Raw genomic sequence first — 893,479 nt, forward strand, 5'->3', positions numbered from 1 at the left:
CACCAGCTTGTCCGACAGGTTCCACGACGAGAGGCCGCGGATGTTGCCGGTGTTCGAGGGGTTGATGTTCAGCCCGTAGAAGTTGGTCGGGCAGGTCTTGTCATCCTGAGCGCCGGGACCGGGAGCGGGGCGCACGCAGGTCTCCGAGTAGGACGGCGAGACGTGCTGATTGAAGTTCGCCAGCGAGATCCGGTTGATGAAGTTGTTGCGGTTCTCGTTGTAGTTCGCGATCAGGCTGGCCTGGCCAAAATCACCGAATTCCTGGTCGATCCGGGCGTTGATCTGCCATTTTTCGATCTCGCCCTTCGGCTGCTTCGCAGCGTCGTGCGGCTTGAAGAGATCGTTCGAGGTGTAGAGGCCGGAGATCCACGCCTTGGTGCCGAACGGGCCGACGCGGCCGGTTTCGAGCGTGCCGTAGTAGCGCTGGAAGTTGTTGCTGCCGAAAGCCACTTCGCCGCGCACGCCGAACTCGTCGGCGGCCTTGCGGGTGACGTAGTTGATGGTGCCGCCGGCGGCCGCGGCGGTCGGGCTGTCGACGTCGGTGGTGCCGAGGTTGACGGTCGCCTTCTCGATCAGGTCGGGATCGAGCTGCTGGTTCGGATAGATGGCGTAGTTGCCGCTGTCGTTCAGCGGAACGCCGTCCCACAGCAGGGCGATACGCTGCGCGTCGAAGCCGCGGATCGTGATGTCGCCGCCGGCCGAGCCGTAGGCGTCGTTGTTGGTGAAGTTCACGCCCGGCATGAGGTTCAGGGACGAAAGGATCGTCTGACCAGGCGCCTGGGTCGAAATGAACGCGGAATCGATGGAAGCGCGGGACTTCGGCTCGACTTCCGCGACGATCACGCCGCCGATGTCAGCCGGACCGCGCGAGCCCGTAACGACCAGTTCTTCGACAGCGGCCGTACCGCTGGACTGCGCCATGGCGACGCTGCTGACCAGCATGCCGCCAGCCAGCGCGGTCGACGCCCAGAGGGCGCGACGAAGCATCTTATTCATGAATATCCCCTGACTTTTTACGACTGGTGGATGAGCCCCTGGCTCACCCTCCAGTTGGTTCGGGGCCTATAGCGTGGAAAATTCGTCGTTGGGTGACGGATTCGTGACGTGTGACGCAACACAGGGGACAACCAGCTAATATACCGACGCCTGTCACTTTCCGGACACGCCCTCGCCCCTTTCCTTTCCACCCGCTGCGACCAGAGACGCTCTTGATTTCGAGACAAACGTCCGCACACGGCCATGCCCAGTACTGGCGCGCCACGCTCCTGATCACCGCCGCGCTGACGGCGGTGCGTCTGGTGGCGCTGTTCGCCACGCGGCTCGAGCTGCATCCTGACGAGGCGCAATACTGGCTTTGGTCGCGGACGCTCGACTTCGGCTACTATTCCAAGCCGCCGGTGGTCGCGTGGCTCATCTGGGCGACCACCGCGATCGGCGGGAACGCCGAGCCCTGGGTACGCCTGTCGTCGCCCTTGCTCCATGGCCTGACGACACTGTGCGTCTACGGAATCGGGCGCAGGCTCTATGCGCCGTCCACCGGATTCACCGCAGCGGCGCTCTACTTGCTGATGCCGGCGGTGCAGGTCTCGTCGCTGGTGGTCGCCACCGACGCGGCGATGCTGCTGTTCCTGGCGCTGGCGCTGCTGGCCTATGTGGAGACGCCGCAGGCCGGTGGCCGAAGGCAGGACCTGCTGGCCCTGGGCCTGGGCGCCTCGCTTGGCCTGGCCTTCCTTTCGAAGTACGCCGCCGTCTACGGCCTGATCGGGATCGCCCTGCATCTGGCCTTCTCGCGTCAGGCGCGGAGCGGCTGGACCTGGCGGGCGGCGGCGCTGGCGCTGGCCGCCGGCCTGGCGGTCGTCGCGCCGAACCTGATCTGGAACGCCCGCCACGGCTTCGCCACGGTCCAGCACACGGCGGCCAACGCCAACTGGAACGCCCGGTCGCTGTTCAACTTCGGAGAGCTTGGCGAGTTCGTCCTCTCGCAGTTCGGCGTCTTCGGCCCGATCCCCTTCGCGGTGCTGATCGGCGGCGGCGTCCTGCTGGCGGTCCGCAAGCGCCTGCAGCCGGCGGACCTGATGCTGCTGTGCTTCGCCGTCCCGGCCCTGCTGATCGTCACCATCCAGGCCTTCGTCAGCCGGGCCAACGCCAACTGGGCGGCGGCGGGCTATGTGGCCGCGGTGGTGCTGGCCGCCGCCTGGCTGATCCGCTGGCGCGCCAAGTGGTGGCTGGTCGCCGCCCTCGCCCTGCAGGGCGCGGTGGCCGCGGTGTTCCTCGCCTGCGTGCTGAACCAGGGAATCGCCGAGAAGCTGAACCTGACCAACGCCTTCAAGCGCGCCAAGGGCTGGGAGCAGATGACCGAAGAGATCGCCGACCGGGCGATGCGCGAACCCAAGGGCGCCCTGAGCTCGATCGCGGTCAACGACCGCTTCCTGTTCAACGCCGCCGCCTATTACGGACGCGACTATTTTGGAAAGAACGGCGAGCCGCCGCTGGTCATGTGGGTGCGCGAGGCCCATCCGCAGAACCAGGCCGAGAGCACCAACCCGCTCACGAGCGCGAACGGCGAAAGGGTCCTCGCGGTCGCGTTGGACGAGATCTATCTGGACGAGATGAAGGGCGACTTCCGAGCTGTCGGCGGCGCCGAGATCATCGGGGCGCGGCTGGACAGCAAGCGCACGCGCAAGGCGGCCCTGTTCATCGGGGAGGGCTTTTCGCCGGCCCCGCGCGATCCGGTCACCGGGCTGCCGGTCCCCATACGGCCTTGAGCGCCCGGTCGCGCCCGCAGCCGATGCGGTAGGCGTTGTAGCTGGCCGGGTGTTTCTTGGCGTAGTCCTGATGATAGGCCTCGGCCGGCCAGAACCGGCCGCCGGTCAGGATGCGGGTCGCCACCTGCTGGTCCATGGCTTCCCCGATGCGGGTCTTCGCCGCCTGGGCGACCTTCGTCTCCTCGGGACCGGCGACGAAGACGGCGGTCGTATAGGACGGGCCGCGGTCACAGATCTGGCCGCCGGCGTCGGTCGGGTCGATGCTGTGGAAGAAGGCGTCCACCAGGGCCGCGTAGCTGATGCGGGCCGGATCGTAGGTGACCTTCACCGCCTCCAGGTGGCCCCGATGGTTCTGATAGGTGGGGTTGGCCATGGCGCCGCCCGCATAGCCGGACACCGCGGCGGTGACGCCGGGCACGGCCTCCATCGCCTTCTCGGTCGACCAGAAGCAGCCGCCGGCGAAGACCGCCGTCCGGAGCTGCCCCGCCGCCTGGCCGGCGGGGGCCGCAACCAGTGCGAGGAAGGCCGCCGCGGCGGCGAGAGGGAAAGGCTTCATGGCGCATCATCCCGAAACGGCGCGAGGGCCGCACCCGGATGATGCGCGCCGAAAGACGGCGGATGGAAGGCTGTTAGAGGACGGGCTCGAACGGCGCCTCGGTCTTGGCCTTCACCTCGTCGAGGCTGACGCCGGGCGCCAGGGCGGTGAGCCGTAGCGGGCCCTTGCCGCGGTTGACGTCGAAGACGCCCAGGTCGGTGACCACGAGATCCACCACGCCTTGACCGGTGAGCGGCAGGGAGCACGCCTTGACCAGCTTGGGCGCGCCCGATTTCTCGGTGTGCTCCATGACCACGACCACGCGCTTGACGCCGGCGACCAGGTCCATGGCTCCACCCATGCCCTTGACCATCTTGCCGGGGACCATCCAGTTGGCGAGGTCGCCGTTGGCGGCCACCTGCATGGCGCCGAGGATCGACAGGTCGATATGGCCGCCTCGGATCATGGCGAAGCTGTCGGCCGAGCTGAAATAGGACGAGGACGGCAGCTCGGTGATGGTCTGCTTGCCGGCGTTGATCAGGTCGGCGTCCGCTTCGCCCTCATAGGGGAAGGGCCCCATGCCCAGCATGCCGTTCTCCGACTGCAGGGTCACGTGCATCCCCGCGGGGATGTAGTTGGCGACCAGGGTCGGGATGCCGATGCCGAGGTTCACATAGAAGCCGTCGTGCAGCTCTGCCGCGGCCCGGGCGGCCATTTCATCACGGGTCCAGGCCATCTTAAGCGCTCGCCTTCTCTTCGCCCGTTTGCGTTTCTTTCGGACGGGTGGTCACGCGCTCGATGCGCTTCTCGTAGACCGCGCCCTTGACGATCCGGTCGACATAGATGCCCGGGGTGTGGATGTGGTCCTTGTCGATGGAGCCGATCTCGACCAGTTCCTCGACCTCGGCGATCGTGACCTTGCCGGCCGTGGCCATCATCGGATTGAAGTTCCGGGCGGTCTTTCGATAGACGAGGTTGCCCTCGGCGTCGCCGACATGGGCCTTCACGATGGCCAGGTCCGCGGTGAGGCCCCGCTCCATGACATAGAGCTCGCCGTCGAACTCGCGCACTTCCTTGCCCTCGGCGACCAGGGTGCCGACCCCGGTCTTGGTGAAGAAGGCCGGAATGCCCGCCCCGCCAGCGCGGATGCGCTCGGCCAGGGTGCCCTGCGGATTGAATTCCAGCTCCAGCGCGCCGGAGAGGTAAAGCTGCTCGAACAGCTTGTTCTCGCCCACATAGGACGAGATCATCTTCCGGATCTGGCCCGCCTCCAGCAGGAGGCCGAGGCCGAAGCCGTCGACGCCGCAATTGTTCGAGACGACCGTCAGGTTCTTCACCCCGGACTCGCGGATGGCGGCGATCAGGTTTTCGGGAATGCCGCAGAGCCCGAAGCCCCCGGCCATGATGGTCATGCCGTCGAACAGGAGCCCGGCGAGGGCCTCGGCGGCGTCGTTACGCGTCTTTCCAGCCATGTGAGCCCCTTTAAGCTGCTAGCGGCCGCTTGAGAACCGGGTCGGACGAAAAAGTTCATCAACTGATGAAACTCTAATTCACAGGCTCCTTCGGCTCCTCGCCCAAGGCGTCGGCGGCCTCCTCGTTGAGCGCCTGCCCGCCGTGTCGCGGAACTGAGAACGGCTCCGGTGTCGGCGTGGCCATGTTCCCCCGCATCAGCCACCGCCCCTGCTCGATGCCGCCGGCGAGCTGCAGTTCGAACCGCTCGGCGTCGCGGCGGCGGACGTCGCGGACGATGTCGGCGGCCTCGACCTCGTCGACGCCCAGGTCGATGAGGACGTTCTTCCCGAAGGTCAGGGCCGATTCGAAGGTCTCGCGGATCTGATAATCCACCCCGGCCTTCACCAGCCGCAGGCTGTGGCCGCGGTCGAAGGCGCGGGCGAAGATCTTGGCCAGGGGAAACTCGTCCCTGACCATTTCGACGATGCGGTCGGCGACCTCCGGCTTGTCGACACAGACGAGAATGGCTTCGGCGTTGGCCGCGCCGGAGGCCCGCAGCACGTCCAGCCGCGAGCCGTCGCCGTAATAGACCTTGAAGCCGAAGGTCCCGGCGGCGCGGATCATGTCCACGTCGTTCTCGATCAGCGAGACCTCCATGCCGCGAGCCAGCAGCGGTTGGCTGACCACCTGGGCGAAACGGCCGAAGCCGATCATCAGCACCCGGCCCCGCAGATTGGCCGCGACCTCGACGCCGTCCATCGACACCTTCGGCGGCGGCATCAGCCGGTCCAGCAGGATGACCACAAGGGGCGTCAGGGCCATGGACAGGATCACCACGGCGGTGAGCGCGGCGCTGTCGCGGGCGTCCAGCACACCGGCGGCGGCGGCCGCGCCATAGAGCACGAAGGCGAACTCCCCGCCCTGGGCGAAGAGGGCCGCGCGCTGAACGGCCTCGCGACTGCCAGCCCGGAACAGCCGTGCGACAGCATAGATGCCGAGCGCCTTGAGCGTCATGAAGGCCAGTACGCCGGCCAGGACCAGGCGCCATTCGGCCAGGACCACCGAGAGGTCCAGCGACATGCCGACGCTGAGGAAGAAGAGGCCCAGCAGGATGCCGCGGAACGGCTCGATGTCGGCCTCGAGCTGATGGCGGAAGACCGACTCCGACAGCATCACCCCGGCCAGAAAGGCCCCCATGGCCATGGAGAGTCCGCCCCACTGCATGAAGAGCGCCGCGCCCAGGACGACCAGCAGCGCCGCGGCGGTCATGATCTCCCGCGCGCCGGTTCGGGCCAGGATCTGGAAGAAGGGGTTGAGCAGCCAGCGTCCGGCCGCGATCGCCACCCCGATGCAGCCGGCGCCGATGAGCAGGCCAAGCCAGGCCGGGCGGTCGCCCTCGACGGCCGCGCCGCCTAGCGACGCGAGCACGGCGACCAGGGCCAGCAGGGGAACCACCGCGAGGTCTTCCAGCAGCAGGATCGATATCGCCCGCTGACCGGCGTCGGTCGAGGTCTCGCCCCGCTCGTCGAGCATCTGGACGATCACGGCGGTGGAAGAGAGCACGAAACCGCTGGCTCCGATCGCCGCGGCGGCCGGCGCGAGGCCGGCGAGCATGGCGGCTCCGGACAGGAGGGCGGCGCAGACCAGGACCTGGGCCACCCCCAGCCCGAAGATTTCCGTGCGCAGGCTCCAGAGCTTGGCGGGCCGCATCTCGAGCCCGATGACGAAGAGGAAGAGCACCACCCCCAGCTCGGCCACGTGGAGGATCGCCTGGGGATCGGTGAACAGCCGCAGGCCGAAGGGACCGATGACCAGGCCGGCGGCGAGATAGCCCAGCACCGAGCCGAGGCCGAGCTTGCGGAACAGCGGCACGGCGACGACGCCCGCGGCCAGCAGGGCCACGCCGTGCCCAAGGTTCATGCCCACGACCTCGGCCGCCATCGGTGCTCCTGCCTTCGCCCGCCCCGCTCCGGAGGCCGCGTATCAGCTTATTTGCGGGCAAAGACCGGAGCGCGCAACGGGGGGGCGGCGCCCGCGAGAGCGCCGCCGATGGAGAAGCGCTTAGCCGGTATAGGGCCGGACGATGATTTCGACCCGGCGGTTCTTTGCCCGGCCTTCTTCGGTGTCGTTGGAGGCGATGGGCTGGGTCGAGCCGCGGCCGGCCACGTAGAGGCGATCGCGCAGCACGCCGCCGCGGTTGGTGAGATAGTCGGCCACGGCCAGGGCGCGGCGCTCGGAGAGAGCTTGGTTGTAGTCGGCGCGACCGGTGGAATCGGCGTGGCCGATGATGTCGACCAGGGTCTGCGGATAGTTGTTCAGGCTGCGGGCGACGTCGTCGAGCGCGCCGTAGAACTGGGGCTGGATGTCCGAACGGTCGAAGCCGAAGGTCACGTCGCTGGGCATCTGCAGGACGATGTTGTCCCCCTGGCGCTGGACCTCCACGCCGCTGCCGGCCAGTTCGCGGCGAAGCTCGGCCTGCTGGCGGTCCATGTAGTTGCCGACCCCCGCGCCGGCCAGTGCGCCGATCCCCGCCCCGATGAGCGCGTTCTTGCGGCCCTGCTCGCTGCGGTTGGTGTTGGTGAGGTAGCCGAGGGCCGCTCCGCCGAGCGCGCCGGCGATCGCGCCAGTCCCGGTGTTGTTGCGGACGGCCTGTCCGGTGTAGGGGTCCACAGTGGTGCAGGCCGACATGGCGGCCGCTCCCAAAATACATGCCGCAAGGGCGGTCCAGCTACGCATCTACGCTCTCCTGAATGGAACTTCGGTGCGAACGCCCGCCCCACGGTCAAGGTTCCCGGCGACCGCCGGGTGAAGGATCGAATGTGACCACTCCGACGATCAACCCCGTCTCCTTCAAGCGCTTCGAAGGCGATTTCGCAGGGTTCTCCCAGGACCTGGGCGGCTCGTTCGCGCGCTACGGTTTTGCGGTGATCTCCGACCACCCGCTGCCGCAGGCGCGGATCGAGGCGGCGATCGGCGCGGCCAAGGCGTTCTTCGCCCTGCCCGACGAGGTCAAGCGGGCCTATGTGGTCGGGGTCGGCGGCCAGCGCGGCTACACCCCCTTCGGCATCGAGACGGCCAAGGGCGCCGAACACTTCGACCTGAAGGAGTTCTGGCACATGGGCCGGGACCTGCCGGCGGGCCACCCGTTCGCCGCCTACATGCCCAAGAATGTCTGGCCGGCGGAGGTTCCGGCGTTCCACACCGAGATCGCCTGGCTGTTCAACGCGCTGGACGCCATGGGCCGCAAGGTGCTGGAAGCCCTGGCCGCCTATCTGAAGCTCGACCGCCACTTCTTCGATTCGACGGTGGACCAGGGCAACTCGATCCTGCGCCTGCTGCACTATCCGCCGATCCCGGCCGACGGCCCCAACATCCGCGCCGGCGCGCACGAAGACATCAACGTCATCACCCTGCTGCTGGGTGCCGAAGAGGCTGGGCTGGAGGTGCTGGAACGGGACGGCCAGTGGCTGGCCATCAACCCGCCCGCCGGCTCGCTGGTCTGCAATATCGGCGACATGCTGCAGCGACTGACCAACCAGGTGCTGCCCTCGACCACGCACCGGGTGGTGAACCCGGCGCCGGAACGCCGGGGGTTCTCGCGCTATTCGACGCCGTTCTTCCTGCACTTCAACCCGGACTACGAGATCCGCACCCTGCCCGGCTGCGTCACGCCCGAGCATCCCGACCGGGGCCTTGCGCCGATCACGGCCGACGAGTTCCTCAAGGAAAGGCTGCGGGAGATCAGACTGCTCTAGCCATACCGAACAGCGTTTCACGCAAAAGACGGAAATTTAACTCCACGAGCCGATCTTCGCGCAAAACGTCAGGGGGAAGAATATGTCCGCTCCTGGTGAGACATCCCGGGCCGAAGCTGCACGGCTGGCGGCTATCGCCACGCTAGACCTGGACGACCTCAAGCCGACCTTCGAGCGGATCGGCCGGCTGGCGCGCGCCTATTCCCGGCTGGACCTGGGCGACGTGGTCATCGTCGACGCCGAACGCACCTGGCACGCCAGCGTGACGCCCAAGTGGTCCAAGGAGCAGATCTGCGAGGACCAGGCCTTCTCTGAGGTGGCGGTGCGCGATGATGCGCTGCTGTGGGTGCCGAACGCCCTCGAAGACCCTCGCTTCGCCAGGCATCCCTATGTGACCGGTGCCGAGCAGGTCCGGTTCTATGCCGGCGCGCCAATCCGGCTGGCGAGCGGTCAGCCCATCGGCGTGGTCTGCGTGGCCAGCGAGACGCCGCGGACGTTCGATCCCGAACTCGCCGCCTACCTGACCGATCTCGCGGCCATCGCCTCGAACGAGTGCTCGCGCCACCACGCCCAGCGCGACCTGGTGCGCTTCGCCGGCGAGGCGGAGGCGGCCAACAAGGCCAAGAGCGAGTTCCTCGCCAATATGAGCCACGAGATCCGCACGCCGCTGAACGGCGTGATGGGCGTCGCCGGGGCCTTGGCCAGGACCGAGCTTTCGCCGCAGCAGGCCGAGATGGTGGGGCTGATCGAAACCTCGGCCGAGACCCTGGAAGCCTTGCTGAGCGACATCCTGGACCTGGCCCGCATCGAAGCCGGCCGCATGGAGCTTCGCCGCGAGCCGTTCGACATGGCCGCCTCGGTCAAGGCCTGCTCATCCCTGTTCGAGGCCACCGCCCAGGCCAAGGGCCTGCGGCTGAGCGTGGAGATCGAGCCCTATGCGCAGGGCGCGTTCGAGGGCGACGGCGCGCGCATCCGCCAGATCCTGACCAATCTGCTGGGCAACGCCGTGAAGTTCACCACCGAGGGCGAGGTCCGGCTGCAGGTCGCGGCCCAGCGGGACGAAACCACCACCCATCTGACCTTCACCGTGTCCGACACCGGCATCGGCTTCGACGAGACGGCTAGGCAGCGACTGTTCGAACGCTTCGAGCAGGCGGACGGCTCGATCACCCGGCGGTATGGCGGAACGGGCCTTGGGCTCTCGATCTCGCGCTCGCTGGCCGAGGCGATGGGCGGCTCGCTGTCGGCCACCGCCACCCCGGGCGCGGGCGCGACCTTCGTCCTGCAGCTAGAATTGCCGCGGCGCCAGGGTGTCGTGGAGATGTGGGGCGAGCATGAGAACGACGCCGCCGAGGAGGCCGCGCTCGACGCCATGCGGGTGCTGCTGGCCGAGGACCATCCGACCAACCGCCGGGTCGTGGAGCTGATCCTGACCTCCGCGGGCGTCGAGCTGGTGAGCGTGGAGAACGGGGCCGAGGCGGTGGACGAAGCCACCCGCGGCGAGTTCGACCTGATCCTGATGGACATGCAGATGCCGGTGATGGACGGGCTGACCGCCATCTCGGCCATCCGCCGACGTGAGGCGCGGCTTGGCCGCCGCACGCCGATCTACACCCTGACCGCCAACGCCATGCCCGAACATGCGGAGGCGTCCGAGCGCGCCGGGGCGGACGGCCACATCACCAAGCCGATCACCGCCGAGCGGCTGCTGCAGGTGGTCGAACAGGTGTGGAGCGAGAAGGCTCAGGCCGCGGCCCTGGACGACACGGTCGCCCAAAGCGCCTAGGTCGCGCCTTAGCGGGTGAATATCCCCATCAGCAGGGGCCGTGCGAAGACCGAGGGCGCCGCCTTCTGGGTGATGCCGGGCACCCAGAAGCCCAGCTCGGCGCCGGCGTTGAGCGTCGCGTTCAGCATCTGGGCGGCGATGACCGGGTCGATCGGCCGGATCGACCCCTCGGCGATGCCGTCGGAGATCATCGAGGCGAAGCGGTCGGAGACCCGATCGGAATGGGCCACCTGCTCGGTGCGGATCTCGCCGGGCAGGGCCGAAAGGGCCGAGACCCGCAGCAACGGGCCGTACTCGGACAATTGATATTCAGCCAGGGCGGCGGCGGCGCTGGAGATGCGCTGCCATTGGGTTCCGTCCATGGCCATCGCCAGGCGCTGCACCCGGCGCATGACGTCGAAGGTGCGGTCGAAGCAGGCGACCACCAGATCGTCCTTGGCCTCGTTGTGATGGTAGAACGAGCCCTTGGTGACGTTAAGGGCCGCGGAGATCTTGTCCACCGAGGCCCCGCGGTAGCCGCGGCTGTTGATCAGGCGGGTCGCGGCCAGCAGGAAGGTCTCGCGGCTCATGTCGGGCCCTTCGCGGGCGGCGAGTTCGGCCAGCGGCACGGGGATCGGCGCCCAGGTCGCGCCCTCGATGGCGAAGCCGCCGACCAGGATATCGTACATGCGGTCGCGGACCCGGTCGTAGTCCTCGGGGTCGTACTTCGGCAGCCAGGTCGCCGACCAGAAGAGCTGCTCCAGCAGCATGTGGGTGCGGGCGGTGCGCCGGCCGCGGCTGAGCCAGGCCATGTCGGGCGAGTCGAATAGGGTCCGCACACGCCGAAAGAGGCGCATATAGGCTTCGAACACCTCGGCCCGCTGCGCGTCCTTCAGCGCCCGCAGGTCCGAAAGCGTCGGCAAGGGCGGCTCGGCGCCGGTCGCGGCGCGGGCGACGCGTTCGAAATAGAGCTGCAGCAGCCGGGCCAGGCGCTGGGGCGGATTGGGCGCCGCGAGGGCCTCGTCGGTCGTCGCCTGCAGCCAGGCGATGCCGCGCAGCATGCAGCCGGCGGCCAGGTCGTCCTTGCGCTTGAAGTAGTAGGTGACGCTGGTGGTGGAAAGACCGACCGCGGCGGCGGCGTCGGCCAGGGTCAACCCTTTCACGCCGCGCTCGTTCATGATGGCGGTCGAGGCGTCCAGGATCGCGTCGCGCTTTCGGCGGAAGCGATCCGTCGAACGGGCGCTCTTGCGTTCAGCCATCTATGCCCCTGACTCCGTCTGGTAACGGAGGTATCTGCGCCTCCGTCTCGCCCCTCTCTATCGCATGCCCCTTGCGGCGCAAGGCGTCAGCCCGATGCGAACGGATAAGGCGAGATGGACTTGGTGAAGTCGTCAACCATCAGTGTACGGTTGATCGGCTCGGCCGCTCGCTGGGGACAGGCCGGGCGCTCGCAGATCCGGCAGGCGGGGCCGATGGCGGTGGCGACCGGGTCGCGCAGGTCGATGCCGCGGGAATAGACCAGGCGCTCGGCGAACTTCAGTTCGCAGCCCATGCCGACGGCGAGTTCGGAATCCTCTCCATAGGGCGATGCGAAGCGGCTGACCGTGCGCGAGAGGGTGAAGTAGCGCTGGCCGTCCGGGGTCTCGACGATCTGGGTGACGATGCGCCCGGGGGTGCGGAAGCTGGAGTGGATGTTCCAGCGCGGGCAGGTGCCGCCGAAGCGGGAGAAGGGAAAGGTCGCCCCAGCATAGCGCTTGGAGATGTTCCCCGCCGAATCGACCCGCAGCATGAAGAACGGCACCCCGCGCGCGCCCGGCCGCGACAGGGTGGTGAGCCGGTGACAGGCCTGTTCGAACGAGACCCCGAAGCGGGAGCGGACGAGTTCGATGTCATAGGCGGCGCGCTCGGCCGCCTCGTGGAAGGCGGCGTAGGGCATCAGCAGGGCCGCGGCCAGATAATTGGTCAGGGAGACCTTCAACAGGGCGCGGGTCGGCCGGTCCGGCGGCCCGGCGCGCTCGGCCAGGGCGTCGAGCAGAGCGCCGTGTTCCAGGATCGAAAGCTGGTAGGCGAGCGCGAAGGCGCGGCCGGCGGCGGTCAGGACTTCCGACAGGAAGAGCCGCTTGCGGTGATGGTCGTAGCGGCGGACGGATTCCGGCAGCACCTCCAGCGGCACCACCCGGACGCTGATGTTGTGACGCTTGGCCAGCCGCTCCCGCGCGGCGAGGGCGAAGTCCAGCGGCTCATGGCCGAGTTCGGCGACCAGTTCGTCGGCCGCGTCCTCCAGCTCGGCGAAGTAGTTCTTCTGCGACTGGATGAAGTCGCGCACCCAGTCCGACGGCAGGACCGCGGAACCGGCCGAGGCGCCCTCCTCCGGCCGGCTGATGGAGCCGAGGTCGGTCAGGCGCCGCTGGTCGAGATAGGCGCGATAGAGACGGACGATGGCCTCCGACACCGCCGGGGCGCTGTCGGCCACCTCGGCGATCTCGTGCCGGGCGACGCCCAGGTCGCGAAAGAGCTGGTCCGAGAAGATCTCGGCCAGGCCGGTAGCCCCGCTGGATTCCGGATCGGTCGACAGGCTCTTGAGATCTAGGTCGTAGGCTTCGGCCAGGCGCAGCAGCACCTGGGCGGTGACCGGCCGCTGATTGCGCTCCAAGAGGTTCAGATAGCTGGGCGAGACCCCCAGATCCTCGGCCATCCGGGTCTGGGTCAGGCCGAGGTCGCGGCGCAGCCGCTTGAGCCGCGCGCCGAGGAAGAGCTTCCGATCCGTATTGGCTGGGGCCATGGAGTCGGATTGTCACAGATTTACAATTATTACAAGGTCAGCCTGTGACAGACACGCCTTCTTGCACGTCAAAGTCTCTTCCCGATGCCGCCGGCCGGGCGTTACAGCAGACTCGACGCTTGTAAAAAGCTCCGGCTTCGGCCGGCGCGAGAGATCCTGACCAGGCTTGCCTGGGTCAGGGATCCACGAGCCCAGTCGTCTCTCCTCGAGCTCGCCCAGTCCTTGGGCCGGGCGGGCTCGCTTTTTCGCCCTAGGCGGACTGAAAGAGGAGATCGCCCGGAGGAGCCTCACGCTCCGGCCGGCGAACGGAATCCGCGCTCCGACAGGGGACGGATAGGGTGAGGGACGAGGAAGCTAGTATTCGGTCGCTTCCTCGTCCCGATCACCCGACAGGTTCGGGCCATGCCCGATGGATGAGGGGTAGAGACGCCAGGGGCGGGTCGGGGGACTTAGGCCATCTGGCGGCTCCCCCTCATCCACTTTCCTTACTTCTTCACCCAGGCGCCGCCGGCGTTCTGGTAGAAGTCGCCCGGACGCAGGCGGCCCTGAACGACGGTGCGGAAGGCTGAGGCGCCGGCGGCGGCCGGGCTCACCCCGTTCTGGGTCGCGGCCTGGGCGTAGAGCTGGCGCCGGCCGGCGTTGATCTCGGACACGGCGGCGCGGACCTCGGCGCTGGCCGCGCCGGCGTTCACGAAGCCCAGGAAGCCGTCGCTCTGCTCTCCGACGATCCCCTGCGCCTTGGCGGCGTCCACGGCGGCCTTGGCGGCGGCAGGCTCGGCCTGGGCGACGCCGGCGACGGCGAGGCTGGCGACGACCGCGGCCACCGGGGCCATCAGCTTGTTGAAGGTCATGGTCATCCCCTTCTTAGAACAGGTTCGGGTTCTGTTGGATCAAGGCCTTGACGTCGTCGTCGAGGCGCAGGCGGACGTCCGCGTCCAGCTTGGCGTAGATGGAGATCGGCGCCACCTCCACGCGCACCGTCGGCGTACAGGCGCCCAGCATGGCCGCGCCGGCCAGCACGGCGGTTGCGGCGAGGTTTTTCGTCATAGGCTCGTCTCCAGGTCTTAGGTCCAAGGTGGCGCTTTACGGCTGAACGGGGTGTGAACCGCGCAGCGCCTGGAAGTCGGCGAAGTCTTTCAGGATTTGATCGAGGTTGATCGAGGTGTCGAGGGTCAGGTCGACCTTGGTCCCCGACGGCAACGGCAGCGCCTTGTTCATGAAGTCCCGCCGGATGAGCTCCATGAGGGTCAGGCGGATCTCCTGCCGCTGGGGCGGATCATGCCGGCCCTTCAGATGCATCAGCACGCCCAGCCGCCCGTTCTCCTGGCTGTTCACCTGAGCGTCCAGCGTGTCGAAGGCCAGGTCTTCCATGGCCTGGTAGCCGAACTCGCTGAAGGTGTTCACCTGGCCGCCGCCGGACAAGGCGCTCGCCAACGGCACCTGCACGCCGGTGACGGCGCCGCTGACAACGGCCTCTGTCGGCGTCGAGGCGACCGGCGTGAGGGCCTCACGCAGGATCGAGAGCCGACCCGGCGCGACCGCATAAAGGTTTCCGTCGGTGACGCGCACGCCCTCGGGGCTGACGGCGAACGGGACACGGCCCGAGAGTTTCGCCTGCAAGTCCACCCGGTCGCCGAAGGGCGAGGCTTCCACCAGGTCCTTCATCTCGACCACGTTGAAGTTCACCACGCCAGTCCAGGGCTTGGTGGTGTCGAACGGCAGGGTGAAGGGTTCGAAGACCAGGCTCCCGCCCCCGACCGCCAGGCTGGCCCCTTCGACGACGGCCGCTTCCTCGGCGAGGCCGAAGCGGACATCGACATTGGTCAGTGGAACCAGGGTGTTGACCGCCTCGGCGGTCATGACCTGGCCCGGCGCGGCGGCCAGCGGCAAGAGGCTGCTCAGCGCCACGTGTCCTGCGAGGCCGACGACCGGTCCCATGGGGCTGACGAAGTCGAGCCGGTCGACCACGAGATCGCCGTGGCTGGTGAAGGTGTCCGGCGACCAGGCGATCTGGCCGGTCATCCGTCCCGAACCGGTGGCCGGCGAGGCGATCAGCTCGGCCAGCGGCGAGAGCTTGGCCGGCTGCAGGCCATCCGCAGCGAAGGCGAGCTGGCCGGTGTCGAAGTCTGCCGCCCCTCGCCCGTCGGCGCCATGCCTGAAGGTCCCGCTCGCCAGGCGGCGGCGCTCCGGATCGGTTACGTCGAACATCCCGGTCCAGCCGCCGGCCCTGGCGATGGCGCGACCGGCGGCGCGGACCGGGTAGAAGCGCTTCTCGGCGGCGGTGTCCTCGACCCGCACGTCGGCGAGCCCGACCTGCCCGGCCATGCGCCCGCCCGAGCCGGAGAGGTCGACCGTAGCCGATCCTTGCGAGAAGGCGGCCTCGACCGAGGGAATCCGACCAGCCAGCCCCTCGGCCTTGCCCCTAAGCCGCCAGCTCCCATCGGCGAAGCTGACCAGCGGCGCCGAGCCGGGGCAGAGCCGGCCGTCCACCTGTTCCAGGTCGTTCTCGCCGAGCTCCACACGGTCGGCGGCCAGGGAGATGCAGCGGGGGCTGATGAAGGTGATCGCCCCGTCGGCCAGGCGGATATCGCCCTCAGCCTCGATGTCGCCGCCGCTCACCTGCGCGAAGCCGCCCTTGGCCTTCATGGCGGCCTTGGCGACCAGGCCATCCTTGGTCAGCGCATAGCGGCTGACGGCGAGCTCGGCCTCCGGCAAGCCGCCGCCCGAGACCTTTAGGTCGAACGCGCCCTGGTCGTTGGCGAAGATCGGTCCGCCGACCCGATAGAGCGTCACCTCCCCGCCGGTGTCGGTGTGCAGGCGCACCGGAACGCCGAGGCTGATCGAGAGGTCTTCGCGCGAGGCGCTGACCTCCACCGAAGAGGCGGCGAACCGGAAGCCGGCCAGGGCGCGCTTGAGCGCCGCCGTCTCGGGCGGATCGCCCGCCGCGACTGGGCCAAGGCCCGACCAGGCCCCGCGCCCGGCGACCGAGCCCCGCAGCGAGAGATCCACGCGCTTGGGGTCGAAGGCGACCAGCCCGCCGACGTCCGCACGGGTGGCCGCGAGCCGCAGGTCGCCGCTACGGCCCGAGGCGATGGAGGCCCGGGCGCTGGTCTCGGCCGAAACCACGTCGCCGACCGAACGGGTCCAGCGCACATCGCCGAGAGAAACGTCGGAGGCGATCTGCTGCAGCTCGACACCCCGGGCGCGTCCTTCGCGGGCGGTGAGCTTGACGTCTCCGTCGCCGTGCACGACCAGCGTGTCCATCCAGCCGCGTGTCACCCCATCGAAATTGGCGACCAGGCTGGCGCCCTCGACGCGATCCTCGCCCATGGCGAAGGACTGGCCGGCCAGTTCGAGACGGGCCGAAACCCCGCCCTCGTCCTGATGCCGCTTCAGGTCCGGATAGGGGCCCTGGAGGGAAAGCCTGAGCTGGGCGTCGCGAACGCTCGCCCCGCCGCCCCGGAAGTCGGCGACCGGCGCAGTCAGCTGGATATCGGTCCGGTCCCGGGTGGTGGCGAGCCGCAATCGCGCTTCGCCCAGCCCCGCCTCCAGTCCTTTCCCGCGCAGACGCACCGGATCGAGCCGGGCGTCGAGAGCCATGAGCTTGCCGCGCTCCAGCCGGCCGTCGCCGGTGAGTTTCATCGGGCCGTAGTCGGTGGCGAGGTTGAGGACGCCACGGCGGATCTCCACCCGTGGCTGAGGCGCCTGCGGCTGCGGCGGGCGCCTGGCGAACTCCTCGACCAGCGGGTCGAGCCCGCCGAGGCTGAGCTTGCCGTCCCTGAAGGCGGCCTTGAGCACCGGCCGATAAAGACGCACCGAGATCACTCGCACGCCCAGGGGCTCGCCCTGCCAGAAGCCGGTGAGGCCATAGCGGACCTCGACCCGGGAGATCGAGACGTCGGGATCGTTCGGCGCGCCCGCCCGCACTCGTGCGGTGAAGCCGCCGAAGTCGAACTCGCGAAAGTCCACCTCGGCCGGCACGCCCCGCGCCTCCAGCCAGCCGACCAGCACCTCGCGAGCGATCGTCCGCCGCGTCAGGTAGATGGTGGTTCCGGCAGCAAAGCTGACGATCACCAGGGCGGCGACGATCGTTCCGGCCCGCCGCTTGCGACGAGCCGGCCTCGAAGGCGGCTTAGGTTCCGACTCGCTCAAACGCCACGCCCGCTGTTCTCGAGCAGGTCATAACGCAGAATGGGCGAAAGCGTGGCCTTCGCTATAAAGTTTACAGGGCGCCGGTGCTGGCCAAGGCCACGCCGCCGTCCACGGCGATGGTCTCGCCGACCACATAGTCGCCGGCGCGGCTGGCCAGGTAGATCGCCGCGGCCGCCATGTCCTCGTCGCGGCCGATGCGGCGCGAGGGGATGCGCTTGGCCACCTGGTCGCCCTGGTCGCGGGCCACGCGGTTCATCTCCGAGGCGAAGGCGCCTGGCGCAATGCCGGTGACGTTGATCGAGTCCTTGACCAGTTGCGCGGCCATCCGGCGGGTCAGGTAGATCAGCCCGGCCTTGGATGCGTGGTAGGAATAGGTCTCCTGCGGATTGAGCCGGATGCCGTCGATCGAGCAGATGTTGATCACCTTGGCCGGCTGCTCGTGGCTGGCGGCGGCCGTCAGGGCGGCGTGCAGCGCCTGGGTCAGGAAGAAGGGCGACTTCAGGTTCAGGTTCAGCACCTTGTCCCAGCCGCTCTCGGGGAACTCGTCGAAGGGCGCGCCCCAGGCGGCGCCGGCGTTGTTGACCAGGATGTCGAGCTTGGGCTCCTTGGCGGTCAGCCGCTCGGCCAGGGCCTTGCAGCCCTCCACGGTCGAGATGTCCTGCGGCAGCGAGATGCAGCGTTCGCCCAGCTCGGCGGCGGTCTCGTCGCAGGCCGCCGGCTTGCGCGAGGAGATGTAGACCCGCGCCGCGCCGGCCTCGATGAAGCCCTTGGCGATCATCTTGCCGATGCCCCGCGAACCGCCGGTGACGAGCGCCACGCGCCCTTCGAGCGAGAACAGACCCAGCGCCATAACCCTATCCCCTTAAATGAGTTTCCAGGCCTCATAGACCCGGGCTCAAGGCGCGCAAAGCCAACGGATTTTTGACTCGCGCCCGCCCGGCGCCGCCTGTAAACAAGCGTTTGAATCCAGGGCGACCAAGGCACGAGCCGCCCATTTCCATAAAACAAGGGATGCGCTCATATGGCCGAGATCAATTCGGTGACCGACCTGACGCTCGACGGCGACGTCGCGGTGATCACGCTCAACTCCCCGCCCGTGAACGCCCTGTCGGCGCCCGTGCGCGAGGGCCTGTTCGAAGCGTTCAAGGCGGCAAGCGCCAACGACGCAGCCAAGGCCATCGTACTGATCTGCGAAGGCCGCACCTTCATCGCCGGCGCGGACATCACCGAATTCGGCGCCCCCATGGCCCCGCCGGAACTGCCGGACGTGCAGGACCAGATCGAAGGCGCCTCCAAGCCGGTGGTCGCAGCGATCCACGGCACCGCCCTCGGCGGCGGCCTCGAGGTCGCCCTCTGCGCCCACTACCGGGTCGCCGTTCCGTCGGCCAGGCTCGGCCTGCCGGAAGTGGCCCTCGGCCTGCTGCCCGGCGCCGGCGGCACCCAGCGCCTGCCCCGCGTGGTCGGCCCCGAGCGCGCCCTGGAGATGATGACCAGCGGCCGCCACGTTCCCGCAAAGGAAGCCCAGGCCATCGGCCTGGTCGATGAACTGGCCGAGGAAGGCAAGCTGCGCGAAGCCGCCGTCGCCTTCGCCCGCAAGGTCGTCGCCGAAGGCCGCCCGCTGCGCCGGATCCGCGACCAGAACGAGAAGGTCGAGGCCGCCCGCGGCAAGCCCGAGATCTTCGCCGACTTCCGCAAGGCCAACGCCCGCAAGTTCCGCGGCTTCCTGGCCCCGGAATACAACATCCGCTGCATCGAGGCGGCGGTGAACCAGCCGTTCGACGAGGGCATGGCCACCGAGCGCAAGCTGTTCCTGGAGTTGATGAACGGCTCGCAGTCGGCGGCCCAGCGCTATTCGTTCTTCGCCGAGCGCACCGCCCAGAAGGTTCCGGACGTGGCGGACGACACGCCGCTCATCCCGATCAAGAAGGTCGGCGTCATCGGCGCCGGCACCATGGGCGGCGGCATCGCCATGAACTTCGCCAACGCCGGCATCCCGGTGGTGATCGTCGAGGTGAAGCAGGACGCCCTGGACCGGGGCCTGGCCACCATCCGCAAGAACTACGAACGCACCGCCTCGCGCGGCGGCATCACCGCCGAGCAGGTGGAGCAGCGCATGAGCCTGATCTCGGGCTCGCTCTCGATGGAAGACAGCTTCAAGGACGTCGACCTGGTGATCGAGGCCGTCTTCGAGCGGATGGACATCAAGAAGGACATCTTCACCAAGCTCGACGCCATCTGCAAACCCGGCGCGATCCTGGCGACCAACACCTCGGGCCTGGACATCGACGAGATCGCCTCGGTGACCAAGCGTCCCGAGAGCGTCATCGGCCTGCACTTCTTCTCGCCGGCCAACGTGATGAAGCTGCTTGAAATCGTCCGCGCCGATCATACTTCGAAGGAAGTGATCGCCACCTCGATGAAGCTCGCCAAGCAGATCGGCAAGGTCGCCGTGCTGGTCGGCGTCTGCCCGGGCTTCGTCGGCAACCGCATCCTCGGCGCGCGCCAGCGCGAAGCCCAGAAGCTGGTCATGGAAGGCGCCATGCCCTGGGACATCGACCGCGCGCTCTACGACTTCGGCTTCCCCATGGGCCCGTTCGCCATGAGCGACCTGGCCGGCCTGGACATCGGCTGGGTGAAGGAAAGGTCCAAGGGCGAGAGCATCCGCGACGTGCTCTGCGAGGCCGACCGCCGCGGCCAGAAGACCGGCGCCGGTTACTATGACTACGACGAGAACCGCGTCGCGAAGCCGAGCCCCTTCACCGAGAAGGTGATCCACGACTTCATCGTGAAGTCCGGCGCCAACCCGCGGAAGATCGACGACCAGGAAATCCTGGAGCGCTGCATCTATCCGATGATCAACGAGGGCGCGAAGATCCTCGAAGAAGGCAAGGCCATCCGCGCCTCCGACATCGATGTGGTCTGGCAGAACGGTTACGGCTGGCCTGTCTATCGCGGCGGCCCGATGTGGTACGGCGACCAGGTCGGCCCCGAGAAGGTGCTGGCCAAGATGAAGGAATTCCAGGCCAAGATGGGCGACCAGTTCAAGCCCGCCGCGCTGCTGGAAAAACTCGTGGCCGACAACAAGAAGTTCGCCGACCTCTAAGGCGGCAACGGACCGGTCCCGGCGTTCGCGTCGGGGCAGGTCAACCGCTCCTCCCCAACCTAGGACCATTGCAATGCGTGAAGCCGTTATCGTCTCCACAGCCCGCACCCCGATCGGCAAGGCCTATCGCGGCGCCTTCAACAACACCTATGGCGCGACCCTGGCCGGCCACTCGATCGCCGCCGTCGTCGAGCGCGCGGGCATCGACCCGGCCGAGGTGGACGACGTGCTGTTCGGCTGCGCCCTCGAACAAGGCACCACCGGCAACAACATCGCCCGTCAGGCCCTGCTGCGCGCCGGCTTCCCGAACACCGTCTCGGGCATGACCATGGACCGCCAGTGCTCGTCGGGCCTCATGGCCGTGGCCACCGCCGCCAAGTATATCATCAACGACGGCGCCCCGATCGCCATCGGCGGCGGCGTGGAGTCCATCTCGCTTGTCCAGAACGACAAGATGAACCGCTTCATGGCGTCCGATCCCTGGCTGACCAAGAACGTGCCGGAGATCCACACCTCGATGATCGAGACCGCCGAGATCGTCGCCGACCGCTATGGGATCAGCCGCGAGGCCCAGGACGAGTACGCCCTGCAGTCGCAGCAGCGCACCGCCAAGGCCCAGGCCGAAGGCCGCCTGACCGCCGAGATCGCCCCGATCACCACCATCATGAAGGTCGTGGTGAACAAGGAAACCGGCGAAACGGCCGACAAGGAAATCACCGTCAGCATGGACGAAGGCAACCGCCCGCAGACCACGCTGGCCGACCTTCAGAAGCTGAACCCGGTCTTCAAGGGCGGCCGCTACGTTCCGGAAGGCAAGTTCGTCACCGCCGGCAACGCCAGCCAGCTCTCGGACGGCTCGGCCGCCGTGCTGCTGATGGAACGCAAGGAAGCCGAAAAGCGCGGCCTGACCCCGCTGGGCGCCTATCGCGGCATGGCGGTGGCCGGCGTCGGGGCCGAGGAAATGGGCATCGGCCCGGTCTTCGCGATCCCGAAGCTGCTGGAGCGCGCCGGCCTCACCATCGACGACATCGACATGTGGGAGCTGAACGAAGCCTTCGCGAGCCAGGTTCTCTACTGCCGTGACAAGCTGGGCATCGACAACGAGAAGCTCAACGTCTCGGGCGGCGCCATCTCCATCGGCCACCCCTACGGCATGACCGGCGCGCGCTGCGTCGGCCACCTGATGCACGAAGGCAAGCGTCGCGGCGCCAAGTACGGCGTCGTCACCATGTGCGTCGGCGGCGGCATGGGCGCGGCGGGCCTGTTCGAAATCTTCTAAGCGACCGACAAGCCGACCAGGATTGGGCCGTCCTTCGGGGCGGCCCTTTTTCGTTCCGCTCCAGCCGCAAATCACGCCGGCATGGGCGTCGCTTCGAGGCCGCATTGCGGTTAGGGTGCAGCGGGGCCCCAGGAGGGCCTCGCCTGGGTTCAACCTTTAATGATCCTTCTCGCCTCGGCCGTGGTGCTCCTGCTTCTGGTGCTCAACGGCCTGTTCGCCATGTCCGAACTGGCCGTGGTGTCCTCGCGCCGGGCCAAGCTGCAGGCCCGGGCGGAACGCGGCGACAAGGGCGCGGCGGCAGCCCTGCGCCTCTCCGAACATCCGACCCGCTTCCTGGCCGCCGTCCAGGTCGGCATCACCCTGATCGGCATCCTGTCGGGCGCCTATGGTCAGGCCACCATCGCCGGCGAGCTCGACCAAATCCTGGAAAAGATTCCGGCGCTGCACGAGTATTCGGAGCTGATCGCCACCGGCCTGGTCGTCGTGGTCATCACCTACCTGTCGCTGATCGTCGGCGAGCTGGTGCCCAAGCGCTTCGCCATGGCCTTCCCCGAGACGATCGCCGGCCTGGTCGCGCGGCCGCTGTCGCTGATGGCCAAGGCGATGGGCCCGTTCGTGAGCCTGCTGACCGTCTCCACCGTGGCCGTGCTGAGGCTGCTGGGCATTCGCGACGAGAAGGGCGACCGCGTCACCCAGGAGGACGTCGAGACGGTCCTGGCCGAGGGCGCCAACGCCGGCCTGATCGAGCCCGAGGAACAGGCGATGATCGGCGAGGTGCTGCGCCTGGGCGACCGGCAGGTGCGGGTGGCGATGACGCCGCGCCATGACCTCTACTGGATCTCGCTCGCCGACACGCCCGAGCAGCAGATGACCGACATCCGGGCCTGCCCCTACTCGCGGATCGTCGTCACCACCGGCGCGGACGTCGAAGAACCCGTCGGCGTCGTCCACAAGAAGGACGTGCTGGACGCGGTGCTGGACGGCAATGGGGTCGACATCGCCGCCTTGATGGCGACGCCCCTCTACATTGTCGAGAGCACCTCCCTGCTGCGGGCCCTGGAACTGCTCAAGCAGACGCCGCTGCACATGGCCCTGGTGGTGGACGAATTCGGGGCCCTGCAAGGGATTGTGACCCCCACCGACCTGCTTGAGATGATCGCCGGGGACTTCGACGAGGGCTATGAGGGCGAGGGAAGCCAGACCATCGTCGAGCGGGAGGACGGGAGCTTCCTGGTCGATGGGCGGACCGAGGTCGACGAGCTGGCCAAGACGCTGGGCGCCGACTTCGAGGAGACCAGCCATTTCCACACCGCCGCAGGTCTGGTCCTGCACGAAATCGGACGCCTGCCGGCCGAGGGCGACGTCTTCGAGATCGGGGCGTTCCGGGTCGAGGTGATCGACATGGACGACCGCCGGATCGACAAGTTGCTGTTCACCCGGCTCGATAGTCCGGAAGGGCCGAGCCTGGCGGAGATTCTGTCGTCCTAACGGCAGGTTTCCTGCCATTCCGCGCAGGAACCTGCCGCTCTACAGCCAAGCTCGGCAACGCAATTTTCATCATGAATCCGTCAAGTCGCGCGCGGGGGGCCGTGACTTTGGGAGGGGTCCGAATGGACACTGGATTCAAGATCGGCCTGGCCGGCGCCGCGGCGCTCGCCTTGCTGGTGGGCTGCGCAACGACGCCACCTAAGCAGACCGCTTCGTCCGCGGCGCGGGCGAACCCGAAGCTCGAGGCGCAGGCGAGCGCCTTCGAGAGCTTCATGCGCAACGCGCGCAGCATCGACGGCAAGTTCTCCGGCCCGGCCGATGTGGCCGAGGGCCTGCGCGTCGGTTCGGCCTATGAACCCAAGCAGTTCGAAGCCGGTATGATCGCCTATGCGGCCGTCGCAGCCATGCAGGACCCGCGCTTCGTGGCCGGCGTGCGCAAGGCCGCGCAGGACAAGCGCACCGGCAAGGGTCTGGCCGCCCGGATCGCCGCCCGGCCGGAGCTGGCCGCCGCCCTGCCCGGAGCCGACGGCGGCGCGGCGCGGGCCAGCTTCGCCCTCTATCGCCAAGGCGAGGCGCTCACCGCCAGCGCGGCCAGGGTCAAGAAGGCCTCCTACGACACCCAGCGATACGCCTGGGCCAAGACCTTCGTGCCCGAGCCCCGCGCGCGGCTCACCCGCGTGAAGCAGATTTCGAGCGCCGGCTATCGGCCGATGACCGGCGACCAGGCGCGGCTCTATTCGGCGGTCGCCGAGGGCGGACGGCGCAACGGCGCGGCGAGCCCGGTGATCAATCGCGGCCTGGCCGTGGCGGCCCTGAACATCCTTGGCGAGGACGGCCGGGCGCGGAACCTGATGAGCGAGCCGCGCAGCGGGATGTGCGTGCGCGTGGCCAAGCTGAACCTTTATCAGTGCCTGTCCGCCGCCGGCCCCTATTACGAGGACATCTACTGCCTGGCCCAGCACGGCATGGCCGAACCGGCGAGCTGCGCGACCGCTGCGGTGAAGCCGTTGCGGACGGCCCAACGCTAGCGCCTTGGCGCCCAATAACCGTCGAACTCGGCGCTAGGATGCCCCTGCGCCGAGTCGACGGCGCTGGAGTGAGCCATGCCGCCGGCAGACCAGGACGAAAATCCGTTCATCCGTTCGAGCCCGTGGGGACGTGACGCCAAGCGTCCCCCGACCATCACCCTTGCCGGCGCGGCCAAGCCAGCCGCGCCTGCGCCGCAAGCTGCGCCTCAGCCGCCGCAGCCGGCCCCGCGGCCGGTGTTCACGCGCCCGATCGGCGAGGCGCCGGCCGCCGCCGGCCCGCAGGCCGCGACCATCCTGGGACAGCAGGCCCCGACCGCGCCCACCCCGCTGGTGACACGGCCGTTGCCCGGCGCGCCCGGACCAAGCCCGCAGGGATCCAATGTCCTGCCCTTCGGCCAACGTCAGGCGCCGCATGGCGTGCCGCCCCGTCCCGCCGTTCAGGCCCAGCGGCCCGCCGCGCCAGTCGCCGCGCCGATCGAGCGCCCGGCCGCGGCGCCGGTCGCCACGCCGGAGCCCGCGCCAGCGCCAGCATCGATCTCCGCGCCGGTCGAGCCCCTCGCCCTCACCCCGAGGCCGGTCCACAAGGCCAAGCAGACTTCGCGCCTGCCGCTGGTCGCCGGCATCGGCGTCGGCCTTGTCGTGCTGGGCGGCGCGGCCGCATTCATGCTGACGAAACGGGAGGCCCCGGCCCCCGCCGCCCAGACCGCCGCCATGACCGCCGCAGCGACGCCGCCGGCCGCAGCGACGCCGGCTGGCGCCGAAGCGGGCCCCGCGGTCGCCGAAACGCTCCCCGCCCCGGTGGCCGAGGCGCCGCGTCCGACGCTGGCGCCCGCCGCGCCGCGCGCAAAGACCGAGACCCGCGTGGCCGCCATCCAGCCCAAGGCCCTCGCCCCGCGGCCTGCGGCCGAGCCGACCCCCGCCCCGTCGCCCGAGGCGCCCAAGCTGGACGTCCCGGCCGCCGCTCCGCAGCCGGTCGTCGCGCCACCGGTGGTGAGCCCGCCGGTCATCCCGCCGACCCCGGCCACGCCGCCGCCCAGCGATCCGGACGCGCCCTTCGTCCTGCATCGGGAGACGCCGAACCCCTAGGCCCGAAAAATCGGAATCGCCGCCCTTCACACGCGCCGCCCGCTTCTTATATTGCGAATTAATCGCAAATAGGTCGAGAACGATGCAAACGGCGAAGAAGACCCTAAGTTACAGTGTCATGCACCTCACGGTGGCGATCACCGTCGCCTACGCGTTGACCCGGGATTGGCGGGCGGCGCTGGCGATCGGGATGATCGAGCCGATCTTCCAAACCCTGGCCTTCGCCATTCACGAGCGGGTCTGGGCGCGGATCACGGCCCATGGAACTGGCTCGCCCGCCGCGGCGAGCGTCGAAGCTTGAGAAGAGGAATCGATCCAATGCCGAATGCAGGCCCGAGCGCCAAGGACCGCAAGGCGGTCGCCGAGGGACTTTCGAAACTGCTGGCGGACACCTACGCCGTCTACCTGAAGACCCACGGCTATCACTGGAATGTTCGAGGGCCGAACTTCTCGCAGCTCCATTCGCTGTTCATGGCCCAGTACACCGAGATGTGGGCGGCCATCGACGAAGTGGCCGAGCGCATCCGCGCCTTGGGCGAACTGGCGCCGCAGGGCTATGGCGCCTTCGGCAACCTCTCCTCCATCAAGGACGGCGATCCCGCGAAGAACGCCGAAGCGATGATCCAGGATCTGGTGGCCTCGCAGGAGGCCCTGATCGGCACGCTATATTCGATCCTGCCGGCGGCCCAGGAAGCCGGCGACGAAGTGACCGCCAGCCTGATTTCGGACCGCCTCACGGCGCACGAAAAGCACGCCTGGATGCTTCGCTCGTCGCTGTAAGGGAGCTTCTCCCTTCCCAGGAAGGACAGGCCACGGAAGCGGCCGGGGTGGGGCGCGGCTGAAGCTGCAGCCCCCACCCTGGCGGCGGCCCTCTCCGCCTCGCCTTTCGGCGAGCCGCCTCCCGCGATGGGCGAGGATCTTGTTTGGAGCGGGAACGCAATCGGGAGTCCGTGGTTGACCTCGCTCGTCAGGCGAGGAGCGGTGATGGGCGTCAGGGTGTCTGGCTGGAAGCTTGAGCGCGGGCAGCGCGAAGCGTTGCTGCAGCGGTTTCCGGCTGCGTACGAGATCGTCGTCTGCGACCACGTCACTCTGAAGTTCGGCGGGAGGCCGGGATTCGAGCCGGCCGACACCTCGGCGGAGATAATCGGCTTCGCCAATGACCGCAGAGGGGTCCAGGCCGCGATCGTCGAGATCGCCGGGCTCTCGGCGCGGCCAGACGGCGGCGTCTATCACATCACCTGGTCCCTGGCGCCCGGCCGGCGGGCCGTGGAAAGCAACGATGTGATCGCCGAACATGGCTGGGCGCCGCTGCCGATAGGCGTGCCCGTCGAACTGAAGGCGGCGAGCTGGCCGCCGGGCTAGAGGCGCAAGGAAAGGGCGCTGCGAAGCCGCAGCGCCCGATCCGTCTTCGTTCCTCACCGACCTTAGGGCGATTATATACTTTGCAAACCCACGAGAGCGGTGCTATAAGGTTCCTGCAAGAATCAAGCAGATGTCTGTCCTCAGCCGCCCCTACTTCCACAACGAGCAAGCCGCCTTCGACTTCGTTGAGGCGATCATCTGGCCGAAGGGTCCGGTCTGCTCGCACTGCGGCTGCACCGGCCGGATCAGCGCCATCAAGCCGAACCCCGAAAAGCGCGTCCGCTACGGCCTCAAGAAGTGCGGCGACTGCAAAGGGCAGTTCACCGTGCGCATGGGCACGATCTTCGAAGAGTCCAAGCTGCCCATGACGAAGTGGCTGCAAGCCATCTTCCTCATGACCGCGAGCAAGAAGGGCGTGAGCGCCCACCAGCTGCACCGGACCCTGGAAGTGACCTACAAGACCGCCTGGTTCCTCGCGCACCGCATCCGCGAGGCTATGCGCTCTGGCGACCTGGACCCGTTCGGCCGTGGCGGCGCGACCGTCGAAGTGGACGAAACCTTCATCGGCCGCGATCCCGACGCCACGCCCAGCAAGACCGGCAAGGGCTTCCATCACAAGATGAAGGTCGTGAGCCTGATCGAACGCGAGAGCGGCCGGGCGTGGAGTTCGACTTCCGCTACAGCTACCGCGCCGCGCTCGGCGTGGACGACACCACGCGCGCCACCTGCGCGCTGCAAGGCGCCGTTGGGAAGCGGCTGACCTATCGGTTGCCTGACCAGCGGGCCCCGGCATAAGGCGCTAGGCCGCAAACAGCGATATACTATTTGGAACCGCTCAGCCGATAAGCGCGCCGCATTCAGGCGCGAGAGAGCTAAAGCCGCGGGGATTCCACCGTCGAGCTCATCGTGATAAGCTAACAGCACAACGGCGCGGCCGCTTTTGGAAGGCGACCACGCCGTTGCTCTTACCCCTTGTGGAAGGGGCAGGGGTTTTGGGCCGCTTTTCTCAGCGGCCTACCGGCAACAACCGGGCCATGGACCACATGGCGCTCCTCCTTTCTCTCGGGGTTTGGCGGCGCGCGCAGCCTTTGGTCGGGATCGACGCGCGGCGCGGGAAATCATGAGGCGGTCAACCATCACTGGTTGGCCGCCTTGTTCTTCGACTTCCGCGTTAGGTACTGGATGAGCGTCCAGATCGCGGAACGTTCGGCGTCGTCGATGTCATCCTCTTTCATCAGGTCGACGAGCTTATATTCGAGGGCTTTGTCTGACATCGGGTTGGGTGGGGGCGTTCCGCCGCCGACACCGCCGACATCCGTAACTTTCTGAGGTTCCGCAGCCGGTGCTTTGGACCGACGCGGCGCGCCGCCATTGCGAGGACGCGGAAACTTCGCCTTTTCGATGCGCGGGCCAAGCGGGATGCCCACGTCTCGCGCCGCATGCAGAAAGAACGTCCGACACTTTCGCAGGACGTCTTCCTTCGCATCGGTGCCGACTTTGAAGGCATCCGCAAACATCGACGGCGTTGCGGTCAACAGATCCAGCCGAAGGACCGCAGGATAGGTTGCCTCAACAATCGGCCGAAGTTCCGATTTGAACGTCGGCGTATCGTAAGTATCCACCAGCGCCGCCAGCTTAGGCGTCGGCCTCTTCGCATCATCGATCAGGTCTAGGGAGCGCAGGGCGAGTAGGATCTGCCCCTGCAGACCGCCAGCGAACCGGGTCAGTACCGAGCGATCGATTTGCGGCGGCAGTCCGTGAGCCTTCAACTCGCTCAGAAGATTCAGGAACGTCTTGTAGGCAATGTACGGGGGCGTGCGCCCTTTGGGCTTCTGCCCCTCGTCGCCGCCGAGTACGTCGTCGAACTGGTCGGCCATAACCGCCCACTCCCGTTTCCAATGCCAGCAGGTGTAACCCATAACCAAAACGAACGCAAACCGTCCGTCGCGGTTACAGAGCCAGACATAACCAACATAGCGTTTGCGTCCCTCCGAGCGTGGCGACTAGGCTGCCGCCATCCCAGTCGGAGTTCAGAAAATGCGTGTTTTAGCAAGGGCTTACGGGGATCGCCCCCTCGTCCGGGAACTGACCGGAATGAGCGACCGGCTTGCATATGTCTTGAATCCGTCTGCGGTAGATGCCGATGGCATCGTGCCGCTATCCGGCGTCGGATTCCCGCGCGATTCTGTCTTTTCCTACGACGCTTCGCTGGCCGATTCGCTGGAAGGCGCCTGGCGCAACGGGGATCGCGAGCGGCTTGCTGAACTATGGAGTAGCGCAGACGAAATTTGGGAGCGGTCGCAATGAGCGGGAAGCATCGTCACCCCGAAGGGGGAGATCAGCCGCAACTCGACAAATTCAAAGACCTCGCCCGCGAGTTAGAAGCGGACGAGGACGAAGCTCGGTTCGAAGAGGCCGTGCTGAAGATCGCGCTGAAAGCCCCTCCTGAGGACGACGACTAGGGCCAAGCGATAAGGCGCACCACATCCGCGTGCGCTTGCAGGTCATCGTGTAGGCGGAGCGCTGGCTGAGGCAGTTGGATCAGGACGACCTCGATCCCGGCTTTGCGGGCGTGTTTCATCGCAGGGATCATGTCCGTGTCTCCAGACACCAGAACGACACGATCAACCGACCTGCGCTCGCTAAAGGTCGCGATGTCCAGGCCGATCCGCATGTCGACGCCCTTTTGCTCGAAAATGGGTTCGAAATCGGCATCAGTTAGCGGGGCGCCACCTTGGAGCGGCAGGTTCCTTGGCCTCCAGCCACGGAAGCCAAGGGAGCCACGGCGGACAGCGAAACGCTCTAGCTTCGCCAGCTCCTTCAGCCAGTTGTCGCTAGACTGGAAGTTCGTGGGATTTCCCGACACCGGAAGGTTGCGTGTGCCGCGAAACTGCGGCGCATCGTAGTAGAAGACGCGGAAAAGGTACTCGGGCGGAGCGGACACGCACTTCTGCGCGAAAGCCTCGATGAACTGATTGTCATACTGGTGGCCAGCGGCCCTTGCGCAGGCGCGCACGTACCCGCCATCGATCAAGAGCGCCGTCTTCATTCCTTAACCCCGAAACGGAAACACCCGCCAAGCGGTAAAGCTTAGCGGGTGTTCCTAGGATTGTCGCCCCAAGCGAGTGGAGCGTCAGGATTCAATGAGACGCATATATGCCGCGTCTAAGTCAGGGGTCAATACGCGGAACTAGCTAAGGGGTTTTAAACCAACGGGTTTGCAAAGTATATAATCGCTGACCTTAGAAGCGGTACTGGAACTCCACGCCGTAGGTGCGCGGGAAGTTCAGCTTCACCGTCTGGCGGTAGGTCCCAAGGGCCGTCAGGCTGGAGGCGGTGGCGCTCTGATAGGCCACCTCGTCGAAGGCGTTCTTCACGTAGCCGATGATCGTGAAGCGATCCTGGCCGTCCTTCCACAGGGCGCGGAAGTCCACGATCTCGTTGGACGGCGCCGTGTAGTTGTCCTGGCTGAAGATCGTGCTCTGCTGGTCGTCGGTATAGGTGTACGTCCCGCCGACCGTCAGGCTGCCCATGTCGAAGTCCCAGGTGTAGTTGGCCCCGAAGTTGAACTTGTTCTCCGGCGTCATGGGCAGGCGATTGCCCTTCAGGTCCTGGGTCCGGGCCGTGGGCGTGCCGCCGATCGGATTGGCGCCGGCCTTGGAGGCGGTCGGGTCGTTGACGTCGACGAAGCAGCAGCCGTTGGTGACCTCGGCGTTGATATAGGCGTAGCTGCCGAAGATCTGCAGGTTGTCGATCGGCGCCCATTGGGCTTCCAGTTCAACGCCCCAGTTGCGGGCGTCGAGGTTCAGGAACTGGGTGCCGGTCGCGCCCGAGGTCGGATCGATGATCACGCTGAGCGGGGCCTGGAAGCCCTCATAGTCGGCGTAGAAGATCGCCGAGTTCAACTGGAAGCGGCCGCCGAAGGTCTTCTTCAGGCCGATCTCATAGTTGTTGACGTATTCCGGGTCCGCATAGGGGTTGGCGGTCAGGCCGTTGGAGGCCAGCCATCCGCCGGACTTGTAGCCGCGGCTGTAGCGGGCGTAGGCGTTGGTGTCGCCGTCCGGCTGCCACTGGACGCCGAGGGTGCCGGTGAAGGCGTCGTAGTCGGCCTTGAGGTCCCGGGTCAGGCCGCCGGTCGGATTTTCGCGGACATTGGCGTAGGCCGGGATCGCATGACAGGCCGCGATGGTCGCCCCGCCGCAAGCCACGAAGGTGGTGAAGTCCAGGGCGATACCCTGGGCGATCGGGAACGGAACGGCGGCGAACTGGTTCAGCAGGCCAGCCGTGGTCGGGCTACGCGACACGTAGCGGGCGGAGTCGGTCCCGGTCTTTTCGTCCTTGGTCCAGCGCAGGCCGGCGGTGAGCGTCCAGTTCTCCGCGAACTCGTAGTCCACCTGGCCGAAGACCGCGTAGGAGTTCACTTCCAGCGTACCGTTGACCAGGAGGAAGTTGCCGTCCGGGTTCGGCGCGGCGGGACCGCGGGTGGCCAAGCTGAGCGGCGTGAGCATGGCGTCGTCGCCGAGCACGCGCAGGCCCTGAGGCTGCGAATAGTCCTGGTGGTACTGGTAAAGACCGGCGATCCAGTGAAGCGGGCCGTCGTTGTTGGACGAGAGGTTGATCTCGTTCGACCACCACTTCTGCTTCTCCTGATAGAAGAAGCGCTGGTCCGGCGAGACGCCCGCCGCGGTGAAGACGCCCAGCGGCATGTCGAACAGACCCTGCCGCGAGGAGCGGTCTTCGTCGCCGGCGGTGTCGTAGGTGTAGGCCTGGTAGCCGGCCAGATACTTCAGCGTCGCCCCGCCGAGATCCCAGGTCAGGTCGAACTGGAGGCGGTTGTGGTTGCTGAGCTTGCCCTCCATCGTCTGGTTCATGTCGATCTTGAAGGGATCGGAACTGGCGACGTTGGCCCCGGCGAAACCGAAGGTCGGGTTGTAGTAGAGCGCAGCGTTGCCCAGGCCGGTCGGGGACCGCGTGTCGTACGGGCTGATCACCGCCTCGTGGTTGTTGCCGACGCCGTAGCTGTCGTCCCAGTCGAACTTGGTATAGCGCAGGCGGGCGGTGGCGTTGTCGCCGAGGTCGGCCTCGATCTGGGCCTCGACCATGTAGCGCTTCATGGCGCTGGTGTCGCCGCCAGGGCCGATGTTCTCGATGAAGCCCTTGTCGCGGCGCTCCAGCGAGCCGCCGACCAGGAAGCGGAGGTTGTCGGCGATCGGCCCGGTGACCAGGGCGTCGGTGCGCCAGGAGCCGTAGTTCCCGACCATCGCGCGGACTTCGCCCTGGAACTCTTCGCTGGGACGGCGGCCGATGATGTTGAGCGCGCCGCCGACCGAGTTGCGGCCATAGAGGGTGCCCTGCGGGCCGCGCAGGATTTCGGTCCGCTCGATGAACAGCGACGGGGTCGAGGAATCGGCCATCGAGTTCGAGAAGATGCCGTCCGAATAGAGCGCCACGGACGGGTCGGTGCCGATGGCGTTGGTCAGGCGGCCGAAGCCCCGGATCGAGAGGCGGTCGTTGTTGGTGTAGGCCATGCTCGGCGAGACGCGCGCCAGGTCTTCGACCGAGGTCACGCCGAGGATGTCACGCTTTTCGGACGTGTAGGCCGTGACGGCCACCGGTACGTCCTGCAGGCTTTGCTCGCGTTTTTCGGCGGTGACGACGAGCTCTTCGATCGTGAAGCTGTCTTGGGCCGCGGCCTGAGTGGCGGCGGACATGGCCGCGACGGACGCGCCCATGATGAACAGACTGCGCAGGCGCAGTGATTGAACCATGATAAAAACCTCCCAGCCAACGCGGGCGTTATGCCGCCCGTCGTGAGTGCTTGATGGGTCCAGGCTGGATGCCTCGAACGGCGTTCGAATAGGAGAAAAGCGGCGTCGCCGGAACTTTGCGCGGGCCTTGTGGCGCAAGAACCCGGCCTCGGGGCCGGCAGCCAACAGCTAAGCTTCGGAAAAGGCTATCGAAAGGCTCCGGGCGCGTTCCGCAAGAAGCGTATGCCGGTCTTGAGATCAGATCTTTGAAGCCAGAGCACGATTCAACGACCAGACGATTCCGCCCGGTCGCACCGTGCTCTAGCGGCCGAGGATCAGCGCCTCGAGTCCACGCACCCCGGCTTCGAGGGTCTCGCCCTCCGGCCCGTCGCCAGGGCGCGCGCGGGAAAGCGAGACGGCGGCGATTCCGCGCCCCCAGGCCCAGATCGCCTCGGCGATCATCTGGGAAAGCTCGGGCGGATGATGGCCGACGAAATCCTCCATGATCGCCGTGCGCGAGACGGCCATCGCCTCGGCCTCCGCGCCCATGACGTCGTCGCGGCGGGCGCCGTCGCGCGCCTCGAACATCAGCTCGTAGAGTTCGGGCTTCTCGCGCAGGAAGGAGATGTAGGCCAGGCCGGTCGACCTCAGCCCGCTGTCGAGGCCGCGGCGTTCGTAGGCCAGGCGCATGGCGTCCGCGAGCTGGCGAAAGCCGTCGATGGCCAGACCGGCGAGCAGCGCGGCCTTGTCGGCGTAGTGGTAATAGACCGTTCCGGGCGCTACGCCGGCCCGATCGGCGATCGCCCGCAGCGAAAGACCAGCCCGGCCGCTTTCCTGCAGGATGTCGCGGGCCGCAGCCAGAAGTTGCCCCCTGACATTGCCCACGTGGTAAGTGCGCCGACGCTCCAGGCTCACCGCCGCCATGACGCCTCCCCCTTTGCCCGGGCTTGCGCCCGACCCGATCCTTGGCGGTCGCCCGTACGCGCCGCCTAAGGTTATCAGCGCTAAGTTAAGGCCCCTTCCGCTGCGTCGCGCAACGACATTTCAGGTCAGGGACGCCACCTTGGCGGGCAGGGCCGCCACGAGGTCAGCCGGAGACAGCAGCGCCTGCAATCCGCGCTGGCCGCCATTCACGAACACTTTGGCGTGTGCGAGGGCGGCCTGGTCCACGACGGTGGGGACCTGGCGCTTCTGGCCGAACGGACTGACCCCGCCGACCCGATAGCCGGTGATCCGCTCGGCGTCGGCTGGCTTCATCATCTGCGCCGATTTTCCACCGACCGCGGCCGCCAGCTTCTTCATCGCGACCTCCTGGTCGGAGGCGAGCACGGCGCAGACCGGCTTGCCGTCGACCAGGGTCATGAGCGTCTTGAGGACCTGGTCGGGCGCCACGCCCAGGCTCTCGGCGGCCTGCAGGCCCACCCGCGGCGCGTCGGGGTCGTAGTCGTAGGCGTGCAGCTCGTAGGCGACCCCGGCCTTGTCCAGCGCGCGGGTCGCAGGGGTCGCCTTGGCCATCAGTCCTCCTGGTGGCTGACGGAGACGGTCGAGGCCGCGCCCCAGCCCTCCCCGCCCGGCTGCGAGAACCAGAACGGCTTGTGGGCGGGCTTGCCGAGCTCGGTCATGGTCATGGCCTCGAACACCCGGCCGTTGGCGACCGTGTAGTGGATCGAGGCGCTGTTGCGGATGTTCTCCAGAGGGTTGGCGTCGAGCACCAGCAGGTCGGCGAGCTTGCCGGGCTCCAGGGAGCCGATGTCCTTGTCCATGCCCAAGTACTGGGCGCCCGAGAGGGTGCCCGCGCGCAGCGCCTGCATCGGGGTCATGCCGCCCTGCGCGAACATCCAGAGCTCCCAGTGGGCGCCCAGGCCCTCGCGCTGACCGTGGGCCCCGAGCTGCACCGAGACGCCGAGGTCGTTCAGCTCCTTGGCCACCTTGGCGATCTCGACATGGTTGTACTCCTCGTCGGGCATCTTGATCCGGCGGCGGGCGCGGGCGTCGAGGACCCGGCGCGGGACGAAGTTGGAGAGCCGCTCGTCGGCCCAGACGTCGGTGTGCTCGTACCAGTAGTTTTCGCCGAAGGAGCCGCCGTAGGCGACGATCAGGGTCGGGGTGTAGCCGACCTTGGTGGCCGGCCAGAGCTGGCGCACGTCGTCATAGACCTTGGCCACCGGGATGGAGTGCTCGACCCCGGTGTGGCCGTCCACGACCATGGTCATGTTGTGCTCGAACAGCGAGCCGCCCTCCGGCACCACCATGACGCCCAGCTCGCGCGCGGCGGCGAGGATCTGCTGGCGCTCGTCGCGGCGCGGCTGGTTGTAGCTCTTCACGCTGAAGGCCCCGATCGCCTTCATCCGCCGCAGGGTGGAGCGGGCGTCGTCGAGGCTGTCGATCTGGGCGGTGTAGGGCGACTTGGCGCCGTAGAGGATGGTGCCGGTGGAGAAGATCCGCGGGCCGATCACCTCGCCGGCCTTCTGCAGCTCGCTGTGGGCGAAGATCTCGCCGGAGTCGTTGGACGGGTCGTGGATGGTGGTGACCCCGAAGGCCAGGGCCGCATAGTTCACCCAGCTCTGCTGCGGGATGAGCTGCTCAGCGCCCATGGAGCCGTGCCAGTGGACGTCCACCAGGCCGGGGATGATGGTCTTGCCGGCGGCGTCGATGACCTTGGCGCCGGCCGGGACCGCGACCGAAGCGCTGGGACCGACGGCCTCGATCCGGTTGCCGTTGACGACCACCGTGCCGTTCTCGACGACCTCGTCGCCCTTCATGGTGACGATCCGCGCGCCGGTGAAGGCGATGCGGCCCTGCGGGGCGGCGGCGGCCTGGGTGAAGGAGATGTCGATCCCCTGCTCGGCCGGCTTGGGCAGCTCGGCCGGCGCGCCGTCGACGAAGGCGAAGGCCTCCTTCAGATCGCGGGAATAGAGTTCCGGCCCCATCGACCACCAGAGACGCTGGCCATCGCCCGACCAGTGCAGGAACTCCCCGGCGTCGCGGGTCACGCGGCTGACCGGGATCGAGGCGGTCTTGGGCGACAGGTCCACCGTCTGGCCGGTGGCGACAAAGGGCGTGACATAGGCGTTGAACCGCTCGGTCCAGGCCACGAACTTCTCGTCGGGGCTGAGCGCATATTCGGTGGCGAACTCGCTCATCAGGTGGGTGCGTTCGTCCGAGCCGTCGAGCTCGACCGAGCGCAGGGCGCGCTTGTCCTCGGCCTCCAGGGTCATGAAGAAGACCCGGTCGCTGGAGGCGCCGAACTGCGGTTGCACGCCCTTGTCGGAGATGCGTTCGGCCTTGGCCCCGCCCTTGGCCGAGACCGCATAGAGCCCCGGCTCGCGGCCCCACATGGCCGAGGTCAGGAAGCCATCGGACACCGCGCGATAGACCACCTGCGAGCCGTCCGGGCTGAAGACCGGCTCGACATAGTGGCCGGGCTGGCTGGAGATCACCTTGCCCTCGCCGCCGCCGGCGCCGACCACGCGGACGGTCCCGAAGTCCTGGTCGTTCCAGGTGGTGTAGACGATGGAGCGGCCGTCACGGGACCAGGACGGATAGAACTCGAAATGGTCGCTCTGGCGAGTCAGGCGACGCGGGGCCGCACCGCTCTTCAGGTCCTTGATCCAGAGATGGCCGAGCGCCTGGTAGACGACCTTGTCGCCCTGCGGGTTCACCGAGGTCCAGCGCAGCATGCGGACCTTGAAGTCCTTGGGCGCGACCTCGACCGGGAAGCGCACGGCCTCCTGCACGGTTCGCGAGCCCTGGACGTGGAAGGGGATCTCGGCGACGGACTTGGAGGCGACGTCGATCTTCTTGATCTTGCCGCCAGCCCAGACGACGAGAGAGCGGTTGTCCGGCGTCCAGGCCAGGGTCGGATAGACCCCGTGGATGGCCCAGGTCTCCTGCATGTCGCGGTCGAGACCGTCGAACACCGGCGTCTCGCGGCCAGAGGCGATGTCCATCACGTAGAGCACGGTCTTGTAGCGGACGCGCCGGATGAAGGCCAAGGACTTGCCGTCCGGAGACGGCGTCGGGCGGATCGAGCCGCCGGGGCCGGTGACGTAGGGCTCGACCTTGCCATTCTCGCGGTCCAGCCGCTGGATCACGTAGATCTGGCTGTTGACGTCCTTGGAGTACTCGAAGACCCCGCCGGGCGTGGAATCGTCGCTGAAATAGAGATAGCGGCCGTCCGGCGAGAAGGCCGGTTCGCCGGAGTCCTTCTGGTCGGTGCGCTTCTTGGTGAGCTGCAGGCCCTCGCCGCCCGAGCGGTGGTAGAGCCACATCTCGCCGGCCCCCAGGGAGCGGGTCGAGGAGAAGTGCTTGCGGGCGACGATGAACTCGGAGTCCGGGGTCCAGGACGGCTGGCTGAGCAGGCGGAAGGTCTCCTTGGTCACCTGCCGCGGCTGGCCGCCGTTGCGGTCGACGATCCAGATGTTGTCACCGCCGCCGCGGTCGGAGGTGAAGGCGATCCAGCGGCCGTTGGGCGAATAGCGGGGCTGCATGTCCCAGGCCATGCCGCTGGTCAGCGGGCGCGCCTCACCGCCGGAGATCGGCATGGCGTAGAGGTCGCCCAGCAGGTCGAACACGACCTCCTTGCCGTCAGGGCTGACGTCCAGGCTCATCCAAGTGCCGGAGGTGACGTCGATCGGAACCTGACGGGTCGGGCCCGGCGGCGCGTTCACGTCCCACTTGGGAGCGTCCGCCTTGGGCGCATCGGCGAAGGCCGGCGCGGCGAGGACGGCGGCCATCGCCGCTGAAAGCAGAAAACGAGAGATCATGGCGCGGCCCCCACTCCGAAAAAGGCGCGCACCTCATCCGAGCGGCGCGCAAAAGTCGAGTCGGATAGGGCCAAAAATCGCCGAACTGCGCGGCCGCGGCGACTGACGAACGCCGTTCTACTGGCCAAGGCGGGAAAATCGCCCATATGCTGCTGGTGATGGCGCGGAAACCCACCCCAGGCGTTTCGCTGAAAAGGCCCGTTCAGGAGCTCCATTGGATGACCCAAGGCGCAATCCCGTTGCCGCCTCCGGCCAGGTCGGCGCTCGACCTCATCGGTCGGACCCCCATGGTCGAGTTGCTCGGCTTCGACACCGGCCCCTGCCGCTTGTTCGTAAAGCTCGAGAGCGCCAATCCCGGCGGCTCCATCAAGGACCGGATCGCTCGCTCGATGATCGAGGCGGCCGAAGCGGACGGTTCGCTGAAGCCCGGCGGGACCATCGTCGAGGCCACCGCCGGCAACACCGGCCTGGGCCTGGCGCAGGTCGGCGTGCTGAAGGGCTACAAGATCCTGCTGGTGGTCCCCGACAAGATGAGCCGGGAGAAGATCCAGCACCTGCGGGCCATGGGGGTGGACGTGCGCATCACCCGGTCCGACGTGGGCAAGGGCCATCCCGAGTACTACCAGGACATGGCCGAGCGCCTGGCCGCCGGCATACCCGGGGCGATCTTCATCAACCAGTTCGCCAACCCGGCCAATCCGCTGGCGCACGAGACCACCACCGGCCCGGAAATCCTGGAGCAGATGGAGGGCGACATCGACGCCATGGTGGTCGGGGTGGGGTCGGGCGGCACGCTCACCGGCCTCGGCCGCTTCTTCGCCAAGGCCTCGCCCAAGACGAAGATGGTGCTGGCCGATCCCGAAGGCTCGGTCCTCGCGCCGCTGGTCAACACGGGCAAGATGATCGAGCCCGGCTCGTGGGTGGTCGAAGGCATCGGCGAGGACTTCGTGCCGGTCAATTGCGACCTGTCGCTGGTGTCGACCGCCTACACCATTCCCGACACCGAGAGCATCGCCGCGGCCCGCGAGCTGCTCTCTCGCGCCGGGGTGCTGGGCGGCTCGTCGTCCGGCACCCTGCTGGCGGGCGCGCTTCGCTATTGCCGCGAGCAGACCGAGCCCAAGCGGGTGGTGACCCTGGTCTGCGACACCGGCGCCAAGTACCTGTCCAAGGTCTACAACGATAGCTGGCTGGCCGAGCAGGGCCTTACCGACCGGCGCCTGCACGGCGACCTGCGCGACCTGATCGGGCGCTCGGCGGACGAGGGGGCGGCGGTCACGGTGGGGCCGTCGGACAACCTGCTGACCGCCTACAACCGAATGCGCCAGGCCGATGTCAGCCAGCTTCCGGTGCTGGACGGCGGCCGGCTGATCGGCCTGATCGACGAGAGCGACCTGCTTGAGGCCATCGAGGACTCCAAGCCCGACAGGCGCTTCTTGCAGCCGGTCTCGGCGGCGATGACCGCCAAGCTCGACACCCTGCAGGCCAGCGATCCGCTGGACGCCCTGCTGCCGGTCTTCGAACGCGATCAGGTGGCCATCGTGCTGGAAGGCCACGAATTCGTCGGGCTGATCACCCGCATCGACCTCATCAACTATCTACGGCGGGCAGCGTGACGGACGAGGATCAGAACGGCGGCCGCCACGGTCGGAACCGCCTGGAATTTGCGACGCGCGTCATCCATGGCGGCCAGTCGCCGGACCCCACGACCGGGGCGGTCATACCGCCGATCTACGCCACCTCAACCTACGCCCAGCAGAGCCCTGGCGAGCACAAAGGCTTCGAATATTCCCGCAGTCAGAACCCGACCCGCTTCGCCTTCGAGCGGGCCATCGCCGACCTGGAAAGCGGGACGCGGGGCTTCGCCTTCGCCTCGGGGCTGGCGGCGATCTCGACCTTTCTCGAGGTGCTGGACGCCGGCGCCCACGTGATCGCCAGCGAGGACCTGTACGGCGGCTCATTCCGCCTGTTCGACAAGGTCCGCCGCCGCACCGCGGGTCTGGAGTTCAGCTTCGTCGACATGAGCGACCTGGCGGCCGTCGAGGCGGCGATCACGCCGCGGACCCGGCTGATCTGGGTGGAGACGCCCACCAATCCACTGCTGCGGCTGGCCGACCTGGCGGCCATCGCCGACCTCGCCAGGCGGCGCGGAATCCTGGCGGCGGCGGACAACACCTTCGCCAGCCCCTACTGCCAGCGGCCGCTGGAGTTCGGGTTCGACGCGGTGATGCACTCCACCACCAAGTACGTCTCAGGCCATTCCGACATCGTCGGCGGGGCCCTGGTGGTCGGGCAAAACAAGGAGCTGGCCCACCAGTTGGCCTTCCTGCAGAACGCCGTGGGGGCCGTCGCCTCGCCTTTCGACTCGTTCCTGGCCCTGCGCGGGGTGAAGACCCTGGCCCTGCGCATGCAGCGGCATTGCGAGAACGGCATGGCGATCGCCCGCTGGCTGGAAGGCCGAAGCGACGTGGCCAAGGTCATCTATCCGGGCCTCGATAGCCATCCGCAGCACGACCTCGCCAGGCGCCAGATGACCGGCGGCTTCGGCGGCATGATTTCGGCGGTGCTCGACCGCGACCTGGCTGGGACGCGGCGAATGCTGGAGCGGACGCGGCTGTTCACTCTCGCGGAAAGCCTGGGCGGGGTCGAAAGCCTGATCGAGCATCCGGCGATCATGACCCACGCCTCGATCCCGCCCGAGACGCGGGCGCGGATCGGCATAGACGACGGCCTGATCCGCCTGTCGGTCGGGATCGAGGACGCCGGCGACCTGATCGCAGACCTGGAGCAGGCGCTGGCCTAACGCGCTCTAGTGGCCCTTGTGGGCGGCCTTGTAGGCGGTGTCCCAGGCGACGAACTCGGGGCCGTCGATCTGGCCGTCCTTGTTCTTGTCGGCCTTGGCGAACTCGGCCGCAGGCAGCTTGTAGGCGACCCATTCGGTCTGGCTGATCCTGTCGTCCTTGCTGGTGTCGGCCGGATGGATGAAGCGGCCCTGGGCGGCGGCCACGGTTCCCGCACCGGCGAGCACCGCCGCGGCGAGGCAAAGGCTGGTCAGACGCATGCTGAAGACCTCCAAGTTGTGCCGGGAGGCTGGCCACCGCTCATGGCGAAAATGAGCCGCGGCCAGCGCCTGGTCAGTCGACCTTGTAGCCGGCCGGCGGGGTCAGGTCGGTGACCGGCCACTTCACGCCGAGCTGTTCCAGATAGGTCGGGTAGCGGGCCGGGTCGTAGTAGAGCTCCCGCATCTGCGGCCGGTACCTGGCCATCACCTCGCTGTTGATCTCGATGGCCGGCTTGTCGTTCGGGCCGATCATCGGCACGTACTTCTGGGTCTTGGTCTGGACGTTCACGAAGTAGTCCTTGGCGTTCTTGCGCAAGGCGGGCTCGGTCAGCACGTCCACCATGGTCATGGCGATGACCTTCGAGCCGGCGACCACGCCCTTGTGGGCGATCGGCGTGGCCATGGAGATGGCGTTCGCCCAGTGGTGGCCGGGCAGGTCCGGGATGTTCGCCGGATAGACCACGGTGATGGTCGGCAGGGTCCAGGAGATGTCGCCGATGTCGTCGGAGCCGCCGCTGGCGGGCTTTTCGACAGGCGCCTCCAGCTTGTCGAGCTCGGTGGCCAGTCCTTTCTGGGTGGCCGAGCCGAGGTTCTTCTGCACCGCCTTGGCGAAGGCCTGCTCGTCGGCGGTCCACTTGGGCAGGCCGACCTTGTCGATATTGGCCTTGGCCGCCTCGGCCAGCGGACGGTTGAAGTGGCGCGGGGCGGCGGTCCCGAGGATGCGCCAAGAGGCCGTGGTGTCGGTCATCTTGGCGGCGCCCTCGGCCATGGCGTTGCCGATCTCGTAGTTCTTCCTGATGCCGTCGAAGGTCTGTTCGCGGAAGTAATACCAGACGGTCGCCGTGGACGGGACGACGTTGGGCTGGTCGCCGCCGTCGGTGATGACGTAGTGCGAGCGCTGCTCGGGACGCAGATGCTCGCGCCGCATGTTCCAGCCCATGTTCATGAGCTCGACCGCATCCAGGGCGCTGCGGCCGCGCCACGGCGAGCCTGCCGAGTGGGCCGCCGCACCCTTGAAGGTGTATTCGACCGAGACGAGGCCGGTGCCGGAGGTCGCGCCCCAGCCGGTTCCGAGGTTGGAGCCCACATGGGTGAAGAGCGCCACGTCGGCGTTCTTGAACACCCCGTCGCGGACCATGTAGGCCTTGCCGGCCACCAGCTCCTCGGCGACGCCGGGCCACAGGACCAGGGTCCCGGCGATGTCATTCTTCTCCATCAGGTCCTTGACCGCCAGGGCCGCGACCACGTTCACCGCCTGGCCGGAATTATGCCCCTCGCCATGGCCCGGGGCGCCGGCGACCAGCGGGTCGTGCCAGGGCACGCCGGGCTTCTGCGAGGCCTTCGGGATGCCGTCGATGTCGCTGCCCAGCACGATCACCGGCCCGCCCGAGCCGTGGGTCCAGGTCGCCGTCCAGCCGGTGGGCAGCCCGGCCACGCCGCGCTCGACCTTGAAGCCGTTGGCCTCCAGCACGCCGGTCACGTACTTCGAGGTCTCGACCTCCTGGAAGGCGAGTTCGCCGTAGGAGAAGATCTGGTCGTTCATCTGCTGCGCCAGCTTGGCGCGCGACTCAACGCCAGCCTGTGCGCTGGACTTCAGGCTGGCGATCTTCGCCGCCGGATAGGACTGGGCCAGGGCCGCCGGCGCGGCCGAGCACAGCAGGCCTGCCGCCAGGACGGCGGCCGGAAGGTTTTTCATGAAAGCTCCCCTCTAGGATCTGGGGAGAGAGGACCACGCCAAGCTGCGCCTGAAAACCTGTCGTCGCAGAACGGATCAGCGCGGCGCCAGGTTGAGGACGGCGTCCTCGCCTTCGATGTGCACGATCACCACCGCCAGGGCCGGGCCGTCGTCGATCTGCAGCACCATGCTCTGGCCCACATGGTCGGCCAGGCTCTTGCCGCTGAGGGTGCGCGCCTTGGCGATGAAGGAGAGGATGGCGCTCTGGCCGTGCTCGATGGTGGCCTCGAAGGTCACCGGCTCCAGCGGCTGTTCGAGCGTGCCGATGACCCCGGTCCCGCGCTTGGTCGAATAGACCATCTCCATCACCTCATAAGCTTCAGCGAGCCGGTCACGGCGTCGATCCTGGAAATCTCGTCGGGGCCGATGCCCACGCAGGTCGGCGTGCCGGCTTCCACCACCGTCCGCCCGGCGTCGCGGATCAGCATCACCGGCAGGCCGGCCGCCTGCGCCTGCTCGGCCAGGGCGAAGAGCTCGTCCTGCGATCCGCAACGCAGCACCACCTTGGGCATGCCCGCCTGCAGCCAGCCTGCCTGCTTATCCCGCGGCGCGTTGAGCAGTCCCCCGACAGCCGCATGCGCCACCTGGGCGGCCATCTTGCCGGGCGGCAGGCCCAGGGCCTCGTTGACGACGATGACCTGTTTCATGAGGCGCTGATGCACGAGGGGAAGGCGCAAGGCAATGCGATTGAGAGTTCTCTTTTTGTTCTGGACAGATTTGCGCCAATGGCGGAGTTTGTCGCCGCACGTGATATCTCAAGCGGTCGCCGATCTTGGCCTGCCGTTCCTGGAGAGCATGCGCACGCTCCCGGCTCTAAGGGACTTTCTCGCGAAAGACATGGGCGCCGGTCGGTGGGGTGGAAACACCCCGAGCCGCCTGAACCTAGCCGTCGTGTTATGGAGAATGGGCGATCCTGCGGCGGGCGCCGGCATTGCTGGAAGATCCACCCAAGTCCATACGCGAGCCCAGACGTTGGAGATCGCGGCCTTTCGCGAATGGTTGCGAACGAGACCTGCGCCGGCCCCGGACAGCGTCATGGCGAAGAAGGACGCAAACCCCTAGGCTGCCCGCTCAGCAAGGACCCGCTCATGACCGACAATTCCGACACGCCTCCGCCGGAGGAAACGCCAATCCAGCGGGCTCTGCGCCTGAAGAAGGCGGCGATCGATGCACGGCCCAAGCCGCCGCGGGGCGGCCGGTTTCAGCGTGAGCAGGCCGCCGCCGCGCGCTCGTCATCCAAATCCAAGCCTTGGATGACGCGTTAGGGTTCGCGCGCGGCGGGACCGTTACAGCCGGCTGATCTCCACCCGCCGCGCGTCGAGTTCAGGCGCGTTGGTCGAGCCGGTCTCTACCATCGCCGGAGGACGCATCTCGATATTGGCCTCCGACACGCCGGCGGCGATCAGGGCGTCCCGAACCGCAACCGCCCGGTTTCGCGCCAGGGCCTGGTTCTGCGCCAAGTCGCCGGTGCGATCGGTATAGCCGGTTATGGCCAACCTGGCGCCGCCGGCGTTGGCGGCCGAAGCGGCGGCGTTGATCGCGGCCTGGCTGCCGGGCCCGATCGCCGCCGATCCGAGGGCGAAATACACGTTCGCCGGCAGGCCGATCGTCGTCCCCGCGACCGGAGCCGGCGTGGTCGCCACCGGCGGCGCGGCTTCCGCGGGCGCCGGGGCCTGCGCGGTTGCGGCAGGCGCCGTCTCCACGGGAGCGACGGCCGGAGCGGTCGCTACCTCTGCGGGCCGCCGATTGGCCAGCAACACCAACCCGACCAGCAGCGCGGCTAGGGCGGCCGCCAGCAACCACGGCCACCAGGTGATCCCTCGTCTAGCCGGCGCGGCCGCGGCGCCCGCCCTCACGGCGTAGGGCGCGGCCGGCGGCTGCTCCCGTTCGACGCGCCGCTCGATCGGGGTGTCGGCCACCACTGCCGCGGCCGGAGCCGCCGCCGCGGTCGCCGCCATCGCCGCTGCGCCGCCGACACGCCGATCCATGCCGCCGAACACCGACAGCTTCCGGAATTTCTCGGCCAGCAGGTAGTAGGCGGTCACCCGGTTCTTGGTCGGGTCGCCGCCCATGCGCTCGCCCACCTCGGCGATCGCGCTGTCGAGCGCAGCGTCGCTGTCGGTCAGGCCGAGTTTCTTCTTCAGATAGTTCTCGCGCACCCGGTCGGTCTCGGCCTTGTCACTGAATGACACCAGGGACGAATCCCGGTTCTGCAGCGCGATCCCAAGGTATCGCACGATCGCGGCGATCACGCCGGAGTCCGCGTCGGGCGCGTACTTCCTGACATCGATGGACCAGTCTTCAGCCATTGGCGTTCCTCCAGGCACAGCAGTCCACCGGCCTTGATAACGCCGCAGAACCGCACCCGCGCTCAGGCGATCTGCTGAAGCGAGTGGCGGAATCACCTAGGTGCGCGCAATGGGCGCGGCGTCCTTCTGGCGGTCGGCTGGGGAGATCAGCGCTCAGTGCGTGGCGGAGAGGGTGGGATTCGAACCCACGGTACCCGTAAAGGTACGCCGCATTTCGAGTGCGGTGCTTTCGACCACTCAGCCACCTCTCCGGAGACGTCTTTCGGGCCTCCGGCGACGGAGCCCGCTGAGCGCGAGGCGCGGAACCTACTCATCCGGCCACGACAGATCAAGCGGGCGTTTTCGCCTTTCTGTCAGCGCGGGTAGAGGATCATCTGGGTGCAGCGGAAGAGCGCCATGGCCTTGCCGCTCTCGGCGTGTGTCGCGGTGGCGTCCCAGACCTGGGTCATGCGGCCGCCGTGGACGAGGTTGGCCTCGCAGAGCACGGTGTCGCCGATCCTGGCGGTGCCCAGGAAGTTGCTCTTCAGCTCGATGGTGGTGAAGCCGATCGCGTCCTGCGGCAGCGAGGTGCGGCAGCCGTAGCCGGCCGCGGAGTCGAGCAGGGCGATGACGCTGGCGGCGTGCAGGAAGCCGTTGGGCGCCATGTGCTTGTGCTCGACCTTCACCTGGCTGCGCAGGTAGCCGTTGCGGACCTCCAGCACCTCGAGGCCGAGCTCGCCGGGAAGGTAGCCCTGCTGCATGGCGTTGAGGTCGCCGGCGAGATCGTCGCTCTTGGTGGGGAAGACGTCCGCCATGGCTCAGCCCTCGTCGGCGGCCAACACGGCCACGCCGTCCTCGTCAGCATAGAGCATGTCGCCGGGAAGGAAGACGAGACCGCCGAAGGCGACGGGCGTGTCGACCACGCCCTCGCCCCGCTTGACGCTGCGCATGGGGTTGGTCCCCAGCGCCTTGACCCCGATGTCGAGGGTGCTCAGCACGGCGGCGTCGCGGACGGCGCCGTTGACGACGATCCCGGCCCAGCCGTTCTTCACGCCGTCGGCGGCCAGGTTGTCCCCGACCAGCGCCTTGTGCAGCGAGCCTCCGCCGTCGACCACGAGGACGCAGCCCTCGCCCGGCTCGGCCAGGGTGGCCTTCACCGCCGAGTTGTCCTCATGGCAGCGCACGGTGCGGATGGGGCCGGCGAAGGCCGTCCGCCCGCCGAAGTCGCGGAACTGGGTCACGCAGACCTCGATCACCCCTTCATGTTCGTCGCAGAGGTCGGCGACAGAGATCTGGGTCACGCCAGGGCCTTTCCCTTGTAGCCATCACGAAGGTCGCGCTTCAGCACCTTGCCGATGTGGCTGCGCGGCAGGCTGTCCACCAGGATCAGGTCAGCCAGGCGCTGGGTCTTGCCGAGCTTGGCGTTGACCCATTCGCGCAGCTCTTCGGCGCCGACGCTCTTGCCCGGGCGCAGGGCGACGAAGCCAACCGGCGTCTCGCCCCACTTCTCGGATGGCACGCCGACCACGGCGGCTTCCAGAACCGCCTCGTGCTTGACCACCTCGGCCTCGAGGTCGGACGGGTAGATGTTGAAGCCGCCCGAAATGATCATGTCCTTCTTGCGGTCCATGAGCGTCAGGAAGCCATCCTCGTCGAAGCGGCCGACGTCGCCGGTGCGGATGTAGCGAAGCCCTTCGGGCGAGTACCACTCGGCCTCGGAAGTCTTGCCCGGCTGGTTGTGGTAGCCGACCATCATCGCGCCCGAGCGGCCGACCACTTCGCCGATCTCGCCCTGGGGCACTTCCTTGCCGTCCTCGCCGATCAGGCGAATGTCGTGGCCAGGCAGCGGCACGCCGACGGTGTGCAGCTTGTCCGGATGCTCGTGGGCGACGAGGTAGCAGGAGCCGCCGCCCTCGGTCATGCCGTAGTACTCGATCAGCCCGCCGGGCCAGCGCTTCAGCACGTCGGCCTTCACCTCCGGCGAGAAGGGCGCGCTGGTCGAGAACTTCATGCGGAAGGACGACAGGTCATAGCTGTCGAAATCGGCCCGCTCCATGATCCGGCGGTATTGCACCGGCACCAGCATGGCGTGGGTCACCTTGTTCTGCGCCGAGAGCTTCAGGAACTGCTCGGCGTCGAACTTCGGCATCAGCACCGCCGTGCCGCCATTGGAGATGGTCGGCAGGTAGGAGACGAGCGTGGTGTTCGAATAGAGCGGCGTGGAGATCATGGTCACCGCGTCGGCCGGATAGACCCCGCGGCGGATCTGGCCCCAGCGCATGCGGTGCGGCTGGACGATGCCCTTCGGCGCGCCGGTCGTGCCGGACGAGTAGATGATGTTGAAGCCCTGGTCGGGCTCGACCTCGACGGGGGCCGGCTTGGAACCCTTGGGCGCCAGCCATTCCTCGAAGGCGACCCCGGCGGCCGAACCGTCCAGGGCCACCCGCTTGGCGGTGATCTGGCCGGCGACGCCCTCCAGCGCCTTGGCCACGCCGGCGTCCAGGAAGAAGACCTTGGCGCCGGAGTCGCTCAGCATCATCACCAGGCTTTCCGGCGTCGAGGACGGCGCCAGCGGCGCGACGATCGCGCCGGCCCGCAGGATGCCGAAGAAGGTCGCGCCATACTCGACCGAGGTGGTGGCGCAGACCGCGGCGACGTCCGCCTTGCCGACACCGTCGCGCTGCAGGGCGACGGCGATGCGGTCCATCAGCTCGTCGAGCTCGGCGTAGGAAATAGTGCGGTTGGCGTCGACGAGAGCGGGCTTGTCCTTCAGCTCGGCGGCCTGCGCCCTGATCACGTCGGCAAGCGTCCCGAACTCCTGGCTCATCAGCTCTTCGACTGACATCGGCCCCTCTCCCTATTCAAACAAATGTACGACTTCCTAAACCCTGAATCCGGGCCGGCCGCAATCGGCGCTTGCCCTCGACGAGTGCCCTAGAGGAAACTAGCCGTCGCCCGCCCCTCGCGATTTCGGCGGCGCGCTCGCATTCAATCCAGGGGCCATAAGAGCCCGACCCATTTTTAGGGACGAACATGCCTGACGAGATGATCTCGCTCGGCGCCAAGCTCAAGCAGCTCGCCGAACTGAAGCCCGATGCGCCCGCGGTGAGCTGCGGCGATGTGACCCTTACCTACGACCAGTTCCACAAGCTCTCCAACCGCGTCGCCCGCGGCCTTGCCGCCAAGGGCGTGAAATTCGGCGACCTCGTCACGCTCGGCCTTCCCAACTCGACCGATTTCGCCGTCGCCTGCTGGGGCATCTGGAAGCTGGGCGCCACGCCCCAGCCGATCTCCTTCCGCCTGCCCAAGGGCGAGCTGGAGGCGATCATGGAACTGGCCAAGACGCCGGTGGTGATCGCCGAGTTCGAGCACGAGATCGACCGGCCGCTGCTGTCGGTGAAGGACCTGGCGGCCCTGTCGGACGACGAGAGCGACCTGCCCGACCAGACCGCCCCGATCTCCAAGGCCCCGACCAGCGGCGGCTCCACCGGCCGCCCGAAGCTGATCCTGGCCGGCCAGCCGGGCGTCAGCGCCAGGGAAACCCCGGAGGTCGGCGGCTGGCAGATCAAGCGGGACTCGGTGTGCCTGCTGCCGGCGCCGCTCTATCACAACGCCGGCTTCGGCATGATGATGTCGGCCTTCAACATGGGCGCGCACATGGTGCTGATGCCCCGCTTCGACGCCGAGGCGACCCTGGCCAACATCGAGCGGCACAAGGCGACCTGGATCTACCTGGTCCCGACCATGATGAACCGCATCTGGCACCTGCCGGAGGAGGTCCGCACCAAGTACGACCTGTCGTCCCTGCAGACCCTCTGGCACCTGGCCGCGCCCTGCCCGCCCTGGCTGAAGGAAGCCTTCATCCACTGGCTCGGCGGCGAGGTGATCCAGGAGCTCTACGCCGGCACCGAGGCCCAGGCCTCGACGGCGATTTCCGGCACCGAGTGGCTGACCCACCGCGGCTCCGTCGGCAAGGTGCGGATGGGCGAGATGGTCGCCATGGACGATGCCGGCAACCCCCTGCCCCCGCGCGAGGTCGGCGAGATCTACATGCGCCGGCCCGAAGGCGCGGCCCCGTCCTACAAGTACCTGGGCGCGACGGCCAAGACCCTGCCTGGCGGCTGGGAAAGCCTGGGCGACATCGGCTGGTTCGACGAGGAAGGCTATCTCTACCTGGCCGACCGGCGCACCGACATGATCCTGGTGGGCGGCTCCAACGTCTATCCGGCCGAGATCGAAGCGGCGCTGGAGGAGCATGACGACGTCCAGTCCTGCGCGGTGATCGGCATTCCGGACGACGACCTCGGCAACCTCATTCACGCGATCGTGCAGACCAGGGGCGGGCGCGACGAAGCGTCGCTTCGGGCGCATCTGGCCGCCAAGCTGGTCACCTACAAGCAGCCCCGGACCTACGAATTCGTCGACGAACCGCTGCGCGACGACGCCGGGAAGGTGCGCCGCACCGCCCTGCGCGACGCCCGCATCGCGGCGATGAAGGAACAGCAGCCGGCCTAAGGCGGATCAGCCGGCGGCTGCCTGGCGGCCGCCGGACGACCATGAAATCGGAACCTGGGCTGCTCCAGCGCGGCCCAGTTTTGCAGCACGGCGACCGCCGCTTCCGGGCAGACGGTTGCCGTCCATGCTGCGCCGCGATAAGCGAGAGCCATTCTTGAAAGATAATTTCCGGGGAAACGCATGAGCATAAAAGGCAAGGCCTACATTATGGGGGCGTACGAGCATCCGCTCCGCGACGCGCCCGACAAATCCACCCCGCAGCTTCACGCCGAGTGCGCCAAGGGCGCGCTCGAGGACGCCGGCCTGACCAAGGACGACATCGACGGCTATTTCTGCGCCGGCGACGCCCCCGGCTTCGGCGGCATGTCGATGATCGACTACATGGGCCTTCGGAACGTCCGGCACATGGACTCCACCGAGACCGGCGGCTCGTCCTACCTGCTGCACGTGGGCCACGCGGCCCAGGCCATCGCCGAAGGCAAGTGCACGGTCGCCCTGGTGACCCTCGCCGGCCGTCCGCGCCAGAACAAGTTCTTCGGCGGCGGCTCCGGCAAGCCGGGCCAACTGACCGATGGCCCGCCCGAGGCCGGCTATGAGAACATCTACGGCGGCTCGACCCACAACACCTACGCCATGTGCGCCATGCGCCACATGTACGAGTACGGCACCACCTCCGAGCAGCTCGCCTGGATCAAGGTCGCCGCCAGCCACCACGCCCAGTACAACCCGAACGCCTTCCTGAAGGACGTGGTGACGGTGGAGGACGTGGTGAACTCGCGGATGATCTCCGATCCGCTGCACCTGCTCGACTGCTGCGTCGTCACCGACGGCGGCGGCGCGCTGATCGTCACCTCGCCCGAGGTGGCCAAGAGCCTGAAGCGCCCGAAGGTGAAGATCATGGGCGCCGGCGAGTCGCCCAAGGGTCCGCAAGGCGGCCGCGGCCTCGACCTGACGCACTCCGGCGCGGTCTGGTCCGGCCCGATCGCCTTTGGCGAGGCCGGCGTGAAGCCGTCCGACGTCAAGTACGCCTCGATCTACGACAGCTTCACCATCACGGTGCTGATGCAGCTCGAAGACCTGGGCTTCTGCGAGAAGGGCCAGGGCGGCAAGTTCGTCGCCGACGGCAACCTGATCTCGGGCGTCGGCAAGCTGCCGTTCAACACCGACGGCGGCGGCCTCTGCAACAACCATCCGACCAACCGGGGCGGCATCACCAAGGTCATCGAAGCGGTGCGCCAGCTCCGCGGCGAGGCCCACGAGAAGGTGCAGGTCCCCAACTGCGACATCGCCCTGGCCCACGGCACGGGCGGCTCGCTCGGCACGCGCCACGGCGCGGCGACCCTCATCATGGAACGGGAGGCCTAAGAATGACCGACGTCCAAGACCGCCCCGACGTGATGACCCGGGATATCCCGGCGCCCGCCGTCACCATCGAAAGCAAGCCCTTCTGGGACGCCGCCGCCGAAGGCAAGTTCCTGATCAAGCGCTGCAACGACTGCGGCCAGGCCCATTGGTACCCGCGCGCCCTCTGCCCGTTCTGCTTCTCCGAGAAGACGGTGTGGGAAGAGAGCCCCGGCGAAGGCGTGATCTACACCTACAGCGTCATGCGTCGCTCACCTTCGGGCCCGTACGCCATCGGCTACGTGACCCTGAACGAGGGCCCGGCCGTGCTGACCAACTTCCTGGGCGTGGCGCCTGAGGCGCTCTCCATCGGCCAGAAGGTGAAGGTGAAGTTCCAGCCGACGACGAACGGGCCGCCCGTCCCGGTGTTCGTCCCGGTCTAGGTTGTCCAGTACCTCCCCCATTGGGGGAGGTAGATCGATGCGGAGCATCGAGACGGAGGGGGCCGCCGACAGGCGGTCCTCCCCGACTGGGAAACCCCTCAGTCAGCCTTTCGGCTGACTGCTCCCCCTCCGGGGGAGCTTTACGGCTATTTCGCTCCTTCCGCCTGCGACAACTCGGCCAGCACTTCTTCGGTGTGCTCGCCGAGCCTGGGCGGATGACGGCGGATGTTGGCCGGGGTGCCGGTGAACTTCACCGGCGGCTTCATCGCCACATAGGTTCCGGCCTGGGGATGCTCGTACTTCTGGAAGAAGCCGACCGCGGCCAGGTGCGGATCGGTGGGCAGGTCGTCCAGCCGATTGGTCCGGGTCACCGGGATCGACAGCGGCTTCAGGAGCTCGATCCATTCGTCCGTGGTCTTTGTGACCGTAACGGTCTCGACCAGAGCGTAGAGCTCGTGCGTGTGGCGGCCGCGCTCGGCGCCCTGGAAGCGTGGGTCCTTGCCGAAGCTGTCGCCCCAGCCGGCCACGTTGAAGAAGATGTCCCACTGCTTGTCGGTATAGGGCAGCAGGCCGATGTAGCCATCCTTGGTGGGGAACGGCTTGCGGTGCGGGTTGACCACCCGCTGGTAGCCCCACTGGCCGGTGGGCGGGTCGAAGGTGTGGTCGTAGAGGTGCTCGACCAGATTGAAGCTGGTGACACATTCCAGCATCGGCACCTCGATGAACTGGCCGCCGCCGTTGCGCTCGCGGCTCAGGAGGCCCGCAGTGATCGCCTGGCACATGAAGAGGCCCGAGACCTTGTCGGCGATCAGGCTGGGCAGGATGCGCGGGACCGGATTGCCGTCCGTCCGCGGCAGGACGTCGGCCAGGCCCGAGGCCGACTGGATGAGGTCGTCATAGGCCGGCTCCCCGGCATAGGGCCCTTCCGAGCCGTATCCCGCCGCGTGGACATAGACCACGTCCGGCCGCAGCGCCTTCACGTCCTCGTAGGAGAGCTCCAGCCGCTTGAGGCCGTCATAGCGGATGGAGGAGGCGAAGACGTCGCAGCTCCGGATCAGGGCCTCGAGCGCCGGCCGGGACTTCGGGTCCTTCAGATCGATCAGCACCGAGCGCTTGTTGCGGTTGATGGCCAGGAAGATCGGCCCCAGGTCCCGCGGCCAGTCCTGCGGCGTATGGCCGGGCCAGCGCATGATGTCGCCGCCATCGCCGCGGCCCGAGCCGGGGTCCTCGAGCTTGATGACCTCCGCCCCCTGGTCGCCCAGCATCTGGGTCGCATAGGCGCCGAACACCACGCTGGTCAGGTCTAGGACGCGGATTCCCTTCAGGGGGCCCGTGGCTTCACTGGCCAGCTGCTTTACTTCCGCCACGTCAGGCCTCCCCTCTGCAGACCGCATCGTTATGATCCTCAAGGATCGCCCATTGACGCGGGGGAGGGCTAGTGGACTTCGCTCTATCCGACGAACACAGGATGCTGAAGGAGCTGGTGGCCCGGTTCGTCCGCGACGAGCTGATGCCGCTGGAAGCCGGCGTCCTGGCCCGGGAGGCCGACGGCAAGGGCCTGGGCATCGGGGCGGCCGAACACGCCAGGCTCGACGAGGTTTCGAGGTCCCTCGGCCTCTGGGGCTTGGACGCGCCGGAGGACGTGGGCGGCATCGACCTGCCCAACGTCGCCATGGTCGGGGTCAACGAGGAGCTGGGGCGGACCATCACCCCCTACACCCTGCCGCCGGACAGCCCGAACCTGCGCATGCTGGCCGCGACCGTGAACGAGCGGCAGCGGGAGGCCTATCTCGCACCCTACGTCCGAGGCGAGACGATCAGCGCCATCGGCATCTCAGAGCCCGGCGCAGGGGCCGACCCGGCCGGCATGATCACCCGGGCCGAGCGGGACGGCGACGACTGGATCATCAACGGCCGCAAGATCTGGATCACCCGTGCGCAGGAAGCCGACTTCACCATCCTGATGGCGGTGACGGACCGGGAAAAGGGTTCGCGCGGCGGCATCTCCGCCTTCCTGATCGACAAGGGGACGCCCGGCTTCAACGTCCTGCGGCGCATTCCGATGATCGGCGGCCAGGCGACCTACGAGGTGGCGCTGGAGGATTGCCGGGTCGAGGGCTGGAAGCTGCTGGGCCAGGAGGGCAACGGCTTCGGGCCGATGCAGCTTCGGCTGGGAACCCGCCGCATCGAAATGGCGTCCTGGTCGATCGGCATGGCCCAGCGAGCGCTGGACATGATCTGTGAGTATGCGCCCCAGCGGAAGACCTTCGGCCTTCCGCTTTCGGAACGGCAGGCGATCCAATGGTGGGTCGCGGACGCGGCCACCCGCATCCACGCCGCCCGGCTGATGACCTATGACTGCGCCTGGAAGCTGGACGAGGGCCGCGACGTGCGGATCGAGATCTCGATGATCAAGGCCTACGCCACCGAGATGGCCTGGGAGGTCGTCGACCGCGCCATGCAGACCTTCGGCGCCATGGGCATGACCAAGGAACTGCCGCTTCAGCTCATGGCCTCGCGCCTGCGCACCATGCGGATCTATGACGGCCCCACCGAAGTCCACAAGTGGGTGGTGGCCCGTAACCTGATGGGATCGAGACGATGAAGACTGCCTATGGCGACCACCTGACCGTCACCACCGAAGGCCATGTGGCGACGCTGGTCATCGACCGGCCGCCGAACAACCACGTCTCGGTCGAGCTGATGCGCGACCTGGCCGACGCGCTCGAAGCCCTCGACAAGGACAACGACATTCGCGCGGTGGTGCTGGCCTCCAGCGGCAAGGCGTTCTGCGCCGGCGCCGACCTGGTCTCCCCCACCGGCATCGGCGGCACGGGCATGAGCGGGGTCGACAGCCTCTATGAGCAGGCCGTGCGACTGTTCTCCATCGAGACCCCGATGGTCGCGGCGGTGCAGGGCGCGGCGGTGGGGGCGGGCCTTGGCCTGGCGCTCGTCGCCGACTTCCGGGTGGTCGCCCCGGAGGCCCGGTTCTCGGCCAATTTCGTGAAGCTGGGCTTCCATCCGGGCTTTGGTTTGACCCACACCCTGCCCCGCCTGATCGGCGAGCAGCGGGCCAGCCTGATGTTCCTGACCGGCCGCCGCATCAAGGGCGAGGAAGCGCTCGCCTGGGGCCTCGCCGACGAGATGGTCCCGCTGCACGAACTGCTGCCGGCCGCCCAGGCCCTGGCCGCCGAGATCGCCGAGAACGCGCCGCTTGCAGTGATCGCCACCCGCAAGACCCTGCGCGGCGAACTGGCCGCCACCGTCCGCGCCCAGACCAGCCACGAACACGACCAGCAGAGCATCCTGCGCGCCACCGAAGACTTCGCCGAGGGCGTCCGCGCCGTTCAGGAACGCCGGCCTGGAGTGTTCAAGGGGCGATAGCTGTGCCTGGATACTCCGCCAAGCGGGGAGGTGCGAGCGAGGGTGCGTCCAACTAGGCGTGGAGACCCGCCGCCTCCGTGGCCAGCTTGGTGATCCGGGCCCAATCCCCGGCCTTCACGGCATCGCCGGGGGCCACCCAGCTTCCGCCGACGCAGATCACGTTGGAGAGGGCCAGGTAGTCGGGGGCGTTCTTCGCATCGACGCCGCCGGTGGGGCAGAAACTGGCCTGCGGAAAGGGGCTGGCGAACGCCTTCAGGGCGCCGACGCCGCCGACGACGTTGGCTGGGAACAGCTTGAAATGCGAGAAGCCGGCCCGCAGGCCCGACATCAGCTCGGTCGCGGTAGCGATGCCCGGCAGGAGCGGAACCGGTCCTTCCGCGGTCTCACCCTCGATCAGGCCGGGGCTGACGGCGAAGCGCGCGCCCGCCTCGGCGCAGGCCTGGCGCGCCGAGGCCGTGGTGACGGTGCCGGCCCCGACGACCGCACCCTCCACCTCGCCGGCGATCCGGCGGATGCATTCCAGCGCCACCGGCGTGCGCAAGGTGACTTCCAGAGCATAGAGCCCGCCGGCTGTCAGCGCCCTGGCCAGCGGCACGGCCTGCGCCTCATCCTCGATGATCAGCACCGGGACAACGGGCGCGAGCTTCAGGATCTCGGTGAGCGTCATAGGGGGCTTGTCTCCAAATGCTCCAGCAGGCGCGCCGCCCCGACCAGCGCTGCATAGGGATGGACGATCAGATAGGTGGGAATGTCGTGCATGAAGTCCGACAGCCGGCCCTTGTCCTCGAACCGCCGCCGAAAGCCCCCGGAGGCCAGGCGATCGGCCAGGCGCGGCGCGATGCCGCCGGCCACGTAGACCCCGCCCCGCGCCCCGGTGGTCAGCGCGATATCACCCGCCGCCGAGCCGAGGATCTCGCAGAACCGCTCCAGGGTCTCCTCGGCCAGGAGGTCGCCGCCCTGCTGGCCGGCCGCCATGACCTCTTTCTCGTCCTTGAGGTCCGCAGCCACGCCGCGCACCTCCGCGAGGCCCCGATAGAGCGCATAGAGGCCCGGCCCCGACAGCAGCCGCTCGATCGACACCCGGCCATGGGTCTTTCGCAGCCCTTCCCAGATGGCCGCCTCGACCTGGTCGTAGGGGGCGAAGCCGGCATGGCCGCCCTCGCTGGGGATGGCTACGTCTCCGCGATCGGTCCGCGCGAGGATGGCGACGCCGAAGCCGGTCCCGGCCCCCAGCACCAGCATGGGCGCGCTGTCGGCGCCGCGGGAGACGTCGCCGATGGGGCGCAGGTCGTCGGCGTCGAGCACCGGAGCGGCCATCGCCTGGGCCGCGAAGTCGTTGACCAGCCGGACTGCCTGGAACTCGAAGGCCCCGATCAGCTCGGCCTCGGACACCCGCCAGTCCAGGTTGGTGAACTCGATCTCGCCGTCGACCACCGGCCCGGCCACCGCCAGCACGGCGCTATAGAGCCGCTGACGGCCCACCGTGGTCTCCAGATATTCGGCGATCACCTCGGTGAGCGAGCCGTACTCTTCGGCCGGATAGGTCTTGGGATTGCGGATCCTCCCTGCGGAATCCACCACCGCCAGGCGCGCATTGGTGCCCCCGATATCGCCGACGAGGCCGGTATAGACGATCTTCACGCAAGCTCTCCAAAGAGGGCGCCGCCGCCCAACTCGGCGGGCGCCGCCGCCCGGCGCATCCAGCCGAACAGCTCACGCCCATAGCCCACGTTCGAGCCCGAGGTCGACGCCTTCGGTCGCGCGGCGAGCTCGGCCGCATCGACCAGAACCTCCAGCACGCCCGCATGGGCGTCGAGCCGTATCAGGTCTCCGTCGCGCACCTGCGACAGCGGCCCCCCATGTGCGGCCTCCGGACTGACGTGGATCGCGGCCGGCACCTTGCCCGATGCGCCGCTCATCCTCCCATCGGTGACCAGCGCCACCTTGAAGCCCTTGTCTTGCAGGACGCCCAGCACAGGTGTCAGACTGTGCAGCTCGGGCATGCCGTTGGCGGTCGGCCCCTGGAAGCGCACCACGGCGATGAAGTCGCGATTGAGCTCGCCCCGCGCGTGGGCGGCCAGCAGCTCGTCCTGGTCCGAGAAGACGATGGCCGGCGCCTCGATCGCAAGGTTCGCCTCCTTGACCGCAGACGTCTTGATCACCGCCCGCCCCAGGGGGCCAGTGAGCAGCCGGATTCCGCCCTCGGACAGGAAGGGATCACTGACTGGCCGCAGGATGTCGGGATTGAGCGACTCCTCGGCGCCCTCGCGCCAGACGAGCTGGCCATCCTGGAGGAAGGGCTCCTGCTGGTAGGCGCGCAGGTTGCCGCCGGCGACGGTCACCACGTCCTCATGCGCCAGGCCGGCGTCCAGCAACTGACGGACCACGAAGGCCATGCCGCCAGCCGCGTGGAAGGCGTTCACGTCCTCCGAGCCGTTCGGATAGACCCTGGCCAGCAGCGGCGTGACGCGGGAAAGCTCGTCGAAGTCCGACCAGTCGATGACCACCCCGGCCGCACGCGCCATGGCCACCAGGTGCAGGGTATGGTTGGTCGAGCCGCCGGTCGCCAGCAGCCCGGCCATGGCGTTGACGATCGACCTCTCGTCCACCACCACGGCCATGGGCGTATAGGCGTTGCTCCCATGGGCGATCTCCACCGCCCGCCTGGGCGCGGCGGCGACCAGGGCGTCGCGCAACGGGGTGTTGGGGTGCACGAAGGCCGAGCCCGGCAGGTGCAGGCCCATCATCTCCATCATCATCTGGTTGGAGTTGGCCGTGCCGTAGAAGGTGCAGGTCCCGGGCCCGTGATAGGACTTCATCTCGCTTTCGAGCAGCTCGTCGCGGGTGGCCTTGCCCTCGGCGAACAGGCCGCGCACGCGCGCCTTCTCGGCGTTGGAGATCCCCGAGGTCATCGGCCCGCCGGGCACGAAGATCACGGGCAGGTGGCCGAAGGACAGGGCCCCGATCACCAGCCCCGGCACGATCTTGTCGCAGATGCCCAGCATCAGGGCCGCATCGAAGGCGTCGTGGGTCAAGGCGACTGCCGTCGACATGGCGATCACGTCCCGCGAGAACAGCGACAGCTCCATGCCCGGCCGGCCTTGGGTGACCCCGTCGCACATGGCCGGGACGCCGCCGGCGAACTGGGCAGTCGCCCCCACCGCCTCTGCGGCGGCCTTGATGATCGGCGGGAACCGCTCCAGCGGCTGGTGGGCCGAGAGCATGTCGTTATAGGCCGAGACGATGGCGACATTAGGGGACGCCGGATTGCGCATCCGCTGCTTGTCGCCCTCCGGGCTGGCCGCGAAGGCGTGCGCCCAGTTGGCGCAGGAGAGCTTGGCCCTCCCCGGCCCATCGTGCTGGGCCTGTTCGATCCTGCTCAGATAGCCGGCCCTGCTCTCGCGGCTACGTTCGATGATGCGGTTCGTGACCGCGGCGGTGACGGGATGCAAGGCAGCAGCCATGGAACTCGCTCCGACTTTTACGGCGTCCAGAGAATGCGCACAGGCGCTTTAGCCTGTTCCAGCAGCGCATGCACGGGCAGTCCGTTCCCGGCCTCGACGATCCGCCGTTTGGCTTCTCCGGAGATCAGGATGAGGGTCAGCCGCGCCTGGAGAAGGGCAGGCAGGGTCAGGGTGACCCGCGCCACCGGCGGCGAGCCTACGCCCGCCGGCACGCCCAGGCAGTAGCGGTCGCCCGAAGGGTCCATGCCGGCCGCCAGCACCGGGCTGCCTGGGATCAGCGAGGCCACGTGCCCGTCATCGCCCATGCCCAGCAGCATGACGTCGAAGGGCGCGAGCGCCCGCACGCCGGCCTCTACCGCTTCCGCGGCGGCGTCTACGCTGACCGCTTCGACGCTCATCGGTGTGAACTGCGCCACGGCCGCGGCCTCGACCAACAGCCGCTCACGGACCAGCCGCTCGTTGGAATCCGGCGAGGTCGACGGCACGAAGCGATCGTCCGAAAGCGTGACCTTGACCTTGGACCAATCCAGCGCCGACCGGGCCAGCCGATCATAGACCGGCGCCGGCGAACGGCCTCCCGTTCCGACCAGGACGGCCCCGCCCCGCGCGGCGATCGCCGCGGCCAGGGCCTCCACCGCGAGACCGGCGGCATGGTCGGCCAGGCTGTCCGGATCTGCGAAGCTCTCGATCATCACAGGCCCATAACGCGGCCACGCCGTAAACGCGCCAGAGATTCGCCTTTCAGGCGACGAAAACGGCTCAGGCGAATCGGAACCAGAGCCCCTGCTCGGGAACTAAATCACCGGCCCCAGTCGGCGCGCGAGCCAGGCGCCGCGGCGCATCTTCAACCCCCAGAGGAGGCAGCGTTATGCGTATCGCTCAAGTCCCGCCGCTCTACGAAGCCGTGCCGCCGCGGTTTTATGGGGGGACTGAGAGGGTCGTCGCCCATCTGACCGACGCCCTCGTCGAGCTGGGCCATGATGTGACGCTGTTCGCGACCGCCGAGGCGAGGACCGCCGCCACCCTCGTGAAGGTGCGCGATCAAGCGATCAGGCTCGATCCGGCGCCGCTGAAATCGGATTTGGCTGCGCACATGTCCATGCTGTGGGACCTGCGCCGCCGCGCCGACGAGTTCGACGTCATCCACTTCCACACCGACATGATCCACTTCCCGTTTTTTGAGGACATGGCGGACAAGACGATCACCACTCTGCACGGCCGCCTGGACCTGAAGGACCTGCCCGGCGTCTACTGGCGCTGGAAGCAGTATCCCCTCGTCTCGATCTCGGATTCCCAGCGCCTGCCCGTCACCTTCGCCAACTGGGCTGGGACCGTGCACCACGGGGTGAAGGCCGACCTTTACCAACCGAGCTACGAGCCTGGCGGCTACCTCGCCTTTCTCGGCCGCATCTCGCCGGAGAAACGGCCGGACCGCGCGATCGCCCTGGCCAAGCGCACCGGGCGGCCGCTGAAGATCGCGGCCAAGGTGGACGCCGTGGACGCCCGCTACTACGAGGAAAAGATCGCTCCGTTGCTGGCAGGCGAGACCCTGGTCGAGTTCATCGGCGAGATCGGCGATGAGCAGAAGTCCGCCTTCCTGGGCGGCGCCGAGGCCCTGCTGTTCCCCATTGACTGGCCCGAGCCCTTCGGCCTGGTGATGATAGAGGCCATGGCCTGCGGCACGCCGGTGCTCGCCTATGGCTGCGGCTCGGTGCCGGAGGTCGTCGAGTCCGGCCTGACCGGCGCCATCGTCGCCGACGAAGACGAGGCCGTCGCCGCCCTCCCCCGAGTGCTCAGCTTGAACCGGCGCGAGGTAAGGCGCAGATTCAACGAACGATTCTCCGCGGTCGCCATGGCCCGGCGCTATCTTGACCTCTATGCCGGCCTCGGAACGGCCCGTCCGGAACGGGGCGTCGCGCTTGTCGCGAACGCCTGAGGCAGGGACAGATGGACGATATCGCTCCGGCGCCAGACGCGCCGGTCGAGGCTGGTGAAACGGGCGAGCCGAGGGTTCCCTATCGCCTGTTCGCTCTGAAGGACAAGGACACCTTCGTGGTGGCCGACGCCTTCGGCGACATCCTCGGCGCCAGCGACGGTCTCTTCCACAACGATACGCGGATTCTGTCGACCTTCAGGGTGTTCATCGGCAGCCGGCCGCCGTCGCTGCTCTCGGCCGCCATCGCCCAGGACAACGTCTTCTTCACCTCGCATGGCGCGAACCAGGCCTTGCCCTATCCGGGCGGCCCGATGGGCCCGCCCGGCGTCCTGCACGTGGAACGCAAGCGGTTCCTCTGGGAAGAGCGGCTCTACGAGCGGATCTGCTGCGTCAATTACAGCCGCGACGTGGTCCTGATCCCCCTCTCGGTGGAGTTCGGCGCGGACTTCCGCGACATGTTCGAGGTGCGCGGCCTGCACCGGCGCCAACGCGGCTACCTGCATGCGCCGGAGGTCAACGGCCGCAGCGTGCGGTTCTGCTACGAGGGCCTCGACCAGGTGGAGCGCGCGAGCGTCATCTCGTTCTCCGACCCGCCGGGCCGGATCAGCAGCCATCGCGCCGACTACATGTACTCGCTGCAGCCAGAGGGCCGGCTCGAGCTGTATCTAGAGGTCGGCGCGACCAGCGGCGTAACCCCCAGCCGCGAGCGGTTCCGCTACGCCGCCGCCCGCGCCCGCTGGGACATGCGCGCCCGCCGCCGGCATGGCGCGCGGCTGAAGACCTCCGGGCGCCTGTTCAACGAGTGGGTGGAGAAGTCGCGGGCCGACCTGGCCCTTCTGACCACGCGCATGGAGACCGGCCCCTACCCCTACGCGGGCATCCCCTGGTTCTCCACCGCCTTCGGTCGCGACGCCATCATCACCGCCTGGCAGATCCTGTGGTTCGACCCGTCGCTGGCCCGCGGCGTGCTCACCTATCTGGCCGCCCACCAAGCCGAGGAAGTCTCGGCCTTCCGCGACTCGGCCCCCGGCAAGATCATGCACGAGACCCGCAAGGGCGAGATGCCGGCCATGGGGGAGGTGCCCTTCGCACGCTATTACGGCGGGGTCGACACCACGCCCCTCTTCGTAGCCCTGGCCGGCGCCTATGCCGAGCGAACCCGCGACCTCGCCCTGATCGACGACCTGTGGCCGGCCCTGATGGGGGCCATCCACTGGATCGACGCCTATGGGGATTCCGATGGGGACGGCCTGATCGACTACAAGCGCGGCCGTGAGTCCGGCCTCGCCAACCAGGGCTGGAAGGACAGCGAGGACAGCGTCTTCCACGCCGACGGACGGTTTCCGAACGGGCCTATCGCCCTGGTCGAGGTCCAGGGCTACGCCTTCGCCGCCTATCGGGCCATGGCCAAGCTGGCCCACCATCGCGGCGACCAGGACAACGCCGCCCGCTGGGCCGCGCGCGCCGAACAGATCCGTGAGGCTGTCGAGCGGCGGTTCTGGATGGAGGACCTCGGCTATTACGGCATCGCCATCGACGGGGAGGGCGAGCTCTGCCGGGTGCTGGGCAGCAATCCCGGCCACCTGCTGTTCTCCGGCCTGCCAAGCGCGGAGCGGGCCAAAAAAGTGGCCCAGCGACTGCTGTCCTCGTCCTTCGACTCCGGCTGGGGCCTGCGCACCCTGGCCGTGGGCGAGCCGCGCTTCAATCCGATGAGCTATCACAACGGCTCGGTCTGGCCGCACGACACCGCCGTCTGCGCCCTGGGCCTGGCCCGCTATGGGGAGCGCGACGGGGTGCTGAGCCTCACCTCCGGACTCTTCGAGACCGCCAACACCTTCGAGATGCGGCTGCCCGAACTGTTCTGCGGCTTCCCGCGGATGGCCGGCGAGCCGCCCGTAGCCTATCCCGTCGCCTGCCTGCCCCAGGCCTGGGCCGCCGGCTCGGTGTTCATGATGCTTCAGGCCTGCCTGGGCGTGAATGTCGATGGCTGGAACCGGGAGGTGCGGGTTTCCGATCCGCACCTGCCCAACGGCGTCGACTGGCTGACCGTCGACGGTCTGCGCATCGGCGACGAGACCGTCGACCTCGGCTTCGAGCGCGCCGGCCGCAGGGTCGACGTCCAGGGCCGGGGCCGCACAGGCATCCCGGTCAAGGTCGTCTAGCCCCGGCGAGCCTTTCAGGCGGCCTTGGCCAGCACGTGTTCGAGATTGTCGAAGAACCGCGGCCAGCCGGCGCGCGCGCCCCCGAGGAACTGCGGCTGGTCGGGCCGGAAGCCGGCCTGTTCCATGCGCAGGTGCGTTCCAGCGCCGGTGGGCGTCAGCGTCCAGGTGACAACGCTCTTCAGCCCGTTGGCGTCCCAGCTATAGGCGAGCGTCCGGTTCGCCTCGATTTCCAGCACGCGGCATTCGACCGAGCCCCATTCCGCCTGGAAGCTGAAACCGCGGTCCTTCTGCGGCTCGAAATCGGTCTTCATCAGCCACTCCGCCATCAGGTGCGGCTGCGTCAGGGCGCGCCAGATCTTCTCCGCCGGGTGGGCGAGATCGCGTTCGATCACCACGGAAAGGGTTTCGGTTGCGGTGTCAGTCATTGGTCCATCCTCTTGAGCAGATCTTCGAGATCGTCGAACCGATCCTGCCAGAAACCGGTCATCCGGCTCGTCCAGTCGACCAGGGGCGCAAGGGCGCCGAGTTGGGCGCTGTAGTGGGTCTGGCGGCCCTCGTGCCGGTCCCTCACGAGGCCGGCCTGTTTCAGCAGGCCCAGATGCTTTGAAACCGCGGGCTGTGAGACGCCGGCATGGGTCGTCAGCGCGCCGACGGTCTGTTCCCCATCGCGGCAGAGCCGCTCGAAGATCGCCCGCCGGGTCGGATCGGCCAGGGTTCGGAAGAGCAGGTCGTGGGCGTCGGGCATATCCATAGCCAATCAGTTATAGGTCAGATCTATAACCCAATAGTTATGAATTAGTCCAGCCCTCTAATGTTTCGGCGCGTGCGCGATCCGCAGGATGTTCGCAGCTCCCGGCGAGCCCATGGGCAGGCCGGCCAGGATGATCACCCGCTGGTTGGGCCGGGCGAGTTCGGCGCTCACGGCCTGCTCCACCGCGAGGCGAGCGAGGTCTTCGGGGTCGGATATGTCTGGCGTCAGCCGCGTCTCGACACCCCAGACCAGGGCGAGCCTGCGGGCTGTGTGGTGATGCGGCGTCAGCGCCATGATCGGTTGCAGGGGCCGCTCGCGCGCGAGCCGCAGGGCGGTCTGGCCGGTGGTGGTGAAGGCCACGATGCAGGCGGTCGGGGTCGCCTGGGCCGCACGGCTGGCGGCGGCCACCAGGGCGTCGGCGTCCGCATCGTCCACCGGATATTCCGCCCGCATCAGCTCGGGCCAGCGCGGGTCCTGTTCCACGCGGGTCAGGATGCGGTTCATGATCGTGACCGCCTCCACCGGATAGTCGCCGGCCGCCGTCTCCGCCGACAGCATCACCGCGTCCGCCCCCTCGTAGACCGCGCCGGCCACGTCCGAGGCCTCGGCCCGGGTCGGGGTCGGCGCGTGGATCATCGACTCGAGCATCTGGGTGGCGACGATCACCGGGATGCCGCGAGTGCGGGCGGACCGGATCAGCGACTTCTGCACCACCGGCACGTCCTCGGGATTGAGCTCCACGCCCAGGTCTCCACGCGCGACCATGACCCCGTCGCAGAGGTCGAGGATTTCATCGAGAGCGTCGAGGGCGGCCGGCTTCTCGATCTTGGCGAGCACGGCGGCGCGGCCCTGCACGATCTGCCGCAGCTCGGCCATGTCCGAGGCGCGCTGCACGAAGGACAGCGCCACCCAGTCGACATTCTGCTTCAGGGCGAAGGCAAGGTCCTCGCGATCCTTGGCGGTCAGGGCGGGGATGGGGATCGCGTGGCCCGGCAGGTTCAAGCCCTTGTGATCGGAGAGTTGCTCGCCCACCAGCACCTCAGTCTCGGCGAAGCCCGGGCCGTTGCGGCGGACCCGCAGCCGCACCTTGCCGTCGTCGAGCAGGATGTCGGAGCCGGGCCGCAGCACGCTGAACACCTCGGCCAGCGGCACGCCTACCCGCGAGGAGTCGCCCGGCTCCCCCGAGACATCGAGGCGGAAGTCCTGCCCGACCTTCAGCCTGACCGTTCCGTCGGCGAACTCACCCAGCCGAATCTTCGGCCCCTGCAGATCGGCGAGCACCGCCAGGGGGCGGCCGACATGGGCCTCGGCCGCGCGCACATTGGCGATGGTGCGGGCATGGTCGTCGTGCAGGCCGTGGCTGAAGTTGACGCGGAACACGTCGGCTCCGGCGGCGGCGAGCTGGGCGACGCGACCAGCTTCCTGGCTGGCGGGGCCCAGGGTCGCTACGATTCTGGCGCGGCGGGCTCGGATCATCGGCCTCACTTTCGCTCCGGGGCGCAATATCGCCAAATCCTGATCCTAGGCGAATGTTTCCCCTGCGGCCCGATTCGGAAACAACCTTGCCGGGAAGCGCTCATCGCAGAGAACCTGCAAGCTTGTCGGGAATTCCTGCCACATGACCCAGAACCTTGACCTCTTTCCGATCGGCAATTGTGCGGCCAGCGGACTCGTCGATCGGGCGGGCCGTCTCGTATGGGCCTGTGCGCCGCGGGTGGACGGCGACCCGATGTTCGCCACCCTGCTTTCCGACGATCCGACCGAAAATCCCGATACGCACGGGTTCTGGAGCGTCGAGGTCGAGAACCAGGCCAGCGTCCGGCAGAGCTATCTGCGCAACACGCCCATCCTGTCGACCGAGATCACCGACGCCGATGGCGCGGTCGTCCAGGTCCTCGACTTCTGCCCCCGCTATCGGCAGTTCGGCAGAATCTATCGCCCGATGGCGTTCATTCGGATGGTTCGACCGCTGGTCGGCGTGGCCCGGGTCAGGGTTCGCACCCGGCCGATGATAAACTGGGGCGAGCGGCCGGCGGACCGCACCTCCGGCTCCAACCACATCCGCTTCGTGGGCGGGGCCACGACGCTGCGGCTGACCACCGACGCGGCCGTCTCGCACCTGCTGGCCGAGCGCGCCTTCCGCCTGGAGGAGCCGTTCTCGATGTTCCTCGGCCCGGACGAGGGCTTCGACGCGGACCTCGCCGCCACCTGCGAGCGGATGCTGAAGGAGACCACGGCCTATTGGCGCCATTGGGTGCGCACCCTCTCGATCCCGCTGGAATGGCAGGAAGCGGTGATCCGATCGGCCATCACCCTCAAGCTCTGCGCCCACGAGGAGACCGGCGCGATCGTCGCGGCCCTGACCACCTCGATCCCCGAGCACGCCGGCAGCGGCCGCAACTGGGACTACCGCTACTGCTGGCTCCGCGACGCCTACTACGTGGTCCAGGCGCTGAACCGGCTGGGCGCCGCCGATATCCTGGAAAACTACCTGGGCTATCTGCGGAACATCGTGGATTGCGCCGCCGGCGGCCACATCCAGCCGCTCTACGGAGTCGGCATGGAGCCTTCCCTCACCGAACGGTTCGCCGAGCATCTGCCGGGCTATCGCGGCATGGGACCGGTCCGCATCGGCAACCAGGCGCACGAACACCTGCAGCACGACGTCTACGGCCAGATCATCCTTTCCACCGTTCAGGCCTTCTTCGACGAGCGCCTGCTGCGGCCCGCCTCGGTGGCGGATTTCCACCAGCTCGAACCAGTGGGCGAGCGGGCCTTCGAACTGCACGACGAACCCGACGCCAGCCTCTGGGAATTCCGCGGCCGGGAGAACATCCACACCTATTCGGCGGTGATGTGCTGGGCCGCGTGCGACCGGCTGGGCAACGCCGCGGAGCGGCTCGGCCTGCTGGAGCGCGCAGCCCACTGGAACGATCGCGCCGCCAAGGTCCGCGCGGCCATCGAGGACCGCGCCTGGAACGCCAAGCTGGGCCGCTTCGCCGCGACCTTCGGCGGGGACGAGCTCGACGCCAGCCTGCTGCAACTGGTCGACGTCCGGTTCGTGAAGCCCGACGACCCCCGCATGGCCGCCACCATCGCGGCCGTGGAGAAGGGCCTGCGCCGCGGCTCGTACATGCTGCGCTACGCCATCCCCGACGACTTCGGCGAGCCGAAGACCGCCTTCAATATCTGCACCTTCTGGCTCATCGAGGCCATGCACCTCTCCGGCCGCACCGAGGAGGCCAGGCGCCTCTTCAAGGAGATGCTCGAGCGACGCACGGCAGCGGGCCTCCTGTCGGAGGACATCGCCTTCGACGGCGCCGAACTGTGGGGCAACTATCCGCAGACCTATTCGCTGGTCGGGCTGATCAACTGCGCAACCATGCTTTCGAAGCCCTGGACGTCGGTGCGCTGAATCCTTTTGGCGAATCATGGATTCCTGTTGGGCGACGCTGAAAGGGACCGCCCATGTTCCATGCGACTCAAGACGTTCATCGCTTCGAAGCCCGCGCCCTGTCCGGGGCGACCTATGAAGTGCTCGGCGCCAGCTTCGAGGACGCGGCGCTGGAATTCGCCGATCTCGCGCACGAGGGTGAGGTCGAGATCACCGACTGCGAGACCGGCGAACGGCGCTGCTTCCGGCTGGACGTCGGCTAGTCGTACCAGGCCCGGTCGGACCGCTCGATAAGGGCGAAGGCCCCCGCAGGGCCCCAGCTTCCGGCGGCGTAGGGCTTGGGCGTCATGTTCGATTCCCGCCAGGCGTCGGCCACCCCGTCCACCCACTCCCAGGCGCGTTCGACCTCGTCGCGGCGGACGAAGAGCGTGCTGTTGTTCTGGATGACGTCCAGGATCAGCCGCTCATAGGCGATCCGCCGCCGAGCGTTGGGACCGGAATAGGCCTTGGCCAGGGACAGCGAGAGCGGCAGGGACTGCAACCGCATGCCGCGCTCGGCCAGGCCCGGGGCCTTGTTCATCAAGAGCAGTTCGATGTCCTCGTCCGGCTGCAGATCGATGACCAGCCGGTTGGCCGCCAGGTCCTCCCTGGCCGCGTCGTCGAAGATCGAGTGCGGCACCGGCTTGAACTGGATGGCGATCTGGGTCCGGCGCTCGGGCAGGCGTTTTCCGGTCCGCAGGAAGAAAGGCACGCCGGCCCAGCGCCAGTTGTCGATGTCCACCCGCAGGGCGACGAAGGTCTCTGTGTCCGAGTGCTGGCCGCGCTCGGCTTCATAGCCCGTCACGCTCTGGCCGCTGGAGACGCCGGACGTGTACTGGCCACGCACGCTGACGGTCTGGACATCGGATCGGGTGACCGGCCGCAGCGAGCGCAGCACCTTCACCTTCTCGTTGCGGACGCTGTCCGGCTCCATGTCGGCCGGCGGCTCCATGGCCACCAGGCAGAGGAGCTGCAGCATGTGGTTCTGCACCATGTCACGCAGGGCGCCGTATTCGTCGTAATAGGGCCAGCGGTCGCCGACGCCCTCGGTCTCGGCCACCGTGATCTGGACGTGGTCGATGGTCAGATTGTTCCAGAGCGGTTCGAACAGGGTGTTGGCGAAGCGCAGGGCCAGGAGGTTCTGGACGGTCTCCTTGCCGAGGTAGTGGTCGATCCGGAAGATGCTCTCCTCCGGGAAGGCCTCGGCCACCGCCGCATTGGTGACCTTTGAGCTTTCAAGGTCCCGCCCGATCGGCTTTTCCAGGATGATCCGCGTTCCATGCCCGGTCATCCCGGCGGCCGACAGGGCCGCGGCCACCCGGCCATAGATGCTGGGCGAGACGGCGAGATAGTAGATCGGCGTGCGCCCATCGCCGATCGCCGCCTTGAGAGTCGCTGCGCCCTCCGGCTTGGTGGCGTCGGCCACCACATAGCTCAGGCGCTTCTCGAAGCGGCTCCAGGCCTTTTCGTCCAGCCCCTCCGCCCGGGCCGCCACCGCTTCCTTCACCTGCGCGATGAAGGCGTCATGGTCCAGCTCGGTCCGGGCGGTGGCGATGATCGCAAAGCTGTCGGACAGGAAGCCGTCAGCGTCGAGGAAGTAGAGGGACGGAAACAGCATCCTCTGGGCGAGATCGCCCGTACCGCCAAAGAGGACGAGCATGTCGGCGAGCGGTTGATCGGCCATTCGGGGTCACCTTTTCGCGAGATTCCGCGTTCCTGCGCGCATAGCGCGGTTCAAACGTGCAACGTCAAGCCCGCGATGGGGCTTCCCCATCGTGTGCGAATTTTTGAGTGCGCCCCGCGTCCGGATCAAACCACGCTGTCGAACGTTCCCGATCCGCTGCGGGGCTTTAAAGGCGCGCATGGATATCGAAGAACTGAGCATAGGGCTGGAAAAGCCCCCGCACCTGACACTGGAAGGCGCAGCGCTTTTCCTGGATCTGGACGGAACACTGGCGCCGATCGTCGAGCGGCCGCAGGACGTAGGCCCCGACCCGCGGCGCTCAGGGCTGCTCGAACGCCTGGCCGAACGCCTGCACGGAAGGCTGGCCGTGGTCAGCGGCCGGTCCTTGGACGACATCGACCGGATCCTCGAAGGCAAGGTCATGTGCGTCGCCGCCATCCACGGCCTGATCCGCCGCGACGCGCGCGGGGTCGTGGGCGAGGCCCCGCCCCACCCCGGGATCGCCCCGGCCCGCAGCGCATTGAACGATTTCGCCTCCAGCGACCCACGGCTCATCATCGAGGACAAGGCTCTCAGCCTGACCATCCACTACCGGCTGGCGCCCGACCGGGCGCGCGAGGCCATCAGCCTGGCCGAACGCCTGGCGACGGTCACCGGCCTTACCCTGCAGCCGGGCGACATGGTCATGGAGCTGCGCACGCCTGGCGCCAGCAAGGGCGACTCCATCCGCGCCTTCATGACCGAGGCGCCGTTCAAGGGCGCGCGGCCGGTGTTTCTCGGCGACGACCTCACCGATGAGCATGGGTTCTTCGCCGTCCGCCAACTTGGCGGGCACGGCGTACTCGTCGGACCGCAGCGGCGCACGACCGCCATCTATCGCATGGAGAATGTCGAGGCGGCGCTGAGCTGGCTGGAGGCGGCCCGATGAACCGCCTCATCATCGTTTCCAACCGCGTCACGACGCCCTCGGGCAAGGGCGAGGAGACCGTCGGCGGGCTGGCCATGGCCCTGGCCGCAGCGCTGCGGGAATATTCCGGCCTGTGGTTCGGCTGGAGCGGCAAGACCGTGACCGAGTTCAACGGCCACATGAACCTGCAGCGGGTCGAAGGGGTGACCACCGCCACCATCGACCTCGAGGAGGCCGACCTCAGCGAGTACTACAACGGCTATGCCAACAAGACCCTGTGGCCGCTGTTCCATTATCGCCAGGACCTGACCGCCTATGATCGGTCGTTCGACGAGGGCTATCAGCGGGTCAATCGCCGCTTCGCCGAGACCCTGCGGCCGCTGATCGAACCGGACGACCTCGTCTGGATCCACGACTATCACCTGATCCCCCTGGCCTTCGAACTGCGCAAGCTGGGGGTGAAGAACCGGATCGGCTTCTTCCTCCACATCCCCTGGCCGGCCCACCAGTTGATCACCACCCTGCCCCGCCACAAGGAACTGGTCGAGGCCCTGTTCGCCTATGACCTTGTCGGCTTCCAGACCCCCGAGTACCAGCAGGCCTTCGAAGAGTACGTGCTCAACGAGGCCGACGGCGTCATCACCGCCGATGGCCTGCTGCGCGCCTTCGGTCGGCCGCTGCGGACGGGGGCCTTCCCGATCGGCATCGACGCCAAGGAGTTCGCCGAGCTGGCCAGCAGCCCGCGGGCCCAGCGGACCTATGACGTCATGGCCGCCCACACGGCCTTCCGGCAGATGATCGTGGGTGTCGACCGGCTGGACTATTCCAAGGGGATGGAGGAGCGGTTCCTGGGCTTCGAGCGGTTGCTGTCCGATCATCCGGACCTCCGCCGCGAGGTGCTGTTCCTGCAGATCGCGCCGCTGAGCCGCGAGAGCGTCGAGGCCTATCAGGAGATCCGCGCGCGGTTGGATGCGCTTTCAGGCCGGATCAACGGCGAGTACGCCGACATCGACTGGAACCCGGTCCGCTACGTGAACCGCAACTACCGCCGCGACGAGCTGGCGGGGGTTTATCGCGCGGCCAAGGTCGCGCTGGTCACGCCCTCGCGCGACGGGATGAATCTCGTGGCCAAGGAATTCGTGGCGGCGCAGAACCCGAACGATCCGGGCGTGCTGGTGCTGTCGCGGTTCGCCGGCGCCGCGAACCAGCTTCACGAGGCCCTGATCGTCAACCCAAACAGCCCCGAAGAGATCGCCGAGGCCCTCAACCGGGCGCTCTCGATGCCGCTTGCGGAGCGAATCGAGCGTTGGCGCGCTCTTTTCGACAACGTCCAGCGCGAAGACGTCACCGCCTGGCGGGACGCCTTCGTGAACGCGCTCGCCGCAACCCGCAGCGGCGATCACGCGCGCAGCGCCGAGGGACCCTTCTATGGCGAACAAGCTCGCCCGCTACCAGTCGATGCGCGACTTCAGCAAAACGGCGGAGCCGAGCGGCCGGGCCAGGGTGAAGCCGGCCCAACACCTGCGCTACGTGATCCAGAAGCATGCGGCGACGAGGCTGCACTACGACTTCCGCCTGGAGCTGGACGGGGTCTTCAAGTCCTGGGCCGTGACCAAGGGACCATCCCTAGACCCCCACGAGCGTAGGCTGGCCGTCGAGGTCGAGGACCACCCGCTGGACTACGGCGACTTCGAAGGCGTCATTCCCAAGGGCCAGTATGGCGGCGGTTCGGTCATGCTGTGGGATCGGGGCTATTGGGCGCCCGAGCCGGGAACCGACGCCCACGACGGACTCGCCAAGGGCGACCTGAAGATCGTGCTCCAGGGCGAGCGACTGCACGGCGGCTTCGTGCTGGTTCGGATGAAGCGCGACCGGGACGGCGGCGCCCGCAACAACTGGCTGCTCATCAAGCACCGAGACGAGTTCGCTCGTGACGAGGACGACGACGCCCTGTTGAAGGAAAATGCGTCATCCGTCGCGTCCGGCCGCTCGATGGAGGACATCGCCGCCGGCAAGGGCAAGGCGCCCACCCCGTTCATGACCGCCAGCCAGCGCAAGGCCGACAGCGTCTGGCAGTCCCGGCCCCGCGATGCGGCCCCCGCGGGCGTCGCCGCCGCCATGCCCGATTTCATCGAGCCGCAGCTCTGCAAGTCCGTGACGCGTCCGCCACCCGGCGGCGGCTGGGCGCACGAAGTGAAGTTCGACGGCTATCGGCTGCAGATCCGGGTGAAAGACGGCAAGGCCATAATCCGTACGCGGAAGGGCCTCGACTGGACGAAGAAGTTCGCCGCCATCGGTAAGGCGGCGGAGGGGATGCCCGACTGCATCCTCGATGGCGAGGCGGTCGCCCTGGATGCGGACGGACAGCCGAACTTCCCCGCACTCCAAGCCGCGCTGTCGGGCGGACGCAGCGAGGACCTGATCTATTTCGCCTTCGACCTGCTTTTCCTCGATGGACGCGACCTCCGCGGCCTGCCCCTGAAGGAGCGCAAGGCGAAGCTGCAGGCGCTGCTGGGAGCGGACGAACCGCGCCTGCGCTATGTCGAGCATTTCGAAACCTCGGGCGATGCGGTCTGGCAATCGGCCTGCCGGCTGGAGCTGGAAGGCATCGTCTCCAAGAGGCTGGACGCGCCGTATCGCTCCGGCCGGGGCGAGGCCTGGATGAAGGCCAAGTGCCGCGGCGGCCATGAGGTGGTGATCGGCGGCTGGACCGGCGAGAAGGGGCGGATGCGTTCGCTACTGGTCGGCGTCTATCGCGATGAGGGGCTGGTTTATGTCGGCCGCGTCGGCACCGGCTTCGGCAGCGAGGTCGTCCGCAAGCTGCTGCCGAAGCTGGAAGCGGTAAAGGCGACCAAGAACCCGTTCACCGGTCCCAACGCCCCTCGCAAGGTGGGCGACATTACCTGGGCCAAGCCTGAACTCGTGGCCGAGATCGAGTTCGCGGGATTCACCGGCGACGGCAATGTTCGCCAGGCCTCCTTCAAGGGGCTGCGCGAGGACAAGCCGGCCAAGGACGTCGAAGCGGAGGAACCCATGCCCGCGGAAAAGGCCGAACTCACCGAGCCGACGCCCAAGCCGGCCGCGTCCCGGCGCAAGGGACAGGCCGTGGTCATGGGCGTGACCATCTCCAATCCGGACAAGCCGCTCTGGCCCAACTCGGCCGACAGCGACGAGCCGGTCACCAAGCTCGAGCTGGCGCAATACATGGAGGCCGTAGCCGACTGGATGATGCCGCACATCGAGGGCCGGCCTTGCTCCATCGTGCGCACGCCCGACGGGATCGACGGCGAGCGGTTCTTTCAGCGGCACGCCGGCGCCGGAGCCTCCGACCTCATCTCCCAGGTCGAGGTGTTCGGCGACCACAAGCCCTACATCCAGGTCGACCGGCCCGAGGCCCTGGCCGCCTTGGCCCAGAGCGGCGCCAGCGAATACCACCCCTGGAACTGCCGGGCCCACGAACCGGAGACGCCCGGCCGCCTGATCTTCGACCTCGACCCGGCGCCGGACGTCACCTTCGATGACGTGATCGCAGCGGCCCGCGACGTGCGCGACCATCTGGAGGCGGTCGGCCTCATCGCGTTCTGCAAGACCACCGGTGGCAAGGGCCTCCACGTCGTCACCCCGCTCGCCCCGCCGACGGGCGAACTCGACTGGCCGACGGCCAAGGCTTTCGCGAAGACATTGTGCGAGCGCATGGCCAAGGACGAGCCCGAACGCTTCGTCGTCAACATGTCCAAGGCCAAGCGCGGCGGGCGCATTTTCCTGGACTATCTGCGCAACGACCGACTTTCGACGGCGGTGGCGCCGCTCTCGCCCCGCGCCCGGGATGGAGCCACGGTGTCCTTCCCGCTCAACTGGACCCAGGTGCGAGCAGGCCTCGATCCGCGGCGCTACACCATCCGCACGACCCCCGCCCTGCTCACCAAGACCAGCGCGTGGGCCGACTATTTCGAGAGCGAGCGGTCACTGGAGACCGCGATCAAGCGTCTGGGCTGAAACATCGCGCCTTAGCTTCGCCGTGAACATGAACGACAGCCAACCCGAACGGTTCAGCTAGGGCTCAAGCTCACCGGCGTAGGGTCTGGCTGTGTTTGAGTTTTTGAGGACCGACATGAAAAAAATCCTGTCCGCCGCCGTCGCCCTGTCGATTCTGGCGAGCGCCGGCGTCGCTTCCGCCCAGCCCTACCACAACAACGATCGAGCCAAGGCCGAGCGCCAGTACGATCGCCGGGTGGACAAGGCCGAGCGCCAATACAACAAGGACGTCCGCAAGGCCGAGCGCAAGTACCGCGCCGCGGCCTACAAGAAACCGCCGGGCTACCAGTATCGCTACTGGAACCGGGGCGACCGCCTGCCGCCGGCCTATCGCGCCGAGCGCTATCGGATCACCAACTACCGGACCTATCACCTGCCGCCCCCGCCCCGCGGCTACTACTACACCCGTGTCGACAACGACGTGGTGCTGACCGCGGCGGCCACAGGCATCATCACCTCGGTGATCGTGGGCCTGTTCCAGTAACGATCAGGACGCCCGCTTTCGAGCGGGCGTCTTCCGCGCCGCGCTCTTCTTGGCGGGCGCGCGACGTTCTGCGGGGCGGCGCTTGCCCGCCCCGCCGCTCTCGCCCAGGCTGCGGCGCAGGGCTTCCATGAGGTCGATGACCTCCGCTTCCTTTGGCTCGGGGGCGGCCACGGTTCGTCCGTGGTGAGCCTCCTTCTCTGCGATCAGCTTGCGCAGAGCATCCTCGTAGCGGTCGTTGAACTCGCTCGGATCGAACGGGCCTTCGAGCTGCTCGATGATCTTCTCGGCGATGGCGACCATCTTGGGGTCGGCCTTGGTGTCGGGTATCCGGTCGAAGTACTCCGCCGGGTCGCGGACTTCCCTGTTGTTACGCAGGGTGTAGGCGAGGATTCCCATGTCCCGCGGCTCCAGCGCCATCAGCCGTTCGCGCTGGTGCATCACCACCCTGGCCAGGGCCAGCTTCCCAGCTCCCTCCATCGCCTCGCGGATGACGCCGAACGCCTCGGCCGCCAGCTCGCCGTCGGGGGTGAGGAAATAGGGATCGTTCCAATAGAGCCGGTCGATCTCGTCGGCGTCCACAAACCGCTCGATGTCGATGGTGCGCGTGGTTTCCAGGCGGACGTTCCTGATCTCGTCGTCGGTGACGACGACGTACCGCCCCTTCTCGATCTCGTAGCCCTTGACGATGTCGGCGCGATCCACGGGTCCGGTCTCCGGGTCCGTCGGGATCATCCGGATGCGGTTGTGGGTCTGCTTGTGCAGCATGTTGAACGAGACATCGGCGCTACGCGCAGTCGCGGTGTAAAGCGCCACCGGGCAGCTCACCAGCGACAGGCGCAGATAGCCCTGCCATGTGGGACGCGCGGCCATCGGTTCAGACTCCCCTGCAGAGGCCAGAGTCCTCAAACGCCGCCGCGGGCGTTCAGTTCGCGTCCAAGGCAAGGCTTGGCAGGGCGGCGGCCTGCTGGGCGTCGAGCTGCGGCTTGCGGAAATTCGTCCGGACCGCATTCTGCGCGCCGAACTCGGCGAGCTCGTCCTTCGCCGGATCATAGGCGGGCCATGCCGCGTCGCAGGTCGGCGCGCCGGTCTTGGCGAAGGCGACCCAGCACCCGTGCATCAGCCTGGCCATGGCCCGGTCGTCATCTGCGACGGCGCTTTCGGGCGTGCGGCGGCCCCAATATTCGAAGACGTACTGGATCTCCGCAGCATGAGCGGCCGTGGTGATGCCGAATGGCCTAAAGCGCGAGCCTACATAGGAGAAATGATAGAGCCAGGCCGGCGCGCCATCGGCGGCCTGGCCTGCGTACCAGCGAGCCGGAGCGACCATGAAGCGGTCGCCGAAGGCCGCGCGGACGACGGCCTCGTCGCCCTTGGCCGCCTCTGCCTCGTAAGGAGCCCGGTTCGGGGCGAAGTTCGCCACCATGCGGGCCGGGTCGTCGAGCTTGCGGCCGAGCAGCGAGTCCTCGCCCGAATTGGCCCCGATGATCAGCGGCACATCGATCTCATGGCCCGAGGCGAAGGCCTGGGCCGGGGTGCGGGTCATCAGCTTGCCGTCGACGAAAGGGCCATATTCGCCGGTCAAAGTCTCCGCGATCAGCCGATCGGCCGGGACCGCGCGCAGGCCCGCCAGCGTCGGCTGGTCGCCGAGGCCGAGCCTGGTCGCGGCGGCCTGGCCCTCGGCCTCCTTGGCGGCCAGGGTCTTAGGCGGCGACCATCCGCCGCCCGACTGCACCGCCGCCCGTTGGAAGAGGCCTTTGGCCTTGGGCGCGGCAAGGATCGCCAGGGTGCTGGAGCCGCCGGCGCTCTCGCCAAACAGGGTGACGTTCGCAGGATCGCCCCCGAAGGCGGCGATGTTGCGCTGGACCCATTCCAGGGCCGCGATCTGGTCCATCAGGCCATAGTTGCCGACCGGCGCCTTGCCGGCGGCCTTGGTGATGGCGGGATGGGCGAAGTAGCCCAGCGGGCCCAGGCGGTAGTTGATCGCCACTAGGATGACCCCGTCGCGGGCGAAGTTCTGGCCGTCATAGACCCAGCCAGCCCCCGTTCGATGGGAGCCGCCATGGATCCAGACCATGACCGGCGCCTTCTTCGCCCCCTTGGGTGCGAAGACGTTGAGCTGCAGGCAGTCCTCGCTGACCGGACCGTTGGCGCTGCCCTCGTTGGGCGAGCCGTCCTCGTTCATCTTCTGCGGGCAGGAGGGGCCGTTGGTGGTGGCGTCACGCTCGCTGCTCCAGGCCAGCGGCCGCTTGGGCGGCGCCCAGCGCAGGTCGCCCACCGGCGGGGCGGCGTAGGGGACGTTGCGGAAGATGTCCGCCCGCTCGGTCGAGGCGCCGGCCAGCACGCCGCTTTCCACCTTGACCTTGGGCGCCTGCGCATGGGCGGCGCTCGCGATGGCGGCGGCTCCGAAGACGATCGTACCTAGACGCAGCATTGGCCTTCCCCCTTAGCGGCGGGGGAGGATTTAGCGGCCTTGGCCGGCGGTCAAGATATCAGTGGAAATCCCGGCTACGGATCAGGCGGCCGGTCACGCGGTTGCGGATCTGTGGCGCGACGCCATCGGGCTCCTCCTTCATCTCGGCCAGGCGGTGGGAGAGGTCGGTGAAGCGGCGGGCGACCACGTGGACCACATTGCTTTCGCTCTGGATCTGACCGTGGACCACCAGGAAGGACGAGGTCATGACCAGCCGGCGGTTGGCCTCGAAGGCGTCCTTCCAGACCACGATGTTGGCGACGCCGGTCTCGTCCTCCAGGGTGAGGAAGGTCACACCCTTGGCGGTGCCGGGGCGCTGGCGCACCAGCACCAGACCGCCGACCGAGACCAGCTTGCGGTCAGGCAGCTTCGCCAGGTCCCTGGCCTTCACCGCACCCAGGCTGTCCAGGCTTTCGCGGAAGAAGCCACAAGGGTGGGCGCGCAGGGACAGGCTGGTGGTCCGGTAGTCCTCGGTAACCTCCTGGGGCAGGCTCATCAGGGGCAGCTCCACCTGGCGTTCCTTCACCCCCATGGCCGCCAGCAACGGGGCGTTCTTCAGGCTGCCGGCCTCGTCGGCGAGGCCCTTCACCGCCCAGAGGGCCTGGCGCCGGGTGAGCCCCAGCGAGGTGAAGGCGTCGGCCTCGGCCAGCAGCTCCAGAGACCGGCGGGTGAGGCCCGCCTGGACGGCGAAGTCCTCGATCGAGCGGACGCCGGCCTCACGCGCGGCGACCAGCCGCTTGGCCTCCTCCTCGCCGAACCCCTTGATCTGGCGCAGGCCCAGCCGCACCGCCCGCAGATCTCCTGGCTTGGTCGCCGGCTCCAAAGTGCAGTCCCAATCGCTGGCCAGCACGTCCGGCCCGCGCACCTCCACACCATGCTCGCGGGCGTCCCGCACCAGTTGGGCCGGCTGGTAGAAGCCCATGGGCTGACTGTTCAGCAGCGAGGCCAGGAAGGCGTCCGGCCAATGCCGTTTCACCCAGGCAGAGGCGTAGACCAGCAAGGCGAAGCTGATGGCGTGGCTTTCAGGGAAGCCATAGGAGCCGAAGCCCTCGATCTGCTTGAAGCAGCGCTCGGCGAACTCCCGCTCGTAGCCGCGATTGGCCATGCCGTCGATGAACCGCGCCCTGAAGTCACTGACATTGCCGAGGTTCTTGAAAGTCGCCATCGACCGCCGCAGCCGGTTGGCGTCGGCGTCGCTGAAGTCGGCCGCGGTGATCGCCAAGCGCATGGCCTGCTCCTGGAATAGCGGCACGCCGAGGGTCTTCTGGAGGATGTCTCTCAGCTCATTCGGGTCGTGCGGCGGCTTGGGCTTTGGATAGTCGATCCGATCCTTACCTTCCCGTCGGCGCAGATAGGGATGGACCATGTCACCCTGGATCGGGCCTGGCCGCACGATGGCGACCTCGATCACCAGGTCATAGAACTCCCTGGGCTTCAGCCGCGGCAGCATCGACATCTGCGCCCGGCTCTCGACCTGGAACACCCCGATGGAGTCCGCGCGCGAGAGCATCTTGTAGACCTCCGCATCCTCCTGCGGCAGGTCGGCGATATCGATGACCTTCTTCCCGAGAGCGCTCTCCGGGATCATGTCGAAGCTCTTCTTCAGGGCGGTCAGCATGCCGAGCGCCAGGACGTCGACCTTCATCAGACCCAGCGCGTCGATGTCGTCCTTGTCCCATTCGATGAAGGTCCGGTCCTTCATGGCGGCGTTGCCGATAGGTACGGTCTCGTCCAGCCGGCGCTTGGTGAGCACATAGCCGCCCACATGCTGGGAAAGGTGGCGCGGGAACCTCAGGAGCTGGGTCGCCAGGGTGACGGCACGGCGAATCTCGGGATTGGCCGGATCGAGGCCCGCTTGACGGATGTGGTCGTCGGGAACTCCGTCGCCCCAGCTTCCCCAGACGGTGTTGGCCAAGGCCGCGGTGATGTCCTCGGTCAGGCCCAGGGCCTTGCCGACCTGGCGGATCGCCATCCGCGGACGGTAATGGATGACGGTGGCGACGATCGCCGCCCGATGCCGGCCATATCGCCTATAGACGTACTGCATCACCTCCTCTCGGCGGGCGTGCTCGAAGTCGACGTCAATGTCCGGAGGCTCGCCGCGTTCGTCGGAGATGAAGCGCGAGAACAGCAGGTCCTGGCCCTTCTTGGTCGGATCCACCGCAGTGATGTGCAGGCAGAAGCAGACGACGGAATTGGCCGCCGACCCGCGTCCCTGGCAGAGGATGCCTAGCCGCCGCGCTTCGACCACCACATCGTGGACGGTGAGGAAATAGTTTGGATATTTCAGCTTCTTGATGAGCTTCAGCTCCATCCGGAGCAGGTTTTTCACCTTATCCGGCACACCATCGGGATAGCGCTTTTTGGCGCCGTCCCAGGCGAGCTTGCTCAGATGCTGGATCGCCGTCTTGCCGGGGGGCACCGGCTCGTCCGGATACTCGTAGCGAAGCTGGGAGAGGTCGAACTTCACCCGCTCGGCGATCTCGACCGTACGTTCGACGGCGCCGGGAAAGCGGGCGAAAAGGCGCGCCATCTCGGCCGGCGACTTCAGGTGCCGCTCGGCGTTGGCCTCCAGCCGCAGGCCCGCTTCGTGGATGGTGCAGGTCTCGCGGATGCAGGTCATCACGTCCTGCAGGTTCCGTCGTTCCGGGGCGTGATAGAGGACGTCGTTGGTGGCGACCATCCGCGCGCCGGAGCGCTCGGCCAGCGCCGCCAGCCTGGACAGCCGGTGCAGGTCCCGCGGGCCGTAGCCGCGGGCCGCCGCCAGCCAGACGTCGCCGCGCAGCTCGCCGGCGATGCGCATAAGGTCCGCCTCGAAGCGCTCGTCCAGATGGCTCGGCGGAACTACCAGGACGAGCTGCCCCTGGGCGTGGTCCAGGAAATCGGCCCAGCGAAGCTCGCACTCGCCCTTCTCGGCCCGAAGCTGGCCGATGGTCAGCAGCCGGGTCAGGCGGCCATAGGCTTCCCGATCGGAGGGGTAACAGAGCAGCGAGGGTGATCCATCGGCGAAGTCCAGCCGGCAGCCGGTCAGGGCGCGGACCTCCGGCCCGTTGTTCTCCTTGAGGAAATTGACCTGCGACCAGGCCCGCACTACCCCTGCCAGGGAGTTGCGGTCGCAGATGCCGATCGCCTCCATGCCTAGGAGCCCCGCCCCGCTGACCAGTTCGTCGGGATGCGAGGCCCCGCGCAGGAAGGAGAAGTTGGTGGTGGCCTGGAGCTCGGCGTAGCGGGTCATCCGAACACCCCGTGCATCCACCAGCGGGCCGGCGCACCGGCCTCATAGAGCCCCTCGCGATAGACCCAGAAGCGCGCGCCTTCCTGGTCCTCGACCCGGTAATAGTCGCGGACATGGCGGACGTCGGTCTCGTCGATGTCGCCCCGCCACCATTCCTCGCCGATGCGTTCGGGCCCCTCTGCGTGCAGGACGCGGTGGACGCGCTTGCGCCACTGGAACTGCCGGGGCGGATCGTCCGGCGTCAGGGCCATGACGTTCTCCAGCGGCTCGGGCTGGCGGAAGAGACGCATGGGCCGAGGCGCCTCAGGGTTCCAGGCGCGCGGCGGAACCGGGGCCAGGGGCGCGGCGGGGCGGGCCGACAGCTCTGGCACGTGGCTCTGCACCGGCGCGCTCTTCCAGACCCGGCCCTCGCCCAGGCGGTTGCTGAGCCGGTCCACCAGCGGCGCCAGCCCATCCTCCACCGCAGCCTCGGCGCTGGCGTCCAGGCGGACCTGGCGACCGGCGACGGGCTCCACCTCCTCGGCTTCCAGGGTGACCACCTCGATCCCGAAATCCGGGTCGATGGTCTCGAGCTTGGGGCCGAAGAGCTTGGCGATGCGGACCGGGTCGCGCGCCGCCAGGGCCAGCCCCACTTCCAGCGGCAGGGCCTGACCGTCCACCCGATGGAAGGCGATGCGATAGCGACGCGCGCCTTGTCCTTCCCGCTCCAGCCGGGCGCAGAGCTTGGCGGCGACGTCGCGCGTCACCCTCTGCAGGTCTTCCAGGGCGCTGATCGGCTCGAAGAAGGCCAGGCGCGCGAACCAGGGATGCGGCGGCCGCCGATAGGTCAGGGCCTCGCTCGCCCGGCCCATGGCCTGGTCGATCCGCATCAGGGTGTGCTGGCCGAACCGCCGGGCCAGGGGCGCGCGCGGCATGCCGAGGATCTGGAACAGCATCCGCAGGCCCAACCGCTCCATCTGGGCGGCGGCTTCCGGCTCCAGGCGCAGGGCGGCCGGCGGCAGATAGGCCATCAGGTCGGCCTGGCCGCCCGGTGGGACGATGATCTCCGCGCCCTTGCCGAAATGGGCGAAGGCCCAAGCCGCGCCCGGCGTGTCGGCCACTGCACAGCGCATGAAGATCCCGTTGGCCGCCAGTCGCGCCCGATAGTCGGACACCAGTTGCGCCTCGCCACCCCACAGGTGGTCGACTCCGCTGATGTCGAGGAATAGGCCGTCCGACGCATCCTCGGCGACGGCCGGCGAAAACCGCACCGACCAGTCGGCCAGGGCGGTCAGGGCCTCGGCGTCGGCCTCCGGCTCGGCCTCGGCGGTGGCAAGGCCCGGGACCAGCGCCATGGCGTCGGTCACCTTCTGCCCTGCGAACAGGCCCAGCTTCCGCCCCGCCTTGTCCACCGCTGCGAGGCGACGGACGCTCTTGACGGTTTCGATCAGCGCGAAACCAGATGCTCCCCCCCTGGGGGAGCTGTCAGCCGAACGGCTGACGGAGGGGGCCTCCCCGCCAGGGGAGGTTACCGCGATGGGGGTCGTCTGTTTCGCAGCCCCCTCCGTCTCGATGCTTCGTATCGATCCACCTCCCCCAACGGGGGGAGATCGGGGTTCAGCTCGCCAGGCGTTGCGGCGGCGCCAGTTCGCGATCGCCCAGTTCGGCGACCAGGCGCAAAGGATGCGGGCCATTCTTGGCCTCCCAGACATAGGCGGCGCTCGCCTCCATCAGCCAGGCGCCGCTCCGTCCGCCGCGGCAACGCTCCAGCTCCGCGCGCCAGCGCGGGGGGCCAAGGCCAAACTCTCCCGGGCCAGGTTCGCTGGCCGCAGGCGTGATCTTCCATCGCGTGGCGGCGGCCGAGCCCGCCGTCCCCTTCCGGCCCATCCCGCCGAAGGGACGCCGCCGGATGACGAAGCCGGTGGCGCCATGGGCCTCGCAGGCCAGTTGCAGCCGGCGGCCGGCGGTCAAGTCCACCGCCTCGACCTCGGCGAAGACGGCGGCGACGCCCACCGTCGCAAGGGCGTCCTCGGCCACGGCCAGGGCTTCGTCCTCGTCCCGAGCGCAGACCTGGATCAGGCGTTCGACCGGGAACCCCAGCCCCATCAGGCCGGGCGCAAAGAGGTCGTCCCGCCGCAGGATCCAGACCGCCTCACCCCGACGGGCCAGAGGCGCAGCGACCAGGGCGGCAAAGGCCGCCGCAGACGCGCCCGTCTCGGTCTCCATCCCCTCTCCGAAGAACTCGTGCCACTGGCCCAACGGCAAGCCGCCGCCCGACAGGCAGCGGTCCAGGGCGGCCGCCCCGAACGGCAAGGACTCGGATTCCACCCGTCCCCCCGCCTCGATCGCGGAGATCTTCGCCTTGAGAGCCGCCAGGCGGCCATCGCGAAAACCGGACATGCCCTCATTCCTAAGTTCTATTTTTGTTCTAGTTTTAGACTCCCAAGAGTCAAGCACCTCAAGGTGGCGCCTCCTCAGACGGAGGAGTGTTATGCTGGCTGGAAATGGACGTGAGGGAGCGACATGTCCGCCGCAATCCAGCTTCTCGTCGGCACCCGCAAAGGGGCCTGGATCTATCGAAGCGACGAGGCACGACAGGAGTGGTCGGTGCAAGGCCCGATCTTCCTGGGCCATATCGTCAATCACCTGGTCCTCGATCCCAGGGATGGAAAGACCCTGCTGATGGCCGCGTCCACCGGCCACCTCGGCCCCACCATCTTCCGCTCGGTCGACAGCGGCCAGACCTGGACCGAGGCCCAGCAGCCCCCGGCCTTTCCGAGGGCCGCTGGCGACGGGCCGGCGCGGGCGGTGGACCACAGCTTCTGGCTGGAGCCGGGCCATGCCAGCGAGCCCGGAGTCTGGTGGGCCGGCACCTCGCCGCCCGGCCTCTTCCGCAGCGCCGATGGCGGTGTCACCTGGGAGAGCGTCGCAGGGTTCAACGACCATCCGAAATACTGGGACTGGTGTCCCGCCGATGGCGGCACGCCCGACGGCGCCTTGCTCAACCAGATCCAGATCGACCCCCGCGACAAGGCGCACATCTATATCGCCACCTCCACCGCCGGTGTGTTCGAGAGCCTGGATGAAGGCGCGAACTGGCGGCCGCTCAACCAGGGCGTGGAGGCCAATTTCCTTCCCGATCCCTATCCGGAATACGGCCAGGACGCTCACTACATCGCGCTCGCCCCGACCATGCCCGACCGCATCTGGCAGCAGAACCATTGCGGCATATATCGGCTGGACCGGCCCGCCGAGCGCTGGGATCGAATCGGCGCCGCCATGCCGGGCGAGGTCGGCGATATCGGCTTCACCATCGTTCCCCATCCGCGCGACGCCGACACTGCCTGGGTCTTCCCCATGGACGGCACCGAGGTCTGGCCCAGGACCAGTCCTGGCGGCAGGCCCGCCGTCTATCGCACTCGCGACGCCGGCCGCAGTTGGGAGCGTCAGGACAGCGGCTTCCCCGCCGAGCAGGGCTGGTTCACCGTCAAGCGCCAGGCCTTTTGCGCGGACGCAGGCGCTCCAGTCGGGCTCTATCTCGGCGCGACCAATGGCGAGGTCTGGATGAGCGACGACGAGGGCGCGGCCTGGCGTCCGGTCGCCCGGCATCTACCGGAGATCTATTCGGTGGTGGCGGCGCCGCTCTGATGGTGCAGGTCTTCATTCCCTCGCAGCTCACCTCCTACACCGAAGGGGCCAGCCGGCTGGCAGCCGAGGGCGCGAGCATCGCCCAGGTGCTGGACGACCTGGACCGGCGCTTTCCCGGCCTGAAGTTCCGGGTCATCGACGAACAGGACCGCATCCGCCGGCATATGCGCATCTTCCGCAACGGCGACCGCGCCCAGGATATCGGCCTGGCCGTGAACGAGGCCGACGAGGTGCTGATCTTCGGCGCGTTGTCCGGAGGCTAGAAGGGCAGGATCTCGTCCGGTTCGGGCGTCACCGGAAAGCGGACGGCGGCGATCTCGTCCTGGCCGGCGATCAGGGCCTTGGCGAGGCGGTGACCGCCGTCCATCAGCCGGCCTTCGGCGCAAAGGATGACGGGATAGGCCGGATCGGCGTCGAGGATGCGCTTGGCGTGCCCGGCCACCTCGCGAACCGTCGGCCTATGGCGCTCGCCGAACCAGCAGTCGATCTCGAGCTCGGGAATGGCGGCCAGCTTGACGCGCTGCACCGGCAGGTCGGCGGCCAGGGCCCACAGGCGGTCGGTCCACCAGAGGCCGCGGCGGCCATCGGCAAGCGGACGAGTGTATTTGTCCCGGCTCACGGCGCCTCCAGCAATTTGCTGAGCTTCTTGGGCGCGATGGCGACGTAGCTCTGCCACAACCACGCCTTCAGCGTATCGAGCTCGGCGAGGATATCATCCTGCGGACCGAAGTCGGCGATGACCCAGTTGTGCTGCTTGTACCAGCCCTTTGCCTCGCGCACGAAGGGCAGGTCCGCGACCATCTCGGCGGAGATCGGCAGCTTGACGATGATGGTGAGGGCGTCGGCGGGCTGGGCCTTGTCGCCGAAGACGGCGAACCCCTTCTTCTGAACATAGAGGCCGCGTGTGAACCCCCAGCTCGGGCCGGTGTTCGCCTCGGGAAAGGTCAGGCCATAGGCCGTGAGCAGGGCCTCGGCGCGCTGATGGGGCGTCTCGGGCATTGGGGCCTCCTTCGGGAGGAAGCCGAGGGTGCGCGAGACCGCGCCGCCTAGCAAGACGGCGCGGCCCCCGCGGGGGTCAGAACTGCAGGTTACGCGCTTCCTTGACGTGCGGCAGGTCGCGGACCTTTGCGATCAGGTCTTCCGGCGCTTCCTGGTCCACGCCGATCAGGGCGATGGCGTCCTCGCCGGCCGAGACACGGCCGAGGTTGAAAGTCGCGATGTTCACGCCCTTCTCCGCCAGCAGCGCGCCGATGGCGCCGATGAAGCCCGGCTTGTCGAGGTTGTTCACATAGAGCATGGCCGGAGCGAATGGAGCGTCCAGCTCCATGCCCTTCACCTCGATGATCCGCGGCGCGCCGGCCACCACGGTGCCCGCGAAGGAGCGCTTGCCAAGGGCCGTGGTGACGGTGATCCGCACCAGGCTTTCATAGATCGGCGAGTCGTCCTGCTTGCTTTCCGAGACGGTGATGCCGCGATCCTTGGCCACGGCCGGGGCCGAGACCATGTTCACCTCGGCCAGCATTGGGCGCAGGACGCCGGCCAGGGCGGCGGCGGTCAGCGGACGGGTATTGAGGTTGGCGACTTCACCTTCGTAGGCGATGTCGACGGCCTTCACCTCGACGTCGACCATCTGGCCGGCGAAGGCGCCCAGGCGCTCTGCCAGAGCCACGAAGGGCTTCAGCTTCGGCGCTTCGTCGGCAGTGACCGACGGGCTGTTGAGGGCGTTGGAGACCGCGCCGGTGAGCAGGTAGTCGCTCATCTGCTCGGCCACCTGCAGGGCGACGTTCTCCTGGGCTTCAAGGGTCGAGGCGCCCAGGTGCGGGGTGGCGACGAAGTTCTCGGCGCCGAACAGCACGTTCTCCTTGGCCGGTTCCTCGACGAAGACGTCGAAGGCGGCGCCGCCGACGTGACCTTCGTCCAGCAGCTTGCGCAGGGCCGCTTCATCGACCAGGCCGCCACGGGCGCAGTTGATGACCAGCACGCCCTTCTTGGTCTTGGCGAGGTTTTCGGCCGACAGGATGTTGCGGGTCTTGTCGGTCAGCGGGGTGTGCAGGGTGATGACGTCGGCGCGGGCCAGCAGGTCTTCCAGCTCGACCTTCTCCACGCCGATCTCGACGGCGCGTTCCGGCGACAGGAAGGGGTCGTAGGCGATGACCTTCATCTTCAGGCCATTGGCGCGGTCGGCGACGATGCCGCCGATGTTGCCGGCGCCAATCAGGCCCAGGGTCTTGGCGTAGAGCTCCACGCCCATGAAGCGGTTCTTTTCCCACTTGCCGCCCTGAGTCGAGAGGTCGGCGGCCGGCAGTTGGCGGGCCAGGGCGAACATCATGGCGATGGCGTGTTCGGCGGTGGTGATCGAGTTGCCGAACGGGGTGTTCATCACCACGATCCCTTTGGAGGTCGCGGCGGGAATGTCGACATTGTCGACGCCGATGCCGGCGCGGCCGATGACCTTCAGGTTCTTGGCGGCGGCGATGACATCCTTGTCGGCCTTGGTGGCCGAGCGGACGGCCAGGCCGTCGTAGTCGCCGATGATCTTCAGCAGCTCTTCCTTGGAAAGGCCGGTCTTCACGTCGGCGTCGACGCCGCGTTGCTTGAAGATTTCGATGGCGGCGGGGCTCAGTTTGTCGGCGATGAGTACGCGGGGCATGTGCGGTGTCCTTGCGGATTGGGGTGTGCGCCCTCGCCCCGCACCGGAGTCCGGGCGCGGGTCGGCGAGGGCGCTAAGGCTTGATCAGGCGGCTTGGAGCTGTTCGAGCGTGGTCGCGAAGGCCCAGTCGAGCCAGGGCGTCAGGGCTTCGAGGTCGGAGGCCTCGACCGTGGCGCCGCACCAGATGCGCAGGCCGGCCGGGGCGTCCCGGTAACCGCCGATGTCCAGGGCCGCGCCTTCCTTCTCGAGGACGCCGGCCAGCTTCTTGGCGAAGTCGGCCTGGACGTCGGCGGCGAGGCCGGTGACCCGCGGGTCGACCACCTTCAGGCAGACCGAGGTGTTGGACCGGGTGGCCGGATCGACCGCCAGGAAGTCCACCCAGCCGGTCTTGGCGACCCACTCGGCCACCACCGCCAAGTTGGCGTCGGCGCGGCGCTGCATCTCGGCCAGACCGCCGATCTGAGCGCCCCACTTCAGGGCGTCGATGGCGTCTTCCACGCAGAGCATCGAAGGGGTGTTGATGGTCGCGCCTTCGAAGATGTCCTTGGCCAGCTTGCCGGCCTTGGTCATGCGGAACAGCTTCGGCATCGGCCAGGCCGGGACGTAGCTTTCCAGCCGCTCCACCGCGCGGGGCGACAGGATCAGGATGCCGTGGGCCCCTTCGCCACCGAGCGCCTTCTGCCAGGAGAAGGTCACCACATCGAGCTTGGCCCAATCGAGGTCCTGGGCGAAGGCGGCGCTGGTGGCGTCGCAGATGACGATGCCTTCACGGTCGGCGGCGATGAAATCGGCGTTCGGGACACGCACGCCCGAGGTGGTGCCGTTCCAGGTGAAGACCAGGTCGGCGTCCTTGCGCACCTTGGTCAGGTCCGGCAACTCGCCGTAGGGGGCGTCCAGCACCTCGGCGGGAAGCTTCAGTTGCTTGACGACGTCCGTGACCCAGTCCTTGCCGAAGCTCTCGAAGGCCAGCAGTTGGACCGGGCGCGGGCCGAGCATCGACCACAGGGCCATTTCCACGGCGCCGGTGTCCGATCCGGGCACGATGCCAATCAGGAAATCTTCCGGAACCTCCAGCACCTGGCGGGTGCGGTCGATCGCTTCCTGCAGGCGCGCCTTGCCCAGCTTGGAGCGGTGCGAGCGACCGAGGACGGCGTTCTGGAGATTTTCGGGGGTCCAGCCGGGGCGCTTGGCGCACGGGCCGGAAGAAAACTCGGGGCGAGCCGGGCGCATGGCCGGCTTGGCGAGGGTCGTCATAGCGATGTCTCCCATCCTTACAGATGAGCTGCGCCCCGTTGGGGAGGCGTGGCCCGCGGGCGACTAATGACGCTTTCGCTTTCGAAGCAAGCGAAAGTTTTGGCGCCGCACAAAGAAGGTGTGGGCCGATGGGCCGACGGACCTAGTTCTGGCGCGCCTGGGTGGGCGATTTCGCCGCAGGCTTCTGCGCCCGGCTCCGCTGCCACCAGGCCACGCAGGTTCCCACGGCCAGACAGATGCTGATGCCGAGGAAGTTCACGTTGTTGATCTTGATGTGCAGGATGTCGATCGGCCGCGAGGTCACCAGATAGAAGGCGTGCAGGCTGAACTGCGCGGCATAGAGCAGCATGACCCCGCCGAGCCAGAAGCTGGCGTAGCGAACGGCGATGACCAGAAGGCAGAGCGCGGTGAGGCCATCGAGGGTGAGCCGCGCAAGGGACTGGGCCGACTGCGGCAGAACCAGTCCGCCAAGGATCGACAGCAATACGTTCGCGCCGACGACGGCGCCGCCAAGCCTCTCGGCCGGTCCGCCCTTCCAGAGAGCGAGCAGCGAGATCCCCAAGGTGAGGGTGATCAGGCCAAGAACGATCGGTGCTGTCGGCATGATACTACGCCCCTAACTCTCATTAGGAGCGTAGCACCAGTTAAACTATTGCAACCAGTCTCGGGCTCAGCCGACCTGACGCATGGTCGTAGCTTCGACCTTCCGGGCGTTGGCCGGCTTGTCCATGTAGCCAAGCTTGGTGCGGATGCCGAGGCGGAGCTGGGCTTCGGCGAGCTCGTTGTGGGCGCCGACCATGGCGGTCCGGGCTTCGCCCAGCGCCTGAATGGCCTCAACCATCTTCACCTGCACGTCGTCGGCGAAGACCAGCGAGGCGTTCACTTCGCTGCGAGCCTTCAGCAGGTCCGCGAGCAGTTCGGTGGCTTCGACCAGAGCTTGGTCCACCGCCGCTTCAGTCGAAAACAACTTGGTCGCGACGCGCTGCGCGACAAACACCTTTTCCATGGGGGAGCCCCTCCGAAGGATTTAACCCTAACTCAATCAAGGTAAACCAGAGGTTAAATTTCACCTATAGGCTTTACGCTTTGTTAACCACGATTCTGTCGCGCGGGGGTTGAAACTGTGTCATTCCGACAACGCTTCACCCGTCAGGCGAATTTTGTGGAAGCGAACCGTTAGGAGAATTGGCGTAGACCGGTCGGGCGGAAGCGGTTTCGAGCCCGATGACTGAGCAAACGCCCACGGCGGGCTCCAGGCCCCAGATCACGTTCCACGCCAGGGTGGCTGGGGTGGCGCTGATCACGACCATTGTCGTGCTCGTCGCCGCATGCCTGACCTTCATGCTGCAGCAGTGGGCGGTCGCCCGCGAACAAAGCCACCAGGCGCACAGATCGCTCGCCGCCGTCACGGCAGGCGCAGCCTCGGCCGCGGTCATCGATGGTGACCTCGTCCGCGCAAGGACTTCCATCGCCACGTTGGCGGCCGACGCCAGCGTGACGTCCGCAGTGCTGACCGATGCGAACGGCCGGCGCATCGCCGTCTATGAGCGCGGGACCGGGCCTGCGACGGGTGACCTGGAGACCATCAGGACGCCGGCCTTGGTCGATGGGAAGCGGACCGGCGAGCTCGTCATGAGCTTCGAGGCCCCAGCCCTCACGGCGCTGCTTCCGCAGTTCGTCGCCCTGACCGGAGCGCTGTTCTTCGGCGGGGTGGGCCTGGCGCTCTTCCTGGCCCGCGGACTCGCCGCCAAGGTGATCGCCCCGGTGCTTCGGTTGTCGGAAGCCATGCACGAGGTCGCCGCCAGCGGGCGCTTCACTCCCGTCGAGGTTGACGCCGACGACGCGCTGTTCCGCAGCCTCACCGACAGCTTCAACCACTTATTGGCGAAACTGGACGAACGCGAGCAGGCGCTGCAGACCTCGCTGCGCGAACTCGTCGAGGCGCGCGACGCGGCTAACGCCGCCAACGTGCTGAAATCCCAGTTCCTCGCCAACATGAGCCATGAAATCCGAACGCCGCTCAACGGCGTCCTGGCCATGGCCGAGGTCATGTCGATGGGCAAGCTGGACGCCGTCCAGCGCGAACGCCTGGAGGTGATCCGTCAGTCGGGCGGGCTGCTGCTCGCCGTCCTCAACGACGTGCTCGACCTCTCCAAGATCGAAGCCGGCAAGCTAGCCCTGCTGGTGGACGATTTCGACCTCGACGCCGAACTGGCGCCGATAAGAGAGTCGTTCGCGGTCATCGCCGCTGGCAAGGGCCTGGTTTTCCGGGCCGACGTGGCCGAGCCCGCCCGGGGCGCATGGCGCGGCGACGCCGACCGCATCCGCCAGATCGTCGGCAACCTTCTGTCCAACGCCATCAAGTTCACTCTGCAGGGCGAGGTCTCCGCCCTGTTCGACATTGCGCCGGAGACCGGCGCCCTGCGGCTGACCGTGCGCGACACCGGCGTCGGCATCGCGACCGAAAAGCAGTCGGGCCTGTTCGAGAAGTTCACCCAGGCCGACAACTCGGCGACCCGCCGCTTCGGCGGCACGGGCCTCGGCCTGGCGATCTGCCGGGAACTAACCCAGATGATGGGCGGCGTGATCAGCGTCGAGAGCCACGAGGGCGTTGGCTCGGTGTTCATGGTCGAGCTCCCCCTGGCCCGCGGCGAGCTGGTCGATCGCGAGACGGACGAAACCCCCACGCCGAGCCAGGCCGACGAGTCCGCCCTGCGCCTGCTGGCCGCCGAGGACAACCCGACCAATCAGCAGGTGCTGGCCGCGGTCATGGGATCGCTGGGCATCGACATCGACATCGTCGCCAACGGCCGGGCCGCCTTCGAGGCCTGGCGCGACGGCGCCTACGACCTGATCCTCATGGACATCCAGATGCCGGTCATGGACGGCATCGACGCGGCCCGCGCCATCCGCGAGGCGGAGGCCAGAGAGGGCCGCCCCCGCACCCCGATCATCGCCCTGACGGCCAACGCCCTGGCGCACCAGATCGACGAGTATCTCGCCGTCGGCATGGACGGACACGTCGCCAAGCCGATCGAGATCTCGAAACTCTACGAAGCGATCAGCCGCGCCCTGACCGAGGCCGCCACCGGCGTCGGTTCGGCGACCGCGGCCGCCTGAGGCGCCCTAGCCTTCGATGACGAGTTCGGGCCAGCGGCGCTGGGCCGCCTGCGCCGTTCTCAGGAAGCCGCCCGTCGCCCGGATCGGATTGGGCCGCAGCCGCATGGCGAAGAGATCGTCCAGGCCGAAAGGCGCATGAACGGTGAGAGCGCCGTCCGCTTCCAACCGCACCCCGACTGCGAAGACGGTGGAGGTGAAACGCGACAGCGCCTCGGCGCTGGACGACAGAGGCGCGTAGGGCTCGCCGAACTTGCCCTCGAACCACAGATGCACGCGCGCCTGATTGCGCACCTCGACCATCTCGGAAAATGGCTGTGCGAAGGCGGCGGCCACCTGTCGGATCACCACATCCTCGGCTTCGTAGGAGACATCGGCCGCATCGAAATAGCCGAGGTCGTAGTCCTTGATCCCGTAGTCGGGTTCACGGCCGGTCAGGTGGTTCAGCACCGGCTGATAGACCGCGCCCGAGAAGATCAGCCAGTCGGGCAAGGCCAGCTCCCGCGCCGTTTCCAGCACGTGCATCAGGTTGGGCGTGGCGCGGACGATCGCCTCCAGTCGGTTCCGTTGCGCCTGGCTCATGAGGTCTTCCGCAAAGGCCAGCCATGATCGAGCGGGCCGTGGCCGCCGCCGAGGCCCGGCGCCAGGCGCATCGCCTCGTGCACATAGCCCCAGGCCCGCGCAACCGCCTGCTCCAGAGGCATGCCCTGGGCGATCCCCGTCGCGCAAGCCGAGGCCAGGGTGCAGCCCGTGCCGTGGGTGTGACGCGTGTCCAGACGCTCGCCGGAGAAGGTCGTCTCGCCATCCCGCGTCATCAGGACATCGGTGACCGTGTCGCCCGGAACATGACCGCCCTTCATCAGCACCGCCGCGGCGCCGAGTTCTAGCAGGGCCTCGCCCACCCGTCGCTGGCCGTCCAGATCGGCCACCGGCAGGCCCGTCAGCGCCTCGGCCTCCGGGGCGTTCGGCGTCAGCAGGGCCGACTGCGGGATCATCAGGCTACGAACCGCATCGACCGCTTCGGGCGCCAGCAGGTTCGCCCCGCCCTTGGAGATCATCACCGGATCGACCACTGCCGGAATTCCCGCCTGCGCCAAGATCTGCGCCACGGTCTCGACCATGGCGATGTCGCCCAGCATCCCGGTCTTGATCGCATCGGCCCCGATATCGTCGAGCACCGCCCGCGCCTGGGCTTTCACCACCTCGGTCGGGATCGGATGCACGCCGGAAACCCCCAGGGTGTTCTGGATCGTCACCGCGGTGATCGCCGTGGCCGCGTAGCCGCCCAGGATGGTCACGGACTTGATGTCGGCCTGGATCCCCGCCCCGCCTCCGGAGTCGGAGCCGGCGATGATCAGCACCCTGCCTTGCTTCTCGCTCATCCCCCGGACCTAGCGCGGCTATGCGGCGAATGCATGGGGATTTGAGAAACCGTCCACCACTGAGCGCTTCCCGGCGCTCACGGCCCTGCTAGGCTGAACGGCATGACCGAGAAGATCGCGATCGTCACCGGCGCAGGCTCCGGCATCGGCCGGGCCAGCGCCATCGCCCTGCTGGACGCCGGCTGGCGCGTGGTCCTCGCCGGGCGGCGCGAGGCGGAGCTGAAGGTTACGGCGGCCCATGCGCCCGACCGGGCGTTCGTCGTCCCCACCGACGTCACCGACGAGGCCGCGGTCGACGCGCTGTTCGCCGCCGCGACCTCGGCCTATGGCCGCCTGGACCTGCTGTTCAACAATGCCGGCGCCTCGGCCGGCGGGCGGCTGGAGGACCTGTCGCTGGAGGCCTGGACGAGGGTCGTGGACGTCAACCTCACGGGCGCCTTCCTCTGCACGCGGGCGGCCTTCCGGGTGATGAAGAACCAGCAGCCGCGCGGCGGCCGGATCATCAACAACGGCTCGATCTCGGCCCACGCGCCGCGGCCCTATTCGGTGGCCTATACGGCGACCAAGCACGCCATCACCGGCCTGACCAAGTCCGCCTCGCTGGACGGACGGGCCTATGACATCGCCTGCGGCCAGATCGACATTGGCAACGCCGCCACCGAGATGACCGCCGCCATGGCCAAGGGCGTGCCCCAGGCCGACGGCTCCTTCGCCCGGAGCCGATGATGGACGTAAGGGCCGTCGCCGAAGCCGCGGTGATGATGGCCAGCCTGCCGCTCGATGCGAACGTCCAGTCCATGACGATCATGGCGACGAAGATGCCTTTCGTCGGCCGGGGCTAGGGTTTCTCCGAGCGGGCGAGCAGGTCGATCAGGTCCTGCTTCCAGAACCTGGCGGCCGTATGAGTGCCGTGGCCTCGGGTTTCGGAGGTAGCCTTGATCAGCACGAAGCGGCCGTTCTTCAGGCGCTTGGCGGCCGGCTCGGCGATGCCCAGGTTCGGCGGATTGATCAGGTCGTCCGTGGAATTGACCCAGGTCACCGGCATGGTGATCCGCTCCAGCCCCTTGGACGGGTCGTAGTCCCGAGAGGCGTCGAGCTGGTAGATCATGTCATTCGCGTCGCGCCGCGGCAGGTCGGCCTCGAGCCGGGTCTGGTAGTAGGCCTCCGCCGCATCGCGGGTCGGGACCTGCGCCTGCCAGGCCTGGGGCGCGGCGCCCATGAGCAGCAGCAGGTTCACCGCCCCGCGCAGGCCGAGCACCGGCTGGGCCTCATAGTCCCCACCCTTCCAGGCCGGGTCAGCCTTGATGTTCTCGACCGCCGCCTTGCGCCAGAAGCGGTTCATGCCGGCGATCTGCACCGGCAGGCAGGCCAGCGGCATCATCGCCTGCACGAAGTCCGGATGCGTCTCCCCCCAGACGAAGCCGTGCATGCAACCCATGGAGGTCCCCATCAGCAGCCGCAGGTGATCGACCTTCAACCCGTCGACCAGCAGCCGGCGCTGGGCCTCGACCATGTCGCCATAGCCGTAGTGCGGAAACTTCGCCCGCAGGCCGTCGCTGGGCTTGGACGACGCGCCATGGCCGATTCCGTCGGGCAGGATCACGTAGTAGCGCTGGATATCGAGCGGCTGGCCGGGCCCGTACAGTTCGTCAGCGAACTGCGGTGACAGGAACTGCGCGCCCGACCCACCAGTGCCGTGCAGCACCATGACTGCATTGGTCACCTTGCCTTGCGCGTCGCGCACGGGCTTGCCGAGGGTGCGATAATGCAGCTTCAGCGCCGGCAGGCTTTCGCCGGACGCGAACTTGAAGTCCTTGACCACGAAGTCGCCCTCGACGGCCGCGGCCTCATAGGACTGTGCGGCCAGCGCCGCGGCTGGAACAGCCAGGGCCAACGCCCCGAGCGCTGCTGCGATCCACGTCTTCATCATGTCCCCCGACTTTGGTTCGGCCGCAGACTAGCGGGCCTGGGCTATCGCATTCCAGACCTTCACCGCCTGAACCGTTTCAGCCACATCGTGCGCCCGCAGCGCCGCCACGCCAACCGCCGCTCCGGCCAAGCCCGCGGCGAGCGAGCCCGCGAGGCGGCCATCGAGGGCCTCGCCAGCCGGATCGAGCGCCGCGATGAACCGCTTGCGACTGACGCCCAGCAGCACCGGAAAGCCCAGGGCCACGACCCTGTCGAGATGAGCCAGCAGGGCGAGGTTGTGCTTCAGCCGCTTGCCGAAGCCGATGCCGGGGTCGAGCCAGATCTTCTCGCGGGCCACGCCCGCGGCCACCGCCCGGGCCGCCCGGCCCTCGAGAAAGGCGCAGACCTCGGCGACCACGTCATCGTAGTGCGGGTCGGCCTGCATGGTGCGCGGCTCACCCTGCATGTGCATCAGCACCACCTCGCAGCCCAACTCGGCGGCCGTGGCTGCGGCGTCGCCGGCAAAGCCCAGGGCCGTCACGTCGTTCCAGATGTCGGCGCCGGCCGCCACGGCGGCGCGGGCCACCTGCGGCTTCATGGTGTCGATGGAGATCGGGATGTCGCTCTCGGCGCGAATGGCGCGGATCAGCGGCTCGGCGCGGGCGATCTCATCCTCGGCGCTGACGGGGTCGGAGCCCGGCCTCGTCGACTCCGCGCCGATGTCCAGGATGTCCGCACCCTCGGCAATCAGCCGGCGGGCATGTTCCAGCGCCGCTCCAGGTTCGAAATAGCGCCCACCGTCGGAGAAGCTGTCGGGGGTGACATTGACGATCCCCATCACCTTCATGGCCGCGAGCCTCCAGGCAGATAACAAAACGCCCTCCTGGCGGTCGGCCGGGAGGGCGTCAAGCTGTTGGTCCTTTGAGCCGTCAGGCCGCCGGTTCGGGACGGGGCGAGATCGGCACCGCCACAGAGGGGCCGGTCGGCCGGCGCGCGTCGGCGTCGTCGCGGACCGGAGGCACCCCCTTGAGGGCGTTCATGATCTCGTCGCCGGTCAGGGTTTCGTACTCGAGCAGCGACTTGGCCAGGGTATGCAGGTCGTCGAGCTTCTCGGTCAGGATCCGGCGGGCTTCGTCGAAGCCGCCCTGCACCAGACGCTTGACCTCGGCGTCGATCAGCTTGGCCGTCTCTTCCGAGACGCTCTGAGTGCGCGACACCGAGTGGCCGAGGAAGACCTCGTCCTGGTTCTCGCCATAGGAGACCACGCCGAGCTTGTCGGAGAAGCCCCACTTGGTGACCATGGCGCGGGCCAGCTTGGTCGCCTGATCGATGTCGGACGAGGCGCCCGAGGTGATCTTGTCCTTGCCGAAGATGATCTCTTCGGCCATCCGGCCGCCCATCAGGATGGCCAGGCGCGAGGTCATCTGCTCGTAGGACATCGAGAGCTGGTCGCGTTCCGGAAGCTGCATGACCATGCCCAGGGCGCGGCCGCGCGGGATGATCGTCGCCTTGTGGACCGGGTCGGTCGCCGGAACGTTCAGGGCCACCAGGGCGTGGCCGCCCTCGTGATAGGCGGTCAGGCGCTTTTCGTCCTCGGTCATGGCCATGGACTTGCGCTCGGCGCCCATCATGACCTTGTCCTTGGCGTCCTCGAAGTCGCGCTGAGTGACCATGCGGCGGTTCTTGCGCGCGGCCATCAGGGCGGCTTCGTTGACCAGGTTGGCCAGGTCCGCGCCCGAGAAGCCGGGGGTGCCGCGGGCGATGGTCTTCACATCGACGTCGGCCGCGAGCGGCACGTTCTTCATGTGGACCCGCAGGATGCGTTCGCGTCCGGTGATATCCGGGTTCGGCACCACGACCTGACGGTCGAAGCGGCCGGGACGCAGCAGCGCCGGGTCCAGAACGTCCGGACGGTTGGTCGAGGCGATGACGATGATGGCTTCCGACGGGTCGAAGCCGTCCATCTCGACCAGGAGCTGGTTGAGGGTCTGCTCGCGCTCGTCGTTGCCGCCGCCCAGGCCGGCGCCACGATGGCGGCCGACGGCGTCGATCTCGTCGATGAAGATGATGCAGGGGCTGTTCTTCTTGGCCTGCTCGAACATGTCGCGCACGCGGCTGGCGCCGACGCCGACGAACATTTCCACGAAGTCCGAGCCGGAGATGTAGAAGAACGGCACGCCGGCCTCGCCCGCCACGGCCCGGCCGAGCAGGGTCTTACCGGTGCCTGGAGGACCGACCATCAGGGCGCCCTTCGGAATCTTGCCGCCCAGGCGCTGGAACTTCTGCGGGTCCTTCAGGAAGTCGACGATCTCGAACAGCTCTTCCTTGGCCTCGTCGACGCCGGCGACGTCCTCGAAGGTGATGCGGTTCTTGTTCTCGGTCAGCATCTTGGCCTTGGACTTCCCAAAGCCCATGGCGCCTCGGGCCCCGCCCTGCATCTGACGCATGAAGAAGATCCAGACCCCGATCAGCAGCAGGATCGGCAGGCTGTTCAGGAACAGGCCCAGCAGCCCGCCGCCGGCCGACTTCACGTTGATGTCGGCGCCTTGCGACTCCAGCCGCTTGATCAGGTCGTCCTGATTGTTCGGCGTCAGGGCCGTGAATGACTTGCCGGCGCGATCCTTCACCTCGATCGCCGTACCGCGCAGCGTGGCCTCCTTCACCTCGCCCGCATTCACCTTGTTCAGGAGCTGCGAGTAGGAGACCTGACCCGATGCGCCGGCAGCCTGGCTGCCGCCGGTCATCATGCTGTAGAGGCCGATCAGGACGACGACGATGACGCCCCAGATGGCGAGATTACGCAGGTTCATGACGCGCCTTCGTAAAAAGAGTGTCTCAAAACCCACTGTACGTGGGTCTGACCCCCAGAACTAGCAAGGCTCATGCCGCGCGACCGAACATCGCGGTTCGGTGAACGCGCATGCAAAGGGCCGCGCAGTCACCCGCGCGGCCCCCACAATTCGGCGAAAAGCCTTAATTTTTACCGGCCCGCCTTCTTCGGCGCGGCGATCAGGCCTTCGCGTTGAGCGCGCTTGCGAGCCAGCTTGCGGGCGCGACGGACGGCCTCGGCCTTCTGGCGAGCGCGCTTTTCGCTCGGCTTTTCATAGTGGACGTGCCGCTTCATCTCGCGGAACGAGCCCTCGCGCTGCATCTTCTTCTTCAGCGCCTTGAGGGCCTGATCGACGTTGTTGTCGCGGACGAAAATCTGAACCAGAGGTCTCTCTCCTGTCACCGTTCCCGCTCGGCCATCCTGGTAGGGGCGGCGGCGAACGGACGAATACCTTGCACCCGCAGGCCTGGACCTTCGGGTTTGAGCGCGGCGAGATAGCAGAAGCCCGGCGCCATGTCCACGGCGGACAGGCGCAAAAACGCCGGCTAAGATGTCGCCATGGCCAATTCAGACGACTGGACGAGCGCCGCCGAGCGGCAGGTTTTGAGCGCAGCCTTGCAGATTGCGGCCGTTCGCGGCTGGACCTGGCCGACCGTGAAGGCGGCCGGAAAGGCCGCCGGCCTTTCAGAGGCGGACGTGGAGCTGCTGCTGCCGCGCGGCCCGAAGGACCTCGCGGCCTTATTTTCCAGGCGTCACGACGCGATCGCCCTGGCCGCCCTGCCAGATCCGGCGACCCTGAAGATCCGCCAGCGCATCCGCGCCGGGGTCGAGGCCCGGCTGGACGCCGCAGCGGCGGACGAGGGGGCTTTGCGGCGATGGGCAGGTTTCCTCGCCCTGCCGCTCAATCTGCCGCTGGCGCTGCGACTGCTGTGGGAAACCGCCGACGGCCTCTGGCGCTGGGCCGGAGACACGGCCACCGACGAGAACCACTATTCGAAGCGCGCCATCCTCTCGGGCATCCTGGCCTCGGCCATGGCCATCCGGCTGTCGTCGGGACGCGAGGCGGCGATGACCTTCGTCGACAACCGCATCGAGAACGTCATGGCGTTCGAAAAGTGGAAGGCCGGCCACAAGCCCGCCGAGCTGCTGCGCGACGTAGCCGGCGCCCTGGGCAAGATGCGCTACGGCTGAGCCGGCGGGTCGAGTTCGGCCCCGACCAGATCGCAACCTTCGAGCCGGCAGTCCGAAAGCTCGGCCTGCAGGAACCGGGCGCGGGCGGCCTGGGCCCGGCGCAGGTCCGCATGACGCAGATTGGCGCGGGTGAAATCGGTGGCGAGCGCCCGCCCCTGCCCGATCTGCAACGGTCCGAGCAGCGCGCCGTGCAGGTCGGCGCGGGTGAGCTGGGCGTCGACAAGCTTGGCGCCGCGCAGGTCGGCCATCCGCAGGTTGACCCCGCGCAGGTCGCAGCGGGAGAGGTCCGCCCCTTGCAGCTCAACCCCCTCGAGATCCATCTCGAAGAGGATCGAACCGGGAGCGATCAGGCCACTGAGCTTGCGGCGCTTCAGGCTCTCGAGCGGACGAAAGTCGACGGAGGCGAGCTTGGCTGGCAGGCCCGCCCGACCACCGCTCTGGCAGAAGGACTCGTGCGCGGCCAACACCTGGCCCAGCGGCCGGTCGTCGACGAAGACCGCGGACGGAGCGGCCTGCAGCGCATCGGAGAGGTCGGCGCCCTCGACGGTGGCGAAGCTGAAATCCACCCGGATCAGCACCGCGCGGCGCAGAGAGGCTCCAGAGAGGTCGGCGCCGGCCACGTCGGCGTCGGTGAGGTCCGCCCCATCCAGCTTGGCCTTGATCAGACGCGCGCCGCTGAGTTGGGCCCCAGACATGTCGGCGTCGGTGAAGTCGGCCGCCAGGGCCGAGGCGCCGGTCATCTGTGCGCCGGACAGATCGGCGCCCACCAGCAGCGCGAAGCTCAGCTCGCCCGGGCCACCGGCATGATCGAGATAGCGGAACCCGTCGTTGCGGTCCTGCAGGGCGATGCGGCCCTCGCGAAGATCGACCCCGACGAGGCTTGCGCCCGAGAGATTGGCGCCCCGTAGCGAGGCGCCGCGGAGATCCGCGCCCGACAGGTCCGCCCGCCGAATGTCGGAGTCGCGCAGGTCCGCCCCAAACAGCACCGCCCGGGCCAGCTTGACCCCGACCATCGAGGCGCCGGCCATGCGCGCGCCGGTGAGGTCCGCGTCACTGAGGTCGACGCCATCAAGGCGATAGCTCGATAGGTCGGCATAGGACAGCACGGCCCGGCGCCCGCCCGTACGATGGGCGAGGTAGCGGCGATGCGCCTCCAGGGTCTGGCGCAAGGCGTGAGGCTCGAGAGGCCGAAAGAGATTGGCGACTGCCGACATGCGATCCGGGGAAGGCGACGAGAATTTTACAATTCTCCATTCGCGCTTAAGGAACGGTTGCTCGACTGTGTCAAAAATGCGGCCGCCTTGCGGCCAATAGCCAAGCTTTACAGCCAGCCCTTTCGCTTGAACCAGATGAATGGCGCGACGCCGCTGATAACCATAAGCAGTAAAGCCCATGGATAGCCGTAAGCCCAATGAAGCTCGGGAATTATCTTGAAGTTCATCCCATAAATCGAGGCGATCAGCGTAGGGGGAAGGAAGACTACCGCAACAACCGAGAAGAACTTGATGATGCTGTTCTGCTCGATGTTGATTAAGCCTAACGCGGCATCCAGCAGGAACGAAATGTGGCCGGAGGTGAAGCTGGCGTGCTCAGTCAGGGCCTGAACGTCATGTTGGATCGACGTCAGGTGACTACGTCGGGCTTCATCCCTCTGGAACTCCGGGGCCAGGGCGCCGAAGCTCGTCAGGCGGCTCAGCGAGACCAGACTCTTGCGCACCATCGAGGTGATCGACTGGGCGCGGGAAAGATCGGTGAGCAGGGGCCCGAAGGCGGTGCTGGGCGGGCGATTGAAGATCGCGATCGAGGTTTCGTGCGTCAGGCTCGACTGCAGCTCCAGCACTTCTGCCGAGCGCTCGACGATAGCGTCCAGGAGCTCCAGGGCCGCATCCCCGCCGTCGTTGACCGGCACGTGAGCGCAGCGCTGGGCGAAGATCGTAAAGGCCTTCAGCGGCTCGTATCGGATGGTGATCAGGACATTGTCGATCAGGACGAAGGTCACCGGGGTGGCGACGGGATGCGGCTCGTCCACCCGCGCCAGCAGGGTGGCGGTGAGAAAGGTCGCGCCATTCTCCTGATAGAGGCGCGAGGACGGCTCCAGCCGGGCGGTCTCCTCGCGGGTCGGAAGGTCGACGCCATAGGCCGCTTCGACCGCGGCCTCCTCCTCCGGGGTGGGGCTCTGGAGATCGATCCAGACGATGTCGTCGGTGGGCCGCCACTCGCCGCTGACGACATGCGGAACGAAGCCGCGCGTGGCGCGGCGAAGCAAGTTCATCATGAGACTCTCCGCCCAGCGGCAGCGGTCATGTGCCCCCCAGGCGGCGATGGGTCAACGCCGCGGTATCTCCGGTCGGCTTGGGTTTGCTTGAGCCAAGTCCCGAATGCCCCCCGAGGGTGTGCCAACCTGAGACTGGTCGGCGTAGAGCTCGGGCCGGGCAGGAGCGTCGAGACCGCTTCTACGTGACTCTGACGGCAACATGTATGCTCGGCGAGGATCAAGGCTTCCCCCGACATGGGACGACCACCTCGCGCCGATCAACCAGGCTCGCAAGTGGAGAGCGGAGTTGGCTGGGTTTGGAGCAGCCTCTCCATCGACCGGACCGACAACGGCGGCGGCTTGATTTTGCGACGAATGCGGGAAGGGCTTTGCCGCGATGAGCGAGCTGATCATCTGGACTTACGACTGGGTTCCTGAAGGCCCTCGTGGCTTTGTGCGGGATCTGAGGCTGCGATGGGCGTGCGAGGAAGCTGATCTCGCCTATGAGATCCGAATGGTCCCATTCGACGGTCGCCAGACCAATCATCTTGAGCGCCAGCCATTTGGCCAAGTTCCGTTCCTGAACGACGGAGAGCTGGAGATATTCGAAAGCGGCGCAGGACTGCTGCACCTGGCGCGTAAAAGCGACAGGCTGATGCCGCCCGATCCGGTCGGAGAAGCCGAGACGCTGCAGTGGACCATCGCCGCCCTCAACTCGATCGAGATGGTCACCGTGCCGTGGTGGTTCTTGAAGATTTCCGGCGATACAGACAATGGGCTGACCGGATGGCTGGGCCAGCGCCTCGACCATCTAGAAAGGGTGCTGAGCGAGCGGGAATGGCTCGCGGCCGACCGCTTCACCATCGCCGACCTGCTGATGGCCGATGTGCTCCGGGTTCCGGAGGTCCGCGCTTTCGGCGCCAGACCAGCGAGCGAGGCCTATGTAGCCCGCATGACCGATCGACCGGCGTTCAAAAAAGCCCAAGGCGACCAGATCGATTTTTTCGAGGCCGCCGACCTGAAACGACCAGGATAAGCATCCCGGCGCCGGCTCCCGGCGCGGCGGACCTCGGTAAAGAAAAAGCCGCCCCGCGTCGCGGGACGGCTTTCCGAATCGAGGGCCAAGCGGCCCGGAGTGCTCCAGACGGCGCCCTTTAGGCGACTGCCAGGGCGCCACGGCGGCGACGGATGGCCGCGCCGGCCAGGCCGAAGCCGGTGATCATCATCGCCCAGGTGGCCGGTTCCGGCACAGCGCCGCCGGTCACATGGGAGAACGGGATGTCCTGCGAGAACAGGTCGCCGATCTTCTGATCCTGAGTTCCGTTGTTCGTCCACAGGATCTTCAGGTGCGGGCCGCTCTCGGCGAAATTGAAGGTCCCGCTGTTCGCAGTGATGTCGAAGGTCAGATTGCTGACGTTCGCCGCAACGTTCGGCGAGAAGTCGAAACAGACGAAGCCCGCGCCGTTGCCGTTGCATCCGCCCGCCGCGAGGCCGCCGCTGATCGCGTCAACGCCCGCGCCGCCGCCTGCCGGCGTGGCCGTCAGGTCGCTGGCGCCGAGCCCCTTGAACGAGAAGGCGCCGAGGAACTGCGCGCCCGCCCAGTTGCCGCTGAGCGCGTTGGCGCCCGCGATATCGAAGGTGATGTTCGTGTCGCTGTTCTGTGTGACGGTGAAGGTCGCACCCTGGAACGTCGTCTGGTAGACGGTGGCCGCGTTCGCCACCGAGGCCGACAGGAAAAGCGCCGCGGTCGCGCAGGCCGCGCCAATAAGCTTCTTCATAACCCCAACCCTTTTCACGGCCTTGCGGCCACCGAGTGTTATTAAAAGCGGCGCCTTCGCCGCGTTCCACGGTCCCGCAGCAATAGTCGTGCCAAACTATCGGGCGCAATGAGACTCAACCGCACGGGGAACAATCCAGGCTCGCTCGGCTCGTAGGAGTCTTAGGGGTCGGCGCCGCCCGGTCAGGCGCGCGCGTATGTCAACCGGATCACATCCTTGCCGATCCGGTCGTTGGCGACGGGGCGGAGCGGAGGCGGGGAACCGGCGAAGAAGGGTTTGCCGCGGCCAAGGACGATCGGGTGGAGATACAGTCGATACTCGTCGACAAGACCAAGGTCGGTAAGGCTGCCCGCCAGCTCCGGGCCGCCGACTTCGGTCTCTCCGTCGAGCTCAGCCTTCAGTCGGCGCGCCACCGCTTCCAGGTCATCGCCGATCAGCGTGGCGTTTGGACCCACGGCCTTCAACGAGCGCGACGCGACCCACTTGCGCTGGCTGCGCCACGCTGCAGCGAACTCCCGCTCGTCTGGCCCCCACCCGATGTCGTCCTCGTCCCAATACCGCATAACCTCGTACATGCGGCGACCGTAGATGCTGGCCGCCACGCCATGCGTCTGCTCAATGAAATGGCGAAAGAGCTCGGGGTCGGGCGCGAACGCCTCGTGGTCGACATAACCATCCAGGGATTGGTTCAATCCGAAGACAAGCTTGGCCATGCCGCAGATCTCCGATCAGGCTCCCGTGGCGTCCACGACGACGGTCACCGGCTTGCCCCGGGACAACGGCTCCCACCCCGCATCGATCGCCGATGCGATGGCCCTGGCCACCAGCGCCGGAGGAATCTGCGAGGCCTGCAGTTGCGGCGCGCCGTATCTGGGCCGTGGGCCGGGCGGAAACTCCAGGACAGCTTCACGCTGCCCCTCCCTGTGACGCACGGCGATCGCCGGACCACGGCTCTCGGACGGGTCGCTCGACCACTGCGGCCTGCGATGAAGCCGCCAGACATAGAGCTCCCCGCCTAGCTCGATCTCGAGCTCCGGGCTTTGCTTGGTTCGCGCCATGTGAAGAAGTTAGCCCGACAGACGCGCCCAGGCCAGCCGGCCTGGGCCTTGCCAAGCCGGCCCCGCGGGGCCGGCGACCGATCAGTTGGATTCGGCCGGCGGCTGCATCTGGGTCGCAGCCTGGATGAGGGCGGCGATTCGGTCAGTGGAATCCGCGGCCTGGCTGAGCAGCGAGAGCGGACCGGCGCCCGGCCGGACGGCCGAGGCGACCTGGCTGGCCGCGCCCTGGGCCACGGCGATGGCCGCGTTCTGGGCGGTGTTGAGGTGCGAGTTCGCGACCCTCACCGCCTTGGCGTCCTGATAGATGAAACCGTGGGTCGGGTAGACCGACGAGCCGAGGTCGCGCACCGGATCGTACCAGACCTTCACCTGGCTCCAATCGCCGGAGGGCGAGACGTCGATGACCGTCACGTCCTTCTCGATCTGGCCGCGGGTTCCGCCGATGCGGGACCAGTTGGCATGGGTGATCTGGATGACGCGATCGGTGAGCACCTGGCTGACCACGGCGACGTGGCCGAGGCGCATCTTTCCAGTGGGCTTGAAGCAAAGGACCGCGCCCGCCTTCGGGGTCACGCCGGTCTCGTACTTGCCGACGGCCTGGCGCCACCAGGTATAGGCGTCGCCATAGATCTGGACGCCGGAGATCAGGCGCGCGAATGGAACGCACTGCCAGTAGGTGTCGGCGACGGCGCCCGACATCGGCGCCAAGGCCATAACCGCCGCGGCGGCCAGGGAGCCCAGCAGGGCCCTCGGTCGTTTTAGCATGTTACGGGTACTCCCCCACGCGAACTCGGTCGAAGGAGTAACCATGGCCCTAGCGGATGAAAAGAGTCTTTACGCCGCAGGGCTTGAAGCTTGTCCGTTCACAAGCCTCACCGGACGCAGTTGCACGCAAGCTGCACTGGGCAAATGGCGAAGTCTTGGTGAGTCAGAGGTAAATTGATCTTCCTGCGCGATTCCGCCTGATCCTAGCTTTCAGCTCTAAACGGCCGCGCTAAGCTCTAATATTGCACGCTGGGTTGCGCGAATACGATCTGGCTGGACCTTTGAGACCCTGCATGAGCGTCGCCGGGCGCAAGTGATCGCTCGCGACCTTGTTACGAAATGTTTCGGTCGGAAGGCGTGTCTTCAAAGCAACGCCGCAAAGGCCACGCTTCGCCGGTCCGCTCACATTTTCGGCATCAGCCCTCCCCAAAGCCCGCCGCAGGCACGACGTGGCCCTGAAGATTCGCGCGGACTCGCCTCGGCGGGGCGCCCGCGCGCGCCAGGTCGTCGTCCCGAGGGGATGAGGGCCAGGCCGCCGGGGGGTGGAAAAGCTTTGTCGCAGAAGCGCCGCTACCGGGATCGACCGGCCTAGCTAGATTTTTGAACCGAGAGTTTTCGAGAGGACCGAATGGACAGCCTTATGGCTCTGGCGAGCGACCCGACGGCATGGGCCGCGCTAATCACCCTGATCGTCATGGAGGTCGTCCTCGGCATCGACAACCTGGTCTTCATCTCCATTCTCTCGAACAAGCTGCCGCTGGAGCAGCGGACCAAGGCGCGGCGGCTGGGGATCAGCCTGGCCCTGATCATGCGGCTGGCGCTGCTGTCGACCATCGCCTTCATCGTCGGCCTCACGGCGCCGGTGTTCCAATTACCCTGGCACGGCGCGCTGAACGAGCATGGGGAGCCGGCCTGGGAACTGGTCTTCTCCTGGCGCGACATCATCCTGATCGTCGGGGGGCTGTTCCTGATCTGGAAGGCGACGACGGAGATCCACCACAATGTCGACCCGACGCGAGCCGAGGAGGAGGCCGCCATACCCGGCGACGCAGGCCGCGCGGCGGCCCGGAACTTCGGCGCGACCATCGTCCAGATTCTGCTGCTGGACATCGTATTCTCGGTGGACTCGATCCTGACCGCCGTCGGCATGACCGACCACCTGCCGGTGATGGTGATCGCGGTCATCGTCGCGGTGAGCGTGATGATGCTGGCCGCCGACCCGCTGGCCAACTTCATCCACCACAATCCGACCGTGGTCATGCTGGCGCTGGGCTTCCTGCTGATGATCGGTGCGACCCTGATCGCCGAGGGCTTCGGGGTGCATGTGCCCAAGGGCTACATCTATGCGGCCATGGCCTTCTCCGGCGTCGTCGAGGGACTGAACATGGCCAGCCGCAACGCCGCGAAGAAGCGGGCGGAACGCTAGAGGTTGAGACTCTCCCCTGAGGGAGATGGATCGCCGAAGTCGAAACGGAGGGGGCCGCCAAAGGGCGGTCCCACCCATCGGCCGCAGATCTTGCCTGCCGGCGAGGCCCCCAGCGGGGGAGCCTCCATTCAAAGAAAACTGTAGGGGTCGACGTCTATGGCGACGCGAATGGCGCCCGGGGGCCGAACGCGGGCGCGCCAGGTGGCGAGGTAGGCCGAGAGGTCGACGTTGCGGTCGGCTCGGACCAGGAAGCGCTTGCGGCGCCGGCCGCGAACCAGGCTGAGGGGGGCGTCGGCCGGGCCGTAGACCTCAACCCCCTCGGCATTGGGAGCCGCCTTGGCCATCTCCTGGGCGAAGGCTTCGAGGGCCGCGGCGTCGGGGCCGGAGACCACGATCGCGCCCAGCCGACCGAAGGGCGGCAGCTTCATGATCTCGCGCTCGGCCATTTCGGCGGCGACGAAGGCGTCGCGGTCCTGGGCCTTGAGAGCCTGCATCACCGCGTGCTCTGGGGCGTAGGTCTGCAGAAGCGCGCGGCCGGGACGGTCGCGGCGGCCGGCGCGGCCGGTGGCCTGGGCCAGGAGCTGATAGGTCCGCTCGGCCGCCCGCAGGTCGCCGCCCCTCAGGCCGAGGTCGGCGTCGACCACGCCCACCAGGGTCAGGCGCGGGAAGTTGTGGCCCTTGGCCGCGGCCTGGGTGGCCACGAGGATGTCGATCTCTCCTTCGGCCATGGCGTCCACCAGGCGGCGGGCCTCCTTGGCGTCCCAGACGGTGTCGGAAGAGAAAACCGCGACGCGAGCCTTGGGGAAAAGGAACCGCGCCTCTTCCTCCACCCGCTCCACCCCCGGGCCGATAGAGGCCAGGCTGTCCTTGGCGCCGCAATGGGGGCAGCGCTCGGGCTTGGGCATGGAAAAGCCGGTGAGGTGGCAGACCAGGCGTCCGGAATAGCGGTGCTCCACCAACCATGAGTCGGTGTCGGGCGAGGTCATTCGCTCGCCGCAAGCCTTGCAGAGAACCAGCGGCGCATAGCCCCGGCGGTTGAGGAACAGCAGGGTCTGCTCGCCGGCGGCCAGGGTCTCGGCCATCGCCTCGACCAACGGGGGTGAAAGCCAGCGGCCGGCCTCGGGCGGAGTCTCCTTCAGGTCAATCAGGCTGATGTCGGGCAGGCGGGCGGTCCCATGGCGGGCGGCGAGCCGCAGCCAGCGATAGCGGCCGGTCTCGGCGTTGCGCAGGGTCTCCAGCGACGGGGTGGCCGAGGCGAGGATCACCGCGGCGTTCTCGATCTTGCCGCGGACCACCGAGAGGTCGCGGGCCTGGTAGATGAAGCCCTCGTCCTGCTTGTAGGAGCCGTCGTGCTCCTCATCGACCACGATCAGCGAGAGCTTGCGGAACGGCAGGAAGAGCGCCGAGCGGGCGCCGACCACGATGCGCGCCTTGCCGGTGGCGACGGCGTCCCAGACCCGGCGGCGCATGGGCGGGGCGACATCGGAGTGCCATTCGGCAGGTATCACGCCGAAGCGCTCGACGAAGCGGGCGATCACCGCCTGGGTCAGGGCGATCTCCGGCAGCATGACCAGCACCTGGGCATCGGGGTCGCGAGCCAGGGCCGCGGCGACCGCCTCCAGATAGACCTCGGTCTTGCCCGAGCCGGTGACCCCGTCGAGCAGGGCGACGTTGAAAGTCCCCTCCCCCACCATGTCGGAAAGCGCCGCGGCCGCGGCCGCCTGGCTGGCGTTCAGCTCATGGCCGGCGCGGGCGAGGTCGGGGGCGTCGAAGGCGTCCTCGGCTTCGATCATGCGCAGGGCGAGCACGCCCTCGTCCACCAAACCCTTCACGACACCGGCTGAGACTCCGGCGGCGCGGGCGAGGTCGGCGGGCGCCGCGGGGCCGGCCTGGGCGGCTTCGATCACCTTGGCGCGGGCCGGAGTCATGCGGCCGGGCATGGCGCCGGTGGCCTCCAGCACCTTTTCCGGCCTGGCCTTGGGCGCGCGGGCGCCACGGATGGCGATGGCCAGCGGCTGGCCGGGCGCATCGACCGAATAGCGGGCCGCCCACTGCACGAACTCGATGGCGCCCGCGGGCAGGGGCGGGGATTCCAGTTTGCCCTCGATCGGCTTGAGCGGCCGGTTGCCGCCGGCGCCTTCGCGCAAGGCCACGACCACACCGCGCAGCAGGCGCGGACCAAGCGGCGCGGCCACCTGGTCGCCCACCTCAAGGTCCATTCCCTCGGGCTCGGCGTAATCAAACGCCTCCGGAAGAGGCATGGGCAGGAGGACGGACGCGATACGGCTCATGGCCTGGCCCACATAGGCTGGCCCGCCGTCGCCGCAACCGGTAAAGAGCCGTCGCATTCCAGCGTCAGAAGGTCACCCATGCAGCTCTTTCTCGACACCACCGACATCGGCCTGCTCAAGGATCTCACCTCGACCGGCCTTGTGGACGGGGTGACCACCAACCCGTCCCTGATCGCCAAGTCCGGCCGTCCCATGCTGGAGGTCATCGCCGAGATTTGCGACCTCGTCGAGGGTCCGGTGAGCGCCGAAGTCGCCGCCACCGACGTCGAGGGCATGCTGGCCGAAGGCGCCAAGCTGGCCGGCGTGGCCCAGAATGTGGTGGTGAAGGTTCCGCTGACCCGAGCCGGCCTGATCGCGACCGCGGAGTTCGCGGTGCAGGGCATTCAGACCAACGTCACCCTCTGCTTCTCGGCCGCCCAGGCGCTGCTGGCGGCCAAGGCGGGCGCCTCGTACATCTCTCCGTTCATCGGCCGGTTGGACGATGTCGGCGCCGACGGCATGGAACTGATCAGCGAGATCCGCGCCATCTACGACAACTACGGCTTCGACACCGAGATCCTGGCGGCCTCGATCCGCACCACGGCGCACGTGACCGCCGCAGCCCTGGCCGGGGCCGACTGCGCGACCATTCCGCCCAACGTCTTCGCCGACCTCTTCAAGCACCCGTTAACCGAAAAGGGGCTTGAACAGTTCATGAGCGACTGGGCCAAGACGGGACAGTCGATCCTTTAAGCGGGCGATGGGGGCGGAGATGGAAGGCGGGGCAAAAGCCAAGGAACAGGGGCCGGAACCGGCCATCGTCCGGCAGTTCCTGGCCGAGAACCCCGACTTCCTGCAGGGCGATCCGGGCTTGCTGCGCGAGCTCGGCCTGCGCGCCGATTCGGCCAATATCATCGACTTCGGCCCGGCCGCCCTGGCGCGTGTTCACGAGGCGCATCGGCGCGAGAGCAACGCCCGCAAGCGCCTGGAAGCCACCGCCCGCGCCAACTTCAACGCCCAGGCCCAGACCCATGGGGCGGTGGTCGACATGCTGGACGCCCGTAACCACGCCGACCTGGCGCGGCGGGTGGACGAGCTGGCCCAGCTCCGCTTCGGCCTGGCCGCGGGCGTGGTGGCGCTGGAAGGCCCCGACCGCACACCGGCCGGCTGGCGCATGCTGGTGGAAGGCCAGATCGACATGATCATCGGCCACGACCGCGTGGCCCTGATGGGCTTCCAGCCCACGGCTCTGGGACTATTCGGCGAACGAGCGGGCGAGATTCGCTCCATGGCGATGGTCCGCATGGCGATCTGGGAGCCGTCCCGCGAGGGACTGCTGGCCTTCGGTTCGACCGACGCCAAGGGCTTCACCGAGGATATGGGCGTCGAGCTGGTCGCCTTCCTGGCCCGCGTGGTCGAGCGGACCGCGGAGCGATGGCCGGTCCTGTGACCAGCGCGCGCCAGGCGCTGGCCCTCTGGCTGGAGCACCTGGCCAAGGAGCGGCGGGCCTCGCCCCGGACGGTGGAAGCCTACGCCTTCGCCGCCAACCGCTATCTCTTCTTTCTGGAACAGCATCGCGGCGAGAGCCTGAGCGTCGCCGACATGGGTTCGCTGACCGCTGGCGAAATCCGCGCCTGGCTGGCGCACCTGCGACAGGGCGAGCGTCCGCTGTCGGCGCGGTCGCTGTCTCAGGCCCTATCTGCGATCCGCACCTTCCACCGCTTCCTCGACCGGCGGCTGGACACCCCGAACCCGGCGATCGCCCTGGTGCGCGGGCCGCGCGTGGTCCCCTCAGCGCCACGGCCGGTCAGCGAAGACCAGGCCCGCGGCCTGATCGCCGAGCCAGGCCTCGACCCCGACCGCGCGGACTGGGAGGCCAGCCGCGACCAGGCGGTGATGACCCTGCTCTATGGCTGCGGCTTGCGGATCTCCGAGGCGCTGTCGCTGAAGCGGAGCGACGCGCCGCTGCCCGAGAGCCTGCGCATCCTCGGCAAGGGCGGCAAGACCAGGATCGTGCCGGTGTTGCCGGCGGTGCGCGAGGCGGTGGACGCCTATCTCGCCGAAGTTCCGTTCGTCCTGGCGGCGGACGGGGCCCTCTTCCGCGCCAAGCGGGGCGGGCCTTTGAGCGCCCGTCACGTGCAAGCGACGGTGCAGAACCTGCGCGGGCGGCTTGGCCTGCCCGACAGCGCCACGCCTCACGCCCTGCGTCACTCCTTCGCCACGCACCTGCTGGGCGCGGGCGCAGACCTGCGCTCGATCCAGGAACTGCTGGGCCACGCCTCGCTTTCGACAACCCAGCGCTACACCGAGGTGGACGCGGCCTCCCTCCTCAGCGCCTACGCCAAGGCGCACCCGCACGCGTAGTGGAGGTGATCTCAGCTATCCGGCGCTGACGCACCGGCTCAGAACAGCGGCGCCAGCCTTTCGATGGTGCGGGCGAGCGCGGCGGCTTCGTAGGGTTCGGCCGGGCTGTGGCCCCAGACCGGGCCGGGCCAGGCCGGATCGCCCTCGCGGCGGCCGACGATGTGGATGTGGAGCTGGGGCGTGACGTTGCCCAGGGCTCCGACGTTCAGCTTGTCGACGGTCACGCCTGCGGCCCGGACCGCGCGGCCGGCCAGCAGCACTTCGTCCATCAGGATCGAGAGATCGCCCCTGGAAAGGTCCTCCAGTTCGCGGACCGCGGCCACGCGAGGGATCAGCACCAGCCAGGGATAGCGGGCGTCGTCCTGCAGCCGCACATGGCAAAGCGCCAGCTCGGCCAGGGGGTGGGAGGTCGCCAGGAAGGCGGGGTCGATCGCGAACATCGGCGCGCTCCGAAGATGGTCAGGACCAGCGGTGTCCTAGCTAGAGCGCGGGCGGCGCCCTGTCACTTGCCCTTGGGACAATGCGGGTCTAGACCGCCCGCGATTTCGCACCGCAACTACGGGACAGTTCCATGACCACGAAAAAGCCGATCCGCGTCGCTGTCACCGGCGCCGCCGGCAATATCGGTTACGCCCTCCTCTTCCGCATCGCCTCGGGCGAGATGCTGGGCAAGGACCAGCCGGTCATTCTGCAACTGCTCGAAATCCCGACGGAAGGCGCCCAGAAGGCCCTGAAGGGCGTCGCCATGGAGCTGGAAGACTGCGCCTTCCCGCTGCTGCAGGACATGGTGCTGACCGACGACGCCAACGTCGCCTTCAAGGACGCCAACTGGAACCTGCTGGTCGGCTCCAAGCCGCGCGGCCCGGGCATGGAGCGCGCCGACCTGCTGAAGGACAACGGCAAGATCTTCATCGCACAGGGCAAGGCCATCGACGCCGTCGCCGCTGACGACGCCCGCGTCGCCGTGGTCGGCAACCCCTGCAACACCAACGTGATGATCGCCGCCGCCCAGGCCAAGCGCCTGACCGCCGACCGCTTCACCGCCATGGTGCGCCTGGACGAAAACCGCGGCCGCGCTCAACTGGCCAAGAAGGCCGGCGTCTCGATCAACGACGTCAGCGACCTGTTCATCTACGGCAACCACTCGCCGACCATGTTCGCCGACTTCACCCACGCCAAGATCGGCGGCAAGCCGGCGGCCGAGGTCATCGGCGACGAAGCCTGGCTGAAGAACGACTACCTGCCGACCGTCGGCAAGCGCGGCGCGGCCATCATCGACGCCCGCGGCCTGTCATCGGCCGCGTCGGCCGCCAACGCCCTGATCGACCACGTCCGCAGCCTGACCACCGTCGGCGCGATCCACTCGGTCGCCGTCAACAGCGAAGGCCGCTACGGCTTCGCCGAAGGCGTCTGGGCCGGCATGCCGGTGAAGACCACCGCCACCGGCTACGAAGTCATCACCTCCTACGAGATGGACGACTTCGCCAAGTCGAAGATCGCGATCACCAACGACGAACTGGTCGGCGAGCGCGACACCGTGAAGGACCTGCTGGCCTAAATCCGGCAAAGGCCGGACCCGATCACCAGGTCGGGTCCGGACCGTCGGCCATCGCGTTCAAGTCCGCGATGCGCTGATCGTAGAGCGAGGCGAGCGCCTGGGGCGAGCGCTGGGCGGCGTCTTCCCGCATCGCCATGAAGTCCCGTTGCTCGGCCTGGAGCTGGCGCAGGGGAACTCCCGACCTCACCGCGCGATCGAAGGCACGGGCCATGTGCCGGTCGGCCGCGGCGAGCACCGCATCCGTACAGATCAACTCCTCGGCCAGTGATTCCGCACGGCGGCAGTCGAAGCTCGGACGAATGGCCTGGGCCGGTTCACGCGCGACCGGGGGCCTAGGGGCCTGGCGCGCTCGCGGCGGCTCAGGCGGCCAGGGCGGCTCGGCCACCGGCGGCGGCTCGAAGGCGGGCGCGGGCTCAGGCGCGGCCGGCGCAAGCACTTCCGGCGGCCCGATGGGCGCTGTCGGCGCGGCCGCCTGCTGGCCTGCCTCGAGGGTTTCCGGCGACAGGGTTTCCAGCGGCGGACGCTCAGCGAATTTCGGCTCCGGCGGCGGCTCGGCCATCTGCAGCTCGAGCCGCCGCTCGTCGTTCTGGGCGGCGGGGGCCAGCGCCGCGATGGCGCGCGTGAGGATTTGCGGGCGGGCCGCGAGACCAAGGCCGACGCCCAGGACACAGGCCAGCGCCACGCCGCCCGCCAGCGCCTTGCCGTTCATCCGCCGCCTCGGAGGCCGGTGGACCGGCTCGATCCTCAGGGGCGGTTCGTCATCCAAGTTCATGGCGAAGAACTAGGGCCGGCGGGCTGAACGAGGCCTGAACCGCTAGAACCACATGTCGCGGACGCAGCGACCGTCCCGCGGCAAGTCCTTGAAGCTCTCCAAGCCATCGAAATGGTCGATGGGTAGCCTGGCGACCGCCTCGGGATCGGCGAGGCGCACATTAACGGCCATGCGGCGGCGATTGCCCGCGTGCAGCCGCATGCCCCGCCAAGCAAGGACGCAGGCGCAGGTCGGGCAGAAGAGGATCTCCAGCCCGGGGTCCTCCTTGCGCTTGTAGGAGCCGGTCGGGCCTTCGAGCCGGATGCGCTCGTTCTCGTAATCGTAAGCCCAGAGCGTCCCATAGCGACGGCAGAGCGTGCAGTTGCAGGCCGTCACCGGACCAGGATCGCCCTCCATGCTCCAGTGCGCGCCGCCGCAATGGCAAGAGCCGGTCAGCATGGGCGTTCTCCCGTGGTGGCGTTCTCCTATTTTAGGCTGGCGGACTGGCCCGGGAAACCAGGAGCGATCGCCCATGGCGCGTCAGGGGGAGAAGGATCAAACGCCGAGGAGTGAATTCGCACCGTCAGCGGACGAGTCTGACGGTCATTTCCACCTGGATGCGGTCGCCCGCGGTGACATTGGCCTGGCGGCGGACGGCGTCTTTCAGGGGCAGGAAATAGGTGTCGGGCTTGGGGAAGAGGGAAGTGGTGAAGGTGGTCTCGCCGATCCTGGCCGCCACGGGGATCACGCCCCATCCATAAGAGACCGCCTTCGCGACCCGGCGCACTTCCTGCGCGGCGGCCTGGGGCAGCGGGGCGAAGAAGAAGGGCGCAGGGCCGCGCCAGGTGATCACCTCGGCCTCGAAGCTCAGCTCGATCATCGGCTCGCCGGGCATGGCTCACGCTCTTGGCAGGCGTTCGGCCAGCAGCCGGGTGAGCAGCTCGATCTGTTCCTCCTGTTTGGCGACGAGCATTTGCAGTTGCTCGTTCCTCATCTGGTCGAGCTTGTCGTGCAGGGCCATGATCTCGATCTCGCACTTCAGATTGACTTCGTAGTCGTGAGCCGCATCGAGGCGGTCCTTCGCCGCCTGGCGGTTCTGGCTCATCATGATGATCGGAGCCTGGACCGCGGCCAGCATCGACAGCATCAGGTTCAGGAAGATGAAGGGATAGGGGTCGAACGCGGCCCGTCGCAGCAGCAGATTGCCGCCGACCCAGATCGCCAGGGCAAGACCGAAGGCGATGATGAAGGTCCAGGACCCACCAAAGGTCGCCACCTGGTCGGCCAGCCTCTGGCCGAAAGTCAGCCTGTCCTGGAAAGCGTCATTGATGTTCTTGGATATGGGCTTGCGCGTCATGGCGCGGTTCAGCGCCCGCTGTTGGTGCGCGCTCAACTCGCTGATGGGCTTGCCGAACCAGTGATGGGCCGCTTTGCCAATATCGTGGGGCAGGTCGGACATCGGTCGTCTCCTTCTCGCCCGTATCTTGCGAGCGGGCGCGGGCCAAGCCAACGCCGAAAGATGGGACTGCAGACGCATGGCGAGGCCTGGCGTCACCATGCGAAGCGCGCGAAGGTCGGCGCCATGAGTCTTGGCCCGACCCTGGAAACCGCCCGCCTGATCCTGCGCCCGATCGCGCCGGAGGACTTCGAGCCCTGGGCGGCCTTCGCCGCCGACGAGGAAGCCGCGCGCTTCCTGGGCGGCCCGCAACCGCGCGAGGTCGCCTGGCGCTCGATGTCGACCATGGCCGGGTCCTGGGTGATCCGCGGGTTCGGCATGTTCTCGGTGATCGAGAAGGAGAGCGGCCGCTGGGCCGGACGGCTTGGCCCCTGGCGGCCGGAGGGCTGGCCCGGCACCGAGGTCGGCTGGGGCGTCGCGCGCGAGTTCTGGGGCCGCGGCTATGCGCCAGAGGGCGCGGCGGCGGCGATCGACTGGGCCTTCGACCAACTCGGCTGGACCGAAGTGATCCACTGCATCGATCCGGGCAACGTCAATTCGCAGGGCGTCGCGCGCAAGCTCGGCTCGACCATCCTGCGCCATGCGGTCCTGCCGCCGCCCATCAACGACAGCGTCGACATCTGGGGCCAGACGCGGGAACAGTGGCGCACGCGAAGGTAGAATTTTCCTAAGCGCGATCTGCCTTCAGGCAAGCTTTTCGGCCCCTGCGGAGCTCACGCGGGGTCAGGCTTGAAAAGCTTTGCGTTAATTGGCGTAACCTCGATCGCAATACGGGGTTTTATTGGCCCCGTGCGGTTGCCAGGGCCGTCCCTGGCGCCTATAACCCCCGCCGTCCGCCAGGTCCCTGGCGGGCCTTCCCCCTCACGCGTTACGCGGCCTCATGAACATTCACGAGCATCAAGCCAAGTCCGTCCTCTCAGAGTTCGGCGTGGCGGTTCCGCGCGGCTATGCCGCCTTCTCCGTTGACGAAGCGGTCAAGGCCGCCAAGGACCTCGGTGGTCCGGTTTTCGTCGTAAAGTCCCAAATCCACGCTGGCGGACGCGGCAAGGGCCGCTTCGAGGGCCTCGGGCCTGACGCCAAGGGCGGCGTCCGCGTCGTCAAGTCTGTCGATGAGGTCAAGGCCAACGCCGAGGAAATGCTCGGCCGCGTGCTGGTGACCCACCAGACCGGCCCCAAGGGCAAGCAGGTGAACCGCCTCTACATCGAGGAAGGCGCTGCGATCGCCAAGGAATTCTACCTCTCGCTGCTGGTCGACCGTGAGACGAGCCGGGTCTCGGTCGTGGCCTCCACCGAAGGCGGCATGGACATCGAGGAGGTCGCCCACTCGACCCCCGAGAAGATCGCCACCTTCTCCATCGACCCGGCCACCGGCGTCTTCCCGCACCACGGACGGGCCCTGGCCAAGGCGCTCGGCCTGACCGGCGGTCTCGCCAAGGAAGCCGCCACCCTGCTCTCGCAGCTCTACACGGCGTTCCTCGCCAAGGACATGAGCCTGCTGGAGATCAACCCGCTGATCGTCACCGCCGACGACCATCTGCGCGTCCTGGACGCCAAGGTGAGCTTCGACTCCAACGCCCTGTTCCGGCACCCGGACATCCAGGCGCTGCGCGACGAGAGCGAAGAGGACCCGAAGGAAATCGAGGCCTCCAAGTTCGACCTCAGCTACATCGCCCTGGACGGTGAGATCGGCTGCATGGTCAACGGCGCGGGCCTGGCCATGGCGACCATGGACATCATCAAGCTCTACGGCGCCGAGCCGGCGAACTTCCTGGACGTGGGCGGCGGCGCCGACGAGCCCAAGGTGACGGCGGCCTTCAAGATCATCATGGCCGACCCGAACGTGAAGGGCATCCTGGTCAACATCTTCGGCGGCATCGCCCGCTGCGACATCCTCGCCAACGGCGTGGTCAACGCGGTGAAGCAAGTCGGCCTGTCGGTTCCTCTGGTGGTCCGCCTGGAAGGCACCAACGCCGAACTCGGCAAGAAAATCATCAATGAGAGCGGTCTGAACGTGATCGCGGCGAACGACCTTTCGGACGGCGCTGAAAAGATTGTCAAAGCCGTGCGGGAGGCGAACTGATGTCCATCCTCATCGGTAAAGAGACCCGCGTCATCTGCCAGGGCATCACCGGCTCGCAAGGCACCTTCCACTCCGAGCAGGCCATCGCCTACGGCACCAAGATGGTGGGCGGCGTGACCCCCGGCAAAGGCGGCCAGACCCACATTGGCCTGCCGGTGTTCGACACCGTCCAGGAAGCCGTGAAGGAAACCGGCGCCGACGCCAGCGTGATCTATGTCCCGCCGCCCTTCGCGGCCGACTCGATCCTGGAAGCCATCGACGCCGAGATCCCGCTGATCATCTGCATCACCGAGGGCATCCCGGTGGCCGACATGATCAAGGTGAAGCGCTCGCTCTCGGGCTCCAAGTCGCGCCTGATCGGCCCGAACTGCCCGGGCGTCCTGACCCCGGACGCCTGCAAGATCGGCATCATGCCGGGCAACATCTTCAAGAAGGGCTCGGTCGGCGTGGTCTCGCGTTCCGGCACCCTGACCTATGAAGCCGTGTTCCAGACCACCCAGGTCGGCCTCGGCCAGACCACGGCGGTCGGCATTGGCGGCGACCCGGTCAAGGGCACCGAGTTCATCGACGTGCTCGACATGTTCCTCAAGGACCCCGAGACCGAGTCGATCATCATGATCGGCGAAATCGGCGGCTCGGCCGAGGAAGATGCGGCGGAATTCATCAAGAATTCAGCGATCAAGAAGCCTATGGTGGGCTTCATCGCTGGCCGCACGGCGCCTCCGGGCCGCCGCATGGGCCACGCTGGCGCCATCATCTCCGGCGGCAAGGGCGGAGCTGAGGACAAGATCGCCGCGATGGAGGCAGCGGGCATCCGCGTGTCGCCGTCTCCGGCGAAGCTGGGCGAAACCCTTCTGCAGGTGCTGAAAGGCGCCTGACGGCCAACCGGGCGCCTGGACGGCGCCCGGTGACAACCTAAGTAGTATGGGCGGTCCGCGCTCGGCTCCTTCGTTCTGAAGTCCGTGCTACGGGCCCCGGGAACGGACGAAATGGCGGACGACGGCAGTCTGATCAACGAGGTGCTCGCGGAGACCTCATTCCTCTATGGCGGCAACGCCGCCTTCGTGGAGGATCTCTATGCGAAATGGGTGGCGAACCCAGCCTCGGTAGACGCCTCCTGGCAAGCCTTCTTCGGATCGCTGAACGACCGCGCCGACGAAATCAGAGCCGCCGCCGGCACGCGCTCGTGGACGAAGCCGGGCGCCCCGGCGGCCCGCCCCGACTGGCTCTCGGCCATCGACGGGCTCTGGCCCGCGGTCGAAGCCAAAGTCGGCGCCAAGATCGCCGAACGCGCCGCTCCGACGGCCTCGCCGGAATCGGTCCGCGCCGCCACGCTCGACTCCCTGCGTGCGATCATGATGATCCGCGCCTACCGGATGCGCGGCCACCTGCGCGCCAACCTCGACCCGCTGGGCATCACCACGCCTGAGGGCGACGCCTCGGAGCTGGATCCGGCCACCTATGGCTTCACCGAAGCCGACTATGATCGTCCGATCTTCCTCGACTACGTGTTGGGCCTAGAGACCGGCACGATCCGCGAAATCCTCGATATCGTGAAGCGCACCTACTGCGGCGACATCGGCGTCCAGTACATGCACATCTCAGACCCGGCCCAGAAGGCCTGGCTGCAGGAACGTATCGAAGGGCGCGACAAGGAGATCAACTTCACCAAGGAAGGCAAGATCGCCATCCTGAAGAAGCTGATCGAGGCCGAAGGCTTCGAGCGCTTCCTGCACAAGCGCTATCCCGGCACCAAGCGCTTCGGCCTGGACGGCGGCGAGGCGATGGTCCCGGCGCTGGAGCAGATCATCAAGCGCGGCGGCGCCCTGGGCGTGCGCGACATCGTCCTCGGCATGCCGCACCGCGGCCGCCTGAACGTGCTGGCCGCCGTCATGGCCAAGCCCTACCACGTCATCTTCCACGAGTTCCAAGGCGGCTCGTCGGTGCCATCGGACATCGAGGGTTCGGGCGACGTGAAGTACCACATGGGCGCGTCCTCGGACCGCGCCTTCGACGGCAACGCCGTCCACCTGTCGCTGACCGCCAACCCGTCGCACCTGGAAATCGTCAACCCCGTGGTGCTGGGCAAGGCCCGCGCCAAGCAGGCCTTCACCCTGCGCGATGCGCCGGAAAGCGGCCGCAGCCACGTCCTGCCGCTGCTGATGCACGGCGACGCGGCCTTCGCCGGCCAGGGCGTGGTGGCCGAGTGCTTCGCCATTTCGGGCACCAAGGGCTACCGCACCGGCGGGACCATCCACTTCATCGTCAACAATCAGATCGGGTTCACGACGGCGCCGCAGTACAGCCGCTCCTCGCCCTACCCGTCGGATGTGGCGCTGATGGTCGAGGCGCCGATCTTTCACGTGAACGGCGACGATCCGGAAGCCGTGACCTTCGTCGCCAAGGTGGCCACCGAGTTCCGACAGCAGTTCGGCAAGGACGTGGTCATCGACATGTTCTGCTACCGGCGGTTCGGGCACAACGAAGGCGACGACCCGACCATGACGTCGCCCTTGATGTACGCCAAGATCAAGGACCATCCCTCGACCCGCGAGCTCTACAGCCGCCGACTGGTCGCCGAGGGCGTGACCACGGACGCGGAAGTCGCCGGCTGGCTGACCGAGTTCGACGAGTTCCTCGACAAGGAATTCGACGCCGGCAAGACCTACAAGGCCAACAAGGCCGACTGGCTGGACGGCAAGTGGGCGGGACTGGCCCTGCCCGAGGGCGACGAGCGCCGCGGCGACACCAGCGTGCCGCTGCAAAAGCTCACGGACCTGGGCGCCAGAATCACAGCCATCCCCGAGCGCCTTGACGTCCACAAGAACGTCAAGCGGGTGATCGAGAACCGCCGCGCGGCTATCGAGGCCGGTGAGGGCCTCGACTGGGCGACCGGCGAGCACCTCGCCTTCGCCAGCCTGCTCGACGAAGGCTTCCCGGTACGCCTGGCCGGCCAGGACAGCGTGCGCGGGACCTTCACCCAACGGCACTGCGACCTAGTCGACCAGACGACGGAAGAGCACTACACCCCGCTCGCCAACCTGCGCCCCGGCCAGGCCCATTTCGAGGTGATCGACTCGGCCCTATCGGAAGAGGCGGTGCTGGGCTTCGAGTACGGCTTCTCGCTGGCCGACCCGAAGACTCTGACCCTGTGGGAAGGCCAGTTCGGCGACTTCGCCAACGGCGCACAGGTGGTGATCGATCAGTTCATCTCGTCGGGCGAACGCAAGTGGCTGCGGATGAGCGGCCTCGTCATGCTGCTCCCGCACGGCTACGAGGGCCAAGGCCCCGAGCACTCCTCCGCCCGCCTTGAGCGCTTCCTGCAGCTCTGCGCCGAGGACAACATGCAGGTGGTCAACTGCTCGACCCCGGCGAACTACTTCCACGTCCTGCGTCGCCAGATGCGCCGTGAGTTCCGCAAGCCGCTGATCATCATGACGCCGAAGTCGCTGCTGCGGCACAAGAAAGCGACCTCGACCCTGGCTGACATGGCCGAGGGCTCGTCCTTCCACCGCGTGCTGAACGACGACGCCGAGCGCGGCGCCAACACCTCGGTGAAGCTCGTCGCGCCGGAGAAGATCCGCCGCGTCGTGCTCTGCTCGGGCAAGGTCTATTACGACCTGCTGGACGCACGTGAGGAAAAGGGCGTCGACGACGTCTACATCATGCGCCTCGAGCAGTTCTATCCGTGGCCGGTGAAGTCGCTCTCCAGCGAGCTGTCGCGCTTCCCGAACGCGGAACTGGTCTGGTGCCAGGAAGAGCCGAAGAACATGGGCGGCTGGACCTTCGTCGACCCGTGGCTGGAGCTCACCCTCGACCGCCTGAAGATCAAGGCAAAGCGCGCCCGCTATGTCGGCCGCCCGGCCTCGGCTTCCACCGCGGCCGGCCTGATGAGCCGGCATATGAAAGAACTGCAGAACTTCCTCGCGGAAGCCTTCGCCTAAGGCGTCTGCGTTTCAAACATAAGTAACAGAGCGAAAAGAGAGACAGGAACCTTCCAATGGCTGACATTATGACCCCCGCACTGGGAGAGTCCGTCACCGAGGCGACGGTGGCGCGCTGGACGAAAAAAGCCGGCGATGCAGTCCGGAAGGACGAAATCCTGGTCGAGCTCGAAACCGACAAGGTGAGTCTCGAAGTCGCCGCCCCCGCGGACGGCGTGCTCGAGTACATCGCGGCCGAGGAAGGCGCGACCGTCGAGCCGGGCGCGGTGCTTGGCCGCCTGGCCGAAGGCGCCGCCGCCAAGGCCGCTCCGGCCCCTGCCCCGAAGGCGGAAGCTCCGGCGCCTACGCCGGCCGCCGCTCCGGCCCCAGCTCCCGCGCCAGCCGCCGCAGCTCCGGCCGCCGCGCCGCTGGCCCCCTCGGCCCAGCGGATCGTCGCCGAGAACAACCTGAACGCCGGCGCCATCGCAGGCACTGGCAAGGGCGGCCGCGTCACCAAGGGCGACGCGCTGGCGGCCCTGGAAGCCCGCGCCGCCGCTCCGGCCCCCGCGCCGGCGCCGGCCGCGCCGCGCGAGATCCATGAGCGTGAAGAGCGGGTCCGCATGACCCGCCTGCGCCAGACGATCGCCCGCCGACTGAAGGAAGCCCAGAACGCCGCGGCCATGCTCACGACCTTCAACGAGGTCGACATGAGCGCGGTCATGGCGTTGCGCAACCAGTACAAGGACAGCTTCGAGAAGAGCCACGGCGCCCGCCTGGGCTTCATGAGCTTCTTCGTCAAGGCGGTGATCCACGGCCTGAAGCACGTGCCGGACGTCAACGCCGAGATCGACGGCGCGGACATCATCTACAAGAACCACTACGACATCGGCGTCGCCGTTGGCACCGACAAGGGTCTGGTGGTTCCAGTGCTGCGTGACGCCGACGCCCTGTCGCTGGCCGGTATCGAAAAGGGCATCAGCGCCCTCGGCAAGAAGGCCCGCGACGGTCAGCTCGCCCTGGACGACCTGCAGGGCGGCACCTTCACCATCTCGAACGGTGGGGTCTATGGCTCGCTGATGTCGACGCCAATCCTGAACGCCCCGCAGTCCGGAATTCTGGGCATGCACAAGATCCAGGAACGCCCGATGGTCGTGAACGGCCAGATCGTGATCCGCCCGATGATGTACCTGGCGCTCAGCTACGACCACCGCGTCGTGGACGGCCAGGGCGCCGTGACCTTCCTGGTGAAGGTCAAGGAAGCCATCGAAGACCCGCAGCGCCTGCTGCTGGACGTCTAAATTCGGGCCGCTCGTCGGCTATCGCATTTCATGACGGCGGGGCTTCACGCCTCGCCGTTTTGCTAAGGACTGGAAGAGCATGGCTCAATACGACGTGATCATCATCGGCGGCGGCCCAGGCGGGTACAACGCCGGCATCCGCGCCGGACAGCTCGGCCTCAAGGCGGCTGTGGTCGAAAAGCGCGTCACCCTGGGCGGCACCTGCCTCAACGTGGGCTGCATGCCCTCGAAGGCGCTGCTGCACGCCTCGGAACTCTACGAGGCGGCCGGCGGCGAGTTCGCCACGCTGGGCATCGAGGTGAAGCCGAAGCTGAACCTCGTGCAGATGATGAAGCAGAAGGCCGAGTCGGTGACGGCCCTGACCAAGGGCATCGAGTTCCTGTTCAAGAAGAACAAGGTCGACTGGGTGAAGGGCTTCGGCAAGATCACCGGCCCGGGCAAGGTGGAGGTCACCGCCGAGGACGGCGCGGTCACCTCGCTGGAAGCCAAGAACATCGTCATCGCCACCGGTTCGGAACCGACGCCGCTGCCGGGCGTGACCATCGACCAGCAACGAATCGTCGACTCCACCGGCGCCCTGTCGCTGCCCGAGGTCCCCAAGAGCCTGATCGTCATCGGAGCGGGGATCATCGGCCTGGAGTTGGGCTCGGTGTGGCGGCGCCTGGGCGCCAAGGTCACCGTGGTCGAGTTCCTCGATCGCATCACCCCCGGCATGGACAACGAAACCGCCAAGACCTTCCAGCGCTCGCTGACCAAGCAGGGCATGGAGTTCAAGCTGGGCGCCAAGGTCACCGGCGCGAAGGCCGGCAAGTCGAGCGTCTCCCTGACGGTCGAGCCCGTCGCGGGCGGGGCCGCCGAGACCCTGGAAGCCGACTACGTCCTGGTGGCGATCGGCCGGCGTCCGTACACCGAGGGCCTGGGCCTGGAGACCGTGGGCGTCACCCCGGACAAGCGCGGCTTCATCGAAACCGACCACTTCAAGACCTCGGCGCCGGGCGTCTGGGCCATCGGCGACGCCATCCATGGCCCGATGCTGGCCCACAAGGCCGAGGAGGACGCCGTCGCCTGCATCGAGATGATCGCCGGCAAGTACGGCCACGTGGACTACAACCTGGTCCCGAGCGTGGTCTACACCTACCCGGAAGTCGCCTGGGTCGGTAAGACCGAGGAGCAGCTCAAGGAAGCGGGCGTCGCCTACAAGGTCGGCAAGTTCCCGTTCACCGCCAACAGCCGCGCCAAGATCAACCATGAGACCGAAGGCTTCGCCAAGGTCATCGCCGACGCCAAGACCGACGAGATCCTGGGCGTCCACATCATCGGCCCCCAAGCCGGCGAGATGATCGGCGAATACTGCGTGGCCATGGCGTTCAAGGCGGCGAGCGAGGATATCGCCCGCGTCTGCCATCCGCACCCGACCCGCTCCGAGGCCGGCCGCCAGGCCGCCATGGGCGTAGAAGGCTGGACGATGCAGGCCTAAGTGGCGGCGAGTTAGCTTTCGGCGGGAAGCAACCGGGGCTAGAGTCCTCCACTCCAAGGAGGATTGCTATGGTCGGTTCCTTCCTGCTGATCGCGGCGACCATCGCCATGACGCCCGCGCCGCGGGCATGTCCTCCTGAGGCGAGCGTTCAGGCCGCCTTCCCCGCCGCTCCGAACGCCCTCCTGCGACCGCAGGACCGCCGCGGCGACCGAGGCGCCCAGACCCTGGGCAGCATGCCCAAGGCAGATCTGCACCAGACCGTCATCCGTTCGATCGACGGCTGCCCGATCTCCAGCAGAATCCGCGAAAACGTGCAGGGCGACGGCCGCTTCGCCCGCCCCCGCTGACAGGACGGCCATGACCGACATCGATACGGCGAACACGCGCCTGGACGCTCGCCAGCGACGCCATGACCGACTGTCGGCGCGGCTGGCCAGCCTGGGCGACGACGAGCTCACCACGCTGCTTGCCGGCGCGCCGGCCTGGCGCAACCACATCCACGGCAACCAGTCCGGCGTGATCCAGAGCGAGGGAAGGTCTTCGTCAAGAAGATCGCCCTGACGGATGTCGAACAGGCGGCCGGCCCCGGGGCGACGGCGAACCACTTCGGCCTGCCGACCTTCTATCAGTACGGCGTCGGTTCGGCCGGCTTCGGCGCCTGGCGCGAGTTGAGCGCCTATCTGCAGGCCAGCGATTGGGCTCTGTCGGGCGCCTGCCCCTACTTTCCGCTGCTGCACCACTGGCGGGTGGAGTCGAGGGCCAGCCGCCCACCGCTGCGGCCCGAGCAACTCGACTGGCTGGAAAAGGCGCCTGCCTATTGGGACGGCTCGGACGCCGTGCGGGCGCGGCTGGACGCGATCGCGGCGGCGCCGGCCAGCTTGGTGCTCTTTCTCGAACACGTCCCCGAGACGCTGGACGCCTGGATGGCCCGCCGGCTCGAAGCCGGACTGGACCCGGCTCTGGAAGCCAGGGCGCTCAGCCTGCACAACCAGGTTCAGGAGGCGGCCGCCTTCATGAACGCGCAGGGGATGCTGCATTTCGACCTGCACGCCTTCAACGTGCTGACCGACGGCGAGCAGTCCTATGTCGCCGATTTCGGCCTGGCCCTATGCGCGGGCTTCCAGTTGAGCGCGGACGAGCGGGCGTTCTTCGAAACGCACCGTCTCTATGACCGCTGCTTTGCGGCGTGGGACTTCGCCGAGCGGTTGACCGCGAGGACCGCCGCGCCGGCGGCCCTGCCCTCTGAGATGCGCGCGATGGTCGAACGCCACACCGACCTGACCGGCGTCTTCGGGCGCTTCTTCCGTGGCCTGACGGACGGCCGCAAGAGCGGCCCCTATCCGGCCGCCGAGCTTGAGGCCGCCTTCGCCGCCCTGACCTAGTTCCGCGACATCACCACGCCCAGGCGCGCGCCGCCTTCGGTGAGTTCGCCGGTCCACTCGCCATTGCCGAGCGGGGTGAGGGTTAGGGTGACCGCACCGGCGCCCGGCGAGGGATAGAAGCTGGCGGTGAGCTGGGTCCCGATCTTCTGGATCGCGGCGAGGAAGCCGGACGAATCGCGCGACCCCGGCCGGCGTGGGTCGCGCCAGGCGCCCTCCAGGCGGCCGTTGTTCTTGTCCACCAGCAGCAAGGTGTAGACCGCCTGCCCCGCGTCGGAGCGGAGGGTCCAAGCGCCGTCCAGCGGCCCTTGCATCCCCTGGGCGGCGGCGAATGACGAGCGCATCCGGTTCTCATAGCCCTGCTCCGCCGAATTCATCGGCCGGTCGGGCGTCCGGTCGTACTCGTCGACGAAGACTGGCTCTGCGAGGCTTGGCGAGAGGTTCGGCGGGGGCGGAGCGTAGGTGCTCGACGACGGGGCGTAAGGCGCAGCGATTTGCGGGCGCGGACCGTAGGGGTACGGCGCAGCCACCGGCGGCGCAGGGGTCGGGCGCGCGACTGCGGGCGGCGGGGCTCGCGGCGCCGGGACCGGAAGCGGCGGGGTTGGGGTCGCAGGCGCAGGCTGGCCGACCTGGTCGAGGATATTCCCGATGGGATCGGACGCGTCCTGAGCGAAGGCGGTCGCTGGCGCGCCAGCCAAGACCAGCAACAGGATCGAAGCTCTCAGTACCAGGTTCAAAACTCGCCTCACGCGGCGGCGATGGCTTCAGACACGGCGATGACGCGTCGCGCCTCCGCCAAGTGCAGCCGTTCCACCATGCGCCCCTCGACCTTGATCACACCCTTAGCCGCGTTCTCCGGCAAATCGAAGGCGGCGACGATGGCCTGCGACCATGCGATTTCCTCCCCGGTCGGACTGAAAGCGCGATTGGCCGTCTCGATCTGGCGGGGGTGGACGAGGGTCTTGCCGTCGAAGCCGAATTCGACGCCCTGGTCGCACTGGGCGGCGAGCCCTGCATCATCGTCGATGCCGTTGAAAACCCCGTCGAGCACCGAAAGGCCGTAGGCCCGGCCGGCGGCGATGATGAGCGACAGCGGCCCGGCCAGGGCGGTCCGCGCAGGGCTGAGCCGGCAGCGCATCTCCTTGGCCAGATCGTTGGTCCCGACCACCAGGGCCTCCAGCCCTGCGCCCGCGCCGGCGATGTGGTCGAGGGCGAAGAGCGCCGAGCAGGTCTCGATCATCGCCCACAGCGGAATGTGCGCCGCCTGGGCCGCGCCATAGGCGGTCACGTCGTGGGCGGAAGAAACCTTGGGGACCAGGATCGCGTCCGGCCTGGCCTCGATGGAAGCGGCGAGATCCTGCAGCCCCCAGGGCGTTTCGAGGCCATTGATTCGGATCACCACCTCGCGGCGGCCGAACCCGCCGGCGGCGACCGCGGCGGCGGCCTGGTCTCGCGCCTGCTCCTTGGCGTCGGGCGCGACGGCGTCCTCGAGGTCGAGGATGACCACGTCGCAGGGCAGTTCCCGGGCTTTTTCGATCGCGCGTGCGTTGACGGCGGGCATGTAGAGGGCGCTGCGGCGCGGCCGGGCTGAGATCACGGCAGGTGAGCTCCGTCAGGATGGCGAAGAGCCAGTCATAAGGGTTAGGATGGTGTCATGACCACCCGCTATGACGCCGGCGCCAGAAACGTGTTGGGGGGCGAGCTCACGCCCTGCTCGCTGGACCCGGTGACCGGGTTCTTCCGAAACGGCTGCTGCGAAACCGGCCCGCACGACCTGGGTCTGCACACTGTCTGTGCGGTGATGACCGAGGACTTCCTCACCTTCTCGAAGATGATGGGCAACGACCTTTCGACGCCTGTGCCGGAATACGGGTTCGCAGGCCTGAAGCCCGGCGACCGCTGGTGCTTGTGCGCCCCACGCTGGAAGGAGGCCCTGGACGCCGGCGCCGCGCCCCAGGTGGTGCTGGAGGCGACGCACGAGGAGACTCTGGCGATCGTGCCGCTGGGCGTGCTGAAGGACCACGCCGTCCAGGCGTGAGGCCGCAGCCTCGGCTGCTTCAGAATAGCGGATACTCGCGTTCCAGGCGGTACCAGGAGCCCTGGTCGGACTGCCAGCTCGAATAGAGGCCGAAGCTGGTCACGCGGAAGGGCGGCGTGCGCAGGAGGTTGTTGTCCTGGATCCAGCGGGCGACCTCGGCCGGATTCGGCCGCCGCAGATAGGCCAGGGTCACGTGGGGCTTGTAGGCGCGGCTGTCCGGCTTGAGGCCGGCGCGCCGGGCGGCGACCTCACAGGCGCGGGCCAGATGGCGCAGGCCCTCGTTCTCTTCCACCCCGGCCCAGACCGCGTTGATGTCGGCGCCTTCGCCGAACGCTCCGACCCCAGTCAGCGACAGTTCCAGCGGGCCGCCACCGATGGTGGTCAGTTCCGCATCGAAGTCCGAAGCGACGTTCTCAGGCACATCGCCGGCGAAGCGCAAGGTGATGTGAAAGGCCTCCGGCGGGCGCCAGCGCGCGCCGGGAAGATGATCCTGCCTAGGCGTCAACTCGGCGGAGATGTCTTCGGGAATAGCAACTGCGGCGAAGAGTCGGATCATGAAGACTACCTGAGGTGCTGACGTAATCGTAATCGACGCAACCTTGCACGTTTGGCCGCAGATCACGATATTTGGAGGCGCGCCCGCTAGGGGCGCTTCTAAAAGGGCCTTGTCTCTGATGAGCGACTATAACCGCGGCTACGCGCGCACGGTCCCCGCAGATCGCGCCGACATGTCGGTGGACGCGGGTCTGCGCAGCTTCATGCTTGGCGTCTACAACAAGGTGGCGCTGGGCCTCCTCCTTTCCGCCGCCTTGGCGTTCCTGACCGGCAGCTTCCCACCGGTCCGCGACCTGATGTTCTCGGTCGCCGCTAACGGCCGCGTCGGCTATACGCCGCTGGGCATGATCGTGGCGTTCGCGCCGCTGGCCGTCATGCTGTTCGGCGCCTTCGCGCTTCGTAACCCGACGCCCCGTTCGGCTGGCATTCTCTACTGGACCATCGTCAGCCTGATCGGCGCCGGTCTAGGCGTCCTGACCTTCGTTTATACGGGCGCCTCGATCTTCTCGACCTTCCTGATCACGGCAGCGGCGTTCGGCGGCCTCTCGCTGTTCGGCTACACGACCAAGAAGGACCTGACCGGTTTCGGCAGCTTCCTGATCATCGGCCTGTTCGGCCTGATCATCGCCAGCGTCGTGAACATGTTCCTGCACAACGGCGCGATGGGCTTCATCATCAGCGTCCTGGGCGTGTTCATCTTCGCGGGACTGATCGCCTACGACACCCAGCGCCTGAAGATGAGCTACTACGAACTGGGCGGCGACGAGAGCTCGATGGCGGTGGCCACGAACTACGGCGCGCTCAGCCTGTACATCAACTTCATCAACCTCTTCCAATTCCTGCTCAGCATCTTCGGCGACCGCCGCTAAGCCCTGAGACGGAACGAGAGTTTCGGAACCCCGGCGGACCCCCGCCGGGGTTTTTCCTTGGGCGGACGCCCTCTCCTGGCCGGAAGAGAGCCCTAATCCACGACCTTGAAGCGACCCTTGTCGAAGAAGCGGAGCACCTGCTCCAGTTCATGACCGCGGCGCAGGATCATGCCGCCCTGGCCGATCACCGCCCAGGCGCCTTGGCGGCGCGCCAGGGCGGGACGTTTCTCGATGCGATAGAGCGGGGCCTCCGAGGCGCGCCGGAAGACCGAAAAGACACAGGCGTCGCTGAGGGCGCCGATGCCGTAATCGCGCCATTCGCCGGCGGCGACCATCCGCCCATAGAGGGCCAGCAGCCGATTGAGTTCTCGGCGCTCAAAGAAGACCTGAGCGGTCCGGGCAGGCTGCTGTTGTGGTTCAAGCGCCATCGAGGACCAAGCCTGCCTCAAATCCAGGCGCACGACAAACTCTCAGTTCGCCCGGCGTTGCGCAGCCGCCACGCCGATCTCGAATCTAAAGAAACCGTAACCCGGCGCCATGGAATGACCTTATTTCGGTCTCCGACGCGCCTGATCCACTATCCATAGTCTCACTGTCGGTTGGTCGGAACCTGCTGGTCCCGGATCCTGAACAGCCCCCCCAGCCCCCCTGGATCGTGGGCTTCGGCCAACCGGCGCTTAAGCCCCCACTGCGAGCCCGTACGGATCCCCCCTCCCGTGCGGGCTTCGTCGTATTTGGAACCTGCGCCAGAGCCGCCGCCGCGCGAGCCACCACCTTGGCTTGAAGATTGCAGGTCACCGCCCGTAGATGGCGCGGGAGATCCAATGCGACACAACCTTATCTTGCGGCCCCTCACCTGGGCGATTCTGCTCGCGATGGCCGTCGGGAGTCCTGCGGCCGCAGAAGGCCCGGCATCGCGAGACGCCATCGCCCAGGAATTCCGCACCTTTCCGCTCTATCAAACGATCGAGCGGCGCTATCCCGAGACATATGCGGCGATCCTGAATCTGATGGTCGATGGAACGAACAGGGGGCGTCGCCACCGAGATCTCGTCGCGGATGGGCATGCAAGGATCGTCGCTCTCCTCGCCGAACAGGCCCCCAAGGCGAACGTCGAAAACACCCTGCGCATGGCGGAGATCACCCGCGACGAAGCCAGGGCGGTCCTCGCGAAGGACCCGGCCACCTGCCTGGTGTTGCTCGGGCTTCGCCCCCACGACATCGCGATGACCGACGCGCTTCCCGAGGCTCTGTTGAAGAAGGAGCAGGCGATCATGGCCCAGCTCCTGGAACAGACCGCGGTCGCCCCTGAGCAAACACCGGTGAAGGCGCTTGACGACAGCGCGGCCGAGAAGCTTGGCATAAAGGCCTACGACCGGCTGCCGGATGACCAGTTGAGAGCCGCCTTTCTGCGTATAGGCGGCGATCCGAAGAACGCGAACGACCCGGTCAGCCAGACTGCGTTCTGCGAATTCACCATCGCGATGTTCGATATCATACTGGACATGCCGCCGGTCGAAGCGGCCCAGATATATAAGGCCTTCAACGCATTAGGCGCCGAGTCGGCTACTCCTTGACCTTCACCGCCAGGATACGGCCGCCGCCCGCGCCCTGCACCAGGACTACGGTGACAAGGCCGTCCTCCCCGGCCGTCGGCAGGCGGTAGGCGGTAGGCCGTCCGCGCCAGGCGCCGAGGCGCTTGAGCTCACGCACGACATTGCGATGCGCGACCGTCTGGCCGCGGTTGTCGCCCTTCTTGACCACAACGTCGTGTTCGCGCGGGTCGAAGCGCACCAACCAGACCTCCGCCCCGCCGCGCGGGACCCGGCCCGAACCGACATCCACCCGGCGTTCGCCGACGAACGCCATGTCCGGCGGATTGCGCGGCGCCTTCTGGGCCAGGGCGATGAGTTGCTCCACCTTCTCGGTCTGCAGCCCGCCGGCCTGGGCGCGGCCGTCGACCACCACCTGTGGCGTATAGGGCTCGCGCAGATTCAGCCGTTCGACATAGGCCTTCTGACGGGTGGTGAATTCGGGCCGGGCGAAGGTGTCGGGCCAGCCGAGATAGTCCCAGTAGTCGACCGCGAAGGTCAGGGCGAGCAGGTCCTCGCGCTTGGCCAGCTTGTTCAGGTGGGCGTTGGCCTCGCCGCAGGAAGCGCAGCCCTGGGCCGTGAACAGCTCCACCACCACGGGCGGCTTGGCGGCCGCGGCGAGGGGCGCGGCCCACAGGATCAGGCAGAAAAGCGCAGCCTTACGCATCGTGGCGCTATTAAGCGGACTTCCCTGGGGTTTTGATCTCAACAAGGCGTGACCGAGTTCGACAACGAAATAGGGGGCCCGCACGGAGTGCAGGCCCCCTTCAATGCGATGATCTACCCCTCTCCGCGGGAGAGGCAAACCACGTCTTCTTTAGGCGGAGCGGGCCAGGTTGCGCAGCACGTAGTTCAGCACGCCGCCGTTCTTGAAGTATTCAAGCTCGGTCGGGGTGTCGATGCGGCAGCGGACCGGGAAGCGCGCGATGCGGCCGTCCGACGGACGGTACATCTCGATAGTCAGTTGCTTGCGCGGCGCCAGTTCGGTGAGGCCACGGATCGTGACGATCTCCTCGCCGGTCAGGCCCAGCTTCTGCCAGCCGTCCTGGGTGAACTGCAGGGGCAGCACGCCCATGCCGACCAGGTTCGAGCGGTGGATACGCTCGAAGCTCTCGGCGATGACCGCACGAACGCCCAGCAGCTTGGTGCCCTTGGCGGCCCAGTCACGCGACGAACCGGTGCCGTATTCCTTGCCGGCGAAGACGACGGCCGGACGGCCTTCGGACTGGTAGCGCATGGCCGCGTCGTAGATCGACATGACGTCGCCCGACGGGAAGTGCTTGGTCACGCCGCCTTCGATTTCCGGAGTGATCTTGTTGCGGATCCGGATGTTGGCGAAGGTGCCGCGCATCATGATCTCGTGGTTGCCGCGGCGGGCGCCGTAGGAGTTGAACTCCGTGGCGGGCACTTGGCGCTCACGCAGATAGACGCCGGCCGGCGAGGTCGCCTTGATCGAACCGGCCGGGCTGATGTGGTCGGTGGTGATCGAGTCGCCGAAGACGCCGAGGATGCGGGCCTCGACCACGTCGGTGACCGGCGACGGCTCCATCTTCATGTCCTGGAAGTACGGCGGGTTCTGCACGTAGGTCGAACCCATGTCCCAGGCGTAGGTCTGGCCGCCGGACACCTTGATGCCTTGCCAGTTCTTGTCGCCCTTGAAGACGTCGGCGTAGCGGGTCGCGAACATCTTCTGGGTGACGTGCTTGCGCTGCAGGGCGGCGATCTCTTCCGAGGTCGGCCAGATGTCCTTCAGGTACACCGGCTGGCCGTCCTTGCCCTCGCCCAGGGACTCGGTCGCCAGGTCGATGTTCATCGAACCGGCCAGGGCGTAGGCGACCACCAGCGGCGGCGAGGCCAGGTAGTTGGCACGGACGTCCTGGTTCACGCGGCCTTCGAAGTTACGGTTGCCCGAGAGCACCGAGCAGGCGACCAGATCGTTGGCGTTGACCGCCTCGGAGATGGCTTCCGGCAGCGGGCCGGAGTTGCCGATGCAGGTGGTGCAGCCGTAGCCGACCAGGTTGAAGCCCAGGGCGTCGAGCGACTTGGTCAGGCCGGCGGCCTTCAGGTAGTCGGTGACGACCTGCGAGCCGGGAGCCAGGGAGGTCTTCACCCACGGCTTCACCTTCAAGCCCTTTTCGACGGCCTTCTTGGCCACCAGGCCGGCGGCGATCAGGACCGAGGGGTTCGAGGTGTTGGTGCAGGAGGTGATCGCGGCGATCACCACGTCGCCATTGCCGACGTCGAACTTCTCGCCGGCCACCGGCACGCGGGGCTCTTCGCCGGTCTTGCCGAAGTCCTTGGCCAGGGCGGCCTTGAACTCGGAGGCGGCGTCGGACAGCAGGACGCGGTCCTGCGGGCGCTTCGGGCCGGCCAGCGAGGGCAGGACCGCGCCCAGGTCGAGCTCGAGGGTGTCGGTGAACACCGGGTCGGCGTCGCCCGCCTCGACCCACATGCCTTGCGCCTTGGCGTAGGCTTCGACCAGGTCAGCGCGTTGCGGGTCGCGGCCGGTGGCGCGCAGGTAGTCGATGGTCGCCTTGGTGACCGGGAAGAAGCCGCAGGTCGCGCCGTATTCCGGAGCCATGTTGGCGATGGTCGCCTGGTCTTCCAGGGTCAGGCCGGCGAGGCCCGGGCCGAAGAATTCGACGAACTTGCCGACCACGCCCTTCTTGCGGAGCATCTGGGTGACGGTCAGCACGAGATCGGTGGCGGTGGCGCCGTCCGGCAGCGAGCCGGTCAGCTTGAAGCCGATGACCTCGGGGATCAGCATCGGGATCGGCTGGCCCAGCATGGCCGCCTCGGCCTCGATGCCGCCGACGCCCCAGCCCAGGACGGCCAGGCCGTTGATCATGGTGGTGTGGCTGTCGGTGCCGACCACGGTGTCCGGATAGGCGACAGTCTCGCCGCCATCTTCGTTCAGCCACACGGTCTGAGCGAGGTATTCCAGGTTCACCTGGTGGCAGATGCCGGTGCCGGGGGGCACGACGCGGAAGTTATTGAAGGCCGAGGAGCCCCAGCGCAGGAAGCGGTAGCGCTCGATGTTGCGCTCGTATTCGCGCTCGACGTTCTCGCCGAAGGCCTTGGCGGTGCCGAAATGGTCGACCATGACCGAGTGGTCGATGACCAGGTCGACGGGGTTCAGCGGGTTGATCTTCTCAGGATCGGCGCCGAGGGTGGTCATGGCGTCGCGCATGGCGGCCAAGTCCACGACGGCCGGAACGCCCGTGAAGTCCTGCATCAGGACGCGGGCCGGACGGAAGCTGATTTCGTGTTCGACGGAGCCCTTGTTGTCGAGCCAGGCGGCCAGAGCCTTCAGGTCGTCGGGAGCGACGGTGTCGCCGTCTTCGTTGCGGAGGAGGTTCTCCAGCAGGACCTTCATCGAGACCGGCAAACGCGAAACGTTCGAAAGACCGGCTTCCTCTGCGGCGCGAAGGCTGTAGTAGACGTAGGTCTTGTCGCCGACGGCAAGTTCGCGGCGGGTTTTCAGGCTGTCGTTAGACGCCATGTTCAGGGATCCTTCCTCTGTTCTCGGCCGCTCTTGGACCACATCGGGGATCGCGCGCTTTTCGAGGCGGACACACAGCGTACGCCCCTGCGCCGCGTACGCCCCCCAAGGTGGCGACGGCCGCGCGCGTCATAGCCCCTACGAACCGGGCCGTCCATGCGCGCGAGGTTCTTTCTCCGCTAGTTGAGAATCACCCGCAAGGAGCGGGCGTATGATCCAAGCTTTGACCATAGAAAACCTGGCCCTGCGGCGGGGCGGGCGGTTGCTCTTCGCGGGGCTGGAACTGCGCCTGGAACCCGGCGAGGCGGCTGCATTGGTCGGCCGCAACGGCGCGGGCAAGACCAGCCTGCTGCGGGCCATAGCGGGACTCGTGCCCGCCGAGACCGGCCAGATCGGCTTCGGGGGGATGGATCCCGAGGAGGCCCGGGCCAGCCACATCCATTTCGCCGGACACCAGGACGGGCAGAAGCCGGCGCGCACGGCCTGGGAGGAGCTTTCCTTCTGGACCCGCTGGAACGGCGCCTCGTACGAGGCGGCCCGTGAAGCCGCTGCGACCCTTGACCTGACCCGCTTGCTCGATCTCGAGGTTCGCCGCCTGTCGGCAGGCCAGCGGCGGCGGCTTTCGCTGGCCCGCCTGCTGGCTGCGCCGCGCCGTCTGTGGCTGCTGGACGAACCCTTGAGCCCCCTCGACGCCGACTGGCGCGTACGCTTCGGGGAGTTGATGGCCCAGCATCTGGCCCGCGGCGGACTGATCGTCGCAGCAGTCCATGATCCGCTTCCGATCACCGCCCGGTCCGTCGAAATCGCAGCTCCCGTGGAGAGCGCATGAACCGCGTCATCGCCCTGCTCTCGCGGGAGACCGCGCTCGCCTGGGGACGCGGCGGGGGGCCCATGGTCTCGCTCGGCTTCTATGCCGGGGTCGCGACCCTGCTGCCGCTGGCGACGGGCCCCGAGCCCGCGCGGCTGGCGGCCGTGGCGCCCGGCGCAGCCTGGGTCGCCCTGGCCCTCGCCGCCCTCCTCTCCCTCGACCGGCTATTCGAGAGAGACTTCGAGGACGGAGCGCTGGACCTGCTGACCCTCGCCTCCACGCCGCTGGAGATCGCCTGCGCGGTGAAGTGCCTGGGCCAATGGCTGGCGACCGCCGCGCCCCTGGCCCTGGCCGCGCCGGTGGCGGCGATCGCCCTAGGCGCCAAGCCCTCCATGACGCCCTTGATCTTCGCCTGTGCGCTGATGGGTGGCTTGGCCTTCGCCTTCGTGGGAGGAATCGGCGCAGCCCTGAGCCTGGGCGCGCGGCGAGGCGGACTGCTGACCGCCGTCATCGTGCTGCCGCTCTTCGTCCCGCCGGTGATTTTCGGCGGCGGTGCGCTGGACGCTTTCGCCAGCGGCCTGCCGTGGAAGGCCGGCTTCGCCCTGATGGCGGCGTATGCCGCCGGCGCCGTGGCGCTGGGCCCGATCGCCATGGCGGCGGCCTGCCGTAACGCCCTGAGCTGAGGCCCAAAGAGCCAAGCTCCAAAAAATTCAACCGATCCGCGACGGAACCCAAGGTGCGCGCCGTTGAAGCCTGCGAGGGACGGATCAACGGAGCCATTTCCCATGAAACTGAACAAACTCGCGCCCCTGGCCCTTGGCGGCGTTCTCATCGCCGGGACCATGGCCAGCGCCGCCGCGGCCCAGCAGCCGCAAGGGGCCCCGGCCCAGGCCGGCGCGGAAGCCAGGCGCGGCCACGGCGAATGGCGTCGCCCCGATCCTGCCGCCATGGCTGCACGCCGCGCCGACCATCTGCGCGCGGCCCTGCAGCTTCGCCCTGAACAGGAAGCCGCGCTGAAGGCCTATGTGGGCGCCGCTCAGTCCAAGCCGATGATGCCCGCCCCCGGCGCACGCAAGAAGTTCGCCGAGATGACTACGCCCGAGCGGCTGGACGCTCAGCGCGCCATGATGACCAAGCGCCTCGCCGCCTTCGACGAGCGCGTGGCGGCCACCAAGCGCTTCTACGCCCAGCTCAGCCCCACGCAGCAGAAGGCGTTCGATACGCTGCAGCAGCGCGGCGGCAAGCACGGCATGCGCGACGGACACGGCGGACACGGTCCGCGCCGCTAGGCTTCGCGTGCTAAAGGACGGGCATGCTGTTCAAGGCGCCCGTCCTGAAAGCCAAGGCCGGAGGCGAGGTCGATCTCGCCTCCCGTCGCTGGCGCCTCGTTCGTGGCGAAGCTTCGCAGTCACGCCGCTTGCAGGGAGCCGCAGCCGGGGCTAATCCGCGCGCATGATCCAGGCCCTGGCATTTCTGTCGAACCCCGAGCGGTTCATGGCCTTCTCCCGCTGGGCCGCACCTATGTTCGGCGTCATCGCCGTGGTGCTGGCCGTGGCGGGGCTTTGGCTGGGCTTCGCCGCGCCTGAGGACTACCAGCAGGGCGACACCGTCCGCATCATGTTCATCCATGTGCCGGCCGCCTGGCTGAGCATGTTCGTCTATATCTGCCTGGCGGTGGCGAGCTTCCTGGCCCTGGTCTTCCGGCACGCCTTGGCCGACGCCGCCGCGCAGGCCGCGGCGCCGCTGGGCGCGGCCTTCACCTTTATCGCCCTGGTGACGGGCGCGCTCTGGGGCCGACCGATGTGGGGCGCCTGGTGGGTGTGGGACGCGCGCCTCACCTCGGTGTTCGTCCTTTTCCTGGTCTATGTGGCGTACATCGCCCTGCGCGCATCGCTCGACGATGAGACCAAGGCCGCGCGGGCCGGGGCCATCCTTGCCCTGGTCGGGGCGGTGAACCTGCCGGTGGTGAAGTTCTCCGTGGACTGGTGGAACACCCTGCACCAGGGCGCCTCGGTCTTCCGGGCGGAAGGGCCGGCGATGACCAACGACTTCCTCTGGCCGCTGCTGCTGATGGGCCTATCCTTCATGTCGGCGTTCGGATCGCTGTGGCTGGTGGGCATCCGCGCCCAGGTCTGGCGGCGCCGAGCGGAAGCTGCGGCCCTGCGAGCCGCGAGAGGTTAGGATGCTCGATCTCGACGCCGGCAAGTACGCGGCCTTCGTCTGGCCCGCCTACGCGATCACCGCGTTCTGCTTCCTCGCCATGATCGTCTTTACGCTGAACAAGTCGCGCCACTGGCGGAAGCGGGCGGAGAAGATCCGGCCGTGAACCGTCTGCTCGCGTTCCTGCCGCTGGTCGTGCTGCTGGCGCTTGGCCTGCTGTTCGGCCTCTACGCCTTGAAGCGCGACCCGCAGGTGCAGCCCGACGCCCTGGTCGGCAAGCCTCTGCCCGATCTGGTGCTGCCTGCTCTGGACACCGGCAGACCGCAGGCCCTGCGCCAGGTCGCTCAGCCGGCGCCAGTGCTGGTCAACATTTTCGCTTCCTGGTGCGCCCCCTGCGAGATCGAGCACCCAGTGCTGGTCGAGCTCAAGAAACAGGGCGTGCGGGTGGTCGGCGTCGTCTACAAAGATGCGCCAGAGAACACCAAAGCGTTCCTCGGCCGGCTGGGCGATCCCTATGCCGAGCGCCTGGTGGACCGCGACGGTCGGGCGGGCATCGAGCTTGGCGTGACCGGGGTGCCCGAAACCTATCTGGTGGGTGAGGGCGGCCAGATCCTCGCCAAGCACACCGGGCCGCTTACGCTCGAACAGGCCAGGGATCTGCTCGCCAAGGCGCGTTAACCTTTCCTTGAGCGATGCAACGGAGGGTCGCCCAAGGTTCTGTTAACCATAAAGCGCCGCCGTGAGCATCGCCCGCACGCCGATCTTCCCGACCAGCCAACAGGCCGGCCAGGCTCAGCCAAACCGCAATGCGGGAGGCCAGCGCGCCTTCTTCGCGGCGGCGATGGGTGCGCCGGCGGCGACGGCGGACATGCCAGGACCAGCGCCGGCCACGCCGCGCATTCCGGTGGACCTGCCGGCAGAGCCGCCTGCGAAGATCCTGCGGCCGGGCTCACTGCTGGATATCTGGGTCTAGGCGGCTTTCTTCAGCGTCTAGGCGGCTTTCTTCAGCTTTTTCTTCTTCGGCTTGTCGGCCTTGGCCTTCTTGGGCTTCTGAGCCCTTTCGACCTTGGGCGTCTTCTCTACCGGAAGCGAAACCGGCTTGGCGGCGGCCTCGTCGCCAGCGCGGATCAGCTCACGCAGGGCGCCGGTGAGGGCTTCGCGCTTGGACGCCGAAAGCAGGCGCAGCAGCCGGGCGTCGGCGGCGACCATCCTGGGCTTCACCACGGCCAGCGCGTCGCGGCCGGCCAGGGTCAGGGAAACGGCGTTCGCGCGAGCGTCCGAAGCCGAGCGCTGGCGCTCCAGCAGGCCCTTGGCGATCATCCGCGCGGCCATGTCGGCCAGGGTGGAACGGTCGATGCCGGTAATGCGGACCAGGTCCGTCTGGGTCAGGCCCTCATGAGCCTCCACCGCCGCCAGCACCGCGTACTGACGCTGAGTGACGCGGGCGTCTCCCATTTCTTCGGCATAGAGATCGAGAGCTAGCTGAAGAGCGCGGTGCAACAGGTGGCTAGGCGACTTGTCGAGGGCGGGAAGCCCCTTCTTCGACTTCTCCGGAGACTTCGACTTGGCCATCACCCGTCACCCCGCTTGTCGTCGCGGATATTGCTACCGCGGGATGGTGTCGGTTTGAAGACAGATGGTCAGCCTGCGTCGCAAGCCCGGTCGACTACTCCACGTGGGGCGGAGGCGGCTCGTCACTCTTGGCGTACTTCATCATCAGCGGCACCTGGGCGAAGGAGAAGACCACGGTGATGATGAGAAGGCCGGGGAAGCGAAACACCACCCAGACGTCATCGGGTTGGGTCCGCCAAACGAACTCGTTGAGCGCCGCGAGGGCGAGGAAAAAGATCGCGTAGTTGATGGTCAGCTTGCGCCAACCCTCGTCCGGCATGCGGATAGCCTCGCCCATCAGCAGCTTCAGGGGGTTCTTGCGCAGGGCCAATCCGATAAGCAGGCCGAACCCGAAGAAGGCGTTCATGACGGTCGGCTTCATTTTGACGAAGCGGACGTCGTGGAAGATCAGCGTCAGGCCACCGAAGATCAGGGCGGCAAGGCCGGCGATCAGCGGGAACGGCGCGATGCGGCGCTCGAAGACGAAACCGATGACCAGCGCCAGGGCCGAGGCCGGGACCAGCACCCAGGTCGCCTGGATCAGCGCCTGTTGCTGGGCGACGCCCGTCCACTTGAAGAAGAAGAAGGACAGGAAGAAGGCGACCAGGCCGCCGTAGTCGACGATCCCGCGCACCCACTTATGGCCGTTGCCGGAGAGTTTCATGCGTCGTCGAGGCCCACGAGGGAACGGGCGAAGGCGCGGGCCTTGAACGGCTGGAGATCCTCGATCCCCTCGCCCACGCCGATGAGCTTGATGGGCGAGTCGGACGCCTGGGCCACCGGCACCAGGACCCCGCCCCGGGCGGTGCCGTCCAGCTTGGTCATCACGATGCCCGAGACGCCGATCTGGTTGCCGAAGATGTTTTCCTGGGCCAGCGCATTGCGGCCCACCGTGGCGTCCAGCACCAGCAGGGTCTCGTGCGGGGCGTCCGGCTCGACCTTCTTGACCACCCGGATGACCTTCAGGAGCTCGTCCATCAGGCCCTGCTTGTTCTGCAGGCGGCCCGCGGTGTCGATCAGGACCACGTCGTAGCCCTGGGCCTTGGCCCGTTCGACCGCGTCGAAAGCCAAGCCGGCGGCGTCCGAGCCAGTGGGCCGCGACATGAAGTCGGCCCCCGAGCGCTCGGCCCAGACCTTGAGCTGCTCGACGGCGGCGGCGCGGAAGGTGTCGCCTGCCACGACCAGCACCTTGGCCCCGCGGCCGACTAGGTCGGCGGCGATCTTACCGAGTGTCGTCGTCTTGCCCGAGCCGTTGACGCCGATGAACATCACCACATAGGGACGCGGCCCGGAGAGCGGGGCGAAGTCGCCTTCTCGGCTCTCGAGCTCGACGCCGATGGCCTCGGCCAGAGCTTCCTTGATCTCCTGCTCGTCCACGCTCTTGCCGAACTTCTCGGCGGCGAAGCGCTCGGTGATGCGCGCAGCCGAATGCGGGCCGAGATCGGCCTCGATCAGCATCTCTTCCAGCTCGTCGAGCTTGGCCTGGTCCAGCGGCTGCTTGGTGAAGGTGGAGACCACCTGTTCCGTCATCTGCTTGGACGAGCGCGAAAGCCCGTCGGCGAGGCGTTGGAACCAGCCCTTCTTCGGTTGGGTCATGGAGCCAGCTTCTAGCCGGTCCGGTTCTTGCGCGATAGAGGACAAGGATGGACGCCCTCGCCACAGCTTTCGTCTGGCTGGACTACGCCGCCGTGGCCGTCTTTGGCGCGACCGGCGCCCTGGCCGCAGCTCAGCGCAAGCACGACATCGTCACCTTCTGCTTCTTTGCGGCGGTGACCGGAGTCGGCGGCGGCACCATGCGCGACCTCTTCATCGACGCGCCGGTCTTCTGGGTGCAGCGTCCAGACTACATCATCGCCTGCATCATGGCGGCGATCGCGGTGTGGGTGTTCGGCGCCGGCGACGCACGGATGAAGGTTCTGCTCTGGCTCGACGCCCTGGGCATGGCCGCCTACAGCGTGGTGGGCGCGGCCAAGGCCATCTCGTTGGGCGTCATGCCGTTCTCCGCCGTGGTGATGGGCGTGCTGACCGCCTGCTTCGGCGGGATCATCCGCGACGTGCTGGCCGGCGAGCCCTCGATCCTGCTGCGGCGCGAGATCTACGTGACCTGCGCCCTGATCGGCGCTGGCGTCTACGTAGTGCTCTACATGCTGGGCGTGCGCGACATGTGGAGCGGCCTTGGCGGCTTTGCCGCCGCGTTCGTGGTGCGGGCCGGGGCGATCGCCCGCGGCTGGATGCTGCCCGCCTTCCCCGGACGCGGCCGGGGCCGCACCAACTAGGTGTCGTGGTCGGGATGCTGACGGCTGACGACGGCGGCGTAGTAGCCGGTCAGCTTCGCAGCTTCCTCCGCAGGCCGGTGCGGCAGGTCGGCCAAATGGTCGACATAGGGCAGCTTGGCATCCAGACCGATCTGCATGGTCGGCGCGATGTCTTGCGGATGGTCGAAGGCGCCGATGGCGACGTTCGGAGGACTGCCCCCGGCTTCGAACGAAAGCTGCGTGCCGCAGTCGGGGCAGAAGCCGCGACGAGCCTTGTTCGAGCTCTCGAAATACGTCGGCGCGCCGCGTGTCCATTCCAGCTCGAAGGCGTCGACATAGGGGCCGAAGAAGCCGCCGAAAGCCTTCTGGCACATACGGCAATGGCAGATGCTGGCGCGGCCGAGACGTCCGGCGCGGAAACGGACCGCCCCGCACTGGCAACCGCCCGAGAGACTCACTCCGCCGCCTCCAGGGCCGGCAGGCGGGCCAGGACCTTGCCGCCCTCGTGCCCGATCGCCTGCAACGCGACGATGGAGCCGACAGCCGCCTCGCCCTCGAAGGCGATCTCGGTGAAGTCGTCGGCGCGGGCGACGCCGGGACGTTCCACCAGGCCCGAAAGCATGCGGCCGGCCTGGCGTTCCAGGTGGCGGACAAGCGCGGCCTCGCCCGCCGCCCGCAGGAGCGCGGCGCGCTCCTTGACAACGTTGCGAGGAAGCTGCGGCATCCGCGCGGCCGGCGTGCCGGGCCGCGGGCTAAACGGGAAGACGTGCAGGAAGGCGAGCCCCGCCTCTTCGACCAGTGCCAAGGTGTTGGCGAACATTTCCTCGGTCTCGGTCGGGAACCCGGCGATCAGGTCGGCGCCAAAGGCGATGTCGGGGCGCACGGCGCGGACCTCGGCCACCAGCTTCAAGGCGTCGGCCCGAAGGTGGCGACGCTTCATCCGCTTGAGGATCATGTCGTCCCCGGCCTGCAGCGACAGGTGCAGGTAGGGCATCAGCCGCGGTTCCTGCGCCAGGCACCGCATGAGGTCGGGATCGATCTCGGCTGCGTCGATGGACGAAAGCCGCAGGCGCGGCAGTTCGGGAACCAGCTTCAGGATGCGAGCGACGAGCTGGCCCAGCGTCGGCTGACCCGGCAGGTCCGCGCCCCAACTGGTCACATCGACGCCGGTGAGGACGACCTCCTGATAGCCCTGGGCGGCGAGCTTGCGCACCTGTTCGACCACTTCGCCAGCGGGAGCGGAGCGGGAGTTCCCCCGGCCATAGGGGATGATGCAGAAGGTGCAGCGATGGTCGCAGCCGTTCTGCACCTCGACATAGGCCCGAGCGCGGTCCTTGAGGCCGTCGATCAGATGACCGGCGGTTTCGCGCACGCTCATGATGTCGTTGACCCGGACCTTGCCCTCCGGGATCCGGTCGGCGTAGGCCCCGGCCTGGGACTTCTCGGCGTTCCCCAGCACCAGGTCCACCTCGGCCATGGCGGCGAAGGCGGCGGGGTCGATCTGGGCCGCGCAGCCGGTGACGATCAGCTTGGCGTCGGGGTTCTCACGCCGGGCCTTGCGGATCGCCTGGCGAGCCTGACGGACCGCCTCGTTGGTGACGGCGCAGGTGTTGAAGACGATGGCGTTCGACAAGCCGTCCTCCGCCGCGCGAGTGCGGATGACCTCGCTTTCATAGGCGTTCAGCCGGCACCCGAAGGTGACGATGTCGACGTCGGGCTTGGTCACGGCAAGGTTCCCGTGAAGTCCACCTGGGCGGGGCCGGTCATGATCACATGGCCGTCGCTTTCACGCCACTCGATGGTCAGTTCACCGCCATCCAGTTCGAGCCGGGCCTTACGGTCGGTGAGTCCGCGGCGAGCCGACGCCACCAGGGCCGCGCAGGCTCCGGTGCCGCAGGCCCGCGTCAGGCCGGCGCCGCGCTCCCAGACCTTCAGCCGGACGTGATCCCTGGCCTTGATTTGCGCAAAGCCGACGTTCACGCCTTCGGGGAACAGCCGATGGTGCTCGATCATCGGTCCGACTTCGACCACCGGCGCAGTCTCGATGTCGGGGACGAAGAACACCACGTGCGGATTGCCCATGGAGACGCAGCCGGGCGTGTGAAGGATCGGATCGTCGATCGGGCCGACCTGCAACTCTATGCCGCGGGTGTCCATTTCCTCGGCCAGCGGAATCTGGCGCCAATCGAGGCCGGGCTCGCCCATATCGACGCTGACGATTTTGTCGCCGGCGCGGGTGGCGACAAGCAGGCCGCCGCGGGTTTCCATGACCGCCTGGTCGGCGCCGGAGCCCTCCATCAGCAACCAGCCGACGCAGCGGCTGGCGTTGCCACAGGCGCCGACCTCCTCGCCATCGGCGTTCCAGAAACGCACGCGAGCGTCAGCTTTTGCTGACGATTCTATAGAAACCAGCTGATCGCAGCCGATGCCGCCATCGCGGCTGGCGATAGCACGCACCTCCTCCGCGGTCGGGGCGAAGGGGGCGGTGCGGGCCTCGACCACGACGAAGTCGTTTCCGAGCCCGTTCATCTTCAGAAACGGACGGCTCATGACGCCGGCTATATAGGCGAGAATTGGCCTGCGATCACCTTGCGCGATTTGGGCGCGAGACAGGCTCTGCCTGCGCCGCTATTCGTTCGCCCATGAAAATCGCGACGGCGGCGCTTCTGGGCGCCCTTCTCACCGCCCCCGCGGCCCTGGCGCAGACCTCGGCCGCGGCCACCGATCCCTTCATCTGGCTTGAGGACATCGACAGCCCCAGGGCCATGGCCTGGGTCGAGGCGCAGAACGCCAGGACCGCCCAGCGGCTGGAGGGCGACGCCCGCTATGCCCAATTCCTCGCCGAGGGCAGAGCGATCTTCACCGCCACCGACCGGACGCCGCGGCCAGCCTTCCGGGCCGGCGGGATCGACAATTTCTGGCAGGACGCCGAGCACGGCCACGGCCTGTGGCGCCATACGAGCCTTGAGTCCTATCGCAGCCAAGCGCCGGCCTGGGATGTGGTCCTCGACATCGACAACCTGGCCAAGGACGAGGGCCGCAACTGGTTCTACAAGGGCGCGACCTGCCTGAAGCCGGATGAGACCCTGTGCCTGGTCGCCCTCTCCAACGGCGGCGGCGACGCGGTCGAGCTGCGTGAATTCGACACCAAGACCAAGACCTTCGTTCAGGGCGGCTTCCGCTCGTCCGAGGGCAAGCAGGACGCCGACTGGCTGGACCGCGACACCCTGGTCGCCTCGCGCGAATGGACGCCCGGCGAGGTGACCTCCTCCGGCTACGCCTATGTGGTCAAGCTGGTCGGCCGAACGGGCGAGGCCCGCGAGATCTTCCGCGGCGAGACGTCGGACGTGCAGGCGAACGCCAGCGTCCTGCGCGGCGAGGGCGGCAAGGCGGAGGGCGTCCTGATCCGGCGCGGCGTGACCTTCTTCGAGTCCGAGTACAGCCTCTATGCCGACGGCAAGCTGACGGCGATCGCCCTGCCCCGGAAGGCTCAGTACCAGGCCTATGTGGACGGCCGGCTCATCTTCACTCTCCAGGAGGCGTGGAACGGCTTTGCGGCCGGCGCCCTCGTCGCCTACGACCCGCAGAACCTGGCGGCCGGCCCGGCCCTGGTCTTCCAGCCCGGCCCGCGGCAGGCGATCCAGAATGTGGCCGACACCAAAGGCCTGCTGGTGGTCGAACTGCTGGAGGACGTGAAAGGAGCGATCGACGTCCATGACCTGAAGGGCGGCGAGTGGACTTCGCGTCGCTTGGCCCTGCCCAGGAACGAGACCCTGACCATCGTCTCCGCCTCCGCTGACGACGACCGGATCTTCGTGGGCGCGGAAGGCTTCCTGACCCCCTCGACCCTGTGGCTGGCGGACGGCGCCACGGGCAAGGCGCAGAAGCTGAAGGCGCTGCCCGCCCGGTTCGACGCCTCCAGGGACCGCGTCGACCAGTACTGGGCCACGTCGTCCGACGGGACGAAGATTCCCTATTTCGTCGTGCGGCCGAAGGCGGCGAAACTGGACGGCTCGCTACCGACCCTGATGTACGGCTATGGCGGCTTCGAGTTGGCCAAGCCGCCGGTCTACATCCCGGAAATGGGCAAGATCTGGCTGGAGCGGGGCGGCGCCTATGTAATCGCCAACATCCGCGGCGGCGGCGAGTTTGGCCCGGCCTGGCACCAGGCGGTGCTGCGCGAGAAGCGCCAACTGGCCTTCGACGACTTCGCCGCGGTGGCCCGCGACCTGGAGGCGCGCAAGATCACCTCGCCGCGCCGGCTTGGGATCTATGGCCGCTCGAACGGCGGCGTGCTGACCACCGTCTCGCTGACCCAGCATCCGGAGCTGTGGAACGCCGTGGTGGTGGAGAGCCCGCTGGTGGACATGCTGCGCTACCACAAGCTCTCGGCCGGGGCCTCGTGGATCGGCGAGTACGGCGACCCCGACAAGCCGGCGGACCACGCCTTCATCGCCAGGTACGACGGCTATCTGAACCTGAAGCCGGGCCAGGCCTATCCGGAGCCCTACATCACCACCAACACCCGCGACGACCGGGTGCATCCGGGTCATGCGCGCAAGTTCGCGGCCAGGATGGAGGCCTTGGGCTATCCCTACCTCTATTACGAGAACACCTTCGGCGGCCACGCCAACGACGCCGACCCGGAGCTGAACGCCCGCCGGTGGGCCCGTCACTATGTGTACCTAGCCCAGAAGCTGATGGACTGAAGACCGCTATCGCTCTTCCAGGGACGTCCCGGCCATCCACGAGCACCGAGGATAGCCGGGGACCCTGACGCGCATGGATCCCCGGCTGGGCCGGGGATCGGGGCTAGGCGTCAGAACGCGGCGCGGAAGGTGACCTGGTAGAGCACGCCCGAACGTTCGCTTTCGCGTTCGCTGTCATGGACGTTGCGGGCCAGGCGGTTGGCGAGGATCTCGTCGACGGAGTCGCCGTCGAAAGTCCGATAGGTTTCGCGCTTTTCCTTGTCGAGCAGGTTCATCGCCGCCAGACGCACCACGTAGCGGTCGCCGAAGCGCTTTTCGACGAATGCTTCCAGGTCCGGATCGTAGTCCACCGTAACCTCTTCATCGAGGCCGGACTCGTGGCCCATGTCGCGGTCATAGAGGCTGGCGCCGAAGCTGGCGTTCCAGGTCGGGACGGTGTGCACGAAGCCGACGTTGTAGACGTAGCTCGGCTGGTTGGTGAACGGGCGGTCCTGGCCGGTGAAGGGGTCCTTCACTTCGCTTTCGAGCCAGGTGTAGTTGAAGAACACGCCGGTGTTGGGCAGGCCGATCACGTCGAGCGGCGTGGAGAAGTCCACTTCGACGCCGTAGGTCTTGCCCGAGCCGATGTTGCGCGGCTCGTAGACCCGGCCGAGGCCGGAAGACGAGACCTCGTCGGTGGCGATGGTGTCGATCAGGTTCTCGATATCGCGATAGAAGAAGTTGATCCCGATGATGCCGCGGGCGCCGAGCTTACGCTCGTAGCCGACGTCCAGGCCCCAGGCGGTCTCGTTGTCGAGGTTGGGATTGCCGCGCAGATCGTCCTCGTCGGCCGGCTCTTCCTCGGCCACGAAAGGCGCGAGCAGGTCGTAGTTGGGACGGCGCACGGTCCGGGCGATCGAGGCGCGGAACTGGTCCACATCGGTCGGGCGGAAGGTGGCGTGCAGCGAGGGGTTCAGTTCCTCGGCCTCCTTGGAGACCTTGCCCAGGTCGCTTTCGACGTCGCGCTTGGTGGTCTCGTAGCGGAGGCCCGCATCGAAGGTCCACATGGTTGAAGGCTCGAAGGTCAGCCGGACGTAGGGATCGACCCGAGTTTCCTCGATCTTGTAGATCGCGCCCGGTTCGGGATCTGGGTCGCCGACGACGCCGTCATCGACGTCGAACTCCACCTCCGCGCCGTCGCGGGTCTTCTTCAGCAGATCGACGCCGGCCTTGAGTTCCAGGGCGTCCGACTTCCACTTGTAGTACGCGCCTGCGCCCCATTCCTCGTCGTCGATATCCAGCTCGACATACTCATCGAGGCCGAGATCAGAGAGGTTTTCTTCGTCGCCCACGCCCACCGTGGTGTTGGTGCTCTCGTCATAGCGCGACCAGCCCAGATCGAAACCGATCTTGCCGGGGCCGGCATCGAACTCGCCGTCGAAGTCGAGCGCGTAGGTGCGCTGCTTGATGCGCTCGGCCTGGACCTCGACCCCGTCGAAGTCGCCGCGCGGCAGTTCGTTATAGGTCAGGGAGGTCTCGTCCTCGTCGCGGTCGGTGTCGACCACCAAGCCGGAGAAGCGGATCTTGCCGTTCTCGAAACGGTGGGCGAGTTCGCCGTTGGCCGAGATGTCGACGCCGTCGCGGGTGTCGGACTGGTACTCGACATTGTCGAAGTCGCCGAAGTCCTCGTCGTAGCGGTGGCTGACCTTCTTCTTCGGGTTGCGGCGACCCTGGTAGTTGAGGCCGGCCCAGTACGTCGTGTCGCCGCTGGCGGTGGCGCCGGCATAGGCGATCGCCGCCGAGGGGCGCGCCTTGCCGTCCTCGTTGATCAGGGCGCCGAGCTTCACGAAGCCGCCCTCCAGATTGGCGCCTTCCTTCAACACGACATTGAGCGACCCGGCCATGCCGTCGCTGGGCTGGTCGGCGCGCGGGCTGCGAATGATCTCGATGCGCTCGACCAGTTCGGCCGGGATGCGGTCGACGAAGAAACTACGGTCGGCCTCGCCGCCAGGGGCGCGGCGCCCGTTGATCAGCACCTGGGTGTAACCCGGCGGCAGGCCGCGCATGGACACGCCGTCGAACTCCAGCACGTCGGAGGTGAAGGTCACGCCCGGCACGCGCTTGAGCATCTCGCCAACGGAGACCGGTTCGAAACGCTGGAAGTAGTCCAGGTCATAGGCGAGCACCGGGTTCACGTCGTTGGTGCGGTCACGGAAGGCGATGTCGCCGGTCACGATCACTTCGGACACTGGCGTGGCGTCGTCGGCGAAAGCCGGCGCAGCCATCAGCAGCGGCGCGGCGGCCGCGCAGGCGAGCAAGGAAAGTCGTGTCATCTAGTCCCCCGACAAGCGGGACAGTTGACCCGTCCCGCGCAGCATGATTTGCAGCGCAGGGGATATATCTTGCATGCGGAGCGGGGCCAGTGACGGTTTCTAAGAAGATTTTTGTCAGTTTTGTGTCATTCGCAGCAACTTCATTGCTAATGGCATCCTGCGCCGCTGTGGACCCCGAGAGCATCTCGGACTCGGGCGGCATGACAGTCGGAACGGGCTCCCCAGTTGCGGCCGCGGGCGAGACTGCGGCTGTTGGGACCAAGGTGCGGGACGCTGCCGACGACCCGGAGATCTGGGCCGATCCGCGTGATCCCTCGCGAGGCGTGATCCTGGGCACCGACAAGCAGGCCGGGCTCTACGTCTATGACCTGGCCGGCAAGGACCTGCAGTTCCTGCCCGAAGGTCCGCTGAACAATGTCGATCTGCGTGACGGCTTCGAGGTCGGCGGCCGCAAACAGGTCCTCATCGGGGCCAGCGACCGGGGCCGCGGAGCGATCAGCTTCTTCCTGCTCGACCCGGACAACCTGCAGGCCAGACTTTGGGGCCGCACGCCGGTGAAGGTCAGCGAACCCTACGGTTTCTGCATGGGCCGACGCGGCTCCGAGACCATTGCGATCATGGTGGGCAAGGACGGCGACATCCGGCAGTTGAACATCACCGACCAGGGCGGCCAGCCCGCGGCGACCTTGACCCGCAGCTTCGACGTGGGTTCGCAATCGGAAGGCTGCGTGGTCGATGACGAGGCCGGCTATCTCTACATAGCCGAGGAGGCCAAAGGGATCTGGCGCTACAGCCTGGACCCGGCCACCGGCTCGGCCCGGGTCCATATGGCGCCAGCGCCCTCTCCCGAATTGACGCCGGATGTCGAGGGCCTGACCATTCTGCGCGAAATGGGGAAGACCTACCTGATCGCCTCCAGCCAGGGCGACAGCGCCTTCGCCATCTGGCGGGTCGACGGCGAGCCGGCCTATGTCGGCCGCTTCTCGGTCATGCCTGGCGCGGGCGCCGACGCCGTAACCGGCACCGATGGCGTCGCCGCGCTGGGCGGCCGTGTCGGCGCGTTCCCCGAAGGACTGATCGTCGTCCAAGACGATTCCGATACGGACGGTGAAACCACCGAGGGCGCCCGCGCGCGTCAAAACTTCAAGCTGGTGGACTGGCGAGCGGTGAAGGCCGCCCTGGGTATTCAATAAGGGAATCCAGTAAGGCTCAGGCGCCCCGGCGCCAGTCGACGGCCATCTCGGGCTCGCGGAAGGCGAAACGCTTGAGATGGCTGTCGACCACGTGTTCGAGGCGGCTCAGCTTTTCCGTGTCGGGGGCGTCGGCGACCAGCATCAGGGTCTCCGGCGCGGCGCGGAAGGCGGCCTGGCCAATCTCGAAACTGATCTTTCCTTCATGGTCGCTCCACTCGACCGGCACCTTGTGGCCGAAGTGCTTGCAGAGTTGGACCATGTAGCGTTGAGCGTTGGGGGTCACCACGGTGGCGCTCGATCTCATGGGGCTTAACTCCTCTACACGCGCTCGATCTTCGCGGCTGCCTCGTCCAGCGCCGCGGCGATGGCGTCGATCTGGGCTTCGCTCGGACGCTCGCCCTGCAGGCGCAGCTTGAGGGCCAGGGCCAAGTTCTGCATGGCGCGCTCCACACGGGGCGAAGACCTCGGCGAGCTTTCCGCCGCCTCGTCCAGCCGAGCAAAAACCGCCTCGACACCGGCCTTGTTCCGTTCCAGCGCGGCCAGGCCTTCCTGAGTAATCTCAAAGGACTTGCGGCCGCCCTCCGCGGCGATGGCGCGAACAAAGCCCTCGTCTTCCAGCATCGCAAGCGTCGGGTAAATCGCGCCGGCGCTGGGCCGGTAGGCGCCACCGGTGCGCTCCTCGAGGGCGCGGATCAGTTCATAGCCGTGGCTGGACTTGTCCTTGATCAGGGCAAGGATGACGAAGCGCAGGTCGCCATGCTCCAGCAGGCGTCCGAGGCGGCGTCCGCCGCCGCGACCAGCGCCGCGTCCCCAGCGGCCGCCAAAGGATTCGCGGCTGCGATGTTCATGTCGTTTCCAATGATGCCGATACATTTTCGATCCTATTTCGATATGTCTTATTTTTAGATATATCGCAACTAGATCGGATTTCAAGATATATCGTGTTTTAGGCTTAGACCTGGCGGAGGACCTCAGCCAGAAGCTGGCCTTCGGCCGCGCGACTGGAGCCTGCGCGCCACGCGACGACGATCTCGCGCTGGGGATGCTCCGCCTTCAACGGCATGACGGCGACATCGGCGGTTTCGGTCAGGCCTGCTGCGACGGCCATGGCCGGCAGAAAGCTGACGCCCAGCCCGGACCCCACCATCTGCACCAGGGTCGGAAGGGAAGTGGCGGCGAAGCTCTCCTCGTCGCCGACGCCGCGAGGCGGCTTCAGACCACAGGCGGCCAGGGCGTGGTCACGCAGGCAGTGACCGTCTTCCAGCAGGATGAGGTCGTCGCTCTCCAGCGCCGAGGGCGGGGCCTCCCGCTCCTTGGCGAGAGGGTGGCTGCGTGGCAGGGCGGCCATCAGCTCGTCGTCGGAGACATGAGCGTGGTCGAGGCCGGTCATGTCGTAGGGCAAGGCGATCAGGGCGGCGTCGAGCTGGCCGGCCTTGAGCTGGGCGATCAGCCGGTGGGTCAGGTCCTCGCGGAGGAACAGCCGCAGCTTGGGGAAGCGCTCCCGTAGGATCGGCAGCGCCCGGGGCAGGAGGAACGGCGCGACCGTCGGAATGACCCCCAGCCGGAAACGTCCGGTCAGCGGATGGCCGGCGTTGCGGGCCGACTGCACGAGTTCCTCGGCCTCGTTGAGGATACGGGTGGCCTTGCCCAGGGCGACCTCGCCGATCGCAGTGAGGATGACGCCGGAGCGGGCCCGGTCGACCACCGGACCGCCGAGGATCTTCTCCAGTTCCTGCACCCCTGCCGAGAGGGTGGGCTGGGTGACGTGGGCGGCTTCCGCGGCGCGTCCAAAGGAACCATGCTCAGCCAGCAATTTTAGATACTGTAGCTGTCGGAGGGTCGGAAGGCTCATGGGTGTTAAGATAGGAACTATCTATCAAAACTCCAGAAACAATCGATTGGCCCGCGCAATCGCGATCCGGTATCTCGCCGTGCGTGACGGCGTAGGTCCCTCCAGCCCCCAGGGGCGGCCCCATAGCCATCGGGCCGCTCGCCACGTCGTCCTGCCCGGGAGCGCGCGATCTCCCCGCGCCTCCCGGGCCCCCTATCTGGAAAATTGGAGTTGATCATGTCGCTCGACGCCCTGTGCGAGTCCCTGCCCGCCTACGCCAAGGACCTGAGCGCCAATCTCGAGAACTTGGCGTCGGAAACCGTGCTGACCGAGCAGCAGAAGTGGGGCGCGTTCGTTGCGGCGGCCTATGCGGTCGGCACGCCCCAGGTGGTGCGCGCGATCAATGAGGCGGCGCGCCAGGCCGGGCTCTCTCCGGAGGCGACGGCGGCGGCCAGGGCCGCGGCGGCGGTGATGGGCATGAACAACGTCTACTACCGCTCGCTCTACCTGATCTCGAACCCCGAATACCGGACCATGCCGGCCAAGCTGCGGATGAACGTCCTGGCCGACCCCGGCGTGCCGAAGGTGGATTTCGAGCTGTGGTCGGCGGCGGTGTCGGCGGTGAACGGCTGCGGCATGTGCCTGGACGCCCACGAGACCGAGCTGCGGCGCAGCAAGACGCCGAGCCCATCCATCCAGGCGGCCCTGCGGATCGCCGCGGTGGTGAAGGCGGTTTCCGGCGTGATCTCGGCCGAGGCGGCGGCGGTCGCCTAGCTCAGAGCTGGATGCTTCCTCCGGCGGGGGATATCTAGGAGTGTCCCGGGCCCCACGCGGGGGAGGGAGAAGAAGTTCAGGCCCGCTCGAAGCTGAGCGGGCCGCCCCAGAAAGCCTCGACCAGCCGGTGCTGGGCTCCGGGCTTGCCGGTGGTCAGGAAGCGCCGGGAGCCGCCCTCGCCGGCGCGGTATTCCGGATGCTTGGCGAGATAGGCGTCAAGCGCATCGGCGGTGGCGTTCGGCTGATGGATCAGCGGGGTCCCAGGTTTGAGCGCCTGGCGGAAAACGCCGGCCACGATCTCGTAGTGCGTGCAGCCCAGGATCGCGCGATCGGGCGCTCGACCGATTCGCGTGGTCACCTGGGCTACGTGGCGGCCGATGACGGCTGCGAGTTCATCGTCGGGCGCGCCGCTCTCTATAAGCCGCGCGAGGTCGGGGCAGGGCTCGGCGAAGACGGCCACATCCTGGCGGCGCTTGTCGATCTCGATCTCATAAACCCGGGAGGCGGCCGTGCCCGGTGTGCAGAACACCGCCAGGATGTCCAGCTTCTCGACCTTGTCGCCGCGACGCTCGGCTTCGTGCTCCCAGGGCATGCCGGTCGCCGCCTCGATGGTGGGAACGATGATGCCGAGTACGTTCACCGGCCGGCCGAGCTGCTGGCGATAGCCCGGCAACCAGGTCTGCTGCAGCCGACGAAGAGCGATGGCCGAGGCGGTGTTGCAGGCCAGGACAACCAAGTCGCAGCCCTGATCGAACAGGCGCTCGCAGCCGGCGCGGGTGAGATCCACGATCTCCTCCCCCGGCCGCACGCCGTAGGGCGCGTTCGCCTGATCCGCCAGATAGATGAAGTCGGCGGCCGGCAGCCGCTGGACGAGGGCCCGGTGAACCGAAAGTCCCCCGATGCCGGAATCGAAGACGCCTATGGCCATGGTCGGGATTTAGACCTTGGCGCGAGTCGCGTCCATGAAGCCGCCGGTTCGGCGAACCGCGTCATTTCAAATTGACAGCTTTGTCATCCTGACATACTTGTCACTTCAAGCGTTGCTGTGACCAGCCGCTGCGGACCGCCCCCTCGCCGGCCGCCCGACTTGTTTTTGTGTCCCCCGCCAACCCTGGATCCCCCGAACCCGATGCCCCTGCCCGCTGCTCGCGAACCGACCCTCGCCCAAGACGACCCAAATCCGACCTGGAAGGTCGGCGTGGAGGTCGATCTAGCCACCGCCTTGGCCCTGAGCCGCGCCGCCACCCGGGCCCTGCTGGAACTCTCGCCCCTCGCCCATCGGGAAATCACCGCGGCGCTGGAACACGAGATCAAGGTGCTCGAACGCCAGAACGATCCACTGTCGCTGGCGGCGGCCAGCGCGGTGCGCCAGTACCTGCCCGAGGCCGCCTGACCGGTCCGCGCCGCATAAGGGTCAATCTGGAGGCCCGCGCCGCAGCAGCCGAGCAGCGCCGCGCGCAGACGCGCGAGCGCCTGCTTGACGCCGCCGTGGCCGTAATCGCCGAGAAGGGCCCAGACGCCTGCTCGATCGAGGACTTCGTGGCCGCCGCGGGCGTCTCTCGCGGCACGTTCTACAATTACTATCCGACCACCGAGGACCTGCTGCGCGCGGTCCAGATCAAGGTCGGCGGCGAGCTTTCGGCGGTGCTCGACAAGCGCCTGCCCCTGTCCTTGCCCCCATCGAACCGGCTGGCGACGCGGATGCACAGTCACATGCTCTCGGTGACCCGCGACCCGGTCTGGGGCTGGGTGATGATGCGGCTGGACGGCTCGCGTCTGGCGCGCGTACCGGTCATCCAGACCGACCTCGACCGCATCTATCAGGACGGGCTGAGCAAAGGAGAGTTCCGCGAGTTGGACCCGTCGGCCGTTCGCACCCTGGTCTTCGGCGCCAGCCGCATGGTCCAGCGCGACATACTGATGGGCCTGACCGCCCCGGCGCACGCCGAGCAGGTGGTCGCTCTGGTGCTCACGGCCTTGGGCGTCACGTACGAGGAAGCGCTAAAGACCAGCGCGGAGGCCGCCGCCCTGGCGCTGGAAATCCACGACGCGGCCTGACGTCACATTACAACCGCGTCATGTGACGCCGCCGCGGCGTGACCTTAAGGTCGCGCACCTGACCCCGAACCCATCCTGGAGCTCTCATGCAACGGCGCACGTTCCTGGCCGCCTCCGGCGCGCTCGCCGCCGCCTCGTCCCTGCCGGCCGCCGCACTCGCGCAGGCGGCCGGCAACGCCCTCACCGCCACCTGGACCGGTCCCCACGGCGGCGTGCCGGCATTCGACAAGGTGAGGGTGGCCGACTTCATGCCGGCCTTCGACCTTGCCATGAAGACCGAGCGCGCGGAGATCGACGCCATCGCCGGCGCCTCCGCCGCGCCGAACTTCGACAACACCATCGCCGCGCTCGAGCGGTCGGGTTCCATGATCGAGCGGGTGGGAACCTATGCGGGCGTCTGGGGCTCCACCCTCTCGACCCCCGAGTTCCGGACCATCGAGAAGGAGCTGTCACCCAAGCTCTCGGCGCATGACGACGAGACCCTGCAGGACGAGAAGCTCTTCAAGCGCATCGAGGCGGTCTATGAGGGCCGCTCGGTCCTGACGCCCGAGCAGCAGCGCCTGACCTGGCTCTACTGGAACCGGTTCGTGCGCGCCGGCGCCCGACTGACGCCCGAGGCCAAGACGCGGGTGGCCGCGATCAACCAGGAACTGGCCAGCCTGTTCACCAGCTTCAGCCAGAACCTGCTGGCCGACGAGACGGACTATGTCCTCTACCTGCGCACCGAGAGCGAGCTGGCGGGGCTGCCAAACGACGTGCGCGCGGCCGCAGCGACCGCCGCCGAGGAGCGCGGCCACAAGGGCGAATGGGCGGTCCTCAACACCCGCTCGTCGATGGAGCCGTTCCTCACCTATTCCAACCGGCGCGACCTGCGCGAGAAGGTCTGGCGCACCTACTACAACCGCGGCGACAACGGCGACGCCCACGACAACAACGGCATCATCCAGAAGATCCTGAAGCTGCGCTTCGAGCGCGCCGAGCTTCTCGGCTACCCGACCCACGCCCACTGGCGGCTCGCCGACGCCATGGCCAAGACCCCCGACGCGGCCATGGAGTTGATGATGCGGGTCTGGCCGTCGGCCATCGCGCGAGTGAAGGAAGAGGTCGCTGAGATGCAGGCGATCGCCGACAAGGAGCGGGCCGGCATCCGCATTGAGCCCTGGGACTATCGCTATTACGCCGAGAAGGTCCGGGCCGCCCGCTACGACCTCGATATGAACGAGATCAAGCCTTACATGCAGCTAGAGAAGCTGCGCGAGGGCATGTTCTGGGCCGCCGGCCAGGTCTACGGCTTCGAGTTCGTACCGGTCACCGACGTGCCGGTGGCGCATCCGGACATCCGGGTCTGGGAAGTGCGGCGCGGCGGTCAGCACCAGGGCCTCTGGTATTTCGACCCCTATGCCCGTCCCGGCAAACGCTCGGGCGCCTGGATGAACGCCTATCGCCGCCAGCAGAAATTCGACGGACCGGTGACGATCATCGTCTCCAACAACGCCAACTTCGTGAAAGGCGCGCCCGGCGTACCGATCCTGATCTCATGGGACGACGCCGAGACCATGTTCCACGAGTTCGGCCACGCCATCCACGGGCTGAACTCGGCAGTGAACTACCCCTCACTGTCGGGAACCGCCGTGCCGCGCGATTATGTGGAGTTCCCCAGCCAGATCAACGAGCACTGGCTGCCGACCAAGGAGGTGCTGTCGCGGTTCGCCTTGCACCACCAGACCGGCCAAGCCATCCCGCAGGCCCTGGTCGACAAGCTGGAGAACGCCTCGACCTTCCGCCAGGGCTTCGACGTCACCGAGTACCTGTCCTCGGCGCTCATCGACATGAAGCTGCACCTGGCCGGCGGCGCGGACATCGACCCCGACGCCTTCGAACGGGACGAGCTGGCCAAGCTGGACATGCCGAGCGAACTAGTGATGCGCCACCGCACCCCGCAGTTCGGCCACGTCTTCTCCTCGGACGGCTATTCGGCCGGCTATTACAGCTACCTGTGGTCGGAGACCCTGGCCCTGGACGTGGTGGATGCGTTCCAGCGCTCGCCGGGCGGGATGTACGACAAGGACATGGCCAAGCGCCTGCACGATAACGTCATGTCGGTGGGCAACTCGATCGACCCGGCGGTCGGCTATCGCACCCTGATGGGCCGCGACGTCGATGTGCGGGCCTACCTCCGTGACAAGGGCTTCCCGGTGGCCTGAGGCTGCGGCTGGCGAACGCGACTGCTTTCGCCAGCTCCTGGTTCGTCATGCTGGGGACGACGATCTGGAACGGGGTCGATCTCGCTTCGGCGATCCACCTCTCCCAGCGGGAGCGACCTAGAGAGCTAGATACAATTGGTGATCCGCTTTTTCGCGCGCGGCGATGGAACGGGAGCTGCGGCGTAAGCATTGTCCGGCAGAGCTTGTCGAACCCTGCAGGAAACCGATCATGCGCGCTTCTCAATTCACCGCGGCGGTGTTGGCCGCGAGCCTCGCCATTCCGGTGGCGGCGCCGGCCCATGCCCAGACGGGCAACCCTCTTTCGTCGATCTTCGGCTGTTCGGCCGGCGGCAACAAGCAGGCCGGGGGGGCGGTGATCGGTGGCTTGGTCGGCGGCGTTCTGGGCAGCAATGTCGCCAAGAACGAACGCACCCTCGGTACAGTGCTGGGCGCGGCGGCCGGCGCGGCCGCGGGCTCCTATATCGGCTGCCGCATGCAGCGCAGCGACCAGCAGAAGGCGCAGGCCGCCACCCAGTACGCCCTGGACCGCGGCGGCTCGCGGTCCTGGTCGAACCCGGAAACCGGCGCCTCGGGCGACGTCCGGGTGGTCTCGACCTCCACCGGCGGCGGTGGCCAGCCGGTCTCGCTCAGCGGCCTGCGCTTCGCCAGAGGCGTTGAGCCGGCGTCCGGCTTCGAAAGCGCCGGTGGGCGCTTCACCGCACCGGGTACGGTCAACATCAGGGCCACCCCTTCGACCTCCGGCGCCGTCGTTGGACGGCTGAGCGCCGGCCAGAGCTTCGACGCCCTGGCGCGGGTGCGCGGAACCAACTGGCTGCTGGCCGGCCAAAATGGCATGGCGGTCGGCTATGTCTCGGAATCGGTGGTGCGCCCCTCGGGCGGCCAGTCCTATGCGGGCGGCAATTCGGTCTGCCGGACCTTCGACCAGACCATCCGCACTCGCGACGGCTCCCCGCAGACCGAGCGCTACACCGCCTGCAAGGGCGCGGACGGCCAATGGGTGGTGCGGACCTAAACCCCGACTTCCCTTGACCTAATCCATCCACAGGCGCATAAGCGCGCCCTTCCGGCGCAAACTTTTCCAGCGCCCTCCACCGCCACGACCCCGATACTATATCGGACGAGGGCGGCGAGGACCCCCGTCGACGTGATCGTCCACGGGGGCTGGTTGCGTTTGGGCTATAGGAGATCGACTTGTTCGACGCACTGACAGATCGGCTTTCCGGGGTTTTCGACCGCCTTTCCGGGCGGGGCGTGCTCTCGGAAAAGGACATCGACGAAGCCCTGCGCGAGGTGCGGGTCGCCTTGCTCGAGGCCGACGTCGCCCTGCCTGTCGTCCGCGAGTTCATCTCCAAGGCCAAGGAACGGGCCACCGGCGAAGAGGTGATCCGTTCGATCCGTCCGGCCGACCAGGTGGTGAAGATCATCTATGACGGCCTGGTCGAGATGCTGGGCGGCGAAGCGGCCGAAGGCCTCAATCTCGCGCTCAACCCGCCGACCGTGATCCTGATGGCCGGCCTGCAGGGTTCGGGTAAGACCACCACGGCCGGCAAGCTGGCCCTGAAGCTCGCCAAGGACCGCAAGAAGGTCCTGCTGGCCTCCCTCGACACCCGCCGCCCTGCCGCCATGGAACAACTGGCGATGCTGGCCAAGCAGGCCGAGGTCGACAGCCTGCCCATCGTGCCCGGCCAGTCCGCGCCCGACATCGCCCGCCGGGCCATGTCGGCGGCCAAGCTGCAAGGTTTCGACGTCGTCATCCTCGACACCGCCGGCCGCACCACCATCGACGAAGCGATGATGAGCGAGGCGGCCGAGATCGCGAAGATCGCGAGCCCCACCGAGACCCTGCTGGTCGCCGACAGCCTGACCGGCCAGGACGCCGTCCGCACCGCCAAGGCCTTCCACGAGCGCCTGCCGCTGACCGGCCTGGTGCTGACGAGAGCCGACGGCGACGGCCGTGGGGGCGCGGCGCTGTCCATGCGGGCGGTCACCGGCCTGCCGATCAAGTTCCTGGGCGTCTCGGAAAAGATCGACGGCCTGGACGCCTTCGACGCCCGCCGCGTGGCCGGCCGCATCCTGGGCCAGGGGGACGTCGTCGCCCTGGTGGAGAAGGCCGCCCAGGACCTGGACGTTGCTCGCACCGAGGCCATGGCCAAGAAGCTGGCCAAGGGCCAGTTCGACCTGGACATGCTGGCCGAGCAGTTCGGTCAGATGAAGCGGATGGGCGGCATGGAAGGCCTGATGGGCCTGCTGCCTGGCGTCCAGAAGGTCAAGAAGCAGATGGCCGAGGCGAACGTCTCGGACAAGACCATCGACCGCCAGATGGCGATCATCTCCTCGATGACCAAGGCCGAGCGGAAGAAGCCCGACATCCTGCAGGCCTCTCGCAAACGCCGCATCGCGGCCGGCGCCGGAGTCGACGTGGCCGAGGTAAACCGTCTTCTGAAGCAGCATCGCCAGATGGCCGACGCCTTCAAGATGATGAGCCGCGACGGCGGCAAGGGCTTCGCGCGCATGGCCGGCATGCTCGGCGGCGGCGGCATGGACCGGCTGAAGGCGTTGGGCGGCGGCAAGCTGCCCGCGCCCGATCCCAAGCAACTGGAAGAACTCGGCAAGCTGGCGAGCCAGGGGGGCGGTCTGCCCGGCCTGGGCGGCCCCGGCGGCCCGAAGCTTCCCGGCCTCGGCGGCGGACTGCCGCCGGGCTTCAACCCTTTCAAGAAATCTTAAGAGCTCACCAAAGGACCAACCATGCTCAAGATCCGTCTCGCCCGTGGCGGCGCCAAGAAGCGCCCCTACTACTCGATCGTCATCGCCGACTCGCACTCGCCGCGCGACGGCCGCTTCATCGAGAAGGTCGGCGCCTACAACCCGATGCTCAAGAAGGATGACCCGCAGCGCGTCACCCTGAAGGTCGAGCGCATCCAAGAGTGGATCAAGAAGGGCGCCCAGCCGACCGACCGCGTCGCGCGCTTCCTGGCCACCGAAGGCCTGGTGAAGTGGGAAGCCGGCAACAACCCGAAGAAGGCCGAGCCGGGCCAGAAGGCGAAGGAACGTGCTGAAGAGCGCGCCCAGCGCGAAGCCGACCGCGCCGCCGCGGCCGCTGAAGCCGCCGCCGCTCCGGCCGTCGAGGAAGCTCCGGCTGAAGAAGCCCCGGCCGCCGAGGAAGCCACTTCGGAACAAACCGAAGGCTGATCGGTCCGGTGATGGGCGACGAGAACTCCACCCTGATTTTCGTCGCCCAGGTCGGCGCGGCCCATGGCGTTCGCGGCGAGGTGAAGATCACCTCGTTCACCGCCGATCCCATGGCGCTGGTCGACTATCGGAACCTGTTGCGCCAGGACGGCTCTCCCGCCCTGGCGATCGCAGGCGCCCGCCCGACCAAGGGCGGGATCGTCGCCCGCCTGAAGGGCGTGACCGACCGCAACGCCGCCGAGGCGCTACGCGGTCTGAAACTCTATATCCGCAGGGAAGATCTGCCCGAGCCGGAGGAAGACGAGTTCTATCTCGCCGACCTCATCGGCCTGACCGTCGAAACCGCCGAGGGCGAGGTGCTGGGCAAGGTCCGCACCGTACAGGACTTCGGCGCCGGCGACCTGCTCGAAATCCAGCCCAAGGCCGGGACGAGCTGGTGGCTGCCCTTCACTCGCGACGCCGTCCCCGAGGTGCGCATCGCCGAGGGCAAGGTGATCGCGGCCCCGCCCCCCAGCGTCGAAGCCGATCCGCGCGAGACGCGAGACTCCTGAAACGAAAAACGCCGCCGGCGGGACCGGCGGCGCTGAATTCCCTAGGCGTGGCCGACCGGCTCTTCGCCCATGGCCTGCGCCCGCCGCGCGGCGTAGACGCCAGCGAAGTCGATCGGGTCGAGCATGAAGGGCGGATAGCCACCGTCCGAGGTCACCGAGGCGATGATCTGGCGGGCGAACGGGAACATGAAGCGCGGGCACTCGACCAGCAGCACCGGCTCCAGGTCTTCCTGCGGCACGCCGTTGATCTGGAAGACGCCGCCATAGAGCAGCTCGACGTGGAAGACCGGGCCGTCATCGCGCGTGGCGCGGGCCGAGAGCTTCAGGTCCACTTCAAACAGGCCGTCTTCGCGGCCGCGGGCGTTCATCTCGACGCCCATGTCGATCTGCGGCTGGGCGGCGTTCTGGGCGCGCAGGCTCTCCGGAGCGCGCGGATTCTCGAACGACAGGTCGCGGATGAACTGGGCGAGGACACGGATCGCGGGCTCAGCGGCCGCGCCATTGGTCTCGGGGCCGGCGGCGTCGGTATCGGTCATATTCAGGAAAATCCGGTTGTCGGACGCCTATTCACGTCCTGTTGTGGCCTGGGCTGCTAACATGGCCCCCTTGCCGTGGCAACGTCGCCCCTGACGTGGGCGTTTCGCTGTCCTATATTGAAGTTTGAACGTCCCGAAAGCCCGAAGAAGTTGCAAGTCCTAGAACTGATCATTTTCGCCGGTCTGGCCGGCGTCGTGCTCTACCAGCTCTATGCCGTGCTGGGTCGGCGCGTGGGACGGCAGCCGGAAGACAGCCCGACCAAGGAGGCTGCGCCCGCGACCACGCGGCAGGCGCCGAGCCTGGAGGCCCAGGATGACGGGGTCGGCCTGACGGGCCTGCCGGCCATCAAGCATCGGGACCCCTCCTTCGATCTTTCGCGCTTCCTGGCGGGCGCCAAGGGGGCCTACGAGATGGTGGTCCGCGCCTTTGCGGCGGGCGACCGTGAAACCCTGAAGAACCTGCTGGCGCCGAATGTGATGAGCAGCTTCGAGACCGCCATCACCGATCGCGAGACCAACGGCGTCACCGAGACCGTCGAGTTCCTGCATCCGCCGCGCGCGGACCTGGAGCGCGCCGATCTGCGCGACGACATGGCCAGCATCACCGTCCGTTTCCTGGCCGAGTTCCGCAGCCGGACCAAGAGCATCGAGGGCGAGGCCGTGGACGACAAGCGCACCGCCGAACTCTGGACCTTCGAGCGCAGCCTCAAGAGCCGCGATCCCAACTGGACGCTCGTCCACGTGGACGCCGCCGAGGCCTGACCCCGCAAGGGTAAGATTTCTTTAACCCTTCCGCCGTTTTCCCGCCTGCAACGCAAGGCTATGAGAGGACGGCGGCGCGGCGGGCGCCTGTCGGTTCGATGAGGGGCGAATTGGAACTTCGAAGCTTGTCGCGCCTGTTTCCGGCGCTGCTCCTGACCCTGATCTTGGCGGCGTGCGCCACCCCCAAGGCCGTGCCGCCGCCCGCGCCGCCGAGGCCCGGCCCGTCCGCCCCGCCGCCGACCCGACCGGCGCCGCCGCCCGCGCGTCCGGAGAGCTTCAGCCAGCTTCCTGGCTGGGCGCAGGACGACCATGCCGCCGGTTACGAGGCCTTCCGCACGACCTGCGGCGTTTCGCGTGATCCGGCATTGGGCGAAATCTGTCGCCGGGCCCGAGCTATCGGCCCGCTGGACGCCTATCGCGCCAGGGCGTTCTTTGAGGAGAACTTCCAGCCCGAGCTGATCCTGGGCGAGGGAATCCTGACCGCCTACTTCTCACCGGAGTACGAGGCCCGCGAGCGGCCCGATGCAGAATTTTCCGCACCCGTGCGCCCCAAGCCCATCGACCTGGTGGGCAACGGCGTGGGCGGCAAGGCGGCGCTGCGCCGGGGCCCGGATGGCCGAACCGCCCCCTATCCCGACCGGGCGCTGATCGAGACCTCGCCCATCGGCCAACCGCTGGCCTGGATGCGGCCGGAGGACCTGTTCTTCCTACAGATCCAGGGTTCGGGCGTGCTGAGCTTCCCGAGCGGCCGCAGGTCGAAGGCCGTGTTCGCCGCGACCAACGGCAAGACCTTCGTGGGCATCGCCAATCCCATGCGCGACCGCGGCCTGCTGCCGGCCAACAACACCTCCGGCGAGGCGATCCGCGCCTGGTTGGCCGACAACCGCGGACCGCGGGCCGACGAGATCATGCGGCTCAATCCCCGCTATGTGTTCTTCACCCTGAGCCCCGACGACGGCCGGCAGCCAGTCGGAGCGGCAGGCATACCGCTGCCGGCAGGTCGCGCGATCGCGGTCGACACCGGTCGCAACAGCCTGGGCGACATCTACTTCATCGAAGGCGTGGCGCCGACCCTCAACGGCGCGTTCCCAGCTTATCGGCGCACGGTCATGGCGCTGGACGCCGGCGGCGCGATCAAGGGCCAGGTCCGGGCCGACCTCTATCTGGGCCTTGGGGATGCGGCGGGGGCCGAAGCCGGCCGGGTCCGTCACACTCTGCGCATGCACCGCCTCGTCCCGAAGGTCGGCCCCTATAGATGAAACGCCCAATCCGCCCCGATGAGCAGAAGCTCTGGGCGATGGTCGCGGCGACCGTGCGAGCGAAGCCGGGCCGCAAGGCCGAACTGCCGCCGGCTCCGGCCCCAGGCCATAAGAAGCCGACCGGCAAGGTCGTTGATCCCGCCGCACGCCTGCCCCTGCTGGAGGCCAAACCCGCGCCGCCCAAGCCGCCCCGTATGGCCCCCGAGGACATCGAGCCCGGCCGCAGGCACCGCATCGCCCGGGAGCGAGACCCCATCGGCGCGCGGATCGACCTGCACGGCATGGATCAGGATCGGGCGCGAGCCGCGCTCGAGGCCTTTGTGCTGCGCGCATGGGACGACGGCTATCGCGCTGTGCTGGTCATCACCGGCAAGGGGAGCCGCGGCGGCGGCGTGCTGCGCCATCGCGCGCCCGAATGGCTGGGCGGGCCGACTCTGCGCATGGCCGTTGCCGGCATCTCCGAGGCGCACCGCCGCCATGGCGGCGAGGGCGCGCTCTATGTGGCGCTGAAGCGCAAGCCCAGGGCCTGATGGGTCAAATTCGCGTTGGGGCCTGGAAAAGACCCGCGCGATCCCCGACATAACCGCAGACCACACAAGGGAAACGCCGACTTTGACCTCTCGACTGAGCAAGATTTTCGCCGTCACGGGCCTTTCGCTGGCGATGGGCCTGTCCCTCGCTTCCGAGGCGGACGCCCGCCGCGGCGGCAGCTTCGGCAGCCGTGGGGCCCGGACCTACAACGCCGCCCCGGCGACCAAGACCGCGCCCACCCAGGCGGCCCCGGTTCAGCGCTCGATGACCGAGCGTCAGCCCGGCCAGGCTGCCGCCACCAGTCCGGCGCGGCCGCTTGGCGCGAACCCGATGAATCAGCGCCGCCCCGGCCTGTTCAGCAATCCGCTTGTACGCGGCCTGATGCTGGGCGGACTGCTCGGACTGCTGCTGGGCCATGGCTTCGGCGCCGGCATGGCCGGAATGCTGGGCGGCCTCTTGCAGATCGCCCTGATCGCCATCGTCGCCATGCTGGCCTTCCGGTTCTTGGCTTCGCGCCGCCGCCCGGCCGAGGCCGCAGCGCCGAACGCCGGATCGACCAGCTTCCGCTCGCCCTTCGACATCCAGCAGCCCGCGAGCCCGCAGCCAGCCTACGCGCCCGTCGATCTCGGGCAGGACCTGGCCGTGACCGGCGCTGACCGGGAAGCCTTCGAGCGCCTGCTGCGCGAGGTCCAGGAAGCCTTCGGCCGCGAGGACTACGGCGCGATCCGCGAACGCACCACGCCGGAGATCATGAGCTATCTGGCCGAGGAGCTCGGGCAGAACGCCACCCGCGGCGTGCGCAACAAGGTGAGCGACATCCAGATGCTTGAAGGCGACGTGGCCGAGGCCTGGAGCGAGGGCGACCTGGAGTACGCCACCGCCGCCATGCGCTATTCGAGCCGCGACGTGATGGTCGACCGCGAAAGCGGCGCCATCGTCGAGGGCGAGGATCGCCCGACCGAGACCACCGAGCTCTGGACCTTTGTGCGCCGCCGGGGCGAGCCCTGGAAGGTCTCGGCCATCCAGGAAGCGGCCTGATCGTCTTGATGGCGTCCTTATGCGGGGCGCCATCTTCCACATCGCGCCTTGAGGCCCATCGCGGCCAGTCTGTGACGCGCCGGCTTGAGTAAAGACCGGCCGTCCAGACGAGGGATCCATGCGCGATCTTCGGCCGACCGTCGGCCTCTCCCAACTTCTCGATGCGGCCGGTGTCGGCCCTGACAGCGCCATCCGGGTGACCGGGTCGGGCGCGCTTTTCGCGCTGCTTTGGCTGCACCGGCGCGGCTATGCCGACGTCGGCTGCCTGCACGCCGGCCAGAGAGCGCCGGGCGACGAGGCCGACGCCCTGCTGGCGGCGCATACCGCCACTGTGGAGCGGTTGAGCGACCTGCTCCATCGCGGTCCGCAAGTCCGCCAGGGTGGTATCATCATCGTGCAGACCCGTTCCGGCGAGGGCGGGGCGCAAGCGGTCCTGACCTTCCATCGGCACGGCTTCGAACTGGTGCGTCGCCTGCCCGGCTCGCACCGCGACGTGCTGGTCGCCCGCCGCACGCTCGAATTCCGGCAGGCGGCCTAGCCATGGAAGCCTGCTCCTTTGCGTCCCCGACCGCCTTGCCGCCCGACCCCCAACGACGGCTCGTCCTGGGCGCCACGCTTCCGCTCACCCCGTGCAGCCTGCGCCAAAGGCTCAACCCAGCCATGGCCATCGAGGTGTGCGATGGAGAGGACGCGGACCGGCCCGACGCTATCGTCGCGCCTTATGGAGAGCGGCGGCCGGGATGGCGCTCGGCCCCGCTCTGGTCCGAACCGCTAGCGCTTTATGTCCGGCCAGGTCACGCTCCCGAGCCCGCGGACCTCGCCGACATGACGCTGGTGACCTGCGGCGCCTGGACCAGCGCGATGCTGGCGGGCCTCGGGGTCTCTCCAGCCCACATCCACTACGGCCGCGACTGGCGTGACGTCGCAACCCTGGTCGCGGAAGGCTTCGGCATAACGATCGCCGGCATATCCGCAGCCGAGATCTTCGGTCCCGATGTCCGCGCCCTGCCGATCGACGGCTGGCTCACCTATTGCGTCTATTGGCGAGAGGGCGATGACACGCCGGGCCTGGGGCGGCTGCTGGAGCATCCCCATGGGTGAGGACGACCAATCCCGGCGCGTCCACGGCGGCGCACTGGCGACCTGGCTCGGCATCGTCGCCATGGTCATCATCTTCGTCGCCTCGGTCGTCGTCGCGGCCCGGTCCGAAGTCGCCCAACCCGAGGCGAGGAGCGCTATCGCCGCCGGGCCGTTATAGGCGCGGAGGATCGCCCATGCCAAAGCCTGTCGTCGTCACCATTCCGCACCAGCTCGGCCGCGAGGAAGCCCGCCGGCGAATCGACGAGGGCGTCGGGCGACTGACCCATCAATTCGGCGAGGGGGTGAAGCTAGCCAAGGCCTGGAACGGCGACCAGCTCTCGTTCTCGGCCAGGGTCGTGGGTCAGGCCGTGGCCGGGCGGCTGGACGTGCTGGAGGACGCTGTCCGCATGGAGGTCGACCTGCCGCCCTTCTTCGCGATGATGGCCGACAGGATCAAGGGCCGTCTGAAGAAGGAAGGCCAGTTGATGCTGGAGAAGAAATAGCTCCCATCAGCCGGGGCATCTTCCGGGTCTGCTCGACCAGGCAGACCATGTAGAAGGCCAGCAGCACCTCGTTGACCATATCCTCCAGCCCGCCGGCGGCCGGCGGGTCCTCGGGCAGCATCGGAGCTTGCAGGAGGGCGATCATAAGGTTGGTCGCCACATGGGCGCCGATGGCGAATTCCAGTCCGCCCAGCCGCAGCGCCGCCCAGGCGAAGACCGCCCCCGCCAGCGCGCGGGCGACCAGCGCGGCCGGATCGAACTCCAGGTGCGCCAGGGCGAAAACTACGGCGTTCACGCCGATCAGGATCCAGGTGTTGCGGGTGAAGGCCGCGGTCTGCTGCAGCACGTAGCCGCGGAACACCGCCTCCTCGGCGGTGGCGGCCACTAGCAGCCCGATCAGGACCGCCCCGACATAGGCGAACTTCAGGCCCAAGGACGCGGTCGGGTCGAGGATCGGGAACTGGTACTCGGTATTGTGGATGAGCACCGCGTCCAGAGCCATCAGCACCGACAGGCCTACGGCGGTCGCGCCCGCGCCCCAGAACATGAGCGACCAGCGGAAATGCGGCGCGGCGGTCAGCCAGGTGCCGATGGGCCTGGCGAACACGTATCGGGCGACCAGCATCACCGCCAGCGCCATGGCGCCAAGCCCCGCGCCGAGTTGCAGGACGTAATCGGCCGAGCGCTCCAGGGGCGCTCCCTGCACCCCTTCGAAAATGCGGCCGTCGGTCATCGTCCCCAGCACGATGATGAAGGCGACGGTGAGCACCACGACTGCGAGCGGCATTGCGGCCGCCATCGCGATCAGGCGCGGCCAGCGGCGGTCGCGTTCGGTCACCGTCTGCAGGAAAGGGAAGTGCGTGATCACCCGCCGAATATGCGCTCAAGCCTTGCTCAACACCATGGACCCATACGGAGAAAGCTGGATTCGGCGAGGGTGTTTTTACCGCCAGTTCACCCTACGGCTGTTTTTTCAGCCTTGACCGCAGAACGGGGGAGGTTCGTTCTTCGCCAATGCTTAGGCTGGGCAACCTGAACCTGCGGAGCCGGCTCGCGCCGGACGTGCCGACTTGGGTGACCGAGTGGGTGTGCGCCGGCCTTTGCGCTTCCTTCTCCGGCCTTCTGCGCCTGTGCGTCGATCTGCTGGCCCCGGGGACCCCGCCCTACCTTTTCTTCTTCCCGTTCGTGCTGCTCGCCACCCTGCTGGCCGGCTGGCGTTCGGGCGTCATCGCCCTGACGATCATGATGCTGGGCGTCTGGTACATGATCCTGTCGCCTGCCCGCTTCGGGCCGCTGGACTCCGTCGAAGCCACGACACTGATCCTCAACGGCCTGAGCGGCCTTGCCGTCGTCGCGGTCGCCCAGGCGTTCCGCCGCGCCTATGAGCTGGCCCAGAACGAACGCGCCGCCAAGCTCGAGGTCCGGGAGCTCCTGTTGCGGGAGTTGAACCATCGGGTGAAGAACAATTTCCAGATGGTCGAGGCGCTGCTGGATATGCAAAGGCGTCGCGCCAAGGACGACCAGGCCGCCGCCGCGCTCTCCGATGCGCTTCGGCGCGTGCACTCGATGGCCCAGGCCCACGCCTTCCTCTACTCGCCGGAGAACGCTGTCGAGCAGATCGACCTGGGCGACTACCTGCACGAACTCTGCTCCAGCCTGTCCGACAGCCTGCTGCAGAACGGCCTGGTGCGGCTGGATTGCCGGACGGCTTCCTGGTCGGTTTCTCGGGACCGCGCAGTGGCGGTGGGGCTGGTGGTCAACGAGCTGGTCACCAACGCAGCGAAGTACGCGTTTCCGGACGGGCGCTCAGGTCAGATCCTGGTGGCCTTGTCCGGCCGGCCGGAGGGCTGTGAGCTCACCGTGGCCGATGACGGGATCGGCATGCCCGGCGTTCCGCTGATCAAGGCCGAAGGCATGGGGCGCAAGCTGGTCGAGAGCTTCGCCCGGCAATCGGGAGGCGTGCTCACCGAGGGCGCGGGACCGGGCGTGAGTTACGTCCTCATGCTGCCCAACTAGGCCGGGACGGCGTCGAAGGCGACAGTCAGGCGATCCTCGTCGGACACGAACGGGACCGTCCCGTGCCACATGTACGAGGGAAACAGCACCAGCCGACCGACCCGGGGCTGGACGAAATGCTCGGGCGCCAGGGCGGGTGAGGTGCGCAGGGCCGGCTCGCCGAACTTGATCCAGCCCGCGCGCCCATCCGGGTCGCCGACCACCGAAGGTAGCGACACGTAGAAGGCGGACGACAACCAGCCCTGCGGATGCACATGATTGGTGTGATGACCGGAGGAGCCCAGGCGCACGGACCAGGCGCCCGTGATCGAAGCCGTCCCGGTGTTGCGACGCTCGAAGGGCCCTTCGCCGGCGGGTAGCTCCGCCGCACGCCGGTTCACCGCCTCGCGGAGACGCCCCAGCAGGTGCTCGATGGGCGGCTCATGACCGCCGTCGAGCCGCAGGGTCGCCTGCCCCCCTGCGCGGACCGACTGGCCGAACGGATGGGTGGCGAAGCCGTGCAGCCGCATCAGCGACGCGCGCAGGGCCTCAAGGAATTCATGGCCCTCGGAGGTCTCCGGGTCGAACAGATCATAGGCCGCGACCAGCCGGCCATAGTCGTAGGACCGGCGATAGCGGGGATCGCCGGCCAGCCGCCAGGCCGTGGCCTGCAACGCCAGGGTGAACTGGTCGTCCCTGTTGAGGTCCGCGGCGAGCGACGCCGCGCGGACGGCGCCCTCTGCGTCGCCCGCCGCCATCAGGGCCTGGGCGAGGGACGATTGCGCGTTGAAGTCGTCAGGGGAGCTGCCGATCGAGCGGGCCCAGGCGAGGGCGGCGTCAGTGTCGCCGAGTTCGCAGCAGACCTCGACCGCAAAGACCAGCAGGCGCCGGTCACGCGGCGCCAGCGCCAGCCCGGCCTCCAGCACAGCGCGCGCACCGGCCGGATCGCCGGTATATTCCAGGGCCAGAGCCAGAGCGTAGCGGAGGTTCGCCGCTGTGGGCTGGGCCGCTATCGCCGCCTCGAGCCGTGCGGTCGCGGCGCGGGCGTCGCCGGTCCGCATCCAGACGAGCTGGGCCAGGTCGCGATGAGCTTCCTCGTAGTCAGGCCGGTCCGAAACCGCCTCGACGAAGGCGGCCTCGGCCTCCTCCAGGCGAAGCTGGGTCTGCAGGGCGCGCCCAAGAACCAGCCGGGTTTCGGGCGCCTTCACGCCGAGGGAAATGGCGCGGCGGGCCGCGGTCTCCGCCTCCGCCGCGCGGCCGAGATCGCCCAGCGTCGACGCGAGATTGTGCCAGCAGACGCCATTGTCGGCGAAGCGCCTGACCGCGGCCTGGTTCAGGTCCAGCGCCTCCATCGGCCGGCCGGCCGCCTTGAGCACGCTCGCGCGAGCGGCGAAGACGCCAGGCCCTGCGTCGGGTTGCGTCATAAGGTCGGCGGTGAAGGCCAAGGCGCCAGGCAGGTCGCCCTGGGCAAGGAGGTCATAGGCTTTGCGATAGGCGCCGGCGGTGCTCAAGGCTTCGAAAGTCCCCTGCAGGCCAGGACCGATCCCGGCCTAGCCGGCTTATATCGCTCGCCATTTTTCGCGCAACGCCGTTCATTTTTCGGGTCGGCGGCGAACCTTCACCTTGATGCGTCGTTGTAGCGGCCAGTAGGAGGTCGCCAATGACGCTGAAGCGCGCGCTCAATCCCATGCCGGACGCCGTCCTGGAGGCCTTGCTGAAACGGAACCTGCTGGGCGCCTTCGAGGCTCGCCCGTCGTTCCAACGCAACGACTATCTCGGCTGGATCGCCCGTGCGCGGAAAGACGAGACGCGACGCAAGCGCTTGGACCAGATGCTGGACGAGCTGGAGGACGGCGATATCTACATGAAGATGCGCTGGAGCCGGCGGGCCGATCGCTAGGCGACCGCGCCCGACGCGCGCCAGGCCACATACGCCGCCGTCGCCAGCACCATCAGCGCGAAGATGCGTCGGGCGAAGGCGGCATGGCCGGCCAGCCGTGTGGCCAGCGGACCGCCGGCCAACGCACCGACCGCGCCGCCGGCGATCAGGGCCGCGAACACCGGCCAGTCCACGAGGCCGGAAGCCGCGTAGCTGGCGCTGGTCGCGGCCCCGAACAGAACCACCGAGACCAGCGACGAGGCCGCGGCGTTGGCCAAGGTCATTCCAGTGGCAGCCATCAGGCCCGGCACGATCAGGAAGCCGCCGCCGATGCCGAAGAAGCCGGCCACCAGCCCGACCAGAAGGCCAAGCGGCGCCAGCCGACGCGTCAGGTCCGGGTTCAACCGCACGCCGGGGTCACCCTCGCCCGCCTTCGGCAGCAGCATCGAGAGCCCGACCAGGGCCATGGCGCCGGCGAACCAGAGGATGAGCTGGCCGCCGTCGACCATCTTGGCGACCTGCGCGCCGATCAGCGAGCCGACCAGCCCGGCGCCGCCGAAGACCAGGGCGCACGGCCACTTCACGCGCCCCGCACGAGCCTGGGCGCCAAGCCCTGCAGCGGCGTTGACCGCGACGGCGGCGGCCGAGGTGCCGATGGCGACGTGGGGATCGCCCACCCCGACCACATAGAGCAGCAGCGGCGTGGCCAGCACCGACCCGCCGCCGCCGAACAGCGATAGCAGCAGGCCGATGGCCCCGCCGCCCAGCGCCGCAAGCGCCAGGCTGACGAGAGGCAGGTCCATTGTCAGGCCGTCACGCGGTTCCAGGGGGCCAGCGCCAACAGCCGGGCCATGCCGCAGAAGCCGGTGACTCCCGCGAAGGTAAGGCCCGCGCCCACGAAGGCGGCGATTCCGAAGAAGCCCGGATGGACCGCAAGGCCGAGGCCTACCCCGGCCAGCACCAAGCCGCCGGCGGCGATCTGCACTTGGCGCATCAGTTCCAACGGCGCTTTGCGATTCTCGACCACCGGCAGGCCAGCCGCGGCCCAGCCGTCAAGGCCGCCGTCCAGCACGTAGGCTGGGCCGGAGACCACAGCGGCAAGGCGCTCGCAATTGGCGGCCGTTCGCATGCCGGAACGGCAGGTGAAGATCGCCGCCTGGCCTGCCGGGACCTGCAGCGGATCCGCCGCCAGGGTGGCGAGCGGGCGCAGGTGCGCGCCCTTCACATGGCGACGGGCGAACTCGTCCGGATCGCGGATATCGAACAGGACCGCCCGGCCCTGGGCCAGGAGGTCAGCGGCGTCCTTGGGGGTCAGTTGGGGAAGCATCGGCCTTCTTCATGTCTGGAGGACAGAAGATCTCCGCGAGCGTCGCCACCACCTTCATCGCGGCAGGGTCGGCGATCCGGTACCAGATGGTCTGGCCCTCACGGCGGGTGGCCACGACGGCTTCCTCGCGCAGCACCGCCAGATGCTGCGACAGGGCCGACTGCGAGAGACCGACCAGGGGCAGGAGTTCGCCCACCGATCGTTCGCCTTCAGTCAACTGGCACAGGATCATCAACCGCCGCTCGTTGCCCAGAGCGCGCAGAAGCTTGGCGGCTTCTCCGGCGCTGGCCTCGAAACGGGTGATGTCGAAGTTCGCGAGATCGAACATGGCCGAGATATATGAGTTGTTTCTAAATTAGCAAGATCTTATATGATGGCGGACACCGAAGGAGGCTCCGACCATGAACCCACACGTACAGACATTCTTCGACAAGGCCACCTCGACCGCGACTCACCTGGTGATCGATCCGGCGACCCGCACCGCCGCCGTGGTGGACCCGGTGCTCGACTTCGAGCCGAAGGCCGCGCGGCTGTCGGCTGCATCGGCCGACGCCGTCCTGGCAGCGGTGCAGGACCAGGGCCTGACGCTGGTCTATGTGCTGGAGACCCACGCCCACGCCGACCACCTGTCGGCGGCCGACTACATTCGCCGCAAGACCGGCGCGAAGGTGGTCATCGGGGCGGAAATCACCCAGGTGCAAAAGACCTTCATTCCGATCTTCGAGGCGCAGGACGCCGGCGACAAGGGCGAAGTCTTCGACCATCTGATGGCTGAGGGCGACGTCCTGCCGCTGGGTGACCTGACGATCAGCGTGTTGCACACGCCCGGACACACGCCGGCCTGCGTCACCTACCTGATCGGCGACGCGGCCTTCGTCGGCGACACCCTGTTCATGCCCGACTACGGGACCGCCAGGGCCGACTTTCCCGGCGGGGACGCGGCCACCCTCTACCGCTCGATCCGCAAGATCATGGCTCTACCTGAGGCGACCCGCATCTTCGTCGGCCACGACTACCTGCCGGCCGGACGCGAGGACTTCCGCTGGGAGACGACGGTGGCCGATGAGCGCGTCCGCAACGTCCACGTCCACGACGGCGTCGGCGAGGCCGAGTTCGTGGCCATGCGTGAGCGGCGTGACGCCACCCTGGGCGCGCCGACCCTGCTCTTGCCCTCGCTGCAGGTGAATATCCGCGGCGGGGCTCTGCCGCCCGCCAGCCCGGCGGGGAACGTGTTCCTGAAGCTTCCCGTTACGGTTGCCTGATGGCAGGCTTGGCCGTCACGCTGGCGTCACCGGCGCGGTCTTGACTTGTATCAAAGCCACGCCGCGCTGTCGGCTCAAGGCTGGACCGCAATCAGCACCAGGAAAGGACCCGCGATGAAGGGCTTTGTCGACGATATCGAGGAACTGACCGAGACCAACAAGGACTTCCGCCGGGTGCTGTACACCGGCAAGCATCTGCAGCTCGTGCTCATGTCCATCGCGCCCGGCGAGGATATCGGCGAGGAGGTGCACGACACCCACGACCAGTTCTTCCGCATCGAGAAGGGCAAGGGCGAGGTCTGGATCGACGGCGAGAAGACCAAGGTGAAGGCCGACTTCGGCATCATCGTCCCGGCCGGCGCGCGCCACAACGTGGTCAACACCGGTGACAAGCCCCTGCGGCTCTACACCCTGTACGGCCCGCCCGAGCACCGCGACGGGGTGGTCCAGAAGACCAAGGCCGACGTCACCGAAGAGCACTTCGACGGCGTCCCCACCGAGGAAGCCCCCGGGACGAAGATCTAGAGGCCGCGCCTACTGCGAGATGTGCGGCTTGGAAGCGCGCTGCATGGCGTCGAGGTGTTCCTTGTCCTCAGCGCGGCGTGCTTCCCACTCGCCCTTGGTGGCGCAGACTCGCTTGGGCACCCGGCTGCCGGCCAGCGCCTCGGTCTTGCAGACCATCCGGTCCTTGTCGGCGACCTGCGCCACCTGAGCCTTCGGCGGCTCAGGCGAGGCGGCTGGCGTAGCTGGCGCAGCAGATGACGCATGCAGCGCCAGGGCGGCGGTCAGGACGGCGATGAGCACGAAGGTCGCTCCAGAGCAAAGATGAACCTAGCGCCACCTTAAGCCAAACAACGCGCAAGAAAACAACGTTCGCGGGCACAACGCCGGCGACGACCGTTCTGGGTTGGGCGGATTCCTGGTGGAGCCGAGGGGAGTCGAACCCCTGACCTCCTCATTGCGAACGAGGCGCTCTACCAACTGAGCTACGGCCCCAGGAGGCGCGGACTTAGGGGGCGCGGGGTGGTTCTGTCAAGCGGCTGATGCACTCTTCGGCGTCGCGACTTGCAACCAGCCGCCGGCCAGTCGATACAGGACGCCCAATTCCGCACGGATTTTTCGATGGCCCCGCTGATCGGCTTCGTCTTCTTCCTCCTGGACGCCCTGCTCGGGCTGCTGGTTTTCGCCTTGATCGCGAACGCCATCCTGTCCTGGTTGGTGGCCTTCGACGTCATCAACCTGCGCAACCGCTTCGTCTATGGCGTCGCGCGATTCCTGGATGCGGTGACCCGGCCGGTCCTGGCGCCGTTCCAGCGGATCATTCCAAGCCTTGGCGGCGTGGACATCAGCCCGGTGCTGGCGATCCTGGTGATCTCCGGGCTCCAGCGCTACCTGCTGCCGGCGGCGCATGCGGGCCTGCTGAACCTTTTCTACTGACATGCGGCTGGCCGTCCGGGTCACGCCCAAGGGTGGCCGCGACGCGATCGACGGTTGGGCGCTGGATGCGAACGGACGGCCCCACCTGAAGGTGCGCGTCTCGGTCGCGCCTACGGAAGGCGCGGCCAACGCGGCGGTCATCGCCTTTCTCGCCAAGCAGCTAGGCCGCCCGAAGTCGGCCCTGCGGATCGTCTCGGGCGAGACCTCGCGCCTGAAGATGGTGGAGATCGAAGGCCTGGACGAAGCAGAGGCCGAGGCCGTGCTCGGTCCCCGCCCCGCCGGCTGATCAGAACTCGGTCCAGTCCTCTTCGGCGGCGACACGAGTCCCGCCGGCGACCGCGAGGCGCGGTGTCGGGCGCTGTGGCGGAACCGCATCCGACGCCTGCTGGCCGGTCTTGAACTGCCCGATCAGGTCAGCCAGCTCACTCGCCTCTCCCGCCAAGGCGTGGCTGGCGGCCGTGGACTCCTCAACCATGGCGGCGTTCTGCTGGGTCACCTGGTCCATCTGGTTGACCGCGGAGTTGACCTGGTGGAGGCCCACGGCCTGTTCCTGGGCGCTGGCGGCTATCTCGGTGACGATGCCGTTGATCTCGGCCACCTGGCTGACGATGAGCTGAAGGACCCTGCCGGTGTCGGCGACCAGGCTCACCCCCTGCCCCACCTGGGCCGAGGAGGCGTTGATCAGCGCCTTGATCTCCTTGGCGGCCTCGGCCGAGCGCTGGGCCAGGGCCCGCACCTCTGAGGCGACGACCGCAAAGCCCTTGCCCGCCTCGCCGGCGCGAGCCGCCTCGACCCCCGCGTTGAGGGCCAGAAGATTGGTCTGGAAGGCGATCTCGTCGATCACCCCGATGATCTGCCCGATCTGCTTGGACGAGTCCTCGATCTGGCCCATGGCGGCTGTCGCCCGCTGGACGACGTCGGCGCTGTCGGCGGCGTTGGCGCGGGCGGTCTCGACCACCCCTTGCGCGTGACCAGCCCCCTCGGCGGTCTTGCGGACCGTGGCGGTGATCTGGTCGAGAGCTGCGGCCGTCTCTTCCAGGCTGGCCGCCTGCTGCTCGGTCCGGCGCGACAGGTCGTCGGCCGCCTTGCTGATCTCCCCGGCCCCCGAACGCATGCTGGAGGCGACACCGACCACCACGCCCATGGTGTTCTGGAGCTGGCTCATGGCGACGTTGAAGTCGTGCTTCAGGGACTCGTATTCGGGCGCCACCTGGGCCTCGACCCGAGCGGTGAGATCGCCCTGCGCCAGATGCTCCAGGGCGCGCGCCAGGGCGGTGACCACGATGGCCTGCTGCTCGGCGACCGCGGCGCGTTCGGCTTCAGCCCGCTGACGCGCGGCCTCGGCGGCGGCGTTGGCCGCTTCCTGGCCGGCGCGCAGATCACGGTTCTCGGCCAGGCCGTGGCGGAACCCATCGAGGGCGCGGGCGATCTCGCCCACCTCGTCATGCTTGTCGGCGCCGCGCACCGCCTTGTCGTAGCGCCCGGCGGAAAGTTCGCCCACCGCCGCCGTGATACCGGCCAAGGGCTGGCGAACCAGCTTGTCGACCGCAAGGAAAAGAGCGCCGAGCACCAGCGCGAGAATTGCCAGTCCGCCGACCGCAAGCCAGATGGCGAGCTTGCGAGCGGGACCGGTGATGTGGCTGGTCCGCACGTCCATCACCACGGCCCAGGTCGAGTCGAGGCCCGGCAGCGGGGCCGGCGTCACCAGCCGCTCGACCTTGCCGCCCGGCAGGTCCAAGCCGCTCAGCAGGACCGGCTTGCCGCCGCTCATCGCGCCCTTCAACTCGGCAAGGCCGGCATCGGCATACGGCTTCATGCGAAGCTGAGCCTCCGGATGGGAAACCCAGTTGGCTGCGGGTGAGACCAGCATGACCCGGCCATCCCCGAACGGGCGCAACGCGCCGAGTTGGGAGGAGATATCGTCCAGCGCCAGGTCCAGCCCGGCCACGCCGATCAGCTTTCCACCCGACGTCACAGGGAACGTGACCGAAGTCATGGAGATGGTCTTGCCGCCGACCTCATAGGGATAGGGCTCGACGATCGCCGCCTTGCCGCTGCGGAACGTCGTCTGGAAGAAGGGCTGGTCGTAGTCGCTGCCGGTGTCGAGCGGCTCGAGCTCGATCTGGCCGCCGTCATTCACCCAGTAGGGCGTGAATTGGCCGAGCTTGTTGGAGCCGGCCGCCGTGTCGCCAAGATGGGCGGCGTCCTGGCCATCCAGGGCGTTCGGGACCTCCATGAACCACGCACCGAGGATCATCGGCGAGGCGGAGGCCGCCGGCTTGATGATCTCGGCCAGGGCCTTGCGATCATGGATCCCGGCCGCGTGCGCGGCGCCGAGGCTTCCCGCCATGGAGCGGCCGAGCCCCTGGATCTCGCCGATGTCGCTGGCCACCTCGGCGGCGGCCTTGCCGGCCAGCGCCTCGGCGTTGTCGTTGGAAAGGCTACGGACCATGCCGCTCGCGTTCGCCGCCACGAGGGCGGCGGCCAGCAACAGCAGCGCGCCGATAGCGCAGCCCGCCGCGAGCAGGAGTTTTCCTGCGATGGATAGACGGGCCAGCATGAACCCCCCGGTTCCGTTTTTAGCTGTATGAGAGCGGCTGGTGCGCCTAGGCGGCGACCTGGATGTCAGGCGGCAGGATCGCGTCGAGGGCCAGCAGCGAAACGATGCCGGTGTCCGTGGTCATGACGCCTGTAACGTAGGAGGTCGATTCCGGGCTGCCGACTTCCGGCGGCGGCTGGATCAGGCCCTCGGTCACAGTGAGGATGTCGGAGACCGCGTCCACGACAAGGCCCATCTGCGCCTCGCCGATCTGGGCCACCACCACCACCGAGGAGGCGCTGGGGTTGGCCATGCCAAGGCCCAGGCGCGCGCCCAGGTCGATGACCGGCAGGATCGCCCCGCGGAGGTTCATCATGCCGAGCACGTGCGGCGGCGCGTGCGGCAGCGGGGTCGCCGCGGTCCAGCCGCGGATTTCACGCACAGCCATGATGTCGATCGCGTAGGCCTGCTCGCCAATACGGACCGAGATCAGCTCGGCGCCTGGCTTGGGGATACGAGAAGCGGTTTCCATCAGAACTCCTCCCAATTGTCAGCATCGTCGACCGGCTCCAGCCTGCGGGCCGTGGCCGCGCCCGAGACGTAGCTGCGCCGGGCGGGCGAAGCGACGGGGCGATGCGCAGGCGCCGGTCGGCGTGCGACGATCGGGCGGTCGTTGTCCTGGCCGATCACGAACTGGCCGAGGAGGCGAGCGAGATCGTTGGCCTCGTTGGCGAGGGCGTGACTGGCGGCGGTGGACTCTTCGACCATGGCCGCATTCTGCTGCGTGACCTGATCCATTTGATTAACAGCGGTGTTGACCTGGTGGAGGCCGACGGCCTGTTCCTGGGCGCTGGCGGCGATCTCGGTGACGGCGCTGTTGATCTCGGTCACCTGGTCGGCGATCCGTTGCAGAGCCTTGCCGGTTTCGGCGACCAATTCGACGCCCTGGCCGACCTGGGCCGAGGAGGCGTTGATCAGGGTCTTGATCTCCTTGGCCGCTTCGGCCGAACGTTGGGCCAAGGCCCGCACTTCGGAGGCGACGACGGCGAAGCCCTTGCCGGCATCGCCGGCGCGAGCCGCCTCGACCCCGGCGTTCAAGGCGAGCAGGTTGGTCTGGAAGGCGATTTCATCGATCACCCCGATGATCTGCCCGATCTGCTTGGACGAATCCTCGATCTGACCCATGGCCGCGGTGGCGCGGGTGACGACGATAGCGCTGCGCTCGGCGTCGCCGCGCGCGGTTTCGACCACTTGGCGGGCGTGGTTGGCGCCGTCCGCCGTACGGCGGACCGTGGCGGTGATCTCATCGAGGGCTGCGGCCGTCTCTTCCAGGCTGGCGGCCTGCTGCTCGGTCCGGCGCGAAAGGTCGTCGGCTGCGTCGCTGATCTCATCGGCGCCTGAGCGCATGGTGGCGGTGTTGCCGGCGATCACCCGCATGGCTTCCTGCAAGGTGGCCAGGGCGGCGTTGAAGTCGGTCTTCAACTGCTCGGCCTTCGCGTGGAAGGTCGCCGTGATGCGATGGGTCAGGTCCCCTTGGGCCAGTTTGCCCAGAGCCTCGGCGAGAGCGCCGATGGCGATGGCGTCGGCCGCGGCCTCCCGGGCCTTCTCTTCCTCGCGCGCCTGGCGTTCAGCCTCAGCGCCGGCACGTTCGTCGGCCGCTCGAGCTTCAACTCGCAGCTTCTCGATGGCCGCTTCCTTGAAGCTGAGAACCGCCTTGGCCATCTGGCCGATCTCATCCCGGCGACCCAGGGCCGGCACGTCGACCGTATTGTCGCCGCCGGCCAGACGGCCCATGACGTGGGTCATCTGCGCCACCGGAGAGGCTATGGCGCGGGAGAGAGCCCAGGCCATGAACGCCGCCACCAGCATCGCCAGCGCGCTGCCGCCGATAAGCGTGATCTTCGCCTGGCCCATGGCCTGCTGCTGACTGGCCCAACGCTTGGCGACCAGCCCCTGCTGGGCGTCGAGCATTTCGGTATGAATCTCGCGAATCTTGGTCAGTCGCTCGGAGACCAGGGCGGCGCGGGCCTGTTCGGCCGTTTCCGGATTGCGCATCAGCGCGATAGTCTCGTTGGTCTCCGTCCGCCATTCGGCGACCGCCGCCTTCAGGCGGAGGCCGCGCTCGCGTTGCTCCGGCCGGGTCGTGCGGCCGAGGAAGTCCTCCAGGTGCTTGTCCGCCGCTTGGCCGTGGCGTTCATAGTTCTCCAGGAATGTTTCGGCGCCCGTAGCGACGAAACCGCGCTCCGCGTTCTGCTGTTCGACAATGTCGGCGAGGACGCCCTGCACGTCCTCGATATTCCGATAGCTTACATTGTTCGCCTTCGCCGCCTCGAGCGCGGAGCCGAGACTCACGAACACCAGACCGGAAGCCAGCGCGAACACCGCCAGGATCACTGCGAAGGCCGCAGTGAGCTTGGCCGGAATACGCACATTACTGAAACTCATGGAAGACGCCCCAAAACTAGTAAGCCGCTCAACTCTTAAATTGCACCGCTTTCTGCTCTGTTAATCGTGATTAATAAGGCCGGCGCAGATTGTCGCACCCCGCCATCATGCTTGGTATTACTTTGTTTGAACTAAGAACTACTGGATGAGCGAGCCTTCGCCACCACCAGCCATACCGGCTGGCGCCGCCGCGTGCGGCGCGCTACCGATGAAGCGCCGCCAAGGAGGATGCCGATGTCAGACCGCGCCCAACTGGCCAGGGCCATCGAGCAGGCCCGGCGGATCGTGGTGTTTACCGGGGCGGGCATTTCCACCGAGTCGGGCATACCCGACTTCCGCAGCGCCGGCGGCGTCTGGAGTCGAATGAAGCCGATCTACTTCCAGGAATTCGTCGCCGACGAGGATCGGCGGCGGGAGGCCTGGCGACGGATATTCTCAGGCTCGGCGGGCTGGACCGGCGCCGCTCCGAACGACGGCCATACTGCCGTCGCCAAGCTGGTGGCCGACGGTAGGGCCCACGCGGTGATCACCCAGAATGTCGATAACCTGCACCAGGAATCAGGCGTGCCTGGCGACAAGGTCATCGAACTGCATGGCAATGCGCACTACGCCCGTTGCCTGACGTGCGGCCAGCGGCATGAGTTCGCCGAATTTCGCGACGGCTTCCTGGAGCGGGGCGAAATACCGGCCTGCCGCGTCTGCGGCGGGCTGGTGAAATCGGCCACCATCTCCTTCGGCCAATCCATGCCGCAGGCCGAAATGGACCGGGCCGAGGCTGCGACGCTCGACTGCGACCTCTTCCTCGTACTCGGCTCGTCCCTGGTGGTCTATCCGGCCGCGGGGTTTCCCCTGTTGGCCAAGCGCAACGGCGCCATACTGGCCATCGTCAATCGCGAGGCGACTGACCTGGACCCCTATGCCGACATCGTCCTGCACGACGAGATCGGCCCGGTAATGCGCGAGGTCCTGAATCTCTAGGCGTTGGGCCGTTTCACGGGGCGCGCTCGCAGCCGGGCCGGCGGCGGCTCGGCGCGGAAATCGCCGGCGGTCCCGAGCTTGGCGTTGCAGGAGGGACAACGGATGACGGCCTCGTCCCCCAACGCCTCGTCGATGAAAATCCCCGCCCCGCAGGGTTTGCACTTCCAGTCGAACTGCGGCGCAGGCGGGGGCTCGGGCGGCTTCTTCACCACCTCCGGAACCACCACCTTGGGCGGGTTCTTGAGTGAAAGTATCGGGCGGCGTTTCGGCTCGTCGCTCATGATCGGGAGAACTTGAGGCGCTTGTAACGAAGGCGGACTTTAGGCACGCGGCAGCTTTTCCCTTGTCCGGCCAGGAGTTGCAACATCAAAGCGGCCCGTCAGGCCGCGTCATCTCGGCCCTGGTCGCACGCGAGAACCCTCTCGCCGCAGATCGCTGTTCGTGACAGCTTAAGGTGTTTCGAGCTTAAAGGGTTGACTGGCCGTCCAGACCTCAGGCGCACGACGAAGGCGCAGGACATACGGACCGCCGAAAAGGACGCATTCGGGGAGAAACCGATGAGACTGAACTGGACTCGTGGCGCAGCGCTGCTGGCCTGCATCGCCATGAGCGGTTGCGGCATGATCGGCGGGTCGAAGAAGGCCCCCGCAGGACAGGTCGTGGCCACAGTGAACGGTGAGGAAATCACCATCACCGAGCTCAATCGCGAGATGGGGGGCGCCTCACCGGCCGATCCGCAGCAGCGCAAGGCGATGGAACAAGCCGCGCTGCAGAACATCGTCACGCGCAAGCTCCTCGCCCAGACGGCCAAGGAGCAGAAGCTCGACAAGACTCCTGTCTACGCTCAGCAGGAGGCCCAGGCCAAGGAGGGGCTGCTGGTCGGCGCCCTGCAACGCAAGATCGCCTCGACGATCACCAACCCGACCCGGGCCGACGCCGAGAAGTTCGTCTCCGATCACCCCAACATGTTCGCCCAGCGGCGCGTGATGGTGGTCGATCAGGTCATCTTCGGAAAGATCGACCAGAAGCTGATGGAAGAGTTCAAGCCGCTGACCACCCTTGAGCAGATCGAGGCCGTGCTCACCCGCGAGAGCATCGACTTCCAGCGCACGACCACCGTGCTGGATACGCTCAACGCGCCGGAAGGCCTCACCGACACGCTGATGAAGCTGCCAGCCGGCGAGATCTTCATCTTCCCCCGCGGCAACGCGGTGTTCGCCAACCAGATCCGCGAGAACCGGGTCATGCCTTTCGTCGGCGATCGAGCCATCACCTACGCCCAGGCCGGCCTGAAGCAGAAGCGCACACAGGAAGCCCTGGCCAAGCAGATCGAGGCCATCCGCAAGGGCGCCGAGGACAAGGTCACCTACAACGACAAGTACAAGCCCGAGAAGCCCAAGCCCGGCGCCGCGCCCGCGGCCAAGGCGGCGCCGGCGGCTGCGGCTCCATCCGCCCCGGCGGCCTCGGCTCCGCCTGCGCCCAACACCTGAGGCCTGGGTCCATTCCAGTTCGGTTGAAGGCGTGGCGGGCGACCGCCACGCTTTTTTCATGCGCTTGGCGCGCGAGCGGTGCGGCCGAGGGCCGCCGCCATTCAGTTCCGTGATGTCGGAAAGGATGGTGCCGCTTACAGGACTCGAACCTGTGACCCCCTCATTACGAATGAGGTGCTCTACCAGCTGAGCTAAAGCGGCCTGGCATCGCTCTCGCCCGCCTTACGGCGAAGCGAGGGAGCGCCTACTTAGCGACTCTCGGGCCGCTCGCCAAGCGCCGCCTTCCGGAAGCACGACGTTCTCCGCCTCTTGGGGCCGGCGGAGGGGGCAAATCTTCGTCCTCATAGAGCTCGTCGGCGATCTCGTAGGGGACCGCCTCGGCCTCATGCGCTTCGACGAAAGGCGCGGGCTCATAGGACATCGGCAGCTCGGGAAGCGCCCCCAGGGCGCGTTCGCGCCGCTCGTGCCGCGGATGGATCAGTTCGCCGGTCTCGGCGAAACTCACCACCAGCCGCGCCCAGTCGGCGGGCTCGTAGGCGAAGGCTCGCCCCTCGGGGTCCAGATCCGACCAGTCGGGCTCCTGCTCGGCGGCGCCAGCCTGAGCCATCCACATCCGCGCCTCGTCCGGCTGGCCGGCCACGAAGGCCACCCGGGCGAACAACGCTGCGGTCCTGGCGGTGACCGGCTCGGCCTCCAGCGCCTTCACCGCTTGCTGTGCGCCGCTTGAGTCGCCGGCCACGAGAGCCTGTTCGACCATCAGGATGCGGCTCTCTCGCGCGCCGGGATTCAGCGCGGCCAGATGGCGCAACCGATCGGCGCGCTGGCGCGGCGTTTCGGTGGTCTTCAAATCGCGATAGGCCAGCCATAAGGCCGGATGCGGCGCGGCCTTCCAGGCGGTCTCCAGGCCTTGAGCAGCGCGGCCGGCCTTTCCGTCGGCGGCGAGCAGGCGCGCGGCCATCACCACGCCCGGCGCAAAGGTCGGCTGCAACTTGGCGGCCTCCGCCGCAAGGTCCAGCGCCTGCGCGCGCCGTTTCGGATCGGCGTCGCCCTCGAACTGGGCCGCGGAGGCGGCCAGCAAAGCCGCTCGCGCCCGATCGGCGATGATCGGCGAGACGATCTTGCGGTCGAGGGCGCTCTTGGCCAGCTCGCGTGCGCCATCCCAGTCAGCCACATCGAGCCGCGCCTCCAGCAGGGCGAGCCAGGCCCAGCGCCCGGTCCGCGGCAAGGCATAGGCCTGCTCGGCGTGAGAGGCGGCGCCCGCGACATCGCCACGGCTCAGCGCGAGCTGCATCAGCCCCTTGTGGCCGGCCAGCCGCATGTCGGGCAGCGCCAGCATGGCCGTATAGGCCGCCTGGGCTGCGGCGGCGTCACCCGCAGCCTCGGCCGCCTGGGCCGCAAGCACCCGCGCCAGGCCCGGCGCCTCGTCGGCGAGATCGGCCGCTTTCAGAGCCAGGCGTCGCGCCTCCGAACCGTCACCTGCAGCCGCAGCCACGAAGCCGCGGGTCAGCACCTCGTTGGCCTGCCGGCGCTTGGCCTCCGCCCTCGCCCGCTCCGCCCGGCGCGGCGCCTCGGCCGCCCAGAGCAGCAGCCGCCACAGCATCATCGCAGACAGCGCCAGCAGGAGGGTGATCAGCACGAAGGCCGCCGCGGTCATGTCCGCCCGCCAGCCCAACCACTCGACCGTCGCGTGGCCGGGCTCGCCGGTCACCGCCAGGATGGCCGTGGCGAGCGCCGCCACCAGGAAGATGATCAGGGCAGCGCGAATCATCCAGCGCTCCGCGCCAGATCCCCCAGCGCCTGGTCACGCAGGCGGCTGATCTCACGGTCGATCTTCGCGCGCCGTTCAGCCCGATCCCGCCAGGGCGCCAGGGCGTCCTGGGCGCTAGGCGGAAGCGCCTCGAGCGTGGCCAGCGCCGCCACGATGTCTCCGTCTTCCACCTGACGCTCGGCCCGGGCCAGCACGGCGTCGGCGCTCGAACCGGGCACGTCGCCGATCCGTCGCAAGGCCACGACCCGCGAGAGCGCATAGGTGATCCGAGCCATGATCCCGGCCCCTTCTCCAGGCGCCCGCGCGGCCGAAGCCGCCCGCGCCGCATAGTCGGGGAAGCTGGCGGCCAGCGCCCAGCGACTGGGCGCGCCGCGCTCGGCGTCGACGGTCAGGGCGCGCAGGTCCAGCGATGGTGCTACAGCCGCCAGCGCCTTGACCTCCTGGGCGAAGGGCCGCGATCCCTGCGCGGCCTGCATCAGGACGCCGGCAGCCAGGGTCGAGGCGGCGGCGGAGTTCAGTCGCGCGCGGTCGGCTTCGAGCACCTCCAGGCGCTGGGCCATGGCTGCGTCGGGCGCCGGCGGCGCGGCTTCCACGGGCGCCGGTGCGGACGTCGCGGGCGCTTCAGGCAGCGCCGCGGGGGGAGCAAAGGTTTCGACTGACAGAGCTGGCGCCATCCCCGTCCGGGGCTTGGTCGGGTAGAGCTGCGGGCCGAAATTCGCCAGGGCGTATCCGCCAGCCAGGCACGCCAGACCGAACAGCACCACCGCGCCGACCCCGAGGCCTCTCCGGCGACGGCTGTAGGCGCCCGGATCGCGTGGTGCGGATAGCTGGTCGCTCATGGTTGACGGTCTATCAGATTCAGCAGCGCGGCTTCGAGCGGAAAGGGCGATGACAGCCTGGCCGCAGCCGTGGTCCCCAGCAACGGCGCCAGGGCGGCCTGCGACATGGCCAGCAATCTCAGATGAGGTTGCGGCTGAGCCTCGAGCACGGCCGCAAGCGCCTTGCCGCCCTTGGGTGAATGGACCAGGGCGACGTCAACGTCCGAAAGCGCCGCCATCTGTTCGGCGGAAAGCGCGACCGGCACGGTTTCGTAGAGCGCCTGGGCGCGAACTTCGACATCAGCCCGGGCCAGCGCTCCGGCCAGGTCTCCCGCCAGCTCGGCCGCGCCCGGATGCAGGACAAGGCCGCCGATCTCACCGCGTCGGGCGGCGATGCCTTCGGCCAGCGCGGCCACATCACCGTCCGTGGAGAGTATACGCCGGAACCCCGCAACCTTGGCGGCCTGGGCGGTGGCCGCGCCCACGGCGAAGACCTGCAGGTCCCGCACGGCGCTCAGGCCCGCAAAGGCGCGCACGCCGTTGGCGCTGGTGAAGGCCAGCGCCTTTACCCCGGCCAGATCGACCTCGGCGTCTGCGAGCGACCGAACTTCGAGCAGGGGAGCGACGAACGGTTCGTGCCCCCGCTCGCGCACGCGGGCGGCGGTGGCGTCGGCGCCAGGCTGGGCGCGGGTGATCCAGATCTTCTGCGGGCGGGGCATAGGAGAACGATCAAGCGTGACAGTTCATGACCCTGACGATGTACGGGCCTGGAATCAACGCCCCGCCACGGCTATTCCGGCGGGAGGATCAGTTCGCCGCCCTCGGCCTTGACCGCTTCGCCCAGGGAGAAGCCCAGGGCGCGGGCCGCCTCCTGCGGATCGGCCGCGGAGGAGAGCTCGGTCGAACCTTCATGCCTGAATCGGTGCGCGCCGTCGGCCGACAGTGCCTCGACGATCAGATGCAGGGATCCGTTGGCCAAGCGCGCATGGGCCCCGATCGCCGTCTTGCAGGACCCTTCCAGCGCCGTCAGGGCGCCACGCTCGGCGGCGACGGCCACGGCGGTCGGCCTGTGCCGGATAGCCTCCAGCCATGGGGCGCCAATGTCCGAGACCCGGGTCTCGATGGCCAGCGCGCCCTGGCCCGGGGCCGGTGGGCATTCCACGGGGTCCAGCAGGCTCTGGGGCAGTTCGCCCAGGCCCAGGCGCTTGAGGCCCGAGAGCGCCAGCAGAATGCCATCGGCTTCGCCCGCCGCCAGCTTGGCCAGGCGCGTGTCCACGTTCCCCCGCAGCATCTGCACGTCAAGGTCCGGGCGGCGATGCAGAGCCTGGGCCTGGCGCCGCAGCGAGGCGGTGCCGAGGATCGCGCCCTGCGGCAAATCTTCCAGCCGCTCTACCTTGTGGCTGAGGAAGGCGTCCCGCGGGTCCTCCCGCTCGGGGATGGCCGCAATGCAGAGGCCGTCCGGCAGTATGGCCGGCATGTCCTTCATCGAGTGCACCGCACAGTCGATGGCGCCGGAGAGCAGCGCCTCCTCGATCTCCTTGGTAAACAGGCCCTTGCCGCCGATTTCCAGCAGCCGGCGGTCCTGCACCCGGTCGCCGGTCGTGGTGATGACGATCAGTGGCGCGACAGCCTCGACCTCCTTCGGGTCGTTCGGGTCGGCCCCGAGCGCGGCCGCGATGCGGCGCTGGACCATGCCGCTTTGGGCCAGGGAAAGCTTGGAGCCGCGGGCTCCGATCCGGACGGGCGGTTGCGTGGGCACGACGCGCAGTCTACCTCGGCGTTAATGGAGGCTCCGGCCTATAGGACCAGGCAGCAAGCCGCAACTGCGGGAGATCCCTTGGCGAACACACCGCTCACCGTTCTTGGCCTCGAGACGAGCTGCGACGAGACCGCGGCCTCGGTCGTGCGCCTGGACGCGAACGGCCGGGTGGAGGTGCTGTCCTCGGTGATCGGCACCCAGTTCGCCGCCCACGCGCCCTACGGCGGCGTGGTGCCGGAGATCGCCGCCCGCGCCCATGTGGAGATGATCGATTCCGTCACCGCCCAGGCGATGAAGGAGGCGGGCCTCACCTATTCGGACCTTTCGGGCGTAGCGGCTACCGCGGGCCCTGGGCTCGTCGGCGGAGTTATGGTCGGGCTCTCGTTCGGCAAGGCGGTGGCGCTAGCCCGCGGTCTGCCGCTCGTGGCGGTGAACCACTTGGAGGGCCATGCAGTCTCGGCCCGGCTCGCGGCGGACATCCCCTACCCTTTCCTGCTGTTGCTGGTGTCGGGCGGTCATTGCCAGTTGCTGTCGGTCGAGGGCGTCGGCGCGTGCCGCCGCCTCGGCTCCACCATCGATGACGCTGCCGGCGAGGCCTTCGACAAGATCGCCAAGAGCATGGGCCTGCCCTATCCCGGCGGGCCGGCCCTGGAGAAGCTGGCCGAGGGCGGCGATCCCTCGGGCTATGAGCTTCCCCGCGCCCTGTTGGGCCGCAAGGGCTTTGACTTCTCGTTCTCGGGCCTGAAGACCGCCGCCGCCCGCTTTGCCGCGACCGTCGCCACCGAAGAAGAGCGCCGCGACCTGGCCGCCGCCGTCCAGGCCGCCATCGCCCGCCAGCTTTCCGAACGGACCGACAAAGCCATGGCCGCCTACGCCCAGGAGCGCCCGGGCCAGTCGCTGCGCTTCGTGGTCGCCGGCGGCGTGGCCGCCAACAGGGCGGTCCGCTCCAGGCTGCAGGAGGTGGCGGAGCGGCACGGCTTCTCCTTCGACGCCCCGCCCCTGGCCTATTGCACTGACAATGCGGCGATGATCGCCCTGGCCGGCGCTGAGCGGCTGGCGCTCGGCATCTCCGATCCGCTGGACGCCGCGGCCCGGCCGCGCTGGCCGCTGGACCCGGAGGCCGCGGCCGCCAATCCCACCCACGCATTCGGCCGCAAGGGAGCCAAGGCATGAAGACCGCAGGCGTCATCGGAGGCGGGGCCTGGGGCACCGCCCTAGCCCTGGTCTGCGCCCGCGCTGGGCTTGCGACTACGCTCTGGGCGCGCGAGCCCGACGTGGTCACAGCCATCAACGAGACCCGGGAGAACAAGACCTTCCTGCCTGGCGTGGTGTTCGACGCGCCGGTCCGCGCAACCACCGACCTGGCCGATCTCGCCGGCGCAGACTTCGTGCTCAACGTCACGCCCGCCCAGCACCTCCGCGCCAGCCTCGACGCCTTCCGGCCCTACGCCCGCGCCGGCGTGCCCATGGTGCTGTGCTCCAAGGGCGTGGAGCAGGGCTCGCTGAACCTGATGACCGAAGTGCTGGAGCAAGGGCTGCCCCAGGCCTCGCCGGCGGTGCTCTCGGGTCCCAGCTTCGCCATCGACGTCGCCCGTGGCCTGCCGACCGCCGTCACCCTGGCGTGCCCGGACGAGGAGCTCGGCTTCCAGATCGGCACGGCGCTCAGCCTGCCGACCTTCCGGCCCTATCTCGCTACCGACATGATCGGGGCCGAGATCGGCGGCTCGGCGAAGAACGTACTAGCCATCGCCTGCGGCATTTCCGAGGGCAGGGGCCTGGGGCGCAGCGCCCATGCGGCCCTGATCACCCGCGGCTTCGCCGAGATGACCCGAATGGCCATCGCACTGGGCGGCAAGGCCGAGACGGTAGCCGGGCTCTGCGGCCTCGGCGACCTGGTGCTGACCTGCTCGAGCCCGCAGTCGCGGAACATGAGCGTCGGCCTGGCCCTCGGCGGCGGCCAGACCCTGGAACAGGCCCTCGCCGGCAAGGTCTCGGTGGCCGAGGGCGTCGCCTCCGCCCCCGCGGTCGTCGCCCTCGCACGCAAGCTGGGGGTAGAGGCCCCGATCTGCGAGGCGGTCGCCGCGATCCTGGCCGGCCAAGCCCAGGTAGAGGAGGCCATCACCCGTCTCATGTCCCGCCCCATCAAGTCCGAACGCTAAAGCTGGAGCCTGCCTTGCCCCTATTCGTCCTGCACTGTGTCGACAAGCCGAACGCACTGGAACTGCGGATGGCCACCCGGGAGACCCACTTGGCCTATATCGCCGCCGGCAAGGAGAAGCTGAAGCTGGCCGGTCCGATGCTGGACGCCGACGGGAACATGGCCGGCTCGATGCTGATCCTCGACGTGGCCGACCTGGCCGAGGCCGAAGACTTCGCCGCCAACGATCCCTACCGCCGGGCGGGCCTGTTCGAGCGGGTGGACGTACATCCGTTCAAAGCCACCCTGGGCGGACTGGATTGAGCCGAGACGGCCCAGACAATCCGGCGCGGCCGGGGCCGGGCGTTGCGCTCTGCGCCCTGGCCGAGCTGGCCGATCCGGGCTCCAAGGGCTTCCGCTTTCGCGAAGGCGGCAAGATGTTCGCCGGCTTCGTGGTCCAGACCGGAGGCGCGGTGCGCGGCTACGTGGATTCCTGCCCCCACGCCGGCTGGCCGCTAGCCGCCTGGGACGACCGCTACCTGACCCGCGAGGGCGACCTCATCCTCTGTGGAGGCCATGCCGCGCTCTTTCGGCCAGGCGATGGGCTCTGCGTCGCCGGCCCCTGCGCCAACCAGCGCCTGACTCCCTGGCCGGTGGCGGTGATCGACGGCCGGATCGTCACCGCCTGAAACCTCAGCCGCGCGCCGGAAAGACCTCGGCCGAGAAGTCAGTCACGTCGGCCACCAGCCCTTCGACCGCCAGCTTCACCAGCTCGCCGCCCTTTTCCGGGGTCGCCTGAGCCGGGTCCGATCCCATGCGGCCGTCCGTATAGCGGGCGCGGAAATCCAAAGCTTCGCGGATTGGGCCGGTCGGGGCGATCTGCGGCGCATAGTTCGCCGCCTTGACGGCGTCCGGATAGGCCCACTGGGTGACCGCGATCTCGGACGGGGTCGCATGGCTGCCGTGGCCTGTGGGGAATTGGCGGTTGGCCAAGGCGTTCACGCCGCGGAGGTCCCACCAGTTCTTCAGCTTCAGAGCGAAGCCCCGTTCACGCCCGGCGAAGCTCGCCTCGGCATAGAGCTCCGAGAAAGCCGCCTCGATGGTGGCGACGTTCCCGCCGTGGCCGTTGAGGAAATAGATCTTCTCGAACCCGTGGCCCGCCAGCGAGCGGCACCAGTCGCCGATCGCCGCCATGAAGGTCGAGGGCCGCAGCGAGATGGTGCCCGGAAAGCCCAGGTGGTGCTGAGCCATACCGACGTTGAAGGTCGGGGCGACCAGGATGTCGGCGCTCTTCTGGGCCTCGTGAGCGATGATCTCGGGGCACAGCCAGTCGGTGCCCAGCAACCCCGTCGGACCATGCTGTTCGTTGGAGCCGATCGGGACGATCACGGTCTTTGAGCGTTGAAGGAAAGCTTCGACCTCTTGCCAGGTCGACAGATGAAGCAGCATTTCGAAGTCCTACTGGGGGAAGACGGCCACACACTAGTCCGGCTTGCGGCGGCGGGCCTACTCGAAGTCGTCGTCGAGGCCCGCGTCATCAGGCCCCGGCTCGTAGACCAGCAGGTCGCCCGGCTGGCAGTCCAGCTCCCGGCAGAGCGCCGAAAGGGTGGTGAAACGCACCGCCCTGGCCTTGCCGGTCTTGAGGATCGAGAGGTTGGCGATGGTCACGCCCACCCGGTCCGCCAGCTCTGTCAGCGACATCCGCCGTTCGAGCAGCACCCGGTCGAGGTTCACGCGGATCGGCATGGCTAGATCGTCAGCTCCGCTTCACGGCGAAGGCGGGCGCCCTCGCGAAACACCTCGGCCAGGACGAAGACCACCAGCACCGAGAACCAGGCGGTCGGGCTGAACTCAGGCCGGGTGATGTCGGCGCCGGGCAGGGCCCAGATCCCAATGGCGTAGATGACGTAGCGCCCGATCTCGAGACCCGCCAGGACGAGGCCGATGACCCGCAGCCGCCGCACGTTCTCCGGATGGAAGGGATCGCCCGAGGTCAGGGTGCCGAAGATTCGCCGCAACCGCTCGACGATGACCAGGACGCCGGCGAGATAGAGTCCCGCCGCCGCCAACCCGCCCAGCAGGACCGGCCCGCCCGCCTCGATTTCCGTCGCGCCGGTGCGGATGGAGATGTTGTCGATCAGCTCCGGATTGAAGCTGAACAGCACCGCAGCCAGCATCATCAGGGCCACTGCGCCCAGGCCGATCCACAGGGCGAAGAACACCACGTCGAGAATGATCTTCAGGAAGCTCGAAACCGAGCCTGGCCCAAGGGCGCGCATCGCGGCTCTCCGCATCAGTCCAGCTCAGACTACGAGCATATATCGAAAAACGATATTAAACTTTTGAAATGCGCCACAGGGGCTTGGGGGTTAGGTTCCGCGCCCATTCCCGTCCAACCCTTCCAGAGGAACCATGACCCTGAAGCTGGAGCCCGGCGCGAAGCTGGTGGTCGCCACCCACAATCCCGGCAAGGCCCGCGAGATCGCCGCCATTCTCGACAATCGCTTCGAACTGGTCACCGCTGGAGACTTGGGCCTTTCCGAACCAGATGAGACGGAAAGCACCTTCGCCGGCAACGCCATGCTGAAGGCGCGCGCGGCGGCGCAGGCCAGCGGCCTCATTGCGCTCGCCGACGATTCCGGCCTGTCGGTCGCGGCTCTGGATGGCGCGCCGGGCATCTATTCGGCCCGCTGGGGCGGCCCGGAAAAGGACTTCGTGGGCGCGATGACGAAGGTTGAGCAGCGGCTCGAGGAAGTCGGGGCCGAGGATTTTTCGGCCTGGTTCACCTGCGCCCTGGCGGTCGCCTGGCCCAACGGTCCGGCGGTGGTGGTGGAAGGTCGCGTGGATGGAACCCTGGTTTTTCCGGGCCGCGGCGACCGCGGCCACGGTTATGACCCGATCTTCCAGGCGCTCGGTGAGGAAATCTCCTTCGGTGAGATGGACCCGGCCCGCAAGGACGAGATCAGCCACCGTGCCCGCGCCTTCGCCAAGCTCAAGGCCGCCCTGCTGTGACCCAAGCGCTCGGGGTCTACATCCACTGGCCCTACTGCGCGAAGATCTGCCCCTATTGCGATTTCAACGTCTACCGCGCCCGCGGCAAGGCCGAGGAACAGGCGGCCCTCGCCCAGGCGATCGCGGCCGATCTTGAGGCCCAGCGGGCGCTCACCGGCGACCGCGAACTGGTCTCGGTCTTCTTCGGCGGCGGCACGCCCTCGCTGATGGACCCGGCCTGGGCCGCGGAGCTGATCGAGCTGGCCCGCAAGCTCTGGACGCCGGCCGGCCAGATCGAGGTCACCCTCGAAGCCAACCCCACCGACGCCGAGGCCGGCCGGTTCGCGGCCTTCGCCGCCGCCGGCGTCAACCGGCTCTCCCTGGGGCTCCAGGCCCTGGACGACGAGGCCCTGCGCCTGCTCGGCCGCAACCACGACGCAGTCTCCGCAAGGGCCGCCGCCGCCGAAGCAGCCGCCCGTTTTCCGAGGCTCTCCATCGACATGATCTACGCCCGGCCAGGGCAAACCGCAGAGGCCTGGCGCGAGGAGCTCAAGGCCGCCATCGACCTCGGTGCCGAGCACATCTCGCCTTACCAACTCACCATCGAAGAGGGCACCGCCTTCGACCGCGCGGTGCGCCGCGGTCGCATCGTCCCGCCCGGCGATGAAGCCGCCGCCGAACTCTTCGACGCGACCCAGCAGACCCTCGAGGCCGCCGGCTTCGAGGCCTACGAAGTCTCCAATCACGCCAAGGGCCTCGCCGCCCGTTCGCGTCACAACCTCGTCTACTGGAGAGGCGAGGATTATGTGGGCGCAGGCCCGGGCGCCCACGGCCGGCTGACTCTGCAGGGCGCGCGCACAGCCACCCAGGCGGCCGCGAGGCCCGCCGACTACATCGCGCAGGTCCGCGCTGGCGGCCTCGGCTTCGTCGCCGCCGAACCACTGAGCCCCCGGGAAGCGGCCGAGGAGCGGCTGCTGGCGGGCCTGCGGATCACCGAGGGCGTCGCCTATGCGGACGTCGCCCCGCTGGGCCTCGCTCCCGGCCATACCAAGGTTCGTGAGCTGGTCGAGGCGGGGCTGCTGGCCGACGACCGAGGCCGCCTGCGAGCGACCGCAGCGGGCCGACTTCTACTCGACCACGTCACCTCAAGGCTTGCGACCTGAGCGATTAACGGCCAAGCCTTACCCATGTCGTCGCGTCACCCGCCGCCCCCGGCCCTTTCCGACGTCCCGCTCGAACCGGGGCTCTATATCGTCGCCACGCCGATCGGAAACCTGAGGGACATCACGCTGCGCGCCTTGGACGTGCTGGCCGGCGCCGATCTGGTGCTGGCCGAGGACACACGCGTCGCCGCCAAGCTGCTCTCCGCCTATGGCCTTTCCAAGAAGGTCGAGCGGTATGACGAGCACTCCGCCGAACGCAGCGGCCCCAAGGCCCTGGCCCTGCTGGCCGAGGGCGCGCGCATCGCGCTCGTCTCCGACGCCGGAACGCCCCTGGTCTCCGATCCCGGTTTCCGCCTGGTGCGCGAGGCGGTGGCGCAAGGCTCGGCCGTCCATCCCATTCCCGGCGCCTCGGCCCTGCTGGCGAGCCTCTCCGTCGCCGGCCTGCCCACCGACCGTTTCCTCTTCGCCGGCTTTCCGCCGCCCAAAAGCGCCGCCCGCCGTGCCTTCTTCGAGGAGCTGGCCGGAATCCGCGCCACGCTGGTGTTCTTCGAAGGCGGCTCGCGCTTGGCCTCGAGCCTCGCCGACATGGCCGCCGTCTTCGGACCGCGGGAAGCCGCCGTGGCTCGCGAACTGACCAAGCTCTACGAGACCGTCACCCGCGCCACGCTGGACGAACTGGCGGCCGATCCGAAGATGGATTTCCCCAAGGGCGAGCTGGTCGTACTGGTAGGCCCGGGCCGCGAGGAGGCGGCCACGGCGGCGGACGCCGACACCGCGTTGAAGGACGCCCTCACCCGCCTGAAGCCCGCCGACGCCGCCGCGGAGGTCGCCAAGGCCCTGGGCCTCCCCCGCCGCGATCTCTACCGCCGGGCCATGGAGCTCAAGCAGAAGTGAGCGGCCTGCGCCAAGCGCGAGGCGCCGCCGCGCGACGCTCGGGCCGACGCGCCGAAGCCATCGCCGCCGTCTGGCTGATGCTCAAGGGATATCGAATTCTCGGCTTTCGCCTGCGCACCCCGCAAGGCGAGATCGATCTGCTGGCCCAGCGCGGCAAAGTGCTCGCCATCGTCGAGGTCAAGCGCCGCACGACCCTCGAAGCGGCTCTCGAAACCGTGACTCAGATGCAACGGGACCGGCTGCGCCGAGCGGGGCGCGCAATCGCCGCACGTCGGCCGAGCTTGCAAAATCTCTCCGTTCGGCTCGATCTGATCGCACTCGCACCGGGAAAACTGCCGATACACAGCCCTGACGCCTGGCGGGGCGGATAAGCCAAGACCTGATGACCCAAGACGAAGCGGAAAGCCTGTTGCGCGAAGCCGGAAAGGCCGGTGACGACGACTTCCCGTTGCTGGAAGCGGCGATCGCCTGCGCGGTCCACGAGGATCCCGCCCGCAACGCCGAGCACGCTCGCGACCTCGCCAAGATCGGCGTGGAGCGCCTCTCCGAGCGCCTGCGCCGCGAGAGTCCCGAGGAAGCCCTGGCCGAGACCATGGCCGGCGACCTCGGGCTCACCGGCGACCTCTTCACTTACGAGCACCCCGACAACGCTTGCGTGGTCGCCGTGGCCGAACGCCGGCGCGGCCTGCCGGTAGCGCTGGGGATCTACTACCTTCATGTGGCCCGCAGGTGCGGCCTTACGGTCCAGGGCGTCGACTTTCCCGGCCACTTCCTGCTGCGCATCGAAACCCCGGAGGGACCGCTGGCGCTCGATCCCTTCAGCGAAGGCCGGGTTGTCCTGCCGTCTGAACTGACCCGCCGCGCCCTGCACGCCGGCCTGACCCCCAACGTCGCCGACCGCCTCGACCGCCTGATGGCGCCGGCCAGCGACCGGGAGGTGTTGATCCGGCTGCAGAACAACGTCTTCGCCCGCGCCGCCAACGCTCGCGACTATGGGCAGGCCGAGCGCGCCGCCCTGCGCCGGGCCCTGCTCGATCCGCTCGACCATCGCCCGTGGCTGGATGTCGCGGCCGCCCGCGAGGGCCAGGGCGCCCTGGCCGGCGCCCTGCAGGCGTTGGCCACCGCCAGCGCCCTGGACGGCGGCGCGGCGCTCGCCGCCCGCGCCCAGCGCGAACGGGTGCGTCTGCAGCTCAACTGACTGGCGCCGAGCCCCCGCTCGGACTATCTGAGACGCCTTGGCTGTTCAGGAGCGTACGCCGATGTCGTTGAAGGTCGCTGTCCAGATGGACCCCATCGAGGCCATCAAGATCGAAGGCGACACGACCTTCCTGATGATGTTGACCGCCCAGGTCCGCGGCCACTCGCTCTTCGTCTACACCCCCGACCGTCTGCTGCTGGAAGAGGGCAAGGTCTACGCCCGCGGTCGCTCGGTCACTGTCAAGGACGCGAAGGACGACCACGCGTCGTTCGGCGACTGGGAACTGGCCGACCTCTCGACCTTCGACGTCGTCCTGCTGCGCCAGGATCCGCCTTTCGACATGGCCTACATCACCTCCACCCACTTTCTGGACGTGATCCATCCCAAGACCCTGGTCGTGAACAATCCGGCCGAGGTGCGCAACGCGCCCGAGAAGCTGTTCGTCACCAGCTTCCCTGGCGTACAGCCGCCGACCCTGATCACCTCCGACGTCGAGGCCATCTACGACTTCCGCGCCCGGCACGGCGACATCGTGCTCAAGCCGCTCTATGGCGGCGGCGGCTCGGGCGTGGCGCGGCTGCTGGCGGACGATCCCAATCTCGACGCCCTGCTTGACCTGCACCGCATGATCGGGCGCGAGCCGGTCATCGCCCAGAAATTCATTCCCGCCGTCTCCAAGGGCGACAAGCGCGTCCTCCTGGTGGACGGCGAGCCGGTCGGCGCGATCAACCGCGTGCCCAACGCCGGCCAGATCCGCTCGAACCTCGCCGTCGGCGGCCGCGCCGAAGCGGTGGAACTGACCGCCCGCGACCGTGAGCTCTGCGCCATCATCGGCCCGGAGCTGAAGCGGCGGGGCCTGATGTTCGTCGGCATCGACGTGATCGGCGACTACCTGACCGAGATCAACGTCACCTCGCCGACCGGCGCGCGGGCGCTGGAGCGCTTCACCGGAATCAACGCCGCGGAGATTCTCTGGGAGGCAATTGAAAAGCGTCGCTCAACGGTCTAGCTTACTACTCGAAGAGACACGCATAAGTCGCGGATTCGTCTCATTTTCTCATAAAGTTCCATTTTTGTTCTTGATCCGGCCCAACGGTCGTGCTCGGCTTGTGGATAAGTCGAGCCGAATCCGGGGGTTGGAATGGCGTCCCGCGTCGTCACTGTAGCTTTCCAGGGCGTCGAGGCGCGGCGCGTGGACGTCGAGGTCCAGCTCACCACCGGCGAGGTCAAGTTCATGCTGGTCGGCCTTGGCGACAAGGCAGTGGCCGAGAGCCGGGAACGGGTGCGCGCCGCCTTCGCCGGATTGGGCCTGGCCATGCCGAGCCGGCGGATCATCGTCAACTTGGCGCCTGCCGACCTGCCGAAAGAGGGAAGCCACTACGACCTGCCCATCGCCCTGGCGGTCATGGCCTCCATGGGTGTGCTGCCGCCCGACACCCTGGCCGAATGGGCCGCGATGGGCGAGCTCTCGCTGGACGGCCGCATCGTCGGGGTGGCAGGCGCCCTGCCCGCCGCGGTGGCCGCCGGCGGCATGGGCCTTGGGCTGATCTGCCCCGAGGCTTCGGGGGCCGAGGCCGCCTGGGCGGGCGACACCCGCATCCTCGCCGCGCCCTCGCTCATCGCCGTGGTGAATCATTTCCGCGGAACCCAGATCCTCTCGCCGCCGAAGCCGGGCGAGATGTCCGACGGCGACCGGGTTCCCGACCTGCGGGAGGTCAAGGGCCAGGAGAACGCCAAGCGAGCGCTGGAGATCGCCGCCGCCGGCGGCCACAACCTGCTCTTCAGCGGCCCGCCAGGGTCCGGCAAGTCGATGATGGCTGCCCGTCTCCCTGGCCTCCTGCCGCCGCTCTCGCCTGCCGAGCTGCTCGAAACCTCCATGGTCCACTCGGTCGCCGGGCTGATCGCCAAGGGGGAGCTTACGAGGGCCCGGCCGTATCGAGCCCCGCACCACTCGGCCAGTATGGCCGCGCTCACCGGTGGCGGCCTGCGAGTGAAGCCCGGCGAAGTGTCACTGGCCCACAACGGCGTGCTCTTCCTGGACGAACTGCCGGAGTTCTCGGCCATTATGCAGCAAACACACCTAACGCCGGATAAGCCATCTCTCTTCAATCCGGCTTAGGGATCGAGCGGCACGGTCAGGGAATGTCCGACCGTATTGTTCTGTCCAGGCTGACGCGCGAGTACGCAATACTCCGAGGCAAATTCAACGACGCGGAACGAGCCGTTGAGCCGGTCTTTGGATTGCGCGCCATTCGCGAGGCGTGGATCGAAATCGAGTCCACAAAGAAATTGCTCAAGCGCAAGATGGATCAGATTGAGGGGACGATCCTTCAATTCGATCCGAGTTTTGAGAAGGAGAGCGTGAAGCCGCTCCGTCCGCCTGCGCCTACACGGCGCGCGCCGGGCGCGATCACTCGGCCTGCTCTGGTCGCTTTGCGAAAGGCTGGTAGACCGCTGACCTCTCGGGAAATAGCAAAGATCATCGCGCCGACCCTTGGAATTGAAGCGCCAGATAACCGCTCTCTCGGTCGACTTTCGAGCGCCATCAACAACGTCTTCGACAAGTACGTCCTGAGGGGACGGCTTATACTCGTGGCCGAAAATCCAAAACGATGGGCTCTGGCCTCGGCGTCCTCTCGCGGGGCTGCTTCGGCGGACGCTCGCCCCGACGCTGCCAGTAGCCCTTCCAATCCCGCGAGATCGGCTGCCTAGCAGCACCGCCTAGAACCATCATGAATTGCTGACCGTTACTCGTGCGACGGAAGTCTTCCCGCCACGCCACCTCGGCCGCGTAGGCGTGGAGATATTGCGGCGAGATGCGGTGGTGGACGCCACGGTGGTTCCGCCGGAGGCGCGAATTCAGACTCTCCACGATGTTCGTGTGGACGCCATTCCGTTGCGACCACTCCTGACTGTGGTTGACGTGATGCACCTTGTCGAAATGGAGGTGCAGGACGTTCCAGTGCGCGGCCTCGTCCGTGACGACCGTAGCGCTGGAATGGACGTGCTTGAGGATCGCCCCGAGCGCATCCTTTTCATGGCCGACGACGAAGGTGAGGGTACGCCCGCCTTGCCCGCGCTCACGCAGGCTGACGACATTCCGCTCCTTGCCGTTCTTCGGCGTACGAGGGCTTTTCCCCTTGTTCCCGATGTTGCCGAGACGCTTCGATCCGCCGACCACGGCTCCGTCGATCTCGACCACGCCGGTTAGCTGTTCAGCGGTCGCCATGGCGCCGAACACCTCACGCAGTTTGTGGGTCAGCACGAAGGCGGTTCGATAGTTGATGCAGAGTTCGCGGCTCAGCCGCAGCGCGGCAACGCCATTAACGCCGTTCACGAAGAGTGCGATCGCGGTGAGTATGTCAGCGAAGTACAGCTTCCGACTGGCGAAGATCGTTCCCGAGGTGAGAGAGAACTGCTTCTCGCAGGCCTTGCACTTGAAGATCGCGCGGCTCTTGAACTCATAGACGGCGTCGGCGCCGCAATGAGGGCAAAATGGCTCTCCTCCGTTGTCCGCAAAGCGGACCGCCCGGAACGCGGCCTTGGCCTCGGATTCACTCATGCGAGCGACCTCCGTGAGGCTTAGGGATCGCGCCTTGGCGCTGAGGAGAAAGTGTTGCCGCAACCCGCCTTTCCGTGCAAAAGCATCAAATATGATGCGTATGCACGGCTGGCGCGCCCGACGTCAAGTGCAAAAGCATCATATTTGATGCTTTTGCACCGCCGGAGATGCGCCCCTTGGACGAGCTAACAGGTCAGCGTTGGGTCAAGGGCACCATCAAAGGTGAGATGGATAAGCGTGGGCTGACCTACGCAGACCTCGCTCGGCGCCTGAAACTGGTCGGTGTGGACGAAAACGAGCGCAACCTTCGCAACAAGGTCGCAAGGGGTACGTTCAGCGCCGTCTTCTTCATGCAATGCCTACAAGCGATTGGCGTGCGTAGCCTACGGATCGACATCCTAGAATTCTTGGAACAGGCCCGAGACGCAGGGGAGATCAGCCAGGACGAGGCTGATGCGGCGGCTCACGATGCGGTGTTGACTGAGATCAGAAAGATCATGGACGAGCCGGAGAAATAGGGGGCACGAGTATGTGGGCAGACGTTGCGACCGGCTTTGTGGGCGTCCTTGGAGTCGTGCTGGGGGTGGTCGTGAATGAAATGCTTCGTCGTAGAAATAGGATCGAGTCCTACTCCGCGCGCGTCTTTGATAGGCGCCTCGCAATATATGAAGAGCTGTCTGCGAAGATGGTGGCCGCGCGAAGTGTTGCCAACGATGTGATGACCAATCCAATATATAGCGGGGAAGAGAGACACGAAATCATGTCTTGCGTCATATTGGATATGGCGGGATTTGCAGACAAAAACGCGCTTTTCATAGACAGTGATCTTAGCGCTCACTGTGTAGCGGCGTTCATGGGTGCCGAAGACGTGTTCGAAATGCCAATCGGCGCCGAGCGTGAAGAAGCAAAACGTGCCTTCTGGGCTATGGATGCGAACGCTCAGAGAATGATCCGTGAAGATTCTGGCGTTGCAGAAATAAGCAAACTGTTCAAGAAGATAAACAAGCCTACCCTATCAAGTCCAATAATAGACAGAATCCGTGAGCTTAGGTCGGCGTCGTCTAAGCGCGCATAGTGCATAGCTGCCCTATGTGGCGGGGGGACTTCTAGGCGGTAGCTGGACGGGGGCGCCCAAGAAGGTCGCGTCCTCCACCACGACTTTGGCGATCGCGTCGATAAAGGCCTCCATTGCCGCCGCTCTCCGTAGCATGTTGTTGGTCGATTTCTGCCGGTAGCGGGTACGTCAATTCATCTTCTGTATAAATAGACGGACCGGGCTCATCGAAGAACAGGGTCGCATTTATCCTCTTGCCGCGATGCTTCCGAAAGTCCTCATGATCGAGGAGCCCTTCGGTCCACAACATGAGCGCATCCATAAGTTTCGCAGTGTTTTCGGGGCCAGAGACTGCGGGGCGTGATGATGCCGTGTCGCTCGCCGTGTCCGCGTCAGCGGCCATTTCCGCCCTCAACAATTCCCTGCCGCCGCATATGTTCGCCGATTGAGACCCCGCCGATGGTGCAGCGCGCCGCAACACGGTCGTAGGTGCGCCGGCCAGCTACGCAGATGGCTCGCTTGCCCTTGGCGATCCGCTCCAACGCAGCTTTCGCCTGGGTGCCACCTGGCGAGTGGAGTTCGGGAGCGTAGAAGTCGGCTAGTCGCACCTCAACCCAATCGTCGGTCGATGAACCTACCGCCACGCACATACTGTCGCCGTCACCAACGTAGGTAACCGGGCCGCTGAACGTCGCACCGGACGAGAGGTATGTGGGCATCGGACCGCGATCGGGGATGGCCTTGCAGGGATCGGCTAGGACTGGCGAACCGCAGAACAGGACGAGGGCAAGGTTGTCCCCGCCTGTGTCATTTTTCTAAGGGCGACCTGCGTCACGGCTCTTATTGGCGCGTTCTCAGCGTGGACCTTCGTGGCGTCGTTGCCACGCTGGTGAGTTGCTGAACTTCTCGACGACGGCGTAGATGCTCTCGTGATCCTGTCGACGCATCTTCCCCGTATATGGATAGCCCTTCTTTGTCGCCTGCCCCTGGAGAACTTCATAGTGTGCAGGTAGCAGGCGCTCGAAAATCAGCTTGATCTTCGGCAGCCATGTATTGTCCCGGATACTCTCATCGACTTTTCCCGAGAGAATCGCATTGCACATCATGCCAGCATGATGGAAATACAAATCGCCGGCTGACGCCAATTTCATAAAATCATCGAACGATGGATCATCGCTATCAGAATATGTTGATAGCGCTTGCGTATAAGTTTTGTAGGAAGATTCATGAGACTCGATGATTTTCATCGAATTCTCGTAGTTCTTTTGCTCTAAATCTTTCTTGTCCTTTTTACTCAATGTGAAACGACCCAGAAGTCCTATGAGCAAGGCTCCGACCGCAGATAGTATCGTCAACCACAGCGGAACCGTCTGGGTCATTTATCTTTGACTCTTTGTAGCAGCATCTCAATTGTATCCGCCTCCGATGCGTATACATGAGTATTGAATCCAGGAAGGATTTGAGCGGCTGCTCGGCGCCCCGCTTCATCTCGTGCTACGCCAGACCGGATCAGGGTTTCGGTGATCTCAGCCCACTGAGCGCCCTCCTCGGGCGTCGCGCGGCGACTCAAACCGTATTTGATCATTAGTGAATGGCCGATGTCTGCCATACGCATCCCCCTCTAGAGCGATCGTAGATTTCACTCGATTCTGTGAATTTTTACAATGACTGAGCGTGCAGGCGGCGCTCCCACGACCCAGGGTCGCCACCTCAATTGCTCAGAGAGGAGCGCCGCCGGCCTAGCAAACACTATCGGCGGGATGATAATCCCAAGGTGCGTGAGACCCGACACTCCCCCGATGCGCTGTTTATCAACGCTCATGGAGATAGCCATGTCTTACACCATCAAGATCGGACGCGATTCCGAGACCGGTGAGTTTATCACCGTCTCGGAAGCACGCCGCCGCAAGGCGACGGCAGTCGTGGAAACGATCAAGGTGACTAGGCCGAAGCGGAAGCGCTGACGCTTAGACGCAGGTGGCGGTCAGTTACAGGCTGACCGCCACCAACTTGACTCAAGAATTTTGGTCTATTTCTTGTTAAAAGTCAATATTTTATGCTCCGCCGGAGCGAGGTGCTTACTCTAAAACTCCAACTTGTCCGAAATGGTCGCTCCGTGGGCTCGCGCACGCTCGACCACATCGACACCAACCGAGGTGGGGCAGGACACCTCAATAATGCGCGCAGCCAGTTCGTTGCCGTTGGCTCGGCACATTGAGGCGGCGGTCGCAAAGACTGCGTTCCCCTCGTCCGCCGTAATCACACCCTTCAGCGTCAATTCGGCCGCAAGTGCAAAATTCGACATAAGCGCAGCAAGGGATGCCGCCTCTGGGGTGACCATGAGCTTTTCGCCCATCAAACTCTCCATATTTTCGTTGCGCAAAGCGGAGAGCGCTACACTCGCCGGACGACAGTATCGGTCGCCACGATCTTGTAGCGCTGCTCATCGATGTAGTTCACGAACGACGAGCCGTCCGAAAGTTCGAGCCGCTTAAGCCCTGCCACCCATCGGGTCGATCCGCTCACGGGGTTGAATGCTGTGAACTCCTGATAAGCGACGATTGTGTATCGTCGGCCATCCTCGTCCTGACATTCAAAACGCTCCAGTTCTCGCTCCACGAGTTTTCCAATCCTGCTGATCTGGGGGACGCCCGCGCGCGCTCGCGTTGGGCACGTTCGACTTATGTTCCGATTCGGCAGAACGGCGCTATGCGCAGCATTCCCTAGCCCAGGGCCAATCAGGCTGGTTACTGACGTGCCTGACGAAGGTCGCGGCGCAACAACTCCGCCGGCTCCATACCGAGAACTTCAGCCAGCTTGATCAGCGACCCCACGCTCGGGAAACTCTCGCCGCGCTCGATACGTCCTAGCTGGCGCATATCCAGGTCCACCTCTGCGGCGAGCTTTTCTTGGCTCAGCCCCCGCGCCTTTCGGGCACGTCGTAGGTTTTCGCCAATGATTGATTCCCACCGCATCGCCGCGAGTGGGCTAACGAAGTCGCAATGCGTTCTAGGACATCTAATGTCCTATTTTCTGGTTGGACGGGGTTAGCCATGACGAATGATTGGGCAGGAAAGATTCTCGGGTTCTTCGTCGGCATCGGACTGCTGATGATGGGGACGTTCTTCGTACTGGACCGCGCGGCGGCGATCTTGACGCCGAAGCAATACGCCGCCGCCAGGGCCGCCGAAGAGGCCGAGCAAGCAGCCGCTGAGGCACGGCAGGCCGAGGTCCAGCGAGTAGCGGACGCTGAGCAGGCCAAGCGAGATGAGGCCCAGCGCAAGGAAGAGGTCACCTACCTCGCGGCGTCGGAGTCATTCGAGAACTTCAAGATGACACTGCGTGATCCGCAGGCCGCCCGGTTTCGGGATGTTTGGGCGGTACGCGCCAAGGTGCGGGGCTTCGACATTGTCGCGGCTTGCGGGGTCGTCAACGCCCCGAACGCGCTCGGGGCCTATGTCGGCGACACGCCATTCATTGCTGCGGCGAGCTATATCTTCACGCCCGACCACCCGAGCTTTGCTGATCGCTTCCAGTCCATCTGCCTCGATGGCGAGAAGGTGTTGAAGCTGCACTAGGCCCACACAAATACTGACCGATTTTTCCGGAATTGAATTTGCTCCTGGATGTCGGATTTATCCGTCATCGGCGTCTTCTTCCGGGGGCGTTCTCGCTCCCTCGAAGGAGTTCGAATTGGTGAGACGAAGAAGAGAAGGTCCGGACCACGTCGACATTCTGGTCGGGCAACGAATTCGCGCACTCCGCCGCGAACTACGGCTGAGCCTTGAAGGGTTGGCCGCCGGTCTCGGGATAACGCATCAGCAGATGCAGAAGTACGAAACGGGCGGCAATCGGATCACGATCGGGATGCTCTATCAGATCGCAGTAGCGCTGCGCGTACCCGTGGAGAGCCTCTGGGACACCGTCCCGCCTGCGGACGAAATCGCGACGCTTGAGCCGCCCAAACGCTCGAATGTCACGTCCTTTCTCGCCTCGCCTGACGCTGGGAAGATGGCGATCGCCTACGCCAAGCTCCCGACGGCGGTCCAGCGCCGGCTCGCCGACCTCGCCGGCACACTAGCCGATCACGGCGACGGCCTGCCGGAGTAAAGAGAAAGGGCCGCCCAAAGGGGCGGCCCTCCCGCGCAGATCAAGCTATCGCAAGACCGCGCATTGCCAAAGATCGTCGTAACGATCCAGCATTTTGACCGCGCTTGGCAGGTCTTGTGCGGTGACGCAAACCCGGCAATACGGCAAGAAGTCGGTTTCGTCGAAGCGTAGTTCGAAGTAGAACTCTCTCACGGCGGACCTCCTTTCTTTGTTGGCCGAGCGACATTGCTCGACAGTTACGTTGTCTCATACCATGCTAAGCTCGCGCAATATTCACGATCGGTGTCGATCAACTCTCTCATCACGAAGGCCCGGTCCTCCCCGCGAGCAACTACCTGCCCGTCGCAGAGCCCCATGTAGCCCGTGTCATTCGCCCCGGTCGCCGGTGCGATGATGTAGACTCGGCCGCCTCGGGTGAAGCGGAGCGGAGTGCGCCTAGGAGAGTTCATCGCGCAACCTCCCAGCCTTGAAGATTCCCGACCGAAGGGACGTTCCGGACGAGCCCCTTCTTCTTCTGCACCCGCAGGCACGCGCACACGCGCTTGACCATGATCAGGGCCAGTTCCCGATCATCAGGGCTCAGACCGCGCTCGGTCATGAGCCGTATCGCGATGTCGCGAGATGTGACCGGTTCGCGGGCGTCTCGGAGAGTCTGGAAGACGATCCGCGTCACCTCGCCCTTGAAGGCCGCGTGGCGCGGCGGGACCGGCTTCGAGCGGATCGCGCCGATGTCGATCGACGGATTGAAGATGCGGATGGTCGCGTCGATGTGGTCGAGTTCGGCGATCAGGCGCCGAAGTTCGAGTTGATTGTGCTCGATCTGGCCGGCGACCTCAGCCCGCTTTCTGGTGAGGGCGTGCAGGACGTTCGGCTGATCGGCATCGAAGGGGATGATCTCGTTTGCCATGAGAAAAACATAACGAGAACAGCCTCTTAGTCACGGTGGAGCTAGGTGTGTTTGCTGCATAATGGCCGAGTTCTCGGCCCAGGCCCTGGACTCCCTGCGCCAGCCGCTGGAGACCGGCGAGGTGATCGTTGCCCGCGCCAACGCCCACGTCCGCTATCCGGCCCGCTTCCAGCTCATCGCCGCCCAGAACCCCTGCAAGTGCGGCCACGGCGGCATGGGGCGCGGCGCCTGCGGGCGCGCGCCCCGCTGCCAGACCGACTACCAGATGAAGGTGTCAGGTCCCTTCATGGACCGCATCGACCTGGTGGTCGATGTACCGGCCGTCACCGCGGCGGACCTCGCCCTGCCGGCTCCGGCCGAAGGCACGGCTGAGGCGGCCGCCCGAGTAGCCGCGGCCCGCGCCCTGCAGGCCGAGCGCGCAGGGCAAGAGGCCCCCTCGATCAACGCCCGAGCCGAAGGCGACTTCCTGGAGAAGATCGCCGACCTCGAGCCGGCGGCACGGGCGCTGCTGGCCAAGGCGGCCGAGGCGGGCGGCCTGACGGCCCGGGGCTGGAGCCGCGCCCTGCGCCTGGCCCGCACCATCGCCGACCTGGAGGGCTCGGGCCCGGTCCGACGTGTCCATGTCGCTGAGGCGCTTATCTATCGCCGGGCGGGGCAAAGCGCCGACTTCGCGCAAGCCTGACGGCCTTCGTGCTCGCCAGGACAGCCGGACTTGATGCAATCTGGCGCTGTCTGTCGCCCGTCGTCTAGCCAGAGAGGTTTTCGGCATGCCCGGCTTCACGCATATCCTCGTCACCGTCGATATCGAAGACCCGACCAACACCGAGCGTGAACTGAAGCGCGCCCGGGAGATCGCCGAGGCCTCGGGCGCGAGGATCACCCTGGTCAACGTCCGCACCCCGCGCTCGTCGCGCTACAACGCCTACCTGCCAAAGAGCTTCGACGCCGACGAGCAGGCTTTTCATGAAGGCGAACTCGCCAAATGGATCGGCAAGCTCGGGACCACCACCTGGCCGGTGTCCACTAAGGTGCGGGTCGGCGGGGTCGCCGGGGAGATCCTGGCCGAGGCCCGCGAAAGCGAGGCGGACCTGATCATCGTCGGCTCGCACCAGCCCAGCGCCATGTCCCGCCTGCTCGGCTCCAACGCCGAGCGGATCGTCCGCGAGGCCAGGGTCAGCGTGCTGGTCGCCCGTTGAATCGGGATTGCAGGTAGACGCCCACCGCCAGGCTGATCAGCACCAGGTAGCTCCACAGGATAAGGGCCGTGAGATAGGCCCAGGCCCGCACGCCCTTGTCGGCCATGATCGCCATGTGCGTGACCACGGCCAGCAATTGGAACGCGGCGGCCGGCATCACCCAGCCTCTGGTCGTCCGAACCACAAGGCCCAGGAGCAGGATCAGGAAGGCCACATCGACGGCCAGCACGCCCCATTGCGGATGCAGCCAGTCCTGTCGGTTCTGGACGGCGACCGTCAGGACCCAGGCCACGACATTGGCGCCCGCCACCAGCCGCTCGACACGGCCGCCCCGCCAGACGGCGTAGGCCGAGACGACGAACATGGCCACGGCCCAGATCCGCTCTGGAGTCGAGTTCAGCACGAAAAAGGGACCCTCTGATTCCAGAGGGTCCCGATACTGCGACTAATCCCTGCGGATGCAACCGCGCGTCAGCTCGCCAGAGCGCGCAGGGCGCGATTGGCGCTCGCGCTGGTCGGCGGCTTCTCCAGGCCGCCATACATGACGGCGCCCAGACCGATCTGGGTCTTGGCGACATCCAGCTCCTTGTGGGTTTCACAGATCGCCCGCCGCGCCTGGGCGAGCAGAGCGATCGCCTCGCTGGCCCGCTCGACGGCGTCCTGCCCGATCAGGGCCGAGAGACCCGCGTCGGCGCGCAGGCCGGGCATCACACCAGCGAGGCCCGCCGTCTTCGCCAGGGCGGCGTCGATGGCGGCTTCAGCTTCGAACAAACTCGCCGCGACTTGATCGGCGATCATACGACGTTGCTTGAGCATGAGGAGTTCTCCTGGCGCGCGGCCGAGCGCCGGCGCCTTCTAGGTGCGATCGCACCTTGGTGAACAGAGGCCTAAGCCCCCGTATTTATTTAGGATTAAATCAGGCTCTGGAGGGCGTGCAGGCCGGCCAGCAAAGCCCCGAACGCGAGCGCCGAGACGATGGCGATCAGGCCGACCAGCAACAGGCGGCCTAGAGGTCCGAGTCGTCCGGGGGCTGAAAACCCTCGTCCAGCAAGGCCCAGCTCGTGCAGAGGATTTCCCGCAAGACCATTTCCGGCGGCTTGAAGCGGGACATCTTCCTCAAAGCCGAAACCAGTTCGGTCGCCATATTCGCCTTGACCGGGTTGTCGGCCAGGTCCGCGAGCTGGCGTTCCAATTGGCTCCAGGTAAAGCCCGGAAGCATCGCGTCCGGCTGCGGGGGGGCGGGCCACCGGCTCTCGAAGGCCGCCACCTCGTCCCGGACCCGTATCGCCCGGCCGACCGCGACCCTGCTGTCCATCGTTTTCCGGTCGGGATGGAGATCCACCACCGACGCCCTGGCGTCCGCCAGTTCTCTCAACCAGTCGCCCATCAGCGCCTCCTTGCTGAGCTTCATCAGCCCATAGGACGGCGGCGTCGTCTGTCCTGATCGTGTCTTGTCCCGATACGATCGGGACAGGCGTCTCATGATCGGCCAGAGCGCGGGCGGCGGCGTAGCGGTCCGGAACGCCGAGCTTGCGGCGGGCCCGATCACAATAGGTGTCGACCGAGGCCTTCGACATCCCGAGCTCGCGGGCGATCTGCTTGGAACTCAGATGGCGATCGACCAAGCGCAGGCATTCGCGCTCCCGTGGGGTCAGAAGCTCGACCGGGTCCGCGACGCTGTCACTAGATGCGCGCATAGGACGAATACGTTAGCGACTCGCGTTAGCTGGCGTCTACTTGTTATGCTTAGCCAGTCTTCCTTAGTTGAAGAATATCGCAAGCGGATGATGGGGACAAAATGCCTCTAGATGACGCGATCGGGCCGGACCCCATAGACATTGCCATCGGCGCTCGAATGCGCCTGCGCCGGAAATCGCTCGGCATCAGCCAGAGCGTCCTCTCAGAACGAGTCGGCGTCTCCTTCCAGCAGATCCAGAAGTACGAGCGCGGCGCCAACCGCGTTTCCGGGTCGATGCTGGTCGCCATCGCCGCCGCCCTCGACACCTCGGTCGGCTGGCTGGTCGGCGAGGAAGGCGGGCTGGCGGACGCCGCCGACGACATCATCAGCGCCCTGGCGATCTCGGGCGCCACCGCCCTGCTGACCGCCTATGCGGCGATTCCCCACGCCTCTGCGCGCGCTGCGCTGGTGACCTTGGCCGAGGAAATGGCCGGACTCTAAAAGACCGCTCGGAGAACATCGGTCGAGATTTGACCCCCCGTTAAGCCCACCGGGCCTATAGGGCGCGCGATGACCAAGGTTCCGCACCGTCCCGCCACGCGGGTGAGCGCCGAGCAGCTCGCCTGGCTCAGTCATGAATTCCGCACACCGCTGAACGGCGTCCTGGGCATGGCGCGCCTGCTAGAAGGCACCAGTCTGACCCAGGAACAGCGGGCCTACGTCACCGCCCTGCGCGAATCCGGTGAGCATTTGCTGGGTTTGGTCAACGACGTCCTCGACTTCGCACGCCTGGGCGCCGACAAGATCGAACTGCACCCCGCCCCCGTCGAGGTCGAGGCCCTGCTGCGGTCCGTCTGCGAACTGCTGGCGCCCCGGGCCCAGGAAAAGGGGTTGGAGATCGCGTGGGCGGCGCCCGCAGGCATCGGCGTCATCGTCGCCGACGAGGGCCGCCTGCGGCAAATCCTACTGAACTTCGCCGGCAACGCCATCAAGTTCACCACCAAGGGCGGCGTCTTGGTCACGGCCTGCGAAAGCCAGGGACACCTCCGCTTCTGTGTCGAGGACAGTGGCCCCGGGGTCAGCGAGGCGGCCCGCGAGACCATCTTCGAGGCCTTCGGGCAGGCCGATCCGACCCGGGATATTCAACTGGGCGGGGCGGGCCTCGGCCTGGCCATCGCGCGCAAGCTCGCCCTGGCCATGGAGGGGGAGGTCGGGGTTGCGACATCCTCCTTCGGCGGGGCCGCCTTCTGGTTCGAAGCGCCGCTGCCTCACCAGCCGCAAAGACCCGACCGGTCGCTGGCGCGGCGCACCATCGCGGTCGTCTGCGCCAATCCGATCGTCACCGAGGCCGCCCGTCGTCAGGTCGAGGCGGCGGGCGGTCGCGCGGTGATCGCCGACGATCTCGTCGAGGCCCTTGCGGCCACGCGTCCCTCAGACGTGGTGCTGGTCGACCGCGACCTAGCGCCGGCCGCCGCCCCGGCCAAGCGCGCCCTGCTGGTCCTGCTGACTCCCGAAGAACGAGGCGAGATCGAAACCCTGCGGGCCGCCGGCTTCGCCGGCTACCTGATCAAGCCGCTGCGACGCGCGTCCCTGGCCGAACGGGTGCTCGCGGAGCGCACCGCGGCCCTGGCCAAGAACGCCGAGGACGAGCGCATAGCCCCGGCCGCCGCGCCCGGCGCCCGCATTCTCCTGGTCGAGGACAATCCGATCAACGCCCTTCTGGCCCGCACCCTGCTCACACGCGAGGGATGCCGCGTCGATCAGGCCGGCGGGGGCGAAGAGGCGATCGCCGCGCTCACGGTCGGCGAATACGATCTCATCCTGATGGACATGCGCATGCCCGGCATGTCCGGGCTGGAGGCGGCCCAGCGGGTCCGCGCCCTGGGGGTTCGCACCCCCATGGTCGCCCTGACCGCCAACGCCTTCGAGGAGGATCGTCACGCCTGCCTCGCCGCCGGCATGGACGACTTCCTGGTCAAGCCCCTGACCCCCGACGCCCTGCGCGCGGCCCTTGGCCGCTGGACGGCTGGCGGCGGCTGGACGGATGGGACGGAGCGCGCCAAGTTCGCCTGACGCGGGGCGTCCGCTTCGGCGGAACATGCTCAGGGGAACGCCGAACAAATGACGATCGAAAGCCAGGCCGCCAAAAAGCCCGGCACGCTTCAGGCCCTCGCGGTCTATCTGGAACGACGCTCCCTGGTGATGCTTGCGCTGGGCTTCGCCTCGGGCCTGCCCAACCTGCTGATCTTCGACACCCTCTCGGCCTGGCTGCGGGATGCGGGCCTGTCGCTGGAGGTGATCGCCTTCTTCGGCCTGGCCACTCTCGCCTATTCGCTCAAGTTCCTCTGGGCGCCGCTGGTCGACCGCGCGACCGTGCCGCTGGCCACCAAATGGCTCGGCCATCGGCGCTCCTGGATGCTGCTCTGCCAGGGGCTGATCCTAGCGGGTCTCTGGCTGATCGCCGGAACCGATCCGGCCCGCACCCTTGGCCTCATGGCCCTGTTCGCCGTCCTGGTCGGCTTCGTCTCGGCCACCCAGGACATCGTCATCGACGCTTGGCGTATCGAGGCGGCGGTGACCGAGAAGCAAGGCGCCATGGCTGCGGCCTACCAGTGGGGCTACCGCATCGCCATGATCCTGGCCGGAGTCCTGCCCCTCGCCCTTTCGGAGTACACCGGCTGGAACACCGCCTACGGCATCATGGCGATGCTCATGCTGGTCGGCATGCTCGGCGTCCTGGGCGCCCCGCGCGAGGCCAAGCACGAGATCCGCAAGATCGACACCGGTGACATCCCTGCCGCCCCCGGCCGCGACGCCTTCGAGTGGGCGATCCGGCTTATCCTCTTCGTGTTCGGCGCCCTGGTCCTGGGCTCGGGCCTGGCCGGCAACGCCGCCATCCTCTCGGCGGGCCTGGCGAGGCTGGGGCTGCCCGACGCCGCTGGGGCGATTGAAGCGCTCTGGGACGCCAAGCGCTGGGGCGCCTTCGCCCAGCTCGGAGGCGTGGCGATCGGAGCGCTCGTCATCTTCCTCGCCGCCCGCCCCGCCCCGGGCCTCCAAACCCGTCCCGGCCGCTATCTGGGTGTCGCTCTCGGCGCGCCGCTGGCCAACTTCTTCGAGCGGTATGGCCGCGCCGCCGGGCTGATCCTGGCGCTGATCTGCGTCTACCGACTCTCCGACTTCGTGCTCAACATCATGAACCCGTTCTATCTCGACATGGGGTTCACCAAGTTGCAGATCGCCGAGGTCCGGAAGGTGCTGGGCGCCGTGATGTCGGTGCTGGGTGTCGGTCTCGGCGGCTTCTGCATCGCCCGCTTCGGCCTGATCCGCTCGATGGTGGCCGGCGCCTTCGCAGGTCCAGTCTCCAATCTGGTCTTCGCCTGGCTGGCGACGCAGGGCCCGCAAATCTGGGCGCTGAGCGTCGCCATCGGAATCGACAATGTGGCCTCGGGCTTCGCCGGCACCTGCCTGATCGCGTACATGTCGAGCCTGACCGGCCAGGGCTTCACCGCCACTCAGTACGCGCTCTTCTCGTCGCTCTACGCGCTCCTGGGCAAGCTGGTCGCTTCGCAGTCCGGTCGCATCGTCGAGGGAGCCGCAGCCGCGGCCGACGCCGGCGGCTTGTTCTCAGGCCTGAAGACCCTCTTTACCAACCTGCCGCCAGCGACCTTCGCCAGCGCCATGGAGAAGTCGGGAGTAAGCGCCGCGGCCCTGGGCGCAGGCTATGTGACCTTCTTCTTCTACTCGGCCATACTTGGTGTAGTGGGGGTCATCCTGGCCTTCGCCGTCGCCCGTCTCGATCCGCAACCCAAGGACGTTCCCTGACGCCCGAAGGGGGAACCTCCCTCCCACCAAGCGCTTGAATCTCCGGGCCGCATCGGAGCCCTGCAGAGATCGAGACCCATTATGATCCGTCCGGTCGGACTGTGCCTGGCCGGCTTTCTGGCGGCCTGTTCCCCGGAAAACGCCCCGGCCTCCTCAACCCCGCCAGCCGCCGACGACATCATCAGCGCCCCAGCGCTGCCGCCGGCCTCCGAAGCGCCTGTGGCCCAAGCAGTCCAGGCCGCGCGCCTCGACCAGATGGCCCTGGATCCCGAAGCCGCGCGCGGCGTCTTGATCCGCGCCCAGGTGTTGCTTGACCGCGCCCACTTCTCGCCAGGAGTGATCGACGGCGCGCCCAGCGAGGCCATGGGCCTGGCCCTCACCGCCTTCCAGCAGGCCCGCGGCCTGCCCGTGACCAGCGCCCTCGACCCGGCTACCTGGGACGCCCTCACCCGCAACGACGAACAGCCGGTGCTGGCCGACTATGTGATCACCGAGGCGGACGTGCAGGGTCCGTTCGTCAAATCCATTCCCAGGTCTACCGCCCAGATGGCGAAGCTGCGCGCCCTCTCCTATTCCGGCCCGCTGGAGGCCCTGGCCGAGAAGTTCCACATGGACGAGGCCCTGCTGCAGGCGCTTAACCCCGGCGTCGACGTCTCACGCCCGGGCCAGAGCATCGTCGTCGCCCGCGTGACCCAGACCCCACTGCCCGTGGAGGTGACACGCGTCGAGGTCGACAAGAGCCAGGGACAGGTTCGCGCTTTCGACGCCCAGGGCGGGATCGTCGCGGTCTATCCGGCGACCGTCGGCTCGGCCGACAACCCCGCCCCCACCGGCGACTGGGCGGTGCGGGCGGTCGCCGAGAACCCGACCTGGAACTACGACCCCGCACGCCTCAGCTTCGGCGAGGGCGGGACGAAGAAGGTCGTCGCCCCCGGTCCGAACAATCCCGTCGGCGTCGTCTGGATCGCCCTGACCAAGGACACTTACGGCATCCACGGCTCGCCCGAACCCAAGCTCATCGGCAAGACGGCCAGCCACGGCTGCGTGCGGTTGACCAACTGGGACGCCACCCAGCTCGGCCGTGCGGTCAGGGCGGGGACCATCGTCACCTTTGTTGGCGACGAGGCGGCAGGTTGACGCGAAAAGGCCCGCCGCGAAGGCGGGCCTTTTCCAGGACCGGCGATCTTCGCCCCGGCTCCTACCCCCTCAATTTCCGCAGCAGCACGTCCAGATCGCGGGCGATCATCGGATCTTCGCCCTTCAGGGCTTCGATCCGGCGCACCGCATGCAGCACCGTCGTGTGGTCGCGCCCACCGAACCGGCGGCCGATATCGGGCAGGGAACGGGTGGTGATCTGCTTGGCGAGCCACATGGCCACCTGGCGCGGACGCGCCACGACGCGGGCCCGGCGCTCGGAGATCAGGTCCGCCTGCTTGAGCTGGTAGTGTTCGGCCACGGCCTTCTGAATCTGATCGACCGTCACCCGGCGTTCGTTGCAGGCCAGGTTCGGCCGCAGGATGGCCTGCGCCTCGTCCAGGCTCAGGCGGGAAATCTCGCCGCCGACCCGCGCGACCAGCGTGTTCAGCGCCCCTTCCAGTTCACGGACGCTGTCGGTGAAGCGGTCGGCCAGGAACTGCAGCACGTCACTGCGGGCGGACGGCACGAACCTGCCCTGGGCGGCGAGGGTCGCCAGCTTCCGCTCCAGGATACCCAGGCGCAACGTGCGGTCGGCCGGCTCGATGCCGCAGACCAAGCCCGCCTGCAGGTGCGAGCGCAGACGGGGCTCCATCTCGGAAAGCTCCGAGGGCGAGCGGTCCGCCGTCATCACCACGCGGCGACCGTCTTCGACCAGCGCCAGCAGCGTGTGGAACAGCTCTTCCTGGGTCGAGGACTTGCCGGCGACGAACTGCACGTCGTCGATCAGCAACAGGTCGGCGTTGCGCAGCTCTTCCTTGAAGGCCGCGGTCTGGCGATCCTGCACCGCCTTCACGAAGGTCGAGGTGAAGCGCTCGGCGGTAATGTAGACGACCCGTTTGTCCGGAGCCGACTGCATGGCTTCCCAGCCCAGCGCGTTCAGCAGGTGGGTCTTCCCGAAGCCATAGGGGCCATGGAAGATCACCGGGTTGAAATGACCGTCGGACCAAGCCGCCACCCGGCGCGCCACGGCGAAGGCGAACTCGTTGGCCGGGCCCGACACGAAGGTGTCGAAGGAGAAACGGTCCTGCAGGCCCTGCTGGCGGCCCGCGCGCGCCGCCGCCGAAGGCGCGGCGCTGGCGACCGGAACCTCGACCTCGATGACCTCAGGCTTGAGCACCACCGGCGCGGCCGGCGCGGCCGCGGTCAGGGAATCGAACTCCATCCGCGACTTCAGGTCGAGGTTGCGGCCCATGGGGTCGTTCATCGCCCAGAGTTCGCCGATACGGCGCCAGGCATGGCGGCGGATCCAGTCGCGCGCGACCCCGGTCGCCGCGACCAGGCAAAGCTCGTTTCCGCGCTCTCGCAACGCCGCCTGGCCCAGCCAGGAGCCGAAGGTGGCCTCGCCCAGTTCACGCTTCAGCGCAGCGCAGGTCGTCGACCAGATGGCCGCCGCTTGCGTCTCGGAAACAGGACTAGCAATGCCCCCGGCAGCCATCATCACAACCTCTCTTTCGATCATCCGAAGCGCCCCCGCAGCGGATAACTTTGTTCAACAAACACAAAGCCTTATCCGGCGAGCGCACAGCCCCCGCCGCCGCCTTTTATCATCCGAGATCAGATGGAAGGACGTCTTGAGACTTGTCACCCTAGTCAGGGCGGTTAGGGGGTCAACGGTGATTCTTCGCCGTGCCGTTTGATATTTTCGTTGACTCAAACCCAGCCCTCACAGGGCAAGGGAAATTGGCAGATCGACGTTCAGTTAACGGAATACGTACGACGCTTCCGTGCACGGAGTTGGTTGCAAAACGAAACACCCGCGGGTCGTTCAACCCGCGGGTGCGTCAGAATCCGTATTTCGGTTTGGGATTGGCGGCCAAGCTCAGGCTTGGCCCATCAACCTCAGGCCGCGGCCATCTTCTTGAGCTGGGCGGCCAGACGCGAAACCTTGCGCGAACCGGTGTTCTTGTGAACCACGCCCTTGGTCACGGCGCGCATCAGCTCCGATTGGGCTTCCACGAAGGCGGCCTTGGCGACGGTGGCGTCACCCGAAGCGACCGCTTCTTCGAACTTGCGCAGGTAGGTGCGCACGCGCGAACGGCGGGCTTTGTTGACTTCGGTACGACGGGCGATCTTACGGACCGCCTTCTTGGCGCCAGGCGTGTTGGCCATGTGTCAGCTCTCAATACGGATCGCGCCCGGACGATGCCCGGGCGGGCAAATTGGAGGCGCGGATATACGCAAGTCGGCGGGCGGGGTCAATGCGCCTGATGGGTTTAAGTCGAAGAGTCTTCACCAGCCAGCGTGAACGAACGCCAGGCCGGATGGGCGCTCACCAGATCGGCCATCCGCTGATAGCCGCCCGCGCCTGGATGGGCTCCATCCCACGCGATAGCTTCGGCCCGCCACAGGCCATCGGCCATCAACGGCTGGAAGACGTCGATGAAGGGGACCTTCAGGCGGCTGGCCAGCATCTTGAGATTTTCGTTCAGGCCCTCAAGCCGGGCGCTGACCCCGGGGTCGGCCATGGGCGGCGGCCCGACCAGCAGCACCGGGCAAAGCACCGCCGCCGCGCTCAGCATCGCCTGCGCGTTTTTCAGGCTCTCGGCCTGACCGAGCCGCGGCGCGCCGCCCACCGGATGGCAGTCATTGGCCCCGAACGAAAAGACGATGCGCATCGGCTCATCATCGGCCATCCGCGGTAGGGCCTCGGCCCGCCAGCGGGTCGCGATGTCCGCAGAGGTCTCGCGCCGGACACCCATGTTGTAGAGCGTAATCGCACGCCGCCCGGCGACCGCCCGGCCGACCCAGCCCAGATGGTCAGGATCCCCTGCACCGGCGACCAGGGAGTCGCCGAAGGCTATCAGCCGCACCCCTCAGGAGCCCTTGAAGGCCGGCTTGCGCTTCTCGATGAAGGCGGCCATGCCCTCCTTCTGGTCGTCGAAGGCGAACAGCGAGTGGAACATCCGCCGCTCCATGGCCACGCCAGTGGCCAGGGTGGTCTCGTAGGCCGCCTCGACCAGTTCCTTGTTCATCATCACCGCCAGAGGGGACTGGCCGGCGATCTTCGCTGCCGCAGCCATGGCCTCGCCGATGAGCTGGTCGGCCGGAACCACCCGGGAGACGAGGCCCGCGCGCTCGGCCTCGGCCGCATCCATCATCCGCCCGGTAAGGATCATCTCCATCGCCTTGGACTTGCCGACGAAGCGGGTCAGGCGCTGGGTGCCGCCGATGCCCGGGGTCACGCCCAGATTGATCTCCGGCTGGCCGAATTTGGCCGTCTCGGCGGCGATAATGAAGTCACACAGCATGGCCAGCTCGCAGCCGCCCCCCAGGGCGTAACCGGCCACCGCCGCGATGATTGGCTTGCGGAACTGCTCGATTCGCCGGGCGCTGGCGCCGAAGAAGTCCTCGGCGAACATCTGGGCGTAGGTCTTGGTCGACATCTCCTTGATGTCGGCGCCGGCCGCGAAGGCCCGCTCCGACCCGGTGATGACCACACAGCGCACCGCCTCGTCGACCTCGGCCGCGTCCAGCGCGCCGGAGAGCTCGCCGAGGAGCTGGCTGTTCAGTGCGTTGAGAGCCTCGGGCCGATTGAGCCGGATCAGGCTGACACCATCGCGGGTTTCGACGATCAGGGTCTCGTAGCTCATCATGGCGCTCCTGGAGCGCGTTCCGCAAAGCTGGACTCCGGCTTTGCAGCCCGAACGCACTCAAGCTTTTGAATCTAAATTCCGATTCAACGATCGGACGATTCCGCCTGATCGCATCGGGCTCTACTGCATGCGTCTTGGCTTAAGGCCCCTCCACCGAATAGCCAAGGGCGCGAAGTTGGCCCGGCACCCCTTCGCGCCCGATCAGGTGCCCCACCCCGACCACGACCACCGTGCGCCCCGAACCATCCAGCCGCGCCCGCAGCGCCTTGACCCAGGCCGCGTTGCGTTCGGTGACCAGGCGCGCATAGAGCCCCGGCGCGGCCTCACGCAGCGGCTCGAGGGCGTCCTCCTCCAGAGCCCGGGTATCGCCGGCCATCCAGTGCGCCACCAGCTTGTCGTAGGAATTGGGATCGGCCTGCAGCTCGCTCAGGGACTCCTCCAGCGAGGCGACCTGCTCGGCCAGAGGCGCGGCGTCGAAGATGGTGATCTGCTGTTCCGGACTCTCGAAAGCCCGGCGCTTGGCCGAGGCGGGGGCCGAGGCCGAGACCTGCTTTTCCACGCCCGAGCTGGCGTCCGCGCCGGCCTTCAGGAACTGAGCCCCGGCCAGGACGATCTCCGCGAACCACGGTTCGAACCGGTCGATCATCGGCAGCGCGACCCCCAGGTCGGCGCTCACCACCTCAAGCCGCGCCCGGCCCTCCGGCGAGAGCAGGCCCGACAAGGTCTGGCCCTCGGGCAGCATGCCGCGCGTGGCCGCAAGCTCTCCCACCCGCGCCTCGGACGCCGCGTCGATAGGCAGCTCAAACCAGAGGTCGTCAGCCTTGGCGAGGGCGGCGTCCAGTTCGGCCGGCCGCCAGTCCAGGCCTGGTGGCAACACGTGCATCGAGCCGAACAGCACGATTTCGGAATCGGCGTCCCGGACCACCCACATCGGCGGGCGCGCCTGCGCCTCGGTCGCCGCGCAGCCGGCCAGCCACAGCCCCGCCAGGGCGCCGAGCGCTCGCTTGAACATCATGGAACTCACTTCTGGCAGACGGGACAAAAGAAGGTCGAGCGCCCGGCCTGGACCTGTCGTTCGATCACGCCCTCGCAGCCGGGATTGGGGCAGGGCTCGCCTTCGCGGTCATAGACGCGGAAGCTGTGCTGGAAATAGCCGAGCGCGCCGTCGGCCTGCGCATAGTCTTTCAGGCTGGAGCCGCCGGCCTCGATCGCCTCGGCCAGCACCTCGCGCACATTGGTGACCAGTGGCCCCAACTGCGCGGTCTTCAGGCCGCCCGCGGGCTTGAACGGCGAGATCTTCGAGCGGTGCAGCGCCTCGCAGACATAGATGTTGCCGAGCCCGGCCACGACCCGCTGATCCAGCAGCAGCGTCTTGGGCCCCTGCTTGCGTCCGGCGAAGGCTTCGGCCAGCCGCCCAGCGTCGAACGCCTCGGACAGCGGCTCGGGGCCAAGGGCGGCGAACCAGGGATGCCGCGCTAGCGCCGTCGTTTCGATCAGGTCCATGTAGCCGAACCGTCGCGGGTCATAATAGGTCACCCGCCCGCCGGCCTCGGTCTCGAACACCACGTGCGCGTGCTTGGGATCAGGGTCGGGAGCATAATGGAACTCGCCAGGCCGCTCCGCCCCCTCCGGCCGGGCGATCTCGAACCGGCCGCTCATGCCCAGGTGCATGACCAGGGTGTCGCCGCGGTCGAGCTGGGCCATCAGGTATTTGGCCCGCCGCTCCAGCTTCTCGATCCGCGCCCCGGTCAGCCGCTGGACGAAGCCGTCGGGAAAAGGAAAGCGCAGATCGGGTCGCCGCGCCTCGACGCGGGAAAGGCGCGCGCCCTCCAGGACAGGCTGCAGGCCGCGCCGGACCGTTTCGACCTCGGGAAGCTCAGGCATGGGGTTGAAGTGGCATGTCGAGGCCTGATCGGCAACCGGGCCGCTGGCGCGACCGTCCCTTGCGAGCTAAGACCGCACCCCATGACCGGACCTTCCGCCACCTTCGGCTTTCGTGACGTCGACCCTTCCGAAAAGCCCCGCCTCGTGCGCGGCGTCTTCGACCGGGTCGCCAGTCGCTACGACCTGATGAACGACCTGATGAGCGGTGGCGTCCACCGACTCTGGAAGGATGCGGTCGCCGCGCGGCTCAATCCTCAGCCCGGTGAGACCATCATCGACTGCGCCGGCGGCACGGGCGACATGGCCCGCCGCTTCGCCAAGATGGCCCGCCGCGTACAGGAGCGCCGCGGAGGCGAGGACGCCCAGGTCATGATCATCGACTACAACGCCGAAATGATCGCAGCCGGCCGCGCCAAGGGCGGTGAGCCGGAGATCACCTGGAGCGTCGGCGACGCCCAGCGCCTGCCGCTTCCGGACGCCTGCGCCGACGCCTATGTCATCTCCTTCGGCATCCGCAACGTCACCGACATCTCGGCGGCGCTACGCGAGGCCCGCCGCGTACTGAGGCCCGGAGGCCGCTTCCTCTGCCTGGAGTTCTCGCACCCGGCCACCGAGGCGCTGCGCAAGGCCTATGACGCCTATTCCTTCAGGGTCATCCCGCAGATCGGCGAATGGGTCGTGAAGGACCGCGACAGCTACCAGTACCTGGTGGAGAGCATCCGACGCTTCCCCGATCAGCGCACCTTCGTCGACATGATCGTCAAGGCCGGTTTCGGCCGCGCCGGCTACACCAACTTCACCGGCGGCGTCGCGGCCCTGCACCACGGCTGGGCGGTCTGATCGATGAGCAGTCTGGCGGCGTTCGGACGGCTGGCGGCCGCGGCCTGGTCGCTGGCGCGCAACGACGCCCTGCTTCCGCGCGAGCTGGACGACCTCTATCCGCCCAGCGTCAAGGCGCTCTCCCAATCCCTGCGCGCCTTCGCCGGCCCCGAGTCCCGTTCGGGACGCCCGGGCGAGCGCCTAGCGCGCTCCTTTGAGAAACTCGGCCCGGTCGCCATCAAGCTCGGCCAGCTCCTTTCCACCCGCGCCGATATCTTCGGCGCGCCCTTTGCCGAGGACCTCTCGCGGCTGAAGGACAAGCTGCCCCCGTTCCCGACCGAGGAGGCCCGCCGCGAGGTGGAGTTGGCCCTAGGCCGCCCGATCGCGGACGTCTTCTCCAGCTTCGGCGAGCCGGTCGCCGCCGCGTCCCTGGCCCAGGCGCACGAGGCGGTCCTGCTCGACGGGCGCAAGGTGGCGGTGAAGGTTCTACGCCCCGGCGTCGAACACCGGGTCGCCCAGGACGCCGAGGCTCTGACCCTTGCCGCTCGGCTGGTGGAGCGCTGGTCCGTTCCCGCCCGCCGCCTGGAGCCCCGCGCCCTGGCCGCCACCGTCGTCCGCGCCACCGAGCTCGAGCTCGACCTGCGCCTCGAAGCGGCCGGCGGCGACGAGCTCGCCGAGATCATGGCCAAGGATGGCTATATGGCCGCCCCCAAGGTCATCTGGGACGGCGTCGGCAAGAAGGTCCTCACCCAGGAATGGGCCAAGGGCGCGCCGCTTTCCGATCCAGCCACCCTCGACCTGCCGGGCCTCGACCGTAAGGCGCTGGCCGACAAGCTGATCCGCGCATTCCTCGCCCAGGCCCTGGACCACGGCGTCTTCCACGCCGACCTTCACGAGGGCAACCTCTTCGTCGCCGCCCCTGCGGAGATCACCGCCGTCGACTTCGGCATCGTCGGGCGCCTGACCCGCGCCGAGCGCCGCTACCTGGCCGAGATCCTCTGGGGCTTCCTCGAACGCGACTACGAGAAGATCGCCCAGACCCACTTCGAGGCCGGCTATGTCCCGCGCACCCACTCGGTCTCGGCCTTCGCCCAGGCCCTGCGCGCGGTGGGCGAGCCGCTGTTCGGCCGCACCGCCAAGGACGTCTCCATGGGCCGGGTCCTGACCCAGCTCTTCGAGATCACCGCCCTCTTCGACATGCGCCTGCAGCCCCAGCTCGTCCTGCTGCAGAAGACCATGATGACGGTGGAAGGCGTCGCCCGCCGCCTGGATCCCGACCACGACATCTGGAAAGCCGCCGATCCGGTCGTTCGGCGCTGGATGTTGCGCGAGCTCGGCCCCGCCGCCCGCGCCAGGCGCTTCGCCGAAGAGGGCCTGGACGCTCTGCGCGCCATCGCCCGTTTGATCGAGAACCCGCCCCAGCCTACCGCTGTGGCCGTCACGCACGAGCCGGAACCGGCCAGGCTCACTTGGTTCGCCATAGGCGCCGCCGTCGCCGGCGCGGCCTTCTTCCTGGCCGCCTGGCTATTCTGACCCTTGCACCGCTGACGGGCATGCATCTGCACGCCGCAGGCCGTTCATTTGGAGTAAGGCCCCCGGCGCCCTATATTGTCGCTCTTCCTGACAGCGAGTTGCGACCTTGGGCGTCACCCTTGATCTTTCGCGTGGGCCGGCGACCCCGGTCGTGGCGGCCAAACCGAACCTCTCGGGCCTGACCCGCAAGGCCCTGGCCCAGGCCCTGGTCGACGCGGAAGTCGTGCGTCCGGACAAGGCGAAGATGCGCGCCTCCCAGCTCTGGCGCTGGATGCACCATTACGGCGTCACCGACTTCGCCGCCATGACCGACGTGGCCAAGGAAACCCGCGCGGCGCTCGCCGAGGCCTTCACCCTCGCCCGCCCGGAGGTGGTCGAGCGCCAGGTCTCCAAGGACGGCACCCGCAAGTGGCTGATCCGCATGGCGCCGGGCATTGAGGTCGAAACCGTCTACATCCCCGACGTCGGCCGATCGGGCGCGCTCTGCGTCTCCAGCCAGGTCGGCTGCACGCTCAACTGCACCTTCTGCCACACCGGCACCCAGGCCCTGGTCCGCAACCTGAGCGCCGCCGAGATAGTCGCCCAGGTGCAGGTCGCCCGCGACGACTTGGCCGAATGGCCCTCGCCCAAGGAGGATCGCCGGCTCTCCAACATCGTCTTCATGGGTATGGGCGAGCCACTCTACAATCTCGACAACGTCGCCGACGCCATCGACATCATCGCCGACGGCGAGGGCATCGCCATTTCCCGCCGCCGCATCACGGTCTCGACCTCCGGCGTCGTGCCCGAGCTGACGGCCCTGGGAGAGCGCACTCAGGCCATGCTGGCCATCTCCCTGCACGCCACCAACGACGACCTGCGCGACGTTCTGGTGCCGCTGAACAAGAAGTACGACGTAGCCACGCTGATGGAAGGCATCCGGAATTATCCGGGCCTTTCCAACACCCGCCGCGTCACCTTCGAATACGTGATGCTCAAGGACGTCAACGACAGCCCGGCCGAGGCCAAGGCCCTGGTCAAGCTGCTCAAGGGCATCCCGGCCAAGATCAACCTGATCCCGTTCAACCCCTGGCCAGGCACGAACTACGGCTGCTCCGACTGGGCGGCGATCGAGAGCTTCGCGGCCATCCTGAACCGCGCCGGCTACGCCTCGCCGATCCGCACGCCGCGGGGCCGCGATATCCTCGCCGCCTGCGGCCAGCTCAAGTCCGAAAGCGAGAAGCTTCGCGCCAGCGCCCGTCGCAAACTTGCGTCAGATGCGCCGGAGGCCATTGCCTAGGTTTCGCCGGTCCGTGCTAACCATTCGGCCTTAAATCTTACAGTCACGCCGACGGGGTTCCATGCCGCCGCAACTGCAGTCCCCGGAGATCCAGGCCTTCGCCAACGGCTTTCCGATCGCCCTCATGCATATCGGCGTGACGGTGGCGATCCTGTTCCTGGGCGTCTTCATCTACATCCTGCTGACGCCTCACCGCGAGATCACCCTGATCCGAGAGGGCAATTCCGCCGCCGCCTTGTCGCTGGGCGGGGTGATGGTCGGGCTCGCCATCCCGCTCGCCGCCTCTCTCGCCGGATCGACCTCGGCCCTTGAGATCGGCATGTGGGGTGCGGCCTGCGTCGCCCTCCAGCTCCTGGTCTTCCGTCTGATGGACATGCTGCTGCACGGCCTGCCCCAGCGCATCCAGGAGGGCGAGGTCGCGGCTGCGGCCCTGCTGGTCGGCGCCAAGCTCGCCACGGCGCTGATCATCGCCGCAGCCATGGCCGGATGAGGCCATGCACTTTCCAAGGCTTCCTGACTGGCTGGTCTATGCGGCGGTGGTGCTGGCCCTGCTGATCGCCGCCATCGGCCGTCAGGAGCGGGCGGACGCCCCACCGGCGCCCCCGCCTGTGGCCGGCGACGGCCAGCCGCTCGGCCCCGCCTCCCCCTTCGACCCGCAAGTCGTGGTGGATGTGCCGGGCCAGGCCGAGCCCGGCGTCGGCACCGCCTTTTCCATCTCCGAGACTGGCGTCTGGATCACCGCGCGCCACGTGGTGGACGGCTGCACCCAGACCGCCATCCTCGTCGGCGACGGCCGCGGGGTGGAGGCCCATGTGCGGATCGACCCGCGCGGGGAAGCGGCCATTCTCACCACCGAAGGCGGCGCGCCGCCTCTGCCGCTCGGTCTCAACCTGCCCCTGCATCGAGGCGATCGGGCCTTCCATCCGGGCTTTCCCCAGGGCGAACCGGGCGAAGCGACCTCGCGCCTGCTGGGTCGCGAAAATCTTGAGGTGCGCGGGCGCGGCGCCCGCACCGAGCCGGTCCTGGTCTGGGCCGAGACCGGCCGCACCGATGGGCTGGAAGGCACCCTCGCTGGGCTCTCCGGGTCGCCGGTCCTCGACGGCTCCGGTCGGGTGGTTGGCGTGACCGTGGCCGAGTCCCCGCGGCGCGGCCGAATCTACACCACCTCACCCGAGACGGTGGTCGCGGCCCTCACCGCCACCCGCCAACATCCGGACAAGTTCGCCCTCGGCGAGCCGATCACCACCGACAATTACGGCCGGGTCGCCGACACCCTTCGGCGCGACCTGCGCGTCGCCCAGGTCATCTGCCTGCGGACATCCTGACGCCTGGCGTCGCCCAACTCCTACCGCCGCTTCAGCCCGCCCAGGAGGCCGCGCATCAGCTCGCGGGCGATCGTGGTTCCGGCCGTACGCAACAGCGACTTGGTGAAGGCCTCGCCCATGGACTGGCGGTTGGAGGCGCGCGGGCGAGGAGCCGCCGGCGCGCGCCCGCGGGGCTCGGCCTCCACCGGTTCCGGCGCCTTGGCCGCGGCGGCCGCCGCGGTGTCGGCCCGCGCCTTGAGCATCTCGAAGGCGCTGTCGCGGTCCTTCACGGTGTCATACAGCCCCTTCACTGGGCTTTGCGCCATCAGCGCCGCCCGCTCGGCTGGGGTGATCGGCCCGAGACGCGAAACCGGCGGCCGGATCAGGGTCTTCTGCACGACGGTCGGCGCGCCCTTTTCGTCCAGCACGCTGACCAGCGCCTCGCCGACCCCCAGATGCTGGATCGCGTCGGCGGTGTCGAACGCGGGGTTCGTGCGGAAGGAGTTCGAGGCGGCCTTCAGCCCCTTCTGCTCGGTCGGCGTATAGGCCCGCAGGGCGTGCTGAATCCGGTTGCCGAGCTGACCCAGCACTTCCTCGGGGATGTCCGCCGGGTTCTGGGTGACGAAATAGACCCCGACCCCCTTGGAGCGGATCAGCCGCACTACCTGCTCGACCTTTTCCAGCAGCGGCTTGGGCGCGTCGCGGAATAGCAGGTGCGCTTCGTCGAAGAAGAAGGCCAGGCGCGGCTTTTCCGGATCGCCCACCTCCGGCAGCTCCTCGAAGAGCTCGCTCATCAGCCACAGGAGGAAAGTCGCGTAGAGCCGCGGGCTGGCGATCAGCTTGTCGGCGGCCAAAATGTTCACATAGCCGCGCCCCGAGCCGTCGGTGCGCATGAGGTCCGAAAGCTGCAGGGCCGGTTCGCCGAACAGGCCCGCCCCGCCCTGGTCTTCGAGCACCAGCAGCTTGCGCTGGATGGTCGCCACGGTGGAGGCCGAGACGTTGCCGTATTTGGCGCCCAGCTCCTTCGCGTTCTCGGCCGCGAAGCTCAACGCCGCCTGCAGGTCCTTCAGATCCAGCAGCAGCAGGCCCTCGTCGTCGGCGGCGCGGAACACCACTGTCAGCACGCCCTCCTGCACGTCGTTCAATTCGAGCATGCGGGAGATGAGCAGCGGGCCCATCTCCGAGACGGTGGCCCGGATCGGATGGCCCTGCTCTCCGAACAGGTCCCAGAATACGGTCGGCGCCGCCCGTGGATCGAGGGTCAGGTCCATCAGCTTGGCCCGTTCCTCGAACTTGGCGTTCGGGGCTCCAGGGGCGGCGATCCCGCAGAGGTCGCCCTTCACGTCGGCGGCGAACACCGGCACCCCGGCGTCGGACAGGCCCTGGGCCAGCACCTGCAGGGTGACGGTCTTGCCCGTGCCGGTCGCGCCCGCCACCAGGCCGTGCCGATTGGCCCGGTCGAGCCGCAGAAGCTCAAGGTGGTCCGAAAAACCGATCAGCACGCCATCCGACATGGTCCGCTCCGCAAACAGGATCCTGGCGCCGAAGCTAACCGGACGCCGGTCCAGCTTCCACCGATCTTCCTCGGCTGGAAACCTGTTGCCGAATTTTGTTCGGAATAGGTGAGGCTTGGCCGCAGTTACGCGTCTTGACGGCATGGACCCTCCCCATCTTGCGAAAACCAGGGTAGGACGTGTCCAAATTGACGCAGCAGGCCCCGGGACCGACAGTTCTAGGGATCCGCTGCAGCAAAAGAATCCATGCCCGCTCCAAACCTCGAGTCACACACTGTCCGCGTCTCGCTGGTCGCCCTCGCGGTGATCGCGACAGGCGCCGCCCTTTACTGGTTGCGAGGCATTCTGACGCCGCTGGCCCTGGCGGTGTTCCTGGCGGTGATGATCGACGGCTTCGCCCGCGTCCTGAAGGCGAAGCTGCCTTTTCTGGGCCCGAAGACCGCGCTGGCGGCGGCGATCGTGCTGCTCCTGCTGCTATTCGGAATCTCGGTGCTGGTGATCGCCGACAACGCCAGCGCCTTCATCAGCCAGATCAGCGCCTACACTCCCAAGCTCAACAACCTGATCGCCCAGATCGCCGGTTTGCTGGGGGTCGAGGTGCCGCCGACGATCAACGAACTGGTCGCCCAACTGAACCCCAGCGCCTATCTGGCGAGCTTCGCCCGCGGGCTGCAGGGCTTCGCCTCGGACGCGTTCTTCGTCCTAATCTATCTCGGCTTCATCATCGCCTCGCGTCGGGGCTTCCAGCGCAAGGTGGTCGGGCTCTTCCCCCACCACGCCGAACGCAACGAGGCCATGCAGGCCTTCCGCCGAATCCGCGACGGGGTCGAGCGCTATCTGTGGGTTCAGACCGTCACCGGCCTGATGATCGCCATCGGTTCCTGGATCGCGATGTTCGCGGTCGGCCTGGACAACGCGGTCTTCTGGGCCTTCCTGATTTTCATCGCCTCCTACATCCCGGTGATCGGCGGGGCGATCGGCATCCTGGCGCCGCCGGTCTTCGCCCTGATCCAGTTCGAAAGCTTCTGGCCGGCGATCGTCCTGTTGGCGGTGCTGCAGTCGATCCAGTTCGTGGTCGGCAACATCGTCCTGCCGCGCATGCAGGGCGACAGCCTGAACATGGACCCGATCGTCGTCCTCTTGAGCCTGGCCTTGTGGGGACTCATCTGGGGGATGACCGGGATGTTCCTCTCCACGCCCCTCACCGTCATGGCCATGGTCATACTGGCCCAGTTCGACGGCACCCGCTGGCTTGCGGTGCTGCTGTCCTCCGACGGCGAGCCGGACAAGCTGCGCGACCGCGCCGCCGCCGGCGCGCCTCACGAACCCCCGACGCCAGAACGGCGTTCCCGCCCGTCACGCAAGCGTGAAAACAAAAGCTGAAAACCAAGGCCTTCAACTTGTTCGCTTCCTCCCTATCTAAGGACCGTTCGGGTCCCCCCCGAAACATTGGCGGCTCAGGCGTCAGCCCCCGCCGCTGCGAGCCCCAAGCGCTCTGCCTTCCCCCCCAGGGCGGAGCGACGCGCCGCCGGACTCTCTCCTCCGGCGGCGCTCTCGCAGGGGGGGTGTTCCAATGAGCAAGCGACCCAAGCTGACCACGGCCCAGCGCGGCTTGGTCACCGCCTTTATGGCGCTCGCAGGCGAGACGCCCGCGGCCCACGACTTCGTCTCCCAGGCCGCCTGGGACGTAGCTCCCGACGAGCTTCCCGAGATCAGCGCCAAGGCCCTGGCGGCTGTCCTCGCCGACTTCTGGGCCTGGACCGAGACGCGCAAGGGCGCCGAGCCGGTGATCCGCCTCGCGCCGGTCGACGGCGCCGCCAATCTCGAGCGTCTCGAAATCCTGCAGGACGATGCGCCGTTTCTGGTCGACAGCGTGATGGGCGAAATCGCCGAGCAGGGCCTCTCCGTCCGCGCCTTGTTCCACCCGGTCGTCGAGGTGGCCCGGGACGCCAGGGGCGCCCGCCGGGCCGACGGCGACACCCGCCGCGAGTCCATGATCCAGGTGATCCTGGAGCGGGTGGGCTCCGACCGCGAGGACACCCTGATCGCCGGTCTCAAGATCGCCCTCGCCGACGTCCGGGCCGCGGTCGACGACTTCCCCGCCATGCTGGCCCTGATGGCTCGGACCATCGACGAACTCGAATCCGCCCCCGCAACCCCCGGCCGCGAAGAGGAGCTCGAATTCCTCCGCTGGCTGCGCGACGAGCACTTCGTCTATCTTGGCGCCCGGGTCTACGAGTACCCCCGCCTCAAGGACGGCGGCTACGCCAAGGAAGAACCGCTCTACCAGCCGCAGGACGGTCTCGGCGTGCTGCGTGATCCGGCCCGCACCGTGCTGCGCCGTTCCTCCGAGCCGGCCCTGCTGACCGCCCAGGTCGCCGCCAACATAGCCGCCGACCCGGTCACCGTGGCCAAGTCGAACCTGCGCTCGAAGGTCCATCGTCGCGGCTACATGGACTATGTCGGGGTCAAGCGTTACGGCGCCGACGGCAAGCCCTCCGGCGAAGTCCGCTTCGTCGGCCTCTTCACCTCCGAAGCCTATGACGAGCCCGCCCACGGCGTGCCGCTTATCCGCGCCAAGGTCGCCCGGGTCCTCGACCGCGCCGGCAAGGCCCCCAGCGCCCACAACGAAAAGCGCCTGCGCAACATCCTGGAGACCTATCCCCGGGACGAGCTTTTCCAGGCTTCGGAAGACGACCTGCTGGCCGCCTCGCTCGGCATCCTGCACCTCTACGACCGGCCGCGCGTGCGGCTGTTCGAGCGGCGCGACCCCTTCGACCGGTTCGCCTCGGTCCTGCTGTTCGTTCCCCGCGACCGCTACGATTCCGACCTGCGCGTCCGCGCCGGCGAAATGTTGGCCGAAGCCTATGAGGGCCACGTCTCCGCCTACTACCCTGCCTTCCCGGACAGCGCGCTCGCCCGGGTGCACTTCATCATCGGCGTCCAGCCGGGCCACCATGCCGAGCCGAACCTGAAAGAGCTCGAAGCCCGGATCGCCGCAGCCTCCCGCACCTGGGCCGACCGCTTCGCCGCCGCCGTCCGGGCCTCGGGCCGGGCCAGCGCCGAGGTCGCCGACATGGTCGGCCGCTACGGCGAGGCCTTCACCGCCGGCTATCGCGAACGCTACGACGCCGTCGAGGCTCTGGCCGACATCGCCATCATCGAGAGCCTGACCCCTGACGAGCCGGTCCGCATCCGCGCCTTCCGCCGCGCCGCCGACTCCAGGACCCAGCTCCGCTTCAAGCTCTATCGCCCGGGGTCCCCGGCCCCCCTCGCCGACGTGCTGCCGATCCTGGAGAACATGGGCCTCAAGGCCATGGTCGAGAACGGCCATCCGGTCATGCCGGCCGGCGGCCGGCGCGTGTGGGTCCACGAGTTCGAGCTCGACGACCCGAACGGTGAGCATCTCGTCTTCGAGGACGTGAAGACGGCCTTCGAGGACGCCTTCACCGCCGTCTGGGCCGGCGCCACCGAGAACGACGGCTTCAACCGCATGGTGCTGGAGCTCTCGATCTCCTGGCGCGAGGCCGCCCTGATCCGCGCCCTGGCCCGTTACCGCCAGCAGTCGGGGCTCGATCCCAGCCAGCGGGTGCAGGAAACCGCCCTTTCCAACTATCCGGACGTGGCGCGCCTGATCCTCGACCTCTTCCGCGCCAAGTTCGATCCGGCCGCCGGAGGAGACCTCGCCCAGCGCGCCGACAAGGCCGCGGCGCTGATGGACGAAATCATCCAGGCCCTGCAGCATGTGGACAGCCTGGACGACGACCGGGTGCTGCGCCGCCTGGCCCAACTTGTCGGCGCCATCAAGCGCACCAACTACTACCAGCGCGGCGAGGACGGCCGCCCCAAGCCCTATATCAGCTTCAAGGTCGCCTCCGGCGAGCTGGCCGATCTGCCGCTCCCCAAGCCCTATCGCGAGATCTTCGTCTGGGCGACGCACATCGAGGGGATCCACCTGCGCTTCGGCCCTGTCGCCCGCGGCGGCCTGCGCTGGTCCGATCGCCGCGACGACTTCCGCACCGAGGTGCTCGGCCTGGTGAAGGCCCAGCAGACCAAGAATGCGGTTATCGTCCCAGTCGGCTCCAAGGGCGGCTTCTATCCCAAGCAGCTTCCGAAGGGCGCAGCGCCGGACGTCGCCCGCGCCGAGGCGATCCGCGCCTATACGACCTTTCTCCAGGGTTTGCTGGACGTCACCGACAACCTCGACCCCGAAGGCAAGGTCGTCCATCCGCAGGACGTGATCATCCATGACGGCGACGATCCCTATCTGGTCGTCGCGGCCGACAAGGGCACCGCCACCTTCTCCGACATCGCCAACGACGTGGCAGAATCCTACGGCTTCTGGCTGGGCGACGCCTTCGCCTCCGGCGGCTCGGCTGGCTACGACCACAAGGAGATGGGCATCACCGCCCGGGGCGCCTGGGAAGCGGTCAAGCGCCACTTCCGCGAGCTGGGCAAGGACATCCAGTCCGAACCCTTCACCGTGGTCGGCGTGGGCGACATGTCGGGCGACGTCTTCGGCAACGGCATGCTGCTGTCGCAGCAGACCCGCCTGCTGGCCGCCTTCGACCATAGGCACATCTTCCTCGACCCGAACCCCGACGCCGCCCGCGCCTTCGCCGAGCGCCATCGGATGTTCGAACTGCCGCGCTCCTCGTGGGACGACTATGACCGCAAGGCCATCTCCAAGGGCGGCGGCGTCTTCTCCCGCGCCCTGAAGTCGATCCCGCTCAGCCGCGAGGTCAAGGCGATGCTGGGCGTCGAGGCCGACAGCCTCTCCCCGGCCGAGCTGATGACCGCCATCCTCAAGGCGCCGGCCGAGCTGCTCTATCTCGGCGGCATCGGCACCTATGTGAAGGGTCAGCGCGAAAACCATACGGATGTCGGCGACAAGGCCAACGACTCCGTGCGCATCAACGGCGCCGACCTGCGGGTCAAGGTGGTCGGCGAAGGCGCCAATCTCGGCCTTACCCAGGCCGGCCGCATCGAGTTCGCCCTGGCCGGCGGGCGGGTGGAGACGGACGCCATCGACAACTCCGCCGGCGTCGACTCCTCCGACCACGAGGTGAACATCAAGATCCTCACCGGCATGCTGGAACGCACCGGCGTGCTCGATCGGACCAGGCGCGACAAGCTGCTGAAGTCGATGACCGAAGATGTGGCCACCCACGTCCTGGCCCACAACTACGATCAGACCCTGGCCCTCTCGCTGATGGACCTGGATGCGGCCGGCGAGCTTGAGCCGCACGCTCGCTACATGGCTCATCTGGAAAGCCGAGGGCAGCTCGACCGCGCGGTCGAGGGTCTGCCCGACGCCAATGCCCTGGCCGAACGCGGCCAGGCCGGCAAGGGCCTGACCCGTCCGGAAGAGGCTGTGCTCCTGGCCTATGGCAAGCTGGAGCTGAAAGGCGACATGGCCCACAGCCCCGTCGCCGATGACCCTTACTTCGAAGACCTGCTGGAGGGCTACTTCCCCAAGCCCCTGCGCAAGTACGACGAGGCCCTGCGCCGTCACCGCCTGCGGCGCGACATCATCGCCACCGTGGTCGCCAATGACGCCATCAACCGCTGCGGGCCCTCTTTCCCGACCCGGCTGATGGCCGCCGCCTCCTGTGACGTCACCGCCTTCGTCACCGCCTATGAAGCGGCCAAGGCGGTGCTCGGTCTCGTTCCCCTGTGGGATCAGGTCTCGGCGCTGGACGGCAAGGCGCCCGCCGCCGGCCAGATGGCGCTTTATCGGCGCCTAGCCTACACCCTGCGCGGCGAGACCTTCTGGCTCGCCCGCCGGGCGGCGCGTGGCGGCCAGGGCGTCGAGGCGTTGGTCAAGCGTTATGGCCCCGGCGCAGCCACGCTCAAGAAGCTGATCCCGGACATCCTCTCCCCAGTGGAGCGACAGGCCCTGGAAGCCCAGGTCAGCCGCCTGACCACCGCCGGCGCGCCGGAGGCTCTGGCTCGCCAGGTCGCCAACCTGCAGCCGCTGACGGTGGCCGTGGACCTGGTCGATCTGGCGGACGCCTCGGCCTGGCCGCTGGCCGACGCCGCGCGCCTCTACCAGCAGGTCGGCCGGACCTTCGCCTTCGACCGCCTCCGCGCGGCCGCCGGCGGCTTCACCGCCGGAGACTCCTTCGAGCGCACCGCCGTCCGTCGGCTGATCGAGGACCTGCTCGCCGAGCAAGCCTCCGTCACCCGCGGCGTCATGACGCTCGCCGACGGCCGCGAAGCCGGCAAGACCGAGGAAGTCGCCCTGGCCGCCATCGATTCCTGGGCGGCCCGGCGCCGGGACGTCGCCGACGCCGCACGCAAGGCCGTGGAGGAGATCGAAGCGGCTGGCGGCGCCTGGTCCTTCGCCAAGCTCACCATCGCCAACGCCGCCCTGCGCGAACTGGCGAACGTCGAGGCGAAGTAGAACGAAGAAGCCCCGGCGCAGCCGCGCCGGGGCTTCTAGGTCCCAGTGTCATCCCGGTTTCGGCCATTGGCCGAAGACCGGGACCCATACACACCAGATCCCTCAGGACCGACCAGACGGCGCCGTCTTCGTCGCCGCAGCGCATATGGGTCCCGGTCTTGCTTCACAAACCGGGATGACACCCTCTTTCGAGCAGAGCCCTTCCCGTCAGTCCTAGTGCCGGAACACCCGCACGCCGGTGAAGACCATGGCGATGCCGCGCTCGTCGGCTGCCTCGATCACCTTGTCGTCGCCGATCGAGCCGCCAGGCTGGATCACCGCGGTGCAGCCGGCGTCGGCCGCCTGCAGCAGGCCGTCAGGGAACGGGAAGAAGGCTTCGGAGGCGCAGGCCGAACCCTTCAGGTCGAGCCCGAAGTCAGCCGCGCGCAGGGCCGCGATCCGGGCGGAGTCCTTGCGGTTCATCTGGCCGGCGCCGACGCCCAGGGTCTGGCCGCCTCGGGCGTAGACGATCGCGTTCGACTTCACGTGCTTGGCGATGGTGAAGGCGAACAGCATGTCGCGCACTTCCTCGTCGGTCGGCGGCCGCTTGGTCACCACCTTGAGGTCCGCCGGCGTCAGGCGCGCGGTGTCGCGGCTCTGCACCAGGAAACCGCCCGCCACCGAGCGGAAGGTGTCGCCCGGCGCATAAGGATCGGGCAGGCCGCCGGTGGTCAGCAGGCGCACGTTCTTCTTCTTGCGGAACAGGGCCACCGCCTCTTCGTCGGCGTCAGGGGCGATCACCACCTCGGTGAAGATCTCCAGAACCTTGGCCGCGGTGGCCGCGTCCAGCCCGGTGTTCAAGGCGACGATGCCGCCGAAGGCGCTGGTCGGGTCGCAGGCCAGGGCCCGCTCATAGGCCTCCAGCAGCGAGCCGCCGGTCGCCAGGCCGCAGGGGTTGGCGTGCTTGATGATGGCGCAGGCCGGGGCCACGGCCGGGTCGAACTCGGCGATCAGCTCATAGGCCGCGTCGGTGTCGGCGACGTTATTGTAGCTGAGCTCCTTGCCCTGGAGCTGCTTGGCGGTGGCCACGCCAGTCCGCGGGTTGGCGAAACGGTAGAATGAGGCCTTCTGGTGCGGGTTCTCGCCATAGCGCATGGTCTGGACCAACTCGCCGGCGAAGGCGCGGCGGCGCGGCGCCTCCTCGCCCAGTTGGGCCGCAAACCAGGACGAGATGGCCGCGTCATAGGCGGCGGTGCGGGCATAGGCGCGGGCCGCCAGCGTCTTGCGGAGGGCCAGGGTCGTGCCGGCGCCTTCCTTGAGTTGCGCCAGAACCTCTTCCAGGTCGGCCAGCTCGGTGCAGATGGCGACGTAGCCGTGGTTCTTGGCCGCCGAACGCACCATGGCCGGTCCGCCGATGTCGATATTCTCGACGCAGTCCTCGAACGATCCGCCCTTCGCCACAGTCGCCTCGAACGGATAGAGGTTCACATAGACGATATCGATCGCGCCGATGCCGTGGTCGGCCATGGCCTTGGCGTGCTCGGCCGCGTCACGAACACCCAGCAAGCCGCCGTGCACGATCGGGTGTAGGGTCTTCACCCGCCCATCCATCATCTCGGGGAAGCCAGTCAGGTCGGAGACGTCCTTGACGGGCAGGCCGGCGGCCTCGATCGCCGCGCGCGTGCCGCCGGTGGACACCAGCTCGACGCCGGCCTCGGCCAGCGTCTTGGCCGCCTCGATCAGGCCGGTCTTGTCGGACACCGAGATCAGGGCGCGCTTGGGCGCGACGCGATCGGGAGCAGGCGGGAAGTTCGGGGCGGCGGGCACGGCAGTCTCCTTGAGCGTTTCAAAAGGAAATTGCCCAGGCGAGCGGCATGATGAGGCCCCGCGCTCCCCGGTGGTCGCCCACCTTGATTTCGCCAGTCACGCGGAACGGCGCGGACTTAGGCCCGTAACGCCGCGCGGTCAATGCGGCTCAAGTGTCGTCACGGCCGCTATCCCTTCCCCGGCGCGGCGCTGGTCAGCTTCCAACGCACCCTGGCCCCGCTCTCGGCCCTCGCCTGGCCGCGCAGCACCACCTGCTGCGCCCGGCGGGCCTTGCCATCCTGGAAATAGACGCTGGTCTCGATGTCGGCCGATTGGGCGTCGTTGCGCAGCCACCAGCCGTGGTCGTCCTCGGCGGCCCGCAGCAGCACGCTCTTGCCGTCGCGCGCCAGGCTGGCGCTGACGTCCGGGTGCACCTGGAAGCGGATCTTGAAGGGGATAAAGCGCCGCCCCTCCTCGCCCTGGCCTTGGGGATCGACCGGGACGAGGGCGTCCTCGCCGCGCAGTTCGTCGGCGGCGATGTCCAGATAAAGCCGGCGCTCATGCTTCATGCCGAAACGCCTGACCCAGCCGTCGTGAGAAAGTTCCACAAGCAGCGCGCCCTCGGCCTCCTGCCGGCGAACCTCCACGGTCTCATAGGCGCCCACCAGCCGCGGTCCCAGCGTGGCGGCGCGGAAGCCTCGCAGCGGCTCGCCGCAGGCCGCGTCGGCGATGGAGAGCGTCGAGGAGGCGTCCACCAGGCGCAGGGCCTGCGGACCGGCCGCCTCCGGCGACCAGGCGCTGGCCGCGATCAACCGCCGTCCGTCCGCCAGCAGCTCCACGGCCAAAGGCTGGGCGCAGGCATTGATGCTCCAGGCCCCGCTGGCCGGAGGCGCGGCGTCCACGAAGACCTGCAGGCTGCGCCCGTCCAGGCGCTGGTATCCGTTTCGCGAGGCCGGCGGTGGGGATCCGCTCTCGGCGGCCCCCGCGGCGGCGACATAGGCCTTGGTCCCGGCCTCGCCGCCCTGCAGCTCCGGCAGCGCGCCGTCCGCCAGGGTAAAGAATCGCACCGCGCCAGAGAGCCGGTCGATCGCCCGCAACAGGCTCTCGGGCGCACCTTGGCCGCGCTGCACCAGGGCTTCGTCCAGTGCGCGCAGATCGAACAACAGCTCGAGCGCCGAGCGCGGGCAGCGCTTGGCGTGGCCGCCGTCCGGCTGGACCGTCACCGGCAAAGCCTGCTCCAGCTTCGCCAGGCCGAGAGCAAGCAGTTTCTCGCCCGCTTCGCCGCTTAGGGCCGTCCCGGCGAGGGCCGCGACGCAGGCCCGCTCGGCCGCCCGCACCGGCCCGTCGGCGACGCCGACCAGGTGCCGCGCCTGCCGGGCCAGGTCGGAGACGATCACCGAAGCTTCCATGTCGGAGGCCTGGGCGCAGATCGTCTTGGCGCCGCAGGCCAGCTCGAACACCCGCCGCTCCAGCACCGGCGGGCTCCAGGAAAAGGCGTTCCACCGTCCGAACAGCTCACGCCAGCCCAAGGTCAGGCGCAGAGCCTCTGCCGCGCCTTCCTCGCCCAGCACGAGCAGGTCGCGCATCCAGTCGAAGCCGTGCAGGCCGATGGCGAAGCCGTGGCTGGGACTCGGCCGGTCCCAGGGATCGCCGCGGATCCCGGCCTCCATGACCGCGCCCGAGAACAGGAAACGTCCGGCCAGGATCTGCCGCCCCGCCTCGGGGCTGGCCGGCCGGAAGTCCCTGGCCGCGATCGCCAGGCCCTCAGGCGTGGGCCTCGCCAGCAGCCAGCGGTGCAGGGGCGAGCCGGCCCAGTCGCGCCGGACCTGGCCGTACGCACCCTTGAAGAGGGCCAGGCCCCACAGCCCGCCCGGAGAGTTGGAGATCGCCGGTGTGGCGCCGGCCACCCGGTCAGCCGCCCTTCAGGGCGCGGATGTTGTCGGCGTACTTCGAAGGCCCGCCGCGGAACACCGCCGTGCCGGCCACCAGGGCCGTGGCGCCGGCGGCGACGCACAGCGGCGCCGTCTCCGGCGTCACCCCGCCGTCCACTTCCAGCTCGATGTGCTTGCCGCTGGCGTCGATCATCTTGCGCAGCGCCTCGATCTTGCGGAGCTGCGAATGCATGAACTTCTGGCCGCCGAAGCCGGGGTTGATCGACATCACCAGGATCAGGTCGATCTCGTCCATCATCCACTGGATGACGCTCGGATCGGTCGAGGGATTGAAGACCACACCGGCCTTGGCGCCCAGTTCGCGGATACGCTTGAGGCTGCGATTCAGGTGCGGGCCCGCCTCCGGATGCACGCTGATGATGTCGGCGCCCGCCTCGCGGAAGGCTTCGAGATAAGGGTCGGCCGGCGAGATCATCAGGTGCACGTCGAAGGGGATCTTCGCGTGCGGGCGCAGGGCCTTCACGATGTCCGGGCCAAGCGTGATGTTCGGCACGAAATGGCCGTCCATGACGTCCACGTGCACCCAATCGGCGCCGGCCGCCTCGATGGCGGCGACCTCCTCGCCCAGGCGCGCGAAGTCCGACGCCAGGATGGACGGAGCGATGATCGGTGCGGAGGTCATGTGTCTCGACTTAGCCAAGGGTTGAGAAGGGAACAAGAAGGTCGCGGCCTTGTGAAGGCCTAAGCCCGGCGCCTGAGCCGGGCGACATAGAAGCCGTCCTGCCCGCCCGCCAGATGATGCGGCAGCAGGCGCAGGGTCCCGTCCGCCAGCCGGCTGGCCTCCGGCGCGCCAGCCTCTCCGGGCGCGACAGGCGCCAGTTCGAACTCCGGCTGGCGCGCCAGGAAGCCGGCGATCTGGGCCTCGCCCTCCTCCGGCTCCAGCGAGCAGACGCAATAGACCAGGCGCCCGCCAGGCTTCACCCGCCGGGCCGCTGAATCCAGCAGCTTGGCCTGCACCCCGGCCAAGGCGGCCACGTCGCCCGGCCGCGCCGCCCACAGCACGTCGGGGTGCCGGCGATAGGTGCCGGTGGCGCTGCAGGGCGCGTCCAGCAGCACGGCGTCGAAGGTCCGCCCGTCGTCCCACTCGCCTGCGTCAGCGGCCACGATCTCGGCCTTGAGGCCCATGCGCTCCAGGTTCTCCCGCGCCCGGCCCAGCCGCGCGGCCGACCGGTCCACCGCCACGACCTCGGCCCCGGCCGCGGCGAGCTGCAGCGTCTTGCCGCCTGGCGCGGCGCAGAGGTCCAGTGCGCTCTCGCCCGGCCTTACGTCCAGCAGCCGGGCGGGGATCGCCGCGCTGGCGTCTTGCACCCACCAACGGCCCTCGCCATAGGCCGGCCAACCGGTGACCTCGCCCTTGCGCGCCGTGCGCAGGGCGCCGCCAGGAAGGATCTCCGCCTCCAGCGCCTGGGCGAGCTCGGCGGCATCCGCCGCCGACTTCAGCGAAAGGTCGGTGGCCGGCTCCTGCGCGATCAGCGCCGCCATCGCCCGGGCCGCTTCGACGCCATAGGCCGCGGTCCAGCGCGCATAGAGCCAGGGCGGGCACAGCGCCTCCGGGTCGTCCAGCACCGGCGGCTCGCGCAGCAGGCCACGCAGCACCCCGTTCACCAGACCCTTGAAGGCCCGGGTCGAGGAATGGCTCGCCGCCAAGTCGACACTGGTGGTCACCGCCGCGAAGGCCGGCGTGTCCATCAGGAAGGCCTGAGTCACCCCGATCCGCAGGATGTTGCGCACGGCCTCGGGCGGTGGCTTGGCCAGCCGCGAGTCCAGCGCCCGCTCGATCGCACCCAGCCGGCGCAGCGTCGCCATGGCCAGCGCCATCGCAAACCCCCGGTCGCGGAGGGCCAGGTTGCGGAAGGCCGGTCGCGCCAAGGCCTCCTCCAGCCCGGCGCGGCGGGCGAGAGCTGCGGAAAGGATGTCGATGGCGGCCCGGCGCGCGGGCAGGCCGATGTCACGGTCTTCGGTCACAGGCGCGGCGTGCCCTCATCCGGGCCGCAAGGCAAGCGGCGATACGCCCCTGCGGGCTGGCGCCGCGCCCCGCGAGGGCTTAGATGCCAGCCATGAGCCAAGACCTTCCGCCCCACGCCGCTCCCGGCAAGGAGCTCAGCCCCGCCGCTCGCCGCGCCCTGGAAGAGGCCGCCGCCCGCCGCGCCGCGGAAGCTGCGGAAGCCGAGCGCCTGGCCGAACTCGGCGGCCCCAAAGGCCCCGAGCCCACCCGCTTCGGCGACTGGGAACGCAAGGGTATCGCCGTCGATTTCTAGAAGCTCTGATGCTCCCCCGCTGGGGAAGTTGTCGGCGAAGCCGACTGAGGGGGCTCCCCGCCACGGGCGGGATCGCTTCGCGGCCTCCTCCGTCTCGCCTTTGGCGATCCAGCTCCCCAAACGGGAGGATCGACAGTACGAAACCTCGACAAGCGCCCACCTGATCCGCTGAGCGGGCGGCGACCTCGTCACCCCCGCGTCACCGCGCCTGCTTAGCTTCCGCGAACTCATTTTTCGCGGAGATTTCCGATGCTGCGCCTTGCCGATCACCCGCTGGAGCCCGGCGATCGCTATTTCGAGCGCTACTCCGCAACCGCCGCCGGCGAGCGGCTCGATCCGTCCGAGCCCGCGATCAACCCAGAGGCCAGCGTCCACGACTGCGTGCTCGGGCCCTGGACGCGCGTCGGCGCCCGCACCAGCCTGTCCGAAGTGACCATGGGCGCGTTCAGCTACATCGTGAACGACGCCTCGGCGAACTATGCGCAGATTGGCAAGTTCTGCTCCATCGCCCGCGACGCCCGGATCAATCCCGGCAACCACCCGACCTGGAAGGCGGCCCAGCACCACTTCAGCTATCGCGCCGTCTCCTATCGTCTCGCCGAGGCCGACGATCAGGAATTCTTCGAGTGGCGCCGCAGCCATCGGGTGGTGCTCGGGCACGACGTCTGGATCGGCCATGGCGCGACGGTGCTGCCGGGCGTGACCATCGGAACCGGGGCGGTGGTCGGCGCGGGCGCGGTGGTCTCCAAGGACGTACCGCCGTTCACCATCGTCGGCGGCGTGCCGTCCCACCCGATCCGCGAGCGGTTCCCTAAGGCCGTGCAGGACGGCTTGCTGGCCCTGGCCTGGTGGGACTGGCGCCACGAACGCCTGGCGGACGCCCTGGAGGACTTTCGCCGCCTGGACGCCGACGCCTTCGTCGCAAAGTACAGCTAGGCGCGGCTCACGCCGTCGCCATCTCCTGAACCACCCGCAGGGCCGCCTCGCGCGGATCGTTGGCCGCGGTGATCGGGCGGCCGCAGACGATGTGGCTGGCGCCCGCGCGCAATGCGTCGGCCGGGGTTGCGGCGCGGGCCTGGTCGTTCTTGGCCGACCAGTCGGGGCGCACGCCCGGGGTCACCACCAGGAAGCCCTTGCCGCCGATCTGGCGCGCGAGGGCCGCCTCGTGCGGGCTGGCGATCACCCCGTCCGCGCCGGCGGCGATGGCGTGATGGATGCGGCGCTCCACCAGCGAGCGGGCGCTTTCGGAGAAGCCCATCTCCACCAGGTCGGCGTCGTTCAGGCTGGTCAACACCGTGACGCCCAGGACCTTGAGGTCCGAGCGCCCCTTGCCTCGCACTGCGGCCTCCAGAACCTGGGGCTCGGCGTGCACAGTCAGGAAATCGCAGCCGGCGTCCGCCAGCACCGCGGCGGCGCGCTGCACCGTCGTTCCGATGTCGTGCAGCTTCCAGTCCAGGAACACCTGCTTGCCCTGGCCCTTCAGATCCCGCGCCAGGCCCATGCCGCCGCCGGTGGCGAACAGCTCCAGGCCGATCTTGTAGAAGCTCACCGCCTCGCCCAGCGCCTCGGTGACGCGGCGAGCCTCGTCCACGGTCGGCAGGTCCAGGGGGACGATCAGGCGCGGGTCGGCGCGCACGGCGAGGTCAGCAAGGGCCATGGCGGCCTCCTTGTCATGCAGGCGTGCTGCCGCTCCCTTGCGGGATGTCGGCGGACGCGGCGAATTGGGCTAAGACGCTTGCATGAGCCAGTGGGACTTCGCCGTCAACTTTTTCGTCGCCCTGTTCGCGCTGATCGACCCGATCGGCAACGTTCCCCTGTTCGCCGCCGCCACCAGTGGCGTGAAGAGCAGGGATACCCGGCTGATCTCCGTCTATATCTCGCTCTTCGTCCTCGGCTTCCTGACCTTCTTCTATTTCTCGGGCCTGGCGCTTCTCGAGTTCTTCGGGATTTCCCTGGCCGCCTTCCGGATCGCTGGCGGAGTGATCCTCTTCCTGCTGGGCCTGGAGATGGTTCGCGACGACTTCACCGCCACCTTCACAAACGCCGTCGATGAGGGAAGCCCGGCCACCACCGACTCCAACAGCGCCCGCCGCCGGTTCGAACGAATGATCGTCCCGTTCGCCATGCCGTTGCTGATCGGGCCGGGGGCGATCTCGACGGTGGTCATCTACGCCAGCGAGGCCAAGCAGTTCGGCCTAGCCGGCGCGGCGGTGGGGGTGGCGGTGATCGCCGCCCTGGCCCTGGCCGTAATGCTCTGCTTCTGGGCCACACCGCTGATCACCCGCATCCTCGGCCGCATCGGCCTGACCATCGTCGTCCGGGTGCTGGGCCTCATTCTCTGCGCCCTGGCCGTGCAGTTCGTGCTCGCTGGGATCGCCGAATCCACCGCCGGGGTGATCCTGCGCGAGGCCGCAGCGCCCTATTCGAACTAGAGACTTCGTCTCCCATGCGCGACGAGGGCTCAGACCTTCCCGCGAAACCTCGGCCCCTGCGAGGCCATTAGCGCCAGGGCCCACTCGTCGGGCAGCATCTTCGCCGTCGCGGCGATGGCCTTGTTCGGCGCGCCCGGAACGCAGATCGGGCGATTGGCTTCGGCCGCCTCGTAGCCTGCCGCGGCGACCTCGTCGGCGCCCAGCCACATCCAGGGCGGGGCGCTGCGGCTGATCTGCTCGCGTGTGTCGTTGACGTCGTGAAATTCCGAATAGGTGAACCCCGGGCAGAGCGCGCTCACATGCACGCCACTCGCCAGGTTCTCCAGGTGCAGGCTCTGCGAGGCCTTGATCAGATAGCTCTTCACCGCGCCATAGAGCGTGGCTCCCGGCGAGCCGGGGATCAGTCCCGCCAGCGAGGCGACGTTGACGATCCGCCCGAACCGCCGCTCGACCATCCCCGGCAGCACCCGATAGGCCAATTCCGTCGGCGCGGTGAGCATCACCCGCAGGAAGGTCTCGTGGGTCTGCCAGGAGGATTCGAGAAAGCCGCCCGTCACCCCGTAGCCGGCGTTGTTGACCAGCGCGTCGACGCTGCGGCCATGGGCCGTCAGATGCTGCAGCATCTGCTCCGGCGCGCCCGGATCGGCCAGATCCGCGGGAACCACCAGGGTCTCCACCCCGTGCGCCAGCCGGATTTCATCGGCCAGCCGCTCCAGGCGCTCGGCGCGCCGGGCGGTGAGGGCCAGGTCATAGCCGTGACTGGCGTAGATCTTCGCAAACGCCGCGCCGATTCCCGCCGAGGCTCCCGTCACCAGCGCCAGTCTGCGGTCCATTTGGGCCCCTTCTCCCACAAGCATGGCCGAAGGTGGCGAAAGCAGGCTCAAGGTCAAGCGGGCGGCGCGTTTTCGCTTGCCCGCCGCCGGGCGACGGTATCAGGTCGCGATTGTACCCTGGCGAGATTGGGTGTAATCGCGCCGGCTTTGCGGCACTCGGGCCGCGCTTTGAGCCCTTCGGCCCGGAGACCTTGCATGGCTGATTCAGCCGCCGTCGCTCAGGAAGCGGCCGAGGAATCTCAATCGCACAAGCGCGAGAGCTTCGCCGCACTGGCCCTTGGCGCCATCGGCGTCGTGTTCGGCGACATCGGCACCAGCCCCCTCTATGCGATGAAGGAGGCCCTGCACCACTCCCGCGAGGGCGGCGCCAGCGAACTGGCGGTGCTGGGCGTGGTCTCGCTGGTGATCTGGGCCCTCGTCCTCATCGTCACCATCAAGTACGTCGTCTTCCTGATGCGGGCCGACAACAAGGGCGAAGGCGGCACGCTGGCCCTTATGGCCCTGGCCCAGCGCCACCTGCCCAAGCGGTCGACGGCGGTCTTCTTCCTGGGCGTGATCGGCGCGGCGCTGTTCTATGGCGACGGCGTCATCACGCCCGCCATCTCCGTGCTTTCGGCGGTCGAGGGCCTCAAGGAGGCGCCCGGCGTCGGCTTGGGAATCGAGCCCTACCTGGTGCCGATCGCCGCGGGCGTGCTCGTCGCGCTCTTCATGCTCCAGCCCCGCGGCACCCATCGGGTGGCCGCCTTCTTCGGCCCGATCATGGCCGCCTGGTTCCTGGTGCTCGGCGGTCTCGGCCTGTTCCACATCTTCGACGACTGGACGATCGTCCGCGCCTTCCTGCCGCACTACGGGGTGATGTTCCTCTTCACCAACGGCTGGGTCGGCTTCGTCATTCTCGGCAGCGTTTTCCTGGCGGTGACCGGGGCCGAGGCGCTCTACGCCGACATGGGCCACTTCGGCAAAGGCCCGATCCGCGCCGCCTGGCTCAGCTTCGCGCTCCCCTGCCTGGCGTTGAACTATCTGGGCCAGGGCGCCAACGTGCTCGCCGACCACAACGCGCGCTTCAACCCGTTCTGGGAAATGGTGCCCGAGATCGCCTACTGGCCGGTGCTCGTGCTCGCCACCGCCGCCACCGTCATCGCCAGCCAGGCGGTGATCACCGGCGCCTTCTCCATGACCCAGCAGGCCGTGCAACTGGGCCTGCTGCCGCGGATCGACATCCGCCGCACCTCCGAGACCCAGGCCGGCCAGATCTACGTGCCGCAGGTGAACACCTACCTGATGATCGGCGTCCTCATCCTGCTGTTCACCTTCCAGACCTCCTCGTCCCTGGCCGCCGCCTACGGGATCGCGGTCACCGGCGCGATGTTCGTCGATACGCTGCTGTTCTTCGTGATCGTCCGCTACATGTGGAAGCGGCCCGTCTGGCAAGCCGCCCTGGCCGCCGGCGCCTTCGGCGTCATCGACCTGGTCTTCATCAGCTCCAACCTCCTGAAGATTCCCGACGGGGCCTGGCTGCCCCTGGTCATGGGCGCAGTGCTGGTGGTCGTCATGTGGACCTGGACCCGCGGCGCCCAGATCCTCACCGAAAAGACCCGCCGCGACTCCGTCCCGCTGGTCGAGCTGTCCGAGATTCTCAAGGCCCGCGCGCCGCACCGGGCCCCCGGCACGGCCATCTTCCTGACCTCCGACCCGGACATCGCGCCCGTCGCGCTCATGCACAACCTCAAGCACAACAAGGTCCTGCACGAGAAGAACGTGATCCTCACCGTTGTCACCACCGAGACTCCGCGGGTCAGCGAGGCCGACCGCATCCGCATCGAGCCGGTGAACGACGACTTCAAGAAGGTCTTCGTCTCCTACGGCTTCATGGAGAGTCCGAACCTGCCCAAGGCGCTCGGCCTCTGCCGCAAGCTCGGTCTGAAATTCGACATCATGGCCACCAGCTTCTTCCTCGGTCGCCGGTCCGTGGTGGCCTCGGCTCAGTCCGGCATGCCGCTCTGGCAGGACAAGATCTTCATCTTCCTGATGCGGAACGCCGCCAACCCCACGGACTTTTATAAGATCCCCCCCGGCCGCGTGGTGGAGCTGGGCACCCAGGTGAGCGTCTAGATGGATTTCCTGAGTATCGGCGCCGACGCCCTCTGGATCATCGCCCTGTCGATCATGGCGGGCGGGGCGCGGGCGGCCTGGCGCCGGATGGACGCCCAGACGCTGGTGCCGATGCGCGGAAACTGGCGCCTGCCGCGCAATCAGGCCCTCATCCTGCCGGTGCTGCTCGCATTGCTCCTGGGCGTGGCCCTGCTCTGGGCCCATCGCAACGCGGCGGACCTGGCCTACAACGTCATCTTCTTCGGCGCCCGCGCCACATTGGCGGCGATCGTGGCCATGATGCACCTGCAGTGGCTCAAGGGCGCCCTGATCACGCTCGACGCCGAAGGCGGGCTCAAGTCTTAAGGCAGCGGGATTTCGAAGCTGCGCTTGACCGTCTCCATCGGTACGTCGGTCTTCACGCTCTGGACGCTCGGAATCCGCGTCAGGTGATCGGCCTGGAAGCGCCAATAGCTGTTCAGGTCGGCGGTCACGATCCGCAGCAGGGCGTCGCACTCCCCGGTCGTCAGATAGCACTCGACCACTTCGGGAAACCGCCGCACCGCCTCGGCGAACTGCTGGGTCATGGCCGCGTCCTGGGTCTTGAACCAGACCCGGGCGAACACCGTCAGCCCGACCCCGACCTTGGCCCCGTCCACCACCGCCACATAGCGCTGGATGACGCCCGCCTCCTCCAGCAGCCGGACCCGGCGCAGGCAGGGCGATGGCGACAGCCCGACCTCCTTGGCGAGTTCGATATTCTGCATGCGGCCGTCCCGCTGCAGGGCGCGCAGAATACGGCGATCGATGGCGTCGAGCTTGATTGGCGCCATATGCCCCTCGCACAGACAAGTTTGAAATCTGGCGCCAATACCACGCCGATTGTTGGCGCATTTGCAATCCAATTGTTTTGATCCTGGCTTAGGGTGCCGCGCATGAGCACGACCAACCCCCCCATCAAGAAAGTCGTCCTCGCCTATTCCGGCGGGCTCGACACCTCGATCATCCTGAAGTGGCTGCAGACCGAGTATGGGGCGGAGGTCGTCACCTTCACCGCCGACCTCGGCCAGGGCGAAGAAATCGAACCCGCCCGCGCCAAGGCGCTTGCCGCCGGCGTGAAGCCGGAGAACGTCTTCATCGAGGACCTCCGCGAAGAATTCGTCCGCGACTTCGTGTTTCCGATGTTCCGCGCCAACACGGTCTATGAAGGGCAGTACCTGCTCGGCACCTCGATCGCCCGGCCGCTGATCGCCAAGCGCCAGATCGAGATCGCCCGTCAGACCGGCGCCGACGCCGTCAGCCACGGCGCTACCGGCAAGGGCAACGACCAGGTCCGCTTCGAGCTCGGCTACTATGCCCTCGAGCCCGACATCCACGTCATCGCCCCCTGGCGCGAGTGGGACTTCAAGTCCCGCGAGGCCCTGCTGGACTTCGCCGAGAAGCACCAGATCCAGATCACCAAGGACAAGCGCGGCGAGGCGCCCTTCAGCGTCGACGCCAATCTGCTGCACTCCTCCTCCGAAGGTAAGGTGCTGGAAGACCCGGCGATCGAGGCTCCCGAGTTCGTGCACATGCGCACCATCTCGCCCGAGGACGCGCCGGACACCCCGACCATCTTCACCATGGACTTCGAAGGCGGCGACCCGGTCGCCATCGACGGCGAGAAGCTCACCCCCGCCGCCCTGCTGACCAAGCTCAACAAGCTCGGTCACGACAACGGGATCGGCCGCCTCGACCTGGTCGAGAACCGCTTCGTCGGCATGAAGTCGCGCGGCGTCTACGAGACCCCCGGCGGGACCATCCTGCTGGCCGCCCACCGCGGGATCGAGTCCATCACCCTCGACCGCGGATCGATGCACCTGAAGGACGAGCTGATGCCGAAGTACGCATCGCTCATCTACAACGGCTTCTGGTTCAGCCCGGAGCGCGAGATGCTGCAGGCGGCCATCGACTACAGCCAGAAGAAGGTCACCGGCCAGGTTCGCGTGAAGCTCTACAAGGGCAATGTCACCGTCATCGGCCGCACCAGCCCCTACTCGCTGTACGACCAGGACCTGGTCACCTTCGAGGAAGGCAAGGTCGCCTACGACCACCGCGACGCCGCCGGCTTCATCAAGCTCAACGCCCTGCGCCTGCGCGTCGCCGCCAAGCGCGACCGCCGCGGCTGATCAATCGCGCGCAGCGCGACGGAGGGGGCCGCCCGGCAGGGCGGTCTCCGCTCCGTATTGCCTCACCCCCGCACTTTCCTGACCTCTGCGGTTGCGTCCCCCGCGTCACTCCGCATAACTCCCTCCAGAGCTTGTGACAGGGAGTGCGCAGCGTGAGCGACGGCGAAGTCTTTCCGGTTCCGAAGGCCTGGGCGCAGAAGGCCCACATGGACGCCGCCGGCTACGAGGCTGCGGTGGCCGAGGTCGAGACCAATCCCGACGCCTTTTGGACCAAGGTCGCCGGCCGCCTCGACTGGATGACCCCCTTTACCCAGGTCAAGGACGTTTCCTTCGAGAAGGAAGACTTCCACATCCGCTGGTTCGCGGACGGCGTACTGAACGTCTCGGTCAACTGCCTCGATCGCCACATCGCCGAACGCGGCGACCAGCCCGCCATCCTCTGGGAAAGCGACGACGGCCTGATGGCCCGCTTCACCTATCGTGAAGCCCTGGCCGAGGTCTGCCGCATCGCCAACGTGCTGAAGGCCAAGGGCGTCAAGAAGGGCGACCGGGTCACCATCTACCTGCCGATGATCCCGGCGGCCGCCTTCTGTATGCTGGCCTGCGCACGGATCGGCGCCATCCACTCGGTGATCTTCGGCGGTTTCTCGCCCGACTCCATCGCCGGCCGCATCCAGGACTGCGACAGCCGCATCGTCATCACCGCCGACGAGGGCCTGCGCGGCGGCAAGATCGTTCCCCTCAAGCGCAACGTCGACGAGGCCTTGAAGTCCTGCCCGCAAGTCACCGACGTCATCGTGGTGCGCCGCACCAAGGCCGACGTGCCGATGACCGAAGGCCGCGACGCCTTCCTGCCGGACCTGAAGCAGGGCGTCTCCGACGTCTGCGAGCCCGAGCCGATGAACGCGGAGGACCCGCTGTTCATCCTCTACACCTCCGGTTCGACCGGTAAGCCCAAGGGCGTGCTGCACACCACCGGCGGCTATCTGGCCTGGGCCGCCTACACCCACGAGCTGGTCTTCGACTACCGCCCCGGCGAGGTCTTCTGGTGCACGGCCGACGTGGGCTGGGTCACCGGCCACAGCTATGTGGTCTACGGCCCCCTGGCCAACGCCGGCACGTCCCTGATGTTCGAGGGCGTGCCCAACTATCCCGACCACTCCCGCTTCTGGGAGGTCATCGACAAGTACAAGGTGGAGATCTTCTACACCGCCCCGACCGCCATCCGCGCCCTGATGCGCGAGGGCGACGAGCCGGTCCTGAAGACTTCGCGCAAGTCGCTGCGCCTGCTGGGCACGGTGGGCGAGCCAATCAACCCGGAAGCCTGGCTCTGGTACCACCGCGTGGTGGGCGAGGGCCGCTGCCCGATCGTCGACACCTACTGGCAGACCGAGACCGGCGCGTGCCTGGCCTCGCCCCTGCCCGGCGCCCACCCCACCAAACCCGGCTCCTGCGCCAAGCCGATGCCCGGCGTGAAGTTCCAGCTCGTCGAGGCCGATGGCGCGGTCATCACCGGTGCGGCCTCCGGCAACCTCTGCATCACCGATAGCTGGCCCGGCCAGATGCGGACGGTCTATGGCGACGACCAGCGCTTCTTCGACACCTACTTCTCGACCTATCCCGGCAAGTACTTCACCGGGGACGGCTGTCGCCGCGACGAGGACGGCTACTACTGGATCACCGGCCGGGTGGACGACGTCATCAATGTCTCCGGCCACCGCCTGGGCACCGCCGAGATCGAGAGCGCCCTGGTCGGCAACGAGAACGTCGCCGAGGCCGCGGTCGTCGGCTATCCGCACGACATCAAGGGCCAGGGCGTCTACGCTTACGTCACCCTGAAGGCCGACGTCCATCCGACCGACATCCTCGAGGCCGAGCTGAAGGGCTGGGTCCGTCGCGAGATCGGCCCCTTCGCCGCCCCCGACGTCGTCCAGTTCGCCCCCGGCCTGCCCAAGACCCGCTCGGGCAAGATCATGCGCCGCATCCTGCGCAAGATCGCCGAGAACGACCTCGGCAACCTCGGCGACACCACGACCCTCGCCGATCCGGCCGTGGTCGAGGACTTGGTGAAGAACCGACACGGCGCCTGACGCGTTGCGCATGGCGAGGAAAGCTTCGCCATGCGCCCAGCGGTCATCATCGCCTGCATCCTCCTGGCCGCTCCGCCGGCGCAGGCGCGAGATTCGTCCTTGCGGGTCGAGGTGCTGCGTGACCCAGGCGGCGCCTCCGGCCTGATCCGCGGCGTGGTGGAGATCGACGCCCCGCCGGAAGCGGTCTGGAAGGTGCTGCTCGACTGCGACCTCGCTCCGCGCATGGTCCGCAGCCTCCGGAGCTGCCGGGTGCTGGCCAGGGACCCGGCCGGACGCTGGGACGTGCGCGAGCACGTCAGCCGCAACGGCCTCCTGCCCTCGGTTCGCAGCGTCTTCCGCTCCGACTACGACCCGCCCCGCCGCATCCACTTCTACCGCGTCGGCGGCGAGCTGAGGCTGCTCGACGGCCAGTGGCGGCTCGTCCCCCTTGACGACGGTCGCCGCACCCGCGTGCTCTACGAGAACCGCGCCTCTGTCCCCTTCGCCATCCCCGGCCCCATCGCCCGCATGGCCCTGCGCCGCGACGTCCCCGAGGCCCTTCGCGCCCTGCGCCGCGAGGCGGAGGGGGAAGCGAGATAGCGCGAGGCGTCGTCGCTCCATTTCCTCCCCCTCCCCCGCTCCGCAGGGGAGGAAAAGTGGAATAGCCCCCATGGACGAGTTAAAGCCCGCACCCATGTCCTTCGACCTGCCGCCACAGCTCCGCCTCGCCGCCGACCGCCTGCTGGAGGGCGTCTCGCGCAAGGACCTGGCCGGCCGGGCCAGCGCCATCTCCGCCCGCTATCGCGCCGGCGGCGGCTCGGCCGCCGTGGTGGCCTCGCAGGCCGACGCCATGGCCTATGTCCTGACACGCCTCCCGGCCACCTACGCCGCCGACGCCCGAGTCTTCGCCGACATCGCCGAGCGCGTTCGGGATTTCGCCCCCCGAAGCCTGCTGGACGCCGGCGCCGGGCCGGGCGGCGCCGGTTGGGCGGCCCTTGAGACCTGGCCCGGCGTCGCCCGCGCCGTCCTGCTCGACTCCAACCGCGCCTTCCTCGACCTCGCCGAAGCGCTCGCCGCCGAAGCGGCCCCCACCCTCAAGGAAGCCGAGCGCCTGCGCGCCGACCTCGCCGCCGCCGGCGACTGGCCCACGGCCGACCTCGTCATGGCCAGCTACGCCCTGGCCGAGATTGCTCCGTCCGCGCAGGCCGGCGTCGTCGCCCGCCTGTGGGATTCGACGCAGGGCGTGCTTGTCCTCATCGAGCCCGGAACACCCGCCGGCTACCAACGCATCCTCGCGGCTCGCACCCAGCTCATCGAGGCGGGCGCCCAACTCATCGCCCCTTGCCCGCACCACGCGCCCTGCCCGCTGAACGCTCCCGACTGGTGCCATTTCAGCCAACGCCTCGCCCGCTCGCGCGACCACCGCATCGCCAAGGGCGCCGAGACCCCCTTCGAGGACGAGAAGTTCATCTACCTGGCCGCCGCCCGGCCCGGCCTCGCCGTGGAGCCGCCGGCCCCGCGGGTCCTCGCCCCGCCCCGCGCCGGCAAGCCGGGGATCGAACTCAAGCTCTGCACGCCCTCCGGCGCGGCCGAGCAGCGCTTCGTCGCCAAGCGCGACAAGGCCGCCTACGCGGTCGCCCGGCGGCTGGATTGGGGCGACCTCCTCCCAACATCCTGAAACCGCCGGTTTCCAAACGCCGCCGCCCGCGGCACAAGAGAAGCTGGCCCAACGGCATTTCGGGCCACGCAAATTTCAAGAGAGAGCCCAGGGAGGCCATTATGCCCGTCAGCCGTGAGATCCACCTCGTCGCCCGCCCGAACGGAATGCCCAGGCCCGAGGACTTCGCCTTGGTGGAAACCAGCGTCGGCGACGCCGGCGACGGCCAGGTGCTGGTCCAGAACCTCTACATGTCGGTCGATCCGGCCATGCGCCCGCGCCTGACCGCCGGCCAGGACCTCAATGTCCCGATGATGGGCGGGGCGCTGGGCCGCGTCGTCCAATCCAAGAACCCCGACTTCGCCGTCGGCGACATCGTCACCAATCGCTCGGGCTTCCGGGAATATTTCGTCTCCGCCGGCAAGGACCTGAGCAAGCTGGCGGCTGATCCGGACCTTTCGCTCACCACCTACATGCACGCCATGGGCATGACCGGCTTCACCGCTTATGGCGGCCTGCTGCACATCGGCCAGCTCAAGGACGGCGAGCAGGTCTTCGTTTCCACCGCGGCCGGCGCGGTGGGCTCGGTCGCCGCCCAGATCGCCAAGATCAAGGGCTGCTACGTGGTGGGCTCCACTGGTTCGGCCGACAAGGCCGCCTGGCTGAAGGACGAAGTCGGCCTCGACGCGGTGATCAACTACAAGGAAGCCCCGATCCGGCAGGCCCTGCAGGACGCCACGCCCAAGGGGATCGACGTCTATTTCGACAATGTCGGCGGCGATCATCTGGAAGCGGCCCTCCGCCGCATGAACACCCTGGGCCGCATCCCGGTCTGCGGCTTCATCTCCGGCTACAATTCCGGCCACTCGCCGGTCTCGAACCTGTCGAACATCATCTATTCGCGGGTGATGCTGCGCGGCTTCGTGGGCACGGACTTCCCGCACCTGCACGGCCAGTTCCTGAGCGACATGGCCGGCTGGCTGAAGGACGGCAAGGTCAAGTACCAGGAGACCGTCCTCGACGGCATCGCCAACGCCCCCAGCGCCCTGATCGGCCTCATGCAAGGCGCCAACACCGGCAAGATGCTGGTCAAGCTGGCGGCGTAAAACCCGCGCTCTCTTCCTCCCCTGCGAAGCGGGGGAGGGGGACCACCCGAAGAAAAGGCGCAGCCCTGCGGCGGTCTCGCCCGCTTCCCTCCCTCGCCGCCGATGCTAGGGTCGCCGCACGCCAACCGGGAAGTCCGCATGTTCCGCCACGCCGCGCTCGCCTTCGCCCTCTGCCTGGGCCTTGCCCTTCCCGTCTTCGCCGCGGACACGGTCCCGCCCATCGCCTATCGCGAGCGCACCCTGGCCAACGGGCTGCGGGTCTATTCCTCGGTGGACCGCACCACTCCCAACGTCACCGTCCAGATGTGGTACGGCGTCGGCTCGAAGGACGATCCAATCGGCCGCTCGGGCTTCGCGCACCTCTTCGAGCACATGATGTTCAAGGCCACGCGCGACATGCCGTCCGAGACTATCGACCGCATGACCGAGGACGTGGGCGGCATCAACAACGCCTCCACCTACGACGACTTCACCAACTACTACGAGGTCGTCCCGGCCAATCACCTCCAGCGCTTGCTGTGGGTCGAGGCCCAGCGCCTGGGCTCGCTTGTCGTCGACGAGGCGACCTTCAAGTCCGAGCGCGACGTGGTGAAGGAGGAGCTGCGCCAGTCGGTGCTCAGCCAGCCCTATGGCCGCCTCTTCTACCTCTACGTCCCCGAGGCGAGCTATGAGGTCCACCCCTACAAGCGCCCGGGCATCGGCTCGATCGAAGAGCTGGACGCAGCCACCATCGACGACGTCCGCGCCTTCCACGCCGCCTTCTACCGGCCGGACAACACCGCCCTGGTCGTGGTCGGCAATTTCGACGAGGCCCAGCTCGACGCCTGGGTCGACAAGTATTTCGGCCCGCTGACCAACCCCTCGGAACCCATCGCCCGCGTCACCGCGGTCGAGCCGCCGCGCACCGCCCCGGGCGTGTTCAGGGGCTATGGCCCCAATGTCCCGCTGCCCGCGATCCTGATGACCTGGCACGGCCCCGACGCGGCCAGTCCGGACGCCCCGGCCCTGGCCGTGCTCGACGCCATCCTCTCGGGCGGCAAGTCCTCGCGCCTCTATCAGAGCCTGGTCTACGAGCAGCAGATCGCCACCGAGGTCTTCTCCGACGCCACCCTGCCCCAGCAGCCCGGCCTCATCATGCTCGGCGCCATCCTCGCAAGCGGCAAGACCATCGAGGACGGCCAACAGGCCCTGCTCGCCGAGGTCGCCCGCCTGCGCGACGCCCCGCCCACCGCCGAGGAGCTCGCCGAAGCCAGGAATGAGCTCGTCGCCAGCAAGCTGCGCGAACGCGAGACCATCGACGGCCGCGCCTTCGCCCTCGGCTATGCCCTGCGCACCACCGGCGACGCCGCCCAGGCCAACCGCGAGCTCGCCGATCTTCAGGCCGTGACCGCGCAGGACGTCCAGCGCGTGGCCCGCCAGTACCTCACCGACGCCGGCCGCATGACCATCCTCTACCAATCGGAAGCCGCCCGCCCAGCCGGCCAGGCCGACGCCGCGCCCAGGCCGCCGGTCGTCGCCTCGGCCCACTACACCGGGCCGGTGGTCACCCTGGCCCCGGAAGGCCAGCGCCAGGCGCCGCCGCCGGTCGGCGCGCCGGTCGAACCGATCCTGCCCAAGCCGGTGGAGAAGACCCTCGCCAACGGCCTGAAGGTCATCGTCGCCAAGTCCTCCGACCTGCCGCTCGTCACCGCCTCGCTCACCGTGCGCACCGGCGCCTGGGCCGATCCGCAAGGCCTGGCAGGGGCCATGGGCATGACCGCCGGCATGCTGACCGAGGGCACCAGGACCCGCAGCGCCCAGCAGATCGCCAGCCAGACCGAGGCGCTTGGCGCCACGCTCAGCTCCGGCGGCGGCCAGGAAGCCTCGGCTGTCGGCCTCAACGTCATGCCGGGCAATCTTCCCGCCGCGATGGAGATCATGGCCGACGTGGTGAAGAACCCGGCCTTCGCCCAGGAGGAGTTGGAGCGCCAGCGCACCCAGGCCCTCGACGGCCTCTCGGTGGCCTACCAGTCGCCCGGCTCACTGGCGGGCTTCGCCGCCTCGCCGGTGATCTTCTCGGGCACGACCTTCGGCCATGTGCCCTCCGGCACCCCGGCCTCGCTGAAGAAGCTGGCCACCGCCGACCTCGCCCGCCTGCACCAGACCTATTTCCGGCCCGACAACGCCATCCTGGTCCTGACCGGCGACATCACGCCCGAGCAGGGCCTGGCCTTGGCCGAGAAGACCCTCGGCGACTGGAAGGCCCCGGCCGGCGCCGCCCCGCCGCGCGGCGAGGTCGCGCCCGCGGCCCCGCCTCGCACCGTCGCCATCGACCTGCCCGGCACCGGCCAGGCGGCGGTCACCGTCGCCAAGGCCTCCATCTCGCGCAGCGACCCGCAGTACTATCCGGCGATCGTCGCCAACTCGGTGCTGGGCGGCGGCTATTCGGCCCGCCTCAACCAGGAGATCCGCATCAAGCGCGGCCTCTCCTACGGAGCCAATTCCCGCCTCTCGGCCATGCGTACCACCGGCCTCTTCCGCGCCGTGGCCCAGACCAAGAACGAATCCGCCCCGCAGGTCCTCGACCTGATCACCGCCGAGCTGAAGCGCCTGGGCGGAACCACGCCCACCGCCGATGAGCTCAAGGCCCGCAAGTCGGTGCTGATCGGCGGCTTCGGCCGTGAACTAGCCACCACCGACGGCCTCGCCGGCATCCTCGGCAACCTCGCCCTCTACGACCTGCCGCTCTCGGAGGTCGCCGCCTACACTGGCAAGGTCGAGGCGGTCACCGCCGGGCAGGTTCAGGCCTTCGCCGCCAAGAACCTCGCCCCCGACACCGTCAGCGTCATCGTCGCCGGCGACGCCAAGGCGTTCACCGAGGGCCTCAAGCAACGCCGCCCGAACCTGGAGGTCGTTCCCGCGGCCCAGCTCAACCTGGATTCGGTGAGCTTGAAATAGTCGGGGGGAGCATCTGGGAAGCCCTAAACCCCCCGCGCCCACTTCGTCAGGTCGCGCTCGCGGCCCATCAGCGCCAGGCCCGAGGCGATGGATTCCAGCTCCGATCCGCTCTCGATCTTCGACGGCTCGAAACGCCGGTAGAAGATGTCGCGCACCGCCGGAACCAGGGACGAACCGCCGGTCAGGAACACCCGGTCGATCCCTTCCGGCCCCAGCCCCGCCTCCGCCAGGGCCGCGTCGACGGCGGTTTCAATGAGCCGCAGTTCAGGCGAGATCCAGCTCTCGAACTCCGCCCGCTCCACCTCGCGCGCGATGTCGATCGTCCCGGCGTGGAAGCGGAACTGCGCCATGCCTTTCGCAGACAACGCCTCCTTCACGTCCGACACCGACCGATAGAGGCGATAGCCGTAGTTCTCGTCCAGCACTTCGACCAGGCGCTCGATCTTCTCCGGCTCGACAGCCTCTTTCACCAGCTTGCGGATCTCCCGCATGTCGCGGCTGGCGCGCATCAGGGCGAGCTGGTCCCAGCGGGCGAAGGTCGAATAGTAGCGGTTGGGGATCGGCAGCACCTTGCCGAACGAGGTGTAGCTCGAGCCCTTGCCCAGCTCGGGCGAAACCAGGTTGTCGATGATCCGGTAGTCGAAGGCGTCGCCGGCCACGCCGACACCGGCCCGGCCCAGCGGCGTAGAGCGGATCTCCCCGTCCTCACGAGTGAAGCGGATGATCGAGAAGTCGCTGGTGCCGCCGCCGAAGTCGCCCACCAGCACGGTGGCGTCCTCGGTCAGCTCGCGGGCGAAGAAGAAAGCCGCCCCCACCGGCTCGTAGGCGTAGAGGATCTCCTCAAACCCCAGTCGCCGGAACCCGGTCTCATAGCGGGAGAGCGCCAGGTTCTCGTTGGGCGCGGCGCCGGCGAAGGTCACCGGCCGCCCGACGATCGCGCGCACGGGCAGCTCCGCCATGTCCTGCCCGCCATGTTCGCGCAGCTTCAGCAGGAAGGCCGAGAGCAGGTCCTCGAACTGATAGCGGCGGCCGAGAATCTGCGTCTCGGTGAAGCTTTCCGAGGCCGCGAAGCTCTTGAAGGACTGGATGAACCGCGTCTCCAGCGGGTCTTCCACATAGGCCTCGATGGCCCAAGGGCCGGCCTCGACCTCGCGCTCCTTGGGCTGGTCGGGCGGCGCATGGAAGGAGAGCGCCGAGCGGAAGGCGAACACCTCCTTCTCCGGCGCCGGGAATTTAACGAGATGCGCCGGCCCCTCGGGGCCTGCGAGCGCGACGACCGTATTGGTCGTACCAAAGTCGATACCGATGCTGAGACCGGCCATGGTCGCGCTCCTGTCTGGGAGAAGTCTCGTCTTCTCTTTCCTCCCCTGCGTCAGCGGGGGAGGGGCGAGCGGCCGGCTCGGAGCTTGAACGCTCCCCTCCACCGCTTCGCGGCCCCCTCCGCCATCGCGACGGGCGAGGAAAAAGAAAAACGAAGACCTCCGCCTAGTTCTCCGGGGGTCGGACGGACGAGCCGTCCGCGCCCCCGAGGAGCGGACGGCTGTTTAGCTCATGTGCTTGCGCACGAGGCTCATGCCTGCCCCTCGACCAGGTCCTGCTCGTAGGCGGCCAGGGTCGCCATCTGGAGCACGCGGGACACCGAGGCCGAGAGCGGGGCGATCTGCACCGACTTCGACAGGCCCACCAGCACCGGCCCGATGACCGTCGCCCCGCCCAGCGCCTGGACGAGCTGGGTCGAGATCGCCGCCGAATGGATGGCCGGCATGACCAGCACATTGGCCGGGCCGGTCAGGCGCATGAAGGGATAGTTCACGCGCTTGCTGGGATCGAGCGCCAGTCCGGGCGGCATTTCGCCCTCGTACTCGAAGTCAACCTCCATCTCGTCGAGGATGGCGACGGCGTCGCGCACCTTCTCCGAGCGCATGCCCATCGGGTTGCCGAAGGCCGAATAGGACATGAAGGCCACCCGCGGCGTGTAACCGAGGGTCTTCACCGTCCGCGCCGCCTCCATGGCGATCTCGACCAGCTCCTCGGCCTCGGGCATCTCGGTGACGTTGGTGTCGGCGATGAACAGGGTATGGCTCTTGGCCAGCACGACGCTCATGCCCATGACCCGGCCGCCGATCGCCGGGTCGATGACCCGCAGCACCTCTTCCAGCACCTGGTCGTAGGAGCGGGTCACGCCGGTCACCATGCCGTCCGCATAGCCCAGGGCCACCATCGAGGCGGCGAAGGAGTTGCGGTCCTGGTTGATCAGCCGCTGGACGTCGCGCTTCAGGTAGCCCTGGCGCGACAGCCGCTCGTAGAGGAAGTCCACGAACTCGGGGTTATGGCGCGAGACGCGGGCGTTGACGATCTCTAGGCGGCTTTCGGCCGGGTCGAGACCCGCCGCCACCATGTTCTCCTTCACCAGCTCTTCACGGCCGACCAGGATCGCATGGCCAAGGCCCGCGGACTCGAAGGCGTGGGCGGCGCGGATCACCGTCGGCTCCTCGCCCTCGGCGAAGACGATGCGCTTGTTCGGCGCCTTCAGCACCGCGCCCTGCAGCTTCTGGAGGAAGGCCGCCGTCGGGTCGAGGCGCTGGGCCAGCGAGTCCCGATAGGCGTCCATGTCCGCGATCGGCCGGCGGGCGACCCCGGTGTCCATCGCCGCCTGGGCGACGAAGGGCGGGATGTAGGAGATCAGCCGCGGATCGAACGGCGAGGGGATGATGTATTGCGGACCGAACTTGAGCTGGACGCCATGATAGGCGGCGGCCACTTCGTCCGGCACGTCCTCGCGCGCCAGTTGGGCCAGCGCCCGGGCGCAGGCGATCTTCATCTCCATGTTCACGCGCCGCGCGCGCACGTCCATGGCCCCGCGGAAGATGTAGGGGAAGCCGAGGACGTTGTTCACCTGGTTCGGATAGTCCGACCTTCCGGTGGCGACGATGGCGTCCGACCGCGCGGCGTGGACCTCTTCCGGCAGGATCTCCGGGTCCGGGTTGGCCATGGCGAAGATGAGCGGCGTCGGGCCCATCGTCTTCACCATCTCCGGGGTCAGGGCGCCCTTGACCGACAGGCCGATGAACACGTCCGCGCCCTTCACGGCGTCGGCCAGGGTGCGCGCGTCGGTCTCGACCGCATGCGCGCTCTTCCACTGGTTCATGTCATTGGGGCGGCCCTTGTAGATCACGCCCTTGGAGTCGCAGGCGACCACGTTCTCGGGCGACACGCCCATGGCCTTGATCAGGTCCAGGGTGGCGATCCCCGCCGCGCCGGCGCCGTTCAGCACGACCTTGACCTTGGAGAGGTCGCGGCCGGTGATGTGGCAGGCATTGATCAGGCCGGCGGCCGAGATGATGGCCGTGCCGTGCTGGTCGTCATGGAACACCGGGATGTCGAGCAGTTCCTGCAGCTCGGTCTCGATGCGGAAGCACTCGGGGCTCTTGATGTCCTCAAGGTTGATGCCCCCGAAGGTGATACCGATGTTCTTGACCACCGTGATGATCTCGTCCGGATCGGTGGCGCTGACCTCGATGTCGATGGCGTCGACGTCGGCGAAACGCTTGAAGAGGACGCCCTTGCCCTCCATCACCGGCTTGGAGGCCAGGGCCCCCAGATTGCCCAGGCCCAGGATCGCCGTGCCGTTGGACACCACGGCCACCAGATTGCCCTTGGAAGTGTAGTCGTAGACGCTCTCGGGATCCTCGGCGATCTTGAGTACGGGTACGGCCACGCCGGGCGAGTAGGCAAGCGAGAGGTCCCGCTGGGTGGCCATCGGCTTGGTCGGGGCGATGGCGATTTTCCCGGGAACCGGGTGCCTGTGGAAGCTCAGCGCTTCTTCGTCCGTGAAAGTACGTTTTTCGGCGTCGCTCATAGGCGCGGCGTTTCCTCTACCCGCTTTTGAATTTGAAGTGCGCCAACCTATAGGCCCGACCCCGCCGCCACAACAGCCCGCGCCGCCGTTGCGAGAGGTGTTGCTTCCGGACGCGCCGATTAGGGCGCCGCGGGCCCGCAGATGAGCGTCAGGCCGGCCTCGTAGATCGCGCGCAGGGTCGGCTCGTCGGCCCCTGCCCGGGCGCGCACCGCCATGGTGTGGAGCAGGCCGGTGGCGAGCTTGGCCAGGCCCGCGGGATCGGCCCCTGCCGGAAGCTCATCCCTAGCCTTCGCGAAGGCCGCGGCGAAGCAATCGTCCATTTCCTGGAAGGCCGAGGCCAAAACCTGCCGAACCGCGGGGTCCGCGACCGATTCCGTCACCGCCGTGCCGATCAGGAAGCAGCCCCTCTGCCCCTCGTCGCCGGCCCGATAGAGTTCGCTGGCCCTTGAGAAGACGAACAGCAGGCGTTCGCGCAGGCTTCCTGTCGCGGCCAGGCCGTTCGTCAGGCTGACGATCATGTCCTGCCGATTGCGCTGCAGCGCCGCGAGATACAGCGCCCGCTTGTCCCCGAACGCCCCGTAGAGGCTGGGCCGGTTCAGGCCCGTCGCCGCCGACAGGTCGTCCAGCGAGGTCGCCGCATAGCCCTTGCGCCAGAAGGTGTCGCGCGCCTTCAGCAGCGCCGCGTCAGGCTCGAAGCTCCTGGGCCGCCCTCGCCTCACGGGCGCCGTTTCTTTTTGTACCATTTCGCAAGAAATCCTTGACGGCCGATTATTTCGTATCGGACGGTATGAAAATCAACGACGGAGCTTCCCCCATGGACGTTTATTTCTCCCCGCTCGCCTGCTCCCTGGCCACCCGGATCACGGTCTACGAGGCCGGCGCCGAGGACAAGGTCGGCCTGCACCGCGTGGACACCAGGTCCCAGACCACCGAGACCGGCGAAGATTATCGCGCCGTCAATCCCAAGGGCCTCGTCCCGGCCATCCGCACCGACGCAGGCGAAGTGCTGACCGAGAACGCCGCCGTGCTGCAGTACCTGGCCGACGCCTTCCCCAAGGCTGGCCTCGCGCCGGCGGCCGGATCGCTGGAGCGCTACCGCCTTCAGCAGTGGCTGAGCTTCGTCGGAACCGAACTGCACAAGCTGATCTACAATCCACTGCTCTCGTCCGCCGCCAACGACGGCGCCAAGGCCTTCGCCCGCGAGGTCGCGCCGAGCCGGCTGGCCTATCTGAACGAGCACCTGACCGGCCGGGACTACCTGCTGGACCGGTTCAGCGTCGCGGACGCCTATCTGGCCGCCGTCCTCAACTGGAGCCCCTTCGTCGGCCTCGACCTCGACCAATGGCCGGCGCTCGCCGCCTATCGCGACCGGCTCGCCGCTCGCCCCGCGCTCGCCCGCGCAATGAAGGAAGAGTTCGACCTCTATCGCGCGGCGGCTTGACCACGGCTCCGGGGACGCGAGACTAGGCCGCGAGTTTTTTCGCGTCCCCGGAGAGTTTCCCCTGACCGCCCCCATCGATATCGCCGTCGCCGGCGCGCTTGGCCGCATGGGACAGGCCGTCACCAAGGCGGTTTCCGGCCGCCAGGACGTGCGCCTCGCCGCCCGCTTCGACCGTCCGGGCGCCGAGGGCGAAGGACTGGTCTCGCTGGAAGCGGCGCTTGCGGCCGCGCAGGTGGTCATCGACTTCACCACTCCGGCGGCTTCCGTCGCCCTGGCCAAGGCCGCCGCCGCGCGCGGCGGCCCGGCCCTGGTGATCGGCTCCACCGGTCTCTCGGACGAAGACATCGCCGCGATCGGCGAGGCAGCGAAGAAGGTGGCCATCGTCCGCGCCGGCAACTTCTCGCTGGGCGTCAACATGCTGATGGGCCTGGTCGCCCAGGCCGCCCGGGCCCTGCGCCCCGAGGCCTACGACATCGAAGTGTTCGAGGCGCACCATCGCCGCAAGGTCGACGCCCCCTCCGGCACCGCCCTGATGCTCGGCGAGGCCGCCGCCGCCGGCCGGGGCGTCAAGCTCGCCGATGTCGCCCAGCGCGTCCGCGACGGCGTCACCGGCCCGCGTCCGGCCGGCGAGATCGGCTTCTCCGTCCTACGCGGCGGCGACATCATCGGCGAGCACTCGGTGAGCTTCGTGGCCGACGACGAGATCCTGACCCTCAGCCACTCGGCCCGCGACCGCGGTCTCTTTGCCCGCGGCGCGGTGGAGGCCGCCCGCTGGGCCGCCACGCAGCCGCCGGGCGAATACGACATGCAGGACGTGCTGGGGCTGAAATGACCTCCGATCTCCTCGCCCGGGACGCCACCGACCAACTCGCGGCCCTCCGGACGAAGGAGATTTCCGCGGTCGAGCTGCTCAAGCTCGCCCTGGCCCGACACGAACAGACCCACCAGCGGCTGAACATCGTGGTCGCCGCGGATCTCGGCCGGGCGCTGGACGCCGCCAAGGCCGCCGACGACCTGCGGGCCAAGGGCGCGGGCGGGCCGCTCACCGGCCTGCCCATGACCATCAAGGACACGCTCGACGTGGCGGGCATGCCGGCCTCCTCCGGCGTCGAGGCCCTCCGCCGCCGCAAGGCCGAGGACGCCGGCGCCGTCGCCCTGGCGCGTCAGGCCGGCGCGGTGATCTGGGGCAAGACCAACGTTCCGGTCATGGCCGCCGACTGGCAGAGCTTCAACGGGCTCTACGGGACCAGCAACAATCCCTGGGACACCTCGCGCACCCCTGGCGGCTCTTCCGGCGGCGCCGCCGCGGCCCTGGCCGTCGGCGTGACCCCGCTGGAGATCGGTTCCGACATCGGCGGCTCGCTGCGCGCGCCGGCCAGCTTCTGCGGCGTCTTCTCGCACAAGCCGACCTGGGGCCTGGTGCGCCAGGCGGGCCATGTGCCGCCCTCGCCGGGGTCGCACGCCGAGCGCGATCTGAACGTGATCGGGCCGATGGCGCGCTCGGCGCGGGACCTTCGCCTGCTGATGTCGATCCTGACGGAAGGTGTGCCCGCCAAGGCCGAGGTCGCCGATCCGGCCCGGCTGAAGATCGGGCTGTGGCTGGACGGCCCGCCCCTCGACCCCGAGGTCCGCAAGGTGATCGAGAATCTGGGCGAACGCCTCGCCGCAGCGGGCGTGGAGATCCAGCCGATCTCCGCCCCTGTCCCGCTGGACCAGCTCATGGCCGCCTATCAGGTGCTGCTGAGCTCGGTGATCGCCACCGACATGCCCTCCTCGGTCCAGGCCGGAATGCGCCGGATGCGCGGCCCCGCCGGCCTGGCGATGAAGTTCGGCGCGGCCCCCGGATCCTGGGCCCGCACGGTGCGCGCCTATACCGCCAGCCACGCGGAATGGATCGCCGCGGACGAGATCCGCGCCCGCCTCAAGCGCACCATCGAAGGCGCGTTCGGCGCGCTCAACGCCATCATCGCGCCGGCCACCCCCGTTGCAGCCTTCCCGCATGACCACCGGCCGTTCACGGATCGGAAGCTGACCCTCACGACCGGCGCCCAGGTCCGCTACGCCTCCATGCTGGACTGGATCGCCCTGGCGACCGCCTGCCATCTGCCGGTCACCACCATACCTGCGGGCCTGACCGCCTCTGGCCTGCCGGTCGGCGCGCAGATCATCGGCCCGCACGGCGCCGACTCCCGCACCCTGGCCATCGCCCAGGCCATCGACGAGAACGTCGGCGGCTTCGTCGCCCCTCCGTCCTTCGCCGCAGCTTGAGGCGGACGCCGGGCTCTGGCATCTGGCGGTCAGCACCTCCCCGCAGCAAGGACCCGTCATGACCCAGCCCCGCTTGACCGCGCAGTTCAAACGCTGGGAAGGCAATTCCGACCTGCCCCTGCCCGCCTACGCCACCGCAGGCGCCGCCGGCTTCGACTTCCGCGCCGCCGTGCCGGAGGGCGAGACCGTGACCATCGAACCAACGGCCCGCGCCCTGATCCCCACCGGCTTCGCCGTCGCCCTGCCGGCCGGCTACGAAATGCAGATCCGCCCGCGCTCGGGCCTCGCCGCCAAGAACGGCGTCTCCATCGTCAACGCGCCCGGCACCGTCGACTGCGACTATCGCGGCGAGATCCTGGTCTGCCTGATCAACCTGGGCGCGGAGGCCTTCCACGTCCGCCGCGGCGACCGCATCGCCCAGGGGATCATCGCAGCGGCCCCGCAATGGAGCCTGGTGGAGGTGGAAGAGCTGGACGATACCGTCCGCGGCGCCAACGGGCACGGCTCCACCGGAGTCTAGCGGCCGAGGAAAGCGCCTAGGCCAGTTCCTTCAGCATCCGCCGGCGTTCGACCGACGACGGGATGCGCATGGCTTCGCGGTACTTGGCGACGGTGCGCCGGGCGATGTCGATCCCGGTGTCCTTGAGGATCTCGACGATGCGGTCGTCGGAGTGGACCTGGGCCTGGGTCTGCTCGCTGTCGATGAGCTGCTTGATCTTGTGGCGCACGCTCTCTGCGGAATGGGCCTCGCCGCCGGAGGTCGAGGCGATCGACGAGGTGAAGAAGAACTTCAGCTCGAACATCCCGCGCGGCGTGGCGATGTACTTGTTCGAAGTCACTCGGCTGACGGTCGATTCGTGCATGCCGATCGCGTCGGCGACGGTCTTCAGGTTCAGCGGCCGCAAGTGCTCGACCCCATAAGCGAGGAAGCCGTCCTGCTGGCGGACGATCTCGCTGGCGACCTTCAAGATGGTCTTGGCCCGCTGGTCGAGGCTCTTCACCAGCCAGTTGGCGCTGGCCATGCAGTCGGCGACGAAGGTCTTTTCCTGGTCTGTGCGCGCGCCGCCGGACACTCGCGCATGATAGCGCTGGTCCACCAGCAGCCGCGGCAGAGTGTCGGTGTTGAGCTCAACGTGCCAGAGCCCGCCCGCCCCCTCGCGCACGAAGACGTCGGGCGACACCGGCTGGCTCGGCTCGCCGCCGAAGGCCGCGCCCGGCCGCGGTGTCAGGGCGCGAATCTCGGCGATCATGTCACGCAGGTCGTCGTCGTCCACGCCGCAGACGCGCCGCAGGCCGGCCATGTCGCGGCGGGCCAGCAGGTCCAGGTTGTCGAGCATGGCGACCATGGCCGGATCGCAGCGGTCCAGCTCCTTGAGCTGCAGCATCAGGCATTCGCGCACGTCGCGGGCGAAGACGCCGGTGGGCTCGAAGCCCTGCAGCACGTCGAGCACCTCTTCCACGGCGGCAAGTCCGCAGCCCAGCCGATCGGCGGTCTCGGCGAGATCGCAGCGGAGATAGCCGCCATCGTCCACGCCGTCGATCAGCACGGCGGCGATGGCCCCCTTGGCGGCCGGCAGGCTGGCCACGGCGAGCTGGTCGTGCAGGTGTTCGGCCAGTGTCTTTTCGCGGGTCAGCCGACCCTCGAAGTCGTCGGTGTCCTCGAAGCCGCCGCCCTTGCCGGCGCGGGACCAGTCGATCGCCCCTCCGGCGTTGGCCGCCCCTTCCACATCGCCGGTCGCGCGCTCGCCGGGGGAGGCCTGGTCGTGGGAGACGTCCATATCGGCGGCGGCCGCATGGTCGGAGACCTGGTCGGCGGCGTAGGTCTCGGCCTCGTGAATCGGCTCCTCGCGCTCGGGCTCCGAATCACGCTCGTCGCGCTGCAGCAGCGGGTTGCGCTCCAGTTCGCCCTCGACATAGGCCTCGAGCTCAAGGTTCGAGAGCTGCAGCAGCTTGATGGCCTGCTGCAGTTGGGGCGTGATGACCAGCCCCTGACCCTGCCGAATCTCTAGCCGCGCGCCGAGCGCCACACTCGCCTCCTGGCCTGTTTCTTGCTGGCGAGGTTAGCGCGGTCGTCCCAACTGAATCGTTAACCGCACGGCCAAGCTTGGCTCAGGCTGCGACGGCGACGTCCGGAAAGTCGAGCGGCGTCCAGGCGAACTCCGGATAGACCCCCGCCATCATGCGATCCACATAGGCCGTGAGCCTGCCGAAGGTGAGCGCCCTTCGAAGCAGCGCTTCGCAACCCGGCCTCGTCAGCCCCGCCAGCAGTCCGAGCGCGGCCGCATCGACGGCGGTCGGCCGCAGGCCCATCAGGAAGGGCCTGTCTCCCAGCAGCGCCGCGAGGGCCGACAGGGAGCGCACGCCCTGGGCCAGGATCTCGGCTTCCGAACCGCGGCCCGACTGATTTTCGATCATCCGCTCGATGGCCCAGGCCTGGGCGCGCTCGACGGCGCCGAGACCGGAATCGAAGTCGATCCCGTATTTCCTCTCCAGGTGCAGGCGTATGAAATGGCTGCCTGCGACCGAGCGCCCGTCGTCCTCGATCCAGGGAAGCCGCCGGCCGGGCATCGGGACGGAAAGGGCCTTCACATAGGCCAGACCCGCCATCCGAAGCTGCGCCTCGGCCTTGATCACCTGCGGGCATGCCTCCGGAAGCCCGAAGCTCTCGCCGAAACCATAAAGCGTGATCATGGGGGACTCTCCCGGGTTGAAAGAACCCGGTTGGCTTAGATCCCGCCTACTGCCACCATGCTGTCAGCATCGCCGGCCGATGCTGACCCCCATGAAGCGGATCTCCATGCGACGCGCCGACCGCCTGTTCCAGATCATCCAGATCATGCGCCGGGCGCGGGCGCCGGTGACCGCCGACCGGATCGCCGAGGAGCTGGAGACCTCCAAGCGCACGATCTATCGCGACATCGCCACCCTGATCGGTCAGCGCGTGCCGATCCGCGGCGAGGCCGGCATGGGCTACATCCTTGACCAGGGCTTCGACCTTCCGCCGCTGATGCTGACCCCCGACGAGATCGAGGCCGCGGTGCTCGGCGCCCAGTGGGTGATGACCCGCGGCGACCCGTCCCTCTCCCGCGCCGCCCAGGACCTGATCGCCAAGATCGGCGCCTCGGTGCCCGAACGCCTGCGTCCCTTCGTGCTGGAGCCGGCCGGCCGCGCCGTGCCGGCCTGGCGCGCCGCCGAACCCGACGGCCTGGACATGGCGATGGTGCGAACCGCGATCCGCGCCGGCCACAAGATCGCCCTGCGATATCGCGACGAGCAGGACCGCCAGAGCGAACGGGTGATCTGGCCGATCACCGTCGGCTATCACGAGACCGTCCGGCTGCTGGTCGGCTGGTGCGAACTGCGGACCGACTTCCGCAACTTCCGCACCGACCGGGTGATTTCCGCCGAATTCCTCGAGGAGCGCTATCCGGAGCGCCCATCACTGCTCCGCGCACGCTGGCGCGCGGTCGTCGAGGCCGAGCGGCGCCGCCACATGGAGGCTCAGGGCAAAGCCGCCGAGTGAGGCGCTCTAGTCCTGTCCGAAATGCTCGCCCAGATAGACCCGGCGGACGTCGGGATTGTCGACGATCTCGTCCGGCGTGCCTTCGAACAGCACCTCGCCGGCATGGATGATCGAGGCGCGGTCGATGATGTCCAGGGTCTCGCGGACATTGTGGTCGGTGATCAGGATGCCGATGCCCCGGCCCTTCAGATAGGTGATCACCTCGCGGATGTCGGCGATGGCCAGCGGGTCGATGCCGGCGAAGGGCTCGTCCAGCAGCATGAAGGACGGTTCGCTGGCCAGGGCGCGGGCGATTTCCACCCGACGCCGCTCGCCGCCCGACAGCGAGATCGCCGGCGCGGCGCGCAGGTGCTCGATGCGCAGCTCCTGCAGCAGCTCGGTCACCGTGGCCTTGGCGCGCGACTGGCTGCGTTCACGCAGCTCCACCACCGCCATGACGTTCTCTTCCACCGTCATGCCCCGGAAGATCGAGGTTTCCTGCGGCAGGTAGCCGACGCCCATGCGGGCGCGCTGGTACATCGGCTGGCGGGTGATGTTCTCGCCGTCGAGGAAGATCGAGCCGTAGTCCACCGGGATCAGGCCGGTGATCATGTAGAAGCAGGTGGTCTTGCCCGCGCCGTTGGGGCCGAGCAGCCCAGCGACCTCGCCACGCGCCAAGCGCAGCGAGACGCCCTTCACGACCGGGCGCTTGCGGAAGGACTTGCCGATATTGTCGACAATCAGCCCTTCGCCCGCCAGGCCGGGCAACGACTCGTCAGCTTCAACCGTCAAGGGAACCCCTATCTCCGGGCCGAGGGCTGGCCGGATTGCTCCTGCGGATAGATCACGGCGCGCGGACGCGCCTTGCCTGCGCCCTTGGACCCCGCCTCCATCTGGGCGTCGCCCGTGGAGACATTGACCACCAGCCGGCTGCCGCGGATCACGTTCTGGCCCGAGACCGCGACGACGTCGCCGGTGATGACGATGGTTTCGGTGGTGACGTCATAGGTGGCGTGGTCGCCGCGCACCCTCTGCTGGGGCGTCACGTAGAAGACGTTGCCGATCGCTTCCATGCGCTCCAGCGCGCCGCAGGACGAACCCTGCGAGCCGGCCTTGGCCGGGCCGCGCTTGGAGAAGGTCTTCAGGACGTCGGCGCGCAGCCGCGTGCGATCCTGCAGCGCCTCGGCCGATCCGCTCCAGATCGACATGCACTCGTTGTTCACCACCTCGAGGGAATCGGCGGTGATGTCCACGGGCGCGTCCGAGCTCCGGGCGATCTGCGCCGCAGCCGGTCCCGCGCCTATGGCCATCGCCAAGGCCGCCAAGGCCGCCAGCTTCGTCATGTCCAACCCGCTCATTCTCATGAAGCCCATTTGGGACGCCCGGTGCGAAAGGTCGAGTGTAAAGCTCTACTTCGAATCGATGCGTCCACGCACCCCGCCCTTGAATACGAGACGCTCGCCCTTGTCGTACACGCCATAGGACTTCGCGGTGATTTCGCCAAGCTGTGAGGCGCCGGAGATCTGACCCTGGCCCTCCAGTTCGCCGGTCGCCGTATTGAAGATCGAACTGATGGTTTCGAAAGTCACGTCACCGCCGCTCATCTTAACGCCGCCTTCCAGATTCAGCATCCGGCGATCCTCGTTGTAGACGCCCGATTTGGCGGTCACCCGGGTCGGATTGACGCCCTCGGCGTCGAGGATCAGCGCCGGCCGGTCCAGCAGCACGCGCTGGTAGTCGTTCTCGTCGCGCACGGCGGAGGCGGCCGTCAGCACGAAGGCTCGCCCCTTGTCGTCCTTGCCCACGAAGCGCGGATTGACCAGCTCGATCGGGGCGTCCGCCTCCTGCCGGGCGGTGTCCCGGCCCATGAGGGTGGTTTGCAGCACGAAGCCGAGCATGGCGAGCAGGATCAGGCCGATCAGCGCAGGCAGGATCACCCGCAGCCGCCGGACGAGGCGCGAGCGTCTGCGCCAGCGCTGGAAATCGCCGCGGGCGTCTATGCGTGCGGGTGTGACGGCCGCCGTCAAGCCGGCCTCAGGAATGGGCGAAGATGTCGACCTCTTCCCAGCCCCTCACATCCAGGAGGGCGCGGTGGGGAAGGAAGTCGAAACAGGCGCGCGCCAAGCCGTCTCGCCCTTCGCGGACGAGCATCATGTCGAGCTTGTTGCGCAGGGCGTGCAGATGCAGCACGTCGGACGCAGCATAGGCGAGCTGATCCTCGCTGAGCTTCTCGGCCCCCCAGTCGGAGCTCTGCTGCGCTTTGGACATGTCGACCCCGAGCAGCTCGCGGCTGACATCCTTCAGGCCGTGGCGGTCCGTATAGGTCCGCGCCAGCTTCGAGGCGATCTTGGTGCAGTAGACGGGTGCGGTCATCACGCCCAGATGCAACTGGAACATGGCGATATCAAAGCGGCCGAAGTGGAAGATCTTCAGGACCTTCGGATCGGTCAGCACCCGCTTCAGGTTCGGCGCGTCGTAGTCCGGGCGCTTGAGCTGGACGATATGGGCGTCGCCCTTGCCGTCGGAGAGCTGGACCACACAGAGCGGGTCGCGCCCCAGGCCCAGGCCCATGGTCTCGGAATCGACGGCCACCGCCTCGGCGTCGACGAACAGGCCATCAGGAAGATCGCCGATATGCAGAAAGTTGGCCAAGGGCCTCACGCTCCGAACTCAAGATTTGCCCCTCTATAGCTTGAGAAGCCTGAGAGGGCGATGGCGTCAGGAGGGCGCCTGTCCTTTTCGCTGTTCGTGGCGTCGGCCGCCGGCGGAGGAACGGCGGCTAGTACCGTCCCACCGCATTGATGAAGAACCCTTTGTGATCGTAGTCGAAATTGGTCAGGTCGTCGGAGAACTCCGTGAAATTGTAGCCGACGCCGATCCGGACATTGTTGGTGAGGTCGCGGTCCACGCCGACCAGGAAGCCCTGCTTCACCCCGCCATCCTTGACGTCCAGCACGCGATACTCGGCCAGGGCATGCCACTTGGACAGGATGTCGTAACGCACCTGGGCGGCCGCGAAGGTGGTCGCCGAGTCGAACCAATCGCCCGAACCCCGGCCCATCCGCACCTCGCCCTCGCGATGGGCGATCTTGGCGGCCAGTTCCCAGCGCTGGTCGAGGCGGTGCACGCCTTCCAGGGAGAAGATCTGCGACTTCTGATCGTAGTCGGCCCCGCCTTCCTGGCCGATGGTCGCCAGGTCATAGAGGTAAGTATAGCGGCCGAAGAGGCCCCAGCGCGTGTCGTTCCAGGGCCGCCAGGCGAAGCCGAGATTGCCCTCGACGAACTTGGCCCCGGCCAGCGCGTTGATCTCGTCTTCCGTGTCCGAATAGTTGAAGCGCGCGGCGACCCGCCAGCTCTCGTTGATCTTGTGGGTGAGGCGGTTGGTGGTCACCCACTGGACGCGATGTTCGGCGCCGGTGTCGCGCCGCCACTCGAGCTTGCTTTGCCAGTCGGTGCTGGGTGAGATGCGGCCAAGGCTCGCGCTGACCGCATCGCGATCAACCACGCCGCCGAACTCGTTTCTGAGTTCGCCGGTCTGATAGGTAAGGCCCAGGTTCCAACCCAGCGCCGGATAGAAGTCCAGGCCATAGGTATGCGCCATGCCGGACTGGCTCGGCTCCTTCAGATACTCGCTCTCATTGAACAGATTGACCTGGTTCGACAGCCGCCAGCGCTGCCCCAGGGTCCAGCCATTGCGGTGGTTGGGGTTGAGCAGCGTGTCGTATTCCGCCGTGTCGGTGGAATAGGCGTAGGCGCCGTACAGTGTGTGGTCCGGCGCCAGGGCGTATTCGGCGCTCAAGGTCGCAGCGTCCCCACGATCCCCGGTGCTGACCTCGGCCCCGACCGACGACTGGTCGCCGAACAGATAGCGACCGCCCGCCAGCACCATGTCGTTGTCGCGATAGCGGCCATGATCGTCGTCGAGCGTCGCCTGGCCCTGGGCGTAGAGATCGAGCGCCGTGCCGATCCGCCGGGTGTACTTGATCGCGCCGAGCACGCCGGCGCCGTCGGCATAGGCGCTGTCTTCGGCCACGCGGCGGATTTCACCGGCAAGGCTGTTGGCGTCATCGATCCGCCAGTCGAGGCTGCCTTGCGCCTGGATCAGTGAATTGGGTCCGCTTTCGGCCTCGCTGTAGCGCGCATAGACTCCCAGGCTCGGCGTGATCTGGCCCAGCACCTCGCCGCCATATTCCGAAGTCGGCAGGCCGGTGTTGTAGCGGCTGGTCGAATAGCCGGCGCCCGTTTCGCGCCACCAGGCCGCCGCGCTCCAGTCCAGCGAGGTCCAGCCCAGCTCGGTCAGGTTGATCCGGCCCTCGAGGGACTTCGCCTCGCCCTCCTGCGGCCCAACGCCGCCGAGCTGTACGAAGTCGAAGCCGCCGTTGGTGGAGAAGAAGGTCGGCGTGGCGAGGGACTCGGTCCTCGCATATTCCGCCTTCAGATACGTCCCCTTGCCGGCCTGCAGAGTCAGGTCGCCGCCATAGAGGGTGTAGTCCTCGCCGGCCCGGTTCTCGTCCACATAGGTCGCGCCCACGCCGACATGGTCGCCGAACCACTTCTTGCCGCGGAAGCCGGCGGTGACCTCGTCGCTGTCGAAGCCGGAGGGAACCCACTCGTAATCGACGATCAGCCGCTGCTCGAACCCGTCGAGCGGGGCGTCGCGCGTGATCGAGGGGGCGTTCTCGCGGGTGATCTGGGCGAGCGGGCGCGTCAGGATGATGCGGCCCTGCAGATCGTCGAGCTCATAGTCGGCGCCGCGGACGAGTTGCACCCGGTTTTCGGCCCGGCCCGTGGTCCGGTCACGGATCTCCAGGAAGACCACTTCGGACCCCGGCAGCAGATCGGTATGCCGCAGGTAGTAGAGGCTGCCGCCGGTGCCGAGGAACTCGCTGTGTCCAGGCGCGCTTTGCGCCTGCGAACCGAACACCCGAAGCTCGGAGGCGGGATCGCCCCACAGGTTGGAGTCGTTGCTGCGCCAGCTCAGCGCAGCCCCGTACAGCGAGCGGACATATTGTGCGTAGTCCGTGCCGGTGAGGCCGGTCTGGTAGTTGCCCCACAGCGCCTGGTTCTTGTCCCAGTCAACGCGCAGGTAGAACCGTCCCATGGTGTCGACGTCGCGATAGGTCGTCGAGTCGTCGCCATAGATCGGATAGTAGAGGTCCGGATCCAGCCGGCGGAAGACGTCCTGCGGATCGGCCTTTCCGAAGCCCTTGAACAGGTCACGCAGGTCGCGCTCGGTGGTGTCGGCTTGCGCCGTGACCAGATACCGGCCCTTGAGCTTGGACTTGAGATAGAAGGCCAGCCGGCCGTCGGTAAGAATGTCGTCCTCGTAGCGGGAGTCGCCCGCAAAGGGCTCGACCGAACCTGAGATGTCGTTCTGCGCGATGGTGATGTCAGCGATGCCGACGCCGAAGAAGTAGCGTCCGGTGACATCCACATCGAGCCGGTGGTGCTGGAGCGCCTCGCCACCCTCGCCCGTCAGGGCGATGTCGAAGCTGTGTCGGCCGATCGGGCTGAGATACTCGGCGACGAACTTGCGTTCGAGATCGACGGGATAGGACTCGCCGTTGATCGTCAGTTGCTGGTCCGGCGGCAGATTGCGGCCCTGGATGCGGATGCGCGAACCGTGGATGGCGATGTTCTGCTGACGCAGGCCGTTGCCGCTGAACACGTCGTTGAGCAAGTTCTGAGTCCGCGCCTGCTCGGTGGTCAGCGCCGTCCCCATCGTCCGTTCGACATCGTTGCGCAGGAGCTGGTTGCTGCGCGCCACATCCTCCGGCCGCACCAGCTGCAGCGGCTTCGAATAGGTCTCGTCGAAGGCGCCGTTCTCGCCATAGGCGCGCACCACATAGGTGAGCTCGTCGCCAGTGCGGAACCGGTATTTGCTCGAAAGCGCGCCGTCCCAGGTGACCTGCGCGACCGCCGCCACATCGACCGGGATCGTCGCCAGCGGCTCGATCAGGTCGGCGTCGGTGCTGCGATAGACGGTGATTTCGAGCCGGCTGATGAAGCCGGGATAGTTGTTGCGCACGAAGAACTGCACCGGCTCGGTGATCTTCGTCCCGTCGTAGGCGACCATCGACGGCGCTGAGACCGACAGTTCCGGCTGGCCGAGATTGGGGTCTTCGGTCGCCCAGATCACCCCGCCGTTCGGCAGCGAGACCGAGAACTTGCCCAGCGCCGTCGCCTGGCCGGCCTGTTCCGCGGCGATCGTCACCCGCCGATCGGGCGCCAGGGCCTCTGACGATGAGCCCGCGTCGGTTCCGGCGGTCACCTGGCGTGACGAGCTACGCGTGCGCAGCTTGAAGAGGACGCCCTCCGCGTCCGCACACTGGTCCTGCGAGCAGTCGAGCCGCGCAGTTCCGCTCTCCTGGGCAAGCGCCGACACCGAGGTGCTGGCCATCAGGCTGGCGAGGGTGAGCTTCAGTAGTTTCTTTTGCATGGTCCCGCGCCCCCTCACCGACGCTGCTCATTGGCGGGAGGCGTGGGGTCGCTCTCGACGCGGACCCTTGCTCGTATGTTCGGAGGAACTCTGGCGGCGAGGGCGTCATAGACCGCCCGCGCGCGGCGCATGCCGAGAGCGGTGTTGTAGTCGAACGAGGCGCGCACGTCGGTGTGACCGACGATGGTGACGACGCCCCCGTCCTGCTGGACGATCCAGGCCGCGACCTTGTCGAGGACCGGCGCGAACTCCGGCCTGATGTCGGACTTGTCGGTGTCGAAGAGGACTGTGCCGAGCAGGGCGCCGCCCTCGTCCACCCCGACCAGCATCGACGCCGGATCGTCGGCCTTTGCGCGCGCGACGACCGTGAGGTTGCGCGCGGCCTCCGGTTCGACCTTGGCCAGCAGCGCGGTCCTGACGGCGTTCGCCCGGGCCAGCGCCTCCTCGCCATTGGCGTCGATGACGACCTGGCCGCCGCGATGCTGGCGCACCGTCTCCGCCATCTTGTCGATGACCGGCCGGTAGCGGTCGTCCACCTCCGCGCTTCCCGGCGCGAAGATGACCCGGCCGAGATCGAGCTCGACCTCTTCGGCCCGGCCCTCGATCAGCGCGACCGGCAGCTTGACGCCCCAGTCGAAGCGGACCGGCAGGCCAGGCGTCGTACGCCGTAGGAGCGGGTTGTCGGTGGTGAAGACCGCACCGGCCGGCAGGGTGGCCGGGTCGACCTTCAGGATGAAGTTGCGGCCGCGCTGGGCGTCCCCGCCCGGAACGCCTTCCAGGTGATAGCGGCCGAACTGGTCGGTCTCGACGATGAGGCCTTCGACCGAGGCGATCCGCACCCCAGGAATGCCGCGCTCGTCCACGCCCTCGTTCTCGATGACATAGTCGACCACGTAGCCGCCTTCGGCCTGCGCGATCCTGCGCTCGACGCGCGGCTCGGCCTGGTTCAGGCCCTTGGCCGCCTCCCCGCCTTTCTCGATGCGGGTGCGTCCTTCGGCGTCCATGCGGACGGTCACGCCCTGAGCGCTGGTGAGGACGAAGTCGTCGGTGAAGGTCGGGCTGCTGAGCTTCTGGCGGATGACGATCCGGTGGCTTCCAGCGCCGTCGGCCTCGGACTGCCGCGCGCCGAGATCGCCAAGCTTGAGCCCGTTGGGCAGCGAGGCGTTCGGATCGCCGCCCATCCCCTCGCCGCGGTCGATGGCGGTCGATCCCGCGACATAGGCCTCGGGCGCAAAGCCGCCCTGGACCTTCAGGCCCGAGAGTGCGGCGCTGTCCTGCCAGCCATCGCCGTCGCGATCGTCAAAGACCGTACCGAAGATCAGCGTGTCGTCGATCAGCGGATCGCCCACCAGCTCGACCTGGGCGGTCGCGGCGTTGGAAACCGGCCGCTCGTCCACCGAGACCGTCTGAGCCTGGTTGGTATGGACGCCTCCGCGGACGCCGGCGCCGACACGCATCAGGTAGGTGAGCGTCGCGGTCTTGCCGACCTGGACGTCGATCCCCTGGAACCGCACCGGCCGCTGGCCGGAGATCGTCGCGGCATTGTCGCCGTCGACCACCCGCAGCGAGCCCTCGACATAGGTAAAGCCCGCGGGCGGCGTGTCGATGACCCCGCCATCGACCAGGTCTCGCTCACCGACGTTCTCGACCGACAGCGTGTAGCGAACCAGATCGCCAATCTTCACCTGGCGCACCGCCGCGGTCTTCACGAGGCGGATCTGCATCAGGTCGACCGTGAGTTCGACGGCGCAGTCGACGCACTCCGGCGCTGACGCTCCGCCGCCGCCGGTCCCGGTGACGAGGTTGCGGACCGTCTCGCCGGCGTTCTCGTTGATCATCGCGCTGTAGGCGAGGCGATGGACGCCGACCGGCGTGCCGGCAGGCAGGGTGCAGGTCACGGTCGCGCCGCCGGCGACGCAGCCGGCCGGCAGGCTGGTGATGGTCAGCCCCCGATCGGGCGTATCGACCAGCACCAGCGGCTCGGTGGTCGCAGCATCGGTCACGGTCGCGACGAGCGCGTAGTTGATCGTATCGCCGATCCTGACCGTCCCGCCCGGAGCCGGGTCGGAGGTCTTGGAAAGGCGGATCACCGGCGCAGCCACGGTGGTGCTGGTGCCGCAGTTCTCCACGCAGTGGGGGTTGTCGACGCCGGTCCCGACCACGGCGTTGTCCACCGTGCCCGAGGCCTGGCCGTTCACCGTGGCTGTGTAGGTGACGCTGTAGGCGCCAGGCTCGGCGCCCGCCGGCAGGGTGCAGACCAGCGGACTGGCCGCGTTGCAGGTGAAGGCTCCGGCGCTGGTCACCGCCGTGAAGTCGAGGCCCGCGCCCAGGGTGTCGGTGAGCGTCACCACGTCGGTTGTGGCGGCGTCGGAAACCGTCGCCGTCAGCGTATAGGCGATGACCTCGCCCGCCTTCACCGGCCCGGCCGTGCTCGCCGTCTTGGCGTAGACCACGTCCGGCGCAGCAACGATGCTGCTGGTTTCGCAGGCCCCTGCGCAGGTCGGCTTGTCCGGGCCCGAGGCGACCACCGCGTTAAGGACGGTGTCCTTGGCCTGGGCGTTGACCGTGGCGGTGTAGCTGACCGCATAGGTTCCCGGCGCCGCGCCGGCCGGCAGGGTGAAGCGCACCACCGGCGCGCCCGAGGCGTCGACGCCATAGGCGCCGGCGCTGGTCACAGCGGTGAAGTCCAGGCCCACGCCGAGCGTATCGGTCAGCAGGACCGTGTCGCTGGTGGTCTTGGCGTTCGCGACCGTTGTCGTCAGCGTATAGGTGATGACGTCGCCGGGCTTCACCGGCCCAGTCACGTCCGCCTTCTTGCTGTAGGTGACGCTCGGCGCAGCGACGATGTTGCTCGTGTTGCAGCCGCCGTCGCAGGTCGGCTTGTCGATGCCCGTGCCGACCACGGCGTTGGTGACGCTGCCGTTGGCCGACGCATTGACCTTGGCCGTGTACGTCAGGCTGTAGGCGCCCGGCGCCGTGCCGGCCGGCAGGGTGCAGACCAGCGGGCTCGCGCCGTTGCAGGTGAAGGCCCCCGCGCTGGTCACCGCCACGAAGTCGAGGCCCGCGCCCATCGTGTCGGTCAGGGTCACGACGCTCGTGGTCGGCGCATCGGCGACCGTTTCGGTCAGGGTGTAGGTCAGCACGTCCCCGACCTCGACCGAGGCCGGCGCGGAGACCGTCTTCCGGTAGCCGACCACCGGCTCGGCGACCTTCGTCTCGGTGCCGCAGGCCGTGGTGCAGGTTGGCTGATCCGTGCCGGAGCCGACGACGGCGTTGGCCACCGTCTTGCTCGCCTGGTCATTGACCGTGGCCGTGTAGGTCACGGGATAGACGCCCGGCCCCGTTCCGGCCGGCAGAGTGAAGCGCACCACCGGCGCGCCCGAGGCGTCGACCGTATAGGCGCCGGCGCTGGTCACGGCGGTGAAGTCCAGGCCCGCGCCCAGGGTGTCGGTCAGCAAGACGGTGTCGCCGGTGGTCTTGGCGTTCTTGACCGTGGTGGTCAGGGTGTAGGTGATGACGTCGCTGGCCTTCACCGGCCCAGCCGTGCTCGCGGTCTTCGCGAAGACCACGTCCGGAGCGACCAGGATGGTGGTGGTGTTGCAGGTCCCATCGCAGGTCGGCCCGTCGACGCCGGATCCGACCACCGCATTGGTCACGCTGCCGGTGGCCGAGGCGTTGACCGTCGCGGTGTAGCTGATGCTGTAGACGCCCGGCGCCGTACCGGCCGGCAGAGTGCAGGTCAGCGGGCTGGCGCCGTTGCAGGTGAAGGCCCCGGCGCTGGTCACCGCCGTGAAGTCCAGGCCTGCGCCGAGCGTGTCGGTCAGGGCCACGACGTCGGTGGTCGGCGAATTGGCGACTGTCGCAGTCAGGGTGTAGGTCACGACGTCGCCGATCTCGACCGCGGCGGCCGAGACGCTTTTCTTATAGGTGACGCCCGGCCCGACCGGCGTTGTCGTACCGCACGCGTTGGTGCAGGTCGGCTTGTCCGGGCCCGAACCGACCACGGCGTTGCTGACCTCGTTCCCCGCCTGATCGTTGACCGTTGCGGTATAGACGACGGCGTAGGTCCCAGGGCCGGTTCCGGCCGGCAGGGTGAAGCGAACCACCGGCGCAGTCGAAGCATCGACGGTATAGGCGCCGGCGCTGGTCACCGCCGTGAAGTCGAGCCCCGTTCCCAGGGTATCGGTGAGCAGCACCGTGTCGCCGGTGGTCTTGGCGTTCGCGACCGTGGTGGTCAGGGTGTAGGTGATGACGTCGCCCACCCGCACCGGCCCGGCCGTGCTGGCCGTCTTGGCGAAGTGGACGTCCGGCTCGACCACGGTCGTGCTGGTGGAGCAGGTCGTCTCGCAGGTCGGCCCGTCGGTCCCGGTGCCCACCACCGCATTGGTGACAGCGCCTTCGGCCGCCGCATTGACCGTCGCGGTGTAGGTGAGGCTGTAAGTCCCCGGCGCCGTGCCGGCCGGCAGGGTGCAGACCAGCGGGCTGGCCGCGTTGCAGGTGAACGGACCGGCGCTGGTCACCGCCGTGAAGTCCAGGCCGGGACCCAGGGTATCGGTCAGGGTCAGGACCCCCGTGGTCGGGGCCTTGGTGACCGTCGCCGTCAGCGTATAGGTCAGGACGTCCCCAGCCTCGACCTCGGCGCCGGGGGCCGAGACGCTTTTCCCGTAAGTGACGGCCGGACCGTCGACCGGCGTCTCGGTGCCGCAGATCGTGCAAGTCGGCTCATCCGGCCCCGAACCGACCACGGCGTTGGTCACGGAGGTCTTGGCCTGGGCGTTGACCGTCGCGGTGTAGGTGACGGGGTAGGTCCCCGGCCCCGTCCCGGCGGGCAAGGTGAAGCGGACCACCGGCGCGCCCGAAGCATCGACGGTATAGGCGCCGGCGCTGGTCACGGCGGTGAAGTCCAGGCCCGCGCCCAGGGTGTCGGTGAGCAGCACCGTGTCGCCGGTGGTCACCGAGTTCTTGACCGTCGTGGTCACGGTGTAGGTGATGACGTCGCCCGCCTGCACCGGACCGGCGGTGTTCGCCGTCTTGGTGAAGGTGACCGCCGGCTCTGTCACGGTGGTGCTGGTGTTGCAGGTGGCGTCGCAGGTCGGATTGCCCCCGCCCGTCCCGACCACCGCGTTCGTCACCGCGCCGCTGGCCGAGGCGCTGATCGACGCGGTGTAGGTGAGGCTGTAGGTCCCCGGCGCGGTTCCGGCCGGCAGGGTGCAGACCAGCGGACCGCCCCCTTCGCAGGTGAAGGCTCCTTCGCTGGTCACCGCCGTGAAATCGAGCCCGGCGCCCAAGGTGTCGGTGAGGATCAGGTCGTCGGTCAGCGCCGAGCCGGCGACCGTAGCGGTCAGGCTGTAGGTCAGGACGTCGCCCGCCTTGACCTCGGCGGCCGGGGCCGAAACGCTCTTGTGATAGGTGGCCGCGGCACCTTCGAGCGGAGTGCTGGTGGTGCAGCTTGCGCCGCAGGTCGGCTCGTCGGGGCCTGTGCCGATCACCGCATTGGTGACCGCGCCGCTCGCCGAAGCGTTGACCGTCGCGGTGTAGGTGAGGCTGTAGGCGCCGGGCGCTCGGCCCGCCGGCAGGGTGCAGACCAGCGGACTGGCGGCGTTGCAGGTGAAGGCCCCCGCGCTGGTCACCGCCGTGAAGTCGAGCCCGTCCCCGAGCGTATCGGTGAGGGTAAGGGCCCCGGTGCTCGCCGAGTTGATGATCGTGGCGGTGAGCGTATAGGTCAGGACGTCGCCGACCTTCACCGTCGCGGCCGGGGCCGAGACGCTCTTCTGATAGGTGACGCCGGCCTCTGCGACCTTGGTGGTCGTACCGCAGCCGGTGGTGCAGGTGGGCTGGTCGGTTCCCGAGCCGACGACGGCGTTGGCCACCGTCCCGCTCGCCTGGTCATTGACCGTCGCCGTGTAGGTGACGGGGTAGACGCCCGGTCCCGTGCCCGCCGGCAGGGTGAAACGGACGATCGGAGCGCCGGAGTCGTCGACCGTATAGGCGCCGGGGCTCAGGACGGCCGTGAAGTCCAGGCCCGTCCCCAGGGTGTCGGTCAGCAGGACCGTGTCCCCGGTGGTCTTGGCGTTCTTGACCGTCGTCGTCAGGGTGTAGGTGATGACATCGCCCGGCGACACCGGCCCGGCCGTGCTCGCGCTCTTGCTGTAGATGATGTCGGACGCAACGAGGGTGGTGCTGGTGTTGCAGGTCCCCGAGCAGGTCGCGCCTGTGCCGACCACGGCATTGGTCACCGCGCCTGCGGCCGAGGGGTTCACCGTCGCGGCATAGGTCAGGGTATAGAGTCCGGGCGCCGTCCCGACCGGCAAGGTGCAGGTCAGCGGACTCCCCGCGTTGCAGGTGAACGCTCCCGCGCTGGTCACCGCGGTGAAGTCGAGCCCCGCGCCCAGGGTATCGGTGAGCGTGACCACGGCCTGGGTCGCCGAATGCATGACCCGCGCCGACAGGGTGTAGCTGATGACGTCGCCGATCTCGGCGTTCGTCGCATTGGTGCTCTTGCTATAGGTGACCTCCGGCGCGACCGGAGTGGTGACGCATTGCGCCGATGGACAGGTCGGCGTCACGCCGCCGGTGGCCTTCGCGATATTGCGTATCTGTGTCAGCCCCGCCGGCAGCGGGCTTTTCACGGCCACGACGACGTTGAGGTTCAGGGAGCCCCCGGCCGGCACGCCGAGGCCCGACCACGTCACGTTGCTTCCAGCCGACACGCCGTTGACCGTGGCGCTGACGAAGCTGGTGTTCGGATCCAGCGTGTCGGTCACGCCAAAGGCCGTCGCCGCCACCGTGGTGGGGTTGGTCAGCGTGATCCGATAGGTGAGGTTCTCGCCGGGCTCGGCGAAGCCATCGATCGATCCGCTCTCGGAGAGCAACTGCTTGGCGACCGTTACAAACGCATCGGAGTCGGTCGCCGTGTTGTTGGCCATGTTGGAGTCGAGCGCCGTGGCCGGCGGCGTGACGGTCGCCGTATTGGTCAGCACGCCCGTCCGGCCGGCCGGGATCTGCAGCTTCATGGTGAAGGTGACCGTGGCCCCCGCCGGCAGGTTCACCGACCGATTGACGATCGCGCCGCTGCCGCTCGCCGTTCCGCAAACGCCGCCGCCGGTGGCCGCGCCGCAGGTCCAGGTCGCGGCGGTGATTCCGGTGGGCAGCGGATCGTTGACCAGCGCGCCCTGCACGCCGAACGGCCCGTTGTTGCGCACGACGATGCTGTAGGTCGCAGTCGTCCCGGGCAGGTAGAAGGTCTTGTTGTCGGTCTTCGTGATCGACAGGTCGGCCCCGAACTGCAGCGCGGAACTGAAGCACTTGGCGGCGTCGTTGTTGCCGCTGACCGGCGAACCGGAAATCAGCGTGGTGGCGCCGTTTGCTGGATTGATCTGGAAAAAGCCGCCGGTGTTGTTGACCCCGAAGATGCCGTTCGAAGCGCTGACCATCCCGCCGAACGTCTGGGTCGACGGGCCCTTCACCGTCACCTGACCGTTTGACGGATTGATCGTGTAAAGAACGTTGTTGTCGTGCGCGTAGAGCAGCCCGTTGTACCAGGCGAGGTCGGCGGAGGCGCGCCCCTGCGACATGGTGATCGCCGTCGCGACCCTGGTCGCAATATTGACCCGATAGATCACGGGATTGGTGTCGGTGAACTTGAGGTAATAGAAGCCGTCGGCCCCGATCTCGCCGGAGTTGGGCGCGCCCGGGCGCGCGTTGATGTTGCCGCCGGTGATATCGCCCATGACCTGGACGCCGCCGCCCGCGCCGATGCGCAGGAGCTGGATGTTCTCGCCCGGCTGCCTGTTCACGCCGTAGATGAAGTTGTCCGCCGGACGATAGGCGATGGCGTTGTAGGTGACGCCGGAAGCCGGGCCGACAGCCGGATAGGTGAAGGGGTTCGTCGTCGTGCTGACACGGAACAACTGCGTCGGCGAGTTCTGGGCGAGATAGACCTGGGGGCTGCAGTTCGGGAACGGCGTCTGCTGCGCGCGCGCCGCCGGCGCGAAGATCAGGAACTGCAGGACGACGAGGCTCGCGACCAGAAAGGAGGCGAGGCTCGATCTCACTTCTCCGGTGACACGCTCCAGGACCGCAAACGGATCTGTCCCTGCGGCCTTACCGCAAGTTGCGCTTGTCGCGTCCATCGTTCCCTCCCCCAAAGCACGACCGACGAAGGGCCCCGCTCGCCGCTCAGTTGAGTTTGCTAAGAGGTCGGATCCAGCGGCGGTACGTTGCGCCGTAAGGGCCGAGAGCCTTGCCGCGTGGACGGCGGACGCCGCCCAACTCAACTGAAGGCGTTGTTTGGCACGGCTACGCGCAGCGCGCTTGTCCAGGCGTCTCATAAATGACGACGCGCCGTCTCATCGCGTGCTGCGTTACAAAATTATACTTTAACGCGAACTCCAAAATAGCTAAGGCGAAGCTGTGGGGTGGCGTAGGGGTCAGTAGTGCAGGCGGGCTTATTTCTTTCGACGGAGATGGTCGCCGAGGAGCAGCGTTCCGAATTCTGGCGCGAAATAAGTCGGCCGATTTTCGACCTGTTGCCGATCAACGAAGAAAAAGAAGATCTAAAGGGTTGTGTTCACGCATACACCCTTGGCGAACTGATCATCTCTTCAGTACAGTTCAATCAACAGAATTACCTGCGCGACAGGCGGGCCATCGTTCACAGCGGTCTGGACCATTATCTTCTTCAGGTCATGACCGGCGGCTCGCTGGTCGCCGACTGCGACGGCCTATCTGTAGTTGCGCGCCCAGGCGATATCTGGCTGTTCGACCTTGCTAGGCCGTATCGCTGCAATGCCGAGGCCGGATCACGGATCACCCTTGCCGTGCCCCGGGAACCGATCGACCGGGCGAACGGCGGCCGAAGCGCCCACGGCATGGTTCTGCCGGGTGCGGACCCGCTGACCGGCATGCTCCGCAGATACCTTGTGGATCTGCACGAGACGATGGACCGCATCGGGCCGGACGACCTGGCGGCCATGGAGACCGCCACGATCGAGCTGGTGTCCTCCATCACGGGCCGCCGACCATGGAGCGAAGGCCGCCAGTCCTCTTCCGTCGACCGCATCCGCGCTCGGATGTTCGAGTTCATCGACGCCCACATCGGCGATCCGCAGCTCGGCCCGGAGTTGCTGATGCGGCACTTTCAGATGTCGCGGGCCCACCTCTACCGGTTCTTCGCCGAGTTGGGCGGGGTCAACGCGGTCATTCGCAACCGCAGGCTGGACGCCGCCCTCCGGACGCTCAAGCGCCCTTCGCCCAGCCGGCGGACGATCACCGACCTCGCGCTCGAGCTCGGCTTCGCCAACAGCGGCCACTTCACCCGCGCCTTCACCAGGCGCTTTTCGGTCTCGCCCAGCGGCGTGCGTCCAGGCGTCTGGCTCCCCGACGGAGACGGCGGCGCAAGGCGCCTGCAGACCCACCTCGCATCGCAAATTCGGACCTGGAACGATCGCACCGCCCTGCCGACGAACGCCGTCGACGCGGAAGCTCTGATCGATGTTCCCGACCCCGCCGTCATGCAGGCCGAACACATTTGAGAACGAGCTGACCCGTCTCGCCGCCTCGCTCCGATTCACCCACCCCACGAAGGGGACGGAAAAATCGCAAGTGATCAGTGTGTCATCGCGGTTTCGGCCGTAGGCGCCGACCACCGGCTGCCTGCGCTCAAACAGCATCGGGTCAGCCGCGCCAAGAAAAGCACGCTCGCTACTCTATCGATGATCTTGGGATGAAGCACTCGATGGTGCCCAGGAGAGGACTCGAACCTCCACGACCTTTCGGCCACTGGCACCTGAAGCCAGCGCGTCTACCAATTCCGCCACCTGGGCCCGATCCGCTAGGACCGCGCGAGGCGCGTCTTCTAGGGCGCCGCCTTTCCGGGGTCAACGCCCCCTCGCGCATTTTGTGACGAAGATTGCGACGACCGTCGCCATCGTCTATCGGGAGCCACTTCGGACCCACTTTGTTTTCTTATACGCGGACGCAGGACATGCAGGATCTGGTCACAGTCTTCGGCGGATCGGGCTTCATCGGAACCCAGATCGTCAGGGCGCTGGCCCGGCAGGGCCTGCGGATTCGCGTCGCGGTGCGCCAGCCGCACCTGGCCCACACCATGCGGTTGATGGGCGATGTCGGCCAGATCGAGGTCGTCCAGGCCAATGTCCGCAACGAGGCTTCGGTGCGCCGCGCGCTCGACGGGGCCCAGGCCTGCGTCAATGCGGTCGGCATCCTGTTCGAGGCGGGCGCCCAGAAGTTCAAGTCGGTGCAGGTCGAGGGCGCGGCCAACGTCGCCAAGGCCGCCAGGAACCTGGGCGTCGAACGCCTGGTGCACATCTCGGCCATCGGCGCGGACGCCAACTCCTCTTCGGAATACGCCCGCACCAAGGCGCAGGGCGAAGAGGCCATCCGCGCGGCCTACCCCGAGGCGGTCATCATTCGCCCGTCGGTCGTGTTCGGCCAGGGCGACGGCCTGTTCGAGAAGTTCGCGGAGATGGCCGCGGCGAGCCCGGCGTTGCCGCTGATCGGCGCGGCGACCCGCTTCCAGCCGGTCTTCGTCAGCGACGTGGCCCGCGCAGTGGCCGCGGCGGTCCTCGACCCCTCGGCCGCCGGCAAGACCTACGAGCTGGGCGGTCCGGGCGTCTTCACCATGCAGCAGGTGCTGGACCTTGTGCTGGCCGAGACCGAGCGCCGCCGCATCCTGGTCCCCCTGCCGTTCGGGATCGCCAAGCTCATCGGCGCGCTCTGCCAGCCGCTGGCCCTGCTGACCGTCACCCCGCCGATCACCGCCGACCAGGTCGAGCTGCTGAAGCGGGACAATGTCGCCAATCCGGCCATGCCGGGCCTGGCCGAGCTGGGCGTCACCGCCCCGATCACGGTCGAGGCGGTCCTGCCGACCTACCTCTACCGCTTCCGCAAGGGTGGCCAGTTCGCCGATCAGGCGATCACGACCGCCTGATCGCTCGATCAGTAGAAATAGAGGACGCCCAGGCCGATCAGGCCTGCGGCGATCCGCCACCAACCGTAGGGCGCCAGGCCGAAGCGGTTGATGAAGTCGAGCATGGTCTTCACCACGACCAGGCCCGAGACGAAGCTGACCACGAAACCCACCGCGATGATGCCGAGGTTGTCGCTGGTCAGCACGTCCTTGTTCTCCCAGAAGTCCAGGACGAAGGCCCCGACCATGGTCGGGATCGCCATGAAGAACGAGAACTCGGCCGCCGCGCGCCGATCGACCCCGATCAGCACCCCCCCGACGATCGTCGCCCCTGAGCGCGAGACGCCCGGCACCATGGCCAGCACCTGGCAGAAGCCCATGCCCAAAGCTCGCTTCCAGCTCATGTTCATGGCGTCGTCCTCCTTGGGCTGAGGCGCCCAGCGGTCGACGGCCAGCAGGACGAACCCGCCCAGGATCAGCATCACGCAGATCAGGCCGATGCTCTCGAACAGCACGGTCTTGATGAAGTCGTGCGCCACGAAGGCGATCGCCATCGAGGGCAGCACCGACAGGATCACGCTGGCGGCGAACCACCGCGCCTTGGGGTCGCTGGGCAGGCGGACGAACACACCCCACAGCCTTTGAAAATACAGCACCACGACGGCCAGGATCGCGCCGAGCTGGATCATCACCGAGAAGGTGTCCCAGAAGCCGCTGGGCAGGCCGAGCAGCTTCTTGGTCAGCAGCAGGTGCCCCGTGGAAGAGACTGGAATGAACTCCGTCAGGCCTTCGACGAGCCCGAGGATGACGGCGGCGATCCAGTCCGACACTGGCGACTCCATGGTGATGAGGTGGGTTAGCAAGGGCGGGGAACAGGGTAAATTTCCAGTTCATCCCGAAAGTGGACTATTTGAGGGACTAGTCCCTTCAATCGCCGCCAAAATGGCGTGGCTCACGATTCATTTTGTCCATGAATTTTACCATCATATTTCGCGCCCCCTATTAGACGGCTATTGAGCCCCCGCCTGACACATGGGCGTGGAGGTTTTGCGGCATGGCCGAGCGGATGCTGAAATTCACGACGGTCGTGCGCACGACGCCGCAAAAGCGGGCGGCCGACGCCCGCTCGGGCGACTTCCATGAGATCTATGCGGACTTCATCGACGCCAAGGCGGCCGAGCAGGCTTCGCGCTGCTCGCAGTGCGGCGTCCCCTTCTGTCAGACTCACTGCCCGCTTCACAACAACATCCCCGACTGGCTGCGGATGACCGCCGAGGGCCGGGTGCAGGAGGCCTACGCCCTCTCCCAGGCCACCAACTCGATGCCGGAGATTTGCGGCCGGATCTGCCCGCAGGATCGCCTCTGCGAAGGCTCCTGCACCATCGAGCAGTCGGGCCACGGCACCGTCACCATCGGCGCGGTCGAGCGCTACCTGACCGACAAGGCCTGGGAGGAAGGCTGGGTCGAGCCGCTGCGCACCGGTCCCGACCGCGGCCTGTCCGTCGGGATCATCGGCGCCGGGCCGGCCGGTCTCGCCGCCGCCGAACGCCTGCGTGAAGCCGGCTACGCCGTCACCGTCTACGACCGCCACGACCGCGCCGGCGGCCTGCTGATCTACGGCATTCCCAGCTTCAAGCTGGAAAAGGAGGTGGTCGAGCGCCGCACGCGCCGCCTCGCCGAAGGCGGGGTCGAGTTCAGGCTCTCCTTCGAGGTCGGCCGCGACGCCTCCCTGCCGGAGCTGCGCGCCCGCCACGACTCCATCCTGATCGCCACCGGGGTCTATGCCGCCCGCGAGCTGGTCGCTCCCGGCGCCGGCTCGGCCGGGGTGACCGCGGCCCTGGACTATCTGATCGCCTCCAACCGGGTCGGGCTGGGCGACGACGTGCCCGAGTACGCCAGCGGGGAACTGAACGCCGAAGGCCGCGACGTCGTGGTGGTCGGCGGCGGCGACACCGCCATGGACTGCGTGCGCACCGCCGTTCGTCAGGGCGCGAAGTCGGTGACCTGCCTCTATCGCCGCGACCGCGCCAACATGCCCGGCTCGGCCCGCGAGGTCGCACACGCCGAGGAAGAGGGCGTTGTCTTCGAATGGCTGGCCGCGCCTCGCGCCGTCCTCGGAAAGGCCGACCGCGCCGATGGCCTGCGCGCTGTCCGCATGCGCCTGGGCGCGCCCGACGCCAGCGGCCGCCAGGCCCCCGAAGAGGTCGAGGGCGGCGACTTCGACCTGCCCGCCGGCCTGGTCATCAAGGCCCTGGGCTTCAATCCGGAAGACCTGCCGAACCTCTTCGGCGCCCCCGACCTCGGCGTCTCGCGCTGGGGCACGGTCAAGGCGGACTTCAAGACCATGCAGACCAGCCTCGAAGGCGTCTTCGCCGCCGGCGACATCGTCCGCGGGGCGTCGCTGGTCGTCTGGGCCATCCGCGACGGCCGCGACGCCGCCGACGCCATCCACCAATACCTCTCGCAGCGCGCGCTGCTGGCCGCGGAGTAAGACCATGAGCGATCATTTCTCCCCCGCTCGTCGCGGCGCTTCGGCCTCCGCCGCGGTGGGCAGAGACCTCGACCGGTATCTGCAAAACCGCGAGTTGCTCGCCGCCGCCCACGCCTACTCCCCCGCGGACGAGCGCGACGCCTGCGGCGTCGGCCTGGTCTGCGCGGTCGACGGCAAGCCGCGTCGCGAGGTGGTCGAGCTGGCCATCCGCGCGCTGAAGTCGGTCTGGCACCGCGGCGCGGTGGACGCCGACGGCAAGACCGGCGACGGGGCCGGCATCCTGCTCTCCGTGCCGCAGGACTTCTTCTCCGACCAGGTGACGCGCATCGGCCATGTCCTGCGCCCCGGCCCGATCGCCGTCGGCCAGGTCTTCCTGCCGCGCAACGACCTCTCGGCCCAGGAGTCGGCCCGCACCATCGTCGAGGCCGAGGCCCTGCGGTTCGGCTTCTATATCTACGGCTGGCGCCAAGTGCCGGTGAACACCGCCGTCATCGGCGAGAAGGCCAACGCCACCCGCCCCGAGATCGAGCAGATCATGCTCTCGCCGCCCGCCGGCCTCTCGGGCGAGGCGCTGGAGCGCGCCCTCTTCCTCTGCCGCAAGCGGATCGAGAAGCGCATCGCCGCCGCCGGCATCCAGCACTTCTACCTGTGCTCGTTCTCGGCCCGGCAGCTCATCTACAAGGGCATGTTCCTCGCCGAGCACATCGACGCCTTCTATCCCGACCTCTGCGACGAACGCTTCGCCGCGGCCGTGGCCATTTTCCACCAGCGCTATTCGACCAACACCTTCCCCGAATGGCGCCTGGCCCAGCCCTTCCGGATGCTCGCCCACAACGGCGAGATCAACACCAAGAAGGGCAACGTCAACTGGATGAAGTCCCATGAGATCCGGATGGCGGCCGACGCCTTCGGGGAGATGGGCGACGACGTGAAACCGGTCATCCAGGACCCGCACGGCTCGGACTCCATGGCGCTCGACAACACCTTCGAGGTGCTGGTCCGCGCCGGCCGCGACGCGCCGATGGCCAAGGCCCTGCTGATGCCCGAGGCCTGGAACGCCCGCTCCGACGAGCAGATCAAGCCCGCCCACAAGGCGCTCTACGCCTACTGCAACTCGGTGATGGAGCCCTGGGACGGGCCGGCCGCCATCTGCGCCACCGACGGCCGCTGGGTCGTGGCCGGCAAGGACCGCAACGGCCTGCGCCCCCTGCGCGTCGCCTACACCGAGGACGGCCTGCTGATCATGGGCTCCGAGGCCGGCATGTGCCGGGTCGAGGAAACCCGCATCGTCCGCAAGTCCCACATCTCGGCCGGCCGGATGGTCGCCGTCGACCTGGCCGAGGGCCGCCTTTACGGCGAGGACGAGATCGTCGACGAGCTCGCTGTCCGCCACCCCTACGACCAGTGGCTGGGCAACATGGTCGACCTGGAGAAGCAGATCGCCCCCGGGCCCGAGCCCCGCGCCTACAGCCGCGAGGAGCTGGTCCGCCGCCAGGTGGCCGCCGGCCTCAGCCTGGAGGACATCGAGCTGATCCTCGCCCCCATGGTCGAGGAGGGCAAGGAAGCCGTCGGCTCGATGGGCGACGACACGCCGCTGGCCGTGCTCTCCGAGCAGTACCGGCCGCTCTCGCACTTCTTCCGCCAGAACTTCAGCCAGGTGACCAACCCGCCGATCGACTCCCTGCGGGAGACCTCGGTCATGAGCCTGAAGACCCGGTTCAAGAACCTCGGCAACATCCTGGCCCAGGACGAGGCTCAGACCGACGTCTTCGTGCTGGAAAGCCCGGTGCTCACCACCGGCATGTATCAGCGCATCGTCGAGATCATCGGCGAGAAGAGCGTCGCGGTCATCGACTGCACCATGCCGATCCCGGCGGCCGAGAGCCGGCCGGGCGATGCTTTGCGCGCCAACCTCGACCGCATCCGCGCCGAGGCCGAGGACGCCGCCCTGCGCGGCTGCGCCACCATCGTCCTCACCGACGAGGCCAGCGGTCCAGGTCGCCTGGCCCTGCCGATGATCCTCGCTACCGGCGGCGTGCACTCCTCCCTCGTCGCCAAGGGCCTGCGCTCCTACGTCTCGCTGATCGTCCGTTCGGCCGAGTGCCTGGACACCCATTACTTCGCGGTGCTGGTCGGGGTCGGGGCCACGGCGGTGAACGCCTATCTCGCCCAGGAAAGCTTCCAGGACCGCCTCGACCGCGGCCTGGCCGGCGACCTGTCGCTGCGCGACGTCTGCCTCAACTACAAGCACGCCATCGAGGGCGGCCTCCTGAAGATCATCGCCAAGATGGGCATCGCGGTGATCTCCTCCTATCGCGGCGGCTACAACTTCGAGGCCCTCGGCCTCTCCCGCGCCCTGGTGGCCGAGTTCTTCCCCGGCATGCCCTCGCGCATCTCCGGCATCGGTCTCGCCGGCCTCGAGGCCAAGGCGCTGGAGCTGCACCAGAAGGCCTGGGGCGCGGCCGCCATCTCCCTGCCGGTCGGCGGATTCTACAAGTCCCGCCACTCCGGCGAGAGCCACGCCTTCGAGGCGCGGATGATCCACACCCTGCAGCGGGCCTGCGAGACCGGCGACTACGCCGCCTTCAAGGCCTATTCCGCCGGCATGCGGCGGATGCCGATGATCCAGCTCCGCGACCTCCTCGACCTGCGCTCGACCGAACGGCCGCTGAGCACCGACGAGGTCGAGAGCGTCAACGAGATCCGCAAGCGCTTCCTCACCCCCGGCATGAGCATGGGCGCCCTCAGCCCCGAAGCGCACGGCGTGCTCAACATCGCCATGAACCGGATCGGCGCGAAGAGCGTCTCCGGCGAGGGCGGCGAGGACCCGGCCCGCTACATGCCGCTGCCCAACGGCGACAACCCGAACTCGGCGGTCAAGCAGATCGCCTCGGGCCGCTTCGGCGTCACCGCCCAGTATCTCAACGAGTGCCGCGAGATCGAGATCAAGGTCAGCCAGGGCGCAAAGCCCGGCGAGGGCGGCCAGCTACCCGGCTTCAAGGTCACCGAGCTGATCGCCCGCCTGCGCCACTCGACCCCGGGCGTCATGCTGATCAGCCCGCCGCCGCACCACGACATCTATTCGATCGAGGACCTGGCCCAGCTCATCTACGACCTCAAGCAGATCAACCCGGAAGCCCGGGTCTGCGTGAAGCTCGTGGCCATGACCGGCATCGGCGCCATCGCCGCCGGCGTGGCCAAGGCCAAGGCGGACGTCATCCTGATCTCCGGCAATGTCGGAGGCACCGGCGCCTCGCCCCAGACCTCGATCAAGTACGCCGGCGGCCCCTGGGAGATGGGCCTCTCCGAGGCCCATCAGGTCCTGACGCTCAACAACCTGCGCCACTCGGTCCGCCTGAGGGCCGACGGCGGCATGCGCACCGGCCGCGACATCGTCATCGCCGCGATGCTGGGCGCCGAGGAGTTTGGCATCGGCACCGCCAGCTTGATCGCCATGGGCTGCATCATGGTCCGCCAGTGCCATTCCAACACCTGTCCGGTGGGCATCTGCACCCAGGACGAGGACCTGCGGGCCAAGTTCTCGGGCAGCGCCGAGAAGGTCATCAACCTCTTCACGCTCATCGCCGAGGAGGTGCGCGAGATCCTGGCCGGCCTCGGCTTCCGCACCCTGAACGAGATCGTCGGCCGCACCGACCTGCTGCAGCAGGTCTCCCGCGGCGGCGAGCATCTGGACGACCTCGACCTCAACCCGCTGCTGGTCAAGGCCGACCCCGGCCACCACGCTCCCTACTGCACGGTCGAGGGGCGTAACGAGGTGCCCGACACCCTGGACGCCCAGATCGTCCGCGACGCCGCCCCGCTGCTCGAGCGCGGCGAGAAGATGCAGCTCACCTACACGGTGCGGAACACCGCCCGCGCCATCGGCTCACGCACCTCCTCGCACATCGTCCGCCGCTTCGGCATGGACGGCCTGCCGCCGGGCCACCTGACCGTCCAGCTCAAGGGCTCGGCCGGCCAGAGCCTGGGCGCCTTCGCCGTCCAGGGCCTGCGCATCGAGCTGACCGGCGAAGCCAACGACTATGTGGGCAAGGGGCTCTCCGGGGCGACCCTGGTGATCCGTCCCTCGCCCCACCTGGCCGCGCCGCAGGCCAACGCCATCATCGGCAACACCGTCCTCTACGGCGCCACCAGCGGCAAGCTGTTCGCCGCCGGCCGGGCCGGGGAGCGCTTCGGGGTCCGGAACTCGGGCGCCAGCGCCGTCGTCGAGGGCTGCGGGACCAACGGGCTGGAATACATGACCGGCGGCCGGGCCGTGGTGCTGGGGCCGGTGGGCTTCAACTTCGCGGCCGGCATGACCGGCGGCATGGCCTATGTCCTCGATCCCGAAGACCGCCTGCCGACCATGCTCAACCGCGATAGCGTGCTCATCCAGCGGATCGGGACCCTCCACTGGGAGGCCGAGTTGAAGGCCCTGGTCGAGGAGCACGCCCGCGAGACCGGTTCGGTCTTCGCCGCCGACATCCTGCGCGACTGGGACCGCCACCTGCCGAAGTTCTGGCAGATCGTGCCCAAGGAGATGGTCCACCGCCTCGACAAGCCGCTGGCCGAGGAGGAGGCCGTCCACCACCGGGCCTGAGGCCCCCCTCTCCAATCGTCATCCCCGGCCGCGTGAGCGTGCCCGGGACCCGTACGCGCGCCGGCTCGATACTATTCAGGCTCAACCCCGACATAGCGGGCGCGCGGCCGGATCAGCGCGCCGGTCTGCTCCTGCTCGATGGCGTGAGCGATCCAGCCGGCGCAGCGGGCGATGGCGAACAGCGCGAACGGCGCGTCCTCCGGCAGCCGCAGCGCCTTGGTCATGGCCACAAGGGCGAAGTCCACATTGGGCGGCAGGCCGGTGATGTTGGCCACCGCCGCCTGCAGCCGGGCCATCTCCGGCGTCGGCGCGAACCTCGCCAGCAGGGCCTGGGCGCGCGGGTCGCCCTCCGGATAGAGGTTGTGGCCGAACCCGGGGATCGCCCGGTCCTCGGTCAGGCGCGCCGCCACGGCCGCCCTGGGCCCTGCCGGCTGAGCCGCATCCCGCGCCAGGCCCTGCACCGCCGCAGCCGCGCCGCCATGCCGCGGTCCCGACAGCGCCGAAAGCCCAGCCAGCGCGGAGGCCGCCAACGAGGCGCCGGTGGAGGCCGCCACCCTGGCCGCGAAGGTCGAGGCGTTCAGCTCATGATCGGCCAGCAGCACCAGGGCGCGCCGGATCAGGTCCGCGCCCGGGCCGCCCGGACCGAGGCCCCAGGCCAGGGCCAGCCGGTTGGCGATCGCCCCACCGCCCACCTCGCCGGCCACGGCGTCGGTCAGCACGTCCAGCAGGGTCGCAGCCTCCACCGCCAGGGCCAGGGGGTTGCGGCCGCGCGCCGGCGGATCCTTCCCCGCCTGGATGGCCAGGGCCAGGAACGCCCGCGAGCGCATGTCCGGCCCCTCCGGCGGCCGCGGCCGGTCGGTGCGCTTCAGCGCGGCCCCATGCCCGCCCCGCAGCAGCCGGGCCACCGCCTCCAGCGTCTCGGTCTCGGCGAGCTCCACCGCGTCGCGGCCCCGATAGAACAGCCGCCCGCCCGAAATCGTGGTGATGGCCGAGGCGAGCACCGGCTCGCCCCAGGCGATGGCCCCGGCCGCCACGTCCGAGACCTTGCGGCTGCGGCTCTTGCGGGCGGCCAGGGCCGCGATGTCGGCGGTGCGATAGAGGCTGCGACGAGGGTCCGCCGGATCGGCGCGGACCTGCACTCGCCCCCGGCTCACATAGGCGTAGAGGGTCTGCGGCCGCACGCCCAGCCGCGCGCGGGCCTCCTCGGCGGCGATCCATTCCGGCTGTCGGGCTGCGGCTTCGGCGGTCATAGGTTGATTATATTGATCAAGATTGACGCAAACAGCGTGGAGGCAAATATCGCGGCGAGCAACAGGAGATTTAGCCATGTCCGATGGCCTTGAAGACGTCGTCGCCGCCAACACCGTCCTCTCCGAAGTCGATGGTCAGCGCGGCGTGCTGATCATCCGCGGCCACTCCCTGGACGAACTGGCCGGCCGCACCCGTTTCGAGGAGGTCGCGCGTCTGTTGTTCGACGGGTTCTTCGACGACCTGCCGGCGGACCTGGCCCCGGGCCTCGCCGCCGCCCGACGCGAGGTGTTCGCCGAGGTCAGCGCCCTCGACACCGGCCTTCTCGACCGCAACCCGGTGGAGGGGATGCGCGCCCTCACCGCCCGCCTCGCCGACGGCGACGATCTGGCGACCGCCCTGCGCCTGCTGGCCGCGCCGGCGGTCTTCACCGCAGCCGTCGTCCGCGCCCAGGCCGGCCAGGCCCCGGTGGCGCCCGACATCTCCCTCGGCCACGCCGCCGACATCCTGCGGATGCTGAGCGGCAAGGCGCCGAGCGCCCAGGAAGCCGCCGCCCTCGACACCTACCTCGTCACCGTCAGCGACCACGGCCTCAACGCCTCGACCTTCGCCGCCCGGGTCATCGCCTCGACTCGCGCGGGCCTCACCTCGGCGGTGCTTGGCGGGATCAGCGCCCTGAAGGGTCCGCTGCATGGCGGCGCCCCCGGTCCGGTCATCGAGATGCTGGACGAGATCGGAACGCCGGGCCAGGCCCGCGCCTGGATCGAAGCGGCGCTGGCCCGCGGCGACCGGCTCATGGGCTTCGGCCACCGCGTCTACCGCGTCCGCGACCCCCGGGCCGACGCCCTCAAGGCCGCCGTCCGCCGCCTGGACGACGGCGCGGGCGCGCGCCCCGGCCGCATCGCCTTCGCCGAAGCTGTGGAGGCCGCCGCCCTCGCCATCCTCAAGGAGCACAAGCCGAACCGGCCGCTGGACACCAATGTCGAGTTCTACACGGCCCTGCTGCTGGAGGCCCTCGACTTCCCGCCCTCGGCCTTCACCTGCGTCTTCGCCATGGGCCGCGTCGCTGGCTGGATCGCCCACGCCCGTGAACAGGTCGCCGCCGGACGTCTGATCCGCCCGCAATCGGTCTATATCGGCCCGGCCCCACTGGCGGCGTAAGGCAAAGCGCCGACAGATGCTCCTCCGTTGGGGGAGCATCTGTCGGCGCCAAACTACCCGTGGCTCCCACACACCGGGCATTCCGGGTCGGCCCCGATCCGTACCGTCCGGCTCTCCCCGCTGAGCCCGTCATAGATCATCAGCCGCCCAGCCAGCGGATCGCCGGCCCCGGCGATGAGCTTGATCGCCTCCAGCGCCATCATCGACCCGATCACCCCGGCCAGGGCGCCGACCACGCCCACGGCGACGCAGGTTTCGGCCTCCGGGGGAATCTCCGGCACCAGGCAGCGATAGCAGGGCCGGCCGCGGAACACGCCCACCTGCCCGGTCCAGCGCCCGATCGCGCCGGAAACCAGGGTGCGCTCGTGGCGCACGCAGGCCTCGTTGACCGCAAAGCGGGTGGCGAAGTCGTCGGTGCCGTCCAGCACCAGGTCCACCCCGGCCACCAGCGGCCCGACGTTGCACGGCTCCACGTGCACCGGCGCGCAGTCCACGTGCACGTGCGGGTTCAGCGCCCGAAGCTGGTCGGCCGCGGCCTCCACCTTGCGCCGCCCGACGTCGTCGCTGCGGAAGATCACCTGCCGCTGCAGGTTGGAAGTGTCGACCACGTCGGCGTCGGCCAGCACGATCCGCCCGATGCCGGCCGCGGCCAGATAGAGCGAGGCCGGCGCGCCCAGGCCCCCTGCCCCCACGATCAGCGCGCTGGCCGCCTTCAGTCTCTGCTGCCCCTGGCCGCCGACCTCGCGCAGCACCAGGTGGCGGGCGTAGCGTTCGACCTCGTCGTCGGTAAAGCTCATCGACTGTCCGTCCATTCCGGGCGCGTCAGGGGCCTGCCTGGTCGCACCGCGCTTGACCTTGTCCGCCCCCCTGGCCACATCGAGAGCCATGACGACAAGCTCGAACTTTCCAGATTGGCACGGCACCACCATCCTCGCGGTGCGCAAGGGCGGCAAGACCGTGATCGCCGGAGACGGCCAGGTCTCCATGGGCCAGACCGTGGTCAAGGGCAATGCGCGCAAGGTCCGCACCCTGGCCGGCGGCAAGGTGGTGGCGGGCTTCGCCGGCGCGACCGCCGACGCCTTCACCCTGATCGAGCGACTCGAGGCCAAGCTCGAGCAATATCCCGACCAGCTCGCCCGGGCCTGTGTTGACCTCGCCAAGGACTGGCGGACCGACCGCTATCTGCGCCGGCTGGAGGCCATGCTGCTGGTGGCCGACAAGGAGTCGATCTTCACCGTCACCGGCGTCGGCGACGTGCTCGAGCCGGAAACCGGGGTCGCGGCCATCGGTTCGGGCGGCAACTACGCCCTGGCCGCGGCCCTGGCCCTCGCCGACACCGACCTTTCCGCCGAAGACGTGGCCCGCAAGGCCATGGCCATCGCCGCCAAGATCTGCGTCTACACCAACGGAGAACTCACGGTTGAGAGCCTCTAACGCCCTTCTGGCCGCAGCTCTCCTCTTCCCAGCTTCTTCCGCCATGGCTCAGGCCGGACCCCCGGGCGCCCATCCCTCGGCCGTCGTTGCGGCCGAGCGAGCCTTTGCGGCCGATGGCCTGGCGCTGGGGATCAAACGGTCGTTCCTGAAACACGCTGCGCCGGAAGCGATCGTCCTGGCTCCCGATCCGGTGAAGGTGTCGGAGTTCTATGGCGCAAAGCCCGACGAGGCTCACCCGCCGCTGGTCTGGTGGCCCCTGTGGGCGGCGATCGCCCGGTCCGGCGACCTCGGCTTCACCAGCGGTCCGGCCACCTTCGGCGGCAAGCCGAGCGGCTGGTTCTTCACGGTCTGGGCGCGCCAGCCGGACGGCGGCTGGAAGTGGATCTACGACGGCGGCGCGCCCAGCGACCACTCGGCCGCCGCCCCGCAGGGCTCTACGCCTGTCTATCTCGCGCCGGCGACCGGCCCCGCCGTCGACGCCAAGGCCGCGATGGCCGCCGTCCATGACGCCGAGGCCAGCCTCGCCAAAGCCGCAGCCACCGACGCCAAGGCCGCCTATCTCGCCGTCCTCGCGCCCGACGCCCGCCTGACCGGCTCCAGGTCCGCGCCCGCCGCTACGCCGGAAGCGGTGCGGGCCGAGCTCGCCCGACGCGCCCCGGCCATCGGCTTCAAGCCGCTCGGCGGCAGGGCCTCGCAGGGCGGCGATCTCGCCTGGACCTATGGCGAGGCGGCCTGGGACGGAGGCCGCGGCCATTATGTCCGCGCCTGGCGAAGCGGCGCCGAGGGCTGGCGGCTGGTCTACGATCAGATTCTTCCTGTCGCAGAGCCGAGGTCGTGACTATCTAGGCCGCTATGACTGAGTTTTCCCCTCGTGAGATCGTCTCCGAACTCGACCGCTTCATCGTCGGCCATCCGGACGCCAAGAAGGCCGTGGCCGTCGCCCTGCGCAACCGCTGGCGGCGTCGGCGCGTGCCGGCCGACCTGCGCGACGAGGTCACGCCGAAGAACATCCTGATGATCGGCCCGACCGGAGTGGGCAAGACCGAGATCGCGCGGCGCCTGGCGCGGCTCGCCCAGGCCCCCTTCCTGAAGGTCGAGGCCACCAAGTTCACCGAGGTCGGCTATGTCGGCCGCGACGTGGACCAGATCGTCCGCGACCTGGTGGAGAGCGCCATGGCCATGGTCCGCGACCGGCGCCGCGCCGGGGTGCGCGCCCGCGCCGAGGCCGCCGCCGAGGAGCGCCTGCTGGACGCCCTGACCGGCCCCGGCTCCACCGCCGCCCGCGACTCCTTCCGCAAGAAGCTCCGCGCCGGCGAGCTGGACGACAAGGAGGTCGAGCTGACCCTCGCCGACACCGGCGGCGGCATGCCGATGTTCGACATCCCCGGCCAGCCGGGCGCCCAGATGGGCATGCTCAACATCGGCGAGATGATGGGCAAGGCCTTCGGCGGCCGCACCAAGACCCACAAGACCACCGTCTCCGGCGCCTGGGCGCCGCTGATCGCCGAGGAAAGCGACAAGCTGCTCGACCAGGAGGCCCTCACCCAGGAAGCCCTGGAGCTGGCCGAGAACAACGGCATCGTGTTCCTCGATGAGATCGACAAGGTCGCCTCCGCCCGCGAGCGCTCGGGCGCGGACGTCAGCCGCGAGGGCGTGCAGCGCGACCTGCTGCCGCTGATCGAAGGCACGACCGTCTCGACCAAGTATGGGCCGGTGAAGACCGACCACATCCTGTTCATCGCCTCGGGCGCCTTCCACGTGGCCAAGCCCTCGGACCTGCTGCCCGAACTGCAGGGCCGCTTGCCGATCCGGGTGGAGCTGAAGGCCCTGACGCGGGACGACTTCCGCCGCATTCTCACCGAGCCGGAAGCCAACCTGATCCGCCAGCACCAGGCGCTGCTGGCCACCGAGGGCGTCACCCTCACCTTCACCGAGGACGCCATCGACGCTCTTGCCGACGCCGCCGTCACCGTGAACGGCTCGGTGGAGAACATCGGCGCCCGCCGCCTGCAGACCGTGCTGGAAAAGGTGCTGGAGGAGATCAGCTACACCGCCTCGGACCGCGAGGGCGAAACCATCGCCATCGACGCCGCCTACGTGAAGCAGCGCCTGGACGGCCTGGCCCAGAACACCGACCTCAGCCGGTTCATTCTGTAACCTGGATCCTCGCGGCGGAGGGGGCCGCCGCCAGGCGGATCACCCTCTTCGCGCTGCATAGATCGCCCGCTCCAGCGCCCGGGCGAAGTCTGCCCGCTCCACCGGGCTGAGCGCCGCGGCGACGCTGGCGTGGCGGCCGGACATGGCCAGACGCACGCCCCAGACCACCTGGTCCTCGTCCACCTCCAGGGCCACGCGGGTGAAGGCGGTGGGGCTTTCCCAGACCACCTCGCTGGCCTTGGGCGTCTCGCGCACCACCCGCACCTCGCGCGAGGTCACCCGCACCCGCTCGATCCGCTTGGCGGCCGCATAGCTGGCGAGGAAGGCGACGATCACCGCCAGCACGTCCAGGCCGAGGAACAGCGGCACCAGGGTCGCGCCCATGGCCAGGAAGACCGCGGCGGCCGCGCAGTTGAAGAAGGTCACGACGCCGACCAGCATCACGAACCCCCGCTGCGACAGCGAGCGGTTCGGCGTGATCACCGCATCCATGTAGACCAGGCCATCCATGCTGGTCCGCCAGTCTAATCCTGAAATCCGCCGTGCAAAGCCTTGGCGCGCGGCGCGGACCGGGCGATGTTCCCGCCGCCATGGCAAAGTCTGTCCAGAAGAAGCGTCTCAGCCCGGCCGAAAAGGCCCGCATCGCCGAACTCTTCCACCGGTTCGAGAGCCTCAGCGACGACCCGCGCACCGAGCTGGACTATGACAGCCCCTACACCCTGGTGGTGGCTGTCGCGCTGTCGGCCCAGGCCACCGACGTCTCGGTCAACAAGGCCACCGCCAGGCTCTTCAAGGTCGCCGACACCCCGCAGAAGATGCTGGAGCTGGGGGAAGAGGGCCTGATCCCCTACATCGCCTCCATCGGCCTCTACCGGACCAAGGCCAGGAACGTGATCGCGGCGGCCAGGATCATCATGGAGAAGCACCACGGCGAGGTGCCGCTGAACCGCGAGGACCTGATGGCCCTGCCGGGCGTCGGCCGAAAGACCGCCAGCGTGGTGCTCAACGAGCTGCGGGTCGAGCCGGCCATCGCCGTCGACACCCACGTCTTCCGCGTCGCCCACCGGCTGAAGCTGTCGGCCGGCAAGACCCCCGACCAGGTCGAGGCCGACCTGATGGCCATCGTCCCCGAGGCCCAGCTCACCCGCGCGCACCACTGGCTGATCCTGCACGGCCGCTATGTGTGCACGGCCCGGCGGCCGAAGTGCGAGGAGTGCCCGGTGGGCGACCTCTGCCCCTCGCGGCGGCTGTTCCTGGCCCCATGACCACACGGCTGCCGCTCAACGCCCTGCGCGTCTTCGAGGCCTGCGCCCGGCACGGCAGCTTCCTGGCCGCTTCCGAGGAGCTGGCCATCACTCCCGGCGCCGTCTCGCGGCAGATCAAGGCCCTCGAGGCCGAGCTCGAAGTCAGGCTCTTCGACCGGTTCAACCGCGCCGTCCGCCTGACGCAGGCCGGCGAGCAACTGGCGGTGGGCGTGAGCCAGGGGCTCTCCACCCTGCAGGCGGCGGTGGACGCGGTCCGCTCGCGCCGGGACGCGCCGCTGGTGGTCACGGTGCTGCACTCCCTGGCCGCGCGCTGGCTGGTGCCGCGGCTCTACGACTTCCAGGCCCGCTATCCGGACGTCGAGATCCTGGTCTCGGCCTCCGACGCCCCCAAGGACCTGGCCCGCGACAATATCGACGTCGCCATCCGGCTGGGTCGCGGCCCCTATCCCGGCCTGCACGTCACCCACCTGTTCGACACGGTGCTGGTCCCGGTCTGCAGCCCCGGCCTGCTGCGCAAGTACGGGCCCTTCGAGCATCCCAACGACCTGGCCCGCACGGTGCTGCTGCACGACGTCAACATGATCGCCGCCGAGCCGGAGTGGAGCGACTGGCTGGCCGCCGCCGGCGCCGACAAGGTCAATCCGCGGCGCGGCCCACGCTTTTCGAACACCTACCTCTCGATCGAGGCCGCCCTCTCCGACCGCGGCGTGGCCCTGGCCGACGAGGCCATGGTCATCGACGACCTCAGGAGCGGCCGCCTGGTGCAGCCCTTCGCGCTCACCCTGCCGACCACCCTGGCCCAATGGGTGCTTTGCCTGCCGGAAAAGGCCGAGCAGCCGAACATCCGCCGTTTCCGCGCCTGGCTGCTGGAGCAGGCGCAAAAGGACGGCCTGGCGCCTTCGATTGACCAGAAATCAACTGACGAGCCGTAAGCTCGTTTGTCATAAGCTGCCGATTATCGGAATTTACGGGCGTTCACCGATGTAGGAGCCTCCCCGTGACCTGCACCTATGATCAATCGATCGAGCTTCCGCGCGGCGGCGACCTGCTGCGCGACGTGGTTCTCGTCCTTGCGCTTGCGATCATCGCCGCCCCACTGGCGGTCATCGCCCTGGGCGCAGCCTGACGAGCCGGGGCCGGCCCCCGCCGGCCCCGTACTCGCCCTTTGCCCCGTTCGGTCCTCGCCTCAGGTGATCTTCTTGGCGCTCGGCGGGTCGCTGCTCGGGAAGCTCTCTTCCAGGGCCTCGTCCAGCAGCGCTTCCTGACGGTCTTCGGCCTGCTTGGCCTTGCCCGCCAGTTGGTCCGGCTTTTCGTTCTCGCCCAGCGGCTTGGCCGCGCGGGCGTGAGGCGCCTCGGTCCTGTGATCGGCCATGACCGGCTTGCCTTCGACCGCGGCGTCGGCGCCCGCCGCGCCCGAGCCGATGCTGGCGCCGGCCTCGTGCTTGGCCTTGCCGCGTTTAAGGATACCCATTTCGATCCTCCGTATTGCCTAGGATCAACTCACGGGCCGCTCGCCGGTTGCCGCCGGACCCTGCGCTCCGTTGCTCAAGTCCGGCTTTGCCTGTAGGACGCAAGGCCAATTTCCGCGAAGGCCGATCTTCCCGCATGACCGAGCTCTACGACGTCGCCGCCATCGGCAACGCCATCGTCGACGTGATCGCGCCGGCGACTGACGAATTCCTGGTTCAGCAGGGCATGGACAAGGGCGCCATGATGCTGGTCGACGAGGTCCGCAGCGCCGCCATCTACAAGGCCATGGCTCCTGGCATCGAGGCCTCCGGCGGCTCGGCCGCCAACACCGTGGGGGGCCTGGCCTCCTTCGGCGGCCGCGGCGCCTTTCTCGGCAAGGTCGCCGACGACCAGCTCGGCAAGGTCTTCGCCCACGACATGCGCGCCATCGGCGCCCATTTCGACACCCCGCCCCTGCTGAACGGCAAGGCGACCGCGGTCTCGATGATCAACGTCACCCCGGACGGCGAGCGGACCATGTCCACCTTCCTGGGCGCCTCGACCGAGTTCACCTCCGACGATATCGACGCCGCCATCATCGAGGCGGCCAAGATCGTCTATCTGGAAGGCTATCTGTTCGACGCCGAGGCCGCCCGCCGCGCCTTCGCCAAGGCCGCCGGCCTGGCCCACGGCGCCGGGCGGATGATCGCCATCACCCTTTCCGACAGCTTCGTGGTCGACCGTCACCGCGAGGCGCTGCTCGGCTTCATCGAAAACCAGGTCGACCTGGTCTTCGCCAACGCCTCGGAAATCACCTCGCTCTTCCAGACCGACGACTTCGACGCCGCCGTGGACGCCCTGCGCACCAAGGTGAAGATCGCCGCCGTCACCCGCAGTGAAAAGGGCTCGGTCATCGCCGCGGCCGGCCAGACCTTCGAAGTTTCCGCCTTCCCGGTCGATAAAGTCATGGACACGACCGGCGCAGGCGACCAATACGCAGCCGGATTCATGTACGGCCTCGCCACCGGCCGGCCGCTCAATGTCTGCGGCCAGCTCGGCTCGCTGGCGGCGGCCGAAGTGATTTCGCACTATGGCCCGCGCCCCCTGGTCAGCCTGAAAGACCTGGCGGCGTCCAAAGGACTTTAGAGGATGGCCCGCACCGCGGAAGTGGTCCGAAACACCAATGAGACCCAGATCAGCGTCCGCGTCGATCTGGACGGCTCCGGCGTCGCCGACGTCGAGACCGGCATCGGTTTCTTCGACCACATGCTGGACAGCTTCGCCCGCCACGGCGGGATCGACCTTCATGTCCGCACCAAGGGCGACCTGCACATCGACTTCCACCACACGGTGGAGGACACCGGCATCGTCATCGGCCAGGCCATCGCCAAGGCCCTGGACGGGTTCAAGGGCGTGCGCCGCTTCGGCCACGCCTACATCCCGATGGACGAGACCCTGACGCGCTGCGCGGTCGACCTCTCGAACCGGCCCTATCTGGTCTGGAAAGTCGCCTTCAAGACCCCGAAGATCGGTGAGTTCGACACCGAGCTCTTCAAGGAGTTCCACCACGCGTTCGCCATGAACTGCGGCGCCTGCGTGCACCTGGAAACGCTCTACGGCGACAACAGCCACCACATCGCCGAAAGCGGCTTCAAGGCGCTGGCCCGCGCCCTGCGTACGGCGATCGAACTCGACCCCAAGACCCACGGTCACGCCCCCTCGACCAAGGGCGTGCTGTAAAGCGCGCTCAGCAAAAGTGGCCACCGGTTTTGCGTCCGAGCGCGCGACAAGGAAAAGAGACTGATCCATGCAGAGCGTCGCCCTGATCGACTACGGGTCGGGCAACCTTCGCTCGGCCGAAAAGGCCCTCGTCCGCGCCGCGGCGGGAACGAGCCAGGTCATCGTCACCAGCGATCCCGACACCGTGGCCGCGGCTGACCGCGTCGTCCTGCCGGGCGTCGGCGCCTTCGCCGCCTGCATGCAGGCGCTCAGCGAGCGGCCCGGCCTGATCGAAGCCATGACCCAGGCCGTCCAGGAGAAGGGCCGCCCGTTCCTCGGCGTCTGCGTCGGCATGCAGCTCCTCGCCACCCGCGGCCTGGAGTTCGGCGAGACCCGCGGCCTGGACTGGATCGCCGGCGACGTCCGCCGCGTCGAGCCGAAAGATCCGTCGGTGAAGATCCCGCACATGGGCTGGAACACCCTGATCGACCCGCACGGCCCGCCGCCGATCGCCGGGGTCGGCGAGGCGCCCATGTACTTCACCCATTCGTTCGCCTTCTATCCGACCTCGGAAGAAGACGTGGCCGCCTGGGTCGAGCACGGCGAACGTTTCCCCGCCGCCGTCGCGAAGAACAATGTCGCGGGCGTACAGTTTCATCCTGAAAAATCGCAAAGCGCCGGCATCGCCCTGCTGGCGCGTTTCCTGGAGTGGCGTCCGTGATCCTCTATCCGGCCATCGACCTCAAAGACGGCCAATGCGTCCGTGTCCTGCACGGCGACCTGGACACCGCCACGGTGTTCAACAACTCGCCCGCGGCCCAGGCCGCCAGCTTCGTGGAAGCGGGCTTTCACTGGATCCACGTCGTCGATCTGAACGGCGCCGTCCAGGGCAAGGCGATCAACGAGAAGGCCGTCGAGGCGATCCTCGAGGCCGTGTCGATCCCGGTCCAGCTCGGCGGCGGCATCCGTAGCCTGAAGGACATCGAGCGCTGGATCGAGGCCGGCGTCAGCCGTGTCATCCTCGGCACCGTCGCCGTGACCGAGCCCGACATCGTTCACAAGGCCGCCAAGCTGTGGCCCGAACAGATCGCCGTCTCCGTGGACGTCCGCGGCGGCAAGGTCGCGACGCAAGGCTGGACCGAGAGCTCCGACCTCGACGCCGTCACCGTCGCCAAGCGCTTCGAGGACGCCGGGGTCGGCGCCCTGATCATCACCGACATCGACCGCGACGGCACGGTGATGGGCTTCAACGTCGAGGCCTTTGGGGCCATCGCCGACGCCGTGGCCATCCCGGTGATCGCCGCCGGCGGCCTCGCCTCCATCGACGACATCGTCCGGCTGAAAGCGCGCAAGGGCGTGCCGATCGCCGGCGCCGTCCTCGGCCGCGCGCTCTACAACGGCGCGATCTCGCCGGAAGAGGCCCTCAAGGTCGCCGCCTGATGCTGAAGGCCCCTTATGCTGAAAGTTAGGGTCATCCCCTGTCTGGACGTCAAGGACGGCCGCGTGGTGAAGGGCGTGAACTTCGTCGCCCTGCGCGATGCGGGCGATCCGGTCGAACAAGCCACCGCCTATGACGCGGCCGGCGCCGACGAGCTGATGTTCCTCGACATCACCGCCAGCCATGAGCGCCGCGGCGCCATTCTCGACGTGATCGCCCGCACCGCCGACGTCTGCTTCATGCCGCTCAGCGTCGGCGGCGGCATCCGCCAGGTGGAGGACGCCCGCCGCCTGCTGCTGGCCGGCGCCGACAAGATCAGCGTCAACACCGCCGCGGTCGAGAATCCCGACCTGATCAGCGCCTGCGCCGACGCCTTCGGTTCCCAGGCCGTGGTCGTGGCCATCGACGCCAAGCGCACCGCCGACGGCTGGCGGGTCTTCACCTACGGCGGTCGCAACGACACTGGCCTCGACGTGATCGAATACGCCGCGGGCGCGGTGCGCCGCGGGGCTGGCGAGATCCTGCTGACCTCCATGGACCGCGACGGCGCCAAGACCGGCTACGACCTCGACCTGCTCAAGGCCGTGACCAGCGCGGTCAACGTCCCGGTAATCGCCTCGGGCGGCGCGGGGAACGCCCGGCACATGGTGGACGCCGTGACCAAGGGCGGGGCTGACGCCGTGCTGGCCGCCTCCATCTTCCACTTCGGCGAGGTCTCGGTGGGCGAGGTCAAGCAGGCCATGGCCGCCGCCCACATCCCGGTCCGGATCACGGAGGCCGCATGAGCCGCTTCGCCGACATCCTCGAACGCCTCGCCGCGACCATCGAGTCCCGCAAGGGCGCGGACCCTGAAAGCTCCTACACCGCCAAGCTGCTGGCCGGCGGCATCGACCGCCCGGCCAAGAAATTCGGCGAGGAAGCGGTCGAGGCGGTGATCGCCGCCGCCCAGGGCGACCAGGCGGCCCTCGCCTCCGAAAGCGCCGACCTCATCTATCACTGGCTGGTCCTCTTGACCGCCAGCGGCGTCAGCCTCGACGACGTCGCCGCCAAGCTCGAAGCCCGCGAAGGCGTCTCCGGCCTCGCCGAAAAGGCGGCGCGGGGGAAGTAGTCAGCTTCGCTGACAGCTCCCCCAGCGGGGGAGCATCTGTTTCTTCTTAAATCCTCCCCCGCTGGGGGATGTGGATCGGCGAAGCCGAGACGGAGGGGGCCGCGCCGCCGGGCGCGGATCACCCATCCTCAGTGCGCGTCGTCCCAGTTCGTCGCCGCCCGCGCCTCGACCACCAGCGGCACCGACAGCGACACCGCCGGCTCGGCCGCTCGCTCCATGATCTTCTTGACCACCGCGATGGTGGCGTCGGCCTCGGCTTCCGTCGCCTCGAACACCAGTTCGTCGTGCACCTGCAGCAGCATGCGGGTCGAAAGCCCCGCCTCGCGCAGGGCCGCCGGCATCCGGATCATCGCCCGGCGCATGACGTCCGCCGCCGCGCCCTGGATCGGCGCGTTGATCGCCGCCCGGTCGCCGAAGGCCCGCTCGGCCGCCGACTTCGACTTCACCGCCGGGATGTGCACCTTACGCCCGAAGATGGTGGTCACGAAGCCCTGGGTCCGGGCCATCTGCTTGGTACGGTCCATATAGGCCCGGATGCCGGGGAAGCGCTCGAAATAGGTCTTGATGTAGGCGCCGGCCTCGTCCTGCGGGATCGAGAGCTGGTTGGCCAGGCCGAATGCCGAGATCCCGTAGACGATGCCGAAGTTGATCGCCTTGGCCCGGCGGCGGGTTTCGGCCGGCATGCCCTCGATCGGCACGCCGAACATCTCCGAGGCGGTGGCCGCGTGAATGTCGTGGCCCTCGGCGAAGGCGCGCTTGAGCTGCGGGATGTCGCCGACATGGGCCAGGATCCGCAGTTCGATCTGGCTGTAGTCGGCGCTGATCAGCACATGGCCCGGTTCGGCGATGAAGGCCTTGCGAATCCGCCGGCCCTCCTCGGTGCGGATCGGAATGTTCTGGAGGTTGGGGTCGGACGAGGACAGACGCCCGGTCGTCGTCGAGGCCAGCGCATAGGAAGTATGCACCCGGCCGGTCCGGTCGGCGATCGCCTGGACCAGATTGTCCGTATACGTCCCTTTCAACTTCGAAAGCTGCCGCCAATCCAGCAGCACCCGCGGCAGCTCGTGCCCCTGGGCCGCCAGATCCTCCAGCATGGAGGCGTCGGTGGAGGCCGCGCCGGTGGCGGTGATCTTGCCCGAGGCCATGCCCATTTCCTGGAACAGCACCTCGCCGATCTGCTTGGGGCTGCCCAGATTGAACGGCCGGCCAGCCAGGCGATGCGCCTCTATCTCCAACTCGCCCATGCGCACCGAGAAGTCGTTGGAGAGCTTGCGCAGGGTGTCGGTGTCGACCTTGATCCCCTCGTTCTCCATTTGGGCCAGCACCGCCGGCATGCCCCGCTCCAGGGTCTCGTAGACCGTCAGCAGGCCTTCCCTGGCCAGGCGCGGGCGAAGCAGCTCGTAGAGCCGCAGGGTGACGTCGGCGTCCTCGGCCGCATAGCAGGTCGCCGGTTCCAGCGGCACGTGCTTGAAGCTCTTCTGCGACTTGCCGGTCCCGGTCACCGACGAGAACTTGATCGGCTCGTGCTCCAGCCAGCGCTTGGAGAGCTCGTCCATGCCGTGGCTCTTGTGGAGGCCCGCCTCCAGCGCATAGCTGATCAGCATGGTGTCTTCGATCGGCGCCACCGCCACGCCGTGGCGCGACAGCACCGCCATGTCGTACTTGGCGTTCTGGGCGACCTTCAGGACGGTCGGGTCCTCCAGCAGCGGCTTGAGCCGTGCGACGACCTCGTCGACCGTGAGCTGCTCGATTGCCTCCGGCGCCTCGAACTCCAGGCCGCCGTTGCTTTCGTTCTCGTGGCCGACCGGAATATAGCAAGCCTCGCCCGGCGCCACGGCCAGCGAGATCCCGCAGAGCGCGGCGTTGGCCGAGGACAGCGCGTCGGTCTCGGTGTCGAAGGCCACGACGCCCGCGGCCTTGGCTCGCACGATCCAGGCGTCCAGGGTCGGCATGTCGCGCACGCAGACATAGGCGTTGACGTCGATCGCCGCCTGCGGGGGCCTGGCCGGCGCGGCAGCCGGGACCTGCGCGGGGGCGGCTCCGCCGGCGCCGACCCGCCGGGCCAGGCTCTTGAACTCCATCTCCTCGAGGAAGGCCGAAAGCTCCTCGGGGTTGGGATCGTCGACCACCAGGGCGTCCACCGGTTCGGGCAACGGCGTGTCACAGTCCAGCCGGACCAGTTCACGCGAGAGGCGGATCTGGTCGGCGAAGGCGATCAGGGTGTCGCGGCGCTTGGGCTGCTTGATTTCGCCGGCTCGCGCCAGCAGCGTATCGAGGTCGCCGTACTCGTTGATCAGCAGGGCCGCGGTCTTGACCCCGATCCCCGGCGCCCCGGGCACGTTGTCGACGGAGTCGCCGCACAGCGCCTGGACGTCGACCACCTTTTCCGGCGGCACCCCGAACTTCTCGATCACCTGCTCGCGGCCGATCTTCAGGTTCTTCATGGTGTCGAGCATCGAGACCCGGTCGCCGACGAGTTGCATCAGGTCCTTGTCGGACGAGATGATCGTCACCTCGCCGCCGGCGTCGCGGACCTTGCAGGCATAGGCCGCGATCAGGTCGTCGGCCTCGTAGCCCGGCAGCTCCAGGCACGGCACGCCGAAGGCGCGGGTCGCCCGGCGCATCAGCGGGAACTGCGGGATCAGGTCCTCGGGCGGCGGCGGCCGGTGGGCCTTGTACTGCTCGTAGAGCTTGTTGCGGAAGGTCTGTTCCGAGTGGTCGAACACCACCGCCAGGTGGGTCGGCGCCTCGGCCTGGGCCTTCATGTCGACCATCAGCTTCCAGAGCATGTTGCAGAAGCCGCTGATCGCGCCGATCGGCAGTCCGTCCGACTTCCGGGTCAGCGGCGGCAGGGCGTGATAGGCGCGGAAGATGAAGCCCGATCCGTCCACGAGGAACAGCCGGACCGCCGGCCCATCCTGAGTCGGTTCGCGCGGAATGTCGGAGAGCGTGGCGGGGGCGTCGAGAGGCGCGTCGGTCATGGGCGGAAGATAGGGTGTGCGGGGCGCAAGGTCACCCCGCCCCTATCCGCAGGTTTGTGGGCGTATCGGCAGGAAACCTGCCGATCGGCGCCCTATTGGAAGCGTTTATTGAGGTCCTTCAGCCCCTGCCCCAATCCGGCCAGGGCGCTCGCGTCCCCGTCCTGCAGATAACTGCCCATCGCCCGCTCCAGCGCCGCGTAGGCGAGGCGGAACGGCGCCGTGGCCGACGACAGCCGCCGCACGCCCAGGGCCTGCAGCCGCTCGGCGGTCGGGACGCCGGCCCGGCCCATCACATTGAGCGGCAAGGCGATTTCCCTGGCGAGGGTCTCGATCGTCGCCTCGTCCGCCGGTCCCGGCACGAAGATCCCGCTCGCGCCCGCCTCCCGATAGGCTTCGGCGCGCTTGAGGGTTTCGGCCAGCGCTTCGTCCCCCTCGCCGCCCCGGAGATAGACGTCGATCCGCGCATTGATGAACAGGTCCGGCGCCGCCGCTCGCGCCGCGGCGACCTTGCGGGCGTGCAGGTCGGGGCTGCGCGCGCCGTCCTCGAGGTTGACGCCGACAGCCCCTGCCCCGGCTACGGCCTTGATAAGATTGGCAAGTTCAGGGAGGTCGTCGGTATAGCCGCCCTCGATGTCCGCTGTGAGCGGGACCGAGACGACCCGAGCGATCTCGCCGATCGTGGCCAGCAGCGCCGCCCGCGGCAGCACGTCGCCATCGGCATGGCCGTGCGCCCAGGCCACGGCGGCCGAGGAGGTCGCCACCGCCTTGGCGCCGGCGTCGGCCATCAGGGCCGCGCTGGCGGCGTCCCAGGCGTTGGGCAGCACGAGGACCCGCGGTCCCTCATGCAGTTTGCGGAATAGTTCGGCTTGGCTCATCGGCGCCTCCTGTCCTCTTGAGGACGATATAGGCGCCGGCCTTGTGACACGCTGGCGGAATTCGGCCGCGGTCAGTGACCGTGCGGACCTTCGTAGACGCCAGGCGCCAGGCGCTCGTCCTCGGGCCCCTCAGTGCCGTCGGCCAGCACGAAACGGCGATCGCAATAGGGGCATTCGACGAAATCGGCCTCGCCCATCTCCAGCCAGACGCGCGGGTGGCCCAGGGCCCCGCCGACGCCGTCGCAGGCCACACGGCCGGAGCGGACCACAACCACCTCGGACGGCGGCAGATCGGTCGTATTGGCCGACTTGGCCGGCATCGGCTCCAGTTGCGAGGAACGGCCTTGATCGGGGACCGGGGCTTTATTGCTGGCCATGGGTATGCTCTCCGGCGGCGGAAGCTTGGCGGACGCGCCGCACGGGCCTAGGTATGCGACGGGGGCTTAGCCCGTCAATGCACGCGCCGGACACAAAGAGACGCATGACCCTACCTGAGTTCGCGATCGAGGCCGAAGGCGTCGTCAAGATCTACCCGGCGACCAAGACGGCGCCTGAAATGCACGCCCTGCGCGGACTCGACCTGAAGATTCCGCGCGGCTCGATCTTCGGCCTGCTCGGTCCCAACGGCGCGGGCAAGTCGACCTTCATCAACACCCTGGCCGGCCTCACCAAGAAGACCAGCGGCAAGGTCCGCATCTGGGACCGCGACATCGACGAGCGCCCCCGCGACGCCCGCGCCGCGATCGGCGTGGTGCCGCAGGAGATCTCCGCCGACCCGTTCTTCACCCCGCGCGAGTCCCTGGAGGTCCAGGCCGGCATGTACGGCGTGCCGGCCGCCGAGCGGCGGACCATGGAGCTGCTCAACGCCCTGGGCCTCGGCGACAAGGCCGAAGCCTATGTCCGCCAGCTTTCCGGCGGCATGAAGCGGCGGCTGATGGTGGCCAAGGCGATGGTGCACAACCCGCCGGTGCTGATCCTCGACGAACCGACCGCCGGGGTCGACGTCGAGCTACGCCGCCAGCTCTGGTCTTATGTGCTCGAGCTGAACCGCAAGGGCGTCACCATCGTCCTGACCACGCACTATCTCGAGGAAGCCCAGGAGCTCTGCGACCAGATCGCCATCGTCAATCGCGGCGAGGTCGTGGCCTGCGAGCCAACCTCCACCCTGTTGCGCCGCCTCGACACCCGCAACGTCGTGGTGACCCCCGCCGAACCCCTGCTGGTCGCGCCCCAGCTCCCGGGCTTCGAGACCAGGCCCCGCGCCGGCGGCGCATTCCAGGTCACCTACAGGACCGGTGAATCCAGCGTCGAACAGGTGCTGGCGGCGGTTCGCGCCACCGGCCTGCACATCAAGGACATCGCCACCGAGGACCCCGATCTCGAGGACGTCTTCGTCTCATTGACCAGCAACGCCGCCTGACCCTTCCGTTTCGTCTCGGTTTCGGTTAGACAGCGCAACTCTCCAGATGCACCCGTAGCTCAGCTGGATAGAGCGTTGCCCTCCGAAGGCAAAGGTCACACGTTCGAATCGTGTCGGGTGCGCCATTCTCCCTTCAGATCTTGGCCGCTTTGGTCGGCGGCGCCGAAGCCGCTCTCCGACGGCGTTAGCAGCGGGCCGGAGCCGGCGCGGCCGGCGCTCTGATCATGCGCCTGGCCATAGATAGCGCAGAAGCGCGCCGTCCGATGGCTGGGGTTGGAAGCCGGCGGCCTCGAAGATGCGGATGCTGGCGGCGTTCTGCGGCTTGATCTCGGCCTCGACCGCCGTCGCCGGCTGCGCCTGGCCGAACAGTTCGAGGGCGCGTTTCAGGATCGGCACGGCCAGGCCCCGGCCCCGCGCCTCGGGAGCGAGATTGATATTGGCCTCCCATCGCCCGCCATCCTCGTCGAACCGGACCATGCCTAGCTTTTGGCCCTCGGCCTCGGCGATCAGCAGCACCCGCCGCGGATCCTCCGCCGCCCGGACGAACCAGGCCAGGTGAGCGGGCTCCTCGATCATCGAGCCGTCCCGAGACATCGACCGGGTCAGGGGATCATTGCGCCAACGCAGGACGTCGAGGGCGTCCTGCGAGGTCGCGCGGCGGATATGCAAGGGGACATCCTGTCGAGGCCGATGGAAGGAGCAAGCTGCCGCTTCCACCGCTGGCCGGCAAGCAGGCAAAGAAAAAGCCGGCGGGGAAACCCGCCGGCTTTCCAAGTCGATCGCCGTTGGCGCTTAGGCCGCGGCGAAGGCCGTACGGCGACGGCGAAGAGCCGTGCCAGCCAGGCCGAAGCCAGCGATCATCATGGCCCAGGTGGCCGGTTCCGGAACCGCCGAACCGCTGATGTCGTCAATTTCGAAGGAGTTCTGCGACGAGGCGAAGGTCAGACCGGTGATGGATTCGCCGGCGCCCACGGTCGCGAAGAACACGCCGTTGTTCGACGGGTTGCTCTGGTCGCCGCCGCCCGGGTTGCCGATGACGACTTCGTCACCGCCGCTCCAGTGGATGGTCAGCGTGTTGTAGCTGTCGACCGAACCCCAGTTGAAGCTGATGCTGCGCATCAGGCTGTCGAAGGTGATCGTCGCACTGCCGCCCGCCAGCACGTCCAGATAGTTGCCGCCCGGGATCGAGAACGGGTTCTGGGCGCCGTCGCCGTCGGTCGTGCTCTGGATCTTGGTATTCACATAGCCAGGATCCAGAACGCCAAGGTTCCCGTCAGTGAAATCATAGAGCAGGGTATCGGTACCGATCGGCGCGTCTCCGCCCGGGATGAAACCGGTAACGATTGCGGCGTTCGCCGAACCCGCAATCGCAAAACTGGCCACAGCGGCTGCAATCGCCGCCTTCACAAGCTTATTCATAGGGTTAGCCCCTCACCGCGTTTACTGGCGGTCGCCGAGCGCCACCGCCTTCAATATCGCTGATACGCCAACTTCGCCTTTAAGTAAATATCAACCATATCTGGCACGGACAGATTTTCGCCACATCGTCAAGATGACGCCGAGTCACAATCCTCCCCGCCGAACAACCTATGCCGTATAGAGAACGTATTATTCCCCCGAGGCGCGAATAACGCCGATGGAACAAGTAAACCCGCAGATCGAATCTACCGCGAGTGGCGCGGCTCAACCGTGAGCCTGACGATCGTCGCAGGAAAATAAAAGTCTGCAGCGACGCTTGAGGAAGCTGGGGTTCGGGCCAGCTTCGGTCACTTTTTAACCATGTGCCGCCCGCCACAAGGCGAAGCTTCGCTTCAAGTAAAAGTCCAACTTACTGTCCAGCTTGCTAGAAGAGCTCGCGCGGCCCTCCGAAACAGCAGCGCTAGAGGCCCTGCCTATGCAGGAAGGCCTCGACCAGCTCGTCATAGAGCTCCAGCCGCTTGTAGGCGCGGAAGTCCGACGGAGCGGTCCGCCAGGCCCTGGCGAAGGCCGCAAGCCGTTCGGGTTCGCCGATCAGATCATCCAGGGGATGCAGCCAGACCCGGATCGTGAAAAGCGCCCCGCCCGTGCGAGGCAACCGGCGCAGGGTCTGGCGCTCGACCCGAATGAACAGTTCGCGCCCCGCCGCCTCACCGGAGATGGCGACGATCCGGGCCCGCATCGGCGCCGCGTCCGGCATAAAGGGCTCCGCGGAGTTGGCCACACTCCAGTTGCGCCGCTCGAGGACAAGGCCCGGGCGCAGGCCGTCGAAGATCCGCACCACGCGGCTCAGGAACCGCTCGGCGAAACCGTTGACCGGCTGGTGGATCTGGGCGAGCGGCCGGCCGAGCACCTCTGGAACGGAAAAGAAGGTCGGCGCGGAAAGGGAGATCGCCGAGACGGCCCAGCCCTCGTCGCCTCGCTCCATCAGCACTAGGTCGTCGGCCACCCGCCTCGCGGCGGCGTAGAGCGGCGGCAGCTCCGTCTTCGGAGCCGGGCCGCAGACCGCCTCAACGAGTTCCAGCACCTCTTCCTGGCCCGGCCGCGAGCCCGGCGTCTCGCCCCAGACGATGTCGCGGCGCGCAGCGTAGAGCGGGTCCTTCCGCGCCGCTGGATCGGCCTCGCCCCCTTCCAGCCAGGCGGCTTCCGCGATCGGCTTCAGCCCGATGGCGAAGTCCACGGCCTCTGCATAGGGAGCATGGCGGATGGTCATCTCGGCTTGAACCGCCTGGCGATGGCCCAGACTATCACACCGACGCCCACGCCGATCGCATCGGCCAGAGCGTCGCGCCAGTCGCCCTGGCGGCCATAGGGCATCAGGCCCTGGGCGATCTCGATCGCAATCCCAAGGGCCAGCACCGCCGCCGCCACGACCCAGCGCCGGTGCGTCGACATCAAGAGGCCGATCACCACCAGCAGGCCGAAGGCTATCGAATGGGCCGCCTTGTCCCAGAACATCTCCGAACCGGGCACGTCCTGATTGGGCGCCAGGGTCACGTAGAGGATGACCGCCACCGCCGAGAGGAAGACGCCGAGGCGAAGCGGGCGGGGGATGAAGGAGAAGAACGGGCGCATCTCCTTTGCATAGCCGCCGCCCTCGATCACGGCGAGCCTTTCAAAGTCGGCCCGCGGCCATTAGCTTCCGCGAGGTTTTCAAATACGGATTTAGTCATGACGGTCGAAGCGGTGATCTGGGATTTCGGCGGGGTGTTCACCTCCTCGCCCTTCGAGGCGTTCAACCGCTACGAAACCGAAAAAGGGATTCCCCGCGACCTGATCCGCAAGGTCAACGCGACCAACCCGGACAGCAACGCCTGGGCGCTGTTCGAGCGCAACGAGATCGACGCCAAGGGCTTCGACGAGCTGTTCCTGGCGGAATCGACGGCCCTGGGTCACCCGGTTCCCGGCAAGGACATCCTGCCGCTGCTGTCGGGCGTCGTCCGCCCGCGGATGGTGGAAGCCCTGAAGACCTGCAAGCTGCACTTCAAGGTCGGCTGCATCACCAACAACATGGTCAGCCATCACAGCCCGGGCGCGGACAAGCCGCAGCGGGCGGCTGGCGCCATGGGCCAGATCATGCCGCTGTTCGACCACATCATCGAAAGCTCCAAGGCGGGCGTACGCAAGCCCGACCCCAAGATCTACCTGATGATGTGCGAGGCGCTTTCGGTGAAGCCGGACGCCTGCGTCTACCTCGACGACCTGGGCATCAACTGCAAGCCGGCCGCGATGCTGGGCATGCGCGCCATCAAGGTCGTGGACGTCGACCAGACCCTGGCGGAGCTGTCGGCCGCCACCGGCCTCGTCTTCGGCGACGAAGAGGCGGTGGCGTGAGCCGCCCATCGCGGATCGGACCGGACGCCGCCCTCGCCAGGCTGCCGGGCTGGGCGCGCGCCGCCAAGGACGCGCGCGAAGCCATCACCCGCACCTACCGCTTCGCCGACTTCAACACCGCCTTCGGCTTTATGACGCGGGTGGCGATCAAGGCCGAGCAGCTCGACCACCATCCGGAATGGTTCAATGTCTACAACCGTGTCGAGGTGGTGCTGACCACCCACGACGCGGACGGGGTGACGGAGTTGGACGTGGCCCTGGCGAGCTTCATGGATGCGGCGGCCCAGGCGGCCGGCGCGCAGGACTAGACGCCGAGGGAGAAGGGCGATGGCCGGACGGGTCGAGGGCAAGAAGGCGTTCATCACCGGCGGAGCCCAGGGACTCGGCGCGGCCGCGGCCCGCAAGCTGGCCGCCGAGGGCGCCAAGGTCTCGATCGCCGACATCAACCACGAAGGCGCCAAGGCGCTCGCCGCCGAGATCAACGCCGAGCACGGGGAGGGGACGGCCTTCGCCTTTCCCCTCGACGTGACCCGCGAGGACCAGTGGATCTACGCCCTGGAAGAGGCCGACGCGGCCATGGGCGGCATCTCGGTCCTGGTCAACAACGCCGGCATCAGCCGAGGCGGCAATATCGAACAGCTCTCCTTCGAGGACTGGAAGCTGGTCATGGGCGTGAACGTGGACTCCGTGTTCCTCGGAACCAAGCACGCGCTGAAGTACATGCGCCAGAACCAGCCGGGCTCGATCGTCAACATCTCGTCGATCGCCGGACTGATCGCCGCTCACAACTCGCCGGTCTACAACGCCTCCAAGGCCGCGGTCTGGTTGCTGTCCAAGGGCATCGCCCTGCATTGCGCCAAGCAGGGCCTGGATATCCGGTCGAACTCCATCCATCCGACCTTCATCGACACTCCGATCCTCGACCCGCTGCGCCAGCAGTTCGGCAAGGAGGTCGCCGAGAGCAAGCTGGCCCGCCAGATCCCGCTGGGACACATCGGCGAGCCCGACGACATCGCCAACGCCGTGCTCTACCTGGCCTCCGACGAGAGCAAGTTCATGACCGGCGCGGAGCTGAAGCTCGACGGCGGCATTTCGGCCATGTGAGAACCGCGTCGCGGTTCAGTTGATCAGCATCGTGCCGAGGAGGACCTTTGCGCCCTTTTGGCCGAGGATGCGGTCGGTCTCGCGCTGGAGGGCCTGGCTGAGCAGGTCGCCGTTCGGCGGGGCGCCGGGGCTCATGCCGGTGGCGTAGGTCTGCAGCGTCTGGACCATCACCGCGCGCACACGCGGCAGGACGCTCTCGACCTTGGCCCGCAGCCTGGCGTCGGGCACGTCCAGGCCCGCCTGGACCGTCAGCACGCCGCGACGGCCGTTAGTCCGCTGGATGGTCGCGGTCAGGGTGTTCAGCGCAATGTAGGCGCTGGAGCCCGTCGGCTTCTCGTCCTTTTTCCCGGCGCCCAGGAGGCCGGGCGCGGCGAGGACGGCGAAAAGGGCGATGGCGGTGCGGCGGTCCATGAGCCGCACCACGACACATCATGGTTAGAGCTCTCTTTACGAGCTTCACCGAAGACTACGGATGGGCGATTCGCATTCTTCGGGGGGCCGCATCTTGTTGGGCCGGTTCGCAACGACCAATCTCGACCTTGACGGCAAGGTCATCCTCGTCACCGGCGGCACCGGTTCCTTCGGTCGCCGCTTCATCGAGACGGTGCTGGGCCGGTTCCGGCCGCGCAAGCTGATCGTCTACTCGCGCGACGAGCTCAAGCAGCACGAGATGCAGATCGACCTGGCCGAGAAGTTCGACGCCCAGGAGCTTTCCTGCATGCGCTTCTTCCTGGGCGACGTGCGCGACCGCGAGCGTCTGACCCTGGCCATGCGGGGCGTGGACATCGTCATCCACGCCGCAGCGCTGAAGCAGGTGCCGGCCGCCGAGTACAACCCCTCGGAGTGCATCCACACCAACATCATGGGCGCCGAGAACGTCGTCTGGGCCTGCCTGACCAACCGCGTGAAGCAGGTGGTGGCGCTGTCCACCGACAAGGCCTGCAACCCGGTCAACCTCTACGGGGCGACCAAGCTGGCCTCCGACAAGACCTTCGTGGCGGCCAACAACCTCTCCGGCGACATCGGCACCCGCTTCGCCGTCGTCCGCTACGGCAATGTGGTGGGCTCGCGCGGATCGGTGGCGCCGCTGTTCGAGCGGCTAATCGCCCGGGGCGCGGCGGAGCTGCCGATCACCGACACCCGCATGACCCGCTTCTGGATCACCCTGAACCAGGGCGTCGACTTCGTGCTGTCCTCGCTGGAGCTGATGCGCGGCGGCGAGATCTTCGTGCCGAAGATCCCCTCGATGAAGATGACCGAGCTGGCCGCGGCCATGGCGCCGGGCCTGCCTATCAAGATCATCGGCATCCGGCCGGGCGAGAAGCTGCACGAGATGATGATCTCGGCGGACGACGCCCGCACCACCGTCGACCTGGGCGACCGCTACGCCATCGAGCCGGCCTTCGTGGAATACCAGCGCCAGTCCTACGTCGGCGATTACCCGACCGTGGCCGAGAGCTTCTCCTACGCCAGCGACAGCAATGACGAGTGGCTGTCGGGGGAAGGGCTGATGGCCCTGCTGTCCGACGGCGCGCCGGAGCGCCCGCGCCGCCGGGCCACCGACTGAGATGCTCGCCTACGGCCGCCAGACCATCGAGGATGACGATATCGCGGCGGTCACCGAGGCCCTGCGCTCCGACTTCCTGACCACCGGCCCCCGGGTCGAGGCCTTCGAGCAGGCCTTCGCCGAGACGGTCGGGGCGCGCCATGCGGTCGCCTGCGCCAATGGCACGGCGGCGCTGCACCTGGCGATGCTGGCGCTCGAGGTCCAGCGGGGCGAGGCGGTGATCGTCCCTTCCACCACCTTCCTGGCGACGGCCAACTGCGCCCGCTTCGTCGGGGCCGAAGTCGTGTTCGCCGACGTCGATCCCGACACCGGCCTGATGACGCCGGCCACCCTGGCCCAGGCAATGACCCGCCTGGACGGCCGCCGCCTGCGCGCGGTGCTGCCGGTCCACCTGCGAGGCGACGTCGCCGAACTGCCGGCGCTCGAAGCGCTGGCCGCCGAGGCCGGCGCGGTGCTGGTCGAGGACGCTCCTCACGCGCTGGGCTCGACCATGCGGTTCGGGAACCGGGAGGAGCGCGTCGGCGACTGCGCTCACTCGGCCATGGCGACCTTCTCGTTCCATCCGGTGAAGACCATCGCCACGGGGGAAGGCGGCATGGTCACCACGGGCGACGGCCGTCTGGCCGCACGCCTGCGCAACCTTCGCTCCCACGGCATGGTCCGGCCGGAGGGCGCCGATCCGTGGTGGTATGAGATGCCGGAGATCGGCTTCAACTACCGCCTGCCCGACATCCTCTGCGCGCTCGGCCTCTCGCAGCTCGCCAAGCTGCCGCGTTTCGCCGAGCGGCGGCGCGCCCTGGCGGCGCGCTATGAGGAGATGCTGGCGCCGCTCGCGCCTCTGGTCCGGCCGGCGCTCCGGCCGGACTGGAGCGACCCCGTCCTGCACCTGATGACCGTGCTCATCGACTTCCCAGCCATCGGGCGGTCCCGCCGGGAGGTGGTCGAGGCGCTGAAAGCCGAGGGGATCGGGACCCAGGTGCACTACATCCCGGTCCACACCCAGCCCTATTACCGCGGCCGCTATGGCGAGCTGGAGCTTCCCGGCGCCGCCGCCTGGTACGATCGGTGCCTCTCCCTGCCGCTGTTCCCCGGCATGGCGGACGAGGATGTCGAGCGCACGGTCCTGGCCCTCGGGCGCGCCGTCCGCGCCTAAAGTCCAGCCGGGGGACTTGCCCGCGGCGGCGAGCAGCCTAGTTAAGACGCCCCGCGCCTCCTCCCCCTCGCGCTCCTCAGACCCGAAAGACCCGCCTCCGTGGCCAAGGACGATTCCGCCCAAATGAACAGCTCGGCCATCGCCGCCGGGGTCGCCTGCTATGTGATCTGGGGCTTCGTGCCGCTGGTCTTCCAGGCGATCGGCCGACAAGGCGTCAGCGCTTGGGAGATCCTGGCCCACCGGACGATCTGGGCCACGCCCGTCGCGCTGGTCTTCGTGCTGCTGGCCCGTCAGTGGCCGCAAGTCGTCGCGGTGATGCGCGACGTCAAGGTGCTGCGGCTGCTCTGCCTGTCGGCGGCGCTCATCGCCTGCAACTGGTGCGTCTACATCTGGGCGGTGAACAGCGGCCGGCTGCTGGAAACCAGCCTTGGCTACTACATCACCCCGCTGATCAACATGGCGACCGGCGCCCTGTTCTTCCGTGAGCGGATCACCGGCCTCGGGAAGATCGCCGTGGGCCTGGCCACGGTCGGCGTGGTGATCCAGACCGCAGCGCTGGGCCACGTCCCCCTGGTCTCGCTGGTCCTCGGGATCAGCTTCGGCGCCTATGGCCTGGTCCGCAAGCAGGTCGCCGCCGAGGCTCAGACCGGACTCTTCATCGAGTGCCTGATCCTCTCGGTTCCGGGACTTGCCTACATGTTCTGGTTGGAATCCCAGGGGGCGAGCCATCTCACCGCATCGCCCGTCACGGCGACCTGGCTGGTGGCGGCCGGCCCGATCACCGCAGTGCCGCTGTTGCTGTTCGCCTGGGCGGCGCGCCGGATCCCGCTGTCGCTGATGGGCTTCCTGCAGTTCATCGCCCCGACGATCGCTTTCGTCATCGGCCTGAGCCAGGGCGAGGCCTTCACGCCGATGCGGGCGCTGTCCTTCGCCTTCATCTGGGCGGGGGCAGGGGCCTTCGTCTACGGCGCCTGGACCAAGGGCCGCACCCTGCCAAGGCCCGCCTAAAGCGCCGAATAGGCGGCCTCGATCAGCCGCTTGGCGCGGGCGTCGCCGATCAGGTCGGTGGACTGCTTGTTCATCACATAGGCCCCGGCGAGGCCCGTCTCCGGATCGGCGAAGGCGCAGGAGCCGCCCCAGCCGGAATGGCCGAAGGTCGAGAGGCCCTGGCCCCAGACCTTCACCGGCGCATTGCGCATGAAGCCGGCGCCCCAGCTCATCACGAAGGGCAGCACCAGGTCCTGGCCGTGGATGCGCTCGCGCGACGCCTCGGCGATCAGGGCGGGCGAGAGGATGGTCTCGCCGTCGAGCCATCCGTCATTGGCCAATGCGCCCATCAGCCGGGCGAGGGCAGGGGCCGTCGCATGGCCATTGGCCGAGGGGATCTCCGCCCGTCGCCACTCGGCCTGGCCGCGGCCGCCTGGCGAGGACCAAGGCGTCAGGAAGGCGGCCTTGGTCGCCTCGTTGATCTCGCCGAACTGGGGCAGGGCGCTCGGGCGCTGCAGGTCGGCGGCGCGCGAGTGCTCGGCGTCGGGCAGGCCGATCCAGAGATCGAGGTCGAAGGGCCGGGCCAGGTCCTCGCGCAGCGCCGTTCCCATGGTCCGGCCATCGATCCGCCGGAAGATCTCGCCCGCCAGATAGCCGAAGGTGATCGGGTGGTAGCCGCTGGCCGTACCGGGCGGCCAGAGCGGCGCCATGGCCGCCAGCTTGGCGCAGATGGCGTCCCAGTCGAACCAGAGGGACGGCTCCATCGGGTCCGGAAAGCCCGACAGGCCGTCCTGGTGGCTCATCACCTGTTCGACGGTGATCGCCTGCTTGCCGGCCTGGGCGAACTCCGGCCAGACATCGGCGACCGGCTGGGCGTAGTCGAGGCGGCCCTGATCCACGAGCCGGGCGATCAGCAGGGCGGCCACTGCCTTGGTGGTCGAAAAGACCGGGGTCAGGGTCTTCCCGTCGAACGGCCTGGTGCGCTGGCGGTCGGCGAACCCCGCCCAGAGATCGACGACCACCTCGCCGCGCTCGACCAGGGTAAAGCGCGCGCCCAGCTCCTGGCCGGCCTCGAAATTGGCGGCGAAGGCCTCGCGCACGGCGGCGAAACGGGGCGGGGCGAATCCGTTGATCTCGACCATCACGAACCTCCTCCGGCGAGGCGTTCTATACGCACCGATGCTGTCGGACGCACCAGCCGCTCGCCCAGCGCCACCACCGGCAGGTCCGGCGCGTTCCAGGCCCGCGCCGCCTCCAGCGCCTCGGCCACGGCGCGAAGCGCGCGCTCGGCCGCCAACGGCGCCTCCAGGCCTTCGACGAGGCCTGCGCCAAACACGGCGGTCACCAGGTCGCCCGTGCCGTTCGGCGCCTGGTCGAGCCTTGGATGAGAAAGCAGCAGGCTTTCGGTCGGCGTGCAGAGCAGGGCGCCGGCGCGCCCTTCGCCAACCGGCGCCGAGGTGACCAGGGCCGGCTTGCCCAGCGCCTTGACCGCATCCGCCACGTCGGCCGCATCCGCGATCGTGCGGCCGGTCAGGTGGGAGAGTTCGAAGAGGTTGGGGGTGAGCCAATCGGCCAATGGCGTCAGGCGCTCAGTCACCAGCCGGGCGACCTCAGGCTTCACATAGAGGCCCTTGGGATGGTCTCCGAGGATCGGATCGACCAGGACGATCGGTCTGGGATTGAAGGCGCCGGTTCGCGATGCGGCGCGGATCTGGTCGATGGCCTCGCAGGCCAGTTCCACCTGCTCGGGAAGTGAGAAGTGACCGGTAATGACCAGATCGACGAGGCCATGGAGTTCCTGGCCCCGGACCCCTTCGAGCAGCATCTGGAAGAGCTCGACATCGGTCGCCTGGCCCCGCCCGCCCTTGACCGGGCTCGCCCCGAACATCACGGTCGGCACGAGGACGGGATCGATCCCGAACGGCGCCAGCACGTACTGCTGCAGGCTGCCGCCGATGCGGTTGGCGACGACATAGGAAGAGAGGACCAGGGCCAGCGGCATGATCCTCTCCCCTTGGCAGCGCTTAGTAACGATAGTGGTCGGGCTTGAACGGGCCGGCCTGCGGCACGCCGATATAGTCGGCCTGGTCCTTGGAGAGAACGGTGAGCTTGGCGCCCAGCTTCTCCAGGTGCAGGGAGGCGACCTTTTCGTCGAGGTGCTTGGGCAGGGTGTAGACCTTGGTTTCGTACTTGGACTTGTTGGTCCACAGCTCGATCTGGGCCAGGGTCTGGTTGGTGAACGAGGCGCTCATCACGAAGCTGGGATGGCCCGTGGCGTTGCCCAGGTTCACCAGGCGGCCTTCCGACAGCACGATGATCTTCTTGCCGTCCGGGAACTCCACATGGTGGACCTGCGGCTTGATCTCGTCCCACTTGAAGTTGCGCAGGCCGGCGATCTGAATTTCCGAGTCGAAGTGGCCGATGTTGGCGACGATGGCGTTGTTCTTCATCCGCCGCATGTGGTCGACGGTGAGGACGTCCTTGTTGCCGGTGGCGGTGACGAAGATGTCGGCCTTGTCGGCCGCGTCTTCCATGGTCACGACCTCATAGCCTTCCATGGCCGCCTGCAGGGCGCAGATCGGGTCGACTTCGGTGACCATCACCCGCGCGCCGCCGTTGCGGAGCGAGGCGGCCGAACCCTTGCCGACGTCGCCATAGCCGAGGACGACCGCGACCTTGCCCGACAGCATGACGTCGGTGCCGCGGCGGATGGCGTCCACCAGGCTTTCGCGGCAGCCATAGAGGTTGTCGAACTTCGACTTGGTGACGCTGTCGTTGACGTTGATGGCCGGGAAGGGCAGCTCGCCGCGTTCGGCCATCTGATACAGGCGGTGCACGCCCGTGGTGGTCTCTTCCGAGACGCCGCCGATGGCGTTGCGGATGGCGGTGTAGAAGCCGGGCTTTTCCTTCAGGTAGCGCTTCATCACGGCATAGAGCGCTTCCTCTTCCTCGTTGGTCGGCTTGTCGAGGATCGAGGGGTCCTTCTCGGCCTTCGGGCCGAGCACGCAGAGCAGGGTCGCGTCACCGCCGTCGTCAAGGATCAGGTTCGGATAGCCGCCATCGGCCCATTCGAAGATCTTGTGGGCGTATTCCCAGTACTCGACCAGGGTCTCGCCCTTGATCGCGAAGACCGGGGTGCCCGCGGCGGCGATGGCCGCGGCGGCGTGGTCCTGGGTCGAGAAGATGTTGCAGGAGGCCCAGCGGACTTCCGCGCCCAGGGCTTCCAGGGTCTGGATCAGCACCGCGGTCTGGATGGTCATGTGCAGGGAGCCGGCGATGCGGGCGCCCTTCAGCGGCTGGTCCTTGCCGAACTCGGCGCGCACGGCCATCAGGCCCGGCATCTCAGTTTCGGCGATGGCGATTTCCTTGCGGCCGAAATCGGCCAGGGCGATGTCTTTCACGACATAGTCGGTCATCGGGCGGTCCTGTCGGAGGGAATGGTCTGGCCGCTCTATAGCCGCGCCGGCGGCTGCGGGCAACAAACACATAAGGAATTCTTTATATGGCTGCCCAGAAGGGCCGCATCGCCGCCAGCCGATCCATCGCCTTGCCGGCCGCCTTCACCGCCTTGGGCTTGGCGGCCTCGCGCGCCGCAAGCAACTGCCTGGCCGCCGCCAGGCCCGCGCCTTTCAGCCTGAGCCGCTCGATCAGCCCGGCGGCCACCGCGACGTCGTTGGCCGCGCCCAGCTCGTCCTGCAGGAGCTTGATGGCCCCGATGAACGGCTTGGCGTCGGCGTCGAACAGGGACGCAAAGGCCTCGGCCGCATAACGCAGCTTCTTGCCGGCGATGCGCGCGGCGTGCCGGGCGGTGTCGTCGGCGCCCCTGATGTCGGGAGCGCTCTTGAGCAGCGCGCGCAATCGTTTGCCCAGGGCCTTGGCCGCGAACTTCTCGGCCGGCATGTCGCGCCGCTTGGCGCTGGCCTTGCCACCCTGGTGCAGCCAGGCGCCGGTCTCGACCCAGGCGGTCGCGTCCAGCACCAGCTCTCGGAACCGCCCCGACGCCACCGCGGCGCAGGCCTTGGCGTGGGCCCGCGCCCGGGCCGCCTCCACCACCGGGGCCAGCGCCGCCAGGTCGAGACCGTCGGCGTCAAACTTGGCGGCGTCCTCGGCGAAGACGTCGAGGTCGCGGGCCTCGTCGCAGGCGCCGGCGAGCCACTTCAGCTCCATGACGATGTCTTCGGCGGCCTCGTCGTCGACGACGTTCTTGAACGCCGCGACGGCGCTGCGCAGCCGGCGGACCGCGACCCGAAGCTGGTGCAGCGCCTCGACGCTGTCGGCCTCCCGCAGCACCACGCCGTTGGCGGCGATCTGCGACAGCGCGTTGCGCGCAATGGCCTGGAAAGCGCCGGCCGCGGTCAGGCCACGGCTGAGGGGCGCCTTGTCGTGGCGGCGCGCCGCCCGGTCGGTCCCGTCCAGCAGGCCCTGGCCCTGGCTCGCCTTGCCGTCGAACGAAAGGTAGAGCGGCGCGGACTTCGAAAGCCGTCGGGCCAGATCGAACATCGGCCGGCAATCGCCCGCCTTCAGCTCCAGCTCGACCTCGCTGACCCGACGCGTCCGGTCGCCGGCCTGGACCTCGCCCTCGTCCGCCGCCAGCTCGATGGTGGCGCCGCCATGGTCGAAGGTGCGCTGGCGACGGAGCACGGTCACCGTGAAGATCGGCCTCAGCGTCTTGCGCTTGGTCGAGGTCAGGGCCTCCTTCAGGGCCGGCAAGTCGAGATCCAGGCCCGGTCCTTCGACCTTCACCTCGTGCTCCTCGCGCGCGAAGCCGTCGCCGCGCTTGAGGGTCTGGACCCGCTTGCCGCCGCCTTCGCGAATCCGAAGGGAAATCCGTGCGCGCCGCAGGTCGCCCTGCGAAGTGTCGTAATAGGTGGAAACCAGCGTCTTTTCAGAGGTCTCGCCGGGCGGGGCTGCCGCGAGCACCACTGCGAGGTCCGCCGGCTCGCACAGGAACTTCAACTCGATCTCGTCTTCACCTGCGCTCATGCGCTACACGCTCCCCACCAGGCGCGGCTTGCCTGCCCCCGTGGCAGGCGCCAGATCCTGGCGCCATGTCCCGAAGGAGAGGCTTTCGATGAACGCCCCAATCGCTCAAGGTTTCCGCGCTGTCGACCCCGCCGAGCCGCGTCACGACTGGACTCTCGCCGAGGTGGAAGCGCTTTTCGAGCTTCCCTTCACTGAACTGATCTTCCGCGCGGCGCAAACCCATCGCGCCTGGTTCGACCCGACGGAAGTCCAGCTCTCCCAGCTTCTGTCGGTGAAGACCGGCGGCTGCGCCGAGAACTGCGGCTATTGCAGCCAATCCCAGCACTTCGAGACCGGCGTGCCGGCCTCCAAGCTGATGGACGCCACCACCGTCATCGCCGCGGCCATGGACGCCAAGGCCGGCGGGGCGCAGCGCTTCTGCATGGGTGCGGCCTGGCGCGACCTGAAGGATCGCGACGTGCCCAAGGTCGCGGCCATGATCTCCGGCGTGAAGGCTCTGGGCCTGGAGACCTGCGCCACCCTCGGCATGCTGACCCGCGACCAGGCTCAGGCGCTCAAGGACGCCGGCCTCGACTACTACAACCACAACCTCGACACTGGCCCGGACTATTACGATAAGGTCGTCACCACCCGGACCTATCAGGACCGGCTCGACACGCTCGAGGCCGTGCGTTCGGTCGGAATGTCGACCTGCTGCGGCGGGATCGTCGGCATGGGCGAGACGCGCCGCGACCGCGCCGGCCTGCTACACGCTCTGGCCACCCTGCCCGAGCATCCGAACTCGCTGCCGATCAACGACCTGATGCCGATCCCCGGCACGCCGCTGGGCGATTCCGAGGCGGTCGATCCGTTGGAGTTCGTGCGGATGATCGCGGTCGCCCGGATTCTCTGCCCGAAGACCGTCGTGCGCCTGTCGGCCGGGCGCGAGCACATGAGCCGCGAGCTGCAAGCGCTCTGCTTCATGGCCGGCGCGAACTCCATGTTCATCGGCGGCAAGCTGCTCACCACCGCCAACCCGGACAAGGACACCGACGCGGCGCTGATGGCCGATCTCGGCCTCAAGCCGATGACCATGAAGGTCGACGCCTAGCGGTCAAGCACGGGAGCCCCTATCTGGCCCACCACATCTGGCGCCAAGGGGCTCGCGTGCAGCCGATCATTTCCATATCGGGTCTTTCCAAGACCTATGCCGGGGGCTTCCAGGCTCTCAAGTCCGTGGACCTGGACATCCGGCAAGGCGAGATTTTCGCCCTGCTGGGCCCCAACGGGGCCGGCAAGACCACCCTCATCAGCATCATCTGCGGCATCGTGAACGCAAGCACCGGCAAGGTGAGCGCCGATGGGCACGACATCGTCACCGAGTACCGGCCCGCCCGCGCCAAGATCGGCCTCGTGCCGCAGGAGCTGACCACCGATTCCTTCGAGACGGTCTGGGACACGGTGAAGTTCAGCCGCGGCCTGTTCGGCAAGCCGCCGAACCCCGCCTATCTGGAGAAGATCCTTCGCGACCTCTCCCTGTGGGACAAGAAGGACAGCAAGATCATGGCGCTGTCCGGCGGGATGAAGCGCCGGGTCATGATCGCCAAGGCGCTCAGCCACGAGCCGCGCATTCTGTTCCTCGACGAACCGACCGCCGGGGTGGACGTCGAGCTGCGTCGGGACATGTGGGAGATGGTGCGGGCGCTGCGCGAGAGCGGCGTCACCATCATCCTGACCACCCACTACATCGAAGAGGCCGAGGAGATGGCCGACCGCATCGGGGTGATCAGCAAGGGCGAGATCATCCTGGTCGAGGACAAGGACGTCCTCATGCGCAAGCTGGGCAAGAAGCAGCTCAGCCTCCAGCTCCAGGAACCGCTCTCGTCCCTGCCGCAGGGGCTGTCCGGCTACCAGTTCGAACTGGCCGCCGACGGTCATGAGCTGGTCTACACCTTCGACGCCCAGGCCCAGGAGACCGGCATCGCCGGCCTGCTGCGTCAGCTTCATGCGGCAGGCGTCGATTTCAAGGACCTGCAGACCCGCGAAAGCTCGCTGGAAGAGATCTTCGTCAGCCTCGTGAGGGCCCGGTCGTGAACCTCTACGCCATCAAGGCCATCTATATCTTCGAGCTGGCGCGCACCTGGCGCACCCTGATGCAGTCGATCGCCTCGCCGGTGATCTCGACCTCGCTCTATTTCATCGTCTTCGGCTCGGCGATCGGCTCACGCATGGTGGAGATCGACGGCGTCAGCTACGGCGCCTTCATCGTGCCGGGCCTGATCATGTTGTCGATCCTGACCGAGAGCATCATGAACGCCTCGTTCGGCATCTACATGCCGCGCTTCTCCGGGACGATCTACGAGGTGCTCTCGGCGCCGATCTCGGCTTTCGAGATCGTTCTCGGCTATGTCGGGGCCGCCGCGACCAAGTCGGTGATTCTCGGCCTCATCATCCTGGCGACGGCGCGGCTCTTCGTGGACTTCTCGATCATGCACCCGCTCTGGATGGCGGCGTTCCTGATCCTGACCTCCGTCGCCTTCAGCCTGCTGGGCTTCGTCATCGGCGTCTGGGCCGACGGTTGGGAGAAGTTGCAGATCGTGCCGATGATGATCGTCACGCCCCTGACCTTCCTGGGCGGCAGCTTCTACTCGATCAGCATGCTGCCGGAGGTCTGGCAGAAGATCACGCTGTTCAATCCGGTGGTCTATCTGGTCTCGGGCTTCCGCTGGAGCTTCTACGGCGTGTCCGACGTGGACGTGCGCTGGAGTATCCTCGCCACCTTCGCCTTCATCCTGCTGTGCCTCGGCGCCATCTGGGCCATATTCCGCACCGGCTACAAGCTGAAGTCGTAGCAAGCTTGAGTATACGTATTGGAAAATTGCAACTTTTGACTGAAATGATAAAGGACACTGACAGGCCGAGGCCTGCAAACGGCTGAGCCGTGTGCGCCAAGCGCTCTTGAGTCTACTACAGTCCCCAAGGTCAAGCTTACGGTCCAGTTCAGCGCGACGTCGCCCGCGACCCGGCTCCACTCAGGAGATCCGTTGTGAGCAACCTTGTCCAAACAGTACTCGGCGCCGTGGGACCCGAACTGACGGCCAGGCTGGCCAGCCTGTTCGGGGAGTCCACCGGGTCGGTTTCCAAGGGCCTTTCGGCCGCCGCCCCCGCCCTGCTGGCCGGGGCGCTTCAGCAAAGCTCCACCTCCGGCGGCGCCGATCGCGTCCTGGGACTGGTCAGCCAGGCGGTCACCGGCGGCAACCCCCTCGATCGCCTCCCGGCCCTGCTCGGCGACGAAGCTTCACGCACCAGCCTCCTCGGCCAGGGGCGAGGGCTGGCCGACGGGCTCCTGGGAGGAAGCGCCGGCCCGGTCATCGATTCCCTGGCGAATTTCGCTGGCCTGAAAGGCGGAGCCGCGGCGCAGCTCCTGTCGCTCGCCGCGCCGCTGGTGCTGGGCGCGATCGGCAAGGCGCTCGGGCCATCGCCCACCGCCTCTGGGCTGCAGTCGCTACTGGCGGACCAGAGGGCCAGTATCCTGGGCGCGCTGCCGCCGGGCCTCGGCTCGCTATTCGGCCTGGGCGGCGCGACCCAGGCGGCCCGCGGCGCGGCCACGGCGACTGCGGCGGCGGGACAGAGCGGCTTTGCGAAGATCCTGCCCTGGCTGATCGCCGCGGCGATCGTCCTGGCCCTGATCTTCGCCCTGCGTAGCTGCGGCCAGCGCACCGAAGCGCCTGTGACTCCGCCTGCGGAACCTGCAGTCCCGGCGCCGGCGCCGGTCACGCCGCCACCCGCCGCGACCGTGGCCCCGCAGACACTCACCCTGCCGGGCGGCGCGACCATCTCGGTGGCGCCCGGGTCGATCGGCTACGGCGTCGCCACCTTCCTGGCCTCGAACGAGCCCGCGCCCAAAACCTTCGTCTTCGACAACCTCAACTACGACACCGCCTCCAACGCCCTGACGCCGGAAAGCCGTCCGACCGTCGAGACGCTGGCCGCGATCCTGAAGGCCTATCCGAACGTCCAGGCGCGGGTGGTCGGCTATACCGACAACCAGGGCGACCCGGCGGCGAACAAGACCCTGTCCGACGCTCGCGCAGCGACGGTGAAGCGTGAAATGGTCGCCCTCGGCATCGCGGCCGATCGGATCGAAACCGCAGGCATGGGCGAAGCCGACCCGGTCGCCGACAACGCGACAGAGGAAGGCCGCGCCAAGAATCGGCGCACCGAACTGGTGATCGTGAGGAAGTAGCGTGACCTGGATCCCCGGGGCCCGGCCTCGGGGACCATGCCTTACTCGTCTTCGTCGAAACGGGCCTGGACCAGCGCGGCCAGGGCTTCGACCGCCTGCGGCGCCTCATTGCCCTCGGCCTGGATCGCGATGGCGCTGCCCGGACCGGCGGCCAGCATCATCAGGCCCATGATCGAGCGAGCGTCGACGCTCTGTCCGTCCTTGGCGACGGTCACTTCCGCGTCGAAGCTGGCGGCCAGCTTGACGAACTTCGCCGAGGCCCGCGCATGCAGGCCCCGCTTGTTGACGATCTCGACCGTCCTGCCCACGGTCACTTTTCGCCGGCCAACACGTAGGACGCGACCGAGATATACTTGCGTCCGGCCTCCTGGGCGCAGGCGACGCAGTCTTCCAGGCTCTGGCGGGTCCGCACCGAGGCCAGCTTGATCAGCATCGGCAGGTTGAGGCCGGCGATGACCTCGGCCTTGGTCTGCTCCATCACGGAAATAGCCAGGTTGGACGGCGTGCCGCCGAACATGTCGGTGAGCAGGATCACGCCTTCGCCTGAATTCACCGACTCGCACGCCGTCAGGATGTCCTTGCGGCGCTTCTCCATATCGTCATCCGGCCCGATGCAGATGGCCGCGACCGCCGACTGCGGACCAACCACATGCTCCATGGCGAAGATGAATTCTTCGGCCAGACGCCCGTGCGTAACGATCACGAGGCCGATCATGCAAAGTCTCTCAACGGGAATCCCCACCCGGTCGCGGCGCTGCTCCCGCCACGTGGGCGTCTTGATACGCTCCTTCCGTCCAAGCTCCAAGATGTTGCAGCGCGCGAAGCATTTTCGCAGGCGCCGAACACTCTAACGCTGGCAGCGAAAGGGCCGGAATGCTCAACCCGACATAGTTGTTGAAGGCCGGCTCAGGCATCCTTTCATGCTGCGCGCAGCGAACAGCCAGCGCAATGCGGCAAAACGGGAGCGCCGGTTCGCGGCAAATGCCGACGCCTCGCACCTCGATCAGCCCGGCCAGGGCCGTCGGCGCCCGGCCATAGAGCGTCCCGTCGCAAACCCAGAGGTCGACTCGATCGTCGGCCACCAGCCGAAAGCCATGGTCCAGCGCCCGCAGCGCCAGGTCGCTCTTGCCGGAGCCGGAGTCGCCCTCGATCAGGACGCCGAGCCAGCGCCCGCCAAGATGGGCCGCAAGCAGTCCGGCATGGATGTTCATCGCGACGCCTCGGGCAGGGTGACGATGAACCGGGCGCCCTGCACCTCTCCGCGGGCGTCCTTTCGGTTCTCGGCGCGGATGGAGCCGCCCTGGGCGGCGGCGATCTGCCGGGCGATGGAAAGGCCCAGGCCCGAATTGCCGCCGAAAGCCGCGCCCTTGGGCCGCGAGGTGTAAAAGCGCTCGAAGATGGTCTCCAGATTGTCCGGCGGGATGCCGGGGCCGTCGTCGTCCACGGTGACGATCGCCTGGCCGCGCTTGCGTTCCAGCGCCACCCGCACCTGGCCGCCGGACGGACTGAAGGACCGGGCGTTGTCGATGAGGTTGCGCAGCAACTGGCCCAGCGGCCCCTCGCGGCCGGAGACCATGATCGGCTCCAGCGTGTCGGGCTGGGCGAACCGCACCGCCGCCTCTCCGGGCCGTGCGGTGTCGTGGTAGAGTTGGATCACCTCGCCGATCAGCCGGCCCAGGTCGAGGGAGCGCAGGTCCTCTCGCGAGAGCTCGGCGTCCAGGCGCGAGGCGTTGGAGATGTCGGTCACGAGCCGGTCCAGCCGCTGCACGTCGTTCTTGAGGATCTTCAGCAGCCGAGCCTGCGCAGCCGGATCCTTGACCAGGTCGAGGGTCTCGACCGCCGAACGCAGGGAGGTGAGGGGATTCTTGATCTCGTGCGCCACATCTGCGGCGAACCGCTCGATGGCGTCCATCCGGTCCGAGAGCGTGTGGGTCATGTCCTCCAGCGACCGGGTCAGGTCGCCCAGCTCGTCATCGCGCCGGGCCAGTTGCGGCAGGGAGATGGCCCGCGCCCGCGACAGCCGCACCCGGTCGGCTGCGCGGGCCAGCATCCGGACCGGCTGGGCGATCAGGTTGTTCAGCAGGATCGAGGAGACCAGGGTCACGAAGATCGCGATCAGGATGAACGGCGCCATGGCCTGACGTTCGGCGCGGATGATCTCGTCCACGTCGCTGGCCTCGAGGGTCAGCACGCCCAGCACCGCCTGCACGTGCTGGATCGGGATCGAGACCGAGACCACCCGCTCGCCGTCGTCCGTGGTGCGCATCCCGGCCCAGTGGACCCCGCGCAGCGCTTGGCCGACCTCCATCATCAGGGCCTTCTGCGCGGCAGGCGCCGGCGGCGGAGGCGGGCGGCCGATATTGAGGTCGAGGGCCAGGCCCCGCTGGTCGCTGCGCGGCCGCGCCGGCGGCAGCACCTTCCATTCCACCCGGTCGGCCACCCAATAGCTGTCGGCGATCAGGTTGCCCTGGGCGTCGAACAGCCGGGCGCGCTGCGAGCGCGGGTTCGACAGCATCTGCAGGATTTCGCTCGCCGCCTGCGCGTCCAGCTCCGGCGTCGGCTCGCCCACCGTCGCGGCGCGGTTGATGACGTTGACGATCAGCTCGCCCTGGGTGGTCAGGCTGTCGATGCGCGCCCCGACCAGGCCGCGCCGCAGTTCGTTCAGCAGCAGCGAGCCGGCGATGATGATCGCCAGGCCCAGCACGTTGAGCAGGATGATCAGCCGCCCCAGGCGCGAACCTGGCAGCCAACGGAAGAACGAAGGTCCGGAGGGCTTGGCGCGGCGCTTGCCGACGCGGGCCTTGGGATCAGGTTTCGCGGTATCTGTATCCGACGCCATAGAGGGTTTCGATCGCGTCGAATTCAGGGTCGACTTCGCGGAACTTCTTGCGCATCCGCTTGATGTGACTGTCGATGGTGCGGTCGTCGACATAGACCTGATCGTCATACGCCGCATCCATCAGATTGTCCCGGCTCTTCACGAAACCGGGCCGCTGGGCGAGCGACTGCAGCAGCAGGAACTCGGTGACGGTGAGCTTCACCGGCCGGCCGTCCCACAGGCAGTCGTGGCGGGCCGGATCGAGGGTCAGCTTGCCGCGCTTCAGCGCCTGGGATTTGGTCTCGCCGCCCGCCGCCGCCGTGGCCGCCGCGGCGCTGGTATCTTCGCCCTCCACGCCGGCCCGGCGCAGCACCGCCTTCACGCGCTCGATCAGCAGGCGCTGACTGAACGGCTTGTGCATGTAGTCGTCGGCGCCGAGGTTGAAGCCGAGGATCTCATCGATCTCCTCGTCCTTCGAGGTGAGGATGATCACCGGCAGATCCGAGGTTCGGCGCAGGCGGCGCAGCACCTCCATGCCGTCCATCCGCGGCATCTTCACGTCCAGGATCGCCAGGTCCGGAGGATCGTTCTCCAGGGCCGCCAATCCCGAGGCGCCGTCGAAATAGGCCTTCACCTCGTGGCCGTGGCTTTCGAGGGCGAGGCTGACCGACGTGACGATGTTCTCGTCGTCGTCCACCAGGGTGATCTTGGCCATAGGGTCTCGTCGTTCTCTTCAGCGAAGCTTTGCAAGCTAATGACGGGTGAGCATGTCCTCAATGGGGCGAGGGCGCAAAGCGCTGGCAGGTCAACCCAAAGCGGAGCTGTCGGTTCCGCTCGCCGAACATAGGTCGCCGCGCTAAATCGCCATTAAATCTTACCCTGGCACAAGGGCCCTTCCGAGGGGGTTCTTCCGTGCTAGGTCAGCAAGTCCATTATGAGCTGTTCGTCCGGCGAACGCCCGGCGCGCCGTGGACCCTCGACATGGCGACGGAGAACCGTGCAGCGGTCATCGCCGCCGCCGAAGAGGTCATGGCCGAGGGCCGCACGGCCGCCGCGCGCGTGACCAAGGAGACCCTCGACCCCGAGACCCGCGAGTTCAGGTCGGTCACGATCCTGACCCTCGGCTCCAAGGACCCGGTCAAGAAGAAGAAGGACCTCGGCGACCGCGAACCGCTCTGCGTCAGCCCGCAGGACCTCTATACGGTCCACGCCCGCGAACGGATCGGCCGGCTGCTTGAGGGCTGGCTCGAGCGCAATGGGGCGACGCCCTTCGAACTGCTGCACCGCGCCGACCTGGTGGAGGCGCTGGAGGCCTCCGGCACCGACCTGCAGCACGCCATCCAGAAGGTGGCGATCCCCGAGGCCCAGGCCCGCGGCGTTTCGGTCCACGAGCTGATCCGCACCTTCACCAGCCTCGTCGAACGGACCATCAGCCGCCTGCTCAAGGATTGGCGCAAGGGCGGCATGCCCGACCTGGACAAGGAGGGCTTCGCCCGGGCCGCCGAGCGGGTCAGCCACGAGCCGGAGCGCGCCTACCTTCTGGGCGCCGGTGTGGCGGCCTCCATCGCTCCGGCTCGCTCCTGGTCGGAGAAGGTCTCCCGCCTGCTGGACCTGGCCGACTCCGCGCCGGTGACCGGGCCGCCGCGGGGCCTGGCCCTGCAAGTCATCGAGCAACCCCTGGCCGAAATCCTGGGCTCCCGTTCGGGGCTCGACCACATCATCGGCCAGGAGCTCGACCTCGGCGGCCAGCTCGCCGCGATGACCCGGCTCTCGGCTTGCGACACTGTCGATGCCCTCATGCGGATCGAGCCGGCGGTCGCCAAGATCATGCCCCCGCTGCCAGAAGCCGCCACCAGGCTTTCGAAATGGCTGGCCGAGGACTTTCAGAGCGTCCGGGCGGCGATCGCCAAGCGGGTCGTTCGCGAGCTGAGCGGCCAGCGTCGCCTTCGCCCCGGCGACGCCGTGGGCGAGATTGAGATCATTCGCGGCCTGGCCATGTCGCTCACCGCGGCGACCGCCGCAGGCGCCCTGCTCAACGCCGACGATGTCCAGGCGGCGTTCGTCGACCGCTCGCGCATGCTGGTGACCAGCGATTTCGTGGAGGCCTATCTCGGCGGCGGCGAACGCAGCGCCCGCGATGAAGCCGAAGCCCTGGTCTGGCTGGTGGAGAACGTCATCGGCGGCGCCAACAAGCGCCAAGCCGGGCGCTATCTGGCCGCCGGCGTGGCGGCCCTGCGCTTCGAAAAGGAATTCCGCTACGGTCCCGACACCGCCGCGGTGAAGCTGCAGAAGCTGGCGGACCTGCAGCGCGCCGTAGCCCGCGCCGGGCTGGCGCCCGAGGACTACGAACCGATCCAGGCCAAGATCGGTGATGTCGGCGGACTGGTTGAGGCCGACGCCCGTCTGGTGCCGACCCTGGCCCGCAATCCGGCGCCGTCGCCTCAGAAGCTGCTGCTGCTGCTCAGGCTCGCCGCCGGCGAGACGGCGCCCGCGGGCCCCGCCGCCGAACGCGCGCGCCTGGAGGCCATCAAGATGGTCCGCCTGGAGCGCACCCGCATCGAGCTGGCCGACGATCCCCAGCGCATGACCCAGGTCCGCGACCTTATCCAGCAGCTCGGCGTCGCCGCCTGAGCCCCGGGGCGAGCAGCCGGGGAGGGCGGTTCGATCAGGCCTCGGCCTTGCTCTTCAGCAGGCCGCGCTCGTGCAGCAGCTCGGCGATCTGCACGGCGTTGAGCGCCGCGCCCTTGCGCAGGTTGTCGGCCACGACCCAGAGGTTCAGGCCGTTCTCGACGGTCGGGTCCTTGCGGATGCGGGAGACGAAGACCGGGAACTCGCCCTGGGCTTCCTTGGGCGTGATGTAGCCCTTGTCGTTGCGCTGATCGATGACGATCAGGCCCGGGCTTTCGCGCAGCAGGTCGCGCGCCTCGTCCTCGTCCAGGGGATCATGGAACTCGATGTTCACCGCCTCGGAGTGACCGACCATCACCGGCACCCGCACGCAGGTCACGGTCAGGGCGATCGACGGGTCGATCATCTTGTGAGTTTCGTTCCACATCTTGGCTTCTTCGTCGGTGTAGCCGTCGTCACCGAAGGCGCCGATGAATGGAATGACATTGAAGGCGATCTGCTTGGGGAACTTCTTCGGCTCGCTGGCCCCCAGCACGAACACGCTCTTGGTCTGGTCCCAGAGCTCGTCCATGCCTTCCTTGCCGGCGCCGGACACCGACTGGTAGGTCGAGACCACCACGCGCTTGATCCGCGCCCGGTCGTGCAGCGGCTTCAGCGCCACCACCAGTTGGGCCGTGGAGCAGTTCGGGTTGGCGATGATGTTCTTCTTCCCGGCGTAGGCCACGTCGTCCGGGTTCACCTCCGGCACGATCAGCGGGACGTCGGGGTCCATCCGCCAGGCCGAGGAGTTGTCGATCACGATCGGGCCGGCGGCGCCGATCTTCGGCGACCATTCCTTGGAGAACGAACCCGAGACGCTCATCAGCACCACGTCGACCGTGGAGAAGTCGAACTGCTCGATATCCTCGCACTTGAGGATCTGTTCGCCGAACGAGACCTCGACGCCGATCGATTTGCGGCTGGCGATGGCGTGAATCTTGTCCACGGGGAAGTTCACTTCCTCCAGGATATTCAGCATCTCGCGGCCCACATTGCCCGTGGCGCCGACCACGGCCACTCGATAGCCCATGGCGGTCTCCTTCAGATCGATCAGAAGCGGAGCGTCCCCTTACGCCTTCAGGTTCCCCCGCGCAATCGAGGTGGCGCCGGCCTTGCGTTGCTCAGCCTGCAGTCAGTTGGAGGCAAGCATGTCCATCGGGGTCGGTCGATCGTCGGCAGGAGCGCCGCAAGTCCAGGAAGGCGCGCGTCCGCGAAACCCTTCCATGTCGTCCAACCCATTGGACAAGCCCATGTTCCGGGTTGTGGAGACCACCCAGCAGAAGCTTTTGGCCAAGCTCGATCTCAACGGCGGCGGCCGCCTCGACCAGGTGGAACTGAAGCCCCTCAACAGGCCGGACGTCGGCAAGAATGGCCCGGCTGGATTTGCCGCCGCCGACCGCGACGTCGATGGCGCGCCTTCTACCGGGGAGCTGGCGCCGCGCGCCGATATGAACGCCATCTTCGAAATCGCCGACAGTGACGGCGACGGAGTCCTGACCCTGGCCGAGATCGAGGCCCAGATCGTCCAGGAGCCCGACCATTACGACAGCGGCGTGCGCAGGCTGCCCGACGCGCTCCGCCCGCTCGATCCCTCGGCCCCGGATTATCTGGACCGAGTGCGGGACCGGCTGACGGCGGCGGCAAGCTTCGAGCCCGTCGCGCCCGGCCAGGAAGCGCTGCGTCGCCTGCTGCGCGAGAACTTCGCCCGCCTGACCGAGCAGATGGTCGCCCAGATCTCGCCGCCGAGAGCCGCGCTGACCTGAAAGGTCATGGACAAAGTCACATCCGGCACGGTCTTTCGGGCAAAACAAAACAGGAGATCCAGATGGCCAATGACACCGGAATGCCCTTCGCCAATCTCATGGGCGTGGAGATCACGGAACGAAGCAAGGATCGGGTGGTCGGCCGCCTGCTGGTCCGCGAAGACCTCTGCACCGCGGGCGGCATCCTGCACGGCGGCGCGTTCATGGCCTTCGCCGACGCCCTGGGCGCGATCGGCGGGTTCCTCAACCTGCCGCCCGGCGCGCGCACCACGACCCTGGAATCCAAGACCAATTTCCTCGGCTCGGCCAAGGTCGGATCGGTCGTCGAGGGCAGAGCGACGCCCCTGCACATCGGGCGTCGCTCCAGCGTCTGGCAGACCCGCATCACCAGCGCCGAAGGCAAGCTGCTGGCTCTGGTGCTGCAGACCCAGATGACCGTCGAAGCCTGACGGGCGAGCACACTCGCCTTACAGGCGGTCCCCCTTGCCAATGTTCACTTTTTATTCTTCTCTCCCGCTATAGTCTAGGTTGAACCATCGGGGGAACACGTAGGGCGGTTGGGGGCGTGCATCGCCGCCGGCCTATGGCTGGCGCTGGGGACGGCTGCGCATGCGGGCCAGGCAGGCGGGGCGCAAACCTTGCCCGAGGACCCGACGATCCGCCGCGGCGTGCTGGCCAACGGCCTTCGCTATGCGGTCAAGCCCAACCCGACCGCGCAGGGCGGGCTCTCCTTCCGCCTTGCCTTCGATATCGGCAGCCTGGTCGAGGCCGATTCCGAACGGGGTGCGGCTCACTTCGTCGAGCACATGGCCTTCCGCGCCACCCGCAGGTTCCGGGAAGGCGAGCTCGAACCGAGCCTTCGCCCCGATCGGCGTCGGCTTCGGCCGCGATCAGAACGCCTTCACCTCGATCGACTCGACCCTGTACCTGGTCGACCTGCCTCGCGGCGGCGCCAGGGAACGGGGGCTGGCCATTCGTTGGCTTCGTGACGTCGCCGACGGCATCCAGTTCGATCCGACCGTGGTGGATAGAGAGCGCAACGTCGTCCTGGCCGAGCGCAGCGCGCGACGAGACGCCGAGACGCTGGCGGCGGACGCGGTGACGAACTTCCACGCGCCCGAACTGCTCGCCCCCAAGCGCTCGCCGATCGGCGCGTTGGCGACGGTCCAGGCGATCAGCGGCGCCGACCTCGAGGGCTTCTATCGCCGCTGGTACCGGCCCGAGCGCGCCGTGCTGGTGGTGGTCGGCGACGTTCCCGACCTTCCGGGCCTGGAGGCCGAGATCACTCAGGCCTTCGCCGATTGGCGGCCGGCAGCCCCAGCCACGCCGGCGCCGCCGCTCGCCCAGCCGAACCTGCGACGCGGACTGGACGCCCTGGTCCTGGCGCAGCCGGAGATCAGCCCGAGCCTCTCCATATGCCGCGTCGCACCACCGGCGCCAAAGCGCGGACACGACCTCGCCGGACATCGATCGCGCCCAGGCCCTGAAGCTCAACCCGAAGATAGAAGCCGAGGTCGAGGCCGAGGAAGCGGCCTAGCCGACGCCGATGTCCGCGGGCTTGGTCAGGTTCCGCAGAGGCTCTCCGCGGACATAGCGGCCGAGATTGTCGAGGAAGAGCTCATCGCCCCGCGCCGCGGTCAGCTCGCCGCGATTGGAGGCGTGCGGAGTGACCCGCACCTTCGGATGGTCCCAGAACCAGGCGTAGGCCGGCAGCGGCTCGGTCTTGAAGACGTCGAGCACGGCATGGGCCGGCCGGTCGGCGTCGAGGCCGGCGCGCAGGGCGTCCTCGTCCACTAGGCCGCCCCGACCGATATTGACAAGGATCGCACCCGGCTTCATCGCGGAGAAGAAGCGCTGGTCGGCGATATCCCGGGTCTCGTCGTTGAGGGCGCAGGCCAGCACTACGACGTCGGCCTCCGGCAGGCGGCTCGGCAAATCCGCCAAGGTGCTGACGCTGTCGGCCAACCCCTCGGCCGAGGCCGAGCGGCGGACCGCCTCCACATGGGCGCCGAACGCCTTGGCCCGTCTCGCGATCTCCTGGCCGATATGGCCGAAGCCAAGGACCAGCCAGCGTGTCTGGCCGACCTCGCGGAAGCTCACTGGCGTCCATTGCCGCGCGGCCTGATGCGTCGCCTGGGCGGCGATGGGGTGCAGCAGGCTCATGGCGTGGATGGTCACGTATTCGGCGATCGCCGGCGCCTGGGCGCTGGAATTGGTGACCGCCAGCCCCTCGCGCGCCAGCGGCTTGAACATCGGGTTTTCGACGCCGGCGAAGGCGGTCTGCACCCAGCGCGCCTGCGGCGCCTTGGCCAACCGATCAAAATAGCCGGCCCCACGCTTGCCGAACGCATCGACCGTCAGCCACCACACCTCCGCGGCGAGCTGGTCCGGCTCGAAAGTCTGGCCGTCCTTGGTCAGGGAACCGTCGGGCTCGGCGACCACCACCTCCAGATCCGGCGCGGTCGAGGGCAGACGGGCGGCGATCCGCTCGTAGGCGGCGCGGGTGAGCAGGGCTTGCATGGCGCAGGACTGTAAAGGCGCAGTCCGCGCTGGCAATCCTTCGACCGCCGTCGCCCGGCGGCCGGCCCGTACCTATTTGCGGCGCTGCTTACGAGCCGCGTAGCGGGCGTCGCGCGCGGCCTTTTGCTTGGCGCGCAGCTCCAGCTCGGCGGTCTCGGCGTTGAAGGCCTCGATCTCGCGGCGCAGTGCGTCGGCCTCGGCGGCGGCCTTGCGCCTCTCGGCGCGTTCGGCCTCACGCTTGGCGCGGACTTCAGCCAGTTCGGCGGCTTTGATCGAAGCGCGATCGGTCCCGGGCTCGGCCGTGACGGCCGGCTTCGCCTTCATCTTGGCCAGGAGGGCCTTCTTGGCTTCTAGGGAGGCGGACGCGCGGTCTTGGAAACTGTTGTTCTTAAGGTCTCTCATGTGGGCGTCCCCATGTCTCATCCCGCGCGAAAATGCAATCGGCGGATGCTGCGTTTGTTCGCCGCGTCCGCCGCTTACCCCTGCTCACGTGGGCTCAGAGAGCCGCCAGCACCGCCTCGCCCATCTGTTCCGTGGTCAGGGCGCCGCCCAGGTCACGGGTTCGCGCGCCGCCCTCCAGGGCCCGCACCACCGCCGCATAGACCTTGTCGGCGGCCTCGGCGCGATCCAGCGACCAGCGCAGGGCCATCTCCAGCGACAGGATCGCCGCCAGCGGATTGGCCAGGTTCTGGCCGGCGATGTCGGGGGCCGAGCCGTGGATCGGCTCATAAAGGCCCGGCTTTCCCGGTGCGCCCAGGGCCGCCGAAGGCAGCATGCCCAGCGAGCCGGTGAGCTGCGCGGCGGCGTCCGAAAGGATGTCGCCGAACAGGTTGTCGGTGACCATCACGTCGAACTGCTTGGGATTCTTGACGATCTGCATCGCCGCGTTGTCGGCCAGGATGTGCTCCAGCTCGACGTCGGCGTATTCGCGCTTGTGCAGGTCGGTGACCACCTCGCGCCACAGCAGGCCGGAGTCCATCACGTTGGACTTCTCCGCCGAGTGCACCTTGTTGCGCCGCCCGCGGGCCAGTTCGAAGGCCACCCGCGCCACCCGCTCGATCTCGGCGGTCGTATAGACCTGGGTGTCCACGGCGCGCTTGCCGCCCTCCGGCAGCTCCTCGATGAACCGGGGCGAACCGAAATAGATGCCGCCGGTGAGCTCCCGGACGATCATGAAGTCCAGCCCCTGCACCAGCTCGCGCTTCAGGCTGGAGGCGTCGGCCAGGGCTTCGAAGCAGAGGGCCGGACGCAGGTTGGCGAAGACCTCCATCCCGGCCCGCAGGTTCAGCAGCCCCGCCTCGGGGCGCTTGTCGCGGGGCGCGCCAGCCCACTTCTGCCCGCCGACGGCGCCCATCAGCACCGCCTTGGCGGCCTTGGCGGCGGCAAGGGTCTCCTCGGTGAGGGGCAGTCCGTGCTCGTCATAGCTGCAACCGCCGAACAGCCGCTCCTCGATGGCCAGGTCCGGGGCCACGACCTCGGCCACGCGCCGGGCCTGGCGGGTCACTTCGGGGCCGATCCCGTCGCCGGGCAACAGAAGCAGGTCAGTCATGTCGAGGCCCCTTTGAAAGCACGTGCAAAGTCCGGAGGCGATCTCCTATGCGAAGAGAGCCGGCCCGCAAACCCCAAAGCCCGGTTGCATCGACAGCGCCCGGAAACCATTTGGGACCTCCGACTGCTGGGCGGCCCAGGTGCAGCCCGAGCAGAAATCGTTCCGGATCGAGACAAAATCGCGCAGAACGCCCCCGGGAGCACAGCCCCTGGGTGAAACTCTCGACTTTGCCTTGGTTTCGCCGCACCCGGACCTAAGACGGTCCGGTCGTTCCAAAAGCTGATCCAAGACTCGCGTGGCCGCTCCAGCTCCTGAAACAAGCCGATCACTTCATCGCCGCGACGTGATCGCCGCCTTGCCTTTGGCGGCGATCACCGTCGCGAGCGCCGCCCAGGCCGCGCCTGCGCGCAGCTTCAGCGAAGCCCAGGTCCGAAGCATGGCTCGCGACCTGGCGCGGCGACCCTATGTTCCGCAGTCGCGTGAACTGCCCGAGGTGCTGTCGCGCCTGTCGTACGACGAATATCGCGACATCCGCTTCAACCCGGCCCAGGCCTACTGGAAGGCCGAGGGTTTGCCCTTCCAACTGCAGTTCTTCCACCGCGGGCACCTCTTCAAGGAGCGGGTGGACCTGTTCGAGGTGCAGGGCGGGCGCGCGGTTCCGATCGCCTATTCGGCCGACCAGTTCAATTTCAAGAAGGGGGCACCCGCCGGGCTGCCGTCCGACCTCGGCTTCGCCGGCTTCCGCATTCACTCCCAGATCAACACCCCGGAATACTACGACGAGGTCGCGGTGTTCCTCGGCGCCTCCTACTTCCGGGCGGTGGCCAAAGGTATGCTGTACGGCCTCTCGGCCCGGGGCCTGGCCATCGGCGCGGGCGAGAAGGAGGAGTTTCCCTCCTTCAAGACCTTCTGGATCGAGCGGCCGGCGCGCGGCGCCAACAGCCTCGTGATCCACGCGCTGATGGACAGCCCGAGCTGCGCCGGCGCCTATCGCTTCGTCGTCACGCCGGGCGTCACCACCGTCTTCGACGTCCGCTGCCGGATCTTCGCCCGCAAGACGATCGCCAATATCGGCGTGGCGCCGCTGACCAGCATGTTCTTCTTCGCCGGCGACGCCACCCGCCGCTTCGACGATTTCCGGCCGCGGGTGCACGACTCCGACGGGTTGGCGATCGCCAACGGCGCGGGTGAGCGGATCTGGCGCCCGCTGTCCAATCCCGGCTATGTTCAGCTCAGCGACTTCCGCGACAAAGCGCCGCGCGGCTACGGCCTGATCCAGCGCGAGCGACGCTACGATTCCTTCCAGGATCTCGAGGCCCGCTACGAGCGGCGGCCCAGCCTGTGGGTCGAGCCGAAGGGCTCATGGGGCGCGGGCCATGTGCGCCTGGTCGAGCTTCCGACACAGACCGAGTTCGACGACAACATCGTCGCCTTCTGGACCCCGCAGGGCGGTGTAAAAGCAGGCCGCAGCGCCGATTTCGCCTATCGGCTGAATTGGGGGCAGGAGCCTCTGAACGGCAGCCGCGCACGGGTGATCGACACGCGGGCGGGCCTCAACGCCATCACGCGGCGGCGCCACTTCGTGATCGATTTCGACCTTCCGCCGGGGGTCCCGGTGGACGACCTACGGGCCAATGTGATCGCCGGCGCCGGCAAGATCCATGACGTTACTTTACACTCGAACCCGGAAACCAAAGGCGCCCGCCTGAGTTTCGAGCTCGACCCTAGGCAGGTCCGTACAGTAGAGCTTCGCGCCGAGATTGTGCGTTCCGGCAGACCCATTTCCGAGGTGTGGCTTTACCGATGGACCGCGTAACCGCCCGGCGGGCGGCTGCACCCTGGAAACCCAGGGTGGAGCCGGCTCTGCAGACCCTGCCCGGGCGCGCCGCGCTCGAGATGCCGATCCAGAGTTTGGAGCGCGACGCCGTAAAGGGAGCCCGCGCGCGGTTCGCCGACAGCCATCGCTGGCGCCGCATCCTGCTGCTCGGCGCCACCGGCGCCTCCACCGCCGCGGCGGCGGCGATCATGACCCAACTGCTGGCGCCGAAGGGTTTCAGCCCGGCCGACGGGCTGATGCTCGCTCTCTTCGTGGTGCTGTTCGCCTGGGTGGCCTTCGCCTTCGTCAGCGGGACCGCCGGCTTCCTCCTGGCCTGGCGCGCCCGCGCCGCTTCGCCGCTGGATCCCCAACCGATCATTTTCACGCGCACCGCGCTGCTGATGCCGACCTACAACGAGGATCCGGGCCGCATCCTGTCCGGCGCCCAGGCGATCTATGAGGAGCTCGACGCCCTCGGCGTGGCCGAGCTCTACGACATCTACGTGCTCTCCGACACGCGGGACGCGGCCATCGCCCAGGCCGAGGCCACCGGCGTGGTTCGCCTGCGGCTGCGGTTGGGCGCTCCCGACCGAATCTTCTATCGCCGCCGCGCCCTGAACCGGGACCGCAAGGCCGGCAACATCGCCGACTGGGTGATCAAGTTCGGAGCCGGCTACGAGTCGATGATCATCCTCGACGCCGACAGCCTGATGACCGGCGACACCATCGTCCGCCTGACCGCAGCCATGGAGCGGGACGAGAAGGCCGGGCTCATCCAGACCCTGCCCAACATCATCGGCGCCACCACACCCTTTGCGCGGCTGCAGCAGTTCGCCGGCCGCATCTATGGCCCCATCATCGCCCGCGGCCAGGACTGGTGGTCGGGCGCCGAGGGCAACTATTGGGGTCACAACGCCATCATCCGCACCCGCGCCTTCGCCGAGTGCGCCGGCCTGCCCCACGTGAAGGGCGGCAAGCCCTTCGGCGGCCACATCATGAGCCACGACTTCGTGGAGGCCGCGCTCCTGCGCCGCGGCGGCTGGGCCGTGCGCATGGCGCCGGAACTGACCGGCAGCTACGAGGAGGCTCCGCCCTCGCTGGTCGACATGGCCGTTCGTGACCGTCGCTGGTGCCAGGGCAACCTGCAGCACAGCGCCATCCTGGGCGCGCGCGGCTTCCATTGGGTGAGCCGGCTGCACCTGGCGCGCGGGGTGCTCGCCTATCTCACCGCGCCCCTGTGGCTGGCCTTCCTGGCGGCCGGCGCCTTCGTCTGGTTCGACCAGCGCGGCGCCATCGGCGAGGCCTCGGCCCCCATGGCCCTCGGGCTTTTCGTCCTGACCATGGTCCTGCTGCTGATCCCCAAGGTCATGGGCGCGCTCGTCACCGCTCGCGACCGCGTGGCGCGCCAGGCCTGCGGCGGACGCATCAAGATGGGCCTGAGCGTCGTCACCGAGGTCGCGCTGTCGGCGCTGATGGCTCCGATCTTCATGTTCATGCACAGCGTCGCGGTGGCCGACGTGCTGCGCGGTCGCCACTCCGGCTGGGCGGCTCAGCAGCGCGACGACGGCAAGATGAAGCTCAAGGACGCCTGGAAGCGGCATGGCATCCACACCCTGCTGGGCCTGGGATGGACCGTCGCCGCCTATCGGCTCGACCCGCTGCTCCTGGCCTGGACCAGCCCGCTGGCCGTCGGCCTCGTGCTGTCCATGCCGATTTCCATGCTGACCTCGCGCGGCGACCTCGGCCGGTTCTGCGAGCGCCTGGGCCTGTTCAGGATTCCGGAGGAAGTGGAGACCCCGCGGGTGATCCGCCGCGCCGTCGAACTGCGCGCCCGGTACGCCGCCGAGGCGGAGATGCGGTTCCAGATCGACCTGATGTTCCGCAGCCCTGCCGAGGTCTACCGGCCGAAGCCGCAGGGCGTGCAGGCCAATCTGCGCGCCGCCGCCTAGAGCGGTCGCTCGGCCGTGACTTCGTAGAGCGTCAGTCGCCGGTCGTCGACCCCCAGGGCTGGCCACCGGCTGCGCCAGGCGGCGATATGCGGGCTCTGGAAATGCGCGTCGAGCGCGGCCTGGTCACGCCAGGCTTCGAACACTCGGATCAGCCCGGGCTCCAGCACGTCCTCGCCATAGGCGTACTGGATGCAGCCGTCCTCGGCGCGGCTGGCCTCGACCATGGCCCGCATGTGCGGGCGCAGAGCCTGTAGATTCTCCGCGGGGACGCGGATCGTGCCGGCGATGATCAGGCTCACGCCCGCTCCAGCCAGGGCTGGCTGATCGCCCGCTTGCCTTCGAAGACGTCGATCGCGCTCACCGCCTGCAGGGTCTCGCCGATGGCGTCGAGGCCCTTGAGCATCTTGTCCTTGCGCGCCGCATCGATCTCGAAGCTGAAGGTCTTGCCCGAGGGCGACACGACCGTCTGCTTCTCCAGGTCGACGGTGACCAGATGGTTGCCGCCCTTGGCCTCGTCCATCAGCGCCTGGACCTCGTCGGCCTTCAGCACCACCGGCAGCAGGCCGTTCTGGAAGCAGTTGTTATAGAAGATGTCCGCGAAGCTGGTGGAGATCACGCAGGTGATGCCGAAGTCCATCAGCGCCCAGGGGGCGTGCTCACGCGAGGAGCCGCAGCCGAAGTTGTCGCCGGCCACCAGCACCGCCGCGCCCTTGTATTCCGGGCGGTTGAGCACGAAGTCGGCCTTCTCCCTGCCGGCCTCATCGAAGCGGAAGTCGTAGAACAGGCCGCGGCCCAGCCCCTCGCGCTCCACGGTCTTGAGGAACTGCTTGGGAATGATCTGGTCCGTGTCGATGTTGGCCAGCGGCAGCGGGGCGATCTTGGCGTCGAGCTTGGTGAAGGCTTTCATGGGTTCGTCTTAGGCAGGGTCTGGCTGATCGTCCAGCGATCGACGTTGCGTGCGCTCTGGCCGCTGGCGGAGATGCTGATGGTGCTGGAGCAGACGGCGCGGACCGCCAGCCCGGTCGAGATGTCGATCTCGTGGCGGCAGGCGTCCTGGCGGTCGACCTTGGCGCCTTCGAAGAACTTCATCGCATCGGCGGCCTTGTCCGGCGCGATCTGCTTCACCAGCAGCTCCATGCTCTTGCGCAGGCTTTCGGAGGCCGAGGCCTGGTCAAAGGCGTTGTTCCACAACACCACCGCGCGGCCGGCCTTTTCATCATAGGATTCAAGGTGAAAGCGGCCGGACGCGGCGACCGGCGGCCCGCCCAGCGGGTTCGGCAACTGGTCGGCGTAGGGGAAGTCCTCGCCGACCTCCAGCGCCAGGCCCTGACCCAGCGAGGCCAACCCCATCTCGCGCATCAGCACCGGGGCGGCCTGGTCCGGCGGAAGCCCGGAAATCATGTTCTGCATCGCCGGACGGACCTTGGAATCGGTGACCCGTTCGCCGATCGCCTGGTCCAGCGCCTGCCGGACCTCGGCCCAGTTGACGATGGAAACCGGCGAAAGCGCCTCGTCGACCTCCAGCACGATCGGCTGCTTGAGCAGCGTCTGGGCGTCGACTTCCGGCCCGTCCCGACTGCTGGCCGTGGCCGATTGCGGGGTCACCGTCAGCACGCCGCCAGTCCCCGAGCCCTTCCAGTCCAGGCGCGAGACCGATTGCGAATGCAGGGCCTGCGGAGCCTGGCCCTGGCGCACGCGCTCACGGTCGCGCTGGACGGTCATGGTCCAGCTCGCCCCGTCGGAGAGCCTGACGGGCAGTTCGTGGGCCACCGCCGCCGAGGCCGCGCAGCAGGCCGCGAGGGCCAGGGCCAGCGGCCTCACGGGCGCTCTCCCTGCTGGATGATCAGGGCCGGTCCGCCGGGTACGCCCGAGCGTACGGTGAAGACCTTTGTGCCCGGCTTTCGGCCGGTTTTCAGCCCATTGATATCGAAACCTGCCGATGAGAGCCGGGCATGGGCCGCCTCGATGTCGGCCACCCGCCACGCCAGGCCGCCAAACCCGTCAGGATCGTCCGAAACCGGCCGTTTCAGGCTGGCGCCCACCTCCACCACGGTATCGGCACAGTGGAAAAAGAGCTGCCGAACGCCCCAATTCTCGTTGGAACGGTCCAGCCGCAGGTCGAGGCCGAGCTTGGCGCCATAGATCGCCAGCGCACGGTCGGGGTTGGCGGTATGAACCACCACATGGTCGAGCCTCGTCACCGGGCCGGGGCTGGTCGCCTCCGACAGCGGCCAGGGGGCGCCGTCGCGCGGCGGGGCGGTCAGCAGGATGTTGAGCCCGCCGGTCGCGGCGCGATCCAGGGAGACGGTCGTCCAGTAGCGCTTGCGGCCGTCGTCGTGCGTCGAGCGGACCGGATGCGGCTTGGTCCCCGGCAGGCCGCGGCGGGCGAGCAGGGCCTGGGCGGCCTCGATGTCCGGGGTCGTGAAGGCCAGGGCCCAGAGCCCCTCGCCATGGGCGGCGAGGTGCGCGCGGATCGTGTCGCCGAAGGCGCCCTCGCCGTGCGGCGCAATGATGTCGAGGGCCATGTTCGGGAGCTGGAACCAAGCGTGCCGGGCCCCGCCGTCGCCGCCGATCCAGTTCGGGGCGAGGCCGAGCATGCGGCCATAAGCGTCCACCGCCCCGTCGAGGTCGTTCACCGCCAGGGCGATGTGATCGAGGCCCGAGATCATGCCAGGCGGCGCTCCGTGTCTTGCGGACCAAACAGCAGCCGCACCGACACCACGGCGAAGCTGAGGGCGTAGGCGATGAGAGCCACCAGGATGGCGGCGCCCAGCGCCAAGCGGCCGGCGCGCTGGCGGCGCGGCTCGACCAGGGTGCGGCCGTCGGCCCACAGGCCCAGCACCTTGCCCTGCAGGAGCTGTGTCTGGATCTGCGTCCCCGGCTGGAGCTGCAGGAAGGGCGTGGGGCTGCCGCAATTGCGCTTGAAGCGGCACTCCAGCATCAGCGGCGTGGCGGTGGTGTCGAGGTCGATGGCGTAGGTGCGGCCGAAAGCGCCGATCTGGTCGACGCTCTCCAGCTTGCCGGAGATCGTGCGGACCGGAGCGAGGTTACCGACCGCCGACTTGGTGGCTACCCAGACGCCCGCCGCCAGGATCGGGGCGCAGAGGGCGACCATGGCCAGCTCCACCGGCTTGTCGAAGCGGTCGCGGTCGCGGAAGGCGACCTGGCTCTGGCGAATGCGGAAGATCAGGGCCAAGGCCGCGACGGCGGCGAAATAGCCGGCCCCGACCATCAACGGCCCGATCTGTCCAGGACCGCGCCCGAACATGCCGCCCTCGCCGAGAAAGGCCGCGATCCCGGCGCCCAGGCCGACGCAAAGGATGGGGAGCCCCCACCAAACCAGGAAACTAGCGCGGGGGCTCATCATCAGGCGAAGTCTCTCACATCGGCGATGTGACCGGCTATGGCCGCCGCCGCCGCCATCGCCGGGCTCATCAGGTGGGTCCGCCCGCCGCGGCCTTGCCGGCCCTCGAAGTTGCGGTTGGAGGTGGAGGCGCAGCGCTCGCCCGGCGCCAGGCGGTCCGGGTTCATGCCCAGGCACATGGAGCAGCCCGGCTCGCGCCAGTCGAAGCCGGAGGCCTTGAAGATGGCGTCGAGGCCTTCTTCCTCGGCCTGGGCCTTCACGAGGCCCGAGCCCGGCACCACCATGGCCCGCACGTGCGGCGCCACCATCTTGCCGTGGACGAAGGCGTGCTGGACCACCTTGGCGGCCTCGCGCAGGTCCTCGATGCGGCTGTTGGTGCAGGAACCGATGAACACCACGTCGATCTTGGCGTCGGTGATCGGCTGGCCGGCGGCCAGGCCCATATAGTCGAGGGCGCGTTCGACCGAGGCCCGCTTGTCGGGGCTGGCGAAGGCTTCGGGTCCCGGGACCAGGTCCTCGATGGAGATGACGTCCTCGGGGCTGGTGCCCCAGGTGACCAGGGGCGCGATCTTGCCCGCGTCGATGGTCACTTCGCGGTCGAAGACTGCGTCGTCGTCCGAATAGAGCGTCTTCCAGTAGGAGAGGGCCATCTCCCAGGCGCCGCCCTTGGGCGCGGCGGGCCGGCCCTGCATGTAGTCGAAGGTGGTCTGGTCGGGCGCCACGAGACCTGCGCGGGCGCCGCCCTCGATGGTCAGGTTGCACAGGGTCATGCGGCCTTCCATCGAAAGCTCGCGCACGGCCTCACCGGCGTATTCGATGACATAGCCGGTGCCGCCGGCGGTGCCGATCTCGCCGATGACCGCCAGGGCGAAGTCCTTGGCGCCGACGCCGGGGGCGGGGGTTCCACTGATCGTCACCCGCATATTCTTCGCCTTCTTCTGGCGAAGGGTCTGGGTGGCCAGGACGTGCTCGACCTCGGAGGTGCCGATGCCGTGGGCGAGGGCCCCGAAGGCGCCGTGGGTCGAGGTATGGCTGTCGCCGCAGACGATGGTCATGCCCGGCTGGGTGCGGCCCTGTTCGGGGCCGACCACGTGGACGATCCCGTTGCGGATGTCGCCCATGGGGAAGAACTCGATGCCGTTGTCCTTGACGTTGCGCTCCAGCGTCTGGAGCTGCAGGCGCGCCTCTTCGTCGGCGACGGCGGCCACGCCCTTGGCCTGGCCCTCGGTGGGAATGTTGTGGTCGGCGACCGCAAGCGTGCGGTCCGGCCGGCGCACCGGCCGATGGTTGGCGCGAAGGCCCGCGAAGGCCTGCGGCGTCGTGACCTCATGGATGAGGTGCAGGTCGATATAGAGGATCGATTCCTCGTCCTGCCCCTGGTCCGGATTGGGGACGACGTGAGCGTCCCAGATCTTGTCGTAAAGCGTCTTTCCAACCATGCGCGGCATCTAGGTCTTGATGGCCGTCAAAGTCCAGCATCCGCCCGCATTTGCCGAATTTACCAGATCATCTATTCATGGGCGGATGGCGAACGCAGATTGGGACCTGTTCCAGAGCCTGCACTCCGTGCTCCAGGCCGGAAGCCTGTCGGCGGCGGCCAAGTCGCGCGGCCTGACCCAGCCGACCCTCGGCCGGCACATCGAGGCCCTGGAGCAACGGCTGGGCGCGCCGCTGTTCCTGCGCTCGCCCAGGGGCCTCACCCCCACCGACCTGGCGCTGCAGCTCGAACCGCATCTGGCCGAGATGAACGCGGCCGCCGCGGCCGCCCTGCGGGACGCCTCGGGCGCGGCCGACTCCCTGAAGGGCGCCATCCGCATCACCACCAGCCAGATCATCGGCGCCGAGGTGCTGCCGCCGATCCTCGGCGCCTTCCGCCGGGAGAATCCGGAGATCGACCTCGAACTGGTCCTCTCGAACAAGACCGAGGACCTCTCGCGCCGCGACGCCGACATCGCCGTGCGGATGGTGCGCCCGACCCAAGGGTCGCTGGTGGCCCGCAAGGTCGGGGCGATCGGCGTCGGCTTCTACGCCTCGCCGGACTATGCGGCCACGCATGGGATTCCGGAGTCCCTGATCGAACTGGACCATCACAGCGTCATCGGCTTCGACCGCGAGTCGCCGTCGATCGAGGCCCTGGCAGAGCTGAACCTGCCCTGGGAGGTGACGCGCGAGCTCTTCGCCTTCCGGACCGACAACGATGTCGCCCAGCTCGCGGCCCTGCGCGCCGGAATGGGGATCGGCGTCTGCCACCACGTGCTGGCCGCCCGCTATGGCCTCGTTCGGGTGCTGGCCAACGCCTTCAACTTCGAGCTGGAGGTCTGGATCGCCATGCACGAGAACCTGCGAGGCCACCGCCGCATGCGCCTGATGTTCGACCACCTCGTGGCGGGGTTCCAGGGCTATCTCGCCGAGGGCCGCAAGGCCTGATCGTCCACGCCGAGAGGCAGAGGGGAGGGCGGCTTCATGCCGGCACGCATTCATATCGTCGGCGCGTCGTCCTCGGGGACGACCACGCTGGGCGCGGCGCTGGCCGAGCGCCTGCCCGCCGCGCACCTGGACTCGGACGCGTTCTTCTGGGAAGCGACCGACCCCCCGTTCGCGACCAAGCGCCCGCCGGAGGAGCGCGTGGCGCTGATGGAGGCGGCGATGGCGGACGCGCCGTCCTGGATCATCTCCGGGTCCATGATGGGCTGGGGCGAAGTCTTCGTCCCGCGGCTGGACCTGGCGGTCTTCCTGCGCGTCCCGCAGGAGGTCCGGATGGCGCGGCTGCTGGCGCGCGAGCGCGCGCGGTACGGGCAGGCGATCGAGCCGGGCGGCGCGCAGCACGCGGCGCACCTGGAATTCGTCGAATGGGCGCGGAATTACGAACAGCCCGGCTTCCCTGGCCGCAGCCTGGAGCGCCACCGAGCCTGGCTGGCGGCCTTGCCGTGCCCGGTGATCGAGATCGAAGGCGCGCCGAGCCTGGAAGATAGCGTCCGGCAGGTGCTCGTGGTGCTGGGGGAGCGGCGCTAGATCCTCCCTCGTTGGGAGAGGTGGCGCATATGAAGGACTCCGCCGCTAGAGAGGCCGCCGTCAGGCGGTTCCGCCGCAATCCTCCCCCGGCGGGGAGGCCCCTTCAGTCGACCATTCGGCCGACAGCTCCCCCAGCGGGGAGCATCTGACGCCCTCGCGCTAGTGGCCAAGCGCTGCCGTTGCGGTAGACTTCGCGTGGTGGGTGAAATTGGAGGCCTTATGCTGAACCATACCGGCGGCTGCCTTTGCGGCGAGGTTCGTTACGAGGCCGAGGGCGAGCCGATCAATGTGCGGGTCTGCCATTGCCGACTGTGCCAGCGGGCGATCGGTGCGGCGTTCAACGCCCGGGCGCTGTTTTCCATCGACAAGGTGCGGCTGAGCGGCGCGGTGGCGAGCGCCCACTCCTCGCCCGGGGTCAAGCGGGGCTTCTGCGCCAAGTGCGGCACGACGCTCTATTCGATGCGCGAGGACAAGGGCGTGATGGGCCTGACCTTCGGCAGCCTGGACGAGCCGGATCGGCTGGCGCCCACCGAGCATATCTGGACCTCCAGCAAGCAGGCCTGGCTGGAGCTGGACGATGGGCTGCCGCAGCACCCGGAAGGCCATCCGGGCTAAAAAAAGAAAACGGCGGCTGCGTCGCCGCAACCGCCGTTCCGTAATCCCTGGGATCGACCGAAGGCTTAGGCTTCGGTGGTTTCCTTCGAGGTGTTCACCTGACGCTCGGCGATACGGGCCGACTTACCGCGACGGTCGCGCAGGTAGTAGAGCTTGGCGCGACGGACGACGCCGCGACGCTTCACTTCGATGGAGTCGATGTTCGGCGAATAGAGCGGGAACACGCGCTCCACGCCTTCGCCGAAGGAGATCTTGCGGACGGTGAAGCTCTCGTTCACGCCGCCGCCCTGACGGCCGATGCAGACGCCTTCGTAGGCCTGAACGCGCTCGCGGTCGCCTTCCTTGATCTTCACGTTCACGCGCAGGGTGTCGCCGGCTTGGAAGTCCGGGATCTGGCGGGTGGCGGCCAGGCGGTCGAGCTCTTCTTTTTCGAGCTGTTGAATGATGTTCATAGCGGTCGTCCTTGTCCTACTGGGCTTTACTCGCCCTTTGCCTGTTGATTGGCGAGATACCGCGCCCAGAGATCCGGACGCCGCTCCCGCGTGGCCGCTTCGCGCTGCGCCCGCCGCCACTTGCCGATGTCGGCGTGATGGCCACTGAGCAGCACGGGCGGTATCTCAAGTCCCTCGAACTCCCGCGGCCTGGTGTACTGCGGATGCTCGAGAAGCCCGTCCTCGAAACTCTCTTCACTCAGGCTTTCGGCCTGGCCGAGGACGCCGGGCACGAGCCTTACGCACGCTTCGATCGCCACCAGGGACGCCGCCTCGCCGCCGGCGAGAACCGCGTCTCCGACGCTGATCTCCTCGAACCCCCGGGCGTCGAGCACCCGCTGGTCCACCCCTTCGAACCGCCCGGCCAGGACGATCAGTCCCGGCCCCTTGGCCCATTCACTCACGCGCGCCTGGGTCAGGGGCCGACCCCGTGCGCTCATGTACAAAAGCGGCCGCCCCCGCCGCTCCACGCTGTCCAGCGCGGCTGCGATGACGTCCGCTCGCATGACCTGCCCCGGGCCGCCACCCGCAGGGGTGTCGTCGAGGAAGCCGCGCTTATCCTTGGAAAACGCCCGAATGTCCACTGTTTCCAGAGTCCAAAGGCCATGTTCGCGCCAGGCCGTGCCGATCAGCGACACGCCAAGCGGGCCGGGATAGGCCTCGGGGAACATGGTCAGGACGGTGGCGTCGAAGGACATGGCGCGGCTTTTGGACCACTCCGCGCGGAATTTCCACTGCGGCTGCTCTCGGCGATGGCCCGGACCTGGCGGCCCTGCCATGACGAACCGTAGGTTTCAAACCGCATGGACGCGCTCCCCATTGGAAGGGATCCGGCTTAGTCGTCCGCCGGCAGGAGCTGGGGGTTCCAGACGATTTCCCAGACGTGGCCGTCGGGATCTCGGAAATAGCCGGAATAGCCGCCCCAGAACGCATCCTGGGCCGGCTTGACGATTTCGGCGCCGGCCGCCGCGGCGGAGGCCATGACCTCGTCGACCTCTTCCTTGCGGCTGACATTGTGGCCGATGGTCATGGCCGTGGAGCTGACCGGGGAGACGGGCAAGCCGGTGTCATGGGCGATGTCGTCCTGGGCCCAGATCGCCAGCTTAAGCCCGCCCGACAGGTCGAAGAACGCCACGGCGCCGTGTTCGAACTCCTGGCCGACGACGCCCTGCGTCGGCAGGCCCAGGCCGTCGCGGTAGAACAAGAGCGATCGTTCGAGATCGGCGACGCCCAGCGTCAGGACGGAAATTCGCGGCTTCATGTTTCGACTCCGGCGATCAAGAGCAGCGGCTTTGGGCCGCAGGCGACCCGCGCCCCGCCAGCAAGGTCTTGGTGGTCTTCGTAGCGGCCGTGTTCTTTGGGTTTCAATAGAGTTTCGCCAGCACGGCGACCGTACGGCGCCGCCTTGCAGCAACGGCGCTATCAGCTTAAGCGAAAAAGCTTTCGCACTTGCAGCATTTCAGAGATCCCATGGAAACGCCCGAAATCCTCGTTGAAACCCTGGCCCTCGAGCGTATCGAGGTGAACCTGTTTCGCGGGGTATCTCCCGACGACGGCCCGGGCCGGATCTTCGGCGGCCAGGTGATCGCCCAATCCCTGCTGGCGGCCTACGAGACCGTCGAGGACCGGGTCTGCCACTCGCTGCACTGCTATTTCATCCGTCCGGGCGATCCGCGCATCCCGATCCTGTTCGAGGTCGATCGCTCGCGGGACGGCGGCTCGTTCACCACCCGCCGGGTGATCGCGGTGCAGAACGGCAAGCAGATCTTCAACCTGGCCGCCTCGTTCCAGACGGCCGAGGACGGCTTCGAGCACCAGGCGCCGATGCCGGACGTGAAGGGCCCCGAGGCGTTCGCCGCCGAGGCCGAGGCCCAGAAGGCCCAGATGCTGGAGGGCGCCACCGAGGAGATGCGCCGGATGATGAACCGGCCGCGTCCGATCGAGATGCTCGGCCGCGACAACTACGGGATGGGCTCGCGCGGCAAGCCGACCGAGCCGCGCTCCGACGTCTGGATGCGCGCGGTGGCGCCGATCGGCGACAGCGCCCGGATGCACCAGGTGATCCTGGCCTACGCCTCCGACATGAACCTGCTCTCCACCGCCATGCGGCCGCATGGGGTGGCCTGGCAGACCCGCGGCCTGCAGTCGGCGAGCCTCGACCACGCCATGTGGTTCCACAAGCCGTCGAACTTCAACGACTGGCACCTCTATACCCAGGACAGCCCCTCGGCTTCCGGCGGGCGCGGCTTCGTGCGCGGAGCGATCTACGACCAGAAGGGCGAGCTGGTCGCCTCGGTCGCCCAGGAAGGCCTGATGCGCATGAAGAAGTAGGGCGATGGCGCGGGAGGGTCTCCACAATGCCGCCACCAAGCGCTGGCGTCATCGGGCCATGAGACTCTTCTGCGCGGCCCTCGCCGCCCTCGCCCTGGCGTCACCGGCGGCCGCCGAGACGGCGTCCTTCGCCCGGCGGGGCGAGCTCTTCTTCACCGACTGCCTGGTCGATCAGGTGCTGGAACGCTGCCAGATCGACACCGGCTCCTACGAGGTGGGGCTGCGGCCGCGCCCGGAGTTCGAGTCCTATCCCGCCGAGGGGGTCGGCCAGGTGATGGGCGCGACCGGCGCGGTGCTGCCAACTCGCCAGGTGCGGCTGGGGGCGTTGAGCTTCGGCGGCTTCAAGCTGCGGGACGTGGACGCGGCCATTTCCGACAGCCCGTTCGACCACAGCATCATCGGGCTGGAGCTGATCGAGCGACTGGGAGCGGTGACCTTCGACTTCCGCCGCAACGAGCTGCGGCGGGGACGGGTGGCGTCCCGCGGCGCCTGCGACCAGCCGTTCGACGTGTTGACGCGGATGATCCGGGTGCCGGTGCAGGCCGGCGGCCAGCCGGTGATGGCCGCCTGGGACACCGGGGCCAGCACCACCGTCGCCGACGAGGCCTTCATCCAGGCTCACCCAGAGGTCTTCCGGTTCGTGCGGCGCCTGGCGCCGGGGACCGACGCCACCGCCACAGGCGTGCCGGTCAGCCTCTACCGAGCGGAGACGCTGTCCTTCTGCGGCCGGGATTTCCACGACGTCGCGGTGGTGGCCGTGGACATGTCGCGGCCCAAGGCCATGGTTCCGGACTTCCCCGACCTGACACTCGGCGCCAATCTGATGGCAGGGAACGTCTGGTCCTTCGATTTCCGCGACCGGTCCTGGTCGCTCGACTGAAACTGGGGAGAGAAAGCGATGCGGCCGATGATCCTCGCCGCCGGCGCGGCGCTGAGCTGGGCGATGGCTGCGCCCGGGCTGGCCGATCCAGCCTATGACGCCTGCATCGGCGCCAGCAACGACAACGCTTCATGGTCGCGGTGCGGAGCGGATCTGATCAAGCGCGAGGACGACCGGCTGAACGCCACGTGGAAGAAGGTCTACGGGCTGACCAGCGGCCGGACCAGGACCGACCTACTGGCCGAGCAGCGGGCCTGGATCAGCTTCAAGGACAAGGCCTGCCGGTTCTATGCGAACGGCGACCAAGGCCGCGAGGGGCAGGTGCTCAGCTATCCGATGTGCCAGGCGCAGGTCATCGGCGACCGCACCCGGCAGTTGGAAGCCATCGGGTCGCAGATCGGCCCGCGCTAGAGGCCGAACTTGCCCCAGAGCTCCTCGTTCTTGACCACCTCGCGCATGAACTTGGCGTGCAGTTCGCGTTCGGCCTCGGTCGAGCGGAAGGGCAGGGGGCGCGGCCGGGCGCCGTAGGCGGCGGCCCTGGCCACGGCGACCGCCTGCGCGGCCATGGCGTGGGTGGTGAGCTCCAGGCTGAGCGCGCGGCCGCCCTTCAGCTCCAGATAGACGGCGGCCAACAGGCGGGCGTCGATCAGCGCCCCGTGCTTCTCGCGCTCGCTGAGCGAGATCTTGAAGCGCTTGCAGAGCGCGTCGAGGGAGTTGTGCATCCCCGGGAAGCGCTTGCGGGCCAGGGCCAGGGTGTCGATCCAGCGCTCTTCGGGCAGCGGGGCGACGCCGAGGACCTCCAGCTCGTAGTTCACGAAGGTGCGGTCGAAGGTGGCGTTGTGCGCGATGATCGGGGCGTCGCCGACGAAGTCCAGGAAGTCCTGGTGGATCTCCTTGTCGCGGAACTTCGGCTTGCCGGCGAGGAAGGCGGCTGAGAGGCCGTGCACCTTCTCGGCCTCGGGCGGCATGTCGCGCTCGGGGTCGATATAGACGTGGAAGCTGCGCCCGGTGGGCAGGTAGTCCTCGATCTCCAGGGCGGCCAGTTCGACCAGCCGGTGGCCGAGATGCGGTTCGAACCCCGTGGTTTCCGTATCCAGTACGATTTCGCGCGCCATGACCCTTACTTCTTACTGTTCGCGGCGGCCTTCAACAGCCCGGGCCGGTCTTCGCAGTGGATCGCGCATGGCGGCGATGATCTCGGTGACCTGCTCGCGAGCGGCCTCCAAGCCGCGGCCGGTGTCGACGATGAAGTGGGCGCGGGCGCGCTTTTCGGCGTCGTGCATCTGCCGCGCGAGGATGGCGTCCAGGCGCTCGGGCGTCATGCCGGGACGGGCGAGGACCCGCTCGCGCTGCTGCGCCTCGGGGGCGGAGACCACGACCACGGCGTCCATGCGGGCGTCGCCGCCGGTCTCGTAAAGCAGCGGGATGTCGAGCACGACCATGTCGGCCTTGGCGGCCTCGGCGGCCTCGAAGAACTTGACCCGGTCGGCGCCGACCAGCGGATGGACGATCGCGTTCAGCCTAGTCATGGCCGCGTCGTCGCCCAGCACCCGCTGGCGGAGGGCCTCGCGATCCACCGCCCCGTCCTTGGTGACGCCGGGGAAGGCCGCTTCCAGCGGCTCGACCGCCGCGCCGCCCTTTTCATAGAGATCGGCCACCGCGGCGTCGGCGTCGTAGACCGGCACGCCGGCCTCGCGGAACATCTTGGCCGTGGTCGACTTGCCCATGCCGATGGAACCGGTGAGGCCGATGATGAGCATGTGGTTCTCCATTAGGCTCACAGCCCCAGCGCCTCGATCGCCAGGCGGCGGACGTCCACCGATTTCGGCGGGGTCTGGCCGAAGAAGTATTCGAAGCTGGGGATGGCCTGGCCGATGAGCATGGCCAGCCCGTCGACGGTGCGGCGGCCATGGGCCTGCGCCTGGGCGAGAAAGGGCGTCTTCAGCGGCTTGTAGACCATGTCCATCACCACCGCGCCTGCGGGCGTAGCCTCGATCGGAACCTCCAGGCCGGCCGAACCGGAGAGGCCCGCCGAGGTGGCGTTGACCACGGCGACGGCGCCGTCGAAGGCCGCGGCGACGTCCGAGAGCGGGAAAGCGCGGGCGCCGAGGCCATCTGCGATCTCCTGAGCGCGGGCCAGGGTGCGGTTGACGATGCGCACCTCCGGGCCGCCGGCCTCGACGAAGGCAGCGACCGCGCCGCGGGCCGCGCCCCCGGCGCCCAGGACGACCACCGGGCCGCCGGCCGGATCGAAGCCCGGCGCCTGTTCGGCTAAGGCCGCCAGCATGCCCAGCCCATCGGTGTTGTCGGCCAGGATCGAGCCGTCCTCGCGGAAAACCAGGACATTGGCGGCCTGGGCGGCGCTGGCGCGGAAGGTCGCCTCGTCAGCCAGGGCCAGGGCCTCCCCCTTGAAGGGGAGGGTGACGTTGAGGCCAGCCACCGAGCCGCCGCGCAGGGACTCGGCGAAGGCGCGGAAGCGGCCAGGCTGGGTGGAGAACGGCGCGTAGATCCCGTCGATCCCGGCCGCCGCCAGCCAGGCGTTGTGCAGAATCGGGCTCATGGAATGGGTGATGGGCAGGCCGACGACCCCGGCCACCCGCGTCGCGCCGGTGATGCTCACGTGGCCAGGGCTCCATGACGGCGGAGCAGCTCCAGCAGGCCCATCAGCGGCAGGCCGAGGATGGCGAAATAGTCGCCCTCGATCTTCGAGAAGAGCTGCGCGCCCGGCCCTTCCAGCCGATAGCAGCCCACCGAGCCGAGGGCCTGGTCGCCCTCGGTCCGGAGATAGTGGTCGAGGAAGGCGTCGGAGAAGTCGCGCATGGTCAGAGTGGCGGTCACCACCTCGCGCCAGATCGGCGCGCCGTCCTTGGCGACCACCACGGCCGAGTGCAGCTTGTGGGGCTTGCCGCGCATGGCCTTCAGGCGCTCGGCGGCGGCGTCCAGGTTCTCCACCTTGTCATAGAGACGGCCTTCGAACTCCAGGGTCTGGTCCGAGCCGATGACGAAGCCGGGCCGGCCTTGCGAGACCTTCAACGCCTTGATCTCCGCCAGGGCGTCGGCGACCTCGCGGGCGTCCGCGCCCTGGGCGAGCATGGCGGTCTTCACGGCGTCCTCGTCGACGCCGGCGACCGAGACCTCGAACGGGACGTCCGCGCCGGTCAGCACGGCGCGTCGGGCCGCGCTCTTGGAGGCGAGGATGATCGGGGAGGCGGTCATCCCAGCACCTCCACCTGGCCGTGGCCGCCGTGCAGCAGGTTCATCACCGCGGCGGCGGTCTCCTCGACGCTGCGGCGGGTGACGTCGATCACCGGCCAGCCCTGGCGTTCGTAGAGCCGCCGCGCCTTCACCGTCTCCTCGCGCACCGCCTCGATGTCGATATAGCTCGACTCCCGGTCCTCCTTGAGACTGAGCAGGCGGTTGCGGCGGATCTGGATCAGCCGGTCGGGAGAGATGGTCAGGCCGACGACCAGTGTGTTCTTCAGGTCGAACAGTTTTTCCGGCGGCGGCCGGGTCGGCACCAGCGGCACATTGGCCGCCCGGATCCCGCGATGGGCCAGATAGATGCAGGTCGGGGTCTTGGAGGTGCGCGAAACGCCGACCAGCACCACGTCGGCCTGTTCCAGGTCCTGGCCGCCCTGGCCGTCATCGTGGCCAATGGCGTAGTTCAGCGCGTCCATGCGGTTGAAATAGTCGTTGTCCATGGCGTGCTGGACGCCGACCCGCCGGCTGATCGAGGCGCCGAGATAGCGTTGCAGCGAGGAGACCAGCGGGTCGAGAGCGGCGATGCACGGCATGTCCAGCCGCCGCACGCCCTCTTCCAGGCCCGCCCGCAGCGCGTCGTCCACAATGGTGTGGATCACCACGCCGGGCGCTTCGGCGATGTCCATCAGGGCGCGCTCGAGCTGCCGGGGCGAGCGGACCAGGGCGTAGATGTGCTCGATCGGCAGCACATTCTCGAATCGGGCGCACACCGCCCGCGCCATGGCGTTCAGCGTTTCCCCGGTGGAATCGGACACCAGGTGGACGTGGAAGTAGGTCGCAAAGCGCTGGGTGGCGGTCATCAAGCCTTGGGCCGGTCGTAAAGGGGAAATTTCAGGAGCAACGCCGGAAACTTGGGGATGGAAGAGTCGAAACCTTCTTAACGAAGTCGGACTGGTTTGGGGAATAGCGCACGGCCGGCGGACGCGCCTGTGCAAAGCCGGGATGAATGCCGAGGTTTGACCGACGTTCCTCCACGCCCCCGAGTGTTAATTTAACCTTAACGCGACGGGCCGGCGGGTTAACGCGAACGAGTCCGGTTCGATCACGGCCCGGCCCACTCTTAACCTTTGTGGCTTTGCCTTGCGCAACAACAGCTTGCAGCGATCTCCCCGCTATCCACAGGCGATGGATCGACAAGGGAGAAAACCCCGGCCGGCGTGTTGATAAGGCGTTAACGGACCGAAGGGCCGGCCGGTTTTCCCCAGTCATCCACGGCCCTACTTCAACCCTCACAACCTTCTTTCAAAAATCTAGAGATGAAGAAGGGCGGACCCTGGGCTTGAGAGTTCGCCCGTTAGGCGGTTTAACGAGGCCATGTCGGAAGCTTCGAAACCGCGCCTCCTGCGGGCGCTTGCGGGCGAAACCCTTGATCGGCCGCCGGTCTGGTTCATGCGTCAGGCAGGGCGGTCCCTGCCGGAATACCGGGAGCTGCGGACACGCGCCGGGGACTTCATCTCGTTCTGCCACAATCCAGAGATGGCGGCTGAGGCGACCCTACAGCCGGTGCGGCGATTCCCGCTGGATGCGGCGATCGTCTTTGCGGACATCCTGTTGATCCCCCGGGCGCTGGGCCAGGACGTCTGGTTCGAGACCGGCGAAGGCCCCCGGCTTGGCGAACTGCCGCCGATCGAGGCTCTGGCCGATCAGATCGAAGCCTCGACCGGCCGGCTGGCCGACATAGGCGAGACGCTCAGCCGCGTGCGCGCCGAGCTCGACCCGGAGAAGGCGCTGATCGGTTTTGCCGGCGCGCCGTGGACGGTGGCGACCTACATGCTGGAGGGCCGCGGCTCGCAGCGCGAGGCTGCCCGCACTTACGCCTACCAGCACCCCGAGAAGCTGGACGCCCTGCTGGATGTGCTGGTGGAGTCCACTGCGCGCTACCTGGTGATGCAGGCCAAGTCCGGCGCCCAGGTGCTGAAGCTCTTCGAGAGCTGGGCCGAGAACCTGGCCGAGGACGTATTCGAGCGTATCGTAATCGGCCCGCACAAGGCGATCATCGAGAAGGTTCGCGCCGCCGGCGTCGACGTTCCGTTCATCGGCTTTCCGCGCGGTGCCGGGGCGCTGGTGGAGAATTACGCCGCCCAAGTCCCGGTCCAAGCGGTCGGCCTCGACACCCAGGCTTCCGCAGCGATGGGACGGAGGATCCAGGCTGGCGGCAAGACGATCCAGGGCGCCTTGGACAATCTGCTGCTGCGGGCCGGCGGACCTGCGCTGGACCGGCGCATTGACGCCCTGATCGAGCAGTGGAACCAAGGTCCCTATATCTTCAACCTCGGACATGGTGTGATGCCAGACACCCCGATCGAGCACATCGACCGCGCCGTCCGGAGAGTGACCGGCAAGTGAGCAAGCTTGCCGTCGTTCTCTTCAACCTTGGCGGCCCCGATGGTCCCGAGGCGGTAAAGCCGTTCCTGGAGAACCTTTTCAAGGATCCGGCGATCATCGGCCTGCCGGGCTTCCTGCGCCTGCCGCTGGCGAAGCTCATCGCCACGCGCCGGGAAGAAACGGCCAAGGCGAATTACGCGATCATGGGCGGGGCCTCGCCCCTGCTGCCGGAGACCACGCGCCAGGCCGCGGCTCTGCAGGAAGCGCTGTCGGCCGCGAGGCCGGATCTGACCGTGCGGGTCTTCATCGCCATGCGGTACTGGAAGCCGTTCGCTGATCAGACCGCGAAGGAGGTCGCCGCGTTCGCGCCGGACGACCTGGTTCTGCTGCCGCTCTATCCGCAATTCTCCACGACGACGACGGGCTCGTCCCTGAAGGATTGGGCGCGGGCCTACCGCGGCCCTGGCCGGCCGCACACCGTCTGCTGCTATCCCGAGGCCCAGGGCCTGGCTGAAGCCCACGCCCGCGCGATCAGCCAGATCTGGCTGAAGGCCGGTCGGCCGGCCGATGTGCGCCTGCTGTTCTCGGCCCACGGCCTGCCGCAGAAGGTGGTCGACGGCGGTGATCCCTACCAGGTCCAGGTCGAGGCCACCGCCCGGGCCATCGCCGCGCGGGTGCCTGAGCTGACCGACTGGAGCATCTGCTACCAGAGCCGAGTCGGCCCGCTGAAATGGCTGGGCCCGTCCACTGTGGACGCCGTGCGCCAGGCCGCCGCCGACGGCAAGGGCGTGCTGATCTGTCCGGTCGCCTTCGTTTCCGAGCATGTGGAGACGCTGGTCGAGCTGGACCACGAATACGCCGTGCTCGCCAAGGAGCTGGGGGTCAGCCCCTATTTGCGGGCGCCGACGCCGACGACCGACGCCTCCTTGATCGACAGCTTCGTGCAGGCGAGCCTTGAAGCCCTGGAGCGCGGGCCGGGGGCTGCGCCCTTCGGGCCTTGGCTTTGCCCGCCGAGCCATGGAAAATGCGCCTGCCAAGGCAAGGCGGGGGGAGCCTGACGATGAATCATTTCGACCTGTTGCGCGGCCTGCACATCATTGCGGTGATCGCCTGGATGGCCGGGATGATGTACCTGCCCAGGCTCTTCGCCTATCACACCGAGACGGCGCCTCCAGGGACGGAGTTCGACAAGCACTTCCTGGTCTGGGAGCGCAAGCTCCTGAAAATCATCATCAATCCGTCGATGATCCTGGTGTGGATCCTGGGCGTCGGCCTGATCCTCTATCACGTCTATGCGGTCGGCGAGGGCTGGGCCTTCCTGCTGCAGCCCTGGATGATGGTGAAGCTGGCCGCGGTGCTGTTCATTTCCGGCTGGCACGGCTTCCTGGCCGGGTCCTACAAGAAATTCCTGGCCGGTCAGCGCCCGAAGTCGGCGAAGTTCTGGCGCGCCACCAACGAGCTGCCCTTCCTGGCCGCGGTGGTCGCCGTGTTGGCCGTCACTCTTCAATTCGGCCAGCGCTGACCCTATCTGCTTGACGGCTCCCCTGATCGGGAGCCGTGAGCGACGCCAGGCCACGCTTGACCGCAAGCCGCGCATGTGGTTCCGCTGACCGCACGTGGAGTCGCGCCGCGAAGCCACGCCCCGCCTTATCCGTGCGCCGCGCTGAATGCTGCGGCCCGGTCCCAAGACATTCCCACCGGCGCGCACCCCGCGCCATGTCGAGATTCTCCCGGCGCCCGAGCTCCGTTCGGTCGCCCGTGCTTTCAGAGTAAACCCATGAGCGAAGACACCCCCGCCCCGACCGACGAGACCCCGGTCGACGCCGCCGAAACCCCGGTCCTCGAGGAGGCCCAGGTCGAGGCGGTCGCCGAAGCCGACGAAGAGGAGGACGAAGGCCCGTCCGAAGTCGCCCAGGCCATCGCGGCCATGGGCCTGACTCGCATGTCGCTGCAGGAGCTGAAGGACAAGTCGCCGGCCGACCTGCTGTCCTTCGCCGAAACCCTGGAGATCGAAAACGCGAACTCCATGCGCAAGCAGGACATGATGTTCGCGATCCTCAAGGCCTTGGCCGAAGAGGACGTCCAGATTTCCGGCTCCGGCACCCTCGAGGTGATGCAGGACGGCTTCGGCTACCTGCGCTCGCCGGAGGCCAACTACCTGTCCGGCCCGGACGACATCTATGTGAGCCCCTCGCAGATTCGGAAGTTCGGCCTGCGGACCGGCGACTCCGTCGAGGGCGGCATCCGCGCCCCGCGGGAAGGCGAACGCTATTTCGCCCTGGTCAGCGTCGAGCAGATCAACTTCGAAGCCCCCGAGAACGTCCGCCACAAGGTCCTGTTCGACAACCTGACCCCGCTCTATCCCGACGAGCGGTTGAAGATGGAGATCGACGACCCGACCCTGAAGGACCGTACCGGCCGGGTCATCGACATCGTCGCCCCGCTCGGCAAGGGCCAGCGCTGCCTCATCACCGCCCCGCCGCGGGTCGGTAAGACGGTTATGCTGCAGAACATCGCCAAGTCGATCGAGACCAACCATCCCGAGTGCTACCTGATCGTCCTCTTGATCGACGAGCGCCCGGAAGAAGTGACCGACATGCGCCGCACGGTTCGCGGCGAGGTCGTGTCCTCGACCTTCGACGAACCGGCCACCCGCCACGTGCAGGTCGCCGAGATGGTGATCGAGAAGGCCAAGCGCCTGGTCGAGCACAAGCGCGACGTGGTGATCCTGCTGGACTCCGTGACCCGCCTGGGCCGCGCCTACAACACCGTGGTCCCGTCGTCGGGCAAGGTGCTGACCGGCGGTGTCGACGCCAACGCCCTGCAACGTCCGAAGCGCTTCTTCGGCGCGGCGCGGAACGTGGAGGAGGGCGGCTCGCTGACCATCATCGCCACCGCCCTGATCGACACCGGCAGCCGGATGGACGAAGTCATCTTCGAAGAGTTCAAGGGCACCGGTAACTCGGAAATCATCCTGGACCGCAAGGTCGCCGACAAGCGGATCTACCCCGCCGTCGACGTCATCAAGTCGGGCACCCGGAAGGAAGACCTCATCACCCCGAAGGAGCACCTGCAGAAGACTTACATCCTGCGGCGCATCCTCAACCCGATGGGCGCGCAGGACGCGATCGAGTTCATGCTCGACAAGCTGCGCCAGTCGAAGAACAACGACGACTTCTTCCAGTCGATGAACACCTGAGCCTCGGCGACATCGTCGGCGAAGGAGAAGGGCCCGCAGATCCTGCGGGCCCTTTGCTTATGGAAGCGCCTGATTTTCCAGGTGTTTCACGTGAAACGCCGTCCGAATAGATCCCCGGAGAGGATCAGGGGATAAGCAGGCTGGCGCCGACGGTTTCCCGGCCGTGAAGGGCTTCGTGAGCGGTCTTGGCCTGGGTGAGGCGGAAGGTCTGGCCGATCTCGATCTTCACCGCGCCGGACTTGATCACCTCGAATAGGGCGCCGGCGCTTTCATCGAGCTCCTGGGTGGTGACCTGATAATCGCCCATGGTCGGGCGGGTGAAGAACAGCGAGCCGGCCCGCTGCAGACGCGCAGGCTCGAAGGCGGGGACGGGGCCCGACGCATTGCCGAAGCTGACGAAGAGGCCACGGCGCGCAAGGCTGGCCAGGGTGCCTTCGAAGGTCGCAGCGCCGACGGAATCATAGGCCACCGGCACGCCGGCGCCGTCGGTGATGCGGCGAACCTCGGCGGCGACGTCTTGGTCGCGGTAGAGGATGACGTGATCGGCGCCGTGGGCCTTGGCGCGCCGGGCCTTGTCCTCCGAACCGGCCGTGCCGATCACCGTGGCGCCCAGGTGCTTGGCCCACTGGACGAGGATCGAGCCGACTCCTCCGGCGGCGGCGTGGACCAGGATCGTCTCGCCAGCTTTCACCGGGTAGCAGCGCCGCAGCAGAAACTCGGCGGTCATGCCCTTCAGCAGGGCCGCGGCCCCGATCTCGGCGCTGACCCCGTCGGGGAGCTTGACGGCGCGGTCGGCGACCACGGCGTGGTACTCAGCATAGGCGCCCAGCGGCCCGGAGGCGTAGGCCACCAGATCGCCGGCCTTGAAACGGGTGACGCCGTCACCGACCGCTTCCACCACCCCGGCGCCTTCCATTCCCAGGCGGGAAGGCAGCTTCACGGGGTAGAGGCCGGAGCGGTGGTAGGTGTCGATGAAGTTGACGCCGATCGCCTGTTGCTTGACCAGCACCTGGCCCGGGCCGACCGCGGGGACGGGGACCTCGGCGATCTCCAGGACATCAGGGCCGCCGGCTTGCTGGAAGATGATGGCTTTCATCAACTCGGGCATCACGCCTCCAGGTGCTGCTTGAAGAAGGCCAGGGTCCGGCCGTTGGCCAGCTTGGCGTCGCTCGCGTCGTAGTTCTCGCCGCCGATGCGGGCGAAGGCGTGGTCGCGGCCGGGATAGGTGTGGATGGCGATCTGCGGATGGTTCTTCAGTTGGGAGATGATCAGGGCCTGGGCTTCCTTCGGCACGAACTGATCCTGCTCGGCGATGTGCATCAGCAGGGGGTGGCCCAGCTTGTCGGCCTCGACCAGGTTCTTTTCGATCCCGACGCCATAGAAGGAGACGCTGGCGTCGGAGTCGGTGCGGGTCGCAGTGAGGAAGGCGAGCAGGCCGCCGAGGCAGAAACCGACCGCGCCGACCTTGCCGGTCGACTCCGGCAGGCCGCGGACGTGGTCGATGGTGGCGGCGATATCCTTCACGCCGGCGTCCACGTCGAACGCGTTGTAGAGCTCGAAGGCCTTCTTCCACTCGGCCTCGGACTGGTCGGTGATGTCGATACCGGGCTCGATCCGCCAGAAAAGGTCGGGGCACACCGCCAGGAAGCCGGCGGCGGCCAGTTCGTCGCACACGCCGCGCATCACCGCATTGACGCCGAAGATCTCCTGGATGACCACGATGGCCGGAGCCTTCGAACGGCTCGGGCGCGCCACATAGGCGGAGAACTGGCCGTCGTCGGTCTTGATGGTGGTGGTCTCGCCCATGGGCGTCTCCCGTCTTAAATCAAAAAGCCCTCGATCGCGTACTAGCCCGCCAGGCTAGGCTGCGCTCATAACAATGTGGTCAAGGACGGCTCGTCTGTAGAGGTTTGCCGATGAAAATGACGATTGAGATCGACTGCACGCCTCAGGAGGCGCGGGCCTTCCTGGGGCTGCCTGACGTCACGGCGGTCAACGAGAAGCTGGTCGAGGAGATGCAGAAGCGGATGAGCGCCAACGTCGCCATGCTGTCCCCCGACGAGTTGATGAAGAGCTGGGCCGCGTTCGGGGTCGGCGCCCAGGAGCAGTTCCGCAACCTGATGAACGCCGCGGTCGACGCCGGCATGGGGACGAACCGGCCTAAATGAGCGACACCATCTTTGCGCCCGCCACGGCTGCGGGTCGTGCGGCCGTGGCGGTCGTTCGCCTGTCCGGGCCGCAGTCGGCGAGGGCGGTCGCGGCGCTGGCCGGCAAGACGCCTCGGCCGCGCGAGGCGGCACTGCGGACCCTGCGCGCTTCCGACGGGGAGCCGATCGATCAGGCGCTGGTGCTCTGGTTCGAAGGCCCGGCCAGCTACACCGGTGAGGACTGCGCCGAGTTTCACGTGCACGGCGGCCCGGCCGTGGTCGCCAGGGTGATCGAGGCGCTGAGTTCGCTCGGTCTTCGCCTGGCCGAGCCGGGGGAATTCACGCGGCGCGCGTTCGAGAACGGCAAGCTCGATCTCGCGCAGGCCGAGGGTGTCGCCGACCTCATTGAGGCCGAGACCGAGGCTCAGCGGCGCCAGGCGCTCGACCAGCTCGGCGGCGCCCTGGGCCAGGCGCAGGCGCGCTGGCGCGATCATCTGATCGAGGCTCTGGCCATGTTCGAGGCCGCAGTGGACTTCCCGGACGAAGAGGTGCCCGCCGACGTCGCCGCAAGGGCTCGGCCGGTGCTGCGCGCTCTGATCGAGGAACTGGAGGACGCCCTGGCCGACGCACACCGGGGCGAGCGTGTCCGCGAGGGCTTCCGCATCGCCCTGGTCGGGGCGCCCAACGCCGGCAAGAGCACCTTGCTGAACGCCCTGGCGCGCAGGGAGGCGGCGATCGTCACCTCCACGCCCGGCACCACGCGTGACGTGATCGAGGTCCCGATGCGGTTCGCCGGCTACAAGGCGCTGCTGGCGGACACTGCTGGCCTGCGCGACACCCACGACGAGATCGAGGCCGAAGGGGTTCGGCGGGCCCGGGCCTGGGCGGACGAGGCGGACCTTCGGCTCTGGGTGGTGGACGGCTCAAGCGACGCCGCGCCGACGACGCCGGGCCTGCATCCGCACGACCTCTGCCTGATCAACAAGGCCGACCTGGAGCAGGGGGCCGAGACCGGTCACGCCCTGGTCGAGGCGCGGGCCCTGGGCGTCGAGGTGGTGCGGCTCAGTGCTTGGAAGCCGGATGACGTAGCCGCCCTGGAGAACGCGCTGGAGCGGCGGGTGGTCGACGCGCTGGCCGGCGCAGAGCTGCCGACCGCGACCCGGCTGCGCCACCGGGAGCTGCTGACCGAGGCGCTGGAGCGGCTGGGCCGAGCTCTGGTGCTCGAGGACGAGCTGGAACTGGCGGCGGAAGACGTGAGGCTCGCCGGTCGGGCGCTCGATCGGATCACCGGCCGGATCGATCCGGAAGACGTGCTCGACCGGGTGTTCTCCAGCTTCTGCATCGGGAAGTAGGGCGGCCGTTTCACGTGAAACATTGGGCAAGCGCAGGTCCCTTCTGTTTCACGTGAAACAACGCCGCCCGATTCCACCGGTGAAAAATCAACTGCTCTCCGCTATATAGAGCCCGACAGCGCCCCCGGCCTTCCGGGGGCGTCTTGCGTGGAGTGAGCGAGCGTGAGCGCCTGGGACGTCATCATCATCGGGGGAGGGCACGCCGGCTGTGAAGCCGCCGCGGCCTCCGCGCGCTTCGGCGCCAAGACCCTGCTGCTGACCCACAAGCTCGAGACCATCGGCGAGATGAGCTGCAACCCGGCCATCGGCGGCCTGGGGAAGGGCCATCTGGTCCGCGAGATCGACGCCCTGGACGGCCTGATGGGCCGGTTGGCGGACAGGGCCGGCATCCAGTTCCGGATGCTGAACCGCTCCAAGGGCGCGGCCGTGCGCGGCCCCCGCAGCCAGATCGACCGCAGACTCTACCGCCAGGCCATGCAGGCGGAACTCGCCGCGACCCCGAACCTGACCGTGGTGGCCGAGGCGGTGGAAGACCTCATCGTCCGCGACGGTGTGGTGCAGGGCGTGGTCGGCGCCACGGGGAACGAGTACCTGTCCGGCCGCGTGGTCCTGACCACGGGCACTTTCCTGAAAGGCCTGATCCACCTGGGCGACACGCGCGTGCCGGCCGGGCGGGTGGGGGACGCGCCCTCGATCGGGCTCTCGGACCGGCTCTACGCATCGGGCCTCAGCATGGGGCGGCTGAAGACCGGCACGCCGGCGCGCCTGGATGGGACGACCATCGCCTGGGACGGGTTGGAGATGCAGCAGGCGGACGAGCACCCCGTGCCGTTCTCGTTCCTGACCGACAAGATCACCACGCCGCAGATCGCCTGCGGCGTGACTTACACGAACGCCGAGACCCACAGGATCATCGCCGATCGCCTGACCGAGTCCGCCGTCTACGGCGGGCGGATCAGCGGGCGCGGGCCGCGCTATTGCCCGTCCATCGAGGACAAGGTGGTGCGGTTCTCCGACAAGGACAGCCACCAGATCTTCCTGGAGCCGGAGGGGTTGGACGACGACACCGTCTATCCGAACGGGATTTCGACCTCGGTCTCGGAAGAGACGCAGGACCTTTTCCTGCGCACGATCCCGGGCCTCGAGAACGTGCGGGTGAAGCGCTACGGCTATGCGATCGAGTACGACTATGTCGATCCGCGCGAGCTCTATCCGACCCTGGAAGTAAAGCGGCTGCCGGGGCTCTACCTGGCCGGCCAGATCAACGGCACCACGGGTTACGAGGAAGCCGGCGCCCAGGGCCTGGTGGCCGGGCTCAACGCGGCGCGCGCGGCCTCGGGCCTCGACGGCGCGGCCTTCGGACGGGATGAAGCCTATATCGGCGTGCTGATCGATGACTTGACGACGCGGGGGGTGACCGAGCCCTACCGCATGTTCACCAGCCGGGCGGAGTTCCGTCTGACCCTGCGCGCTGACAATGCCGACCAGCGCCTGACGGAGCAGGGCATTGCTCTCGGGGTGGTCGGTGTTTCACGTGAAACAGCCTATCGCGCCAAGGCGAAGGAACTGGCCCACGCCCGCAAGAGGGCGGGGGAGCTGACCCTGACGCCGGCCGCCGCCCAGAAGGCAGGCCTGCCAGTGAAGGCCGATGGAGTGGTCCGCGACCTGGTCCAACTCCTGGCCTATCCGACCATCGGCTTCGATGATCTGGCGAAGGTCTTCCCGGAAGCGACCGACTGGTCGCTCGCCGCCCGCGAGCAACTGGAGATCGACGCCGCCTATGCCGGCTATCTGGATCGCCAGGCGGCTGACGCCGCCGCCTTCCGCCGCGACGAGAACCTGCGGCTCCCGGCCGACCTTGACTATGCCGGGGTCGGCGGGCTCTCCAACGAGGTCCGGGAGAAACTGACCGCCGTGAAACCCCTGACCCTCGGCCAGGCGGCCCGCATCGAGGGTGTGACGCCCGGCGCCCTGACCGCCCTGCTGGCCCATGTCCGCCGCCGCGCAGCCTGAGCCCATGGTCATCGACGTCAACGACGCGGCTGCGTTCGCTACCGCCACCGGCTGCGACGCCCAGGCGATCGCCGACCTGGAGCGCTACCGGTCATACCTCGCCGAGTGGAACGAGAAGATGAACCTCGTGGGTCCGGCGACCCTCGACGTCTTCTGGTCGCGGCACGCCTGGGACTCCGCCCAGATCCTGCCGCTGGCGCCGGAGGCCAAGACCTGGGCTGATCTCGGCACCGGGGCGGGCCTGCCGGGCGTAGTGCTGGCGATCCTCGGCAAGGGCCGTCCGGATTTTCACGTGCATCTGGTCGACAGCCTGGCCAAGCGCTGCCGCTTCCTGTCGGAAGTGGTGACGGGCCTCGACCTGCCGGCGACGGTTCACAATTCTCGTGCGGAAGACTTGGCCCTGACTGTGGATATCGTCACCGCCCGGGCTTGCGCGCCGATGTCCCGCCTGCTGGGTTACGCACAGCCCTACCTCAAGCGGGGGGCGGTGGCCCTGTTCCTGAAGGGACAGGACGTTGCGTCCGAACTGGAAGACGCAGCCAGGACCTGGGATTTCGAGGCGGACGTGTCGCCCAGCCGCAGCGACGCCAGAGGCCAGATCGTGCGTGTGAGGAGACTCGGCCGTGGCCGGAAAAGCTAAGGGCAGTTTGCGGATCCTCGTCGTCGCCAACCAGAAGGGCGGCGTCGGCAAGACCACGACGGCGATCAACCTCGGCACCGCCCTCGCGGCGGTGGGCGAGAAGGTCCTGCTCATCGACTCCGATCCGCAGGGCAACGCCTCCACCGGCCTCGGCGTCGGCCGCGCCCAGCGCAAGGTCACGCTCTACGACGTGCTGATGGGCGAGCAGCCGGTGGCGGCCGCGGTGGTCGAGACCGCTTTGCCGGGGCTGGATCTTATCGCCGCCGACCCGGACTTGTCCGGCGTGGAGCTGGAGCTCGGCCAGCAGGCCCGCCGGTCGTTCAAGTTGCGCGACGCCCTGGAGCCGATCCGCCAGTCCGGCGACTACACCTATATCCTCATCGACTGTCCGCCGTCGCTGAACCTGCTGACGGTCAACGCCATGGCCGCGGCCGACGCCGTGCTGGTGCCCCTGCAGTGCGAGTTCTTCGCGCTGGAAGGCCTGACCCAGCTCATGCGGACCGTGGACCTAGTGCGCGGCAGCCTGAACCCCGGCCTGGAGATCCAGGGCGTGGTGCTGACTATGTACGATCGGCGCAACAGCTTGTCGGAACAGGTGGCGCGCGATGTTCGCGGCCATTTCGGCGATACCGTGTACGCCACGGTCATACCGCGGAATGTCCGGGTATCGGAGGCGCCGAGCTACGGCAAGCCGGTGCTGGTCTATGATCTCAAGTGCACAGGCTCGCAGGCCTATCTGAAGCTGGCGCGGGAAGTTGTGATGCGCGAGCGGGACCGCCGCGCCAAGGCGGCGGCGTAAGGGGGCGTCATGGTCGAGAAGCGTGGATTGGGCCGCGGGCTGTCGGCCCTGTTGGGCGACGTGGACGAGGCCAAAGTCGTCGCCGGGGCGCCTGTTGAAGAGGTTTCCGGGGTCCGCGAGGTCCCGATCGAGCTGATCCATCGCAACGCCGATCAGCCACGTTGGACATTTTCCGAGGCTGAGGTGGACGAGCTGGCCGCCTCGATCCGTGAAAAGGGGGTGCTGCAGCCGATCCTCGTGCGTCCGGCGCCGGGCCTGCCTGGCGAGTGGGAGATCGTCGCCGGCGAACGCCGCTGGCGGGCCAGCCAGAAGGCCGGGCTGCGGGTCATGCCGGTGCTGGTGCGCGAGCTGGACGACGTCCAGGTGCTTGAGATCGGAGTGATCGAGAATGTCCAGCGCTCGAACCTGAACCCGATCGAAGAGGCGGCCGCCTACCAGCAGCTCATCGAAAAGTTCAAGCGCACGCAGGAGGAGGTGGCCGAGAGCATCGGCAAGAGCCGCAGCCACGTGGCTAACACCCTGCGCCTGATGAACCTGCCGGAGGCGGTGCGAGCCTATGTGCTGGAGGGCAAGCTGACCGCCGGTCATGCCCGGGCCATACTGACCGCCGACGACCCGACGGCGCTGGCCGAGCAGATCATCGCCAAGGGCCTATCGGTCCGCGACGCCGAGAGCCTAGCCCGCGGCGGCGCCTCGTCGGCGAGCCGTCCGAAGGCGGCCGGCCGCAAGGCCGCCAAGGACACCGACACCCAGGCGCTGGAGGTCGACCTCTCCGAGGCGCTGGGGCTCGATGTCGAAGTGCTCGACAAGGGCGGGGTAGGGGAACTGCGCATCCGCTACGCGACCCTGGAACAGCTCGACGAGCTCTGCCGGAAGCTGACGCGGGTTTAAGGAAACCAGATCCTCCACCCTCTGGGGGAGCATCCGCTCAGATCCTGCTTCTCCCCACCCGGGGGGGGGTGATCTGTCGCTAACCTATTGATTTATAACGACTCGAAAACGAAATCGCGTTTCTGGCGTGGCGATCGTGCCTGGGGACGGTATGGCCGGTCTTCTTGCGCCACAGCGGCGATTTTGAAACCCGACTTTCAGAGCCCCAGACGCCTTGCGCGGCCGGCGATGGTCAACGCCAGGCGCTCGGCGATCAGGCTGTCGGGGGAGCTGGCGGTCTTGCAGGCCTTGTCGGCGGCGAGCACCTCCGGCTGCAGCCGGTCGAGTTCCTCCAGCGACCAGCTCCGGGCCTGACGAAGGAACTCGCGCTCCTGCTTCCAGAAGACGCCGGAAGCCTTGGCCGCCTCCTGCAGGCCGGCGCCGGACTTGGCGAGGGTGAGGGTGCGCCGCAGGCGTGCGAGGTACATGCTGATGGCGCGGATGGCCGCGGCGCCGGCCTCGCCCTCGGCGGCGGCGCGGCGCAGGCCGGCCTGGGCGTCGCCCAGGCGTCCGCCGAAGGCGTCGGCCGCGGCGTCGGAGAGGGAGGCCTCGGGCTCGACGCCCAAGAAGTCGTCGAGGTCCCGGGCGGTGGCGGTGCGGCCGCTGCCGGGTTCAAGATAGAGGGCCAGGCGTTCGATCTCCTGGCGGGCGACGCCGCGCTCCTTGGGCAGGCGGCCGACGAAGAGCTGCAGGGCCTGGGCGTCGAGGCCGACGCTGTCCTTGGCCAGCACCTCGCGCACCAGCCGCGCCACGTCGCCGGGCTCGTCCTCATAGCAGGGGATCGCCACTGCCTCGGGCGCCTTCTCGGCGGTCTTGCGCAGGGTGGACTCGCGCCCGAGGTTCCCCGCCTCGATCAGGAAGAAGGCGTCGGGGTTCAGCTTGCCGGCGGCGTGGGCGGCGAGCGCTTCGGCCACCTGCTTGTCCAGATTGGCTTTTTCGGTGGCGAAGCGCAGGCGGATCAGCCGGCGACCGCCCATCAGCGACTGGGCCGCAAGCTCGCCCTCCAGCCGGCCGCCGTCGGAATCAAGGTCGCCGTCGGTCAATAGGGCGACGTCGAACGGGTCGTCGAGATTGGGGGCGATCTTGACCGCAAGCTGTCCGCCGCGGTCGCGGACGACGCCGGTGTCGCGGCCATAGAGCAGGGCGGCGCGGATCGGCGGCTCGGGCTTGGCCAGGAAGCGCTCGATATCCGGCCGCTTGGAAAGGATCACGGCCGCCGGGCCCTAGGACCTGGCCTGGTTCGCCATCCAGGCCGCCACTTCGAGCTGGATCTTGCGCGCGCACTCGGCGGCGGCGCGGTCCTGGGCGTCCTGCTGGGCGGTGATGGAGGCGTAAGGCTGGTCGGCGCTGTCATAGGTGACCTGGGCCCGCGCGATGCCCCTCTTCACCGCCGCGCCGGTGCTGGAGGCCACCAGGGTGTAGTTGGCGGTCAGCACGTACTCGTAGCGCGTCGCCACATTGTCCACGCGCACGCCCCGGGGATAGCGCGTCTCGGAGACGGCCAGGTCCATGCGGTACTGGGGCGCTGCGCCCTTGTCGCGGGCCAGGGCGTCGTCCAGGTGCTCGCGGATGAGCTGCCCGGTGCGGCCGGGCGGCGTCATCACCTGAACCGAGGCGAGCTGCGCCGTCACCCCGGGGGTTCCGTAGAGGGGCGTGAAGCCGCAACCGGCGAGCCCCACGGCGGCGGCCAGGAGGACTGCAGAGACGACGGTGCGGTTCATGTCAGCTCACCCGGCGACGATGTTGACGATGCGGTCCTTGACGACGATCACCTTCTTGATCGCCAGGCCCTCAAGGCGCCGCGTGATCTCGGGATCGTCAAGCACGATCTTCTCAACCTCGGCCGGTTCCAGGCCGGCGGCCACCGAAATCTCGCCGCGGCGCTTGCCGTTGACCTGCACCGGCAGGACGCGCACCGCGTCCTGGGTCAGGGCGGCGTCGAACTCCGGCCAAGGCGCGGAGACCACCATGCCCTCGCCGCCGATCCGGGCCCAGGCCTCTTCGGCCAGGTGCGGGGTGAAGGGCGAGATCAGGCGAGCGAACACGGACAGGGCCTCGTGCCGCGCCGCGAGCACCGCGGGGGCCGCGCCCTCGGCGGGGAATTCCTTCAATTTGTTGAGGAATTCGTACATCCGCGCGATGCCGGAATTGAACCGGAAGGTCTCGATCGCCTCGGTGACGCCCTTGATCATGCGGTGGGTGACGGCGCGCAGCTCGTCGGCCTTGGGGTCGGCCGCCAGGGCAGGGGCGGGGCCGGCCGGCTGGCTGTCGAACTCGTTCCAAACCCGGTTGACGAAGCGCCAGGCGCCTTCGACCCCGGCTGCCGACCACTGGGTGTCGCGTTCCGGCGGGCTGTCGGACAGTACGAACAGGCGCGCGGCGTCGACGCCGTAGACCTCGAAGATCTCCTCCGGGGCCACGGTGTTGCGCTTGGACTTCGACATCTTCTCGACGTCGCCGATCACCAGCGGCTCGCCGGTCTGCAGGCTGCGCGCCAAGCGCTTGCCGCTCTCGGCCAGGATCTCGACCTCCTTGGGCTCCACCCACTCGCCGCTTTGCTTGCGGCGATAGGTCTCGTGGGTGACCATCCCCTGGGTGAACAGCCCCGCGAAGGGCTCGCGCACCGACAACATGCCCTCGTCGGCCAGGGCGCGGGTGACGAAACGGGCGTAGAGCAGGTGCAGGACCGCGTGCTCGATGCCGCCCACATACTGGTCGACCGGCAGCCAGTAGTCGGCCGCGGCCTTGTCGATCGGCGCCTGGGCCTCGGTGTCGGTGAACCGCGCGAAGTACCAGGAGGAGTCGACGAAGGTGTCGAGGGTATCGGTCTCCCGCGTCGCCGCCCCGCCGCACTCGGGGCAGGTGGTGTCCTTCCAGGTCGGGTGCCGCGCCAGGGCGTTGCCGGGCTTGGAGAAGTCCATGTCGTCCGGCAGCACGACGGGCAGTTGATCCTTGGGCAGAGCGACCACGCCGCACTTGGCGCAGTGGACGACCGGGATCGGGCATCCCCAGCCGCGCTGACGGGCCACCCCCCAGTCGCGCAGGCGGTAGACGGTGGCGCCTTCGCCCTGGTCCTGCTGCTCGATCTTGGCGATCGCCGCGGCCTTGGCGGCCTCGATCTCCAGCCCGTCCAGGAACTTGGAATTGAAGATGGTCCCAGGGCCGACATAGGCCTCATCGGCCACAGCGAAGGTCGCCGCGTCCTCGCCGGGCGGCAGGACCACCGGGTTCACCGGGAGGCCGTACTTGCGGGCGAAGTCCAGGTCGCGCTGGTCGTGGGCCGGGCAGCCGAAGACCGCGCCGGTCCCGTAGTCCATCAGGATGAAGTTCGCGATCCAGACCGGCAGGCGCCAGGTCGGGTCGAGCGGGTGGACCACGGTCAGGCCGGTGTCGAAGCCGATCTTCTCGGCGGTTTCGATCTCGGCTTCCGAAGCGCCGCCCTTGCGGCACTCGGCGATGAAGGCGGCGACCTTGGGATCGGCGGCCAGTTGTTCCGCCAACGGATGATCTGGCGCGACGCCCACGAAACTGGCGCCGAACAGGGTGTCGGGACGGGTCGTATAGACCTCCAGCCCGGCCTCGAAACCGGCCTGCGGCTGGCCGCCCCAGCCGAACTTCAGGCGCAGGCCCTTGGAGCGGCCGATCCAGTTCTCCTGCATCAGCCGGACCTTGTCGGGCCAGCGGTCGAGGGTCTTCAGGCCCTCGATCAGCTCCTCGGCGTAGTCGGTGATGCGCAGGAACCACTGGTTCAGCTTGCGCTTCTCCACGATCGCGCCGGAACGCCAGCCGCGGCCGTCGACCACCTGCTCGTTGGCCAGGACCGTCTGGTCGATCGGGTCCCAGTTGACGACGCTTTCCTTGCGATAGACCAGGCCGCGCTTCCACAGGTCCAGGAACCAGTCCTGCTGCTTGCCGTAATAGGCCGCGTCGCAGGTGGCGAACTCCCGAGACCAGTCGATCGACAGGCCCAGTTCCTTCAGCTCGGAGCGCATCTTGGCGATGTTGTCGTAGGTCCAGCCGCGCGGATCGACGCCGCGCTCCATGGCGGCGTTTTCCGCCGGCAGGCCGAAGGCGTCCCAGCCCATCGGGTGCAGCACGTTGAAGCCGCGAGCGCGCTTGTAGCGGGCGACGACGTCGCCGAGCGAATAGTTGCGCACATGGCCCATGTGCAGTCGCCCGGAGGGATAGGGGAACATCTCCAGGGCGTAGTATTTCGGCGTGCCGGGCTTGGGCGGCCCGGCGCGGAACACGTCGGCGTCGGCCCAGGCTTTACGCCACTTGGGCTCGGTCTCTTTCGGATTGTAGCGGGCCATGGGCGTCTTCGAAGGTTCAGAGAAATGACGGACGGCGCCGTTCGTTGCGCCGCCCCGGACTAGGAAGGCGCATCCTGGAGTCTTCGAATGCGCCCGGCTCGGGGCTTAGCCGATGTTCGACAGCCGAAGCTGCCGCGCCTTGGTAAGGATCGCGTTCTCGAGATCGGTCTCGGTCTGGCCGGCCGCCGGAGCGTCCACCCAGTTCCCGGTCGCGTCGCGGGTCTGCTTGAACACCGCGACGTTCAGGCCGTCGGCGCGCAGGCGTGAATCCAGGATGTAGACGGTGCACTTGAAGCGCTCGTCCGGCTTTTCCGGGTTCACGTACCAGTCCGTGATGACCACGCCGCCGTAAGGGTCGGCCGAGGCCAGCGGCATGAAGGACAGGGTGTCCAGCGTCGCGCGCCACAGATAGCCGTTCACGCCAATCGCCTGCTGGTTGGAGCTGGCGGTCGTTTCGGACTTGCCGCCGATGCCCAGGAAGCCGCCGGATTCCTTCCGGCCGCCGCTCGAGCAAGCCGCCAGGGCCGACAGGCTCAGCACGAGCACTCCGGTCGTCACGCCACGCACCAAATTACCGCGTACAAACGGCATTCATCGACTCCCAGTCGTTCTTCCGCGCCGGTTCGCGCCGCGGCGCCGCCCCCTTGCAGCCGCGCCCTCTATAACAATGCCCGTGGAACCGCCAAACAGGAATCGCGTGTCTCCGCCGCCACAGGCCGCGATGATCTGCCTGCGGGACGGGCAAAGCGGTGGCGGAGTCGGTTGACCTGAAGTCGCGGGGGACTTTAATCGCCTCAACGGTCACGCCGCTTCATGGCGCGGCCGGGGCTTAGGGGCCATATAGGTGGGTATGTCCAAGCGGTTGGTCATTTCGGCGATCGGCGCGGCGCTCCTCGCGAGCGGCGCTACGGCCGCCCATGCCCAATCGGCGGCCGGCAGATCCGCCGACTTCTCCGTGCGCAGCGAAGCTTCGACCAACGCCCAAGGCGGCAAGACGTTGAAGTGGGAGCGCAAGGGGCGCTGGGGGGTGTCGCTCAATCTCGATCAGCGGGACGAGCGCGGCACCCAATTGAACGACGTCCAGGCCGGGGCCTATTTCCGCGTCACGCCGAGCCTGCGGGTCGGCGGCGCCGTCGCCCTGGGCGAGGAAGAAAGCCCGACCTTCAAGAAGACCGAGCCGCGCGACGCTGCGCCGCGGGTTCGTCTCGAGACCGCCTTCAAGTTCTAGGGCGCGTTAGCCGAAAGCGTGTGCGTGCGGCTACGCCGCTCGAACCATCTGGCCCTAAAAGGCTCTGAGGGCTTCCACAGCCGCCAGTCCGACCAGGCCCGCAGGCAGCAGCCGGCGGGCTGTTTCGTCATTGACGCCGCCGAGCGCGTAGACCGGGCCGCCGGCGGCGCGGACCAGCCGGGCCAGGCGCAACGGGCCGATGGGCTCGCCCGCCGACGGGCTGCGTGAGGCAAAGATCGCCGAGACCACCACGGCGTGCGCCCCCGCCCCCAGGGCCCGCCGGGCCGCCAGCGGGCTGTGGGCGGCGCAGGTGACCAGCCAGCCGCGGCGCTTGAGATAGGGGATCCGGCCCGCCAGGCGCTCGGGCAGGTGGACCCCGTCCGCGCCGACCTCGGCCGCCAAGTCCTCGTCCGCGCCGATCAGCAGGCGGAGTTTCCGCGTCCGGGCGATCTGCAGGAGCTTGCGCGCCTGCGCCGCCGCCTCAGGGTCGCCGAAGGTCCGATAGACGATGGCCGAGCCAGGCGGCAGCCGCCGCGCCGCGGCCTCGATGTCCGGCGTCCGGTCGGGATCGGTGAAGAATAGCAAGGAAGGCAGGGGCTTTCGCGAGGAGGCTCGCCGCCCTATGGCTTGCGCCGTTCGCGCCAACGTCCAGAAGCTTGCCGAGATGACCGTTCCTCCCGCCCTCGCCGATGTCCTAGCCCGGATCGCCCGCGCCGCGAAGGCGTCCGGCCGCGCGGCTTCCGACGTGACCCTGGTGGCGGTGTCGAAGCAGCAGCCCTGGGAGGCCGTGCAGCCAGTCCTGGAGGCCGGGCAGAGGGCGTTCGGCGAGAACCGCGTGCAGGAGGCCATGGAGCGCTGGACGCCCCATCGCGAACGCATCGAACTGCGCCTGATCGGGCCGCTGCAGACCAACAAGACGCGCGAAGCGGTGGCCTTCTTCGACGTGATCGAGAGCCTCGACCGGGAGAAGCTGGCCCGAGTGCTGGCCGAGGAGGCTCGGAAGCAGGGCAAGGCCCCCAGGCTCTATGTCCAGGTCAACACTGGCGAGGAGCCGCAGAAGGCCGGGGTGACGCCTGCGGAGGCCGATGGTTTCATCGCCGCCTGCCGCACGACCTACGGCCTGCCGGTCGAGGGCCTGATGTGCATCCCGCCGGCGGCCGAGCCGCCCGGCCCGCACTTTGCGCTACTTGCCAAGATCGCGGCCCGCAACGGGCTTGCGAAGCTCTCCATGGGCATGAGCGACGATTTCGAAACCGCCATCCGCTTCGGCGCCACCAGCGTCCGCGTCGGCTCGGCCCTGTTCGGGGCTCGGGCGTACTAACGGGGGAGCATCCGACGCTCAGCCCTCGACGATCGCCACTGCGTCACCCAGCTTGGCGACGGCCAGCAGGTCCAGCATGTCTTCGCGCGAGAGCGCGACGCAGCCTTCGGTCGGGGCGTAGCCCGGTCGGGCCAGGTGCATGAAGATCGCCGAGCCGAGCCCTGGAACCGGCGGGTCGTCGTTGTGGGCCAGCACGCAGACCAGGTCGTAGACGTCGTCCTCGCGCCACATATGCTCGGCGCTGGCCGGATGCGGCAGCTTCACAGCGCGGTTGTAGGCCGGGTCGCCCGGCGCGTCGCACCAGCCGTCGTCGCGCTCCAGGGCCTTGGTCGGCAGGCCGGTCCTGGGCGCGCCGCCCTTGTCGGGCCGGAACAACACCCGGCGGATTGGCCAGGTCCCCAGCGGCGATTTGCCGTCGCCCTCGCGCTTGTCCTCCGCGGCGACGACCCCGCCCTTGCCTAGGGCGCAACGGGTCACGCGACCGTTCAACTCGAAGCGTCCATCTGACATCGCCGTGAAGATCATGGCCTAGGGGGTCTCCTCAGGTTGGCTCTTTTGCCCGATACGGTGCATGTTCGCGCTTATGGCTCAACGCAAGACCCTCCTCGTCGTCGACGACAACGAAGAACTCCGTGGCGCTATCGCCGAACAACTGCAGCTTTCCGAGGATTTCTCGGCCATCGAAGCGGCCACCGCCGGTGAAGGCGTCAAGGCGGCGGTCGAAAATCGTCCGGACCTGATCCTGCTGGATGTCGACCTGCCCGACATGAACGGCCGCGAGGCATGCCGGCAGATGCGTGAAAAGGGCGTCGCCGCTCCGATCATCATGCTCACCGCCGCCGATACGGACGAAGACCAGATCTCCGGCCTGGAATCCGGCGCCAACGACTACGTGACCAAGCCCTTCAAGTTCCAGGTACTGCTGGCCCGCATCCGCGCGCAACTGCGTAGCGCCGAGCAGTCGGAAGGCGCGGTCTTCCACCTGGGCGCCTACGAGTTCCGCCCCTCGGCCAAGATGCTGATCGACGCCAACCAGAAGAAGATCCGCCTGACCGAGAAGGAAACCAACATCCTCAAGTACCTCTACCGGGCCGGGGAAAAGCCGGTCTCGCGCGAGGAACTGCTGGCCGAGGTCTGGGGCTATAACGCAGGCGTCACCACACACACCCTGGAAACCCACGTCTATCGCCTGCGCCAGAAGATCGAGCCCGATCCGGGCAATGCACGGCTCTTGCTGACGGAGGCCGGCGGCTACAGATTGGCGCCCTGACGGATCGAACCTGGGGGCGGCCGATGGCGAAGAAGTGGACGGTGGGCCGGGCCTTCCCGCTGATGCTGGGGGCTGCGGTGCTGGTCGGCGTGGTCGTGGTCGGCCTCAGCAGCTACCAGCGCCGCGCCGTCGCGCTGGAGGCCTCCACCAAGGCAGCCAACCTCGCCGCCATCGACGGGCCGCCGTGCCCCAGCCTGACGGCCGCCGAGTTCGACGCCAAGCCCATCAAGCCGAAGAAGGCCTTTGTCTTCAACGAGGTCCGCTACGACCGCCGGTTCGGCCATGTCGACTGCAACACCGTGGCGGTCGGCAGGGGCAACGCCTATGAGCCGGTCTGCCAGTTCTCCAGCCCCGCCCTGCTGGCGGTGACCACGCGCAAAGGCCAGTTCTTCTTCGCGCCCGGCGTCGGCAAGCCGGTCACCATCATCACCCAGGATGGCACGCCGCGCTGCGTGATGGACGGGAACTTCCGGCCCGAGCTCTCTTGAGCGCCGAGCCGCCGATGCGGGCGGTCCTGATCGGGGCGAGTCACGCTACGGCGCGCTGCACCTGTTCCTGGACCATCTGGCCGCCGCCCTGGAAGGGCGCGGCTACGAGGTCGCGCTGATCGACGTGGTCGCCGAGACCGACCGGGCCGCCGCCTTCCGGCGGGAGGCCGCGCGACCCAGCGATTTCGTCTTCAGCTTCAACATCCTCGGCGACTATCGCGACCCCGAACGGGCGACAGCTCGATCTAGATTCCAAAATCCGCGCTGACCGGGGCGTGGTCGCTGGGGCGCTCCCATTCGCGGACGTCGTCGTGCACGCGGGCCGAGGCCGCGCCGCTACGGAAGGCCGCATCCCGCAGGCCCGGGGTCACCAGGATGTGGTCGAGCCGCAGGCCGCGGTTCGACTTGCGGAAGTCCGCCGCCCGATAGCTCCACCAGGAGAACAGCTTCTCCGGTTCCGGGATCGCCGCCCGCGGCAGGTCGAGAAAGTCGAGGCTGGACTTCAGCCTGGCGAAGGCCTCCAGCTCGATCGGGGTGTGGCTGACGATCTTCGACATCTGCTTGTGACTCCAGACGTCGAACTCGCCAGGCGCGACGTTGAGGTCGCCGACGATGGCGAGCGGCGCCTTGGGGTCGCGGCCCGCCATCTCGGCGGTAAGCTTCTCGAAGAAGTCCAGCTTGTGGTCGAACTTCGGGTTGACCTCGCGGTCGGGAATGTCGCCGCCGGCGGGGATGTAGAAGTTCTGGATTTCGACCCCTGCCACCTTGGCGCCGACACAGCGGGCGTGGCCTTCACGGCAGACCTGCAGCGGAGCGACGTCCTCGATCGGCAGGCGCGAGGCGATCGCCACCCCGTGCCAGCCCTTCTGGCCGGCGATCCTGATGTGCGGCAGGCCGACCGCCTCGAAGGCGGCGCGAGGGAACTCTCCCTCCTGGCATTTGATCTCCTGCATGCACAGTACGTCGGGCGCCTGCTCGTCGACGAAGCGGGCGACCTGCTCGACGCGAAGCCGGACGGAATTGACGTTCCAGGTGGAGAGGCGAAGGCGCATAGGGGCCGTACTTAAGGCTCTTCGGGCAAAAAGAAACGCCCGGGCACTGGAGAAGCCCGGGCGTGAAGTGTGTCTCTCATGCCGCCGCCGGGAGGGGATAGGGTCCGGCACGGAAAGGGCGCGCGATCGCGCAGGCCCAATGTGGCTTTAGTGCCACGGCTAAAGACAAAAAGTCAAACGGAAATCACGCGACATATTGCGTGTTGCTCAAGTGTCACATTTTCCCGCGGCCGACATTGCGCGGCCGGGGGTCTTTCAGGACGAACAACGAGGCCGGCAGTCCCGAGGTTCTCGTCAGGTTGGTCAAGCGGATCCGCGTCGAGGCGCCTTGGGCGTCGGTGACGGTCCAGCCGATCAGGGCCAGGGGCGAGTCCGAGAAGGTGAGGGTGATCTGGCCCTCGGCCTGCTTCTTGCCGTCCCGCGCGGTGATGGAGAAGCCGTCCGCCATCTTCGAGACCCGGGTGATGTTGATCCCCTTGTCCAGGCGGATCTGGCGCGACAGGAAGATCGACAGCGGGGTGGCCATCAGCGGATAGGCGTCGAAGGTCTTCAGGCGCGAGTCCGCGATCGAGACATTGCCGCCGTCTGACACCACCAGCAGGCCGGAGGGCTTGTCGTACTCGAACCGGGCCTTGCCCGGACGCTTGATGTAGATCGAGCCCTGGGTCACCGAGCCGCGGGCGTCGGTCTGCACGAAGCGGCCCTTGGCTTCGGTCAGGTCTTGCAGATATGCCGCCGCCCGGTCCGCCAGGGCGCGGTCGGCCGCCGAGAGCGGCGCCGCGGGCGCACGCTGCGCCAGGGCGGGAAGCGGAAGGGCGGCCAGCCCCAGCGCGAGGGCGCGTCGGGTCAGTCGGGTCATTCGAAACAGCTCCGTTTTCGACGCCCTAAGCCCTACAGAACCGCGGCGCCGTCAATAGGGCGCAAGAACGGCGAAGCTCGGCCGTCGTTCCATTTACGCAGGTCGATCTCACATGGCGCGTCGGCGCCAAGACGTCGATGGCCGGGGCCTTGAGGTCTCGACATGACGAACGGGGGAGATGCGGTTCGTTTGAGTTCTAGACTCGAGTATGCTGCGGCGAAGCCGGATCGAACCTTCAGGAACCCATGAGACGGAGGTCCGTTCCGCGCTGGTCGGCGCAGGTTGGGGTGACGTGGCGGAAGCGCCAACCGCCTCGGCGCCCACGACATCGTGAGCACGCCGATTGGGCGATAAGGCGGGGTAAGGCCCCGGAACACGGGCGGATCCGGCCGCTCACGCTTGTGCCATTTTAAATTCGTCCATATCAAAAACGGGTTCGGATCGGTGTTCCGCCAGGGCGAACTCAGGTTCGGTGACGAAGCGTAGGCAAACAGAAAAGGGCGCAGCCTGATGGGCTTGGCCATACCGGGTCTCGAAGAGGCCCCGACGAAACACGCCGGACTTTTGGCTTGGGTACGTGACGTAGCGGAACTTGTGCAGCCTGACCGGGTCCATTGGTGCGACGGGTCGGACGAGGAGTGGAACGCGCTCACCGCCGAGCTGGTGAAATCCGGAACCCTCAAGGCGCTCAATCCGCAGAAGCGCCCCAACAGCTTCCTGGCCGCCTCCGATCCCCGCGACGTCGCCCGGGTCGAGAGCCGCACCTTCATCTGCTCGGAAAACGAGATCGACGCGGGCCCGACCAACAACTGGGTCGAGCCCGGCCAGATGCGCGCCGACCTGACCCGGCTGTTCACCGGCTGCATGCGCGGCCGCACCATGTATGTCGTGCCCTTCTGCATGGGCCCGCTCGGTTCGAAGATCTCCGCCCTGGGCGTCGAGATCACCGACAGCGCCTATGTCGCGATTTCGATGCGGGTCATGACCCGGATGGGCAAGGGCGCGCTCGAGGAGCTCGGCGAGGACGGCTTCTTCGTGCCGGCGCTGCACTCGGTCGGCGCGCCGCTGGCGCCCGGCCAGGCCGACGTGCCGTGGCCCTGCAACGACGACAAGTACATCGTCCACTTCCCCGAGACCCGCGAGATCTGGTCCTACGGCTCGGGCTATGGCGGCAACGCCCTGCTGGGCAAGAAGTGCTACGCCCTGCGCATCGCCTCGGTCATGGCTCGCGACGAGGGCTGGCTGGCCGAGCACATGCTGATCCTGAAGCTGACCTCGCCGAAGGGTGCGGTCCGCTATGTGGCTGCCGCCTTCCCCAGCGCCTGCGGCAAGACCAACATGGCCATGCTGCAGCCGACCATCCCCGGCTGGAAGGCCGAGACGATCGGCGACGACATCTGCTGGATGCGGTTCGGCGACGACGGCCGCCTCTATGCGATCAATCCGGAGTCCGGCTTCTTCGGCGTCGCGCCGGGCACCGGCGAGTCGACCAACAAGAACGCGATCGACGCCCTGCACGCCAACACCGTCTTCACCAATGTGGCGCTGACCGCCGACGGCGACGTCTGGTGGGAGGGCCTCACCGACACCCCACCCGAGGGCCTCACCGACTGGAAGGGCCGTCCCTGGACGCCGCAGTCCGGCGAGCCCGCCGCCCACCCGAACGCCCGCTTCGCCGTCCCGGCCGACCAGTGCCCGGTGATCGCCAAGGAGTGGGACGATCCGGCCGGCGTGCCGATCTCGGCCATCCTGTTCGGCGGCCGCCGGGCCAGCGCCGTGCCGCTGGTGACCGAGGCCTTCGACTGGGCGCACGGGGTGTTCCTGGCGGCCAATGTCGCCTCGGAAGGTACTGCCGCGGCCGAGAACAAGGTCGGCGAGCTGCGCCGCGACCCGTTCGCCATGCTGCCCTTCTGCGGCTACAACATGGGCGACTATTTCGGCCACTGGCTGAAGGTCGGCGCTGGTGCGGACCCGGCCAAGCTGCCGCGCATCTATTTCGTGAACTGGTTCCGCAAGGGCGCGGACGGCAAGTTCATCTGGCCGGGCTACGGCGACAACAGCCGCGTGCTGAAGTGGATCGTCGGCCGCCTGGAGGGCGAAGCCGACGCCGTCGACAGTCCGATCGGCCGCGTGCCGACCAAGACCGCCCTCGACCTCTCGGGGCTCTCGATCGGCGATGCGGCCCTCGACGTCCTGCTGTCAGTCGACCCCGAGGTCTGGGCCGAGGAAGCCGCGCTGATCCCCGAGTTCTACAAGAAGTTCGGCGATCGCCTGCCGGCCGAACTCTGGGCCCAGCACAGCGCTCTCGTCCGTCGCCTCGGCGTCCTGGAACCCGCGGAGTAGGTGCATAAACTTCTCCCTCCGCCTCGTGGGGAGGGAGAAGGCGCCTAGGGCGCGGCCCCCACCAGCACTTCGCGCTTGCCGGCGTGGTTGGCGGGGCTGACGACCCCTTCCTGCTCCATGCGTTCGATCAGCGAGGCGGCGCGGTTGTAGCCGATCTGCAGGCGGCGCTGGACGTATGAGGTCGAAGCCTTGCGGTCGCGGGTGACCACGGCCACGGCGCGGTCGTAGAGGTCGTCGCCCGAGCCGCCGCCCTCGTCGCCGAACATGTCGCCGTCCTCGCCGTCCTCGTCGCCCCCGGCGGTGACGTCCTCGAGGTACTGCGGCTCGCCCTGGGCGCGCAGGAACTTGGCCACGGCCTCGACCTCCTCGTCGGAGACGAACGGGCCGTGCAGGCGGGTGATGCGGCCGCCGCCGGCCATGTAGAGCATGTCCCCCTGGCCGAGGAGCTGTTCGGCGCCCTGCTCGCCCAGGATGGTGCGGCTGTCGATCTTCGAGGTGACCTGGAAGGAGATCCGGGTCGGGAAGTTCGCCTTGATGGTGCCGGTGATGACGTCGACCGAGGGGCGCTGGGTGGCCATCACCAGGTGGATGCCGGCGGCCCGGGCCATCTGGGCCAGGCGCTGCACGGCGCCTTCCACGTCCTTGCCGGCGACCAGCATCAAGTCGGCCACCTCGTCGATCACCACGACGAGATAGGGCATCGGCTTGGGGTCGATCCGCTCGCTCTCGTAGATCGGCCGGCCGTTGTCATCGAAACCGGTCTGGACGGTGCGCTCGAAGTGCTCGCCCTTGGCGGCGGCCTCCTTGGCGCGCTCGTTGTAGGACGCGACGTTCCGCACCCCGATCTTCGACATCAGCCGATAGCGGTCCTCCATCTCGCGGACCGTCCACTTCAGGGCGACGATCGCCTTCTTGGGATCGGTCACCACCGGCGCCAGCAGGTGCGGGATGCCGTCATAGACCGACAGTTCCAGCATCTTCGGGTCGATCATGATGAACCGGCACTGCTCGGGCGGCAGCCGGTAGAGGATCGAGAGGATCATGGCGTTGACGCCCACCGACTTGCCCGAGCCGGTGGTGCCGGCGATCAGCAGGTGGGGCATCTTCGAGAGGTCGGCGATATAGGGCTCGCCGCCGATGTTCTCGCCCAGCGCCATGGGCAGGGCCTGGGTCGAGCGCTCGTATTCGCCGCTGGCCAGCAGGTCGCGCAGATAGACCGTCTCGCGCCGGGCGTTCGGCAGCTCGATCCCGATGGCGTTGCGGCCCGGCACGACCGAGACGCGGCAGGCGGCCACCGACATCGAGCGGGCGATGTCGTCGGCCAGGGCCACGACCCGCGCCGACTTCACCCCCGCGGCCGGGACCAGCTCGTAGAGCGTGACCACCGGGCCGGGGCGGATCTGGTCGATGTTGCCGCGCACGCCGAACTCGGCCAGCACGTTCTCCAGCAGTTGGGCGTTCTGGCGCAGGGCGCCCTCGTCGAACATCGAGGCGCGCGGCTTGGGCTTGGCCAGCATGGCCAGCTCGGGCAGGGCGAAGCCGCTGGTCTTGACGAAATCGAAGGCGCCTTGCGCCTCGCGCAGTTCGCGGCCGGATTCCTTGGGCGCCGGCTTGGGCTGGCGGATGGCGACCGAGTTGCCGCCCGGCTCCGGCCCGACGTCGTCGAAATCGTCGTCCTCCGCCGGCATGGGCGCGGCGGCGGGGGCCGGGGCGGGCTTGGCCTTGGCCTCTTCGGCGGCCTTGGCGCGGCGTGCGACCGAAGCGCGCACTGGCTTGGCCGGGGCGGCGGGCGCGGGCTCCTTCTGCAGGGCGGCCTTCAGCCAGACGAGGCTGGCGGTCAGCTCCTCGCGCCTCACCCCGACGGCGAAGCCGAGGCCCGCGCCCGCGGCGGCCAGCAGCAGCAGCGCGGCGATGAGGGTCGCGCCGGGGATGTGCGCATAGCCCAGCAGTCCCGAGATTCCGTGCAGCAGCCCGTCGCCCCAGAAGCCGCCGAGCCCCTTGGCCAACGGCCAGGCCGCCGGCGCCGGGGGGGCGGCCAGCAGGCCGGCCAGGGCCAGCACGCCCAGCGCTCCGATGGCCGCGCGCAGCCGCACCTTGCCGCGGGTCTGGTCCGGCTGCGGCGTCGTCGCCCGGCCCAGGCCGAACACCACCATCAGCAGGGCGCCGATGCCGGCGGCGACGCCCAGCGACTGGATCCCGATGTCGGCGACGGTGGCCCCGGGCGCGCCCAGGGCGTTGGTCGGAGCGATGGTCGAGGCGGCGTTCAGGCTGGGGTCGGCGGCGTTGTAGGTCGCCAGGGCCACGGCCAGGGCGATTCCTGCGGCGGCGAGGATTCCGCCCCTCAGCCGCGCCACGGCGGGGTGGCTCCAGGCCAGGCCTGCGACATGCAAACCCAGCTCCAGCCCCGTTTTCCGCGCCGCACGCGCCATGTTCGAACCCCTTGTTCCTTGGATCGCCTATCTGGCCCGCCGAGGGTTAAGGGGCGTTTACCAAGCCCTGCCGCGCCTGCGGCTCCGGACGCGGCGAAAATCCCGTTTCCGTTTTCGGCGAGCCCCTCTAGGTTCGCAAACCATGTGGAGCATGCCTCGAAACGTCCTGCGTATCGTCGCCTTCATCCTGGCCGCGTGCGCGGTGGGCGGCTTCGTCATGGGTATTCGCAGCACGCCTGAGCGCGCGCGCCTGCCGGGTGAGGGGGCCGCCGGCCCGGCCCTGGAAGCCAGCGACGCCCGCCCGCTGGAGGACCTGGTCCTGACGCCTTCGGAGCTGCCGCCCGAACAGCCGAAGGAAGAGGAAAAGCCGGAGGAGAAGGCGGAGGTCGAGCCCCCGCCGGTCATTGCGCCGCCGTCGCCCGAAGCGCCCAAGCCCGCGCCTGCGCCCGCCATGCCCTCGGCCGACGAGGATCACGTGGGCGACCTGATCGACGGCCTGACCCCGCCGCCCGAACAACCGCCCTACTAGGCCGGCGCGGCCCGTCGAAGCGTCAGGTTGATCCGCCCGCCGCCCGGTATCAGCCGCGACGATCCGGGCAATATCCGGTCCACCCCGTGGTGATAGAGCCTGGCCGCGCCGGCCAGCAGGCAGACGTCGCCCGAGGCCAGCCGGACCGAGGTGGTCGGGTCCGACCGCTTGAGCCCGCCGATCCTGAACATCGCCGTGTCGCCCAGCGACACCGACAGCACCGGAAAGCGGAAGTCGGCCTCGTCGCGGTCCTGATGCAGGCTCATCCTGGCGGCGGCGTCATAGAAGTTGACCAGGCAGGCGTCGGGCGGGACGGCCGGATCGGCGAGCTCGGCCCAGAGCTCCAGCAGGATGGCGGGAATTTCCGGCCAGGCCCTTCCCGTGGCGGGGTGCTGCGGTTCGTAGCGATAGCCCTTGGCGTCGGTGGTCCAGCCCAGTTTCCCGAAGCTGGTCATGGCCACGCTCATCGGCTTGCCGCCCGGGGTGAGCTGGCGCACGAACGGGGCTTCCTCGGCCTTGGCCAACACCTTCTCGACCAGCACGCGCTGCTGCTCTGGCGTCAGGCGGCCGGGCAGCAGGCGAAATCCGCTGGTCGTCGAAAGGCTCATGGGGCCTCATATAGGCGAAATGCGCCGCCCAGACCTCATGCCGCCGCTGCGCCTTCGACGGCTCACCGCCGGCGAGCGCCGTCTCTGCGAGGAGGTGTTCGCCGACGAACTGGACACCGATCTCGTCCGCCTGCTGAGCCTGCCGGTCTGGCCCCGGCCGTTCGTGCCGGGCGGGAGACTGGTGGTCTGGCCGGCGACGTCGGCCATGGCCGACTTTTCGCAGGCGCCGCTGTGGTTGCGTTCGGTGCTGTTGCACGAACTGGTGCACGTCTGGCAGGCCCAGCACGGCGTCTTCCTGCCTTTCGCCAAGCTTCGCGCCGGGGACGGAAGATCCGCCTACGCCTACGATTTGGACGACGGGCGGGGTTTTTCGCAGCTCAATATCGAGCAGCAGGCGATGGTGGTGCAGCACGCCTACCTGGCCGCCCGCGGGGGCGCGGCGCCTTACGCACAGGCTGCTTATGCAAGGATCTTAGCGGCTTGGCCGGCCCCCTTGGGCGGAAGACCCCGCAAGATATAGGGGCATTACGCACTTGCAGGGGACGCGTCCGATCCCATATCGCGACTCGACGCCGGCGCCCCTGTGGGTTAACCGGCCGAGCCCTTATTCGAACCGGGGATGCCGAGAAGAAACGGGGTGCTTCAAACGAAGGCCCTCAAACCGGCGTCCGCCATTCAGGAGCGAGCAAGACTCGATATGAGCAAGATCATCGGCATCGACTTGGGCACGACCAACTCGTGCGTCGCGATCATGGACGGCAAGCAGCCGAAGGTGATCGAGAACGCCGAGGGCGTTCGGACCACGCCTTCGGTCGTCGCCATCCTCGACGACGGCGAGCGCCTCGTCGGTCAGCCGGCCAAGCGCCAGGCGGTGACCAACCCGGCCAACACCCTCTTCGCGATCAAGCGCCTCATCGGCCGCCAGTACAACGACCCGCTGGTGGAGAAGGACAAGGGCATGGTGCCCTATGAGATCGTGAAGGGTCCGAACAGCGACGCCTGGGTGAAGGCGCACGGCAAGGACTATTCGCCCCAGCAGATTTCAGCCTTCATCCTGCAGAAGATGAAGGAAGCCGCCGAGCAGCACCTCGGCGAGAAGGTCGAAAAGGCGGTCATCACCGTCCCGGCCTACTTCAACGACGCCCAGCGCCAGGCCACCAAGGACGCGGGCAAGATCGCCGGCCTGGAAGTCCTGCGCATCATCAACGAACCGACTGCGGCGGCGCTCGCCTACGGCCTCGAGAAGAACGACGGCAAGAAGATCGCCGTCTACGACCTCGGCGGCGGCACCTTCGACGTCTCGATCCTGGAGATCGGCGACGGCGTGTTCGAGGTGAAGGCGACCAACGGCGACACCTTCCTCGGTGGTGAAGACTTCGACATGCGCGTGGTCGAGTACCTCGCCGACGAGTTCAAGAAGGAAACCGGCGTCGATCTGCGGAACGACAAGCTGGCACTGCAGCGCCTGAAGGAAGAAGGCGAGAAGGCGAAGAAGGAACTCTCCTCGACGAGCCAGTACGAGGTGAACCTGCCCTTCATCTCGATGAACGCCTCGGGCCCGCTGCACCTGAACATCAAGCTGTCCCGCGCCAAGCTGGAAGCCCTGGTCGAGGACCTGGTCGCCCGTACCGTCGGCCCCTGCGAGCAGGCGCTGAAGGACGCCGGTCTGAAGAAGTCCGACATCGACGAGGTCATCCTGGTCGGCGGCATGACCCGCATGCCCAAGGTCGTCGAGACCGTGAAGGAGTTCTTCGGCCGCGAGCCCCACAAGGGCGTGAACCCGGACGAAGTCGTCGCGCTCGGCGCGGCGGTCCAGGCCGGCGTTCTGCAAGGCGACGTGAAAGACGTCCTGCTGCTGGACGTGACCCCGCTGACCCTGGGCATCGAAACCCTGGGCGGCGTGTTCACCCCGCTGATCGAACGCAACACCACGATCCCGACCAAGCGCTCGCAGACCTTCTCGACGGCGGACGACAACCAGTCGGCGGTGACCATCCGCGTGTTCCAGGGCGAACGCCCGATGGCGCACGACAACAAGATGCTCGGCCAGTTCGACCTGGTCGGCATTCCGCCGGCCCCGCGGGGCGTCCCGCAGGTCGAGGTGACGTTCGACATCGACGCCAACGGCATCGTGAACGTCTCGGCCCGCGACAAGGCGACCAACAAGGAGCAGTCGATCCGCATCCAGGCCAATGGCGGCCTCTCGGACGCGGACATTGACAAGATGGTCCAGGAAGCCGAGGCCAACAAAGCCGAGGACGAAAAGCGCAAGGCGGCGGTCGAAGCTAAGAACCAGGGCGAGGCGGTGGTCCACTCCACCGAGAAGGCCCTGGCCGAACATGGCGACAAGGTCTCCGGCGCCGACAAGGAAGCCATCGAGACCGCCCTGGCGGACCTGAAGTCTTCCCTGGAAGGCGACGACGCCGAGGCGATCGCGGCCAAGACCCAGACCCTCATCCAGGCTTCGATGAAGCTGGGCGAGGCGATGTACGCGGCCCAGCAGGGCGCCGGCGAAGAGCAGCCGGCGGCTTCGAGCGGTGACGAGGACGTCGTCGACGCCGAGTTCGAAGAAGTCGACGACGACAAGAAGAAGTCGGCGTGACGTTCAGCCCCATGGCGGCCCTTTGCGCCTTGAGCGAGGGGGGCCGCCCCAGGGGCGACGCGGGGTCGCGGGCGGCCTGGCCGGAACAAGCCTTGCAGCCGGCCGCGAACCATCCCACCTCAATGCAAGATCAATATTTGAGCGCCTGACATAGCATGCGGGATTATTACGAGATCCTCGGCGTGGAGCGCGGCGCGGACGCAGCAGCCCTAAAGGCTTCGTTCCGCAAGCTCGCCATGGAGCACCACCCCGACCGCAACGGCGGTTGCGAGGAAGCGGCCGGGCGATTCAAGGAAATCAACGAAGCCTATTCCATCCTGTCCGACCCGCAGAAGCGGGCGGCCTATGACCGCTTTGGCCATGCCGGCGTAAACGGCGGGCCGGCCGGCGGCGGCGGCGCCCAGTTCCACGACATGGGCGACATCTTCAACGAAGTGTTCGGCGACGTCTTCGGCGACATGTTCGGCGGCCGCGGCGGCGCGCGTGGCCGTAGCGGTCCGGCCCGCGGCCAGGACCTTCGCTACGACCTGGAGATCACCCTCGAGCAGGCCTACGCCGGCGCGGAGGTCGAGATCACGGTCCCTGCCTCGCTCAATTGCGAAACCTGCGACGGCACGGGCGCGCGCCCCGGCACCAGCCCGACGACTTGCGGCGGCTGCGGCGGCGCCGGACGCGTGCGCGCCAGCCAGGGCTTCTTCTCCATCGAGCGCGCCTGCCCGCGCTGCGGCGGCTCGGGCCAACTGGTGCTCGACCCCTGCGAGGACTGCCATGGCCGCGGCCAGGTGCGGAAGGAGCGCACCCTGCAGGTCCGCATCCCGGCCGGCGTCGACGACGGCGCCCGGATCCGCTTGACCGGGGAGGGCGACGCCGGCGCGCGCGGCGGCCCGCGCGGCGACCTCTACATCTTCCTCTCGGTGCGCCCGCACGACCTGTTCGACCGCGACGGCCTGGACCTGCTCTGTACGGTGCCGGTGCCCATGGCCATCGCCGCGCTCGGCGGCGAGATCGAGGCCCCGTGCCTGTTGGGCGGCGAGAACTGCGACGGGAACTGCAAGATCGAGGTCAAGGTGCCGGAAGGCGCCCAGACCGGCCGCACCGTACGCCTGAAGGGCCGCGGCATGCCGTCCCTCCGCTCGCGCGAGCGCGGTGACCTGGTGGTCGAACTCTTCGTCGAGACGCCCACCAAGCTGACCGCGCGCCAGAAGGAGCTGATGCGTGAGTTCGCCGAGATCTGCGGGGAGCAGCAGCATCCCAAGTCGGCCAACTTCCTCGGCAAGGCCAAGCAGTTCTGGGAAGACGTTACGGGCGGCTGATCCGGTGCAGGACACGCTGGACCTTCCGCCGACAGACGGACGCAGGGCGCGGACCCACGTCAGCCGCGCCCGCATCCTGACGGCGATGATCGACCTCTTGCAGGACGGTGAGAGCCTGCCCTCGGCCGAGACGGTCGCGGCGCGGGCCGGGGTCGGCGTACGCACCGTCTTCCGGCTGTTCAACGACGTGGAGGGCCTGCATCGCGGCCTGCAGGAGATCATGGCCGAGCGCCTGGCGCCGATCCTCGCCGAGCCGGTGCACGGGACGCTGGTCGAGCGCCTGGACCAGCTCGTGGCCCGGCGCGCCATGGTATTCGAGCAGCTCGCGCGGCCCAAGGCCTTCGCCGACATGAACCGGGCGCGCTCGCCGCAACTACAGGCCACCCACAAGATTTTCGTCGCCCGCCAGCGCGCCTTGTTGTTGGGCCACCTGGCGGCGGTCCTGCCCGACGACGCAGACCTGGCCGAAGCCCTGGACCTGGCGCTGAGCTTCGACGTCTGGCGCCGCCTGCGGGAAGATCAGGGACTGTCGGCCGAGCGGGCCGAGCGGGTGATGCGCCGTATCGCCCGGGCGCTGGCGCTCTAGTCGATCAGGACGCGGATGTCGGGCCAGCGATAGCTGACCTCGTGGGTGACGCCGCCGGGCCCGGGCTCGCGCCGCGGCGCTTCGCCCTTGCCGCCGAGATGGTCATAGAAGCCGCGGGCCGGAATGTTGTCGCGCAGCACCGAGATCATCAGCGAGGTCGCCCCGTTGGCGGCGAACACCCGCGCCAGGCCTTTCACCAGCGCCCGTCCCAGGCCATGGCCCTGGGCCGTCTTCAGCAGGTAGAGGGTGGTGATCTCGGCCTCGCCGAGCCGCTTGGCGCGGGACGGGCCGCCGGCGGCGTATCCCACCAGGCCGTCGCGGTCGGCCACCGCCAGGGTCGCCTCGTGGTCTCCAGGGCGCAGCAGCGAGGCGCGAAAGCGCCGCGCATGAACCGGAATCGACATGCGGGCGAGATAGGAGTCGGGCAGGAGCCCCTGATAGGTCTGCCGCCACGCGGTCACGTGCACGCGCGCCAGCTCTTCGGCGTCGTCCGGTCCGGCGGGAAAGATCACGTACTGCAAGGCCGAGCTCCTACTCGATCAAAGCTTGGAACTCCGAGGCCCCGGTTCAAGGGGCGCGCCGCCTCGACTCCCTCTCCTTCATGGGGAGGCAGAGCGCACGACTTCGCCGTCACGGCGATCGCCCCAGGGCAAAGCAGGGGCTGACGGATCGCGCGGGCGCCATTAGCCTCCGCCGCACTCATGAACGCCCCTTCGCCGACCATGCCCGACCCGACCGGCGCCACGCCGGTCATGGCCCAGTTCTTCGAGGCCAAGTCCCGCCAGCCTGATGCGCTGGTGTTCTTCCGCATGGGCGACTTCTACGAGCTGTTCTTCGAGGACGCCGAGAAGGCGGCCGCGGCGCTAGGCATCACCCTGACCGCTCGCGGCAATCATGGCGGCGCGCCGATCCCGATGTGCGGGGTGCCGGTGCACGCGGCCGAGGCCTATCTCGCCAAGTTGATCCGCTCGGGCTTCAAGGTCGCCGTCTGCGAGCAGATGGAGGACCCGGCCGAGGCCAAGAAGCGCGGCTCCAAGTCCGTCGTGCGGCGCGACGTGGTGCGGGTGGTGACGCCCGGCACCCTCACCGAGGACGGCCTGCTCGACGCCCGCGGCGCCAACCGGCTGGCGGCGGTCGCTGTCCGCGGGGGCGGGGCGGCTGTGGCGACGGTCGAGCTCTCCACCGGCGAGGTGGAATGCATGGCCCTGGGCCGCGACGGCCTGGCCTCGGCCCTGGCCGCGCTCGGCCCGTCCGAGACCCTGGTGCCCGACCGCCTGTTCGCCGACGAGGGGCTTTCGGGCGCCTTCAAGTCGGCGGGCGGCCTCATCCAGCCCATGCCCTCGGCGCTGTCGGAACCGTCCGCTTCCGAGGCCCGCCTGAAGCGGCTCTACGGCGTCGAGACCCTGGACGGGTTCGGCGAGCTGACCGGGGCGGAGGTCTCTGCCCTCGGCCTCATCGCCGCGCACCTGGAGACCACCCAGGCCGGACGGCTGCCCGCGCTCACCGCCCCTCGCCGGGCCGGCGAGGCCGACGTCATGGCCATCGACCCGGCCACCCGCGCCAGCCTCGAAATCGAGAAGAGCACCTCCGGTTCGCGCGACGGCTCGCTGCTGGGCGCCATCGACCGGACGATCACCGCGCCGGGCGCGCGCCTGCTGGCCTCGCGGCTCGGCCGGCCGCTGTTGGACCCGGCGGCGATCGACGCGCGCCTGGACGCCATCGAATGGTTCTGCGAGCGCCGCCCCCTGCGCGCCAGGCTGCGCGACCAGCTTCGCGGCATGGGGGACATGGCGCGCGCGCTCTCGCGCCTGGCCCTGGGCCGAGGCGGTCCGCGGGACCTGGGATGCCTGCGCGACGGCCTGGCGAGCGGGGAGGCGATCTTCGGCCTCTTCGGCGCCCCCGAACCGCTGGAGCCGCCGCCGCCTGCCGAGATCGCCCTGGCGCTGGCCGCCCTGCACCCGGTCGCCAATCCGGAACTGGCCGAGTTCCGCCGCATGTTGGCGCAGGGATTGGGCGAGGAATTGCCGGCCCTGGCCCGCGACGGCGGCTTCGTCGCCGCCGGCGTTCGCGCCGAGCTCGACCAGGCCCGCGCCCTGCGCGACGACAGCCGCAAGGTGATCCTGCAGCTCGAGGCGCGCCTGGCCGCAGAGAGCGGGGTCTCGCTGAAGATCCGCCACAACGCCGTCCTCGGCTATTTCGTCGAGGCCACGGCCAAGGCGGCCGAGCCGCTGATGAGCGCCCCGCTCAACACCACCTTCATCCACCGCCAGACCCTGGCCAACCAGGTGCGCTTCACCACCGTCGAGCTGGCCGAGCTTGACGCCCGCATCGCCCAGGCGGCGGAGCGGGCGCTGGCCATGGAGGTCGCGACCTTCGAGGCCTGGCGCGAGAGCGCCATCCGCATCGCCGCAGCCATCCAGGCCGCCGCAGAGGGCGCGGCGCGGCTGGACGTGGCCGCGGGCCTTGCCGAATGGGCCGACGACGTCGGGGCCGTGCGCCCGGTGGTCGATCGCTCCATGGTGTTCGAGGCCGAGGCCGCCCGCCATCCGGTGGTGGAAGCCGCCGTCAAGCGGGCCGGCGATCCCTTTACGCCTAACGACTGCCGGCTGGACGGCTCGGGCGCCGCGGCGGCGCGGCTCTCCATCGTCACCGGCCCGAACATGGCCGGTAAGTCGACCTTCCTGCGCCAGAACGCCCTGCTGGCGGTGCTGGCCCAGGCCGGCTGCTACGTCCCGGCCAAGGCCCTGCGGATCGGCGTGGTGGATCGCCTCTTCAGCCGGGTGGGGGCAGGGGACGACCTCGCCCGCGGCCGTTCGACCTTCATGGCCGAGATGGTCGAGACCGCCGCCATCCTCACGCAGGCGACGCCGCGCTCGCTGGTGATCCTCGACGAGATCGGCCGTGGCACCGCGACCTATGACGGCCTGGCCATCGCCTGGGCCTGCGCCGAGGCGCTGCATGAGACCAACCGCTGCCGGGGCCTCTTCGCCACCCACTATCATGAGCTGGCGGTGCTGGAGGAAAGGCTGGCCTTCGTCTCCAACCTCTCCCTGAAGGCCAAGGAATGGAATGGCGACCTGATCTTCCTGCACGAGGCCGGCCCCGGTCCTGCCGACCGCTCCTATGGCGTGCAGGTGGCCAAGCTGGCCGGCGTGCCGCCGGCGGTGGTGGTTCGCGCCCGCGAGGTGCTGGACCGGCTGGAGCGCGAGGCCGGCGCACCGGCGCACCTCGACGACCTGCCGCTGTTCGCCGCCAACACCCCGGCCGCGCCCGAGCATTCGGGGCCGAGTGAGGTGGAAGCTGCGCTGGGGGGCCTGGACCTCGACGGCATGAGCCCGCGTGAGGCGATGGCCGCCCTCTATCGGCTTCGGGAGATGCTGCCGTGAAGGCGATGATGATCGACGTGGACGGCGTGATCGTCGCCCATCCCGATCCCAGGGGCTGGTCGGTCAATCTTGAGCGGGACCTGGGCCTCAAGGTCGAAGTCCTGCAGGAGAAGTTCTTCGCACCGAACTTCGAGGACATCGTCCACGGCCGCGCGGCCCTGCGCGAGCGGCTGGCCCCGGTGCTGGCGGAGATCGCGCCGCACCTCACCTGCGACCAGCTCTGCGATTACTGGTTCCGCGCGGACAGCCACCTCGACCACGAGCTGCTGGCCGAGTTGGCGGAGGTGCGGGCCCGCGGCGTCGAACTGCATCTGGCGACCGTGCAGGAGCACGAGCGGGCGGCCTATCTGTGGGAGACCATGGGTTTGAAGGACCGCTTCGACGCCATGCACTACGCAGCCGCCCTCGGCCACGCCAAGCCGGCGCCCGGCTTCTACGCCGAGATCGAGGCGCGGACTGGGTTCGCGCCGCAGGATCTCTTCTTCATCGACGACAAGGCCGCCAATGTCGAAGCCGCCCGGGCGCGGGGCTGGAAGGCCGCGGTCTGGACGACCGGCCGCCAGCGCCTGGCCGACCTGCTCGCGGAGGCCGGTCTCTAGGCTGCGCGCCGAGCGCCCTGGGAGGCCAGGCGGAACCGCCCCACCAGCTCGCCGAGGGTCTGGGCCCGCAGGGTGAGGTCCGCCGCCGCGGTGGCGGTCTCGTGCACCATGCCGGCGTTCTGCTGGGTCACTCGGTCCATCTCGTTCACCGCCGTGTTCACCTGGGCCAGGCCCGTGGCCTGCTCCTGGGCGGAGGTGGAGATCTCGGCGACCAGTTCGTGAACGTCACTGACCTGGCCGACGATGCGGCTCAGGGCTTCGCCGGTCTGTCCGACGAGCTGGGCGCCCTGGGCCACCTGCTGGCTGGAATCGGCGATCAGCGTCTTGATCTCCTTGGCGGCCTCGGCCGAGCGCTGGGCGAGCGCCCGCACCTCGGAGGCGACGACTGCAAAGCCCTTGCCCGCCTCGCCGGCCCGGGCCGCCTCGACCCCGGCGTTCAGGGCCAGAAGGTTGGTCTGGAAGGCGATCTCGTCGATCACCCCGATGATGTTGCCGATCTTGGCCGAGGACTTCTCGATCGCGCCCATGGCGGTGATGGCGGCCTCGACCACCGGAGCGCTCTGCTCGGCCGCCTGGCGGGCCTCGGCCACGGCGCTGGACGTCCGGCGCGCGGTCCCGGCCGAGCGCTGGACGGTGACCGTGATCTCCTCGACCGCGGCGGCGGTCTCTTCCAGCGAGGCGGCCTGGTTCTCGGTGCGGCGGGCCAGGTCGTCGCCCGAGGCCTTCAGCAGGCCGATGGTGCCGGTCATGCTGCCCACCGCCTCGACGACCGCGGCGATCGCGCCGTGCAGCTCGTCCACCGCTCCGTTGAAGTCGTCGCCGAGCTTGGCGTAGTCGCCCGGCAGCTTGGCGTCGATGCGGCGGGTCAGGTCGCCCTGGGCCAGGCCCGAAAGCGCGCCGGCCAGGGTCTGGACCACCCGGGACTGTTCGGCCGCGGCGGCGGCCTTGTCGGCCTCGGCCCGGGCGCGGTCGGCTTCGGCGGCCTTGAAGTAGACGTCCAGCACCAGGCTCATGTCGAGCAAGGCGCCCTTGATCAGCGCCCCGAGCGTGTCGGCCAGTTCGTTGGCCTTGCCCTTGCCGCCCAGGCCGCGCGGCGCCTTCTCGGCCACCACGGCGCGGACGAGCTGCTCCAGCACGAGGGCGTAGCCGCCGATGTACCACTGCGGCTCCAGGCCGATGCGGGCGTGGGCCGCGCCGATGGCGTGGACGGACTTGGCGTAGGCGTTGGTGAAGTCGGCGGCGGCGATGCCCTGCCAGTGCCGAAGCTGGGCGTTCTGCGCGGTGGCTATGTGGCCGTCGTCGTGGAAATGGCGGCGGGTCTCGGGCGTGGCCCGCACCTGGTCGTAGAAGTGGTCGAGGGCGGCGGGCAGCTTTTCCGAAACCAGAGGCTGGGCCGCGCGCAACGCGCTCCGCGTCCGGGCGTTCATCTGCATGAACTCCAGGCGCCGTTCCAAGCTCTCGCCAGTCATCACTCAACTCCACGCGTACGGATTATCCGCAGTCCTGAAGCTGTGCAGTTAAGGATGGGTGTGCATTTCGCAGTCTTCTCGCCCGCCAGTCGAATTGGGCTCTCGGCACGCGCCTGCGCCGTGATTATATCGCGCTCATGCGGCCTCGCCTTCGTCCTACCCGCCTGGAACATGTCGTCGATGGCGTGAGGCTGCGCGCGCAGCTCTCGTCCGCGGCCCTCGACGCCCTGGGCGACGAGGCCGAGCAGCGCCGCCGCGCCCTGGACATCCTCAAGCAGGCGCTGTTCCGCGGCCGCATGATCGCCAAGGAGCGGCTGGAGAACGGCGCCGGCGGCATCGAGACCGCCCGACTGCTGGCCGGGGTGACCGACGAGGTGGTCACCGCCCTCTACGACTTCACCACCGTCCACGTCTTCCGCGCCCGCAACCCGACCGAGGGCGAGCGCCTGGCCCTGCTGGCGGTCGGCGGCTATGGCCGCGGCGCGCTGGGGCCGTTCTCGGACCTCGATCTGCTGTTCGTGCGCCCCTACAAGCAGACCGCCCACACCGAGAGCGTGATCGAATACATGCTCTATGCGCTGTGGGACCTGGGCTTCAAGGTCGGCCACGCCTCGCGCACCGTCGAGGAGTGCCTGAGGCTCTCGCGCGAGGATTTCACCATCCGCACCTCGATCCTCGAGGCGCGGCGCCTGGTCGGGGACGAGATTCTCGCCGAAGAACTCGTCCGCCGCTTCCGCGCCGAGGTGGTGAAGGGCACGGCCGCCGAGTTCGTCGCCGCCAAGCTCAAGGAGCGGGACATCCGCCAGGAGCGCGCCGGCGCCAGCCGCTATCTGGTCGAGCCCAACGTCAAGGAGGGGAAGGGGGGCCTGCGCGACCTCAACACCCTCTTCTGGATCGCCCAGTACCTGCATCCGGTCAGCCAGGTGGACGGCTTCGTCCAGCTCGACATGTTCGACCGCCGGGAGGTGGCGACCTTCATCAAGGCGTTCGACTTCCTGTGGGCGGTGCGCTGCCACCTGCACTTCGCCACCGGCCGCGCCGAAGAGCGCCTGACCTTTGACCTGCAGCCGGAGATCGCCCGCCGCATGGGCTACGGCGACCGGGGCGACGCGCCGGCGGTGGAACGCTTCATGCGGCGCTATTTCCTCATCGCCAAGGATGTCGGCGCCCTGACCCGGGTGTTCGCCGCCAAGCTGGAAGCCGAGCAGATCAAGCAGGAGCCCAAGGGCCTTTCCCGCCTGCTCCCGGGGCATCGCCGACCCAAGCGCAAGAAGCTCGATCCGGGCTTCCACGAGGAGGGCGGCCGCCTGAACGTCGATGGGCGGGAGGTGTTCGAGACCGACCCTGTGAACCTGCTGCGGCTGTTCCGCCTGGCCGACCAGCGCGACCTCGACCTGCATCCCGACGCCTTCACCGCCGCCAGCCGCTGCGCCGGCCTGATCGGCTCGAAGGTCCGCCGCGACCCGGCGGCGGCGAAGGTGTTCCTGGATATCCTGGCCCACGGCCGAGATCCCCAGCGCACACTTTCGGTGATGAACGACGCCGACGTGCTGGGCCGGTTCATTCCCGAATGGGGCCGCATCGTCGCTCAGATGCAGTTCAACATGTACCACTCGTACACGGTGGACGAGCACACCCTGCGGGCCATCGGGGTCATCGCCGACATCGCCGCCGGCCGACACGAGGAAGACCATCCGCTCGCGACCGGCGTCATGCCGCTGATCGACGATCGCGAAGCCCTGTTCCTGGCCATGATGCTGCACGACACCGGCAAGGGCGGAGTGGGGGGGCAGGAAAAGGCCGGCGCCCGTTCGGCGCGCCAGGCCTGCGAGCGGCTCGGCCTCGACCGCAAGCGCATCGAGATGGTCGCCTGGCTGGTCGAGCATCATCTGGTGATGAGCGATTACGCCCAGAAGCGTGACGTTTCCGACCCGCGCACCGTGGCCGACTTCGCCCGCATCGTGGAGACGCCCGAACGCCTGCGCCTGCTGCTGGTGCTCACGGTCGCCGACATCCGCGCGGTCGGGCCGGGGGTCTGGAACGGCTGGAAGGGCCAGCTCATGCGCGAGCTCTATGGGGCCACCGAGGCGGTGTTCCGCGGCGGGCGCGGGTCGGATGCGGCCGCCGCCATCCGCCGGCATCACGAGAACTCGGCCTATGACGCTCGCGTGCGGCTGATCGCCGCCGACGGCGCCGCCGACGCCTGGGTGCGCTCGATGGAGGACGCCTATTTCACCTCGTTCTCCGACGCCGAAATCCTCCGGCATGTGGCTCTCGAAGGGAAGGCGGCCAAGGCCGGCGGGGTGGCCGCCGAGGGGTCGATCCGCAACGACCTGAACGCCGCCGAGATCGTCGTCGTCGCCGCCGACCGGCCGCGGCTGTTCGTCGACCTGGCCGCTGCGGTGACCGCGGCGGGGGCCAATATCGTCGGGGCGCGGGTGTTCACCTCGCGGGACGGCAAGGCCCTGGACGTCTTCTACGTCCAGGACGCCACCGGCGCGGCCTATGGCGAGGCCGACCCCAGGGCGCTCGGGCGCCTGAGCGCGGCGCTGGAAGCCGCCGGCCGTGGCGAGCTGGCCAGGGCCGAGCCTCGCCGGGTCACCGACTTCGGACGCGCCGCGGCCTTCACCATCACCCCGACCATCATGCTGGACAACGACGCGTCGGAGCTTTCCACCGTGATCGAGGCCTCGGGCCGTGACCGCCCCGGCCTGCTGGTGGCCCTGGCGCGCAATATCGCCGACGCCGGCCTCTCGATCCTTTCGGCGCACATCGACGGCTATGGCGAGCGGGCGGTCGACGCCTTCTACGTCACCGAGCCGGACGGCCGGAAGATGAGCGACGCCAAGCGGATGGCGGCCCTGAAATCGGCGATGATGGCCTCGCTGGTCGAGGCCGAAGTCACCGCCTCCAAACCCCGCGCCAACCTGCAAAAGGCCCGGGCCAGCGTCGCGCGGTAGGCGCCATCGCCCGCTCAGTGTCATCCCGGCTTGCGAAGCAGGACCGGGACCCATGAACACCGAATCATGCAGGACGTGGCGTCGATCTTCGCCAGGCTTTCCATCCTCGGCGCGTATGGGTCCCGGCCTTCCGCTTCGCTCCAGCCGGGATGACACTGAGTGGGCGTCCCTCGGTTCGCCCGCCTGCACGCGCCCGTCTCTTGACCGTGCCAGATGGCCGGAGCACACCAACGCCCGTGACCGCGCCCGCTGCCTCCCCGCCCAAGAGCGGCCTTATCCGTTCGTCCCTGCTGCTGTCGGGCCTGACCCTGATCAGCCGTTTCATGGGCCTTGCGCGGGACCTGGTGCTGACCGCGCGGCTGGGCGCCAGCGCGACCATCGCGGCCGACGCCTACTACACGGCGCTGGCTTTTCCGAACCTCTTCCGCCGCATCTTCGCCGAGGGGGCCTTCTCGTCGGCCTTCGTGCCAGCCTACACCAAGACCCTGACCGGCGAGGGCCAGGCCGAGGCCGACCGCATCGCCTCCGACGCCCTGGCCACCCTGGCGGCGGCGACCATCGCCCTGACCCTGGCCGCCCAACTGGCCATGCCCTGGCTGATGTACGTCATCAATCCGGGCTACGCCTCGGACCCGGTGAAGTTCAAGCTTGCCATCGTGCTGACCCAGATCAGCATGCCCTACCTGCCCTGCATGGCGATCGGGGCCCTGCTGTCGGGGGTGCTGAACGCCCATCGGCGCTTCATCGTCACCGGCATCTTCCCGACCATCCTGAACCTGGTGATGCTGGTGGCGGTCATCCCGCAGACCGACCCGATCCGGGCCGCCTTCGCCGCCTCGGTCGGGATCCCCATCGCCGGCGTCTTGCAGGCCGGCCTGCTGTGGTGGGGCGCGAGCAAGAGCGGAGCCCGCATCCGCTTGCGCTGGCCCAAGCTGACGCCGGAGATCAAGGCGCTGATCTCCCTGGCGGTGCCTGGCGCGATCGCCGCCAGCGCAGTGCAGATCAACATCTTCATCTCCGGCATTCTGGCCTCGCAGGTGGCCGGCGGCCGGGCCTGGACCGAGGTCGCCGCGCGCCTCTACCAGTTGCCGCTCGGGCTGATCGGCGTGGCGGTCAGCGTCGCCCTCTTGCCGCGGCTCTCCAGCGCCGTGCAGGCGAACGACCATGAGGACGCCCAGAACGCCACCGACCAGGCGGTGATCTTCTGTCTCGCCCTCACGGCTCCGGCGGCGGCGGCCTTGATCGCCATGCCCTATTTCCTGATCGACGGCCTTTTCACCCGCGGCGTCTTCACCGCCATCGACGCGCGCGAGACCGCCTGGATCCTCCTGAACTACGGCTGGGGCGTGCCGGCCTTCGTGTTGGCCCGCGTGCTTCAGCCGGCCTTCTTCGCCCGCGCCGACACTCGCGCCCCGATGCGGTTCGGCCTGATCTCGGTGGCGGTGAACATCGCCCTGGGCCTGGCGCTTTTCCAGGTCATCGGGGTGAAGGGCATCGCCGCAGCGACCAGCGCGGCGGCTTGGATCAACGTCGCCCAGATGGCCCTGCTGCTCGCCAAGCGCGGGGACTATTCCCCGACCAAGGCCGCCTGGGGCCGCATCACCCGGATCGCCGCGGCCAGCACCGCCTTCGGCGCCCTGCTGGGCTTGGCCTCCTATGAGCGCGACTGGATCGAGGCGCCGCTGAGGGGGATCAACCTCGCCGGTCTCGGGGCCAAGGAGATCGCCGTGCTCGGTGTGGCCGCCGCCGGCGTGGCCGCTTACGGCCTGCTGTTGCTGGCTTTCCGGGGGATCACCGTCACCGAGATCAAGGCCGCCCTTCGCCGGCGGCCGGGCGATGCGGCGGTCAGCACCGACCTCTGACGGGCTTGCCCTCGCGCGCTGCAAGGCTTATTCGCGTGGGCCATGGCTTTGCGGCGAAACATGTGGCGATGGCGTAGCGCCTGATCACCGCCCTTCCGGCGCGGAATGCGCGCGCCTGCCTGATCCTCTTTCGAAAAGCCTGATTCCATGACTGACCAAGCTCCTCCCGCCTATTCGGGCCCGCGCCGCGTGCTGTCCGGCGTCCAGCCCTCCGGCGCCCTGCACCTGGGCAACTATCTCGGCGCGCTGGTGAAGTTCGCCCGCCTGCAGCACGAGGTGGAAACCTTCATCTTCGTGGCCGACATGCACGCGATCACCGTGTGGCAGGATCCGAAGCTGCTGGCCGGCCAGGTGCGCGAGATCGCCGCCGCCTATCTCGCCTCGGGCCTGGACCCCAAGGTCGCCACCATCTTCCCGCAGTCGGCCGTGCCCGAGCACGCCGAGCTCGCCTGGATCTTCAACTGCGTCGCCCGCCTCGGCTGGCTCGACCGGATGACCCAGTTCAAGGAGAAGTCGGGCAAGCACAAGGAGCGCTCGAGCGTCGGCCTCTACACCTACCCGGTGCTGCAGGCCGCCGACATCCTGCTCTACAAGGCGACCGAAGTGCCGGTGGGCGACGACCAGCGCCAGCACCTGGAGCTGACCCGCGACGTGGCCGCGAAGTTCAACCACGACTTCGAGGTCCCGGGCTTCTTCCCGCTGCCCGACGCCCTGACGCAAGGGCCTGGTGCGCGGATCATGTCGCTGCGGGACGGTTCGGCGAAGATGAGCAAGTCCGATCCATCGGACAATTCGCGCCTCAACCTGCTCGATGACGCCGACACCATCGCCCAGAAGGTCCGCAAGGCGAAGACCGACCCGGAGCCGCTGCCGGAAACCCTGGACGAGCTCAAGGCTCGGCCGGAAGCGGAAAACCTGGTGGGTATCTACGCCGCCCTCGACGGCCGTTCGTCTGCGGACGTGCTGGCCGAGTTCGCGGGCCAGGGCTTCGGCGCCTTCAAGCCCAAGCTCGCCGACCTGGCGGTGGAGAAGCTCGGTCCGGTCAGCGCCGAAATGCGCCGGCTGATGGCCGATCCCGCCGAGATCGACAAGGTTCTCGCCGCCGGCGCCGCCCGTGCGCGCGAGGCCGCCACGCCGACCCTGGCCGAGGTCCGCAAGATCGTCGGCTTCTGGGGCGCCTGACCTCTAACCCCTCGTGTCATCCGGTCTTGCTTCGCGAACCGGGTGACACCTGGGGATGGACTTGCCGAACGGGCGAGTCCAAGCCACCGTCTCCCCATGAGCCAGCGCAAGTTCCTCGTCATCGCCGACGACAGCCCGGAATTCCAGGCGGCGCTGCGTTTCGCCTGCCGCCGGGCGCGCTCGACCTCGGGCCATGTGGCCCTGCTGCGGGTCATCGAGCCGGCGGTGTTCGAGCACTGGAGCGGCGTGCGCCAGGAGATCGAGCGCCAGGCCCGCGAGGAAGCCGAGGCGATCCTCCAGAAGATGGCCGAGTTCGTCGTCGCCGAGACCGGCATCCCGCCGGAATTCATCATCGTCAACGCCGAGAGCACCCGCGCGGCGCTGCGCAAGGTCATCTCCGACGACCCGTCGATCAAGATCCTGGTCCTCGCCGCTGCGGTCGGTGGCCGCGGCCCCGGGCCGCTGGTTTCCTCGATCGCCAAGGACGGGGTGAAGTGGGGAACGCGCAAGGTGCCGGTGACCGTAGTCCCCGGCGACCTCACCGACGAAGAGATCGCCGACCTGGCCTAGTCCCTCTCCCTCACCGCGAAGGGAAGAGAGACATGCTTCGATCATTTTTCAGGTCGTCATCCCCGGCTGGGTAAGCGCGCCGGGGATCCATACGCATCAGCCTTTCCGGCGGCTTTCGGCGCATATGGATCCGCTGGGAGGGATAACTTGCGATTCCGCGCTCAAAGCGCCACATCTTGCCCATGTTCATCCAGACCGAAGCCACGCCCAATCCCGAGGTTCTGAAGTTCCTCCCCGGCCGCGAGGTGCTTACCGAAGGCTCGCACGATTTCCGGAGCATCGAGGAGGCTCAGGTCTCGCCGCTGGCGGCCGACCTCTTCGACATCGAGGGCGTGACCCGGGTGTTCTTTGGGACCGACTTCGTGACGGTCGGCAAGGGCCCGCACCACGACTGGCCGCACCTGAAGGCGCCGGTGCTGGCGGCGATCATGGACCACTTCACCTCCGGCCGGCCGCTCTTCGAGGAGACCGCCGAGGCCGGCGGTCACGACGAGGCCGAGTATGAGGGCGAGACCGCCCAGATCGTGGCCGAGATCAAGGACCTGCTGGATACCCGTATCCGTCCGGCCGTGGCCCAGGACGGCGGCGACATCCTGTTCAACCGCTTCGAGCCCGAAACCGGGGTCGTCTGGCTGCACATGCGCGGCGCCTGCTCCGGCTGCCCGTCGTCCTCGGCGACCCTGAAGGCCGGGGTCGAGAACATGCTCAAGCACTACGTGCCCGAAGTCACCCGCGTCGAGCAGACGCTCTAGGGGACTTTGAGTGAGGGTTTTCCGAACGACCGGCCCGGCGTCATGATCGTCCTGGCCGTCGATACCTGTCTGTTCGCCTGCTCGGCCGCCGTGGTCGAGGATGGCGTGACCCGCGCCAGCCGGATCGAGCCGATGAGCCGCGGCCACCAGGAGCGCCTGGCGCCCCTCGTCGCCGAGGTGATGGCGCAGGCGGGGATCGCTTTCGATTCCCTGGATCGGGTCGGCGTCACCGTCGGGCCGGGCTCCTTCACCGGCCTGCGGGTCGGCCTGGCCTTCGCCAAGGGGCTGTCGGCCGCACTCGACATTCCCGCCGTCGGGGTCGGGTCGCTGGAAGCCCTGGCGCGGCCGCACCAGGGCCGGGTGATCGCCGCCCTCGACGCCAAGCGGGGTCAGGTCTATCTGCAGGGCTTCGCCGACGGCGTGGCGGTCAGCGCGCCCGACGTGCTGGCGCTCGAGACCGCGGCGGCGCGGGTCGCCGAGCTTGCGCCGGACGTCCTGGTCGGGACCGGCGCGGCCCTGCTGGCCGAGGTTCGGCCCTCGGCGAAGGTGATCGGGATCGACCACACCGACCCGGCCGCCGTCGCCGCCGTCGCCGCCGCTCGCCCGCCGTCGCCGCCCCGGCCGCTCTATCTCAGGGCTCCGGACGCCAAGCTGCCGGGCGGCCGCGACCCGTCATGACCCTGCGCCCCGCCGACGCGGGCGAGGCCTGGGCCCTGGCCGAACTGCACGCCCGCGCCTTCGACCATCCCTGGCCGGCCCAGGACATCGCCGAGCTGCTGGCTTCGCCCGGCGCCTTCGCCCTGGTGGCGGAGGATGAGCGCCTGGCCGGCTTCATCCTTTGCCGCGCGATTGCGGGCGAGGCCGAGATCCTGACCCTGGCGGTCGATCCGGCCGCGCGCCGGCGCGGACTGGCGCGGGCCATGGTCGAGGCTTGCGCCGGTTTGGCGCGGGCGGCGCAGGCGGACGTCATGTTCCTGGAGGTTTCGGCAGGAAACCTGCCGGCCATCGGCCTCTATGAAGGCGCCGGTTTCGTCCAGGTGGGGGTCCGTTCCGGCTACTACGACCTGGGGGCCGGCGAGCGCGCCGACGCCCTCGTCATGCGGCTCGAACTTGGCCACGGGTCCTAGTCGCCCTATCCTGCCGCCGAGTTACCTGAGGAGACCGTTCGTGGACCGCATCGAGAGCCTTTGCATCGAGAAGGGCATGCGCATGACCGAGCAGCGCCGCGTGATCGCGCGCGTGCTGTCGGCCGCCCACGACCACCCCGATGTGGAAGAGCTGTATCGCCGCGCCCACGAGGTGGATCCGCACATCTCGATCGCTACGGTCTACCGGACGGTCCGCCTGTTCGAAGAGGCCGGAATCATCGCCCGCCACGACTTCCGTGACGGCCGCTCGCGCTACGAGGAGGCCACCGACGTCCACCACGACCACCTGATCGACATGAAGAGCGGCAAGGTGATCGAGTTCGTCGACGAGGAGATCGAGGCCCTGCAGGAGGCCATCGCCCGCAAGCTCGGCTATAAACTGGTGGACCACCGGCTCGAGCTCTATGGCGTGCCCCTGGAGGAATGAGGCGCGCTTGCGCCGAGCTGTCCACAGCCTCATAACGCGCCAATGACCGCTCCTGCGCCCACCAAGCGCCTCTACATCAAGACCTACGGCTGTCAGATGAACGTCTATGACAGCGAGCGCATGGCCGATGTCCTTGCGCCGCTGGGCTATGGCGTGACCGATAGCCCGGACGAGGCCGACCTTGTCGTCCTGAACACCTGCCACATCCGCGAGAAGGCCACCGAGAAGGTCTATTCCGAGCTCGGCCAGATCAAGCTGATGAAGCAGGCCCGCGCCGAGACCGGGGCGAAGATGACCATCGCCGTGGCCGGCTGCGTCGCCCAGGCCGAGGGCGAGCAGATCATGCAACGCCAGCCGGCGGTGGACCTGGTCGTCGGCCCGCAGGCCTATCACCAGCTTCCCGAGCTGATCGCCCGCGCCCACCGCGCCCGCGGCGAGCGCCTGGCCGCGGACTTCGCCGCCGACGAGAAGTTCGACGCCCTGCCGACCGAGCGCAATCCGGACGGCGTCACCGCCTTCCTCACCGTGCAGGAGGGTTGCGACAAGTTCTGCACCTTCTGCGTGGTGCCCTATACCCGGGGCGGAGAGTGGTCGCGGCCGGTGGAGACGATCCTGGCCGAGGCCCGCGACCTGGCCGCCAAGGGCGTGCGCGAGGTCACCCTGCTGGGCCAGAACGTCAACGCCTATGCGGGCGAGGGCGGCCTGGCGGGCCTGGCCCGCAAGCTGGCCAAGATCGAAGGCCTGGACCGCATCCGCTACACGACCAGCCACCCGGCCGACATGGACGAGGCGCTGATCGAGGCCCATGCCGAGCTGCCCCAACTCATGCCCTACCTGCACCTGCCGGTGCAGTCGGGGTCGAACAAGATCCTCAAGGCGATGAACCGCGCCCACACGGCCGACAGCTATCTGCGTCTGGTGGAGAAGATCCGCGCGGCCCGGCCCGACATCGCCATGTCCGGCGACTTCATCGTCGGCTTCCCCGGCGAGCGCGAGGCGGACTTCGAGGCGACGCTGCAGCTCGTGCGCGAGATCGGATATGCGGCCGCCTTCACCTTCAAGTATTCGCGTCGCCCGGGCACCCCGGCCGCGGCCCTGCCGGGCCAGGTGGAGGAGGCGGTGAAGGACGAACGCCTGGCGCGCCTCAACGCCCTGCTGGACGAGCAGCAGCGCGCCTTCAACGCCGCCCAGGCGGGCAAGGTGCTGCCGGTGCTGTTCGAAAAGCCCGGCCGCCATCCCGGCCAGCTTTCGGGCCGCAGCCCCTACCTGCAGGCGGTGCACGTCGAGGGGCCGGATCGTTTGATCGGACAGATCGTTCCGGTTCGCATCGAGGTCGCCAACAAGATGAGCCTTGCCGGGGTGCTCGAGATGGAGACCGCGTGAGCAGGCCCGAATACGTTCCCCTGTCGGACGCCGCCCTGCGTGCGGTGGCCGGCGAGGCCAGCCGGCACGCGGCGCTCATCGAAGACGCCTTCAACGTCCTGATCGAAACCCCCGGCGGCGGCGTCTCCATCGACGGTGACGCCAAATCGCGCAACGCCGCCAAGCAGGCGGTCTCGGCCATCGCCGCCCAGGCCGACGCCGGCCGCGAGGTCGGCGAGGCCGACGTGCGGGTGGCGATCGGCTCCGCGCGCTCGGGCGCCGGCAAGTCGCCGGCCGGGCTGCCCACGGGGCGCCGCGGCCAGGTTTCGCCGCGCACTGCGGGCCAGGCGCGCTATCTGCAGGCCCTGGCCAATTGCGAGCTGGTCTTCGGGCTTGGCCCGGCCGGCACCGGCAAGACCTTCCTGGCGGTCGCCCATGGGGCGGGCCTCTTGCTGCGCGGCGAAGTCGATCGGTTGATCGTTTCGCGCCCGGCCGTCGAGGCCGGCGAACGCCTCGGCTTCCTGCCCGGCGACCTGACCGAGAAGGTCGATCCCTACATGGCCCCGGTCTGGGAGGCGCTGACCGACATCCTGGGCGCCGAACAGTTCCGCCGGCGGCGGGAGAAGGGCGAGATCGAGGTCGCGCCGATCGCCTTCCTGCGCGGCAGGACTCTCAGCCACGCCTTCGTCATCGTGGACGAGGCCCAGAACACCACCCGGCTGCAGATGAAAATGGTGCTGACCCGGATCGGCGAGGGCTCGCGCATGGCCGTGACCGGCGACCCGACCCAGATCGACCTGGTCAACCCGGCGGACTCGGGCCTGGCGCACGCCGTGGGTCTGCTGGAGGGCCTCGAGGGCGTGGGGGTAAACCGGTTCTCTGCGGAAGATATCGTGCGCCATCCGATGGTTGAGCGTATCGTCAGGGCCTACGACGCCGATGCGGCCAAGAGCGGACGCGCGATTTGATCGACATCGAAATCGAAGACCAAGCCTGGAGCGATGCGCTGCAGGACGTCGAGGATCTGGTGGAGGACGCCGCGCTGGCGGCGCTGGCGGAGATCGATTTCGGGGGCGGGGCGATCACCCTGCTGCTGACCGACGACGAAAGCGTTCGCGAGCTGAACGCCCGCTTCCGCGGCAAGGACTACGCGACCAACGTCCTGTCCTTTCCCGCCCCGCAGAACCCGGAGGGTCACCTTGGCGACATCGCGCTCGGCTATGGGGTCTGCGCGCGCGAGGCGGCCGAGCAGGGAAAGCCGCTCGCCCATCATCTGCAGCACCTTGTGGCGCACGGCGTGCTGCATCTTGTAGGATACGATCACGAGACCGACGCCGAGGCCGAACAGATGGAAGGTCTTGAGCGCGTCATCCTGGCCGGGCTGGGGGTTCCAGACCCCTACGCGGCTGAGCAGGGAGACCATGACTAACTCTTCGGACGGGATATCCAGTCCGCCCGAATCCCCCAGGCGCAGCCGGGGGCTTCGGGCGTTGCTTCGCAGGCTTCGCCGTGTGGGCGAGACGCCAGCGCCGCCGGTCAGCGCGCCGGAGGCCAACGACATGGTCGAGCAGGCTGCGGCGTTCCAGTCCATGCGCGTGGCCGACGTCATGACGCCGCGCGTAGACATCGTCGCGGTGGAGCTTTCGACGCCGTTCGCCGAGGTGGTCGCGCGGTTCGCGGAGTCCGAGCACAGCCGGATGCCGATCTATCGCGAGACGCTGGACGACCCGGTCGGCGTGATTCACGTGAAGGACATCTTCCGCCTGCTGGCGGGCCGGGGCCAGCGTCCAGGGCCGCAAGACCTGATCCTGCAGAAGCTGCGCCGCGAGGTGCTGTACGTGCCGGGCTCCATGCGCGCGGCCGACCTGCTGCGGCGCATGCAGGCCGAGCGCAACCACATGGCCATGGTCATCGACGAATTCGGTGGCACCGATGGGCTGGTGACCATCGAGGACCTGGTCGAGGCGGTCGTCGGCGACATCGACGACGAGCACGACGAGGCGACGGTGGTCGCCGTGACGGTGCGCCCCGGCGGCGTCTACGACGTCGACGCCCGCGCGCCGCTCGAGAAGCTCGAAGCCGTGATGGGCGAAGACCTGGCGCCGGACGATCTCGACGAGGAGATCGATACGGTGGGCGGGCTGGTTTCGGCCCTGGCCGGGCGGGTGCCGCAGCGCGGCGAGGTGATCCCACATCCGGCCGGCTACGCGATTGAGGTGCTCGAGTCCGATGCGCGGCGGGTCAAGCGCGTGCGTTTCTCTCCGGCGCCCCCTGTCGAAACGGCGCAAGAGGCGTGACCTGAAACTCTCCTCGTCCTCGACCTGGCGTCTCCTGGCGGTGCTGGGCGGGCTGGCCGCCGGCCTGGCCCACCCGCCTTTCGGACTGCTCCCCGGCCTGCTGGGCTATGGCCTTTTCATGCGCGCCGTGGAGACGACGGGCCCGAGGCCGCTCAGATCGTCCTTCTTCCGGGGCTGGCTGGCCGGGCTCGGCTATTTCGCGATCAGCGTCTGGTGGATCACCGAGGCGTTCCTGGTGGATGCGGCCGCCCACGGCTGGATGGCCCCCTTCGCCCTGCTGTTCATGGCCGGCGGCCTTTCCCTGTTCTGGGGGGTGGCTGGGTTGCTCTATCGCGTCGCCGACGTCAGGGGACCCTGGCGGGTGCTGGTCTTCGCCGGGATCGTGGCCCTGGCGGAGTGGACCCGCGGCCATGTCTTCACGGGGTTTCCGTGGAACCTGCCCGGCGAGACCTGGCGGGCCGGAGGCCCGGTCTCGCAGGCTTCCGCCCTGATCGGACCCTATGGGCTCACTTGGGTGACGGTGGCGGCCGCGGCGGCCTTCGCCCTGGCGTTCGACCGGGGCGGCCGCGCCGCCCGCATCCTGCCGCCGGCATTGGCGGCGGCGGTCCTGCTGGCGCTCGCGGGCTTCGGCGCATGGCGCCTGCAGGGCGCTCCGCCGGTCAGCGACGGCGCGCCGCTCATTCGCATCGTCCAGGCCAACATCGACCAGAAGGACAAGTGGCGGCCGGAGAATCTCGACGCCATCATCGACACCTATGTCAGCCTGTCCCGGACGCCCGCCGGCGCTTCGCCCCAGATCGTGGTCTGGCCGGAGGGCGCTCTGCCAGCGGTCATCGACGACCTGCTGGCGCCCGGAAGCCCTTATGCGGCGCGCCTGGCCTCGGCGGTGGAGCCGGGCCAATCCCTGCTGCTGGGCGCCAATCGCGCCGATTACGCCCCGGACGGAGGGGTCGACTACTTCAACAGCCTGATCGCCCTGCGCCGCACCGCCGTCGGGCTGCAGGTGACGGGCGTCTATGACAAGCATCGGCTGGTCCCCTTCGGGGAATTCCTGCCGTTCGGCGAGCTCGCCACCAGTCTCGGCATCCGAAGCCTGGTCCATATGCCGGAGGACTTCACGGCCGGGCCAGAGCCCGGACCCATGCGGGCCCGAGGCATGCCGCCCGTCCAGCCGCTGATCTGCTATGAGGCGCTGTTCCCACGCTTTGCCGAGAACGCCGCCGTGCGGGCCGGCCTGCGTCCGCGATGGCTGCTGAATGTTTCGAACGACGCCTGGTTCGGCGCGACCAGCGGCCCGTGGCAGCATCTCAACATCGCCAGTTATCGCGCCATCGAGAATGGCCTGCCCATGGTGCGCTCGACCCCGACCGGCGTTTCGGCGGTCATTGACGCCTATGGCCGCGCGCCTGCCGAGCGCCGCCTGGGGCTTGGCGCTGTCGGGGTCATCGATGCGCGCCTGCCGCCCGCGATTTCAGCCACACCCTACAATTTTATCGGCGAAACGGCCTTCGCCATGATGTTGCTCCTTTCCTTAGCCATTGTCGGATTTCGACATTTAGGTCGGCGATAAAGAGCGGAATTGACGATTTGGTCAGGTTTTTGACGCGTCAGTCGAGGCTCGGCAAGGGTGAGCCCAAATGGTCAAAGACCCGGACACTGTCCCCAATCCTATCGATGTCCATGTCGGCCTGCGGATTCGTCTTCGGCGCAAAGAACTCGGCGTAAGCCAGGAAAGGCTGGCCGAGGCGATTGGGCTCACCTTTCAACAGGTGCAGAAATACGAGCGCGCGGCAAACCGCGTCTCCGCTTCGAAGCTGTACGAAATGGCCCGCGCTCTGGACACCTCCACGGCCTATTTCTTCGAAGGCCTCGCCGACACCAAGTCTACGGCGCCCAGCGAGCCGGCTGGCGGCCAGGCCCACATGCAGGCCTTTCTGCTGACCTCCGAAGGTGTGGAACTGGCCAACGCCTTTCCGAAAATCGCGCCGGCGCGGGTGCGCCGCCGCATCCTCGATCTCGTCCGGGCGATGGTCGATGAAGAGGCGCAGGCCGAGGACTAGTCAGGGCGGCACCTTCAGCCGACGCGCGACGCCGCTTGCGGGATATAAAGATTTCCTTATAGGTTCCGACCAACGTCCAATATGGCGCCGCCATGGGCCGCGGCGCGCCCGTTTCACCGGAGCTACCACTTGAGCCGTTCGTCCTACATCTTCACCAGCGAAAGCGTGTCCGAGGGCCACCCCGACAAGGTGGCCGACCGTATCTCCGACACCGTGGTCGATGCGTTCCTCGCGGCCGAGCCCGAGGCCCGCGTGGCCTGCGAGACCCTGGTGACCACCAACCGCATCGTGCTGGCCGGCGAAGTTCGCGCCGGCAAGCCGGGCGCTTCCAAGGCCGAAAACAAGGCCATGACGAAGGAAATCCTCGCCAGCCTGGAGCCCAAGGTGCGCGCCGCGGTGAAGGACATCGGCTACGCTCAGAAGGGTTTCCACTGGGAGAAGGCGAAGTTCTCGAACTTCCTGCACGCCCAGTCGGCCGACATCGCCGTCGGCGTCGACTCGACCGATAAGAAGGAAGAGGGCGCGGGCGACCAGGGGATCATGTTCGGCTACGCCTGCGACGAGACCCCGTCGCTGATGCCGGCGACCCTGCAGTACTCGCACGACATCCTGCACAAGCTGGCCGAGGTGCGTCATTCGGGCGAATGCGAAGCGCTCGAACCGGACGCCAAGAGCCAGGTGACCCTGCTCTATCAGGACGGTCGCCCGGTCGAGGTGCTGAAGATCGTCGTCTCGACCCAGCACAAGAAGAAGATCGGCGACCAGACCGCCAATTCCAAGCGCATCGCCGCCCTGATCCGGCCCTATGTCGAAAGCGTCATTCCGGACGGCCTGATCACCAAGAAGACCAAGTGGCACGTCAACCCGACCGGCCGCTTCCTGATCGGCGGGCCGGACGGCGACGCGGGCGTCACCGGCCGCAAGATCATCGTCGACACCTACGGCGGGGCGGCTCCGCACGGCGGCGGCGCCTTCTCCGGCAAGGACCCGACCAAGGTGGACCGTTCGGCGGCCTATGCCTGCCGCTATCTGGCCAAGAATGTCGTCGCCGCGGGCCTGGCCCGCAAGTGCACGATCCAGATCAGCTACGCCATCGGCGTCTCCGATCCGCTGTCCTTCTATGTCGACCTGCACGGCACCGGTCAGGTCGATCCGGCCAAGCTGGAACTGGCTCTGCCGCAGATGATCGGCGGCGCGACGCCGCGGGCGATCCGTGAGCACCTGGGCCTCAACCGCCCGATCTACGCGCGCACTGCGGCCTATGGTCACTTCGGCCGTACGCCGGACAACGAAGGCGGCTTCTCCTGGGAGAAGACCGACCTGGTCGAGCAGCTCAAAGGCATCGCCTGACCCTGGCGCGGCGGCCGGCTTTTCGAGCCGGCCGTTGCGATGTAGAGGGCGGCGATGGAAGACGCCGCTCACCCCCTCCTCCGGTCCTACGGCCGGATCAAGTCACGTCCGATCAAGCCGCGCCAGGCCGCGCTGGTCGAAACCCTGCTGCCCTCTATCCGGCCGCCCGAGGGGCCGTTCGACCCTCGCGAACTGATGCCGGGGGCCGCGGAGGCCTGGCTGGAGATCGGCTTCGGCGGCGGCGAGCACATGGCCAGCCAGGCGGCTCGCCGGCCCGACGTGCTGATCGTCGGCTGCGAGCCGTTCCTCAACGGCGTGGCCAGCGCCGTGCGGCACGTGGACGAGCAGGGGCTTTCCAACGTCAGGATTCACGACGGAGACGCGCGGGAACTCGCCGCCCGGATGCCGACCGGCTGCTTGTCGCGGGTCTTCATCCTGTTCCCGGACCCCTGGCCCAAGGCGCGGCATCACAAGCGCCGTATCGTCCAGCCGGAGATGGTCGCCGAACTGGCGCGGCTGCTGAAGCCAGGCGGGCGGCTGCGGTTCGCGACCGATGTCGCCGGCTACGCCGACTGGGCGCTGGAGCGCATCCTGGCCTCGCCGGACTTCGACTGGACAGCCGAGCGCGCCGACGACTGGCGGGTTCCGCCGGCCGACCACATCACGACACGTTATGAGGAAAAGCGCCTGGGCGACTGCGAGCCGGTGTTCTTCGACTTCGTGCGGCGCTGAGGGTGACGGCGGGCGCGTGGCCCGCCGCCTCATTTCGACTTACTGGCCCTTGCCGGCGGCCTTGGCGCGCTCGATCCCCTGGCGGATCAGCTCACCGGTCTCTTCCGGATCGGCCCAGCGGACGATCTCGACGCGCTTGCCCTTCTCCAGGTCCTTATAGTGCTGGAAGAAGTGGGCGATCTGCTCGGTCAGAATCGCCGGCAGGCTGCGCCAGGAATCCACGCCGGCGTAGAACGGGTGCAGCTTGTCCACCGGAACGGCCAGGACCTTTTCGTCGCCGCCGGCCTCGTCGACCATCATCAGGGTGCCGATCGGACGCACGCGGATCACCGCGCCGGGAACGACCGGAGTCGGTCCGACCACCAGCACGTCCATCGGGTCGCCATCGTCCGACAGGGTGTGCGGGATGAAGCCGTAGTTGCCGGGATAGTACATCGCCGTATGGAGGAAGCGGTCGACCATGATGGCGCCGCTCTCCTTGTCGAGCTCGTACTTCACAGGCTCGCCGCCCTGCGGAATTTCGATGATGGCGTTGACGTCGTACGGCGGGTTCACGCCGACGGGAATCTTGGAGATGTCCATAGGGAGGGAAGGACCTTGCGACACTGAAAGTTTTAGCGCCGCGTCTGTGAACCATTCGGAGCCTCACGAAAAGGGGCGCCGACCCCGATCGAGCGCGAAAGCTGCAATTCGCTCCGCAAATGCGCCCGCCCCGCGGGGGGCTGACAAAACGCAGGTCCCGCGCTATATAAGCCTCACATCGTCCGTTAGCGCTGGATAGCGCATACGAGCGGCAGGCTTCGGCCCAGCCGCTTTTTTGTTGCCGGAGAGCAGCCAAGCTTATGCGTGGCAAGACCGCTGAAGACCGCCGACTCCTGGAACTTCTCGACCCCGTCGCGGAGGCCGCAGGTTATGAGATCGTGCGCCTGCGCCTGATGGGCGGGGACAGCGCCCGTCGCCTTCAGGTGATGGCCGAGACGCCGGAAGGCGAGATGGTCGTCGAGGACTGCGCGCGGCTGTCGCGGGCGATCTCCGAAGTCATGGACGCCGCCGACCCCATCGCCGGGGAATATACGCTGGAGGTCTCGTCCCCCGGCGTCGACAGGCCGCTGACGAGGCTGAAGGATTTCGCCAACTACGAAGGCCATGACGCGCGGATCGAGCTCGACCGCGTGGCCGAGGGGCGCAAGCGCTTCCGCGGTATATTGGCCGGGGTCGAGGGCGACGCCGTGGGCATCGACCTGGAAGGCGAAGACTCCACCGCCATGATCCCGTTCTCCTGGATCGTGGATGCTAAACTCATCCTGACCGACGCGCTGATGAAGCGCGGCGCGGACGAACGCGCCGCCCGCCTGAGCGCCGAGGCCGATCAAGAAACACCCGAGTAAGAGGACGCAGACCGATGAGCCTGACCGGCATTTCCGCCAACCGGCTTGAGCTGTTGCAGATCGCCGAGGCCGTGGCCCGGGAAAAGTCGATCGACAAGGAGATCGTCATCGAGGCGATCGAGGAAGCGATCCAGAAGGGCGCCCGCGCGCGGTACGGCGCCGAGCACGACATCCGGGTACGCATCGATCCCAAGACCGGCGAGATGACCGTCAAGCGCGTCATCACCGTGATCCCCGACGACGCCGTGTTCGAGAGCGAGGACGGCCTGGCCGAGGAGCCGGTGGGCGTGCGCCGCCTGGCCGACGCCCTGCGCGACGACAAGGACGCCTTTGTCGGCAAGACCTACGAAGAGATCCTGCCGCCCTTCGAGTTCGGCCGCGTCCAGACCCAGATGGCTCGCCAGGTGGTGACCGGGAAGGTCCGCGAAGCCGAGCGCGAGCGTCAGTACGAAGAGTTCAAGGATCGCGTCGGCGAGATCGTCAACGGCGTCGTCAAGCGCGTCGAATACGGCAACACCGTCGTCGACCTGGGCCGTGGCGAAGGCATCATGCGCCGCGACCAGTCGATCCCGCGCGAGAACTTCAACATCGGCGACCGGATCCGCTGCTACATCTACGACGTCCGCCGCGAGACCAAGGGCCCGCAGATCCTGCTCAGCCGCGCCCATGGCGGCTTCATGGCCAAGCTGTTCGCCCAGGAAGTGCCGGAAGTCTATGACGGCGTGATCGAAATCCGCGCGGTGGCCCGCGATCCGGGTTCGCGCGCCAAGATGGCGGTGGTGTCGAACGACTCCTCGATCGACCCGGTCGGCGCCTGCGTCGGCATGCGCGGTTCGCGCGTGCAGGCGGTCGTGGCCGAGCTGCAGGGCGAGAAGATCGACATCATCCAGTGGAGCCCGGACGAGGCGACCTTCATCGTCAACGGCCTGGCCCCGGCCGAAGTGTCCAAGGTCGTCATGGACGAAGAGGACGAGCGCGTCGAAGTCGTGGTGCCGGACGAACAGCTGTCCCTGGCCATCGGCCGCCGCGGCCAGAACGTCCGCCTGGCCTCCCAGCTCACCGGCTGGCAGATCGACATCATGACCGAGAGCCAGGAGAGCGAGCGCCGTCAGCGCGAGTTCACCGAGCGCACGGCCCTGTTCCAGGAAGCCCTGGACGTCGACGAGGTCATCGCCCAGCTCCTGGTCACCGAAGGCTTCGCCTCGGTCGAGGACGTGGCCTATGTGGACGCCTCGGACATCGCGGCCATCGAAGGCTTCGACGAGGACACCGCCGAGGAAATCCAGACCCGCGCCCGCGAGTACCTCGAGAAGGAAGCGGCCGAGTACGACGCCAAGCGCAAGGCCCTGGGCGTCGAGGACGGTCTGCTGGAGATCGAGGGCGTGACCCTGCCGATGGCCGTGGCCCTGGGCGAAGGCGACGTGAAGAGCGTCGAGGACCTGGCCGGCCTGATCCCCGACGACCTGCGCGGCTGGTTCGAGACCCGCGACGGCGAGCGCGTGCGCGAGCCGGGCATCCTCGAAAGCTTCAATCTCGACGCCATGGACGCCGAGGCCCTGATCATGCGAGCCCGTATCGCCATGGGTTGGGTCGAGGTGCCGGAGCCCGAGCTGGAGCCGGAAGCCGAATACGCCGAGGGCGAGTACGAAGCCGCCCCCGAGGAAGAAAGCCCGGAGGCGTAAGACCTGGTGACCGCCCCCTCCGTCAACGCGGCCGCGAGAGCGACGCCCCGCACCCTCGCCCAGGCGGCGCGGGAGCGGCGGGATATCGTCTCCGGCCAGGTGATGGGGGAGGGCGCCCTGGTTCGCTTTGTCGCGGGCCCCGAGGGGCTGGTCGTTCCCGATCTCGCCGCCAAGCTGCCCGGACGCGGCATGTGGGTCGCCGCCGACCGCGTCTCGGTGGAAACCGCGGCCCGCAAGGGCCATTTCGCGCGGTCCGCCAAGGCCAAGCTGGCGGCCCCGGCCGACCTCGCCGATCAGGTCGAGGGCCTGCTGCGCCGTCGGCTTCTGGAGAGCCTCGGGCTTGCGAAACGGGCCGGGGAGCTTATCTCCGGATACGAAAAGGTCGCCGCGGCGCTGAACGCCGGTAAGGTGGCCTGGCTGGTCGAAGCCGCCGACGGCGCGGCGGACGGCCGCCGCAAGATCCTTAATGTGGCCCGCAAGTCACCTAACCCCCCTCAGGTCCTCGGACTCTTCAACGCCGAGGAATTGGGTTTGGCCTTGGGGGCGGAGAATGTGATACACACCGCCTTCCTTGCGGGGCGCGGCGCCGATCATTGGACGAGAGACGTCCGGAGATTGGCTGGCTTTAGCCCGCTCCTTCCCGAGAGTTGGCGCGAGGAGAGGCCTTCTGAGGCGGGCGGAACCTGACACGGTTTCGCGCGCCTAGAGCTATTGGAATGTCCGTGGTCGGGGCCGCCCCGATCGATATGTAAAGCGAGCGCATGAGCGACGAGAACGACAACGGCCGGACGCCCGGAGGGCGAGCTCCCCTGACCCTGAAGCCCCGTGGGGCCGGATCGGTCAGTGCGGGCACGGTGAAGCAGAGCTTCAGCCATGGCCGGTCCAAGACGGTGGTCGTGGAGACCAAGCGCCAGCGCACGCATGCGTCGCCGGCCGGGAACCTTGCTGCCCCGTCTTCGGCTGAACGCCGCGCTTCCTCGCCGCAGTCCGCCGGGCCGCGCCCGAGCCAGGGACCGTCCGGCGACGGCTCCGGCCTTTCGGCGGAAGAACAACGCGCCCGTCAGCGCGCGATCGAACTCGCCCGCGAGCATCAGGCCCGCCAGGCGGCCGAACAGCGCGCCCGCGAGGAACGCGCTCGCGCCGAAGCCGAGGCCGCCCGCGCCGAGGCTGCGAAGGCTGCCGCCGCCGCCAAGGCCGAGGCCGCCGCTGCGGCCGCCCCGCCGCCGGCGCCTGCCGCTCCGGCTGCGTCCGCTCCCGCGGCGCCTGCCGCGCCGGCCGCTCCGGCTCAGGAAGCCCCCCGTGCGGCGGCTCCGCAGGCTGCTGCGCCTGCGCCCCGCGCCGAGGCTCCGGCCCGCCAGGACGCGCCGCGGTCGGCCCCCGGCCAGACCCGCACCTACGAACCTTCGCGCGAACGCCGCGACGATCGTCCGACCACGACGACCTATCGTCCGGAGCGGACCCGCGAGCCGGGTCGCTACGAGAATATGAACTTCGGCCAGCGCGCGCCGCGCGCCGATGCGCCTCGCCCGCCCCGCGACGATCGTGGCGGTCCGCGCGGCGATCGGACCGGTGGCGGCCGCCCGCAGGGCGACCGTCCGCAAGGCGATCGCCCGCGTCCCAGCGGCGAGCCCGTCCGCTATTCGGCCCTGTCGCCGCGCCCCGCGCCCGGCGGCGGCCGGCCCGGCGATCGTCCGGGTGGCCCGCGTCCGCCTCGCGGCGCGGCTCCCAACGCTCCGCCTGCGACTCCTGAGATTCAACGTGCGACCCGTCAGGCCCCGCGGCCCGGCGGCGAGGCCCGTCGTCCCGACGATGAAGAGGATACGCGCCGCAAGACCCCGACTGCGCCCAACAAGGCGATCAGCCGGGTCAAGGGCGCGGCTCAGCGGCGCGAAGGGCGCCTGACCATCCAGGCCGTGGCCGGTGACGACGAGGGCGCCGTCGAGCGTATGCGTTCGCTGGCCTCGGTCCGCCGGGCGCGCGAGCGTGAACGTGAGAAGCGCAAGGGCGGCGGCCAGGAACAGGCCCGCGTGGCCCGCGAAGTCGTCATCCCGGACGTCATCACGGTGGCCGAACTGGCCAACCGCATGGCGACCCGCGGCGTGGAGATCATCAAATTCCTGATGCGTCAGGGCGTGATGCTCAAGATCAACGACGTCATCGACAACGACACCGCCGAACTGGTGGCCACCGAATTCGGCCACACCGTCCGCCGCGTCTCGGAAGCCGACGTCGAAGAAGGCTTCCTCGGCGAAGAGGACGTGGACGATCATCTGGTCCCGCGCCCGCCCGTCGTGGCGGTCATGGGCCACGTCGACCACGGCAAGACCTCGCTGCTGGACGCCCTGCGTTCGGCGGACGTGGCGGCCGGCGAGCACGGCGGCATCACCCAGCACATCGGCGCCTACCAGGTTCGCCTGGCCAGCGGTCAGGCCGTGACCTTCCTGGACACCCCCGGCCACGCTGCGTTCTCCGCCATGCGGGCGCGCGGCGCTGACGTCACGGACATCGTGGTCCTGGTGGTCGCCGCAGACGACGGCGTCATGCCGCAGACGGTCGAGGCCATCCAGCACGCCAAGGCGGCCGGCGCCCCGATCATCGTGGCGATCAACAAGATGGATAAGCCCGACGCCAATCCGCAGCGGGTGATCAACGAGCTGCTGCAGCACGAGATCGTCGTCGAAAGCCTCGGTGGCGACACCCAGGTGATCGAGGTCTCGGCGCTGAAGAAGCAGGGCCTCGAGAACCTGATCGAGGCGATCCTGGTTCAGGCCGAGATAATGGACCTGAAGGCCAATCCGGACCGCACTGCGGACGGCACGGTCATCGAGGCCAAGCTCGATCGCGGCCGCGGCGCGGTTTCGACCGTGCTGGTCAAGCGCGGCACCCTGAAGCGTGGCGACATCGTCGTCGCCGGCGCCAATTTCGGTCGCGTGCGGGCCCTGCTGAACGAGCGCGACGAGCAGCTCGATGCGGCCGGTCCCTCGGTGCCGGTGGAGATCCTCGGCCTCGATGGGGCTCCGACCCCCGGCGAACCCTTCGCCGTGGTGGAGAGCGAGGCTCGCGCCCGCGAACTGACCGAATACCGGACCCGCCTGAAGCGCGAGAAGGCCGGTTCGCCGGTCGCCGCCGGCGTGACCATGGCCGACTTCATGGCCAAGCTTCAGGACAAGAAGGTCTCGGAGCTGCCGGTCATCATTAAGGCGGACGTGCAAGGCTCGGCCGAGGCCATCGTCGGCTCGCTCGAAAAGCTGGCCACCGACGAAGTCCGTGCGCGGATCATCCTCTCGGGCGCCGGCGCGATCAGCGAAAGCGACGTCACCCTGGCCAAGAGCTCGGGCGCGCCGATCATCGGCTTCAACGTCCGCGCCTCGAAGCAGGCGCAGGCGCTGGCCGAACGCGAGGGCGTCGAGATCCGCTACTACGCGATCATCTACGACCTGATCGACGACATCAAAGGCGTGCTCTCGGGCATGCTGGCGCCGGAACAACGCGAGACCTTCCTGGGCAACGCGCGGGTCCTGCAGGTGTTCGACATCACCAAGGTCGGCCGCGTCGCCGGTTGCCGCGTCACCGAAGGCGTGGTTCGCCGTGGCGCTCGCGTCCGGATCATCCGCGAGGACATCGTGGTGCTCGAACTCGGTACGCTCAAGACCCTCAAGCGCTTCAAGGACGAAGTCGCCGAGGTGGGCTCCGGCGTCGAGTGCGGGATGTTCTTCGAGGGCTTCCAGGACATCAAGGAAGGCGACGTCATCGAGTGCTTCAATCTCGAAGAAGTGGCCCGCAGCCTCTAGATCGCCGTCTTTGGCGCGAAGATCAGGCCCCCGGGAAACCGGGGGCCTTTTTCGTGGTCGGGCCCGTTCATAGTACGCGTCCGGCTTGTCGCAGGGCCCGTAGCTTGGGATACGACATGCTCCGCCATCCGCAACAACCGGTCCGCTGATGAGAAACCTGCTTTTTGCGTTCGCCGTCTTCGCGCTGGCCGCCTGTGCGACCACCCAGCGTTATGACGCGGCCGCCGACGTCCATGCCCTGCTGGTGTCCATTCGCGACAACGACAAGGCGACCTTCGACAAGCACGTGGACCGCGAGGCCCTGAAGCGGCAGGTCGAGTCCCGGATGCTGGCCGAAGCGCGCAAGACCGGCGGCGACGAACTGGCGGCCCTCGGCGCGCTGATCGCGCCGGCCCTCGCCGAGGCCGCCAGCGAGACGTTGATCCAGCCGCGGACCTTCCGCGCTGTCGCCGAGTACTACGGCTATGGCCCCTCGACCCCGATCCCGAACTCCCTGGTCATCGGCGGCCAGTTGAAGACGGTCGGGGAGGGCCAGGTGTGCGCACCCCGCAAAAAGAACGGTCCATGCCTGCTGACTTTCACCCGCGAGGACGGGGTCTGGCGGCTCTCCAGCTTCGATGGCGATCTTTCCATGCTGCGGACCAAGGGCTGACGGGCCTAACTCCTCGCGGCGACCTTACGGGAGGAGCGCATGGGCTACGCATCGGCGCTGGCCGCATACGAGAAGTTCCGGTTCGACGACGGCCGATGGGCCCGCGACGTCTATCGGCGGGGGGTGGGGCCGGCGGTCATCGTCATTCACGAGATGCCAGGCCTGCACCCGCAGGTGATCCGGTTCGCCGACCGGGTGGCCGCGGCCGGCATGACCGTCTATTGCCCCCATCTGTTCGGCGAGCCGGGCCGGCCGGCGAACCATCCGCTGGGCGTGCTGACCATGCTGGGCGGGGTCTGCATCCGCCGCGAGTTCAATGTTTGGGCCAGCGACCGGTCGAGCCCGATCGTGGACTGGTTGCGGGCGCTGGCGCGCAAGGCCCACGCCGACAGCGGCGGCAGAGGCGTCGGGGCGGTCGGGATGTGCTTCACCGGCGGCTTCGCCCTGGCGATGATGACCGAGCCGTCGGTCGTCGCTCCGGTGCTGTCCCAGCCTTCGCTGCCCTTGGGCGCCAGCCGGCCGGAGAAAGCGGCTGGCGTCGGCGCTTCGCCGGCGGAGGTCGCCTGCGCCCGCCGCCGCTTCCAGGACGAGGACCTCTCGATGATCGGCCTGCGGTTCCACGGCGATCCCTTCGTGCCGGATGCGCGGTTCGAGACCTACCGGCGCGAATTCGGCGATCGGTTCGAAGCGATCGAGATCGATCCGAAGGACGCTGCGCCTGGCGGCCTGAAGCATCCGCACTCGGTGCTGACCATCAATCTCGCCGAGGAGGGGCCGACCAAAGCAGCCGAGGCGCGGGTCATTTCGTTCTTCCGCGAGCGGACCGGAGCGGCGTGAGCTTCGGGGTGGACTTCGCGTCGTGGGACGCCTAGAAGCCCGCCCTTCTCCTGAGCCGCCGCGTCCGATCCGCGCGCCAGGGTCGTAAGAGGCGCCAGTTCAATGAAACGTACAACGTCCAAGGGCCGCCCCAGCCCGGTGGGCCCATCCCAGCGCCAGTTGCGCGCCGGCGAGCTTATTCGCCACGCCCTGGTGGAAATCCTTCGCGAGGAAGACTTCGAGGACGAAGCCCTGGTGGGCGTCTCGGTGACCCTCACCGAGGTGCGCATGAGTCCTGACCTCAAGCACGCGGTCTGCTTCATCGAACCGCTCGGCGGCGAGCATGCGCCGGAGGTGGTCAAGGCGCTGAACCGCCACTCCAAATTCCTGCGCGGCCGGCTGGGGCGCGAGATCGACATGAAGTTCACGCCGGACCTGAAGTTCCTGCACGACGAGAGCTTCGACGAGGCCGAGCGGATCGGGCGGCTGTTCGACGACCCGAAGGTGCGTCAGGACCTGACGCCTCAGCCGCCCTCGGACTCCTGGAAGGATGAAGACTGATGGCGCGTCGCCGCAAGGGTGAGGCCGTCTCCGGCTGGATCAACCTGGATAAGGCCTACGACCTGGGTTCGACCCAGGCGGTGAGCCGCGTCCGGCGCATCTTCAACGCCCAGAAGGCCGGCCATGCGGGCACCCTCGACCCGCTGGCCACCGGCGTGCTGCCGATCGCCCTGGGCGAGGCGACCAAGACCGTCTCCTTCCTGATGGACGCCGACAAGGCCTACCGGTTCACCATCGAATGGGGTCGGACCACGGCCAGCTTCGACCGGGAGGGCGCGACGACCGCCACCTCCGATGTCCGCCCGAGCGTGGCGGCGATCGAGGCGGTGCTGCCGGAGTTCGTAGGCGACATCCTGCAGGTTCCGCCGGCTTTCTCCGCCGTGAAGGTGGATGGCGAGCGCGCCTATGACCTCGCCCGCGCGGGCGAACAGGTGGAGCTGAAGGCCCGGCAGGTCTCCATCTACGAGGCCCGGGTGATCGACGCTCCGGACGCCGATCATGTCGAGATCGCCGTGGAATGCGGCAAGGGCACCTATGTCCGCGCGATCGTCCGAGACATCGCCGAACGGCTGGGCGCCTGCGCCCATGTCAGCGCCCTGCGCCGGACGCGGGTCGGTCCCTTCGAGGAAGAAACCGCGATAACGCTGGAATTGTTGGAAGATTTGAGCCATAAGGCCCGGTGCATGGAGGCATTGCTTCCGGTCGAGACCGCCCTGGACGACATCCCGGAGCTGGCCGTGACCGCCGAAGACGCCTTCAAGCTGAAGCAGGGACGACCGATCGTTCTGGTTCCCCGACAGGTGGAAGCGCTCAAGGCCCGGCTAAGCCCCGGGACGCGAACCGTTTCAGCCATGGACGGCGGATCGATCGTGGCGCTCTGCGAGATGCGTGCGGGCAAGCTCGAGCCCTCGCGGGTCTTTCATCTGGACAAGAGCGGAGACTAACCGATGTCGATCACGCTAGAGCGTAAGGCCGAGCTCATCAAAGCCCACGGCCGCACCGAAGGCGATACCGGAAGCGCCGAAGTGCAGGTTGCGATCCTCTCGGAGCGCATCGCCAACCTCACCGAGCACTTCAAGACCCACAAGAAGGACAACCACTCGCGCCGGGGCCTGCTGAAGCTCGTCTCCCAGCGCCGTTCGCTGCTCGATCACCTGAAGAAGTCCGACGAGGGCCGCTATCAGTCTCTGATCGAAAAGCTGGGTCTGCGTCGCTAAGACCACCAGGTCGGCCCCCGGGAAACCGGGGGCTTTGCGTATCAGGCCGAAACCATAGCGCCGCTTCCCTCGTAACAGGCCGAGGGAACAAAGCGGCCGTCCGAGAGGTCCATGGTCTGGACCGCTCGTCATACGCCGAGGGTTCCAAAGCAATCCTCATCGCCTGTTCGTCTGGAGAGGATTTCGGAACCCCGACGCCCTGTCCGCCCCCGTAGGGAATACGCCCGCGGGATGAGAAAGAAGCAAAAATGTTCGATATCAAACGCAAGACGATCGAGTGGGGCGGCAAGACGCTGACCCTCGAAACCGGCCGCATGGCCCGTCAAGCCGATGGCGCGGTCCTGGCCACCTATGGCGAGACCATGGTCCTGGCGACCGCCGTCTACGCCAAGAGCGCCAAGCCCGGTCAGGACTTCTTCCCGCTGACCGTCAACTACCAGGAAAAATTCTACGCCGCGGGCAAGATCCCCGGCTCCTTCCCCCGTCGCGAAGGCGCGCCGAGCCAGAAGGAAACCCTGACCTCCCGCCTGATCGACCGTCCGATCCGCCCGCTGTTCGTCAAGGGCTTCAAGAACGAAGTCCAGGTGGTGACCACGGTTCTGGCCCACGACCTCGAGAACGACCCGGACATCGTCGCCATGGTCGCGGCCTCGGCTGCCCTGGTGATCTCCGGCGCTCCGTTCATGGGCCCCATCGGCGCGGCCCGCGTAGGCTACATCAACGGCGAGTACGTGCTGAACCCGACGCTCGACGAGCAGAAGGAATCGGCCATGGACCTGGTCGTCGCCTCGACCAGCGACGCCGTGATGATGGTGGAATCGGAAATCCAGGAACTCAGCGAAGATGAGGTCCTGAAGGGCGTCATGTTCGCCCACAACGGCATCCAGCCGGTGATCGAGGCGATTATCGAGCTGGCCGAGCACGCCGCCAAGGAACCCTTCGAATTCGTTCCGGAAGACACCGACGCCATCAAGGCGGAAGTGAAGAAGCTGATCGGCAAGGACCTGGCTGCGGCCTACAAGATCGTCGCCAAGGGCCCGCGCCACGACGCGGTCTCGGCCGCCAAGGCCAAGGCCACCGAACAGTTCGGGAAGTCCGACGAGAACCCGGCCGGCATCGCGCCCGACAAGCTCGGCTCGGTCTTCAAGGAACTGGAAGCCGACGTCGTGCGCCGCAACATCCTGGACACCGGCATCCGTATCGACGGCCGCACCGTCGACAAGGTTCGGCAGATCGTCTCGGAAGTCGGCGTCCTGCCGCGCGCCCACGGCTCGGCCCTGTTCACCCGCGGTGAAACCCAGGCCCTGGTGGTCGCCACCCTGGGCACCGGCGACGACGAGCAACTGATCGACGCCCTCGAAGGCAAGTACTTCGAGAAGTTCATGCTGCACTACAACTTCCCGCCCTTCTCGGTCGGGGAAACGGGCCGCATGGGCGCTCCGGGGCGCCGCGAGGTCGGTCACGGCAAGCTGGCCTGGCGGGCCATCCGCCCGATGCTGCCGAAGAACGAGGACTTCCCCTACACGATCCGCCTGGTCTCCGAGATCCTGGAGTCCAACGGTTCGTCCTCGATGGCCTCGGTCTGCGGTTCCTCGCTGGCCCTGATGGACGCGGGCGTTCCGCTGAAGAAGCCGGTCTCCGGCATCGCCATGGGTCTGATCCTCGAGGACGACGGCTTCGCGGTCCTGTCGGACATCCTGGGTGACGAAGACCACCTGGGCGACATGGACTTCAAGGTCGCCGGCACCGAAGACGGCATCACCTCGCTGCAGATGGACATCAAGATCGCCGGCATCACCGAGGCGATCATGAAGCAGGCGCTCGAGCAGGCTAACGCCGGCCGCAAGCACATCCTCGGCGAAATGGCCAAGGCCATGGAAGCGCCCCGCGCTGAGCTGGGCGAGTTCGCGCCGAAGATCGAGACCATGAAGATCGCGGTCGACAAGATCCGCGAAGTCATCGGTTCGGGCGGCAAGGTCATCCGCGAGATCGTCGAGAAGACCGGCGCCAAGGTCGACATCGCCGACGACGGCACCATCAAGATCGCCGCCGCCGAGCAGGCCAAGATCGACGCCGCCCGCGAGTGGATCAAGTCGATCGCCTCGGAACCGGAAATCGGCGCGATCTATACCGGCAAGGTCGTGAAGGTCGTCGACTTCGGCGCCTTCGTGAACTTCTTCGGCGCGAAGGACGGCCTCGTCCACGTGTCGCAGATCTCGAACGAGCGAGTCGCGAAGGTCTCGGACGTCCTGCAGGAAGGTCAGAGCGTGAAGGTGAAGCTCCTGGGCTTCGACGATCGCGGCAAGACCCGCCTGTCCATGAAGGTCGTCGACCAGGAGACCGGCGAAGACCTTTCGAAGAAGGACGAGCCGGCGGCTGAGGAAGCCTAAGGCTCACGCCCTTTACGGGTCGATTGCAGGGCGGTCGCGGCGACGCGGCCGCCCTTTTCGTTTAGCCTTCGCGCCATGTGCAACGAGTTCCAGCGCCACAAGCTGTTGCAGGATGCGATCGAGGAGTTCGATCGCCGAGGGCTGCCGCTGTTCCGCTGGAAGGACGGGCGGATCTCCAACAAGCTCGAGGCACAGCCCTCGATCCGCATCCGCGACAGCGCCTTCGTCGTGCGCCTGGCCGGGGAGGCCCTGGAGGGCGAGGACATGACCTGGGCCTGGCCGGGGCCGCGGGGCGCGCCAGTGTTCAACTTCCGGTCAGAGGGGCGTGACTTCTCCCGGAGCGATCGGGTGCTGGTCCTGGCGGACGGATTCTTCGAGTACACGGCGCCCCAAAAGGCGGGCGTGAAGCTCAAGGATCGGCACCTTTTCTGCCGAAACTTCCAGGAATGGTTCTGGATAGCCGGAATCGTGAGGGAGGGATGCTTCTCTCTGCTGACGACCGAGCCCGGTCCGGACCTTGCGGGCTACCACGATCGGCAGATCGTCACCTTTACGCCCGAGGACGGCATGAACTGGCTGATGGCGCCGTCGCCAGCCCTGTTCGCACCGCCGCCGGCCGGGACCTTCAAGGCCCGCACCCTGCGCCGCGACGGGGTCGAGCTTACCGCCTAGAGCACGATGCGATCAGACGGAATCGTCTGATCGTTGAATCGTGCTCTAGATTCAAAGGTTTGAGCGCGTTCTGATCGCAAAACCGGTTTCCACTTCTGCGGAACGCGCTCTAGGCATCGACCCGCCGTTCCAGCACGTCCCTTATGGCCGCGCCCAGTTGCTCGGCGCGGAACGGCTTGCGGAGCAGGGGCCATCGCAGGTCCGCCGCCCCCTGACCGAGGCGGTCGCCGGCATAGCCGCTGGTCAGCAGGATCGGCAGCTCCGGATCGCGGTTCTGGGCGGCCTCGGCCAACTCCACCCCGCTCATCCCGCCGGGCATGACGATGTCGGAGATCAGGAGGTCGAAGGTCTCATTGGCCTGCAGCCGGCGCAGGGCGGTGCGCGCGTCGGGCGCGCCCTCCACTTGGCAACCGAAGTCGCAGAGCAGGCCTTCGACCACGGCGCGGACCGCCGCATCGTCCTCGACCAGCAACACCCGGGTTCCGGTGGCCAGACCCGAGCGATCCATGTCGGGCGGCGCGGCCTCGATGACCGCGGGGGCCATGACGGCCGGGAGATACAGCGAGACCGTCGTGCCGAAACCGACGGAGGAGTCGATCGTGGCCACGCCGCCCACCTGTTGCACGAAGCCGTAGACCTGGGCGAGGCCGAGCCCCGTGCCCTTGCCGACGTCCTTGGTCGTGAAGAAGGGCTCGAAGGCGCGTTGCAGGGTTTCCGGCGACATGCCCGCGCCGTTGTCGGAGACCGAGACCATGACATAATCGCCCGCGGCGGCTCCTGGGACGGCGCCTGCGGGGACGTTGCGGCGCTCCAGGGCGATCTCCACGTGGCCGCCCGACGACGGCGCGGCGTCCGAGGCGTTGACGACCAGGTTCAGCAGGGCCGCCTCGAACTGGGCGGCGTCGAGCCGGCTGGCCCCCACATCGCCTTCGCACCGGATGGTGAGCGCAACCGCCTCGCCGACGGCGCGGCGGATCAGGGGGTCGATCTGGTCGATCAGGTCGGCCAGCCGCACCACCTCCAGCGTCAGCTCCTGGCGGCGCGAAAAGGCCAGGAGCTGGCGCGTCAGCCGCTCGCCCCGACGGCCCGCCGCCAAGGCGGCCTCGGCCAGACGCGTGACCCGGGCCGGGTTGTTCGGATGCTGCAGGATCATGTCCAGCCCGCCGATCACGACGGTCAGGAGATTGTTAAAATCGTGCGCCACCCCGCCGGTCAGCCGCCCGACGGTCTCCAGCCGCTGGGCCTGGGCGAGGGCGGCCTCGGCCTCGGCCCGCTCGGCCAGGCTGCGCTCCAGCGCCTGGGAGCGCTCGGCGAAGCGGGTTTCCAGATCTTCCCGCGCCTCGACGATCTCGGTCACGTCGCTGCTGGTGCCGAACCAGCGGCGCACCTCGCCGTTGTCGTTGCGCACGGCGGAGGCGCGGGCGCTCACCCAGCGCCAGACCCCGTCGCGGCGGCGCAGGCGATAGTCGATGTTGTAGGGCAGGCCGCCGGCCACCGCCTGGCTCCAGGCTTCGGCCGCCGCGTCGCGATCCTCCGGATGCACTGCATCGAGCCAGCCATCGCCGTAGTGCTGCTCGGCGGGCAGGCCGGTGAAGGCCAGCCACTGCGGGCTGAGATAGTCGCAATGGCCGTCCGACCGGCACGACCAGATGAGCTGGGGCAGGCTGTCGACCAGGGCGCGGATCTGCGCCTCTCCGGCCCTCAGCGCGTTCTCGGACGTCCGCTGGGCGGTCACGTCCCGCAAGGCGACGGTCACGCGGCCGTCGGCGCGCATGGCGCTGGAGCGAAGGTAGAGCTCCTGGCCGTCGACCAGGTGTCGCATCTCCATCTCGTCCGGAGCGCCGTCACGCAGCACGGCGGCAAAGCGGCGCAGCATGTCCCGGCCGACCTGGTTGGGGAACACATCGAGCAGCCGTTTTCCCACGAGGTCCGAGGTCGCGGCCGAGGCCATGCGCTCGGCGGTCGGGTTGGCGTAGGTCCAGCGGAAGTCGGTGATCTCGCCGCCTGATCCTATCGGCTCCAGGACCATCAGCCCGTCCATGGGCTGATGCTGGAAGATGGCGAACCGTTCCTCGGCGGCCAGCCCGCGCAGCACCGCCAGACGGATCGCCCGGCCGATGAAGACGGTGGCCGCGGCGGTCACGGCGAACATCAGCACCGGCGTGACGTCGCCAAGGCCTGTCCAGAGCAGGGTGACGGCGATCGCGCTGAGCCCGCTGGCGAGCAGGCCGCCCCTGGCGCCCGCCACGAGGGTCGCGAAAAGCACGGCGGGGTAGAAGAGCATGAAGTTGGGCGGCGCGGGGATCACCAGGCCCGCCGCGAGCCGCAGCAGGACGGCCGCGCCTACCGCTCCGAGGGCGGTGGCATAGGCGACCAGCGGTCGCTTGGTCGTGGTTGCGAAACGCTGCGCCCACCGTCCCATCATGGCGCCATACAGCCCCCCGAAAGTTCCGGATAATACGGAACCCTCAAAACGCCGGCAGGTAAAGCGTCACGATAAACACGAAGGGCCGCCGATGTCGGCGGCCCTCTTGAAATGCATCAATCGCGACGACCCTAGCGCGGGGCCATGCGGATGGCGCCGTCGAGGCGGACGTCCTCGCCGTTGAAATAGCCGTTGGTGATCATCTCCAGGGCGAGGGAAGCATAATCCTCCGCATTGCCGAGGCGCTTGGGGAAGGGGACCGAGGCGGCCAGGGCTTCCTTCACCTGCGGGGGGGCGGCGTTCATCAGCGGGGTGTTGAAGATGCCCGGGAGGATGGTGTTGACGCGGATGCCGTCGCCGGAGAGGTCGCGGGCGATGGGCAGGGTCATGCCGACCACGCCGCCCTTGGAGGCCGAATAGGCGGCCTGGCCCATCTGGCCGTCCTCAGCCGCGACCGAGGCGGTGTTGACGATGGCGCCGCGCTCGCCGTCTTCCAGCGGGGGCAGGTCCAGCATGCCCTTCGCCGACTTGGCGATGCAGCGGAAGGTCCCGACCAGGTTGATCTGGATGATCAGGTTGAAGGCGTCGAGCGGGAAGTGCTTGGTCTCGCCGGTCTGCCGGTCGCGGCTGGCGGTCTTGATGGCGTTTCCGGTGCCGGCGCAATTCACCAGGATGCGCTCCTGGCCGTTAGCGGCGCGGGCCTTGGCGAAGGCTGCGTCAACTTCTTCCTCGGAGGTGACGTTGACCTTGCAGAAGACGCCGCCCACTTCCTTGGCCACGGCTTCGCCCTTGGCCTCGTTCATATCGAAGATGGCGACCTTCACCCCTTGCGCGGCCAGCGCGCGGACGGTGGCTTCGCCCAGGCCCGAGGCGCCGCCGGTGACGACCGCGGAAATGGAGGAATCGAGTTTCATGGACGCTTGGCTCCCGTTCACGTCTAATGCGGACTTGTTGTCCGAGGCTTTAGCCTGATGAGCGCCGACTCTAAAGTGTCACCCCACGTCAACGGCCAGGCTTTCGACGCGAGCGAGGCGATCGATCCGTCGCGCGCTCTGGTCCCTGCGGTGGCGCGGGTGAACGAGCAGCGGGTGGCCCGCGGCTTCTGGCCGAAGATCCGCAAGGTGGCGACCAAGATCCCCTTCGCCGACGACGCCCTGTCGGTGTGGTTCTGCGCCAGGGACCCGGAGACGCCGACCCGGGCCAAGGCGCTGATGATGGCGGGCCTGGCCTATTTCGTCCTGCCCACCGACGCCATACCGGACGTCCTGGCGGTGGTCGGCTTCACGGATGACGCGGCGGTGTTCGCCGCCCTGATGGCGGTGGTCGGCCGCAACCTGCGGCCTCGCCACAAGCTGGCGGCCAAGCGGCTGCTGAAGCAGATCGCGCAGGAAGAGTAGGGGTCGCCCCCTCCCTTTGACGGGATTGAAGCTAACCGCGGTTGGTCATGGCTGGGCGCGCTCGCGCGGCCGGGGATGACGATCCTTGGAGGGGGAGTTCGCCGAAACCGTCGCCGGGAGGCCCCTCAGTCGCCTTTGCCGACAGTTCCCCCAACGGGGGAGCATCTGATGAGTTTTCCCGTCAGGACTGGGCCGGCGTCATGTCGCCCAAGATCGTCGCGAAGGGCGAGGTGGCGGTGGGGTCCCAGGAATGGCGGCCGCCGACCGTGATGCCGCCGTCGACCACGAGGTGGGTTCCGGAGACGAAGGCGGCGGCGTCGGAGGCAAGATAGAGGGCCGCCTGGGCGATGTCGCCGGGCAGGCCGGCCTTGGGCACGGGCTGGGCCTCGGCGGCGTTCTCGACGATGCGGGCGGCCATCTGGTCGGCGACCTCGCGCGGCAGGCCGACAGAGGCGCCGAAGATCGAGGTGGCGATCAGGCCCGGGCAGATGGCGTTGACGCGGATTTTCTGGGGCGAGAGCTGGGCCGCGGCGACCCGGCTCATATGGATGACGCCGGCCTTGGCGGTGGAATAGGCGATCGGCCCGAAGCCCGCCTGCAGGCCGGCGATCGACGCGGTGTTGATGATCGAGCCGCCGCCGCGTTCCAGCATCAGCGGCACGGCGTGCTTCATGCCCAGCGCCGGGCCGCGGACCAGGATGTCGAAGATCCAGCTCCAGCCGTCGGCGGTGATCTCCGGGATGGAGCTCATCCGGTCGGAGATGCCGGCGTTGTTGAAGAGGATGTCGAGGCCGCCGAACTCGCTCTTGGCCTTGGCCAGCGCCGCGGCGATCTGGGCCTCGTCGGTGACGTCGCAATGGGCGTAGGCGACCTTGCCGGGGAAGCGCTTTTCGAGGATCGCGCCCTTCTCGTCCTGGATGTCGGCGGCGACGACCTTGGCGCCCTCCGCCACGAAGAGCTCGACCGTTCCCAGCCCGATCCCCGACACCCCGCCGGTGATCACCGCCACCTTGCCGTCCAGACGCCCCGCCATTTACCGCTCCCTATGTTTATATGATCGGCGATCACTAGAGCAGCATCCGATCCGATTGTATCGGGCGCTGCTCCAGTTTCTTTGAGGTGGTCGCGTTTTCTTCGCCGAACCGGCGGCCACTCCGGCGGAAAACGCTCCGAGCGGGGCTTTTTGACCTAGTCGATGGTCACGACCACCTTGCCCATGGCCTTGCGGCTGCCGAGGTGGGCGATGGCGTCGCCGCCGCGTTCGAGCGGGAAGCGCTCGGAGACGTGGGGCTTCACCTTGCCGTCGAGATAGAGCTTCATCAGTTCGTCGACGCTCTTGGCGAACAGCTTGGGATTGCGCGCCACCCAGGTGCCCCAGAACACGCCGACGATCTCGCAGCCCTTCAGCAGGGTGAGGTTCAGCGGGATCCTCGGGATATCGCCGGCCGCGAAGCCGATGACCAGATAGCGGCCTTCCCAGGCGATGGAGCGCAGGGCCGGCTCGGCGTAGTCGCCGCCGATGGCGTCATAGATCACGTCGAAGCCGTGCTCGCCGCCGGCCTCCTTGAAGAGCGCGCCCAGGGCCTTCTGGCCGTCCTTGTCGAACGGGCCGCGGCCATAGACGACGCCGGCGTCGGCGCCGTGGGCGATGGCGAGGTCGACCTTCTCCTGGCTGGAGCAGGCGGCCACCACGCGGGCGCCCATGGCCTTGCCGAGCTCCACGGCCGCCAGGCCGACGCCGCCGGCCGCGCCGAGCACCAGCAGGGTCTCGCCGGGCTTCATCCGCGCACGGTCGGTCAGGGCGTGATAGCTGGTGCCGTAGGTGAGGATGAACGCCGCGGCGATGTCATGCGGCATGGCGTCGGGGATGTGCCACAGGCGATCGGCCGGCAGGAGGATCTCCTCGGCCATGCCGCCCTGGCCGGTGTTCGCGAGAATCCGGTCGCCGACCTTGACGTTGGTGACGCCCTCGCCGACCGACTTGACCACGCCCGAAAGCTCGCCGCCGGGCGAGAAGGGGCGGGGCGGCTTGCCCTGGTACTTGTCCTCGATCATCAGGACGTCGGGGAAGTTCACCCCCACCGCCTTGACCGAGACCACCGCGTAGCCGGGCTTCACTTGCGGCGCGGGAATGTCCTCAACCACCAGGGTTTCGGGTCCGCCGACCACCTTGCTGAGCACCGCCTTCATGTCGCTCTCTCCCGCGCCTGAACTTCTATTGGGCGCGGACGCTAGCGCAGGGCCGTTGCAGGCGGAAGGGCGGTTCGAACATTTGTTTGAGCCGCCGGTCTTGCTCAGGCCCCGCCGCTCTCGCGATCGTCGGCCCTGGCCGTGCGGCGGTTTTCGCGGTCCTTCTGCGCCTGCCAGTAGGCCGCGCCCTCGTCCGGCTTGAACATGGTGCGGGGCGCGCCATCGCGTGTGGCGACGGCGAAGACGTTGTCCTTGGGATCGTAGAACAGCACGTCGCCATTGGCGCGGGTCAGGCGCTCGGTTCCCTGCGGCGGCGCTTCGATGAAGGCGTGAGCCTTGCGGATGAAGTCGTCGAGGTTCTTCGCGCCGAAGGCCTCGCCGTTGCGCTCGAAGGCCCGCCGGGCGTTCTCCTCGGCGGTCCCGCGGCGGCTGGCCGACCAGATGGGCTTGCCGTCCAGTTCGCGGACCGGGGCCGCTTCGCGGTCGCGGCGCGAACTCTCCGACGGGGCGGCGGAGGCGAAGCTGCGCGGGGTCTCCGCGGCGGGCTCGTCCTTCCTGGCGACGGCGGACGGCCGTTCGCAGGCGGCCAGGATCAGGGCGAGGCCCAGGCTCAACGCAATCTTACACCTAGCCACGGTTCTCTCCCTCTCACGGCCAAGCTTTGGAACAAATTAAGAACTAAACCGGCGGTTTGTCCAGGCCGCTTGTTTGGCCTATGACCAGCGGACCGGAATGGGAGGGCTCCAGGCCTTGTCGCAAAAGCGGATTCTGCTGATCGTCGGGGGCGGGATCGCCGCCTACAAGGCGCTGGAACTGACGAGATTGCTGCGCAAGGCCGGCGTCGGGGTGCGACCGATCCTGACCGCCGCCGGGGCGCAGTTCGTGACGCCGCTGTCGCTGTCGGCGCTGGCCGAGGACAAGGTCTATTCCGAGCTCTTCTCGCTGACCGACGAGGCGGAGATGGGGCACATCGAGCTGTCGCGCTCTGCCGACCTGGTGGTGGTGGCGCCGGCGACGGCCGACCTGATGGCCAAGGCGGCGAACGGGCACGCCAGCGACCTGGCCTCGACCACGATCCTGGCGACCGACAAGCCGGTGCTGATGGCGCCGGCCATGAACGTGCGGATGTGGGAGCACCCGGCCACCCGCCGCAACCTGGCGACCCTGAAGGGCGACGGGGTGCTGTTCGTCGGGCCCGACGAGGGGGCGATGGCCTGCGGCGAATTCGGCTTCGGGCGGATGGCCGAGCCGCCGGCGATCTTCGCGGCGATCATGGCGGCCCTGGAAGGCCCGGCGGCGCGGCCGCTGGCCGGCAAGCGGGCGATCGTCACCGCCGGACCCACCGCCGAGCCGATCGACCCGGTGCGGCTGCTGACCAACCGCTCCAGCGGCAAGCAGGGCTTTGCGATCGCCAAGGCGCTGGCGGACCTGGGCGCGGAGGTGACCCTGGTCGCCGGCCCGGTGGCGCTGGCCACGCCCGTGGGCGTGAGGCGCGTGGACGTTGAGACGGCCCGCGAGATGCTGGCCGCCTGCGAGGCCGCCTTGCCGGCCGACATCGCCGTCTGCGTGGCGGCGGTCTCCGACTGGCGGCCGGAAACCGAGGCCGGGAGCAAGATGAAGAAAGGGGCGGACGGCCCGCCGGCCATCACCCTGGTCGAGAACCCGGACATCCTGGCGACGCTGTCGCGCTCGGACCGGCGGCCGAAGCTGGTGGTGGGCTTCGCCGCCGAGACCAACGACGTCGAAGACTACGCCAAGGCCAAGCTGGCCAGGAAGGGCTGTGACTGGATCGTCGCCAACGACGTCAGCGTGGCCGGGACCATGGGCGGCGACGACAACGCCGTCGCCATCGTCACCGCCGCGGGCATCGAGCGCTGGGAGCGGACGCCCAAGTCGGAGGTGGCCCGCAAGCTCGCCGAGCGGATGGCCCGGGCCCTCTCCTAGGCCTTATTTCTGCGCGGCGAGGAAGGCGACGACGGCGGCCCTCTGGGCCGGATCGCCAGGCATGCCGACCATCATCGTGGTGCCCGGGACAACCGCGGCGGGCTTGGCGATGTAGGCGTCGAGCCTGGCCGCGTCCCAGACGATGCCGGATTTCTTCATGGCGGCGGAATAGGAAAAGCCCGGGACGGTCCCGGCCTTGCGCCCGATCATGCCGGCGAGCGGAGGCCCCATCTTGGCCGCGCCGCCGGGCGCGATCGCATGGCAGGTTCCGCAGCGCTGATTGAAGAGCGTCTCGCCCTGGCTGGGCGCCGCGGCGGCCGCGCCGGCCAGCGCCATCAGCGAAACCGCGGGAACGACGGCGATCCAGGGGCGGCGAACGCGGTGCGACATGAAAGGTCTCCTCACTCTGAAAGCACTAGCCGAACGTCCCCCGAGGCGACTTGTCGGAGATTTTCGCCGGTTCGTCACCGGACTTCTCGTCGAGGCAGCGAAGGCGACAGGCGTTGACGGCGCCTGCCCGCGCCCCGCAAAACCGCATCCATGAACCGAGGAACGGCCGACAGATGCTGATGCCCGCGCCCGATCCGGCCCTGCTGGCGCGGCGCGCGGAGTTCGTCGCCGCCCTGCGCGCCATCATGCCCGGCGAGGGCGTGATCGACGAGGACGCCGAGCTGGCGGCCTACGAGTGCGACGGGCTGACCGCCTATCGCCAGCGGCCGATGATCGTGGTGCTGCCCGAGACGGTGGAGCAGGTGAGCCGGGTGCTGGCCTATTGCCACGGGGTCGGGCTGAAGGTGGTGCCGCGGGGCGCGGGCACCTCGCTGTCGGGCGGCTCGCTGCCGCTGGCCGACGGGGTGATCCTCGGCCTGGGCAAGTTCAACCGAATCCTCGAGGTCGACTACGAGAACCGGTGCGCAGTGGTGCAGCCGGGGGTCAGCAACCTGGCGGTCACCCATGCGGTGGCGGGCGAGGGGTTCTATTACGCGCCGGACCCCTCGAGCCAGATCGCCTGCTCGATCGGCGGCAACGTCGCCGAGAACGCCGGCGGGGTGCATTGCCTGAAATATGGCATGACCACCAACAACCTGCTGGGCGTGGAGCTGGTGCTGATCGACGGCACGGTCATGCGCCTGGGCGGCAAGCACCTGGACCCGGAGGGCCTGGACCTGCTCGGCGTGGTCTGCGGGTCGGAGGGGCTGCTGGGCGTGGTCACCGAGGTCACGGTCCGCATCCTGCAGGCGCCGGAGACCCAGCGCGCCTTGCTGATGGGCTTTCAGGAGGTGGAGGCGGCGGGCGCCTGCGTGGCCGCCGTCATCGCCGCCGGGATCATTCCGGCCGGCATGGAGATGATGGACCGGCTGGCGATCCAGGCCGCCGAGGCGTTCGTGCGGGTCGGCTACCCCTTGGACGTCGAGGCGCTGCTGATCATCGAGCTGGACGGGCCGCCGGCCGAGGTCGATCACCTGATCGAGGTGGTGCGCGGGATCGGCGATGGCTGCGGCGCGAGCTATCTGCGGGTCTCGATGAACGAGGACGAGCGGCGCGGCTTCTGGGCCGGGCGCAAGGCCGCCTTCCCGGCGGTGGGGCGGATCTCGCCGGACTATTACTGCATGGACGGGACCATTCCGCGCGGAACCCTGCCCAAGGTGCTGCGGCGCATGGGCGAGCTGTCGGAGAGCTACGGCCTGCGGATCGCCAACGTCTTCCATGCCGGCGACGGCAACCTGCATCCGCTGATCCTCTACGACGCCGACAAGCCGGGCGAACTGCATCGCGCCGAGGAGCTGGGGGCGGCGATCCTGACCCTTTGCGTGGAGGTCGGCGGGGTGCTGACCGGCGAGCATGGTGTCGGGGTCGAGAAGCGCGACCTGATGGAGGTGCAGTTCGGGCCGGCCGACCTGGACCAGCAGCAGCGGCTGAAGTGCGCCTTCGACGAGGACGGGTTGCTCAATCCCGGTAAGGTGTTCCCCAAGCTGTGCCGCTGCGCCGAGCTGGGCCGGGTGCACATCCACGGCGGCCAGGTCCGCTTTCCCGAACTCGAGCGGTTTTGAGCGTGACCCGGACCTGGAGCCCCAGCAACGCCGATGAGGCGCTTGAGTGCGTCGCGCAGGCCCTGGCCGACGACCTGCCCATGGAGCTGGTCGGGACCGGAACCCGGCGCGGCTTCGGCCGGCCGGTGGACGCCGCGGCAGTCCTCGACCTTTCGGCCCTGCGCGGGGTGGTCGCCTATCAGCCCGAGGAGCTGATCCTGGCGGTGGCCCCGGCCACGCCGATGGCGGAGATCGCCGAACTGCTGGCCGCGCGGGGGCAATGCCTGGCCTTCGAGCCGCCGGACTTCGGGCCGCTGTGGGGCCAGGCGCCGGGGCTGGGGACGGTCGGCGGGGCGATGCTGACCGGCCGCGGCGGCCCGCGCCGGCTGACGGCCGGCGGGCCGCGGGACCACTGCCTGGGGGTCAAAGGCGTCAACGGCTTCGGCGAAGCCTTCGGGGCTGGCGGCCGGGTGGTGAAGAACGTCACCGGCTTCGACATCACCAAGCTGGTCACCGGCAGCTTCGGCACGCTGTGCGTGGTCACCGAACTGACCCTGAAGGTGCTGCCGGCGCCGCCGGACGCCACGACCCTGGCGATCCTGGACCTGTCGGACGCGGCGGCCATGTCGGCTATGTCGCGCGCGCTGGGCTGCGCGGCCCAGGTCTCGTCCGCCGCCCACCTGCCGGCCGGGGTTTCGAGCCTGTTCGGCGGCCGGGCGGCGACCCTGCTGCGGGTCGAGGGGGTGAGCCCCTCGGTGGCGGCGCGGATCGGCCATCTGGCCGAGCTGTTCGACGGTCTTGGCGAGCAGGCGCTGCTGGACCGCGAGGCGAGCGCGGCGCTGTGGCGCGACATCGGTGATGCGGCTTTCTTCGCCGGAAGCGCGCGGCCGGTCTGGAAGCTCTCGGTCCCGCCGGCCAAGGGCGCGGCGGTGGGCGAGCGGTTGGCGCAGGAACTGGCAGGACGCTGCTTCTACGACTGGGGCGGCGGGGCGATCTGGCTTGAGACTTCGGAGGCGCCCGACGCCCATGCGGGCCATGTGCGCCAAGTGCTGCGGGAGGTGGTGGGCGGCGAGGGCCACGCCACCCTGATGCGGGCGCCGCCGGTGGCGCGGGCGGCCGTCGCGCCCTTCCAGCCGCCGTCGCCGGCGGTGGCGGCGCTGAGCGAGCGCGTCCGCCGCCAGTTCGATCCGCAGGGCCTGTTCAATCCCGGCCGGATGTACGCCTGATGCAGACCAGCTTCAGCCCCGAGCAACTGGCCGACCCGGACAACGCCTCGTCCGAGAAGATCATCCGCACCTGCGTCCACTGCGGGTTCTGCACGGCGACCTGCCCGACCTACCTGCTGCTGGGCGACGAACTCGATAGCCCGCGTGGGCGCATCTATCTGATGAAGGAGATGCTGGAGAAGGGCGGGCCGCCCTCGCCGCGGACGGTCGAGCACGTGGACCGCTGCCTCTCGTGTCTCTCCTGCATGACCACCTGCCCGTCGGGCGTGAACTACATGCACCTGGTGGACCATGCCCGGGCCTATATCGAGGCGCACCACGTGCGGCCCTGGCCGGAGCGTCTGCTGCGCAACCTGCTGGCGGGGCTGTTGCCGGACCGGGCGGGCTTCCGGGCTGCGCTGCGCCTGGCGCAGGCGACGCGGCCGCTGCACGGCCTGCTGCCCGGCCGGCTGAAGGGCATGGCGGCCATGGCCCCGGCGCGCCTGCCGGGGCGCGACGTCGCCGAAGCGCCGCGGGTGTTTCCGGCTGAGGGCCAGCGACGGATGCGGGTGGCGCTGCTGGCCGGCTGCGTCCAGCCGGTGCTGGCGCCGGAGATCAACGGGGCGGCGATCCGACTGCTGAACCGCCTGGGGGCGGAGGTCGTGGTGTTCGCAGGCTCCGGCTGCTGCGGGGCGCTGCCGCATCACCTGGGCAAGGCCGACCAGGCCCGCGCCCTGGCGAGCGCCAACATCGCCGCCTGGCGTGGCGAGTTGGACGATCTGGACGCCATCGTCGTCACCGCCTCGGGCTGCGGGACCAGCGTCAAGGACTATGGCTTCCTGTTCCGCGAGGACGCCGAGCTGGCCGCCGATGCGGCGCAGGTCTCGGCCCTGGCGCGGGACGTCAGCGAGGTCCTGGCCATGCTGGAGCCGCCCGGCGGACCGGCGCCCATGGGGCTGACGGTCGCCTATCATTCGGCCTGCTCGCTGCAGCACGGCCAGGGGGTGAGCGAGGCGCCCAAGGCCCTGCTCAGGGCGGCGGGTTTCACGGTGGTCGAGCCGCGGGAGGCGCATATCTGCTGCGGCTCGGCCGGCACCTACAACCTACTGCAGCCGGAGCTGGCCGGCGCCCTGCGCGATCGCAAGGTGGCGAACCTCTCGGCGACCAGGCCCGACGTCATCGCCAGCGGCAATATCGGCTGCCTGACCCAGATCGCCGGCGGGACGGAGATCCCGGTGGTCCATACGGTCGAGCTGCTGGACTGGGCGATGGGCGGGCCCAGGCCAGCGGCGCTGAGTTCGAGGTAGGACGCCGATGCCCGCAGACCTGCCGCCGACCGTGGACGCCGTCATCGTCGAAGCCGCGCGCCTGCCGGCGTCTCCCAGCGAGCGGGCCTTCTCGATCCTGACCCTGGAGGGCGAGGCGATCGCCACCGCACCGCGGCTGGACGAGGCCCTGACCGCGACGCCGGGCGTGCAGCTCTTCCGGCGCACTTCCAGCCAGGCCTCCAACCCGACCACCCAGGGCATCAGCGTCCGTTCGATCGCCGGCTCCGGCGCCAGCCGCGCCCTCGTCACCCTGGACGGCGTGCCCCAAAACGATCCCTTCGGCGGCTGGGTGCTCTGGACGGGCCTGCCGCCGATCGCGGTGGAACAGGCACGCGTCGTGCGTGGTGCAGGGGCGGGGCCTTACGGCGCCGGCGCCCTGACCGGCAGCATCCAGCTACAGGAGCGCACCAGCGTTCCGCGCGGCGGCGAGTACGAGGTCTATGGCGGCGAGCGGGGGCTCGTCGGAGGGGCGGCGGCCGGAGCCGTCGGCGATGTCTTTGCGGCGGTGGCGGCCGAGCGCAGCGATGGCTGGATCCCTATGGGCGAGGGCCGCGGGGCGGCCGATGCGGAGCTCTACTACCGGGGCCTGTCGGGCGCGCTGCGCTGGACGCCGAAACTGGCGGGGCGGGAGCTGGCCCTGCGGCTTTCGGGTTTCCAGGAGAAGCGGGGGGCGGGGATCGTCGGCGCCGACTCCCGCGCCGCTGGAGCGACGGCCTCGGCGACCCTGGCCGACGCGGCGGAGGGCGAGGAGCTGGGCTGGCGGGCGCAGGCCTGGGCCAAGCGGTCGGATCTGGAGAACCGTTCGGCGGCGGTGGCGGCTGGGCGCATCGGGACGACACCGGCCAACGAGCAATATGCGACGCCGGCCGTCGGCTACGGCTTCAACGCCGCCCTGCGTCGCGACCGGGCGGTGGGCGGCTGGGAGCTGGGCGCCGACGCTCGCCTCTTCGACGGCGAGACCCGGGAGAACTACCGCTACATGGGCGGCGCGTTCACGCGCGGGCGCATCGCCGGCGGGACCCAATCGGTGGTCGGGATTTACGGCGAGGCCTATCGCAACGCCGGCCCGTGGCTACTGACCGCCGGGGCGCGGCTGGATCGCTGGGCGACCTTCGATGGCCACCGGCGCGAGTGGGATCTGGCGAGCGGAGCTGCGACCCTGGACAATCGCCCACAGGATCGCGACGGCTGGCTGCCGACCGGTCGGGTGGGCGCCCGGTACGATGCGGGATCGAGCTTGTATCTGCGCGGCGCGGCCTATGCGGGCTTCCGGCCGGCCACCCTGAACGAGCTCTACCGTCCGTTCCGTGTCGGTAACGACGTGACCGAGGCCAATGCCGAGCTGTCGCCGGAAAAGCTGTATGGGATCGAGTTCGGCCTGGGTTCGGAAGGGCCCTGGCGTTGGGACGTCACGGTCTTCGCCAACCGCCTGGACGGGGCCATCGCCAATGTCACCATCGGCTTCGGGGAGGGGACCTTCCCGATCGCCGGCTTCATTCCGGCGGGCGGGGTGCTGCGCCAGCGCCAGAACGCCGGCCACGTGGACGCCTATGGGGTGGAGGCCCAGATCGAGCGGCGCTGGGAGCGCGCCTCCGTGCGGCTGGCCGGCGCCTATACCGACGCCGAGGTGGACGGCGGCTCGGCTGCGCCGCAGCTCACTGGCCTGCGGCCGGCCCAGACGCCCCGACTGACGGCGAGCGCCGAGGGGACCTGGCGGCCGACCCCGCGGCTGAACCTGCGGGCGGCGGCGCGCTACGAGGGCGACCGCTGGGACGACGACCTCAACACCCGCAGGCTGTCGGCGGGGACCCAGGTCAATCTGCGGGCCGACTGGACGGTGTCGCGCAATGTCACGCTATACGCCGCGGCCGAGAACCTGTTCGACGCCGAGATCGAGACGGCCGAGACCGGCGACGGCCTGGAGAGTTTCGACCAGCCGCGGACGGTGCGGGCGGGCCTGATCCTGCGGCGTTAGGGGCTCTCAAGAGCGCCAAGGCGGCAGGGATCCATACGCGTCAGCGTTTCGGCCCGGCCATGACGAACGAGCGGGGCCTTCAAATCGCCGCTGGCGCGGTCCCGTCAGGCCGCGGCCTCGTCGTCCTCGCGCCGGTTGGCGGTGGCGTGGGCGGCGATGGCGAGGTCCACGACGGCGATGGCCGCCACCGCGGCGAAGGCTGCATAGGCCATCTTCTTTCGCGGGTTGTCCCGGCCGATGGCGCGGGCGAGGGCGGTCAGGTCGAGCAGGTCGCCGCCGGCCCGCATCCAGAACCATGGCCCGGGCGGAACGGGGGAGAGCAATCCCGCGCCCGCGGCGATCTCCCGCGCGCCGAAAGCGCTCATCGCCTGCGGCCCGAAACGCAGGCCGAGGAACCTCGCCACACGGTCAGGCGCGGCCACCGCCACCAGCCCGGCGGCGATCGAAGCCAGGCCGAGGACTCTCTTCACGACCAGAAGGTTCATCGAGGCTCCTTTGCAGCTTGGAAAAGGACGCCCAAGCCGGGCCTTGGGTTCCGTGGGCGGACGCGTTTGGGGCCGCCCCCGGAGGGTATTCGCATATGGATCGAGACCTACTTCCGGAGGGGGAGCATCTTGGCGTCAGGAAGCCGGAAGGGCCTTTCGTTCGGCGGCGATCTTGGCGAGTTCGGCTGCGGCCGCCTTCACGCCGGCCTGGTCGCCCTTGCTCCGGGCCTGGATGAGCTGGCCGGCGGCTTCCATTTCGCGAACCGGCAGCAGGTGGCTGTCGTCGGCATGCTTGAAGGGCAGGGTCTGGATGCGTTCCAGGATCTTGCGCTGGCGCTGCGCTTCCGGCCCTTCGCCGACTCCATAGGAGAAGATGAAGGCGTCGATCTTGGCCTTGAGCGCCGGGTCCAGGTCCTTGCGGCGGATCATCGGGTCCTCGGGAATGGTCGGCGAGGTCCAGATCACCTGGACGTTGGCCAGGGTGTTCTTGGCCATGTCGGTGTTCAGCATGGCCATCCGCCCCATCGAGGCGGTGTTGTTGGTGGCCGCGTCCAGCAGGCCCGAGCCCACCGAGAACAGGTTGGTCTCGTGGTTGGCCGAGCGGACGGTCTTGAAGCAGGTGTTCGGATCGACGTTTCGGGGCGCGAACAGGAAGGTCATGGGCGCCAGGGTCCCGGAGGTCGACTTGGCGTCGCCCATGCCGAAGTTCAGGCTGCGGTCGCACTTGAGCAGCCGGTCGAGCGTGATCCCCGAGCCCTTCTTGACGATGATCACCGACTGGTAGCCGTCATGGCCCGAGGGATTCACGGTTCGGGCGAAGACCTCGCCGTTCGCCCGCCGCACCGCCTCCAGGCCGGACTGGTTGGAGAACCAGCCCACATCGGTCTGCTTGAAGCGCATGGCCTCGATCAGCGCCGTGTAGTTGGAGCCGAAGAACGGCTTCACCGGCAGGCCCACGGCCTTTTCCATGTCGGCCAGGAAAGGACCCCAGTCGGCCATCTGGGTCTGGCGGCTCTCGGCCGAGATGATCGAGAAGTTCACCACCTGCGGCGCGCTCGCCTTCGGTTCCGGCTTCTGGCCGCAGCCGGCCAGTGAGAGGGCGAGGGCCGCGACGAGGCCCAGGCGACGCGTGATCATGAACTTCCCCCCAATACGGTCCGTGCCCGGCCTTCTGCGCGTATTAGATGACGCGGGCGCGACAGCTTGAATGCAAAAGTCTGCTTGAGGCGAGAGGCTTAGGGCGTTAGGCCGCGCGCATGTCCGACACCTCGCTCCAGAACCTCTCCCTGCGCGGCCTTTCAGCCCAGGCCCGCGAAGCGAAAAGCTGGCCTTTCGAACAGGCCCGCATCCTGCTGGACCGCATCCTGAAACTGCGGCTGACCGACGCCGAGCGCGACCTGGCCGCCAGCCTGATCGGCCAGGGCAAGGGCGACGAGGCGGTCGCCACCTTTCCGGCGCTGAACCAGCCGGTGGTCTTCCAGTGCGGCTTCGGGGCCTCGGGCCTGCCGCACATGGGCACCTTCGGCGAGGCCGCGCGCCCGACCATGGTGCGCACCGCCTTCCGCGCCCTGACCGAGGACGCCATCCCGACCAAGCTGATCGTCTTCTCCGACGACATGGACGGCTTGCGGAAGATTCCCGAGAACGTGCCCAACCGCGAGATGCTGGAAGAGGACCGCGACAAGCCGGTCTCGGCCGTGCGCGACCCGTTCGGCGAGTACGAAAGCTTCGCGGCCCACAACAACGCCCGCCTGCGCGCCTTTCTTGACGGCTTCGGCTTCGACTACGAGTTCATGTCGTCGACGGAGACCTACAAGTCCGGCCGGTTCGACGACGTGCTGCTGAAGATCCTGGCGCGGTTCGACGCCATCCAGGGCGTCATGCTGCCGACCCTGGGCGAGGAGCGCCGCGCCACCTATTCGCCGTTCCTGCCGGTCAGCCCGACCTCGGGCCGGGTGCTGCAGGCGCCGACCCTGTCGCGCGACGTGGAGAAGGGGACCATCACCTTCCCCGACGAGGACGGGACGCCGACCGAGGTTCCGGTCACCGGCGGCCATGTGAAGCTGCAGTGGCGCCCGGACTGGGCCGCCCGCTGGTATGCGCTGGGCGTCGATTTCGAGGCTTCCGGCAAGGACCTCGTGGACTCCGTCCGGGTCTCGAACAAGCTGGTGCGGGTGCTGGGCGGAACGCCGCCGGAGGCCTTCCACTACGAACTCTTCATGGACGAGAACAACCAGAAGATCTCCAAGTCCAAGGGCAACGGCCTGACCATGGAGGAGTGGCTGCGCTACGGCGCGCCCGAGAGCCTCGCCTACTACATGTACCAGTCGCCGAAGTCGGCCAAGCGGCTCTATTTCGACGTCATCCCGAAGGCGACGGACGAGTACCTGCAGCAGCTCGACGCCTTCAACCGCGTCCGGGCGCAGTCGGACACGCCGGCGATCGACAATCCGGCCTGGCACGTCCATCGCGGCGCGCCGCCGGAAAAGGGCTCGCCGCTCTCGTTCTCGCTGCTGCTGAACCTGGTTTCGGCGGCCGACGCCTCGACCAAGGAGATCCTCTGGGCGTTCATCAGCCGCTACATGCCGGGCGCGACCCCGGAGACCGAGCCCATGCTCGACCGGCTGGTGGGCTATGCGATCAACTACTACGAGGACTTCGTGAAGCCCTCGAAGAAGTTCCGCAGCCCCGACGCCAAGGAGCGGGCGGCGATGGAGGACCTAGTCGTGCGGTTCAAGGCCCTGCCGGCCGACGCCGACGCCGAGGTCATCCAGAACGAGGTGTTCGAGGCGGGCAAGGCCGCCGGCTTCGAGCCGCTGCGCGCCTGGTTCCAGGCGCTCTATGAAGTCCTGCTGGGCCAGAGCCAGGGGCCGCGCTTCGGCTCCTTCGCAGCGATCTTCGGGCTGGAGCGCACGGTCGCCCTCATCGAAAGCGCGCTGGCTGGGGAATTGGTCGCCGCCTAAGACTGCGGCTCCACGCCGGGTTGCAGCGCCTGGCGGATCGGGGAATGGTTCCGCTTTGTCTTCGAAGCGGAGCCGTCCTTGTCCAAGCGCCTGTCCCTCGCCCTGCTGCTTACCGCGATGTCCGCCGCGCCGGCGATGGCGGCCGACGCCGCCGACCTCTGGTGGTCGCATGTCGAGACGCTGGCCGGGCCGCAGTTCGAGGGGCGCCAGGCCGGCAGCGCCGGGTACGACCGGGCAGCCGCCTATGCGGAGGGCCAGTTCAAGTCCTTCGGCCTGCAGCCGGCCGGAACCGACGGCTACCTGCAGCCGATCCGGTTCAAGGTCCAGAAGGTGCTGGCCGAGAGCTCCCGCGCCGCCCTGGTGACGAACGGCCAGGAACAGCCGTTGCAGATCGGGCCGGACCTGCTGCTCAGCGCCCGCACCCCACAGCCGAAGGCGATCGAGGCGCCGCTGGTGTTCATCGGCTATGGCCTGCACCTGCCGGAGGCCGGCTATGACGACTTCGCCCGACAAGACCTGAAGGGGAAGGTCGCGGTCTATGTGAACGGCGGGCCGGGCGACATCTCGGCGGCGCTGAAGGCCCACTCCCGCGGCTCGGAGACCTGGCGCGCGGCCCAGGCCGCCGGGGCGGTGGGGCTGATCGCCCTGCCGACTCCGAAGTCGATGGACGTCCCCTGGGAGCGGCAGATGCAGAACGCCGCCCAGCCGGGCATGTACCCGGTCGAGGCGGGCCTGGGCGAGGTGCGGGGCAGCGCCTTTTCCGCCAGCTTCAATCCGGCCCGGGCCGAGAAGCTCTTCGCCGCCTCGGGCCACAGTTTCGCCGAGGTGCTCGCCCTGGCCGACGCCGCCAAGCCGATCGACGGCTTCGACCTGAAGACCGCGCTGAAGGCGGAAGTGGCGATGGAGGTGTCGGAGGTCTCCTCGGCCAATGTCGTGGCGCGGCTGCCCGGCTCGGACCCCAAGCTGGCGGCGCAGAACGTGGTGGTCACCGCGCACCTCGATCACCTGGGACTGAACACGACGGGGCAGGGGCCGGCCTACTATGCCGGCGCGCTCGACAATGGCGCGGGCGTCGCCTCGGTTCTGGAGATCGCCCGCAGCCTCTCGACGACGAAGCCGAAGCGCTCGGTGCTGTTCGTGCTGGTGACCGGCGAGGAAAAGGGCCTGCTGGGCTCGAAGTACTTCGCCGGCAAGCCCAGCGTGCCGGCCAGCTCCATCGTCGCCGACCTCAACATGGACATGGCCCTGCCGCTCTGGAAGTTCGACTCGGTGCTGATGTACGGCGTCGACGAGAGCACGCTCGGCGACACCGCCCGCAAGGTGGCGGGCGCGGCGAACCTGGAGGTGGTTTCCGACCCCTATCCGGACCGCAACTCGTTCATCCGCTCGGACCAGTACAGCTTCATCCGCGCCGGCGTCCCGGCCCTGGCCTTCAAGTTCGGCTTCAAGCCGGACACGCCCCAGGCGGCTATCGAGAAGGAATGGCGGGCCGCCCGTTACCACGCCCTGGCCGACGATCTCACCCAGCCGGTCGAGAAGGCCGAGGCGGTGAAGTTCAACGCCTTCCTGGGCGAGCTGATCCTCGCCGTGGCCGACGCGCCGGAGCGGCCGAAGTGGAAGGACACCAGCTTCTTCAAGCGGTTCGCGCGGTAGCCACGTGCCGTCCCGGTTCGCCAAGCAAGACCGGGATCCATAGCGCTGCGCCTGACGAGGTTGTGGTGATCGGTGGGGCTTCACCCGATCCGGCTGGACATCCCGCCGTCGACGAACAGCACCGTGCCGGTGATGAACCTCGCCTCGTCGGAGGCCAGGAACAGGGCCGCATAGGCGGTGTCCCAGGCCGTGCCCATCTTGCCGCCGAGGGGGACGCGGGCGTTACGGGCGTCGCGGACGGCCTGCTGCTCCTGGTCGCTCGCCGCGGCGATGCCGGCGACGGCCATGGGCGTGTCGAGCAGTCCCATGGCGACGGCGTTGCAGCGCACGCCCTTGCTGGCGTTGGCTTGGGCGACGCTGGTGGTCAGCCGGTTCACGGCGGCCTTGGACATCTCGTAGGCGACCTGATTGCCGCCGGCGATGGAGGCCAGGGACGAGATGTTGACGATGGCTCCCGCGCCTTGCTCGCGCAGGGTGGGGAGGACCGCCTTGGTCACCTGCCAGGCGCCTTTCAGGTTCACGGTCATGATGCGGTCGAAGGCGTCCTCGGTCAGGCGATGGGCGGGGCCATCGCCGCCGCCGCCGATCCCGACATTGTTCACCACGATGTCGATGCGGCCGAAGCGAAGCCTGGCGGCCTGGACGATGGCCTCGCAGTCCGCGGCCTTGGTGATGTCGGCGCCATGTGCCGCGGCCCGGCCGCCTTCGGCGACGATCATCGCCGCGGTTTCCTCGGCCCGCTCGACCACCCGATCGACGCAGAGCACGTCCGCCCCTTCCCGCGCCAGCAGCAGGGCGATGGCCCGTCCGTTGCCGATGGTCTCGCCCGGCGTCTGGCCCGCGCCGACGACGATGGCGGTCTTCGCCTCCAGCCGCATCTCAGTAGCCCTTCAGGTCGGGGTCGAGGGTCTGGCCGGCGTCGAGCTGCACCCCGAACGAGTTCAGAATCATCGAGACCTGGGTGTACTGGCCGGCGGTGAACACCACGTCCATGCACTGCTTGTCGCTGAAGTGGGCCTTCAGCGCGGTCCAGGTCGCGTCTGTGATGAACTGGTCGCGGTGCAACTCGTCGCTGGCCCGCAGCAGGGCCTGGTCCGCGGGGCTCCAGCCGGGCGCATCCGGACCTTGCTTGATGCGCGTCACCTCCGCCTCGGTCAGCCCGGCGCGGATGCCGATCGGCGTGTGCTGCGTCCACTCGTAGCCGGAGCGGCAGAGATAGCCGATGCGCAGGATGACGATCTCCCGCTCGCGCGGCGGCAGGTCGTTCCGCTTGGAGAGCACGTAGTTGCCCCAGGCCAGGAACCCTTTCGCCGCCCGTGGCGCCTGGACCATGGTGCGGAAGATGTTCAGCACCCGATCGCCCATCGGCGCCAGGATCTCCTTCTGCTCGTCGGTGAGGTCGGCGTCCTGAACCGGCGCGATCCTGGGCTTGGTGAGGCGCATCCGCATTGTCTCCCTGCGTGAGGCTTCAGCAAACAAGCCCGAGCCGTCGGGCGCAAGCAGCTCAGGCTTCCAGGTCGGCCTTCAGGCGGTCGAGCATGTCGGTGGCGCGGGCCGCATAGGGGCCGATCCAGCGGTCGTGGATGTGCTTGATGGGCAGGGCGTTCAGATGGTTCCAGCGCTCGCGGCCCTCGCGGCGGGGGATCACCAGGTCGGCGGCCTCCAGCACCCTCAGGTGCTGCATCACGGTGCACCGGTCGAGCCCGGGAAAGCGCGCGCAGAGGTCGCCGGTGGTGAGTGGCCGGTCCTTGATCTCGTCCAGGATCCGGCGCCGCGTCGGCGAGGACAAGGCTTTGAAAACGCGCTCTGATTCGGCGTCGCTTGACATGTTATGTTTATATAACATTATGGCGTGCAGGCAAGGAGGAAAGCCCTATGGACCTGACCTTTCGAGTGAGCGCCCACATTTCGCGGCCGGTCGCCGAGGTGTTCGAGGCGGTGGTGAATCCCGAACAGCTTTCGCGATATTTCACGACCGGCGGCGCCAAGGGCCGGCTGGAGACCGGCGCCACCGTCTATTGGGACTTCCACGACTTCCCGGGCGCCTTTCCGGTCTGGGTCATGGAGGTCGAGCCGCAGAAGAAGATCGTCTTCGAATGGGCGGCGAACGACGGGCCGCCGGAGGGCGACGATCCGGTGCGGCGGACCGATTACCGGACGACCGTCACCATGACCTTCGAGCCGATCGACGGAGGGACGCGCACGCTCGTGGCGATCGAGGAGCGCGGCTGGCGCCAGACCGAGACCGGGTTGAAGGCTTCCTACGGCAACTGTCAGGGCTGGACGCAGATGCAGTGCGCCCTGAAGGCCTACCTCGAATACGGGATCAACCTGCGCGAGGGGATGTTCAAATAGACCCCGCGCCTGGCGCGTCGAAAACCGCTGGTCTCCCGTCGCGGCTCAGCGGAGATTGCCGCTCCAAGCTAAGCCAAGGGGAACACTATCATGGCGATCTCGCTCTACGACGTCAGCGTCGCGTCCTTCCTGCAGACCCTGGGTGGGGTGGCAGGCTTTCTCGATCGCGGCCTGGCGCACTGCCAGGACAACGGGATCGACCCGAACGAGATCGTCCAGTCGCGCATGTGCCCGGACATGTTCGATTTCCGCTTCCAGGTGCTGTCGGTCGCCAACCACTCGCTCGGCGCCATCGAGGGCGTGAGGGCCGGGGTCTTTTCGCCGGGCGGCGAGCATGACGCCAAGACCTACGAGGACCTGCAAAAGGTGATCGCCGACACCACCGCGGGGCTGAAGGCGCTGACGCCGGAAGAGATCAACACCTTCGAGGGCAAGGACGTCGCCTTCGAATTCCGCGGCAACCGCATTCCCTTCGTCGCCGAAAACTTCCTGATGTCGTTCTCGATGCCGAACCTGCACTTCCACGCCACCACCGCCTACGACCTGCTGCGCAGCCGCGGCGTGCCGATCGGCAAGCGGGACTATATGGGCGCGCTGCGGGTGAAGGCGTAGGCGAGCGACGCCGGAAGCGTTGATGCGCATGAATCCCCGGCGCGCCTACGCGGCCGGGGATGACGATAAGAAAGAGGGGCTCTCCTCCGCGCCTCAGCCCTGGCCGACGCGGCCTGGGGCTGGGAGCACGTCGATCAGCTCGATACGGAAGATCAGCACGCTGTTGGGCGGAATCTCGCCGCCGCCGGCGCCCTCTTCGCCATAGCCCATGGCCGGCGGGACATAGAGGATCCACTCGTCGCCCGGCCGCATGAGCTGCAGGGCTTCCTTCCAGGCCGGGATCAGGGCCGGTAGCGGCATGGCCGCCGGCTGGCCGCGCTCGTAGGAAGAGTCGAAGATCTTCCCGGAGACGAGCTTGCCTTCGTAGTGGACCTTCACCTCGTCTTGCGGGCCGGGCTTCAGCCCGGTCGCCGGCCCGGAGCGGACGACCCTGTACTGCACGCCAGAGGGCAGGGTCTGGACGCCCTCGGCCTTGGCGTTGGCGGCCATGAAGGTCTTGGCCTCGGCGGCCGACTTTTCGAGGTCGGCGGGGCTGACCGCCGGACCGCGCGAGCAGGCGGCCAGGGCCAAGGCGGCGATGAGGGGCAGGATGCGCTTCATGTCTGATCTTCCTAAACGGCGCGCGGCGGATAGCCGTGGTCGCGCAGCGCGTCCATGATCTCCTGGGTGTGCTGAGCGTCGCGGGTCTCGATCATGATGTCGAACTCCGCGCCCTTGGCCGGCACGTCGAGAGCCAGGCGGTTGTGCGCCACCTCGATGATGTTGGCGCCCATCTGGCCGATCACCGCCGAGACGGTGGCCAGCAGGCCGGGCCGGTCGTCGCCGATGATCCGCAGGGAGACCAGGCGCTGTTCGCGCACCAGTTCGCGGGTCAGGACCGAAGCCAGCAGGCGGGTGTCGATGTTGCCGCCGGTGATGATCAGCCCGACCTTCTTGCCTTTGAACTTGCTGGGATAGGCCAGCAGGGCGGCGAGCGAGGCCGCGCCCGCGCCCTCGACCACCGTCTTCTCGACGTTGCAGTAGAGCGCGACGGCCCGCTCGAAGTGCGGCTCCTCGATCAGCAGCACGTCGTCCAGCAGCGGCCGGGCGGTGGCGTAGGAGAGGTCGCCGACCTGCTTGACCGCGATGCCCTCGGCGATCGTGGCCCCGCCGCCGGTGACGGTGGCGCCGTTCACGCCGCGCATCTTGGCGGTGAACGAGGGGTACATGGCCGGCTCGACGCCCACCACCTCGATCCGGGGGTTGAGCGACTTGGCGACGGTGGCGCAACCGGCGATCAGGCCGCCGCCGCCGATCGGGATCGGCAGGCATTCGAGATCGGGGACGTCCTCGAGCATTTCGAGCGCCACCGTGCCCTGGCCGGCCATGACCTTCAGGTCGTTGAACGGGTGGACGAAGGCCAGGTCGCGCTCCTCGCGCAGCTTCAACGCGACTTGCGAGGCCTCGTCGTAATTGTCGCCGTCCAGCACGACTTCGGCGCCGTGGGCCCTCGTCTGCTGCACCTTCACGAAGGGGGTGGAGCGGGGCATGACGATGGTCACCGGGATGCCCAGCCGGGCGGCGTGATAGGCCAGGCCCTGGCTGTGGTTGCCGGCGGAGGCGGCGATGACGCCGCGGCCCTTCTCGTTGTCCGAGAGCTGCAGCAGGGTGTTGAGCGCCCCGCGCTCCTTGTAGGCGGCGGTGAACTGAAGGTTTTCGAACTTCACCCAGACCTCGGCGCCGGTAATTTCCGACAGCGTCCGCGAGTGGCGGCAGGGCGTGCGTTCGATGTGCCCTTTCAGCCGGTCTGCTGCGGCGCGTACGTCATCGAGAGAGAGGGTCATGTCGGAGCCGTTGTGGAAGGTGGGCCACGTCTAACGGCCTGCTCCCTTCACCGCAATGCAGCCGCCGGGATATGCATCGCCTATGACCCAGATGCCGCACGTCCCCGAGGGCGCAACCGTCATGCAGGCCCGCGAGGCCTTGGCGCGGGCTGGATGGCGGGAGGTCGGCGTCGGCGACTGGTCCTGGGTGATGAGCGATCCGGACGATCGACTCGCTGCGCGCCTGACTCCGTTCGATCCGGCCTACCGCCTGCACGCAGAGGCGATACTGGCCGGGCCGTCGAACCGTTGGCTGCCGAGGGTCGACGCCATCCTGCCGCTGGCGGGGGACGGTTATGTGGTGGTGATGGAACGGCTTTGGCCTGCCGGCGAGGATGAGGCCGCGGCCTTCTGCGCGGCGCTCGGCGTCCGCAATGACAGCGGCTACGAGCTCCGCGAGGACCTGGCGTTCGCGGCCGCGGACGCCGACCTCCTGGCCTTGCGCGAGCGGGTCCTGGGACTGAGCGCCGAGGGCGCGCGGCGCTACCGGCTGTGGGGCGGGTCGGACGTGCGGCCGGGCAATGTGATGGCCGATGCGGCCGGCGGCCTGAAGCTGGTGGACCCGATCTTCCTTCGCGGCCTGGCGGTGGTCGGGGCCATCCAGGAGGGGCGACGCGACCTGTTGGCCGACTTCACGCGCGCCCAGCTCGAAGCCTTCCTGACCATCCCGCCCTTCCAGCCGGGGCGCGAAACCGATGCGATCCGCGCCCGGCTGGCCAGCCTCTACGACTAGAGAAGCTCGGTGCGGCCCTTGGCCTTCAGCGCCTCGACCCCGTCGCGCACCGCGGTGGGGGCGTCGCGGCGGGTGACCATGACGACGCCGTTCTCCACCACCACCACGATGTCCTCGACCCCGGCCAGGATCACCGGCGGGCCGTCGGTGCGGACCAGGCTGTTGCGGGTCCCGACCGCCGTCACGTCGCCGTCGAGGGCGTCGCCGTTTTCGGTTCGGGGGGAGAGCTCCCAGAGCGCGCCCCAGTTGCCGACGTCGGCCCAGCCGATATCGGCCTCGACCACGCTGGCCTTGTCGGTCTTCTCCATCACCGCGACGTCGATGGCGATGTTGGGCGAGGCGACGAAGGTCTCGGAGAGGGCCACGACGTCGCCGGTCCGGATTGCGCCTTTGACAGCGGCCTCGGCGGCGGCGGCCACCTCGGGCGCCAGGCGGCGCGCCTCGGCGAGGAAGGCCCCGGCCTTGAAGAGGAACATGCCGCCGTTCCAGGTGTAGTTCGGGTCGGCGACGAAGCGCTGGGCGGTCGCGAGGTCCGGCTTCTCGACGAAGCTCGCCACCTTGCGCACGGCGCCTTCGCCCTGGGCCTGGATGTAGCCGTAGATGGTGGCCGGCCCGGTCGGCTTGAGGCCGAGCAGGACGATCTCGCCCGCCTCCGCGGCGGCGCGGCCGGCGGCGATGGCCGCGTGCAGGGCCGGCACGTCGGCGACCAGGTTGTCGGCGTGCATCAGCACCATCAGCGCTTCGGGGTCGATCTCCGCGCCGAAGGCGGCCGCGGCCACGGAGGCCGGCGCGGTGTTGCGCGGCGCCGGCTCGGTGATCAGGGCCTGGGGCGCGACGCCCGCATCGACGAGCTGCTCGCGCGCCAGGTCGGCGTGGCGGGCGGCGCAGATCACGATCGGAGCGGCGAAGCCTTCGCCGGTCAGCCGCCGGGCGGTGTCCTGGATCAGGGTGTTGTCGCCGCCCAGCCGGTGGAACTGCTTGGGTTTGGCGTTCCGCGACAGCGGCCACAGCCTCGTGCCTGCGCCGCCGGACATCAGGACGGGGATGATCTTGCTGGGTTCGGCCAAGGCGACCTCGCGGGTAAAGGACCAGGGGGCATGGATACCGGCTCGGCCGCCGTCGCGAAACCGGGCGCGACGAAGGCAGGGCAGGGCTGTAGAATGGCGAATGTGAGCGCATCTGTGATGAACATCGGAAAACCCTCCCGTCCGGCCCTGTTCCTCGACCGCGACGGCGTGCTGAACGAGGATCCCGGCTACGTGCATCGCTGGGAGGACTTCCACTGGATTTCCGGCGCGCGCGAGGCGGTCGCGGCCTTCAACGCCGCCGGCTGGTGGGTGTTCGTGGTGACCAACCAGTCCGGAGTCGGTCGCGGCTACTACGCCGAGGACGACGTGATCGCCCTGCATGCGAAGATGAGCGACAGCCTGGCCGAGGCCGGCGCGCGGATCGACGCCTTCTACTACTGCCCGCATCACCCCGAGGCCCAGGTCGAGGCCTATCGGCACCCCGACCCGCCCGACCGCAAGCCCAATCCAGGCATGATCTTGCGCGCCCTGGCCGAATGGCCGGTCGATCTTCCCCGGTCGATCATGGTCGGCGACAAGGAGAGCGACCTGGAGGCGGCGCGCCGCGCCGGCGTCCGCGGCCTGCATTTCACCGGCGGCGACCTCGCGATGTTCCTGAAATCCGAGATTTCGCCGGCCTGATCGGGCTCATCGGCCTCGATAGAGCAGCGTGACTATAATGTCGCACTGCAGCGATCCATGCCCTAATTTTGCATCGCGGGTGTCAAAAATCACCTTGCGACCCGTTGCGTACCCTGCGTCACCGCCTTATATGCAGTGCAACATTTGGTGCAGCGCACAAAGGAGATGGGCATGGCCCGCGCCATTGAGAGCTTCGTTGATCGGCTGATGGGCCCGTTCGCTCGTGAACTGGCGCGTATGCCGGCCTCGTCCTTCCGCTATCTGCTCGGCGGTTTCTAAGGCCCCGCCCGGCGGCGTCCCCTCCCCCCAAACCGCCGCCACGGCTCCTTAGAGTCTAAGCGCCGCCCCGTCCTCCCCGGGGCGGCGCTTTTGCGTCTGGAACCCAGGTTCGACGGAGGGTTCCGTAAGGTCCGGTCCTGTCACCTTGACGTAAACGGAAGCGTCCTTTTACGGTGTCAGCCAATAAGAACATGCGTCAGGGAGGATCGCATGCCTACCGACCTTCGCCGGCCAGTCCGGACCTACACCATTCGACAGCTATGCCTGGAATTCAAATGCACGCCCCGGGCCCTGCGCTTCTATGAGGACAAGGGGCTGATCTCGCCGGCCCGCGACGGGCTGAACCGGGTCTATTCCCACAAGGACCGGGGCCGGCTGCAGCTCATCCTGCGCGGCAAGCGCGTCGGCCTGTCGCTCACCGAGATCGGAGAGATCCTCGACCTTTATGAGCTGGACGACGGCGGGGCCACCCAGAACGCCAAGTCGCTGATGAAATTCCGCGAGCGGATCGTGGCCCTCGAGGCCCAGCGCGCGGACATCGACCAGGCGATCGAGGAGCTGCGCCGGGGCTGCGACGCCCTGGAGCGGCATCTGGCCCAGACCCGGCCGGACCTGCTTCCACGCGCGGCCGACTACGACCAGATGCTGCGCGAGCGGCTGGGCGATCTGGAACACGCCAAGTAGCAAGGCCACCCTGGCGGGTAGGCCCTGTCCAGAGCTAGAACGTCCCGACTTCCGGCGAGGTCGGGAGCCCCAAAGCCGTGATTGGAGCGGACATGCCCTACCAGCCCCCCGTACGCGACCACATCTTCCTGCTGCGCGATGTCCTTGAACTCGAGAAGTACGCGAACCTGCCCGGCTTCGCCGACGCCTCGATGGACGTGATCGAGCAGATCGTCGAGGAAGCGGGCCGCTTCACCGGCGAGGTGCTGGCGCCGCTCAACGCGGTAGGGGACAAGGAGGGCTGCGTCTGGAGCCCCGACCATACGGTCAAGACGCCGGCCGGGTTCAAGGAAGCCTATGCGCAACTGGTCGAAGGCGGCTGGCCGGCCCTGGGCGCCGAGCCCGCCTATGGCGGGCAGGGCCTGCCCTATGTGGTGAACCTCTCCTTCTCGGAGATGAGCTCCTCGGCCAACATGGCCTTCTCGATGTATCCGGGCCTGACCCACGGCGCCTATTCGGCGATCCTGAACGGCGGCTCCCAGGAGCAGAAGGATCTCTACCTGCCGAAGCTGACCTCGGGGCAGTGGGGCGGGACGATGAACCTGACCGAGCCCCATTGCGGCACCGACCTCGGCCTGCTGCGCACCAAGGCCGTGCCCCAGGGCGACGGGACCTACAAGATCACCGGCGGCAAGATCTGGATCTCAGGCGGCGAGCACGACATGGCCGAGAACATCGTCCACCTGGTGCTGGCCCGGATCGAGGGCGCGCCGGCCGGGACGCGCGGCATCAGCCTGTTCATCGTGCCGAAGTTCATCCCCGACGCCGAGGGCAAGCCGGGCCAGCGCAACAGCGTCTATTGCGACGGCCTCGAAGAGAAGATGGGCATCCACGGCAACGCCACCTGCGTGATCCGTCACGAGGAGTCGACGGGCTGGCTGGTCGGCGAGGAGAACAAGGGCCTCTCGCTGATGTTCGTGATGATGAACGAGGCGCGTCTCGGGGTCGGCCTGCAGGGGCTGGCCCAGGCCGAGGCGGCCTATCAGGCGGCGGCGATCTTCGCCAAGGAGCGGCTTCAGGGCCGCTCGCTGACCGGGCCCAAGAACCCCGACGGGCCGGCCGATCCGATCATCGTGCACCCGGACATCCGGCGGATGCTGATGGACAGCCGGGCGATCATCGAGGGCGGCCGGGCCTTCCTGTTCTGGACCGCCCTGCAGGGCGACCTCTCGCACGCGAGCCCCGACGAGGCGGTGCGCCAGAAGGCGGCCGACTACATGGCGCTGATGACGCCGGTGGTGAAGGGCTTCCTGACCGACCGGGGTCTGAAGGTCTGCTCCGACGCGGTGCAGGTGCACGGCGGCTCGGGCTTCACCGAGCACTTCCCGGTCAGCCAGTACATGCGCGACGTGCGGATCTCGCTGATCTACGAGGGGACCAATGGCGTTCAGGCCCTCGATCTGGTCGGGCGCAAGCTGGCCGCCGACGGCGGCCGGGCGGTGATGAGCTTCTTCGCCGAGGTCGACGCCTTCGTGGAGGCCAACGCCGGGACGGCCGAACTCAAGCCGTTCACGGAGGGCCTCGCCGCCGCCAAGGCCCAGCTTCAGGACGCCACCATGTGGCTGATGCAGAACGGCCTGGCCAATCCGGACAATGCGGGCGCGGCCTCCACCGACTACATGCACCTCTTCGGCCTGACCGCCCTGGCCTATGCCTGGACGATGGTGGCCATGGCCGCCCAGGCGAAGATCGCCGCCGGCGACACCGATCCCTTCTATGCGAGCAAGCTGGTGGTCGGCCGCTACTACATGGAGCGCATCCTGCCGGAGGCCGGAGCGCATCTCGCCAAGCTGAAGACCGGCGCGGAGCTGATGATGGCCCTGCCGGCGGAGGCGTTCTGATGGCGAGCTATACGGCCAACGTGGCCTGGAGCCTTCGCGACGGCGAAGACTTCGCCAAGGGGCGCTACAGCCGCGGCCATGCGATCAGCTTCGACGGCGGCCTGATCGTGCCCGCCTCGGCCTCGCCGCATGTGGTTGGCAAGTGGGCGGTCGAGGAGGCGGTCGACCCGGAGGAGATGTTCGTCGCCGCCCTCTCCAACTGCCACATGCTGACTTTCCTGCATAAGGCGCGGCTGGCCGGCTTCGTGGTCACCGCCTACCGCGACCAGGCCAGCGGGATCATGGAGGAGATCGCGCCCGGCAAGATGGCGGTGACCAAGGTGACGCTCTCCCCCAAGATCGAATGGCGGGGCGAGGCGCCGGACGCGGCGACCCTGGCCCATCTGCATCACGAGGCGCATGAGGAGTGTTTCATCGCCAACTCGGTGAAGACCGAGGTGACGGTGGCCTGACTCAGCCCGCCAGCGGATTGTGCGCGAGGAGGGCCGCCAGTCGTTCGGTCAGGGCCGCAGCGTCCTTCATCTCGCACTCCCAGATGGTTTCGACCCGCCAGCCAGCGGCGGCCAGCTCGGCTGACGTGCGTTGGTCGCGGGCGACGTTGCGGGCGACTTTGGCGGTCCAATATTCGCGGTTGGCCTTCGGGACGCGCGAGCCCCTGGCGCAGTCGTGGCCGTGCCAGAAGCAGCCGTGGACGAAGATCGCCACCCGCCGGCCGGGCATGACGATGTCCGGCGTGCCCGGCAGGTCCTTGCGGTTGAGGCGGTAGCGGGCGCCGAGCGCGGTGAGCGCCCGGCGCACCTTCAGTTCCGGCGCGGTGTCCCGGCCCTTCACCCGCCGCATGACGGCCGAGCGTTTCTCGGGCGGAAAGACGTCGGTCATGGGCGAAGGCTCCGCGGGGTGCGTCCGAGGCGAAGCGTGCCGGTGAGCACTCTTGCCCCAAGATAACGCCCGCCGGGCGCCTTGGAGAGCGGGGTGAAGACCAGATCGCGAACCAACGGTCCGATCCAGCCGCTCGACTGGAAGAGCGGGGTGAGCCGGCGCGAGATGAATTGATAGAGGCCGGCATGACGCCGCCGGGCCGCCTGGAAACCACGGATCGAGCGTCGGGCGTCGGGCGTCAGCCGCTCGGCCAGCTCCACGGCGTCGACGAGGCCGAGGTTCGCGCCTTGCCCGAGCTGGGGGCTGGTCCCGTGGGCGGCGTCGCCGATCAGCAGGAACCGGCCGTTCGACCAGCGGCCTGCCTGCACGTCGCGATAGACGGCCCGGGAGAAGAGTTCGGGCCGGTCGAACTGGGCGATGATCGGTTCGGCCTGGGGCCACATGCCGATCGCCTGCCTGCCCCAGGCCTCGAGGTCGCCGGCGAGGAACCCGTCCATCTCCGTGCAGGGCAGCGACCAGAAGAAGCTCACCAGGCCCCGGCCTTCCGGCCCCCGGCCGATCGGCAGGACCCCCATCATGGTCGAAGCGCGGTGATAACGCTGGTGCAGGGCGCCGTCGAAGGCGCCGTCCGTGTCGTGGGCGTTGGCCCAGACGGCGCCCCAGGCATAGGGCCTCGCCCGGACGCCGGGCCGCACCAGTTCGCGCAGGCGTGAGGCCGATCCGTCCGCCACGATCACCAGGTCGAAGGGGCCGTGGTTGCCACCGCGCGCGTCCAGCAGGCGAGGGGCGTCGGCGTTCTCCCAGCCGACGACCTCCACCCCATGGCGCACCTCGACCCCGGCAGGCGCCAGCGCGCCGTGAAGCACGCCGAACAGGGTCGCCCGATGGGTTCCGACGCCGAAGGCGCCTGGCCGCCAGTCGGCATAGCGCATGTCCATGATGCGGCGGCCGGCCAGGTCCCGGCCGTCGAGATGCCGGATCAGCGACCCGCGTTCGACGACCTCCTCCGCCAGGCCCAGGGCGCGTAGCGCGGCCAGGCCGGAGGGCTGCAGCAGCAGTCCCGAGCCCAGTGGCCGCGCCTGCTCGAAAGCCTCCAGGCACACGACCGCGTGGCCCCGGCGCGCCAGGGCCAGGGCCGCCGCCATGCCGGCGACGCCGCAGCCTACGACAGCGATCCTCACCGCGTGAGGCGGGTCAGAGCCCTTCGAACAGTGCCGTGGACAGGTAGCGCTCGGCGAAGCTCGGGATGATCGCGACGATCAGCTTGCCGGCGTACTCGTCCCGCGAGGCCAGGTCGAACGCCGCCGTCAGGGCCGCGCCGGAGGAGATCCCAACCGGGATGCCTTCCTCGCGGGCGACCTTGCGGGCCATGGCGAAGCTGTCGTCGTTGGAGACCTGGACGATCTCGTCGATCACGCCGCGGTCGAGGATCGAGGGGACGAAGCCCGCGCCGATGCCCTGGATCTTGTGCGGGCCGGGCTGGCCGCCGGAGAGCACCGCGGAGGCTTCCGGTTCGACCGCCACCATCTTCAGGGACGGCTTGCGGGGCTTCAGCACCTCGCCGATGCCGGTGATGGTGCCGCCGGTGCCGACGCCGGAGACGACGGCGTCGACCTTGCCGTCGGTGTCGTTCCAGATCTCCTCGGCGGTCGAGACTCGGTGGATCAGCGGGTTGGCCTCGTTGTCGAACTGCTGAGGCATGACCGCGCCGGGAGTGGCGTCGACGATCTCCTGGGCGCGGGCGACGGCGCCGGCCATGCCGCGCTCGGCCGGGGTCAGTTCGAGCTTGGCGCCCAGGATCAGCAGCATCTTGCGTCGCTCGATCGACATGCTCTCGGGCATGACCAGGGTGATCGGATAGCCCTTGGAGGCGGCGACGAAGGCCAGCGCGATGCCGGTGTTGCCGGATGTCGGCTCGACGATGGAGCCGCCGGGCTTGAGCTTGCCGGTGGCTTCCAGCCACTCGATCATGGCGACGCCGATGCGGTCCTTCACCGAGGCCAGCGGGTTGAAGAACTCCAGCTTGGCGACGACCTCGCCCTTGGGCTTCAGCGCCGCGGTCAGGCGCGGCAGGCGGACCAGCGGGGTGTCGCCGATCAGGTCCCGGACGGAGTCGAAGATCTTGCCCCGGCCCGAACGCTTGTAGCGGGCGGCGTCGTAATTGGAGTCGGCCATGGCTCTCTCAATGGGTTTCGGCTGGACCGCCAACCTAAGCGCCCGCGTGGGATTTGGAAGCGTACTTCTTCTGTGGAATGGCCCAGCGGGGCTATTCGGCGGCGGCCGCCGTGGGCTGGCGCAGCAAGGGTTCGAGGATCTCGGCCGCCAGCCAGCGGACGACGGGTACGGCGACGCCGTCGCCGATGACGTGCAGGGCGCCGGTGGCCGCGCGGGGCAGGGCGTAGGTCTCCGGCAGGCCCATCAGCCGGGCGCCCTCGCGCGGAGAGACGAGGCGGCTGCGCACCTCGCCGTTCTCGACGACGATCAGGGTCTGGCGCGAGGAGCCGCCGCGCGGCGTGCGCAGGCAGCCGGCGAGGCCGTCGAAGCGGACCTCGGCGCGCTGGACCCGCTTGCCGTCCTCGATCCGCATGCGCCGGAAGACCGCTCCGACCTGCCGTAGGCCCGACGCCTTGGCCGCCTCGATGCGATGGCGGTGGGCCGGGGACATCAGGGCGAGCAGGGCGCGGGTCTGGGCCTCGGTCCGCCAGGCGACCGCCTCGTCCGGTTCCAGCAGGGCGGCGAGGTCGGTGTTGCGGGCGGAAGGGGCCGCGCCGGCCCACCAGATCCAGCGATCCTCGAGCTCGGCGGGAAGCCGGTCGCGGGCCTCGCGCACCGCGCGGGTGTGGAACGGGCTCGCGCCCACCAGCCTCGCCGGCGGCGCGCGGCGGGTCGCGATGACGAAGACCCGCGGCCGCGACTGCGGCGTGAAGCGGGCCGCGTCGATCTCCAGGGCGCCGAAGCTGTAGCCCTGCCTGGCCAGCGCCGCGCAGAGGGCGGTGAAATCGGCCCCGCCGTGTGAGGTGAGCAGGCCAATGACGTTCTCGATCACCACCGTCTGCGGGGCGTCAGGGCCCAGCGCTTCCACCAGCCGCCAGAAGCCGAAGAAGGCCGACGAACGGCCGCCGGCCAGGCCGGCCCGCGCGCCGGCCAGGCTGAAGTCCTGGCAGGGCGAGGACGCCCAGGCGAGGTCCGCGGCGGGCGCCAGACGATCGGGCTCGATCGCCCAGACGTCGCCCTCGTGGAAATGCGCGTCTGCATCTGGAAAGTTGGCGCGATAGGTTGCAGCCTTGAGCGGGTCGAAGTCGTTGGCGAATACGCAGGCGAACGCCTCGCCCAGGCCGAGGCGGGCCATGCCGCCGCCGGCGAAGAATTCGTAGAAGGTGAGAGCCCGACTCATTGTCGCTGCAAGTCTAGCGGGCCAGAGCCGACGTGAAAGGACGTATGGGATGAAGCGTCTTCTGTTGACCATCTCCGCCGCCATCCTGGCGAGCGCCTGCCAGCCGCAGGGACCGGACGGCTCGCCCGCCAAGCCCCCGGCCGATGCGCCGGCCCCCCAAACCTCGCCCGCTACGGCTCCGGAACTGCCCGAAGCCTTCCGGGGCGACCTGGACGTGCTGGGGACCGAACCGTTCTGGGGCGTGCAGATTCGCGAGACCCAGATCAGCTATTCGACGCCCGAGCCCTCCGACACTGCGACCGGCCCCAACAAGGGCGGGGTGATGCAGGGGGCGAGCGCGGTCTGGGACAGCGTGCTCGGCGACAAGCCGCTGCGGATCATCCTCACCGAGGGCGAATGCTCCGACGGGATGTCCGACCTGAAGTATCCCCTGACCGCCACCGTGACGCTGGGCGACAAGACCCTGAAAGGCTGCGCCGTGAAGACCGCGGAGAAGCCGCGCGAGGGCCAATAGGGTTCCGCGGCGGCGCCCTTGACCTTCGGCCCCCCGAAGGCGGCTAATTCCCTGAACGTCGATAACAGACGAACCCGGGAGGCGGTTATGGAACGGGCATGGGACCTCGTCGTTCGTGGCGGAACGGTCGTGGACGGCGGCGGCGGCACGTCCTTCGAGGCCGATGTGGCGATCAAGGACGGGAAGATCGCCGCGGTCGGCGCGGTCAGCGGATCGGGGCGCGAGGAGATCGACGCCCGCGGCCTGCTGGTCACCCCCGGCTTCGTCGACATCCATACCCACTATGACGGCCAATCGACCTGGGACAGCCACATGCAGCCCTCGTCCTGGCACGGGGTGACCACGGTGGTGATGGGCAATTGCGGGGTCGGTTTCGCCCCCTGCCGGCCGGGCGATCATGACCGGCTGGTGCGGCTGATGGAGGGGGTGGAAGACATCCCCTTCCCGGTGCTGGCCGAGGGCCTGCCCTGGAACTGGGAAAGCTTCCCCGACTATCTGGACAGCCTGGCCGCGCGCCGCTTCGACGTGGATATCGGCGCCCAACTGCCGCACGCGGCGCTGCGGGTCTATGTGATGGGCGAGCGCGGGGCCAACCGCGAGGACGCCAGCCCCGGCGACATCGCGGCCATGGCGGCGCTCGCCAAGGGCGCGGTCGAGGCCGGCGCGCTCGGCTTTTCCACCTCGCGGACCCTCAATCACCGGACCAGCGACGGCCAGCCGACCCCGACCCTGACCGCCTCGGAAGACGAGCTGACCGGCATCGCCATGGGCCTGAAGGCCGCCGGCAAGGGCGCCTTGCAGTTCGTTTCCGACTTCGGCGACCCGGAGGCCGAGTTCGCCATGCTGCGACGAATCGTGGAGCGCTCCGGTCGGCCGCTCTCGTTCTCACTGGTGCAGAACCCGAGGCAGCCGCTGCAGTGGCGCACCCTGCTGGACCGGCTTGAAGACGCCAACGCGGCGGGCCTGCCCATGCGGGCGCAGGTCTGCGGCCGGCCGGTGGGCATCCTGTTCGGCCTGGAGCTGACGCTCAATCCGTTCACGCATTATCCGAGCTACAAGGAGATCGCCGGCCAGCCGCTGGCCGAGCGTGCGGCGCGACTGGCCGATCCGGGGTTCCGCGCCAGGCTGCTGGCCGAGGGCAAGGAGAGCTCGGCGGCCTTCGCGGCGAACATGACCCAGAACTGGAAGATCATGTTCCTAATGGGCGAGACGCCCGACTACGAGCAGACCCCCGACCGCACCGTGGCCGCCCTGGCGCAGGCGCGGGGCGTAAGCCCGGAAGAGCTGGCGATCGAGCACATTCTGACCAATGGCGGTCGCGGCATGCTCTACCTGCCGTTCCTGAACTATGCCGACGGTTCGCTCGATCCGTCCTACGCCATGCTGACCGACCGCAACACGGTGCCGGGGCTGTCCGATGGCGGGGCGCACGTGGGGATGATCTGCGACGGCTCGTTCCCGACCTCGAACCTCACCCACTGGACCCGCGACCGCACTCGTGGCGAGCGGTTGCCGCTGGAAGCCATGGTGCGGATGCAGACCCACGACACCGCAGCGACGCTGGGCCTGCGCGACCGTGGCCTGATCGCGCCGGGCTACCGAGCCGACCTCAACATCATCGACTACGGCCGGCTTTCGCTGAAGGCGCCGGCGGTGGCCTACGACCTGCCGGCCGGCGGGCGGCGGCTGGTGCAGCGGGCGGACGGCTATGTGGCGACCCTGGTGGCCGGCCAGGTCACCTATCGCGACGGCGAGCCGACCGGCGCCCTGCCGGGCCGGCTGCTGCGGGGCTCCCAGTCCGCGCCCGCCGCGATGGCCGCCGAATAGGTTGTCGCAGGGGGGCGCCGACTGAAGGCTTGGCGCAGGCGCGCGATGCAGGCCATAAGCTGGCCATGGCCGCCTTCCCTGCGCCAAGACCCGTCATCGACGACGTTCCGGACCTGGATGGGGCGCGGGAGATCCTGCGCCGCACCTTCGGGCATGCCGACTTCCGTGGCCGCCAGGCCGAGGTGATCGCCGAGGTCCTGGCCGGCCGCAGCGCCATGGCCGTGCTGCCCACCGGCGGCGGCAAGAGCGTCTGCTACCAGATTCCCGCCATGATGCGCTCAGGGCTAGGCCTGGTGGTCTCGCCGCTGATCGCCCTGATGACCGACCAGGTCGCTGGCCTGCAGCAGTCCGGCGTCGCCGCGGCCAAGCTGGACTCCACCGGCGAGGCCTGGGAGCGCGCCCAGACCTGGGAGCGGATCGAGCGGGGCGAGCTCGACCTGCTCTACGTCTCGCCCGAGGGTCTGATGCAGCCCTGGATGCTGGAGCGCCTTTCGCGCACGCCCCTGGCTCTGATCGCCATCGACGAGGCGCACTGCGTCAGCCAGTGGGGCCACGACTTCCGGCCCGAATACCGGATGCTGGGCCGACTGGCCGACATCTTCCCGGACGTGCCGCGGCTGGCCGTCACCGCCACGGCCGACAACCGGACCCGCGAGGACATCCGCGCCGAACTGCGCCTGGAGGACTCCGCCGAATTCGTCGCCAGCTTCGCCCGGCCGGAGCTGTCCCTCTCGGCCGAACGCAAGCGCGGCCCGGGGCACAAGCGGGTGCTGGAGCTGGTGGCCGCCCGTCCGGACCGCTCCGGCGTGGTCTATGCCGGCTCGCGCGACGGGGTCGATCGGCTGGCCGAGGCGCTGAGGGCGGAAGGCGTTCCGGCGCTCGCCTATCACGCCGGCCTCGACAAGGCGCTGCGTGCCGAGCGCCTGGAAAGTTTTCTCGAGGCCGATGCGGCGGTGATGGTGGCGACCATCGCCTTCGGCATGGGCGTGGACAAGCCGGACGTCCGCTTCGTGATCCACGCCGATCCGCCGGCCTCCATCGAGGCCTACTGGCAGGAAATCGGCCGGGCGGGCCGTGACGGCGAGCCGGCCGAGGGGATCACCCTCTATAGCGCGGCCGACATGGCCTGGGCCTATCGCCGGCTGGACAGCCGGGACGTGGACGACAGCGTCAAGCAGGTCCAGGCCCGCAAGGTTCGCCAGCTCTACGCCATGCTCGACGGCGCCGCCTGCCGCGCCGCCGCGGTGCGCCGCTATTTCGGCGAGGAGGGGGTGGGGCCCTGCGGCCAGTGCGACCTGTGCCTGGGCGAGGTGGAGACCGTGGACGCCACCCGGGCGGCGCAGATGGCGCTGTCGGCGGTGCATCGCATGGGCGGGCGGTTCGGACGGGGGCGGCTGGTGGACCACCTGCTCGGCAAGACCAAGGACCCTTCGAGCTTCGAGGCCGGGCTGACCACCTTCGGGATCGGCCAGGAGCTCAGCGCCGTGGCCTGGCGCGACCTGATCGACCAGCTCCTGTTCGATGGGCTGCTGCGCGAGGATCCGAACGATGGGCGGCCGCTGATCGCCCTGGGCGACGCCGACGGGGTGAAGGCGGTCTACCGTGGCGAACGGCAGGTTTCCGTCCGAAAAGCCCAGGAACCTGAGCCCAGGACCCGAGCCCGCCGCCGCAGCCAGGGCGCGGCGACGACGGTCGCCGCCCACGACCAGCCGCTGTTCGACGCCTTGCGCGCCTGGCGCCGCGACGAGGCGGCGCGCCAGCACCTGCCGCCCTACGTGATCTTCCACGACAGGACCCTCGCGGAGATCGCCACCCGCAAGCCCGGCGGCCTGGCGGCTCTGGGAGCGATCTCCGGCGTCGGCGAGGGCAAGCTCGACCGCTACGGCGAGGCGGTGCTCGGCGTGTTGCGCGGGATGGACGCCTGAGGCGCGCTAGACCGGGCGCAGGAAGACGTAGCGCTGGTGGAGATCGACCAGCGACCAGTCCAGGCCGGCGACCTCCCAGTCGGGATAGTTCTGCTTGAGGAAGTCGAGGCTGATCGAGGTGTCGCCGTAGGTCGCCTCGCCCGCCACGGTTTCGCGCGGATGGGGGACGTAGGCGAACCCCTGCTCGGCATGCGCCTTTTCGTGGATCTGCGCGGTTTCGGCATAGGCGGGATCGGCGCGCCAGTATTCCGGGGCGCGGATGGTGATGGCGAGCAGGCCGTCCTCGGCGATGTGCCGGCGCATGGCGGCCAGGGCGGCGTCCGTCGCCGACCGCGAGGTGTGAGTGAAGACCGAGAACGCGAACATGACGTCGATGCCGCCTTCCGGCGCCGGCAGGCTTTGCGGCAGATAGTCCGACTGCGCGAGGTTGCCCAGCAGGCCGACCTCCTTGCAGAGGTCGATCGCGTAGTCCCAGGGGTCCACCGCCCAGATGTTCGCCGGATCGGTGTAGTAGTACATCGCCCGGGTGATGCGCCCGTAGCCGCAGCCATAGTCGAGGATTTTCGCATCCTTGAGCGAGCGGTTGCTTAAGGACGCGTAGTTGTAGGCCAGGGTGCGGACGAAGCCGACAGTCTGGCCGAGGAGCGGCACGCCGGCCGCGCCGGTGAAGTTGCGTTGGGTCTCCTCGCTGGCCATGTGCGGCAGCAGGGCCGAGAGCGCCGGCAGATCCGTGCGCGGCAAGCCGATCATCAGCAGTCCGAAGGCGTCGAGGGGCAGGGTCTCGCGCAGGCGACCGAGGACTTCGGAGGCCGAAGCTCCTGCGGCGGCGGATCGTTCGGCGGCGGCGATCGCGTTGGCGTCGTCGGATAGCAACATGAACCGGTGACCTCGAATGAAGAAGTGCCGTTCTTTTACCGTTGTTCTTCCGTTCGGCCAGGGCGCTTAACGGCCAGGAAAGGGGCGCTTTACATAGTCCGCCCAGCAAAGGGAGACCGGTCATGGCGGTGGCGATCCTGCAGGCGCGGATGAGTTCGTCGCGCCTGCCGGGCAAGGTGATGAAGAGCCTTCTCGGCCGGCCGATGATCGCGCGCCAGCTCGAGCGGCTGAGCCGCTGCGCCAGCCTCGACCGCCTGATCGTGGCGACCAGCGAGGACGCGTCCGACGACGAACTGGCGAGTTTCCTGGAGCAGAGCGGCGCGCCGGTGTTTCGCGGCCCGCTGGCCGACGTGCTCGGCCGCTATGTCGGCGCGATCGAGGCGTTCGGTGTGACCGGGCAGGTGGTGCGGCTGACCGCCGACTGCCCGCTGGCCGACCCGGAGGTGATCGATGCGGCGGTGCGGCTGCAGGCGCAAAGCGGCGCGGACTATGTCTCCAACAGCGTCCGCCGGACCTATCCGCGCGGGCTGGACGTCGAGGTCTTCACCGCCGAGGGCCTGCTGACCGCGGGCCGCGAGGCGAGCGATCCCTATGAGCGCGAGCATGTGACCCCGTTCCTTTATCGAAATCCCGACCGGTTCAGCCGCGGGGAGCTGGTCCAGGACCGCGACGACAGCTCCTTGCGATGGACGGTCGACACGCCGGAAGACTTCGCCTTCGTCGAGCGGGTCTACGAGGTCCTCTATCCGGCGCGGCCGGCCTTCACCTCGGACGACGTACGGGCCCTGCCGTTCTCGCACCACGAACCTTAGAGGCGCCGACTTTTTGCTTGAGAGGGGCGAAACCGAGCCATTCGCCGACAAGTTGCTAGGGCGGGAGCTTCCCTAACGAGCAACGGAGCAACGTCATGCCCAATCGTGATTTGGCGCCCTGGAGCGGGTCTCGTGGCCTGAGCCGCCAGGGCTGGGATCCATTCACCTCGTTCCGGCGCGAGATGGATCGGCTGTTCGACGACTTCCTTACCCCCGCCGAGGGCCGCTCGTTCGCGCCTACGCGTGAGGGCGCGGCGGCCTGGCCGAGCATCGAGGTCGACGAGAACGACCAGGCCTATCGGGTGACTGCGGAACTGGCCGGGTTAAACCGGGACGACGTGAAGATCGAGCTGCGCGACAACGCCCTGACCCTCAGCGGCGAACGCCGGGACGAGCGCACCGAGGAGGACAAGGGCCGGTGCTATACCGAACGCACCTACGGCAAGTTCGCCCGGACCATCCCGTTCTCCCACGAGATCGACGGCGACAGGGTCGAGGCCAACTTCAAGGATGGGGTTCTGAAGATCGCGCTGCCCAAGAGCACCCGTGCGCAGGACCAGACCCGGCAGATCGAAATCAAGTCCTGACGCCCGCGGTCAGATCCCCGTCGCGAGCCGCGCCGCCTCTTCGGCCTTGTCCGGGCTGCGGCGCGGTGGGGGTTCGGCGCTCCAGGCCTGGCGCAGGCTCTTGGGAAGATTGTCCCGCACCTTCGCCACCTGGCCGGCTGTGAGATGGCGCGACAGCACGCCGAACACCGAGCGGATCGCGCGGTCCGGGTCGATGGCCGTGGCGTCGGTCAGCCATTCGCCGACCTCTTCGGTGAAATCTTCGACCCCATGGCAGCGGCTCGGCTGCCGGGCCGGCTGGTATTGGTCGTAATAGACGCCGCGGACGAGCAGCGGCAGTTGCGAGCCGAGATGCGCCGAGAGGTCCACCGGCAGACGGTCGCGCAGCTTGTGCAGGACCACGCTGAGCACCTTCCAGGCCGCGTGGCGGTCGATCTCCAGGTCGTCGGAAATCTCCTTGAGCCAGCTATTGGTGGTGTGGAGCGTGCGGTCGAAGACCTCGAGTCCGTTCGCGCTCATGGAAGCCTCCATCGCAAGGTCATGAAGGCCAAACATCCGCCGCGGCGGCTTGTTCCGTCTCAGGCGGAGGTGAGCTCCAGTCCAGCCAGCTCGCCTGCCGCGCGCCAGTCCTCGAGCAGCTTCACGAAGGCGATCGGTCCCTTGCCGTAGGAGCCGTTGCGGGCGGCCACGGACGAGGGGCGGCCCTCGTTGTTGTAGTAGCCCGGCGTGCACTCCTCGGCGAACTTGGCGCGCTCCACCGCCGAGGCGACGATGGTCTCGACCCATTCCTGCTCGGCCACTTGCGAGGCCTCGACCTTCGTCGCGCCGCGGTCGCCGCACTCGGCCACGACATAGGCGATGTGCCTGGCCTGCTCGTTCAGCATGTGCGGATAGTTCACGGTGAAGCCCGACTGGTTGTTCATCATGATAAAGCAGTTGGGGAAGCCGCGGCTGTGGATGCCGTGCAGGGTGGCGATGCCGTCCCGCCAGTGCTCGGTCAGGGTGAGGCCGTCGCGGCCGGTCACCTCGTAGCCCGCCCGCCGTGCGTAGGAGGTGCCGACCTCGAAGCCGGTCGCGAAGATCAGGCAGTCGAGCTCGTACTCCACCCCGCCAGCCAGCACGCCCTTCTCGGTGATCGCCTCGACGCCGCGCCCCTGGGTGTCGACCAGGGTGACGTTGTCGCGATTGAAGGTCGGCAGGTAGTCGTCGTGGAAGCAGGGGCGTTTGCAGAACTGGTTGTAGTAGGGCTTCAGGGCTTCGGCCGTCGCCTTGTCTCCGACCACCGCGTCCACCCGCCCGCGGATCTGCTCCATCTTCTGGAAGTCGGCGAGCTGGACCAGCGCGGCAGGGTCCTGGGCGCCGGCGACGGTGGCGCGGTTGCGGGCGATCATGCCGAGATTGCGGATGATGTCGGTCCATCCGTCGGCGACCAGGTCCTCCTCGGCGAAGCCGCCGCTGACCAGGGTATTGAAATTGTCCATCCGCGCCTGCTGCCAGCCGGGCTCGAGGCTTCCGGCCCAGGCCGGGTCGGTGGGTCGGTTGGCGCGAACGTCGATGGACGAGGGGGTGCGCTGGAAGACGTAGAGATGGCCGGCCGCCTCGCCCAGGTGCGGCACGCATTGGACCGCCGTCGCCCCGGTGCCGATGATCCCGACCCGCTTGCTGGCCAGGCCGATGAGGCCGCCGTTCGAATCCCCGCCGGTATAGTCGTAGTCCCAACGGCTGGTGTGGAAGGTGTGGCCCTTGAAGCTCTCCACGCCCGGGATGCCGGGCAGCTTTGGCCGGTGCAGCGGCCCGTTGGCCATGCAGACGAAGCGGGCGCGGATGGCGTCGCCGCGATTGGTCGAGACGATCCAGCGGTGGCTGGCCTCGTCCCAGGTCATGCCGGTGACCTCGGTCTGCAGGCAGGCGCGGTCGTAGAGGCCGTACTTTGCGGCGATGGCCCGGCTATGGGCGAGAATCTCCGGCGCGCGGGCGTACTTCTCCACCGGCATGTAGCCGGTCTCCTCCAGCAGCGGCAGATAGACGTAGGATTCGACGTCGCAGGCCGCGCCCGGATAGCGGTTCCAGTACCAGGTGCCGCCGAAGTCGCCGCCCTTCTCGATGACCCGGATGTCGGCGACGCCGGCCTCGCGCAGGCGCGCCGCGGCCAGCAGCCCGCCGAAGCCTCCGCCGATCACCACCACCTCGACCTCGTCGGAGAGGGCCGAGCGGGTGAAGCCCGGCTCGACATAGGGGTCTTCGAGATAGTGGGCGAAGTCGCCTTTCATCTCGACGTACTGCTCGTTGCCGTCGGCGCGCAGTCGCTTGTCGCGCTCGGCGCGATACCTGGCGCGCAGAGCCTCGGGGTCGAAGGCCAGCTCCGCCGTCGGCCCGGCGTTTTCCGCTGTGTCGGCCATGCGTTCCTCCCAGAACCTGACCGCATCCAAGTCGGGGTCACCTCGCGGAAGGCAACCCGCCAGCTCCGAGGGGCGGGATAGGGGATGTACGTATTGCGAGTAGTTCTTATTTGCGGCATAGAGCCGGATAGTTGAGCAAGTCCGGTCGGGGGCAATGGGTATGCGTACGGTTCGTCGGGTCTCCAAGGCGAGGCTTTGGGCGGTGGGCGTGAGTGCGATCGCCATCATGGGGGCGACCAGCGCGGCCGCCGAAGAGCCGACCGACGTCTCCGAACTGGTGATCACCGCGGCGCGGACGACGCTGCCGGCCAGCGCCCTGCCGCTGACGGTCGACATCGTGGACTCGACCGATCTCTCGCAGCAGGTGGCGATCAGCGGTTCGCTGGTGGATGCGGTGGCGAACCTCTCGCCCTCGTTCTCGCCCACGCGACAGAAGCTCTCGGGCAGTGGCGAGAGCCTGCGCGGCCGCTCGCCATTGTTTGCGATCAACGGCATTCCGCAATCGACCCCGATCCGCGACGGTTCGCGCGACGGCTATACGATCGACCCATTCTTCATCGACCATGTGGAGCTGATCTATGGCTCCAACGCCCTGCAGGGCATCGGCGCCACGGGCGGGGTGGTCAACCAGGTCACCGTCGGCGCGCCCAAGGAAGATGGGGTCAGCGGCCGGGTGCTGGCCCAGGTGAGCGCCGACACCCGCTTCCACGGCGACGGCGGCGGCTGGAAGACCGCAGGCATCGCCGGCTATCGCGCCGGGGCCTATGACGCCACCATCGGCCTGGCCTACGAGGCGCGGGGCGCGTTCTACGATGGCCAGGGCCGTCGGATCGGCATCGACAACACCCAGGGAGAGATTCAGGACTCCAAGAGCAATTCGATCTTCGGCCGCTTCGGCTGGCAGATCGACGACAGCCTGCGGATCGACCTCGTCGCCAACCGCTTCGAACTGAAGGGCGACGGCGACTATCTCCCCGTGGCCGGCGATCGCACCCGCAACCGGCCGGCCACCAGCATGCGCGGCGAGGTCGAGGGCAAGCCCGCGGCCAACCGGGCCGAGACCCTGTCGCTGGGCCTGACGGATGACGAGCTGTGGGGTGGCGACCTTACCGCCCAGGTCTTCTACAACCGCACCCGCGACACCTTCGGCGGCGACCGCAACGTCACCTTCCAGGACGCCCGCCTGGCGCCGGTGGGGACGTTGTTCGACCAGTCCTCGAATCGCTCCGAGAAGATGGGCGCACGGGTCAGCTATGAGCGGGAGATCCCCTTCGTGCCGGGGCTCAACGCCACCTTCGGGCTCGACGCCCTGCGCGACAAGACCGAGCAGTCCCTGATCCAGACCGGCCGCGTCTGGGTGCCGGAGACCGAGTTCCAGAGCCTGGCCCCCTTCGTCCAAGGCAATCTGGCGCTCTTCGACGGCAAGCTGCGCCTGGCGGGCGGGGTTCGGCAGGAGTCCGTGACCCTGAAGGTCGGCGACTACACGACGCTCGCCACCTACGGCTCGCGCCATGTCGGGGGCGGCGAGCCGTCCTTCGACGCGACGCTGCTGAACGGCGGGGTGGTGGTGAATCCCATGGAGGGCCTGCGCTTCTACGCCAGCTACGCCGAAGGCTACACGGTGCCGGACGTCGGCCGCATCCTGCGCGCAGTGAACCGGGACGGGGTGGACGTGGACGATTTCCTCGACATCAGCCCGGTGGTTTCCGACAACCAGGAGATCGGGGCCGAATGGAAGCGCGGCCCCTTCGAGGCGAGCGCCGCCTATTTCTGGTCCAAGTCCAAGCTCGGCCAGCTCCTGGTGCTGAACCCGGCGACGGCGGTCTACGACGTCCAGCGCCAGCGGGTGGAGATCGAGGGCCTGGAGCTCAACGCCACAGCCAGGACGCCGATCCCAGGCGTCAGCGTCTCGGCCGGCTACGCCAAGCTGAAGGGCCGCGCCGACAGCGACGGCGACGGTTCGGTGGACATCGACCTGGACGGCGCGAACATCTCGCCCGACCGCATCAACCTCGCCCTGATCTACGGCCAAGGCCCGCTGGCCGCGCGCCTGCAGGTGCAGTCCTATCTGGAAAAGGATTTCGACGGCGCCGATCCGCGGAACAACTTCCAGGGCTACACGCTGGTGGACGCCTCGGTCCGCTATGAGACGAGCTTCGCGGACGTGTTCTTCGGCGTGCAGAACCTGATGGACGAGCAGTATCTCAGCTACAGCTCGGACACGACAAACCCGGCCGATAACCTGCGCTATTTCGCCGGCCGTGGCCGCGTCTTCACCCTGGGACTGGAACGCAGGTTCTGATGGGCGTCGTCCGCCTGCTGCATCGCTGGGTCGGAGGCTTCGTCGGCCTTTTCCTCGCCCTGCTCGGCCTGTCGGGAGCGCTGCTGGTCCACGAGGACCTGTTCCTCCGCGCCAGCGTTCCGCACGCCGCCGACCCGCAGGCGCAGGACACCGCCAGCCTGGCTGCGTCCGTGCAGCGCATCTTTGCGCAAGAGGACGCGCCGCGCTCGATCATCCTGGCGCGGCAGACCATGGGCCTGCACCGGCTGAACTTCGGCGAAGAGGGCGGCGGCTATGCGGCCCAGAGCGGCGAGCTGGTCACCCGCTGGACGTCGAAATGGGAGCGGCCGGAGATCTGGCTGTTCGATTTTCACCACTACCTGCTGATCGGCGACGCCGGAAAGCTGGTGACCGGGACCATGGGCCTGATCGGCCTCGCCTTCGTCGTGACCGGGGTGATCCTCTGGTGGCCGTCGCGCCGGCTGTTCGACTTGCGCCCCTGGCCGGCCAACTATTCGCGCAACGCCATCGTGCGCCAGCATCGCGACCTGGGCGTGGCGATGGCTCCGGTGCTCTTCGTCTCGCTGCTGACCGGGGTGATGATGACCCTGCCGGCGGTCGAGCGCCTGATCCTGGCGCCATTCTCGCCGCCCGCGGTGATGACCGCAGCCCAGAAACAACCGGAGGCCAAGGGCGGCCCGCTGTCGCCCGAGCTGGACTGGAGCCGCATCCTTGGGGACGTGCGCGCCCGCTATCCGGATGGGGAAATCCGCTCGATCAGCCTGCCGGCCAAGCCCGGTGGGCTGATTTCCATTCGGGTGCGCCAGCCGGCCGAATGGCTGCCCAATGGCCGCACCATGTTCTGGTTCGATCCGGCCGACGGGCGGCTGGTCGATACCCGCGACGCCCTGGCCATGCCGCTGGCCCTGCGGATCGCCAATGCCGAGTTCCCCATCCACGCGGCCAAGGTGGGCGGCCTGCCCTATCGGCTGGTGATGACCGCCTCGGGCCTTTCGCTGGCGGTGCTGGGCGGGCTGGCGGTCTGGTCGTTCTGGACCAATCCCAAGACCCAGGCGCGGAAACGCAGGGGGCCGGCGACTGGAAGATCCTCCCCCGCTGGGCAGGGCGATCGCGTATAGAGCCCCCAACCACGGTGTCATCCCGGTTTGCGAAGCAAGACCCGGACGCATACGTGCCTGATCCTGACAAGATGGCGCGGCCTGGCCCATTCCTGAGACATCCGGTGTTCATGGGTCCCGGTCTTCGGCCTGTGGCCGAGACCGGGATGACACGTAAGCATTGGCCCCCGCCCCTCCCAGCAAGGAGCATCTAGGTCCGGGACGGCAAAAGAGGGCTAGCGGCGTTCTCCGAGCCGGTTAAGCTCGCGCCCCATGAACCCGCGCATCTTCGTTCTGACCATGGTGACGTTTGCGTTCGGGTCGGGAGCCTTCATCTTTGCCGGCCTGCTGGAGACTCTGGCGGCCGACCTGGGCGTCACCACGGCGATCGCCGGTCAGCTACAGACCGCCTTCGTCCTGACCTCTGCCGTTCTGGGGCCGGTCGCGGCCTGGCTGTTCGGCCGCATCGACCGGCGGCTGATGGTGATCGCGGGCCTCAGCCTCAGCATCGCCCTGCACCTGGCCTGTTCGCTGACCCCGAACTTCGAGGCGCTGCTCCTGTTGCGCGCCCTGGCCGGACTGGCCGGCGCCATCTCGGGACCGGCCGCCAGCGTCGCGGCGGCCTCGCTGGCGCCGCCGGAAAAGAGAGGCTCGGCCCTGGCCCTGGTGTCTGGCGGCATGACCCTGGCCTTCGTGGTCGGCATCCCGATCGGCAGCGTGGTCGGCAACCTCTTCGGCTGGCGGGCGACCTTCCTGTTCGCCGGCGGCCTTTCGGCCCTGGCGCTGCTGGGCGTGCTGATCTTCCTGCCCAAGGTCCCGGCGCCGCCCAAGCGCGAAGGCGGAAGCGTGCCCCTGGGGATCGTCTGGCCGCTTTATCTGACGACCTTCCTGGCCTTCGCCGCCAACATGACGCTGAACCTCTACATCGCGCCGATCGTGCGGGTGGGCGCCGGGGTCACCGGCGCCGGGGTCGGGGCGTTCCAGTCGATGATCGGGGTCGGTTCCGTCGTCGGCCTGTGGCTGGGCGCCAAGGCCGCCGACCGGAGCGCGGGCCGCAACTGGATCCTGCAGGGCTTCGTCATCCAGGCCACCGCCATGACCATCCACTTCTCCGCCACGCACCATCTGGCGCCCGCAGGCTGGCCGAGCGCGGCCCTGGTGGCGCTGGGCATCTTCGTGGCGGCGACGGCGCTGTTCTCCATCACGCCGGTGGTTCAGGCGCGGCTGATCGAGCTGACCGGCGGTGCGCCGGTGGCGTTGGCCCTCAACGGCTCGGTGATCTCGGTCGGCCAGGCCCTGGGCTCGGCCATGGGCGGAGCGGCCCTGGCGGCCTTCGGGGTCCCGGCGATCCCGGCCGCGGCGCTCAGCATGTCGATCGCCGCCCTGCTGACCCTCGCCTTCGTCTTCCCGCGCCCGAAGCCGGCGGTCGCGGTCGGCGCCTAGCCGAAGGTGAAGACGAAGGCTCGGGCGCCTGCGTCGAGGAACTCGATTTCGAATGTGCGGTCGGTGATTGGCCGGCGCTGGCGCACGAACTGGTACATGCGCGGAGAGGTCACCACGCCCAGGCCGGCCGCGTCGGCGTCGACGCCATGATCCTCGCCGGGCGGCTCGCCATCGATGCGGATCCGGTAGCGGGCCGGGCGTCCGTCCGCCGCCGGGGCCAGCACCATGTGCAGGTCGCGGGCGTGGAAGCGGTAGGCGATGCTTGCGCCGGGCGCGGCCGAAAGAGCTGACTCGGCGCCGACGGTCCATAGCCCGGTGAGGCTCCAGCCGCCGACGCGCATGGGCGGCGCGGTGCGATAGAGGCGCCGCTCGTCTTGATGGATTCCTCCCGGAAAGGCGGGGGCCTTGTCGTAGCCGAGATAGGTTTCAGGCGTCCGCAGGTTGGCGAAGTCCGGTGCAGCTTCGGGCCCGAGCCCGACCACCGGCGTCATTTGGTCTGGCGCGGGCCTGCCGTCGACGTCGGAGAGCAGGGCCTGGATCAGTCGCTCCGACCGGTCGTAACCGCCTTCGCCGATCGCCCGACCGCGAACGCGGCCGTCCGCGCCGATGAAGTAGAAGGCCGGCCAGGCGTTGTTGTCGAGCGCCTCCCAGACCCGCCAGCGGCTGTCCAGGGCGACGGGAAAGCCGACGTCGAGCTCACGCAGGGCGCGGCTAACGTTGCCGGCGTCCTTTTCGAACCCGAACTCCGGCGAGTGGACCCCGATCACCGCCAGGCCCCGGCCGCCGTAGCGTTCCTGCCAGGCCCGCAGATAGGGCAGGACCCTCAGGCTGTTGACGCACGAGTAGGTCCAGACGACGAGCAGCACGACCTTGCCACGCAGGTCGCCGGGCTCGACCGGTGGGCCGTTCAGCCAGCCGCTGGCCTTGTTCAGCGCGTTCAGCGGGGATGTCGGCGTCAGGGAGAGGCCGGCCGCGTGACGCACCGGCGGCGCCAGCAGGCTCGCGCCCAAGGCCAACGGCGCCAGGCCGATCGCATTCTTGAGCCAGTCGCGGCGAGAGGGGGAAGGGTTCATGGGCGTCACGCCGTCTTCGGCTCTGCCGCCCAGCGAGCCACGTCGAGGATGGCGCGCGCGAAGGCCTCGGGCGCTTCCTGCGGCAGGTTGTGGCCGACGCCGCCGGAGAGGGTGCGGTGCTCGTATCGTCCCTTGAACTTGCCGGCGTAGGCCGCCGGCGCCGGGTGCGGCGCGCCGTTGGCGTCGCCTTCCAGGGTGATGGCCGGAACCAGGATGTCGGGCGCCTGGGCCAGTTTGGCCTCGAGGGCGTCGAAGCGCCGTTCGCCCGGCGTCAGGCCCAGCCGCCAGCGGTAGTTGTCGATGGTGATCTCCACATGATCGGGGTTGGCGAAGGCGGCGGCCGAGCGGGCGAAGGTCGCTTCGTCGAAGGCCCACCTCGGCGACGCGGTGCGCCAGATCAGCCGGGCGAAGGCCTCGCGGTTGGCCTCATAGCCGCGGCGGCCGCGCTCGGTGGCGAAGTAGAACTGGTACCACCAGGAGAGCTCGGCCTCCGGCGGAAGCGGCGCCTGGTTGGCCTGCTGGCTGCCGATCAGATAGCCGCTGACCGAGACCATCGCCTGGCAGCGCTCGGGCCAGAGGGCGGCGACGATATTGGCGGTGCGCGCGCCCCAGTCGAAGCCGCCGATGACCGCGCGGCGGATGCTCAGCGCGTCCATCAGGGCGATGACGTCCGCGGCCAGGGCGGCCTGCTGGCCGTTGCGCGGGGTCGCCGCCGAGCGGAAGCGGGTGGCGCCATAGCCTCGCAGGTAGGGAACGATCACCCGCTTGCCGCCGGCCGCCAGGATCGGCGCGACCTCGGCGAAGGCGTGGATGTCGTAGGGCCATCCGTGCAGCAGGATCACGGGCGCGCCGTTTGCGGGGCCTTGTTCGGCATAGGCGACGATGAGATCGCCGGCCTCGACCTGCTTCATCATCCAGGTCGGCGACGAAACCGGGGCGGAGATGGCCGATGTCGCGGCCGACAGGGCGCCGGCGGCGCCAAGCATGGCGACGCCGCAGAACAGCCGGCGGCGGTCAGGGTTGACGGGTTCACGCATGGCGGGCCTCCGTGGCGCGGGTCACCACGCCCTGGGCGAAGCCGGCCGCGGCGCAGGCGAGGCCGCCGATGACGCCGGCGACGCCGAGATTGACCAGCGTCTCGCCGGTGGGCGCCAGGCCGGAATAGAAGAAGCTGGTCAGGCCCAGGAAGTAGGCCAGCGGATTGTTGATCGGCGCGAGCTTGCGCAGGCTCAGCACCAGCGCCACCACGGCCGCCACGCAGGCAGGCCCCGCTAGCACGCCGAGCGTCGGCGTCAGGGCGAGGGTGGCGACTTGCGTTCCGGCCCCGAAAGCCAGGCCCAGCAGGAACGAGCCGGTGTTGGCCGCGCCGCCGCGAAGGGAGGGGCCGGCGAGATCGAAGGCCACCCAGCCCAGGAACATGGCGGGGGCGGGGAGCATCGCGGAGTTGGTTCCGAGGGTCGCTACGGCGGCGACGGCCGCGACGCTCAGCGAAATGGCGTGGAAACGCATGGGGGCGGTGGCGGAGGGCATGAGACGTGGATCCTTGGCTGTCGTTCGATCGGTCGAGGCGGGGAAGGGCGCCGCGTCGCCGCGACGCCTTTGGGGCAAGCGGTCAGGCGATGTTCAGCGTGACGTCGATGTTGCCGCGGGTGGCCTTGGAATAGGGACAGGTCTGGTGCGCCGCCTCGACCAGACGCTGGGCGGTCTCGGCGTCGAGGCCGGGCAGGCTGACGTTCAGGCGGGCGCGGAGCAGGAAGGCCTCGCCGGCCTTGGCCAGGTCGACCTCGGCGTCGACGGCGACGTCGGCGGGGACCTTCACACCCTGGGCGCGGCCGGCCAGGCCGATGGCGCCGATGAAGCAGGCCGACCAGCCGGCGGCGAAGAGTTGCTCCGGATTGGTGCCCGGCCCAGCGCTGCCGGGCGGCGAAAGCCGGACGTCGAGCTTGCCGTCGCTGCTGCGCGCGGCGCCGTCGCGGCCACCGGTGACATGGGTTTGGCCGGTGTAGAGGACGGTGTCGATGGCTTGGGTGGTCATGTTTTTCTCCTTATTAGATCGGATACGATTAAATCGCGTCCGATGAAATAGGCCCGCCCTCATGAGACTGTCAACCCTTCCGATTTAATCGGATGCGAATTATATTTGCGGCGAAGCCCGGACCTCCCTGTCCTGAAAGGCCCACCCCGAAAGGTCCTCATGTCCAAGACCGACGCCGCCAAAGCCCCGAGGCTGGCCGACTTCCTTTGCTTCGCCGTCTATTCGGCGAACCTCGCCTATGGCCGGGCCTACAAGCCCATCCTCGAAGAGCTGGGCCTGACCTACACCCAGTGGATCATCATCGTGGCGCTGTGGGAGGAGGACGGCCTCAGCATCAAGGCGCTGGGCGAGAAGCTGTTCCTGGAGTCGAACACGCTCACGCCGATCCTGAAGAAGCTTGAGAAAGATGGCTATCTGGAGCGACGTCGCGACCCGAAGGACGAACGCCAGCTCGTCATCACCCTGACCGAAGCTGGGCGCGCATTGCGGGAAAAGGGCGGCCAGCGAACCCTGGTGGCCGCGACGGGCCTCGACCCGGAAGAGTTCGCCCAGGTGCAGAAGACCATCTCGAAGGTGCGAGACAACCTGATCCGCCACGTCGAGGGGGCGTGACGGAAAACCAGCCGAACGGCTGAGGTCTTCCCGTCACCTTCTCCCTCCCTGCCATGGGGTGGGACGGACCGCAAAGCTGCAAGGCGGGCCTGCTGAGTCAGCAATACCCCTCCCGTCTCGTCGAGCCTGGGACTCGGCCTCCCCCAGCGGGGGAGAGTATCCAAAGTCCCTAGACGTCCACCTCGGCGTCCAGGGCGTTGTCCTGGATGAACTCACGGCGGGGCTCGACGAGGTCGCCCATCAGGCGGGTGAACATGTCGTCGGCGTCGTCGGCGTGGGTCACCTTCACCTGCAGCAGGGTGCGGGCGTCGGCGTCCAGGGTGGTTTCCCAGAGCTGGTCGGGGTTCATCTCGCCGAGGCCCTTGTAGCGCTGGATGGAAAGGCCCCGACGTCCGGCTTCCATGACCGCGTTGAAGAGGTCGAGCGGGCCGCGGATGGTCGCGGTCTTGTCCTTGCGCGTGAAGGTCGCCACGCCCTCGAAGGTCTCGGCCATGGCTGCGGCGCGTTCCGACAGGCGGCGCGCGTCGGCGGCGCCTACCAGCAGGTCGTCGAGCACGATGCGCTCGGAGACGCCCCGGCGCACCCGCGAGAACACATAGCCGCCGGTGGCGGCCTTCTCGCCTGACCAGGGACCGTCGCCCTCCTCAGCATAGAGATCCAGGCGGGCCGCCGCCTTGACCAGGTCGCCGCCGTCCGGACCCAGCAGCCCGGCCATGGCCGCCTGTTCGATGGCGAAGGCCGGGGCGCGGGTGGCCAGGCGTTCGATATTGGCCTTGGAGCCGCGGGCGCTCTGCACCAGGGCCTGCAGGTCGGCGCCGATCAGCCGCTCGCCGCTGGCGAGGTCCAGGGTCGCCCCTTCGACGCCCTCATCGATCAGGTAGGCCTCGAGCTCGGCGTCGTCCTTCAGATAGCGGGACTGGCGGTTCTTGGTCGCCTTATAGAGCGGCGGCTGGGCGATATAGAGGTAGCCGCGCTCGATCACCTCCGGCATCTGCCGGTAGAAGAAGGTCAGCAGCAGGGTCCGGATGTGGGCGCCGTCGACGTCGGCGTCCGTCATGATGACGATCTTGTGGTAGCGCAGCTTGTCGATGTTGAAGTCGTCGCGGCCGATCCCCGCGCCCAGGGCGGTGATCAGGGTGCCGACCTGGTCCGAAGACAGCATCTTGTCGAAGCGAGCGCGCTCGACGTTCAGGATCTTGCCGCGCAGGGGCAGGATCGCCTGGTTGTCGCGGTTGCGGGCCTGCTTGGCCGAGCCGCCGGCGGAGTCGCCCTCGACCAGGAAGATCTCGGACTTGGCCGGGTCCTTCTCCGAGCAGTCGGCGAGTTTGCCGGGCAGGGAGGTGATGTCGAGAGCCGACTTGCGGCGGGTCAGCTCGCGGGCCTTGCGCGCGGCCTCGCGGGCGGCGGCGGCCTCGGCGATCTTCTGGACGATGAGCTTGCCTTCGTTAGGATGCTCCTCGAACCAGCTGCCGACCCCTTCGGAGACCAGGCTTTCGACGGCCGGGCGCACTTCCGAGGAGACCAGCTTGTCCTTGGTCTGGGACGAAAACTTCGGGTCCGGCACCTTGACCGACAGCACGCAGGTCAGGCCCTCGCGGGCGTCTTCGCCCGACAGCGAGACCTTGTCGCGCTTGGTCGCGCCGGAGCTCTCGGCATAGCCGGTGATGATGCGGGTCAGGGCCGAGCGGAAGGCCGCCAGGTGGGTGCCGCCGTCCTTCTGCGGGATGTTGTTCGTGAAGCAGAGGACGTTCTCGTGGTAGCCGTCGTTCCACCACAGGGCCAGGTCCAGCTCGACATTGTCCTTGCGGCCGCGGACGACGATCGGCCCCTTGATCAACGGGGTCTTGGCCTTGTCCAGGTGGCGCACGAAGGCCTCGATGCCGCCCTCGTAGGACATCACCTCTTCGAAGGGCTCGGCCTCGCGATGGTCCTTCAGCCAGATGGTCACGCCGGAGTTCAGGAAAGCCAGCTCGCGCAGGCGATGCTCCAGGGTCTTCCGGTCGAACTCGATGAACGCGAAGGTCTCGGTCGAGGGCATGAAGGTGACCTCGGTGCCCGACAGGAACTCGCCGTTCTCACGCTTGGGCGCCGTGCCGACCACGGCCAGGGGCGCCACAGCGTCGCCGCGGCGGAACTCCATCTCGTGCTTCAGCCCGCCGCGATAGATGGTCAGGCGCAGCCAGTCCGACAACGCGTTGACCACCGAGACGCCAACGCCGTGCAGGCCGCCCGAGACCTTGTAGGAGTTCTGGTCGAACTTACCCCCGGCGTGCAGTTGGGTCATGATGACCTCGGCGGCCGAGACGCCTTCGCCCTCGTGGATGGCGGTGGGGATGCCGCGGCCATCGTCGGTGACGGTGCAGGAGCCGTCGGCGTTAAGGATCACCTCGACCCGGCTGGCGAAGCCGGCAAGCGTCTCGTCGATGGCGTTGTCCACCACCTCGTAGACCATGTGGTGCAGGCCCGAGCCGTCATCGGTGTCGCCGATGTACATGCCCGGGCGCTTGCGCACGGCGTCCAGGCCCTTCAGGACCTTGATGGACTCTGCGCCGTACTCGGCCTGCCCGTTGGATTCGCCTTGGGTTTCGTCGGTCATTCGGTGTCCAGAATCGCCAGGCTGGAGCCGTCCACATGGACGCCCTGGGCCCGGCCCTTCAAATCCTCGAAGAGATGCTCGTCCGTGCCGGTCAGGAAGGCCTGTAGCTTGAGCGCCTCGATTTCGTCGAAGAGCGCGGCCCGCCGGCGGCGGTCCAGATGCGCTGCGACTTCGTCCAGCAACAATATAGGGTTTGGAGCCGATTCTGCACGCGAAAGACGCGCTCCCTGGGCCAAAACCAGGTTCAGAATCAGCGCTTTCTGCTCACCTGTGGAGCACTCGGCCGCCGGGCGGTCCTTTTCGGCGTGAATGACGGACAGATCGCCGCGGTGCGGACCGGTCAGGGCGCGTCCGGCGGCGGCGTCGCGGTCGCGCGAGGCGGCCAGGGCGCGGGCCAGGCGCGCCTCGATCTCTACAAGGTCGACGCCCTCGGCGGCCATCTTCTCCCAGTCGCCGGTGAGGGTGAGCTGGGCCTGCGGAAATGGCCGGTCGCCACGGCCGTCGATTTCGGTCTGGAGGGCAGCGAGGGTCCTGGCGCGGGCCGCGGCCATCAGGGCGCCGGCGTCGGCCATGCGCGCTTCCAGGGCCGTCAGCCAGGCCGGGTCGGCCGGGCCGTCGGCGAGCAGGCGCGAACGCTCTCGTTGGGACTTCTCATAGGCCGCCGCATGGGCGGCGTGGGCCGGCTCGGCGGCGAAGACCAGGCGGTCGAAGAAGCGGCGGCGATCACCGGCGCCCTCCAGGAAGATGCGGTCCTGGGCCGGGGTCAGCCAGACCTGCCGCTGGTGGTCGGCCAGGCGGCCGGCGGGCACGGTCTCGCCCTCGATTCGGATGGTGCGGCGAGCGGCGCCGGGGCTTTCGATCCCGGTGCCGATGCGCACCGGCTCGCCGTCCTGCTCGATCACCGCGGCGACGGCCCAGGCGCGGCCGTGAGCCTCGCCCGGCTTGCGACGGCCAAGCTCCGCCCCGGCGGCGTTGCGCAGGCCCCGGCCCGGGGTGAACAGGCTGATCGCCTCAAGGAAGTTGGTCTTGCCCGCGCCGTTGGGACCCACGAGGAACACCGGCCGGCCATCGAGGGCCAGCTCCGCGCGCTCGTAGGATCGGAAGTCGGTCAGGATCAGGTGGGTGAAGGCCGTCGTCACCGACGCGTCATAGCCGGTTTCGCGGCCCGGGGCGAAGGCTTGAGCGCGAGGCGGGTTCGGCTAGGCTGCAGCGTTTGGGGGACGTGATGGCCTTGAGACTTTCGATACTGCTCGGGGCCGCGACGGCGCTGGTTCTCGTTACGGGTTCGTCGGCCGCGCCGCGCTCGCCGGTGGTGACCAATCCCGACTGGCTGCAGCAGCCGAGCGCGGACGACATCGCCCAGCATTATCCGAAGGTGGCGATGGGCCTGCAGATCGACGGCAGGGCGATCGTCTCCTGCGTGGTCGATTCCTACGGCGCGCTTGAGAACTGCGCCCTGGTGAGCGCGACGCCCGCGGGGCTCGGCTTCGGCGAGGCCGCGATGGCGCTGACCAGGCGGTTCCGCATGAAGCCGAAGATGGTCGACGGCCGTCCGGTAGAGGGCGGGACGGTGCGTATTCCGGTCCGCTTCGCCGGGCCCAAGTTCGAGGGGGAGGCTCCGACGCGGGCGGCGGTCTCGCCTGACGCGTTGCAGCCTGCGCGGCGGATCGTCGAGGCGACGCGGAGCTCGGGCGCACTCGCTGCGGCGATCGAGACCATAGTCCGGAGCGCGGATCTGGAGAGCCCCGGTGTCGATGCCGCGACCATCGAAGCCGGCCGCCAAGCGTTTCTCGCCACCACGCCTGTCCTGCGCGAGCGATTGGCCGAGGCGATGCCGCGGGTCTATGCGGAGATCTTCAGCCCATCGGAGCTGCAGGAGATCGCAGCCTTCATGGAGAGCACGACCGGGCGGCGGATGGCGGCAGGTCAGGCCGAGGTCGCCCGGCGCATGGGCGAAGAACTGGCAGGCTCGGCCCCACAGATCCTCAAGGCGGCGCGCGCGGAGTTCTGCCAGGCCCGCAATTGCGATCCTGCCCCGACGCCTGCGGACCTGCGGCAGATGGCGGCCACCGAGGTGATCGTCACCGCGCCGGAATGGAGCGAGCAACCTGGCGGGCAGGAGATCCTGGCGGCCTATCCGGGCGCGCCGAGAAGCCTGCTGATCAGCGGCTGGGCGCGGCTCGCCTGCAGGCTCGACAAGATGGGATTGCTTACCGAGTGCAAGGTGGTGCTGGAGCGTCCTGCGGACCTCGGATTTGGCGCTGCGGCCCTCTCCCTCGTCCCCAGATATCGGCTGGCGCCGCGGCTGATGGCCCAGGGGGCGGGCGGCGAGAGCGTCGCTCTGACGGTCCCGTTCGTGGCGCCTCCCCTGCCCGCCGCCCCGGCCGATGAGGCGCGCAAGCCCCAGCCCTCGAAAGCGCTCGACCTTGCGCGGGAACTCGTGAAGGGGCGCGCCGAGGAGGCGGCCGCCATGAGATCGGCCCTTGCCGACATGTTCGCCGATCCAGGCCTCGCGCCTTCGCCCCTGCAGCCCCGGACGGACGCGGTCGCCGCCTATCTGCGCGCATTCGACGCAGCGGTCCCGGACATCCGGGAGGCCGGCGCGGAGGCCTATGCCGCCGCTTTCACCGAGGAACAGCTAGGCCATCTGCTGGCGTTCCGCCGCAGCCCGGCCGGTCTCGCCTGGATCGCCAAGGGAGCCGCCGTCAGCGAAGCGCTCCGGCGGGAGCTCTCGATCATCAACGCCGCCCATGTCAGGGATGCGCGGAAGATCTTCTGCGAGAAGCGGAGCTGCGAGGTCGGCTGACCTGCCTTAGACCCGCAGCGGCATCAGGACGTACTGGACATCGGCGTCCACCGGGTCGAGCACCAGGGCCGGATCGTTCGGGCCGCCGAAGCGGAACTCGGCGATCTCGCCGGCGATCTGGTCGGTCACGTCCAGCAGGTAGCGGGCGTTGAACGACAACTCGAAGGCCTCGCCGGCGTACTCGACTTCCAGTTCCTCGACGGCCTGGCCGGCTTCCATGTTGCGGACGGTCAGGATGATTCGGCCGGGTTCGATAGCCACGCGGACCGATCGGCTCTTCTCGGCCGAGATGGTGGCGACGCGGTCGACGGCCTGGGCGAACAGCTTGTTGTCCACCAGCATGACCCGGTCGTTCCCCTTGGGGATCACGCGGCTGTAGTCGGGGAACGAGCCGTCGATGACCTTGGAGGTCAGGGCCGCGCCGTTGAAGTCGAGGCGGATCTTCTGCGGGCTGACCTGCAGGTCGACGCTCTCGCCGGCGTCTTCGAGCAGGCGGCGGGCCTCGGCGATGGTCTTGCGCGGGACGATGACGCCCGGGGCGCCGGCCGAGCCTTCCGGCGCGGCCATCTCGGCCAGGGCCAGGCGATGGCCGTCGGTGGCCACGGCGCGCAGCTTCTGGGCGCCGTTTTCCACGACCGTGTGCAGGTAGAGGCCGTTCAGGTAGTAGCGCGTTTCCTCGGTGGAGATGGCGAAGCGGGTCTTGTCGATGAGGCGGATAAGGTCGGTGACGTCCACGCCGACGCGGCTGGACAGCCCTTCCGAGGACATGACCGGGAAGTCGCCAGCCGGCAGGACCGGCAGGTTGAACCGCGAGCGGCCGGCCGCGACGGTGAGGCGCGGATCTTCGCCGGTGAAGGACAGCGAGACGTCGGCGCCCTCGGGCAGCTTACGGACGATCTCGTAGAGCGTGTGGGCCGGCGCGGTGATCTGGCCGGGCTGGTCCACCTGGGCCAGGGCCTCGTCGATGATCTCCATGTCCAGGTCGGCGGCCGAGAAGGTCAGCCGGTCGCCCTCTGCCGATAGCAGCACGTTCGAGAGGATCGGGATGGTGTTGCGGCGCTCCACCGCGCTCTGCACATGTCCCAGCGCCTTCATCAGCGCCGCCCGTTCGATCGTCAGCTTCATGTTCAGGTCCGAATCTCCAGACGCCGGCGCCACGGCGCGCCGCCGCCCCCTACGCTGGAGGGACTTGGGACATTAGCCGAAATGCAGCGCTGTTAAAGGCCCCTGCAACCATCTGGGCCGGGGATCGCTGCTAAACCCTTCAAGCGTCAGCGATATCGAAGCGCACGGAGGAGCGGCCGAAGTCGAGGGCGACGGTCTCGAACTGGGTCAGGAGGTCGATGCCCAGCATGATGGTCGGGGTGTCGTGCAGGTCCCAGAGCTTGAAGACCGGCATGTCGGTGAACACCACCGGGACGTTGCCCAGGTTGAGGCCGCCGATGCGGATGAAGGGCAGGTAGAGCTGGTCGCCGCCGATCGATTCGCCGGCGATCGACATCAGGGTGACCTTCTGCGCCAGGGCGTTGGCGGTGCGGTCGGTCTGCTCGATGATCCGGCGCAAGGCCCTGTTTCCAATGGAGAATTGCGAGCCCGAATCGATCATCGCGCTGATCTTCCGGCCATTGAGGTCGGCGTCGACCATGGTGAGCTGGCCGGACTTGCGGCGGGCCGGCACCACCACCCGGCCCTTGCGGGCGCCGTCGTCGCGCGAGCGGGTGATCTCCAGCATCTGGCCGGCGAAACCCATCACCAGCCGCTGGCCCTTGAGCCAATCGACCCCCAGCACGCCGTCGATGTCGAAGCCCGACATGGGCAGCACCGGGGCCGAAACCCGCTTGCGGGTGCGGGTGGCGATCTCGAGCTTGTCGATCAGCACGCTCTCGCGGGCGCGCCGCCCGACGATGGTGTTGACCTCTATCCGCGGGCCGGCGGGCAGTTCGAGGGTGCGGGCGAGGGTCTGAGACACGCAGGAAACATTGGCCCCGGTGTCGACCATGAAGCGGTAGGGACCCTCGCCGTTGATCCTCACCGGCGCGGTGATGTGCTCGAACATCTTGCGGGTGAGAGCGATCGCCGCCGGGCTCTCATCGGCAGGTTCTGGCGAAATCGTCTCAGGAACCTGCCCGAAGGCCAAAGCGGGGAGAGCGGCCAGAAAGCCCCCGGCGGCGGCCATTCTGCCCAGCGCGAGGCGGCGAGTCTGTGACCCGACCAACACGTTCCGCTCCCTTATGTTCTATGGCGCAGCCTACGCCCGGAGTCGGATAACGTCAATATTTAGAAGGAGTTGTCACCAAACTGCAGGTTGTGATCGGCAACCCCTCGGATCAATCCGAAACCTGCGCCTGGGTCCGGGTCTCCTCGGGAATGGCGGCGCTGGCCATCAGGGTCAGGAAGCCCATCAGGCCGGCGGCGATCCACAGCGCCTGGGCGCCCAGGCGGTCGAAGGCGACCGCCCCGAGGGCCGCGCCGCTGATCAGGCCGAACCAGAGGATGAAGGGCGAGACCCAGGCGGTGAAGTTGCGGTCGAGCACCGCGGCGGTCAGGCCCTTGCCCAACTTGACCAGGGCGCCGGTCATGTAGGTCACCCCGAACCGCACCTCGCCGTTCGAAGCGAAGACCGTGTTCTCCGCGCCCATGGCGAAGGCGAGCAGGAAGATCGCGGCCGGGTGCGCCTTGTCCGGGCTGATCGCGGCGGCGATGACCAGCAGCAGGGTCACGAAGCCGAGCACGGCCGGCGCCCGGCGCGGAGCCTTGCGCCCCACGACGGCGCCGGCGGAAACGCCGAGCACGAAGCTGCCGATCAGGCCCAGCGCCAGGAAGGCCGAGGGCGAACCCTCGGCCAGGCTGACCGCCAGGCGCGTCGAGTTGCCGCTCATGAACGAGACGAAGAAGCCGCCGGTGATCAGGAAGCCGACGCCGTCCACGAAGCCGGCCACGGTCGAGAGGCCGGACGCGAGGGCGCGCTCGCGGTACATAAGGTGTTTCAGCTTACGCTCTCCGGGAACTCTTTCGCTTGGAACTCTGCTTCCGGCTCGTCATGGCCGGGCCGTCGGGCCCCCGGGCCATCCATGGACGCCGAGGGTCGCCGGAGACGGTCGTGTTTATGGATCCCCGGCACGCTGGCGCGGCCGGGGATGACGATCTGAAGAGAGCGGAACGAAGGCGTCACGCCGGGGAGCTCGACTCTTACGCCTTGGTGTCCACCGAGCCGCCGGACTCGCCGCCGCCAGCGGCGTAGGGGTTGGCGCCCGATGCGCCGTCGCCGCCGGAGGGAGCCTCGCCGCCCGAGCCCTTGGCCGCGACCACCACCATGGCCGGGCGGATCAGGCGGCCGAGCAGCTCGTAGCCCGGCTGCAGCACCTGGATCACGCCGCCGGCGGCGACCTCGGCCGAGGGCTGCTCCATCATCGCCTGGTGCTGGTGGGGGTCGAACTTCTCGCCCTTGGCCGGGTCGATCTTCTTGAGGCCGTTGTTCTCGAAGGCGGTCATGAGCGACTTGTGGGTCATCTCCATGCCGACCACGAAGTTCTTCACCGCCGGATCGTCGACCGGGGAGGCCAGGGCGCGGTCCAGGGTGTCGGCGACGGCCAGCAGGTCGCGGCCGAACTTCTGGATAGCGAAGGCGCGCGCGTCGTTGGCCTCGCGCTCAGCGCGGCGCTTGGAGTTCTCGGCGTCGGCGGCCACGCGCAGGACCTGGTCCTTGAGGGCCTGGTTCTCGGCGCGCAGGGCGATGAGTTCATCGGCCGCGGCGTCCGCCACTTCGTTCACTTCTTCGGCCGGCGTTTGATCGTCGGACATTTTCTCTGTTCCTCTACGCTTTCGTCACCTGGGACAGCACCCGGGCGGTATAGTCCACCAACGGGATCACCCTGGCATAATTCAGGCGCGCCGGGCCAATCACGCCGATCGCCCCGAGCACCTTCTGTCGGCCCGTCATATAGGGCGCGGCGATCACGGCGGAACCCGAAAGCGAAAACAGCCGTGTCTCGGCGCCGATGAAGATGCGCACGCCCTGGGCCTGGCGCACGTCATCCAGCAAACCGATCAACTGTTCCTTTTGTTCGAGATCGTCGAACAGCATGCGCACGCGCTCGAGGTCGTCCAGCGCCTGGCGGTCGCCCAGCAGGTTGGCGCGGCCGCGCACGATCAGGGCCCGGCCCTCGTCCTCGCCGCCGCCGCTCCAGGCGGCCATGCCCTCTTCGACCAGCCGCGCGGCGGTCTCGTTGAGCTGGCGGCGCGCAGCCTCCAGCTCGCCGCGGATCTCCACGCCCGCCTCCACCAGGGTGCGGCCGCGCAGCCGGGCGTTCATGAAGTTGGACGCCTCCTGCAGCGAGGAGGGCGTGACGCCGGCCGCCAGCCGCATCAGCCGGTTCTCCACCGCCCCGTCCTCGAAGACCATGATCGCCAGGGCCTGCTCGGCCGAGAGGGCGACGAACTCCACGTGCTTGACGCCCGCGTCCCGGGCCGGGGTGACGACGATGCCGGCCCCGCCGGCCAGGCCCGAGAGGATGGCCGAGGCCTCGTTCAGCGCCTCCTCGAAATTGCGTCCCTTGGTCGCCAGCCGCACGTCGATCTCGCGGCGCTCGTCCTCGGGCAGGTCGCCGACCTCCAGCAGGCCGTCGACGAACAGCCGCAGGCCCGCATGGGTGGGGATGCGCCCGGCGCTGACGTGCGGCGCGCCCAGCAGGCCCAGATGGGTCAGGTCCTGCATGGTGTTGCGGATCGAGGCGGGGGAAAGGTGGACCCCGCCCTTGGAGAGGGTGCGCGAGCCGACCGGCTCCCCGGTCTCCAGATAGCCCTCCACGACCCGGCGGAAGATGTCGCGCGCCCGCTCGTCCAGCTCGGCGAGCGACGGGCCGGGGGAAAGCAGCGGGTGGGTCACCACGGGTAGGTCACGATGGGCAGGTCGGGGGGGCGGCGCAGCTCGGTCAGGGCCATGGACGGAACCTCTCGCATCTAGGATAAGCCGCCCGACGCAAGACGCCAGACCCCTTCCGTTTCAAGGACCACCATGCGCCCCTCCGACCGCACCGCCGACATGCTCCGCCCCGTGACGCTGGAAGTGGGGGTCAACCGCTATGCGGAGGGCTCGTGCCTGGCGAGCTTCGGCCACACCAAGGTGCTGATCACCGCCAGCGTCGAGGACCGGGTGCCCGGCTTCATGCGCGGCCGCGGCGTGGGCTGGGTGACGGCCGAGTACGGCATGCTGCCGCGCGCGACCCACACCCGCGGCCGGCGCGAGGCCTCGGAGGGCAAGCAGTCGGGCCGCACCCAGGAGATCCAGCGGCTGATCGGCCGCTCCATGCGCGCGGTGGTGGACCCGGTGGCCCTGGGCGAGCGCCAGGTCTCCATCGACTGCGACGTGATCCAGGCCGACGGCGGCACCCGCACCGCGGCCATCACCGGCGCCTGGGTGGCCCTGCGCATGGCGACCCGCTACCTCCTGGACGAGGGCGTGATCACCAAGGACCCGATCCTCGACCAGGTGGCGGCGATCTCCTGCGGCGTCTTCAAGGGCATCCCGGTGCTTGACCTGGAATACGAAGAGGACTCCAACGCCGAGGCCGACGCCAACTTCGTGCTGACCGGCAAGGGCGACATCGTCGAGATCCAGGCGACCGGCGAAAAGCGTGGGTTCACGCAAGGCGAGTTCGAGGCGCTGTTCTCGCTGGCCCGCAAGGGGATCGGGGAGCTTTGCGAGGTGCAGCGGGCGGTGACTGGCGGGTAGGCTGGGCGAGAGGCGGGGCCGAGACAGCGGGTAATCGACCTGCTGAGCATCCGCTTAGAAGGCGGTTGTCTCGTTCGGCCTCGCAGGTTCACCGGTGGGCTCGTAGCGGACCTTGGGACGGACCGCTCCATGTCCGCACGCGAAGCTGGCCCCCTCAGTACACGAGGCTTGGGCGTTGAAAGCTCCGCAGCGAGCCTCGTCTACGCGGCCACCTTCACGAGACCCAGGCCTTGAATCTCATCCAAAATGACCCGGCTTAATCGCAGCGGTGTAACGTCCAGGTCGCGGAGCCACGCCCTGGCTTCAGCCACGCCAAGCTCAGAATTTGGAAAATGTGGCTCGAGCGCTGCAGCCGCGATGCGCGACAGGCCCAGCTCCATAAACGACCAACCTGAACGCGTTGAGACACCCAATTCCAGCGCGAGGGGGAAATCGAAGATCTCCTTTACCCGGTCACCGCGACCAGTATGGCGCAACGCGTGGCTAAGCACGTCTACGTATGCCTTGCCCAACTGAACGTATTGGAAGCGGATCACATCCTCGATCAACTCGAACTCCTTCCGAATGACATCATTGATGTCGGTCGGCTTGGGCGGTCGCTTCCTAGTTTTGGGGTTTCGCATGAGCTCCTCTTCGTACTCCTTGAGCTTCTTCTTGCGGCCGCGCTCGGCTCTCTTGATGGCATCCGCCAAGAGCGCGGGATATGGCTTGCCCTGCATCCACTTGACGGCGACTCCCGCGACAAGGATGGGGAACCTACTCGCGGAAAGGTTCACCAGCCGCTGAACCCTCATGAAAATGGATTCGTAGGCCTCTTTCGCCGCCAAGTAGTCGTGCGGATTTCGAGGAATGAGAGTGTCGATCTCATCATTGGAAATCTTGGCGACTAGCTCGTTGAAGAGGCGCTTGAGACCGAATGGATCGATCGTCCAGTTTGTCGCGAGGAGGGAGGCCGGTAGTGCAATCTCCTCGCTCGCTCGCTCCGCAGCTTCGACTAGGTCCCCGCGCTTCTGCAGATCGATGGATTTGAGAGACCGCTCTGCGAAGATTTCTATGTCGCCGCGTGCGGCCCGGGCGATGAGGAGGCCGGCCGCCGCCCGCACGTTGGCAATCTCGTCGTTTCCCGGAAGTTGCCGTGGCAACTCCCCCGAAAGTGCCTGCAGAATGTCGTCTCGGCGCTCGGTCGCCACCTTCGAAAAAGCTGGCTCAATTCGAAAGCCTACGAACTTGTTCATTGGCCGTTCGGGCCAGTCATCATAGTCGACCAGGAACACGTTACCAACGATATCTGCCTTCATGCGGCCGGCACGCCCCGCGAAATTCCAAAGCGCTGCCGGCTCCAGTCGTGAGCTCGTCCCTCGTGTCGGAGTGTCTATGAACACGTTGCGTGCAGGTAGATTGACGCCCTGAAAGAGTGTCGTCGTGCAAACTAGGTAATTGAGGGCTCCGGACTTGAAGGCACTTTCAATCCCCTCTCTTAAGAGGGTTGGCATCTTGCCATAGTGGAAAGCCACGCCTCGCCGCACCAAGCCGCTCAGGGAATAGCGCGGATGAATATGCTTTTCGATAAACTCAGCTAGGTCGCGGAGCTGGTTGTTGTCTTGGTCCTTGCAGTCCTGAAAGAGCTGCAGCGCTACGTTTTCCGCGTCTTTAGGGCCAGTCGCGTAAACCAGCGAGCCGCCTGTTCTGCCAAGCTCAAGGGCAACTGCTGCAAGCCGGTTGGCCGGCAAATCAAAGCCTCGCTGGCTTTGCAAAGTCCCCAATGCGACCGACCCAAGCGCTGTTAGAAGCCGCAGCTTCAAGCTGCGGGGTTCGGCAGCCTTGCTAACCAGGATCCGGTTCTGAATGACGGACGGCAGGAGAGACACCGAAGGCTGAAGTTTTTTAATGCCGACAGCTTGGGCGACGTCATCGAAGCCCTCTGCTCCAGGGGCTAGAAAGATGACCCTCGTCTTGTCTTTGCGAGCCACCGCCTGCTCAAGGCATTCCTGCAGGATCATGCCTCTGGCGCCGTCCGAAAGGTTTTGCGCCTCGTCCACAACGATGAGGTCGAACTCGATGTTAGACACGGCAAGAAGAACCTGAAGCCGCTCCTGGGTGAGGATGAAGACTTGCTGGTCGGGATTGGTTGGATCGATGGTCGGGACCGTCGTCACGCGTACATGCTCCGAAGTGGCGAGCCGCCGCTGAACAGAGGCATATACTTCTGAAAGTAAGGCGCGGGTCACCCTGGCGCACAACGTCCCCAGCCGCGAGGCGGTGGACGCGGTCTTCGCCCAGGCGGTGTCGGTGGGCGCAAGGCCGGTGAAGCCGCCGCAGGAGGTCTTCTGGGGCGGCTATTCCGGCTATTTCGCCGATCCGGACGGGTATCTGTGGGAGGTGGCGCACAACCCGTTCACGGACCTGACCTGAGCCGCCGGCGCCGGCGGCGCGGAGGCCCGGGGCGCCGTCCCGGTCCCCATTCGTGTCTCGCGATCCGCGCCGGCTTGGTGCAAGACCAGGCGGCGAACCCGGCGCGGTCATGGACGCCGGGGCGGTTCGTCAGGGTGGGGGTGGAGTCTTGGGCGCGTCGGGGGTGATGCTTTCGGTCATGGGTTTCGCCATGGTCGCGACGTTCATGACGCTGATCATGACGCGGCGGCTGACGCCCCTGGTGGCCCTGATCTCGGTTCCGATCATCTTCGGCCTGCTGGCGGGCTTCGGGAGCGACCTGGGGCCGATGATGCTGGACGGCATCAGCAAGATCGCGCCGACCGGCGTGCTGCTGATGTTCGCCATCCTCTATTTCGGGCTGATGATCGATTCCGGCCTGTTCGACCCGCTGGTCGGCCTGCTGCTGCGGCTGGTGCACGGCGACCCGGTGAAGATCGTGGTCGGGACGGTGGTGCTGGCGACCCTGGTCTCGCTCGATGGGGACGGCTCCACCACCTACATGATCACCGTCGCGGCCCTGCTGCCGCTCTATCGGCGGATGGGGCTCAACCCGCTGATCATGGCCTGCCTGGTCATGCTGTCGAGCGGGCTGATGAACCTGACGCCCTGGGGCGGGCCGACCGCGCGGGTGGCCACCGCCCTGCAGGTCGAGGCCGCGGAGATCTTCCTGCCGATGATCCCGGCCATGGCGATCACCTTCGTCTGGCTGCTGGCGCTGGCCTATTTCTACGGCCGCCACGAGCGCCGGCGGCTCGGGTCGCTGAGGCTGGGCGAGGAGGCGCCCGTCTTCGGCGAGGGGCTCGCCGGTGACGCCGGCGTCGACGAGATCGTCGACGTGGGCCATGGCGGGTTCACCGTCTCCTCGGACATCGCCGCGCGCCGGCCGCGGCTGATCTGGTTCAACGCCGTGCTGACGGCGGCCCTGATGGCGCTGCTGGTGCTGGGCGTGATGCCGCTGCCGGTGCTGTTCATGGCCGCCTTCTGCGTCGCGGGCGTGGTCAACTATCCCAGCATCGCCGAGCAGAAGGCGCGGGTGGCGGCGCACTCGGCCAATGTCATGGCGGTGGTCTCGCTGATCTTCGCGGCCGGGATCTTCACCGGCATCCTCAACGGCACCGGGATGGTCGAGCACATGTCGCGCAGCCTGCTGGCGGTGATCCCGCCGGCGCTGGGCCCGTACATGGCGCCGATCACCGGGCTGATCAGCCTGCCGATGACCTTCTTCGTCTCCAACGACGCCTTCTATTTCGGCATGGCGCCGATCCTGGCCGAGACCGCCTCGCACTACGGGATCAGCGCCCAGGCCATCGGCCGCGCTTCGCTGGTCGGCCAGCCCCTGCACCTGCTGAGCCCGCTGGTGCCCTCGACCTATCTGCTGGTCAGCCTGGCCGGGGTGGAGTTCGGCGAGCACCAGAAGTTCACCGCCCGCTGGGCGGTGGCGACCTCGCTGGTGATGCTGGTCGCCGCCATGGCGGTCGGGGCCTTCCCGCTGGTCGCCGGACGGTGACGCGTCCGGGTTTCACCCGGGCTCGGCGTCGACCTTGTTGTAGGGGTACTGGTCGCGGATCTCGTAGGCGAAGAACTGGCCTTTGGAGTCGGCTTCCAGGAAACTTCGGTGCACCTCGCCGGGGACGCCGACATAGACGTAGCGGTCGCCGTCTATGAAGGTGACGAAGAGCTTGGCGCGCTCGGCGTCGTAGGACACATCGCGGATGGCTTCGGAGTCGACCTGCATGGCGGGGCCTCCCAATCTTCCGTGGACCCGGTATTAGCGCGAGGGGCTAAGGACGGTTCCGTGCGCCCCTTCGCCGTGCCAAGCTGAACCGGACGCGGGCTTACGGCGCAAGGCCGTGGGGAGGGAACATGCAACCGCACAGCTATGTGGCCTTGGTCACCATCGCCGCCGTACTGGTCTATCTATGGATGGGGATCCGGGTCGGACGGGCGCGGGTGAAGAGCGGGGTGGCCGCCCCGGCCATGACCGGCGACCCGGTGCTCGAGCGGCACATCCGGGTGCACTACAACACCCTGGAATGGCTGCCGGCGTTCCTGGTGGGGCTGTGGCTGTTCGCCATCTACTGGAACGAGCTCTTCGCCGCCGCCATGGGCGTGGTGTGGATCGTCGGGCGGATCGTCTACGCCCTGGGTTATGTGGCCGATCCGAAGAAGCGCGAGGCGGGCTTCCTGATCCACCTCCTGGCGACGGCGGTGCTGCTGCTGGGCGCGGCGGGCAGGATCGGCTGGACGGCTTTCGCAGGTTAGCGGAACAGCACGATGGCCTGGGAGATCGCCAGGCCCGTGACCACCAGGCCGACCACCCAGGTGAGCGCCCGCAGCGGCATGACCTTGGTCATCCAGCCGGCGATCGGGGCGGCGACCACCCCGCCGGCGATCAGGCCGAGCACCGACCAGAGGTGCTCGGCGAGGCCCTCGGTGCGCCAGTGGCCGCTGACCAGGGCGGCGAGGAAGGCGGCGGACACCGCTGCGGCGACGAAGGCCTCCGCCGCGTTGGTGGTGCCGATCGCCTTGCGCGGGTCGGCGCCCGAACCGAGCAGGGTGGAGGTCACCACCGGCCCCCAGCCGCCGCCGCCGACGGCGTCGAAGAAGCCGCCGACCAGGCCCAGCGGGAGGGGCGACTTCCAGGAGAACGGCTTGGGCCGCACGCCCTTCCAGGCTCGGTAGAGGATGACGAGGCCCATCAGGCCCAGCCAGGCGACCACATAGGGTTTGATGGCGTCGCCATCGACCGAGGTCAGCAGGTAGGTGCCGGCCACGCCGCCCACGACGCCGCCGGCCGCCAGCAGCACCAGCAGCCGCCAGTCCACGTTGCGGTGAGCGATGTGCGAGATCGCCGAGGCCGCCCCGGTGAACACCTTGGCCGCATGCACGCTCGCAGAGGCGCTCGCCGGCGGCACGCCGTTGGCCAGCAGCACCGTCGTTGACACGACGCCGTAGGCCATGCCCAGCGCACCGTCGACGATCTGGGCCGCAAAGCCCACAGCGCCGTATAGCCAGAATTCAGGACTCATCGCCCCTCCACATCGCAGGGCGCATTCGCAGAGCTTCCCCAGGGAGGCAATGGGGATTACCTCGGGGCGGAATCAGCATTTCTGCGTCAGGCCCCTCCCACGATGGCTCTTCCGGTCGATCCCGCGCGCTACGCCGCCTTCCTGACGGTGATGGCGGTAATGGCGATCACGCCTGGGCCGGCGAACCTGTTTTCCATCGCCACGGGCGCGCAGCGCGGCAATGTGGCGGCGCTGATCGGCGTGGCGGGCATGAACACCGCGACCCTGGTCTGGTTCGCCGCCGCGGCGCTGGGGCTGGGCGCGCTGATCCTGGCGTTCCCGCAGGTCTTTCACCTGCTGGCGTTCGGCGGGGCGGCCTATATCGCCTGGCTGGGGCTGAAGTCGCTGAAGGGCGCGTTCGAGGCGCGCGAGCCGGCCGGACACGCAGAGGCGCGGCGGGGCAGGTCGGCCTTCCTGGACGGGTTCGCGGTGCAGATCGCCAATCCGAAGGCGATCCTCTTCTTCACCGCCGTGCTGCCGCCGTTCCTCGACCCGGCCCGGCCGCTGCCGGCCCAGCTCGCGGCCTTCGCCTGCGCGACGCTCAGCCTCGATGTCCTGGCGATGAGCGCCTATGGCCTGGGTGGCGCGGCGATGGCCGCAAGGATGAACGAGCCGCGTTTCCGCAAGGGATTCTCCGTCGTCGTCGGCCTGCTGCTGATGACCGCGGCGGTGTTGATCGCGCTCAAGGCTGGGCAAGCGTAACAAGCGCAACCATAATTGTGTCCAGGTGTTTTCGTCTGGTGCAGTCCTCCCCCGCGTCCGGGGATTTTCGGGTCCGAAGTCATGTCACGCAAATCCGTCGCCATCATCGCGAGCCTTGCGCTCGCCGGCCTGGCAGCCGCCTGCACCACGGCCACGCCCTATCAGCCCAACATTCCTGGCCAGCAGGTCTCGGGCGGCTATTCCGAGCAGCAGATCGAAGCCAACCGGTTCCGGGTCAATTTCGCCGGCAACAGCCTGACCTCGCGTGAAACCGTCGAGGGCTATCTGCTCTATCGGGCGGCCGAACTGACCGTCCAGCAGGGTTTCGACTGGTTCTCCATCGTCGACCGCAGCACCGAGGCGGACCGCCGGACCTATATCGAGCGCGATCCGTTCTTCAGCCCCTGGTACGGCCCGGCCTACGGCTACTGGCGTCCGTCCTGGCGCTATTACGGCGGCGGCTTTGGCTGGCGCACCTGGGATCCCTACTGGGGCTCGCCTTTCTGGAGCGACAGCGTCGACGTGCGCACGGTGACCAAGTTCGAAGCCAGCGCCGAGATCGTCATGCATCGCGGCGCCAAGCCGGCCGACGATCCGCGCGCCTTCGACGCCCGGGCGGTGGTGAACAATCTCGGCCCGCGGATCGTCCGTCCGGCGGGTTGAGGTTTCCGAGCCGGAGTTGGGCCATGGCCCTGTCGTGAGGGGGGACGCGCTCCCACAGAGGGGACTAGCGGTGGCTGGTTAGGCGTGCGGGGGCTTCTTCCTCGTCGGCCGCGAGAGGCGCTGGGCGGCCGATGGCGTAGCCTTGCACTTCGGCGCAGGCCTCAGCGCGGAGGAATTCGAGCTGTTCAGGGGTTTCCACGCCCTCGGCGGTGACGGGGATGTCGAGGCTGCGGCCAAGGCTCAGCACCGCCCGTACGATCGCCGTGGCGCGGTCGTGCCGGTGGATGTTCTCCACGAAGCTCTTGTCGATCTTGATCTTGTCGAACGGGAACGACTGCAGGGTCGAGAGCGACGAGAAGCCGGTGCCGAAGTCGTCCATGGCGATGCGCACGCCCAGCGCCTTCAGCCGGCGCAGGTTGCCCAGGGCCCGCTGGAAGTCCTTGAAGAGCGCGGTCTCGGTGATCTCGAGCTCGAGGCGCGAGGGGTTCAAGCCGGTTTCCACGAGGACACTGTGCACCAGGGCCGGCAGGTCCGGCTGATGCAATTGCACCGGCGAGAGGTTGACCGCGATTCTCAAGGGATTGTCCCAGGCCGCGGCGTCGGCGCAGGCCTGGCGCAGCACCCATTCGCCTAGCGGCAGGATCAGGCCGCTCTCCTCGGCGATCGGGATGAACTCCATGGGCGGCAGCAGGCCGCGGACCGGGTGTCGCCAGCGGACCAGGGCCTCGAAGCCGCAGACTGCGCCGTCCTCGGCCCGGGCCAGCGGCTGGTAGTGCAGCACCAGTTCGTCGGTGGCGATCGCTTCGCGCAGCTCCCGCGCCAGGCCCCGACGCTCGCGGATGGACTCGTCCATCTCGCGCTTGAAAAAGGCGTAGACGCCCCGGCCGCTGTCCTTGGCCCGATAGAGGGCCATGTCGGCCTTGGCGAGCAGCGCGCCGCCGGTGTCGCCGTCGTGGGGATAGAGGCTGACGCCCAGGCTGGCGCCGATGCGCAGGTTCTGGTCGCGGTAAAGCACCGGCGTGCTCAGAGTCTCCAGCAGGGTCGAGCAGAGCTCGGCGGCCGCGGTGGGCTGGTGGCCCGCGCCGATCTGGATCACCACGAACTCGTCGCCGCCCAGGCGCGCGGCGAAGGACGGGGCGGTCACCGTGCGCCGCAGGCGCTCGGCAGTCGCGGTCAGCACGGCGTCGCCGGCCTGGTGGCCATGCAGGTCGTTGGCTTCCTTGAAGTGGTCGAGGTCGATGCAGATGACCGCCAGGGCCTCGCCGGAGGCCGCCGCCTGCTCGAGCGCCTGGCTCAGGCGCTTCTGCATGGCATTGCGGTTGCCGAGGCCCGTGAGGCCGTCGTGCTCGGCCAGATAGCGGATTTTCTCCTCGGCGGTCCGGCGCTCGCGCAGGTCGCGGACGGCCAGCACGGTCAGGTCCTCGGCCGCCTCGCCCTTGCCGGGCTCGAGGACGCGGGCGAAGGCCTCGACGGGGATTTCCGCGCCGCCGCCGACGGGCCGCAGGCGTCCCTCGCGCCGGCCCTCGACCGGCAGGCCGTCGAAGTCGAGCATCTCGGTCAGCGGCCGGTCGACCAGGTCGTCGATCTGGGCGGCGGAGATGGCGCAGAAGGCGGCGTTGGCGTCCTGGATGCGGTCGCCGCGGACCACCACTATGCCTTCATAAGCGGCGTCGGCCAGGCGACGGAGCCGGTTCAGGGCCTGGGCGTTGGCCGCGCCCTCGATGAGCACGGCGGCCAGGCCCCCCAGCATGATGAGGCCGACGATCAGGGTGACGGCCAGGGTCATCATCACCGAGGACAGCATCTGGCCCGGGACCTGGATGCTGCTGTCGGGGATGACGGTGATGGCCGCCATGCCGCCGAAATGGACGGCGCAGATCGAGAGGGTGAGCAGCAGGCCTGCGATGACCTGACGCTCGGCGCTGTGGGCTCGCTGGGCCTTCCACATGGCGGCGGCGGCAAGCGCGGCCCCGATGGCGATGGAGGCGGCGACCAGGGAGAGATCCCGGCTCAGCCGGCCCTCGGTCACATAGCCCGACATGCCGACATAGTGCATCGCCGCGATCCCGAGCCCGGCCAGCATGCCGGCCACGGCGCGGGTCGGCGGCGTGCGCGCCACGGCGGCGGCGGCGAAGGCCGCGCCCATGAACAGCACGGCGACGAGCAGCGAGGCGAGGGTCCCTCCTGGCAGGAAGCCGGAGGGCAGGCCCGTGTCGAAGGACAGCATGGCGATGAAGTGGGTCGCCCAGACGGAACAGCCGGCGACCAGGCCGGTCAGCAGCATCCAGGCCGCGCGCACGAGGACGCCCGCGGCCTCGCGCATGCGCGAATAGAGACGGAAGGCGGTGAAGCAGCCGCCGAAGCAGACGAACGCGGCCACGACGACGAGGCGAAGATCGTGCGCCGTCGCCAGGCACGTCAGCACTTTGAACACTAGGGGACGCCTTGGAGGGATGGAGAAACTTCGAGCTGAAGCTAGCCCGCCAGGGTAAAGAAACTCCCCATCCGCACGGCAGACGTGTTCATGGCCCGGTCACTCGCCAGCCTACGCCCACCTGGGTCACCAGCGGCATGCCGCGAAGGCGTTCGACCAGATGGCCGGCGACGTCGGCCCCGAGGCCGCCGGCCTCGATGCGGATGGAGATGGCGTCATCGCCCTGCTCGGCCTGGAGGCTGAGGATCTCGGCGCCCTGGGCGGAAAACGGGCCGAGCACGCGCAGCAGGGCGTCCCGGGCCGGGCGGGCGCGTACGAGGAAGGTGCGGCGGGGTTCGAGGGCGGGCTCACCCATGGCGTCTGCCTTTGTAGGCCTGCGAGAGCAGCAGGCGGCCGGCGTCGTCGAAGGCGCGCAGGCGCAGAACATCCTCGGCCGCCTCGGTCGCCCAGATCAGCTCGCAGGTCGGCGCGCTGCTCGGCCAGGCGAGGTCCAGGGCCTGCTCGACGGCGAACAGGGTCTCCAGGCCCCCGTCGGCCGCCAGGGTGGCCTCCAGGCGGGCCGTCTGTTCGAGCAGGGCCTCGGCGGCCAGGGCGTCGGCGAAGCGCCTGGCGGCGTCGCCGGCCCTCAACGGCTGGGTGGGTTCGGTGGTGTCCATGGTTCAGTCCTTCGTTTGGAGGACCGATGGAGCGCGCAACAAAAAACCCCGCTGCCTTTCGGGAGCGGGGTTCCTGATCTTGCGATCCGTCGGCCTTGTTAAAGCGCGAGCGTTCGCCCCGTCCCGATGTAGGGGGTCATGGTAATGAGCATCATGGTGGTTTTCGACGCGCAGGCGGCCGGGCGCGCGAGGCTGCGCGCGCTCATCGGTCCGGCGATGTCGAAAGCCAGTGTCATCGGGCGGCTCTATAGCCCAGGCGGGTTTGATGGCGCAACAGGGGGTGTCTTGCGCGGGGCAGAAGAGCGGGCGCAGCCTCTGCGAGCGGCTTGCCAGTTCGTCATGGCTGGGCCGTCAGGTCGCGGCCATCCTTAGACCCCGAGGGGGCGCAGAGTTCCCGCAGCGGGGGCGCATCTGATCGTTCGGGACTTCCGGGTCTCGTTCCAATCCTCTCGGGGAGGATTGGAGCGGGCGATGAGATTCGAACTCACGACCCCAACCTTGGCAAGGTTGTGCTCTACCCCTGAGCTACGCCCGCGTTCCTGGCCGCGGGATGCGCGACCGGAAAACAAAAGGGCCGCCTGAGGGCGGCCCCTGCTGGGGTTCGATTTTCGATTGGAGCGGGCGATGAGATTCGAACTCACGACCCCAACCTTGGCAAGGTTGTGCTCTACCCCTGAGCTACGCCCGCACCCCGAAGCGACCTGGTTTCCCGCGCCGCCCGAAAATCGAGAGCGGGCTTATGGCAGAGGGCCCGCACGTTGGCAACACCCCTATCAGCCAAATTTCGGATTCTTCAGGCGACGCTTGTTCACATGGTCCTTCGGCGCCTCTCCGGTGTCCTCCGGGAACTCCCCGCGGAAGTAGTAGCGCTGCCAGGCTTCCTTGGTGGCGTCGGGGTCGGCGCGGAAGATCCGCTTGTTGAACTCGGCCCGGTGCTTCTCCCAGGTGTCGTACTGGTCGCGGAGTTCGGGGTTGCGGTCCATGCCCCGGATCACCGGCTGGAAGTCGGCCAGTTCGCGGTCCTTGGTGAGGGTGATGAAGCAGAAGGGCTCCCCCTTCTCGAACCGCACCCGGCCCGGCCGCGTGAAGATCCAGTTCATGGTGAAGGGGAAGGGCAGCCAGTCGGTCTCCACCAGGCCGGCCAGCGGCTGGATGCCGTCCTTGACGTGGTTGGGCGGTCCCTGGGCGATCATCGACCAGCCCGGCGGGGTGCGGAAGAGGTAGCCGGGGTGGAAGGTCATGACCCCGTGGCTGAAGTGGCTCTTCACGAAGTTATGGAAATCCGGGTGCGGCCGGTCGGAGGTCAGCTTGATGTCCTCCTGCATCAGGCCGCCGTTCCACTCGGCGGTGAAGGCCATCGGACAGAGGATCTCCCAGCCGGTGGTGTTGGCCATGCTCAGCGGCAGGCAGCGATACGGATGGCGCTCGGCGAAACGGTCCATCCAGGCGCGCTGCGGACGGCCCGGCACGATTTCCGGCGGACGCTCGGCGGTGGGATAGCACTCGAGCTCCATGGCTTCCTCCAACTTCGGCTCACTTGCGCCCATTGCTCTAGCCAGCATCCGCCCCGACCGCTAGCGGCCACGGCGCCCCATGGGCTAAGCAAGCCGGCATGAAGACCCGCGCCGACCTTCTCGCCTTCTTCGACGCCCACGGCATCGAGCACGACACCACCGACCACGTGGCGGTGTTCCGGGTGGGCGAGGGCGAGGGGATCAAGGACGATATCCCCGGCGCGCACACCAAGAACCTGTTCCTGAAGGACGCCAAGGGCCGGCTGTGGCTGATCTCGGCCCAGGACGACACGGTGATCGACTTAAAGCGCCTGCATACGGTGATCGGCTCGGCGCGGCTGTCGTTCGGCCCGGCCGAGCTGATGGAGGCGACCTTGGGCGTGACGCCGGGCTCGGTGACCGCCTTCGGGCTGATGAACGATGCCGGCCGGCAGATCACCTTCGTGCTGGACCGGAGGTTGGCGCAGGCCGAGCGGGTGAATTTCCACCCGATGACCAACACCGCCACGACCGGTGTGTCGAAGGCAGGCTTCCGGCAGTTCCTGGCGGCGCTGGGGATCGAGCCGATCGTGGTGGATTTCGCGGCGATGAGCGTGGTGGGCTAGACGCCCTCGAACAGCACGCCCAGCGCGCCGCTGACGGCGTAGGCTTCCTCCTCGGTCAGCATGCGCACCGGTTGGCGTCCCAGCTCGCGCAGCGGAACGGCCGCCATCTGCAAGGGAAGAAGCATGACCTTCTGCCCCTCGACCTCGAAGCAGGGCGTCAACCTCAGGGGTTGCGCGGGCAGGTCGATCGCCGCGATGAGCGGGATGACGACGCGGGTGTTGGTCGGGTGCAGCAGATCGGACTGCACATCGACGACCAGCACGCCGCTCGGAAGCCTGTAGACGCCGTTCTTCATCAGAACTGTCGGTATTGCGCCAGCGGCAGGCCCTCTTTCTCGACCTTGGCGTTGTACCAGTGGAAGAACGGACGATTGTCGGCCTGCCAGCGTCGCGCGCGCTCGGCCGCGACCGCTGCTTCCAGGCCGCTCTCGCAGGCGCGCGAGAGGTTCAGGCCGAGAGCCTTGGCTTCATCGACCAGGGCGCCTGGAAGCGTGAGGTTCAAGCGCTGGCGACCAGGGGGGTGTGCGTTCTCCATGCGCATAACATAAGCGAGCATGCGCATGCTTGCCAGTCGGGTCCAGTTACGCGCCGAGTTCGCCCCCGGAACGCCTGACCGCCGTTGAAGCGTGCGACGTTAAGGACCATTTTAGCGGCCGGGCGCGTTACGCCCTGGCAAGCCTCCTATCCGGAAGACGATCTATGAGCCTCATCGGCGAGACCCAGCCCCAAGCCTCCGACCTGATCAAGGACGGTACGGACCAGAGCTTCATCGCCGACGTGATCGAGGCGTCCAAGGAGACGCCGGTCATCGTCGATTTCTGGGCGACCTGGTGCGGCCCGTGCCGCCAGCTCGGCCCGTCGCTGGAAAAGAACGTCCTGGCCGCCAAGGGCAAGGTGAAGCTGGTCAAGGTCGACATCGACGCCAACCCGCAGTTCGCCGGCCAACTTCGCGTGCAGTCGATCCCGGCGGTGTTCGCCTTCGTCGGAGGGCGGCCGGTGGACGGCTTCATGGGCGCCCTGCCCGACAGCCAGGTGAAGCAGTTCGTGGACCGCATCGCCGGCCAGGCGCCGGCCAACGCCACGGACGAGCTGCTGGCCATGGCCAAGGAGTCACTGGAGGTCGGTGACGTCGGCGGGGCCGCCCAGGCCTACGCCCAGGTGCTGCAGGCCGAGCCGGACAATGTGAAGGCCCTCGGCGGCCTGGCCCGCTGCTATCTGGCCGGCGGCGACCGCGAACGCGCCGCCGAGATCGCCGAGATGGCGCCGGCCGACGCCAGGGACGCCGACCTCGACAGCGTCCGGGCGGCCCTGGCCCTGGCCGAGGAAGGCCCCAGCGAGACCAGCGAGTTCGAGCAGCGGCTGGCCAAGGACGCCGACGACCACGAGGCGCGCTTCGAGATCGCCAAGGCCCTGGCCGCCCGCGGCGCCTGGGGCGAGGCCAGCGACCATCTGCTGACCATCATCGCGCGCGACCGCGCCTGGAACGACGAGGCGGCGCGCAAACAGTTGCTGACCATCTTCGAGGCGGCGGGCGCAGGTTCGGACATCACCCGGGCCGGGCGTCGGCGGCTCTCGTCGATCCTGTTCTCATAGGAGAGGAGGCGCATGCCGGCCGCCGTCTTCCGCAGAGCTTCCGACCTTCCGCAGGTCATCCCGGTGTTTCCGCTGGACGGCGCGCTGCTGTTGCCTGGCGGCGACCTGCCGCTGCAGATTTTCGAGCCGCGCTATCTGAACATGACCGACGACGTCATGGCCGGGGACCGGATGATCGGCATGGTGCAGACGCGGCCGGCGGGCGACCGGGTGCGGCCGAGCCTGGCCAATGTGGGCTGCGTCGGGCGAGTCACCAGCTTTTCGGAGACCTCGGACGGGCGCTACCTCATCACCCTGACGGGGGTCTGCCGGTTCCACATCAAGGAGGAGCTGTCTGTCACCACGCCCTATCGGCAGGTGCGGGCGGACTTCGAGCCCTTCGCCGACGACCTTTCCGTCGAGGCCGCCGACATTCCGGCCTTCGACCGCCGGCGGTTCGCCGGGGCGCTGAAGCGCTACCTGAACCGCCGCGAGCTGGACATCGACTGGGATACGGCCGAGAGCGCGCCGCTGGAGAGCCTGGTCACCAGCCTGGCCATGGGCCTGCCGTTCGACCCGCCGGAGAAGCAGGCGCTGCTGGAGGCGCAGACCGTGGCCGACCGCTGCGACGCCCTGACGGCGCTCCTGGAGATCGACAGCCTCGGCGCGGACGATGACGGACCGCAATCGATCCAGTAGAAGCCTGCCATGACCGACGCCTCCGCCACCCTGCCCATCCACGCCGAGATCGATCCACGCCTGCTGGAGATCCTGGTCTGTCCCGTCACGCACGGGCCGCTGGTCTATGACCGCGAGGCCGGGGAGCTGATCAGCAAGAGCGCCAAGCTCGCCTATCCGATCCGCGACGGCGTGCCGATCATGCTGCCGGAAGAGGCGCGCGCCCTCGACTAGAGCGCCTCGCCGCGGAGCAGGCGGGGCAGGTCGCCGGCCGCGCCGCCGGCGTCGGCCATGAAGAAGCGCCGGGCCGGGCCGATGCGGTTCACCGCCGACATCCCGACGCCGCGCGCCAGGCGCAGGACCGGGTTGTCGTTGGAGAACAGCCGGGTGAAGACGTCGGTGGCCGCGGCCAGCATGACGTTGTCGAAGTTGCGCCAGCGGGCGTAGCGCTCCAGCACCGCCTCGGAGCCGATATCCTCGCCCAGGCGCGCGGCCTCGACCAGGACTTGCGACAGGGCCGCAGCGTCCTTGAGGCCGAGGTTCAGGCCCTGGCCGGCGATCGGGTGGACGCCGTGGGCGGCGTCGCCCAGCAGGCCCACGCGCGGGCTGTAGAGCCGCTCGGCCAGTTGTAGCGAGAGCGGATAGGTGAAGACCGGGCCCTGGACGGTCGCCTCGCCGACGAACTCGCCGAAGCGGCGCTGCAGGTGGGCGTGGAAGGCTTCCGGCGAGGCGGCCTTGAGCGCCGCGGCCTTGGGGTGGCTCTCGGTCCAGACCAGGCTGGCGCGGTCCTCGGTGAGCGGCAGGATGGCGAAGGGGCCGCCGGGCAGGAAATATTCGTGGGCCACGCCCTGGTGGCCGCGCTCCAGCTTCACCGTGGCGACGACGCCGGTCTGCCGATAGTCCCAGCCGATGGTCCCGACGCCGATCTGGCGGCGCACGATGGAGCCGCGGCCCTCGGCGCCGATCACCAGGGGCGCGGTCAGCACCCGGCCGTCCTCCAGCCTGACCTTGGCCGCGCCGGTCTCGACCTCGACGGCGGCGACCTTGGCGGGGGCCTCGACGCGTATCTTCGCGCGGCCGACGCCGGCGGCCAGGGCCGCCCGGGTGCGGCGGTTTTCCATCATGTAGCCCAGCGGCTCGCCGTCCGAGCGGTCGGCGATCTCGGCGGAGTCGAACTGCAGGAAGAACGGGGTCGGCTTGGGGGCGGCCGCGCCGGGCGCGAAGCCGTCGGTGACCAGGATCTGCTCGATCCGCTGGGCGTAGGGCTCGATCTCGGCGGCCAGGCCGAGGGTGCGCCACTGGCGGAACGAGGCGAAGGCGATGGCCGAGGCGCGGCCGTCGAAGGTTGGCGCAAGCTGGTCGTCGAAGACGATCGGATCGATCAGCAGCGGCTCCAGGCCCCCGCTCTTGAGCGCCAGGGCCAAGGTCGCCCCCGCCATGCCGGCGCCGGCGATGATCACGTCCGCATCGAATGTCTGAGCCATGGGGCGATATGCCGACGAAAGCCGGGCAAGGTCCAGGGGCAAGGCGCGTTCGCTCTTCATGGTTGTGCGTGGGCGGTTTTGCAGGTCAAGCTGGGCCGGGCTTCCGGGAGGAGGGGTCATGGTTGCTGTCACAGCGCCGCCCGCCGGCCGCCGGCTAAGCGAACTGGTGGGCGTCGGCTTCTTTCTGGTCATGCTGGCGACCCTGCCGGCCTGGCTGATCTACGAGACCTGGTCGCTGCAGGAGGCCGAGCGGCGGGCCTGGGATATCAGCGGCCCGCCCTGTCCGGTGGTGGCGCACGGGGCGGCCTTCGCGGCCGACACGCCCTATGAGTTCTCCTATGGCGGGGCGCGTTTCGCGCGGCGCTTCGGGCATGCGAGCTGCGCCTCGCCGCTGGGCGAGGGGTTGATCCCCGGCGATCCCTACCGCGTCTGCCAGTTCACCGGCCCGGCGATGGTCGCGGTGGCGACGGAAAGGGGCGTGACCGTCTTCAAGCCGGGCGTGGGGCATCGCGCTACGGTCACGGTCCGAGACGGGAAGGCCTCGTGCGTGGTCGGAGGCTGGTTCGGGACGTGACTGGCGGAGCGGGCCCGGGTCTCATAAGTCTCGGGAACCAAGGAGCCGCTCATGCCTGACAAGCCGCCTTTCGCCGCGCCCGAGGCCGAATACGAAGCCTGGGCGGCCGCCGAGGTCGCGCGCTGGCGCCGGCAGATGCTGAAGGCGCCCAACCTGATCGACAAGGCGGCGCGCGGCACGCAGCAGCGGGTCAACGCCATCATCCCGGAAAAGGCCCACGCGGCGGTGACGGCGGTGGTCGAGAAGATGACCCGGGCGATCCTGCTGGGCTCGAACCTGACCACGGCCGCGCCGCTGGAGCACGCGCCGCTGAGCATCCGCGACGCCAAGGCGCTCGGCGTGATCTCGGGCTATCGGACGGCCGCGGCGGTAGAGGGCGGCGTCGCAGGCGCCGGTGGGTTCTGGCTGGCCCTGGCGGACTTCCCGGCGCTGATCGCCATCAAGATCAAGCTGCTGTTCGACCTGGCCGCGGTCTACGGCCACCGCGGCTCGGACTTCTCCGAGCGGCTCTACCTGCTGCACCTCTTCCAACTGGCCTTCTCGTCGGCCGCGCGCCGGGCCGAGGTGTTCCGGGCGTTGGAGGACTGGGACGCCAGGGCTCATCCGCAGAGTCTGGACGAGTTCGACTGGCGCAAGTTCCAGCAGGAATACCGGGACTATATCGACCTGGCGAAGATGGCCCAGCTCATCCCGCTGATCGGCGCGCCGGTGGGCGCGGTGGTGAATTGGCGGCTGACCGAGCGGCTCGGAAGCATGGCGATGAACGGCTACCGGGGCCGTTGGCTGACGGCCTTGTAGCGCCCCGCGCGCAAATTTCTTCATTGCACGGATAGGCGAGCGGTCAAACTTGCGTCACCATTGGACTGACGCGTCCATTTTTGATGATCAATTCAGGCCGAATTCCATGGCGTTATTGCCGAAGAAGTTTGTTCCGCTCACTGCAGCCGGGGTGATCGGCTTGGGCCTCGTGGTCGGCGGCGGGTTCTGGTGGCTCAACAAGCAGAAGTACGAGTCGACCGACAACGCCTTCGTCCAGGCCGACAAGGTGGCGGTGGCGCCCCAGGTCGACGGTTACGTCGCCGAGGTGCTGGTGAAGGACAACGCGCAGGTCTCCGCCGGCCAGGTGCTGGTGCGGCTGGACCTGGCGCCCCTGAAGGCGGCTCTGGCCCAGGCCGAGGGCAACGCCGCGGCGCTGGACGCTGCGGTCCGCGCGGTGGACGACAAGGCGCGCCTGGAGCAGGCGATGATCGAGCAGAAGGCCGCGGGCGTCGTCTCGGCCCGGGCCGAGGCCCAGCTCGCCCAGGCCGAACTTGGCCGCTACGGATCGCTGGCCTCGCAAGGCTGGGTCTCGGCCCAGCGGGCTCAGACCGCGCGGGCCGCCGCCAGCCAGGCCAGTGCGAGCGTCGCCCAGGCCCAGGCGACGCTGGAGGCCGAGCGCCGGAGCTATGACAGCCTGGGTTCGGCCCGGGCCCAGACCCTGGCGCAGGCCCGGGCCGCGCACGCTGCGGCGGAACAGGCCCGCATCAACCTCGAGCGGGCCGAGATCCGCGCGCCGGTGTCCGGCGTGGTGGGCGCTCGCTCGGTCCGCATCGGCCAGTACGTCCGGCCCGGCACCGTGCTGATGAGCGTGGTGCCGCTGGGCGAGGCCTTCGTCGTCGCCAACTTCAAGGAGACCCAGGTCGCGCGCCTGCGCATCGGTCAGCCGGTGACGATCAAGGCCGACGCCTTCGGCAAGCGGGAGATCAAGGGCCGCGTCGACTCCTTCGCGCCGGCCACGGGTTCGGAGTTCGCCCTGATCCCGGTGGAGAACGCGGTCGGCAACTTCACCAAGATCGCCCAGCGGCTGCCGGTGAAGATCGCGGTGGACGCCAAGTCGCCGCTGTCGGGCGCTCTGCGGCCGGGCCTCTCGGTCGAGGTCAAGGTGGACGTCCAGAGCAATACCGGGCCGAGCTTCGCCGAGGCGCTGCCGGCGTCCGAGTACGCCAGCCGCGGCGAAAGCCACTAAGGCGCGCGGGTCGTGGCCGACGCAGCCATCGCCGCACCGCCCCCGGCCCAGACGGCGCCCGGCGGACATGTGACCGCTTCGGGCGAGGTCGACTGGCCGAAGATCTTCCTCGGCTTCGGGGGGATGGTGATCGGCCAGTTCATGGCGGTCCTGGACATCCAGATCGTCGCCTCGTCCCTCAGCCAGATCCAGGCTGGGGTCGGCGCCAGCGCCGACGAGATCAGTTGGATCCAGACCATCTACCTGCTGGCCGAGGTGGTGATCATTCCGCTCACCGCCTACCTGACCAAGATGTGGGGCACCCGGCCGGTCTATGTGGCCGCGGCGATCGGGTTCATCCTGACCTCGATCCTCACCGGCCTGACCACCAGCTTCGAGATGATGATCATCACCCGCGCCTTCCAGGGGCTGGCGGCGGGCGCGATGATCCCCTCCGTGTTCGCCACCGCCATGACGGTGTTTCCGCCGGAAAAGCGGGTCACGGCCAACGTCATCGTCGGGGTGATCGTCACCCTGGCCCCAACCATCGGCCCGACCCTGGGCGGCCATCTGACCGAGGCGTTGAACTGGCGGTGGCTGTTCTTCGTGAACGTTCCACCCGGCCTGCTGGTGATGTTCCTGGTCAGCCGCTACGGCGATTTCGACAAGGGCGACCCTTCTCTGGCCAAAGGTATCGACTGGTTCGGCCTGGTGACCATGACCGTCTTCCTGCTCTCGATGCAGTACGTGCTGGAGGAGGGCTCGGGCGAGGGCTGGTTCGACGACGACCTGATCCTCTGGCTCACCGTGACGGCGGTGATCACCGGGGTGGTCTTCATCTGGCGTCAGCTCACCTACAGGCAGCCTATCGTCTCGCTGCGGCCGTTCACCGACAGGAACTTCACGCTCGGCTTCATGATGAACGCCGTCTCTGGGATGAGCCTGTTCGGCGGGACTTTCGTCTTGCCGCTGTTCCTGGGTCAGATCCGCCAGTACTCGGCGGCGGAGGTGGGCACCACCATGCTGGTCTCCGGCCTGGTCATGTTCGTCAGCGCCCCGGTGGCCGGCCGGCTGGTCCGGGCCATGGACCCGCGCATCCCGCTGGTGATCGGCTTTGGCCTGGCGGCCTACGGCGTCGGGCTCGGAATCCGGGTGACCGCCGAATGGGGCTTCTGGCAGTTCGCCGCCCTGCAGGCCATTCGCGGCCTGGGGGTGATGATCGCCATGATCGCCGCCCAGCAGCTCAGCGTCTCGACCTTGCCGGTTACCTTGATGAAGGACGCCTCGGGCCTAGTGAACCTGATCCGCAATGTCGGCGGGGCGATCGGCCTGGCGATGCTGACCACGATCCTGTCCGACCAGACCGCCGTTCACCTCTCCGAGCTGTCGGCCGGGATGAGCATCGCCAACCAGCAGGCGCAAGACATGCTGGCGGGCCTGACGTCGATGATGGAGATGCAGGGCGTGGCAGACCCGAGCGGAGCGGCGCACAAGTTCCTGGGCATGGGCCTGCGGCGGGACGCCTCGGTGCTGGCCTTCGGCGACGCCTTCTATTTCCTGGCCATGGGGTGCGTGGTGGCGGCCCTGCTCGGCTTCACGGCGACGCCGGGCAAGGCTCCGCCGGCCACCGGCGGAGGGGGCGGCCACTGATGGCCCGTCTCGCAGGGCAGATCGACCTGGCCAAGTCGGAGGCCATACTGGACGCGGCGGCGGCGGTGTTCGGCGAGCGGGGGCTGGCCGCCTCGATGGAGGAGATCGCCCGCCGCGCATCGGTCTCCAAGCAGACCATCTACAACCACTACGGCTCCAAGCCTGAGCTCATCCGTGCGCTGGTGGCGCGACGGGTTTCGGAGATCACCGCCCCGCTGATGGAGCCGTCGGCGGCCGAGCGCCCCGAGGAGGCGCTCACCGCCTTCGGCCGCTTCATGATCGCGGCGGTCGAGAACCCGCGGGGCCTTTCGATGCTGCGCATGGCGGTGGAGAGCGCCGCCGACCAGCCGGACGTGGCGCGAGCCTTCTTCGAGGCGGGGCCGGCGACCTCGCGCCGACGGCTCGCCGACTTCCTGCGGATGGAGACTCAGGCCGGCCGGCTGGCGATCGACGATCCGGAACTGGCGGCCGAGTTCTTCGCCAGCATGGTCATCGGCTCGCGCCAACTCGGGAATCTGTTAGGCGCGCGCCGCGACCTGAGCGAGGCGCAGATCGAGGCCATCGCCCTCGAGGCGACGCGGCGTTTCCTGCGGGCCTACGCGGCCTAGGAGCCGCCGGTCCCCACCCTGGCGTGTGACGCCTTTTCGGAAACAACCTTCACCGAACGGTGATCCTGCCGACATCTGCGTCGTCCATGACCTTCTCTTTCTTAACGGGAGAGAAACCATGTCTATTAAGATTTCGGGCCTCGCCGCGCTTGCCACCGCCGCCGCGCTGTTTGCCGCTCCGGCTTCGGCCGCGGTCATCACGCCGGTCAGCGTCACCGCCTCCAACACCTTCCTGCTGTTCGGGGAGTACAAGGCCGAGAACCTGATCAACGGCAGCGGGATGGTCGGCGACCAGCACGACGCCAACTACGCCAACATGTGGATGACCGACCTGTCGGTGGACGCCGCGACCCTGACCTTCGACCTGGGCGGACTCTACCAGCTCTCGTCGGTCGACGTCTGGAACTACAATTTCGGCAAGGAGGAGTTCGCCTCCACCCTGGACCGCGCCGCCAAGGCCTTCACCCTGGCCATCTCCACCGACGGCGTGAGTTTCACCGACGTGCTGTCCGGCGAGTTCGCCCGCGGCGCCGGGGAGCTGCTGGGCGCCGAGACCTTCGGCCTTTCGGGCCAGGCCCGCTATGTGCAGCTCAGCCTTTCCGGCAATCACCAGCAGTACCCGGAAATCTACGGCTATGCCCCGGTCGGTCTGTCGGAAGTGCGCTTCGGCGGCTCGTCGGCGCCGGAACCGGCGACCTGGGCGATGCTGATCGCCGGCTTCGGCCTGGTCGGCGGCGTCATCCGCACCCGTCGCACCCAGCCGCGCTTGGCCTGAGGCTTCAGTCAGGGCGCGGTGAGCGGCTCCCAGGCCGCCATCGCATTCCGAGCGATCTTCAGCAGGGCGTCTTCGCTGGCGCCGTCTCGGGCCTGGACGGACATGCCCTGTTGGACGGTCACGAAGAAGGCGGCGAGGGCGGCGGGGTCCACCCGCCCCGGCAACTCGCCGCTTTCCACCGCTCGCCGGAAATGGGCCTCCAGGGCGCACTGACCGTCCACGCGCCGCTCCCGTAGCGCCCTGCAGACGCTCTCGCTGGCCTGGGTCGCGTTGAGCTGGCTGAGGACCACCATGCAGCCGCGCGGCTTGTCCGGGCGCGAGAAGGTGCGGGCGGTTGCGGTCAGGAAACCCTCAGCGGCCTCACGCGCCGTGGCTGCAGTCTCGACGGCGCTCCAGATCTCCGGGCCCTCCACGGCGCCATAGAGATCGACCGCCTGGCGGAACAGCTCCTCCTTGGAGCCGAAGGCGGCATAGAGGCTGGGCGATCCGATCCCCATGGCCGAGGTCAGATCGCTGATCGACGCGCCCTCGTAACCGCGCGCCCAAAACACCTCCATGGCGCGGGACAGCGCGGCGTCGCGATCGAAACTGCGGGGGCGGCCCCTTTCAGCCATCCGAATTCCTTTCTGTATCGGTCATTATATAAATCGCTTGACGGCCGTCGGCAACGGTGGGATTCGATTTTGTATCGATCGACACAGAAATGGAGTTTCCCGTGTCAAATCTTTCCGGAAAGCGCGCCCTGGTGACTGGCGCGAGCCGAGGAATCGGCGCCGCCATCGCCTTGCGGCTGGCGCAGGACGGCGCGGACGTCGCCATCACCTTCGAACGCTCGAAGGAGCGGGCGGACGAGCTTGTCAGCAGGATCGAAGGCTTGGGGCGCAGGGCCCTGGCGATTCAGGCCGACAGCGCCGACCCGGCCGCGGTGAAGGCGGCGGTGGATTGGGCGGCCGCCGAACTGGGCGGGCTGGACATCCTGGTCAACAATGCAGGGATCGCGCGGGGCGTGGGGCCGGTGGAAGGCTGGACAGTAGAGGACGTCGACCAACTGCTGGCCGTGAACGTGCGCGGCGTGATCCTGGCCTCGCAGGCGGCCGCGGCTCATCTGCCGCCGGGCGGCCGGATCATCAATATCGGCTCGAACCTGGCCGAGCAGGTGCCGACCCCGGGGCTCACCCTCTATTCGATGACCAAGTCGGCCCTGCTGTCCTTCACCAAGGGACTGGCGCGCGACCTTGGTCCGCGTGGGGTCACGGTGAACCTGGTCCATCCGGGGTCGACCAATACGGACATGAACCCGGCCGATGGGGAGGGGGCCGACGCCCAGCGCGGCCGCATGGCGATTCCCGAATATGGCCGGCCCGAAGACATCGCCAGCATGGTCGCCTGGATCGCCGGCCCCGAGAGCCGCTTCGCCAATGGCGCCGGCTTCACCGTGGATGGCGGCGCCAACGCGTAAGCGTCAGCCCTCGCTGTCGGACGCCAGGCCCATGATGTGGAAGCCCGCATCGACGTGAACCACCTCGCCGGTGGTCGACAGGCCGAGGTCCGACAGTAGCCAGAGGGCGCAGCCGGCGACGCCTTCCATCGAGGTGTCCTCGCCCAGGGCCGACATGGCCCGGCCCTGGGCCAGCATCGAGCGGCCGCCGGAAATGCCGGCCAGGGACAGGGTCTTCATCGCTCCGGCGGAGATGGCGTTGACGCGGATCCTGCGGGGCCCGAGGTCGCGGGCCGCATAGCGGGTGGCCGCCTCCAGGCCGGCCTTGGCCACGCCCATGGTATTGTAGTTCGGGATCGCGCGCTCGGACCCCAGATAGGTCATGGTGACGATCGAACCGCCGTTCGGCATCAGCTTGGCCGCGCGGCGGGCGCAGTCCACGAACGAGAAGATCGAGATGTCCATGGCGCGCAGGAAGCCCTCGCGCGTGGTGTTGTCGACGAACGAGCCCTTCAACTCGTCCTTGTTGGCGAAGGCGATCGAGTGGAGGAAGAAGTCGATCGTCCCGTGGGCCTTCTCGATGGCTTCGAAGGCCGTGTCCATGGAGGCGTCGTCGGTGACGTCGGCCGGGACGATGGCCTTGGCGCCGACGCTTTCGGCCAGGGGCTGCACCCGGCGTTCCATGCCCGGCAAATGCAGGAAGCTGAGCTCGGCGCCCTGGGCGGCGAGCTGCGAGGCGATGCCCCAGGCGATCGACTGGTGGTTCGCGACCCCCGTGATCACGCCCTTCTTGCCCTTCATCAGGTCGCCCTTGGGCATCTGATATTCGTCGGCCACGCGCATCTCCTCGGCGTTTCCAGAGTTTGCGGGGTTTGTGGACGGGCGGAGGCGGGGGCGCAAGGTGGAAGCGAATCGCCGCCTCTTGCTTAGATGCTCGGGGGAGCTGTCAGCCGCAGGGTCACTGAGGGGCCTTCACGGCAAGGGGAGACCGCCTGCGGCGGCCCCCTCCGTCTCGGCGCTGCACGCCGATCCACCTCCCCCGGCGGGAGAGAATCGCCCTTTTAGACCCGGGCCATCACCAGGCAGCCGTTGGTGCCGCCGAAGCCGAAGGAGTTCGACATCACGGTTTCGAGCTGGACGTCCTTGCGCTCGCGCAGGATCGGCAGGTCGGCGAACTCGGGGTCGAGGTTTTCGATGTGCGCGCTCTCGGCGGCGAAGCCGTTGTTCAGCATCAGGAGGCTGTAGATCGCCTCCTGCGCGCCCGCCGCGCCCAGGCTGTGGCCGGTGAGGGACTTGGTCGAGGAGATCAGCGGTACGTCGGCGCCGAACACCTCGCGCACCGCGCCCATTTCCTTGACGTCGCCGACCGGGGTCGAGGTGCCATGCGGGTTCAGGTAGTCGATCCTGCGCCCGCCAAGGTCGGCCATGGCCAGGCGCATGCAGCGCGCCGCGCCTTCGCCCGACGGGGCGACCATGTCGAAGCCGTCGGAGTTGGCGGCATAGCCGACGATCTCGCCGTAGATCTTGGCGCCGCGGGCCTTGGCCCGTTCGTATTCCTCGAGCACCACGATCCCCGAACCGCCGGCGATGACGAAGCCGTCGCGGTCCTTGTCATAGGCGCGGCTGGCGGTGGCCGGGCGATCGTTGAAGTTCGAGCTCATGGCGCCCATGGCGTCGAACAGCACGCTGAGCGACCAGTCCAGCTCCTCGGCGCCGCCGGCGAACATCACGTCCTGCTTGCCCATCAGGATCTGCTCGTACCCTGCGCCGATGCAGTGGGTGGAGGTGGCGCAGGCCGACGCGATCGAGAAGTTCAGCCCCTTGATCTTGAACCAGGTGGCCAGGGTCGCGGAGGCGCCCGAGCTCATCGCCTTGGGCACCGCGAAGGGGCCGACCCGCTTGGGGCCACGTTCCTTGGCGGTGTGGGCCGCCTCGATGATCGACTTGGTGGACGGGCCGCCCGAGCCGACGATCAGGCCGGTGCGCTCGTTGGAGACGTCGGCCTCTTCCAGGCCGGAATCGGCGATGGCCTGTTCCATGGCGATGTGGCCGAAGGCAGTGCCCTGGGCCAGGAACCGCGCGGCGCGGCGGTCGACCATCGACTCCCAGTCGATGTCGGGCGAGGCGTGAACCTGCGAGCGGAAGCCGAGCTCCGCATACTGGGGCGAGAAGCTGACGCCCGACTTGGCTTCGCGCAGCGAGGCGAGGACCTCGTTGGCGTTGTTGCCAATGGACGAGACGATACCGATCCCGGTGACGACGACACGGCGCATGAACTTATTTCCGTCTTCTCAGCCGAGGTCCTTGGCGTCGAACAGTCCGACGCGCAGGTCCTTCGCCTCGTAGATAATCTTACCGTCGGCCTCGAGCACGCCATCGCCGATGCCCATGACCAGCTTGCGGATGATCACGCGCTTCAGGTCGATCCGGTAGATCAGCTTGGAGACCTTGGGGGTGACCTGGCCGGTGAACTTCACCTCGCCGACGCCGAGGGCGCGGCCCTTGCCGGGCGCGCCGGACCAACCGAGGAAGAAGCCGACCAGCTGCCACATGGCGTCGAGGCCCAGGCAGCCGGGCATGACCGGGTCATTGATAAAGTGGCACTGGAAGAACCAGAGGTCGGGATTGATGTCGAGCTCGGCTTCCACATAGCCCTTGCCATGCGCACCGCCGTCTTCCGTGATCTTCACGATCCGGTCGAACATCAGCATCGGCGGCACCGGCAGTTGCGCGTTGCCGGGGCCGAACATCTCGCCTCTGCCGCAGGCCAGCAGCTCTTCGAGATTGTAGTGGTCCTTGGCCTTGGCGCCCTGGATCATGCTTCGCTTTCTGGTGGCGGCCCTGTCCGGGCCAATGGATTCGTTTGGAAATGGGCCTAGCAGAGCCGGCCGCCCGGCTCAACGCTTCCGGGACGCCACCGGCCGGCCGAGCTTGCACTGGATGGCGTCGGACACGCCCCACAGCTCGGACGCCGGCGCCCAGCCGGAAACCCCGCCGGCCTTGACCTTGCACCAGCCCTTCTCGCAACCCTTGGGGAGCTGGGCGATGGAGCGCGGGGCCAGATAGGCGATGATCTCGGCCTCGGCTCGCGGATGCTTGTGCAGGGCCAGGCGCTCGGGCTTGGCGCGCATCACGTTGTTTTCGCCGCTGGTCAGCCGTCGGTGGACCCAGGCCACGCCGCCTTCGGGATCGCAGATGCGCCGCCACTCCGTGTTCTCGGCGATCACCTGAACCGGCAGGCCCTTGGCATGATAGACCCAGAGCAGCTTGTGGTCCTCGCCGGGGCCCGCGCGGGCATAGACCTTGTCGAATTTGAGCGCGACGTAACGCGGCACAGGCTGGCCGGAGGGGGTTTGCCGGGGCGCGGCCTGCGCGACGGGCGCGCAGACGGCCGCGAGCAGCGCCAACGTCAAAATAATGAGCGTCGCCGTCTTCGGCTGCGTGTTCGTTCGAGGCTCGCCTTGGCCGTCCATGGGGGCTTTGCTAGAGGTTCTGGGATACAAAGCAAGGCGCGCCGCGCGCAGTTAAAGAATCCTTTCCAAAGACGCCTATGCCAGCTCGCAAGCCCAAGGTCATCGTCACCCGCAAACTCCCGGACCAGGTGGAGACGCGGATGCGCGAACTGTTCGACACCGAGCTGAACCTGACCGACGCCCCGATGGATCGCGACGCCCTGCTGCAGGCGGTGGCGCGGGCCGACGCCATCGTGCCGACCATCACCGACGCGATCGACGGCGAGCTGATCGCCGCCGCCGGCGACCAGTTGAAGCTGATCGCCAATTTCGGGGCGGGGGTCGATCACATCGACGTGGCGGCCGCGACCGAGCGCGGCATCGCGGTGACCAATACGCCAGGCGTCCTGACGGAGGACACCGCCGACCTGACCATGGCCCTGATCATGGCGGTCTCGCGCCGCATCGTCGAAGGGGCGAACGTGGTGCAGGCCGGCCAGTTCACCGGCTGGACCCCGACCTGGATGATGGGCCGGCGGGTCAACGGCAAGCGGCTGGGGATCATCGGCATGGGCCGGATCGGCCAGGCGGTGGCGCGCCGCGCCCGGGCCTTCGGCATGCAGATCCACTATCACAACCGCAAGCCGGTCAGTCACGTGATCGCCCAGGAGCTGGAGGCGACCTACTGGGAAAGCCTCGACCAGATGCTGGCGCGGATGGACATCATCTCGGTGAACTGCCCGCACACGCCGGCGACCTATCACCTGCTGTCGGCGCGGCGGCTGAAGCTGATGCAGCCGCATGCGGTGATCGTGAACACCGCCCGCGGCGGGATCATCGACGAGGCGGCCCTGGCCGAACTGCTGGCCACGAACCTGATCGCCGGGGCGGGCCTTGACGTCTTCGAGTTCGAGCCGGCGATCAATCCCAAGCTCCTGAACCTGCCCAACGCCGTGCTGCTGCCGCACCTGGGATCGGCGACGGTCGAGGCGCGGATCGACATGGGCGAGAAGGTGATCATCAACCTCAAGACCTGGATGGACGGCCATCGTCCGCCCGACCGGGTGCTGATGTCGATGCTCTAGGAGCTCAGAACGCCGGCTGGACCGCGCCGGCGTAAGTCTTCTCAATGAAGGCCTTCACCTCGGGACCGGTGAGAGCGGCGGCCAGCTTCTGGACGCGCGGATCGTTCTTGTTGTCCTCGCGCGACACCAGCAGGTTCACGTACGGGCTGTTCCCGTCTTCCAGGATCAACGCGTCCTTGGCCGGGTCCAGCCTGGCGTCGAGGGCGTAGTTGGTGTTGATCACCGCAAGGTCCAGCTCGCCCAGCACCCGCGGGAGGGTCGCCGCCTCAAGTTCGCGGAACTTCAGGCCCTTCGGGTTGGCGACGATGTCGTTCAGGGTCGAAAGCGGATTGGCCGGATCCTTGAGGCTGATCAGGCCTCCTTTCTGCAGCAGAAGCAGGGCGCGGCCTCCGTTGCTGGGCTCATTGGGAATGGCCACCGTGGCGCCCTGGGGCAGGTCCGCGAGGGCCTTGTGCTTGCGGGAATAGGCGCCGATCGGCTCGATGTGGACGCCGACCACCTTCACCAGCCTGGTCCCGCGCGCCTTGTTGAATTCGTCGAGATAGGGCGCGGTCTGGAAGTAGCTCACGTCCAACTGCTTCTGGGCGACCTGCAGGTTGGGCTGCACGTAGTCGTTGAAGACCTTCACATCCAGCTTCACGCCCTGCTGCGCGAGGATCGGCCGGACGACTTCGAGGATTTCGGCGTGGGGCACCGGGGTGGCCGCGATGGTCAGGGTGTCCGAGGGCGTCTCCGCTTGCTTGCCGCAGGCGGCGAGGCACAGGGCGGCGGCGGTCAGGACGAAGGTGCGCTTAAGCATGTCTGTCTTAATCTCCGGGCTCAGCGCCGGCTGAGTTTGATGACAAGGCGGTCGCCCGCCCATTGCAGGCCCTGGACGAGAACCAGCAGCAGGAGGACGGTCACCACCATGACGTCGGTCTGGAAGCGCTGGTAGCCGAAGCGGATGGCGAGGTCGCCAAGCCCGCCTGCCCCCACGACGCCGGCCATGGCGGTATAGGAGACCAGGGCGATCGCGGTGACGGTGGCGCCCGCCACGATGCCGGGCAGGGCCTCGGGAAGCAGGACGCCGAAGACGATCTGGCGAGGGGTCGCGCCCATGGCCTGGCCCGCCTCGACCACTCCGGGATCGACCTCGCGCAGGGCGGTCTCGACCAGGCGCGCATAGAAGGGCGCTGCGCCCACCACCAGCGGCGGGACGGCGCCGGCGACGCCGAGCGACGTGCCCACCAGCAGCATGGTGAGCGGGATCATCACGATCAGCAGGATCACGAAGGGGACCGAGCGAAGCACGTTGACCGCGAACGAGAGCGCGGCGTTTGCGGCCGGATTGGCCAGCAACTGGCCGCGCCCGGTCAGGAAGAGGATCACCCCCAGGGGCAGGCCGAGCAGGACCGAGAAGCCCAGCGATCCGGCCAGCATGACCAGGGTGTCGAAGGTGGCCTGGCCGATGTCGGCCCAGTTGATGTTGGCGAACACGGCCTCAGACCTCCTCGACCCGTACGCCGGCCGCTTCCAATCTCTGGCGGGCCTGGGCGACGTCGCCTCCGACCAGCGAGACCAGGAGCTGTCCGTAAGGTTCGTCGCGGATGCGGTCGATGCGCCCGCCGAGGATCGAGTAGTCGACGCCGGTGTCGCGGGCGATGCGGCCGAGGATCGGCTCATAGGTCGCCGCGCCCCGGAAGGTGAGGCGCAGGGCGCCGGCGCTCGCACCCTCCGCGGCCAGGCCCGCCGCGTCGGCCACCAGGCGGCGGGTGACGGGATGACGTGGATGCAGGAAGACTTCGGCGACCTCACCGCTTTCCACCACCTGGCCGGCGTCGAGTACGGCCACGCGATGGCAGACCCGGCGGATCACCTCCATCTCGTGGGTGATCAGGACGATGGTCAGGCCGAGCTCCCGGTTGAGCTGGGCCAGGAGTTCCAGGATCTGCTCGGTCGTCTGTGGGTCCAGGGCGCTGGTGGCCTCGTCGCAGAGCAGGACTCTGGGCCCGCTGGCCAGGGCGCGGGCGATGCCGACCCGCTGCTTCTGGCCGCCGGAGAGCTGGGCCGGATACTTGCCCGCATGGTCGGCAAGGCCGACCCGCGCCAGCAGTTCCGAGACGCGGCCGTCGATCTCGCGCGGCGGCACGCCAGCGATCTTGAGCGGAAAGGCGACATTGGCCGCCACCGTCTTGGAGGCCAGCAGGTTGAAGTGCTGGAAGATCATGCCGACACGGCGGCGCAGGCTCCTCAGGCCAGCCGCATCGAGCGCGGCGATGTCCTCGCCGTCGGTCACGACACGCCCCGCCGTGGGACGTTCCAGGCCGTTGATCAGGCGGATGAGCGTCGACTTTCCGGCGCCGGACTGGCCGATGACGCCGAAGACCTCGCTGGCGGCGATATCGAGACTGACGTCGCGCAGGGCGGGCGCCGAGGCGCGCGCGAAGGTCTTGCCGACGGATTGGAAACTGATCACGCCGCAATCCCTAGCGGCGGAATCGAGCTGCTCAAGACAGAATTTCTCTCGTGGGCGTCAGGGACCAGGACAATCGTGCCGGCTGTCAGCTGTCGCTCAGCATGAAGTGGCCGCGCAGGGCGGCGACCGGCTTCAGGCGCGCCTCCTGCCAGGCTTCGACATGGACGTTGGCGATCTGGCGGCCGATCTTGCGCACGTCCGCCCGGGCGTAGGTGGTCAGCGCCCGGCCCGGCCGCAGGTACTCGATGGTGATGTCGATGGTCTTGTGGACCTTGGCGCTCGGCTGGGTGACCGAGAGCTGGGCCAGGGCGGTCATTTCCATGAAGGCCCCGATGACTCCGCCGTGCAGGGCCGGCAGGGCGACATTGCCGACCAGGTGCGGGGCGAAGGGCAGGGCCGCGGTCATTTCGTCGCCGGCCAGTTCGGCGCGCATGCCGAGGAAGCGCACATAGGGCACGCGACCGAGGAAGGTCTCCAGGCGCTGGGCGGGGGTCATCGGGCCTCTGGACGCTTGAGCACGAAGGCCGCCTGGGCGGTGGCGATCGGGTCCTGAGGATCGCCGTCGTAGGCGTGGGCCCGCACGAAGGCGATGTTGCGGGTCAGCTTGTAGCAGTGGGCCTCCGCCGTGATGTCGGCGCGGGGCGCGGCCGGACGCATATAGTCGATGCGCAGGTCCAGGGTGGCGGTGGACAGGGGCGTGGTCCGGTCCTTGGCGGTCGAGATGATCGCCAGGCCGCAGACGTGGTCGAGGACGGCGGTGACCACCCCGCCGGCGATGACGCCGGTGTCGGGATCGCCGACCAGGTCTTCGCGCCAGGGGGTGAAGATGGAGCCCTTGCCGGGCTCGACGGAAAGCAGCTTGAAGCCGAGGGCGGAGGCCTGGGGCACGGTTTCCACCATGTGCCTAGCCGTCTCGCGAAGGGCCTCGGGGGACATGTTCATCCCCTTCCTTTGAGGCGCCTCCGCCTATCGGTCAACGTAACGGGTCAAGTTGGAAGCCCCCTCGGATCAAGCGACGCCGGCGAGCTTGGTCAGGACGGTGACGGCGACGGCCACGAGCGGGGTGGCAGCGAGAACGAGGTTGGCGAAGCCGTTCAGGTTGAAGGTGGTGTTCATGTCTAAGTCCCTCTGGTCTGGTTTGGTGCGGGATGTCCGCGTCCGATGAGAGGGTTATACGCAACGGCTTTCTCGAATACTCGTTAAGTCTAGGTCATGACGCCGATTTCACATTATGAATACTGTGTAATGTGCGGGCCTGGATTCTCTCCTGGCGGTGAGGCCCCTCTCCCCCACCCTTCGGGCGGTCCCCCTCGCTCGCGTTGCAGGGGAGGAAAAGGCGGCTCGGCTTCCCATATCGGTTTGCATGATCCGTCCTGAGAGCCTGCTCTGTCCAAAGCCCGAAGGGCTTTATTGCGCGCCGGGAGATTTCTTCGTCGATCCGGTGCGGCCGGTGGCGCGAGCGGTGATCACCCATGGGCATTCGGATCATGCGCGGGCCGGGCACGGGACGGTGGTCGCCACCCCCGAGACCCTGGCGATCATGGAGGAGCGCTATGGCGCCGACTTCGCCGGATCAGTGCAGCCGCTCGGCTACGGCGAGAGCGTCTCGCGCGACGGGGTCGAGGTGACCCTGGTTCCAGCCGGCCATGTGCTGGGCTCGGCCCAGGCGGTGGTGCGCTGGCAGGGACTGACGATGGTGGTCTCCGGCGACTACAAGCGCCGACGCGATCCGACCTGCCCGCCGTTCGAGCCGGTCCCCTGCGACGTGTTCATTTCCGAGGCGACCTTCGGCCTGCCGGTGTTCCGGCATCCGGACGATGCGCACGAGATCGCCAAGCTGCTGCGCTCGGTCGAGCAGTTCCCCGAGCGCGCGCACATGGTCGGGGCCTATGCGCTGGGAAAGGCGCAGCGGATCATCTGCCTGCTGCGCGAGGCCGGATGGGAGAAGACCATCCATGTGCATGGGGCGCTCGACCGCCTGAACCGGCTCTATGAGGACCATGGGGTGGCGCTGGGGCCGCTGGCGCCGGCGACGACGGGGGCGAAGGAGGACTTCGCCGGTCAGATCATCATCGCACCGCCCTCGACCCTGGCCGATCGCTGGTCGCGGCGGTTCCCGGACCCGGTGGGGGCCTTCGCCTCCGGCTGGATGCAGGTGCGGGCGCGGGCCCGCCAGCGCGGAGTGGAGCTGCCGCTGGTGATCTCGGACCACGCCGACTGGGACGAGCTGACCGCAACCGTCGACGAGCTGGCGCCGGGCGAGCTCTGGATCACGCACGGCCGGGAGGAAGCGCTGCTGCGCTGGGCCGAGCTGCACGGCGTGCGGGCCCGCGCCCTGGCGCTGGTCGGCTATGAGGACGAGGCGGAGGACTGATGCGCGCCTTCGCCGAGCTGCTCGACCGCCTGTCGCTGACCGCTTCGCGCAACACCAAGCTGACCCTGCTGCGCGACCACTTCGCCAATGCCCCGGACCCCGACCGTGGCTGGGCGCTGGCTTCGCTGACCGGCGAACTCGCATTTCATGCGGCCAAGCCCGCCTTCATCCGCAAGGCGGTCGAGGCGCGTATGGACCCGGTGCTGTTCGGCTGGTCCTACGACTATGTGGGCGACCTGGCCGAGACCGTGGCCCTGGTCTGGCCGGCGCGGCCGGGGGCCAACCGCGAGCCCGAGCTGTCCGAGGTGGTGGACGCCCTGCGCAGCGCCTCGCGCTCCGACGTCCAGCGGCTGATCGAGGATTGGCTGGACGCCCTCGATTCGACCGGCCGCTGGGCGCTGCTGAAGCTGATGACCGGGGGGCTGCGGGTAGGGGTCTCGGCGCGGCTGGCCAAGCAGGCGGTGGCTGATCTGGCCCCTGTGCCGGTGTCGGAGGTCGGGGAGATATGGCACGCCCTGCGCCCGCCCTATGAGGATCTGTTCGCCTGGCTGGAGGGCCGGTCCGAGCGGCCGACGGCCGACGCGCCGGGACGCTTTCGGCCGGTCATGCTGGCGCAGGCGGTGGACGAGGAGGCCGACTTCGGCAAGCTTGACCCGGAGGACTACGCGGCCGAGTGGAAGTGGGACGGCATCCGGATCCAGGCCGTCAACGAGGGCGGCGTGCGGCGGCTCTACACTCGAACCGGCGACGACATCTCCCGCACCTTCCCGGACGTGCTGGACGCGCTCGACTTCGAAGGCGCCATCGACGGAGAGCTGCTGGTGCTGCGGGGCAGCGCCATCGCGCCCTTTTCCGACCTGCAGCAGCGCCTGAACCGCAAGACCGTGAACGACCGGCTGCTGGCCGAGTTTCCGGCAGGCATCCGGGCCTACGACCTGCTGGCCGACGGGGAGGAAGACACCCGGATGCTGCCCTTCGTGCGGCGCCGGGCGCGGCTGGAGGACTTCGTGGCCCGGCTGAAGACCAGCCGCATCGACCTCTCCCCCCTGCAGCCGTTCGGGACCTGGACGGAGCTGGCGGACCTGCGGCGCAGCCCGCCGCCGGGCGATCCGACGATCGCCGAGGGGGTGATGCTCAAGCGCTGGGATTCGATCTATGAGGCCGGCCGGCCCAAGGGGCCGTGGTTCAAGTGGAAGCGCGATCCGTTCCTGGTTGACGCCGTGCTGATGTACGCCCAGCGAGGGCACGGCAAGCGGTCGAGCTTCTATTCGGACTACACCTTCGGGGTCTGGGCCGAGGGGGTGGACGGGGCGCGGATGCTGACGCCGGTGGGCAAGGCCTATTTCGGCTTCACGGACGAGGAGCTGAAGCTGCTCGACAAGTACGTCCGCGACAACACGGTGGACCGCTACGGGCCGGTGCGGGCGGTGCGCGCGGATGTGCGGCACGGCCTGGTGTTCGAGGTCGCCTTCGAAGGGTTGCAGCGCTCGACACGGCACAAGTCGGGGGTGGCCATGCGCTTCCCGCGCATCAACCGCATCCGCTGGGACAAGCCCTCGGGCGAGGCCGACGAGCTCGCGGCGCTCGAGCGGATGCTGGAGCTGATGGACGCGCGCTAAAGTCCGTAGCCGCGCGCCATCATCGCCGCGAAGGTCGGGATCAGCGCGAAGACCGCGACCTCGGCGATGAGGAACGGGCGGACCGCCTTCACGTCTGTTTCAGTGATCACGAAGCCGGTCTCGGCGCGGGCGCGCCGACGCCATTGCAGGATGCGCAGGGTGGGCAGGCTCGACAGCAGGCCGACCAGGACGAAGGCGCCGATCTTGGCCCAGAAGGCCCAGTTGCCGAGATAGGCCTCCGGTCCCTTCGCGCCCATATAGACCCGCGCGAAGCCGACGATGAGGATCAGGGCGGCGATCAGCCCATAGTGCAGGTCGACGATCCCCAGGCGCCGCAGGGCCGCGCCACCGAGGCCAGGGCGGATCATGGCCAGCTCCGCGGCGAGGATTGCGGCGAGGCCGAAGACGAGCAGATGGTGGGCGATGGCGAGCAGAAGGTCGGTCACGAGGCGCTCCTGAAGGCTGGTCGCGCCGACCTTGCCGTCATCGCCTTACGTTGTAAATGATTAAGATCCACCGGTGCGATAGTCGGCGAACTTGCCGTCCCGCTCGGTGAGGGCGGCGGTGACGCCCTGGCGCATCTTCTCCATGTATTCGCGCGAGGCCCTGGTATGCCAGCCGAGGGCGTGGAGGTCGGTGCCGGCGCGCAGGCCCTGGCGCATGCCCATCACCTCCATCTGACGGTGAACCAGGCGCTTGTTGAGCTGGGCCAGCTCCGGATCGACCTTGGCGATGCGCTCGGCCATGGCCAGGACCGCCGGTTCCAGCTCGGCCAGCGGATAGGCGCGATTGGCGAAGCCCAGCCGCACCGCCTCGTTCCCGTCGATGGAATCGCCGGTCAGCATCTGCTCCATGGCCGCCCGCATGCCCATCAGCCAGACATGATAGTGGTTGTCCGGCGGGCTCATGGTGCGCACGGCCGGGTAGCCGATCTGGGCGTCCTCGGCGACGTAGACCAGGTCACAGGCGACGGCGAGCTCAGAGCCGCCGGCCAGGCACCAGCCATGGACCTGGGCGATCACCGGCTTGGCCAGGTCCCAGATCCGGAAGCAGCCGTCGACCACGTGGCGGGCCCACTGGCCCTGGGCGCCGGCCGTGTGCCAGGGCAGCTCGCCGACGCCGGCCAGGTCGTAGCCGGAGGAAAAGCAGCTCCCGGCCCCGCGCAGGACGATGACCCGGACCTGCGGATCGCGGTCGGCCTCTTCCAGGGCGCGGAAGATCTCGCCGCGCAGGGCATTGGAGAGGGCGTTGCGCTTGTTCGGACGGTTGAGCGTGATCCGGCGCACATGCGGCGCGGGATCGTCGGTCAACAGGATGGGCTCTTCGGCCATGGCGGGTTTCCTCCGGGATTTTCCCGGCAGGGTCGCCGTTTGACGCCACGAGAGTAAAGCGGGGGAGGCCCCTCGGTCGGCTTCGCCGACAGCTCCCCCAGCGGGGGAGCACTCGGCTGACGATGTCAGTCCGTGAACACCACGGTCTTGGCCCCGTTCAGGAGGACGCGGTCCTCGAGCCGCCAGCGGACGGCGCGGGCCAGAACCCGGCGCTCGATGTCGCGGCCCTTGCGGATCAGGGCGGCGGGGGTGTCGCGGTGGCTGATGCGCTCCACGTCCTGCTCGATGATCGGGCCTTCGTCGAGGTCGGCCGTGACGTAGTGGGCGGTCGCGCCGATGACCTTCACCCCGCGCTCGTGCGCCTGGTGGTAGGGGCGCGCGCCCTTGAAGCCGGGCAGGAACGAGTGGTGGATGTTGATGCAGCGCTCTTCCAGCTTGGCGGCCAGGCCGTCGGACAGCACCTGCATGTAGCGGGCGAGGACGACGAGCTCGGTGTCGGTGTCCTGGATCAGCTTCCAGATCGCCGCTTCCTGCTCCAGCTTGGTGGCGCGGCGGACCGGCAGGTGATGGAAGGGCACGTCGGAGAGGTCGAGGTTGGCGTAGGTCTCGATCGGGTGGTTGGAGACCACCGCGGAAATCTCCATCGGCAGCTCGCCGCGACGCCAGCGATAGAGCAGGTCGGCCAGGCAGTGGTCCTGCTGGCTGGCGAGGATCATGACCCGCCGCTTCACCTTGGGGTCGCGCAGGCTCCAGCGCATGGAAAAGGCCGCCGCGACCTCGCCGAAGGCCTCGCGCAGGGCGTCGATGTCGGCGCCGGCGGGATCGAAGACGACCCGCATGAAGAACCTGCCGGTCTCCTGGTCGTCGTACTGCTGGGCGTCGAGGATGTTGGCCCCGCGCTCGAAGAGGAAAGCCGAAACGCGGGCGACGATGCCCGGCTGGTCCGGGCAGGCGAGGGTAAGGATCATCGGCGCTCTAGGCCGCCAAGCCAGGCCTTACGTCAAGGCGCCTTGCGTGGGTGCGGGCTCGGCCACGAACCCCTTCCAATTGCCCATGTACTGGATGAAGGCCGGGCCCAGACCCTCCGCGTGGAGGTATTCGCGGGTGACGGGCAGGTCTATCGGCAGGAATTGCGGGTTTGCCTGCACTTTCCGTGGATAGTCGTGATGCAGGATCGCGGCGCGGCCGATGATGACGTAGTCGGCCCCCTCCCCCAGGCACCAGCGGGCGGTCTCGGCGGCCATGATTTTGCCGGCGACGCCCAGCCGGACATTTCCGCGGTCGAGCTCGGTGAAATAGGACATCAGGGTTCGGCCCTGGAACTCCTCCTCGACCGGCTCCTTGGCGACGTCCCAGAGGGACATGTCGAGATAGTCGATCTTGCCCTCGCGCATCAGCGCCTGGGCGAAATCGCGGATCTCGGCGAGCTTCAGGCCGAAGCGCTCGGGCGAGAGGCGCAGGCCGAGGGTGAAGCCTGGCCGGCAGGCGGCGCGGATTGCGTCGATGATCTCGCGGGTCAGTCGGGCGCGGTTCTCCAGCGAGCCGCCATAGCGGTCCTGCCGGCGGTTGATGATCGGGGAGAGGAACTGACAGAGGATGTAGCCGTGGGCGCCGTGCAGCTCGACCCCGTCGAAGCCGGCCTTCTCGGCGCGGACGGCGGCGGCGACGAAGTCGTCGCGGAGCTGCTCGACCTCGGTCAGAGTCAATGCCCGGGCGCCGGTCTCGGCGTCGTCGGAGGGGCAAAGCGGCGCCTGGCCAATCAACTCCTTGGGCGAGCGCATGCCGGCGTGGTGGAGCTGAACCATCGCCAGGCTGCCCTCGGCCTTGATGGCGGCGGCCAGACGGGTGAGGCCGGGCAGGTGCCGGTCGCCGAACACGCCGAGTTGCCCGGGAAAGCCCTGACCGGCCGCCTGGACGTGAGCCGCGCAGCTCATGGTCAGGCCGAACCCGCCCTTGGCCCGCATGGTGAGCCAGTTGAACTCGTCGTCCGAGAGCACGCCGTCGGGGTAGCTCTGGGTGTTGGTGAGGGGCGCGAGCATGAAGCGGTTCTTCATGGCCGCGCCGCTGGCGAAGGTCATGGGAGAGAAGAGATCGGTCACGCTTCCACCTCGAAGGTTGCGCCGCAGTCGTGGCGCAGGACCTTGCCGGAAGGCTGCGAGCTTGCAAGCGGCTGTTTCAATTTTCCTGAGGTGTCGAACGGCGTTCGAGAGGCTTTAGCTGCGCGGGCTTGCATCGCGCCTGCAGCAGGCGATCAATGAAACGAGACGCCGGTCGAAAGAGGCCGGCGCGCGAGGGAGTAGCGCCAGTGAGCCAAGGCCGGCCGCAGGAAAGACCGCTGTCCAGCGGCATGGTCCTGTCCTTTTCTTCCCTCGCCCTGCCGCTCGGGGCCCTGGCGGTGGCGGTGGCCGTCTACATCCCGCCCTTCTTCGCCAGCCACCTGGGAGTCAACCTGGCGGCCATCGGCGCGGCCTTCGCCATCGTGCGGATGCTCGACATCGGGGTGGACCCGATCCTGGGTCTGGTGATGGACCGGACCCGCACCCGGCTGGGCCGTTACCGGGTCTGGGTGCTGGCTGGCGGGCCGATCCTGATGGCCGCGGTCTACGCCATGTTCGAGGCGCCTCACGGGGTGGGCACGGTCTATCTGATCTTCTGGCTGCTGGTCTTCTACCTGGGCAATTCGATCCTGGGCCTGGGGCACTCGGCCTGGGCCGCGACCCTGGCGACGGAGTACCATCAGCGTTCGCGGGTGTTCGGGGTGCTGGCGGCCGCCGGCGTGATCGGGGCGGTCATCGTGCTGATCATTCCGATCGTCGCCGCGCATCTCGGCCTGAGCGAGGCCGAGGGCGTGAAGTCGATGGGCTGGTTCATCCTCATCCTGGTCCCGATCGTCGTGGCCCTGACCTGCCTGCGCACGCCCGAGCACATCATGAAGACCGCGCCGGAGAAGTTCGCGCTCAAGGACTACTTGTCGCTGATCACCAAGCCGGACCTGCTGCGGCTGTTCCTGGCCCAGATGGCCCTGACCCTCGGCCCCGGCTGGATGAGCGCGCTCTACCTCTTCTTCTTCAAGGACTCCCGCGGGTTCTCGGCCGAGCAGGCCTCGCTGCTGCTGCTGGTCTATGTGATCGCCGGCATCGTCGGCGCGCCGCTGACCGCGCGTCTGGCCATGCGCTTCAGCAAGCACCGCACCCTGATGGTGACCACCACGGCCTATTCGCTGGGGCTCTGCATGGTGATCGTGCTGCCGAAGGCGAACGTGCCGCTGGCCGTGCCGGTGATGTTCTGGTGCGGCTTCATGGCCGCCGGCTTCGACCTGATGATCCGCGCCATGCTGGCCGACGTGGCCGACGAGGTGCGGCTGGAGCAGGGCCAGGAGCGGCTGAGCCTGATCTATGCGCTGAACGCCCTGGCCAACAAGATCGCCTCGGCCTTCGCCATCGGCCTGACGTTCCCGCTACTGGCGAGGATCGGCTACGACGCGACCGCCGGGGCCGGCAACACGCCCCAGGCGATCTTCGGGCTGGAGATGGCCTACATCGTCGGCCCGATCATCTTCGTCATGCTGGGCGGCGCCTGCGTGCTGGGCTGGAGGCTGGACGCCGACAAGCACGCCGACATCCGCCGCCAGCTCGACGAGCGAGACGCGGTCTATGCCGAGGCGCCGATCATCGAGAGCGTGGGGGCCGAGCCGGCCATCGCGGTGCTGTCGGACAAGGGCGGCTGACGCAAGGTCACTGTGGGCGCAGGCCGTAAAGCGTGCCAGCCTGTGGGCGGAAGCCAAGGGAGAGCGCCATGGAAGAACGCATCAAGGTCGAGATCAAGGACGGCGTGGCCGATGTCCGCCTGGTGCGTACGGACAAGATGAACGCCCTGGACGACGCCATGTTCAGCGCCCTGGTCGAGACCGGCGAGCGGCTGAAGACCGAAAAGGGCGTGCGGGCGATCGTGCTGTCGGGCGAGGGCAGAGCCTTCTGCGCCGGGCTCGACATGGGCAATTTCGGCAAGATGGCCTCGGGCGAGCGCAGCGGCGGGCAATCCTCGACCGGCGGCTCCCTGGTCACCGAGAACCGGACGCCGGGCGGCTCGAACCGCGCCCAGCACGCGGTGATGGTCTGGCGCGAGCAGCCGGTCCCGGTGATCGCGGCGGTTCACGGCGTGGCCTTCGGCGGCGGCTTCCAGCTCGCCCTGGCGGCCGACATGCGCTTCGTGGCCCCCGACGCGCGCATGGCGGTGATGGAGATCAAGTGGGGCCTGGTGCCCGACATGGCCGGCATGGTGCTGATGAAGGGCCTGGTGCGCGACGACCTGGCCCGCGAGCTGACCTTTACGGGCCGTATATTCGAGGGCGAGGAGGCCCAGCGCCTGGGCCTGGCCACCCGCGTCTGCGCCGACCCGCGCGCCGAGGCCCTGGCCGTGGCCGCGGAGATCGCCGGCAAGAACCCGCATGCGATCCGCGGCGCCAAGCGGCTGCTGAACATGATGATGGACTCCGACCAGCACGCGATCCTCAAGGCCGAGAGCGCCGAGCAGACCGCCCTGATCGGCTCGCCCAACCAGGTCGAGGCGGTGATGTCGAACATGCAGAAGCGGGCGGCGGTCTACGCCGATTAGGGCTGTCCTGGGCGCCCCCATATCCGTTTCATCGGTTGCCGCCGTAGGCCGAAGACCGGGATGACATGGTAATTGGATGGCGAGGTCGCATTCTCCCCCGCCATGAAGACGAGCGAGACGTCAGCCACTCCACTCGGCCACGACATCGGGGTCGGCTTCCGAGGTTTGAGCGCGGAGCTGGGTGAAGGCGGCGGGGGCCAGCAGGCGGGAGAGGGCCCAGACGGCGGCCCCGCGGACCAGCGGCGAAGGGTCCTGCAGGTGGATCTCGGCCACCGGCGCCAGGTCGGCATCGGCCGAATTGCCGATGGCGTAGAGGACGTTGCGCAGGAATCGGTCGCGGCCGATGCGCTTGACCGGGCTCTTGGAGAAGAGGGCGCGGAAGGCGGGGTCGTCGAGGGCGGCCAGGTCGCGCAAGGCGGGAGAGCGCAGGGTGTCGCGGGCGTGCAGGCGCTGCTCGCGGGAAGCGGCGGCGAACTTGTTCCAGGGGCAGACCGCCAGGCAGTCGTCGCAGCCATAGATGCGGTTGCCCAGCAGCGGGCGAAACTCGCGCGGGATCGGGTCCTTCAGTTCGATGGTCAGGTAGGAGATGCAGCGCCGGGCGTCGAGCTGATAGGGCGCGGGGAAGGCGCCGGTGGGACAGATGTCGAGGCAGGCCCGGCACTGGCCGCAGGAGCCGCCGCTGGGCGGATCGGCTGGCAGGTCGAGCTCGGTCAGGATGGAGCCGAGGAACAGCCAGGAGCCGAACTCGCGGCTGACGAGGTTGGTGTGTTTGCCCTGCCAGCCCAGGCCCGACCGCTCGGCCAGGGGCTTTTCCATCAGCGGGGCGGTATCGACGAACACCTTCAGCTCGCCGCCGAACCGGGAGACGATCCAGCCGGCGAGCTGCTTCAGCCGGCCCTTGATCAGCTCGTGATAGTCGTCGCCCTGGGCGTAGACCGAGATCGCCCCGCGGTCGCGCTGCGCGAGGATCTCCAGCGGGTCGTGGTCGGGGCCATAGTTGACCCCCAGCATGATCGCCGAACGCGCGCCGCTCCACATGGCGGTGGGGTGGGTCCGCCGATCTTCCGTCTCGGCCATCCAGGCCATCTCGCCATGGCGGCCCTGCTCGACGAATTGCGCCAGGCGGGCCGAGGCCGGCCAGGGCTCGGCGGCGCTGGCGAAGCGGCAGGCGTCGAAGCCGAGTTCGGCGGCCCGCTTGCGGATCAGCTCGGCGTTGCGCCCAGGGTCAGAAGTCGAGGTCGTCATAGTGCTGCGCCGGCGTGAGGCCGGGCCAGCGATCGGCCAGCAGCGGCCGGAAGCACGGCCTCGATTTCAGCTTCATGTACCAGGTCTTCACCGCCGGGAAGTCGCGCCAGGGAACATCGCCAAAATAGTCGATGACGGACAGGTGCGCCGCTGCGGCGAAATCGGCCAGGGAGAGCCGGCGTCCGGCCAGCCAGTCGCGGTTCGACAGCAGGCCTTCCACATAAACGAGGTGCGCGCGCAGGGCCTCGCGGCCCTGGCGCATGGCGGCCAGATCGGGGGCGCCGAGGCCGAGCAGGCGCTTTTCCATCTTCTCGTGAAGCAGGAAGCCGCAGACCTCGTAGTCGAACTTGCGATCGAACCACTGCAGCAGGCGACGGGCCTCGGCCCGCTCGTGGGCGTCGCGGCCCAGCAGCGGCGGGTCGGGATAGGTCTCTTCCAGATGGTCGAGGATGGCGCGGCTTTCGCAGAGCACCAGGGCGCCGCGGCCGTCGGACGCGGTCAGCACCGGGGTAAGGCCCGACGGGTTCATGTTCACCAGCGCGGAGGGCCGCTCCCAATAGCGCACAGCCTCTTCGGAGAACGGCAGGCGCTTTTCGCCCAGCGCCAGTCGCACCTGGCGAGAGGCGGGATCGAGCGGGAAATGGTGAAGGGTGAGGTCGAGACTCATTAGGTGACCGAGAATCCCTAACCCTCCTTAAGGCCACGTTTACCGAGCGTCGTTTCGGCGAATGCGCCGCCATGAGGCTCGGCCGCGCCGCGCGGGTCCGGATGGATGATGATGTCCGCGCTGGGGAACTCGGAAAGTATGCGCCTTTCGGCCGCTACGACCGCGGCATGGGCCTGTCTCAGCGATAGGGTGGGATCGAGATCGACGTGCATCTGGATGTGAACGTACGGACCCGACGCTCGGGTCCGTAGCTGGTGCACATCGCTGAGCATCGGGTCGCTGGTGACCAGGGCGATGATCCGCTCGCGCTCGGCCAGGGGTAGCTCGCGGTCCATGAGCTGGTTGGCGGCCTCGCGGAAGACGCCGACCGCGCCCCAGACGAGGAAGGCCGCGATGGCGAGGGCGGCGATGGCGTCGACGCCCCGCCAGCCGAGGATCGCCGCCGCGCCGACGCCCAGCAGGGCGACGGCGTTGGAGGCCAGGTCCGTGGCGTAGTGCGCCCGGTCACCTGCCACCGCCACCGAAGCCGTGCGCTTGAGGACATGGGTCTGGGCCGCGATCAGGGCGAAGGTCAGGGCGATGGAGACCGCCATGACCGCGATGGCCAGACCGCCGTGGGTCACCTCGCGCGGGTGGAGGATGTCACCGATGGCCTCACGGCCGATCAGGGCGGCGGAAGCGAAGACCAGGCCTCCCTGGAGCAGACTGGCGAAGGCCTCGGCCTTGCCGTGACCGAAGCGGTGCTCGGCGTCCGGCGGGGAAGCGGCGTAGCGGACGGCGAAGAAGGTGGCGAGGGAGGCCAGGAGGTCGAGGGCCGAGTCGGCCGCCGAGGCCAGCAGCGCGGTCGAGCCGCCGAGCAGCCAGACCGCGCCCTTGATGCTCACCAGCAGCAGGGCCACCCCGGTCGAGGCCAGGGTGATCATGCGGGTGAGGGCGGTGGCCTCGGCGACGGAGGAGCGCGGACGATCGGACATATGGGCCTTTTAGCTCCGCCGCCGGGGCCGGCGAAAGGTCAGCTCGCCACGCGTTCGGCGATCTGCACGGCGTTGAGCGCCGCGCCCTTCAGGAGCTGGTCGCCCACCGCGAAGATACTCAGGGTGCGGCCCGACGGGTCCGAGAGGTCGGAGCGGATACGGCCGACCAGGACATCGTCGCCCCCCGAGGCCTCGTTCGGCATCGGGAAGTGGTTGCGCAGCGGGTCGTTGACCAGCCGCACCCCCGGGGCGTCGCCGAGCCAGGCCTCGGCCTCGGCGGGGCTGACCGGGCGCTCGAACTCGACGGTCAACGACATGGAGTGCGCCCGCAGCACCGGCACCCGCACGCAGGTGAAGGAGAGGCGCAGGTCCGGCGCGGACATGATCTTGCGGATCTCCTCCATCGCCTTGAGCTCCTCGCCATTGTAGCCGGTCTCCGGATCGACCCCGGCGTTGTGGCTGAAGAGATTGAAGGCGTAGGGGTGCGGCAGGACCTTGGGCTCGTAAGCTTCGCCGGCCAGGTAGGCGGCGGTGGAGGCTTCGAGCTCGGCCATGGCGGCCGCGCCGGCGCCCGAGGCCGACTGGTAGGTGGCGCCGATCACCCGCTGGATCGGGTTGTGGGCGTGCAGCGGCTGCAGGGCCATCACGGCGATGGCGGCGACGCAGTTCGGATTGGCGACGATGCGCGGCTGCTGGCCCAGCAGGTCGCCGTTCACCTCCGGCACCACCAGCGGGATTTCCGGCTGCATGCGGAAGGCCGAGGAGTTGTCGACCACCACGCAGCCCTTGGCCGCGGCGATCGGCGCGAACTCGCGGCTGATGGTGGCGCCGGCCGAGAAGAGGGCGATGTCGACGCCGGTGAAGCTGTCGGCGGTCAGGGCTTCGACGGCGACCTGGCGGCCCTGGAACTCGTAGGTGCGGCCGGCCGAGCGTGGCGAGGCCAGCAGCTTCAGCGAGCGGACCGGGAAGTTGCGGCGCTCCAGGCAGGTCATCAGCTCGACGCCGACGGCGCCGGTGGCGCCGACGATGGCGACGTTGAACAGGCGCTGGCCGGCGGGGCGGGCGACTTCGGTGGAAAGCATGAGGTTATCGTCTCCGGGTTTGAGGTCCGGAAGACCGAGGCGCTCGCTTTTCAGGAGATTGCGACCCCGGCCTGCCGGCGGGGTCCTTGGGGCTTACGCGGCGCGCGCGCGCGAACCCCCAAGCCCCGCGGGCATGGTGGTTTTAATCGCGCTTTTAATGGTCGAACGACGCATGGCGCTCCGATATGGCAAAGACGGGCGGCTTGTAAACCGCCGATTTCGCGGACATCCAATTGAACGGCCGTGCGTTCAGGCAATCGGCGGCGTGCGGAAGGAAAGATGGAAGAGGAGCGGGACCGCGCGATCTCCGAAATCCTGCGGGAGCTTTGCGAGCAGGAAAGCGTCCGGGTCGGGGACATCATCGACCAGTTCGGCGGGCGGGCGTTCGGCGCCCTGCTGTTCGTGTTCTCCATTCCCAACCTGCTGCCCCTGCCGCCGGGGTCCTCGACCGTGCTGGGAGCGCCCTTGCTGCTGCTGACGCCGCAACTGGCGCTGGGGGCGCAGGGTCCGTGGCTGCCGCGTTTCCTGGATAATCGCCGGCTGTCGGGCGCGGACCTTGGCAAGGCGTTCGGGCGGCTCATTCCCTGGGTCGAGCGTCTCGAGCACGTCTCGCGTCCACGGATCGAATTGTTCTTCGGTCCCGTGGGTGACCGATTCATAGGCGCCGTCTGCTCGGCGCTGGCCTTAGTGCTGATTCTGCCGATCCCGCTGGGCAACCTGCTGCCCGCCCTGACCATAGGATTCCTCGGCTTCGCGCTGTTCTCCCGCGACGGGATTTTCGCCGTCGTCGGCTACATTCTGGCGGGGGTCAGCGCCTTCCTTCTGTACCTGGCCGCCGACGTCGTGATGGAGGGCGTTCGCCTTCTCGTGAACTGGCTTGGAGCGGCTTGACACCTTCCCAGGGCGGGCGCGTTGATATGGGCATGCAAGTCCAAGTCTCCGGCAAGCATGTCGCCGTCGGGGAGGCCCTGCGAGAGCGGGTCACCGACGAACTCACCGGCGCTATTGGCAAGTACTTCGACCGCGGCGGAGACGCCGACGTCGTCGTCAGCCGTGAGGGCCATTCCTTCAAAGTCGATTGCGCGGTCAAGCTGGCCTCCGGCCAGGCCCTGCAGTCCCAGGGGCTCGGGAGCGACGCGCATGGCGCGTTCGACGCCGCGCTCGCAAAGATGGAAACGCGTATCCGGCGCTACAAGCGCCGGCTGAAGAGCCACTCCTTCGCCGCCAACGCCAAGCAGGCGGAGACGGCCGCCTATTTCGTGATCCGTGCTCCCGAGGAGGAGGACGAACTGGATTGGGGGGCGGACGAAACGCCGCAGGATGTCCCGCCGGCGGGAATGATAATCGCCGAGACCGAAAAGCCCGTGCGCGAAATGACCGTTTCCATGGCGGTCATGGAGTTGGACTTGACGGAATCTCAGACAATCGTGTTTAGGAACGTCGCTCACGGAGGCTTGTCCGTGGTCTACCGCCGCCCCGATGGGAATATCGGGTGGATCGACCCGGAACGCACGAAAACGTTCGACGGGAGCGAACTGAACGGAACCCGAGTCTAGGTAGCGGTGTTTCCGTCGCCCCCGAGCCGGCCGTGCTTCGGGCAGTAATCGAGTTGGGCGTCACGAGGCTATGCAAATAGGCGATATACTGGACCGCGCGGCGATCGCGGCGCGCGTGAGCGCGCCGAACAAGCGGCAGGCCCTGACCCTGGCGGCGGAGATCGCCGCCCGCAACTTCGGCCTCGACTCGGCCGTGGTGCTGGAGGGCCTGCTGGCGCGCGAGGCGGCGGGATCGACTGGCGTCGGCCACGGCGTGGCCGTGCCTCATGCGCGGCTGGAAGGCCTGACCCGGATGCGCGGCGTCTTTCTGCGCCTGGACCAGCCGGTGGATTTCGAGGCGGTCGACGACCAGCCTGTGGACCTGATCTTCGCGCTGTTCGCGCCGCCTAACGCCAGTTCGGAGCACCTGCGGGCCCTGGCCCGGGTCTCGCGCCTGCTGCGCCAGGGCGACCTGCGCGAACACCTGCGCCAGGCGCACACGCCCGACGCCATTCACGCCCTGCTGGTGCAGGAACAGTCGGCTGCGGCCTGAAAGAATCCTGAGCTGAAAGAGGGGTGACCTCGCCCGGGCGTTCTCGCCCGGGCGCGGCCTCAAGATGGCTTAATGGACCGAGACGGGGGCCAGTTCGTGCGCCAGCGCGGCGGCTACGGCCGAGTCCTTGTCGGTCAGGACGGCCAACCGCTCGCCATCGGCGCGGTGGACCGCATAGAGCGTCTGATCAGGATCGAGCTGAAAGCCCTGGATCTGGGCCGCAGGCGTGTTGGCCAGGATTTCCGCCGCCTTGATCGGGCGGACATAGACCAGGTCGGGCGCGCCAAGGGCGGCGAAAGCTTCAGTCGTAAGATTGGGCGTCATCATGACCACCTCCGTAAAACTCAACGCTTCGAGCGGCCGCCGGTTCAGCCAGCCGTCTGGATGGGGATCCGCTGTACGAGGCGCTCGGGTACAGGCCGGATCAGGTCAACGTGCAGCAGGCCGTGGGCCAGCAGCGCGCCATGCACCTTCATGCCGTCGGCGAGGATGAAGGTCCGAACGAAGCCCCGCGCAGCGATGCCGCGATGGAGATAGGCCTCGTCAGTGGCGCTTTCGCGCTTGCCTGCCACGATCAACTGACGGTCCTCGACCGTCACCTGGAGCTGCTCGGGCGTGAAGCCCGCCACCGCGAGGGTGATTCGCAGCGAGCCTTCGCCGCGATCCTCCACATTGTAGGGCGGGTAGCTTTCGGCGGCGGCCTTGGCCGCGCGCTCGATCAGGCTGCGGGTATGATCGAAACCCAGCAGAAAGGGGCTGTCGAAGACAAGCGGCCGGTTCATTCCAGAGTCCTCGGTTTAAGCGACTCCCCGGCGCGCCGCCCAAAATCGGCACGACGCTCCGGATGGAATTCATGTGGCGATCGTGGCCGTAAATTTCAACGGCCGGCCCGGAAAAGGCGAAGGCCCGCAGCGCTAACTGCGGGCCTCCATGGTGGAGCTAAGCGGAGTCGAACCGCTGACCTCTTGAATGCCATTCAAGCGCTCTACCAACTGAGCTATAGCCCCGGAAGTTTCGGGCTCTTCAGTGGTCGCCCCCCGAAGAGGCGCGGAACCTAGTCTGAGAGTTTCGTGCGATCAACCCACCCTGAAAGAAAAATTTGGGTGGGTTGTCGCACCCCCGAAATCAGCGGTCGTCGTCCCCTTCGCCGGGGAGACCATCGATCTCGGTATCGTCGAAATCGTCGTCTTCCTCGTCCTCGAGGAACGGCACGTCGTCGCCCTCCTCGTCGAGGTCGTCGTCTTCGGTGAATTCGGAGAGTTGGTCCTCGGGCGTCGCGTCCGGAGCCTCGTCGTCGTCGTCCGAAACGAGCGGTGGCTCGTCGGAGACTTCGTCCAGTTCCGGAGTGGCGGTCTCGTCCTCTTCTTCTTCGTCGTCGGACGACTTGTCGCGGACTTGATCCTCGGCTTCCTCGTGGTCGTGATCGACGGTCGAGGTGCGCGCGCGGACGCGGCGATTACGCACCGCCTCGTCCGGATCGAACTCCGTGCCGCATTTCGGGCAGACGGCGGGCCGGCGCTGCAGGTCGTAGAATTTCGCCTGGCAGTTGGGGCAAATCTGTTTTGCGCCCAGTTCTGGATTGGCCAAGGGGGCTGAGCCTCTAGCGAGTTTGGAATTGAAGCGGGCTCCCTTGCCATGGGCCGGGAGCGCTGTCAAAAGCAAACCCTTTTCGAAAAAACAGCAAGCCCCAAGGAGGCTTGAGCATCCCATGACGTCGGCAGGACTGACCGCGAAACGCGGCGGCCCGCTGCGGGGCCGCGTGCGCGCCCCAGGCGACAAGTCGATCTCTCACCGTTCACTGATCCTGGGCGCGCTGGCGACCGGGGTGACGGAGATCGAAGGCCTTCTCGAAGGGGACGACGTGCTGCGCACGGCCGCCGCGATGCGCGCCTTCGGCGCCAAGGTCGAGCGCCTGGGCGGGGGACGCTGGCGCGTCGAGGGCCAGGGCGGATTCTCGGAGCCGACCGATGTGATCGACTGCGGCAACGCCGGCACCGGCGTGCGCCTGATCATGGGGGCGATGGCGGGCTTTCCGTTCGCGGCGACCTTCACCGGGGACGAATCCCTGCGTAGTCGTCCGATGCGGCGCGTGCTCGGCCCGATCGGCCAGATGGGTGCGACCTGGATCGGCCGGTCCAACGGACGGTTGCCCCTGACGCTGCAGGGCGGGGCGCTGAAGCATCTTTCCTACCGCCTGCCCGAACCGTCGGCCCAGGTGAAGTCGGCGGTCCTGCTGGCGGGCCTGCACGCCGAGGGCGGCGCGCAGGTGATCGAGCCGGAGGCCACCCGCGACCACACCGAGCGCATGTTGCGGGCCTTCGGCGCGCAGGTGCTGGTGGAGGACCGCGACGATGGCCGCCACATCACCCTGCCGGGCGGCCAGAAGCTGACCGGGACGAGGGTGCGGGTCCCGGGCGATCCGTCCTCGGCGGCGTTCCCGCTGGTCGCGGCCCTGGTGACCCCGGGCTCGGAGGTGACCGTCGAGGGCGTGCTGCTCAACGAGCTGCGGACCGGACTCTTCACGACGCTGCAGGAGATGGGGGCCGATCTCGTTATCTCGAACGTGCATGAGGAAAGCGGCGAACAGGTCGGCGACATCACCGCGCGCCATTGCGGCCTGAAGGGCGTCGAGGTCCCGCCGGAGCGCGCGCCGTCGATGATCGACGAGTATCCGATCCTCGCCGTGGCCGCTGCCTTCGCCGAGGGCGCGACGATCATGCGCGGCATCGGCGAGCTGCGCGTGAAGGAAAGCGATCGCATCGCCCTGATGGCTGCGGGCCTTTCGGCCAACGGCGTGGGAGTCGAGGAAGAACCCGAAGGCCTGATCGTCATCGGCTCGGCCCGGGCCAACCATGCGGTGGCCGGCGGGGCGCGGGTGACGACCAAGGGCGATCACCGGATCGCCATGTCGCACCTGGTCATGGGCCTGGCTTCGGACGCGGCGGTGTCGGTGGACGAGCCCGGCATGATCGCCACCAGCTTCCCGGGCTTCGTGGAGCTGATGGGCGGCATGGGCGCGGACATCTCGTGAAGCCGCCGTTCGTCATCGCCGTCGACGGGCCGGCGGCCTCCGGCAAGGGCACGGTCGCGACCCGCCTGGGCGAGGCCTATGGCCTGCCGGTGCTGGACACCGGTCTTCTCTATAGGGCGGTGGGCGTGCTGGCCCAGCGCGCCGGGCTGGATCTGGACGACGAGGCCGCGGCGGCGAAGATCGCGGCGGGCCTGGAGACCGGGCTGCTCGACGATCCGGGCTTCCGGACCCGCGGCGCCGGCGAGGCGGCCAGCCGGGTGGCGGTGCATCCGCAGGTCCGCGCGGCCCTGCTGAAGCTGCAGCGCGACTTCGCCGCCCATCCCTCGGTCATCGACGGGCGCGATATCGGCACGGTGATCGCCCCCCAGGCGCCGGCCAAGCTCTATGTCACCGCCACGCCGGAAGTGCGCGCCGAGCGTCGCTGGAAGCAGCTCCAGGGGCAGGGCGAGGCGGTGAGCTACGAGGATGTGCTGGCCGATATCCGCAAGCGTGACGAGCGGGACGGCGGCCGGGAGAGCGCGCCGATGCGTCCGGCGCAGGACGCCGTCTTGCTGGATACCAGCGAAATGACTATAGAGCAGGTCACCGATGCGGCCCGCCGCATCGTCGAGGCGGCGCGCGCGCGCTGGGAGCAATCCTAGGGACGCAAATCCAACCGCGCCTTTCCCTCAGACGGCTGCGGGCGAATTCACCGGCGCGGGGTTTCCCGCGTCATCGGTCACAACCCCTAATCCGACGCCGGGACTCCGTCCGAACTTCCGTTCGGCGGGATCATGTCCTTTCCGGGATCCGCGTCATTCAAGTACGAAAGAACATCAATGGCTGACGATATTAGCCTCAACCCCTCGCGTGACGACTTCGCCGCGCTGCTCGACGCCTCGCTGGGCGGCCGTGACTTCATGGAAGGCACCGTCGTCAAGGGCGCGGTGGTCGGCATCGAAAAGGACTTCGCCATCATCGACGTCGGTCTGAAGACCGAAGGTCGCGTGTCGGTGAAGGAATTCGGCCTTGGCGAAGACGGCAAGCCGACCCTGAAGGTGGGCGACACCGTCGAGGTCTTCCTCGAGCGCGTCGAAAACGCCATGGGCGAAGCGGTGATCAGCCGCGACAAGGCCCGTCGCGAAGAAGCCTGGACCCGTCTGGAAGGCGTCTACGAGAAGAACGAGCCGGTCATGGGTACGATCGTGGGCCGCGTGAAGGGCGGCTTCACCGTCGACCTCGGCGGCGCCTCGGCCTTCCTGCCGGGCTCGCAAGTCGACATCCGCCCCGTGCGCGACGTCGGCCCGCTGATGGGCAAGGAACAGCCCTTCGCCATCCTCAAGATGGACCGTCCGCGCGGCAACATCGTCGTCTCGCGTCGCGCCATCCTGGAAGAAGCCCGCGCCGAACAGCGCACTGAGCTGGTCAGCCAGCTTCAAGAGGGCGAAGTCCGCGAAGGCGTGGTCAAGAACATCACCGACTACGGCGCGTTCGTTGACCTGGGCGGCATCGACGGCCTGCTGCACGTCACCGACATGAGCTGGAAGCGCGTCAACCACCCGAGCCAGGTGCTCGCGGTCGGCGACACGGTGAAGGTCCAGATCGTGAAGATCAACCCGGACACCCAGCGCATCAGCCTTGGCATGAAGCAACTGCAGTCCGACCCGTGGGACGGCGTGGAAGCCAAGTATCCGGTGGGCGCCAAGTTCACCGGCCGGATCACCAACATCACCGACTACGGCGCCTTCGTGGAGCTGGAGCCGGGCGTCGAGGGCCTGGTCCACGTCTCGGAAATGTCCTGGACCAAGAAGAACGTCCACCCCGGCAAGATCGTCTCCACCTCTCAGGAAGTGGACGTGGTCGTGCTGGACGTCGATCCGTCGAAGCGCCGCGTGTCGCTGGGCCTGAAGCAGGCCATGGCGAACCCGTGGGACGCCTTCGTCGCGGCTCACCCGATCGGCTCGACCGTCGAAGGCGAAGTCAAGAACGCGACCGAGTTCGGCCTGTTCATCGGCCTCGACAACGACATCGACGGCATGGTGCACCTGTCGGATCTCGACTGGACCGTGTCGGGTGAAGAGGCGATCGCCAAGTACAACAAGGGCGACGTGGTCAAGGCGCGCGTTCTCGACGTCGACGTCGAGAAGGAACGCATCTCGCTGGGCATCAAGCAACTGGCTGGCGACCCGATGGAAGGCGACACCTATCGTCGCGGCCAGACCGTCACCGTGACCGTCACCGAAATCACCACCGGTGGTATCGAAGTGCGGTTCGGCGACGACGAAGCCCCGATGACCGCCTTCATCCGCAAGTCCGACCTGTCCCGCGACCGTGCGGACCAGCGTCCGGAACGCTTCGCCGTGGGTGACCGCGTCGACGCTCAAGTGACCCAGATCGACAAGGCCGCCCGCCGGGTGTCGCTGTCGATCAAGGCGCTCGAGATGATGGAAGAAAAGGAAGCCATCGAGCAGTTCGGCTCGTCCGACTCCGGCGCTTCGCTGGGCGACATCCTCGGCGCGGCCCTTCGCGAGAAGGCCGGCAAGGAATAAGCCTCACAGCCGCATAGCGGTTTGAAGCTGACGGCGGATCGGGAAACCGGTCCGCCGTTTTTCTTTGCGGCGGCGCCCCCGAAAATGCAGCGGAAAGCGGCCAATCGCGGGGCGGTGCGTACGTTTTGACGCTGTTTGCGCCTTGAACATCCTTTCGGACTCGACCATGGTCCCGCTCGCTTCCAGCGACTTCTTGCGAGGCGCGCCTCTTTGGCGAACTATTTGCGCGTTGTAGAACGCCTATGAGCCGTCTCCCCAACGGCTCGGGGACCGGAAATAGGCATGATCAAGTCGGAACTTATCGCCCGTCTCGCGGAGGAGAACCCGCACCTTACCCAACGTGACGTGGAACGTGTGGTCGGGGTGATCCTCGAGCGTATGATCCAGGCCCTCGAGGCCGATGGGCGCGTGGAGTTGCGGGGCTTCGGCGCCCTGTCGGTGCGCTCGCGCGACGCCCGTTCGGGCCGCAATCCCAGGACCGGCGAAGCCGTGGACGTGCGGGCCAAGCACGTTCCGTTCTTCAAGAGCGGCAAGGAACTGCGAGAGCGCTTGAACGCCGATTAGGGCGCATTGGGTGGGCGCGTCCCGCCCAGCCTCATGAATCCAGGCCGGGATTCAACGATCAGGCGATTCCACCTGACCTTCTCGCGCTTTAGGACTTTGGCCGCTTGACCTAAGTCAAGGGCTTGACCGATTCTGCGGCCGGGCTTTCGCAGATCAAGGTGGCTTATGGGTATCTTCTCCGAATTCCGGGAATTCATCGCCCGCGGCAGCGTCATCGACCTGGCGGTCGGCGTGCTCATCGGCGGAGCCTTCAACAAGATCGTCGAAGGCCTGGTCAACCTGGTCGTCATGCCGCCGATCGGCCTGCTGACGGGCGGCATCGACTTCGCCGACCTGCAGATCGTGCTGAAGCCGGACGATCCGGCCACGGCGGCGAACGAGCTGGTGGCGATCCAGTACGGCGCCTTCATCAACATCGTGATCCAGTTCCTGATCGTCGCCTGGGTGATCTTCCTGCTGGTGAAGGGCGTGAACACCCTGCGCCGCAACCAGGCCGAGGCCGCCCCCGCGGCCCCCACCGCGAGCGAAGCGCTGCTTACCGAGATCCGCGACCTGTTGAAGTCCAGGTCCTGAGGCGACTTGGCTTGGCGCGTGAGGCGGTCTAACTGCGCCCCATGAGCGCGCGCGCCAAGATTTGCGGACTTTCGACGCCCGAGACCGTCCTGGCGGCGCTCGATGGTGCGGCCAGCCATATCGGCTTCAACTTCTTCCCCAGAAGCCCGCGCTACGTGGCGCCGGAGGCCTCGGCTATCCTGGCCGAACCGGCCCGCGCCCGCGGGGTGAAGGTCGTGGCGGTGACGGTCGATCCTGACGACGCCCTGCTGGAGAACCTCCGCGCCACCCTGCGCCCGGACTTCATCCAGTTGCACGGCAAGGAGACGCCGGCTCGGGCTCACGAGGTCGCCGCGCGGACCGGCGCCGGGATCATCAAGGTGCTGTCGGTCTCGGACGCTTCTGACCTGGCTCCCGCGGCGGACTTCGAACTGGTGGCCGAGCACCTGATGTTCGACACCAAGCTTCCCAAGGACCACCCGCTGCCGGGCGGCGGCGGAATGCGGTTCGACTGGACGATCATGCAGGGGCGGCGATTCGCCCGGCCCTGGTTCCTGGCCGGCGGGCTCGATCCGTGGAACGTGGGCGAGGCCATAAGCGTGTCCGGCGCGCCGCTGGTGGACGTTTCTTCTGGCGTGGAGCGTGGTCCGGGACTAAAGGACCCGCTTCTTATCTCGGCGTTCCTGGACGCTGTCCGACGCGTTTGAACTGTAGATTTCCCGTGAACGCTCCGAACAAGCCCAACGATTACACTTCCTATCCGGACGCGAATGGGCGCTTTGGCGACTATGGCGGCCGCTATGTCCCCGAGACGCTGATGCCGCTCGTCCATGACCTGGACGCAGCCTATACGACGGCCAAGGCGGACCTGGGCTTCCAGGCCGAGCTGCGCAGCTTCCTGACCCATTATGTGGGGCGGCCCAGCCCGCTCTATTTCGCCGAGCGCCTGACGAAGCACTATGGCGGGGCCAAGATTTATCTGAAGCGCGAGGAGCTGAATCACACCGGCTCCCACAAGATCAACAACTGCATGGGCCAGATCCTGCTGGCCATGCGGATGGGCAAGACCCGGATCATCGCCGAGACCGGCGCCGGCCAGCACGGCGTGGCGACGGCCACGGTCTGCGCGCGCTTCGGCTTGCCCTGCGTCGTCTACATGGGCGCGGTGGACGTGGAGCGGCAAAAGCCCAACGTCTTCCGGATGAACCTGCTGGGCGCCGAGGTCGTGCCCGTCACCGCCGGTTCGGCGACCCTGAAGGACGCCATGAACGAGGCCCTGCGTGACTGGGTCACCAACGTCCACGACACCTATTACCTGATCGGCACGGCCGCCGGCATGCATCCCTATCCGGCCATGGTCCGCGACTTCCAGTCGGTGATCGGCAACGAGGTGAAGCAGCAGATCATGGAGCTGGAGGGCCGCCTGCCCGACGCCGTGGTCGCCTGCGTCGGCGGCGGCTCGAACGCCATCGGCCTCTTCCATCCGTTCCTGAACGACGAGGGCGTGCGACTGATCGGGGTCGAGGCGGCCGGCGAGGGCATGGAGACCGGACGTCACGCGGCGGCGATCAACGGCGGCCGGCCGGGTGTCCTGCATGGCAACATGACCTATCTGCTGCAGGACGACGAAGGCCAGATCACCGAGGCGCACTCCATCTCGGCTGGCCTCGACTATCCGGGAATCGGGCCGGAGCACTCGTGGCTGCACGATGTCGGCCGGGCCAGCTATCTGACCTGCACCGACCGGGAGGCGCTGGACGCCTTCAAGCTGCTGGCCGAGCTGGAAGGCATCCTGCCGGCGATCGAATCCTCGCACGCCCTGGCCCGGTTGCCCGAGGTCTGCGCCGAGGTCGGCAAGGACGGGATCGTGGTGCTGAACCTGTCGGGCCGGGGTGACAAGGACGTGGCGACGGTCGCCGCGCACCTGGGACGCACGATTTGACCAAAGCTCGTATCGACGCGCGCTTCGACGCGCTGAAGGCCGAGGGCCGCGCCGCCTTCGTCGCCTACATCATGGCCGGCGACCCGGACTACGATACCGGCCTGGAGATCCTGAAGGGGCTGCCGGCCGCCGGAGCGGACGTGATCGAGGTCGGCTTCCCGTTCTCCGATCCCATGGCCGAGGGGCCGCCGATCCAGCGCGCGGCCCTGCGGGCGCTGGAGAACGGCATGACCTTCTCCAAGACCCTGCAGATGATCGCCGAGTTCCGGAAGGGCGACCAGACCACTCCGATCGTCCTGATGGGTTACGCCAATCCCCTGGTGACCCGCGGCTTCAGGCAGTTCGCTCAGGATGCGGCGAAAGCCGGCGTCGATGGCCTGATCGTGGTCGACATCCCGCCGGAGGAGGCCGATCCGCTGGCCGACGCCCTGGACGCCGAGCAGCTTTCGCTGCTGCTGCTGTCGACCCCGACCAGCGACGATGCGCGGCTGAAGGTGATCCTGCGCCGGACGTCGGGCTTTGCGTACTATGTCTCGGTGGCCGGCGTGACCGGGGTGAAGGAAGCGGACGCTTCGGTGGTCGCGCCGCATGTGGAGCGCGTCCGCTCCGCGGGCGGCCTGCCGGTGGCCGTCGGCTTCGGCATCCGGACGCCCGAACGGGCCGCGGCTGTGGCGCGCGTCGCCGACGGCGTGGTGGTCGGATCGGCGCTGGTCGAAGAGGTCGCAACAGGCTTGGCAATGAACGAATCTGTGACCGGCCGGGTTCTTTCCAAAGTGGAATCCTTGGCTAAGGCTGTGCGCTCTGCGCGAGTCGAAAGCCTTTCGGTGTAAAACTCCCCATGGCGATGGCTGAACAGCGAAACGACAAGTCGGGCAAAGGCCCGCAGGGACCGCGCGAACGCCGGGGCTGGTTGTCCCGGATCGCGCCGGGCGTGCGCAATCTCGTGACCAAGCGCGAGACCCCGGAAAACCTCTGGGTGAAGTGCCCCGACACCGGCGAGATGATCTATCGCTCGGACCTGGAGGCCGCCCTCTGGGTGACGCCGTCCGGCCACCATATGCGGATCAGCGCCGAGCAGCGCCTGCGCTACACCTTCGACGAAGGTGAGTACGAGAAGCTGGAAGCGCCGAAAGGCGTGGTCGACGATCCGTTGAAGTTCCCCGACACCAAGCCCTACATGGAGCGGCTGAAGTCCGCCCGTAAGGCCAGCGGCGCGCAGGACGCGCTGAGCTCCGGCTTCGGAGCCATCGAGGGTCAGCCCTGCATCGTCTCGGTGCAGGACTTCAGCTTCATGGGCGGTTCGCTCAGCGTCGGCGTCGGCGAGGCCTTCATCAAGGCCGCGCAGGAAGCCGTGAAGCGGGACGTTCCCTTCGTGATCTTCACCGCCGCGGGCGGCGCCCGCATGCAGGAGGGCACGCTGGCCCTGATGCAGATGGCGCGCACGACCCTGGCGCTGAATGAGGTCAAGGCCGCGGGCCTGCCCTACATAGTGGTGCTTACCGACCCGACCACCGGAGGGGTTTCGGCCTCCTACGCCATGCTGGGCGACATCCACCTGGCCGAGCCGAACGCCATGGTCGCCTTCGCCGGTCGCCGGGTGATCGAGCAGACCATCCGCGAGACCCTGCCGCCGGGTTTCCAGCGCGCCGAGTTCCTGGTCGAACGCGGCCAGATCGACCGGGTGGTCACCCGCGGCGAGATGCGTTCGACCCTGGGTTCGATCCTCAAGACCCTGATGATGGGGCGCGAAGCTTCGAAAGCCGCCTGACCGGAGCAGGCGCCCGCCGGACGGGCGTCTCGCATTCCCAAGCCCGCACCGATTTCACGCCTTCTCCCGCAAGGGAAATGCGGTTAGCTGACCGTGTCACGCGGGGGAACCTTCGCCATGTATGATCCCATCCGCGCTTCCGACGAGGCGATCCTGCGGCTGCGGGCGCATCACCCGTCGCTGATCGACCTGACGACCGGCCGGGTCGAGCGCCTGCTCGCCGCCCTCGGCCATCCCGAAAAGCGCCTGCCGCCGGTGATCCACGTGGCGGGCACCAACGGCAAGGGCTCGACCGTCGCCTATCTGCGGGCCATCGCCGAGGCGGCGGGGCTAAAGACCCATATCATCACCTCGCCCCACCTGGTCCGGTTCGCCGAACGGATCCGGGTGGCGGGCGAGCTGGTCACCGACGAGCGCCTGTCCGAGCTTATCGACAAGGTCGAGGCGGCCAACGCCGGCGAGCCGATCAGCTTCTTCGAGATCACCACGGTCCTGGCGCTCCAGGCCTTCGCCGAGACGCCGGCCGATCTCTGCATCGTCGAGGTGGGCTTGGGCGGCCGTTTCGACGCCACCAACATCTTCGACGCCCCGGCCGTGAGCGTGATCACGCCGGTCGACTACGATCACCTGGAGATGCTCGGACCGGAGCTTTCCAAGATCGCCTGGGAAAAGGCCGGGATCATCAAGCACGGCCGCCCGGCCGTGGTCGCCCGGCAAATGCCGGAAGGCGAGGCGGTGATCCTGGAGGAGGCCGAGAAGCTCGACGCGCCGGTCACCCTGATGGGGCGCGACTTCGACGCCTGGGAAGAGCGTGGGCGGTTGCTGGTGCAGATGCCGGACCAACTCTACGACCTGCCGGCTCCAAGCCTGTTCGGCGGCTATCAGTTCGCCAATGCCGGTCTGGCGGTGGCGGCCGCTCTGGCGCTGGGCGATCCGCGTATCGACGAGGCGGCGCTGGCCAAGGGCGTCTCCAGCGCGGTCTGGCCGGCGCGTTTCCAGCGCCTGACCGATGGCCCGATGGCGAAGCTGGCGGCCGAGCGCGGCTCGGACCTGTGGCTCGATGGCGGGCACAATCCCCATGCCGGCCGGGCCTTGGCCGAGGCGGCGGGGCGGCTGACAGCCCGCGATCCGCGGCCGCTGGTGCTGGTGGCGGCGATGTTCGCCCGCAAGGACGCCCTGGGCTTCTTCCAGCCCTTCGCCGACCTGAAGCCGAAGGTGCTGGCCACGACCTTCGATTCGCCCAATGCAGCCTCGGCCGAAGAGCTCGCCCAGGCGGCGCGCGAGGCCGGACTGGAGGCGCAGGTCGTGGCCGATGTGTCCGAAGGGGTGAAGGAAGCTCTGTCGGGAACGGGGCCTGCGCCGCACGTGCTGATCTGCGGCGGGCTGCACTTCGCGGGCGAAGTGCTGGCCATGAGCCCGGAGACCTGGCCGACTTGAGGAGAAGTAGGCCGCCGCAGGCGGCCCTCGCCGTCTCGATGCTTTGCATCGAGACGCCTCCCCGCCGGGGGAGGATCTGGAGTCTCTTAAGATGCTCCCTCACTGGGGGAGCTGTCAGCAAGGCTGACTGAGGGGACCTCCCCGTCAGGGGAGGTCCTCAAATGCGGTTACGTCAGATCCCGGCCTCGTTGAGCCATTCCACGATCTTCTGCTTGGGCATGGCGCCGACCTTCATCGAGGCCATCTGGCCGCCCTTGAACAGCATCATGGTCGGGATGCCGCGCACGCCGTAGCGCGAGGGGGTGGTCGGGCTGTCCTCGATGTTCAGCTTGGCCACGGTGACCTGCTCGCCGAGTTCGGCGGCGATCTGCTCGAGGGCGGGGGCGATCTGCTTGCAGGGGCCGCACCACTCGGCCCAGAAGTCCACCAGCACAGGCTTTTCCGCCTGCAGGACGTCCTTATCGAAGGACTCGTCGGTGACCGTCACGGTGCTCATGAAAAGCTCCTCATAGCCCAGCTCAGAATCGGTGGCTGCGGCTCTCGATCAGCCGATGTAGGCGGCCACGGCCCTGGTATCAACCTTCCTGGGCGAGCTCGGCGAGGGCCCGGCGCCGCAGGTTTTCTGGCACCGCCATCAGCTTAGGCCCGTCGGTCCAGACCAGCGCCGCCTCGACGGCGCGGCCAGGGAAGACATCCTCAAGCACAGCGGCGTAAATCGCCATCTGGCGCAGATAGGCGGGGTCTGCGTCCTCGATCCTTTCGGGCGAGGGGCGGTTGGTCTTGAAGTCGGCCACGAGCACGCGATCGTGAAGCACGACCAGCCGGTCGAGCCGCCCGGAGATGGCCAGGCCAGGCGGCAGGCCGCGGGCCGTGCCGGCGATGGAAACCTCGGCGCGGCTGCCCGGGCCGAACACCTCGGCGAAGCGGGCGTCGCCCAGCACGCCGAGGGCGGCCCGGGTCATTTCGCTGCGCTGGTCGTCCGTGAGGTCGCGCTCGCGGGCGAGGATGCGTTCGGCGGCGGCCGGTCGCTCGGTGGCCGGCAGGTCGGGCAGGATCTGCAGCAGCTTGTGGATCAGGTCGCCGCGCCGGAACCGGCCCAGGCCCTCCGTACGGACCAGGGGCGAGGTCGCCGGCGTGATCGTCGCCTCGCCGAGCTGCGAGGGAGAGGCGTAGCGGGCGAAGGCCTCCGGCGGCGCCTCGACCTGGGCCCAGGCCGGCAGGGGCGCCCTGGACGCGGCGAGTGCGGTCGCGGCGCCGAGCGGAACCGGATCGGGGCCGAAGCGCAGGAACTCAAGGTCGCCAGCCCTCACGATGCGCCTGTCGCCGGCGACGTCGGCGTGGTCGAAGGCGGCGGCGACCGCGCCCCACCAGCCCTTGACGTTCTCCTCCTTGGCGGTGGCCGACAGCCGGCCGCAGAGCACCAGGCGGTCGCGGGCGCGGGTGAGGGCGACGTAGAGCAGGCGGGCGGCCTCGTCCTCTTCCTTCTTGGCGCGCCATTCGCGGGCCTCGCCGGAGGCGGCGCAGTCGGTGGCCTTGGAGGCGCTCCAGAGGAAGCCGCCGGCCTCGGTGGGCATCAGCGGCGCGCCGCGGGCGGTGCGGGAGAGCGTGGTCTCCGGCAGGAAGACGATCGGCGCCTCCAGGCCTTTGGCGCCGTGGGCGGTCATCACCCGCACCTCGTCGCGGTCGGCCTCCATCTCGCGCTTGACGGTGATGTCGAGGCTGGCGAGGCCGGCGGCCAGGCTCTCCAGGTCCTCGACGCCGCGCCCCTCGGCGGCCAGGACCTGAGCCAGGAACTCGTCGAGGGCGTCCTCGGCCTCGGCGCCCAGGCGCTCGAAGAGGCGGCGGCGCATGGAGCAGCCGGCGGCGTCGCGAAGAGCCAGCAGGCGCGAATAGAACTCAAAGGGGCGCAGGTTGCGCGCGCCTTGCGCCCAGTCGGCGAAGGCGGCGGCAGCCTCCCATTCCGGCCGCTCGCCCCGGCGGCGGCGGAGAACGCCCGCCAGGTCGCCGGAGCGGCCCTTGGCCAGGGCGTAAAGGCTGTCGTCGGAAAGTTCGCAGAACGGGCTGCGCAGCAGGGCCGCCAGGGTCAACTCGTCGTGCGGGAACTGGGCGAAACGGGCCACGGCCAGCAGGTCGTCGAAGATGATGTGCTCCGACAGCGCCAGGCGGTCGGCGCCGGCCACCGGGATCTTCCGATGCTTCAGGGCGCGGAGGATTTCTTCGAATAGCGCCTTGCGGCGGCGGACCAGGATCAGGACGTCGCCTGCGGTGGCCGGGCGGGGCTGGCGCGTCTCCTTGTCGAGCACGGCGTCGCCGCGGGCGATCAGGGCTTCGATCTCGGCGGCGATCTTGCCGGCCAGGCGCTTGTTGGCGCTGGCCTCGCCCTCCTCGTCCAGGGGCGCGTCCCAAGCCTCGCGCAGGTCGCCCTTGGCCTCGCGCTCCAGGGGCCAGAGATCGACGCAGCCATGGTCGGTGCGGACCGCCTCGTGGCGGATCGGCTCGATCTCTACCCGGGGCAGGATGGCCGAGGCCAGCTCGACCGGGGCGAAGGCGGCGTCGACGAAGCGCAGCACCTGGGGCGTGGAGCGCCAGGAAGCCAGCAGATCGACACGTTCGAAGCGGAAGCCTGCGCCGGTGGCGCGGTCCTTGTGGAACTCGAATTCCTGGATCAGCAGCTCGGGCCGCGCGCCCTGGAAGGAGTAGATCGACTGCTTCTCGTCGCCGACCACGAACATGTTGCGCTCGAGGGCGCGGTCGGTGGGGCGGCCGGTGCCGGAGAAGAACTCCTCGGTCAGGGCGCGGACGATGGCCCATTGTTCAGGCGCGGTGTCCTGAGCCTCGTCCACCAGGATGTGGTCGATCCCGCCGTCCAGCTTGTAGAGCACCCAGGCGGCCATGGGACGGGAGGCGACCAGGCCTTGCGTCTTCTCCACGAGGTCGGTGAAGTCGAGGGCGCCGGCGGCGGCCTTTTCGATGGCGTAAGCGGCCAGATAGGCGCTGGCGAGGACGAGGGCGCCTTGGGTGTCGTGGGCTACGCGCGCGGCGCGGCGGCGTTCGCGGGCCAGCTCCAGGCGGTCCTGCTCGGCCAGCAGGAAGAAACGCAGGTCTTCGCGGACCTTGAGCCCGCTGGTCTTGGCGACCCAGGCGACCGGGGTGCTCTCGCCCTTCTCGGTGAAGAGGGCGGCGAGGCAGGCTTCGAAGCCGCCCTCGGGGCCGAGGGCCGCTATCAGCTTCTGGGCGTTGGCCTGGTCGGCCTTGCCGCCTTGCACGAGGATTTCGGCGCAGTCCTTCCAGGCCGAGCGGTTCAGCTCCGCCATCGCCGTCGCCTCAATGGCGTCGGGATCGGCTGGCGCGTCGAATCCGCAGACCTGCCAGATGTCCGCGACCGCGCCTTCGAGCCCGCCGCAGCGGTCGAGATAGGCGCCGAGCGCGCCGCGCTGGGCTTCGAAGGCGGCGAACATCCCCTGGAAGCTCTGGAAATCCAGGGCGACGGAGAAGCGGGCATAGGCCTGGGCGACCAGGCCCTCGCCGCGCAGGGCGAGCCTGGCGACGGCCTTGCGGGCGGCGTCGGCCACGGCGGCGCTGGCGGTGTCGTCCATGACCCGGAAGCCCGGCGAGACCCCGGCCTCAAGCGGGAAGCGCCGCAGGAGCTTTTCGCAAAAGGCGTGGATGGTCTGGATCTTCAGACCGCCGGGGGTCTCCAGGGCGCTGGCGAAGAGGGCGCGGGCCTTGGAGAGGGCGTCGCAGTCGTAGTCACCGGGCGCTCGGCCCTCCAGGCGGGCCAGCTCGGTGCGCAAGGCGTCATCGTCGCGGACCGACCAACCACCCAGCAGGTTGTAGAGCCGGCGCTGCATCTCAGCGGCGGCGGCCTTGGTGTATGTCACGCAGAGAATGGTCTCGGGTCTGGCTCGGGCCAGCAGCAGGCGGGCGACCCGGTCGATCAGGGTCTTGGTCTTGCCCGAGCCGGCGTTGGCGGTGACGAAGGCCGAGAGGCGCGGGTCGGCGGCGGTCCTTTGCGGGTCGGGGCTCATTCGCCGTCCTCCTCGCCGCTGGTGGACCATTCGAAGACGCGGGCCAGGTGGTCGTAGTCGCTGACATGCAGTTTCACGAACTGCGGGGCGACGCGGGAGGCGTAGGGACGGCCGCGGTCGAACTGGTCGATCAGCTTGGCCAGGCCCTCCAGGGCGCGGGCGGCGGCGTCGGCGCTTTCCTCGCCGGCATGGGCGCGAATCTCCTCGCGACCGGCAGGTTTTCTGCCGGTGACTTCCAGATACGTCAGCTCTCCGGGCTCGACACGGCCGATTTCGGGGAAGCCGCCGGCGGCGAGGATCGCGGCCGTCAGGGTGAGCTGCGGCGAAAACCCTGAATCCACGACCTTTTTCGACGGGGCCTTGCCGGTCTTGTAGTCGAGGATGTGGCCATAGCCGCTATCGTCAACCTCGATGCGATCGGCCTTGGCGGTGACGATAAACGGTCCGCCGGGCGCCCCGATGGTCCGCTGGCCCGACAGCTCCACATGGATGGCGCGGCCGTCGGCGCGGCGCCGGGTCTCCAGCTCGGCCACCCAGAGCGCGGCTTCGCGGGCGAGCGCGGCCTCCCGCGCCAGGGCCTCGCGCGGCATGCCGGCGGCCTCCAGCTCGGCGACGTAGAGGCCCTCGAAGATCTCGGCGGTGTTCGGCGGCAGGTCGCGCGGAAAGTCGGTGGCGAAGCGCTCGAAGGCGGCGTGGATGGCGGTGCCGCGGGCGCGCGCCTCGACCGCCTCGTCGGGCCGCTCCAGCGGGTAGAGCCGAAGGATATCGCGGGCCCAGACGGCGTAGGGGTCGCGGGTCAGGGCCTCGACGCGGGTGACGGCCATCTTGCGAGGCCGGTCCTCCAGCGGCGGCGAGGGCGCCGGGCGCTTGGCGGGCTTGTAGGTCTCGGCGGCGTCGAGGCTGCGCGCCCAGTCGAGCAGGTCGGGGCGGCCGGGCAGCTCGACCCCGGCGCCGCGGGCCAGGGTTTCCAGCCGCCAGAGCCAGCGGGACTTCACGGCCGGCGCGCCTTCGCGCCGTTCGGAGTGCAGCAGGATGACTTCGGGCGCGCAAGCGGCCTGGGCGAAGTCGTGGGCGGCGAGGCCGATGCGGCGCTCGGGCGGCGGCAGGCCCAGCCGCTCGCGCATGGGGCGGGAGAGGAACGGGTCGAGCGGCGCGCCTTGGGGCCAGACCCCTTCTTCCAGGCCGGCCACCACCAGGCGGTCGGCGCGGGTCAGACGGGCCTCGATGGCGCCGAGAATACGCAGGCGCGGATGGGTGGCGCCGCCAGTGCGGACCGTCTCGCCGCTGGTCAGGCGCGAGAGCAGGTCGGCGAAGCCGCGGGGCGTGACCGGGGGCAGGCCGTCGGATTCCTCCATAAGCCCGGCGAGCAGGCGACCGAGCGCTTCGCCGCCGTGACCGGCCCAGAGGCCGCCGAGGTCGCCGGTCTCGTCGGCGGCCAGCGTCTCCAGGGTCTCGGCCAGGCGGCGGGCGACGAGGGCGGGGGGCAGGCGCTCGGCGTCGAAAGCCAGGCGCGATATCGAGCCTTTCAGCGTGGCGACGAGGGCGAGGGCGTCGTCGGCCTGCTTGGTTGCGAGATGCGCTTCCAGGGCGCTCCAGGTGGTGCGCTTCGGACCGCGCAGGCCGTGCAGCTCGAGCTGGGTGCGCCGGAGTTGCAGAACGCCGGGCGGGATGGCGAGGCGAACCAGCGGGTGCTTGAGGATGGCCAGCAGGACGATCGGATCGAGCGGGTCGATCATGGCCCTGGCGAGCAGGCCGGCGAGGACGCCGCTGGGACAGCCGGAGAGCGAGAGGCCGGCCGAGGAGTCGGGGATCACGCCCCAGCGCGCGAGCTTGGCCGAGACCCGACGAGCGAGGGCCTGATCGGGGGCGACCAGGGCGGCGGTGCGGCCGGGCTGTTCGAGGGCTTCGCGCAGCAGGAGGGCGGCGACGGTGGCGGCCTCTTCCTCGGCGCGGGCGCTGATGACGCTGAGGCCGGAGAGGCCCTCGGCGATGGCGTCGACGCCGTCCTTCTCGCCTTCGCGGCGCAGGCTCTCGATGACCGATAGCCAGTCGGCGGTGCGTTCGGCCGGGCGCAGGGCTTCGTTGATCACCCGGCGGCGCCAGCGGCCCTGGGATTCCAGGGTGAAGGAGGCGGGCCAGGGCATGACCTCGCGACGGTCGACGCCGGCGCGGGCCAGCAGGCGTCGCATGGCGCCCTGGGGATGCTGCTCGCCGACCTCGACCCAGGCGGATTCGGCCAGGCTGTCGTCGAGCCCGGGCAGCACGACCGCGCCCTGAGGGGCCCGCGCGACCACGCGCAGCAGGTCGGCGGTGGCCGGGGCCGTGCCGGTGGAGCCGGCGGCGATCAGCACCCCCTGCGGCGGGCGTTCGGTCCAGGCCTCCGCCAGGCGGCGGAGCAGGGCGACTCGGCGCTGGGAGACGTCCAGGAGGCCGAGCTCTTCCAGCCGGGCCGGCCAGGCGAGCTGAGCCATTTCCAGGAACTGGCGGCTGATGCGCCAATGCTCGGCGAGGTCGGCGTCCACGAGGTCGGCGAGACCCTCGCCAGTGACCTCCTCGATCTGCAGGCTGTCGAGGAAGCCGCCGAGGGCGTCGGCCAGCTCCAGGGCCGCTGAGGCGTCGAGCTCGCGGCCGAGCTCGACCTCGTGCGCCTTGACCAGGCGGGCGAGTTCGAAGCGTCGGCGCAGGGGATTGATGGCGGCGGGCAGCTCGACGGCGAGGTCGCCGGGCTCGAACGGCGGCTCCCCCTCGTCGAGGTCGCCCAGTGGCCTGATCTGCGGCGGCAGCACAGCCTTGCCGCCGCCCGCGGCGATGAAGGCGTCGGCCAGCGCCCGCGCGCCGCGCCGAGTCGGGGTGAGGATGATGGCCTGCGACAGGGCGTCGGGGCCGAGCGGTGTCAGGGCGTCATAGAGCCCGGAGGCCAGGTCCTGCACGAAGGGCCGGTGTGCGGGGATGTTGAACCACCGCGGGGCCGGGCGGGCGAAGAGGTTCATGGGCGTGCGCTTCCCGCCCCCTATCCTTTTGCGGGAGACGTGGACTTGGCGAGCTTGGCCTCGGCCGCCTCCCGGGCGGCAGGGTCGCCGACATGCATCCAGAATCCGTCCATGACCGCCCCGAACAGGCGGCCCTGCTCGGAGAGGCGCCACCAGACCGGGACGATGGAGAAGGCGCCGTCGGGCTCGCCGTCGAGGATCTGCGGCTTGAGGATCTGGAAGCCGATATTGGCGTAGGGGGTCGGCGGTTCGGGCTTGGCCGAGTGGGTCAGGCGGCCGGCGTCGTCGCGGAAGAAGCCTTGCGGGCCTTCGAAGCCGATGCCCTGGCCGCGGGGGACCAGCAGCAGGCAGAGGTCCATGCGGTCCGGATCCCAGGCCGCCTTGAGCGTTTGAAGAGCCGGGGTCTCGCCGTCGATCCAGAGGGAGTCGATGTTGGCGATGAGGATAGGCTCGTCGCCCAGAAGCGGCCGGGCGTGCCTGATCCCGCCGCCGGAATCGAGCAGCGCCGCGCGCTCGTCGGAGATCAGGATTTCGAGATCCTTCCGGCCGGCCAGATGGGCTTCCATCTGGTCGGCGAAGTGGTGGACATTGACCACCGCCCGCTCGACCCCGGCCTCGACCAGGCGGTCGAGCACCCGGTCGATCAGGGTGCGGCCGGCCACCTCGACCAGGGCCTTGGGCCGATCGTCGGTGAGCGGCCGCATCCGGGTCCCGAGCCCGGCGGCGAGGACCATGGCGGTCTTGATCCGGCTCATCGGCGGGCCTCGGCCGGGACGTGGCGGTCGAACCAGGCCTTGAGGCCAGTCATGGCCGGGTCCTGGAGGTTGCGTTCCAGGTAGCGCCAGGTGCGGGGCATGAAGGCCTCGTACTGGCGCCGGCCGAGCAGGGCCTGGCGGGCGAAGACCCGGCCGAGGATGCGTGCGGCGTTGGAGGCTGCGAGGGCGCGATAGTCAGTGCGGAAGATCTCGGGATCCAGGTCGGTCCGGGCGGCCAGGAAGCGGTCCAGCATGGCGCCTTCCAGCTCGGCCGAGACGTCACGGCGGGCGTCCTGCAGGAGGTGGGTCAGGTCCCAGGCCGGGTGGGCGCGAAGGGCGTCCTGGAAGTCCAGCAGGCCGACGCGGGCCGCGCCCTGGCGCTCGGGCAGCCAGAGCAGGTTCTGGGCGTGATAGTCGCGGTGGGTGAAGACGCTGGCGCCGGCCTCGCCGCGGACCCAGACGGGCGCCCAGAGTTCATCCCACTCGGCGATGGCCTGGGCCGAGAAGGGGGCGAGGCCGGAGAACTTCGGCCACCATTCGAGAAAGGTGTCGGTCCCGACCTTCAGGGCCAGGGTATCGTAGGTCAGCAGCGGCCAGACCGCGTCGCCGGCGACCAGGACGTCGGGGGGCGCGGCCTCCTGGAGCTGGACCTGCACGTCCACGGCCGCCTCGTAGAGCGGCTGTTCGGCCTGGCCCTCGGCGATCAGCGTGGCGTAGAGGCCATCGCCCAGGTCTTCGAGGACGGCCAGGCCAGCCTCGATGTCGTGGGCGATGATTTTCGGCGCCGAGAGGCCGTGTTCGCTCAGATAGGCGGCGGTGGCGACGAAGGCGGCGACCGAGCCGGCGGCCAGGCGCGCGGCGGCGTTGTAGCCCATGGCCATGCGCTCGGCGTCGGTGGCGCCGGGTGGGCACACCGCGGTCTCGGCGGCCGGCGGCTGGTCCATGAAGATCACCCGCGTCCCGTCGGGCAGATGCAGCCGCTCGTAGCTGCGGGTCGAGGCGTCGCCAGCCAGCAGTTCGCGCCGCGCCGTGTCGAGGCCGGCGGCCTTCAGGAATTCGGCCTTGCGGCCCTCACGATCCGAACTCAATCCCACGTCCTTCCCAGGCCCCCGCCGGGATCAGCCGCGCGCGGCGGGCCTCTCCGCCATCTGGCGACTCATCAGGAATGATCTCTACATCAAGTCGGTCGGGCGGAAGATGGCCCTCCAGGCGCTCGGGCCATTCGATGACCGCCGCGCCGTCGTCGAGGGCCTCATCGAGGCCGATCTCATAGGCTTCGTCCGGCGAGGTGAGCCGGTAGAGGTCGAAATGCGCCACCTTCAGCCGCGGACCTTCATAGAACTGGACGATGGTGAAGGTGGGGCTCGGCACGTCCTCGGTCGGGCCGGTCAGGGCGCGGATCAGGGCGCGGGCCAGGGTGGACTTGCCGGCGCCCAGGGGGCCAGTCAGGCAAACGGCTTCGCCGGGCTGCAACTCGGCGGCGATGGCCGCGCCCAGGCGGGCGGTGGCGGTCTCGTCGTCCAGTCGGAATTCGCCGTCGGCGGGGGTGATCATGCGAAGGCCTGGTCGGGATGGGCGGGCAGGACGCGCTCGACATAGGCCTTGAGCGCCAGGGTGGCGGCGTTCGCGTCCGGATCGAGCGCCTGGGGCGCGATCGTCGGGCCGACGATCAACGAGAACTCGCGGCCCCGCTTGTTCAGCAGCTCATGGAAAAGGGTGATGTCCCGCAGCTCCTTGGAGAAGCGGTTGAAGAAATGGAAGAGGCTCGACCAGGGCCCCGACAGATGCATGGGAACGAGGGTCGCTTCGTACTTGCGGGCGATGGAGATGGCGCTGGCCATCCACTCCGGGTCGGCCAGCACGCCATCGGCTCCATGGCGGGCGATCCGGCCGGCGGGGAAGATCATCAGGGCGCGCTCGGCCTCCATGGCCTCGCGGGTGAGCTGCAGGGTCATGCGCGTGCGTTCGCGGGTGCGCTTTTCCTCGACCCATTCGACGGGGATCAGGATCTCGTCGAAGCGCGGGGCGACCCGATGGGCGTCGGAATTGGCGTAGAAGCAGATGTCCGGCCGCGCGCCCTTGAGCGCATCGTAGACGGCGATGCCGTCGCCGATACCGGTGGGGTGGTTGCAGATCAGGATGGTCCGCCCCTGCTGCGGCAGGCGGCCTAGGCCGTAGATTCCCACCTTCAGGCTCAGGAGGTCGGAGATGTGGTCCAGCGCCGCGCGGCCGGAGAGCGGTGCGATGGCGTCGGCCATGGCGCGCGCCTTGCGATAGTCGAGCATCCGGTAGAGCGGCGGGCGCACCAGCGGCCATAGGGCGCCGCCTGACAGCTTGGGCGCGCGCTCGGCGATCAGCACGTCGATGATGTGGTCGTGATAGGCCTTGCCGGCGGGCAGGGCGGAAGCGGTCGGTGCGAGGCTCGTCATCGGACGCGCAGAATGCGACGGCGGCGGGCGGAGGGGCAAGCGGATCGGCGTCGCCGCTCACCATCTCACCAACGCCGGTGTCATCCCGGTTTCGGCTGTCGGCCGAAGACCCGGACCCATAAGCGCCCGATCAGCAGGATGCGGCTCGGGCGGAGGCAAGCCTTCGATCGCCACGCTTATGGGGCCCGACCTTCCGCTTCGCTCCAGCCGGGATGACACTGCGGGGAAGTGAGGTGATCGCTGACGTGGCGTCAGGCCTACCCAGGTGGCTCGCATAGGCCTAGGGTTCGGCATGCGCGACATCCAGCATTTCATCGATGGTGTAGCTGTTCCTGGCGCTTCTGGCCGGTTCGGCGAGGTTTTCGACCCCAATACGGGTGAGGTCCAGGCAAAAGTCGCCTTGGCTAGCGCGGCCGAACTGGACGCTGCGGTCCAGGCCGCTCTGAAGGCGCAGGGCGCCTGGGCGGCCCTCAATCCGCAGCGGCGAGCGCGGGTGATGTTCGAGTTCAAGCGGCTGGTCGAGGCGCGCATGGACGAGCTGGCCACGCTGCTGTCGTCGGAGCACGGAAAGGTCGTCGCCGACTCCCGGGGCGACGTCCAGCGGGGGCTGGAGGTGATCGAGTTCGCCTGCGGCATCCCCCACGCCCTGAAGGGCGAATACACCGAGGGCGCGGGGCCGGGGATCGACGTCTATTCCATGCGCCAGCCCCTGGGCGTGGCCGCGGGTATCACGCCTTTCAACTTCCCGGCCATGATCCCGATGTGGATGTTCGGGATCGCGGTGGCCGTGGGCAACACCTTCATCCTGAAGCCTTCCGAGAAGGATCCGTCCGTGCCGGTGCGGCTGGGCGAGCTGTTCATGGAGGCGGGGACCAATCTCGGCATGGATCTGGCCGGGGTGCTGAACGTGGTCCACGGGGACAAGGTCGCGGTCGATGCGATTCTGGAGCACCCGGCCATCGCCGCGGTCAGCTTTGTCGGCTCGTCGGACATCGCCCACTACGTCTATCGAACCGGGACGGCCAACGGTAAGCGTGTCCAGGCCATGGGCGGGGCCAAGAACCACGGGATCGTCATGCCCGACGCCGACCTCGACCAGACGGTGAAGGACCTGGTCGGCTCGGCTTACGGCTCGGCGGGCGAGCGCTGCATGGCGCTGCCGGTGACCGTGCCGGTGGGCGCCAAGACCGCCGAGGCGCTGCGCGAACGGCTGCTGGGCGAGATCGAGACGCTGAAGGTCGGGGTCTCCACCGACGCCGCCGCGCAGTATGGGCCGGTGGTGAGCGCGGCCCACCGCAAGAAGATTTCCGACTACATCCAGCTCGGCGTCGACGAGGGCGCAGAGCTGGTGGTCGATGGGCGCGGCTTTGCGCTGCAGGGCTTCGAGAAGGGCTTCTTCATCGGGCCGTCGCTGTTCGACCACGTGAAGCCGACCATGAAGACCTACCGGGATGAGATATTCGGCCCGGTGCTGCAGATGGTCCGCGCCGAGACCTTCGAGGAGGCGGTGGCCCTGCCGAGCCAGCACCAGTACGGCAATGGGGTGGCGATCTTCACCCGCAACGGCCGGGCGGCGCGGGAGTTCGCGGCGCGGGTCAATGTCGGGATGGTGGGGATCAATGTGCCGATCCCGGTGCCGGTGGCCTATCACACCTTCGGCGGCTGGAAGCGCAGCGCCTTCGGCGACGCGAACCAGCACGGCATGGAGGGCGTGAAGTTCTACACCAAGGTCAAGACGGTGACGGCGCGCTGGCCGGAAGGCGACGCCCACGCCGATTCCGCCTTCGTCATTCCCACCATGCGTTGAAGCTTCTAGTCTCGCCCGCAGGTCTTCCTGCGGGGCGCCAATGAAGAAATTCCAGGTCTGGGCGATCCTTGGGCTGGTCGTCGCCCTCGTCGCGGTCGGCGGCTACGCGTACTGGGCCAAAGAGCTGCGCTGGCGGCCCAAGACGATCACACGGAACCAGGCCGAGATCGCCCGGATCCTCGAGACCGCCGGCTGGGTCTCGCCGGGCAAGACCGGGCCCAAGCTCTACATGGTCTCGTTCCGCACCTGCCCCGACTGCATCCGGTTCATGGCCGAGGAGTTCCCGCTGCTGCACGCGGCGAACGTGGACACGCGGGTGATCGTCATCGCGCGCCGCGACGTGAACGGGGTGTCCAAGTCCACGCCGGCCGAGCGGGCGACGGTGGCCGAGCTGTGGCTGAACCGCTCGTGGCCGCTGATGCAGCAGTGGGAAGAGGTTCCGGCGGAGGCCTGGACGGCGCCGGGCGTCGCGGCGGCCGACGGCGACATGGCGCGCACGGCGGTGGTCGAGGCCGGCCGCAAGCTGGTGGACGACCTGCGGCCGCTGCTCAAGGCCAACGGGATCAACTTCGCCTATCCGACCCTGATCTGGTGGACCAAGGACGGGAAGATGCGCGGCTGCGCCTGCGAGCGGCGCGAGACCTATCGCTTCGTGCGCCAGGAACTGGGGGTCACGGGTTAGCCGTAGGGCTTGCCCGATACGATCTGCTTGTTGCGGGCCCGGGTCTTGCGGCCCTGGCCGCGCGAGGCCTCCGTCTTTACCGGGCGGCGGGTGTGCGTCTGGCCGTGGAGGGCGTCGGGGTCGGCCTCGCCCCAGTCGAGCTGCGGGTTGTCGTCCTCCTCCAGGTCGTGAGCGTCAAGGTTGGCGGGCGAGCCGTGCAGCGCCGCGTTCGGCTCGGTGTCGAAGGATCTCGGCTCCTGCTCGGGGCGGCCCGGGCTTGCCTGCTGGTCCAGGTCCCTCTGGCCCATCCCGGCGCCTTGCTGGCGCGCGCGGTTGGCTTCCTGGGTGGTCGGCGAGTAGCTTCTCGGTTTATCGGGCATGCTGGTCTCCTCATCCATCCAAAGACCAAACCGCCATCTTGCGCCCCTGTTCCGCCCTTGAGGCCGGCGGCGTGGCGGGCTAGGCGATGGCGCCATGCCTTCCCCTCTACAATCGGCCTACGACGCCAAGCTGGCGAACGGTGAGATCCGCCCTGATCCGGTCCAGGCCGCGGCCCTGGCGCCGCTGGTGCGGCTGGAGGGCGATCTGGCCCACGCCGAGCCCAGCGGCTTTGCCTCGTTCTTCAAGAAGCCCGAAGGTCAGAGGGGGGTCTATCTGATCGGCCCGGTGGGGCGGGGGAAGTCCATGCTCATGGACCTGTTCTTCGCCAATGCGCCGGTGGCGAAGAAGCGGCGGACGCACTTCCACGTCTTCATGGGCGAGATCCACCGCCTGATCGACGCCTGGCGACGGGGCGACGCGGCCGCGCGCAAGGCGAAGTTCGGCCAGGCCAAGGGCGACGACCCCATCCCGCCCGTCGCCGACGTCGTGGCGGGCCAGGCGCGGCTGCTCTGCTTCGACGAGTTCCAGGTCACCGACATCGCCGACGCCATGATCCTGGGGCGGCTGTTCGAGGCGCTGTTCGCCCGCGGTGTGACCCTGGTCGCCACCTCGAACCGCATGCCGGACGAGCTTTACAAGAACGGCATCAACCGCCAGCTCTTCCTGCCGTTCATCGATCTCTTGAAGAGCAAGGTCGAGATCGTCGTGGTGGCGGGGCGGCATGACTATCGGCTGGACCGGCTGCGGGCGGCGGGATCGTGGTTCTCGCCGATCGACCCGGACAACGAGCGCAGCTTTCAGGGGCTGTGGCGGGACATGCTGAACGGGGACGAGGAGACCGGCGAGACCATCGAGGTGCTGGGCCGCAAGATCCACCTGCCCCACACCGGGGGCGGCATGCTGCGGGCGAGCTTCGCCAGCCTGTGCTCGGTGGCCCTGGGGCCGAACGACTACGTGGCCATCGCCGACCGCTTCCATACGGTCTTCCTGGAGGACGTGCCGAAGCTGACCGCCAACCGGCGGGAGGAGGCGCGGCGGTTCGTGATCCTGGTGGATGCGCTCTACGAGGCGCGCACGCGCACGGTGCTGCTGGCCGAGGCCGAGCCTACGCTGCTCTATCCGGAGGGCGACGGGGCCTTCGAATTCGAACGCACCGCCTCGCGCCTGCAGGAGATGCGCTCGGCCGACTGGCTGGACGAGAACGCTCTAGATTCAAAGATTTGAGCACGTTCTAATCGCAAAGCCGGTTTCCACTTTTGCGGAACGCGCTCTAGGTTCGCTGCAGGCTTTCCACGAGCTCGCGGGCGTAGGGGGCGAGCTGTTCGAGACGGCGGACGCAGATGGTGAGTTCGCGCCGCGCCCAATCGTCGGTGAGGTCCACTATACCCAGCTCCATGGTCCTGGAGGCGCGGCGGGCGGTGGTTTCGGGGACGATGCCCACCCCGACATCGCATTCCACCAGCCGGCAGACCGCGTCGAAGCTGCGAAGCTGGACGCGCAGGCGCAGGGGCCGCCCCTCGCGGGCGGCCTTGGCCGAGAGGAAGCGCTGGAGAGAGCTCGCCCGGTCGAGGCCCACGAGATCGCAGCCCAGCACGTCGGCGAAGGTCATGGAGTCCCGCCTGGCGAGGGGGTGCATGGCGCTGGTCACCACCACGAAGCGGTCGGAGCGGAAGGGAAAGGTCTCCAGACTGCCCATGTCGACCGTGCCGGCGACGATGCCGATGTCGCCTACGCCTTCGGCGACCAGGCCGACGATCTCGTCGGACAGGCGCTCTTCCAGATTGATGCTGACGTGCGGATGGTCGGCCAGGAACCGACTGAGCGCCTCGGGCAGGAATTCGGTCAGGGCGTTGGTGTTGGCCAGCAGCCGCACCTCGCCCGAAAGCCCGCCGGCATAGGCGCCGAGGTCCTCCCGCAGCCGGGCGGTCTGGGAAAGGATGGTTCGGGCGTGCTTCAGGAGCGTCCGGCCCGCCGGGGTCGGCGTGACCCCTTGGCGCGAGCGTTCCAGCAGCGGCGCGCCTAGCGCTTCCTCCATATTGCGGATCCTGGTGGAGGCCGCGGCCAGGGCCAGCGCGCAGCGCTCGGCCCCGCGGGTGATCGAACCGGCGTCCGTCACCTCGCAGAACAGCCGCAGGTCGGTCAGGTCAAAGCGCATCCTTCGTCTCCGGCGAAGGATGATTACGGGAAAGACGCATTGCATCAAAAGAAAAAGCGAAGGAACTTCGGCGACGGCGAAGGGGAGGTCGCAAGTTCTTCGATGGGCTTGGGCTGCGTCTTCGTTGACACCCGAAGGCGTCGGCTTAAAAGCGGGCCGCTCCTTCCAGACCGGAACGCCCATGACCTTTGCACCACGTGAACGCCCGCTCTCGCCGCACACCACCATATGGCGCTGGCACGCGACCATGGCCACGTCGATCCTGCACCGCGTCACCGGCTGCGCCCTCTATGGCGGCGGCCTGATCCTGGCGCTGTGGGCGCTGGCCCTTGCCTCCGGCCCTGAAGCCTATGCGACCTTCAAGGCCGTGCTGGGCTCCTTCCCCGGCAAGATCGTCATGTTCGGCCTCACGCTGTCGGTCTTCTACCACCTGGCCAAGGGCGTCCAGCACCTGATCTGGGACCTGGGCCACGGCTACAAGGTGCAGACCGCGACCATGGGCGCGATCGTCTGCATCGCCTTCTCGATCGCCGCCACCATCGTGGTCTGGATCATCGCCGCCATGACGGGAGCGCTCTGATGTCGGGCTTTCGCACCCCCCTTAGCCGCGCCCGCGGCCTGGGCGCCGCCAAGCACGGCGTCGGCGCCTGGATTTCGGAACGCGTCTCGGCCGCGGCCCTGGTCCCGCTCGTCCTCTGGGGCGTCTTCGCCGCCATCCGGCTGGCGAGCCTGGACTATTACGGCGCGGTCGCCTGGATGACGTCGTCGGCGCTGAACCCGACCCTGCTGGTCCTGCTGATCGTCGCCTCGTTCCTGCACATGCATGGCGGTCTGCGGGTGGTCATTGAGGACTACATCGAAAAGCGCGCGAGCCGCGCCGGCCTGCTGCTTCTGAACCTCTTCGCCTGCGCCCTCTTCGGCGCCCTGGCGGTCTTTTCCATCCTGAAGGTCGCGCTGGGAGGCGCTGTCTGATCCCATGGCGAGCTACGAGTTCATCGATCACAAGTTCGACGTGGTGGTCGTCGGCGCGGGCGGTTCGGGCCTGCGCGCGGCTCTCGGCTGCGCCCAGGCGGGGCTGAAGACCGCCTGCATCACCAAGGTGTTCCCGACCCGCTCGCACACCGTGGCGGCGCAGGGCGGCATCTCGGCCAGCCTCGGCAACATGGGCCAGGACGACTGGCGCTGGCACATGTACGACACCGTCAAGGGGTCGGACTGGCTGGGCGACCAGGACGCCATCGAATACCTCTGCCGCAATGCGCCGGCCGCGGTCTACGAGCTGGAGCACTGGGGCGTGCCGTTTTCGCGGACGCCTGAGGGCAAGATCTACCAGCGCGCCTTCGGCGGCATGACCAAGAACTTCGGCGAAGCCCCGATCCAGCGGACCTGCGCGGCGGCCGACCGCACTGGCCACGCCATGCTGCACACGATGTATGGCCAGAGCCTGGCGCACGACACCGAGTTCTTCATCGAGTACTTCGCCCTCGACCTGATCATGGACGAAGGCGTCTGCCGCGGCGTGACCGCGTGGAAACTCGACGACGGCAGCCTGCACCGCTTCCAGGCCCAGCAGGTGATCCTGGCCACCGGCGGCTACGGCCGCGCCTACTTCTCGGCGACCAGCGCCCACACCTGCACCGGCGACGGCGGCGGGATGGCCCTGCGCGCCGGCCTGCCGCTGCAGGACATGGAGTTCGTGCAGTTCCACCCGACCGGCATCTACGGCGCCGGCTGCCTGATCACCGAAGGCGCCCGCGGCGAAGGCGGCTACCTGACCAATTCCGAGGGCGAGCGCTTCATGGAGCGCTATGCGCCGTCCGTTAAGGACCTGGCGCCTCGCGACATGGTCAGCCGCGCCATGACCATCGAAATCCGCGAAGGCCGCGGTGTTGGTCCGAAGAAGGACCACATCTTCCTGCACCTGGATCACCTGGATCCGAAGATGCTGGCCGAACGCCTGCCGGGCATCTCGGAAAGCGCCAAGATCTTCGCTGGCGTCGACGTGACCAAGGAGCCGATCCCGGTCCTGCCGACCGTCCACTACAACATGGGCGGCATCCCGACGAACTTCTTCTCGGAAGTCGTGACCCGCGACGGCGACAACCCCGACAAGGTGGTTCCGGGCCTGATGGCCGTGGGCGAAGCGGCCTGCGTGTCGGTGCACGGCGCCAACCGCCTCGGCTCCAACTCGCTGATCGACCTGGTGGTGTTCGGCCGTTCGGCGGCCCTGCGCTGCGCCGAGACGATCAAGGCCGGCGCGACCCAGCCGGAACTGAAGCCGGCCATGACCGACGGCCACCTCGCCCGCTTCGACAAGTTCCGCAACGCCAACGGCGGCACCCCGACCGCGGCCCTGCGTCTCGAGATGCAGCAGGCCATGCAGGAGGACGCCGCGGTGTTCCGCACCACCGAGGCGCTGGCCTCGGGCGTCAAGCGCCTGGAAGCGGTGCATGCCAAGCGTCCCGACCTGAAGGTCAGCGACCGTGGCCTGATCTGGAACACCGACCTGCTCGAAACCCTCGAGCTGGACAACCTGATCGGCCAGGCGACGGTGACCGTCGTCGGCGCCAGCAACCGTACGGAAAGCCGCGGCGCCCATGCGCACGAGGACTATCCGGACCGCAACGACGAGCAGTGGATGAAGCACACCCTCGCCTGGTTCGACGACGCCACCGGCAAGGTGCGCCTCGATGACCGGCCGGTGCACAGCTTCACCATGACCAACGACATCGCCTACATCCCGCCGAAGGCGCGGGTCTACTAGGCCCTGTCGATGATCCGTCTTCCCTCCATGCTCAACGCGTCCGCGTCCAAGGAAAGCGTCTGATGGTCCAGCTCTCCCTGCCCAAGAACTCCCAGATCCAGAAGGGCCGTCACTTCGCCGCGCCGGCCGGCGCCAAGAAGGTCAAGACGTTCCGGATCTATCGTTACGATCCTGAAGGCACGGAAAACCCGCGCTGGGACACCTATGACGTGGACGTTGACGCCTGCGGCCCGATGGTCCTGGACGTCCTGATCCATATCAAGAACAACATCGACCCGACCCTGGCCTTCCGCCGGTCGTGCCGGGAAGGGGTCTGCGGCTCCTGCGCCATGAACATCGGCGGCCGCAACACCCTGGCCTGCACCCACGGCCACGACGAGGTCCCGGGTGGCCAGTGCCAGATCAGCCCGCTGCCGCACATGGCGGTGGTCAAGGACCTGATCCCGGACCTGACCCTGTTCTATGCGCAGTACGCCTCGATCGAGCCGTGGCTGCACACCACCACGCCCGAGCCGCAGAAGGAGTGGCGCCAGACCCCCGAGGACCGGGAGAAGCTGGACGGCCTCTACGAGTGCATCCTCTGCGCCTGCTGCTCGACCTCGTGCCCCAGCTATTGGTGGAACGGCGACAAGTATCTCGGCCCGGCCGCCCTGCTGCACGCCTACCGCTGGCTGATCGACAGCCGCGACGAGGCCACCGGCGAGCGTCTGGACGAGCTGGAAGACCCCTTCAAGCTCTATCGCTGCCACACCATCATGAACTGCGCCCAGGTCTGCCCGAAGGGTCTGAATCCCGCCAAGGCGATTGGCGAGATCAAGAAGATGCTGGTCGAACGGGTCGTCTAAGGCTTTTTTTGGATCGGCGCACGATCCGAACTGTGTTTGGAAAGTTGACGCCGCCGTCACTTTTCTGCATGGGGCATATATGAGCCAATCGGATGCGCATGTTGTGATCCTTGGGGCGGGCCATGCCGGCGGCACGGCCGCGGCCCTCCTCCGCCAGTACGGCCACACCGGCCTGATCACCATGGTGGGGGAGGAGCCGATCCCTCCCTACCAACGGCCGCCTCTGTCGAAGGCCTGGCTGAAAGGCGAGGCGGACGCCGATTCCCTCGCCCTGAAGCCGCTCGAGTTCTACGGCGAGCAGAACATCGACTTCCGGCCGAACCTGAAGGCCGTAAAGCTGGCCCGGTCGGATAAGACCGTGACCCTCTCCGACGGCTCCATCGTCTCCTATGACGTCCTGATCATCGCCACCGGCATGCGGCCGATCCGCCTGCCGATCGAGGGCGCTGACCTGGAAGGGGTGCTTACACTGCGCTCGGCCGCGGACGCCGAGGTGATCAAGGCGGCCCTGGGCCCCGGCAAGCGCCTGGCCATCATCGGCGGCGGCTATATCGGGCTGGAGGTCGCGGCCTCGGCGCGCGCCCTGGGCGCCGAGGCGGTGATCATCGAGCGCGAACCCCGGATCCTGGCGCGCAGCGCCTGCGAAGCGCTTTCCAACTTCTTCCACGGCTATCACCTGTCGCGCGGCGTCGAGTTCGTGCTGGGCGCGGGCGTCGAAGCCTTCGTGGGTGAAGGCGGCAAGGTGACGGGCGTTCGGCTGGCCGATGGCCGGGTGATCGAATGCGATGTCGTGCTGCTGGGCGTGGGGGCCGTCCCGAACGACGAGATCGCCCGGGAAGCCGGCCTGGAGTGCGCCCGCGGCATCGTGGTGGACCTGGAGGCCCGCACGGCCGATCCGAGCGTCTTCGCCATCGGCGACGTGACCCATCGCCCGCTGCCGCACTATGGCCGCATGTTCGGCCCCGAGAGCGTGCCGAGCGCCCTGGAGCAGGCCAAGCAGGCCGCCAGCGCCATCACCGGCCGGGCGGCGCCCACGCCGGAGGTGCCGTGGAACTGGTCCGACCAGTATGACCTGAAGCTGCAGATCGCGGGCCTGCCCTTCGACGCCGACAAGATCCTGCTGCGCGGCGATCCGGCCTCGGGCAAGTTTGCCGTGTTCCACCTGAAGGGCGATCAGGTGCAGTCAGTGGAGGCGATCAACTCGCCGCCGGAATTCATGATGGGCAAGCAACTGATCGCCAACCGCAAGTCGGTCGATCCCGCCAAGCTCGCCGATCCGTCCGTTTCCATGAAAGAGGTCGCCGTCTAAACGGCGACGAAGGGGAGTAAATGGCCAAAATCACCTATATCGAGCATGACGGCACCGAACATGTCGTCGACGTGAAGAATGGCCTGACGGTCATGGAAGGCGCGGTCAAGAACAACATCCCGGGTATCGACGCCGACTGCGGCGGGGCCTGCGCCTGCGCCACCTGCCACGTCTATGTGGACGAGGCCTGGCGCGAAAAGACCGGTTCGACCTCCGCCATGGAGGACTCGATGCTGGACTTCGCCGAGAACGTCGAGCCGAACAGCCGCCTGTCCTGCCAGATCAAGGTCACTGACGCGCTGGACGGCCTGATTGTCCGCATGCCGGAAAGCCAGCACTAGGCTTGAGCCCAGAACGAAAACGGCCCGGCGTCAGGCCGGGCCGTTTCCATAGCTATGTCCTGAGCTCTCAGGCGGCGTGTTCGCGCAGGCCATCGAGCTGGGAGATTATGGTCACCATGGCGCTCGAAGGCAGGATGTCGTCCTGGCCGTAGTCGCCGGACTCGATGATCGCGGCCAGACGGTCGCGCGCGCGGCTCACCCGGCTCTTGATGGTGCCGATAGCGCAGCCGCAGATTTCAGAAACCTCTTCATACGAAAGACCGCCGGCGCCGATCAGGATCAGCGCTTCACGCTGGTCGTCCGGCAGGCAGGCCAGGGCGCGTCGAACCTCGTCCAGCTCGAGGCTGGCGATGGGGTTGGAGGCCGCCTCCAGCGTGCGTTCGGCCACTTCCGGGTCGAGCTGGCTGGAGCGCCACGAGCGCCGCTTGTCGGAGTAAAACTGGTTGCGGAGGATCATGAAGGTCCAGGCCTTCATGTTGGTGCCCGGCTGATAGCTGCCGCGGTTGTTCCAGGCCTTCAACAGGGCGTCTTGAGCCAGGTCGTCTGCGGCCACAGCGTCCCGGCAGAGAGAGCGGGCGAAGGCCCGCATCTGGGGGATGAGGCCGGTCAGCTCGGCCTTGAAGATGTCGTCCGCGCGATCCTGGTCAGTCATGTGGTCACCTTCCATTCAGGCGGGGAGCCTACGCGCCCCTCGTGTCCTAAACGCGGCGAACCCCCGAAAGCTCCAAAACAGCTCAGAATCCGAGCTCGGGATGGCCGGCAGCGCCCTGGGCCGCCTCGGGCAGGTGACAGGTGAAGGTCGCGCCCGCGCCCGGCTCGCTTTCCAGGGCCACCCAGCCGCCATGCAGCTCGACCAGCGCCTTCACCAGGGCCAGGCCCAGGCCGGGCCCGCCGCGCTCGCGGCCGATGAAGCGGTCGAAGATGTGCGCCTGGACGTGGAACGGGATGCCGCGGCCGGTGTCGGTGACCTGGAGCTGCACCTCGCCCAGCCCGCGGCGCGCCGCCAGGGTGACGGTTCCGTCCGGCGGGGTCTGGCGGATGGCGTTCTCGGCCAGGTGGTCGAGGGTCTGGGCCAGACGGCGCACGTCGCCGCGCAGCAGACCGATGGTCGGCGAGTGCTCGATCCTGATCTTGACCCGCGCAGCGGCCGCTTCGCCCGCCCACCGCTCGGCGGCCTTGGCGATAAGGTCGGCGACGTCGACGTCTTCGAGGTCCAGCGCCATCTCGTCGGCGTCGATCTGCGCCATGTCGAGGACGTCGTCGATGGAGCGGGCGAGCTGGGTGGCGGCGATGCGGACGGCCGCGGCGTGGCCACGGCCCCGTTCCGACAGGTTTTCGCCCGAGCGTTCCAGCAGCTCCGAATAGCCGATGATGGTGGTGAGCGGGGTGCGCAGCTCGTAGGAGACGTTGCCGACGAAGTCGCGCTTCAGGCGTTCGGCCTCGGCCAGGGCGGCCGAACGGTCGGCCAGAGCGCTCTCCAGCTTGCGGGCGTCGGTGACGTCGGCGAAGGCGATCAGGGTCGCCCCGTCCGGCAGCGGGCGGCTCTGATAGACCACGATACGGGAGTCCGAGGTCTTTACCTCGCCCGAGATCGGGGCGCGCGCCTGCGGGTCGGGATCGGCCACCCGGCCCTTCAGCTCGCGCCAGAAGCCCATGTCGTGCAGCCGCGGCACGCAGAGATCGACCACGCCCTCGAAGTCGTGAGCCATGTCGAGCTGGGCCGGGGTTACGTTCCAGAACTGCTCGAAGGCTTCGTTGTGCAGGCGCAGGCGGCCGTCGGAGCCGAACACGGCGACGGCGTCGTTGAGCTTGTCGAGGGTGGCCTGCTGCACCTGGATCTGGGCGTTGTACTGGGCCTTCAGGCGCAGCTCGCCGGTGATGTCGGAGAACAGCAGCACGACGCCGCCCATGGGATGGGGCTGGCGGCCGACCTTGATGGTCCGTCCGTCGGGCAGGCTCCAGAGGTCGTCGGGGCCCGCGGCGGTGTCCTCGTAGCGGTCGAGCTCGGCGGCCTTCCACCGTGCATAATCGACGGTTTCGGGTAGCCGCCGGCGCTGGCGCAGGCGATCGAGCACCTCGCCGTGGGTGGGGCGCTCGACCAGCCAGGCGGGCTCCAGGCCCCAGAGCTCGGCGAAGGCGGTGTTGTGGAATAGCAGGCGCTTGCCCTCGCCGAAGATGGCGACGGCGTCGGCGATGTGGTTCAGGGTTTCGTCATGCGCCTCGACATGGCGCTTGAGCCCTTCGCGCAACTCCTCGGTCTCGGTGATGTCGTCGGCCCAGACGCCGACCCCGCCGCCCTCCAGCGGCTGGGCGGTCAGCAGGAAGGCGCGGCGGCGGCCCTCCACGGCGGTCCAGCGCACCGTCTGGCGACGCGCGCCGAGGTTGGAGGCCTCGGCCACCAGGCTGTCGGCGGCCTTGTCGAAGGAGACGCCGCGGGCCAGGGCCTCGTCGAGGGTGGCGGCGCCGGCGGCCTTCAGCCAGGCGGCGTTGACCCATAGCGGGGCGCCGTTCGCCGCGGCGATCCAGGCCGGGGCCGGGCGGCCGTCCAGGAAGGCGGCGAAGCGCGGGGCGGTCGGCAGGCCAGCGTCGTGGCCGATGACGGCCGAGAGCCGCAGCCAGGCCAGGGCGCCGGCCGCGCGGCCCTCGACAGCCACCACGCCCTTGGGGCCGTGGGCCTCGAAGGCGCAGGCCTCGCCGCGTTCGAACAGGGCGAGCAGGCGGCGGGCGTGATCCGGGTCGGCGCGCATGAAGGCCGAGATCAGGGCCTGCGGGTCGCCAGGCGGCGCGCCCATGGCCTGGGCGCAGATGGCCAGGCTTTCTTCGCCCGAGGTGAGGGAGGCGCGGCCGTCCTCGACCGAGAGCAGCGCGGAGTCGAAGGCCTCGACCGAGGCCTGGGCCGCGTCGGCGGCGGCCTCGAGTTCGGAGATACGCCCGCGCAGGGCCGCCAGCCGGGCCTCGTTGCGTCGCCGCTGGTCCACCAACCAGAACATCGCGCAGAGCGCCAGGAGCACGGCGCCGGCTGCAGCGCCCAGGATCAGATCTTGTTCGCTCATCGCTGCTCCGTCGCCGCCCCGGGACGGCGAATCATCTCAATGCGACCATAGTTTGGTCCGCGCATTTGGGCGATGATCGGCAGGTCATGACCGCCGTCCTCTATCCCGTCGCCGCAAACCCTGACGAAGCCTTCCGGACGCCGCGCGGCCGGGCGGCTCGGGAGCGTGAGGCTCGGGCGCTGGCTGGCGAGGCCGTGGCCTTCGTCACCGAGGCGGTGGGGCCGGCCTATGCGACGCGGGAGGCGGCGCTGGACGCCCTGGCCGGACGCATCGAGGACGACCGGCCCGGCCGCAGCGTGCAACTGGCGGCCGAGGATCGCATCCTGGCCCTGGTCGAGCAGGTGGTGCCGCACGGCCGCAAGCGCTCGGCGCCAGCGCCGGTCCAGCCGACCTTCGAGAGCGGACGGCGCTGGCCTTCGCCGCCGCCGGCGCCGGAAACCGTCTGGCGGGCCATGATCTCCTACTGGCGCGTAGGGCTTCCGCCGCCCCGCCCGGAAAGCCGGGACCAGGCCCGGCAGGCGCGACGCAAGGCGAGGGGCGGCGTCGACCAGGAGACGTTGCGCGCCTATACGCGCCAGCCGCTGCGGGCCGTCAAACCTCAGCAGCCCCTTGATATCGGGCTTTTCGAGACCAGATTGCCGGAGGCCCCCCACATAGTCGTGCCTGATGAGTGAACCCTACGCCGGCCTCGCGCCCTCCCTCGACGATCTCGCCGCCCTGGCCGAGGCCGCCTTCGCCGCCCTTCCGGAGGGCTTCCGCAAGCTTGCCGGGGAGGTGGTGTTCCGCGTCGACGACTTCGCCTCCGACGAGGTGCTGGACGAACTCGACATCGAGGACCCGTTCGAGCTGACCGGCCTCTATCATGGGGTCAATCTCGGTCACCGCTCGGTGTTCGACCCGTCGCCCGCTCCCTCGCGCGTCTTCCTCTATCGGCGGGCCATCCTCGACGAATGGGCGGCGCGCGGGGACGTGACCCTGGCCGAACTCGTCGGCCATGTGCTGGTGCATGAGATCGGCCACCACTTCGGCCTGAGTGACGACGACATCCACGCCATCGAGGCCGCCGCCGAATAGCTGACGCCCATCCCTGAAAATGACGGGGGCGTCATTTTCCTTGACTGATCGCTGTTCTCTTGAGAGGCTTTTCGAAAGAGGAAACAGCGGGCGACAACGAGCGCCCTGTCGAGGAGGACGACCGATGGCCGCCGACGGCAACATCACCAAGGACATCATCTACGACGCCGTCGCGCCGGACGACTTCGAGTCCATGCTCGAACTGGACCGCTACAACGCGCGGTCGACGGCCTTCGACAAGATCATCTCGGCCACCCACGACCACTTCTGGGATCCACTCGACAAGAAGTACATCGACTTCGACGAGCCCTTCGACATGGAAAACGAGATGCTCCTACCCGAGGACATGATCGTCTCGCTGTCGACCGACTACGTCTCCAACCACCTCTCGGACTGGAAGACCCGGGTCCGGTTCGCCAACCAGTCGGCGCTGCGCTCTTTCTCGTCGATCCTGCACGGCGAGCAGGGCGCGCTAAACCTCTCGGCCAGCCTCTGTCACGTGCTGAAGGACCAGGGCGCGCAGGAATACGCCGCCAACCAGACGCGCGAAGAGGCGCGCCACGTCACCGCCTTCGCCAAGTACATCAAGGCCCGCTGGGGCCGGCCGGTGGAATGCGGCCCGACCCTGAAGGCTCTGCTGGTCGAGATCATCGGCAGCCCGGCGGTCTACAAGAAAATCATCGGTATGCAGATGCTGGTCGAGGGCCTGGCCATGGGCGCCTTCGCCACCTTCTTCAACAACATCCGCGACCCGATGGGGAAGAAGCTGCTGCAGCTCGTCATGACCGACGAGGCCTTCCACCACAAGTTCGGGAAGATCTGGGCCGACCGCACCATCCCGCACCTGACCGAAGCCGAGCACGAGATCATCGAGACCTGGGCCGCCCACTGCTTCCAGACGCTGCTGTTCAACCTGGTTTCGCCCAGCCAGCAGCGCGACCTCTACGAGGAGTTCGGCCTCGATCCGGACCGCGTGATCGCCGAGATGGCCGAGATGGTCACCGACGAGACCCGCCGCGAGAACATGAAGGAGCAGAGCAATATCTTCCGCGTGCTGGTGAAGACCCTGCTTAACGCGGGGATCATCACCGACCGGACCCGGGCCTTCTACGCCATGTACGTCGACCTCGATGAGCTGAAGAACGAGGGCGAGAAGATGGTCGGCGACGTCATCGCCGAGGAGGGGATCAAGTATCTCCAGGTGGTCAATTTCAAGGACCGCGCGGCCAAGGCGGTCACCATCGCGGCCGAATAGGCGGCGCAGTCGCTTCGGCGGCGCCTCGGCCCGAGAGGGCCAGGCGCCGTTTTCGTCTCTGGCCGTGAACCCGACGCGGGCGCGATCTCCCGGTCCCTTCCCGACAGGGCCGGACTTCTGTTGCCTTGGCCGTGGGCTTGGCGCCTTCTCCGCACATGACCCTTGTCGCCTACGCCGCTGCGGCGCTTGCCGAGATTGCTGGATGTTTCGCCTTCTGGGCCTGGCTGCGGGAGGGCAGGCCGGCTTGGCTGATCGCGCCGGGCATGCTCAGCCTGGCGCTGTTCGCCTGGTTGCTGACCAGGGTCGATGCGGACGCGGCCGGCCGCGCCTATGCGGCCTATGGCGGGGTCTACATCTCCGCCTCGCTGCTGTGGCTCCTGGCGGTGGAGCGGGTGCGCCCCGACCGCTGGGACCTGATCGGGGCGGCGGTGTGTCTTGCCGGGGCAGGGATCATCCTGTTTGGCCCGCGCGGCGCCTGAGTGAACCATGATCATTAAAAATTTGACGGGAGCGTCATTTTGCTTTGACGGCCCGGACCCAGGGTGTTGCAGTTCGTCCAACGATCGAAGGGAGAACCGCCATGGGCGCTGATGGAAACATCACCAAGGACCTGATCTACGACGCCGTCGCACCGGACGACTTCGAGTCGATGCTGGACCTGGACCGCTACAACGCGCGCTCGACGGCCTTCGACAAGATCATCTCGGCCACCCACGACCACTTCTGGGATCCGCTCGACAAGAAGTACATCGACTTCGACGCGCCCTGGGACATGCAGACCCAGCCCCTGGTGAGCGAGGAGCTGAACGTCGCCCTGCAGACCGATTACGTGAAGGCCAAGCTGAACACGCCGGAACTGCGAGCCCAGTTCATCAACAAGTCGCTGCTCTATTCGTTCTCGTCGATCCTGCACGGAGAGCAGGGGGCGCTGAACCTGTCGGCCAGCCTCTGCCACGTCCTGCGTGATCAGGGCGCGCAGGAATACGCCGCCAACCAGACCCGCGAGGAGGCGCGCCACGTCACCGCCTTCGCCCGCTATATCAAGGCCCGCTGGGGCCGGCCGATCCAGTGCTCCAAGGTCCTGCAGGACCTGCTGGTCGACATCATCGGCAGCCCCGAGGTCTACAAGAAGATCATCGGCATGCAGATGCTGGTCGAGGGCCTGGCCATGGGCGCCTTCGCCACCTTCTACCAGAAGCTGGAGGACCCGCTGGGCCGTCAGCTCATGCAGCTCGTCATGACCGATGAGGCCTTCCACCACAAGTTCGGGAAGATCTGGGCCGACCGCACCATTCCGAAGCTGTCGCCCGAGGAGCACGCCATCGTCGAGGATTGGGCGGCGCACTGCTTCCAAGCCGTGCTGTTCAACCTGGTCTCGCCCAGCGAGCAGGTGGCGCTCTACGAGGAGTTCGGGCTGGATCCGAACAAGGTGCTGGAAGAGATCCAGATCATCGCCACGGATGATGCGCGCCGCGAGGACATGAAGGAGGCGACCAACATCTTCCGCGTCCTCATCAAGACGCTGCTGAACGCCGGCATCATCACCGACCGGACCCGCGCCTTCTACGGCATGTATGTCGACATGGAGGAACTGAAGTCCGAAGGCGACAAAATGGTCGGCGACGACATCGCCGAGGAGGGGATCAAGTATCTCCAGAAGATCAACTTCAAGGATCGTGTCGCCAGCACCGTCTCTATCGCGGCCGAATAGCACAAGCGGCGTTTCGCCGTGGAATCGCCGCATTTCATTCGGATACGGTTCATGCGCCCGCGGATATATTCCGCGGGCGTTTCCGTTCCAAAGATCTCCGGCTATCCCATTCGCTCCATGCGCGCCCTGGCCCTCGCCCTTTCCGCCGTCCTGCTCGCCAGCCCGGCGCTTGCCGCGCCGCCGCCGAAGCCGACCCAGCGGATCGACATCAGCCGGATGATGGGCCGCTGGTACGAGGTCGCCCGCCTGCCCAACAAGGTGCAGAGCGGCTGCCAGGGCGGCACCTCGGAATGGGTGAGGGCCGGCGACGGCTTCTCGGTGGTCCAGGCCTGCCACAAGGGCTCGCTCTCAGCGCCGCCGACGGAGTGGAAGGCCAAGGCCAAGGTCATCGACCCCCATACCAACGCGCGCCTGCAGATGACGTTCTTCAACGGGCTGGTGCGCCAGGAATACTGGGTGCTCGACTATCGCACCGACCAGGGCTGGCTGATCCTCGGCACCCCGGGTGGCCGCGCGGTCTGGCTGATGTCGGACCGCCCGACCCTGCCGGCCGCGGCCAAGAGCCAGGCGCTGGCCCGCCTCAAGCAGCTCGGTTACGACGTCACGCGGCTGGAATTCCCGCTGCCCGCGAGGAACTGAGCGCGACGTCGGAGCTGCTTGCGCCTCGAACGAAACCGGAACATGGTTTCAGGATGGACGTCACCATCGTCACGGTCGGCAGGCCGCAGATCACCTTGAACGTCACCCGGGGCGCCGCGCGGCTGCTGGCGGACCTCGGCTATGCGCCGCTGGCGGAGGTCAGCCTGCCCAACGGCCGGCGCGCTGACCTGATGGCCCTGGGGCCCAAGGGCGAGATCGCCATCGTCGAGGTGAAGTCGGGGGTCGAGGACTATCGCGTCGATCGGAAGTGGCACGAGTATCTGCCCTATTGTGATCGCTACGCCTTCGCCGTGGCGCCGGAGTTTCCGCGCGAGATCCTGCCGGAGGAGCCCGGCCTGCTGATCTGTGACGGCTTCGGGGGCGCGGTGCTGCGCGAGGCGCCGGCGACGCCGCTGGCGCCGGCCAGGCGCAAGGCCCTGACCATCGCGTTCGGGCGGCTGGCGGCGATGCGGGCGGCAGGCGTGGCGGCCACTTCCCTGGAAGGTTAGCCCGGAAGGTTAGCGGGGCGCGCGCTTGGCCAGGATCCGCTGCAGGGTCCGGCGGTGCATGTTCAGGCGCCGGGCCGTCTCCGAGACATTGTGGCCGCAGAGTTCGTAGACCCGCTGGATGTGCTCCCATCGCACGCGGTCGGCGCTCATCGGGTTTTCCGGCGGCGCGGGAGACTCGTCCTTGCGAGCGAGCAGGGCGCGGGCGACGTCGTCGGCGTCGGCGGGCTTGGAGAGATAGTCGATCGCGCCGGACTTCACCGCCGCCACCGCGGTGGCGATGTTGCCGTAGCCCGTCAGCATGACGACCTTGGCGTCGGGCCGCGCCTCGCGGATCGCCTCGACCACCTTCAGCCCAGTGCCGTCCTCCAGCCTCATGTCGAGCACCGCATAGGCCGGCGGATTGGTCTTCACGGAGGCCAGCGCCTCGGCCACGCTGCCGACCAGGACGGGTTCGAAGCCGCGTTGCTCTAAGGCCCGCCCGAGGCGGGTGCGCAGGGGGGCGTCATCGTCGAGGACGAGCAGGCTCTTGTCCGGTAGGGCGGCGATGTCGGCGGAGAGATCGGTCATGCGCAACCTCCGATAGGGGCGTTCTTTTTATACGCCTCCTGCGGCACAATGTCGCAGCTTAGCGCCGGACCGCAAGAGGCTTTATGCCGCCGCCGCGCTCTTCACTTCGAGGCGCGCGCGCGGCCAACGGGCCGAAACGACGGCTCCGCGCGGCCTCCCGTTCTGGAAATTCACAACTGCCCCGGTTCGTTCCAGCAAGGTCTTGGCGATGAAGAAGCCGAGACCCATTCCGACGTGGCCCGTGCGCCCGCCCGCGACGCCCGGACGGCTGGTCACATAGGGCTCGCCGAGCTTGGCGAGGACGTCGGCCGAAAAGCCGGGGCCGTCGTCGCGAACCTCGATCCCGACGCTCTCGGCGTCGAAGCGCACGGTCACCAGCACTTCGGAGGTGGCGAAGTCGACGGCGTTCTCGACGAAGGAGGTGATGGCGTGGAGCACCTCGGGCATGCGCCAGATGTCGGGCGCGGCGGCGCCGGGGGCTCCGGAGACGATCGCCTCGACCCGCACGCCCTTCACGTCGGTATGGGGCTCGATCACCTCGTGGACGAGCTGCAGGAGGCTCATGCGCTCGTGGACCTCGTCGGAGGCCGCGGCTGGCGCGTCGCTCAGCCGCCGCAGGATCTCGCGGCAGCGCTCGGCCTGGATAATCAGGAGGTCGGCGTCGTCCTTCACGCTGGGCGTGGGCGCCTCGCGGGCGAGCTCCTTGGCGACGATGGAGATGGTGGCCAGCGGCGTGCCGAGCTCGTGCGCCGCCGCGGCGGCCAGGGCGCCGAGGGCCGAAAGCCGTTGCTCGCGCGCCAGCACCGCCTGGGTCACGTCGAGAGCCAGCGCCATCCTGGCGGACTCGGCCGCGGCCTGCCGGACCGTGCCGGCGATGATCACGACGGCGACGACGTTCGCGATGGCGCAGGCCACCATGTAGATGAACGGCGGCTCGAGCGTGACCCCATTCACCGTGGGCAAGGGCCGGTGGAAGGCCGCGACGATCACGATGACGACGATGGCGAAGCCGGCCAGGCTGGTCACGGCCCGGGGGTTGAGCGTCGCAGCGCCGAGGGTCACGGGCGCGAGCAGCATCACCAGGAACGGATTGGCCGCGCCGCCGGTGAGATAGAGCAGCAGGCCGATGCGGCCGATGTCGAAGCCCAGTTGGGCCACGGCCTCCTGGCCGCCGATCAGGCGCTGACCAGGGGAGGCGACGCCGGTGAGCAGATTGACCCAGGCGCCGAGGCCGACGACCGCGAAGCAGAATGCGAAGGGCGCGGTCAGACCGAAGAAGTAGGCGCTGAGGAAGAACAGCAGCTCGCCGACGATCATCATCCAGCGAAGGGCGACGAGAGTCCGCACGCGCAGACGGCCGCTGCGTCCCGCAGCGGCGTTCCAGCCGTCCGAGGCGAGGTCTGCGACGCCGGCGACGCCTTGCGCCGGTTCGGCAGTTTGCCTATCGAGACCGCGCGCAGGCTGCGGCGAGGTCGTTTTGCCTATCGACGCCATCGCGCCAGAGCATCGCGCCGAACGCAGCCGCTGACGAGCCCAAAGGTCATTCCCGAGGTTAACATATGTCCCGTCGCAACCTGATCCTGATTGTCGCCTGCGTGGTGGGCCTGATCTTCCTGGGCGGCGCGGCCTGGCGCGCGGGCGTGTTCGACCAGGGCGAGGCCGCCGGGACCGCCTTGGTGGGCGGTCCGTTCCAGATGGTCGACCAGAACGGCAAGGCGGTGGACCAGAGCATCCTGAAGGGCAAGTGGAGCGCGGTGTTCTTCGGCTTCACCTATTGCCCCGATGTCTGCCCGACCACCCTGCAGACCCTCGCGGCGGCGCAGCAGGAACTGGGCGACAAGGCCGATAGGCTGCAGGTCGTCTTCGTTTCGGTGGACCCCGAACGCGACACGCCCGAGCAGCTCAAGACCTACCTTTCCAACGAGGTGTTCCCCAAGGGGACCATCGGCCTGACCGGTACGCCCGAGCAGGTGGCGGCGATGGCCAAGGCCTACCGGGCCTATTTCAAGAAGAACGGCGAGGGGCAGGACTACCTGATGGACCACTCGACCGCGATCTACCTGATGAACCCGAAGGGCGAGTTCGCGACTGTCCTGCGGCACAACTCGCCCCCGGCCGAGCTCGCCAAGCAGATCGCCGAGGCGATCAGCTAGAGCAGGGAGCCTGTGGCGGCTTGGCCGCTGGACAGGCTCGCGCTCCGATATGCTATGCTGCGCCGCAGCAAAAGGATGCCGGATGCTCTATTCGCTTTACGAGGCGGGCTATTACGCCTCGACGCCGCTGCGGTGGACCGCCCTGGCCTCGCGCGATTTCTGGTCTTCGCCGCTCAACCCCGGACGGGATTCGGAGATCGGCCGGCGGCTGTTCGCAGGCTCCGATCTGTTCGCCAATCTGACCCGCCGCTATGGCAAGCCGGCGTGGAACATCGACAGCGTTCAGATCGACGGCCACGACGTGCGAGTGCGCCCAACCGAAGTCTGGTCGACGCCGTGGGTGAAGCTGGTCCACTTCGCGCGCGACATGGCCGACATGCGCCGCGCCGGTCGGCGCGAGCTGGAGCCGGCGGTGCTGATCGTCGCGCCGCTGTCGGGTCACTACGCCACTCTGCTGCGCGGCACGGTCCAGGCCTTCCTGCAGGACCACGAGGTGTTCGTCACCGACTGGACCAACGCCCGCGACGTGCCGGTCATGGAGGGGCGCTTCGACTTCCACGACTATCTCGACCATGTGCGCGACATGCTGCGCCAGATCGGGCCGCGCCCGCACGTGGTGGCCGTTTGCCAGCCCGGCCCGGCAGTGCTGGCCGCCGCCTCGCTGATGGCCGAGGACGGCGAGGAGAGCCGACCGGGTTCGATGACGATCATGGGCTCGCCCATCGACGCGCGGCTCTCGCCCACCGTGACCAACAAGCTGGCCGAGGAGCGGCCCTTCGCCTGGTTCAAGTCGAACATGATCGACACGGTCCCGCCGCCCTATCCGGGCGCAGGGCGGCGGGTCTATCCGGGGTTCGTGCAGCTCTACTCGTTCATGTCGATGAACATGGAGAAGCACCAGGACGCCCACCTGCGCTATCTCGAAGACCTGATGAAGGGCGATGGCGACGCGGCTGAGAAGCACCTGGACTTCTATGACGAGTATCTCTCGGTCCTCGACCTGACCGAGGAGTTCTATCTCCAGACCGTCGATTACGTTTTCCAGCAGTACCTGCTGCCGAAGGGGGAACTGGTCCACCGGGGGCGGCTGGTGAAGCCGGGCGCGATCACCGACATCGGCCTGCTGACCGTCGAGGGCGAGAACGACGACATCTCCGGCATCGGCCAGACCCAGGCGGCGCACGATCTGTGCAACGGCCTGCCGGCGGCCCTGAAGGAAGACTACGTCCAGCCCCACGTCGGCCACTACGGCGTCTTCAACGGCCGACGGTTCCGCGAGGAGATCTATCCGCGGGTGAGAGCGTTCATCCGCCGCATGGAAGGCGCTCTCGAAAAGCCCGGCGACGCAGCTTAAATTCCGGGCCGATGAGTCTCTTCGGCCGCTCGCTGGCGGACGGCGATCGGCTGGAGGTGGCCGGCGCGACGGTTCGCTTGAAAGTCCACCGGCGCGCGCGCCGGATTTCGCTGCGCCTTGATCGCACCCGGCGTGAGATCATCGCCACCGCGCCTTCGCAGCGCCGGCTGCCCGAGGCCGCCGCCTTTGCCCACGACCGGGCCTCGTGGATCGTCGAGCGCCTGGCCGAACTACCCCAGTCCCAGGCGGTCGCGCCGGGCATGACCATCACCCTCTTCGGCGAGCCGTGCCGGCTGGAGGCCAGCGACAGGCCGGCCCGCCTGCATCCGGCCGCCGAGGATGCGCCCGCCCGCATCACCGCCCGCGGGGAGGGCGAGGTCTTCGCCGCCGCCGTGATCCGGGTGATCCGGCGCGAGGCCCTGCGGGTCTTCGCCGAGCGGACGGCCTTCCACAGCGAGCGGTTGGGAGCCAAGCTGCCCAGCGTCACGATAATGGACGCCCGCGCGCGCTGGGGCTCCTGCCGGCCCGGCCTGCCGGGCAAGCCCGCCGCGATCCGCTATTCCTGGCGCCTGGCCTTGGCCCCCTTCGAGGTCGCCGACTACGTGGCCGCCCACGAATGCGCCCACCTTCTGGAACTGAACCACGGCCCGCGGTTCTGGGCGCATGTGCATGCGTTGGTCGGCGACGAACGGCCGCACCGGGCCTGGCTGAGGGCCGAAGGCGCGCGGCTGCACGCCTTCGGGCGGTAGATCGGTTACGTCAGTGGCGCGCGCGACTGCTTAGATTACCGCGAATTATCTTTCGCCGCGGTCCCTCCGGCGCGACAAGCGTGGCTGATACTCCCCCGGAGTCCTGGACTTGATCCCCTTCGCCATCGCCGCGTCGCTGTCGCTGACCGCGCCCGAGCTGCCGCCGCTTCCTCCCATCAAGCGCGATCCGCAGGTGACCTATGTCGACCGCGCCGGCGCCGTCCTGGGCGTGCGAGGCGGGCGCTATGGGCCGCCGGTGGACATCGCCAAGCTGCCGGCCCACGTCCCGGCCGCCTTCGTGGCGATCGAAGACCGCCGGTTCTACGAGCACACCGGCTTCGATCCGGTCGGCATGGCGAGAGCCCTGGTGGCCAACGCCGAGCAGGGCCGCGCCGCGCAAGGCGCCTCGACCATCACCCAGCAACTGGCGCGCAACCTCTATCTCAGCCCCGACCAGACCATGGAGCGCAAGGCCCGGGAGCTGATGTATGCTGTCCAGCTCGAGCGGACCTATTCCAAGAAGCAGATCCTCGGGCTCTATCTCAGCCGGGTCTATTTCGGCTCGGGCGCCTATGGGCTGGAAGCGGCCTCGCGGCGCTATTTCAACAAGCCGGCGGCCAGGCTGACACTGCGCGAGGCCGCGACCCTGGCCGGGGTCCTGAAGTCGCCCACCGCCTACAATCCGATCGAGCAGCCCAAGCGCGCCGCCCAGCGCGCCGACCTAGTGCTGGCGGTCATGGTCGAGACCGGGGCGATCTCTCCGGCCGCGCGCACCAAAGCCATGTCCCAGCCTCTGAAGCTCGCGCCTTCGGCCGCGGGCGGCGCCTCGCAGTACTTCATCGACTGGCTGGACGGCGAGCGGCGTCGGCTGGTGGGCCAGCCTAAGCAGGACGTGGTGGTCGAGACCACCCTGGACGCCGGGCTCGAGACCGCGGCGGCCAGCGCCCTGCGCTCGACGGTCGCCAGGTATCAGGCCCAGGCGGTGTCGCAGGGCGCGCTGGTGGCGGTCGACGGCCTTGGCCGAGTGCGGGCCATGGTCGGCGGCCTCGACTATGCGGCCGCGCCCTACAACCGGGCGGTCAGCGCCAAGCGGCAGGCGGGCTCTTCGTGGAAGCCTTTCGTCTATCTGACGGCGCTGGAACAAGGCAGCACGCCGGACACAACGGTCGTCGACGAGCCGGTCGTGTTCGGAACCTGGTCGCCGGAAAACTATGGCGACGCCTATGCCGGAACGCTGACGCTGGAGCAGGCGGTGGCGCAGTCGGTCAACACCGTCGCCGTTCGTCTGGCCGACGAGGTCGGGCGCCCGAATGTGGCGGCGACTGCCAAGCGGCTGGGGATTGTCTCGGCGGTCAACACCGACCCGGCCATGGCGCTGGGAACCAGCCTGGTCTCGCCGCTGGAGATGGCCCAGGCCTATGGCGCCTTCGCCAATGGCGGCAAGCGGGTCTCCGCCTACGGCATCGAGCGCATCCGCACCAATGGCGGGACGGTGCTCTACCAGCGCAAGGCGACGAGTCAGGCGCAGGTGATCGCGAACCCGGCGCTCTCCGACCTGAACCGGATGCTGCGCAACGCGGTCGTCGCGGGAACCGGCGCGCGGGCGCGGGTTCCTGGCTACGACTTGGCTGGAAAGACCGGGACCACCTCCGACTACAAGGACGCCTGGTTCGCCGGCTATACGGGCGGCCTAGCCGCGGTGGTCTGGATGGGCAACGACAACGGCGCGCCGATGAAGCGGGTGACCGGCGGCGCGGCCCCGGCCGAAGCTTGGCGCAGCTTCATGACCGTGGCTCTGAAACGCGGTCCGGCGCAGGCGATTCCCGCAGGGCCGCCGGCGCCCCTGCCGCCGCCGGCGCCGATCCTAGATCCGACGCTGCAGACCGTGGCTGCGCCGGCTGCGCCCACGCCGCTCGCGCCGGTCGCGAACTAGTAGGGCACGTCCGAAGCCGGCGGCGCCTGCTGGGGCTGCGGTTGGGGCGAGGGCTGCGACTCTCCGCCGCCGAGACCGATGGCGTCGCCGATGCCGTCGACCAGGTCGCCGATCGGGTCAGCGGGCGCCGGCGGTTCGTAGGTTCCGCCGGGGATCGCCTGGACCTTCAGTCGAGGCAGGGCCTGGCCCATGAAGTCGCGCCAGATTCCGGCCGGGACGCCGCCGCCGGAGACCCGCTTCATCGGTTTGTTGTTGTCCTTGCCGACCCAGACGGTGGTCACGAAGCCGCCAGTGTAGCCGACGAACCAGGCGTCGCGATAATCGCTGGTGGTGCCGCTCTTGCCTGCGAGGTCGTAGCCTTGCACCCGGGCGCGCGTGCCGGTGCCGGAGGCGACGACCTGGCGCATCATCTGGTTCATGTACTGCAGGGCGGGCGTCCCGATGACCTGGGCGCGCTCGTTCTTCTCGACGCTGTGGTCGTAGAGAATCTTGCCGCTGGCCGTGCGTATCCGCTGAATGCCGTAGCCCTTGGCCAGGAAGCCGCCGTTGGAGAAGGGCGCATAGGCCTGGGCCATTTCCAGCGGGCTGACCTCCACCGCGCCCAGCGCCATCGAGGGATCTAGCTGGATGTGGGAGTTGATCCCCAGCCGCCGGGCCGCCGAGGCGACATTGCCGGTCCCGACTTCGTTAGCCAGGCGCGCGGCGACCGTGTTGATCGACTGGGCGAGGGCGGTCTGCAGGGTCATCGGCCCGCGGAAGTCGTTGGTGTAGTTGCGCGGCGACCAGTTGCCGATGGTGATCGGCTCGTCGACCACCATGTCGGAGGGCGTGCGCCCGGCTTCCATGGCGGCCAGATAGACGAACGGCTTAAACGCAGAGCCCGCCTGACGGCGGGCCATGGTCGCGCGGTCGAACTGGCTCTTCTCGTAGGAGACGCCGCCGACATATGCCCGGATCCGTCCTTCGCCGTCGATGGCGACCAGGGCCGCCTGCTCGACCCCCTGTCCCTTGGCCGCCTCCGCCCCGCGGCGGATCGCCTGCTCGGCCGCGACCTGGATCGGCAGGTCGAGGGTGGTCTCGACCACGAGATCCTCGGTGGGTTCGCCCACCAGACTGCGGACCTGGTCGTCGATCCAGTCCGTGAAGTACTGGGCCCGCTGATTGGCCAGGGTCGGATTGACCCGGACCGGGGTCTTGAAGGCCTCGTCGCGCTCAGCCGGCGTGATGGCGCCGGTGCGGACCATCTCGTCCAGCACGATGGTGGCTCTACGCTCGGCGCGGTCGGTGGCCGAGACCGGCGAATAGCGGTTCGGGCCCTTCATCATCCCGGCCAGCAAGGCGCTCTCGCCCAGGGTGAGCTGGGACGCCGGCTTGGCGAAATAGCGCTGGGAGGCCGCCTCGATGCCATAGGCGCCGCCGCCGAAATAGACCCGGTTCAGATAGAGGGCGAGGATCTCCTTCTTGGAGAACTTGGCCTCCAGCCACATGGCCAGGATCAGCTCCTGGATCTTGCGGCGGTAGTTCTGGGCCGGGGTCAGGAAGAGGTTGCGGGCGAGCTGCTGGGTGATGGTCGAGCCGCCGCGCAGCGGGCCGCCCTCGTCGCGATGGCTCCAGTTGTAGATCTGCGAGCGGACGATGCCCCACGGGTTGAAGCCGGGATGCCAGTAGAACCAGCGGTCCTCGATGGCGATAAAGGCCTTCGGCACATAGGGCGGCAGCTTGTCGATATCGACGGGCGGCGCGTACTGGCTGCCGCGCACGGCGACCATCGCTCCCGACTGGTCGAGATAGGAGATCGAGGGCTGGCGTTCGACGTCGTTGAGCTTGGAGGTGTCCGGCAGGTCCGTGGCGAACACCGCAAGGAACGCGATGAGGAAGATCACGGCCCAGACGCCCAGCACCGCAGTCCAATAAAGCAGCGCCTGCAGCGGGGTGCGCCGGGCCGGCCGCTTGGGGCCCGGTCCTTTCTTGGCCATGTGTCGTCCTAAAAGATACCACCCACCCGGGCGGAGACATAACGCAGACGCACAAAATGCGCGACATGATTGACGAGACGTGAACGACGAGTCGCAGGCCTTGGTCCGCCTCGCCGGGCGCGGTGGTTGACCCGGTCCCTGGGGCCGCCTCGATAAGTCGGGCGGTCAAGCGACAGCGAGGTGATTCGTGAGTTCTTCCGCCGAATTTCTCTATCCATCCGAAGCCGCCCGAAGGCTCGGTGTTTCGCCCAAGGCCCTGCGCCTCTACGAGCAGCGTGGCCTGGTGCGTCCGGTGCGCACCGAGGCCGGCTGGCGCGCCTACGGCCCGGTGCAAATGGCGCAGGCGCGGGAGGTCGCAGCCTTGCGCGCGCTTGGCTTGAGCCTTTCCCAGGTGAGCCGAGCGTTGAACGGCGAGGCGCAGGATCTCGAGCCGGCCCTGGCGGCGCATCAGGCGGCCCTGGAGGGCCAGACCCGCAGGCTGGGCGAGCTGATCGAAAAGGTGCGGGCGGCGCGCGGGCGCCTGACCCGAGGCGAGCGCCCCTCCGCATCCGAGCTGACGGCCTTGCTGGGCGAAGGCTCGGGCGTGGCGTTCGGCCTGCCCTGGCCCTGGCCCTGGGGCGGGGAGCGGTTCGAACTGCGCGACATCTGCGCCCTGAACTACATCATCGGCCCGCTCGGCAGCGGCAAGACCCGGTTGGCCAGGCAGATCGCCGAGGCCCTCCCGGACGCGGCCTTTCTCGACCTCGATCGCAAGGCGCCGCTCGTCGCCGACGAAGGGCTGGCGGCGCGGGTCGAGGAAGCCCTGCGTTGGCTGGTGGAGGACGGTGCGACGGCCTCGGACGCCCTTTCAGTTCTGGTTGCGCATCTGGAAGCCCGGAGTCCCGCCGTCCTGGTGGTGGACATGGTCGAGCAGGACCTGGACGAGCCGACGCAGGAAGCCTTGATCGCCCGGCTCCGCCGGAGAGGGCCGGGCGCGCGGCCGCTGTTCCTGATGACAAGGTCCTCGGCGATCCTGGACCTGGCCGCCATCGGGCCGGACGAGGTCATTATTCTTTGCCCGGCGAATCACAGTCCGCCGAGCCGCGTTACGCCACACCCCGGCGCGCCGGGCTATGAGGCGGTGGCTACCTGCCTGGCGAGTCCGGCTGTCCGGGCCAGGACCGAGGGCCTGATCGCCGTCGTGGCCGCTTCCGGGTAGGGGAGCCCGGCGGTAGCCGCGATACATAGGAAACTGGGAGCAGCCCCGCACCTCTGCATTTTCGTATAACGGCGTTGCGAAAAAAGCGATTGCCGCCGATCTTAACACTGTTATCTTAGCGATGCTTAGTTCAGCTCGCGCCGCCGGTGGGGATACCGGTTGCGAATCCCCGGATTGGACCGGGCCGGGCCCCTCGCCAGGGCCCGCCATTCTCCCCGAAACGCTGGAGGGCTTTCGATGAAGCTCCGTACCTTTGCGGCCGCGTGCGCCGCTATGATGTCCGTCTCCTTCGCCGCCGGCGCGGCCCTGGCTGACGATCCGATCACCGCCAAGCTTCAAAACCCGGTCGCGGAAAAGACCAAGTTCATCGCCGGCGGCGCCGTCTTCGTGTGCGAAGGCGACACCTGCCTGGCGGCCGCCCCGTCGTCTCGCACCTTCGCGGCCTCGACCTGCAAGGAAGTGGCGAAGAACGCTGGCGCCGTGGCCTCGTTCGGCGGCGCCCGCCGTCAGCTCGAAGGCGCCAAGCTGGAGCAATGCAACACCGCGGCCCTGGCGGCTCAGCAGGTCGCCAACCGCTAAGGCTGAAGGATCAGGTTCGCGCATTTTCTAGGCGCGCCTCCCAGCCGCTAGTCAGTCGAGCCTGCCACTTGCGGGCGCCGGGACGAACTCCCCGGCGCCCTTCTTCTTGCCCGCTTGGCGCGGCCGTCCGCCGCCTTTATGAGACGCGGCCATGTTTGATCAGATTTCCGATACGACCATTTCCCTGCCTGAAGGGCCGGGGGCCGCAGCGCGGTTGCTCGAGCCCGCCCTGTCCCAGGCCGCCGGCCCCGGCGTCGAGCCGGTGTCGCTCACGATCGATTTTGCGGCGCCCGCAATCGCCGGAACGCAGGTCTCCGTCGAGGCGGAGCTTGAGCGGGCAACCCGCACCCTGGCCTTTGTTTTTGGCCGCGTGCTGGACAGCGCAGGGACCGTCCTGGCGACCGGTTCGGCTGTGTTCCGTAGGGTAAGCCAAGCAGCTTAATCACAAGGTGTCGCGGCCGGTTTGGTTGCGACGCTGAAAAACGCGTGCTATCAGGCGCGCGGCTTCGGGCCAGGGGCTTTTCCAGTCTCGATGGCCATTGTGCTTTTCCAAGCGCTTTCAAGCCTTTAGGGTCGCAGTGGAGAGTTTCTTCGCCGCGGCCTTTTGCGCGCACCGGGCGGACATAAATAGTGGCGGACGATTCCAAGACTTCGAATGTGGGCGGCAGATATGCCCAGGCCCTGTTCGATCTCGCGAACGATGAAAAGAAATTGTCGGCCGTCGAGGCCGACCTGAGGGCGCTCAAAACGATGAGCGCCGAGAGCAAGGATCTGCGGACCTTGCTGGCTTCGCCGGCGTTCAGCGCCGACGACAAGGGCAAGGCCTTGGCCGCCCTCGCCGTCAAGGCGAAGCTCAATTCCACGACCCAGAAGTTCCTGGGGCTGCTGGCCGCGAATGGCCGCGCCTCGGCTCTTCCGGCCGTGATCGCGGCCTTCGAGGATCTTGCGGCGAGCGCGCGTGGCGCGGTTTCCGCCAGGGTCACGACGGCCGTGCCGCTGACGGCCGCCCAATCCAAGGGTGTGGCCGCGGCCCTGCGCTCGGCGCTCGGCAAGGACCCCGAAATCGAGACCCGCGTTGATCCGGCCCTCCTGGGCGGCATCAAGGTGCAGGTCGGTTCCCGTCTGTTCGATGCTTCGCTGCGTTCGAAGCTCGACTCCCTCAAGTTCGCCCTGAAGAGAGCGTAAGCCCATGGATATCCGCGCCGCCGAAATTTCGGCCATCCTCAAGTCGCAGATCGCCAATTTCGGCGAGGAAGCCGACGTCTCGGACGTCGGTTCGGTCCTGTCCGTCGGTGACGGCATCGCCCGCGTGTTCGGGCTCGACAACGTCCAGTCGGGCGAAATGGTCGAGTTCCCGAAGGCCGGCGTGAAGGGCATGGCCCTGAACCTCGAAAAGGACAACGTCGGGGTCGTTATCTTCGGCGAAGACCGCGCCATCGCGGAAGGCGACGAAGTCCGCCGCCTGTCGGAAATCGTGGACGTTCCGGTCGGCAAGGGCCTGCTGGGCCGCGTCGTGAACCCGCTGGGTGAGCCGATCGACGGCAAGGGCCCGATCCAGAACGTGGCCGAGCGTCGCCGCGTGGACGTGAAGGCGCCGGGTATCATTCCGCGGAAGTCGGTGCACGAGCCGGTGCAGACCGGCCTGAAGGCCATCGACTCGCTGATCCCGGTCGGCCGCGGCCAGCGCGAGCTGATCATCGGCGACCGTCAGACCGGCAAGACCGCCGTCGCCGTCGACACCATCCTGAACCAGAAGTCGGTGAACGCCAGCGGTGACGAGAGCGCCAAGCTCTACTGCATCTACGTCGCCATCGGCCAAAAGCGCTCCACCGTCGCCCAGATCGTCAAGACGCTCGAAGAGCGCGGCGCTCTCGACTACACCATCGTCGTTTCGGCGACCGCCTCGGAACCGGCCCCGCTGCAGTTTCTGGCTCCGTTCGCCGGCTGCGCCATGGGCGAGTGGTTCCGCGACAACGGCATGCACGCCGTCATCATCTATGACGACCTTTCCAAGCAGGCTGTCGCCTACCGCCAGATGTCGCTGCTGCTGCGTCGTCCGCCGGGCCGCGAAGCCTATCCGGGCGACGTCTTCTACCTGCATAGCCGCCTGCTCGAGCGCGCTGCGAAGCTGAACGAAGACAACGGCTCCGGCTCGCTGACCGCTCTGCCGGTCATCGAAACCCAGGCCAACGACGTGTCGGCCTACATCCCGACCAACGTGATCTCGATCACCGACGGCCAGATCTTCCTGGAAACCGACCTGTTCTTCCAGGGCATCCGCCCCGCCGTGAACGTCGGTATCTCGGTCAGCCGCGTGGGCTCCTCGGCCCAGATCAAGGCGATGAAGCAGGCCTCCGGTCCGATCAAGGGCGAACTCGCCCAGTATCGTGAAATGGCCGCCTTCGCGAAGTTCGGCTCCGACCTCGACGTCACCACCCAGCGCCAGCTCGCCCGTGGCGAACGCCTCACCGAGCTGCTGAAGCAAGCCCAGTACTCGCCGCTCGCGGTCGAAGAACAGGTGGCGGTGATCTACGCCGGCACTCGCGGCTACCTGGACGGCGTCGCGACCGCCGACGTGGGTCGCTACGAATCGGAGCTTCTGGCCCGCCTGCACGCCAAGCACCAGGGCATCCTGGACACCATCCGCACCAGCAAGGAGCTGAAGGCGGACACCGAGGCCAAGCTGAAGGAAGCTCTCGACGCCTTCACCAAGAGCTTCGCGTAAGGCCTTGGCGGCGGAGCTTTAGGAGATGGCCAGCCTCAAGGAGATGCGCAATCGGATCGGAAGCGTGAAAGCCACGCAGAAGATCACGAAAGCGATGCAGATGGTGGCGGCGGCGAAGCTGCGCCGTTCGCAGGACGCCGCCCAGAACGCCCGGCCCTATGCCCAGCGCATGGCCTCGGTAATCGCCAACCTTGCGGCGGGCGTCTCCGGCGACGACGCGCCCAAGCTGCTGGTAGGGACCGGCCGCAGCGACCGCCACCTGGTGGTCGTGGCGAGTTCGGACCGCGGCATGGCGGGCGGCTTCAACACCGCGATCATCCGCGCCGCGCGCGAGAAGATCAACGAGCTGACCGGCCAGGGCAAGGACGTCAAGCTGCTGGTCGTCGGCAAGAAGGCTCGCGACCAGCTCAAGCGTCAGTACGGTGATCGCATCGTCGAGTTCTTCGAAGCCGGCGTGCCGTCGATGGCGACCGCCCAGCCGGTGGCCGACAAGATCACCGAGCTGTTCGAGGCCGGCGAGGTCGACGTGGCGACCCTGGTCTTCAGCCGGTTCCAGTCGGTGGTCTCCCAGGTCCCGACCGTGACCCAGCTCATCCCTGCCCAGGTTCAGGCCGGTGGACAGACCGTCGATCTGAAGGGCGCGGCCTACGAGTACGAGCCGGACGAGGAGGCGATCCTCGAAACCCTGCTCCCGCGGAACCTGACCGTTCAGGTGCTGTCGGCGATGCTTGAGAACCAGGCCGGGTTCTATGCCGCTCAGATGACGGCGATGGACAACGCGACCCGCAACGCCGGCGACATGATCGCCAGCCTGACCCTGCAATACAACCGTTCACGCCAGGCGCAGATTACCAAGGAGCTGATCGAGATCATCTCCGGCGCCGAAGCGCTCTAACCCGAAAGAGTCCGACTCATGGCTACGACCCCCAAGGCTCCCGCCAAGAAGCCCGCCGCGCCGAAGGCGGCCGCCGCCAAGGCCGCCGCTCCGAAGGCTCCGGCCGCCAAGAAGGCCGCCGCGCCGACCCCCGCGGTCGCCGCCGGCGCGGCCTCCGGCCGCATCTCGCAGATCATCGGCGCCGTCGTCGACGTCGAGTTCGACGGCCACCTGCCGGCGATCATGAACGCGCTGGAAACCACGAACACCGACCAACGGACCGGCGCGCCGTTCCGCCTGGTGCTGGAAGTCGCTCAGCACCTCGGTGAAAACACCGTCCGCACGATCGCCATGGACACCACCGAGGGTCTGACCCGCGGTCAGGCCGTGACCGACACCGGCCGCGTGATCACCGTGCCGGTCGGCCCGGCGACCCTGGGCCGCATCATGAACGTCATCGGCGACCCGATCGACGAAGCTGGCCCGATCGCGACCGAGTTCTACGCGCCGATCCACCGTGAAGCCCCGAGCTTCGCCGAGCAGTCGACGGCGGCCGAAGTGCTCGTCACCGGCATCAAGGTCATCGACCTGCTCTGCCCCTACACCAAGGGCGGCAAGATCGGCCTGTTCGGCGGCGCCGGCGTGGGCAAGACCGTGACCATGCAGGAGCTGATCAACAACATCGCCAAGGCTTACGGCGGCTACTCCGTGCTGGCGGGCGTTGGTGAGCGGACCCGCGAAGGCAACGACCTCTATCACGAGATGATCGAGTCGAACGTGAACCAGCCCGGCGGCGGCGGCGACAGCCGTTGCACCCTGGTCTACGGCCAGATGAACGAGCCGCCCGGCGCCCGCGCCCGCGTCGCCCTGACCGGCCTGGCCCAGGCCGAGTACTTCCGCGACCAAGAGGGCAAGGACGTGCTCCTCTTCATCGACAACATCTTCCGCTTCACCCAGGCGGGCTCGGAAGTGTCCGCCCTGCTCGGCCGTATCCCGTCGGCGGTGGGCTATCAGCCGACCCTCGCCACCGAGATGGGCAACCTGCAAGAGCGCATCACCTCGACCTCCAAGGGCTCGATCACCTCGGTCCAGGCCATTTACGTTCCGGCCGACGACCTGACCGACCCGGCGCCGGCCGCCTCGTTCGCCCACCTGGACGCCACCACCGTTCTGTCGCGTGACATCGCCGCCCAGGCCATCTTCCCGGCCGTGGACCCGCTGGACTCGACCTCGCGGATCATGGACCCGCTGGTGATCGGCGAGGAGCACTACGGCGTCGCCCGCCGCGTTCAGGAAACCCTGCAGGCCTACAAGGCCCTGAAGGACATCATCGCGATCCTGGGCATGGACGAGCTGTCGGAAGAGGACAAGCTGACCGTGGCCCGCGCCCGGAAGATCCAGAAGTTCCTCAGCCAGCCGTTCCACGTGGCCGAGCAGTTCACCAACATGCCGGGCATCTTCGTGAGCCTGGAAGACACCATCCGCTCCTTCAAGGCGGTCGTGGACGGCGAATACGACCACCTGCCGGAAGCGGCCTTCTACAATGTCGGCACCATCGACGACGCCGTCGTGAAGGCCGAGAAGCTGGCCGCGGAAGCCTAATCAACATGGCCGGAAAGCTTCACTTCTCGCTGGTCTCGCCGGAGCGCGAACTGTTCTCCGGCCAGGTTGACCAGGTCGACGCGCCGGGCGCCGAAGGCGACTTCGGCGTGCTGGCCGACCATGCGCCGTTCATGACGACGCTGAAGGAAGGCCGGGTGAAGGTCTACAACGGCGGCGCTGTCACCACCTACGTCATCCAAGGCGGATTCGCCGACGTGACGCCGGACGGCCTGACCATCCTGGCCGAGCAGGCCGAAGAGGTCGCCGCCTAGGCGGAGGCCGCAAGAGTACGAGGCCCCGGTGTTCCGCACCGGGGCCTTTTTCTTATTGAGATGCGTCATTGTAACGCTTCACGATTGAGCTAGATCGACACCTATCGGCCTACTTGTGACGGTATAGGGGTTGCGAGCGGCGCTCAGTTTCGCTTGTTATGCGGCACGTCTAGTTTGGGGACCTTGCAATGCGCACCGCCTTCGTCAGTCTGATCGCCCTCGCCGGCCTCGCCACGGCCGCCAACGCCCAGCCTGCTCCGCCGACGGATGCCGCCGCCGCCCCGCCGCCCCCGACCGCCGAGGCCCCTGCGCCCGCCGCCGCGCCGGGCGAAGCTCCTCCGGTGCTGCCGACCACCGGTCCGGAAGCGCAGATCATCGACGTGATCAACCGGGTCTGCAAACCCCTCGTCCAGGGCGGCGACTTCGACAAGCTGGCCGCCGCAACCGGCTACAAGAAGAACAAGCGCGAAGGGACCTATGTCGGGGCCCTGGTCGAGAAGCCCTACACCCTGACCATCTGGCCGCAGGGCTCCAACAAGGACGTCTGCCGTCTGACGATCAACTACGCGGTGGGCGGCGAGAAGCCGATCATCGTTGGCCTGAACATCTTCGCCTACCTGCACCAGCCGCGTCTGGAACCGCAGCGGAACGACTTCGTCCCGGCGACGGACTTCAAGCGCATCACCAACTCGTGGGAATATTTCACCGACAAGGAATCCACCGGCCTGGTGTTCCTCCAACTGAAGAAGCCGGACGGCTCGCCGGTCGGCAAGAACTACGACACAGGCGAAATCCTCTACTCGGAACGCACGTTCTAAGGCCGCGTGGCCTGGCGTCGTTTCGCGGACGCTTCCATTTAGCTTCGGGCGCGGGGGACGACCCCCGCGCCTTTGTATGTTTTCCGGGGACGACCCCATCAGCTAGGAGGCGAAAGCCATGGCTTGGGTCATCCTCTTCATCGCGGGCCTTTGTGAAGTCGGCTGGGCCGTGGGCCTGAAGTACACGGACGGGTTCACGCGCCTGGCGCCTACCATATTCACCGGCGTCACCCTGGTGGCCTCGATGGCCCTGCTGGGCATTGCGGTGAAATCGCTGCCGCTCGGCACCGCCTATGCCGTCTGGACCGGGATCGGCGCTGTGGGCACCGTCATCCTCGGCATCGTCCTCTTCAAGGAGCCGGCGACCGCCATGCGCCTGGTCTGCGTCGGGCTGATCGTCTCGGGCATCCTGGGGCTCAAGTTCTTCGGTTCATCCGGACACTGAAGCCAATTGACGTGGAGCGCGCGTCGCGGCCACGGTTTTCTTCCAGCTCAACCTTAAGCCGTTTGGAGTCCCGAACCGATGACGACGCGCGCTCTGTTGCTCGGCGCCGCCCTGGCCCTGACCACCGCGACCGCCTCAGCGGCCGCCGACCTGCCCCGTCGCGAGGTGGGCCAGATCGTCTATGACAACGTCCCCGAGACCCCCGAGGCGCTGAAGCGGGCGATCGCCCCGTACTACAACGCCCGGTCGGCGGTGTTCGAGGATTGGCTGGCCGACGGCTCGATGCTGATCGCCACGCGGTTCGGTGACGTCAACCAGATCCACCATGTCGCAGCTCCCGGGGCCGACCGCACCCAACTCACCTTCTTCGACGAGCCGGTGAACCAGGCCAAGGTTCAACCCGGCGGAACGCGCTTCGTCTATCCGCGCGACGTCGGCGGGGCGGAGTACTACCAGGGCTATCTGCGCGACCTGAGCGGCCAGGAGGTCCAGCTCACCGCGCCGAAGACCCGCAATTCCGACTTCGTGTTCTCGCCCGACGGTAAGCGCGTGGCCTGGAGCCAGGTGACGCCCGGCGATCCCAACTATGACATCATGCTGGCCGACGCCGACCAGCCCGAGGGCCACGTCGTCCACGAGGGCACGGGGGCGATGAGCGTGCTCGACTACGCCGCCGACGGCAAGTCGCTGCTGGTCAGCCGGTTCAATTCCTCGACCTTCGTCGAGCTGTTCGTCCTGAACCTGGAGACCGGGGCGCTGACCCCGGTAGGCCCGGCCGGTCGCAAGGTCGGCTATGTGGGCGGCGCCTTCACGGCCGACGGACGCGGCGTGGTCACCCTGTCGGACGACGGTTCGGAGGTGGCGCGGCCGGTCGTGCTGGACATCGCCGGCGGGCCGACCCGCAACCTCGATCCCGCCGCCAAGTGGCCGGCCGAGATGTTCGACGTCTCCAAGGACGGCCGCCTCGTCGCCTACATGGTCAATGAGGAAGGCTATTCGAAGATCGTGGTGCGCGAGATCGCCACCGGGCGGGAGCTGCCGACCCCGAAGCTGCCCCTGGGCGTCCTGACCGGCTTGGGCTTTTCTCCGGACAGCAAGCAGGTCGGGTTCAGCATCTCGACCTCGACCGCCTCGGGTGACGCCTGGAGCTTCGGGCTGGCCGATCAGAAGCTGGTCCGCTGGACCCGGAGCGAGCTGGCTGGCCTCGACCCGGCCAGCCTCGTCGAGCCGACGCTGGTCCATTACACGACCTTCGACAAGCGCTCGATCCCGGCCTTCATCTACCGGCCGGCGGCGGCCAAGGCCGGCCAGAAGCTGCCCGTGGTCATCCAGATCCACGGCGGCCCGGAAGGTCAGGAGCAGCCGAGCTTCAACCCGCGCCGGCAGTCATGGGTGAACGAACTGGGGGCGGCGGTGATCATCCCGAACGTCCGCGGCTCCACCGGCTACGGCAAGACCTACCTCGGCCTCGACAACGCCGAGAAGCGCGAGGACTCGGTGAAGGACATCGGCGCGCTGCTCGACTGGGTCGCTGCCCAGCCGGACCTTGACGCCAGCCGGATCGCCATCGTCGGCCAGTCCTACGGTGGCTACATGTCGCTGGCGGTCGCCGCGCACTACAACGACAAGATCGCCGGGGCCATCGACCTCTACGGTATCTCCAACTGGACGACCTTCCTGCAGAACACCGAGGGCTATCGGCGCGACCTGCGCCGGGTGGAGTACGGCGACGAGCGTGATCCGAAGATGCGGGCCGTGTTCGACAAGATCTCGCCGATCAATCTGAGCGATCGGATGAAGAAGCCGATGATGATCTATCAGGGCGCCAACGACCCGCGCGTGCCGCGGACCGAGTCCGAGCAGATGGTGGCCAAGCTGCGCGCCCAGGGCACCGAGGTCTGGTATGTCATGGCCAAGGACGAAGGCCACGGCGTGGCTCGCAAGCAGAACGCCGAAGCGGTTCGGGCCAGTGAGATTGTCTTCCTGAAGAAGGTGCTGGGCGTCGAGTAGGGGCCTGCCCGCGGGGCGGCTCAGGCCGCCTCGTGCAGCCCTTCGAGCCAGCCGAGGGCGATCTCGGCGACCTCCCGCCAGCCCGGCTCGCCGGGCAGCCAATGGCTCATGCCGGGCGCCTCGATGAAGGTCGCGTCGAGCTGGGCGGCTGTCTGGCGCACGGTGGCCGGCGGGTGGACGACGTCCCGCTCACCGGCGATCACCAGGCAGGGCGCACCGGTCGGGCCGACGCGGGTAGTCATGAACGGGTCGAGCCACCAGTTGAGCGTTTCCCATAGGGCGCGGCCGCTCTCGGGCCGCAGGCGTGCGACGATCGCGTCGCGGTCGGCGCGATCGGTCCGGTCCAAGCTGTAGCGCTTCATGAGCTCGGCGTCCGGCGCGACGCTCTGGGCCCAGAATGGCCCCAGCAGGTGCAGGCCAAAGGCGGTGATCGCCTCTTCCATGGACGAGGCCGAGACGCCCCAGGGGGCGGACGGCGCCAGCAGGACCAGGGCCTGGACCTGCGTCTTCGCCGCCGCCATGGCCGCTACCAGGCCACCCATGGAGTGGCCGATCAGGATCGGCGGATGGGCCTGTTCCTCGCAGAGGCGCGCGATGTCGTCGGCATAGTCGTGCATGGAGACGTTGATAACCGCCTCGGCGGCCGCGCCGGCGCCATGTCCGCGCAGGTCGGGGGTCAGCACCTGGTGGCCCGCCGCCTCGAAAGGCTGGCGGAACCGATCGAACGCCCAGGCGCCACAGAAGGCCCCATGGACCATGACAATGGGCGCTTTCATCGCTCGGAAGGTGTCAGGCGGGCAGGCCGGCGAAGTCGTGGAAGGCCACCACGACCTGTTCGTAGATCGACTTCTTGAACGGCACGACCAGGCCAGGCGCCTCGTCGAGGCGTCCCCAGCGCCAGGCGTCGAACTCGGGATGTCCGTCGCCGGAAAGGTCGATCTCGCTCTCCAGGCCGTCGAAACGCAAGGCGAACCAGACCTGGCGCTGGCCTTTCCAGCCCCTCGCGACCTTCGATCCGTTGTGCCCGGGCGGAAAGTCGTAAGCCAGCCAGCCGTCTGTGCGGCCGAGCAGCGTGGTGGTGACGACGCCGGTCTCTTCGGCCAGCTCGCGCTTGGCGGCGAGGAACAGATCCTCGCCGGCGTCCACCCCGCCCTGCGGGAATTGCCAGTTGTAGGGGCCGGCGGTCTGGAAGCGCCGACCCAGCCACACGCGTCCATCCGGATGGAACAGAACCACCCCGACGTTCGGGCGATATGCAGTCAGGTCAGTCATCAAGTTCATTTAGCGACCCACCGTCAAAGCGGAAGCCGGTGCGAGCTGATATCCGCGAGATTCGACCGTTCCAGCCCATTTTCCGACCTGCGACAGTGTCACAGGGTAGGCAAAGCCCGAGCCCAGAGCCTGGCCGTGCTGCAGGGCGCCGGCCTCGATCGCCAGGAGTTGCTGGTCGATCGCCTCGCTGGAAAGCTGATCGTCGATGATCCGTAGGGCCGAAGCCCGTCCGGGGCCGCCGTGGCGGGCGGCCTGGCCGTCGTCGATGAAGTCGAGCCCCCGCCCCCGCAGGGCGGTCAGGAAGGCGGTCATGCCAGGATCGGAGGTCATGAACCGCGAGCCCAGATAGTTCGTGACGCCGAAATAGCCAGTGGCGCGCGACAGCACCCACTCGAGCTTCTTGACGGTCTCCTGGCCCGGCGCGTCGGCCATCAGCGTGTAGGGGCCAGGATCGTTGTCCGGATAGTCGGCCGGCTCCATCGGGGCCTCGAGGAGGACCTCGTGGCCGGCGGCGCGAGCCAGGTCGATCCAGCCCTGCAGGCCTTCCGAATAGGGTACGAAGGAGAGGGTGATTTCCGGCGGCAGGGTCTCGATGGCCTGGCGGGTGACGGCCGCGTTGAGGCCGAGACCGCCGATCACCAGGGCGACCTTGGGCCGTCCGTTCGGGGCGAAGGGGCGGGCATAGGCCTGGGCCGGCGTCCGGCCGTCCGCTGCGATGATCGGCAGCGGGCCGTTGGGGCCTTGGCTATGCAGGCCCGCTAGCGGGGCCGGCGGCAGCGGCCGTGCGTCGCCGTGCGCGCCCTGCATGGTGATGGTCGCCTCGCCGCCCAGGGGATCGATCGGCGTCTCGGAAAGGCGGAAGATGTCCTCGGTCACCGCCGGCTGATCCCCGCCGCGGGCAAGGGCCTCGCGCCAGCCGTCAGGCGTGGCCCCGCCGCTCACCTTGGCCAGGGAGAGCCTCACCACGGGCATGGCCGCCTTCGGGTCGCCCACCAGGGCGATCAGGGCGACAAGGGTGAGGATCAGCAGGGAGCCCGCCGCGCCTGCGCCCACATAGGGGTTGGAGAACAGGCGCAGGAGCGAGTCCGAAAACGGTGCTTGCGGCGCAGGCGCTGCGGCGGCGGTCGCGAATTGCTTTTTCGAAAACATGACCATGATCACGGAACGTTCCGGCATTGGAGCGTCCGCAAATATGGTTAACAAACGACTCATACAGTGAACATCGCCGTAGTGGTTGTTAACCACCACGGCGCGTCCGGCAGAGCTTATTTCTTTTCAGGCAGAGGCTTAGCGTCGCCTTCGGCCGGGACCGGCGTCTTTGGCGCGACCACGGCCGCCATCTTCGGCGCGGGCTTGGGAAGCTTGGGCGTCGCGGCGACCGATCCGTACTTCAGGACGTCTTTGGCGCGGGCCATCTGGAAATCGCCCTTGTCCTCGTCGAAGCTCTCGGGAGGCGATTCGGCAGGGACGTGCGCGCCACGGCGGGCCTTGCCCTCCTCGGCGTTCAAGGCGTTGCGGAAGGACGCCTCCGAGAACTGGAAGGCGCGGTTGGCGATCCGCTGGGCCTGGTCGCGGGTCTCGGCGACTTCCAGGTCCGGCTCGATGCCGGTCTTTTGGATGGAGCGGCCGGACGGCGTGTAGTAGCGCGCCGTCGTCAGCTTCAGCGCGCCGTCCATGCCGCCGCGCAGCGGGATGACGGTCTGGACCGAGCCCTTGCCGAAGCTAGTCAGGCCCACCACCTCGGCGCGCTTGCGGTCCTGCAAGGCGCCGGCCACGATCTCGGCCGCCGAAGCGGAGCCGGAGTTGATCAGCACCACCATGGGCAGGCCGCTGGCGGCGTCGCCGGGCCGGGCGTTGTAGCGTTCGATGTCGCGGGGGTCCCGGCCGCGCTGCGAGACGATCTCGCCGCCTTCCAGGAACATGTCGGAGATGCCGACCGCCTGGTCGAGCAGCCCGCCCGGATTGTTGCGCAGGTCGAGGATCAGCCCCTTCATCTTGGGGTTCTTGGCGCGCAGGTCGGCCAGGGCCGCCTCGGCCTCGTCCGTGGTCTTCTCGTTGAAGCCGGAGACGCGCAGATAGCCGTAGTCGCCTTCCATCTTGGCGGTGGCGGACTTCGGCTTGATGACCTCGCGCACCACCTTCACGTCGAACGGATCGGTCTTCTCGCGGGCGATGGTCAGGGTCACCGCTTCGCCGGGCTTGCCGCGCATCTGCTTGACCGCGTCGTTGACCGAAAGGCCCAGCACGCTCTCGCCGTTGACGGCGGTGATGTAGTCGCCGGCCTTGATCCCCGCCTTGAAGGCGGGGGTGTCGTCCATGGGCGAGATCACCTTGACCACGCCCTCTTCGCTGGTGACCTCGATGCCCAGACCGCCGTACTCGCCGCGCGTCTGGTCGCGCATGTCGTCGAAGCTGTCGGGGTTCAGATAGCCGGAGTGCGGGTCGAGCGAGGTCAGCATGCCGTCGATGGCGGCTTCGATCAGCTTCTTGTCGTCGACCTCGGTCACGTACTGGCGCTCGACCGTGTCGAGCACGTCGCCGAAGAGCTCTAGCATCTTGTAGGTATTGGCCTTGGGAGCGGCCTGGGCCGAGGCCATCGCCTGCTGGCTCACATAGGCCATGGACCCCGCGCCGAGCACGAAGGCCGAAACACCGATCAGAAGATACTTACGCATTTGCGGCTCTTTCAGCCTCCCTTGCGGCGAACGGCGCCGCACCGGAATTCCTGAACCTACGCTCCGCAAGGAATCCGGCGGAATTGGGTTCGGTTATTTGCCCTGTTCGACCAGCCAACGTCCTGGATCGACAGGAACGCCACGCTCGCGGACCTCAAGATAGAGCTCAGATGGGGAGTCCTTTCCATCCGGCATCCATCCCACAGGCGCGCCTGCCGCGACCGATTGTCCGACGTCGACGTCCGTTCGGTCCAGGCCTGCAAGAACCAGATGGTATCCGCCGGCAAGTCGCAAGATCAAAATATCGCCCCAGCCCTTAACGGGACCCACATACTGGACGAGCCCGCCGTCCGGGGCGCGGACGCGCGCGCCTTTGTCGGCGGCGTAGGTGATCCCGGATATCTCGGCGCCTCCGCCGGCGTCCTGGCCGAAGCGGCGGGTGACCGCGCCCTCCACCGGCTGCAGCAGGGCGTGCGGCGGCGTTATCGGCATGCCGGGCAGGGGCGCGGCGCCGGGGGGCGTGGCTTCCTGCCGCTCCCGCTGCTCGGCCAGGGCCGAGTCGGTCGTGAAGAGCGTCTCGCTGGCGACTGCGGCCAACCGCCGCTGGCGGGCGATCTCGCTGGCCTGGGCCGCATAGGCCCGCGCGCGCTTCTGGAGTTCCGGGGTAATCGCCTTGACGAGGATCGCGGCGCGGACGGCGTCGGTGGCGTCGGCGGGGCTGACCATGAGGGCCGGCGGCGGATCGCGCCGGAACTGGGCCAGGACGGTCAGCAGGCGGGACATCCGGTTGAGGTTGCGGCCCTGCTCGGCGCTCAGCACCGTCTCCTGCACGTTCAGCCGCTCGAGACGCGCGCGGGTGTCGTTTGCGGCATAGGCGGCCAGGCCCAGGCTGGCGGCCATCGCCACGCCGATCGAAACGATGAGCCCGCGGGAACGCATGGCCCCTCGATATCGCCGCACAGGCCCGGTCTCAATCGCGGTGATAAGGGCCTCCCGCCAGAATGGTCACGGCGCGATAAACTTGTTCGGCCAGCATCGCCCGGGCCAGGGCGTGCGGCCAGGTCTGCGGGCCGAAGGCCAGCTTGCCCCTGGCTTCCGCCAGCAGGCCGGGATCCAGCCCGTCAGCGCCGCCGATCAGGAACGCCAGCCGTCGGACCCCGTCGTCACGCAGCCGGCCGATCTCGGCGGCGAAGGCGCGCGAGGGGCGGGCCGTGCCGTGCTCGTCGCAGGCGATCACGTGAGCGCCTTCCAGGTGCGGGCGCAGGACCTCGGCCTCGGCGGCCTTGCCCGGCTTGCGGGCTTCGACCTCGACGACCTCGACCGGGCCGAGGCCGAGCGAACGCCCGGCCGCCGTCGCGCGATCGACGTACAGCTTCACGAGCTCGACCTCGGGCGACCGAGGCAGGCGGCCTATGGCGATGATGGAGATCTTCATCGGCCGGACGCGCTCCCGCCTATACGAGCGGGGAGCGCGGCAAACTCAGCTCGCCGTCCGATGCGGCGCGTCGACGGACCAGATCTTCTCGATGTTGTAGAACTGGCGGACTTCGGGGCGGAAGAGGTGGATGATCACGTCGCCCGTGTCGATCAGGACCCAGTCGCAGTGCGGCAGGCCCTCGACGCGGGCCTTGCCGTGGCCTTCTTCCTTGAGGGCGCGCAGCAGGTGGTCGGCCATCGCGCCGACGTGACGGTGCGAACGCCCCGACGCCACGATCAAGGCGTCCGCGACGGCGCTCTTGCCTTTCAGGTCGATGAAGACGACGTCCTGCGCCTTGTCGTCATCCAGGCGCTGCAGGATCAGTTCGCCCAGGGCGGTGATCTTCGCCTCGGGGTCGGGGGAAGCCGCGTGGATCGGGGCTTCGTGCGCTCTAGGCGCAGGGTCAGGGCTCAGCGGGGTCGCTCCTTTGTTGCCTCGCTGGGACAGACATAGCACGCGCAGGCGCTCCGGTCAGCCCAGGCTCACAAAGTCTTCAAGAACCACGTCGTCGCATTCGTTCCCGCAGCAGCGTAGACGATTGAAAATTAAGCGGTCCTGTCAGGAAGACCCAGCGTGGGGGCTTGGCCGTGGGCACCAGCTTGGCCTGTTCGATCGGTACGCGCGCGCCCGCAAAGCGCTGGGCGGCGGGCGAAGAGCGGCTTTTCAGCGAGATCCACGGACGCGAGACGACGGCTACCGGGACCTCGGCCATGATCTGCGTCCAGCCGCGCCAGCGATGGAAACTGGCCAGGCTGTCGGCGCCCATGATCCAGACGAAGTGGACGCCGGGAAAACGGGCCTTCAGGTCGCGCACGATGTCGATGGTGTACTGCGAGCCGATGCGGGTCTCGGCGTCGCTGACGATCATGCTGCGGCCGCGGGCGAAACGGCGCGCTCCGGCCAGCCGCTCTGCGAGGCTGGCGGTCTCGTGGTGGTTCGTTTTCAGCGGATTCTGCGGCGAGACCAGCCAGATGACCCGATCGAGCTGCAGCCGCCGCCGGGCGGTCTCGGCCACGTGGGCGTGACCCTCATGGGCCGGGTTGAACGAGCCGCCATAGAGGCCGACCCGCATGCCCGGCGTCAGGTCGAAGCCGAGGCGCAGGGCCTGCTGTCGCCCCGCCACGGGCCTGCGCCTAGCGGGCCCGGCGAACCACATGGGCGTTCTCAGCGGTCGGTAGGCTCAAAGCGTCTTCGCCGTAGCCGGATTTCGGTCGAGGTTGCGGTCGCTCTGGCGCACGCGGGCGCGCACGGTGAACACCCCGTCGCCGGACAGCACCCCTCCGCGGGCGAAGAGCCGGCCGTGCTCCCAATTGGAGAGGCCGAGTTCGGGCCGGTCGAGGGCGAACTGTCCGTCCACCCAGCGGGTGAAGCCGTCCCCGACGAAGGGGGCGTTCACGGCTGCGTAGAAGCGCTCGTGCGCCTTCGGGTCCTGGGCGATCAGGCTGGCGGCGAACTGCGGGCTGTAGCGGTTGAAGAGGGCGACAGCCTCCTCGACGCTGTCCACCAGCACCAGGGTCAGCTCGGGCGTCTCTTCCCATTCCCACTCGCGGCCGAGATCGCTCGCCGCCAGCAGCTCGACCTTGGGCTCCTCGAGCTTGCCTTCTGGACGGCCCACCTGGACTCTGGCCTCGCGCCAGGCGGCGGGCAGGGCGTCCTGCGAGCCTTCGACCACGTGCAGCTTCACGCCTTCGCGGCGCTCGCCGGCAAGGTCCAGGGCTTCTAGGAAGGCGGGGATCAGGTCGCCCGCCCGTTCGCGCACGATGGCGCAGACATTGAGGGTGTTGCAGACCTTGCGGTCGAGGGAGTGGTAGACGGCGGCCTTGAACCGGTCGGCGTCGGCGTCCGGGCCGGCCACCATCCAGGCGCCGCCGGTCCCGTGCAGGCTGACCGGAACCCCGGCCTGGCGGGCGATGGCCCCGAGCTGGGCGACGGCGGGCCCCGAGCCGCGCGCTACGGCCAGCGCCAGGCGCTGATCGGAGAACATCGCCCATCCCGCCGCGTGTGCGGGGCTGTCCACGAGGGCGGCCGAGCCTTCGGGCAGGCCGGCGACCTTGAGGGCGGGATCCAGGGCATGCTGGACGATGGCGCGCGCGGTGCCCAGGGCGTCGGAGCCGATGCGGAAGACGACGGTGTTGCCGGTGCGCAGAACGCCGGTGGCGTCGGCGAAGACGTTCGGACGCCCCTCGAAGATGAAGCCGACGACGCCCAGTGGCGCGGCCACCTGCTCGACGGTCCAGCCGGCGTGTTCGACCTTTTCGACGATGCGGCCGCGGGTGGCGGGCGCGTCGCGCCAGACCTGCAGTCCGGCGATCATGTCCGCGCGCATGGCCGCGCTGACGGCGAGGCGCGTGGTCGAGCGGCCCCGCGCCTGGGCGCTGGCGACGTCCTGGGCGTTGGCCTGCGCGATGCGGCTCCAGACCGCGTCGTCCGCCAGCCGCGCGGCGAAGGCCTCGAAGAAGGCGGTGACGGCGTCGTCGGAAACGCCGGCGAGCTCGCCGAAAGCCTGGTGGGCGCGCGAGACCGCGGCGTCGGCGATGGTCTGGACGCTGGCCGGGACGTGCAACAGGTCGCCTGTTTCCTGCACGACGACCAGCCGGTCGCCGGCCTGGAAGGCCTGGGCCAGCGCGTCGGACACATAGGCCACGCGGTCGCCGCCGAACGGGATCGCCATGCCGGGGCTCAACGCCTCCAGCCGGCCCGTGCGGCCTCCGTTCTCAGCCTTCGATCTCGCCGCCGCGTCGTCCATTACGCGCCCTAATGCTCAGTTTGAGGTTTAGTAGGCTCCTTTAGAGCCTGTCGCAAATCCGCAATCGGCCGTTCAGGCCGCCGTGCGCGCCGAGAGCGCCAGGTCGTCGGCGTGGATCATCGGCCCGTAGTTGAAGCCCAGCACCGCCTCGATGCCGTCCGACTTCAGCCCGCGGATGCGCTCGGCGTCGTCGGAATCGTAGCGAACCAGGCCTCGGCCGATCTCACGGCCCGCCTCGTCCAGCACGACGACGGCGTCGCCCTTGTCGAACCGGCCCTTCACCGCCTTGACCCCGGCGGTCAGCAGGCTCTTGCCGGTCTGCAGCGCCCGCGCCGCGCCTTCGTCCACGACGACCGATCCGGAGCTGGCGAGCGAGCCGGCGATCCAGGCCTTGTATGCCGCCTGCACCGAGACCGCGGGCTCGATCACAGTGGCCTTCTCGCCGGCCTCGATGGCGGCGAGCGGCGAGGGACGGCGGCCGAGTGTAATGATGGTGGCGCAGCCGGCCGATTGGGCGATGCGGGCGGCCATGATCTTGGTGGCCATGCCGCCGGTGCCGACCCCGTCTGCAGCGTTGGCGCCGCCGGCCATGGCCTCGATCTCGGGGGTCAGGTGGCTGACCCGCGGCATATGCCGGGCGTTCGGGTCGCTGCGCGGATCGGCGGTGTAGAGGCCATCTATGTCCGACAGCAGGACCAGGACCTCGGCGCCGATCATCTGGGCCACGCGTGCGGCCAGCCGGTCGTTGTCGCCGTAGCGGATTTCCTCGGTCACCACGGTGTCGTTCTCGTTCACCACCGGAATGACGCCGAGCGAGAGCAGGGTCGAGAGCGTGGCGTGGGCGTTCAGCCAGCGACGGCGGATCTCGGTGTCGTTCTTGGTGATCAGCACCTGGGCGGCGGCCAGGCCGTGCGGCTCCAGGGCTTCCTCCCAGGCACGCATCAGGGCCGACTGGCCGGCGGCCGCGCAGGCCTGCTTCTCAGGCAGGGTCAGCTTGCGCCGTCCCATGCCCAGGCGGCGCCGGCCCAGGGCGATGGAGCCGGAAGAGACCACCAGCACCTGCTGGCCACGAGCGCGGAAGCGGGCGAGGTCGGCGGCGAAGGCGGCCAGCCAAGCGGTGTCGGCGCCCGACTCGCCCGCGACCAGGGCTGATCCGACCTTGACGACGATCCGGCTGGCGCGGTCGAGGGCGATCACGGCGTCCAGCCCGCGCCGCCGGATTGATCAGCCTCTTCCTGGGCGATCTCGGCCTTGCGGTCCTGGACCATGGCGTAGGCCTCGCGCAGCAGCTCGGTCACGCCCTTGCCGGAGACGCCGGAGACCAGCCGGACCTTGTGGCCCACGGCCTCTTCCAGGGCCTCGCGCTGCATCTCGATGACGCTGTCGTCGAGGGCGTCGATCTTGTTGAGGGCGACGATTTCGGTCTTGTCGCCCAGCTCTTCGCCATAGGCTTCCAGTTCGCCCCTCACCGTGCGCCAAGCCTCGGCGACGTCGGTCTGGGTGGCGTCGATCAGGTGGATCAGCACCGCCGTGCGCTCCACGTGGCCGAGGAAGCGCGTGCCGAGCCCGGCGCCTTCGGAGGCTCCTTCGATCAGGCCCGGAATGTCGGCCAGCACGAAGCGTTCGCTGGGCGAAAGGTCCACCATGCCGAGGTTCGGGGCCAGGGTGGTGAACGGATAATCGGCGATCTTCGGCTTGGCGGCGCTGGCCGCGGCCAGGAAGGTCGACTTGCCGGCGTTGGGCAGGCCGACCAGGCCGACGTCGGCGATCAGCTTGAGGCGCAGCCAGATCCAGCGCTCCTCGCCCTCCTGGCCGGGATTGGCGTGCCGCGGGGCCTGGTTGATCGGCCCCTTGAAGCGGTCGTTGCCCCAGCCGCCATTGCCGCCGCGCAGCAGCAGCACGCGCTTGCCGGGCTCGTCCATGTCGGCGATCAGGGTCTCGTGGTCCTCGTCCAGCACCTCGGTGCCGACCGGAACCTTCAGCACCACGTCGTCGCCCGCCGCGCCGTGGCGGTTGCGGCCCATGCCGTGGACGCCGGTGCCGGCCTTGAAGTGCTGCTGGTAGCGATAGTCGATCAGGGTGTTGAGGCCGCCGACAGCCTCGATCCACACGTCGCCGCCCTTGCCGCCGTCACCGCCGTCGGGGCCGCCGTATTCGATGTACTTCTCGCGCCGGAACGACACAGCGCCGCCGCCGCCGTTTCCGGAGCGGATGTAGATCTTGCACTGGTCGAGGAACTTCATGGGGGCCTTTTGTAACACACAGGGGCGAAGGTCGAGGGTGGAGCGAATATTTCGCCCTCGACCAAGCGGGATTGCGCCTTCTCTTCCTCCCCCGCTGCGCAGGGGAGGAAAGAAGGTCAGGCCAGCCACACCATCATGCGGGTCGGGGTCGCCTGGCCGCCGCGCGCGACGGACTTCCGCAGCTCGACGTCCCCCGTGTAGAGGAAGCCGGCCTTGCACAGGACCTCTCCGGACGCCGGGTTGTCCGAGAAGTGCCCGGCCCGCAGATAGCGCCGGCCCCAGGTCTGGTGCGCCCAGACCAGGGCGCCCTTGGCCGCCTCGGTGGCGTAGCCGGCGCCCCAGTGAGGACGGCCGATCCAGTAGCCGAGCTCGATTTCCGAGCCCTTGGCGTCAAAGCCGATGACCCCGATCGGGCCATGGTCCGGGTGATCGATGATGAACACCGCCTCGCGACGGAAGTCCTTCTCGCTCACCGCCTCGAGAAAGCCCTCGGCGTGATCGAGGCCGTAAGGATAGGGCATGCCCGTGGTCATGCGCGCCACGTCGAAGTCGTTGGCGTAGAGAGCAATTTGCGTCGCGTCCGTGCGGCGCGGCTTACGCAGCCTCAGGCGCTCGGTCGCGACGACCGGCTCGAAGTCGATTGCACACATCGTCTACCTCCCGACCCTCTCTCGGGGCCATTCCAGAAAGCAAGAGGGGGAGTCCGGCGGTCCGGACTCCCCCTCGGAAGCTTCCTGCCCGGTCCGCCTTACAGCGAACCCGGTTTCAAGAGGTTCGCCTGATTATTCAGCCGCTTGTGCCACGACCACGTTCACGTAGGTGCGGTCGTCACGCTTGGTGACGAACTTCACGGAACCGTTGGCGGTGGCGAAGAGGGTATGGTCCTTGCCCATACCGACATTGTCGCCCGGGAAGAACTTGGTGCCGCGCTGGCGCACGATGATGTTGCCGCCGACGACAGCTTCACCACCGAACTTCTTCACGCCGAGGCGGCGGCCAGCCGAGTCGCGACCGTTACGCGAGGAGCCGCCAGATTTCTTGTGAGCCATAGCTCTCTCCTAAATCCTAGAGGACGCGCTTATTCGGCGGCGTCGTCGGTCTTCTTGGCGGCGGCCTTCTTCGGCGCAGCTTTCTTCGGCGCAGCCTTGGCCGGAGCGGCTTCGGCGGCCGGAGCAGCGGCTTCCAGTTCGGCGACCACGTTCTTCAGGTTGCGGGCGCGGGCGTCGAGCAGGGCCTTCGGGGCCAGGTTGACGGTTCCGTCCCACTTGTCGGTCTTGCCGACGCCGGCGATCGAGGTCACGCGCAGCACGGTTTCCGACTGGCGGTGACCGCGGGTGCGGCGATAGCCCTGACGACGGGTCTTCTTGAAGATCTTAACCTTCTCGCCCTTGCGGGTTTCGATCAGGGTGGCGGAGACCTTCGCGCCGTCGACCAGCGGAGCGCCGACAGTCACGGCCTCGCCGTCGCCCAGCATGAGGACGTCGCCGAACGCGACTTCCGCACCCGGTTCACCGTCGAGCTTTTCGACGACCAGCAGGTCACCGGCTTGAACCCGGTACTGCTTTCCGCCGGTTTTGATCACCGCGTACATCGTTGGCGCCTTGGACTTATAGCAAAATGGATTGCGCCCGCGAGATGGCCCGCGGGCGAGAGGCGCGGACTTATACAGAGGGGCCGATGAGAGTCAACGCATCTGGCGTGTTTCTACGGTCACATGGCCGAGGCTGGGTGAACCGGCGCTGGCCATCGCCTCGAAGGCGGCGGACCTCGCACGTGAGCTCGGGCGCGTCCCACATATGTAGGAGACGCCGGGCGCGGCGTTATTCGATAACACCTATATGGTGGTCAAGCGGTGGAAGGCCGCAGCCTGTTCCCATGACCGATTTCAATGACTAGATGGCGTCCATGACCGACAAGACACCCGTCACCGTCCTCACCGGCTATCTCGGCGCCGGCAAGACCACCTTGCTCAACCGCATCCTGACCGAGGACCACGGCAAGAAGTACGCCGTCATCGTCAACGAGTTCGGCGAAGTGGGGATCGACAACGACCTCATCGTCGGCGCCGACGAAGAAGTCTTCGAGATGAACAACGGCTGCGTCTGCTGCACGGTGCGCGGCGACCTGATCCGCGTCCTGTCGGGTCTGATGAAGCGCAAGGGCAAGTTCGACGCCATCGTCGTGGAGACCACGGGCCTGGCCGATCCCGGCCCGGTCGCCCAGACCTTCTTCGTCGACGACGACGTGAAGGCCAAGACCCAGCTCGACAGCGTCACCGCGGTGGTCGACGCCAAGCACCTGCCGCTGCGCCTCGCCGATTCCAGGGAGGCGGTCGAGCAGATCGCCTTCGCCGATCAGATCGTCCTCAACAAGACCGACCTGGTGACCGAGGACGAACTGCGCAGCGTCGAGGCGGCGATCCGCCGTCTGAACCCGCTTGCGCCGATCCATCGCACCCAGCGGTCCCAGGTGCCGCTCTCGGCCATTCTGGGCCGCGGCAGCTTCGACCTGGCGCGCATCACCGAGGTGCAGCCGGAATTCCTCAATCCCGCCCATGGCGAGCCGGGCCACGTCCACGACGAGAACTGCGACCATGATCACGACCATCATCATCACCACGGCGATCATGACCACGGTCACCACGACCATGATCATGAGGACCATGCGGCGGCAGCGGGCATACGCGGCGTCTCGCTCACGCTCGACAAGCCGATCCACGGCCAAAGGGTGACCAACTGGCTGAACCAGGTCCTCCAGGACCAGGGGCCGGACATCCTGCGCGCCAAGGGCATCCTCGACGTCGCGGGCGAAGATCGCCGCCTGGTGTTCCAGGCCGTGCATATGATCCTCGAGGGCGATTTCCAGGGGCAGTGGAAGGAAGGCGACAAGCGCTACAGCCGCCTGGTCTTCATCGGCCGCAACCTCGACGAAGCCAAGCTCCGCGCCGGCTTTGAGGCCTGCGCCGCTTAGACGCTTCCATTCTAGTTCGCCATGGCTGGGCCGGTAGGTCCCGGCCATCCAGGACGCCGACGATCGCCGGAGACGCTTGTGCGCATGGATCTCCGGCCCGCCGACGCGGCCGGGGATGACGATCGGAACGGTGGGCGATCTGTTCGCGAGCCACGGGACAAGCAAAAAGGCCCGCCCGGGTTTCCCTGGGCGGGCCTTCCTGTGCCTGGCCGAAGGGCTGCTTAGAGCTCTTCGTTGATGAGGGCGACCTGATAGAAGCCGTTGCCCTGCAGGGTGTTCATCACCGCCATGAAGTCGCCGTAGCGCACGGTCCGGTCAGCGCGGATGTAGACGCGCTCTTCGGTCGGCTCCGGCTTGTTCAGGATGCGGGTCAGATCGGCGGTCAGCGTGTCCAGGCTCGTCGGGCTGTCGCCGATGAACAGCTTGCCGCCTTGCTGGACGTTGATCAGCGTCGGCTCTTCGATCTTCGCGCCCGGGGGCGGCGGGATCGCCGGCGGCAGGTCGAGCTTGATCGACACCGTCGCTGCAGGGATCGACACCATGAAGATGATAAGGAGCACCAGCATCACGTCCACGAAGGGCGTGACGTTGATGTCGCTGTTCTGGCCGAGGTCGAACTTTCCGCCGCCTCCGCCGCCCAGCTTCGCACCCATATGAATTTCCTTCCCTTGGGCCCGAACTTGGGCCGCCGCACAGTCGCCGACACCCTTCGCTAAACAGAATGCGATTGTAAAGCCCGAACCTGCGAAGTTTCCCGCCGAAAGCGCAGCTCCGGCGCGGCGCCTCTTTGGCGGGCGGCGCGGGGTGGCGATTCCGCCTCTCGCCAAGACCCGCGTTAGGCCGCTATGACGCCAGCCATGACCTTCCAATACGACGCCTACGTCACCGCCGCCTTGTTCCAGAAGGCTGGAGCGGCCGTCTTCGCCCTCGGCGACGGCACGGTTCGATTCGAAAATGGCGAGGTGATCGAGGCCCACGACGGCGCGATCCTGAGCGCCTGCCTGCATCCCAGTGGCGAGGGACTGGTCACCGGCGGAGATGACGGCCGCGTCGTCTGGTCGCGCGTCTCGGGCGCGCAGGAGATCGCCAGGCTTCCCGGCCGCTGGATCGACGCGGTGGCCGCCTCGCCGGAGTCCAAGCTGATCGCCTTCGCGGCGGGCAAGGAACTGCACGTGCGCGACTCGGCCGACCCGGCCTTTCAGCGCGTCTTCCTGCACGAGAAGTCGGTGGCCGAGATCGCCTTCGACCCCAAGGGGCGCCGCGTGGCCGCGGCCACCTATGGCGGGGCCTGGCTCTGGTACGCCAAGATCGCCGAGCAGAAGCCCTATGTCCTCAAGTGGGCGGGCAGCCATGTGGGCCTGGCCTTTAGCCCGGACGGGAAGTTCCTGATGTCGTCGATGCAGGAGAACACCCTGCATGGCTGGCGGGTGGCCGACGACAAGAACCTGCAGATGGGCGGCTATCCGGTGAAGGTGAAGAGCATGACCTTCGTCGCCAAGGGCCAGCTCCTGGTCACCTCCGGCGCCAACGGCCTGGTGGCCTGGCCCTTCGTCGGGGCGACCGGCCCGATGGGCAAGCAGGCGGCGGAAGTGGGCTTCGACGAAAGCGCCATGGTGGTGCGCGTGGCCGGCATGCCGAACGGCCAATGGGTCTGCGCCGGCCTGGACGACGGCCGGGTCTGGGCCTGCGACCTCGCGGGCCAGAAGATCGTTCCGCTGAAGGCCGAGAAGGGCGCGGCCATCTCGGCGCTCGCCATGACCGCCGACGGCAAGCGCGTAGCCTGGGGCGACGAGGACGGCGCGGCGGGCGTGGCCGAGGTGGCCTGAGCCTTTTCCTCTCTCGTGAACGAGGAGGAAAGGATCAGTCGAATCCCCTCAGCTCGCCCCAAACCTCGAACGGATCGCGTGACGAGCGCAGGGTGTTGATCGGCGCTGCGTCGTCGCGCCAACCCAGCGCCATGCCGGAGAACACCATGTGGTCCTCTGGCAGGTTCAGGTGCTCGGCAAGGGTCTTCGGGTAGCGGGCCCAGTATTCCTGGGCGCAGGTGTCCAGCCCCCGCTCGGTCGCCAGCAGCATCAGCGTCTGCATGTACATCCCGAGGTCCGACCATTGCGGCGGACCCAGCTTGCGGTCCAGGCAGAAGAAGATCCCCACCGGCGCCCCGAAGAACTCGCCGTTCCTGGCCAGTTGCCGCAGGCGGGCGGGCTTGTCCTCGCGCGGGATGCCGATGGTGGCGTAGAGGTCTTCGCCGTTCTGGAAGCGCCGGGTGCGGAACGGCTCCCAGAGATTCGGCGGATAGACGTCGTATTCGGGCGACTCGCCCATCGGATTGGCCGCGACCTTGGCCTTCAACTCGGCCAGGGCCGGGCCGGCCAGGGCGTAGACCCGCCAGGGCTGCAGGTTGCCGCCGGACGGCGCGCGGGCGGCGGCTTCGAGGATTTCGCGGACCAAGGCGGCCGGCGGCGTGTCGGGCTTGAAGGCGCGGATGGAGACGCGGGCGGCGACGGCTTGCGAAACGTTCAACAGATTGCGTCCTTGCGCGGCTTGACCGTGAGACCTCTCGGTCGCATCGCTACCATCTGGCCGTCGGGTAAGGGCAAGGGTCTTGGCGAGGTCGTCGAAAAAAGGGTTCTTCGGCCGCCTGCTGCGCGGCGTGCTGCTGCTCGTGCTGGTCTTCGGCCTGATCGGACCGGTGATGGTCACCGCCATCTACCGCTTCGCGCCGCCGCCGATCACCTGGCTGATGATCCAGCGGGTTTTCGAGGGCAAGGGCTTCGACCGGCGCTGGAAGCCGCTGGACGAGATATCGCCCCGCCTGGTCCGCGCGGTGATCGCCGCCGAGGACGCCAAGTTCTGCGACCACAACGGCTTCGACTTCGACGCGATCGAGCAGGCCTACGAGAGCAACGCCAGGGGCCGCACCCTGCGCGGCGGCTCCACCATCAGCCAGCAGACCGCCAAGAACGTCTTCCTCTGGCCCGGCCGCTCCTATGTGCGCAAAGGGCTGGAGGCCTATTTCACGGTGCTCATCGAGGTGATCTGGGGCAAGCCGCGGATCATGGAGGTCTATCTGAACTCCATCGAATGGGGGCCGGGGATCTATGGGGCCGAGGCCGCGGCCCAGAAGAACTTCGGCGTCAGCGCCGCGAAGCTGTCGGCGGCCCAGGCTGCGCGCCTGGCCGCCATCCTGCCCAGCCCCCTGAAGTGGCGGGCGGCCAAGCCCGGACCCTATGTGAAGCGGCGTTCGGGCAAGATCACCCGCGCCGCCGGGACCATTAACCGTCAGGGCATGGCGTCCTGCGTTCTGGGTTGACCAAACATGGATATGCCCCCAAATCGGTCATGAAGAGGAAATAACGTCCCAAGGAGGCGGCCCCATGAAAGTCGGCGTTCCCAGCGAGATCAAGCCGAACGAGCACAGGGTGGGCCTCACGCCGACCGCTGTCCGCGAGTACGTGACCCACGGACATGAAGTGCTGGTGCAGGCGGGCGCGGGGGCGGGGGCCGGCTATTCGGACGAGGCCTATGTCCGCGCCGGGGCCCAGATCGCGCCGGACGCCGCGGCCGTCTTCGCCGGCGGCCAGCTCATCGTGAAGGTCAAGGAGCCGCAGCCCGTCGAATGGGCCCGGCTGACCGACCAGCACATTCTCTTCACCTATTTGCACCTGGCGCCCGATCCGGCCCAGGCCGAGGGCCTGATCGCCTCCGGCTGCGCGGCCATCGCCTACGAGACCGTCACCGACTCGAATGGCGGCCTGCCGCTGCTGGCCCCGATGTCGGAGGTCGCGGGCCGGATCGCGGTGTTCTCGGCGGGCGAGACCCTGCTCAAGCACAATGGCGGCATGGGCCTCCTGATCTCCGGCGTGCCGGGCGTGCCGCCCGCGCGGGTCTGCGTGCTGGGCGGCGGCGTGGTGGGCATGAACGCTGCGCGCATGGCCGCCGGCCTGGGCGCCGAGGTCGTGGTGCTGGAGCGCTCCATTCCCCGTATGCGCCAGCTCGACGACATGTTCCTTGGCCGCATCCTGACCCGGTACTCGACCCTCGACGCGGTCGAGGAAGAGGTGCTGAAGGCCGATGTGGTGATCGGCGCGGTGCTGACGCCAGGGGCCTCGGCGCCCAAGCTGGTCCGCCGCGAGCACCTGAAGCGCATGAAGCCCGGCTCGGTGCTGGTGGACGTCTCCATCGACCAGGGCGGCTGCTTCGAGACCTCACATCCCACGACCCACGCCGACCCGACCTATGTGGTCGACGGGGTGGTGCACTACTGCGTGGCCAACATGCCGGGCGCCGCGCCGCGGACCTCGTCGGAGGCCCTGGTCCACGCCACCCTGCCGTTTGGCCTGGCCTTGGCGGACAAGGGGCTGGAGGCCCTGCGCGCCAATCCGCACCTGGCCAAGGGACTGAACGTGCTGAAAGGCCAGATCACCCATCCGGCCGTGGCCGACGCGCTTGGCAAGGCGTTCGTGGACCCGTTCGAGGTCTGGGCCCGCTAAAGGGAAAAGGGCTTAGGCCGCGGCCCAGGCGCGGGGGTCCAGGGCGACCGGATCGTCCAGGGCCATCTCGTCCCAATCCAGGTCGGGAACCGGCGTCGAGGCTGCGGCGATCACCGCCGACAGCTCGGCCGGCGAAGTGACGCCGACCAGCACCTTGGCCGCTTCCAAGCGCGAGAGGGCGAAGCCCAGGGCCGCCTGCAGCGGGTCCGAACGGCCTTCGGCGATCAGGCGACGGGCGCGCGAGATCCGGCTGGCCGCGGCCTTCAGGTGGCGCGGGGCGCGGTCGGGCGGCAGGAAGAGAAGGCCGTTCAGGAAGATCGAGCGCAGGTGGACCTCGACCCCGATCCCGGTCAGGGCCGCAAGCGTGCCGTCGATCAGCAGCCGCTGGTCGAGCAGCGAGGCCGGCGCCTGGACGACGTCCGGACGGAAGCGACGGGCGACGCCCAGCGGATCGTCGGAAGCGAAGACCGAGACGCCGATCTTGCGGGTGAAGCCCCTGTCCTTCAGCGACTTGAGCCGGTCCCACAGGGCCATGCCGTGCGGACCGAAGAGGTCGGCGGCGCAGGGCACCAGGATCGCGTCGGCGCGGTCGACGCCCAGGCGGCGCAGGGCGGCGTGCACCTCGGCCTCCACATGGTCGGCGCCGCGGTCGGGGCGCACGGTGGAGATCGAGATGCGGAACGGGTTGGGGCGCGGCATCACCTCGCCCAGGGCGAGCTCGGCGGCGGCGGAATGACCGTCGACGTCCAGCACCTCCAGCTCGGCGCGGGAGGCGATCTCCAGGATCTCGCGAGCTTCGGACTTCGGCGAACGGCCGCGCACAAGGGCGTTCTGATCGAGGCCGAATTGGCCGGAGCCGAGACCGAGCTTGGAGAGCGGTGAAATCATGTAGCCGGGACGCTGGATACGGACACGAGGAAACGCCATCTTCCGGCCAATGCCTAAAGAAGCGGTGTCTAGGACCTTTCCAGGGAGTTAAATTCCAGCATGCGAGAACCGCTTCCCGAATGGCCGCTGTTCGGCATGTCCGACGACGCCAGACCCGCGCTACGCCAAGCCCTGCAAGGGAAAAAGCCCGTCGCCCTGGCCACCCTGACTTCCGTCGAGGGGGGCGGACCGCGGCCGCCGGGGACGCAGATGGTGTTCGCCGAGGAAATCGTCTCCGGTTATTTTTCCGGCGGCTGCGTCGAGAGCGACGTGGCCGATCACGCCTTCGCCTGCCTCGAGGACGGCGAGCCGCGACGTCTGGTCTATGGCGCCGGCAGCCCCTGGCCCGACATCCAGCTCCTGTGCGGCGCGCGGATCGAGATCTTCGTCGAGCGGATTGATCCCGACGACGCCGCGCTGGCCGAGCTCCTGACGGCCGAGACCGAGCGCCGGCCGGTCACCTGGGTCAGCGACGGCCATCGCCGCGTCTGCGGGTCGGAGCCGGAGGTTTGGGAAGGGGCCATCGTCCAGGCCTTCGAGCCGCGGCCGCGGCTGGTCGTGTTCGGCGCCGATCCGACCGCCATGGCGATCGCCTCGCTGGGGGCCCAGGCGGGGTTGGAAACCACCCTGGTCCGGCCCAAGGGCCCGGCGACCCCGCCGCCCCTGCCGGGCGTCGCCTATCGCCGCGACGAGCCGGCGGCGGCCCTGGCCGCGATCGGCGTCGACGCCTGGACCTCCATCGCCATCGCCACCCACAATCTCGACATGGACCGCGAGGCCCTGGCCGCGGCCCTGCCTTCGCCGGCCGGCTATGTCGGGCTGCTGGGCGCGCGCAAGCGCCTGCCCGAGCGCCTTGCGCCCTTGCGGGCCGCGGGTTTTTCGGAGGCGCGGCTGCAGCAACTGCACGCGCCGATCGGCCTCGACATCGGCGGCAAGGCCCCTTGGGAGGTCGCTCTTTCGGTAATCGGCGAAATCGTCGCCCTGCGCTACGCCCGCCTGACCGAAGAGCCGCGCAAGGCGACGCCCGCGCGCCAGACGGCTTAGCCCCGCGGCAGCGGCAGCACCTCCACCAGGCCGCCGGCCTCCAGCGCCGGGGCGTCGGCGGGGCGGCGGAGGAGGGCGTCGGCGGCGGCGAAGACGCTGACCAGCGAGGAGTCCTGGTCGCGATAGGGCTCGGCGATGATCGCGCCGTCGGCAAAGGTCAGCTTGGCGCGCATCCAGTGTTCGCGAGGGCCGTTGGCGGCCATCGGCAGGGCGGTTTTTGCGTGGATTATCGGCAGGTTTCCTGCCGATCCCTGCAGCTTGCTGACGATGGGACGCAGGAAGAGTTCGGCGCAGACGAAGGCCGAGGCCGGGTTGCCCGGCAGGCCCAGCAGCTTTCGCCCGTCGGCGAGCACCCCGAAGAAGGTCGGCTTGCCCGGCCGCACGCTGACGCTGGCGACTTTCAGCGACAGGCCGAGCGCCTGCGCCGCCGCGCGGACCAGGTCGTGGTCGCCCACCGAGGCGCCGCCCACCGTGACGATCAGCTCGGCGTCGGCGCCGCGCAGGGCCTCGATCACCGCGTCGAGGTCGTCGCGCACGGGCTTGAGCTTCGAGGCGAGGCCGCCCCAGGCGGCGACCATGGCGGCGAGGGCCGGCGCGCCGGAATCGTAGATCTGGTAGGGGCCCGGCGCGGCCGGCGGCTCGACAATCTCCTCGCCCGTCGAGATCAGCGCGACCCGGGGCCGGGCATGGACCTTCACCTCGCCGCGCCCGGCCGAGGCCGCCAGGGACAACCGCCACGGATCGATGCGAGTTCCGGCCGAGAGCAGGGCCTGGCCGGCCTTGAAGTCGCCGCCGGCGGGACGGACGTTGTGGCCCGGCGCGGCGGCCGGGACCGCCACCAGGTCGCCTTCGCGCTGGGCGTTCTCCTGGATGACGATGGTGTCGGCGCCCTTGGGCAGGGCCGCGCCGGTGAAGATGCGGACGGCCTGGCCGGCGTCGACCTCGCCCTCATAGCCGTGGCCCGCGGCGCTCTCGCCGACGATCCGCAGGGCGGCGGGGGCGTCGGCGCTGCGCAGGGCCCAGCCGTCCATGGCCGAGGCGTCGAAGGGCGGCTGGTCGCGCACGGCGGTGACGTCCTCGGCCAGCACCCGACCAACGGCCTGGCGCAGGGGAACGGTCTCGACGCCGAGGGCCGCGACCTCGGCCAGCATCCGGGCGCGGGCCTCGTCCACCGGCAGCAGCTTCATTGGCGAACCCAGTCCCCGGACTTGCCGCCGCTCTTGGCGAGCAGGCGAACGTTCTCGATGGTCATGCCTTTGCCGGCGGCCTTCAGCATGTCGTAGACCGTCAGGCAGGCGACGGAGACCGCGGTCAGGGCCTCCATCTCGACGCCGGTCTGGCCGGCGGTCCTCACCCGGGCGGTGACCGCCAGGCCGCCCTCCGCCGGGGCGACCCGCACCTCGACCTTGCTAAGCGCCAGGGTGTGGCAGAGCGGGATGAGCTCGGCGGTCCGCTTGGCCGCCATGATGCCGGCGATCTCGGCGGTCGAGCGGACGTCGCCCTTCTTGGCGTCGCCGGAGAGGGCGAGCGCCAGGGTCGCGGCGTCCATGCGCACGAAGCCCTCGGCGAGAGCCTCCCGCGCGGTGACCGCCTTCTCGGACACGTCCACCATGTGGGCGCGGCCGGTCTCGTCGATGTGGGTGAGCTTGCTCACTTTTCGAGCAGGCGCGGCATGAGTTCGACCATGTTGCAGGGCCCATGGCGGCTGTCGAGCTGGGGCGAGATCACCTTGTCCCAGCCGTCGCGCACCGCCCCGTTCGAGCCCGGCAGACAGAAGACGAAGACCCCATCGACGATGCCGGCCGTCGCGCGGCTCTGCAGGGTCGAGAGGCCCACGGACTGGTAGCTCACCAGGTGGAAGATCACCGAAAAGCCGTCGAGCTTCTTGTCGAACAGCGGCTCGACCGCCTCGGGCGTCACGTCGCGGCCGGTGATGCCGGTGCCGCCGGTGGTGATGATCGCCTCGACCGAGCCGGAGGCGGCCCAGGCTTTGATCTGCTGGCGGATCTGGGCGACGTCGTCGCGCACAATGGCGCGGTCGGCCAGTTCGTGCCCGGCGCCGACGATGCGTTCGGCCAGGACGTGGCCGGAGGTGTCGCTTTCCTCGTCGCGGGTGTCGGAGATGGTCAGCACCGCGATGCGGACCGGCTTGATCGCCTGGCTCTCGTCGATCCGGCCGCCGGGGGTGAAGGCGTTCATGGTTTTTCGGTCTCCCATCGGGCGATGTCGGCGTGGTCCTCGGCGCGCGGCTCGATCCAGCGCGCCCCGTTCGGACCGGTCTCCTTCTTCCAGAAGGGGGCGCGGCTCTTCAAGTAATCCATCAGGAAGTCGCAGGCCTCGAAGGCGGCGCGCCGGTGGGTGGACGCGGTGGCCACGAAGACGATGGGCTCCCCCGGAGCGATCGCGCCCACCCGATGGACGATCTGGAAGTCGTCGAGGGAGAAGCGGGCCGTCGCCTGGTCGGCGATCTTGCCGATCTCCTGCTCGGTGAAACCGGGATAGGCCTCCAGCTCGAGCGTGGTGGTGGCGCCGGCCTCCGCGCGCGCCAGGCCCGTGAAGGTGGCCACCGCACCGGTCTCGCTGCGCGAGCGGCAGAAGGCGGTCAGCAGGGCGCCGGGGTCGAAGGGCTGGTCGGTAAGAGTGATCATCCGCCGCTCATCGGTGGCAGGAAGGCGACTTCGGAACCGCGCGAGAGCGCCGCATCGCCGCGGACGATCGCCTGGTCAAGGGCGACCTGGACACCCGGGGCGGCGAGAGCCTCGGCGAGCAGATCGTCTTCCGAAAGCAAGGTCCGAAGGTCGGCGATAGTGTCGGCCTCCATCTCGCGCGAACGCCAGCCGGCGATGTCGCCGAGACGCCCGAAAAGCAACACGCGGGCCACGTCCTCAGCCTCCGGTGGTCGACATGTGGCGCGCCACGGCCGGGGCGGCGGCGCGCTCGATCTGGAAATCGTGCCCCTTGGGCTTGGCGTCCACCGCCATGCGGATAGCCTCGACGAGGCCGGCGTCGTCAGCGCCCGAGCGCAGAACCGCCCGCAGGTCGCTGGCGTCCTCGCGGCCCAGGCAGGTGTGCAGGACGCCGGTGCAGGTCAGCCGCACCCGGTTGCAGGATTCGCAGAAATTGTGGCTCAGCGGGGTGATGAAGCCGAGCCGCCCGCCGGTTTCCTTCACCCGCACGTAGCGGGCGGGGCCGCCGGTGCGATGGTCGATCTCGTCCAGGGTCCAGAAGCTTTCCAGTCCGCGCCGCACGTCCTTCAGCGACAGGAACTGGTCGGTGCGGTCGACCTCGATCTCGCCCAGGGGCATGGCTTCGATCAAGGTCATGTCGCAGCCGCGGGCATGGGCCCAGGCGATCAGGTCCGGCAGTTCGGCGGCGTTGTCGTCCTTCAGCGCTACGGCGTTGATCTTCACCGTCAGGCCGGCGGCCTGGGCGGCCTCGATCCCGGCGATCACCTTGGGAAGCTGGCCGCCGCGGGTGAGCTTGCGGAATTTCTCCGGGTCGAGGGTGTCCAGCGAGACATTGACCCGCCGCACGCCCAGTCGGGCCAGGCCCTCGGCGAAGGTTTCGAGCTGGGTGCCGTTGGTGGTCAGGGTGAGTTCGTCGAGGTCGCCGCTCTTCAGGTGCCGCGAAAGGCGCTCGAAGAGATCCATGACGCCCTTGCGGACCAGGGGCTCGCCGCCGGTGATCCGCAGCTTGCGGGTCCCGAGGCCGACGAAGGCCGAGGCGATGCGGTCCAGCTCCTCCAGCGTCAGGACCTGCGCCTTGGGCAGGAAGGTCATGTGCTCGGACATGCAGTAGACGCAGCGCAGGTCGCAGCGGTCGGTCACCGACACGCGAAGATAGCTGACCGTACGCCCGAACCCGTCGACCAGGGCCGGAGCGCGCGGCTCTTGCACAGAAGCGGCGTCGTAGGGCGTCATGCTGACCCTAACATAGAGGGGAACATCGGTTGGCGACAGGGGCCGGAGACTTCGAAGCGATCGTGCTGGCCGCAGGCGCCGGCAGCCGCTTCGGCGGGGGCAAGCTGCTGACGCCCTGGGCAGGCGGGGTGCTGCTGGACGGGGCGCTGGCCGCCGCGTTTGCGGCTCCGGTTCGGCGGGTGATCCTGGTCACCGGCGCGGACGACCGGGTGGGCGCTGCGGCCGGCGCCTTCGCCGAGGGGGCAGGAGAGGCGGGAAGGCTGGTGATCGTCCATGCGCCCGATCACGCCGAGGGCATGGGCGCGTCCCTGCGGCGGGCGGCGGCCGAGCTTGGCCCGGACTGCGCCGGGGTCTTCGTTTTCCTGGGCGACATGCCGCGCATCCCCCACGCCGTGCTTGCCGCCTTGGCGCAGGCGGTTCGCGAGGGCGCGCCCGCGGCGGCGCCGGTCTTCGCCGGCCAGCGGGGCCATCCGGCCCTGATCGGGGCGGGGCTGCTGCCGCACCTGCGCGAGCTTTCGGGCGACGCCGGCGCGCGGGGCCTGCTCAAGGGCCTGGGCGATCGACTGGCGTTGGTCGAGGCGCCCGACGACGGCGTGCTGTTCGACGTGGATCAGCCGGGTGACCTCGACCGGCGGTGACGCCGACCTGGATGCTGACAGCCCGTCTAGGCCTTCACCAACGGTTGGCTCAGGTGGGGTTGGCCCGTGATGGCGAGGAGGGCGTTGGCGACGGCGGGGCCGATGACCGGAGTGCCCGGTTCGCCCACGCCGCTGGGCGGATTGGCCGAGGGGACGATGTAGGTCTCCACCTGGGGCGCCTCGCTGTGCCGGAGGACGCGGTAGGTGTCGAAGTTGGTCTGCTCGACCGCCCCATCCTTCAGGGTCGTCTGGCCGAAGAGCGCGCCGGAGAGGCCATAGCAGGTCCCGCCCTCCATCTGGGCGGCGATCTGGTCGGGCGAGACGGCCAGGCCGCAGTCGATGGCCGTAACCACGCGGCCGACCCTGGGGACGCCGTTCTCGAGCTTCACCTCGGCGATCTGGGCGACCACGGAGCCGAAGCTCTCGTGCACCGCGACGCCGCGGGTCCAGCCGGCCGGAGCTGGGGTCGCCCAGCCGGCCTTGTCGGCGGCGAGGTTCAGCACCGCCAGATGCCGGTTGGCGCCGGCCTTCGTATAGAGCGCCCGGCGATAGTCGATCGGATCCTTGCCGGCCTTGCGGGCGAGCTGGTCGATGGTGTGCTCCATCACATAGGCGGTGTGGGTCGCGCCCACCGAGCGCCACCACAGCACCGGCACGCCGATGTCGGGCTGGATGAGCTGGGCGTCCACAATGGGTGTCGCCTTCAGATAGGGCGAGCCCTTGGTCCCCTCGACCGCCGTCTCGTCGAGCTTCGGCTGGCCCATGGGCGAGCCTTTCATGATCGACTGGGTGACGACCCGGTGGCGCCAGCTCGCCGGGAAGCCATCCTTGTCCAGGGTGATGCGGACCGTGTGGTGGGTCAGGGGCCGGAAATAGCCGGCGGCCATGTCGTCCTCGCGGGTCCAGACCAGCTTCACCGGCCGCTCGCCGCCGACCTTCTTGGCGATGTGGACGCACTCGGCCACGTAGTCGGACTGGAAGTTCGCCCGCCGCCCGAAGGAGCCGCCGGCGAACAGGGTCTCGATCTGCACCGCGCCAGGCAGCATGCCGACGATCTTGGCGGTGTTGAGCTGGTCGACGGTCGGAATCTGCGAGCCGAAGGCCAGCTTGGCTTTGCCTGCGCCTACCTGGGCCACACAGTTCATCGGCTCCATGGTCGCGTGGGCGAGATAGGGGAAGTCGTAGGCGAGCTCCACCGCCTCGCCGGTCGCGCCGGCGATGTCGCCCTTGGACTCGAAGACCTGCCATTTCAGCTTGTCGGTGGCCGGGGTCTTGTCGGAGGCGAGGTCGTGATAGCTGGCGAGGATCGCGTCGGAGGAGCGTTTCTCGGCTCCATCCTCGTTCCAAGTCACCTTCAGGGCGTCGCGGCCCTGGCGCGCGGCCCAGGTGTTGTTTGCGACCACGGCGACGCCGGTGGGGATCTCGTAGACCTCGACCACGCCGGGGACCTTTTTGGCCTCTGCGGCGTCGAAGGCGGCGACCTTGCCGCCGAACCTCGGCGGGTGGGCGACCATGGCCACCAGCATGTTCGGAAGCTGGACGTCCTGGGTGAAGCGGGCCACGCCGTCGGACTTGGCCTGGCTGTCCTTGCGCCGCACGCGGTCGGTGCCGATCAGGGTGAAAGCCTTGGGGTCCTTCAGGGTCGGCGTCGCGGGGGGCGTGACCTTGGCCGCATCGGGCAGCAGCTCGGCGAAGGTCGCGGACCGGCCGGAGGGCGCGTGGCTGACCACGCTGTCCTTGACGGCGATCTCGCCGGCCGGGGCGTTCCACTTGTTGGCGGCGGCCTCGATGAACATGGCGCGGGCGGCCGCGCCGGCCTTGCGGAGCTGGTCCCAGCTATTGGCGATGGCCGAGGAGCCGCCGGTGCCCTGGGCGCCCATGTTGAGGTTGGCGTAGACCTTGGCGTTGGCGATGGCCTGCTCGACCTTCACCTTGCTCCAGTCGGCGTCCAACTCCTCGGCGACGATGGCCGCCAGGCCTGCATGGTTCCCCTGGCCGAACTCGATGTGCTTGGAGATGACGGTGACCGCGCCGTCGGGGGCGATCTTGATGAAGGGGCCGAAGGCGCCGAAGTCGTTGTTCGCGCCGACGGCCAGCAGGTCGCCTGGCGAGCAGGCGCCCACCAGCAGCGCCCCGCCTACAAGGCTGGCGCCGAGGACCACGTCGCGCCGGGTCGCGCCGACGTCGGAGGATTTCACGGGAGCGTTCATCTGTCTTCCCCCTCTCAGGCCCTGGCCGGCTGCGCCGGGGCGGTCGCAGGCGCGCCGACGGCGTCCTTGATGGCCGCCTTGATCCGCTGATAGGTCCCGCAGCGACAGATGTTGCCGTCCATCGCGCCGTCGATGTCGGCGTCGGTGGGCCGCGGATTGGCGTTCAGCAGGGCGACGGCCGACATGATCTGGCCGGACTGGCAGTAGCCGCATTGCGGCACGTCGTGCTTCACCCAGGCCGCCTGCAGCGGATGGTCGCCGCCCAGCCCCTCGATGGTGGTGATCTTCGCCGCGCCCACCGCCGAGAGCGGGGTCACGCAGGCGCGGATCGGCTGGCCGTCGGCCAGCACCGTGCAGGCGCCGCACTGGGCGATCCCGCAGCCGTACTTGGTCCCGGTGAGCTGCAGCTCGTCGCGCAGCACCCACAGAAGTGGCGTGTCGGGCGCGGCCTCCACGGCCGTCGGCTTGCCGTTGACGTCGAGGGTCGTGGCCATGGGATCTGCCTCCCGAATTTAGAGAAGAAGCGAATCTTAACAGCGTTTAGAGCGACCGGTAAAGCCGGCTGCGTTTTGTGCGCGGCGCCGCTAGGTTAGGTCGATCGAACCGCAGGGGCCGCCGTGGACGCATTTCCAGCCTTTTTCCCTCTGGACGGCCGGACCGTCGTGGTCGCCGGATCGGGCGCGGCGGCGCAGGCCAAGCTGCGGCTGTTCGAGGGCTCTCCGGCGCGGCTGGTGCATCTGGAGGGCGAGGCGGCGCGCGAGCCTGGCGCCTATGAGGGCGCGGCCCTGGCCTTCGTCGCCGATCCCGACGACGGGTTCGCCGCCGCGGCGGCCGCGGCGGCGCGGGCGGCGCATGTGCCGGTGAACGTCGTCGATCGGCCGGCGCTCTGCGACTTCGTCACCCCGGCGGTGATCGACCGGGGCGAGGTGGTGGCCGCCATCGGCACCGGCGGCGCCTCGCCGATGCTGGCGACCATGCTGCGGCACGACATCGAGACCCGCGTGCCGGAAGGGGCGGGCCGCGTCGCCGCCCTCTTCCGCAAGCTGCAGGACGAGGTGCGGGGAGCGCTGCCGGAACTGCACGAGCGCCGGGCCTTTCTGCGGGACGCCCTGTCGGGTCCGGCGGCGCAAGCGGCCATGGCCGGGGACATGGACGGCGCCGCGCGGCTGCTGCGCGAGGCGCTGGCGAGAGGCGGCGGGGCCTCGGGCCGGGTCCGCTTCGTGGAGGGCTCGGGGCCGACCGACCTTCTCACCCTGCGGGCCAGTCGCGCCCTGGCCGCCGCCGACGTGCTGGCGCCCGATCCCGGCGTGGCGCCCGGCGTGCTGAGCATGGCCCGCCGCGACGCCGAGCGGGTGGAGAGCGCAGACGCGGTCGCGGTCGCCGATCTCGCCCGGCGCGGGCTGACGGTGTTGCGGGTGGTGAACGGGCCGCCGTCGCCTGCTGAGCTCGCGGCGCTCAGGCAGGCCGGGGTCGAGGTCGAGGTGATGCCGGCGGCGGTGTCGTGAGCGCGCTTACCCCTGAAGATTTCGGAGCGGTCCTGCTTTCGCTGCGCGTGGCCCTGGTGGCCACGGTGGTCGGGCTGCCGATCGCGGTCGCCGCGGCCATGGCCCAGGCGCGGGGACGCTTCCCGCTGCGGGTGGTGCTGGACGCGGCGGTGACTCTGCCGCTGGTGCTGCCGCCGGTGGCGACGGGCTATGTGCTGCTGCTGCTGTTCGGGCGGCGCGGCCCGATCGGCGAGCAGCTCGAAAGGCTCGGCGTCGTCTTCGCCTTCGACTGGACGGGGGCGGCGCTGGCGGCCGGGGTTATGGCCTTTCCGCTGATGGTCCGGCCGATCCGGCTGGCCATCGAGTCGGTCGACGTCGAGGTGGACGAGGTGGCCCGCACCCTGGGGGCCGGTGCGGTGGTGCGCTTCTTCCGCGTAACCCTGCCGATGGCCGGGCCGGGCGTGGCCGGCGGCGCGATCCTCGGCTTCGCCAAGGCCCTGGGCGAGTTCGGGGCGACCATCACCTTCGTCGCGGCCATACCGGGCGAGACCCTGACCCTGCCGGCGGCGATCTACAACGCCACCCAGGCGCCGGGCTCGGAGAGCCGGGCCGCGGCGCTGTGCGTCGTCGCCGGGATCATCGCCATCGCCGCGGTGCTGCTGTCGGACGGGGTCGGCCGTTGGGCCGGACGGGCGGCGCGGGGAGAAAGACCCTAGTCGTGCAGGGAGCGGCCGCGGGTCTCGGGCAGCAGCCAGAGGCAGGTGACCACCGACAGGGCGGTGAAGGCCACCGGATACCAGAGCCCGGCATAGACGTTCCCGGTCGCCGTCACGATGGCGAAGGCGGTGAAGGGCACGAAGCCGCCGATCCAGCCGGTGCCGATGTGGTAGGGCAGGGACATGGCGGTGTAGCGGATCCGGGTCGGGAAGAGCTCCACCAGACAGGCGGCGATGGGACCGTAGAGCGCCGTCGCCGCGACCACGAACACCATCAGCACCGCAAAGGCGCCGGGCAGGTTCATCCGCGCAGGATCGGCGTGGGCCGGATAGCCGGCCTTGGCCAGCGCGGCCTTGATGTCGCGCTCGATGGCGGCCTTCACGGCCTTGGCGGCGTCGGGGGGCAGGCCCACGGCGCTGGTCGAGGCGACCTCGACCGAGCCGATGCGGACCTTGGCCGGGACGCCCGCCGCGCCGACCTCGTTCGAATAGGAGACGCCGGCATTGGCCAGGGCGGTCTTGGCGATGTCGCAGGAGGAGGAGAACCGCGCCTTGCCGACCGGATCGAACTGCAGCGAGCAGTCGGAAGGATCGGCCACCACGACCACCGGCGTGCGCGCCCGCGCTTCCACCAGCGCGGGGTTCAGGGTGCGCGAGAGCATGTGGAATCCGGGGAAGTAGGCGACCAGCATCAGGGTCATGCCCGCCAGCATGACCGGCTTGCGGCCGACCCGGTCCGACAGGGCGCCGAACACCACATAGCCGACGGCGCTGACCGCCGTGGCCGAGAGCATCAGGAGGTTGATGGTCTCGGGCGCGACCTTCAGGAACCGCTCGATGAAGGTCTGGACGTAGAAGAAGGCCGTGTACCAGACCGCCCCTTGCGCCGACATGATCGCGGCCAGGGCCAGCAGCACGAGCTTGAGGTGGCGCCACTGGCCGAAGGCCTCGGCATAGGGCGCGCGGGAGGCCGCGCCTTCGGCTTTCATCCTGACGAAGGCCGGGCTCTCGGAAAGCTTCAGCCGCATCCAGATGGAGATCGCCAGCAGGCCGGCCGAGACCAGGAACGGGATGCGCCAGCCCCAGGCGTCGAAGGCGTGCGGCCCGAAGAGCGCGCCGACGACGAGGCGGGTGGCGAGGATCACCAGCAGCGCCCCGAAGAGGCCCAGGGCCGCGGAGGTCTGGACCCAGCCGGTGGCGCGGCCGCGGCGGTCGGGGGGAGCGTGCTCGGCCACATAGATCGCAGCCCCGCCATACTCGCCGCCGAGCGCGAAGCCCTGGACGATCCGCATCACCACCAGCAGGGCCGGCGCCAGCAGGCCGACCTGCGCATAGGTCGGCAGGAGGCCGATGGCGACGGTCGCCGAACCCATCAGCGTGACGGTCACCAGGAAGGCGCCCTTGCGGCCGACGCGGTCGCCGATCCGGCCGAAGACCAGGGCGCCCAACGGACGGAACAGGAAACCGGCGCCGAACAGGGCCAGCGCGGCGACATAGCCCGCCGCCTCCGGCAGGTCCGAGAAGAAGGTCCGGGAAATGACCTGGGTCAGGCTTCCGAAGACGAAGAAGTCGTACCACTCGAAGGTCGTGCCAGCAGCCGAGGCCGCCACCACCGTACGCAAGGACGCGGGCTGCTTGCCCGCCGGCGACTGCGCCGTCACGTCCGCCATCCTGTCTTCCCCCGCGGTCTTGGGGTCAGGCTAGCTCGCCGAACGCGGGTCTGGAAAGGGGGTCAGGCGGCGGCGCCGGCGCCGTCCTGGCGGACCTGGCTTTCGGCGAGGCGGACGATCTCGGCCAGCAGGGCGGCAGGCGAGATCGGCTTGCCGACCACGCCGTCCATGCCGGCCTGCAGATAGCCCGCCTGCTGATGGGCCAGCACATTGGCGGTGAGGGCGATGATCGGGGTCGCGCCGACGCCGCCGCCGAGGCCGCGGATGCGGCGGGCCGCCTCCAGCCCGTCGATCCCCGGCATCTGCACGTCCATCAGGATCAGGTCGAAGGCGCCGCGGGACGCGGCTTCGACGCCCATCAGGCCGTCATGGGCGGTCTCCACCGCGGCCCCCAGGTTCTGCAGCAGCCGCGAGGCGATCATCCGGTTGGTCGGATTGTCCTCCACGACCAGCACGCGCAGGCCGTCGAGCACGGCTTCGCCGGCCTCCTGGGCCAGGGCCGCAGGAGCGGCCGCGGACGGCGCCTCGACCTCGAGCCAGAACACCGACCCCAGTCCTTCTGTGGAGGCGAAGCCCACGCCGCCGCCCAACATCTCGGCCAGGCGGCGGGTGATGGAAAGGCCAAGACCCGAGCCGCCGAACCGGCGGGTGGTCGAGGCGTCGCCCTGGTCGAAGCGCTGGAAAATCCGCGGCTGCACCGCCTCGGGAATGCCGACGCCGGTGTCGGCGATCTCCAGGCGCAGCATCTGGCCGCGCTCGCCGCGCCGCAGCCCGATGCGGATCATGACCTCGCCCTTGAGCGTGAACTTCACGGCGTTGCCGACCAGGTTGAACAGGGCCTGGCGCAACCGGATCGGGTCGGAGAGCACCCAGCCCACGCCGGCCTGCGCCTCGACCTTCAGCAGCAGGTTCTTCAACTGGGCCTGCGGCCGCAGCAGTTTGGCGACGTTCTCGACCAGGGCGACCGGATCGAGCGGTTCGCGCGTGGTCTCAAGCTGGCCCGCCTCGATCTTCGAGAAGTCGATGACGTCGTTGAGCAGGTCGGCCAGCATCTCGCCGCAGGACAACGCCTCCTCCAGCATCCCGCGGCCTTCGTCGGACAGGGGCTCGGACTTCAGGAGGTGCAGCACGCCCATCACCCCGTTCATCGGCGTGCGGATCTCGTGGCTGACGTTGGCCAGGAACGCGGCCTTGGCTTCCTTGGCGGCCAGGGCCGCCCGCTGGTTGAGCTCCGCGGCGTCGCGCGCTCGGGCCAGTTCAGTGATGTTCTGGGAGACGCCGAACAGGGCATACTGGCCGCACGGCCGCAGTTCGGTCTGGAAGGTGATCCGCCAGTGCGTCCAGCCGCCGTCGGGCGAGCGCAGGCGATGCTCGAAGGAGGCGGGCTCGCCGGTGAGGACGCCGTTCATTAGCGAGGCCCGGACAAAGGCTGCGTCATCGGGATGGAAGACGGTCGCGACCTGCTCGAGGTTTTGAAGGTCTTCGGCCCGGTAGCCGGTCAGGGCCAGGATGTCCTCCGACCAGGCGATCTCGTCGGCCTCCGGGTCGTAGCGCCAGGAACCGATGCCGGCGGCCTGGCACAGCAGGTGACGGATGCGCTCGGCCTCCGCCAGGCGCACTTCGCCGTCGCTTTCGTGCTGGCTGGTGGTAACCATCCGCCCCCCTCGGCAGCACGCCTAGCTGAAGGGGGTAAACAAACGTTTTAGTTGCGGTTGCGCCGCGATGGCGGCGCGAGGTTGCGTTCTAGAACGCGTTCTCGCCGGTGATCGCCCGGCCCAGGATCAGGGCGTGGACGTCATGGGCGCCTTCGTAGGTGTTGACCGTCTCCAGGTTCACCGCGTGGCGCATGACGTGATAGTCGCCGGAAATGCCGTTGCCGCCGTGGATGTCGCGGGCCTCGCGGGCGATGGCCAGGGCCTTGCCGCAGTTGTTGCGCTTCATCAGGCTGATGGCCTCGGGAACCCAGGCGCCCTGGTCCAGCAGCCGGCCGAGAGCCAGCGCGCCTTCGAAGCCCAGGGCGATTTCGGTCTGCATGTCCGCCAGCTTCTTCTGGACGAGCTGGCGGGCGGCCAGCGGCTTGCCGAACACCGAGCGGGTCAGGGTGTATTCGCGGGACGCATGCAGGCAGAAGTCGGCCGCGCCCATGGCGCCCCACGCGATGCCGTAACGCGCCTTGTTCAGGCAGGAGAACGGGCCGCGAAGGCCGCTTACTCCCGGCAGCATCTGGTCCTCCGGCACGAAGACGTCGCTCAGCGCGATCTCGCCGGTGATCGAGGCGCGCAGGGAAAGCTTGTTCTGGATCTTCGGGGTTTCCAGGCCCTTGGAGCCGCGATCGACCAGGAAGCCGCGGATCACGCCGTCCAGCTTGGCCCAGACCAGGCAGACGTCGCTGATCGGGGCGTTGGTGATCCACATCTTGGCGCCGTTCAGCACGTAGCCGCCGTCGACCTTCCTGGCGACGGTGCGCATGGAGGCCGGGTCGGAACCGCCATCGGCCTCGGTCAGGCCGAAGCAGCCGACGATCTCGCCCTTGGCCATGCCGGGCAGGTACTTGCGCTTCTGTTCTTCCGAGCCGAACGCGTAGATCGGGTACATGACCAGCGAGGACTGCACGCTCATGGCCGAACGGTAGCCGCTGTCGATCGCCTCGACCTCGCGGGCGATCAGGCCGTAGGCGACGTGGTTGACGCCGGCCCCGCCGTATTCTTCCGGCAGCGTCGGGCCGAGGAAGCCGAGGGCCCCCATCTCGTTCATGATCTCGCGGTCGAAGCGCTCTTCGGCGAAGGCCGAGACCACCCGCGGCAGCAGCTTCTCGCGGGCATAGGCGCGGGCGCTTTCCCAGACCATCCGCTCCTCTTCCGAGAGCCGCGAGGCCAGGTCGAGCGGGTCTTCCCAGTTGAAGGTCTTGGGCTGATCGCCGGTGTCGAGGGCCATGTCGCGGGACTCCATGAGGACAGCGCCTTATGCCGTCATTTCGCGGCCAGGGCTACGGCCCAGGAGTTACACCTCGGCCCACATCCGCAACAGGTTGTGGTAGGCGCCGGCCAGGGAGACGAGTTCCGGCGCGCCGGCCCCGACCTTGCCGGCCAGTTGCTGGATGGCGATGTCCATCTGGAACAGCAGGGCGCGGCGGGCGTCCTCGCGCACCATGCTCTGAATCCAGAAGAAGCTGGAGACCCGCGCGCCGCGCGTGACCGGGGTCACCTCGTGCAGGCTGTGGGCCGGATAGAGGATCATGTCGCCGGCCGGCAGCTTCACCTCGTGGACGCCGTAGGTGTCCTCGACCAGAAGTTCGCCGCCGTCATAGTCGTCGGGCTCGGTCAGGAAGACGGTGGCCGACAGGTCGCTGCGGATGCGGACCGAGCCGTCGCGGCTCTGGCGGACGGAGTTGTCGACGTGCATGCCGAACATCTCGCCGCCGGCATAGCGGTTGAAGAGCGGCGGGAAGACGGTCTGGGGCAGGGCCGCGGTCACGAACAGGGGATTGCGCGACAGGGCGTCGAGGATGGCCTCGCCCGCCGCGCTGGCCGCGGCCGAACCCTCGGGAAGTTGCTGGTTGCGCTTGGCCAGCGCCGACTGCGTGCCGGAGGTGGCGTTCCCGTCGATCCACTCGGCCGCGTCGATCAGGGCGCGAAGCTCGCGGACCTCGTCCTTGGTCAGCAGTTGCGGGATGTGCAGCATCATGGCGCGGAAACCTTAGAATGAACGGCCCCGCCAGGGGAGGATGGCGGGGCCGACGCCGTGGCTCTGGTGGGGATCAGAACCGGGCGTTGAGGGTCAGGATCGCCTGGCGGCCGGGGCCGTAGTCGGCGTGGTGAACGCCGTTGGTCCGGGCGATGTAGTCCTTGTCGCCGACGTTCTGGACGTTGAGCTGCAGGTCGAGCTTCTCGTTGATGCGGTAGGCCGCATAGAGGTCGAAGCGCCAGTAGGCCGGGGCGTAGACGCGGTTGGTCCCGCCCCCGGCGCCGCCCTGGTTGCCGCCGTACATCTTCGAGACGTAGTAGGCGCCGCCGCCGAGGCTGAAGGCGTCTGTCACGTTGTAGGTCGTGAACATGCTGAAGGTGTGCTCGGGCGTGTTGGCGAGCCGGTCGCCGACGTTCACCGAGTTGTAGGCGCCCCGCTTCAGCTCGCTGTCCATGTAGGTGTAGCCGCCGAAGACGCTCCAGGCCGGGAGGATCTGGCCGTTCACGCCGATCTCCAGGCCCTGGACCTCGACCTCGCCTACCTGGGCGTAGACGCCCGCGTCGATCAGCACCTGGGCGTTCTCCCGCTTCATGTGGAAGAGCGCCGCCGAGGTCGAGAGCCGCTCGCCGAAGAAGGCCCACTTCACCCCGACCTCGGCCGAGGCGATCTCCTCGGGATCCAGCAGGACGTTCGACAGGTTGCCGCTGCCGGCGCCGGTGGTGTTCTGGTCGCCGCCGGCGATGGTCGGCGGCGTCGAGGAGGTGCCGTAGGAGGCGTAGAGGCTGCCGTTCGGCGTGGGCTTGTAGACCAGCCCGACCTGATAGTTGGTGAAGCTCCAGTCTCCGTCGCGCGGGGTGATGGTCGTGCCGGTGATCACGCCCTGGCTGCTGGCGACGCTGACGTCGCGGCCCTTCACCGAATACTCGTCGTGACGGATCCCGAGGTTCAGGAGGAGCTTGTCGCCGAACGAGATGGTGTCGAACGCGTAGACCCCGACCGTCTTGGCGTAGTTCACCGAAGGGTCGGGCCGGTTGATGGTTCCCTGCCAGGGATCGCTCGGGCTGGGGGCGAAGACCCGGGTGCAGTCGCCGATCCCTGCGCTGGTCGCATTGTTGGTGAAGCCGGCGGGGCAGGCGGCGCCCGCGGTGGTGTAGATCACATAAGAGGCGTTCCTGTTGGTCTCGCGCGAAAGCTCGAGGCCGACGTCGTAGCTATGCTCGATGCCGCCGGTGGAGAACTTGCCGTAGAAGTCGGTGACGTTGGCGACGGTGGTGGTCGGGTTCCAGCGCGACTTGGTCCCGCGCTTCATCCACCACTCGCCGGCGACGAACTGGGCCGCGCCGCCGTCGCCCGGATTGGTGACCAGATAGTCGTTCAGGGTCTTCGAATAACGGAAGACGTTGCGGAAGGTGATCACGTCGTTGATGTCGTGCTCGGCGATCAGGGTGAAGGTGTCGGCCTTGCTCTTCTGGAAGTCGCGCGCGGTCAGGCCGTAGAAGGCGTCGCGCGGAACGTTGAGCACGCCGCTCGCGGTCGGCCGCGGCGCGCCCGCGCCGAGCTTGGTGAACAGCGGCACGCCGTAGTCAGGCAGCTCGTCGCGATCGATGTGCGCGTAGCTGGCGGTGAGGCGGCTGCCCGTTCCCAGGCCGATGGACCCGGTGATCGCCGCGCCCCAGGTTTCGAAGTCGACCACATCGCGGCCGGGCGTGTCGCCTTGGCCGGCCATCAGGTTCACCCGCACCGCGGAGGTCTCGCCAAGCTGGTAGTTGGCGTCGACCGAACCGCGCAGATAGCTGTCCGTGCCGGCTCGGACCTGGCCGCTCGCCGACGTGCCCAGGTGAGCGCGCTTGGTGGTCAGGTTGATGGCGCCGCCGCCCGAGCCCCGGCCGTTGAAGGTCGAGTCCGGGCCCTTGATGACCTCTACCTGCTCCAGGTTGAACAGGTCGCGGATCTGGCCGCCAGAGTCGCGGACGCCGTCCACGAAGACGTTGTTGCCGGAGGCCTGGCCCCGGATGAACGGCCGGTCGGCCAGCGGCTGGCCGCCCTCGCCGGCGCCGAAGGTGATTCCCGGCGAGGTGCGCAGGATGTCCTGCAGCGAGGTGGCGGCGGTCTGCTCGATGATCGCGCGCGGGATCACCGTCACGTTCCGCGGGGTGTCCAGCAGGTCGGCGGTGAACTTGGGGGAGGTGGGCTCGGTGGCGAACTGGCCTTGAACGTGCACGCTGCTGACCTCGGTGGCGTCGCCGGCTCCAGCGGCGTCGTCGGCCAGCGCGGTCTGCGGAACCAGGGCCAGGCCGGCGATGCCGGCCACTGCTGCGGGTGTCAGCGCCTTGCGCGCATAGGCGCGCACCCCGCTCGTGCGTCGAATGTCCACTCAAATAACCCCAGAAGCGAATGAAAGTGCGAGTCGTTATTAGGTTCCGGGGTTGGGCTTAGCAATGAGAATTATTCGCAACTAATCCAAAGGTGGAAAAAATGTGGCGCCGGCGTCACTGCCGCGGCCTTCGTCGCAAGCTGGGCCGTATTTATCGCCGGCCGCTCGCAACCTCGGCTTGTCGGGAGTGTTCCGGTGGTGCGCGACATTCCGCGCCGGAAAAGAGCCGATGACCGAACTGCGCCTCATGGATGTCGCGCGACCCTATCTCTGGGTGGCCGCGACGGCCTTCACGATCGGCTTCGCCGGCTACCTGATCTTCGGCCAGCCGCGAGCCCCCGCCTACGCCGAGCGATCGCCGCCGGTCGCTTCGGATTCCCTGCGGGCGGCTTAGGGCTCCGAGATCCCTCCCTGGGGCGGGGCGTGCCGGGATCCATACGCATCCGCTTTTCCCGGCGATTCTCCGCGTCCATGGATGGCCGGGACCCGATGGCCCGGCCATGACGGACAAGTGTGGCGGGCGCGACGGCGCCTCCCGGGTCTCCTCAAGCCCCGCGGGCGACGAACCAGCCGTTGCGGAAGCCTTCGCCGGTCTTGCCGTAAAGGACGTCTTCGCCTTCGGGAGTCTTCACCTGGCCGCCGGCTGCCGCCAGCACAGCATGCCCGGCGGCGATGTCCCACTCCATGGTGGGGCCGTGGCGGGGATAGATGTCGGCCGAACCCTCGGCGATCCGGCAGAACTTGATCGAGGAGTCCATCGGCTCGCGCAGGTCGAAGCCGTACTGCTCCGCCAGCTTGACCGCGGTCTCTTCCTTCATGGTGTGGCTGACCAGGGCGATCGCCTTGCCCTGCGGCCAGGGCCGCGCCCGCGCCGGGTGGGCCGAGCCGCCGTTGCTGCGCTTCATGGCGCCGGCGGCGGTGGTGAACCAGGTCTCGCCCGTGGCCGGGGCGGTGACCGCGCCGGCGACCGGGCGGCCGTTCTCCACCAGGCCGATGTTCACCGTGAAGTTGGGATCGCCGCGAACGAAGGCCTTGGTGCCGTCCACCGGGTCCACCAGAAAGAAGCGCGGGCCGATCGAATCCGGCGTGCCGAACTCGCTGGCGTCCTCCTCGGACACCACGGGAATGTCAGGAAAGCGCGCCGCCAGCCGTTCGATGATCAGGGCCTCGCCGCGGCGGTCGGCCTCGGTCACCGGGCTCTCGTCGGCCTTGGCGAAGACCGTCAGCTCGGATTTCCAGAGCGGCAGGATCAGGGCGGCGGCTTCTTCGCAGATCTCGGCCAGCGCCTCGCCGATGTCACCGCCGCTCATCGCGCGCCCCGCGGATCGTCGGCCACGAAAACCAGGCGCACGACACTTGCGTCGATCACCTGCTTGCCTGCGTTTTCGAAGTTCACTGTCACCTTGCGTCCCGTAATCGAGTGAATCTGACCGATCCCCCAGTCGTCCTGCGCCGGATGCTTGACCAGGACGCCGGGCTCCAGGAAGGGATCGAGACCGCTCATGCAGCCGTTCTCTAGAGGGAGCGGCGCGTTTGCCAAAGCGCCAAATCAGGACAAGTTCACCGCGCTATGATCGACGGCGAAGACACACCCGAACTCACCGCCCCGGCCCCGCTGCGCACCGCAGAGGTCGCCGCGTATCTCGCCGCGCGCATGTGTCACGACTTCATCAGCCCGGCCAGCGCCATCGTCTCGGGCCTGGACCTGCTGGATGACCCCAGCGCCCAGGACATGCGCGAGGACGCCATGAACCTGATCGCCAGCTCGGCCCGCAAGCTGGCGGACCTGCTGGCCTTCTCGCGGGTGGCTTTCGGCGCCTCGGCCTCGGCCGAGACCTTCGATCCACGGGAGCTGCACAAGCTCGCCCAGGGGGTCTTCAATCACATGCGGGCGGAGCTGGACTGGCAGGTCGAGGCGCCGGCGGTGAACAAGCCGGCCGCCCGCGCACTGCTGAACCTCGCCCAGATGGCCGGCGCGGCCCTGCCCACCGGTGGAACCGCCAAGGTCCGCGCGGTCGCCCAGGGCGCGACCATCGCCATCGCCGTCGAGGCGGTCGGCCCCAAGGCGCGGCTGCGGCCCGAGGTGCTGCGCGGCCTGCGCGGCGAGCCGCTGGGAGAGGGCCTGCACGGCCATTGGGTCCAGGCCTATTACGTCCACCTCTTCCTGGGCGACGCCCAGGGCCGGGTCTTCGCCGACGTGAACGAGGAAAAGGTCACCTTCGCCGCCACGACCCCGGCTTAGAGAGCTCGGGCAGCGGGTCGGATGAGGGGAAGACCTATCGGCGCCTAGGCGCTTGCCGGAGAGGCGGCAGCCCCTCATCGGTCGGCCTTCGGCCGACACCTTCTCCCACAAGGGGAGAAGGATACGGACCGGCAGGCTTAGCTATCTAGTTCGGCGGGAAGGCGGCGCGTTGGCCGTCGAGCTTGGCGACCACGCCGCGGTGCATCACGAAGGTCGGGTGCTCCAGCTCGGTGACGTCGTTCAGCGGGCTCTTGGCGACCGCGATGATGTCGGCGTCCTTGCCGGCTTCCAACGTGCCGATGCTGGCCGAGCGGCCCAGCAGGTCGGCGGCGTTGACCGTCGCGGCCTTGATGGCTTCGGACGGGCTCATGCCGACGCTGACCATCAGGGCGAACTCCTTGCCGTTGTCGCCGTGGGCCGAGACGCCGGTGTCGGTGCCGAACGCGATCTTCACGCCCGAGGCGATGGCCCGGCGGTGGTTGTCCATCGCCGCCTTGGCCGCGATCTCGGCCTTTTCCAGCGAGTTGCGCGAGCGGGCGCCGGCGCGGGCCTGGTCGAGGGCGGTCTTCGGGGCCAGCATGGTCGGCACGAAATAGGCGCCGGTCTTCTTGAAGAGGCTGTCGGTCTGGGCGTTGCCGAAGGTGGCGTGCTCGACCGAGTCGACCCCGGCGTTCAGCGCGCCGACGATGCCGTCCGTCCCGTGGGCGTGAGCGGCGACCTTGCGGCCGAACAGGTGGGCGGTGTCCACGATCGCCTTCATCTCGTCGTCGAACATCTGGGCGCCCAGGCCGCCGGCGACGTTGGACAGCACCCCGCCGGTGGCGGTGAACTTGATCACGTCCGCGCCTTGGCTGATCTGGGCGCGAACGGCGCGGCGGCAGTCCTCGGCGCCGTCGCAAACGTTGTCGCCGTCGCGGTGAGCGGCCTCGGTCAGGTCGCGGTTGAGGTTGTTGGAGCCGTCGCCGTGGCCGCCGGTGACGGTGATCGGGCGGCCAGCGGCCAGGATGGTCGGGCCGGTCAGCAGGCCGTTGTTGATCCCGTCGCGCAGGGCGGTGACGCTGCGGATGTCGCTGCCCAAGTCGCGGATGGTGGTGAAGCCGGCTTCCAGGGTGCGGCGGGCGTTGTCGATGCCGACCACCATGTCGTCTTCGATGTCGCGGGTGGTCGCGGCCATCTGGGCCTTGACCTTGTCGTCGTCGCTGAAGATGTGGACGTGGCTGTCGATCAGGCCCGGCAGGACGAACTGCTGGGTCAGGTCCAGCACCTGGGCGCCGGCCGCGCCGACGGCGTCCGGCGCGGCGAAACCGTCGCGCACCGACTCGATCTTGCCGTTGCGCACCACCAGGGTGGAGGCCCCGCGCGGCGCCTGGCCCGGCTTGTCCAGCAAGGCGCCGGCGTGGATCACCACGACCTTGTCGGCGGGCGCCGGACCGCCCTGCGCTGCGGCATGGCCGGCCAGGCCCAGGCCGACAAGAATGGCAGCGAGCGACGCCGAGACCTTACGCATGAAATATCCCCCCTTGGAAAAGGCGGGCACTCTACCTTGAGCGTCGCCGGCGTCCATAGCCGCGGTGAGGTTCGTGGGGCTCTAGGGCGCGCAATGGGGTTTGCGGCGGCCGCGCTAAAGGTGTTTCAATGGATCGGTACGGCGGCCTCCCCCGAGGGGCCGGCGAATTAAAAACAATCATTTCATTAGGGAGATTTTCGATGGCTGACATCCGGGTGAATTCCGACGGCCCCCTGAAGGGCCGCGTCGCGCTGGTCACCGGCGCCAGTCGCGGGATCGGCGAGGCGATCTGCGCCCGCCTCGCGCAGGAAGGCGCCAAGGTCGTCGCCTCGGCGCGCACCGCGGAGTCCGGAGACAGCCGTCTGCCCGGCACCCTGACCGAGACGGTCGACCGCATCGGCAAGGCCGGCGGCCAGGCCGCCTTCATCAAGGCCGACCTCGCCCTGGCGGCCGATCGCGAGCGCCTGATCCAGGAGGCCGAGGCCAAGTTCGGCCCGATCGACATCCTGGTGAACAACGCCGCCATCACCTACTTCATCCCGGTCGAGGAATTCCCCGAGAAGCGGTTCAAGCTGATGATGGAGGTGCAGGTCTATGCGCCCTTCCATCTGTCGCAGCTCGTCATCCCCGGCATGCGCGAGCGGGGCGGCGGCTGGATCGTCAACATCTCCTCGCCGGCCGGCCTGCACCCGAAGATGCCGTTCCAGCGCGGCCGCGGCGGCACCGTCTACGGCATGTGCAAGGCGGCGCTCGAGCGCTTCACCACGGGCCTGGCTTCCGAGGTCTATGACGACAACATCGCCGTCAACGTGGTCTCGCCCGGACTCGTCGACACCCCCGGCGTGGCCGTTCACGGCCTGATCAACGAGAACAGCAAGGACCGCGTCCAGCCGATCGAATACATCGCCGAGGCGGTCTATCGCCTGGCTTCGGGCGATCCGAAGTCCATGACCGGCCGCATCGACTACGCCGAGCCGTTCCTGAAGGAACTGGGCGTGAAGCCGGCCGAACTGGTCTGATCCATCGCAAGGCAGGCCGGTCCGATCAGGGCCGGCCGCCAGGCGTTTCTAGGCGACGGGCGCCGGGCGGGCGCGCTGGTTGTAGAGCAGCTTGCGCCGGCGTTCCTGTTCCTCGGGGCTGACGGAGGCGGGGTCCTCGACCTCGCCGACGCTGGCCTCCATGCCGCGCTTGAGGGCCGGGCGCTCGGAGAGCTCCTCGAACCAGCGCTTGAAGTACTTGAATTCGCCTAAGTCGATGCCCTGCGCCTTCCAGCCGGCGGTCCAGGGATAGGAGATCATGTCGGCGATCGTGTAGTCGTCGCCGGCGATGTAGCGGCGGTCATAGAGCCGGTTGTTCAGCACCCCGTAGATGCGGTGCGTCTCGTCGTTGAACCGGCGCTGGGCGTAGGACTGGTCGCCGTGCTCGGGCGCCACCCGGCTGAAGTGGCCGCGCTCGCCGAACTTTGGACCCTGGTTGGCCATCTGCCAGATCACCCACTGGATGACCTCGTACTTGCCGCGGACGTCGGTCGGCAGGAAGCGGCCGGCCTTTTCGGCGAGGTAGAGCATGATCGCGCCGGACTCGAAGACGCTCAGCGGCGGCCCGCCGTCGGCCGGCTCGTGGTCGACGATGGCCGGCATCCGATTGTTGGGGGAGATCTTCAGGTAGTCGTCGGTAAACTGGTCACCGCGGCCGATGTTCACCGGCACGATGCGGTAGGGCAGGCCCAACTCCTCGAGCAGGATGGTGACCTTCTTGCCGTTCGGGGTCGGCCAGTAGTGGACGTCGATCATCGCGCGCCTCATGCGGCTTGACGGGAGAGACGCTCAGCCTCCCCCGCGCCGGCGGGCGGCTCAATCCACGATTTCTAAAAGGCGGTCGCCGATAGCTGGAGCGCGTCGGGCCTTAGCGCTTGGCGTCCTCGGCCGTGTCGCTGACCGCTTCGCCTGCGGCCTTCACGTCCTGGCCGGCGCCCGAGACGGTGTTGCAGGCGCTGACCGCGAGGCTGGCGGCGAAGGCCACGAAAATCACGAGTTTACGCATGGGGCATGCCTCTTCTGGGGATCTTGTGTGCGGCGCCATTAACGGTCACGCCGCGGCCTGGTTCCCCCTTCCGCGGTCCTGCCGACCGGCCGCCTCGTCGGTCGGAGTCGGGAAGATCAGCCGCGCGGTGATCCCGCCCTTTTCGTTGCGGAACACCTCCGAGCGGCCGCGAAGCTGGCGTCCGAAGGCGGTCATCAGCGTGCGCCCGACGCCGGAGGTGGCCAGGGCGTTCTCGGGCGCGTCGCCGTCGTCGCTGATCTCCAGCTCCGCCTCTTCGCCGCGGACGGTGAAGTTGACGGTGAGCTGGCCGCCGCGGCCGGCGAAGGCGTGCTTCTGAGCGTTGGTCACCGCCTCGACCGCGAACAGGGCCAGCGGCGCCAGCCGGTCGGGGTCGATGACTAGGTCGTCGACGTGGATCTCGGTCCGCACGTGGGCGCCCTGCACCGCGTCGGCGGCGATCAACTGGGCGGTCAGCTCCTCCAGGAAGGCGCGCAGGTCGACCCGCTTCAGGTCCGGCCCCTGGTAGAGGGCGCGATAGATCAGCGCCAGGGCGGTGATCCGCTGGCGGGTGTCGGACATGGCCGCCCGCGCAGCCGGGTCGGAGAGCGCCCGCTGCTGCATGTTCAGCAGCGAGGAGATGACCTGCAGGTTGTTCTTCACCCGGTGGTGGATCTCGCGCATCAGGTCGTCCTTCTGCGCCAGGGAGTCGCGCAGCGAGGCGTCGCGGCCGACGATGGCGTCGGCCATGTCCTCGAGCGTCTCGGCCAGGTCGCGGATCTCCGGCGGGGCCTGGTCGGCATGGACCGGCCGCACGCTGAGGCGTCCGCGGGCGTAGAGGGCGGCGATCCGCTGGAGATAGGCGATCCAGCGGGTCACCACCCGCTCGGTCACCACCGACACCGCCAGCAGGGCCAGGATGAAGGTCAGGATCGGGAAGACGATGCTGGTCAGCGGGTTCAGCGTCGCCCACGAGAACAGGCCGCCGGACTTCGCCGAGAGGATCACGAACAGCTCGTCGGCCACCAGGGGGGCGGCCGAGAACACCCGCTGCTGGCCGCGCAGGTCGCGGTCGTACCAGACCATGGAGCCCTGCTTCAGGGCCTTGTCGCGCCAGTCGGCGGGCAGGTCGGGAAAGGCCTCCTTGTCGGTGGCGTTGATGTAGTCGCCACGGCCGTCGGCCAGCGCCACCTCCGCGCCCTGGGGCAGCGAGCGGTCGGCCGTGCGCGGCGCCAGGCTCTCCAGCGAGATCACCGCCACCAGGGCCCCGTCGAACCCGACCTGTGGGTCGGAGGCCGGCACCGCCGCCAGCAGGGCGGGCACGTCGGCGTAGCTCGCCCCGGTGTCGCGAGTGATGACCAGGCTGTCGCCGGCCGCCAGGCGGCGGAACCAGGGGCGGTCGAAGCGATCCGGGTCGGCCGGCACGTCACCGGCGGCGCAGGCCACCCGGCCGCGCCGGTCGAAGCGTATGAGGTTGCTGTAGCCGGGAATGCGGTGGGTCACCTCGGCCAGCCGCTGCGCGCAGTTGAAGCCCACCGAACCGGGGGCCAGGGTCTCCAGCAGGATGTCGGCCGCTTCCATGCGGGCCCGCGCGGTCGCCGCGCTACGCTCGGAGGCCGCCGCCAGCTCTTCGCGGAGCTGCACCCCCTCGCGCCGGAACGCGATGCCTGACTGCAGGATTCCCAGGATCAGGACAGGCAGCAGCGCAGCCGCCAGGGCTGCGGTCAATCTGACCCGTATCGTCGACAGGGAACCCCAGGGCGAGCCTTCCATGCGCACCGCCTATCGCGCGGTGCTCAGGCGCTCCGCATCGGCGAGGATAGCGCTCATGGCGTCGCCTGCCGCGCTCCCATCCCGCTCGTATGACCCGTCGTCTAGGATCACGTGCAAAGCCTTTCGCGCCCGGCTAACCCGGCTTTTCACCGTCCCCACGGCGCATCCGCAGATCTCGGCGGCCTCTTCATAGGCGAAGCCGCCCGCTCCGACCAAGATTAAAGCTTCCCGTTGTTCCGGAGGCAGTTGAGCGAGGCTGAGGCGAAGCTCGTCCAGGGCGACCGGCGCCTCCGGGTCGTCCACCGCCACCAAGGTGCGTTCGGCCGCCTCCTGGTCGAGCTGGCTCTGGCGCCAGGAGCGGCGCTTTTCGGAATAGAACTGGTTGCGCAGGATCATGAAGGTCCAGGCCTTCATGTTGGTCCCGATCTGGAAGCTCGCGCGTGCGTCCCAGGCCTTCATCATCGCGTCCTGGGCTAGGTCGTCGGCGGTGGCCGGATCGCCGGCCAGCGTCCTGGCGAAGGCCCGCAGGTGCGGGATCAGCTTCACGAGTTCGCGCTTGAACACTTCATCGTCGTCGGAAAGCCGGGCCTTGCTTTGCTCGGCCATCAGCCGTTCTCCGCCGACTTCTTGTCCGCTTCGCGAAGGATGGCGAGGAACTCCTCGGGCACCGGCTCGGAGACCACCTCGTCGAACATCTGACGGAGGCGCACGCCAATCGCCTGTTGCCGGAGCCGCGCTTCGTCGAGCGCTGCCGGCGACCTGCGTCGATCTTCCGTGGCGTGGTGCTCTATCATGTTCTTGGCGCCCGGCTTTCGCGGAGCCCGCCCCCTCGGTTCGTTCTCGTCGCCGGTCAACGCCTCACCCCACCCAGGGTTCCACACGGTAAAGATTGTAACATGCAGAAAACCGGGCAGTGAGGGAACCGGTTCCCAAAGGCGACGTTTCGGGCAAATGATGCCCAGGGCAGGGGAGCGTCCCTGCTTGGCCGTAATTTCCCATTGGGAGGGGTTGATTTTGAGTCTTCTGGCCCGACTTGCGCCGCACCTGCCTTATGTGCGCCGGTATGCGCGCGCGCTTACGGGTGATCAGACCACCGGCGACCATTATGTTCGCGTTGCGCTGGAGGCCTTGGCGGCCGGCGAGCGGCAGCTCGAGGCGAACCTCACTCCCCGCGTCGCGCTCTATCACATCTTCCACGCCATCTGGCTTTCCAGCGGCGCCCAGCTCGAGGCGCCCGGCGACGACGAGTCCGGCGACGACGCCAGCCGCCGGCTGATGCGGATCGCCCCGCGCTCGCGCCAGGCCTTTCTGCTGACCGCTCTGGAAGGCTTCACCCCCTCGGAGGCCGCCCAGATCCTCGGGGTCGAGTTCTCCGAGGTCGAGCGCCTGATCGCCGAGGCCCAGGCCGAGATCGACGCCGAACTGGCCACCGACGTGCTCATCATCGAGGACGAGCCGGTGATCGCCGCCGACATCGAGGCGCTGGTGACCGAGATCGGCCACACCGTCACCGACATCGCCGCCACCCGCACCGAGGCGGTCGACGCAGTCAGCCGCAAGACGCCTGGCCTGGTGCTCGCCGACATCCAGCTGGCCGATGGCTCATCCGGCATCGATGCGGTGAAGGACATCCTGGCCCGGTCTGACATCCCGGTGATCTTCATCACCGCCTTCCCCGAGCGCCTGCTGACCGGCGAGCGTCCGGAGCCGACCTTCCTGATCACCAAGCCTTTCCAGCCGGAAACCGTGAAGGCGGCGATCGGCCAGGCGCTGTTCTTCCATCCGCGCCACGCGCGAAAGGCGGCCTGAGCCGCCGGAACAGGGGCAGGTCCCCAGCGTTCCCAAAGAAGCACGCCGCGCCGGTCCCGGCGCGGCGTTTTCGTTTGAGGGAGATGCAAGGATGCTCGGCTGGGCGCTGGTTTTCGCCTTGATGGCCCTTGTCGCCGGCTTTCTCGGCTTTGCGGGCCTCGCCGGCTTTGCGGCCACGGTGGCGAAGATCCTGTTCGTGATCTTCCTGGTGCTGCTGGTGGCCACCTTCGTGGTGCGAGCCTTCCGCGGCCGCTCGGTGCTCTAGGGCGCGTTGGAGCCGCCTAGCGCGGCCCGGTCTCGGCGGTCGGCGAGGGCGTCGTCTGCTGAACGCCCGGCGCCGGCTCGCCCATGTCGAAGGCTCGGGCGTCGGACATCTGGCGGGCGTTGTTCGGCGCCGTCGAGGCCAGGTCCTGATGTCTCCACGACCAGGCGCCGAACAGGGCCAGCGCCGCCAGGGCGGTGGAGACGACCAGAACCCAGAACATGTGGACACCGAAGCGGCCCTGGCGCGCACGCGTGGCGTTGAGGCCGGAACGGGAAGAGGGTCGGGTGATCGCCATATGGGAAACCTCCGAAAACGCTAAGGCGATGTTCCGCCAAACGGCCCCGGGGGAACCGGGCGGGCCGTGTCGTTGCGGACCACGGACATGTGGCCCAAAAGCGCGCCGGCCATGGCCACCGCCAGGATCACCGCAATTGCGGTCCAGCGGCGCCTGACGCTGCCGTCATGATCAAGCTGCGAACTGCTCCAGCCTTCATCCTGCCCTTGCGCCATGTTCCTCCCCTGACACGTCTGGCGTTTGTCAGGCTAACGTGCGCGGCCGTAGAGCTGTTCCCTGGCCGGGCCGCGTCGGGGAGGGCGATCGCATTTGCGGCCCGCTCCGGCGCCGGCGCGCGATGGGCGATCCTCGCCTCTTGGCGGGATCGTCCGCATGGATCTGGATGAGGGGGTTCGACATCATCGTCCGTACGCCTATCTATGTGGGCATGAAGCGTATGAAGATGACCACCGGCGCGCTCCTGGGCCTGCTGCTCGCCGGCGCCGCCCACGCCCAGCCGGCCTCCAGCCTCGAGGGCAAGATCGTCCGCGGCCAGTCCGGGACGGTGCTCGGCTATGTGGAGCGGGTGATCACGCGGCGCGACGGCACGCCGGCCCAGGTCCTGGTGCGCCCGAAGGGACCGGCCGCCGCCGGCCCGCGCAGCCTTGCCTACAAGTCGCTGAAGTTCGAAGGCGGCGACCTCACCGCGCCTCTCACCCAGGCCGAATTCAACGCCATGCCGGCCGTCCAGGTGGCCCCCAAATAGGCGCGAAAAAATTTCGGCTGCTCGGGGAACGATTGGACTGGGCGTGGGTTTAGTGATTGCGGAGGCGGCGACGCCCCCCCCGACTTGAGGCCGGCGAACATGCCGGTCTGCCGTCTCCGCACCCCTTTTCTCGATGATGCGCACTTGAGAGGCGGGCCTTGAGCCCGCCTTTTCTTATGCCCGGGTTCAGGCCCGACGGCTTTGGCGGATGGCGCCATCGACCGGCAATCCTTCCACGCCGGAAGGATTGCCGAATTTTCGAGCGGACGCCCCGGTTAGGGCGCGCTGAGCTCGATGGTCACGTCGGCGCGTCGGCGCACCGGCCGGTCCTCGCCGCCGGAGGTGACCGCATCGGCCTGGCCGGCCGCCGTCAGGTCGAACTCGGCGTTCGGCAGGCCGTTGGCGATCAGGGCCCGGGTGACCGCAGCCGAGCGCTTCTTGGAGATGTCCATGTTGGCCTGCGGCGCGCCGACGGCGTCGGCCAGGCCCAGGACCCGCACCCGGTCGATCCTGCACGGCTTGGCCTGGCCCGCGGCCGCGCGAAGCACCGCCTGGCCCTCGCGGGTGAGCTCGGCGCTGTCCGGATCGAAATAGACCTGCACGGTGATGTCGTCGCAGGCGGCGGCTTCCTTGACGATGCTCGCCCGGGTCTTGCCCATGCCCGAGCATCCCGCCAGCGCCAGGCTCGCCGTCAGCATCAGGATCGCTGAAGTCTTCATTCGCAGCCCCATTGAAACAGCCCTTCAATGCAAAGGGGCGGCCAGCTTAGCTGACCGCCCCCTCAAGACTAGTCCTCGCAGCCATCAGCGGGGGCTACCGTCTTCCCAATAGTAACGGCCGCTGCCGGAGTCGTAGTAGTAATAGCGCCCGGCGCGTTCATCATAATATTGCCGGCGCTGATTGCCTTCCGCGCCGCAGCTTCCGTCCTGGCGGCAGCCGCGGACCACACCGGCCGCGCCGCCCAGGGCCGCGCCGATCGCTGCGCCCGTCCCGGCGTCGCCGCCACCCACGTTGTTTCCGATCACGGCGCCTGCCAGGGCGCCCAGCGCGGCGCCGCCGGCGGCGTTGCGCTCGACGTTGCCGGTGCTGGTGCACGCCGAGGCCAGAAGGGCGGCCCCAGCCAGCGCCGCCATAGGCATGAGAGATTTGGCCTTGAGCATTTAGCTCTCCTTACTTTATCCCGCCGACCCGAACGCGCCGCTTAAGGCAGAGTTCCGACCGGAACCGCGTCACGCCGCCCCCGTTAGGGGCTTGCTCAACCCCAAGAGGACTATGGTCGAACGACCTCAAATCTCCCGTATCGAAGTGGTGATCAACACAGCTTCCGGCGGCGCCACGCCCGCGGCGGCCGAGGAGGTGCGGGCGATCCTGAACAAGCGTGGCCTTTCCGCCAACATCCAGGTGGCGGGCGGCGCCGACGTGGCCGAGCTTCTGCAGGCGGCGATCGACGCGCGGCCGGACCTCCTGATCGTCCTGGCGGGAGACGGCACGGCGCGTTCGGCGGCCGAGCTGGCGGGGCCGGACGGGCCGCTGCTGGCGCCGCTGGCGGGCGGGACGATGAACATGCTGCCCCATGCGGTCTATGGCGCGGTCCCCTGGCCGGAGGCCCTGGCCGAGGTTCTCGACCGTGGTGTCGAGAAGCGAATCGGCGGAGGCCGCATCGACGGCCGCAGCTTCCTGGTGGCCGCCATCGTCGGCGCTCCGGCCCTGTGGGCCCCGGCCCGCGAGGCGGTGCGCGAGGGCAAGCTCGGCCTGGCCATGGCGCGGGTGCGCCGGGCCTGGGGCCGGGCCTTTTCCGGCCGGCTGCGCTATTCCATCGACGGCGGCCTGCGCGGCAAGGCCGAGGCGCTGGCCTTCCTCTGCCCGCTGGCCTCCAAGGCGCTGGACGATCGCGAGCAGGCCCTGGAGGCGGCGGTGATCGACGCGCGCAACGTCGCCGAGGCCGCGCGCATCGGCTTCAACGCGCTCATCGACGACTGGCGCAAGGACCCGGCGGTGAAGGCCCTGGCCTGCCGGGAGGCGCGGATCTGGGCGGCGGGCCGTGTGCCCGGCGTGCTGGACGGCGAGCCGGTCTGGCTGCCGGCCAAGGCCAGCGTCGACTGGCGGCCCAATGTCGCCCGCCTGCTGGCCCCGCCGGAGGAGCACGGGATTTGATCCGCATCGCCCATCTCTCCGACATCCACTTCGGCGGGGAGAACGTCGCGGCGGTGGCCGCTGCGGCGGAGGCCTTGAAGGCGGCGGCGCCGGATCTCACCGTCGTCTCGGGCGATCTCACCCAGTTCGGCGAGCCTCACGAGTTCGCCGCCGCCGCCGACTGGCTGGCGCAGGTTCCGGGGCCGCGGCTGGTCTGCCCAGGCAACCATGACTCCCCCTATCTGGCCTGGTGGGAGCGGTTCTACAGTCCTTTCGGCCGCTTCGAGCGGGCCATCGGACCGGCCGACCCGCAAGTCCACGACGCGCCCGGCCTGGCCGTACGAGGTATCAACACCGCCCGCGGCGTCCAGCCCCGCCTCAACTGGTCCAAGGGCCAGGTCTCCGCGGCCCAGGCCCGAGAGGCCGTCGCCTGGCTGGCCAAGGCGCCGGCCGACGCGCTCAAGGTGGTCGTCTGCCATCACCCGCTCGTAGAGATGATCGGCGGCCCGATGACCGCGCGGGTCTGGGGCGGGGAGGCGGCGGCCCGGGCCCTGGCCCGGGGCGGCGTGGACCTCGTGCTCTCGGGCCATATCCACGCGCCCTTCGTCTGGCCTTACGCCTATGGCGACGGCTGTTCCCACGCGGTGGGCGCAGGCACGCTTTCCCTGCGCGAGCGCGGCGTGCCGCCGGGCTTCAACCGGATCGAGGTGAGCGAGGCGCAGGTCTCGGTCATCGCGATGGCCTGGACCGGCTCGCATTTCGAGCCCGCCCGCACCTGGTCCATCGATCGCCGGAAAGCAAAACGCCCGCCCCGGTGAGGGCGGGCGTTCGCAGGTTCTCGTCAATCCTGGCGGCTACAATGAGCTTCGGCCTCGAACCATGTGCATGATCAGAGAAACCACGAATAGCACCAGGAACACGAAGAACAGAATCTTAGCGACACCCATTGCGGCGCCGGCGATCGAGGTAAAGCCAAGTACGCCGGCGATCAGGGCGACCACCAAGAAAGTCAAAGCCCATCCGAGCATGTCGTTCCTCCGGAATTCGTATCACCGGTAAGAACGCCTGGCCCTGACGGGTGTTCCGGAAACTAGACCGGCTTGGGGTGCTGCCAGCCTTCGCCGCCCGACTTGGAGGCTTCATACTGGCTCTGAGCCAGTTCCCAGTTGGGCATGGCGTCGAACCAGGCCTTCAGGAAGCCCTCGCGGTCGTTCTTGTAGTCGACGTAATACGCGTGTTCCCACAGGTCGCAGACCAGCAGCGGGACCAGGTCCTGGGTCAGCAGGTTTTCGCCGTCGTGGGTGTCGACGATCTTGAGGGCGCCCTTGTCGGAGGCCAGCCACACCCAGCCGGAGCCGAAGTGGGCGACGCCCTTGGCGACGAATTCCGCCTTCAGCTTTTCCAGGCCGCCCAGGTCGCGGTCGATAGCGGCGGCGAGGTCGCCGGCCGGCTGCGACTTGGCGGGCGACATGCACGCCCAGAAGAAGCTGTGGTTCCAGATCTGGGCCGCGTTGTTGAACAGCTTGCGGGTTTCGGCCTTGCCGGCGCTCTCGCGGACGACCTGTTCAAGGCTGGCCGGCTTATCGCCCTTTTCGGACAGAATCTGGTTGGCGACGTCGACATAGCGCTTGTGGTGCTTGTCGTGATGCAGGTGCATCGTCTCTTTCGAGATCACCGGCTCAAGAGCGGCGTGGTCGTAGGGAAGGTCAGGCAGTTCAAACATGGACATATCCTGCGAGATCAGCGGTGAACCGCCGCAATGCCCAGCTAAACCCGGAATGTCCAGTTTGGTTCTTTATTTCTTCGAGGCGCGACCCGCCATCAACGCCGAAACGACCGTCGCCGTCGTGCGCGGATTCTTCAACGCCACTGCGGCGATGGCGCCTGCGATGCCCAGCGCCACCAGCGGCTTGGCCTGGACCAGTTCAAACATTCGCGAGGCGAGGTCCTTGGGCTCCTCCTGCTGACGCCGCGGCGGCGAAGCGCGATAAAGCATCACCGCCGATATGGCGGCCGCCAGCAACACCGCCGCTCCGGCGACGATCACGCTGGCCCAGGCGTCGCCCACCAGCGGCCGCATGGCCGCGTGCAGCGACAGGGCCAGGAAGACAATGCAAATGACCGCCGTCGCGGCGAGCGAGACGACGGCCGTGACGTAGTAGATCGCCTTGCGTAGGATCAATGCTTGCGGCCGCTCGACAGCAGCAGGCCGATCAGCAGGCCGACGCCGAGCGCCGCGCCGGTGGCGATCAGCGGACGTTCCTTGACCCGCTCGACCACGTAGCGCTGGGCTTCTTCCATGTGCTCGCCGGCGTTGTCGGCGTAGGTGCGGCTCTGGGCGCGAATCTGCTCCAGGCCCTCGGCGACGACCTTCTCGAACTTCTTGGCGGCTTCGCCGAAGCTGCGCTGGGCTTCCGCGGAGAGCTTGGAGGCGGATTCGGCCACGGCCTGGGCGGCCGCCTTGGCTTCGTCTTTGGCGTGGTCGACGGCGTTGGTGGCCATGTCAGTCTCTCCAGATCCGGGCGGGTGAGGCGTTCCTAGCGTCAGCTTGGCTAATCAAGCCTTGCCGAAACGTCAAAAACCATAAGCGGTTCCTGGTTGTCCGGAAAGCAATTTGGGGCTTCGATCCCTAAATCTCAGCATACAACTTATGGTTCCTGTCGTTCCCACCCGAACCTGGCTTTATGGACCCGCCATGGCGACGCGCGCCGAACAGAATCTAGACCGGGAACGCCTCGAGCTGGCGCTCGAATCCGCACGCCTGGGCGACTACGAGTGGGACATGGTCCGCGACGTGGTTCGTATCAGCCCGCGGATGAGCGAGATCACCGGCCTGCCTGCGGGCGAGTGGCCGGCCGAGAAGGGCGAGCTGCTCTATCGCGGCGTCCACCCCGACGACCGGGCCAGGACCCAGAGCGCCATGGAGAAATCCATGCGCGAGGAGGGGCGATTCGAGGTCGAGTATCGCCGCATCCGCCCCGATGACGGCCGCACCGTCTGGGTCCGCACCTCGGGCATCCTGGCGTGCGACGAGGATGGCCGCCCGATCAGCGCCTGCGGCATCGTCCAGGACATCGCCGACGAGCGGGCCGAGGACGACCGCCATCGCGCCCTGATGGCCGAACTCGACCACCGGGTGAAGAACGTGCTGGCCGCGGTCCAGGCCCTGGCGGTGCAGACCGCCAAGCGCACGACCTCGCTCGACAGCTTTCTCTCCACCTTCTCGGGCCGCCTGAAGGCGATGGCTTCGTCCAACGAGCTGCTCACCGCCGCACGCTGGCGCGGGGCCGCGATCGCCCATCTGGCGGCCGCCGAGCTCGGCGGCATCGCGCCGGGCCAGACCCGCTGGGACGGCCCCGAGCTGTTCCTGACCCCGCGCGCGGCCAACGCCCTGTCGCTCGCCCTGCACGAGCTGGCCACCAACGCGGTGAAGTACGGCGCCCTGGCCAGCGAGAACGGCCGGGTGGAGGTGCGCTGGCATCGCATCGCCGACGGCGGCTTCGAGCTCTTCTGGACCGAGACCGGCGGCCCGCCGGTCTCCCCGCCCACGCACAAGGGCTTCGGCGCGACCCTGCTCGGCCAGGTCACCGGTCGCGAGCTGAACGGCGAGGCCACGATCGAATACGGCCGCGGAGGGGTGCGCGCGCATCTGCGCGCCGGGCCGGCGGCGGTGGTCTCGCGGCCCGAGACGGTCCCCGAGGCGCCCGCCCTGCGCAAGATCGAGGTCAGCCCGGCGGCCGAGGGGCCGACCGATCTGAAGGGCGCCCGGGTGCTGATCGTCGAGGACGCCGTGCTTCTGGCGCTGGAGCTGGAGACCGGCCTGTCGGACGCAGGCGCCCAGGTCGTCGGCCCCGCCTACGAACTGGCCGAGGCGATGAGCCTGCTCGGCAGCCCGATCGACGCCGCAGTGCTCGACGCCAATCTCAACGGCCTGGCCGTCACCCCGGTCGCCGAGGCCCTGGCCGCACGCAACGTGCCCTTCGTCTTCGCCACCGGCTACGGCGACGCCGGCGCGCCGCTCGGCTTCGACGCCCCGATCATCCGCAAGCCCTACGACGTCACTCAGGTCGCCGCCGCCGTCGCTGGCCTGCTGGCGGACCGCTAGGGATCGATCCAAGCTCAATGGGATGCTCAGCAGCGTTGCCTGCAGCGATCCCGCACGCCAGGATTGCGGTTGCCGAAGGGTCCGGAGCTCAACCGTGTTTGCAGACGCATTGGTCACGACGATAGATCGCGCGATCGACGCGCAGATCAAGGCTCACCACTTGCCAGGCTTGGCGATGGCGATCCTCAAGGACGGGGAGTTGGCGCTTTCCCGCACGATAGGTCTGGCCAATCTCGAATGGCCTGCGCCGGTGACCAAAGCCACGCGGTTTCAACTTGCCTCGGTCACCAAGCTTTTCACCGCTGTTCTGCTCATGCGCCTAGTCGAGGAAAAGGCGCTATCGTTGGATCAGTCGATCACCGACCACCTTGAGGGCGCGCCCGCTTCCTGGCGTCCGATCACCATCCGCCATTTGGCGAACCACACGTCCGGTTTGCCGACCGGCATGGCGGCGGGCGGCATCGTCCCGGAGCTGATGACGCCGCAAATCAAGACGCCCCAGGACATTGCGCGCTTCGCCGCAGAGCTGCCCTTGGCACACGCTCCAGGAGAGGCGTCCGAATATGGGCTCTTGGATTACGCCCTCCTGACCGCGGTGATGGAACAGGCCGCATCGGCCAAATACGCCGAGCTCCTTGCTCGCAGGCTCGCCGGGCCGCTGAATCTCTCCGTGGTGTTCGACAATGCGGTGGATCGGGGAATGTCCCGCGTCGCCGACGTTATTCCGCAGCGGGCGTCGACCTATATGTGGGACGGCGCTCAACAACGGCGGATGGAGGTCATCTATCCACGCTGGAGCTATAGCGCAGGCGGCCTCTATGGCTCGCTGGACGATCTGGTCGCCTTCATGGCCGCGCTCGACAGGGGCGTCCTCATGCCCGAGTCCCTGGGCGCGATGTTCGCCTCGTCCGAAGTGAGCGGCGCGCCGCCCGCTCCCTTCGCGCTGGGCTGGATCCCAGGGGAGGTCCTAGGCAGGGCGACGGTGGGGCATAGCGGAGGGCCTGCACTGGCGGATGTCTTGCTAGCGCCCGGCGAAAGGCTGTCTGTGATCGTGCTCTGCAATCAGTTCGCCATGCCTCCTCAGATCGCCCGCGAGGTGATGACGATCCTACTGGAAGCGGCCGCCTGACGGCGCATCATCTGCGCAGGAATTCGATCATGGCCGGGGTGGCGGTGCGGTCCTGGATCATGAACAGGTGGCCGCCTTCGAAGAACCTCAGCTCTGCGCCGGGGATTTGCGAGGCCAGCCGCTCAAGAGTCTGCGGCGGGGCGATGCCGTCGTAGCGGCCACCCGCCACCAAGGTCGGAGCCTTGATCTGGCCCAGGCGATCCCAAGTGTCGTGCCCGGCCCGGGCTTCCAGTTGACGGTGCGCGCCTTGCGCGTGGCCCGGCTCGTCCGCGAACGGGTCGGCGGCGGCCAGGACGATCGCCTTGGCGTAGGCTTCCGGATTGGCCTTGGCCCAGGCCATGTCGCGCCGGGTGTCGGAGATCGGTGTCAGGTATTTCGCGCGGGCCTCGCCCTTCAGGTGCTCGATCTCGTGGAAGGGGAAGGAGGCGCCGCCCGCCCCGCCGGGCGAGGTGCAGGCCAGCACCAGACGCCGCACGCGACCGGGATGACGCAGGACCAGCTCCTGGGCGACCATGCCGCCGAACGAGACCCCGACGACGTTGGCGCGCGCCCAGCCCTGGCTCGCCATCAGGGCCGCGGCGTCGTCCGCATAGTCGGCCATGGAGTAGGGAACGTCCGGCTTGTCCGACCGCCCCAGCCCGCGTTGGTCGTAGGAGATCATGTCGAAGGCCTTGGGGAACGGCCCGTCGAACTGGTTGGGCTTGTTCCTCAGATCGCCGCCGGTGCCGGAAATGAACAGCAGCGGCTCACCCGCCCCGGCGCGCTCGAAATAGATGGAAAGGCCGTTTACGGCGGCTGTGGGCATGGGCTCCCTCCCGGCTGTCGCGCCTACACATTGCAGGCGAAAGCCGGGTTCGTCAGCCCCGTGGACTTTGCGAGCCTAGGCCAGCCGGGGATCGGCTTCCTCTCGCCGGCGGCAGATCAGGACACGCCGCGGGCCCTCCCACACCGTCACGTGGGCCGCGGCCTCATGCTGGGTCAGGATCGTGGCGGCGAGCCAGAGTGCGGCCTGGTCGTCGTCGCAGGCGTGGGCCTCGAAGCTCGGGGACACGCCGTCGTTCTTGGTCGGGTAGAAGACGTAAAGGGGCATTCTGTCCTTTCCAGGCCAGGCCTAGAAGAGGTCGGCGCGACGTCCGATGTCTTCGACACCGGACGCGCAGCCTTGGGCGCCCCCGCGCTTTAGGATCAGGCTTGAAGCTGGCCGGCCGAGTACTTGCCGCTGCGCTGATCGCGCTCGAGTTCGAAGCTCAGCTTCTGGCCTTCGTGCAGGCTCGTCATGCCGGCCCGCTCTACCGCGGAGATGTGCACGAACACATCGGCGCCGCCATCGTCAGGTTGGATGAAGCCGAAGCCCTTTTGGCCGTTGAACCACTTTACAATGCCAGTTTTCATTTTACCGTCCCTTTCCGGACATAAGTTATCGCGCCCAAAAGACAGGGCGCTGATCAAAATTTCGGATAGGTCAGGAAGCAATTGCGAAGCTAAATTCGATAATTTTAGCGGCGCGGCGTCGAGCCAAGACGAGATTTGACTTTTGAATTTTGCGCCAAAAACGGCGCGTCCACAAGTATGATTCGGAAAAACTCGAAATTAAGCCGATATCTGGTAAGATTATCGGATGCAAAAGTCTCCCGCACGCGCCGTTCTGACGGTTGGCCCCCACGACGGCGGGTGGGCCGTCGAACTCGACGGCAGCCTCTTCGGGCACTCCCCGGACAAGGAGGTGGCCAAGGCCAGCGCGCACAAGCGCGCCCGCCAGATGCAGGACGACGGCCGGCCTTGTCAGGTCCGGATCAGCGGCGAAATGGGCTTCTTCGCAAACTGAGCTCCGAGGCGGAGGGTCAGACGACGCCCTTCGCCCGCAGGCCGGCGACGGCTTCCGTGCTCAACCCGATCTCGGCCAGCACCTCTTCGGTGTGTTCGCCAAGGCCCGGCCCTGGCCAGCGCACCGCGCCCGGCGTCTCCGAGAGCTTCGGGAAGGCGTTCTGCATCTTCACCTTCCCGAACACCGGATGATCGACCTCCACGATCGCTTGGCGCGCCTGGTACTGCTCGTTCTCCAGCATGTCCGGCGCCCGGAAGACCCGGCCACAAGGAACGCCCGCCGCTTCCAGGTGTTCGATCAGCTCCGGAAGCTTCCAGTCAGAGCTCCAGGCGCCGATGAGCTCGTCCAGCTCCTGCTGGTTGGCCCCCCGCGCCGCATGGGTGGCGTAGCGGGGATCGGCGGCCAGCTCCGGCCGGCCCATGGCCTCAGCCAGCCGGGCGAAGACCGTGTCGCCGTTGCCGCCGATCAGGATCATCTCGCCTTCCGCGCAGGGATAGACGTTCGACGGCGCGATGCCCGGCAGGATCGATCCGGACCGCTCGCGGACATAGCCGGTCAGGTCGTACTCGGTGACCAGGTTCTCCATCACCGCCAGCACGCTTTCATAGAGCGCCGCGTCGATCATCTGGCCGCGGCCGGTGCGCTCGCGCGCATGCAAGGCCATGGTGATCCCCATGACCGCGTGCATGGCCGTCAGGGAGTCGCCGATGGAGATCCCCGCCCGGGCCGGCGGCCGGTCCGGTTCGCCGGTGATGTGCCGCAGGCCGCCCATGGCCTCGCCGATCAGCCCGTAGCCGGCGCGACCGGCGTAGGGGCCGGTCTGGCCGAAGCCCGAGACCCGCGCCACGATCAGCCGCGGATTGCTCGCCGCCAGGGCCTCGTAGCCCATGCCCCATTTCTCCATGGCGCCGGGCCGGAAGTTCTCGATCAGCACGTCGGCCTGGTCGATCAGCTTGCGGGCGATCTCGCGGCCTTCGGGGGTGCGAAGGTCCAGGCCGACGGAGCGCTTGTTGCGCCCGATCACCGGCCACCAGGGCGACAGGCCCATGGGCAGGCTGCGCCCCCATTGGCGCATGGGGTCGCCGCTCTTCGGGTCCTCGATCTTGACCACGTCCGCGCCGAAGTCGCCCAGAATCTGGCCGCAGAACGGCCCGGCGATCAGGGTGCCCATCTCGACGACCTTCAGGCCCTTCAGCGGCCCACGATTGGCTTCCACCCCTGTTCGTCCTTTTCCGGAACTGATCACGCGCGCGTGAGTTTCGATTTGGTGCGTGGCTTCATGACCCGCCCGCCGCACGGTCTGTCAATCACGTAAGGAGCTTCCAATGCACCGTACCCTGCTTATCGCAGGCGCGGCCGCCGCCGCTATGTCCGTGGCCGCCTGCGGACAGAGGACTGAAACCAAGGGCGCCGCGACCCCGGCCGAACAGGCCGCGACCCCGAGCGCTAATCCTGCCGCGACCATCCCCACCCCGTCGAACGAGGCCGCCGCTCCGGACTTCGTCAACAAGGCCGCCGCCAGCGACATGTTCGAGATCGAAGCGGCGAAGATCGCGCAGAAGCGCGGCCAGAACGCCGAGGTGAAGAAGTTCGCCGATAAGATGATCGCCGACCACACGGCCATCACCGCCAACCTGAAGAAGGCCGTCGCCGACTCTGGTCAGGCCATCACCCTGCCGACGGCGCTTCCCGCCGACCTGCAGGACAAGCTCGACGACCTCAACAAGGCCGGGAACTTCGACCGGGCCTACATGGACAACCAGGTCGACGCTCACCAGGCCGCGCTCGACGTGATGCAGCGCTTCGCCCAGGACGGCGACGTTCCGACCATCCGGTCCTTCGCCGCCGCGACCGCCCCGATGATCCAGCAGCACCACGATCAGGCCAAGGGCATCCGCGACGCCCTGAAGTAGCACGTCCTCCCTGGGGAGGCGGAGAGGGGCCGCCGTCAGGCGGTCCCGCCCTTCGGCGCCAGGCCCCGTTCCCACGGCGGCGGGGGTTCACATCGACCGCCCGGCGGCGTAAGGCGGCGGCATGACATCCTATGTCCTTCCCCCGCTCGCTCCAGCCGCAGCGCCCGTGGAGGGCGAGGCGGCTGTCTTCCCGATCCGCCGTGTCCTTTGCGTGGGCCGCAACTACGCCGCCCATCGCCGCGAAATGGGCGGCGACGACCGCGATCCGCCGTTCTTCTTCTCCAAGCCCGCCGACGCGGTGATCCCGCCGGGCGGCGCCGTGCCCTATCCTACCCGGACCGCCAACCTGCATCACGAGATCGAGTTGGTGGTGGCGCTGGGCGCCGGCGGCCGTGACGTGCCGCCCGAGCGCGCGCTCGATCTGGTCTACGGCTATGCGGTCGGGGTCGACCTCACCCGTCGCGACCTGCAGAACGCCGCGAAGGACAAGGGCCAGCCGTGGGATGCGGCCAAGGGCTTCGACGCCTCGGCGCCCATCTCGCCGATCCGCAAGTGGCGGGGCGCGCCGCCGCAAGGGCGCATCACCCTCAGCGTCAACGGCCAGGTGCGCCAGGACGCCCAGGTCTCGGACATGATCTGGAACGTCGCCGAGGTGATCTCCGAGGCCTCCAAGCTCTGGACCCTGGCCCCCGGCGACCTGATCTTCACCGGCACGCCCGAGGGCGTCGGCCCCATCGTCGCCGGCGACCGGGTGACCGGCGAGGTCGAGGGCGTCGGTTCGCTTGCCTTCGAGGTGACGCCGTGAGCCTGACCCTGCATTCCTACTGGCGCGCCACCGCCCCCTACCGGGTCCGCATCGGCCTGCAGCTCAAGGGCCTCGCCTACGACTATGTCGGGGTGAACCTGCTCAAGGGCGAACAGCACGCGCAGGACTATGTCGCCAGGCGCAACCGCCAGCACCTGACCCCGGCCCTGGAGACCGACGGCCACGTCCTGACCCAGAGCCTCGCGATCCTCGAGTGGCTGGAGGAGACGCATCCACAGCCGGCCCTGCTGCCGGCCGATCCGTTCGACCGCGCCCAGGTCCGGGCCATGGCCGCCCTGATCGCCTGCGACATCCACCCGCTGAACAACATGCGCATCCAGAAGGCGCTGGAGCAGGCCGGGGTGGACGAAGCCGGCCGGCTGGCCTGGAGCCAGCGCTGGATCGTCGACGGCTTCACGGCCTTGGAGCCGATGGTCGCCAGCCTCGGCAAGGGCTTCGCCTTCGGCGAGACGCCGACCCTCGCCGACTGCTGCCTGGTCCCGCAGGTCTATTCGGCCGAGCGCTACAAGGTGGACCTGACGCCGTTCCCGGCCATCGCCGCCGTCGCCGCCCACGCGGCCGGCCATCCGGCCTTCGCCGCCGCCCACCCCGACCGCCAACCGGACGCCGTACATGCTTGAGGATCTGAAGGCCAACAACCGCAAGTGGGCCGCGGGCAAGCTGTCGGTGGATCCCGGCTTCTTTCGGCGGCTGGTCTCCCAGCAGAGCCCGGAATACCTCTGGATCGGCTGCGCCGACAGCCGCGTGCCGGCCAACGAGATCGTCAACCTCGATCCGGGCGAGCTGTTCGTCCACCGGAACGTGGCCAATCTCGCCCCGCCGCAGGACGCCAACTATCTCTCGGTGCTGCAGTTCGCCGTGGACGTGCTGAAGGTGAAGCACATCATGGTCGTGGGCCACTATGGCTGCGGTGGTGTCGCCGCCGCGGTGGACGGTCAGCGCCGGGGCCTGGTCGATCACTGGCTGCACCCGATCCGCGAGGTCTATGCCGAGAACCGGGGCGAGCTGGAGGCGCTGCACGAGCATGAGCGTCTCGACCGCCTGGTCGAGCTCAACGTCGTGCGCCAGGTGCGGAACGTCGCCTCCGACGTCTTCATCCAGGACGCCTGGGCGAGGGGCCAGAGCCTCTGCGTCCACGGCTGGGTCTATTCGATCGCCAACGGCCTGGTCACCGACCTGGAATGCGCCATCTGCAATCAGGCCGACCTCGACAAGGCTATCAACGGCGAGTGAGGCCGGCGGGCGCGGCCGCAAGCCGCGCCCACGCTTCCGTCATTTGGCGGCCGAGGCCAGCTCGACTTCCTCGGCCGAGCCCAGCACCACGGCCACGCGCTGGTGCAGGCCGGTGACCTTCACGTCGAGGATAGGTTGCTCGACATTGGTCGCCTTGCCGCCGGCCCGCTCGATCAGCAGCGACATCGGGTTCCCCTCGTAGAGCAGGCGCAGCTTGCCGGCCCGGTCGGGCTCGCGGGCGTCCCACGGATAGAGGAAGACCCCGCCGCGCATCAGGATGCGGTGTACGTCGGCCACCATCGAGGCGACCCAGCGCATGTTGAAGTTCTTGCCCCGCGGGCCTTCGACGCCGGCCAGGCAGTCGTCGATATAGGCGCGGATGCCCGGCGCCCAGTGGCGGCGGTTGGACATGTTGATGGCGAATTCCTTGGTCGCCCGCGGCACCTTGATGTCGCCGTGGGTCAGCAGCCAGTCGCCTTCCGGCGTCAGGCTGAAGCCCTGCACCTCTCCGCCCAGGGTCAGGACCAGCATGGTCTGGGGTCCGTAGATGGCGTAGCCCGCGGCGATCTGGGCGCGGCCGCCGACCATGAAGTCGGCCTCGGTCGGCGCACGGCCTTCCGGCGCCGGCAGCACCGAGAAGATCGTGCCGACCGAGACGTTGACGTCGATGTTGCTTGAGCCGTCCAGCGGGTCGAAGGCGACCAGGTAGCCGCCCTTGCGGCCGGTGGCCACCATCGCTTCCTGCTCCTCGGAAGCCAGGCCCGCGACCGGATCGCAGGCGCCGAGCGCCGCGCTCATCAGCTCGTCGGTCATGACGTCGAGCGCCTTCTGCTCTTCGTCCTGCACATTGACCGCCCCGGCCAGACCCAGAGCGCCTTCCAGGCCCGCGCCCGCCACCATCTCGCTGATCTGCGCGCAGGTCCCCGCGATGGTCCGCATCACCTCAGCCAGCTCTTCGCCGACCCCCTGTTTCGTCAGAATCTCGTCAAGGGTCGGAAAGCTGGCGCTCATGGTCGGGCGTCCTCTCGTATGGGCTTTGGATGCGGACAGCCAATATCCCGCCCCGCGCCCGGAGGCGACCCCCTAGCCGTGCGGCCGGCCTGATCGACGCTGCGCCTCGCGCATCGGGCCGCGGCCGTCGTCGCCGTGCCAGATCTGCAGGCGAATGTCGGCGGGGCCGGTCACGACGCGGAACTGGCGGCGGGTCAGGTCCGGCGTCCCCAGGATCTCCGCGCCCTCGCCGCCCAGGCCGTGGCAGGCGGCGCAATGGGTCTGGTAGAGCGGCACGGCGCGGATCACCGCCGCCTCGTCCCGCTGGGCGCCGGCGAGGGCCAGGACGTACTCGGTCAGGTCGGAGATCTCGGCCGGCCCCAGGGTCCCGTCGTCGCCGAACCCGGGCATCTCCGCCGGCTGCGGCCAGCCGGTGAGGCGCGCCGGCTCGGGCGTCGCCGGCAGACGCTGAACGGCCGCCGCGCCCCCTGCGAGAGCGAGGATCAGTCCGGTGGCGAAGACGGCGGGCAGGCGGGACATCCGCGTCAGTCTATGCGGCCGGCCGACGCCACGGCTAGACCGTGCTTTGCCCTAGGGCAGACTATCGCAGGGCCAGGGTCAGAGCCTTGACCTGCATGTAGTCCTCGATCCCGTAGACCGAACCCTCGCGACCGTAGCCCGACTGTTTGACCCCGCCGAAGGGGTTGGCGGCGTTGGAGACCAGGCCGGCGTTGATCCCGACGATCCCGGCCTCAATGGCCCGGCCGACCCGCATGGCGCGGTTGAGGTCGTCGGTGAACAGGAACGAGGCCAGGCCGAATTCCGAGGCGTTGGCGCGGGCGATGGCCTCTTCCTCGGTCTCGAAGGAAAAGACCGGGGTGAGGGGGCCGAAGGTCTCTTCGTGGCAGAAGAGCTCGTCGTCGCCGCCGAAGGTCACGGTGGGCTGGAAGAAGTTCCCCTCCATCCGCTTGCCGCCGGTCAGCACCTCGCCGCCGGCCGCCACCGTCCGGGCGATGTGGTCCTCGACCTTCTCGACGCCCTTCTGGTTGATCAGCGGTCCGATGACCACGGAGGGGTCGAAGGGGTCGCCGACCTTCAGCGCCGCGACCTTGGCGGTCAGGGCCTCGAGGTAGGCGTCCTTTATCCCGGACTGCACGTAGATCCGGTTCGGGCAGACGCAGGTCTGGCCGCCGGCGCGGAACTTGCCGGCCACCGTGCCCTCGACCGCGGTCTCCAGGTCCGCGTCGTCGAAGACCAGCAGCGGGGCCGCGCCGCCCAGCTCCATCGAGAGCCGCTTGAGGCTCGGCGCGCACTGGGCGGCCAGCAGCCGACCGACCTGCGTCGAACCGGTGAAGGAGAGCTTGCGGATCAGCTTCGAGCCGGTCAGCCGGCCGCCGACCACGTCCTGCTCGCCGGTGACCACCGAGAAGCAGCCGGCCGGCGCTCCGGCCTCCAGGGCCAGGGCGGCCAGCGCCAGGGCGGTGAACGGGGTCGCCGAGGCGGGCTTCAGCACCACCGGGCATCCGGCGCAGAAGGCCGCCGCCACCTTGCGGGTGATCATCGCCGCCGGGAAGTTCCAGGGGGTGATCGCCGCCACCGGTCCGACAGGTTCATGGAAGGCCAGGATCAAGTCCTGCCCGTTGGGGCTCTCGATCACCTTCCCATCCAGTCGCTCGGCCATGCCGGCGAACCACTCGATGAACGAGTTCGCGTAACGGATCTCGCCCAGCGCTTCTTTCCACGGCTTGCCGTTTTCCAGGCTGATCACCGCCGCAAGGCCTTCTTCGTTTGCGCTGACCAGTTGCGCCCACTTGGCGAGGATCGCGCCGCGGGCCCTGCCCTTGAGTCCGGCCCAGGCAGGGAAGGCCTCGGCCGCGGCCGCGATGGCCCGGTCCACGCTCTCACTGTCAAGTTTTGGCACAGATCCGACGATCGTGGCGTCGGCGGGATTTTTCACCTCGATGACATTCGGCGCCGATGCGGCAATCCAGTCGCCGGCCACCAGGGCCGCTTCCCGGATCAACGACTTCGCCTTGGCTTTCAGGTGATCGGCAGTCGGTTGATCTGTCATCGAAATTTCTCCGGAATGCTCGGCCCAATATAGGTTCCCGGCGCGGCGAATGCCTGGGATGAAATTTTTCGTGTTGCGGCGCAAACCTTGCAACGCTTGACATGACACCGCGTTGGAGTCGTCATTGTACGTACATACTGCAGTGCAGCATGGATCTATGTGGAGGCGCTTGTGACGGATTCGCCGTACGCCTACTCCCTCGCCCACGCCGAAGCCGGCTGGGCCTGGCGCATCTTCGACGAGGACGGCGAGACGATCGCCCAGGGCCTGGACCTGTCCCAATCCGATGCGCAGGCGTCCGTGGAAACCGCCATCCGCATGGCCGCCTCCGAGGCCCGCGCCTAGAGGGCTTAAGCTCAATCGTCTTGACGGCGGGAGCGGCTGACGTTCCCTTCGGGACATGGCGGCCTATCGCCGCATCTCTCGCTAGGGACGCCTCAAAGCATGAAATCCCAGTTGCTGGCCGCCACCGCCGTGGCCCTGCTCGCCTTTGCGCCCGCCTCGGCGCAGGGCTCCAAGCCGACCGCCGCCGAAGCCAAGGCCTTCGTCGACAAGGCCGAAGCCGAACTCGCCGCCCTCAACCCCTATGTCGCCCGGTCCGCCTGGGTGCGGGCGACCTACATCACCGAAGACACCCAGTGGCTGGAGGCCAAGGCCACCGCCCAGCAGAACGAGATGACCGCCCGCTATGCGCGGGAGGCAGCCCGGTTCAACGGCGTCGCAGTCGATCCGGTCACGGCCAGAAAGCTCAAGCTTCTCAAGCTCTATCTGGTCAGCCCGGCTCCGGATCGGCCCGGCGCTGCCACCGAGCTGGCGACCGTCACCACCCGACTGGATTCGACCTACTCGTCCGGGAAATTCCAGCATGGCGGCAAGACCCTGACCCTCAACGACGCCGAGGACATCCTCGCCGACAGCCGTGATCCGGCCGAGCTCAAGGCGGTCTGGGAGGGCTGGCATTCGGTCGGTCCGCAGATGCGCGCCGACTACGCCCGGCTGGCCGAGCTCTCCAACGAAGGCGCCCGCGGCCTTGGCTTCAAGGACACCGGCGCGCTCTGGCGCTCCAACTACGACATGGACCCGGACGCCTTCGCCGCCGACACCGACCGGCTGTGGAAGCAGGTGGAGCCGTTCTATCGCAACCTCCACTGCTACGTGCGCGCCCGGCTCAACGACAAGTACGGGAACGCGGTGCAGCCGCGCACCGGCCCGATCCGGGCCGACCTGCTGGGCAACATGTGGGCCCAGCAGTGGGGCAACATCTATGACGTCGTCCAGCCGAAGAGCGCGGGCTCCAGCTATAGCCTCGACAAGCTACTGGTCGAAAAGGGCTATGACCCGATCAAGATGGTCCGCACCGGCGAGGCCTTCTACACCTCGGTGGGCATGTCGCCCTTGCCGGAGACCTTCTGGCAGCGGTCGATGATCACCCGCCCGCGTGACCGCGAAGTCGTCTGCCACGCCTCGGCCTGGAACATCGACGACAAGGAAGACGTGCGCATCAAGATGTGCACCAAGGTGAACGGCGACGACTTCTACACCGTTCACCATGAGCTCGGTCACAACTTTTACCAAAGGGCCTACAAGGACCAGCCGTTCCTGTTCAAGAACGGGGCGAACGACGGCTTCCACGAGGCGATCGGGGACTTCGTCGGCCTCTCGGCCCTGACCCCGACCTACCTCCAGCAGATCGGCCTCCTGGACAAGGCGCCGGGCGCGGAGGAGGACATCCCCTTCCTGCTGAAGATGGCGCTCGACAAGATCGCCTTCCTGCCCTTCGGCCTGATGGTGGACCGCTGGCGCTGGCAGGTGTTTTCGGGCGAGGTGACGCCGGAGACCTACAACACCGCCTGGTGGAAGCTGCGTAACCAGTACCAGGGCCTGATGCCGCCGGGCGACCGGCCCGCAGACGCCTTCGATGCGGCCGCCAAGTACCACGTCCCGGCCAACGTGCCCTACACCCGCTACTTCCTGGCCCACATCTACCAGTTCCAGTTCCATCGCGCCGCCTGCAACCAGATCGGCTGGAAGGGACCGCTGCACCGCTGCTCGGTCTATGGCGAGAAGGAAATGGGCCAGAAGTTCAATGCGATGCTGGAGATGGGCGCGTCCCAGCCCTGGCCCCAGGCCATGGCCGCCTTCACCGGCGAGAGCCGCGCCGACGCCAGCGCCGTGGCCGACTACTTCAAGCCGCTGAACGACTGGCTGACCGTCCAGAACAAGGGCGAGTCCTGCGGCTGGTGACTATCCTCGGGCGCCGGAAACAAGCGTTGCTTTTAACCTTCTCCGGCGCCCGATCATTTACCGTGAGCTGAGAAGCTGCGCCCTGGAAACCTCCATTATCGAGAGGAACGGGCGTGGACAGGAACAGCGTCAACGGGCGGATCGCCCGCCTTTGTGCTTGGTTGCGTGCCGGCAAGCGTGACGAGCGCGGCGCGACCGCGGTGTTCTTCGCCGTCGGTCTGGTGCTGCTGGCCCCGGCGACCCTGGGCCTCGTCGACGTCTACATGATCACCACCCAGCGGGGGCAGCTCCAGGAAGCCCTGGACACCGCCACCCTTTACGCCGCGCGGTCGAACAAGATGACCACGGAGGACATCCAGATCGTCGGCGACAACGCCCTGCGCGCCAACCTGAAGCTGCCTGAGGGCCAGGAGCTGACCTCCAGCACTTTCACCCTGAGCGACAAGGGCAAGGTCACCGGCCACGCGACGATCGACCCGCCGAACATCGGCCCACGCCTCTGGGCCCAGGCGGACATCGAGGCCAATTCCGAGGTGTTGCGGAACTCGAACAATGTCGAGGTGGCCCTGGTGCTCGACACCACCGGCTCGATGTCGGGCGAGATGGACAACCTGCGCACGGCGGCCAAGGACCTCGTCGACCTGGTCGTGCAGGACAAGCAGACGCCCTACTACACCAAGGCGGCCCTCGTGCCGTACTCGGTGGGGGTGAAGCTCGGCGGTTACGCCGATGCGGCTCGCGGGACGCTGGCAGGCCCGACGGCGATCCAGGCGGTGAGGGGGCAGGACTCCAAGGTCGTCATCCAATCGACCGCCCATGGTTTGAACACTGGCGATCAGGTGGAGTTGTCGAGCGTTTCGGGGGTGAAGCTTGATGGCTCGCAGATCAAGGGGACCTACACGGTCACCTGGATTTCGAATGACGAATTCAGCCTGAACGGCGCGTGGTCGGGTAATCTGAGCGGCTCCTACAAGGGAGGGGGTAAAGCGCAATGCCTGCGGGAAGGCTGCCTCAGGTTCCGCTTCCAGGACGCCACCAGGAGCCACGACTGGCAGACGTTCGGCGCCAGCGACTGCGCGAGCGAGCGCATCGGGTCGGAAGCCTATACGGACGCTGGGCCGAGCGTGAGCTTTGTCGGTCGCGTTTACGGCGCCTGCGGCTCCGGCCAGATCGTGCCGCTGTCGTCCGACAAGACCATGTTGAAGAACAAGATCGACGCCCTGACGTCCAACGGCTCCACGGCCGGCCAGATCGGCGTCGGCTGGGGTTGGTACATGGTCTCGCCCGAGTGGGGCAGCCTGTGGCCGGACGCCAGCAGCGCGCCGGCGCCCTACAGCACCCAGCAGCTTCTCAAGGTCGTGGTCCTGATGACCGACGGCGCCTTCAACAGCCCCTACTGCAAGGGTGTGGTCGCCGCCGACGCCGGCAGCGGCAGCGGCAGCGCTTCGGATCACATCAACTGCAACGCCACCAACGGCGATCCCTTCAGCCAGGCGGAGAAGATGTGCGCGGCCATGAAGGCCAAGGGGATCACCGTCTACACCGTGGGCTTCAACGTCAGCAGCGATGCGGACGTGCAGAACGTGATGCGTAACTGCGCCACCTCGCCGGACTTCGTCTATTTCCCCGAAGGCGGCACGGCGCTGAAGATCGCGTTCCGGGCGATCGCTCAGGACATCAACTCGCTGCGGATTTCCAAGTAGCGGGAGGTCGGGAGAGGCGCGCGCCTCTCCCGTCTTCGTCAGGCGTATTCGGGGCCTTTACCGCCGGTGCGCCGAGCCTTGGCGGCCAGCCGGCGCAGGCTCTCCTCGTGGCCCTCGCGGGTGATCCGGTAGAGCGACACGCAAAGGATCGCCGCGCCATAGAGCGCCGCAAGCACGATCAGATAGACTGCGCCCAGGCACACGAGCACGGGATGGTCGATCTCGCCAGGCTTGGCCTGCTGCGGGAAGCCGACGGCCAGCAGGATCATGCTGGAGGCAAAGATGCCGACGCCGGAGACAGCCTTCTGCACGAAGGCTGAGGCGGAGAAGAACAGGCCCTCCGACCGGCGGCCGGTGCGCAGTTCGGAGTCCTCCACCACGTCGGCGATCATCGAGGAGATGAGGATGGCCGAGGTGATCGAGAAGGCGGTCGAGAACACCGTCTGAACGAACAGGATCGGCAGCAGCGCCGGCGCGCCATTCTCCGGCGCCAGGCCCACCAGGCGCAGGCTGATCGGGCCGACGGCGATCAGGAACGCCAGGACCTTGGTGGCCTGGGCCGCCGACTTCTTGCCGACCCGCTTGGCCAGGGGCGCGGCCAGCATGAAGGCGAGGATGGCCGAGACGAAGTTGCCGGTCGCCAGCAGCGCGATCTGGTTGGAGCTGAGCTCCCAGAAATAGGTGTTGAAATAGAGGTTCAGCGACAGGACCAGGCCGCTGGCCATGGCGTTGAACAGGCCCGCTCCGACCAGCACCAGGAACGACTTGTGGCTAAGGGTCCCGATCATCTCCCTCGCGAGCTCCCCGACCGACAGCTTGCGCTTGGCGGGGGTGCTGAAGCGGGCGATGTGCCGATGGGTGCCCATGGCCGAGATCAGGATCGCCCCCAGCATCACGGCCGAGGCGACATAGGCGTAGGTCTGGTACCCGGCCGGATTGAGCTGTCCCACCGGATGCGCCGCGTCCGGCGCCAGGAAGACACGCAGGGCCAGGACGGTCATCGCCAGCCCGCCGAACCAGCCGAAGAAGTGGCGATAGGCCAGGACCTTTGTCCGTTCGTCGTAGTCGGTGGTCAGCTCCGGCGCCAGGGCCGACGAAGGGATCTCGTACATGGTGATGAAGCTGCGGATGATCACCGCGACCACGATCAGGTAGAGGAATATGGCCTGGTCGGACCAGCCCTGCGGCGGGTTCCAGAGCAGCAGGTAGGAGACCGCCACCGGTATGGCCGCGGCGTACATGAACGGGTGCCGGCGTCCCCAGCGCGAGCGCCAGCCATCCGAAATCTGGCCCATCAGCGGGTCGAGGAAGCTGTCGAAGATCAGGGCGATCATAATCGCCAGGCCGACCGTCGCGGACGGCAAGCCGACCACCTGATTGTAGAAGATCAGCAGAAGGTAGGAGAAGCCCTGGTCCTTCACGCCGAAGGCGACCGAACCGAAGCCGTAGAAGAGTTTGGTCGGGATGCTGAGCCTTCCCGAGGAGGGGCTTGAAGACATGCTGACGGCCACTGGATTGTTTTCCTTAGCGGACCCGCGTCTGCGCGCGGGGAGGGGGCTCGAATTCAACTGGCGTTAGCGATGACCGGCTCGGCCTGGGGCGCCGCAGGCTCGGCTTCCGCGGCGAGCGGCGTCTCGCCCAGGGCGGCGAGGTTGCGCTCGTGGGTCTGCTGGTCGATCCGATAGAAGGTCAGGACCGCGATGGAGAGGGCGTTCATCGCGAAGGTCACCGGCAGGGTGATCATGGCCAGGCGGCGCATGATGTCGGGCGGCACGGCGCCGGCTGCGGCGTCGGTGGGAAAGGCGACCGCGGTCAGCAGCAGGCCGCTGAGGAAGACGCCGATGCCGGCGGTGAACTTGGGCAATAGGCCGTTGGCGGCGAACAGCAGCCCCTCGGAGCGCACGCCCGTCTTCACAGCCGCGTCCTCCACAACGTCGGCTACCATCGACGAGACGATGATGAAGCCGGAGATGGCCAGGGTGGTGGCCAGCAGCGCGTCGCCCCAGAGGATCGTGAACACCCAGGGCGAGCCGTTCGGCGGCATGAGGCCCAGGAGGCGCAGCAGGATCGGCAGCGCCGAGGTGACGGTCGCCACCGAGAAGAGGCCGATCATCGCCCGCTTCTTTCCGAACGCTCGTGAGGTCGGGTTGACGATCGCCACCCCGATGATCGCCGCCAGCACCGCCGCCAGCGCCAGGTAGGAGATCTGCTTGGCGCTCAGGCCCCAGAACTCGATGTAGAAATACTGGCTGAGGGCGCCGTTCATCCCCGAGGCGACACCCGAGCAGAGCCCCGACAGCATCACCACCACCAGCGAGCGGTTCGAGAGCGTGCCGCCGATTTCCCGCAGGAGCTGGGCGAACTTGACCTTGCGCTCCGGCGGCGCGGCCAGGTGCGGAATGTGCCGGTGGGTGCCGAGTGAAGTGACCAGGATCGAGGCCGCCATGATGCCGCCGGCCAGGACGCCGTACTGGCCATAGGCGGCACGGTTGAGGATCCCGCCGTTCTCGGGGCTGAGGAAGACCTGGTAGAGCACCAGGTTCATCCCGAAACCGCCGATCACCCCGAAGAAGAAGCGGTAGCTGAACAGGCTGGTGCGCTGGTGGTAGTCGGTGGTGAGCTCGGGCGCGAGAGCCTGGCTGGGCACCTCATAGAGGCTGACGCACAGCCTCAGCAGAACCAGCATGCCCATCAGGTACGCGCCCAGGGCCTGCGGCGGCCAGTCGGGTGAGTTCCAGAAGGCGATGCAGCTCGCGGCGACCAGGGGCGCGGCGGCGTACATCAGCGGGTGGCGGCGACCCCAGCGGGTGCGCAGCTTATCCGACCACTGGCCGATGGCCGGATCTATAAAGGCGTCGAGGATCAGGGTGGCCATGATCGCCGTCCCGACCCAAAGCGCCGGCAGGCCGATCACCCGGTTGAGGTAGGGCTGCAGGAGCGCCGAGGAAAGGCCCAGGGTGGCCACGCCGAAGGCCACCGACCCGGCTCCATAGAAGAGCTTGGAGCGGACGCTGAGCGGGGGCCGGCTCACCGGGCCGCCTTCGAACGGCCTGGCCGTTCAGACGCCTCTTCCATCTGCTCCTCCCTATATCGGTCAGGCCCGGTCTGCGCCGGGCTCTGACTTCGAATATTCGGTGCGAGCGTCGCCCTGGCAAGCGGAGGTTGCGGCCAGGGCGGAAAATCAGGGTCTGGGCGTGGCCGGGCTCAGGTCGCCGGTCGGGGCGGGCGCCGCGGGCGATGGGTTCTCGGCCGGAGCGGCCTCGGCCGTATGCGCCTCGCTTGCGCCTTCCCGCAGCTTGCGCAGGTTCTCTTCGTGGACCGACTGGTCGATCCGGTAGAGGAACAGGCAGGTGATGGCCACGGCGTAGAAGCCGCCGATCGTCGGCAGGTAGATCAGGGCCAGGTTGCGCAGCAGTTCCGGATCGACCTCGCCAGGCTTGGCGCCCTGAGGGAAGGCGACATAGGCCAGCAGGACGCCGGAGGTGAAGACACCCACCCCCGAAACGATCTTCTTGAACAGGTTGTCGGCGGAGAAGAGCAGGCCTTCCGAACGGCGGCCGGTGCGGACTTCGCTGTCCTCGACCACGTCGGCGATCATCGACTGCAGCATGACGCCGGTCATGATCGCCATGGCGCCGTTGGCCATGAAGTCGATGATCAGGATGCCGAACAGGAGGTTGGTCCCGTTGGCCGGCATGACGCCGAGGATGCGCAGGCCGATCGGCAGCAGCAGGGCGATCACCGCGCCGAAGAACATGGTGATGGCCGCCATCCGCTTGCCGAGCTTGGCCGAAACCTTGGGCGCCAGGGTGACGCCGATGATGCTGGCGGCTACGCCGGTGACGGTCAGGAACGCCAGTTGGCCCTGGGTGAGGCCCCAGAAGTAGAGGTTGAAGTAGAGCTCCAGCGCACCCTTCAGGCCCAGCGAGACGTTCATGAACATCCCGGAGATGGTCAGGGCGACGAACGAGCGGTTGTTCAGGGTGGCCGCCACTTCCTTGACCATGGCGGGCACGGTGATCTTCCGCTGCGGCGGCTTGCGCAGGTAGGGGATCTGGTGGTGCGTGCCGGCCGCGGAGATGATGATGATCGTGAAGATCGTGATCGCCGCGACGATGGAATAGGTCTGCCAGCCGGTCCGCTCGAGCAAGCCGCCGGTGCCGTCGGCGTTCTTCTTGAGGAACACCTGATAGACGAGCAGTTGCATGACCAGGCCGCCGAGCACGCCACAGAACGAGCGAATGGCGATCATGCTGGTCCGCTGGTTGTACTCGGAGGTCAGTTCGGCCAGCAGCGCCGACGAGGGCAGCTCGAAGAAGGTGTCGAACAGCCGGATCGTGAGCAGGCACACCAGCATGTAGATGAACAGCGCCTCGTTCTCCCACCCGACCGGCGGATTCCAGATCAGGTAGAAGGCGATCGAGACCGGCAGGGCCGCGGTGTACATGAACGGGTGGCGGCGGCCCCAGCGGGTGCGCGTATTGTCGGAGATCTGGCCGACAAGCGGGTCGATGAAGGCGTCGAAGACCAGGGCGATCATGATCGCCGTCGACACCATGGTCGGCGGCAGGCCCACGACCTGATTGTAGAACAGCAGCAGGAAGGTGGTGATCCCGCGCTGCTTGATGATGTTGGCGGCGGCCCCCATGCCGTAGAGGACCTTGGTCTTGAGCGTGATCGGAGGGCGCGGCGGCAGGCCTGCGAAATCGGCGGTGGTCATGTCGAACGCCTTTGTGTCATCAAGCTTTCACGCTGAGGGGCGCGGCCCCTCCGGCCGTTCCGGGAACAGCCCCGGCTTCTTCGTCGATACCGGCTTCGTCGGCGAGTTCGGCCAGCCGCCGCAGGTTGTCCTCGTGCTTGGCCTTGTCGATGTTGAAGGCGCTCAGCGCCACGATGCCGAGGCCGTAGAGCACGAAGACGGTGGGAATGTAGATCAGGCCGAGATTGTGGATGATCTCGGGGTCGACCTGGCCGCGCTTGGCGCTCTCGGGGAACTTGACGAAGGCCAGGACCGCGCCGGCGATGAACACGCCCACGCCGGAGACCATCTTCTTGAAGAGGTTGTCGGCGCTCATCAGCAGGCCTTCCGAGCGGCGGCCGGTCTTGACCTCGGCGTCCTCGATCACGTCGGCGGTCATCGAGACCAGCAGCACGCCGGTGCCGGCGGCCAGGGCGGTGTTGATCAGGGTTTCGATCACCAGCAGGACGTAGAGCAGGCCGGTCCCGTTGGGCGGCATCAGGCCGAACAGCCGCAGCACGATCGGGCTGACCCCGACCAGCAGCGCGCTGATGAACATGGCCAGGGCGCCGTGCTTCTTGCCGAGCCTCCTGGCGACCCGGGGCGCCAGGGAGACGCCGATGGTGCTGCCGATCACGCTCACGGTCACCAGGCCGGCCAGTTGGGCCTGGGTAAGTTCCCAGAAGTAGAGGCCGAAATAGAGCTCCATCCCGCCGCGCGCGCCAGCGGCGACGGCGATGAACATGCCGCTCAGGGTCGCGACCACGAACGCCCGGTTGTTCAGGGTGGCCGCGACCTCAGTGGCCATGGCCTTGAAGGTGATCTTCCGCGTCGGCGGCGAGCGCAGATAGGGAATTTGGCTCTGGGTGCCGACCGTCGAGACGATGATGCAGGTGAAGATCAGGATGGCGGCGGTGGCGGAGTAGGCCAGGTAGCCGTCGCGGGCGAGTACGCCGCCGCTGCCGTCCGGGTTCTCCTTGAGGAACACCTGGTAGGCCAGGATCGTCATGCCGAGGCCGCCGATCACCGCGAACAGCATGCGCAGGGAGATCAGGCTGGTGCGCTCGTTGTAGCTCTTGGCCAGTTCGGGCGCGAGGGTCGAGTGGGGCAGCTCGAAGAAGGTGTCGAACAGCCGGACCGTCAGCAGGCAAGCCAGCAGGTAGGCCACGAGCTGGCCGTCGCTCAGGCCCTGCGGCGGGTTCCAGAGCATGAAGAAGGCGATCGAGACCGGCAGGGCGGCCGCGTACATGAACGGGTGCCGGCGCCCCAGCCGCGACTTGAAGTTGTCGGAGATCTGGCCGACCGTCGGATCGACGATGGCGTCGAACACCAGGGCGACCATCAGGACGAAGGTCACCGTCTGCGGCGGCAACCCGACGACCTGATTGTAGAAGATCATCAGGAAGGTCGAGAGGCCGCGCATCTTCACGGCATTGGCGACCGATCCGACCGCGTAGAGCAGCTTGGTCGGCAGGGAAAGAGGAGGTCGGGCGTTCATCGGCCGGCCGGCGGGCTCGCCAAGCGCATACTCGCGCTACCGGAATCCGGCGGAAAATGGCCGCGTGACAAAATCTTCCTCCCGTCGCGCGAAAATACATGCGCGAGCGTCAATTTTTTTCTTTAGCCAGACCGAGGCCTTGAAGCCTTTCGGGCCAGGAAACTATTCAGCCAAATCGTGCGTGAGGGCTTCCCCATCGTCAACGAGTTTCATTTTTCAGCCTGGACACAAAAACTTTCAGTCAAAACAACCATGTGTGTCGAATTTCGCTGAAATGTGACCGCTGTTCGCGAAACATTCCGCCGGACTGGGAGGCGCGGCGGCCGGATTAACCCCCGAACATGCCGAAGCTTAGAACCGGCGCGGAGCTGAGACTGCCTCGATTTTTCCGCCCGCCGGCGACATGCTCTGGCAGGCGTCCGAAACAGAGGCGCCGGCAAGCGGGAGGAAGCAATGGGACGTCTGAGCGGACGGGTGGCGGTGATCACCGGCGGGTGCTCCGGCATCGGCCTGGGAACCGTGGAGCGGTTCGTCGAGGAAGGGGCGAAGGTCCTGGTCGGCGACATCGACGACGCGGCCGGCAACGCCCTGGCGGCGCGCTTCGACGGCGAGGTCGCCTACCAGCGCTGCGACGTGCTGGAGGAAGGCCAGATCCAGGCCCTGATGGACGGCGCAGCCGAACGCTTCGGGGCGCTCGACATCCTCTTCAATAACGCAGGCGCAGGCGGTTCCCCCAACCGCATGGAGGACATGACCGGCGCGGCCTGGGATCTCAGCCACAACCTGCTGCTGCGCTCGGTGGCCCTGGGGATCCGCTACGCCATCCCGCACATGAAGGCGCGGGGCGGAGGCTCGGTGATCAATACGGCCTCCATCGCCGGCACGGCCGCGGGCTACGGGCCGATCGCCTATTCCACCGCCAAGGCGGGCGTCATCCACTTGACCCGCGTGGCGGCCGCGGACCTGGCCCGCGACGGCATCCGCGTGAACGCCATCTGCCCGGGCCTGATCCTGACCAACATCTTCACGCCCTCGGAGACAGTGCCGCCCGGCCTGGCGACGATAATCAAGCAGTCCATGGCCCAGACCGCTCCGGACACCCAGCCGATCGCCAAGGCCGGCCAGCCGCTGGACATCGCCAACGCGGCGCTGTTCTTCGCCTCGGACGAGAGCGCCTTCATCACCGGCGTCCACCTGATGGTCGACGGCGGCCTGTTCGTCGGGACACGTCAGTCCTGGGATCCGGAGATGCGCGCCGAGCGCGCACGGGTGGCCGAGGAGCGGCGCGCGGCCTTCGAGGCCGGCGCGCTCGCCGGAGGTTAGCCGACCGTCAGCATCACCTTGCCCACATGCGCCCCGCCTTCGAGGAAGGCGTGGGCGCCGGCCGCGTCGGTCAGCGGGAAGGTCTTGTCCACGAGGGGGCGCAGCTTGCCCTGGGCGATCCACGGCCAGACCACCTTCTCGACCTCGGCGGCCAGCCGGGCCTTTTCGTCGGCGTCGCGGGGGCGAAGGGTCGAGCCGGTCAGCACCGCCCGCTTCATCATCAGGCGGGAGATCGGCAAGGCCACCTCGCCGCCGCCCTGCGCGGCGATGAACACCATGCGGCCGCCGGTCTTCAGGGCGTCCAGGCCCTTGGCGAAATAGTCGCCGCCGACCATGTCGAGGATCACGTCGACGCCGCCGGCTTCCTTGGCGACCTGGGCGAAGTCCTCGCTCGTGGTGTCGACGCTGATGTCGGCGCCCAGCCGCTTGGCCTCGGCGGCCTTGTCGGCGCCGCGGGCGGTGGCGATGACCCGCGCGCCCGCCGCCTTGGCCATCTGGATCGCCGTTGTCCCAATGCCGGACGTCGCGCCGTGGACCATCAGGGTCTCGCCGGCTTTCAGGCTCCCATGTTCGAACACGTTGGCGAACACCGTGAACACCGTCTCAGGCAGGGCGGCGGCCTCCAGCAGGCTCAGGCCCTGCGGGATCGGCAGGGCGTGGCGCGCGTCGCAGGCGGCGTATTCGGCATAGCCGCCGCCGCCCAGCAGGGCGCAGACCTTGTCGCCGACCTTCCAGCGTCCGGCGGCGGCGACCACCTCGCCCGCGACCTCCAGGCCTGGGGTGTCGGGCGCGCCGGGCGGCGGCGGGTATGCGCCCCGCCGCTGGGCGATATCGGGCCGGTTGACGCCCGCGGCCTCGACCTTGATCAGGATCTGGCCCGGCCCCGGGATCGGCCGCGGAATGGTGACAGGCTTGAGGTTTTCCGCAGGTCCGCGCCCGCCTTCCACAGCAATGGCGGTCATGGTGTCAGTCACAGGGCGCCCTCCAGACGGTTTTGTGCGTAGACTTCCCAGATAGACGCCGATGGAAGGCCCGCAAAGGGAGGACGCAATGGACGAACCCTCAGAACCGCGGATGCTGCGCGGACAGCGGCTGGCCGAGGCGATGCGCGAGGATCTGGAACTCTACGCCGTCGCCGAACTCGAGGAGCGCATCGCCGTCCTCGAGGGCGAGATCGCCAGGTGCCGTGCCCAAATTGAGCGCAAGCGCGCGGGTCGGGCCGCCGCCGACGCGCTATTCTCCAGGCCGTAGCGAGTCATCGCGGCTAACCGAACGTAAAGACCCGTCAAGGATAACAGGTGTTTACGTTTGGCACGGGCGTTGCAGGCCGGGCGGCTGCAGCGCCCCGATGATCCGCGGGCGACAGACGAAGGGCTGGTGGGTTCATGACTGATGGCATCGTGGCGATGGGGGCCTGGCGCGCGGACGTCGTCTCCGATTTCGCCCGCTCGGAGCTGTTCGACCGGACCTTCCAGGAAGGCATGGACCTGGTCGAGGAGACCGCCAGCTATCTCGACGGCGCCGGCCGCCAGGAATCCAAGATGCTGTCGCGCAATGCGGCTCTCGCCTATGCCGGCGAAAGCATGCGGCTCACCACCCGGCTGATGCAGGTGGCGTCGTGGCTGCTGGTGCAGCGCGCGGTCCGCGAGGGCGACATGGCCCCCGAAGGCGCGCGCGAGGAGCGCTATCGACTGGGCGCCGAGGACATCTGCCGGGGGGCCACGGTCGAGGACTTGCCGGAGGGCCTGCTGGAACTGCTCGACCGCTCGGAGCGGCTCTATGAGCGGGTGCGGCATCTTGACCGTCGCATGTACATCGACGCCGCCGAACCGACCCGGCTCAACCCGGTCCTCTCGCAATTCGGCAGACTGCAGGCCGCCTTCGGCGGCTGAGGCCGTCTTCCTTCTCCTCCTGCAGGAGAAGGGCCTGTCACGCACGCAGAAAAAGAACGCCGCGCGGGGCCGCGCGGCGTTCTTTTTCTGCTGCCAGGAGAGGGCGCGCGGCGAGGCGCGCCCGTCGATCCTTACTTGCGGGTGAAGGCGCCGAACTTGGCGTTGAAGCGCGAGACGCGGCCGCCGCGGTCCAGCAGGGCCTGGTTGCCGCCGGTCCACGCCGGGTGGGTCTTCGGGTCGATGTCCAGGTTCAGGACCGCGCCTTCAGAGCCGTAGGTCGAGCGGGTCTGGTAGCTGGTACCGTCGGTCATCACGACCGTGATGAAATGGTAGTCCGGGTGGGTGTCTTGTTTCATCGCGAGGGCAACCGACGTAAAGGAGCGGCAGAAAGATATCGGCCCGCAAGCAGGCGGGCGCGAAAGGAAGCCGCGCGTATACAGGAAAAGGCGCGGTAAGAGCAAGGGCGCTGGTTTCCATGAGTGATTTGGCCGCCGAGGCCGCGGTAGAAGGAAGGCCTGGCGCAGGCGCGGCCCTGGCCCAGGATCTGAGCGAGAGCGCGCAGCGGCGCGGTCGCAGCCGCAACGTCGGAGCCCTGCGCGCCCTGGCGCCCTACCTGGCCCGGCACAAGGGCGACACCGCCTGGGCGGGCCTCTTCCTGACCACCGCCGCAGCCGCCACCCTGGGGCTTTCCGGCGCCGTGCGGACGCTGGTGGACCACCTGACCGGCCCCGGCGTGACCGATCGCAGCGTAGCCCCCTGGTTCTGGCTGATCGGCGGCGTGGCCCTGGCCCTGGCGGCCTCCAGCGCGCTCCGCTACTTCTTTGTGACCAAGCTGGGCGAGCGGATCACGGCCGACCTGCGCAAGGCCGCCTATGGCCACATCCTGACCCTGGACCAGCCGTTCTTCGTGCGCACCCGCACCGGCGAGGTGCTGTCGCGGCTGACCACCGACATCCAGATCGTCGAGAACCTGCTCTCCAGTTCGATTTCGGTGGCCCTGCGCAACCTGCTGACCCTGATCGGCGCCTTGGTCATGCTGGTGGTGGTCAGCCCCAAGCTGACCGGCCTGGTGGTGGCCCTCTTCCCGTTCGTGCTCGCGCCGCTGTTCCTCTACGGCCGTCGGGTGCGCAAGCTGACCGCTTCGACCCAGGACCAGTTCGCCGCCGCCGTCGGCCATGCCGGCGAAACCCTCGACGCCCTGGAGACCGTGCAGGCCTTCGGCCGCGAGGCCTCGGGGGCCGCGCGGTTCGGCGAGGCGGTGGAATCGGCCTTCAAGACCTCGCTGCGCCGGATGACCGCCCGCGCGATCATGACGGCCCTGGTCATCGGCCTGGTGTTCGGCGGCGTGGTGTTCATCTTCTGGCTGGGCGTCCACGCCGGCCTGCGTGGGGAGATGAGCTGGGGGGCGCTCTTCCAGTTCGCCTTCCTGGCGGTGCTGGCCGCCGGCGCGGTCGGGGCCCTGGGCGAGACCTGGGGCGACGTGCAGAAGGCCGCCGGCGCCATGGAACGCATCGCCGAGTTGTTCGCCGCCACCCCGGAGATCGCCGCGCCCGCCCAGCCGAAGGCCCTGCCGAGCCCGGCCCGGGGCGAGATCGCCTTCGAGGACGTGCGGTTCGGCTATCCGGCGCGGCCCGACATCCTGGCCCTGGACGGCTTCTCGCTGCGGGTGGCGCCCGGCGAGCGGGTCGCCCTGGTGGGCCCTTCGGGTTCGGGCAAGAGCACCGTCTTCCGCCTGCTGCTGCGGTTCTACGATCCGCAGAGCGGCGTGGTGCGCCTGGACGGCGTCGACCTGCGCGAGGCCGATCCGGCCCAGGTCCGCGCCCGCATGGCCCTGGTCTCCCAGGACGCGCCGCTGTTCTCCGGTTCGGCGGCCGACAACATCCGTTTCGGGCGTGAAAGCGCGTCGGCCGACGAGATCCGCGCCGCGGCCCGCGCCGCCCAGGCCGAGGGCTTCCTCGACGCCCTGCCGGAAGGGTTCGACACCGCGCTTGGCGACCGGGCCCGCAGCCTGTCCGGCGGCCAGCGCCAGCGCCTGGCCATCGCCCGCGCCCTGATCCGCGAGACCCCGGTCCTGCTGCTCGACGAGGCCACCAGCGCTCTCGACGCCGAGAACGAGCGCCTGGTCCAGAAGGCGCTGGAGGACGCCATGGTCGGTCACACCACCCTGGTCATCGCACACCGCCTGGCGACCGTGCTCAAGGCCGATCGGATCGTGGTGATGGAAGGCGGGCGCGTGGTCGAGCAGGGGGCCCATGCCGAGCTGCTGGCCCAGGGCGGGCTTTATGCGCGGCTGGCGGCGCTGCAGTTCGGGGACGCGGCGGCCTAGGCCCTAACCCCGCGCCTTCACCGCCAGCCCCGGGAAGTCGCTGAACACGCCGTTGACCCCCGCCGCGTAGAGCGCCTTGAAGACCACCTCTGCGTCGCCGTGGGCGCCGGGGCTCTTTCCGCGGCGCAAGGCCGGCGGCAGGAACTGGTTCTCGGCGCGGACGGTCCAGGGGTGCACCTGCAGGCCCAGGGCGCGAGCATCCGAGATCAACGTGCTGGGCGCCGCCAGCGCGCCCTCGGCGGTCGGCAGCACCAGCGACCAGTCCGGGCCGACTCCGTGCGCGTAGCTCGCGATGCGCCGCAGGCCCTCTGGGCTGACCATTTCCGGCCGGTCGGCGCCGACCAACTGCACGAGCTTGGCCTGGGACATGGCCTGGAAGTTCCGCAACGATTCCGGCTCGAAGCTCTGGACGAAGACGAGGGCGTGGACGCTGTCCAGGTCGTTTCGCTTCAAGGCTTCGGCCAGCCGTCGCTCGATCGGCAGGTGGATGCTGGCGAAGTAGGCTGGGTGCTTCATCTCGGGATAGATCCCGATCGGCCGGCCGCAGCAGGCGCTCTGCTGCCTGGCCAGGTCGACCACCTCCTGAAAGGTCGGAATGGCGTCCAGGCCATCGAACCTGGCGCTGGCCGGACGCAGGGCCGGCAGGCGTTCGCGCGCCCGCAGGGTCTTCAACTCCAAGAGGGTGAAGTCCTCGGTGAACCAGCCCTCGATGCGCTGGCCATCGATGATCTTGGCGGTCTTGCGGCCGGCGAACTCAGGGTGCGAGGCGACGTCGGTCGTGCCCGAGATTTCGTTCTCGTGGCGGACGATCAGGTGTCCGTCCTGGGTTACGACCAGGTCCGGCTCGATGAAGTCCGCGCCTTCCTCGATCGCCAGGAGATAGGCCGCGCGGGTGTGCTCGGGCCGCTCGCCGCTGGCGCCGCGATGGGCGATGACGATGGGCTTGCGGCCGTCGAAGGCGGCGGCGGGCGTCGCGGCCGCCGCAGCGGCGCTGGCGAGGGCGAAGGTGCGGCGCGTCAGGTGCATGACCGCAGACTAGCGGCCGGCGGTGACGCTTGCATCACGCCGTCAGCCGGCGGCCTGCAGCTTTTCCAGCAGCAGCGGGTGCAGGTCGAGATTGGCCGCGCAGACCGAGCCAGTGCCCAGTACGTCGTCGCCGCCGTCGGCGTTGGTGACCTTGCCGCCCGCCTCGTGGATCATCAGCAGGCCCGCGGCCGTGTCCCAGGGCTTCAGGTCCCGCTCCCAGAAGCCGTCCAAACGGCCGGCGGCCACATAGGCGAGGTCCAGCGCCGCCGAGCCGAAGCGGCGTACGCCCGCGACCCGCTGGCTGATCTGGTGCAGTTCCTTCAGGAACCGCGCGTGCTGGCCGTGGCCGAGGAACGGGATGCCGGTGCCCAGCACCGACTCGTCCAGGTGCTTGCGGCCGGCGACCCGCAGGCGCTTGTCGTTGACGAAGCAGCCCTTGCCCTTCTCGGCCCAGAACAGCTCGTTGGTGATCGGGTTGTAGGTGACCGCCGCCACAGTCACGCCCTCGCGCTGGAGGGCGATGTTGATGGCGAAGTGCGGGATCGCGTGCAGGAAGTTGGTGGTGCCGTCCAGCGGATCGACGATCCAGGTGTGGGTCTTGTCGGTGCCATCGATCATCCCGCGTTCCTCGCCGAGGAAGCTGTAGCCGGGGCGGGCCTTTTCCAGGGCTTCGAACAGGGTCTGTTCGGCCCGCAGGTCGGCGGCGCTGACGAAGTCGGCCGGGGCCTTGCGTGAAACCTGCAGTTCCGAGAGCTCGCCGAAGTCGCGGTTGAGCCCGCGGGCCGCCTTGCGGGCGGCGTCGGACATGACTTTCAGGAGAGCGGATTGGGTCGACACGGGGGAGATCCAGGTTTCTCGCGGGCAAGCGTCCGCGCGCCGGAAAGGCGGGAAATTCGAGGCGCGGAAACTAGTGGCCGCGGAGCCTCAAGGCAAGGCGGCAAGGCTGCGGCGCTCTAGCTTCGAGCCGCGAGACCCCGGGCGATCGCCGCGTTCAGAGCCACGACCGCGGCCGCTGGACCCTGCGGATGGGTCCAGACCCCGGCCGAGACGGCCAGGAAATCGGCGCCGGCCTTGGTCAGACCCTCGGCGTTGTCGGCGGTGATCCCGCCGATGGCGACGCAGGGAACCTCCATGGTCTCCTGCCAGATGGTCAAGATCTCGGGCTCGGGGCGGGTGAGCGCGTCCTTGGTCGTGGTCGGGAAGAAGGCCCCGAACGCCACGTAGTCGGCGCCGGCCTCCGCCGCCTCCATCGCCAGGTGGCGGCTGTCGTGGCAGGTGACGCCGATCATCGCGTCGCGGCCCATGATCTTGCGGGCCTCCGCATAGGGCGCGTCGGACTGGCCCACATGTACGCCGTCGCAGCCGAGCTTGGCGGCGAGATCGGGCCGGTCGTTGAGGATCACCGCCACGCCGCGGGCCTGGGCGATGGGCGCCAGCGCGTCCACCGCCGCAGCGATCACCTCGTCCGGGGCGTCCTTCAGCCGGATCTGCAGGGCGGCGACGTCGCCGGCGTCCAGGGTCTGGGCGAGTGTGCGGCCGAAGGCGGCGAGGTCGTCGATCTTCGGCGGCGTGATCAGGTAGAGGCGGCATTCGGCGGTCATGACGCGCCTTCTAGCCGTGCGGATAGTCCGGCAACAGCGCCTTCATCGCATAGGCCACGATCATGGTGACGCCGGAGGCGCCCGCCGCGATGGCGACGAACCAGGCCAGGCGCTTCCACAGCGGCGGCGAGGGATCGCCCGGCTCGGGCGGGCCCTCAATGATATCCCGCATCGGCCGTCACCTTGCCCCGGAAGAGCCAGTAGACCCAGAGCGTGTAGCCGATGATCACCGGCAGCAGGATCGCCACCCCCACCAGCATCAGGCCGAGCGCGTTGTCGGCGTTGGCCGCCTGGCGGAAGGTCATGCCGTAGGGGACGATGTTCGGGAAGAAGCCCGCGGCCAGGCCGAGATAGCCCGACAGGAACAGCATGTAGGCGCCGATGATCGGCCAGCCATGGCTGCGGCGGCGCAGGCCGGCGACCAGAACTCCCAGGCCGATCAGGCCCAGGATCGGGATCGGCAGGAGCAGGGCCAGCCGGCCGAGGTCGAACCCGCCGCCGGCGTAGCCCCAGCGCGCGGCCACCGCCGGATGGACGAAGAGCGTGGCGACGCTGACCGCGGCCAGCAGGGCGGCGGTGAGAATCGCGGCGATCCAGGCCCAGCGGCGGGCCGCGCCGTGCAGCTCGTCCTTGGTCTTCAGGATCACCCAGCAGGCGCCGAGCAGGGCGTAGCCGGCGGCCAGGCCCACGGCGACCAGCAGGGTGTAGGGCGTCAGCCAGTCGAAGGGCTGGCCGCCGAACGCCACGCCGTCCAGGGTGATCCCCTGGATGAAGCCGCCGAGGATGAAACCTTGGGCCAGGGCGCAGACCAGCGAGCCGCCGGCGAAGGCCGCCGTCCAGAACGCCTTGCCGCGGCGACGGCCGCGCAGGCGGAACTCGAAGGCGACGCCCCGCAGGATCAGCGCCAGCAGCATCAGGATCACCGGGATATAGAAGGCCGGCATGATCGCGGCGTAGGCCAGCGGGAAGGCGGCGAACAGGCCGCCGCCGCCCAGCACCAGCCAGGTCTCGTTGCCGTCCCAGACCGGGGCGATGGAATCCATCATCACGTCCCGGTCGGCGGGACTGGCGGCGAACGGAAACAGGATGCCGACGCCGAGGTCGAACCCGTCCAGCAGGACGTAGAGCAGGACGGCGGTGGCGATGATCACCGCCCAGATCAGCGGCAGGTCGAGGCTCATGGGCGATCTCCCAGGCCATGGGTTCCAGGATCATCCGGCACGGCGGCCAGGGCCGAGCCCGGAGCCCGCGGGGTGGCGGGCGGCGCTTCGTCGGCGCCGGCGACCGGACCCTCGGCGATAAGGCGGAAGATGTAGATCACGCCGGCCGAGAAGATGATCGCATAGACGATGAGGAAGCCCAGCAGCGAGGCCGAGACCTGGCCCGGCCCGACCGGCGAGACGCCTTCGGTGGTGCGCATCACGCCGGTGATGACCCAGGGCTGGCGGCCGACCTCTGCGACGATCCAGCCGGATATGACCGCGAGGAAGCCGGCCGGTCCCATGGCGACGCAGGAGCGGAGGAAGATCGGCGTCCGCTCCGGCGCGCCGCGCCAGCAGAGCAGCGCGCCCCAGACGCCCAGGGCGATCATCAGCACGCCCAGGCCGACCATGAGGCGGAAGGCCCAGAAAACCACGCCGACCGGCGGCCGGTCCTGCGGCTCGAAGGCCTTCAGGCCCTGCACCTCCGCATCGACCGAACCGGCGGTGATCCAACTACCGGCGCCGGGGATCGAGATCTCCCACTGGTTCTTTTCGGCGACGCGATCGGGCCAGGCGACGATGTGGAAGGCCTGCGCGGCCTTGGTCTCCCAGAAGGCCTCGATGGCCGCCAGCTTGACCGGCTGGAAGCGCAGGACGTCCTTGCCGGACACGTCGCCGACCAGCAATTGGAGCGGGGCGACGATGGCCAGCATGCCGATCGCCATGCGCAGGCCGATCCGCGATTCCGTCTCCTCGGGACGGCGCAGCAGGCGCCAGGCCGAGGCCGCGCCCACCACCAGGGCGGTGGTCAGGTAGGCCGCCAGCACCATGTGGGCCAGACGCGCCGGGAAGCTCGGGGAGAAGATCACTTCCAGCCAGCTCGCTGCGAGCAGCCCGCCTTCGGGCGTGCGCTCGAAACCGGCCGGGTACTGCATCCAGCTATTGGCCGAGATGATCCAGAAGGCCGATATCAGGGTGCCGATCGCCACCAGCAGGGTGGCGGTGAAATGCAGGCCCGGGCCGACCTTCTTCCAGCCGAACAGCATGATCCCCAGGAAGCTGGCCTCCAGGAAGAAGGCGGTCAGCACCTCGAAGGCCAGCAGCGGCCCGATCACCGGCGCTGCGAGCGCCGAGAAGGCGCTCCAGTTGGAGCCGAGCTGGTAGCTCATCACCACCCCGGTCACGACCCCCATGCCGAAGGAGATCGCGAAGACCTTCACCCAGAAGAGGTAGAGGGTCTTGAAGGCCTCGTTCCTGGTGGTCAGCCACAGGCCCTCGAGGACCGCCAGATAGCTCGCCAGGCCGATGGTGAAGCTTGGGAAGATGATGTGGAAGGCGATCGTGAACGCGAACTGGAGTCGCGAGAGCATCAGGGCGTCGAAATCCATGCGCAAACCCCAGCATCTGGCGCACAGGCGTTCACGGCGCCTAGGCGCGGCCCATTCCCGACGAACAACGTGGGAGACCAAGCTTAGGTTCAACTACCTTGACTTGTCAGCAGCGCTCTGACGCCCCACAATTTGCAAATGATTTGCAAGTTCGTTCTTATCTGATAAGGAGAAGAGGCGTCATCGAAGAGGCCTGCCTTGTACGTCTGTAACTGTAACGGCATCCGCGAGCGTGAGGTCCGCGCCGCGATCGAGTCCGGCGCCACGCGGCCGGTCGAAGTTTTCCGGGCCTGCGACTCCAAGGTGCAATGCGCCCGCTGCGTCTGCGACATGCGCAAGATGCTCGGGGAGTACGACGAGGCGATGCGCTACGCCGCCGAATAGGCCGGGCTCATCAGAAACCACCCGCAAACATAGGCTTTGACTTGGCCGGCTCCCGGTAAGACCTTGCTCCGACAACGCAGGCGAGGAGGGTCATATGCAGGGCGACAAGGCGATCATCCGGCGGCTGAACGCCGTGCTGACCAACGAGCTGACCGCGGTCAACCAGTACTTCCTGCACGCGCGGATGTACCAGAACTGGGGCTTCGCCCGGCTCGGCAAGATCACCTACGACGAATCCATCGGCGAGATGAACCACGCCGACAAGCTGATCAAGCGCATCCTGTTCCTTGACGGCCTGCCCAACCTGCAGGACCTGCACAAGCTGAAGATCGGCGAGACCGTGCCGGAATGCCTGGCCGCCGACCTCGCCGTGGAAGTCGCCGGCCGCGCCGACCAGATCGCCGGCATCAAGGAGTGCGAGGAGGCGCAGGACTATGTTAGCCGCCAGATCCTGCGCGAGATCCTGACCGACACCGAGGAACACATCGATTTCCTCGAGACCCAGCTCAGCCTGCTCCGCTCCCTGGGCGAGCCGAACTACCTGCAAAGCGCCCTGGGCGAACTGGAAGGCGGCGAGGGGCACTGAACCCGATCCTCCCCTCTCGCGCGGCGCCTTCCCGGCCGGCCAAAACCCGCTAGGCTCGCCTCAACGATAAAAGAGGGGGAGGAGCCGAATGGCTGGGACCGTGATCGGCGAGGGCGTCGTCGAGAAGAAGAGCCATGGGCTGGTGATCGGCGCGGCGTCGGCCGGCACGGTCTTCGAATGGTACGACTTCTACCTCTACGGCTCGCTGGCGGGCTTCATCACCCAGCACTTCTTCTCAGGGGTCAACGAGACCACCGGCTACATCTTCGCCCTGCTGGCCTTCGCCGCGGGCTTCGCGGTGCGCCCGTTCGGGGCCCTGGTGTTCGGCCGCCTGGGCGACCTCTGGGGCCGCAAGAACACCTTCCTGGTGACCATGCTGCTGATGGGGCTCTCCACCTTCTCGGTAGGCCTGCTGCCCGGCTATGGCCAGATCGGCGTGGCCGCGCCCCTGCTGCTCGTCCTCATGCGGCTGATGCAGGGCCTGGCGCTGGGCGGCGAGTACGGCGGGGCGGCGACCTATGTGGCCGAGCACGCGCCGCCCGGAAGGCGCGGCCTCTACACGAGCTGGATCCAGACCACCGCGACCCTGGGCCTGTTCCTGTCGCTGGTGGTGATCCTGGTGGTCCGTTCCATGACCGGCGAGGAGATCTTCAAGGCCTGGGCCTGGCGTATCCCATTCCTGGTCTCGGCCATTCTGCTGGGGGTCTCGCTGTGGATCCGGCTGCGGTTAAACGAGAGCCCGGTGTTCCAGAAGATGGTCGAGGAGGGGAAGACCTCGAAGAAGCCCCTGACCGAGTCCTTCGGCGAGTGGTCGAACCTCAAGGTCGTGCTGCTGGCCCTGCTGGGGCTCACCGCCGGCCAGGCGGTGGTCTGGTACACCGGCCAGTTCTACGCGCTGTTCTTCCTCGAGAAGATGCTCAAGGTGGATGGGGCGCTGACCAACACCCTGGTCGCCTGGGCGCTGATCCTCGGCACGCCGTTCTTCGTGGTGTTCGGCTGGCTGTCGGACAAGATCGGCCGCAAGCCGATCATCCTGGCCGGCTGTCTGCTGGCGGTGCTGACCTATTTCCCGATCTTCAAGGCGCTGACCGCCGCGGCCAATCCGGCCCTGGCCCATGCGGCGGCGGCCGCGCCGGTGGTGGTCGTGGCCGACCGCGCCGACTGCGCCTTCCAGTTCGATCCGGTCGGCAAGACCGCCTTCACCAGCTCCTGCGACATCGCCAAGTCGGCCCTGGCCAACGCCGGGATCACCTATAGGAACCAGGCCGCGCCGGTGGGCTCGACCGCGGTGGTGAGGGTCGGCGAGGTCGAGGTTCCGAGCTTCCGGGGGCAGGGCCTGGCGAAGGCCGATTTCGACGCCCGCAAGGCCGCCTGGACCAAATCCCTGACCGAGACTCTGCATCAGGCCGGCTATCCGCCCAAGGCCGACCCGGCGCAGGTGAACCGGCCCATGGTGGTGGCCCTGCTGTTCCTGCTGATGCTCTACGTGACCATGGTCTACGGCCCGGTGGCCGCGGCGCTGGTCGAGATGTTCCCGGCGCGCATCCGCTACACCTCGATGTCGCTGCCCTACCACATCGGCAACGGCTGGTTCGGCGGCTTCCTGCCCACCACCGCCTTCGCCATGGTCGCGGCGACGGGGAACATCTATTCCGGGCTCTGGTATCCGATCGTCATCGCGGCGGTGACCGTCCTGATCGGCCTGTTCTTCGTGCCGGAGATGCGCGGGGCGAATATCGACGACTAGCGCGGCCGCCGCCCGCCGCCCGGCTTGTTCACGTCGTAGGGCTCGTCATAGCCGTGGCGCTCCGAATAGAAGGCCAGCCACATCAGCACGCCCGTCAGGCCGCCGACGGCGATGAGTCCGACGATGATGAAGGGGAGGATGGCGGTCAGCCATTCCCAGCCGCCGCCGAGCCATGAGCTGACATAGTAGCCCCAGCCGGCGAGGGCGGCGAGCAGGGCGAGGATCACCAGGGCGGCGATCACGGGTAGAGTCCGCTTCATGCCCCCAGCAATCGCGCTGGGGGCCGAAGGGTTCCCGCTGGAGCAGCATCCGGCGCTGCTCCAGTCACTAGGGAATTAGAGGGCTACTCCGCGGCCTGGCGGGAGACGCCGATCTTCGGGGCGAGGTCGCCCTTGGCGTAGAGCTTGGCCATTTCCGACATCGGGATCGGCTTGATCTTGTGGGCCTGGCCGGCGGTGCCGAACTGCTCGAAGCGCTGGACGCAGACGACGCGCATGGCTTCCTTGGCCGGCTTCAGGTAGCCGCGCGGATCGAACTCGCCCGGCTTCTCGACCATGACCTTGCGGATCGCGGCGGTGATGGCCATGCGGTTGTCGGTGTCGATGTTGATCTTGCGCACGCCGTGCTTGATGCCGCGCTGGATCTCTTCCACCGGCACGCCCCAGGTCTGGGGCATCTCGCCGCCGTACTGGTTGATGAGGTCCTGCAGGTCCTGCGGCACCGAGGAGGAGCCGTGCATCACCAGGTGGGTGTTCGGCAGGCGGCGGTGGATCTCTTCGATCACGTTCATCGCCAGCACGTCGCCGTCCGGCTTGCGGGTGAACTTGTAGGCGCCGTGGCTGGTGCCCATGGCGATGGCCAGGGCGTCGACCTCGGTGGCCTTCACGAACTCGACCGCCTGGTCGGGGTCGGTCAGGAGCTGGTCATGGCCGAGCTTGCCCTCGAAACCGTGGCCGTCCTCCTTGTCGCCCATGCCGGTTTCGAGGCTGCCCAGCACGCCCAACTCGCCCTCGACAGAGGCGCCGACCCAGTGGGCCATGTCCACCACGTTGCGGGTGACGCGGACGTTGTAGTCGTAGTCGGCCGGGGTCTTGGCGTCGGCCATCAGCGAACCGTCCATCATCACCGAGGTGAACCCGTACTGGATCGCCGTGGCGCAGGTGGCTTCGTTGTTGCCGTGGTCCTGGTGCATGCAGATCGGGATGTGCGGATACATTTCCGCCATGGCGTCGATCAGGTGCTTCAGGACGATGTCGTTGGCGTAGGAGCGGGCGCCGCGCGAGGCCTGCATGATCACCGGCGAATCGGTGGCCTCGGCGGCCTCCATGATCGCCAGCGCCTGTTCCATGTTGTTGATGTTGAACGCCGGAACGCCGTAGCCCTGCTCGGCCGCGTGATCCAGGAGCTGTCTCAAAGTAACCCGGGCCATGCCCTGCCCTCCGTAATCTTTATTTATTGGCCAGAGCCGCCACGCCGGGCAGCTCCTTGCCTTCCATCCATTCAAGAAACGCGCCGCCCGCCGTGGAGACGAACGTGAAATCGTCGGCGCAGGCCGCAGCGTTAAGGGCCGCGACTGTATCACCACCGCCTGCAACGGCCACCAACTTGCCCGTCTTGGCGCGCTCGGCGGCGTGTTTTGCCGCCGAAACGGTCGCCTTGTCGAAAGGCGGGACTTCGAAAACGCCAAGCGGGCCGTTCCAGATCAGGGTCTTGGAGTCGTCCATGGCGGCGAGCAGTTCGGCGAGGCTGTTCGGCCCCACGTCGAAGATCTTGTCTTCCGGTCCGAGCTTTTCGGCGCCCGTCAGGTCTAGGGTCCGGGTGGCGACGCCTGGCTTCAGGTCCGTGGCCACGACCACGTCCTGCGGCAGCAGGATCTTGCAGCCGGCCGCGTCGGCCTTGGCCAGGATCTCGCGGGCGGTGTCGGCCATGTCCTTCTCGCAGAGCGAGCCGCCGATCTCGTAGCCCTGGGCGAAGCGGAAGGTATTGGCCATGCCGCCGCCGATCGCCAGGTACTGCAGCTTGCCGACCAGGTTGTTCAGGAGGTCGAGCTTGGTCGAGACCTTGGCGCCGCCGACGATGCCCATCACCGGGCGGACCGGGTTGCCGAGGGCCGCGTCCAGGGCCTCCAGCTCGCGACGCATCTGCTCACCCGCGTAGGCCGGCAGCAGGCGCGCCAGGCCTTCGGTCGAGGCGTGCGCCCGGTGCGCAGCCGAGAAGGCGTCGTTGACGTAGATGTCGCCGTTCGCGGCCAGGGCCTTGGCGAAGTCGGAGTCGTTCCTTTCCTCGCCCGCATGGAAGCGGACGTTCTCCAGCAGGATCACGTCGCCGCTCTTCAGGGCGTCGATCGCCGCCTTGGCGGCGTCGCCGACGCAATCGGCGGCGAAGGCCACCGGGGCGCCGATCAGGGCGCTCAGCGGCGCGACCACCGGCTGCAGGCTCATCTCCGGCACGACCTTGCCCTTGGGGCGGTCGAAGTGGGCCAGGAGGATCACCTTCGCGCCGCCGGCGCGCAGCTTCTCGATGGTCGGCAGGGCGGCCTTCAGGCGGGTGTCGTCGCTCACCTTGCCGTCGGCCATGGGCACGTTGAAATCGACGCGGACCAGGGCGCGCTTGCCCGCGAGGTCAGCCGTGTCGAGGGTCCTGAAGGACATCACATATGTCTCCGCTAACCCCGGCCGGCCGCCGGGGCTGGGTGGATCCGGACAGCGAAACGGGCGCCATTCGCATGGCGCCCGCCCCTTAGGCTTAGATCAGTTTCGCCAGCGCAATGGCGGTGTCGCTCATGCGGGTCGAGAAGCCCCACTCGTTGTCGTACCAGGAGAGCACGCGGGCCAGTTGGCCTTCGATCACCTGGGTCTGGGGCAGGGCCACGGTCGAGGACGCGGCGATGTGGTTGAAGTCGATGGAGACCAGCGGATCGTTGGTCACGGCCAGCACGCCCTTCAGCGGGCCGGCGGCGGCCGCGGCCTTCAGGGCCTCGTTGATCTCGTCCTTGGTGACCGAGCGGCCGGGGACGAACTTCAGGTCGACGACCGAGACGTTCGGGGTCGGCACGCGGATCGAGGAGCCGTCCAGCTTGCCGGCCAGTTCCGGCAGCACCAGGCCGACGGCCTTGGCTGCGCCGGTCGAGGTCGGGATCATCGACATGGCCGCGGCGCGGGCGCGGTAAAGGTCCTTGTGCATGGTGTCCAGAGTCGGCTGGTCACCGGTGTAGGAGTGGATCGTGGTCATGTAGCCACGCTCGATGCCGCACAGGTCCTGCAGGACCTTGGCCACCGGGGCCAGGCAGTTGGTGGTGCAGGACGCGTTCGAGATGACCAGGTCGTCCTTGGTCAGGGTCTCGTGGTTGACGCCGTAGACGATGGTCTTGTCGGCGTTGTCGCAGGGGGCCGAGACGATCACGCGCTTGGCGCCGGCTTCCAGGTGGGCGGCGGCCTTTTCCTTGGAGGTGAAGAGGCCGGTGCACTCCAGGGCGATATCGACGCCCAGTTCCTTGTGCGGCAGCTCGGCCGGGTTGCGGATGGCCGTGACCTTGATCTTGCCCAGGCCCACGTCGATCGTATCGCCGTCGACGGTGACGTTGCCGGGGAAGCGGCCGTGCACGCTGTCGTAGCGCAGCAGGTGAGCGTTGGTCTCGACCGGGCCGAGGTCGTTGATCGCGACAACCTCGATGTCGCGACGCGCATGCTCGACGATCGAACGCAGGACCAGCCTGCCGATACGGCCGAACCCATTGATTGCGACGCGAACGGTCATCGAGAAACTCCTGAGCCAGTTGATTTGCGGCGGTTTTCTTGAGGCCGCTGGGACGCGAGTCAACCCCTGCAAGCCTTATTCGCGGCGAAAGCCCACAATAGTCGAATTTGGGGAACAGAAAACCGCGCCAGGCGTTGCGCTGGACCTGGGCTATAGAAGGATCGGCGCGTGGCGAAGCATCGCGTGACTGCGGCTGCTCTTGGGTTGGCTGCGTTTGCTCTCGCAGCGTGCGGACGGGGTGGCGAGCAGCAGGCCAAGGCGCCTGAGGCGCCGCCCGCCAAGGCCGCTCCCGTCACCACCTATGTCTGCGACGACGGCCGCACCGTGCGCGCCAGCTATCCGGACACCGAAACCGCCATCGTCGAGATCGACGGGCGCTCGCGCACCCTGAGGATCGCCATCTCCGCCAGCGGCGCCCGCTACACCGGCGACGGCTTCCAGTGGTGGACCAAGGGCATGGACCAGGCCCAGCTCAGCCCGCTGGCCGCCGGCGAAGATATCGCCACCGCGCCGGGGGTGAACTGCAGGGCGCCGGAAGCTGCGGCCGCGGCCGACGAGCCTGTCTCGCCGCCGGCGCCGGGCTCGCCCGGCGGCCTGCCCGACGACCGCACCCCGATCTCCGAAGCGCCGTTCACGCCGGAGAGCGCCCAGGGCGCGGGCAATGTGGTCCAGACCTATTTCGCCCTGATCGGCGCCGGGAAATACGCCGACGCCTGGAAGCTCTGGAGCGACGGCGGCAAGGCCAGCGGCATGACCGCCGAGGCCTTCGCGGCCAGCTTCGACAGGTACGCCAGCTACAACGCCCAGATCGGCGCGCCTGGCCGGATCGAGGGCGCGGCCGGTTCGCTCTATGTCGAGGTGCCGGTGGTGATCTATGGCCGGCTGAAGACCGGCGAGGAAGTCCACATGAACGGACCGGTGCGCCTGCGCCGGGTCAACGACGTGCCCGGCTCGACCGAAGAACAGCGCCGCTGGCATATCGCCGAGACGGCGTTCAAGCCCTCGCCGAAGAGCTAGCCGGCGACGGGTCTGACGCGAGAAGCCGCCTCGCGGGCGCGCTCGCGGGCTTCCTCCACCGTGCCCCACCGAGCCAGGGCCACGCCCATGCGACGGCGCTCGAAGGCCTCGGGCTTGCCGAACAGGCGCAGGTCGGAGCCGGGAACGTTCAAGGCCTCGGCGACGCCTTCGAAGGCGATCCCCTTGGCGCCCATGCCGCCATAGATGACCGCGCTGGCGCCCGGCTCGCGAAGGGCTGTGTTCACCGGCAGTCCGAGGATCGCCCGGGCGTGCAGGGCGAACTCGCTCTGATATTGGCTGGCCAGGGTGACGAGGCCGGTGTCGTGCGGGCGGGGGCTGACCTCGGAGAACCAGACCTCGTCGCCGCGGACGAACAGCTCGACCCCGAAGATGCCGAGGCCGCCGAGCTCGCCGGTGACCTCCCGGGCGATGTCGCGAGCTCTGGCGAGGGCCGCCTGGCTCATGGCCTGGGGCTGCCAGCTCTCGACATAGTCGCCTTTGACCTGGCGGTGGCCGATCGGCTCGCAGAAGGCGACGCCGTGGTGGCCGTCGGGACCGATGAAGCGCACGGTCAGCAGGGTGATCTCGAAGTCGAACTCGATCTTGCCCTCGACGATCACCCGCGGCTGCTCGACCCGGCCGCCCTCGAGGGCGTAGCGCCAGGCCTCCGCGATCCCCTCGGGGCCTTCCACATAGGACTGGCCCTTGCCGGAGGACGACATCACCGGCTTCACGAAGCAGGGGAAACCGGCCACCTGCGCGGCGGCTTCAGCGAGTTCGGCCTCCGACGAGGCGAAGGCGTAGGGCGAGGTCGGCAGGCCCAGCGTCTCGGCGGCCAGCCGGCGGATGCCCTCGCGGTTCATGGTCAACTGGGCGGCGCGGGCGGTCGGGATCACCGTCGCCAGGCCCTCGGCCTCGATCTTCACCAGTTCGTCGGTGGCGATCGCCTCGATCTCCGGGACGATCAGGTGCGGGCGCTCGGCCTCGACCACGGCGCGCAGGGCGGCGGGGTCGGTCATGGCGACGACGTGGCTGCGGTGGGCGACCTGCATGGCCGGCGCGCCCTCGTAGCGGTCGACCGCGATCACCTCGCAGCCGAGCCGCTGCAGCTCGATGGCGACCTCCTTGCCGAGCTCGCCCGAGCCCAGGAGCATGACCTTCACGGCGGTGGGCGAGAGCGGCGTTCCGAGGCGCATATTTGGCTTCCTATCGGCAGGTTTCCTGACGAAGAGCCCAGGAACCTGCCGCTTCTTTTGCGAGAATCCTAGCCCAGCTTGGCTTTCGCCGCGGCGGCGACGGCTTCGGCGGTGATCCCGAACTCCTTGTAGAGGCGGTCGGCCGGCGCGCTGGCGCCCCAGCCGTGCATGCCCACGAAGGTCCCGTTTTCACCGATGAATCGCTCCCAGCCGAAGGGCGCGGCGGCCTCGACGGCGACACGGACCGGCGCCTTGCCGATGACCTGCTGCCGGTAGGCTTCCGGTTGGGCGTCGAACAGTTCCCAGCAGGGGGTCGAGACGACGCGGGTCGGCACGCCCTCGGCCTCCAGCAGGCCCTGGGCGGCGACCGCGACCGAGACCTCGGTCCCGGAGGCGAAGATCGTCACCTTGGCCTCGCCGCTGGCGGGCTTCAGTTCGTAGGCGCCCTTGGCCGAGAGATTCTCCGGGGCGGAGTCGCGGACGGCCGGGACCTTCTGGCGCGAGAGGGCCATGAAGGCCGGGGTCTTGCGGGTCTGCAGGGCGACCTTCCAGCACTCGGCGGTCTCGACCGCGTCGGCGGGGCGGAAGACGTTCAGGTTGGGCATGGCCCGCAGGCTGGCCAGATGCTCGACCGGCTGGTGGGTCGGGCCGTCCTCGCCGACCCCGATCGAGTCGTGGGTCATGACGTGCACCACGCGCACGCCCATCAGGGCGCCCAGGCGGATGGCCGGGCGGCTGTAGTCCGAGAACACCATGAAGGCGCCGCCATAGGGGATGACGCCGCCGTGCAGGGCCATGCCGTTCATGGCCGCGGCCATGCCGAACTCGCGCACGCCGTAGTTCACGTAGCGGCCGGCATAGTCCGGGGCGTCGAAGATCTGGGTGTTCTTGACGAAGGTGTTGTTCGAGCCGGTCAGGTCGGCCGAGCCGCCGACCATTTCCGGGATCGAGGGGAAGAGGGCGTCCAGGGCCGAGCCGGAGTGCTGGCGGGTGGCGGCGGCCGGCTTGGAGGCGAGGGCCTCGGCGATGTGGGCGTCGAGACGCTCGAAGGCGTCGGCAGGCAGCTCACCCTTGACCGCGCGCTGGAAGACCGCGCCGTCGGCCGAGGCCGCCAGGCGCTTTTCCCAGGCCTTGCGGTCCTTGGCGCCCCGGCGGCCGGCCGAGCGCCAGGGCTTCACCACCTCGTCGGGAATCGCGAAGGCTTCGGAGCCCCAGCCCATCTTCTGGCGGGTGGCGGCGATCTCCTGGGCGCCCAGGGCCGCGCCGTGGGTCTTGTGGTGACCCTCCATGGTCGCCGCGCCCTTGCCGATCTTGGTCTTGCAGGCGATCAGGGTCGGACGGTCCTGCTTGGTCGCCCAGGCGAGCGCGCGGCGGATCTGACCGTAGTCGTGGCCGTCGATCTTCTTCACCGCCCAGCCGGCGGCCTTGAAGCGGGCGACCTGGTCGCCGGTCTCGGCCAGGGAGACGGCGCCGTCGATGGTGACGTCGTTGTCGTCCCAGAGGACGGTCAGCTTGGCGAGCTTCAGGCGGCCGGCGAGGCTGATGGCCTCATGGCTGACGCCTTCCATCAGGCAGCCGTCGCCGCAGATGACCCAGGTCCGGTGGTCGACCAGGTCCTTGCCGAAGCGGGCGGCCAGGTGACGTTCGGCCATGGCCATGCCGACGGAGGTGGCCAGGCCCTGGCCCAGCGGGCCGGTGGTGGTCTCGACGCCGGGGGTGTGGCCGTATTCCGGGTGGCCCGGGGTGTTGGAGCCCCACTGGCGGAAATTCTTGATCTGCTCCAGGGTCATGGCCTTGAAGCCGGTCAGGTGCAGCAGGCTGTAGAGCAGCATCGAGCCGTGACCGGCCGAGAGCACGAAGCGGTCGCGGTCGGCCCAGTCGGGCTGGCTGGCGTCGAACTTCAGGAACTTGGTCCAGAGCACGGTGGCGACATCGGCCATACCCATGGGCATGCCGGGGTGGCCCGAGGCCGCCTGTTCGACGGCGTCCATCGAAAGGACGCGGATGGCGTCGGCCATGGTCTGCGGCGATGCGGGCATTCTGGGGTTCCGGGCTGTGGCTCTGGTTTGCGCGCGCCCCTCGCACGCGAGACGTGCAGGGTCAAGGAAGCGTCACGCCACAGGGCGGGTTTCGGCGCGCGCCCGACGCAGGCTATAGATTAACGGTCACAGTATGGGAGCTTGCGAACATGCGGGAGCCGATGGTGGAAAGCCCCCTGGAGCAGGCCGTCAAACGGTTGGATCGGGCGGTGTCCGCGCTCGAGCAACGCCTTGCGGGCGAAGCGCCCCAGGGCCGGTCCAAGGGCGGCGACCTGTTCGACCAGGAAAGCGCCAAACTGGCGTCGGAGCTCGAGAAATCGAGGCTCCGCGAGAAGGAGCTGGAGGCCGCCGGCGCCGAGGCGTCTGCGGCGCTCGGCCGCGCCATCGCCGAGATCAAGGCCGCGCTCGCCAACGAGGACAGCAACGAGGTCGAAGAGACCGAGGAGGCTTGAAGGGTCATGGCCCAGGTCAACATCACGGTTAACAATCGTCCCTATGCGGTCGGCTGCGAGGACGGCCAGGAACAGCACCTGCTGGAGCTGGGCCGGCTGTTCGACCGCCAGGTGCGGCAGGTCTCCGAGGAGATGGGCCAGCTCGGCGAGACGCGGCTGTTCCTGATGGGCGCGCTGCTGCTGGCCGACGAACTCACCGACCTGCGCGGCCGGCTCTCGGTGGTGCAGGCCGAGCTGGCGCGGTTCCAGTCCGACCAGGCCAGGGTCGAGACGCGCGCCGTCGGAGCGCTGGAAAGCGCCGCCAAGCGGATCGAGAAGCTGGCGAACGGCTAGTCCCCCTCGTTCGATGCGATCCCAGCGGGAGAGGATTTGGACGAGCCGCGCTTGTTACCGGCGCTCGGCGGCCCTACCTTCACGTCCGGCGGGTCGTGCTGCGGTTCGCGTCGAAGGCAATCTATCCCAGCGACCTTATTTCTTCGAAGGGAGCTGTCCCTGCTTGGGCCCGTGGGCCCTGGCACTACGGCGCCCACCTGGTTAGCCAGGTCGAGGGGATTAAACCGACCTTCACGGCTCTCGCGGCGCCGCCACCCTTCGCGCTATATGTGGCGCGGTGAGCGATCTTTCCGACAAGGCGAAACTGCGGGCCCGGCTGCGCAAGCGGCGGCGGGCGCTGGATGCGGCGCGGCCCGATGCGGCGGAGGCCGCGGCCGCGGCCCTGCCGCTCGAGCGGCTGCCGGCCTTCGAATGGTTCTCCAGCTATCACGCGCTGGGATCGGAGCTCGATCCGGCCCCGCTGGCGGCGCGGCTGATGCGCGCAGGGCGCAGGCTGGCCCTGCCGGTGACGGTGGCCGCCGAGGCGCCGCTGATCTTCCGAGCCTGGCGGGCCGACGACGTTCCCGAGGTGGACGCCTTCGGCGTGCCCTCGCCGCCGGCCAGCGCCCCGCAGGTGCGGCCCGGCCTGGTGATTTGCCCGCTGCTGGCCTTCGACCGCAGCGGCGCGCGCCTGGGCCAGGGCGGGGGGCACTATGACCGCACGATCGAGGCGCTGCGGGCCAAGGGCCCGGTGTTCGTCCTGGGGCTGGCCTATGCCGGCCAGGAGGTCGAGGGGCTGCCCGCCGAGCCGCACGATCAAAGGCTGGACGCCATTTTGACCGAAAGCGGGTATATCGAGGCCCGAAAGGACTAATCCTGCATGCGCTTTGCCTTCTTCGGCGACGTGGTGGGCCGGGCCGGCCGCGACGGCTTGGCCGACCATCTGCCCGCCCTTCGCCGCCGACTGGACCTCGAGTTCGTCATCATCAACGCCGAGAACGCTGCGGCTGGTTTCGGGATCACCGAGCGGACGGCCAGCGAACTGTTCGACGCCGGCGCCGACTGCCTGACCCTGGGCAACCACTCCTGGGACCAGAAGGAAGCCCTGACCTACATCGTGCGCGAGCCGCGACTGATCCGGCCGCTGAACTATCCGGTGCTGGCCGACGCACCCGGCCGGGGGGCGAACCTGTTCGTCACCCGCGAGGGCAAGCGGATCATGGTGATCAACCTGCTGGGCCGGGTCCACATGGATTCGCTGGACGACCCGTTCGCGGCGGTGGACCGGGAGCTGGAAAAGGCGCCCCTGGGCCTGGTGGCCGACGCCGTGGTGGTCGACATGCACGCCGAGGCGACCTCGGAGAAGATGGCGATGGGCCACTTCTGCGACGGACGGGCGAGCCTGGTGGTGGGGACCCACACTCATGTGCCGACCGCCGACAGCCAGATCCTGCCCGGCGGCACCGCCTACCAGACCGACGCCGGGGCCTGCGCCGACTACGACAGCGTCATCGGCAACCAGAAGGAAGAGCCGCTGCGGCGCTTCACCACGAGGATATCCGGCGGCCGCTACAAGCCGGCCGAGGGGCCGGCGACGGTTTGCGGGGTGTTCGTCGAGACCGACGACAAGACGGGCCTGGCCAAGCGCGTCGAGCCGATCCGCATCGGCGGGCGGCTGAGCGAGACGGTGCCGGCGCTGGAAGCGGCGAAGGTCTAGGGAAGCTCTCGGGGCGCCGGAAAAGAGGTGTCATCCCGGTTTGCGAAGCCAGACCGGGATCCATACGCGCCGCGCTTGAAGGGCGGGGTCTGCTCTTGAGAAATCCAGTGTTCATGGGGCCCGGTCTTCGGCCTGCGGCCGAAACGGGATGACACTCAGGGCTCGGGCTGAAGCTTCAGCCCCCGGCCTTGCGGTTGCGTTCGGCGACGCTGATGCCGCCGGAGCCCCAGTTTTCGGTCGGGACCTCGTCGATGACCACGAAGGTGGTGGCCGGGTTCTTGTTCAGCACCTTGACCAGGAGCTCGGTCGCACCGGCGATCAGTTCGGCCTTCTGCGCCTCGGTGGCGCCGGGGGTGATGCGGATGTTGACGTAAGGCATTGGGGTCTCCTGGGGGTTGTTGCGGCGGAGACTTAACCGCGCCAAGCTCTGCGGCAAACAGCATGGAGGCCCTGATGGCCCGGTTTTTCGCCCGCGTGATCTTCGCAGCCCTGGGCCTGGCGCTTGCGGCCTTCCTGTTGCGGGGGGTCGGCTACAACGGGATCTTCGACCTGCTGCTGGCGGCGCTGCTGCTGGGGGTGGTGAACGCGATCCTGCGGCCGGTCCTGTTCATCCTGACCCTGCCCCTGACCATCGTGACCCTGGGGCTTTTCCTCCTGGTGCTGAATGCGGCGATGATCGGGCTGGTGGCCTGGATGCTGCCGGGCTTCTGGGTGCAGGGCCTCTGGTCCGGCGTGGCCGCGGCCATCATCACCGGCCTGGCGAGCTGGGCCGGCGGGGTGATCATTGGGGATGCGAAGCGGTAGGGGTTCTGGCCCCACCCTGATCGCTGCGCGATCTGTGCCTCCCCACGAGGGGAGGGAGAAGAGGCGATGATTTCCCTCCCCCTCGTGGGGAGGGACGGCGGCGGAGCCGCCAGGGTGGGGGTCTGCTGAATGTCCACATCGCGAGCGCGAGAGCTGCGAAACTCGATGTCGCCGCCGGAGGTGCTGCTGTGGAGCCGGCTGAAGCGGCTGCGGCCGTAGGGCTTTCACTTTCGGCGGCAGGCGCCGTTCCGCGGGTATTACCTGGATTTCGTCTGTTTCAGCCGGCGGCTGGTGGTCGAGGTCGATGGCGGCCAGCATGCCGAGGACGGGCAGGCGGCGCACGACGCCGTGCGGGACGCCGTGCTGCGCCGGGAGGGATTCGAGGTGATGCGCTTCTGGGCCGGGACGGTGATGGGCGACGTCGGCGAGGTGATGGATGCGGTGTCGGATGCGTTGGTACGACGGCCGGCTCGGCAGGCCCCACCCTGATCGCTGCGCGATCTGTCCCTCCCCATGAAGGGGAGGGAGAAGAGGGGCGTTAATTTCCCTCCCCCTCGTGGGGAGGGACGGCGGCGGAGCCGCCAGGGTGGGGGTCTGCGGCAAAAGAAAAAGGGCGGGGCCTTGCGGTCCCGCCCTTCGTCATTTGCGCCTGAGCGTCGGACTTAGAAGTCCATGCCGCCCATGCCGCCCATGTCGGGCATGCCGGCCGGGGCCGCGTTCTTCTTCGGGCTTTCGACGATCGCCGCTTCCGTGGTGATCAGCAGGCCCGACACCGAGGCGGCGTCCTGCAGGGCGGTGCGGACGACCTTGGCCGGGTCGATGACGCCGTCCTGGACCAGGTCGACGTACTGCTCGGTCTGGGCGTTGAAGCCGAAGGTCGCCGAGTCGTTCTCGAGGATCTTGCCGACCACGATCGAGCCTTCGACCCCGGCGTTTTCCACGATCTGACGGATCGGGGCCTGCAGGGCGCGGCGCACGATGGCGACGCCGGCGTCCTGGTCGGAGTTGTCGCCCTTCAGGCCGTCGAGGATCTTGGAGGCCTTCAGCAGGGCCACGCCGCCGCCGGGGACAATGCCTTCTTCCACCGCAGCGCGGGTGGCGTTCAGGGCGTCGTCGACGCGGTCCTTCTTTTCCTTCACTTCGACTTCGGTCGCGCCGCCGACGCGGATGACCGCGACGCCGCCGGCCAGCTTGGCCAGACGCTCTTGCAGCTTTTCCTTGTCGTAGTCGGAGGTGGTTTCTTCGATCTGACGCTTGATCTGGCCGATGCGGGCTTCGATCGCGTCCTTGGCGCCGACGCCATCCACGATGGTGGTGTCGTCCTTGGTGATCGAGACCTTCTTGGCGCGGCCGAGCATGTCGAGGGTGACGTTCTCGAGCTTGATGCCCAGGTCTTCGCTGATCAGCTCGCCGCCGGTCAGGATGGCGATGTCTTCCAGCATGGCCTTGCGGCGGTCGCCGAAGCCCGGCGCCTTGACGGCCGCGACCTTCAGGCCGCCGCGGAGCTTGTTGACCACCAGGGTGGCCAGGGCTTCGCCTTCGACGTCTTCAGCGATGATGAGCAGCGGGCGGCCCGACTGGACCACGGCTTCCAGCACCGGCAGCAGCGGCTGCAGCGAGGAGACCTTCTTTTCGAAGAGCAGGATGAGCGGCTCGTCGAGCTCGACTTCCATCTTGTCGGCGTTGGTGATGAAGTACGGCGACAGGTAGCCGCGGTCGAACTGCATCCCCTCGACGACGTCGAGTTCGGTTTCCAGGCTCTTGGCTTCTTCGACGGTGATGACGCCTTCGTTGCCGACCTTGGCCATGGCCTTGGCGATCATTTCACCGACTTCGGTGTCGCCGTTGGCCGAGATGGTGCCGACCTGAGCGATTTCCGAGTTGGTGGTGACCTTCTTGGCCGAACCCTTGATCTCTTCGATGACCTTGGCGACCGCCTTGTCGACGCCGCGCTTCAGGTCCATCGGGTTCATGCCGGCGGCGACCGACTTCAGGCCTTCGACGACGATGGCCTGGGCCAGCACGGTGGCGGTGGTGGTGCCGTCGCCGGCGCGGTCGTTGGTCTTGGAGGCGACTTCGCGGATGAGCTGGGCGCCGAGGTTTTCGAACTTGTCAGCCAGTTCGATTTCCTTGGCGACCGAGACGCCGTCCTTGGTCGAGCGCGGGGCGCCGAAGGACTTTTCGATGACGACGTTGCGGCCCTTGGGGCCGAGGGTCACCTTCACCGCGTTGGCGAGGGTGTTGACGCCGCGCAGCATGCGGTCGCGCGCGTCGGAGGAGAAATAGACGTCTTTAGCGGCCATTTTTCTGCTCTTTCAAATGAGATGGATGGGGAGGGAAGGCGTCGAGGGTGGTTATTCGACCACGCCGAGGACGTCGCTTTCCTTCATGATCAGCAGGTCCTGACCGTCGATCTTGACCTCGGTGCCCGACCACTTGCCGAACAGGATGCGGTCGCCGGCCTTCAGGTCGAGGGCGTGGATCTTGCCGCTGTCGTCACGGGCGCCGGGGCCGACGGCGACGACTTCGCCTTCCTGCGGCTTTTCCTTGGCGGTGTCGGGGATGATGATCCCGCCCTTGGTCTTCTCTTCTTCCTCGACGCGCTTCACGAGGACGCGGTCTCCCAGAGGACGAAACGCCATATGTATGTCTCCGTTCGGGACGGTTGAAATGCCTGGTGGTCAGCCCCCGCGACGCGGCCGTTAGCAGCCGCAGCCCCTGAGTGCTAACGCAGGGCGGAGGTAGGCAAGGGGCCTTGGGGAGTCAAGCGCGCGGGGCGCCGTTTTTCCGCCTCGCTGCTGACAGTTTCGGGCCGGCGGCGCGTTAAGCCTGGCGCAGGCAAGCTCAAGGAGGCCCGCATGCTCGATCATCTTGGTCTGACCGTCAGCGACTTCAAGGCGGCGAGGGCCTTCTACGACCAGGCGCTGGCGCCGCTCGGCATCGGCGTGGTGATGGAGGTGAGCCCCGAGCAGACCGGCGGCTCGGCCCACGCCGGCTATGGCGAAGCGGGCCGGCCGGACTTCTGGATCGGGACCGGCGGAAGCGCCAGCGGCCACGTGCACGTGGCCTTCACCGCCAAGGACCGGGCGAGCGTCGACGCCTTCTACGCCGCGGCGATCGCCGCCGGTGGCCGGGACAACGGCCCGCCGGGCCTGCGAGAGCACTATCACCCGAACTATTACGGGGCCTTCGTCCTCGATCCCGACGGCCACAACATCGAGGCCGTCTGCCACGCGGGGTGAATTGTGAGGAATTCGAGGCGAGGAGGCCTAGCGATACCGACCGGTCACTCCCATCTGCGGGCTATGCGGTTGATCCTCAAACTCTCCCCGGCGATTGCGGTGTTGGCCCTGGCGGTGGCGATGGTCCTGCTGAGCCAGCGCGCGCCGCTGTACGCCTGACCGGAAATCTCTCCCGGCCATCGGGCCCGGTCTTGCTTCGCAAACCGAAATGACGCCGCATTTGGGGCGGTCGAGCGCACCTTGGAGCGAGCATCTTCGCGTGAGCTTGACGCGTGGTTCCGCCTGACGGCGTAAAAATTAAACGCTTGTTTGATTTTCGCCAAGGAAGCGTCCAGAGTTGCCCTCCAACTGCGAGGCGCGACCTTCGCCGGCGCTCAAGGGAGAGACCAGATGACCATGACCGCGGACCGCCCCCAATCCAGCTTTACGCTCACCCCCCAGGACGAGCTCAACGACCTGCGGATGTCCGACAAGGCCATGCCGCTGCTGAACAAGGTTCGCGAGTTCATCAAGGACGTGGTCCAGCCGATGAGCGAGGAATTCCATCGCCTGGGCGAAGGCAAGACCGACATCTGGAGCTACGCGCCGGGCCAGCTCGAAGTGCTGGAAGCGGCCAAGGACAAGGCCAAGGCCGCGGGCTTGTGGAACTTCTTCCTGCCGGACGCCCACACCGGCGAGGGCCTGTCGAACCTCGACTACGCCTATATCGCCGTCGAACTCGGCAAGAACCCGATGTCGTCGGAAGTGATGAACTGCGCCGCGCCCGACACCGGCAACATGGAAGTGCTCGAGCGCGTCGGCACGCCCGAGCAGAAGGAGAAGTGGCTGAAGCCGCTGCTCGAAGGCAAGATCCGCTCGGCCTTCGCCATGACCGAGGTCAACGCCGCCTCGTCCGACGCCAAGAACATCAACACCCGCGCCACACTGGTCGGCGACGAGTACGTGATCAACGGCGAGAAGCACTACATCTCCGGCGCCGGCGATCCGCGCTGCAAGGTGATGATCACCATGGTGCAGACGAGCCCGGACGGCCCGCCGCACCTGCGCCAGTCGCAGATCCTGGTGCCCACCGACGCGCCCGGCCTGAAGATCGTCGGGCCGATGAACGTGTTCGGCGATCCGGACGCGCCGCACGGCCACATGCACATCGTGTTCGACAACGTGCGGGTGCCGGCCTCCAACATGCTGCTGGGCGAAGGCCGCGGCTTCGAGATCAGCCAGCTTCGCCTGGGCCCGGGCCGTATCCACCACTGCATGCGCGCCATCGGCCAGGCCGAGAAGGCCCTCGACCTGCTGGTCAACCGCGGCCTGACCCGCGAGGCGTTCGGCAAGCCGATCATCCAGCTCGGCGGCAATATCGAGATCGTCAGCCGCGCGCGCATCGAGATCGAGGCCATGCGCCTGATGGTCCTGAAGGCGGCCAAGGCGATGGACGTGCTGCCGCGCGAAGAGGCCCGGATCTGGATCCACATGGTCAAGGCGATGGTGCCCGAGCGCGTCTGCAAGATCATCGACCAGGCGATCCAGATGCACGGCGCCCTGGGCGTTTCCCAGAAGACCCCGCTGGCCCGGATGTACACCTCGACCCGCACCCTGCGCCTGGCCGACGGCCCGGACGAGGTGCACCACATGGTGGTCGGCCGCCACGAGGTCCGCCGCTTCCGCGAGATGCCGCAGGACCCGTCCACCGCGGCGGTGTTCCGCAACTGATCTTCGGGCGTCAGGCCTGAACCGAGAGCCCCGGCGGAAACGCCGGGGCTTTTTCGTGGCGTCTGGACGCGCTCGACGGCTGCGCTTGGGGCGGGTAGACCCAGACGGCATGAGTTTCTCCATCCGCCGATCCAGCGTCTGATGGCCCTGCCCGCAGCGCTCTTCGTCATCGCCGCGGCCTTCTTGACGGCGACGCTGTCGGGGGTGTTCGGCATGGCCGGCGGGCTGGTGCTGATGGGCGTGCTGCCGCTGGTCATGCCGGTCTCGGCCGCCTTCGTGACCCATGGGCTGCTGCAACTGGCGTCGAACGGCTGGCGGGCGGCGCTGCACAGCCGGCACGTTCGCTGGGGGATCGTCGGCTGGTACGCAGCGGCCGCGGCCGTGGCGGCGGGGGTGGTGGCGCTGATCTCGGTCGTGCCCTCCAAGCCGGTGCTCTACCTGCTGATGGGGCTGGTGCCGGGCCTGCTGTGGCTGCCGCAGCGCTGGATCAGGCTGGACGCGGCCAATCCGCCCCAGGCCTTCGTCTCCGGCCTGATGGTGACGGGCCTGAACCTGACGGCGGGGGTCTCCGGCCCGCTGCTGGACATCTTCTTCGTCCGCACCGGCCTGACCCGGCACGCGATCGTGGCCACCAAGGCCGCGACCCAGGTCTTCTCGCACCTGTCCAAGATCCTGGTCTACGGCACGCCGCTGCTGACCAATCCGAACAAGGACCTGCCGCCCTGGTGGATGTTCGCCATCGCCGTCCCGCTCTCGATGGCCGGGACGGTGGTGGGCGGGCGCATCCTCGACCGGATGAGCGACGTGAACTTCCGCAACTGGACGCGGTGGATCGTGAGCGGGATCGGGGCGCTGTACCTCGTCCAGGCGGCGCAGTTGTTCCTGCGGGGGTGAAGGCTGCGTGAGGCGAGCTCACGGCGGCCATCAGGCGTTCATGGAGCCCGGTTTCGGCCTGTGGCCGAAACCGGGATGACACATGAGGTTAGACGACCAGCCGTCAGGCGCTGGCGGCGGTGCGTTCCTTGGTTTCGGCGAAGAACACCTGCGAGGCGTGTTCGGCGACGTCCTGGGCCGTGTAGGGGCGGCCGGGGTTGTAGCCTTCGGTCTGGACCATCTTGATCTCGCGCACGCCGCGGGAGGAGACGCCCAGCACCTTGCCGGTGTGGTCGGCGGCCAGGTCGGAGGCCATGAACAGCACGCCGGGCGCGACGTTCTCGGGCAGCGACATGGGGTCAGGTTCCTGGCCCTGGCGGCCGGGCAGGTCGGCGGTCATGCGGGTGAAGGCGCCAGGGGCCAGGCCCATGACGCGGATGCCGTACTTGCGTCCCTCGATGGAGAGCACGCGCATGAAGCCGTAGATGCCGGCCTTGGCCGCGCCGTAGTTCGACTGGCCGAAGTTGCCGTAGAGGCCGGAGGTCGAGGAGGTCATGATGATGACGCCGGGCTTGCCGTTGTCCTTCATCCATTTCCACACCGGCATGGTGCAGCAGTAGGTTCCCTTGAGGTGGACCTTCACCACCAGGTCCCAGTCCTGCTCGGAGGTGTTGGCGAAGCTCTTGTCGCGCAGGATGCCGGCGTTGCAGACCAGGATGTCGATCTGGCCGAAGTTGTCCAAGGCGGCCTTCAGGATGTTCTCGCCGCCCTGCATGGTGGACACGTCGTCGGCGTTGGCGACCGCCTTGCCGCCAGCCGCGATGATGTCGTCGACGACCTTCTGAGCCGCGCCCTTGTCGGAGCCCGAGCCGTCACGCGGCCCGCCCAGGTCGTTGACCACGACCGACGCGCCCTCCTTTGCGAAAAGCTTGGCGTAGGCTTCGCCCAATCCGCCGCCCGCGCCGGTAATGATGGCGACCTTGCCGTCGAGCAGACCCATCTGCAGTCCTCCTAATGATCTAATTATACGGGCATCATCGGCCGGGCGGGCGCGGGATGGCAAGGGGCCGTCTGCCCCTACGTCATCGGGAGGGATGACCTCGGTCCTTCTCCGGCGAGGGGGAAGGAAAGGGCGGCCTCAGCCCTTCTTCTTGCGGCGGGCCTGGAAGAAGCTTTTCAGCAGGGCCGAGCTTTCTTCGGCCAGGACGCCGCCGGTGACGGCGGGGCGCCAGTGGCAGGTGGGCTGTTCGAAGAAGCGGGGGCCGTGGACGACGGCGCCGCCCTTGGGGTCTTCGGCCCCGAAGACGACGCGGCCGATGCGGGCGTGGCTGATGGCCCCGGCGCACATGGCGCAGGGCTCCAGGGTGACCACCAGGGTGAGGTCGGTCAGGCGGTAATTGCCGAGCTTTTTCGCAGCCTCGCGCAGGGCGACGATCTCGGCGTGGGCGGTGGGATCGTGCGCCCCGATGGGGCCGTTGGCGCCCACGGCGATGACCTTGCCCGTCGCCGGATCGACGACGACGGCGCCGACAGGAGTCTCTCCGCGTGACGCAGCGTCTTGCGCCGCCGCGAGCGCGATGCGCATGGTGCGATGATCATGATCCACGACCCCCAACGAAACGATGAGACCGCCTCCGGTCAAGGTGAGCGCGTCGCAAAGGCTCTGGCGCGAGCAGGCGTAGCCTCTCGGCGAGATGTCGAAAAACTCATTGAGGAGGGCCGTGTGGCCCTCAATGGCCAGGTGCTGACCACCCCCGCGGTGAAGGTGGAGCCGGGCGATATCCTGACCGTCGACGGGGAGGTGGTGGACGCCGCCGAGCCCACGCGGCTGTTCCGCTATCACAAGCCGGTGGACCTCCTGACGACCCACCGCGACCCGCAGGGGCGGCCGACGGTGTTCGACGCCCTGCCGCCGGGCCTGCCGCGGCTGATCTCGATCGGGCGGCTGGACATCAATTCCGAAGGCCTGCTGCTGCTGACCAACGACGGCGAGCTGGCCCGGGCGCTGGAGCAGCCGACGACCGGAATCGTGCGGCGCTACCGGGTTCGGGCCCGCGGCAGAGTGACCCAGGCCGACCTCGACAAGCTGCAGGACGGCGTGACCGTCGAGGGCGTGAAGTACGGCCCCATCGACGCCAAGATCGACAAGGCCAAGGACGGCCCGCAGGGGGCCAACGTCTGGATCACCGTCACCCTGGCCGAGGGCAAGAACCGCGAAGTGCGCCGGGTGCTGAAGTCGGTGGGCCTGGAGGTCGGGCGGCTGATCCGCATGTCCTATGGCCCGTTCGTGCTGGGCTCGCTGCCGATCGGCCAGATCGAGGAGGTCGGCCCGCGGGTGATCCGCGAGCAACTGGCCGAGCACATCGCGCCGGAAAACCTGCCCAACGGCGACCGGCCCTCGTTCAAGGCCCCGAAGGCTCCGGCCGGCGCCCACGCGGTGCATGACGGCACCGGCCGCCGTGGCGCGGGCGCGCGTCCCGAGGGCGAGGCCGAGGCCAAGAAGAAGCCGGCCTACAAGGAAGGCTGGGCGCGTCCGAAGGTGGAGATCAAGTCGCCGGCCGTGAAGCGCCGCCGGGCGCCGCGTCCAGGCGAGGAGCAGGCGCCGGCCGTCCCGGTGGCCCCGCGCCGCCGCTCGTCGCGGATTCCGGGGGACACGCCGGGCAGCATCCGCACCTATTCGCCGGGCGATCCGCTGGCTCCGCCGCCGCCCGCGCGGCCAGCCCCCAAGCGCAAGGCCCCGCCGCGCGCCGCCGCCGCGGGTCCGGCCCGGACCGAGCGCTTCGAGAAGGGCCCCCGTCGTGAGGGACCGCCGCGTGGCGATGGGCCGAGGACCAAGGGCGCGACCCTCATCGAGCGCGGCCCGCGCAATGTCGACGGCAAGCCCGCCCGCCCGCGCGGCGCCGCCGGGCCTCGCGGCGAAGGGCGTGGCGACGCGCCCCGCGCCTGGGGCGGCCCGCCGCGCGGCCCGCGCAGCGACGCGCCCCGCGGTGAGCGTTCCGCGCGTCCGGACTTCCGCGGCGAGGGACGCCCCCCGCGCGAAGGGCGTCCGGAAGGGCGCGCCGAAGGCCGGCCGCCGCGCGACGACACGCGTCCGCGTTCGGGCCCGCCGAAAGGCCCGCCCAAGGGCCGCGGTGGTCCTGGCGGCCCGCGCTTTGATGGGCCCCGCTCCGCTGGCCCGCGATCCGAGGGGCCTCGTCATGATGGTCCGCGTCCGAGCGGCCCGCGTGCTGGTGGCCCCCGCTCGGGCGGTCCGCGCTCCGGACCGCGCCCAGGCGGCCCGCGGGGACCTAAGCGGGACGACTGATGCGCATCGTTTCGGGAGAGTTCCGCGGCAAGGCCATCGTCACGCCGCAGGGTGACCGCACGCGCCCGACGTCCGACCGGGCGCGGCAGGCGATCTTCAACATCCTCGAGCACGCGGCCTGGTCGCCGGGCCTGCGGGACAAGCGGATCATCGACCTGTTCGCAGGGTCCGGGGCGCTGGGCTTCGAGGCCCTGTCGCGGGGCGCGGCCTTCTGCCTGTTCGTCGAGACCGACGAGCAGGCGCGCGGCGCGATCCGCCAGAACGTCGACGCCATGGGCCTGTTCGGACGCACGCGGGTGCATCGCCGGGACGCCACCGACCTTGGCCAGCGGCCTGGCGCCGACGGTCCGGCCTTCGACCTCGCCTTCCTCGACCCACCCTATGGCAAGGGGCTGGGCGAGACCGCGCTGGCCAAGCTGGCGGCCGGGGGCTGGCTGGCTCCCGGGGCGGTGGTGATGTTCGAGCGCGGCGCCGACGAGGCCGATTTCGAAGTCGAAGGTTTTACGAAGCTGGACGCGCGCGACTATGGCGCCGCGCGCGTCCACTTTCTGAGGTTCGGCCTACCAGCCGCGGACTGAGGTCCGGTTGTCGAGCTGGCTGCGCAGGTTCACCAGGCCCTCGCGGGTGATCTGGTAGGGCTGGCCGTTCCGGCTGGCGATCATCCGCTTCTTCTTCAGGCTCTTGAAGACGGCGAGGTCGCAGTCGGAGAGCGTCCACCCGTCGCGGGTGACGCATTCGGCGGCGATCAGGTCGCCGCGATCGTCACGTTCGATGATGATCCGGCCGCCTTGGGCCAGGGCGTGCAGCGTACGTTGCTGCGGCTTGGAAATGTTCAAGGAAGTATCCAGCATTCAGGCGTGAGGAAACGCGCCCGGGCCGAACTCGTAAAAAACGAGGGCGCGGACGTTGGGGCCTGACTGCCGATTTGAAGCGAGACGCCGGCTCGGCGGTTAGGCCCGGGCCTCGAACACAAGCTCAGACATGAAACCTCCTCGAGCTGGAGCGCCATGATGGTCGAGGCTGCCGCGCGCGTCCAGTCCCGCCTGGCGGAGCAGATATACTTGGCTTGGCGGGCCGAATGCTTGAGTTTGACGCTTATATGACAGTTTATTGACAGCGTTCGCGCAAGAGCGCGCAAATAAGCCGTCAGTAGATTCATCGATCATTAGTCGGGCTTGCCCTAAGGCAGCGCTTGTCCGGAGTGAGCCCCAGCCGATGACCGCCGTGCTTCTCGATCTGATCCAGCCCCTGGCGGCGATCTCGCCGGAGACCCAGGGGCAGCATGTCTACGACCGGTTCCAGGCCGAGCCGGACACCCTGGCGATCGCCGTGGTGGACGAGGCCGGCCGGCCGGTCGGGCTGGTGGAACGGCACGCCTTCTTCGTGGCCATGGCGGCGCATTATGGCCGGGCGCTCTACGCCCTGCGGCCGATCTCGCTGCTGATGAACCCCGACCCGCTGGTGGCCGAGGGCGACACCCGGGTGGCCGAGTTCTGCGGCGAGGTGCTGGCCGACCGGGCCAGCGAGGTGATGAAGGGCTTCGTGGTGGTCAGCGGCGGGCGCTATGCGGGGGTGGGCTCCAGCCTTTCGCTGCTGCAGGCGACGAACGCCGCCAACCGCGCCCATGCCGAGGAGATGACCCGGCTGGCCCAGACCCTGGACCGGGCCAAGCAGGAGGCGCAGGCCGCGCTCAGCGCCAAGTCGCAGTTCCTGGCGGTGATGAGCCACGAGATCCGCACGCCGCTGAACGGGGTGCTGGCGATCGCCGACATCCTGCAGCGCAAGCTGAGCGAGCCGGAGCTGAAGCCCTATGTGACGACCATCCAGGACTCCGGCCAGACCCTGCTGCGGCTACTGACCGACGCCCTGGACCTCAGCCGCGCCGACGCCGGGCAACTGGAGCTGGCCGAGGACAGTTTCTGCGTTCCGGCCTTGCTGGACGACCTTTCGGCGCTGTGGACGGCGCGGGCGGAGCTCAAGGGGCTTTCGCTGGAGTTCGCCTACGAGGGGGCGGCCGGCCAATGGGCGCTGGGCGACGTGGTCCGCATCAAGCAGGTGTTCAACAACCTGATCGGCAACGCCCTGAAGTTCACCCAGGCCGGCGGGGTGAAGGTGCGGCTGGCGGCGCGGCGCCAGGACATCCACGTGCTGATCGAAGGCGAGGTGCGCGACAGCGGAGTGGGCGTTCCCGCCGACCGGTTGGAGCGGATCTTCCAGCCCTTCAGCCAGACCGAGGCGGGGGTGCGCGAGGGCGGAGCGGGGCTCGGTCTTTCCATCTGCCGGCAACTGGTCGTGCAGATGGGCGGGGAGATCCATGTGGTGAGCGACGGGGGCGGCGCGACCTTCCGCTTCAGCTTCCCGCTGTTCGACCTGCCCGAACCGACGCTGGAGGAGATCGCCGCCGAGCCCGACCTGAGCGGGGGGGCCGGGGGCCTGCACATCCTGATCGCCGACGACAACGCCACCAACCGCCTGGTCGCCGAAACCCTGTGCGAGATGTTCGGCTGCACCACCGAGTGCGTGGAGGATGGGGAGCAGGCGGTGGCCGCGGCCGCCACCGGGCGCTTCGACCTGGTGCTGATGGACATCAAGATGCCGAACATGGACGGGGTGGCGGCCACCCGACGCATCCGCGGCCTGGCCGGGGCGGCGGCGCAGGTGCCGATCCTGGCCCTGACCGCCAACGCCGATCCCTGGGATGCGGCCGGCTATCTGGCCCAGGGCATGGACGGCGTGGTCGAAAAGCCGATCAAGGCCGAGCGCCTGCTGGGGGCGATCAATGCGGTGTTCGAGGACGAGGCGCCGTCGGCCGCCATGGCCGGCTAGAGCGTGACGGCTTCGGCCCAGGTTGCGCGCGGCGGCGGCTTGGGCGAGTCTCCGGTTCGGCGCGAAGAGGCCGGAGGAGGCGGATGGCGAGCTACAAGGCTCGGCTCACGAAGGACCTGGACGGCTGGATCGCGGCGGGGCTGACACCGGTCGAGAGCCGGGAGGCGATCCTGGCCAGCGTCGCCGAGGAGCGGCGGCTGGACACCGCCTCGGTGCTGGCGGCGATCGGGGCGCTGCTGCTGGGCGCGGCGGCGATCGCCTTCGTGGCCGCCAACTGGGGCGCGATCCCACGGCTGCCGAGATTTGCGCTGATCCTCGGACTGTTCCTGGCGGTGATCGGGGCGGCGGGCTGGACGGCCAGGACCGGACGGCGGCCGCTGGCGACCAACATCCTGCTGGCGGTGGCGGCCTGCATCTACGCCGCGGCCATCGGCCTGACCGGCCAGATCTTCGACATCGTCGGCGACCCGCAGCGGGCGCTGCGCGGAGCCGGGCTGGCGGCCGGCCTGCTGACCCTCGCCGGGCGCTCGAGCGCGGCCGGGGTGGTGGCCCTAGCGCTGCTGGGCCTGGGTGAGTTCGCCGGGGAGTTCGATGGCGGCGCGTCCCGCTGGCTGATCTTCGCCGCGCCGGTGGGCATGGCCCTGGCGTGGCTGTGGAACTCCAAGCCGCTGGCGCACGCCGCGAGCCTGGCGATGATCGTCGGGCTGATCGCGCTGCTGTCGGTCCATGAACGCTGGGCGACCGGCGGGCTGCTGGCCGGGGCGGCGGTGCTGGCGGGGCTGGCGGCGATCGCGCGCCAGCTCGGCGGGCGGCGGACGGCGATGATCTTCTTCCTGTGGTTCGTCTGGGGCGCGCTGCTGCTGTTCGGGTTCGCCGGGCTGACCGACCTCAAGGGAGCGGGGCTGATCGCCCATAGGCTGGCCTGGCTGGTGATCGGCGGCGGCGTCATCACCCTGGGCCTCGGCGACCGGCAGAGCATGGTCACCGCCGCCGGCGTGGTGGCGATGATCGCGGCGGTCTGCACGATCCTGTTCGACCTGGGGCTGGGGCTGATGACGGCGGCGGGCCTGTTCGCCGGCTGCGCGGTGATCGCGCTGGCCGCCGGCTTCCTGGCGCGGCGGAGGGCCAAGGCATGACCCGGGCCTTGTCGTGGCGAATCCTCGGGGCGGGCCTGCTGCTGGCGGTGATGTTGGTAGGCCTTGTGGTGTCCGAGAGCCGAGCTCGCGCGGCGGGCCAGGAAGTGCTGCTGCCCATGGAGGCGGTCGATCCGCGCAACCTGCTGACCGGGCACTATTCGTCGCTGCGGCTGACCCAGCAGCTTGCGCCGGGTCAGAACTGCCCGGCCCGAAACACCAGCTATCGCGAGGGCGGCTGGCTGGCCCTGGCGAAAGCCGATGGCCATCACCGGTTCGTGGGGACCGCGAGGACGCGGGAAGCGGCGCTGAAGCTGGGCGAGGTGGCGGTGCGGGGCGGGGTCTACTGCGCGCGGACGGCCTTCGCCGAGGGCGAGCAGAACGCGGTGACGCTGGACATCGGCGTGGACCGCTTCCACGCCGACCAGGCCGAGGCTCAGGCGATGGACAAGGCGCTGGCGGCGCGGCGGCCTGGCGAGGCGGCGAACGCTTTCGCGGCGGTGTCGGTGGGGCGGGACGGCCGGGCGCGGCTGAAGGGCGTGATCCTCGACGGCAAGCGCACCGACCTGACCTAGTGGTGAGCCGGACTTTCTAGCGCCGGCCGAACAGCCGCTCGATGTCGGCCAGCTTGAGCTCCACATAGGTGGGGCGGCCGTGGTTGCACTGGCCGGAATGGGGGGTGGCCTCCATCTGGCGCAGGAGGGCGTTCATCTCCGGCGCGGTCAGCCGGCGGCCGGCGCGGACCGAGCCGTGGCAGGCCATGGTCCCGCAGACGTCGGCCAGGCGTTCCTTGAGGGCCAGGGCCTGACCGTTCTCGGAGAGGTCGTCGGCGATGTCGCGCACGAGGCCGGAGACGTCGGTCTCGCCCAGCAGGGCCGGGGTCTCGCGGACCAGCACCGCGCCGGGGCCGAAGGATTCCAGCACCAGGCCCAGGGCTTCCAGCTCCTCGGCGCGGGCGACGACGCGCTCGGCCTCGGCGGGGTCGAGCTCGACCACCTCGGGCAGCAGCAGGGCCTGGCGGGCGACGCCGCCCTCGGCCATCTCGACCTTCATGCGCTCGTAGACCAGGCGCTCGTGGGCGGCGTGCTGGTCGACGATGACCACCCCGTCGCGGGTCTGGGCGACGATGTAGGTCTCGTGCACCTGGGCGCGGGCCGCGCCGAGCGGGAAGTCGACCGGATCGAAGATGGCGGCGGGGGCTTCCTCGAAGCCGGCCGGGGCGGCGACGGGCGCCGGCGACCACTCGGCCGGCTCGGCGCGGGCGGAGACTTCGGTGAGGCCGGGCAGGCTCTGTGCGGCCTGGGCCACCGGCGCCCAGCCGCCCATCTGCCAGGCTGAGAATCCCTGGGCCGAAGGCTGGGGCTGGGGCGACCAGCCGGGACGGAGGTTGGCGAGGGTGTCGCTGGCGACGGTGGTGGCGGCCCGGTGCCCGGCGCCGGCCAGGGCATGGCGCAGGCCGCCGACGATCAGGCCGCGGACCAGGGCCGGGTCGCGGAAGCGGACCTCGGCCTTGGCGGGGTGGACGTTGACGTCGACCAGAGAGGGATCGAGCTCGAGATAGAGGGCCACCAGCGGGTGGCGGTCGCGGGCCAGGAAGTCGGCATAGGCCCCGCGCAGGGCGCCCTGCAGCAGCCGGTCGCGGACCGGGCGGCCGTTGACGAAGAGGTACTGGTGGGCGGCGTTGCCGCGGTTGTAGGTCGGCAGGCCGGCGAACCCGGTGAGCCGCACGCCCTCGCGCTCGTGGTCGATGGCCAGGGCGTTGTCGGAGAAATCCCGGCCCATGATCGAGGAGAGGCGGGCGAGGCGCCCGTCCGGCCCCTTGCTCTCGGCCGGCAGGCGCAGGGTGCGGCGGCCGTCGAGGTCGAGGGCGAAGGAGACCGCCTCGTGCGCCATGGCCTGGCGCTTGATCTCGTCGGCGATGGCCTGGGCCTCGGACCGCTCGGACTTCATGAACTTCAGCCGCGCGGGGGTGGCGTAGAAGAGGTCGCGGACCTCGACCCGGGCGCCGTGCGGACCGGGAAAGCCCGAGGGAGCGACCGCGCCCACCGCGCCGCCCTCGACCAGGATGGCGTGGGCGTCGGTGAGCCCCCTGGCGCGGGAGGAGATCGACAGCCGCGCCACCGAGCCGATGGAGGGCAGGGCCTCGCCCCGGAAGCCCAGGGTGTGGATGTGCAGCAGGTCGTAGTCGCCGGCGTCGTCGGGGCCGAGCTTGGAGGTGGCGTGGCGCTCGATGGCCAGGGCCAGCTCGTCGGCCGAGAGGCCGCAGCCGTCGTCGGCGACCAGGATGCGGGTCAGGCCGCCGCCGTCCGCCTGCACCTCGATGGAACGGGCGCCCGCATCCAGCGCGTTTTCCACCAGTTCCTTGACGGCGCTGGCAGGACGTTCGACCACCTCGCCGGCGGCGATGCGGTTGACGGTTTCGGGCGGGAGGCGGCGGATAGGCATGGTCATGCTCTGGCTTGCTCGTCACTATATGGCGATTCCGGGGGGCTTGGTCCGGAAGGTGCGTATGAAGTCGGTCAAACCAGCTCTGGGCTTTCCAGCTCTGGGCGTCGCAGTCCTGATGATGGCGCTCGCCGTCTCGCCCGCCCCCGCGCAGGTTCCGCTGACTCCCGCCCAGCAACAGGACCCCAACGATCCCGACGGCACCCTGGTCGAGGAACTGGTGGTGACGGCGCGGTTGCCGGGGCCGGCCTGGTGGCGGGTCTCGGACGGCGACACGACGGTCTATGTGCTGGGCGCGCCGAGCGTGATGCCCAAGAGCTTTGGCTGGGACCGCAGCGTGCTGGAGCGGCGCCTGAAGGACGCCAACGAGGTGATCCTGCCGTTCAACAGCGTGAAGATCGGGGTGCTGCGGGCGCCGACGACGCTGCTCCGCGCCGCCCAGATCAAGGGCGGGCCGGTGGAGGACGATCTGCCCGAGCCGCTGCGCAGCCGGTTCGTCCGCGCCCGCGAGGCGGCGGGGCAGCCGGCCAAGCGCTATGGCTACAAGAACGAACTGGCGGCGGCGATCACCCTGGTCGGGGACTATCGCTCCAAGGTGCGGCTGACCGCCTCGGACCCCGCCAAGACCATCGGCTGGATCGCTCAGTCGATGAAGCTGAAGATCCACAAGAAGAGCTACGACATCGGCCCGCTGCTGGGGGCGGCGGTGAAGACCTCCAAGTCGGCCCAGCGAGCCTGCCTGCAGGAAGCACTGGACGAGGTGGAGGCCGGCCCGGCCTCCGTCCGACGGGCGGCCGAAGCCTGGGCGCAGGGCGACGTGCGCGGGGCGCTGAACGTGGAGCGGGGCTACGACCGCTGCATGGTGGCCGCGCCGGGCGCGGTCAAGATCGACGCCAAGATGAAGGCCGACCAGGCTGCGGCCATCGAACAGGCGCTGCAGAAGCCGGGGCACGCCGTGGCGGTGGTGCAGCTACGCCCGCTGTTGAGCCAGGGCGGCGTGCTCGATCGCCTGCGGGCGAAGGGATACGAGATCGGGACGCCCGGAGGAGACGAGGCGGATTGAGGGGGCCTTGTCCTTCTCCCCTTGCGGGAGAAGGGAGACTATGCGGCCATCAGGTGTTCATGGGGCCCGGTCTTCGGCTACGCCGAAACCGGGATGACACTGAACTTACAGTCCCGGCAGCTTGATGCGGGTCTGCTTTTCGCGGGAGATGACCACCGGGGCGTCGCCGGTCAGGTCCTTGATCTTGCTGGCCTCGGCGGCCGGATCGAGGGGGGCCGGGACGTTGTCGCCGGCCGCCGCGGCGGCGGCCGGGCTCGGGGCCTGGCCGTCCTTCCAGAACATCACCTTGTCGGCGAAGGACTTCTCCTTGTGGGCGAGGCCGCCGGTTTCGTCGTCGACGACGTAGCGGATCAGCGGGTCGGCCTTGTCGGCGCCGGCCTTGGAGACCAGCAGCTTTTCGCCGTCCGAACGGGCCTGGGCCTCACGCTGGCCGAGCAGGGCGGTGCGCGCGGCGCTTTCCGGCTGCAGTTCCTGCGGGCGCGGTTCGCCAGGCGCGGGCGGGCGCAGGGCGTATTCCGGCGGCACGACGAGCGGCGCCTTGGAGACAACCCGGAACTCGTCAGGGGTGACCTTGCTCATGCCCAGCGCATTGCGGGTCGAGCCACAGCCCGCGAGGCTGACGCCGGCGATCGCCACCAAGGCGGACGCGACTAGCACACGGTTCAGACGCATCAAGTTCAGCTCCGAAAGCCGCCCCCCGGCGGTAAGCGGTAAAGAGATCGGTAGATAGCGCATGCGAGGCTCGCCCGCCAACGCGATTAAGCCGCAGATTCCTTACGCATGGAATCGAGCAACAAGAAGACCACCCCGACGGTGATGGCGCTATCGGCCACGTTGAACACCCAGGGGAAGAAGCCGAGCCGCTGGAAGTCGAGGAAATCGACCACGGCGCCGAAGCGGACGCGGTCGATGGCGTTGCCGATCGCCCCGCCGATGACCAGGCCAAGGCCGACGCCCAGCAGCGGCCGCTGAACCTTTCTAACCCAGATGGCCAGAGCGATGGCCACGCCGACCGAGAAGATCGTCAGCACCCAGCGGGCCAGGTCAACCTCGGCGCGGAAGAGGCCGAAGCTGACGCCCTTGTTCCAGACCATGGTCAGGGAGAACGGGCCGGCGATCGGCGTGGTGAACCGCGAGGGCAGGTCGTAGACGTAGAGAATCCAGTACTTGGAGATCTGGTCTGCGACGATGACGAAGGCCGCCAGCGCGTAGGCGGCCCAGCCGATTTTCGAAACTGCTTTCAAGGATTCACCCGTCTGCGCCCCAGCTTGCGGGGCCGGATTGTTGGTCGATCCCATGCCGAGGTTCAAGCGCGCGCAGCGTCCCAGGCGGCCACCGCGGCGGCGTCACGCAGGGAGAGGTCCGGATAGCGGGGGTCGGAACCGACCTCCGGCAGGATGCGCCAGGAGCGGGCGCACTTGGCGCCCTCGGCGCGGAGCGGCTCGACCGCCACGCCGGGGACCTCGGAGAGCCTGAAGGCTTCGGCCGGGCCTTCGCCGGCGACCAGGGTCGCCTGGCTGGTCCGGAAGACCTCGGCGGCGTCGAGGCCGTCGAAGGCGGCCAGCAGGTCGGCGTCGGCGACGTGGACGCGCGGGGCCGCTTCCAGGGCCGCGCCCATGCGCTTTTCGCGGCGCTCGATCTCAAGCGCCCCGGTGACCACGGAGGTCACGGCCTGGACCTTGGCCCAGCGCTCGGCCTCGGCCGGATTGGCCCACTCGGCCGGGGTCTCCGGGATCACGCGCAGGGCGTTGGAGTGGCCCTGCGGATAGCGGGTGGTCCAGGCCTCTTCCATGGTGAAGGGGATGAGCGGGCCGAGCCAGGCGGTCAGGCGCTCGAACACCGCGTCCATCACGGTGCGGGCCGCGCGGCGGCGAAGCTCGCCGGGTTGGTCGCAGTAGAGGCTGTCGCGGCGGATGTCGAAGAACAGCGACGAGAGCTCGTTCTGGCAGAACTCGATCAGCGGCCGGATGACGTCCTGGAAGACATAGCCCTGGTAGGCGGCGCGAACCTGGCCGTCGAGCTCCCACAGGCGATGCAGGATGAAGCGCTCCAACGGCGGCATCTGGTCGAGCTCGACCGCCTCGTCCGGCGTGTAGTCGGCCAGGGCGCCCAGCATGTAGCGCACGGTGTTGCGCAGCTTCCGATAGGCGTCGGAGGTGGTCTGCAGCACCGTCTTGCCGATGCGGCTGTCGTCCGAATAGTCGATCATCGCCGCCCAGAGGCGGATGATCTCGGCCCCGGATTCGCGGATCACCACTTCCGGATCGACGACGTTGCCCTTGGACTTGGACATCTTCTCGCCGTTCTCGTCCATGGTGAAGCCATGGGTGAGGATCGCGTCGTAGGGCGCGCGGCCGCGGGTGCCCGAGCTTTCCAGCAGCGAGGACTGGAACCAGCCGCGGTGCTGGTCGGAGCCTTCCAGATAGAGGTCGGCGGGCCAGCGGGTGTGGGCGCGGTTCTCCAGCGTGAAGGCGTGGGTCGAGCCGGAGTCGAACCAGACGTCGAGGATGTCCTCGACCTTCTCGAAGCGCTCGGGCTCGTGCTCGCCCAGGAAGTCGCTGACCGGCCGGGTGAACCAGGCGTCGGCGCCCTCGGCGGCGATGGCCGCGATGATACGGGCGTCGACGGCCGGATCGTGCAACGGCTGGCCGGTCTCCTTGTCGACGAACATGGCCAGCGGCGCGCCCCAGGCCCGCTGGCGGCTGATCAGCCAGTCGGGCCGGGTCTCGACCATGGAACGGATGCGGTTCTTGCCGCCGGCCGGATAGAAGGTGGTGGCCTCGATGGCTTCCAGCGCGGTCTCGCGCAGTGTGCGCCCGCCGAGCTGCCTGGTGTCCACCGGCTCGTCCATGCGGATGAACCACTGGGGCGTGTTGCGGAAGATCACCGGCGCCTTGGAGCGCCAGGAGTGCGGGTAGGAGTGCTCCAGCCGGCCGCGGGCCAGCAGGGCGCCGGCCTCGATCAGCTTGTCCATGACCGCGCCGTTGGCGGGGCCGAACTTGCCGGCCTTCTTGCCTTCGGTTTCCAGCACCTTGAGGCCGGCGAAGAGCGCCACGTGCGGATAGTAGGCCCCGTCCGGATCGACGGTTTCGGGGATCTCGCGATGACCATGGGCCAGCCAGACGAGGTAGTCGTCGGCGCCGTGACCCGGCGCGGTGTGGACGAAGCCCGTACCGGCGTCGTCGGTGACGTGGTCGCCTTCGAGCAGCGGCACCTGGAAGGCGTAGTGGGTGTCCAGGGCGGCCAGCGGATGCTCGCAGACCATGCCCTGGCAATCGACGGCCTCGACGCGGCGGGCCTTGGCGATCCTGGCGGCCTTGAAGACGTCGCCCGCCAGCTTTTCGGCCAGGATCAGCTTGTCGCCGGCCTTGGCCCAGGGCTCGAACTCAAGCCCCTCTTCCATCGCCTCGACCTCGTAGACGGCGTAGTCGATGCCGTCGGAATAGGAGATGGCGCGGTTGGCAGGGATGGTCCACGGGGTGGTGGTCCAGATCACCACGCTGGCGCCGCGGGCGGCGTCGGAGCCTTCGACCACCGGGAACTTGACCCAGATCGTCGGGCTGACGTGGTCGTGGTACTCGACCTCGGCGTCGGCCAGGGCGGTGCGCTCGACCGGGCTCCACATCACCGGCTTGGAGCCGCGATAGAGCTGGCCGGAGGCCACGAACTTGTGGAACTCGGCGACGATCGCGGCCTCGCTCGAATAGTCCATGGTCGCGTAGCGGTTTTCCCAGTCGCCGATGACGCCCAGACGCTTGAAGCCCTCGCGCTGGACGTCGATCCAGTGGGAGGCGTACTCGCGGCAGCGGGTGCGGAACTCGGCCTTGGAGACCTCGTCCTTGCGGCGTCCCTGGCTGCGCAGCTCCTCCTCGATCTTCCACTCGATCGGCAGGCCATGGCAGTCCCAGCCGGGGACGTAGTCGACGTCGTAGCCGAGCAGGAAGCGCGAGCGGACGACGAAGTCCTTCAGGGTCTTCTGCAGGGCGTGGCCGATGTGGATCGCGCCGTTGGCGTAGGGCGGGCCGTCGTGCAGCACGAAAAGCGGGGCGCCGGCGCGCTGCCGCTCGGCGCGGACCGCGCGGTAGAGGTCGAGCTCCGCCCACTTGGCCAGGATCTGCGGCTCCTTCTGCGGCAAACCGGCGCGCATCGGGAACGGGGTTTCCGGGAGGAAGACGGTTTCGCGGTAGTCGCGCGAAGGCTTTTCGGCGTCGTCGGCCATAGGACTTTCCAGCTTGGCTCGGAACTTAGTGGGGACTTCGAAGGCGGGTGCAACCCGGCGCGCGCTGGAGCGGGACGTCCGCCGGCGTCACGCCGGGCGGGTAATTCGCAGCGGTTTCCGAACCGAAGTCATCGCCCGCGCTGTAGCAGAGGGCGCGGCCGGGCGCGAGCCCCTTTGCCCCTCGCCAGGGTGCGGCCCCGTGTGATTTGACATCGCAGTCAGGTACGGCCAGGATCACGGCTAGATGTGTATTCAAGCTGACATGCCGCGCCGAGCGCACCATGCGGGACGCCTAGTCGAAGGAGACTAGCCCCGGACCCATAACGGCTGCGCGCCGGGTGTTCGGGGATGCTCACATCTGAAATCTGCACAACGTGCGTGGTCTTGGCCCTGATTGGGCGAGGACGCGACGAATATCTCAAACGACTGCGCGGTAACCGCCCCGAGGGGCGGCGATTACGCCTGCGCGCTTATCAGGAACTTGAACATGGCCACCAGGACCAAGGCCCGCCCCAAGGTGCGGGTGACCGAGAGCGATTTCGACAAGCTGACCGCCGTCAGCCAGGCGCCGCGGGCGCCGACCCCCGGCGCCGAACTGCTGATCGAGGAGCTGGAGCGCTTCTCCATCGTGCCCGACCACTCCGATCGGCGGCTGAAGTTCGTGCGGCTGGGCTCGAAGGTGACCTATCGCGACCTTTCGCTGCAGAAGGAGCGGACGGTGCGGGTCGGCCTGCCGGGCGAGGCGGACGTGGACGAGAACCGGATCTCGGTGCTGGCCCCGGTGGGCGCGGCGCTGATCGGCCTGACCGTGGGGGACGTGTTCCGCTGGACCGGGCCGGACGAGAAGCTGCGCGAGATCGAGGTGCTGGCGATCGAGGATTGAGGGCCGACATAGGCCGATATCGCCAACGCAAGGCGTCATCCCCGGTCTTCGGCCTGCGGCCGAAACCGGGATGAATTTGGCGGTCAGAACTCGGGAAGCAGGAGGGCGCGGGCCTGACGGGCGTCTTCCATGATCTGGGCGGTCATGGCCTCGAGGCTGTCGAACTTCAGCTCCGGCCGGAGGAAGGCGACGAGGTCGGTTTCGATCACCTGGCCATAGAGGTCTTCGTCGAAATCGAAGAGCCAGACTTCCAGGCGCGCCGCGATCTCGCCCGGGATGGTGGGATTAACGCCGATATTGGCGACGCCGGCGATCTCGCGGCCGTCGGGCAGGCGGGTGCGGGTGGCGTAGACGCCGTACCTCGGCGCCACATAGTCGGTCAGGGCGACGTTGGCGGTGGGATAGCCCAGGGTGCGGCCGAGCTGGCGGCCGCGCTCGACCACGCCTTCGATGGCGAAGGGGCGGCCAAGGATCGCCGCGGCGTCCTGCGGCCGGCCCTCACGCAGGGCCTGGCGCACGCCGGTGGAGGAGAACTTCTCCTGGCCATCGCCGAGGGCCTCGGCCACCGAGACGGTGAAGCCGAACTCCTGGCCGTACCTGGTCATCAGCTCGGGGCTGCCGGTGCGGCCCTTGCCGAAGGAGATGTCGAAGCCGACGGCCACGTGGCGAACGCCCAGGCCGCGGACCAGCACGTCCTCGACGAACTGGCGGTCGGTGAGGTTGGCCATCTCCTGGTCGAAGGCCAGGACATAGAAGACATCGACGCCGAGGGCCGCCAGGGCGCGGGCCTGCTGATCGGGCTTCATGATCCGGAAGGCCGGGGCGCCCGGCTGGAAGATCTGGCGCGGATGGGGCTCGAAGCTGATGACGCCGAGCGGCGCCTTCTGCTCCATGGCGGCGCGGGCGGCCTCGGCGATCACCCGCTGGTGGCCGCGGTGGACGCCGTCGAAATTGCCGAGGGCGACGGCCGCATGCTTGTCGGCCTCTTCCAGTCCCTTCCAGCCGTGAACGATACGCATGGGCTAGACCCTTGACGTGGGGCGGCGCGGGACCATGACCACGGCCTCGCCGTCGACCACGGTCTTGCCGTCCACCTGGCAGACGGTGGCGAGGGTCGCGTGGGCGCGGCGTTCGTCCAGGGCCTGGACGGTGACGCGGGTGACGACCGGGTCGCCGATCTTCACCGGCCGGCGGAAGCGCAGGGACTGGTTCAGGTAGATGGCGCCCGGGCCCGGAAGCTTGGTGCCCAGGACGGCGGAGATGTAGGCGGCCGACAGCATGCCGTGGGCGATGCGGCCCTGGAACGGCGTGGTCAGGGCGTAGTCCTCATCCAGATGGACCGGATTGGTGTCGCCGGAGACGGCGGCGAAGGCCTCCACGTCCGCGGTTCCGACGATCTTGGTCGTCTCGGCCGACTGGCCCACGGTCAGATCCTCGAAGAATAGTCCTTGCACGCCCAACCCCGCTTATCTCTTGCGCCTACTAGTTAGCGGCTTTTGCTCACCACGCCAGATCGGCGATGGCGTAGGTGGCCCGCGCGCCGTCCTTGGCGAGCAGGCTTTCGACGGCCGTCGCATCGATGCCGGCCGGACCGATGGTCTCGGCGCCATGGATGCCGCTGGCGACGAAGAGCATGTCGAGGCCCTGGTCGTTGGCGCCCTTGGCGTCGGTTGCGATCCCGTCGCCGATGCAGAGCACCCGGGACGGGTCGAGCGGCCGGCCGAGCAGCACCTGGGCCTCGCCGAGGCAGAGGCCATAGATCGGGGCGTGCGGCTTGCCGGCCATGATCACCTCGCCGCCCATTTGCTCGTAGCGCTGGGCCAGGGCCCCGCCGCAATAGATCAGGCGGTCGCCCTTCTGGACGACGATGTCCGGATTGGCGCAGATCATCGGCAGCTTGCGGGCCAGGGCGACTTCGAAGCGCTCGGCGTAATCATCCGGGCCCTCGACGTCGTCGTCATAGGGGCCGGTGCAGGAGATGAAGGCGGCCTTGTCCGGACCGGCGAAGGTGAGGTCGAGGCCCTCATAGAGCGCGGCGTCCTTTTCCGGCCCGATGGCCCAGGCCGGGCCGGGCGCGCGGCCGCTGAGCAGGATGCGGGTGGCGTCGCCCGAGGAGATGAAGGCTGACCAGGCTTCCCGCGGGACGCCGAGCTGGTCGAGCTGGGAGTGGACGGCGCTGGAGGGGCGCGGGGCGTTGGAGATCAGGATCACCGGCCCGCGCTCGGCCCGCCAGCGGGCGAGGGCGTCGCACGCCGGCTTGAAGCTTTCGCGGCCGTTGTGGATCACGCCCCAGATGTCGGAGAGCAGGACGTCGTAGCGGTCGGCGACGGCCGAGAGGCCGTTGATCAGGACGGGCGCAGTCATGGGCGCGGCGGTAAAGCGCGCAGGGCCTGCGGTCAATGCAGCGCTGTCAGAGACGGCTCGCCGCAGCCGTGCGCCGGGCCAGCAGCCCGACCCCGCCGCGGGCTGCGGCCGGCAGGTCGGGGGCGAGGGAGACCGGGCTCTCGACCTCGGTCAGGACCGCGTCGCGGATGGCGCGGGGCTCGCCGAACAGGTGGCCTTGGCCAAGGCCGATGTCGAGTTCGAGGATATCGACGATCTGGCGCTCGCTCTCGACCTTCTCGGCCACCAGCTCGACGCCGAAGCGGCGGGTCAGGGTGGCGAAGTCCTGGGCGGCGAGGTCGGGCATAGAGCGCAGGACGAGGCCGTCCTCGGTTTCGACAAGTTCGTCCAGCAGCACGGGCGCGCCGATCTTGAGGAACTTCACGTCGGAGCGGGCGAGGTCCTGGAAGTCGATGTCCAGGTTGACGACCTTGTCGATGGAGAAGCGGAAGCCCAGCTCGCCCAGCTTGGCCATGTTGCGGGCCTCGACCGCGCCGCGGCGGTCATAGGCGTCCTGGCCGAGCTCGAAGATCAGCGCGCCGGCGAGGTCGCGGTTGGCCGAGAGCAGGTCCAGGAACTGCGGGAAGAAGCTGTCGTCCGCCAGGCTGGAGATCGAGATGTTGCAGAAGATGCCGACCTTGCGGTCCTGCTTGGCCAGGCGCCGGACGATCTGCACGCAGCGGAACAGCAGCAGGTTGTCGATGGAGGCGACCAGGCCCTCGGCCTCAGCGACCTCCATGTATTCGGACGGGGTGAGGACCCGACCGGCGGCGTCACGCAGCCGCGAATAGCTTTCGTAGAAGACCGTGCGGCGCTGGGGCAGCGCGACCACCGGCTGCAGGTAGAGGTCGATGCGGTTCTCGGCCAGAGCGTCGCGGACGGTGTCCAGCAGGCCGGAGCGGCGGGGGGGCGGCTCTTCCCGGCGCAGGGGCGTGGCGGCGCTGACCGCGGCGACCCGCTCGTCCAGCCGGTCGCCGAGCTCTTCGACCAGACCTTCCAGCATCTGCAGCTCGTCCTCGATCGCCTCGGAGCGGCCGAGGTCGGTGTTCACGGCTTCGGCCATCTCGGCCAGGCGGCCGTCGAGCTGCTCCATCTGGCCGAGCATGATGCGGTGCGCTTCGCGCACGTCCTCGAATTCGCGGCGCAGGCTGCGGAGCTTCAGGGTCTGGGCCACGAGGCCGTGGATGGCCAGGCAGAGGCCGAGCCCGCCGACCAGGGCCGCGACGCCGGCCGCCCAGCCGCCGCCGTTCCGCCACAAGAGGAGGGCGACGATCAGCGCAAAACAGAGGTAGGTGGCCGAAAGCGCCACCGAAGTGAACTGTCGCATGGGCCCGCAGAATCCGAATCGCCCCGATTATCGGCCGCGTCGGCGCTGCAAGTCGAATGGATTAACAAAGGCTTCCGGCGCGGCTTGCCGCACCGGGGCCGGGCCCTAGCGGGTGGGGACGGGTTTCTCGCCGCGATAGTCGTAGAAGCCGCGGCCGGCCTTGCGGCCCAGCCAGCCGGCCTCGACGTACTTCACCAGCAGCGGGCAGGGACGGTACTTGGAATCCGCCAGACCGTCATAGAGGACGTTCATGATCGACAGGACGGTGTCCAGGCCGATGAAGTCGCCGAGCTCCAGCGGGCCCATCGGATGGTTGGCGCCCAGCTTCAGGGCGGTGTCGATGGCGTCCACCGTGCCGACGCCTTCGTAGAGGGTGTAGATCGCCTCGTTGATCATCGGCACCAGGATCCGGTTGACGATGAAGGCCGGGAAGTCTTCGGCGTTGGCGGTGGTCTTGCCGAGCGAACGGGCGAACTCGACGGCGGTCTCGTAGGTCGGGGCGTCGGTGGCGATGCCGCGGATGATCTCCACGAGGTTCATCAGCGGCACCGGGTTCATGAAGTGCAGGCCGATGAAGCGCTCGGGGCGGTCGGAGGCCGCGCCCAGCCGGGTGATGGAGATCGAGGAGGTGTTGGACGCCAGGATGGTCTGTTCGGCCAGGTGCGGCGTCAGGGCCTTGAAGATGGTCTTCTTGACGTCTTCGTTCTCGGTGGCCGCCTCGATAGCGAGATCAGTGGCGCCGACGGTCTGGAGTTCGGGCGCAGCCTTGATGCGGGCGAGGCCGGCTTCCATCGCCGACTGGTCGATGATGCCGCGGGCGACCTGCCGGGCCATGTTCCTTTCGATCAGCGCCAGGCCGGCCTCGATCTTGTCTTGGCTCACGTCGTGCAGCAGCACGTCGTAGCCGCCCAGGGCGCAGACATGCGCGATGCCCGAGCCCATCTGGCCCGCGCCGATAATCCCAACCGACTTGATCTGAACCATGCCGAAAATCGCCTCGAATGCCGCAGCGCGATCCCCGGCGCGCTTATGACGAGTTTCTAACATGCGAAGCCGCCTGACCGCCAAGGGTTTGCTGCGTCGCAGCGTAGCTCGCGGGGCGGAAAAGGCGGGTAGTCGCGCAGAGCGTGTGTGGAGCGCTGTTTCCCTCCGCTGCTTGGGAAGGGAGATAGGAGACGCCCGGATCCTCCCCGTTGCGGAAGGGCTCTGGGGGAGAGACGTCGGGGGCATGAAAAAGGGGCGGTCCCTGGCGGGGCCGCCCCTTGATCGTTTCCGAACTGGACCGGGCTTACTTGCCGGCGGCGGACAGGGCGTCCATCAGTTCCGGCACGGCGGCCTTGTAGTCGGCGACCAGGCCGAAGTCGGCGACCTGGAAGATCGGCGCGTCGGCGTCCTTGTTGATCGCGACGATCACCTTGGAGTCCTTCATGCCGGCCAGGTGCTGGATCGCGCCGGAGATGCCGACGGCGATATAGAGCTCCGGAGCCACGATCTTGCCGGTCTGGCCGACCTGGTAGTCGTTCGGGGCGTAGCCCGCGTCGACCGCGGCGCGGCTGGCGCCGACGGCGGCGCCGAGCTTGTCGGCGAGCGGCTCGATGACCTTCTGGAACTCTTCGGCCGAACCCATGGCGCGACCGCCGGAGACGACGATCTTGGCGCCGGTCAGTTCCGGACGGGCCGACTTCACCAGTTGCTGGTCGATGAACTTGACCTTCGCCGAGACGGCGCCGGCGGCGACGTTCTCGATCGAGGCCGACCCGCCTTCAGCCGCCGCCTTGAAGGCGGTCGGACGGACGGTGATGACCTTCTTGGCGTCGGCCGACTGGACGGTTTCCAGGGCGTTGCCGGCGTAGATCGGGCGCACGAAGGTGTCGGCGCTGACGACCTCGACGATTTCCGAGATCTGGGCGACGTCCAGCTTGGCGGCGATGCGCGGGCTGATGTTCTTGCCCTGCGAGGTGGCCGGGGTCAGGACCGCGTCGTAGCCCGCCATGAGCGGAACGACGGTGGCTTCGAAGGCTTCGGCCAGGCCTTGACCCAGCTCGTCGCTTTCGGCCAGCAGCACCTTGCGCACGCCGGCGACCTTGGCGGCGGCGTCAGCAGCGGCCTTGGCGTCCTTACCGGCGACCAGGACGTCCACGTCGCCCGAGAGGGCGAGGGCGGCGGTCACGGTCTTGTTGGTCGAGTCCTTCAGCGACGCGTTGTCGTGATCGGCGATGACGAGAACGGCCATTAGAGCACCCCCGCGGTCTTGAGGTTAGCGACGAGATCGCCGGCGGTTTCCACCTTGATGCCGGCCGAGCGCTTGGCGGGCTCGGTGACCTTCAGAACCTTCAGATGCGGCTTGGCGTCGACGCCGAGCGCGCTGAGTTCCTTGGTGTCGAGCGGCTTCTTCTTGGCCTTCATGATGTTCGGCAGCGAAGCGTAGCGCGGCTCGTTCAGGCGCAGGTCGGCGGTGACGATCGCGGGCAGGCCGACCTCGATGGTCTGCAGGCCGCCGTCGACTTCACGGGTCACCTTGGCGGTGTCGCCGGCCAGTTCGAGCGCCGAGGCGAAGGTCGCCTGCGGCCAGTCGAGCAGGGCCGCCAGCATCTGGCCGGTGGCGTTGTTGTCGCCGTCGATGGCTTGCTTGCCCATGATGACGACGTTCGGGTTTTCCTCGGCGATCACCGCCTTGAGGGTCTTGGCGACTTCCAGCGGCTCCAGATCCTGGTCGGTCTGGACCAGCACGCCACGGTCAGCGCCCATGGCGAGGGCCTGACGGAGGGTTTCCTGAGCCTGGGCCGGGCCGATGGAGACGACCACCACCTCGGTCGCCACGCCCTTTTCCTTCAGGCGTACGGCTTCCTCGACTGCGATTTCGCAGAAGGGATTGATGGACATCTTCACATTGGCGAGGTCGACGCCCGACTGGTCGGACTTCACCCTGGCCTTGACGTTTGAATCGATCACCCGTTTGACCGGGACCAACACCTTCATGGGTCGCTAGCGCCTCAAATTTGCTTTGTGAAAAATTCGGTCGGATGCGGCATAACGGTTCTCCGCAGCATTGCAAGTCGGGCGGCTATAACAGTTCGCCGCATTTTCGGCGAAGGAAGCCGCTAGCAGGGCGGCCGAGCGACAACTAGAAGCACGCCATGAACCGGACCATCGACCGCCTGAAACTGATCTTCCTGGGCCTCTTCGCCGTGATGAGCGCGGGGGTCTTCGTCTATCATGTGGGATGGGTGTGGCCGGGGCAGAAGTGCGAAGAGGCCGGGGACTGGTGGGACTGGCGCAGCCGGACCTGCGCCCATCCGATCCTGATCTCGGACATCACCGGGCGGGTGATCAAGGACAACGCCACGCGCGAAGCGGCCGAGGCCCAGGCCGCCAAGGCCCGCGAAGGGGCCGCGCAGAGCGACCTGACCCGCCCCGCGGCGAAATAGCGCTCCGGTCCGCCTAGCCCTCGGCGTTTATGGATGGCCAGGGCCTGGCGGCCCGGCCATGACGAACGAGTTTCAAACGCGATGGCCTAGCGGGTCGCGCCCGAGCGCCAGAACACTTCCGAAGCTCCGCGGTCATTGGCGTGACGGGCGGCGACGAAGAGGAAGTCCGAGAGGCGGTTCAGATACTTCATGGCCGCAGGGCCGACGGTCTCGCCGGCCTCGGTCATGGCGACGGCGACGCGTTCGGCGCGCCGGGCCACCGTGCGGGCCAGATGCAGGTGGGCGGCGGCCGGCGTTCCTCCGGGGAGGATGAAGGAGGCGAGCGGCGGCAGCCCGGCGTTCATGGCGTCGATCTCGCGCTCCAGGCGCTCGACCTGGCTCTCGACCATTCGCAGAGTCAGCGGCTCGTCCGGCCGCGGCGGGGCGGCGAGGTCGGCGCCCAGGTCGAAGAGTTCGTTCTGGACGCGGGCCAGCATGGCGTCGAGGTCGGAGTCGGCGGCGGTGTGCAGGCGGGCCAGGCCGAGGCAGGCGTTGGCTTCGTCCACCGCGCCGTAAGCCTCCACACGCAGCGCGGCCTTCGAGACCTGCTGGCCGGTGGCCAGGCGCGTGGCGCCGGCGTCGCCCGTGCGGGTGTAGATCTTGTTCAGGGTGACCAAGCCGCCTAGCCCCCGAACTTGGTCCGCCACCAGACCGCCAGCACCAGGATGGCGATCGCTACAGCCTGCAGCACGACGCGAAGCCGCATCAGCTTGTTCGAGTAGGACCGGCCGAAGTCGCCGCCGCGGAACAGGGCGTAGAGACCCACGAACAGGGTGAGGGTAACGGCGATCAGGCTGATCGGGATCAGGTAGGCGAAGATGTTCATGCGCGCAGTTTAGCCCCGAACCGATAGGCGAGCCTATGTATTCTCAAGCCTAGGCGTTTTCCGACGGACGCGGGCGGAAGCCATCGGCGATCAGGCCGATATGGCGATCCATGACCGCGCTCATGGTCTCGGCGTCGGCGTTTTCCCAGGCCGCCAGCCGGTATGTCCAGGCGTAGGAGGCCATCAGGGCGTCGACCATGAGGTCAAGGTCGCCGGCCGGATCGACGTCGCCGCGGGCCTTTCCTTCGGCCAGGCAGTCGCGGATGACGTTGCGCAGGCGCGGGTTGCGGCCATAGGGGCGGCTGGACGGCGTGAGGGCCCAGTTGTAGGCGGCGGCGATGTGCGCAAGGAACAGCCGCGTGCGGCGGGTCTCGAACGCGTAGTGGATGGCGAAGATCGAGCGCAGGCGGTCCGAGGTCGAGCCCCGCAGGTGGGGCGCGAGGCGGTCGAGTTCGCCATAGAGCGCGTCCAGCCGGTCGGCCATCACCTGACTGAGGATGTCGCCCTTGGAGGAGAAGGTCGTGAACACGCTGCCGACCGATACGGCGGCGAGCTGGGCGATCTCGCGCACGGTCGTGGTGTCGTAGCCCTTGCTCTCGAACAGTTCCCGGGCGGCGTCGAGGACGCGTTGGCGCGTCGCTTCCTTCTGCGTTTTCCGTACGCTCAAGTTCTCTCCCCGGCCCCGCCAGGCGGGCGCCCACGATCTAGGGATGCATTTGCAGAATGATGCGACGGTTCGTCGCGGGGTAGAACCCCGAATTTCGGAGCTGAAATAACGGAGCCCGAAGATCGCGTCTTCGGGCTCCGCCAAGCGTCAGTTCGGCCGGGCTCAGTCGCGGCGCGCGCCAGCCAGGATGACCCGAATCTGGTCTTTCGACTTGGCTTGCAGGGCTTCCAGGCTCCAGCCGCCGAAGATCGCTTCCTGATAGTTGGCCTGATAGCTGTCGAACAGCATCTGGCTGCGCAGCTTGAGCTCGGCTTCCTGCGAAAGCTCGCCGCGTTCGACCGCAAGGGCGAGCTGTTCGTAGAACAGACCCTGGAGGGTTTCGACCGGCGGCAGGTTGCGCAGCTCCTGGCCTTGATCGGGCAGCCAGGAGATTCCGAAGGCGGCGCGGGCCAGCGGCAGGCGGCTCTTGTAGAAGGCGTAGCCGGCCGAGAAGAGCTTCACCAGGGTGTCGTCAATGCCGCGGCCGCGGGAGGCGGCTTCACGCATGGCTTCGACCAGGGCCTCGAGGTCCGCGATCATGATTTCGCGGAAGAGGTCCGATTTGTCGGTGAAGTTGGCGAAGACGGCGCCGGTGGACATGCCCGCCTCGGCGGCGATGTCCCGGATGGTCGCGCCTTCGTAGCCCTGCTCGGAGAACAGGCGGCGGGCGGCCGACAGAACCTTGGCCCGGGTTTGCTGCTTGGCGAGCGCGCGGCGGGTGGGGACGCGGACCTGGGTCTCGCTGGCGACTTCGATGTTGCTGGGGACGTGCTTCATCGGGCGATCCTCACCATAGCCGTCGAGGCTCGCTGTTCGGACTCTACGCAATACTGTTTCACTACCTTCTCGAGCGACCTGGCGCCTTGCCGCGCGAAGGCATGGAGGGTTTCGCGCAGAACGGCGAGCGGCCGACTGGACTTTTCTACAGCTAGGTTGCCGCCCTCGGGGGGCCGGGCGGCGGTGACGCAGGTCGTCATGACCACAAATTCCTCTTAGCCCTTCGTCTCGACACGTCAAAGCGGAGGGTTTGATTAAGCGTGTTCAGCGAACTCGTTTCATGAAGCGGGTACGGACGGGCATGTAACGTGCTCCTGGCGGCTTTACCGTGTGGCGCAGCGTCGCAGACCGGCGTTTTCCCGTGGAAGGCAAGGGATTGTGCGCCCCCGGCGCCGCCGACAAAAAACCGTGAGTCGCTGAGCATGCTCGTACAACGCCGTGCGATGAGAGATGTTCTGCCGATAGCCCATCTTCGACCTCCACCCGATTCCTGACGCACGGAAAAGGCGAGTCCTCAATCGGCGGTTTTGATTCTAGTTGGCGCCTTCCACCAGGCGGCGAGCTATGACCTGGGCCTGAATCTCGCCGGCGCCCTCGAAGATGTTGAGGATCCGCGCGTCGGCCAGGACGCGGCTGACCGGCTGTTCGGTGGCGAAGCCCGTACCGCCGTGGATCTGGACGGCGTTGTCGGCGGTGGCCCAGGCGACCCGCGCGGCCGTCAGCTTGGCCATGCCGGCCTCCAGATCGCAGCGACGGCCCTCGTCCTTGGCGGCGGCCGCGAACCAGGTGAGCCGCCGGGCGCCGAGCAGTTCGGCCGCCATCATGGCCAGCTTGTTGGCGACCCGGGGGAATTGGGCGATCGGCTGGCCGAACTGGCGGCGCGACAGGGCGTAGTCGAGGGCGAGGTCCAGGGCCGACTGGCCGACCCCTATGGCGCGGGCCGCGGTCTGGATGCGGGCGCTCTCGAAGGTGGCCATGAGCTGGGAGAAGCCCTGCCCCTCCTGGCCGCCCAGCAGGTTGGCGTGGGGCACGGAAAAGCCGTCGAAGGCGATCTCGTACTCCTTCATGCCGCGATAACCGATGACGCCGATCTCGCCGCCGCCCATGCCCTCGGCGGGGAACGGATTCTGGCCGGTCCCGCGCGGCTTTTGCGCCAGGAACATCGACAGCCCGCGGTGGTCCTTCGAGGCCGGGTCGGTGCGGACCAGCAGGGTCATCAGATCGGCGCGGGCGGCGTGGGTGATCCAGGTCTTGGCGCCGGTGACCTTCCAGACGTCGCCCTCGCGCACGGCGCGGGTGCGCAGCGAGCCGAGATCCGAGCCGGCCTCCGGCTCGGTGAAGACGGCGGTCGGGATGATCGCGCCGGAGGTGATGGCCGGGAGGAAGCGCCGCTTCTGTTCGTCCGTGCCGTGGGCGATGATCAGTTCGGCGGCGATCTCGGAGCGGGTGCCCAGCGAGCCGGTCCCGATCCAGCCGCGCGACAGGGCCTCGGAGACCACGCACATGGCGACCTTGCCGAGGCCCGAGCCGCCATAGGTCTCCGGCGCGGTCAGGCCGAAAACGCCGAGGGCGGAGAGCTCCTCGATCAGCGGCAGGGGGATCAGCTCGTCGCGCAGGTGCCAGCCGTGGGCGAAGGGGACGATCTTCTCCTCGGCGAAGGCGTGGAACTGATCGCGCACCTGCTCGAGCATGTCGTCCAGGCCGCCGGCCTCCAGCGACGGGCGTCCGCGGGCCGCCTCCAGCAGCTCCACGATCCGCAGGCGTACGGCCTGGGTCGCGCCGGGGCGCAGGGCGGCGATGGCGGGGCTGAGCACCGCGCCGTCGAGATCGAGGTCGGCCGGGCGGAAGGTCTCGCCCTGGTTCATGGGCAGCCCCCCGGCGAGCTGGCTGAGATACTCGTAGCCGAGCAGTTGGGCCGGCAGCGCCTCGGCCTCTCCGAGCCGGCCCTCGCCGGCCAGCCGAGCCGCCCAGGTCGCGGTCTGGCGCAGGGTCATGGCGTAGGATGCGGCCCAGGCCAGGCCGTGGGCGACGTGCTGCTCTGCGTCCAGCGCGCGCCGGTCGAGCCGGCCTGCCGGGGCGACCCTTTCGGCGACGGCGCGCCTAGCCCGGGCGACGAAGGCTTCGGCGGCGTCGGCGGCCTGGGCGAGCAGGTTCGGGAGGTCGGGAAGAAGCATCATCGGGCGGAACTATATGGCATGTTCGCCGGGGCCGCCCGTACGCCTTGCCGAACATCGCCGGAGGAAGCGCCATGCTCGTCGTTCACCATCTCAACGATTCCCGTTCCCAGCGTATCCTGTGGCTCCTGGAGGAGCTCGGGCTCCCCTACGAGGTCAAGACTTACCTCCGTGACGCCACGACAAGGCTAGCCCCTCCCGAGCTGAAGGCGGTGCATCCGCTGGGCAAGTCGCCGGTGATCACCGAGGACGGCGCGACCATCAACGAGTCCGGGGCGATCATCGACTATGTCCTGCGCCGGCATGCGGCCGGCCGATTGGCCCCGCCAATGGGCACGCCGCAGTACGAGGCGCATCAGCAGTGGCTGCACTACGCCGAGGGCTCGGCCATGCTGCCCTTGATGCTGCTGATGTATGTGAGCCGGCTGGGCGAGGCCGGCGCGCCGCTGCAGCCGCGCATCGAGGACGAGCTGGCCAACCACCTGGGCTATCTGAACCGGTCTTTGGAGGGCCGGGACTACCTGATGGGCGCGGACTTCACCGCAGCCGACATCCAGATGAGCTTCGTGGGCGAAGTGGCGGGGGCGTTCGGCCGGTTCGAGGCCTATCCGAACATCGCCGCCTGGGTCCGCCGCTTCCAGGCCCGGCCCGCCTACCGTGCGGCGCTGGAGAAGGGCGGGCCGTATAGTCTGGGACCGCGTTCGTAGTCAGGTCCTCCCCCGCTGAGGGGCCGGGCGGAACCTCGCCCGCTCACCGCGCCCAGGGATCGTCGAGGACGCCGTCGATGAAGTCGAAGACGGCGGCCTTGGTGAGGGCGTGGGGGATGGCGGAGAAGTGGTCGCAGCCGGGGATGGTCACGCCGCGGCCGTCGGCGAAGGCCTGGGCCAGGCGCTCGGGATCGCCATTGCTCTCGCGCTGGCCGGCGACCACCAGGACCGGCATCGGCAGGCCCGCGAAACCGGCGGTGTCGAGGGGCGGGTTCTTCACGCGGGTAAAGGCGGCCAGGGCCTCGCGGTCCTCGCCCTGTTCGTCGGCGAACTGACGGAAGCTGCGCAGGAAGGGCTCGGTGATGGTCTCGGGATCCTCGGCCAGCATGGCCTGGGCCATGACGTCGCCGCGGGAACTGGGGCTTTCTTCCAGGAGCTTGTGGCCGACCCCGCCGAGGATGAGGTTGGAGAACCGCTCGGGCGCGTCCAGGGCGGCCTGGGCGGCGGTGCGCGAGCCCATGGAATAGCCGAAGAGGTCGACGCGGTTGATCCCCAGGTGATCGATCAGTTCGACCACGTCGCGGGCCAGGCGCTGGCGGGCGTAGGACTCCGGATCGTGGGACTTGCCGCTCTGGCCGTGGCCGCGCTGGTCGAGGGCGATGCAACGGAAGCGGCGGCGTTCGAAGGCGCCGTACCAGCCGGTCCTCCGCCAGCCCTCGTTCCGGTTGGAGGCGAAGCCGTGGACTAGCAGGATCGCCCGCTCGTAGTCGGCGGGCGCGATGTCGTCATAGGCGATGGTGAGGCCGTCGGAGGCGGTGAAATCCATGGGCGTCCTGCGAAATCGATCTGGCGAATGACTTAAAGCGAAGCGGCCACAATGAGCCGCAACGCGCCGATCGCCAACTTTGACGCAAGGTCAACTCCGCCAGCGCAGGACCACTGGTTCGACGGGATTTTCGAACGCGCGGCCGGCGGCGCGGCTGGCGGCCCATTCGCGCTTGAGCTGCTGATACCACTTGGCCTGGCGGTCGGCGTCGTCGATCCAGAGCAGGGAGGGATCGTAGCGCAGGCCCTCGTTCTGCAGGTTCACCATGTCGCCGTCCTGGCGCAGGAAGGCGCGGGCGCCGGCGGCGATGAACGGCTTGAGCAACAGGAAGGCCGGGTGGTCGGACCAGATGATCTGGGTGATCTTCGTCTTGGTGTCGTGGATCGGGGTCAGGCAGGTCAGCGACAGCACCTGGCGCTTGCCGACGGTCACGTGCTCCCAGCGCAGGCCGGGAATGCGGAAGGTGATCTCGGTCAGCGGCTCGCCGCCGAGGATGGCGTAGGCGCGGCTGTTCTTGGAGGGCTCGTGCCGGACCATGGCGAAGCCCTGCTCGCGCGGTTCGAACCGCTTGGACTTCTCGTGCTGGCTCTTGGCCGAGCGCCACCACCATTGCTGGTGGACATATGGGCCGTGGGCCGGGTCCATCAGGCCGACGACGGCGTGGTCGATGTGGGAATCGAAGTCCATGCGGTCGACCAGCTTGGGCGCTCCGCCCACCACGCCGGGGAAGACCGGCGGCGGTTCGTGCGGCTCGCCGGAGAAGCGCGGGTCGGAGCTGATCCAGATGAAGACCAGGCCCTGGCTTTCGGCGGCCGGATAGCGGCGCACGCGGATGCGCGAGACGTCCATGGCCTGGTCGTCCACCAGCGAGGGGATGGCCGCGCAGGCGCCGTCGGTGCGGAAGCGCCAGCCGTGATAGGGGCACTCGACGCTCTCGGCGCCGTCCGGCTCGCGGGTCAGCTTGCCGGCCGAGAGCGGCGCGGCGCGGTGCGGGCAGATGTCCTTGAGGGCGTAGACCTTTCCGGCCCGGTCGCGGCCAAGGAGGATCGGTTCCCCGAGAATCTCGTAGCGCTGCAGTTTGCCGGGCTTCAGGTCCGAGCCGAGGGCGGCGAAGTACCAGATGTCGTGCAGGAAACCGCGGCCGAATCGGCTGTCGGCGTTGGGGGCTTGTTTGGCGTCGCCGTCGGGCATGGCGCTCCTTTAACGCGTCACGCGAGCCGCAGGAACCGGGCTGCGTGGGCTTCGAGGTGGAGGGCCGCGCCGTCGAGGCGGGCTTCGCCCGCGCCCGGCTCCAGAAGCTGGGCGCCGGCCAGGCGCTCGTCGCCGAAGACGGCGGGCGCGGGGCTCATGTTGAAGACGCAGGCGATCGCCTCTTCGCCGTCGCGGCGGATGAAGGCCAGGAGAGGCTCGGGCGCGGTGATCATCTCCAGCTCGCCGACCGCCAGGGCGGGCGTCGCGCGGCGCAGGGCCAGAAGCGCGCGGGAGAAGGCCAGGACCGAGGCCGGATCGGCCGCCTGCGCCGCCGCCGAGAGGCCGACATGCTCCACCGCCAGCGGCAACCAGGGCTTGCCGTTGGAAAAACCCATGTTCGGTCCGTCGGTCCAGGGCATGGGGGTGCGCGAGCCGTCGCGGCCCTTGGCGATCGGCCAGTAGAGGTCGCCGACCGGATCGCGGAGTTCCTGGCGGGTCAGGCTCTCGGCCTCCGGCAGGCCGAGTTCCTCGCCCTGGTAGAGCAGGACCGTCCCCTTGAGGCTGAGCAGCAGGGCGAGCATCAGCCGGGCGATGGCCTCGCCCCCGCCGAAGCGCGTCGCCGTGCGGGGGATGTCGTGGTTGCAGAACGAGATGCAGGGCCAGTGGCCGGGAAAGCGGCCGAGAGTCTCGTAGTGGTCGTGGAAGATCGCCGGCAGCAGCTTGCGCGCACGCAGCAGGACGAAGGTGTAGGCCGAGTGCAGGCCCTCCTGCGGCGAGCAATAGGCCCCGCAGCGCTCCTCTTCCTCCGAGAACTCTCCGAACACGAAGCGGTCGGGATAGGCGTCCACCCGGCGGCGGATCTCGCCCAGCAAGGGGATGTTCTCGGGCAGGTTGGAGTCGTGCAGGTGGCGCTGCATCTCGCTGGCGTGCGCCCAGTGGTGGCGGGTGCGTTCGGCCGGGGAGACGGCGGGATTGTCCGTCAGGGCGTCGTCGTGGAGGAAGGTGCCGGCCACATCGAGGCGGAAGCCGTCGACGCCCTTTTCGAGCCAGTAGTCCAGGACGTCGAGAGCCGCCGCCTTGGCGCCGGCGTTGCGCCAGTTGAGCTTGGGTTGCTGGCGCAGGAACTTGTGATGGTAGTGCTGGCGCCGCGCCGGCTGGTAGGCCCAGGCCGGACCGCCGAACACCGAGAGCCAGTTGTTGGGAGCGGTCCCGTCGGGGGCAGGGTCGGCCCAGACATACCAGTCCGCCTTGGGGCCATCGGGACCGCCGTCGCGGCTGGCCTCGAACCAGGGATGTTCGTCGGAGGTGTGGGAGAGGACCTCGTCCAGCAGCACCTTCAGGCCGCGGGCGTGGGCGGCGTCCACGAGGGCGGCGAGGTCATGGGGCGTGCCGTAGTCGGGATGCACGCCCCCATAGTCGGAGATGTCGTAACCCCAGTCGCGGTTGGGCGAGGGGTGGACGGGCGAGAGCCAGATGGCGTCCACGCCCAGGCTCTCGATGTAGTCCAGCTTGGCGAGGACGCCGGGAAGGTCGCCGTGCCCGTCGCCGTCCGAGTCGAAGAAGCTGCGGACATAGACGTGGTAGACGACCGCGCCCTTCCACCAGGGCGCGGCCGACAACTCAGGCCTCGCTGGCGCTGGTGATGATCTTCGAGACGAGGCCGTACTCGACGGCCTGGTCGGCGTTCATCCAGAAGTTCCGCTGGGTGTCCTTGACGATCTTCTCGTAGGGCTGACCGGTCTCACGCGAGATCATGCGGTTCACCCGCTCGCGCATCTTCACGATCTCCTCGGCCTCGATCTCGATGTCCGAGGCCTGGCCGCGCACGCCGCCCATGGGCTGGTGCAGCAGGAAGCGGGTGTTGGGCAGGCAGAGGCGGTTTTCCTTGTGCGCGCCAAGGAAGATGTGGGCGCCGGCCGAGGCCACCCAGCCGGTGCCGATCACCATCACCTGCGGGCCGCAGTAGCGGATCATGTCGTGGATGGTGTCGCCGCTCTCGACGTGGCCGCCGGGAGAGTTGATCACCACCTTGATCGGGTCGTTGCTCTCGGCCGAGAGGGCCAGGAGCTGGGCGGTGACACGCTCGGCCAGGCGCATGTCGATCTCGCCGAAGACCAGCACGGTGCGTGACTTGTAGAGGGCGTTCTGTACAGGCCCCGCCGTCATCGGCATGTCGGGCTTGCGGGCGGCGTCTTCGCTGTCGTCGTCTTCGTCCAGGCGCCAGTTACGCATCAGGTCAGGTCTCCAATTCAGTTGCACGGAACGTGCGATGCGCGGGCGCGCTTCGCAAGTCCCGCCGCGCGTTTCACCGGACTTTCAGCGCCAGGATCACCAGCAGGGCCGAAACGCCCAGGTGAAGCAGCATGAAGCGGACCAGGACCTGGCTGTTGGACCAGCCCAATTCCTTGCGGCAGTGGTCGTGCAGCGGGAAACGCACCTTGGCGAGCACCTGCAGGCCGAAGAAGCGCTTGAGCGCGACCTTCAAGAGGCCGGTGGCGCCGTTCAGCAGCAGGACCGAGCCGATCAGCAGCAGGAACAGCGGGTTGTTGGTGGCCACGACCAGCATGCCGATCAAGAGGCCGATGGGGCGCGAGCCGGCGTCGCCCATCAGCACCTGGCTGGGCGGGGCGTTGTACCAGAGGTAGCCGGCGATGCAGCCGACCATCAGGAAGGCCATGATCGCCCAGCTCGCCCCTTCGCGGTTGACCGGGATGTGCAGGTGCTGGGCGACGACCTCGTTGCCGATCACAGCATAAAGCAGACCGCCGAGGATCATGATCGCCGTGCCGCTGAGGCTGCCGGAGACCCCATCCACGCCGTCCGAGCAGTTGGTGGCGTTGATCGAGAGCCAGATGACGCCGGCGGCGACCGGAATGGCGATCCAGGGCGCGAGGGCGACGGCGTCCTTCCAGCCCGGCAGCCAGATGGTCACCGGCTGCAAGCCGTAGATGACCAGGGCCGCGCCGAGCGCGATGGCGGCGTCCATCACGGCGAGTTGGTATTCGGTGAAGCCGCCGCGGCGATCGTCGAGATAGCCGACCAGCAGCGCCGCCATCACCAGCGGCACGGTCAGCAGCGGCCTTGCGGTGAAGGGCACGAAGACCAGCGAGGCGATGCAGAAGATCGTCACGAAGATCAGGCCGGCGCTCACCGGCTTCCCGACGCTCATTTCGGCGTTCACCGCGAAGGCCCGGCCCTGGTCCCTGGGCAGGATCGACCACAGGCGCGGCAGCAGAATCCAAGTGGCCAGGGCGCAACTTGCGAACCCGATCGCCGAGAGGAAGAAGAACGAGTTGAAGAGGCGCAGCGGCCCCCAGGCCTCGCCAAGGGCGACGTAGATCCAATTCAGCATTCAGGCAGGGTCCGGCGGAGTTTCGGCGGCTGCATGTGCCGCCATTCCTGGTTGATGTCGATGCGGCGAAGCGGCTGGGTCAACCAGCCGCCGTCACGATCAGGCGGGCGTAGAACTGCACCGCCCGGTCGAGGTTTTCCAGCGTCATGTGTTCGTTCGTGCCGTGGATCATCTTGATGGTCTCCATGGAGAAGACCATCGGCTGGAAGCGATAGGTGTCGCTGGCCACGTCGACCAGGTAGCGGCTGTCGGTGCCGGCGGTCACCAGGGCGGGCGCGACGGGCGCCTTGGCGGTGTCTCGGGCCAGGGCGGCGATGGTCTTCCAAGCCTCCGAGGTGGTGGAGGACACCGGCGAGGGTTCGTTGGGCGGCCGGCTCCAGGCGAACTTGACCGGCAGGTCGCGGGCGGCGGCCCGGGCGCGGTCGAGGACCGTCTGCGAGCTGTCGCCTGGGGCGATGCGGTAGTTGATCCAGGCGGTCGCGTCCTGCGGCAGGACGTTCTCCTTGGGGCTGCCTCTCAGCATAGTGGGGGCGATGGTGGTGTGCAGCAGGGCCGCGCCAGGCGGCGTGGCGGCGGCCTGACGGATGATCAGGGGCTCGAGCAGCCAGCGGTTGGACATGGCCATGCGGATGGCGAAGGGGCCCTCGGGGGCCAGGGTTTCCATCATCGCGCCTCCCGGCCCGTCGAGCTTCATCGGGAACTGGGCCTGCGCGATGCGCGTCACTGCCTTGGCGAGAGTCAGCACCCCGCCCGAATCCGCAGGAGGAGCCGAAGAGTGGCCGCCGACAGCCTCAGCCGTGACCATGAGGGTGGCGTAGCCCTTCTCGGCGACGCCGATCAACGCCGCCTGCCCGCCGGTGATCGGGTTGTCCGAAATGATCGCCAGGCCCTCGTCGAGCACGAACTGCGCCTTGGTCCCGCGGGACTTGAGCAGGGCCGCGGCCGCCTGGGCGCCGGAGCCGCCGGCCTCCTCGTCATGGCCGGAGACGATGATGACCGTGCGGCGCGGCTTGAAGCCCTGGGTCGCCAGCGCTTCCACGCCCTCGAAGAGGGTGACGAGCGAACCCTTGTCGTCGATGGCGCCGCGGCCCCAGACCGCGCCGTCGGCGATGACGCCCTCGAAGGGCGGATGCTTCCAGGCGCCCTCGGTTCCCGCGGTGACCGGGACCACGTCCTGGTGGGCCATCAGCACGATCGGGGCGAGCTTCGGGTCGGAACCGGGCCAGGTGTAGACGAGGGTCCGGCCGGCGACGACCTCGCGGGTCATGGCGGCGTGGGCGGCGGGATAGGTCGCCTGCAGCCAGGCGTGGAGCCTTTCCCACTCTGGCGCCTGATCCTCGGCCTTGTCCTGGTGGCTGATGGTCCGGAAGCCGATGGCCTGCGAGAGATGCTGGGCGGCCCTGGCGTTGTCGATGGCGATCGGCGCGGCCAGCTTCACCTGGGAAAGATCGGCCCCGGCCTTGGGCTTGTAGGTCAGGGTCCTGACCACCACGACGGCCGCGAGGAGCAAAACCAGCGCGAGCAGAGCCAGCGCAATCCTGCCGATGATCTTCATGCGTCCCCTCCTGGCGCTTGCTCGACCATAGGTCGATGAGGCGGGACAGGGAAAGCCCGGGCTCATGAAGTGGCTCAGGCCCGGCCGGGGATGGGTTTGGGCGGGCGCGGCCTGGGCGAGCCTGGCGCACCTGATGCTGGTCGGGGCGGCGCTCGTCTGGTGGGCGGACCTGGCCGCGCCGCCCCAGGACCTGCCTTGGAAGCCCTTGCGACTGGCCCAGGTCCCGGGCCTGGCGACCGACTACAAGTTCGCGCGGGCGGCGAAGAGCCCGGTCGCCTGCCGGCTTATCCTGCGCGACGGCGGGGTGCGCTTCGACGAGAGCCCGCCGGTCATCGAGGGGCGCTGCTGGCAGCTCGACGCGGTCCGGCTGCGCGGCGGGGTGACGCCGCTGGCGCCCGCCGGGCCGGTGATGACCTGCCGCCAGGCTCTGGCCTATGCGTTCTGGGACCGGCACGGCCTGCAACCGGCGGCGCGGGCGCTGCTGGGGGCGCAGGTGACCAGGGTCGAGCACGTGGGGACCTATGCCTGCCGCAATCTCTATGGGCGCGAGGACACGCCGCGCAGCGAGCACGCCTTCGCCAACGCCCTCGACGTGGGCGGCTTCCGCATGTCCGACGGCCGCCGCCTGCGGATCCTCGACGATTTCCACGGCGAGGGACCTGAGGGGTTGTTCCTGCGGGCGGCGCGCGACAGCGCTTGCCGATGGTTCCGGGTGACGCTCAGCCCCGACTATAACGCCGCGCACGCCACTCACCTGCATCTGGATTCGGGGCCGTACCGGGCTTGCCGGTAGCCGACCGCAGCGCTTGACCCAGCGTCGCCCGGCGCCGCAAATGACGGCCATTCAAAATCAAACGTATGTTTAGAGGGAGCGCCATGGGCGAACTGTTCGACCTGACCGGGAAGGTCGCCGTCATCACCGGGTCTTCGCGCGGCATCGGCAAGGCCATTGCAGAGCGCATGGCCGAACACGGCGCCAAGGTCGTCATCTCCTCGCGCAAGGCCGGGCCCTGCGAAGAGGTGGCCGCGGCCATCAACGAGAAGCATCCGGGCGCGGCCATCGCCATCCCGGCCTCGATCTCCTCGAAGGAAGACCTGCAGCGCCTGGTGGACGACACCACCAAGGCCTTCGGCAAGATCGACATCGTGGTCTGCAACGCCGCCACCAACCCGTTCTTCGGGCCGATGGCGAAGATCAACGACGATCAGTTCCGCAAGATCCTCGACAACAACATCATCGCCAACAACTGGCTGATCCAGATGGCCGCCCCGCAGATGCGCGAGCGCAAGGAAGGCGCGGTGATCATCATCTCGTCGATCGGCGGCCTGCGCGGCTCGACCGGCATCGGCGCCTACAACATCTCCAAGGCGGCCGACTTCCAGCTCGCGCGGAACCTGGCGGTCGAGCTCGGCCCGGACAACATCCGCGTCAACTGCATCGCGCCGGGCCTGGTGAAGACCGACTTCGCCAAGGCGCTGTGGGACACCCCGGAAGCCGAGAAGCGCTCCAGCGCGAGCAATCCGCTGCGTCGCCTGGGCGAGCCGGACGACATCGCCGGCGCGGCGGTGTTCCTGGCCTCCAAGGCCGGCTCCTGGATGACCGGCCAGTCGATCGTGGTCGACGGCGGTTCGACCTGCTGATCGGCTAGCTTCCGACCGACGAGTCACGGGCCCTGGCGAGGCGGATCACCCCCTTGTCCAGGGTCTCGTCCTTTTTGGCCAGGCACAGGCGCAGGATCGTGGTGACGTGGTCCTGCTCGTAGAGGGCCGAGACCGGGATAGTGGCGACGCCGGCCTCCCTGACCGCCCGCAGCGCAAAGCTGCGATCGTCCTCGGCGACGCCGGAGGCGGCCAGGTCGATATTCAGGAAATAGGTCCCCTGAGCGGGCAGGGTGACGAAGCCCTCGCGCGCAAGGCCTTCGGCCAGGCGGTCGCGCGAACGCTGAAGGGCTGCGAGCATGGCCTCGAACCAGTCGCCGCTGTCGTCCAGGCCGAAGGCTACGGCCGCCTGCAGGTTGGGCGGGGTGGTGAAGGTCAGGAACTGGTGGGTGCGGGCGAGGGTTCGGGTCAGCTCGGGCGCGGCGCAGAGGAAGCCGACCTTCCAGCCGGTGAGGCCGAACATCTTGCCGGCCGAGCCGATCTTGACCGTGCGCTGGCGCATGCCCGGCAGGGCGATGAGCGGGACGTGCGTCGCCCCGTCGAACACGACCTGCTCCCAGACCTCGTCGCAGATGGCGACGGCGTCATGGGCGATACAGAACTCGGCAAGCAGTTCCAGGTCTTCGCGCGGCAGGACCGCCCCGGCCGGATTGATCGGATTGTTGAGCACCACGAAGCGGGTCTTCGGTCCGAACGTCGCCTCCAGCATGGCCCGGTCGAAACGCCAGCGGGGCGGGGCCAGGGTGACGAGGCGCGGGACGCCGCCGGCCCGGCGGATCAGCGGCAGGTAGGCGTCGTAGAGCGGCTGGAAGACCACCACCTCGTCGCCGGGCTGGATGAGGCCGAGGAAGGCTGCTGCGAGGGCCTCGGTCGCGCCGGAGGTGACGGTGACTTCGGAGCGCCAGTCAAGGTCGAGGCCCTGGGTGCGGGCGTAGTGGGCGGCGACCGCCTGGCGCAGTTCGGGGAGGCCGGCCATGGGCGGATACTGGTTGTAGCCGTTCAGGACCGCATCGGCCGCCTTGGCGCGGATGTGCGCGGGGCCGGGATCGTCCGGAAAGCCCTGGCCGAGATTGACCGCCCCGAGGTCGCGGGCCAGGCCCGACATCTCCTCGAAGATGGTGGTGGGCAGGCTTGCGAAGATCGGATTGGCCATGGTCGCTTGCCTAGCACAGCCGGCGGGAGGATACCTGCTCCATGCTGATCACCCCCTTCGAACCGCGCCATGCAACGGCCTGGCGAGACCTGAACGAAGCCTGGATTTCCAAACACTTCGCGATCGAACCCAAGGATCGGGCGGTGCTCGACGATCCGGTCGGGAAGATCATCGACAAGGGCGGCCAGATCTTCATGGTCGAGGACGAGGCGGGTCAGGTGGTCGGTTGCGTGGCGCTGATCCCCATGGCCGACGACGGATTCGAGGTGGCCAAGATGACGGTCTCCGAGGCGGCCAGGGGAACGGGCCTCGGCCGCCGGTTGATGCAGGTCTGCATCGATGCGGCGAAGGCGGCCGGCGCGCCGCGGCTCTATCTGGAGACCAATTCGAGCCTGGCGCCCGCCCTGGGGCTCTATCGGGCCATGGGGTTCGTCGATCTGGCGCCGGAGATGCGACCTCCGACCGACTATGCGCGTTGTGACGTCTGGATGGAGCGCATGCTCTAGCTGGGAGGGGAGGCGAGGGGATGGGCGGACCGCAGCCGCAGTCGCCAAGCGTTGGCCGCTCCCTCGCCTTCGCCGGCGTCTCGCTGCTGCTCGGACTGACCCAGGGCCTGGGCTTCAATCTCATCAACAACAATCTGCCCTGGATCCAGGGCTCGCTGGGCGCCTATTCGAACGAGGCGGCCTGGCTTTCCACCGCCTACACCGCGACCAACGCCACCATCGGCCTGCTGGCGATCAAGTTCCGCTTCCAGTTCGGACTGCGCCTGTTCGGCGACCTGGGCCTTGGCCTCTTCATCCTGGTCGGGCTGGCGCACCTCTTCACCAACGACCTGCGCTCGGCGATCGCGGTGCGTGCGGCCTCGGGCGTCGCGTCGACGGCGCTCTCCACCCTGGCCATGCTCTACATGATCAACGCCGTGGCTCCCGAGCGGCGGACCATGGGGATCGCGCTGGGGGTTGGCTGGAGCCAGCTCGCCGCGCCGCTGTCGCGGCTGATTTCCTCGGACCTGCTGCAGCTCAGCCAGTGGCATGGCCTTTACCTGTTCGAGATCGGTCTGGCGCTCCTCTGCCTGGCGGCGGTCAACCTGGTGCGTGTGCCGCCGGTCCCGCGGGTGAAGATGTTCCAGGCCTGGGACGCCCTGACCTTCATCCTGTTCGCGCCGGGGATCGCGCTGCTTTGCGCCGTGCTGTCGCAGGGGCGGTTCGTCTGGTGGTTCAACGCGCCGTGGATCGGCTGGTCGCTCGCGCTGGCCATAGTCCTGCTGGCGGCGGCGATCGTGTGGGAGCTGCATCGCTCCCGGCCCATGCTGCACGTCCGGTGGCTTTCCAGCGCGGACATGGTGCGGCTGGTGGTGATCATCCTCCTGTTCCGCATCGTGCTCTCAGAGCAGGGCGTGGGCGCATTCGGCTTCCTGCAGGCCATGGGCGTCAACAACGACCAGATGCGGGGCCTGTCCTGGGTGATGTTCTGGGCGACGCTGGCCGGCGTCATCGGGGTGGCGGTGACCATCAATCCTGACCGGGTGTCGACCCCGGCCCTGATCGCCCTGCTGCTGATCGCCGGGGCGGCCTTCTACGACAGCCACGTCACCAGTCTGACGCGGCCCGAGCAGATGTACCTGAGCCAGGGCTTGATCGCCTTCGCCAGCGCGCTCTTCCTGCCGGCGGCCATGCTGGCGGGGTTCTCCAGGGCCATGAGGCAGGGGCAGGAGTTCATCATCTCCTTCGCGGTGATCTTCGGGGCGGGCCAGAGCCTGGGCGCCCTGGCCGGCTCGGCCTTTCTCGGGACGCTGATGATGGTTCGGCAGACGGCGCACGCGAAGGCCATCGCCGAGCACCTGGTGATGTCCAATCCGCAGGTGGCCGCCAGGGTCAGCCAGTACGCCGGGACCTATCATGCGGTGCTGACCGATCCGGCCCTGCGGCAGGCAGAGGGCCTGGCCCTGCTCAACCAGGTCGTGACGCGCGAGTCCACGGTGCTGGCCTATGCCGACGTCTTCCGCGTGATCGCGGCGCTTTCGCTGCTGGTCTTCTTCTACCTGCTGGCCCTGCGCATACGCGAAGACATGCGCCTGCGCAGAGCGGCCGCCCTTCAACCCGCCGAGGCCGCCTCAAGTTGAGCGAAACCGAACCCCCGCCGCCGCGCCGCACCTGGTCGAGGGCCCTGATACCGATCATCGCCGTGGCGCTCGGCGGGGTGCTGATGGTGCTGTTCGCCTGGCGATTGCCGCCGTTCGACACCGGCGAGCAGAGCACCGACAACGCCTATGTCCGCGGCTATGTCACGATCATCAGCCCCAAGCTCGACGGCTACGTGACGCAGGTGCTGGTCAGGGACTTCATGGCGGTGAAGGCCGGCCAGCCCCTGGTGATGATCGACGAGAGCACCTATCGCCAGGCGGTCGACCAGGCGCAGGCCGAGCTCGCCGCCCAGAAGGCGAGCCTGGCCGATTCCGAGCAGCAGCAAAGGCGCGGCGAGGCCAATGTCAGCCTGGTCGGCGCCCAGGAGCGCAGCGCGCGGGCGGCTCTCGCCAAGGCGCAGGCGGACTACAACCGCGCCGCCCCTCTGGTGCGCCAGGGCTGGCTGGCGCCGACCGAGCTCGATCGCCTGCGCCTGGCGGTGCAGCAGGCGGAGGCCGCGGTCGCCCAGTCGCTGGCCCAGGGCAAGGTGGCGCAGGAGGACCTGACCTCGGTGGGCGTGGGCCGAGCGGGGCTGGAGGCCAATGTCGAGCGGGCTCAGGCGGCCCTGAGGCTGGCCGAGATCAACCTCGCCAACACCAGGATCGTCGCGCCGACCGACGGTCACGTGGGCGAGGTCGGGGTGCGCGTCGGCCAGTACGTGGCGCCCGGCACTCAACTGATGGGGCTCGTCTCGCAGGACGTCTGGATCATCGCCAACTTCAAGGAGACCCAGGTGGAGGGGATGCGGGTGGGCGAGCCTGCGCGTATCCGCATCGACGCCCTGCCGGGGGTGACCTTCCGGGGGCATGTGGAGCGGATGGGGCCGGCGACCGGCTCGGAGTTCGCGGTCATCCGGCCGGACAACGCCACCGGCAATTTCACCAAGGTCGTCCAGCGCCTGCCGATCAGGATCGTACTGGAGCCCGGCCAGGCGCAGGCCGAACGCCTGCGTCCGGGGATGTCGGTGGTGGTGAGCATCAACACCCGCCGCCGCGGGTCTTAGCCGCTAATGCTGGACGGTGCTGAGCGCGGCGTCGAGGGTGCGGCGGGTCACCGGCTTGCCCAGGAAGCCTACTGGTTCGATCTCGGCCACCGAGCGACGGAAATCGTCGGTGATTGAGCCGGAGACGAAGAGCGAGCGGACGCCCAGGCGGTCGTAGAGCTTGCGGGCCAGAGCGCCGCCGTCGTCGTTTCGAGCCAGGCGGATGTCCACCAGGGCGAGGTCCGGCTTGCCGTCCGAAGCCAGCGCCCAGGCGGTCCCTGCGTCGGCGGCCTCGGCCACCACCTCGTGGCCCATGTCCTCGAGCAGGCTGACGATGTCGAGTGCGATCAGCGCGTCGTCTTCAACCACCATGATACGCATGGCGCGGCTCAGCTCCTAGGGAAGATCACGGCGAAGGACGCCCCGACCTTGGCTTGTTCGATCTCGAATTGGCCGCCCAACTGCTTCGCCAACGCCTCGATCGCCCGCATTCCCAGCCCCCGCTTCACTGTCGGCGAGAAGTCCTTGGGCAGACCATCGCCATCGTCTGCGACACTCAAACGGTAGCGCTCGCCGTCGGTTCCGAGCCCAACCCGAATTGTGGATGGCCTATCGGCCGGGCAGCCGTACTTCAAGGCGTTGGTGATCAATTCATTAAGGATAAGGGCCAGGGGCACGGCCTGCTTGAGATCCAGCTCGATCGACTCGATCCGCGTGACCAGCGCGATGTCCTCGCGGCCGAGGGAGTCGACCAGGTCGCGGGCCAGGCTCTCGGCGTAGTGGCCTGCATGGAAGCGCCCCACGGTCTCGCCCGGCTGGTAGAGCTGCTCGTGGACCCGGCCGACGGCCATGATGCGATCGAGGGTCTTGTCCAGGGCCTCTCGGGCGTCGGCGTGCTCGACCGAGCGCGACTGCAGCCGCACGACGCTGGCGATCTGCTGCAGGGAGTTCTTGACCCGGTGGTTCACCTCGTCGAGCAGCAGGGTGCGGTCGGCGAGCAGGCGGCTGAGCCGTTCGGCCGCGTCGGCCTCGGCCTCGCGGTCCAGGCTGATGTCGCGCAGGGCCTTCACGAACAGCAGGGTCAGGATCAGGGCGAAGAGGATCAGGGCGACGATGATGACCGCCCGGACGGCGGCGACCTGGCGGGCGCGAACCTCCTGGAGCCGGGCCTCTTCCTGCTCGATGTCGCGGGCGATGCGGCGGACCTCGTCCATGGCCTGCACGCCTTCACCGCGCATGATGATCTGGATCGCGGCGCCGGGTGAGCCGGACCGGCGGGCGGCGATGGTCTCTTCGATGGTGGCGAGCCGGGTCTCCATCAGACCGCGAAGGTCATCGAGGCGCTGCTGCTGATTGGGACTGTTCCGAGTGGCGGTCTCGAGGGCGGCGATGCGCGCACGGGCCTCGACGCCCGCGGCGTCCAGGCGTCGGGTGAACTGGGAGTCGCCGGTCAGTATGAAGGCGCGCTGGGCCGATTCCGCCTCGGTGAGCGACTGGCGCAAACCGTCGACCTGGGCGCGGACCTCGTGGGTGTGTACCAACGCTCCGGCGGCGCGATCGTACCAGACGAAGGCGCCGCCGAGCGCGGCGAAGGCGAGAAACAGGGCCGTGACGATGACCGCGAGCAGGCGAAAGCCCCGCTCGCGGGCAGCGATGCGGCTGGCACCGCGGGTCTCGGGGACTGCGTCGCCGTCGGCCACTACTCCTCCTTCACGCGACGCTTGCGGAAGGAGGGGTTCAGGACCTGCTTGCGCAGGCGGATAGATTTCGGCGTGACCTCAACCAGCTCGTCTTCCTCGATGTAGGCGATGGCCTGTTCGAGGGTCATGCGGCGCGGGGGCGTCAGGCGGACCGCCTCGTCCTTGCCGGAGGCGCGGACGTTGGTGAGCTGCTTGGCCTTCATCGGGTTGACGTCCAGGTCGTCGGAACGGCTGTTCTCGCCGATGATCATGCCCTGGTAGGTCTTTTCGCCGGCGCCGACGAACATGACACCGCGCTCTTCCAGATTCCACAGGGCGTAGGCCGCCGTTTCACCGTCGGAATTGGAGACCAGCACGCCTTTGCGGCCGGCGTCGATGGGGCCCTTGTAAGGCTCGTAGTGGCTGAACACGCGGTTCAGGACGCCCGAGCCGCGGGTGTCGGTCAGGAACTCGCCCTGATAGCCGATCAGCGAGCGGGAGGGAGACATCAGGCTGATCCGGGTCTTGCCGGCGCCGGACGGACCCATGTCCTTCAGCTCGGCCTTACGGGCCGACAGCTTTTCGATGACGATGCCGGTGAACTCGTCGTCGACGTCGATCATCACGTCTTCGATCGGCTCCAGGCGTTGTCCGGTTTCCGGATCGGTCTGGAACACCACACGCGGACGGCTGATCGAGACCTCGAAGCCCTCGCGGCGCATGCCTTCGATCAGCACGCCAAGCTGCAGTTCGCCGCGGCCGGCCACTTCGAAGGCGTCCTTCTCGGACGTCTCGGTGACGCGGATAGCGACATTGGATTCGGCTTCCTTCAGCAGGCGCGCGGCGATGACGCGGCTCTGGACCTTGTCGCCTTCGCGGCCGGCCAGAGGGCTGTCGTTGACCGAGACGGTCATGGAGATGGTCGGCGGGTCGATCGGCTGGGCCGGCAGCGCGTCCACCACTTCCATGGCGCAGAGGGTGTCGGCCACGGTGGCCTTGGAGAGGCCGGCGATGGCGACGATGTCGCCCGCCTCGGCGCCCCCGTCGATCGGCTGGCGCTTCAGGCCGCGGAAGGCCAGGACCTTGGTGATGCGGCCACGCTCGATTTCCTTGCCGTCGCGCGACAGCGCCTTGATGGCCAGGCCCGGAACGGCCTTGCCCGCCTCGATGCGGCCGGTCAGCAGGCGACCGAGGAAGGGGTCGCTTTCGATCAGCACGGACAGCATCTGGAACGGCTCGTCCTTGCGCGCCTCGGCCTTGGGCGGGGGCACGTGGTCGACGATCAGGTCGAAGAGCGGGCCTAAATTGTCGTTCGGCTGGGCAAGGTCGAGGGTCGCCCAGCCGTTCTTGCCCGAGGCGTAGATATGCGGGAAGTCGAGCTGCTCGTCCGTCGCGCCCATGGCGGCGAAGAGGTCGAAGGCGTCGTTCAGGACCCGGTCCGGATCGGCGTGGGCGCGGTCCACCTTGTTGAGGCAGAGGATCGGGCGCAGGCCCATCTTCAGCGCCTTGCCCAGCACGAACTTGGTCTGCGGCATGACACCTTCTTCGGCGTCCACGAGGAGGACGCAGCCGTCCACCATGCCGAGGATCCGCTCGACCTCACCGCCGAAGTCGGCGTGGCCGGGGGTGTCGATGATGTTGATACGTGTTTCCCCTGCCTTGCCGTTCCAGAGGACGCTGGTGCACTTGGCAAGGATAGTGATCCCGCGCTCGCGCTCCTGGTCATTGGAGTCCATGGCGCGTTCAACCGTGGCCTCATTGGCTCGGAACACGCCGGACTGGGCGAGCAGTTGGTCCACGAGCGTAGTCTTGCCGTGGTCGACGTGGGCGATGATGGCGATGTTGCGGAGCGACATTGATTTGGCTTCGGGAGGCCCTATTTGGGGGAGCGCGCGCTTGTATGCGAGCGAAGGGGTTTTAGCTAGCGCCTTCTCGCCGCGGCGCCGAACGCCGATATGGGGCGATTGTGCGATGCAGCAATAGCTATTGGCGTCGCAGCGGTCAAAATCTCACTGATTTGTAACGCAATTTTTCGCAGCCCTCGGAAAATGTGAACACTCGGGCGCGAAATCGCTTGTTGTTTTGTGCGTCGCACAGTATATGTTCGAACTGTGAGGCGTCGCTGACGCTTCTGCCCTTCCTGGGCGTTTCCTCCCTAATGAACTGCCGGGTCCGCTTGGGCCCGGCTTTTTTTTTCGGCTCGTCGCCGGGCGCAACGCGGCCTATCCGCGCGCCACGACTCCCTCTATAAGAACGGAGCATGAACCTGGACGCTGTTCTGCTCGCCCTGCTTGCGGCTCTGCTCGCCGCCATCCCCGCGCTTGCCTGGGCCTTCATGGAGCGGGGGCGCGCCAACCGCGCCGAGGCGCGGGCCCTGGAGTTGCAGGACGCCGCCGCCCGCCTGCGGGTGATGGAGGAGCAGGAGGCGAAGAACGCCGCCTTCCTCCAGAGCCAGGCCGCCGCCGCTATCGCCGAGCAGGTGATGAAGCGCGCCGACGAGACCTTCCATAATAGAGAGCAACTGGCGCAGGCGCGGCTGGAGGCCCAGCTCAAGCCCGTGGCCGAGACCCTCGCCAAGTTCCAGGAACAGGTGGTGGCGGTCGAAAAGACCCGCGCCGAGGAAACTGGCGGGCTCAAGGAACAGATCAGCCAGCTTCTGCAGGCCTCGACCGCGACCCAGGCCGAGGCGCGCAAGCTGTCCGCGGCGCTCCGCCGCGGCGCGGGGGTGCAGGGGCGCTGGGGCGAGCAGACCCTGCGCAACGTGCTTGAAGCCGCGGGGCTTCACAATCGCTACGACTTCGACGAGCAAACCTCCACCGACAGCGAAGAGGGGCGTCGCCGTCCCGACGTGACCGTGCGCCTGCCGGGCGGGGCGGTCTTCGTCATCGACGCCAAGTGCTCGCTCAACGCCTTCCTCGAGGCCCAGGACGCGGCCGACGAGGCTGCGCGCGAGGCGGCCTATATGCGGCACGCCCAGAGCGTCCGCACGCACATGCAGGGCCTCTCGGCCAAGGCGTATTGGGATCAGTTCGACCAGGGCTCGCCCGACTTCGTGGCGATGTTCATTCCCGGCGACAGCTTCCTGGCGGCGGCGCTAGAGCGGCTCCCGGAGCTGATGAGCGAGGCCATGGACCGCCGCGTGCTGGTCGTTACGCCGACCACCCTGTTCGCCCTCTGCAAGGCCGTGGTCTACGGCTGGCGGGTCGAGGAGCAGGCCGCCAACGCCCAGGAGATCTCGAAGCTGGGGCGCGAGCTCTACAAGCGGCTATCGGTCATGGGCGGCCACGCCGCCTCGGTCGGCAAGGCGCTGGAGCAGGCGGTCGGCAAGTACAACGCCTTCGTCGGATCGCTCGAGAGCCAGGTCATGACCCAGGCCCGCCGCTTCGAGGATCTCAAGGTCGACCACGAGGGAAAGGCCCTCGCCGAACTCGCTCCGGTGGAGACCGGGGTGCGGCCGCTCGCCAAGCTGGCGAGCGACGGCGAGGCCGCCGAACCGGGGCGTCTGGCCGCCTTGACGACACAGGTACGCTGACCTACCTGCGTTCTCATGGCTATCCGTGAAATTCTCGTCGTTCCGAACCCCGTCCTGAAGCAGGTCTCGCAGCCTGTCGACAGGGTCGATGACGAGCTGCGCGCGCTCATGGATGATATGCTGGAGACCATGTACGACGCCCCTGGCATCGGCCTGGCGGCGATCCAGATCGGCGTGGCCAAGCGCGTCATCGTCATGGACCTGGCCGGTCCGGACGAGGAGAAGGCCCCGCGCTATTTCGTGAACCCGGAGATCCTCTGGAGCTCGGAAGACACCGCGCCCTACGAGGAAGGCTGCCTGTCGGTCCCCGAGGTCTACGACGAGGTCGAGCGGCCGGCCCAGGTGAAGCTGAAGTACCTGAACTATCAGGGTGAAGAGGTGATCGAGGACGCCGAGGGGCTGTTCGCCGTCTGCATCCAGCACGAGATGGATCACCTGGAAGGCGTGCTCTTCATCGACCATTTGTCGCGCCTGAAGCGCGATCGCGCGGTCGCCAAGGTGAAGAAGCAGGCCCGCGCGGCCTAAGCGCAAAAGGGGCGAGCGGCCGCGCCGTCGCCCCTCTCAGGAAATTCCTACTTCTTTTCCGGCGCCGTCGCTTCGTGGACGGCGGCCTTGGCCTCGGCTGCAGCCTTGTCGGCGGCGACCTTCGCCTTGTCGGCCGCGTCCTTGGCCTCGGAGGCGGCGTCCTTGGCCGCAGCCTTGGCGTCGGCGGCGGCGGCCTCGGCGTCGGCGGCCATCGTGCCCGTCGCCTGCTGGGCTTCGGCGGCGGCGGTGTCCGCGGCGGCCTTGGCGTCGGCGGCGGCCTGATCGGCGGTAGCCTTGGCGCTGTCCTGGGTCGCCTGCGAACAGGCGGCGAGGGCGAGGCCCGACACGAGGGCGGCGGCGATCATAAGTCTACGCATGGATGGATATCTCCCTTCCCGAATGCCTGATGGAACGGCGAAGCTTGCGCGAAGGTTCCTAAAATCCTCTGACATCGCTACATGCACGGCTGATGCGCATTGCTTTTCTTGGAACCCCGGACTTCGCCGTCGCCGCCCTGGACGCCTTGGTGGCCGCCGGGCACGAGATCGCCTGCGTCTATTCGCAGCCGCCGGCGCCGCGCGGCCGCGGCCAGGCCCTGAAGCCGTCGCCGGTCCACGCCTATGCCGAAGAACGAGGCATTCCGGTGAGGACGCCGGTCTCCATGCGCGCGCCCGAAGAGATCGAGGCCTTCGCGGCCCTGAATCTCGACGCCGGGGTCGTGGTCGCCTTCGGCCAGATCCTGCCGGCCGCGGTGCTGGATGCGCCCCGGCTGGGCTGCTTCAACCTTCACGCCTCGCTGCTGCCCCGCTGGCGTGGCGCGGCGCCGATCCAGCGGGCGATCATGGCGGGGGACAAGGTCACCGGCGTCGAGGTCATGCAGATGACCGAGGGGCTGGACGAAGGGCCGGTGCTGGCCTCCGAAACCGTCCGCATCGACACGCTGGAGACCGCGGGAACCCTGCACGACCGGCTGGCCCAGGTCGGCGCGGCGCTGCTCGCCCGCACCATGGCCGAGGTCGAGACGAGCGGCGTCCGCGCCACACCGCAGGCGTCCGAGGGCGAGACCTACGCCAAGAAGATCCGCCCCAAGGAGGCGCGCATCCGCTGGGATCGGACGGCCGAGGAGATCGACCGCAAGATCCGCGGGCTCTCGCCCTTTCCCGGCGCCTGGTTCGAACTGACGACGGCCAAGGGCCCGGTGCGGGTCAAGGCGCTGCTTTCGCGGCTCGAGGACGGCGACGGCGCGCCGGGCCAGGTGCTCGACGACGGCCTGCTGGTGGCCTGCGGCGAGGGCGCGGTGCGGCTGCTGCGGGTGCAGCGCGAGGGCAAGGGACCGCAGGACGCCGACGTCTTCCTGCGCGGATCGCCCGTGGCGGCCGGGACCGCACTCGCCTGATGCCGCGCTACCGCCTGACCATCGAGTACGACGGCCGTCCCTACAAGGGTTTCCAGGCCCAGGACGACCTGCCGTCGGTGCAGTCCTCCATCGAACGCGCGGTGAAGGGCTTCAGCGGCGAGACCCTGCGCCTGCAGGCCGCCGGGCGCACCGACACCGGCGTCCACGCGACGGGCCAGGTGATCCATATCGACCTGGAGCGGGAGTGGCGGCCGGAGGTGGTGCGCGACGCCATCAACGCGCACCTCGTCCCCGAGCCGATCTCGGTGCTGGACGTGCAGGTCGCGCAGGGGGATTGGCACGCCCGGTTCTCGGCCACCGAGCGGCGCTACATCTACCGTATCCTCAACCGCAAGAGCCCTCCGGCCCTGGACCGCGGCCGCGTCTGGCACGTGAAAAAGCCGCTCGACGCCGAGGCCATGCACCAGGCCGCCCAGGTGCTGGTCGGCCACCACGACTTCACGACCTTCCGGCACATGCAGTGCCAGGCCAAGTCGCCGATGAAGACCATGGATCTCGCGCGGGCCTGGCGGGAAGGGGAGTACGTGCTGCTGGAGTTCGCGTCGCGCTCGTTCCTGCACCGGCAGGTGCGGTCGATGACCGGAACCCTGGCCGAGGTCGGGATCGGCCGCTGGAGCGCCGATGACGTCCGCGCCGCCCTGGAGGCTCGCGACCGCAAGGCCTGCGGCCCGGTCGCGCCGGCGGACGGGCTCTATCTCACCGGCGTGAAGTACGGGGATAGTTGACCGCCTCGCCGAATGGCTGATCCAGCCGCCGATGGACGATCCAGTCGCTCAGCAGGTCGAAGTATCCAGGGGCGTGGGTTCCGGCCAGATCGCCTGACTTCGGATCGGCCACCTCGATGATTCCGTGATCGGCATTGGGAAAGACGGCGATGTCGATGAGCGCGCCTTCGGCCTGCAGCCGCCGCAGGATCTCCAGGCTGGTGGCGCTGGGCGCCTCGGTGTCCAGGCCAGCAAGCACCCAGAGCGAAGGGGTGTCGCCAGTCGCCCGCAAGGTCGGCGCCGGGTCATAGTTCAGGTCGATGGCGAAGTTGAGCGCTTCCCGGACTGGCCCGAGTTGGTCGGCTGGCGTGGCGGTCAGGGGACCGGTGTAGTCGCCGCCGAGGCCGGCCTTGAACCAGGGCTCGCCGCCATAGAGCGCCTTGAGCCGCTCCAGTTCGTCGAGGCCGTGGACGAAGCCTGAATCGAACACCTGGCTGGTGACCTTCTGGATGGCCTCCGCCTTGGCGACGGCGTCGGGGCCAAAGCCATTGGCCTTCAGCACCTGCAACATCTCCTGGTGGTCTTCTTCCGACGGCGCGATGGCCAGGCCGTAGCTGACGACGACGAAGTCCACCGGGCTCAGTTCGGCTGCGAGGGGCGCGACCCAGCCGCCCTGGCTTTCTCCCATCAGGCCGATCGGCGTCCGCGCCGCCTCAGGGCGCGCGCGGATCGCCTGGAGCGCGGCGCTCATGTCGGCGGCGAGCACCTTGAAGTCGGCGGTATAGCCGCCGGTCGAGCGGCCAGTGCCGCGCTTGTCGAAGACGAAGACCCCGATGCCCTTCAGCGGCAGGAGATGCTGCACGAAGTTGTTGGCCACGGCGGACTCGCGGCCGGACCCGTACTGCAGCACGACGATGGCCTTCGGTTTGCCGCCTTCGGGCAGGTGCAGTTCGCCGTAGAGCTCTTCCGTGCCGCTGTGGAAGCGGATCGGGGTCACGGGCTGGACGATCCGGTGGCCTTCGCGGGCATCCAGGCGGATGGTTCCGGCCTTGCAGTCGCCGAAGCGGACGCGGAGCTGGACGGGCGTACGGCTGCTCCACCCCGGTCCGGATTCGAAGCTGCCGTCGGCGGCAGGAAAGAGCCGGCCCGAACGGCCGTCGAGGAAGCGGTAGCGAAGGGCGTCCTCGCCCGAGGACGAGATGACCACCGGGACGCCGTCGGAAAGCCGGTAGGCGCCGATGTGGCAGGCGAGGGAGGGGGTGGCCGCCTGGGTCACGCTCGGCGCCAGGGCGGCCAGGGCGAACGCCGCCAGCGAGTTCAGGGCGAGGGGCTTGAGAAACATGCCGGCACGGTGGTGGCCGGCCCTGCGCGCTTCAAGTGAAGGTTGCGTAATAACGTTCGATCAAGCGCTCGTAGACGCGCTGCAGGTCGCGGATTTCCTGCACGGGCGCGCGCTCGTCGACGGCGTGCATGGTCTTGCCGACCAGGCCGAGTTCCACGACCGGGCAAAGGTCGCGGATGAAACGGGCGTCGGAGGTGCCGCCGCTGGTGGAAAGCTCCGGCGAAACCCCGGAGACGTCCTTGAGCGCCCCGACGACGACGTCGGTGAACTCGCCCGGCTCGGTGAGGAAGGCTTCGCCGCTGATCACCGGCTCGACGGTGATGGTCCCGGGGAAACCCTCCCGGGCCTTGGCCGCCTCGGCCTCGATCCAGGCGGCGAGGTCGGCGCCCTTGTGTGCCGGGTTGAAGCGGATGTTCAGACGCGCCTTGGCCTGGGCCGGGATGACGTTGGTCGCGCCATTACCGACATCGACAGTGGTGACCTCGAGGTTCGAGGGCTGGAAGCCGGTGTAGCCCTCGTCGAGCACATGGTTCTGCAAGGTCGCGAGCAGGTCGATCAGCACCGGGATCGGATTGGCCGCCCGTTGCGGATAGGCGACGTGGCCCTGCCGGCCGTCGACGGTCAGCCAGACATTGATCGAGCCGCGGCGGCCGATCTTGATCATGTCGCCGAAGGTCTCGGCGCTGGAGGGTTCGCCCACCACGCAGTGGTCGATGATCTCGCCCTCGGCTTTCAGGGCCTCGACCACCATCTTGGTGCCGTGGGTGGCCATGCCCTCCTCGTCGCCGGTGATCAGGAAGGACAGCGAGCCCTTCACCTGGCCGGCGGCGATGGCCTTGGCGGAGGCTGCGGCGAAGGCGGCGACGGCGCTCTTCATGTCGACCGCGCCGCGTCCGATCAGCACGCCGTCGACGATTTCGGCGGCGAAGGCCTCACGGCTCCAGGCGGCAGCGTCGCCGACCGGCACCACGTCGGTGTGGCCGGCGAAGCAGAGGTTGGGGCTCGTCGCGCCGTAGCGGGCGTAGAGGTTTTCGATCTCGCCGAATTTCATCCGGCGGCAGGAGAAGCCGAGCGCTTCCAGGGTGCGCTGGACCAGGTCCATGGCGCCTTCGTCGGCCGGCGTGACCGAGGGGCGGCGGATGAGTTCCTGGGTGAGGGCGACGGCATCGAGCATGCCCAGGCTGGTAGCCGGGCAAGCCGCGCTCGGCAACCGGACTTAGCGCTCGGCGCGCACGGCGTCCCAGAACAGCGGCTTGAGTTCGTCGAAGAATTGCTCGGTGCTGTAGGCCTGGCCCAGCGCGAAGAGGCCGTCTGGCTCGCGGATCAGGTAGCCGCGCTCGACCAGGGCCAGCAGCTTGCGGCGAGTGGTCTCACGGGGAATCTGGGTGATGTCGGCCAGGCTCAGGGCGTTGAGGCCCCGGCGGCGTCGGAAGGTCGGCGGCGGGCGCGGCCCCCGCGGCAGGCTCTCGGAAATCTCCGCCAGCAGGAACACCAGATAGAGCAGGCACTGGTCGAGGTCGCCGTCGAAGCGGGTGCGCAGTCCCACCAGGGTCGAGGAAAGCTGCGCGCCCCAGCGGTACAGGAACCGCATGGTGTTCTGCTCAAGATAGCCTTGCGTCAACTCGCGGCCGTCTGGGCCGAAGTCCTGATCGTTCGCGGCCGTCACGGCGGCCAGGGAAAGCCCAGGGTTCATCGCTCGGACCTTTGTTAAGGTTAACTCGGCTCGATTTGAGTTCTCACCCAGGTCCGTGAAAAGCAACGTAGCCCTGTGGATAAGTGTGAGATCTACAGGATGCTTTCTATCGGGCCGTTTTGTGATTCTCGCCTCTTGAGAGAAGGTAGCTTTGCCCGGATTCACCGAGAAGCGAATGCTATGGTTAACGGCCTCTCGACCTGATTCGAACTTTACAATCCTGTGGATTGTTTACCGATGTTCGGTGGATCTTTGGTTCAAAACGAGAAACGCCGGCCCCGAGCTGGGCTCGGGACCGGCGAATCATCGTTCTGGGACAGGGGCTTAGCGAATCACTTCGCTAGATCCCGATGGGGTTCAGTCCCGCAGCAGTTCGTTGATCGAGGTCTTGGAGCGGGTGCGCTCGTCGACGCGCTTTACAATCACCGCACAGTAGATCGAGGGGAGGCCTTCGCCGAACGGGCTCGGCATCGAGCCGGGCATGATCACCGAGTAGGGCGGCACTTCGCCCTGGAACACTTCGCCGGTCTTGCGGTCGACGATGCGGGTGGTGGAGGTGATGAAGGTGCCCATGGAGAGCACGCTGCCCTCGCGGACCACGACGCCCTCGGCCACTTCCGAACGGGCGCCGATGAAGCAGTTGTCCTCGATGATCGTCGGGTTGGCCTGCAGGGGCTCCAGCACGCCGCCGATGCCGACGCCGCCCGAGAGGTGGACATTCTTGCCGATCTGGGCGCAGGAGCCGACCGTGGCCCAGGTGTCGACCATCGTGCCCTCGTCCACATAGGCGCCGATGTTCATGAAGGAGGGGGTCATGATCACGCCCTTGCCGATGAAGGCGCCGCGGCGGACGACGCAGCCGGGGACGGCGCGGAAGCCGGCGGCCTCGAAGCGGGCGGCGTCCCAGCCGGTGAACTTCAGCGGGATCTTGTCCCAGTAGGGATGCGGCGCGCCGTCGTCGATCAGGGCGTTCGCGTTCAGCCGGAAGGACAGCAGGATCGCCTGCTTGGCCCACTGGTGGGTGGTCCAGACGCCATCCTCGCCGCGCGAGGCGACGCGCAGGGTTCCGGCGTCGAGACGGTTCAGGGTCTCGTCGACGGCCTCGCGGACCTGACCCTTGGTGCTGGTGTTGACGCCGTCGCGGGCTTCCCAGGCGGCTTCGATCACGGACTTCAGGTCGTCGGACATCAGGTGGTTTCCTTCAGGCGCGCCGTAATCAGGAACGGCGTAAGCTTTGCGGTGCGGTGATTGACGAAGGGCGCAGTGGAGGCCAGCGCCTTGCCGCCGACCAGGATCGTGGTCATGCCCAGGTCCGCGGCGGGTTTCAGATTGTGTTCGGAGTCCTCGAAGAACGAGACGGCGGCCGGGTCGAAGCCGTGGGCGTCGATCATCCGCTGGAAGCCCAGCGGGTCGGGCTTGGCCGCATAGCCGAACGAGCCGATGTGGAAGACGTCGTCGAACAGCCCCCTCAGGCCGAGATGGCCGAGGACCCGCTCGGCGTGCTTGTCGTCGGCGTTGGTGAAGATGAAGCGCCGTCCCGGCAGGCGGGAGAGCGCCGCCAGCATCTCGGCGTCCTTGGCCAGCACCTCCAGCGAGAGGTCGTGGAACAGGGCGTGGAACTCGGCCGGATCGACGCCGTGATGCAGCATCAGGCCCTTCAGGGTCAGGCCATGCTCGGCCAGGTACTTCTTCTGAAGGGCGTAGGCTTCCTCTCGCGCAAGGCCGGTGACCTTCATCACGAACTCGGTCATCCGCCCTTCGACCTCGCGCATGAACCCGGACTCCTCGGGGTAGAGGGTGTTGTCCAGGTCGAAGAGCCAGGTGTCGATGTGCGAGAGGTCCGGCCTCATGCGCGGATGAGCGTGCCCGAGCCGTGCTCGGTGAAGAGCTCGGTCAGCATGGCGTGCGGCCGACGGCCATCCAGGATGACCACGGCCTCGACGCCGGCCTCCACGGCGGCGATGGCGGTCTCAAGCTTCGGGATCATGCCGCCGGTGGCGACGCCCGAGGCGATCGCCTCGCGGGCCTCGGCGATGGTCATCTGGCGGATCAGCTCGCCATTGGCGTCCAGCACGCCGCGGACGTCGGTCAGCAGCAGCATGCGCTTGGCGTTCAGCGCGCCGGCCAAGGCGCCGGCCACGGTGTCGGCGTTGATGTTGTAGGTCTCGCCCTCTTCCGAGACGCCGATCGGCGCCACCACCGGGATGTAGTCCTGGTCGGCGTAGATCAGGGCCTCGATCAGCTTGGGATCGATAGCGGTGGGTTCGCCCACGAAGCCCAGGTCGACCACCTGCTCGATCTGGCTGTCGGGGTCCTTGCGGGTGCGCACGGCCTTCTCGACCGTGATCAGCCGGGCGTCCTTGCCCGACAGGCCCACGCCGCGGACATCGGCCTCCGAGCCCGCCAGGGTGATCCAGTTGGCGATTTCCTTGTTGATGGCGCCCGAGAGCACCATCTCGGCCACTTCCATGGTCGCCTCGTCGGTGACGCGCAGGCCGTCGATGAAGGTCGACTTGACGCCGGCCTTGTCCAGCATGCGGGAAATCTGCGGGCCGCCGCCATGGACCACGACCGGGTGGACGCCCAGCATCTTCAGCAGCACAGCGTCGGCAGCGAACAGGCGAGCGACGCTCTCTTCGCCCATGGCGTGACCGCCGTATTTGATGGTCACGACCTCGCGGTCGTAGATCTGGATATAGGGCAGGGCCTCGGCGAGGGTCTTGGCGGTGGCCCAGCCCTGTTCTTCGGCGTCGTCGGTCACGGCGGCAAAACCTCCTGGGGACGGGTGCGAGGGACGCCGTGGCCGGCCGCCGTCTTCGGCTGTCGCACCCTTGTTGGCCGCTCCGATAGCGGACCCGAAAGCCCCTGTCACCGCCTCGACGCGACGCATGGACGTAGGTAGCGTCCAGCCAAGCTCTCTTGGGGGAAATTCCATTGCGTTTCGTATCGCTCGTCGCCGCACTGGCGGCGTCATCAATGGCCGTGCAGGCCCAGGCCGCGACCGTCGCCGTCAGCGCTGACCGCCTGGTGGACGTGGCCACCGGCAAGCAGGTCGAACGGCCGCTGGTGGTGATCACCGACGGCCGCATCGTCTCGGTCGGCAAGCAGGGGGATGCGATCCCCGCCGGCGCCCAGCAGGTCGACCTGCCCGGCGTCACCCTGCTGCCCGGCCTGATCGACATGCACGTGCACCTGACGTCCTCGCCGATCTATGGCGGCTACAACGCCTATCAGTTCTCCGACGCCTTCTGGACGGCGATCGGGACGCGCCATGCCAAGGACACCTTGGAGGCCGGCTTCACCACCGTGCGCAACGTCGGCTCGGCCTTCTATGGCGACGTTGGCCTGCGCGAGGCGATCGACAACGGCTATATCCCTGGCCCGCGCATCGTCACGGCGGCCTATTCGTTCGGCGCCACCGGCGGCCACTGTGACGAAACCTTCTTCCCGCCGTCCATGGACCAGAAGGCGCCCTATAACGCCGACAGCCCCGACGAGGCCCGCCGTTCGGTCCGCACCCTGCGCAAGTACGGCGCGCAGGTGATCAAGATCTGCGCCACCGGCGGGGTGTTCTCGCGCGGCGACGCGCCCGGCGCCCAGCAGATGACCCTGGACGAGATGAAGGTGGTGGCCGACGAGGCGCACATGGCCGGCATGAAGGTCGCCGCCCACGCGCACGGCGCGCCGGGCATCAAGGCCGCCATCCTGGCGGGGATCGACACCATCGAGCACGCCAGCCTGGTGGACGACGAGGGCATCCGCCTGGCCGTACAGCACGGGACCTATTTCGGCTTCGACATCTACAACACCGACTACACCCAGGCCGAGGGCAAGAAGAACGGCGTGCTGGAGGAGAACCTCCAGAAGGACCGCGACATCGGCGAGATCCAGCGCGAGAACTTCAGGAAGAGCCTGAAGGCCGGCGTGAAGCAGATCTACTCGACCGACGCCGGGGTCTATCCGCACGGCGACAACGCCAAGCAGTTCGCGGTGATGGTGCGTTACGGGGCCACCCCGCTCCAGGCGATCCAGGCCGCCACGGTCAACGCCGCGCAGGCCCTGGACCAGGCCAAGGACGTCGGCCGCGTCACGGTCGGCGCCTATGGCGATCTGGTGGGCGTGCAGGGCGACCCGCTGTCCGACGTCACCGTGCTGCAGAAGCCGGTCTTCGTGATGAAGGGCGGCGAGGTCGTGAAGCGCCAGTAGGCGGTTAGAGGACCACTTCCGGCAGCATGGTCGCGAAGTGGTCCTCGACCGCGCGGTAGCACTCGCAGGACAGCCGTTCCAGCGCCTGCCGATCGATGATCGCGACGGCGCCGCGCTGGCGGCGCACCGCGCCCTGCGCCTCGAGGTCCCGGATCACCGCCGTCACCGTCGTCCGCTGCACGCCCAGCATTTCGGCCAGGGCTTCCTGGGTCAGCTGGATGATCTGCTCGCCGGCCCGGTCGTGCGCGGCCAGCAGCCAACGGCCGCAGCGTTCCTCCACCGAATGCAGGGCGTTGCAGGCGATGGACTGCATCATCTGGGCGATCAGGGTGTCGGCATAGCGGGAGAAGAGCTCGCCGAAGGTCGGCGAAGCGCACTTGGCCGTTTCCAGCGCCACCGTCGGCATGGCGAAGGCCGAGCCGGCGGTGCGCACCACGGCCCGGCCGAAGGCGGGCTTGTCGCCGGCGCTGACGATGCCACCGACCGCGCCTTCCCGGCCGATGGTCGCGGCCTCGATCTCGTGGCCGTCCCGGGTGACGACCAGCATCGACACCATTGTGCGGTGGGCCGGGAAGTAGGTGACCGTCACGTCGTCGCCCGGTTCGAACAGCACTTGCCCACGCACCAGCGGAACGAATTCCAGCCGGTCCTTGATGCGCTCGAAATCAACCGCCGAAACGGCGGCCAACAGGCGGTTGGCGGTGCGGGGTTCGGCCCTGAATCTCGATGGCGGTTCGACGGCGATGCTCATGCAGCTTCCCTGTGCAGGTGAAGCTTGAACGCGGGAAACGGCCGAACGACGCACAGCGACGCTGGTTCGGCCGGCCAGGTCGCCTATTCGGCGCCTCCCGCCCCTAGGGCGTGACTTCGCAGGCCTGCATGATTTCGGCGCGCAGCTCCGGCAGGCCAAGGCCCTTTTCGGACGAGGTGGCCAGCACGCGGGGGAAGGCGGCCGGTCGCTTGGCGATCGCCGCCTCGGTCCGGCGCTGCACCGCCTCGACCTCGGACGGCTTCAACTTGTCGGCCTTGGTGAGGATGATCTGGTAGGAGACCGCGGCCTTGTCGAAGGCGGCCATGGGCTCCTCGTCCACCGCCTTCAGGCCGTGGCGGGCGTCGATCAGCAGATAGGCGCGCTTGAGGTTGGCCCGCCCGCGCAGGAAATCGCGGCCCAGGTTCTGGAAGCGCTTCACCTCGACCTTGGAGGCCTTGGCCCAGCCATAGCCCGGCAGGTCCACCAGCCTCAGCTTGTCGTCCAGGACGAAGAAGTTCAGCTCCCGCGTGCGGCCCGGCTCGTTGGAGGCGCGGGCCAGGTGCTTGTGCCCGACCAGGGCGTTGATCAACGACGACTTGCCCACGTTCGAGCGGCCGGCGAAGGCCACCTCCGGAAGGTCCGGCGCAGGCAGGCCGTCGACCGAGACCGCCCCCATGAGGAACCTGGCCTCGCGCGCGAATAGCACGCGGCCGGCCTCGAGTTCGTCCTCGCTGAAGAGCGGATCCTGGCTCACCCGACTTCCTTCGCCTTGCCGGTCAGCTTGGCGATGATCTGGTCGATCGGGTTGTCGACCTTGAAGCGCCGCATGATGACGTACTGCTGCAGGATGGTCAGGATGTTCGACCAGCTCCAGTAGATCAGCAGGCCGACCGCGAACGGGGCCATGATGAAGGTGAATATCACTGGCATGAACTGGAAGATCTTCTGCTGCACCGGGTCGGGCTGCGGCGGGTTCATGGCCGTCGAAAGGAACATGGTCACGCCGTAGAGCAGGGCCAGCGGGCCGAGGTGCAGGAGGTCGGAGTTCAGGATCGACCCGATCACCGGCACGGTGGCCGGGTTGTAGGGCAGCAGGCCGAACAGGTTCCAGATGGTCAGCGGGTCCTTGGACGACAGGTCCTGGATCCAGCCGAAGAACGGCGCATGGCGCATTTCGATGGTGACGGTCAGCACCTTGTAGAGGCCGTAGAAGACCGGGATCTGCACCAGCATCGGAAGGCAGCCCGTCAGCGGATTGATCTTCTCACGCTGATAGAGCGCCATCATCTCCTGTTGCTGCTTGGCCGGGTCCTCCTTGAACTTGGCGCGCAGGGCTTCGACCTGCGGCTGGATCTTCTTCATCTTGGTGAGCGACTCGTAGCTCTTGTTGGCCAAGGGGAAGAAGATCAGCTTCACCGCCACCGTCAGCAGCAGGATGGCGATGCCGAAGTTGCCGACCTGACGGAAGATGAAGTCCAGGAAGGCGAACATCGGGCGGGTGATGAACCAGAAGTTCCCCCAGTCCACGGCCATGTCGAGGTGCGGCACGCCGAGCTTGTCCTGGTATTCCTTCAGCAGCGGCGCGGTCTTGGCGCCGGCGAACAGGCGGGTGGTTTCGGTGATCTGGCGGCCGGCCGGGATCACGCGGGCCGGGCCGACATAGTTGGCCTCGAAGATGTCGGTCGAGCCCGAGCGGGTGACGCGATACTGGGTCTGGATCTGTTCCTTCTGGCCCGGGATCAGGGCGGCCAGCCAGTACTTGTCGGTGATGCCGGTCCAGCCGCCGACCGAGGTCAGGCTTGGGCCGCCTTCCTTGCGCCACTTGGAGTACTTCACCTGGCGCAGCTCGCCGTCGAGCCAGCCGATGGCGCCCTCGTGGACGATCTGGTTGCGGCCCAGGTCGCCGGGGATGCCCTGGCGCTGCACCGAGGCGTAGGGGGCCAGGGTGACGGAGGCGGCGCCGAGGTTCGCGACCGTGTCGGTCACGGTGAACATGTAGCGCTCGTCGACCTCGATCTTGCGGGTGAAGGTCAGGCCCTGGCCGTTGGCGGCGCGCAGGACGAGCGGCTTGCCGGGCGCCAGGGTGGAGCCTTCGACCACCTGCCAGACGGTGTCGGCGTTGGGCAGGCCGGACAGGTTGGCGCCGGTCCAGCCCATTTCGGCGAAATAGGCGTATTGGGCGCCTTCGGGGCGCAGCAGCTCCACCGGCGGCGAGTTGCGGTCGACGGTGGTGCGGTAGTTCTTGAGGAACAGGTCATCGATGCGCGCGCCGCGCAACGAGATCGAGCCCGAGAGCGAGGGCGTGGAGATCGGCGCGCGGGCGCTGGCCGCCGCCGCTTCCTGACGCGAGATCACGACCGTCCCGGGCCGCGATCCCGGGGCCACGGCGCCCTTGGGGGCCGCGCCCTGGGCCTCGGCCGCGGCGGCCTTCTGGCGGGCCAGTTCGGCGTTGCGCTTCTTCGAGGCGGGCTCGAGCACCAGGAACTGGTAGACGATCAGGATCAGGACCGCGCTGACCACAAAGATGATCGTGTTGCGGCTGTTGTTGTCTTGCATGGGAACGCGCGCTCAGGCGGAGGGAGAAGGGGCGCGCTGCGAGGCGCGGGACGGGCTGTCGCTTTCGGCCGCGAGGCTTATCAGTGCGGTTTTCACATCGTCAAGCAAACGGGGCCACGCGCGGGTCGGCGTGCCGTTGCGAGCGATCAATACATAGTCATGACCGGGGCGGCCAAGCTGCGGCAAAAGGGCCTGGGCGGCGGCTCGCAGCCGGCGCTTGGCGCGATTGCGCACGACCGCCCCCCCGATCTTGCGGGTGGCGGTGAAACCTACGCGGATAAGGGGGGAGTCGTCGGCCCTGTCACGGGCCTGCACCACCACCGCGCCCTTGGCGCACGAAGGCGCCCGCGCGGCGGCGAGGAATTCCGAGCGCCTCTTGAGGCGCTCGATGACTGGGGGGGCGCCGGTCACGCCGACACCATCGCCTTCAGACGTCAGAGGACGTCTTAGGCGGTCAGGCGCTTGCGGCCCTTGGCGCGACGGCGGGCCACGATCTTGGCGCCGTTCTTGGTCGCCATGCGCGCGCGGAAACCGTGACGGCGTGCACGCACCAGTCGGGACGGTTGGAAAGTCCGCTTCACGAGATTAGCTCCGGGTCGAAAATTGAGCGGCGGTTCCTAAGGGGTGCAGGGAGAGGAGTCAACCATCTCCCCGCAGATTCAGGCGTCGCCCCGCAGATTCAGGCCGCCAAGGTGAGGATTACCGGTCCGCGGCGGGTCGCGACCAGGGTGTGTTCGTATTGCACGGTCGGTTCGTGGCCCGGCGGGGTCAGGGTCCAACCGTCGTCGCCCTCCTCGACCCAGTCGGCGCCGAGCGACAGGAAAGGCTCGATGGTGAACACCAGCCCCTCGTGAATCCGCCGACGGTCGCCCGGCTCCCACCAGGTCGGAATCTCGCCGGGATCGTCGTGCAGGGACCGCCCGACTCCGTGGCTGGCGAGGTTGGTGACCAGGGAATAGCCGTTCTTGTCGGCGAAGGTCTGGATGGCCTTGCCGACCTCGTTGAGCTTGCCGCCCGGGCGCACAGCGCGGATGCCGGCCCACATGGCCCGCCGCCCGTCGCGGCACAGGCGCTCGATCTGGGGCTTCACCGGCGGAACGGCGAAGCTCGCCCCGGTGTCGCCGAAGAAGCCGTTCAGCTCGGCCGAGACGTCGATGTTGATCAGGGCGCCGGCCTCGACCGGGCGATCGTCGGGAATGCCGTGGGCGCAGTCGGGCCCGACCGAGATGCAGGTCGCGCCAGGGAAGTTGTAGGTCAGCTCCGGCGCCGAGCGGGCGCCTTCCAGTTCCAGCAGCTTGCGGCCGAGCTGGTCGAGCTCGCGGGTGGTGATGCCCGGCTCCAGCGCCTTGCCCATGGCCTCCAGGGTGCGGGCCACAAGCCGGCCCGCCGCCTTCAGCCCTTCGAGTTCGTCTTCGTGCTCAATGGTCATGGCTTCTAATATAGGTCAGAGGTCCGGTCGGACGATGGTCTTGCCGATCACCTTGCGGTCGGCGAGGGAATCGAAGGCGCCGCGCCAGTCGGCCAGCGCGTACTCCCGATAGACCCGGGGCTTCATCTGGTCGGCCATGGCCCAGACCGCGGCGCTGTTCTCGCGGCCCTTCTCGGGGAACTGGCGGCCGTACTCGCCGGCCCGCACGCCCATGACCGAGAAGCCCTTGATCAGGGCGATGTTGACCGGCAGCACCGGCTGGCGGCCGGAGGTGAAGCCGATCGACAGGATGCGGCCGTTGAAGGCGATGCAGCGGATGCTCTCGTCGAAGACGTCGCCGCCGACCGGATCGTAGATCACGTCCGCGCCGCGGCCCCCGGTGATCTCCTTGACCTTCTCGCGGAAGCCGCCGGTGACGTTCACCACCGCGTCGGGCCGATACTCGGCCTCGATCACCGCCAGCTTCTCGTCCGAGGCCGAGGCCGCGATCACCTTGCAGCCGAGGTGTTTGGCGAGGTCCACGGCCGCCAGGCCGACGCCGCCGGCCGCGCCATGCACCAGCACCCATTCGCCCGGCTCAACGGCCGCCCTGCGCACCAGCGACACATAGGCCGTCAGGTAGGCGGTGGAGTAGCCCGCCGCCTGGCTGAACGACAGGCTGTCGGGCTTCCTGCGCAGGCCCGCGGCGGGCGTCACCGCATATTCGGCGAAGCCGCCGATCCGCGCGCCGCCGACCACCGGGTCGCCGATCTGGAACTTGTCCACGCCCTCGCCCAAAGCGCTGACCTCGCCGGCGATCTCCAGGCCGGGGATGAAGGGCAGGGCGGGCTTGTGCTGGTACTCGCCGCGGGTCTGCAGCAGGTCGGGAAAGTTCACCGCCGCCGCGCGCACCTTGATCTGCACCTCGCCGGGGCGGGGCTGCGGCGTCTCGATCTCCTTGAGAACGCAGCCGCCATAGTCCGGGGCGAGTTCCTCAACCAGCAGTGCGCGCAAGACGTCCCTCCAAGCCTTCGCGGACCAGGCCCGCGATTTCACGACAGGCGATGTCAGCCGCAGGCACGACGCCGGTGAAGGCGGTGAATCCGTGCGCCAGGCTGTCATAGCAACGATAGATGACAGCTACGCCCGCGGCCCGCAGGCGCTTGGCGTAGGCCTCTCCCTGGTCCACCAGCGGGTCGAACCCCGCCGTGACCACCACCGCCGGCGCCAGGCCGGAAAGGTCGGGCTCGCGCACCGGAGACAGGCGCGGATCGGCGGGGTCGTCCTCGTGCCCGATATAGTGGCCGACGAACCATTGCATCATGGTGCGGGAGAGGGGGAAGGTCTCGGCGTAGGTGGTCATGGACGGCGTCTCGCTGGCGACGTCCACGCAAGGATAGATGAGCAGTTGCAGGTCGGGCTGAGCCTCGCCGGCGCGCCGCAGCTCCTGGCAGATCACCGCGGCGAAATTGCCGCCCATGGAATCGCCCGCGATCATCGCCCGGCCTTCGACGCCGCCGAAGCGCGCGGCGTTGTCGCGCACATGGCGATAGGCGGCCAGCACGTCCTCCAGCCCGACGGGAAACCGATGCTCGGGCGCCAGCCGGTAGCCGATCGAGACGACGCTGGCGCAGGCGACCCTGGCCAGGATGCTGCAGAAGGCGTGGCTGGTGTCCAGGTCGCCGATCACCCCGCCGCCGAAGTGGGCGAAGACGATGACCGGCATGGCGGGGTCGGCGCGGTCCGACCGGTAGGTGCGGGCCGGTACGTTCCCGCCATCGGTGGGCAGGACGAGGTTCTCCACCGAAACCCCGGGCTCGAGCCGGCCGCCGTAGATCAGAGACCCTTCCGCGCTCGTGCGGCGGGCCTCCTCCGGGCTCATGGCGCTCATCGCCGGCAGCCGGCCGGCCTGGGCGGCCATGAACTGGAAGCGTGGGTCGAGCGTGCGGCCGCCCTTGTAGACGGCGACACCGCCGGACATCAGGCGAAGCAGAGGCGCGGGCAGGGACAGCAGCGTCTTGGCCAGAACGCGGCGGACCTGGGACAAGACGCCTTAGGCCTCGGCCTGGGGCAAGGCCTTCAGGCCGCCCTGGATCATCGCGACGGCGAAATCCGTGGCGCCGCGCACGTCGATGGGTCGGCGCGCGAGCATCTTTTCTCCGACGTCCCGGGCGATGGCGATGCAGGCGGCGGCCACGTAGTCGGGGTCGGCGGCGGGTGCGCCCCCGCGGGCGATCTCCTCGACGATGGCCTCGCGGACCTCATTGAAGACGGCGGCCATCTCCGGCGTCTCGCCGTGCACATGGGGCTGGATCTCGCCGGGCGGCCGCTGGCTCAGCCAGGACTTATGGGCGTCGGCCAGGAAGAGGTAGTAGGCCTCGATCGCCGCACGGACGAACTCCTCCCAGTCGGCGGACTGGGCGCGCTGGGCTTTCAGCAGCGGCGCGAACTGCCGCGCGCCCTCGCTGGCCAGGGCCACATAGACCTCGTCCTTCGATTTGAAGTAGTTGTAGAAGGTGCCCGCCGCGAGGCCGGTGCGGCGGATGATGTCGCGCACCGTCGCGGTCTCGTAACCCAGCTCCCCGAACACTTCCCGCGCCGCGTCCAGTATGGCCTGGCGATTGGCGACCTTGGTGAGTTCGCGCTTGCCGGGAGGAAGGACGGCGGCTTCGGACATGCTCGTGGCGGGGCTCGCAAAAGGTGACGACCGTCATACTAGAACCGCCGCCGAGCCGAAGCCAATTGCGGAGATGAACCTTGCGCGACGAAAAAAGGGGGCGCCTTCCGGCGACCCCTTTCCGTCCGGGCGTGTCTTGCCGTTCTAGAACTCTTCCCAGCTTTCCTCGTCGGCATGGGGCGCGGCGGCCAGGGCCGTGGCGCCGCGGGTCATGGGGCGCGGGGCTGCGGTGGGCCGCGGCTGGACCTGCGTCACCGTGCGGGTGGCGAGCTGGACGCCGCCGTTGCTGACCTTGAAGCGGGCCACCAGGCGGGCCAGTTCCTGAGCCTCGTCGGCCAGGACGCGGCTGGCGGCGGTCGATTCCTCGACCATCGCGGCGTTCTGCTGGGTGACCTGGTCCATCTGGTTGACCGCGGTGTTCACCTGACCGAGGCCGAGGGCCTCTTCCTTGGCGCTGGCGGCGATCTCGCCGACCACGTTCGAGATCTCGGCGACCTGGCGCACGATGCGCTCCAGCGCCTTGCCGGTTTCCCCGACCAGGTTGACGCCTTCGCTGACCTGGGCCGAGGAGGCCGAGATCAGCGTCTTGATCTCCTTGGCCGCTTCCGCCGAACGCTGGGCCAGGGCCCGCACTTCGGAGGCGACGACCGCGAAGCCCTTGCCGGCGTCCCCGGCGCGAGCCGCCTCGACCCCGGCGTTCAGGGCCAGCAGGTTGGTCTGGAAGGCGATCTCGTCGATCACGCCGATGATCTGGCTGATCTGCTTGGCGGAATGCTCGATCTGGCCCATGGCCTCGATGGCGCGGTTCACGACCACGCCGCCTTCCTCGGCGTCGGACTTGGCCGAGGCGACGGCCTCGCGGCCATGGCTGGCGCCGTCCGAAGTCTTCTGTACGGTGGCGGTGATCTCATCCAGCGCCGCGGCGGTTTCTTCGAGAGTCGCGGCCTGGTGCTCGGTGCGGCGCGAGAGGTCGTCGGCCGAGGTGCTGATCTCGCCCGCGCCCGACTGGATCGAGGCGGTGGCGCCGGCGATGGCGCTCATGGCTTCTTCCAGCTTGGCCGAAGCGGCGTTGAAGTCGTCGCGAAGCTTGCGGTAGTCGCCCGGGAATTCGGCCGACAGGCGGAAGGTCAGGTCGCCGCCAGCCAGGCTGTCCAGCGCCTGGGCCAGCGAGTTGACGACCATCGCCTGTTCCTCGGCGATGGCGGCCGCAGCTTCGGCGTTCTGGCGACGGGTGGCTTCGGCGGCGGCCTCGGCCTGCTCGTGCTCGACCCGCAGCTTTTCCAGGTGCAGTTGGTTGTCGCGGAAGACCGTCAGGGAGGAGACGATCGCGCCCAGCTCGTCCTTGCGCGCCAGGGCGTCCAGGTCGATGCCGTTGTCGCCGCGGGCCAGGGCCTCGGTGGCGTTCGCGATCCGCTTGACGTCCTTGCGCAGCATGGTGGTCAACGCCCAGGCCAGCAGGCCGGCGATCAGCAGGGTCGCCAGCGCCGCCACGGCCTGCACCATCTGGGCGGTGGTGGAGCGCTGTTCGCTCGCCGCGGCGTTGGCGTCGGTGACCGCGCGATTGGCTTCGACGATCTTGTTCAGGGTGCCGCTCATCTTCGTGTACTCCTCCTCGAAGGGAGCAGCGAAGCCGGCGGCGGTGCCGAAGTCGGTGGTGATCATCGCCGCGATCACGTCCAGCGCGTCGCGGGTCTGCTTCAGGGCCTTGGTCAACTCGTCGAAGGTCTTCTTCTGCGAGGGGGGCGCCTTGGCGGCGATAGCCTGCACTTCCTTGGTGATGGCGTCCACCTCGGCCAGCATGGCCTGGCTCTCGCCCTCGATCTTGTCGGTGTCGATCGAGGCGGCCTGGTGGGTCAGCAGGAAGTAGAGCTGGCCGTGCACGGCGGTGATCCGTTCGGACACCTTCTGCAGGCGCAGGCTGTTGGGCATGTCGACCTCAGCGACCTGCTTCAGGTCCTGGGCCTGGCCGCGTTGGATCATCACGGCGCCGCCGGCCGTCAAGGCCAGCATCACCAGTGCGAACGCAGGTGCGAAGCCGATCTTCGCGATCAGCGGCAAATCAACAAGCCGAAAGCGCTTCACTATAATTTCCCCCGACTACGGATAGCCATTGGCGCATCATGCCGGGAGGTTGCTAACCAATCGTCACTGAAATCGCGGAATTTCTAGGGTCGGGTTCGCATAATAGATATAAAGACAGTTCCGAGGTGCCGCTGTTGGTTATTTGAGATTAACCACGATACACGCGTAAATCTCAGATTCTTTTAACCTGGATGGCGGATATGGAGCCTGCTCTCGTTATCTAGAAAGGAGTGGGGCGATGAAAAATCTCATCAAGATCGGGGGCGGGGTCGCTCTCTGCCTGGCGTTCGCCGGCTCGGCCGCCGCGGCCGATTTCCAAGAAAGCATGGCCAAGTGCCTGGTGAAGCACGCCAACACCCGCGAAGCGGCCGTGGTGATGCTGGAATGCAACGCCGCCGCCGGCAAGCTCTCGGGCTGCAAGGTCCTGGAAGACAGCAAGGCGGGCAAGGGCTTCGACAAGGCCGCGCTCTGCGTCGCCGACGCTCTGCCCATGGGTTCGAAGACCGGCACGGTGAAGGTGCCGATGCGCTTCCCCGGCGGCGCCTGAGCCACAGTTTCGATATTTGTTGCGCATCACGCCCCCGGTCCTCCGGGGGCGTTTTGCTTTGTGCGATTACTTGTCGACGCGGGCCAGGAAGGCCTGGGCTGCGGCCGGGGCGCGGACCTTTCCCTCGTGGATGAAGAAGACGAAGGTGTCGCGCGGACCCTCGGGCGGTCCGGTGCGGTCCACCGGAGCGAGGTCGCCTGGAACCTTGCCGTCCGCATAGCTTGCGAAGCGCTCGGCCCAGAGGTCGAGGTCGTTCGGCGCGTAGGCGGTCTCGATGTCATCGGAGCCGGTCATCAGCCGGGCGTAGATGAAGTCGGCGGTGATGTCGGCGATCAGCGGATAGGTGGCGTGGTCGGCCAGGCAGATGGCGACGTCCCGGTCGCGGCACATCTTCACGAAGGCGGGCGTCGAAAAGCTGTCGTGCCGCACCTCGACCACGTGACGCAGCGGCAGGCCATCCAGTTTCTTGGGCAACAGTTCGAGGAACGCGCCGAAGTCGTCCGGGTCGAACTTCTTCGTGCCCATGAACTGCCAGAGGATGGGGCCGAGCCGGTCGCCCAGTTCGGCGATTCCCTGGTTCAGGAATTTCTCCACCGACTCCCCCGCCTCGGCCAGCACCCGGCGGTTCGTGCAGAACCGCGAGGCCTTCACCGAAAAGACGAAGTCTTCGGGCGTGGCCGCCGCCCACTTGGCGAAGGTCTGCGGCTTCTGGCTCGAATAGTAGGTGGAGTTGATCTCGATCGCGGTGAGATGGCGGCTGGCATAGGCCAGTTCGTCGGCCTGCTTGAGGCCGGTCGGATAGAAGACGCCTCGCCACGGCTCGAAGGTCCAGCCGCCGATGCCCGCCCGGATTTGACCTGCTCCCGCCACCTCGTCGCTCCTCGTCAGGGCCTGCTTCCGCGCGGGAGGTTCGCCCAGTCAGCGGCCGGCGCCTAGCTCTTCCTGAACAGGCACGCCACCGCATCGCTGGGCAGGATCTTCGCAAGAGGATAGGTGGCGACGGAGAAGGCGAAGGCGGCCAGTGACATCAGAAGCGGCTGGTCCTTCACATAGCGGATGCGGGACCAGAGACCGCGCAGTTCCAGTGTCTCGAGCCGGACCTGCCGGACGGGCGCGAAGCCGTGGCGCGCGGCCGCCTGGGCGAGATTGTCCGGGGTGAAGTACCAGATGTGCGGCGAAGGCAGGTCCTTCTGCCACAGACGGTCCAAGGGGCCGCCGATCCCGAGCCGGTCGAGGATCACGGCGGTCCGGTAGAAAAAGCCCCTGCGGTCCGGACAGTTCAGGCACAGGACGCCGCCGGGCTTGAGATGGGCTGCGCAGGCGGCGAAGGCCCCGGCGAGGTCGGGGATGTGCTCCAGCACGTCGTTGAACACGATCACGTCGAACTGCTCGCCTTCGCCGAGCGCCGCCGGAAAGTACCCATGCCTGACGGATGCGCCCCGCGCGCGGGCGGCCCCGACGGTGTTGGCGTCCGGCTCGACGCCCTCGGCCGCGAAGCCCAGAGCGGCGGCGTCGCTGAGCAGAAACCCTGGCCCGCTGCCGACATCCAGCAGCCGGGCGCCTGCGGGGGCCAGGCCGCGGACCGCGTCCAGTAGCCGCTCATTGTTGATTGTCCGCGTGCCCTCGAGGCCGGCCGCCCGCAGCTCTTCGTCGAGAGCGGCCTCGGTCGGGCGTTCCGGGATCTGGATTTCCAGGTCGGATCGCAGCACCCCACATCCGCCGCAGCGGGACAGCCAGGCGCGCCGCAACCGCGCGAAGCCGCCGCCGCAGACCGGACAGGACGCGCTGTTTGCAGGCTCAGTGATCGTCACGTCGCATCCCCCATCGCTTCACGGACCTATAGCAGGCTCGGCGCGGGGTGAGATGGCGCCTGGGCGCCATCTCGTTTCCTCGCTGCGATTATTTCCGCTCGGCCGCGGTCGCGTCGCGGGTCTGCTTGAACTCCGAACCTTCCTTCCATTCCGGCCAGGTGGCCGAATTGGCGAGCTGGCGTCCCAGGTCGAGCATCAGTTGGCCGTCCTGGGCGATGCCATCGAGATTCCAGGTCGCGTCGAACTGGTCGGCCGGCTGGTGGTAGCGGTCGGCCGTATAGGTCTTCGAGAAGGCGTCGCCCGCCGCCGTGCCGCCGTTGACCAGGTCGCGGCCGGAGCCGAACGAGATAGCCGGCACGCCGCGCTTGGCGAACGGGAAGTGATCGGAGCGGAAGAACGAGCCGGCCTCGGGGCGCGGATCGGGCGAATAGCTGCGGCCCTGAGCCTTGCCGACGGCGACCAGGGCGTCCTGCAGAGTCGAGGCGGCGTCGCCCGAGCTGGTGAAGTCCTTGGCCGGACCGCTGGGCGACAGGGCGTCCATGTTGATGTCCGCCACGGTGGTGGCCAGCGGATAGAGCGGGTTGGCCGCGTAGTATTCCGAGCCCAGCAGACCCTTCTCCTCGGCCGTCACCGCCAGGAAGACCACCGAACGCTCCGGCTTCGGGCCCTTGGCGAAGCTGCGGCCGATCTCGATCATCGTGGCGATGCCGTCGGCGTTGTCGACTGCGCCATTATAGATGCGGTCGCCCTTGGCGTCGGGCAGGCCCACGCCAAGGTGGTCCCAGTGCGAGGAGTAGATGATCGTCTCGTTCGGACGCTTGGCGCCTGGGACAATGCCGACCACGTTCTTGGACACGATCTTCTGGGCGTCCACCGCGAAATCGGCCGAGAAGGTCGCGCCCTTCAGTTCGACCGGCTTGAAGGCGCGGGTCTGGGCTTGCTTCTTCAGGGCCTCGAAGTCCAGGCCGGACGCCTTGAACAGCTCGACCGTCTTGTCGCGCTGGATCCAGCCTTCCAGCAGGGCGTGCGCCTCGCTCGGGTTGTCCCGGATGATGTCGAAGACCGGAGCGGTGTTGGAGTTCTTCACCGTGGCCCAGCCGTAGGCGGCCGGCGCCGTCTCGTGGATCACCAGGAAGCCGATCGCGCCCTGGTGACGGGCTGCTTCCTCGTACTTGTAGGTCCAGCGGCCGTAATAGGTCATGGCCTTGCCGCCGAAATCGCCCCGGCCGGTTTCGAAATCCGGATCGTTGACCAGGACCAGCGCGACCTTGCCCTTCAGGTCCACACCCTTGAAGTCGTCCCAGTTGCGCTCGGGAGCGGTCACGCCGTAGCCGACGAAGACGATCGGAGCGTCCTTGATGCTGACGTGCGTCACGCCGGTCTGGGCGGCGCGCAGCGCCACTTCCTCGCCCTGCGACCAGCTCTCGGTCTTGCCGCCGAACGTGGCGCTGATGGCCAGCGGGCCCTTGTTCTCGAAGCGGGCCAGCGGCACGTCCTGGGTCCAGGCGCGCTGGCCGTTCACCAGGTCGCCGCCCGGCTGCAGGCCGGCGGCCTTATACTGCTCAGCGATGTAGGCGACGGTCTTCTTCTCGCCTTCGGTGGCGGGCGCTCGGCCCTCGAAGGAATCGTCGGAAAGCACCTTCACATGCTCCGCAATCTTGGCGGGTGAGATGTCACCGGCGAGTGCGGGGGAGGAAAAAACCGCGCAAATCGCGGCGCCGGCGAGAAGGAATTTTTTCATATTCGTTCCAAAAGGGTGCGGATTACGCGTGAAACTAGGGCCAGGGCCACGCTTTAGCCAGTGCCCTGCGACCATCTCGCCACAGAGGCGAGCTCGGCTGTGGAATATCTCCGTTGTGCAATCGACCTGTCATGCAACCGAGACTAAGAACGAAACGCCGATCTCGCGCGTTTTGCGAAGCTTGGTCCGGTCGTGGGGGCAGGTCGCGAAACGCCAGAAATGAAAAGACTTATGCCTCCTTGTTTCCGTGCGGCCGCTGGCTGGGTCGGCCTGTCATGTCTGGTGCTTGCGGGCTGCGCGTCGTCGCGTGACGTCGATACGCGCCTGCCCGCCGCCTACGAGGCTCCGGCCGAAGCGACGACGCAGGACGCGGTGGATCTCGCCGCCTGGTGGACGGCCTTCGGCGACCCGCAGCTTACGGCCCTGATCGATCACGCGCTGGCTGCGAGCCCGGACGCGCGCACCGCGGTCGCCAAGCTGCGCGAGGCCCGCGCGACCAGGGCCGGCGCCCTGACGGCCTTCCTGCCCCAGGGCAATATCCGCGGCTCGGCGAGCAAGACTGAGAACGACGTCGTCGGCGGCACGGAAATCAGCATTCCGGGCCTTTCCACCTCTGGAGCTCAAGAGAATCTCAGCGCGAACTTCGATGTGAGCTGGGAGGTCGATCTCTTCGGCCGCCTGTGGGCCACGCGTCGCGCCGCCAACGCCGAAATGGCCGCCGCCCGCCTGGACTACGAGGCCGCGCGCGCCAGCCTCGCGGCCAATGTCGCCGACAGCTACTTCACGGCCCGCGGCCTGGCGATCCAGCTCGACGACGCCCGGGCGACCGAGCGTATCCAGGCCGAGCTCTATCGCATCGCGCGCATCCGGGCCGAGCGGGGTCTCGGCTCCACGGCCGACGCTGATCGGGTGGCGGGCGAACTGGCCCAGGCCCAGAGCCAGGTCGCCGGGCTGGAAGCCGACCTGCAGGCCCAGCGCCGAGACCTGCTGATCCTGGTCGGGCGGGCCATCGAGCCGACCGCCAACCTGCCGGTGGACGCCCAGGTCGGCGTGATCCCGCAGGCGCCCGCGACCCTGCCTGGCGACCTGCTGGCCCGCCGGCCGGACGTGCGCCGGGCGGAAGCCATGCTTGGCTCGGCGCTCGGACGGCTGGACTACGCCAAGCTCGCCTTCTTCCCGACCGTGGATTTCACGCCCGGCATCGGCATCCAGAAGAGCGAGCGACCGGGCTTTTCCTCGACCATCCAGAGCTGGACCCTCGGAGGGGCGGTCACGGTCCCGGTGCTCGACATCCCGCGCCTGCTTTCGGAGATGAAGGCGCAGGACGCCCGGGCCGAGCAGGCCGCGATCGCCTATGAGAAGGCAGTGCAGACCGCCTTCGGCGAGGCCGAGAACACCTTGGTCCGCCTGGCCGCCGACCGCCGTCGCGTCGCCACCCTGCAGGACGGCGAGGCCCGCGCCCGCCGCGCCTACGAGGCGGCTCAGCGCGGCTATGTCGCCGGCTTCAACGACCTTCAGACCACGCTCAACAACGAGCAATCCTGGCGCGCCGTGCGCACCCAGAAGACCGCCGCAGAGGTCCAGGCCCTGCGCCGCGCGGTTCAAAGCTACAAGGCGCTCGGCGGCGGTTGGCCGCTGCAGTCCGCCCCGACCAACAAAGAGGCCCGCTGACGTGACCAACTCCAAGACCCTGCTGACGTTTGCGGTGGGCCTGGCCGCGCTGAGCCTCGTCGCCTGCGGGCCCAAGGAGCCGCCGAAGAAGGACCCGGCCGCGACCGCGCGGACGGTGAGCGTCGTCCGCGTCCAGGACCGCGCCATCGCCGGCTCGCTGACCGCGTCCGGCTCGCTGATTCCGCGCGAGGAGGCCGCCGTCCTGCCGGAAGTCGCCGGCTATCGGGTCAGCCGCGTGCTGGTCGAGGAAGGCGCCCAGGTGAAGGTCGGCCAGACCCTGGCCCAGCTCGACAGCGCCTTGATCAACGCCCAGCTCGAACAACAGAAGGCCCAGGCCGCCCAGGCCCAGGTCCAGGCCGAGCAGGCCGAGGCCGAAGCCGCCCGCGTGGCCGGGCTCGACGGCCAGGGCGTACTGAGCCAGGAGGCCATCGACCAGCGCCGCTTCCAGGCCAAGTCGGCCCGCGCCACCGCCAACGCCCAGCTCGCCGCCTATCGCGACGTCCAGACCCGGGCCGGCAAGCTGGCGGTGACCGCGCCGGTTTCCGGCCTCGTCCTCTCACGCAACGTCCGCCCCGGCGATCAGTCGGGCGCCGGCGGCGAGCCCTGGTTCCGCATCGCCCGCGACGGGCAGATCGAGCTTTCCGCCGACCTGGCCGAAGGCGATCTGGCGCGGGTCCGCGTCGGCCAGACGGCGGCTGTGACCTTGCCGTCGGGCGTCACGGTCGAGGGCCGCGTGCGGATCGTCTCGCCGCAGGTGAACGCCGAGACCAAGCTCGGCACCGTGCGCATCCTGCTGCCGGTGCGCGGCGACGTCCGCGCCGGCGGCTTCGGCCGCGCGGTGTTCAAGGACGCCACCGGTCTCGGCCTGGCCGTGCCGGAGACCGCCATTCGGTATGACGCCGACGGGGCCAGCGTGATGACTGTCGGCGCCGACAACCGCGTGAGGCGGGTCAACGTCACCACCGGCGTCCGCGGCGGCGGCTTCGTCACCCTGGTGAAGGGCCCGCCGGCCGGAACGCGCGTGATCCAGAACGCCGCCGCCTTCCTGCTGGACGGCGACATGGTCAAGCCGGTCGAGGGCGGCGCTGCGGCTCCTGCGGCCGCGCCAGCGCCGGCTCCGGCTCCGGCTCAAGCTGCGGGCAAGCGCTGATGGCCGACGTCCATAACCAAGGCGAGGGGCATGGCGGGCTGAAGATCTCGGCCTGGGCCATCAAGAATCCAGTGCCGGTGGCCGTGCTGTTCATCGCGCTGCTGCTGGCGGGCGTGGTGGCCTACACCGGCCTCTACGTGAAGATGTACCCCAACGTGCAGTTCCCGATGGTCTCGGTGACCGTCACACAGAACGGCGCGGCCCCGGGGGAAATGGAGACCCAGATCACCCGGCCCATCGAAGATGCGATGGCCGGCATCCCCAACGTCAAGAACATCTATTCGACCGTGACGCTGGGCGTCTCAACCACGAACATCGAGTTCGAGCTGGGCGAGGATCTCCAGAAGAAGACCGACGAGGTCCGCTCCCGGGTGGACCAGACGCGGGCGATCCTGCCGCGCGAGATCGACGAACCGACGGTCACCCGGGTCGAACTCGATAGTCAGCCGATCCTGACCTATGCGGTCTCGGCGCCCGAGATGTCGGACGTGGAGCTCTCCTGGTTCATCGACGACACCATCTCGCGCCTGCTTCAGGCCGAGCCGGGCGTGGCCCAGGTCGCCCGCGTCGGCGGCGTGACCCGCGAAATCAACGTCATCATCGACCCGGACAAGCTGAACGCCCGTGGCCTGACCGCGGCCCAGGTGAACAACGCCCTGCGCGCAGCGAACCTGGATTCGCCCGGCGGCCGGGTGCAGGTCGGCGGGCGCGAGCAGACCCTGCGGGTGCTCGGTTCGGTGAACACTCTGAACGCCCTGCGCGACTTCACCATCCCCACTACGGGCGGCGGATTCGTCAAGCTGACCGACGTCGCCGACGTGGGCGACGGCTCCTCCGAGGTTCGCGGCTTTGCGCGCTTCAACGGGCAGCCGGTCGTCGGGATCATGGTCATGAAGACCCGCGATTCCAGCGACGTCGCCGTCGAGGACGAGGTGATCGCCGCGCTCGGCAGGGCCGAAGCCCAGTACAAGGGCGTCAGCTTCAGCAAGATCTTCTCCAGCGTCGACGAGACGCGGGCCAGCTTCAAGGCGACCCAGCACGTCCTGCTGGAAGGCATGATCCTGGCGGCCCTGGTGGTGTTCGTCTTCCTCCGCGACTGGCGCTCGACGGCGATCACGGCGGTCGCCATGCCGATCTCGCTGATCCCGACCTTCTTCTTCATGAATATCTTCGGGTTCTCGCTGAACATCGTCACCCTGCTGGCCCTGACCCTGGTCATCGGCATCCTGGTCGATGACGCCATCGTCGAGATCGAGAACATCGAGAAGCGCGTGGCCCAGGGGATGCGGCCCTATCAGGCTGCCATGCAGGGCGCCGACGCCATCGGCCTGGCGGTGGTGGCGACGACCTTCGCCATCGTCGTGGTGTTCGCGCCGGTTTCGTTCATGTCCGGTATGGCCGGGCAGTTCTTCCGCGAGTTCGGGATCACGGTGTCGATCGCGGTGCTGTTCTCGCTGGTGGTCGCCCGCCTGCTGACACCACTGATGGCGGCCTATCTGCTCAAGCCCGTCGCTCACGCCAGGGAGCGCAAGCCGTTCCAGGGCTTCTACCACGACGCGCTGGTGTGGGCCCTCGACCACCGGATCGTCGCCTCGATGATCGGCGGGGTAATCTTCATCTCCTCTCTCGCCCTGGTGCCGCTGCTGCCGCAGGGCTTCCAGCCGGCCGGCGACCCCGACTACCTCTATGTGGACATCCAGGGGCCGCCCGGCGCCACGGCGCAGGACATGGAGGAGGCCGTCCAGCGCCTGACGCGGCTGTTCTCCGGGCGGGAGGAGGTGACCGGCGTCTTCGTCCAGGTCGGCGCCACCGTGACCAGCAACGGGTTCGGCGGCGGCGGCGGGGGAGGCGACCTGCGCACCGCCTCGATGACGGTTCTCCTCAAGGCCGACCGCGACAAGAGCGGAGCCGAGATCCGCCGCGAGATGCGCCAGGACCTGCTCGCCATTCCCGACGCCCGGGTCAGCTTCCTCGACTCGCAGGGAACGGCGGGGCTGCAGAAGATCCTCACCGGCAATGACCCGGCCAAGCTGCAGGCCGCCGCGCTCGAGCTCGAGAAGCAGATGCGCACGCTCGACGTCGTGGCCGACCCGCGGCCCTCGACGCCGCCGGTCGGGCCTGAGGTCATCGTCGTGCCGCGGTCGGACGAGGCGGCGCGCCTCGGCGTGTCGACCGAAGCCATCGCCCAGGCCGCCCGCGTCGCCACGGTCGGCGACATCGACGCCAACGTCGCCAAGATGAACGACGGCGAGCGGCGCATCCCGATCCGCATCCGCCTGCCGGCCGACGCCCGCGCCGACATCCAGCGGATCAAGTCCCTGCGCCTGCCGACCGCGGCCGGCGGGGTGACGACCCTCGACGCGGTCGCCGACGTCTACTTCCAGGCCGGTCCGGCCAAGATCGAGCGGCTGAACCGCAAGCGCCAGCTCACCGTCCAGGCTGAGCTCAACGGCGTGGAGATGGGCACCGCCAACCAGGCGGTCGAGAAGCTGCCGATCATGAAGAACCTGCCTGAGGGCGTGACGCCGGCCCAGACCGGCCAGCTCGAAGCCATGCAGGAGCTGTTCGGGTCCTTCGGCCTGGCGGTCTTCGCCGGTGTGTCGATGATCTTCGGCGTGCTGGTGCTGCTGTTCAGGTCGTTCTTCAAGCCGATCGTCATCCTGTCGGCCCTGCCGCTGGCGGTGGGCGGCGCCTTCTTCGGCCTGCTGGTCTTCAACCTGTCGCTCTCGATCCCCTCGCTGATCGGCTTCCTGATGCTGCTCGGCCTTGCCGCCAAGAACTCCATCCTGCTCGTGGAGTACGCCATCGAGCGCGAGCGGGCCGGCATGGAGCAGCGCCAGGCGCTGATGGAGGCCTGCCGCGAGCGCGCCAGGCCGATCGTCATGACCACCGTGGCCATGGCCGCAGGCATGCTGCCGACCGCCTTCGCCCTGGAGAAGGGCGCCGAGTTCCGCCAGCCGATGGCGGTGGCGGTGATCGGCGGCCTGATCACCTCGACCCTGCTGTCGCTGGTGCTGGTGCCGGTGGTCTACGAGTTCGTCGACGACTTCGAGAGCTGGCTGCGGCCCAAGCTCGCGCGCCTGATCACGCCGCGCGAGGCGCCCGGCGAAGCGGTTCCGGAAGATCGGCTGTAAGAGCGTCGCGGCTCCGCTGAGAAGCGGGGCCGCTACAGCTCCTTGCGCAGCACCTTGGCGAACAGCTCGGAGTCGACGTTCCCGCCGGAGAACACCAGCGCCGTGGTGCCCTCGCCGTAGTCCTTCACCTTGCCGGCCAACAGGGCGGCAAGGCCCACCGAGCCGCCCGGTTCGACCACGAGCTTGAGCGTCGAAAAGGCGTAGCGCATCGCCTCGGCTACCTCGGCGTCGGTGACCACCGCGATGTCGGCCATCGTCTTCTGCAGGATGGGGAAGGTCAGCAGGCCGGGGGCAGGGCTTTCCAGCGCATCGCACAGCGAGCGCGTGGCCGGCTTGGTGACGATCCGCTCGCCCTTCTGCAGCGAGCGCAGGGTGTCGTCGAAGCCCTCGGGCTCGACGCCCACCACCGCAGTTTGCGGCGACAGCGTCTTCACCGCCAGCGAGGTTCCGGCCATCAGCCCGCCGCCGCCGACGGGGGCGATCAGCGTGCTCAGGGTCGCGCCGAGCTCGCGGGCCTGGGCGACGATCTCCAGCCCTACCGTCCCCTGGCCGGCGATCACGTGCGGATCGTCGAACGCCGGCACGATCACCGCGCCGCGCTCGGCCGCGATCTGGGCGGCGATCACCTCGCGGTCCTCGGTCAGGCGGTCATAGAGCTTGATCTCCGCGCCGTAGCCGCGGGTCGCCTCGACCTTTACCGCCGGCGCGTCGGCCGGCATCACGATCAGCGCCGGCATGCCCAGCAGCCTGGCCGCCAGCGCCACGCCCTGGGCGTGGTTGCCGGACGAGAAGGCGACGACGCCGCCCTTGGCCTCCTCGGCCGAGAGCTGCGAGAGGCGATTGTAGGCGCCGCGGAACTTGAAGGCGCCGACCCGTTGCAGGGTTTCGGGCTTGATCAGCACCCGCCGGCCCAGCCGGTCGTTGAGGGCTGGGCTCTCGATCAGCGGCGTGCGCGCCGCGTGGCCGGCCAGCCGCCCGGCGGCGGCCTCGATGTCGGAGAAGCTGACGCTCATTTCGCGAACACCATGGCGTCGTCGGCGAAGGCCTTGAACTCCAGCGCGTTGCCGGAGGGATCGAGGAAGAACATCGTCGCCTGCTCGCCCGGCAGGCCCTGGAAGCGGATCTGCGGCTCGATGACGAACTTGATCCCGGCCGCCTCCAGCTTCGCAGCCAGGGCGTGCCATTCCGGCAGGGTCAGGATCGCGCCGAAGTGGCGGACCGGGACGTCCTCGCCGTCGACCGAGCTGGTGTTGTGATGGCCGACCTCGTCAGGCGACAGATGCGCGACGATCTGGTGGCCGTAGAAGTCGAAGTCGACCCAGTCGGGGCTCGACCGGCCCTCTGGGCATCCGAGCAGTTGGCCATAGAAGGCGCGGGCTTCGGCGAGGTCGCGGACCGGAAAGGCGAGGTGGAAGCGAGGACGGGTCATGCCGTCCTAATAGCCTGCGTCGGGCGCCCGCGCACTAGCTGGGACTTGACGCCGCCGCCCCTCGCTGGTTTACCCCCGCCGAACGGAGAGACGCCGCCCGAGGGGCCAGCGCATCCGGTTCCTACAATCGATCCAAGTCCACCCGCCGAGTCCTGTCGAAGGGCGTGGTCGGACCCGCTCGGGCAGGCCGGGAGATCGTATCCGAATGGCCAATGTGACCGTGATCGGCGCCCAGTGGGGCGACGAAGGCAAGGGCAAGCTCGTCGACTGGCTGTCCAATCGCGCCGACGTGGTGGTGCGCTTCCAGGGCGGCCACAATGCGGGCCACACCCTGGTGGTCGGCAACCAGACCTACAAACTCAGCCTGCTGCCCTCGGGTGTGGTCCAGGGCAAGCTGTCGGTGATCGGCAACGGCGTCGTGGTCGATCCCTGGCATCTCTTGGAAGAGATCGCCAAGCTCGGCTCGCAGGGCGTGGCGATCGACCCGGAAATGCTGGTCCTGGCCGACAACGCCGCCCTGATCCTGCCCCTGCACCGCGACCTCGACCAGGCGCGCGAAGCGGCCGCCACCAACAAGATCGGCACCACCGGCCGCGGCATCGGCCCGGCCTACGAGGACAAGGTCGGTCGCCGTGCGATCCGCGTCGGTGACCTCGCCGACCGCGACGCCCTGGAAGCCAAGATCGACCGCCTGCTGGCCCACCACACGCCGCTGCGCCGTGGCCTCGGCCTGCCGGAATACGACGGCGCCGAGCTGCTGGCCGCGCTGGAAGAGATCGCGCCGAAAATCCTGCCCTTCGCCCGTCCGGCCTGGCGCCTGCTCGACGGTGTGGTGAAGTCCGGCAAGCGGGTGCTGTTTGAGGGGGCCCAGGGCGCGTTGCTCGACGTCGACCATGGCACCTATCCTTACGTGACCTCGTCCAACACCGTCGCCGGCCAGGCTGCGGCCGGCTCGGGCCTGGGTCCGAAAGGGCCGGGCTATGTGCTGGGCATCGTCAAGGCCTACACCACGCGGGTAGGCGAGGGGCCGTTCCCGACCGAGCTCTTCGACGAGATCGGCCAGCACCTGGGCACGGTGGGCCGCGAGTTCGGCGTCGTCACCGGCCGTCCGCGCCGCTGCGGCTGGTTCGACGCCGTGCTGGTGCGCCAGTCGGTGGCGCTGAACGGCATCGACGGCATCGCGCTGACCAAGCTCGACGTGCTCGACGGCCTTGAAAAGCTGAAGATCTGCGTCGGCTACAGGCTGAACGGCGAGGTGCTGGACTACCTGCCCGCCGGCCTGAAGGCGCAGTCGGCCCTGGAGCCGGTCTATGAGGAACTGGACGGCTGGAACGAAAGCACCGCCGGCGCCACCTCCTGGAAGGACCTGCCGGCCAATGCGGTGAAGTACGTCCGCCGGGTCGAGGAGCTGATCGGGGCTCCGGCCGCCATGGTCTCCACCAGCCCGCAGCGGGACGACACCATCATGGTGCGCGATCCCTTCCAGGACTGACCCGCCGTCAAGGCGTTCTTAAGGGCGCTCTGCGAATGTCGGACAGCAATCCGCAGCGCCGAGCGCCCTCGTGTTCAACGAAGATCTGAAACGGATTCAGCGCATGGCCCCGCTCATGCGGCGGGTGCTGATCGTTGATCCAGCCGTGGCGAGCGCCCGTCTCCTGACCGAGGTGATGCGCAACATCGTCCAGGTCCAGGTCTGGCACGCGGCCACCACCCGCAAGGGCCTGGAAGCCGCCGCCCAGGTCAATCCGCAGCTCGTCTTCGTCGAACTGGCCGGCCCCGACGTCGACGGCGTGGAATTTTCCCGCCTGCTGCGCCGCTCCCATCTGCCGTGCCGCCAGGTTCCGATCATCATGGTGACCGCCACGGCCACGGCGGGGGGCATCCTGGCCGCCCGCGACGCGGGCGTGCACGAGTTCCTGCGCAAGCCCTACACCGCCAAGGACCTGCTGCGCCGGCTGGAAGCCGTCACCCTGCATCCCCGCGACTGGGTGGAGGCCGTGGAATATGTCGGCCCCGACCGGCGGCGCTTCAATTCCGGCGACTACAGCGGCCCGCTCAAGCGGCGCTCCGACGTTGGGGCCACGCCCGACGCCCAGCGCATCAGCCAGGCGCTGAAGATCATCCGCTCGGCCATCCCCGCGGCCGCCACCGACCCGCACCAGGCGATGCGAGCCCTGCTGGCCCAGACCGTCGAGCTGCAGCGCGGCGCCCAGGTCACCGACAATGCGGAGCTGGCGGCGGCGGTCGCCGAGTTCCAGCGCTATCTCGCCGGCGTCGCCCAATCGGGCGTCATGCTGCCTGACGAGATCGCGAGGCACGCCGCGGACGTGCTCGCCTTCCTACCCGAGTCGAAAGACGCTTCGGGCAAGGATTGCGCGGCCTGAAACGAAAAGCGCCGCGGCCCTTCGGGACCGCGGCGCAGGATCGTTCGGTTGTGCGAAACCCTTAGGCGTCGACCAGGTTCTTGTCGCGAGCTGCGGCCGTCACCGACTTCTGCAGCTTTTCGAAGGCCCGCACCTCGATCTGGCGAACCCGCTCGCGGCTGACGCCGTATTCGGCCGCCAGTTCCTCAAGGGTGGTCGGGCTGTCCTTCAGCCGGCGCTCGGTCAGGATGTGGCGTTCGCGGTCGGACAGTTCCGACAGCGCCGCTTCCATCAGCGTCATGCGCTGGGTGCGTTCCTGGTTCTCGGCGACGTAGGATTCCTGGCTGACGGCGGTCTCGTCCTCCAGCCAGTCCTGCCATTCGCTCTCGCCGTCCACGCGCAGCGGCGCGTTCAGCGAGGCGTCCGGCCCGGACAGGCGGCGGTTCATCGAGATGACCTCCTCGTCCAGCACGCCGAGCTTGGTGGCGATCTGGCTGACCTGTTCGGGCAGCAGGTCGCCGTCCTGGAAGGCGCTGATCTGGCTCTTGGCCTTGCGCAGGTTGAAGAACAGCTTCTTCTGCGCAGCGGTGGTCCCCATCTTCACCAGGCTCCAGGATCGCAGGATGTATTCCTGGATCGAGGCGCGGATCCACCACATGGCGTAGGTCGCCAGGCGGAAGCCCTTGTCCGGCTCGAACTTCTTCACCGCTTGCATCAGGCCGACATTGCCCTCGGAGATCACTTCCCCGATCGGCAGGCCATAGCCCCGATAGCCCATGGCGATCTTGGCCACGAGGCGCAGGTGACTGGTCACCAACTTATGGGCGGCTTCCGGATCCTCGTGCTCACGCCAGCGTTTGGCCAGCATGAACTCCTCGTCCTTGGCGAGCATCGGGAACTTGCGAATCTCGGTCAGATACCGGCTGAGGCCGCCTTCCGGCGACATCACGGCAAGCGCGTTTGCGGCCATGTGTATCCCCTTTCTTACTCGGCGGACTTCTGGATCGCTGCGCCATACAGGCGCGCGTGACCGTCCGCCCCCTCCAACCACTGAGATAGGTATTGGTTGCGACTGACGAAAGGCCCAGGTCTGGGAGAAACCGCGGCCCAAAAAATCCGACTGCTCAACTCAGGTATTTCTACAGGGGGAAGTTGGCGTGTTCAAGGCGCCAGGGGCACAGGCTTTCTTACAAAGCTGACAGAATAGCTTCCAATTGCGCCATGTCGGCCGGCAGGGGGCTTTCGAACCTCAGAGCCTGGCCGGTCACGGGATGGATGAACCCCAGCACCGCGGCGTGCAGGGCCTGGCGTTTCAGCCCTGCGGCGGCCACCGCCTCGCGGACCGGCGCAGCGGGCGGGCCTGATCCATAGACCGGGTCACCCAGGCACGGCGTTCCCTTCGAAGCCATGTGCACCCGGATCTGGTGGGTGCGCCCGGTCTCCAGCGTGCAGGCCACGCGAGCGGCCAGCGCCTTACCATCGCCGCCTCCAAAGGTCCGCTCGGTGCGATAATGGGTCACCGCCTCGCGGCCGCCGGACTTCAGGACGGCGATCTTCTTGCGGTCATGGGGCGAACGGCCCAGCCGCGTCTCCACGGTTCCCTTGGGCGGATTAGGCGCGCCTCGGACGAGGGCCACGTAGACCCTGTCTATATCGTGGCTCGCGAACAGCTTCGAAAGGCCCTGGTGCGCGGCGTCGCTCTTGGCCGCGACCATCACGCCCGAGGTGTCCTTGTCGATCCGGTGGACGATCCCGGGCCGGGCGACGCCGCCTATTCCCGAGAGGCTCGCCCCGCAGTGGAACAGCAGGGCGTTGACCAGGGTGCCGTCCTCGCTGCCCGGGGCCGGATGCACGGCCATGCCGGCCGGCTTGTCGATGACGATCAGATCGTCATCCTCGAAGAGGATGGCGAGAGGGATGTCCTGCGGTTGCGGCTCGGCCGGGGCCGGCGGCGGAATCAGCAGCTCGTAGTCACCTGCGCTCGCCTTGGACGAGGCGTCCGAGAGCGCCTTGCCGTCCCGGCGGACCAGGCCCTGGGCCATCAGCGCCTGGATGCGGCCGCGCGACAGTTCCGGGGCATGTTCGGCCAGCGCCTTGTCCAGGCGTCCGCCCGCTGCTTCCGGCGGGATGCTCACAATGCGCAGGGTCGCCTGTTCGGCCGCCGCGGGGGCGTCGAGTTCGTCGTCGATGTCTGTCTGGCTCACCCCTGGAGGTGTCCACCAGAAGACAGGCCCTTGGAAAGGCTGTTGGCCCATGTCGAGAGCAGAAAAAGCTCGCCCGCGCCGGATGCGACCGCGGCCGGGCCGATGTCGCGGATCAGATGCTTGCGGACCGCCTCGGGCGCGGTCTCCTCGGTGGCCTTGGTGTCGAGCTGCAGCAGCTCCTCGCAATGAGCGTCGTCCGCGGCCCGATCGCCGGTGAGGTCGCCGATGCGTTCCAGGATCACCGGATAGGCCGAGGGCGTGCGGGCCGCGTTCAGGGCGGCCGCCAGGATCAGCCCGTCGAGCTGCAGCGCCTTGTGCAGCGAGACGCCGTTGAAGATCAGGAAGACCGGAGTCTGGCCGACCGTGTCGAACAGGATCGCGAAGACCTGGCCCTCGTTGGGCATCAGCCAGCCGTCGAACAGCAGGCCCGAGCCGCCCATCTTGAATTGCAGCAGGCCATCGGGCCCGCGCCGGATCATGCCGTAGTCGTGGAAGATCTCGCCGGGCATGGCGATGGAGGGCCGGGTGCTGCGCCAGAACCCCTCGTAGGTCCCGGCCCGGCGCTCGGTCATCATCCGTACAAGGTCCAGGCCCGGAAGCGGCAGCCCGCCCCCCGCGGCCTCGCCGTTCGCCTTGAGGTCGGGCGCGGCCGCGACGTTCGCCTTCACGCCGAACACCTCGGCCAGGCTCGACAGGTCGCGATCCCAGTCCAGCATGGTGAAGCCAGGGCGCCGCTGGGCCACCAGCCGCGTCAGGTTCTCGAGATTGTGCGCCGACGGAGTGACCGCGCCCGAAGCCCAGCGCCCGACCAGCGATTTGTCGACGCCCAGGTCGGCGGCTAGGCGGCCGCGACTCGTCGAGAGCGCCTTCAGCACCAGGTCGAGTTTTTCCGAGAAGGGCGTCGCGGCGTGCATGACATGCCCATAATCCCATTAGGGGCGGAAGATGCAACCTTGAATGCAACGATCAGCGTTAAAATGCAACGGTTGCATACCGGGGCGTCAAATTCCTGCAACGGTTGCGCAGGTCGTCGCCTGTCGTTGCAACTGATGACGGAACCGCGTTCTGCGTATTCCAGCCGGCCAACGAGAACAGGCGCGACAAGTCGCCGCGGAGGAACGCCATGAAGTACCTGCCTCTGGGCTTTTCGATCGCCTCATTCCTGGCCGCAGGGCTGATCGCCCTGACGACCAGCGCGCATGCGCTTTCCGAGGTCAGCCAACAGGTTTCCTGCTTGGCCACGAGTAGTCAGAGCTGCGAAAGCGGCCCTGCGGCGGCTTCGTCGTCGTCCTGACTGCGATCCGCCTGACCGGAGGCGATGGCCGGTGGCCGTACGTCTCCGTGTCGAACACAGGCGCGGACCGTCTTCGGTCGAAGTTGTCCCGCTTCGTCGGGGCGTCCGCGCCTGCCGCCCGCCGGTTCCCGGCGAAGATCGGAGTTCTTGGGGGGCTGGGCCCTCGTCGCCGTCCGTGCTCGGAACCGGGCGGCGACGCGCTCCGATCTTCACCGGGACCGGCGGGTTCTCCGACATCGGACCGTCATGCAGACCTTCTAAGGTCCCGCTCCGACAAGCGGAGGGGGAGCTTCTTATGCGGGTGGATCGACGTCGGGCCCTGGCCCTGCTCGGAATGGGCGCTGCGACGCCGGCCGTGGCGCAGGCGCCCGCCCGCTATTCCAGCGCCGTGCGCTTCGATCATGGCGTGGCCTCAGGCGATCCGCTGGCCGACCGTGTCATCCTCTGGACCCGGATCACGCCCGCCGACCCCAAGGCCGGCGAGATCGCCTATAGCTGGCGGCTGAACCCAGTCGACCGCCGCGCCGGCGGCGCGAGGTCCGGGCAGGGCGTCACCGGGCCCGGCCGCGACTGGACCGCCAAGGTCGACGTGGCGGGTCTCGAACCCGGCCGCGCCTACACCTTCGAGTTCCAGGCCAACGGCGTGACCTCGCCGACGGGCCGGACGGCGACCTTGCCGAAAGGTCCCACCAAGGACGCCGTGCTGGCGGTCGCCTCCTGCTCGCTCTACCCGAACGGCTACTTCAACGCCTATGGCGCGATCGCGAAGCTGCCGCGCGTGGACGCGGTGCTGCACCTGGGCGACTACATCTACGAGTACGGCGGTCCCGGGACCTACGGGATGAACTCCCCCGTCGCGGGCGAGCGGCCGCACGACCCGCCGCACGAGATCGTCTCGCTGGCCGACTACCGTCGCCGCCACGCCCAGTACAAGTCCGACCCCCAGCTCCAGGCCGCGCACGCCCGCGCGCCCTGGATCGTGGTCTGGGACGACCACGAGACGGCCAACGACGCCTATGCGCTGGGCGCCGAGAACCATCAGCCGCAGGCCGAGGGCGATTGGAACGCGCGCAAGGCCCGGGCCATCAAGGCCTATTACGAGTGGATGCCGATCCGCGAGCCCGTGGACGGCGGTCCGGCCATCAACCGCGCCTTCCAGTTCGGCGACCTCCTCAGCCTGTTCATGGTCGAGACGCGTCTCACCGCCCGCGACCAGCAGCTCAACTACAAGCGCGACCTGCCGGACATGACCGACCAGGCGAAGGTCGCCGCCTTCCGCGCCAAGCTGGCCGATCCCTCGCGCAAGATGATGGGCGCGGCCCAGGAGGCCTGGCTCGCCAAGGGCCTGGCGGATTCGGTGAAGTCGGGCGTGACCTGGCAGGTGCTGGGCAACGAGGTGGTCATGGGCTCGACCGGCGCGGCCAGCGTAGCCAAGGTCTATGGCGAGGATCGGGTGAAGCAGATCCTGGCGGTGGATCCCGACGTCGAGCCGCGCATGGCGCAGATGGACGCCCTGGCCGAGCTTGAGCTGCCCTATTCGCTGGACATGTGGGACGGCTATCCCGCCGACCGCGAGCGGGTCTATCAGGCGATCAAGGCCGCTGGCGCGCACGCCATCGTCCTGGCCGGCGACAGCCACGCCTTCTGGGCCAACGAACTGCATGACGCCGGCGGCCAGCGGGTGGCCGTCGAGTTCGGCACGACCGGCGTCACCAGCCCCGGGGCAGGCGATGCGATCAAGAGTTTTTCGATCGGCGACCTCTATGCGCGGTCGAGCCGGGATGTGGTCTTCAGCGACCACGATGCCAAGGGCTTCCTGCTGCTTACCCTGACGTCGGATGAGGCGAAGGCCGAGCTGATGGCCGTCTCCACGATCCATCGGCAGGATTATGAGACGAATGCGAAGAAAACCTTCCGATTGAAGCCGGAATCGACGGGCGTCTCGGCCCTGACCGAGGCCTAGTTTTTCCCGAGCGCGAGGCGGGCGGCGAAGGCGATGAAGACCCCGCCGGTGACCCGATCGAGCCAGGCGACCACCCCCGGCCGCCTCAGCGCCTTGGCCAGGGGCTGGGTAGCGATGATCAGCGCCGCGAACCACGCGGCGCCCAGCAGGCCGTGGATCGCGGCCAGCAGGACCAGGAACGGCCCGGCCGGCACGCCCTGCGCCATGAACTGCGGAAGGAACGAAATGTAGAAGACGCCGATCTTCGGGTTGAGGAGATTGGTGATCAGGCCGCGCCGCATCCAGTCGAACTCACCGCCGGTCAGGCCGGCGACCTCGGCGCCCGGGTCGAAGGTCCGGCGGGGGCGCCTCAGCAGGCCGATCCCCAGCCAGAGCAGATAGGCCGCGCCCGTCCATTTCAGGACGGTGAAGGCCGCTTGCGAGGCGGTCAGCAGGGCGCCCAGGCCGACGGCCACGGCCGAACCCCAGACCAGGCAGCCGATCACGATGCCCAGGCCGGCGAGGGCGGCCCGCCGGGGACCCTCGACCGCCGCGGTTCGCAGGACGAGGGCGGTGTCCAGGCCCGGGAGTACGGTCAGAACGGCGGCTGCGGCCGTGAAGCCGAGGACCGCCTCGGCCGGGCTCATGGCCGCTCGACCAGCCTGCCGTCCTCGACGACGACGCGGTAGAAGCAGGAGCGGAACCCGACGTGGCAGGCTCCGCCGTCGCCCTGCGGCAAGACCTTGATCCACAGGCAGTCCTGGTCGCAATCGATGCGCATCTCGACGATCTTCTGGATCTGGCCGCTGGTCGCGCCCTTGTGCCAGATCTCGTTGCGGGAACGGCTGAAATAGACCGCCTCGCTCAGCTCCAGGGTCTGGGCCAGCGCCTCGGCGTTCATGTGCGCGAACATCAGGACCTCGCCCGTCTCGGCGTGGGTCGCGACAACGGCCAGCAGGCCATTAGCGTCGAATCGGGGGCTGAGGATTTCGCCGCGCTCGAGGGCGGCCTTGTCAGGGGCGGTGGGAAAGCTGGCCTGGGTCATGGACGCATATGGCGCCGGCCAAGGGCCTCGCGCCAGCCCCTTGAGCACAAAGCGGCGGCCCCGTCGCGGGGCCGCCGTCGATCGTTCTCGCTTAGCGCTTGTTCACGAAGTCGAGGAAGCGCTGGCGCAGGGTGGCGTCGGTCTTGAAGACGCCGGTGAACTGAGTGGTGATCGTCGAGACGTGGCGGTGGTGCACGCCGCGGGTGGTCATGCACTGGTGGGCCGCGTCGATCAGGATCGCCACCCCCGCAGGACGCAGGCTGTCGGTGATCGCATCGGCGATCTGCTGGGTCATGGTCTCCTGGGTCTGCAGGCGGCGGGAGAAGATCTCAACGACCTTGGCCAGCTTGGAGATGCCGACGACCCGGTTGGTCGGCATGTAGGCCACATAGGCCTTGCCGAGGAACGGAGCCATGTGGTGCTCGCAGTGGCTCTCGACCTCGATGTCGCGCAGCATGACGATGTCGTCATAGCCTTGCACGTCCTCGAAGGTGCGTGAGAGTTCCTTGGCGGGGTCGAGCTGATAGCCCTCGAACCATTCCGCATAGGCGTCAACGACCCGCTTGGGGGTGTCGATCACGCCTTCGCGGCGGGGATCGTCGCCGGCCCACGCGATCAGCGTGCGTACGGCTTCCATCGCCTCTTCGCGCGTCGGGCGCTTCACGGCTTCAAGATCAAGACCGGACGTGCCGATCAGGGTTCGGTCGCGACTGGGAGCGTCCATATTAGAGCGGTTTCTTTCCGGGGCCTGAGTTGCGCCGGGACGAAGGTCCCGGAAATTACGCGTGCCACCCCTAGGGTCGGCCGCACCTGCCCACGGACGGAACCGTGGCCTAGCGGCCGGACCGAATGTATATGGGGCCAACCCCTTTTCGGGCAACCGTTACCCGGCGTCAGTTTTCCAGAAGGACGGCGCCAGTTTTCATGAAGAACCTTATGGCCCTTACGCTCTATGACACCATGGCCCGCGAAAAGCGGCCCTTCGTCCCCAAGGATCCGGCTCGGGTGACGATGTATGTCTGCGGGCCGACGGTCTACAACTACGCCCACATCGGCAACGCCCGGCCCGTCGTGGTCTTCGACGTGCTATTCCGCCTCCTGCGCCACCTCTACGGCGAGAACGCGGTCATCTATGCGGCAAACGTCACGGATGTGGACGACAAGATCAACAAGAAGGCGGCTGAGGAAGGCGTAGCGATCGACGTCATCACCGACCGCTATCTTGCGATCTACAACGACGACATGGCGACCCTGGGCGCCCTGCGTCCGACGCACCAGCCGCGCGCGACCCAGACCATGGACGCGATCATCGCGATGATCGGTGAACTCGTGCGCAACAACGCCGCCTACGCCGCCGAAGGCCACGTGCTGTTCAATACTCAGGCCTATTCCGATTACGGCAAGCTCTCGCGCCAGCCGCTGGAGGACATGATCGCCGGCGCCCGGGTCGATGTGGCCCCCTACAAGCAGCACCCGGCCGACTTCGTGCTGTGGAAGCCCTCCAAGGAGAACGAGCCGGTCTGGGACAGCCCCTGGGGACCGGGTCGTCCGGGCTGGCACATCGAGTGCTCGGCCATGATCGAACGCACCCTTGGCCTGCCGATCGACATCCACGGCGGGGGCATCGACCTGCTGTTTCCGCACCATGAGAACGAAATGGCCCAAGGGGTCTGCGCGGGGCACGACCACAGCCAGGGCTACGCCAACTACTGGATGCACAACGGCTTCCTGAACATGGCGTCCGAGAAGATGTCCAAGAGCCTGGGCAATGTGGCGCTGGTGCATGACCTGATCGCCCAGGCGCCCGGCGAGGCGCTGCGCTGGGCGCTGCTGGTCGGCCACTACCGCGCGCCGCTGGAATGGACGGGCGAGCTGATCGAGCAGTCGAAGAAGGCCCTCGACCGGCTCTACGGCGCCCTGCGACGCTCCAGCGAGGTCGAGGCCGAGGAGGTCGCGCCGCCCGAGGCGTTCCTGAACGCCCTGCAGGACGACCTGAACACCCCGGCCGCCTTCGCCGAGCTCTTCGCCCTGGGCTCGAAGCTGGAGACCGCGACTGGCAAGGGCCGCGCTCACGCCAAAGGCGAGCTGCTGGCCGCGGCCAACCTCCTGGGGTTCCTGCTCGGCGACCCCGAGGCGTGGTTCCAGGCTGGCGTCACCGACGAGCTGCGCGAGAAGGTCGAAGCCCTGATCGTCCAGCGTGTCGAGGCGCGTGCGGCGAAGGACTGGGCCGCCGCCGACCGCATCCGCGACGAGCTCACCGCGTTGAATATCGAGGTGATGGACGGCCCCACGGGCGCGACCTGGCGCATCAAGGAGGCGAACTAGCCGCTCATCCTCGCGAAGGCGGGGATTTATGCGGCTGATGTTCCTGGATTGCTCTTAACGGGGCGCGCGTCTGACCTTCAGCTTGGATTCCCGCCTTCGTGGGGACGAGCGGGGAAGGGCGAGGTGTCGTTCTATACCTATCTCTTGGCGAGCGGCCCGTATGGCACGCTCTATTGCGGACATACTGATGACCTTGCGTCTCGGATATGGAAGCACAAAGAGAAGGCGTACGGAGGCTTCACGGCGAAGTATAATGTCGTGCGGCTGGCCTGGTATGAGAGCCACGAGGAGCGCGAATATGCGTTTCGCCGGGAACGCCAGATCAAGAAGTGGAACCGAGCCTGGAAGATCAGGCTCACTGAGGAGTTGAACCCGCGTTGGGACGATCTCTACGAGACTCTGAACTGCTGAGCGGGTTGGGAGTGCGTCAATGGCCCTAGGCCCAAAGGTCCAGAAGCCGTCGATGTTTACGGCGGCGGCCGGGTTCAAGATCAAGACGCCGGCGCCGGCCGGACCGTCCGGCGTGCGCGTCGAACATCGCATCGGCATCCAGGCGCCGGCCGAGACGATCTGGGAGATTCTCTACGACGTCGAGCACTGGAGCGATTGGAACCCGCTCTATACGGAGGCGCACGGCGCGATCCGCATCGGCGGCCATCTCGATCTGCTGATGCAGCTCGAAGGGCAGGCCCGCCATCTCGACCCAGTGGTGCTGGAATGGGTGCCGAACGACCAGATCCACTGGCGGGTCCGGATGATGGGCGGGCTGGTCTCGGCCATCCACTTCCTCGAACTGGAGCAACTGGACACGGCCAGCACGATCTTCTCGAACGGTGAGCTGATCGGCGGCCTGATGGGCCCCACGCACGCCCGCCATGTCGGGCGGCGCCTCTATCGGGGCTTCCAGGCGATGAACGAGGCGCTGAAGGCTCGCGCCGAAGAAGCGTGGCGCGCGCAGGGCGGAGCCCCTACATCCGGCTCATGATCGACGATCTCTATTCGGCGAAGCTTCTGAGGCTGGCGGCCAACATGCCCCGGCTTGGGCGGCTGCCTGCGCCGGACGCCAGCGCCGAGAAGGTTTCCAAGCTCTGTGGTAGCCGCGTGGTCGTCGATGTCGTGGTCGAGGGCGACCGCGTCGCCGACTTCGCGCAGGACGTAAAGGCCTGCGCCCTGGGCCAGGCTTCGGCCGCGGTGCTGGGCGAACATGTGGTGGGCGCGAGCCTGGCAGAGATCGAGATGGCCCGGGACCAGTTCCGTGCTATGCTCAAACAAGGCGCCGATGCGCCCAATGGACGTTTTTCGGATCTTTCGATGCTGGCCCCGGTGAAAGACTATCCCGCCCGCCACGCCTCCACGCTTCTGGCGTTCGAGGCTGCGGCCGAGGCTGTCCGCCGCGCCGTGGAACGAACTAGCCGCGCCGGCGTGGCTTGATCCTCAAGGCTGTGCGGCGTAATCGCTGCGGCCAAATCGGACGTCCGCGAGCCGGCATGAACCTCTATGAGACCAGCGTCCGCGGCGCCTTGCGCGCCTACAAGCTGACGCTTTCGCCCCTGATCGGGCGCCAGTGCCGGTTCCTCCCGACCTGTTCGGAGTATGCGGCCGAGGCCCTGATCCTGCATGGCCCCGTTCGCGGCTCCTGGCTCGCGACCCGGCGGTTGTGCCGCTGTCATCCCTGGGGAAGCGCGGGCTACGACCCGGTTCCCCGACCGCGCGACGAGGCTCCTGAAGGAAAAGAGCCAGCCTCGCGGACATGGACCTGTGAAACATGATCGACCTGATTTTCCCCGACGGCTCCAGACGCCAGTTCGAAAGCGGCGTGACGGGCCGCGACGTCGCCGCCTCCATCGCCAAGTCGCTGGAGAAGAAGGCTGTGCTGATCAAGCTGGACGGCGAGCTGCGTGACCTCGACCGGCCGCTCGACAAGGGCGGCGCCTTCGAGATTCTGACGCGCGAGAGCCCTGAAGCCCTCGAGACGATCCGCCACGACGCCAGCCACGTGATGGCCGAAGCGGTCCAGGAACTTTTCCCTGGCACGCAGGTGACGATCGGCCCGGCGATCGAGGACGGCTTCTATTACGACTTCGCGCGCGAGACGCCCTTCAGCCTGGACGACCTGGCAAAGATCGAAGAGCGGATGAAGGAGATCGTGGACCGCGACGAGAAGATCGTCCGCGAGGTCTGGGATCGCGACGAGGCCATCGCCCACTTCAAGTCCATCGGCGAGGACTACAAGGCCGAGATCATCTCCGACCTGCCGAAGGACGAGACGATCACGGTCTATCGCCAGGGGAACTGGAAGGACCTCTGCCTTGGCCCGCACCTGCCCTCGACCAAGTCGGTCGGCAAGGCCTTCAAGCTGATGAAGCTGGCGGGCGCCTACTGGCGCGGCGACCATCGCAACGCCCAGCTCCAGCGCATCTACGGCACGGCCTGGGCCAGCGAGGCCGATCTCGAAGCGTACCTGCTGCGCCTGGAAGAGGCCGAGCGCCGCGACCACCGCAAGATCGGCCGGGCCATGGACCTCTTCCACATGCAGGAAGAGGGCAAGGGCATGGTCTTCTGGCACGAGAAGGGCCTGACGCTGTGGCGTACGGTGGAGTCCTATGTCCGCCGCCGCCTGGATGCGGCCGGCTACAAGGAGGTGCGCACGCCCCAGGTGCTGGACCGAATCTTCTGGGAGAAGTCCGGCCACTGGGACAAGTACCGCCCCAACATGTTCGTCTGCGAGACGGTGGAGGGCGAAGAGCTCTCCCTGAAACCGATGAACTGCCCGGGCCACGTGCAGATCTTCAAGTTCGGCCAGAAGTCCTATCGCGACCTGCCGCTGCGCATGGCCGAGTTCGGCGCCTGCCACCGTTACGAGCCGTCCGGCTCGCTGCATGGCCTGATGCGGGTGCGCGCCTTCACGCAGGACGACGCCCACATCTTCTGCCGCGAGGACCAGATCGAGGAGGAGACGGCGAAGTTCATCGAGTTGGCCAACTCGATCCACGCCGACTTCGGCCTGGAACGCGACCACATCGCGCTGGCCACGCGCCCGGAAGTCCGCGCCGGCAGCGACGAGTTCTGGGACAAGGCCGAGGCGCAGATGCTGGCCGCCGCGCGCAAGGCCGGCGTCGAGCCGGTGATCGCCGAGGGCGACGGCGCCTTCTATGCGCCGAAGCTGGACTGGGTGCTCAAGGACTCCATCGGCCGGACGTGGACGTGTGGCACGATCCAGCTCGACTACGTGCTGCCCGACCGCCTGGGCGCCGAATACACGGCCGAGGATGGCTCCAAGCAGCGGCCGGTGATGCTGCACCGGGCGATCTGCGGTTCGCTCGAGCGCTTCATCGGAGTCCTGATCGAAAACTACGCAGGGGCGTTTCCGCTCTGGCTTGCGCCAACGCAGGTAGTGGTCGCCACAATTACGTCAGATGCGGATGATTATGCCTTGGCGGTGGCTCAAGAATTGAGCGCCCACGGTCTCCGGGTCGAAACGGATCTTCGGAACGAGAAGATCAACTACAAGATCCGGGAACACAGCCTCGCCAAGGCGCCCGTGATCGCGGTCGTCGGACGGCGCGAGGCCGAAGAGGGGAAGGTGGCCTTGAGGCGTCTGGGATCCGATCGCCAGGAAATCCTGACGCTGCAGGAAGCCGCTGGAAGGCTTGCCTTGGAGGCGAGTCCGCCGGATGTTGCACGCCAGGCTGTGCTTCGGGCGACTTCGCCCGAGAGTAGCGCGGCCGGGGCAAGGGAGGCTGGATGAACGGCATCGCCGCACCGATCGTCGCGTACGAGCCCGCACCTACGCCGGATTTTCTGAAAGTCAGGCGTAGCGTCTCGGTGGTCATGGTCGTCTACATGACCGGCGAGGCGTTGCAGCGGAGCATCGAATGCGTGCTCGGTGATCCGCTGGTGGACGAACTCCTGATCGTCGACAACGGTTCGACGCGCGTGGAGGAAGCCCGTCTGAAGCGGCTGGCCGAGGCCGATACTCGCGTAAAGCTCCTCCACGGGCACGGCAATGTCGGCTTCGCGCGGGGCGCCAATCTCGGCGCCCGCGCGGCCAAGAGCGACGTCATCGTCTTCCTCAACCCGGACGCCTTCCTGCAACCGGGCTGCATCGCCGAACTGACCCGGGCCATCGAAGGTCGTCCAGTCCCGGCCCTGGTCGGGGGGCGGGTGCTCAACGCCGACCGCACCGAGCAGCGCGGCGCGCGGCGTGGCGACATCACGCCGATCAGCGCCCTGGTCAGCCTGAGCCGGCTCTCGAACCGCATCCCCGCCTGGCGCCGCTACGAAGTGCACTGGGAGGCTGAGGCAGCGCCGGAAGGCGTGATCGCGGTCCCGACCATTTCAGGCGCTTGCTTCTGCATGCGGCGCGAGGACTTCGACATCGTCCAGGGCTTCGACGAAGGCTACTTCCTGCATGTCGAAGACGTGGACCTCTGCTGGCGCGTGCGCCAGGCGGGGGGCATCGTGTTGTTCCAGCCGAAGGCCGAGGTCATTCACCTGGGCCACACCAGCCACGCCAGCCCGCTGCGCGTGGAATTCCACAAGGGCGTCGGCCTGGCCCGCTATTTCCGCAAGCGTGCGGAAGGCGTCGGCGAGAGGCTGCTCGCTCTGGCGCTTTCGCCGATCATCGTCTGCACGGCGGTGATCCGGCCGGTCATGTGGCGCATCCGCGGCCGCGCCGCCTGACGAGCCCCCTACTGCGGGAAAACGCCGGCCCGGCTCACCGAGGCGGCGATCGGCTTGTCCAGCACTCCTGACATCCACTTGGCCGTCTCGATCAGCGCCTTGATGTCGTAGCCGGTTTCGAAGCCGGCGCGCTCGAGCATGTAGACGAGATCTTCGGTGCCGATGTTGCCCGTGGCGTCGGGCGCGAACGGGCAGCCGCCGAGCCCGCCGCAACTGGCGTCCAGAATGTCCACCCCGGCCTCCACGCCGGCGAAGGCGTTGGCCAAGCCGGTGTTGCGGGTGTCGTGGAAGTGCAGGCGCAGCGGAATGTCGCCGATCACTTCGCGCACCGCCTCCACGCGCGCGCGGACGGTCCAGGGATCGGCCACGCCGATGGTGTCGGCCAGGGCGATCTCGTCCACCTTGGCGTTCGCGGCCTCGCGAGCCAGGGCCACCACCTGGCCCTCGGACACCTCGCCGTCGAAGGGGCAGCCGAAAGCGGTCGAGAAGGTCACGGAAATAGGCGGCCCGCCGCTCTGCGCCTTCTTGTCGGCGATGGCGTGCATGGCCTCGACCTGCTCGGCGACATTGGCGCCCTGGTTGCGGATCCCGAAGGTGTCGGAAGAGCAGACCACGACGTTGGCCTCGTCGCAGCCGGTGGCGACCGCCCGGTCCCAGCCGCGCATGTTCAGCACAAGGCCGATGCGCGAAAGGCCGCGGCCGGCCGGCAGGGCGGCCATGATTTCCTCGGCGCCGGCCATCTGCGGCACGCGGTTCGGATTGACGAAGGAGACCACTTCCATCCGCCTGGCGCCGGCCGCCTGCAGGCGGCCGATGAAGTCGAGCTTCTGATCGACGTCCAGGATGGATTTCTCGTTCTGCAGCCCGTCGCGTGGGCCGACTTCGACGATCTCGATGAAACGGGTCATGTCCCTAAGGTGGGGCTGGCGCGTAGATCCGTAAAGTCGTGTCATCGCCGTTGGAGTAGTTCAGCCCGTCGACCCGGCCGATCTCCCTGGCCTTGACCTCGCGGCTCTTCAGGGCGGCTTCGAACTGCGCCTGCTCGCGGCCTTCGACGACCGCCGGACGGTTGTCCGCCAGGGCGTCCACTGCGTCTCCGACGCCGCCCAGGTTGGTGGGCGTTCCGAGTGCAAAGACAAGGCTGGGCTCGGCGTAGCCGGCGACCGCGACGGGCGCGGAGGTGAAGCCCTGCCGGGGCAGCAGCTTGGCCGCCTCGAGCATCCGCGCCGTCCGCTTCGAGAGCCAGAGCGGGTCGAGGCGGGGAGCCAGGGCGGCGGCGAGCGCTCCGTGGCCCAGGATAGCCAGGGCGCCGGCGGCGGCGATCGCCTTGAGGGCTTCGCCTCGCCACATCAGGTAGGCGCCGGCGATCCCGGCGGCGGCCAGAAGCAGGGCTGTGGCGATGGTGGCCGGCAGGTCGCTCGGATCGCCGTACTCGCCGTAGAGATAGAAGACCCCAGCGCCGAGGGCGACGCCGACCAGGGCCGAGAGGATAATTCCGATCCAGCGGGCGATCGGGCCGACCTGGTCCCGCGTGACGGCGGCCGCCATCAACCAGGCCAGGGCGCCATAGGTCGGCAGGGTGTAGTGCACCAGCTTGGTCGGCATGGCCTCGAAGACCAGGAACGAGGGGACCAGCCAGCAGATGGCGAAGCGGACGCCGGGCTCCTTGCGCTGGCGCCAGGCGAAGGCCAGGGCGGCCGGCAGCAGCACCGCGCCGGGGAAGATCAGCAGCGGGGTCAGCAGGGTGTGGTAGCCGGGCGGCGCGCCATGGCTCTCCTGCCCGCCGGCCAGCTTGGGCGCGAGGTCGGCGCCGAAGGCGGTCGTCCAGAAGCCGCCGTCGGTGGCCACGGTGACGGCCGCGGCCCAGGGGCCGACGATCGCCGCCATGAGGATGAGGCCCCAGGTCCAGGACATTCCCTTGAGCCAGCCGCCCTTGCGCTCCCACGCCCACAGGCCGAGCGCGGTGAGGATGACGACCATCAGACCCACCGGTCCCTTCACCAGGATCGACAGAGACAGGCCGAGCCAGAACAGCAGGCGAACCAGTGCGCCCGCTGGCGGACCGTCTCGTGAGGCGGCGTAGATCCGCGCCAGGGCGGCGAGCGCGAGGGTCGTGGTCCCGGCCAGGACCGCGTCGGTCTTGGCGATGAAGGCCTCAGTCGAGAGCAGGAAGGTCGCCCCGAGGATGGAGCCGGCCAGCAGGCCCGTCGGCCCACCGAAGAAGGCCGCCGCGCCCCAGGCGCAGGCCGCCGCGGCCAGCATCGCGCCCAGCAGCGAGGGCAGGCGATAGGCCCAGATGTCCCGGGCCTCGGCCTCGGAGAACAGAGCCACGCTGGCCGCCTGCATCCAGTGGATGCCCACCGGCTTCTTGAAGCGGGGTTCGTCCTGGAAACGGATCACGACGAAATCGCGTGTCTCCAGCATCTGGGCGGTGGCCTGGGCGAACCGGCTCTCGTCCCGATCCAGCGGCGGCATGGCGAAGACGCCGGGAAGGCCTGCAAGAAAGGCGATTAACGCCGCCACCGCAGGGGCGCGCCACCCCTGGCCGAACCGGTCGAGATAGGCCTGAAGACTCATGCTTCAGTTGATAGCATCCGCCCGGCGAATTTTCCGCTATGGAGGGGCATGGCCAAATCACCGCCCCACATCTCCGTGGTCGTCCCCGTTTTCGACGAGGAGGGCGCGGCGCCCGGCCTCGCCCGCGAGATCGCCAAGGCCTTCGAAGGCCGAGACTACGAGATGATCTTCGTGGACGACCACAGCCGCGACGGGACCCGCGCGGCGCTGTCGGCGCTGAAGAACGAGATCCCACAGTTGCGGGTGCTGTCGCATGCGAAGAATTCGGGCCAGAGCCGCTCGATCCGCACTGGCATTCTGGCGGCGCGGGGCGACGTCATCGTCACCCTTGACGGCGATGGGCAGAACGATCCGGCCGATGGGCCAGGTCTTGTGGACGCGCTGGTGGCTGGGTCGCCGGACCTCGTCCTGGTGGGCGGCGAACGGGTGAAGCGCCAGGACAGCGCTGCCAAGCGCATGGCCTCGCGCATCGGCAACGGGGTGCGCAAGCGCCTGCTGAAGGACACCGCCAACGACACAGGTTGCGGCCTGAAGGCGTTCCGGCGGGAGGCCTTCCTGCGGCTCCCATATTTCGATCACATCCACCGCTATCTGCCGGCGCTGATGATGCGCGAGGGCTACAAGGTGGACTTCCGGCCGGTGAACCATCGGCACCGCCAGACGGGTCGCTCGAAGTACACCAATCTCGGCCGGCTTTGGGCCTCGCTGTCGGACCTTTATGGCGTCATGTGGCTGCAATCGCGCTCGCGCCTGCCAGGCGCCGTCGAGGAGCTCTGAGCGGCTTGTCGCGCCTGGAAAAGCAGCGGAAGCTCCTCCTCGATCCCGGTGGGGGAGGGGTTTCGATGTTCGCGGCGCTCCCGCTGCTGGCCTTGCCGGTCCTGGCCTACAACCTGGCGATCCTGGCCCTGGCCGGAGGCTTCCGCTCGCAGGAAGCCTCGATCCGGATGAGCGAGCCGCTGTTCTCCTTTTCGATGAACACCGGCGTGGATTGGCCGGTGACCCTGGGCGACCTGCTGCTGCTCGCCGGCTTGGTCGTGCTGTTCATCGAGCTGCTGAAATCCACCACCAGCCGCCGGACGGTGATCGTCAATCACGCGCTCTCGATGCTGCTCTTCGTCGGCTGCCTGGTGGAGTTCCTGCTGGCGCCCGCCTTCGCGACCTCGACCTTCTTCCTGCTGACGGTCATGGTGTTGCTGGACGTGCTGGCCGGCTTCATCGTTACGATCGTCTCGGCGCGGCGGGACGTCGATTTCGGGCAGGACGTCCCCTAGGTCAGAACAGAGAAGATCAGGGTGACGACGGCCAGGTCGAAGATGCGGGTGGCGATGGCGAACATGGGCGGCCTGTCCGAGGTGGTTTCAGGCCTGGTTAAGCAAGACCGGCGCCAGGAGCGGAGCTGCTGATGGCGTTGTTTTTCGATCGTCAGTGGTTCGAGGAAAAACTGGTCGAACGCGGCCTGAACCAGCGGATCATGGCCGCGGCGGCCGGCATGACCGAGGCCGAGCTGGCCCTCGTGTTCAAGGACCAGAGGGAACTTTCCGCCGAGGAGGTAGGCATTTTCGCCGATCTCCTGGGAACGCCGGCGCCCGAGATCGCCGACCGCGCCGGCGTGTCGACGCCGACGCCGGGCCAATCGGACCTGGCAGGACGGGTTCTTGCGCTGGAGAAGAAGGTCGCGGCCTTGGAGGCGGAAATCAGGCGCCTGACCGCGCCCCGCTAGATCTTGGTCCGCGCCAGGCGGCCCTTTGGCGCGCGCCGGTCGGCGGCGCCGGAATATTCGATACGGTTATAGAGCCTGCGGGCGCCATCAAGGACTTCGCGCCCGCCGCGCAGGCCGCGCCGCTGGCCCTCCTGGCCCAGAAGGTGCGCCGTGAAAGCGGTCTCCGGCGGGCCCGGGCGGGCTATCGCCGGCGGGGGAGGGGGCTCATGGATCGCCGGCACGCTGCGGTCGGCGGCCGCGCGCGCGGCCGCCTCCGAACGCCTGACCCGACGAACGGCGCCGGATCGCCTGACGGGATCGATGGGCAGGGTCATCAGCGCTTGGCCAGCTTCTCGATCTGGGCCTGCATCTCGGCCATCTGCTTCTTGAGCGCGGTCAGGGTTTCGTCGCTGGCCGCCGGCTCAGCCGGCTTGGGCGGCGGAGCGGGCTCTTCAGGGCGCGTGTAGGCGAAGGGCGAGAACATCTTCATCGCCCGGTCGAACATGGCCAGGTTCTGCCGGATCTGCTCCTCGTAGGCGGCCCCGAGGCCGCCGCCCTGGCCGATATTGGCGAACTGGGCGCGCATCCGCTCCTGCTGCTCGGCGAAGGTGGCCAGCGAGAGTTCCAGATAGCTCGGCAGGAAGGCCTGCATCGAATTGCCGTAGAAGCCGATCAACTGGCGAAGGAACTGGATCGGCAGCAGGTTCTGCCCCTCGCGGCTCTCTTCCTCGAAGATGATCTGGGTCAGGACGGTGCGGGTGATGTCCTCGTTGGTCTTGGCGTCATAGACCACGAAATCCACGCCCTGCTTCACCATGTCGGACAGGTGTTCGAGCGTGACGTACGAGGACGAGGCCGTGTTGTAGAGGCGGCGGTTCGCGTACTTCTTGATGACGACGCGGCCGTCGTCGGATCCCTGGGTGTCTGCCATCCCGCAATCCTCTCTCAGCCCGCTCTCGATGCAGCGGATTCTCATTCTTGCACCGCAGTATCGCGGATGCGAGGGCCTTCGCAAATCCCAGGCCGTTTGCGCGCGCCCCCTTGCTCAACCTTCACCCATTATCGATAGATGGGGCTTGCAGAATTGAGGAGTCCCCCATGAGCGACGTCGTCATCGTCTCGGCCGCGCGCACCCCGGTCGGATCGTTCAACGGGGCGCTTTCCAGCCTGCCCGCGCATGAACTCGGCAAGGTCGCCATCGTCGCCGCGGTCGAGCGCGCCGGCATCACCCCGGCCGATGTCGGCGAGGTGATCATGGGACAGGTGCTGCAGGCCGGCGCCGGCCAGGGACCGGCCCGTCAGGCCGCGGTGAACGCAGGCATCCCGGTGGAAAGCCCGGCCTGGAGCCTCAACCAGCTTTGCGGTTCGGGCCTGCGGGCCGTCGCCCTGGCGGCCCAGCAGATCGCCGACGGCTCGGCCTCCGTCGTGGTGGCCGGCGGCCAGGAGAGCATGAGCCAGGCGCCTCACGCCCAGCAGCTCCGTTCGGGCCAGAAGATGGGCGACCTCGCCCTGGTCGACACCATGATCAAGGACGGCCTGTGGGACGCCTTCCACGGCTACCACATGGGCCAGACCGCCGAGAACATCGCCTCCCGCTGGCAGATCACCCGCGAGGAACAGGACCAGTTCGCCGTCGCCAGCCAGAACAAGGCCGAGGCCGCGCAGAAGGCCGGCAGGTTCGCCGGCGAGATCGTCCCGGTCACGATCAAGGGCCGCAAGGGCGACACCGTGGTCGACCAGGACGAGTACGTCCGCCACGGCGTGACGCTGGAGAGCGTGGCGGGCCTGCGTCCGGCCTTCGCCAAGGACGGCACCGTCACCGCGGCGAACGCCTCGGGGATCAATGACGGCGCTGCGGCCCTGGTGCTGATGAGCGCGGCCGAGGCCGAAAAGCGTGGCCTGAAGCCGCTGGCGCGGATCGCCTCCTGGGCGAACGCCGGGGTCGAGCCGGAAATCATGGGCACCGGCCCGATCCCGGCCGCCCGCAAGGCGTTGGAACGGGCTGGCTGGTCCGTCGGCGACCTCGACCTGGTGGAATCCAACGAGGCCTTCGCAGCGCAGTCGCTCTGCGTGGTGCGCGAACTCGGGCTCGATCCGGCGAAGGTCAACGTCAACGGCGGGGCCATCGCCATCGGCCACCCGATCGGCGCGTCGGGGGCCCGCATCCTGACCACCCTGGTCCACGAGATGCAGCGCTCGGGCGCCAAGAAGGGGCTCGCGACCCTGTGCATCGGCGGCGGCATGGGCGTGGCCATGTGCGTGGAGCGCGCCTGACGATCTTTCGGGAGCGGCGGATGAACCGTCGTCATTTGCAGCGGGAGGCGGCCTGATGGCCAGAGTGGCGTTCGTTACCGGGGGAACCCGCGGCATCGGCCGGGCCATCGTCGAGCGGCTGAAGGCCGACGGCTTCAAGGTCGCGGCGGGATATTCCGGCAACGAGGAGGCGGCCCAGGCGGTCGTCCGCGACCTTGGCGTCATGGTCGTGAAGGGCAATGTCGGCAGTTTCGAAGACTGCCGACAGGCGGTCGAGCTGGTGCGCGGCGAACTGGGGCCGGTCGACGTGCTGGTCAACAACGCCGGCATCACACGGGACGGCATGTTCCACAAGATGACCCCGGAGCAATGGTCGGACGTCATCCGGGTCAATATGGACTCGGTCTTCAACATGACCCGGCATGTGATCGAGGGCATGCGCGAGCGCGGTTGGGGCCGTGTGATCAACATCTCCTCGATCAACGGCCAGAAGGGCCAGATGGGCCAGGCCAACTATTCGGCGGCCAAGGCCGGCGTCATCGGCTTCACAAAAGCGTTGGCCCTGGAGAACGCCGCCAAGGGCGTAACCGTGAATTGCATCGCCCCCGGCTATATCGACACCGAAATGGTCCAGGCGGTCCCGGAAGCGGTGCTGGCCTCGATCATCAGCCAGATTCCCGTTGGCAGGCTTGGGAAAGGCGAGGAGATCGCCGACATGGTGGCGTTCCTCGCCGGCGAACATGCGGGCTATGTGACCGGGTCGACATTGTCGCTGAATGGCGGCCAGTACATGGCCGGCTAAGCTTGTTAGGCGTCCAAAAAGCGCCCCACTCAAAGGGCATCTGCTCAGCTCGATGGTGAGCGAAAGATCGGCGTCAGCGTGCCTGCCTCTCGTCGTCGCGGCGCTCGCCGCGGCGTTGAGTGTCGGCTGCGCCTCGCCTGCCGCGGCCGCCGGTCCCCAGAGCCTGCGCGAAGGCTTGTTCGGCGGCAGGGGAACGCCTGGCCGCCCGATCAGCCCGCCGATCGCCCGCTATGTCAGCGAGGACGGCGACGCCTTCATCCTCGATCGCAGCACCACCCGGGTCTATCTGAAGTTCGACGACAGCCCCGAAATCTGGGCCCTGCGTCCACACCCTGCGCCGCGCGGCGACGTGATCTACAAGAACGATCTGGGCGAGCCGATGCTGCGGGCCACGCGACTGGGCGGGCTAACGGTCTTCACGCCCAGCCGGCCTGGCGGTTCGCCCGCGGCCCTGCTCGGGGGCGGGGCGGCCCTGCGCCTGCCGTCGTTGAGCCCCCAGGTCCTGCTGGAGCGACTTGCCCAGGCGAGCGCCCGCGCCACCCGCGCCGCCCGCCGGCTGATCCCCTTCGAGGCCGACGCCTCGCCGGCGTCTTCGGCGGTGGTGGCGGACGCCGCCAGCGTCGCGGCCGAGGCGGTGGTGCGCATGTCGCGGCGGCCGGACGGGCGCAATCTGCTGCGACGCTTTACGAAGGTGAAGCTGGTCGAGGGACGCAAGCCCTCGGCCCAGGTGCTCGGCAACGAGATGCGGATCACCGTAGCCCCTGCGGACGGCCTGGCCGGGCGCCCTTCTTCCGACAGGATCATGCAGGCCGCCGGCGCCCGCTGACGCGAAAAGGCCCGCCATGTGCTGGCGGGCCTTCGGCCTTCGCTGAGAGGGGGAGGGGACTGTGGCTCAGCGGCGGGCCAAGTGGGTCGCGGGGGTCTGGGCTGCGAACTGGGCGATCTGGTCCCTGGCCTCGGAGCGCACGCCTTCGGCGCAGGCCGCCCGGGTTCCCAGCGAGGTGCGGCCATCGGCGTCGCAGACATCCTGAACCGCGGCGTTGATGCGCTTCTCCAGGGTGCGCGCGCCGTGCGCCGAACCGAAATCGATGTCGGAAACCTTCACCACGGCCGGCGCGGCGTGGGCGCCGGTGGCCAAGGCGAGGGCCGGAACGGTCGCCAGGGTCAGGGTGGCGATGCTGGCGAGGGTGGTGCTGAACTTGAACATCTGAACTCTCCCAATTCATCTGTGGCGTTGCTGGTCGCCGGTGAGCAAATTGGTAGTTCGTATTCTGCAGATAGTCTTGTTAAGTCCGAGTAATGACGTCGATTTAACGTAATTACATTGAGTTAATATTTTATCTTGGCCGCGCTTGACGGCTGTTGGTGCGCGATGATGGTCCTTCCCGTTCGCGCTTGCTCGCCCTCCATCGGAGCCCTTAGTTTGTCGGGCAGCGACGCTTTGGGAGAGGGGTCTCTGATGGCCTTCGAGTTGAACGTGAACGGCCGCATGCGCTCGGCCGATGTCGAGGGCGATACGCCCCTGCTCTGGGTGCTGCGGGACACCCTGGGGGTCCTGGGACCGAAGTACGGCTGCGGCGTCGCCCAATGCGGAGCCTGCACCGTCCACCTGGACGGCACCCCGGTCCGCTCCTGCGTGCTGCCGGTGGAAAGCGTCGGCGCGGCCAAGATCGTGACCGTCGAAGGCGTGGGCGCCAGCCCGGTCGGCAAGAAGGTCCAGGAGGCCTGGGGCGAACTCGACGTGGCCCAGTGCGGCTACTGCCAGGCCGGCCAGATCATGTCGGCCACCGCCCTGCTGGCCTCCAACCCCGCCCCCTCGGACGCCGACATCGACGACGCCATGAGCGGCAACATCTGCCGTTGCGCGACCTATCTCCGCATCCGGGCGGCGATCAAGAAGGCCTCGGGCCAGAAGGCGGAGGCGTAAGATGGCCGACGGTTCGCAAAACATCGAAGCTTCCCGCCGCCAGGTTCTGGCCGGCGCGGGCCTGGTCATTTCTTTCAGCGTCGCCGGCAAGGCCGGGGCGGCGGAGAACCTCGGCCAGGGCGCGCTCAACGCTTATGTGCAGGTCGCGCCGGACGAGACGGTGACCATCGTCGCCAAGAACCCGGAGATCGGCCAGGGCATCAAGACCATGCTGCCGATGCTGATCGCCGAGGAGCTGGACGTCGACTGGAGCCAGGTCCGAACCCGGACGGCGATGAACGACCCCGTCACTTACGGCCGGCAGTTCGCGGGCGGCAGCATGGCGACTCCCCTGCACTGGGACGAGCTGCGCCGGGTTGGGGCCGGCGCGCGCGTCATGCTGATCGCCGCCGCGGCCCAGGGCTGGGGCGTGCCGGCCACCGAATGCACGACCGCCTCGGGCGTCGTCCACCACAAGGCCTCGGGCCGCAAAGCGACCTACGGCTCCCTGGCCGCGAAGGCCGCGTCGGTTCCTGCGCCGGACCTGAAGACGGTCCGGCTGAAGGACCCCAAGGATTACAAGATCATCGGTAAGCCGATCGCCCAGGTCGACACCCAGGCTATCGTGACCGGCCAGCCGCTGTTCGGCATCGACGTCGTCGTACCGGACATGCTGTTCGCCACCTATGAGAAGGCGCCTGTCTTCGGGGCCAAGGTGGCGAGCGCGGACCTCGCCGCCGCCAAGTCGGTGAAGGGCGTGAAGGACGCCTTCGTGGTGGAGGGCGTGGGCGCGGCGCTCGACGGCCTGCTGCCTGGCGTGGCCGTGGTGGCCGATAGCTGGTGGACCGCCCGCAAGGGCCGCGACAAGCTCAACACCAAGTGGGCCGACCACCCGACGGCCAAGCAATCGTCGGCCGGCTTCGCGGCCGAGGCCGTGCACCTCTCGAAGGGCGCGCCGGGCAAGACCGAGCGCAACGACGGCGACGTCGCGACGGCGATGAAGGGTGCGGCCAAGACCGTCGAGGCGGCCTACGCCTATCCGTTCATCTCGCACGCCAACCTTGAGCCGCAGAACTGCACCGCCCACTTCAAGGACGGTAAGGTCGAGATCTGGGCCCCGACCCAGAACCCCGAACCGGGACGCCAGCTCGTCGCCAAGACCCTCGCCATCGCGCCCGAAGCGATCACCATCCACATGATCCGCTGCGGCGGCGGCTTCGGTCGCCGGCTCAGCAACGACTACATGGTCGAGGCCGCCTGGATCTCACGCCAGGCCGGCGCGCCGGTGAAGCTGCTGTGGACGCGTGAAGACGACATGCGTCACGACCTCTACCGCCCGGCCGGCTGGCACTTCCTGAAGGGCGGGGTTTCGGCCGACGGCCAGGTGACTGCCTGGCACGATCACTTCGTCACCCTCGGCGAGAACGGAACGCCTTCGCGCAGCGCCGGCATGGCGCCTACCGAGTTCCCGGCGCGGTTCGTGCCCAATTACCGCTACGACCTCTCGATGATGCCGTGCGGCGTTCCGGCCGGCCCGCTGCGCGCGCCGGGCTCGAACGCCATCGCCTTCGTCGTGCAGTCCTTCATCGACGAGCTGGCGCACGCCGCCGGCGCCGATCCGGTGGCCTTCCGCCTGAAGCTGCTCGGCGATCAGGCCGTCGTGGGCGAGAAGGGTTCGGCCTACGCGGCTGGGCGCATGGCCGCGGTGGTGAAGCTGGCCGCGGAGAAGTCCGGCTGGGGCCGCAAGCTGCCGAAGGGATCGGGCCTTGGCGTCGCCTTCCACTATAGCCACCTCGGCTATTTCGCCGAAGTGGTCGAGGTCTCGGTCTCTCCGGAAGGGGCGGTCAAGCCGGTGAAGGTCTGGGTCGCGGCCGACGTCGGCCGGCAGATCATCAATCCCTTCGGCGCGCTCAACCAGATCGAAGGCTCCGCGCTGGACGGCATCTCCGCGGCCCTCCGCCAGAAGATCACCATCGAGAACGGTGCGGCGGTGGAAAGCAACTTCACCGACTACGCCCTGATGCGGATCAACGAGGCGCCGCCGGTCGAGACCCACTTCATCAAATCGGACAACTCTCCGACCGGGCTCGGCGAGCCCGCCTTGCCGCCCGTCATCCCGGCCCTCTGCAACGCGATCTTCGCGGCGACGGGCAAGAGAATCCGTGAATTACCGATCGACCCTGAGTTTCTTAAGTCAACTTGACAGTAAAGGTTGTTCAGAGCGTCGGGGGCGCGGTATCCAGGTCGCAAGATGACGATAAACCGCGCGCCGACAAAACGTTTCGAACAACGAAAGAACGCTATCGTTTCTTCGGCGGTGCAGGTACTCAACCGTAAGGGAGTCCGCGGGATGACCCTCGCGGACGTAGCGGCCCGACTGGATCTCGTTCCGACGGGAGTCGTCTACTACTTCAAGAACAAGGAAGACCTGGCGGCGGCCTGCTTCCTCGACGGGATCGGCCGTTTCAAGGAACTGGCCGCGATCGGCGAGACCGGGGAGAGCGTGCGGGAGCGCCTGAAGCTCTTCCTCGACGCCTATTTCGACTATCGCCGCCGGATGCTGCTCGGCGAGGCCGACGCCATCGCCACCTTCAACGATGTGCGCGGCCTCAATCACGCGCCGGTCAATGCGGCCTTTGTCGACATGTTCCGCAAGATCCGCAGCCTGCTGGCGGGACCCGAGACCCACGGGCTCTCGTGGCCGTCCCTCGGCGCCAGGGCGCATCTGCTGATCTCCGAGGTCCTGTGGGCAGTGGTCTGGCTGCATCGCTACGATCCCGACGACTTCGCCCGGGTCTCGCATCGCGTTCATTCGATCATGGCCGACGGTCTGCTGGCGCCGGACTCGGCCTGGAATCCGGTCGCCCTGCCAAGCCTGATCGCCGAGAGCCAGGAGACCGAGGCCTCGAAGGAGCTGTTCCTGCGCGCCGCCACCCAGCTCATCAACGAGCAGGGTTATCTGGGGGCTTCGGTCGAGAAGATCTCGGCGCGGCTCAACGTGACCAAGGGCGCCTTCTACCACCACCACGAGACCAAGGACGAACTGGTCGTCGCCTGCTTCGAGCGGACCTTCGACGTCATGCGCCGGGCGATCCGTCAGGCCGAGGCCGCTTCGGGCGACGGCTTCCAGACCTTAGCTACGGTTGCCACCGCCCTGGTGGAGTACCAGATGACCGGCAATGCGCCGCTGCTGCGGGCCTCGGCGCTGAGCTCGGCGCCCGAAGCCTTGCGCCCCCAACTTGTCGCCAAGTTCGACCGGATATCCGATCGCTTCGCCTCGCTGATCTCCGACGGGGTGGCCGATGGGTCCTTGCGGCCGATCGACGTGAACATCGCCGCCCAGATGCTGACCGCGATGATCAACGCCGCCGCCGAATTGCAGAACTGGGCGCAAGGGGTAACCCCGCACACCGCCGCGGCCCTCTATGTGCGGCCGTTCTTCGAAGGATTGCTCTCCCGCCAGGCGTAGACGTCCCTCACGGCGCCCGGGCAAAGTGGGAGAAAAGCCTGAGGGAACGTCCGACGTGAAGAAGCTGCTGATCGCCAATCGCGGCGAGATCTCCATTCGCATCGCCCGCACCGCCGCCGAGATGGGCGTGGAGACCCTGGCGGTCTATTCCAGCGACGACGCCAGCGCCTTGCACGTTCGCACCTCGGACGACGCGCAGGTCCTGAGCGGCGCAGGTCCCGCGGCCTATCTGGACGGGGAGCGGATTTTGGCGATCGCGCGCGAGCGCGGCTGCGATGCGGTGCATCCCGGCTACGGCTTCCTCTCGGAGAATGCGACCTTCGCACGGGCCTGCGAGACGGCGGATGTCACCTTCGTCGGCCCTCCCCCTGCAGCCCTCGAGCTCTTCGGCGACAAGGGGCGAGCCCGCGCTCTGGCGGCGGCGCACGAGGTTCCCATCCTCGCCGGGATCGAGGGCGGAGCGAGCCTGGCGGACGCCCGCGCCTTCTTCCGCGATCTGGGTCCGGGCGGCGTGGTGATGATCAAGGCGGTGGCGGGCGGCGGCGGGCGGGGGATGCGGCCGGTCCGCACCGAGGCCGAACTTACGGAAGCGTTCGAACGCTGCGCCTCCGAGGCGCAGGCCGCCTTCGGCGACGGCTCTCTCTATGTCGAGGAGTTCCTTCCCCGCGCCCGGCATATCGAGGTGCAGATCGTCGGCGACGGCCAGGTCGTCTCGCACCTCTGGGACCGCGAATGCAGCCTGCAGCGCCAGCGCCAGAAGGTGGTCGAGATCGCGCCCGCCTCCACGCTGGCGCCGGAGCTGCGAGAGCGCCTGTTCGAGGCGGCCGTCGCCTTGGGGCGCGCCGCGGGCTATCGCAGCCTCGGTACGGTGGAGTTCCTGGTCGACGGCGAGCGGGCCGTGTTCATCGAGGCCAATCCTCGCCTGCAGGTCGAGCATACGGTCACCGAGGAGGTGACCGGTCTGGATCTCGTGCGCCTGCAGATCGAGGTCGCCCGTGGTCGCTCATTGGCCGATCTGGGCCTGACACAGGCGGAGGTTCCCAAGCCGCGCGGCTGCGCCATCCAGGCGCGGGTCAACCTCGAGACGATGAACCCCGATGGCTCAGCCAAGCCGTCAGGCGGGGTGCTCTCGGCTTACGAGCCGCCCTCGGGGCCTGGCGTGCGCGTCGATGGCTTTGGCTATGCGGGCTACCGCACCAGCGCCCGGTTCGATTCGCTGCTGGCCAAGCTGATCGTCCACGGCCCTGATCTCGGGGCCGCCGCCGCCAAGGCGCGGCGCGCGCTCTCGGAGTTCAAGATCGCCGGCGCGCCGACCAATATCGAGTTTCTCCAAGGGCTGCTGGCGCACCCAGCGGCGCTGACCGGCGAGGTCCATACCCGTTTCATCGAGGAGCGGGTCGCCGAACTCGCCACGGCCGCCCCTGCGCCCAAGCTCTATTTTGAGACCCCGGCGCCTGGGGTCAGGCGGGCAGGCGCCCAGGTCGATGCTTCCGACCCCCTGGCGGTGCTCAACCACGGCAGGGCGGTCGTGGATGTTCCGGAGAGAGCGCCGGAGGTCGAGGGGCCTGAAGGCGCGCGCGCGGTCCGCGCGCCGCTGCAAGGCACGGTCATCGGGGTGATGGCCAAGGACGGCGACGAGGTCCGAGAGGGCCAGCCGCTCTTCGTCATGGAGGCGATGAAGATGGAGCACGTCGTATCGGCCGACGTCTCCGGCATCGTCCGCCTCGTCACCGTCGATGAAGGCGATACGGTCTTCGAGGGACACGCCATGGCTTTCGTGCGGCCTGCCGCCGTAGAGGGCGCGGCGCTGGCGGCGGAGGAGGAGGTCGACCTCGACCATATACGTCCCGACCTGGCCGAAGTAATGGAACGCCATCGCTTCGCGCTCGACGAAGCGCGCCCGGACGCGGTGGCGCGGCGGCGCAAGACGGGCCAGCGCACGACCCGCGAGAACATCACCGATCTCTGTGACCCCGGCAGCTTCACCGAGTACGGCCCGCTGGTGGTAGCCGCTCGCCGTCGTCGCAACACGGTCCAGGAACTGATCGAGCAGACTCCGGCCGACGGCATGGTCATGGGCCTGGGCTCGGTCAACGGCGACCGCTTCCCGGAGGAGAAGTCCCGGGTCGCGGTGATGGCGTACGACTACACGGTGCTGGCGGGCACCCAGGGCGCGCACAACCACGAAAAGCTCGACCGGATGAGCGAGATCGCCGCCCGCTGGCGTTTGCCCACGGTGTTCTTCACCGAAGGCGGGGGCGGGCGTCCAGGCGACACCGAGGGTGGCGGCTTCATCCGCGGCTTCGAATTCTGGGGCCGGCTCTCGGGAGCGGTTCCACTGGTGGGGATCAATTCGGGTCGCTGCTTTGCGGGCAACGCCGCGATCCTCGGCTGCTGCGACGTCATCATCGCCACGAAGGACTCGGCGCTGGGCATGGGCGGGCCGGCGATGGTGGAGGGCGGCGGGCTGGGTGTCTTCCGCCCCGAGGAGATCGGCCCGATCAAGGTGATGCAGGAGAACGGCACCATCGACGTCCTGGCCGAGGACGAGGCCGACGCCGTGCGCCTGGCCAAGCAGTACCTCTCCTATTTTCAGGGGGCGGTGAAGGAATGGTCCTGCGCCGACCAGCGGCTGCTGCGCCAGGCGATCCCGGAGAACCGCCTGCGGGTCTACGATATCCGCAAGGTCATCGGGCTGATCGCCGACGAGGGTTCCGTTCTGGAGCTGCGGCCGAGGTTCGGCCTGGCCATGGTCACCGCCTTCATCCGCGTCGAGGGGCGGCCGGTGGGCGTCTTCGCCAACAATCCGCAGCATCTGGGCGGCGCCATTGATTCCGACGCCTCGGACAAGGCCGCGCGCTTCCTGCAGCTGTGCGAAGCCTTCGGCATCCCGGTGCTGTCGCTCTCCGATACGCCTGGCAACATGGTCGGGCCGGAGGCGGAGAAGACCGCCCTGATCCGCCACTGCTCGCGGCTGTTCGTGATCGGGGCGAATCTGACCGTGCCGATCTTCTCGGTGATCCTGCGCAAGAGCTACGGGCTCGGCGCCATCGCCATGACCGGCGGATCCTATCAGGGGGCGATGTTCACGGTCTCCTGGCCGACTGGCGAGTTCGGCGGCATGGGCCTGGAGGGCTCGGTCAAGCTCGGCTACCGCAACGAGCTGGCGGCGATCGAGGACCCTGTCGCCCGGAAGGCGAAATTCGACGAGATGGTCGCTGCCGCCTACGCCCGCGGCAAGGCGCTGTCCCAGGCGATGAGGCCCTCGCTCGACGACGTCATCGACCCCGCCGACACCCGCCGCTGGGTGCTGGCGGGGCTGAAGTCCCTGCCGCCGCTGCCCCAGCGGACCGAGAAGAAGCTACGCTGGATCGATAGCTGGTGACCTGCGCGCCGCCGATCAGTGCGGCACGTAGGTCCTCAGCACGTCCTCGATGATCCGCTCCAACTGGCCGAGCGTGTTGCAGGTCTTGGCCACGTGGCAGAACCGCTCGTAGCGGTGCATGACGCTGTCGCCCTGGGTCCAGTAGCTTTCCGGTTCGGGGTTGAGCCAGATCACCGAGCGGGCCCGATTGTGGATCGTCGCCATCAGGTCCAGGCGCGGATCGGCATAGTTCGACCGCCCATCACCCAGGAAGATCACGGTGGTGTGCCGGTCGACGTGATCGAGATGGTTCTCGCAGAAGTCTTCCAGCGACTTTCCGTAGTCGGTCTGCTGGAAGCCGATCTTGCGCAGCACCTGGAAGATGGCGCCGTCGATGTGCTCGTCGTCGAGGATGTCGTTGACGCTGATCAGGCGGCCTGAGAAGGCATAGGCCTCGAGCCGGTCGACCACCTCGTTCAGCGAATAGAGGAAGGTCAGCAGGAACTGGGCCGCGGCGGCGACGGACTTGGAGACGTCGCAGATGCAGACGATCGACGGCTTGTCGATCTTCTCGGTCTTCCAGATGACTTCGAAGGGCATGCCGCCGTAGGGCATGGATTTGCGCAGGGTGCGGCGCACGTCCATATGGCCCTTCTTGGCCCGGTTGCGGCGGCGCGAATAGCGGTCGGCCAGGCGCTTGGCCATCTTCTTGACCAGGGCCTGCATGACGGCCTGGTCCACCGGGTCGATGCCGCCCTCGGCGTTCAGCGCCTTGCGGGCCAGCATCTCCTCGCGGAGCATCTTGCCTGAGCCGGACGCATATAGCCCGTGCTGGCGCTCGACGTAGCGCTGGGCCTCTTCGGTCAGCCGCCGCTTGCCGAGTTCCAGCCGGTCGGCCGCGTCGCCGCCGCCTTCCAGCTTGCGGGCCGCATTGATGATCGCCTCGATCTCGGAGAGGCCCATCTCTTCAAGTAGCCGCCGGGTCAGGCGCGAGCGCTGGGTGGTCAGGCGGATCTGCGAGACCTGGGCCCGCTCGGCCGCTTCCTCCATGGCCTGGGAAAGGCCGGAGGCGTCGCCTTCCAGCAGCATGCGCGCCAGCTCCGACTGCGCCGCCTCTTCGGGCAGGCCGTCCATCGGGTCGCCCTCGCCCTGCGGCGGCGGCTCGAACCGCAACTGGTCACGCGCGAAGAAGGTCTCGAACGTCTCGTCGAAGCGGACCACCTCGTCGGCGGTCTTGGCCAGGGTCGCGCACAGCGCGTCCTTGAAGAGTTCGCGGTCGGTGAAGCCGATCGTCGCCACCGTGCGGTGAGCGTCGATGGCTTCAGCCGGCGAGACCTTCACATCCACGGCCCGAAGGGCGCGGAAGAAGTCCTCCAGAGCGCCTTGCATGGGTCAGGCCGCAGGGCGGCGGAGCAGTTCCGAAATCTGCGGCTCCACCGCGGCGATGTCGGGCTCGAACTTCAGCAGTACGTTCAGGGTGTCGCGCACCACTTCGGGGCTGAGGCTGTCGGCGTTGAGCAGGATCAGCGCCCGCGCCCAGTCCACGGTCTCGGAAATCGACGGCGACTTGCGCAGGTCGAGGGTGCGCAGCGACTGGACGAAGTTGACCAGCGAGGCGGTCAGGGTCTGCTCGATGCCCGGCACGCGGCTGGCGACGATCTTCCGCTCCAGGTCGGCGTCGGGCAGCGGGATGTGCAGGTGCAGGCAGCGGCGCTTCAGAGCATCGCCCAGGTCGCGGATGTTGTTGGAGGTCAGGAACACCAGCGGCGGGGTCTTGGCCTTGATCGCGCCCAGCTCGGGGATCGAGACCTGATAGGCCGAGAGCACTTCCAGCAGGAAGGCTTCGAACGCCTCATCCGACTTGTCGATTTCGTCAATCAGCAGGACGCAGCCGTCGTCTTCCCTCAGCGCCTTCATCAGCGGGCGCGGCTCGAGGAAGGGCTCGGAGAAGAACAGGTCGCCGATGCCGTGCAGGCGGTCCATGGCGGCGTCCATGTCCTTGGCGTCCGACAGGGCCTCGCCCATGCGGTCCTTGAGGATCTGCGTGTAGAGGAGCTGCTTGCCGTACTTCCACTCGTACAGCGCCTTGGATTCGTCCAGGCCCTCGTAGCACTGCATCCGGATCAGCGGCTGGCCGAGCAGCGTGGCGGTCGAGAGCGCCAGCTCGGTCTTGCCGACGCCGGCCGAGCCTTCGACCAGGATCGGCTTCTGCAGGTGGATCGCCATGTAGAGGGCGGTCGCGATGCGGCGGGATGCGATGTAGCCGACGCTGGCCAGCCCTTCGATCAGGGCGTCCACGGAAGACAGGACGTCCGGCTGCGCGGCGTTATTCACCGCGGGGGTGGAAACGGTCAAAGTCTCAAACTTTCAAAATCTGCGCTTAATGGCGCCGTGGGCGTTCAATGGGCCAAGTGTGCAAGCGCCATGAGGCCATGGCAAGTCATGCTGCAATTGGTTTTTGTACGCCGCGATGAAAGTTGGGGTCAGCTGTTGCGCTTCACGAAGGCTCGGATCGCAGCGGTGATCTGGTCCTGATCGGTCTCCGACAGGTAGGGATGCATGGGCAGGCTCATGACCACCTTGGCCTTGGCGTCGGTCACCGGCAGGCCGCCCGGAGCGGGATATTTCGAATAGATGTCCTGGCGATGGATCGGGATGGGGTAATAGACCGCCGTCGGAATCGCCTGGCCCTTCAGGTGGGCGATCAGGCCGTCGCGATCATCGGTCTCGATGGTGTATTGCGCCCAAACCGAGACGCCCCCCTGGATCACCGTGGGAACCTTCACCACGTCGCCGAGCTGCTCGGCGTAGCGGGCGGCCACCTTGTTTCGCGACTCGATCTCGTCGGCGAAGATGGTCAGCTTCTGCAGCAGGACGGCGGCCTGGATGGTGTCCATGCGGCTGTTCATGCCGATGCGCATGTTCAGGTACTTCGGGTCGTGGTCGAAGGTGCGGCCCTCGATGTCCGATTTCACGGCCTGGCCATGGACCCGCAGGGAGACCAGCAGGTCGTGGAAGTCGGCGTCCTTGCTGAGCACCGCGCCGCCGTCGCCGTAGCAGCCCAGCGGCTTGGCGGGAAAGAAGCTGGTGGTGGCGACGTCGGCCCAATGGATGGGATGCTGGCCGTTCAGGGTGCAGCCGAAGCCCTGCGCGCTATCGGCGATGAGCTTCAGCCCATGCTTGCGCGCCACCGTGGCGATCGCCGGATAGTCGGCCGGCTGGCCGAACAAGTCGACGGCGATGATCGCCTTCGGCGTGAGTTCGCCGGCCGCCTTCACCGCCTCGATGGCGGCGTCGAGCTTGGCCGGGTCGAGATTGTAGGTGTCCTCGAGGATGTCCACGAACACAGGCGAGGCGCCCACCAGCGGCATGACCTCGGCCGTGGCGGCGAAAGTGAAGGACGGGCAGAAGACGGCGTCGCCCGGCCCGATCCCCCAGGCCATGAGCGGCAGTTGCAGCGCCTCGGTGCCGGACCCGCAGGAGAGCACGAACGGCGCCTGGCCGAACTCGCCCAAGGCTTTCTCGAACTGACCGATCTCGGGGCCCATCACATAGGCGCCTGAACGGACGACCTTCAGGATGGCGTCTTCCAGCGGCTGGCCCAGGCGGGCGCGCTGGGCTTGCAGGTCGATGAACGGGATCGGCATGACGGGCCTCTGGCAGGTGAAGCGGCGGGCTTCATGACATGCGGGCGTAGGCGAGGCCAGACACGCTTGCTTTCCGAACGTTTCGCAGGCCGTTCGCCTAGAACTCCTCCCACTGTTGCGCGAGCTTGACCTGCGCCAGGCGGGCGGGGCTGCTCACTGGGCGGCGGCCATCCTCGACCGCTCGGGGCGTTGTTCGCGGCGGGACGGTCTCGCCGCCGGTGCGGAACCGGGTGACCAGTCGGGCAAGCTCGACGCCTTCGCCCTTCAGGTTGGCGGCGGCGGCCGTCACCTCCTCGACCATGGCGGCGTTCTGCTGGGTGACCCGATCCATCTCGTTGACCGCGGTGTTGACCTCGTTGAGGCCGGTCGCCTGCTCGTTGGACGAGGCGGCGATGTCGGAGATCAGGCTGTCGATCTCGGTGACCTTGGAGACGATCCCCGTCAGGGCCTCGCCCGTATCGGCGACCAGCTTGACGCCTCGCGCGACCTGATTGGTCGAGTTGGAGATCAACGCCTTGATCTCCTTGGCCGCCTCGGCCGAGCGCTGGGCCAGCGCTCGGACCTCCTGCGCCACGACGGCGAAGCCCTTGCCGGCTTCGCCCGCGCGCGCGGCCTCGACGCCGGCGTTCAGGGCCAGCAGGTTAGTCTGGAAGGCGATCTCGTCGATCACGCCGATGATCTGCGTGATCTGGCCGGAGCTCTGCTCGATCTCTCCCATGGCTTCGACTGCGTCGCGAACCACCCTGCCGGACGAGACGGCGTCCTCGCGCGCGCCGGAGGCTGCGGCCGAGGCCTGGCGGGCGCCCTCGGCGCTGCGCTTGACCGTAGCAGTGATCTCATCGAGGGCCGCGGCGGTCTCCTCAAGGGAGGCGGCCTGCTGTTCGGTGCGCCGTGACAGGTCATTGGAGGCGGAGGCGATTTCGTCGGAGCCGCTGCGCAGCGTCCTGGCCGCGGCCGAAATCCCCTCGACGGCGCCGCGAAGGGACTCCAGCGCCGCGTTGAAGTCGTTCTTGATCTGCTCGTGCGCGCCGGTGAAGACCGCGTCGATGTGCGTGGTGAGGTCGCCAGTGGCCAGCCTGCGCAGGCTGTCGGCCAGGACCTCCACGACCTTGCTCTGCTGTTCCTCGACCTCGCGCCGCTGGGCGTCGGCCTCCCGGCGGGCCGCCTCGAGCGCATCGAGATAGACCGAGATGGCGAAGTCCATGTCGAGCAGGGTCGCCTTGATCAGCGCCCCCACCTCGGCAGCGGCCCGCTTGGGGCTGGTCGCCTTCGTCATGAAGCCGCCCTTCGGCCAGCGTTCGGTCAGGATCTTTTCGATCAGGGTATCGAGGACGAGGGCGTAGCCGCCGATGTACCAGCGGGGCTCCAGTCCGATCTTTGCATGGACCTCTCCGACCGTGGTGACGCCGCGGACGTATCGCTCGTCGAGCTTTCCGCTGGAAATGACGTCCCAGTGGTCGATCTGCCTGCTCCGGGCGTGGGCGATATGGCCCTCGTTGCGGAAGAAGGCGCGGGTCTGCGGCGTGGCGCGGACCTGTTCATAGAAGAGATCGAGAGCGCCAGGCAGCTCTCGCATGATGACGTCCCTGACGCCCTTGATGTCCTGGAGAGCCTCCGGCGTGAGGCTTATGAAATCCAGCCTTTCGGCCAAGGCGTTCGAAGACGTCACATGCACCCCCGAGCATAGATGTTGGGAGCTGTATGTTGGTTTGTTTGGGTTAATATTCGAATAAATGCCAAGTATTTGCCGGTCGTGTTCAATTGCGTAAAATACGTAATTGATCCAAGTGCGTAGATCGTCGTTATTTATATTGCGCAATTTGCGCAGTTGTTGATTGGCGGTGCTTTTTGGCGCGAGGGGGCATTGCCCCGCTTCGAGCGCCTAGGGCAGTTCAACGCCTAACGTCGTGCGGAGGTGGTCCCGCGTGGCGCCCTCGAATGCAACGGGCCAGTCGATCCCACGCTCGGCGAGCAGCTTGCGGGCGCGGGGAAGGAAGAGAGCGCTGATCGCGACCTGGGCTTCCAGCAGGCTCAGGGGGTCCGCTGGGGGCGACGGCAGGGCTTCCAGCGCCAGCCTTTGATCTTCCGTGAGAAAGGGATTGAGGCGTTTGACGCCGCGGGCCGAGGGCGCAAGCCCGGCTTCTTCCACCATGAGATCGACGGTCATCTGGCGCAGAAGCTCGACGCCCTGGCGAGCCACCAGCCATTCCTCCCGCCCAAAAGCGACGGGGGCGAGGCCCATGACCCGAAGGAACTCGGTGACGAGGGCGTTTAACTGCGCAGGCGAGCTTCCGGCGCGCCTGGGACGTTCCGGCGGCTTTTCGGCGTCGCCCAGCAGGTGGCGAAGCCCGGCGCCGTCCTGCCGAGCAAATTCGCCCGGAGTCAGAAAGGCGAGATCGAAACGCCGCCAGTCCTTGGTGATGGCGGTCAGCACGCGGCCATGGATTATCTGTGAGAGGACGAGGGACGGCAGGCCGGTCGTGCGCGCGCCGTAATCTGCCACGCACGCGGCGATCGCGTTTTCGGCGACGACAATGGTCAGGTCGACGTCGCTCCAGGCGTCGCCGGCCCCGCGGCCAAGGCTGCCGGACAGCCAGACCGACCGTATCCGGGGATCCTCGCCCAGGACGGCGACAAGCTGGTTCGCAAGCCTCTGCTGGTCGTCAGTCATCCGTTGGGCGCGGGCAAGGCCAGGCGGCGGGGGCGCCGCCGCCTGGATAGTTCTAGATCAGATCTGGCGCGTACGGCCTTCCCAATAGGGCGCGCGGACCTTGTTGCGCTGGACCTTGCCGGCTTCGGAGCGCGGCAGGTCGGTGACGAAGTCCAGGCTCCGGGGCACCTTGAAGCTCGGCAGGCTTTCGCGCGCGAACTGCAGGATCTCCTCGGCCAGCTTTTCCGAGGGCTCGTAGCCCGGCTTCAGCAGGATGACCGCCTTCACCTGCTCACCCCATTCGTCGTGCGGCACGCCCACCGTGGAGCTGTCGGCCACCGCCTCGTGCTTGATGAGCTCGTTGTCGACTTCCTGCGGGTAGATGTTCACGCCGCCGGAAATGATGGTCTCGGCGTTGCGGCCAGTGAGGAACAGGTAGTCGTCCTCGTCGAAATAGCCGACGTCGCCCATGGTGAAGAAGTCGCCCACCCGGTTCGCCTGGGTCTTGGCTTCGTCCTTGTAGTAGGTGAAGCCGCCGCCCGGAGGGAGTTGGTGGTAGATGCCGCCGGGCACGCCCTGCGGCAGATCATTGCCTTCCTCGTCGAGGATGCGGACCTGCAGGACCGCCGGACGCTTGCCGACGCTGCCGGGCTTCTTCAGCCACTCCTCGGAATTGATGGTGAAGCCTGCGCCGCCTTCCGAGCCCGCGTAGTACTCGGAAAGGACCGGGCCGAACCATTCGATCATGGCGTACTTGACCTCCGGCGGGCAGGGCGCCGCGCCGTGGACGATGTACTTCACATGGCCGACCGGATAGCGCGCCTTGACCTCGTCGGGCAGGCTCAGCAGCCGCTGGAACATGATCGGCACCAGGTGCAGGTGGGTGACCTTCTGCTCGGTGATGGTGCGCAGGACCAGTTCGGAATCCCACTTGTCGATGAACACCAGCGGCACGCCCGCGCCCATGGCGGCGCGAACGTCGAAGGCCAGCGGAGCGGCGTGATAGGCGGGGCCGGCGCAGAGCTGTACCGAGTTCTCGTCATAGCCGCGCAGAGCGTACATGCTCTGCTGCTGCTGGACCGCGCCGCCAGCCGGGCGGAAGACGCCTTTCGGGCGGCCGGTGGTGCCGGAGGTGTACATCATCTGGTTGCCCAGCACCGGATCGGGGATGTCCGAACCGTCCAGGTCGGCGATCGCCGCGTCGTAGTTCTGGAAGCCGGGGATGTCGCCGCCGACGGCGAGCTTGAGGACGACGTCCGGGCATTGCTCGGTGGCCGGGCCGACAGTGGCGATGCGGGCCTCGCCGACCACGATCTTCGCTTCGCAATCCTTGATGATGTAGGCGATCTCGTCGGCCGTGAGGTGCCAGTTCACCGGGGTGATGCGGATGCCGGACCGGAGGGTGGCGGCGAGGACCTCAACGAACTCGGCGCGATTGGAGCAGACCAGGGCCAGCGCGTCCCCGGGCTTGACGCCATGCTGACGGAAGAGGCGTGCGAGCTTGTTCGCGGCCGCGTTCACCTCGGCGAAGGTCTTCACCCGGCCGTTAGGGTCGATCACTGCCGGCTTGTCTGGACGGACTTTCGCCCACACGGCGGTGGTCATTCCGTTGGCCGCCGCCTCGTTCAGGGTTTCTTCCAGGCTCGTGCGCTCTTGCAAATCTTCCATCAAATCCTCCCGTCGCTGCGGGGCCGGGGGCCGCGCGGCGCTCTTTTCTATGGTTCGAGACGGCGTTTCCTCGGCGGCCGGGGCGCGAAATATGCGTCACGGTATGGGGGCCGTTTCCGTATCGTAAGCGCACCATGCCAGCGCAGCGGCGGCGCGACAACGGCCATGGCGATCCGAACATGGATCGGATTGCGCTCCTTCGGAGCCCTGAGCAGCCGCATAAGGTTCGGAGCAGGCCGTACCGGAGCAGTGATTCGGCCGATTCGCCGGGCGGTTGCGGGCGGAAGCCACGCCTTGCCCGCCTTTTAGCGAAGCTTTGACCTCCAACTAGAAAAACTTCGCCCGCACAACTCGTGAATTTGTACGGGGTGTCAAAACAAGTGTGGCGCGAGCCGCGAGAGCGCGTCACAATGAGCACCATACTCAGAAATGGAAACTTGCGATGAGCGAGTCACACCCCAGCGCACGGGGTGCGCGTATTCCTGACTCCGATCCGGCCCGGGTCGACGTCAGCCAGATGCCACGCGTACTGCAACGAATCACCGCCCTCTCGCTCAAGTATCCCGGCAGGATGGCCCTGGCCGTCGCCTGTTCCCTGGGCGCGGCTGTCGCCAGCCTCACGCTGCCTAGACTGCTTGGGACTGCGGTCGACCACGCCGGCGCGCTGCTCAAGGCCGGCGCGGCCAGCGCGCAGGAAGCCCAGGGCGCGCTCTGGGTCACAGCCGGGCTGATTATCGCCGCGACGGTGATCCGCGGCCTTCTCACCATGGTCACCGGCTATCAGTCGGAATATGTGAGCCAGCGCGTCGGTTACGATCTGAGGTTGCAATATTTCCAGCAGCTTCAGCGCCTCTCGTTCGGGTTCCACGACAAGATCCATTCGGGTGACCTGATCACCCGCGGCATGCTCGATCTCGAAGGCGCCCGGGTCTTCATCCAGGGCGGCGTGATGCAGTTCGTCTCCCTGACGCTGCTGCTGAGTTTTGCTTCGTACATGATGCTGACCACCGATCTCGCCATGGGTCTGATCGGTCTGGCCTTCGTGCCGGTGGCCGGCTGGGCCCTGGCGCGAATGGGTTTCCTGCTACGGGTCACCTGGCTGCGGGTGCAGGAGCTGATGGCGGTGCTGACCCTGACCATGGAGGAGAACCTCCAGGGGATCCGGGTGGTGCGGGCCTTCGCCGGCAAGCGCTTCGAGATGGGCAAGTTCGACAAGGCCTCGATCGACGCGCTCAACTTCTCCTACAAGCGCATCACCCTGCGGTTCCGCGGCGTCGCGGTCATGACGCTCTCGTTCTACGGATCGATGGGGCTGCTGCTCTGGTACGGCGGCCACAAGGTCGTCGACGGCAGCATGACGCCCGGCAAGCTGACCGAGTTCCTCACCTACATGACGTTGCTGCAGACGCCGATCCGGCAGATCGCGATGATCTTCAACTCGGCGGCGCGGGCGACCTCATCGGGCGCGCGCCTGTTCGAGGTGCTCGACATGAAGCCGGAGATCGCCGACGTGCCGGGGGCCGCGCCGCTGTCGCCGACCCAAGGCACCCTGCGCTTCGAGCATGTGGACTTCGCCTACGACCCCGCCGGCAAGCAGATCCTGCACGACGTCAGCTTCGAGGTGCGGGCCGGCGAGACCCTGGGGATCGTCGGGCCTCCCGGCAGCGGCAAGTCGACCATCGCCAACCTGATCCCGCGCTTCTACGACGTGACCGGCGGCGCCATCACCATCGACGGCCAGGACATCCGCGAGGTCAGCCTGGCCTCCCTGCGGGAATATGTCGGGCTGGTGCAGCAGGAGTCGTTCCTGTTCGACGCCTCCATCGGCCACAACGTCGCCTATGCCGATCCCTGGGCTGAGGACGAGCGAATCGTCCGGGCCACCCGGACCGCGCAGATCCACGACCACATCGCGGGTCTGCCCGAGGAATACGACACCCGGGTCGGCGAGCGTGGCGTCGCCCTTTCCGGCGGCCAGCGGCAGCGGCTTTCCATCGCCCGCGGAGTGGTGCCCGGTCCCGGCGTGATGATCTTCGACGACTCCACCGCCGCGATCGACGCGGTGACCGAGCGGCGCGTTCGCGACGCCCTGGCCGAGGCGACGGCGACCAAGGCGACCATCATCATCGCGCACCGTCTCTCCTCGCTGATGCACGCCGACCAGATCATCGTGCTGGACGAGGGCCGGGTCACCGAGCGCGGAACCCACGAAGAGCTGGTCAAGGCCGGCGGCGTCTATGCCGACCTCTACGAGCTCCAGACCCGGTCCGACGCCGAAGCGGTGATGGACGAAGATGCGGCCTTGGCGGAGGTGCGGGCATGAGCGAGCAAAACGAGGCCCGTAAGCCGAGGGCTTCCCTTGGCTCCTCCGAGGGCGAGGACATCTTCGGCACCTTCGACACCGGGGTGGCCAAGCGTTTCCTGGGCATGATGGGGCCGCACAAGCGCTCGTTCATGTTCGCGGTGATCGCGGTGCTGGCCTCGGCTGCGTCGGTGGTCGCGATCCCGGCCCTGATCGGGCGCGCCGTGGATGCGGCGGTGGCGCGCGACGGCGGCCTGCTGGACCGGACGCTCATCGCCTTTGCGGCCCTGGTGGTGGTCTATTCGGCAGCCTTCTTCCTGGAGCAGTGGCTGTCGGCCCGCCTTGCCCAGCGCGTGATCTTCGACATCCGCCGCAAGATGTTCGACCACTTCCAGGACGTCTCCCTGTCCTTCATGGACAAGACCCACGTCGGGCGGATCATGTCGCGCCTGCAGGGGGACGTGAACGCGCTGCAGGAGTTTCTCGAGAGCTCGACCGGCGCGGTGGGCGACCTGGCCATGCTGGTCGGCATCACCGCCGTCCTCATCAGCATGGACTGGCGGCTTGGCCTGCTGACCCTGACCGTGCTGCCACTGCTGATCCTCGTCCGGGCGATCTGGCTGCCGTTCTCCAAGAAGAGCTTCCGCGACGCCCGGGACGCCTCGTCCACCGCCAACTCCGCGCTGGCGGAGAACATCAACGGGGTCCGCACCGTCCAGGAGACCCGCCGCGAGGCGATGAACTACGAGCTCTACCAGGAGAAGGCGCACGAGAACTTCAAGGCCCAGGCCGGCGCGGCCTGGATGACTCAGATCATGGTGCCGACGGTCGACATCCTGACCGGCTTCGCCATGGCCATCGTGGTCGTGGTCGGCGGCAACGCCGTGCTGGGCGGGCGGCTGGAGGTCGGCGTGATGGTCGCCTTCATCTTCTACGTCCAGCGGTTCTTCGATCCGGTCCGGATGCTGTCGATGCAGTACACCATCATGCAGCGCGCCATGGCGGCCGGGCACCGGATCTTCGAGGTTCTCGACGTGAAGGTGACCATCCAGGACAAGGCCGGCGCGCTGCCCCTGCAGGACGCCCCGGCCACGGTCGAGTTCAAAGATGTCACCTTCGGCTACGACCCCGCGCGGCCGGTGCTGCACGACATCAATCTCAAGGTGAACCCGCGCGAGGTCGTAGCCCTGGTCGGGCCGACCGGCTCGGGCAAGACCTCGATCATCGCCCTGACCCACCGCTTCTACGAGGTGGACAAGGGGCAGGTGCTGGTCGGCGGCCATGATGTGCGCGACCTGACCTTGGATTCGTTGGGAAAAACCATCGGCATGGTCCTCCAGGAACCGTTCCTGTTCACCGGGACCATCGAGGAGAACATCCGCTACAACACCGAGGGCGCGAGCTTCGAGGACATTGTCGAGGCTGCCAAGGCGGTGAGCGCGCACGACTTCATCATGCGCCTGCCGGACGGCTACCAGACGCGGCTGGGCCAGCGGGGCCGCAACATCTCCATGGGCCAGCGCCAGCTTCTGTCGTTCGCGCGCGCCCTGGTGGCCGACCCGCAGATTCTGATCCTCGACGAGGCCACGGCCAACATCGACTCCTTCACCGAACAGGCGATCCAGAAGGCGCTGAAGGTGCTGTTCGCCGGGCGGACCTGCATCGTCATCGCCCACCGGCTGGCGACCATCCGCGACGCCGACCGGATCATCGTGCTGCAGCAGGGCCGCATCCTCGAACAGGGCTCGCACGACGAGCTGATGCAGACGGGCGGGCTTTACTCGCACCTCTACACCTCGGCGCACGCCTCGTTCGACGATCAGGTGGTGGCTTCGACCGGAGACGCGGAGTTCGCGACGCGGACCTGACGGGCGGCTTACTGTCAGGTTTCATCAAGCGGCCGAGAGGGCTAGTTTCGGCAGGTTTAGCGCCGGAGCCCTCATGATCCGTACGATCGCCCTCTCGCTCGCCGCCTCGCTGCTGGCGTCCACCGCCCTTGCCCAGGACAACGGTCCCATCGATCCGGGACGGCTGTCGTCGATCACCAGGACCCTGGCTTCGGACGAATTCGAGGGCCGCTCGCCGGGATCGCCGGGCGAGGCCAAGACGATCGAGTACCTGGTGCGCGAGTTCAAGGCGCTGGGCCTGGAGCCGGCGGGCGATGCCGGCGCCTACACCCAGGACGTGGCCCTGGTCCGGACCCAGGTGCAGGGGCAGGGCGCCTTCTCCTTCGACCTGAAGGGCAAGACCCGGACGCTGGAACGCAACCTCGACATCTCGGCCACCACCCTGCGACCGGTCGACAAGGTCGCCATCGCCAAGGCGCCCCTGGTCTTCGTCGGCTACGGCGTCACCGCGCCCGAGCGCGGCTGGGACGACTACAAGGGCGTGGACTTGACCGGGAAGGTCGCCGTCTACCTGATCAACGACCCGGACTTCGAGGCGAAGGCCGGCGAGCCGGTGGCCGGCGAGTTCGGCGGCCAGGCGGCCACCTACTATGCGCGCTGGACCTACAAGTACGAAGAGGCCGCCCGCCGGGGTGCGATCGGCGCCCTCATCGTCCACGAGACTCCCGGCGCCGGTTACGGCTGGTCGACGGTGGTCGCCTCCAACGGCGAGGGCTTCGACATCGTTCGGGCCGATCCCGCCAAGGAAAAGGTGCTGCTGCAGGGCTGGCTGAGCGGCGAGGTCTCGCGCGAGCTGTTCGCCGCCTCGGGCCTCGACTTCGACGCGCTGAAGGCCAAGGCGCGTCGGGCCGACTTCCAGCCGATCGCGCTGACCGGCTCGACCTTCTCGGCGAGCTACGACCTCGAGCACAGCCAGGTGGTCAGCCGCAACGTGGTCGGCAAGATCACCGGAGCCGCCAAGCCGGACGAGAGCATCATGTTCGGGGCCCACTGGGACGCCTACGGGGTCGGCGACGCCGACGCGCAGGGACGGACGGTGCGGCCGGGCGCCCTGGACGACGCCATCGGCGTGGCCGGCGTGATGGAGATCGCGCGAGCGTTCAAGGCCGGGCCGCCGCCGGCCCGCACCCTGGTCTTCGCCGCCTGGACGGCCGAGGAGCGTGGGCTTCTGGGGTCGGAATACTATGGCGTTCACCCGACCGTGCCGCTGGAGACCATGGCGGCGAACCTGACCATGGACGTGCTGCAGCCCAACGGGCCGGCCAAGGACGTGGTGCTGATCGGCGCCGGCCAGAACGCCCTGGAGGACATGCTCGCCAAGGCGGCCGCGGGGCAGGGCCGGACGATCACGCCCGACGCCAAGCCGGAGCGGGCGCTGTTCTACCGCGCCGACCACTTCCCGATCGCCCGCCGCGGGGTGCCGGTGCTGCTGCTGATGGGGCTGGGCGGTGGCGCGGACCTGGTGAACGGCGGCCGCGAGGCCGGCGACCGCTGGGTGAGCGAGTACACGGCCAAGGCCTATCACACGACCGGCGACGTCTGGTCGGCCGACTGGGACCTGCGCGGCGCGGCCCAGGATGTGGCGCTGTTCTACGAGATCGGCAAGGACCTGGCGACCGGCGGCAAGTGGCCGAACTGGCGCGAGGATTCGGAGTTCCGCTCCATCCGCGACGCCAGCGCCGCGAAGCGGAAGTAGATGCGCCTGCGGAGGGGTGGGACCGCCTGGCGGCGACCCCTTCCGTCTCGACGCCGCGCATCGATCCGCCTCCCCTAGTGCGGCAGGATCTTGATCTGCCGCCTATCCCCAGCGCTTGAAGATGACGCTGGCGTTGACGCCGCCGAAGCCGAAGCCGTTGGAGAGGGCGTAGTCGAACTGGGCCTTGCGGGCGGTGAGGGCGACGAGATCGAGGCCTTCGGCGTCTTCGTCGGGGTGTTCGAGGTTCAGGGTCGGGGGGATCACCTGGTCGCGAAGGGCCAGGACCGTGAAGATCGCTTCCAGCCCGCCGGCGGCGCCGAGCAGGTGGCCGGTCGCCGACTTGGTCGAGCTTATGGCCGGACCCGCCCCGGTCCCGAACACCGACCTGATGGCGGCCAGTTCGCCCTTGTCGCCCACAGGCGTCGAGGTGGCGTGGGCGTTGAGGTGGCCGATGGCTGAGGGATCGAGCTCGGCCTGGGCCAGGGCCATGCGCATGGCGCGAGCCGCGCCCGAGCCGTCCTCCGGCCCGGCAGTCAGGTGGTAGGCGTCGGCGCTGGCGCCATAGCCCACCAGCTCGGCGATCGGCTTGGCGCCGCGGGCCAGGGCGTGTTCCAGTTCCTCGATCACCATGATCCCGGCGCCCTCGCCCATGATGAAGCCGTCGCGGTCGGCGTCGAAGGGACGCGAGGCCTTGGCCGGCTCGTCGTTGAAGGCCGAGCCGAGGGCGCGGGACGCGGCGAAGGCGCCCAGCGCCACGCGGTCGATGGTCGCCTCGGCCCCGCCGCAGATGGCGACGTCCGCCTCGCCCGCGCGGATCATGCGGGCGGCGTCGCCGATGGCCTGGACCCCCGCGGCGCAGGCCGTCACCGGCGCGCCCAGCGGGCCCTGGTAGCCGTAGCGGATCGAGACCCAGCCGGCGGCGAGGTTGGCGAGGAAGGAGGGCACGGTGAACGGCGAGAGCCGGCGAACGCCGCGCGTATCGGTGGTCCGGACGGCCTCGGCGATGGCTGGGAAGCCGCCGATGCCGGTGCCGATCACCGTGGCGGTGCGGCTCCTTTCGGCCTCGCTGTCGGGTGTCCAGCCGGCCTGAGCGATGGCCTCGTCCGAGGCCGCCAGGGCGAACTCGATGAAGCGGTCCATCTTCTTCTGATCCTTGCCGGGGACCGCGGCGTCGACGTCGAAGCCCGCCTCAGGATCCTCGGCCTTGGACTGGACCGCGCCGGCCACCTGGGAGGGCACGTCGGGCGCCAGGTCCTGGGGCAGGCGGCGCAGGCCGGACTGACCGGCGACCAGCCGGGACCATGCGGCTTCGACCCCTGTCCCGAGCGGAGAGACGAGCCCCTGGCCGGTCACGACGATTCTACGCATCTCACTTAACCTTTCAGCTCTTCCAAGGGGCTTTCAGCTCTTCCAAGGGCTTGGGCCGCACGTTCCAAGCGCACCAGGGCCTGACGGGTTTCGTCGGCCTTGCCCTCCAGGAGGGAGGCCAGATCGGCCTGGGCCTGACGCCAACTCGGGATGGTCGCCTCGATCAGGTCGGCGCCCGCGGGCGTCACCGCAAGGCGCCGGCCGCCGCGCCCGCGTCCGCCCTCGCCGGCGACGAGGCCGCGCGCCTCCAGCAGCTTGAGATTGCGCAGCAGGGCCGAGGGCTCGACCCCGACCTCTTCGGCCATGGCGGCCACGGAACGGTGCTCGCCCCGTGCAATCACGCCGAGCAGGACGTACTGGCTGATGTTCAGGCCGAACGGCTTGAGGCGCTGGTTGAAGGCCCGCGTCACCGCCCGCGCGGCCTTGCGGCTGCGGTGGCCGAAACAGAACCAGAGCATGTCCTCAGGTGGCGGCATTATCCGGCATATACAGGATTATTCGCGACGACCCAAGCGGTCAGGCGTTACGTGGCGACAGGTCTGGCGCGGGCCGGGCGGCTCGGGGACAATGCGGCAGGCCGATGGAACGAGCGGCAAGGGGAGACGCATGGAACTGATCCTGATCCGCCATGGACTGCCGGTCCGCCGCGACGACAGCGCCGATCCCGACCTGTCGGCCGAGGGCCACGAGCAGTCGCGAAAGGTCGCCGCCTGGCTGGCGCACGAGGGGGCGGACGCGGTGTGGTCGAGCCCGATGCGGCGCGCCGTGCAGACCGCCCAGCCCTTCGCCGACCATCTGGGCCACCAGATCAGCCTGCACGAAGGCGTGGCCGAGTTCGACCGCAACTCCGGGGCCTACATCCCGATGGAGGTGCTCAAGCGCGAGAACTACGAGGCCTGGCTGGCGATGGCGACGGGCGACCATGGCGTCGACATCGGGGAGTTCAGCGCCGCGGTGGTCGGGGCGCTGGAGGAGGTCATCGCCGCCCATCAGGGCCAGCGGGTCGCGGTGTTCTGCCATGGCGGGGTGATCAACGTCTGGACCGCCCATGTGCTGGGCATGGCGCCGAGGCTGTTCTTCGAGCCGGGCTACACCAGCGTCCATCGCTACATGTGCGCCCGCGGCGGCCAGCGGAACGTGCTGGCGCTGAACGAGCGAGCGCATCTTCGGGAGACGGCCGGAGCCTGAGTTCCGGGTTTCGCCGCGTTGACCGCAGCCAATGCCGCGCCTCGGAGTTGAGGGCGTATTCGTCGCGAAAGGAGCGGGACATGCTGTCCATCAAGACGGACGAGACGACGGGCTATATCGAGCTGACCGTGGACGGGGCTATCGAGCGGCCCGAGTACGAGGCCGCGGTCAAGGCGATCGAGGGGCTGCTGAAGACCCACCACAAGATCAACGCGATCGAGGTGGTGCGCAGCTTCAAGGGCATCGAGCCCAGCCTGTGGTGGCAGAACGTCAATTACAGCTTCTCGCGGCTGGACTCCTTCGGCCGCTGCGCGGTGGTCACGGACAAGGGGTGGCTCGGGCCGATGGCGCGGTTCTTCGCGGCGTTCCTATCGGTGGAGCTGCGGACCTTCGGCCTGGACGAGCTGGAGGCCGCGCGGGCCTGGGCCAAGGGCGGCGACTAGGCGCCGCGAATGCGGGCGAGCGCCTGGGGAAAGCGACGGGAGAGGGGCGCCTCGACGCCGCCTAAGACGACTGTGTAGTCACCGGACCGTTCCGGGCGCAGCTCCGTCACCCGTCCGGAGTTGACCAGCCACGAGCGGTGCGTCCGCACGAAGCCCAAGGGGGCGAGCTGGGCGTCGAGGGCGGTGAGCGAGGAACGCATCAGCGGCTTGCGGCCGTCGGCCAGGGTGAATTCCGCATAGTTGCCGGCCGAGGCGATGGCGAGGATGTCGACAAGGGGGACGCGCAGGACGCGGGCGCCGTCGCGGATGTCGAACATCGCCGGTCCGGCGGCGGGCTCCGGCGCGGCCGCCGCCTGGGGACCGTAGAGGCGGGCCATGCCCCAGAAGGCGGCGACGCCGATGAAGTAGCCGATGGCGTCCTTGCGGGCCTCGTAGACGAAGCGCGCGGGGAGGTCGAACTCGAACGGAATGCGCAGCCAGCCGAAGATGAGGGCGCGGAGCAGGTAGAAGCCGGTGACATGCGCGGCGGCGAAAGCCAGCAAGCCCAGGCCTTGCACGAGCAGCATCCGCCAGAGCGGCCGGCTGTCGGGCGGAGCGATGCGAAAGGCGATCCAGCCGATCCACATGAAGCCGATGGCGCAGACGGCGCTGGTGTACTCCTCCACCGCCGGCACGATCCAAGGCTCGTGCGGCCGGTCCTGAATGGCCGTCAGCATGTTGACCGTGTTGAGGGCCAGGACGGTCACGGCGAACAGCGGGACCGCGCGCCAGAAGACGCCGCTCATCCCGGATCTTTCGCCGCTGGTCACGCCTTGGATTCCGTCCGTCACTGGGAAGACGCCGCGCGCCCCGGCGGACTTTCACCGCTTCGAGCCGCTCGGCCAAGTCCAGACATCACTCGTGTTCTGGAGGCGCCGCCATGTCCCCCGCCATCAAGTCCGAACGCCGCCCCGATCTCGACTGGATTCGGGTGAGCGCCTTCTTCCTGCTGATCCTCTACCACGTCGGCATGTTCTACGTGCCCTGGGGCTTCCACGTGAAGTCGCCCGATCCGGTGGCCTGGCTGGAGCCGGTGATGCGGCTGAGCAGTCCCTGGCGGCTGACGCTGCTGTTCCTGGTGTCCGGCGCGGCCACCCGCTTCATGGCCGACAAGCTGAGCGCCGGGGCTCTGGCCAGGGCGCGGACCGCCAGGCTGCTGCCGCCGCTGGTGTTCGCCATCCTGGTGATCGTGCCGCCGCAGACCTATTACGAGATCGTCGAGAAGCTCGGCTATTCGGGCGGCGTGATCGACTTCTACCGAAAGTACCTGACCGCTTCGGGCCACTGGCGGACGGACGGCGCGCCGCTGATCACCCCGACCTATAACCACATGTGGTTCGTGGCCTATCTGCTGGTCTACAGCCTGCTGCTGGCCGGGCTGCTGCCGCTGTTTCGCGGCGGGGTCGCGGCGGTCGAACGGAGCCTCGATCGGCTGGCCGGAGGCTGGGGGCTGCTGCTGGTCCCGATCCTGGTCCTGGCCGGCCTGCAGCTCTGGCTGGCGCCGCGGTTTCCGATCACCCACGCCCTGTTCGACGACTGGTACAATCACGCGCTGTCGCTGGGGGTGTTCCTGTTCGGCTTCCTTTCGGCGAAGTCGGAGACCCTCAAGGCGGGCTTCATCCGCCTGCGCTGGGCGGCCCTGGCCCTGGCGGTCGCCGGTTATCTGGTCTTCATGTGGACCGATCCGCCGCCGGTGATCGGGCGTATCGCCTATGCGGTCGATCAGTGGGCCGCCATCGCCGCGATCCTCGGCTTCGCGGGCCTGCACGTCACCCGGGGCGGGCCGGTGCTGACCTATCTGACCCTGGGCGTCTTCCCGTTCTACATCGTCCACCAGACCTTCATCGTGGTGGCCGGCCACCATCTGGCGAAGCTGGGACTGCCGCAGGGGCTGGAGGCCCTGATGCTGGTCGCCGGGACCTTCGCGACCTGCTTCGCCACCTATGAGATCGTGCGGCGGGTGAACTGGCTGCGGCCGCTGTTCGGGCTCAAGGCCGAACCTCGGCGCGCGGCGCTACGCGCGGAGATTGCGCATGGCCGGGCTTCCGGACAATGATGCCCGCGCCAGCAACGAGACCTGGCGCCCCTGGGAGCATTCTCACGTGACCATCCTTCGCAATCGCCTCGCGCGCGTGGCCCTGATCGTCCTCGCGCCCCTGCTGATCGCCGGCTGCGGGATCAACACCATCCCGACCAAGGACGAGCGCGCCAAGGCCGCCTGGGCCGAGGTCCAGAACCAGTACCAGCGCCGGGCCGACCTGATCCCGAACCTGGTGGAGACGGTGCGGGGCTACGCGGCCCAGGAACGCCAGGTGCTGACCGAGGTCACCCAGGCGCGCGCCGCGGCGACCCAGGTGAAGGTCGACGCCTCGACCATCACCGACCCTGCGGCGTTCCAGCGCTTCGCCCAGGCGCAGGACCAACTGACCGGGGTCCTGGGCCGGCTGATGATGATCCAGGAGCGCTATCCGGACCTGAAGTCGAACCAGAACTTCCTGGCCCTGCAGAGCCAGCTCGAAGGCACCGAGAACCGCATCGCCATTGCGCGGCGCGACTACAACGCCGCGGTTCAGGACTTCAACACCGAGATCCGCACCTTCCCCGGCGCCCTGTGGGCCGGCACCGTGCACCGGTGGGCCAAGCCGATGCAGACCTTCCAGGCCAGCGCGGCCGCGCAGACCGCGCCGAGCGTCAACTTCGACACGCCGGCCGCGCCGTCGGTGAACATGCAGACCACGCCCGCCCCGGCTCCGGCGCCCACGCCAGCTCCTGCTCCGGCCAACCCATGATGCTGCGCGCGGGGCCGCGGGGCGTCTTCAGCCTTGCGGCCCTGATCCTGGCTTTCAGCTTCGCGGTCGCGTTTGCGGCGCCGACCTTCCCGCCCCTGACCGGGCGGGTGGTCGACAACGCCAACATCCTGTCGCCCCAGGCCGAACAGGAGCTGACCACCGAACTTGCGAACCTGGAGGCGCAGACGGGACGCCAACTCGTGGTCGCGACCCTGCCGGACCTGCAGGGCTACGAGATCGAGGACTACGGCTACCAGCTTCTGCGCACCTGGGGCATCGGCGACAAGGACCGCGACGACGGTGTGGTGCTGATCGTCGCGCCCGGCGAGCGGAAGGTGCGGATCGAGGTCGGCTATGGCCTGGAGCCGGTGCTGACCGATGCGCTGTCCAGCCTGATCATCAACCAGAAGATCCTGCCGGCCTTCAAGGAAGGGCGAATGGAAGAGGGCGTGGTCGAGGGAACACGCGCCATCGCCCAGCAACTGGCCCTGCCCGAGGACGAGGCGCGCGCAGCCGCCGCGGCCAGTGCCCGCCAGCAGACCGAGCACGAGGGCGGGATGGGCCCGGCGACCATCCTGATCATCTTCATCATCTTGTGGGTGCTGAGCGGAATGCTGGGCGGCTTTGGCGGCCGGCGACGTCGGGGCGGCGGCCTGTGGTGGCTGCTGCCGATCATCCTCGGCGGCGGCGGCGGAGGAGGAGGGGGCGGCGGCCGCTGGGGCGGTGGCGGCTTCGGCGGCGGCGGCTTCAGCGGCGGCGGTGGTTCGGGCGGCGGCGGCGGCGCCTCGGGGAGTTGGTAGTCATGCTCAGCGATACTGACCGCAGCCGCATCGAGCAGGCGATCAAGGCCGCCGAGGCGGGCACCACGGGCGAGATCTATTGCGTGGTGGCCGGGGAATCCTCGGACTATCGCGAGGTGCCGGTCGCCTGGGGCGCGATCGCGGCCTTGCTGGGGCCGGCCCTCCTGCTGGCCGGCGGCATCCATGTGACGGCGCCGGACGACCTGGGCGTCGGCTGGAGCGCGGCGCAGATGAGCTCGGCGGCCGAGGCTTCGGCCCGGGCGGCGCTGAGCGGCGCCATCCTCCTGCAGGGCGTGCTGTTCGTCGTGGTGGCGATCCTGGTGGCGATTCCGCCGATCCGGCGGTTCATGACGCCGCGGGGGCTGAAGCGCGAGCGGGTGCGCCGGCGCGCCAACGAGCAGTTCCTCGCCAAAAACCTGCAGGCCACGCGCGAACGCACCGGGGTGCTGATCTACGTGTCGACCCAGGAGCACATGGCCGAACTGATCGCCGACGACGGCATCGCCGCCAAGGTCGACGGCGGCGCCTGGGAAGACGCCATGCGCAGGCTGATGGCCGGTTTCAAGGCCGGGCGGCCGGCCGAGGGATTCGAGGAAGCCATCGGCATCTGCGGGGCCATCCTGGCCGAACACTTCCCGCCGCGCGAGGACGATAACCCCAACGAGCTGTCCGACTCCGTCGTCGTCCTGGGCTAGGTGGCGTAGCGCGCTTCCTGGAGGTCGATCTCGCGGATCAGCCGGCGGGAGGACTCGTCGTCGAGCTGGCGGGTGCGGGCGAGGTGGAAGATCGCGTCCCGCTCGGCGCGCAGGCCCGCGAGGCGGAGCTGGCGCTCGATGAGGTCGATCTTGCGGCCATCGGCCAGGGCCTCGTCCGACTGCTGGGTTCGATCTATGCGCTGGCGATAGAGCTCCATCACCCGCGCGGAGGCCTCGGTATAGAGGTCGGCGTCGGCGCGGCCTTCGGCCATCTGGTGCTGGGCCTGTTCGACGGCCTGGATGGCCGACTCCGCGGCGGCGAGGCGGGCGATGTCGATGGCGTGCTGCTGGGCGGCCTGCGGCGGCAGTTCGAGGTTCTTCAGGAGCCGCGGCAGGGCGATGCTGGCGGCGACCAGGGACACGATGATCACGCCGGCGGCCAGGAAGATGGCGAGGTTGCGGGCCGGGAAGGCCGTGCCGTCGGGCAGGGCGAAGGGCACGGTGAGGATACCGGCCAGGGTGATGGCCCCGCGGACCCCGGCGAAGGACATGGCCGCCACCAGCCGCCAGCCCATGGCCGGCGGCTGCTCGCCCCGGCGCTGGGCGCGGAAGATGGTCCAGCGCAGCGAGGTCCACACCCACAGGAACCGCAGCACGCCCAGCGCGGCGGTGATGACCAGGACGTAGATCGCCAGCCACCAGGGCTCGTGGTGGCCGGTGACGCGGACCGTCTCGGCGGCCCTGGCCATGATGCTGGGCATCTGCTCGCCCAGCAGGACGAAGATGACGCCGTTGAGGGTGAACTGCACGGTATCCCAGACCGCGCTGCGCTGCACGCGGGTGATGGCCTTGGCCCGGCCGCTCTGCTCGGTGAAGCTCATGGTCACCCCGGCGGCGACGGCGGCGAGAATGCCCGAACACTCGAAGTGTTCGGCCAGCAGATAGGCGCCGAAGGGAATCAGCAGGCTGATCAGGATCTGGGTGCTGGTGTCCTCGCCCAGGCGGTCGGCGATCCAGTTCTTGGCCTTGGTGACGGTCCAGGTGACGGCGACGCCGATCGCCAGGCCGCCGATCGCCACCCAGAGGAACGAGCCTACGGCCTCGCGCAGGGAGAAGGCACCGGTCATGGCGGCGGCCACGGCGAAGCGCATGCACACGAGGCCCGAGGCGTCGTTCAGCAGCGATTCGCCCTCGAGGATGTGCATCATCCGCTTGGGCACCGGCGTCCCGCGGGCGATGGCCGAGACGGCGATCGGGTCGGTGGGCGAGAGGATGGCCGCCAGGGCGAAGGCCACCGGCAGGGGCATGGCCGGGATCAGGTAGTGGATCAGCAGCCCGACCCCGAGGACGGTGAACACCACCAGGCCCAGGGCCAGTTCGAGGACGACGACCCGATCGCGGAAAAGGTCGTCCTTGGGGATCCGCCAGCCGTCAAGGAACAGCAGCGGCGGCAGGAACAGCAGGAAGAAGATCGAGGGCTTGAGGTCGACCGTCGGCACCACCGAGAGGGCGATGACGGCGCCCAGGGCGATCTGGACCAGCGGCAGCGGCAGGCGGGTGAAGCGCGCGGTGGTCCCGCTGATGATCACCGCCAGCAGCAGGAACAGGACTGTGGTGATGGTCGCCACGTGGACTCTGAAATCTAGCCTTTGAAACTATCCTTCGCGGCGCGGACGGCCGCGAACGCCTCGTAGTCCTTGACGCCCGAGAGGCCGAAGCGCCCGGCGAGGGCCGGCGCCCGCAGGAAGGGGTTGGTCGCCTTCTCCTGGCCGATGGTGGTCGGCACGGTCCACTCGCCCCGCTCGCGGGCGGCGAAGATCTGGTCGGCGCGGGCCTTGAGGACCGGATCGTCGTCCACCGACAGGGCGAAGCGGGCGTTGGAGGCGGTGTATTCGTGGGCGCAGTAGACGCGGGTGTCGTCGGGCAGGGCCGCCAGGCGCTGGAGGCTGGCCCACATCTGCTCTGGCGTGCCTTCGAACATCCGTCCGCAGCCGAGCGTGAACAGGGTGTCGCCCACGAAGGCGACATGGTCGGCAGCATCGAAGTAGGCGACGTGGCCAAGGGTGTGGCCGCCGCTCTCGATCACCTCGAAGCGTGTTTCTCCGAGCATGACGTGATCGCCTCCGGCGACCACGCGGTCGGGAGCCTGGCCGAGGCGCTCGACCTCCTGCGGGCCGACCACGGTGGCGCCGGTGGCGGCCTTGATCTGCGCATTGCCGCCGGCGTGGTCGGGATGCCAGTGGGTGTTGAGGATCAGGTGGAGCTTCCAGCCCAGGGCGTCGAGTTCGCGCAGGATCGGCTCGGCCTCCGGCGTGTCGACGCAGGCCGCGAGGCCGGTGGCCTCGTCGCGCACGAGGAAGCCGTAGTTGTCGGAGAGACACGGAAACTGATGGACGGTGATCGACACGGGGGTCCCTCCAGGCTTCTTGTCGGTGTGTTCGCGGTTTAGGGTCGGCGTTCGGCCAAGTCGAGCCTAAGTCATTCACATATGCGTCGCGACGTTCTCGATCTCCGCCAATTCTACGCCACGCCCCTGGGGCGCGCGGCGCGCGAGATGGTTTCGCGCAAGGTGCTGGAGGCCTGGGACAACACGGCCGAGCTTGACGTCCTGGGGCTTGGTTACGCCACGCCCTTCTTGGGCGCGCTCGGCCTCGCGGCGCGTCGGGTGGTGGCGGCGATGCCGGCGCAGCAGGGGGTGGAGCTCTGGCCGGCCGGCGCGCCGAACCTCGCCTGCCTCTCGGCCGAGGATTCCCTGCCGTTCCAGAACGCCTTCTTCGATCGGATACTCGCCGTCCACGCCCTGGAGGAGAGCCCCGATCCCACGGCGCTGCTGCGGGAGGTCTGGCGGGTGCTGTCGCCGACCGGGCGGGTGGTGGTGGTGACGGCCGCGCGCAATGGCCTCTGGGCGAATGCCGAGAAGACGCCTTTCGGTCACGGACGGCCCTATACGCGCAGCCAGCTGGCCGAATTGCTGCGTGAGGCCGAGCTCGAGCCGACCGGCTGGACGCGAGCGCTGTATGTGCCGCCGGTCGGCTGGATGGCGGGCTGGGCCGAAGGCTTCGAGCAGGCCGGTTCACGGCTTTGGCCGGGCTTCGCCGGCCTGGTGCTGACCGAGGCGGTCAAGGAGAGTTTCGCGGTGAAGGCCAAGACCGCGCGGGCGCCGGTCCTCGTGGCCCGCCCGGCCTTGTCGCCTTTGCCGGCGGCGAACAAGGCGCCGGTTTCGCGCTCGCCGGAACCCAGGCGCTAGACAAGCGCTTGGACACGGCATCGCTTGGTCCTAGCTTGGGGGCGGCGGCCAGCGCCGCCGCAGCAGTGGAGTCGCGCCATGAAGATGATCGTCGCAGTGATCAAGCCCAGCCGCCTGGACGCGGTGCTCGAGGCGGTCACGGAGGCGGGCGCGTCCGGGCTCACCGTCACCGAGGTCCGGGGATACGGCCGGCAACGCGGCAAGACCGAGGTCTATCGTGGGGCCGAATACGAGGTGAAGCTGTTGCCCAAGGTGAAGCTGGAGATCGCCGTGCCGTCGGACATCGCCAATGCGGTGGTGGAGGCCGTCGCACGCACGGCCAATACCGGCAAGATCGGCGACGGCAAGGTCTTCGTGCTCGATCTCGAACAGGCCCTGCGCATCCGCACCGGCGACAAGGACGCCGCCGCGATCGCCGGCTGAGGACAGGCCCCGGCGAGGCCGGTGTCACGTTTATGGCTTAGCTTTGAAGCTGATCTGTAGCGGAGTTGTCACGTAACTTTTACAAAACCCAGGTAGGCGGGCCATTGGCGCCCGGCCGAGGGGCGCTCCCACTCTAGTTGGAGACTCGGGACCTCAGGCCCGGGGGCGAAGCCATGAAATCACAAGTCGCGGCCCTGTCGGCCGGAGTGCTCTTGCTCGGGGCGAGCCCGGCGCTGGCGCAGACCAAGCCGCCGATGAGCGCCGAGGAGGCCAGGGCGCTGAAGGACGACATCGCCGCCCTGCGCGCCGAGATCGCCGCCATGGAGCGCCGGCTGGAAGAGTCCGGCCTAGCCGCGGAAACCGCGGCCGTCGCGACCGCGCCCGCTGCGCCTGCCGCTCCGGCGCCCGCCGCCGCGCCGGTGCAGACGGCGTCGGTCTCCGATACCACCATCACCTGGAAGGGGGCTCCGGAAATCGCCAGCGGCGACCGCAGCTTCAAGGTGAAGGGCCGCATCCAGGCAGACGCCGCCTATGTGGACGCCCCTGGCGGCCTCGACGACCCCGGCCTCGGCTTCGGCAACGAGATCCGGCGCATCCGCCTCGGCGGCGAGGGGCGGCTCGGCGGCGGCGTCGGCTACAAGCTCGAGTTGGAGCTTTCCGACAACGTGGTCGAACTGGTCGACACAGTGATCACCTACGAAACCAAGAACTGGCTGCTGAGCGTGGGCAACCACAACCAGTTCCAGGCCCTGGACGAAATGACCGGCGACAGCTCCGGGAGCATGATGGAGCGAGCGGCCTTCACCGACGCCTTCAACTTCGAGCGCCGCCTCGGCGTCTCGGCGCAATATCGCGGGATCAAGGACTGGCTGTTCCAGGGCGGGGTGTTCACCGACGACATCGAGGCGCTGTCAAACAGCAGCGACGGCCCCGAGGGCGGCGACGAGAACAACAGCGTCGGCGTCGACGGACGGGTGGTCTATGCGCCGAAGCTCGGTGACACCCAACTCCATCTGGGCGCCTCGGCGCACTATCGCGACCTGAACCGGCTTTCCGACTCCTCGACGCGCTATCGGCAGCGGCCGTTCGTGCACGTCAGCAACAGCCGCCTCATCGGCACGCCCTCGCTCGCCGTGGATGACGAGACCCACTACGGCGTCGAGTTCGCCGCCATCCGCGGACCCTGGCACGTCGCGACCGAAGGGCATTGGCTGGACGCCTCGCAGGTCAACGGGCCCACGGCCAACTTCGGCGGCGGCTATGCCGAGGTCGGATATTTCCTCACCAAGGGCGACAGCCGCGCCTACAAGAACGGCATCTTCGATCGCACCAAGCCGGTGTCGCCGATCGATCGCGGCGGGCTGGGCTATGTGCAGCTCAACTTCCGCTACGACTATCTGAACCTCAACGACGGATCGATCCGCGGCGGGGAGCAGAACGGCTACATCGCTTCGCTCATCTGGGGGCCGCTGGACTACCTGCGCCTCAATCTGAACTACGCCTATCTCGACTATGACGGCGCTACGCCCCTGGACGACGGGCGGCGGAACTATGGCGTCCATGTCACGGGCGCGCGGATCGAAGTCGACTTCTGACCTGGCGGCTTGAACGGGGCTCGCAACAGCCTAGCTGAGGGGCTGCGAAAGGGCGTCGAGTGATCCAGGATCTGAAGGCGCGCGTGGCCGGCGAAGGCTTCGCGCGGGTGAGCGGCGAGGACATGGGCCGATTGATCGGGGCCGAGGCCCGGATCGGGTGGCCTGCCTATTCCGCGTCGTGGGCCGACCTTGCGCCCGACCAGTTCATGGCCGACGGCGGCCGCTATCGCCGCCGTCGCTACGCCGCCTTCGAGGTCGACGAAGCCGGCGCGCGCCGGCTTCCCCATCAGCCCCACTTCCAGAGCCTGGACTACAACCGCCTCAACGGCGGGGTGGATCGGTGGTTCGAGCCGATCACCGAGCAGGTCGCCGGCGATCCGCTGACCGACCGGATCATCGGGCTCTGCCGCGGTGTGTTCGGCGCGGGCGGTTTTCCCTGGCAATGCGAGATGCACCAGTTCCGCATCGAGGCCCGCGCCGGGGAAATCGGCCAGCCGACGCCGGAGGGCGTTCACCGGGACGGCGTGGATTGGGTGCTGGTGATGCTGGTCGCACGTCGGAATGTGGCGGCCGGGGAGACCAGCATATTCGACCCGCAGGGCCGGCCACTCGGCAGTTTCACCCTGACCGAGCCGCTCGATGCGGTGTTCCTGGACGACGCCCGGGTCTTCCATGGCGTGACGGCGATCGAGGCTGTGGACCGAACGCAGCCGGCGTTCCGCGACGTGCTGGTGGCGACCTTCCGGCGGAAGGGCTGACGGGCCCAGCTTGGCGCTCGCGATCGACTGTGCGAGACGAGCGCTGAGGTCGGAGGGGAAAACCGTGCCAGGCAGTATCGCGCTTTATCATCCGTCCGCGGGCGTGCGGCCGAAGACGAACATGTTCGGCAAGGACGTGGCCAATGTCGGGCTGTTCCGGGCGGTGCTGCAGCATGGCGACTTCGACCGGGTCGATTTCCTGACCGGCGCGACGATCTCGCCCTCCGATCTGGCCATCGGGCTGACCGGCGAGGCCGCTCTGGCGGCGAAGACCGGCGTCGCAGGCCTGCTCGACCAGTCCCGGCCGGCGGAGGCCGGGGTGCTGGTGCGCGGGACGCCGGACCTGCCCGAGATGGCCTGGCTGCGGCGCTCCTCGGGTCTGGAGCAGGCCTACAGCCTGGTCGGCATGGTGCACACACTGGCGCCGCCGGCCCTGCGCGAGGCCACGGCCAAGGCGGCGATCGCGCCGATACAGCCATGGGACGCTCTGATCTGCACCTCGCCGGTCGTGCAGGAGCGGCTGACGGCGATGTTCGACGAGTGGACCGACTATCTGGCCGATCGATATGGCGGCGATGTCCGGGTGCGGCCGCATCTGCCGTTGCTGCCGCTGGGCGTAGAGGGGGCGAGGTTTGCGGCCCTGGCCGACCGCCCTGAGGCGCGCGCGGCCATGCGCGAGCAACTCGGCGCCGCTCCGGACGATATCGTGATCCTCTGGGTGGGGCGGCTTTCGTTCTTCGAGAAAGCGTTCCCGACGCCGATGTTCCTGGCGGCCGAGGAGGCGGCGCGGGCGAGCGGCGTGCGCGTGCACTTCGCCCAGGTCGGCTGGTTCCCCGATCCGACTGTGCAGCGGGCGATGTATGAGGAAGCCGGCCGGGCCCACGCGCCTTCGGTGGCGATGCATTACATCGACGGCAACGATCCCGAGGTGGTCGGCGCCATGTGGGCGGCCGGGGACATCTTCCTGTCGCTCGTGGACAACATCCAGGAAACCTTCGGTATTACGCCGCTGGAGGCGATGGCGGCGGGGCTGCCGGTCGTGGTCAGCGACTGGGACGGTTATCGGTTCACTGTGCGGGATGGGATCGACGGCTTCACCATCCGCTCGTTGGGAGGACCGATCGGGGCTGGCCAGGGGATGATCAACCGCCATGTCCACCTCGGCCTGACCTACCAGTCCTATGTGGGGGCGGTGGCCCAGCACACGGCGATCCATGTGGGCGACGCGGCGGCCAGGATCGGCGAGTTGATTGCTTCGCCCGAGCTGCGGGCCCGGATGCGCGAGGCCGGCCGCCGGCGCATCCGCGAGACCTTCGATTGGCCGGTCGTGGTCGCGGGTCTGCAGGACCTCCTTGGCGAGCTCGCGGCGATCCGCAAGGCGGCGGCCCCGCAGCCAGTCAGGCACAAGTACAATCCGTTGAAGGGCGAGCCCTTCGGGGCCTTCGCGCCGTTCGCTACCCAGGTCCTGGGCTACGACACGATGGTCTCGCTACGTCCGGGCGTGGGGCAGGCCGACCTCGACCGAACTGTCGGGGTGCGCCTGGACGAGTTCGCGGGAAACTGGCGCGCGAACGTGGCGCTCTGCGCTCAACTCATGGACCGGCTGGCGGCGGGCGGCGAGATGCCCGTTCGTGAACTGCTGGCGCCGCATCCGCGCGCCCACCACGCGGCGCTGGGCCTGGCGGTGGTCTGGATGTGCAAGCTCGGCCTGCTGGACTGGCGCTGACTATTCGGCGGCGGCCTTGACCCCGGCCGGCGCCCGCGAGCGGTGATAGGGACGATCGCCGAGCACCGTGGCCCGGTTCATGATCCGCCGGTGCGGCAGGTAGTCGTTGACCGCGTAGTGCTGCGTCACGCGGTTGTCCCAGAACGCCACCGCGTTCTCCTTCCACCGCCAGCGGACCAGGAACTCCGGCTTCTGGATATGCTCGAACAGCATGTTGAGGATCGCGTCGCTCTCCTTGCGGCGCAGGCCCTTGATCCGCTCGGTGAAGCCGAAATTGACGAACAGGCCGTCCTCGCCGGTTTCGGGGTGGGTGCGGATCACCGGATGCAGCACCGGCGGATGCTCGGCCGTGGCCTGGGCGTGCTTGTCCTCGCCGGCGCCCTTGGCGACGATCCCGCGGGTCGGGAAGCCTCGGGCGAAGTCGTGCACGGCGTCCAGGCCCGACAGGAACTCGCGGAAAGCCGGCGACAGCGCCTCATAGGCCGCGCGCATGTTCGACCAGATGGTGTCGCCGCCCGAGGGCGGAAGCAGCTTGGCGTAGAGGATCGAGGCCATGGGCGGGGTTTCGATGAAGGTGACGTCGGTGTGCCAACTGTCGTTGTCGGTGGGATTGTCCTTGTGGTTGTCGAGGATGAAGAGCTCCGGCGCCTCCGGCACGCCCGGATAGAGCGGGTGGGTGTGCAGGGGGCCGAAGCGGGCCGCGAAGTCGCGATGCTCGACCGGCGAGAGATGCTGATCCTCGAAGAAGATGACCTGGTGCTTCAGCAACGCCTGGCGGACATCGTGGAGTTGCTCGTCGGCCAGCGGCTTCGAGAGATCCACGCCTTCGACGACGGCGCCGATGGTCGGCGTGAGGGGGGTGACATGGAACTTGCTCATACCTAATCCTCCGCTCAGGAACTGCGCCTGTTCGACTTCGATACTCGGCCTCCTGCCGAACTCTTCAAGGGCGATCAGGGAGGTCAGGTGTCCCTCTTTGCTCCAACTCCCTCCCGGACGGGGCGGCAAAGGCGCAAAAAACCTTGCTGCGTTTACCTTCTTGCTTTCGTTTGGGGATGCGTTCGGGCTGGAATCGCGCCTTTCTCCAGCAAGCGCACCGCGCACCAACAGTCAGTGGGACAAAACAATGAACACCAGCGACCTGGCGAGCGCGATCGCCGAAGGCGAAAGCAACATCTCCAAGACCCAGGCGAAGCAGATCGTCGACGCCGTCTTCAAGGCCGTCGAGGCCGCCGCCGTCCGTGGCGAAGAAGTGTCGATCCCGGGCTTCGGCAAGTTCAAGGTGCAGGACAAGCCTGCCCGGACCGGCCGCAATCCCAGCACCGGCGCGACCATCCAGATCGCGGCGACGCGCAAGGTGGTCTTCCAGCCGGCCAAGGCCCTGAAGGACGCCGTCGCCGGCTAAGGCCCGCGCGCATCCACGAGCGTCGAAACGGCGGTCCCACCGGGGCCGCCGTTTTTTGTGTAATATACGGAGTATCCGCGCCTTGGTTAAGACGTCGAGCGCCCCTCAGCTGTTTTGTGGCTCGATATGCTTAACGATGATCAGTTTATATTGATCACGACGGCCAATATGCTGCATCCTATGATTGTCATTCGGGCCTGGGTCGATTTTTCGGAATTAAGACTGTCGATCCATCGTCGTCGGCCCTGACGCGAAGGGTTGCTCGAAGTGATCTGAGTTTGGGGGAGCTCATGGCCACGAGCCAGATGAAGAAGAGCGTTCAGGCCGAGCTCCGGTCGGAGTTCGAGAGCGAGGTCGCGCTGCTGGCGGCCGCCTGGGATCGATACGCGCCGGCCGAGGCCTTGATGCGAGTTAGGGCCCTGGCCGAGATCGCCGGTCCGCTGACTACCGAAGGGCTGCTCGAATTGGCCGTCGCCGTCAGCACGCCGGCGCGTGGGAGCCGGCAGTAGCGGGCCTATGGCCTTGGAGCTTCAGCTTGCCTATCTTGCGCGATCGGCTCCCGTCCGGGGCGCCATCGTGTGCGGGGGGCGGGCATGGCGTCTTCATCGGCTGGGCGGCCTCGTAGCGGTGCGCTGGACGTCGTTCTCGGGCAGCGGATTCGCGAGCGTCGGCTCGCTTTGTCGCTGACCCAGGCCGAGCTTGGCCGGCGGATCGGCATGACCTTCCAGCAGGTCCAGAAATACGAGAACGGCAGCAACCGCGTCACGGCCATCGTCCTCATGAAGCTCGCGCGCTCGCTTGACCTGGGCGTGACCGACCTGCTGAACGGCATCGACGGGCCGGGCGATGAAGAGGACGCGCAGCGCGATCGGCTGTTGTCGCACTTTGCGCATATCCGTTCGCCCGAGGTGCGGGAGGCGGTGCTGACGCTGGTTGCGAAGCTGGCCGACCAGACCGAGGTGTCGGAGGGCTGAGCAGCCCTGCGTCGGGCTCGCCTGGGCTCCGCTCGGCCGTTGCGGGCGGCGGCTGGCCCGCGCTACCGCCGAAATTCACATCCTGACATCGCCTTTCGCTGGAGGTCGCCGATCCGGGCGCGAAATCCGGGCGATGCGCGCCTGTGGGCGCTCGCCGGTGGGGGCGAGCGGTTCATGCCGGGGCGGCGCCCCCGATTCGGATCAGCCGTTAACTATTAAACGGGGTATTCCCCTGCTGGTTGAATGCCGCCAAGTCTCAGAATTCCACGCCATATGTCGCATATTTTACGTTTGTTTGCACATCGAGGCTTCGGAATTTGCCATTTGTTAGCCGTCTCACGCTGCAGTGAAACAACCAATAATAGGTGTGATGGGGTTTGAAGATGAGGCTTAAGGAAAGAGGTGTCGTCGCGTCCCTAGTCGTGGTGGCGCTGGCGCTTTCGGCGTGTGGGACGAGCAGCCGGGGCGCGTACCTCGGCGGACAGTCCTCGGGTGATGGCGGTGGTTCGGGCGCCGGCGGCGATGGTTCCGGTGGCGACGCCGGCGGTGGCGCTGGAGGTGGCTCTGGCGGTGGAACCGGCGGCGATGGCGGCGGCCTCGGCGGCGGAACTGGCGGTACGGGCGGCGGTACGGGCGGTGATGGCTCGGGCGGCGGAACCGGAGGGTCCGGCGGTGGATCGACCGGCGGTTCCGGTTCGGGCTCGACCGGCGACGGCAGCGCTTCGGCGGGCCTCGAAAACACCGCCGACGGGCTGGTCCAACTCGCCGGAGGCGTCGTCAGTCAGGTCGGCAATGCTGTCCTGGTCACCCCGGACATGATCGAGCAGGCGCCGATCGTGGGCGGCGTTCTCAGCCCCGTGGTGGAAACCGTGGGCGGGACGGTCGCGGCCGTCGGCGGCGCGCTCGCCGACGGCGGGCTTTCGGGCGCTCCGATCGTGGGAGAGCCGGTGTCGGGCGTGCTTGCCACCGTGGACTCTACGGTCGGCGGCGTGGCCACGGTGTCGGTCGGTTCCACGACCGCTCTGGGCGATGGAACCGCCCCGGTCGCTGTCGCGGCTCTCAGCCCGACCACGGCCGAGGGTTCGGTGGTGGGCGCCAGCGTGTTGTCGGGCGGCCAGACCGCCGCGTTGACGCTCGGATCGCCGACCTCGACCGCGACGGCCACCAATGGAACCGCTGACGCTCTGCTCGGCGCGACGGTGGGCGGCGCCACGCTGGGTGACGCCTCCGCCAGCCCGCTGCTCGGCGTGAACCTGGCTTCGGCTACGCCGACGCAGGGCACGCTGGTCACCGTGGGGGTGGCTTCCGGCGATCAACCGCTCAACGTGGCGGTCGGCGATGTCGGCACGGCGCTGGGTTCGGCCCTGCCGACCGGTAGCGCCCTGGGCGACGCTGGAACCCTGACGGGCGTCGTGGAGCCGGTGGTCGCAACGGTGACCCAGGTCGCTGCGCCGACCGTGACGGGAACGGTCAGCGGCGTCACCCAAACCGTCGGCGCGGTGGTCGACGGCGTCACGGGCGGCACTGGGCTGCTCGGCGGCCTGCTCGGCAACTAAGCGGGACGCGCCAGGGATATGAAGCGCCTTGTTTTCCGTACCGTCGCGCTGTGGGCCCTGTGCGGACCCGCCGTGTCCCTGGCGCAGACCGCGCCGCTAACGATCGAGGCGGGGCGCGCCGACCGCGCCCCTCCCATCACCCCTTCTCCGGCGCAAGCTCCGCCGCAGAAGGGCCGCGTCGTCGCGGCGACGCCGAGCTTCTCGCCCTTCGAGATGAGGGGCCTCGCGGTTGAGGGCTCGACCCTGCCCAAGCCGGCGATCGAGGCCGTGGGCCGCCCCTTCATCGGCCAGCGGATCGACGAGCCCACGCTCACCCGCATCGCCGAAGCGATGGGCAAGCTCTACGCGGACTCCGACATCGCGCTCTACACCGTGCTGGCGCCGCGCCAGTCCGGCGCCGAGGGCCTGGTGCGGCTGGTCGCCGTCGAGGGCTACATCTCGCAGGTCGACCTGCAGGCGAAGAACGTCGATCCAAGCCTGTCGCGCCGTTACGCCGAGCGCCTGAAGGCGGAACGCCCGCTCACCAAGGCCGGGCTACAGCGTTATGTCGGCCTGATGCGCGACGTGCCCGGGGCGCACGTCGATCTTCAGTTCCTGCAGGGCGGAAGCCCGGGCGCCGTGCGGCTCCAGGCCAAGACCCGCATCGACCGGGTGCAGACCGGCCTGAGCATCAACAATCGCGGAGCGACCCTGCTGGGCCGCACCCAGATCGAGGCCTCGCTCATCGGCAACAGCCTGCTGCGGGAAGGCGATCAGACCAGGCTGACCTTCGCCGCCCCGACCGACTGGGAGCGGTTCCAGTACGTCGCCCTGGCGCACACCGAACCGCTCGGCGCGTCAGGCGCGACCCTGACGGTGACCGGCGGCAAACTGTGGACCCGGCCCGACATCGCCGGCTTCGAGGTCCGCGGTTCGGCGACGACCGGCTCGGCCCTGGTCGCCTATCCGGTGATCCGGTCCAACCAGAAGAACCTCTATGTGACGGGCAGCTTCGACGGGGTGGACAGCGACAACGCCCTGTTCGGCCGGCGGCTCAGTCGCGAACAGACCCGGGTGCTGCGAGCCGCGGCGAGCTACGTCCAGCAATCGCCCAAGCAGGTGGTCTCGGTCTACGGCGCCGTCAGCCAGGGGCTGGACGCGTTCGGGGCCAAGGCCTCGCCGTTCAGCGGCGATAGCGAGTTCACCAAGCTGAACCTGCAGGGAGCGTTCAACCGCCAGGTGGGACAACGCTTTGTGCTGCGGTTGTCCGCGAACGGCCAGTATGCGGATTCCAGGACCCCGGGGCCCGAGCAGTACTCCATCGGCGGAGCGCAGTTCGGCCGCGCCTTCGCCTCGTCCGTGGTCACCGGCGACAGCGGTTATGCCGTCTTGGCCGAGATCGCCTGGCGGCCGCCCGTGACGCCCAAGGTGATGGCCGGTTCGGAACTCTACGCCTATGCGGATCAGGGCGAAGCTTGGTCGAAGGCCCGTCCGGCGGGCGATAGGGGCGTGTCGCTGGCCTCCGCTGGTGGCGGCGTGCGCATGGCCTGGGCGTCCAAGGGCGTCGTCGAGGTAGAGGTCGGCGTGCCGCTCGACGCGCCGGCGGGTGTGTCGGATGCGACGCGCCTGATGCTGAACCTGCGGACCCTGCTCTAGGGGGGGGCGCCACCTGAACCGGAAGGGGTCTAGCTCGCCCGATCGAGGATAGCGGCGCGGCCGGGCCGCGCCTGGCGCAGGATGGCCGCCGCCGACCTCGTGGCCGAGCGGTGGGCGCTGGCGGGGCTGCGCTGCTTCAGCGAACCAAGGGCCTCCTGGATGCTGCGGCGCTCGGCCTCCAGGACGGCCAGGCGCTCTTCCAGCTTGGTCATGGCGCAGGCGATGTGGCCGTCGGGCGCGCCGGACTCTTCGCGCCGGTCCAGGATCAGCCGGATGTCGCGCACGTCCAGCCCGGCCTGGCGGAATTGGGCGATGAGGCGCAGCCGGTCCATGGCGCGTTCGTCATAGCGGCGGCAGTTCAGCCGATCCCGGTCGGCTTCGATCAGCCCGACCTCCTCGTAATAGCGCAGGGCCCGCGCGGTGAGTCCGAGCTCCCGCATGGCCGCGCCAAGCGTGACATAGGAGGTGCGGGGCAGGACCCGCAGGCGCCGAGCGCCTTCCGTATTGCGATCCATGGCTTTGCAAAACTGAGTTGACGGAAGTGAATTTGGTAGCGGAAGCCTGAGCGTCGATCTGCGCCGAAATTTGGCGAAATGGCGGATTTCGTGCCAAGAATGGGACCGTTCGAAGCTCGGAGTTGCAAAGTTGCGAAGAGCGCAAAAGCTGTTCGTCGGCCCGAAGGTGCGTGTCCTGCGCGAAGCCCGCGGCTGGACGTTGGACGCCTGCGCCTCGCAGCTCGGCCTGTCGGCGAGCTATCTTTCGCAAATCGAGTCCAATCAGCGGCCGGTCACCTCCCGCGTGCTGATGGCGCTGGTGGACGCCTTCCACATCGGCGTTTCGGAGCTCGATGCGGCGGACGACGACCGACTGATCGCCGACCTGCGGGAAGCGCTGGCCGACTTCGGCGGGCGGACGGGGAGCGTGCCTGCCTCGGAGCTGCGGGCCGCGGCGCTGCACGCCCCGGCGCTGGCTCGCCGCTATCTCGAATTGCACCGCGCCTATCGCCGCCTCGACGAGCGGCTGCGGCTGACCGAGGAGGCGGTGGCCCTGGACGAAGCGGCGGCCGCCAGCTCCCTGCTGCCCTACGAAGAGGTGCGCGACTTCTTCCACTACAAGGACAACTACCTCCACAGCCTGGACACCGCGGCCGAGGCTCTGGCCCTGGCGATCGGCGGTCCCGGCGCCATGCAGGACGAGGCCGATCTTGCCGGCGTGCTGGGTGAGCGCCTGGGCGTGTCCGTGCGCCAGGCCCAGTTGGGGGAGGTGATGCGCCGCTACGACCGCGCCACGCGGACGCTCTGGCTGAACGAGACCTCGCCGGAGGAGACGCGGCGGTTCCAGATGGCCTTTCACCTGGTCTCGCGCAGCCTGAGCGACCTCATCGAGGATGAACTGGGCAAGGCGGGGCTGAAGAGCCGCGAGGCCATCGACATCTGCCGGATCGGCTTGGGCAACTATGCGGCCGGCGCCTTCCTCATGCCCTATCGCGCCTTTGCCGCCTCGGCGCGGGCCTTGCGCCATGACGTCGATGAACTGAGCCGCGCCTATCGGGTGAGCCTGGAACAGGCCTGCCACCGCCTGAGCAACCTGCAGCGGCCGGGCGAGCGGGGCGTGCCGATCTACTTCGTGCGCATGGACCACGCCGGCAACATCACCAAGCGCCATAGCGCCACGCGCTTCCGCTTCGCGCGGTTCGGCGGGACGTGCCCGCTGTGGAACGTGCACGACGCCATGGCCGCGCCCGATCGCTATCTCGTGCAGGTCGCCCAGATGCCGGACGGGACGAAGTACCTGTGCGTCGCCCGTAGTATCGCCAAGCGGGCCGGCGGTTATCTATCGCCCGTCAGGCGCTATGTGCTGGGCTTCGGCTGCGAGCTGCAGCACGCGGGCGAGATGATCTATTCGTCCGGCCTCGATCTGAAGGCGTCGGCCGCCCGCATCGGGGTGAGCTGCCGTATCTGCGAGCGGGACGACTGCGCGCAAAGGGCCTTTCCGCCTGTCGACAGGCGCCTGGTCGTGCCTGAGAATGAGCGAGCGATCGTGCCGTTCTCGCTCGGCGCGGGCTGACAGCGAAGAACGGGGAACGGAATGAGCCAGGCGCCGCGGGAATCTATTCTCGAACCCGAGTTGCCGATCATCGATCCACATCATCACCTGTGGGACCGAAGCGCTCCCGTGCCGACCCTGCCGCCGGTCAAGCACGACTTCGAACGTGTGGTGCGGCGGTCTCCCCGCTATCTGCTCGACGAGCTGCTGGCGGACGTGGGCAGCGGCCACAAGATCATCGGCACGGTCTTCGTCGAGTGCGGGGCGATGTACCGAGCGGACGGGCCGCCGCACATGCGGCCGGTGGGCGAAACCGAGTTCGTAGGCGGCGTCGCGGCCATGTCGGCCAGCGGGACCTATGGCGAGGCGCGCGCCTGCGCCGGGATCGTCGGTCACGCCGACCTGACCCGCGGAGCGGCGGCGCGCGAGGTGCTGGAAGGCCATCTCGCAGCAGGGGCCGGCCGGTTCCGCGGCGTGCGCCAGAGCGCATCCTACGACGCCGATCCGGGCGTTCTGGGCCCGCTGGCGCGGCAGGGGCCGGAGCTCTATCGGCAGGAGGCCTTCAGGGAGGGCTTCGCCCAGCTCGCGCCGCTGGGCCTGTCCTTCGACGCCTGGATGCTGGAGCCGCAGATTCCGGATCTGATCGACCTGGCGAGCGCGTTCCCGGAAACCTCGATCATCCTCGACCATGTCGGAACCCCGCTCGGCGTCGCCAGCTACGCCGGCCGCCGCGAGGAGCGCTTCGGCGTCTGGCGCGACAATATCCGAGAGCTCGCCAAGCGTCCGAACGTGACCGTGAAGGTCGGCGGCCTGGCCATGGTCTTTCCCGGCTTCCCCTCGCTGCTGGCCGATCCGCCCGCCTCGTCGGAGCAACTCGCGTCCGAATGGAAGCCCTATGTGGAGACCTGCATCGAGGCCTTCGGCGCCGAACGCTGCATGTTCGAGAGCAACTTCCCCGTCGATGTTCTGAGCTGCGACTACGCCGTGCTCTGGAACGCCTTCAAGCGCCTGGCCTCGGGCGCCTCGGCGAGCGAGAAAGCCGCGCTTTTCGCCGACACCGCACGGCGAACCTACCGGCTGGCGATCTAACCGTCGCGGACTTGTCGAAAGCCCCGCCTGCGCCGATGATCGCTGGCGGAGGGGCGCGTCCCCGCCTGCAGTCAGTCGCTTTCGAGTCCACGATGGTGGACGCCAGTTGCTTGAGTTCAGCCTCGGAACAGCAATTGAAGGCGCGTCGAATCCATGGCCGACGGCGAAGCTTCGACAGTCGTGCAACTGCAGATCGCCTTCGCCGGGCATAGCCGGCCGAGGGACCTCGGGGACGAGGCGGAGATCGAGCGTAAGCTCGCCGAGGTGCTGAAGCGCCTGCGGCAGGCCGGGGTGACGCACGCCCGGCTCCTGACCGGCCTCGCCGTCGGGGCCGACAGGATCGCCGCCGGGCTCTGGCGGCTGAACGGAATGGGGCCGGTGCATGCCGTGCTTCCCTTCCTGAGCGACAGCGCCGAGGAGGTCGGGCTGGCGCGCCTGGCCCAGACCGCGACCTGGCTCGACGGCGATCAGGCGCATGGCCAAGGCTGCAATCCGCATCTGGTTCAGACCCGCTGGATGCTGGCCCACGCCGATCTGCTGGTGGTGGTCTGGAACGGGCTGGAAGGCCGCGGCGCCGGCGGCACGGCCGACGCCGTCCGCGTCGCCTTGGAGGCCGGAACGCCGATCGTCTGGCTCAATCCCCGGGACGAAGGGGCGCGGATCATCCGTCGCCCTTCGCTGTACGACCCGGTCGGGTTCCTCGAGCTGCGCGAGGCGCTCCTCGCGGGACGTGGGTCGATCGTAACTGACGCCGACGTGGACGCGCTGCGCGAGGCGCTGGATCTCGAACCCGATCATCCGCATCTGGCCCGCACGCCGCCCGGCCGGATCGACCGCTGGCTGCATCGCTGGCTGTGGCGGACCTTCGCCTGGTTCCAGAGGGCGGTCGGCGGACCACTGGAGCCGACGACCTGGCGCTCGCTGCCGATCCCAAAGGACCTGGCTTCCCAGCCGGGGTTCATGGCGATCCGCGAGGCGTTCGAGGCGGCGGACGCGCATGCCGGCCGCTTGGCGGCCATCCACCGTTCCGAGCAGATCCTGCTGCTGGGCGCGGCGGTCTTCGCCGCCACCATCGGCGCCACGCCGTTCTTCTATTACGGCCTGAAGGCGCCGGCCATCGTCGCCGAACTGCTGCTGGCCTTGGCGGCCTTCGCGGTCTGGCGCTTTTCGGCGCGCGCGCGCTGGCACGACAAGTGGACCAGCGCCAGGCGCCTTGCCGAGCATCTGCGGCTGTTCATGGGCGGCTGGGCCCTGGGCGTGCCGACCGGGCGCGCGGGGGCCGGGGCCCTGCGGCAGGAGCATCGGCGGCTCGGGCGGTCGACACTTCGCCAGGCTGAGCCCGTCCAAGGCCGCTTCGACGCCGAGCGGGTGCGCGCCTGGGCGACCTGGGCGCTCAACGAACTGGTCCACGGCCAGGCCGACTATCATCGCCGGGAAGGGCGGCGGAACCAGCGGATCGCCCATGCCATCGAGCGGCTTGAGAACGGAAGCTTCGCGGTCTTCGTCCTGGTGCTGGGGGGCGCGGCCATCGCGGCCCTCTGGGGGTGGCTGACCCACCAGCATCCGCCCAGTCTGGCCATGGCCACGGCGGGCGCGGTGGGGGTCATCGTCCCGGCGATCGGCGCGGCCGCCATGGCGCTGGAGGCCAAGTTCCAGTTCGAGGAGCAGACCGAACGCAGCGCCGTCGTGGCCGACCGCCTGGAGAAGCTCGCGTCCGAACTGCCGGGAGACCTCAATCTCGAAGCTGCCCAGATGGCGTTGCGCGCCACGGCCGAACTGCTGGTCGCCGAGGCCGACCAGTGGCAGGAGGGCGGTCGTCGTCGTCGCCTGTTCCGCGGCGGTTGATCGCTCGTCCAAGGCGGCGGAATCATGGCAAGGGGGCGAACATGCCCAGCCCGCCCGGTTTGCCCGAGTTCGATCTGCCGATGATCTTCGCCGACAGCATGGCGGGGCTCGGATACCAGTCGGGCGTCGCGCGCCTGGCCTTCGCCGCCAACACCGCCGACGAGGCGGGGAAGGAAAAGCTGGTGAAGTCGGGCTATCTGATCCTGACGCCCGGCTGCATGCTGGAGCTTCGCAGCCAGATCGACCAGATCCTCACCGAACTGGAGCGCCAGGGCGTCATCAGCTTCACGCCTGAGCGACTGGACGGCTAGGGCGCGACTTTCCGGCCAGCCTCGAAGAAGCCGTCGCCCAGCGCGACCTGCGCCTTCGCGGTCAGATGCAGGCCATCGGAGGGCTGGCGGGGGAAGGCGTCGGTGTCGGTAAGCGTCACATGCTCGCTGGTCGCGGCGACGCGCGCTTGAGCGCGGCGGACGGCGCCCGCGCCTGGATAGCCATCCCCCAGGTCATCGATCCGGCCGATCTCGAAGACTGTCTGAGCGTCACCCCACCGGGCGCGCACCCGCGCGATGAAGGCGCGGAGATTGGTTTCGTAGGCGTCGCCCTTTGCTCGGTCGGTGGCGTCCTTCTCGCCTTGCATCCAGAGGACCGCGCTGACACGCACCGGCGCGCCCCTAGCCGCCAGCGCCGCCTTGGCCGCGCTCACCTCCGTGCTGGCCGCATCGAACAGTTCCCCGCGCGAGGAAATCGACCAGTCCCTCGCAGCCGGATCGGCGGCGAGCCCTGTGTCGCCGCGCGCATGCTTGACGACATAAAGCGGCGCGCACGGATGCGCGGCCCGCCAGCGCCAGGCGAACTGCGCCTCCGGGCCCCAGGCCTGAGGATTGTTCGGCGCGCCGGTGTTGCTGCCCGGGGCCAGGGGCTCGAAGCCCTTCCTGAGCGGGTTCCAGATCCAGGCGTCGGGGACAGGCGTCTGCAGGTGCGGCGGGAGATCGGATCGGCCGAGCGTATAGCCCAGGGCGTTCGATTGGCCGGCGACGACGACGAGGGCCGGGGGCTCGCAGGCGGGCGGCAGGTCCATGAACCGCCTCCTACCGCGCCGCCCGGCGCGCCGAGCGCGCGACGCTGAGGGCGGCGCGCTGGACGCCGTCGGGCAGGGTGGTGAACCAGGCCTGGGGCGAGAGGCGCTCGAGGACGCGGCGCTGGCCGGCGGTGGAGAGGCGGGCCGCTAGGTCCGGATCAGCGCGCAGGCGGCGCAGGGCGGCGGCCGCCGCATCGATGTCCGGCTCGGCCCAGTTCTGCCCCTTGTAGATGCCCTGCTGGTCCTCAACCGGGATCGGGGCCGAGGGGACCAGCAGCGCGCAGGTCTCGTCCATGAAGTCGATGTTTCCCGACCAGCCGGTGCCGATGACCGGCGTGCCGAGCGCCATGGCCTCGGCCATGGTCAGGCCAAAGCCCTCCGCCCGGTGCAGCGACAGGAGGACGTCCGCCGAGGCGATCAGGCTCTTCACCTGCTCGTAGGGCCAACTGGCGTCGAGGATCTCGACATTGTCCGGGGCGGCGGCGCGCAGGCGCTCGAAGACCGCTGGAAAGGCCTGGGCGTTCTGGGTCTTGATCACCAGCCGGGCGCTTGGATCACCTGGAAACGCCTTGGCGAAGGCCGCGATCATGCCGTCCGGGTTCTTGCGGGCGGCCGAAGACTTGAAGTCGAAGAGGGTCACCGCGAGGAAGCCGGCTTCGCGTTCGGCCGGGCGGACGTCCCGATAGTCCTCCATGAAGAGTGGGTGCGGGACGGTGCGGACCGGGGCTGCGGCGCCCAGGAACGACCCGGCGGTGTAGTCGCTGGGGGCCCAGACCTCGTCGAGCATGGCCACGTCCTTCAGCCAGGACTTGGGCGCCTTGGGCAGCTCCCAGGCCCAGTAGCCGTAGCGTGGCCCGAGGACATTGCGCGGGCCGAGAAAGGCGAGGGCGGCTAGCAGCTCGGGCGCATTGACGTGGAAGATCCAGGGACCGGGCGTCCGGGCGGCCTCTGCCGCGCCGATCCAGTCAAGCTTCGCCCCGGCGATATCGACCTGCTCGACCGGCGCGCCGAGGGCTTCGAAGGCGCGGACGGCCAGACGCGCGGAGGCCGCGATGCCGTAGGAACCGCCGAAGTCGCCGACCACGCGGATGGGGCCGGAAAACTGGTCGCCGGCGTGCGGCGCTCGAGCCTGCCGTCGCACATAGGCTTCAAGCGCCGGCCCAAGCACCGGCTGGGCGAGACGCCGGACAGGCTCGGGTGTCATGGCGCGCCAGGCGCGGCGGGAGGCCGAAAGCAGGCTCATGCGCTGGCCGAGCCCCAGCCGACGCCCTGGCTGAGCAAGGCGATGGCGTCGGCCGGGAAGAGGCCGGGGCCGGTCCGGAAGATCACCTTAGCGGCCTGGGCCGGCGGGCCGGCGGGCGCGCCTTCGGGCGTGCGGAAGCGGCTCGAGGCGGCGTCGAAGACCAGGGCGTCGCCGCCGGCGGCTTCGGGCGTCCAACGCTCGACGACGAGCAGGGTGTTGACCGCGCCGGCCGCTGGTGCGCGGGTGGCGGCCGGCGGCTCATGCCGCACCGACAACCTTGCGAGCTCGAAGATCGGATGTCCGTCCGCCGCGCTCGGCAGCGCGGCGAGGTCGATGCCGTATTCGGCGAGGCCGCCGCCGATCAGCCAGCGCAGGAAGCGGAACCGGCTCTTGAAGCTGGTGAGCGGAAAGAGGCGTTGCAGGTCGCCGCGGCTCTCCCAGATGGCCAGGAAGATGCGCGGGAACGGCATGCCCGCAGCCAGCCGTCGCACCGGCGCATCGAAGCCGGCCCTCAAGGCCGTGCCGACCGTGGCGGGCCAGCCAGCGCGGGCGGCCAGGCCGTATGCGGCGAAGCGCAGCTTGGCCTCCGAGAGGTCGCCGGCCACCTGGCGAGCGGCGCGCAAGGGCAGGGCCGGGTCGGCGAAGGCTTCTGGCGGGGCGAGCCGCGCCGAGAAGCGGCCCTCGATTGATTCCGGGCCCAACAGCCAGGCCTTCAGCCCCATTTCATCGTTGGCGAAGCGGTCGCGAAGGTCGCGGCGCGCCACCTTCAGCGCCTCGATCGCCGGTGCGGCCGGAGCGCCGGTCAGCCAGTCGACAAGCTCCATGGAGCTCGAAAGCCAGGGCCCCTCAGGCGCCTGGCCCTCCGGCGACCTGATCACCTGGCCGGGCTGGATGGAGGCCCAGGCTTCCGCCGCGGGCGTCAGGCCGCCGCCGAAATCCTCGCCGGCCCTGGCGGCGGCCAGCATCCGCCGGCGCACCTCCTTGCTGACCAGTTGGCCCGATGGGAAGGCCCGGTGCGCATAGGGGACCAAGCTCGCCTGCTCGTGCCCGTTGCGGAGCAGGGCGTCCGCATATTCGCTCAGGACGGCCGCGAGGGCCGAGCCCGCCTGCACCTTGATCCGGTCCTGGTGCTTGGAGAGCAGGTCCGGGCGCGTCGGGTCGAATCCCGAGAAGTGGAAGAAGACCAAGGGCTGGCCGTCCACCGTCCAGCCGCCTGCGCCCTTGGCGACCTCGCGGCCCTCCAGATTCCAGTAGGCGAGGTTGAGCGCGGGCGTGCGCAGCAGGGCCAGGTCGCTGACCAGGCCCGGCGCCAGGTCCATCCACTTCTGGTCGGTGAAGAGGCCCGAGGCCATGTCCACGCGGCAGTCGTAGCGCAGCTTCTCGGCCCACCAGTCCAGCAGGTCGAAGATCTCGGCCTCGGCCCTGGCGGCCATGAAGCCCAGATTGTAGGAACCGGAGGTCAGGATGACATGGTCGTTGGGATTGGCCTCGCCGCGCAAGGGGCGGGTGATGTGCGGGGTGAGCACCAGCGGCGCTCGCGCCAGTCCTTCGCGCACCGGCTCGAGCGGCCGATAGACCCAGATGTCGGGGTCGAGATAGACGCCGGCGGTGACGCCCGGCTCCGAGAGCAGGGCCTTGAAGACGAACGGCTTTACGGCGGTGTTGAGCTCCAGCGCGTCGTAATAGGCGCACATGAGCGCAAAGCCGGGGACGAGGCTGGCGGCGTCGACCGTCCGTACGCCGGGATCCTTGAAGGCGATCGGCCCGTCGGTCGTCACCACTACGCGCTGGGCGTTCGGCTCGGCGGCGGCCAGGCTCTCCATGAGGCTGGCCGCCTGGCCGGCGTAGTTGCGCGATACGATGGTGAAGATGACGTCCACGGTCGCCCCTGAGCCTGACCGAGGCTCGTTGTCCTGCTGGCGGCGGTCAGGCCGCTGCGAGCAGTTGGTCCAGCTTCTTGACGTCCATGATCGGAGACGCGACGCCGCTCTCGATACGCATGACCTTGTTGCAGTAGAGCCGGATCAGCTCAAGGTCATGCGAGGCCAGCACCAGGATGCCGGCCCGCTCCATCAGTTCCAGGATCCGCTTGTGGGCGATCTTCTGGAAGTCGGCGTCGCCGACGGCGATCCATTCGTCCATCAGGATCACGTCGGCGTGGACGGCGGTGGCCACCGCGAAGGCCAGGCGCGCCTGCATCCCGGCCGAATAGGTCTTCAGCGGCATGGCCAGGAATGGGCCGAGGCCGGTGAAGTCGGCGATCTCGGTCATCCGCTCTTCGATCTCCTTGGCGGAGAGGCCGGCGATGCGGCCGCGCAGGCGGATGTTGTCGAGGCCGGTGGCCGATGGATCGATGCCGAGATTCAGGTCGAGCATGGCGGCGATCTGGCCGTGCACGTCGATGGTTCCCTCGTCCGGCTCGTAGGCGCCGGCGAGAGCCCGCAGAAGGGTGGTCTTGCCCGAGCCGTTGTGACCGATGAGGCCCAGCCGGTCGCCGGACTTCAGGCTCATATTGACGCCCGAGAGGGCGGTGACCTCGGTGGCGCCCATGCTGGTGCGCCCGAGCTTGCCGCCGACCGTGATACGCGCCAGGTGCTTCTTCAGCGACTTGGCGTCGACCCCGTAGACCGGGAAGCGAAGGGTCAGGTCACTGACCGTGATGGAAATCTGCGGGCCCTTCATAGGTAATGTACGATCCGGCGGCGAATGACAGCGAAGGTCGAGAAGGTGGCGATCCAGCCTACCAGCGCCAGTACGCTGAGCACCACATAGGTCAGGGTGTCGACGCTCTGGCCCAGCAGCGGCGCGCGCACGACCTCCAGCAGGTGATAGAACGGGTTGAGCAGCAGCACGGCGTGGTCGACCAGGCGCCCGCCCGGTAGCCAGAACACCGGCGTCATGAACATCGAGAACTGGATCACCGAGCCGACGATCTGCGGAATGTCGCGGAACCGGGCCGAGGCCATGCCGACCGCAAGGCTCATCCACGAGATGTTCAGCAGCAGCAGGATGACGCCGACCACGCCGACGGGCACGTTGGTCTGCCGCCAGTGGTCGTAGAAGACCAGCACGCCGACGATGATCACCACGTGGTGCAGCAGGTTGATGACGTTGCGCATCACCGTCCGCCAGACGAAGGTCATCATCGGCAGCGAGGTCTGCGAGAGGATGCCGGAGGCCTGCACGAAGGTCTGGCAACCCTCCAGGATCACGTTGGCGATCATGCCCCAGAACACGATGCCCAGCGCCACATAGGGGATGAACTCGTTGACCGGGACCTTGAAGAGGTTGGCGTAGAGGAAGCCGATACCCGCCACCATGAGACCCATGGAGAGGGTGATCCAGAACGGTCCGAGGATCGAACCGCGGTAACGGGAAACCACGTCGTGCCAGGCCAGCGACCAGGCCAGGCCGATACGCTCGAACGAGGCGCGCAGGTCCGCGAACGCCATGCTGAACTCGTGCATGGGGCCGCGCCGTCCGGTGCGCACCATGTGTTGTACGGATTGCATTCAGTCTCCCGACCAAAAGCTCGCCGGCGCACCCGCCGCACGTCGCTCGCGTGGGTGGGTAACAGGTCGCATTTTGCGGCGCAAGCGTGGCGCCAGGCGAGGATTCTCGTGGAAAATTCAAATCAAAAGGCTGTTTTGCCCTACTAAAGCGGACTTTCGTCCTCGAACGGCGGCGGGCTGGTCTTCATGTGCGCGTGGTCGGCGCGATACTGGTTGAAGTGCCGACGCAGGGCCGGGGCGGGCTGCTCGGCCTGGCGCACCAGGCCGCCGGCCTCGACCTCCTGGGCCGAACGCTTGCGGACAACGAACTCGATCCCGCATTCACCGATCGGCGTCAGGGTCTGGTCGAACCGCGGAAGGTCGTAGCGATAGGTCGAATTCAGCAACGCGATCTTCTCGATGTCGGCGGCGGGGCCGAGCTCGGCTAGCAGGTCCAGCACATTGATCGATCGGTCCGACCAGGACTTGGACTTCAGCATGGTGAAGGTCCACTTGTGATCGCGGTTGTGTGTGGAGGGGAAGACACCCTGCTCGTAGAGGTCCTCGTCCGGCACGGTGATGATCAGGAAGCCGCCGGGCTTCAACGCCTCGAACCAGGCCTTCAGGCCCTGGCGCGGATCGACCAGGTGCTCGAGGCAGTGGCTCGAATGGACGAAGTCCAGGCTGCCGGGCGCGACGCCCTGCAGAAACTGGGCGTCGCCGTCTTCCCAGTCCCAGATCCGCACCGACTTCAGGCCGGGAAAGAATGGGGCGTAGAGCGAGAGGGGATCGGGCTTGCCGCCGATATCCAGGCCCTCGCCCACGAACCAGCGGCGGGCGAAGTTCGGTTCGGCCATGCGCCGAGCGATGGATTTCGAGAGTTCTTTCAATGCACTGATCCTATCGCACGTCCCAGGACTCGGCCCCGGTCCTTGTAAAGGCTGCGCCCTGGGCGACGCCGCCGAAGCCGCCGAGCAGGCGCTTGAGGCCTTCTCGGCGCGGAGGATCGACCAGGAACATCATGAAGCCGCCGCCGCCGGCGCCGGACACCTTGCCGCCGAACACGCCGAAGGCCTTGGCGGCCTCATAGACCTTGTCGATCTCCGGCGAGGAGATGTTGTGGGCGGTCTGCTTCTTCGAGAGCCAGCCGGCGTCGAGCAGGGCGCCGAAGCGGGGCAGGTCGCCGGCCACCAGAGCGTCGCGCATCTCGAAGGCGCCCGCCTTCAGGGCGTGGAGGCTTTCCAGCGATTTCGGCGCTTGGCTTTTCATGTTGGCCTTCTGCTCGTCGATGATCGCGGCGGATTCGCGGCTGACCCCGGTGAAGTAGAGCACGAGGCTCGCCTCCAACTCCTTCAGCACCTTTTCCGGCACCGTCAGGCCCTCGACCTCCACGCGGGCCTCCTCGAAGAAGCGCATGAAGTTCATGCCGCCGAAGGCCGCGGCGTACTGATCCTGGGTGCCCCCGGCCAGGCCCAGGTCGCAGCGCTCGATGTCGTAGGCCAGGGCTGCGACCGCCTGCGGGCTCATCTCCAGCCCCATGAAGCGGCGCATACCCTCGACCATGGCCACGACCAGGGCGGACGACGATCCCAGCCCCGATCCGGGCGGGCAGTCGGCATAGGACACCATGGTCAGCGGAATGGCCCGGCCGTTCTGGGCCATGAAGCGGTTGTAGACGCCCTTGAGCAGGCGCAGCGGCTCGTCGGTCGGCAGCGGCGCCGTGGCCGGCGCGCGCCAGGCCTGGTCGCGATCGGCTGCGACCAGAAGCACCTGGTCGTCCGTCCGCGCCTCGATGGTCACATGGGCGAAGAGGTCGATGGTCGCGTTGAGCACCACGCCCCCGTGCTCGTCGCAGTAGGGCGAGACGTCGGTTCCGCCGCCGCCGAAGCCCAGGCGAAGGGGGGCGCGGGCGCGCACCAGTTCATGACGCATAGCGGGCGTTGCTGTCCCAGGCTGATCCGATCTGAGCCGGGGGTAGTCGCCGCGGCGCAGGTTTGCAACCTTGAACGGACGCCCTTATTCGGTCGCCAGCTTTCACGAGGCGTGTTCCATGTTGATCAGCGACCAGCCCTGGTCGGTGGAATCCCGATCCGCGATCAGCGCCGCCGAGATCTCGCTCAAGGCCGCGCGGGTCTGGATCATCATCCCCTGCTATCGCGTGCGTGCGCAGATCCTGACGGTGCTGAGCCGTGTGCCGGACTGGGTCGAGGGCGTGGTCTGCGTCGATGACGCATGTCCCGAAGGTACGGCCGATTTCCTGGAAGCGCAGGATCTGCCCCCCCGCATCGTCGTGCTGCGCCTGCCGCAGAACGAGGGCGTCGGCGGGGCCGTCCTGGCCGGCTACCGGGAAGCCGAGCGCCGGGGCGGAGAGATCCTGGTCAAGATCGACGGCGACGATCAGATGGACCTCGCCTATCTGCCCCAACTCGTGACGCCGATCCTGCTGGGTGAGGCCGACTACGTGAAGGGCAATCGCTTCACTTCCATCGGGCACCTCAATTCGATGCCCGGCCTCCGGGTGTTCGGCAACGCGGCGCTGAGCTTCGCGGCCAAAGCGTCCACCGGCTACTGGAACATCTTCGATCCGACGAACGGCTTCACGGCGCTCGAGGCCAGCGTCGCCCGGCAGGTCCTCCAGCGGTCTGTCGCCAGGCGGTTCTTCTTCGAGACTGACCTGCTCTACCACCTGGGCGCCTTGCGGGCGGTGGTCCGCGATTCCCCGATGCCGTCACGCTATGGCGACGAGAGGAGCAACCTGCGGATAGGCGCGGTTATCGGCACGTTTTCTGCCCGTCACCTTAGTAACTTTATCCGTCGGGTGATCGGGCAGTACTTCGTCCGCGACTTCAACGTGGCGACGATCGAGCTGGTCGTCGGATTCCTGCTGCTGGCGGCCGGCGCGACCTACGGCCTTCACTGGTTCGCGGTCCGCGATCCGGGGCAGGCCGCCTCCGCCGGCGTCGTGATGGCCGCGGCCCTGCCGGTCATCATCGGGGTCCAGCTTCTGCTCCAGGCGATCAATTTCGATGTCCAGAACGTGCCGAACCGGCCTATTCACCCCTATCTGCGCACGCTTGAGCGCATCGCTGGCGGCCGAGGATGACTCTCAAGGACATGCTGCTCTGCGGCGCTTTCGCCGTGGCCTTGCCGATCGGCCAACTGCTCTTCAAGTGGGCGGCTATCCATAACGCCTCGCAGCAAGGCCCCTTCCTGCTCCGCGTGCTCCAGAACTACCCGCTGATGGGGGCCTTCGCCTGGTACGCGGCCACGGCCCTCTTCTGGTTCTACGTCCTGACCCGCACGCCGCTATCCACCGCCTACGCCTTCTCGCTGATCGGATCGGCGCTGGTGCCGCTCGCCGCCTGGCTGATCTTCAAGGAACCGGTCTCCGTCGGCATGGCCGCAGGCTACGCCATGATGCTCGCGGGCTTCTTCATCATCCTCATGCAAGTCCGGGCCTGAGTGTCCGGGCGGGTGGAGACGGCCGCAGGCCGAACGCTGAAGGGCGTCCTGCTGCTCGGCTTCCTGCTGGTGTTGGCGGCGGGGCTGCCGCCGCACCTGTCGGTGGATTCGGTGATGGCGCTCTACGAGGGGCGCCTGCAGGTCCGCGAGACCTTCGGACCGGTTCTCTACGCCAGGATCGTCGGCCTGGCGGACGGCCTGCCGGGGGGCCTGGGCCTCTATGTCGCCCTGAGTGCGGCCAGCCTCTTCGCCGCCCTGGCCTGGGCGCCGCGGCTGCGACCGACCACGTCCTGGTGGGCCGTGCCGGTGGCGGTGGTGTTCATCCTCTCCCCGACGGTGCTGATCTTTCAGGGCATAGTCTGGAAAGACGTGCTGTTCGCCAATCTCACGGTCTTCGGGTTCGTGGCCCTGGCCTTCGGACTGACTTCGCGCAGGCCCAGGGGCTGGCTGGCGCTGCTCGCGTCAGGCCTCGTCCTGGCGGTCGCGATGTCGATCCGCCAGAACGGCTTCGTGTTCGTCGCCGGGGCCGGCGCGGCCGTGGCCTGGGTGCTCGGCCGGCGCCTCGGCTGGCCCAAGGCCATCGCGCTCGGAGGAGCATGGGTGCTCCTCATCTGCCTTGCCGCCGCGGCCATGGGCCAGGCCGCCCAGCCGCGACGAGCCGGACCGGACAAGGCCCTCGGGGTCGGCCTTCGCATCCTGCAGCACTATGATGTCGTGGGGATCCTGGCGCGCGACCCCGAAGCCCAACCGACGGGTGTCGCCCAGGCCGGGCGGCCGGAGGCTGCGGCCCTCATCCGCGATGCCGCGCCCCAGGCCTATTCGCCCGAACGCGTGGATTTCTTCGAGCGCCGTCCCGACCTCGCGCCCGCCCTCTGGAAGACGCCCCCCGGAGTGATGCGCGCCCAGTGGCTGGCCCTGATCTCGAGCCATCCGACCACCTACCTCACGCATCGCTGGGAGGTGTTTCGCTGGCTTGTCGCGCCGCCGGATCGGTCGCGGTGCGTTCCTGTCTTCGTCGGCGTCACCGGACCACCGGCCATCCTGGCGCGGCTCGGCATGGAGCCGAGGTCGAGCGCCAAGGACCGGGCCCTGGCCAGGTTCGGGCAGGCGTTCGTCGCGACGCCGCTCTACTCGCACCTCTTCTCGGCCGCCGTCGCGGCCCTGGTCATGGCGGCCCTGCTCTGGCGGCGCGAAGACCAGGACATCGTGGTCGCTCTGTTCATGGCTTCGGCCCTGGCCTTCGCCGCGAGTTTCTTCGTCATCTCGATCGCCTGCGATCATCGATATCTTTACGCGCTCGATCTGGCGGCGGCGGCTGGGGCTCTCTATCTGGCCTTGCAGCCGTCTGTTCGCCGGAATTTCCGGCCAATGTCCGCAGTGTGACGGCCCGGACCGTTCGCATGAGACAATTCCTGATCGTTGCGGCCCTGGCTGCAGTTCTTCCGGCGCTCGGCGCCTGCGACCAGCCCGCCCCTTGGGCGAGGGCCGCCGTGGCGCCCGAGCCTGCGAAGGTCGCGGCGAACCTGCGGCTGCAGGTCGTCCGCTGGAGCGACGAGGCCGGCCGCTTCGAGATCAACGGCGCGCCGTTGAAGGCCGGGCGGCTCTGGACGTTCGACGGCTCCACCGAGGGCTTCGTGCTGAGCGGCGGGGAGGCGTTGCCCGCGCCCGCCTTCGGCCTGGACCTGCGGAACCTGCAGGCCGATCCGGTGCTGCGCTCGCCCAAGGGGCTGGAGCTGGACGGCGATCGCTATTCACTCGTGCTTGTCCGCCTGACCCGCGTCCGGGCTGGCGCGGACTGGGATGGGGCGGTCTTCTACAGCACCGCAGCGCACCGCGAGAGCGGCGCGTTCCAGGCCAAGCCGATCGCCGGCGCGAACCCGGCGGTGGGCGAGACGGTGGTGCTGGTCTACGACATGGCCAACCTCGCCCTTGGCGGCGAGGACTGGAAGAGTTCGCTCATCGACCAGATCCGCCTGGACACCGACGACCAGGCCGGCGGCGCTTTCACCATCCACCAGGTGGCGATCACCGAGAATCCCGGGCCCGTAGCCCTGGCCCAGGCGCCGGCTGCGTCGACGAGCCTGGCGGCCCGCTAGCCTCAAAGGTTCGGCCGGCGCTCCTTGCGCGGGGTCTGGCTCGCCAACTGCTGCGCGACCAGGGTGGCCGTACCGGCCACGATTATGCCGGCGACGTTGACGGCCAACTGGACGAGCGAGGCCCAGGCCTCGTCCCACGCGCCGACCGCGACGGTCAGGCCCATGGCGCCCAGGGCCGGCACGGTGGTGATCGAGATGAACACGCCGACCAGGGCCGAAGACTTCGCGGTGGTGAGCGACAGCACGCCGGCGCAACCGGCGAGCAGGGCGATCACGAAGGACCAGGCGTCCGGCTGCACGATGAACCCGGTGGCGGGGCCGGTAGTGGCGGCGACCGGGTCGACCAGTCCGGCCGCATTGGCGAGCGCCCATAGGAGCCAGGTTATGACGGCGGCGATCGCAAAGCCCCCGAGCAGCGTGATGATCGCCGGCCTGAAGAGGGCGCCGCGGCGGCGGGCGATCGCCAGGCAGATCGCCGCGATCGGGGCGAACTCGGGCCCGACCACCATTGCTCCGATGATGAGAATGGGCTGATCGAGATAGCGGCCGATGCTGGAGATCAGAGTCGCGAGCACCAGGAAGCTCAGGAACGACCACGATAGCTGCGCGTCCTCCTTCGCCTGATCCTCGATTTCGTCCCAGACCACCGCGTCGGCAGGGTGGCCTGCGGCCGCGATGCTGGCCGCCTCGGCCGCGTCGGAGAGGACCGTCACGCGGTCCAGCAGGGCGATGGAGCCGGACGTATCGACGCCAAGCGCTCGCAGCTTGGCGATGATGGCGTTGATGTTCTCGCGGGCCACGTCGAAGAGGACGAGGTCGCCCTGGCCGCGCAGGGCGACGCCGCGTAGCACCACAAGATTGGCGGTCGCGGGATCAGCCTCGATGGCTTTGATCACCTCGTCGCATGTCTGGTGCGGAATGAGGGCGCGAATCTGAAGCATCGGCGGCCGGCAAAAGTCTCGGAGATGCGATGATGCTGCGTCGCGACCGGGATACAAGAACAACTTCGGGACGAGCGCGAGCCCCGGAGAGGTGAGGACCTGGCGGCCGGCTAGGCGCCAGGTCCCTTGGCGGCTACTTCGCCAGCGCCGGAGCGGCCTCGGCCGGAGCGGCGGCGGCCGCCTTCGCTTCAGGCGGACGAGCGGCTTCGGCGCGCCGTTCCCGGAGCGCGGCCTGGGTCGCGGCGTGGCTCTCCTGGGTGATGCGGTACCGAGCGTAGGCCAGCAGGGCGATGAGGCCGGGGATGGCCGCAATGACGCCGTCCCAGAGCACCAGGTTGAACAGGACGTCCGGGGCGACGTCGGCCTTGCCCTTCGCACCGACCGGGAAGGCGATGAACTTCAGGACGAGGCCGGCCAGCAGGGTCCCGATCGCCTGGTCGAGCTTCGCGGCGAGCGACCGGGTCGAGTAGAGGATCCCTTCCTGGCGGACGCCATGCTTGAGTTCGTTCTCGTCGGCGATGTCGGCGAGCGCAGACATGACGCTGATCTGCAGGATGCTCATGGCGGCCGAACTCAGGGCCGAGAACCCGATCAGGATCCACACCAGGCCCGGAGTCTCGTGGGACATGACGCCGGCCAGGCCGAGGACCACCGGGACGGCCGGAATCGCTGCGAAGCCCACCAGCGACCAGAGGATCGTCTGCTTCTTGTCGAAGCGGCCATGCATGCGCGCCGCGAACAGGAAGGCGGTGGCGAACCCGGTGAAGCTGCCGATGATGAACCACCGGAGCTCTTCGCTCGAGAGGTCCCAGAAATAGATGCTCGTATAGAGATGCAGCCCGCCACGCAGGCCGATCATCATCGAGAGGAAGAAGTAGCCGATCAGAAGCCAGACGTAGTTCACGTTGGTCATCGCCCGGCGAACGTCCGTGAAGAACTCGCCGACGCTGAACTTCGGCGTCTTCGGGTCGGGCTTGGGCAGGAAGGGGATGCGGTCGCGGGTGAACCACGCCGAGGCCAGGAGGATCGCCAGCGCAGACAGCGCCATCGCGGTCGCGAACCGCGGCCACGGCTCGGGATTGAGCAGGCCGCGGGGATATTCCGGCGTCGCCGGGAAGAAGAAGGTGAGCGCGACCCAGGATGTGCCGGCGGCCCCGACCCAGGTGAAGAGGCTGTTGTAGGCCATCACCTTAGATCGCTCTGTGTAGTTGGGTGACAGCTCACCTCCGAGCGCCAGGTGCGGCGTGTGGTAGATGGCCATGACCTGGCGGAGCAGCGAGACCGTCACGCCCGCCCAGATCGTCAGGCCAAGGTGATCCAGGATCGCGGGCGGATTGTAGATCGACCACAGCATCAGGGCGATCGGGATCGGGGCGGCGAACATCCACGGATGCCGGCGGCCCAGCCTGGACCTGGTGCGGTCCGACAGGGAGCCGATGATCGGCTCGGTGACCGCATCCAGCAACAGGCTGGCGGCGATGGCGAAGCTCACCCAGTGCGCCGGAACCTGGAGAATCTGGTTGTAGTAAAGAAGCGTATAGGAGCCGATCGCGGCGCCCGCGATGGCCTCGGCGCCGCTACCGACGCCGAATGCGACTTTGGTCTTCAAAGTAAGGCGATCGCTCACCCCCCCGTTTGAGCTGCTGCCCAATCATTCCTCCTATAATACGCGCTCTCTAGGCCCCGTTGCGCTGGATACAACGCTGGGAGCTGCCGTCGCGTCAATCCGAAAATTCGGTATGGAGCGAGGTGATTTCGCACAGGCGGACGGGCGTCCGACGGAGGGAGCGACAGCCCATTCCTGGCGCGGCTGACCAAGGCCAAGGCTGCGCTTGACGCGCGTTCGCGAAGGCGACCGCCAGGGTTGCGAAATGGCAATGCGCCAAGCCCGGCCGTCGACATGATTTTGGCGCCGACCGGCCGACATGAGCTGCGTGCGAGCGCCAGCCGCCTGATCGACGTGCTCGCGCGTCACCTGTCCCAAGCGGTCGAAGGAGCGCTTGATGGATACCGGTGAAGTGAAATTCTGCAGGGGGTGCGGGAAGCCCTTCGAGCGGGGCTCGCTTCCTCCGTCTCACTGGAGCCGCAAGCACTACCCTCATCGCATCTCGAACAGTTCCTGATGGAACCGCTGGTCGACCGCCATGCCTTCCGCGGCGAAGTCGGCCCGCAGCGCCGCTCCGAACTTGATCGGGCCGCAGAACCACAGGCTGGCGCCTCGCCATCCGGGAACGGTCCTGCGGATATGCTCGGCCGAGAGCCTGCCGTCCCGGTCGTCGATCAGGACGTGGAGGCGCACATTGGCGGCGCGAGCGTCCTGGGCGAGGCGTTCAAGCGCGTCCTCGTCCACCTCGCGGGTGGTGTGGAACAGGTCGATTTCAGGACAGGCCTGCATCGGGCTGTGGGCGGCCATGTCCTTCAGCCGCGCGATGAACGGGGTGATCCCGATACCGGCCCCGACCCAGATCTGGTGCGGCAGGCCGTCGTCGAAGGTGAAGCAGCCATACGGGCCTTCGACGGTGATCTTCTGGCCGACCTTCAGCCGATCCACGAGCCCGGTGGTGTGGTCGCCGAGTTCCTTGGAGATGAAGGTGACCTTCGGGTTCGCAGGATCCCATGCCGAGGCGATCGTATAGGGGTGCGCCCCTTCGATCCGGTCAGAGGTGGCGAAGGCGAACTGTCCGGCTTTGTGTCCCTGCCAGCCCTGGCCCAGTTCGATGACCGTCTCGAGGGAATGGACGCCCGGATAGTTGCGCATCTCCGCGATCTGGCCGGTCACGCGCCGCGCGGCGCCGATCCGCCCGACGAGCGAGAGAACCGCGGCATAGGCGCCGGCCAGCGTCAGCACCGCCAGGACCACGCCGAGGGGCGTCATCCACATGGCGTAGTCCAGCAGGATCACGGCGTGGAACGCCAGCGCCAGATAGGCGAGGGCGATCAGCCTGTGGCTGTAGCGGAACCACCGGTATGGGATCTTCTTCACCAGGGCGATCAGCAGCAGGACGACCAGGGCGTAGAAGGCCCAGAGCCCTATCTCCTCGGCCGTTCCACGGAAGCTGCGCAGCGTCTGGAGCACCGGGTCGGTGATCTCCGCGCGCGGCCCGCGGGCGGGACGGGTCAGGAGGCCGGCCCCGACGGCCCATTTCGGCCCTTCGGACCAGAGCCAGTGAAAGACGGCCAGGCCCAGCACCCCGATCCCCAGCCACTTGTGCAGCCGGTACATCTTGTCGAGGCCGCCCAACCGCGCCTCGGGCCAGCGCGGGCGGATCGCGAGGATCATCGCCGCGCTCATCGCCCCGATGGCGAGGACGCCGCTGAACTGCATCAGACGCTCGCGCAGGGCGAAGATGTTCGCGACGGGAAAGACGGTTCCGTTCACGACGAGCCAGAGGAGACTGAGCACCGCCCAAAATCCCCAGAACAGCCAAATGCTGGCGCGCGTCAGTTTCGCCTCCCTCGCATAGCCGGAGCTATCCCTGAGCCAAAGGAGGCGGCGCCGCCGTGACATGTGTCAACGGGGGGCCTTGAAAGGAGCTAGGCCAGGGCCTCGAGCCGGGCGGCGTAGCGCAGGCCGGTCGCGCGGTTGCTGAAGTTGGTGCGGATATGGCGGCGGGCGCGCTCGCCGAGGTCGCGCCTGGACCGAGGGTCGTCCAGCAGGCCGCCGATCAGTTCGACGGCATGGTCGACCGATGGGTCCGCCCAGACCTGGCCCTCGCCGAACAGATAGGCGCCTTCGGCCACCGGGATCAGCTCGCAGTCGACCAGCAGGCTGGTGTCGGGCGTCATGAAGTCGAGATTGCCTGAATAGTTGGTGGCGACCGCCGCGCGGCCCATGATCATCGCCTCGGCCGGGCCGCGGCCAAAGCCTTCCGAGCGGTGCAGGGAGACGAAGGCGTCGCAGCAGCGGACCAGATTCTTGATCTCGTTGTCGGAGAGCTGGCGGGTAATCGCCTGGGCCTGGCCGCCCAGCGCCTTCAGGCGGGCCTCCAGGGCCTTGCGGGCGGGATTGCCGTCGTCGCCGCCCTTGTACTTCACCACCGCATGCAGCGGCGCGTGCGGGCGTGCGGCCACCAGCTTCTCGAAGGCCTCCAGCATGGCGAAGGGGTTCTTCCGCTCGGCGTAGGACGAGAAGTCGAAGAAGAAGAGGCAGACGAAGGCGTCTTCCGGAATGCCGAAGTGACGGCGTCCCAGGAACGAGGACATGGTCAGCTCGACCGCCAGCGGCATGTGGACGACCGGGCGCTCGGTGACCGGGGTGATGGCGTCCTGAATGAACCGCGAGGGCGCCCAGACCTCGTCGAAGCGGTCGAGGATCTTCGCCCACGGCTCGGGATAGTTCGCGAGCTCCCAGGCCGGATAGATGATGTTGTAGGCGCTCTGGAAGGCCGGGCCCGAGCCCAGATGCTCCAGTACGCCCATGGCCTGCTCGACCTCGTCCGCATTGATGCAGAAGAGGTTGGTCTTCGGGCTGAGCGTCGGGACGACGTGGCCGGCGAACTCCCGCTCGAAGTCGGGGTCCTTGTTGCGGTCCATGCCGTAGATGTCGATCAGGCCGGGGGTGAGCCCGGCCGCGCGGAAGGCGCGAAAGGCGGAGCGGACATGTTCGGCCATCCCGATCGCGGAGAAGGGGTGGCCGACGAGGACGAGATCGGCCGGGGTCATGACTTGTCCAGTAGGTCGGCTTCTGCGGCGTTCTTCACGGCTTCCAGCCAGCCGTGGCCGAAGCGCTGGTCGGGCTCCAGGTGCGCGCCTTCGCCCCATTCGTTCCAGGCATTGACGAAGACGATCCGCTCGTCGCCGAAGTTCTGGCGGCGGGTTTCCTCGAACATGGCCTCGGTCCAGGCCTGGAAGGCGCCGGGGCTGGCGTACTGGAAGACCCAACCGCCATCCTGGCGGCGGGGGGTGTTGTCCCAGGAGGGCATGACGCCCCGGAAGCGCTTGTGGCCCAGCGGCTGGGCGCCGAGGTAGGTGCGGACCATCTGGCGATAGTCGTTCACCCGGCCCTCGAAGCGGGCGTTGAACAGCGGACCCGGCGGATGGATCAGGGCGCCGGTGCCGGCCGGCGGGAACTCGACCGAGGCGTCGAAGCCGAGGCTTTCCGGATCGGTCTTGCCGCCGGCCTTCTCGAATCCTTCGACGAAGGCGAGGTAGATTTCACCGACGCCGGCCTCGCGGCAATGCCTGCGCCAGGCGTCCGTCCAGGCCTTGGGATCGGGCAGCAGGCCCGGCCGATAGATCAGCAGCAGCGGCTTGCCGTCGATGCGGATGTAGTTCGGCTGGCGCAGATAGGGTTCGAGCTCGGCGATCGAGGCCTCGGCGTCGCCTTCCTCATAGGTCTGGGCCAGCAGGACGTCGCGTTCCTGCCCGTCCCAGGTGCGGGTCCAGTTCTCGTTGGCCCAGCAGAGGCAGAACGGAAAATCGTCAGCCTTGCTTTCCAGCAGGGGTTCAAGCGGCTTTTCGAGAATCCGCCGGCCGCCGGTGAACCAGTAGAAGTAATGGCAGAAGCCGCCGATCCCGTAGCGCGCGGCCAGCTCGGCCTGGGCTCGCATCGCCGCCGGATCGGAGAGATCGTAGAAACCGAGGTCGGCGGGCACGTGCGGCTGGTAATGGCCGCGATAGTTGGGCAGCGCCCGGCTGACATTGGTCCACTCGGTGAAGCCAGGACCCCACCAGCGGTCATTCTCCGCCACCTTGTGGAACTGCGGCAGGTGGAAGGCGATGGTGCGGACGCGGTTCAGCGCCTCGAGCTGCTCGCCCCAGCGCTCGACGAACTTCTGCTGGTTGCGGGTCGCCAGGCGGTGCTTGTAGCCGCTGTCGATGGAGTTGGCGGTCACGCTGAGGTGGTGGACGATCTGCGAGGTCGGCTCGTAGATGATCCGCAGGCCCCGGGCGCGCAGGCGGAAGCAGAGGTCGGCGTCCTCGCAATAGGCCGGGGCGAAGGTGATGTCGAAGCCGTCCAGCTCGGCGAACACCTCGCGGCGGACCGCCAGGCAGGCGCCGGAGGCGTAGTCGACTTCCCGCCGCACGTTCCAGCGCGGCAGGCCGGGATCCTCGAAGAGGCCGATCATCTCCGACGCGCCGTCGACGCCAATGCGCGCGCCGGCTTCCTGCAGCCGGCCGTCCGGGAACAGCATCTTGGGCGCGGCGGCGCCGACGCGGGCCTCCTCCGCGAACGGGCGCAGCAGGGCGTCCAGCCAGCCTGGCCGGACCTGGACGTCGTTGTTCAGGAAGATCAGGAACTCGCCGGCGGCTTCCTGCGCCGCACGGTTGCAGGTGCGGATGAAGCCCTGGTTCTCGGCGTTGACCAGCAGCTTGACCCCGGTCTTGGCCACCACGTCCGCCGACCCGTCGCCGGAGGCGTCATCGATGACGATGACCTCGGCCTCGTCCAGATCGCCGGCGGCCTTCAGCGCCGCCAGGCATTCCAGGGTGAAGGTCAGGTTCTTGTAGGCCGGGATGACGATCGACACCCGCGGCTTGGCGGGCGCCGAAAAGCCCAGGCTTGCGGCCACCTTTTCGGCGTCGCGTTCGGCCACCTTTATCAGGTCGAAGGGTTGGACCTTCACGTCCTCGATGTGGCGCTGGCGGATCCGGCCATAGGCAGCGCGGGTGTCGCGATAGGCCTGGTTGTCGTAGGCGCCTGAGTCCTTGGCCCTGCCCGCGGCGCGCAACTGCTCGAAGAGGCCGGCCTCGCCGCGCGGCCGGGCGACGATCGCCCCGGCTTCCGGCTTGGGCGCGCGGCTCAGGGCCCAATGCTCCAGCGACGAGATCGGGACCTCGGCGGCCTGCGGGTTCTCGATCAGGTACGAGACCTCGTTGAAGTCCGCCGCCGGTGAGACGCCCTCGAAGGCGCCTTCGGTCAGGTAGTGCACCACCGGATGCAGATCGGCCGGAATGTCCGGTTGCTGCTCAAGATAGAAGGCGGTGTCGAAATGGATGCTGGGGTCGCGCCGTTCCTCGAAGCCGTGGGCCAGGAAGTGCGCCAGCGGACTGATCCCCATCGGCGCGGCCTCGCGGTAGCGGTCGGCGTACCAGAGCGGGTCGAACAGCGGGTGGGGGCTGCGGCCCTCGAAGGCGCCGCTGGCCGCGTAGTGGAGCAGGGGCGCGGCGTCGATCTCGGCCACGTCAGGATTGGTGGCCAGGTACCATTCGCCGTTGAACAGCGGGTGCGGCTGGTAGCCCTTGCGCCAGCCCTCGCGCAGATAATGGATCAGCGGGTTCTCGCCGCTGTCGGCGACCTCGTCCGACTGGCCGACATAGTAGCGGACGTCGAACAGCGGATGCGGCGCATAGCCCTCGCGCACGCCCTTGTGCAGGAAGTGCTGCAGAGCGGTCAGACCGGTGGCGGCGACCTTCACCGCATGGCGGCTGCGATAGTCCTTGAGATCGAACAGCGGGTGGGGGCTGCGGCCTTCTTTGTCCCCGGCGATCAGGTAGTGGGCGAGCGGCGCCCAGCGCGAGCCGGCCAGGTCGGGATTGTGCTCCATGTACCAGGCCTGATCGAACAGGGCCTTGGGATTGGCGCCCGCATCGGGCCCGGCGCGCACATAGGAGACCAGGCCGCGGGCCTTGCCGCCGTCGCGGCCGATGGCGCGGTCCAGGCGAAAGTCCCAGAGACCCGAGCGAGCCAGCAGCGCCGCACGGCCCGGCCACTTGGCGCGGGCCAGCATCAGGTCGAAGCGCTGCTCCGTCGGCCCCTTGTCGGCCAGGCCCACCCGGCGGCCGGCGGCCTTGCGGAAGCGGTTCCAGCGGTCTTCGGCGACCACCATGCGCGCGCGATGCAGGTCCCTGCGGCGGGCCAGCAGGGCCTCGGCGTCGGTGGTCGGGTCGAGCTTTGAGAGATCGTTGGCCAAGTGAAGGTTACTCGCGGTGGGCCTAGCGGGCGGCGAGGGCCGCATCGACGACCGCCTCGATCTTGGCATGCTCCTGACGCAGCAGGGCCGCTTCATGCTCCAGGGCGCGCATGGCGCTGGCCTGCACCTCGTTGAGCTGACGCTGATGAAGCAGTTCGGCGCGGGTCGAATCGAGCTGGCTGGTCACGGGCGAGACCAATACGCCCATCTGCGACTTCATTTTGGCGATTTGCGCCGCTGCTTGCTCAAGCGGGGCGCGGTCGGGCTCGGCGCCGCTGGCCGCGGCCACGAACCAGTCCAGCACCGATTGAGCCATCGGCCCCACCAGCGGCAGGGATTCCAGGCTCTCCAGGGCCTCGTTGTGGCGCAGGTCCTTGGTCAGAAACTCGTCGATCTTGCCGGCGGCGCGTTCGTCCAGGCGCGGCAACGCGCCGCCCAGGGCGCGCTCCATGGCCGCGACCTCCTTGCGCCAGTCCGTCAGCAGGCCGTCATAGGAGACGAAGGCGCGGGGAACGTCGCGCGTATGAGTCTCGGCGGCCAGCATGTAGATCGTCCAGACGAGGACCGATTTCTCCGGCGGGAAGGCGTCCCGCCGCGACAGCGACCCGGCCACGGCCAGCGGATGGCGCACCGGGATCACCGCCCGGATCGGCATCCCGACTTCGGCCAGCACCTCGCGCCACATGGGCAGCAGCACTGATACCCGCGGGTCCTTCAGCAGGGGATGGATCGCTTCGCCGAACTCCGCGCGGAAGAGGTCCACGGCCCTGGCCTTCCACTCGGCCTCGGCGTCCGGCGCCAGGGGCTGGTAGGGCAGGTTGAAGGGATCGTCCCAGGCCGATTTCGCCGCCCGCAGCCGCTGGTCGTTGAAGACCGAGATCTTCCAGGGTTCGAAGTAGCCTTTGGCGTTGTGCTCATCGCCGGGCATGACGTTGTCCGGCAATTCGGCGCCCGCCAGCGCCAGCAATTGGGCGGTGGCCGAGGTGCCCGACCGGTGCATGCCGAGCACAAGATAGGCCGACCGCTCGAATGTCTGTGGCATGGCGCAAAAGTCTCGCACAGCCGCCCCGCGGCCAGTTCCCTCCCGCTCTATGGCCGCTCGCGCCGGGCCGCAAGGGAAAGCGATGGCGCCGGCCTCGTCGACGGACGCAGGGAGTCGTCGCGCCGAGAAGGCCAGCGGCCGGGGTCAGAGCTTGAGCGTGAGCATCACCCCGACGCCATAGTCGGCGCTGCCTTCGCTCAGTCCCGCGGTCCCATAGAGCGTGCCGTTGACCTTGTCGGTGACCGGGGTGCTCACCGCGCCGAAGAGTTCCCTGGCGTCCTTGGCCAGGGGGCTGCTGGCCTGGGCGTAGTCGTAGGAGACGATGGCGATCGAGCGGCCGAACACCATGCTGGCGCCCACCGAGGCCGCATAGGTGTTGCGCAGCTCCACGCCTTCGGGATCGCCCGGCATGCGGTAGTTGACCGAGAGGAAGGGCGCGACGGGACCGATCGGATAGGTGAAATCCGCCCCGACGGTGAAGTCGGCTTCGCCGGTGCCCAGGTGCTTGTCGGGATCGGAGGTGGGCAGCTTGGCCCGGCCCGTAAGGTCGATGCCGAGGCCAATGGGCAAAGTCGGAAGGGTGATGCTGCCGCCAAGGCTCAAGTCTCCCAGTCCGGAGCGCTTGCCCGCGACGCCGGTGACGCCGGGCAGAGGCTTGCCGTCCGGCCCGAGGACGACGCCCGCAGGTCCGTCGATGCGCACATAGGGCAAGCTTGCGGTGAGCCGGACGGTGTCGTTCCGCCAGGCGGCGCTGAACGGCGCAACCAGGATCTCGGTCTTTTCGTCCGCGGAGTATGAGCCGGAGGAGTAGTCGAGGCCGGTGGTCAGCGACAGGCCGCTCGACCCGGCGGTTTCCTGGGCGTCGGCGGCGGTGGCGAAGGCGGACGCAGTGCAGGCCGCGAGAATGGCTAGGTGTTTCATGAAGCCCCCGAAAATGAGGCGGAGCGCCTTTGGCGCCCCGCTAAGTTGCTTGAACGGTGAATTAGTGGCCGCGGCCCGGACGGGCGGCGGCGACGATGTCCTTGACCGCCCGGGCCTGGGAGACCGTGCTCGCCACGTCGGCCCGCACGCTGGCGGCGTTCGACCGGGTGGCGGCGATGTCGGCGCGCGTTCCGGCCGTGGCGCTGCGGGTTTCGGCGACGCTCGAGCGAACCGTCGAGCGCAGGTCGGCGACCGCGCCCGTGGCGGTCGAGATGGACCGGTTGGCGTCGCGCGCGGCGGCGACGGAGGCCGCGCCCGCGCGAGCCGCGGCGCCGCGGTCGGAAGCCTCGACGCTGATGCCGGCGTCCACGGTCGCCTCGGCGGTCACCGCCGCGTCGCCGGTCGTCGCCATATCGGTCGCGGGATCGGTGGTCGTGTCGTCGCCGCCGGCCCGGGGGGCGCGGCGGGCGTCGTTGCGGGCATGGGCCAGGGCGCTGACCTGATCGCCGATGCCGTGGGCGTCATCTTCACCCTGCGACTGAGCCAGGGCGCGAACCTCGGCGCCGAAGGTGGTTTCAGCCGCGACTGCGTCATCGGCGGTCGTCGTATCGGTCGTCGTGGCGGTGGCGCCGACGGCCGTGGTCGCGTCATCGGAGGCCGTAGTGTCGCCTGCGGCCGTGGCGTCGGTGGCGGTCGCGCTGTCGGTGGTCGCAGCCGTGTCGGTCGTCGGAGCCGGGGGCGTGGCTTGCTGGGCAAAGGCGAGGCTGCTCGCCCCGGCGAGGGTCAGGGCCACTACGCCTGCGGTCAGGGTCTTCATGCGATACTCCGTCAGGTTGTCTCGTCAGGGGCGGCCGGAGGGCGGCCCTGATCGAAAGAACGGAGCCCGGCGGTTTTTCATCCACGGGGCGGGGGGGACGGCCCGGACTTTTTCAGTTGGAGCTTGCTTCGACCCAGCCGTAGCCGAAGCGTGCATCCTTGCCCTTGGTGCCGAGGTCGCGGGCCGTCGAGGCGAGTTCGTCGATCGCGCGGCGAGCGGCGGTCCGGCTTGGCGCAGTCATCAGGCCGGCGAGGCGCGCGGCCACCACCGGAGCGGCGAAGGAGGTGCCTCGCAAGGGGCGAGCCTTGCCGGCGGAGCCTGGCGGAGGCGTCAGGCCCAAGGCCACGAAGTCGATGTGCGAGGGCTGGCTGGCCTCGGGCAGGAGGCGTCCGCGGGAGTCCACGGCCGACACCGCGATCACGCCGCGGTAGGAAGCCGGATAGGTGTCCTTGCTGGCTGGGCCGTCGTTGCCGGCGGGGGCGACCAGCAGGAATCCCTTGGAGACCAGCGACTGCACGGCCGCGCCCAGCAGCAGGTTCGGCGGGCCGACCAGGCTGATGTTGATCACCGGCGTCCCGCTCTGCGCCAGCCAGGCCATGCCGGCGACGATCGCCTCGGCGCTGCCGCCGGTGGGGTTGGCGCCGTAGACGTCCGCCACCCGCAGGCTCCCGACGTCGCCGCCCGGAGCGGCGAGGATCGCCGCCACGGCCGAGCCGTGCGGCTGCGGGCTGGCGGGCCCGACGAAGCCGCGCTGCTCGATCCGGACGCCCCGTAGGGCCTCGGCGCGGATATCGACCCCGCTGTCGATCATGCCGACGCTGGCCGAGCCGCGGCGGCCCGCCGTAACCTGACCCTGCGGGGCCAGGCCCGCCCCGTCATAGAGGTGGTTGAAGTCGTAGGCGCCGGCCGGATCACGCTCGCGGAGCAGGGCGACGGCGCGGTCGGTGGCCATGCCCGGCGGCGCGGCCAGGACCGTCACCTCGAGGTCGAGCGGCCCATAGGACGTGCGCCGGAGGATTGAGAATCCCGCCTGCCGGGCGGCGGCGAGCGACGCCTCCGAGGCGGCCACGGCGACTACCTCATTGCGGACGACCAAATGCCCGGTGCGGTCTGTCGCCAGCACGGGGACCGCCCGGCGGCGATCCTCGGCCAGCCGCTGACGCACCTGGGCGACCCGGGCGACCGCGCGCTCGGCGGCCGTCGAGGATGCGGCCTGCGCGCGCTCCAGGCCCCTGAACGCCGTATCAGGCAGGCTGTGGCGCGCCAGCGCCCGGTCGGTGATCGCCGAGACGTCGGGTATTCCGCCCCCGAGACCTAAACCGCCGCCGCGGCCCTGCGCATGACTCACGGTCGGCGCCGACAAAAGGAGCGCGCAGGCGAGGACGGAGAGGCGCGAGGTGCGAGGCATGCGGTTACCGGCGGCGTTTCCAAGATCGTCGAATGGATTAAACGTGCGGTCCCGCCCGTTTCATTCACAGGACAGTACGAAATTGGACGGATTCCAACGCGACCTGGTGGCTCTGCTGCCTCGCCTGCGTCGGTTGGCCCGGGCGCTCACCCGGAACCTGACCGATGCGGACGACCTGGTGCAGGTCACCGTGACTCGGGCTCTTGCCAGGTCCGATCGGTTTCAGCGTGGGAGTCGACTGGATAGCTGGATGTTCACCATCATGCGCAACGCCTGGATCGACGAGGTGCGTTCGACGGCGAGCCGGGCCTCGCTGATCATCGTCGGGGAGGACGTCGAACGGACGGGCGATGATCTCGCCGCCGTGCGCGCGATGGAGGCTCGAGCCGACTTCGGCGTGCTGCACGGCGCGATGCAGCGCCTTCCCGCTGAGCAGCGCCTGGCGGTGGCCCTCGTGCTGGTCGATGGCCTGTCCTATCAGGCGGCGGCCGAAGTGATGGGCGTGCCGATGGGAACCCTGACCAGCCGCCTGGTGCGCGGCCGCGCGGCTCTTGCTGCGCATCTCGAAGGAGAGGAGGGGGCTCGATGACGATCTCCGAGGCGACGATCGCGGCCTATGTGGACGGCGAACTCGGCGAGGCCGAAGCTCGCGTGGTTGAAGCGGCGGCGGCGGAAGACGCGGCTGTCGCGGCTCGCCTGCAGGAGGCCGCCGCACTCCGGATCCGCCTGGCGGACGCCTACGGCCCGATCCTCGACGAGCCGCCGCCCGAGGCTCTGTTGCAACTCGTCAAGGCGGCAGGCGACGCCGCCGGGCGGCCGCGCGGATTTAGCCGCCCGTGGACTTGGGGGGCGATCGCTGCGTCCTGGCTGGTCGCCGGTCTGATCGGGGCGGCGGGTATGCAGATGCTGAAGACAGGCCCTTATGTGTCGGGCGAGGCCGGCCTCCAGGCTGGCCGGCGCCTGTCGAGCGATCTTACGAGCCTGCCGGTCGGAGAGCTGTCGCCGGGCGGCACGCGGATCGTCTTCTCGTTCCGAAGGGCGGACGCCGTTTGCCGCGCCTTCACGCGGGAGGGAGACAGCGGCGTCGCCTGTCGTGAACCCGGCGGCTGGCGTATCGCAATCCTGGCGCCGGGCGCGCCGCCGCAAGCTTCGAGCGACTACCGCCAGGCGGCCTCGGCCCTGCCCGACCCGGTGCTGGCCTTCGTCGACGCCGAGATGGTCGGCGAGCGGCTCAGTCCTGAGGAAGAAGGCGCCGCCCGCGCTCGCGGCTGGCGGCCCTAGACAGGGTAACGCAGGATCGCAGCCAACTCGCCGCCTGCCGGCAGATCGGGTTCGCGCACGCCCAGCACCCGGGCGCCGCTCGCCAGGGCCCGCGCGGCGATCTCGTCGGCGACGCCATAGCCGGCCGGAGCGTCCTTGTCCGAGAATGTGACCGCGCCGGTCTCGTCCACCGCGCCGGGGACCACGGTGTCTATGTTGACCAGCAGCACCTCTATCGCGCCGCCCGTCGCCGCCCGGGCCGCGTCCGAGAGGTCCGAGGTCGCCCGACCCTCACTGGCGCGAGCCTCGTAAAGCGCCCGCAGGCGCGAAAGCTCCTGCTGGTAGGCGCCGTCCAGGATGGGCCTGGCGGCCTCCGCCAACTGGGCCTCGGTCATGTGGTCGGGGCTCGCCTCGATCGTCTGGTCGACGAGGCCGGGATAGCTGTTCACCGAGCGGAAGATCGAAGGCACCCGGCCGACGCCGGCCAGGATCAGGGGCGTGTCGCGTCCTGTCAGGACCGGACGCAGGGCGGCGTCGACCTGGCGCGCGTATTGGCGGAACCGGACGTTCTGGCCCTCCAGCCCATGCACCCGCCCCGAGGGCGAGCGGTCGTTCAGCGAGCCTTTTCCCACCGCGTCGGCCGCATGCTTGGGAAAGCCCGGAACCTTGATCGTCGTGGGCGGCAGGTCGGCATAGACCCCCACAAGCCGCACTGCGTTTTCCGAAATCGCCAGCACGAAGGCCGAGTGCGGGAAGGTGATCGACCTCAGCAGCGGCTTCAGGTGAAAGCGGTCGGAGACGATCGCCATCGAGGAGAGATTGTTGGGCAGGCGGAAGGTCCGGACCGAATCCGGCGTCGCCAGGATCGCCAGGCTGCTGGCCTGCAGCCGCCAGAACTCGTCGTCGTCCAGCAGGTCGTCCAGATGCTCGGTCAGCAGGGCCAGTCGCCGTTTGTCGAACCCTGAGCCCTGAAGCTGCTCGCGGGCCTGACGTATGAGGTTGCCCAGTTCGATGCGGGTGGCGTCCGGACTTTGGGCCAGGGGCGTGGTCCGGAGATAAATGGAGACGCACGCGTCGGCGCGAGCCTCGTTCAGCGCCTTGAATTCAGCAGCTGTGGGGATATCGACGTAAAGCATCCACGCGCCCTCTTTCCTGGAAGACGGAAGCGGTACGGCCAGCTATCGCTCCACCATAGGCGGTGGGGCCTGGGCGATCAACGCGATGCGTGCGTTCGCCTGGCTCGCGGTTGATCGTCTCATCCATCTGATGCAAACCCGCCTCTCAAGGTCGCACGGGAAGATCACCACATGGCCGGCGAGGCCTCACCTGACGACATGCGGCTGCTGGCGATCGCCGTCGACGGCGACTTTTACCGGCAGGCCCACCACGACCTGACCTATGCGGAGCTGAACCCGCCGCTTCACTATGGGGTTTCCGGCTGGCGGGAAGGGCGCGATCCCGCGCCGTGGTTTTCGACGAGCGCCTATCTCGAGCTCAATCCCGACGTGGCGCAGGCCGGGGCCAATCCGTTCGTGCACTATCTTCGCAGCGGATTCCGCGAGGGCCGGCCCATCGCCGCCTCCACACACGCCGATGCCTATTTCGCGATGCTGACGGGCCGTGGCGATGCGCCGGTCACGCCCGCCGACCGGGCCGCCGCCACAGAGTTCTTCGACGAGGCCTACTACCTCGCCATGAACCCCGACCTGGCCGGCATGGGCGTCGAGCCGCTGGACCATTTCCTGCGCCTGGGCTGGCGGGAAGGGCGCGATCCGAGCTTCGCCTTCAGCGTCGCCGACTATCTGGAGCTCAATCCGGACGTGGCCGCCAGCGGCGCCCATCCGTTCATACATTACGCGACCACCGGCCGGCACGAGGGGCGGCCGACGAAGATCGAGCTGAGCTTCCGCCAGGCGGCATTGGCCAAGCTGCAGAGCTTCGAGGGCCGGATCGCCGACGCCACCCGCTGGGCGCAGCCGGTGGAGCTGTCTCCGGCTTCGGTGTTGGCGCAAGCCCTGGCGGGCCTCGGCGAGCGCGGGCTGCACCTGACCTTCAGCCAGGACGACTACAGCCGCTCGGTCGGGGGATCGCAGCTATGCGTGCAGCGGGAGTCGGCGCAGTTCATGGCCCGCGGGATCGGCCACCTGCATGTGCATCCGGCCAACGGCTGGCCGACCGTGCGGCGCGGCGCGACCAACACGCCGATGGGCGTCCTGCTCGACGGAAGGCGGCTGGGCGCGTTCGAACCGGCGGCGATCGCCGCCGCCTTGCGGCAGGCGAGGGGCGGTGGGCCACGTAGCTTCGCCATCCATCAGATGCTCGGTCACTCCAGCCGCGACGTGGTGGACATCGTCCGGGCGGCGGGGTTGAACGCCGGCTATTTCTGGCTGCACGACATGGGCGCGCTCTGCGCCGGCGTCCACCTCATGCGCAACGACGTCGAAAGCTGCGGGGCGCCGCCGCAGGGCAGCCCGGCCTGCAGCCTCTGCATTTACGGCCCGGCGCGGGCGGCCCACGTGCGTGAGCACGAGCTGCTGTTCGAGCGGCTGGACCTCACCGTCGCCTCGCCTTCGCAGGTGGCGCTGGACGCCTGGCTGGCCGGAAGCGACCTGGGCGCGCGCAGCACGGTGGTTCTGCCCCATGCCACCCTGGTCCCGTCCAAGCAGACCTGCGACGCCGAGCCGGGGCCGTTCAGGCTGGCCTTTCCGGGCGGACCGACGATCCACAAGGGCTGGCCGATCTTCAGTCGGCTGGCCAACCGCTTCGCCGACGATCCCCGCTACGAGTTCATCCACCTGGCCAGCAAGCCGGCGGCGGGCTCGATGGCGTGGCACTATCCGGTTTCCGTCACGGCCGACGATCCGCTGGCGATGCGCCAGGCGATGCTCGACCTGGGGATCGACGCGGCCCTCATCTGGTCCCTGTGCCTGGAGACGTTCGCCTTCGCTGCCTATGAGGCCGCCTCGGCCGGGACGGCGGTGCTGACCGGTCCCGACAGCGGCAATGTCGCCGCCTTCGCCGCCGCCAGCGGTCATGGCCTGGTGCTCGTCGACGAGCGCGAGCTGGAGGCGCAATTCGAAAGCGGCGAGATCCTCAAATTGGCCCGCGCCGCCCGCAAGCCTGCCCTGTTCGATCTCGAGTTCAGCAAACTGACCGCGGAGCTGGTCGGCGCGTGAAGGTCCTCTGCTTTTCCAGCTTCACCTTCGCCTATCTCGACAGGGCGCGCGTGCTGTTCGCCAGCCTTCGGCGGTTCCATCCCGACTGGGAGCTGGTCGCCCTGATCACCGACCGGCCGCCCGCCGGCTTTAGCTTGCGCATCGAGGACGAGCCCTTCGACCGGGTCGTGCATCCGGACGCCCTGATCCCCGACTTCAAGTCCTGGGTCTTCAAGCACGACGTGGTGGAGGCCTGCACGGCGGTCAAAGGCCCGTTCCTGCTGGACGCCTGCAATTCCGGCGCGGACGTCGTCATCTATCTCGACCCGGACACGGCGCTGTTCGGCGAGCTGACTCCTCTGGTCGAGCGGCTGGGACAGGACGAGATCCTGCTGACCCCGCACCTGCTCGACCCCAATACCGAACGCCAGGCGATCCTCGACAACGACCTGTCAGCCTCGCGCACCGGAATATTCAATCTCGGCTTCGTGGCCGTGCGGACGGGCGGAGAGGGGGCGCGGTTCGCTCGCTGGTGGAACGACCGCCTGCTGGAGTTCTGCTACGACGACATCGCCGCGGGCCTCTTCGTCGACCAGAAATGGTGCGACCACGTTCCGGCGCTGTTCGAGCGGGTCGGGATCGTGCGCGACCCGGGATACAACGTCGCGAGCTGGAACCTCAGCCAGCGCCGGGTGAGTATCGGCCGGGACGGTGCGATCCGCGTCAACGGCGCGCCGCTGCGCTTCTGGCATTTCACCAAGCTTGGGCCGACCGGGGACGCCATGACCCGCCGCTACGCGGGCGACGACCACGTGGTCTTCGAGATCTGGCGGTGGTACCGCGAGCAGGTGGAAAAGGCCGGGGACGCCCTGATCGGCTCGCGTTACTGGGCCTATGGGGCCTATGACAACGGAGCGCCGATCGCACGGTCCCATCGCCTGATCTGGCGCGATCGGGACGACCTGCGCGCGCTGTTCCGCGACCCCTTCGTGACCGAGGGCGGAGGCTATCTGGGCTGGCTCGTGGAGCAGGGCCTGGCGGGCGCGCCGGCTTGACAGTCACGGCGGTCAGCCTGACACCCAGCAGGATAGGCCGGGGCGACAGAGGACACGGGCGAACTTGCCAGAAACCCTAATCGACAAGGTCGAGGCGCTCGTGCGCCAGTGCGAAACCTTGAAGGCCGCCAGCCAGCAGACCGCCGTCGAGGGCGGGCTGTCGCGCGCTCGCCTAGGAACCGCCCTGGCGCAGGCGCTCACCTCGCGCGTCGGGCTCGAGGCGCAGGCCCGCGACCTTGCCCTGGCCGGCTATTGCGCCAGCGCCCAAGCGCGCGCCGCCGCAAGGCCGCGTCCGGCCGCAGACCGGCGCCTGGACGCCCGGCTCGATCGCCTCCGCTCCCTTGGGCGCGCCCTGATCGTCGAGCGCTCCGGGCTCTGGGAAGGCGAGGAGGCGGGGCGGCTGTCGCGGCTGCGGACCATCGCCGCCTATGCCCGCCGTGGCGGCGATCCGGACGCCCAACCCAAGGCGCTGTTCGACCAGGCCTGGTATCTTGCTCAACGGCCCGACATCGCCGGCGGCCGGGCCAGTCCGCTCGTGCACTATCTGCTACGTGGCGCGGGCGAGGGCGTCGACCCCCATCCCCTGTTCCGGACGAGCTTCTACGCCGAGCAGAACGTTGGGGCGTTTGGCGCCGGCCAGACTCCGCTGGAGCACTTCGTGCGCCAGGGAGCCGCCGAGGGACGCAGCCCCCATCCGCTGTTCGATATCGGTCACTACGCGCGTCAGGCGCCCGACCTGATCGCCTCCGGCGAAAACCCGCTCGGCCACTATCTCCGCGCTGGCGCAGCGGCCGGGGCGAGCCCGCACCTGCTGTTCGACGCCGAGTTCTACGCCGCCCAGCTTGCGGCCGCCGGCGTGTCCGCCAAGCCGTCGCTGGTCCACTACCTGACGCAGGGCTCGGCCATGGGCTTGAGGCCGCATCCGCTCTTCGACCCCGCCTGGTACCGGGCGCAGAACCCGGACCTCGCGGGGAGCGGGCTCGAGCCGCTGACTCACTACGTCCTGGCCGGCGGCGCCGAAGGCCGCAGCCCCAGCCCCTGGTTTGACGCGCCGCGATACATCGCCCTCCGCGGCGCCGACCTGGCGTCTGACCGCAACCCGCTGATCGACTATCTCGAAGGCGGCGCTTGGGCCGTCGCCGAGCCCTGGCTCGGCGTGGCGGTTACAGACTACCTCTCAGCGGCCGCGGATTTTGCGGGCAGCGGGGTGACGCCGCTGGAGCATTGGGCGCGGCGGCAGGGCGGGTAGGCATGGCGCGGATCGCCGCCGGCCGATCGACCTAGGCGGGGCGGAACACCGCGCAGAGCTTGTTGCCGTCCGGGTCCCGCACATAGGCAAGGTGCATAGGCCCCATGCTACCGTTGCGTTCGCCCGGCGGGTCTTCGATGGAGACGCCGCCGTGGGCGATGGCGGTGTCATGAAACGTCTGCACCTGGTCGGCGGATCCGCACTTGAAGCCGATCGTGCCGCCGTTCGCGCCGGTCGCCGCCTCGCCGTTGATCGGTTCGCTGATGCAGAAGGTGGCGCCATCATGGCGATAGAAGAGGCGGTTGTGGCCGCTGTCGGCTCGATGCGAAATCGGCGGCCCCGCGCCGAGCACTCCGAGCACCGCGTCGTAGAAGAGCCTTGATCTCTCGATGTCGTTCGAGCCGACCATGATGTGATTGAACATGTGCTGCTCCTGTTTCCCCCTGATGTTGTAGACCGTTGCCTATCAAGTTCCTCGATAGTGCGGAAGCGGCCCGAGATTTGGACCTCGCGTGACCTCCACATCAGTTGCGACGCCGCAGTGCCCTGCATTAAGTCGCGGATGCGCTCGGTAAGAGCCTGTCATGCTTGCCGGCGGCGTCCGTGATGGCGCTCTTGTGATTTCACCGCGCGTCTAGACCCCCAGCGCGTGAAGCTGCGACAGCACCTCGCGATAATAGTCCGGGACGTAGTGGAAGGGGCTGAGGCCCCAGCGATGGCGCTTGTCGGCGATGCGTAGCGCCGGGGCGGCATTCACAGTCCGCGCGGCCGGGAATGCCTGTCGGAAGGCGCCCTCATAGCGTCGCAGCAGGGCGTTGTGCGCGGCGACCGAGCCACGTCGGTCGCCGAACAGCTCCACCTCCGCCGGGAAGTCGTGGAGGGCGTCGGTTTCGTCCACGAACTGGGTCGCCCATTGCGCCTCGTGGAGGATGAGCCGGGCGCCGGCCAGCGGTGTCGCGGCGATCAGGGCGGCGAACTCGGCGAGCGCCCGGCGCCACAGCAACTCGCACCCTGGGCTGTTCCTCGCCACGGTGTGGGCCTCGCCGAACGCCGGATCGGACATTTGGCCGCTGGCTTCGAGCTCCCAGCTATGGGTGACCAGCGTGCCGCCGACCGCGAGCAGATCCACGCGCTCGTCGATGAAGTCGAAGACCACATGGGTCGGCCGGTGGGCGAGCAGCCGTGAGAGGGCCGTCTTGCGCAGATCCTCGACCATCGCGCGGTGGGAGAAGGGGCCCAGCGCCTCAGGGCGCTCGCGGCTCAAATCCAGGCCGGGCAAGGGAGAGGCCATCAAGCTCGGCAGGCTGGTCCTCGAAATGTAGAGCAGGTCTTCCGGAGGCGTTTCGCCCACGATCGGCCACAGGTCGCGCGTAATGCAGCTCCCGACCACAGCGATCCTAAACAAATACAAACCCTCGCGTTCCGGCGCTCGTCGGGCAAGAATCCAAACAAGCGTGGCGTGAATCTATGCGGTTGGATGCGCCATTGACATCCCTTCGAGGCCTGATCATGTGTCGCGAGTTTTTGGCGCAAGCCGCCTTCGACTTCGAGCACTCTCCCTCGGCCACGGCCGTCTAGATCATTGACGGCGAACACCCACGGAAATGGCGCGCGGCGCATGAAGATTTTCAATCCGCTTGCGGATCTCCCCGACAACCCTCTCACCCGAGCAATCAAAGAGGGCTACACGCCGCTGGCCTATGCTGGGCTGTTCAGTCTGGTTTCGAACCTGCTGTACATGGCTTTGCCTATCTTCACCTTCCAGATCTACGGACGGGTGATGAGCAGCTACAGCGTGCCGACCCTGCTGGTCCTCACCTTCATGGTGCTGCTGGCCTTCGTGATCTCGGGCCTTGTGGACGACTTCCGGGCCAAGGTGCTGATCAACTACGGTTTGGTCATGGACCAGCGGGTCTCGGGACGTGTCTTCTCGGCGCTGTTCGACACCGTCATCCGCAGCAATCCGTCGGCGCGCTCCCAGGCGCTGCGCGACCTCGACGCCTTCCGCCAGATGCTGACCGGCCAGACCTTCGGGGTGGTGTTCGACCTGCCCTGGATGCCCGTCTTCATGATCGTGCTGTTCATCATCGACCCGATCATCGGACTGGTGACCTTGCTCGGCGCGGGCTTGCTCTTTCTCGTCGCCCTCATTCAGGACCGCGCGACGCGGCCGGCCCTGAAGGAAGCCAATGATGCGGCGCTGCGCAGCTACGGTTTCACCGACGCGGCGCTCCGCAACGGCGAGGTGGTCCGCGCCATGGGCATGGTCGAGCCGCTCGGCGCGCGCTGGGCGGGCTTCCGGGCCATCACCATGGAGCGCAGCGCCGCCGCCAGCGAACGGGCGAGCGTACTCAGCAACGTCAGCAAGTTCACCCGCCAGGCGATCCAGGTCCTGATCATCGCCATCGGCGCCTACCTGGTCGTGAAGGGCAAGATCCACTCCGGCCTGCTGTTTGCGAACATGATCCTTGCGGCCCGGGCGCTCCAGCCGATCGAGCGGCTGGTAGGGTCTTGGGACGGCCTGACCAACGGTTATCGCGCCTTCGAGCGCCTGAACGCGCTTTTCGCCGACTACAAGCCTTCCAAGCCGGCCACTAGCCTTCCCAAACCGCTGGGCCAGCTCTCGGTGGAGGGGGTGAACTTCGCCCCGGTCGGCGCGACGCGTTTTGTGCTCCAGGGCCTGAGCTTCAAGATCGAGCCGGGGGAGATGCTGGGCGTGATCGGCCCGTCCGGCGCGGGCAAGTCGTCGCTCGCCCGCCTGATGGTGGGTATCTGGCAGCCCAACACCGGCCATGTCCGGCTGGACGGCGCGGATGTCTATTCCTGGGACCGTACGGAGTTCGGCAAGCATGTCGGCTACCTGCCCCAGGACACCGAGCTGTTCACCGGCACCATCAGGGACAACATCGCCCGCTTCCGGCCCGACGTGGACGACGAGCAGGTTGTGCGGGCCGCGCAGGTGGCCGGAGTTCACCAACTGATCCTGCGGCTGCCGAACGGCTACGACACCGACCTTGGCGAAACCGGCCATGTGCTCTCGGCCGGCCAGCGCCAGCGCGTCGGTCTGGCGCGCGCCTTGCTGGGCCAGCCGCGGCTGATCGTGCTGGACGAGCCTAATGCGGCGCTGGACGCCGAGGGCGAGGAGGCGCTGGTCAAGGCCCTGGACGCCCTCAAGGCCGGCGGCTCGACCATCGTCATCGTCTCGCACAAGCCGAGTGTGTTCCGTTCGGCCGACAAGATGCTGATGCTGCGGGACGGCCGTATCGAGATGTTCGGCCCCCGTGACCAGGTAATGGCGAGGGTGGTGCAGCCCGCCGCACCGCGTGTGATTGAGGCCGGCCGATGAAAATGGACTTCAACGCGCCCAAGCCCTACGTGCCGCCGTCATTCGGCGACAAGGACCTCGCGCCGCTGGACCCGGTGCTGGAGCAGCGCCTGAAGCGGCCGATCCGCCAAGGCGCGATCGTCGTCGGCGTGTTCGTCGTGGGTCTGACGCTTTTCTCTGCGATCGCGAAGATCGACAGCGCAGTGGTGGCGCCCGGTACGGTTCGCGTCGAGGACAACCGCAAGACGATTCGCCACCGCGAAGGCGGTACGGTGAAGGAGATTCTGGTCAAGGAAGGCCAGCACGTCCGCCAGAATCAGGTGCTGCTGACTTTCGACGAGATCCAGCCCAAGGCCAGCACCGACGTTCTGCAGAACCAGTACGACTCGCTGCTCGCCCAATCGACCCGCTTCCAGGCGGAGGTGAGCGGCCAGACGGCCATGGCCTTCCCGCAGGACCTGACCTCCCGCACCACCGATCCCCGCGTCGCCGGGATCATCCGCGACCAGGAGTTGCTGTTCACCTCGCGACTGCAGTTCTTCGAAACCCAGAGCGCGGTGCTCAGCCAGAAGCTGCAGCAACTGGAGACGCAGATCGGCGGCGTCCAGGTGCAGGTCGACTCGGTCAACGAACAGACCAAGTTGATCAAGGAGGAGCTGGCCGGCTTCCAGACCCTCTACGAGAAGGGATACGCGCCCAAGACGCGGATCCTGGCCTATCAGCGGACTCTGGCCGATCTAGGGGGGCGCAAGGGCTCGCTGGTCGCCGAGATGACGCGGCTGCGCGAGCAGATGGGTGAGACCCGCCTGCAGATCACCAACCTGAAGGAGCAGCGGATCAGCCAGGCGGCCGAGGGCCTGCGCCAGATGCAGACTGGGCTGGCCGAGGTCACGCCGAAGCTCACCGCCGCGACTCAGACCCTACGCGCGGCGACGGTGCGCTCTCCCGCCGATGGCTATGTGCTTGACCTGACGCAGTTCACGGTCGGCGGCGTCGTCGGCCCTGGCGAGCGACTCATGAGCGTGGTTCCGGCGGACGCGCCGCTCCTCGTGACCGCTCGAATCAAGCCCCAGGACATCGATGTCGTGAAGGAAGGCATGGGGGCGCGCGTGCGCCTATCGGCCTTCAACGCCCGCCGTACGCCGCCCGTCGACGCCACGGTTGTCACGGTGTCGGCCGACCAGCTGGTCGACGAAAAGACTGGCGAAGGCTACTTCCGCGCCGACCTCCGCATCCCACCCCAAGAGCTGACCAAGTTGCCGAAAGGCGACAAGCTTAGCCCTGGCATGCCGGCCGAAGCGATGATCGTGACGGGGAACCGATCGATCCTCTCCTACATTGTCAGTCCGCTTACGGACACCATTCGCGACGCCCTGCGGGAGGACTGACGCGTTAATAAAAGGTGTGCGCAAAACCCGGCGTACGGGGGGTTTTCACCCGTTTTTGGTGTTGCGCATCAACCTCGCTTCCGATACGTCTTCCTCGGGCTCGTTTAACCTTCGCCGCAGCCATACTGTGTCGAAGGACAGGACCGCTGGGACCGCTCCATTGGGAAAATGGTGGCCAGCCGTTTCGGGGGTCCATGTGACACAGACTGGAGAGAAGCATGGCTATTTACTTCTTCGAGACGATCACCGCGGAGCAGGCGCTGGCCTTCCCGGCGGTCGCCGGTGATCAACTCACCTTCACGACCGCAGGGGCCACGGCCACTGCGGTGACCACCACCATCAACCCCGCGACGGCGACCTCGCCGCAAACCGTCTCGATGACCTTCGCTGGTCGCACGGTGGTGTTCAGCTCGGCCATCCTGGGCAACCAGGATATCGTCCTTCCGGACGGCTCGAAGCTCTTCGTTGGCACGGCGGGCGACGATGCGGGCATCGTCGGCAGCGACGTCGCTGACGTGCTGCTCGGCAACGGCGGTGCGGACACCCTCGACGGCGGCAAGGGCAACGACTCGCTGCACGGCAACCAGGGCGCCGATTCGCTGACCGGCGGCGACGGCAACGACACCCTGCTCGGCGGCCAGCAAGCCGACACCATCAGCGATGTTGGCGGCGCCAACTACATCCATGGCAACATGGACAACGACAGCATCACCGCCGGTTCGAGCGCTGACCTCATCTATGGTGGTCAGGGTAACGACACCATTATTGCCGGCATCGGCAACGACACGGTCTACGCCGATAAGGACAACGACAGCATCACCGCCGGCTCGGGCAACGACGTGCTGTTCGGCGGCGCCGGCACCGACTCCATCACCGGCGACGATGGCAACGACAACATCGATGGCGGTGAAGGAAACGACAGCGTCACCGGCGGTGCTGGCAACGACACCCTGATCGGCGGCGAAGACACTGGCGCCGATACGCTGATCGGCGGCGCTGGCAACAACTGGATCCACGGCAACCAAGGCAATGACTCCCTGACCGGCGATACCGGCAACGACACCATCTACGGTGGTCAAGGCGACGACACCATCACCGCCAGCGACGGCGTCAACTGGGTCCATGCCAACATGGACAATGACAGCGTCACCACCGGCGCTGGTGCGGACACGGTCTATGGCGGCCAAGGTGATGACACCATTGCTGCCGGCGACGGCGCGAACTGGGTGTCCGGCGATCTCGGCAACGACGACATCACCACCACTGGCACGAGCGCCAATACGGTCTACGGCGGTGAAGGCAACGACACCGTGACTGCTGGCGACGGCGACAACTACATCGACGGCGGCGCTGGTTCCGACACCCTGACGACCGGCGCGGGCGATGACACCATCTACGGCGGTGCGCAGTCCGACACGATCGACGCCGGCGACGGTGATAACTTCGTTGATGGTGGCGACGGCAACGACAACATCACTGTCGGCGCTGACGACAACCAAGTCGTGGGCGGCGCTGGTGACGACACCATCGTGGCTGGGGCCGGCAACAACGAGATCAGCGGTGACGCCGGTAACGACAACATCACGGCGAGCAGCGCGGCCACGAACTCGGCTACGATTTCGGGTGGTGACGGCAACGACACCGTGACCGGTGGCGACGGCGCTGACGTGCTGACCGGCGGCCAAGGCAACGACGTCCTGACCGGCGGTCTGGGTCAAGACACCCTGACCGGTGGCCTGGGCGACGACACCTTCTTCTTCGCCCCTGGCGACAGCAGCGCGGTGGCTGGCGATCTGGATCAGATCCACTTCTGGGAAGCTGGGGACACGATCGAGGTGGGTGTTGGCGCTGGCGCCATCTACACCGAACTGACGGCGGCGGACTACGATACCGCGGCTGCTCAGGCGACCACTCTGCTCGGCGCCGGCACCGACGTCGTCGCGGCCCAGGTCGGCGGTGACGTGGTGGTGTTCTACGGCGCTGATGCGGTGGTCCTGGTTGGGGCCAACCTGAGCGCTGTCGACGGCAGCAACTTCGCCTAAGCCCTAGAAGGCTCTAGGTGAGAAAGGGCCGCCCATCGGGCGGCCCTTTTTTCATGTCTGGACGGAACGCTGCGAAAATCTTCTGACTAGGCCCGCGGCGTCTATCGCGTAGATCCGAGGCCGGCTGTTGCATACCAATGACTTGCCTCGCGAGGACGAGCTTGATCACCGCCAAAGCGGTTCGGCCGAGGCGTCAATCAAGCGCCCTATTTTTGGGCGCTGCTGACCCCGCACCTTGGCCGCTTAGGGGGATTGCCGGGCCCTACGGCGCGGCCGCCAGCTCTCGAAGTCGCGCTTGGTCATCAGCGTAGAGATTCTTCAAGAACGCTCGATCCGACGCCGGGATCTCTCGCTCGCCATGCACCCCAACATGGACCTCGCGGTGTTCAACAGCGCCCCGCGCTCGCGCGCCGACGAATGCGGCGACTCGGGCCAGACTTTCCGTAGGCGTGCTTCGCAGATCATCCGCATTGATGATCAGTACCTGATCTCGCCCGAATAAGCCGAGCGCCCTCTCCATCTGCTCGGCATAAAACCCTCGCTCCACGTACGAGAACTCGCGGTGAACGCCCCAGGGCTCTGCCTCGAACAGGCGCTGTCGGCCCTCACGGATGCACCATGAGAACGGGTGGGGTTCCACGCCCCGCGACGTCTCCATGCGCCAATGCGACCAGGCGCGCTCGACGGGATCGCGCAGCATGATGATGAGCTTGATCTGCGGGTTGTAGGCGGCGATCCGCTCCAGGGCGTTTGGCCAATAGATGTAGATCGGCGTGGCTTCGCCGCGGATGGCTGGTCGCGACCAGTCGAACTGCGCGTGGTAGGCGGCATAGTCCGGGTTCCGCCAATCGATGGTCTCATCGTCGAAGAAGTGCACCTCCTTCGTTTTCGGCAGCGCGTAGGCCGGATCGTCGGACAGGTAATCGAAGAGGGCTGTCGTTCCGGCCTTCTGAACGCCGGCGATGATGAAATCGATCTTGTCGGTCATCTGTATCGCTTGCCTCCAAATGTTCGGCGCCGCAACGGCTCGGAACCCTTGGATACGGCTTCATCCGCCCCGCGACACGCGATAATAGAAGCGCAACAATGTCGGCTGGGCGGGGCGCCCGGTTGTCCACCAGGGGTAATGCAGCTTGATCACCACCATCGACGAAGAGCGCGGCGAGGTCATCGTTCGGAACGGTGATCACGAGGTCCGTCACAGTCTGGCCAGCGCCGAGGGCTTCGCCGCCGCTTCCAAGGCCTGGCTGCGGGCGACCTGGGATTCCAAGTACGTTTATTCGTTCGCGTGGATGGGCCGGCCGATCATTCAGTTGCCTGAGGACATGGTTCGGCTTCAGGAGGTCATCTACGCGCTTCAGCCCGACGTCCTCGTCGAGACCGGCGTCGCCCACGGCGGCTCGCTGATCTTCTATGCGTCCTTGTTCGAGGCGATGGGCAAGGGCCGCGTGATCGGCGTCGATATCGAGATCCGCCCGCACAATCGCACGGCCATCGAAGCCCATCCTATGAAGAAGCGGATCGACCTGATCGAAGGCTCGTCCACCGACGCGGCCGTCCTCGACCAGGTCAGGGCGCTCATTCGGCCGGGTGAAAAGGTTCTGGTCGTGCTGGACTCCAATCACACCCGCGACCACGTTCTGGCCGAACTGAAAGCCTATGGCGAATTGGTGCCGGTCGGCTCCTATGTCGTGGCGACCGACGGCATCATGGCGCAGGTCAGGGGTGGCCCGCGGACCGCGGACGACTGGGATTGGAACAATCCGCAGCGCGCCGTGCATGACTTCGTGGCCGAGGATAAGCGCTTCATCGTCGAAGAACCCGCTTTCCCGTTCAACGAGGGTGTCGTCGCCGAGCGGGTGACCTACTGGCCTGACGCCTTCGTCAAGCGGATCGCCTGAGCATGAAGGTCGTCCTGCTGGCCGGGGGGCTCGGCACACGCATCTCGGAGGAGAGCCACCTCCGGCCCAAGCCCATGATCGAGATCGGCGGTCGGCCGATCCTATGGCACATCATGAAGCTGTACTCCCACTACGGCTTCAACGACTTCATCGTCTGCCTCGGCTACAAGGGCTATGTGGTGAAGGAGTATTTCGCCAACTACGTTCTTCATAACGCTGACCTGACTGTGGACTTGGCCAAGGGCGGGATCGAGTACCACGCGACCAATCATGAGCCTTGGCGGGTGACACTGGTCGACACAGGCGCCGACACCATGACCGGCGGCCGGCTGAAGCGCGTGGCGCCTTACCTGGAGCCCGGAGAGCCTTTCTTCCTGACCTATGGCGACGGGGTGGCCGATATCGACATCGGCGCATTGCTGGCCTTCCACAAGGCGCATGGCAAACAGGCGACGGTAAGCGCGGTGTCACCGCCCGGCCGCTTCGGCGCCCTCGAAATCGTCGAAGGGGCCGTGCAGCGGTTTATCGAAAAGCCACCCGGGGACAACGGCCTGATCAACGGCGGCTTCTTCGTCCTGCAGCCGGAAGTCATCGACCGCATCGAGAATGACTCCACGGTCTGGGAACTCGAGCCGCTTGAAGGCCTGGCTCGTGAGGGTGAATTGATGGCCCGGCCGCACGAGGGATTCTGGGCGGCCATGGACACCCTGCGCGACAAGAACACACTCGAAGCGCTGTGGGCATCCGGCAAGGCGCCCTGGCGGCTGTGGAAATGACCAGGCCAAGCGCGGCCTTCTGGTCGGGTAAGCGCGTCCTCCTGACTGGCCATACGGGCTTCAAGGGCTCATGGGCGGCAATCTGGCTGGTAGCGCTCGGCGCGGAGGTGACTGGCCTTGCCCTGCCGCCGGACCAGCAGCCGGCGCTCTTCGAAGACGCTCGGATCGACGATCTGGTCGATTCGCATTTCGTGGACCTGCGCGACCAAGAGGCGGTCGAGCGGTTGGTGCGTTCAAGGCCGTTCGATCTCGTGCTGCACATGGCGGCCCAGCCGATCGTCAGAACCTCGATCGAGGATCCCGTCGGAACGTTCGCGGCCAACATCATGGGCACGGCGCATCTGCTGCAGGCGCTGCGCAGCCAGCCCGATCTTGCCGCGGCGCTCGTCATCACTTCGGACAAGGTCTACGCGAACAACGAGGAAGGCCGGGCCTTCCGCGAGGCCGACGCGCTGGGAGGGAAGGATCCCTATTCCGCCTCAAAGGCCGCCGCGGAGATTGTCACCCAGAGCTTCGCGCGCAGCTTCTTCAACAAGGCGGGCGTGCCGGTGGGGACGGCGCGGGGCGGCAATGTGATCGGCGGCGGCGATTTCTCCCGCGATCGCTTGGTCGCCGACATCGTGCGCGCGGCCAGGACCCAGAGCCAGACGGTGTTGCGCCATCCCGAGGCGACCCGGCCCTGGCAACACGTGCTGGACTGCGTGGCTGGCTACCTGGTCTATCTCGAGCGCTTGGCAAGCGATCCTGCCGCTCCGCGCGCGCTGAATTTCGGCCCGCGCCCTGGCGGCGCCGAAGTCACCGTCGGAGAACTTGCAACGCGAGCGACCCAGGCGTTGGGAGCACAGCCATGGCGGCATGAGCCCGACCCGAATTCGATCGAGGCACGCGCGCTGGGCATCGACGCCAGCCTTGCCCGCCAGGTCCTCGGCTTCGAAAGTCGGCTCGACGCGCCCACGGCGGTCGACTGGACCATGGACTGGTACCGCGGCCAGGCGGAGGGGGGCGACGCGCTGTCCCTCGTCCGCGATCAGATTTCCCGCTACGAAGGCCTTCGATGACTGTTCCCGCCTGCCGCTTTTGTCGCGCGCCGCTGACCCAGACTTTCCTGGATCTCGGGTTGCAGCCTCTGGCCAATTCATACCTCACCAAGGCCCAGCTCGACGCCGGCAAGGAGGGCTTCTACCCGCTGCATACGCGGGTGTGCGGCAAGTGCTTCCTCGTCCAGGCCGACGATCCGGTAGCGGCGGACGAGATCTTTGACGGCGGCTACGCCTACTTCTCGGCCTATTCGGCAAGTTGGGTCGCGCACGCCAAGCGTTATGCCGACGCCATGGCCGCTCGCTTCGGTCTGGGCGCGGACTCCCTCGTCGTCGAGATCGCCTCGAACGATGGCTACCTGCTGCAGCACTTCAAGGCCATGGGCGTGCCGGTCCTGGGGATCGAGCCGACCGCCAACACAGCCGAGGTCGCGATACGCGAGCGGGGCGTGCCGACCGAGGTCGCCTTCTTCAACGACGCCACCGGGCGCGAGATGAAGTCACGCGGTCTCGCCGCCGACCTGATGGCGGCCAACAATGTCCTGGCTCACGTGCCCGACATCGGTGACTTCGTCGCCGGCTTCCAGCATGTGCTGAAGCCGGAAGGCGTCCTGACCTTCGAATTCCCGCACCTGCTCAATCTGATCGAGAAGGTGCAGTTCGACACGATCTATCACGAGCACTACTCGTACCTGTCTTTGCTGGCGGTGGAGAAGGTCCTGCGAGCCAACGGCCTTCGCCCCTTCGACGTGGAATTGCTGCCGACACATGGCGGGTCGCTGCGCCTGTTCTGCGCCCATCAGGCAGCGAGCCATGTGGAAACCGTCGCCCTCGGCGAACTTCGCGCCCGCGAGCATGCGGCCGGTCTCGATACGCCCGCCGGCTACGAAGGATTCGCGGCGCGGGTGGAGGAGGTGAGGCGAGGCTTCCTCGACTTCCTGGCGACCGCGCGCAGCGAGAAGAAGGTGGTCGCCGCTTATGGCGCCGCAGCCAAGGGCAACACCTTCCTCAACTACGCCGGAGTCACGCCGGCCGACATCGTGGCGGTGTTCGACGCCAACCCGCACAAGCAGGACCGTTACCTGCCGGGCACCCACATTCCGATCCATGCGCCGGAACGCATCGCCGACTTCAAGCCCGACTACGTCGTCATCCTTCCCTGGAACCTGAAGGACGAGATCATGACGCAACTGGCGCACATCAAGTCCTGGGGCGGGCAGTTCGTCACGGCCGCTCCCGACACGAAGATCATCGGCTGATGCGGTTCACGCCGACCGCGGTCGAGGGCGTGGTGGTCGTCGACCTGGATCCAGTCGGCGACGAGCGCGGCTTCTTTGCGCGGCTCCACTGTCCGGACGAGTTCGCAGCCGCCGGCCATCCTTTTGTCCCGCAGCAGACGAGCCTGTCGCGCAATGTGCGCGCCGGCACCCTGAGAGGCATGCACTACGAGGCTGAGCCGCACACGGAGGCCAAGCTGGTCCGGGTGACACGTGGGCGCATTTTCGACGTCGCGGTCGACTTGCGGCCAGGGAGCCAGACCTTCCGCCAATGGACAGGCGTCGAGCTTTCCGCCGAAACCGGCCGGGCCCTGCTGATCGGGGAGGGCATGGCGCACGGCTTCGTCACACTCGAGGACGAGACCGACGTGATCTACCAGATCAACCGCATCTTCGAGCCTGGGCACGGGCGCGGCGTCCGCTGGAATGACCCCGCCTTCGGGATCCATTGGCCGGTGGAGCCGACCGTGATCTCGGAGCGGGATGCGGGATACGCGGATTTCCAGGAGCAAGGCTGATGCTGGAGATCGATCCGACCGCCAAAATCTCCAACATGGCCGATATCGAGCCCTCGGCCCGCGGCACGCTGATGCGGATCGGCGCCCGGACGATGATCGACGCCTTCGTGAAAGTGAAGCCGGCGGGCGGCATGGGCGAGCTGATCATCGGCGAGGACTGCGCCATCAACTCCGGGACCGTGATCTACACCGGCAACGGCGTCAGGATTGGCGACGCTGTCCTGATCGCAGCCAACTGTACCTTGGCGCCGACCAATCACGCCTTCGCTGACGTCACGAAGCGCATCCGCGATCAAGGCTTCCTGCCCTCGAAGGGAGGGATCGTGATCGAAGACGATGTGTGGCTCGGCGCCAATGTGGTCGTCCTGGACGGCGCTGTGATCGGCAAAGGGTGTGTCGTGGCGGCCGGAGCGGTCGTGCGCGGCAGGCTGGAGCCGTATTCGGTCTATGCAGGCGTCCCCGCCAAACGCACCGGCGCGCGCGGCGGATGACCGGCTATACCGTCATCGGTGCTCGCGGGTTCATCGGTTCGCGGCTCGTCAAGGCGCTGCGGGCCAGGGGCGACGAGGTCTTCGAGCCCGGCCGCGATGATCCTGACCTGCTTTCCCGCGAACTGGGGGCGGTGTTTTACTGTGCGGGCCTGACCGGGGATTTCGCCACCCGGCCGTTCGACACGGTCGAAGCCCACGTCGGCCTGCTGACCAGGCTCCTGCGATCAGGGCGGTTCGAGCGGCTCGTCTACCTTTCCTCCACCCGCGTCTATGACAGCCTGGGAGCGGAGGGCGGGCGCGAGAGCGACGAACTGCGGTTCGATGTCGCCGCGCCCCGCAATGTCTACGATCTTTCCAAGGCGCTGGGCGAGAACCTGACGCTTGCGCGCTCCGAGGGACGCGGTTCCGTGGCCCGGCTCGCCAATGTGTTTGACTGGGCCGACGAGGCCGGCGGCTTCCTGTCCGATCTTCTGAAGCGCGCCCGCGGCGAGCGGGAGATCGTCCTCGCGTCTTCGCCGGAGGCCGGCCGGGACTACATCCATGTGAACGACGTCATCGCCGCCCTGGTCGCCATGGACGATCAGCGGGCGGGCGGCATCGTGAATGTCGCCAGCGGCGTGACAGTCTCCAACGGCCAGATCGCCGAGGCGATGGCGAAGGCTGGCTGGCGCCTGAGCCTAACCGGACAAGGGATCGCGCACGGCCCTGTGTGCGACACGTCGCGATTGCGCGCTCTGGGCGTCGCGCCGCGCGACCCGCTCGTGGTGATCGAGGAAGCCTTGCGCACGCCCGGCTTCCTCCGGGCCTAGCCGCCCCCGTCAGGCCGCCACCGGGATTTTCCCCTCGGCGCGCGCCCGCGTCACGGCGCCTTCGATCATTGCGTAGAAGTCCCTTGCGAACTGCTGCGTCTGACCAAGTGCGCTGGCCTTGAGCATGGGACGAAGCTCCGTCCGGAGCCGGATGCGGCGGGCCTTGTCCGCGGCCAGTTCCCTGGCGCGTCGTTGATAGTCCTCGATCGAGGTTGCGCAGAGATCGCCGAGTCCGGCGTTCATGAGGATCGAGTAGCTCAGCCGCTCGAACATCGCTTCGCCTACGAGCGTGATGACCGGCACGCCCATCCACAGAGCCTCGCAGGTCGTCGTGCCCCCCGTCTGGGGGAAGGTGTCCAGGGAGATGTCGATGTCGTTGTAGAACGGCATGTGCGCGCCGCGGATGTCTTCAAAACGCAGCCGGTCCTCGCTGACGCCCTCCGAGGCGAAGATCGCGGCGATGTTCTTCCTGAAGGCGGCGGTCCCCCCTTCGGGGCGCACGAACATGAACCGGGAATTCTCCACAGAGGCGGTGACCTTCGCCCAGGTTCGAACCATGTCGCGGCTGTACTTGTACGGATTGTTCGCCGTGCCGAAGGTGAGAAAGCCGTTTCGATCCTCCGGAACGCCTTCGGTGATCGGCCGCTCGGGAAACGCCTTTTCTCCCATAGCAATCCAGCTATGTGGCATCAGCAACGCCTCTTCGACCAACAGGCTCCGGTCCGGCGGGGCGACATGGGGGTCGAGGATCAGATAGTCGATCTCCTGCAATCCCGCGGAGTGGGGATAGCCGAGCCAGCTTGCCGACAGCGGCGCAGGTTTGAAGCCCATCACGCCGAGCTTGTTCATGTGTGTCGAGCCGCCGAGCTCGATCAGCATGTCGAGCTGGTCGTTGGCGATCATCTGGGCGGCGTCGTGATCGTTGATGTCTTTCTCCCAGCGGAAGCCATCCACCGACTGGGTGATGATCTGCTGGGTCGGATCGGCGTTGTCGCCCTGGTAGTAGGAATAGCAGAAGACCTCGAACCGGCTGCGATCCAGGTGTTCAAAGAGAGGCATGGCGAAGTACGCCACGGGGTGATTGCGCAGGTCGGACGACATGAAGCCGACGCGGATCTTCCCGTTTGGCGTGCGCGGCTGCGGGCGGACGATGGGATTGCGCGTGACGGTCTTGGTGACCTCGCGCCCCCAGATGCGGTGCATCTCCACCAGTTCATGCCGATCCTCGGGGGTGCGGACCCGCGCGAGGTGCGCCAGCAACGCCGTGTGCCGGCCTGCCTCGGCCCACTTGCGGCCAACTTCGCTGAACGAGCCCAACGCATCGGCGCTGTCGTAGTCGGCTACGCGGATCAGGATTTCCAGCGCGACCTTCAAGGCCGACGGGTTCAGGTCGCTGTTGGAAGACAGCGCGTCCTTCAGCAGATCGTAGGCGCGCTGAAGGTGTTCGGATTCGTCGCCATAGCGTGAGCGCGCCAGGCTTTCGGCGAACGCGAGCCGATATTCGAAGTTGTCAGGCGCCAGGTCGATGGCCCGCTGCATGTGCGCGTTGCCACGTTGGCGGTCGTAATCGCTGATCACGCCGCCGAGCTGGTGGTGGAGCCAAGGTTCGTTGTCGAACTTGCTCCGTAGTTCCGTGAGATAGGCCTCCGCCTCCCGCAGGCGCCCGGACCGGCGCAGTGCGGTCACCCGTCCCTCGTGCAGCCGCGCCGCGTCGGGAAAGATTGCGATCGCCTGGTCAAGGATCGGGATGGTGGCCGGGTAGCCCTTTTGCTCGGCGGTCACGGCGGCGAGGTCCAGCCAGCCGTCGATGTAGTCCGGCTTCAACTTCACGGACAGGTTGAACCGCATGAGCGCCTTGTCGAGGTCGCCCGAGAACCAGTAACCGCGGCCGAGGCTTCGTTGCAGCTCCGCCGAGTTCGGCTGAAGGCGCACGAGCTTGGTGAAGACCTCGACTGACGCGCGGCCATCCTTCAGGTCGTTGTAGACATTGCCGCGGTTGCTGATGGCCGAGGTGTTCTTCGGATTGATCTTTTCGGCCTGGCGAAGAGCCTTGATCGCGCTTTCGTATTTCTTCAGGCGGCGCTGCGCCACGCCCAGAATGTTCCAGAGCTCGTAGTCCTTGGGGTGGAACTCAAGGCCTTTCGTGGTCCAGCGCTCCGCTGCCTCATAGGATTGCCGACGAGCGAGCATGGCCGTGAAGTTGCGATACACGCCAGCCGGCGCCTTGGGATCCTTCTCGAGTTCAGCTTCGACGAGACGGAGGCCTTCCTCCTGCTTTCCGGCTTTCAGCGCCGCTTCTGCGGGAGCGAATCTATCGATCGACATGCACTTATCCTGGCGCGCCGGACCCGATCTCTCAGCGCATCGCAAATTGCGCCGCAATCTAGAGGGGGCTTTGCTGGGCGCCAACTGTGGTGCGCTCACCTGCCTCGGAAACGCCACTTCAGGCTGAGGATGACGCCAGAGAGGATCAGGCAGACGGTGTTGGCGGCGGCGACCGGCCAGCTTCTGGTGAGGAAGCCATAGGCCGTCCACAAGGCAAAGCCGGTGACCGTCACCACGTACATGCGCAGGCTGATCGAGGATGCGTCCTTATCGCGCCAGATCTTGGCGATCTGCGGGGTGAAGCTCGCCATCGAGCACAGGGCCGCGGCGGTTCCGATCAGGTCGGGGAGGGAAGGGCTCATGCCGGCGAAACGAGCCGGCATGGCCGCGGTTGCCGTAAGCGGCCGACTTAGCGGGGGCGATAGATCCTGTCGAATACGCCGCCGTCGGCGAAGTGCGTCGCCTGGGCCTTCTTCCAGCCGCCGAAGTCGGCATCGATGGTCGCCATCGGGATCTGTGGAAACTTACTGGCCCACTTCGCGGCGGCGGCCTCGTTGCGCGGGCGATAGTGGTTCTTGCCGATCAGGTCCTGGGCGATGGGGCTGTAGAGGAAGTTCAGATAGCCCTGGGCGATCGTCCGGGTCTTCTTGCGGTCGACGACCTTATCGACCAGCGCCACTGGTGGCTCGGCCAGGATCGAGTAGCTTGGATATACGATGTCGACCTTGCCGGGACCTAGCTCGGCGATCGCCAGGTGGGCCTCGTTCTCCCAGGAAAGCAGGACGTCGCCGATGCCGCGCTGGACGAAGGTGGTGGTGGCGCCGCGGGCGCCGGTGTCGAGCACCGGCACGTGCTTGAAGAGCTCGGCGACGAAGGCCTGGGCCTTCGCAGGCGAGCCTCCGGGCTGGCGCAGCGCCCAGGCCCAAGCGGCGAGATAGTTCCACCTGGCGCCGCCGGAGGTCTTCGGATTGGGCGTGACCACATCAACGCCGGGCTTGATGAGATCGCCCCAGTCGCGGATCTGCTGCGGGTTGCCCTTGCGCACCAGGAACACGATGGTCGAGGTGTAGGGCGTGGAGTTGTTCGGCAGGCGCGACTGCCAGTTCGCCGGCAACAGCCGCGCCTTGGCGGCGATCTCGTCAATGTCGCTGGCCAGCGCCAGGGTGACCACGTCCGCCTGCAGGCCGTCGATCACCGAGCGGGCCTGCTTGCCCGACCCGCCGTGGCTCTGCTGGATCACCACGTCCTGGCGAACCTTGGCCTTCCAGTAGCGCGCATAGGCGGCGTTGATGTCCTTGTAGAGCTCGCGGGTGGGGTCGTAGCTCACATTGAGCAAGGTCACCGCCTTGCCCTGGGCCATCGCCGGAAGGGCGGGCAGGGTCGCCGCCGAGGCGCTCGCGAGGCCGGCGGCGACGATCCCACGGCGCGACGGAGTTGGAGCGGTGTCACTCATGGAGATTGGTCCTCGTTCTTCAGCGCAGTTTCTTGACGGCAGGCAGTTCGAGGTGAGGTCCAGCGTTCAGTAACGCCGGGACGCCGCCGCCGGCTCCCGAGTCCCGATCCGATTGGATGCCCTCACGCTGTCGCTATCAACAAGATATTTCCCATCGAGAAAATAGAAATTGGCTTCAAGCCGCCGCAGATTTGCTGACAAGGGGCCCGCGCGCTCCACGCTGTTCTTGGGCGCCTGTCATTGCGATGACATAAGGGTCGGGCTTCGTTTGGTTTTGTGGTTCAGGATCGATTCGCCTTGGCGCTAACGCCGTCGTCCTCGCCGTACGCTCCGCCCGCCTGGCTTGGCCCGGTCGGACCCGTGCTGGCGGCCGGTGGCTCGGGCGTCTTCGCGATCCTCGGGTTCGGCATGCTGGTTGGAGCCGACCCGAAGGCGGTCGCCTGGATGGTTCTGCTGGTCGGTGGCGTGACCGGGCTGGCGGCCTGGCATGTCGTTGAGCGCCTCGCCGCGATCGAGCCTCCCGTCGGAAGCTTCGAGCGCGCCGCGCATGAAGATGCGCCGCCCTATGCGAGCCTGATCGACGCCCTGCCCGATCCGGTGCTGGTGATCGCCGCCCATGAACCCGACGATCTGACCGGCCGAAGGTTCGTCCTCGCCAATTCAGCGGCGCGGAAGCTGTTGCGGGTCCAGTACGACGCGGGCCTGCTGGTCACGGTGATCCGCGACCCGGACGTGCTTGAGGCGGTGGACACGGCGCTGTTCGGCGACGCGGAGGCCGAGGCGGTCTACGAGATGGGCGGCTCCCAGGACCGGGTTATGCGGGCGACCGCCAAGCCCCTGGGACCGGCTCCGGATGGGGCTCACCTGGCCTTGCTGGTGCTGCGCGACGAGACCGACATCCGCCGCGCCGAACGCACGCGCGCCGACTTTCTGGCCAACGCCAGCCACGAACTGCGCACCCCGCTGGCCTCCCTGTCGGGCTTCATCGAAACCCTGCGCGGGCATGCGCGCGACGACGCCGGCGCGCGCGAGAAGTTCCTCAGCATCATGCAGGCCCAGGCCGATCGCATGTCCCGGCTGATCGACGACCTGCTGTCGCTGAGCAGGATCGAGCTCAACGAGCACATCGCCCCTCACGGCGAGGTCGACCTGGCCATGGCCATCGGCGACGTCATCGATTCTCTTGGGCCTCTGGCGCGCGACCGGGGGGTGCGGCTGGAGACCCAGGACATGCCCGGCCGGGGCGAGGCGCTGGTGGCCGGGGATCGCGACCAGATCGTCCAGGTCATCCAGAATCTGATCGACAACGCCATCAAGTACACGCCAAGCGGCGAGGCGGTCCGGATATCGATGCGCAACAAGGCATCGGCGGCGGCCGCGGCGGCTCCGGGCGATTCTCGGGCCGCGCGCTTCTCGCTGCTGACCCCCGACCGGGCCTCGGATCTCTATGCGGCCGTGCGGGTCCGCGATGCGGGCGTGGGCCTGGCGCGAGAGCATCTTCCGCGTCTGACCGAGCGGTTCTACCGCGTCGAGGGGCAGAAGAGCGGCGAGCGCTCGGGCACCGGCCTTGGGCTGGCCATTGTCAAGCACATCGTCAATCGCCACAGGGGCGGCCTTGCCGTCGAGAGCATCCAGGGGGAAGGCGCGACCTTCACGGCCTATTTCCCCCTCGCCCGGCACGAGGTCGTCGGCGAAGCCTAGGCCTTCGCGGCCGCACGACGCTTTTCGTAATGAAACTGTCACGGAACTGTCGCGTGCGGACATCATAAGGCGGGCAATTTCCAGCCCGGGCGGGCAGGCGACATCGGTCGCTCAATCTCGTCCGTGCAAGGCATGGACTTCGAATGCTCACCTGGATCGCCCTGACGGCGCTGTTGCTGTTCTCGATCGCCACCTACATGGCCGCCCGTCGCCGGGTGGTGGCGGCGAGCGGCGGCAAGACGGCCGCGCTTCATTCGCTGCCTGGCTACTACGGAACCTATGCGGCGCTTTGGGTCGGCGCGCCCGCGGCCCTGCTGGTGCTGGTGCTGGCCATGTTCGGCCCGCGCCTGGAGGCCGGCGTCCTTCGCGTCGATCCGCCGGCGGCGGTGCAGAATCTGACCGGGCCGCAGCAGGACGTCTTCTACAACGACGCCCGGGCCATCGCGCATGGCGGCCGACCCAGCGAGACGATCTATGACGGCCCGCTGAAGACCGCGCTGGACGAGAAGGCGGCCCAGTCGCAGCGGATCAGCGGCCTGATCGAGTACGGCGCCATCGGACTGGCGGTCATCCTCGCCGGCGCCGGGGCGGTCATCGCATTTCCGCGGATCTCGCCCCAATTCCGGGCGCGCAACAAGGTCGAAGGCTGGATCGCCGGCCTCTTCATCGCCTGCTCGGTCACCGCCGTCCTGACCACGATCGGGATCGTCGGCTCGCTCGTCTGGGAAAGCTGGCGCTTCTTCCAGGCCGTGCCGATCCACGAGTTCCTGTTCGGGACCGAATGGAACCCGCAGATCGCGATGCGGGCCGACCAGTTCGCCGGGGCCGGAGCCTTCGGCGCGGTGCCGCTGTTCGTCGGCACCTTCCTGATCATGCTGATCGCGATGATCGTGGCCGCTCCTATCGGCTTGTTTTCGGCCATCTACCTCTCGGAATACGCCAGTTCGCTGAGCCGGTCGGTGGTCAAGCCGCTGCTGGAGATTCTCGCGGGCGTGCCGACGGTGGTCTACGGCTTCTTCGCGGCGCTGACCGTCGGCCCGCTCTTCCGCGCCTTCTTCAACTGGATCGGCGCCCAGATCGCCGGAGGTCCGTTCGATGGCCTCGGCCAGTACCTCATGCAGGTGCAGAACCAGATGGCGCTGGTGGCCGGGGCGGTCATGGGGATCATGCTGATCCCGTTCGTCTCCTCGCTTTCGGACGACATCATCAACGCCGTGCCGCAGTCGCTGCGTGACGGCAGCCTGGCCATGGGGGCCACCCGGTCGGAGACGATCAAGAAGGTCGTGCTGCCGGCGGCCCTGCCGGGGATCATGGCGGCCATGCTGCTTGCCATCTCCCGCGCCGTCGGCGAGACCATGATCGTCACCATGGCGGCCGGCCTTCAGGCCAAGACCACCCTCAACCCGCTGGACACCGTCACCACCGTAACCGTCCAGATCGTCACCCTGCTCACCGGCGACCAGGAGTTCGACAGCCCCAAGACCCTGTCGGCTTTCGGCCTGGGCCTCACCCTCTTCGTGGTGACCCTGATCCTGAACATCGTCGCCCTGCGCATCGTGCAGAAGTACCGGGAACAGTATGACTGACGCCGCTCTCCCGATCCCAGCGAACGACCTGCGTCAGGCCGTCGAGGCGCGGCTGAAGAAGCGCCATGCGCAGGAGATGCGCTTCCGCCTCTATGGCCGCCTGGCGATCATCGTCGCCCTGACCTTCCTGGTCCTGCTGATCGGTCGGATCGTCCACCAGGGCTATACGACCTTCATCGACTATCGCATCGGCGTTCCGGTCTATCTCGATCCGGCCCGCATCGATAAGGCGGACCCGACCGGCGCCAACTACGACCTGATGGTCTCCGAGGCCGTGCTCAAGAAGTTGGGCGAGCAGGACGACGAGTTCGGCCGCAAGGCCGGCAAGGTCGCCGAGATCATGTCGAACGACCTGGGCTTCCAGCTCCTGGCCAAGGTTCGCACCGATCCGTCGCTGATCGGCCAGACCGTCACGGTGACCGGTCCGCTGAAGTCGGATGCGGCCCTCTACTTCAAGGGCGAGATCAGGCGCGCCATCCCGCAGGGCGAGCGCAAGCTGGACGACCAGCAACTCGACTGGCTCGACAAGCTCAAGGCCTCCGGCGCGGTGTCGTCGGGCTTCAACTTCGGCTTCCTCACCCGTTCGGACTCCACCGAGCCCGAGCAGGCCGGGGTGCTCGGCGCCATCGTCGGTTCGGCCATGATGCTGCTGGTGACGGCCCTTCTGGCGGTGCCGATCGGGGTGCTGGCCGCGACCTATCTCGAGGAATTCGCCCCGAAGAACCGTTGGACCGACCTCATCGAGGTCAACATCAACAACCTCGCCGCCGTGCCTTCGATCGTCTACGGCCTGCTCGGCCTGGCCGTGTTCATCAACTGGCTGGCCGTGCCGCGGTCTTCCCCCCTGGTAGGCGGCCTGGTGCTGGCGCTGATGGCGCTGCCGACGGTGATCATCGCCACGCGCTCGGCCCTGAAGGCCGTGCCGCCTTCGATCCGCGAGGCCGCTCTCGGCATCGGCGCCTCGCGCACCCAGACCGTCTTCCACCACGTGCTGCCGCTGGCTATGCCGGGCGTGATGACCGGGTCCATCCTGTCCCTGGCTCACGCCCTGGGGGAGACCGCGCCCCTGCTGATGATCGGCATGGTGTCCTTCGTGCCAGGCGTGCCGGCCGGGTTCACCGGCGCGGCGACCGTTCTGCCCGTCCAGGTGTTCATCTGGGAGAACGCTTCCGAGCGCGGCTTCCACGAGCGCACCGCCGCAGCGATCATCGTGCTGCTGGTGTTCATGATCGTCATGAACCTGGCCGCCATCCTGGTCCGGCGCCGGTTCGAGCGGCGGTGGTAGCCATGCCCCAAGTACCGAGGCTTTTCATGACCAATCAGCGAGACGACGCCATGGCGCACGACGCCGCTGCCCCCGTCCACATCGCCGTCGACCGCGGCCACACCACCCTGCCGGTCAGCCCGGTGAAGATCCGCGCCCGCGACGTCTGCGTCTTCTATGGCGATAAGCAGGCCCTGTTCGACGTGTCGCTCGACGTGCCGGAGAAGTCGGTCACCGCCCTAATCGGGCCGTCCGGCTGCGGCAAGTCCACCTTCCTGCGCACGATCAACCGGATGAACGACACCATCCCGGGCGCCCGCGTCAGCGGCCGCATCGAGCTGGATGGCGAGGACGTGAACGATCGCGGGATCGATCCGGTGGTGCTGCGCGCGCGGGTCGGGATGGTGTTCCAGAAGCCGAACCCGTTCCCCAAGACCATCTTCGAAAATGTGGCCTATGGCCCGCGCATCCACGGGATCGCGTCCAGCAAGAGCGAGCTTGAAGGAATCGTCGAATCCTCACTCAAGCGCGCGGGCCTGTGGACCGAGGTCGCCGACCGGCTCCACCAACCCGGCACTGGCCTGTCGGGCGGCCAGCAGCAGCGCCTGGTGATCGCGCGGGCGATCGCCGTCAGCCCGGAAGTCATCCTGATGGACGAACCCTGCTCGGCCCTGGACCCGATCGCCACCGCGCGGATCGAGGAACTCATCGACGAACTGCGCAACCAGTACTGCATCGTCATCGTCACCCACTCGATGGCTCAGGCGGCGCGCGTCTCCCAGAAGACCGCCTTCTTCCACCTGGGCAAGCTGGTGGAGGCGGGCCCGACCGGGGAGATCTTCACCAATCCCCGGGACAGCCGCACCCAGGACTACATCACCGGTCGCTTCGGTTAGGGGGCCGCGACATGAACGAGCACATCGTCAAATCCTACGAAGACGAACTGAATGCGCTGACCGCCGATTGCGCGCGCATGGGCGGGCTGACCGAGGCGCAGGTCGCCGACGCCCTGGAAGCGGTCGTGCGGCGCGACCAGGGGCTGGCCGAGGCCGTCGTCGAGCGCGACGATCGTCTGGACCTGTTGGAGGCCGACATCGAGCGCAAGGCGATCCGGCTGATCGCGCTGCGCCAGCCCATGGCCAACGATCTGCGCAAGACCGTGGCGGCGATGAAGATCGCCTCCAACCTCGAGCGCTGCGGCGACCTGGCCAAGAACATCGCCAAGCGCACGATGATCCTCAACGAGGTCGAGCCGATCAGCCCGCTGACCCGCTCGATCGAGCGGATGGGCCGTCTGGTCATGGGGCGGCTGAAGGACGTGCTGGACGCCTATACCGGATCGGACCTCGACCGGGCGCTGGCGGTCTGGTCGCGCGACGACGAGGTGGACGAGCACTACAACAGCCTCTTCCGCGAACTGCTGACCTACATGATGGGCGATCCGCGCACGATCACCGCCTGCGCGCACCTGCTGTTCGTCGCCAAGAACCTCGAGCGCATCGGCGACCACGCCACCAACATCGCCGAGATCATCCACTACGAGATCACCGGCGAGGAAAAGATCGCCGCCGAGCGCCCCAAGACCGACGCGCTGCGACCGTAACCGTTAGGAGCATCCGAAATTGACGCCGCACATCCTGGTCGTTGAAGACGAAGACGCCCTCTCGACCCTGCTGCAGTACAACCTCGACAAGGAGGGCTACGACGTGGTCGTGGCCGGTGACGGGGAAGAGGCGCTGACCCTGGTCTCCGAGCGCCTGCCGGACATCATCATCCTCGACTGGATGCTTCCGAAGATCTCCGGGA

The 893,479-nt window shown here is 68.3% G+C and carries 879 protein-coding genes, 8 tRNA genes, 11 pseudogenes and 1 riboswitch (2 of these 899 only partly in view); of the genes and pseudogenes, 449 read left to right on the top strand and 449 right to left on the bottom strand.

Going from position 1 to position 893,479, the window contains the following annotated elements; genetic code table 11:
* Positions 1–996, bottom strand: the start of a protein-coding gene (locus tag ABID41_RS06885; RefSeq protein ID WP_331927825.1) for a TonB-dependent receptor. The gene continues 1,431 nt to the left of window position 1, outside the view; 996 of the gene's 2,427 nt are visible here — the first part of the coding sequence; its start codon is at positions 994–996; its stop codon lies off the left edge, out of view.
* Between the two features lie 212 nt (positions 997–1,208).
* Here ABID41_RS06885 and ABID41_RS06890 point away from each other — a divergent pair, with 212 nt between their 5' ends.
* Positions 1,209–2,765 (top strand): ArnT family glycosyltransferase, encoded by a 1,557-nt coding sequence (locus ABID41_RS06890; RefSeq protein WP_354297352.1) that lies wholly within the window; start codon positions 1,209–1,211, stop codon positions 2,763–2,765.
* Here ABID41_RS06890 and msrA read toward each other — a convergent pair.
* The 5 genes from msrA to ABID41_RS06915 all read right to left on the bottom strand — a co-directional run bounded on the left by msrA (position 2,734) and on the right by ABID41_RS06915 (position 7,488).
* On the bottom strand, positions 2,734–3,321 hold the full coding sequence (gene msrA / locus ABID41_RS06895) for a peptide-methionine (S)-S-oxide reductase MsrA (RefSeq protein WP_331932967.1): 588 nt from the start codon (positions 3,319–3,321) through the stop codon (positions 2,734–2,736). The genes ABID41_RS06890 and msrA overlap by 32 nt on opposite strands.
* A gap of 73 nt (positions 3,322–3,394) precedes the next feature.
* Positions 3,395–4,036, bottom strand: a complete 642-nt coding sequence (locus tag ABID41_RS06900) for a 3-oxoacid CoA-transferase subunit B (RefSeq protein WP_331932966.1) — start codon at positions 4,034–4,036, stop codon at positions 3,395–3,397.
* A 1-nt stretch (position 4,037) separates the two neighbouring features.
* Positions 4,038–4,772: a CoA transferase subunit A gene (locus tag ABID41_RS06905; RefSeq protein ID WP_331932965.1), complete on the bottom strand. Its 735-nt coding sequence runs from the start codon at positions 4,770–4,772 to the stop codon at positions 4,038–4,040.
* Positions 4,773–4,845: 73 nt separating this feature from the next.
* Entirely contained in the window at positions 4,846–6,693 is a 1,848-nt protein-coding gene (locus ABID41_RS06910) for a monovalent cation:proton antiporter-2 (CPA2) family protein (protein ID WP_331932964.1), read from the bottom strand.
* A gap of 120 nt (positions 6,694–6,813) precedes the next feature.
* Positions 6,814–7,488 carry an OmpA family protein gene (locus tag ABID41_RS06915; RefSeq protein ID WP_331932963.1) on the bottom strand — a complete coding sequence of 225 codons (675 nt, stop codon included), beginning with the start codon at positions 7,486–7,488 and terminating at the stop codon, positions 6,814–6,816.
* 83 nt (positions 7,489–7,571) lie between these two features.
* Here ABID41_RS06915 and ABID41_RS06920 point away from each other — a divergent pair, with 83 nt between their 5' ends.
* Together ABID41_RS06920 and ABID41_RS06925 are read left to right on the top strand one after the other, a co-directional pair.
* Positions 7,572–8,507: an isopenicillin N synthase family dioxygenase gene (locus tag ABID41_RS06920; protein ID WP_331932962.1), complete on the top strand. Its 936-nt coding sequence runs from the start codon at positions 7,572–7,574 to the stop codon at positions 8,505–8,507.
* An 82-nt stretch (positions 8,508–8,589) separates the two neighbouring features.
* The gene (locus tag ABID41_RS06925) at positions 8,590–10,293 is read left to right on the top strand and encodes a GAF domain-containing hybrid sensor histidine kinase/response regulator (protein ID WP_331932961.1); all 1,704 of its coding nucleotides are present in this window, start codon (positions 8,590–8,592) and stop codon (positions 10,291–10,293) included.
* 8 nt (positions 10,294–10,301) lie between these two features.
* On the opposite strand, the gene ABID41_RS06930 is transcribed toward ABID41_RS06925, so the two are convergent.
* The 6 genes from ABID41_RS06930 to ABID41_RS06955 all read right to left on the bottom strand — a co-directional run bounded on the left by ABID41_RS06930 (position 10,302) and on the right by ABID41_RS06955 (position 18,056).
* Positions 10,302–11,531: a TetR/AcrR family transcriptional regulator gene (locus ABID41_RS06930; protein ID WP_331932960.1), complete on the bottom strand. Its 1,230-nt coding sequence runs from the start codon at positions 11,529–11,531 to the stop codon at positions 10,302–10,304.
* 86 nt (positions 11,532–11,617) lie between these two features.
* Entirely contained in the window at positions 11,618–13,054 is a 1,437-nt protein-coding gene (locus tag ABID41_RS06935) for a helix-turn-helix domain-containing protein (protein ID WP_331932959.1), read from the bottom strand.
* Positions 13,055–13,539: 485 nt separating this feature from the next.
* Positions 13,540–13,905, bottom strand: coding sequence for a YdbL family probable chaperone protein (locus tag ABID41_RS06940; protein WP_354297353.1), 366 nt, complete (start codon positions 13,903–13,905; stop codon positions 13,540–13,542).
* 13 nt (positions 13,906–13,918) lie between these two features.
* Positions 13,919–14,101, bottom strand: coding sequence for a YnbE family lipoprotein (locus tag ABID41_RS06945; protein ID WP_331931465.1), 183 nt, complete (start codon positions 14,099–14,101; stop codon positions 13,919–13,921).
* A 36-nt stretch (positions 14,102–14,137) separates the two neighbouring features.
* Positions 14,138–17,206, bottom strand: a complete 3,069-nt coding sequence (locus tag ABID41_RS06950) for an intermembrane phospholipid transport protein YdbH family protein (protein ID WP_354297354.1) — start codon at positions 17,204–17,206, stop codon at positions 14,138–14,140.
* Between the two features lie 70 nt (positions 17,207–17,276).
* The gene (locus ABID41_RS06955) at positions 17,277–18,056 is read right to left on the bottom strand and encodes an SDR family oxidoreductase (RefSeq protein WP_331929336.1); all 780 of its coding nucleotides are present in this window, start codon (positions 18,054–18,056) and stop codon (positions 17,277–17,279) included.
* 171 nt (positions 18,057–18,227) lie between these two features.
* On the opposite strand from ABID41_RS06955, the gene ABID41_RS06960 reads away from it, so the two are divergent.
* The 9 genes and pseudogenes from ABID41_RS06960 to ABID41_RS07000 form a co-directional block, all read left to right on the top strand.
* Positions 18,228–20,309 (top strand): 3-hydroxyacyl-CoA dehydrogenase NAD-binding domain-containing protein, encoded by a 2,082-nt coding sequence (locus tag ABID41_RS06960; RefSeq protein WP_354297355.1) that lies wholly within the window; start codon positions 18,228–18,230, stop codon positions 20,307–20,309.
* 73 nt (positions 20,310–20,382) lie between these two features.
* Positions 20,383–21,588: an acetyl-CoA C-acyltransferase gene (locus tag ABID41_RS06965; protein ID WP_331932247.1), complete on the top strand. Its 1,206-nt coding sequence runs from the start codon at positions 20,383–20,385 to the stop codon at positions 21,586–21,588.
* Between the two features lie 159 nt (positions 21,589–21,747).
* A complete protein-coding gene (locus tag ABID41_RS06970; RefSeq protein WP_331932246.1) occupies positions 21,748–23,076 on the top strand; it encodes a hemolysin family protein in 1,329 nt (442 codons plus the stop codon).
* Between the two features lie 122 nt (positions 23,077–23,198).
* Complete coding sequence (locus tag ABID41_RS06975) at positions 23,199–24,104, top strand: hypothetical protein (RefSeq protein ID WP_354297356.1); 906 nt, start codon at positions 23,199–23,201, stop codon at positions 24,102–24,104.
* A gap of 75 nt (positions 24,105–24,179) precedes the next feature.
* Positions 24,180–25,190: a hypothetical protein gene (locus ABID41_RS06980; protein WP_354297357.1), complete on the top strand. Its 1,011-nt coding sequence runs from the start codon at positions 24,180–24,182 to the stop codon at positions 25,188–25,190.
* Between the two features lie 82 nt (positions 25,191–25,272).
* The gene (locus tag ABID41_RS06985) at positions 25,273–25,491 is read left to right on the top strand and encodes a DUF2061 domain-containing protein (protein WP_331930355.1); all 219 of its coding nucleotides are present in this window, start codon (positions 25,273–25,275) and stop codon (positions 25,489–25,491) included.
* A gap of 17 nt (positions 25,492–25,508) precedes the next feature.
* On the top strand, positions 25,509–25,970 hold the full coding sequence (locus ABID41_RS06990; protein WP_331930357.1) for a Dps family protein: 462 nt from the start codon (positions 25,509–25,511) through the stop codon (positions 25,968–25,970).
* A 204-nt stretch (positions 25,971–26,174) separates the two neighbouring features.
* A complete protein-coding gene (locus ABID41_RS06995) occupies positions 26,175–26,552 on the top strand; it encodes a hypothetical protein (protein ID WP_331930359.1) in 378 nt (125 codons plus the stop codon).
* A 130-nt stretch (positions 26,553–26,682) separates the two neighbouring features.
* Positions 26,683–27,204: pseudogene (locus ABID41_RS07000) on the top strand (IS1595 family transposase); the annotation flags it as partial.
* A 484-nt stretch (positions 27,205–27,688) separates the two neighbouring features.
* Here ABID41_RS07000 and ABID41_RS07005 read toward each other — a convergent pair.
* Complete coding sequence (locus ABID41_RS07005) at positions 27,689–28,429, bottom strand: hypothetical protein (RefSeq protein WP_331930361.1); 741 nt, start codon at positions 28,427–28,429, stop codon at positions 27,689–27,691.
* 217 nt (positions 28,430–28,646) lie between these two features.
* Here ABID41_RS07005 and ABID41_RS07010 point away from each other — a divergent pair, with 217 nt between their 5' ends.
* Both ABID41_RS07010 and ABID41_RS07015 read left to right on the top strand, forming a co-directional pair.
* Positions 28,647–28,859, top strand: coding sequence for a hypothetical protein (locus tag ABID41_RS07010; protein ID WP_331930363.1), 213 nt, complete (start codon positions 28,647–28,649; stop codon positions 28,857–28,859).
* Complete coding sequence (locus ABID41_RS07015) at positions 28,856–29,014, top strand: hypothetical protein (protein WP_331930365.1); 159 nt, start codon at positions 28,856–28,858, stop codon at positions 29,012–29,014. The genes ABID41_RS07010 and ABID41_RS07015 overlap by 4 nt, the downstream gene beginning before the upstream one ends.
* Here the strand turns inward: ABID41_RS07015 and ABID41_RS07020 are convergent.
* The 5 genes from ABID41_RS07020 to ABID41_RS07040 form a co-directional block, all read right to left on the bottom strand.
* On the bottom strand, positions 29,011–29,601 hold the full coding sequence (locus tag ABID41_RS07020) for an NYN domain-containing protein (protein ID WP_331930367.1): 591 nt from the start codon (positions 29,599–29,601) through the stop codon (positions 29,011–29,013). The genes ABID41_RS07015 and ABID41_RS07020 overlap by 4 nt on opposite strands.
* 193 nt (positions 29,602–29,794) lie before the next feature.
* On the bottom strand, positions 29,795–32,320 hold the full coding sequence (locus ABID41_RS07025) for a TonB-dependent receptor (protein ID WP_331930369.1): 2,526 nt from the start codon (positions 32,318–32,320) through the stop codon (positions 29,795–29,797).
* Positions 32,321–32,620: 300 nt separating this feature from the next.
* Positions 32,621–33,223: a TetR/AcrR family transcriptional regulator gene (locus ABID41_RS07030; protein ID WP_331930371.1), complete on the bottom strand. Its 603-nt coding sequence runs from the start codon at positions 33,221–33,223 to the stop codon at positions 32,621–32,623.
* Positions 33,224–33,343: 120 nt separating this feature from the next.
* Positions 33,344–33,814, bottom strand: coding sequence for a Cys-tRNA(Pro) deacylase (gene ybaK, locus ABID41_RS07035; protein ID WP_331930373.1), 471 nt, complete (start codon positions 33,812–33,814; stop codon positions 33,344–33,346).
* Positions 33,814–37,065 (bottom strand): amidohydrolase family protein, encoded by a 3,252-nt coding sequence (locus ABID41_RS07040; protein WP_331930375.1) that lies wholly within the window; start codon positions 37,063–37,065, stop codon positions 33,814–33,816. The genes ybaK and ABID41_RS07040 overlap by 1 nt, the downstream gene beginning before the upstream one ends.
* Before the next feature lie 218 nt (positions 37,066–37,283).
* Between ABID41_RS07040 and ABID41_RS07045 the strand changes: the two genes are divergently transcribed.
* Both ABID41_RS07045 and ABID41_RS07050 read left to right on the top strand, forming a co-directional pair.
* On the top strand, positions 37,284–38,678 hold the full coding sequence (locus ABID41_RS07045) for a cystathionine beta-synthase (protein ID WP_331930377.1): 1,395 nt from the start codon (positions 37,284–37,286) through the stop codon (positions 38,676–38,678).
* On the top strand, positions 38,675–39,865 hold the full coding sequence (locus tag ABID41_RS07050; protein WP_331930379.1) for a cystathionine gamma-synthase: 1,191 nt from the start codon (positions 38,675–38,677) through the stop codon (positions 39,863–39,865). Before ABID41_RS07045 ends, ABID41_RS07050 begins: the two co-directional genes overlap by 4 nt.
* A 6-nt stretch (positions 39,866–39,871) precedes the next feature.
* On the opposite strand, the gene ABID41_RS07055 is transcribed toward ABID41_RS07050, so the two are convergent.
* From ABID41_RS07055 to pth2, 4 genes are all read right to left on the bottom strand, one after another.
* Positions 39,872–40,123: an EF-hand domain-containing protein gene (locus tag ABID41_RS07055; RefSeq protein ID WP_331930381.1), complete on the bottom strand. Its 252-nt coding sequence runs from the start codon at positions 40,121–40,123 to the stop codon at positions 39,872–39,874.
* 73 nt (positions 40,124–40,196) lie between these two features.
* Positions 40,197–41,819, bottom strand: coding sequence for an amidohydrolase (locus ABID41_RS07060; RefSeq protein ID WP_331930383.1), 1,623 nt, complete (start codon positions 41,817–41,819; stop codon positions 40,197–40,199).
* Positions 41,820–41,894: 75 nt separating this feature from the next.
* A complete protein-coding gene (locus tag ABID41_RS07065) occupies positions 41,895–42,158 on the bottom strand; it encodes a hypothetical protein (RefSeq protein WP_331930385.1) in 264 nt (87 codons plus the stop codon).
* A gap of 5 nt (positions 42,159–42,163) precedes the next feature.
* Complete coding sequence (gene pth2 / locus ABID41_RS07070) at positions 42,164–42,505, bottom strand: peptidyl-tRNA hydrolase Pth2 (protein WP_331930387.1); 342 nt, start codon at positions 42,503–42,505, stop codon at positions 42,164–42,166.
* A 441-nt stretch (positions 42,506–42,946) separates the two neighbouring features.
* On the opposite strand from pth2, the gene ABID41_RS07075 reads away from it, so the two are divergent.
* Entirely contained in the window at positions 42,947–43,123 is a 177-nt protein-coding gene (locus ABID41_RS07075; RefSeq protein ID WP_331930389.1) for a hypothetical protein, read from the top strand.
* Between the two features lie 21 nt (positions 43,124–43,144).
* Here the strand turns inward: ABID41_RS07075 and ABID41_RS07080 are convergent, their stop codons facing one another.
* The 5 genes from ABID41_RS07080 to ABID41_RS07100 form a co-directional block, all read right to left on the bottom strand.
* The gene (locus ABID41_RS07080) at positions 43,145–44,167 is read right to left on the bottom strand and encodes a DUF2853 family protein (RefSeq protein ID WP_354297358.1); all 1,023 of its coding nucleotides are present in this window, start codon (positions 44,165–44,167) and stop codon (positions 43,145–43,147) included.
* 161 nt (positions 44,168–44,328) lie between these two features.
* Positions 44,329–44,418 (bottom strand) — tRNA-Ser (locus ABID41_RS07085).
* Positions 44,419–44,520: 102 nt separating this feature from the next.
* Entirely contained in the window at positions 44,521–44,961 is a 441-nt protein-coding gene (locus ABID41_RS07090; protein ID WP_331932730.1) for a PaaI family thioesterase, read from the bottom strand.
* A 3-nt stretch (positions 44,962–44,964) separates the two neighbouring features.
* Complete coding sequence (rraA, locus tag ABID41_RS07095; RefSeq protein ID WP_331932729.1) at positions 44,965–45,447, bottom strand: ribonuclease E activity regulator RraA; 483 nt, start codon at positions 45,445–45,447, stop codon at positions 44,965–44,967.
* Complete coding sequence (locus tag ABID41_RS07100) at positions 45,444–46,991, bottom strand: class I adenylate-forming enzyme family protein (protein WP_331932728.1); 1,548 nt, start codon at positions 46,989–46,991, stop codon at positions 45,444–45,446. The genes rraA and ABID41_RS07100 overlap by 4 nt, the downstream gene beginning before the upstream one ends.
* Positions 46,992–47,179: 188 nt before the next feature.
* Between ABID41_RS07100 and ABID41_RS07105 the strand changes: the two genes are divergently transcribed.
* The 3 genes from ABID41_RS07105 to ABID41_RS07115 all read left to right on the top strand — a co-directional run bounded on the left by ABID41_RS07105 (position 47,180) and on the right by ABID41_RS07115 (position 50,445).
* Positions 47,180–48,661, top strand: coding sequence for an AMP-binding protein (locus tag ABID41_RS07105; RefSeq protein WP_331932727.1), 1,482 nt, complete (start codon positions 47,180–47,182; stop codon positions 48,659–48,661).
* Positions 48,662–48,841: 180 nt separating this feature from the next.
* Entirely contained in the window at positions 48,842–50,026 is a 1,185-nt protein-coding gene (locus ABID41_RS07110; RefSeq protein WP_354297360.1) for a thiolase domain-containing protein, read from the top strand.
* A gap of 2 nt (positions 50,027–50,028) precedes the next feature.
* Positions 50,029–50,445: a Zn-ribbon domain-containing OB-fold protein gene (locus ABID41_RS07115; RefSeq protein WP_331932725.1), complete on the top strand. Its 417-nt coding sequence runs from the start codon at positions 50,029–50,031 to the stop codon at positions 50,443–50,445.
* A gap of 146 nt (positions 50,446–50,591) precedes the next feature.
* On the opposite strand, the gene ABID41_RS07120 is transcribed toward ABID41_RS07115, so the two are convergent.
* Positions 50,592–51,812, bottom strand: coding sequence for a CaiB/BaiF CoA transferase family protein (locus tag ABID41_RS07120; protein WP_331932724.1), 1,221 nt, complete (start codon positions 51,810–51,812; stop codon positions 50,592–50,594).
* Between the two features lie 71 nt (positions 51,813–51,883).
* Between ABID41_RS07120 and ABID41_RS07125 the strand changes: the two genes are divergently transcribed.
* A complete protein-coding gene (locus ABID41_RS07125) occupies positions 51,884–53,050 on the top strand; it encodes an acyl-CoA dehydrogenase family protein (protein ID WP_331932723.1) in 1,167 nt (388 codons plus the stop codon).
* Positions 53,047–53,829, top strand: coding sequence for an enoyl-CoA hydratase/isomerase family protein (locus ABID41_RS07130; protein ID WP_331932722.1), 783 nt, complete (start codon positions 53,047–53,049; stop codon positions 53,827–53,829). Before ABID41_RS07125 ends, ABID41_RS07130 begins: the two co-directional genes overlap by 4 nt.
* Before the next feature lie 52 nt (positions 53,830–53,881).
* On the opposite strand, the gene eda is transcribed toward ABID41_RS07130, so the two are convergent.
* Genes eda through pgl form a run of 4 tightly spaced genes read right to left on the bottom strand, consistent with a single transcriptional unit; the run spans position 53,882 to position 57,985 of the window.
* The gene (gene eda / locus ABID41_RS07135) at positions 53,882–54,496 is read right to left on the bottom strand and encodes a bifunctional 4-hydroxy-2-oxoglutarate aldolase/2-dehydro-3-deoxy-phosphogluconate aldolase (RefSeq protein ID WP_354297361.1); all 615 of its coding nucleotides are present in this window, start codon (positions 54,494–54,496) and stop codon (positions 53,882–53,884) included.
* Positions 54,493–55,470 (bottom strand): glucokinase, encoded by a 978-nt coding sequence (gene glk, locus ABID41_RS07140; protein WP_331929813.1) that lies wholly within the window; start codon positions 55,468–55,470, stop codon positions 54,493–54,495. The genes eda and glk overlap by 4 nt, the downstream gene beginning before the upstream one ends.
* On the bottom strand, positions 55,467–57,293 hold the full coding sequence (edd, locus tag ABID41_RS07145) for a phosphogluconate dehydratase (protein ID WP_331929815.1): 1,827 nt from the start codon (positions 57,291–57,293) through the stop codon (positions 55,467–55,469). The genes glk and edd overlap by 4 nt, the downstream gene beginning before the upstream one ends.
* A 17-nt stretch (positions 57,294–57,310) precedes the next feature.
* Positions 57,311–57,985, bottom strand: coding sequence for a 6-phosphogluconolactonase (gene pgl / locus ABID41_RS07150; RefSeq protein ID WP_331929817.1), 675 nt, complete (start codon positions 57,983–57,985; stop codon positions 57,311–57,313).
* Between the two features lie 176 nt (positions 57,986–58,161).
* Between pgl and ABID41_RS07155 the strand changes: the two genes are divergently transcribed.
* Positions 58,162–59,229, top strand: coding sequence for a glycosyltransferase family 4 protein (locus ABID41_RS07155; RefSeq protein WP_331929819.1), 1,068 nt, complete (start codon positions 58,162–58,164; stop codon positions 59,227–59,229).
* A gap of 11 nt (positions 59,230–59,240) precedes the next feature.
* Positions 59,241–61,391 carry an amylo-alpha-1,6-glucosidase gene (locus ABID41_RS07160; RefSeq protein WP_331929821.1) on the top strand — a complete coding sequence of 717 codons (2,151 nt, stop codon included), beginning with the start codon at positions 59,241–59,243 and terminating at the stop codon, positions 61,389–61,391.
* A 14-nt stretch (positions 61,392–61,405) separates the two neighbouring features.
* On the opposite strand, the gene ABID41_RS07165 is transcribed toward ABID41_RS07160, so the two are convergent.
* From ABID41_RS07165 to pyk, 3 genes are all read right to left on the bottom strand, one after another.
* Positions 61,406–61,816, bottom strand: a complete 411-nt coding sequence (locus ABID41_RS07165) for an SRPBCC family protein (RefSeq protein WP_354297362.1) — start codon at positions 61,814–61,816, stop codon at positions 61,406–61,408.
* Positions 61,813–62,136, bottom strand: a complete 324-nt coding sequence (locus tag ABID41_RS07170) for an ArsR/SmtB family transcription factor (protein ID WP_331929825.1) — start codon at positions 62,134–62,136, stop codon at positions 61,813–61,815. The genes ABID41_RS07165 and ABID41_RS07170 overlap by 4 nt, the downstream gene beginning before the upstream one ends.
* A 63-nt stretch (positions 62,137–62,199) precedes the next feature.
* Positions 62,200–63,618: a pyruvate kinase gene (pyk, locus tag ABID41_RS07175; protein WP_331929826.1), complete on the bottom strand. Its 1,419-nt coding sequence runs from the start codon at positions 63,616–63,618 to the stop codon at positions 62,200–62,202.
* Between the two features lie 142 nt (positions 63,619–63,760).
* On the opposite strand from pyk, the gene ABID41_RS07180 reads away from it, so the two are divergent.
* Together ABID41_RS07180 and ABID41_RS07185 are read left to right on the top strand one after the other, a co-directional pair.
* On the top strand, positions 63,761–65,557 hold the full coding sequence (locus ABID41_RS07180; protein ID WP_414695923.1) for a glycoside hydrolase family 15 protein: 1,797 nt from the start codon (positions 63,761–63,763) through the stop codon (positions 65,555–65,557).
* Positions 65,558–65,610: 53 nt separating this feature from the next.
* Positions 65,611–65,799, top strand: a complete 189-nt coding sequence (locus ABID41_RS07185; protein WP_331929828.1) for a DUF5961 family protein — start codon at positions 65,611–65,613, stop codon at positions 65,797–65,799.
* Here the strand turns inward: ABID41_RS07185 and zwf are convergent.
* Complete coding sequence (gene zwf, locus ABID41_RS07190) at positions 65,796–67,259, bottom strand: glucose-6-phosphate dehydrogenase (protein WP_331929830.1); 1,464 nt, start codon at positions 67,257–67,259, stop codon at positions 65,796–65,798. The genes ABID41_RS07185 and zwf overlap by 4 nt on opposite strands.
* Before the next feature lie 178 nt (positions 67,260–67,437).
* Here zwf and otsB point away from each other — a divergent pair, with 178 nt between their 5' ends.
* From otsB to ABID41_RS07210, 4 genes and pseudogenes are all read left to right on the top strand, one after another.
* Entirely contained in the window at positions 67,438–68,187 is a 750-nt protein-coding gene (otsB, locus tag ABID41_RS07195) for a trehalose-phosphatase (protein ID WP_331929832.1), read from the top strand.
* Positions 68,184–69,488, top strand: a pseudogene (locus tag ABID41_RS07200) (alpha,alpha-trehalose-phosphate synthase (UDP-forming)); the annotation flags it as partial. The gene otsB and the pseudogene ABID41_RS07200, both read left to right, overlap by 4 nt.
* Before the next feature lie 106 nt (positions 69,489–69,594).
* Positions 69,595–72,162 carry a DNA ligase D gene (gene ligD, locus ABID41_RS07205; RefSeq protein ID WP_331929834.1) on the top strand — a complete coding sequence of 856 codons (2,568 nt, stop codon included), beginning with the start codon at positions 69,595–69,597 and terminating at the stop codon, positions 72,160–72,162.
* A 115-nt stretch (positions 72,163–72,277) separates the two neighbouring features.
* Positions 72,278–72,685, top strand: a complete 408-nt coding sequence (locus ABID41_RS07210) for an RcnB family protein (protein ID WP_331929836.1) — start codon at positions 72,278–72,280, stop codon at positions 72,683–72,685.
* Between the two features lie 3 nt (positions 72,686–72,688).
* On the opposite strand, the gene ku is transcribed toward ABID41_RS07210, so the two are convergent.
* From ku to ABID41_RS07235, 5 genes are read right to left on the bottom strand one after another with little or no spacing between them, the layout of a single operon-like run.
* Positions 72,689–73,555: a non-homologous end joining protein Ku gene (ku, locus tag ABID41_RS07215; protein WP_331929838.1), complete on the bottom strand. Its 867-nt coding sequence runs from the start codon at positions 73,553–73,555 to the stop codon at positions 72,689–72,691.
* Positions 73,556–73,607: 52 nt separating this feature from the next.
* Positions 73,608–75,116, bottom strand: coding sequence for a carboxylesterase/lipase family protein (locus tag ABID41_RS07220; RefSeq protein ID WP_354297363.1), 1,509 nt, complete (start codon positions 75,114–75,116; stop codon positions 73,608–73,610).
* Positions 75,117–75,174: 58 nt separating this feature from the next.
* The gene (locus tag ABID41_RS07225; RefSeq protein WP_354297364.1) at positions 75,175–78,390 is read right to left on the bottom strand and encodes an error-prone DNA polymerase; all 3,216 of its coding nucleotides are present in this window, start codon (positions 78,388–78,390) and stop codon (positions 75,175–75,177) included.
* Entirely contained in the window at positions 78,387–80,063 is a 1,677-nt protein-coding gene (locus ABID41_RS07230) for a Y-family DNA polymerase (RefSeq protein ID WP_435529980.1), read from the bottom strand. Before ABID41_RS07230 ends, ABID41_RS07225 begins: the two co-directional genes overlap by 4 nt.
* Positions 79,987–80,769: an ImuA family protein gene (locus ABID41_RS07235; RefSeq protein WP_331932559.1), complete on the bottom strand. Its 783-nt coding sequence runs from the start codon at positions 80,767–80,769 to the stop codon at positions 79,987–79,989. The genes ABID41_RS07230 and ABID41_RS07235 overlap by 77 nt, the downstream gene beginning before the upstream one ends.
* A 123-nt stretch (positions 80,770–80,892) precedes the next feature.
* Here ABID41_RS07235 and ABID41_RS07240 point away from each other — a divergent pair, with 123 nt between their 5' ends.
* Both ABID41_RS07240 and ABID41_RS07245 read left to right on the top strand, forming a co-directional pair.
* Entirely contained in the window at positions 80,893–82,017 is a 1,125-nt protein-coding gene (locus ABID41_RS07240) for a glycosyl hydrolase (RefSeq protein ID WP_331932558.1), read from the top strand.
* On the top strand, positions 82,017–82,280 hold the full coding sequence (locus ABID41_RS07245) for a MoaD/ThiS family protein (protein WP_331932557.1): 264 nt from the start codon (positions 82,017–82,019) through the stop codon (positions 82,278–82,280). The genes ABID41_RS07240 and ABID41_RS07245 overlap by 1 nt, the downstream gene beginning before the upstream one ends.
* On the opposite strand, the gene ABID41_RS07250 is transcribed toward ABID41_RS07245, so the two are convergent.
* The 6 genes from ABID41_RS07250 to ABID41_RS07275 form a co-directional block, all read right to left on the bottom strand.
* On the bottom strand, positions 82,277–82,636 hold the full coding sequence (locus ABID41_RS07250; RefSeq protein ID WP_331932556.1) for a hypothetical protein: 360 nt from the start codon (positions 82,634–82,636) through the stop codon (positions 82,277–82,279). The genes ABID41_RS07245 and ABID41_RS07250 overlap by 4 nt on opposite strands.
* On the bottom strand, positions 82,633–83,016 hold the full coding sequence (locus tag ABID41_RS07255) for a hypothetical protein (protein ID WP_331932555.1): 384 nt from the start codon (positions 83,014–83,016) through the stop codon (positions 82,633–82,635). Before ABID41_RS07255 ends, ABID41_RS07250 begins: the two co-directional genes overlap by 4 nt.
* Before the next feature lie 76 nt (positions 83,017–83,092).
* Positions 83,093–84,667 (bottom strand): phosphoglycerate dehydrogenase, encoded by a 1,575-nt coding sequence (serA, locus tag ABID41_RS07260; RefSeq protein WP_331932554.1) that lies wholly within the window; start codon positions 84,665–84,667, stop codon positions 83,093–83,095.
* An 84-nt stretch (positions 84,668–84,751) separates the two neighbouring features.
* Positions 84,752–85,921, bottom strand: coding sequence for a phosphoserine transaminase (locus ABID41_RS07265; protein ID WP_331932553.1), 1,170 nt, complete (start codon positions 85,919–85,921; stop codon positions 84,752–84,754).
* A gap of 142 nt (positions 85,922–86,063) precedes the next feature.
* Entirely contained in the window at positions 86,064–86,525 is a 462-nt protein-coding gene (locus ABID41_RS07270; RefSeq protein ID WP_331932552.1) for a hypothetical protein, read from the bottom strand.
* A 66-nt stretch (positions 86,526–86,591) separates the two neighbouring features.
* Positions 86,592–86,927, bottom strand: a complete 336-nt coding sequence (locus ABID41_RS07275; RefSeq protein ID WP_331932551.1) for a hypothetical protein — start codon at positions 86,925–86,927, stop codon at positions 86,592–86,594.
* 218 nt (positions 86,928–87,145) lie between these two features.
* Here ABID41_RS07275 and ABID41_RS07280 point away from each other — a divergent pair, with 218 nt between their 5' ends.
* Entirely contained in the window at positions 87,146–89,041 is a 1,896-nt protein-coding gene (locus ABID41_RS07280; RefSeq protein WP_331932550.1) for an ATP-binding protein, read from the top strand.
* Positions 89,042–89,047: 6 nt separating this feature from the next.
* Here ABID41_RS07280 and ABID41_RS07285 read toward each other — a convergent pair whose 3' ends face one another.
* Together ABID41_RS07285 and thiD are read right to left on the bottom strand one after the other, a co-directional pair.
* Complete coding sequence (locus ABID41_RS07285) at positions 89,048–89,620, bottom strand: nucleotidyltransferase family protein (protein WP_331932549.1); 573 nt, start codon at positions 89,618–89,620, stop codon at positions 89,048–89,050.
* A complete protein-coding gene (gene thiD / locus ABID41_RS07290; protein WP_331932548.1) occupies positions 89,617–90,420 on the bottom strand; it encodes a bifunctional hydroxymethylpyrimidine kinase/phosphomethylpyrimidine kinase in 804 nt (267 codons plus the stop codon). Before thiD ends, ABID41_RS07285 begins: the two co-directional genes overlap by 4 nt.
* Before the next feature lie 102 nt (positions 90,421–90,522).
* Between thiD and ABID41_RS07295 the strand changes: the two genes are divergently transcribed.
* A complete protein-coding gene (locus ABID41_RS07295; RefSeq protein ID WP_331932547.1) occupies positions 90,523–91,146 on the top strand; it encodes an SDR family oxidoreductase in 624 nt (207 codons plus the stop codon).
* Positions 91,147–91,258: 112 nt separating this feature from the next.
* Here the strand turns inward: ABID41_RS07295 and ABID41_RS07300 are convergent, their stop codons facing one another.
* The 4 genes from ABID41_RS07300 to rpsU form a co-directional block, all read right to left on the bottom strand.
* On the bottom strand, positions 91,259–92,350 hold the full coding sequence (locus tag ABID41_RS07300; RefSeq protein ID WP_331932546.1) for an alpha/beta fold hydrolase: 1,092 nt from the start codon (positions 92,348–92,350) through the stop codon (positions 91,259–91,261).
* A 27-nt stretch (positions 92,351–92,377) separates the two neighbouring features.
* Entirely contained in the window at positions 92,378–93,175 is a 798-nt protein-coding gene (folP, locus tag ABID41_RS07305; protein WP_435530001.1) for a dihydropteroate synthase, read from the bottom strand.
* A gap of 82 nt (positions 93,176–93,257) precedes the next feature.
* The gene (gene ftsH, locus ABID41_RS07310; RefSeq protein ID WP_331929173.1) at positions 93,258–95,138 is read right to left on the bottom strand and encodes an ATP-dependent zinc metalloprotease FtsH; all 1,881 of its coding nucleotides are present in this window, start codon (positions 95,136–95,138) and stop codon (positions 93,258–93,260) included.
* A gap of 170 nt (positions 95,139–95,308) precedes the next feature.
* Positions 95,309–95,542, bottom strand: a complete 234-nt coding sequence (rpsU, locus tag ABID41_RS07315; protein ID WP_331929175.1) for a 30S ribosomal protein S21 — start codon at positions 95,540–95,542, stop codon at positions 95,309–95,311.
* Between the two features lie 174 nt (positions 95,543–95,716).
* Here rpsU and ABID41_RS07320 point away from each other — a divergent pair, with 174 nt between their 5' ends.
* Positions 95,717–96,349 (top strand): COQ9 family protein, encoded by a 633-nt coding sequence (locus ABID41_RS07320; RefSeq protein WP_331929171.1) that lies wholly within the window; start codon positions 95,717–95,719, stop codon positions 96,347–96,349.
* On the opposite strand, the gene ABID41_RS07325 is transcribed toward ABID41_RS07320, so the two are convergent.
* Both ABID41_RS07325 and ABID41_RS07330 read right to left on the bottom strand, forming a co-directional pair.
* Positions 96,340–97,518 carry a pentapeptide repeat-containing protein gene (locus ABID41_RS07325; RefSeq protein WP_354297365.1) on the bottom strand — a complete coding sequence of 393 codons (1,179 nt, stop codon included), beginning with the start codon at positions 97,516–97,518 and terminating at the stop codon, positions 96,340–96,342. The two genes, ABID41_RS07320 and ABID41_RS07325, sit on opposite strands and share 10 nt — an antisense overlap.
* Before the next feature lie 152 nt (positions 97,519–97,670).
* Positions 97,671–98,624, bottom strand: a complete 954-nt coding sequence (locus ABID41_RS07330; protein ID WP_331929167.1) for a magnesium transporter CorA family protein — start codon at positions 98,622–98,624, stop codon at positions 97,671–97,673.
* A gap of 376 nt (positions 98,625–99,000) precedes the next feature.
* Between ABID41_RS07330 and ABID41_RS07335 the strand changes: the two genes are divergently transcribed.
* Complete coding sequence (locus tag ABID41_RS07335) at positions 99,001–99,639, top strand: glutathione S-transferase family protein (RefSeq protein WP_331929165.1); 639 nt, start codon at positions 99,001–99,003, stop codon at positions 99,637–99,639.
* A gap of 118 nt (positions 99,640–99,757) precedes the next feature.
* Here the strand turns inward: ABID41_RS07335 and ABID41_RS07340 are convergent, their stop codons facing one another.
* The 4 genes from ABID41_RS07340 to ABID41_RS07355 all read right to left on the bottom strand — a co-directional run bounded on the left by ABID41_RS07340 (position 99,758) and on the right by ABID41_RS07355 (position 102,204).
* Positions 99,758–100,381, bottom strand: a complete 624-nt coding sequence (locus ABID41_RS07340; protein WP_354297366.1) for a PEPxxWA-CTERM sorting domain-containing protein — start codon at positions 100,379–100,381, stop codon at positions 99,758–99,760.
* A gap of 182 nt (positions 100,382–100,563) precedes the next feature.
* Positions 100,564–101,094, bottom strand: a complete 531-nt coding sequence (locus ABID41_RS07345; protein WP_331932477.1) for a dihydrofolate reductase family protein — start codon at positions 101,092–101,094, stop codon at positions 100,564–100,566.
* A 15-nt stretch (positions 101,095–101,109) separates the two neighbouring features.
* On the bottom strand, positions 101,110–101,439 hold the full coding sequence (locus tag ABID41_RS07350; RefSeq protein ID WP_331932478.1) for a hypothetical protein: 330 nt from the start codon (positions 101,437–101,439) through the stop codon (positions 101,110–101,112).
* An 81-nt stretch (positions 101,440–101,520) separates the two neighbouring features.
* On the bottom strand, positions 101,521–102,204 hold the full coding sequence (locus tag ABID41_RS07355; RefSeq protein ID WP_354297367.1) for a CHAP domain-containing protein: 684 nt from the start codon (positions 102,202–102,204) through the stop codon (positions 101,521–101,523).
* Positions 102,205–102,832: 628 nt separating this feature from the next.
* Between ABID41_RS07355 and ABID41_RS07360 the strand changes: the two genes are divergently transcribed.
* Positions 102,833–103,630, top strand: coding sequence for a TerC family protein (locus tag ABID41_RS07360; RefSeq protein ID WP_331928364.1), 798 nt, complete (start codon positions 102,833–102,835; stop codon positions 103,628–103,630).
* Positions 103,631–103,758: 128 nt separating this feature from the next.
* On the opposite strand, the gene ABID41_RS07365 is transcribed toward ABID41_RS07360, so the two are convergent.
* A complete protein-coding gene (locus ABID41_RS07365; protein WP_354297729.1) occupies positions 103,759–105,921 on the bottom strand; it encodes a primosomal protein N' in 2,163 nt (720 codons plus the stop codon).
* Positions 105,922–105,999: 78 nt separating this feature from the next.
* Between ABID41_RS07365 and fsa the strand changes: the two genes are divergently transcribed.
* Genes fsa through ABID41_RS07380 form a run of 3 tightly spaced genes read left to right on the top strand, consistent with a single transcriptional unit; the run spans position 106,000 to position 108,264 of the window.
* The gene (gene fsa, locus ABID41_RS07370; protein ID WP_331931599.1) at positions 106,000–106,653 is read left to right on the top strand and encodes a fructose-6-phosphate aldolase; all 654 of its coding nucleotides are present in this window, start codon (positions 106,000–106,002) and stop codon (positions 106,651–106,653) included.
* Between the two features lie 19 nt (positions 106,654–106,672).
* A complete protein-coding gene (locus ABID41_RS07375; RefSeq protein ID WP_331931598.1) occupies positions 106,673–107,350 on the top strand; it encodes a DUF484 family protein in 678 nt (225 codons plus the stop codon).
* Positions 107,335–108,264: a tyrosine recombinase XerC gene (locus ABID41_RS07380; protein WP_331931597.1), complete on the top strand. Its 930-nt coding sequence runs from the start codon at positions 107,335–107,337 to the stop codon at positions 108,262–108,264. Before ABID41_RS07375 ends, ABID41_RS07380 begins: the two co-directional genes overlap by 16 nt.
* A 38-nt stretch (positions 108,265–108,302) precedes the next feature.
* Here the strand turns inward: ABID41_RS07380 and ABID41_RS07385 are convergent, their stop codons facing one another.
* Entirely contained in the window at positions 108,303–108,704 is a 402-nt protein-coding gene (locus ABID41_RS07385) for an HIT family protein (protein WP_331931596.1), read from the bottom strand.
* A gap of 131 nt (positions 108,705–108,835) precedes the next feature.
* Here ABID41_RS07385 and ABID41_RS07390 point away from each other — a divergent pair, with 131 nt between their 5' ends.
* Complete coding sequence (locus tag ABID41_RS07390) at positions 108,836–109,822, top strand: malate dehydrogenase (protein ID WP_331931595.1); 987 nt, start codon at positions 108,836–108,838, stop codon at positions 109,820–109,822.
* Between the two features lie 22 nt (positions 109,823–109,844).
* Here the strand turns inward: ABID41_RS07390 and ABID41_RS07395 are convergent, their stop codons facing one another.
* From ABID41_RS07395 to ABID41_RS07410, 4 genes are all read right to left on the bottom strand, one after another.
* Positions 109,845–110,531, bottom strand: coding sequence for a lysozyme inhibitor LprI family protein (locus tag ABID41_RS07395; RefSeq protein ID WP_354297368.1), 687 nt, complete (start codon positions 110,529–110,531; stop codon positions 109,845–109,847).
* Between the two features lie 105 nt (positions 110,532–110,636).
* Positions 110,637–111,032 (bottom strand): GFA family protein, encoded by a 396-nt coding sequence (locus ABID41_RS07400; protein WP_331929750.1) that lies wholly within the window; start codon positions 111,030–111,032, stop codon positions 110,637–110,639.
* Positions 111,033–111,156: 124 nt separating this feature from the next.
* The gene (locus tag ABID41_RS07405) at positions 111,157–111,468 is read right to left on the bottom strand and encodes a DUF1905 domain-containing protein (protein ID WP_331929748.1); all 312 of its coding nucleotides are present in this window, start codon (positions 111,466–111,468) and stop codon (positions 111,157–111,159) included.
* Between the two features lie 3 nt (positions 111,469–111,471).
* The gene (locus ABID41_RS07410) at positions 111,472–112,032 is read right to left on the bottom strand and encodes a DUF1003 domain-containing protein (protein WP_331929746.1); all 561 of its coding nucleotides are present in this window, start codon (positions 112,030–112,032) and stop codon (positions 111,472–111,474) included.
* A gap of 123 nt (positions 112,033–112,155) precedes the next feature.
* Between ABID41_RS07410 and ABID41_RS07415 the strand changes: the two genes are divergently transcribed.
* From ABID41_RS07415 to ABID41_RS07455, 9 genes and pseudogenes are all read left to right on the top strand, one after another.
* Positions 112,156–112,689: a GNAT family N-acetyltransferase gene (locus tag ABID41_RS07415; RefSeq protein ID WP_331929752.1), complete on the top strand. Its 534-nt coding sequence runs from the start codon at positions 112,156–112,158 to the stop codon at positions 112,687–112,689.
* A gap of 220 nt (positions 112,690–112,909) precedes the next feature.
* Positions 112,910–114,109: an ADP-forming succinate--CoA ligase subunit beta gene (gene sucC, locus ABID41_RS07420; protein WP_331929744.1), complete on the top strand. Its 1,200-nt coding sequence runs from the start codon at positions 112,910–112,912 to the stop codon at positions 114,107–114,109.
* Complete coding sequence (sucD, locus tag ABID41_RS07425) at positions 114,109–114,987, top strand: succinate--CoA ligase subunit alpha (RefSeq protein WP_331929743.1); 879 nt, start codon at positions 114,109–114,111, stop codon at positions 114,985–114,987. Before sucC ends, sucD begins: the two co-directional genes overlap by 1 nt.
* A 111-nt stretch (positions 114,988–115,098) precedes the next feature.
* Positions 115,099–118,053, top strand: coding sequence for a 2-oxoglutarate dehydrogenase E1 component (locus tag ABID41_RS07430; RefSeq protein WP_331929741.1), 2,955 nt, complete (start codon positions 115,099–115,101; stop codon positions 118,051–118,053).
* 56 nt (positions 118,054–118,109) lie between these two features.
* Complete coding sequence (gene odhB / locus ABID41_RS07435; RefSeq protein ID WP_354297369.1) at positions 118,110–119,330, top strand: 2-oxoglutarate dehydrogenase complex dihydrolipoyllysine-residue succinyltransferase; 1,221 nt, start codon at positions 118,110–118,112, stop codon at positions 119,328–119,330.
* A gap of 64 nt (positions 119,331–119,394) precedes the next feature.
* Positions 119,395–120,807, top strand: a pseudogene (gene lpdA / locus ABID41_RS07440) (dihydrolipoyl dehydrogenase); the annotation flags it as partial.
* 68 nt (positions 120,808–120,875) lie between these two features.
* Positions 120,876–121,154, top strand: coding sequence for a hypothetical protein (locus ABID41_RS07445; protein WP_331931959.1), 279 nt, complete (start codon positions 120,876–120,878; stop codon positions 121,152–121,154).
* A gap of 10 nt (positions 121,155–121,164) precedes the next feature.
* Positions 121,165–121,368 carry a hypothetical protein gene (locus ABID41_RS07450; RefSeq protein ID WP_331931960.1) on the top strand — a complete coding sequence of 68 codons (204 nt, stop codon included), beginning with the start codon at positions 121,165–121,167 and terminating at the stop codon, positions 121,366–121,368.
* Between the two features lie 107 nt (positions 121,369–121,475).
* The gene (locus tag ABID41_RS07455; RefSeq protein WP_331931961.1) at positions 121,476–122,189 is read left to right on the top strand and encodes a protein kinase family protein; all 714 of its coding nucleotides are present in this window, start codon (positions 121,476–121,478) and stop codon (positions 122,187–122,189) included.
* Here ABID41_RS07455 and ABID41_RS07460 read toward each other — a convergent pair.
* Both ABID41_RS07460 and ABID41_RS07465 read right to left on the bottom strand, forming a co-directional pair.
* The gene (locus tag ABID41_RS07460) at positions 122,186–122,923 is read right to left on the bottom strand and encodes a hypothetical protein (RefSeq protein WP_354297370.1); all 738 of its coding nucleotides are present in this window, start codon (positions 122,921–122,923) and stop codon (positions 122,186–122,188) included. The genes ABID41_RS07455 and ABID41_RS07460 overlap by 4 nt on opposite strands.
* Positions 122,924–122,931: 8 nt before the next feature.
* A complete protein-coding gene (locus tag ABID41_RS07465) occupies positions 122,932–123,783 on the bottom strand; it encodes an HpcH/HpaI aldolase/citrate lyase family protein (RefSeq protein WP_435529981.1) in 852 nt (283 codons plus the stop codon).
* Between the two features lie 57 nt (positions 123,784–123,840).
* Here ABID41_RS07465 and ABID41_RS07470 point away from each other — a divergent pair, with 57 nt between their 5' ends.
* Entirely contained in the window at positions 123,841–124,224 is a 384-nt protein-coding gene (locus tag ABID41_RS07470; RefSeq protein WP_331930140.1) for a DUF2237 family protein, read from the top strand.
* A gap of 19 nt (positions 124,225–124,243) precedes the next feature.
* Here ABID41_RS07470 and thpR read toward each other — a convergent pair whose 3' ends face one another.
* On the bottom strand, positions 124,244–124,780 hold the full coding sequence (thpR, locus tag ABID41_RS07475; RefSeq protein ID WP_331930142.1) for an RNA 2',3'-cyclic phosphodiesterase: 537 nt from the start codon (positions 124,778–124,780) through the stop codon (positions 124,244–124,246).
* A 118-nt stretch (positions 124,781–124,898) separates the two neighbouring features.
* On the opposite strand from thpR, the gene ABID41_RS07480 reads away from it, so the two are divergent.
* Positions 124,899–125,648 carry a Bax inhibitor-1/YccA family protein gene (locus tag ABID41_RS07480; RefSeq protein ID WP_331930144.1) on the top strand — a complete coding sequence of 250 codons (750 nt, stop codon included), beginning with the start codon at positions 124,899–124,901 and terminating at the stop codon, positions 125,646–125,648.
* Between the two features lie 92 nt (positions 125,649–125,740).
* Here ABID41_RS07480 and ABID41_RS07485 read toward each other — a convergent pair whose 3' ends face one another.
* Positions 125,741–126,076: a DUF2794 domain-containing protein gene (locus tag ABID41_RS07485; protein WP_331930146.1), complete on the bottom strand. Its 336-nt coding sequence runs from the start codon at positions 126,074–126,076 to the stop codon at positions 125,741–125,743.
* Positions 126,077–126,472: 396 nt separating this feature from the next.
* Here ABID41_RS07485 and ABID41_RS07490 point away from each other — a divergent pair, with 396 nt between their 5' ends.
* Positions 126,473–127,225 (top strand): hypothetical protein, encoded by a 753-nt coding sequence (locus tag ABID41_RS07490; RefSeq protein ID WP_331930148.1) that lies wholly within the window; start codon positions 126,473–126,475, stop codon positions 127,223–127,225.
* Here ABID41_RS07490 and ABID41_RS07495 read toward each other — a convergent pair.
* Positions 127,215–127,907, bottom strand: a complete 693-nt coding sequence (locus tag ABID41_RS07495) for a DUF1223 domain-containing protein (protein WP_331930150.1) — start codon at positions 127,905–127,907, stop codon at positions 127,215–127,217. The genes ABID41_RS07490 and ABID41_RS07495 overlap by 11 nt on opposite strands.
* A gap of 150 nt (positions 127,908–128,057) precedes the next feature.
* Complete coding sequence (gene acnA, locus ABID41_RS07500; protein WP_331930152.1) at positions 128,058–130,742, bottom strand: aconitate hydratase AcnA; 2,685 nt, start codon at positions 130,740–130,742, stop codon at positions 128,058–128,060.
* A gap of 211 nt (positions 130,743–130,953) precedes the next feature.
* On the opposite strand from acnA, the gene ccmA reads away from it, so the two are divergent.
* The 7 genes from ccmA to ABID41_RS07535 all read left to right on the top strand — a co-directional run bounded on the left by ccmA (position 130,954) and on the right by ABID41_RS07535 (position 134,683).
* On the top strand, positions 130,954–131,571 hold the full coding sequence (gene ccmA / locus ABID41_RS07505; RefSeq protein ID WP_331930154.1) for a heme ABC exporter ATP-binding protein CcmA: 618 nt from the start codon (positions 130,954–130,956) through the stop codon (positions 131,569–131,571).
* Positions 131,568–132,233: a heme exporter protein CcmB gene (gene ccmB, locus ABID41_RS07510; RefSeq protein WP_354297371.1), complete on the top strand. Its 666-nt coding sequence runs from the start codon at positions 131,568–131,570 to the stop codon at positions 132,231–132,233. Before ccmA ends, ccmB begins: the two co-directional genes overlap by 4 nt.
* Before the next feature lie 102 nt (positions 132,234–132,335).
* On the top strand, positions 132,336–132,839 hold the full coding sequence (locus tag ABID41_RS07515; RefSeq protein ID WP_354297372.1) for a Spy/CpxP family protein refolding chaperone: 504 nt from the start codon (positions 132,336–132,338) through the stop codon (positions 132,837–132,839).
* A gap of 163 nt (positions 132,840–133,002) precedes the next feature.
* Positions 133,003–133,731 carry a heme ABC transporter permease CcmC gene (gene ccmC, locus ABID41_RS07520; protein ID WP_331928971.1) on the top strand — a complete coding sequence of 243 codons (729 nt, stop codon included), beginning with the start codon at positions 133,003–133,005 and terminating at the stop codon, positions 133,729–133,731.
* A 1-nt stretch (position 133,732) separates the two neighbouring features.
* Positions 133,733–133,876, top strand: coding sequence for a heme exporter protein CcmD (ccmD, locus tag ABID41_RS07525; protein ID WP_331928973.1), 144 nt, complete (start codon positions 133,733–133,735; stop codon positions 133,874–133,876).
* Positions 133,873–134,388, top strand: a complete 516-nt coding sequence (locus ABID41_RS07530; RefSeq protein ID WP_331928974.1) for a DsbE family thiol:disulfide interchange protein — start codon at positions 133,873–133,875, stop codon at positions 134,386–134,388. Before ccmD ends, ABID41_RS07530 begins: the two co-directional genes overlap by 4 nt.
* A 61-nt stretch (positions 134,389–134,449) precedes the next feature.
* Positions 134,450–134,683 carry a hypothetical protein gene (locus ABID41_RS07535; protein ID WP_331928976.1) on the top strand — a complete coding sequence of 78 codons (234 nt, stop codon included), beginning with the start codon at positions 134,450–134,452 and terminating at the stop codon, positions 134,681–134,683.
* Positions 134,684–134,700: 17 nt separating this feature from the next.
* Here ABID41_RS07535 and ABID41_RS07540 read toward each other — a convergent pair whose 3' ends face one another.
* The 3 genes from ABID41_RS07540 to ftsY form a co-directional block, all read right to left on the bottom strand.
* Positions 134,701–135,282, bottom strand: a complete 582-nt coding sequence (locus tag ABID41_RS07540; RefSeq protein WP_331928977.1) for a MarR family winged helix-turn-helix transcriptional regulator — start codon at positions 135,280–135,282, stop codon at positions 134,701–134,703.
* A 94-nt stretch (positions 135,283–135,376) separates the two neighbouring features.
* A complete protein-coding gene (locus tag ABID41_RS07545; RefSeq protein ID WP_331928979.1) occupies positions 135,377–135,985 on the bottom strand; it encodes an inner membrane-spanning protein YciB in 609 nt (202 codons plus the stop codon).
* On the bottom strand, positions 135,982–136,917 hold the full coding sequence (ftsY, locus tag ABID41_RS07550; protein WP_331928981.1) for a signal recognition particle-docking protein FtsY: 936 nt from the start codon (positions 136,915–136,917) through the stop codon (positions 135,982–135,984). The genes ABID41_RS07545 and ftsY overlap by 4 nt, the downstream gene beginning before the upstream one ends.
* Positions 136,918–136,964: 47 nt before the next feature.
* Here ftsY and ABID41_RS07555 point away from each other — a divergent pair, with 47 nt between their 5' ends.
* The gene (locus ABID41_RS07555; protein ID WP_331928983.1) at positions 136,965–137,597 is read left to right on the top strand and encodes a trimeric intracellular cation channel family protein; all 633 of its coding nucleotides are present in this window, start codon (positions 136,965–136,967) and stop codon (positions 137,595–137,597) included.
* Here the strand turns inward: ABID41_RS07555 and ABID41_RS07560 are convergent.
* Genes ABID41_RS07560 through dapF form a run of 3 tightly spaced genes read right to left on the bottom strand, consistent with a single transcriptional unit; the run spans position 137,594 to position 140,126 of the window.
* Positions 137,594–138,034 (bottom strand): GFA family protein, encoded by a 441-nt coding sequence (locus tag ABID41_RS07560; RefSeq protein WP_331928984.1) that lies wholly within the window; start codon positions 138,032–138,034, stop codon positions 137,594–137,596. The genes ABID41_RS07555 and ABID41_RS07560 overlap by 4 nt on opposite strands.
* A complete protein-coding gene (gene mtaB, locus ABID41_RS07565; RefSeq protein ID WP_331928986.1) occupies positions 138,031–139,302 on the bottom strand; it encodes a tRNA (N(6)-L-threonylcarbamoyladenosine(37)-C(2))-methylthiotransferase MtaB in 1,272 nt (423 codons plus the stop codon). Before mtaB ends, ABID41_RS07560 begins: the two co-directional genes overlap by 4 nt.
* Positions 139,299–140,126 carry a diaminopimelate epimerase gene (gene dapF / locus ABID41_RS07570; RefSeq protein WP_331928988.1) on the bottom strand — a complete coding sequence of 276 codons (828 nt, stop codon included), beginning with the start codon at positions 140,124–140,126 and terminating at the stop codon, positions 139,299–139,301. Before dapF ends, mtaB begins: the two co-directional genes overlap by 4 nt.
* Before the next feature lie 92 nt (positions 140,127–140,218).
* Between dapF and ABID41_RS07575 the strand changes: the two genes are divergently transcribed.
* Complete coding sequence (locus ABID41_RS07575; RefSeq protein ID WP_331928989.1) at positions 140,219–142,285, top strand: prolyl oligopeptidase family serine peptidase; 2,067 nt, start codon at positions 140,219–140,221, stop codon at positions 142,283–142,285.
* Between the two features lie 110 nt (positions 142,286–142,395).
* On the opposite strand, the gene ABID41_RS07580 is transcribed toward ABID41_RS07575, so the two are convergent.
* Positions 142,396–144,597 (bottom strand): TonB-dependent receptor plug domain-containing protein, encoded by a 2,202-nt coding sequence (locus tag ABID41_RS07580; RefSeq protein WP_331928991.1) that lies wholly within the window; start codon positions 144,595–144,597, stop codon positions 142,396–142,398.
* Between the two features lie 122 nt (positions 144,598–144,719).
* On the opposite strand from ABID41_RS07580, the gene ABID41_RS07585 reads away from it, so the two are divergent.
* The gene (locus ABID41_RS07585) at positions 144,720–145,790 is read left to right on the top strand and encodes a phytase (protein WP_331928993.1); all 1,071 of its coding nucleotides are present in this window, start codon (positions 144,720–144,722) and stop codon (positions 145,788–145,790) included.
* Positions 145,791–145,806: 16 nt separating this feature from the next.
* Here ABID41_RS07585 and ABID41_RS07590 read toward each other — a convergent pair whose 3' ends face one another.
* The 3 genes from ABID41_RS07590 to ABID41_RS07600 all read right to left on the bottom strand — a co-directional run bounded on the left by ABID41_RS07590 (position 145,807) and on the right by ABID41_RS07600 (position 147,642).
* Positions 145,807–146,094: a DUF2218 domain-containing protein gene (locus ABID41_RS07590; RefSeq protein ID WP_331928994.1), complete on the bottom strand. Its 288-nt coding sequence runs from the start codon at positions 146,092–146,094 to the stop codon at positions 145,807–145,809.
* A 14-nt stretch (positions 146,095–146,108) separates the two neighbouring features.
* The gene (locus ABID41_RS07595; RefSeq protein WP_331928996.1) at positions 146,109–146,663 is read right to left on the bottom strand and encodes a PadR family transcriptional regulator; all 555 of its coding nucleotides are present in this window, start codon (positions 146,661–146,663) and stop codon (positions 146,109–146,111) included.
* Positions 146,664–146,742: 79 nt separating this feature from the next.
* Entirely contained in the window at positions 146,743–147,642 is a 900-nt protein-coding gene (locus ABID41_RS07600) for a hydrogen peroxide-inducible genes activator (RefSeq protein WP_331928997.1), read from the bottom strand.
* A gap of 216 nt (positions 147,643–147,858) precedes the next feature.
* Between ABID41_RS07600 and ABID41_RS07605 the strand changes: the two genes are divergently transcribed.
* Complete coding sequence (locus tag ABID41_RS07605; RefSeq protein WP_331928999.1) at positions 147,859–148,395, top strand: carboxymuconolactone decarboxylase family protein; 537 nt, start codon at positions 147,859–147,861, stop codon at positions 148,393–148,395.
* Between the two features lie 76 nt (positions 148,396–148,471).
* Here the strand turns inward: ABID41_RS07605 and ABID41_RS07610 are convergent, their stop codons facing one another.
* The gene (locus tag ABID41_RS07610; RefSeq protein WP_331929001.1) at positions 148,472–149,323 is read right to left on the bottom strand and encodes a glutamate racemase; all 852 of its coding nucleotides are present in this window, start codon (positions 149,321–149,323) and stop codon (positions 148,472–148,474) included.
* 201 nt (positions 149,324–149,524) lie between these two features.
* Here ABID41_RS07610 and ABID41_RS07615 point away from each other — a divergent pair, with 201 nt between their 5' ends.
* From ABID41_RS07615 to rimM, 7 genes are all read left to right on the top strand, one after another.
* Positions 149,525–149,788, top strand: a complete 264-nt coding sequence (locus tag ABID41_RS07615) for a hypothetical protein (RefSeq protein WP_331929016.1) — start codon at positions 149,525–149,527, stop codon at positions 149,786–149,788.
* Between the two features lie 80 nt (positions 149,789–149,868).
* On the top strand, positions 149,869–150,453 hold the full coding sequence (locus tag ABID41_RS07620) for a TetR/AcrR family transcriptional regulator (RefSeq protein WP_331929014.1): 585 nt from the start codon (positions 149,869–149,871) through the stop codon (positions 150,451–150,453).
* An 86-nt stretch (positions 150,454–150,539) separates the two neighbouring features.
* Positions 150,540–152,657 carry a M3 family metallopeptidase gene (locus ABID41_RS07625; RefSeq protein ID WP_331929003.1) on the top strand — a complete coding sequence of 706 codons (2,118 nt, stop codon included), beginning with the start codon at positions 150,540–150,542 and terminating at the stop codon, positions 152,655–152,657.
* 229 nt (positions 152,658–152,886) lie between these two features.
* Positions 152,887–153,690, top strand: a complete 804-nt coding sequence (locus tag ABID41_RS07630; RefSeq protein ID WP_331929004.1) for an SH3 domain-containing protein — start codon at positions 152,887–152,889, stop codon at positions 153,688–153,690.
* A gap of 179 nt (positions 153,691–153,869) precedes the next feature.
* The gene (ffh, locus tag ABID41_RS07635; RefSeq protein ID WP_331929006.1) at positions 153,870–155,402 is read left to right on the top strand and encodes a signal recognition particle protein; all 1,533 of its coding nucleotides are present in this window, start codon (positions 153,870–153,872) and stop codon (positions 155,400–155,402) included.
* A 21-nt stretch (positions 155,403–155,423) separates the two neighbouring features.
* Positions 155,424–155,867: a 30S ribosomal protein S16 gene (gene rpsP / locus ABID41_RS07640; RefSeq protein ID WP_331929007.1), complete on the top strand. Its 444-nt coding sequence runs from the start codon at positions 155,424–155,426 to the stop codon at positions 155,865–155,867.
* Between the two features lie 11 nt (positions 155,868–155,878).
* Positions 155,879–156,418 (top strand): ribosome maturation factor RimM, encoded by a 540-nt coding sequence (gene rimM, locus ABID41_RS07645; protein WP_331929009.1) that lies wholly within the window; start codon positions 155,879–155,881, stop codon positions 156,416–156,418.
* Positions 156,419–156,459: 41 nt separating this feature from the next.
* Here the strand turns inward: rimM and secB are convergent, their stop codons facing one another.
* Entirely contained in the window at positions 156,460–156,954 is a 495-nt protein-coding gene (gene secB, locus ABID41_RS07650; protein ID WP_331929011.1) for a protein-export chaperone SecB, read from the bottom strand.
* 150 nt (positions 156,955–157,104) lie between these two features.
* On the opposite strand from secB, the gene timA reads away from it, so the two are divergent.
* The 8 genes from timA (at position 157,105) to ABID41_RS07690 (ending at position 162,127) form a co-directional block, all read left to right on the top strand.
* Entirely contained in the window at positions 157,105–157,716 is a 612-nt protein-coding gene (timA, locus tag ABID41_RS07655; protein ID WP_331929012.1) for a TIM44-related membrane protein TimA, read from the top strand.
* A gap of 110 nt (positions 157,717–157,826) precedes the next feature.
* Positions 157,827–158,975 (top strand): MltA domain-containing protein, encoded by a 1,149-nt coding sequence (locus tag ABID41_RS07660; protein ID WP_354297373.1) that lies wholly within the window; start codon positions 157,827–157,829, stop codon positions 158,973–158,975.
* Entirely contained in the window at positions 158,972–159,505 is a 534-nt protein-coding gene (locus ABID41_RS07665) for a Smr/MutS family protein (protein ID WP_331928850.1), read from the top strand. Before ABID41_RS07660 ends, ABID41_RS07665 begins: the two co-directional genes overlap by 4 nt.
* Before the next feature lie 82 nt (positions 159,506–159,587).
* Entirely contained in the window at positions 159,588–160,544 is a 957-nt protein-coding gene (locus ABID41_RS07670) for a Tim44 domain-containing protein (RefSeq protein WP_331928851.1), read from the top strand.
* A gap of 118 nt (positions 160,545–160,662) precedes the next feature.
* Positions 160,663–161,082, top strand: a complete 420-nt coding sequence (locus ABID41_RS07675) for a hypothetical protein (RefSeq protein WP_354297374.1) — start codon at positions 160,663–160,665, stop codon at positions 161,080–161,082.
* A gap of 122 nt (positions 161,083–161,204) precedes the next feature.
* Entirely contained in the window at positions 161,205–161,645 is a 441-nt protein-coding gene (locus tag ABID41_RS07680) for a LysR substrate-binding domain-containing protein (protein WP_331928855.1), read from the top strand.
* Complete coding sequence (locus tag ABID41_RS07685) at positions 161,638–161,802, top strand: hypothetical protein (protein ID WP_331928856.1); 165 nt, start codon at positions 161,638–161,640, stop codon at positions 161,800–161,802. The genes ABID41_RS07680 and ABID41_RS07685 overlap by 8 nt, the downstream gene beginning before the upstream one ends.
* A 16-nt stretch (positions 161,803–161,818) precedes the next feature.
* Positions 161,819–162,127, top strand: coding sequence for a polyhydroxyalkanoic acid system family protein (locus tag ABID41_RS07690; RefSeq protein WP_331928858.1), 309 nt, complete (start codon positions 161,819–161,821; stop codon positions 162,125–162,127).
* On the opposite strand, the gene ABID41_RS07695 is transcribed toward ABID41_RS07690, so the two are convergent.
* Entirely contained in the window at positions 162,078–162,995 is a 918-nt protein-coding gene (locus ABID41_RS07695) for a CPBP family intramembrane glutamic endopeptidase (protein ID WP_331928859.1), read from the bottom strand. The two genes, ABID41_RS07690 and ABID41_RS07695, sit on opposite strands and share 50 nt — an antisense overlap.
* Positions 162,996–163,141: 146 nt before the next feature.
* Between ABID41_RS07695 and ABID41_RS07700 the strand changes: the two genes are divergently transcribed.
* The gene (locus ABID41_RS07700) at positions 163,142–164,143 is read left to right on the top strand and encodes a sensor histidine kinase (protein ID WP_331928861.1); all 1,002 of its coding nucleotides are present in this window, start codon (positions 163,142–163,144) and stop codon (positions 164,141–164,143) included.
* Here ABID41_RS07700 and ABID41_RS07705 read toward each other — a convergent pair.
* Positions 164,140–165,633, bottom strand: a complete 1,494-nt coding sequence (locus ABID41_RS07705; RefSeq protein ID WP_331928863.1) for a putative 2OG-Fe(II) oxygenase — start codon at positions 165,631–165,633, stop codon at positions 164,140–164,142. The two genes, ABID41_RS07700 and ABID41_RS07705, sit on opposite strands and share 4 nt — an antisense overlap.
* A 149-nt stretch (positions 165,634–165,782) precedes the next feature.
* On the opposite strand from ABID41_RS07705, the gene ABID41_RS07710 reads away from it, so the two are divergent.
* Positions 165,783–166,022, top strand: a complete 240-nt coding sequence (locus ABID41_RS07710) for a YdeI/OmpD-associated family protein (RefSeq protein WP_331928864.1) — start codon at positions 165,783–165,785, stop codon at positions 166,020–166,022.
* Here the strand turns inward: ABID41_RS07710 and ABID41_RS07715 are convergent.
* From ABID41_RS07715 to ABID41_RS07725, 3 genes are read right to left on the bottom strand one after another with little or no spacing between them, the layout of a single operon-like run.
* Positions 166,019–166,804: a sulfite exporter TauE/SafE family protein gene (locus ABID41_RS07715; protein WP_354297375.1), complete on the bottom strand. Its 786-nt coding sequence runs from the start codon at positions 166,802–166,804 to the stop codon at positions 166,019–166,021. The two genes, ABID41_RS07710 and ABID41_RS07715, sit on opposite strands and share 4 nt — an antisense overlap.
* A gap of 2 nt (positions 166,805–166,806) precedes the next feature.
* On the bottom strand, positions 166,807–167,328 hold the full coding sequence (locus ABID41_RS07720; protein WP_331928297.1) for a rhodanese family protein: 522 nt from the start codon (positions 167,326–167,328) through the stop codon (positions 166,807–166,809).
* On the bottom strand, positions 167,294–167,656 hold the full coding sequence (locus ABID41_RS07725) for an ArsR/SmtB family transcription factor (protein WP_331928299.1): 363 nt from the start codon (positions 167,654–167,656) through the stop codon (positions 167,294–167,296). The genes ABID41_RS07720 and ABID41_RS07725 overlap by 35 nt, the downstream gene beginning before the upstream one ends.
* Before the next feature lie 73 nt (positions 167,657–167,729).
* Between ABID41_RS07725 and ABID41_RS07730 the strand changes: the two genes are divergently transcribed.
* Positions 167,730–168,590, top strand: coding sequence for an MBL fold metallo-hydrolase (locus ABID41_RS07730; RefSeq protein WP_331928301.1), 861 nt, complete (start codon positions 167,730–167,732; stop codon positions 168,588–168,590).
* Between the two features lie 114 nt (positions 168,591–168,704).
* The gene (locus ABID41_RS07735; protein WP_331928303.1) at positions 168,705–169,115 is read left to right on the top strand and encodes a cupin domain-containing protein; all 411 of its coding nucleotides are present in this window, start codon (positions 168,705–168,707) and stop codon (positions 169,113–169,115) included.
* Positions 169,116–169,124: 9 nt separating this feature from the next.
* Here ABID41_RS07735 and ABID41_RS07740 read toward each other — a convergent pair whose 3' ends face one another.
* The gene (locus ABID41_RS07740; protein ID WP_331928305.1) at positions 169,125–169,394 is read right to left on the bottom strand and encodes a hypothetical protein; all 270 of its coding nucleotides are present in this window, start codon (positions 169,392–169,394) and stop codon (positions 169,125–169,127) included.
* A gap of 116 nt (positions 169,395–169,510) precedes the next feature.
* Positions 169,511–169,586: transfer RNA gene (locus ABID41_RS07745), tRNA-Ala, on the bottom strand.
* 126 nt (positions 169,587–169,712) lie between these two features.
* On the opposite strand from ABID41_RS07745, the gene ABID41_RS07750 reads away from it, so the two are divergent.
* Together ABID41_RS07750 and ABID41_RS07755 are read left to right on the top strand one after the other, a co-directional pair.
* Positions 169,713–170,027 carry a YggT family protein gene (locus ABID41_RS07750; RefSeq protein ID WP_331928307.1) on the top strand — a complete coding sequence of 105 codons (315 nt, stop codon included), beginning with the start codon at positions 169,713–169,715 and terminating at the stop codon, positions 170,025–170,027.
* Between the two features lies 1 nt (position 170,028).
* Positions 170,029–170,313 carry a DUF167 family protein gene (locus tag ABID41_RS07755; protein ID WP_331928309.1) on the top strand — a complete coding sequence of 95 codons (285 nt, stop codon included), beginning with the start codon at positions 170,029–170,031 and terminating at the stop codon, positions 170,311–170,313.
* Here the strand turns inward: ABID41_RS07755 and ABID41_RS07760 are convergent, their stop codons facing one another.
* The 3 genes from ABID41_RS07760 to ABID41_RS07770 are packed head-to-tail and all read right to left on the bottom strand — an operon-like array spanning position 170,314 to position 175,011.
* Positions 170,314–172,587, bottom strand: a complete 2,274-nt coding sequence (locus ABID41_RS07760) for a methyl-accepting chemotaxis protein (protein ID WP_331928311.1) — start codon at positions 172,585–172,587, stop codon at positions 170,314–170,316.
* Positions 172,588–172,633: 46 nt separating this feature from the next.
* Positions 172,634–173,098, bottom strand: coding sequence for a chemotaxis protein CheW (locus tag ABID41_RS07765; protein ID WP_331928313.1), 465 nt, complete (start codon positions 173,096–173,098; stop codon positions 172,634–172,636).
* Positions 173,098–175,011 carry a methyl-accepting chemotaxis protein gene (locus tag ABID41_RS07770; protein ID WP_331928315.1) on the bottom strand — a complete coding sequence of 638 codons (1,914 nt, stop codon included), beginning with the start codon at positions 175,009–175,011 and terminating at the stop codon, positions 173,098–173,100. Before ABID41_RS07770 ends, ABID41_RS07765 begins: the two co-directional genes overlap by 1 nt.
* 234 nt (positions 175,012–175,245) lie before the next feature.
* On the opposite strand from ABID41_RS07770, the gene ABID41_RS07775 reads away from it, so the two are divergent.
* Positions 175,246–175,989 carry an SIR2 family NAD-dependent protein deacylase gene (locus ABID41_RS07775; RefSeq protein WP_331928317.1) on the top strand — a complete coding sequence of 248 codons (744 nt, stop codon included), beginning with the start codon at positions 175,246–175,248 and terminating at the stop codon, positions 175,987–175,989.
* On the opposite strand, the gene ABID41_RS07780 is transcribed toward ABID41_RS07775, so the two are convergent.
* The gene (locus ABID41_RS07780; protein WP_331928319.1) at positions 175,986–176,270 is read right to left on the bottom strand and encodes a hypothetical protein; all 285 of its coding nucleotides are present in this window, start codon (positions 176,268–176,270) and stop codon (positions 175,986–175,988) included. The genes ABID41_RS07775 and ABID41_RS07780 overlap by 4 nt on opposite strands.
* A 276-nt stretch (positions 176,271–176,546) precedes the next feature.
* Between ABID41_RS07780 and ABID41_RS07785 the strand changes: the two genes are divergently transcribed.
* Positions 176,547–177,479, top strand: a complete 933-nt coding sequence (locus ABID41_RS07785) for a SurA N-terminal domain-containing protein (RefSeq protein ID WP_354297376.1) — start codon at positions 176,547–176,549, stop codon at positions 177,477–177,479.
* 125 nt (positions 177,480–177,604) lie between these two features.
* On the opposite strand, the gene ABID41_RS07790 is transcribed toward ABID41_RS07785, so the two are convergent.
* The 5 genes from ABID41_RS07790 to hemC all read right to left on the bottom strand — a co-directional run bounded on the left by ABID41_RS07790 (position 177,605) and on the right by hemC (position 181,824).
* Positions 177,605–177,680 (bottom strand) — tRNA-Thr (locus ABID41_RS07790).
* A gap of 43 nt (positions 177,681–177,723) precedes the next feature.
* Positions 177,724–179,247, bottom strand: a complete 1,524-nt coding sequence (locus tag ABID41_RS07795; RefSeq protein WP_354297377.1) for a heme biosynthesis HemY N-terminal domain-containing protein — start codon at positions 179,245–179,247, stop codon at positions 177,724–177,726.
* Positions 179,244–180,086 carry a COG4223 family protein gene (locus ABID41_RS07800; protein WP_354297378.1) on the bottom strand — a complete coding sequence of 281 codons (843 nt, stop codon included), beginning with the start codon at positions 180,084–180,086 and terminating at the stop codon, positions 179,244–179,246. The genes ABID41_RS07795 and ABID41_RS07800 overlap by 4 nt, the downstream gene beginning before the upstream one ends.
* On the bottom strand, positions 180,083–180,784 hold the full coding sequence (locus tag ABID41_RS07805; protein WP_354297379.1) for a uroporphyrinogen-III synthase: 702 nt from the start codon (positions 180,782–180,784) through the stop codon (positions 180,083–180,085). Before ABID41_RS07805 ends, ABID41_RS07800 begins: the two co-directional genes overlap by 4 nt.
* A 71-nt stretch (positions 180,785–180,855) precedes the next feature.
* Positions 180,856–181,824: a hydroxymethylbilane synthase gene (gene hemC, locus ABID41_RS07810; protein ID WP_331931805.1), complete on the bottom strand. Its 969-nt coding sequence runs from the start codon at positions 181,822–181,824 to the stop codon at positions 180,856–180,858.
* A gap of 78 nt (positions 181,825–181,902) precedes the next feature.
* Between hemC and tsaD the strand changes: the two genes are divergently transcribed.
* From tsaD to ABID41_RS07830, 4 genes are read left to right on the top strand one after another with little or no spacing between them, the layout of a single operon-like run.
* Complete coding sequence (gene tsaD / locus ABID41_RS07815; RefSeq protein ID WP_331931804.1) at positions 181,903–182,997, top strand: tRNA (adenosine(37)-N6)-threonylcarbamoyltransferase complex transferase subunit TsaD; 1,095 nt, start codon at positions 181,903–181,905, stop codon at positions 182,995–182,997.
* A complete protein-coding gene (locus tag ABID41_RS07820; protein WP_331931803.1) occupies positions 182,994–183,983 on the top strand; it encodes an NAD(P)H-dependent glycerol-3-phosphate dehydrogenase in 990 nt (329 codons plus the stop codon). Before tsaD ends, ABID41_RS07820 begins: the two co-directional genes overlap by 4 nt.
* A 14-nt stretch (positions 183,984–183,997) precedes the next feature.
* Entirely contained in the window at positions 183,998–184,285 is a 288-nt protein-coding gene (locus ABID41_RS07825) for a YciI family protein (protein ID WP_331931802.1), read from the top strand.
* A complete protein-coding gene (locus ABID41_RS07830; RefSeq protein ID WP_331931801.1) occupies positions 184,282–184,650 on the top strand; it encodes a Rieske (2Fe-2S) protein in 369 nt (122 codons plus the stop codon). The genes ABID41_RS07825 and ABID41_RS07830 overlap by 4 nt, the downstream gene beginning before the upstream one ends.
* A 4-nt stretch (positions 184,651–184,654) precedes the next feature.
* Here the strand turns inward: ABID41_RS07830 and ABID41_RS07835 are convergent, their stop codons facing one another.
* The 3 genes from ABID41_RS07835 to ABID41_RS07845 are packed head-to-tail and all read right to left on the bottom strand — an operon-like array spanning position 184,655 to position 186,240.
* Positions 184,655–185,410: a creatininase family protein gene (locus ABID41_RS07835; RefSeq protein ID WP_331931800.1), complete on the bottom strand. Its 756-nt coding sequence runs from the start codon at positions 185,408–185,410 to the stop codon at positions 184,655–184,657.
* 57 nt (positions 185,411–185,467) lie between these two features.
* A complete protein-coding gene (locus tag ABID41_RS07840) occupies positions 185,468–185,707 on the bottom strand; it encodes a helix-turn-helix domain-containing protein (RefSeq protein WP_331931799.1) in 240 nt (79 codons plus the stop codon).
* A 2-nt stretch (positions 185,708–185,709) separates the two neighbouring features.
* Entirely contained in the window at positions 185,710–186,240 is a 531-nt protein-coding gene (locus tag ABID41_RS07845) for a DUF2975 domain-containing protein (protein ID WP_331931798.1), read from the bottom strand.
* Positions 186,241–186,373: 133 nt separating this feature from the next.
* On the opposite strand from ABID41_RS07845, the gene rdgB reads away from it, so the two are divergent.
* From rdgB to ABID41_RS07880, 7 genes and pseudogenes are all read left to right on the top strand, one after another.
* A complete protein-coding gene (gene rdgB, locus ABID41_RS07850; protein WP_331931797.1) occupies positions 186,374–186,973 on the top strand; it encodes an RdgB/HAM1 family non-canonical purine NTP pyrophosphatase in 600 nt (199 codons plus the stop codon).
* Positions 186,970–188,115, top strand: a complete 1,146-nt coding sequence (hemW, locus tag ABID41_RS07855) for a radical SAM family heme chaperone HemW (RefSeq protein WP_331931796.1) — start codon at positions 186,970–186,972, stop codon at positions 188,113–188,115. Before rdgB ends, hemW begins: the two co-directional genes overlap by 4 nt.
* A gap of 24 nt (positions 188,116–188,139) precedes the next feature.
* A complete protein-coding gene (gene rsmI, locus ABID41_RS07860) occupies positions 188,140–189,009 on the top strand; it encodes a 16S rRNA (cytidine(1402)-2'-O)-methyltransferase (RefSeq protein ID WP_354297380.1) in 870 nt (289 codons plus the stop codon).
* The gene (locus ABID41_RS07865) at positions 189,006–189,380 is read left to right on the top strand and encodes a YraN family protein (RefSeq protein ID WP_354297381.1); all 375 of its coding nucleotides are present in this window, start codon (positions 189,006–189,008) and stop codon (positions 189,378–189,380) included. Before rsmI ends, ABID41_RS07865 begins: the two co-directional genes overlap by 4 nt.
* Before the next feature lie 11 nt (positions 189,381–189,391).
* On the top strand, positions 189,392–190,207 hold the full coding sequence (locus ABID41_RS07870) for a SirB1 family protein (protein ID WP_354297382.1): 816 nt from the start codon (positions 189,392–189,394) through the stop codon (positions 190,205–190,207).
* Between the two features lie 61 nt (positions 190,208–190,268).
* Entirely contained in the window at positions 190,269–191,216 is a 948-nt protein-coding gene (gene gshB / locus ABID41_RS07875) for a glutathione synthase (protein WP_331931216.1), read from the top strand.
* Positions 191,217–191,348: 132 nt separating this feature from the next.
* Positions 191,349–192,266, top strand: a pseudogene (locus tag ABID41_RS07880) (YifB family Mg chelatase-like AAA ATPase); the annotation flags it as partial.
* Positions 192,267–192,322: 56 nt separating this feature from the next.
* Here the strand turns inward: ABID41_RS07880 and ABID41_RS07885 are convergent.
* Both ABID41_RS07885 and ABID41_RS07890 read right to left on the bottom strand, forming a co-directional pair.
* Complete coding sequence (locus ABID41_RS07885; RefSeq protein ID WP_354297383.1) at positions 192,323–192,541, bottom strand: hypothetical protein; 219 nt, start codon at positions 192,539–192,541, stop codon at positions 192,323–192,325.
* Positions 192,542–192,869: 328 nt separating this feature from the next.
* Positions 192,870–193,832 (bottom strand): annotated as a pseudogene (locus tag ABID41_RS07890) (IS1595 family transposase); the annotation flags it as partial.
* A 113-nt stretch (positions 193,833–193,945) separates the two neighbouring features.
* Here ABID41_RS07890 and ABID41_RS07895 point away from each other — a divergent pair.
* Both ABID41_RS07895 and ABID41_RS07900 read left to right on the top strand, forming a co-directional pair.
* Positions 193,946–194,287, top strand: a complete 342-nt coding sequence (locus ABID41_RS07895; protein ID WP_354297385.1) for a DUF6471 domain-containing protein — start codon at positions 193,946–193,948, stop codon at positions 194,285–194,287.
* 11 nt (positions 194,288–194,298) lie between these two features.
* Positions 194,299–194,844: a hypothetical protein gene (locus ABID41_RS07900; protein WP_354297386.1), complete on the top strand. Its 546-nt coding sequence runs from the start codon at positions 194,299–194,301 to the stop codon at positions 194,842–194,844.
* 833 nt (positions 194,845–195,677) lie between these two features.
* Here ABID41_RS07900 and ABID41_RS07905 read toward each other — a convergent pair.
* The gene (locus tag ABID41_RS07905) at positions 195,678–196,202 is read right to left on the bottom strand and encodes a hypothetical protein (protein ID WP_354297387.1); all 525 of its coding nucleotides are present in this window, start codon (positions 196,200–196,202) and stop codon (positions 195,678–195,680) included.
* A 453-nt stretch (positions 196,203–196,655) separates the two neighbouring features.
* Here ABID41_RS07905 and ABID41_RS07910 point away from each other — a divergent pair, with 453 nt between their 5' ends.
* Positions 196,656–196,787, top strand: coding sequence for a hypothetical protein (locus tag ABID41_RS07910; RefSeq protein ID WP_354297388.1), 132 nt, complete (start codon positions 196,656–196,658; stop codon positions 196,785–196,787).
* 119 nt (positions 196,788–196,906) lie between these two features.
* Here ABID41_RS07910 and ABID41_RS07915 read toward each other — a convergent pair whose 3' ends face one another.
* The 3 genes from ABID41_RS07915 to ABID41_RS07925 form a co-directional block, all read right to left on the bottom strand.
* The gene (locus tag ABID41_RS07915) at positions 196,907–197,179 is read right to left on the bottom strand and encodes a hypothetical protein (RefSeq protein WP_354297389.1); all 273 of its coding nucleotides are present in this window, start codon (positions 197,177–197,179) and stop codon (positions 196,907–196,909) included.
* A gap of 38 nt (positions 197,180–197,217) precedes the next feature.
* A complete protein-coding gene (locus ABID41_RS07920; RefSeq protein WP_354297390.1) occupies positions 197,218–197,442 on the bottom strand; it encodes a hypothetical protein in 225 nt (74 codons plus the stop codon).
* A 128-nt stretch (positions 197,443–197,570) separates the two neighbouring features.
* Positions 197,571–197,798, bottom strand: coding sequence for a helix-turn-helix domain-containing protein (locus ABID41_RS07925; protein ID WP_354297391.1), 228 nt, complete (start codon positions 197,796–197,798; stop codon positions 197,571–197,573).
* A gap of 78 nt (positions 197,799–197,876) precedes the next feature.
* Between ABID41_RS07925 and ABID41_RS07930 the strand changes: the two genes are divergently transcribed.
* The gene (locus tag ABID41_RS07930; protein WP_354297392.1) at positions 197,877–198,401 is read left to right on the top strand and encodes a hypothetical protein; all 525 of its coding nucleotides are present in this window, start codon (positions 197,877–197,879) and stop codon (positions 198,399–198,401) included.
* A gap of 118 nt (positions 198,402–198,519) precedes the next feature.
* Positions 198,520–198,933, top strand: a complete 414-nt coding sequence (locus ABID41_RS07935; protein ID WP_354297731.1) for a helix-turn-helix domain-containing protein — start codon at positions 198,520–198,522, stop codon at positions 198,931–198,933.
* A 45-nt stretch (positions 198,934–198,978) separates the two neighbouring features.
* Here ABID41_RS07935 and ABID41_RS07940 read toward each other — a convergent pair whose 3' ends face one another.
* Complete coding sequence (locus ABID41_RS07940; protein WP_354297393.1) at positions 198,979–199,125, bottom strand: hypothetical protein; 147 nt, start codon at positions 199,123–199,125, stop codon at positions 198,979–198,981.
* 253 nt (positions 199,126–199,378) lie between these two features.
* Positions 199,379–199,840: a hypothetical protein gene (locus ABID41_RS07945; RefSeq protein ID WP_354297394.1), complete on the bottom strand. Its 462-nt coding sequence runs from the start codon at positions 199,838–199,840 to the stop codon at positions 199,379–199,381.
* Positions 199,841–199,901: 61 nt separating this feature from the next.
* On the opposite strand from ABID41_RS07945, the pseudogene ABID41_RS07950 reads away from it, so the two are divergent.
* A pseudogene (locus tag ABID41_RS07950) lies at positions 199,902–200,522 on the top strand (ATP-binding protein); the annotation flags it as partial.
* An 85-nt stretch (positions 200,523–200,607) separates the two neighbouring features.
* On the top strand, positions 200,608–201,036 hold the full coding sequence (locus ABID41_RS07955) for a universal stress protein (RefSeq protein ID WP_331932382.1): 429 nt from the start codon (positions 200,608–200,610) through the stop codon (positions 201,034–201,036).
* Here ABID41_RS07955 and ABID41_RS07960 read toward each other — a convergent pair.
* From ABID41_RS07960 to ABID41_RS07975, 4 genes and pseudogenes are all read right to left on the bottom strand, one after another.
* Entirely contained in the window at positions 201,014–201,439 is a 426-nt protein-coding gene (locus ABID41_RS07960) for a hypothetical protein (RefSeq protein WP_331932381.1), read from the bottom strand. The two genes, ABID41_RS07955 and ABID41_RS07960, sit on opposite strands and share 23 nt — an antisense overlap.
* A 68-nt stretch (positions 201,440–201,507) precedes the next feature.
* Positions 201,508–201,852 (bottom strand): hypothetical protein, encoded by a 345-nt coding sequence (locus tag ABID41_RS07965; RefSeq protein ID WP_331932380.1) that lies wholly within the window; start codon positions 201,850–201,852, stop codon positions 201,508–201,510.
* Positions 201,853–202,042: 190 nt separating this feature from the next.
* Complete coding sequence (locus tag ABID41_RS07970; RefSeq protein WP_331932379.1) at positions 202,043–202,447, bottom strand: hypothetical protein; 405 nt, start codon at positions 202,445–202,447, stop codon at positions 202,043–202,045.
* A 97-nt stretch (positions 202,448–202,544) separates the two neighbouring features.
* Positions 202,545–202,733: pseudogene (locus ABID41_RS07975) on the bottom strand (response regulator transcription factor); the annotation flags it as partial.
* Positions 202,734–202,891: 158 nt separating this feature from the next.
* Here ABID41_RS07975 and ABID41_RS07980 point away from each other — a divergent pair.
* The 4 genes from ABID41_RS07980 (at position 202,892) to ABID41_RS07995 (ending at position 207,673) form a co-directional block, all read left to right on the top strand.
* Entirely contained in the window at positions 202,892–203,215 is a 324-nt protein-coding gene (locus ABID41_RS07980; protein WP_354297395.1) for a helix-turn-helix domain-containing protein, read from the top strand.
* A gap of 69 nt (positions 203,216–203,284) precedes the next feature.
* The gene (locus ABID41_RS07985; RefSeq protein ID WP_331932377.1) at positions 203,285–204,787 is read left to right on the top strand and encodes a response regulator; all 1,503 of its coding nucleotides are present in this window, start codon (positions 203,285–203,287) and stop codon (positions 204,785–204,787) included.
* A 48-nt stretch (positions 204,788–204,835) separates the two neighbouring features.
* The gene (locus ABID41_RS07990; protein WP_331932376.1) at positions 204,836–206,536 is read left to right on the top strand and encodes an AmpG family muropeptide MFS transporter; all 1,701 of its coding nucleotides are present in this window, start codon (positions 204,836–204,838) and stop codon (positions 206,534–206,536) included.
* An 81-nt stretch (positions 206,537–206,617) separates the two neighbouring features.
* On the top strand, positions 206,618–207,673 hold the full coding sequence (locus ABID41_RS07995) for a L,D-transpeptidase family protein (protein ID WP_331932375.1): 1,056 nt from the start codon (positions 206,618–206,620) through the stop codon (positions 207,671–207,673).
* 61 nt (positions 207,674–207,734) lie between these two features.
* On the opposite strand, the gene dnaA is transcribed toward ABID41_RS07995, so the two are convergent.
* The 6 genes from dnaA to mutM form a co-directional block, all read right to left on the bottom strand.
* On the bottom strand, positions 207,735–209,171 hold the full coding sequence (dnaA, locus tag ABID41_RS08000) for a chromosomal replication initiator protein DnaA (RefSeq protein ID WP_331932374.1): 1,437 nt from the start codon (positions 209,169–209,171) through the stop codon (positions 207,735–207,737).
* A gap of 401 nt (positions 209,172–209,572) precedes the next feature.
* A complete protein-coding gene (gene rpsT / locus ABID41_RS08005) occupies positions 209,573–209,842 on the bottom strand; it encodes a 30S ribosomal protein S20 (RefSeq protein WP_331932373.1) in 270 nt (89 codons plus the stop codon).
* Between the two features lie 104 nt (positions 209,843–209,946).
* Complete coding sequence (locus ABID41_RS08010) at positions 209,947–210,543, bottom strand: GDSL-type esterase/lipase family protein (RefSeq protein ID WP_331932372.1); 597 nt, start codon at positions 210,541–210,543, stop codon at positions 209,947–209,949.
* 3 nt (positions 210,544–210,546) lie between these two features.
* Positions 210,547–211,326, bottom strand: coding sequence for an enoyl-CoA hydratase (locus tag ABID41_RS08015; RefSeq protein ID WP_331932371.1), 780 nt, complete (start codon positions 211,324–211,326; stop codon positions 210,547–210,549).
* Positions 211,327–211,465: 139 nt separating this feature from the next.
* Positions 211,466–212,341, bottom strand: a complete 876-nt coding sequence (locus tag ABID41_RS08020) for a TraB/GumN family protein (RefSeq protein WP_354297396.1) — start codon at positions 212,339–212,341, stop codon at positions 211,466–211,468.
* A gap of 5 nt (positions 212,342–212,346) precedes the next feature.
* Positions 212,347–213,210 carry a bifunctional DNA-formamidopyrimidine glycosylase/DNA-(apurinic or apyrimidinic site) lyase gene (gene mutM, locus ABID41_RS08025; RefSeq protein WP_331932712.1) on the bottom strand — a complete coding sequence of 288 codons (864 nt, stop codon included), beginning with the start codon at positions 213,208–213,210 and terminating at the stop codon, positions 212,347–212,349.
* Between the two features lie 81 nt (positions 213,211–213,291).
* Here mutM and ABID41_RS08030 point away from each other — a divergent pair, with 81 nt between their 5' ends.
* The 5 genes from ABID41_RS08030 to ABID41_RS08050 all read left to right on the top strand — a co-directional run bounded on the left by ABID41_RS08030 (position 213,292) and on the right by ABID41_RS08050 (position 218,166).
* Positions 213,292–214,050 carry a class I SAM-dependent methyltransferase gene (locus ABID41_RS08030; RefSeq protein ID WP_331932711.1) on the top strand — a complete coding sequence of 253 codons (759 nt, stop codon included), beginning with the start codon at positions 213,292–213,294 and terminating at the stop codon, positions 214,048–214,050.
* 3 nt (positions 214,051–214,053) lie between these two features.
* Positions 214,054–215,562: a 2-polyprenylphenol 6-hydroxylase gene (ubiB, locus tag ABID41_RS08035; protein WP_354297397.1), complete on the top strand. Its 1,509-nt coding sequence runs from the start codon at positions 214,054–214,056 to the stop codon at positions 215,560–215,562.
* 106 nt (positions 215,563–215,668) lie between these two features.
* Positions 215,669–216,841, top strand: coding sequence for a dual-specificity RNA methyltransferase RlmN (gene rlmN, locus ABID41_RS08040; RefSeq protein ID WP_331929899.1), 1,173 nt, complete (start codon positions 215,669–215,671; stop codon positions 216,839–216,841).
* A 61-nt stretch (positions 216,842–216,902) separates the two neighbouring features.
* Positions 216,903–217,331, top strand: a complete 429-nt coding sequence (locus ABID41_RS08045) for a DUF350 domain-containing protein (RefSeq protein ID WP_331929897.1) — start codon at positions 216,903–216,905, stop codon at positions 217,329–217,331.
* A 4-nt stretch (positions 217,332–217,335) separates the two neighbouring features.
* Positions 217,336–218,166, top strand: coding sequence for a S1 family peptidase (locus ABID41_RS08050; protein WP_354297398.1), 831 nt, complete (start codon positions 217,336–217,338; stop codon positions 218,164–218,166).
* A 20-nt stretch (positions 218,167–218,186) separates the two neighbouring features.
* On the opposite strand, the gene ABID41_RS08055 is transcribed toward ABID41_RS08050, so the two are convergent.
* Positions 218,187–219,659: a helicase HerA-like domain-containing protein gene (locus ABID41_RS08055; protein WP_354297399.1), complete on the bottom strand. Its 1,473-nt coding sequence runs from the start codon at positions 219,657–219,659 to the stop codon at positions 218,187–218,189.
* A gap of 246 nt (positions 219,660–219,905) precedes the next feature.
* On the opposite strand from ABID41_RS08055, the gene ABID41_RS08060 reads away from it, so the two are divergent.
* Together ABID41_RS08060 and ABID41_RS08065 are read left to right on the top strand one after the other, a co-directional pair.
* On the top strand, positions 219,906–221,042 hold the full coding sequence (locus ABID41_RS08060; protein WP_331929473.1) for an AI-2E family transporter: 1,137 nt from the start codon (positions 219,906–219,908) through the stop codon (positions 221,040–221,042).
* Between the two features lie 190 nt (positions 221,043–221,232).
* Complete coding sequence (locus tag ABID41_RS08065) at positions 221,233–226,065, top strand: NAD-glutamate dehydrogenase (RefSeq protein WP_435529983.1); 4,833 nt, start codon at positions 221,233–221,235, stop codon at positions 226,063–226,065.
* A gap of 213 nt (positions 226,066–226,278) precedes the next feature.
* Here the strand turns inward: ABID41_RS08065 and purH are convergent, their stop codons facing one another.
* The 4 genes from purH to ABID41_RS08085 all read right to left on the bottom strand — a co-directional run bounded on the left by purH (position 226,279) and on the right by ABID41_RS08085 (position 231,767).
* A complete protein-coding gene (purH, locus tag ABID41_RS08070) occupies positions 226,279–227,871 on the bottom strand; it encodes a bifunctional phosphoribosylaminoimidazolecarboxamide formyltransferase/IMP cyclohydrolase (protein WP_331932228.1) in 1,593 nt (530 codons plus the stop codon).
* Between the two features lie 25 nt (positions 227,872–227,896).
* Positions 227,897–227,981, bottom strand: a riboswitch (ZMP/ZTP riboswitch).
* A gap of 57 nt (positions 227,982–228,038) precedes the next feature.
* A complete protein-coding gene (locus ABID41_RS08075) occupies positions 228,039–229,757 on the bottom strand; it encodes a heparinase II/III family protein (protein WP_354297400.1) in 1,719 nt (572 codons plus the stop codon).
* Between the two features lie 4 nt (positions 229,758–229,761).
* Positions 229,762–230,424, bottom strand: coding sequence for a ribulose-phosphate 3-epimerase (gene rpe / locus ABID41_RS08080; protein WP_354297401.1), 663 nt, complete (start codon positions 230,422–230,424; stop codon positions 229,762–229,764).
* Between the two features lie 59 nt (positions 230,425–230,483).
* Entirely contained in the window at positions 230,484–231,767 is a 1,284-nt protein-coding gene (locus ABID41_RS08085) for an RsmB/NOP family class I SAM-dependent RNA methyltransferase (protein WP_354297402.1), read from the bottom strand.
* A gap of 83 nt (positions 231,768–231,850) precedes the next feature.
* Here ABID41_RS08085 and ABID41_RS08090 point away from each other — a divergent pair, with 83 nt between their 5' ends.
* Positions 231,851–232,060, top strand: a complete 210-nt coding sequence (locus ABID41_RS08090) for a DUF1674 domain-containing protein (RefSeq protein WP_354297403.1) — start codon at positions 231,851–231,853, stop codon at positions 232,058–232,060.
* A 249-nt stretch (positions 232,061–232,309) separates the two neighbouring features.
* A complete protein-coding gene (locus ABID41_RS08095) occupies positions 232,310–232,996 on the top strand; it encodes a DapH/DapD/GlmU-related protein (protein ID WP_354297404.1) in 687 nt (228 codons plus the stop codon).
* A gap of 7 nt (positions 232,997–233,003) precedes the next feature.
* On the opposite strand, the gene pyrF is transcribed toward ABID41_RS08095, so the two are convergent.
* The gene (pyrF, locus tag ABID41_RS08100) at positions 233,004–233,696 is read right to left on the bottom strand and encodes an orotidine-5'-phosphate decarboxylase (RefSeq protein WP_354297733.1); all 693 of its coding nucleotides are present in this window, start codon (positions 233,694–233,696) and stop codon (positions 233,004–233,006) included.
* A gap of 103 nt (positions 233,697–233,799) precedes the next feature.
* Here pyrF and ABID41_RS08105 point away from each other — a divergent pair, with 103 nt between their 5' ends.
* Positions 233,800–234,492 carry a MarC family protein gene (locus ABID41_RS08105; protein ID WP_331930870.1) on the top strand — a complete coding sequence of 231 codons (693 nt, stop codon included), beginning with the start codon at positions 233,800–233,802 and terminating at the stop codon, positions 234,490–234,492.
* A gap of 29 nt (positions 234,493–234,521) precedes the next feature.
* Here the strand turns inward: ABID41_RS08105 and ABID41_RS08110 are convergent, their stop codons facing one another.
* Complete coding sequence (locus tag ABID41_RS08110; protein ID WP_331930868.1) at positions 234,522–235,325, bottom strand: SDR family NAD(P)-dependent oxidoreductase; 804 nt, start codon at positions 235,323–235,325, stop codon at positions 234,522–234,524.
* Between the two features lie 195 nt (positions 235,326–235,520).
* On the opposite strand from ABID41_RS08110, the gene ABID41_RS08115 reads away from it, so the two are divergent.
* Together ABID41_RS08115 and ABID41_RS08120 are read left to right on the top strand one after the other, a co-directional pair.
* Positions 235,521–237,437 carry a potassium transporter Kup gene (locus ABID41_RS08115; RefSeq protein ID WP_331930866.1) on the top strand — a complete coding sequence of 639 codons (1,917 nt, stop codon included), beginning with the start codon at positions 235,521–235,523 and terminating at the stop codon, positions 237,435–237,437.
* Positions 237,438–237,782, top strand: a complete 345-nt coding sequence (locus tag ABID41_RS08120; protein WP_331930864.1) for a hypothetical protein — start codon at positions 237,438–237,440, stop codon at positions 237,780–237,782.
* Here the strand turns inward: ABID41_RS08120 and ABID41_RS08125 are convergent.
* A complete protein-coding gene (locus ABID41_RS08125; protein WP_331930862.1) occupies positions 237,779–238,249 on the bottom strand; it encodes an Lrp/AsnC family transcriptional regulator in 471 nt (156 codons plus the stop codon). The two genes, ABID41_RS08120 and ABID41_RS08125, sit on opposite strands and share 4 nt — an antisense overlap.
* Before the next feature lie 102 nt (positions 238,250–238,351).
* Between ABID41_RS08125 and ABID41_RS08130 the strand changes: the two genes are divergently transcribed.
* The 6 genes from ABID41_RS08130 (at position 238,352) to ABID41_RS08155 (ending at position 247,353) form a co-directional block, all read left to right on the top strand.
* Positions 238,352–239,584 carry an argininosuccinate synthase gene (locus ABID41_RS08130; protein WP_331930860.1) on the top strand — a complete coding sequence of 411 codons (1,233 nt, stop codon included), beginning with the start codon at positions 238,352–238,354 and terminating at the stop codon, positions 239,582–239,584.
* A gap of 206 nt (positions 239,585–239,790) precedes the next feature.
* Entirely contained in the window at positions 239,791–241,674 is a 1,884-nt protein-coding gene (acs, locus tag ABID41_RS08135; RefSeq protein WP_414695947.1) for an acetate--CoA ligase, read from the top strand.
* 30 nt (positions 241,675–241,704) lie between these two features.
* Entirely contained in the window at positions 241,705–242,253 is a 549-nt protein-coding gene (locus ABID41_RS08140; protein WP_331930856.1) for an SRPBCC family protein, read from the top strand.
* Positions 242,254–242,323: 70 nt separating this feature from the next.
* Complete coding sequence (locus tag ABID41_RS08145; protein ID WP_354297405.1) at positions 242,324–243,331, top strand: small ribosomal subunit Rsm22 family protein; 1,008 nt, start codon at positions 242,324–242,326, stop codon at positions 243,329–243,331.
* A gap of 101 nt (positions 243,332–243,432) precedes the next feature.
* Positions 243,433–244,416, top strand: a complete 984-nt coding sequence (locus ABID41_RS08150) for an NADP-dependent oxidoreductase (protein ID WP_331931206.1) — start codon at positions 243,433–243,435, stop codon at positions 244,414–244,416.
* Positions 244,417–244,554: 138 nt separating this feature from the next.
* The gene (locus tag ABID41_RS08155; RefSeq protein ID WP_354297406.1) at positions 244,555–247,353 is read left to right on the top strand and encodes a M16 family metallopeptidase; all 2,799 of its coding nucleotides are present in this window, start codon (positions 244,555–244,557) and stop codon (positions 247,351–247,353) included.
* Between the two features lie 23 nt (positions 247,354–247,376).
* Here ABID41_RS08155 and ABID41_RS08160 read toward each other — a convergent pair whose 3' ends face one another.
* The 3 genes from ABID41_RS08160 to ABID41_RS08170 all read right to left on the bottom strand — a co-directional run bounded on the left by ABID41_RS08160 (position 247,377) and on the right by ABID41_RS08170 (position 251,955).
* Complete coding sequence (locus ABID41_RS08160) at positions 247,377–248,675, bottom strand: Hsp70 family protein (protein WP_331927664.1); 1,299 nt, start codon at positions 248,673–248,675, stop codon at positions 247,377–247,379.
* Positions 248,676–248,923: 248 nt separating this feature from the next.
* Positions 248,924–251,212, bottom strand: a complete 2,289-nt coding sequence (locus tag ABID41_RS08165; RefSeq protein WP_331927662.1) for an NADP-dependent malic enzyme — start codon at positions 251,210–251,212, stop codon at positions 248,924–248,926.
* A 119-nt stretch (positions 251,213–251,331) separates the two neighbouring features.
* Positions 251,332–251,955 carry a TetR/AcrR family transcriptional regulator gene (locus tag ABID41_RS08170; protein ID WP_331927660.1) on the bottom strand — a complete coding sequence of 208 codons (624 nt, stop codon included), beginning with the start codon at positions 251,953–251,955 and terminating at the stop codon, positions 251,332–251,334.
* 71 nt (positions 251,956–252,026) lie between these two features.
* Here ABID41_RS08170 and ABID41_RS08175 point away from each other — a divergent pair, with 71 nt between their 5' ends.
* The 4 genes from ABID41_RS08175 (at position 252,027) to dut (ending at position 255,441) form a co-directional block, all read left to right on the top strand.
* Positions 252,027–252,653: a glutathione binding-like protein gene (locus ABID41_RS08175; protein ID WP_331927658.1), complete on the top strand. Its 627-nt coding sequence runs from the start codon at positions 252,027–252,029 to the stop codon at positions 252,651–252,653.
* Positions 252,654–252,714: 61 nt separating this feature from the next.
* Entirely contained in the window at positions 252,715–253,485 is a 771-nt protein-coding gene (gene dapB / locus ABID41_RS08180; protein ID WP_331927668.1) for a 4-hydroxy-tetrahydrodipicolinate reductase, read from the top strand.
* Positions 253,482–254,921: an amidase family protein gene (locus tag ABID41_RS08185; protein ID WP_354297407.1), complete on the top strand. Its 1,440-nt coding sequence runs from the start codon at positions 253,482–253,484 to the stop codon at positions 254,919–254,921. Before dapB ends, ABID41_RS08185 begins: the two co-directional genes overlap by 4 nt.
* Before the next feature lie 58 nt (positions 254,922–254,979).
* Positions 254,980–255,441: a dUTP diphosphatase gene (gene dut / locus ABID41_RS08190; RefSeq protein WP_331929246.1), complete on the top strand. Its 462-nt coding sequence runs from the start codon at positions 254,980–254,982 to the stop codon at positions 255,439–255,441.
* Between the two features lie 16 nt (positions 255,442–255,457).
* Here dut and rpoN read toward each other — a convergent pair whose 3' ends face one another.
* Positions 255,458–256,948, bottom strand: coding sequence for an RNA polymerase factor sigma-54 (gene rpoN, locus ABID41_RS08195; RefSeq protein ID WP_331929244.1), 1,491 nt, complete (start codon positions 256,946–256,948; stop codon positions 255,458–255,460).
* A gap of 82 nt (positions 256,949–257,030) precedes the next feature.
* Entirely contained in the window at positions 257,031–257,612 is a 582-nt protein-coding gene (locus ABID41_RS08200; RefSeq protein WP_331929242.1) for a glutathione S-transferase family protein, read from the bottom strand.
* Between the two features lie 106 nt (positions 257,613–257,718).
* Between ABID41_RS08200 and ABID41_RS08205 the strand changes: the two genes are divergently transcribed.
* Entirely contained in the window at positions 257,719–258,444 is a 726-nt protein-coding gene (locus ABID41_RS08205; protein WP_331929240.1) for a helix-turn-helix transcriptional regulator, read from the top strand.
* A gap of 6 nt (positions 258,445–258,450) precedes the next feature.
* Here the strand turns inward: ABID41_RS08205 and lptB are convergent, their stop codons facing one another.
* The 6 genes from lptB to ABID41_RS08235 form a co-directional block, all read right to left on the bottom strand.
* The gene (gene lptB / locus ABID41_RS08210) at positions 258,451–259,191 is read right to left on the bottom strand and encodes an LPS export ABC transporter ATP-binding protein (RefSeq protein WP_331929252.1); all 741 of its coding nucleotides are present in this window, start codon (positions 259,189–259,191) and stop codon (positions 258,451–258,453) included.
* Positions 259,192–259,223: 32 nt separating this feature from the next.
* The gene (locus ABID41_RS08215) at positions 259,224–259,766 is read right to left on the bottom strand and encodes an LptA/OstA family protein (RefSeq protein WP_331929238.1); all 543 of its coding nucleotides are present in this window, start codon (positions 259,764–259,766) and stop codon (positions 259,224–259,226) included.
* A gap of 66 nt (positions 259,767–259,832) precedes the next feature.
* Complete coding sequence (lptC, locus tag ABID41_RS08220) at positions 259,833–260,450, bottom strand: LPS export ABC transporter periplasmic protein LptC (RefSeq protein ID WP_331929236.1); 618 nt, start codon at positions 260,448–260,450, stop codon at positions 259,833–259,835.
* A 7-nt stretch (positions 260,451–260,457) separates the two neighbouring features.
* Complete coding sequence (locus ABID41_RS08225) at positions 260,458–261,075, bottom strand: ribonuclease D (RefSeq protein ID WP_331929234.1); 618 nt, start codon at positions 261,073–261,075, stop codon at positions 260,458–260,460.
* A 127-nt stretch (positions 261,076–261,202) separates the two neighbouring features.
* Positions 261,203–264,862, bottom strand: a complete 3,660-nt coding sequence (locus tag ABID41_RS08230; RefSeq protein ID WP_331929232.1) for a hypothetical protein — start codon at positions 264,860–264,862, stop codon at positions 261,203–261,205.
* Between the two features lie 14 nt (positions 264,863–264,876).
* Positions 264,877–272,916 (bottom strand): isopeptide-forming domain-containing fimbrial protein, encoded by an 8,040-nt coding sequence (locus ABID41_RS08235; protein ID WP_331929230.1) that lies wholly within the window; start codon positions 272,914–272,916, stop codon positions 264,877–264,879.
* 381 nt (positions 272,917–273,297) lie between these two features.
* On the opposite strand from ABID41_RS08235, the gene ABID41_RS08240 reads away from it, so the two are divergent.
* Positions 273,298–274,395 carry an AraC-like ligand-binding domain-containing protein gene (locus tag ABID41_RS08240; protein ID WP_331929228.1) on the top strand — a complete coding sequence of 366 codons (1,098 nt, stop codon included), beginning with the start codon at positions 273,298–273,300 and terminating at the stop codon, positions 274,393–274,395.
* Between the two features lie 204 nt (positions 274,396–274,599).
* On the opposite strand, the gene ABID41_RS08245 is transcribed toward ABID41_RS08240, so the two are convergent.
* A tRNA-Leu gene (locus ABID41_RS08245) sits at positions 274,600–274,686 on the bottom strand.
* A 161-nt stretch (positions 274,687–274,847) separates the two neighbouring features.
* On the opposite strand from ABID41_RS08245, the gene ABID41_RS08250 reads away from it, so the two are divergent.
* A complete protein-coding gene (locus tag ABID41_RS08250; RefSeq protein WP_331929226.1) occupies positions 274,848–275,813 on the top strand; it encodes a complex I NDUFA9 subunit family protein in 966 nt (321 codons plus the stop codon).
* A gap of 8 nt (positions 275,814–275,821) precedes the next feature.
* Here the strand turns inward: ABID41_RS08250 and ABID41_RS08255 are convergent, their stop codons facing one another.
* On the bottom strand, positions 275,822–276,622 hold the full coding sequence (locus ABID41_RS08255) for an undecaprenyl-diphosphate phosphatase (RefSeq protein WP_331929225.1): 801 nt from the start codon (positions 276,620–276,622) through the stop codon (positions 275,822–275,824).
* Between the two features lie 224 nt (positions 276,623–276,846).
* Between ABID41_RS08255 and ABID41_RS08260 the strand changes: the two genes are divergently transcribed.
* Complete coding sequence (locus ABID41_RS08260; RefSeq protein ID WP_331929223.1) at positions 276,847–278,283, top strand: NAD(P)-dependent oxidoreductase; 1,437 nt, start codon at positions 276,847–276,849, stop codon at positions 278,281–278,283.
* 4 nt (positions 278,284–278,287) lie between these two features.
* A complete protein-coding gene (gene gltB, locus ABID41_RS08265) occupies positions 278,288–282,880 on the top strand; it encodes a glutamate synthase large subunit (RefSeq protein WP_414695916.1) in 4,593 nt (1,530 codons plus the stop codon).
* A 71-nt stretch (positions 282,881–282,951) separates the two neighbouring features.
* On the opposite strand, the gene ABID41_RS08270 is transcribed toward gltB, so the two are convergent.
* Entirely contained in the window at positions 282,952–284,130 is a 1,179-nt protein-coding gene (locus ABID41_RS08270; RefSeq protein ID WP_354297408.1) for a citrate synthase, read from the bottom strand.
* Positions 284,131–284,206: 76 nt separating this feature from the next.
* Between ABID41_RS08270 and ABID41_RS08275 the strand changes: the two genes are divergently transcribed.
* On the top strand, positions 284,207–285,289 hold the full coding sequence (locus ABID41_RS08275; protein ID WP_354297409.1) for a citrate synthase/methylcitrate synthase: 1,083 nt from the start codon (positions 284,207–284,209) through the stop codon (positions 285,287–285,289).
* Between the two features lie 53 nt (positions 285,290–285,342).
* On the opposite strand, the gene ABID41_RS08280 is transcribed toward ABID41_RS08275, so the two are convergent.
* Positions 285,343–286,086 (bottom strand): HesA/MoeB/ThiF family protein, encoded by a 744-nt coding sequence (locus tag ABID41_RS08280; RefSeq protein ID WP_331932459.1) that lies wholly within the window; start codon positions 286,084–286,086, stop codon positions 285,343–285,345.
* A gap of 52 nt (positions 286,087–286,138) precedes the next feature.
* On the opposite strand from ABID41_RS08280, the gene hslV reads away from it, so the two are divergent.
* Genes hslV through hslU form a run of 3 tightly spaced genes read left to right on the top strand, consistent with a single transcriptional unit; the run spans position 286,139 to position 288,880 of the window.
* A complete protein-coding gene (gene hslV, locus ABID41_RS08285; protein ID WP_331932458.1) occupies positions 286,139–286,723 on the top strand; it encodes an ATP-dependent protease subunit HslV in 585 nt (194 codons plus the stop codon).
* Between the two features lie 43 nt (positions 286,724–286,766).
* Positions 286,767–287,561 (top strand): DUF4440 domain-containing protein, encoded by a 795-nt coding sequence (locus tag ABID41_RS08290; protein ID WP_354297410.1) that lies wholly within the window; start codon positions 286,767–286,769, stop codon positions 287,559–287,561.
* 14 nt (positions 287,562–287,575) lie between these two features.
* Complete coding sequence (gene hslU / locus ABID41_RS08295; protein ID WP_354297411.1) at positions 287,576–288,880, top strand: ATP-dependent protease ATPase subunit HslU; 1,305 nt, start codon at positions 287,576–287,578, stop codon at positions 288,878–288,880.
* A 39-nt stretch (positions 288,881–288,919) separates the two neighbouring features.
* On the opposite strand, the gene ABID41_RS08300 is transcribed toward hslU, so the two are convergent.
* Positions 288,920–289,390, bottom strand: a complete 471-nt coding sequence (locus tag ABID41_RS08300; protein WP_331928150.1) for a DUF2244 domain-containing protein — start codon at positions 289,388–289,390, stop codon at positions 288,920–288,922.
* Positions 289,391–289,470: 80 nt separating this feature from the next.
* On the opposite strand from ABID41_RS08300, the gene nth reads away from it, so the two are divergent.
* The 3 genes from nth to ABID41_RS08315 all read left to right on the top strand — a co-directional run bounded on the left by nth (position 289,471) and on the right by ABID41_RS08315 (position 291,271).
* The gene (gene nth / locus ABID41_RS08305; RefSeq protein WP_331928148.1) at positions 289,471–290,145 is read left to right on the top strand and encodes an endonuclease III; all 675 of its coding nucleotides are present in this window, start codon (positions 289,471–289,473) and stop codon (positions 290,143–290,145) included.
* On the top strand, positions 290,142–291,077 hold the full coding sequence (gcvA, locus tag ABID41_RS08310) for a transcriptional regulator GcvA (RefSeq protein ID WP_331928146.1): 936 nt from the start codon (positions 290,142–290,144) through the stop codon (positions 291,075–291,077). Before nth ends, gcvA begins: the two co-directional genes overlap by 4 nt.
* Before the next feature lie 65 nt (positions 291,078–291,142).
* The gene (locus tag ABID41_RS08315; RefSeq protein WP_331928144.1) at positions 291,143–291,271 is read left to right on the top strand and encodes a hypothetical protein; all 129 of its coding nucleotides are present in this window, start codon (positions 291,143–291,145) and stop codon (positions 291,269–291,271) included.
* 60 nt (positions 291,272–291,331) lie between these two features.
* On the opposite strand, the gene ABID41_RS08320 is transcribed toward ABID41_RS08315, so the two are convergent.
* The gene (locus ABID41_RS08320; RefSeq protein WP_331928142.1) at positions 291,332–291,616 is read right to left on the bottom strand and encodes a hypothetical protein; all 285 of its coding nucleotides are present in this window, start codon (positions 291,614–291,616) and stop codon (positions 291,332–291,334) included.
* 134 nt (positions 291,617–291,750) lie between these two features.
* Between ABID41_RS08320 and ABID41_RS08325 the strand changes: the two genes are divergently transcribed.
* The 6 genes from ABID41_RS08325 to ABID41_RS08350 all read left to right on the top strand — a co-directional run bounded on the left by ABID41_RS08325 (position 291,751) and on the right by ABID41_RS08350 (position 295,859).
* Positions 291,751–292,740 carry an adenosine kinase gene (locus ABID41_RS08325; protein ID WP_331928140.1) on the top strand — a complete coding sequence of 330 codons (990 nt, stop codon included), beginning with the start codon at positions 291,751–291,753 and terminating at the stop codon, positions 292,738–292,740.
* A 3-nt stretch (positions 292,741–292,743) separates the two neighbouring features.
* The gene (hisB, locus tag ABID41_RS08330) at positions 292,744–293,334 is read left to right on the top strand and encodes an imidazoleglycerol-phosphate dehydratase HisB (protein ID WP_331928138.1); all 591 of its coding nucleotides are present in this window, start codon (positions 292,744–292,746) and stop codon (positions 293,332–293,334) included.
* 67 nt (positions 293,335–293,401) lie between these two features.
* Positions 293,402–294,034 carry an imidazole glycerol phosphate synthase subunit HisH gene (gene hisH, locus ABID41_RS08335; protein ID WP_331928136.1) on the top strand — a complete coding sequence of 211 codons (633 nt, stop codon included), beginning with the start codon at positions 293,402–293,404 and terminating at the stop codon, positions 294,032–294,034.
* Positions 294,031–294,753: a 1-(5-phosphoribosyl)-5-[(5-phosphoribosylamino)methylideneamino]imidazole-4-carboxamide isomerase gene (hisA, locus tag ABID41_RS08340; RefSeq protein WP_331928134.1), complete on the top strand. Its 723-nt coding sequence runs from the start codon at positions 294,031–294,033 to the stop codon at positions 294,751–294,753. Before hisH ends, hisA begins: the two co-directional genes overlap by 4 nt.
* Before the next feature lie 15 nt (positions 294,754–294,768).
* Complete coding sequence (hisF, locus tag ABID41_RS08345; protein ID WP_331928132.1) at positions 294,769–295,536, top strand: imidazole glycerol phosphate synthase subunit HisF; 768 nt, start codon at positions 294,769–294,771, stop codon at positions 295,534–295,536.
* Positions 295,533–295,859, top strand: a complete 327-nt coding sequence (locus tag ABID41_RS08350; protein WP_331928130.1) for a phosphoribosyl-ATP diphosphatase — start codon at positions 295,533–295,535, stop codon at positions 295,857–295,859. The genes hisF and ABID41_RS08350 overlap by 4 nt, the downstream gene beginning before the upstream one ends.
* Positions 295,860–295,987: 128 nt before the next feature.
* Here the strand turns inward: ABID41_RS08350 and polA are convergent, their stop codons facing one another.
* The 3 genes from polA to ABID41_RS08365 all read right to left on the bottom strand — a co-directional run bounded on the left by polA (position 295,988) and on the right by ABID41_RS08365 (position 300,035).
* A complete protein-coding gene (polA, locus tag ABID41_RS08355) occupies positions 295,988–298,840 on the bottom strand; it encodes a DNA polymerase I (protein ID WP_354297412.1) in 2,853 nt (950 codons plus the stop codon).
* Positions 298,841–298,932: 92 nt separating this feature from the next.
* Complete coding sequence (locus ABID41_RS08360) at positions 298,933–299,715, bottom strand: isocitrate lyase/PEP mutase family protein (protein ID WP_354297413.1); 783 nt, start codon at positions 299,713–299,715, stop codon at positions 298,933–298,935.
* 71 nt (positions 299,716–299,786) lie between these two features.
* Complete coding sequence (locus ABID41_RS08365; protein WP_331930351.1) at positions 299,787–300,035, bottom strand: zinc-finger domain-containing protein; 249 nt, start codon at positions 300,033–300,035, stop codon at positions 299,787–299,789.
* A gap of 161 nt (positions 300,036–300,196) precedes the next feature.
* On the opposite strand from ABID41_RS08365, the gene ABID41_RS08370 reads away from it, so the two are divergent.
* A complete protein-coding gene (locus ABID41_RS08370) occupies positions 300,197–301,135 on the top strand; it encodes an ABC transporter ATP-binding protein (RefSeq protein WP_331930347.1) in 939 nt (312 codons plus the stop codon).
* A 48-nt stretch (positions 301,136–301,183) separates the two neighbouring features.
* Positions 301,184–301,260 (top strand) — tRNA-Arg (locus ABID41_RS08375).
* 97 nt (positions 301,261–301,357) lie between these two features.
* Here the strand turns inward: ABID41_RS08375 and ABID41_RS08380 are convergent.
* From ABID41_RS08380 to ABID41_RS08395, 5 genes and pseudogenes are all read right to left on the bottom strand, one after another.
* Positions 301,358–301,804: a GNAT family N-acetyltransferase gene (locus ABID41_RS08380; protein WP_331930345.1), complete on the bottom strand. Its 447-nt coding sequence runs from the start codon at positions 301,802–301,804 to the stop codon at positions 301,358–301,360.
* Between the two features lie 123 nt (positions 301,805–301,927).
* Positions 301,928–302,029 (bottom strand): annotated as a pseudogene (locus ABID41_RS19345) (PEPxxWA-CTERM sorting domain-containing protein); the annotation flags it as partial.
* An 18-nt stretch (positions 302,030–302,047) separates the two neighbouring features.
* Positions 302,048–302,554 (bottom strand): annotated as a pseudogene (locus ABID41_RS08385) (hypothetical protein); the annotation flags it as partial.
* Between the two features lie 460 nt (positions 302,555–303,014).
* Positions 303,015–303,824 carry a heme-dependent oxidative N-demethylase subunit alpha family protein gene (locus tag ABID41_RS08390; RefSeq protein ID WP_331930341.1) on the bottom strand — a complete coding sequence of 270 codons (810 nt, stop codon included), beginning with the start codon at positions 303,822–303,824 and terminating at the stop codon, positions 303,015–303,017.
* Complete coding sequence (locus ABID41_RS08395; RefSeq protein ID WP_331930339.1) at positions 303,821–304,216, bottom strand: VanZ family protein; 396 nt, start codon at positions 304,214–304,216, stop codon at positions 303,821–303,823. The genes ABID41_RS08390 and ABID41_RS08395 overlap by 4 nt, the downstream gene beginning before the upstream one ends.
* Positions 304,217–304,282: 66 nt before the next feature.
* On the opposite strand from ABID41_RS08395, the gene ABID41_RS08400 reads away from it, so the two are divergent.
* The 3 genes from ABID41_RS08400 to ABID41_RS08410 are packed head-to-tail and all read left to right on the top strand — an operon-like array spanning position 304,283 to position 306,049.
* Positions 304,283–304,945 (top strand): HAD-IA family hydrolase, encoded by a 663-nt coding sequence (locus ABID41_RS08400; RefSeq protein ID WP_331930337.1) that lies wholly within the window; start codon positions 304,283–304,285, stop codon positions 304,943–304,945.
* Entirely contained in the window at positions 304,942–305,253 is a 312-nt protein-coding gene (locus ABID41_RS08405; RefSeq protein ID WP_331930336.1) for a 4a-hydroxytetrahydrobiopterin dehydratase, read from the top strand. Before ABID41_RS08400 ends, ABID41_RS08405 begins: the two co-directional genes overlap by 4 nt.
* Positions 305,254–305,272: 19 nt before the next feature.
* Entirely contained in the window at positions 305,273–306,049 is a 777-nt protein-coding gene (locus ABID41_RS08410; protein WP_331930335.1) for an SDR family oxidoreductase, read from the top strand.
* Between the two features lie 15 nt (positions 306,050–306,064).
* On the opposite strand, the gene ABID41_RS08415 is transcribed toward ABID41_RS08410, so the two are convergent.
* On the bottom strand, positions 306,065–306,460 hold the full coding sequence (locus tag ABID41_RS08415) for a hypothetical protein (protein WP_331930333.1): 396 nt from the start codon (positions 306,458–306,460) through the stop codon (positions 306,065–306,067).
* A 97-nt stretch (positions 306,461–306,557) separates the two neighbouring features.
* Between ABID41_RS08415 and pseB the strand changes: the two genes are divergently transcribed.
* The 3 genes from pseB (at position 306,558) to rarD (ending at position 309,777) form a co-directional block, all read left to right on the top strand.
* Complete coding sequence (gene pseB / locus ABID41_RS08420; protein WP_331930349.1) at positions 306,558–307,616, top strand: UDP-N-acetylglucosamine 4,6-dehydratase (inverting); 1,059 nt, start codon at positions 306,558–306,560, stop codon at positions 307,614–307,616.
* 1 nt (position 307,617) lies between these two features.
* Positions 307,618–308,769 (top strand): UDP-4-amino-4,6-dideoxy-N-acetyl-beta-L-altrosamine transaminase, encoded by a 1,152-nt coding sequence (pseC, locus tag ABID41_RS08425; RefSeq protein WP_354297414.1) that lies wholly within the window; start codon positions 307,618–307,620, stop codon positions 308,767–308,769.
* Positions 308,770–308,892: 123 nt separating this feature from the next.
* Positions 308,893–309,777 carry an EamA family transporter RarD gene (rarD, locus tag ABID41_RS08430; RefSeq protein ID WP_331931855.1) on the top strand — a complete coding sequence of 295 codons (885 nt, stop codon included), beginning with the start codon at positions 308,893–308,895 and terminating at the stop codon, positions 309,775–309,777.
* On the opposite strand, the gene ABID41_RS08435 is transcribed toward rarD, so the two are convergent.
* The 4 genes from ABID41_RS08435 to ABID41_RS08450 form a co-directional block, all read right to left on the bottom strand.
* Positions 309,774–310,898 (bottom strand): serine hydrolase domain-containing protein, encoded by a 1,125-nt coding sequence (locus ABID41_RS08435; protein ID WP_331931853.1) that lies wholly within the window; start codon positions 310,896–310,898, stop codon positions 309,774–309,776. The genes rarD and ABID41_RS08435 overlap by 4 nt on opposite strands.
* Positions 310,898–311,758 (bottom strand): PfkB family carbohydrate kinase, encoded by an 861-nt coding sequence (locus tag ABID41_RS08440; protein ID WP_354297415.1) that lies wholly within the window; start codon positions 311,756–311,758, stop codon positions 310,898–310,900. Before ABID41_RS08440 ends, ABID41_RS08435 begins: the two co-directional genes overlap by 1 nt.
* 22 nt (positions 311,759–311,780) lie before the next feature.
* Positions 311,781–313,172 (bottom strand): adenosylhomocysteinase, encoded by a 1,392-nt coding sequence (gene ahcY / locus ABID41_RS08445; RefSeq protein WP_331931865.1) that lies wholly within the window; start codon positions 313,170–313,172, stop codon positions 311,781–311,783.
* An 82-nt stretch (positions 313,173–313,254) separates the two neighbouring features.
* Positions 313,255–314,739 carry a CYTH and CHAD domain-containing protein gene (locus tag ABID41_RS08450; protein ID WP_354297416.1) on the bottom strand — a complete coding sequence of 495 codons (1,485 nt, stop codon included), beginning with the start codon at positions 314,737–314,739 and terminating at the stop codon, positions 313,255–313,257.
* A gap of 88 nt (positions 314,740–314,827) precedes the next feature.
* Between ABID41_RS08450 and bioB the strand changes: the two genes are divergently transcribed.
* The 4 genes from bioB (at position 314,828) to ABID41_RS08470 (ending at position 318,964) form a co-directional block, all read left to right on the top strand.
* Complete coding sequence (gene bioB / locus ABID41_RS08455) at positions 314,828–315,829, top strand: biotin synthase BioB (protein ID WP_331928886.1); 1,002 nt, start codon at positions 314,828–314,830, stop codon at positions 315,827–315,829.
* Between the two features lie 56 nt (positions 315,830–315,885).
* A complete protein-coding gene (locus ABID41_RS08460) occupies positions 315,886–316,812 on the top strand; it encodes an ABC transporter ATP-binding protein (RefSeq protein ID WP_354297417.1) in 927 nt (308 codons plus the stop codon).
* The gene (locus ABID41_RS08465) at positions 316,809–317,570 is read left to right on the top strand and encodes an ABC transporter permease (protein ID WP_331928883.1); all 762 of its coding nucleotides are present in this window, start codon (positions 316,809–316,811) and stop codon (positions 317,568–317,570) included. The genes ABID41_RS08460 and ABID41_RS08465 overlap by 4 nt, the downstream gene beginning before the upstream one ends.
* Positions 317,571–317,764: 194 nt before the next feature.
* Positions 317,765–318,964, top strand: coding sequence for an OmpA family protein (locus tag ABID41_RS08470; RefSeq protein ID WP_354297418.1), 1,200 nt, complete (start codon positions 317,765–317,767; stop codon positions 318,962–318,964).
* A gap of 41 nt (positions 318,965–319,005) precedes the next feature.
* On the opposite strand, the gene ABID41_RS08475 is transcribed toward ABID41_RS08470, so the two are convergent.
* Genes ABID41_RS08475 through ABID41_RS08495 form a run of 5 tightly spaced genes read right to left on the bottom strand, consistent with a single transcriptional unit; the run spans position 319,006 to position 322,497 of the window.
* Positions 319,006–319,278 (bottom strand): HPr family phosphocarrier protein, encoded by a 273-nt coding sequence (locus tag ABID41_RS08475; protein ID WP_331930187.1) that lies wholly within the window; start codon positions 319,276–319,278, stop codon positions 319,006–319,008.
* Complete coding sequence (locus ABID41_RS08480; protein WP_331930189.1) at positions 319,275–319,679, bottom strand: PTS sugar transporter subunit IIA; 405 nt, start codon at positions 319,677–319,679, stop codon at positions 319,275–319,277. The genes ABID41_RS08475 and ABID41_RS08480 overlap by 4 nt, the downstream gene beginning before the upstream one ends.
* Positions 319,680–319,689: 10 nt before the next feature.
* Complete coding sequence (locus ABID41_RS08485) at positions 319,690–320,175, bottom strand: HPr kinase/phosphorylase (protein ID WP_331930191.1); 486 nt, start codon at positions 320,173–320,175, stop codon at positions 319,690–319,692.
* Entirely contained in the window at positions 320,172–321,803 is a 1,632-nt protein-coding gene (locus tag ABID41_RS08490) for a stimulus-sensing domain-containing protein (RefSeq protein WP_331930193.1), read from the bottom strand. Before ABID41_RS08490 ends, ABID41_RS08485 begins: the two co-directional genes overlap by 4 nt.
* On the bottom strand, positions 321,772–322,497 hold the full coding sequence (locus tag ABID41_RS08495; protein WP_331930195.1) for a response regulator transcription factor: 726 nt from the start codon (positions 322,495–322,497) through the stop codon (positions 321,772–321,774). Before ABID41_RS08495 ends, ABID41_RS08490 begins: the two co-directional genes overlap by 32 nt.
* Positions 322,498–322,694: 197 nt before the next feature.
* Between ABID41_RS08495 and ABID41_RS08500 the strand changes: the two genes are divergently transcribed.
* Complete coding sequence (locus tag ABID41_RS08500; RefSeq protein WP_331930197.1) at positions 322,695–324,413, top strand: hypothetical protein; 1,719 nt, start codon at positions 322,695–322,697, stop codon at positions 324,411–324,413.
* 34 nt (positions 324,414–324,447) lie between these two features.
* Here ABID41_RS08500 and ABID41_RS08505 read toward each other — a convergent pair whose 3' ends face one another.
* Entirely contained in the window at positions 324,448–325,479 is a 1,032-nt protein-coding gene (locus tag ABID41_RS08505) for an aspartate-semialdehyde dehydrogenase (protein ID WP_331930199.1), read from the bottom strand.
* A gap of 220 nt (positions 325,480–325,699) precedes the next feature.
* Here ABID41_RS08505 and ABID41_RS08510 point away from each other — a divergent pair, with 220 nt between their 5' ends.
* From ABID41_RS08510 to ABID41_RS08525, 4 genes and pseudogenes are all read left to right on the top strand, one after another.
* A complete protein-coding gene (locus ABID41_RS08510; RefSeq protein ID WP_331930201.1) occupies positions 325,700–326,212 on the top strand; it encodes a hypothetical protein in 513 nt (170 codons plus the stop codon).
* A 62-nt stretch (positions 326,213–326,274) separates the two neighbouring features.
* Positions 326,275–326,661, top strand: coding sequence for a PaaI family thioesterase (locus tag ABID41_RS08515; RefSeq protein ID WP_331930203.1), 387 nt, complete (start codon positions 326,275–326,277; stop codon positions 326,659–326,661).
* Between the two features lie 189 nt (positions 326,662–326,850).
* A complete protein-coding gene (locus ABID41_RS08520) occupies positions 326,851–327,201 on the top strand; it encodes an insulinase family protein (RefSeq protein ID WP_354297419.1) in 351 nt (116 codons plus the stop codon).
* A 109-nt stretch (positions 327,202–327,310) separates the two neighbouring features.
* Positions 327,311–327,634: pseudogene (locus tag ABID41_RS08525) on the top strand (insulinase family protein); the annotation flags it as partial.
* Between the two features lie 111 nt (positions 327,635–327,745).
* On the opposite strand, the gene ABID41_RS08530 reads toward ABID41_RS08525, so the two are convergent.
* The 3 genes from ABID41_RS08530 to leuB all read right to left on the bottom strand — a co-directional run bounded on the left by ABID41_RS08530 (position 327,746) and on the right by leuB (position 330,281).
* On the bottom strand, positions 327,746–328,732 hold the full coding sequence (locus ABID41_RS08530; RefSeq protein ID WP_331930209.1) for a D-2-hydroxyacid dehydrogenase: 987 nt from the start codon (positions 328,730–328,732) through the stop codon (positions 327,746–327,748).
* 72 nt (positions 328,733–328,804) lie between these two features.
* Positions 328,805–329,134 carry a DUF6481 family protein gene (locus ABID41_RS08535; protein WP_331930211.1) on the bottom strand — a complete coding sequence of 110 codons (330 nt, stop codon included), beginning with the start codon at positions 329,132–329,134 and terminating at the stop codon, positions 328,805–328,807.
* Between the two features lie 94 nt (positions 329,135–329,228).
* Positions 329,229–330,281: a 3-isopropylmalate dehydrogenase gene (gene leuB / locus ABID41_RS08540; RefSeq protein WP_331930213.1), complete on the bottom strand. Its 1,053-nt coding sequence runs from the start codon at positions 330,279–330,281 to the stop codon at positions 329,229–329,231.
* Positions 330,282–330,624: 343 nt separating this feature from the next.
* On the opposite strand from leuB, the gene ABID41_RS08545 reads away from it, so the two are divergent.
* Positions 330,625–332,097, top strand: a complete 1,473-nt coding sequence (locus ABID41_RS08545; protein WP_331930215.1) for an OpgD/OpgG family glucan biosynthesis protein — start codon at positions 330,625–330,627, stop codon at positions 332,095–332,097.
* Positions 332,085–334,046 carry a glucans biosynthesis glucosyltransferase MdoH gene (gene mdoH, locus ABID41_RS08550; RefSeq protein ID WP_354297420.1) on the top strand — a complete coding sequence of 654 codons (1,962 nt, stop codon included), beginning with the start codon at positions 332,085–332,087 and terminating at the stop codon, positions 334,044–334,046. Before ABID41_RS08545 ends, mdoH begins: the two co-directional genes overlap by 13 nt.
* On the opposite strand, the gene ABID41_RS08555 is transcribed toward mdoH, so the two are convergent.
* The 6 genes from ABID41_RS08555 to leuC are packed head-to-tail and all read right to left on the bottom strand — an operon-like array spanning position 334,043 to position 338,849.
* The gene (locus ABID41_RS08555) at positions 334,043–334,345 is read right to left on the bottom strand and encodes a putative quinol monooxygenase (RefSeq protein WP_331930219.1); all 303 of its coding nucleotides are present in this window, start codon (positions 334,343–334,345) and stop codon (positions 334,043–334,045) included. The genes mdoH and ABID41_RS08555 overlap by 4 nt on opposite strands.
* Positions 334,342–334,953: a 3-isopropylmalate dehydratase small subunit gene (gene leuD, locus ABID41_RS08560; RefSeq protein ID WP_331930221.1), complete on the bottom strand. Its 612-nt coding sequence runs from the start codon at positions 334,951–334,953 to the stop codon at positions 334,342–334,344. The genes ABID41_RS08555 and leuD overlap by 4 nt, the downstream gene beginning before the upstream one ends.
* On the bottom strand, positions 334,950–335,867 hold the full coding sequence (locus ABID41_RS08565; protein WP_331930223.1) for a hypothetical protein: 918 nt from the start codon (positions 335,865–335,867) through the stop codon (positions 334,950–334,952). Before ABID41_RS08565 ends, leuD begins: the two co-directional genes overlap by 4 nt.
* Positions 335,864–336,715 (bottom strand): VOC family protein, encoded by an 852-nt coding sequence (locus tag ABID41_RS08570; protein WP_354297421.1) that lies wholly within the window; start codon positions 336,713–336,715, stop codon positions 335,864–335,866. The genes ABID41_RS08565 and ABID41_RS08570 overlap by 4 nt, the downstream gene beginning before the upstream one ends.
* Entirely contained in the window at positions 336,712–337,413 is a 702-nt protein-coding gene (locus ABID41_RS08575) for a hypothetical protein (RefSeq protein ID WP_354297422.1), read from the bottom strand. Before ABID41_RS08575 ends, ABID41_RS08570 begins: the two co-directional genes overlap by 4 nt.
* Positions 337,413–338,849 carry a 3-isopropylmalate dehydratase large subunit gene (leuC, locus tag ABID41_RS08580; RefSeq protein ID WP_331932869.1) on the bottom strand — a complete coding sequence of 479 codons (1,437 nt, stop codon included), beginning with the start codon at positions 338,847–338,849 and terminating at the stop codon, positions 337,413–337,415. Before leuC ends, ABID41_RS08575 begins: the two co-directional genes overlap by 1 nt.
* Before the next feature lie 85 nt (positions 338,850–338,934).
* Here leuC and ABID41_RS08585 point away from each other — a divergent pair, with 85 nt between their 5' ends.
* The 3 genes from ABID41_RS08585 (at position 338,935) to ABID41_RS08595 (ending at position 341,037) form a co-directional block, all read left to right on the top strand.
* Positions 338,935–339,837, top strand: a complete 903-nt coding sequence (locus ABID41_RS08585; protein ID WP_331932870.1) for a LysR family transcriptional regulator — start codon at positions 338,935–338,937, stop codon at positions 339,835–339,837.
* A 36-nt stretch (positions 339,838–339,873) separates the two neighbouring features.
* On the top strand, positions 339,874–340,422 hold the full coding sequence (locus ABID41_RS08590) for an AAA family ATPase (RefSeq protein WP_354297423.1): 549 nt from the start codon (positions 339,874–339,876) through the stop codon (positions 340,420–340,422).
* A 219-nt stretch (positions 340,423–340,641) separates the two neighbouring features.
* On the top strand, positions 340,642–341,037 hold the full coding sequence (locus tag ABID41_RS08595) for a GFA family protein (RefSeq protein ID WP_331930628.1): 396 nt from the start codon (positions 340,642–340,644) through the stop codon (positions 341,035–341,037).
* A gap of 65 nt (positions 341,038–341,102) precedes the next feature.
* On the opposite strand, the gene rplS is transcribed toward ABID41_RS08595, so the two are convergent.
* The 3 genes and pseudogenes from rplS to ABID41_RS08610 all read right to left on the bottom strand — a co-directional run bounded on the left by rplS (position 341,103) and on the right by ABID41_RS08610 (position 342,789).
* A complete protein-coding gene (gene rplS, locus ABID41_RS08600; RefSeq protein ID WP_331930630.1) occupies positions 341,103–341,489 on the bottom strand; it encodes a 50S ribosomal protein L19 in 387 nt (128 codons plus the stop codon).
* Between the two features lie 3 nt (positions 341,490–341,492).
* Positions 341,493–342,226 (bottom strand): annotated as a pseudogene (gene trmD / locus ABID41_RS08605) (tRNA (guanosine(37)-N1)-methyltransferase TrmD); the annotation flags it as partial.
* Between the two features lie 137 nt (positions 342,227–342,363).
* On the bottom strand, positions 342,364–342,789 hold the full coding sequence (locus ABID41_RS08610; protein ID WP_331930634.1) for a VOC family protein: 426 nt from the start codon (positions 342,787–342,789) through the stop codon (positions 342,364–342,366).
* Between the two features lie 209 nt (positions 342,790–342,998).
* Between ABID41_RS08610 and ABID41_RS08615 the strand changes: the two genes are divergently transcribed.
* The 3 genes from ABID41_RS08615 to ABID41_RS08625 are packed head-to-tail and all read left to right on the top strand — an operon-like array spanning position 342,999 to position 345,150.
* On the top strand, positions 342,999–343,859 hold the full coding sequence (locus ABID41_RS08615) for an acyl-CoA thioesterase (protein ID WP_331930636.1): 861 nt from the start codon (positions 342,999–343,001) through the stop codon (positions 343,857–343,859).
* A 58-nt stretch (positions 343,860–343,917) separates the two neighbouring features.
* The gene (locus ABID41_RS08620) at positions 343,918–344,739 is read left to right on the top strand and encodes a pepsin/retropepsin-like aspartic protease family protein (RefSeq protein WP_331930638.1); all 822 of its coding nucleotides are present in this window, start codon (positions 343,918–343,920) and stop codon (positions 344,737–344,739) included.
* 18 nt (positions 344,740–344,757) lie between these two features.
* Positions 344,758–345,150, top strand: coding sequence for a lysozyme inhibitor LprI family protein (locus ABID41_RS08625; RefSeq protein ID WP_331930640.1), 393 nt, complete (start codon positions 344,758–344,760; stop codon positions 345,148–345,150).
* On the opposite strand, the gene dnaQ is transcribed toward ABID41_RS08625, so the two are convergent.
* Genes dnaQ through ABID41_RS08650 form a run of 5 tightly spaced genes read right to left on the bottom strand, consistent with a single transcriptional unit; the run spans position 345,147 to position 348,800 of the window.
* Positions 345,147–345,854, bottom strand: a complete 708-nt coding sequence (gene dnaQ / locus ABID41_RS08630; RefSeq protein WP_331930642.1) for a DNA polymerase III subunit epsilon — start codon at positions 345,852–345,854, stop codon at positions 345,147–345,149. The genes ABID41_RS08625 and dnaQ overlap by 4 nt on opposite strands.
* Positions 345,855–345,866: 12 nt before the next feature.
* Entirely contained in the window at positions 345,867–346,499 is a 633-nt protein-coding gene (gene coaE, locus ABID41_RS08635) for a dephospho-CoA kinase (RefSeq protein ID WP_331930644.1), read from the bottom strand.
* 17 nt (positions 346,500–346,516) lie between these two features.
* Positions 346,517–347,299, bottom strand: coding sequence for a shikimate dehydrogenase family protein (locus ABID41_RS08640; protein WP_435530002.1), 783 nt, complete (start codon positions 347,297–347,299; stop codon positions 346,517–346,519).
* Positions 347,300–347,355: 56 nt separating this feature from the next.
* Positions 347,356–347,955: a Maf family protein gene (locus ABID41_RS08645; RefSeq protein ID WP_331929676.1), complete on the bottom strand. Its 600-nt coding sequence runs from the start codon at positions 347,953–347,955 to the stop codon at positions 347,356–347,358.
* Entirely contained in the window at positions 347,952–348,800 is an 849-nt protein-coding gene (locus ABID41_RS08650) for a pyruvate, water dikinase regulatory protein (protein ID WP_331929674.1), read from the bottom strand. Before ABID41_RS08650 ends, ABID41_RS08645 begins: the two co-directional genes overlap by 4 nt.
* A 514-nt stretch (positions 348,801–349,314) precedes the next feature.
* Between ABID41_RS08650 and hemE the strand changes: the two genes are divergently transcribed.
* The 4 genes from hemE (at position 349,315) to rho (ending at position 353,524) form a co-directional block, all read left to right on the top strand.
* On the top strand, positions 349,315–350,346 hold the full coding sequence (gene hemE / locus ABID41_RS08655) for a uroporphyrinogen decarboxylase (RefSeq protein WP_331929672.1): 1,032 nt from the start codon (positions 349,315–349,317) through the stop codon (positions 350,344–350,346).
* Positions 350,343–351,383, top strand: a complete 1,041-nt coding sequence (hemH, locus tag ABID41_RS08660; protein ID WP_331929670.1) for a ferrochelatase — start codon at positions 350,343–350,345, stop codon at positions 351,381–351,383. The genes hemE and hemH overlap by 4 nt, the downstream gene beginning before the upstream one ends.
* Before the next feature lie 2 nt (positions 351,384–351,385).
* Entirely contained in the window at positions 351,386–351,847 is a 462-nt protein-coding gene (locus ABID41_RS08665) for a CopD family protein (RefSeq protein ID WP_331929668.1), read from the top strand.
* Positions 351,848–352,102: 255 nt separating this feature from the next.
* Positions 352,103–353,524 (top strand): transcription termination factor Rho, encoded by a 1,422-nt coding sequence (gene rho, locus ABID41_RS08670; protein ID WP_331929666.1) that lies wholly within the window; start codon positions 352,103–352,105, stop codon positions 353,522–353,524.
* Between the two features lie 124 nt (positions 353,525–353,648).
* On the opposite strand, the gene ABID41_RS08675 is transcribed toward rho, so the two are convergent.
* Together ABID41_RS08675 and ABID41_RS08680 are read right to left on the bottom strand one after the other, a co-directional pair.
* Positions 353,649–354,620 carry a quinone oxidoreductase family protein gene (locus tag ABID41_RS08675; RefSeq protein WP_331929678.1) on the bottom strand — a complete coding sequence of 324 codons (972 nt, stop codon included), beginning with the start codon at positions 354,618–354,620 and terminating at the stop codon, positions 353,649–353,651.
* An 11-nt stretch (positions 354,621–354,631) separates the two neighbouring features.
* Complete coding sequence (locus ABID41_RS08680) at positions 354,632–355,330, bottom strand: dienelactone hydrolase family protein (RefSeq protein WP_331929664.1); 699 nt, start codon at positions 355,328–355,330, stop codon at positions 354,632–354,634.
* Between the two features lie 110 nt (positions 355,331–355,440).
* Between ABID41_RS08680 and ABID41_RS08685 the strand changes: the two genes are divergently transcribed.
* From ABID41_RS08685 to ABID41_RS08710, 6 genes are all read left to right on the top strand, one after another.
* Positions 355,441–355,692 (top strand): DUF6489 family protein, encoded by a 252-nt coding sequence (locus tag ABID41_RS08685; RefSeq protein ID WP_331929662.1) that lies wholly within the window; start codon positions 355,441–355,443, stop codon positions 355,690–355,692.
* Positions 355,689–357,023, top strand: coding sequence for a tRNA uridine-5-carboxymethylaminomethyl(34) synthesis GTPase MnmE (mnmE, locus tag ABID41_RS08690; RefSeq protein ID WP_354297425.1), 1,335 nt, complete (start codon positions 355,689–355,691; stop codon positions 357,021–357,023). The genes ABID41_RS08685 and mnmE overlap by 4 nt, the downstream gene beginning before the upstream one ends.
* 162 nt (positions 357,024–357,185) lie before the next feature.
* Positions 357,186–359,036 carry a tRNA uridine-5-carboxymethylaminomethyl(34) synthesis enzyme MnmG gene (gene mnmG, locus ABID41_RS08695; protein ID WP_331930890.1) on the top strand — a complete coding sequence of 617 codons (1,851 nt, stop codon included), beginning with the start codon at positions 357,186–357,188 and terminating at the stop codon, positions 359,034–359,036.
* On the top strand, positions 359,014–359,676 hold the full coding sequence (rsmG, locus tag ABID41_RS08700; RefSeq protein WP_331930888.1) for a 16S rRNA (guanine(527)-N(7))-methyltransferase RsmG: 663 nt from the start codon (positions 359,014–359,016) through the stop codon (positions 359,674–359,676). The genes mnmG and rsmG overlap by 23 nt, the downstream gene beginning before the upstream one ends.
* A gap of 7 nt (positions 359,677–359,683) precedes the next feature.
* Positions 359,684–360,475 carry a ParA family protein gene (locus tag ABID41_RS08705; protein WP_331930894.1) on the top strand — a complete coding sequence of 264 codons (792 nt, stop codon included), beginning with the start codon at positions 359,684–359,686 and terminating at the stop codon, positions 360,473–360,475.
* Positions 360,476–360,484: 9 nt separating this feature from the next.
* Positions 360,485–361,366: a ParB/RepB/Spo0J family partition protein gene (locus tag ABID41_RS08710; RefSeq protein WP_331930886.1), complete on the top strand. Its 882-nt coding sequence runs from the start codon at positions 360,485–360,487 to the stop codon at positions 361,364–361,366.
* A gap of 197 nt (positions 361,367–361,563) precedes the next feature.
* Here the strand turns inward: ABID41_RS08710 and holA are convergent, their stop codons facing one another.
* The 4 genes from holA to ABID41_RS08730 form a co-directional block, all read right to left on the bottom strand.
* Positions 361,564–362,616, bottom strand: coding sequence for a DNA polymerase III subunit delta (gene holA, locus ABID41_RS08715; RefSeq protein WP_354297426.1), 1,053 nt, complete (start codon positions 362,614–362,616; stop codon positions 361,564–361,566).
* A gap of 12 nt (positions 362,617–362,628) precedes the next feature.
* The gene (lptE, locus tag ABID41_RS08720) at positions 362,629–363,126 is read right to left on the bottom strand and encodes an LPS assembly lipoprotein LptE (protein WP_331928109.1); all 498 of its coding nucleotides are present in this window, start codon (positions 363,124–363,126) and stop codon (positions 362,629–362,631) included.
* A gap of 6 nt (positions 363,127–363,132) precedes the next feature.
* On the bottom strand, positions 363,133–365,718 hold the full coding sequence (gene leuS / locus ABID41_RS08725) for a leucine--tRNA ligase (protein WP_331928107.1): 2,586 nt from the start codon (positions 365,716–365,718) through the stop codon (positions 363,133–363,135).
* Positions 365,719–365,823: 105 nt separating this feature from the next.
* The gene (locus ABID41_RS08730; protein ID WP_331928105.1) at positions 365,824–366,309 is read right to left on the bottom strand and encodes a DUF3576 domain-containing protein; all 486 of its coding nucleotides are present in this window, start codon (positions 366,307–366,309) and stop codon (positions 365,824–365,826) included.
* Positions 366,310–366,568: 259 nt separating this feature from the next.
* Between ABID41_RS08730 and ABID41_RS08735 the strand changes: the two genes are divergently transcribed.
* Positions 366,569–366,946, top strand: a complete 378-nt coding sequence (locus tag ABID41_RS08735; protein WP_331928103.1) for an NtrZ family periplasmic regulatory protein — start codon at positions 366,569–366,571, stop codon at positions 366,944–366,946.
* 54 nt (positions 366,947–367,000) lie between these two features.
* Here the strand turns inward: ABID41_RS08735 and ABID41_RS08740 are convergent, their stop codons facing one another.
* Complete coding sequence (locus ABID41_RS08740; protein ID WP_354297427.1) at positions 367,001–367,531, bottom strand: thiamine phosphate synthase; 531 nt, start codon at positions 367,529–367,531, stop codon at positions 367,001–367,003.
* A gap of 79 nt (positions 367,532–367,610) precedes the next feature.
* On the opposite strand from ABID41_RS08740, the gene ABID41_RS08745 reads away from it, so the two are divergent.
* Positions 367,611–368,267, top strand: a complete 657-nt coding sequence (locus ABID41_RS08745; protein WP_331931409.1) for a YggS family pyridoxal phosphate-dependent enzyme — start codon at positions 367,611–367,613, stop codon at positions 368,265–368,267.
* An 18-nt stretch (positions 368,268–368,285) separates the two neighbouring features.
* On the opposite strand, the gene ABID41_RS08750 is transcribed toward ABID41_RS08745, so the two are convergent.
* The gene (locus tag ABID41_RS08750) at positions 368,286–368,792 is read right to left on the bottom strand and encodes a L,D-transpeptidase family protein (protein ID WP_331931403.1); all 507 of its coding nucleotides are present in this window, start codon (positions 368,790–368,792) and stop codon (positions 368,286–368,288) included.
* A 58-nt stretch (positions 368,793–368,850) separates the two neighbouring features.
* Between ABID41_RS08750 and ABID41_RS08755 the strand changes: the two genes are divergently transcribed.
* Positions 368,851–369,537: a response regulator transcription factor gene (locus tag ABID41_RS08755; protein ID WP_331931407.1), complete on the top strand. Its 687-nt coding sequence runs from the start codon at positions 368,851–368,853 to the stop codon at positions 369,535–369,537.
* A gap of 23 nt (positions 369,538–369,560) precedes the next feature.
* Entirely contained in the window at positions 369,561–370,025 is a 465-nt protein-coding gene (locus tag ABID41_RS08760; protein WP_331931401.1) for a hypothetical protein, read from the top strand.
* A gap of 40 nt (positions 370,026–370,065) precedes the next feature.
* Here the strand turns inward: ABID41_RS08760 and ABID41_RS08765 are convergent, their stop codons facing one another.
* The 3 genes from ABID41_RS08765 to ABID41_RS08775 all read right to left on the bottom strand — a co-directional run bounded on the left by ABID41_RS08765 (position 370,066) and on the right by ABID41_RS08775 (position 371,936).
* Positions 370,066–370,281: a hypothetical protein gene (locus ABID41_RS08765; RefSeq protein ID WP_354297428.1), complete on the bottom strand. Its 216-nt coding sequence runs from the start codon at positions 370,279–370,281 to the stop codon at positions 370,066–370,068.
* Positions 370,271–371,077 carry an exodeoxyribonuclease III gene (locus ABID41_RS08770; RefSeq protein ID WP_331931399.1) on the bottom strand — a complete coding sequence of 269 codons (807 nt, stop codon included), beginning with the start codon at positions 371,075–371,077 and terminating at the stop codon, positions 370,271–370,273. The genes ABID41_RS08765 and ABID41_RS08770 overlap by 11 nt, the downstream gene beginning before the upstream one ends.
* Before the next feature lie 214 nt (positions 371,078–371,291).
* A complete protein-coding gene (locus ABID41_RS08775; RefSeq protein ID WP_354297429.1) occupies positions 371,292–371,936 on the bottom strand; it encodes a LolA family protein in 645 nt (214 codons plus the stop codon).
* 510 nt (positions 371,937–372,446) lie between these two features.
* Here ABID41_RS08775 and ABID41_RS08780 point away from each other — a divergent pair.
* Positions 372,447–374,279: a phosphoenolpyruvate carboxykinase (GTP) gene (locus ABID41_RS08780; RefSeq protein WP_331932740.1), complete on the top strand. Its 1,833-nt coding sequence runs from the start codon at positions 372,447–372,449 to the stop codon at positions 374,277–374,279.
* Between the two features lie 44 nt (positions 374,280–374,323).
* Here ABID41_RS08780 and ABID41_RS08785 read toward each other — a convergent pair whose 3' ends face one another.
* On the bottom strand, positions 374,324–376,708 hold the full coding sequence (locus tag ABID41_RS08785; protein ID WP_354297430.1) for an FtsK/SpoIIIE family DNA translocase: 2,385 nt from the start codon (positions 376,706–376,708) through the stop codon (positions 374,324–374,326).
* Positions 376,709–376,859: 151 nt separating this feature from the next.
* Between ABID41_RS08785 and ABID41_RS08790 the strand changes: the two genes are divergently transcribed.
* The gene (locus ABID41_RS08790; protein ID WP_331932344.1) at positions 376,860–377,237 is read left to right on the top strand and encodes a hypothetical protein; all 378 of its coding nucleotides are present in this window, start codon (positions 376,860–376,862) and stop codon (positions 377,235–377,237) included.
* Here the strand turns inward: ABID41_RS08790 and ABID41_RS08795 are convergent.
* The gene (locus ABID41_RS08795; protein WP_331932343.1) at positions 377,234–377,845 is read right to left on the bottom strand and encodes an alpha-ketoglutarate-dependent dioxygenase AlkB; all 612 of its coding nucleotides are present in this window, start codon (positions 377,843–377,845) and stop codon (positions 377,234–377,236) included. The two genes, ABID41_RS08790 and ABID41_RS08795, sit on opposite strands and share 4 nt — an antisense overlap.
* Before the next feature lie 19 nt (positions 377,846–377,864).
* Here ABID41_RS08795 and ABID41_RS08800 point away from each other — a divergent pair, with 19 nt between their 5' ends.
* The 4 genes from ABID41_RS08800 to ABID41_RS08815 all read left to right on the top strand — a co-directional run bounded on the left by ABID41_RS08800 (position 377,865) and on the right by ABID41_RS08815 (position 382,346).
* The gene (locus ABID41_RS08800) at positions 377,865–378,365 is read left to right on the top strand and encodes a hypothetical protein (RefSeq protein WP_331932342.1); all 501 of its coding nucleotides are present in this window, start codon (positions 377,865–377,867) and stop codon (positions 378,363–378,365) included.
* A 177-nt stretch (positions 378,366–378,542) separates the two neighbouring features.
* Entirely contained in the window at positions 378,543–380,447 is a 1,905-nt protein-coding gene (gene dnaK / locus ABID41_RS08805) for a molecular chaperone DnaK (protein ID WP_331932341.1), read from the top strand.
* A gap of 155 nt (positions 380,448–380,602) precedes the next feature.
* Positions 380,603–381,760: a molecular chaperone DnaJ gene (gene dnaJ / locus ABID41_RS08810; protein WP_354297431.1), complete on the top strand. Its 1,158-nt coding sequence runs from the start codon at positions 380,603–380,605 to the stop codon at positions 381,758–381,760.
* A 4-nt stretch (positions 381,761–381,764) separates the two neighbouring features.
* Positions 381,765–382,346, top strand: a complete 582-nt coding sequence (locus ABID41_RS08815; RefSeq protein WP_331928907.1) for a TetR/AcrR family transcriptional regulator — start codon at positions 381,765–381,767, stop codon at positions 382,344–382,346.
* Here the strand turns inward: ABID41_RS08815 and ABID41_RS08820 are convergent.
* Complete coding sequence (locus tag ABID41_RS08820) at positions 382,343–382,858, bottom strand: GNAT family N-acetyltransferase (protein WP_331928910.1); 516 nt, start codon at positions 382,856–382,858, stop codon at positions 382,343–382,345. The two genes, ABID41_RS08815 and ABID41_RS08820, sit on opposite strands and share 4 nt — an antisense overlap.
* Positions 382,859–383,047: 189 nt before the next feature.
* On the opposite strand from ABID41_RS08820, the gene mutS reads away from it, so the two are divergent.
* Both mutS and ABID41_RS08830 read left to right on the top strand, forming a co-directional pair.
* A complete protein-coding gene (gene mutS / locus ABID41_RS08825; RefSeq protein ID WP_354297432.1) occupies positions 383,048–385,732 on the top strand; it encodes a DNA mismatch repair protein MutS in 2,685 nt (894 codons plus the stop codon).
* Positions 385,733–385,737: 5 nt separating this feature from the next.
* Positions 385,738–386,331: an HAD-IA family hydrolase gene (locus tag ABID41_RS08830; RefSeq protein ID WP_331927710.1), complete on the top strand. Its 594-nt coding sequence runs from the start codon at positions 385,738–385,740 to the stop codon at positions 386,329–386,331.
* Here ABID41_RS08830 and ABID41_RS08835 read toward each other — a convergent pair.
* A complete protein-coding gene (locus tag ABID41_RS08835; protein ID WP_331927706.1) occupies positions 386,328–387,800 on the bottom strand; it encodes a globin-coupled sensor protein in 1,473 nt (490 codons plus the stop codon). The genes ABID41_RS08830 and ABID41_RS08835 overlap by 4 nt on opposite strands.
* Positions 387,801–387,937: 137 nt before the next feature.
* Here ABID41_RS08835 and ABID41_RS08840 point away from each other — a divergent pair, with 137 nt between their 5' ends.
* The 16 genes from ABID41_RS08840 (at position 387,938) to trmB (ending at position 404,502) form a co-directional block, all read left to right on the top strand.
* Positions 387,938–390,760, top strand: coding sequence for a [protein-PII] uridylyltransferase (locus ABID41_RS08840; RefSeq protein ID WP_354297433.1), 2,823 nt, complete (start codon positions 387,938–387,940; stop codon positions 390,758–390,760).
* A 236-nt stretch (positions 390,761–390,996) separates the two neighbouring features.
* Positions 390,997–392,622: a murein biosynthesis integral membrane protein MurJ gene (gene murJ / locus ABID41_RS08845; RefSeq protein WP_331933029.1), complete on the top strand. Its 1,626-nt coding sequence runs from the start codon at positions 390,997–390,999 to the stop codon at positions 392,620–392,622.
* 147 nt (positions 392,623–392,769) lie between these two features.
* Positions 392,770–393,804, top strand: a complete 1,035-nt coding sequence (gene trpS, locus ABID41_RS08850; RefSeq protein WP_331933028.1) for a tryptophan--tRNA ligase — start codon at positions 392,770–392,772, stop codon at positions 393,802–393,804.
* 96 nt (positions 393,805–393,900) lie between these two features.
* Positions 393,901–394,374 (top strand): universal stress protein, encoded by a 474-nt coding sequence (locus ABID41_RS08855; RefSeq protein WP_331933027.1) that lies wholly within the window; start codon positions 393,901–393,903, stop codon positions 394,372–394,374.
* A 182-nt stretch (positions 394,375–394,556) separates the two neighbouring features.
* Positions 394,557–395,126: a NifU family protein gene (locus ABID41_RS08860; protein WP_331933026.1), complete on the top strand. Its 570-nt coding sequence runs from the start codon at positions 394,557–394,559 to the stop codon at positions 395,124–395,126.
* 45 nt (positions 395,127–395,171) lie between these two features.
* On the top strand, positions 395,172–395,804 hold the full coding sequence (gene tsaB, locus ABID41_RS08865; protein WP_354297734.1) for a tRNA (adenosine(37)-N6)-threonylcarbamoyltransferase complex dimerization subunit type 1 TsaB: 633 nt from the start codon (positions 395,172–395,174) through the stop codon (positions 395,802–395,804).
* Positions 395,801–396,253, top strand: a complete 453-nt coding sequence (gene rimI, locus ABID41_RS08870) for a ribosomal protein S18-alanine N-acetyltransferase (protein ID WP_354297434.1) — start codon at positions 395,801–395,803, stop codon at positions 396,251–396,253. Before tsaB ends, rimI begins: the two co-directional genes overlap by 4 nt.
* A 40-nt stretch (positions 396,254–396,293) precedes the next feature.
* Entirely contained in the window at positions 396,294–396,701 is a 408-nt protein-coding gene (locus ABID41_RS08875) for a Fur family transcriptional regulator (protein ID WP_331931967.1), read from the top strand.
* 42 nt (positions 396,702–396,743) lie between these two features.
* Positions 396,744–398,084: a tRNA (N6-isopentenyl adenosine(37)-C2)-methylthiotransferase MiaB gene (miaB, locus tag ABID41_RS08880; protein ID WP_331931966.1), complete on the top strand. Its 1,341-nt coding sequence runs from the start codon at positions 396,744–396,746 to the stop codon at positions 398,082–398,084.
* Positions 398,081–399,031, top strand: a complete 951-nt coding sequence (locus ABID41_RS08885; RefSeq protein WP_354297435.1) for a PhoH family protein — start codon at positions 398,081–398,083, stop codon at positions 399,029–399,031. The genes miaB and ABID41_RS08885 overlap by 4 nt, the downstream gene beginning before the upstream one ends.
* Positions 399,028–399,492, top strand: a complete 465-nt coding sequence (gene ybeY, locus ABID41_RS08890; RefSeq protein WP_331931212.1) for an rRNA maturation RNase YbeY — start codon at positions 399,028–399,030, stop codon at positions 399,490–399,492. The genes ABID41_RS08885 and ybeY overlap by 4 nt, the downstream gene beginning before the upstream one ends.
* Positions 399,485–400,360 (top strand): hemolysin family protein, encoded by an 876-nt coding sequence (locus ABID41_RS08895; RefSeq protein ID WP_331931214.1) that lies wholly within the window; start codon positions 399,485–399,487, stop codon positions 400,358–400,360. Before ybeY ends, ABID41_RS08895 begins: the two co-directional genes overlap by 8 nt.
* Before the next feature lie 34 nt (positions 400,361–400,394).
* Positions 400,395–401,930 carry an apolipoprotein N-acyltransferase gene (gene lnt / locus ABID41_RS08900; RefSeq protein WP_435530003.1) on the top strand — a complete coding sequence of 512 codons (1,536 nt, stop codon included), beginning with the start codon at positions 400,395–400,397 and terminating at the stop codon, positions 401,928–401,930.
* Positions 401,931–401,997: 67 nt separating this feature from the next.
* Positions 401,998–402,420 carry a helix-turn-helix domain-containing protein gene (locus ABID41_RS08905; RefSeq protein WP_331931156.1) on the top strand — a complete coding sequence of 141 codons (423 nt, stop codon included), beginning with the start codon at positions 401,998–402,000 and terminating at the stop codon, positions 402,418–402,420.
* 129 nt (positions 402,421–402,549) lie between these two features.
* Entirely contained in the window at positions 402,550–403,770 is a 1,221-nt protein-coding gene (gene metK, locus ABID41_RS08910) for a methionine adenosyltransferase (protein ID WP_331931154.1), read from the top strand.
* Positions 403,771–403,824: 54 nt separating this feature from the next.
* Positions 403,825–404,502: a tRNA (guanosine(46)-N7)-methyltransferase TrmB gene (gene trmB / locus ABID41_RS08915; protein ID WP_331931152.1), complete on the top strand. Its 678-nt coding sequence runs from the start codon at positions 403,825–403,827 to the stop codon at positions 404,500–404,502.
* Positions 404,503–404,541: 39 nt separating this feature from the next.
* On the opposite strand, the gene ppa is transcribed toward trmB, so the two are convergent.
* On the bottom strand, positions 404,542–405,084 hold the full coding sequence (gene ppa / locus ABID41_RS08920; RefSeq protein ID WP_331931150.1) for an inorganic diphosphatase: 543 nt from the start codon (positions 405,082–405,084) through the stop codon (positions 404,542–404,544).
* A gap of 260 nt (positions 405,085–405,344) precedes the next feature.
* On the opposite strand from ppa, the gene rimP reads away from it, so the two are divergent.
* The 11 genes from rimP (at position 405,345) to ABID41_RS08975 (ending at position 417,671) form a co-directional block, all read left to right on the top strand.
* Entirely contained in the window at positions 405,345–405,890 is a 546-nt protein-coding gene (gene rimP / locus ABID41_RS08925) for a ribosome maturation factor RimP (protein ID WP_331931148.1), read from the top strand.
* 14 nt (positions 405,891–405,904) lie between these two features.
* A complete protein-coding gene (nusA, locus tag ABID41_RS08930) occupies positions 405,905–407,572 on the top strand; it encodes a transcription termination factor NusA (protein ID WP_331931146.1) in 1,668 nt (555 codons plus the stop codon).
* 6 nt (positions 407,573–407,578) lie between these two features.
* Positions 407,579–408,259, top strand: coding sequence for an RNA-binding protein (locus ABID41_RS08935; protein WP_331931144.1), 681 nt, complete (start codon positions 407,579–407,581; stop codon positions 408,257–408,259).
* 74 nt (positions 408,260–408,333) lie between these two features.
* Positions 408,334–411,363, top strand: coding sequence for a translation initiation factor IF-2 (gene infB, locus ABID41_RS08940; protein ID WP_354297437.1), 3,030 nt, complete (start codon positions 408,334–408,336; stop codon positions 411,361–411,363).
* Between the two features lie 148 nt (positions 411,364–411,511).
* Positions 411,512–412,015 carry a DUF2939 domain-containing protein gene (locus ABID41_RS08945; RefSeq protein ID WP_354297438.1) on the top strand — a complete coding sequence of 168 codons (504 nt, stop codon included), beginning with the start codon at positions 411,512–411,514 and terminating at the stop codon, positions 412,013–412,015.
* Between the two features lie 39 nt (positions 412,016–412,054).
* Positions 412,055–412,852, top strand: a complete 798-nt coding sequence (locus ABID41_RS08950) for a dienelactone hydrolase family protein (RefSeq protein ID WP_331932601.1) — start codon at positions 412,055–412,057, stop codon at positions 412,850–412,852.
* Between the two features lie 102 nt (positions 412,853–412,954).
* Positions 412,955–413,392 carry a 30S ribosome-binding factor RbfA gene (rbfA, locus tag ABID41_RS08955; protein WP_331932602.1) on the top strand — a complete coding sequence of 146 codons (438 nt, stop codon included), beginning with the start codon at positions 412,955–412,957 and terminating at the stop codon, positions 413,390–413,392.
* The gene (gene truB / locus ABID41_RS08960; RefSeq protein ID WP_331932603.1) at positions 413,392–414,336 is read left to right on the top strand and encodes a tRNA pseudouridine(55) synthase TruB; all 945 of its coding nucleotides are present in this window, start codon (positions 413,392–413,394) and stop codon (positions 414,334–414,336) included. Before rbfA ends, truB begins: the two co-directional genes overlap by 1 nt.
* A gap of 3 nt (positions 414,337–414,339) precedes the next feature.
* Positions 414,340–414,609 (top strand): 30S ribosomal protein S15, encoded by a 270-nt coding sequence (gene rpsO / locus ABID41_RS08965; RefSeq protein ID WP_331932604.1) that lies wholly within the window; start codon positions 414,340–414,342, stop codon positions 414,607–414,609.
* 248 nt (positions 414,610–414,857) lie between these two features.
* Positions 414,858–416,999, top strand: coding sequence for a polyribonucleotide nucleotidyltransferase (gene pnp, locus ABID41_RS08970; RefSeq protein WP_331932605.1), 2,142 nt, complete (start codon positions 414,858–414,860; stop codon positions 416,997–416,999).
* 75 nt (positions 417,000–417,074) lie between these two features.
* The gene (locus ABID41_RS08975; protein WP_331932606.1) at positions 417,075–417,671 is read left to right on the top strand and encodes an SOS response-associated peptidase family protein; all 597 of its coding nucleotides are present in this window, start codon (positions 417,075–417,077) and stop codon (positions 417,669–417,671) included.
* Positions 417,672–417,780: 109 nt separating this feature from the next.
* Here the strand turns inward: ABID41_RS08975 and ABID41_RS08980 are convergent, their stop codons facing one another.
* The gene (locus ABID41_RS08980; RefSeq protein WP_354297439.1) at positions 417,781–420,096 is read right to left on the bottom strand and encodes a PAS domain-containing protein; all 2,316 of its coding nucleotides are present in this window, start codon (positions 420,094–420,096) and stop codon (positions 417,781–417,783) included.
* 131 nt (positions 420,097–420,227) lie between these two features.
* Entirely contained in the window at positions 420,228–421,010 is a 783-nt protein-coding gene (locus tag ABID41_RS08985) for an SDR family NAD(P)-dependent oxidoreductase (RefSeq protein WP_331928429.1), read from the bottom strand.
* A 57-nt stretch (positions 421,011–421,067) separates the two neighbouring features.
* Between ABID41_RS08985 and ABID41_RS08990 the strand changes: the two genes are divergently transcribed.
* The gene (locus ABID41_RS08990; RefSeq protein WP_331928427.1) at positions 421,068–421,493 is read left to right on the top strand and encodes a YkvA family protein; all 426 of its coding nucleotides are present in this window, start codon (positions 421,068–421,070) and stop codon (positions 421,491–421,493) included.
* 181 nt (positions 421,494–421,674) lie between these two features.
* Here ABID41_RS08990 and ABID41_RS08995 read toward each other — a convergent pair whose 3' ends face one another.
* The 3 genes from ABID41_RS08995 to ABID41_RS09005 all read right to left on the bottom strand — a co-directional run bounded on the left by ABID41_RS08995 (position 421,675) and on the right by ABID41_RS09005 (position 424,318).
* A complete protein-coding gene (locus ABID41_RS08995) occupies positions 421,675–422,526 on the bottom strand; it encodes an SDR family NAD(P)-dependent oxidoreductase (protein ID WP_331928425.1) in 852 nt (283 codons plus the stop codon).
* A 155-nt stretch (positions 422,527–422,681) separates the two neighbouring features.
* The gene (locus tag ABID41_RS09000; RefSeq protein WP_354297440.1) at positions 422,682–423,683 is read right to left on the bottom strand and encodes an NADPH:quinone oxidoreductase family protein; all 1,002 of its coding nucleotides are present in this window, start codon (positions 423,681–423,683) and stop codon (positions 422,682–422,684) included.
* Between the two features lie 104 nt (positions 423,684–423,787).
* Positions 423,788–424,318 (bottom strand): hypothetical protein, encoded by a 531-nt coding sequence (locus ABID41_RS09005; protein WP_331930179.1) that lies wholly within the window; start codon positions 424,316–424,318, stop codon positions 423,788–423,790.
* A gap of 115 nt (positions 424,319–424,433) precedes the next feature.
* Here ABID41_RS09005 and coaBC point away from each other — a divergent pair, with 115 nt between their 5' ends.
* Positions 424,434–425,627 (top strand): bifunctional phosphopantothenoylcysteine decarboxylase/phosphopantothenate--cysteine ligase CoaBC, encoded by a 1,194-nt coding sequence (gene coaBC, locus ABID41_RS09010; protein ID WP_354297441.1) that lies wholly within the window; start codon positions 424,434–424,436, stop codon positions 425,625–425,627.
* Between the two features lie 3 nt (positions 425,628–425,630).
* On the opposite strand, the gene ABID41_RS09015 is transcribed toward coaBC, so the two are convergent.
* Positions 425,631–426,017 carry a c-type cytochrome gene (locus ABID41_RS09015; protein WP_331931976.1) on the bottom strand — a complete coding sequence of 129 codons (387 nt, stop codon included), beginning with the start codon at positions 426,015–426,017 and terminating at the stop codon, positions 425,631–425,633.
* A 173-nt stretch (positions 426,018–426,190) separates the two neighbouring features.
* Between ABID41_RS09015 and ABID41_RS09020 the strand changes: the two genes are divergently transcribed.
* From ABID41_RS09020 to ABID41_RS09035, 4 genes are read left to right on the top strand one after another with little or no spacing between them, the layout of a single operon-like run.
* A complete protein-coding gene (locus tag ABID41_RS09020) occupies positions 426,191–427,678 on the top strand; it encodes an FAD-linked oxidase C-terminal domain-containing protein (protein WP_331931977.1) in 1,488 nt (495 codons plus the stop codon).
* 2 nt (positions 427,679–427,680) lie between these two features.
* Entirely contained in the window at positions 427,681–428,883 is a 1,203-nt protein-coding gene (locus ABID41_RS09025) for an FAD-binding protein (RefSeq protein WP_354297442.1), read from the top strand.
* The gene (gene glcF / locus ABID41_RS09030; RefSeq protein ID WP_354297443.1) at positions 428,883–430,169 is read left to right on the top strand and encodes a glycolate oxidase subunit GlcF; all 1,287 of its coding nucleotides are present in this window, start codon (positions 428,883–428,885) and stop codon (positions 430,167–430,169) included. The genes ABID41_RS09025 and glcF overlap by 1 nt, the downstream gene beginning before the upstream one ends.
* 7 nt (positions 430,170–430,176) lie before the next feature.
* On the top strand, positions 430,177–432,165 hold the full coding sequence (locus tag ABID41_RS09035) for a TonB-dependent receptor (protein ID WP_354297444.1): 1,989 nt from the start codon (positions 430,177–430,179) through the stop codon (positions 432,163–432,165).
* Positions 432,166–432,269: 104 nt separating this feature from the next.
* On the opposite strand, the gene ABID41_RS09040 is transcribed toward ABID41_RS09035, so the two are convergent.
* The gene (locus ABID41_RS09040; RefSeq protein ID WP_331928646.1) at positions 432,270–432,650 is read right to left on the bottom strand and encodes a hypothetical protein; all 381 of its coding nucleotides are present in this window, start codon (positions 432,648–432,650) and stop codon (positions 432,270–432,272) included.
* 135 nt (positions 432,651–432,785) lie between these two features.
* Positions 432,786–433,787, bottom strand: a complete 1,002-nt coding sequence (gene phnD, locus ABID41_RS09045) for a phosphate/phosphite/phosphonate ABC transporter substrate-binding protein (protein ID WP_331928644.1) — start codon at positions 433,785–433,787, stop codon at positions 432,786–432,788.
* Positions 433,788–433,906: 119 nt separating this feature from the next.
* On the opposite strand from phnD, the gene ABID41_RS09050 reads away from it, so the two are divergent.
* Positions 433,907–435,613 carry a lysine--tRNA ligase gene (locus ABID41_RS09050; RefSeq protein WP_331928642.1) on the top strand — a complete coding sequence of 569 codons (1,707 nt, stop codon included), beginning with the start codon at positions 433,907–433,909 and terminating at the stop codon, positions 435,611–435,613.
* 78 nt (positions 435,614–435,691) lie between these two features.
* Entirely contained in the window at positions 435,692–437,266 is a 1,575-nt protein-coding gene (locus tag ABID41_RS09055; protein WP_331928640.1) for a M28 family metallopeptidase, read from the top strand.
* Positions 437,267–437,346: 80 nt separating this feature from the next.
* Here ABID41_RS09055 and ABID41_RS09060 read toward each other — a convergent pair whose 3' ends face one another.
* From ABID41_RS09060 to ABID41_RS09070, 3 genes are all read right to left on the bottom strand, one after another.
* The gene (locus ABID41_RS09060) at positions 437,347–438,144 is read right to left on the bottom strand and encodes an SDR family NAD(P)-dependent oxidoreductase (RefSeq protein ID WP_331928638.1); all 798 of its coding nucleotides are present in this window, start codon (positions 438,142–438,144) and stop codon (positions 437,347–437,349) included.
* Position 438,145: 1 nt separating this feature from the next.
* A complete protein-coding gene (locus tag ABID41_RS09065) occupies positions 438,146–438,709 on the bottom strand; it encodes a carboxymuconolactone decarboxylase family protein (RefSeq protein WP_331928636.1) in 564 nt (187 codons plus the stop codon).
* A gap of 61 nt (positions 438,710–438,770) precedes the next feature.
* The gene (locus tag ABID41_RS09070; protein WP_354297445.1) at positions 438,771–439,112 is read right to left on the bottom strand and encodes an ArsR/SmtB family transcription factor; all 342 of its coding nucleotides are present in this window, start codon (positions 439,110–439,112) and stop codon (positions 438,771–438,773) included.
* A 29-nt stretch (positions 439,113–439,141) separates the two neighbouring features.
* Here ABID41_RS09070 and ABID41_RS09075 point away from each other — a divergent pair, with 29 nt between their 5' ends.
* Positions 439,142–439,621 (top strand): SRPBCC family protein, encoded by a 480-nt coding sequence (locus tag ABID41_RS09075; protein ID WP_331928632.1) that lies wholly within the window; start codon positions 439,142–439,144, stop codon positions 439,619–439,621.
* A gap of 90 nt (positions 439,622–439,711) precedes the next feature.
* Positions 439,712–440,233 carry a DUF1993 domain-containing protein gene (locus ABID41_RS09080; protein ID WP_331928630.1) on the top strand — a complete coding sequence of 174 codons (522 nt, stop codon included), beginning with the start codon at positions 439,712–439,714 and terminating at the stop codon, positions 440,231–440,233.
* A gap of 93 nt (positions 440,234–440,326) precedes the next feature.
* Here ABID41_RS09080 and ABID41_RS09085 read toward each other — a convergent pair whose 3' ends face one another.
* Positions 440,327–440,833 (bottom strand): FKBP-type peptidyl-prolyl cis-trans isomerase, encoded by a 507-nt coding sequence (locus ABID41_RS09085; protein ID WP_331928628.1) that lies wholly within the window; start codon positions 440,831–440,833, stop codon positions 440,327–440,329.
* A gap of 11 nt (positions 440,834–440,844) precedes the next feature.
* Positions 440,845–442,056, bottom strand: a complete 1,212-nt coding sequence (locus ABID41_RS09090) for a threonine ammonia-lyase (protein ID WP_331928626.1) — start codon at positions 442,054–442,056, stop codon at positions 440,845–440,847.
* Positions 442,057–442,138: 82 nt separating this feature from the next.
* Between ABID41_RS09090 and ABID41_RS09095 the strand changes: the two genes are divergently transcribed.
* Positions 442,139–442,828: a hypothetical protein gene (locus ABID41_RS09095; RefSeq protein WP_331928624.1), complete on the top strand. Its 690-nt coding sequence runs from the start codon at positions 442,139–442,141 to the stop codon at positions 442,826–442,828.
* Here the strand turns inward: ABID41_RS09095 and ABID41_RS09100 are convergent.
* Complete coding sequence (locus ABID41_RS09100; RefSeq protein WP_354297446.1) at positions 442,825–443,895, bottom strand: mannose-1-phosphate guanylyltransferase; 1,071 nt, start codon at positions 443,893–443,895, stop codon at positions 442,825–442,827. The genes ABID41_RS09095 and ABID41_RS09100 overlap by 4 nt on opposite strands.
* 93 nt (positions 443,896–443,988) lie before the next feature.
* Between ABID41_RS09100 and ABID41_RS09105 the strand changes: the two genes are divergently transcribed.
* The 4 genes from ABID41_RS09105 (at position 443,989) to ABID41_RS09120 (ending at position 447,832) form a co-directional block, all read left to right on the top strand.
* A complete protein-coding gene (locus ABID41_RS09105; RefSeq protein ID WP_414695931.1) occupies positions 443,989–444,537 on the top strand; it encodes a D-glycero-alpha-D-manno-heptose-1,7-bisphosphate 7-phosphatase in 549 nt (182 codons plus the stop codon).
* 489 nt (positions 444,538–445,026) lie between these two features.
* The gene (locus tag ABID41_RS09110; protein WP_331930168.1) at positions 445,027–445,500 is read left to right on the top strand and encodes a MerR family transcriptional regulator; all 474 of its coding nucleotides are present in this window, start codon (positions 445,027–445,029) and stop codon (positions 445,498–445,500) included.
* A gap of 92 nt (positions 445,501–445,592) precedes the next feature.
* Positions 445,593–447,380 carry an acyl-CoA dehydrogenase C-terminal domain-containing protein gene (locus ABID41_RS09115; protein ID WP_331930166.1) on the top strand — a complete coding sequence of 596 codons (1,788 nt, stop codon included), beginning with the start codon at positions 445,593–445,595 and terminating at the stop codon, positions 447,378–447,380.
* A complete protein-coding gene (locus tag ABID41_RS09120; protein WP_331930164.1) occupies positions 447,380–447,832 on the top strand; it encodes an OsmC family protein in 453 nt (150 codons plus the stop codon). The genes ABID41_RS09115 and ABID41_RS09120 overlap by 1 nt, the downstream gene beginning before the upstream one ends.
* Position 447,833: 1 nt before the next feature.
* On the opposite strand, the gene ABID41_RS09125 is transcribed toward ABID41_RS09120, so the two are convergent.
* The 4 genes from ABID41_RS09125 to ABID41_RS09140 form a co-directional block, all read right to left on the bottom strand.
* Positions 447,834–448,259: a very short patch repair endonuclease gene (locus tag ABID41_RS09125; RefSeq protein WP_331930162.1), complete on the bottom strand. Its 426-nt coding sequence runs from the start codon at positions 448,257–448,259 to the stop codon at positions 447,834–447,836.
* Positions 448,256–449,440: an FAD-dependent oxidoreductase gene (locus tag ABID41_RS09130; protein WP_331930160.1), complete on the bottom strand. Its 1,185-nt coding sequence runs from the start codon at positions 449,438–449,440 to the stop codon at positions 448,256–448,258. The genes ABID41_RS09125 and ABID41_RS09130 overlap by 4 nt, the downstream gene beginning before the upstream one ends.
* Before the next feature lie 13 nt (positions 449,441–449,453).
* The gene (gene cysK / locus ABID41_RS09135) at positions 449,454–450,434 is read right to left on the bottom strand and encodes a cysteine synthase A (RefSeq protein ID WP_331930158.1); all 981 of its coding nucleotides are present in this window, start codon (positions 450,432–450,434) and stop codon (positions 449,454–449,456) included.
* A gap of 91 nt (positions 450,435–450,525) precedes the next feature.
* The gene (locus tag ABID41_RS09140; RefSeq protein WP_354297447.1) at positions 450,526–451,653 is read right to left on the bottom strand and encodes a DNA cytosine methyltransferase; all 1,128 of its coding nucleotides are present in this window, start codon (positions 451,651–451,653) and stop codon (positions 450,526–450,528) included.
* A gap of 49 nt (positions 451,654–451,702) precedes the next feature.
* Here ABID41_RS09140 and ABID41_RS09145 point away from each other — a divergent pair, with 49 nt between their 5' ends.
* From ABID41_RS09145 to recQ, 3 genes are all read left to right on the top strand, one after another.
* Positions 451,703–452,167, top strand: a complete 465-nt coding sequence (locus tag ABID41_RS09145) for a COG3650 family protein (protein WP_331932840.1) — start codon at positions 451,703–451,705, stop codon at positions 452,165–452,167.
* Positions 452,168–452,254: 87 nt separating this feature from the next.
* Positions 452,255–453,994, top strand: a complete 1,740-nt coding sequence (locus ABID41_RS09150; RefSeq protein ID WP_354297448.1) for an N-acyl-D-amino-acid deacylase family protein — start codon at positions 452,255–452,257, stop codon at positions 453,992–453,994.
* Between the two features lie 65 nt (positions 453,995–454,059).
* Complete coding sequence (recQ, locus tag ABID41_RS09155) at positions 454,060–455,919, top strand: DNA helicase RecQ (protein ID WP_354297449.1); 1,860 nt, start codon at positions 454,060–454,062, stop codon at positions 455,917–455,919.
* Between the two features lie 6 nt (positions 455,920–455,925).
* On the opposite strand, the gene ABID41_RS09160 is transcribed toward recQ, so the two are convergent.
* A complete protein-coding gene (locus tag ABID41_RS09160; protein WP_331927923.1) occupies positions 455,926–456,795 on the bottom strand; it encodes a class I SAM-dependent methyltransferase in 870 nt (289 codons plus the stop codon).
* Positions 456,796–456,917: 122 nt separating this feature from the next.
* Between ABID41_RS09160 and ABID41_RS09165 the strand changes: the two genes are divergently transcribed.
* Positions 456,918–457,607, top strand: coding sequence for a glycosyltransferase family protein (locus ABID41_RS09165; RefSeq protein WP_331927921.1), 690 nt, complete (start codon positions 456,918–456,920; stop codon positions 457,605–457,607).
* A gap of 95 nt (positions 457,608–457,702) precedes the next feature.
* Complete coding sequence (locus tag ABID41_RS09170; RefSeq protein ID WP_331927919.1) at positions 457,703–458,194, top strand: Hsp20/alpha crystallin family protein; 492 nt, start codon at positions 457,703–457,705, stop codon at positions 458,192–458,194.
* Positions 458,195–458,203: 9 nt separating this feature from the next.
* On the opposite strand, the gene ABID41_RS09175 is transcribed toward ABID41_RS09170, so the two are convergent.
* Both ABID41_RS09175 and ABID41_RS09180 read right to left on the bottom strand, forming a co-directional pair.
* Positions 458,204–458,692 carry a DUF2267 domain-containing protein gene (locus tag ABID41_RS09175; RefSeq protein WP_331927917.1) on the bottom strand — a complete coding sequence of 163 codons (489 nt, stop codon included), beginning with the start codon at positions 458,690–458,692 and terminating at the stop codon, positions 458,204–458,206.
* A 59-nt stretch (positions 458,693–458,751) separates the two neighbouring features.
* The gene (locus ABID41_RS09180) at positions 458,752–460,572 is read right to left on the bottom strand and encodes a flavin-containing monooxygenase (protein WP_331927915.1); all 1,821 of its coding nucleotides are present in this window, start codon (positions 460,570–460,572) and stop codon (positions 458,752–458,754) included.
* Positions 460,573–460,732: 160 nt separating this feature from the next.
* On the opposite strand from ABID41_RS09180, the gene ABID41_RS09185 reads away from it, so the two are divergent.
* From ABID41_RS09185 to ABID41_RS09195, 3 genes are all read left to right on the top strand, one after another.
* The gene (locus ABID41_RS09185) at positions 460,733–462,874 is read left to right on the top strand and encodes a TonB-dependent receptor (RefSeq protein WP_331927913.1); all 2,142 of its coding nucleotides are present in this window, start codon (positions 460,733–460,735) and stop codon (positions 462,872–462,874) included.
* Entirely contained in the window at positions 462,874–463,992 is a 1,119-nt protein-coding gene (locus tag ABID41_RS09190) for a PepSY-associated TM helix domain-containing protein (RefSeq protein WP_331927911.1), read from the top strand. Before ABID41_RS09185 ends, ABID41_RS09190 begins: the two co-directional genes overlap by 1 nt.
* A gap of 252 nt (positions 463,993–464,244) precedes the next feature.
* Positions 464,245–465,414 (top strand): MFS transporter, encoded by a 1,170-nt coding sequence (locus tag ABID41_RS09195; protein ID WP_331927909.1) that lies wholly within the window; start codon positions 464,245–464,247, stop codon positions 465,412–465,414.
* Here the strand turns inward: ABID41_RS09195 and ABID41_RS09200 are convergent.
* The 4 genes from ABID41_RS09200 to ABID41_RS09215 all read right to left on the bottom strand — a co-directional run bounded on the left by ABID41_RS09200 (position 465,411) and on the right by ABID41_RS09215 (position 468,522).
* Positions 465,411–466,487, bottom strand: a complete 1,077-nt coding sequence (locus tag ABID41_RS09200; protein ID WP_331927907.1) for a redoxin family protein — start codon at positions 466,485–466,487, stop codon at positions 465,411–465,413. The two genes, ABID41_RS09195 and ABID41_RS09200, sit on opposite strands and share 4 nt — an antisense overlap.
* Positions 466,488–466,492: 5 nt before the next feature.
* A complete protein-coding gene (locus tag ABID41_RS09205) occupies positions 466,493–467,524 on the bottom strand; it encodes an alpha/beta fold hydrolase (protein WP_331927905.1) in 1,032 nt (343 codons plus the stop codon).
* Complete coding sequence (locus ABID41_RS09210; protein WP_331927903.1) at positions 467,517–468,017, bottom strand: DUF1097 domain-containing protein; 501 nt, start codon at positions 468,015–468,017, stop codon at positions 467,517–467,519. The genes ABID41_RS09205 and ABID41_RS09210 overlap by 8 nt, the downstream gene beginning before the upstream one ends.
* 82 nt (positions 468,018–468,099) lie before the next feature.
* Positions 468,100–468,522 carry an organic hydroperoxide resistance protein gene (locus ABID41_RS09215; RefSeq protein WP_331927901.1) on the bottom strand — a complete coding sequence of 141 codons (423 nt, stop codon included), beginning with the start codon at positions 468,520–468,522 and terminating at the stop codon, positions 468,100–468,102.
* A 159-nt stretch (positions 468,523–468,681) separates the two neighbouring features.
* Between ABID41_RS09215 and ABID41_RS09220 the strand changes: the two genes are divergently transcribed.
* Positions 468,682–469,134 (top strand): MarR family winged helix-turn-helix transcriptional regulator, encoded by a 453-nt coding sequence (locus ABID41_RS09220; protein ID WP_331927899.1) that lies wholly within the window; start codon positions 468,682–468,684, stop codon positions 469,132–469,134.
* A 169-nt stretch (positions 469,135–469,303) separates the two neighbouring features.
* Here the strand turns inward: ABID41_RS09220 and gyrB are convergent, their stop codons facing one another.
* Both gyrB and recF read right to left on the bottom strand, forming a co-directional pair.
* Positions 469,304–471,730 (bottom strand): DNA topoisomerase (ATP-hydrolyzing) subunit B, encoded by a 2,427-nt coding sequence (gene gyrB / locus ABID41_RS09225; RefSeq protein WP_331927897.1) that lies wholly within the window; start codon positions 471,728–471,730, stop codon positions 469,304–469,306.
* Positions 471,727–472,869, bottom strand: a complete 1,143-nt coding sequence (recF, locus tag ABID41_RS09230) for a DNA replication/repair protein RecF (RefSeq protein WP_354297450.1) — start codon at positions 472,867–472,869, stop codon at positions 471,727–471,729. Before recF ends, gyrB begins: the two co-directional genes overlap by 4 nt.
* Before the next feature lie 92 nt (positions 472,870–472,961).
* Between recF and ABID41_RS09235 the strand changes: the two genes are divergently transcribed.
* Positions 472,962–474,536: a TonB family protein gene (locus ABID41_RS09235; RefSeq protein ID WP_354297451.1), complete on the top strand. Its 1,575-nt coding sequence runs from the start codon at positions 472,962–472,964 to the stop codon at positions 474,534–474,536.
* A gap of 6 nt (positions 474,537–474,542) precedes the next feature.
* Here the strand turns inward: ABID41_RS09235 and dnaN are convergent, their stop codons facing one another.
* The 5 genes from dnaN to hrcA form a co-directional block, all read right to left on the bottom strand.
* Entirely contained in the window at positions 474,543–475,661 is a 1,119-nt protein-coding gene (gene dnaN, locus ABID41_RS09240; protein ID WP_354297452.1) for a DNA polymerase III subunit beta, read from the bottom strand.
* A gap of 139 nt (positions 475,662–475,800) precedes the next feature.
* Positions 475,801–476,712: a retroviral-like aspartic protease family protein gene (locus ABID41_RS09245; RefSeq protein WP_331930229.1), complete on the bottom strand. Its 912-nt coding sequence runs from the start codon at positions 476,710–476,712 to the stop codon at positions 475,801–475,803.
* Positions 476,713–476,863: 151 nt separating this feature from the next.
* The gene (locus tag ABID41_RS09250) at positions 476,864–477,514 is read right to left on the bottom strand and encodes a YoaK family protein (protein WP_331930227.1); all 651 of its coding nucleotides are present in this window, start codon (positions 477,512–477,514) and stop codon (positions 476,864–476,866) included.
* 211 nt (positions 477,515–477,725) lie between these two features.
* Positions 477,726–478,337: a nucleotide exchange factor GrpE gene (grpE, locus tag ABID41_RS09255; protein WP_354297453.1), complete on the bottom strand. Its 612-nt coding sequence runs from the start codon at positions 478,335–478,337 to the stop codon at positions 477,726–477,728.
* A gap of 13 nt (positions 478,338–478,350) precedes the next feature.
* Positions 478,351–479,424 carry a heat-inducible transcriptional repressor HrcA gene (gene hrcA, locus ABID41_RS09260; RefSeq protein ID WP_354297454.1) on the bottom strand — a complete coding sequence of 358 codons (1,074 nt, stop codon included), beginning with the start codon at positions 479,422–479,424 and terminating at the stop codon, positions 478,351–478,353.
* Between the two features lie 126 nt (positions 479,425–479,550).
* Here hrcA and rph point away from each other — a divergent pair, with 126 nt between their 5' ends.
* Complete coding sequence (rph, locus tag ABID41_RS09265) at positions 479,551–480,267, top strand: ribonuclease PH (protein WP_354297455.1); 717 nt, start codon at positions 479,551–479,553, stop codon at positions 480,265–480,267.
* Positions 480,268–480,467: 200 nt separating this feature from the next.
* Here the strand turns inward: rph and ABID41_RS09270 are convergent, their stop codons facing one another.
* Positions 480,468–482,423, bottom strand: coding sequence for a helicase-related protein (locus ABID41_RS09270; RefSeq protein ID WP_354297456.1), 1,956 nt, complete (start codon positions 482,421–482,423; stop codon positions 480,468–480,470).
* 73 nt (positions 482,424–482,496) lie between these two features.
* Here ABID41_RS09270 and ABID41_RS09275 point away from each other — a divergent pair, with 73 nt between their 5' ends.
* Positions 482,497–482,679 (top strand): VOC family protein, encoded by a 183-nt coding sequence (locus tag ABID41_RS09275; RefSeq protein ID WP_354297735.1) that lies wholly within the window; start codon positions 482,497–482,499, stop codon positions 482,677–482,679.
* Positions 482,680–482,845: 166 nt separating this feature from the next.
* The gene (locus tag ABID41_RS09280) at positions 482,846–484,207 is read left to right on the top strand and encodes a CitMHS family transporter (protein ID WP_331932222.1); all 1,362 of its coding nucleotides are present in this window, start codon (positions 482,846–482,848) and stop codon (positions 484,205–484,207) included.
* Positions 484,208–484,219: 12 nt separating this feature from the next.
* On the opposite strand, the gene ABID41_RS09285 is transcribed toward ABID41_RS09280, so the two are convergent.
* Entirely contained in the window at positions 484,220–484,435 is a 216-nt protein-coding gene (locus tag ABID41_RS09285; protein ID WP_331932219.1) for a KTSC domain-containing protein, read from the bottom strand.
* Between the two features lie 128 nt (positions 484,436–484,563).
* On the opposite strand from ABID41_RS09285, the gene ABID41_RS09290 reads away from it, so the two are divergent.
* Positions 484,564–484,962 (top strand): MAPEG family protein, encoded by a 399-nt coding sequence (locus ABID41_RS09290; RefSeq protein WP_354297457.1) that lies wholly within the window; start codon positions 484,564–484,566, stop codon positions 484,960–484,962.
* On the opposite strand, the gene ABID41_RS09295 is transcribed toward ABID41_RS09290, so the two are convergent.
* The gene (locus ABID41_RS09295; protein WP_331932217.1) at positions 484,959–485,729 is read right to left on the bottom strand and encodes a sulfite exporter TauE/SafE family protein; all 771 of its coding nucleotides are present in this window, start codon (positions 485,727–485,729) and stop codon (positions 484,959–484,961) included. The two genes, ABID41_RS09290 and ABID41_RS09295, sit on opposite strands and share 4 nt — an antisense overlap.
* Before the next feature lie 102 nt (positions 485,730–485,831).
* On the opposite strand from ABID41_RS09295, the gene ABID41_RS09300 reads away from it, so the two are divergent.
* Complete coding sequence (locus tag ABID41_RS09300) at positions 485,832–486,470, top strand: LysE family translocator (protein WP_331932216.1); 639 nt, start codon at positions 485,832–485,834, stop codon at positions 486,468–486,470.
* 81 nt (positions 486,471–486,551) lie between these two features.
* Complete coding sequence (locus tag ABID41_RS09305) at positions 486,552–487,133, top strand: CC0125/CC1285 family lipoprotein (RefSeq protein ID WP_331932215.1); 582 nt, start codon at positions 486,552–486,554, stop codon at positions 487,131–487,133.
* 64 nt (positions 487,134–487,197) lie between these two features.
* Here the strand turns inward: ABID41_RS09305 and ABID41_RS09310 are convergent, their stop codons facing one another.
* The 7 genes from ABID41_RS09310 to ABID41_RS09340 all read right to left on the bottom strand — a co-directional run bounded on the left by ABID41_RS09310 (position 487,198) and on the right by ABID41_RS09340 (position 491,737).
* Entirely contained in the window at positions 487,198–489,567 is a 2,370-nt protein-coding gene (locus ABID41_RS09310; protein WP_354297458.1) for a bifunctional diguanylate cyclase/phosphodiesterase, read from the bottom strand.
* Between the two features lie 88 nt (positions 489,568–489,655).
* On the bottom strand, positions 489,656–489,922 hold the full coding sequence (locus ABID41_RS09315) for a hypothetical protein (protein ID WP_331928618.1): 267 nt from the start codon (positions 489,920–489,922) through the stop codon (positions 489,656–489,658).
* Positions 489,915–490,223, bottom strand: coding sequence for a hypothetical protein (locus tag ABID41_RS09320; protein WP_331928616.1), 309 nt, complete (start codon positions 490,221–490,223; stop codon positions 489,915–489,917). Before ABID41_RS09320 ends, ABID41_RS09315 begins: the two co-directional genes overlap by 8 nt.
* 98 nt (positions 490,224–490,321) lie before the next feature.
* Complete coding sequence (locus ABID41_RS09325) at positions 490,322–490,459, bottom strand: hypothetical protein (RefSeq protein ID WP_331928614.1); 138 nt, start codon at positions 490,457–490,459, stop codon at positions 490,322–490,324.
* Between the two features lie 224 nt (positions 490,460–490,683).
* Positions 490,684–490,758: transfer RNA gene (locus ABID41_RS09330), tRNA-Gly, on the bottom strand.
* A gap of 78 nt (positions 490,759–490,836) precedes the next feature.
* Positions 490,837–490,911: transfer RNA gene (locus ABID41_RS09335), tRNA-Gly, on the bottom strand.
* A gap of 85 nt (positions 490,912–490,996) precedes the next feature.
* Positions 490,997–491,737 (bottom strand): DUF6065 family protein, encoded by a 741-nt coding sequence (locus ABID41_RS09340; protein ID WP_331928612.1) that lies wholly within the window; start codon positions 491,735–491,737, stop codon positions 490,997–490,999.
* A gap of 98 nt (positions 491,738–491,835) precedes the next feature.
* Here ABID41_RS09340 and ABID41_RS09345 point away from each other — a divergent pair, with 98 nt between their 5' ends.
* Entirely contained in the window at positions 491,836–492,342 is a 507-nt protein-coding gene (locus ABID41_RS09345; RefSeq protein ID WP_331928610.1) for a prolyl-tRNA synthetase associated domain-containing protein, read from the top strand.
* On the opposite strand, the gene ABID41_RS09350 is transcribed toward ABID41_RS09345, so the two are convergent.
* On the bottom strand, positions 492,339–492,638 hold the full coding sequence (locus ABID41_RS09350; protein WP_331928608.1) for a CcdB family protein: 300 nt from the start codon (positions 492,636–492,638) through the stop codon (positions 492,339–492,341). The genes ABID41_RS09345 and ABID41_RS09350 overlap by 4 nt on opposite strands.
* Positions 492,638–492,844, bottom strand: coding sequence for a type II toxin-antitoxin system CcdA family antitoxin (locus tag ABID41_RS09355; RefSeq protein WP_331928606.1), 207 nt, complete (start codon positions 492,842–492,844; stop codon positions 492,638–492,640). Before ABID41_RS09355 ends, ABID41_RS09350 begins: the two co-directional genes overlap by 1 nt.
* 197 nt (positions 492,845–493,041) lie before the next feature.
* On the opposite strand from ABID41_RS09355, the gene ABID41_RS09360 reads away from it, so the two are divergent.
* Genes ABID41_RS09360 through ABID41_RS09370 form a run of 3 tightly spaced genes read left to right on the top strand, consistent with a single transcriptional unit; the run spans position 493,042 to position 494,826 of the window.
* The gene (locus ABID41_RS09360) at positions 493,042–493,935 is read left to right on the top strand and encodes a co-chaperone YbbN (protein WP_331928604.1); all 894 of its coding nucleotides are present in this window, start codon (positions 493,042–493,044) and stop codon (positions 493,933–493,935) included.
* Positions 493,936–493,947: 12 nt separating this feature from the next.
* Positions 493,948–494,613: an LON peptidase substrate-binding domain-containing protein gene (locus ABID41_RS09365; protein WP_331928602.1), complete on the top strand. Its 666-nt coding sequence runs from the start codon at positions 493,948–493,950 to the stop codon at positions 494,611–494,613.
* A gap of 9 nt (positions 494,614–494,622) precedes the next feature.
* Positions 494,623–494,826, top strand: a complete 204-nt coding sequence (locus ABID41_RS09370; RefSeq protein ID WP_331928600.1) for a Trm112 family protein — start codon at positions 494,623–494,625, stop codon at positions 494,824–494,826.
* Here ABID41_RS09370 and ABID41_RS09375 read toward each other — a convergent pair.
* Positions 494,823–496,076, bottom strand: a complete 1,254-nt coding sequence (locus tag ABID41_RS09375) for a UbiH/UbiF/VisC/COQ6 family ubiquinone biosynthesis hydroxylase (RefSeq protein ID WP_354297459.1) — start codon at positions 496,074–496,076, stop codon at positions 494,823–494,825. The two genes, ABID41_RS09370 and ABID41_RS09375, sit on opposite strands and share 4 nt — an antisense overlap.
* Positions 496,077–496,194: 118 nt before the next feature.
* Here ABID41_RS09375 and ABID41_RS09380 point away from each other — a divergent pair, with 118 nt between their 5' ends.
* From ABID41_RS09380 to ABID41_RS09405, 6 genes are all read left to right on the top strand, one after another.
* The gene (locus ABID41_RS09380; RefSeq protein WP_331932873.1) at positions 496,195–496,650 is read left to right on the top strand and encodes a hypothetical protein; all 456 of its coding nucleotides are present in this window, start codon (positions 496,195–496,197) and stop codon (positions 496,648–496,650) included.
* A 51-nt stretch (positions 496,651–496,701) separates the two neighbouring features.
* Positions 496,702–497,448: an EcsC family protein gene (locus ABID41_RS09385; RefSeq protein WP_331932874.1), complete on the top strand. Its 747-nt coding sequence runs from the start codon at positions 496,702–496,704 to the stop codon at positions 497,446–497,448.
* Positions 497,449–497,554: 106 nt separating this feature from the next.
* Positions 497,555–498,655: an HlyD family secretion protein gene (locus ABID41_RS09390; RefSeq protein ID WP_354297460.1), complete on the top strand. Its 1,101-nt coding sequence runs from the start codon at positions 497,555–497,557 to the stop codon at positions 498,653–498,655.
* 12 nt (positions 498,656–498,667) lie between these two features.
* Positions 498,668–500,284: a DHA2 family efflux MFS transporter permease subunit gene (locus ABID41_RS09395; protein ID WP_331931226.1), complete on the top strand. Its 1,617-nt coding sequence runs from the start codon at positions 498,668–498,670 to the stop codon at positions 500,282–500,284.
* Positions 500,284–500,892, top strand: coding sequence for a TetR/AcrR family transcriptional regulator (locus tag ABID41_RS09400; protein WP_331931228.1), 609 nt, complete (start codon positions 500,284–500,286; stop codon positions 500,890–500,892). The genes ABID41_RS09395 and ABID41_RS09400 overlap by 1 nt, the downstream gene beginning before the upstream one ends.
* Positions 500,893–501,010: 118 nt before the next feature.
* Complete coding sequence (locus tag ABID41_RS09405) at positions 501,011–501,667, top strand: PEPxxWA-CTERM sorting domain-containing protein (protein WP_331931230.1); 657 nt, start codon at positions 501,011–501,013, stop codon at positions 501,665–501,667.
* An 8-nt stretch (positions 501,668–501,675) separates the two neighbouring features.
* On the opposite strand, the gene ABID41_RS09410 is transcribed toward ABID41_RS09405, so the two are convergent.
* Complete coding sequence (locus tag ABID41_RS09410; protein ID WP_331931232.1) at positions 501,676–502,281, bottom strand: TetR/AcrR family transcriptional regulator; 606 nt, start codon at positions 502,279–502,281, stop codon at positions 501,676–501,678.
* Positions 502,282–502,382: 101 nt separating this feature from the next.
* On the opposite strand from ABID41_RS09410, the gene ABID41_RS09415 reads away from it, so the two are divergent.
* Positions 502,383–503,126 (top strand): 3-oxoacyl-ACP reductase family protein, encoded by a 744-nt coding sequence (locus tag ABID41_RS09415; protein WP_331931234.1) that lies wholly within the window; start codon positions 502,383–502,385, stop codon positions 503,124–503,126.
* 3 nt (positions 503,127–503,129) lie between these two features.
* Here the strand turns inward: ABID41_RS09415 and ABID41_RS09420 are convergent, their stop codons facing one another.
* The 4 genes from ABID41_RS09420 to ABID41_RS09435 form a co-directional block, all read right to left on the bottom strand.
* Positions 503,130–503,942 carry an enoyl-ACP reductase FabI gene (locus ABID41_RS09420; RefSeq protein WP_331931236.1) on the bottom strand — a complete coding sequence of 271 codons (813 nt, stop codon included), beginning with the start codon at positions 503,940–503,942 and terminating at the stop codon, positions 503,130–503,132.
* A 224-nt stretch (positions 503,943–504,166) separates the two neighbouring features.
* The gene (gene fabB / locus ABID41_RS09425) at positions 504,167–505,378 is read right to left on the bottom strand and encodes a beta-ketoacyl-ACP synthase I (protein ID WP_331931238.1); all 1,212 of its coding nucleotides are present in this window, start codon (positions 505,376–505,378) and stop codon (positions 504,167–504,169) included.
* 18 nt (positions 505,379–505,396) lie between these two features.
* A complete protein-coding gene (gene fabA, locus ABID41_RS09430) occupies positions 505,397–505,924 on the bottom strand; it encodes a 3-hydroxyacyl-[acyl-carrier-protein] dehydratase FabA (protein WP_331931240.1) in 528 nt (175 codons plus the stop codon).
* Positions 505,925–506,002: 78 nt separating this feature from the next.
* Positions 506,003–506,440 carry an SH3 domain-containing protein gene (locus ABID41_RS09435; protein WP_331931242.1) on the bottom strand — a complete coding sequence of 146 codons (438 nt, stop codon included), beginning with the start codon at positions 506,438–506,440 and terminating at the stop codon, positions 506,003–506,005.
* 215 nt (positions 506,441–506,655) lie between these two features.
* Between ABID41_RS09435 and ABID41_RS09440 the strand changes: the two genes are divergently transcribed.
* Positions 506,656–507,642, top strand: a complete 987-nt coding sequence (locus ABID41_RS09440; protein ID WP_331931244.1) for a 2-hydroxyacid dehydrogenase — start codon at positions 506,656–506,658, stop codon at positions 507,640–507,642.
* Between the two features lie 4 nt (positions 507,643–507,646).
* Here ABID41_RS09440 and ABID41_RS09445 read toward each other — a convergent pair whose 3' ends face one another.
* The 5 genes from ABID41_RS09445 to ABID41_RS09465 form a co-directional block, all read right to left on the bottom strand.
* Positions 507,647–508,441, bottom strand: a complete 795-nt coding sequence (locus tag ABID41_RS09445; protein WP_331931246.1) for a MetQ/NlpA family ABC transporter substrate-binding protein — start codon at positions 508,439–508,441, stop codon at positions 507,647–507,649.
* Positions 508,442–508,461: 20 nt separating this feature from the next.
* Entirely contained in the window at positions 508,462–509,118 is a 657-nt protein-coding gene (locus tag ABID41_RS09450) for a methionine ABC transporter permease (protein ID WP_331931247.1), read from the bottom strand.
* A 4-nt stretch (positions 509,119–509,122) separates the two neighbouring features.
* Positions 509,123–510,097, bottom strand: coding sequence for a methionine ABC transporter ATP-binding protein (locus tag ABID41_RS09455; RefSeq protein WP_354297461.1), 975 nt, complete (start codon positions 510,095–510,097; stop codon positions 509,123–509,125).
* An 85-nt stretch (positions 510,098–510,182) separates the two neighbouring features.
* Complete coding sequence (locus ABID41_RS09460) at positions 510,183–510,593, bottom strand: PaaI family thioesterase (protein ID WP_331931508.1); 411 nt, start codon at positions 510,591–510,593, stop codon at positions 510,183–510,185.
* Positions 510,590–511,033, bottom strand: coding sequence for a PaaI family thioesterase (locus ABID41_RS09465; RefSeq protein WP_331931509.1), 444 nt, complete (start codon positions 511,031–511,033; stop codon positions 510,590–510,592). Before ABID41_RS09465 ends, ABID41_RS09460 begins: the two co-directional genes overlap by 4 nt.
* Before the next feature lie 427 nt (positions 511,034–511,460).
* Here ABID41_RS09465 and ABID41_RS09470 point away from each other — a divergent pair, with 427 nt between their 5' ends.
* Positions 511,461–512,471: a ligase-associated DNA damage response exonuclease gene (locus tag ABID41_RS09470; RefSeq protein WP_331931510.1), complete on the top strand. Its 1,011-nt coding sequence runs from the start codon at positions 511,461–511,463 to the stop codon at positions 512,469–512,471.
* Complete coding sequence (locus ABID41_RS09475; RefSeq protein WP_331931511.1) at positions 512,471–514,090, top strand: cisplatin damage response ATP-dependent DNA ligase; 1,620 nt, start codon at positions 512,471–512,473, stop codon at positions 514,088–514,090. Before ABID41_RS09470 ends, ABID41_RS09475 begins: the two co-directional genes overlap by 1 nt.
* Here the strand turns inward: ABID41_RS09475 and ABID41_RS09480 are convergent.
* The 4 genes from ABID41_RS09480 to ABID41_RS09495 all read right to left on the bottom strand — a co-directional run bounded on the left by ABID41_RS09480 (position 514,087) and on the right by ABID41_RS09495 (position 517,520).
* On the bottom strand, positions 514,087–514,536 hold the full coding sequence (locus tag ABID41_RS09480; RefSeq protein WP_331931512.1) for a DUF2214 family protein: 450 nt from the start codon (positions 514,534–514,536) through the stop codon (positions 514,087–514,089). The two genes, ABID41_RS09475 and ABID41_RS09480, sit on opposite strands and share 4 nt — an antisense overlap.
* A 60-nt stretch (positions 514,537–514,596) precedes the next feature.
* On the bottom strand, positions 514,597–515,421 hold the full coding sequence (locus tag ABID41_RS09485; protein WP_331931513.1) for an enoyl-CoA hydratase-related protein: 825 nt from the start codon (positions 515,419–515,421) through the stop codon (positions 514,597–514,599).
* A gap of 125 nt (positions 515,422–515,546) precedes the next feature.
* Positions 515,547–516,389 (bottom strand): formyltetrahydrofolate deformylase, encoded by an 843-nt coding sequence (purU, locus tag ABID41_RS09490; RefSeq protein ID WP_331931514.1) that lies wholly within the window; start codon positions 516,387–516,389, stop codon positions 515,547–515,549.
* A gap of 27 nt (positions 516,390–516,416) precedes the next feature.
* Positions 516,417–517,520, bottom strand: coding sequence for an NADH:flavin oxidoreductase (locus ABID41_RS09495; protein WP_331931515.1), 1,104 nt, complete (start codon positions 517,518–517,520; stop codon positions 516,417–516,419).
* 206 nt (positions 517,521–517,726) lie between these two features.
* Between ABID41_RS09495 and ABID41_RS09500 the strand changes: the two genes are divergently transcribed.
* Together ABID41_RS09500 and ABID41_RS09505 are read left to right on the top strand one after the other, a co-directional pair.
* Complete coding sequence (locus ABID41_RS09500; RefSeq protein WP_331931516.1) at positions 517,727–519,148, top strand: MFS transporter; 1,422 nt, start codon at positions 517,727–517,729, stop codon at positions 519,146–519,148.
* Between the two features lie 68 nt (positions 519,149–519,216).
* Positions 519,217–520,035, top strand: coding sequence for a crotonase/enoyl-CoA hydratase family protein (locus tag ABID41_RS09505; protein WP_331931517.1), 819 nt, complete (start codon positions 519,217–519,219; stop codon positions 520,033–520,035).
* 120 nt (positions 520,036–520,155) lie between these two features.
* Here ABID41_RS09505 and queG read toward each other — a convergent pair whose 3' ends face one another.
* Genes queG through ABID41_RS09525 form a run of 4 tightly spaced genes read right to left on the bottom strand, consistent with a single transcriptional unit; the run spans position 520,156 to position 524,003 of the window.
* Positions 520,156–521,280: a tRNA epoxyqueuosine(34) reductase QueG gene (gene queG, locus ABID41_RS09510; RefSeq protein ID WP_331931518.1), complete on the bottom strand. Its 1,125-nt coding sequence runs from the start codon at positions 521,278–521,280 to the stop codon at positions 520,156–520,158.
* Positions 521,261–521,947 carry an FtsZ-binding protein FzlA gene (gene fzlA, locus ABID41_RS09515; RefSeq protein WP_331931519.1) on the bottom strand — a complete coding sequence of 229 codons (687 nt, stop codon included), beginning with the start codon at positions 521,945–521,947 and terminating at the stop codon, positions 521,261–521,263. Before fzlA ends, queG begins: the two co-directional genes overlap by 20 nt.
* A gap of 17 nt (positions 521,948–521,964) precedes the next feature.
* Positions 521,965–522,921, bottom strand: a complete 957-nt coding sequence (locus ABID41_RS09520) for a cation diffusion facilitator family transporter (RefSeq protein WP_331931520.1) — start codon at positions 522,919–522,921, stop codon at positions 521,965–521,967.
* Between the two features lie 38 nt (positions 522,922–522,959).
* Entirely contained in the window at positions 522,960–524,003 is a 1,044-nt protein-coding gene (locus ABID41_RS09525) for an aspartate-semialdehyde dehydrogenase (RefSeq protein WP_331931521.1), read from the bottom strand.
* A gap of 279 nt (positions 524,004–524,282) precedes the next feature.
* Here ABID41_RS09525 and ABID41_RS09530 point away from each other — a divergent pair, with 279 nt between their 5' ends.
* The 3 genes from ABID41_RS09530 (at position 524,283) to ptsN (ending at position 526,091) form a co-directional block, all read left to right on the top strand.
* Positions 524,283–524,894 carry an exopolysaccharide biosynthesis protein gene (locus ABID41_RS09530; protein WP_331931522.1) on the top strand — a complete coding sequence of 204 codons (612 nt, stop codon included), beginning with the start codon at positions 524,283–524,285 and terminating at the stop codon, positions 524,892–524,894.
* A 32-nt stretch (positions 524,895–524,926) separates the two neighbouring features.
* Positions 524,927–525,559 carry a ribosome hibernation-promoting factor, HPF/YfiA family gene (gene hpf / locus ABID41_RS09535; RefSeq protein WP_331931538.1) on the top strand — a complete coding sequence of 211 codons (633 nt, stop codon included), beginning with the start codon at positions 524,927–524,929 and terminating at the stop codon, positions 525,557–525,559.
* Positions 525,560–525,629: 70 nt separating this feature from the next.
* Positions 525,630–526,091: a PTS IIA-like nitrogen regulatory protein PtsN gene (ptsN, locus tag ABID41_RS09540; protein ID WP_331931523.1), complete on the top strand. Its 462-nt coding sequence runs from the start codon at positions 525,630–525,632 to the stop codon at positions 526,089–526,091.
* A 69-nt stretch (positions 526,092–526,160) separates the two neighbouring features.
* Here the strand turns inward: ptsN and ABID41_RS09545 are convergent, their stop codons facing one another.
* From ABID41_RS09545 to ABID41_RS09560, 4 genes are all read right to left on the bottom strand, one after another.
* Entirely contained in the window at positions 526,161–526,415 is a 255-nt protein-coding gene (locus ABID41_RS09545; protein WP_331931539.1) for a DUF1150 domain-containing protein, read from the bottom strand.
* A gap of 44 nt (positions 526,416–526,459) precedes the next feature.
* Positions 526,460–526,873, bottom strand: a complete 414-nt coding sequence (locus ABID41_RS09550) for an Hsp20 family protein (protein ID WP_331931524.1) — start codon at positions 526,871–526,873, stop codon at positions 526,460–526,462.
* A gap of 149 nt (positions 526,874–527,022) precedes the next feature.
* Positions 527,023–527,098 (bottom strand) — tRNA-Ala (locus ABID41_RS09555).
* Between the two features lie 118 nt (positions 527,099–527,216).
* Positions 527,217–527,678, bottom strand: a complete 462-nt coding sequence (locus tag ABID41_RS09560) for a TIGR02300 family protein (protein ID WP_331931525.1) — start codon at positions 527,676–527,678, stop codon at positions 527,217–527,219.
* Between the two features lie 121 nt (positions 527,679–527,799).
* Here ABID41_RS09560 and aroA point away from each other — a divergent pair, with 121 nt between their 5' ends.
* The 10 genes from aroA to ABID41_RS09610 all read left to right on the top strand — a co-directional run bounded on the left by aroA (position 527,800) and on the right by ABID41_RS09610 (position 537,913).
* Positions 527,800–529,122, top strand: a complete 1,323-nt coding sequence (gene aroA / locus ABID41_RS09565; protein ID WP_331931526.1) for a 3-phosphoshikimate 1-carboxyvinyltransferase — start codon at positions 527,800–527,802, stop codon at positions 529,120–529,122.
* Positions 529,119–529,763: a (d)CMP kinase gene (cmk, locus tag ABID41_RS09570; RefSeq protein WP_331931527.1), complete on the top strand. Its 645-nt coding sequence runs from the start codon at positions 529,119–529,121 to the stop codon at positions 529,761–529,763. Before aroA ends, cmk begins: the two co-directional genes overlap by 4 nt.
* A 177-nt stretch (positions 529,764–529,940) precedes the next feature.
* Positions 529,941–531,650, top strand: a complete 1,710-nt coding sequence (gene rpsA / locus ABID41_RS09575) for a 30S ribosomal protein S1 (protein WP_331931528.1) — start codon at positions 529,941–529,943, stop codon at positions 531,648–531,650.
* 282 nt (positions 531,651–531,932) lie between these two features.
* Positions 531,933–532,214: an integration host factor subunit beta gene (locus ABID41_RS09580; RefSeq protein WP_331931529.1), complete on the top strand. Its 282-nt coding sequence runs from the start codon at positions 531,933–531,935 to the stop codon at positions 532,212–532,214.
* 165 nt (positions 532,215–532,379) lie between these two features.
* Positions 532,380–532,787 (top strand): large-conductance mechanosensitive channel protein MscL, encoded by a 408-nt coding sequence (gene mscL, locus ABID41_RS09585; RefSeq protein WP_331931530.1) that lies wholly within the window; start codon positions 532,380–532,382, stop codon positions 532,785–532,787.
* A 41-nt stretch (positions 532,788–532,828) separates the two neighbouring features.
* On the top strand, positions 532,829–533,473 hold the full coding sequence (locus ABID41_RS09590; RefSeq protein ID WP_331931531.1) for a phosphoribosylanthranilate isomerase: 645 nt from the start codon (positions 532,829–532,831) through the stop codon (positions 533,471–533,473).
* Positions 533,474–533,487: 14 nt separating this feature from the next.
* Positions 533,488–534,708: a tryptophan synthase subunit beta gene (gene trpB, locus ABID41_RS09595; protein WP_331931532.1), complete on the top strand. Its 1,221-nt coding sequence runs from the start codon at positions 533,488–533,490 to the stop codon at positions 534,706–534,708.
* On the top strand, positions 534,705–535,538 hold the full coding sequence (gene trpA, locus ABID41_RS09600) for a tryptophan synthase subunit alpha (RefSeq protein WP_331931533.1): 834 nt from the start codon (positions 534,705–534,707) through the stop codon (positions 535,536–535,538). Before trpB ends, trpA begins: the two co-directional genes overlap by 4 nt.
* Positions 535,539–535,546: 8 nt before the next feature.
* A complete protein-coding gene (accD, locus tag ABID41_RS09605; RefSeq protein ID WP_331931534.1) occupies positions 535,547–536,476 on the top strand; it encodes an acetyl-CoA carboxylase, carboxyltransferase subunit beta in 930 nt (309 codons plus the stop codon).
* Between the two features lie 117 nt (positions 536,477–536,593).
* On the top strand, positions 536,594–537,913 hold the full coding sequence (locus tag ABID41_RS09610; RefSeq protein WP_331931535.1) for a bifunctional folylpolyglutamate synthase/dihydrofolate synthase: 1,320 nt from the start codon (positions 536,594–536,596) through the stop codon (positions 537,911–537,913).
* A gap of 172 nt (positions 537,914–538,085) precedes the next feature.
* On the opposite strand, the gene trxA is transcribed toward ABID41_RS09610, so the two are convergent.
* The 7 genes from trxA to ABID41_RS09645 form a co-directional block, all read right to left on the bottom strand.
* Positions 538,086–538,409, bottom strand: coding sequence for a thioredoxin (gene trxA / locus ABID41_RS09615; protein ID WP_331931536.1), 324 nt, complete (start codon positions 538,407–538,409; stop codon positions 538,086–538,088).
* Between the two features lie 79 nt (positions 538,410–538,488).
* Entirely contained in the window at positions 538,489–541,941 is a 3,453-nt protein-coding gene (gene addA, locus ABID41_RS09620) for a double-strand break repair helicase AddA (protein WP_354297462.1), read from the bottom strand.
* Positions 541,938–544,931, bottom strand: coding sequence for a double-strand break repair protein AddB (gene addB / locus ABID41_RS09625; RefSeq protein ID WP_354297463.1), 2,994 nt, complete (start codon positions 544,929–544,931; stop codon positions 541,938–541,940). Before addB ends, addA begins: the two co-directional genes overlap by 4 nt.
* 20 nt (positions 544,932–544,951) lie before the next feature.
* Complete coding sequence (locus ABID41_RS09630) at positions 544,952–545,686, bottom strand: nucleotidyltransferase family protein (RefSeq protein ID WP_331932466.1); 735 nt, start codon at positions 545,684–545,686, stop codon at positions 544,952–544,954.
* Positions 545,683–546,774, bottom strand: coding sequence for an N-acetylmuramate/N-acetylglucosamine kinase AmgK (gene amgK / locus ABID41_RS09635; protein WP_331932465.1), 1,092 nt, complete (start codon positions 546,772–546,774; stop codon positions 545,683–545,685). Before amgK ends, ABID41_RS09630 begins: the two co-directional genes overlap by 4 nt.
* The gene (tsaE, locus tag ABID41_RS09640; RefSeq protein ID WP_331932464.1) at positions 546,758–547,240 is read right to left on the bottom strand and encodes a tRNA (adenosine(37)-N6)-threonylcarbamoyltransferase complex ATPase subunit type 1 TsaE; all 483 of its coding nucleotides are present in this window, start codon (positions 547,238–547,240) and stop codon (positions 546,758–546,760) included. The genes amgK and tsaE overlap by 17 nt, the downstream gene beginning before the upstream one ends.
* The gene (locus ABID41_RS09645; RefSeq protein WP_331932463.1) at positions 547,237–548,115 is read right to left on the bottom strand and encodes a GNAT family N-acetyltransferase; all 879 of its coding nucleotides are present in this window, start codon (positions 548,113–548,115) and stop codon (positions 547,237–547,239) included. Before ABID41_RS09645 ends, tsaE begins: the two co-directional genes overlap by 4 nt.
* A 292-nt stretch (positions 548,116–548,407) precedes the next feature.
* Between ABID41_RS09645 and ABID41_RS09650 the strand changes: the two genes are divergently transcribed.
* Positions 548,408–549,922 (top strand): CoA-acylating methylmalonate-semialdehyde dehydrogenase, encoded by a 1,515-nt coding sequence (locus ABID41_RS09650; RefSeq protein WP_331932462.1) that lies wholly within the window; start codon positions 548,408–548,410, stop codon positions 549,920–549,922.
* A gap of 40 nt (positions 549,923–549,962) precedes the next feature.
* Complete coding sequence (locus ABID41_RS09655; protein ID WP_354297464.1) at positions 549,963–550,604, top strand: hypothetical protein; 642 nt, start codon at positions 549,963–549,965, stop codon at positions 550,602–550,604.
* Here the strand turns inward: ABID41_RS09655 and ABID41_RS09660 are convergent.
* Positions 550,601–550,963 (bottom strand): hypothetical protein, encoded by a 363-nt coding sequence (locus tag ABID41_RS09660; protein ID WP_331932624.1) that lies wholly within the window; start codon positions 550,961–550,963, stop codon positions 550,601–550,603. The genes ABID41_RS09655 and ABID41_RS09660 overlap by 4 nt on opposite strands.
* A 94-nt stretch (positions 550,964–551,057) precedes the next feature.
* On the opposite strand from ABID41_RS09660, the gene zapE reads away from it, so the two are divergent.
* The gene (gene zapE, locus ABID41_RS09665) at positions 551,058–552,188 is read left to right on the top strand and encodes a cell division protein ZapE (protein WP_331932625.1); all 1,131 of its coding nucleotides are present in this window, start codon (positions 551,058–551,060) and stop codon (positions 552,186–552,188) included.
* A gap of 46 nt (positions 552,189–552,234) precedes the next feature.
* Here the strand turns inward: zapE and ABID41_RS09670 are convergent, their stop codons facing one another.
* On the bottom strand, positions 552,235–553,119 hold the full coding sequence (locus ABID41_RS09670) for a LysR family transcriptional regulator (protein ID WP_331932626.1): 885 nt from the start codon (positions 553,117–553,119) through the stop codon (positions 552,235–552,237).
* Positions 553,120–553,300: 181 nt separating this feature from the next.
* Between ABID41_RS09670 and sdhC the strand changes: the two genes are divergently transcribed.
* The 6 genes from sdhC (at position 553,301) to ABID41_RS09700 (ending at position 558,378) form a co-directional block, all read left to right on the top strand.
* Positions 553,301–553,699 (top strand): succinate dehydrogenase, cytochrome b556 subunit, encoded by a 399-nt coding sequence (gene sdhC / locus ABID41_RS09675; protein WP_331932627.1) that lies wholly within the window; start codon positions 553,301–553,303, stop codon positions 553,697–553,699.
* Positions 553,699–554,091 (top strand): succinate dehydrogenase, hydrophobic membrane anchor protein, encoded by a 393-nt coding sequence (sdhD, locus tag ABID41_RS09680; RefSeq protein ID WP_331932628.1) that lies wholly within the window; start codon positions 553,699–553,701, stop codon positions 554,089–554,091. Before sdhC ends, sdhD begins: the two co-directional genes overlap by 1 nt.
* A gap of 4 nt (positions 554,092–554,095) precedes the next feature.
* Positions 554,096–555,883: a succinate dehydrogenase flavoprotein subunit gene (sdhA, locus tag ABID41_RS09685; RefSeq protein ID WP_331932629.1), complete on the top strand. Its 1,788-nt coding sequence runs from the start codon at positions 554,096–554,098 to the stop codon at positions 555,881–555,883.
* A 62-nt stretch (positions 555,884–555,945) separates the two neighbouring features.
* Positions 555,946–556,728, top strand: a complete 783-nt coding sequence (locus tag ABID41_RS09690) for a succinate dehydrogenase iron-sulfur subunit (RefSeq protein ID WP_331932630.1) — start codon at positions 555,946–555,948, stop codon at positions 556,726–556,728.
* A 79-nt stretch (positions 556,729–556,807) separates the two neighbouring features.
* A complete protein-coding gene (locus ABID41_RS09695) occupies positions 556,808–558,037 on the top strand; it encodes an NAD(P)/FAD-dependent oxidoreductase (RefSeq protein ID WP_331932631.1) in 1,230 nt (409 codons plus the stop codon).
* A 20-nt stretch (positions 558,038–558,057) separates the two neighbouring features.
* On the top strand, positions 558,058–558,378 hold the full coding sequence (locus ABID41_RS09700; RefSeq protein WP_331932632.1) for a 2Fe-2S iron-sulfur cluster-binding protein: 321 nt from the start codon (positions 558,058–558,060) through the stop codon (positions 558,376–558,378).
* A gap of 67 nt (positions 558,379–558,445) precedes the next feature.
* On the opposite strand, the gene ABID41_RS09705 is transcribed toward ABID41_RS09700, so the two are convergent.
* Together ABID41_RS09705 and divL are read right to left on the bottom strand one after the other, a co-directional pair.
* Positions 558,446–559,030, bottom strand: a complete 585-nt coding sequence (locus ABID41_RS09705; RefSeq protein WP_331932633.1) for a sigma-70 family RNA polymerase sigma factor — start codon at positions 559,028–559,030, stop codon at positions 558,446–558,448.
* Between the two features lie 82 nt (positions 559,031–559,112).
* Positions 559,113–561,431, bottom strand: a complete 2,319-nt coding sequence (divL, locus tag ABID41_RS09710) for a cell cycle protein kinase DivL (RefSeq protein ID WP_354297465.1) — start codon at positions 561,429–561,431, stop codon at positions 559,113–559,115.
* Positions 561,432–561,517: 86 nt separating this feature from the next.
* Here divL and ABID41_RS09715 point away from each other — a divergent pair, with 86 nt between their 5' ends.
* The 7 genes from ABID41_RS09715 (at position 561,518) to mmcB (ending at position 566,619) form a co-directional block, all read left to right on the top strand.
* On the top strand, positions 561,518–562,105 hold the full coding sequence (locus tag ABID41_RS09715; RefSeq protein ID WP_354297466.1) for a hypothetical protein: 588 nt from the start codon (positions 561,518–561,520) through the stop codon (positions 562,103–562,105).
* Positions 562,098–562,505 carry a metallopeptidase family protein gene (locus ABID41_RS09720; protein WP_331931979.1) on the top strand — a complete coding sequence of 136 codons (408 nt, stop codon included), beginning with the start codon at positions 562,098–562,100 and terminating at the stop codon, positions 562,503–562,505. The genes ABID41_RS09715 and ABID41_RS09720 overlap by 8 nt, the downstream gene beginning before the upstream one ends.
* A 124-nt stretch (positions 562,506–562,629) precedes the next feature.
* The gene (locus ABID41_RS09725) at positions 562,630–563,760 is read left to right on the top strand and encodes a ferritin-like domain-containing protein (RefSeq protein ID WP_331931980.1); all 1,131 of its coding nucleotides are present in this window, start codon (positions 562,630–562,632) and stop codon (positions 563,758–563,760) included.
* A 155-nt stretch (positions 563,761–563,915) separates the two neighbouring features.
* Positions 563,916–564,239, top strand: coding sequence for a YnfA family protein (locus ABID41_RS09730; protein WP_331931981.1), 324 nt, complete (start codon positions 563,916–563,918; stop codon positions 564,237–564,239).
* Positions 564,240–564,340: 101 nt separating this feature from the next.
* Positions 564,341–565,471 carry a ferritin-like domain-containing protein gene (locus ABID41_RS09735; protein ID WP_331931982.1) on the top strand — a complete coding sequence of 377 codons (1,131 nt, stop codon included), beginning with the start codon at positions 564,341–564,343 and terminating at the stop codon, positions 565,469–565,471.
* 51 nt (positions 565,472–565,522) lie between these two features.
* On the top strand, positions 565,523–566,110 hold the full coding sequence (locus tag ABID41_RS09740; RefSeq protein WP_331931983.1) for a lipocalin family protein: 588 nt from the start codon (positions 565,523–565,525) through the stop codon (positions 566,108–566,110).
* A gap of 53 nt (positions 566,111–566,163) precedes the next feature.
* Positions 566,164–566,619, top strand: a complete 456-nt coding sequence (gene mmcB / locus ABID41_RS09745) for a DNA repair putative endonuclease MmcB (protein ID WP_354297467.1) — start codon at positions 566,164–566,166, stop codon at positions 566,617–566,619.
* Between the two features lie 9 nt (positions 566,620–566,628).
* On the opposite strand, the gene ABID41_RS09750 is transcribed toward mmcB, so the two are convergent.
* A complete protein-coding gene (locus ABID41_RS09750; protein ID WP_354297468.1) occupies positions 566,629–567,186 on the bottom strand; it encodes an ActR/PrrA/RegA family redox response regulator transcription factor in 558 nt (185 codons plus the stop codon).
* Positions 567,187–567,267: 81 nt separating this feature from the next.
* Entirely contained in the window at positions 567,268–568,680 is a 1,413-nt protein-coding gene (locus tag ABID41_RS09755) for an ActS/PrrB/RegB family redox-sensitive histidine kinase (protein WP_354297469.1), read from the bottom strand.
* Between the two features lie 65 nt (positions 568,681–568,745).
* Between ABID41_RS09755 and ABID41_RS09760 the strand changes: the two genes are divergently transcribed.
* From ABID41_RS09760 to ABID41_RS09775, 4 genes are all read left to right on the top strand, one after another.
* Positions 568,746–569,339 carry an SCO family protein gene (locus tag ABID41_RS09760; protein ID WP_331932649.1) on the top strand — a complete coding sequence of 198 codons (594 nt, stop codon included), beginning with the start codon at positions 568,746–568,748 and terminating at the stop codon, positions 569,337–569,339.
* Positions 569,340–569,421: 82 nt separating this feature from the next.
* Complete coding sequence (locus ABID41_RS09765; RefSeq protein ID WP_331932648.1) at positions 569,422–570,693, top strand: polyhydroxyalkanoate depolymerase; 1,272 nt, start codon at positions 569,422–569,424, stop codon at positions 570,691–570,693.
* An 11-nt stretch (positions 570,694–570,704) separates the two neighbouring features.
* Positions 570,705–571,442, top strand: coding sequence for a M48 family metallopeptidase (locus ABID41_RS09770; RefSeq protein ID WP_354297470.1), 738 nt, complete (start codon positions 570,705–570,707; stop codon positions 571,440–571,442).
* 109 nt (positions 571,443–571,551) lie between these two features.
* Entirely contained in the window at positions 571,552–573,375 is a 1,824-nt protein-coding gene (locus ABID41_RS09775; protein WP_331928077.1) for a transglycosylase domain-containing protein, read from the top strand.
* On the opposite strand, the gene ABID41_RS09780 is transcribed toward ABID41_RS09775, so the two are convergent.
* Positions 573,372–575,351 carry a transglycosylase domain-containing protein gene (locus ABID41_RS09780; protein WP_331928079.1) on the bottom strand — a complete coding sequence of 660 codons (1,980 nt, stop codon included), beginning with the start codon at positions 575,349–575,351 and terminating at the stop codon, positions 573,372–573,374. The two genes, ABID41_RS09775 and ABID41_RS09780, sit on opposite strands and share 4 nt — an antisense overlap.
* A gap of 187 nt (positions 575,352–575,538) precedes the next feature.
* Between ABID41_RS09780 and ABID41_RS09785 the strand changes: the two genes are divergently transcribed.
* The 11 genes from ABID41_RS09785 to ABID41_RS09835 all read left to right on the top strand — a co-directional run bounded on the left by ABID41_RS09785 (position 575,539) and on the right by ABID41_RS09835 (position 585,874).
* Entirely contained in the window at positions 575,539–576,549 is a 1,011-nt protein-coding gene (locus ABID41_RS09785) for a MerR family transcriptional regulator (RefSeq protein WP_331928081.1), read from the top strand.
* A 237-nt stretch (positions 576,550–576,786) separates the two neighbouring features.
* On the top strand, positions 576,787–577,128 hold the full coding sequence (locus tag ABID41_RS09790; protein ID WP_331928083.1) for a CC_3452 family protein: 342 nt from the start codon (positions 576,787–576,789) through the stop codon (positions 577,126–577,128).
* 151 nt (positions 577,129–577,279) lie between these two features.
* Positions 577,280–577,570 carry a PaaI family thioesterase gene (locus ABID41_RS09795; RefSeq protein WP_331928085.1) on the top strand — a complete coding sequence of 97 codons (291 nt, stop codon included), beginning with the start codon at positions 577,280–577,282 and terminating at the stop codon, positions 577,568–577,570.
* A gap of 188 nt (positions 577,571–577,758) precedes the next feature.
* The gene (locus ABID41_RS09800) at positions 577,759–578,313 is read left to right on the top strand and encodes a F0F1 ATP synthase subunit delta (RefSeq protein ID WP_331928087.1); all 555 of its coding nucleotides are present in this window, start codon (positions 577,759–577,761) and stop codon (positions 578,311–578,313) included.
* A gap of 4 nt (positions 578,314–578,317) precedes the next feature.
* Positions 578,318–579,853 carry a F0F1 ATP synthase subunit alpha gene (gene atpA, locus ABID41_RS09805; protein ID WP_331928089.1) on the top strand — a complete coding sequence of 512 codons (1,536 nt, stop codon included), beginning with the start codon at positions 578,318–578,320 and terminating at the stop codon, positions 579,851–579,853.
* Positions 579,854–579,878: 25 nt separating this feature from the next.
* Positions 579,879–580,748, top strand: coding sequence for a F0F1 ATP synthase subunit gamma (locus ABID41_RS09810; RefSeq protein ID WP_331928091.1), 870 nt, complete (start codon positions 579,879–579,881; stop codon positions 580,746–580,748).
* Positions 580,749–580,766: 18 nt separating this feature from the next.
* Positions 580,767–582,329, top strand: coding sequence for a F0F1 ATP synthase subunit beta (gene atpD, locus ABID41_RS09815; RefSeq protein WP_354297471.1), 1,563 nt, complete (start codon positions 580,767–580,769; stop codon positions 582,327–582,329).
* A 5-nt stretch (positions 582,330–582,334) separates the two neighbouring features.
* On the top strand, positions 582,335–582,601 hold the full coding sequence (locus ABID41_RS09820; protein ID WP_331927874.1) for an ATP synthase F1 subunit epsilon: 267 nt from the start codon (positions 582,335–582,337) through the stop codon (positions 582,599–582,601).
* 188 nt (positions 582,602–582,789) lie between these two features.
* Positions 582,790–583,419 (top strand): hypothetical protein, encoded by a 630-nt coding sequence (locus ABID41_RS09825; RefSeq protein ID WP_354297472.1) that lies wholly within the window; start codon positions 582,790–582,792, stop codon positions 583,417–583,419.
* Between the two features lie 118 nt (positions 583,420–583,537).
* Positions 583,538–583,864, top strand: coding sequence for a quaternary ammonium compound efflux SMR transporter SugE (gene sugE / locus ABID41_RS09830; RefSeq protein ID WP_331931846.1), 327 nt, complete (start codon positions 583,538–583,540; stop codon positions 583,862–583,864).
* Between the two features lie 78 nt (positions 583,865–583,942).
* Positions 583,943–585,874, top strand: coding sequence for a S9 family peptidase (locus ABID41_RS09835; RefSeq protein ID WP_331931847.1), 1,932 nt, complete (start codon positions 583,943–583,945; stop codon positions 585,872–585,874).
* 20 nt (positions 585,875–585,894) lie between these two features.
* Here ABID41_RS09835 and ABID41_RS09840 read toward each other — a convergent pair whose 3' ends face one another.
* The 14 genes from ABID41_RS09840 to rplU form a co-directional block, all read right to left on the bottom strand.
* Positions 585,895–586,650, bottom strand: coding sequence for an alpha/beta fold hydrolase (locus ABID41_RS09840; protein ID WP_331931848.1), 756 nt, complete (start codon positions 586,648–586,650; stop codon positions 585,895–585,897).
* A 13-nt stretch (positions 586,651–586,663) separates the two neighbouring features.
* Positions 586,664–587,146: an RNA pyrophosphohydrolase gene (locus ABID41_RS09845; protein WP_331931849.1), complete on the bottom strand. Its 483-nt coding sequence runs from the start codon at positions 587,144–587,146 to the stop codon at positions 586,664–586,666.
* 9 nt (positions 587,147–587,155) lie between these two features.
* Positions 587,156–588,322, bottom strand: coding sequence for a divergent polysaccharide deacetylase family protein (locus tag ABID41_RS09850; protein ID WP_354297473.1), 1,167 nt, complete (start codon positions 588,320–588,322; stop codon positions 587,156–587,158).
* An 89-nt stretch (positions 588,323–588,411) separates the two neighbouring features.
* Positions 588,412–589,821 (bottom strand): S41 family peptidase, encoded by a 1,410-nt coding sequence (locus ABID41_RS09855; RefSeq protein WP_331931851.1) that lies wholly within the window; start codon positions 589,819–589,821, stop codon positions 588,412–588,414.
* A 93-nt stretch (positions 589,822–589,914) separates the two neighbouring features.
* Positions 589,915–590,760 carry a murein hydrolase activator EnvC family protein gene (locus ABID41_RS09860; protein ID WP_354297474.1) on the bottom strand — a complete coding sequence of 282 codons (846 nt, stop codon included), beginning with the start codon at positions 590,758–590,760 and terminating at the stop codon, positions 589,915–589,917.
* A gap of 31 nt (positions 590,761–590,791) precedes the next feature.
* On the bottom strand, positions 590,792–591,256 hold the full coding sequence (gene rlmH / locus ABID41_RS09865) for a 23S rRNA (pseudouridine(1915)-N(3))-methyltransferase RlmH (RefSeq protein WP_354297475.1): 465 nt from the start codon (positions 591,254–591,256) through the stop codon (positions 590,792–590,794).
* A 45-nt stretch (positions 591,257–591,301) separates the two neighbouring features.
* Positions 591,302–591,754: a ribosome silencing factor gene (gene rsfS, locus ABID41_RS09870; RefSeq protein ID WP_435529987.1), complete on the bottom strand. Its 453-nt coding sequence runs from the start codon at positions 591,752–591,754 to the stop codon at positions 591,302–591,304.
* A gap of 37 nt (positions 591,755–591,791) precedes the next feature.
* Positions 591,792–592,454 (bottom strand): nicotinate-nucleotide adenylyltransferase, encoded by a 663-nt coding sequence (locus ABID41_RS09875; RefSeq protein ID WP_331931856.1) that lies wholly within the window; start codon positions 592,452–592,454, stop codon positions 591,792–591,794.
* 24 nt (positions 592,455–592,478) lie between these two features.
* On the bottom strand, positions 592,479–594,044 hold the full coding sequence (locus ABID41_RS09880) for an aldehyde dehydrogenase family protein (protein ID WP_354297476.1): 1,566 nt from the start codon (positions 594,042–594,044) through the stop codon (positions 592,479–592,481).
* Positions 594,045–594,116: 72 nt separating this feature from the next.
* Positions 594,117–595,250, bottom strand: a complete 1,134-nt coding sequence (gene proB / locus ABID41_RS09885; RefSeq protein WP_435530004.1) for a glutamate 5-kinase — start codon at positions 595,248–595,250, stop codon at positions 594,117–594,119.
* Positions 595,238–596,287: a GTPase ObgE gene (gene obgE / locus ABID41_RS09890; protein WP_331931079.1), complete on the bottom strand. Its 1,050-nt coding sequence runs from the start codon at positions 596,285–596,287 to the stop codon at positions 595,238–595,240. Before obgE ends, proB begins: the two co-directional genes overlap by 13 nt.
* Positions 596,288–596,403: 116 nt before the next feature.
* The gene (locus tag ABID41_RS09895) at positions 596,404–596,937 is read right to left on the bottom strand and encodes a GNAT family N-acetyltransferase (protein WP_354297478.1); all 534 of its coding nucleotides are present in this window, start codon (positions 596,935–596,937) and stop codon (positions 596,404–596,406) included.
* Between the two features lie 132 nt (positions 596,938–597,069).
* The gene (gene rpmA, locus ABID41_RS09900; protein ID WP_354297479.1) at positions 597,070–597,336 is read right to left on the bottom strand and encodes a 50S ribosomal protein L27; all 267 of its coding nucleotides are present in this window, start codon (positions 597,334–597,336) and stop codon (positions 597,070–597,072) included.
* A gap of 29 nt (positions 597,337–597,365) precedes the next feature.
* A complete protein-coding gene (gene rplU / locus ABID41_RS09905; RefSeq protein ID WP_354297480.1) occupies positions 597,366–597,878 on the bottom strand; it encodes a 50S ribosomal protein L21 in 513 nt (170 codons plus the stop codon).
* Positions 597,879–598,183: 305 nt separating this feature from the next.
* Here rplU and ABID41_RS09910 point away from each other — a divergent pair, with 305 nt between their 5' ends.
* Positions 598,184–599,257 (top strand): CobW family GTP-binding protein, encoded by a 1,074-nt coding sequence (locus ABID41_RS09910; protein WP_331931087.1) that lies wholly within the window; start codon positions 598,184–598,186, stop codon positions 599,255–599,257.
* Positions 599,258–599,478: 221 nt separating this feature from the next.
* On the opposite strand, the gene ABID41_RS09915 is transcribed toward ABID41_RS09910, so the two are convergent.
* A complete protein-coding gene (locus ABID41_RS09915) occupies positions 599,479–599,910 on the bottom strand; it encodes a biopolymer transporter ExbD (protein WP_331931089.1) in 432 nt (143 codons plus the stop codon).
* Positions 599,911–600,114: 204 nt separating this feature from the next.
* Here ABID41_RS09915 and ABID41_RS09920 point away from each other — a divergent pair, with 204 nt between their 5' ends.
* Positions 600,115–601,083 carry a WD40 repeat domain-containing protein gene (locus ABID41_RS09920; protein ID WP_354297481.1) on the top strand — a complete coding sequence of 323 codons (969 nt, stop codon included), beginning with the start codon at positions 600,115–600,117 and terminating at the stop codon, positions 601,081–601,083.
* A gap of 34 nt (positions 601,084–601,117) precedes the next feature.
* Here the strand turns inward: ABID41_RS09920 and ABID41_RS09925 are convergent, their stop codons facing one another.
* Positions 601,118–601,780 (bottom strand): nitroreductase, encoded by a 663-nt coding sequence (locus tag ABID41_RS09925; RefSeq protein ID WP_354297482.1) that lies wholly within the window; start codon positions 601,778–601,780, stop codon positions 601,118–601,120.
* A gap of 82 nt (positions 601,781–601,862) precedes the next feature.
* Between ABID41_RS09925 and mtgA the strand changes: the two genes are divergently transcribed.
* Both mtgA and ald read left to right on the top strand, forming a co-directional pair.
* Positions 601,863–602,570, top strand: coding sequence for a monofunctional biosynthetic peptidoglycan transglycosylase (gene mtgA, locus ABID41_RS09930; protein ID WP_331931095.1), 708 nt, complete (start codon positions 601,863–601,865; stop codon positions 602,568–602,570).
* Positions 602,571–602,634: 64 nt separating this feature from the next.
* Positions 602,635–603,750 carry an alanine dehydrogenase gene (ald, locus tag ABID41_RS09935; protein WP_354297483.1) on the top strand — a complete coding sequence of 372 codons (1,116 nt, stop codon included), beginning with the start codon at positions 602,635–602,637 and terminating at the stop codon, positions 603,748–603,750.
* A 12-nt stretch (positions 603,751–603,762) separates the two neighbouring features.
* Here ald and ABID41_RS09940 read toward each other — a convergent pair whose 3' ends face one another.
* On the bottom strand, positions 603,763–604,638 hold the full coding sequence (locus ABID41_RS09940; protein ID WP_354297736.1) for a bifunctional regulator KidO: 876 nt from the start codon (positions 604,636–604,638) through the stop codon (positions 603,763–603,765).
* A gap of 99 nt (positions 604,639–604,737) precedes the next feature.
* Here ABID41_RS09940 and ABID41_RS09945 point away from each other — a divergent pair, with 99 nt between their 5' ends.
* Entirely contained in the window at positions 604,738–605,721 is a 984-nt protein-coding gene (locus ABID41_RS09945) for an XdhC family protein (RefSeq protein WP_354297484.1), read from the top strand.
* On the opposite strand, the gene ABID41_RS09950 is transcribed toward ABID41_RS09945, so the two are convergent.
* Genes ABID41_RS09950 through moaA form a run of 6 tightly spaced genes read right to left on the bottom strand, consistent with a single transcriptional unit; the run spans position 605,718 to position 609,641 of the window.
* Positions 605,718–606,908, bottom strand: coding sequence for a molybdopterin molybdotransferase MoeA (locus ABID41_RS09950; RefSeq protein WP_354297485.1), 1,191 nt, complete (start codon positions 606,906–606,908; stop codon positions 605,718–605,720). The two genes, ABID41_RS09945 and ABID41_RS09950, sit on opposite strands and share 4 nt — an antisense overlap.
* Complete coding sequence (gene moaC / locus ABID41_RS09955) at positions 606,905–607,375, bottom strand: cyclic pyranopterin monophosphate synthase MoaC (RefSeq protein WP_354297486.1); 471 nt, start codon at positions 607,373–607,375, stop codon at positions 606,905–606,907. Before moaC ends, ABID41_RS09950 begins: the two co-directional genes overlap by 4 nt.
* A complete protein-coding gene (gene moaB, locus ABID41_RS09960; protein WP_354297487.1) occupies positions 607,372–607,920 on the bottom strand; it encodes a molybdenum cofactor biosynthesis protein B in 549 nt (182 codons plus the stop codon). The genes moaC and moaB overlap by 4 nt, the downstream gene beginning before the upstream one ends.
* A complete protein-coding gene (locus ABID41_RS09965; protein ID WP_354297488.1) occupies positions 607,917–608,369 on the bottom strand; it encodes a molybdenum cofactor biosynthesis protein MoaE in 453 nt (150 codons plus the stop codon). The genes moaB and ABID41_RS09965 overlap by 4 nt, the downstream gene beginning before the upstream one ends.
* Entirely contained in the window at positions 608,366–608,602 is a 237-nt protein-coding gene (locus ABID41_RS09970) for a MoaD/ThiS family protein (RefSeq protein ID WP_354297489.1), read from the bottom strand. The genes ABID41_RS09965 and ABID41_RS09970 overlap by 4 nt, the downstream gene beginning before the upstream one ends.
* A 4-nt stretch (positions 608,603–608,606) precedes the next feature.
* Positions 608,607–609,641, bottom strand: a complete 1,035-nt coding sequence (gene moaA, locus ABID41_RS09975) for a GTP 3',8-cyclase MoaA (protein WP_354297490.1) — start codon at positions 609,639–609,641, stop codon at positions 608,607–608,609.
* Positions 609,642–609,670: 29 nt separating this feature from the next.
* Here moaA and ABID41_RS09980 point away from each other — a divergent pair, with 29 nt between their 5' ends.
* Positions 609,671–610,279, top strand: coding sequence for a nucleotidyltransferase family protein (locus ABID41_RS09980; RefSeq protein WP_354297491.1), 609 nt, complete (start codon positions 609,671–609,673; stop codon positions 610,277–610,279).
* Between the two features lie 26 nt (positions 610,280–610,305).
* Here ABID41_RS09980 and ABID41_RS09985 read toward each other — a convergent pair whose 3' ends face one another.
* Together ABID41_RS09985 and ABID41_RS09990 are read right to left on the bottom strand one after the other, a co-directional pair.
* On the bottom strand, positions 610,306–612,489 hold the full coding sequence (locus ABID41_RS09985; protein ID WP_354297492.1) for a xanthine dehydrogenase family protein molybdopterin-binding subunit: 2,184 nt from the start codon (positions 612,487–612,489) through the stop codon (positions 610,306–610,308).
* 14 nt (positions 612,490–612,503) lie between these two features.
* Positions 612,504–612,983, bottom strand: coding sequence for a (2Fe-2S)-binding protein (locus ABID41_RS09990; RefSeq protein ID WP_354297493.1), 480 nt, complete (start codon positions 612,981–612,983; stop codon positions 612,504–612,506).
* 123 nt (positions 612,984–613,106) lie between these two features.
* Between ABID41_RS09990 and ABID41_RS09995 the strand changes: the two genes are divergently transcribed.
* On the top strand, positions 613,107–613,994 hold the full coding sequence (locus ABID41_RS09995; protein WP_354297494.1) for an NAD(P)-dependent oxidoreductase: 888 nt from the start codon (positions 613,107–613,109) through the stop codon (positions 613,992–613,994).
* The gene (gene modB, locus ABID41_RS10000; RefSeq protein ID WP_331931493.1) at positions 613,991–614,689 is read left to right on the top strand and encodes a molybdate ABC transporter permease subunit; all 699 of its coding nucleotides are present in this window, start codon (positions 613,991–613,993) and stop codon (positions 614,687–614,689) included. Before ABID41_RS09995 ends, modB begins: the two co-directional genes overlap by 4 nt.
* Here the strand turns inward: modB and ABID41_RS10005 are convergent.
* The 5 genes from ABID41_RS10005 to ABID41_RS10025 all read right to left on the bottom strand — a co-directional run bounded on the left by ABID41_RS10005 (position 614,686) and on the right by ABID41_RS10025 (position 622,417).
* Positions 614,686–616,359, bottom strand: coding sequence for an MFS transporter (locus ABID41_RS10005; RefSeq protein ID WP_354297495.1), 1,674 nt, complete (start codon positions 616,357–616,359; stop codon positions 614,686–614,688). The genes modB and ABID41_RS10005 overlap by 4 nt on opposite strands.
* 62 nt (positions 616,360–616,421) lie before the next feature.
* A complete protein-coding gene (locus ABID41_RS10010) occupies positions 616,422–618,014 on the bottom strand; it encodes a PAS domain-containing hybrid sensor histidine kinase/response regulator (protein ID WP_331931489.1) in 1,593 nt (530 codons plus the stop codon).
* An 88-nt stretch (positions 618,015–618,102) separates the two neighbouring features.
* A complete protein-coding gene (locus ABID41_RS10015) occupies positions 618,103–619,293 on the bottom strand; it encodes an acyl-CoA dehydrogenase (RefSeq protein ID WP_349257568.1) in 1,191 nt (396 codons plus the stop codon).
* A gap of 66 nt (positions 619,294–619,359) precedes the next feature.
* Positions 619,360–620,043, bottom strand: coding sequence for a Fe2+-dependent dioxygenase (locus tag ABID41_RS10020; RefSeq protein WP_354297496.1), 684 nt, complete (start codon positions 620,041–620,043; stop codon positions 619,360–619,362).
* 73 nt (positions 620,044–620,116) lie between these two features.
* Entirely contained in the window at positions 620,117–622,417 is a 2,301-nt protein-coding gene (locus tag ABID41_RS10025; RefSeq protein ID WP_354297497.1) for a TonB-dependent receptor, read from the bottom strand.
* A 229-nt stretch (positions 622,418–622,646) separates the two neighbouring features.
* Here ABID41_RS10025 and ABID41_RS10030 point away from each other — a divergent pair, with 229 nt between their 5' ends.
* Positions 622,647–622,811, top strand: coding sequence for a hypothetical protein (locus tag ABID41_RS10030; RefSeq protein WP_331931481.1), 165 nt, complete (start codon positions 622,647–622,649; stop codon positions 622,809–622,811).
* Positions 622,812–622,962: 151 nt separating this feature from the next.
* On the opposite strand, the gene cysQ is transcribed toward ABID41_RS10030, so the two are convergent.
* Both cysQ and ABID41_RS10040 read right to left on the bottom strand, forming a co-directional pair.
* Positions 622,963–623,727, bottom strand: coding sequence for a 3'(2'),5'-bisphosphate nucleotidase CysQ (gene cysQ / locus ABID41_RS10035; RefSeq protein WP_354297498.1), 765 nt, complete (start codon positions 623,725–623,727; stop codon positions 622,963–622,965).
* Complete coding sequence (locus ABID41_RS10040; protein WP_354297499.1) at positions 623,724–623,921, bottom strand: DUF3553 domain-containing protein; 198 nt, start codon at positions 623,919–623,921, stop codon at positions 623,724–623,726. Before ABID41_RS10040 ends, cysQ begins: the two co-directional genes overlap by 4 nt.
* A 66-nt stretch (positions 623,922–623,987) precedes the next feature.
* Here ABID41_RS10040 and chpT point away from each other — a divergent pair, with 66 nt between their 5' ends.
* Positions 623,988–624,659, top strand: a complete 672-nt coding sequence (gene chpT, locus ABID41_RS10045) for a histidine phosphotransferase ChpT (RefSeq protein ID WP_354297500.1) — start codon at positions 623,988–623,990, stop codon at positions 624,657–624,659.
* Between the two features lie 145 nt (positions 624,660–624,804).
* Here chpT and ABID41_RS10050 read toward each other — a convergent pair whose 3' ends face one another.
* A complete protein-coding gene (locus ABID41_RS10050) occupies positions 624,805–626,166 on the bottom strand; it encodes a metal-dependent hydrolase family protein (protein WP_354297501.1) in 1,362 nt (453 codons plus the stop codon).
* A gap of 200 nt (positions 626,167–626,366) precedes the next feature.
* Between ABID41_RS10050 and ABID41_RS10055 the strand changes: the two genes are divergently transcribed.
* Entirely contained in the window at positions 626,367–627,185 is an 819-nt protein-coding gene (locus ABID41_RS10055; RefSeq protein WP_354297502.1) for an SDR family NAD(P)-dependent oxidoreductase, read from the top strand.
* A gap of 48 nt (positions 627,186–627,233) precedes the next feature.
* Here ABID41_RS10055 and ABID41_RS10060 read toward each other — a convergent pair whose 3' ends face one another.
* The 5 genes from ABID41_RS10060 to nepR form a co-directional block, all read right to left on the bottom strand.
* On the bottom strand, positions 627,234–627,959 hold the full coding sequence (locus ABID41_RS10060) for a glutathione S-transferase N-terminal domain-containing protein (RefSeq protein WP_354297503.1): 726 nt from the start codon (positions 627,957–627,959) through the stop codon (positions 627,234–627,236).
* Positions 627,960–628,071: 112 nt separating this feature from the next.
* Positions 628,072–628,209 carry an entericidin A/B family lipoprotein gene (locus tag ABID41_RS10065; RefSeq protein ID WP_354297504.1) on the bottom strand — a complete coding sequence of 46 codons (138 nt, stop codon included), beginning with the start codon at positions 628,207–628,209 and terminating at the stop codon, positions 628,072–628,074.
* A 45-nt stretch (positions 628,210–628,254) separates the two neighbouring features.
* Positions 628,255–629,979, bottom strand: a complete 1,725-nt coding sequence (gene phyK / locus ABID41_RS10070) for a sensor histidine kinase PhyK (protein ID WP_354297505.1) — start codon at positions 629,977–629,979, stop codon at positions 628,255–628,257.
* Positions 629,980–629,988: 9 nt separating this feature from the next.
* Positions 629,989–630,585, bottom strand: a complete 597-nt coding sequence (locus tag ABID41_RS10075) for a sigma-70 family RNA polymerase sigma factor (protein ID WP_331929148.1) — start codon at positions 630,583–630,585, stop codon at positions 629,989–629,991.
* A complete protein-coding gene (gene nepR, locus ABID41_RS10080; RefSeq protein ID WP_331929149.1) occupies positions 630,585–630,773 on the bottom strand; it encodes an anti-sigma T factor NepR in 189 nt (62 codons plus the stop codon). The genes ABID41_RS10075 and nepR overlap by 1 nt, the downstream gene beginning before the upstream one ends.
* Before the next feature lie 220 nt (positions 630,774–630,993).
* Here nepR and phyR point away from each other — a divergent pair, with 220 nt between their 5' ends.
* Both phyR and ABID41_RS10090 read left to right on the top strand, forming a co-directional pair.
* Positions 630,994–631,788, top strand: a complete 795-nt coding sequence (gene phyR / locus ABID41_RS10085) for an anti-anti sigma factor/receiver protein PhyR (protein WP_331929146.1) — start codon at positions 630,994–630,996, stop codon at positions 631,786–631,788.
* Between the two features lie 91 nt (positions 631,789–631,879).
* Positions 631,880–632,053 (top strand): DUF1328 domain-containing protein, encoded by a 174-nt coding sequence (locus ABID41_RS10090; protein ID WP_331929144.1) that lies wholly within the window; start codon positions 631,880–631,882, stop codon positions 632,051–632,053.
* A 16-nt stretch (positions 632,054–632,069) separates the two neighbouring features.
* On the opposite strand, the gene ABID41_RS10095 is transcribed toward ABID41_RS10090, so the two are convergent.
* The gene (locus ABID41_RS10095; RefSeq protein ID WP_354297506.1) at positions 632,070–632,348 is read right to left on the bottom strand and encodes a hypothetical protein; all 279 of its coding nucleotides are present in this window, start codon (positions 632,346–632,348) and stop codon (positions 632,070–632,072) included.
* Between the two features lie 382 nt (positions 632,349–632,730).
* Here ABID41_RS10095 and ABID41_RS10100 point away from each other — a divergent pair, with 382 nt between their 5' ends.
* Positions 632,731–633,093, top strand: coding sequence for a hypothetical protein (locus tag ABID41_RS10100; protein WP_354297507.1), 363 nt, complete (start codon positions 632,731–632,733; stop codon positions 633,091–633,093).
* A gap of 275 nt (positions 633,094–633,368) precedes the next feature.
* On the opposite strand, the gene ABID41_RS10105 is transcribed toward ABID41_RS10100, so the two are convergent.
* Positions 633,369–633,812 (bottom strand): OmpA family protein, encoded by a 444-nt coding sequence (locus ABID41_RS10105; RefSeq protein ID WP_354297508.1) that lies wholly within the window; start codon positions 633,810–633,812, stop codon positions 633,369–633,371.
* An 84-nt stretch (positions 633,813–633,896) separates the two neighbouring features.
* Positions 633,897–634,232 (bottom strand): YMGG-like glycine zipper-containing protein, encoded by a 336-nt coding sequence (locus ABID41_RS10110; RefSeq protein ID WP_354297737.1) that lies wholly within the window; start codon positions 634,230–634,232, stop codon positions 633,897–633,899.
* A gap of 133 nt (positions 634,233–634,365) precedes the next feature.
* Here ABID41_RS10110 and ABID41_RS10115 point away from each other — a divergent pair, with 133 nt between their 5' ends.
* On the top strand, positions 634,366–635,247 hold the full coding sequence (locus ABID41_RS10115; protein WP_354297509.1) for a diacylglycerol/lipid kinase family protein: 882 nt from the start codon (positions 634,366–634,368) through the stop codon (positions 635,245–635,247).
* The gene (locus tag ABID41_RS10120) at positions 635,244–636,044 is read left to right on the top strand and encodes a metallophosphoesterase family protein (RefSeq protein WP_354297510.1); all 801 of its coding nucleotides are present in this window, start codon (positions 635,244–635,246) and stop codon (positions 636,042–636,044) included. Before ABID41_RS10115 ends, ABID41_RS10120 begins: the two co-directional genes overlap by 4 nt.
* A 36-nt stretch (positions 636,045–636,080) precedes the next feature.
* On the opposite strand, the gene ABID41_RS10125 is transcribed toward ABID41_RS10120, so the two are convergent.
* The 4 genes from ABID41_RS10125 to ABID41_RS10140 form a co-directional block, all read right to left on the bottom strand.
* Positions 636,081–636,254, bottom strand: a complete 174-nt coding sequence (locus tag ABID41_RS10125; protein ID WP_331932990.1) for a DUF1328 domain-containing protein — start codon at positions 636,252–636,254, stop codon at positions 636,081–636,083.
* A 62-nt stretch (positions 636,255–636,316) separates the two neighbouring features.
* Entirely contained in the window at positions 636,317–636,949 is a 633-nt protein-coding gene (locus ABID41_RS10130) for a superoxide dismutase (RefSeq protein ID WP_354297511.1), read from the bottom strand.
* A 72-nt stretch (positions 636,950–637,021) separates the two neighbouring features.
* A complete protein-coding gene (locus tag ABID41_RS10135; protein WP_354297512.1) occupies positions 637,022–637,408 on the bottom strand; it encodes a hypothetical protein in 387 nt (128 codons plus the stop codon).
* The gene (locus tag ABID41_RS10140; RefSeq protein WP_331932993.1) at positions 637,405–637,728 is read right to left on the bottom strand and encodes a glycine zipper domain-containing protein; all 324 of its coding nucleotides are present in this window, start codon (positions 637,726–637,728) and stop codon (positions 637,405–637,407) included. The genes ABID41_RS10135 and ABID41_RS10140 overlap by 4 nt, the downstream gene beginning before the upstream one ends.
* Positions 637,729–637,921: 193 nt before the next feature.
* Between ABID41_RS10140 and ABID41_RS10145 the strand changes: the two genes are divergently transcribed.
* Positions 637,922–639,331, top strand: coding sequence for an HWE histidine kinase domain-containing protein (locus tag ABID41_RS10145; protein ID WP_354297513.1), 1,410 nt, complete (start codon positions 637,922–637,924; stop codon positions 639,329–639,331).
* Positions 639,332–639,425: 94 nt separating this feature from the next.
* Complete coding sequence (locus tag ABID41_RS10150) at positions 639,426–640,460, top strand: serine hydrolase domain-containing protein (protein WP_354297514.1); 1,035 nt, start codon at positions 639,426–639,428, stop codon at positions 640,458–640,460.
* Positions 640,461–640,467: 7 nt separating this feature from the next.
* On the opposite strand, the gene ABID41_RS10155 is transcribed toward ABID41_RS10150, so the two are convergent.
* The 3 genes from ABID41_RS10155 to ABID41_RS10165 all read right to left on the bottom strand — a co-directional run bounded on the left by ABID41_RS10155 (position 640,468) and on the right by ABID41_RS10165 (position 641,852).
* Positions 640,468–641,265, bottom strand: coding sequence for an alpha/beta fold hydrolase (locus ABID41_RS10155; protein WP_354297515.1), 798 nt, complete (start codon positions 641,263–641,265; stop codon positions 640,468–640,470).
* A 75-nt stretch (positions 641,266–641,340) separates the two neighbouring features.
* Positions 641,341–641,550 carry a hypothetical protein gene (locus tag ABID41_RS10160; protein ID WP_354297516.1) on the bottom strand — a complete coding sequence of 70 codons (210 nt, stop codon included), beginning with the start codon at positions 641,548–641,550 and terminating at the stop codon, positions 641,341–641,343.
* A 95-nt stretch (positions 641,551–641,645) separates the two neighbouring features.
* Entirely contained in the window at positions 641,646–641,852 is a 207-nt protein-coding gene (locus ABID41_RS10165; RefSeq protein ID WP_331928714.1) for a cold-shock protein, read from the bottom strand.
* Between the two features lie 226 nt (positions 641,853–642,078).
* Between ABID41_RS10165 and ABID41_RS10170 the strand changes: the two genes are divergently transcribed.
* A complete protein-coding gene (locus tag ABID41_RS10170; RefSeq protein ID WP_331928712.1) occupies positions 642,079–642,285 on the top strand; it encodes a hypothetical protein in 207 nt (68 codons plus the stop codon).
* Between the two features lie 16 nt (positions 642,286–642,301).
* Here ABID41_RS10170 and ABID41_RS10175 read toward each other — a convergent pair whose 3' ends face one another.
* Positions 642,302–643,501, bottom strand: coding sequence for a CaiB/BaiF CoA transferase family protein (locus ABID41_RS10175; protein WP_354297517.1), 1,200 nt, complete (start codon positions 643,499–643,501; stop codon positions 642,302–642,304).
* Between the two features lie 109 nt (positions 643,502–643,610).
* Between ABID41_RS10175 and ABID41_RS10180 the strand changes: the two genes are divergently transcribed.
* From ABID41_RS10180 to ABID41_RS10195, 4 genes are all read left to right on the top strand, one after another.
* Complete coding sequence (locus ABID41_RS10180; RefSeq protein ID WP_331928708.1) at positions 643,611–644,198, top strand: DUF4142 domain-containing protein; 588 nt, start codon at positions 643,611–643,613, stop codon at positions 644,196–644,198.
* Positions 644,199–644,319: 121 nt separating this feature from the next.
* Entirely contained in the window at positions 644,320–645,003 is a 684-nt protein-coding gene (locus ABID41_RS10185) for a fumarylacetoacetate hydrolase family protein (RefSeq protein WP_354297518.1), read from the top strand.
* The gene (gene maiA, locus ABID41_RS10190) at positions 645,000–645,644 is read left to right on the top strand and encodes a maleylacetoacetate isomerase (RefSeq protein ID WP_354297519.1); all 645 of its coding nucleotides are present in this window, start codon (positions 645,000–645,002) and stop codon (positions 645,642–645,644) included. Before ABID41_RS10185 ends, maiA begins: the two co-directional genes overlap by 4 nt.
* Positions 645,637–646,257: a carbonic anhydrase gene (locus tag ABID41_RS10195; protein ID WP_331928702.1), complete on the top strand. Its 621-nt coding sequence runs from the start codon at positions 645,637–645,639 to the stop codon at positions 646,255–646,257. The genes maiA and ABID41_RS10195 overlap by 8 nt, the downstream gene beginning before the upstream one ends.
* A 39-nt stretch (positions 646,258–646,296) precedes the next feature.
* Here ABID41_RS10195 and ABID41_RS10200 read toward each other — a convergent pair whose 3' ends face one another.
* The 3 genes from ABID41_RS10200 to ABID41_RS10210 all read right to left on the bottom strand — a co-directional run bounded on the left by ABID41_RS10200 (position 646,297) and on the right by ABID41_RS10210 (position 649,318).
* Positions 646,297–647,268 (bottom strand): class 1 fructose-bisphosphatase, encoded by a 972-nt coding sequence (locus ABID41_RS10200; protein WP_331928700.1) that lies wholly within the window; start codon positions 647,266–647,268, stop codon positions 646,297–646,299.
* A 72-nt stretch (positions 647,269–647,340) separates the two neighbouring features.
* Positions 647,341–647,787: a c-type cytochrome gene (locus ABID41_RS10205; protein ID WP_354297520.1), complete on the bottom strand. Its 447-nt coding sequence runs from the start codon at positions 647,785–647,787 to the stop codon at positions 647,341–647,343.
* Positions 647,788–647,848: 61 nt separating this feature from the next.
* Positions 647,849–649,318, bottom strand: coding sequence for an NAD-dependent succinate-semialdehyde dehydrogenase (locus tag ABID41_RS10210; protein ID WP_354297521.1), 1,470 nt, complete (start codon positions 649,316–649,318; stop codon positions 647,849–647,851).
* Positions 649,319–649,489: 171 nt separating this feature from the next.
* Between ABID41_RS10210 and ABID41_RS10215 the strand changes: the two genes are divergently transcribed.
* The 3 genes from ABID41_RS10215 (at position 649,490) to ABID41_RS10225 (ending at position 653,265) form a co-directional block, all read left to right on the top strand.
* On the top strand, positions 649,490–649,663 hold the full coding sequence (locus ABID41_RS10215; protein ID WP_331930481.1) for a hypothetical protein: 174 nt from the start codon (positions 649,490–649,492) through the stop codon (positions 649,661–649,663).
* Between the two features lie 99 nt (positions 649,664–649,762).
* Complete coding sequence (locus ABID41_RS10220) at positions 649,763–651,562, top strand: M2 family metallopeptidase (protein ID WP_354297522.1); 1,800 nt, start codon at positions 649,763–649,765, stop codon at positions 651,560–651,562.
* Between the two features lie 113 nt (positions 651,563–651,675).
* Positions 651,676–653,265 (top strand): TadE/TadG family type IV pilus assembly protein, encoded by a 1,590-nt coding sequence (locus ABID41_RS10225; protein WP_354297523.1) that lies wholly within the window; start codon positions 651,676–651,678, stop codon positions 653,263–653,265.
* Between the two features lie 38 nt (positions 653,266–653,303).
* Here the strand turns inward: ABID41_RS10225 and ABID41_RS10230 are convergent, their stop codons facing one another.
* The 4 genes from ABID41_RS10230 to ABID41_RS10245 all read right to left on the bottom strand — a co-directional run bounded on the left by ABID41_RS10230 (position 653,304) and on the right by ABID41_RS10245 (position 659,501).
* A complete protein-coding gene (locus ABID41_RS10230) occupies positions 653,304–654,776 on the bottom strand; it encodes an MFS transporter (protein ID WP_354297524.1) in 1,473 nt (490 codons plus the stop codon).
* Positions 654,777–654,829: 53 nt separating this feature from the next.
* Positions 654,830–656,296 (bottom strand): MFS transporter, encoded by a 1,467-nt coding sequence (locus ABID41_RS10235; protein ID WP_354297525.1) that lies wholly within the window; start codon positions 656,294–656,296, stop codon positions 654,830–654,832.
* A gap of 150 nt (positions 656,297–656,446) precedes the next feature.
* Entirely contained in the window at positions 656,447–657,985 is a 1,539-nt protein-coding gene (locus tag ABID41_RS10240; RefSeq protein WP_354297526.1) for an MFS transporter, read from the bottom strand.
* A gap of 19 nt (positions 657,986–658,004) precedes the next feature.
* Positions 658,005–659,501, bottom strand: a complete 1,497-nt coding sequence (locus ABID41_RS10245; RefSeq protein ID WP_354297527.1) for an MFS transporter — start codon at positions 659,499–659,501, stop codon at positions 658,005–658,007.
* 453 nt (positions 659,502–659,954) lie between these two features.
* On the opposite strand from ABID41_RS10245, the gene ABID41_RS10250 reads away from it, so the two are divergent.
* Complete coding sequence (locus tag ABID41_RS10250) at positions 659,955–660,824, top strand: SDR family NAD(P)-dependent oxidoreductase (RefSeq protein ID WP_354297528.1); 870 nt, start codon at positions 659,955–659,957, stop codon at positions 660,822–660,824.
* Here the strand turns inward: ABID41_RS10250 and ABID41_RS10255 are convergent.
* Complete coding sequence (locus ABID41_RS10255) at positions 660,821–661,798, bottom strand: NAD(P)H-quinone oxidoreductase (protein WP_354297529.1); 978 nt, start codon at positions 661,796–661,798, stop codon at positions 660,821–660,823. The genes ABID41_RS10250 and ABID41_RS10255 overlap by 4 nt on opposite strands.
* 76 nt (positions 661,799–661,874) lie before the next feature.
* Between ABID41_RS10255 and ABID41_RS10260 the strand changes: the two genes are divergently transcribed.
* Both ABID41_RS10260 and rcdA read left to right on the top strand, forming a co-directional pair.
* Complete coding sequence (locus ABID41_RS10260; protein WP_331932951.1) at positions 661,875–662,075, top strand: DUF1192 domain-containing protein; 201 nt, start codon at positions 661,875–661,877, stop codon at positions 662,073–662,075.
* A gap of 134 nt (positions 662,076–662,209) precedes the next feature.
* On the top strand, positions 662,210–662,716 hold the full coding sequence (rcdA, locus tag ABID41_RS10265) for a protease adaptor protein RcdA (protein ID WP_331932950.1): 507 nt from the start codon (positions 662,210–662,212) through the stop codon (positions 662,714–662,716).
* Between the two features lie 131 nt (positions 662,717–662,847).
* Here rcdA and rpmE read toward each other — a convergent pair whose 3' ends face one another.
* On the bottom strand, positions 662,848–663,072 hold the full coding sequence (rpmE, locus tag ABID41_RS10270) for a 50S ribosomal protein L31 (protein WP_331932949.1): 225 nt from the start codon (positions 663,070–663,072) through the stop codon (positions 662,848–662,850).
* Between the two features lie 119 nt (positions 663,073–663,191).
* Here rpmE and ABID41_RS10275 point away from each other — a divergent pair, with 119 nt between their 5' ends.
* Positions 663,192–665,042 carry an ABC transporter transmembrane domain-containing protein gene (locus ABID41_RS10275; RefSeq protein WP_354297530.1) on the top strand — a complete coding sequence of 617 codons (1,851 nt, stop codon included), beginning with the start codon at positions 663,192–663,194 and terminating at the stop codon, positions 665,040–665,042.
* Between the two features lie 3 nt (positions 665,043–665,045).
* Here ABID41_RS10275 and ABID41_RS10280 read toward each other — a convergent pair whose 3' ends face one another.
* The 6 genes from ABID41_RS10280 to ABID41_RS10305 form a co-directional block, all read right to left on the bottom strand.
* Positions 665,046–666,068, bottom strand: coding sequence for a glycerophosphodiester phosphodiesterase (locus tag ABID41_RS10280; RefSeq protein ID WP_354297531.1), 1,023 nt, complete (start codon positions 666,066–666,068; stop codon positions 665,046–665,048).
* Positions 666,069–666,110: 42 nt separating this feature from the next.
* A complete protein-coding gene (locus ABID41_RS10285; RefSeq protein ID WP_354297532.1) occupies positions 666,111–666,905 on the bottom strand; it encodes an inositol monophosphatase family protein in 795 nt (264 codons plus the stop codon).
* A gap of 116 nt (positions 666,906–667,021) precedes the next feature.
* On the bottom strand, positions 667,022–667,669 hold the full coding sequence (gene thiE / locus ABID41_RS10290; protein WP_354297533.1) for a thiamine phosphate synthase: 648 nt from the start codon (positions 667,667–667,669) through the stop codon (positions 667,022–667,024).
* A gap of 10 nt (positions 667,670–667,679) precedes the next feature.
* Complete coding sequence (locus tag ABID41_RS10295; RefSeq protein WP_331931588.1) at positions 667,680–667,841, bottom strand: hypothetical protein; 162 nt, start codon at positions 667,839–667,841, stop codon at positions 667,680–667,682.
* Positions 667,825–668,850, bottom strand: a complete 1,026-nt coding sequence (cydB, locus tag ABID41_RS10300) for a cytochrome d ubiquinol oxidase subunit II (RefSeq protein WP_354297534.1) — start codon at positions 668,848–668,850, stop codon at positions 667,825–667,827. The genes ABID41_RS10295 and cydB overlap by 17 nt, the downstream gene beginning before the upstream one ends.
* Entirely contained in the window at positions 668,847–670,259 is a 1,413-nt protein-coding gene (locus ABID41_RS10305) for a cytochrome ubiquinol oxidase subunit I (RefSeq protein WP_354297535.1), read from the bottom strand. Before ABID41_RS10305 ends, cydB begins: the two co-directional genes overlap by 4 nt.
* 198 nt (positions 670,260–670,457) lie before the next feature.
* Here ABID41_RS10305 and ABID41_RS10310 point away from each other — a divergent pair, with 198 nt between their 5' ends.
* The 3 genes from ABID41_RS10310 (at position 670,458) to ABID41_RS10320 (ending at position 672,976) form a co-directional block, all read left to right on the top strand.
* Positions 670,458–670,643 (top strand): (2Fe-2S)-binding protein, encoded by a 186-nt coding sequence (locus ABID41_RS10310; protein WP_331930602.1) that lies wholly within the window; start codon positions 670,458–670,460, stop codon positions 670,641–670,643.
* Between the two features lie 94 nt (positions 670,644–670,737).
* On the top strand, positions 670,738–671,229 hold the full coding sequence (gene bfr / locus ABID41_RS10315) for a bacterioferritin (RefSeq protein ID WP_331930600.1): 492 nt from the start codon (positions 670,738–670,740) through the stop codon (positions 671,227–671,229).
* Positions 671,230–671,317: 88 nt separating this feature from the next.
* A complete protein-coding gene (locus ABID41_RS10320; protein ID WP_354297536.1) occupies positions 671,318–672,976 on the top strand; it encodes an MFS transporter in 1,659 nt (552 codons plus the stop codon).
* On the opposite strand, the gene ABID41_RS10325 is transcribed toward ABID41_RS10320, so the two are convergent.
* From ABID41_RS10325 to gap, 4 genes are all read right to left on the bottom strand, one after another.
* Positions 672,973–673,236: a hypothetical protein gene (locus ABID41_RS10325; RefSeq protein ID WP_331930596.1), complete on the bottom strand. Its 264-nt coding sequence runs from the start codon at positions 673,234–673,236 to the stop codon at positions 672,973–672,975. The genes ABID41_RS10320 and ABID41_RS10325 overlap by 4 nt on opposite strands.
* Positions 673,237–673,319: 83 nt before the next feature.
* Positions 673,320–674,405 (bottom strand): class II fructose-bisphosphate aldolase, encoded by a 1,086-nt coding sequence (fba, locus tag ABID41_RS10330; protein WP_331930594.1) that lies wholly within the window; start codon positions 674,403–674,405, stop codon positions 673,320–673,322.
* 19 nt (positions 674,406–674,424) lie between these two features.
* Complete coding sequence (locus tag ABID41_RS10335) at positions 674,425–675,627, bottom strand: phosphoglycerate kinase (RefSeq protein WP_354297537.1); 1,203 nt, start codon at positions 675,625–675,627, stop codon at positions 674,425–674,427.
* 94 nt (positions 675,628–675,721) lie between these two features.
* On the bottom strand, positions 675,722–676,732 hold the full coding sequence (gene gap, locus ABID41_RS10340; RefSeq protein WP_331930590.1) for a type I glyceraldehyde-3-phosphate dehydrogenase: 1,011 nt from the start codon (positions 676,730–676,732) through the stop codon (positions 675,722–675,724).
* 168 nt (positions 676,733–676,900) lie between these two features.
* Here gap and ABID41_RS10345 point away from each other — a divergent pair, with 168 nt between their 5' ends.
* Positions 676,901–677,749 (top strand): MliC family protein, encoded by an 849-nt coding sequence (locus ABID41_RS10345; protein WP_354297538.1) that lies wholly within the window; start codon positions 676,901–676,903, stop codon positions 677,747–677,749.
* Here ABID41_RS10345 and purT read toward each other — a convergent pair.
* Together purT and tkt are read right to left on the bottom strand one after the other, a co-directional pair.
* Complete coding sequence (purT, locus tag ABID41_RS10350; protein ID WP_354297539.1) at positions 677,746–678,945, bottom strand: formate-dependent phosphoribosylglycinamide formyltransferase; 1,200 nt, start codon at positions 678,943–678,945, stop codon at positions 677,746–677,748. The genes ABID41_RS10345 and purT overlap by 4 nt on opposite strands.
* 68 nt (positions 678,946–679,013) lie before the next feature.
* Positions 679,014–680,984, bottom strand: coding sequence for a transketolase (tkt, locus tag ABID41_RS10355; RefSeq protein ID WP_354297540.1), 1,971 nt, complete (start codon positions 680,982–680,984; stop codon positions 679,014–679,016).
* A 149-nt stretch (positions 680,985–681,133) separates the two neighbouring features.
* Between tkt and ABID41_RS10360 the strand changes: the two genes are divergently transcribed.
* From ABID41_RS10360 to ABID41_RS10375, 4 genes are all read left to right on the top strand, one after another.
* Positions 681,134–681,436 carry a DUF4164 family protein gene (locus tag ABID41_RS10360; RefSeq protein ID WP_354297541.1) on the top strand — a complete coding sequence of 101 codons (303 nt, stop codon included), beginning with the start codon at positions 681,134–681,136 and terminating at the stop codon, positions 681,434–681,436.
* Between the two features lie 6 nt (positions 681,437–681,442).
* Complete coding sequence (locus ABID41_RS10365; RefSeq protein ID WP_331930624.1) at positions 681,443–681,769, top strand: cell division protein ZapA; 327 nt, start codon at positions 681,443–681,445, stop codon at positions 681,767–681,769.
* Between the two features lie 277 nt (positions 681,770–682,046).
* Positions 682,047–682,622 (top strand): 5-formyltetrahydrofolate cyclo-ligase, encoded by a 576-nt coding sequence (locus tag ABID41_RS10370; RefSeq protein ID WP_354297542.1) that lies wholly within the window; start codon positions 682,047–682,049, stop codon positions 682,620–682,622.
* A gap of 6 nt (positions 682,623–682,628) precedes the next feature.
* The gene (locus tag ABID41_RS10375) at positions 682,629–683,465 is read left to right on the top strand and encodes a TIGR00282 family metallophosphoesterase (RefSeq protein ID WP_331928667.1); all 837 of its coding nucleotides are present in this window, start codon (positions 682,629–682,631) and stop codon (positions 683,463–683,465) included.
* A 175-nt stretch (positions 683,466–683,640) separates the two neighbouring features.
* Here ABID41_RS10375 and ABID41_RS10380 read toward each other — a convergent pair whose 3' ends face one another.
* Entirely contained in the window at positions 683,641–683,844 is a 204-nt protein-coding gene (locus ABID41_RS10380) for a tautomerase family protein (RefSeq protein ID WP_331928665.1), read from the bottom strand.
* 74 nt (positions 683,845–683,918) lie between these two features.
* Here ABID41_RS10380 and ABID41_RS10385 point away from each other — a divergent pair, with 74 nt between their 5' ends.
* Entirely contained in the window at positions 683,919–684,269 is a 351-nt protein-coding gene (locus ABID41_RS10385; RefSeq protein WP_354297543.1) for a phage holin family protein, read from the top strand.
* 261 nt (positions 684,270–684,530) lie between these two features.
* The gene (locus tag ABID41_RS10390; protein WP_435530005.1) at positions 684,531–684,758 is read left to right on the top strand and encodes an endonuclease domain-containing protein; all 228 of its coding nucleotides are present in this window, start codon (positions 684,531–684,533) and stop codon (positions 684,756–684,758) included.
* A 173-nt stretch (positions 684,759–684,931) separates the two neighbouring features.
* Here the strand turns inward: ABID41_RS10390 and groL are convergent, their stop codons facing one another.
* Both groL and groES read right to left on the bottom strand, forming a co-directional pair.
* Positions 684,932–686,572, bottom strand: a complete 1,641-nt coding sequence (gene groL, locus ABID41_RS10395; RefSeq protein WP_331928659.1) for a chaperonin GroEL — start codon at positions 686,570–686,572, stop codon at positions 684,932–684,934.
* Between the two features lie 51 nt (positions 686,573–686,623).
* Positions 686,624–686,911, bottom strand: coding sequence for a co-chaperone GroES (gene groES / locus ABID41_RS10400; protein ID WP_331928658.1), 288 nt, complete (start codon positions 686,909–686,911; stop codon positions 686,624–686,626).
* 216 nt (positions 686,912–687,127) lie between these two features.
* Here groES and ABID41_RS10405 point away from each other — a divergent pair, with 216 nt between their 5' ends.
* From ABID41_RS10405 to ABID41_RS10415, 3 genes are all read left to right on the top strand, one after another.
* A complete protein-coding gene (locus tag ABID41_RS10405; protein ID WP_331928656.1) occupies positions 687,128–687,511 on the top strand; it encodes a VOC family protein in 384 nt (127 codons plus the stop codon).
* Positions 687,512–687,907: 396 nt separating this feature from the next.
* Positions 687,908–689,221 carry an acyl-CoA dehydrogenase family protein gene (locus ABID41_RS10410; RefSeq protein ID WP_435530006.1) on the top strand — a complete coding sequence of 438 codons (1,314 nt, stop codon included), beginning with the start codon at positions 687,908–687,910 and terminating at the stop codon, positions 689,219–689,221.
* Between the two features lie 141 nt (positions 689,222–689,362).
* Positions 689,363–690,115 carry a sulfite exporter TauE/SafE family protein gene (locus tag ABID41_RS10415; RefSeq protein WP_354297545.1) on the top strand — a complete coding sequence of 251 codons (753 nt, stop codon included), beginning with the start codon at positions 689,363–689,365 and terminating at the stop codon, positions 690,113–690,115.
* Positions 690,116–690,218: 103 nt separating this feature from the next.
* Here the strand turns inward: ABID41_RS10415 and ABID41_RS10420 are convergent, their stop codons facing one another.
* Together ABID41_RS10420 and tadA are read right to left on the bottom strand one after the other, a co-directional pair.
* Positions 690,219–691,094: an SDR family oxidoreductase gene (locus ABID41_RS10420; RefSeq protein WP_331928650.1), complete on the bottom strand. Its 876-nt coding sequence runs from the start codon at positions 691,092–691,094 to the stop codon at positions 690,219–690,221.
* A 138-nt stretch (positions 691,095–691,232) separates the two neighbouring features.
* A complete protein-coding gene (gene tadA / locus ABID41_RS10425; RefSeq protein ID WP_435529991.1) occupies positions 691,233–691,679 on the bottom strand; it encodes a tRNA adenosine(34) deaminase TadA in 447 nt (148 codons plus the stop codon).
* Positions 691,680–691,691: 12 nt separating this feature from the next.
* Here tadA and ABID41_RS10430 point away from each other — a divergent pair, with 12 nt between their 5' ends.
* Both ABID41_RS10430 and rsmD read left to right on the top strand, forming a co-directional pair.
* Positions 691,692–693,398, top strand: a complete 1,707-nt coding sequence (locus ABID41_RS10430; protein ID WP_354297546.1) for a pseudouridine synthase — start codon at positions 691,692–691,694, stop codon at positions 693,396–693,398.
* A complete protein-coding gene (rsmD, locus tag ABID41_RS10435) occupies positions 693,398–693,976 on the top strand; it encodes a 16S rRNA (guanine(966)-N(2))-methyltransferase RsmD (protein ID WP_354297547.1) in 579 nt (192 codons plus the stop codon). Before ABID41_RS10430 ends, rsmD begins: the two co-directional genes overlap by 1 nt.
* Here the strand turns inward: rsmD and ABID41_RS10440 are convergent.
* The gene (locus ABID41_RS10440) at positions 693,959–694,234 is read right to left on the bottom strand and encodes a YjhX family toxin (RefSeq protein ID WP_331931720.1); all 276 of its coding nucleotides are present in this window, start codon (positions 694,232–694,234) and stop codon (positions 693,959–693,961) included. The two genes, rsmD and ABID41_RS10440, sit on opposite strands and share 18 nt — an antisense overlap.
* 379 nt (positions 694,235–694,613) lie before the next feature.
* Between ABID41_RS10440 and ABID41_RS10445 the strand changes: the two genes are divergently transcribed.
* From ABID41_RS10445 to ABID41_RS10455, 3 genes are all read left to right on the top strand, one after another.
* Positions 694,614–696,224 (top strand): ATP-binding protein, encoded by a 1,611-nt coding sequence (locus ABID41_RS10445; protein ID WP_354297548.1) that lies wholly within the window; start codon positions 694,614–694,616, stop codon positions 696,222–696,224.
* Positions 696,225–696,307: 83 nt separating this feature from the next.
* Positions 696,308–697,360, top strand: a complete 1,053-nt coding sequence (locus tag ABID41_RS10450) for a DUF2157 domain-containing protein (RefSeq protein WP_354297549.1) — start codon at positions 696,308–696,310, stop codon at positions 697,358–697,360.
* Positions 697,357–697,932, top strand: a complete 576-nt coding sequence (locus ABID41_RS10455; RefSeq protein WP_354297550.1) for a GDYXXLXY domain-containing protein — start codon at positions 697,357–697,359, stop codon at positions 697,930–697,932. The genes ABID41_RS10450 and ABID41_RS10455 overlap by 4 nt, the downstream gene beginning before the upstream one ends.
* A gap of 16 nt (positions 697,933–697,948) precedes the next feature.
* Here the strand turns inward: ABID41_RS10455 and mutL are convergent, their stop codons facing one another.
* A complete protein-coding gene (gene mutL / locus ABID41_RS10460; RefSeq protein WP_354297739.1) occupies positions 697,949–699,802 on the bottom strand; it encodes a DNA mismatch repair endonuclease MutL in 1,854 nt (617 codons plus the stop codon).
* Positions 699,803–699,866: 64 nt separating this feature from the next.
* Here mutL and ABID41_RS10465 point away from each other — a divergent pair, with 64 nt between their 5' ends.
* Positions 699,867–700,865, top strand: a complete 999-nt coding sequence (locus tag ABID41_RS10465) for a TraB/GumN family protein (RefSeq protein ID WP_354297551.1) — start codon at positions 699,867–699,869, stop codon at positions 700,863–700,865.
* Positions 700,866–700,970: 105 nt separating this feature from the next.
* On the opposite strand, the gene ABID41_RS10470 is transcribed toward ABID41_RS10465, so the two are convergent.
* The 3 genes from ABID41_RS10470 to ileS form a co-directional block, all read right to left on the bottom strand.
* Positions 700,971–701,537 (bottom strand): DUF3035 domain-containing protein, encoded by a 567-nt coding sequence (locus ABID41_RS10470; protein WP_331931541.1) that lies wholly within the window; start codon positions 701,535–701,537, stop codon positions 700,971–700,973.
* Between the two features lie 86 nt (positions 701,538–701,623).
* Entirely contained in the window at positions 701,624–702,109 is a 486-nt protein-coding gene (gene lspA, locus ABID41_RS10475) for a signal peptidase II (protein ID WP_331931542.1), read from the bottom strand.
* 62 nt (positions 702,110–702,171) lie between these two features.
* Positions 702,172–705,084, bottom strand: coding sequence for an isoleucine--tRNA ligase (gene ileS, locus ABID41_RS10480; protein WP_354297552.1), 2,913 nt, complete (start codon positions 705,082–705,084; stop codon positions 702,172–702,174).
* 487 nt (positions 705,085–705,571) lie between these two features.
* Between ileS and ABID41_RS10485 the strand changes: the two genes are divergently transcribed.
* Positions 705,572–705,967 (top strand): GreA/GreB family elongation factor, encoded by a 396-nt coding sequence (locus tag ABID41_RS10485; protein WP_354297553.1) that lies wholly within the window; start codon positions 705,572–705,574, stop codon positions 705,965–705,967.
* Between the two features lie 83 nt (positions 705,968–706,050).
* On the opposite strand, the gene ABID41_RS10490 is transcribed toward ABID41_RS10485, so the two are convergent.
* The 7 genes from ABID41_RS10490 to ABID41_RS10520 all read right to left on the bottom strand — a co-directional run bounded on the left by ABID41_RS10490 (position 706,051) and on the right by ABID41_RS10520 (position 712,655).
* A complete protein-coding gene (locus ABID41_RS10490; protein ID WP_354297554.1) occupies positions 706,051–706,986 on the bottom strand; it encodes a bifunctional riboflavin kinase/FAD synthetase in 936 nt (311 codons plus the stop codon).
* A gap of 3 nt (positions 706,987–706,989) precedes the next feature.
* Positions 706,990–707,421 (bottom strand): MaoC family dehydratase, encoded by a 432-nt coding sequence (locus ABID41_RS10495; RefSeq protein WP_331932467.1) that lies wholly within the window; start codon positions 707,419–707,421, stop codon positions 706,990–706,992.
* Positions 707,422–707,467: 46 nt separating this feature from the next.
* A complete protein-coding gene (locus ABID41_RS10500; RefSeq protein ID WP_331932471.1) occupies positions 707,468–708,331 on the bottom strand; it encodes a TIGR01459 family HAD-type hydrolase in 864 nt (287 codons plus the stop codon).
* Between the two features lie 46 nt (positions 708,332–708,377).
* Positions 708,378–709,676, bottom strand: a complete 1,299-nt coding sequence (gene tipF, locus ABID41_RS10505; RefSeq protein WP_354297555.1) for a flagella assembly cyclic-di-GMP phosphodiesterase TipF — start codon at positions 709,674–709,676, stop codon at positions 708,378–708,380.
* Between the two features lie 105 nt (positions 709,677–709,781).
* Complete coding sequence (locus tag ABID41_RS10510; protein ID WP_331931710.1) at positions 709,782–710,660, bottom strand: 3-hydroxybutyryl-CoA dehydrogenase; 879 nt, start codon at positions 710,658–710,660, stop codon at positions 709,782–709,784.
* Between the two features lie 304 nt (positions 710,661–710,964).
* The gene (locus ABID41_RS10515) at positions 710,965–711,909 is read right to left on the bottom strand and encodes an electron transfer flavoprotein subunit alpha/FixB family protein (protein ID WP_331931711.1); all 945 of its coding nucleotides are present in this window, start codon (positions 711,907–711,909) and stop codon (positions 710,965–710,967) included.
* The gene (locus tag ABID41_RS10520; RefSeq protein ID WP_331931712.1) at positions 711,909–712,655 is read right to left on the bottom strand and encodes an electron transfer flavoprotein subunit beta/FixA family protein; all 747 of its coding nucleotides are present in this window, start codon (positions 712,653–712,655) and stop codon (positions 711,909–711,911) included. The genes ABID41_RS10515 and ABID41_RS10520 overlap by 1 nt, the downstream gene beginning before the upstream one ends.
* 158 nt (positions 712,656–712,813) lie before the next feature.
* Between ABID41_RS10520 and ABID41_RS10525 the strand changes: the two genes are divergently transcribed.
* A complete protein-coding gene (locus ABID41_RS10525) occupies positions 712,814–713,104 on the top strand; it encodes a hypothetical protein (protein WP_331931713.1) in 291 nt (96 codons plus the stop codon).
* A gap of 86 nt (positions 713,105–713,190) precedes the next feature.
* Here ABID41_RS10525 and ABID41_RS10530 read toward each other — a convergent pair whose 3' ends face one another.
* The 5 genes from ABID41_RS10530 to ABID41_RS10550 all read right to left on the bottom strand — a co-directional run bounded on the left by ABID41_RS10530 (position 713,191) and on the right by ABID41_RS10550 (position 717,629).
* Entirely contained in the window at positions 713,191–713,760 is a 570-nt protein-coding gene (locus ABID41_RS10530) for a cob(I)yrinic acid a,c-diamide adenosyltransferase (RefSeq protein ID WP_354297740.1), read from the bottom strand.
* A 5-nt stretch (positions 713,761–713,765) separates the two neighbouring features.
* Positions 713,766–713,969 carry a twin transmembrane helix small protein gene (locus tag ABID41_RS10535; RefSeq protein ID WP_331931715.1) on the bottom strand — a complete coding sequence of 68 codons (204 nt, stop codon included), beginning with the start codon at positions 713,967–713,969 and terminating at the stop codon, positions 713,766–713,768.
* A gap of 49 nt (positions 713,970–714,018) precedes the next feature.
* A complete protein-coding gene (locus tag ABID41_RS10540; protein ID WP_354297556.1) occupies positions 714,019–714,636 on the bottom strand; it encodes a TetR/AcrR family transcriptional regulator in 618 nt (205 codons plus the stop codon).
* A 162-nt stretch (positions 714,637–714,798) separates the two neighbouring features.
* On the bottom strand, positions 714,799–715,452 hold the full coding sequence (locus ABID41_RS10545) for a TetR/AcrR family transcriptional regulator (protein WP_331931717.1): 654 nt from the start codon (positions 715,450–715,452) through the stop codon (positions 714,799–714,801).
* Between the two features lie 533 nt (positions 715,453–715,985).
* The gene (locus ABID41_RS10550) at positions 715,986–717,629 is read right to left on the bottom strand and encodes an acyl-CoA dehydrogenase family protein (protein WP_354297557.1); all 1,644 of its coding nucleotides are present in this window, start codon (positions 717,627–717,629) and stop codon (positions 715,986–715,988) included.
* Between the two features lie 71 nt (positions 717,630–717,700).
* Here ABID41_RS10550 and ABID41_RS10555 point away from each other — a divergent pair, with 71 nt between their 5' ends.
* Entirely contained in the window at positions 717,701–718,333 is a 633-nt protein-coding gene (locus tag ABID41_RS10555; RefSeq protein ID WP_354297558.1) for a glutathione S-transferase family protein, read from the top strand.
* A 43-nt stretch (positions 718,334–718,376) separates the two neighbouring features.
* On the opposite strand, the gene ABID41_RS10560 is transcribed toward ABID41_RS10555, so the two are convergent.
* From ABID41_RS10560 to ABID41_RS10585, 6 genes are all read right to left on the bottom strand, one after another.
* Complete coding sequence (locus ABID41_RS10560) at positions 718,377–719,159, bottom strand: alpha/beta fold hydrolase (RefSeq protein WP_354297559.1); 783 nt, start codon at positions 719,157–719,159, stop codon at positions 718,377–718,379.
* 90 nt (positions 719,160–719,249) lie between these two features.
* Complete coding sequence (locus tag ABID41_RS10565; RefSeq protein ID WP_354297560.1) at positions 719,250–720,350, bottom strand: aromatic ring-hydroxylating dioxygenase subunit alpha; 1,101 nt, start codon at positions 720,348–720,350, stop codon at positions 719,250–719,252.
* 17 nt (positions 720,351–720,367) lie between these two features.
* Positions 720,368–721,969 (bottom strand): alpha-amylase family glycosyl hydrolase, encoded by a 1,602-nt coding sequence (locus ABID41_RS10570; RefSeq protein ID WP_354297561.1) that lies wholly within the window; start codon positions 721,967–721,969, stop codon positions 720,368–720,370.
* A gap of 1 nt (position 721,970) precedes the next feature.
* Positions 721,971–722,582, bottom strand: a complete 612-nt coding sequence (locus tag ABID41_RS10575; protein ID WP_331931963.1) for an ATP-dependent Clp protease proteolytic subunit — start codon at positions 722,580–722,582, stop codon at positions 721,971–721,973.
* 73 nt (positions 722,583–722,655) lie between these two features.
* Entirely contained in the window at positions 722,656–723,702 is a 1,047-nt protein-coding gene (locus tag ABID41_RS10580) for an MraY family glycosyltransferase (protein ID WP_354297562.1), read from the bottom strand.
* A gap of 79 nt (positions 723,703–723,781) precedes the next feature.
* Entirely contained in the window at positions 723,782–725,257 is a 1,476-nt protein-coding gene (locus ABID41_RS10585; protein ID WP_354297563.1) for a M20 family peptidase, read from the bottom strand.
* A 64-nt stretch (positions 725,258–725,321) separates the two neighbouring features.
* Between ABID41_RS10585 and ABID41_RS10590 the strand changes: the two genes are divergently transcribed.
* Both ABID41_RS10590 and ABID41_RS10595 read left to right on the top strand, forming a co-directional pair.
* On the top strand, positions 725,322–726,050 hold the full coding sequence (locus ABID41_RS10590) for an extensin-like domain-containing protein (protein WP_354297564.1): 729 nt from the start codon (positions 725,322–725,324) through the stop codon (positions 726,048–726,050).
* 83 nt (positions 726,051–726,133) lie between these two features.
* Positions 726,134–726,898: an SDR family oxidoreductase gene (locus ABID41_RS10595; protein ID WP_331932360.1), complete on the top strand. Its 765-nt coding sequence runs from the start codon at positions 726,134–726,136 to the stop codon at positions 726,896–726,898.
* A 4-nt stretch (positions 726,899–726,902) separates the two neighbouring features.
* On the opposite strand, the gene ABID41_RS10600 is transcribed toward ABID41_RS10595, so the two are convergent.
* On the bottom strand, positions 726,903–728,069 hold the full coding sequence (locus tag ABID41_RS10600; RefSeq protein ID WP_354297565.1) for an aminotransferase: 1,167 nt from the start codon (positions 728,067–728,069) through the stop codon (positions 726,903–726,905).
* A 41-nt stretch (positions 728,070–728,110) separates the two neighbouring features.
* Between ABID41_RS10600 and ABID41_RS10605 the strand changes: the two genes are divergently transcribed.
* From ABID41_RS10605 to ABID41_RS10615, 3 genes are read left to right on the top strand one after another with little or no spacing between them, the layout of a single operon-like run.
* The gene (locus ABID41_RS10605) at positions 728,111–728,575 is read left to right on the top strand and encodes a GNAT family N-acetyltransferase (protein WP_354297566.1); all 465 of its coding nucleotides are present in this window, start codon (positions 728,111–728,113) and stop codon (positions 728,573–728,575) included.
* Positions 728,576–728,595: 20 nt separating this feature from the next.
* Positions 728,596–730,194 carry an MFS transporter gene (locus ABID41_RS10610; protein ID WP_354297567.1) on the top strand — a complete coding sequence of 533 codons (1,599 nt, stop codon included), beginning with the start codon at positions 728,596–728,598 and terminating at the stop codon, positions 730,192–730,194.
* Positions 730,191–731,258: an HlyD family secretion protein gene (locus ABID41_RS10615; protein ID WP_354297568.1), complete on the top strand. Its 1,068-nt coding sequence runs from the start codon at positions 730,191–730,193 to the stop codon at positions 731,256–731,258. The genes ABID41_RS10610 and ABID41_RS10615 overlap by 4 nt, the downstream gene beginning before the upstream one ends.
* A gap of 3 nt (positions 731,259–731,261) precedes the next feature.
* Here ABID41_RS10615 and ABID41_RS10620 read toward each other — a convergent pair whose 3' ends face one another.
* From ABID41_RS10620 to typA, 3 genes are read right to left on the bottom strand one after another with little or no spacing between them, the layout of a single operon-like run.
* Positions 731,262–731,618: a response regulator gene (locus ABID41_RS10620; protein WP_331932365.1), complete on the bottom strand. Its 357-nt coding sequence runs from the start codon at positions 731,616–731,618 to the stop codon at positions 731,262–731,264.
* A gap of 8 nt (positions 731,619–731,626) precedes the next feature.
* Positions 731,627–732,937: a sensor histidine kinase gene (locus ABID41_RS10625; protein WP_354297569.1), complete on the bottom strand. Its 1,311-nt coding sequence runs from the start codon at positions 732,935–732,937 to the stop codon at positions 731,627–731,629.
* Positions 732,937–734,772: a translational GTPase TypA gene (typA, locus tag ABID41_RS10630; RefSeq protein WP_331932367.1), complete on the bottom strand. Its 1,836-nt coding sequence runs from the start codon at positions 734,770–734,772 to the stop codon at positions 732,937–732,939. The genes ABID41_RS10625 and typA overlap by 1 nt, the downstream gene beginning before the upstream one ends.
* A gap of 404 nt (positions 734,773–735,176) precedes the next feature.
* Between typA and ABID41_RS10635 the strand changes: the two genes are divergently transcribed.
* Together ABID41_RS10635 and def are read left to right on the top strand one after the other, a co-directional pair.
* Positions 735,177–736,448 (top strand): DNA recombination protein RmuC, encoded by a 1,272-nt coding sequence (locus tag ABID41_RS10635; RefSeq protein WP_354297570.1) that lies wholly within the window; start codon positions 735,177–735,179, stop codon positions 736,446–736,448.
* Positions 736,449–736,463: 15 nt separating this feature from the next.
* Positions 736,464–736,973 (top strand): peptide deformylase, encoded by a 510-nt coding sequence (def, locus tag ABID41_RS10640; protein WP_331932369.1) that lies wholly within the window; start codon positions 736,464–736,466, stop codon positions 736,971–736,973.
* Between the two features lie 47 nt (positions 736,974–737,020).
* Here the strand turns inward: def and ABID41_RS10645 are convergent, their stop codons facing one another.
* Entirely contained in the window at positions 737,021–737,350 is a 330-nt protein-coding gene (locus ABID41_RS10645; protein WP_354297571.1) for a hypothetical protein, read from the bottom strand.
* Positions 737,351–737,442: 92 nt separating this feature from the next.
* Here ABID41_RS10645 and fmt point away from each other — a divergent pair, with 92 nt between their 5' ends.
* Positions 737,443–738,369, top strand: coding sequence for a methionyl-tRNA formyltransferase (gene fmt, locus ABID41_RS10650; protein WP_354297572.1), 927 nt, complete (start codon positions 737,443–737,445; stop codon positions 738,367–738,369).
* Positions 738,369–739,115, top strand: a complete 747-nt coding sequence (gene truA / locus ABID41_RS10655; RefSeq protein WP_331928201.1) for a tRNA pseudouridine(38-40) synthase TruA — start codon at positions 738,369–738,371, stop codon at positions 739,113–739,115. Before fmt ends, truA begins: the two co-directional genes overlap by 1 nt.
* On the opposite strand, the gene ABID41_RS10660 is transcribed toward truA, so the two are convergent.
* From ABID41_RS10660 to argB, 6 genes are all read right to left on the bottom strand, one after another.
* Positions 739,087–740,436 carry an alpha/beta hydrolase gene (locus ABID41_RS10660; RefSeq protein WP_354297573.1) on the bottom strand — a complete coding sequence of 450 codons (1,350 nt, stop codon included), beginning with the start codon at positions 740,434–740,436 and terminating at the stop codon, positions 739,087–739,089. The two genes, truA and ABID41_RS10660, sit on opposite strands and share 29 nt — an antisense overlap.
* Positions 740,437–740,467: 31 nt before the next feature.
* Positions 740,468–741,610: a succinyl-diaminopimelate desuccinylase gene (dapE, locus tag ABID41_RS10665; RefSeq protein WP_354297574.1), complete on the bottom strand. Its 1,143-nt coding sequence runs from the start codon at positions 741,608–741,610 to the stop codon at positions 740,468–740,470.
* A gap of 42 nt (positions 741,611–741,652) precedes the next feature.
* Entirely contained in the window at positions 741,653–742,129 is a 477-nt protein-coding gene (locus tag ABID41_RS10670; protein ID WP_354297575.1) for a hypothetical protein, read from the bottom strand.
* A 357-nt stretch (positions 742,130–742,486) separates the two neighbouring features.
* Entirely contained in the window at positions 742,487–743,317 is an 831-nt protein-coding gene (gene dapD, locus ABID41_RS10675) for a 2,3,4,5-tetrahydropyridine-2,6-dicarboxylate N-succinyltransferase (protein ID WP_354297576.1), read from the bottom strand.
* Entirely contained in the window at positions 743,317–743,979 is a 663-nt protein-coding gene (locus tag ABID41_RS10680) for a pyrimidine 5'-nucleotidase (RefSeq protein ID WP_331928191.1), read from the bottom strand. The genes dapD and ABID41_RS10680 overlap by 1 nt, the downstream gene beginning before the upstream one ends.
* Positions 743,976–744,890: an acetylglutamate kinase gene (argB, locus tag ABID41_RS10685; protein WP_354297577.1), complete on the bottom strand. Its 915-nt coding sequence runs from the start codon at positions 744,888–744,890 to the stop codon at positions 743,976–743,978. The genes ABID41_RS10680 and argB overlap by 4 nt, the downstream gene beginning before the upstream one ends.
* Positions 744,891–745,105: 215 nt before the next feature.
* Here argB and ABID41_RS10690 point away from each other — a divergent pair, with 215 nt between their 5' ends.
* Positions 745,106–746,335: a Xaa-Pro dipeptidase gene (locus ABID41_RS10690; RefSeq protein WP_354297741.1), complete on the top strand. Its 1,230-nt coding sequence runs from the start codon at positions 745,106–745,108 to the stop codon at positions 746,333–746,335.
* Positions 746,336–746,339: 4 nt separating this feature from the next.
* Here the strand turns inward: ABID41_RS10690 and ABID41_RS10695 are convergent, their stop codons facing one another.
* From ABID41_RS10695 to ABID41_RS10740, 10 genes are all read right to left on the bottom strand, one after another.
* Entirely contained in the window at positions 746,340–747,086 is a 747-nt protein-coding gene (locus ABID41_RS10695; protein WP_354297578.1) for a Crp/Fnr family transcriptional regulator, read from the bottom strand.
* A gap of 103 nt (positions 747,087–747,189) precedes the next feature.
* Positions 747,190–747,840 (bottom strand): ribosome biogenesis GTP-binding protein YihA/YsxC, encoded by a 651-nt coding sequence (gene yihA, locus ABID41_RS10700; protein ID WP_331928185.1) that lies wholly within the window; start codon positions 747,838–747,840, stop codon positions 747,190–747,192.
* Complete coding sequence (gene yidC, locus ABID41_RS10705; RefSeq protein ID WP_354297579.1) at positions 747,837–749,642, bottom strand: membrane protein insertase YidC; 1,806 nt, start codon at positions 749,640–749,642, stop codon at positions 747,837–747,839. The genes yihA and yidC overlap by 4 nt, the downstream gene beginning before the upstream one ends.
* 12 nt (positions 749,643–749,654) lie before the next feature.
* Complete coding sequence (gene rnpA / locus ABID41_RS10710) at positions 749,655–750,053, bottom strand: ribonuclease P protein component (protein WP_331929521.1); 399 nt, start codon at positions 750,051–750,053, stop codon at positions 749,655–749,657.
* A 35-nt stretch (positions 750,054–750,088) separates the two neighbouring features.
* A complete protein-coding gene (gene rpmH, locus ABID41_RS10715) occupies positions 750,089–750,223 on the bottom strand; it encodes a 50S ribosomal protein L34 (RefSeq protein ID WP_056017364.1) in 135 nt (44 codons plus the stop codon).
* Between the two features lie 98 nt (positions 750,224–750,321).
* The gene (map, locus tag ABID41_RS10720) at positions 750,322–751,071 is read right to left on the bottom strand and encodes a type I methionyl aminopeptidase (RefSeq protein ID WP_354297580.1); all 750 of its coding nucleotides are present in this window, start codon (positions 751,069–751,071) and stop codon (positions 750,322–750,324) included.
* 15 nt (positions 751,072–751,086) lie between these two features.
* Positions 751,087–752,064 carry an NADPH:quinone oxidoreductase family protein gene (locus ABID41_RS10725; protein WP_354297581.1) on the bottom strand — a complete coding sequence of 326 codons (978 nt, stop codon included), beginning with the start codon at positions 752,062–752,064 and terminating at the stop codon, positions 751,087–751,089.
* Positions 752,045–753,097 carry an alpha/beta hydrolase gene (locus ABID41_RS10730; protein WP_354297582.1) on the bottom strand — a complete coding sequence of 351 codons (1,053 nt, stop codon included), beginning with the start codon at positions 753,095–753,097 and terminating at the stop codon, positions 752,045–752,047. The genes ABID41_RS10725 and ABID41_RS10730 overlap by 20 nt, the downstream gene beginning before the upstream one ends.
* 6 nt (positions 753,098–753,103) lie before the next feature.
* Positions 753,104–753,727: a TetR/AcrR family transcriptional regulator gene (locus ABID41_RS10735; protein WP_331929536.1), complete on the bottom strand. Its 624-nt coding sequence runs from the start codon at positions 753,725–753,727 to the stop codon at positions 753,104–753,106.
* 144 nt (positions 753,728–753,871) lie between these two features.
* Positions 753,872–755,809, bottom strand: a complete 1,938-nt coding sequence (locus ABID41_RS10740; RefSeq protein WP_354297583.1) for a methyl-accepting chemotaxis protein — start codon at positions 755,807–755,809, stop codon at positions 753,872–753,874.
* A 238-nt stretch (positions 755,810–756,047) separates the two neighbouring features.
* On the opposite strand from ABID41_RS10740, the gene ABID41_RS10745 reads away from it, so the two are divergent.
* Positions 756,048–756,356 (top strand): hypothetical protein, encoded by a 309-nt coding sequence (locus ABID41_RS10745; protein WP_331930882.1) that lies wholly within the window; start codon positions 756,048–756,050, stop codon positions 756,354–756,356.
* 66 nt (positions 756,357–756,422) lie between these two features.
* Here ABID41_RS10745 and ABID41_RS10750 read toward each other — a convergent pair whose 3' ends face one another.
* The 3 genes from ABID41_RS10750 to ABID41_RS10760 form a co-directional block, all read right to left on the bottom strand.
* Entirely contained in the window at positions 756,423–757,226 is an 804-nt protein-coding gene (locus ABID41_RS10750; protein ID WP_354297584.1) for a DUF72 domain-containing protein, read from the bottom strand.
* 62 nt (positions 757,227–757,288) lie between these two features.
* The gene (locus tag ABID41_RS10755; RefSeq protein ID WP_354297585.1) at positions 757,289–758,167 is read right to left on the bottom strand and encodes a class I SAM-dependent methyltransferase; all 879 of its coding nucleotides are present in this window, start codon (positions 758,165–758,167) and stop codon (positions 757,289–757,291) included.
* An 88-nt stretch (positions 758,168–758,255) separates the two neighbouring features.
* Entirely contained in the window at positions 758,256–759,908 is a 1,653-nt protein-coding gene (locus ABID41_RS10760) for a M28 family metallopeptidase (RefSeq protein ID WP_354297586.1), read from the bottom strand.
* Positions 759,909–760,139: 231 nt separating this feature from the next.
* Here ABID41_RS10760 and ABID41_RS10765 point away from each other — a divergent pair, with 231 nt between their 5' ends.
* From ABID41_RS10765 to ABID41_RS10775, 3 genes are read left to right on the top strand one after another with little or no spacing between them, the layout of a single operon-like run.
* Positions 760,140–761,579: a TolC family protein gene (locus ABID41_RS10765; RefSeq protein ID WP_354297587.1), complete on the top strand. Its 1,440-nt coding sequence runs from the start codon at positions 760,140–760,142 to the stop codon at positions 761,577–761,579.
* 1 nt (position 761,580) lies between these two features.
* The gene (locus ABID41_RS10770) at positions 761,581–762,729 is read left to right on the top strand and encodes an efflux RND transporter periplasmic adaptor subunit (protein WP_354297588.1); all 1,149 of its coding nucleotides are present in this window, start codon (positions 761,581–761,583) and stop codon (positions 762,727–762,729) included.
* Entirely contained in the window at positions 762,729–765,863 is a 3,135-nt protein-coding gene (locus tag ABID41_RS10775; protein WP_354297589.1) for an efflux RND transporter permease subunit, read from the top strand. Before ABID41_RS10770 ends, ABID41_RS10775 begins: the two co-directional genes overlap by 1 nt.
* Before the next feature lie 32 nt (positions 765,864–765,895).
* Here ABID41_RS10775 and ABID41_RS10780 read toward each other — a convergent pair whose 3' ends face one another.
* Complete coding sequence (locus ABID41_RS10780; protein WP_354297590.1) at positions 765,896–766,876, bottom strand: threonine ammonia-lyase; 981 nt, start codon at positions 766,874–766,876, stop codon at positions 765,896–765,898.
* Positions 766,873–767,292 carry a VOC family protein gene (locus ABID41_RS10785; protein ID WP_331929131.1) on the bottom strand — a complete coding sequence of 140 codons (420 nt, stop codon included), beginning with the start codon at positions 767,290–767,292 and terminating at the stop codon, positions 766,873–766,875. Before ABID41_RS10785 ends, ABID41_RS10780 begins: the two co-directional genes overlap by 4 nt.
* A 205-nt stretch (positions 767,293–767,497) precedes the next feature.
* Here ABID41_RS10785 and ABID41_RS10790 point away from each other — a divergent pair, with 205 nt between their 5' ends.
* Both ABID41_RS10790 and ABID41_RS10795 read left to right on the top strand, forming a co-directional pair.
* Complete coding sequence (locus tag ABID41_RS10790; RefSeq protein ID WP_331929130.1) at positions 767,498–768,784, top strand: adenylosuccinate synthase; 1,287 nt, start codon at positions 767,498–767,500, stop codon at positions 768,782–768,784.
* 103 nt (positions 768,785–768,887) lie between these two features.
* Positions 768,888–769,676, top strand: a complete 789-nt coding sequence (locus ABID41_RS10795) for a response regulator (protein WP_354297591.1) — start codon at positions 768,888–768,890, stop codon at positions 769,674–769,676.
* A 61-nt stretch (positions 769,677–769,737) separates the two neighbouring features.
* Here ABID41_RS10795 and rpoH read toward each other — a convergent pair whose 3' ends face one another.
* From rpoH to ABID41_RS10810, 3 genes are all read right to left on the bottom strand, one after another.
* Positions 769,738–770,625, bottom strand: a complete 888-nt coding sequence (gene rpoH / locus ABID41_RS10800) for an RNA polymerase sigma factor RpoH (RefSeq protein WP_331929127.1) — start codon at positions 770,623–770,625, stop codon at positions 769,738–769,740.
* Positions 770,626–770,842: 217 nt separating this feature from the next.
* Complete coding sequence (locus ABID41_RS10805; protein WP_435529995.1) at positions 770,843–771,859, bottom strand: RluA family pseudouridine synthase; 1,017 nt, start codon at positions 771,857–771,859, stop codon at positions 770,843–770,845.
* Entirely contained in the window at positions 771,856–772,773 is a 918-nt protein-coding gene (locus ABID41_RS10810; RefSeq protein ID WP_331929125.1) for a hypothetical protein, read from the bottom strand. The genes ABID41_RS10805 and ABID41_RS10810 overlap by 4 nt, the downstream gene beginning before the upstream one ends.
* A gap of 209 nt (positions 772,774–772,982) precedes the next feature.
* Between ABID41_RS10810 and ABID41_RS10815 the strand changes: the two genes are divergently transcribed.
* Together ABID41_RS10815 and ABID41_RS10820 are read left to right on the top strand one after the other, a co-directional pair.
* Positions 772,983–773,153 (top strand): hypothetical protein, encoded by a 171-nt coding sequence (locus ABID41_RS10815; protein WP_331929123.1) that lies wholly within the window; start codon positions 772,983–772,985, stop codon positions 773,151–773,153.
* A 295-nt stretch (positions 773,154–773,448) separates the two neighbouring features.
* Positions 773,449–775,116 (top strand): alkaline phosphatase D family protein, encoded by a 1,668-nt coding sequence (locus ABID41_RS10820; protein ID WP_354297592.1) that lies wholly within the window; start codon positions 773,449–773,451, stop codon positions 775,114–775,116.
* On the opposite strand, the gene ABID41_RS10825 is transcribed toward ABID41_RS10820, so the two are convergent.
* The 3 genes from ABID41_RS10825 to folE all read right to left on the bottom strand — a co-directional run bounded on the left by ABID41_RS10825 (position 775,113) and on the right by folE (position 776,864).
* Positions 775,113–775,742, bottom strand: a complete 630-nt coding sequence (locus tag ABID41_RS10825) for a LysE family translocator (RefSeq protein WP_354297593.1) — start codon at positions 775,740–775,742, stop codon at positions 775,113–775,115. The genes ABID41_RS10820 and ABID41_RS10825 overlap by 4 nt on opposite strands.
* Positions 775,739–776,140 carry a phosphoribosyl-AMP cyclohydrolase gene (gene hisI, locus ABID41_RS10830; protein ID WP_354297594.1) on the bottom strand — a complete coding sequence of 134 codons (402 nt, stop codon included), beginning with the start codon at positions 776,138–776,140 and terminating at the stop codon, positions 775,739–775,741. Before hisI ends, ABID41_RS10825 begins: the two co-directional genes overlap by 4 nt.
* 91 nt (positions 776,141–776,231) lie before the next feature.
* On the bottom strand, positions 776,232–776,864 hold the full coding sequence (folE, locus tag ABID41_RS10835) for a GTP cyclohydrolase I FolE (protein WP_331929117.1): 633 nt from the start codon (positions 776,862–776,864) through the stop codon (positions 776,232–776,234).
* Between the two features lie 212 nt (positions 776,865–777,076).
* Here folE and cysS point away from each other — a divergent pair, with 212 nt between their 5' ends.
* From cysS to ABID41_RS10870, 7 genes are all read left to right on the top strand, one after another.
* Positions 777,077–778,465: a cysteine--tRNA ligase gene (gene cysS, locus ABID41_RS10840; protein WP_354297743.1), complete on the top strand. Its 1,389-nt coding sequence runs from the start codon at positions 777,077–777,079 to the stop codon at positions 778,463–778,465.
* Positions 778,466–778,588: 123 nt separating this feature from the next.
* A complete protein-coding gene (locus ABID41_RS10845) occupies positions 778,589–778,876 on the top strand; it encodes a GIY-YIG nuclease family protein (protein ID WP_354297595.1) in 288 nt (95 codons plus the stop codon).
* Positions 778,877–778,895: 19 nt separating this feature from the next.
* Positions 778,896–779,450: an SRPBCC domain-containing protein gene (locus ABID41_RS10850; RefSeq protein ID WP_331929115.1), complete on the top strand. Its 555-nt coding sequence runs from the start codon at positions 778,896–778,898 to the stop codon at positions 779,448–779,450.
* Positions 779,447–779,896, top strand: a complete 450-nt coding sequence (locus ABID41_RS10855; RefSeq protein ID WP_331929113.1) for an iron-sulfur cluster assembly scaffold protein — start codon at positions 779,447–779,449, stop codon at positions 779,894–779,896. Before ABID41_RS10850 ends, ABID41_RS10855 begins: the two co-directional genes overlap by 4 nt.
* A 56-nt stretch (positions 779,897–779,952) precedes the next feature.
* Positions 779,953–780,234, top strand: a complete 282-nt coding sequence (yidD, locus tag ABID41_RS10860) for a membrane protein insertion efficiency factor YidD (RefSeq protein WP_331929111.1) — start codon at positions 779,953–779,955, stop codon at positions 780,232–780,234.
* A complete protein-coding gene (thrS, locus tag ABID41_RS10865) occupies positions 780,231–782,213 on the top strand; it encodes a threonine--tRNA ligase (protein ID WP_354297596.1) in 1,983 nt (660 codons plus the stop codon). The genes yidD and thrS overlap by 4 nt, the downstream gene beginning before the upstream one ends.
* Positions 782,210–783,148 carry a glycosyltransferase family 2 protein gene (locus tag ABID41_RS10870; RefSeq protein ID WP_331929108.1) on the top strand — a complete coding sequence of 313 codons (939 nt, stop codon included), beginning with the start codon at positions 782,210–782,212 and terminating at the stop codon, positions 783,146–783,148. Before thrS ends, ABID41_RS10870 begins: the two co-directional genes overlap by 4 nt.
* 8 nt (positions 783,149–783,156) lie before the next feature.
* On the opposite strand, the gene ABID41_RS10875 is transcribed toward ABID41_RS10870, so the two are convergent.
* Both ABID41_RS10875 and ABID41_RS10880 read right to left on the bottom strand, forming a co-directional pair.
* Positions 783,157–784,056 carry a hydroxymethylglutaryl-CoA lyase gene (locus ABID41_RS10875; RefSeq protein WP_354297597.1) on the bottom strand — a complete coding sequence of 300 codons (900 nt, stop codon included), beginning with the start codon at positions 784,054–784,056 and terminating at the stop codon, positions 783,157–783,159.
* A 4-nt stretch (positions 784,057–784,060) separates the two neighbouring features.
* Complete coding sequence (locus ABID41_RS10880) at positions 784,061–785,725, bottom strand: ArnT family glycosyltransferase (protein WP_354297598.1); 1,665 nt, start codon at positions 785,723–785,725, stop codon at positions 784,061–784,063.
* Between the two features lie 48 nt (positions 785,726–785,773).
* Between ABID41_RS10880 and ABID41_RS10885 the strand changes: the two genes are divergently transcribed.
* The 3 genes from ABID41_RS10885 (at position 785,774) to ABID41_RS10895 (ending at position 787,445) form a co-directional block, all read left to right on the top strand.
* Positions 785,774–786,502, top strand: coding sequence for a glycosyltransferase family 2 protein (locus ABID41_RS10885; protein ID WP_354297599.1), 729 nt, complete (start codon positions 785,774–785,776; stop codon positions 786,500–786,502).
* A 65-nt stretch (positions 786,503–786,567) separates the two neighbouring features.
* On the top strand, positions 786,568–786,996 hold the full coding sequence (locus tag ABID41_RS10890; protein ID WP_331929101.1) for a hypothetical protein: 429 nt from the start codon (positions 786,568–786,570) through the stop codon (positions 786,994–786,996).
* Positions 786,997–787,127: 131 nt separating this feature from the next.
* The gene (locus tag ABID41_RS10895; RefSeq protein ID WP_331929100.1) at positions 787,128–787,445 is read left to right on the top strand and encodes a helix-turn-helix domain-containing protein; all 318 of its coding nucleotides are present in this window, start codon (positions 787,128–787,130) and stop codon (positions 787,443–787,445) included.
* On the opposite strand, the gene ABID41_RS10900 is transcribed toward ABID41_RS10895, so the two are convergent.
* Entirely contained in the window at positions 787,442–787,759 is a 318-nt protein-coding gene (locus tag ABID41_RS10900; protein ID WP_354297600.1) for a hypothetical protein, read from the bottom strand. The two genes, ABID41_RS10895 and ABID41_RS10900, sit on opposite strands and share 4 nt — an antisense overlap.
* Positions 787,759–788,355, bottom strand: a complete 597-nt coding sequence (gene phaR, locus ABID41_RS10905) for a polyhydroxyalkanoate synthesis repressor PhaR (RefSeq protein ID WP_331932952.1) — start codon at positions 788,353–788,355, stop codon at positions 787,759–787,761. The genes ABID41_RS10900 and phaR overlap by 1 nt, the downstream gene beginning before the upstream one ends.
* A gap of 167 nt (positions 788,356–788,522) precedes the next feature.
* Between phaR and ABID41_RS10910 the strand changes: the two genes are divergently transcribed.
* From ABID41_RS10910 to ABID41_RS10920, 3 genes are read left to right on the top strand one after another with little or no spacing between them, the layout of a single operon-like run.
* The gene (locus ABID41_RS10910; RefSeq protein ID WP_331932953.1) at positions 788,523–789,698 is read left to right on the top strand and encodes an acetyl-CoA C-acetyltransferase; all 1,176 of its coding nucleotides are present in this window, start codon (positions 788,523–788,525) and stop codon (positions 789,696–789,698) included.
* Positions 789,699–789,753: 55 nt separating this feature from the next.
* Positions 789,754–790,479, top strand: coding sequence for a beta-ketoacyl-ACP reductase (phbB, locus tag ABID41_RS10915; RefSeq protein ID WP_331932954.1), 726 nt, complete (start codon positions 789,754–789,756; stop codon positions 790,477–790,479).
* A gap of 52 nt (positions 790,480–790,531) precedes the next feature.
* A complete protein-coding gene (locus ABID41_RS10920; RefSeq protein ID WP_354297601.1) occupies positions 790,532–791,305 on the top strand; it encodes a DUF4908 domain-containing protein in 774 nt (257 codons plus the stop codon).
* A 66-nt stretch (positions 791,306–791,371) separates the two neighbouring features.
* Here ABID41_RS10920 and ABID41_RS10925 read toward each other — a convergent pair whose 3' ends face one another.
* Positions 791,372–791,686 (bottom strand): UrcA family protein, encoded by a 315-nt coding sequence (locus ABID41_RS10925; protein ID WP_331931664.1) that lies wholly within the window; start codon positions 791,684–791,686, stop codon positions 791,372–791,374.
* A 252-nt stretch (positions 791,687–791,938) separates the two neighbouring features.
* Here ABID41_RS10925 and ABID41_RS10930 point away from each other — a divergent pair, with 252 nt between their 5' ends.
* The 4 genes from ABID41_RS10930 to ABID41_RS10945 are packed head-to-tail and all read left to right on the top strand — an operon-like array spanning position 791,939 to position 799,239.
* The gene (locus ABID41_RS10930) at positions 791,939–792,406 is read left to right on the top strand and encodes a (2Fe-2S)-binding protein (RefSeq protein ID WP_354297602.1); all 468 of its coding nucleotides are present in this window, start codon (positions 791,939–791,941) and stop codon (positions 792,404–792,406) included.
* Between the two features lies 1 nt (position 792,407).
* Positions 792,408–794,588 (top strand): xanthine dehydrogenase family protein molybdopterin-binding subunit, encoded by a 2,181-nt coding sequence (locus ABID41_RS10935; RefSeq protein WP_354297603.1) that lies wholly within the window; start codon positions 792,408–792,410, stop codon positions 794,586–794,588.
* 48 nt (positions 794,589–794,636) lie between these two features.
* Entirely contained in the window at positions 794,637–795,854 is a 1,218-nt protein-coding gene (locus ABID41_RS10940) for a TetR/AcrR family transcriptional regulator (protein WP_331931661.1), read from the top strand.
* Positions 795,855–795,909: 55 nt separating this feature from the next.
* Positions 795,910–799,239, top strand: coding sequence for a carboxyl transferase domain-containing protein (locus tag ABID41_RS10945; RefSeq protein ID WP_354297604.1), 3,330 nt, complete (start codon positions 795,910–795,912; stop codon positions 799,237–799,239).
* A 15-nt stretch (positions 799,240–799,254) separates the two neighbouring features.
* Here ABID41_RS10945 and ABID41_RS10950 read toward each other — a convergent pair whose 3' ends face one another.
* The 6 genes from ABID41_RS10950 to ABID41_RS10975 form a co-directional block, all read right to left on the bottom strand.
* Positions 799,255–800,607, bottom strand: coding sequence for a VWA domain-containing protein (locus tag ABID41_RS10950; RefSeq protein ID WP_331931659.1), 1,353 nt, complete (start codon positions 800,605–800,607; stop codon positions 799,255–799,257).
* Positions 800,608–800,610: 3 nt separating this feature from the next.
* Positions 800,611–801,573, bottom strand: coding sequence for an AAA family ATPase (locus ABID41_RS10955; RefSeq protein ID WP_331931658.1), 963 nt, complete (start codon positions 801,571–801,573; stop codon positions 800,611–800,613).
* 128 nt (positions 801,574–801,701) lie between these two features.
* A complete protein-coding gene (locus ABID41_RS10960; RefSeq protein ID WP_354297605.1) occupies positions 801,702–802,865 on the bottom strand; it encodes a DegT/DnrJ/EryC1/StrS family aminotransferase in 1,164 nt (387 codons plus the stop codon).
* 97 nt (positions 802,866–802,962) lie between these two features.
* The gene (locus tag ABID41_RS10965; RefSeq protein WP_354297606.1) at positions 802,963–804,534 is read right to left on the bottom strand and encodes a methyl-accepting chemotaxis protein; all 1,572 of its coding nucleotides are present in this window, start codon (positions 804,532–804,534) and stop codon (positions 802,963–802,965) included.
* 213 nt (positions 804,535–804,747) lie between these two features.
* A complete protein-coding gene (locus tag ABID41_RS10970) occupies positions 804,748–805,536 on the bottom strand; it encodes a nucleotidyltransferase domain-containing protein (RefSeq protein WP_354297607.1) in 789 nt (262 codons plus the stop codon).
* A gap of 57 nt (positions 805,537–805,593) precedes the next feature.
* Positions 805,594–807,183 (bottom strand): AMP-binding protein, encoded by a 1,590-nt coding sequence (locus ABID41_RS10975; protein WP_331929891.1) that lies wholly within the window; start codon positions 807,181–807,183, stop codon positions 805,594–805,596.
* A gap of 442 nt (positions 807,184–807,625) precedes the next feature.
* On the opposite strand from ABID41_RS10975, the gene ABID41_RS10980 reads away from it, so the two are divergent.
* From ABID41_RS10980 to ABID41_RS10990, 3 genes are all read left to right on the top strand, one after another.
* On the top strand, positions 807,626–809,506 hold the full coding sequence (locus ABID41_RS10980; RefSeq protein WP_354297608.1) for an ABC transporter ATP-binding protein: 1,881 nt from the start codon (positions 807,626–807,628) through the stop codon (positions 809,504–809,506).
* Positions 809,503–811,353: an ABC transporter ATP-binding protein gene (locus tag ABID41_RS10985; RefSeq protein WP_354297609.1), complete on the top strand. Its 1,851-nt coding sequence runs from the start codon at positions 809,503–809,505 to the stop codon at positions 811,351–811,353. The genes ABID41_RS10980 and ABID41_RS10985 overlap by 4 nt, the downstream gene beginning before the upstream one ends.
* Positions 811,354–811,426: 73 nt before the next feature.
* A complete protein-coding gene (locus ABID41_RS10990) occupies positions 811,427–813,088 on the top strand; it encodes a M28 family metallopeptidase (protein ID WP_354297610.1) in 1,662 nt (553 codons plus the stop codon).
* 102 nt (positions 813,089–813,190) lie between these two features.
* On the opposite strand, the gene fabF is transcribed toward ABID41_RS10990, so the two are convergent.
* Positions 813,191–814,456, bottom strand: coding sequence for a beta-ketoacyl-ACP synthase II (gene fabF, locus ABID41_RS10995; RefSeq protein ID WP_354297611.1), 1,266 nt, complete (start codon positions 814,454–814,456; stop codon positions 813,191–813,193).
* Positions 814,457–814,461: 5 nt separating this feature from the next.
* Positions 814,462–814,932 carry a MarR family winged helix-turn-helix transcriptional regulator gene (locus ABID41_RS11000; RefSeq protein WP_354297612.1) on the bottom strand — a complete coding sequence of 157 codons (471 nt, stop codon included), beginning with the start codon at positions 814,930–814,932 and terminating at the stop codon, positions 814,462–814,464.
* A gap of 130 nt (positions 814,933–815,062) precedes the next feature.
* Between ABID41_RS11000 and ABID41_RS11005 the strand changes: the two genes are divergently transcribed.
* Together ABID41_RS11005 and ABID41_RS11010 are read left to right on the top strand one after the other, a co-directional pair.
* Positions 815,063–815,644 carry a histidine phosphatase family protein gene (locus tag ABID41_RS11005; protein ID WP_354297613.1) on the top strand — a complete coding sequence of 194 codons (582 nt, stop codon included), beginning with the start codon at positions 815,063–815,065 and terminating at the stop codon, positions 815,642–815,644.
* Positions 815,645–815,724: 80 nt separating this feature from the next.
* Positions 815,725–816,087, top strand: a complete 363-nt coding sequence (locus ABID41_RS11010; protein ID WP_354297614.1) for a SpoIIAA family protein — start codon at positions 815,725–815,727, stop codon at positions 816,085–816,087.
* Here ABID41_RS11010 and ABID41_RS11015 read toward each other — a convergent pair.
* Positions 816,084–816,872 (bottom strand): LytTR family DNA-binding domain-containing protein, encoded by a 789-nt coding sequence (locus ABID41_RS11015; RefSeq protein WP_354297615.1) that lies wholly within the window; start codon positions 816,870–816,872, stop codon positions 816,084–816,086. The genes ABID41_RS11010 and ABID41_RS11015 overlap by 4 nt on opposite strands.
* 134 nt (positions 816,873–817,006) lie before the next feature.
* Here ABID41_RS11015 and ABID41_RS11020 point away from each other — a divergent pair, with 134 nt between their 5' ends.
* The 4 genes from ABID41_RS11020 to ABID41_RS11035 are packed head-to-tail and all read left to right on the top strand — an operon-like array spanning position 817,007 to position 820,410.
* Positions 817,007–818,182 (top strand): acyltransferase family protein, encoded by a 1,176-nt coding sequence (locus tag ABID41_RS11020; RefSeq protein ID WP_354297616.1) that lies wholly within the window; start codon positions 817,007–817,009, stop codon positions 818,180–818,182.
* A gap of 46 nt (positions 818,183–818,228) precedes the next feature.
* On the top strand, positions 818,229–818,915 hold the full coding sequence (locus ABID41_RS11025; RefSeq protein ID WP_331929622.1) for a LemA family protein: 687 nt from the start codon (positions 818,229–818,231) through the stop codon (positions 818,913–818,915).
* Positions 818,912–819,715 carry a TPM domain-containing protein gene (locus ABID41_RS11030; protein WP_354297617.1) on the top strand — a complete coding sequence of 268 codons (804 nt, stop codon included), beginning with the start codon at positions 818,912–818,914 and terminating at the stop codon, positions 819,713–819,715. The genes ABID41_RS11025 and ABID41_RS11030 overlap by 4 nt, the downstream gene beginning before the upstream one ends.
* A gap of 2 nt (positions 819,716–819,717) precedes the next feature.
* On the top strand, positions 819,718–820,410 hold the full coding sequence (locus tag ABID41_RS11035; RefSeq protein ID WP_354297618.1) for a TPM domain-containing protein: 693 nt from the start codon (positions 819,718–819,720) through the stop codon (positions 820,408–820,410).
* Here the strand turns inward: ABID41_RS11035 and ABID41_RS11040 are convergent.
* Complete coding sequence (locus ABID41_RS11040; protein ID WP_354297619.1) at positions 820,407–822,038, bottom strand: Na+/H+ antiporter; 1,632 nt, start codon at positions 822,036–822,038, stop codon at positions 820,407–820,409. The two genes, ABID41_RS11035 and ABID41_RS11040, sit on opposite strands and share 4 nt — an antisense overlap.
* 14 nt (positions 822,039–822,052) lie before the next feature.
* Complete coding sequence (gene gloB / locus ABID41_RS11045) at positions 822,053–822,817, bottom strand: hydroxyacylglutathione hydrolase (RefSeq protein WP_354297620.1); 765 nt, start codon at positions 822,815–822,817, stop codon at positions 822,053–822,055.
* Positions 822,818–822,898: 81 nt separating this feature from the next.
* Between gloB and ABID41_RS11050 the strand changes: the two genes are divergently transcribed.
* The 5 genes from ABID41_RS11050 to ABID41_RS11070 all read left to right on the top strand — a co-directional run bounded on the left by ABID41_RS11050 (position 822,899) and on the right by ABID41_RS11070 (position 828,159).
* A complete protein-coding gene (locus tag ABID41_RS11050; RefSeq protein WP_354297621.1) occupies positions 822,899–823,657 on the top strand; it encodes a class I SAM-dependent methyltransferase in 759 nt (252 codons plus the stop codon).
* Positions 823,658–823,735: 78 nt separating this feature from the next.
* Positions 823,736–824,080, top strand: a complete 345-nt coding sequence (locus tag ABID41_RS11055; RefSeq protein WP_331932480.1) for a P-II family nitrogen regulator — start codon at positions 823,736–823,738, stop codon at positions 824,078–824,080.
* 173 nt (positions 824,081–824,253) lie between these two features.
* On the top strand, positions 824,254–825,675 hold the full coding sequence (locus tag ABID41_RS11060) for a porin (RefSeq protein WP_354297622.1): 1,422 nt from the start codon (positions 824,254–824,256) through the stop codon (positions 825,673–825,675).
* A gap of 59 nt (positions 825,676–825,734) precedes the next feature.
* Positions 825,735–826,433, top strand: coding sequence for a 2OG-Fe dioxygenase family protein (locus tag ABID41_RS11065; RefSeq protein WP_354297623.1), 699 nt, complete (start codon positions 825,735–825,737; stop codon positions 826,431–826,433).
* 64 nt (positions 826,434–826,497) lie between these two features.
* A complete protein-coding gene (locus ABID41_RS11070; protein ID WP_354297624.1) occupies positions 826,498–828,159 on the top strand; it encodes a glycosyltransferase family 4 protein in 1,662 nt (553 codons plus the stop codon).
* On the opposite strand, the gene tauD is transcribed toward ABID41_RS11070, so the two are convergent.
* Positions 828,160–829,038 (bottom strand): taurine dioxygenase, encoded by an 879-nt coding sequence (gene tauD, locus ABID41_RS11075; protein ID WP_354297625.1) that lies wholly within the window; start codon positions 829,036–829,038, stop codon positions 828,160–828,162.
* Positions 829,039–829,285: 247 nt separating this feature from the next.
* Between tauD and ABID41_RS11080 the strand changes: the two genes are divergently transcribed.
* From ABID41_RS11080 to ABID41_RS11100, 5 genes are all read left to right on the top strand, one after another.
* Positions 829,286–829,564, top strand: coding sequence for an HU family DNA-binding protein (locus tag ABID41_RS11080; RefSeq protein ID WP_331931276.1), 279 nt, complete (start codon positions 829,286–829,288; stop codon positions 829,562–829,564).
* 290 nt (positions 829,565–829,854) lie between these two features.
* A complete protein-coding gene (locus ABID41_RS11085; protein ID WP_354297626.1) occupies positions 829,855–830,073 on the top strand; it encodes a hypothetical protein in 219 nt (72 codons plus the stop codon).
* 84 nt (positions 830,074–830,157) lie between these two features.
* On the top strand, positions 830,158–830,538 hold the full coding sequence (locus ABID41_RS11090) for a helix-turn-helix domain-containing protein (protein WP_331931273.1): 381 nt from the start codon (positions 830,158–830,160) through the stop codon (positions 830,536–830,538).
* A gap of 383 nt (positions 830,539–830,921) precedes the next feature.
* Positions 830,922–832,094, top strand: coding sequence for a hypothetical protein (locus ABID41_RS11095; RefSeq protein WP_331931271.1), 1,173 nt, complete (start codon positions 830,922–830,924; stop codon positions 832,092–832,094).
* 18 nt (positions 832,095–832,112) lie between these two features.
* A complete protein-coding gene (locus ABID41_RS11100; RefSeq protein WP_354297627.1) occupies positions 832,113–833,729 on the top strand; it encodes a ShlB/FhaC/HecB family hemolysin secretion/activation protein in 1,617 nt (538 codons plus the stop codon).
* A gap of 29 nt (positions 833,730–833,758) precedes the next feature.
* On the opposite strand, the gene ABID41_RS11105 is transcribed toward ABID41_RS11100, so the two are convergent.
* Positions 833,759–834,244: a MerR family transcriptional regulator gene (locus ABID41_RS11105; RefSeq protein WP_354297628.1), complete on the bottom strand. Its 486-nt coding sequence runs from the start codon at positions 834,242–834,244 to the stop codon at positions 833,759–833,761.
* 130 nt (positions 834,245–834,374) lie between these two features.
* On the opposite strand from ABID41_RS11105, the gene ABID41_RS11110 reads away from it, so the two are divergent.
* The 4 genes from ABID41_RS11110 (at position 834,375) to ABID41_RS11125 (ending at position 839,020) form a co-directional block, all read left to right on the top strand.
* Entirely contained in the window at positions 834,375–835,796 is a 1,422-nt protein-coding gene (locus ABID41_RS11110) for a helix-turn-helix domain-containing protein (RefSeq protein WP_354297629.1), read from the top strand.
* Between the two features lie 21 nt (positions 835,797–835,817).
* On the top strand, positions 835,818–836,864 hold the full coding sequence (locus ABID41_RS11115; protein WP_354297630.1) for an amidohydrolase family protein: 1,047 nt from the start codon (positions 835,818–835,820) through the stop codon (positions 836,862–836,864).
* Between the two features lie 153 nt (positions 836,865–837,017).
* Positions 837,018–838,709, top strand: a complete 1,692-nt coding sequence (locus ABID41_RS11120) for a hypothetical protein (protein WP_354297631.1) — start codon at positions 837,018–837,020, stop codon at positions 838,707–838,709.
* 41 nt (positions 838,710–838,750) lie between these two features.
* Positions 838,751–839,020 carry a hypothetical protein gene (locus ABID41_RS11125; RefSeq protein WP_354297632.1) on the top strand — a complete coding sequence of 90 codons (270 nt, stop codon included), beginning with the start codon at positions 838,751–838,753 and terminating at the stop codon, positions 839,018–839,020.
* Here the strand turns inward: ABID41_RS11125 and ABID41_RS11130 are convergent.
* The 7 genes from ABID41_RS11130 to ABID41_RS11160 all read right to left on the bottom strand — a co-directional run bounded on the left by ABID41_RS11130 (position 839,017) and on the right by ABID41_RS11160 (position 846,453).
* Positions 839,017–839,787 (bottom strand): sialate O-acetylesterase, encoded by a 771-nt coding sequence (locus ABID41_RS11130; protein WP_354297633.1) that lies wholly within the window; start codon positions 839,785–839,787, stop codon positions 839,017–839,019. The two genes, ABID41_RS11125 and ABID41_RS11130, sit on opposite strands and share 4 nt — an antisense overlap.
* Before the next feature lie 10 nt (positions 839,788–839,797).
* A complete protein-coding gene (locus ABID41_RS11135; protein WP_354297634.1) occupies positions 839,798–841,030 on the bottom strand; it encodes a glycosyltransferase in 1,233 nt (410 codons plus the stop codon).
* Positions 841,027–842,910: a hypothetical protein gene (locus ABID41_RS11140; RefSeq protein WP_354297635.1), complete on the bottom strand. Its 1,884-nt coding sequence runs from the start codon at positions 842,908–842,910 to the stop codon at positions 841,027–841,029. Before ABID41_RS11140 ends, ABID41_RS11135 begins: the two co-directional genes overlap by 4 nt.
* Before the next feature lie 46 nt (positions 842,911–842,956).
* The gene (locus ABID41_RS11145) at positions 842,957–843,712 is read right to left on the bottom strand and encodes an ABC transporter ATP-binding protein (RefSeq protein WP_331931583.1); all 756 of its coding nucleotides are present in this window, start codon (positions 843,710–843,712) and stop codon (positions 842,957–842,959) included.
* Positions 843,709–844,542, bottom strand: a complete 834-nt coding sequence (locus ABID41_RS11150; protein ID WP_354297636.1) for an ABC transporter permease — start codon at positions 844,540–844,542, stop codon at positions 843,709–843,711. Before ABID41_RS11150 ends, ABID41_RS11145 begins: the two co-directional genes overlap by 4 nt.
* Before the next feature lie 143 nt (positions 844,543–844,685).
* Positions 844,686–845,411, bottom strand: coding sequence for a methyltransferase domain-containing protein (locus ABID41_RS11155; RefSeq protein WP_354297637.1), 726 nt, complete (start codon positions 845,409–845,411; stop codon positions 844,686–844,688).
* Positions 845,412–845,421: 10 nt separating this feature from the next.
* Complete coding sequence (locus ABID41_RS11160) at positions 845,422–846,453, bottom strand: GHMP family kinase ATP-binding protein (RefSeq protein WP_354297638.1); 1,032 nt, start codon at positions 846,451–846,453, stop codon at positions 845,422–845,424.
* A 118-nt stretch (positions 846,454–846,571) separates the two neighbouring features.
* Between ABID41_RS11160 and ABID41_RS11165 the strand changes: the two genes are divergently transcribed.
* The 4 genes from ABID41_RS11165 to ABID41_RS11180 are packed head-to-tail and all read left to right on the top strand — an operon-like array spanning position 846,572 to position 850,079.
* Entirely contained in the window at positions 846,572–847,624 is a 1,053-nt protein-coding gene (locus ABID41_RS11165; RefSeq protein ID WP_354297639.1) for a glycosyltransferase family 2 protein, read from the top strand.
* The gene (locus ABID41_RS11170) at positions 847,621–847,983 is read left to right on the top strand and encodes a DMT family transporter (RefSeq protein ID WP_331931578.1); all 363 of its coding nucleotides are present in this window, start codon (positions 847,621–847,623) and stop codon (positions 847,981–847,983) included. The genes ABID41_RS11165 and ABID41_RS11170 overlap by 4 nt, the downstream gene beginning before the upstream one ends.
* Positions 847,984–847,995: 12 nt before the next feature.
* Complete coding sequence (locus ABID41_RS11175; RefSeq protein WP_354297640.1) at positions 847,996–849,366, top strand: hypothetical protein; 1,371 nt, start codon at positions 847,996–847,998, stop codon at positions 849,364–849,366.
* A 17-nt stretch (positions 849,367–849,383) separates the two neighbouring features.
* Positions 849,384–850,079 carry a hypothetical protein gene (locus tag ABID41_RS11180; RefSeq protein WP_354297641.1) on the top strand — a complete coding sequence of 232 codons (696 nt, stop codon included), beginning with the start codon at positions 849,384–849,386 and terminating at the stop codon, positions 850,077–850,079.
* A gap of 2 nt (positions 850,080–850,081) precedes the next feature.
* On the opposite strand, the gene ABID41_RS11185 is transcribed toward ABID41_RS11180, so the two are convergent.
* From ABID41_RS11185 to ABID41_RS11225, 9 genes are all read right to left on the bottom strand, one after another.
* Positions 850,082–851,020: a DUF389 domain-containing protein gene (locus ABID41_RS11185; RefSeq protein WP_331931575.1), complete on the bottom strand. Its 939-nt coding sequence runs from the start codon at positions 851,018–851,020 to the stop codon at positions 850,082–850,084.
* Between the two features lie 133 nt (positions 851,021–851,153).
* On the bottom strand, positions 851,154–852,629 hold the full coding sequence (locus tag ABID41_RS11190) for an MFS transporter (protein ID WP_331931574.1): 1,476 nt from the start codon (positions 852,627–852,629) through the stop codon (positions 851,154–851,156).
* A 489-nt stretch (positions 852,630–853,118) separates the two neighbouring features.
* Positions 853,119–854,423 (bottom strand): ferredoxin reductase family protein, encoded by a 1,305-nt coding sequence (locus ABID41_RS11195; RefSeq protein ID WP_354297642.1) that lies wholly within the window; start codon positions 854,421–854,423, stop codon positions 853,119–853,121.
* Positions 854,424–854,554: 131 nt separating this feature from the next.
* Positions 854,555–855,682, bottom strand: coding sequence for a glycosyltransferase family 4 protein (locus ABID41_RS11200; protein WP_354297643.1), 1,128 nt, complete (start codon positions 855,680–855,682; stop codon positions 854,555–854,557).
* The gene (locus ABID41_RS11205; protein WP_354297644.1) at positions 855,679–858,873 is read right to left on the bottom strand and encodes a glycoside hydrolase family 99-like domain-containing protein; all 3,195 of its coding nucleotides are present in this window, start codon (positions 858,871–858,873) and stop codon (positions 855,679–855,681) included. Before ABID41_RS11205 ends, ABID41_RS11200 begins: the two co-directional genes overlap by 4 nt.
* Before the next feature lie 22 nt (positions 858,874–858,895).
* A complete protein-coding gene (locus ABID41_RS11210) occupies positions 858,896–859,915 on the bottom strand; it encodes a sulfotransferase family protein (RefSeq protein WP_354297645.1) in 1,020 nt (339 codons plus the stop codon).
* Positions 859,916–860,059: 144 nt separating this feature from the next.
* Positions 860,060–860,836 (bottom strand): hypothetical protein, encoded by a 777-nt coding sequence (locus ABID41_RS11215; RefSeq protein ID WP_354297646.1) that lies wholly within the window; start codon positions 860,834–860,836, stop codon positions 860,060–860,062.
* A 61-nt stretch (positions 860,837–860,897) separates the two neighbouring features.
* Positions 860,898–861,653, bottom strand: a complete 756-nt coding sequence (locus ABID41_RS11220) for a hypothetical protein (protein WP_354297647.1) — start codon at positions 861,651–861,653, stop codon at positions 860,898–860,900.
* Positions 861,654–861,765: 112 nt separating this feature from the next.
* Positions 861,766–863,001: a S8 family serine peptidase gene (locus ABID41_RS11225; RefSeq protein ID WP_354297648.1), complete on the bottom strand. Its 1,236-nt coding sequence runs from the start codon at positions 862,999–863,001 to the stop codon at positions 861,766–861,768.
* Positions 863,002–863,143: 142 nt separating this feature from the next.
* Between ABID41_RS11225 and ABID41_RS11230 the strand changes: the two genes are divergently transcribed.
* A complete protein-coding gene (locus tag ABID41_RS11230) occupies positions 863,144–863,650 on the top strand; it encodes an RNA polymerase sigma factor (RefSeq protein WP_354297649.1) in 507 nt (168 codons plus the stop codon).
* Positions 863,647–864,342: a hypothetical protein gene (locus ABID41_RS11235; protein WP_354297650.1), complete on the top strand. Its 696-nt coding sequence runs from the start codon at positions 863,647–863,649 to the stop codon at positions 864,340–864,342. Before ABID41_RS11230 ends, ABID41_RS11235 begins: the two co-directional genes overlap by 4 nt.
* On the opposite strand, the gene ABID41_RS11240 is transcribed toward ABID41_RS11235, so the two are convergent.
* Positions 864,339–865,457 carry a baeRF11 domain-containing protein gene (locus ABID41_RS11240; protein ID WP_354297651.1) on the bottom strand — a complete coding sequence of 373 codons (1,119 nt, stop codon included), beginning with the start codon at positions 865,455–865,457 and terminating at the stop codon, positions 864,339–864,341. The two genes, ABID41_RS11235 and ABID41_RS11240, sit on opposite strands and share 4 nt — an antisense overlap.
* 171 nt (positions 865,458–865,628) lie before the next feature.
* On the opposite strand from ABID41_RS11240, the gene ABID41_RS11245 reads away from it, so the two are divergent.
* The 3 genes from ABID41_RS11245 to ABID41_RS11255 all read left to right on the top strand — a co-directional run bounded on the left by ABID41_RS11245 (position 865,629) and on the right by ABID41_RS11255 (position 869,780).
* A complete protein-coding gene (locus tag ABID41_RS11245; RefSeq protein ID WP_354297652.1) occupies positions 865,629–867,497 on the top strand; it encodes a hypothetical protein in 1,869 nt (622 codons plus the stop codon).
* A complete protein-coding gene (locus ABID41_RS11250; RefSeq protein ID WP_354297653.1) occupies positions 867,494–868,531 on the top strand; it encodes a hypothetical protein in 1,038 nt (345 codons plus the stop codon). The genes ABID41_RS11245 and ABID41_RS11250 overlap by 4 nt, the downstream gene beginning before the upstream one ends.
* Before the next feature lie 64 nt (positions 868,532–868,595).
* Positions 868,596–869,780, top strand: a complete 1,185-nt coding sequence (locus tag ABID41_RS11255; RefSeq protein WP_354297654.1) for a hypothetical protein — start codon at positions 868,596–868,598, stop codon at positions 869,778–869,780.
* A gap of 31 nt (positions 869,781–869,811) precedes the next feature.
* Here the strand turns inward: ABID41_RS11255 and ABID41_RS11260 are convergent, their stop codons facing one another.
* Both ABID41_RS11260 and ABID41_RS11265 read right to left on the bottom strand, forming a co-directional pair.
* Positions 869,812–870,204, bottom strand: coding sequence for a VOC family protein (locus ABID41_RS11260; protein WP_354297655.1), 393 nt, complete (start codon positions 870,202–870,204; stop codon positions 869,812–869,814).
* Between the two features lie 210 nt (positions 870,205–870,414).
* Complete coding sequence (locus ABID41_RS11265) at positions 870,415–871,185, bottom strand: DUF6270 domain-containing protein (protein ID WP_354297656.1); 771 nt, start codon at positions 871,183–871,185, stop codon at positions 870,415–870,417.
* Positions 871,186–871,398: 213 nt separating this feature from the next.
* Between ABID41_RS11265 and ABID41_RS11270 the strand changes: the two genes are divergently transcribed.
* The 3 genes from ABID41_RS11270 (at position 871,399) to ABID41_RS11280 (ending at position 876,535) form a co-directional block, all read left to right on the top strand.
* A complete protein-coding gene (locus ABID41_RS11270; RefSeq protein ID WP_354297657.1) occupies positions 871,399–873,126 on the top strand; it encodes a type I secretion system permease/ATPase in 1,728 nt (575 codons plus the stop codon).
* Positions 873,123–874,493 carry an HlyD family type I secretion periplasmic adaptor subunit gene (locus ABID41_RS11275; RefSeq protein ID WP_354297658.1) on the top strand — a complete coding sequence of 457 codons (1,371 nt, stop codon included), beginning with the start codon at positions 873,123–873,125 and terminating at the stop codon, positions 874,491–874,493. The genes ABID41_RS11270 and ABID41_RS11275 overlap by 4 nt, the downstream gene beginning before the upstream one ends.
* Positions 874,494–874,711: 218 nt before the next feature.
* Complete coding sequence (locus tag ABID41_RS11280) at positions 874,712–876,535, top strand: calcium-binding protein (protein ID WP_354297659.1); 1,824 nt, start codon at positions 874,712–874,714, stop codon at positions 876,533–876,535.
* A 262-nt stretch (positions 876,536–876,797) separates the two neighbouring features.
* Here ABID41_RS11280 and ABID41_RS11285 read toward each other — a convergent pair whose 3' ends face one another.
* Positions 876,798–877,523, bottom strand: coding sequence for a sulfotransferase domain-containing protein (locus tag ABID41_RS11285; protein WP_354297660.1), 726 nt, complete (start codon positions 877,521–877,523; stop codon positions 876,798–876,800).
* 145 nt (positions 877,524–877,668) lie between these two features.
* Here ABID41_RS11285 and ABID41_RS11290 point away from each other — a divergent pair, with 145 nt between their 5' ends.
* The 7 genes from ABID41_RS11290 to ABID41_RS11325 are packed head-to-tail and all read left to right on the top strand — an operon-like array spanning position 877,669 to position 883,344.
* Positions 877,669–878,436, top strand: a complete 768-nt coding sequence (locus ABID41_RS11290; RefSeq protein WP_354297661.1) for a cephalosporin hydroxylase family protein — start codon at positions 877,669–877,671, stop codon at positions 878,434–878,436.
* Positions 878,437–878,438: 2 nt separating this feature from the next.
* Positions 878,439–879,212, top strand: a complete 774-nt coding sequence (rfbF, locus tag ABID41_RS11295; RefSeq protein ID WP_331931377.1) for a glucose-1-phosphate cytidylyltransferase — start codon at positions 878,439–878,441, stop codon at positions 879,210–879,212.
* Positions 879,209–880,270 (top strand): CDP-glucose 4,6-dehydratase, encoded by a 1,062-nt coding sequence (gene rfbG, locus ABID41_RS11300; protein ID WP_331931375.1) that lies wholly within the window; start codon positions 879,209–879,211, stop codon positions 880,268–880,270. The genes rfbF and rfbG overlap by 4 nt, the downstream gene beginning before the upstream one ends.
* Positions 880,267–881,508 carry a class I SAM-dependent methyltransferase gene (locus ABID41_RS11305; RefSeq protein ID WP_354297662.1) on the top strand — a complete coding sequence of 414 codons (1,242 nt, stop codon included), beginning with the start codon at positions 880,267–880,269 and terminating at the stop codon, positions 881,506–881,508. Before rfbG ends, ABID41_RS11305 begins: the two co-directional genes overlap by 4 nt.
* Positions 881,508–882,044, top strand: a complete 537-nt coding sequence (gene rfbC / locus ABID41_RS11310) for a dTDP-4-dehydrorhamnose 3,5-epimerase (protein ID WP_331931371.1) — start codon at positions 881,508–881,510, stop codon at positions 882,042–882,044. The genes ABID41_RS11305 and rfbC overlap by 1 nt, the downstream gene beginning before the upstream one ends.
* Positions 882,044–882,535 carry an acyltransferase gene (locus tag ABID41_RS19350; protein WP_435529999.1) on the top strand — a complete coding sequence of 164 codons (492 nt, stop codon included), beginning with the start codon at positions 882,044–882,046 and terminating at the stop codon, positions 882,533–882,535. Before rfbC ends, ABID41_RS19350 begins: the two co-directional genes overlap by 1 nt.
* Positions 882,532–883,344: an NAD-dependent epimerase/dehydratase family protein gene (locus tag ABID41_RS11325; protein ID WP_331931369.1), complete on the top strand. Its 813-nt coding sequence runs from the start codon at positions 882,532–882,534 to the stop codon at positions 883,342–883,344. Before ABID41_RS19350 ends, ABID41_RS11325 begins: the two co-directional genes overlap by 4 nt.
* 9 nt (positions 883,345–883,353) lie before the next feature.
* On the opposite strand, the gene ABID41_RS11330 is transcribed toward ABID41_RS11325, so the two are convergent.
* The 3 genes from ABID41_RS11330 to ABID41_RS11340 all read right to left on the bottom strand — a co-directional run bounded on the left by ABID41_RS11330 (position 883,354) and on the right by ABID41_RS11340 (position 887,122).
* A complete protein-coding gene (locus ABID41_RS11330) occupies positions 883,354–885,669 on the bottom strand; it encodes an O-linked N-acetylglucosamine transferase, SPINDLY family protein (protein WP_354297663.1) in 2,316 nt (771 codons plus the stop codon).
* 95 nt (positions 885,670–885,764) lie between these two features.
* Positions 885,765–886,052, bottom strand: a complete 288-nt coding sequence (locus ABID41_RS11335) for a SemiSWEET family sugar transporter (RefSeq protein WP_354297664.1) — start codon at positions 886,050–886,052, stop codon at positions 885,765–885,767.
* Positions 886,053–886,078: 26 nt separating this feature from the next.
* A complete protein-coding gene (locus ABID41_RS11340; RefSeq protein WP_354297665.1) occupies positions 886,079–887,122 on the bottom strand; it encodes a sulfate ABC transporter substrate-binding protein in 1,044 nt (347 codons plus the stop codon).
* Between the two features lie 297 nt (positions 887,123–887,419).
* Between ABID41_RS11340 and ABID41_RS11345 the strand changes: the two genes are divergently transcribed.
* The 6 genes from ABID41_RS11345 to phoB form a co-directional block, all read left to right on the top strand.
* Positions 887,420–888,823 (top strand): ATP-binding protein, encoded by a 1,404-nt coding sequence (locus ABID41_RS11345; protein WP_354297666.1) that lies wholly within the window; start codon positions 887,420–887,422, stop codon positions 888,821–888,823.
* A 143-nt stretch (positions 888,824–888,966) separates the two neighbouring features.
* Positions 888,967–890,409, top strand: a complete 1,443-nt coding sequence (gene pstC, locus ABID41_RS11350; protein WP_331931359.1) for a phosphate ABC transporter permease subunit PstC — start codon at positions 888,967–888,969, stop codon at positions 890,407–890,409.
* Entirely contained in the window at positions 890,402–891,694 is a 1,293-nt protein-coding gene (pstA, locus tag ABID41_RS11355) for a phosphate ABC transporter permease PstA (RefSeq protein WP_354297667.1), read from the top strand. The genes pstC and pstA overlap by 8 nt, the downstream gene beginning before the upstream one ends.
* Before the next feature lie 26 nt (positions 891,695–891,720).
* A complete protein-coding gene (gene pstB / locus ABID41_RS11360; protein WP_354297668.1) occupies positions 891,721–892,569 on the top strand; it encodes a phosphate ABC transporter ATP-binding protein PstB in 849 nt (282 codons plus the stop codon).
* An 11-nt stretch (positions 892,570–892,580) separates the two neighbouring features.
* The gene (gene phoU / locus ABID41_RS11365) at positions 892,581–893,276 is read left to right on the top strand and encodes a phosphate signaling complex protein PhoU (protein ID WP_354297669.1); all 696 of its coding nucleotides are present in this window, start codon (positions 892,581–892,583) and stop codon (positions 893,274–893,276) included.
* Between the two features lie 19 nt (positions 893,277–893,295).
* On the top strand, positions 893,296–893,479 hold the start of the coding sequence (gene phoB, locus ABID41_RS11370; protein WP_331931352.1) for a phosphate regulon transcriptional regulator PhoB. 509 nt of this gene lie beyond the right edge of the window; only the first 184 of its 693 coding nucleotides appear in the window; it begins with the start codon at positions 893,296–893,298; the stop codon falls past the right edge of the window.

This window comes from Phenylobacterium koreense (genome assembly GCF_040545335.1).
Taxonomy (GTDB): Bacteria; Pseudomonadota; Alphaproteobacteria; order Caulobacterales; family Caulobacteraceae; genus Phenylobacterium; species Phenylobacterium koreense.

Bases quoted from the DNA above. Each gene is read 5' to 3' on its own strand.
- ABID41_RS09170 (WP_331927919.1), top strand. From the start codon at position 457,703: ATGCCCAATCGTGATTTGGCGCCCTGGAGCGGGTCTCGTGGCCTGAGC.
- ABID41_RS09525 (WP_331931521.1), bottom strand. From the start codon at position 524,003: ATGCTTTCCACCGAAGTCGCCCGCCCCGCCGGCCAGCGCCTGTTCAAC.
- ABID41_RS10245 (WP_354297527.1), bottom strand. From the start codon at position 659,501: ATGAACGCCCGACCTCCTCTTTCCCTGCCGACCAAGCTGCTCTACGCG.
- otsB (WP_331929832.1), top strand. From the start codon at position 67,438: ATGGATATCGAAGAACTGAGCATAGGGCTGGAAAAGCCCCCGCACCTG.
- rlmH (WP_354297475.1), bottom strand. From the start codon at position 591,256: ATGAAGATCTCCATCATCGCCATAGGCCGCCTGCCTCGGTCGCCCGAG.
- rpmA (WP_354297479.1), bottom strand. From the start codon at position 597,336: ATGGCTCACAAGAAATCTGGCGGCTCCTCGCGTAACGGTCGCGACTCG.
- chpT (WP_354297500.1), top strand. From the start codon at position 623,988: ATGATCGACGGCGAAGACACACCCGAACTCACCGCCCCGGCCCCGCTG.
- rpe (WP_354297401.1), bottom strand. From the start codon at position 230,424: ATGACCTCCGCACCGATCATCGCTCCGTCCATCCTGGCGTCGGACTTC.
- ABID41_RS09195 (WP_331927909.1), top strand. From the start codon at position 464,245: ATGAACCCGCGCATCTTCGTTCTGACCATGGTGACGTTTGCGTTCGGG.
- ABID41_RS09105 (WP_414695931.1), top strand. From the start codon at position 443,989: ATGGCGAATGTGAGCGCATCTGTGATGAACATCGGAAAACCCTCCCGT.
- ABID41_RS11150 (WP_354297636.1), bottom strand. From the start codon at position 844,542: ATGCAATCCGTACAACACATGGTGCGCACCGGACGGCGCGGCCCCATG.
- ABID41_RS10015 (WP_349257568.1), bottom strand. From the start codon at position 619,293: ATGGCCCTCGACACCGGCGATCAGCCCAAGACCTTCAACTGGGAAGAC.
- ABID41_RS10855 (WP_331929113.1), top strand. From the start codon at position 779,447: ATGATCGACGATCTCTATTCGGCGAAGCTTCTGAGGCTGGCGGCCAAC.
- ABID41_RS09760 (WP_331932649.1), top strand. From the start codon at position 568,746: ATGTCCCGTCGCAACCTGATCCTGATTGTCGCCTGCGTGGTGGGCCTG.
- ABID41_RS07030 (WP_331930371.1), bottom strand. From the start codon at position 33,223: ATGGCGGCGGTGAGCCTGGAGCGTCGGCGCACTTACCACGTGGGCAAT.
- ABID41_RS09250 (WP_331930227.1), bottom strand. From the start codon at position 477,514: ATGTACCGCGAGCGCGCCCTCGCGTCCGGCCTCTCGACCGTGGCCGGC.
- ABID41_RS07980 (WP_354297395.1), top strand. From the start codon at position 202,892: ATGCGCCTGCGCCGGAAATCGCTCGGCATCAGCCAGAGCGTCCTCTCA.
- ABID41_RS10565 (WP_354297560.1), bottom strand. From the start codon at position 720,350: ATGCCCGACGGCGACGCCAAACAAGCCCCCAACGCCGACAGCCGATTC.
- ABID41_RS09655 (WP_354297464.1), top strand. From the start codon at position 549,963: ATGAAGAAATTCCAGGTCTGGGCGATCCTTGGGCTGGTCGTCGCCCTC.
- ABID41_RS10090 (WP_331929144.1), top strand. From the start codon at position 631,880: ATGCTCGGCTGGGCGCTGGTTTTCGCCTTGATGGCCCTTGTCGCCGGC.
- ABID41_RS06970 (WP_331932246.1), top strand. From the start codon at position 21,748: ATGATCCTTCTCGCCTCGGCCGTGGTGCTCCTGCTTCTGGTGCTCAAC.
- fzlA (WP_331931519.1), bottom strand. From the start codon at position 521,947: ATGAGTCTCGACCTCACCCTTCACCATTTCCCGCTCGATCCCGCCTCT.
- ABID41_RS10210 (WP_354297521.1), bottom strand. From the start codon at position 649,318: ATGACAGATCAACCGACTGCCGATCACCTGAAAGCCAAGGCGAAGTCG.
- rdgB (WP_331931797.1), top strand. From the start codon at position 186,374: ATGACCCTGAAGCTGGAGCCCGGCGCGAAGCTGGTGGTCGCCACCCAC.
- ABID41_RS08110 (WP_331930868.1), bottom strand. From the start codon at position 235,325: ATGGACCGCAGACTGGCGCTGGTGACGGGAGCCTCGGCGGGAATCGGC.
- ABID41_RS10380 (WP_331928665.1), bottom strand. From the start codon at position 683,844: ATGCCTTACGTCAACATCCGCATCACCCCCGGCGCCACCGAGGCGCAG.
- ABID41_RS09950 (WP_354297485.1), bottom strand. From the start codon at position 606,908: ATGAAGCTGCTGCCGGTGGACGAGGCCCGCGCCCGGATGCTGGCCGAG.
- ABID41_RS09670 (WP_331932626.1), bottom strand. From the start codon at position 553,119: ATGCGCTTTGACCTGACCGACCTGCGGCTGTTCTGCGAGGTGACGGAC.
- ABID41_RS10325 (WP_331930596.1), bottom strand. From the start codon at position 673,236: ATGAAGCGGACTCTACCCGTGATCGCCGCCCTGGTGATCCTCGCCCTG.
- ABID41_RS10305 (WP_354297535.1), bottom strand. From the start codon at position 670,259: ATGGATTTCGACGCCCTGATGCTCTCGCGACTCCAGTTCGCGTTCACG.
- ABID41_RS09205 (WP_331927905.1), bottom strand. From the start codon at position 467,524: ATGCGTGAACCCGTCAACCCTGACCGCCGCCGGCTGTTCTGCGGCGTC.
- ABID41_RS11085 (WP_354297626.1), top strand. From the start codon at position 829,855: ATGGCCACGAGCCAGATGAAGAAGAGCGTTCAGGCCGAGCTCCGGTCG.
- ABID41_RS11275 (WP_354297658.1), top strand. From the start codon at position 873,123: ATGAAAATGGACTTCAACGCGCCCAAGCCCTACGTGCCGCCGTCATTC.
- ccmD (WP_331928973.1), top strand. From the start codon at position 133,733: ATGCTCGATCTCGACGCCGGCAAGTACGCGGCCTTCGTCTGGCCCGCC.
- ABID41_RS08055 (WP_354297399.1), bottom strand. From the start codon at position 219,659: ATGTCGGATGGCGTGCTGATCGGTTTTTCGGACCACCTTGAGCTTCTG.
- ABID41_RS07340 (WP_354297366.1), bottom strand. From the start codon at position 100,381: ATGAAGAAGCTTATTGGCGCGGCCTGCGCGACCGCGGCGCTTTTCCTG.
- ABID41_RS09350 (WP_331928608.1), bottom strand. From the start codon at position 492,638: ATGAAGAACGGCGTCTACAGGCTTCCGAGCGGCGTGCTGGTCGTCGAT.
- ABID41_RS10205 (WP_354297520.1), bottom strand. From the start codon at position 647,787: ATGTCCCGCCTGCCCGCCGTCTTCGCCACCGGACTGATCCTCGCTCTC.
- ABID41_RS07110 (WP_354297360.1), top strand. From the start codon at position 48,842: ATGAGCATAAAAGGCAAGGCCTACATTATGGGGGCGTACGAGCATCCG.
- ABID41_RS10405 (WP_331928656.1), top strand. From the start codon at position 687,128: ATGCTCGATCATCTTGGTCTGACCGTCAGCGACTTCAAGGCGGCGAGG.
- ABID41_RS10535 (WP_331931715.1), bottom strand. From the start codon at position 713,969: ATGAACATCTTCGCCTACCTGATCCCGATCAGCCTGATCGCCGTTACC.
- tsaE (WP_331932464.1), bottom strand. From the start codon at position 547,240: ATGATCACCCCCGCCGACGGCGAATTCCGACTGGACGACGAGACCGCC.
- ABID41_RS10275 (WP_354297530.1), top strand. From the start codon at position 663,192: ATGAGTGATTTGGCCGCCGAGGCCGCGGTAGAAGGAAGGCCTGGCGCA.
- ABID41_RS07025 (WP_331930369.1), bottom strand. From the start codon at position 32,320: ATGGTTCAATCACTGCGCCTGCGCAGTCTGTTCATCATGGGCGCGTCC.
- ABID41_RS10970 (WP_354297607.1), bottom strand. From the start codon at position 805,536: ATGACTGACGACCAGCAGAGGCTTGCGAACCAGCTTGTCGCCGTCCTG.
- ABID41_RS09545 (WP_331931539.1), bottom strand. From the start codon at position 526,415: ATGACGCCCAATCTTACGACTGAAGCTTTCGCCGCCCTTGGCGCGCCC.
- ABID41_RS07760 (WP_331928311.1), bottom strand. From the start codon at position 172,587: ATGCTGGCCCGTCTATCCATCGCAGGAAAACTCCTGCTCGCGGCGGGC.
- nepR (WP_331929149.1), bottom strand. From the start codon at position 630,773: ATGATAGAGCACCACGCCACGGAAGATCGACGCAGGTCGCCGGCAGCG.
- pstB (WP_354297668.1), top strand. From the start codon at position 891,721: ATGACCAATCAGCGAGACGACGCCATGGCGCACGACGCCGCTGCCCCC.
- ABID41_RS10870 (WP_331929108.1), top strand. From the start codon at position 782,210: ATGAACGGCATCGCCGCACCGATCGTCGCGTACGAGCCCGCACCTACG.
- rpsT (WP_331932373.1), bottom strand. From the start codon at position 209,842: ATGGCCAACACGCCTGGCGCCAAGAAGGCGGTCCGTAAGATCGCCCGT.
- bfr (WP_331930600.1), top strand. From the start codon at position 670,738: ATGCAGGGCGACAAGGCGATCATCCGGCGGCTGAACGCCGTGCTGACC.
- ABID41_RS10775 (WP_354297589.1), top strand. From the start codon at position 762,729: ATGGCCGACGTCCATAACCAAGGCGAGGGGCATGGCGGGCTGAAGATC.
- ABID41_RS10465 (WP_354297551.1), top strand. From the start codon at position 699,867: ATGAAGTCGGTCAAACCAGCTCTGGGCTTTCCAGCTCTGGGCGTCGCA.
- ABID41_RS07995 (WP_331932375.1), top strand. From the start codon at position 206,618: ATGATCCGTCCGGTCGGACTGTGCCTGGCCGGCTTTCTGGCGGCCTGT.
- ABID41_RS07490 (WP_331930148.1), top strand. From the start codon at position 126,473: ATGCGACACAACCTTATCTTGCGGCCCCTCACCTGGGCGATTCTGCTC.
- ABID41_RS10980 (WP_354297608.1), top strand. From the start codon at position 807,626: ATGAGCGAGTCACACCCCAGCGCACGGGGTGCGCGTATTCCTGACTCC.
- ABID41_RS09400 (WP_331931228.1), top strand. From the start codon at position 500,284: ATGGCCCGTCTCGCAGGGCAGATCGACCTGGCCAAGTCGGAGGCCATA.
- hisI (WP_354297594.1), bottom strand. From the start codon at position 776,140: ATGACCCAGGCCAGCTTTCCCACCGCCCCTGACAAGGCCGCCCTCGAG.
- ABID41_RS11000 (WP_354297612.1), bottom strand. From the start codon at position 814,932: ATGCCGCCACCTGAGGACATGCTCTGGTTCTGTTTCGGCCACCGCAGC.
- rfbC (WP_331931371.1), top strand. From the start codon at position 881,508: ATGCGGTTCACGCCGACCGCGGTCGAGGGCGTGGTGGTCGTCGACCTG.
- ABID41_RS07690 (WP_331928858.1), top strand. From the start codon at position 161,819: ATGCCAAAGCCTGTCGTCGTCACCATTCCGCACCAGCTCGGCCGCGAG.
- ABID41_RS10900 (WP_354297600.1), bottom strand. From the start codon at position 787,759: ATGACCCTGCCCATCGATCCCGTCAGGCGATCCGGCGCCGTTCGTCGG.
- ABID41_RS07970 (WP_331932379.1), bottom strand. From the start codon at position 202,447: ATGAAGCTCAGCAAGGAGGCGCTGATGGGCGACTGGTTGAGAGAACTG.
- ABID41_RS10415 (WP_354297545.1), top strand. From the start codon at position 689,363: ATGGCCCTGCCCGCAGCGCTCTTCGTCATCGCCGCGGCCTTCTTGACG.
- ABID41_RS07415 (WP_331929752.1), top strand. From the start codon at position 112,156: ATGAGTCTTGGCCCGACCCTGGAAACCGCCCGCCTGATCCTGCGCCCG.
- ABID41_RS11035 (WP_354297618.1), top strand. From the start codon at position 819,718: ATGCTCAGCGATACTGACCGCAGCCGCATCGAGCAGGCGATCAAGGCC.
- ABID41_RS06900 (WP_331932966.1), bottom strand. From the start codon at position 4,036: ATGGCCTGGACCCGTGATGAAATGGCCGCCCGGGCCGCGGCAGAGCTG.
- rplS (WP_331930630.1), bottom strand. From the start codon at position 341,489: ATGAACATCATTCAACAGCTCGAAAAAGAAGAGCTCGACCGCCTGGCC.
- purU (WP_331931514.1), bottom strand. From the start codon at position 516,389: ATGATCCTTACCCTCGCCTGCCCGGACCAGCCGGGCATCGTCGCCCGC.
- ABID41_RS07015 (WP_331930365.1), top strand. From the start codon at position 28,856: ATGAGCGGGAAGCATCGTCACCCCGAAGGGGGAGATCAGCCGCAACTC.
- ABID41_RS09810 (WP_331928091.1), top strand. From the start codon at position 579,879: ATGGCCAGCCTCAAGGAGATGCGCAATCGGATCGGAAGCGTGAAAGCC.
- ABID41_RS09580 (WP_331931529.1), top strand. From the start codon at position 531,933: ATGATCAAGTCGGAACTTATCGCCCGTCTCGCGGAGGAGAACCCGCAC.
- ABID41_RS07575 (WP_331928989.1), top strand. From the start codon at position 140,219: ATGAAAATCGCGACGGCGGCGCTTCTGGGCGCCCTTCTCACCGCCCCC.
- ligD (WP_331929834.1), top strand. From the start codon at position 69,595: ATGGCGAACAAGCTCGCCCGCTACCAGTCGATGCGCGACTTCAGCAAA.
- ABID41_RS11165 (WP_354297639.1), top strand. From the start codon at position 846,572: ATGTTGATCAGCGACCAGCCCTGGTCGGTGGAATCCCGATCCGCGATC.
- ABID41_RS09210 (WP_331927903.1), bottom strand. From the start codon at position 468,017: ATGCCCTCCGCCACCGCCCCCATGCGTTTCCACGCCATTTCGCTGAGC.
- ABID41_RS11060 (WP_354297622.1), top strand. From the start codon at position 824,254: ATGAAATCACAAGTCGCGGCCCTGTCGGCCGGAGTGCTCTTGCTCGGG.
- rpsO (WP_331932604.1), top strand. From the start codon at position 414,340: ATGTCGATCACGCTAGAGCGTAAGGCCGAGCTCATCAAAGCCCACGGC.
- ABID41_RS07665 (WP_331928850.1), top strand. From the start codon at position 158,972: ATGAAACGCCCAATCCGCCCCGATGAGCAGAAGCTCTGGGCGATGGTC.
- ABID41_RS09840 (WP_331931848.1), bottom strand. From the start codon at position 586,650: ATGAAAGCGCCCATTGTCATGGTCCATGGGGCCTTCTGTGGCGCCTGG.
- acnA (WP_331930152.1), bottom strand. From the start codon at position 130,742: ATGGCGTCTAACGACAGCCTGAAAACCCGCCGCGAACTTGCCGTCGGC.
- ABID41_RS11340 (WP_354297665.1), bottom strand. From the start codon at position 887,122: ATGAGTGACACCGCTCCAACTCCGTCGCGCCGTGGGATCGTCGCCGCC.
- ABID41_RS07965 (WP_331932380.1), bottom strand. From the start codon at position 201,852: ATGCTCAAGCAACGTCGTATGATCGCCGATCAAGTCGCGGCGAGTTTG.
- ABID41_RS10670 (WP_354297575.1), bottom strand. From the start codon at position 742,129: ATGAACCCTGGGCTTTCCCTGGCCGCCGTGACGGCCGCGAACGATCAG.
- ABID41_RS07345 (WP_331932477.1), bottom strand. From the start codon at position 101,094: ATGGCCAAGCTTGTCTTCGGATTGAACCAATCCCTGGATGGTTATGTC.
- ABID41_RS10160 (WP_354297516.1), bottom strand. From the start codon at position 641,550: ATGCCCCTTTACGTCTTCTACCCGACCAAGAACGACGGCGTGTCCCCG.
- thiE (WP_354297533.1), bottom strand. From the start codon at position 667,669: ATGACCGCCGAATGCCGCCTCTACCTGATCACGCCGCCGAAGATCGAC.
- ABID41_RS07785 (WP_354297376.1), top strand. From the start codon at position 176,547: ATGAGACTGAACTGGACTCGTGGCGCAGCGCTGCTGGCCTGCATCGCC.
- ABID41_RS08575 (WP_354297422.1), bottom strand. From the start codon at position 337,413: ATGATGAGCCCCCGCGCTAGTTTCCTGGTTTGGTGGGGGCTCCCCATC.
- ABID41_RS07295 (WP_331932547.1), top strand. From the start codon at position 90,523: ATGACCGAGAAGATCGCGATCGTCACCGGCGCAGGCTCCGGCATCGGC.
- ABID41_RS10880 (WP_354297598.1), bottom strand. From the start codon at position 785,725: ATGAGTCTTCAGGCCTATCTCGACCGGTTCGGCCAGGGGTGGCGCGCC.
- ABID41_RS08530 (WP_331930209.1), bottom strand. From the start codon at position 328,732: ATGCAAGCCCTGCTCACCCGCGCCGCCTACGAGCGGATCGCCGCCCGT.
- ABID41_RS10600 (WP_354297565.1), bottom strand. From the start codon at position 728,069: ATGGCCAATCCGATCTTCGCAAGCCTGCCCACCACCATCTTCGAGGAG.
- ABID41_RS08435 (WP_331931853.1), bottom strand. From the start codon at position 310,898: ATGGTCGAGATCAACGGATTCGCCCCGCCCCGTTTCGCCGCCGTGCGC.
- yidD (WP_331929111.1), top strand. From the start codon at position 779,953: ATGAACCTCTATGAGACCAGCGTCCGCGGCGCCTTGCGCGCCTACAAG.
- ABID41_RS10790 (WP_331929130.1), top strand. From the start codon at position 767,498: ATGGCCAATGTGACCGTGATCGGCGCCCAGTGGGGCGACGAAGGCAAG.
- ABID41_RS07320 (WP_331929171.1), top strand. From the start codon at position 95,717: ATGGCCAATTCAGACGACTGGACGAGCGCCGCCGAGCGGCAGGTTTTG.
- fsa (WP_331931599.1), top strand. From the start codon at position 106,000: ATGCAGCTCTTTCTCGACACCACCGACATCGGCCTGCTCAAGGATCTC.
- ABID41_RS07245 (WP_331932557.1), top strand. From the start codon at position 82,017: ATGGTGCAGGTCTTCATTCCCTCGCAGCTCACCTCCTACACCGAAGGG.
- ABID41_RS07130 (WP_331932722.1), top strand. From the start codon at position 53,047: ATGAAGACTGCCTATGGCGACCACCTGACCGTCACCACCGAAGGCCAT.
- gcvA (WP_331928146.1), top strand. From the start codon at position 290,142: ATGACCACACGGCTGCCGCTCAACGCCCTGCGCGTCTTCGAGGCCTGC.
- rsmI (WP_354297380.1), top strand. From the start codon at position 188,140: ATGTCGTCGCGTCACCCGCCGCCCCCGGCCCTTTCCGACGTCCCGCTC.
- ABID41_RS09460 (WP_331931508.1), bottom strand. From the start codon at position 510,593: ATGACCCCCGCCCAGCGCCTGGAGACCTTCCTCGGTCGCGTGCCCTAT.
- ABID41_RS08050 (WP_354297398.1), top strand. From the start codon at position 217,336: ATGCACTTTCCAAGGCTTCCTGACTGGCTGGTCTATGCGGCGGTGGTG.
- ABID41_RS09445 (WP_331931246.1), bottom strand. From the start codon at position 508,441: ATGCTTAAGCGCACCTTCGTCCTGACCGCCGCCGCCCTGTGCCTCGCC.
- ABID41_RS08060 (WP_331929473.1), top strand. From the start codon at position 219,906: ATGCCCGCTCCAAACCTCGAGTCACACACTGTCCGCGTCTCGCTGGTC.
- ABID41_RS09660 (WP_331932624.1), bottom strand. From the start codon at position 550,963: ATGCCCGATAAACCGAGAAGCTACTCGCCGACCACCCAGGAAGCCAAC.
- ABID41_RS06925 (WP_331932961.1), top strand. From the start codon at position 8,590: ATGTCCGCTCCTGGTGAGACATCCCGGGCCGAAGCTGCACGGCTGGCG.
- ABID41_RS07870 (WP_354297382.1), top strand. From the start codon at position 189,392: ATGACCCAAGACGAAGCGGAAAGCCTGTTGCGCGAAGCCGGAAAGGCC.
- ABID41_RS10470 (WP_331931541.1), bottom strand. From the start codon at position 701,537: ATGCGTCTGAACCGTGTGCTAGTCGCGTCCGCCTTGGTGGCGATCGCC.
- ABID41_RS07360 (WP_331928364.1), top strand. From the start codon at position 102,833: ATGGACAGCCTTATGGCTCTGGCGAGCGACCCGACGGCATGGGCCGCG.
- ABID41_RS10130 (WP_354297511.1), bottom strand. From the start codon at position 636,949: ATGTTTGAACTGCCTGACCTTCCCTACGACCACGCCGCTCTTGAGCCG.
- phoU (WP_354297669.1), top strand. From the start codon at position 892,581: ATGAACGAGCACATCGTCAAATCCTACGAAGACGAACTGAATGCGCTG.
- ABID41_RS07720 (WP_331928297.1), bottom strand. From the start codon at position 167,328: ATGCTTCCCCAACTGACCCCCAAGGACGCCGCTGACCTCCTGGCCCAG.
- ABID41_RS09650 (WP_331932462.1), top strand. From the start codon at position 548,408: ATGCGCGACATCCAGCATTTCATCGATGGTGTAGCTGTTCCTGGCGCT.
- ccmA (WP_331930154.1), top strand. From the start codon at position 130,954: ATGATCCAAGCTTTGACCATAGAAAACCTGGCCCTGCGGCGGGGCGGG.
- ABID41_RS07380 (WP_331931597.1), top strand. From the start codon at position 107,335: ATGGCCGGTCCTGTGACCAGCGCGCGCCAGGCGCTGGCCCTCTGGCTG.
- hpf (WP_331931538.1), top strand. From the start codon at position 524,927: ATGCAAGTCCAAGTCTCCGGCAAGCATGTCGCCGTCGGGGAGGCCCTG.
- ABID41_RS09345 (WP_331928610.1), top strand. From the start codon at position 491,836: ATGAAGACCCGCGCCGACCTTCTCGCCTTCTTCGACGCCCACGGCATC.
- ABID41_RS10375 (WP_331928667.1), top strand. From the start codon at position 682,629: ATGCGCTTTGCCTTCTTCGGCGACGTGGTGGGCCGGGCCGGCCGCGAC.
- ABID41_RS07990 (WP_331932376.1), top strand. From the start codon at position 204,836: ATGACGATCGAAAGCCAGGCCGCCAAAAAGCCCGGCACGCTTCAGGCC.
- ABID41_RS08770 (WP_331931399.1), bottom strand. From the start codon at position 371,077: ATGCGCCTTCGCCTCTCCACCTGGAACGTCAATTCCGTCCGGCTTCGC.
- ABID41_RS10335 (WP_354297537.1), bottom strand. From the start codon at position 675,627: ATGTCCTTCAGGACCCTCGACACGGCTGACCTCGCGGGCAAGCGCGCC.
- ABID41_RS10810 (WP_331929125.1), bottom strand. From the start codon at position 772,773: ATGCACGCCGCGACGCCCTTCTCGGAAAAACTCGACCTGGTGCTGAAG.
- ABID41_RS08155 (WP_354297406.1), top strand. From the start codon at position 244,555: ATGTTCCGCCACGCCGCGCTCGCCTTCGCCCTCTGCCTGGGCCTTGCC.
- ABID41_RS08795 (WP_331932343.1), bottom strand. From the start codon at position 377,845: ATGAGCCTTTCGACGACCAGCGGATTTCGCCTGCTGCCCGGCCGCCTG.
- ABID41_RS07075 (WP_331930389.1), top strand. From the start codon at position 42,947: ATGACCGACAATTCCGACACGCCTCCGCCGGAGGAAACGCCAATCCAG.
- ftsH (WP_331929173.1), bottom strand. From the start codon at position 95,138: ATGAACCTGCGTAATCTCGCCATCTGGGGCGTCATCGTCGTCGTCCTG.
- rsmG (WP_331930888.1), top strand. From the start codon at position 359,014: ATGTCCGCCGCCGCGCAGCCTGAGCCCATGGTCATCGACGTCAACGAC.
- ABID41_RS07735 (WP_331928303.1), top strand. From the start codon at position 168,705: ATGAAGGGCTTTGTCGACGATATCGAGGAACTGACCGAGACCAACAAG.
- ABID41_RS07495 (WP_331930150.1), bottom strand. From the start codon at position 127,907: ATGCGTAAGGCTGCGCTTTTCTGCCTGATCCTGTGGGCCGCGCCCCTC.
- pth2 (WP_331930387.1), bottom strand. From the start codon at position 42,505: ATGAAACAGGTCATCGTCGTCAACGAGGCCCTGGGCCTGCCGCCCGGC.
- tauD (WP_354297625.1), bottom strand. From the start codon at position 829,038: ATGAGCAAGTTCCATGTCACCCCCCTCACGCCGACCATCGGCGCCGTC.
- ABID41_RS07170 (WP_331929825.1), bottom strand. From the start codon at position 62,136: ATGCCCGACGCCCACGACCTGCTCTTCCGAACCCTGGCCGATCCGACC.
- ABID41_RS08020 (WP_354297396.1), bottom strand. From the start codon at position 212,341: ATGATGTTCAAGCGAGCGCTCGGCGCCCTGGCGGGGCTGTGGCTGGCC.
- ABID41_RS09090 (WP_331928626.1), bottom strand. From the start codon at position 442,056: ATGACCCTCTCTCTCGATGACGTACGCGCCGCAGCAGACCGGCTGAAA.
- ABID41_RS11160 (WP_354297638.1), bottom strand. From the start codon at position 846,453: ATGCGTCATGAACTGGTGCGCGCCCGCGCCCCCCTTCGCCTGGGCTTC.
- sucC (WP_331929744.1), top strand. From the start codon at position 112,910: ATGAACATTCACGAGCATCAAGCCAAGTCCGTCCTCTCAGAGTTCGGC.
- ABID41_RS09340 (WP_331928612.1), bottom strand. From the start codon at position 491,737: ATGGAGCTCGAGTGCTATCCCACCGCCGAGCGTCCGCCGGAAATCGTG.
- ABID41_RS07080 (WP_354297358.1), bottom strand. From the start codon at position 44,167: ATGGCTGAAGACTGGTCCATCGATGTCAGGAAGTACGCGCCCGACGCG.
- ABID41_RS08090 (WP_354297403.1), top strand. From the start codon at position 231,851: ATGCCAGCCATGAGCCAAGACCTTCCGCCCCACGCCGCTCCCGGCAAG.
- rph (WP_354297455.1), top strand. From the start codon at position 479,551: ATGCGCCCCTCCGACCGCACCGCCGACATGCTCCGCCCCGTGACGCTG.
- ABID41_RS07675 (WP_354297374.1), top strand. From the start codon at position 160,663: ATGCGCGATCTTCGGCCGACCGTCGGCCTCTCCCAACTTCTCGATGCG.
- ABID41_RS10580 (WP_354297562.1), bottom strand. From the start codon at position 723,702: ATGCTGAATTGGATCTACGTCGCCCTTGGCGAGGCCTGGGGGCCGCTG.
- leuB (WP_331930213.1), bottom strand. From the start codon at position 330,281: ATGACTGACCTGCTTCTGTTGCCCGGCGACGGGATCGGCCCCGAAGTG.
- aroA (WP_331931526.1), top strand. From the start codon at position 527,800: ATGACGTCGGCAGGACTGACCGCGAAACGCGGCGGCCCGCTGCGGGGC.
- ABID41_RS10065 (WP_354297504.1), bottom strand. From the start codon at position 628,209: ATGCGTAAACTCGTGATTTTCGTGGCCTTCGCCGCCAGCCTCGCGGTC.
- rarD (WP_331931855.1), top strand. From the start codon at position 308,893: ATGAACAGCTCGGCCATCGCCGCCGGGGTCGCCTGCTATGTGATCTGG.
- ABID41_RS09690 (WP_331932630.1), top strand. From the start codon at position 555,946: ATGGTCCAGCTCTCCCTGCCCAAGAACTCCCAGATCCAGAAGGGCCGT.
- ABID41_RS10385 (WP_354297543.1), top strand. From the start codon at position 683,919: ATGGCCCGGTTTTTCGCCCGCGTGATCTTCGCAGCCCTGGGCCTGGCG.
- ABID41_RS09095 (WP_331928624.1), top strand. From the start codon at position 442,139: ATGACCCAGATGCCGCACGTCCCCGAGGGCGCAACCGTCATGCAGGCC.
- ABID41_RS08800 (WP_331932342.1), top strand. From the start codon at position 377,865: ATGCGCCGCCCAGACCTCATGCCGCCGCTGCGCCTTCGACGGCTCACC.
- ABID41_RS10960 (WP_354297605.1), bottom strand. From the start codon at position 802,865: ATGCCGATCCCGTTCATCGACCTGCAAGCCCAGCGCGCCCGCCTGGGC.
- ahcY (WP_331931865.1), bottom strand. From the start codon at position 313,172: ATGACCGACTATGTCGTGAAAGACATCGCCCTGGCCGATTTCGGCCGC.
- ABID41_RS07350 (WP_331932478.1), bottom strand. From the start codon at position 101,439: ATGGCGCGAACCAAGCAAAGCCCGGAGCTCGAGATCGAGCTAGGCGGG.
- ABID41_RS08665 (WP_331929668.1), top strand. From the start codon at position 351,386: ATGAATCATTTCGACCTGTTGCGCGGCCTGCACATCATTGCGGTGATC.
- ABID41_RS10760 (WP_354297586.1), bottom strand. From the start codon at position 759,908: ATGAAAAAATTCCTTCTCGCCGGCGCCGCGATTTGCGCGGTTTTTTCC.
- ABID41_RS08995 (WP_331928425.1), bottom strand. From the start codon at position 422,526: ATGGCGGGGCGTCTGGACGGCAAGGTGGCGGTGATCACCGGCGGGGTG.
- ABID41_RS09410 (WP_331931232.1), bottom strand. From the start codon at position 502,281: ATGGCTGAAAGGGGCCGCCCCCGCAGTTTCGATCGCGACGCCGCGCTG.
- ABID41_RS07605 (WP_331928999.1), top strand. From the start codon at position 147,859: ATGTCGCTCGACGCCCTGTGCGAGTCCCTGCCCGCCTACGCCAAGGAC.
- ABID41_RS07115 (WP_331932725.1), top strand. From the start codon at position 50,029: ATGACCGACGTCCAAGACCGCCCCGACGTGATGACCCGGGATATCCCG.
- ABID41_RS10545 (WP_331931717.1), bottom strand. From the start codon at position 715,452: ATGAAGCACGTCCCCAGCAACATCGAAGTCGCCAGCGAGACCCAGGTC.
- sdhC (WP_331932627.1), top strand. From the start codon at position 553,301: ATGACCTTTGCACCACGTGAACGCCCGCTCTCGCCGCACACCACCATA.
- dapF (WP_331928988.1), bottom strand. From the start codon at position 140,126: ATGAGCCGTCCGTTTCTGAAGATGAACGGGCTCGGAAACGACTTCGTC.
- ABID41_RS08415 (WP_331930333.1), bottom strand. From the start codon at position 306,460: ATGGACCGCCGCACCGCCATCGCCCTTTTCGCCGTCCTCGCCGCGCCC.
- ABID41_RS07755 (WP_331928309.1), top strand. From the start codon at position 170,029: ATGCGGCTGGCCGTCCGGGTCACGCCCAAGGGTGGCCGCGACGCGATC.
- ABID41_RS11130 (WP_354297633.1), bottom strand. From the start codon at position 839,787: ATGGACCTGCCGCCCGCCTGCGAGCCCCCGGCCCTCGTCGTCGTCGCC.
- secB (WP_331929011.1), bottom strand. From the start codon at position 156,954: ATGACCGATACCGACGCCGCCGGCCCCGAGACCAATGGCGCGGCCGCT.
- ABID41_RS07235 (WP_331932559.1), bottom strand. From the start codon at position 80,769: ATGTCCGGTTTTCGCGATGGCCGCCTGGCGGCTCTCAAGGCGAAGATC.
- ABID41_RS08775 (WP_354297429.1), bottom strand. From the start codon at position 371,936: ATGACCCGACTGACCCGACGCGCCCTCGCGCTGGGGCTGGCCGCCCTT.
- ABID41_RS10220 (WP_354297522.1), top strand. From the start codon at position 649,763: ATGAAATCCCAGTTGCTGGCCGCCACCGCCGTGGCCCTGCTCGCCTTT.
- ABID41_RS06980 (WP_354297357.1), top strand. From the start codon at position 24,180: ATGCCGCCGGCAGACCAGGACGAAAATCCGTTCATCCGTTCGAGCCCG.
- mutS (WP_354297432.1), top strand. From the start codon at position 383,048: ATGAACGCCCCTTCGCCGACCATGCCCGACCCGACCGGCGCCACGCCG.
- ABID41_RS11285 (WP_354297660.1), bottom strand. From the start codon at position 877,523: ATGACCGACAAGATCGATTTCATCATCGCCGGCGTTCAGAAGGCCGGA.
- ABID41_RS08860 (WP_331933026.1), top strand. From the start codon at position 394,557: ATGTTCATCCAGACCGAAGCCACGCCCAATCCCGAGGTTCTGAAGTTC.
- ABID41_RS08505 (WP_331930199.1), bottom strand. From the start codon at position 325,479: ATGGGCTATCGAGTGGCCGTGGTCGGCGCCACGGGCAATGTGGGCCGC.
- dut (WP_331929246.1), top strand. From the start codon at position 254,980: ATGACCCAGCCCCGCTTGACCGCGCAGTTCAAACGCTGGGAAGGCAAT.
- ABID41_RS07355 (WP_354297367.1), bottom strand. From the start codon at position 102,204: ATGCTAAAACGACCGAGGGCCCTGCTGGGCTCCCTGGCCGCCGCGGCG.
- ABID41_RS09550 (WP_331931524.1), bottom strand. From the start codon at position 526,873: ATGAACCGGCCGCTTGTCTTCGACAGCCCCTTTCTGCTGGGTTTCGAT.
- fabF (WP_354297611.1), bottom strand. From the start codon at position 814,456: ATGCGTAGAATCGTCGTGACCGGCCAGGGGCTCGTCTCTCCGCTCGGG.
- ABID41_RS09060 (WP_331928638.1), bottom strand. From the start codon at position 438,144: ATGCGGCTGGAGGCGAAGACCGCCATCGTCGTCGGCGCGGGCCAGACG.
- ABID41_RS09160 (WP_331927923.1), bottom strand. From the start codon at position 456,795: ATGTTGCTATCCGACGACGCCAACGCGATCGCCGCCGCCGAACGATCC.
- ABID41_RS08440 (WP_354297415.1), bottom strand. From the start codon at position 311,758: ATGCCGCTGGCCCTGGTCCTCTCTTCCTATGTCGTCGCCAACCGCATC.
- phnD (WP_331928644.1), bottom strand. From the start codon at position 433,787: ATGATCACGCGTCGCCTGGGCCTCGTCGCGGCCCTCGCCCTCTCACTG.
- ABID41_RS07230 (WP_435529980.1), bottom strand. From the start codon at position 80,063: ATGGCCCGCATCCTTTGCGCCTGGTCGCCGAACTGGGCGATCGCGAAC.
- ABID41_RS06930 (WP_331932960.1), bottom strand. From the start codon at position 11,531: ATGGCTGAACGCAAGAGCGCCCGTTCGACGGATCGCTTCCGCCGAAAG.
- polA (WP_354297412.1), bottom strand. From the start codon at position 298,840: ATGACCGACGCGCCTCTCGACGCCCCCGCCACGCTCTCCGACATTCCG.
- ABID41_RS10520 (WP_331931712.1), bottom strand. From the start codon at position 712,655: ATGAAGGTGTTGGTCCCGGTCAAACGGGTGATCGATTCAAACGTCAAG.
- ABID41_RS07765 (WP_331928313.1), bottom strand. From the start codon at position 173,098: ATGGAAACCGCTTCTCGTATCCCCAAGCCAGGCGCCGAGCTGATCTCG.
- ABID41_RS08175 (WP_331927658.1), top strand. From the start codon at position 252,027: ATGGACGTTTATTTCTCCCCGCTCGCCTGCTCCCTGGCCACCCGGATC.
- ABID41_RS07280 (WP_331932550.1), top strand. From the start codon at position 87,146: ATGACTGAGCAAACGCCCACGGCGGGCTCCAGGCCCCAGATCACGTTC.
- ABID41_RS10935 (WP_354297603.1), top strand. From the start codon at position 792,408: ATGGCCGACGGTTCGCAAAACATCGAAGCTTCCCGCCGCCAGGTTCTG.
- dnaA (WP_331932374.1), bottom strand. From the start codon at position 209,171: ATGATGGCTGCCGGGGGCATTGCTAGTCCTGTTTCCGAGACGCAAGCG.
- ABID41_RS10280 (WP_354297531.1), bottom strand. From the start codon at position 666,068: ATGCACCTGACGCGCCGCACCTTCGCCCTCGCCAGCGCCGCTGCGGCG.
- ABID41_RS10140 (WP_331932993.1), bottom strand. From the start codon at position 637,728: ATGGCCACCAACGCCGTCGACCACGCCAAAGACGAAGCCAAGGCGGCC.
- ABID41_RS10695 (WP_354297578.1), bottom strand. From the start codon at position 747,086: ATGAGCATCGCCGTCGAACCGCCATCGAGATTCAGGGCCGAACCCCGC.
- cydB (WP_354297534.1), bottom strand. From the start codon at position 668,850: ATGAGCCTCGACCTGCCGCTGATCTGGGCGGTGATCATCGCCACCGCC.
- ABID41_RS10040 (WP_354297499.1), bottom strand. From the start codon at position 623,921: ATGAGCGGTCTCGATCCCTTCCTGGAGCCCGGCGTCCTGGTCAAGCAT.
- ABID41_RS09880 (WP_354297476.1), bottom strand. From the start codon at position 594,044: ATGGACGACGCGGCGGCGAGATCGAAGGCTGAGAACGGAGGCCGCACG.
- ABID41_RS09730 (WP_331931981.1), top strand. From the start codon at position 563,916: ATGACCCTTGTCGCCTACGCCGCTGCGGCGCTTGCCGAGATTGCTGGA.
- ABID41_RS07430 (WP_331929741.1), top strand. From the start codon at position 115,099: ATGGCGGACGACGGCAGTCTGATCAACGAGGTGCTCGCGGAGACCTCA.
- ABID41_RS11280 (WP_354297659.1), top strand. From the start codon at position 874,712: ATGGCTATTTACTTCTTCGAGACGATCACCGCGGAGCAGGCGCTGGCC.
- moaA (WP_354297490.1), bottom strand. From the start codon at position 609,641: ATGACGCCCTACGACGCCGCTTCTGTGCAAGAGCCGCGCGCTCCGGCC.
- eda (WP_354297361.1), bottom strand. From the start codon at position 54,496: ATGACGCTCACCGAGATCCTGAAGCTCGCGCCCGTTGTCCCGGTGCTG.
- ABID41_RS09085 (WP_331928628.1), bottom strand. From the start codon at position 440,833: ATGAAGCGCATCCTGCCCCTCATCGCCGCCTTGGCCCTGGCCGCCTGC.
- ABID41_RS10010 (WP_331931489.1), bottom strand. From the start codon at position 618,014: ATGGTTACCACCAGCCAGCACGAAAGCGACGGCGAAGTGCGCCTGGCG.
- ABID41_RS09820 (WP_331927874.1), top strand. From the start codon at position 582,335: ATGGCCGGAAAGCTTCACTTCTCGCTGGTCTCGCCGGAGCGCGAACTG.
- grpE (WP_354297453.1), bottom strand. From the start codon at position 478,337: ATGTCCGACGATCAAACGCCGGCCGAAGAAGTGAACGAAGTGGCGGAC.
- ABID41_RS08730 (WP_331928105.1), bottom strand. From the start codon at position 366,309: ATGCCGTTTGTACGCGGTAATTTGGTGCGTGGCGTGACGACCGGAGTG.
- ABID41_RS06915 (WP_331932963.1), bottom strand. From the start codon at position 7,488: ATGCGTAGCTGGACCGCCCTTGCGGCATGTATTTTGGGAGCGGCCGCC.
- ABID41_RS08360 (WP_354297413.1), bottom strand. From the start codon at position 299,715: ATGAGCCAAGCCGAACTATTCCGCAAACTGCATGAGGGACCGCGGGTC.
- ABID41_RS11090 (WP_331931273.1), top strand. From the start codon at position 830,158: ATGGCGTCTTCATCGGCTGGGCGGCCTCGTAGCGGTGCGCTGGACGTC.
- ABID41_RS07165 (WP_354297362.1), bottom strand. From the start codon at position 61,816: ATGACTGACACCGCAACCGAAACCCTTTCCGTGGTGATCGAACGCGAT.
- ABID41_RS08105 (WP_331930870.1), top strand. From the start codon at position 233,800: ATGAGCCAGTGGGACTTCGCCGTCAACTTTTTCGTCGCCCTGTTCGCG.
- ABID41_RS08215 (WP_331929238.1), bottom strand. From the start codon at position 259,766: ATGACGAAGCTGGCGGCCTTGGCGGCCTTGGCGATGGCCATAGGCGCG.
- ABID41_RS09175 (WP_331927917.1), bottom strand. From the start codon at position 458,692: ATGAGCGCGAACGGACTCGAGGTCTTCGACCGCACGCTCCACACCACC.
- ABID41_RS08945 (WP_354297438.1), top strand. From the start codon at position 411,512: ATGAGAAACCTGCTTTTTGCGTTCGCCGTCTTCGCGCTGGCCGCCTGT.
- ABID41_RS11210 (WP_354297645.1), bottom strand. From the start codon at position 859,915: ATGCCACAGACATTCGAGCGGTCGGCCTATCTTGTGCTCGGCATGCAC.
- ABID41_RS10890 (WP_331929101.1), top strand. From the start codon at position 786,568: ATGTTCGCGGCGCTCCCGCTGCTGGCCTTGCCGGTCCTGGCCTACAAC.
- ABID41_RS08260 (WP_331929223.1), top strand. From the start codon at position 276,847: ATGGCCGAGCGGATGCTGAAATTCACGACGGTCGTGCGCACGACGCCG.
- ABID41_RS10030 (WP_331931481.1), top strand. From the start codon at position 622,647: ATGACCGAACTGCGCCTCATGGATGTCGCGCGACCCTATCTCTGGGTG.
- def (WP_331932369.1), top strand. From the start codon at position 736,464: ATGGCTATCCGTGAAATTCTCGTCGTTCCGAACCCCGTCCTGAAGCAG.
- ABID41_RS11245 (WP_354297652.1), top strand. From the start codon at position 865,629: ATGGCCGGCGAGGCCTCACCTGACGACATGCGGCTGCTGGCGATCGCC.
- ABID41_RS10975 (WP_331929891.1), bottom strand. From the start codon at position 807,183: ATGGAAGATTTGCAAGAGCGCACGAGCCTGGAAGAAACCCTGAACGAG.
- ABID41_RS08115 (WP_331930866.1), top strand. From the start codon at position 235,521: ATGGCTGATTCAGCCGCCGTCGCTCAGGAAGCGGCCGAGGAATCTCAA.
- ABID41_RS06945 (WP_331931465.1), bottom strand. From the start codon at position 14,101: ATGACGAAAAACCTCGCCGCAACCGCCGTGCTGGCCGGCGCGGCCATG.
- rimP (WP_331931148.1), top strand. From the start codon at position 405,345: ATGCGTGGCAAGACCGCTGAAGACCGCCGACTCCTGGAACTTCTCGAC.
- ABID41_RS07005 (WP_331930361.1), bottom strand. From the start codon at position 28,429: ATGGCCGACCAGTTCGACGACGTACTCGGCGGCGACGAGGGGCAGAAG.
- ABID41_RS07845 (WP_331931798.1), bottom strand. From the start codon at position 186,240: ATGCGCGCCCTTGGGCCAGGCTCGGTTTCGAGCTTCCTGAAGATCATT.
- ABID41_RS09780 (WP_331928079.1), bottom strand. From the start codon at position 575,351: ATGGCCAAGAAAGGACCGGGCCCCAAGCGGCCGGCCCGGCGCACCCCG.
- ABID41_RS09845 (WP_331931849.1), bottom strand. From the start codon at position 587,146: ATGACTGACCTGACTGCATATCGCCCGAACGTCGGGGTGGTTCTGTTC.
- trpS (WP_331933028.1), top strand. From the start codon at position 392,770: ATGACTGACCAAGCTCCTCCCGCCTATTCGGGCCCGCGCCGCGTGCTG.
- ABID41_RS10450 (WP_354297549.1), top strand. From the start codon at position 696,308: ATGGCGAGCTACAAGGCTCGGCTCACGAAGGACCTGGACGGCTGGATC.
- ABID41_RS07020 (WP_331930367.1), bottom strand. From the start codon at position 29,601: ATGAAGACGGCGCTCTTGATCGATGGCGGGTACGTGCGCGCCTGCGCA.
- ABID41_RS07930 (WP_354297392.1), top strand. From the start codon at position 197,877: ATGACGAATGATTGGGCAGGAAAGATTCTCGGGTTCTTCGTCGGCATC.
- ABID41_RS08130 (WP_331930860.1), top strand. From the start codon at position 238,352: ATGAGCACGACCAACCCCCCCATCAAGAAAGTCGTCCTCGCCTATTCC.
- ABID41_RS11080 (WP_331931276.1), top strand. From the start codon at position 829,286: ATGAACACCAGCGACCTGGCGAGCGCGATCGCCGAAGGCGAAAGCAAC.
- ABID41_RS10745 (WP_331930882.1), top strand. From the start codon at position 756,048: ATGAAAAATCTCATCAAGATCGGGGGCGGGGTCGCTCTCTGCCTGGCG.
- rfbF (WP_331931377.1), top strand. From the start codon at position 878,439: ATGAAGGTCGTCCTGCTGGCCGGGGGGCTCGGCACACGCATCTCGGAG.
- ABID41_RS08480 (WP_331930189.1), bottom strand. From the start codon at position 319,679: ATGATCGGCCTCGTGATCGTTACGCACGGGCGTCTGGCCGAAGAATTC.
- ABID41_RS08410 (WP_331930335.1), top strand. From the start codon at position 305,273: ATGGCCGGACGGGTCGAGGGCAAGAAGGCGTTCATCACCGGCGGAGCC.
- atpD (WP_354297471.1), top strand. From the start codon at position 580,767: ATGGCTACGACCCCCAAGGCTCCCGCCAAGAAGCCCGCCGCGCCGAAG.
- ABID41_RS09750 (WP_354297468.1), bottom strand. From the start codon at position 567,186: ATGACCGATCTCTCCGCCGACATCGCCGCCCTACCGGACAAGAGCCTG.
- hemE (WP_331929672.1), top strand. From the start codon at position 349,315: ATGTCGGAAGCTTCGAAACCGCGCCTCCTGCGGGCGCTTGCGGGCGAA.
- ABID41_RS07100 (WP_331932728.1), bottom strand. From the start codon at position 46,991: ATGTCAGTCGAAGAGCTGATGAGCCAGGAGTTCGGGACGCTTGCCGAC.
- ABID41_RS09185 (WP_331927913.1), top strand. From the start codon at position 460,733: ATGCGTACGGTTCGTCGGGTCTCCAAGGCGAGGCTTTGGGCGGTGGGC.
- ABID41_RS09765 (WP_331932648.1), top strand. From the start codon at position 569,422: ATGCTCTATTCGCTTTACGAGGCGGGCTATTACGCCTCGACGCCGCTG.
- ABID41_RS10005 (WP_354297495.1), bottom strand. From the start codon at position 616,359: ATGGCGGACGTGACGGCGCAGTCGCCGGCGGGCAAGCAGCCCGCGTCC.
- pgl (WP_331929817.1), bottom strand. From the start codon at position 57,985: ATGATCGAGAGCTTCGCAGATCCGGACAGCCTGGCCGACCATGCCGCC.
- ABID41_RS10180 (WP_331928708.1), top strand. From the start codon at position 643,611: ATGCACCGTACCCTGCTTATCGCAGGCGCGGCCGCCGCCGCTATGTCC.
- mdoH (WP_354297420.1), top strand. From the start codon at position 332,085: ATGGACCGCGTAACCGCCCGGCGGGCGGCTGCACCCTGGAAACCCAGG.
- ABID41_RS07590 (WP_331928994.1), bottom strand. From the start codon at position 146,094: ATGAGATCGAGCGCCACCGTGGTGACCCCCAACGCTCAACGCTACATG.
- ABID41_RS07445 (WP_331931959.1), top strand. From the start codon at position 120,876: ATGGTCGGTTCCTTCCTGCTGATCGCGGCGACCATCGCCATGACGCCC.
- ABID41_RS10445 (WP_354297548.1), top strand. From the start codon at position 694,614: ATGACCGCCGTGCTTCTCGATCTGATCCAGCCCCTGGCGGCGATCTCG.
- ABID41_RS07820 (WP_331931803.1), top strand. From the start codon at position 182,994: ATGAAGACCGCAGGCGTCATCGGAGGCGGGGCCTGGGGCACCGCCCTA.
- ABID41_RS09770 (WP_354297470.1), top strand. From the start codon at position 570,705: ATGAGTCTCTTCGGCCGCTCGCTGGCGGACGGCGATCGGCTGGAGGTG.
- tipF (WP_354297555.1), bottom strand. From the start codon at position 709,676: ATGCGACAGTTCACTTCGGTGGCGCTTTCGGCCACCTACCTCTGTTTT.
- sucD (WP_331929743.1), top strand. From the start codon at position 114,109: ATGTCCATCCTCATCGGTAAAGAGACCCGCGTCATCTGCCAGGGCATC.
- ABID41_RS07155 (WP_331929819.1), top strand. From the start codon at position 58,162: ATGCGTATCGCTCAAGTCCCGCCGCTCTACGAAGCCGTGCCGCCGCGG.
- ABID41_RS11215 (WP_354297646.1), bottom strand. From the start codon at position 860,836: ATGAAACACCTAGCCATTCTCGCGGCCTGCACTGCGTCCGCCTTCGCC.
- dapE (WP_354297574.1), bottom strand. From the start codon at position 741,610: ATGCTCGATGCCGTCGCCCTCACCCAGGAACTCATCCGCCGCCCCTCG.
- ABID41_RS07780 (WP_331928319.1), bottom strand. From the start codon at position 176,270: ATGAGCGACGAGCCGAAACGCCGCCCGATACTTTCACTCAAGAACCCG.
- ABID41_RS10785 (WP_331929131.1), bottom strand. From the start codon at position 767,292: ATGACCCGTCCTCGCTTCCACCTCGCCTTTCCGGTCCGCGACCTCGCC.
- ccmC (WP_331928971.1), top strand. From the start codon at position 133,003: ATGATCCAGGCCCTGGCATTTCTGTCGAACCCCGAGCGGTTCATGGCC.
- ABID41_RS09220 (WP_331927899.1), top strand. From the start codon at position 468,682: ATGTCCAAGACCGACGCCGCCAAAGCCCCGAGGCTGGCCGACTTCCTT.
- ABID41_RS09385 (WP_331932874.1), top strand. From the start codon at position 496,702: ATGCCTGACAAGCCGCCTTTCGCCGCGCCCGAGGCCGAATACGAAGCC.
- ABID41_RS07795 (WP_354297377.1), bottom strand. From the start codon at position 179,247: ATGATTCGCGCTGCCCTGATCATCTTCCTGGTGGCGGCGCTCGCCACG.
- ABID41_RS10690 (WP_354297741.1), top strand. From the start codon at position 745,106: ATGGCCGTGCAGGCCCAGGCCGCGACCGTCGCCGTCAGCGCTGACCGC.
- ABID41_RS11055 (WP_331932480.1), top strand. From the start codon at position 823,736: ATGAAGATGATCGTCGCAGTGATCAAGCCCAGCCGCCTGGACGCGGTG.
- ABID41_RS09895 (WP_354297478.1), bottom strand. From the start codon at position 596,937: ATGTGTGCAATCGACTTCGAGCCGGTCGTCGCGACCGAGCGCCTGAGG.
- ABID41_RS07300 (WP_331932546.1), bottom strand. From the start codon at position 92,350: ATGATGAAGACGTGGATCGCAGCAGCGCTCGGGGCGTTGGCCCTGGCT.
- ABID41_RS09475 (WP_331931511.1), top strand. From the start codon at position 512,471: ATGCGCGCCTTCGCCGAGCTGCTCGACCGCCTGTCGCTGACCGCTTCG.
- ABID41_RS07910 (WP_354297388.1), top strand. From the start codon at position 196,656: ATGTCTTACACCATCAAGATCGGACGCGATTCCGAGACCGGTGAGTTT.
- ABID41_RS08950 (WP_331932601.1), top strand. From the start codon at position 412,055: ATGGGCTACGCATCGGCGCTGGCCGCATACGAGAAGTTCCGGTTCGAC.
- rplU (WP_354297480.1), bottom strand. From the start codon at position 597,878: ATGTACGCGGTGATCAAAACCGGCGGAAAGCAGTACCGGGTTCAAGCC.
- ABID41_RS07945 (WP_354297394.1), bottom strand. From the start codon at position 199,840: ATGGCAAACGAGATCATCCCCTTCGATGCCGATCAGCCGAACGTCCTG.
- ABID41_RS09245 (WP_331930229.1), bottom strand. From the start codon at position 476,712: ATGGCCGCCGCCGGGGGCTTTCTGGCCGCTCTCCCCGCTTTGGCCTTC.
- ABID41_RS07405 (WP_331929748.1), bottom strand. From the start codon at position 111,468: ATGCCCGGCGAGCCGATGATCGAGCTGAGCTTCGAGGCCGAGGTGATC.
- ABID41_RS06940 (WP_354297353.1), bottom strand. From the start codon at position 13,905: ATGACCTTCAACAAGCTGATGGCCCCGGTGGCCGCGGTCGTCGCCAGC.
- ABID41_RS09740 (WP_331931983.1), top strand. From the start codon at position 565,523: ATGCGCCCGCGGATATATTCCGCGGGCGTTTCCGTTCCAAAGATCTCC.
- ABID41_RS09200 (WP_331927907.1), bottom strand. From the start codon at position 466,487: ATGAACCCTTCCCCCTCTCGCCGCGACTGGCTCAAGAATGCGATCGGC.
- ABID41_RS07805 (WP_354297379.1), bottom strand. From the start codon at position 180,784: ATGCCCCGCCCGCAGAAGATCTGGATCACCCGCGCCCAGCCTGGCGCC.
- ABID41_RS11335 (WP_354297664.1), bottom strand. From the start codon at position 886,052: ATGCCGGCTCGTTTCGCCGGCATGAGCCCTTCCCTCCCCGACCTGATC.
- ABID41_RS06910 (WP_331932964.1), bottom strand. From the start codon at position 6,693: ATGGCGGCCGAGGTCGTGGGCATGAACCTTGGGCACGGCGTGGCCCTG.
- rimI (WP_354297434.1), top strand. From the start codon at position 395,801: ATGACCCTGCGCCCCGCCGACGCGGGCGAGGCCTGGGCCCTGGCCGAA.
- ABID41_RS11115 (WP_354297630.1), top strand. From the start codon at position 835,818: ATGAGCCAGGCGCCGCGGGAATCTATTCTCGAACCCGAGTTGCCGATC.
- ABID41_RS08510 (WP_331930201.1), top strand. From the start codon at position 325,700: ATGTTCCGGGTTGTGGAGACCACCCAGCAGAAGCTTTTGGCCAAGCTC.
- ABID41_RS09440 (WP_331931244.1), top strand. From the start codon at position 506,656: ATGCCAGCTCGCAAGCCCAAGGTCATCGTCACCCGCAAACTCCCGGAC.
- ABID41_RS09720 (WP_331931979.1), top strand. From the start codon at position 562,098: ATGAGTGAACCCTACGCCGGCCTCGCGCCCTCCCTCGACGATCTCGCC.
- dnaJ (WP_354297431.1), top strand. From the start codon at position 380,603: ATGCGGGATTATTACGAGATCCTCGGCGTGGAGCGCGGCGCGGACGCA.
- ABID41_RS11330 (WP_354297663.1), bottom strand. From the start codon at position 885,669: ATGTCGATCGATAGATTCGCTCCCGCAGAAGCGGCGCTGAAAGCCGGA.
- ABID41_RS06975 (WP_354297356.1), top strand. From the start codon at position 23,199: ATGGACACTGGATTCAAGATCGGCCTGGCCGGCGCCGCGGCGCTCGCC.
- recQ (WP_354297449.1), top strand. From the start codon at position 454,060: ATGGCCGCCTTCCCTGCGCCAAGACCCGTCATCGACGACGTTCCGGAC.
- ABID41_RS11170 (WP_331931578.1), top strand. From the start codon at position 847,621: ATGACTCTCAAGGACATGCTGCTCTGCGGCGCTTTCGCCGTGGCCTTG.
- ABID41_RS10100 (WP_354297507.1), top strand. From the start codon at position 632,731: ATGAGGGGGTTCGACATCATCGTCCGTACGCCTATCTATGTGGGCATG.
- ABID41_RS07540 (WP_331928977.1), bottom strand. From the start codon at position 135,282: ATGGCCAAGTCGAAGTCTCCGGAGAAGTCGAAGAAGGGGCTTCCCGCC.
- ABID41_RS09875 (WP_331931856.1), bottom strand. From the start codon at position 592,454: ATGTGGTTCGCCGGGCCCGCTAGGCGCAGGCCCGTGGCGGGGCGACAG.
- ABID41_RS11185 (WP_331931575.1), bottom strand. From the start codon at position 851,020: ATGCTTCAGATTCGCGCCCTCATTCCGCACCAGACATGCGACGAGGTG.
- purT (WP_354297539.1), bottom strand. From the start codon at position 678,945: ATGCGCCTCGGAACGCCGCTCTCGCCCACCGCCGTGAAGGTCATGCTC.
- folE (WP_331929117.1), bottom strand. From the start codon at position 776,864: ATGGACGCTCCCAGTCGCGACCGAACCCTGATCGGCACGTCCGGTCTT.
- ABID41_RS08370 (WP_331930347.1), top strand. From the start codon at position 300,197: ATGACCCTACCTGAGTTCGCGATCGAGGCCGAAGGCGTCGTCAAGATC.
- ABID41_RS09725 (WP_331931980.1), top strand. From the start codon at position 562,630: ATGGCCGCCGACGGCAACATCACCAAGGACATCATCTACGACGCCGTC.
- ABID41_RS09630 (WP_331932466.1), bottom strand. From the start codon at position 545,686: ATGAGCCGGATCAAGACCGCCATGGTCCTCGCCGCCGGGCTCGGGACC.
- ABID41_RS09075 (WP_331928632.1), top strand. From the start codon at position 439,142: ATGGACCTGACCTTTCGAGTGAGCGCCCACATTTCGCGGCCGGTCGCC.
- ABID41_RS10360 (WP_354297541.1), top strand. From the start codon at position 681,134: ATGCGGGAGCCGATGGTGGAAAGCCCCCTGGAGCAGGCCGTCAAACGG.
- ABID41_RS10125 (WP_331932990.1), bottom strand. From the start codon at position 636,254: ATGCTCGGATGGGCTTTGACTTTCTTGGTGGTCGCCCTGATCGCCGGC.
- thiD (WP_331932548.1), bottom strand. From the start codon at position 90,420: ATGAGCGAGAAGCAAGGCAGGGTGCTGATCATCGCCGGCTCCGACTCC.
- fmt (WP_354297572.1), top strand. From the start codon at position 737,443: ATGCGCATTGCTTTTCTTGGAACCCCGGACTTCGCCGTCGCCGCCCTG.
- ABID41_RS08895 (WP_331931214.1), top strand. From the start codon at position 399,485: ATGACTAACTCTTCGGACGGGATATCCAGTCCGCCCGAATCCCCCAGG.
- ABID41_RS08760 (WP_331931401.1), top strand. From the start codon at position 369,561: ATGGCGAAGAAGTGGACGGTGGGCCGGGCCTTCCCGCTGATGCTGGGG.
- dnaQ (WP_331930642.1), bottom strand. From the start codon at position 345,854: ATGGCGCGCGAAATCGTACTGGATACGGAAACCACGGGGTTCGAACCG.
- atpA (WP_331928089.1), top strand. From the start codon at position 578,318: ATGGATATCCGCGCCGCCGAAATTTCGGCCATCCTCAAGTCGCAGATC.
- sugE (WP_331931846.1), top strand. From the start codon at position 583,538: ATGGCTTGGGTCATCCTCTTCATCGCGGGCCTTTGTGAAGTCGGCTGG.
- ABID41_RS08905 (WP_331931156.1), top strand. From the start codon at position 401,998: ATGGTCAAAGACCCGGACACTGTCCCCAATCCTATCGATGTCCATGTC.
- tadA (WP_435529991.1), bottom strand. From the start codon at position 691,679: ATGCGCATCGCGCTCGCGGCGGCGCAAGACGCTGCGTCACGCGGAGAG.
- folP (WP_435530001.1), bottom strand. From the start codon at position 93,175: ATGAAGGTGATGGGGATCGTCAATGTCACCCCCGACAGCTTCTCCGAC.
- ABID41_RS11005 (WP_354297613.1), top strand. From the start codon at position 815,063: ATGGAACTGATCCTGATCCGCCATGGACTGCCGGTCCGCCGCGACGAC.
- ABID41_RS10195 (WP_331928702.1), top strand. From the start codon at position 645,637: ATGCTTGAGGATCTGAAGGCCAACAACCGCAAGTGGGCCGCGGGCAAG.
- ABID41_RS10585 (WP_354297563.1), bottom strand. From the start codon at position 725,257: ATGAAGATCATCGGCAGGATTGCGCTGGCTCTGCTCGCGCTGGTTTTG.
- cysQ (WP_354297498.1), bottom strand. From the start codon at position 623,727: ATGAGCGGCGGTGACATCGGCGAGGCGCTGGCCGAGATCTGCGAAGAA.
- ABID41_RS07955 (WP_331932382.1), top strand. From the start codon at position 200,608: ATGCCCGGCTTCACGCATATCCTCGTCACCGTCGATATCGAAGACCCG.
- ABID41_RS09915 (WP_331931089.1), bottom strand. From the start codon at position 599,910: ATGGGTGCGAAGCTGGGCGGCGGAGGCGGCGGAAAGTTCGACCTCGGC.
- ABID41_RS10885 (WP_354297599.1), top strand. From the start codon at position 785,774: ATGGCCAAATCACCGCCCCACATCTCCGTGGTCGTCCCCGTTTTCGAC.
- ABID41_RS07450 (WP_331931960.1), top strand. From the start codon at position 121,165: ATGACCGACATCGATACGGCGAACACGCGCCTGGACGCTCGCCAGCGA.
- rpsA (WP_331931528.1), top strand. From the start codon at position 529,941: ATGGCTGACGATATTAGCCTCAACCCCTCGCGTGACGACTTCGCCGCG.
- ABID41_RS10110 (WP_354297737.1), bottom strand. From the start codon at position 634,232: ATGCCTATGGCGGCGCTGGCTGGGGCCGCCCTTCTGGCCTCGGCGTGC.
- ABID41_RS08590 (WP_354297423.1), top strand. From the start codon at position 339,874: ATGCCGGCACGCATTCATATCGTCGGCGCGTCGTCCTCGGGGACGACC.
- ABID41_RS08680 (WP_331929664.1), bottom strand. From the start codon at position 355,330: ATGGGCGAGACCACCACCATCAAGACCGACGACGGCCAGTTCTCCGCC.
- ABID41_RS07265 (WP_331932553.1), bottom strand. From the start codon at position 85,921: ATGACGACCCTCGCCAAGCCGGCCATGCGCCCGGCTCGCCCCGAGTTT.
- ABID41_RS07580 (WP_331928991.1), bottom strand. From the start codon at position 144,597: ATGACACGACTTTCCTTGCTCGCCTGCGCGGCCGCCGCGCCGCTGCTG.
- ABID41_RS08030 (WP_331932711.1), top strand. From the start codon at position 213,292: ATGACCGGACCTTCCGCCACCTTCGGCTTTCGTGACGTCGACCCTTCC.
- ABID41_RS10990 (WP_354297610.1), top strand. From the start codon at position 811,427: ATGATCCGTACGATCGCCCTCTCGCTCGCCGCCTCGCTGCTGGCGTCC.
- gltB (WP_414695916.1), top strand. From the start codon at position 278,288: ATGAGCGATCATTTCTCCCCCGCTCGTCGCGGCGCTTCGGCCTCCGCC.
- ABID41_RS09215 (WP_331927901.1), bottom strand. From the start codon at position 468,522: ATGACCACCCAAGCCATCGACACCGTCCTCTACACCGGCCAAACCCAT.
- ABID41_RS08595 (WP_331930628.1), top strand. From the start codon at position 340,642: ATGCTGAACCATACCGGCGGCTGCCTTTGCGGCGAGGTTCGTTACGAG.
- ABID41_RS10320 (WP_354297536.1), top strand. From the start codon at position 671,318: ATGGCTGGGACCGTGATCGGCGAGGGCGTCGTCGAGAAGAAGAGCCAT.
- ABID41_RS10170 (WP_331928712.1), top strand. From the start codon at position 642,079: ATGCAAAAGTCTCCCGCACGCGCCGTTCTGACGGTTGGCCCCCACGAC.
- ABID41_RS10875 (WP_354297597.1), bottom strand. From the start codon at position 784,056: ATGACCCGTTTCATCGAGATCGTCGAAGTCGGCCCACGCGACGGGCTG.
- ABID41_RS06990 (WP_331930357.1), top strand. From the start codon at position 25,509: ATGCCGAATGCAGGCCCGAGCGCCAAGGACCGCAAGGCGGTCGCCGAG.
- ABID41_RS09050 (WP_331928642.1), top strand. From the start codon at position 433,907: ATGTCCGACACCTCGCTCCAGAACCTCTCCCTGCGCGGCCTTTCAGCC.
- ABID41_RS07105 (WP_331932727.1), top strand. From the start codon at position 47,180: ATGCCTGACGAGATGATCTCGCTCGGCGCCAAGCTCAAGCAGCTCGCC.
- ABID41_RS07615 (WP_331929016.1), top strand. From the start codon at position 149,525: ATGCCCCTGCCCGCTGCTCGCGAACCGACCCTCGCCCAAGACGACCCA.
- ABID41_RS10095 (WP_354297506.1), bottom strand. From the start codon at position 632,348: ATGGCGATCACCCGACCCTCTTCCCGTTCCGGCCTCAACGCCACGCGT.
- ABID41_RS10635 (WP_354297570.1), top strand. From the start codon at position 735,177: ATGAACCTGGACGCTGTTCTGCTCGCCCTGCTTGCGGCTCTGCTCGCC.
- ABID41_RS08675 (WP_331929678.1), bottom strand. From the start codon at position 354,620: ATGAAAGCCATCATCTTCCAGCAAGCCGGCGGCCCTGATGTCCTGGAG.
- ABID41_RS10940 (WP_331931661.1), top strand. From the start codon at position 794,637: ATGACGATAAACCGCGCGCCGACAAAACGTTTCGAACAACGAAAGAAC.
- ABID41_RS10910 (WP_331932953.1), top strand. From the start codon at position 788,523: ATGAGCGACGTCGTCATCGTCTCGGCCGCGCGCACCCCGGTCGGATCG.
- ABID41_RS07900 (WP_354297386.1), top strand. From the start codon at position 194,299: ATGTGGGCAGACGTTGCGACCGGCTTTGTGGGCGTCCTTGGAGTCGTG.
- ABID41_RS11135 (WP_354297634.1), bottom strand. From the start codon at position 841,030: ATGAGCCTGCTTTCGGCCTCCCGCCGCGCCTGGCGCGCCATGACACCC.
- ABID41_RS08160 (WP_331927664.1), bottom strand. From the start codon at position 248,675: ATGGCCGGTCTCAGCATCGGTATCGACTTTGGTACGACCAATACGGTC.
- ileS (WP_354297552.1), bottom strand. From the start codon at position 705,084: ATGGCCGACGACGCCGAAAAGCCTTCGCGCGACTACCGCGAAACCGTC.
- ABID41_RS11050 (WP_354297621.1), top strand. From the start codon at position 822,899: ATGCGTCGCGACGTTCTCGATCTCCGCCAATTCTACGCCACGCCCCTG.
- sdhA (WP_331932629.1), top strand. From the start codon at position 554,096: ATGGCGAGCTACGAGTTCATCGATCACAAGTTCGACGTGGTGGTCGTC.
- ABID41_RS09370 (WP_331928600.1), top strand. From the start codon at position 494,623: ATGACCGACGCCTCCGCCACCCTGCCCATCCACGCCGAGATCGATCCA.
- ABID41_RS08615 (WP_331930636.1), top strand. From the start codon at position 342,999: ATGGAAACGCCCGAAATCCTCGTTGAAACCCTGGCCCTCGAGCGTATC.
- ABID41_RS08170 (WP_331927660.1), bottom strand. From the start codon at position 251,955: ATGGTACAAAAAGAAACGGCGCCCGTGAGGCGAGGGCGGCCCAGGAGC.
- ABID41_RS09520 (WP_331931520.1), bottom strand. From the start codon at position 522,921: ATGTCCGATCGTCCGCGCTCCTCCGTCGCCGAGGCCACCGCCCTCACC.
- pstC (WP_331931359.1), top strand. From the start codon at position 888,967: ATGCTCACCTGGATCGCCCTGACGGCGCTGTTGCTGTTCTCGATCGCC.
- ABID41_RS07835 (WP_331931800.1), bottom strand. From the start codon at position 185,410: ATGCTGCTTCATCTGTCGACCTGGCAAGAGGTCGAAGCTTTCCTTCAA.
- ABID41_RS10850 (WP_331929115.1), top strand. From the start codon at position 778,896: ATGGCCCTAGGCCCAAAGGTCCAGAAGCCGTCGATGTTTACGGCGGCG.
- ABID41_RS09375 (WP_354297459.1), bottom strand. From the start codon at position 496,076: ATGGCTCAGACATTCGATGCGGACGTGATCATCGCCGGCGCCGGCATG.
- ABID41_RS11240 (WP_354297651.1), bottom strand. From the start codon at position 865,457: ATGCTTTACGTCGATATCCCCACAGCTGCTGAATTCAAGGCGCTGAAC.
- ABID41_RS08745 (WP_331931409.1), top strand. From the start codon at position 367,611: ATGACCGTTCCTCCCGCCCTCGCCGATGTCCTAGCCCGGATCGCCCGC.
- ABID41_RS07480 (WP_331930144.1), top strand. From the start codon at position 124,899: ATGAGCGACTATAACCGCGGCTACGCGCGCACGGTCCCCGCAGATCGC.
- hslU (WP_354297411.1), top strand. From the start codon at position 287,576: ATGACTGAGTTTTCCCCTCGTGAGATCGTCTCCGAACTCGACCGCTTC.
- ABID41_RS10240 (WP_354297526.1), bottom strand. From the start codon at position 657,985: ATGACCACCGCCGATTTCGCAGGCCTGCCGCCGCGCCCTCCGATCACG.
- ABID41_RS09065 (WP_331928636.1), bottom strand. From the start codon at position 438,709: ATGCGCCTCACCAAGCCCAGGATCGCGCCGGTTCAGGACGCCGACCTC.
- ABID41_RS09140 (WP_354297447.1), bottom strand. From the start codon at position 451,653: ATGAGTCGGGCTCTCACCTTCTACGAATTCTTCGCCGGCGGCGGCATG.
- rpoH (WP_331929127.1), bottom strand. From the start codon at position 770,625: ATGGCCGCAAACGCGCTTGCCGTGATGTCGCCGGAAGGCGGCCTCAGC.
- ABID41_RS07270 (WP_331932552.1), bottom strand. From the start codon at position 86,525: ATGCCGACAGCACCGATCGTTCTTGGCCTGATCACCCTCACCTTGGGG.
- ABID41_RS09860 (WP_354297474.1), bottom strand. From the start codon at position 590,760: ATGCGTTCCCGCGGGCTCATCGTTTCGATCGGCGTGGCGATGGCCGCC.
- ABID41_RS10820 (WP_354297592.1), top strand. From the start codon at position 773,449: ATGCGGGTGGATCGACGTCGGGCCCTGGCCCTGCTCGGAATGGGCGCT.
- trmB (WP_331931152.1), top strand. From the start codon at position 403,825: ATGGAAGACGCCGCTCACCCCCTCCTCCGGTCCTACGGCCGGATCAAG.
- ABID41_RS07375 (WP_331931598.1), top strand. From the start codon at position 106,673: ATGGAAGGCGGGGCAAAAGCCAAGGAACAGGGGCCGGAACCGGCCATC.
- ABID41_RS07240 (WP_331932558.1), top strand. From the start codon at position 80,893: ATGTCCGCCGCAATCCAGCTTCTCGTCGGCACCCGCAAAGGGGCCTGG.
- ABID41_RS09945 (WP_354297484.1), top strand. From the start codon at position 604,738: ATGCGAGAACCGCTTCCCGAATGGCCGCTGTTCGGCATGTCCGACGAC.
- ABID41_RS08610 (WP_331930634.1), bottom strand. From the start codon at position 342,789: ATGAAGCCGCGAATTTCCGTCCTGACGCTGGGCGTCGCCGATCTCGAA.
- ptsN (WP_331931523.1), top strand. From the start codon at position 525,630: ATGCAAATAGGCGATATACTGGACCGCGCGGCGATCGCGGCGCGCGTG.
- ABID41_RS09910 (WP_331931087.1), top strand. From the start codon at position 598,184: ATGGCGTCCATGACCGACAAGACACCCGTCACCGTCCTCACCGGCTAT.
- ABID41_RS10075 (WP_331929148.1), bottom strand. From the start codon at position 630,585: ATGGCCGAGCAAAGCAAGGCCCGGCTTTCCGACGACGATGAAGTGTTC.
- ABID41_RS08350 (WP_331928130.1), top strand. From the start codon at position 295,533: ATGAGCCGCTTCGCCGACATCCTCGAACGCCTCGCCGCGACCATCGAG.
- ABID41_RS08490 (WP_331930193.1), bottom strand. From the start codon at position 321,803: ATGGCGTCGGATACAGATACCGCGAAACCTGATCCCAAGGCCCGCGTC.
- ABID41_RS10660 (WP_354297573.1), bottom strand. From the start codon at position 740,436: ATGTTTCTCAAGCCCCTCGCCCTGAACTCGCTGGCGGCGTTCGCCCTG.
- ABID41_RS11270 (WP_354297657.1), top strand. From the start codon at position 871,399: ATGAAGATTTTCAATCCGCTTGCGGATCTCCCCGACAACCCTCTCACC.
- ABID41_RS07610 (WP_331929001.1), bottom strand. From the start codon at position 149,323: ATGGCCATAGGCGTCTTCGATTCCGGCATCGGGGGACTTTCGGTTCAC.
- ABID41_RS07915 (WP_354297389.1), bottom strand. From the start codon at position 197,179: ATGGGCGAAAAGCTCATGGTCACCCCAGAGGCGGCATCCCTTGCTGCG.
- ABID41_RS09285 (WP_331932219.1), bottom strand. From the start codon at position 484,435: ATGCAGGTCGACTCCGAAGCCATCCGCGATGTGTCCTACGACGCCGAG.
- ABID41_RS10455 (WP_354297550.1), top strand. From the start codon at position 697,357: ATGACCCGGGCCTTGTCGTGGCGAATCCTCGGGGCGGGCCTGCTGCTG.
- ABID41_RS08140 (WP_331930856.1), top strand. From the start codon at position 241,705: ATGCGCCCAGCGGTCATCATCGCCTGCATCCTCCTGGCCGCTCCGCCG.
- ABID41_RS08840 (WP_354297433.1), top strand. From the start codon at position 387,938: ATGCGGCCTCGCCTTCGTCCTACCCGCCTGGAACATGTCGTCGATGGC.
- ABID41_RS07060 (WP_331930383.1), bottom strand. From the start codon at position 41,819: ATGAAAAACCTTCCGGCCGCCGTCCTGGCGGCAGGCCTGCTGTGCTCG.
- ABID41_RS09180 (WP_331927915.1), bottom strand. From the start codon at position 460,572: ATGGCCGACACAGCGGAAAACGCCGGGCCGACGGCGGAGCTGGCCTTC.
- ABID41_RS10590 (WP_354297564.1), top strand. From the start codon at position 725,322: ATGAAGTGGCTCAGGCCCGGCCGGGGATGGGTTTGGGCGGGCGCGGCC.
- ABID41_RS08320 (WP_331928142.1), bottom strand. From the start codon at position 291,616: ATGGGTATCCTTAAACGCGGCAAGGCCAAGCACGAGGCCGGCGCCAGC.
- ABID41_RS09485 (WP_331931513.1), bottom strand. From the start codon at position 515,421: ATGGCCGAAGAGCCCATCCTGTTGACCGACGATCCCGCGCCGCATGTG.
- ABID41_RS10620 (WP_331932365.1), bottom strand. From the start codon at position 731,618: ATGCGTATCATGGTGGTTGAAGACGACGCGCTGATCGCACTCGACATC.
- ABID41_RS10595 (WP_331932360.1), top strand. From the start codon at position 726,134: ATGGGCGAACTGTTCGACCTGACCGGGAAGGTCGCCGTCATCACCGGG.
- ABID41_RS08230 (WP_331929232.1), bottom strand. From the start codon at position 264,862: ATGCAAAAGAAACTACTGAAGCTCACCCTCGCCAGCCTGATGGCCAGC.
- ABID41_RS07775 (WP_331928317.1), top strand. From the start codon at position 175,246: ATGTCAGACCGCGCCCAACTGGCCAGGGCCATCGAGCAGGCCCGGCGG.
- ABID41_RS08990 (WP_331928427.1), top strand. From the start codon at position 421,068: ATGAGCGCCGACTCTAAAGTGTCACCCCACGTCAACGGCCAGGCTTTC.
- ABID41_RS08785 (WP_354297430.1), bottom strand. From the start codon at position 376,708: ATGGCGCGTGCGGCGCGGAAAACGGGGCTGGAGCTGGGTTTGCATGTC.
- accD (WP_331931534.1), top strand. From the start codon at position 535,547: ATGGCGATGGCTGAACAGCGAAACGACAAGTCGGGCAAAGGCCCGCAG.
- ABID41_RS10920 (WP_354297601.1), top strand. From the start codon at position 790,532: ATGGTGAGCGAAAGATCGGCGTCAGCGTGCCTGCCTCTCGTCGTCGCG.
- ABID41_RS08750 (WP_331931403.1), bottom strand. From the start codon at position 368,792: ATGATCTTCACGGCGATGTCAGATGGACGCTTCGAGTTGAACGGTCGC.
- ABID41_RS07045 (WP_331930377.1), top strand. From the start codon at position 37,284: ATGACCCAAGGCGCAATCCCGTTGCCGCCTCCGGCCAGGTCGGCGCTC.
- dnaK (WP_331932341.1), top strand. From the start codon at position 378,543: ATGAGCAAGATCATCGGCATCGACTTGGGCACGACCAACTCGTGCGTC.
- ABID41_RS07365 (WP_354297729.1), bottom strand. From the start codon at position 105,921: ATGAGCCGTATCGCGTCCGTCCTCCTGCCCATGCCTCTTCCGGAGGCG.
- ABID41_RS10895 (WP_331929100.1), top strand. From the start codon at position 787,128: ATGGCGTTGTTTTTCGATCGTCAGTGGTTCGAGGAAAAACTGGTCGAA.
- mutL (WP_354297739.1), bottom strand. From the start codon at position 699,802: ATGCCTATCCGCCGCCTCCCGCCCGAAACCGTCAACCGCATCGCCGCC.
- ABID41_RS08015 (WP_331932371.1), bottom strand. From the start codon at position 211,326: ATGATGAGCTACGAGACCCTGATCGTCGAAACCCGCGATGGTGTCAGC.
- ppa (WP_331931150.1), bottom strand. From the start codon at position 405,084: ATGGACATCTCCAAGATTCCCGTCGGCGTGAACCCGCCGTACGACGTC.
- ABID41_RS10420 (WP_331928650.1), bottom strand. From the start codon at position 691,094: ATGGGTCTGCTCGACGGCAAGGTCGCCATCATTACCGGCGCGGGCGGC.
- lptE (WP_331928109.1), bottom strand. From the start codon at position 363,126: ATGAACCGCACCGTCGTCTCTGCAGTCCTCCTGGCCGCCGCCGTGGGG.
- ABID41_RS07470 (WP_331930140.1), top strand. From the start codon at position 123,841: ATGACCACCCGCTATGACGCCGGCGCCAGAAACGTGTTGGGGGGCGAG.
- pyk (WP_331929826.1), bottom strand. From the start codon at position 63,618: ATGATCCGAGCCCGCCGCGCCAGAATCGTAGCGACCCTGGGCCCCGCC.
- ABID41_RS08515 (WP_331930203.1), top strand. From the start codon at position 326,275: ATGGCCAATGACACCGGAATGCCCTTCGCCAATCTCATGGGCGTGGAG.
- leuC (WP_331932869.1), bottom strand. From the start codon at position 338,849: ATGGTTGGAAAGACGCTTTACGACAAGATCTGGGACGCTCACGTCGTC.
- ABID41_RS07040 (WP_331930375.1), bottom strand. From the start codon at position 37,065: ATGATCTCTCGTTTTCTGCTTTCAGCGGCGATGGCCGCCGTCCTCGCC.
- leuS (WP_331928107.1), bottom strand. From the start codon at position 365,718: ATGGCCCGCTACAATCCGAAAGAGACCGAGCCCAAGTGGCGTAAAGCC.
- sdhD (WP_331932628.1), top strand. From the start codon at position 553,699: ATGTCGGGCTTTCGCACCCCCCTTAGCCGCGCCCGCGGCCTGGGCGCC.
- ABID41_RS10430 (WP_354297546.1), top strand. From the start codon at position 691,692: ATGATCCACGACCCCCAACGAAACGATGAGACCGCCTCCGGTCAAGGT.
- ABID41_RS11125 (WP_354297632.1), top strand. From the start codon at position 838,751: ATGCCCAGCCCGCCCGGTTTGCCCGAGTTCGATCTGCCGATGATCTTC.
- acs (WP_414695947.1), top strand. From the start codon at position 239,791: ATGGACGCCGCCGGCTACGAGGCTGCGGTGGCCGAGGTCGAGACCAAT.
- ABID41_RS07710 (WP_331928864.1), top strand. From the start codon at position 165,783: ATGACGCTGAAGCGCGCGCTCAATCCCATGCCGGACGCCGTCCTGGAG.
- ABID41_RS08855 (WP_331933027.1), top strand. From the start codon at position 393,901: ATGAGCCAGCGCAAGTTCCTCGTCATCGCCGACGACAGCCCGGAATTC.
- ABID41_RS07725 (WP_331928299.1), bottom strand. From the start codon at position 167,656: ATGTTCGATCTCGCGAACTTCGACATCACCCGTTTCGAGGCCAGCGCC.
- ABID41_RS07715 (WP_354297375.1), bottom strand. From the start codon at position 166,804: ATGGACCTGCCTCTCGTCAGCCTGGCGCTTGCGGCGCTGGGCGGCGGG.
- ald (WP_354297483.1), top strand. From the start codon at position 602,635: ATGAAAGTCGGCGTTCCCAGCGAGATCAAGCCGAACGAGCACAGGGTG.
- ABID41_RS10550 (WP_354297557.1), bottom strand. From the start codon at position 717,629: ATGATGCTTCTTCCCGACCTCCCGAACCTGCTCGCCCAGGCCGCCGAC.
- ABID41_RS07905 (WP_354297387.1), bottom strand. From the start codon at position 196,202: ATGACCCAGACGGTTCCGCTGTGGTTGACGATACTATCTGCGGTCGGA.
- ABID41_RS08495 (WP_331930195.1), bottom strand. From the start codon at position 322,497: ATGGCCAAGATCACCCTGGTGGACGACGACGAGAACATCGTCACGTCG.
- ABID41_RS06965 (WP_331932247.1), top strand. From the start codon at position 20,383: ATGCGTGAAGCCGTTATCGTCTCCACAGCCCGCACCCCGATCGGCAAG.
- ABID41_RS07395 (WP_354297368.1), bottom strand. From the start codon at position 110,531: ATGAACGGCAAGGCGCTGGCGGGCGGCGTGGCGCTGGCCTGTGTCCTG.
- ABID41_RS07390 (WP_331931595.1), top strand. From the start codon at position 108,836: ATGACCACGAAAAAGCCGATCCGCGTCGCTGTCACCGGCGCCGCCGGC.
- cysK (WP_331930158.1), bottom strand. From the start codon at position 450,434: ATGGCCGACTCCAATTACGACGCCGCCCGCTACAAGCGTTCGGGCCGG.
- ABID41_RS07180 (WP_414695923.1), top strand. From the start codon at position 63,761: ATGACCCAGAACCTTGACCTCTTTCCGATCGGCAATTGTGCGGCCAGC.
- ABID41_RS09470 (WP_331931510.1), top strand. From the start codon at position 511,461: ATGATCCGTCCTGAGAGCCTGCTCTGTCCAAAGCCCGAAGGGCTTTAT.
- ABID41_RS08125 (WP_331930862.1), bottom strand. From the start codon at position 238,249: ATGGCGCCAATCAAGCTCGACGCCATCGATCGCCGTATTCTGCGCGCC.
- ABID41_RS10055 (WP_354297502.1), top strand. From the start codon at position 626,367: ATGGCTGACATCCGGGTGAATTCCGACGGCCCCCTGAAGGGCCGCGTC.
- ABID41_RS11010 (WP_354297614.1), top strand. From the start codon at position 815,725: ATGCTGTCCATCAAGACGGACGAGACGACGGGCTATATCGAGCTGACC.
- ABID41_RS08390 (WP_331930341.1), bottom strand. From the start codon at position 303,824: ATGACCATCCGCCATGCTCCCTATGCAGAGGCCGTGGACTTCGCCATC.
- ABID41_RS06995 (WP_331930359.1), top strand. From the start codon at position 26,175: ATGGGCGTCAGGGTGTCTGGCTGGAAGCTTGAGCGCGGGCAGCGCGAA.
- dnaN (WP_354297452.1), bottom strand. From the start codon at position 475,661: ATGAAGCTGACGATCGAACGGGCGGCGCTGATGAAGGCGCTGGGACAT.
- ABID41_RS10105 (WP_354297508.1), bottom strand. From the start codon at position 633,812: ATGAAGACTTCAGCGATCCTGATGCTGACGGCGAGCCTGGCGCTGGCG.
- nusA (WP_331931146.1), top strand. From the start codon at position 405,905: ATGAGCCTGACCGGCATTTCCGCCAACCGGCTTGAGCTGTTGCAGATC.
- ABID41_RS09850 (WP_354297473.1), bottom strand. From the start codon at position 588,322: ATGCCGGAACGTTCCGTGATCATGGTCATGTTTTCGAAAAAGCAATTC.
- hisH (WP_331928136.1), top strand. From the start codon at position 293,402: ATGCAGAGCGTCGCCCTGATCGACTACGGGTCGGGCAACCTTCGCTCG.
- ABID41_RS10930 (WP_354297602.1), top strand. From the start codon at position 791,939: ATGGCCTTCGAGTTGAACGTGAACGGCCGCATGCGCTCGGCCGATGTC.
- ABID41_RS07595 (WP_331928996.1), bottom strand. From the start codon at position 146,663: ATGTATCGGCATCATTGGAAACGACATGAACATCGCAGCCGCGAATCC.
- ABID41_RS08790 (WP_331932344.1), top strand. From the start codon at position 376,860: ATGCCTCGAAACGTCCTGCGTATCGTCGCCTTCATCCTGGCCGCGTGC.
- truA (WP_331928201.1), top strand. From the start codon at position 738,369: ATGCCGCGCTACCGCCTGACCATCGAGTACGACGGCCGTCCCTACAAG.
- zwf (WP_331929830.1), bottom strand. From the start codon at position 67,259: ATGGCCGATCAACCGCTCGCCGACATGCTCGTCCTCTTTGGCGGTACG.
- ABID41_RS07330 (WP_331929167.1), bottom strand. From the start codon at position 98,624: ATGATGAACTTGCTTCGCCGCGCCACGCGCGGCTTCGTTCCGCATGTC.
- ABID41_RS10610 (WP_354297567.1), top strand. From the start codon at position 728,596: ATGGGCGGACCGCAGCCGCAGTCGCCAAGCGTTGGCCGCTCCCTCGCC.
- ABID41_RS10925 (WP_331931664.1), bottom strand. From the start codon at position 791,686: ATGTTCAAGTTCAGCACCACCCTCGCCAGCATCGCCACCCTGACCCTG.
- dapD (WP_354297576.1), bottom strand. From the start codon at position 743,317: ATGTCCGACGACCTGAAGTCCGTGATCGAAGCCGCCTGGGAAGCCCGC.
- ABID41_RS09145 (WP_331932840.1), top strand. From the start codon at position 451,703: ATGAAGCGTCTTCTGTTGACCATCTCCGCCGCCATCCTGGCGAGCGCC.
- ABID41_RS08640 (WP_435530002.1), bottom strand. From the start codon at position 347,299: ATGAGCCCGATTCTGCACAACGCCTGGCTGGCGGCGGCCGGGATCGAC.
- ABID41_RS10950 (WP_331931659.1), bottom strand. From the start codon at position 800,607: ATGCAAGGCGCTCTGGAGGACTTCTTCCGCGCCCTTCGGGCCGTGGAT.
- rpmE (WP_331932949.1), bottom strand. From the start codon at position 663,072: ATGAAACAAGACACCCACCCGGACTACCATTTCATCACGGTCGTGATG.
- ABID41_RS09190 (WP_331927911.1), top strand. From the start codon at position 462,874: ATGGGCGTCGTCCGCCTGCTGCATCGCTGGGTCGGAGGCTTCGTCGGC.
- gshB (WP_331931216.1), top strand. From the start codon at position 190,269: ATGTCGTTGAAGGTCGCTGTCCAGATGGACCCCATCGAGGCCATCAAG.
- ABID41_RS11325 (WP_331931369.1), top strand. From the start codon at position 882,532: ATGACCGGCTATACCGTCATCGGTGCTCGCGGGTTCATCGGTTCGCGG.
- ABID41_RS07750 (WP_331928307.1), top strand. From the start codon at position 169,713: ATGGCCCCGCTGATCGGCTTCGTCTTCTTCCTCCTGGACGCCCTGCTC.
- ABID41_RS08280 (WP_331932459.1), bottom strand. From the start codon at position 286,086: ATGAGCTTTACCGACGACGAGGTCGAACGCTACGCCCGCCACCTGGTG.
- ABID41_RS09645 (WP_331932463.1), bottom strand. From the start codon at position 548,115: ATGACGAGCCTCGCACCGACCGCTTCCGCCCTGCCCGCCGGCAAGGCC.
- divL (WP_354297465.1), bottom strand. From the start codon at position 561,431: ATGAGCGAACAAGATCTGATCCTGGGCGCTGCAGCCGGCGCCGTGCTC.
- ABID41_RS07385 (WP_331931596.1), bottom strand. From the start codon at position 108,704: ATGTTCGCGATCGACCCCGCCTTCCTGGCGACCTCCCACCCCCTGGCC.
- ABID41_RS08290 (WP_354297410.1), top strand. From the start codon at position 286,767: ATGGCTCAGGCCGGACCCCCGGGCGCCCATCCCTCGGCCGTCGTTGCG.
- odhB (WP_354297369.1), top strand. From the start codon at position 118,110: ATGGCTGACATTATGACCCCCGCACTGGGAGAGTCCGTCACCGAGGCG.
- ABID41_RS09755 (WP_354297469.1), bottom strand. From the start codon at position 568,680: ATGGCGTCGATAGGCAAAACGACCTCGCCGCAGCCTGCGCGCGGTCTC.
- ABID41_RS07225 (WP_354297364.1), bottom strand. From the start codon at position 78,390: ATGACCCGCTACGCCGAGCTCCAGGCCACCACCAACTTCTCCTTCCTG.
- ABID41_RS08045 (WP_331929897.1), top strand. From the start codon at position 216,903: ATGCCGCCGCAACTGCAGTCCCCGGAGATCCAGGCCTTCGCCAACGGC.
- ABID41_RS07065 (WP_331930385.1), bottom strand. From the start codon at position 42,158: ATGGTCTATTCGACCAAGCGCGGGACCGGGGTCATCGGCACGCTCGAA.
- groL (WP_331928659.1), bottom strand. From the start codon at position 686,572: ATGGCCGCTAAAGACGTCTATTTCTCCTCCGACGCGCGCGACCGCATG.
- phyK (WP_354297505.1), bottom strand. From the start codon at position 629,979: ATGGAAGGCTCGCCCTGGGGTTCCCTGTCGACGATACGGGTCAGATTG.
- fba (WP_331930594.1), bottom strand. From the start codon at position 674,405: ATGGCCCGGGTTACTTTGAGACAGCTCCTGGATCACGCGGCCGAGCAG.
- ABID41_RS10825 (WP_354297593.1), bottom strand. From the start codon at position 775,742: ATGAGCCCGGCCGAGGCGGTCCTCGGCTTCACGGCCGCAGCCGCCGTT.
- ybaK (WP_331930373.1), bottom strand. From the start codon at position 33,814: ATGGCCAAGGCGACCCCTGCGACCCGCGCGCTGGACAAGGCCGGGGTC.
- ABID41_RS08755 (WP_331931407.1), top strand. From the start codon at position 368,851: ATGGCTCAACGCAAGACCCTCCTCGTCGTCGACGACAACGAAGAACTC.
- rfbG (WP_331931375.1), top strand. From the start codon at position 879,209: ATGACCAGGCCAAGCGCGGCCTTCTGGTCGGGTAAGCGCGTCCTCCTG.
- ku (WP_331929838.1), bottom strand. From the start codon at position 73,555: ATGGCCGCGCGTCCCACATGGCAGGGCTATCTGCGCCTGTCGCTGGTG.
- ABID41_RS09380 (WP_331932873.1), top strand. From the start codon at position 496,195: ATGGTTGCTGTCACAGCGCCGCCCGCCGGCCGCCGGCTAAGCGAACTG.
- ABID41_RS08325 (WP_331928140.1), top strand. From the start codon at position 291,751: ATGACCGAGCTCTACGACGTCGCCGCCATCGGCAACGCCATCGTCGAC.
- ABID41_RS10115 (WP_354297509.1), top strand. From the start codon at position 634,366: ATGGTCGAACGACCTCAAATCTCCCGTATCGAAGTGGTGATCAACACA.
- rbfA (WP_331932602.1), top strand. From the start codon at position 412,955: ATGAAACGTACAACGTCCAAGGGCCGCCCCAGCCCGGTGGGCCCATCC.
- ABID41_RS08685 (WP_331929662.1), top strand. From the start codon at position 355,441: ATGAAAATGACGATTGAGATCGACTGCACGCCTCAGGAGGCGCGGGCC.
- yidC (WP_354297579.1), bottom strand. From the start codon at position 749,642: ATGCAAGACAACAACAGCCGCAACACGATCATCTTTGTGGTCAGCGCG.
- ABID41_RS09020 (WP_331931977.1), top strand. From the start codon at position 426,191: ATGCTGATGCCCGCGCCCGATCCGGCCCTGCTGGCGCGGCGCGCGGAG.
- ABID41_RS10605 (WP_354297566.1), top strand. From the start codon at position 728,111: ATGCTGATCACCCCCTTCGAACCGCGCCATGCAACGGCCTGGCGAGAC.
- ABID41_RS09705 (WP_331932633.1), bottom strand. From the start codon at position 559,030: ATGACTGACCAGGATCGCGCGGACGACATCTTCAAGGCCGAGCTGACC.
- ABID41_RS06960 (WP_354297355.1), top strand. From the start codon at position 18,228: ATGGCCGAGATCAATTCGGTGACCGACCTGACGCTCGACGGCGACGTC.
- thpR (WP_331930142.1), bottom strand. From the start codon at position 124,780: ATGATCCGACTCTTCGCCGCAGTTGCTATTCCCGAAGACATCTCCGCC.
- miaB (WP_331931966.1), top strand. From the start codon at position 396,744: ATGACCGCTCCTGCGCCCACCAAGCGCCTCTACATCAAGACCTACGGC.
- ABID41_RS07055 (WP_331930381.1), bottom strand. From the start codon at position 40,123: ATGCGTCTGACCAGCCTTTGCCTCGCCGCGGCGGTGCTCGCCGGTGCG.
- ABID41_RS09465 (WP_331931509.1), bottom strand. From the start codon at position 511,033: ATGTCCCCCGAGGCCCTTCGCGAGACGGCTAGGCACATGGTGGAAACC.
- ABID41_RS09115 (WP_331930166.1), top strand. From the start codon at position 445,593: ATGCCCTACCAGCCCCCCGTACGCGACCACATCTTCCTGCTGCGCGAT.
- ABID41_RS11015 (WP_354297615.1), bottom strand. From the start codon at position 816,872: ATGAGCGGCGTCTTCTGGCGCGCGGTCCCGCTGTTCGCCGTGACCGTC.
- ABID41_RS09000 (WP_354297440.1), bottom strand. From the start codon at position 423,683: ATGAAGGCGGTGCTCAGCAAGGTGGTCGGCGGACCCGAAACCCTGGTG.
- ABID41_RS11305 (WP_354297662.1), top strand. From the start codon at position 880,267: ATGACTGTTCCCGCCTGCCGCTTTTGTCGCGCGCCGCTGACCCAGACT.
- ABID41_RS09505 (WP_331931517.1), top strand. From the start codon at position 519,217: ATGGAAGAACGCATCAAGGTCGAGATCAAGGACGGCGTGGCCGATGTC.
- ABID41_RS10555 (WP_354297558.1), top strand. From the start codon at position 717,701: ATGCTCGTCGTTCACCATCTCAACGATTCCCGTTCCCAGCGTATCCTG.
- cysS (WP_354297743.1), top strand. From the start codon at position 777,077: ATGGCCCTTACGCTCTATGACACCATGGCCCGCGAAAAGCGGCCCTTC.
- ABID41_RS11180 (WP_354297641.1), top strand. From the start codon at position 849,384: ATGAGACAATTCCTGATCGTTGCGGCCCTGGCTGCAGTTCTTCCGGCG.
- mmcB (WP_354297467.1), top strand. From the start codon at position 566,164: ATGGACGTCACCATCGTCACGGTCGGCAGGCCGCAGATCACCTTGAAC.
- ABID41_RS11145 (WP_331931583.1), bottom strand. From the start codon at position 843,712: ATGAAGGGCCCGCAGATTTCCATCACGGTCAGTGACCTGACCCTTCGC.
- ABID41_RS07255 (WP_331932555.1), bottom strand. From the start codon at position 83,016: ATGCCCGAGACGCCCCATCAGCGCGCCGAGGCCCTGCTCACGGCCTAT.
- ABID41_RS09120 (WP_331930164.1), top strand. From the start codon at position 447,380: ATGGCGAGCTATACGGCCAACGTGGCCTGGAGCCTTCGCGACGGCGAA.
- ABID41_RS09985 (WP_354297492.1), bottom strand. From the start codon at position 612,489: ATGAACGCTCCCGTGAAATCCTCCGACGTCGGCGCGACCCGGCGCGAC.
- ABID41_RS09305 (WP_331932215.1), top strand. From the start codon at position 486,552: ATGTCACGCAAATCCGTCGCCATCATCGCGAGCCTTGCGCTCGCCGGC.
- ABID41_RS07770 (WP_331928315.1), bottom strand. From the start codon at position 175,011: ATGAGTTTCAGTAATGTGCGTATTCCGGCCAAGCTCACTGCGGCCTTC.
- ABID41_RS06955 (WP_331929336.1), bottom strand. From the start codon at position 18,056: ATGGCGCTGGGTCTGTTCTCGCTCGAAGGGCGCGTGGCGCTCGTCACC.
- coaE (WP_331930644.1), bottom strand. From the start codon at position 346,499: ATGCTCATCATCGGCCTCACCGGTTCCATCGGCATGGGCAAGTCGACC.
- ABID41_RS11260 (WP_354297655.1), bottom strand. From the start codon at position 870,204: ATGTTCAATCACATCATGGTCGGCTCGAACGACATCGAGAGATCAAGG.
- fabB (WP_331931238.1), bottom strand. From the start codon at position 505,378: ATGCGCCGTGTCGTCGTCACCGGGATCGGTATCGTCTCGTCCATTGGC.
- ABID41_RS10250 (WP_354297528.1), top strand. From the start codon at position 659,955: ATGGGACGTCTGAGCGGACGGGTGGCGGTGATCACCGGCGGGTGCTCC.
- ABID41_RS06935 (WP_331932959.1), bottom strand. From the start codon at position 13,054: ATGGCCCCAGCCAATACGGATCGGAAGCTCTTCCTCGGCGCGCGGCTC.
- ABID41_RS07545 (WP_331928979.1), bottom strand. From the start codon at position 135,985: ATGAAACTCTCCGGCAACGGCCATAAGTGGGTGCGCGGGATCGTCGAC.
- ABID41_RS10490 (WP_354297554.1), bottom strand. From the start codon at position 706,986: ATGCGTATCGTTCACGGCTGGAAGGGACTGGAAGAGGCCGACAAGCAT.
- ABID41_RS09315 (WP_331928618.1), bottom strand. From the start codon at position 489,922: ATGGGTGAGCCCGCCCTCGAACCCCGCCGCACCTTCCTCGTACGCGCC.
- queG (WP_331931518.1), bottom strand. From the start codon at position 521,280: ATGACGACCTCGACTTCTGACCCTGGGCGCAACGCCGAGCTGATCCGC.
- ABID41_RS09040 (WP_331928646.1), bottom strand. From the start codon at position 432,650: ATGAACCTTCTGGTCGTGAAGAGAGTCCTCGGCCTGGCTTCGATCGCC.
- ABID41_RS09280 (WP_331932222.1), top strand. From the start codon at position 482,846: ATGCTTTCGGTCATGGGTTTCGCCATGGTCGCGACGTTCATGACGCTG.
- ABID41_RS09390 (WP_354297460.1), top strand. From the start codon at position 497,555: ATGGCGTTATTGCCGAAGAAGTTTGTTCCGCTCACTGCAGCCGGGGTG.
- mutM (WP_331932712.1), bottom strand. From the start codon at position 213,210: ATGCCTGAGCTTCCCGAGGTCGAAACGGTCCGGCGCGGCCTGCAGCCT.
- bioB (WP_331928886.1), top strand. From the start codon at position 314,828: ATGAACGCCCCAATCGCTCAAGGTTTCCGCGCTGTCGACCCCGCCGAG.
- ABID41_RS09320 (WP_331928616.1), bottom strand. From the start codon at position 490,223: ATGGACACCACCGAACCCACCCAGCCGTTGAGGGCCGGCGACGCCGCC.
- ABID41_RS08830 (WP_331927710.1), top strand. From the start codon at position 385,738: ATGATGATCGACGTGGACGGCGTGATCGTCGCCCATCCCGATCCCAGG.
- ABID41_RS07800 (WP_354297378.1), bottom strand. From the start codon at position 180,086: ATGAGCGACCAGCTATCCGCACCACGCGATCCGGGCGCCTACAGCCGT.
- ABID41_RS08150 (WP_331931206.1), top strand. From the start codon at position 243,433: ATGCCCGTCAGCCGTGAGATCCACCTCGTCGCCCGCCCGAACGGAATG.
- ftsY (WP_331928981.1), bottom strand. From the start codon at position 136,917: ATGACCCAACCGAAGAAGGGCTGGTTCCAACGCCTCGCCGACGGGCTT.
- ABID41_RS07515 (WP_354297372.1), top strand. From the start codon at position 132,336: ATGAAACTGAACAAACTCGCGCCCCTGGCCCTTGGCGGCGTTCTCATC.
- ABID41_RS08095 (WP_354297404.1), top strand. From the start codon at position 232,310: ATGCTGCGCCTTGCCGATCACCCGCTGGAGCCCGGCGATCGCTATTTC.
- ABID41_RS07335 (WP_331929165.1), top strand. From the start codon at position 99,001: ATGAGCGAGCTGATCATCTGGACTTACGACTGGGTTCCTGAAGGCCCT.
- ABID41_RS10200 (WP_331928700.1), bottom strand. From the start codon at position 647,268: ATGAGCGCCAGCTTTCCGACCCTTGACGAGATTCTGACGAAACAGGGG.
- ABID41_RS10560 (WP_354297559.1), bottom strand. From the start codon at position 719,159: ATGGATTTCACCGCCTCCGACGGCCTCACCATCGCCTATGACGACATC.
- ABID41_RS09360 (WP_331928604.1), top strand. From the start codon at position 493,042: ATGAGCCTCATCGGCGAGACCCAGCCCCAAGCCTCCGACCTGATCAAG.
- ABID41_RS09735 (WP_331931982.1), top strand. From the start codon at position 564,341: ATGGGCGCTGATGGAAACATCACCAAGGACCTGATCTACGACGCCGTC.
- addA (WP_354297462.1), bottom strand. From the start codon at position 541,941: ATGAGCCCCGACCCGCAAAGGACCGCCGCCGACCCGCGCCTCTCGGCC.
- addB (WP_354297463.1), bottom strand. From the start codon at position 544,931: ATGAACCTCTTCGCCCGCCCGGCCCCGCGGTGGTTCAACATCCCCGCA.
- ABID41_RS11020 (WP_354297616.1), top strand. From the start codon at position 817,007: ATGTCCCCCGCCATCAAGTCCGAACGCCGCCCCGATCTCGACTGGATT.
- ABID41_RS08485 (WP_331930191.1), bottom strand. From the start codon at position 320,175: ATGAACATCCATGCCGGACTGCTTGCGGCCCATCTTGGCGGGCGCTGG.
- rcdA (WP_331932950.1), top strand. From the start codon at position 662,210: ATGACTGATGGCATCGTGGCGATGGGGGCCTGGCGCGCGGACGTCGTC.
- fabA (WP_331931240.1), bottom strand. From the start codon at position 505,924: ATGATCCAGGGCGCCAAGGCCAAGGACCACTACAATCTCGAAGAGCTG.
- ABID41_RS10680 (WP_331928191.1), bottom strand. From the start codon at position 743,979: ATGAGGCCGGACCTCTCGCACATCGACACCTGGCTCTTCGACCTGGAC.
- hisF (WP_331928132.1), top strand. From the start codon at position 294,769: ATGCTGAAAGTTAGGGTCATCCCCTGTCTGGACGTCAAGGACGGCCGC.
- ABID41_RS08065 (WP_435529983.1), top strand. From the start codon at position 221,233: ATGAGCAAGCGACCCAAGCTGACCACGGCCCAGCGCGGCTTGGTCACC.
- ABID41_RS10735 (WP_331929536.1), bottom strand. From the start codon at position 753,727: ATGTCCGAAGCCGCCGTCCTTCCTCCCGGCAAGCGCGAACTCACCAAG.
- ABID41_RS10145 (WP_354297513.1), top strand. From the start codon at position 637,922: ATGGCGACGCGCGCCGAACAGAATCTAGACCGGGAACGCCTCGAGCTG.
- ABID41_RS09795 (WP_331928085.1), top strand. From the start codon at position 577,280: ATGTTTGATCAGATTTCCGATACGACCATTTCCCTGCCTGAAGGGCCG.
- ABID41_RS09070 (WP_354297445.1), bottom strand. From the start codon at position 439,112: ATGTTATATAAACATAACATGTCAAGCGACGCCGAATCAGAGCGCGTT.
- ABID41_RS10815 (WP_331929123.1), top strand. From the start codon at position 772,983: ATGAAGTACCTGCCTCTGGGCTTTTCGATCGCCTCATTCCTGGCCGCA.
- ABID41_RS09920 (WP_354297481.1), top strand. From the start codon at position 600,115: ATGACCTTCCAATACGACGCCTACGTCACCGCCGCCTTGTTCCAGAAG.
- ABID41_RS10185 (WP_354297518.1), top strand. From the start codon at position 644,320: ATGACATCCTATGTCCTTCCCCCGCTCGCTCCAGCCGCAGCGCCCGTG.
- zapE (WP_331932625.1), top strand. From the start codon at position 551,058: ATGCCTTCCCCTCTACAATCGGCCTACGACGCCAAGCTGGCGAACGGT.
- ABID41_RS09940 (WP_354297736.1), bottom strand. From the start codon at position 604,638: ATGATTTCACCGCTCTCCAAGCTCGGTCTCGGCTCCGGCCAATTCGGC.
- ABID41_RS08250 (WP_331929226.1), top strand. From the start codon at position 274,848: ATGCAGGATCTGGTCACAGTCTTCGGCGGATCGGGCTTCATCGGAACC.
- pstA (WP_354297667.1), top strand. From the start codon at position 890,402: ATGACTGACGCCGCTCTCCCGATCCCAGCGAACGACCTGCGTCAGGCC.
- ABID41_RS08710 (WP_331930886.1), top strand. From the start codon at position 360,485: ATGGTCGAGAAGCGTGGATTGGGCCGCGGGCTGTCGGCCCTGTTGGGC.
- ABID41_RS07410 (WP_331929746.1), bottom strand. From the start codon at position 112,032: ATGTCCGACCTGCCCCACGATATTGGCAAAGCGGCCCATCACTGGTTC.
- ABID41_RS10985 (WP_354297609.1), top strand. From the start codon at position 809,503: ATGAGCGAGCAAAACGAGGCCCGTAAGCCGAGGGCTTCCCTTGGCTCC.
- ABID41_RS10515 (WP_331931711.1), bottom strand. From the start codon at position 711,909: ATGGCCGTTCTCGTCATCGCCGATCACGACAACGCGTCGCTGAAGGAC.
- ABID41_RS10525 (WP_331931713.1), top strand. From the start codon at position 712,814: ATGAACCGGACCATCGACCGCCTGAAACTGATCTTCCTGGGCCTCTTC.
- truB (WP_331932603.1), top strand. From the start codon at position 413,392: ATGGCGCGTCGCCGCAAGGGTGAGGCCGTCTCCGGCTGGATCAACCTG.
- ABID41_RS07700 (WP_331928861.1), top strand. From the start codon at position 163,142: ATGCTTAGGCTGGGCAACCTGAACCTGCGGAGCCGGCTCGCGCCGGAC.
- ABID41_RS09015 (WP_331931976.1), bottom strand. From the start codon at position 426,017: ATGTCGCACCGCGTTCGCCGCCCCTGGATCGCCGTCGTTCCCGCGGTT.
- ABID41_RS07400 (WP_331929750.1), bottom strand. From the start codon at position 111,032: ATGCTGACCGGCTCTTGCCATTGCGGCGGCGCGCACTGGAGCATGGAG.
- ABID41_RS09825 (WP_354297472.1), top strand. From the start codon at position 582,790: ATGCGCACCGCCTTCGTCAGTCTGATCGCCCTCGCCGGCCTCGCCACG.
- ABID41_RS09530 (WP_331931522.1), top strand. From the start codon at position 524,283: ATGGAAGAGGAGCGGGACCGCGCGATCTCCGAAATCCTGCGGGAGCTT.
- ABID41_RS10485 (WP_354297553.1), top strand. From the start codon at position 705,572: ATGGCCACCAGGACCAAGGCCCGCCCCAAGGTGCGGGTGACCGAGAGC.
- ABID41_RS10780 (WP_354297590.1), bottom strand. From the start codon at position 766,876: ATGAGCGTCAGCTTCTCCGACATCGAGGCCGCCGCCGGGCGGCTGGCC.
- ABID41_RS07285 (WP_331932549.1), bottom strand. From the start codon at position 89,620: ATGAGCCAGGCGCAACGGAACCGACTGGAGGCGATCGTCCGCGCCACG.
- ABID41_RS09855 (WP_331931851.1), bottom strand. From the start codon at position 589,821: ATGCGTAAGTATCTTCTGATCGGTGTTTCGGCCTTCGTGCTCGGCGCG.
- ABID41_RS11105 (WP_354297628.1), bottom strand. From the start codon at position 834,244: ATGGATCGCAATACGGAAGGCGCTCGGCGCCTGCGGGTCCTGCCCCGC.
- ABID41_RS08980 (WP_354297439.1), bottom strand. From the start codon at position 420,096: ATGATGGGACGGTGGGCGCAGCGTTTCGCAACCACGACCAAGCGACCG.
- ABID41_RS08645 (WP_331929676.1), bottom strand. From the start codon at position 347,955: ATGACCGCCTCCCCGATCATCCTCGCCTCCAAGAGCGCGGCCCGACGC.
- ABID41_RS08535 (WP_331930211.1), bottom strand. From the start codon at position 329,134: ATGAGAGACCTTAAGAACAACAGTTTCCAAGACCGCGCGTCCGCCTCC.
- ABID41_RS07730 (WP_331928301.1), top strand. From the start codon at position 167,730: ATGAACCCACACGTACAGACATTCTTCGACAAGGCCACCTCGACCGCG.
- ABID41_RS08185 (WP_354297407.1), top strand. From the start codon at position 253,482: ATGACCTCCGATCTCCTCGCCCGGGACGCCACCGACCAACTCGCGGCC.
- glcF (WP_354297443.1), top strand. From the start codon at position 428,883: ATGCAGACCAGCTTCAGCCCCGAGCAACTGGCCGACCCGGACAACGCC.
- leuD (WP_331930221.1), bottom strand. From the start codon at position 334,953: ATGAAAGCCTTCACCAAGCTCGACGCCAAGATCGCCCCGCTGCCGCTG.
- ABID41_RS11235 (WP_354297650.1), top strand. From the start codon at position 863,647: ATGACGATCTCCGAGGCGACGATCGCGGCCTATGTGGACGGCGAACTC.
- mscL (WP_331931530.1), top strand. From the start codon at position 532,380: ATGGGTATCTTCTCCGAATTCCGGGAATTCATCGCCCGCGGCAGCGTC.
- mnmE (WP_354297425.1), top strand. From the start codon at position 355,689: ATGAGCGACACCATCTTTGCGCCCGCCACGGCTGCGGGTCGTGCGGCC.
- ccmB (WP_354297371.1), top strand. From the start codon at position 131,568: ATGAACCGCGTCATCGCCCTGCTCTCGCGGGAGACCGCGCTCGCCTGG.
- ABID41_RS08400 (WP_331930337.1), top strand. From the start codon at position 304,283: ATGACGGTCGAAGCGGTGATCTGGGATTTCGGCGGGGTGTTCACCTCC.
- ABID41_RS09080 (WP_331928630.1), top strand. From the start codon at position 439,712: ATGGCGATCTCGCTCTACGACGTCAGCGTCGCGTCCTTCCTGCAGACC.
- ABID41_RS09165 (WP_331927921.1), top strand. From the start codon at position 456,918: ATGGCGGTGGCGATCCTGCAGGCGCGGATGAGTTCGTCGCGCCTGCCG.
- ABID41_RS09790 (WP_331928083.1), top strand. From the start codon at position 576,787: ATGAAGCTCCGTACCTTTGCGGCCGCGTGCGCCGCTATGATGTCCGTC.
- ABID41_RS09300 (WP_331932216.1), top strand. From the start codon at position 485,832: ATGGCTCTTCCGGTCGATCCCGCGCGCTACGCCGCCTTCCTGACGGTG.
- groES (WP_331928658.1), bottom strand. From the start codon at position 686,911: ATGGCGTTTCGTCCTCTGGGAGACCGCGTCCTCGTGAAGCGCGTCGAG.
- hisB (WP_331928138.1), top strand. From the start codon at position 292,744: ATGGCCCGCACCGCGGAAGTGGTCCGAAACACCAATGAGACCCAGATC.
- ABID41_RS06905 (WP_331932965.1), bottom strand. From the start codon at position 4,772: ATGGCTGGAAAGACGCGTAACGACGCCGCCGAGGCCCTCGCCGGGCTC.
- ABID41_RS08780 (WP_331932740.1), top strand. From the start codon at position 372,447: ATGGGCTTGGCCATACCGGGTCTCGAAGAGGCCCCGACGAAACACGCC.
- ABID41_RS10500 (WP_331932471.1), bottom strand. From the start codon at position 708,331: ATGACTGCGCCCGTCCTGATCAACGGCCTCTCGGCCGTCGCCGACCGC.
- ABID41_RS11095 (WP_331931271.1), top strand. From the start codon at position 830,922: ATGAGGCTTAAGGAAAGAGGTGTCGTCGCGTCCCTAGTCGTGGTGGCG.
- ABID41_RS07210 (WP_331929836.1), top strand. From the start codon at position 72,278: ATGAAAAAAATCCTGTCCGCCGCCGTCGCCCTGTCGATTCTGGCGAGC.
- typA (WP_331932367.1), bottom strand. From the start codon at position 734,772: ATGTCGCTCCGCAACATCGCCATCATCGCCCACGTCGACCACGGCAAG.
- ABID41_RS09990 (WP_354297493.1), bottom strand. From the start codon at position 612,983: ATGGCCACGACCCTCGACGTCAACGGCAAGCCGACGGCCGTGGAGGCC.
- ABID41_RS08270 (WP_354297408.1), bottom strand. From the start codon at position 284,130: ATGACCGCCGAAGCCGCAGCCCGACAGCCGGAATGGATCGCCGCCGAG.
- ABID41_RS09610 (WP_331931535.1), top strand. From the start codon at position 536,594: ATGTATGATCCCATCCGCGCTTCCGACGAGGCGATCCTGCGGCTGCGG.
- tkt (WP_354297540.1), bottom strand. From the start codon at position 680,984: ATGCCCGCATCGCCGCAGACCATGGCCGACGCCATCCGCGTCCTTTCG.
- rimM (WP_331929009.1), top strand. From the start codon at position 155,879: ATGGGCGACGAGAACTCCACCCTGATTTTCGTCGCCCAGGTCGGCGCG.
- rsmD (WP_354297547.1), top strand. From the start codon at position 693,398: ATGCGCATCGTTTCGGGAGAGTTCCGCGGCAAGGCCATCGTCACGCCG.
- ABID41_RS09035 (WP_354297444.1), top strand. From the start codon at position 430,177: ATGCCCGCAGACCTGCCGCCGACCGTGGACGCCGTCATCGTCGAAGCC.
- rho (WP_331929666.1), top strand. From the start codon at position 352,103: ATGAGCGAAGACACCCCCGCCCCGACCGACGAGACCCCGGTCGACGCC.
- gap (WP_331930590.1), bottom strand. From the start codon at position 676,732: ATGACCGTTCGCGTCGCAATCAATGGGTTCGGCCGTATCGGCAGGCTG.
- ABID41_RS10165 (WP_331928714.1), bottom strand. From the start codon at position 641,852: ATGAAAACTGGCATTGTAAAGTGGTTCAACGGCCAAAAGGGCTTCGGC.
- ABID41_RS07485 (WP_331930146.1), bottom strand. From the start codon at position 126,076: ATGGCGCTTGAACCACAACAGCAGCCTGCCCGGACCGCTCAGGTCTTC.
- ABID41_RS07220 (WP_354297363.1), bottom strand. From the start codon at position 75,116: ATGCTGCGTCTAGGTACGATCGTCTTCGGAGCCGCCGCCATCGCGAGC.
- ABID41_RS08365 (WP_331930351.1), bottom strand. From the start codon at position 300,035: ATGCCGGCCAAGTCGGCCAATACGACCGATCTGCCGCCGTCCGAGGTG.
- ABID41_RS19350 (WP_435529999.1), top strand. From the start codon at position 882,044: ATGCTGGAGATCGATCCGACCGCCAAAATCTCCAACATGGCCGATATC.
- ABID41_RS08200 (WP_331929242.1), bottom strand. From the start codon at position 257,612: ATGATCACGCTTTATGGTTTCGGCGAGAGCTTCGGGCTTCCGGAGGCA.
- ABID41_RS09700 (WP_331932632.1), top strand. From the start codon at position 558,058: ATGGCCAAAATCACCTATATCGAGCATGACGGCACCGAACATGTCGTC.
- ABID41_RS08585 (WP_331932870.1), top strand. From the start codon at position 338,935: ATGGCGAACGCAGATTGGGACCTGTTCCAGAGCCTGCACTCCGTGCTC.
- ABID41_RS10050 (WP_354297501.1), bottom strand. From the start codon at position 626,166: ATGCGTAAGGTCTCGGCGTCGCTCGCTGCCATTCTTGTCGGCCTGGGC.
- ABID41_RS10765 (WP_354297587.1), top strand. From the start codon at position 760,140: ATGCCTCCTTGTTTCCGTGCGGCCGCTGGCTGGGTCGGCCTGTCATGT.
- ABID41_RS07275 (WP_331932551.1), bottom strand. From the start codon at position 86,927: ATGGAAAAGGTGTTTGTCGCGCAGCGCGTCGCGACCAAGTTGTTTTCG.
- ABID41_RS09150 (WP_354297448.1), top strand. From the start codon at position 452,255: ATGGAACGGGCATGGGACCTCGTCGTTCGTGGCGGAACGGTCGTGGAC.
- ABID41_RS08735 (WP_331928103.1), top strand. From the start codon at position 366,569: ATGTCCAAGCGGTTGGTCATTTCGGCGATCGGCGCGGCGCTCCTCGCG.
- ABID41_RS07840 (WP_331931799.1), bottom strand. From the start codon at position 185,707: ATGCCGATCCGCGTGAACCTCGACCGGGTGCTGCTCGAACGGCGGATG.
- ABID41_RS07680 (WP_331928855.1), top strand. From the start codon at position 161,205: ATGGCCATCGAGGTGTGCGATGGAGAGGACGCGGACCGGCCCGACGCT.
- ABID41_RS09110 (WP_331930168.1), top strand. From the start codon at position 445,027: ATGCCTACCGACCTTCGCCGGCCAGTCCGGACCTACACCATTCGACAG.
- ABID41_RS09325 (WP_331928614.1), bottom strand. From the start codon at position 490,459: ATGACACTGGCTTTCGACATCGCCGGACCGATGAGCGCGCGCAGCCTC.
- ABID41_RS09405 (WP_331931230.1), top strand. From the start codon at position 501,011: ATGTCTATTAAGATTTCGGGCCTCGCCGCGCTTGCCACCGCCGCCGCG.
- ABID41_RS08975 (WP_331932606.1), top strand. From the start codon at position 417,075: ATGTGCAACGAGTTCCAGCGCCACAAGCTGTTGCAGGATGCGATCGAG.
- pnp (WP_331932605.1), top strand. From the start codon at position 414,858: ATGTTCGATATCAAACGCAAGACGATCGAGTGGGGCGGCAAGACGCTG.
- ABID41_RS08145 (WP_354297405.1), top strand. From the start codon at position 242,324: ATGGACGAGTTAAAGCCCGCACCCATGTCCTTCGACCTGCCGCCACAG.
- ABID41_RS09365 (WP_331928602.1), top strand. From the start codon at position 493,948: ATGCCGGCCGCCGTCTTCCGCAGAGCTTCCGACCTTCCGCAGGTCATC.
- serA (WP_331932554.1), bottom strand. From the start codon at position 84,667: ATGCCCCGCGTACTCATCGCCGACAAACTGAGCCCCGCCGCCATCGAA.
- ABID41_RS07600 (WP_331928997.1), bottom strand. From the start codon at position 147,642: ATGAGCCTTCCGACCCTCCGACAGCTACAGTATCTAAAATTGCTGGCT.
- ABID41_RS08450 (WP_354297416.1), bottom strand. From the start codon at position 314,739: ATGAGCGCAGGTGAAGACGAGATCGAGTTGAAGTTCCTGTGCGAGCCG.
- ABID41_RS09125 (WP_331930162.1), bottom strand. From the start codon at position 448,259: ATGACCGACGTCTTTCCGCCCGAGAAACGCTCGGCCGTCATGCGGCGG.
- ABID41_RS09695 (WP_331932631.1), top strand. From the start codon at position 556,808: ATGAGCCAATCGGATGCGCATGTTGTGATCCTTGGGGCGGGCCATGCC.
- ABID41_RS10020 (WP_354297496.1), bottom strand. From the start codon at position 620,043: ATGATGCTGCACATCCCGCAACTGCTGACCAAGGACGAGGTCCGCGAG.
- ABID41_RS08205 (WP_331929240.1), top strand. From the start codon at position 257,719: ATGCGACGCGCCGACCGCCTGTTCCAGATCATCCAGATCATGCGCCGG.
- thrS (WP_354297596.1), top strand. From the start codon at position 780,231: ATGATCGACCTGATTTTCCCCGACGGCTCCAGACGCCAGTTCGAAAGC.
- phaR (WP_331932952.1), bottom strand. From the start codon at position 788,355: ATGGCAGACACCCAGGGATCCGACGACGGCCGCGTCGTCATCAAGAAG.
- ABID41_RS08300 (WP_331928150.1), bottom strand. From the start codon at position 289,390: ATGGATGGCCTGGTCTACATGGATGCGGTGATCACGCCGAACCGCTCG.
- pseC (WP_354297414.1), top strand. From the start codon at position 307,618: ATGCTCGCCTACGGCCGCCAGACCATCGAGGATGACGATATCGCGGCG.
- moaB (WP_354297487.1), bottom strand. From the start codon at position 607,920: ATGAACGCCTTCACCCCCGGCGGCCGGATCGACGAGAGCCAGGCGATC.
- ABID41_RS08625 (WP_331930640.1), top strand. From the start codon at position 344,758: ATGCGGCCGATGATCCTCGCCGCCGGCGCGGCGCTGAGCTGGGCGATG.
- ABID41_RS08570 (WP_354297421.1), bottom strand. From the start codon at position 336,715: ATGATCTCGGGCCTCGATCACATCGCCCTGGCGGTGAACGACCTCGAC.
- ABID41_RS09290 (WP_354297457.1), top strand. From the start codon at position 484,564: ATGCAACCGCACAGCTATGTGGCCTTGGTCACCATCGCCGCCGTACTG.
- ABID41_RS10795 (WP_354297591.1), top strand. From the start codon at position 768,888: ATGGCCCCGCTCATGCGGCGGGTGCTGATCGTTGATCCAGCCGTGGCG.
- msrA (WP_331932967.1), bottom strand. From the start codon at position 3,321: ATGAAGCCTTTCCCTCTCGCCGCCGCGGCGGCCTTCCTCGCACTGGTT.
- ABID41_RS08650 (WP_331929674.1), bottom strand. From the start codon at position 348,800: ATGACCGCCACCCAGCGCTTTGCGACCTACTTCCACGTCCACCTGGTG.
- obgE (WP_331931079.1), bottom strand. From the start codon at position 596,287: ATGAAGTTCCTCGACCAGTGCAAGATCTACATCCGCTCCGGAAACGGC.
- edd (WP_331929815.1), bottom strand. From the start codon at position 57,293: ATGGCTGCTGCCTTGCATCCCGTCACCGCCGCGGTCACGAACCGCATC.
- ABID41_RS08275 (WP_354297409.1), top strand. From the start codon at position 284,207: ATGTCCGATGGCCTTGAAGACGTCGTCGCCGCCAACACCGTCCTCTCC.
- gyrB (WP_331927897.1), bottom strand. From the start codon at position 471,730: ATGACCGACGAAACCCAAGGCGAATCCAACGGGCAGGCCGAGTACGGC.
- ABID41_RS07985 (WP_331932377.1), top strand. From the start codon at position 203,285: ATGACCAAGGTTCCGCACCGTCCCGCCACGCGGGTGAGCGCCGAGCAG.
- ABID41_RS06985 (WP_331930355.1), top strand. From the start codon at position 25,273: ATGCAAACGGCGAAGAAGACCCTAAGTTACAGTGTCATGCACCTCACG.
- ABID41_RS07925 (WP_354297391.1), bottom strand. From the start codon at position 197,798: ATGCGGTGGGAATCAATCATTGGCGAAAACCTACGACGTGCCCGAAAG.
- map (WP_354297580.1), bottom strand. From the start codon at position 751,071: ATGACCATTGAGCACGAAGACGAACTCGAAGGGCTGAAGGCGGCGGGC.
- ABID41_RS07010 (WP_331930363.1), top strand. From the start codon at position 28,647: ATGAGCGACCGGCTTGCATATGTCTTGAATCCGTCTGCGGTAGATGCC.
- ABID41_RS08835 (WP_331927706.1), bottom strand. From the start codon at position 387,800: ATGACTGGCGAGAGCTTGGAACGGCGCCTGGAGTTCATGCAGATGAAC.
- ABID41_RS10510 (WP_331931710.1), bottom strand. From the start codon at position 710,660: ATGGTTCAGATCAAGTCGGTTGGGATTATCGGCGCGGGCCAGATGGGC.
- ABID41_RS10645 (WP_354297571.1), bottom strand. From the start codon at position 737,350: ATGCGTAGACTTATGATCGCCGCCGCCCTCGTGTCGGGCCTCGCCCTC.
- ABID41_RS11200 (WP_354297643.1), bottom strand. From the start codon at position 855,682: ATGACCCCGGCCGATCTCGTCCTCGTCGGCCACCCCTTCTCCGCGATC.
- ABID41_RS10410 (WP_435530006.1), top strand. From the start codon at position 687,908: ATGACCGCGGACCGCCCCCAATCCAGCTTTACGCTCACCCCCCAGGAC.
- ABID41_RS10155 (WP_354297515.1), bottom strand. From the start codon at position 641,265: ATGCCCACAGCCGCCGTAAACGGCCTTTCCATCTATTTCGAGCGCGCC.
- ABID41_RS09295 (WP_331932217.1), bottom strand. From the start codon at position 485,729: ATGAGTCCTGAATTCTGGCTATACGGCGCTGTGGGCTTTGCGGCCCAG.
- ABID41_RS10260 (WP_331932951.1), top strand. From the start codon at position 661,875: ATGGACGAACCCTCAGAACCGCGGATGCTGCGCGGACAGCGGCTGGCC.
- ABID41_RS07090 (WP_331932730.1), bottom strand. From the start codon at position 44,961: ATGGCGGACGTCTTCCCCACCAAGAGCGACGATCTCGCCGGCGACCTC.
- infB (WP_354297437.1), top strand. From the start codon at position 408,334: ATGAGCGACGAGAACGACAACGGCCGGACGCCCGGAGGGCGAGCTCCC.
- ABID41_RS07185 (WP_331929828.1), top strand. From the start codon at position 65,611: ATGTTCCATGCGACTCAAGACGTTCATCGCTTCGAAGCCCGCGCCCTG.
- ABID41_RS07160 (WP_331929821.1), top strand. From the start codon at position 59,241: ATGGACGATATCGCTCCGGCGCCAGACGCGCCGGTCGAGGCTGGTGAA.
- ABID41_RS09835 (WP_331931847.1), top strand. From the start codon at position 583,943: ATGACGACGCGCGCTCTGTTGCTCGGCGCCGCCCTGGCCCTGACCACC.
- ABID41_RS11030 (WP_354297617.1), top strand. From the start codon at position 818,912: ATGATGCTGCGCGCGGGGCCGCGGGGCGTCTTCAGCCTTGCGGCCCTG.
- ABID41_RS11220 (WP_354297647.1), bottom strand. From the start codon at position 861,653: ATGAAGACCCTGACCGCAGGCGTAGTGGCCCTGACCCTCGCCGGGGCG.
- ABID41_RS09965 (WP_354297488.1), bottom strand. From the start codon at position 608,369: ATGATCACTCTTACCGACCAGCCCTTCGACCCCGGCGCCCTGCTGACC.
- ABID41_RS10365 (WP_331930624.1), top strand. From the start codon at position 681,443: ATGGCCCAGGTCAACATCACGGTTAACAATCGTCCCTATGCGGTCGGC.
- ABID41_RS11100 (WP_354297627.1), top strand. From the start codon at position 832,113: ATGAAGCGCCTTGTTTTCCGTACCGTCGCGCTGTGGGCCCTGTGCGGA.
- phbB (WP_331932954.1), top strand. From the start codon at position 789,754: ATGGCCAGAGTGGCGTTCGTTACCGGGGGAACCCGCGGCATCGGCCGG.
- ABID41_RS11120 (WP_354297631.1), top strand. From the start codon at position 837,018: ATGGCCGACGGCGAAGCTTCGACAGTCGTGCAACTGCAGATCGCCTTC.
- ABID41_RS08620 (WP_331930638.1), top strand. From the start codon at position 343,918: ATGAGACTCTTCTGCGCGGCCCTCGCCGCCCTCGCCCTGGCGTCACCG.
- ABID41_RS10295 (WP_331931588.1), bottom strand. From the start codon at position 667,841: ATGCGGGATATCATTGAGGGCCCGCCCGAGCCGGGCGATCCCTCGCCG.
- trxA (WP_331931536.1), bottom strand. From the start codon at position 538,409: ATGAGCACCGTGACGGTCACCGACGAGTCCTTCGATAAGGACGTCCTG.
- ABID41_RS08120 (WP_331930864.1), top strand. From the start codon at position 237,438: ATGGATTTCCTGAGTATCGGCGCCGACGCCCTCTGGATCATCGCCCTG.
- ABID41_RS08985 (WP_331928429.1), bottom strand. From the start codon at position 421,010: ATGAAACTCGATTCCTCCATTTCCGCGGTCGTCACCGGCGGCGCCTCG.
- rpsP (WP_331929007.1), top strand. From the start codon at position 155,424: ATGCTCAAGATCCGTCTCGCCCGTGGCGGCGCCAAGAAGCGCCCCTAC.
- ABID41_RS10060 (WP_354297503.1), bottom strand. From the start codon at position 627,959: ATGATCGACGTCCACTACTGGCCGACCCCGAACGGCAAGAAGGTCACC.
- ABID41_RS09590 (WP_331931531.1), top strand. From the start codon at position 532,829: ATGAGCGCGCGCGCCAAGATTTGCGGACTTTCGACGCCCGAGACCGTC.
- ABID41_RS10575 (WP_331931963.1), bottom strand. From the start codon at position 722,582: ATGCGTAACTGGCGCCTGGACGAAGACGACGACAGCGAAGACGCCGCC.
- nth (WP_331928148.1), top strand. From the start codon at position 289,471: ATGGCAAAGTCTGTCCAGAAGAAGCGTCTCAGCCCGGCCGAAAAGGCC.
- ABID41_RS08165 (WP_331927662.1), bottom strand. From the start codon at position 251,212: ATGAGCGACGCCGAAAAACGTACTTTCACGGACGAAGAAGCGCTGAGC.
- ABID41_RS09715 (WP_354297466.1), top strand. From the start codon at position 561,518: ATGACCGCCGTCCTCTATCCCGTCGCCGCAAACCCTGACGAAGCCTTC.
- ABID41_RS07555 (WP_331928983.1), top strand. From the start codon at position 136,965: ATGGACGCCCTCGCCACAGCTTTCGTCTGGCTGGACTACGCCGCCGTG.
- ABID41_RS07625 (WP_331929003.1), top strand. From the start codon at position 150,540: ATGCAACGGCGCACGTTCCTGGCCGCCTCCGGCGCGCTCGCCGCCGCC.
- ABID41_RS07630 (WP_331929004.1), top strand. From the start codon at position 152,887: ATGCGCGCTTCTCAATTCACCGCGGCGGTGTTGGCCGCGAGCCTCGCC.
- ABID41_RS07685 (WP_331928856.1), top strand. From the start codon at position 161,638: ATGGGTGAGGACGACCAATCCCGGCGCGTCCACGGCGGCGCACTGGCG.
- ubiB (WP_354297397.1), top strand. From the start codon at position 214,054: ATGAGCAGTCTGGCGGCGTTCGGACGGCTGGCGGCCGCGGCCTGGTCG.